A 922,746-nucleotide genomic window follows, 5' to 3' on the forward strand; every position below is an offset into this window, starting at 1 on the left:
GATTCCGCTGATCGGCGTTCTTTTTCTGAAGGAATCCCTGTCGGTCTATGGTTGGACCGGAATCGCCTGCATGCTCGGCGGCTTCGCTGTCCTCAGCGGAATCGGCTCATTCAACCGCCGTCCACTCCCCGCTGCTAACAGCACAGGCACTGGCGCAGGCTTGACCAGCTATAAACCAATGCTCATGGCGCTCTGTGTCGGATTATGTACCACCTGCTACGTGTTCGTGGATAAGCTGAACCTGCAGCATCTGTCTCCGCTGGCCCTGCTGGAAGTGACCAATATCGGCTTCGTGGCCGGTCTGACTCCGGCGGTGCTGAGATCGCGGAAGCTGCTTGAAGAGTGGCGGCGCAACCGGTTCACCATTCTGCTGGGAAGCGTGCTTAACCCGGGCTCCTACCTGCTGTTCCTGTTCGCGCTGCAGCAGGCGCCGCTCGCCCATATCAGCCCTCTGCGGGAGATCGGGACGGTCTTCGCTACCTTCCTGGGTATTCTCCTGCTGAAGGAGCGGCAGGGGCTGCGGCGGATGGTGTGCTCGGTGGTGATTTTTGGCGGCATTCTGCTTGTTGGGATATGGGGTTAGCAGCGAAGTCCCTGCCTCTTCCGGCAGGATAACCCTCCTGTTTGTCGAATTGAAACCGTATGAACAAGATAACCCGAATCCACAACAACATCATACAGTTCTTCGCCCGCTTTAATGTCAAGCATGCCCTGCTGCTAATCTTCTATCTGACTCTGTTGATCGGGCTGCGCTATCTGTGGTTTAATGCTTTTGCGGCGGCTGAGCATCCTGAAGCCCGGCAAGGGGTGCTGGATATGCGGGGCTGGGACTTCGAGCATTCCCGTTCCATCCGGCTGGATGGGGAATGGGAATTCTATCCCGGCCAATTCCTCAGCGATAAGGATACTGCCGCACAAGCGCTGGAGACGGCGAATGTTGTCCAGGTTCCGGGCGACTGGCGTTCAGGCTTCCCTGAAGGGAAGCAATCCTCCCTGGGGTACGGGACGTACAAGCTGCGTATTCTGGTCGACCCTTCACAGACCCTGCATTACAGCTTCTGGATTCAGCGCATCCAAGCCTCCTCCAGCCTTTATATTAATGAGAAGCAGGAGACCAGCTTCGGACAGCTGGCTGACAGCCCCGGCGGCTATGTCCCCAAGGCGGTCTCTTATTTGGCGTCCTATGACACACCCGGGCAGCAGGAGATAGTATTACTCGTCCGGGCGGCCAACTACGACCATCCGCTGGAAGGCGGGATCGTCCGCTCGATCCGCTTCGGCTCCCAGGCCGCTGTGGATAACGAGCGCTTGTATTCCATTGGCTTCCAGCTGGTCAGCTTTGTGATTATGCTGCTTCATGCGTTATATGCAGGCATTCTGTACTTTTTTAACCGGCGTCAGCATGTGTTCCTCATCTTCTTTCTGTTGCTGATTGCTGTAGCGGTCTCCATCATCGCCGACAACGATACACTCCTGCTGCTCTGGCTCCCGATTAATTACACTTGGGCGCTGAAGATCAAAATGCTGGCCTATCCGGCGGTCTCCCTGTTCATGCTGCTGCTGGCGCGCAGCTTCTATGCCCATGAGCGCTCCGGCCGCCTGCTCAGGGGATATCTGGCCGGCCTGCTTCTCTACACCGTCTATATTCTGGTTATGCCGGCTCATCTGGTGGTGTATGCCAGAATGTTCTTCTCTATGTTCTATCTGCTTCCTGTAGCCGGAGTGGTCTATCATATCGGCCGGATGGTCATACGGCAGCAGCAGGATGCCGTCTTCCTGCTGTTCGCCGCTGCCGCCATCGGCTCCAGTGTCATTGGCGGCGCTCTGGAATCAAACAACAAGACAAGCATCCTGTATTACCCGGTGGATGTGATCGCTGCCATTATTGGCTTCTCTGCGTACTGGTTCAAGCGGTATTTCCGTAATTCAGAGGAGAACCTGCTGCTTAACCAGCAGCTCAAGGAAAGTGACCGGAAGAAGGACCAATTCCTGGCGAATACCTCACATGAGCTGAGGACACCGCTGCACGGGATTATCAGCATCGCCCAGACGGTGGCCTCGAAGGAACAGGCTGCTCTGGACAGCCAGAGCTATCAGGATCTGCAGCTGCTGATTACGATCAGCCGCCGGATGTCCCTGATGCTGAACGACCTGCTGGATGTCACCCGCCTGCAGGAGAAGCGGATCATCCTCCAGCAGGAGCCGCTGGCCATCGGGTCGCTGACGGCAGGGGTGCTGGGCATGTTCGAATTCATGATCGAAGGCAGGCCGCTGCAATTAAGGAACGAGCTGCCTGCCTCCCTGCCTCCGGTCTGGGGTGATGAGAAACGGATTGTGCAGATTCTGTATAACCTGCTGCACAATGCTATCAAATACACACCGGCCGGAACCGTTACCGTATCTGCCGCCATCGACGGCGAGTATGCGCGGATCAGCGTAGCCGATACCGGAACGGGTATCGATAAGGAGACCCAGCAGCGCATCTTCTCGCCGTACGAGCAGGGCAGCGAGGGAATTATTGACGGAGGCGGCATCGGTCTGGGCTTAAGCATCAGCAAGCTGCTGACCGAGCTTCACGGCGGCGACCTCACCGTTGAATCGGAGCCGGGGAAGGGATCGGTGTTCACCTTCACGCTTCCGCTGGTCTCTTCAGCAATCGCCCAGCAGGCGCAGTTTCAACAGCACGGGCCGGTCCCTCCCGCTCCGAAGGACGGGCTGTCCGCAGAGGAGCAGGGCTTCCTCCGGCAGCGGGAAACTGGCTTGCTCTCGATTCCCGCTGAGTTGAGCGACCCGCCGCTGAGACAGGATACCGCTCTAAGTCCCAAAGCTTATATCCTCGCCGTAGACGATGATCCGGTCAATCTGAAGGTCCTTGCCAGTATACTCTCAGATGAGCACGTACACCTGGTCACGGCCAACAGCGCCCAGGAAGCGCTGGAACTGCTCGGCACTGAGCCGTGGGATCTGCTGATCGCTGATGTGATGATGCCGTACATGTCCGGCTATGAGCTGACCCGGATTGTGCGGGAGCGCTTCACCATCTCCGAGCTGCCCATCCTGCTGCTCACCGCCCGTAACCTGCCGGCGGATATCTATACCGGCTTCCTGTCGGGAGCCAATGATTATGTCGCCAAGCCGGTGGATGCGCTGGAGCTGAAGTACCGCGTCCGTTCCCTGACCGGGCTGAGGCAGTCCATTACCCGGAGCCTGCGGATGGAGGCCGCTTACCTCCAGGCCCAGATTCAGCCGCATTTCCTGTTCAATACGCTGAATTCGCTGCTGGCGCTCAGTGAATTCGACCTGCCGAAGATGCGTGATCTCGGGGAGGCCTTCTCTTCCTATCTGCGGATCAGCTTCGATTATATGAACTCCCAGCAGCTTGTCGTCCTGTCCCATGAGCTGGAGCTGGTTGAATCCTATCTGTTCATCGAGAAGGCACGGTTCGAGGAGCGCCTGGAGATTGAATGGGACGTAGAGCGGGGCATCGACCTGCTCCTTCCCCCGCTCACCCTGCAGCCGCTGGTGGAGAATGCCGTCCGGCACGGCCTGCTGAGCCGCAAGGCCGGAGGTCTTCTGCAGATCCGTATTCACCGTCATGACGGCTACACCTCCTTCGCGGTGCAGGATAACGGCAAGGGCATGAGCGAAGAGCAGGTCAAGCACCTGCTGGATGAGCGCGGACCCGGACTCCCCTCCCGGGGCATCGGCCTCCTGAACACGAACCGGCGGCTGACCCAGCTCTACGGCCAGGGCTTGGTCATCGAGAGCCGGCTTGAGGAAGGAACCACGGTGTCGTTTGTGGTTCCGGAGCGGAGGCGCGACTGATTCCGCTCAAATCAAAAGCAGCGATTCCCCTTATTGGAGAATCGCTGCTTTTTAAATTAGACTAATGCTTCAACTGATACAACCGGTAGATCAAGGCAGCCGCTTCTGCTTTGGTAGCTGTCTGGGCAGGGCGGAAGCTCTGATCCTTGAAGCCTTCAAATAGATGCGTACTCTTGGTCAGCGCAACGCTGGAAACTGCCCATTTCGATATTTTGGCTCCATCCGTAAAGGATGCAATTACTGCTTCCGGCTGGGCAACAGCCGATTTGCCGTTATACGTTGTAAGTGCCCGTGCAAGCATCGTTGCGATCTCCTCACGGGTGATGGTTGCCTCAGGGTCAAAAGCTACCGGCGATTTACCGTTAATGATCCCTGCTGCATAAGCCGCAGCAATCTCATCCGCATACGGATTCGTTGTCTTAATATCCTTGAACGGCAAGGCCAGCCCTTCCCCATTCAGTCCGTAAGCTCTGGCAATCATTGCCGCGAACTGCTCACGGGTGATCTTCTCCGATGGAGCAAATACTCCGCCTTCATCCAGGATTCCCTTGGTCAGCAGGTAATTGATCTCTTTAACGGCCCAGTGACTGGCAGGCACATCCGTGTATGCAGCAGCTCCAAGCATCACGGTGTACTTGCTGAAGTGTCCTCTCGGAGCGGTTACGGTCTGAGTAACAGGGTCATATTTACCGCCAACCGCTTCCCAGGTAAGACTCTGTTCATTCAGGACATACACAGTCAGATTCTCCAGATTAGCCTCGGAGTATTTTGAAGTATCAATCGAAGACACATCAAAAGTCACATCAATCGGCATGGCAAAGCTCTTAACTGGCTGATCTCCAACTGAAGCACTGAATTCCATTACAGGAATGTTGGCCAGCGGTTCTGCCTGACGGGGTTTGTTAACAACAGCATTCTCTACAACTTCTGCTGCCAGATTAATCTTCTGGCCTGCCTCAACCTTACCGAAGGTATCAGGCTCAATAGTGAATGCCGTCTGGTCCATTTGAATCTTCAATCCGGCAATATCATTCTCTTGCACCAGCGTAAGAATCTCGGATGGCAGCGTGGTATTCAGCTTATGAATCCCTTTATCCACCGGAGGTACTTTCACCGTTAGAGTCAGCTTTAGATCCGCAGCTGCCCCGGCTCCCAGCTTGCTTGCCAGTTCCCCGGAGACAGTACCTAACGCCTGCTTGGCCGTTTCAATCTGTGCACTGATCAATCCCGAATCCAGCTGCGAAGAGACAGCATTGCCTTCCACTTTAACATGTTCTTTGGCAATTGTGACTTCACTAGCTTTGTTCAGCGCGGCCTGGCTGGAATGAATAACAGCAGCCTTTAGCTTCTGAACCTCTTCAGCCGGAATGCCCTGCGCGTTATTCAGCACTGCAGCAGCATTATTAATAAGTGTCTGTGCAACCTCTACTGCCTTGCTGGAGCTATCCAGCTTGTTCAGTAAGTATGGCGCACTTCCTATTAGCTCCGTAATCGAACTCACAATCTTCTGTTTCTCTGCGGAATCCTGAATAGCACCCAGGAGCTGTGCTGCCGTATCCATAGCCTGAGACAAGCTCTTACTGTTCTGTTCAGCCTGTGCAGGTGTGTTAGCCGATTTGAGGGACTCGGCAATGCTGGACAACGCACTCTGGGCCGCCGAAGCTTTCTCTGCTGCGGTACCGGAGGTGTTCTTCAGCAAGTCCTGCAGCTTCTCATTCTGCTGTTGAACCTTCTCGTTATTACCAGTTGGCGCAGCTGGGGCAGGCACAGCCGGAGCAGTCCCCGGTGCTGCCGGCCCGCTTCCCCCTGGTGAAGGCACAGGATTCGTACCGGCATTGCCGCCGCTGCCTCCATTATTGCTTTCCGGCGGGTTCGGGGCCGGATTAACCACAGGACCTCCAGACGACTCCAGGATCACTTTTTTGTCCAGGGTATAGGTCTGTCCATCGATGGTCATCGAAGCTTTGATCACGTAAGTACCGTCCGTCAAAAACTGGTTATCTGCATAATTATAAGTGACCGCCATTAGCGGGTAGCCTTGTATGATCTCTGTAGATAACACTTTCCCCGCTTCGTTCTGAAGCTCATAGGAAGCCTGTTCCGGGTACAGACTCTTACTGCCGCTGCTCCATCCGCCGTTGGCAACCAGAATTTGCGGCTTCTTGATCTGTCCAATGGAGTTGCCTGCCGTATCGGCCAGTCCAATCTCAAGCAAGGTCGTACCCGCAGGCCGGATCAGCTTGCCATTCTGCAATCCCACAATGTCCAGCCCTTTCAAGGCCGGTGGCGTAATCTGGGTAAGCGTACCTGCCTGCAGCGTTCCAGGTGCGAAATGAATATCATACTGGTATTCAATAGCACCCATCAGTTGGTCTACAGATACTATTACATCACCAGGAGTCACTTGCACCTGATTGGCATTGTACGCATAGCCTTGGAGTGTCGATTGGCCCGCAGTCTTATATTTTACCGCATAGATGGTCCCTGCTTCGGGTGCCACCAGCGTAGCCAGCGCAGACGCACTGTCATCCATCGACAAGCTATTGTCTCCTGCACCAATGACAACCTGATCACGGTATACAAAAGTGTCTCCCCGCGTATGTGCCAGCATACTGTAGGTTCCTTGAGTGGCGTAGAAATAATTCTCACCTGCAGGATTGCTGTCGATAACATAAGGGATATAATCCGCCCCAGCCAAATCCTGCCGCACCACATACAGCTCATCTGTAGGCTGATCTAATATAACCTTGCTGACTTCCTGAAGCTCTTGTCTTGCGTCCAGCACCAGTGAATAATCCTTGCCGGGTTCTGTATTAATAGAGCCATACATGTAGTAACCATATTTGGCCTCCACTCCTTCATGGCTTCTGTTGTAACGCATGAAGTCAACGTCTACAGCTGAAGGAGAATCCACCACCAAGAATCCCTGCGACCCTGGAGTGCGAATGTAAGAATTGACAACGTAAGAGGTCCCGTCGCTTTTGGTCACTGTAGCCTGGATATTCGCATCATCCAGCGGAATCCCGCCCGCATAGTTACCGCCTTCAGCCTTATCGAGGCCGCGTACACGAATAACAGCCTGTGATTGCGGATCAATAACCGCTATGTTTACACTTTTAGATAAATAATCAGCCTTCTTAAAATACAGTTCTCCAAGATAACCAGCCTTCTCAGCAGGAATGGTGAACGTTCCCTGCTCATTGGTGGTGCCAAGCACCTCGTCATAACGGCTGATCTGTACCCCGGCTACCGGCTGCCCCTGGGCACCTGTATCATGCTGGCGTACAGTAATGGTTACCTTTTGCGCCTGTTCAACGGTCAGGTATGGCTTATCTACCAGGTCAACCAGTTGTCCATCGTTGCCTCTAATCTCAATATCCATTTCGTTCTTCGGCAGAACCTTCAGCTCAGCCTCGCTTAGCAGTTTTCCCTGTACGTAACCGCCGCTTTGATAGGTGTATGGGAATAGCTGAACTTTATACGTCCCTGCTTTGGCAGGCTTCCAATCCCGCTTGTTGACCCGCTGCATATTCCCGTCCTGTTCCTCAGTGGACCAATACAGAGATTCATCCGAGATCACTGCGCCGTTCTCATCTGTGATGACCAGCTTATAATTACTGCTGAGATCAAGACGATTCTCATACTCATCGGTCACCTTCACCAGAACATTCACACTCTCACCCAGAACCACCTGATCACGGAGCTCAGCCTCGTCATAGTAACTGGAGCCCGGCACCCGGAAGCTGATCCCGGCCTGATAAGTACTGCCGCCACGAATCGTATACTCATCGTCAACCGGAGTGAAATATGAATTCAGCACAAGCTCATTCGGATTGCTGTTGTCCATACCGCCAAAAGTAGTGTTTGCCGTCAGACGGTGAATCTGTTCGCCTTTAGGTACATACAGATTACCGCCTTCGGCAAGAACCGTAGGACTAATCTGGTTATAGTTATATCTTTCGTTCAGATAAGAGATGTTTATTTTAGCTTGTTCCCCACCCGTAGCAGGCACCTGAAAATGCAGCTTGCTGAAATCCCGGGAGTGTCCATCATAGAATACTTCATGTTTTGCTTCGGTCGGCGTGATTTTATTGCGGAATATAATCCTGTCCTTGGTATCATACCCTCTAGCAATTGATGTAAATTCATATTCCTTATTCTTCTCAAGATAAATACTTTGTCCGAATAAGAGCTTAGAACCTCTTGCATTATCAATCTGTTTGTACCTGCTGTTATCAATGAGAGAATAGTTCTCTACAGATAAGGGCTCACCATCCCAGGCAGCGCGGAAGCTGATCCGGCTGAAGTCACTGGCATCCTTGATGATTTCTTTGTGCCCCCCGTCTTCGGCAGCGTACAATGAAGAGGCAGGAAGCCGGAACATGTAAGCTTCACGGTTCTCAGTTGCGATATAAGCTTGGTAGTCTCCAGATACCTCTCCCGTTCTTAACACCAGCACTGTATAGCCCGGCACAATTACCTGATATACCGTTCCTCTCAGCCCGGTATAACTCAGGGATGATTGGGTGAACAACTTCCCCTTGGCATCCAGATAACGGACAGCCACCATATATGTACCCGCTTGCTCCAGATCAGTGACATAGATCGGCTTGGCTTCATACTGCTCGCTTCCCTGCTTAAGCAATACGAACATAACCGGACTGCTCATGAATAATTTATGATTATCCCTAAGATGAATCTGTCCGTTCTCATCCGTGGTGTAGTAATAGGACTGATAATTCGTCCAGATTGCCACCGATTCATTCACAAGCGGAACACCGTTATTCAGGATGGTAAGCCTTACATTCTTATCATCACTGCGGATCTCCGATTGTGCAGCAGCTTCATATGTATTGGAATCCTTAGTCATCCGTTCAACAGAGATATCAATACCCGCAGCTGAAGGCACCCGGATACTCTGCGGCGGTGTCACCACCAGCCCCTGCCCGCCTGTATATTCGGCATGAAGCGAATATTCCTGACCGGCAGCCAGTCCTTCAAAAGAAAGATTGCTGTACGTCATAGAAGTATACACTGCATCCAGCACAGTCAGCTTGGCTTCACTTCCCGCCTTCACCTGACTGGCTATTTCCACATCTTCTTTCATAAGTACGAACTTAACCTCATTCAGAACCTTAAGATCTCTGTAAGTCACATCCACTACACTGTTGACCGTAATCTTTTGTGTGCCGTCCGGCAGCCGGTCATTAGAGACAACCCCTGCTCTGAACGGAGCGGCTGATACCTCAAGCACACTTAATAGCGATAACAATAGGACCATAACCATTGAAACCGCTGCTCTTAATTTCTTCGAATACATACTCCATCTCCTTCTCCCCAGTTCGTGCATTGCCATCGATAGTTATATTATTACTCCTTCCCCAGTTAATCCTATTAAGAAGAGTCACAACAAGGATGTTACATTTTTTCAGTGAAAATGTCTATTACTTCCTTAATAGGGTCTCAGAAAATCAGCTTTACGCCGGAGATTTTGTCACATTTTGTCTGCATCGTTTTAACGCGAATATAAAAAACGGCGAAGACCTCTCATGTCCCCGCCGTTCCAATCCCACTCTTACTTAGCAATTCAGAGCCGCTGTCTCCCCCTTCAGCCACGTCCGGTGCTCTTCATCCAGCAGCGGCGCCAGCTTGTCATACACCTTCGCATGATAGCGATTGAGCCATTCCAGCTCCTCGCCGCTTAGCATAGCTGGCACAATCGCCCGGTGGTCGACCGGCAGATAGCAGAGGTCCTCGAATTGCAGGAACCTTCCGAACTCCGTCGTCACATCCTCCGTAATCAGCAGTGTGTTCTCAGTACGGATGCCGTGACGGCCTTCCTTATAGATCCCCGGCTCCACCGTAATAATCATCCCTGGCTCCAGGACGACCGCATTAGGCTTGAAGCTGAACCGCTGCGGATCTTCATGCACATTGGAGTAATAGCCCACCCCGTGCCCGGTGCCGCACTTATAATCCAGACCATTGTCCCACATCGGCTTGCGGGCAAGAATATCTAGCGTAGAGCCTGTCGAGCCGTACAGGAATTTCGCTGTAGACAGTGCAATCACCGATTTCAGCACCAGCGTGAAGTCTCTCTTCTCCTCATCTGTCAGCGGGCCGAGCGCCAACGTGCGGGTAATATCGGTCGTCCCGTTCAGGAAGTGTGAACCCGAGTCGAGCAGATACAGCCCCTTAGGCTCCAGCAGAACCGGATGGTCCGCAGACGGCGAGTAGTGCATCATCGCGGCGTTCGCACCGTAGGCAGAGATACTGGAGAAGCTTAACCCGGCAAAAAAAGGCTGCTTACGCCGCAGCTCCAGCCCCTTCTCGTCTGCTTCCAGCTCTGTTACCGGACGGACGGGGACGGTCTCCTGCAGCCATTTGAACAGCCCCACAAGGGCGGCCGCATCCTTCAGATAGACATCACGGATATTGCGGATCTCCACCTCGTTCTTGATCGACTTAAGAGCCACCACAAGACCCGGCGCTTCAATGCTCCTAACCGTGGCCGGGACCGCTGCCGCCAGGCTATACCCGGTTTTATTGGGATCGTACAGCACGGAGACTCCCTCGGGGAGCGTCTGCAGGAAGGGAATAATATCATCGTACTCCCTGATCTCCACACCATCCCGGCCTAGCGTAGCCTTGTCTTCCGGGGTAGCCTTATGGCCTCCGGCGAATAACCATGCATTATGTACACCAACAATGGCAAAAGCAGTCACATACGGATTATACGGGATATCCCGTCCCCGGATGTTGAACAGCCAGCATAGATCATCCAGCGCAGACAGCACATAATAATCAGCGCCTGCACGCTTCATCGCGAGCCGGACCTGCTCCAGCTTGGCCCCCCGGCTGAGGCCGGCATACGCTTCATCATGCAGCATCAGCGGCTCAGCCGGAATCGCCGGCCGGTCCGTCCAGATCGCGCCCACCGGATCAAGGTCTGTGACTGCCTGAATGCCCTTCTCTGCGAACTTGGCCTGCAAACCCTTCATAGCGGACACGGACAAGGTTCGGCCGTCCACGGCCATCCGGGCGCCTTGCGGCAGCTGCCCGGCCAGCCATTCATCCCATTGCGGCACGCCGGGTTCTGCCATGCGGAACAGACGGATACCTGAGCCCTCCAGCTCCCGCTCCGCCTGAATGTAATACCTGCCATCTGTCCACAGGCCTGCGTCCGTTGCCGTGATCACAGCCGTTCCGGCCGAGCCGGTGAAGCCGGTGATCCAGCGGCGGCTTTTCCAATGCTCCCCCTCATATTCACTGATGTGCGCATCCCCGCTCAATACCACACAAGCGTCCATCCGGTGCTCAGCCATCCATTCTCTTAGTTGACGTATCTTCTCCCTAGGCTCCATATCCACCCGTCCTTCTCTATAGTCTACTGAATGATCATACACCCGCCTCTCAAGAAAAAAAAGGAAGATTAGCATACAAAAAAAGATGAAGACCCTCAGGTCTCCATCGTCTCCCTTTCATCTTTGCGTACCAGCTTCCGCCGCTGCTTCCCCTTCTTGATCCACAGCCGCCCGCTGTCATCCTTGAAAAACCTGATCCCCACTAGCCGCAACGGTGTCCATACTTCCCTAAAATAATAATTAGGCATAGTACATATCTCCCAGACTATAGATAGATTTGCTACTAATTATAGACCGGGATACCTGGTTTGTTTGTCGCATTATGGAAGGGGAAGAGGAAAAAGTTGACTAGATGCGCTATAGATATGCCCCAATTTGAACTTTGTATTGTTGATGCTCTTCTTCATCTACTTGATTCCGATATTGTCCAAACAGATCGACACATTTGATTACATTGCTCTTGTTATTGATCCTAACAGACGATTCTAAACTTTGCAGGATAAATCTAATTCCCTCTTTGCGATTGTCATGTAAATAATAGGCTGCCAACTCAGCGAGGAATTTAATGTGGTGGTCCAACATAATCTGCCGATTATAATCGCCAAATGCTGTAGAATACGTCCGGTAAGGAATATAGGAAGCAAACCGCTCCAGAATATCATCAACATTCCAGTCATAGCGGTTAGCCGACAAGATAATATTGTATAACGCTATCAATATCTCATCTGGTCGATCAGATATATATTCAACATAGTTAGAGAGCGCCTCATATTGTCCTGCCATCACCCGATAAAGCAGTCTGTTTGCAGCACCCCACTCCTGAAACTGAGCCACAGTCCGCTTCACTTCTTCATCGTCCTCCTGTATCCAGCTTCCATCCATATAGAGGGATACCCAATCTAATGCCGCTGAATAGTCTCCTATTTGCTCACACACATTTGATCGGATAAGCTGTGCGTACAGGATATAGAAGTACGGGGGTTTCTCGGGTTTTCTCTCGTTATTCTCTCTACGTTTCGACTGCCGCTGGAGATTATAACGAATAGTTGCTAATTGCTGCATCTTCTTCGCGAGTTCATCCACTTTATGCCACCGATTCATTGAACCGTAGACATGACCCAAATGATTCAACCCGTCCAATTGATCCGCTTCATCCAGCCGGTCCAGGTAGCATTCGAAGAGATGCGCCGCCTGCAAATTCCGTGCCTGGTCATCACCAATGGCGATACGGAACAGACGGTATTGGCATATCGCGAGCCGCTCGGAATTCTGATACTTCTCACTGGCACTCACATTCTTATACAACAATTCGGCAGCCTGCCACAGTCCCTCTTGAAACAGTCCTTCAGCCACTTCGAACAGCATGGGGGCATAGACCAGATTCTCCAGCAGATTCTGAACAACCTGTTCAACGCAATCCAGACGGCCCAGCTCAGCCGAACGCACCAGAAAAGGCCGCAGACGCCGCCAGGTGGGTGACGAGAAATAGAAGCATTCATCCACATACAAGCTGTAGAAATGATCCTCCGGCAGATCCATCGCCTTGGTGATTCGCTCCAGATGATTCATAGCGATAGGCTGTCGGCCACTAAGTATCCGGCTGAGCGTTCCTGAATTAATGCCGGATTGACCCGAGAATTGATGAATAGACATTTCCTTCTCCGACAAATACAACGCTAACAGATCGCGAATCATAGTTGTAGTAGGAACCACGCAAACACCACCTAACTGGAATCCAAATATTATTCGGTTTATATAATGTAATAATATGTCACATTATTCCAATATTCAATAACGTAGAATGCCACAGATTAGTATAATCCGTGAACTACTGGCAACCGGTTTGCCATGACGGTAAAAAAATAGAGACCCTAGTAGTCTCCTAAGGTCTCTGTCGTGCTGATATCACATCGGCGTAGCCGCTGCCTCCGCTGCTTACCCTGCCTCACCCACTACCGATTCTGGTCCTCCCGCTACCTGCGGAACCAGCGTTTAATCTGCTCCAGCGAGCTTTTCGCTTCCGGGCCATTGTAGCCGAAGGCATTGCCAATCATCTTAATATATTCGTTGAACGTCGTCTCCCGGCTATACCGGTCCCCCCACCACGCCTTCGCGTCATAACCCGATTCCGCTCCGATATAAGTCAGCGCAATCCCCGACTTATTATACACATGATCGAAGATAAACTTCACCCGCCGCATATGAAAATCCGACGACACCACAATCGCCGACTTGAACCCATGCTGCTTCATGATCGGAAGCGTGAGCTGCGCATTCTGGTAGGTGCTCTCCGCAGCGTCCTCAGTCAGAATCGCGCCCTCCGGCACCCCCAGGGAGAGTGCGGTTTCGCGCATGTCTCCGGCGGGGCCGGTGATCTCTTCGGAGTTGGAGAGCAGTAGCTGCCGCGCATAGCCTTCTTGATATAGCTTAACCCCTTGCTCCACCCGCCCTCCCCCGCCGCTGAGGATGATGATAACATCAGCCTGCCGGGGAACTTCAGAGAGGGGAAGGAAGCGCCCCGCACAGAAGAGCAGCACGACTAGTAACAGAAGAGGCAAGTACAGAAAAAGCATTCTTTTTCTGCGCTTGCCCGGCTTGGTCTTGGATATTGAATGTGTCATAAGCTACTTCCGGTACTCGCCGCTAAGAATTTGCTCCCACCACTGTGCATTCTCCGTATACCACTGGATGGTCTGGGCGATCCCGGTCTCGAACGTATACGTAGGCTTCCAGCCCAACCGCTCCAGCTTCGTTGGATCAATCGCATAACGCTTGTCATGGCCCAGCCGGTCGGCAACGAATTCAATTAGGGACTCAGATTTACCTAAGGTATGGATAATCGTCTTCACGACTTCCAGATTAGTGCGCTCATTATGTCCGCCTACGTTGTACACCTCACCACTCACGCCCTCATGCAACACCAGATCAATCGCAGCACAATGATCCCAGACATGCAGCCAATCCCGGATATTCGCGCCGTCTCCATAGACGGGAACCTTCTGTTCATTCAGAACCTTCGAGATCGTAAGAGGAATCAGCTTCTCTGGGAAGTGATACGGGCCGTAATTGTTGGAGCAGCGTGTAATGTTCATCGGCAAGCCGAAGGTCTCATAATAAGCCCGAACCAGCAGATCAGAGGATGCCTTACTCGCGCTATAAGGACTATTCGGCTGAAGCGGTGTCTCTTCCGTGAAGAATACCGCAGGGTCGAAATCCAGCTCGCCATACACCTCATCCGTAGATACATGAACAAACTTGGTAACGCCAATCGTCCGCGCCGCATCCAGCAGCACCTGGGTTCCCATGACATTCGTTCGGACAAATACCGCCGGATGAGTAATGGAACGGTCCACATGACTCTCGGCAGCAAAGTGAACAACATAGTCAAAACGCTCCTGTGCAAAAAGAGACATCACCGCTTCACGGTCAGCAATATCGGCCTGAACGAAATGGTAGTTCTCCCAGCCTTCAATGCCTTTGTGCTTGTTCAGATCCCCGGCATACGTCAACAGGTCCAGGTTATAGACCTCATAATCAGGATATTTATCTATAATGTAATGCACGAAGTTCTCACCAATGAACCCGGCCCCTCCGGTAACCAGCAATTTCTTTCTACTCATGAGTTACACCTCAGAATCATTCGAATGTTATAAGGTATAAAAGCAAAACTAGCAGCTTAATAAAGTATGTAGAAATAAAAACACATCTTTCAATATTGTAAGTCCAATCTCAAAATTGAGAAAAACACTCTTAAAAAGAGCATAACTAGGAAGAGAAGCAGTGAGTTGGGACTGCATAATTAAATTAATCAACGATGATACTACTTCAAATTAATCGTTGATGTTTAAAAGCTAGTATCCAATCAAGCATTAGCCATTTCTTACAAAAGATGAAAATATAAATCATTATTTTAGTTGATCATAAATTTCATTACAATTTATAAACACCCTCAAAGTAACAAACATTTTTGGTATCCAGTATTAGCTTAGTCTTCAAATTATCCATGTTATCTTTTATATGCGAGTGCGAAACCATAATAACAAGAATATCAATTTCATTTAAAAAGTCATTAAAATCCATTATCTGATTTTCTACAACTACTTCCTTTAGCATAGGATCAAATACCTTTACACCAAAAGCTAAGTGTTCATCCATTTTTTCTAGCAATTGAAGTGTCGGGCTTTCTCTTATATCATCAACATTTTCTTTGTATGTAAGGCCATATAATCCAACTCTCGAGATATCTTTAATGTTATTATTTTTCATAATATCTCTTATTCTTTTTAATACGTGCTGTGGCATAGAATCATTAATTTTTCTTGCAGCCAAAATGAGATTAGTTAAGTCCGGATAATCTCCTACTAAAAACCACGGATCCACAGATATACAGTGTCCTCCAACACCTGGACCAGGCTGTAAAATATTCACTCTCGGATGCATATTGGCAATTCTTATAATTTCATATACGTCCATATCGTCTGAGCGACAGATTTTTGTTAATTCGTTAGCAAATGCAATGTTAATATCTCTAAACGTATTTTCTATAACCTTGGTCATTTCAGCAGTTCTTATATCTGTTAATACAATTTCTCCTTTACAAAACACTTGATACAACTCTTTAACAATATTTCCAACATCAATGTTATCCGAACCGATTGTACGAGAATTATTAATCAATTCATATATCATATTCCCAGGAATAATTCTTTCAGGAGCGTGGACCAAGTGAACATCTTCTCCGATGATAAAGCCATTTTCCTTTATAAGTGGATATACCAATTTATTAATTGTACCTGGTGATACAGTCGATTCTATTACAATTGTCGAACCTTTTGGACTAATTTCCATGATACTTTTGAGAGCTGATAATACATAAGTTGGATCAATCTTTTTACTTGTTTTATTATATGGTGTTGGAACAGCTACAATGTATATATCTGCAGGATGATAAGTTGTGGAGAAGCTAATTCCGTGAGAAACAGCTTTTTCAAATAATTCTGTAAGTCCATCCTCCTCAAAAGTTACTTTCCCAAGCATAAGTTGAGTTATTAATTTTTCATCATAGTCAGTTCCAATTACCTCAATATTATTGGCAGCAAACATAAGTGCTGTTGGAAGCCCTATATAACCCATACCTATAACGTTTATTTTCACATCTAACATTTGTATCTCTCCTTTTTCTTTAATGAAAATGATAATTTGTTTATTCTGTTGTTATAGTAAGCCCATGAATACTGTCTTGAGTTAACAACCGCCCATACCCAGATGAAGTAAATTCAAAATCTTTGCAAGTATAATCAAAATATTGATTACTTTTATCAGTAATTAATATCATATTTTTGTCCAATTCAATTTTTCGATAATGAATGATATTACTGAAATAGACCAATAACTCAATCGAATTATTCTTTACTTGTAAAACTTCACCTTCAATATTAATTTTAAGATGAAAACAATCTACAAAATCATTAGTCTCAACACCATGATAAGGTACATTATGAGCTCTTACACTCCTAAAAAGGTTCCTTTTATCAATAAAAGGCGTATAAATATAGCTTCCTTGATCACAAAAATAGCTCTCATTCTCAAAATCCATTTCAAAATGTAAAAAATCATTATGTGCATGTGCTGTATGCATATTTTTTAAAACGGTTGGTGTACGTACATATAATCTAAACCCTTCAATTTTAAATACAGCTAATCCAAAAAATGGAGAAAACTCCGATAATGAATTATTAAGTTTAATGTCTTCATAAGGTAAAAAAATGGTTGTTGTTTTTTCATAGGTAAGTTGTAGACTCGCTAAATCCACATTATGATTACAACTATAATCTGAAAAATTATGAACAGCTTGCAAATTAATCGAACTATGATTAATAAGTGCATTCATAATGCTAAAATTAATTGGGGATTTCTCAGCATAATCTTCTAAACCATTTAGATTAGTGATTGCGAAAATCATTGCTGGAAGAGACTCATTATTTAATTCATTTTCAAGAAATGGTTCTTCAACAGCCTCATCGCTTTTTTTTCTAGATATGTTTGAAGAATGAAAACATTGTTTAAAATCTAATTTTAGCAATCTTCCACTGTCATTATCGCCTATTTGAATCATGTTACCATTATTTCTTGTAACTAAAATTGCGAATTTAGCAATAGAATTCAATTTTTCCAGTACTTCATTATCTATTGTAATATTGTTCCTTAATAACAAAGCTATAGAATAGGATGAAATTTCACCACTTAGTCTGTGATAGGCAGTAGAACATTCAAAGTTAGATCCATCATGTAAAAATTGTTTTTGAAACTCTATTAAAAATTCTTTAGAAGCAAACTTTAACCATTTTTGAGTCGCTTTATTTTTAAAGTAAGTAGAGACAAACAACAATCCACAAAGGTTTGATAAATAATGATTTCCATTTAATTTTGTATTACCAATATTTATTTCCAAATTCCTTCTGATAAACTTTCCATGTTTAATTATATGTGTTTGAAGATATTCATTAAAACTTAAGTCCAAAGTTCCTTCTTCATCTATCTGTAAAAAGATATCGTATGATATTAGTATATTGATGATGCGAATTGATACATCCATTGTGCATATCCAATTAACCCCTTTACCTAAAGGATTGCTTTCGCAGAAATCATAAATTTGATTTCTAAATTCTCTGATTAAAGCACTACGTTTATCTTTCATTAAAACCCCCATTATTGCTAATTGAGGAAGATGGTGCATCCTCGATAATTCCCAAGGCATTTTCACATCCACACCCTGAGGCAGATTTTTTAAAGATGTTGAAAATTCCTCAGCATTAAACAAATATCCTGATTTTAAATCTCTTTGCCAATCAATTAGAGAATAATTCTTATCGACTAGTTCTCTTACCTTTTTTTCGAATGGTCTCTTATTGCGAGTTTTATAAAGTATATTCTCTATTCCTGGTGCTTTTGCGTTATAATCTGCCGATACCCATCCACTACCCAATATGTTAAACCTATGTGATATATATAGATCACTCAATATGTTTAACTTTCTATTATCTAAATCCTGAATATTAATTTTCTTATAATCAATTAAACTTTCAAATCTCGGAATTTTATTTTTTATGTAATGAACGTTTTCATATTTATATAAAAAACCATTCATATTCAGCTTTGCTAATACCTTTTTAATTATAATTTTTTTAATTTCACTGTTAGAAGAGAAAAAAATTTTAATCACTTTTTTAGTAGTTTTCATCTTCGATGAACTCCTTTATCGAACAAGATAAAAAAAGTAACAGATACATTAATAAGTGTATGAGCAGTTATAGTGGCAATTGCAGCACCATTTATCCCATATATAGGTATTAAAATCCAAGCTAAAATTATGTCAATAATAAGTGCTCCGGCAGCAAGGGCACAAAGAGTTTTGTATTTCTTGGCAGCCATCATAATACTTGTATTTGAAGCAAACATATAACTAATGCCAACTCCAATAGTCAAAATTTTAAAAGTAGCTATGGAATTATCATATTGGCTTCCATTTAGTAAAGGCATAAAGAAATCACTGGCTAATATAATTATTAATGAAAAAGGAACCACAAAAATCCAAGTCTTCTTCAACCAAGTTAATGTGAAATCTTTTCTTTGTGTAAAATTATCTATATATTCTTTTTTTGAGGTCCGTACCCTCAAAACTGCCTTTATTGAAGGCAATAATGTTAAAAGCAATGAGTAATATTTAAATGCTATTCCGTAAATAGCAACATCCTCAACACTCATTAAATGAGAGATCATTACAACATCAACTTGATTAATTACATTTAACATAATTAAATAAATTATAATGCCAATACTGTCATGAAGCATCAATTTAAAATTACTAAAATCCATTAAGAGTTCTTTAAATGCAACTCCTTTATATATTGAGTAGCTACCGAAAAAGAAGGCAAGAATACCACAAAGAACATAAATAACAAATACCTGTTGTCCATCTGCTTCACCAATAAAAATCAACAATATTAATAAAAATGCCAAAAGAAAAACATTTCTTAGATTATTTGTAATACCTGATTTAATATACATCTCTCTAGATTGAAAATAGCCTTGATTCATATTAATTAATGACAATATAAAACCATAAAAACTTGCAAAAACAACAACCGTTACAGAGGTATTATAAATTCCAGACAATATAGGAACAATTAACAAACTTAAAAAGGATAACATTATTATTAAAATTGAAGATAGCATATGTAATCCAAAACTTGACTTTCCAGTCCTGGAATATTGTTCAGTTGAGTAGCGAATAAATGAAAGAGAGATGCCTTCACCGAATATGCCACAAATAAAACTGGAAAGCGCTGTGAATTGTACTAACTTGGCATATTCAGATGGGGGCATCATCCTGATCAATAAAATAGTAATTATTATCATAAAGACTTTAGACAAAATATCAAAAGCAAATACATTAAAAAAATCTTTAGGTATCCTATTTCTAATTTTTTTGATCATTATAGTACTCATGATTTCTCCTCAATCAAAATTTAACTGTAGGTCTCACAATTGAAATCTACTATTATTATTAACTAGAGACAACAGAATAAGAGCTAAAATGAAACCATATACACTTACAACTACGAAAATCGTAGCTCCAGTAATCGCGTAAATCAAGAAGATCAAAATGGAAATATATGATTTGACCTCCAAACCTGTTGTAGCCTTATTTAGCAAGGAAAGTAAGACTCCGTATGCTAAAGGGATTAACAAAACTCCAAATGTACCATAAGAATAAGCACTACCAAACATGCCTGTATTAGCACTTATTGCTGAATTATTAAAGTATACACTTCCAATTATATAAGGTACTCCCAATGTATAGGGGTATTCATTTACAAAACCAGCCTTTTGAAAAATGCTCACGAAAGGAATCACTGAAGGCATTTCTTTGAAATATTCAAAATAGCAGTTACTTAGAATGGCAGGTAAATAGTACATTCTCTCTAAAATAGTACTTACTAAAAAAGAAGTTTTATTAAACAAAGCTTCAATAAAAATAAGGATGTTTAGTAAAGTTAATAGCAGAGGTAATAATTCAAATATAAATTTTTTATAGAATGAGTAAGCAATTATGGAAACCGGCAAAATAAATAATGCTGCTTTCTGATTATCAATGCTATATAAAAGTAATTGGATATAAATCAAAGTAATTAGAAAAAACCAGTTCTTCTTTTGCCAAAAATATACTCCTGCGAAAGGAACTATAATATACATTGCATTGTTTCTAAAATAATCTATTGTCGAACCTAAATTTTGACTCTTAGCCATACTCCTTAACTCATATATCTTTGTTGAGTCTAAAGTTAAATTTAATTTCAATCCATTAATTAAATAAGAAATAATAAATACTCCCAAGCAAAAAATGTATACGAGTATTAACCAAACAAAATACTTGGATTTATTATTTAATTTGAAATTACGTTTAAACGTTATTTTTTTTTTCTTCCCACAGAAAAAGTATACTGAACTAAGAAAAACCGTCCAAAAAGCAATGAAATTATATAAAAACTCATATTCAAGATTTGCTAATCCAAACAAAGAAATAGTTGGAACAAAACTAATAACAAATAAGCCCAAAGTCAGAATTTCTGAAGCTTTATTGGTTGTTTTTAATATACTTTTATTCACAAATACCGTTGCGATCAAAAATATTATTAAAGATATTCCGTACTTTATTTGATTTATTTCTAAGTGAAAAATCCCTCTTGATAACAATATACTTTTTTCATGATATTCATTTAGAACTGTCACATAAAGAAAATCTAGTGAGAGGCGATATAAAAACATATTTAAAGTAAAATACTTTACTAGCTTCCCTTCTCTTTTCAACGTATTCATTCTAGTCCTCGTTTCCCTCTACCAAATCAATAAATTGTTGACATACATTTTTTATATTATATTTTTCAAGAGGAATTTTCAAAGCAGTTGAGTAATCCCCCTTAAAAAAGGAATATATAATATCTGTTGATATCTCATCATGTTTTATAGATAAAATAGGTCTATTGGTAAGCGCATAGTCCACAAGCTTAGAAGGAACCTGATTCGAAGTGCTGTTCTCCAAGTTTATTAAAAAATCCATACTACTCAATTTTGTAATGCAATCTTCTCTTGGAATTAAACTATTAATCTCGAGTTTATCTCCAAGAATTTTTTTGTAAGGTAACAAGACATCATTATAGACTGCTCCATGCGTCATAGTATACATTACAAAAAGAAAATCGATATTCATTTTTGATAATGCATTTAACAACTTTTCTGGATTTCGTATTTCTTTATAGAATATCCCCGCATAAGCAAATGTAATTCTTTTATTTTTTTTATACTCCTCTAATTTGACATTTTCAAAGTTAAAACCTTGTGGAATAACCTTTATTTTATTTTTATCAGTATAATTTTCAAAATAATACAAAGCATTTTCTGTAGGAATTGTTATATAATTCACTGCAGAACATGCATATTTCTGTAACGCTTTAAAATAAAAAGCTACTTTAGTGTCACCACTTTTAAAGAACGGATCACTCCAATCAGATATACTTATACATTTAGTGCTCTTTATTTTTTTTATTTTAAGCGCTGTTATAAAATTTATATAAAAGGGTAGACCAATTGATACGATAGAATCATATTTTTCAACATCTATATTTTTATACACAAAAAAACCAGATGTCACAAAAAATCTATCTCCAAGAAAGAAATTGAAAATATCTTTTAACTTTGATAGAATCGGATTATTTGAGAGCTTAGCAGAATTACTATTGCTAACATCCTTTTTTTCAAAATCATTTTGATTATAATCTTTATGAAGAATAAATTGCTTATAGTCTCCCACAACAAGATCAACTAAAAATCCTCTATTTCTAAATTCATTCACTAACTCTTTCGCACGAAAAGCTCTTGGAACATTTCTTGGAAAATACCAATGAGTAACAATTAATATTCTCTTCATGTTTTACCTCCTTGAAACAAATAACACTAAATTACATTTAAATAGCGATTAACCAATTTTTCCGCCTCTATATAAATATCGAATCCCGATTCTGAGACTTCTTTGCGTTCAATATATCTACTTTCGATTGTATTACTTATAGCAGTATTAGCCCATTTCTCAGCACTTAATTCCAGACTTAAAAAGTTAATATTCTCTGTAATCTGTGCTTCTTTTGGGACAACATCAGATGCAATGCATTTCAACCCAGATACTTGTGCTTCAATCAATACAATTCCTAAACCCTCAAACAAAGATGGTAAAATAAATACATCAATGCCCTGTAAAATCTCATTAATATTGTTAATTTGCCCTAAGAAAAAAACAATATTTTTAGGTAATTTTTTTTGTACCTTTTCTTTTATTTTCTCCTCAAGCGGACCTGTACCTACTAGTAAAAGTACAGCTTTATTATTTTTTTTATAAATTTCGCAAAAGATATCAATTAAAAATTCATGGTTTTTCTGATTATTAAAACGGCCGATATGTCCAACCACAAACTTATTATCTAATTTCATCTTTTCTCGAATACATTTACGTTTTTCAATATCAAAACTAAATTTTTGGAAATCTATTGCGTTGTTAATAATCTGTACTTTTCCATTCCTTAATTTTTCTTTCCCGTAAAAAAATTCACCTGCATTTTCTGAACAGGCGTAGAACTCATCTACATTTCTTTTTAAAGGAATGCATAATACTCTATTTCGAAGTGAGTTGATCCATTTATCTGAATACTTGGTTGTATGACAATGAGAGATAATATGTATAAAACCATACTTACGAGCTACAGGGCATACTATCATATTTAAGTAAACCTCATGCAAATGCATTATCTTGTAACAACCATTATTTTGTTTAAAAAATAGTAGTAGGCTATTTAAAGCAGCCCGTGAAAATCCGGGCTTTTGAATTTTATAAACTTCCCCCCCAAGCTCCCGTATTTCTTCAGCATAATTATTATCTTCATCTATCCAAAACAAGAAATCAAATTGTATTGCTTCTCTATTTATATTGCGATAATAGCTCATCAAAAAACTCATAACCCCACTATTAATACCAATAGTTGAAACGACATGAAGAACTCTCTCCATTGTTTAGCCGTCTACTCCTTTCGCTTAATTTTTTTGTATTTACGAATACCTCTCACAATGTACCAACTCATATAGTAACTAGAATAAATCACATTTAAACCCACATAACGATAGGTTCTGTAAGCCATGATCAACGATTTCAGCTTATTTCCTGATTTTGATGTGCTAGTAATTCTGTAAATCAACAAAGGCTCATTAATTCCATAAGCGAAAGGAAGTATTTTTAAGATTCGTAACCATGCACTGTAATCCTCATGTGTATTATCATTGTTCATACTAAACATCTCCATGTACTTCTTCTTAATAAGAACAGAAGAACATGAGATTACATTTTGTTTAAGTAACTGTTTGTAGCTCACTCTATTTGGTACTTCAAAAATCGAGTTATACGGATTACCCCGCTCATCAATAAATGAAGAACCTGTAAAAACAAATTCCGCATTATTAGTAGCTGTATATGCTAATTGCTTTTCTAGTTTGTTTCTTTCCCAACAATCATCACTATCAATAAAAGCAATCCATTCTCCATTAGCCAAGGAAACTCCTAAGCTTCTCGTGGCAGATACACCCAAATTTCTTTTATTAAAGATCATTTTAATACGACTGTCTCTTTTACACATCATTTCTATTATTTCTGCTGTTTTGTCATCTGAATAATCATCAATGATTATTAATTCAAAATCACAATAGGTTTGTGTTAATACAGATTTGATTGCTTGAGCAATATATTTCTCGCAATTATATGCTGGCATAATTATACTTACTAATACTTGCAATTTCATTTGCCTCTTTCCGTAAAATAAATGGTTTTTTTGAAGTCTTTTATACTGTATTCAAAAATATCAATAGGTTCATATATTAAGCTTCCAAACAACTTGTTAATTGTCTTGATTTTATTTTTGGAAATTTTTATCAAAAAGTTAAAAACCTTTATAAATTTCACTTTTTTTCCGTTGGCCTCTGCTATTAATTTCACCATTTCACTAGTATTAACATACTCTGTGTTTTGTGGAAGAAATATACCTGAAGCATTATCATTTATTAAATGAAAGATATACTCCGAAAGATTATCAATATAAATCATACTTCTTTTATTATCTACATTAGGAAATATAGGAAGTTTCATTGCAAGTTTTGCTAATTTCGTATAGTTCCCCTTACAATTCTCCCCATAAACCATTGGTGGCCTAACAATTGTTACTTTAAATTCATTGTCTTGAAGCTTCATAATTTGTTCCTCAGCCTGCAATTTTGAAATACCATAGCTAGATTGTGGATTGGGAACCGTTCCTCTAGATATCTTTCCATTTTCAATCCCATAGACGCTCATTGAACTAAGAAATATGAACTGCTTAACTCCGCTTTTCTTAGCTTTTTGAGCTAATTCAATAGTTAAATCTCTGTTAACTTTAAAATAAAGGGATGCATTAAGAGTTGTTTCTTTTATATGTGCAATACCTGCTACATGATAAACAACATCATAAACGGATAAATCTTTTTCTCTCCATCCTTCACCCTTCATGTCAATAGTCTCAACTAGAATAGATTGTGATTCATAATGATTTTCAACCCACTTTATAAAGGAAGTTCCAATATAACTATTTAGACCTGTCACAAGTACTTTTTTTAGTCCAGTAGCAGTCATGTCGAGTCTCTCACCGCCTTATTTTACAAATCAAAAACTTAGAATCTTAAGCATCCACACTATTTTTATTGAGTTCTGTTGGTTGTCCTTCAACAATTCCTTCTTGTTTGAAAACAATTTTTATTGTTTCAAGAAAACATTTTAAGTCAAATTGAAAACTAATGCGTTTAAAGTAGTCTCCGTCTAATTTTGCTTTAAATTCGATTAAAAGCTCATCCCGCCCATTAATCTGCGCCCATCCGGTCAGCCCAGGCTTAATGTCATTCGCTCCGTACTTGTCCCGCTCAGCAATTAGATCATATTGGTTCCACAGTGCCGGGCGCGGGCCTATGATGCTCATGTCGCCTTTTAGAATATTTATTATCTGAGGAAGCTCGTCCAGGCTGGTCTTCCTGAGGAATTTGCCTACTTTGGTGATGAAGAAGTCAGGATCTTGCAGCAGATGGGTAGGCATTTCGCTAGGTGTATCCGTACGCATCGTCCTGAATTTGAGAATATAGAATTCTTTCTTATGCTTGCCTAAGCGCTTTTGGCGGAACAAGACAGGACCTTTGGAGGTAGACTTGATCACTACGGCGATAATTAAGAAAAAAGGCCATAACAGGAGCATTCCGATTAGAGCCAATATGAAATCCAGCATAGGTTTGATAATAATATAAGGCTTCATTCGCTCACCTTGTCCTTAAGTTACTATGGTTTACAGTTAGAGTTGAATGGAGGGCGCGTACAACTGTAAACCATATATTCATAATACCTGTTGATGTCTATACTATTTATTTGCCTATTCCCTCAGCAATTGCTTTGCCCTTCTCCAGATCTGCCTCAAATGCCGCTCTGTATTGGGCGATGATCGCTGTACTATACCCGTTGTTGTTTAGTTTTTGTTCAGCGTCTGCGATTATACTGTTAAACGAAGCTGTAAAAGAAGCCAGCTGCTGGATGCCCTTCGCTTTGATGCTCTCTTTGGCAGCAGCATCTGTGGCACTAATATATTCCAAGGCAATGCCCATCAGTGTGGATTGGCTCTGTGACTGTAACGCGCTCAGCTTCGCTTCGGTCTCGCTAGTAATTGACTCATAAGAGACCTTGCCCGATCCTGTGCCGCCTCCAGCTCCCGCTGATCCGCCACCAGCAGTTCCGCCAGCTTCTGGGGTTGCGGCTGGTGCTGGCGTAGCACTTGCAGAGGGGCTTGATCCGTTGCCGGTTGGTTTTACAGTAGGCTTGTTCTCTTCGTAGCTCTTAGAATTTGCCGTAATGGTCTTTGTTTTCGGATTCCAGCTAATGGAATTTCCTACAGATTCCGATAAGAATCTTAGGGGGACATAGATCGAGCCGTTCAGCAGGTAACTGGACTGGCCGGCAGGCAAGGCCTTAGCCGTACCATTGAATACATAATTTGCTTTCACATTGTTCAGAACAATACTCTTCGGGGTGAAGGCTGCATCCGCTGTGGCGTTCATCAGGTATTCCTTAATGACTACCAGCTCTGAGCCGCTAGGCTCGGCCACGGTCACCTTCAGGTTCTTGGCATCCCAGCTTACACTCTTCTGCAAGGCATAGGACATGAAGCGTAATGGCACATAGGTAGTGTCTTTGTACATGAATACATGCTGTCCTGCGGGAGGCTGTAGCTTCACACCGTCGAAGAGCAGGGTCACATCTGCGTTCTGCACCTTGATCGAAGCGGCAGTCTTTACCGCAGGAGCAGTAGTTGCTGCTGACACAGTAGTTGGCGCTGATGCGGTCAAAGGAGTACAGCCGATCAAGGCCATGGTCAGCAGTGCTACGGCTGGAACTTTTATCTTAAACATGCTTACTCACTTCCTTTTTCCTTAGCTTTGAGCTGTTCTTCTTCGGCCAGGATCTGATCCCGGGTCTTACCTTGGCTGACGCCGTACTTCTTGGCAATCTGAGCTAATTCGTTGTACTGTTCTTCTGTGACTTTGCCGAGGATAATGCTGCGGGCTTCCCGCTTCTCTTCGTTCGTGAGTCCGCCCTTGGCTAACTCTTGCAATCTCTTAATATCTGATACACTGAGCTGCTTGGCTACAATGCTTGCCACATTCGCTTTATCTGTGATCGTAACATTCTCTTGCACTTCCTTAGCCTTGTCCGTTGAAATATGAGCTAATCCGTCCACTCCTTCGGGTGTCGGAGCTGGCGTACTAGCAGGCTTGGCTGTGTTGACAGGCTTGTCCGTACCAGCAGCAGTCTGGTCTCCCGCTCCGCTGGACGCAGGAGTGCTACCCGGTGCAGCGCTTGAAGCAGGATCTGCAGAAGCGGCTGGCTCGGCAGTGGGATCGCTGTCTGCGACTACAGGGTCTACTACCTTCCCCTGTGGAACGCTGGCGTTATCCTCCGCTTCCACATCGAAGCCGGTAGCCATGGAGCTCATCAGCTTGTCGACTGCATAATTGGCCGCGAATAATCCGCAGGCCCCTAACACCACGATGACCGACAGCGTCCAGATTAATACCTTTTTCCATCGTTTCACTTCAGTACCTCCGAATCTCTAATTGGCTAAGGCTGCCTGGATGACCGGCTGCATCGGCACGATCTGATTAATCACTTCACGGATCGCTTCCGGTTCCTCGAAAATTACCCGTTCCAGCCGTTTGAATTCCAGCTCCATCTGGCTCTGGGTGAAGACCGCTGGCCGGCCGATGAAGATCCGGTCATGCTGGGTGGAGGTCAGGTTCTCTTCATCCGTCAGCAGCTCTTCATACAGCTTCTCGCCTTCGCGGATGCCTGAGAAGGTAATATCGATATCCTTGTATGGCTCATACCCGGACAGGGTAATGAGGTCTTCGGCCAGCGTCAGAATCTTCACCGGGGCGCCCATATCGAGCACGAAGACTTCACCGCCGTTCGCGAACGAACCGGACTGGATCACCAGCTGGACCGCCTCAGGGATCGTCATGAAGTAACGGACCATCTCAGGATGCGTAACAGTAACAGGCCCGCCAGCGGCAATCTGTTGCTTGAAGGCAGGAATAACACTGCCCCGGCTGCCGAGGACATTGCCGAAGCGCACCGCCGAGAATTTGGTAGCGCTATTTACATTAAGACTCTGTACGTACATTTCGGCGATCCGTTTCGTGGCTCCCATGACGCTGGTAGGGTTCACGGCCTTGTCAGAAGAGATCAGCACGAAGCGCTCTGCGCCATATTTGTCTGCGCAGTCCGCTACATTGCGTGTGCCGAAGACGTTATTCTTGATCGCCTCGGAAGGGTTCCGCTCCATCAGGGGAACGTGCTTATGTGCTGCTGCATGAAAGACCACCTGCGGCTTGTAGCACTGGAACACATCCATCAGCCTGGCCCGGTCCTGAACATCGGCAATTACGGTCACGATCTCCAGGTGCGGGAAGCTCTTGCGCAGCTCCATCTCAATGGTATAGATGCTGTTCTCCCCGTGTCCCAGGATCAGCAGCTTGTCCGGGGCAAAAGGTGAAATCTGGCGGCATAGCTCCGAGCCGATCGAGCCGCCTGCTCCTGTGATCAGCACGGTCTTGTTATGAACATACCCCAGGATGCTGTTCATATCGGCTACAACCGGCTCGCGGCCGAGCAGGTCCTCTACGCTGACATCGCGGAGCTTCTTGACAGAGATTTTGCCGGCGATCAGGTCATTGAGGGCCGGAATAATCTTCAGCTTCGCACCGGTAGCCTTGGCCAGATTGATGATCTCCGAGATCTGGGTGCGGGAGACGGAAGGCATAGCAATAATAATCTCATGAATGACCTGCTCCTTCACGATCCGCGGAATATCATAACGGTTGCCCAGCACGGGGATGCCCAAGATAGACATGTGATACTTGTCTGCACTATCGTCGATGAATCCGACCAGCCGCGTATGGGCGAAGGAAGGACCCATCATCTCTTTGGCAATCAGGATACCGCAATCTCCGGCCCCCACAATAAGTGTATGAGTCTCCGTATCCTTATTGTTATTCCGGTCACTGCGGAAGACTCTCCAGAAGAAGCGGGACCCTCCAACCAGCAGCAGAATGGTCTCCATCGACCGGACTTCAATGCTAAGGGGTACACGTTGCGGCAGGATGAGATAGGCCGCTCCATAGGAGATTAATGAACCTACTACAATAGCTTTCAAGACCGAGATAATCTCACCGATGCTGGCATATTGCCACATTCTGCGATACAGCCCGAAGTAGACCAGGCTGCCCCCAATCGCCACGGTTGAGATCATTCCGAACACGACCATCTGAACCACATATCCCGGCGGAATCTCATTATAGAAGCGGAACAGGTAGGATGTCACGATGCTGAACCATATGATGGCAATATCGATCAAGAATAATAGCAACACTCTAGTTTTCGCTGTCATTTTCAGTGCCTCCAAAAACAACATTTTATCTCTGTTTCATATTCAGTTGCCATAATAGTAATAATAGTAGCCTTCACTGGCCTTGCGCTTCACGTTGTTCAGCACCACGCCCAGCATTCTTGCACCGACCCGGTCCAGGCCGGCCTTGGCCTTGGCGGCGATATCCCGCTTCACCTTGCCGTAGCTGACCACCATAATCACGCCGTCACTCTTCGAGGCTACAATCTGCGCATCGGTCACGGCAAGCAGCGGCGGGGTATCAATCAGAATCACATCATATAACTGGCGAAGCTCCTGCAGCACTGCGCTCATCCGGTTGGAGGCCATCATCTCGGCCGGGTTCGGCGGAATGGGACCAGAGGTCATGAGCGACAGGTTATTCACCCCTGAGGGTTGAATGACATCGGACAGGTCCGCTTGCTGGGACAGTAGGGAGGACAACCCGTAGCGGTTACTCAGCGAGAAGGTCTTATGCGCTGTTGGCTTGCGTAAATCACCGTCAATTAGCAGCACCTTCTTGTCCGCTTGTGCATAGGCGGCAGCCAGGTTGGCGGTAACGGTGGACTTGCCTTCCTCTGGTCCGGAAGAAGTGACCATTACGACCTGAATCTGCTCATCCACTGAGGAGAAGTCAATATTCGTGCGCAGAGCGCGAAAAGCCTCCGATACCGGCGAGCGCGGGTTCGTCACGGTGATCAGATGGCGTTGTTTATTTGGCTGCTGTGACATGTTCGAGTTCTCCCGCCTTTCTGGTCTGCAGCTGAGCCTGCTGCTCTGTGGCCTTCGTCTCTTCCTGTCCAAGCCGTGTAATCATGGCAATAGTCGGCAGTCCAAGGTATTTCTTGATGTCATCTTCCGTCTTCAGCGTATCATCCAGATACTCCAGCAGGAAGGCGATACCAAGGCCGATCATCAGGGAGACAATCAGGGCAATGGCCAGGTTCATCACGACATTCGGCTCTACCGGTCCCGGTGCCACCGGCGGATTCAGCTTCGCTTCATTGAGAATGGACACATTCTGTACGTTGAACAGGGATGGAATCTCCTGCTTGAACACAAGTGATATGGCATTCACGATCTCTGCAGCTCTCTGGTATGAATTATCTCGAACGACAAGTGTCATCACCTGCGTATTATTTACAGAACTCACGTTAACCTTCTTCAGCATCTCCTCTGCGGTCAAGCCGAACTGCGGATAGTTCTTGGCTACGACATCGAGGATGGCCGGGGTCTTGATAATTTCTTTGTACGTGTTGATCAACTGGATGTTCGTATTGATCTGATTGAGATCCAGCTGCGCTACCGAGGCTTGGGTAGGCGTCTGATTGACGATGATCTTCGTCGAAGCTTCATAGACCGGATTCTTGATGTACAGGCTATAGACTCCGGCAAGAACACACGCCACAATAACAATGCTGACAATCATCCACAGCCGCTTCCTGACAATCTGGAAATAATCGCGCAGATCCAATTCTTGTGCTGACAAGTGCTTTTCCCTCCAAGCAGTTTCAATAATCGTTCATTGAGTCTGTTCTAAAAAAGTGCCTCCTCTCTAAACAGACGAGAGGAGGCTCTCCACAATACTATTTACTTACTTGAAGTTGATCGTGCGGTAGATAATTACGGCTGCTTCTGCGCGGGTAGCTGTGTTGTTCGGATTGAACTTGCCGGCATTGCCGATCACCAGGTTATTGCTGGCGGCAAAGGCTACGCCATCCTTCAGAGATGCTGCGATCTTGCCTGCATCGGAGAACTTGCTCAGGGAGCTGGCATTGGTTGCAGCTTCAGGCTTCTGCGCCTTCACGGCACGGGCAATCATGGTTGCCATTTCCGCACGGGTGATGGTTGCACTAGGATCGAACTGTGCTGCACTGCGTCCAGTGATGATTCCCTTCTCAGCAGCAACGGCTACATAAGGGGCATACCAGGCTGTGGAGCTTACATCACTGAAGCTGTGCTTCGCGGAGTTGTTCTCCAGGTTCAGTGCGCGGATCAGCATCTTGGCGAATTCTGCACGGGTCACATTGCTCTTCGGAGCGAAGTTGCCGTTGCCTACGCCTTCAATTGCGCCCTTAGCTGCTACAACGGAGATCTGTCTTCCGGCCCAAGCCTGAACACTTGCGATATCCTTGAAGCTCACTTTGTTCTCCAGAACAGCATACGAGGAGAACGTGTCACGCGGTTCTACGATGTGATCACCGTCTACCACACCACCCTGGAATTGCAGGGCGCCGTAGACTACCTTAGCTACGGACAGCAATTCGCGGTCCAGACCCTCTGTGTTCTTAAGCGGCAGCTTCAGAGTAATTGGCTCCTTGAAGGTAGTTGTAGCAACGTCGCCAACCTTCAGCTCGAAATCATATACGCTGGATGCCAGCTTCAGGCTGGATACCGAGGTTACTGTTGTATCTGCTACGGTGGAAGCAGTCAGGGTAATAGCTTCGCTGAACTGTCCAACCGGAATCGTTACGGTCAGGCCGTTGAAGGTAATAGCAATGTTGGCAATGCCTTTGGCCTTAGCTGCTTCAATGATCGCCTTGGACAATGGCACTTCTACTGTTGCTGCATTCACTGTACCCAGATCCAGGGTCAGAGTCAGGCCAGTCTTCCCAGGGTTAGCTGCAACCAGTGCATCGAACGCCTTCAACACATCGGCATCCACCAGCTTCAGGGTAGCCTTGTTACCTACGATTGTTACCAGCTTGGATACATCGTAGATTCCTGGTGTAGCTGTAGGGTTCGTAACTGGAGTGGTTACGGTGCCGCCACCGCCACCGCCGCCGCCATTGCCACCATTGTTGCCGCCGTTACTTCCGTCATCGTTAATGTAAGCTCTCACATATGCCAAAGCAAGAGCCTTCACTGCTGGCTTAGCAGTTGGAACTGTATCATTCAGGTTCTTCAGGCTGAGCTTAATATCGCCAGGGGTAATATTAAGATTGTAAACTACTTGACTTACAGTCAGGCCACCCTCAACGGTGTTGTGGTTAAGTACCTTGTCAATAGCTTCATTCAGCAATGTATTCAGAGCATCATCGGTGCTGGAAGCATTAGCGATCAGGTTAATCAAATCAGCTTTGGACTTACTGCTGATCAATGCACGAAGTTCAGCTTCAACGCCTTTATCGCCGAACAAGAATTCAGTGAAGTCCTCAGCGGTAAGATTATCTACGCCAGCCTTAGCTGCAATCTTCTTCGCAAGTTCAACATTCTTGACGTTATAACGGATATCCTTAATCGCCGTGTAATCCTTGTCATACACATCGTAGACTACACTGGATACGCTCTTGAAAGCTTCATGGGCAGTTTCTACGTCAGTATCATCCAGGAAGGTAAGATGTTTCAGTACAGGGTCAAAGATCTGTTTAAATGTATCCAGATTAATATTCCCTGCTTCCTGTTCATAAGCTAGCAGAGCTTGTCTCTCATCCTCTGTCAGCAGAGCATAAATCTTCTCAACCTTCGTCTTCACATCCGCCTGGGATACAGATGCTGCCGAAGCAACGCTCACTCCGAAATGCTCAGCCAGCCCCTTGCTGCTGAACGGAAATCCGGCAACGGATGCCGCTGCCATACTTACTGCTAGAGTAGATACTGCCAGTTTTTTCTTCAAAGTCACTTGTCATCCACCTCTTTGTATGTATTTGGAATATCTAGTAATGCAAGAATCCAGTAATACCCATTCTACCATTAATAACACGAGAGGTCACCCTTTACGCGAAAAAAATCCGAACAATCTATGACGCTTGCTGCTAGATTGAGTAGGAATAGCTCGAAGGACCTCCTCATTTGTCACAATCGAACGCGAATTTTGCTGAAAAAAGTCGACGGCCCCGCTGCCCAATTCCCGCTTCACCACACCGTAAGCCTCACTTAATCCAAAGGGCCGGTTCTGCTGATCATGCGCATCTGAGGCAATGACATGGATGGCCTGCCGTCTGCACAGCTCCAGCGACAGCTTCTGCAGCTTACTCCCGAATACACCGGCTATACTCTGGGCGGTCAGCTGACCCAGTGCACCCAGCTCGATGAGCTTCTCCAGCCTGGACGGGTCCGCGGCAATCTCCGCATTGCGCTCCGGGTGGGCGATCACCGGGATGTATCCCTGGATAATCAGCTCATGGCAGGTCTCCTCCATATTGCGCGGCACCCGCGAGGAAGGCATCTCCAGCAGCATATACCGGGAGCCGGCCAGCGTCAGCAGCTGTCCCCGCTCCAGATCATCCAGCAGATCGCCGTAGAGCCGGATCTCCTGACCGGGCAGCACCTGCAGCGGATTACCTGCCTCCTGAAGCTTCGCGTTCAGCGCTTTCACCGCTGCTTCAATCTCCTGCGCCGGATTCATGTAGACTCCGTTCGCATGGTGAGGCGTTGCAACTACAATTGAAATTCCATCGTTATGGGCGTCTTGCGCCATGGCGAGAGCGGCGTCAACATCAGCGGCCCCGTCATCCATATAGGGTAGAATGTGGCTATGGATATCTATCATATGTTGTTTATCGGTCCTTTCGTAGAGGATATGTATAGATTTCGTCAAAAAAATACAACCATTTCACTAGGAAATGATTGCCATCTTTTAAAAGATTATCACTTACGCTTCCAGTTGGAACAGCCGGAAAGCTGCCGCGGCAAGCTGCTCATCTACTTCCTGTATGGCCGTCGCCTCTCCGCAGCGGTTGCGGGCATCCAGCAGATTATTAATCTTCAGCCGGATCTGCCGGATCTCGGATTCTACGGACTGCCGCTTATAGATCGATTGCATCTCTGTAATAGAATACTTATGCTGATAGATCAGCTTGGTGCCTTCCGGCCGAACCTCGGAAATCCGGCGCACCGAGCCGCCCTCATAGTAATACATCATGGTAATATCCTTATAAATGCGGTTTACAGTTCCCGTGCCTTTGTATGTGAAAAATAGCTTGCGCACTGCATTCATCAGATGAGGATTCTCCACTCTGCAGGACAAGGAGCCGATATAGACGCCGCCTCTGCGTTCGAACGTCAGATGGACCTCCTCACCCCCGGCCTCCTCCAGCACAAGCTCCTGCTCGCCCGCACCCAGCACCTTGACCCGGTGTCTGATATGGCGCGTATCTTCGGTAAGCAGCAGCTGGTTGAGCTGATATTCGGTCATTTGCATCGTTGCATTTACATATTCCATCGCCAGACGCTGAGCCATAAGCATCCCTCAATTCTTCCTGACTAACCCTTAAGTTTCGGAAGAGGCCTCATGCTGCGGTTCATCCCCGGAATGCGGATCCTCCGGTTCTGCCGGAAGCTCTTCTTCAGAAGGTAGAGTATGTCTATCGATAAGTTCCCATAGTTCGTCTTTGCCGAGTCCCAGCTCGGATGAATAGGCAATGAAGCTGTCCCCCGGCAGCACACCGAGCTCCTGCTTCATAATCTTGATATGCTTCGGCCAGCGGGTCTTCGGAATCTTATCCGCTTTGGTGGCCACTACACAGAGCGGCAGATCATAGTGCTTCAGCCAGTCGAACATCATTTTGTCGTCACTGGTCGGCGGGTGGCGCAGGTCCACAACCAGCAGCACCATCTTCAGCGTATCGCGCTCCGCCAGATATTTCTCCACCATTTTGCCCCAGGAGGCGCGTTGTGTCTTCGAGACCTTGGCATAACCGTAGCCCGGAAAATCAACAAAATACATGCTCTCATTCACACGGTAATAGTTCATATGCTGCGTCTTGCCCGGTGTAGAGCTGGTGCGGGCCAGATTCTTGCGGCTAATCATCCGGTTAATCAGAGAGGACTTCCCTACGTTGGAGCGCCCTGCCAGAGCGATCTCCGGCAAGGCATCCGCAGGATATTGATCCGGGCCAACGGCACTAATCACAAATTCAACATTATTAACCTTCATAGAACTTCCTTTCTAATGCACACTACTGGGCGCTTCAATGCTTATTTCTTCTGTATTCCGCGCGGCGTCATGGCTCACAGCAGGATCTACGAGCGCATGCTTCAGAACCTGATCCATATGGGATACCGGCACGAACTCCACATCATCCTGCACGCTCTCCGGGATATCCTTCAGGTCACGCTCGTTGTCCTTCGGCATGAGAATCTTCTTATAGCCTGCACGGTGGGCGGCCAGCGCTTTCTCCTTCAGCCCCCCGATAGGCAGCACGCGCCCGCGCAGCGTAATCTCGCCGGTCATCGCCACATGCTTGGAGACATACCGTTTGGTGAGTGCAGAGATCAGCGCGGTAGCAATCGTAATTCCGGCGGACGGACCGTCCTTGGGAATCGCCCCTTCGGGGATGTGGATATGAATATCGTTCTTCTCGTGAAAATCGGGCGCCAGTCCCAGCTCCTCCGCCTTCGAGCGGGTATAGCTGAAGGCGGCCTGCGCCGACTCCTTCATCACATCGCCGAGCTGTCCGGTCAGCGTCAGCTTGCCGCTGCCCTGCACAACCGTCACTTCAATGAGCAGCGTATCGCCGCCCACCTCGGTCCAGGCCAGCCCGGTAACGGTGCCGATCTGATCCTCCAGCTCTGCCATTCCGTAGCGGAACTTGGCAGCACCCAGATAATCCTTGATCTCCTCCGGCAGGATGCTGACGCGCTCCTTCTCCTCCGACACAATCTGCTTCGCCGCCTTGCGGCAGAGCGCGGCAATCTGCTGCTCCAGGTTGCGCACCCCGGATTCCCGGGTATACTCGCGGACAATCTTCAGGAGCGCATCGTCCCCGATGACCAGCTGCTCTTCCTCAAGGCCGTGGTTCTTACGCTGCTTCGGCAGCAGATAACGGCTGGCAATCTGGAGCTTCTCCAGCTCCGTATAGCCGGGGATGAACAGCATCTCCATCCGGTCCAGCAGCGGGCGCGGAATATTGTGGACTGCGTTCGCCGTGGTGACGAACATAACATTTGACAGGTCGAACGGCAGCTCGACAAAATGGTCGCTGAACGTGTTGTTCTGCTCCGGGTCCAGCACCTCCAGCAAGGCTGCGGACGGATCGCCGCGGAAGTCTGCGGCCATCTTGTCGATCTCATCCAGCAGGAAGACCGGATTAATGCTGCCTGCGGTCTTCATGCCCTGGATGATCCGCCCCGGCATCGCGCCGACATAGGTGCGGCGGTGGCCGCGGATCTCCGCTTCATCGCGCACGCCGCCCAGCGAGATGCGGACGAACTTGCGGTTCAGGGAGCGGGCGATGGAGCGGGCGAGCGAGGTTTTGCCGACACCCGGAGGTCCTACCAGACACAGAATCGGCCCCTTCAGGCCCTTGACCAGCTTCTGTACGGCCAGATATTCCAGCACGCGTTCCTTCGGCTTCTCCAGACCATAGTGGTCGGCATCCAACACCTCCTCCGCCTTACGGATATCGAGGTCATCCTCTGTTGATTCGCTCCAGGGCAGACCGAGCAGCCAATCCACGTAGTTGCGGATGACGCTGCCTTCTGCCGAGCTTGCCGGCATTTTCTCCAGGCGGTCGATTTCCTTCTCAATCTTCTCCTGCACCCGTTCGGGGAGATTCTTCTCCTCCATCTGGGCGCGCAGCTCATCGGCTTCACCGGCCCGGCCTTCCTTCTCGCCAAGCTCCTTCTGGATCGCCTTCATCTGCTCGCGCAGGTAATATTCCTTCTGGGTCTTCTCCATCTGCTTCTTCACGCGCTGGCTGATCTTGCGTTCAAGCTCCAGCACCTCGCGCTCATTGTTGAGAATGTCGAGCAGCTTCTCCAGACGTTTGCTGACATCGATCGTCTCCAGAATCTCCTGCTTATCCTTGATCTTCAGCGCCAGATGACTGGTAATGACATCGGCCAGCCGGCCGGGCTCCTCGATATCGGATACGGCAGCAAGCGTCTCCGGGGTGACCTTCTTGGACAGGGTGATATAGTGCTCGAACTGGCTCAGCACGCTGCGCATCAGGGCGTCGCTCTCCTGGTCCACATCCTCCTGCTCCGGCAGCTCGCGCGCCATCACCTCGTAGTAATCCTCGTTGTCCGTATAATGAATAATCTCTGCCCGCTCCACGCCTTCCACCAGCACACGGATCGTGCCGTTCGGAAGCTTCAGCATCTGCCGCACATTGGCAACGGTTCCGACGCGGAATATATCCTCTTGCCCCGGCTCCTCAATATTCACTTCCGACTGGGAGCAGAGGAGAATCAGGTTATCTTCAACCATAGCTTTCTCTAGTGCCCGGACGGACTTCTCGCGGCCCACATCCAGATGCAGAACCATACTGGGATAGACAAGAAGACCTCTAAGCGGTAATAAAGGAAAACGACGACCTTTGGATTTGCTTTGTATCATCGCTTTCGCACCTCCCATGGTTCATAAGTAGTGTCATATGCATTCATTCTAACAAAAGCGGCATCAAAACACCAACAGCCCCTGCCCCGCCTGCCGCATGTTAAGCATAGTCACCCGCTAGTATTCGCTCAATCCCGGCGTCCTATGCCGCGTGCCGGCTGCATACGAAAAATCCCCCGGCAATCACCGCCGGAGGATTCATATACGCTATGCCTGCCCTATCCCGGCAGGCTCTCTCCCGATGCATCCGCCTTCAGCAGAGAAGGCGAAGAAGAGAAGGTCTCGCCGGATACGGCGGGCATTCTGATATCTGCCGTGTCTGTGCCGAACAGGTGGCGGAAGGCTTCCTCCACTGTGTCCAGCGGAATGACCCGCAGCGCGCCAAGGTCGGCGAACAGCGACTGCCAGTTCTCCTTCGGAATCAGCACGGTTGTAGCCCCGGCCTGGAAGGCGGCCTCCACCTTGGCGACTACGCCGCCGACCGGCTTCACCCGGCCATGGATGCCGATCTCCCCGGTGATCGCCACCTTGTTGTCCACCGGGAGCTGCCGGATGGCGGAGACAATCGCCACCGCCATCGCCACCCCGGCTGACGGGCCGTCAATCGGCGTCCCGCCGGGGAAGTTAATGTGCAGGTCGTACCGGTCCGGCTCCAGCTTCATCGTGCGCAGGACGGTCAGCACATTCTCAACCGAGCCGCGGGCCATACTCTTGCGCCGCACGGTGCGCGAGCCGCCGCGGGTCTCCTCTTCATCGACCACGCCGGTGATGTTCACCCGGCCCTGCCCGCCCGCAGCCGGGGAGGCTGAGACCTCAATCTCCAGCAGCGTGCCCATGCCCGGCCCATACACAGCCAGACCGTTCACCAGCCCGATCTGCGGCGCGGACGGAATCTTGCGCTCGGTGCGCAGCGGCAGCTGGCTGCTGCTGGCGACCCACTCCACCTCTGCGGCGCTCAGCGTATCGCGGCCTTCAGTCAACGCCAGACCGGCGGCAAGCTGAATCATATTCACCGCCTCGCGGCCGTTCGTGGCGTATTGCTGCACGACCTCCACCGCCTCCGGGCTTGGCTTCAGCCCGATCTTCTGGATCGCATCCCGCCCGATTACCGCAATCTCCTCAGGCAGCAGCGGCCGGAAGTAGATCTCCATGCAGCGCGAGCGCAGCGCAGGCGAGATCTCCTCCGGCGACCGTGTAGTCGCGCCTACCAGCCGGAAATCGGCCGGCAGGCCATTCTGGAAGATATCATGGATATACGCAGGCGTATTGCTGTCCTCCGAATTGTAATAGGCGCTCTCCAGCAGCACCTTTCGGTCCTCCAGCACCTTCAGCAGCTTGTTCATCTGGATGGGATGCAGCTCCCCGATCTCATCCAGGAACAGAATTCCGCCGTGTGCCTTGGTTACCGCGCCGGGCTTCGGCTGCGGCACACCGGCCACGCCCATCGCTCCCGCCCCCTGGTAGATGGGATCATGCACGGAGCCGATCAGCGGATCGGCAATTCCCCGTTCATCGAAGCGGGCGGTAGTGGCGTCGATCTCCGTGAATTTGGCATCGCGCTTGAACGGGGACAGCGCACTTTTTTTCGCTTCCTCCATGACAACCCGCGCCGCTGCCGTCTTCCCCACCCCGGGCGGCCCGTAGATGATGACATGCTGCGGATTCGCGCTGCACAGCGCCGCCTTCAGTGCGCGCAGCCCGTCCTTCTGGCCGACAATATCATCAATGGAAGCCGGGCGGGTCCGTTCCGAGAGCGGCTTGGTCAGCGAGATCATACGCATCTTGCGCAGCTTCTCCAGCTCCTTGCGCGATTCCCGGTCCACCGCCGTCTTGTTCGTCTTTTGCCCCCGCAGCAGATTCCAAAAATAAACGCCGATGACCAGCGCGAAAAAGAGCTGCACGACCATCAGCAATATACTTAGTTCCATAGGTCACCCTCCTGTATCCTTCCGTCTATCTGTTCCGAGCTACTACTAGGTAGTATAGCCTTTTCAACCATTCGTAAACTCCGGCGTCAAAAAAACAGGAACCGCCCCGCCCTGCCGGGCTATCTATTGCATACGTTGTTCCCCAACCGGAGAGACTATACGGGATGAAAGGAGGCGAATTGATATGACACAGCTAGAGCATGCAGGCTCGCCGCAGGAGAAGCTGCCGGACTCTTTATCCGCTTTTATAGAAGGAATACAAGCACGCCTGGGTACAAGCACAGATATCATCTACCGGTTCATTACACTGGGACCCTTGTCCGCAGTGGTTGTATATATTGAAGGAATGGCGGACCCACAAGCGCTGATGATGGCCATTCATGAAGACGCCGGGTATTTCAATAGCATAAGCGAGCCGCAGCCGGACACCTGTCTGAAGCTGCTGCAGGAACGGACGCTCTCCCTCGGCAAGGTTGGAGGGATTACTAATTATACAGAGATAGAGACCGAGCTCCTGGCCGGCAATTCGGTCATCTACATTAACGGGCTTGGCAGGGCTCTGTCTGCCGGCACAGAAGCGCTGAAGCAGCGGGCGGTGGAGGATGCCGTCTCCCAGTCGGTGGTACGGGGGCCGCGCGAAGGCTTCACCGAATCCCTGCGGGAGAACAGCGCGCTGATCCGGCGGAGAATTCAGAACCCCAAGCTGCGGATTGAACAGCGGAAGCTGGGAGAGCAGACCCAGACCAATATCGCTGTAATGTATATCGAAGGCATTGCCGATCCCGATGTGCTGCAGGAGCTGCGCAGACGGCTGGATGCGGCTAAGCTCGACAGTGTGCTGGAGAGCAACTACATCGAAGAGATGATTCAGGACCGGCGCTACAGCCCCTTTCCGACCGTCTATAATACGGAGCGCCCGGATTCTGCCTCCTCCGCACTGCTGGAAGGCCGGATCGCCATACTCGTAGAGGGCACCCCGTTTGTCCTGGTGGTTCCTGCGCTGCTGGTGCAGTTCTTCCAGTCCAGTGAGGATTATTACCAGCGGAGTGATTTTGCCAGCCTTGTCCGGCTGCTGCGGTTCTTCTGCTTTGCTATCGCCCTGCTGACCCCTTCCTTCTATATTGCTATCACTACCTTCCATCAGGAGATGATTCCGACCACCCTGCTGATCAGTCTGATCGGGCAGCGTGAGGGGATTCCTTTTCCGGCGTTCCTTGAAGCCTTCATCATGGAGATTACCTTCGAAATTCTGCGTGAGGCCGGCATCCGTCTGCCCAAATCCATCGGCCAGTCCGTGTCTATCGTCGGAACGCTGGTCATTGGTCAGGCAGCGGTTGATGCAGGACTCGTCTCGGCGGCCATGGTCATCGTCGTCTCCATTACAGCGATTGCCAACTTCGCTCTGCCTGCCTTCAATGTGGGGATCTCTGTGCGGATGCTGCGGTTTGTTCTGATGGTGATTGCTGCCTCCTTCGGCCTATTCGGGATGATTATTGCGCTCATTATTCTGGGACTGCATCTATGCAGCCTCGAATCTATGGGCATCCCTTACATGACCTCCTTCGCTCCTGTCCGCTGGCAGAGCCAGAAGGATACCTTCATCCGCTTATCCCGGCGCACGATGAAGAAGTATTTCGGGCAGAACTAGCAGGGTGGCATGAACGCTCTTATACGAAAGGACGGCTGTCCATGTGTAGAAGATTCCTGTGTGTCCTCCTGGTAATGAGTCTTGTGCCGCTCACCGGATGCTGGAGCCGTAAAGAGCTGAATGAGCTGGCCCTCGTTATGGCGCTCGGCATTGATCTCGTGCCGGAAGGCTATGCCGTCACTGTTCAGGTGATGAATCCCGGCGAGACCGGCAACCAGGTAGGCGGCCCCTCCGGGGGGATGCCGGTGGTTACGTACCAGGCTACCGGCAGAACCGTTCCCGATGCGCTGCAGCGGATGCTGAGCACGACTCCGCGTATGCTGTATCTGGCTCATATCCGGGTACTGGTCCTCGGGGAGGCTCTTGCCCGCAGCGGGGTCAGCGATGTGCTGGACTTCATCTCACGCGAACATCAGCTGCGCACCGATTTCTTCCTGCTGGTGGCCAAGGATTCCGAAGCTTCGAAGATACTGCAAACCGTCACTCCATTCGAGCATATCCCCGCCAACTCCCTGTATTCTTCCATTCTGGTCTCCCATAAGCAATGGGCAGCTACCGGGAAGGTAACCCTGCAGCAGTTCATTACCGAACTGGAGCGCGGAGGCTCCAATCCTGTGATGTCCGGTGTTGAATTGAAGGGAGATGAAGGGAAGAGCGGTTCCTTGGGCAATCTGGAAACAGTCAGTCCGAAGACCCTGATCCAGCATGCGGGAATCGCAGTGTTCAAGAAAGACAAGCTGGTCGGCTGGCTGGGCGAATCCCTCAGCAAGACATTCAACTATGTCCTGAATGAGGTCGACTCCAACATCAGTAATACACCCAGCCCCGGCGGTGGTCTTGCAGGCTTCATAGTAACCCGGTCGGACAGCACGCTGGAAGCCCGGCTTGATGCACAGGGCAAGCCTGAATTCACGGTGAAGCCCCGTATGGAAGCGAACCTCACCACCATTCAGGGCAAGCTTGATCTTAACAATCCGGCCAGCATCGAAGACCTCCAGAAGAGTATCGAGCAACACTTTGACCTTAGGCTGACCCGGAATATCCGGGAAGTCCAGCAGAAGTATGGTACTGACATCTTCGGCTTCGGCGAAGCACTGCACCGGAAGTATCCCCGCGCCTGGCGAACGTACCGTGAGCATTGGGATGACAGCTTCAGAACGGCCAAGGTGAATGTGCGCTCTAAGGTTGTGATCCAGCGTATCGGTTCGGTCATTCAACCCTTGAGGAAGGAGATCGAGGAAAAATGAACTGGAATCTGATTCTGCTGTTCTTTCTGTTGGTTGTATTGATCCTGAAGACACCTGCTGTAATCAAGCTCCGTTCCCGCCGGGATACTGCCGCTTTCTATGGCTTCTGGGGCCTTGCTGTCGCGGCAACCATACTTGACATAGCAGACCTGCCTCAGTTCAGGCCGCTCGACTGGGTACGCAGCATCATGGAGCTTCTAACCTGAATAACATGCACCAGAGAGGAAGGGACAATCCATGAAGAAGCATTCCGGTATTTCCTTACGGCAGTTCTATATCATGACCTTCGGACTCACCATCGGGACCTCCATCCTGGTCATCCCCAGCGGACTGGCGCATACCGCCAGAGAAGACGCCTGGATCGCCGCACTCTGCAGCCTCCTGATCAATCTCGCTATGGTCGTGCTGTATCTCGCTATTGCCCGGCTGTATCCCGGCAGGAATCTCTTTGAAATTCTTGAGGCTGGCTTCGGCCGCTGGATCGGCAAAATCATCTCCCTGCTGTATTTGTTCTACTTCCTGATTCTTACCGGCACGCTGCTCGGCGACCTCAGCTTCTTCATGAGCAGTGAGATCCTGCCCGAGACACCGGTTGAGGCGATCCAGATCGTCTTCCTGAGCGCCGCCGTAATGAGTGCCAGTCTGGGGATTGTGGTGCTTGCCAGAGTAGGGGAATTATTATTTCCCTGGGTGCTGTTTCTGTTCCTGATTCTGGTGCTGACCCTGATTCCCAGGATCGAATGGAATTATATCAGGCCTGTTCTGGAAGGGGGCTTACGCCCTGTCCTGCTGGCCGGCTATCATTCCGCCATGTACCAGGAGCTTATCGTCCTGATGGTATTCTTGCCACTGGTCAGCAAACCTAAAAGCGGGGAACGGGCCCTTCTGCTGGGAACGTTCGCAGGCGATATGCTGCTTAGCATCATCGTCCTGCTCAGCCTGCTCATCCTGGGCATTGAACAGACGGAGAACAGCACCTTCCCCGCCTTCGCACTTGCCAAAACCATAAATATCGGGAATATACTGCAACGGATCGAAGGTATTATGATTACGATATGGGTGCTGTCCTTTTTTATCAAAATCTCGTTGCTCTACCTCTCGATCCTGCAAGGCGTACAAAACGTCTTCCAGCTGAAGAATCCGAGGCTTCTGATCTATCCCCTGGCCGTATTATTTATGATCGTCGCCTGGAATACCTATATCAACACCGTTTATGTCAACGAAATCATTGCAAAGGTATGGGGGAACTTCTCGGCCATCTACCTGGTGTTTCTCCCGCTGCTGGTATATGTGATTGCGCTGATCCGGCGTAAGCTGGCTGCTTCGGCAGCCAAATCATAACGTTGCTGTCCACAGGACATGCAAAAAGCCCTGCCGCTGCGGACATTCCGCAAACGGGCAGGGCTTTTGCTATATAAATGAATTTTACATAGCCGGTACTTGCGTATCCCATTGTTCTCCGTTCACCGTTCCGGTGAAGTTGTAGACCGGCTGGTAAAACCCTTTTGAATCATAGATGTACCCAAGCTCAACCTGTTCAATACGCAGCACATCGCCTTGTTTCAGATCGTTATACATGTTGAAGTTCCCCTGAAGAATCTCCTCATAAGCCTGTGCGGGGCTGATTAACTCCACCTTCCGTACATACTTGTTCTCGTTCACCGCATAGAACAGATCAAGCGGAGCCTGCTGACCCTTAGAAGCCGGAACCAGCATAATCATTCCCTTGGCAAAATCCTTCCCGTTCTCCGCAATTACAGCCATCGGTTGACTTATGTCCCATCTCAGCGTATTTCCGTTCTGTATACTGAAAACGGCATTATCAGGATAAATATGGTTAGACCGCATCCAGCCTTCATAGAATTCTTTATGCTGTGCTGCTTCTGCTTCACTCATCGTGGAATTCCGGTCGCCTTCGATATACAACTGCCACCCGCCGTCCTGTAAGTTATAGTTGAAGGTGTATGGATTGCCGTCACGGTCTGCGAACGACCAGATGCGGTTCATTCCATCAATCCGTTTCCCCTCCTTATGCTGCAGAGCGAAGGAACGCTGGGCAAGTGCCGCCATCTCCTGTCCATACCCCGAATTGTAGATCCTTGTGCTGACATACAGTGACGCCGGCTCTGCCTCCTCCGGAAGCTCGGCCTGAAGTTCCACCTCAACTCCGCGCATATCCTGCTTAATAGCGGGACGAATGGATAGGTTGCCAAGCTCCTTCGTCTGATAGACGGCCAGCGCACCGGTGAACAACAGAACGAAAACCAGCGGAATGCATAGGGCAAGCCCTGCCGAACGAAAAACCAGCTTTCGCCGCTCCACACTGTCTAATATAGCGTTCATGATCAGGTAGCCTGCTATACTGCCGATCGTGTTATGCAGGATATCGTCCAGCTCAAATATGCCTCTGCGGCTAATCATTTGGATAAGCTCAATACCAGTGGTAACCGCCAGAGAAATCAAAAGCACAGGCACCAAACGCCGGGTTCTCATCCCGAGAAGCGGAATAAGAAATCCAAGCGGCATGAACATCAGCATATTAAAAATAATGAGCTGAAACTCGCTCAGCGACCATTGATTCCAGGCACTGAAGTAACCGCTGAACAGCCGCAAATTAATCCATCCTTCAAAGTTCTGGCCCCTGCTAAAGGTGGTCAATACCATTACGATGCCAAACCACATGATGAGCAATAGCACGGTTATACTCTTCTTTAGCGGGAGCTTTCTGGTTCCGCCTTTCTTGCGATAGACAGCATAAGAGAGAGCAACAGCTCCTAAAGCCGCCAGTCCGATCATCAATACCTTAGACAGAATCGGCAGCAGTGCGCTGATTACACCTTGAAAATCCATATTACATACCTCCATTTTAGAGTAGGACTGGTTGTGTGATATTCCTCATAATGAAACCTACTATATATAAGACAGAGGTAACTCGAATTATGTATCAGCCTTTGCGATATATTTTTGGCACACAAGTGGAAACGGCTTTGCCGTACCGTTTCGGCGAGAAATAGAAGGATAATGTACAATGTGAAACATATACATTCTTATATTTTAAAAAAGCGCCCCTGTGCGAAAAGTCAAATCGAGCAGACTTCTGCATGAGGGGCGCTTCATCTATACTTGAGCGCAGTTATTATTAGGATTTAGGGAAAATAGGATAAATCAGTCCGGTTCGGTTACTGCCGGAGCCAGTCCGGCATGCTTGCGGCCGGGGATCTCCCCCGTCTGCTCAAAGTGTTCCACAATGATGTCGATTTCCTTCTTCAGTTCGTTGACCAGCTCCGCTTCAGGTACCTTACGGATCATCTGTCCATAGCGGAACAGCAATCCCTCCCCGCGTGCACCGGCGATGCCGATGTCCGCCTCTCTCGCCTCACCCGGGCCGTTCACCGCACAGCCGAGGACCGATACCTTAATCGGCACCTTCAGCTTGGAGATGTACTCCTCCACTTCGTTGGCAATGGAGAAGAGGTCGATATCCAGACGCCCGCAGGTCGGGCAGGAGATCAGTGTCGCCGCGTTCGAGATCAGGCCGAAGGTCTTAAGCAGCTCGCGGGCTACCTTCACTTCCTCCACCGGATCAGCACTCAGGGAGATTCGCACAGTGCTGCCGATTCCCATTGAGAGCAATGCCCCGATACCGGCTGAGCTCTTCACCGTTCCGGCGAACAAGGTGCCGGATTCGGTAATGCCCAGGTGCAGCGGATAAGGAATGACTTCCGCCGCCTTGCGGTAGGCTTCAATCGCCATGGGCACATCCGAGGCCTTCAGGGACACGATAATATCGTGGAAATCCAGCTCTTCGAGAATGCCGATATGATACAAGGCGCTTTCGACCATTGCCTCCGCTGTAGGATAACCGTATTTCTCCAGCAGATGATTCTCCAGCGAGCCTGCATTCACTCCGATACGGATCGGAATTCCCTTGTCCTTACAGGCCTTAACGACCGCTTCCACCTTGTCGCGGCGTCCAATGTTGCCGGGATTGATCCGCACCTTGTCGATGCCGTTCTCAATGGCCAGCAGGGCCAGCTTATAGTTGAAGTGAATATCCGCCACCAGCGGAATATGAATCTGCCGCTTGATCTCCTTGATCGCCGCCGCTGCCTCTTCATTGTTGACCGTCACGCGCACGATCTGGCAGCCGGCTTCCTCCAGCCGAAGAATCTCTGCTACAGTTGCTTCCACATCGGCAGTTTTGGTCGTACACATGCTTTGGATGGCAACCTCGTTGTTTCCCCCAATGATCACCCCTCCAACATTAACCGGACGGGTCTGGTGTCTCAAGAACATGGTTTTCTCCCCCATAACGAGCAGAGTCCCCACCCTCTCCGCCCGGAGAAAAGTGGAGACTCTGCATGTATTGTTAAGCGGCTTACGCGCTCTCTTCCTTCTTCTTATCCTTCTTCAGACTCAGCTCAGGCAGGGACTTCTCCTGAACCACCTGCTCGGTAATGACACAATCTCTGATGTCATCACGGGAAGGCACCTCGTACATTACGTCGAGCATAATGCTCTCGATAATGGCACGGAGTCCGCGGGCGCCGGTGTTACGCTTGATCGCTTCCTTGGCAATCGCTTCAAGGGCCAGCGGCTCAAACTTCAGGGCCACATTGTCCATCTCCAGCAGCTTCACATACTGCTTCACGAGCGCGTTCTTAGGCTCGGAGAGGATACGCACCAGGGTGTGCTCATCGAGAGGCTCCAGAGTGGAGATGACCGGCAAGCGGCCGACAAACTCAGGGATGAGTCCAAACTTCAGCAGATCCTCAGGCAATACCATAGACAGGTATTCACCCGGCTTGAGGTCCTTCTGGCCTTCCACGGCGGCGTTGAAGCCGATAACCTTTTTGCCGATCCGGCGCTTGATCATTTGCTCCAGACCGTCGAAGGCACCGCCGACAATGAACAGAATGTTCGTGGTATCAATCTGGATGAATTCCTGATGAGGATGCTTGCGTCCGCCCTGCGGCGGAACCGAAGCGACTGTACCTTCCAGGATCTTCAGCAGCGCCTGTTGTACGCCTTCACCGGAAACGTCACGCGTAATCGACGGATTCTCGGATTTGCGCGCCACCTTGTCAATTTCATCGATATAGATAATGCCGCGTTCCGCCTTCTCCACATCATAATCAGCCGCCTGAATCAGCTTGAGGAGAATGTTCTCAACGTCTTCGCCCACATAACCTGCTTCCGTCAGGGAAGTAGCATCGGCAATAGCAAAAGGCACGTTCAGGATCTTCGCCATCGTCTGCGCCAGCAGCGTCTTACCGGAGCCGGTCGGCCCGAGCAGCAGGATGTTGCTCTTCGTCAGCTCCACATCCTCAATCTTGCTCTGGCTGTTCACGCGCTTGTAGTGGTTGTATACGGCAACGGAGAGCGACTTCTTCGCTTGCTCCTGGCCGATTACGTATTGATCGAGAATATCACGGATTTCCTTCGGCTTCGGAATATCCTTCAGATCAAGCTCTTCCTCGTGGCCGAGCTCCTCTTCCACAATCTCCGTGCACAGCTCGATGCATTCATCGCATATATAAACACCAGGTCCGGCTACCAGCTTGCGGACCTGCTCTTGAGATTTACCGCAAAAGGAGCATTTCAGCTGGCCCTTTTCATCATTAAATTTAAACATCTTACCACCCCTTTAAGATATAATCGGTGAAGAGAGAACCTGGTCAACGAGCCCGTATTCCTTCGCTTCCTCTGCGCTCATGAAGTTATCGCGGTCTGTATCCCGTTCGATTTTGTCAAGGGGCTGTCCTGTGCGTTCTACATAGATCTGATTCAGCTTCTGTCTCGTCTTGAGAATCCAGTCGGTGTGAATCCAGATATCGGACGCCTGCCCCTGAACGCCGCCAAGCGGCTGATGAATCATGACTTCACTGTTGGTGAGTGCGTATCTCTTGCCAGGCGCTCCCGCTGTCAGGAGCAGTGAACCCATACTCGCAGCCATGCCTACGCAAATCGTTGAAACATCCGGTTTGATATATTGCATTGTATCATATATACCCATGCCGGCTGTTACAGAACCACCGGGCGAATTGATGTACAAGTGTATGTCTTTCTCGGGGTCATCCGCGGCCAGGAACAGCAACTGTGCAATAACCAGATTGGCGACATCATCGTCAATCGCATTACTCAGGAAGATGATGCGATCCTTAAGCAGACGGGAATAGATATCATATGAGCGTTCTCCCCGGCTTGTCGTTTCAACAACCATTGGTACCAGACTCATGCCACCAACCTCTTTTCTGTGTCCAGATTAGTCTTTCCGTTTCAGAAATATTTTAACACGTTCAAAGCGGTATGTCATTTATTCACTGTGCGTCCAAACTGCATCGCCCGTGTGCAAGCCATTATATCGCAATTCCACGGACAATGCCAATTCGCTGAATCATGATATGTACTTGCAAGCGTCAGCCCCGATAAAAATAAGGCACGTAACAAAAACTTACGTGCCTTATCATATCTCTATAGAGGCTAATGGAAATAGCCGTTAGGTAAAGTTAACAATTACTCAGCGCTTGCTTCTTCTGCAGCAGCTTCTTCAGCCGGTGCAGCCGGAGCTTCAACTTCCACACTGCTCTCAACCAGAAGGTCGATTGTCTTGCGCAGGGAGATCTCATCGTTCAGGCTGTTCAGGGAGCCGTTGGCTGCCAGAATGCTGCGGATTTCTTCAGGAGTGCGCTTGTAAGCTTCAGCCATAGTAGCCAGCTCCTGCGTAACTTCCTCTTCGGAAACCTCGATCTTCTCTTCCTTGGCAATCACCTCAAGCACCAGGTTGTTGCGGACACGCTTCTCGGCATCGCCCTTCATCTGGTTCTGCAGGTCTTCACGGGTCTGGCCGGAGAAGCTGAGGAACATATCCATGTTCATGCCCTGCTGGCGGAGACGGGTGTCGAAATCGCGCACCATGTTATCCACTTCGCTGGCGATCATCGCTTCAGGAATTTCAACCTCAGCGTTAGCGGCTGCCAGGTCAACTACTGCAGATTCGCGCGCGCCTTTGATTTCGTCCTGCTTGCGGGATTCGAGCTGTGCCTTCAGGTCAGCCTTGTATTCTTCCAGCGTGTCGAATTCACTTACATCCTTGGCGAATTCATCATCCAGCTCAGGAAGCTGTTTGCGCTTGATTTCGTGCAGCTTCACTTTGAATACGGCAGCCTTGCCTGCCAGCTCAGCAGCGTGGTAAGTCTCAGGGAAGGTTACTTCAACATCCTTGAAGTCGCCGGTGGACATGCCCACTACCTGCTCTTCGAATCCTGGAATGAAGGAGTTGCTGCCCAGCTCCAGGGAATGACGCTCGCCCTTACCGCCTTCGAAGGCAACGCCGTCAACGGAACCTTCGAAGTCGATGACTGCGATATCGCCGTTCACTGCTGCTTCCTCTTCAATGACAACCAGCTCAGCATGACGCTCCTGCAGACGCTTCAGTTCAGCGTTCAGCTCTTCGTCAGTAACTTCGGCCTTCTGGACTGGAACTTCCAGGCCTTTGTACTGGCCCAGCTTCACTTCAGGCTTAACAGTGATCTTCGCTTTGAAGATGAACGGCTGGCCCTTGGCGAACTGCTCGATGTCTACTTCCGGACGGTCTACCGGGAAGATGTCGGTCTGTTCAACCGCTTCACCGTAGGCTTGCGGAAGAAGGATGTCGATAGCGTCCTGATACAGGCTCTCTACACCGAAGCGGGATTCAAAAATCGGCCGCGGCACTTTACCTTTACGGAATCCAGGTACGTTTGCTTTCTTTACCACTTTATTAAAAGCTTTGTCGAGTGCTGCAGCTACGCGTTCTGCTTCAACTTCGACTTCAAGAACTCCAAGGTTCTTCTCTATTTTTTCCCAGGTTGCTTTCATAATATACTTTTCCCTCCAAAAATAGGTTGCATGTTAACTTAATAGTCCAACATTTCACGCACAGAATAACCACTATATTATATCCAACATTACTTTATTTATCAAGTAGAGAACTCTTTACAAATCCCCTGAGCGAGCGGTACGCCCCTTCAAACTGGAAGCGCATGGTTCCTGTGATCCCGTACATCCCCCGTGTCTCTTCTTCCTGCCGGCTGCCGTTCAGGCTCTCGGACACGATCTGGTGCAGCGCCCCCGCCCAGATATCCAGCTGGGAATCCTCCCCGTCCAGCAGGGTGCGGTAATCCCGCGAGCCGTAGATCGACATGATGAACTGGCCCCACAGCTCCTGGGCAAAATAGTACAGCGTAGGCTCATGCACCTCCGCCTGCTCCGCCACCCGCTCCAGCACCTGGCTGACCTGCAGCGGAAACTCTTCGCTGCTCAGCGGCACGGTCTCGATCTCCACCTCGGCGGTCTCCTGTCCGCGGCTCAGCGTAATCGTCCCCTGCACGCCTCTGCGGCGGAGTGTCTGCAGCGTGCGGAACTGCAGCAGCGGATGCACCTCGGTCTGCTGCAGCCAGCCGGTCAGCGCCTCATCCACCTGAGCTCCCTCCAGATAAGAGAGCTGCTCCAGGGCCAGCACGGTCGATTCGGACAACGGCTCGTCCATAACCCGCTTCAGCAGCTTATCAGAGTAACCGGCATCCTCCGCAAGCTTCGATCTGGCGAGCGTCCGGGCCATGTCCTCTTCTCGCAGCTCCGGCTCTTCCGCCCGGAAGACACCGTCTGTATCGCCGCCTTGCACCGCGTATGGAAAAGCTGCGGCCAGCCAGTCATGCAGCGACTGCCACTCCTCGTAGTGCCGCTCCTCCTGTCCCTGGCACTGGAGCAGGAACTGCAGCAGTTCCATCGCCTCCCTGTAACGCTCGCTCTCCAGCATCACCGTCAGCTGGATCTGGTAATAATCCAGCGTCTTTGGAAACAGCACGATATTCTCTTTGGCCGGGGCATTGAATTCATTCATGAGGGCACCTCCTTCTTATGCAAACTGTGAGCCTCCGAACCTTAATCAATTGTAGATTATAGCATATCCCCTGAGCGTTTCAAAAAAACAAGTTGAAAAGTTTTATCATGTATGATAACATAATTTTTGCTTGCTTTTCAGTCATTGATCATGTCCCGGTAGCTCAGCTGGATAGAGCATGCGCCTTCTAAGCGCACGGTCGGGGGTTCGAATCCCTTCCGGGACGTCATAAGAAACAGCCTTCCTCCGGGAAGGCTGTTTTGGCGTCCGGGGGATGAGAACCCAGGCGTATCAGCAAAATGTATGCTGTTTTTCGCATAGATTCAGGCCACATGCCTGCACATCAGCAAATGTATGCTGTTTTTCGCATAGATTCGAGCCAGATGCCTGCGCATCGGCAAATGTATGCTGTTTTCCGCATACATTCAGGCCACACGCCTGTGCGCCAGCAAATGTATGCTGTTTTTCGCATACATAATTCCCACGATGAAAAGGGGCTGTCACTTTTGGGACAGCCCCTTAATCCAGAGGGATGAGAATCCAGCGCGGCAGAACCTTACTGGTACCTCGCGGACTGGAGTTCCGTTATTTCGGCGGATTCCAGCCTGTCCGCAGGTTAGGCGGACTCAGAATCCGTTAAGTAACCTAATCCGCATCATTTGGAGCTCGAACATACCTGTTAACGGCCCCTCTGCAACGGGCAGGGGATCGGGGTTTTACAACCAAATAGCGGCCTCTCAGTCCGCATCCCCCTGCTGGTGGACGTGCCTGTACGCTAATGGCTTGGTTAGGAAGAACGCTCAACGGTGGAGGACCCTTCATGAATCCTCGCGGACTGGAGTTCCGTTATTTCGGCGGAATCCAGCCTGTCCGCAGGTTAAGCGGACTCAGAATCCGTTAAGTAACCCAATCCGCATCATTTGGAGCTCGAACGTACCTATTAACGGCCCCTCAGTCCGCAACGGGCAGGGAATCGGGCATTTACAGCCAAATAGCGTCCTCTCTGCTCCGCATACCATCCGCAATTGTCTTTCACGCCCCGGGCTGGACGCCACAGCTCCTCACTCCTTGATATAGTGAGTAGCATAATGCATCTCAACCGTTGCATCACCAGACTTGGAAAAGCGAAGCGGGCGCTTAGGCCCCTTGCCCCATTTGACATAAGCGGTGTGGGACGGCTTCAGCTCAAGCTCCCGCGCCTGCTTACGGATCAGCGACAGGATGAAGTTGAACTGCGACAGGTTGCCGCGCAGGACCCGCTCCAGATACGGCACCTTACCGAAGCGCCACTCTTCTACCTGCTCAGGACGGACTGCTCCAAGTCTGAGGAACACTTCTAACCGAGCGACAAAGCCCTTCCCGGCAATGAGCTTCTTCACAATTTGGTCGACTTTCTTGTTTAGTTCCTGCCTATTCATTCATGCCGTCCTCCGTATTCCTGCAATGCTCGCACTTCTCCGGAAAGTAAATACCATCTGCCCGGTAGCAGCTCAAATCATGATGATCGAATACATACGGATCGCCGCATTCCGCACACTGCAGAATCACCGGATCGCGCGTGTGTTGGATCAGCGCTTGCGCGCGGTCCAGCAGCAGCTGATGCCATGCGCTCTCCTCCAGCCGGTCACGCTCCTGCAGATCAGTGACGACCCTCTGGATCTCGACCTTTACCTTCGCGTAGTCTACAGCATGCCACTGCTCCAGGAAGGGGATGTATTTCCGGTCACCGGAACACAGGATTTTGAACAGAAACAACAGAATCATGCCCCGGTTACGATCCTTCAAATATTCCATACTGACCGGCGCTATCCCATGCTCCAGCCAGTGCTCCCACTCCCGCAGCAGCTCTTCCGCCCCCCGTTCCCGCCGGACAGTCCAGCCGTAGACGGTGAACTTGATGAGAGGGAGCTTCCCGGACAGCTCGGTCTCCAGGTACCCGGTTGCTAGGAGGACATCCACCTTCTCCATGATCTGCTCCATCGTCAGCTCGCGGTAGAAGCCATAGGCGGGTGTGTGATTCAGCCCGAGTTCAAGCAGCTTCTTCTCCTTCGAGCCCTTCAGGATCTTGGCCAGAAGCGTGCGCCCTCCAGCGTCAATAATCTCATCAGCTGCCTGCAATATGGCAAGCATCTCCGGTCTCGGCAGCGGTGTATTCAGCGGATACTCGGGCGGCTGCTTCCGGTTCGGCTTACGGCGGTTGGTCTTCTGTGCGCTCACAGCGTCCTGCCTCCTTGTCCTTATTATGAACACAGGCTCGTCCAGCCTGCGCCTATTTCATAGTCGAATTATAGCATACCCGCGATCAACCAGAAAAAGGAACCTGCGCCAACAGGCTGCCCGCCATGAAACTTCCATAGCAGAGCAGCCTGTTACACCCGGATATAGCTTCTATTCCCCCACTTGCAGCCGCCTCAGCGTCCCCGGCGGCGGTTGCCCAGCCACAGCGGGAAGCGGAAAATAAAGTTGATCATCAGCACCACAAACACCAGCACCGCCGCGGATTTATCGGCGATCTGCCGCGCGTCCTCGACGATGGCCTCGGACTGTACATACCACAAATGCACCGCCAGGGTCTCGCCCGGCGAGAACAGATTGAAATCCCACATCTCGCCGGAGGTGCTGAGTCCGGCGGTCAGAATGATGACCGCCGACTCCCCGAAGGCGCGTCCGGCCACCAGGCAGACGCCAGTTACAATTGCCGGCAGGGCTACCGGCAGCACGACCTTGCGGATGACATGGAACTTCGTCATGCCGAGGGCATAGCCGGCTTCCCGGATGTCGCCGGGAACCGCGCGCACCGCTTCCTCGGTGACGCGGGCCAGCATCGGCAGGTTCAGCAGCGCCAGGCTGACACCCCCGCCGAGGATCGTCAGGCCAACGCCGAAGTACTCGGCGAAGATGGCCAGACCGAGCAGGCCGAAGACGATGGACGGCACGGAGGACAACGATTCCACGCAGATGCGCAGCGCTCCCGTGAAGGCATTGTCCGGCGCATACTCCGCCATATAGATCCCTGCGCCGATACCGATCGGCACCGAAATCAGCAGGGAGATGAACAGAATGTAGAAGGAGTTGAACAGGACGGGGCCGATCCCCCCGCCGGCATCGATCTCCTCGGGCTGCTTGAGCAGGAAATCCGGCCGAAGCGTGGGCAGGCCTTTGCTGAGAATGGTGAACAGCAGCCAGAAGATTAGCAGCATGACTAGAGCGCCTAGCGTATAGAAGCCGATCGTCGCCAGCTTGTTCCGGCGCTGGGCTCTGACCGTGTGGCGTGTGCGTGTGAATCCGTTCATCAGGCATCCCTCCGTTTGCGGCCCAGGAGCCGGATCACCAGAATCAGCACGAACGAAATCAGCAGCAGCAGGAACGCCATCATATGCAGGGCATAGTTCCAGGTGGAGTCGAATTCAACATTCGAGATCTGCATCACGATGTTGCTGGTCAGCACCGAGGTTGGCGCGAACAAGCTTTTGGCGAGCTGCGGCGTGTTCCCGATCACCATGACCACCGCCATGGTCTCGCCGACAGCGCGGGTCATCCCCAGAATGACAGCCGAGATAATGCCCCGGCTGGCGGCGGGCAGGACGACGCGCATAATGACCTGGAGCCGGGTGGAGCCCAGCGCATAGGCGGCATCCCGGTATTTGCGCGGAACGGCGGTGATTGCATCATCGCTGATCCGGCAAATGGTCGGCAGCACCATCAGCGCCAGCACCAGGGCAGCAGCCAGCAGCCCGTCCCCCAGGCCTTCCCCGCTGATCCGGCGCAGGAAGGGAAGCAATACGGTCAGGCCGAGATAGCCGTATACTATAGAAGGAATGCCGACCAACAGGTCCAGCACCGGGCGGATGAAGCTGTTCAGCCACTTCGGCGCAATCTCCGCACAGAGCACCGCCATGCCGACCGAAACCGGAACAGCAATGACCAGCGTCAGCGCAGTCAGTGACAATGTATTTACAATGAAGGCTGCCGCTCCGAACATGTCCTCCTCCGGCGACCAGTTGAACGAGAAGAAGAAGTCCATAGGCGAGATTTGACTGAAGAGCAGCAGCGCTGTTTTGCCGATAAAAATAATAACGAGCCCAAGCACCACACAGAGTGCAAGGATACTGAACAGAAAATAATAACGTGATACGATGTTGCCCAGCAGATGTCTGCGGTGCCGCTTGGTATTATGCTTAACCTTCTGAGCGCTTGTCTGTGTCTGTGTTGTCAGGCCGTGAACCGGTGCCCCCATACTTTCCCTCCTGTAAGAGGCCAACCCCGGAATCCCGGAGCTGGCCGCTGTTGCCTATCAGTCTATGTGCTTGCCGAATCTCTCTTATTAGGACTGCATTGCCGAAATCGGAATGAACTTCAGCTTCTTGAGCGAGCCGGACTGGAATTTCTTACTCTGTACATATTCAATGAATTCTTTGGTAGCGCCGGTTGGCTGGCCCTTGGTCATATAGTAGCCGTAAGCCCAGATCTTGTAGGAGCCGTTGATCACGTTATCCGTGGTCGCTTCTACACCGTTGAACTTCACAGCCTTGATGTCGCTGCCGGTTACATAGACAAGGTCGATATATCCGATGGCGTTAGGCGTGGTGCCTACTGCGGTTTTCATGTCGCCGCTGGAGCCGGTTTCCTTGTAGTTCTTCTCTTTCTTCACGATGTCCCCGCCGCCCAGCGCTTTAGCCTGATAGTTAACACGGGTACCGGAACCGAAGGCGCGGGTGATGACAACGATATTCGCGTCTGCTCCGCCGACTTCTTTCCAGTTGGTGATTTTGCCGGAATAGATGCCCTTCAGCTGTTCAGTGGTCAGATTATCTACGCCAACATTCTTGTTCACGATCGTGGCAAACGGAATGACTGCGACCTTATTCGCTACCTGTCCGTCAAAAGCCTTAAAGCCCGGCACATCCACGCTGGCATCCCAGTCACAGGCACCGATATCGGCGATCCCCTTCTTCACGGCCTGCGGTCCGGTCACGGAGCCTTTGCCGGATGCGGCGATTTTCACCTTAGGGTGCAGCTTCTGGAATTCCTTCGCCGCCTGCAGGGTCAGCGGAAGCAGTGCTGTAGACCCGTTGACGGTGATTTTACCCTTAAGGCTGTCCGCTGCTGCGGCCACCCCTGCGAAAGATGCGGTAACCGCGATTACTGCGGTGAGTGCTGTAACTGTTAATTTTCTGAAAACCTTCATGTCTGATTTCTCCTCCCGGCGATTGGCCGATAAATGTTGTTATTAGTTCTCTTCTTCAGGTGTACTGGACAGCTCCAGTGCCTTGCCGTTCTGTACCACAACCACTGTTCCGTCACTGACAATTGCCAGCTTGCTGCCGTCCCCGGATACAGACACTTCGGATACATCGTCTGCGGTACGGAACACTTCAACCGGAGCTGCGCCGTCGGCAATGGAGTAGATAACCGTGCTTCCGTCCGCCGCAGTACCTGCAACCATCAGCCCTGTGCTGATGCGCTGAACCCAGTTCGCCTCCACACTGAGGGTGATATCTTTGACAGTGCCGTCTGCCGCAATCTGCTTCAGCGTATTGGCCGCATTGCCGTCAGGGTCAGCACTCAGGTAGACTACACTGCCTTTGGCCAGAATCTCCGGATACAGCTTGTTGTCAGGCGATGCCGTTAAGGCAACAGGCTTAGCGCCTTTCGTTGTCAGATCCAGCTTGAACAGCTGCTCCCCGGCTTTGCTGTAGTCGACTGTGAGGGAATCCTCTGTGCTGTCCGCATCATTCTTGGCGGTGCCTGTGATGTTGACGATGTAGACGGCGCTTGTGCCATCGGCAGAAATACGGAGCTCAGACTTGTTCTCCACCTTATCCTCCAGCAGAGCCTTCACTTCGCCAGTCTCTACAGAGATCTGGGCCAGCTTCTCCTGCTTGTCGCCCTGGATGAAATAGATCGTCTTGCCGTCGCCGGACCATACAAAATCTGTCTTGACGCTGGCGTCCTTGCCAAGCGGGGTGATGATGCCCGTGGACAGGTTCATCAGCTTCACCTGACCGGTCTCATCGCTGAATACGCCCCACTGCTGATCAGGCGATACCGCATAATCTACTGCACTCTCGTTAGTAGAGAACACCTCATAGTCACCCGGCGTCTGGGAGAACTTATAGAGCACCGTGGACTCCGCATCGCTCTGATTTGCAATTAGCTTGCCGTCCGCAGTCCAGTGAAGCGTATCGAACTGGCCGGAAGGCCGGGCGAAGCTGAGAATGCTGCGGGTCTCCGCGTTCAGCTCTCCGCCAAGCGAGCTCACCAGCTTCGTGAGCTCCACATATGTTTTACCGTTAAGCACTACAGGGGCGGCTGTGAATTCCTTTGTTTCGCCGTCAGCCTGGTAGCTTTTGACACCGGCCTGAATCTGCACATTATGTAATCCCTTGCTGTCATTCAACTGGAATCCGCTGCTGCCGCGCACCAGTCCTGCGCCCAGTTCTCCGGCAACCTGGCTTAATGAATAGAGCTTATATCCGCCGCTGTTGATCGTGCTGAGTGCAACCTGTGTACCGTTAATGCTCCAGGTCATACTGCCCTCCTGGACAGCGGCTTGCTTCACAGCGGCGGCGTTCACCTGGCTGCCCGTGGCCAGAATGCTAACGGCTCCCCCTGTTACGAGAAGTGCTGATGCCAGTGCCGCGCCGATCCATTTACTGTTTGTCAATTCGATTCACCCTTTTCCTATAGGTAACTGCTATAGCTATTGTCGTCTACGAGTGTCAATTCTGTTGCGGAGGAATGTTATGGAAATATTAACTGCGGACAACATTTGAAAAAGACCTGCCCGGAATATCCTCCGGCACAGGTCTTATGTAAAAGCTATGTTAATTCACAATCCAGGTCACAATAATCTCGTTCCCGCCCCCCGGAGATTCCGCGCTGCTTCCAATAATAGAATAGGAGTAGGCGCCGTTCACCTTGCCGTTAATCAGGATGTTGCTGCTGTCCACAATCGCTGTCCCAAGCTCCAGCCGCTTCTCTCTGACATACCTCTGATAGGCAGTGCCTAGAGAGGTCATGCTCTCATCCGTCTTGTAGATCAGCATGGAAGAGGTCTTCCCCGCTGTCAGCTCGCCCTTAGCCAGCGTGATGCCTGCCCCTGCGGGAATCGGCAGATCGCCAGGCAGATATTGCCGGGCCTCCGTGTTCTCTTCCGCCAGGGTGTGAAAGCTTCCGCTGCCTGCCTCTTGAGCCGGACCGCCGCAACCGCCCAGCCCCGCCGCCAGCAATACGCCCAAGGTCAGGAGCAGCCTGTGTCCTGCCATGATTCCACCACCTTATGTGAATTGGTTTCTCAGGATGCCGGGGATTATCAAGTATACCCTTTATTACCCGGCTGCTGGGCAGAAGGAAACGGACAATCCATAAAATTTGATGTAATGCAGTGTTGCGGTACATTAAAGGATTTACTTTGAGAGCAGGAAGGATTATATTATGAGTGAGTACTCACTCATTATTCAGAGGATTGAGGGGATAACCATGAATCAGACGATGGGTCGGGCATTAAATCAGGCGAATCCGGTGATTGAAGTTACCCATGTTGACCGCTCTTTTGGTCAGAAGAAGGTACTCCAGGACATTACGCTGGAGGTGAACCGGGCAGAGACCTTCGGCATTCTCGGGCCCTCCGGCTCGGGCAAAACGACGCTGGTCAGACTGCTGACCGGCATTGACGAAGCAACCTCCGGGGAGGTCCAAGTGCTGGGGGTGCGGATGCCGAAGCTGGCCATGCTCCAGCAGATCGGTTATATGGCCCAGTCGGATGCCTTGTATACGGAGCTGAGCGCCAAGGAGAATCTGGAATTCTTCGCTTCCCTCTATGGCTTGAAGGGCGGCAACCGCACTCGGCGGATTGGGGATGTGATGGAGCTCGTGAACCTGCAGGAGCATCTGCGTAAGCGGGTGGACCAATATTCCGGGGGCATGAAGCGGCGCCTGTCGCTGGCAATTGCCCTTCTCCACGAACCGCCGCTGCTGCTCCTGGATGAGCCGACAGTCGGGATTGACCCTGTGCTGCGCCAGTCGATCTGGAAGGAGCTGAAGGCGCTGAACCGCAAGGGAACGACCATCGTTCTGACCACCCATGTGATGGATGAAGCGGAGAAATGCGACCGGCTGGCTATGATCCGGGATGGCGTTCTGCTGGCTGTGGACACACCGCAGGGTCTGCTTCAGGCTACCGGTACGGCCACAATTGAGGATGCTTTTCTCTATTACGGAGGTGTGCGCTCATGAGAATCCGGGCGATTACCCTGAGAATTCTGCAGCAGTTTATCCATGATAAAAGAACGATGGCACTCATGTTCATCGCGCCTCTAGTGGTGCTCAGCCTCATGAGCCTGGTATTCAACGGCAAGGACTATGAGCCGAAGATCGGCGTGGCTGGCGGTGCAACGGCGTTAAGTGCTGCTCTAGAGTCCCAGAAGGCTGAGGTTACCGTCTACAAAGATGCTGAAGCCGGGAATGCCGCTCTGAAGGCCGGTGGCCTTGATGCGTTCATTACCATGAAGGGAGCTCAGCCTGAGGTAATGCTGGAAGGCAGTAATCCGGATGCGAACCGTGCTGTACTCCGGGCCTTGCAGGAGGCTACTCAGCGCCCTGAGCCTGCGGGAGCAGCCGGCAGCGTTCAGCCGCAAATCAGCTACCTGTACGGTGCGGAGGATATGAAGATGATTGACCGCTTCGGCCCGATTATGATCGGCGTGTTCGTCTTCTTCTTTGTCTTCCTGATTGCCGGAGTCTCCTTCCTGCGCGAACGGACAACGGGAACGCTGGAGCGCCTTCTCTCCACCCCGCTGAAGCGCTGGGAGATCGTCACCGGATATGTGTGCGGCTTCGGTATCTTCACCGTCTTCCAGGCCCTGCTGATCTCCTGGTTCTCCATCCAGGTGCTGGGCATCCTGATGACCGGCAGCTTCGGCTACGTCCTCCTGATGACTCTGCTATTGTCAATGTCGGCGCTGACGCTCGGCACCCTGCTCTCGGCCTTCGCCGCCAATGAGCTGCAGATGATTCAGTTCATCCCGCTGGTGATTGTCCCGCAGATCTTCCTCAGCGGACTGTTCCCGCTGGATACCCTTCCGCTCTGGCTCCAGCGCTTAGGGCTGGCAACGCCCATCTATTACGGCGCACAGGCGCTGATGGATATCATGCTCCGCGGCAAAGGCTGGAGTGACATCGCTCTGGATGTATTCGTGCTGGCCGGCTTCTCCCTGCTGTTCATGGTGCTGAATGTGCTGGCGCTGCGCAAGCACCGCCGCATGTAATCGGCGGCCGGGCTATGGTACACTAGGAGGAACTGTTAAGAGTCTGGAGGTTCGATTCATGGAGAAAGACCCTGCTGCCGGACACCCGGAGCAAGAACAATGGATTCAGGAGCTGCTGGCCATCAGCGAGCAGGAGAAGGTGACGCCCAAGCAGCTCTCCATCCTGGAGGCGGCGATCGATGTGTTTGCCGAGAAGGGCTTCTCGGCTGCCGCCACCAGTGAGATTGCCCAGAGGGCGGGTGTGGCTGAGGGCACGATTTTCCGCTATTACCGGACCAAAAAAGATCTGCTGCTCGCCATCGTTGTGCCCACCATGAGCCGGATGATCGCTCCGTTCGTGATGCGCAATTTCAGCGGTGTGCTGGATGTCCCTTTCGATAGCTACGAGGCCTTTCTTAAGGCCTTCATGGTGAACCGGCTGGAGTTCGTCCGCAGGAATCTGAAAATCATCAAAATTCTCATTCAGGAAATCCCCTTCCAGCCTGCACTGAAGGAGCAGTTGACCAAGAATATCTTCGAGCAGGTTCTGGCCCGGGTCACTGCCATTACTGAGCATTTCAAAGCCAAGGGCGAGGTTATTGACGCTCCTACTCCTTCGATCATCCGCTTCACCATCTCCGCGATTGCCGGCTATCTGCTGACCCGGCTGGTGCTGATGCCGGACCATGACTGGAATGATGAGGCCGAGATTGAACAGACCATACGCTTCATTCTGCACGGGATCGGCGGGGCGGAGAGCGGAGCAGGCCCGGCTAACGGATAGAAGCTGTTACATCATGAGAGATAAGGAAGATGAGGAAGTGATCAATCCGTGGGTTATCAGGTACCGGAACGGGTAATCAAGCTGCTGTGCGGCAATGCCGCCTTTGATCAGGGGGCGGCTTATTATCATTCCCATAAGGTGGACCTTGTCTATACGGAGCATAACGAGGAAGAGGAATATTCCAAATACCGCGCTGAAGTCCATGGCCTGGACAGCCATGAGATTGCGCTGATTGTAGACAGCGACGGCGATGTGCAGGGGGAATGTACCTGCCCGGCGTATGTTCACGGCGGACCTTTCTGCAAGCATATTGCGGCGGCGCTGGTGACGGTCCTCTACCGCAGCCAGGCTGCAGGAGCCGAACGGACTGAGGATATGCCGGCAGATACAGAGGTGGCATATCCCGGGAGAATCGGCAGTCTGCCGCTGGCGCAAGGCAGAGTTGGCCCTTCTGGGACTGAGCACAGGGAGCGCAGCGTAGACAAGCAACTGGTAAGTAACATGCTCGGGATGTTCACCGGAGGACGGCAGCAGCCAAGCGGTGCCGGCACATATATCGACCTGCGCACACCGCTCCAGGTCGAGTTCATCTGCCGGCCCTTCAACATCGGCTACAGCAGTACGATGCTGGGCATCGAAGTGAAGCTGGGCCCCAAGCGCCTCTATATCGCTCAGAAGATCAGACCTTTTCTGGAGCAGGTCCGCCGGGGCGAGCCCTTTGAATTCACAGCGCACTTCAGCTATGATCCCGCCCAGCATAGCTTCTCCAAGGAGGATAACGAAGTCCTGCTGAGGCTGATCGAAATCATGCTGAATGAGAAGGTCTACAATAGCCTCCACAATCCGTATGCTGCCGGCTTCAGACATCCGGGAAATGACCGGCTGCTGCCGGTGGCTCCTTTTTTCTGGGAGAGTCTGTACCCCCTGCTGGAAGCAGCGCCTGCGGTATGCCTTCAGCATGGACAGCTTCAGCTGGACCGCTTGGCTGTCTCGGATGAACCGCTGCCGCTCAGCTTCCAGTTCGACCAGGCACAGGAGGAGGGTTACCGGCTGGATGTCCGGGGGCTTGAGCAGCTTACGATTCTGGAGAACTATGGGCTGGTCTTGACCGAAGACAGGCTGCTGAAGCTCCCGGCACAGGAATGCATCCGTCTCTCCGAGCTGAAGCGGATGCTCAGCGGCAGCCGGCGGGACAGCCTGGCGATTACGCCCGAGCAGATGGAGCCCTTCATGGAAAGTGTTATACCCGGGCTGAAGAAGCTCGGCAGGGTAAACATTGCCGACGCTATCGCGGACAGGATCGTCCAGACCCGGCTTCAGGCCAGACTCTATCTGGACCGGGTGAGGGACCGGCTGCTGGCCGGGCTTGAATTTCAGTACGGCGGCATTGTCATCAATCCGCTGGAGGAGAAGGCGCAGGAGCGGAGCCGTGAGGTCATTCTCATGCGGGACGGGGAAGCGGAGCGGCGGATTCTCGACCTGATGGCGCATGAATCGTTCGCGCGGACCGAGAGCGGATATATCATGCGCGATGAGGAGGGGGAATTCGACTTCCTGCACCATACCATACCGCTGCTGGAGCCGCTTGTGCAGATCTATGCCACTACGGCGGTCAAGGAGAGAGTCCTCACGGATCACGCCATGCCTAAGGTCAGCCTAAGCTGGAACGAGAAGACCGACTGGCTGGACTTCAAGTTCGCGATGGAGGGGATCGGCGAACAGGATATTGTTGAGGTGCTGAAGTCGCTGCAGGAAAAGCGTAAATATTACCGCCTGCCGGACGGTGCCCTGCTCCCGCTGGAAGGCGCTGAATTCCAGGAGATCATCGCCCTGATGAACGAGCTTGGCGTCTATAGTGTGGATATCCGCAGTTCGGAGTTCTCCCTGCCGCTGCTCCGCACCCTTCATCTGCGTGCAGAGACCGGCCAGGGGGAAGCCGTTCAGCTCGGCCGGTCCCTCCGGCGGCTGCTGGCCAATCTGTCGAATCCCGAGAATCTGGATTTCCCAATGCCGGAGAGCCTTGTTTCTGTGCTGCGGGATTACCAGCAGTACGGCTTCCAGTGGATGAAGACGCTGGCCCATTACCGCTTCGGCGGGATTCTGGCTGACGACATGGGCCTCGGCAAAACGCTCCAGAGCATCGCCTTCCTGCTCTCTGAGTTGGAGGATATCCGGCAGAGCGGCGTACCTGCACTAGTAGTTGCACCCGCTTCCCTGGTCTATAACTGGCACAATGAGCTGAAGCGTTTCGCTCCGGAGATTAAGGCTGTCATTGCTGACGGCAACGCCGGGGAGCGCAGCCGGACGCTGAAGAATACTGCCGGACAGGACGTCATTATCACATCGTATCCGCTGCTGCGCAGAGATGTGGAGGAATACGTGAAGCGCTCCTTCCATACGCTCATTCTGGATGAAGCGCAGATGATCAAGAATCACGAGACCCAGACCGCCCGGGCGGTCAAGCTGCTCCAGGCCCGTTACCGCTTCGCGCTGACCGGCACACCGGTGGAGAATGCGCTGGAGGATCTGTGGTCGATCTTCAGCGTGATTTTCCCCGGACTGTTCCCCGGCAAGAAAGCCTTTCATGACCTTCCCCGGGAGACTGTAGCCAAACGGATCAAGCCGTTCCTGCTGCGCCGCCTTAAGAGCGATGTGCTGAAGGAGCTGCCGGACAAAATCGAGTCCCTTCAGGCCTCCGAGCTGCTGCCGGAGCAGAAGAAGCTCTATGTCGCCTATCTGGCCCGCCTGCGCAAGGAAGCGCTCAAGCATCTGGACAGCGACAGCTTCGGCAACGGCCGGCTCAAGGTGCTGGCCGGGCTTACCCGGCTGCGCCAGCTCTGCTGCCACCCCGCCCTGTTCGTGGACGGGTACACAGGCGGCTCCGGCAAGTTCGAGCAGCTCTTGGAGATTATCGATGAATGCCGCAGTGCCGGCAAGCGGATGCTGATCTTCTCACAGTTCACGCAGATGCTGGGGTTGATCAGCCGGGAACTGGCTCTGCTGGGGATTCCGTATTTCTACCTGGACGGCCAGACCCCTGCCGCGCAGCGTGTGGAGCTATGCAGCCGCTTCAACGAAGGCGAGCGGGACCTGTTCCTGATCTCGCTGAAGGCAGGCGGAACAGGCCTTAATCTGACCGGGGCCGATACGGTCATTCTCTACGACCTGTGGTGGAACCCCGCTGTCGAACAGCAGGCGGCCGACCGTGCCCACCGGATCGGGCAGAAGCGGATTGTACAGGTGATCCGCCTGGTTGCCCAAGGGACGGTGGAGGACAAGATGTACGAGCTGCAGCAGAAGAAAAAGAGCCTGATCGACGAAGTCATTCAGCCGGGCCAGGAGGCGCTGTCCAGCCTGAGCGAGCAGGATATCCGCGAGATTCTCTCGCTCTGAGGCGTCGGCGGCGGTGCCAGCCTCAGTCCGTTCGGCTCTTATGCACTTCTGTTGTACTTTTTACACTAGAATAAGGCCCCATTAGTTGAAAAATCGGATCTGCTGCATTTTGTACACTAGATTTTTGCGGATATGCCGTTTCGAGCAGAAATTCAGTAAATCAAATGTATGAAGTGCAGCAGAATGGCTTTTCGCGCCCAAAAGTACAGTTTCTAGTGTACAAAATACAATTACCCGAAAACTGCGTGCTTTGGAGGCGGAATCCCTCTGACCAACCCGATTGGCTGCAATGTAAAATGGGAGGGCCAGGATGCCCACTGGATGCCTGCCGAAGGCTGCAATCTGGTATAACGCTGAAGCAGGGACTCTCCTGAATTGGAGGGTCCCTGCTCTTGTGTTACCTTTTCCCGGCGAAGTTCTACACTTCTTCCTCCAAGCTGAGATTCTCGTGCGAGACCACCCGGTGGGCGTTCACCAGCTGTCCGGCTGCGTTTTTGCCCCAGACTGAAATGCCGATATCCTGATCGTCCGCCTCTCCGGTGGTGAACACGAATTCATAGCCGTCCAGATCTGCATAATAATCCCGGCTCAGCACTTGATTGGGAGCGACCTCAGCCACCTCACTGACATACAGCGTTCTTGTTCCGTTCAGCACATAGCCCTGGATACTGACGGTGGTACTGCCTCCAGTATTCCGTTTCGCTATCTTTACAGTAACCGTCTGTGTAGGTCTGACTCCCGAAACGGCATTGTTCTCAATCGGGCCTGTTGATAAAATCGCCATTCTGCGCCTCTCTCCTTCCTGTTTGTGGACCTATCCACTGGCAAAAATGGATTATTTATTGCCTTATATTCTATTCACGCGCAGGCTTCGCGGTGTGGACACAGCTCCGGTCAATTTCACCAATATCCGCCGGATGGCATATCCTGGTAACAAGGAGAGTCTGCCCCGCTGTACTTTCCTCTACAGAACGCCATACGGAAGAAGGGAGTCCCATGCCCCCTCCTGGAAAAGGAAAGAAGCCGGCCGCCAAAAAAACAGCCTCCAGCTCCAAAACGCAAATCCCCAAAGGGCTGGAATACACCGTCGCCGCACTGCTGCTGACCGGCAAACTGAAGGTCGACTCCATCCAGATGTATACGGACGCTTCGATGTTCGTCAGTCTGGTCGGTAAATATAAAACACTAGGTGATCCGGCTAACAATAATGTCGATAAGCTGGTCAGCTTCCTGAATGACAACAGCAGTCTGACACTGAACGAGATCATGGCCGCCTTGAAAAAGAAAGCCGACAGCTCCTGAGCATTCGGACGCCAGTAAAGGGAGGTGCGGGGATATGGACAGTTTTGACGGGGAAGGCTTTGCCGGCGGCATTCTGCTGGTCATCGCCATTGTGCTGCTGATTTACGGCTCAACCGACATCAAGAATCTGACTGGAGCGCCTACTGCGGACTAACATCCGGACAGAAAATCTGCCGGCCATGCGGAGATAGACTCTTGCATTCTGCCGGAAATTCGTTATACTGATACAAACTCATATTGAATCGATGAACGGGAGAGTAATCGTCTCTAGTCTAGTCCCCAGCGAGCCGGGTTGGTGTAAGCCGGTACAGATGAAGGCGGTGAAGCGCACCCGTGAGATGGACTTCTGAACTTGCAGTAGGAAGCCCCGGCTCAGGACCGTTACCCTATAAGGTGGTTGAACCAACGGTTCAGCAACAGGAGTGGTACCGCGAGCGCACAGGCCTCGTCTCTTAGGAGACGCAGGCTTTTTTTGTCGTTATCTAACCAATCATCAGGAGGTTCTATTACATGTCATTGTTAAGTGAGCTTATCGGGCACAGTCTGGAGCAGGCTGTCCGCATCATCTCCGCAGAGCTCGGCCAAGCCGGGCTCCCTCAGGGAACCGTGGCGCTGGAGCAGCCTGCGAATGCCGAGCACGGGGATTATTCCAGCAATATCGCCATGCAGCTGGCCCGTCCTCTGCGCAAGTCACCGCTTGCCATCGCAGAGCTGATTGCCGCAGAGCTCCAGGCGTCAGGTTCGGTGAACGGGCTGGTACAGAGTGTCCGCGTAGCTGCGCCGGGCTTCATTAACCTGTACTTGAATTGGCGGGCGTGGGCAGAGGCCAAGGATGATTTTGCGCTGCCGCAGAGTCATGGAACGAAGATCATTGTCGAGCATACCTCAGTTAACCCGAATAAAAGCATGCACGTAGGGCATCTGAGAAACGCCTGCATCGGAGATGCGCTGGTGCGAATGCTGCGGGCCACCGGCCATACCGTTGAGGTGCACAACTACGTGGATGATCTCGGCAATCAGCTGGCTGATACGGTGGCCGGTCTGCTGCATGTTCCGCTGGCGGGCGGGCATGTCCGGTTCGGCGATTACTGCTGGGATATTTACGCTGAGATCAACAAGACGTATGCACAGCATCCTGAGACGGTCCAGAAGCGGACAGAGATTCTCCACGCGCTGGAGGAAGGGGACGGCAACACCGCCTGGATGGGCGCGCTGGTCGCCGGGCAGATCGTCAGAGAGCATGTTGAGGAGATGCGCGGCTTCGGCATTGACTACGACCTGCTGGTGTGGGAGAGCAGCATTCTGAGAGAGGGCTTCTGGTCAGCGGCATTCAGCCTGCTGTCGCAGACAGGGGTGTTCGTTCAGGAGACGGAGGGCAAGCTGGCCGGCTGCTGGATTCTGAAGCAATCCGCTGAAGACACGGAAGCAGACACGCTTGAGGAGCATCAGAAGGATAAGGTGCTGGTGCGCTCGAACGGGATTTTGACCTATACGGCCAAGGATATCGCTTATCATCTGTGGAAATTCGGACTGCTGGACAAGGACTTCAAGTATAGCGAGTTCAGCAGCGGGCTGTGGACGACCGGCTTGACGGGGCAGGCGCTGCCTTTTGGACAGGCGGACCGGGTGGTGAATGTCATTGATTACCGGCAGGAGTATCCTCAGGCGATGGTGAAGCAGGCTCTCCAGGCGCTGGGGTTCGGCGCACAAGCGGACTCGCTGCATCATGTCAGCTACGGCGTCGTCTCGCTGAGTCCCGCTTCTGCGGCTGAGCTTGGCATCGATACCTCCAGCGGCAAAAGCTCCTACGCCATGTCCGGGCGCCAGGGAATCGGCATCAAGGTCGCCGACCTCGTCCGGCTTATGGAGGATACCATCGAAGCGACCCGTTCGGATAAAAACGGGCTGTCCAGCCGGCTCATCGCCACCGCTGCCATCCGTTACTACCTGCTGCGCTTCAATCTGGGCACCGAGATTGTGTTCGACTTCAAGCAGGCGATGGAAATCTCCGGCAATACCGGCGTCTACCTGATGTACGCTTATGCCCGGGCCAGCCGGGTAATTAGTAAGGGCTTGGCGGCCGAGGGTGCGGGCGGTGTGGACATGAGCGAAGTGACTGCGGGTAATGCGGGTGTGGAAGCTGCGGGCAGTTGGGGCAAGGACACGGACAAAGCAGCCAGCGGGCTGCCGCCCTTCCCGGCGCAGCTTGAAGCCGCTGAGCTTGCCCTGTTGAGACAGCTCAGCTTGTGGCAGGACACACTGTACACAGCCAGCCGGGAGCTGACGCCGAATACGATCTGCAATTATGCCCATAGTCTGGCCTCGCTGTTCAATAACTTCTACTCCGCCTGCCCGATCCTCAAAGGCAGTGAGGCCAGCATCGCCTTCCGCTTGTGGCTGACCCGCAGCTTCACCGCCACCCTGGGCGAGGCGCTGGATGTGCTGGGCCTGCCCAAGCCGGAGCGGATGTAAGCCCAGTAATGAGTATTACGCGGACACAGAGGACCTTATTTGCCGAAAAAGCGTGATTTCCTCCCCGCTGCGGACTCAGAAGCTCTTATACTACCCTTTGGAGCTGAAATCGGGCTAAATCTGGTTACTTAACGGATTCTGAGTCCGTCCAGCCTGCGGACAGGCCGGAATCCGCCAAAATAGGGGATTTACAGTCCGCGAAGTTCGAGTAAGGTTCGCTAACCGTCCGGGTTCTCATCCCCCCGGACGCCAAAACAGCCTTCCAGAGGAAGGCTGTTTTTTACGTCCCGGGAGGGATACAGCCCTTTCGGGCTGATTGCGATGTAATCCTATCGAAGCTTATGCTCCAACGCCCCCGGCTAACCGCCCGGGTTCTCATCCCCCAGACGACAAAACAGCCTTCCAGAGGAAGGCTGTTTTTTACGTCCCGGGAGGGATTCGAACCCCCGACCGTGCGCTTAGAAGGCGCATGCTCTATCCAGCTGAGCTACCGGGACATGAACACTATGTATTAATGCAACGTTATTCATTATAACTGATTCACCAGATTTATCAAGCCTAAAATCTTCCAGAAAAAGAAGCTTTCCGTGACCCCCATACACGGAAAGCTTATTGATCTATGGTTTCAGGGGAGCTGCCGGAAATGCTCGCCCAGTTGCCGCTTCAGGTTGCCGAAGATCAGCAGCTCGCGCTGGAATTTGTAACGCTCCTCCTCCGGGCTCATCACAGGGCTGCCGGTGAAGCCGGTAACCGTAACATCCTGGAAGGCATCATGAAGATTGTTGTCGAACCAGTCGGTGTCCGTATCCGCATCATTCGTCAGAATCCGCACAATCTCGTAGCCGTCCTCGCGCTGGTCCTCCACAATATACACGAGCAGCGGAAGATCGCCTACCGCTCCGGGCAATACGCCAACCTCTGCGCAGGGCGCGCCGTCGTATTCGGTCATTCTGCGGATTTTGGCGTCTTTAATGTAATACACTTGTCATCATCCCTCCTGGCTAATTTCCCTCTCCCCTAGTGTTCGGATAAGGACATACATTTTATCCCTTCAATCGGCATATATCTGAATTACTTGGCAAAAAAGAAAGGACAGACAACAATCGCACAAAAGAGAGGATGAACAGTCATGTGCGGAATAACCGGATTTGTCCAGTGGCGCGGTGATCTTACCGGGCACTCGCAACTGCTTGTCAGAATGACTGAAACGTTGGCGAACCGCGGACCGGACGCTGCCGGAACCTGGATCTCAGGCCCGATCGCCTTCGGACACCGCCGGCTCAGCGTAATCGACCCGGAGAACGGTGCACAGCCGATGATTGCCCGCCATGACGATAAGGTGTACGCAATAGTCTACAACGGCGAGTTATATAATGCCCCTGAGCTGAAAAAGGAGCTGAAGCAGCGCGGACACCATTTTCTCACCGAATGCGATACCGAGGTGCTGCTCCATGCCTATATCGAATGGGGGCCGGATTGCACGGAGAAGCTCAATGGCATCTTCGCATTTGCCGTCTGGGACAGTCTGCGCGACCAGGTGTTCCTGGCCCGTGACCGTCTGGGCGTGAAGCCGCTGTTCTACAGCCAGGTGGACGATGTCTTCGTGTTCGGCTCAGAGCCCAAGGCGCTGCTGCAGCATCCCCTGGTCCAGCCGAAGGTCGGCCCGGAAGGACTGGCGGAGATCTTCATCATCGGTCCGGCCCGCACCCCGGGACAGGGGGTATACCAAGATATATTCGAGCTTCGTCCCGGTCATGCCATGATTTATAGCCGCAGCGGCATCCGTTCTTATGCCTATTGGGAGCTGGAGAGCGTTCAGCATACGGATAATGTGGAGGAGACGGCGGCGCGGGTGCGCGAATTGCTACAGGATACATTAGAGCGGCAGCTGGTCTCGGATGTTCCGGTCTGCTCCCTGTTATCCGGCGGGCTGGACTCCAGCGCCTTGACCGCCCTTGCCGTAGATTACTACAACCGGACCGGCCAGGGCCGGGTCGATACCTTCTCTGTAGATTATGTAGACAACGATAAGCATTTCAAAAGCCATGCCTTCCAGCCCGGCGCAGACGGCCCCTGGATTCAGCGGATGGTCGACGAACTCAAGACGAACCATCATTTTATTGCTTTTGACACACCGGAGCTGGTAGCCGCACTCGACAATGCCCTCTACTCCCGCGATCTGCCGGGGATGACCGATGTGGATTCATCGCTGTATCTGTTCTGCCAGGAGATCAAGAAGAAGGCCACAGTCGCCATCTCCGGCGAAGCTGCGGATGAAATCTTCGGCGGCTACCCCTGGTTCCACCGCGAGGATATGCTCTCGTCAGGCACCTTCCCCTGGTCGGTAGCTCCCAAGATGCGCGCCGGACTGTTATCGCCTGAGATTCAGGAGTGGATTCGTCCGCTGGAATATCTGGGTGACCGCTACAGTGACGCCGTGGCTGAGGTGCCGAAGCTGGATGGCGAGACCGGCAAACAGGCACAGATGCGCGTGATGTCTTATCTCAATATTACCCGCTTCATGCCGACGCTGCTGGACCGCAAGGACCGGATGAGCATGGGGGTTGGGCTGGAGGTGCGCGTGCCTTATTGCGACCACCGGCTGGTGCAGTATGTATTCAACATTCCCTGGGAAATTAAGACGGTCGGCAACCGGGAGAAGGGCATTCTGCGCAAAGCGCTGGAGGGTGTACTGCCTGACGATGTGCTCTACCGCAAAAAGAGCCCGTACCCCAAAACGCACAACCCCGCTTATCTGAACAGGGTGCGTTCGCAGATGCTGAACATTCTGGATGATCCGTCCTCACCTATTTTACCGCTGATTAATCCGGCCAAAATCCGCGAGATCGCCGCATCACCGGAGTCCTCCACCAACCTGCCGTGGTTCGGCCAGCTGATGTCCGGCCCGCAATTATTTGCTTATCTGGCCCAGGTCAACCTGTGGCTGAAGACATACAATGTGTCCATCGGCTGATGCGCTCATACAAAAGCAGGGGCTCTCTTTTAAGAGAACCGCTGCTTTTGTTTTTTCCAGCCTTATTTCTCAGCGCAAATCATGAACATCGGGGTTGACCGGTTCAAGACCTGCTGCTTCTCGTCCATAACCTTACCGTTAAGATTCTCTTCCGTGTAGACAGCGGAGAAGCCCAACTCTTGAAGTGCCCGTACATCCCACTCCGGACGCCATTCCCGGGTCAGCGGCAAGGCAAGGCCCAGACGGTCTGTCTCTTCAATGTCCTTGTGATGCGGAAGCTCACCATAGCCCTTATCGACATAAGCCTGCCGGTCCTCTGCATGCTTCCGCGCCATCTCTTCATCCCACAGATGACGGTTCCAGTTGGCATCGAACACCAGCAGCCGTCCTCCCGGCTTGAGTACCCTTCCCCATTCCTGGTAGGCCGCCTGCGGATCGGCAAGACTCCAGGTGACATTGCGGCACACGATTAGATCAAAGCTCTCCGCAGCGAAATCCAGCTTATGCGAATCCATCTTGCGGAACGTTACGTTGACTCCTTCGCGGCTGGAATGGAGACGCGCCTCTTCCAGCATATTATCTGTACAGTCAATGGCCGTAACCAAATGTCCGGCGCTTGAGAGAATAACGGAGAAGAAGCCGGGGCCGCAGCCAATATCCAGAACATGCAGGCTTTCCTTCTGCGGAGCATTATTGAGGATAAGCTTCAGCCAGGCCTCACGCTGGAACCCGTTCAGTTCCTTTTGAATACCTTCACTATACAGCTCTGCTTCGCCTTCCCAATACTGTTCTACCTCTTGTTGTATACTCAATGTCATTCACTCCTTCTCTTCTAGTACATTACCTTATTATTTAGTACCCGCGTCCAGCTGGTTCCACAAGATTGGTGTGAACGTGGTGTATCCGGGCTTGAATCCGGTCACCCTATGATTTACAGCCAATATGTCATCAGGGAAATACACAGCTGCGAACATTGCTTCCTGATACATTCTCATGAATATGGCATCATAGGCACTCTGGCGTTTCTGAAGATCCATGGCTCCGACGGCGGTGTCAATCTGTGCTTCCAGCTCCGCATCTGACCATACCACAGCAGGTGCTTCAGCGGTCCGGTGGAACAGGGACAACAGGAACGAATGCGGATTATAGGCATCATCATAGGTCCGGTACAGGATAAGATCGTAGGCTTTGGTTGTCCATAAGGCATCATAATAGGCATTCGGCTCTAGCACCTGAAGACGGACAGCAATACCAATCTCCTGAAGCTCGGATTGAATCAGCTCACTGATGGCCTTCCATTCCGGATATTCCGCTTGCTGCAGCACGAAATTGAATTCAAGCGGCTTTCCATCCTTCTCGGCAATTCCGTCTCCATCCGTATCCTTATACCCGGCAGCTTCCAGCAGCTGCTTTGCTTCCCCGGGATCGAAGCCGTACCAGGTATTGTTTGACTCTGTGACATAGGGAACGGTCAGCGGGAACAAGCCCTTGGTCTCCTGTCCAATACCGTTCATAAGATCGTCTACAATGCTTTTTTTGTTAACCGCGAGATTAATCGCTTTGCGGACGTTCAGATCCTGCAGCGCAGACGTATTATAGTTGAAAATCATGAAATGCGAGCTTGTTCCCGGTGACTTTTGCAGGCTTAGTGAGGCATCTGCTTCAATCACAGGTACACTTTCGACCGGGATTTTCCCCATTTGTCCCCCGGCAATATCTACAGCCCCGCTCTGCAGCGCCAGTATTCTGGACTGCGGATCAGGGATAACCTTCATAATGATTCTGGACAGCTTCGGCATGTCTCCCCAGTAATTAGGATTTCTTACGAGCACAGCCTCCTGATCCGTCTTATAGCTCTCTGCCATCCAAGGGCCGGTTCCTACCGCCCGGACGAATGTACCGTTAATATCGCCTGCAGGCTCCACTGCGGTAGGGCTGATTATCCTTACAGGTCTTGCAAAGGACAGCTCGGTCAGGAACGGATAGTAGGCTTTATTGAATGTCATAGTAAGGGTATGCTCGTCCACAACATCAAGAGATTCCATGGCGGTAGCTACATTCAGCGAATTGGCCGGGTCCTTAATCCAGCGTTCGAAGGAGAACTTGACCGCAGCCGCGTTAAATTCCGTACCGTCTGAGAATTTAACCCCCTGGCGCAGATGGAAGGTGTATACCTTCCCATCCTCTGAGATGTCCCATGACTCGGCAAGCGAAGGCAGAATTTCCCCCTTCTCGCCATACTCCACTAATCCGTCATATATCATCGCATGCACATTCATCGAGCCGTTATAGGCCCCGGCATCCAGCTGGTAGAGACCGGCATCAGCCGATATGGCCACAGTGAGCGTCTTATCCTGGGCTTCAGAGGCCTGCGCAGCTCCATTCCCTGCATTAGGACTTACGCCGGCTGAGGAAGTGCTGCTGTTATCCGGGCTGCTGCAGCCTGACATTCCTATAATGATTACAAGAAACATGAAGAATAGCGTTGTTGTTAATAGATTTTTTGACTTTGAGCCGGTTCTCATTCTCTGTACTCCTTTTCTCTGTCTTTTCTCCTGAAGCGGGGGTCTTGCACGGGTACCGAGGAGAGCAAGCTTCGGGTGTACGGGTGTGCTGCCTGCTGCATGATGTGCTCACCTGATTGCTTCTCCACAATTTCCCCTTGATGCATCACAGCTACACTGTCACAGAAGCGGTTTACGACCGACAAGTCATGTGTAATGAACACGTAGGATAGTCCCAATTCACGCTTTAATTCCTGCAACAGATCCATCATCTGCTTGCGCAGGGTGACATCGAGACTGGAGAACGGTTCATCACAGATAATCAGCTCCGGGCGCAGTGCAATCGCTCTGGCAATTCCGATCCTTTGCTGCTGGCCGCCGCTGAGCTCATGCGGATAACTGTGTATATGCTGCCGCTTAAGTCCTACAAGCTCCAGCGTGTCAGCTGCGATAGCCCGGCGCGCACTGCCCTTCCTCTCCCCGTAGTTCCGCAGAGGCTCTCCAATGATTTGCTCTACGGTGTACAACGGATTGAAGGAAGCCAGGCTGTTCTGGAACACCATCTGCATCCTGCTGCGGATCTTACGCATTTCACTGAAGCTCCAGTCTGTATAATCCATACTTCGGTACAGCACTCTGCCGGAGGAGGGTTTCTCCAGTCCCAGCAAAAGCCGGGCCAAGGTGCTCTTTCCGCAGCCGCTTTCACCCACCAATCCCAGGGTCTCTCCGCTTTCCAGACTGAAGGACAGATTGTTCACAGCATGCACACTTCGGGCATCAGGTGTGAACCACCCCCTTTTCAAGCTATATTGTTTGTTCAGGCCTACAGCCTCCAACAGCTTCACCGATCACCACACTCCCAGCAAATCATGTAATATTATGGTTGTTATCTGCAATCCATTAAGTATTTAGTGTAGGGATGCCCGGGTCTCGAAAAGATGTCAAAGACGTCTCCAGATTCCACAATCCTTCCGGATTTCATCACATATACATAATCTGCAAGCTCGGCGACAACACCGAGATCATGCGTAATTAACAGAATACCCATGTCATTCGCCCGTCTGATCCGGTCCAGCTCCTTGAGAATCTGTGCCTGAATGGTCACATCCAGCGCCGTCGTAGGTTCATCTGCAATAAGCAAGCTGGCCCCGGACGCCAGTGCGATAGCAATCATGACCCGTTGGCACATCCCGCCGCTGATTTGAAAAGGATATTTATGAAACAGCTCTGCCGGATTGCCCAGGCCTGCCTGCCGCATCTGCTCCATGGCCAGCTGCTTGGCTTCTTGTGCAGTGGCTTGCCGGTGCAGGCTAATCGTCTCCATGATCTGCCTCCCGATAGGGAGTACCGGATTCAGTGCATTCATCGGATCTTGAAAAATAACAGCCATTTCCGTTCCCCGGAGCTTTCTTAGCTGGCGGGGGGAGCACTCCCGGAGATTGCTGCCGCGCAGCCAGATGTCTCCGCTGTCAATGAAGCCTGGAGGACCGAGCAGTCCCAGAATAGACATCGCTGTAACACTTTTCCCGCTGCCGCTCTCGCCAACCAGAGCAACGATCTGCCCAGGTCTCACTTCGAGACTGACATCCTCTACAGCCCGGACTTGCTGACCACCTGTATGAAAGCTGGTGTATAAGCGGCTGACCTTCAGCAGTGCGGATTCGTTTATCATGTACCGGATGTTCACCTCCCGACCGTATTATAATCATGCGCTGACCGGCGCAAGCCTTCCCCCAAGAGATTAAAGCCCAGAACCGCAAGCAAAATCGCCAATCCAGGAAAAAGCATGAGCCGCGGCTCTGTCTGAATATAGGCACGGCTGTCGTTCAGCATCACTCCCCATTCCGGCGCAGGCGGCTGGACACCCAGACCAAGAAAGGACAACCCCGCAATCGAAAGCATAATCGTCCCCGCCTCCATAGAAGCCAGAACGAGAATGGGACGGGCGGCAACCGGCAGGATATGCCTGAGCATAATTTGCAGATGAGAAGTGCCCGACGCTTTGGCCGCTGTAATATATCCGCTCTCCTTGATTTGAAGCACCAGGCTGCGGATCACTCTGGCATAGCCAGTCCACCAGACGGCGGCAAAAGCGATCAGCAGATTCTTCATACTCGGGCCTAACATGGCTGTGATCGCAAGCGATAGAATTAAGCTGGGAAAAGCCAGCAGGATGTCGATGATCCGCATAATCAAATGATCAATCTTACCGCCTGCGTAACCAGCCAGCAAACCAACAGGGATGCTGATGGCAAAAACAACCGTCAGGATGACAAACGAATAATACAGGGAGGTTCTGGTCCCATAGATTAGACGGGATAGAACACAGCGCCCCAGATGATCTGTACCGAGCGGATATTGCCAGGAAGGCATGCTCAGCTTATGCTCCATATGAATCTGCAGCGGATCGGAGGGGGAGAGCCAGGGGGCAAAGAGTCCGGTACCAATAAACAATAGGATAATCCCCGCCCCCAGCTTCACTCCGTTATTCTTGAACAAGCTATTCCGAAACATGAGTCTCTGCTCCTTCTTACAGCATCACCGCAGCCTGATCCGCGGGTCCAGCACCAGCTGCAGCGAATCTGCTGCCAGATTAATCAGGACAACGACAACGGCCATCCATAAGACATAGCCCTGAATGACAATATAATCTTTGGCAAAAATCGCCTCAATCACATACTTCCCGATCCCCGGCCAGGAAAAGATCGTTTCTACGATAACCGAACCGCCGAGCAGCCCTGCTATGTTCACCCCAAGGAGGGTCAGACTCGGAAGAAGCGCAATGCGAAGGGCATGGATGGTTATGACTCTCCATTCCTTCAGCCCCTTGGCCCTCGCCGCTTTGATATAGAGCGAACCCAGAACCTCCAGCAGGCTGGAACGAATCAGACGGATGTAAACCCCGGCCATTCCAAACCCGAGTGTGAATGCAGGCAGGATAACACTGGAGACCCCATCCATTCCCATTACAGGAAACAGCCTGAGCTTCACTGAACCATAATAAATCAGCAGCAGCCCCAGCCAGTAGCCCGGCATTGACACGCTAAACAGTGCACATAACCTGCCCAGCCGGTCAAACCATCTCCCCGGATACAATGCAGAGCCTACACCCAAAGGCAAAGCTATAAGAATAGCGGCCAAAAGGGAACAGCTGCTTAACAGCGCAGTAGCCGGGAACCGGCTCATCAGCTCTGTGAATACCGGACGGTTGCTGCTGTAGGAGATCCCCAGATCAAGATGGAGCACCCGGTCTAACCAGTGAAAATATTGCATATATACAGGCCCGTCCAGACCAAGTGCATGTCTGGCCGCCTCAATGGCTTCATATGTAGGCTTAATACCGTCAGCACGGAGCATAATCTCTGCTGGATCACCCGGGGTTAAGTGCATCAGCGCAAAGGTTATAACTGAGATGCCCAGCAGCACAGGAATGAGCTGCAATAAGCGTTGCAACAAATATCGTATGATGGCATTCAACTCCACTAAATTAATCGTAATGTTTACGATTATAACACAAAAATTTTAAATTAAAAGTCTTAATAGAAAAATACCCGCTGACGCCGAATGCAAAAGAGCAGCCCCAGGAAAGGGACTGCTCTTTGCAGCTGTAGCGTATAATGCTCAATCTGTCAGCTCAGAAGTTGAAATTATCCGGGTCCGGGCCGAAGCGGCGGTTCTGGTTCAGATTCTCGATCGCCTTAACGTCGTCATCACTTAACGTGAAGTCGAAGAATCCGGCATTCTCGATGATCCGCTCCTTATGGACAGACTTAGGAATCGTAATGACGCCCTGCTGCAGATCCCAGCGCAGGACAATCTGCGCCGGCGTCTTGCCGTACCGCTCCGCCAGCTCCTTCAGCAGCGGAAGCTCCAGATTGCCCTGCATCAGCGGGCTCCAGGCTTCGAGCTGGATGTCATGCTCCTGCGTGTATTTCAGCAGCTCGCGCTGGGTCAGCAGCGGATGGAATTCCACCTGATCCACCACCGGCACCACACCGCTGTCCTCGATGATATCCTGCAGATGATGAATCTGGAAATTGCTGACGCCGATCGATTTGACCAGGCCTTCCTTTTGCAGATGGATCAGCGCTTTCCAGGTATCTTTATATTTGCCGGCCACCGGCCAGTGAATCAGATACAGATCGACCTGCTCCAGGCCCAGCTTCTTCCGGCTCGTCTCAAACGCCTTCAAGGTTGATTCGTAGCCCTGATCCGGATTGCGGACCTTCGTGGTAATGAACAGCTCTTCCCGGGGGACTCCGCATTCACGGATCGCTTGTCCAACGCCCTCTTCATTGTTGTAGCCGGCAGCCGTATCAATACTGCGGTATCCGGTCTCCACTGCGGACTTCACGGCAGAGATGACCTCATCGCCGTCCTTGGCCTGCCAGACCCCCAGCCCCAGCCATGGCATCGTCTCGCCGTCATTCAACGTAGGGCCGCCTGTAAACGGTGCGTTCCACTCAGTCATATGTTTACCCTCCAAGCCTTATTTTGTTGAGCTTATCACAAGCTTCCTTAACCGCATTACCGTATGTATAATCATCCAAATGCAGAATCAATATACCAGATTGTACATGAAAATGGAGTACAGCCCGTCCTCAGGCTCTACTCCATCCCATTGCGCTTATTTCTTCTCGATCAGCTTGAAATCGTCAAAATGGAACTCCGGCGATACAATGCAGGACACCAGCGCCGGCTCTTCGCCAAGCGGACGGGCCGCCTGCCATATGCCCGGAGGAATCACGACCTGCGGCTGCTGCCCGGCAGCAATATCCAGGCCCAGGATCACCTCGGTGACATTCTCAGGCTCGGCCCCGTTGCCTCCAAGACTGAGCACAATCGGGCTGCCGGAATGATACAGCCAGATCTCGGAGGACACAACCGTGTGCCAGTCCGAGGTCTCACCCGCATGAAGCAGGAAATAAATCGAGGAAGCGGAGGCACGCGGTCCTGAATAGGCTTCTCCCAATGTCTCCTGCGGAATCTCAAAGGGGGCATTCCACAGTCGCTTGTACCATCCGCCCTCCACGTGGGGCTGCAGCCCCAACTGGTCTACGAGCGGGGAAATTTCTTTTTGCGTCACGGTATCTTCTCCTTCAGGTTCTGCACGGCGGCAAAACGTTCTACATAAGCCAAGGCTTAAGAGGCGGGAGTGCCTTCTAAGCCTTGGCCTGATTGTACTATTAACTCTAACGGATCATGCAGCAATTGTAAATTGCCGTATACTTATTTGCCGTCCTTGCCGGCCTTGAATACTTCGGAGATCGCTCCCAGACTGCCCAGCGTTTCAACCGCACTGGTTGGCAGGAACACCTTGTTCGCCGGCCCCTTGGAGATGTCAGTCAAGGCCTCAAAGGACTGATATGCCAGCACCCGCTCATCCAGTCCGGCAGAGGCAATCATAGCAATCCGGCTCTTCTCGGCTTCCGCAACCGCTTCGATCGCCTTGGCCTGCCCGAGCGCCTCCAGCTCCTGCGCCTGACGCTGACCTTCCGCCTGACGGATACGGGCTTCCTTATCCCCTTCCGCCTTCAGGATCTTACTCTGCTTATCCCCTTCTGCGCGCAGGATCATATCCTGCTTGGCAGCTTCGGCCTCCAGGACAATTGCACGCTTGCTGCGCTCTGCCTTCATCTGTTTGTCCATGGCTTCCTGGATATCCAGCGGCGGCTTGATGTCGATGACTTCGACACGCTCAATGCGCACGCCCCACTTCTCTGTCGCTTCATCCAGCGCGAGACGGATGTCGGAGGAGATTTTCTCACGGCCGGACAAGGTCTCATCCAGCTCCAGCTTACCGATAATCTGACGCATGGTGGCTGTGGAGATATTCCGTACCCCATACACATAATCGGAGATACCGTACGTTGCTTCTTCCGGTCCAACGACCTGATAGAAGATAATCGTGTCAATCTGCACCTGTACGTTATCCTTCGTGATTACGGTCTGCGGCGGTACATTCGCCTGTTGAATCCGCAGGTCATGATAGACCCGGATCTGATCAATTACCGGAATCAGTACATTCAGGCCTGGTGTGAGCAGACGGTTGAATTTCCCCAGTCGCTCAACAACCCCTACTCTTTGCTGCGGGACAATCTTGATTGTCATTGCGATAAATACTACGACGACCACAATAATAATTCCGATAATCACCAATTCCATTAGTACATATCCCCCCATCGTTCTACTTCAATAATGGTCGTGCCTCTTCTTACCACAATCACTTGCTGCCCCTTGCCGAGTGCCACTGTAGAGGTTGCAGTCCATGTATCGCCGCCGACCTTGACCTGCCCGTAACGGCCGGGCTCAATCGGTTCGGTCACCAGACCCTGCCGCCCGATGATCTCGGTCCCGGTATCCTTGAAGCCCCGTGAATGGCGCAGCCGCTCCGACAAGGGCTTGGTGAAGAACGTCAGGACCAGGGCCACCAGCGAGCCCGCTATGACCTGCAGCAGCCAGGCATCCGGAAGCACAAGCGCAACCACTCCGGCAGCCAGGGCTCCCAGGCTAAGCCATAACAAATAGAATGTAAACGTAAACATCTCTACAACAAACAAGGCGCCAGCGGCAATCAACCACATCACCCACATACTCATCGGTGAACCCACCACCTTCCGCTATATACTACTATAACGAAATATTCGGCTTCACGTTTCATAAAATATTTTCCGGAAAGCAACTGTCCGCCTCTACATTATATTTCAGCGGGAGGCCGCTTATTCAAGCCGTGATATTTCGGCAGGGTGAAACAGGGCCAGCTATGTACCACATACTTGTATTTAACCAGAAAGAACACGGATCGAAGCGGGCTGCCCTCCATTTCCTGTAACCAGGCGCGGAAAAAACGGCGCCCTCTCCAGGAAGGCACCGTTTCTGTATGAGTCCATGAATTAAGGCTGAAGCGCTGCTGTCCAGCCACCTGTTCAGTTCAGCTTCCAGAGTGCAGGTGTGACCGCCGGCTCCCACCCGGCCAGCGCGGTGTGGGCCTGCAGGCAGGTGTACAGCTTGCCGCTGTAACTGACCACACTGCCGACGCTATAGGCGGTTCCCGCTGTCCAGGCGGCTGCGCCCGGAGTTGCGGAAGGGGTTGGCGTTACTGCCGGTGTATTCGTAGGCTGCACTGTCGGCGATACGGTCGGGCTTGGCGTCGGGGACGGAGTCACGGTAGGCTGCGGTGTTGCATTGCCGCAGGTGCCGGTGACCCGCCATACCCCGAAGGCGCCGCTGAGATCCGGCCGGTCCCCTTGCGTCCACCACTGGGCCTGATAGATCAGCCCTCCATAGGAGACCTGCTGCCCCTGCGTATAGACTGCGGTTGAACTCCACGCGGCGACCGTACATTGCCCCGGTGTCGCGGTCGGGGTAGCTGTAGCAGTCGGCGTGGCCGATGGCTTCACCGTCGCGGTTGGTGTAGCGGCCGGCGTGGCCGACGGCTTCACCGTTGCGGTTGGCGTAGCTGTCGCACTCGGCGCCGGTGTTGGTGTCGGCGTTACCACTCCGCCGCTCAGCTCCGAGCTGAGCTTGGTCTGCAGGGTTTTGTTGCGGTCGCCGCTCGTTTCCCAGAACATGGCCCCGGCCAGGCCCTTGCTTTTAACATAGCTGGCCTTGTAGCCAATGGATTCGGCATCGTCATAGCTGATAAAAGTCTGATTAGAAGCGTTATAGAGATAAGGCACCTTGGACGTGTTGTTCCAATAACGGGTGTAGCCGTTCTTATTGATATAATTGGCTTCCAGATCGCTGAAGTCGTAGTTGCCCTTCTCCCAGGTTCCGGTCTGGGAGATGCCGGCGGACACCTGATACTGCCCGTTGCCCGCAGCGGGCGCGCCTCCCCAGCCCCGGCCGTAGAACGGCATTCCAAGCACCAGCTTGCTTGCCGGTACGCCTGCACTGAGATAGCTGGTGACCGCCTTGTCGACATTGTAATTCGCCGGCTCGGTCAGTCCTGAGGAGGCTGCAGCCGGATCATAATACAGCGGTGCATTATGGCCGGTGGTGGGATTCCAGGAGCCGTTGAAGTCATAGGTCATAATGTTGATCCAGTCCACCACGGAGGCGATTCCGCTAAGATTGTTATTCTGGATGTAGGTGGGGCCGGCGCCGGAGGCGATGGTCAGCAGATAGGTTTTGCCGTCGGCTGCTCCGGCTGCATTCAGCTTCTCGCGGATTTTCTGGAGCAGCAGGACATAGTTCTGCTTATCCTCCGGGCGGTAGCTGTTGCCGGCAAGTCCGCCACTCACCGGGTATTCCCAGTCCAGATCCACGCCGTCCATCTTGTATTTGCGGATGAAATCCACCGAGGAATTGGCGAACACCTCGCGGGTCGCTGCGGTCGCGGCCACGTCCGAGAAGCGGTTCGACCACGTCCAGCCCCCGACGGAGATCATCGTCTTGAGATTCGGATTCTTCTCCTTTAGCTTCCACAGCTGCTTCAGATTCCCCTTGATGGGATCATCCCATTTGTCATCGCCGAAGCTCTTCTGGGCATCAATCCATGGATCGCCCAGCACAACCGTGCCGTTCGGTACGCTGATCGCCTGTCCCTGCTCGTTCTGGCAGGACCAGGTGACCGGATTAGGCCCGGTCGGGTCCGGATTGCCGTGGATGCCGTTCCAGCAAATGTCTGCAAAAGCGTAGTTGATGACATTCATTTTGCTGGTATCGATATCCGTTACATTATAAGCCCGCCCGTAAGCGGCCCATGAGGCATAATAACCGACAATCTTGTAATCGCCTGCTGCATTAGCAGTCTTGCCGTTTGGACCAACCGCCGATATAAGAGTAAGGATCAGGACTGCCGCCAAGCCAAGCACAAAGCTTTTACGGAATTTGCTTGTGATAAAGGCCATTTCGTATATTACCTCCCCGGTTCTATGCGTAACCTGCATACCTGCCTCTTGCCGCATGTGCTCTGCCGTTGCCACCCCTCATGGGGATGAAGCGCTCACCTCCCGGACCGGATTGACCTTCACCCTGTGAAACTATTTAATTGACAAAGACTTGATAATAGAGCTACAACAATCCAATAACGCAGCGCAAACGGCACACGGACAGACTATTGCCCCGCTGCAAATCTGTTTCGAATATATAACCTGCAGTTGCTTATGGATGGATAACTTCTGCTGATACCAGCGCTGGTGCAGTAAGTTTTGCAGAATTCAGTTAAGCCGCCTGTGTCATGCAAAACTTGTGGAAGGCATTCATTAGTGGAAGGATGCGGATGATGCGAAGGGGTGAAGTCACTCTTATTCTCATACAAAGGTTGCGGAATTGCTAGGGGGAGATTTCCATAATCAGGGGATAATATTATCTTGTGCAGTCATAATGTAATGCTGATATCCCCTGATGCTTTCAAAAAAAAGAGGATACCCCGCAAACTTCAGGCATCCTCTCTTCTGTATTCCCTATGCAACTAGGCGTCTCCGCCCTGTGCAGCTGCCAGCTTCTCGGTCAGCAGGCGGAGCGCCGCTCCCCGGTGGCTGATCACCTGCTTCTCCTCCAGCGTCAGCTCAGCCATTGTCTTCTCATACTCCGGGAGATAGAACAGCGGGTCATAGCCGAACCCGGCCCCGCCCGCAGGCTCCGAGGTAATCCAGCCTTCAACCGTTCCCTCCGCCGTCCACTCGCGGCCGTCATCCGGGTCATACAGCGACAGGGCGCAGACGAACCGGGCGGGACTCAGCAGCGGCTGGTCCGTATCCTCTCCCTGCTTCAGCCGCTCCAGCTCGCTCAGCAGCTTCAGATTATTCGCCTCATCATCCGCAGCCTCTCCGGCATAGCGGGCCGAATACACACCCGGTCTTCCGTCCAGTGCCTCCACGCACAGGCCGGAATCATCCGCAAGCACCGGCAGCCCGAGGGCATCGCCTACGGCGCGGGATTTTTTGAAGGCATTCTCGGCAAAGGTCGTCCCGTCCTCGACCACATCCGGGAGGGAGGGGTAGTCGAACATGCTCTTAACCGTCAGTCCCAGCGGAGCGAAGGCGTGCTGGAATTCGCGCACCTTCCCCCGGTTCTTCGTCGCAACAATCAGAATACCGCTGCCGGATTTCATCCTACACCTCCTGGCCGGTGAGGCCGGAAGGGATTTTGAGCGCAATGGCCCCCAGCACTTCCTTCTGCACCGCGATCAGCTCATGAATCCCCTTCTCGCCGAGGCCCAGCAGCTCGTCCAGCTCCTGGCGGGTGAACGGCCGCTCCTCACCGGTTCCCTGCAGCTCCACCAGAGCACCGTTTCCTGTCATGACCACATTCATATCGACCTTCGCCTTGGAATCCTCTTCATAATTAAGATCCAGCAGCGTCTTGTCCCCGACGACACCCACGCTAATCGCCGCAAGATAGTCTGTAATCGGGAACACGGTCAGCTTATTCTGGAGCGCAAGCTTGTTCATCGCAAAGGCCATAGCGACAAAAGCGCCTGTAATTGAAGCCGTCCGCGTTCCACCGTCCGCCTGGATCACATCACAGTCCAGCGTAATGCTGCGCTCGCCGAGCGCCTGCAGATTCACCACCGAACGCAGAGCCCGTCCGATCAGACGCTGGATCTCCATGGTCCGTCCGGTCAGCTTGCCGCGTGCTGCTTCCCGCTGGTTGCGGGTCTGGGTCGCCCGTGGCAGCATCGAGTATTCGGCGGTTACCCAGCCCTTGCCCTGCCCCTTCAGGAATGGCGGCACCTTCTCATCCACGGTTGCTGTACAGATGACCTTGGTATCCCCCATCTCAATCAGGACGGAGCCCTCTGCATATTTGTTCGTCTGTGTGGTTATCGTCAGCGGCCGAAGCTGGTCTTCGTTGCGTCCGTTTGATCTCATCTGTCTGCCTCCTACATTGTATAGCGCGATATACGCAGAAGCGGGTGCCGCCCTCCAGGTAAGAAGAGAACGGCACCGCTGCTCCTGACACGCTATTCGGATAAATAATACTTTATTCTATCAAAGAGTAGGCAATAAAGCATCTTTTTAAACCCCGGACCTGATTCTCCAGCACTACAGCGGCAGCTCGTTCACATACTCCGGTGCTGAAACCGGCTGTCCGTAGTCGATGTTGTTGGTGCCCTTGACCGTCTCTTTGCCGTTCAGGCGGATCTGCACCAGCGAATCGTCCGTATTCTGGGCCACCGTCAGCACGACCGATTCCAGCATCTCCTCGGGAATGCTTGTGCTGCCTTCGAACATATCATCCTTCAGCGATACGGTAACGACCCCGTTCTGCCCCGCATTGATGGAATCCACCACCGTTCCCTGCGTCATGACCATCTCCAGGCCGTTCTCCGACTGCGGTCCGGCAATCAGCTCGCTGAGGGCGGCCTTCACCCTGTCTCCGCCTGCGGGTACAAAACGCGTAACCGGAACATAATACTGATGCTTCCCATCCGGCGAAGCTGCTGCGAAATAGACCGTCACGGCACTGGAATTCATCATCAGCGCGTTGTGCTTGGACAGGTTGATGCCCATCGTCCGGGTCAGCGGCCGGTCCAGCGGAGTGCCCTGCAGCGGCATTTCGGTAAGCTTGCGGCCATCGACCCAGAGCTGAACGCCCTTGATGTCATCCTGCCCGGTCAGTGTCCAGGTGAGCGCTTCGAGAATTTTGCGTTCATCTGCGGGATCATAGTCTGTAAAAGCCGAGTTAAACTCCACAATCGCCACCTGATCCTGGCCGACCGACACTTGCTTCACTTCTGTTCCGGCGGGCAGTACGCCCTGGAAGCCCTCCGGCAGCGCCTTGGCGTAGTCTCCCTTGCTGACCAGCGCCGTAAGCGAATCCTTCAGCATCGCCTGGTCTCCCGCTTGCGGAAGTGCCAGCGACACCGGAGCCAGCAGGCCGTTCTGATCCTCCAGGTACACGGTGGTCCGCTCCCCGGACTCAGCCGCGGCTCCCTCATCCTTCACTTCCGCCGCTGTCTGCTCTTCATCCTGGGAGACCGGCCCGAACACTCCGGTATCTGCTGTGCTCTCGCCGCTGACCTGCAGCATTTGCGCTTCCACTTCAGCCGGAGGCGGGTCGACAGCAGCCGATTCCGAGCCGAACAGACTGCAGCCGGACAGCATCAGAGGTACAGCCAGCAGGCAAGCCGCGGAGATTCCGCGGATATGTTTCACAGGTTTCATCAATCTTCATTACCCCTTTCAAGGCTAGGATCAGTTTGTACTGCTATGTATACGAGCCCTGTGTCCAAAAAATAACAACAGCTTATCCTAAATTACAGAAGGGTTGTCCGGTTGCTTAGTGTGCCCCTGTCTGACAGCGGAAGCTCAGCCTGACCCGCGCTTCTGGACATCAGTCTGCCGCTTGCGTACAATTTAGTACATACCGGTATCTAAGCGATCATAACCCACTCACAAATGGAGGACTTCACATGACCGATGCCAAAATTCCTTACAGCCTCAACAGCAAAGCCGTTGCCGAAGCCACCCGTTACTGGCTGCACAAGCGCGGGGTAACCCTGGAGGAGATCGCCGAGCTTGTCATGCTGCTGCAGAAGAAGTACTATCCGAACCTGACCATGGAAGAGTGTATTCACAACGTGGAGATGGTGCTCAGCAAGCGTGAGGTGCAGAATGCGGTGCTGACCGGCATCCAGCTGGATGTCCTGGCCGAAGAGGGCAAGCTGTTCGGCCCGCTCCAGGATATGATAGAGAATGACGAAGGCTTGTACGGCGTGGATGAGATTCTCGCCTTCTCCATCGTGAACGTATACGGCAGTATCGGCTTCACCAACTACGGCTACGTGGACAAGCTGAAGCCGGGCGTGCTGGAGAGGCTGAATGACAAGTCTACCGGCGAGGTGCACACGTATCTGGACGATATCGTCGGTGCCGTGGCCGCAGCCGCGAGCAGCCGGATTGCCCACCGCAAGCAGGCGGAACGTGAGCAGGAGCTCGGCCAGCCCCATGCCCCGGAGGATGTGGAGGAGGCCGCGCGCCATAGTGCACCGGAGGACACGGAACCGGAATAAGACGATTCATCATATTCAGTAGAGGGGTGCGTAGTACGCATGAGCTATTCGTTCGTAGTGGAGCCTTTGGCTATCCAGGATTTTGAGAGTGAAGACGAGCTGATTGAACGGTGCAAGGAATGGAATCTGCTGTCCGGGTCTGCGACCCGGCCTAAGACCTATCAGTATAAGCGCCAGGGCCTGTCCCTGCCTTGCGAGATAGTGGGCTACGTAGATAATCAGACCGTGGTCATCCAGTTCGAGAACAAGCAGCACCACTGCATTCACCCGGCCTACCTGAAGGAAATGCAGACGGCCAGCTTCGGGCAGCGCGGGTTCTCGGCAACCGAGGCGAAGACGGAGGAGGCTCTGGAAGAGGGCGGAGAGATTACCGAGGCGGAGGAGGCTTCCGGTGAGGGGGCTTTGCTGGATGCGGATGCTGTTGGCGGAGATGGACTCGGGGAGAGTGGAGTTGCTGAAGTAGCGGAGAGCGAAGGGAGCGAAGCTGGAGCAGGAAGTGCAGCTTCTGCGAAGCAGACTGCTCCTGAGAGCAAGCCGGCGAAGCCAGCCGCCAAGAAAAAAGCAGCCGTGCAGCTCCCGGAAGACAAGCTCAAGATCACCGCAGTCGTCAAGGAGTTCACCACCGTGCCCAACCATTTCTCGGATAACGACGACGAAGTTATCATTTATGAAGGGATTACCATCGAGGGCCATGATCTGCCGATCGAAGAGGTCTGGTCCAGCCATAGCGCTACGCTGAAGAAGCTGGAGCTGAAGGAGGGCGATCGCCTCTCCTGCGAAGCCAAGATCGTAGCCAAGAAGCTCACCCAGCACCCGGTCAAATACAAAATTAACAACCCCTCCAAGCTGCAAGTCATCCCGCCGGAAGGCTAGGAACGCCGGATGGATCTGAGGTAAGGGATAGCAAATATAGGGCCGCCAAGCATGGACTAGTTGTCTATGCTTTGGCGGCCCTATCTACGCTCCCCGGCCGGATTCAGGTGCACTTGTGCTCCTCATTTCCGCTGCCCCCCTTGCACCTCATCTCATCATCGTTACGCAGACGGACAGAGAGGACGCTATTTAGTTGAAAAGGACTCTTTATATGCCTGCTGCGGACTGAGTGCCGTTATCGAGCCATTTGGAGCACAAATTTCAGTAAAGCAGGTTAGTTAAGGGCCTCTGAGTCCGCGCGATATGCAAAAAGAGGCGATTGCACCGAAATAACGTCCTTCCAGTCCGCATTGGTTTGTGGCTGAGTTACGAGCGTGTGGGTTACTTCCGCTGGGATGCAGGTGGTGCTGTTGTTCCAGCCGCCTTACTCTACCGCCGCAAACAGCAGGCCGCCGCCCGCGCCGTCCTCGGTCTCTGCGGCCCGGCCCCGGCGCACCAGCTCCGCCAGGTGCGCCAGCGCTTCGCTCATCGCGAAGCGCATCTGATGCGCCGTTGTGACCCGGCTGCGGAACAACCCCTCGCAGACGGCGAACCCGCTCCGCGGCCCGTCTGCAAGCAGAGCGGCGGCAGCATCCAGCCGCTCCTCATGATGCCGGAGCAGGCTGTCCGCCCGCGCCGTGAAGGCCTGGAACGGTTCCCGGTGGCCCGGGAACGCCAGCGCAACCGTAAGGCTGCGCAGCTCCCGCAGCCCCTCCAGGAACGTCTGCAGCGGCTGCGGATCGCTGCCCGGCTGCAGGCCGACATTGGGCGAGATCTGCGGCAGCACCGCATCGCCGCACAGAATCTGCCCGCTGCCGGCGTGATAGAACGACACATGCCCCGGGGCATGGCCGCCGGTGACGATGGGCTGCCACTTGCGGCTGCCCATCACGAACGGCTCCGCGGCATTCAGATAGGTGACCTCCGGCTGCGGGGTCACCTCCGGCAGGAACTGCTTCAGATGCTCACGGATGCCCGTGAGCCACTCCTCCGGCATCCCGTGACGCCGGAACAAGAGCGGCAGCGCCTCATCGAGAATCGCCCCGCTGCCCCAGGCCAGCCCGGCTTCGGCATGAGCCCGCCCGCTCATCCACACCCGCGCACCGCTGCGGGACTGCAGCCAGCCCGCCAGACCATAATGGTCGGGATGATGATGGGTGACCACGATATCCCGCACCTGGGTCCAGGTCAGGTCCAGCGTCTCCAACACCCCCGCCCAGGCAAGCTCCGCATCCGTTGTATGGGGACCCGGATCAATGACCGTCACCCGGCCGTCCCGGTCCGGCAGAATATAGCTGTTAACCTGGCGCAGCGGCGGCCTCATCGGCACGGATACCTGAATAATGCCGCCCTCCCAGGATCGAATGATCTCCTTGCTCAAGCTGCCCCCGCCTCCTCTAAGTCCTCTTCCCTGCACCATATCAGGGTCTGACTCCCGTAAAAATCATCCGCCGCGACGTCTCCGGATCATAACTGCTCTCGTCATAGCTGCCGTGAACAGCTTCCAGCTTCAGTCCGGCGGCGGCAATCAGGCTGCGGAAATCCTCCAGCGTATACAGCTTCACCCGTTCCTGGTATTTGCGGGCAGGACCGCCGGTTTGCTTTGAGGTCAGCAGAATCTCCTTTTTCACATAACCATCCTCGATCCGGCGGGATTCATCGATTAGGGTATCCCCGTCCTCCCGGACGGAATGAGGGACCAGATGGCTGATTACGTAAGCGGGATTCAGGAAATCAATGATGAACCGGCCACCCGGCTTGAGCATCCGGAAGACCTCCTTCAGCACCTTGACCTGCTCCTCATCCTCCTCGAAATACCCGAAGGACGTAAACAGATTGACTACAGCATCGAAGCCCCCGGCAAGCGGAAGCTCACGCATATCCGAGCGTATCCAGGTAATTCGCTCAGCACCGGCCTGCGTCCGCGCCTCACGCAGCAGCACCTCGGACAAATCGACGCCGGTAACCTCATACCCGGCCTGCGACAGAGCCAGTGAATGGCGGCCCATGCCGCAGCAAAGATCAAGCACCCTGGCGCCCGGAGGCAGGTTCAGCCACTGAATCATACGCTCCACCTCATGGCGCGCGCCGCAGAAATCCCTGTGTCTGTATACGATCAGATAATCCTCGCCAAAGCTCGTTTCATACCACTCACTCATCTCTCGGACTCCCTCCACCGCCTGCTTCACCGCACGGGCTTATCTCTAATAACGCCTATTGTACCGTTTTTTTCCTTAGAAACCTAGCTAAGTCACAGACCTGCAACAGATAAAAGCGAATTCAAACGCAGGCTCCGCAGCACAAACAGCGGCAACCCCGGTCATCCGACCGCGACTGCCGCTCCCCATACCTCTATAGCAAAGCTTCTATGAACCTGTGCTTAAGCGCTGCAAATACACTCTTGCTTCATATGGACGAAGCTTAAGCTGACTCAGATCCTCCTCCCGGGCGGGGGGATAATTGGAGATCAGCAGCTCCAGCTTCTCACCCGGCTGGAAAGAATCCGGCAGCGTGAATACCGGCTCATGCCCGAAGAAATTCAGAATGACGAGCAGGCGCTGATCCTCCAGTGTACGGGAATAGGCATAGATTTCCGGATGGTCCTCCAGCAGCAGCTCATATTCACCGTAGACAATGACCTGATGCTTTTTACGCAGCTGAATCAGCTTCTTGTAGTAATTGTAGATGGAATCCGGGTCCTTGATGCTGCTGGCCGCATTGATCTCGCGGGAATTGGAGTTGACTCTGATCCACGGAACGCCTGTCGTGAACCCGCCTTCGTCGCTGTCATCCCATTGCATCGGTGTGCGGGCGTTGTCCCGGCTTTTCTTATGAATGGCAGCCATAATGTCAGCTTCGGGCACGCCATTCTTCCGCTTCTCCTCATAGTAATTAAGCGTCTCCACATCCCGGTAATCGTCAATCGACTCGAAGGCCACATTCGTCATCCCCAGCTCCTCACCCTGATAGATATAGGGGGTGCCTTCGAGCATGTGGACGAAGGTCGCGAGCATTTTGGCCGAGGGAATGCGGTAGTAGAGATCATCGCCGAACCGCGAGACCGAGCGCGGCTGGTCATGGTTGTTCAGGTAGTTGGCGTTCCAGCCCCGGTTGTGGAGCACGGTCTGCCAGTTGCTGATGATCGCCTTGAGGTCGGCCAGCTTCCAGGGCACCACATCCCACTTCCCGCTGCCCGGCGAAGCCGCATCCAGGTTCATATGCTCGAACTGAAAAGTCATATTCAGCTCGCGCCGCCCGTCCCCGACGTAATCCAGCGCCTGCTCCGGCCCGAGCCCCGAGGTCTCTCCAACCGTCATAATGTCGTAGAAATAGAGCACCTGGTCATGCAGATTCTGCAGCAGGGTATGCACATGGTCCAGGTTCGAGAACATATCGTAAGCCCGCACTGTAGGTGTGCCGGCAGGATTCCGGGCATCCGGGTAGCCTTCCGCCTTCACAATATGGGCAATCGCATCGAAGCGGAAGCCGTCGACCCCCTTCTTCAGCCACCACTGTACCATCTCATGCAGCTTGTCGATGACCGCCGGATTCTCCCAGTTAAGATCAGGCTGGAACCGGGAGTACAGATGCAGATAATACTCATCCGTCCGGGGGTCCAGCTCCCAGACCGAGCCGCTGAAATAGGATTCCCAGTTGTTCGGCGGGCCGCCGTTTTTGCCTTTGCGCCAGATATAATAGTCACGCTTGGGATTGTCCTTCGAGCTTCGCGACTCGATAAACCACGGATGCTCATGCGAGGTATGGTTCAGCACCAGGTCCATCATCAGCTTCATGCCGCGGGAATGCATGTCGCGCAGCAGCTCATCGAAATCCGCCATCGTGCCGAATTCCTTCATAATGTCGCAATAATCGCTGATATCATACCCGTTGTCATGGTTCGGCGATTTATAAATCGGGCAGACCCAGATGACATCCACACCAAGGTCCTGCAGGTAATCAAGCTTCGATATAATGCCGCGCAGATCACCAATCCCGTCACCGTTACTGTCCATGAAGCTGATCGGGTAGATCTGGTACACGACACACTCTTTCCACCATTTGGGGTTCACTTCAGATTCCCTCCGCTCTTCGGTTCCTGTTGTGTAAGATATTTAATATATCTTAACCACACTGGCTGAAGAGAATAACAATTGATGCGAAGAACCCGCTAAACTATCCCCACAAAACAAATAAATTCTTATCTATCAAAAAAGATCAAAAAAGCCGCGCCAGCCCTCCCCAGGAAGGCCGCCGCAGCCGCAGCATTACTATATACACTCGCGCAATCCATCCCGCTATCCGTCTTTCACTCTATCTGCTTATACATCGGCCTTAAACCGGACTACCGCCTTCCATACCGACTACACCGCATTCTGCGCACGCTGCTGCTCCTCCATCAGCCATTGCACCAGCATATACTCCGGCACAGTGCTTTTGGTGGCTTCCGCGTAGGCACGGACCTTCTCCAGCAGGCGGCCGGCTGTCTCGTTACTGACCTCAAGCCCGCGCTGCTCCAGCACATGCGTCACCCCGCCGCTGCCGGAATGCTTGCCGAGCACGAAGCGGTGGGCCCGGCCGACCTCCGCCGGATCGAAGGACTGATAGGTCGCCTGCTCCTTCATCAGCCCGTCCACATGAATACCCGATTCATGGGTAAAGGCAAGCTGCCCCACAATCGGCTTCGCGTCCCCGACATTACGCCTCGAGGCGGCAATGACCTTGTCCGCAAGGCCCTGAAGCAGGTCCAGCCGGACGGCGCACTCCCCGCCGTACAAATAACGCCAGGCCATGGCAACTTCCTCCATGGCCGCATTGCCGGTCCGCTCCCCGATACCGGCTACCGTGGTGCTGGCCCACACCGCCCCGGCGGCGATGCCGCTGAGGGTATTGGCACAGGCCAGCCCGAAATCATTGTGGCAGTGCACCTCCAGTTCCACATCCCCGGGCACTTCCGCCAGCAGCAGGCGTACCCGGTCGGCAATCTGCCCCGGATGATGCACCGAGACGGTATCCGCATAGCGGAACCTGCGGATGCCTTCCTGGTGCAGCGTATTCACCAGTTCGGTCAGGAAGGCCATATCCGCCCGGGAGGCATCCTCCATGCCGACCGACACCGTCATGCCCTGCCGCAGTCCGTATTCCGCTGCACGAAGCAGCTTGTTCAGCCCCTCCCGGGACGACAAGCCCAGCTTGCCCTTCAGCTGAATCCCCGACACCGGCAGGGAGACATGGCTCCAATTCACTCCGGTCGCCTTGGCCTTGTCAATGTCCGCAAGGACCGAACGGTTCCAGGTCATCAGCTTCATGGGCAATCCCAATGAAGCGATGGCCGCGATATCCTCCTGCTCCCGTTTGCCCATGGCAGGAATTCCAATCTCTGCCTGCTCTACTCCGCTCTCCGACAGCAACTTTGCGATTTCCAGCTTTTCCGCCCTCGTGAATGATACCCCGGCCGCCTGTTCACCATCCCTCAGTGTCGTGTCACATAGCTTGAGACGTCTCACGGTTTACCTCCCTCTCCGCAGCAAGCGCAATTCGGATTACGGGCAATACGGACGCTATAACAGGCGAAGTCGAGTGAGCTGAAGCGATGCATTACGCCCGCATAAGTTGTCCCTACCCCTGTAATCCATTTTACGGCCTCCAGCGCGGCCAGACAACCTGCCATGCCGGAGGTTGCGCCGAGAACAGGGAACCCGAGCGGCTCCCACTCCGGCTGCACATCCGGGTACAGGCATTCCAGGCAGGGGGTGAGCCCCGGAATCACCGTGGTGAGCGATATTTCATAACCGTACATCGCCGCCTCTACCATCGGGGTGTCCAGCTCCACACACAGACGGTTCAGCGCATACCGCTCCGGGAAATCGTACCGGGCATCGATCACAATATCCGCCGCCTCTACCCAGGGTGCAGCGGTATGCGGTTCAATTCTGGCATTATGGCCTTCAATCTCCACATGCGGGTTAAGCTGCTTCAGCCGGGCAACCGCCGTACTCATCCGCTCCTGGCCGAGATGCCCGGTATCCATCAGAATCTGACGGTTCAGATCCGGGGGGACAATGACCCCCTCATGAGCCAGAATCAGCCGCCCTACGCCGGCCGCAGCCAGATATAGCGCCGCCGTTCCGCCCAGCCCGCCGACCCCGGCCACCAGGACGGTTGCTTCCTTCAAGGCCTTCTGCCCGTCCTCCCCAAGCAGCTTCAGCTGCCGGGCATACCGCTTCAGCTCCACATCTCCGGCAAGCTGCTCCATTCCAGGCGCCTCCTATACCCAAGAATTCAGCGGCCTTTAGCCCTCAAGACTAAGCAGGCCATGCTCTGAGGTCAACTCATGATATTTGTCCAGAAATGCCAGCCCTTCTTCAATACACTCCGCCCCGTACCGGATCGTCTTCTCCACCGAGGTGAACGGGAAGGGGAAGCCGGCCCGCAGGCTGCGCAGCACCAGGATGACCCTCCCGCTGTACAGCAGCCCCCGGCCGAAGCCCTCGCCGTTAATCTCTGCCGAGCTCTGGATGAGGAGTCCGCTGCGCTCCTCCATCACTCCGGCCATCGCCTGGAACAGCAGCGGCACCTGCTGGCGGACCTTCGGTGAGACGCTGCAATTGAATTCCGATTGCTCCCGGTCTCCGGCAGAAGCCAGGAACAGCTTCCCGATCTTCTCCGCCGCCGGGAGCGAGGCATGCCGGCCGTAGAAATCTCCGGCATCCAGCACATCGCACAGGCGGCGGGTCAGGGCTTCCACCGTCCCGGGATTCAGATCAGCGCGGGCTTTCCGGCTGCGCGGTCTCAGGGCCGCCCCTTCCGCCACCGCCGGATTCAGCAATGCCGCATTCTCATTAGCCATGGGTTCCATCTGCATCTCCTCCTTCGCCCTCTTCCAGTTCCTCCGCCCGCAGCACCTTGGCCAGCCACATGGGCGGCTTGCCCTGAAGCATCTCCGTCAGCCGCTTCAGCTGCTCTTCAATGGAGCTGCCGATCGGCACCTTCACCGGCATAATCTTGCGGCGCGTCACCCTTGCGGCCGCAGATGCGCCGATCTGCATAATGAAGATCAGCGTGCAGTCGCTTACCGCCTCCAGGCGGCTGTCAATTTTGCCCGCTTCATCCTGGCCCGGTACTATGGTCAGCCGGCGCAGCTCCACCAGGGAGGCGCCGGATTTCGTTACCTCATATACAGCAAACATCGGACTCTGCCCGAAATGGGCATTCACACGGCTTCCATCATCTGTGGCGAACGCTACTTTCACGGCTGCCTGCCTCCCTTTGCATGATCAGATTTCCTGCCCTGTTGCTCCACTCCATAGCCCCCCTGTATCCGACCGAGACGGACATATAGGCCCCAAGCTCACTCCACACCGGGAATCCGGCAGCCAGGAAGGCTGCGGAGACCCGCTTCGCACCGGCAATCCCATGCGAATTGCTGATCCACAGATCAGCTCCCTTGCCCAGCACCTCGGCATCGTCCAGATCCCCCACCCATACCTCGCGTTCCATTCCCGCGACCAGCGGGGTCTCGAAGGAGGTTAGCAGCGCCTTCTGCTCAACCCCCAGCTCCTCCAGCCAGCCGGAGACAGAATACAGATGATCCGGCTCCAGCGCAGCCAGGACAGACATCCCGGCGAACTGAAAATGGGCATCGAGCATGCTGTCGAGCAGATTCTCGCGCTGCCAGCAATACCGCAGCGGCACCGGCTCCCCGCTGATCTGATGCAGGAAATGCAGCAGCTCATCCGTAGCCTTCAGCCCCATTGCCCCCTCAAACACCTTATATGGTGTGCCGAGCGCATTGTGCAGCCGTCTGGCCGGACGCTCCATGCTGCCGCCAACAGCAATTGTCAGCCCGGACTGCAGGCTCTGCAGCATCGAGTCCAGGGGAACTCCGCCCCGCGTCAGCGGGGAGAAGCCGGTCAGCAGATGTCCCGATAAGGAGGTTGAAATATCCGGCAGGGCAATCACCTCGAAGCCGAAGGAGGAGATCATCTCCTTCAGCTCCATCACATCGGCCGGGGTTAGGAAGGAGCCGGGCAGCAAGGTAATCTGCCTGCTGTTCACGCTTCTTGCCCCCCGGTGCCCCGCCTGCTGGATCATCTCGTCGATCATCGACTCAACCGTAGCGCTGAACCCCGATTCCAGCGACCCGCGAAAATCCGGCAGCACCACGGTGAAGGCGAGCCCTCCGCGCATATTCCGCTCTCTTTTATACGACTTCAGCATGTTCTGGTAATCCACTCCGGCCACATCGGTCAGCTCGGTTCCAATGATGCCGATGATATCCGGGCGATGCTTGCTCAGCACCAGGTTCAGCGCCTCCTCCAGATTGCGGTTCGCATCGAAGATGACATCCATCTCCTGCAGCGCAGAGGTCTGCAGGGCAATCGGCTCGCGGAAATGACGGGTGAGCAGCGCCTTCGGAAAAGCGGAGCAGCCCTGCGCCCCGTGAATCAGCGGCATCGCCCGGTAACAGCCCTGCAGGGCCAGTACGGCTCCCAGCGACTGCCCGATCTTCAGAGGATTCACCGATACCGGCTTCTTTCTGCGGTTAACGGTCATACGGCGGCGCCTCCTTATCCCAGGGAGCCGGGCTTGCGGCCAGCTTCCAGATCGGATTACCCAGCGAATACGCCAGCTCCTTCGCCAGCCTCAGCAGCCCTTCATATCCGGCATACGCCTTGTGGCGCTCCTGATTAATATCGATGAAGGGGATCTGTTCTTTCATGGCTACGTACATATTGCGGCCTCCGGCGATCATAATATCCGCCTTGCGCTCTCTGACGGTCTTGATAATCCGGCTGGCTCCGCCTTCAGGAATATATTCCGTGTCGTCGCCCACCCGGTCCGCGATCCGCCGCACATCATCCTGGGTGCTTTTGTTCGTGCCGACGCCGACAACCTGAACGCCCAGCTCCTTCAGCGCCGAGATGACCGACCAGCTCTTGACGCCGCCGGTGTAGAGCACGGCCCGCTTGCCCTTCAGCAGCTTGCGGTAAGGCCGCAGCTCCTGGCTGAGCCGGGACTCCTCCCGCTCGGTCAGCCGGTCCACCCGCCGCTCCATCTCGCGGTCGTTCATCAGATATGCCATCTGGCGCAGCGAATAGGTCGTCTCCTTCGCGCCGTAGAACGAGCCCTCAAAGAAAGGAATCCCGTATCTTCCCTCCATCTCCCGGGCCAGGCCCAGCAGCGCCCGGCTGCATACCACCATGTTCACCTTGGCCCGGTGCGCCCAGGTAATCTCCTTATAACGGGCATCCCCCGTGATCCGCGAGGTCACTGCGATTCCGGCGCTGCCCATCAGGCGCTCGATATCCCACATCTCTCCGGCAATATTATATTCGCCGATCAGATTGACCCCCATCACCGTCTCCGGCTCCGGCTCTCCCGTACCGATGACGTATTGCAGCAGGGCTTCTCCCGCCAGCCGGTTCCCGAGATTCTTGCTCCCGACGAAGCCGGGGCTGTTCACGGGAATGACCGGCAGGCCAAGCCGTTCCGCCGCCTCCTTGCAGACGCTATCCAGATCCTCGCCGGTCAGCGCGGTCACACAGGTTGAATATACAAATATTGCCGGAGGCGCAAAGCGCCCGGCAATATAGTCAATGCTGTCCTTCAGTTTCTTCTCTCCGCCGAAGATAATATCGGAATCCGTCAGGTCTGTAGCGAAGCCGTATTGGGAGAGGGAGGGGCCGCTGGAGAGCGTGCCCCTGCTCTCCCAGCTGTTGCCCGCACAGGCAACCGGCCCATGAACCAGATGCGCAGCGTCCATAATCGGCAGCAGTGTGATCTGGGCTCCATCGAAGGAGCAGCCTCCGGCGGCTTCTCCCGGCTTGGGCCGCGGACAGGCCTTCACCTTGGGCGCGATGCTCCCGCAAGCCTGGGAATCGAATTCGTCATGCCGAACAGGGTCCATCGGCTATCCTCTCCTTCGCTTAAGATGCTGTGTAATTAACGCACCAGTTCAAAGTTAAAGCCGGAGTTATGATCATCGAGCTGCTGAAGAATCGTGTTGACGATCAGGCTCAGCAGGTTAAGCGTGCCCTGATACCCGATAATCGGGTACCGGTGCATATGATGGCGGTCGAAGATCGGGAAGCCTACCCGCACCAGCGGTACCTCCGCATCCTTGGCGGCAAACTTCAGATGCGAGCTGCCAATCGCTAAGTCCACCTTGTCATTCAGCAGCAGCGAGCGCATATGCCACAGGTCTCTGCCGACATGCACTGTGGCTTCGGAGCCATACGGGCTTGCGGCCAGCAGCGCCTCGGCCTCCTCCTTGAACTTCACTTCGTTGTAATCCACATCCCCGTTCGAGCAGATGATATGCACCGGCTCCATTCCGGTCTCCAGGCAGAACCCGATCAGGCCGATCAGCAGATCCGGGTCACCCACCAGCGCAACCCGCTTGCCGTGCAGGTACGGATGGCTGTCCATCAGCGCGTCTACCACCCGGCCGCGCTCTTCCGTAAGCATTGCTGGAACCGGCAGGCCGGTCAGCTCGCTGATCGCTTCGAGCAGCTTATCGGTCCCTGTGATGCCAAGCGGTGTCGACAATGCCGCAATCTGCTGGTTCCAGGTGCCGCTGATATATTCCTGTGTCTTCTTCAGCGTATACTTCTGCAGGGACAGCGTGCCTAGCGCATTGGCTGCCTGTGGCACCTCCTCCAGCTTGGTACCGCCGTAATAGTATTCGTATTCACCGGTTGCCGGCGAATCGTAGTTTCCGCTGTGGTCGCCCAGAATCGTATACTTGGTATCGAAGGCGGCCAGAATCTTGCGCATCTCTGCGAAGTTGCCGGTGTATGGCTCGAAGCCCAGCATGACATTCAGCTTCTCCCCGCTCTCCGCCCCGCTTCCCGGCTTGCTCTCAATGCCGGAACGCGTGTAGAGATAGCTCAGAATGCCCTTCAGCATGGCATCGTAGCCCGTGATATGGGAGCCGACGAAGCTCGGTGTATTGCAGTATGCGACCGGATATTCTTCGCTGATTACCCCTTTAACCCTGGCATTGCCGATAAAAGCATTCAGGTCATCCCCGATGACCTCGGCCATGCAGGTGGTACAGATGGCAACCATCTCCGGCTTATACAGCGCAATACTGTTCTCCAGGCCGTCGATCAGATTGTTCATCCCGCCGAAGACGGCGGCGTCCTCGGTCATAGAGGTGGAGACTGACGGCGTAGGCTCCTTGAAATGGCGGCTGAGATGGCTGCGGAAGTAAGCGTTGCAGCCCTGCGAGCCGTGTACGAACGGCAGCGTCTTCTCGAATCCGAGTGCAGCCATGACCGACCCGAGCGGCTGGCAGGCTTTATGCGGATTAATCACCACATTCTGGCGGCTGAAATTCTTCTCCATATATTCGGCAGACTTGGAGTATGCCAGCGCCTCGGCGGTCTCCTGCTCGCTGCAGGGCGCTTCGAACTGCTTCTTGTTCTCCCGCTGCTGCAGGTAACGCGCTTCCTTGAACAGGCTGGTATTATCCTTAATATTCAGTTCATCTCTGCTCATACGCCCGCCTCCTCCGGCTGAGTGCTTCCCTTGCGGCCTACCAGCTTCCATACCGGGCTGTTCACGGTCATATCCATATCCTTGGCAAACACCTTGAAGCCGTCGAAGCCATGATACGGACCGCTGTAATCCCAGGAGTGCATCTGGCGGAACGGCACACCCATTTTGTGATAGACATACTTCTCCTTCACGCCCGAGCCGACCAGATCGATATTCATCTTCTTGGTCAGCTCCTCCAGCTCGTAGGCAGTGGGATCATCCATGACGATGGTTCCCTCCTCCAGCATCGGGAGCATCTTCTCATAATCATCCTTGTGGGCGAACTCATAGCCGGAGGCTACGATATCCATCCCCAGATCCTCATAGGCTCCGATGGTATGCCGGGAGCGCAGGCCGCCGATCATCAGCATGACAGTTTTATTCTCCAGACGCGGCCGGTATTTGCTGATCACGGCATCCATGACCGGCTTGTATTTGGCAATCATCTTCTCGCAATTCTCCTGAATCGTCTCATCGAACAGGGCCGCAATCGCCCGCAGGCTCTCATAGGTCTTCGTAGGTCCGAAGAAATTGTATTCCAGATAAGGGATGCCGTAGGCCTTCTCCATATGATCCACCATGTAGTTCATCGACCGGTGGCAGTGGATCAGGTTCAGCTTGGCCTTGTGCGCAATCTCCAGCTCATTCAGGGAGCCGTCTCCGGACCACTGGGCAATCACACGCAGCCCCATCTCCTCCAGCAGGATACGGGAGGCCCAGGCATCGCCGCCGATGTTATAGTCCCCGATAATATTGACATCGTAAGGACCGGTCTCCGCCAGCTCGGCACGGCCCATCACGAAATCGCGGATCGCATCGTTGGCGATATGGTGGCCCAGCGACTGGCTGACTCCGCGGAAGCCCTCGCAGCGTACCGGCACCACCGGCATATCCAGCTCCTTGGACATCTTCTTGGATACCGCTTCAATATCATCGCCGATCAGCCCAACGGGACACTCAGACTGCACTGAAATCCCTTTGGCCAGCGGGAACATCTCGGTAATCTCGCGCATAATGACGGCCAGCTTCTTATCCCCGCCGAAGACAATATCCGTCTCCTGAAAATCACTGGTAATCTGCATCGCGGTGAAATTGTCGATGCCCAGCGTGCCGTTCGCGAAGTTGCGGCGCGAGCCCCAGCTATACTGGCCGCAGCCTACAGGACCATGACTGATATGGACCATATCCTTGATCGGGCCCCAGACCACACCTTTGGACCCGGCATAGGCGCAGCCGCGCGGGGTCATAACGCCCGGACGGGATTTGATATTGGACTTCACCGCGCAGGTGCCGCAGTCGATCGCCTGATCGTTAGCAACCTGGAAGTGCTTCTCCCGGTCCTTCCGCGCTTTTTTCGGGTAGGCTTCCAGAATGTCGGCAACGAGCTTCTGATTCTCTTCGATATTCAGCCCCATGAATTGACCCTCCTTTATCTAATGGCTTACTTAAAAGTTGAGTTTCAAGCCTGACCGCCGCTTACAGCCCCGAAGCCTTCAGCTTCTTGATCGCTGCTTCCTCGTCTTCAATGATGCCGAATTCCATCAGCAGCTCTTCCAGCTCCTCCATCGAGATCGGTGTCGGGATGGTCAGCATTTTGTTATTGAGGATCTTCTCGGCCAGCTGCTCGTATTCCAGCGCCTGCGGATGTGCGGGGTTATACTGGGCCACGGTCATTCTGCGCAGTTCGGCGTGCTGGACCACATTGTCACGGGGCACGAAATGGATCATCTGCGTGTTCAGGCGGCGGGCCAACTCGGTAATCAGCTCATCCTCGCGGTCGGTGTTGCGGCTGTTGCAGATCAGGCCGCCCAGTCTCACCCCGCCGCTGGTGGCATACTTCAGAATCCCGCGGGCGATATTGTTCGCTGCGTACATGGCCATCATCTCACCGGAGCAGACGATATAGATCTCCTGGGCCTTGCCTTCACGGATCGGCATCGCGAACCCGCCGCATACAACGTCACCGAGTACATCGTAGGAGACGAAATCGAGGTCCTGATAAGCGCCCTCCTGCTCCAGGAAGTTGATGGCGGTAATGATCCCGCGCCCTGCACAGCCTACGCCCGGCTCCGGTCCGCCGCATTCCACGTTGATGATGTCGCCGAAGCCGGTCTGCAGAACATCGTCCAACTCCAGATCCTCTACGGAGCCAAGCTCAGCAGCCATCTCCAGTACAGAGTTCTGGGCCTTCGTGTTCAGAATCAGGCGGGTGGAGTCTGCCTTGGGGTCACAGCCAACGATCATTACTCTTTGCCCGAATTTGGTAGCCAGCTGGGCCAGGGTGTTTTGTGAAGTTGTCGATTTGCCGATACCGCCTTTACCGTAGAACGCGATTTGTCTCATGATTCATCATCCCTTCAGATTGGTTTATATTTTCAAAATAAGAGCTGTACTTGACGCTTTCGAGAATAGCTTCGCGAATTCCGCCTTTGCGCACGAGCGGCAGTACCCCTGCCTGGTTCAGGCTGGTCTTCGGCGCATCGCCGATGCCGGAGCAGAGCAGAATGCGGCAATCGCTTAGTATCGATATGATCTCTTGCAAGGTATCGGCCTTATCGCCGTTGCAGTCTGCCTTGCCGTGACAATACGCCTGGATCTTGCGGACACCGAGCAGCTTCACCTCTGTTCCGTCTGTATCGTAGACCAGAAATTCAGTCGCATGTCCGAAATGCTGGTTCACCTTATCGCCGCCCCGTGTAGCCACGGCGACCCTGGTCCTCGGCCCGCCTTCGCGTAAAGCTCTGGCCTTCCTGGCCCGAACCCGCTCGCGGATGGTATCGTCCAGCTCACGCTGGAACATCGCCCTCGCTTCCTGGTCCACAGCCGGCAGAGCTTCCATCGCTTCCAGCGGGAAGTCGCGGCTCCGGTCCTGGCCCAGCAGCCCGATGGCATCTGCCCGGCATTGCCGGCAGTGGCGCATGACCTTCATGCCCCCGCGGCCGAGCTGCTCCTGGAGGTTCAGCAGTTCCCTGGGACGGGGCGCCTTACGCCCGTCCGTTTCGTACCGGCTGCCCGGGGCGATGATCAGCGGTGTTACATTGTGCAGCGTGGCCCCCAGCTCCTTCACCCGTCTGGACACTTCCGGGAGGTGGTGATCGTTGACCCCGGGAATCATAATGGAGTTCACTTTGACCAGCACCCCCAGCGCAGCCAGCCGTTCAAGCCCCAGCAGCTGGCGGCTGATCAGCAGCTCGGCGGCCTCTCTTCCTTCATAACGGATGCCCTCATCGACGACCCAGGGATAAATCGCCTGGGCAACCTCCGGATCGGTAGCATTGATGGTGATCGTGACGTGGCGGATGCCAAGCTCCATAATCTCCTCCACATGCCGGTACAGCGTAAGTCCGTTGGTGCTGAGGCACAGGGAGACATCCGGCACCTGCTTTCTGACTCTGGCAAAGGTCTCGAACGTCTGCTCCGGATTCGCCAGCGGATCACCCGGACCGGCTATTCCCACCACCGACAGCTGCATTAATTGAGCGGCAACGCCCCTCACCTTGCGTTCCGCCTGCTCCGGCGTCAGCACCTCACTGACCACGCCCGGCCTGCTCTCATTCACACAGTCGAACTTGCGGTTGCAGTAATTGCACTGGATGTTGCAGGCGGGAGCAACCGGGATGTGCATCCGGGCATAGAACCTGTGAGCCTCCTCGCTGTAGCACGGGTGGCGGCTAATCTCCTCCTCCGCTTCACTTGACCGACATGACGGCTGCATGTTCCCACCTCCTTTTAAGTTCAGAACCCGCTTTGGAAGCTTCTCTACCGTTAAGGGATAGAGCTTCACTATTTTCTTGCACAACGTGTTTCAGGTAATCCTTGTCTGGTTAATGTTATTTTACTTAACATTTAACTGACTTGTATGCTTTGATTAGTTTCATCATATTTTCATCACCGGGCATCGTCAATTACTCCAGCGCTTGATTTGCCCTGATTTTCCTTTTGTTTGCAGTTTCGCCATAACATATGTCAACTTATATGACTTACAGTTATCATGTTTCCGTTTTCAGTACCGTCTATTTTGACTGATATTTGTTCTCACAGGGCATTGACAACGCCTCTTAACTCGGATATGATACTTTTAGCAAAAGCGAAAACTTCAAAATTTCATATAATCCCGTAAAGGGGAGTAGCTGTTAGATAAAATCGTCAATACGAGAGTATGAAGATATTCTCCGGTTTTATCGGCAATAACCATTGTTAGCGAGACCTTTACCAACCAGGTTACCTTTATTTTTTGAGGATGATCTGTTTGGTAAAGGTCTTTTTTATATATATTTTTGGTTAAACTAATGGTAACACCGGCAGTTTTTTCAAAAAAAGCAGTTAAACCACTTGAGGAGGAAACAGCAATGGATTGGGGATTACTATTAGAATACGGATGGGTATTGCTCGTTCTCGTAGCACTGGAGGGACTGCTTGCCGCGGATAACGCACTGGTACTTGCAATTATGGTAAAGCATCTTCCGGATGAGGAACGCAAAAAAGCCCTGTTTTACGGATTGGCCGGAGCCTTCGTGTTCCGCTTCGGATCGCTGTTTGTCATCTCCTATCTGGTGGATATCTGGCAGGTACAAGCCATCGGTGCGATTTATCTGTTATTCATTGCGGGGAATCATATTTTCCGGAAGGTATTGTTTAAGAAGCCGGTGACCGAGGAAGCTAATGAAAGCGGCAACCCTGAGGTCGTTAATAAGAAAAAATCAAGCTTCTGGTTCACTGTACTTAAGGTTGAGGTAGCTGATATCGCCTTTGCTGTTGACTCCATCCTCGCGGCTGTAGCCCTCGCCGTTGCCCTCCCTCCAAGCGGAATGGGCCACATCGGCGGACTCGACGGCGGACAGTTCCTCGTCATCTTCGCGGGCGGCTTCATCGGTCTGGTCATTATGCGGTTCGCTGCTTCCTTCTTCGTCAAGCTGCTTCATACCCGTCCGGGCCTTGAGGTTGCTGCCTTCTTCATCGTCGGCTGGGTTGGGGTTAAGCTGGCAGTCATCACATTGGCTCACCCGTCCCTGGGTGTATTGTCCGAGGACTTCGCCCACAGCACCTGGTGGAAGCTGACCTTCTACGTAGTGCTGATCATCATCGCTGCAACCGGCTGGTTCATGAGCAGTGTCAAAACTGAAGAAAACACCGGCGAGAATCCGGTACGTGAAGTCGACAAACAGCTTGGCAAATAAGCCTGACGTCTATACGAACGCCAAAAAAGCCCGTTTCCCCCATAAGGGAAGCGGGCTTCCTTGCGTCTATCTCCGCCATTTCATAAACCGGTAGTCGAGCAGATCCACCAGCAGGAACAGCACGAAGCCGACCAGACTGAACAGCATGATGCCGGCATACATCTCGGGATAATCCAGCCGCAGCCAGGCGTCCATAATGAAGAAGCCCATGCCATGCTCGGTACCATAGATCTCTGTGAAAAAGAGGACCGATATCGCCGTCCCCAGCGAAATGCGGATCGTGCTGAGGATCACCGACAAGGCTCCGGGCAGCGTAACATTCCAGAACTTCTGCAAGGGGCTTGCGCCAATGCTGGTCAGGACGTCATAGGTGCTCTCGGGAATGGCCTTCACGCCGTCACGTACCGAGATGATGATCTGGAACAGCAGAATCAGCATGATCATCAGCACCTTGGAGGTCTCTCCCAGGCCGAAGAACAGCATTACCACCGGCAGGAGCGCGATCTTCGGAATGGGGTACGTCAGATAGACCACCGGGTCAAGCAGCTTGTTCCAGCGCGGGGAGCGGCCCATCAGCAGACCAGCGAGCAGCCCGAGCAGCAGCGCCAGCAGCACCCCCTCGAAGATCCGCAGCAGGCTGTAGCCGACATTCACCGCCACATTGCGGGCCCCGAGCTGGAGCATGGCCTCATAGACCGCGCCGGGACTGGGCAGAATGGCATGATTCATCAGCAGATAGGCGACATACCAGACCCCGTTCATCCCGGCAAAAACCAGCAGCAGACGCAGCACATAAATCATAACCCGTGGCTTCACCATTTCTCCATCATTACCTTCCGGATGCGCTTGCTCTGCTCGAAGTATTCCTGGCTCTCCCGCTTGTCTTCGTGCTTCATCCCGAATACGCCAGCGTTGTCCACCAGCTCCGGCGGCTCCTGCTGCCCTGCCGGCAGGACGATAATCTTCTGCCCGAGCAGAATCGCTTCCTCGACATCATGGGTTACAAACAGCGCGGTCACAGGATGCGCCTGCCAATTCCGGATGAACATCTGCTGCAGTCCCTCCCGAGTGATCGCATCCAGCGCCGAGAACGGCTCATCCAGCAGCAGAATCGTAGGCCGGATGGCAAAAGCGCGGGCAATCGCCACCCGCTGCTGCTGGCCCCCGCTGAGGGAGAGCGGATATCTGCCCGCAAGCTCTGCGATCCCCATAGAGGCAAGCCACTGGGTAATCTGCCGGTCCTGCTCCTGCCGGTGCCTGCTCCCTCTTCCGGGGCGGGCAATATTCATGGCAATCCGCAGATTGTCACGGACGGTCTTCCAGGGCAGCAGCCCGTAATTCTGCGGCACCAGCCCGATCAGCGTATCCCTGTCATGGACCGGGCGGCCGTTGAACAGCAGCTCCCCGCCGTAACCGGGGAGCAGGCCGGCAATCGCCCGCAGCAGCGTGGATTTGCCGCTGCCGGAAGGCCCGATGACCGTGTATATTCCATGCTCGGGCAACTCCAGGTTCATGCCGCCGAGTACAAGCTGTCCGTTCTGGTAAGCCACATGCAGGTTGTGGATGTGCAGACCGCTAGTTTTTAAACTGGACATCGGAGATCACTTCTTCAGCTGCCAGATCCTTGGTCAGCAGCCCCTTCTCGCGGGCCCAGGCGAAGGCAGCCTCCACTTCCTTCACATCGACCTGGTTCGCCGGGAGGTAATCCGGCACCTTAATATCCTGCTTCAGCGTGTCAGGGTAACCCACTTCCTTGATAATCAGATCGATATAGTCCGACTGGTCATGTGTCTTCATATATTCAACAGCTTCGTCATAGGCAGCATACATGTTGCGGATGCCCTGTCCCTTGGCTTCAATGGCGCTCTGCGGAAAAGCCAGCACAAACGGATTAATCCCCGCACTGTGGGTCGAGCTAAGGACACGCAGACCGGCAGATTTACCCATCGTTACAAAAGGCTCCGGCAGCACAGCCGCATCGGCCTTCTGATTCTTAAGCAGCTCCAGGCGGGTCGGAATCTGCGGCACCTCGGTTACCGTAATATCATCTTCCGTCAGGCCTGCCTGCTTCAGCATCATGGCCACGGTATATTGGGTCGAAGTATTCTTGGACAGAATCACAGTCTTCCCCTTCAGATCCTTAACCTCTTTCACTTCGTCATTGCCGGTCAGCAGGTCGAATTCACCTGTGGTGGTGCTGGTGATTTTGACATCAAGGCCTGCTTCATTATAGATCGAGATCGCGACCAGATCGGCGCTGAGGCCATCCACCTTACCGGCTTGAAAAGCTACATCGCGGTCCTTGGCGCTCTTGAAGGTCTGAATATCCAGGTTCACATCATGCTGTTTATCAAAGCCCTGCTCATGGGCAATAATAAAAGGAATCGCATCGATCGAAGGCAGCAGCCCCAGCGATATCGTAACGGCCTCAGCAGGCGTGCCCGCGGCATTCCCGGACCCTGTGTTCTTGGCATTGTCCCCCTGATTCGCACTGCCGCAGCCGGCAGCCGCCATACTGACAGCAGCGGTCAATACAACCAGCTTCGTAAGGTATTTCCAGTTTCTTGTCTTCATGAATCCTGATTCCCCCATCTCCATATCGGTTACTCTTGTTGCTGTTGCTTGCATATGCCTCCGTGAGCAGTCCGCACAGAATCATGCGCATTTATTCACATACACCCCTGTGCAAACCGTTCTCTCCGGGAAGTCCAAGTAATGCAATAGTACACCTATTGTCCTATTTTGTATATTTATAAATTGAAATATCAGTCCTCTAATGTACAATATTTTCATAAAACTACTTTTACAGCAGCCGCCCAAAATGACGCAAATATGCTATAATGACGTATACCTGTCCTTCAGGTACCCACTCTTTAATTACAATCCCATACCAAACCTATTTAAGGAGCTGTGTGTATGAGCGATGTCATTCTCCAGCAGATTCTAACTGAGCTGCAAGGGATGAAGTCTGAAATCAAAGATATCAAGTCAGATGTTAGAAGCCTTCAGTCAGAATTCGGTACATTAAAGTCAGAATTCGGTACTTTAAAGACAGAATTCAACACATTCAAATCGGAAGTTGTTGCGGAGCTGGGTACGATTAAGGGCGATATCGTGGGCATCAAAGAAGATATCGTGGGCATCAAAAAAGATGTCGTGGGTATCAAAGAAGATGTCGAGAGCATCAAGGAAGATACGAAGCTGATCCCGCTGATTCAGCAGGCGGTGTCCGAAGTCAACGCTGAAGTCGTTGCCGGCCGGGATACGCTGGAGCGGATCGACCGGACCCTTAGAGGACATGACGCAACGCTGGATATACTGGCCCGGCGTTCTATAGATCACGAAGCGGAGTTGAAGCGTTTATCCGCTTCCGCATAACGTTCTGCCCGCAAGCGACCGCTGTCCTCCGGCTGTCGCTTTTTTGTTACCTATACATTGTCTCCACCACAAGGACATCATTCCCCTTACAAAATACAATCCCAATTAAAATCAACTTCCCGCTCTTCTTTTTGTCTTTTTCAGGCGGACATTCATTTGATTTCTGGATTCTTTATGTTATAATGAAAGCGTAACCACAAATGAAGGACAGAAAGATCAAATCATTGTATTTCATCGCCAAGGAGGATGAATGAAATGCTGGCAGGGATCAAGGAATTGAAGAATTGGGTAACCGGAATGTGGCAGCCCGGAATAACTTTAGGGGAAGAAGACTACCGGAAGATGGAGTATAGCGCACACCGCCATCTGCACACGCCGCCAACGCCGCGCCCGATTACTTATGAACAGGAATCCCGCATCAAGAGCATCAAGTTCCATTAAGCTCACCCGGGCCATATATAGATTAAGCTGCATCTCACTTAAGCACTTCACACAAAAATTAAGGCCGCTGAGAAGCCGGAGCAACCCGGTCCATGCGGCCTTTTATTTTACCGTTCAACTGGCAGCGTCTGCCTCTCTCTTCAGCCACTCCAGCACCGTCTGCACCCCTTCCAGATACCGCTGCCCTACGAGCAGTCCGGTATGGGTGGTATTCCACAGGCCTCTATACTCTGCGCGGAAATAGTCTGCATTCGCTTGTCCCTGGCGCTCCTCCTCATCCGAATTCACAGCATGGATCACCAGACAAGGGCAATGGACTGCACTCCTGTCCACCGGTATGCCTGTTGCACTGAAGAAGAAGGAGAACGCGCTGAACGCCCGGGCCGACTCCATCGTCAGGTATTTGCGCTGGAAGGCGATGTCCTCTGCGGACTCATCTATGCTGGCAGCTTCTTCCCGGACCGGAGCCGGTACAACATTAACGGGCCTGGACGGGACGAGACCACTGTAGGGCACAAGATCATGAACCTCCCGGCAAAGGCTTGAATCCATTAGCACAAGTCCGGCGAACCTCTCCGTCTCCGCCAGCTTCTGGCTCAGAATTCCGCCCATGCTGAAGCCGATGACGATTGGAGCCTCCCCGCGCTCGGCGGTTACTTCCTTTATAACTTCCCGTATATCCTCCAGATAGTCCTCGAAGGTAATCCTTGTCATATCCAGCACCCTGCTGCGGTAATGGCCTCTCAGATTCATGGCATAGCAGGTCCAGCCTTCGCGGATGAAATGCGGGATGTATTTGCTCCACATCCAGCTTCCCGTATAGGCACCGTGTATCAGCAGCAGCGGCGGCCTATGCTCCGTTCCTTGCGGCTGTCCCTCCCCCTCAAAAACCTCCAGATACAGATCGTGCTCACCGATGTATTTTTGCGTATGCGGCGGCAGCTCCTTGGTGAAATCTCTCATCGTTCCTTCCCCCTATATAGTTTGATATAAAACTATCATACAAAATTTTTTATAGGTTAGTATTGATCTTCTGCAAAATAGCAAGCAGCGTCTTCTTCTCCTCCTCCGAAATATTGCGGTAGAACTGATCCAGCATGGCAGAGGATATTGCTTCAAATACCGGCTCCAGCTTCTGCCCCCGGGCGGTCAAAGCAACATACACGTACCGGGTGTCTTCCTGATCCCTTACCTTCGTCACCAGCCCCAGCCGGACCAGCTTGTCTACAAGCGCTGTAACGGTCGATTTGTCCTTATGAATCCGGGCTGAGATCTCAGCCATCGTCAGCCTCTCTGTATGAAGCAGTGCATAGATAATATCCCCGTGCGAGGTGCCGATGCCCTCCAGCCCCTGCTGAGCCATCTCCTGCACTAGGAACCGGTTAACCTTCTCTCTGATTCTGGACATTAGTGAAATTACATCTCTGGTTTCCATACACCACATTATAGTTTGATATCAAACTATTGTCAATGCCGCAGGACATTCACTCCTGCTTGGAGTCATTCTCCAGCAGAATGATCTCCTCGCCCCGCTGCTGCCGGATGGCAATATTGGTTCTGCCCCAGGAGCACATCAGGTCAATAATGGCATTGGCGGTAATGCCGTACTCTGTAATATAGTATTCGACTTTGGGCGGCATCTGCTGGTACACCTGTCTGCCGATGATACCATCGCGTTCAAGCTCGCGGAGCTGCTGGATCAGCACCTTTTGCGAGATTCCCGGAATGCTGCGCGCAAGCTCGCTGGTTCTTTGGGGCCCTGGCATCAGCCTGCAGATGATTAGCGATTTCCACTTTCCCCCTATGATCTCCAGTGTTGCTTCAATTCCCAAATGATATTGCTTCATCTCCGCACCTTCCCCGCAGCCATATTACCTAGCTTATCTGATGAACCTATTGTGCCACATCCCGCTTCAGAAACCAATGCACACCTAGAGGTAACCATGTTACTTCATTGTGTGTATTTACATTTTCAGGGATTTACAAAATAATAGAACCAGCCGCATCGGCCAAATCTCTACCGGAAAGGTGATTCCTAATGACAACCCTTGTAATTCTTGCCCATCCTGATATTGAAGCCTCCCGGGTGAACCGGAGATGGAGACAGGAGCTGCTGCTGCACCCGGACCAAGTAACGATCCATGAGTTATATAAAGAGTATCCGGACTGGAAAATCGACGTAGCGAGCGAGCAGCAACTGCTGGAGGCGCATCAGCATATTATTTTCCAGTTCCCGTTGTACTGGTACAGCTATCCCCCGTTATTAAAGAAGTGGCTCGACGATGTGTTCACACACGGCTGGGCTTACGGCTCAAGCGGCAACAAGCTGAAGGGGAAGAGAATGGGGCTGGCAATGTCCATCGGGGATAAAAAAGAGAATTATCTGCCCACCGGCTCTGTTTCTTTTACCGTAGACGAAGTGATCGCTCCGTTCAAGGCCAGCGCAATCCATGTCGGCGCAACCCCGCTGCCTTACTTCGCAGTCTTCGGAGCCTCCTTCCAGGCGAGTGACGAAGCCATCGACCAGAGTGCCGCCGATTATATCCAGTATATCCTTGCACACCGGTAAGCCCCCGCCCGGGGGCTTTTCCGTTTTTACTGACTGTCCCTAAGTAGGGAATGAGGCAAACCGCTGATTGGGACAATCATGGGAGGGGGTATTGGATAGAAAGATCAGCTAATCGTTGAAGTGGGAGGAATGAAGTTCCATGTTCTCAAGATCAAGAATAAATCCGTACTTTCTTAGAATATCCAATCCCAGCAAACCTTTATGAGTTTTTGGCAGCACTCCAACATCTACCTCAACATTTGCAATCAACAAACCGTTAATTTCGATGCTATCCATTACTTTTGTATAAAAAGGTACTGTTCCACCTACGCCATACGCCTCGTACACAGGGTCTCCGTTTTCATACGTCACACCTATTTCTTCCAAAACATCAGGACTAAAAACCGTATGTGAAGAGCCCGTATCGATAATAACATCATTTATTTGTAATTTATTTCCTTGATAATATATTGTGAGCTGTACGGCGAGGAGTTGTCCATCGTAAAATATCTTCATTAGCGCCTTCTCACTCTCATTAGAGGGTCTTTGCGCAAATGTATGACACACTCCTCATTGGAGGTGTGATAAACAATATTGCCTGGTTCCGCTTTGAAAAATTCCTTGTTGGCATCCTTCTCAGGAATTACACGAACGGGCGCGACTTCGGTAATGATTTTCTTGTCCTCATCTTCACGATACTCCAGTATGGAAAGCAAGACAAATTGATCAGGAAACAACTCTCTTACCTGCTGCCATTTCATACCTTTACCTCCCAGCTTATTTATATTATGAACGGCTTGGATGTTTTTATTTTATCATACAGCGAACAGCCTTTTGCGTTTAGTTTTTACATTACGTTGGTAATGCGGTTTGAAACACACATAAGTCAGTCCAAATACTTCATTGAAGGTGAAGCCGATGAAATGGGCAGAGATTACTGCATTACATCCAAGCCGCTTTGTGCTGGTGGAAGCAATTAAAGCATGCTCAAACAACAACGTGCGCCAGTTAGAGGATATGGCAGTCATACAGGACTACGACGATCCGCAAGAAGCCTGGAGCGGCTATAAAAAGCTGCATAAGCTTCATCCAAACCGTGAGCTGTATGTATTTCATACGAGCAGAAGGGATGTTGAGGTTGTGGAGGAGTTCTTCTCGGGGGTGCGGCAACCCTTTTTGATTCTGACGCCTTAACAGAAATATTCCACAACAAAAACCTCCCTCCGCCCCGAAGAGCAAAGGAAGGCTTACACGCATCACCTCAGAAGCCCGGCAGCTAGATCTTCAGCTCCCCAAGCTTAATCAGCTCGACTACCGCTTGTGAACGGCCTTTTACGTTTAATTTCTGCATTACGTTGGAGATGTGGTTGCGGACGGTTTTTTCGCTGATGAACAGAAGTCCTGCAATATCCCGTGTAGTTTTGTCCTGCACAAGAAGCTCGAATACTTCGCGTTCACGATGCGTCAACAAAAATTTGCTATGATGTTCGTTCCCTTTCAATGGTGTCACCCCTCCTTGCCCTGGGTTTGTTTGGTATAACAAGGTAAAGGGATACAGTCAAACCATACTATGTGGTGGGGCAGTTAATGGTGCTGTCAGAGCATGAAAATGGGCGGGGGCAAAGGCGGAATATGGACAGCCCCGGAAAAACGGAGCCTGTGCACAGCAAAAAGGCTGCAGCTCCTTAGACGTTAAGGGCGGCAGCCGGCAGGAAAATCCTGCGGAATCCGGTGGATTATAGCGGTTATATAGTGCGGGTAAGGCGGCTACCGCTTGGGGCAGATACAAGCTCACAAGCCTTACCGGTCCGTCACGCCCTTGCGGTCACGCCGGTTTCTCCGGTAGAGGCTGCTGTTGCACTTCAAGTGTATCGTATGAAATGGATTCCATAGCAAGCTTTTTTATATGCCGCAACAGATGGCGCAACAGTCTGCCATAACGGCCAGTATTAATACGATTTATGACTGGATTTCAGAATGAGAAGCTGGACTTTTCCTCCATGACCAGGCAACCACCGGAATCAGCAACAAGGACATCAAGCCTCCGGCAAGTGAAAGCATGGAATAGCCAACACCAGCCATAACCATGCCAGACAAAGCGCCGCCGGACGCTCCGGCCAGCGCAATCAGCACATCGACCGTGCCTTGCGTCTTCGCACGAACCTTTGGCATCGTGGAGTCGATAATAGCCGCCGTTCCGCTAATCAGGCCAAAGTTCCAGCCTAGGCCGAGAAGCGCCAAGGCCACAATAAGCAAGCCCATGGATTCGCCTGGTGCAAAAGCTGCGGTTAAACCCGCCAGCAGCAGTGTTACACCTGATGCATAGGACATAAAGGTGCGTCCAAGCTTATCCACCAGCACGCCAGTCAGCAGGGAAGGCAAATACATGCATGCGACATGGATGCCGATTACCAGACCTGCATCGCCAAGACCATGGCCATGCTGCTTCATATGAACGGGCGTCATGACCATAATGCCTACCATTACGATTTGGGTAAGCACCATAACCGTTGCTCCCACAATAAGTCCTGTCCGGTTATGGGCGCTCTGCGGGCGGCTTGCGTCTCCCTTCTCCTGGAGACTTTCTCCGCCTTTCACCTGCGTGCTTGTATTCAGGCTCTCCCCTTCGGCAATTGCCTTGGCAACGATAAACGGATCAGGGTGAAGAAACAGCAGCAGCACCAGGCCCGCTATCAAATAAGCAGCTGCCGCCAGAATAAACGGCCCCGATAAGGCAGGAAGACCGATGGAGGCCGCCATGCGGCCAGTCGGCTCTACCAGATTGGGACCTGCCACCGCACCAATCGTCGTAAACACCAGTGCTGTACTGATTGCTTTGGCCCGCTGATCCGGCTGCGCCAGGTCCGTACCCGCGTACCGGGCTTGCAGATTGGTTGCCGTGCCCGCTCCATAAATCAACAGGGACACAAACAGCAGCGCTATCTGATCCCAAAGCGCGGCAAACACAACGCCAACCGCTCCGGCTCCACCCGCTATAAATCCGGCTGCCAGCCCGACTCTCCGCCCAAACCGCTGTGACAAGCTTCCTACAACAAGCGCTGCCGCCGCGGAGCCCAGCGTAAACAAAGCTGCGGGAAGACCGGAAAGGCTGTCGCTGCCCAGCATGTCCTGTGCAAGCAGCGCTCCGACGGTAAGCCCGGCAGCCAGCCCCGCCCCTCCGAATATTTGCGAGATAACAACAAGCCATAACGTTTTTATATACAGCTTCCTTTGCTTCTCCGGCGATTTCACGTAATCATTTACTCTGTCAAAGCGGATTTTTTGCCGTCCCTGAGCCATTGATGTTTGTTTATTCATATGAATCCTCCTTTTCGGTACCCCTGCTGCTATCTGGATCATCTCCAAACCAATATCCGAATTATAGCGATACCCGCCATCCCTCTTCAATCCCTCAAAGTTGGGATAGCTATTCCAATCCTTATAGTGTTTCGGACATGTCGAATGAGCGAATCCCTGAGCAATGTGCTTGAATCCATTAGGAAATTTACTGTATCCGTTTGTCCTCATTTATAGTTAGAATAATGTTATACGATTCTCACACAGGAGGCGCAGGCGAAAGTGGCTAATATCAAAGAAATTGCCCGGATGGCCGGAGTGTCCGTCACCACCGTCTCGCGGGTGTTGAATAATCATCCTTATGTCAGCAAGGACAAAAGAGCCGCCGTACTGAATACGATTGAGCAGCTGGATTATACCCGCAATATGAACGCCGTACACCTGATTACCGGACGTACCGGTGCGGTGGCGGTGATTCTTCCGTATATTCATGCATTTTATTTCTCGATTATTATGAATGGAATTGCCCATGAGGCGCTGCTCTCGCAATACCGGCTGATTGTGTGCCAGAGCAATTATCGGGAGGAAGAAGAAGTGAAGGTGCTGGAGATGCTGCGCCATAAAGAGATTGACGGTGTCATTATTATATCCACTGCGCTGAAGCCGGACATTATCGAGGAGTATACGGCTTACGGCCCGGTCGTCACATGCCAGGACAGCGGAGAGCGCCGCTATTCTTCGGTCTATATTGAGCATTATGCAGCGTTCAGGCAGGGGCTGGAGTACCTGACCGGTAAAGGTTACCGTTCCATCGGGTATTGCGAAGGACGGAGTAACGGCAGCAGTGCCGTGATCCGGCAGGCTGCTTACCGGGAATTTATTGCCGGGCACAAGTTGGCTTTTGAGGAGGAATGGATGATCTATGACTGTACTACGGAGGAAGATGGCGCCGCCGTCGCACAGTCGCTGCTGAAGATGGCTAAACGGCCGGAGGCGATGATTATCACCGGAGATCATGTGGCTGCCGGACTGATCATTGAGGCGCGCAGGGCCGGACTCCGCATCCCGGGAGACCTCGCAGTCATGGGCTTTGACAACCAGCCGATCGGCCGGCTGCTTGAGATCACCACCATCGACAACCACCTGCATGATATGGGAGCCGCTGCCTTCCGCATCATCCATGAACAGATCCATTCGGACCATCCTGCTCCGGTCTACCGCAAGCTGGACTACCGGATTATTGAGCGGTCCACGGTTTAGAATAAACCGGAGCGGCGGCGGTGGTTCAGATAAAGCTTCAAGCAGAAACGGCTTTGCCGTCCTTTTTAAGGACGGTATCGTTTCAGCGAGAAATATAAGGATAAGTTATGGTGTGCAACATATAAATTCTTATATTTTAAAATAGACATACGGCGTCCTCTGCGGGGACGTTTTTTTTTGCGCATATTGTGTGAATCTGTATAGCAGTTGTTATGAATATGACAATTATCACATTTTTATTGACAGGCCGGGTAGGGAGATTTATGATAGGTCCATCATTGATAATCATTATCATTTACATAAGTAAAAGTCATATACTCTTATCATTTACCTGAAGGGGTGTCCAGCCAAATGAAGATCAGTTATGCAGTGCCAGCTGGGCTGCTTGCAGCCTCTCTCCTGTTCGCCGGATGTGCGGGCAAGGATAACAGCATCAACGTTAATACCAGCAACAACTCAGGGAATAATGCTGCAGCCCAGACAGGCAGCGGGGCAGAAAGTGTTGAGAAGACCGGCACTGGAATGGGCGCAGATTTCACCACAGCGATTGACGAATACCGTAAATATGTCATTGCAGAATGCGATGAATTCGTCAAACAGACCGAAGGCTTCACAGATGCCGTCAAGGCGGGCAAGCTGGAAGAGGCCAAAGCACTGTATGCTCCGGCGCGTATGCATTATGAGCGGATCGAGCCGATCGCCGAAGCGCTCGGAGACCTGGACCCGAACATCGATGCCCGTGAGAATGATGTAGATGCAGCGCAGTGGCGCGGCTTCCATAAGCTGGAGCAAGCGCTGTGGCAGAACAACACTACAGAAGGTATGACAGATGTCGCGGACCGTCTGCTGAAGGACGCGCAATTGCTGCGCGCCAAGGTGGAGACTGCCGGCATTGACGCTAATCTGCTCGTTACCGGAGCTGTAGAACTGCTGAATGAAGTCTCCTCGTCCAAAGTTACCGGGGAAGAGGAGCGGTATTCGCATACGGATTTGTATGATTTTGTGGCAAATGTGGAGGGAGCCCAGAAGATCTATGAGCTGCTGAAGCCGGAGCTGGCCAAAAAAGACCCGGATCTCGCGCAAACGATCGGCGGCCGGTTCACAGCCTTGCTGAATGAGCTGGCTCCGTTCAAGTCCGGAGATGGATACGTGTCTTATGAGACACTGAAGGAAGATGAAATCCGCAAGCTAAGCCAGAATCTCGATGCCTTGGCCGAGCCGCTATCCAATATGGGAACGATTCTGGGAGTGTGACCGCGAGATGAATAAGAAGGACAAGAATACCTTGGGCCATGCAGACGCAGAAGGCAGCCTTCCTGCCGGGGGCAACGGTCTGTTCCGTCAAAAAATCAGCCGCCGCGATATGCTGCGGCTTACCGGCGCCTCCGGTCTCGGTCTCCTGCTCGGCGGAGGCGGAGTAGGCGGCTTGATGGCTGCACGCCAGGCAGCAGGGCGGGCGGTTCCAGCCGCCGCAGCCTCCGGGCAGAGTGCAGGTGCAGCAGACACGATTCCCTTCTACGGCAAGCATCAGGCAGGGATTATTACACCTGCTCAGAACTTCCTGTGCTTCGCCTCATTTGATCTGACCACTTCCAGAATCAGCGATGTCCGGAAGCTTATGCAAGCCTGGACTACAGCTGCTGCCGCGTTGACTTCCGGTACGCTGATCGGCAGCGCGAACGACAACCCCAATCTTCCGCCGGCGGATACCGGCGAGGCCGATGGCCTTACGCCTTCCAAATGTACGCTTACGTTTGGGGTGGGGCCGGCGCTGTTTGACAGGCGGTTCGGGCTGGCGGGGAAGCACCCCGCCTCCTTCACGGAGCTTCCGGCCTTCCCGGGAGACAGTCTGGAGCCCCGGTGGAGCGGCGGCGATCTCTGTGTCCAGGCCTGTGCCGACGACATGCAGGTGGCGTTCCACGCCATCCGCAATCTGGCCCGCCTCGCCCGGGGAACAGCGGTGCTGCGCTGGACGCAGGAAGGCTTCCAGCGCAGCGGCAGCGCCGACCCGTCAGGCGGCACTCCACGTAATCTGCTGGGCTTCAAGGACGGAACGGGGAACCCGGATGTTACCGATGACGCCAAGATGCGCAGCATTGTCTGGAGCGGCGGCACAGACGGTCCCGCCTGGATGAACGGCGGCTCCTATCTGGCGCTGCGCCGGGTGCGCTTCCGCATTGAGGTCTGGGACCGCTCCTCCCTGAGCGACCAGGAGGCCACCTTCGGCCGCCACCGTCAGAGCGGGGCCCCGCTCGGAGCGCGGGATGAATTCGCGAAGCTCGATCTGACGGCCACCGATGCCGGGGGCAAACCGGTCATCCCGCCGGATTCACATTCGGCGCTCGCCCACGGAGACGGCTCGGTCCAGATGCTCCGCCGCTCTTACTCCTATTCCAGCGGCATGGACCTCAAGACCGGCCAGCTCGATGCCGGGCTGGTCTTTATCAGCTTCCAGAAGGACCTGAAGCAATTCGTAACCATCCAGCAGCGTCTCGCCGCAAACGACCGGCTGAATGAATATATGGTACATACCGGCAGCGCCGTTTTTGCCTGCTTCCCCGGCGTCCGGGAAGGCGGCACCATCGGGGAGCAGCTGCTTGAGGGATGAAATGCCTAGGCTGTGACGGGTGACGCTGAGGAAGCAGGAGCCACGGGATTCTGAGGACGGAAGGGTAACGGCGATTCGGGCACCGGAGAGGACGGGCAGGTAGCTGATCGTTACGGACTGAGAGGCGCTTATTTTCTCTTTTCAAGCATATTTAGCTACTCCAACGGACTCCACGGTGCTTATTTCCGCTACGGCGGGCGGTTTCCTCGCAATTATTTGTACATAAGCGCAACTGAGTCCGTTCAACTTGCAGAAACGTTAATATTGCTAAAATAAGCGCAGCTGAGTCCGTTGCAAGTGCCCCCTACTCGCTAAACTTGAAGGGAATGATCCCGATGATCCTCACGGTTAAAAAGAATCCATGGCGGCAGTTCAGGGCAGCGCTACTGCTGCTCTGCCTGGTGCTGCTGCCCTGCGCGCCGGCTTCAGCGTCAGGCGCGCCGGCGGATGAGCTGCTGCCGCCTGTAGGCAGCGCGCTGGTCGAGGCCGGCCAGAGCCGCTGGGATGCGGCGGCGGCCGATATCGACGCGTTCGCGGCGCTATGGCGCAGCGCGAACGAAGGCACGCCGGACCCGGCCCTCGCCGGTCCGGCTGCCGGGGTGGACGCCGCGCTCGCCGCCGCGGCGGAGGCTCTGGCGGGCGGCGGCGGAGCGCCCGCCAAGACGGCCCTGTCCACGCTCGCCCGCAGCGTGGACGCCTATGTCACCGCCGCCGCAGGCGAAGGCGGCGGTGACACCAGCGCCGCCGGACGCGCAGCGGCGGCGAAGCTGCTGCCCGCGGCGGAGCGCACGCGGGAGGCGGCGCGCAGCGCCGACTGGACGGCGGCGGCGGAAGCCTACCGCGCCGTCGTGAGCGGCTGGACGCCGGCGGAGCGCGGCATCCGGTCGGACAATCCCGACGTCTACAGCCTGCTGGAGACGAAGATGAGCCTGCTGCGCATTGCGCTGCAGGCAGAGCCGCCCCGCGGAGAGGCTGCGCTGAAGGAAGCGGAAGCGCTGGTAACACTGCTGTCCGATTATAACAGCGGCAAGACCGTCAATGCTGGAGGATCCCCGGCTGAACCAGCTTCTATTGAAGGCTTGCTCCGTTACTTGAGCCAGGCTCAAGCCGCTGCCAGGGCCGGAGACAGTGCTGGAGCCGCAGCCGTGATGGAAGAATTCATCGCGGCTTGGCCTTCAGCAGAAGGCGAGGTCCAACTGGCCTCGCCCAAGGTCTATGCCAGCATCGAGAATGAGAGCACCGCAGTGACGGGTGACCTGCTCTCCAATCCCCCGAAGCTGGATCAGGCGCTTGCGCTGCTGGACAACATGCACGCCGAGCTGGCCCCGCTGGCCGGGGAGCAGACTTACACCGCCTGGGATGCGGCACTCATTCTCCTGCGCGAAGGACTGGAGGCGATCCTGGTGCTCGCTGCACTCCTGGCTTATCTGCGCCGGGAGGCACAGCCGGTCGCCCGGCGGTGGGTCTGGTCGGGTGCCGCAGCAGGACTTGCCGGAAGCATCGGGCTTGCTGCAGCGTTAAGCTTTACCCTCTCGCAGGCAGCCTCCGGCGGGGCGCGCGAGCTGATTGAAGGCATTACCGGCCTGGTGGCTGTAGCCATGATGCTTACCGTCGGCCGTTGGCTGCACGGCAAGTCCAGTACTGCGGCCTGGAACAAGTATGTGGACCGGCAGATGCAGGGTGCGCTCGCCAGGGGCAATCTATGGACTCTATTCTTCATCGCTGCGCTGGCTATTTTGCGCGAGGGCGCAGAGACAACCATCTTCTATGCAGGGATGGCCTCGGCTATTAAGCCTTCCCAGCTGCTGCTGGGAATCGGGTCAGCACTAGCCATCCTGGTTGTACTGGGCTATGCCATCATTGCATTGAGTGTAAGGCTGCCGATTGCCGCCTTCTTCCGTGCCGGAGCGCTGCTGATTTATTATCTGGTGTTCCGTTTCCTGGGCGAGAGCATCCATGCGCTGCAAATCGCCGGCCAGCTTCCGGCTCATACCGGAACCGGCCTGCCTTCTATCGGGTGGCTCGGTCTGTACCCAACCTGGGAGACCGCGATACCGCAGCTGCTAATGCTCCTGTTCATCCTCTGGGAGCTGTTGCGCAGCCGGATCACCGGCGGCAGAAGCGCCAGACAGAACGGTTAAGAAGCAGCAACCTGCATGGCCGATCAATAGGCCCAGGTTGCTGCTTAATTTCTGTTTAGGGGATTTTATTTTCGCTTTTGTTGTAAATGCACCAGAACCAGATGTAATCGAAAAACCGATCACATTCGCTCAGCTGTAGGCCTGTGGGCCAGATGTAATCGAAAAACCGATCACATTCGCTCAGTTGGAGGCCTGTCAGCCAGATGTAATCGAAAAACCGATTACATTCGCTCAGTTGGAGGCCTGTCAGCCAGATGTAATCGAAAAACCGATCACATTCGCTCAGCGGAGGCCTGTCAGCCAGGATGTAATCGAAAAACCGATCATATTCGCTCAGCTGTAGGCCTGTGTGCCAGATGTGATCGAAAAACCGATAACATTATGCTCGCGGTGCATCTGTTCTCCTGCTAATATGCCAACCGGGCTCTTAATCCAGCCCAAAACAAAAATCCCTATTGCAACCGATACGGATTTGTTTTATTCTGATGATGAATGAAAAACATTTTCTTATTTTTATCTTTTATTATGTAAAATAATTTCACAACCTAGCAGCCGCACTACCACCAAGCATGTCATATATTAGGAGCATGTCCGGTCCATCCATAGTAAAAACTACATGAATCTATAGCAAAGAAGGTGAGTGCTTGTCTCCTATTCTGCACGCCCTGGAGCATGGCCAGTCCAAGCTGTCCCAAACGGAACGCAAGCTGGCGGAGCATATCCTGGCCTCCCCCGGGGAGATTGTCCGTATGGGCATCACGGAGCTGGCGGAAGCCTGCGGCACCAGCCCGGCGACGATTACGCGGTTCTGCAAGGCGCTGCATTTCAAAGGCTTCCCCGATTTCAAGCTCAAGCTGGCGGAGGAGCTGGCGCACAGCGACGGGGCGCCGCAGGATGGCAGCTCCTCTTACCAGGATATTGTGGCCGGGAATCCGCTGCCATTCATTGTCGAGGCGATGCAGGCCAATCATCTGGCCTCTATCCGGGATACCACCTCGCTGCTGGACCTGGACCGGCTGCAGCGCGTGATTGACCTGCTGTGCCGGGCACGCCGGGTCGATCTGTACGGGATGGCGACATCCTCGATCGTGGCCCAGGATTTCTACCAGAAGCTGGTCCGCATTGGCGTGAACTGTACCGCTTTTGCCGATTCCCATATGCAGATCACTTCCGCTTCTTCGCTCTCGGCCGGGGACGTAGCGTTCGCTGTCTCTTATTCCGGGGAAACCCCGGAGACCATCGACGCTTTGACCTGCGCGGCGGCAAGCGGCGCTGCTACCGTGTCACTGACCTCTTACGGCAGCAGCACCCTGGCTGCACTGGCCGATATTCCGCTGTTCTCCTCTTCGCTGGAGCAGGGAATGAGGCGCGGGGATATGGCTTCACGCATCGCACAGCTGCACATCATCGATATTCTGTTCACCGGCATGGTCAGCACCCGGTTTGGGGAGTTCATTCCCAAGCTGGAGCAGTCTTATCTCAATGTCCAACACTATAGGCACAAACGGGGAGGCCAATCATCATGAACATTTTGAAATTCCAGCACGAAGAAGATTTCGCAGCAACCGGAGCGAACCTCATTGCCAGTCTGCTGCAGAGCAATCCCAGAGCCGTTCTGGGTCTGGCGACCGGAAGCTCGCCGCTCGGGGTATACGCCAAGCTGGTGGAAATGCACCGCAAGGGTGTGGTCAGCTTCGCCAAAGCCTCATCCTACAATCTTGACGAATATGTCGGACTGCCGGCCGATCATCCGCAGAGCTACCGCAGCTTCATGAATGAGCATCTGTTCAGCCACATCGATATCGACCTGGACCGCACCCATGTCCCTAACGGGAATGCTCCGGATCTTGCGGCCGAATGCCTGGCTTATGACAAGCTGCTTGAGGATAACGGACCCGTCGATCTGCAGATCCTGGGCATCGGCAGCAATGGCCATATCGGCTTCAATGAGCCGGATGCCAGCCTGAGCAGCGGAACGCATGTCGTAGACCTGCTCGAAGAGACCCGGGAAGCTAACGCCCGCTTCTTCGACAAGCTGGAGGATGTGCCCCGCCAGGCGGTAACGATGGGCATCGGCGGTATTCTGAAGGCGAAGCAGATTGTACTGCTGGTGCGCGGGGAAGAGAAGGCAGAAGCAGTCCGGCAGGCGCTTGAGGGTCCAATTACGACCCAGTGTCCCGCCTCTCTGCTGCAGAGTCACCCGAACGTAGTCGTGCTGCTGGATGAAGGAGCTGCCAAATGGCTAAAATAAACGCAGTTGCCGGTGAACTGTTCTACGGCAGAGTGCTTACGCCAGCCGGAATCATTGAGCAGGGTGTTATTGCCGTATCGGAAGGCTTGATTCAATATGCCGGGGAAGCCGCCTGGCTGCCCGCAGCCTGTGAAGGCTGGCAGTGTGCCGCCCGGGAGGCGGAGGCTCTGTTCATTCCCGGATTCGTCGATGTCCATGTACATGGCGGAGCAGGACATGATTTCATGTACAGCGATGCGGATGCCCTGGATACCATTACGCGGTTCCATGCTTCCCAAGGTACCACCTCCATGCTCGCTACGACCATGACAGCCTCCAAGGCAGATATTGACCGCGTGCTGGCAGAAGTGGATGCTTACCGCAGCCGTGAGGATGGAATGCCTTATGCCCGGCTGGAGGGTGTCCATCTGGAAGGGCCGTTCATCAGCCAGCGGTGGCCGGGGGCGCAGAATCCTGAGCATATTGTTCCGGCGAACATTGAATGGCTGGAGGAATGGGAAGCCCGGTATCCGGGCATGATCCGCCAGGTGACGCTTGCTCCTGAGCGCGAAGGCGCACTGGAAGCGGTCCGCTGGCTGCGTAAGCGCGGCATCACCGCCGCACTGGGCCACACCGACGCCACGTTCGAGGAGGTCATTGCCGCTGCCGATGCCGGATTGAATCAGGCTGTGCACCAGTTCAATGCCATGACGCCGCTTCATCACCGCAAGCCCGGCACCGCCGGAGCCGTTATGTATGAGCCGAGAATCCGCGCAGAGATTATCGCCGACGGCATCCATGTTCATCCGGCGGCTATCAGCATCGTTGCCCGGCTGAAGAATGAAGGGAATCTGCTGCTGATTACAGATGCCATGTCGGCAACAGGACTCAGCGACGGGGAATATGCCATCGGGGATCTGCCGGTGATTGTCAAAGACGGCATCGCCACGCTGAAGGAGCATCCCGAAGCGCTGGCCGGTAGTACCCTGACGATGATCAACGGCTTCCGCTATCTGGTCCGCACCGTTGGCCTCAGCCTGCTGGAGGCCTCACAGGCCGCCAGCCTGACTCCTGCGCATTCCCTTGGAATGGAGCGGTTCATTGGATCGCTTGAAGCCGGCAAAAGAGGAGACATTCTGCAGCTTGACCGCGATTTGAATCTGCACGCGATCTGGATTGGCGGGCGGAAGCTGGACTAACACAAATACAGCCATGCAGCCCGCTGCCCGTCTGAAGGGGAGCGCCGGCCGGCATGGCTGTTCGCTTTTGGTGCAGAGCCGGTGCCTGTCTGTTGAATAAGCCTCATATTCCGCTGGAATACTAGCTTGATTCCAGAGCATCGTGCGCCTGCTTAGTATCCGCTGTGCGCCGGGAAAATACGCTCGACCATGACCCGGAATTCATTGGCAAAGCCCTTCAAAGGATGACCGGCCCCGAATTCCCGGGCGTAATAATCGGCCCGTTCCACGAAGTCAGGGTTCGCCGAGACATAGACATTCTTAATGTTTCGGTCAGCCTTATGGACCTCTGCCGCAATCTTATTCTTCACCTCTGCGGTCAGCGTGTCTGCATCCGTCAGGGCTGTTCCCCGGCCGCTTGACGTCATCCTGCCCGTACCGCCAACGGTTCCTGTACCGGTCGTGTTTTTCGGAATTCCGGCCATAGAACCGCCTGTACCCGTCATGCCGGGAGTCCCTGCGGCTGTTCCTCTTCCGGTCATGCCATCCGTATTCCGGGTATGCATTCCGCCCGATGTATCCTCCAGCATGACGGCGACGTAAACGCTCCGGCCCACCTGTATAACGTTGGCTGAACGGACCTCCGGCATCGCCGCAACGCGGTCAGCCAGCTTGCGGCTGATCTCCATGCTGCCGAAGTCATTGTCTCCTGCTCCGGCCCGGTTGTTCTGTACGGCATTCACATGAATGCGTCCATCTGTCCCCCGTACATTTTTGGTCTGCATGTTTCCGTCATTGGCTGAGTGGTTGGCGCCGCATCCGGTGATGCTTATGGCACCCAGCAGCAGGGCCGCAGAAACCGACAACCCCCATTTCGCTCGCAGCATTCATTCATCCCCTATCACAGAATAATGTAGTGCAGTGTGACAATCCTTAGCATAACCCCGGCTCTTGCGGGCTATGCTGAAAGGATTTGACAAGGCACCGCTCTTTCCAGTCACGTGTTAGAGAATTCCGGCGTATCCTATAGAACAGCAGACTGTGTTCCGCAGGGTTAATGTCAGGAGGGAGTAGCTTGAAGATTTTGTTTACGTTCTATGTACCAAGCGGAGGGGTCGAGACCCTGAACAGGCTGCGGTGCGAGAGTCTTCAGCAGAATGGCATCGAATGCCATGTGCTGTATCTCATGCCCGGAACCGGGAGCCAGAACAGTGTAAGCTTCCCTGTGTTCATCACTTCACAGGATGAAGATATCCAAGCGATACTGAATACCCATCATTATGATGCGATTGTTGTCACTTCAGATTACTTCATGCTGGAGAGGCTGCGCCGGCTTGGTTACGGCGGTATCATTATTTATGAATCGCAGGGGCTGGGAACACGGAACGAAGCCAGATGTGTAATCACGGAAGCTGTACCCTTTCTGCAGGCCTTCTGCAATGCTGTCCTAATTCCTCCGACAGACCATCTGCTGGAGCTGTTTATCGAGATCTGCCCCTGGCTTCAGCGCTATATTATTTCCAATCTGGTCGATGTGCAGACCTTCCGGCCTATCCCCGGCGATAAGCCTGTCGATCCGGTAATTGCCTGGGTCGGGCGGCTGGAGCCCAACAAAAACTGGAGCGAATACCTGAAGATTGCCCACCACCTCCGCAAGCTGAAGCCCGGGCTGCATCTCTGGATGTTCCATGATCCGGCGCTGGCCTCGGAGGAGCAGAAGGAGAAGTTCAATGAAGAGCTTCATGCCCTTGGGCTGAATGACCGGCTTATTGTATTCACCAACGTGCCGAATCAGATGATGCCCTTATACTATTCCTCCATTGCCGGCTCCGGGGGCTTCCTGCTGTCCAGCTCAGTCACTGAAGGCTTCGGTTATGCGGTAGCCGAGGCTGTCAGCTGCTCCTGTCCGGTGCTCAGCACAGACTCGGACGGCGTGCGCTCCTTCATCACCCATAATGTTACAGGCAAATTCTATCCGATCGGCAATGTGGAGGCTGCGGTGAATGAGGCCGTGGAGCTGATGGACAACATTCCGCTTAGGGAAGCCATTGGCCAGCAGGGCCGCCAGCATATGGTCACTCATTTCGGCGCAAGCCGGTACGCACATTCCTTCCGTGAAATGATGAACTCCTTCGCAATTTTTTAGAATCCAAAACACCAAGCTCCGCATGAAAAAACCTTCAATCCCATCAGTGTCCCGGGGTTGAAGGTTTTATAGTTATCATAGCTATCATAAGCTCTGTCTGGACATCAGCTCGAACAGCTCAGCCTGGAAAATCTCTACGCTCCGCTCCCAGGTAAAGCGCAAGGAGTCCTCCTCCCCCCTGGCCGCCAGATGAAGGCGAAGCTCCTTGTCATTAACAAGTGTATCTATGTCCACGGCCAGGCGGTTCTCATAACGGTAGGACATCAGGCAGTTCTGCCCGTGCAGGGCGTATTCGAGGTTGCCCCCGGAATATACCGTCACCAGTGCAGCGCCGCAGCGCATCGCTTCCAGCCCCGGCAATGAACCGGTGTCATAGGTGCTGGAGCTGACAAAGATGTCACTTTCATTATAGTGGTAAGCCAGCTCTTCGTCATTCCCGGGCGTCCGGATCTGATATCCCCTGCCGCCAAGCCTTGTCTGCAGGCTCTCGGAGGCAGCATACTCCGCAGGAGGAACCATGATACAGATTACCACCTCAGGGTGAAGCTGCTTCACCATATCCAGCTGCTCCAGCAGATAGTCCTGCTCCCGGTGGCCCGCGAACCCGCCCTCCGGCCGGCGCATAACCGCCGAGATCATTAGCGGCCTGCCCGGTGCATCCCGAAGTTGCATATTCCTGAATACCGGACTGACGCCGACCGGAACGATTCTGCCCTTAATCCCGTGATTCTGCCGGATCATCTCCTGCTGCCAGCGCGACAAGACAAACAGATTGCGGGTGATATGATAAGAAGAGAAGGACAGCGCATTGTCCGGCAGAAAGGTCGGCTCGTAGCACAGGGCCAGCCGGAGATGCAGCCCTTTGCCCTGCCTGCTGGCCTGCTCCGCCACGGGTACGGTGATGTAGAAATTGGAAATAATCACATCACTATAGGGAAAATCCTCTGCCTTCAGCACCGTAGCAGGCGCCGTTATGATCGGGCATTTCATTTCATATTCTACTCTTCCGTTACCCGGCATAAGTATGGCAACCTCATGGCCGATCACAGCCAATCGGTTGGCCAGCTCAGTCAGCATCCGCTGCGCGCCGCCTTTGGATAACGTCAGCACCGCAAAGACAATTCTCACTTCCTTTCCTCCTTTCTCAGCACCTGCGCCAGCGTCTCCCGGTGTCTGGCTTGCACAAGGGCGATTTCCTGCTTCTGCCCTTCACTGAACAGGACAGAGCCCATTCCGCCATGTATACGATAGTCCAGCAGCGGCTGGTCGATATAGGACCACTCAAAATGCGGCAAGATCCGCAGCCACATATCATAATCCTGTGTATACAGCAGAGCCTCGTTGAACAAGCCTACGGAAGAGAAAATCCTCATATCGAGCAGTACCGAGCTGCCGTTCACCGGACAGCCCGACATCATGGTCCGGATCAGCGCTGCCCGGCTGCCGGACGGCATACGGGCGATTTCGGAGAACCGCTCCCCCTGCTCATTGATATAATAATATGCCGTATGGTTGAAGGAGACCCTGGAGCTGCGGATGGCTTCCATCTGCCGGCTGATTTTGCCCGGATGGAACAGATCGTCTGCACTTAACCAGGCAAAATACGCTCCGCTGGATGCCTGAATCCCCATGTTCAGCGCCGAAGCCGTCCCCCCGTTCACCTTGCGGATATAGGTGATTCTCGACCTATACGGCTCCAGCTTCTCCATGTGAAGCGTAGAGCCGTCATCGACGACAATCAGCTCAATATCCGGGTAGCTCTGGGCCAGCACGCTCTCGACCGCCAGATGCACATACGGACAATTATAGAATGGAATCACTACCGAGACCCTGTTCTTCCGACTCATGTGCCGGCCTCCTTCCCGATTCACGATTAGACTGTTTTGCAGGCAAGCAGGGCATCCAGCGGCGCATGATCCTCGCCAAAGGCTTCCCGGAAGGAGGGGTTCTCAGCATGGTGATACCCCTTCAGTACAGTAACAGCATATCCCCGCTTCAGGAAATCCTCCGGCTCCCAGCCGCTCCAGTGCCGCTGGTAGTATTCCCCGTGCAGGTTATAATGGTCCTTGCCTTCCTGCGGGAAGAAGCCCCGGGGCGTAAATACGACCACACGGTTCGCAGCGATAATCTCCGCCTTCCGCAGCAGCTCCGAACCCTCGTTCATCGGGAAATGCTCCAGGGAATCAATTAAAGTGACCGCAGAGAAGGTTCCCGGCAGGAACAGCTTATCGATATGGCCGGCATCGGCATGAACAGGAATGATATGAGGCGATTTATACATCCGGTGCAGCAGATAGGGTCTGTGAATGTCCAGTCCCAGCACAACAGCCGCTTCATACCGTTCCAGCAGCGTACCGGTACCGCTGCCGATATCCAGAATGCTCTCGGAGAATTTCAGCTGCTCCAGCAGGACCGGCAGGAAGTCCTTCACTTCGATTTCCCGGTACATATGCTTCCCTCCTGAGAATTAGTTGCTAAGCGTTCGACCCGCTCCGCTGGCCGGGGGCTAACCGCCCATCGAAGCGATCAGGGCGCTTAGCGGGGCATGATAACGGGCACTGGTCGCAGCAGCCTCTGCCATGATGACATCGTAATGCCGGAGCGTGCCCATGCCCTCATGCCGCCGGTAGGCCGTCAAGGACTGGTTGAGCATCACCGGCGGATACCCGTTCAGAATCGCCCGGTACCACAGATCATAATCATGGGTATACGGCAGAGCCTCATCGAACATCCCGATGGCGCCAAACACCTCGCGCTTGAACATTACGGTGCATCCGTTAATAGGATTGCCGTAGAGGAAGCAGCGCAGGTAATCAAGCTGGCTCGGGAACACCGCCGCCGCGTTCAGCTCGGTCAGCTGGGAGTTTCCGTTGATATAGTTGAAATTGGTATACGAGATCAGCAAACGGTTCTGTTCCATGAACAGAACCTGGTTATTGATTTTGTCCCGGTAGAACATATCATCCGAGCTAAGCCAGACCACATAATCCCCCGAGGCATGGACAATGCCGTGGTTGAGCGCCGAGGCTGTTCCTCCATTGGCTTTGCCCAGATAATTGATATAAGGCAGATAGGGGGTGATCCGGTCCGTATGCATCGTTGACCCGTCATCAACCACAATAATCTCATGAGGCTGCCAGGACTGGGCCAGGGCGCTCTGCAGCGCCTGCTCAATATAAGGGCAATTATAAAAGGGAATCACTACGGAGACTCTGGGCTTCATCACATTCTTCCTTCCTTGCCGGCCCTTGTGTAGCCGATAATATCCGCCAGTGACTGGTCCAGCCCGATTCCGGGCCGCCAGCCTGGAACAACAGCAGAGCCTGCGGAGCCGTCAGGCGTTGCTTCTCTACCAGCAGATTCAGAAGATGGCTCCGCCGGAACGGCAGATGCCGCAGAGCCATTCCCCCGGTCTGCTTCCGCAGGCTCAGGTCCCCAATCTATGGGAACCGGAACAGCGGCATGGGCCAGCAGCTTCTCCGCAATCTCTCCAAGCCCGCGCTCCGTGCCGGAATCAATGCGGTAGATCCTGCCGGTCTCTCCAGAGTCAAGAATACAGCCGTACGCCCGCACGGCGTCACGCACATCCAGGAAATCACGCTTAGCCTGACGCGAGGAGAGCCGGAACGCTGCGGGCGCAGCCTCTCCGGCTGCCGCAGCCGTCTCACTGCGCACAATATGCCCGGCCAGCAGAGAGCAGAAGCCTGTGGAGGGGCCCGGCCCGATCAGATTCGAGGGCTCCGCCATCAGGACAGGCTGCTTGAACAAGGTTCCCCAGGCCAGCGAGACCATCTCCTCCAGCGTCTTGCTGAGGCTGTAAGGATGAGGGGGAGCTTCGCTGGCCGGTCTGTACTTAAGCCGGGAGCCGGCGACCAGAATACGGCCGGCCGGCTGGGAGCGCAGCGCCTCAAGCAGATACAGGGTTGCCATAACATTAGTCTCCATATAGAGCAGCGGGTCCCGCCAGGACTCAGGGACCGAGTTCCTGCCGGCCAGATGCAGGACCTGGTCAGGCTTAACCGCCGTGACCATGGCCTCTACCGCCCGGCGGTCCCCCAGGTCGCAGACATAGGGCCGGACACCGGGGGGAAACAGGGCTGCTTCCCCGCCGCTGCGGCGCACGACGGCAGTTACCTCTGCTCCCGTGCCGGCAAAATAAGCCACGGCGTGCCTGCCGGTGAAGCCGGCAGCCCCGGTAATCAGCAGCCGCCGCCCCTTCATGTCGGCAGCTCCCGGCTGTACATAAAGCGGGCCAGCTCTTCAAGCATCCGGGGATAAGACGGCAGCTCTACCGTTACATCGCTCCGGGTGTTGACCAGCGTCCGGTCCTGAACCGGGGTCTGTACGGGGATAATCTCCACATCCTCTTTATGGAATACCGACTGCATCATCTGCAGCAGCCGGTATTTGCTTACAGGCTCCGGGTGGGCCAGATGAATCAGGCCGGAGAGCTCCGAATTCAGCAGGGAATCGATCACCTTGGCCAGCTCAAGCGTGGTGACCCCATTCCACATCACATGCTCATAGCCGCTTACCCGGCCCTTCTGGGCCAGGAACCATTCCATCAGTCCGATGCCGCCCTGGCGGATTTCCGGCCCGATGATGGAGGTGCGGATCGTCAGATGGCCGGGGGCGTGTACTTCGCCAAGGCTTTTGGTCAGCGCATAGACGGATGTGCCGTCCGGCATGTCTTCCTCGGTATACCCTCCGCGCGTCCCCTCAAACACACAGTCGCTGCTGATATGAATCAGCCGGGCCTGGATATTATCCGCTGCCCGCCGCAGACGGTGGGGGAGGAACCCGTTCACATGATACGCGCCGATCCGGTCCCGTTCCGCAAATTGATTGAGTACCCCCATTGCATTAATCATGCAATGGGGGGAGACGATCTCGACCAGCTTCTCTACACCGGCGATGTCGTCTGCATCGACATACAACCCGCCAAGGTCGTTCTTATCCCGGGTTGTATGGAAGACGTGATGCTTGCCCTGGCGGCGAAAATATTCCGCCAGCATGTGACCTGCCATACCATTTCCGCCGAGAATCAGAAGCTTCACTTGAGGAACCCTCCCCGGATCAGAATCTCCTTGATTTCGGAGCGCTCCATCAGGTTATTCTCCGAGCTGAAGCTGTTGAAGGACACCGGAGGGAATGTCCGGTAATGCTCCTTCAGCTCCGGCATATCCAGGGTAGGGAGAATAACCAGATATTGCTCGTCATAGACAACTGTAGTCTGGCTCTCGAAATCGCTCATCAGAATTTCATGGATTTTCTCCCCGGGGCGGATGCCGGCCTCAACCATAGTGACATCACGCCGGCCTGAAGCCTCGATCAGCACCTCGGCCAGATCCACAATCCGGCAGGTCGGCATGGTCATGACAAAGATCTCCCCGCCGATACTGACATCGGAGGCCTTGAACAGCAGCGTAATCGCATCGCGCAGGGTGAAGAAGAACCGGGTCATGTTCATGTCGGTTATCCGTACCTGCCCCTTATCCCGAATCTGCTTCATGAACAGATGCACGACGCTGCCGTTCGTGCCCAGAACATTGCCCCCGCGCACCGTGACAAACCGCGTGCCCGAACCGATCAGATTGGCATAGACGAACAGCTTCTCGCCGATGGCCTTGGTCATGCCGTAGAAGTTCGACGGATTGGCCGCCTTGTCGGTGGAAATATAGATCGCCTTCTCCACCTGGTTGGCAATCGCCGCTTCAATGACATTCTGCGTGCCGACCACATTGGTCTTGAGCGCCTCATACGGCTGGTCTTCGCAGACAGGAACATGCTTGAGCGCCGCCAGATGGAATACATAATCAATCCCGCGGCAGGCGGCGACGAGCGCCTCTTTGTCACGGATATCGCCGATGATGAAGCTGAGCCGCTGATCCTCAAACTCACGGCTCATGGCTACCTGTGCAGACTCGCTGCGCGAGAATATAACGATTTCTTTAGGATGCTGCGGCAGCAGCTGCCGGATCAGCTCATGCCCCCAGGAACCGGTACCGCCTGTAACCAGAATCCGTTTATTATTGAACATGCAGGTTCCCTCCAAGCAGAAATTTAACTACTTTATCCGAGACATCCGGGGCCAGATAGCCCTCCGGTGCCTCCCAGTCAGGCTTAAGCGACGTCATCAGCACAGTGCAGCGCAGAATGCTGTCCTTCTCTACACCGGACACCACATTACTGCCGCAATCGACCGTCTCCGGCCGTTCTGTTGTCCGGCGGATGGTCACGGTCGGCACTCCCATCAGGCAGCATTCCTCCTGGACGGTGCCGCTGTCGGTAATCGCGCACAGGGCATGCCGTTCCAGATGGACGAAGTCAAAAAATCCGAACGGCTCATGGAATTCCACCAGCGGGTGCATAGTCAGCGGGAACTGCCCCGTAAGCTTGGAGCGTGTGCGGGGATGGATGCTGCAGATGAGACGGAGCCCGAAATGTTCGGCCACCAGGTTCAGCCCGGACATAATCTGGAGCAGGGCTTCAGGATCATCCACATTCTCGGCCCGGTGGGCGGTCACCAGCAGATATTGCCCCGCTGTCAGCCCAAGCCGGGACAGAATATCGCTGGCCCCGATTCTCTCTTCATAATGCGTAATCACTTCATGGATAGGGTTGCCGGTCAGCACGATCCGCTGGCTGGGGAACCCTTCGCTGAGCAGATGTCTTTTGCTCTGCTGGGTATAAGGCATATTTATGGTCGAGACGGCATCTATGACACGGCGGTTCTTCTCCTCCGGTACCTTCAGATCGTAACAGCGGTTCCCCGCCTCCATATGAACTACAGGAATGCCCATCCGCTCAGCCAGAATGGCACACAGCGCGCTGTTGGTGTCCCCCAGCAGCAGAATCCGGTCCGGCTGCTCCTGCAGCAGGATACCCTCCAGGCTGCCGAACATGGCGGCGAGCTGGCCTCCAAGCCCGGCCTGCTTATCCTGCAGCACATAGTCCGGTGCGCGGAGCCCCAGCTCGGCGAAGAAAATCCCGCTGAGGCTTGCAGTGAAATTCTGTCCCGTGTGCACCAGCACATGGCGGTCAGCATACTTATCGAGCAGCGGAATGATGACGCTGAGCCGGATAATCTCGGGCCGTGTGCCCAAAATCGTCATGATCTTCATGGGTTCACTCCCCTTTGATAATGGCCTGCCCTTCTGCAAGGGGCAGGCGGTTCTGGCGTGCCGTCCGGCCAGGACGGCACGCCGCGGGCCGGTCCGCAGCATAGCGCGCGGACCTTAAGCCCGCTTGCGCCGCCGCCCGCTCCGGCGGCGCGCAGCCCGGCCCGCGCGGCGCTTCTTGCTGCCGCCGCTGGCCCTCCGGCGCGCGGAGCCTGCCGCGCGCTTCTTGCGGCCCGTGCGCTTACCGGCACGGGCCCCCGCGCGGCGCAGCTTGCCGCGCCGCAGCTTCGCCGCCCGCAGCCGTGCGGCACGGCGGGCGGAACGCCCCCGCGGCTGCGCAGCCGCGGGTGTCTCTTCGCCCGCCGGCTGCGCTGCGGGCGGAAGGTCCTCGCCGCCGGCTTGCGGCGGGCGGAGGCAGTAGCGGAGATGCCATCTCTCCGCTAAGCCCTGCAGGCGGGCGCGGTAAGCCGCCGGGCCGTAGGCGGCCCCGATGCGCTCCCGCGCCTGGCTGCCGACTATGGCCGCCTGAGCCTGGTCGGCCAGAAGAGCGTTCACCCGCTCGGCCAGCAGCCCGGTTTCCCCCACAGGCACCAGCAGGTCAGCGCAGCCTGCAGCGATCAGAATCTCCCGCAGGCCGCCGGAATCATAGGCCACGACCGGCTTGCTGAAGGCATACCCCTCCAGCGCCGTCATGCCGAAGCCTTCGCGGATCAGGCTGGGCACGACGAGAACATCCATAGCGCAATAAGCGGCGGGCAGACATTCTTCGTATCCGACGAACCGGAAGCGGGAGGTCAGGCCTTCCATTTTCACTCTGCGGACACAGCGTTCATAGTAGCTTTTATCACCTGGGGTGCCTACGACGAGATAACGGGCAGCCGGATGCTGCTCTTGCACCAGCGCGGCCATCCGGACGAAATGCTCCAGCCCCTTCTCCTTATTAATGAAGGAAGAGACATAGCCGATCAGCGGTTCTCCCGGTGCGATCCCAAGCTCACCCCGCCGTTCTCCCCGCAGCTTGCTCCAGGCTTCAAACATCATATCCGCATCATTCCAGGACGGCGGGAGCTGCGTCACCTTACCCTCGCGAATGTCCTCGGGGAAGCAAGCCGCCGCCGTCTGCGAGATCGCCAGAATCTCATCGCTGTGCTGATGGATCAGCTGTACACTCAGCGGAGTGAACTCATTGTCGATCATCGTCTCCGAGATCTTCCAGACCACCGGGATACCCAGCGACTTCGCCGCAATCGGCGGCAGGGCGTGAACGCAGGTGCTGGAGATGATGAAGGCGGGACGTACTACCGCAAGCCAGCGGCACAGCTCCTGGTAATCCGCGCTCTCCTGAAGCTTGCGGAGATCAGCGGGAAGACCCGCGTACGGAGTGTACATACCGTAGACCAGCGGAATCGACATCAGCCGGACTTCAATCCCGTAGCTCCGGGCCAGGCGCGTCAGCTTCCCGTCCTGCGGAGCCACAAGAATACAGTTGAAGTAGACTGACAGCTCCCGGCTGAAGAACAGCAGCAGCTTCTCCGCACCCGTAATGCTGCGTGTATTGGATACATGCGAAAAGAGGACAATGGTAGCTTTGTCGGCCATGGTGTCTCGGCGCTCCCCCGCGAGGGCTGTGGAGCAGCCATTCACCTCCCTAAAAGTTTTACAAAGCGCATAGTTCTACGAAGCCTTCACTTCAGAGCATTTAACATTGCATTAAAATCATCGCAGTAAAACTAGACAGGCTAACGTCTCTGCCCGGTAATCCAGTATATTGGGGGGACAAAGAGGCCGGCACGACACCTGACCCCTGTGAAATACACATTTTTGTTCCCTGCCGCAGACTTCGCCGGTCAGCCGTAGATAATGTTCAGCATCTGGGTCAGGCGTTTGCTGTACGTGTGGTCCTTCAGCGTCCGCTCGAAGGCGCGCAGCGCCATCTCCCGGCGTTCCTCTTCATGAGTCAGGTAATACTGGATTTTATCCAGCATCTCTCTGGGGCTGCTGAAGGTGTCGATCTCCTCCCCGACCTTGTAGAAGGACCCCATATCCTCGCGGGCATCGCAGAGCTGCAGGGTGCCGCTGGCGGCAATCTCGAACGTGCGCGGATTCGGCGATACCGCCGGAATAATCAGCGTGTTATTGTTGACGGCCTCATCGATGTGCGAGCGGTGGAGGTTGATGACCACCTTCGATCCGCTGTAGGCAACCGCCGTCTCCTGCGGAGACATCCATTTGCCGATCTCAATCCGGTCGCCATAGAGCGGCGCTTCAGGCAACCGGTCCCACCAGATGCCGTTAATGACGGTGTTGTAGCTCATCAGCTCAGGCATAATGTCGCGGAAGAAATTGATCCGGTTCCAGTATGCAGACCCGATGAAGCTGACGTCACGGCTGATCGGCGAACGCCCGGTCGTCGGACGGTAGTGCTCGCGGTAGGCGGCGAACGGAAGGTAATGGACCTCGCTGCACCCTAAGCCCCGGTAGAACTCCACGCAATTGCGCTCCAGTGTGAATACATAGTCATAGTGGTTAACGATTTTAATGGTGAAGTCGGTATAGTACGGATCGTCCGTAAGCCAAATGGCGGTTCTGATCCCCTGGCCGCGCAGCACGGCAACCTGCTCCAGCGGCAGATCCATGCCGTCCAGTACCAGCACCAGATCGGGGCGCTGGGCTGCGGCCAGCTCCACCAGATTCTGGCGCACATCGGTCACGGTCACCTGGGCCGTCAGTCTTTGTAGTGAGGAGAGCACCGCCTCATCCAGCGGAGAATACGGATAACCTTTGCCCGAAGCCACGTACATGACATGGATGCTCCGCACCGGCTGCGGCTCCTCGGGCCGGCCGTCCAGAATCGCCAGGCGCCCGCGCAGATACCCCTCATCGTAGCCGGTCTTGAAGCCGTTGAGGCGTCCCCGCAGCTTCTCCTCCTCCGCAGGGGTCCTCGGCAATGGAGGGGCAGGCATGATAAACTCGTTGTTCATAACTATTCGCTCCTTTTATTCCTGATTGAATTTCACCCTTGCGCAGTAAGAACTCCCAGTAAGTGAGGCAGGCGCGAAGTAAACGTATGGCGCAGCAGCGTGGTCCGCAGTCCGCGCAGCGCATACTGTCGGCGCTCTTTCTCGTGATTCAGGTAATATTCAATTTTGCGCTTCAGCTCGTCGGCGGAAGCGAAGGTCTCCAGATCGCGGCCCGGTGTGTAGTGGCTGTCCAGATCGCCGCGGATGTCGGTCAGCTGCATGGTTCCGCAGGCGCTGATCTCGTAGGTCCGCGGATTAATGGAGAGGGACGGCAGCTGGAAGGTATTCCGGTTATCCTGCCCGCCTTCCCAGGGGCGGTGGATGTTAATGACAAGCTTCGCGCCGCTGTAATAATTGGCGGTCTCTTCCGGCGGCATGAACCCGCTTTTGATGAAAGGCAACAGCTCCTGGTAGCAGTTCAGCCTCTCCCAGAATCCCCCGGCAATCAGCACCTTCTTGCCGCGCAGGAACGGGGCCAGCTGATCGAACAGCTCTGTCCGGTTGCGGAAGGCGTTGCCGATAAACACCACATCGTAGTGATACTGCGGCCCCGTCCGGCGGGGGTAGAACATCTGCGGATTGACACACAGCGGAAGATAGTACACTGAGGTCATCCCGAGGGAACGGTAGAATTCCACACAGTTCAGTTCATGCGTAAATACATAATCATAATGCTTGCAGATGACTGAGGTATCCTCTGTGAAATATGGGTCATCCACAAACCAGATCGCCGTCTTGATGCCCAGCTGTCTAATTGCATCGATCTGGTCAAGATGATTCTCAGGAAACACATGCAGCCCGTTCATCACCAGCACCGCTTCCGGCGACTCGCGCGCCGCCACCTCCAGCATCGTTTCCGGAGAACAGATAATCAGTTCGCTAACCAGCAGACGCAGCGCTTCTGCCATTCCTGTGTCAATCGCCTGAAATCCCTGCGGAACGTACATCAGCCTCAGCGGCCGGGAGGCTCCTACCTCAGGGGTACTCATGCGCTTGACGGCTTCACACAGGCCGAGATGGTATCCTTGCAGATAACCCTCCCGGTAATCGCGCGGATGTCCGCTTCTCTTTTTTGCTATCACGGCCTTCACCCTGCCCCGTCGTATTCTCAAGACAGTAGTACTATATGCGGAGTCAGCATCCGCCTCATGGACATCTGTCTGTATCGCGGTGAAATTGGCAGATGCCCCCTGTCATTCGCCCGCTTGGCCCGAACCCTTGCCGTTTGTCCACGCTCTTGGCGGGGGACAGGGAAATCATTTACAATCAGAGGAGCAACCCTTCGCTGGAGAAGAGCCTATAAAGGGGGAATTTTGTCATGAGTTCAAGTTCAATCTACGGTCCGATGCTGTATATCCGGTATGTGGAGCTGCTGCGCGAGCAGGTCCCTTCCTTCGGGATGTATCCGTTTAAGCTGCCGGTGGTGCGTTCGCTGGAGCGGATTGCCTTTGAGCAGCCGGTTACTTTTCTGGCGGGGGAGAATGGAACGGGCAAATCAACACTGCTGGAGGGGATCGCGGCGGCCTGGGGCTTCAACCCGGAGGGCGGTACGCTGAACTTCTCGTTCAACACCCGTGCCTCGCATTCGGGTCTCTATGAATATCTGCGGATTGCTAGAGGGGTCCGGCGGCCGAAGGACGGCTTTTTCCTGCGGGCGGAGAGTTATTACAATGTGGCTTCTTATATTGATGAGCTGGATGAAGATCCAATGGCGGGGCGGCCGGTCAAAGATTCCTATGGCGGGAGCTCGCTGCATGAGCAGTCTCACGGGGAATCCTTCTTCGCCACATTCGTTCACCGCTTCGGCGGGCAGGGCCTCTATATTCTGGACGAGCCGGAGGCAGCCTTGTCTCCTGTGCGGCAAATGTCGCTGCTGGCGCGGATGCATGAGCTGGTGAAGCAGAATTCACAGTTCATCATCGCTACCCACTCGCCGATTCTGATGGCCTATCCGGGGGCGGATATCTACCTGCTGGAGGGAGAACAGATCAGGACGGTGGCGCTGGAGGAGACGGAGCATTATTCGGTGACCCGCGCGTTCATGACGGACCGGCAGAAGATGCTGCGCGAGCTGCTGGGGGAATAGAACACCCTAGTATATAAATATTAATCTGCAAAAAAGACACCCTGCGGCGTTAACCGTCAAAGTGTCTTCGGGATTGGCATAGCTTAGGGTTCATTCTCTAATAAAGCTGATCATCCTTCTCTGCACTGCAGTCACTATACTCATTCAGGAGCGCATCCAGCTTCACCGATTGACGGAGTACCCGTACATCCTGCATCCCGTATTCCAGGGCCAGTCTGTTCAACTCCTGTCTTGCCTGCTCAATCTTATGCTTGTATTCATCATTTCCCATAGCGGCCCCCTTATAGGATGAGGCTGTTTCAAGCCATTTCCACTCTTGTACTAAAGTTCCAAACACATTGTATTCTATAATCCGCTATGGGTCAATCCAACGGTTAGCAGGGACTATCTTTTGAGCACCAGAACCAGCTTATGCACGGCCCAGCCGAACATGGCCACCGCCATCATATCGAAGCAGACATTGAACAGGAACAGATGCTTGCCGATATCCGCGCGGCCGTCCCCGAGGATCGGAACGAGGAAGGAGAACAGCCCGATCAGTCCCAGCAGCATCATCAGCTCTCCGGCAATCCGCCCGGCGGTCTGCTTACTCCGGAAGTACTCGTACAGCACTCCGGCGTAATATACGAGATAGAATAAGGCGAGGAAGCCGAGAGAATGCGGCAGATGCTTGTTCTTAAGCTCGCTCCACCCGCTGTATACACCCGCTACCGCTCCCGGCGGCTTGCCCTCACTTTTCTCATAGCTTCCCAGATAATAGGGGCGGATCGCCATGCTGTTCTCGGCAGCATATTTCATATTGTCCAGCAGCCGGACAGGATGCTTCAGATAGAAGAAAAGCACATCCTTATGCGAGACCCGGTCATAGAAATCGGGAGTTAATGACGGATCATCCTGCTTGATCGCCGTATCTGTCTGGAAATAGTTCGTGCCCGCCAGCACCTCAAGCCGCTCCGGCAGGCCCAGATCCCGCAGATCCCCCTTCACATCCGGCGATTCATTGAGAATCCCGAAGAATACCGTCTGATAGAGATTGATGTGCTTCAGTTCCTTAGGCGCAGCCGCATACATGACGACCGACACCAGTGCAGTACTCACGGCCAGCCAGAGCGCCAGCCTGCGCCAGTTCCCTGTTCCATTCAGCATCCGCAAGCGGAGGAAGATCAGGGCAAAGGCCAGGCCGACCGGCGCATTCTGGATTTTGGAGCAGACCAGGAACAGCACGGCGATGAAGAACAGGACCAGGCCTCTTGGGGTTGGCCGCTCCTGGCCGGCAAGTCTCAGGCCCAGCGCGAACGTAAGCAGCATGAAGACCATAGACACCGGTTCACCGAACAGGGAATTGAAATAGGAGAGATAGCCGATATCATAGAATACGAACAGCACCGCCGCACCAAGCAGCAGACCGGTTACATAAGATGCCTTCGTCCCAACCTTGACAATCAGCCAGGTCGCCGACAGCAGCAGCAGCGCATATACCGCGCCCAGGATACGGATATCGAAGTAACTGCCGTGCACCAGCCCGGCAATCAGCCGCGGCACCAGCACCACCAGAATCTGCGAGGAGGGGTAGAAGCCCCGGAACAGATCATCATAGGCAAACCTGGAATGGCTGAAGCTGAAAAAACGGTCCGCGTAGCTCTCCGCAGCATCGTAATAATTCAGTCCGATCGTATTCATCATCCGCAGGAAATCGCCATTGTCGGCCACGCCTCTAAACGGCCCTGTGAACAGCAAATAAATAATGAGGACGGAGCCTGCCAGGGCAATCAGGTATTCCGCTTTGAACCGTTGTCTCATAATTCCTCCTAACGCTGCGGCAGCAGCTTCACATATTGATCCGATAAGCCCATCAGCTTCAGGATATAGTCATAATCACTCTGGTATTTACTGAAATCATCTACCTTCTTATACGTATCCAGCGAGAACGCCTCGCCGTCCGCGAAGCCGGTTCCCGGCACGAACATCACTTCATCGTTAAAAAACGAGCCTGTCGGCAAATAATACCTCATGCCTACGATATTGCGGTCAATATTAAGCAGATCATGCCCGAAGGCCGTGAAGCCTTCCTCCTTCAGTGAAATGCCGAGCAGATTGGCTACGGTAGGCAGCACATCAAGCTGTCCTCCGGTCCGCTCCACGACCTGCCCCTGCTCCATGCCGGGCACATGAATAATCAGCGGAATGTTGAAGCGGCTGATCCGGTCATCATACTTGATGCCAAGCGCTTCCTCCACCTGCTCCGCCGGAACATCCTTCGGCTGCAGGCCGAAGTGGTCGCCGTACAGCACCAGCATGGTGTTCTCCCACATGCCCTCCCGCTTCAGCCCGTCAATCAGCGTACCGATCGCATAATCGGTATAATTTACTGCTGTCAGGTAATCGCCCAGCATCGTATCCTTCAGCCGGTCCGGCACCTGAAGCTTCTTGAAGCTGTCCGGGACCCGGAACGGATGATGGCTGGAGGCGGTGACCAGTTGGGCATAGTATGGCGTCCCTTTCTTCTGCAGCGCGGCCAGCTTCTGTACAGCGGTGGCGTAGAGCTGCTCGTCGGAGGCCCCGAAGTTATTGAAGTGGTCATTCTTGAAGGCCGGCTTGTCATAATACCCGTTGAAGCCAAGCGCGGGATACAGCTTATTGCGGTTCCAGAAGCCTGCCTTATTGATATGGAACGTATACGCCTCATACCCGTGGTCCCGCACCAGACGCGGCAGCGCCGGCAGCTCCCGGTCGCCGAAGCCGGTTGACATAGCGAGTGTGGCGATCGGGTAGATCGAGGTGTTGCTCATGAACTCTGCATCAGAGGTATTGCCCGGACCCACCTGCTGGTACACATGCGGGAAATAGAAGCCCCCGTCTGCCAGGCTGTTCAGCACCGGTGTCAGCTCCCGGCCCTCCAGCTTCTGATGCAGCGGGAAGTTCTGGAACGCCTCCATTTGGATGATGATAACGTTCTTGTTCTTCTGCGAGCCGAAATATTTCGGCACTGCGCCTGCCTGGGTCTGATAGGGATAAGTAGCCTCCAGCGCTCTTACCTTCTCTATCGTCTCCTGAATATCCCCGGTGCCGATCAGGCCGTTATCCTCCCGGGCCTTGATCGCCGCCACCACCTCATAATTCAGGAAGCCGGCGCTCTCCGCCTGGACCAGCTCATTGGTAATTCCCCGGGCTGAATTGATCGAATAGGCCGAGAGCAATCCGCCGCCGAGGATTCCAACCAGCCATACTACCCGGTAGACCCTCCGGCTTCTGCGTGAGGACGGACTGCTCCGGTACAGCGCCGGCCCCTGCTTCCATCTGCGGAAGAGCGAATAGAGCAAGATGACTGCCAGATCGGCAAAAAACAGATAATCTACCAGCTCAATCGTTGATTCCACGCTCTCTTTTACCTGGAAGACCTGATTCAGCTCATAAAGCGCCAGATACGTCGGGACTGAGCCGAAGTGATTGAAGTACACACTGGCGGCAAAAAGCAGCAGCGACATTAGGCCATTGAAGCCCCAGAAGACCGCCTTCTTCATCCGTCCGGGAGTCAAGGCAGCCAGCACACCCATAATGAGCAGCACCGGCGCCAGATCTGCCGCGATCCATTGCCAGGCAATCCGCTCGAAGAACAGCATCCTCAGGAGCAGCAGCTTCAGCCAGACCAGCCCCGCCACGATATAGAAATGCGCCTGCCACGGCGCAGGCTTGCCCTCTCTCATTGTAATCCCCTCTTACTCTCTTCATTAAATAGTGGTGTAAGAATAATTCCTTATTTCTGTAAAAAGCTCACGTTGCTCTAGTATAGCAATACTTGTAAAAGGAATCAAAAGAGAGGGCCATAGTACTAAACCATTCAGAGGGGGAAAAGGTTCATTTTTCAGAAAACACAATCACCTGCCCGTAAACATCCGGCCCGCTTACCCCTGCGCCCGCCCCATGTGTTCGCTTTTTCGATTACATTTGATCCACGCGCCAACGTAGCGCCCCATGTGTTCGCTTTTTCGATTACATTTGATCCACGCGCCAACGTAGCGCCCCATGTATTCGCTTTTTCGATTACATTTGATCCACGCACCCATGCAGCTCCCCATGTGTTCGCTTTTTCGATTACATTTGATCCACGCACCAACGTAGCGCCCAATGTGTTCGCTTTTTCGATTACATTTGATCCACGCACCAACGTAGCGCCCAATGTGTTCGCTTTTTCGATTACACAACAAAAAAAGCAGAGGAACGAAGTCCCCTGCAAAGCTATAGCTTAAATCTCAGTTACTTGGCAGCTTCCCGCTCCCGCTCAGGCTAACCGCGTCTTCCCCAGGAGTCTTGTAATGGAACGGTTGGCCTCACGCAGCACAACCTCCTTATCGACTGTCTTCAGCAGCCCCTTCTCCATCAGAATCTCGCCGTCCACGATGGTTGTCTCCACATCGGCGCGGGTGGCGGAGTAGACGATCCGCGAAATAGGGTCCACATCATAGGAGGGGAACGTATGGAAGTTGTAGAGATTGAGGATCGCCAGATCCGCTTTTTTGCCGACCTCGATGCTGCCGATCTGATCCTCCATGCCTACCGCCTTCGCTCCGCCGATAGTCGCCATCCGGAACACGCTCCGCGCATCCATCGCCGTAGGTCCATGCCCCGGCTTCTGGATAATTGCCGCCAGCCGCATCTCGTTGAACATGTCGAGGTTGTTATTACACGGGGCACCGTCCGCCCCCAGACTGAGGTGAATATGCTCCTGCAGCATTCCCGGGGTATCAGCGATGCCGGAGGCCAGCTTGAGGTTAGAGCCCGGGCAATGGCTGACATGGACCCCCCGGTCCCGCAGAATCCGCTTCTCCTCCGCATCCAGCCAGACACAGTGAGCCAGAATCAGCCGTTCATTAGCCAGTCCCAGGTGGTCCAGGTAGACGACATTGCGCATCCCGGTCATCGCCTGCACCAGCTCAATCTCCCCCGGATTCTCCGAGGCATGGGTGTGCACCTTAACCCCGTAGCGGGCCGAGAGACTGCCCACCTCCCTCAGCAGCTCCTCCGTACAGGAGATCACAAAACGCGGCGAGAACGCGTACTGAATCCGGCCGTTCCCGTACCCGTTCCACTTCTCCAGCAGATCCACACTCTCCTGCAGCGAGGCTGCGGTGTCCTCCTGGAGCGCCGCCGGCGCCTCCGGGTTCTTCTGATCCATCATCACTTTGCCGGACAAGGCGCGGATGCCGCTTGCCGCAATCGCCTGGAAGGCGTAATCCGTGTGATGGACGGTCTCCATATCGACGATTGTGGTTGTCCCGCTGGTAATCAGCTCGCCAATCCCCAGCATGGCGGAGTAATACAGGGAATCCTCATCATGCGCTGCCTCCAGCGGCCAGATCCGTTTACGCAGCCAGTCCATCAGCTCCAGATCATCCCCTTTCCCGCGAAAAAGAGTCTGGCACAGGTGAATATGGGTCTGCACAAAGCCGGGAATAACTGTCCGGTTCGCAGCGTCGATCACCCGCTCGTCTCCCTGCGCTTCAAGGCCGCTCCCGATCTCCACAATCAGGTTATCCCTGATGCGGATGTCTCCGTGGATGATATCCTCCTGTTTGTTCATTGTAATAATCTCAGCATGTCTGATCAGGATATTGGCCATTGTCTTCTCCTCCTGGCTGGTTGATGTCCGGCGTGATTTCAACGCAAAATAGCCACAAAAATATGCCATAGCATATTTTCGTAGCCAGAAATTTACGGTTCCCGGTAGAGACCCTTAATCCAATTATTAAGGTTATACGAAAAGGACTATTCGATAGCTTATGAATAATCCCATCATACTTCGAAGACAACTTTCATGTCAATATACGTAACTAAAATTAACACATTCATACTTATGTTGTATATCCTGCTCCGAATTATGATTTACCAGCGATTAATATGTTATTTTACATAACACAAACCCTGTCATCTCTCGGAAATTTCCGTCAACACCTTCTCGAATACAGGAAAATCCGCCGTACGTCCGGGAAAACGCACCTCTCCCCTCTGCAGGTAACCCAGTGAAGGATACAGCCGGAGGGCCTTATCATTCTTCGCATAGGTATCCAGCCGGATGCTGCTGTATCCGCCGCTGCGGGCGAACTCCTCGGCAAAAGCGATCAGCCGCCGGGCGATTCCCTTGCCCTGAATCTCCGGATGGACCGCAAGCCGGTGCATGATCAGATGCGGCCCTTGCGTCTCTAACCACTCTATGTCCTGATACTGCTCCGCCTGATTCTCGTCCAGCACAAGAATTCCGGCAATCGCTCCCTGATCGGTGCAGACAAACAAGGTTCCGTTCCTGATGTCCCCGCTAATGACCTCACGGTTCGGATAGCTCTCATCCCATTGATCGCTTCCGCCGGCCTGCATGACTTGTACACATTTGGAAATCAGATTCATAATCTCCTGAATCTCTCCGCTGTGCGCTCTCCGTATCTCATTTCCGCTCATGTACATCCCCGCTTTCCTGTCCGAATGGTGAACCCGGTAAAAGTTCTGTTAAGAAGTCTACCACATCCGGACGGAAAATCCGATAGCCCCGCTTCACGCCGCTATCCCCAAACTAGGGCTATAGATGACGGCGCAAGCTGCGTCCTCCTCTATAGCCCTATCCCTTAGCGGTTCAGGTTCAACCGCTTGCTGCGTGCGGCTCTGTCAGCCCAGCTCCAGCTTGTGTCCGTCCTCGAAGCCCTTGGCGAAACCGGCGTCGAACCCCACGTTGTATGCTTCGGTGTAGCCCTGCTGATAGGCGTCTCCCGGCGGCTGTTCCGGAGGGACGCCCAGGTCTGGGGGGAGCGGCACCACCTGTGGCGATAGCGGCGTCTCGATAGCCGGTGTCACCTGCACCGGCGGTTGTACTACGCGGCGTCTGCGGATCAGGCGGCGGCGCAGTCTTCTTTTTTTGCGCAGCAGCAGCGGCTTCTTGCCGCCCTTGCCGTGCAGGGCTTTGCGCGTCTTGCCGCCGGTGCTCTTGCGCAGGCGCGCTTTCCGGGACAGCAGCGGTCTGCGTCTTGCGCCCTTGCTTGTGGAGCGAAGCTTGCCCTGTCTCTTTCTCTTCATGTCTCTACGCCTCCTGTACTTCGTCTTTTGCCGGCCTTCCCCTCTGAGCAGGCCTTGCTCAGCCAGGGCGCAGCAGGCACTCCTTCTTTGGGCTCATGCAGCGAGATCCCGGACAACATCCGGCACATCGCGCTCTGGTACCCGCTGAGAATTCTGATATTGTCGCTTAGCTTGCGGGCTGTCAGCTCCGATTGCCCCGTAACCTCGGCAATACTCTCCAGAATGGCTGCGAGCGCTGCCTGGCTGCGGGCGATCGAGCGGATCATCTCCAGCTTGACGGCGTGTTCGGAGAGCAGCCCGCCGCTCATTTGCTGTCATCTCCAAAGCTGAATCCGTCCCCGTCTCCTCCGAAATCGCCGCCTTCATCCTCACCGCTGCCCAGCACGGCCTTGAGATTGCTGTACAGCCCGTTCTCCAGCTTCGTCAGCCCCTCCACCATCTCGACGATAACATCATGAATGGAGATGGATTCCTTCAGCTGATCTTCATGGGAGTCGAATGCTCTAGCGTGGATATGATGATGGGTCCACTGCTTCACTTTTTCCGCTTCCACCGCCTTGGCCTCAAGAATCATCGCGATGTTCCACTGGATAACAGCGGTTGACTCCAGCATTTGCAGATACGCCTTTTCTCTGCTCATCCTCCGCCTCCTTGCCCCGGGTACGCGTTACCCTTACTCTTCTTCCTGACCATTGAGTTCCTTAATGACTCTGCCCACTCCCTCGGCCATCGCCTCTTCCAGATCAGCGAAGGCGTTCAAGTAGGCAATAATGCTTTTGTTGACCTGACCTGAGCTTTCGACCAGCCCACTGAATCCGCCGAAATCAGGGTCCGCATCCGGCAGATCGTGAACTATTTGCGACATACGGACGGCTACGTGGCGTTCGGCGTCGAGAATCCGTGCCATTTGTTCGTGCGTATGGGCCATGTGCTGCAGGACTTTCGTAATTTTACTCTGCACCTTCATGTCTCCTTTGCTCAAACGCCCTGCTACAGCATATGCGGCATCCGCCTTGACGGTGCGGAGAAGGCGCGGCAAGTTACGGGACTACAAAAAAAAAACGCCGCCCCTCAGGGCAGCGTATCCCGCAGCTTCTCGCCGGCTTCGCGCAGAGACTGGAAGGTTCCCGCGTCACTCCACCAGCCTTGCAGCACATCATAGCTCAGCTTGCGCTCGGCGGCATAGATATTGTTCACATCGGTGATCTCCAGCTCTCCTCTTCTTGAAGGTGACACACGGCGGATAATATCGAATACCGCTTCATCGTACATATATATGCCGGTCACGCAGAATTTCGTCTTCGGCTGCTCCGGCTTCTCTTCAATATAAGCAATCAGGGAGGCATCTGCGCTGTCAAACACCGGAACCCCGTATCTCCGCGCATCCTCGACCGGCTTCAGGAGCACCTTGGCCGTTCCCTCCGGCTGCTGCATATAATTTTCCACGTAGGGGCCCAGTTCATCTATAAACAAATTATCGCCCAGCAGCACGACAAAACGTTCACCGGGCAGAATGAATCCTTCCGCCAGCTCCAGCGCTTCCGCAATGCCGCCTGCCGCCTCCTGGATTTTGTAAGTCAGAGATACGCCAAATTCCGCGCCGCTGCCCAAAAAGTCAGTATACTGTCCTGCAGACTGCTTGCTGATGACCAGGAGAATATCGGTAATTCCCGCCTGGCGCAGCCGTTCGATCCCATAGCACACCATAGGGTATTTGCCGACCGGAAGCAAATGTTTGTTCATAAGCCGGGTCAGCGGATATAGCCTTGTTCCGGTTCCGCCCGCCAATATGACTCCTTTCACTTACTTTCCTCCTCTTTATCTACGTCTTTAGCCTTCGGCCGGATGGCTCAGATGAACTGCGACGGGTCCACTTGCCACTTCTCCATAAAAATCCTGCGGTTACGCTCCACCAGCTCCTGCAGCGAAGCGGAATAGACCTCCCTGAAGCTGGCGCTGCCTTCGTGATGAACCAGACAGTCTCCGGCAATCAGCAGCCGGTAGCCCTGCAGCCGGGCGCGGTAGCAGTAATCGTCGTCTTCGTAATGGCCCGGCGAATACCGTTCATCGAGCAGGCCGATGGTATCCATAAGCTGTCTTGTGAACAAAAAGCACAGGCCGACCACCCTCCGGGTCTCCATCCATTTCGCCGCATCCGGGAGATTCGCCCGGGCCGCCTCGGCATGATACCCGGCAATGTCCGTATAGCTGGTCTGCACCTGCTGCCGGCCGCTGGCATAATTCGTCACCGGTCCGACAATTCCGATATCGGAAGCACTGTACAAAGCTCTTTTCAGATTATCCAGCCAGCCCTGCGACACGATGACATCATTGTTCAGCAGCAGCAGCTCATCGCCCGCCGCCAGCTGCAGCCCCAGATTGCAGGCCTGCGGGAACCCGCGGTTCTCCGGCAGGGAGATGAACGTCAGCTTGCTCTCGCGGCAATAGGCTTCTGTACCGTCATCCGAGGCATTGTCCACTACAATAATTTCATAAGCAGACCGGGTGTAGGCCCTGATTGATTCAACACAGGAGCGCAACAGCCCGAGTCTGTTATAGGTTGGAATAATAATGCTGGTCAGTGTCATAGAGCGTTCCTCCAGGCAGCGATCTGTCTGCGGTGCTCCTGCAGGTTCTCTGCCGTCAGCTGTCCGCCGGACCGCTGCTCGGCAATCACCCAGGCCAGCGCTTCAGCATGGTCGCCTGCTATGAGCCGTTCTATAGCGTTGCCGGCCCCCGTGTTGCCCTGGCGGAGCCGGTTCTGCTTAATCACATTCACCGCTCCGGCCTTTTCCACCCGCAGCCTTCCCAGAATGGAGAGTGCCAGCGCCTTCGGCGGAACCATCAGCTCACGGTAACCGATTCTCTCCAGCGCCCGGCGGGACAATGCATGGGGAACAGCCGTCATAGAGCTGACCCCGAGATCAGGGCGGCCGAGCACCTGATTCAGATACAGCTTGCAGCGGGTAACCGCATCACTTAAGCCAAATGGCGGCAGCAGGGGGTCCAGATCATTAAGCGCCACATCTACCCCCTGGTCTACCGCCGCTACGAACGGAGTCAGCTGCCCGGCAGGAATGACCATATCCCCGTCCAGAAAAAGCAGCAGCTCTCCCCGGCTGAGCTTCGCGCCCAGCGCACGTCCGACATCATGCCCGGCCGGTTCCGGCAGGCAGACAACCATCGCCTGCGGGCACAGCCGGGTACGCTGAAAGCTGCGGTCACTGCAGCCGTTCAGCACCACAATAATCTCCAGCGGCCGGAGCCGCATTACCTGCTCCAGCAGCTTCGGCAAGGTCTGCTCCTCATTCCTTGCCGAGATAATGACCGACAGCGAGCCGCGCCAGGCGGGAGAGATCCGGACCGCATACCCGGGTCCGGATGTCCGCCCGGACCGGGAGCGCCGCGGTCCGGGCCCGGCCGGTCTGCGGCGGACGGACCGCTTGGCAGCCTTAGCCGTCCCCCGCGCCGGGCCGCCGGACGCGGTGCGGCCTGAAGAGCCTTTGCGCCCGGAAGCCCTGCGTCCCGCTGAAGACAATCCGCTGACGGATAGTTCCTGCTCTGCCATCATCTCACCCATTCCCTTCGCCGGGTACCGTCACCGAAGCCCGCCCGGCCTCCCTTGTGTTCCAGCACCAGGGCCGCAGCCTCCAGATGATCCCGCAGGATGATCTCCTGCAGGGGATCGCTGCCGCTCACCTTCCGCCGGACGGCGTTCATCCTGCCTACAGGCACGTGCTGCACCGCCGTCACCGCCAGACCGTTCAGCACCGCCTGCGCATGGGCAAGCGGAGGCCGCGACAGCCCCCCGCTGCCCAGAACCTCCAGGGCTCTGCGGCTGATGGCATGGGGGACGGCTGTAATGGAGCAGCCCTTCAGGTCAGGCCTTCCAAGCAGAAGGTTAAGCACATGCTTGGAGAGCACCACCGGATGCGGGAGCCTGCCCCGGACCGGACCGGAATAATCGTTGAGCGCCAGGTCCGCCCCGCCGCTGACCGCTGTCACGAAAGGCCGCAGCTTGGGGGCAGGAATGACCAGATCCCCGTCGGTGAACAACAGAACCTCTCCCTTGGCCGCCGCAGCGCCTAAGCTGCGCCCGACATCATGCCCGAGGGGCTGCTCATACACCATGACCTTCGCTCCGCAGGAGCGAGCAAGTTCTGCTGTCCGGTCAGCAGATCCGTTAACAATCACAATAACCTCACAGCGGGGATGAACGCCTCTGGCTCCGGCAATCACTGCTTCAATGGTCTGCTCTTCATTCATCGCGGGGATAATCACCGATACGTAAGGCTCAGGGTGATTCACCGCAGGCGGCACGGCAGAGGGAATCGGCCGGATCACCGGCCGCCGTGCCGGCCGGGCTGCCCGGCGTCCAGTGCGGCGGGCAGATGTTCGTCTAGGCTTCATATTCGTTCACCTTCCTTCAGAGGGCTGTTCCCGGGCTGAGGGTTACACCATAGTCTATGTATGCGGCCATCCCCGGTAACGGCAAGTGTCACCCCGGGACCAGATAATTGGACAGATGCCGCTATCTCCGCGCTTGCCATACCAATAAGGCGCAGCCAGCGGCTGCGCCCCAAATCGGTATATCCTGTTTCCGGTCAGTCAAAAGCACGGTGGTCTGCTGCAGGTCTGCCCAGCGGAGTCCCGAGGGCAATCCAGGACAGCACGCCATAGAAATGCTGGGTCTCGCGCAGCCGCACCACTTCAATCACCGCCTCTGCACCTGCCCTGTTCTTCAGCGAGGCATGGAAGTACGGCTGATTGGTCATGGCGACCAGCACATAGCCGGTATGGCCGAAGCTCTCGTCAAAAGATACCGTAACCTCAACGCTCTGGGCATCGCCGTTAAACATAAACGCCGTCATACCAAACTGCTGCAGGACATCCCGGTTCCCGGCACTCTGCACCGGACGGAAGCTCAGATGCTCCGGGTTCACCGATCCGGGAGCGAGATGGTCTCCGGTCACCGCCCCCTGGACAATATGATGGCTGTGTACGCTGTCTTCGTCGAGGTGGCGGGACTGGACTGCGAAGGAGCTGATTTTGGAACCGTCCACCGCCTCATCCTGCAATCCGGACCGGCCTACCGCGCCTTCAGCCAGCTCTCTGGCCCCGATACTGCCGGAAGCCAGCTTCCCGCCGGTAATACTGCCGTCCGGGAGCTGCTCTGCAGTCAGCGCATCTCCAGCCAGATGCTCCGGCCGGATGCTGCCGGCGCGGATATGATGCCCGTCAATAATGTCTGGTGCCAGATGCTCCCCGGTCACCGCTCCCTCGACAATGTGATAGCTCTGCACGCTGTCCTCTTCCAGATGCCGGGACTGGATAGCGAAGGCGCTGATTTTGGAACCGTCTACCGCCTCATTCTGCAGCGCGGAATGGCTAACTGCGCCTTCAGCCAGCTCTCTTGGTCCAATGCTGCCGGGAGCCAGCTTCCCGCCGGTAATACTGCCGTCCGGGAGCTGCTCTGCGGTTATTACATCTTCCGCCAGATGCTCCGGCCGGATGCTGCCGGCGCGGATATGATGCCCGTCAATGCTGTCCGGCGCCAGATGGTCCCCGGTCACCGCCCCTTTGACGATGTGCTGGCTGTGCACACTGTCTTCGCCGAGATGGCGGGACCGGATGGCGAAGGCGCTGATTTTGGAACCGTCCACCGCCTCATCCTGTAATCCGGACCGGCCTACCGCGCCTTCAGCCAGCTCTCTGGCCCCGATACTGCCGGAAGCCAGCTTCCCGCCGGTAATACTGCCGTCCGGGAGCTGCTCTGCGGTTATTACATCTTCCGCCAGATGCTCCGGCTGGATGCTGCCGGCGCGGATATGATGCCCGTCAATGCTGTCCGGCGCCAGATGGTCCCTGGTCACCGCCCCTTTGACGATGTGCTGGCTGTGCACACTGTCTTCGCCGAGATGGCGGGACCGGATGGCGAAGGCGCTGATTTTGGAACCGTCTACCGCCTCATTCTGCAGCGCGGAATGGCTAACTGCGCCTTCAGCCAGCTCTCTTGAGCCAATGCTGCCGGGAGCCAGCTTCCCGCCGGTAATGCTGCTGTCGGGGAGCTGCTCGGAGATCACAACATCGCCGGCCAGATGCTCACGGTGGATGCTGCCTGCACGGAGATGGCAGCTATCCACAGCTTCAGGAGCCAGATGCCCGCCGTAGACGCTGCCGGAGGCCAGATGGACAGTGCCTACGGAGCCTGCCGCCAGTTTGCTTCCTCTAATACTGCCGTCCGGCAGCAGCTCTGCACTCCGTACCTCCTCTGCCAGATGGGCCAGCCTGATGACTCCGGCCCCCACATGTTGCGCCTGGACAGCCCCGTCTGCCAGATGTTCTGCATCCACGCTCTGCGGCTGCAGATGCAGCGAGCCTACGGCTTCTATGCCCAGCTTCCTGCTATCTATACTGCCATCCGGCAGCAGCTCTGCACTCCGCACTTCCTCCGCGAGATGGGCAAGCCCTATGATTCCTGACTCCAGATGCCGTTCCTGTATAGCCCCGTCTGCGAGATGAATCCCGTCTATGCTCTGCGGCTGCAGATGCTGCGTATGCACGGCACCGGCGGCCAGCTTCACGCTGTCGATGCTGCCGTCCGGCAGCAGCTCTGCACTCAGCGTCTCCTTCGCCAGATGTTCAAGCTGGATGCTGCCCGGGCGCAGATGACGGCTGTCGACTGCATCCGCGGCCAGATGGCCTCCATACACACTGCCCGCCGCCAGATGGAAGGAGCCTACCGCGCCAGCGGCCAGTTTGTTTCCGCCAATGCTGCCGTCCGGGAGCAATCCGGCGCTCCGCACTTCCTCCGCCAGATGGGCCAGCTTGATCAAGCCGGGGCGCAGATGCCGTTCCTGGACAATGGCGTCGACCAGATGCTCGCCATAGATACTCTCCTGCTGCAGATTCAGCGAGCTCACCGCACCGGCGGCCAGCTTCACGCTGTCTATACTGCCATCCGGCAGCAGCTCTGCACTCAGTACCTCCTGTGCCAGATGCTCACGCAGAATGCTGCCGGAGCGGAGATGACGGCTGTCGACAGCGCCGGCGGCCAGATGTCCGCCATATACACTTCCCGCAGCCAGGTGATAGGCCCCCACGGCTCCGGCCCCCAGCTTGCTTCCTGTAATGCTGCCATCCGGCAGAAGATCGGCTGTGCGTGTCTCCTCAGCCAGATGGGCAAGCGTAATTTCACCTGCCCGGATATGACGGCCTTCCACAACATCCTGGGCCAAATGAACCGTCTGCACACTGTCATCTGCTAAATGAACTGATTCCACAGCAGCCGGGGCCAGCTTCTCCGGCCCGATGCTGCCGTCCGGCAGAATCTGTGCGCTGCGCACCTCCTCTGCCAGATGCGCAAGAGCGATGGCTCCATCTGTGAGATGCCGCCCTTCTACCGATGCTTCAGCCAAATGGCTGCCGTCCACGCTATCCGGGGCCAGGTGACGGGAAGCGACCGCCCCGTCCGCCAGCTTGGCGGCACCAATGCTGCCGTCCTGAATCTGGATGGAGGATATCGAGCTTGGCAGAATATGTCCATTGCCGATGGACATCGGCCGAATCTGTGCTCCACCTACGCTGCCCGGTGCCAGATGTCTGCCCTGGACCGCCAGATTGCTGAGGGAATCCGGGCCCACTGCCCCTGCCGACAGATGCTCGCCCTGTACCGCGGATGCTGCCAGCTTCTCCGCACTTACACTGCCGTCCGCCAGCTTGACGGAGGTAACGGACAGATCGCCCAGCTTATCTGTCGTGACACTCTCCGGCGACAGCTTGAGTGAGGTTACGGCATAGTCGGCCAGATGATGGGGCTGCACGATTGCGGCTGCGAGATGAGCTTCCTTCACGGCACCGGAGGACAGCTTATCTCCCGTAACCGAGCCGGCCTGCAGGGCAGAGGAGGTTACGCTATTGTCTCCGAGATGGCGGCGCTCGATGGCACCGGACGCCAGATGGCCGGCATCGACCGCTTCCTCCTGCAGTGCCCGGCTGCTGATGCTTCTGTCCGCCAGATGCTTCTCTTCCACAGCACAGACAGCAATATGCTCGCCGCTTACCGCCTCTTTGGCAATGATATAACCGCCGACTGCACCATTGGCCAGTTTAGCCGAGGTAATGCTGCCGTCAGCCAGCTTGGCTGCGGTGATACTCTGCGGGCTCAGATGCTCGCCGGTCACGGCTTCATAGCCCAGCTGTTCTTCGGTAACCGCACCTCTCGCCAGATGAACGGTCTGTACGGAATGCTCCTGCAGCTCGGCTGAGCCTACGGATTCCGGGGCCAGATGGGAATTATCCACCGCTTCGCGGGCCAGGTGTGCGGAGGTAACCGCCTGCAGGGCGATCTGCGGACCGCGTACAGCGGATTTGGCAATATGGCGTGTCGTAACTGCTTCGTCCGCCAGCTTATGGGGCAGAATGCTCTGGTCGGCAATTTTGGAGGAGGTGACCGCCTGCTCGATCAATTGGGTTGTGCCGACTGCACCCTCCGCCAGCTTCACGAAGGAAATGCTGCGGTCGGCCAGATGCCGGCTGCCGATCTCCCCTTCGGCGATATGCTCCGCAGTCACACTCTCGGGACCCAGATGCTGGCTGCGGATTCCCTTCGCTGCGATCTGCCGTGAGCCGACAGCTCCGTCCGCGAGATGCCCGCTGTCGATAATGCCGGGCTGAAGCTGGTCCTTGCCGATGAGCCGCGCAGCCAGCTGTTCCCGTCCGATCGCACCCGGTGCCAGATGCTTAGCGGTAATGACGCCTTCGCCCACATGCCGGCTCTCGATAACTGCGTCGGCCAGCTTGGCGCTGCTGACTTCGCCGTCGGCAATTTTGTCGCCGGATACTGCTTCATCCGCCAGCTTGGAGCGGTCTATGCTGCCGTTGCTGATATGGCGGCTGACAATGCTGCTGCTGAGTATTTTCTCGCCGGTCACCGCCCCGTCGTCCAGCAGCTCCGCCGTGATGATGCATTCACTGAGATGCCTGCTGCTGATCGCCCCGTCGGCAATATGCCCTCCGCCGATAATCCGGTCCGCCAGCTTCTCGGGACCGATGCTGCTATCCTTCAGCTTCTCGCCGCCGATCGAATGATCAAGCAGCTTCCCTCCGCTGATGCTGCTCTCCGCCAGATGCTCGCCGGTAACCGATTCCGGCGCAATCTTGGAGGAGGTTACCGCCTTGTCCGCAAGGTTGATGCTCTGCACAGCGTAGTCCTGCAGCCATGGCGTGCCAATGATGCCATGCTTCAGCTTGGAGCCGTCTATGGTCCGGGGGGCAATCTTCGCACCGGTAACGGCAGCGTCGGAGAGGTCGTCGGTGTATACCGGCTGGAGACGCTCTTTTTCTACAGGAGCTGCCGCGGTTGCTTCAAATATAGTCACTGTGCCTTCATTCAGCGGTTCCTCTGCCGGTGCTGTTTCCTGAATATTCTCCTGATCAATCAAGGGTTGCCGGACCAGCTCTGCCGCCACCCCGCTAACCTGCAGCGCCTCATCCTGGTCTGCAGCGGCCTTCACCTCAGCAGAAGCTCTGTCTTCCTGTGTTCTGGGACTGCTGTTCAACATGCTAAGTTCAGTTGTATTGGGATCATCGACGAAATAAAGCGGTTTTTTGGAACGGCGGTGCTGATTTCGTTTGGGACTCTTCATAAGCAGTCTCCTCCTTCCCTCTGTTGTTTCTTCAAGGCATCATATGCAGCGGCATGGGCGGGTGACACCATTTTCTGCCAGCAGGAACCTACCCTTCCACTGTAAAAAAGGGCATCTGCCACCGCGCATCCGTCCAACCCTGGCGGGCAAGTACATACATACAATGACAGGAGACGTCAATCATCCGGGAAGCTACTTCTAGATAACAGGAGGAACAAACATGGGGCAAACGCTCGTTGGGATACTGCTAAATGCTGCTATGCACGGGGGCGTCCCCCGGCTGAGAACCGGACAGGAGTCTCTGGCCAACTATGAAGAGGCTGCTGCCGCATACGGGTTAACCCCTTGCTTTGTGAAGCTGTCCGACATCGATACACAGTCCGGCTTCAGCAGTGTCTATATAAAAAAGGGTGCACAGGGATACCGGCGGCAGGTGGTCCCGACACCGGAGATCATCCACAACCGGGCGATCTATGATCCGCACAGCAGCGGTGTAGAGCGGCTGCTCCAGCAAGGGATTCAGGTCTATAACAGGTGCAACCGCTATGGCAAGGATCAGATCCACGCCCTGCTGGAGCAGAACCGGGAGCTGCAGGCGGCACTGCCTGCCACTTCATCCGGATTATCCGGCTTAAAAGAGATGATGGACCGCTATCCCGATCTCATCCTCAAGCCCTGCCGGGGCAGCGTCGGCAACGGCGTGATGCGTCTGACCCGCAGCAGCGGGGGAAGGTGGATCTGGAGCTATTCCCCTGCCGGCAGAGGGCGCTGGTTCCACCGTCCGGTTCGTCCGGATGTGCTCCCCCAGGCTCTCCGTGCCCGCCTCGCTGCCGTACCTTATCTGGTTCAGGAGCGGATTCCGCTGGCTGAGATCGGCGGCCGTCCCTTCGATCTGCGCGTATCTGTGCAGCGGGGCTGGGGCGGGGCGTGGCAGGTAACCGGCATGTTCGCCAAGCTCGCTGCGCCGGGCGGCTTCGTCTCCAATATTGCCAGGGGAGGGGAGGCCCTGAAGACGTCACTCGCACTGGAGAAGGCGTTCTCCGGGGAGGAGGCAGCCAGAATCCGTATGTCCGTCCTCTCCCTGAGCCTCGCTATCGCGCGGGAGCTGGAGCAGAGCCTGCCGGGCCTGGCAGATCTCGGTCTGGACATCGGGGTGACGAAGCAGGGGAGCCTCTATTTCATCGAATGCAACGGACGCGACCAGCGTTACGGGTTCCGCAAGGCCGGGCTCAGCGGAGTCTGGAAAGACAGCTACCGGCAGCCTATGGGCTATGCCAGATATCTGCATGAAGCAGCATTAAGAATGAACTCTTATTGATTTGTCTCCTATTCTATGTCAATATAATGCAGAGCGGGTGGAGTCCCGGTGGCACGGGATTACACGGCTTGCATGACGGAAGGGAGATGGGCATGGTTAAACAATTGCTGCGGCTGATGACCGAGCTGTCCTCGCACAGATGGCTTTCCCGCTTGATGGGGGCTTTTTCCCACAGCAGACTTAGCCGCTTTATGATTCCGGTATTCATTCGTTCCTATGGTATTCCGGCGGCCGAGGCAGAGAAGGCTGCGGGCGAATACCGCACACTGAATGAATTCTTCAGCCGCCGCCTGAAGCCGGGAATGCGCCCGGTGGCCAGTGGTGACCATGCGGTAGCCAGTCCGGTGGACGCGATGATTACGGCCATGGGCGAGATCAACTGCGGAACAATAATGAATGTGAAGGGGCAGGATTACACGCTGGAGGATTTGCTTAATCACTCGCCACACCTCGAACTGTATAAAAAGGGCTATTATTTCGTCCTCTACCTGAGTCCTACCGATTATCACCGGATTCATTCCCCGTTAACCGGACAGCTGCGGGAGAGCGACTATATCCGCGGACGGGCTTACCCCGTGAATGATTTCGGGATGCGGCATATGAAGAGTGTCCTGAGCCGCAACGAGCGGCTGATTACTTATATTGCCGGCAGCTACGGCGAGACCGCCGTGGTCAAGGTAGGCGCAATGAATGTCAGCAGCATCCGCTACACCGACGAAGCCGCCACAGAGTGGCAGCGGGGCGACGACCTGGCTTATTTCGAATTCGGCTCGACGGTCGTCCTGCTGATGGAGAGCGGCACCTTCACCCCGCGCCCGGGCCTGGCCCCGGACACCAAGGTGAAGATGGGCGAGCTGCTGGGTGAGATGCGGCGGCCGGTATAACGCCAATTCATTCAAAAAGGACTTCGGGCAGAAACAGCCTGAAGTCCTTTTAAATATGCAAATATTATTCCTCTTTCGGAGTCCTGCTCAACACCGGGTCACTTCCCCGGCTCGCGGGCGTAATGTGTTCGGTTTTTCGCATCTGTTTGACTCTATAGCTTATCATGCGGATTTAGTCCACCTGAGCTGACAAATGCAGCTCACGGTATTTGGCCGGAGTAATTCCTTCCTTTTTTCGGAAGGTCGCGACAAAATGACTGACATCATTAAAGCCGGCAAGTAATGACACTTCCTTAAGTGCCATATCGGGATTCGTTACCATGATCTTCTTCGCCTGCCGGATTCGCAATTGAATGAGGAAGGAATATGGACTCATACCAAATGCGTCACGAAACAGCTCGTTCAAATAAGAAACGCTGATCTGTGCCTGCTCCACAATTTCGGGAAGTCCGACGTTAGCGGAGCAATTACTCTCCATCCAATGTACAACCGGACGCAGCTTATCGTAATATTGCGACAACGAGGGCTGATCATTACGCATCCCGTATTTTCGCAGCAACATTAGAAAATGGTATAGCTCCGTCGATGACTCCAGCCCAGAGAACTCCCCATCCCGGTCTGCCTTATCATATATTTCTCCGATTACATCTGCGAATGAAACCTGATCTGCCTCAGTGTAGACCGCAGACACATTCATATTAAGCGATTCCAATATCGCTGAAGCAGCCGTACCCCCAAAAGTAATATAGATGGTGGACCAACGATCTGAATCTGATAATGGATGATAGGAGTGTGGCGTAAATGGCGTCAGCAGGACACCTTTTCCGGCTGTAAGCGCGAAGTGCTTGCCTTCCATCTCGAAGCTGCCTTCTCCGCTTAAGGTATACAGCCAGTGGTAATACGGATAACCATCAGGTCTGACAAACTTTAGCTCCCATGCACTATATCCAATAGTCTCAATAAATAAAGGGAGCGACCGTTCTAAGGAATTAAATACGCACCGTATGTTCTCATCGTCCCATTTCAATTATGACCCCACCCAGCTATAAATGAAATCATCTGGCGACTTTAATATAGATTAGTACGATTTATAGAGCTTAACATTATCCACGTTAATCCAGTTATTCGCATTAGCATCCGAGTAGATGCCGATCTCCGCCTGCCCGTTCGTTACCTGGATATTGTCGATTCTGACCTTCATCCATGATGTTGTGCTGACCGGCAGAGCCGTCTGCTTCTCGGTTCCTCCATAATTTTTGGCAAATATATAGGCTGAATTCTGCCCGCCGCTGTTTAATACCCAAGCTGTCAACGAGTAGGTACCATTCGTAAGTCCCGTTTTCACCTGATAAGCCGAGGCCTTGTAGGCTGCTGAATTCCAAAAAGTCAGCTTGTACTCACCAGCGACGGCCGGCTGTTCTGTCTTGATGGAACTCAGGTTAGCCGTTGTATTCGCCCATACTCCCCATCCGGAGGGTGTGCTTGTATATCCGTTCGCTTCAAAGCTGCCGTTCGTCAACAGGTTCGTTGGTGAAGCTATACTGAATGCAGACAACGAGGACAGGGCATTCCCGTTAAAATCAAACAGGATCTGGTTATCCCATGGATTGGATAATAATCCCGTGTCATTATTGTACAGAGCACCTTCTTCCGTTCCCCAGTTCGCCCCTTCTACAGGAAGCCATGCCGGTTCCCACCAGAATATCCCCCGGCCGTGACCGTTTGGCACATCCTGTACAATTTCTTTCAAATCCCGCATATATGCAGCTTGTCCTGCAGGAGATGCCGGATAGCCGCCCACGCTTTCTTCTGTTGTATAAAATACGTTACCGAGACCGTCGCCGTCGTCAAGCGTAGACCCGTAAGCCGTCTCTACAATCATGACGTCCTTGTTGTACCGCTTGCTGATAGCATTCAGGTTGTACGATAGCTCGCCCATGGTGCCGTGCCAAAACGGATAATAGGATAAGCCAATAATGTCAAACTCAACGTTTTCCGCAACAATGTTGTCAAACCACCACGTATATAAGCTGTTGTCACCGCCATGATCCAAATGCAACACGATTTCAATGTCTTCTCCGGAAGAGAGCGCGTCATTCACTCCGTCAATACCGGCGGACAGCAGCTCGCCTAATTTCGTAAAGTCAGTAATCCCGTTTCCAACCTTACCGTCATTCCATAATACACCGCCGGGTATTTCGTTGCCCATTTGAACGATGGCAGGCATGACCCCCTCAGCTTTCATCGATGTAATGACACTTTGCGTATAATTGTGAACGGCCGTTTTTAGCTGGGAATACGTTAGGCTGTTCCATGCTTTAGGCTTAGTCTGATTACCCGGGTCTGCCCAATGATCACTGAGTTGAAAATCAAGAAAAATGCCCATGCCTTTCGCTTTCGCCCGTTTAGCCAAGGCAATTGTTGTTGCCAGATCGTTCGTACCGCCGCCGTAAGGATTACCTTGGCTGTCATACGGGTCCACCCAAATCCGTAGCCGGACATAGTTCATCCCGGCTGAGCTCAGGATTTGCAAAGCATCCTTCTGCACACCATCCTTATAGAACTTTCCGCCCTTCTGTTCCACCTCGTTCAGCATCGATACATCCCCGCCCATGATGAACGTACCGGCTGCCTCTGCCTTCTTACTGCCGATGTTTGGCAGAATAAGCGTGATAACGCAAACCAGTAATAAACTAACCTTTGTCCACTTCCTCACAACTAGCCCCCCTCTTCTTAGATTCAAATTGATGAAACACATCTATTGAATCAAGAGCCTGTCCATGGAAGTCAAACCATGCCTGATTGGCCCAGTGATTCCCCATTGAAGCGACATCATTGCCATACTTCATCCCTTCAGGACTTGCCCAGGTTGTCCCGTCCACCGGCAGCCATGCCGGCTCCCAGTACACAATGCCAAGCCCTTTTCCGCCGGGCACCTGATCGACCGTCTGCATCAAATCATATAGAAACTGCGCTTGTCCTTCTACAGTGGGGGGATAACCCGCATTCTTAGCCAGTTCAGATGTGAAAATATCCGCACCCGTCGGACTCTCCGCCGTATGGCCATATGCCGTTTCAATGATAAGTACTTCCTTGTCATACCGGGCGCTGATATCTTCAAGATTGAAGCGCAGCTCCTCCAGACTTCCGTGCCAGATCGGGTAATAGGATAGACCGATAATATCGTAATCTACGCTGCGTGCCGCCATTTCATCAAACCAGGTGCGATAAAGCACGTTTGCGCCGCCGGCATCGAGGTGCAATATAATTTTCATTGGACCAGAGTCTCTTGCCGCCTGAATTCCTGCGTTCAACAAGCTTACCAGGCGGTCAAAGGAGCTCTTCCACTCGTCCGCCTCCGTCTCTTCAAATTTGTTCTGCTCGAATAAATACTTCGGTGTTCTGCCGTCCGGCCACAACATGCCGTTTGTTGTCTCATTCCCAATCTGGATGAGCTCAGGCATTACGTCACATGCTCCGCACACATCCAATACTTCTTTAGTGTAGTTGTATACTTTCTCCTCCAGCTGCTCGAAGGACAGCTCCTGCCAGCTCTTTGGTTTGGATTGTTTTTTGGGGTCAGCCCAGAAATCGCTGTAATGAATATTCAGCATGAACTGTAGGCCCTGCTCTTTCGCTCTTCTCGCCAGCTCGATGGTTGTCTCCAGATCATTCGTACCGCCCATATATGGGCAGCCTTCCTCGTCATAGGGATTCACCCACAAGCGAAGCCGGACAACATTAAGCCCTTTGATCTGCATAATCTCAAACAAATCCTTTTTCTGATTCCCCAAGAAGAACTCTCCTCCGAGCTCCTCTACCTCTTTCAGCATGGAAACATCTGCACCTTTAATAAAAGTTGGGTTCATCTGTAATCTATCCTTCCTATCCTTTGTCTCCGCCGGCTGTCAGGCCGTTGATCAGATATTTTTGCAATACGATATACAAAATGGCAATCGGGATAGCAACGATTACGGAGCCTGCTGCAAATAAGGTGAATTCATTTCTGGTCTGGTCGCTGATCATGGAATAGAGTCCAATGGCAACGGTCTTCTTCTCCTCGCTGGAGATCAGCAGCCTTGGTAAAATAAAGTCCATCCATGGAGCCGCAAATTGCAATACAGCTACAAACGTCAGCATCGGCGATGCCAGCGGCATAATAATACGGATAAAAATTTGCGTGCGCGATGCCCCGTCAATCAAGGCCGCTTCATCAAAGCTCAGCGAAATGTTATCGATATATCCCTTCAGCAGCCAGATATTATACGGCAGCTGTGCCGCAACACCTACAATAGTCAGCCCTGTCAGACTATCGAGCAGACCAAAGTTCAGGAAAAGCATATATACGGCTATGGCGGTCAGGAACGTTGGGAACATTTGCAGAATTAGAATTGTTAGCAGACTCGCCTTTTTCCCTTTAAACTTGAACCGCGAGAAAGCGTAGGCACCCAAGGTCGAAAGCAAAACCCCAAACACCATATTGGCCGCCGCTACTTTAAGCGTGTTCATATACCAAACCGGAAAGTCTGTGTTCCGGAAGAGATTAATATAATTATTCCAAGTGGTATCTGCCGGTATAGGCGAAGCATTCGCAAGCCCCTTCGAGCTGCCAAACGAAGAGCCGACAATCCACATCAGCGGGTAAATGACGATAACCGCTACCACGATGAGCTCGATGTAGATCAGTGTAGTTTTCAATACCGCCGCGAGGGTTGTACGTTTAGGTTTCATCTTACAGCTCCTCCAACGACTTGGATTTCCGCAGATTGAGGAGTGAGAAGCTCGCTACAATCAGGAAGACAATAATAGACATAACGGCCCCCATATTGTACAGCCTGTTATCGAGCGTCAGCTTGTACAGCCAGGTAATCAAGAGATCCGTGTTGCCTGCGAAATTGTAATTCGGATTGGCAGGGCCGCCTTCGGTCAGGAAGTAAATGACTCCAAAGTTATTGAAGTTGCTGACAAAAGACAGCATCAGCAGTGGAGCAGTCGCCCTGTATACTATCGGGAAGGTGATTCTCCAGAATGTCTGGCTGGAGGTCGCGCCATCCATCCGGGCAGCTTCGTAATAGCTGTCTGATACTGTTGTCAATGTGCCTCCGATAAGCGCCATAAAGTACGGGAAACCAAGCCACAGATTGATTAACAATGCCAGTATTCGCGCGAGGGATACATGACTCGGATCGGTGAACCAATAAATACGCTCATCTGTAAATCCTTTATCAAGCAGGAACTGGCTTATCGGGCCAAATTGTCCGTTAAACATCGACTTGAATACCAGCGCCGAGATCATCGCCGGAACCGCCCAAGGCAGAATATAAATGCTCCGCCACAGCTTCTTGAACTTCACAGCCGGGTTGTTCAGCAGCACCGCCTGAAAGAAGCCAAAGAAGTAGGTGGTGATTGTCGCCAAGATCGCCCATACAAACGTCCACAAGAGTACATTAAGAAACGTATGCATCCAGGAAAAGACTTGCGTCACCGTTACAAAGTTATCGAATCCGACCCAGTGGACAAGCTTAGTCGGCGGCGTATTGCTGCGGCTGTAATCAGTAAAAGCAATCAGCACGCCGAACACAATCGGCAGCACGCATATAAACAAGGTCAGCAATGCCGCCGGAGACAGCACGATGTAGGCATACATCGATTCCCACAGCTGCTTCATGTCTTGCAGCGAGCTGTGCTGGAGGCCGGACTCTTCCATCCGGCGTCTAACCCTTACGGCATCTCTAATATTCCATATATAGAAGAAGACCAGAATCAGAATAACGAATAACGCGATGATCCCGTTCGCCATTAAGACGATGGAATGATCCCCGGGTGTTAGCCCGGATATCCCCATTTTCCTTGGCTGAGTCCCTAATGTAACAAGGCCCCAGAGTCCCTTCAAAAAAAATCCGCCGTTATCCCGCAAGCGGAAGCCTGCTGACATATCATTGTAATGGCCGGTTGTCAACTCTGCTGTTATGCCGCCTGCACTAATCAGAAAGAACAGGAGACCCTTCAAATACTGACGGTTCAGCCATTGGCCGCCCCCCCATACGATTGCGGATAGTACCCCTGCTGCCCACGCCGGCGCTGTCTGTTTGTTTTGAGATTGATTCATGTCAGTCTATTGACCCAGTGCTTTCAGGTTGTCATAAGCTTGTTCAGCCTTTTGCTGCGCATCGCCGACCGGCAGCAGATTATCCCATACATTGACGATAAGCTCGTTGCCGGAAGTGTACAGATACTCCGGAATCTGCGGCGTCAGATCGGCATTCTCGGATTGGGCGATAATCCCTGCGATATGCTCATTGCCGCTGATTCCTTCAACGTTTTGAATATGATCCGCCTTTAGAGCCGGGATGGCTCCTATCGATTGATACAATGCAGCAGCGCCTTCATCTGACGCCATGAAATTAGCAAACACTCTTGCAGCAGCCGGATACTTCGAATAGCCGGATACGAGAGCGACCGAAATCCCTGTCAGGGAGGCTGCTGTATCACCCGAAGCTACTTTGGGCAACGTCGTAACACCGTACTCGAATTGGTTATCCGCAGCCGCTTTATCAAAATCCTTGAATACCCAAGGTCCTGTAATGACATAAGGCGTCTTGCCTTTCACGAATTCACTTTCAATGGAATCCCATGTCGCATCAGCGGAATTGACATCCCAGATGCTGCGGAGCGTCTTGTAATATTCCAACCCCTTCGTGAGCGCCTCCGAGTCAAAATGAGGCTCGTCCAGGTTATTATCCTCATACAGATGCCAGCCGAGCGAGGACAATACCGGGTAAGCATAATAGAGCTGTCCCGCGAGGAAACGGATGGTCCATTGATTGGTTTTACTGTCATTGTACGTTTTGGCAAGTTCGATAACTTCATCCCAAGTCGCCGCTGGCTTGTCACTTCCTGTTAGCGCTTTCAAAAGTGTTTTGTTATAAAACAGTGCAATCGACTCTGTCGAGACCGGCACGCCGAACATCTGGCTGTCTTTGCTCGCCACATCAATAAACGTGTCCGGCATCCTTTCCTTTAAGGTATCCTCATATTTGCCGAGTGGAGCCGCTGTGGCATTATCGATCGCTTGTGCCAGCTTATCGTAGTTGGCCATAAAGACGTCTGCCCCCTTGCCCGCTTCGCCGTCAAGCGCCATACGATCTACACTGTCTACCTTGGCAACAATTTCATACTCGACTTTCACGTTTGGATATTTCACCTTAAATGCTTCAACCAGCGCTTTAGCATACTCCTCGTATTCCAGCCAAACCTTAAGCGGCTGCTCTCCTGAAGAGATTTCAGGCTCCATCACATAGTCCTTAGCGGCATCATCCCACTGGAGTCCGCCTTCTTCCGCAGCTGCGGCTGATCCCGTGTTTGAAGCTCCTTTATTGCCGGATGATATGGCGGTATTCGCTGTGTTGCCACAGCCTGACCCGACTAGTATAGCTGCAACTGTAAAAGACACCCCTAAATATCTGTATTTCTTCACCCAGATTCCCCCTTTTGCTTAACCTTATTTGTTTGCGTAATTCAGATTATAAAGGATTTCAAATTCTTAATATATATTGAATACCAATGGTAAATCGTATAAGAATCTTATGCTGTGATACTAAAAAGGACTTCAGCAGAAACAGCCTGAAGTCCTTTTTAATACGGTTATTCCTCTTCCAAAGCCCTTCCCAGCACCGGGTCGCTTCCCCGCTCATAATCCCCCATGGTGAAGGCCACAGGGATATCCGGTAACAGCGCATCGGCGGTTGTGTCGGACAGATGAAATTCCTTGGTACTGTAGCTAATCATAAATCCGGTATCCGGCAGTGCCAGTGGCAGAATTTCGCCAGCGCTATTAGGACTGCTCTCGGTAGGCTCCCCGACAAGAACAGCTTCAAGAGAGGCCTGTAGGGAGATGGCATTGATAATCGCTGAGGAAGCCGTATTCCTGCCAATCAGCACATATACATTTTTATGAAGACGGTTAATAGAGGACAGCTCCTCGATCAAGGGATCGAGCACCCGGGAATCCCCTCCCGGATTGGCCCTTAGATCAATGATCACCTTCCCGACGGTTTCACTCCTGATTGCTGTCCTTATATCCTCTTGAAAGGCCTGCAAGCTGTATGCTGCATCCTCCGCACAAACGTTATACGCAATGTACAGAGCCTTGTCTGCGGCCAGATACTCCAGCCCGTAATTAGACCCTCTGAATTTATCGTAATAAGGATTGCCCACGTGGGGGATTTGAAGCCCGGCCATGTATTGCTCGGGAGACACGGGTTGGACGGAAACCTTGGTTTCCTGTGAGGCTTTATGCTGAAACGTCAATTCCATGTGCTGTTTATCCGTAACAATATCCAGGCCGTGCAGGATGGAGGGATAGAGGATGTAGGTAGGCACCTTGGATTGCAGGCCCTGGATATTTTCATGCGAAATCACACCCTCCAGCTTCTGAATAATTTCAGGTGCCGGCGTATCATCAATCTTAGTTAATTTCATAAAAAAGGTATCGGTATACGCTGGAACAGCGCCGGTGACATATAAATCTCCCTGTTCCATATAGAAATTAAAGGGCAGCACATCTTCATTCTTAAGCTGTAATGCTGTATGTAACTGCCCGATGGAGGCGATTGCCCGAGATAAATCCACAAAAATTTGATCATCATTATCGTATTTCGGCAGATTGGAGAGAATCTGATCAATAGCGTGCGTAAAGTCCTCAGACCGTGCTGAATTTGTAATCAGACCAATGTCTTTGTTAAGCATCTCTGACTTAACGTACTCCAGATCGGATTTCCATGCCGGATTAATTTGTTGCTGGCTACACGAAACAAGGAATAATAGGGATAAGGAGCAGAGTATAGAATAGAGCTTCTTCATATGTACCTTCTCATCTGACAAAAGTGTTCCTTCTCCAAAATCTGTTCCTCCTTATAATAGATTGTTACCTTAACAAGGATAACCAGATTGCCACTTTTTTCTCAACCACAAAATTAATACAACCAAAACAAACAGGGAGCATCCCCACCGAAACGGCCGGAACACTCCCTGCTTTAAAACCTGCTAAATTATATATGACTCTGCCCCTGCTACTCCGTAACCTTACTCTGATTCGCCACCTCACGCGCCTTCTGCTGCACCTCTTCGGGTTCGCCGAGGTAGAAGCGGCTGAGCGGCTTCACATCGTCGTCGAGCTTGTAGACGAGCGGGACGCCGGTCGGGATGTTGAGGTCGAGCAGCGCGGTCTCGTCGATGTCCTCCATGTACTTAATCAAGGCCCGCAGCGTGTTGCCGTGCGCCGAGATCAGCACCCGCTCCTTCTTGCGGATCAGCGGGACAATCCGGTTGGCCCAGAAGTCGCCGACCCGGTGAACGGTGTCCTCCAGGCTCTCCCCGTGCGGAATGTCGCCCGGCCGGACCTCCTTGTAGCGGATATCATGTCTGGGATAACGCGGGTCATCCGACTCCAGCTGCGGGGGCCGGACGGAGAGGCTGCGCCGCCAGATATGGAGCTGCTCCTCGCCGTATTTCAGCGCAGTCTCGCTCTTGCTGAGGCCCTGCAGCGCCCCGTAATGGCGCTCATTCAGCTTCCACGACTTCTGCACCGGAATCCACAGCAGGTCCATCTCATCCAGGATATAGTTCAGCGTCTTGATCGAACGCTTCAGCACCGAGGCGAACGCAAGATCGAAGGTGTATCCGTTCTCCTTCAGCAGCCGGCCCGCTTTCTTGGCCTCCTCCACGCCCTTCTCCGTCAGATCGGGATCACTCCAGCCCGTAAACAGATTCTGCCGGTTATATTCACTCTCTCCATGCCGTATCAGAACGATTTCGTACATAAGCTCTCTCCTTCTCCCGTATATAAGTGTATATTGCGCGGTGCTTTCCTTTATTGTGTCACAGAGCGGGGCCCGCTTCAACTTCACGACCGTCCTGCCGCTCCAATGCGATGTACTCACCCCGGCAAGCCGGATTTCACCCGTTGAACGGGCCCATCCCCAGCTGTGCTGGACACCTTGCGGACACATGCGCTTAAGCCGGCCCATACGCCGCCATTCAGGCCCCAATCCGCCTGATAACGGCCACTGAGTCCGCAGCGGGCGGAAGTAGTGCTTTTTTCGCAAAATAAGGTCCTCTCAGTCCGCATAGCACACATTGTCACATCTAGCACATACAGCACTCATAGCACCTATAGCACACCCAGCACAACTCCCCCGCTTCAGCGGATCTCCGACGGGCTCTTCCCGGTGTGCTGCTTGAACTGGCGGCTGAAGAAGAAAATATCCCGGTAGCCGAGCGCATCCGCCACCTCTGTGACGTTCATGCCCGCGTACAGCAGCAGATGCTGGGCCCGTTCAATCCGTGCGCGGATCACATAGGACTGGACCGAGGAGCCGGTAATCTCCTTGAACTTGATCGAGAAATAGCGCGGGGACAGCCCCGCCCGGGAGGCCAGATCCTCAACCCGGTGGGCCGCGCCGGGATGCTGGCTGACATAGTTCGCTACCTCATGGATCACCTCGGCGAGCTGGTTGCTGACATGGCGCTCCACCGGCACCACCTGATCCTGCCGCAGCAGATGGATCATGAGCTGCTTCAGAATCAGCCGGCCCTCCTCCTCCGCAGCATAAGTCTGCACCAGGAACAGACGGACATAACGGGCCAGCAGATGCTCGAACTCCACCGTCTCGGTCAGCTCATGGTAGGGGGCCGGAAGCTCCGTGACCGCCTCTGTCACATCGAAGTGGATATATGTAATGACTAGCGGTTTTTGCGGGTTATGTGTCGCGCTGGTATAATCACCCGGCCGGAACAGGAAGCAGCTTCCCTTCCCCACCTGATAGGGCTCCCCGTTGCGCACAACCGTGCCCTCCCCGCTCCAGACATAGAACAAGTCATAATTTTGCAGCGGCTTCTCTCTTTTCTGCCACTTCCAGCCGGGTTCACAGACAATCTTCGCCAGGGCCGGGAGGATGACAAAAGAGGATGGCGATGCATGAAGCATATCGTTCCCTCCTAAACTTGATGCGGAAAGTCCGCTCCTTCTAGTATAACGGTATAGTTAAAGTGTACGCTTACTTTTCATAATACCTTGTCCGCTTCCTATTTGTACATCTTCCCCTGCATACCTGCCCTCTATCAGGCTTCTGCAAAAGTATTTATGAAAAGACAGCATTCTTCGTGACGGCGGCAATCGGCGATGTTATAATGTTAGGCAATGTTAACGTATCTATCCCAGAAGAATACCGGAAGGATGAAACTGATGAATCCACTGGCTGGACAATTGAATGACAGCATTAAGGCAGGCAATGAACATGTGTACGATATGCTCTCTAGTCTTGGTAAAGCGATCTACTTCCCCAAAGAGGGAATCTTGAGCCAGTCCGCAGAAGCAGCGGCTCATGCCAAAAAGTATAATGCGACCATCGGGATTGCTACCGAGCACGGGATGCCGATGCATCTTGATGTGATTCAGAATAAGCTATCCGCCTTCAGCCCCAAGGACCTGTACGGTTACGCGCCTCCGGCGGGCAAGCCTGAGCTGCGCTCGGTCTGGCGGGAGAAGATGATCCGCGAGAATCCGTCGCTCGAAGGCAAGTCCATCAGCAATCCGGTGGTCACGAACGCGCTGACCCACGGGCTGAGCATCGTTGCCGATCTGTTCGCAGAGCCAGGGGACGCCGTCATCTATCCGGACAAAAACTGGGAGAACTACGAGCTGACCTTCGGCATCCGCCGTCTGACCGAGACGGTGAATTACCCGCTGTTCAACGAAGACATGAGCTTCAACAGCGAGGGGCTGCTGGATGCCCTGCTGGCGCAGAAGGAGCGCGGCAAGGCGATTGTGCTGCTGAACTTCCCGAACAACCCTACCGGCTATACACCAGGGCTTAAGGAAGGCGAAGCCATTGTCGCCGCCATTGCGCGCGCCGCAGAGGAAGGCATCAATGTGGTGGTGGTGAGCGATGATGCTTATTTCGGACTCTTTTTCGAGGAGTCGCTGAAGGAATCGCTGTTCGGCAAGCTGGCGAACCTGCATCCGCGCGTGCTGGCCGTTAAGATTGACGGAGCCACCAAAGAGGAATTCGTCTGGGGCTTCCGCGTCGGCTTCATCACTTACGCTTCGGAGAACAAGGAGCTGCTGGCCGCGCTGGAGCAGAAGACACTCGGCATTATCCGGGCAACCATCTCCAGCGGAGCGCATCCTTCGCAGACCTTCGTGCTGGACGCTCTGAAGTCGCCGGAATTCGCCGCCCAGAAGGAAGAGAAGTTCCAGATCATGAAGGGCCGGGCCAACAAGGTGAAGGCGCTGCTGGACAGCGGCAAATACGGCGATGACGTATGGACCTATTATCCGTTCAACTCCGGGTATTTCATGTGCCTGAAGCTGCTGACCGTGCCTGCTGAGGAGCTGCGGCTGCACCTGATCCACACCTACGGGCTGGGGACCATCGCTCTCGGCGACAGCGATCTGCGCATCGCCTTCTCCTGTATCGAGGAAGATCAGCTGGAAGAGCTGTTCGATCTGGTCTACGCGGGCATCCGCGATTTGGAGAAGGCCTGATTCCCTATTGTTACGTGTATTCATCAGCCCCCGGACGGGGGGCTGATTTTTTTTGAGCAGAGCTGCGGCATTGGCCTATACACGTTCTTCCCCCCGCACATACAATACGATGTACTCAAGTACAACAACTCACACGCGAAAGGGGAATGAACATGAGCGAAGAAGTTAGAGGCGGATATGGATACGGTCCTTTCACAAGTACAGGTGCTATCCTGGTTCTCTTCATCCTGCTGGTTATCATCAGCCGTTCACTGTTTGTCTAATCGGGAATAACCCCGGGAGGGAGCCCCGTGCTCTCTCCGCTCTACGTGTTACAGCATTCCCTGCTCCACCGGATATGAAGAGAGGAATTCTCTTTTATTTAAAAAATGAATGACAAAGGCCTCACGCCTCTGCGGCTGCAGAGCGGAGGCCTTTTGTTATGGGCTTACAGGTCGTCCTCATCCGCACGCGCTTCCCTGCGGACGGCTGCGGCTCTGAACAGATACGCCAGCAGAAGCCCGCAGGCGAAGGTTCCAAGGACCGGCACCAGCCGCTCTCCAAGCTGAAGCAGGAAGGGCAGCCCGGTCAGCAGGGCCAGCACCAGGTGGCACCGGAACACCAACCGGATCGTCTCCCGGCCCTTGCTGCCTTCCGGCAGCGGGTACACCGTCAGCCAGAAGGATTCGCTGTGCAGCTTGCGCAGCGCCGTCAGCTGAACGCCCATCAGGAAGAGGAAGACCAGATAAATGCCGCTGGCGAGATAGCTGTCCCGGGTCATCCAGACCAGGAACAGGTCCAGCAGGGCAATCCGCAGAACGATGCCGAAGATGTCGCCGCGGGCGAAGCTTTTGGTTAAGAGGAACCGGTAGGCCGTATCCCGCGCCCAGCTTATGCCGCTGCCCCACTTGGACAGATACCGCCGGGCATATACCCGCTGTTCGCGCCCGGGGATATCGACGAACCAGCCGAGGACCATCAGCGCCCGGGTCCCCTGATTCTTCTCCATCGCGATCAGGCGCTCCCAGGCTACCGCGTGACGGCCGGGTACAGCCAGCGCCGCAACATAGGCGGCCCCGAGAATCAGGATGAAGATCAGGGCGCGGACCGGCGGGTGCCAGAACCAGGCGAAGACCATCAGCCCGCCCACCGCCCAGCGCAGCAGGGTATACCCTGCCGCAGCCGGCCGCGAGAGCATCGCTGTCTCCCGCCATAGCCCGTAGCTGGCGAGCAGCTTGACCAGAACCAGCACCAGCAGGGTGGCCAGCAGACCCTTGGGCGACACATCAGTGCGTATGTACAGCGGCCATAATGTAATGAGAACAAAGGCCAGACGCAGAATCTTCCACACATTGCCGCTTACCCAGGACGGAGCGAAATATTCTCTCATCCGGTGGCCCTGCGGCAGCAGGAAGATCGTATCCGGGGTCTGCAGATACGTCCGGAAGCTGCTGTGCACCGCTGCAGGCATCAGCAGAACGAACATAATCCAGCGGATGGGCAGGCCGGCCGGAATATCGCGCAGCAGCGCCGTGTACCAGGCGGAGAACATAATCAGCACCAGCAGGAACACCATGGCTACCCCGCTCTGGATAATGTATCCGATATAAGGGATCAGGCTGCCTGTGAACCGGCTGCGCCGCTGCCGGCGCAGCTCCTTCAAATCCATATCATTTCCCTCCCTGCACCAGCTCATAGAACAGCTGCTCCAGATTCAGGCCCGGCCGCCCGGCCTTCGCGGTCATCTCGGCGAGCGTCCCCTCCGCAATCACCCTGCCGCCGTGCAATACAATGAACCGGTCACAATAGTTCTCAATCGTGGAGAGGATATGCGAGCTGAGCAGAATGGACGCCCCGGACCGCTTCAGATCAAGCATGAAATCCAGCAGGGAGCGGATGCCCAGCGGGTCCAGGCCGAGGAACGGCTCGTCGATCACATACAGGGCAGGACGCGCTACAAAAGCACACATAATCATGACCTTCTGCTTCATGCCCTTGGACAGATGGGAGGACAAGGTATCCATCTTGTCCTCCATATTGAAAAGTGCAGCCAGCTGGACAGTGCGCGACTCATAATCGCTGCGGTCCACACCGTAGGCTCTGGCGGTAAATTCCACATGCTCACGGACCGTCATTTCCTCATAGAGCAGTGGCGATTCCGGGACAAAAGACAACGCGCTGTGATAGCTCTCGGGGTCGCTGCTGCGTGTCTTGCCCTGTACGGTAATCTCGCCTTTATGCGGGGACATCAGCCCCAGGATATGCTTCATTGTGGTGCTCTTGCCCGCACCGTTCAGGCCGATCAGCCCGACCATCTCACCGGGCTGAACCTGCAGGCCGATGTCATGCAGCACCGGCTTGTTCAGGCTGTAGCCTCCGCTGAGGCCCGTAATCTCCAATACAGGAGCTGTACTCATTGACCGTCACCTCTCGGGGTTTTGTTCTTGAGCCATTTCGGGGCTCCTTTATTCTTGCGGTTCCTGTCCCGCTCCGCCTGGCTGCGGGCCTTGCCCCCGCCCCCGGGCCCTCCCGCCGCGCCGCGCGCGCCGGCGGCCTGTCCCGGCCGGTGCTGCTCACGCCGCACTGGCCCCTCACTGCGGGCAGCCGCTTCCCCCGGCTGCCCGGCCGGCAAGCCTCCGGCCCCTCCGGCGGCTGTGCCAGCCGCCGAGATCCGCGCCTGCGGCTTGCCGGAGCGCGGCGCAGGTCCGCCGCCGCCCCTAAGCCCGGCGCGCTCGCCCTGCTGCAGCGCCTGGCCGAAGGCCATCTCCCGCTCGTCCAGCTGGATATCCAGCTCGCGGGCGAATTTGCGCATGATGAACGTCTGCTGCTCCGTAACGATCGTTACGGACAGCCCGCGCTTGCCCATGCGCCCGGTCCGTCCGGCACGGTGGACATAGTGCTCGGAGTCGAAGGCCGGATCGAAGCTGACGACCAGCGTCAGCTTCTCAATGTCCAGACCGCGCGCCGCCACGTCGCTGGCGACCAGCACCTTGAACTTGCCGTCCCGGAAGCGGGCCAGCACGCTCGCGCGCGTCACCTTATCCGCATCGCCGTACAGTGCAGCGGCCGGCAGCCCCAGATGGTTCAGCTTGGCCGTTACCTCGGCAATCGTCTCGGTGGCGTTGACGAAGACAATCGCCCGCTCCGGCTTATAATGACGGAGGACCCGGCGCAGCATGTCGATCTTGTTCCGTTCCTCGCACACGACGTAGTGATGCTCCAGGCTCTGGGCCGTCATCATGCCGGGATCGATGCCGACCTCGGCCGGATTCTTCATCTCCCGGCTGGCCAGCAGCCGGGTCTCCGGGCCGATCGTGGCCGACAGCATGACCAATTGCCGGGTGCGCAGTGCGCTGCTGACGATCTTCGTCACTTCACCGGCGCCGCTGAGCTGGAACATCTGATCTGCCTCATCGAGCACAATCGTAGTCACCTCATGCATCTTCAGCTTGCGCAGCCCGATCAGCTCCCTCACGCGTCCCGGTGTGCCTACCACCAGGTGAGGGTGCTCCCGCAGCTTGTCAATCTGGCGCTTAATCGCCGCCCCGCCGATCAGCCCCATGGCCCGGATACCGCGGTGCGCCCCGTAGCGCTCCGCCTCGCGGAGAATCTGCATCGCCAGCTCCTGGGTCGGGGCCAGGACCAGCTTCTGCAGGGAGCGCTGGTCCGGGTTAATCCCTTGCAGCAGCGGCAGCAGGTAAGCCAGCGTCTTGCCTGTGCCTGTCTGGGATGCGGCCAGAACATCTCTTCCTTCCAGCAGAAGCGGAATCGTCTGCTCCTGTACAGGGGATGGTTCGGTAATGCCGAATTCAGACAACCGGGCAGCAAGGTCCTCCTGGATGCCGATCGCCGCAAAAGAAGCTTTATTCATAATAGGGTTTCATCCTTTACACTTAATATAATATGTTCATTATATGCCAAAAAGGCCTCTCCACCAAATGGAAGGCCATACATTACTGTCCGGACCGGGGGACAAGCGGCTGCTTCGTGGGCCGGACCGTCACTTTCTGTTCATCATGCTGTAGGTCAGCTTATCCGCCAGCCGGGGGAATAAGCCATAGAGACGGATGCCGAACCCCGCCAGACCGGGAAGATCCACTTCCTCCTTGCCCTTCTCCATCAGCTTGACCATCTTCGCGGACACATGCTCCGGAGTCATGATGATCCGGCTGACGCTCCGCTCATAATTGCCGGAAGGATCGGCGGTTTTGAAGAAGTCGGTGGCGATCGGTCCGGGATTCACGGCTGATACGGTAATCCCGCTCTTGCGCAGCTCCTGGCGGAGCGCATTGGTAAATCCGAGAACGGCATGCTTGGTCGCGGTATAGGCAACCGAGCGGGCTGTGCCGATCTTGCCGGCCATCGAGGCCACATTCACGATCTGGCCGCTGCCGCGCGCCAGCATATGCGGAACTACAGCCTTGGTGCAGCGGACGATTCCCATGTAGTTCACATCCATCATGGCAGCGAACTCATCCGGCTCCATCCCGGTAAAAGCAGCGAATTTGCCGTACCCCGCATTGTTCAGCAGAATGTCAATCCGCCCGTACCGGTCCAGCACCGCTTCCATCGTCCGGTTAACCTCCGCCTCATCGGTCACATCACAGACGAACCAGCTGCATTCGCCCTTCAGCTCTGAGGCAAGCGCCCGGAGCTTGTCCTCCGAACGGGCCAGCAGCACCGGGACAGCCCCGCGTTCGCTCAGCATCTGCGCCGTAAGTGCGCCGATTCCGCTGGAAGCGCCCGTAATCACCACAATCTTGCCCTGCAACTTCATCGAATCTTCAGCTCCCGGTTCCCTCTTAAGAGATCATTACCTGAATATCAAGCTCTCCGATGCCTTCCATCATCAGCGGAATGCTGAGCGCCTTACGCGGCAGAACGGACATACCCTCCGACTTCACCAGCCGCGGCGGAGTAATGTCTACTGCTACCCCCTGATTGGAGAGAATAGTACTGGCATTGCCGCTGATCATATTGCCCAGCTCGGAGATGGCACTCTGGCCCATTTCATCCATCTCTGTAATCACATAACCGCCCATCATCACCGACACCATCTTCAGCGCCACCTGTTCAGCAATCCCGAAGATAATATTCCCGCTGAGCTGACCTGTCATTCCCACTTGAATCCATATATGATTATCGATCAGTTCAATGTCCTTGATTCCCAGCATACCGGTGGATGGCGAGACTTGGATTACTTGCTCAATTACGGTTCGTGCAGACTCTAGAAACGGATTAATAACTTCTGCTTTCATGAAAGTGCTGTCCCCCCTCGACCAGTCTTTGGTCATACACCAAAAGTCCTAGCAAATAATGATTTATTATACTTCATATATCGGTATTATTCACCAAAAATTAATGGTCTTGTCGAATGATTTCTAAAGTTAGTTGAGGCCGCAACATTGCCCTCCCGGGAGGAATCTCCTATAATTTAATAAAATGACGACACCCGAGCGGATACGCCAGCACCACCTTAACCCTCCGAGTCAGCCATCAGCAGCACATCTCCCGTGTATTTTGCCGCAACCGGCAGCCTGCAGACTCTTGTGACAGGAACCAGAACTTAAGCGTATCCAACCTCCGGAAAGCAGCGGCTTTCCCTGTATGTACAAATATTCGGCGGCACGATTCCGGTGCCATTAGGGGGCAATTCATGAACATCAGCCAACTCGAAACACTGATTACCATCTCCAAAACCATGAGCTTCCGCAAAGCAGGCGAGCTGCTCAACCTGACCCAGCCGGCGGTCTCCGCGCAGATCAAGAGCCTGGAGGAAGAATTCAAAACCCAGCTCGTGGACCGGAACCAGCCGGTGACGCTGACGGACAGGGGCAAGGTCTTCCTCGCCCATGCTGAGCAGATTGTAGGTATTGTGGACGAGCTTAAGCAGCGCCTTGCCGATCTCGAAGAGAATCCCCAAGGGCATATTATTCTCGGTACCACCACCTCGATTGCCATCCAGATCCTCCCCCGGGTGCTCTCTTATTTCCAGGACCAGTTCCCGCATATCAAAACCTCGATCTCATCCATGTCCTCGTCCCAAATCTACCAGCAGGTCGAGAACGGACTGGTGGATGTCGGCATCGGCTATCTGATCGGGCGCAATCCCGGGATGACCACCTCGGTGCTGTATTATGATACTTTTGAACTGGTCGTGTCGCCCCGCCATCCGCTGGCCCAGGTCAAATCGGCCGGGATTGAAGCCCTGGGCACCATCCCGCTGATCCTGCTCTCGCCCGATACCGTCGGCCGCAAGTTCGTCGATGAAGTGCTGGCTAAGCACGGTATACATCCCCATGTGATTATGGAGCTGACCAGCAGCGAGGAAGTAAAGCGGATGGTCGAGCTGGACCTGGGAGCGGCGGTCATCTCGAAGCAGTCAGTTACCGCCGAGGTCAGGAGCGGTACGCTGCGGATCGTTCCGATCATCGAGCTTGAGGTGACTCACCCTGTAGGTGTCATTACGAAATCCGGCAAATACGTCAATTCAGCGATGAGACAATTCTTAAGCGATCTCAAAGGAATGCCCGAGACCCAATTCATCGGCTCAGAGTAAGTACCTAATCCGCCATTTTGGCCTAAGGAGATGTTTCTATTATGAATTTCGACCTGCACACCCATCATTTCCGCTGCGGTCATGCTGACGGCAATATCAGAGATTATATTGAAGCGGGCATATCCGCCGGCCTGGATGTAATCGGAATTTCCGACCATTCGCCTTACTTCGGCAGCCCGGAGGAGCAGGCCTTCCCGCGGATCGCCATGGCGAAGTCCGAACTGGTTCATTACGTAGAAGAAGTGCTGGCGCTGCAAAAAGAATACGCCGGCCGCATCGACGTCCTGCTCGGTATGGAGTCGGATTATTTCCCGGAGCATGCGGAGCTGTACCGCCAGATCTACGCCGCGTATCCGTTCGATTATATTATCGGCTCGGTGCATCACGTAGAAGAGATCAGTATCTTCAATCAGGGCCGCTGGAAGGGGCTGACGGATGAGCAGAAGCTGGCTTCCAAAAGCGAATACTACCGCCTGATCGCCGAATCTGCCCGCAGCGGCATTTTCCAGATCCTTGGCCATATCGACGCTATGAAGGGCAATTATCCGCCGTTCTCGGAGATCTCTGCGCCCCGCGAGATTGACGAAGCTCTGCGCGTGATCGGGGAGTCCGGACCGGCCATTGAGATCAATACCTCCGGCGGCACCAAGCTGTGCGGCGGCTGGTACCCGTCGGATGAGATTCTGGAGCGGGCGCTGCATTTCGGTGTAGAGGTTACCTTCGGCTCCGATGCCCATCTGCCTGCCCGCGTGGCCGACCAGCGCAATCAGGTGGCAGCCCGGCTGAAGGAGATCGGCTTCAAGCATTGGGTCTATTACAAGCAGCGGCAGAAGGTTACTGTTGCTTTGTAATTGTTAAGCAGGCGGATAACGGCATGCAAACAGAAAATGCACCGCAGCGGCAGGCAGCCTGACGGGAGAGTCCCGTTACGCTGCCTGCTTTGCTGCGGTGCATTTTTGCGCTGGGGTATATCTGTACTGTGCTTAGTCCTGATTCAGATTCCCGCAGGTGAAGCCCTGCTGCTTCAGTGTCCGCTGGGCATCCCCGTACTGCGGATTCAGGGCATAGAAGCGGGCGATGGTGCTGCTCCAGTCCCTCTCCGTCAGGCCCTGCGCCTTCAGCGATTCACGGTGGACCGCGTTGTATGCTTCAATCAGGCCTAGCTGGTCTGGGTTATAGACCTCCTCATGATAGACAGCAGCCATAGGCAGACGCGGCCGCTTGGGCTGCTCCTCCGCCGGGTAGCCGAGGCAGAGGCCCACGACCGGGAAAACATACTGCGGCAATTGCAGCAGCTTGATTACCCCGGCGGTATTGCGGCGGACGCCGCCAATCGGGATAATACCCAGCCCCAGCGATTCCGCCGCTGCCACCGCATTCGCCAGGGCGATGCCGACATCGGTCGCGCCGACCAGCAGGGCATCGACATCCGCAGCCGTCTCGAACGGCTGGCCTTCAAGCTCAGCTGCAAGCTTCGCGCGGTGGAAGTCCATGCAGAAGACCAGGAAGACCGGCGCTTCCGCCACATGCTTCTGGTTCCCGCTCAGCACCGACAGCTGTTGTCTGCGTTCCTCGCTCCGCACGGCAATCACCGATACCTGCTGGCCGTTCACCCACGATGGAGCCGCCTGGGCCGCTTCAATAATCAGCTTCAGCTTCTCCGGCTCCACCGTCTGCCCGGAATAGTGCCGGTAGGAGCGGTGGTTCGTAAGCAATCTAATTACATCATTCAAGAGCTCATACCCTCCCCAAGTTATATACTTATCCATATACGATGTACACTATCATAGCCCAAATTCCGTCGAGACCGCCAGTATGTGATGCTATGCTCCTCATCCGCATAGGCACCTTTACGCTCCACGCATGCAAGTAGCAACACAAAAAAATGGACCCGAAGCATCGGGTCCCAACAGCATTTATATTTTCAAAAGGGGGTCATGTACTTAGTTTAACCGCTGACTGTTAGAGTTTGATAACGGGTTTATTTCATTTGTGTAACAAGTGTGTACACCTTCATTACATCGCCTGAGCCGTCTGCCATCGGCAGTGTGCGCTCCAGGGTCAGGCCATTCTTGAGCAGTACCCGGGCCGACCGGAGATTATCTCCCCGGCAGCGTCCCTCAATCTGCCGCAGCCCCAGCTCCCGGAAGCTGTAAGCCAGCAGCAGCCCGACAGCTTCTGTCGCATAGCCGCGGCCCCACCACAGCGGACTAAGCATATAGCCGAGCACCGCCTTGCCCTCATGGCGGCTCCAGCTCTGCAGCGAGACTGATCCGATCAGCTCCGGCTGTCCCTTGAGATAGATGCCGGTGTGAAGCGCAGAGGGATCATAGCCGTGCAGCATCCGCTTCACCAGCTTATCCAGCACGCCCTGCTGTGAAGACGAGCCTTGGCGGAGCTGAATATGCGGCTGCACCTCGGGGTGGGAGAGCAGCTGCTTCAGCATCGCCCCGTCGCCGGGTGCCATGGTCTTCAGTTCGATGGACTGGCCTTGCAGCGCCAGGCCCATAATCATCTCATACGTGCTCATGAGCTCTCCCTCTTCCGCTCTTGTTAGGCCTCTCCCCGGAGCGTGACCATCCACCGTCCACTACGCCCGGCGCAGCGTCAGGACAGTAAGCTCCGGGCGGCACAGGAAGCGCAGCGGCATCATCGTCTCGCCGAAGCCCCGGTTCACATATACCGGCATCCCTGTATTCTCTGTATAATACAGGCCGTTTATGTACTTGCGCGAGCCGTAAGGCGTGAACGGAGCTCCGGCAAGCGGCAGGCGGATCTGCCCGCCATGGCTGTGCCCGGAGAGCTGCAGGTGAAACGGATACGCCTCGGCAATATCGGCGTAATCCGGCTCATGCATCATCAGCACCGTGAACGTGCCGTCCGGAATATCCTTGACCGCCGCCTCCGGGTCCGGCTTGCCGTGCAGCATATCATCCAGTCCGGCGACCGCCATCACTGCGCCGCCCTGCCGGATCAGGTAAGCCTGGTTGCGCAGGACGCGGAAGCCCGCCTCCTTCAGCAGCCTGGTCAGCAGCTCCGTATTCTTGTAATCATGATTGCCGAGAATGGCATATTTCCCAAGCGGGGCTTCCAGTTCAGCCAGTATAGAGACCGAATCGGCCAGATCCTCGGCATAGCTGTCCACGATATCCCCGGTGAAGCAGATCAGGTCCGGCTGCTCCTCGCGGATATGCTTCACCAGCCGGGCCACATCGCGCGCATCCTTGTTGAACCCTAGATGCACATCGCTGAAATGGATCAGCCGGGTTCCGGCAAAAGCCGAAGGCAGCTTCTTCAGCGGCAGCTCCAGCCGGTTCACCTCTAACCAGTTCGGCTCCCCCTGCCAGGCATATCCGCCGGTCAGCAGCGCCGCACCGGCCAATGTCCCCAGCCCGCGGGTCAGGAACTGGCGGCGCGTCATCGTGCGCCTGCCCGGGTCTTCCGGCTGCGGCGGCACCTGTCCCCCGCCGTCTCCGGCGGCGGGTATCGTTTTGCCCGGAGAGCCTCCGAACGATGGTTTGCTCATCAGGAGATTCTCCTTTCTATCTTGAATTCTAATTGGGTTATTGTCGATCGGGTACGGCTTCATCCGCCTTGTCATCAATATCTACTTCAATGGCCGCCTCAATCTCTTCCTCCGTGGTATTTCCTCCAAGAATCTTGCGGAACAAGCCCAGCATGGACAGCGCATAGGCGACCGTTATGAAGCTGAAGCAGATTTGCATGACTACAACCAGCCTTGAGGTATTATCTATGGGAGCTATATCCCCGTAACCGACTGTCGTAAAGGTAGCCACACTGAAATAGAGAAACGTAACCAACTGGCTAAGCAGATCCTGGCCTAAGCCCTTTCCCTGGAACGAGGACTGTCCAAACAGCTTATAAATCGATGTATATACGACTGTAAAAAAAATAATGCAGGTGAACGTAGCGATGCTGATCCGGACCAGCGTCTGCTGCAGCCTGACTTCCTTGCTGTTGGAATCCCGGATTTCATGGAAAATAAACAGAATATAGAACAGGACTGAAGCCAGGACAAAAAGCAGAATCAGTCCGCGCAGGCCCCGGTTGCCGGGCACAATCGTACCCAGATCGATCAGGTTCAGCAGATCCTCCACCGAGATCAGCGCATAGATCAGAACAGGAGCGAGCAGCACGCCTCTGCCCATCCAGTTCAGCTTCACCCGGGCAAACCTCAGTACCAGCAATACAAAGACAACGATATTGAAAGCCCAAATCCACCATGCCATGGCTTTACGCTCCTGTTCTATGCTCTCGCCCGCGAATCTTCCTCCGGTCCGCTTATGACTCTGATCTTGCATTCCTGCTCCGGTGCCTCATGATAGGCCCGGGCAATGCCCTTATCCTGTACCGCTTTAAGGCTGACCCGCCGCTGCTTGAAGCTGACCTCGATGTCCTGTGTGAACGGGAACGGGGACAGTGTAAGCGTGCGGCTGTCCTGCCACTTGGCCTGAATCGCACGGCCGGAGGTGAAGCTGAACTCCTCGCTGCCGGAGAAGCCGTCCACGAACCACGGATGCTTCTCGGATTCCTTGCTGCCCGGCTCATTCAGCGCCAGGAACAGCGAGAGATCATCACAGAACTGGAGCAGTCTGGCATCATAATACAGCTCGCCTTCCTGGAGCGGCTTCTCCTCCTCCAGCCTGCGGTGGATGCGCGCCCGGCGCTCTGCCTCATCCTCCAGGTACTGCGTCAGCTCGGGGCATTCTTCCCCTGATACCTCAATCAGCCGTTCGAAATGCGAGCTGCACAGCAGCGCCCCGTAAGGCGTCTGCGCTTCTATTTCATCGATGCCCCGTCTGTAGAAGGTCAGCTTCGGCACCACCGGGAAATCGATGAAGCTGTACGGCTGCCCCTCCGCATCATTCCAGAACGGCGTCTCATCGAGATCAATCCAGCCCCGGTCATGATGGCTCACCGCCCACAGAACCTCGGCCCGCCGCCCCTCAGCAGGCGTATGCTCCTCCTTGAACCATTTTGCAAATTCCCCGGCCAGCAGCCCGTGGTCGTGCTGCTTCATCATGACGAGCGCGCCGTCCTGTTCACGACATATCATTGTCTATTCCTCCCCGTTGTCCACTGCCTGACTATTGCCTTCAGCACTGCTGCCATCAGCTATGTAGATTCATGTAGATTATAACATATCCGCCTATATTTCTCGGAATCCGGCGGCCTATGGATATTGTATGTGTACCCTTTTTGAGACTGTACAGAAACATTACAGCGGACGGCAGTCATTGCCAAACAGGCCATTCAGGAGGAATCCCGAATGGCCTGCGGCTATGGTTATAGATTAGACACCCAACCAGCGCTTGAACATATGCTTGGTGGTCTGCTTGTTGATCTCGGCAATGGAGGTTGTCAGCGGAATGCCCTTCGGGCAGGCGCGGACGCAGTTCTGCGAGTTGCCGCAGCCGTCGATGCCGCCGTCCTCCATCAGCGCCTCCAGGCGGTCCTCCGCATTCATCTCGCCCGTAGGATGCGCGTTGAACAGGCGGACCTGGGAGATGGCTGCCGGACCGATGAAGTTCGTCTTCTCATTGACATTCGGGCAAGCCTCCAGGCAGACGCCGCAGGTCATGCACTTGGATAATTCATAAGCCCACTGGCGCTTCTTCTCCGCCATACGCGGTCCCGGACCGAGATCATAGGTTCCGTCAATCGGAATCCAGGCCTTGACCCGCTTGAGGGCATTGAACATCCGGCTGCGGTCAATCACCAGGTCGCGGACGACCGGGAAGGTCTTCATCGGCTCGATGCGCACCGGCTGCTCCAGATTATCGATCAGCGCAGCGCAGGCCTGACGTGGCTTGCCATTGATGACCATCGAGCAGGCGCCGCATACCTCTTCGAGACAGTTGGATTCCCAGCATACAGGAACGGTGCTGTCGCCCTTCGCGTTCACCGGATTGCGCTGAATCTCCATCAGTGCGCTGATGACGTTCATCCCCGGACGGTAAGGAAGCTCGAATTCCTCCGTATACGGGCTTGTCTCCGGTTCATCCTGGCGGGTAATAATGAACTTTACATTTTTGGGAGCTGCTGCAGTTTCCGCCATGTCAGTTACCTCCTAGAAAGTTTGGATAGTCCGGCCTGCTCCGAATCCCATTCGCCAAGCCGGCTTCACTTAGTCCTTCGAATAATCACGCACCCGCGGAGGAATCAGCGACACATCCACATCCTCATAAGAGATCTGCGGACCGTCTGCCGTCCAGGCGGCTAAGGTCGTCTTCAAGAATTCCTCATCATTACGCTGCGGGAATTCCGGCTTGTAATGCGCGCCCCGGCTCTCGTTGCGCATCAGCGCCCCGAGCGTCATCGCCTCCGACAGCTCCAGCATGTTCCACAGCTGGCGGGTGAACGCCACAGCCTGGTTGCTCCAGCGGGAGGTGTCGCTCATGTTGATGTTACGGTAGCGCTCCTTCAGCTCTTTGATTTTGCCGATGGTGGATTCCAGCCGCTTGTTCTCACGCACCACGGTCATGTTCGCTGTCATCCATTCGCCAAGCTCCTTGTGGATCACATAAGCATTCTCTGTGCCGGTCATACCAAGCAGCGCCTCATATTTATCGGTCTGCGTCTTATGGAAGCGGTCGAATACTGTGGAGGAGATATCCTGCACCGATTTCTTCAGCCCCTTAATATATTCAACAGCCTTCGGCCCGGCCACCATGCCGCCGTAGATCGCCGAGACGAGCGAGTTCGCCCCCAGGCGGTTCGCGCCATGATACTGGTATTCACATTCGCCTGCCGCGAACAGGCCGGGAATATTGGTCATCTGGTTGTAATCGACCCACATGCCGCCCATGGAATAATGGACCGCCGGGAAAATTTTCATCGGAATCTTGCGGGGATCATCGCCCATGAACTTCTCATAGATTTCGATAATACCGCCCAGCTTGACGTCAAGCTCCTTCGGGTCCTTATGGGACAGGTCGAGATAGACCATGTTCTCGCCGTTGATGCCCAGCCCCTGATCCACGCAGACATTGAAGATCTCACGGGTGGCAATGTCGCGCGGCACCAGATTCCCGTAGGAAGGATATTTCTCTTCGAGGAAATACCACGGCTTGCCGTCCTTATACGTCCAGATCCGTCCGCCTTCGCCGCGTGCCGATTCCGACATCAGCCGCAGCTTGTCATCGCCGGGAATCGCCGTCGGGTGAATCTGGATGAATTCCCCGTTCGCATAATGCACACCCTGCTGATAGACCGCACTGGCTGCGGTTCCGGTGTTAATAACGGAGTTCGTGGTTTTGCCAAAAATAATCCCCGGACCGCCGCTGGCCAGAATGACCGCATCCGCCGGGAAGGTCTGAATCTCCATCGTCTTCAGATTCTGCGCGCTGATGCCGCGGCAGACCCGCTCATCATCCAGAATGACCGAGAGGAACTCCCAGTTCTCGCTCTTCGTGACCAGGCCCTCGGCCTCCCAGCGGCGCACCTGCTCATCCAGTGCATACAGCAACTGCTGGCCGGTAGTCGCTCCTGCAAAAGCCGTGCGGTGGCGCTTCGTGCCGCCGAACCGGCGGAAGTCCAGCAGCCCCTCCGGGGTGCGGTTGAACATCACGCCCATCCGGTCCATCAGGTGGATGATGCCTGGTGCGGCCTCGCACATTGCCTTCACCGGAGGCTGGTTCGCCAGGAAGTCGCCCCCGTAGACGGTATCGTCGAAATGCTCCCAGGGCGAATCTCCCTCGCCCTTGGTGTTCACAGCGCCATTGATGCCGCCTTGTGCGCAGACGGAATGTGATCTTTTGACAGGGACCAGTGAGAATAGATGTACATGCGCGCCGGATTCGGCGGCCTTAATGGTAGCCATCAGGCCGGCCAGACCGCCGCCCACGATGATGATATCGGCTGATGCCATGATTGTTCCCTCCTAAAAGTAATGCGGAAGCTTATGCCCAAGTCATGAGAAAGCTCCGCTTCTTCGTCTGTATTCTTAAACCCCGCTGCCGAGCGACTGCACAGCCGTGGCTGCGGCTTGAAATTCATCATTGCGGAAGGTCACCAGGGACAGCACGAACATGAAGGTGACAATCACGAATATTCCCAGGCAGAGAACCGATGATACTCTCTGGGAACGCGGGCCGACCGTAATTCCCCAGCTGATCAGGAACGACCACAGGCCATTGGAGAAGTGGAAGCAGGCAGCCACGATACCGACGATATAAAGCGTCATCAGCAGCGGCTGGGTGACAATGTTATGCATAACCCCGCCAAGCTCATCATGCTCCACCTTGCCGAGCGCCACCTGGACCCGCGTGTCCCACAGATGCCAGATAATGAAGACAAAGGTGATCACGCCGGTGATGCGCTGCAGCGTATACCGCCAGTTGCGCTCCAGATTGAAGCGGTTCAGGTTCGGCTTCGACTGGTAAGCAATGTACAAGCCGTACACACCGTGGTACAGCAGCGGCAGCCAGATGCCGAACAATTCCAGGAAGAAGACCAGCGGCAGGCTGTTCAGCCACAGCACACTGTCAGTGAAACCGGAAGCACCACCCTCCACAGCCGAGAAGTTCGTCAGCATGTGCTCAAGGAAAAAGGCCCCAAGCGGGATGATGCCGAGCAAGGAATGAATCTTTCTGGAATAAAATCCTCTCATGCAAAGTGTCCCCTTTCCAATTAAAAAACAGCGTTTTCATTAAGATGCATACACAGCCGGAAGTACTGTTGAAACAGGGCGGCAGCTGGCCTAAAACTGCTGAAATGAGCCGTTTGCGCCGCTTATCATTGTTTTCCCGGACTTTGCTCTATCATTCACAATATGTGAATATCTTGTGTCACTTTGTATGTTACTCTTTTTTCGCTTATAAGGGAATTGCAATCTAATTATTAATCGTTATACAATATCTGCATAAGAATATTTTTAATGTGATAATAATTCTCATTTAGCTGATCGATTTGGCTTCATACTCCTGCTTATTTTCTATAAATCCGACAACTTTCCCGTCTCTTGCTATGCCTTTTATCACAATCTGCGGTACGAAGGAGGGTAAGGTATGTACGATGATTTAGATGCTTTTGCCGCGGTGGTGGAGCATTCCAGCCTGAACCGGGCTTCCCGCCAGCTCAATCTGTCCCAGCCCGCCCTCTCCCGCAAAATCTCCAAGCTGGAGGAGCGCCTGGGCGTCGCTCTGTTCAACCGCTTCGGCAAGCGGCTGGAGCTTACGGAGGTGGGACGCCTCACCTACACCTATGCGCTGGAGCAGCGTCAGCAGCGTTCCCGGTTCCTGGAGGCGTTATCCAAGTTCAAGGAGGGTGAGCCGCAGTTCGTAACGCTGGGCGCGAGCCTGACCACGCTGCAGACAACGCTGCCCCCGCTGGTGAAGGCCTACACGGAGAAATACCCGGCGGCCGAGCTGAAGCTCATCACAGGGAAGACGCATGAGATGGTGACGGCGGTCAGCGAGGGCAAATGCGATGTCGGAATCATCGCCTCCCAGGTGCATGAGCCGGGCCTGCGCTCCATCCCCCTGTTCGAGGACCAGCTCCGGCTGGTCGTCTCGGAGCAGCATCCGCTGACCCTGACGCCGCGGCTCACCATGGACCACCTGTCCCGGCTGCCGATGATCCTCTTCTCCAAGGGGACGTGGTACCGCCGGACCACCGATGATCTGTTCCACCGCTGCGGCGTGGAGCCGGATGTGCGGATGGAGATCGACTCGTTCGAGGCGATCGTCCGCCTGCTGCCGACCGTCAAGGCAGCGGCGCTGCTGCCCAATTCCTATCTCCGTCCCGAGCTGCTGAACGGCGGGGGGCTGGTGTCGCTGCACATCAAGGAATTGGAGCAGACCCAGCGCACCACCTGCCTGATCTACCAGAGCAGCGGCGGACTCAGCACAGCGGCCCGCTGCCTGGTGCAGGTCACCGAGGATGTGTTCCTGAACAGCCGGGACTAGCCGCCCGCCGCCGCTCACAGTAATAACCCGGCAAGCCTCCGGATCGCTGCGGATCGGCCTGCCGGGTCATTTTATACACTTAGGTTATATCAGCTATTGTCCTCTGCTCTTCCGCATTAACGGAATTTGCCGGCATCGATGGCGGCCTGCTTCTCATCCAGGATCTCCTGGTAGCCTGCCTCCAGATAGGTCTTCTTGGCCGCCTCATAGGTGGCGTCGAATTCGGCTTCCGGGGCCAGCACCACCTTCACGTACAGCTCCTGGAACAGCGTATTCAGGTCGGCCTTATATTCGTTCACCTTCTCCAGCACCGTGCTGAACAGGGCATCCGGCGTACGGAATTCAGCCGTCTCGTCATAATATTTCACCAGATCCTCCGCGAGCTGCTCATAGCCGGCCGGAGCCCAGTTGCGCAGGTTTGCCTTGCGGGTCTTGGCCTCATCCGGGTACTGGGCGATCTCCGTCACCAGCCCCCAGTAGTCCTTGTTGTTGTTCTGGGCCAGCACCGCTTCGCCTTTGTAGTCCGGGTTCTTCAGGGCAATGCCGTCGGCATCCAGTGTATAGTTCTCCCCTTCAATCCCGTTCTGGAACTTGAACAGATTCTCCGGCTGGCTGAGCCATTCCAGGTACATCCAGACCGCTGCCCGTTCCTCCGGCGTGGATTCATAGTTAATGCCCATGATGAAGCCGAACGGCCAGTAGGCGCGTCCCTGCGGCTTATTACCTTCCGGTACGCCCGCATACGGCGGCACGACAGCGAATTCAGCCTCCGGGTTGTTCTGAAGCGTTGCTGCGAACACGTCGGTGTTATTGGCGAGATAGAAGCCGAAGTTGCCTGTTTTGCCGGCCACGAATTCCGCCTTGACCTTAGGCTCATCATTGCGCAGATAGAATTCCTTATCCAGCAGACCGTTGTTATATTGGTAATTGAGATTGCGCAGGTATTCCTCTGTCTCCTTCGTGGTCAGGTCAGCCACACTAAGGTCGGAGTACAGCGCGCGGTATTTGGCATCCACCGGCCAATCACGGAACGCATAGTTGAAGTTGAAGAAGTTCTGCAGCAGGTTACCGCCGCTCACGCCGAGCCCGGCTTCTTTCCATTTAACCAGCATCTCGTTATATTTCTCCAGCGAGGTCAGATCCTCCACCTTCATGCCGACCTTCTCTACCCAATCCTTGCGGATGATGTTGACGAAGTTGTCAGCCTCCGGGCGGGCAGCGAAGAAGAAGGTGTTCTTCTCATCCACCACCCCGTACTGCTTGATGGTCTCGCCCATGTTCTTCCAGTAGGTAGGCGCATAATTCTCAATTTCGCTCCAGTCCAGCTGCTGCAGCACATCTTCACCATAATAAGTAAGCGCTTGCGGCATATCGTAGTGGAAAATAATATCCGGCGCCTTATGCGAAGCCAGCAGCTGCTCGAAATCCGTGACCTCCTTCGAGCGGGTAATCGGCACATAATTCACCTGAATATTGTACTTGTCGCCGAACTCTGCCTGTACCCAGCGGGTATAGTAGTTATCGGACACGTTCCAGCCCTCATAGGCACGTTCGTAGACGGGGATATCGAGTGAGACCTTTTTCTCAAAACCCTTGGAGTAATCTGGATAAGCCCCTTCTGCCTGGTTCGTAGCTGCCGCTGTCTCCGCAGGCGCATTGGTGGCTTCGGCATTCTTGGCCTTGTTCCCCCCGCTGCAGCCCGCCAGCAGACCGGCTGTCATGACTGATGCCATCAGTAATGAATACACACTTCTTCGGTTCATCGCAATTCCCCCATGAATTCATATTCTTTACTCCTTGACCGCCCCTAACATCACGCCTTGAACAAAATACTTCTGAACGAACGGATACACACAGAGAATAGGCAGCGTAGCGAATACAACAACCGATGCCTTCAGTACCTCCGGATTACTAAGCTGCACCTGGCTGGCCTCCAGCTGGAAGCTTTCACTGGCCTGAATGACCAGATAATACAGCTTAAGCTGCAGCGGGCGGAGCGAGGTCTCATGCTTGATGTAGAACAGTGCGTCCTGATAGGCATTCCAGCGGCCGACTGCATAGAAGAGGGACAACGTTGCTATGATCGGCTTGGACAGAGGCAGCACAATGCTGAACAGAATGCGGAAATGCCCGGCGCCGTCAATGCGTGCAGACTCCTCCAGACTGACAGGAATGCTGCTGGTCAGCGAGGTTTTCATAATCAGCAGGTTGAAGGCGCTGAAGGAGAGCGGCAGCACCAGCGACCAGATCGTATCCATCAGTCCCAGATTGTTGATGTTCATATAATCAGGAATAATGCCGCCGCTGAAGTACATCGTGAACAGGAAAATGAAGGTGATCACCCGGCGGCCCTTGAACTGGGGCCGGGACAGCGGATACGCGGCGCAGGTGGTCAGAATCATGCCCAGAATCGTGAACAGCACGGTCACAATCACCGAAATGTACAGGGAGCGGAGGATGCTGGCATCGGCGAAGATTTTGCGGTACGCCTCGATGGTGAAGCCCTGCGGCCACAGGAACACCTTATTGGCGATGACGAAGGAGTCTGCGCTTAAGGATTTGGAGACGACATGCACGAACGGCAGCAGGCAGATCAGGGAAGCGGTAATGATGACGAGGCGGATCAGCAGCTCCCAGATATCAATTCTTGCTTTACGGGATACGGCCGGGCCTCCGGTTGCAGCTTTCATGGTTCCTCTCCTCTCTACAGAATTCCATCCTCACCCAGCTTCTTGGCCACGCGGTCTGCGGAGATGACCAGGATGATGCCGATCACGGACTGGAATAATCCGATGGCAGTGGCCCGGCTGAAATTGCCGCTCTCAATCCCCCAGCGGTAGACCAGCACCGGAATGGTAGTGGTGAACTCAGTGGTCGCCTTATTCTGCAACGCGTAGATCCGCTCGAAGGAGCCGTCCATCACTTTGCCGAGGGCCATAATGAGCAGCGTAACAATCGTCGCCCGGATGGACGGCAGGGTAATATTCCATACCTTCCGCCAGCGGCCTGCCCCGTCGACCGTAGCCGCTTCATACATCTCCGGGTTGATTCCGCTCATCGCCGCCAGATAGATAATCGTGCCCCAGCCCATGCTCTGCCACACGCCGATGACCAGATAGCTGACCAGCCAGTGGTTATCCTGCTGCAGGAACGGAATCCGCTGTCCCCCCATCAGCTCAATCAGATTGTTGACCACCCCGCCGCCCTCACTGAGCAGCTGGTACGCAATCGCGCCGATAATGACCCAGGACAGGAAGTGGGGCAGGTACAGCACCGTCTGGTTAATGCGCTTGAAGCGGATGCTCCTGATCTCATTGAGCAGCAGTGCCAGCACGATCGGCATCGTGAAGCTGAAGAGGAGGTCCAGCACGTTCAGCAGCAGCGTGTTGCGGACGGCCTTAATGAAATCCGGCTTGGCAAACAGCTGCTGGAACACCTCCATCCCCGCCCATTCACTGCCCCAGAAGCCCCGTGCGATCTTGTAATCCTTAAAGGCAATGACCAGTCCGCTCATCGGCAGGTACTTAAATACGATGACAAAAGCCAGCGGCAGCATCACCAGCAGATAGAGCTGCCAGTCCCGCTGCAGATAATACCTGAACCCTTGTTTTCTTCTTAAAAGCGGACTATGGTCCGTTTGTGAAGCGCTTGCAACTTTCAACAGTTTCACCTCCCGGCAGGATGTTCTGTTGCCGGTCTTGCCTCATCCGGCCTGCTTCCTATGCTATAACGCATCGCCGGGATCTGAATATCATGACAATTGATGATCGCCTATCACATTTGATGAAGCCCCGGCCTGCAAGGCTTCTTCTGCGCGTAAATAATCAATTCTGATCAGCATTGCCAAAAGTTATAAAGCGCTTACAATAAGCTGCTCTAGGAGCTCTTGCTCTTGGCGGATTTGTAGCCGCTCGGCGGCATCCCTTCATATTTGCGGAAAAAGCGGTTGAAGCTCTGCACATTATAATAGCCGACCTCGGCGGCAATCTGCTTGATGCTTAAGCCCGACTCCAGCAGCAGCTCCTTGGCCTTCTCGATCCGCAGCTGATTGACGAAGTCGATCATGCTTTTCCCCGTCTGCTCATAGACCAGCTTGCGCATATAAGAGTAGCTGATACCAAGCTGCTTGGCCATGTCCTCGAAGACAATCTCTTCCGTGTAATGCTCTGTCAGATAGTTAACGATTCGCTGCGCATGATTGGTCTCCCGCGGGCTGCGGTCCAGGCTCTGGACAATGTCGCAATAGAACCCGTACAGATACTCCTCCAGCTCATCCAGGGTATCCATAGCGGCGAGATTCGAGTATACATTGCCTTGGCTGGTCATCATCCGCCCGGTCCCGAGATGGTTCTCCCGGAGATGCTTGAGGGTCGCCCCCATCAGCTGGTAATAGATGAACATAATATTATCGTAGGAGATATTGTCCTCGGCGGCGATCCGGCTGCGGAGGCTGTGCAGCTCCTTGAAGATTGCGGCCAGGTCGCCCGCATCCAGGAAGTTGAGAATCCGCCGCTCGCTGCTCTCGGAATCGAGATACTTGCGGCTGCCCTCCTCCTCCTCTTCCTGCCAGTACATAATGCTTCCGGCTCCGTTGACCATCCGGCGCTTGATCAGCTCCATCGCTTCGAACAGCCGCTGCGCCACCCTTCCGGGATCATCCGCCGGGTCGCTTACCCCAATCGTGACCGAGTGCTCCAGCAATTCCAGCGACTCCGCCCGGATAGCTTCCAGCGCCTGATGGATCTGTCCGCTGATTTGCTCCCCCGCCTGCGGGTCAAAGTTCAGCACGATCACCCTGCAGCCGTCATGATGATAGACACTGCGGGCCGCGATCCGCTCCGGGAACAAGCCCTCATACTTGGCTCCCAGCAGATACTGGTGATAGCTGCGCGTCTCAGCATTGGTATGGCCCGCATATCGCCGGTACTGGTCGATGGAGACAACGATTACCCGGTAGCATTTGTGAGGGAACACTTCCGTAATCCGCGGTGGAAGCTCGCCGCGCAGCAGGCGGTGTACCGCCAGGCTGCGGGTATCCTGCTCACGCTCCTGCAGCAGCTTGAACAGGCTCTCCTCCTCCTCCTGCATCCGCTTGAAGGCCAGGCCCAGGAAGGCCAGCTCATTCCTGTTCACTACCCCCAGATCGCTCTTCGAGCGGATCGTCTGCACCAGCTGCCGCAGCGGCCTGGACAGCCAGGCCGCCAGAAGTATAGCCAGCAGCGTCCCGAGCACGATAATGGTTCCGGTCAGCAGGATGATTTTGCCTTGCATGTCCTTGGACCGCTGCATCAGCTCATCCATCGAGCTCCAGCTTACATTCCACCAGCCCGACAAAGGCGATCGGCTCCAGGCATAGACCATCCGGTTGCCCTCCAGCTCGCGGAACGTATAGCCTTCACTGGACTCCTGGCTCAGAATCTCCTGGAGAAAGGGGAGCTTCCGGCCGTCCGACAGCAGCAGGGACCGGTCATCGAAGGAGATTACTGTTCCCTCAGCATCCAGCAGCAGGCTGCTGCTGCCGGCGGTCTCCGTGCCGTGGAGATAGCTGCCAATCTGGCTCTCCTTGAGGTTGACGACAATAATCCCGCTGGTGGTGGTGGACAGGCGGTTGAGCGGGTACACATACGATACAACATGCTCCCCTGACGCCAGTCTGCGGGGCACCCATACCCCGCTGATCCCCCGGTGCCCTTCCAGCGCCTTGTCCATCCAGCCGAGCGGCTCATAGCGGGCAAGCGTGGTGATGCTGCTGTCGGTGGAGAAGACATAATCCGAATCCTGCAAATAGAAGAAAGAGGAATACACGCCGTCCACCCGCCGGTTCAGGTTCAGCAGCTCCTTGGTCACCGAGAGCGCCAGGCTTACATTGTTGTAATTGGCGTTAATGTCCTCATAGGTCCGGAAGCTGCGGATACGGTCAAAAATATTCGTCGCCGCCAGACGCGACGTATCCTGGGCCAGATTGGCCAGCGCGGTCTCGTTCAGGCGGCGGCTTGCATTCAGTCCGGCCAGCGAGGATTCCCCGATGGCTGTCTCGGAGTTCTCTATGATCTGCGACCCGCTGTACCAGGTCAGGACCGCCGTGGGAATTGCCATAATGCAGAATAGAATGAAGGCCAGCTGCAGGAGCATCGGCGTTTTTTTCATGGTCCTATCCCCCTAAGATCAGAAATTCAACATTTTTATTTTATCATCGCAGGATACATTTAACATATATGTATATTGAATTCATGATGAGGAGAATAGAAGTTTTTAGCACCCGCACGCCCCGTCCTGGGCAATGTGACCGCTTTTTCGATTACATCCGGCCAGTATATGCAATATACGCAAAAAAGCCCGGATGTCCCCCATCCAGGCCAGTGCTGCGGCTATTCGCCTATTTACCCTTCCACGTTCACCGCTTCATCCTCAAACTCCTCGATGCTCTCATTGGAGCCGATTACCACCATGATGTCCCCCTGCTGTACGTAATCATGCGCTGTCGGTGCGACGATGATCCCATCCCCGCGGTTCAGGGCTATGATGCTGCAGCCGTATTTGGCGCGCGTGTTCAGCTCGGCAAGGCTTCGGCCGTTCATGCAGGCAGGCACAGCCAGCTCTACGACCTTATAGTCCTTGGAGATCTCGATATAGTCCAGCAGGTTCGGCGTCACCAGCTGATGCGCTACACGGATGCCCATATCCCGCTCGGGAAAAATCACCCGGTCCACGCCCAGCTTCGACAAGGCACGCCCGTGCAGAATCGAGATCGCCTTGCCGACCACCTGCTTCACGCCCAGCTCCTTCAGCAGAATCGCGGCCAGGATGCTGCGCTCCATATTATCGCCGATCGCCACAATGCCGCAGTCGAAATTACGCACCCCGAGGGAGCGCATAATGCCTTCATCCGTAGCATCCGCCATTACGGCATGGGTCAGCTGCCCGGTCATATCCTCCACGCGTTCCTCCTGATGGTCGATCCCGAGCACCTCATAGCCCATGGACATCAGCTCCAGCGCCAGGCTTGATCCGAAGCGTCCCAGGCCGATTACAACAAACTGCTGTGCTTTCATATTCCGTTTACCCCTTATCCAATTATCATTTTGCCTTCCGGGTACTTATACAATGGTTTACCCTGTTTCGGCCCCAGCGCATAGGCCAGCGTCAGCAGCCCCAGCCGTCCGGCGAACATCGTCAGGCAGATCAGCACCTTGCCGACCTGCGTCAGCTCAGGCGTCAGACCCAGGCTAAGCCCGACATTGGCGAAGGCCGAGGTCGTCTCGAACAGGATGATCAGATAGGGCTCCTGCTCCGTGGTTGAGAGCATCATCGAGACGGTCACAATCAGCAGCAGCGCCAGCAGCGTAATCGTCAGCGCCTTGAATACACGCTCCTGGGCCAGCCGGTAGCGGAAGAGCACGATATCCTCCCGGCCGCGCAGCATGGAGATGACCGATCCGACCATCAGCGTGAAGGTCGTCGTCTTGATGCCGCCGCCGGTGGAGCCCGGCGAAGCGCCGATGAACATCAGAATCACGAGGAAGAACTGGGTCGCCTGGCGCAGGCCCGTTATATCAAGCGTATTGGCCCCAGCTGTGCGCGGAGCGGCAGACTGGAACAGGGACGCCCACAGCTTGCTGCCCAGGTTCAGCGGACCCAGCGTCCGCGTATTGGTGAATTCAAAGATGAAGATGACAGCCATACCCGTCACAATCAGTCCGGCGGTCATCGACAGGACCACCTTGCTGTGCAAGGATAAGCGGCGCGTGCGGCGGTACTCCGCCAGATCGGAGATGACGATGAAGCCGATGCCCCCGCTGATGATCAGGAACAGCACGGTCAGATTGATGACCGGATCACCGACATAGCTGATCAGGCTGTGGTCATGTCCGCCGAACAGATCGAATCCGGCATTGTTGAACATAGATACTGCATGAAATACTCCATAATATATAGCACGGCCCGGCGGCATATCGAATGCCCAGCGGGCCGACAGCAGGACCGCCCCAGCCGCTTCAATCACGAGGGAATAGAGCAACACCTTGCGGATCAGCCGAACGATTCCTTCCATGGAGCTCTGATTCATCGCCTCCTGAAGAATCAGCCGGTCGCGCAGGGAGATTCTGCGCCGGAACACCAGCGCAAACAGCGTGGCCATCGTCATGAAGCCGAGCCCGCCGATCTGAATCAGCACCAGGATGACTGCTTGCCCGAAGCCGCTCAGGTGGGTGCCCGTGTCGACCACAGCCAGCCCGGTGACGCAGGCCGCAGAGGTTGCGGTGAACAGCGCATCCATGAAGCTGAGCGGATGGCCGGATGCAGCGGATACGGGCAGCATGAGCAGCAGCGTTCCGATGAGGATGACGGCAGCGAAGCCAAGCACCAGAATCTGCGGCGGAGCCAGCTTCAGGAACCGGAAGTTATTATTCTTGGGAAACGGTGAAGCCACACCTCTCATCCTTTCAGCGTTCAAATAAACATATCAAATTATATACGTTATTGGCGAACTTCACAAAGCATCATTTTGACAAGCATAAGCCCGGCCGTTAATACTATAATGAATGGATAAGAGTATTTTATTTCAAGGAGGCATTCCATGAATCCCATCGGCCAGCCCCTAGAGTCCCGGCCCCCTGCGCTCAAGCTAATCATTGCCGGAATCCTCGGACTGATCCTGTTCGTCATGTTCCAGATTGCCCCTCAGCTGCTCCCGGCCTCCGGAGGGAATCCGGCTCCCCTCCCCAAGGCTGACATCCGGGAGAAGGCTGCTGATTTCGCCGCCAAACAGCTTGGTTACCAAGCCGCAGCCGGGGATGAATGGGTGGTTCTGTATAAGACGGACGCCTCGTTCTACGGTTACATGTCCCGGGAGAAACTGCTGAACGATTACTCCAAGAACAAGCTCGATCAGCGCTATCCGTTCGATGTCTATCATGCGGTGCTCTATACGTCCGGGCAAGCGGATGCCCGGCTTGCCGTAGACCTCAATATGTATACCGGGCAGGTTGCCGCTTTCGCTGCCGGGCCCGATGCCGATGCGGCGGCAGGGCACGACTACGGGGAAAGACCGGCCGCCCCGGCGGCGGGGCGCAGCGGGAAGGCAAGTCCCGCCAGCAGCATACCGGACTTAAGCCTGGAGAAGAAGGAGAGCCTGGCCCGTCCCTGGCTGCAGCAGTGGGGAGCCAACCCCGCCAAGCTGAAGATTGAAGCCAGCGCAGGAGGCTACGGGCTTGTCTATTCCGACAGCTCGGTCAAGGTGGGCGAATCCCCGCTGTATTACCAGTTCAATTATGACGGGGAAGCGGTCTCCTATTTCCGCGCCGGATTCTCTGCCCCCGCATGGCATGATGCCTACGTGGACGGGCAGACCTCACTGGCCAGGAAGCTGACTCTGTACGGCTACGGCCTGCCTACGCTGCTGCTGGGCATTCTGGCGCTGGTCTACGGCATTCTGCGCAGACGGCATACGTCCTGGCGGCGCGGAATCTTCCTCAGCTCGGTTCACTTCGTAATTATGATGGTCAGCAGCTACAACGCGGTGTCCGAATCCGGCAGCGGCAGTGCCGAAGCGCGGATTACGGCGGTCGTCATGTTCATCATCTATGTCCTGTACAGCCTGCTGATGTCGCTCTTGCTCTACTTCTCCCTGGTCGGCGGCGACGGCCTCTGGCGCTCCGAGGAGAAGCTGAACCCCTGGCCCCGGGCGAAGGAGCCGGGATATGGCCGTTATGTATTGAACAGCATCCAGGCCGGCTATATCTGGGCCTTCATTCTGCTTGGCGTGCAGACGGTCATGTTCATTATTCTGTCCTATACGCTGGATAACTGGTCCACCACCGATGCGGCGCAGTCGCCGTACAATATGAAATATGCCTGGCTGCTCCCAATCGTCGCCTGGCTGGCCGGCCTCTCTGAAGAAGCTGTCTACCGGCTGTTCGGGATTCAGATGCTGAAAAAGCTGGTCCGGAATACGTTCATCGCTTCACTGATCACCACCCTGATCTGGGCGCTCGGGCATACGCTCTACCCGATCTATCCGGTCATCTCGCGGCCGATTGAACTGACGGTGATCGGCCTGCTGTTCAGTTACATTTTCCTGCGCCACGGGTTCATCGCCGCGATGTTCAGCCATGTCGTCTTCGACAGCATCCTGATGGGCGCGACCCTGATTTTCATGCAGGATAAGGTAAATGTAGGGGCAGGCATCGTGACCATCATCCTGCCGTTCATCGTCGGTTATCTGGTCTACCGCTTCAACCCTCCACGGGAGCCGAAGCAGGCAGAACCGGTTCCTGTTCCATAAACACCTGCAGCGGCTGCGCCCCCTGATCCGGGATAGCGCAGCCGCTGCTGCTGTATAGCTATAGCTGTCCTGCCTCTTCCGGCACAGAATGATACGGACGGTAAGGAAAGCGGAGCCGGATCAGCGTGCCTTCACCAAGCGAGCTGTGAATCGCTACACCGTACGGTCTGCCGTACTGCAGCTTGATCCGCTGGTCCACATTACGGATGCCATAGCCGATGCCCTGGCCCGCAGGCTCAAGAATCTGCCCGATCAGCTCCTCCTTCATCCCCAGCCCGTTATCCTCCACTTCAAAGACCACATCCCCCTCTTCCATGTAAGCACGGATAACCAGGGAGATTTCATCGTCATACCAGGCATGCTCCAGCGCATTCTCCACAAACGGCTGCAGAATAAATTTCACGCTCTCGCTCTCCAGCACCTCCGGCGCTATAGCATAGGCGACATGAATCCGGTCCGCATTCTTGATCCGCTGGATGTCGAGATACGATTCCGCGATCTGCAGCTCCTGCTCCACGGGAATGATCATCTCCCCCCGGTGCAGCGTCAGCCGGTAGAACCGGGCCAGTGAACGGATGACCTCATGCAGCTTATCGATCTCCCCGAGCTTGGCCATCCGGCTGATGGAAGAGAAGGTGTTATACAGGAAATGCGGGTTCATCTGGGAATGCAGCACCTGCAGCTCGGTCTCCTTTTTCTCCAGACTGACGACATAGACCTCATCGATTAACCGCTGAATGGTTGAAGCCATCTCGTTAAAAGCACTGCCGATCTCCGCAAACTCATCATTGCCCCGGACCGGCATCCGCTTGTGGAAGTCCCCTTCCTGAAAAGATTTCAGGGAAGACACCAGCTTCTGGAAGCTCCGCGAGAAATACTGGGACATCGCCAGACTGATCAGAAAGAGCAGCACCAGGGTTACCAGACAGATGCCGATGGTCACATTGCGGACCTGCTGTGAATTCTTCTGCAGCGAAGCATATGGAATCCAGGCCACTACACTGGCCGGCATATTGGTAACCGGCTGTTTGATCTGCATATAGGAATTTGGCTGCTTAATATAACCTGAAGCGGCTGAAGCCAGCGGCTCAGGGATAACCCCGTTCGGGGAGCTTGTGAACAGCAGGCGGTCTGCGTTATCCGCGATGAACAGGATGCTGTCCTCGCCCAGCTGCCCCGAGACGGCATCCGAGAAGATGTATTTCATATTCGCCGTCATTTTGATCAGACCATTCAGCTGCAGAGTATCGTAGTTGATCAAAGGCCGCAGGTAGGAGATGCTGCCATCCGCCTTGTCATTGCCCGTCTGCCGCCATACACTGGAGCCGTAATGCAGATCGAGCCCTCTGTACCAGTCTTCATCCTCAATGCGGTCCATATGAAACAAAGAGTACTTCCGGACATCTTCTGCTGCACTATCGTTATAATAGAATTCCCCGACATCAGGATTACTTACATAGACGGAGAGCTCGACCTCCGGATCCGGCAGATTCGCCGCGTTCTTCAGCCTGGGGAGGATATACTGCGACATAATGCTGTATCTCTCCCAGCCGGAATGATAGCCTGCCAAATAGCGCGCCAGGGTCTGGTCGGCATATAGCTCATCGGTGCTGCGGACCATATCCTTCAGCCGGAAATCCACGTTGCTGGCTATTTGCTTGACAGCCACCTCCAGATTGCTTCTGGTATGCTGCTCGGTGGAACGCACAGACGACAGGTAGGCGTAGCTGCCGATCGCGATGATCGGTGTCAGCACCAGCAGCAGATATGAAATAAGCAGCTTGTAGCTTATGGGAATGTATACGGATTTCGCACGCTTCATCTGCATGCCGGATCAGCTCTGCTTTCTGTAATCGGCTGCGGTCATATTAAAAAATTCCCGGAATTGCCTGCTGAAATAAGCAATGTTCTTGTAGCCAACCTTATCAGCCACCTCGTAAATTTTGTATTGAGGCTGATCGAGCAGAAGAATCGCCTTCTCCATGCGGAGCCGTACAAGGTACTCATTGAAGCTCTCCCCCGTGTGCTCTTTGAACAGGACTCCGAGATGATTCGGCGAATAGGCAAAATGGGCAGCTACCGCCCGCAAGGTAAGATTCTCCGTCAGCCTCTCCCGGATATAGGCTTGAATCCGCTCCATCAGCCGGCGGTTCTTGTGCTGCTTCTTCATGAACAGAAGCTCGGAAATCTCAAACAAGGTACACCGCAGCCAGCGTTTGATATCGTCAACGGTCTCCAGATGATGAATGACGTCCATCTGCTGCAGACTCTCGTAGGTCTCGTTGAGTGTCCCCAGGTAAGCCTCCAGCCGGGTAACGATATGAATGGAGAAATGATAGACCTTCACCGGATGCTCGAACAGGGCCGCCATCTCGAACAGCTCGTCGAGGCAGTCGCAAATATCAGCCAGCCTGTAGGCCGCCATGGCCCCGAACATCCCCTCCAGGACAACGCTCAGCTCCTTGATCTCCTGGACCATGCCCGGCTTGCTCATCACCGGCGGAATCACCCTGTTTTTGCCGATGAACATTTTGCCGTTCATATAAGCCTTCGCCTGGGAAAAGGAGGCGGCCAGTCCTTCCGGAGACCCCACCTCTGCACCATAACTTACAGTGATCGTATACTCCGTGTGCTCACGGACCTTCTGCACCAGCTGCTGAAGCCGCTCTTCCAGCGTCAGGCGCTGCCCGGTATAGACGAAACCGAGCTGTGAACGGTTCAGCCGGCACCATTTCCCGGCAGAAGCGGCGTCAATCTCTGACCCGATGTATTGAAACAGCCGGTCCAGACCGGCATAGACATCCTCCGGCTGCTCCTGCACCCGCATCAGAACATCATCGGCCTCAATCAGCACCACAGAAGCGCTGGAGAAGGCCAGATCCAGCGGATACCGGGCCAGGAAGGCGCCCAGCGTAGCCCCGTCAATGCTGCCCTCCAGCAGATGCTGCAGCACATCATTTTTGATGAAATCGAAGGAAGCGATCATGCCGCCGTCCTCCGGCCCTCTGCTCCGTTCCAGCTCCAGCCCGGCGGTAGCCGTGCGCAATACACCGATCAGCTCCTCATCATCAACCGGCTTAAGCACGTAGGCATGGGCCTTCAAGTCGAGTGCCTGCTTCGCATAATGAAATTCCTGATAGCCGCTGATGAACACGATTTTGAGCCCCGGATTCAGCTCCAGCGCCAGGCGGGACAGCTCCATACCGGAAACCGCCGGCATCCGGATATCCGTAATCAGCAGATCAATCTCATGATTCTCGATATATTGAAGAGCGGCAAGCGGATTGCTCTCGCTGCAGACCACTTCAATCCCGAGCCCACTCCAGGGAATCAGGCAGCGCAGCCCCTCCAGATCATAATTCTCATCATCCACCAAGACAGCTCTGTACATCGCAATCAGCGCTCCTTCATGCGGAAAAGAGGGTACATGACGTATCCCTCTCTTCTCCAAACGTTTAATGTTCCGGTGTGTAATCCTTGATCTTCTTCAGATTGCTCTGCCACACTCCGGTCTTCCAGCCCAGCAGCCTGTCATAGCCCAGGTCCGATGCTTCCCTGTCTGCTTCCTTAAGCAGCTCCCGGAGCTCTTCATCACTTGCCGCAAAAATCATCCGGGGCACCACCTGCGCATATTGATCCCTCAGCCTTTGCAGAATAAGCCCCTCTTCCGAGGCAGGCGCCGGGTCAAGATTGGAGAATTCGGTGATGTTCATCGAAGTCTTGAACGTTATATTGGCTTGTCCAAGGGTTGTCCAGTCCCGGGCTCCGGCAGGCAGCAGCTTCTCGCGCTGTGCTTTGGCAGCATCAATGTATGAAGTATTGCCGTACCAGTTGAATTCCCCGATCTTCAGATCATCATACCATTTCAAGTCACGTCCAATATAGGAATCATTTGGGATGGGAACTTCACCCTCTACTTTATCATAAAACAATCCCTCCGGCCCGAAGAAAAGAATCCGCTGCCCCTCAGGACTCGTCGCCCAGTTCATATAGGAGAAAATGGCCTCCGGGTCCCGGGCAGAGGTTGTAATGACATTGACATTCCAGCCCAGCGTATTGTACCCGGAGGGATAGACCTTACCGGGATCAACACCTTCGCGGTGCAACGGCCAGATAAGCTCATAGCCGTCCAGCGGGTCCTTAGCCGAGAGCTGATTATTCGCTTCCCGGCCGATCCCTTCCACGACAGCGTCATAAGCGCCGAATACGGCGATCCGGCCGCTTTTCAGCTTCTCCAGCACCTGATCCCGTGTCTCGGTCAACAGATCCGGAGAGGTCAGCCCCTGGCGGACCAGCCGGCCCGCCAGCTGCAGCGTCTCCAGGAATGCCGGGTCGCGGTATACAGAAGTCAGCCGGATGCCGGCGGGCACACCGAAGATCTGGCCTGAACCGGGAGAGATGAAGCTTGGCGTCCGGTTATCCGCCGCACCGCTGTACAGCATGCCGATCATCTGTATGTCCACGCCGTCCCGGGTCTCCCCGAAGTCAATCGGCACAATATCCGGGTATTTCCTCTGCACTTGCTGCAGATACGCTTCGAGATCATCCCATGTCTCAAGCCTGGGGGAGCCGAGCTCACGGTATATCCTCTTCTCCACCAGGAAACCGGCGTTGCCGCTGCCGCCGCTGCCGTTAATATACCAGTTCGGAATCTGGTACAGCCTGCCGTCTTCACTGCGCAGCATGTTCAGCGTGTTCTCGCCGACCGTTCGGGCGAATTCGGGATATTGCTCCAGATAAGAATCCAGCGCCACCAGCTTGCCCGCCTTTTGCAGCCGTTCCACATCCTTGCCGCGATCCATAACCAGCACATCGGGAAGCTGATCCGAGACAATCATCGCATTCAGCTTCTGGGCGGCAGCACCGCTCGATGGTACCGGCAGAAGCTTCACCTTCAGATGATCGGTGATCCAGCGGCTATGCGGCCCGGCCTCCCAGTCCGGCGCGGTATACCAGTCATAGTTCACAAAGACGGTGAACTGAACCGGCTTCACCTTGGCGGCCAGCTCCGAGAGCGGTGCAGCTGAAGGACCCGCAGGCAGCGTAATTTCGGAGCGGCCGCTGCCCGAGCAGGCACTAAGACTGCCTAGAACCAGCAAGAACAGGAGTGTCGCTGACCTGTGCTTTAATAGATTGACAGTTCCCATAAAGAATAGCCGTACTGGGTGCCGCGCTCTGTGCCGTTCACTTTCACATACCGCGCACTGACCGGGGTGAAGCTAATATCGTCGATGTCCCCGTCCCCGGTTGTTGTGGAATAGGCAGTCGACCAGTTCGTGCCGTCTGCCGACGTCTCGATCGTATAAGCTTTGGCGTAGGCCCCCTCCCAGTTCAACAGGACACGGCTGACCGTCTGGGCAGAGCCGAGATCCACCTGAATCCACTGCGGATCACTGAAATCCGATTCCCAGCGGGTGCCCTCGTTTCCGTCCACAGCTCCGGCAGCGGGCTGCTTCGGATTCTCCGAAGCGGTAACCGCCTTGTTCAGCGCAAGGTTTACAAGCGGCGGTGTGCCGCCGGTAATCACCTGCTGCACCGAAGCGTCGTTATATCCCGCTGCTGTTACTGTAATCGTATACGTCTTCCCTGTAGGGAACAGCGCGGTATTCAGTGTGATTTTACCGGCTTCCACGGTATAATTCGCTGTCGCTGCTGCCACTCCATCCACCCTCACCGCAGTGATTGCAGTTCTCCAGGCCGCATTCTCCGTGAACGCCAACTCAATCGGCTGGCCGACAGCATTCTGGGTAGTGTCAGCTGCGAGGACAGGCGGAGCCTGTGGTGTCACAGCGCTGCCGCTGCCGTACACCTCCAGTTCCCATAAGGAATACCCGTACGGTGTGCCGCGTTCCGTCCCGTGCACTTTCACATACCGCGCGTTGACCGGGGTGAAGCTGACATCGTCAATGCCCCCGTCTCCGGTAGTTGTCGAATAGACCGTTGCCCAGTTCTCGCCATCTGCCGATGTCTCGATCGTGTAGGCTTTGCCATATGCCCCCTCCCAGTTCAACAGGACACGGCTGACCGTCCGGGCAGAGCCGAGATCCACCTGAATCCACTGCGGATCAATGAAGTCTGATTCCCAGCGGGTGCCTGCGTTTCCGTCTACAGCGCCGGCAGCCGGCTGCTTCGGATTCTCCGAAGCGGTAACCGCCTTATTGAGGGCAAGGTTCCCGGACGGCTGCGTGCCGCCGGTAATCACCTGCTGCACCGAAGTATCGGTATATCCGTCTGCTGTGACTGTAACCGTGTAAGTCTTCGCCGCGGGGAACAACGCGGTGTTCAGCGTGATTTTACCGGCTTCCACGGTATAATCCGCTGCTGCTGCTGAAGTTCCATCCACTTTTACCGCAGTAATTGCATTTCTCCAGGCTGCGTTCTCCGAGAATATCAGCTCAATCGGCTGGCCGGCAGCATTCTGGGTGGTGTCAGCTGTCAAGGCAGGCGGAGTAAGCAGCGTATCCGTGGTCACCTTCGTCGGGTCCACCTTCACCAGCTTCCCGGCCGGGACTACAGCCGAGCCTGTAACCCCTCCGCTATTGCGGAACGTAACGGTAATCGCCGCATTGGTCGGATTCCAGACCAGCGCGCGGTAGGCCGAACCTTTTTTGTACACCGTTGCACTGTATCCGTTCTCTGCCCAAATGTCCTTGGTGCGTGATCCAAGCGTTTCCATGCTGTGCACGAACCAGTATGTGTTGAACAATTCGTTCTGCTGCGGCAGTGCCGGATTCCATTTATTCAGCACGGCCTGCGGATTGCTCAGCGCCTGAATCGGCCAGACGATATGGTACCAGTCCGTTTCCGGCCCGCCGTTATCAGCCACGAAGCCGCTGTACAATCCGGCCGCCTTGGCCGTATCGAACCCGTAGCTGGTCAGATATTCTGCTGTAGGCAGCCAGTGAATCCCATAGACATACACCGGATCACCATTGAAAAAGGTGCCGAAGAAGTTCGAGCTTCCGTAGATCTGCCCTACCGATTTATGCGTATAGCCCGGCAGCCAGTTATCCTGGTCGAAGTTGAACCAGTACTGCTGTACCGCTCTAAGCTCCGTCGTAAAGCCCATAATGGACGCATCCCGGAAAGCGGTGTTACCGGTCAGTATGCTCCACATATATTGGCCGACCCAGCCGAACAGCGATTCTCCAGCCGCCTCCTGGTTATTGCCGCTGTCATTGTCGGCATAACCGCCGGCCCATGAATGGCCTTCATACGGATCGAAGTTGCGGAAGTACGGATATTTCGTGTCTGTCTTCGACGGATTGGCGTAGTCACGGATCAGCTCATCAACCATTCCGCTGAATTTATTTCTGAAGTCGGTATCGTAGGTGGCAAGCACCGCTGATGCAAAAACATAATAGCCATACGTGAAATGATGGTCTGTGATCCCGGAGTTCGCGCCGAACTCGCTGTTTTTATAGATCAATGTTCCCCAGTCAGAGTTGTAGTCGAAATAATAATCGGTTTCCCCCGAGGTGTACGTATACCAGTCTGTAAGCACGGTCTTCATCCGGGACAGGAACAGATTCTTGTAGCTCTCATTGCCGATCTGATCGGCGACCAGCACCCCCATAGCCAGCGGATGCAGCTTCTTGCCCTGCCAGTAAGCATCGGCCTGCATCAGATTGGTGGCGGTGTCCGTATCCAGCAGCGCCAGGTAATTCAGCAGATCCTGACGGGAATAGGTGGAATCGCCCGGCTCGGTGAACTGCGGCACAATGCCGTAGAATTTATCAGTCGTGGCAAACGAATTGCCCTCTGTCACCTTCATCGTTCCGCGGATGGACGGGAAGGAGACAGCGGTGAGCGGTGTTGTGGTAACCTTCCACTGGTGGGGAAGCTGTGCCATCAGCGCGGTATTCGGGAAGCCTGAACGCTTAAGCTCGGTTACCGCATTGAAGGTGGTCGTCACATCGGAGGTCGTCTCGTTGAAGGTATAGGCCACCTTCGTGTCCGTCACGAAGGTATAGCCATGCTGGTAGAAGTAATTCAGATTGGACGGTGCCGGAAGAGCCGACAGGGACAGGTAGTTCTGGCCTCCACCGAGCTGGATTTTGAGCTTGGCACCGACCCGCTTGAAGGTTGTACCGGCCGGCGCATACAGCCCATAGTGTCTGGTCACCATGACAGGCGTTGGCGCCCCGTTGGAATTGGTGACCTCAATGCCGATATGGTCTGCTGTAACGGTGGCCCCGTCTGCAGCGAGAATCGTAGTATTGCTGCCGTCGAAGAAACGGGCCCCGGCTGGCAGATACACTTCAGGACTGGCCGGATCACTGAATTGCGAATAGAGATAAGGCGAGCCTTTGACGAATGTTGTCTTCATTTTCTCCGCAGCGCCATCGCTTAACACGGCCGTCGCCGACCAGTCGCCGTAACCGGTAATCCGGTTCGACATCCCTGAGGTATTAATGTTGCCGGCCATCAGGAACAGATCCGGGCTTCCCGCCGCTTCCTGTGCTCTTCCGTCAGCGCTCAGGTAGCCTGCGCCCGGATTCAGAATGCTTAGGCCCTGCTTGGTATATTTCGATTTGAGCGGAAGCGTGATAATGCCGTTGCCGAGCTGATTGATCATAATGGACTGCCACCAGTCATTGGAAGGCAGCGGCGCAGTCAGCGCATCCGACTTATACTGCGGATATTTCGGCTGGGGAACCGAGAGGTCATTCGCGGCATGGCTGCCTTGGCCCACGGGCACTGTGGTTAGCGTAGGCAGGGCCGGAATGTTATAGACCGGCTTGGGATCGCCTGCCACATAATCATAGGCCTGGAATTCAAAGATCGAGTACCCGTAGGAGGTTGCTCTGCTGATCCCTTTCATCCGCAGATAGCGGCCGCTGGCATAGACGGGAAGATTAAGGGTGCCCCCGTCGCCGTGAAGCTCCCGGTAGACCGTAGTCCATGAGGTTCCGTTATTTGAGACCTGAATATCATAGATCCGGCCGGCCGCTGCCTCCCAGTTAATGATTACCCGGCCCAGCGTGCGTACGCTGCCTAGGTCAACGCTCAGCCATTCATTATCGGTAGCGTTGGAGGACCAGCGTGTGTTCAGGTCGCCGTCCACTGCCAGCTCCGGCAGGGTAGAGCCGGCCGGGAGATAGTCGGCCACCTGATAGGATGAAGCCGTCACAGGCTTGTTCAAGGCCACATTCGGCCCGAGAACAACCGGAGGAGGATTAACGCCGCCGGTGCCGTATACCTCGAACTCGTAGAGGGAAATGCCGTATTGCGTCAGAATCCGCTCCGTGGCGAATACGCGGACATAACGGCCGGTGCCGCTGAGCGTAAGCTCATCCACACCGCCATCTCCTGTAGTTGTGGAATAGATATCACTCCAGTTCAATTCGTCAGCGGATACCTGGATTTTGTAGGCCTTGGCGTAAGCTCCTTCCCAGCGGAGCACCACGCGGTCTACGGCGGCAGTTGCCCCGAGGTCCACATAGATCCAGTTCGGGTCCGTCCCCCATGAGCTGCTCCACCGTGACCCCGTATTGCCGTCCACCGCCAGATCCGGGGTATTATTGCCCTCCGTGCCCGAGGCATACGCCGGCCGGTCTTTGGAGAGCAGATTAGAGTCCGCAGCATGCGCCGGTCCTGGCGGAAGCGACAGCACGAGACTCAGCAGCATAATGATGCTCAGACCAAGAGCGGTCCCGTTAATCCCCTTCTTGCGTCTTACTGTTTTTGAATATCCCATTCCTTTAATCCTCCTCTTTACGATTGGATTGCAGCTCTTTAGCCTGTAAACCTGACTTTTTCCCGGAGTCCTTTTGCCGGAGTCAAACCTGACTTCTCCCGGAGTCCTATTGTCGGAGTCTTTTGCCGGAGTCCTCATCAGCCCCCCTTACCCTGGTTCTGGAAGTCTGCACCTTTCATATAAACGCTTTCAAAGATTCATAATAAGCGTACCCTTTACCGAAACCGGTTGCAATTATACAAATCAACGATTTTATGCAGAAAGTAAAGATTAAGTAAATTATGCAGCAGCTCATAGTGTTCGGTTACTATGTACATTCGGCCCGCACATCACCACCTGGCGCAATGTAGCCGGTTTTTCAATTACATTTGCTCCACGCACCCAGGCCATGCCCAATGTGTTCGGTTTTTCGATTACATTTGATCCACGCGCCCACGTAACTCTAATTGTGTTCGGTTTTTCGCATACATTTGGCCCGCGCGCCCCCAACTCCAATTGTGTTCGGTTTTTCGCATACATTTGGCCCGCGCGCCCCCGCAACTCCAATTGTGTTCGGTTTTTCGCATACATTTGGCCCGCGCGCCCACGCCATGCCCAATGTGTTCGATTTTTCGATTACATTTGATCCACGCACCCACGCCATGCCCAATGTGTTCGGTTTTTCGATTACATTTGCTCCGCGCACCCACGCAACTCCCAATGTATTCGGTTTTTCGATTACATTTCGCCGTCCGTTAGCCTGCCTTCCAGAGGACTAGCGGGATTGCTGACGATGCCATCCTTTTCTAAGCAAACCCCAAAAAACCGGCCCACACATAGGGCCGGCTTCTGTTCCGTTACCGTTCAAGCCTATTTATAATGACGGCTCCTCGTCCTTGAGCGCCTCCAGAATCTGCCCGGCCAGCTTCTCGCCGATGGACAGCACCTTGAAATCCTCAATGGACGCTTCCTTGATCTTCTTCAGCGAACCAAAATGCTTCAGCAGCAACTTCCGGCGCTTGTCTCCGATGCCGGGAATCGAGTCCAGCTTCGAGGTGACCATCGACTTGCCGCGCTGCTCCCGGTGGAAGGTGATCGCGAAGCGGTGCACCTCGTCCTGAATCCGCTGCAGGAGGTAGAACTCCTGGCTGTCGCGGGCGAGCGGTACCGGCTCGGCCGAGTCACCCACCAGCAGGTGGGCCGTTCTGTGTTTGTCATCCTTCACCAGACCGCAGACGGGGATGTACAGCCCAAGCTCATTCTGCAAAATATCAATGGCGGAAGAGATCTGCCCCTTCCCTCCGTCCACGACGATCAGATCCGGCTGCGGCAGATTCTCCTTCAGCACCCGTTCATACCGCCTACGGATGACCTCACGCATCGTCTCATAATCATCCGGGCCCTGCACGGTACGGACCTTGTATTTGCGGTACTCCTTGCGGGCTGGCTTACCGTCGATGAAAACAACCATCGCTGAGACCGGATTGGCCCCTTGGATGTTCGAGTTATCGAACGCCTCAATCCGGTGAAGCGACTCCAGACCCAGGCTCTGCCCCAGGCTGCTGGCCGCCCCGGAGGTGCGCTCCTCATCCCGCTCGATCAGGCGGAACTTCTCATCCAGCGCCACCCGGCTGTTCTGGCAGGCCATGCCGACCATCTGCTTCTTCAGCCCGCGCTGCGGCACATGGACCTTGATGCCCAGCCATTCCTGCAGGGCTGCCGCCCCTCCGGCCGCATCCACGGTTCCCTCTGCGGCCGCCTCCTGCTCCTGCGGAGCCTCAACTGCTCCGCCCTCCGGCTCAGCCGCCTCAGACTCATCCTCGGCGCCCAAGGCGGCCATCAGCGCCTGGCCGCTCGGCATGACGCCGGCCGCCGGCCCGCTGCTTCCCTCACCGGACACACTCCCGGCTTCCGGCGGAAGCGTCCCGGCCGTTGCCATATCCGGCAGCAGGATCTCCTGCGGCAGGGCAGGGTTGTCGCTGTAATACTGCGTGACATAAGACATGAAGTCACTGTAGGCTTCCCCATAGAACGGAAACGCCGAGGAGTGGCGCTGGATCATTTTCCCCTGCCGCATGTACAGGATCTGCACACACATCCAGCCCTTGTCCACCGCATAGCCAAAAACGTCGCGGTCCTTGGTATCGGCCGTATTGATCTTCTGCTTCTCCATCACGGCATCGATATGCTGAATCTGATCACGCAGCTCCTTGGCCCGCTCAAAATACAGCTCCTCTGCCGCCTCCTGCATCTTCTTCTGCAAATCCTTCTTCACCGCATCATGTCCCCCGCCGAGGAACGATGAGATGTTCTGGATAATCTCTTCGTAAGCGGACTTCGGCACTTCCTTCTCACACGGCGCGAGGCACTGGCCCATATGATAGTACAGGCAGACCTCCTTCGGCATCACCCCGCATTTGCGCAGCGGATACATCCGGTCCAGCAGCTTCTTAGTCTGTTGGGCAGCATAACTGTTCGGGTACGGGCCGAAGTATTTCGCTTTATCCTTCAGCACCCTGCGGGTGACCTCCAGGCGCGGATGGGCTTCGTTGGTAATTTTGAGATACGGGAAGGTCTTGTCATCCTTCAGCAGGACGTTGTAGCGCGGCATATGCTTCTTGATCAGGTTGCACTCCAGAATGAGCGCCTCCATGTTGCTCGATGTTACGATATATTCGAAATCCGCAATGTTGGCGACGAGCCGCTGCGTCTTCCCGTTATGGCTGCCGGTAAAATAAGAGCGGACACGGTTCTTCAGCACCTTAGCCTTGCCGACATAGATGATCGTCCCCTCCTGATTCTTCATCAGATAGCAGCCGGGCAGATCGGGCAGCAGCGCAAGCTTATTGCGGATATTATCCATGTAATCCATAAGTTCTCCCCCACCTGTTACTACACTTTTATAAGGTAAGTTTAGAATAGAATGCAGTGCGGATTCAAGCTTTAATATAGAACATCCGTTTCTATTGGACACACAAAGCGCCTCCGGACATCCGAAGGCGCTTTGTGTGAGGGGGCCGCAAGGCCCCGGCTACAGCAGTTATAATTAATTATTGATGCTTCGCAACGATATTCTTAAGGGAATCCTTCGAGTTCAGCCCTACAACCTTATCTACCGGCTGGCCGTCCTTGAAGAAGATCAATGTAGGAATACTCATCACGCCGAAACGGGAAGCCGTCTCAGGGTTCTCATCAACATTCAGTTTCGCAATCTTCACATCGTCACCCAGCTCGGTGGACAGCTCCTCCAGAATAGGGGCGAGCATTTTGCAAGGGCCGCACCAAGGTGCCCAGAAATCTACAACAACAGTACCTTGACCTTCCACTTCATTCACGAAGGATTGGTCTGACACATTCACGATAGCCATGATATTGTTCCTCCTTAAAAGTTATGAGCATCCGCTTAAGTTGTACGAAATCACTTCTGCTCCTATAGCCTGAGCCAAGCCTGCAGAAATTACTCCGAGAAATATAGCAGGGTAAAATGCTTCATGTAATATGATAACCAGTTACAGGAACAGTATAACACAATTACTATACATTTGTAATGTGTTTCGAGAAATTATATTGCATAAAATTAATTTGTAATATCCAGCTTCATTGTCCAGGAGGTTCCAGCAATCCCGTAAAACTGAAACCCAAGCTTCCCGTATAACCGGACAGCCGCCTGATTCTCCGGATCTACGCTTAACGACACGGCTGAATAACCATCCGACCTCGCCTGGTTAATAATCTCCTCCATCAGCCTGACGCCTACGCCCTGGTGCCTGAAGTCTGGACGGATCGCGATCCCTAGTTCGGGGGTCTGCGCATTCACGTATCCGTAGCCCTGGTTCGTCTCATTAAATAACCTGTACCAGGCCGCACCTGCGGGGATATTGCCGATGAGAGCGATTAGCGCCCGGTCGCCGGGCCGTCCCCAATTCTCGTTATACTTCCGGATCGCGGGGGAATTCAGCAGTTCATCTCTTGGCGGCTTCCCCTGTTCCATATGAATCGACTCATAATGCATATCCAGCAAAAAATCATAATCCTGCGGTTCCACGGGTCTTATATGTATCATAGAATCACCCTTTTGGTTAGCTGACATGCGGTTAAACGCCGAACTTATCTTTACATCTTCCCGCCATCTTCGTATACTTGAGGAAAGCGCATTAATTGTCAATGACTTCTCTCACATGTATAACTGTAACTCACATTATGCAGTCGTGCAACAGCAAGGAGGAAGAAGCGATGGATGTCAACGCGCAGGTCCGTGACCCGCGGGAGCATGTCAATGAGGAGCCCCGCAACGATCTTGGTGATCTGATGGCCGGATTCTTCGGAATGGCGGGATTTATGACCGTGGTTTTTTTCGGTATGGTGATCATCAAGTTTTTGTCCGAATAGCCGGACAGAGCATCCGTCAACGCCGCCTCTGGGCGGGTTGGCGGTTTTTCGTGTGCAAGCGGGAACTCTTAGTTTCAGACACTAACACTGGAGAAACGCATTTATGAGTTAGAACGGCAACTCCAGCAGCAACCTCCAGCCATTGACGGGCATACCGGAACCGTAATCCATGATTGGATAAAAGGATATTTTAATGACAAGTATGGGTATTCCAATGTCTTGTGTGTAGCCCATTTGCTCCGAGAGTGTATGGGGCCGGACATGACGAACATGACTGGGTGAAGCAGATGAAAGATCTTCTCACGAGGGGATGGACCCCCTGTATTTAGGTGTCTAAGTAGTAACAATATTTCCCACTAATCTTTAATGTGCCATCCTAGTTCGAGATAGTTCATGCCTTTCAAGTAATTTTCAAGGGCATGCTGAACAAGTGGCATGGTGTTTTCTGGTAAACTGCATACAGGGAACCAGGCATATTGAAGGTGTTTATCGGGTTCATTATTCTTTAGCTCTCCTCGCCAGGTATTTGAGGTGAAAAATAAATCAATATATTCACAGTAGTCAAGCTTTCGATGAACAGTTACTACTAACTTTAAATCCTGAGGCTGCACCTGTATATTGATCTCCTCATGTACCTCCCGAATCAATCCAGAGATTGCAGATTCTTCTCCATCCAGATGACCGCCTACTACCCCAAACATTCCGTCTGCAAATCCCGTATTTTTGCGTAAGAGCATTAAAATATTTTGTTTTTGGAATAATAATAAATTCACTGCACAGTGAAGTGAAAAACGCTCCATTGAGTCATGTTCACATCCTTATAGTATAGTCATTGATTCTTTTATTTTTAATTTTTGACCGCACAATTACCTGAATAAACATGGCAATGATGACCAGAATAATATTGTAATAGAACGGAGCGGTAATATTGATTTTTTCAATTAGTATACCAGCGATAAGTGGCGAGATAATGGCTCCCAATTCTGATAAAGAAGCCAAATTTCCCATAAAAACGCTTCGTTGTTTTTCTGGAATAACATCTCCAATATGCGAAAAAAATGAATCGAGATAACACGCTCCACCGACTCCACCAATTAGCATTCCTAAATAAACAACCCATTTTTCTTTGAAAAATAAAAAGAAGATAATTTCTACCACAATTAAAAATAGCCCTATAATACATAGAAGTAATCTGTCTTTAAGAATGTCGGATATCTTCCCGATGAAGGGAGCGGACAAAAACGTAGCTATTCCTACGATGGCAAAGGCAAGACTAATGTCAAAGGTATCCCAATTCAACTTATACTTTGCGTATACAGAAAAATAGGTTAAGAAAATTGCATATGCACTTATCTCAATGAAATGGACACTCGAATATATAAAAAGCTGCCCAGTTAATTTTCGAACTGGTTCTTCTTCTGCACTTCTACTTTGTACGTAATTCGAGTCTTTTTGGAAAATCATTTTAGATACGGCGATCAGAGAAATAAAAGCGAAGAATGCCACAACATAGAATGGAACAGAGAGTGAAAAATATAAAACAATGATACCACTCATAACTGGTCCAAGGATCATTCCTGCCCCTTCACTACTACTCATGTAGCCGTTCAAGATTCCACGGTTTTCATTAGTACTTAAATTATTAATGGTAATTCTCACAAATACACTTAGCCCAATTGCTACCAAACCTTGGATAAGTCGCAGAACGGCAAGAACCCAAAAACTAGTGGCTAATGGGAAAGTAACCATGCATAAAAATTCTGCGCAGAGTAATCCTATCCCGATACGCTTAGCTCCAATTTTATTATAGAGCTTTCCCGTAATGCCTCCACCAAGAAATCTTCCTACATAAAAAAGCGAAAATAACACACTCAAATTAAAAGCCGTAATTCCATATTGCTCTACATAAATTGCAAAGAGCGGAAGTATCATACTTCCGCTCATGTTAGCAATTAGACTTATAACAATCATACAAAGGATATTATGGCTCAAATGGTGTTTCATTTTCATTTAGAAAACACTCTCCCACAAAAATATATCGAGCATCGGTTCACCTTTCATAAATGCTCCGACCCATAAAGGAATGAAAGATTCCAAATCACCCTCCTTTTGAAGATAAGGCTTTAAATCCACCCGAAGATCATTACGCAACAGGCATGGCTGAGCGTATCCTTCAGGATCAACTCGTATAGACCAGAATCCTTCTACGCAAGCCGTTCGTAATGAGCATGTTTGACAAGTTCCTACATACGAGCTTCCTAATGAATTATCCATGAGTCTAACCGAACTATTTTCAAAATCAACAACCTTTAGATTAACTCCAATTCCTGGAGAACTTAACTGTTCAGTGCCGCCTTGGCGTACAAGCTCAGAAGCTAAATCATTTGTACTCAGCCTTTTATCCGTATAACAGGGTCTGTTGTAATCAGTCCATACTAATTCTAAAATTTCTATATCTATTTTAAGATCACGGGCAAACTGAATTATATCCAATATTTCGTGCTGATTTTCTGGCATGAGTAGAGTGTTTATTTCGACCTCTGGGAAAATACCACTAGCTTTTCTAATGCTTTCTTTCACTTCATCAATGCAGGATAACCTTTCGATACGCCACATGCTTTCATCACTAAATGCATGTAAAGAAATCTTAACCTTATCTATTTGCTTGTCTTTCAATTCATGTATTTTCTTGTTCAGTAGCACGCCATTCGTAGCTAATATAACCTTGAATTTCTGAGGATCATGGGGAGGGATTGTTGCCAGAATGGGGTTCAATTTCTGAGAAATGAGTGGCTCTCCACCAGTAAAATATAGTCTGCTAATTCCAAGATTTATAAGTCCCTTCACAAGCATAATATATTCATCTGCCGAGCAAATATGCTTCTTGTGTTGAAGTTCTTTGTTATGTTCCACTTCAATTGGAGGTGCAGAGCCTTCATTATGACAGAACCAGCAACGTGCATTACAGGTACTTGTTAGTGAAATTCTAAATCGTCCATCACGCTCTTTAAAAAAATCAAATTCCTCCAGTAATCCCCTATCATTCATCAGTCATCGCACTCCAATCTCAAATTTAGGATAGGAATTCATCAAGTAAGTTCTAGATGTGCGAAAAAAATGAATATTTTGTATTATTTAAAATTATATACCATCAATCACATATACACAAACTTTCTTACATAATGGTTTAAAAAGAAATCGGTTTCCAGGTCAACGGACCCAATGTATGCATGTGATGTCTGATGTAACGTATACCTTACTCTTCCTACACGTTAGGTGTAGCGCTCCCGCGATGGAGGAAATCGAAGTGCATCTAAATAGCCGAGCATTACGGACATGAGTAGGCAAAGCAGATGATTGATTTGCTCAATGGAGGGATGGGCCATTAAAAGCAGAGCCGGCAACCAAGGAGAACGCTTCTTGGATTACAAAGAGGTGGTCCTCAAGTTTCTTTGGTATCCTGACATACCGTTTGATAACAACCAAGCCGAACCACCTATGTTAAACAACAACTCCTGTCCTTTCCTCGCTATCTCAAGCCTTTTCCAGTAACCCTGCTTTGAGGTGACCTAAGAGGTGATCTAAGTAGAACGATTTTTCGCATACATTCCGCCCGCGTCCGGTGAAATCAGCTGCTACACAAAATATCATACTTTTATAATAAAATATCCCATTTTTGTCCATCTGCATCCATGATACCCTTAATTTGAAACCGTTATCATCCAATCATGAAGGAGGCAAAAATGATGAAAAAGCTTCTAGGCATCGCCCTGGCAGGCTTATTAGCATCGGCGCTCTATTCGCCCGTATCGTTCGCCGATAACCCGGTGGTCCAGACCATCTATACGGCGGACCCTGCTCCGCTGGTGTACAATGACACGGTCTACCTGTATACCGGACATGACGAGGACAACTCCACCTACTACACGATGAATGAATGGAGGGTCTACTCCTCCAAGGACATGGTGAACTGGACGGATCACGGGTCGCCGCTGTCCTACAAGGCCTTCAGCTGGTCGAGCGGAGAGGCCTGGGCCAGCCAGGTGATCGAGCGCAACGGCAAATTCTACTTCTATGTGACCGCCAAAAGCACCTCGCTTGGCCGGCCCGCCATTGGCGTCGCCGTCTCCAACAGCCCGACGGGACCATTCGTTGACGCCATCGGCAAACCGCTGGTCTCCAGCAGCTGGGGCGACATTGACCCGACAGTCTATATAGACAGTGACGGCCAGGCTTATCTCTATTGGGGCAATCCCACACTGAAATATGTGAAGCTCAACCCCGATATGATCTCCTACAACCAGAGCACCGGGATTGTCCAGGTGCCGATGACCACGGAGAGCTTCGGCGTACGTAACGGCAACGCTGACCGGCCAACCCTCTACGAGGAAGGCCCATGGTTCTATAAGCGCGGCAGCTTATACTACATGATCTATGCGGCAAGCGGCATTCCCGAGAATATCGCTTACTCTACCAGTTCATCGCCCACCGGACCGTGGAAGTACCGGGGAATCATTATGCCCACGCAAGGCGGCAGCTTCACGAATCATCCCGGCATTATTGATTTCAAGGGACGCTCTTATTTCTTTTATCACAATGGCGCACTGCCGGGAGGCGGGGGCTTCACCCGGTCGGTCGCCGTCGAACAATTCACCTACAACGCGGACGGCAGCTTCCCGGTCATCAATATGACCACCGCCGGTCCGCAAGCAATCACGACCCTCAATCCCTATGTCAGAACACAGGCCGAGACGAGCGCTTGGGCAGCAGGGGTCGAGACCGAGACCACCACAGACACAGATGGTGGATTAAATGTAGGCTATATCGAGAACGGCGATTATCTTAAAATCAAAAACGTGAACTTCGGGGCTGGAGCGGCAGCCTTCGAGGCACGGGTAGCATCGGCAGGTAGCGGCGGAAATATTGAACTGCGGCTGGACAGCCCCACCGGAACCTTGATCGGTACCTGTGCGGTCCAGAATACCGGCGGCTGGCAGACCTGGGCGACCAAGACCTGCACGGTCAGCGGAGCAAGCGGCACGCACGACCTCTACCTGAAATTCACGGGCGGCAGCGGATATCTGTTCAATGTCAACTGGTGGAAATTCAGCGCCAGCTAAGGGCTAGCTCTAGTTAACTCTCCCCATAGCAGCACAAAGGGGCCCCAGCCATTCACATGACCGGGACCCCTTATTTATATTCATTACCCTCTGGCCTTCCCGCGCTGGTTCTCCCCATGCAGAGGAATAACCTCCACGAACGGGGCAATCCGGTCCATCAGCCGCTGGCCCTTGTAGACCTCTTCGCCGTCCTTGCTGGTGATGCTGAGATGCTTCTCCAGCCCGTCCAGCGGATAATTCGAGGTGTAGAAGGTCGGCTTGCGGTTCATCCGGTAGTTCAGAATCGCTCCCAGCACATGGTCACGGGCCCAGGGATTCAGGTTCTCCGCACCAATGTCGTCAAAGATCAGCAAATCGCAGTTCTTCAGCGTATCGACCATCTCTTTGAGCTTTTGGTTATCCATCATGATCAGCTTCAATTCCTCGATGAAGTCCGGCATATACACAATCACACCGCTGTATCCCGAGATCGCCAGCTCATGGAGCAGGTAGCACATCAGGAAGGTTTTGCCTGTCCCGAAGCTGCCCTGCAGATAGATCCCCTGCGAAGTAAGCCCTTCTGCCCGTACTGCCGCAATATAGTCAAAAATCTTATTCACGGCCGAGGCCCGCCGGGGGTCCTTGCCCATAATATCCATCTCATCATACCCGCCGTTCAGCACCCGCTCATCCACATAGAAGCTGCGAATCCGTTTGCGGATATTGTCCTGGGTATCCTGGGCAATCTTCAGCTCGCATGGCGTCTTGCGCTCATACAGATCCGGCACACCGTTCACCGTCTCCACCGTAAGCTTGCTGTAATGCCCCTGGAAGTCATTCGGGCAATTCGCCAGGCCGGGACAGCTCCTGCAATGCTTGTCCTCCTCGACATACTGGTACAGGCGGCTTAAATGCAGCCGCAGCCGGGACTCATCCAGCTCGGGATGCTCCGCCTGAAGCTGCTTGACCAGCGGATCGTTCAGCAGCTTCTGCTCCAGATCGCGGGAACGCTGGCGCAGAGCGGGATTATTCATGGAACGCAGCACATCGCCCGTTGACTCCATCACTGCACCTCACTTTCTTCAGGGCGTCCGCAGAGCACCCTTCTTCTTACTGGCCTTAATCTCGGCCGCTTTCTTCATCATCGCCGCGAACTCCTCCTCCGATACCGTTCCGGCGCTGCCGTCATCGAGAACAATCGGGATCTCCGGCTTGCCGGAGCGCCCGCCGTTCTTGCTATACGAACGCTGGCGGTTCCCTGCTGATCCTGTACCGGAGGATGCCGGAGCCGCTCCCTTGCCCTTCACCTTGGACTGGTCACGGATGTAACGCACAGCCTTCTCGTAAGTGTTCACCTGCTTGACCAGCATATTGGAGGCGATCGCCTCCACGAAGTTGCGGTTCATCCGCTGCTCGCCGCCGGAAGCCACCATCGTCATCAGATAATGGATCAGCACATTGATCACTTCACCGTTCAGCTTGTAATTCAAATCGATCTTCTCGAAGATATCCATCAGCTGGCCCGGAACCGCCCCGGGGAAGAACGTCTGCAGCAGCCGGGTATAAGGCTCATTGCGCAGCATCATATTATATTGGTGAATGTCGCATTTGGACAGGAATTGCGGCGGCACCTCGACATAATATTCCATTTCGACCGCCTGCTCCACCGGTGCGGCAGAGAGATCATTGCCTTCAGCGGCAGCGCGCAGCGAGACCACCTTGGCCGCGGCGATCTCCCGCTTCTCCTGGCGCTTCAGATCCTGGCGGTAATGCTGGCTCGCCTTATACTGGAGCGTATCCAGAATAACCTCCCCGTCCGCGGTGAAGACATCGTCCTCATCCAGCAGGCGGCAGACATCCTGGGGCCCCAGCTCGTACTTGCGGGCCACATAATTGATGACGCCCATCTGGTTATGGTCATAACGCAGCTTCTCCACATGGGCCCGGTTCACCGATTCACGCGGGAAGCGCAGAATAATATCGCTGTAATCGATCCCCGGCTCAGCGGCCGGAACTATGCCCGGCTGGCGCACCGAGGCCACCTCGGCCAGCGCCTGCTCCAGCTCATAGTCGATCACATGGGTATTGAGCTCAAAAATATCATAAAAGGGCAATGAGATATTCTCTTTGCCGACGGAACGGCTGCTCCATTCCTCCGGTTCCCGGCTCCAGAACTGCTCGCGCAGCGACAATACGGCGAACTTGCCGATCTTATCGCGGAGCAGCAGGGTCAAATGCTGGGTGGCAAAAAAATCAGCCGGCGACAGCGGCGGCATCAGCTCATACTCATACATATAATCATCGTTCTCCGGGGCATAGATCCGGCTGGTCTGGAGCAGACCGACCGCTTCCAGCCTGGAGGCCTGGTCAACTAAATATTTGCGCCCCTTCTCGTTAGGCTCCACGCCCAGGGTCATGAAGAGCCGGCGCTGCTGCTCCACACCGGAGTAACCGATGGATTCCGCCGGGATATGCCCGGACAGCAGCCGGTACAGACTGATGGCGAACGCGCCCACCATCGGCTGATAGACCGAGCTTAGCATACGTTCATCCACATGGCTTAGACCGAATTCGCGGGATACGCAGTACCGATGATGTTCAGTGAAATGATGCAGGTTGCTCATACGCATCTGCGGATACCTCCCCCTTTGCTATACGATATACGAATTCATATAGATTTCTATTCTATCACAAAACACCCGGCCGGAAATGTAAAAAAAAGTCCAAAAATGAAGAAAAACGGCCCCGCCCCAAATGCTGCAGGCCGTCAGCCGTTTCTTGCCCTGCTGTCCGCAGGACTCTCAGAACATCTTATATCCGCCAAGCCGCAGCTTCTGAATGGTCCAGCCGCTCAGCACCGCTCCGGCCAGACCTGCCACGCCGGTCAGATAATCAACGATGTGGAAGGTCGAGAGATGCTCCCACAGGGACATTGCGCTGCGGTCCCAGATGGAGTAGACCACTACGGGCAGAATGACAAGCACGAACAGGTAGGCGGGAAACCAGGTAGTCTTCATTAGCATATTCAGGATGAAGCCAATGCCGAACATCATGACAAAGAATAATACGGCCAGCACAAATACCGGAATGAATCCCATCGTACCGTTATCCCCTCTCTCTATAAAGAACCGCACACCAAGCCTTATTTAATAGTAAGTTTACTAGAAAAAATGTAGCGAAGCAATGAACATTATCGTGCAGCAGGCGGGAAATAGCGTGATCAGCAGCATCTGCGTTTGCTCTCTGCCGCCCGCTGCGCTACAATGCAAATAGCACCCGACCTATGTTGATACATATTTAAGGTATGCGGACAGATAAGATTTTACGCGAAGGTATACCACCTATAATCTATAAGGAGTGAACAACTTGAACGAAGCCGCTTTGACCCTGGAGGGCTGGTACGCCCTGCATGACTTCCGCTCGCTGGACTGGACAGCCTGGACCGAGGCCGATGACGAGGAACGCGCCGTTGCCCTGGAAGAGCTTCATGCGTTCATGCAGGAGTGGGGACCTGTGGAGGAAGCGAAGGAAGGCAGCACGGCTGTCTATTCCATCGTCGGCCAGAAGGCTGATTTCGTAATGATGTTTCTGCGGGAGAGCCTGGAGGCGCTGAATGCGCTGGAGACTGCTTTTAATAAGATTGCCTTTGCCCAATATACCAAGAAAGCCTATTCCTATGTCAGTATTGTGGAGCTCAGCAACTATGCTGCCGGAGGCAGCGGCGGAGACGGCAGCGATCCGATGCTGAACCCGCATGTGGCTGCCCGGCTGAAGCCCGTGCTGCCGCAGTCGAAGCACATCTGCTTCTACCCGATGAACAAGAAGCGCGAGCTTGCCGACAACTGGTACATGCTCGACATGGAGAAGCGCCGCGAGCTGATGTACTCCCATGGCCTGATCGGCCGCAGCTACACCGGCAAGGTGAAGCAGATCATCACCGGCTCCGTCGGCTTCGATGACTGGGAATGGGGCGTGACCCTGTTCGCCGAGGATGCGCTGCAGTTCAAGAAGCTCGTCTATGAGATGCGCTTCGATGAAGTCAGCGCCCGCTACGGCGAGTTCGGCCCCTTCTACGTCGGCAACCTGCTGACCGAGGAATCGTTCGAGGAGATGCTGAAGCTGTAACAGCTTGCTTGTACCGGCGGGAAAAGTTCTTCCCGTAATCAAAGAGACCGCAGCATCAGCGCTGCAGTCTCTTTGTGCTCCATTCTTATTCTATTTCAGAAGTCCAAGCAGGTTCAGAATCATCTGCGCACTCTCCGCGCGCGTACCGCTCTGCTCCGGTGCAAAGCGTCCGGACGTCTGGCCCTGCAGCAGCTTAAGCTGCACCGCCTGCCCGATGGCTGTCTTCGCCCACTCAGGGGCATGTTGCGTATCGGGGAAGTCCGCCGCCGCGGCTCCGGCCTGCGTTCCTGCTGCATAGGCATAAGCACGTACCAGCATGGACGCCATCTCCTGGCGGGTAACCGCCTTATCCGGGCCGAAGCTGCTTTCCGTCAGCCCGTTCACAATACCGGCCTGCTTCGCAGCATACACTGCCTCTGCGTACCACTTGCCCGGCTGAACATCGGCGAAGTCCGTACCGGCTGCTCCGGTGATGCCGAGGGAGCGGACAAGCATGGCGGCGAATTCTGCCCGGGTCACCGCCCGCTTCGGCTCGAAGCGGTCCAGGGAGACTCCCTGCACTAGCTGTCTGGCCGCAAGCTGCTTCACAGCCCCGCCCGCCCAGTGGCTAGAAGGCAAGTCGCTGAAGCTTTTGTCATACCGGAGTATAGCGTAAGCGCTGAAGTGGTTGACTTCTGCACTGAATCTGCCATCTGGCATCGCTCCCCCAACATATTCGAGGTTACCGTCTTCACCGATGTAGTAGATTCCGGTCAACGCTTCAGCATCCTGCGGAATACCGCTGTAGACAAGTGTGACCGGCTGCCTGAATTGCGTCAGGCTGAACACCTCCCCTTGTCTGGTTGTCAGCTTCAGGTTCCAGTCTCTGATCCCGCTGACTGCTGCAAGCTGCACTTCGTATTTCTGTGCCGCTTTTGTAAGCAACGCCGAGGCTTGCCCGCCGCTTACCGTCTCTGCGGACAGGGAGATCAGACTATCCCGGACTGCCGCTTCAGGCACCCGGCTGGCCAGCTCGGCCAGCAGACCCGCTGGCAGCAGGACGGACAGTCCATCGGACTGAATCCGCACGGGAGCACCGGCGAGCAAATCAGCAGCATTCCCCGGAAATACCACCTCCTTCCAAGCCTGGCCTGCTTCAATGACCACCTCACCCTGTGCATTCTGTCCGCCCGATAACTGGCTGGCAGTAACGGTTACAGTACCCGCTTCCGGTGCAGCCGATGCCGCCGGCGTCTTCGAAGGCACTGGTGTTGGTAGGGTGCCAGGACCCGGCATCGTGGTCTGGTCCGGTGTCGGAACTGGTGTAGGAACCGGTGACGGCTCCGGTCGCGGCTCCTCCTCCGCTCCATTCACCGTCAGCTTATGCTCAGCTGTCCAGCCGGAATATACGGCCCGGAGAATCGCTTCCCCGCGTCCCACCGCATGGATCTCTCCATTCTCATTGACCTCGGCGACTCTGCTGTCGGAGGTGCTGAATGTGACCCCTTCGTTCAGCTTCACGACACTGCCGTTGCTGTACACCGCCTGGACGACAGCCGTTCCCTTCTCCCCTTGCTCCAGAGTATCCGGTGCGTCGAGCTGGATGGCGGTGATCTGAGGCACCTCCGCATTCAATACGGTCAGATTGTACGAGGAGAATAAATTTCCATAGGTTACCGAAATAACGCTTGTCCCTTCGGCATGGGCCTCTACCTGCCCCTTGGAATCCACCGTTGCCACCTCATGGTTGCTGCTGGCATATTCCAGTCCTTCCGTTAAAATCACCTGCGCACCCGAAGCATATACAGCTCTGGTCACCGTCTGATCGCTGGCCCCGGCCTGCAATTGAGGCTGGCCCTGAAGTGTAATGGAGGTAATAACATCCTCCTCTTCTGCTTTGCCGATCACCAGCCGGTCAATCTCCTTCCCGTCAACAGTTCTGGCTGTAACGGTAATCCCATCGTTTCCGATGACAACGCCAGTATAAATCTGCTCGTCCTCATCAAATATTTTTTCCTGCCAGGAACGCTCAGTCAGGGCGTAGAACTTCGGTCCCGAGCTGCCGCCGATCACATAGCGTGTTCCACCTCCGTCAGCAGCCTGCTGGCCTCCGTTCATCGCATAAGAGCGCATATAGATATGGTCATGTCCATTCATCACCAGATCCACGTTATGCTTGTCAAACACCGGAACCCAGAGCTTCTGCGCCCGCTCATTGGCATAGATGCTGCCGTAAGGCCCCTGATGGAAGAACAGCACCTTCCATTTCTTGTCCGTGGCTGACAGGTCAGCATCCAGCCACTCCGCCTGCTCCAGATAACCCGTCTCTCCCTGCTCTGAATCCAGCACCACGAAATGGGTATCCTTGATGTCGAAGGAGAAGCTGGTTCCGCGGGCCCCGGCTGCTCCGTTCTGCGGATTATTGAACTGGGCCAGATAGTCCTTCGCTCCGCCCGTCCCCATCACTTCATGGTTGCCGATGATTGGAACCTGTGTAGTGTTCATCAGTTGCTCCTGCGCCGCCTCAAACCACCAGTTCCACTGCTCCTGCTCGAAGCCTTTGTCAACCATATCTCCGGCATGTACGAGCATCTCCGCATCCGGCATGAAAGCGAAGGCCTGCTGCACCGTATTCTTCCACAACTCAAAGCCCTGCCGGGAATCCGCCTGGGAATCCCCGATGAACAGCAGCTTGGTCGCCTCCCGGTCACCGCCGCTGGTTACGAAAGTCCCCTGTCCGCTTACATTCCCCGCTCCGTCACCGACACGGTACACATAAGCGGTTCCCGGCACAAGTCCTGCCGCCTCCGCTTTGTGGACACGCATCGTTCCATCGTTATTCGTGTTGTAGATTTCACTTGTCCCTGTAAACCGCTGCACCTCAGCGCTGCCGAAGCCATCGAGGCCGGCGAAGTCCGCCTGCTTCACCACCTCCACAACAGACTCCGCAGTCAGCGGCTCTGTCTGCCAGGTGAACCGGCGGCTGGTATCGGCAGCTTCCCCCATCGTCACATTGACATTACGCGGCACTGCCGTGCCGGTGTACGGCGCGACCTTGAAGGTCATGACCGGACTGTAGGCATCGCCCTTCACCGCCTGCAGCGTGAAGCTTCCTTCCGCTGCCGTAGCGGACATCGTGGACAGCACACCGTCTGCATCTGACATCTCCGGCACCTCCACGCCGCCGATCAGCAGCTTCGCTCCCGCGAGCGCTGCCCCGCTCTTCATCTCCGTGACGGAGAAGGAGGCTTCCAGCCCTTTGGCTATGCGGGAATGATCCCAGGTCAGCTTCAGCTGCGGCTCCACCGTACTCTCCAGCGGTGCACCAATGAAGCTGATGGCCTGGCCGCTGCCTTCAGTCGAGATCACACTTCCTGCTGTGTTCTCAATCACCAGAGGCTTGGCGATCCCCCCTTCAAGCTGCTCCAGAGTATACGGTCCAAGATAATCATTGCGGACGGTGTAGGAGATCCGGGCAATCAGATCATCGTCTGCAAGATTTGCTTCATTGATATTTGTCAGCACAAGCTGCACCATTCCCTTGTCCTGGTCAATTGAGGATTCCAGCTGTCCCTCTGTAAGCTTCCCGCCTGCTGTCACCTTCAGATCACGGACGGCTGCCGGGTCAAAGGCAAAGGCGACTGTGCCCTCCTTCAGCTTGGCCGCTTTCTCTGCCGACAAGTCCACAGTGTACGTGTTCCCTGCGTAGACTACCTCCGGCGTAACATATTTGTAGAACGGAGACCCCAGGTTAACGGTAAAATACCATTCCTTAATCGTCTGGTTGCCGCTCAGGTCGCGGATCGCCAGCTTCACCTTATGGCGGCCTTCAGCCAATGCCACCTTCGGTTTGTACGTAATTTGTCCCTTCGGAGGATAGAAGCCATGCTCCACAAGCTGGTCATCCACATACAGCCTCACCTTATCCGCATCAATCAGCGTCGTTCCCGGATGGGTTACCGGATCGTAACCGGCATCCTCGCCGGTTGCCGATAGGGTAGGCGTGGCTGTCTTGACCATCTCACCCGCAGCGGGATACTCCTTGCTGATCACCGGCGGCGTATGATCCTCCTCCAGCGGACCATAAAGCGCGCGGATATCATCTACATAGATCGCTCCGCCGGTCTTGTTCAGATTGCTCGTCTCCATATACCGGACAGGCATATCCAGACTGAGCGGAGTCGCTTTGCCCTTCGGCACATCCACCTCTACATACTTCCAGCCCGTCCAGTTCACCCCGACTCCCTGCTCCGTGTAATTTAAGGGAACCGCCGCATTATTACCATCGCGCATCTGTCCGCGCAGCCAATGCTTCTGGCCGTCTCCGTAGATCCACATGCTGAGCTTCTCCGGGTATCCCGGAATCTGGATGCGGGTCGCTGCGGAAGAGGCCGCTACATATGCGCCCGAAGTTCCCGTTTTGCCGATAAAATCATACTCCAGCTTCAGCGCACGCGCTCCGCTTCGGATATAATCCTGATCCGTAATCTCCTTCAGCGATACGCTGTTGGCCGCTGCGCTGGATGCTATATAGTTGCCGATGCCCGATTCGAAATCCTCCAGCATTACCGGCGGCAATCCCACATTGACCTCAAAAGAGGTCTCTACGCTGCCATATTTCACGTAAATTTTACCGTGCTTGCCATTCTCATTGCTGGCCTGAAACCAGCCATTCTCATCCACCGTACCAATCTCACCCAGGGCACGCCACTCGAAGCTGTGGTTATCCGCTTGAATCACCTGGCCGTTGCGCAACGCCTTCACTGTCAATTCGGCCTTCTGGCCGGAGGTATAGGTCTTGATGGTATCCGGGAATCTCAGCTCCGTCAGAGTATCAACGACCTCGATTTCCCCTTCACCCTGCGCACTTCCCGCTATAGCGGTCACTTTACCTATTCCTGCGGTGGACCCTGCTGTAAACCGCCCTTGCTCGTTCACCGTACCGAGGGCCGGATCAACCTGCCAGCGCAGCGCCCCCGGATATGCAGCCGGATGGCCGTTACTGTCCACCCCTGCCGCGGTAAAAGCAAAGCTGGAGCCCGCCAAAATCCGCTCTGCATTCGGCATGACGATCAGCTTGGCAGGCTCGTCAAGCTCTGGAGCCGTATTCACCAGCAGCAGTCCGTTGCCGGTCTGGCGCTCGAAGCCGTCTGAGCCGCGGTTCATCATCTTTACTCCAGACGTTCCCGGCATTCTGGCTACGAACGTGGATGAACCACCGCCGTCCAGGTTCATCGCATCGACGACGCCAAGATCCTTGAGCATCCGGGCCAGTTCTTCCGTCTCAACCCCCTCGCTGATTCCGGGAGAACGGCCGTCTATCTCAAACAGTACAACGCTACCGTCCGCCTTGGTCCCGATGGCCGTACGGGGATGCACTCCTGCCGGACCGACATTGGCCTGTACAACTCCGTTTTTAATCAGCGGCCCCTGACCGCCAATCGCCAGGCTGACATCCTTCCATTCCCCCTGCAGAGCAATGTCAGCCGTAAGCTCATCTCCTGGAGCCAGCCCCTTCAGCACCTGGCGGGCCGCACCGGTTGCCGACAGGACAACCTTGCCTGCAACAAGCGGAGCATCGCCTTGGCTGCTGCGGACCTCAGCAACCTTCAGCTTAAGGGTCTGTCCGCTTTTCACCTCCCCGCTGACGATATCCAGCACTATCTCATCGCCGTCAGGTGTTGTTTTGGTAGAGGTATTATAATCCTTCGTATATAGTACTAGCTGATCCGCAGTGCGGTAGCGGTTAATGCTGTTCAACGGAGCAGTTGTTCCGTTAACGGTCACGAACATGGACAGCTTCGGATTGCCGTAGACCGGAGTACCGTCTGCCTTCAAGCCGAAGGCATAGGAGCTTCCGCTGTTCAGAATAACGCCTTCATCCATGAACAGGCCGTTCGGAATCCCGGTCGCATACCCGGAGATATCGTAGAAATCACCATTGATCCCGGCAATCACCCTGTTCCCCGGAGCATCGGCATAAGCCGCCATATCGGTCACCCCCTGCATCCCGTAGACCTTGCCGTTCTTCGTGCCTGCCCGCAGCTTAAGGCCGGGTTGCTGCGGATTGAACTCCACGCTATGCATCTGCTGCTGGCCCCGCGCATCCTTAAGCTCGGTCCACGTATACACCGCTCCAGGCGCAAGTTCGGCCTGACGTCTATCAATAACCGTGCCGTAGTCCCCGGCCGGCCCTTCCACAAATGCCGCATTCGCCTGAATCGCCGGCTGAAACATAGATAATAACAGCAGAGCAATAATTAACTGATGAATCCATCGCTGATGCCTTCGCACTTCTTTTACCCTCCCAGTGTTGTTACATTTTGTCTGAATTTGGAGCATGAACACAGGGAATAGTGTAGGTGCTAAACATCAGTGCAGGATTATCTAAAATTGCTAATATTGTTAATGTCGCATAAAATAAAAACCTCACCCTCACTAGTGAAAGATACAGGCGGCTGTACCTTACGTTTCTCTATCCGCCTAAATCCGGGCAACTTTTCCGACCACATTTCGCCCGCACGCCCATGCCACGCCGATTGTAGTCGGTTTTCCGACCACATTTCGCCCGCACGCCCACGCCACGCCGATTGTAGTCGGTTTTCCGACCACATTTCGCTCGCATGCCCACGCCACGCCGATTGTAGTCGGTTTTCCGACCACATTCTCCATGCGAGCCGACTCACCAGCCTATTCCGCAAAAAAAGAAGCCCCGCCAAGTTAACGGGACTTCCTTCATTTAAGCTCGAACTGTCTAATCCTCCTGCTCCTCTACCCGCAAGCTCTCCAGATATTCCGCTGTCGCCTGGTCGCGGGCGCGGCTCTTGTCCTTCAGGCGCTCGATGGCCGGGAGGATGAGCAGGTCGATCTCCTTCTGGATCGGATAGGCGAGATCATACCGGGATTGATCCTCCAGGTAAGTGCCCACCTCGATCAGCGCATTGTAGCGGTCCAGCTCCTCACGCGTCAGCAATCCGCGAACCTGTACGCTGCAGTGCCGCATCTAGAGGAATCTTCCTTTTTTGAGGACCAGCGGAATGCCCCCGATAATGAACAGGTAACGCATGTCTACAACCTTCTTCAGCTGGGCGGCGCTCCAGCCTTTGTAGGTCTTGTCGCCTACTACGGCAATTCCCTGGCCTTTGCCCAGCGAAGCTACGGTGCCCTTGTTGCTGAAGGCGAACTTCTTCGGCTGCTGGCTGCGGATGGCCGCGACCAGATTATGGGCACAGCATTCCCCCTGCTGCATGGCAATCTGTGCAGTCGGAGGGTAAGGGCGTCCTTCCGGGTTAATCATGAGCGACCCGTCGCCAATAATGAAGATATTCTCATGTCCCGGGGCACGCAGATATTCGTCTACCTTCACCCGGCCGCGCATCGCTTCGAAGCCGGCAGCCTCGATCAGGCGGTTGCCTCGGATGCCCCCGGTCCAGATAATGGTCGAGGCCTTGATCTCTTCGCCTGTGGCGAGAACAACCCCGCCGGGCAGACATTCCTTGATGGCAACGCCCATCTTGAAGGTGACACCCTTCTTCGTCAGCACCGTCATGGCGTGTTCCACCAGTTCAGGAGCGAAGCCCGGCAATGCGGTAGGCGCAGCTTCTATATTGTAGATATTCACCAGACTAGGGTCGACATCGAATTCTTTGCACAGTGCAGGAATCCGGTCCGCCAGCTCGGCGACGAACTCAATACCGCTGAAGCCCGCTCCGCCGATGACGAAGTTGATATGCTCCTGGGCGTTGTTCTCATTCTTGTATTTGGCAAAATGATACTGGATATGCTCGCGGATCATCCGTACCGAATTAATGCTGCGGATGGTCAGCGCATATTTGTCCAGTCCTGGAATCCCGAACGTTTCCGGCTCGCCGCCAAGGGCGATGACGAGATAATCATACGACAGCGTTCCATCTTCCAGGATAACCTTCTTCTGCTGGGTACGGATTTCCTGTACCGAGGATTTCACCAGGTCGATTTTGAACTCGTCGATTAATTTGGAGATCGACACGCGCGAATGCTCAATGCTGTCTGTGCCCGCTGCCGGCATATGCAGATGAGTCGTGAAATAATGATATTCATGGCGGTTTACCAGGGTAACATCCGCTTCATTATAGTTCAGGGCTTTCTGCAGCCGCTGGGCGGTCAAAATACCTCCATATCCCGCGCCTAGGATAACGATTTTGGGAATACTGCTCATGTTCCGGCTCCTTCCAACAGGTGAATCTGTCTATGTGTTATTTTTTGTAAAAAAATCAGGTTTCTTTTGTGAATTTATACACTTAAATTTATGGGAATTTCCAATAAAACTTAAAGGATTTCTAAAATAACCATATCTATTGTAAACCTTAGTATCGTTTTAATCAAATACAATCATACAACAAAATGTCACAGTTTTCTTTGAAATCAAAGCCTTTGCAGGCGGGTGCCACTATGTTTATAATGAGTAGGTACGCTTGTATGGCAAATTGAAACTATCAACTCGGAGGTGTAATATTACGTGACACTTGAGCAATCCGTTCCTATGAGCGATCTGCTTATTATAGGCGGAGGACCAGCCGGTATGTTTGCCGCTTTTTACGGCGGTATGCGCCAGGCTTCAGTAACCCTTATTGAAAGTATGCCCCAGCTCGGAGGGCAGCTTGCTGCTCTGTATCCCGAGAAATATATTTACGATGTAGCCGGCTTCCCGAAGGTTACCGGACAGGAGCTGGTCGATAACCTCTCCCGGCAGATGGAGCTGTTCCAGTCGGATATCCGTCTGGAGGAGAAGGTCGTCTCTGTCGTGAAGGAGGATGAACGCCATTTCATCGTCACTACCGACAAAGCGGAATACCACAGCAAGGCGATCATCATTACCGCAGGCGTAGGCGCATTCGAGCCGCGCCGTCTGGAGCTTCCTGAAGCCCAGCGCTTCGAGAAGGCCAATCTGCATTATTTCGTCAGCGACCTTAATGCTTACAAGGGCAAGAAGGTGCTGATCAGCGGCGGCGGCGATTCCGCTGTGGACTGGGCGCTGATGCTTGAGCCGATCGCTGAACAGGTCACCCTGATTCACCGCCGGGACAAATTCCGCGCGCATGAGCACAGCGTTGAGCAGCTGATGGCCTCCAAGGTCAATGTAATTACACCATCCGAGATTACCGCACTGCATGGGGAAGAGTTCATCACCAAGGTGACCCTGTCCCATATCAAGACCAAAGAAACCCAGGAGATCGAAGTAGACAGCGTAATTGTCAATTTCGGCTTTGTCTCTTCCCTCGGACCGATTGCCGAGTGGGGCATCGATATCGAAGGCAATTCCATTGTCGTAGATTCCCGCATGGAGACAAGCATTCCCGGTATCTTCGCCGCCGGCGACATCACCACTTATCCGGGCAAGCTGAAGCTGATTGCCGTCGGATTCGGAGAAGCGCCTACGGCTGTGAATAACGCCAAGGTCTATATTGACCCGGACGCGAAGCTGTCCCCGGGACACAGCAGTAACCTCAAACTCTAGCATTTACAACCTCATTAACCACAATAAAAGGGTATCCTTTCAGGTTGATTCCACCTCAACTTGAAAAGATACCCTATTTGTGGCTTCTTGCGGTTTGATGATGTCATTGCTGCAATATACTGCTCAGATCTCTAATGCAGAACCGCATCGACTGGAGAGTGTAAGTTCCGTTTGCGAATCTCAGCGAGTAAGAGAGCGATGAAATCATGCTCCAAATGCAGCTCTATTGCTCTGTGATAGGAATCCAGCAGCATCTCATCCGACAATTCAACCATAACGTTCACCTACCTTTCCTTTATTTGGATCTAAAACTATCATAGCAAACTATCATTTTTCGAACAAGCGTTCTCATTATCCACAACCTGCTGTGGAGATCCTGTGTATAATATGTGAGTAAGGGGTGTAAAGTCAGGAAGCACACAGTGGACTATGGGGATAACAGTTATACACAGGGCCAAAACCTGACATCGCCATGCTAAAATTTTTTTAGAATGTTCATAATTGGCTGGGATATTTACGTTGATATTACCACTGAAGTGACACAACTAAACGCAATATTAGCGCATTACTCTATTTATCGTCAAATACAAAATTTTTATTAATTATTTCGGCCGGGTATTAACCTCAAGAATCCAGATTTTTCCCCGTTGATCGACAGCATAGTCAAAGCCCAGCTGGCCGATTCCCGGAAAATGCCGCTCCATCAGCTCAATACAGACCAGTGTGAGATTGCGCATCTCCGCTTTTTTGGCAGAAGTATTGATCCTCGGCAGCGATCTTCTCAGCCCGTGGCGGCAGCTCAGCATCGTTCCCCCCTTGCAGAGATTCGTAACGAACAAGCCCGGCCGCGCAACTCTCCCTACCATAGAGCGGAACTCCCAGTGATCGCCGTTCTTCACCACCTTTACCCGGTAATCAATCGGCCGCCCGGAGATCCGCGCCAGGGATATGCCCTGCTGGATCAGATACTTCCGTTTCACCTTGAACCGGTCCAGCGCCTGACGCATGGTCGTGAAATCCCTGTAGATACGCGTATTATGCATATAGGTAAAGCCGTATCCCCTCTGGTCCCGGAAAACCTTGATGACCCCGTAGCCCCCGCCGCCTACCACAGGCTTAATCACAACATTGCCATATCGCCCCAGCATTGCGGATAATCCGGCTGCACTATATTCCCGTGTGCTCGGGATGTAACCGGCCACCCGTGAATCGCTAAGCAGCGCCGCTGTTTTGAGCAGCTTGCTTGCCAGTTCTCTCCCCGCCATTGTTTGCCCTCTCCTTTCGCATTCCCAGCCTACCCTATACAGTACTCACGTAAGCCTGCGCCCTCCTGTATGATTGTCCGTGGTCTAGCAGTCCACAGCAAAAAAGGGCATATGGCCGCAGGGGCCTTATGTCCCGGTATTCGCAAATTCCAAAGCTGGAAACTTCTTAAAATTCGTTGTATTATAGCCTGAAAGGGAGGGTTACCTGATGGCACAGTTTTTTGAAATCCTGTATTGGCTGGCGATGATCGGCATGTCTGTCGTACTGGCAGGAACAACGGTCCTCATCTGCGCGATTGGCTTCAAGTTCATCAAGGACCGGCGGAGATGGCTGGGTGCCGGCTGCATTGCCTTTTCCCTGGGTGCCGCTGCCCTGATTGTCTTCATGGTTAACCTGAAATTTATCCTCGCGGCCTGAAGCTTGACTCCGGCAGCAGTGGCTAAGGAAGCTGTACACACCTCCCCCGTCATTGCTGCCTCAGGCCGGTTCATTCCTCTCTTCATGCCTCTTGATTGATAGATTCACTTCCCTGCTTTATTCTATGAAAATACGGCTGCCCGGCCTGTGCAAACCGACCGCTTCATCCGCTGAGCAGGTTCCCGGCCCATGCCCGCTTTCCCGTAACCTCCGCCCTCTTCTCCTTGCTGCAAGACTTTCCAGCCCAGCTATTTTTCCATCACACAACAACTTTTTTACTCCATATCCGTAATATGTATGTACAATAATTTGGAAATACATTTTGAGAAAGGAGTTTATGTTGTGTCAAAACCTGTATACGGCAAACAGGCGGCGGCTGTCAAAGCGGTGGAGAAGCCTCCGGGAGCGGCTTGGGGACTCTGCGCTGCGTTCCTCCTGTTCCTGGGCTGGTCTGCTTTTCAGATCGGATTGTTCAACGGAATGACGGCGGATTTCGAGAAGCCGATTTATGTTGCCGCATTATTAAGCTGTCTGCTCCTGCTGGCCGCTGCCGTCCTCTATTTCCGAACCTTCAAGCTGGAGAGTCAGCGTGACCTGCTCACCGTAGCGGCCGTTCTGCTTCCTGTAACCTATGCACTGTCGTTATTCGGCGCTGCTTCCCGGTATATGGCGATGAACATGCTGTTCACCCAGTTTACCTATGCCGCAGTATTCATCATCAGTATCGTTCTGCTTCGGCACAAGCGGCTGAATTCCGCCGTCCAGCATAGCGTGCTGGCCCTCGCTTACCTGATCGTCGGGTTTGGGCTATTGAACTGGCTCGGAAGCGGGGAGCTGGCCGGCAGTCTGGTGGGCTGGTTCTCAAAGACCGTAATTAACGGCATATATAACGCTGCGGTAATGACCGACTCGAACGGCCTGCGCCTGACTTCCATTTTTCAGTATGCCAATACATATGCAGCGTTCCTGATGGCGTTTCTGTTCGTGGCCGTCTTCGCGCTGATCCGCTCCCGCAAGTGGGCTGGACAGCTGCTGCACGGCTTCATGCTGGTGCCAATCATCGTCTCGCTGCTGCTTACCTTATCCCGTGGCGGACTCGTGCTGCTGCCGGTAGTCTTCATCCTCCTGCTGCTCTTCCTGAAGCCGGTGCAGCAGATTCTGTGGATTGTCCATCTCGCCATTGCCGGCCTGTGCTCTCTGCTGATCACAAGCCCGGTCACGCGGCTGGGCCTGGAGCTGAATACAGAGTTCACCTCGTCCGCCGCCCTCAGGGGCTGGGGCTATCTGCTGGGAGCATCAGCCTGTGCAGCCGTGCTCTGTCTGGTAGTCCAGCGTTACCTGGCGCCTTGGCTGAGCCGCAAGCTCGGCAGACTGGAAGCCCGCCGCATGAGCGGATTATGGATTCCGGCCGCGTCTGTGGCTGGCGTCGCGATCATCGCCTTCCTGTTCATCGGCACCAGTGCACGCAATATTCTCCCGGCGAATATCGGAACACGGCTGGAGAATATCAACTTCAGGCAGCATAGTGTTCTGGAGCGTTTTACCTTTTATAAGGATGCCATGAAGGTCGTCAAGGATTACCCGGTACTGGGCGCGGGCGGCGGCGGCTGGGCCACACTCTATGAGCATTATCAGAACAACCCTTATCTCAGCCGCCAGGTGCATAACTTTTTCCTGCAATATCTGATTGAAGTCGGCATTTTAGGCTTTCTGGTGTTCATGGGCTTCATTCTATTCATCTTCTACAAGTTCAGCAGAGGCTACCTGAAACGGGAGACGGATGACTACAGCAACGGATTCTTCTATCTTATCATCGCCTTGTCGATTCTCGTTCACAGCCTGCTGGATTTCAACCTCAGTTATGCGTTCATGGGGATGCTCGTATTCCTCGCTCTTGGCGGCATGGCTGTGGCGATGGAGAGCAAGCCGCTCCGCCTTCAGTGGAACAAGCTGTGGATCAGAGCGGGCTATTTCACAGTACTCGGAGTCGGCACGGGCTACCTGCTCTTCCTGTCGCTGGGGTACATCCGGTCAAGCTCTGAGGCTTATGCCGCCAAGAAGCTGATCCAAGTGAGCCAGTCCTATGAAGAGATCAAGGCTCCTTTGGTAAAAGCACTCAGCTCCCGCCCATACCATCCAGAGTCGGCGTTGTACCTGTCCCTGCTGGATCAGAAGGTGTATGAGCAAACTAAGAACGAGCAGTTCCTTGACGAGGCCTATACGGTATTGACCCGTGCGCTGAAGGACGAGCCGTCCAACAAAGAGCTGCTGACCCAACTCGCCGGCTACTATGACCTGAAGGGCGAGAGTGATGCTGCCTATCAGGTTTATCTGAACAATGCGGACAAGTTTATGTGGGATATCAACTGGTATGCCGGGCTGATCAGCCGCGCTTCGCTCCTTGGACAGGAAGCTTACTCCAAGCAGGATGAGGCCGGGCAACAGACGTATTTCGCTTCCGCACTCGCTGCCTACAGACATGTAACGGACGGCATTGCCCATTTGAAAAGCCTCCCGCCCGAGCAGCTTCAGGGCCGTGAATTCTTCGTTACACCTACGATCGGCCTGAACATAGGGAGAGTACACCTCCTGTCGGGAGACAAGGACGCGGCGGCCGCTGCTGTGAAGCAGGGCTTCACGGGCGGATACGAGGATCTGACCGACAGCGGAAGCCTATGGACAACCGCCTGGTACAACGGGGTGATGGCCCGGTCGCAGGAGCTGGGAGCCGCAGCCCTGCAGCGTTCGCTGGAAGCGGCGTCCGAGGGCAAGCTGGAGCTCAAGGACCAGGAGGCGCTTAACAAGAAACGGTATTTCAAAACCGGACTGGATGCGTATACCTACGCCATTGCAGACCGGGATGCACAGCAGCAGGGAGTCACTGTAACACCTGAAATACTGCTGAATACCGGTAAAATCCAGTATCTGTCGGAGGACATGCAGGCCGCGGAAGCCACCCTGAAGCAAGGCTTAAGCGAGGACTACAGCAACCCTGTTAACCGCGAGCTTGCCCGCTGGTTGCTTGCCGTGCAGCAGCGGATGCAGAGCGCCCAGGATCAGACGGTCTATCAGAAGCTGACCGCTGCTGACCCGGAAGAAGCGGCAAGAATTAATGAAGTGGCGGGGATGCCTCTGTAACCGCCACTCGAAGAACAGCAAAAAGCGCCTAGCCGTTTAAGGCAGGCGCTTTTTGCTGTGCGCTGTGTGCGGGGGGCTGAGCCGCTATATTATGCCCATTGGCAACTGACACCTGCGCCCATGTGCCTCCTTATTTTTGCTAGTAGACCATCAGAATTAAACAAGTGATTTCATTCCATAAATGCGGTAAGAGATGAAGCTGCGTTCGTAGAGAAAAAACAGGGATAAGTGTATTCTGTGCAACTAAAAACAGTGAAACGGGTGGACTTCCTCTTCCAATTGTAGTCTGTACAACTAAATTTGCCCGGATTGACGAAAATCCAGCTATAGAGGCATTTTAATTGTACGAACTACATCTAAACGGAGATTTGGCGGCACATCGGACGATTTTGTTGTACGAATTGCAATTAAGCTTCCCCCTTCCACCCTAATCGGGGTGAGGTAGCCCCTCAGCAAATAGGCATTTTCCACCCCTACAGCCCGGCACTCGGATTCAGCCCCCTATACTCCCCCTCCAGAATCGAATATTGATAGGAGTCCATCCACTTCTCTTTATGATACATATGTCCCCGCAGATGACCCTCGTAGATCATCCCGATCTTCTGCATCACCCGGGCCGAGCCAATATTCTCCGGGCGGCAGGTGGCATAGATGCGGTGCAGCCCAAGCGTATGGAAGCCCAAGTCCAGCAGCACAGCAGCTGCCTCGCTCGCATAGCCCTGCCCCCAGTACGACCGGTTGAAGCAGTAGCCAATCTCCCCTTGCCCTGCTCCGGTAATGTGCAGACCGCAGCCTCCGATCAGCCGCCCGTTCTCCTTCAGAACCACCGCATACTCGAAGCCCTGGCGCGGCTCCTCCTGCTGCAAATCCAGCGTATGGCGGATATATTCACGGGTATCCTCCAGTGAATTCGACCCCCATATCGAATGTGTCACTACAGCCGGATCGGACGCATACTCATGAACCTGTCCTACATCCTCTGAGGTAAACTCTCTGATCACCAGCCGTGCGGTTTCAAATTCCATCTCCGGTTCCCTCCCTGCGTCTCTATCTCTCAAACAATCCTCTGCCGATCAGGTTCGCCGTCACCGGCTGCTGGCCGATCTCCCGTGCCCATACCGAGAGCTGGCCAATATGATGAATCTCATGGGCGATCACATGCCGCATCACTTCCCCGTAGGGGTGGGGCTCGCGTTCCCCTTCATCCGTTATATCAACCATAATCCGCTCCTCCAGCTCCTCCGACCAGCCATAGACAAACGGAGCCAGCTCCGCATGGCAGCGGGCGGAGAAATCCTGCACAAGCTCCAGGCTCGCGACTTCCTCGAACGCTGGAATGTCAATGGCTCTCTCCTGAATGCCGCCGCAGATCCAGCCGTACTCAACCGCTACAATGTGATACAGCGTGGGCAGGATATAGCCTAAGCCGCCGGTGCGCGGCTTCATCAGCTCTTCCTTGTCCACCTTGCTGCACCAGTCGAACCAGTCCTTGCGCACTTGCCAGTTATACTCAAATAGCTTCTGCATCCGCCGCCTCCATTCTCCATATATTCCCTTACTCCATTCTTGTGTCACACTTTAACACAAAACAGGACAGGCCCGCTACCGCTAATTGCGGCAACCAGCCTGTCCCCCTATGCTTGTCCTGCATTTATTCAAACACGTACTCGCCTTCGCCAACCGTCAGCGTCTGTCCCTTCAGCTGAGGGGAATCCGTGCGGAACACGATCCGGCTGAGCCGGTTCTCCTCCCCTGGCGTGAACTCAAACGTCTGGTCTCCGGCCTTAAGACTGTAGCTGCCATCCGAACCGTCCGCAGGCGCGCTCACCGGAAGACCAAACAATTCACTCCAGTGGCTGGCGGCAGCCGCCGGATCGCTGACCCGGAAGCCTGCACTGACGACCTCCACCTGGCCTGCCGGGTGAGGGCGGTTGATTCCGGCACTGTTCAGACTGTCCAGCCGCTGCTCATCCCGCTCGTTCCACTGGATAATGAACGGATAGGGCAGTCCCTGGAAGTCACCGTCAATGGTCATCATCCGCCATTCGATTAAACGCCCAAGGTTATCCAGACGCCGGCCGTCAATGATCGGCGATAATAACAAGCCCGCCTGTCTCAGCTGTGCTTCAACCGCTTCAATATCATCCGTGCGCAGCACCACCCGGCTTAACACTTCATGCTCCGGCAAAAGCGTAACGGCATCTCTCACCACCACATTATGCTTGGTCGCCCGTGCCAGCTCCAGGTTCTCGATGCCGAGGAATTCAAGATAGGTCAGCCCGAAGTAACTGAGGGCGTTATAGGTTCCCCAATCCTTATGCGACCCGCCCCGGAAGGCCGTCAGGCCATGCTCTGCAAAGAGCTGCACCGGCTGGTTCAGATCGTTGACGTAGTGCACCAGATGATCCCATTTGAGCAGGCTCATTATTTCTTCACTCCCAGCTCTGTAGTCCGCTTCACAGCTGCCAATACGCTCCGCTGCAATCCGGCCGCGAAGTCACTGTTGTTCAGCTCGTACAATCCGTGCATCCCAACCCCGCCTGGGGAGTTATTGATGTCCAGCAGCTGTCTCGGATGCAGTCCGGTCTGCTCCAGCATCGCCACTGCCCCACGCATATTCTCCAGCGCAACCTTCCAGGCTTGCTCGCGCGGCAGTCCGGCCAGCACGCCGGCATCTGTGAACGACTCAATGAAGTAATAGATATAATTCGGTCCGGCTACCCCGAAGCCGGTAAAGATATCAATATAAGACTCTTCCAGAACCTGCACCTTGCCGAAGCCCAGCAGGAATGCTTCCACCTGATCAAGGGAGGCGGCGGCATTCAGCGCTACACCGCTGTACCCGTAACCAGTGTCCGTCAGAGTATTCGGAATGACCCGGACAATCGGACGCTCCGCTCCGAAATAATCTCCCAGCTGGGCAATGGTAACCCCTGCAACAATGGATACAATGACAGCAGCCGGTGCAGCATATTCCTTGACCTGTGCTCCAAGTGCAGCCAGATCATCCTGCGGCCGGACAGCGATAACGATCAGTTCGGCGGCGGAGAGGGCCTCTTGCTGCGTACTCTCCGTGTCTACGTTATATTTGCTTTTTAATAGCTGAAGCCGTCCCTCATGAATATCCGCTACACTGATCTGACCGGCAGCCAGCGTACCGCCTGCCAGGCAGGCCCGGATGATCGCTTCCGCCATCTGCCCGCCGCCAATGAAATGAATCTTGCCCTTCGTCACTTCCGTCACTCCCTGATTAGATTAGTTATTGGCCCAGGCTTCCGGCAGAATGAACCCGGCATATTTCTCTTGTCCCAGGATATATTCCTCGAACTCTTTGGATTCATAGGCAGCCTTCAGATCCTTGGCCCACTGGGTGTCCTGGTCCTTCTTGTTCACCGACACAATGATTCTGTGCTGCATCGGCGTATTCTCAATCTTCAGCGCATCCGTAATCTTATGATCCGGAGAATTGGCAATATAATTCCCGTTCACCACACCATAGTCCACGTCCTGGAGCGAGACCAGAATCTGCGCCGGGTCCAGCACCTTGAGGTCAATCTTGTACTTGTCCGGCTCGACGCTGTTCACATTGAAGTCCGCTACCCCGGCACCCTCTTTGATCTTGATCCAGCCCAGCTCCTCCAGAATACGCAGCGCACGCTCCTGATTGACCGGGTCGTTCGGAATCGCCACTGTAGTGCCGTCCTTCGCATCGTCAAGCGTCGTATGATTAACGGAATACAGCCCCTGCGGAGCGCCTGGAACATAGGCAATGCCCACCATATCGGCACTGATCTCCTTGTTGATCGCTTCCATGTAGGCCGTACTCTGGAAGATGCTCGCGTCAATCGAGCCTTCCTTCATGGCCGGGTTGACCTGCATATTCTGCGAGAAGGTTTTGATATCTACAGTATAACCCTTTCCTTCCAGAATCGGGAGAATGGATTGCCGGAACTGCTCCTCATAGGTACCGACCCCGAACCCGACCGTAAGCTCTTTCTTGTCCCCGGAGCTTGCCGCTTCCTTGTTGTTGCCGCAGGCTGCCAGCACCGCCATCGCGCTAATCAGTAGAACTGCAAGTAATTTTCTCATTCTCTTCATCTCCTAGTTAAGTACTGTATTCTTGAATCTGAGCAAAGCTTCATCTGTAACCGATAGCGGAATAGCACAGTTAGGCGATAGAATAAACGGCTGATTCTTCATCTGGTCCAGAGCGGCCTTGGCCTGCTGTTCAATCTGCTCCACATCATTGCCCGCGAACAGTCCGTGATCCACTCCGCCCACCTTGGTAGCCTTAAGGTCCGCGTCCAGCCCGGGGTTCCCTTCAGCCTCCGTATCCCAGCTGATTCCGTCAATGCGGTAATCGTTGAACTTCTCAGGCTGGGCATGGGCACCGCAGGTATGTAAAATGTTCTTGCCGTAGCTTGCCGCCTCCAGGACGATAGAGTCATACGGCCTCGACAGCTCATCGAACTTCGCGGCATCGAACAGGCCTGGATGGGCGGTTCCGGTCACGGCGTAGAACAAGCCATCGGCTCCCGCATGCTTCAGCTCCTGCACATAATCAGCCAAGGTTAAGGCGATCACATGCAGCGCATGATGGGCCGCCGCCCGGTGTTCCGTGAACAGCGATTCCAGCGTTACCGGCTGCTCAATCCCGAAGACGGTCTTGGTTACGTAAGCGGAGCGTCCCACGATGAACAGCAGCACAGTCAGCGGTGAGAACACCGTCTGGATCAGCGGCGTATCCGGCAAGCCCTGACGAATTTTTCTGACAGCGTCCAAATGCTCCAGCAGCGAAGCGGTCTGGCTTGCTTTTTTCACCTCAAGATCCCAGAGATTCGCGGCGGCCGGAACCGTTGTAGTCAGCTGTCTCGGAAAGACGGTCTGATAATCCGCAAAATCGTATTGATTCCCCCAGGCTTCCGCGAGATAGGTCGCTCTCGGGTTGATTTTGACCCAGTCCCAGTCATAGGTCTTCGTGAACGAAATGGTAGATTCCGCGAGGTCGTCCGCATTCTGCTCCTTGTCTATAAAGTGGCGCCAACCGCTAATAATCGGCCGGTCCGCGAGTTCTCCGGATAATATCGCCTGAAAACGGTCCTGCTTGCTCCATACACTCATCTGCCTATCCCCTTTGTCTCGTAATCTCTAGTAACGGCGGATCTTGCGCGCCAATGTGTTGCCCAGGGACTGAATGCCCTGCACCAGAATGATCAGAATAATGACCGTCGCAAACATGACCACCTCATCAAAACGCTGATACCCGTACACAATCGCCAAGTCGCCGACCCCTCCGCCGCCTACTGCCCCGGCCATTGCCGTAGCCCCGATCAGCCCGATCGTTGCTGTAGTCAGGGAGAGAATTAACGAGCCCACCGCCTCCGGCAGCAGAAAATACCAGATCACCTGCAGCGGTGTTGCGCCCATCGCCTCCGCAGCTTCGAGAATGCCCGGATTCACTTCCAGCAGCGAATTCTCCACCAGGCGTGCGATGTAGGGGGCGATATAGATAATCAGCGGAACAATGGCGGCACTGGTCCCTATCGATGTATGAACAATTGCCCGTGTTAGCGGAATAATAGCAAACAGCAGAATAATGAACGGAACTGAACGGATGACGTTAATTAATGGATTCAGTAAGGTATAGAGCCACTTGCTCTCCAGGACGCCGCCCGGACGGGTAATGACCAGCAGGATGCCCAGCGGAATCCCCAGCAGCGAGCCGATGAACAGCGATACTCCGACCATCTGAATCGTTTCGATAATAGCCTTCAGGAATTGCTCACTTGTGATCGATGTTGAGAACATAGGACTTCACCTCCTCTATGCGGACCTCATGCTGCTTCATGTAATCCAACGCCTCGGCAATCCGGGCCGGTTCACCGTGCAATTGAACGATAATTGTGCCAAGTGTCGTCTCCTGAATCTCTGTCGTATTCGCAAACAGAATGTTGACCTTGACCCCGTAGGTACGGATAATCTCGTACAGTACAGGCTCTGAGGCGCTCTCTCCGGCAAAATTCAGTCTGTACAGCTGGCTGCCATGCTCTGCCTTAAGCGTCTTGTGGACGCTGTCCGTCATGCTGTTCTGGATAACGGTCTTCACGAAATTCTGCGTCGTCTCATGCCGCGGCTGCCCGAACACCTCCAGCACGCTTCCCTGCTCGATAATCCGTCCCTCTTCCATTACCGCTACCTTGTTGCAGATCTCCTGAATCACCGACATCTCATGCGTAATGATCATGATTGTAATGTTGTATTCCGCATTGATCCGTTTCAGCAGCTGCAGAATCGAGCTGGTAGTCTGCGGATCAAGCGCCGATGTGGCTTCGTCACATAACAGAATGGATGGATTGGATGCCAGCGCTCTGGCAATCCCTACCCGCTGCTTCTGCCCGCCGGACAGCTCGCTCGGATAACTTCCGGCCTTGTCGCTTAATCCGACGAATGCGAGCAGCTCCTCCACCCGTTTGCGGATTTCCGCCTTGCTCTTCTTCAGCAGCACGAGCGGAATCGCCACATTGTCGAACACCTTTTTGGACTCCAGTAAGTTAAAATGCTGAAAAATCATGCCGATGTTTTTCTTGGCTGCCCGCAGCTCCCTGTCGTTATACGCGCCCAGATCATGCCCGTCGACCAGCACCTGGCCTTCTGTCGGCCGTTCCAGGTAATTGACCAGGCGGATCAGCGTGCTTTTGCCCGCTCCGCTGTAGCCGATCACACCGAAGATATCCCCTCGCTCCACCTTCAGGCTGATGCCCTTAAGCGCTTCAATCTTCACCTCTTTGCGGGTGAAGGTCTTATACACATCCCGTAATTCGATCATGGTCGTTCCCCTCAATCATCTGGTAAATTTGGGATTCAGGATTCAAGCCTGCTGCTTCAGCTTCGCCAGGGCTTGTTCTGCAAGTGCTGCAAAGTACTCCGCTGCCGGCAGGAGCGCCGCCTCATCGACATCGAACTGCGGATGATGCAGCGCATGGTTCGGGCCGGTCCCGATGTTCACAAAAGCGCCGGGAATCTGCTGCAAATAATAAGCGAAATCCTCGCCGCCCATCTGCGGCGGAATATCATGGACCTCGTAGCCTGCCTGCGCAGCGGCGGCTTTGGTGAAGTCTGCCCATTCCCCGTGGTTCACGGTTGCCGGCGGACCGGGGTACCAATGCAGCTTCGCCTCGGCCCCGGCAGCGGCGGCAATGCCTTCAATGATCCGGGTCATCTGCTCCGGAATGCTGCGCCGGATCTCTTCATTGTAGGTGCGCACCGTTCCTTCCAGCTCTACCTTCTCCGGCAGGACGTTCCAGGTGAAGCCACCGTTGATCCGGGTCACACTCAGTACTACCGGCTCCTGCGTGTTATTCAGACGGCTGACCACGGTCTGCAGCATGGTAATAATCTGCGCAGCAGTAACGATGGTGTCTACCCCATTCTCGGGAGTAGCGGCATGGGCGCCTACGCCTTTTACCGTAATCTCAAACCGGTCTACCCCTGCCGTCAAAGGTCCCGTTCTTGTCCCGAATGCTCCGGTAGGCAGCTCCGGTGAATTATGTAATCCGAAGATCGCCTGAACCCCGTCCAGCCCGCCGGAGGCCAATACCTCTTCCGCACCGTGTCCGGTCTCCTCTGCGGGCTGGAACAAAATCCGCACCTTGCCCGGCAGCTCATGCTCACGCTTCTTGAGCAGCAGCGCCGCACCCAGGATCACCGCAGAGTGGAAATCATGGCCGCAGGCGTGCATTTTCCCCGGAATGGTGGAAGCGTAAGGCAGCCCTGTCTGCTCCTCAATCGGCAGTGCATCAATGTCACAGCGGATGGCCACGATGCTGTCGCTGCCTTGCCCCACCTCAGCGATTAACCCGGTCTTCAGCGGAAGCTCCAGTATCCGTATCCCCGCCTCACTCAGCCAACCGCGCAGCTTCTCTGTCGTTCTGAACTCTTCATTGCTAAGCTCCGGCTCACGGTGCAGGTTCCTCCGCACTTCAACCAGCCGGGCGGCCAGCGCTTCTTCTGTCTCATACTGTAGACTCATGCCTGTTCTTCTCCCTTCGTTATGCCTGTCCGATGTGTCTAATCTGCTCAAGGGCAGTAGCCAGGCTGGTTAGGATATGCTCCCGCATCGCTTGCTCTGCACCGTCCTCATCTCCGGCAGCTATTCTGCGCAGAATCTTCAGATGCTCTTCATCCGCCTGTGTATTCCAATCCCCGTGGAGGGAGACGTAACGGCAATAGCGGAGCGACCGGTCCCTTAACTGCCCCAGCACCTTCCCGAAAGTCTTCAGCCCGCTGATATCCGACAAATAATCATGGAATTCAAAGCCGTACGATACGAAATCCTGCCGCTCCCCCGTCTGAAAAGAATACTTCAGTCTGTCCAAAATCTGCGTTAACCGCTGAATATCCCCGGGTGTCGCATTCCGCGCCGCGCTCCTGGCGATATGGCCTTCAAGCATACTGCGGATCTGGAAGACTTCTTCGACTTCAGTAAGGCTTAGCGGGGCTACACGCAGCCGGCCGTTAGGCTGGCGGATCAGGAAATCCTCCTGCTCCAGCCGCTGGATCGCTTCCCGGAGCGGCGTTCGGCTGACTCCCAGCAGCGCCGCCAGCCCTTCCTCATTCACTGCCTGATCCGGCTCCAGCTCGCTGTCTATAATCTTTTGCTTCAGAATGCTGTAGGTATTATCCTTGGACAATCTTCGTGAATTCATTTCCATAAAGTTCATTGCTCCTCGCCATTAGTTTGCGGGTCGCTTCAGCAACTGTATAATTGTATACAATTTTAAGTTGATATTATTTGCTATGTATTTCAGCTTTTTTTCATACTATAATCCTATTAATCCAACTAGTCAAGTGTGATTTATGGGTGAATTATAATCTTTATATAGGGGCGCTCCTAGAAGTGAAAAATTATGTTAAAATGAGAACGTATGATTGTACGGTAGAAACGATTTTTAGAGGGGGAACATGCTATGGAAAATCAAACGAACATTTTAATATATCAGACAGAAGATGGAAATACCAGAATTGACGTAAAACTAGAAAACGGAACTGTCTGGATGTCACAAAAGGCAATTGCAGAGTTGTATCAGACAAGCTCGCAAAATATCACTATTCATATTAAAAAAATATATGAGGAAAACGAATTGTCTTTACATTCAACTTGTAAGGAATACTTACAAGTTCAAATTGAGGGGTCAAGAAAAGTTGAACGCCGAATGAAACACTACAATCTTGAATTAATCATTGCCGTTGGTTACCGTGTTCGTTCGCATAGAGGTACGCAATTTAGACGCTGGGCAACAGAACGGCTTAATGAGTACCTGGTTAAGGGTTTCACTATGGACGATGAGCGTTTGAAAGACATGCGTAACTTCGGGCAAGACTACTTCGATGAGTTGCTTCAACGTATTCGTGACATTCGTGCATCGGAGAAAAGATTTTACCGTAAAATAACGGATATATATGCTACTTCTGTTGACTATGATCCCCATTCAAGCTTGTCCAAAGAATTTTTTGCTACGGTACAAAACAAGCTGCACTTTGCTATTCATGGACATACCGCTGCAGAACTGATTGTTGAACGTGTAAACGCTGAAAAGGATAACATGGGATTAACCAGTTGGAAAGGCGATAAAGTGAGAAAAGCTGATATTACAGTCGCCAAAAATTATCTAACAGTTTGATGTTAATGATGACTTTGAAGATTTCATTAATAAGAACCGTTTAAAATAGGCGGCTTTCATCTTCCGATTTGTGTAATAAAAAACCTCCTAAGCTTGTGTTGATACGATCAAACACAAGCTTAGGAGGTACGTAATGCACAACCTATCACAACTATTGAACCCTTAACGGGTTACATAACAGCTATTCCTCTATTCCCCTACTCAGCAAGGCTCCGCGCTAGGATTCCCCGCTTCTTCCTTCGTACGGAAGGAAGAGCCACAGCCGCATGTTACGGTGGCATTCGGATTGTGGATGGTGAAGCCGCCGGTCATGCCGGATTCCTCGAAGTCAATCTCCAGGCCGTTCAGGTAACGGATGTCGTCTTTGCTGACGACCACCTTCAGGCCTTGAACGTCCATATATACATCCTGGTCGGTCTCGTTGTCATCGAAGCCCATGGCGTAGGAGAAGCCGCTGCATCCGCCAGCCGTAACGCCAAGACGGAGGAACATATCGGGCACTTCCTGCTCAGCAAGCATGGTACGCAATTGGCCTGCTGCTGTTTCACTTATAGTAATCATCAGAATGACCTCCTAAAGAGTCAAATAAAGATTGAAAGAATATGATGTAAATCATTTGCCGGCTATCCTAAATTCAGTATACTCCACTATTCTTCAGCCCTCAAGTCGGCAATCTGCGGCAAAAAGGCAAATTTCACCGCAGCACCAGCGGTTTCCGGCGGTTGCTCCCCCTACGGCAGAGGTTTATAATAGGAAAAGCGATGGAAGCAAGTTTTGAAAATTCGGAAATTTGTCACGGGGTTACAGCAGACCTCTTTTTGGAATGCCGGTGAGCCCGGTTCATTTTAAGCACAAGATTATAGCGAAGCAGTCGCCTCGCCAACCTTCAGGAGGAATCATATGTCTACTCTTATCACACCCCACACGGATGCCCGGATGGCGAACATTATTGAGAAGGTCCGCGGCGGAGAACGATTGAATTTGGAAGACGGCGTTTATTTATATGAGAGCAACGATTTATTGACCATCGGGCAGCTTGCCAATGAGGTGAACCAGCGGAAGAACGGGAATAAAGTCTATTTCATCGAGAATATGAGCCTCTACTTCACCAATGTCTGCGAATCGCGCTGCGCCTTCTGCAATTTCCGCAAGGATCAGGGCGAGGAAGGCTCGTATACCCTGTCCGGTCCAGAAATGGTGCAATATGTCCAGCAGCATATTCACCCCGGGGTACGTGAATTCCATATTGTCGGCGGGCATAATGATAATGTGCCCTTCCAGTACTATGTTGATTCACTCCAAGCCCTGAACGATGCCTTCCCGGAAGTCACGCTTAAAGCGTACACCGCAGCAGAGATTGACTTCTTCACCCGTATCAGCGGATTCAGTATCCGTGAGGTGCTGGAGCAGCTGCGCGCTGCCGGCCTGAAGACCTTAACCGGAGGCGGGGCAGAGATTCTGTCTGACCAATACCGCAAAAAAATGCGCGTAGACAAAGCAAACGTCGAGGAATATCTGAATGTGCACCGGACCGCGCATCAGCTCGGCATGAAGACGCATACTACCATGTTATACGGCTCTATCGAGTCCCGTGAGGACCGCGTCCGCCACATGCTGCAGATCCGTGATCTGCAGGACGAAACGGGCGGCTTCATGGTCTTCATCCCGCTGTCGATGCAGCCCAAGAACAAGAATGCCGGGATTATGCGCCGCAACTCCGCGAATGAGGACCTGAAGACCATTGCGGTCAGCCGGCTGATGCTGGACAATTTTGACCACATCAAGGCTTACTTCATTAATATCGGACCCCAGTTGACCCAGGTCGCCCTGAACTTCGGCGCCTCCGATGTACACGGCACGATTCTGAAGGAACGGATCAGCCATGCTGCCGGAGCACTGACGCCGGAAGGCCTGACCCGGGAAGAGCTGATCTGGCTGGTGAAGGGCGCCGGACGGATTCCGGTAGAACGGGATACCTTCTATAACGAGATCAAGGTATACGAATAGTTTCTTTAAGCGGAAACGGCTATGCCGTCCTTTTGAAGGACGGTATCGTTTCAGCGAGAATATAAGGATAAGTTATAGCTTGAAACCTATACATTCTTATATTTTAAGAATCATATCCGAAAGGAAGATCAGTTCGCATGAGAACCTTACTTGTCCTGGGCGGCGGCTATGGCGGTCTTGCCCTCATTCAGCAACTGCTTAATCATCATCTCCCCTCTGATGTGGAGATCGTCCTGGTGGACCGGATGCCGTATCAGGGAATCAAGACAGAATATTATGCACTCGCCGCAGGCACAGTAACGGATTATCATTTGCGGATTCAATTCCCTGTCCATCCCCGCCTGACCGTGCGCTATGGCCAGGTCAGCTCCATTCACCTGGAGAGCCGGACCGTAACGCTCGATTCCGGCGAGCCGATTGTGTATGATCTACTGGCAATTGCTCTCGGCTGCACGGATAACTTCCATAATATCCCCGGAGCCGAGCAATATGCCTGCAGTATCCAGAGCTTCTCCGGTACCCGGGAGACCTACCGCCGGCTGAACGATGTGAAGCCTTATGGGACAGTCAACATCGTCGGCGGAGGCTTAAGCGGGGTTGAGATTGCCTCGGAGCTGCGGGAGAGCCGGCCGGATCTGAATATCTCCATTCTGGACCGGGGAGACCGCATCCTCTCCTCCTTCCCGGCCAAGCTGTCCGCCTATGTGGAGGAATGGTTCAGCGAGCATCAGGTGGAAACGATCCGCCAGGTATCGGTCTCCCATGTGGAGAAGGATGCGGTCTTCAATGGCACGCAGGCGATTCCGGCGGATGTCACCGTATGGACGGCCGGAATCCAGCCGGTACAGGTGGTGCAGGAGCTTGAATTGCCGAAGGACCGCGGGGGACGGATCATTGTCGGGGAATATTATAATGTAGCTGAGTACCCTGAGGTGTATGTGATCGGGGATTGCGCCAGCCTGCCCTTCGCCCCCAGCGCTCAGGCAGCAGGGGCTCAAGGGGAGCAGGTAGGCCAGGTGATTCAGGCGCTCTGGAGAGGCGAGACCCCGAAGCTGCATAAGATCAAGCTGAAGGGCACCTTAGGTTCACTGGGCAAGAATGCCGGCTTCGGCCTGATGGGCCGCCGTTCGGTCATGGGCCGGGTGCCCCGTCTGCTGAAGAGCGGTGTCCTCTGGATGTCCAAACGCCATTTCGGTTAGACTAGCCCGTAGGGCGGACTGTCCCGGGACGGTCCGCCTTAATCGATGTCCAGGCTGTCCCAGGCGGCTGCTTCCTGAATAGCGGCTTCAATGGCCTTCTCCAGCTCCTCAGGGGAATCGGCTTCAATGATCTCCCCGTCTACCATGGCGAAGGGCTGAAGATAACATTGTCCGCAGTTGTTCAGGCAACCGTACTCTACGACATCATAATCCGGATTTTGTTCCAGCTTCAGTTTAAGCGGTTCAGTACCATGCCCGATATTGCTGGCACAAAATTCAATAATTGGTCTCATGTTGATCTCCCTATTCTGTCCTAACCATTTTATTTTTTAACTTTTTGTACTATAATAAACCTACGAAAGGAGTGATTGAGAAATGAGTGAGAATGTACAAAGCGCAAGCATGTATGATGAGGTTCTGGAAGTGCTTGATAAACTTCGTCCGTTCCTGCAGCGCGATGGCGGTGACGTGGAACTGATTGATGTGGAAGACGGCATCGTCAAGCTGAAGCTTATGGGTGCATGCGGCAGCTGCCCAAGCTCCACGATCACGCTCAAGGCCGGTATTGAACGCGCCCTGATTGAAGAAGTGGAAGGCATCGAAGAAGTTATTCAAGTATTCTAATCCCGTTTCATAGACCATCCCGGCCTTCGGTTCGCAGGCCGGGATTTTTATTATTATAGTGGATTTCACAGACCGGGGCAACCGGCAAGAAGACCAGAAGTGCACCGGCCGGCTGCCGGTACATCCTCTGGTCTTCTTCTGTTCTTACAGGTTATTGAAGCTTAGAATGCCGGAACAATGGAACCCTCATATTGCTTCTCGATGAATTCTTTGGCTTCCGGCGAGTTCAGTGCCTTAGCCAGCTTCTGGATCGCATCGGAATCCTTATTGTCAGGACGGGCTACCAGCAGGTTCGCATACGGGGAATCGCCGCCTTCAATGAACAGCGCATCCTTCGTTGGAGACAGCTTGGCATCCAGAGCGAAGTTCGTATTGATCAGGGCCAGATCTACTTCATCCAGCTGGCGCGGCAGCATCGCTGCATCCAGCTCGATGATGTCCAGGTTCTTAGGGTTCTCAGTGATATCAGCTTTGGTGGAGGAGATATTGGTATCATCCTTCAGCTTAATCAGGCCGTTCTTGGCCAGCAGAATCAATGCGCGTCCGCCGTTGGTGGCATCATTAGGAATAGCAACCTTGGCGCCTTCCTTCAGCTCATCAATCGACTTGATCTTCTTGGAATAAGCGCCGAACGGCTCTACATGAACCGCTGTTACCGATACCAGATCAGTGCCGTTCTTGGCATTCTGGTCATCCAGGTAAGGCTTGTGCTGGAAGAAGTTCGCATCGAGCTGTTTCTCGGCCAGCTGTGTATTCGGCAGGATATAGTCCGAGAATTCCTTGATCTCAAGCTTCACACCCTCAGCTTCAAGCAAAGGGGCAATCGCTTTGAGGATTTCGGCATGTGGTACAGGAGAAGCCCCAACCACCAGCGTCACCGGATCTGCGGCCGGTGCAGCCGTTGGATCTGCCGCTTCTGTCGGTGCGGTAGTCGCTGCTGAACCCGCTGTGTTGTTTGCAGCATTGTTGTTACCGCAGGCAGCCAGCACCATAATCAAGGTCAGGCTGAAGAATGTGAGCAGTACTTTTTTCATCTGTAAATCCCCCTCTATCCGTATAATTTGTATGAATAAGGCTCTATATGGATGTACCTTATTTCCGTGTAAAATGTCTGACCAGCCGGTCGCCGGCCATTTGCAGCAGCTGTACAAGTACGACCATCAGCACAACCGCGATAATCATGACTTCCTTCTGATAACGGTAATAGCCGTAACGGATGGCCAGGTCCCCGAGGCCGCCGCCGCCGATCATACCGGACATCGCGGTATACGAGACCAGCGTTACGATCGTAATCGTAATACCGGCCAATAGGCCTGGACGGGCCTCCGGCAGCAGCACACGCATGACGATCTGTCCCGTGGAGGCTCCCATCCCCTGCGCCGCTTCAATGATTCCCCGGTCCACCTCCCGCAGTGCTGTCTCCACCAGTCTGGCGAAGAAGGGAGCTGCGCCGATCACCAGCGCGGGAATCGTCCCGAGCACCCCGATGGACGTGCCCATAATCGTCTTGCTCAGCGGAATCAGCGCTACCATCAGAATGATGAAAGGAACGGAGCGCAGGATATTAACGATGAACGATAATACCGAGTAAACAACCCTGATTATCATGTTATCAGCTCTGCCCCATAAATACAATACAATTCCGAGCGGCAAACCGAGAATAATTGTGAATATTCCGGAAATTGCCATCATTTTGAGTGTAGCTACAGTAGCCTCAAGCATCTCCGGCCAATCTATAGTACTGAAATCGAGTCCGCCCATTACTGAATCACCTCCACATCAAGCCCTTGCGCCGTCAGCTCTGTGAGTGTGGCTTCCACAGCCCCGGACGGTCCTTCCAACCGGACAATCAACTGGCCGTAAGGAACATCCTTAATCGTTGAGATCGTTCCGTGGAGGATGGCGAACTGGACACCGGTTCCCTGAACCACTTGGGAGAGGGTAGATTCGTAAGTCTTCGCCCCGAGAAAAGTAATCTTAACCGCCTTGCTGCTGCCGTCATTCACGGCGTCCAGCGCCTGCCGGAGCGGCCCGTCCGACTGGGTCTCGCTGCGGATGAATTCCTTGGTCACCTCATGCTGCGGCTTCAGGAAGACCTGGGCCACCTCGCCCTGCTCCACGATTCCGCCGCCATGGATCACGGCCACCCGGTCGCAGATGCTCTGAATCACATGCATCTCATGGGTTATCAGCACGATGGTCAGGTGAAACTTGCGGTTGATGTCCAGCAGCAGGCGCAGAATGGAGTCAGTCGTCTGCGGATCGAGCGCCGAGGTGGCCTCGTCACACAGCAGGACGTCCGGATCACTGGCCAGCGCCCGGGCGATGCCTACCCGCTGCTTCTGCCCCCCGGATAACTGGGCGGGATACTTGTTGCTGTGCTCCTCCAGCCCGACCAGGGCCAGAAGCTCCTTCACCTTGCCGTCAATGTGCGACCGGGAAGCACCGGCCAGCCGCAGCGGAAAGGCGATATTATCATAGACCGTAGCCGAAGAGAGCAGATTGAAATGCTGAAAGATCATGCCGATCTTCCGCCGCTGCTCCTGCAGCTGGCCCTGACTGAGCGCCGTAAGCTCCACACCGTCCACCCATACTTCGCCCTGCGTCGGGCGCTCCAGCAGATTAATGCAGCGGATCAGCGTGCTTTTGCCGGCACCGGAATGCCCGATGACCCCGAAGATTTCCCCCTTCCTGATCGACAGGCTCAGCCCGGAGAGGGCAACCGCCTGCTTGCTTCCCTTGCCGTATACCTTGGTCAGATCCTTCAACTCTATCAATCTTTCCGTCCCCCTTCACTTCAGCTCATGCACAAAGAAAGACCCCTTACGATCATGCAGATCGCAAGAGGCCCTGTGTGTATAATGACAATGCCTTCTCATCTGCCAAATACCGCACCATCTGCGGCATTGTAGGAATTAGCACCATGACATTTGGATGTACAGCGATGCTGTAGCCAAACCGGTTGCCGGGCTTCATCGGGCCTGTCCCTCCGCCGCTCTCGATAAGATATCAAATATAAGGTTAACTATTCCGTGATATGTCAGAAGTTGATGTACGCCTAAGTATATTCCAGTTCCCGGTTTGTTGTCAAAGGTAAGTTTTTACGGACGGGCATGACCCGATTTGCGGCCCCGGGCCGCTGTATTCCTGTGCCATTGTTCATTGCTGTACTTGAATACAGCGGACAGCGATTTGCAGACCATCTCCAGACTCTGCTTCAGATCCTCCAGGTGACTGTCCAGATCCTCCAGACGGATCTTGTCATGCAGCCCCTGGTGACGCTGCCAGAGATCATCCGTCATCTCGGCGTTCATATAGTGAATCTCGGCGTTGCGCCGCTTGCGCAGATTATCCAGCGGTTCACGGTAGGAATTCCTGATCTGCTCAAGCTCCCCCGCCAGCGGAATCTCCGGCTTCAGCAGCGCGAATTGCCGCAGCACCGTGAAGTAGGAGAAATGCGCTTTGACCTTGGCGGTATCGAGGGCATACTGGCTGTTCAGCACCGTGCCCAGCTTATCCAGCAGCGAGAAGACCCGGATGAACCCATCCTTATAGAAATACACGTACCTGGCATACTCTCCCTGCTCCATGGAAGACATATCGTCCATATAACCGGCCACCACCGACTTCCGGAAAAAGGCAGCCGCGAACCAGCTCTGTTCCAGCTCATCCAGGGATGAGATCAGGCCCCGCGTCCAGATCTCCTGCTTGCGGTATTCATGGTCATGATCCTCATGCATGTTCATCTCCTTGCGCAGCATGGAGGCAGTCTTCGCCATGTGATCCATGGCTTCGGCGAGTACCCCGCTGTTCACCCGGGGCGGTTCTCCCAGTAATGTCCGCAGCATGTTTGGCCTCCTTGAAGCTTTGATTTAGATACCTTTTAGACCAGCGGGAAATAGCGTCTCCAGTTACGGTCCACCTGTCCGGCGGTGTCCTCGTCCGGCGCCAGCTCCTCCGGGTAGCCAGGCTTCATACGGGCATCAATAATGACCGGCAGCGAATGAACGATTGCCCCGCGGTGCACCTTGGCGGCTGAATGGATATCATCCGCCGGATTGAAGCGGGTGAATACGGTCCACAGGAACCGGGTCTGTGTGCTGACGGCGTCCCTGGCATTGTCCACCAGCACCAGCAGCGGCCAATCCGTCCCGTTCTCCGCGAAGTGGGCTACCAGCCGCTCCGGCAGCTCAGGGTCCTCTTCATAGGATGCACCGGAAACGGCTAAACATCCTCCGCAATAAGGCACAGCGGCGGTGATTGATGGAAGCAGACCCTCCGTATAGTCATGCGGAAGCTGGCGTACCGGGCTTCCGGTGCCGATCAGCACCGCCTTGCTGCCGTGGTTCAGCCTGCGTCCGGTATAATCCAGCGTATCCATGGATGTATTGGGGAGGATGACCAGATCGGCCTGCGGGTTGAACCGCTCCAGCACCGTCTCCAGCAGCTTAGGGAAGTCGGTAAGCTCAAGCGTCACATTGGTCAGCAGCAGGAATTTGGTTAAGGAGAGCTGGCCTTCGCCCAGGATGCGGAACGCGGAAGCCATGGACTCACGCGGATAGCTCTCCCGCACGACAGCCGCAGCCAGCGAATGCGGACCGGATTCGGAGTAGGACCATAGCGCTTTGACCGAAGGAATCAGCAGGGGATACACCGGGGACAGCAGCCGCTGCAGATAATCCTTCAGGTAATAATCCTCCTGGCGCGGCTTGCCGTTAATCGTCGCCGGATAGATGGCATCCTTGCGGTGCCACATCCGCTGGACATGCATTACCGGGAATTCATGCTGCAGGGAATAATAGCCCGACTGGCTGCCGTAGGGGCCTTCCGCTCTGCGTTCATGCGGCGAGACCCGGCCGCGGATCGAGAACTCAGCCTCCGCCGGAATCCGGTGGCCGCCCAGCGGGTCCTGCACCATAGGCAGCTTGCCGCCCAGCATTAGCGAGGCCAGCAGCAGCTCGGGAACCTGCTCAGGAACGGGAGCCACAGCAGCGGCAATCAGGGCCGGCGGTCCGCCGATGAAGACAGATACCGGCAGCGTCTCTCCAAGCAGCTCAGCCTGGGAATGATGGAATCCGCCTCCCTTATGAATCTGCCAGTGAAGGCCGGTGGTGCTGTCATCATAGATCTGAATCCGGTACATGCCGAGATTATGGTCATTGGGATTGGTAATATTCTCTGTGTAGACCAGAGGCAGCGTAAGGAACGATCCGCCGTCCTTGGGCCAGGCGGTAATGCGGGGCAGCTCCTTCAGCGGGTCATTGCTGGAGCAGACGCCAAGCACCGGAGCTTCTCCCTGCGGAATATCCTTCGTGCCGGCGCGCAGCAGCTCAAACAGTACCTTCTTCTCCCGCCACAGTCCTGCTGCCGAAGGCGGAAGCAGGATCTCCACGGCCGACGTCAGCGATTTCACCAGTTGCTCCGGCCGGGTGCCGAAGGCCTTGTTCACTCTGCGGACAGAGCCGAACAGATTGGTCGCCACCGGGAACGGCGTGCCTTGGACATTCGTGAACAGCAGCGCCGGCCCTTCCTCCCGGACCACCCGGCGGTGAATTTCGGCAAGCTCCAGATGCGGATGAACCGGAGTATCAATCACAGCAAGATCCTTGTCCCTGCGGAGCTGTTCAATCCATTGTCGTAAATTTGCGTATGCCATATAGGGTTCCTCCTCAAACAGGAACTTATGCTTGTCCCATTCCCCGTATCTGTTTGATTATCGTCTGCTGGCTCCTCCGCTTAACTGCCAGACGCGGACACTCATGTAACACAGCACCCCGAACAGGCCGGAGATCAGCACAATATGGGACAACGCAGCGAATATGTAGAGCCGTTCATTGCCAAGCGTATACACCACCGCCGCTCCGCTGAACACCTGCATCAGGCATAGCAGAACTGCAGCCACTCCAAGCGCTCTGATCTCCGGCAGCTCCTTGTATCTCCAGAAGGCCAGATGTCCAAGAAGCGCGGTCAGAAGGAACAGCAGGGCCGCGGCCAGCCGGTGCACGAAGACGACGCCTACGCCGCCGCTCATCTCCGGAATCCATTGCCCGTTACACAGCGGCCAGCCTGAACACCCGCCCTGCGAGCTGGTGTGGCTGACATACGCCCCGATATATACAACGATATATGAATATACTGCAATTAACCAGGTTAAGTTGCGGAAGCCTCTGCTGACGCTATGCTCTTCTCCGCTGTCCCCGCCCGGTACACGGCTGCCGTAGAGCCGTCTGGCCCCAAGCGCCAGCATCAGCGAGCCGGCGAAGGCAATCAGCGAGAAACCCATATGCAGCGCCATAACGGCAGCGGACTGCGACTTAACCACCGCAAGCGCTCCCATCCCTCCTTGAATGATAACGAAGACAAGCGTCAGCAGGGCGTAAGCGAGCATATCCCTGCGGTGCCGGGCATAACGCCACCAGGCGTACATGGAGGCCACCGACAGCAGTCCGGCCAGCCCGCTGAACAAGCGGTGGGTATACTCAATCAGGGAGCCTATGGTATACGCCGGAATCAGCTTGCCGTGACACAGCGGCCATTGGTTGCCGCATTCCAGCCCCGAACCGGTCTTGGTCACCACCACCCCGCCGAACAGCGCCATAAACATAACAAGACAGGTCACATAGCTGAGCCATTTCAATTGAAGTGTCTTCAAGGTTATCCCCCGCATTATATAGGAATGAGTGCGTGCAACTGCTTGGGACCGCTAACATTTATCTTTGTAGCAAAAAACACCGCTTCTGCTCGGGTAGGGCGAAAGCGGTGCTGCCTGCTGCGTTACTTGTGGATGCTGAGATATACCTCCAGCGCCCGGTTCAGGAAGGTCTCGATCTCCTCACGGGACTTGCGGAGCTTGTTCACAAACCGGACCAGTTCCCGTCCGTCGGTATACGCGACAAAGCTTGGAATGCCCAGAATATTCTGTTCCTGGCTGACATCGCCTACCGCATCGACATCCACTTCAACCAGGGTAAGCCGGTCTGCATATTGCTGCTCTACCTCAGGCATGAACGGGTCAATGAATTTGCAATCCGAGCACCAGTCAGCCTTGAATACAGCCACGGTCAGACGAGGCGACTGAATGGCCACCTGGAACTCGGCAGGTGAGCTGATTTTGTCCATCTGTTACCCCTTCCCTTCTCTAAGACGGTTACACACGACGCTTGCTCTTTAAGTGAAGCAAAATGTACGGAATAAGTCAAATAAAAAAGACAAAATCAGACAATTGTCACATCATTATTCTCCGGCACGCACACGGGCAGGCTGCAGCTTCATGAGTGGAGCCAGCACCTTACGCAGCGGACGGGGATATCCGGCGATTTCCTGGCTGCTGAGCACACCCAAAATAATCAGCAGAACAAGATAAACTAGGACTACCGCCGCCCCAACCACAAGACAGGTAATCAGGAAGGCCAGGCGGGCCGGCATCAGATGGATCATCATAATTCCCGCTTCATTCAGCCCATAGCCGATTCCGGCCGAGGCCAGGACCGCAACCGCGAAGCCGCCCCAGCGCTTGCCGAGAATGGAGAAGGGAACAATTCGCTTCAGCATCCGCAGATTCAGCAATGTAATAACAATGAAGCATAGGGCCGTAGAGCCGATAATGCCATAAATGCCGAACAACTGGCTGAACAGGAAGTTGGCTGCGAACTTCACAATAAGCCCGGCCAGCACGTAGTACATCGATATCCGCGATTTGCCCATGCCGAGCAGAATCGAGTTGGTGGTCATCATCGTAATCTGGAAAATCGTCCCTAGTGTCAGCATCGCCACAATGCCGCTGCCGTCCAGGGATTTAAACAGCAGGCCGTTCACCGAGTAGGCAGCCACCACAAGCGAGACTACAACCGGTGTACCTGTAAGAATCGAGACCCGCATGGCCAGTGTGACCTGACGCTGCAGATGCTGCTCATCTTTACGCGCGTATGCCGCCGAAATGATTGGAATCAGCGAAGCACTAAGGGCAATCGACAACACCGGAGGAATACCGGCAACGCTCTGGGCGCGGCTGCCGAAGATCCCGAGCGCATTAGTCGCTGCTTCCAGGCCGATCTGCCCGCTAAGCAGTGGAACAATGAAGGTAGTATCAATGAAGTTCACAACCGGCACCGTTACGGAGGATAATACAATCGGGATCGACAGCTTGAAAATATCTTTGTAGATCCCCAGCAGCGGCAGCCGGGCTTCGCTCGATTCATAGAGGGAGAATTGCTCCTCGCTCCGCCGCAGCTTTCTTGCGTAATACAGCATCACACCGAAGGCGGCGATGCTGCCCAGCACGCTGCCGAAGGAAGCGCCTGCCGCCATCCAGGTATTGCTGTAGCCCTGGCGCAGCAGGATGAAGGCCAGTAGAATCGCCGTGGATACCCGGGCGATCTGCTCCACAATCTGCGAGATGCCGCCGGCCATCATATTATTGCGCCCCTGGAAGTAGCCGCGCATCATAGCAATTGCGGGGAACAGGAGCAGGGCCGGGGCTATCGCCCGGATCGCTAGTGTGCTCTCGGGAACCTTACTGGACTCTGCGTAATACGGAGCAACTATGTAGAGGGTTACACTCATAATCACACCTACAGCAGCGGCAAAGATCAGTGCTGCCCGGTACACCTGCTCTGCTTCATGCGGGCGGTTCAGCGCGTAGCGCTCTGATACCATCTTGCTCAGCGTGCTGGGAATACCGGCTGTCGCCAGCGGCAGCAGCAGTAGATACACATTGTTGGCCTGCGTGAATGCAGCGTTCCCGGTTACATTGAATAAGTGCTCCAGCGGCACCCGCTGGGCCAGCCCGAGGACACGGGCGACAAGCGCGGCAGCAGCCAGAATAAGCGTGCCTTTAACAAAAGATTCCTTCTTGGTGGACAAGCTGTTTCGCCTTCTTCACAATAAATTTAATACCGTCCGATCCAGATAAAGAAGAGGACGACCATAGCAATCTGGAGAATAATTTTGACAACGGTGCTGCTGAACAGCCCGAGCAGGGAGCCGAAGCTGACCTTAACCGCCTTGTTGAACGCAGAACCGGCAATCAGTTCGCCGATCAGAGCACCCAGGAACGGCCCAAGGATCAGGCCGAACGCCGGAATCAGAAACGGACCGGCAATGATGCCGATGGTGCTGCCGATCACAGAGGCGCGGGAGCCGCCGAACTTCTTGACCCCCCACGCCCCGACGACATAATCGGCAACGAACAGCACAACCACAATCAGGGTCTGGGCAATCCAGAACAACGGACCGAAGGGGTCGAAGGAGAAGAACCAGCCATACACGAAGAAGGCCAGGTAAATCGCCAAGGCGCCGGGCAGGATCGGATATACCGCTCCGGCCAGCCCGATTGCAAACAAAGCAATAATCAGAATCCAACCCAGGATCGTCAATGCCTCCAACTCCTAACGTTCAGAATGAACAACTGAATCAACATTTAAGCCCGCTTGGATATCCGTCCAGCCGGTGCTTCGGCTTCGGTAAGAATGTACTTACGAATTACCTCCGCAATCCCGTCATTATTGTTCGTAGCGACAACCGCATCCGCTTCCTGCTTCACGACCTCCTGGGCATTACCCATCGCCACGCCGAAGCCGGCCTGCTGAATCGCCGCCAGATCGTTGAGGCTGTCGCCGACAGCAACAACCTCTGACATCTTGATGCCCAGCAGCTTGCAGACCTCCAGAATCCCAGACGCCTTATTGACGCCAAGCGGATTAATCTCCAGGTTGAACGGCGAGGAGTTGGTAATCTCCAGCCCGCCCAGGTTCTGCAGCTTCATCAGCAGTTCATGGCGGATATCATCATCCTCCGTAGAGTAGCCGAATTTCAGCCACTCCCGGCTGTCAATCTCTCCATCCCAGCTATCCCGGTTGTACACCTCGTCAACGGAATACGCCCAGAACCAGATATCGAATTCTTCGGCAATCCGGTGCATCTGCTTAACCAGCTCCACATCCATCAATGACCGGCGGTACAATTCACCCGGCCCGCGCCAGACTTCACTGCCGTTGACCATAATCATCGGAGTCTCCAGGCCAAGCTGCTCTGCATAGGGCATTGCGCTGCGCACAGAGCGTCCGGTGGACAGGCAGACATGAACACCGGCCTCCATCGCTTTCTTGATCCATTCCACTGTAAGCGGGGTAATCTTCTGTTCATCATTCAGCAGGGTTCCATCCATATCCAATGCAAGCAGGCGGTATTTGGCAGTCATCTGCCACCCCTCCATTCTTGTATGCTCTTCTTGCTCAGAGCATCTGTATATTTTGGTATTACTGAGAATCCGTCAGACGTCCAGTTTATTATATCAGTTATTTGTTGCGGCAGTATTATCTGTGCCTTTGCCCCCGTCAGCTCCGCCATCAGCAGGCTTCAGGCTCTTCTTCGGCACACCGTCCAGCCCGTATTCCCAGTCATACGCGTCGAAGATCTTGCGTGCAACCGGTGCGGCGCTGTTGGAGCCGAAGCCCCCTTCCGGGATGACCACAGCCACAGCCAGCTTAGGATTATTACGCGGGGCAAAAGCAATAAACACCCCGTTATCTCGCAATTGTCCTTTTCCCTGCTGCTGTGACGTCCCTGTCTTGCGGGCGAAATCATAAGGGAAGTCATCAAAGCTGCTGACCTTACTCTTCATTCCCCTAATCACTTCGTTCCAATAGGACTTATCATAATCCACTTTACTTAACACTTCACGCCCAAAGGTTTTCACAACGTTATTGGAGGAATCAGTGATTTTACTGACTAATTGCGGCTTAATCCGCTCTCCCTGATTGGCAATCGTCGAGGCATATTGGGCGAGCTGCAACGCTGTGTAGCTTCCCTGCTGTCCGAAAGAGGCATATACAAGGGCAGATTGGACACTGCCGCTCTCCGCTTCTTTGAAGTAGTTCAGGAATCCTTTGTACTCATTAGGCAAGCCTACTCCTGTGGCTACACCAAGGCCAAAGTCCTTCATGTATTTATCCCATTTCTCTACGCCCTTGCCACCGTACTTTTCGTACAGCTTCTTTCCGATCTTATCGATCATAAAGACGTTGGACGATTTCTCAATCGCATCTGCCGGTGTTCTAAAATAACCGTAACTGTGTCCGCCCGCATTCCGGACGGTAGTTTCATGCCCGGCTTTACCGAATTTCGTGCTTCCTGTATCGGTATAGGAGGTATGCGTAGTGATAAAGCCTTCCTCCAGCCCGATCAATACAGTGAGCGGCTTAATGGTCGATCCCAAGAAAACGGATGAACTGAAGCCATGTCCCGAGAGTCCTGAAGAATACGGTGTGATCGTCCCGTTCTGATAATTGTTCATAATTTTGTTCCAGACATCTGCTTCGAGCTTAGGTGCAGTCCAGACATTGGTGTCATAGTCAGGCATACTGGCCATGGCCACAATATTTCCGGTATCCACCTCCATCGCTACAGCATATCCCGTTAAGGCATCCGGATGGGTTTTTCCCTGAACGGTATTCGAATGCAGCCAGCGGATCTGGTCCAGAATGGCCTGCTCCGTCTTAAGCTGAACATTTTTGTTGATGGTGGTCCAGATATCATTCCCCTTTTCAGGCGGAACCACCTTCTCGATCTTCTCAGCCATGTTCTGCGGATTAACTGAGATCACCTGATAGCCGTTCTTGCCGCGCAGCTCGCGCTGATACTGCAGCTCCAGACCGTCGAAGCCGACAAATTCATCATCCTTGTAATTAAGCCCGGGGTCTGCGCCGATTTTCTTCATAGCGTTCTGAATATTTTTGTAAATGTCGAGCGTATTGGAGGATTTGAAGGGCTTGATGTACCCCACAGTCTGCACCGCAACGGTGTCCTTGTCGTAATGACGGATGCCTTCCTCCACAATCTCAAGCCCCGGGTATTCGCTTTTGTGCTCCATGAAATAGGCGATTTCCTTGGTCGTCAGACCGGACTTGATTTTGCGGGCCACATAGCCCGACGATTTCTTGAAATACAGGTCAAAGGAGCTGATCACATCATTGACTGTCAGCTTCTCGCCATTCGGATCGCCATACTCGTTGAATTTCGCTACCAGGCTATTCGCCAGGGCATACGCATTGGCTCTCGCTTCCGGCTTCAGGGAGCTGACTCCCGTCTCCTTGTCGACCATCTTCGCGGTATATTCCTGTGTCAGCGTAACATATAGCGTCTGCACGGAGCTGGAATACGCTAACTTTTCCCCGCCGGCGGCCAGAATCGATCCCCTGATGGAAGCGAGCGGCACACTTTTGGTGTCCCGGCTGGTCTCCACCTCGGTCAGTGTGGGCCCTTCGACGAACTGGATTACAGCAAGACGGATAATAATAACGCAGAAAATAATAAACGTGCTGAAGAAAAACACGTTAAGCCGCAGGCCCAGCGTGCTCTTGCTGTCCTTCTCGTCCGGGGGGGAGGCCTGCTTTCGGAAAACACCCACAGTTTTTCACTCCTCTACATCTCAATTCCATAAAACATCATGCTTCTTCTCTTACCCAATAACCCGTTAGTCTGCTGTTGACACGCGGACATTCTTCTTGGGAATGCCGTCCAGCCCGTATTCAGCGTCATAGGCTTCAAAAATCTTCCGGGCCACCGGCGCTGCACTTAGCGCTCCAAAGCCGCCTTCCGGAATGATTACCGCCACCGCCAGCTTGGGATTCTCCCGCGGGGCATAGGCAATGAATACCCCGTTGTCGCGGATTGCACCATAGGCTTCCATCTCTGAGGTTCCCGTCTTACGGGCAAAATCATACGGAAATCCGTCAAACGCCTTCACTGCCGTATTCATCCCCCGCTTGACCTCCTTCCAATACGAAGGGGCAAACGAGACCGTATTCAGCACTTCCGGGCCAAACTCTTTAACCGTATTACCTTCGGCATCTGTAATCCTGCTAACCAGCTGCGGCTTGAGCCGCTTCCCTTCATTAGCCAGCATGGCCGTATACTGGGCAAGCTGCAGCGCCGTGTATTTCCCCTTCTGTCCGAAGGAGGCGTAGACCATTGCCGATTGCACAGAGCCGGCACTTTCCGTATCGAGGTAGTCGGCAACTCCGGCGCTTTCACCGGGAAGCCCGCTCTGCGTGGACACTCCTAGACCGAAGTCTTTCAAATACTTATCCCATACCCTGACAGAGTCACCTTGATACTTCTTATACAGAGGGTTACCGATCATATCAATCATAAAAGCATTGGAGGATTCCTGAATGGCCTCCGCAGGACTGAGTTTGCCCAGCACATGACCGGAAGAATTTCTCACGGACGAGCTGTCATTTTTGCCGAAATAAGCAATCCCTTTGTCCTGATAAGTATCGCTGGTAGTGAATAAACCTTCATTCAAGCCAATTAATACGCTTAACGGTTTAATCGTTGAACCAAGGTAAATCAGTGAGGGCAGGCCATTGCCGGAGACACCGGAGGAAATCTGGGTAATGGTGCCGTTCCGGTAAAAATCCTCAATCTTCTCGTACACTTCCGGCTCCAGCCTCTCGGTATTCCAGACATTCGTATCATAGTCCGGCATATTGGCCATGGCGACAACGTTGCCCGTATCCACTTCCATCGCTACGGCGTACCCGGTAAGTGCGGCAGTATGGGTTTTACCCTGTACCGGATTGTGATGCAGCCATGTGAGCTGATCTGCAATCGCCTGCTCCGTCTGCATCTGCACCTTCTTATTGATCGTTGTCCAGATATCGTGGCCCTTGACCGGCGGAACTGTAGCGACAACTTCCCTGGCCATATTCTGCGCATTCACCGAGAGGGTCAGATAACCGTTCTTGCCTCTAAGCTCACGCTGGTACTGCTGCTCCAGACCGTAAATGCCGACGAATTCGTCCTCCCTGTAGCTCAGCCCCGGGTCGGCCCCTGTCTGCTTCATGGCATGACGGATATTCTTATATAGATTGTAGTCCTCTGTGAACTTGAACAGCTTCGTAAACCCTACGGTCTGAACGGCCACGGTATCCTTGTCGTAATGGCGCAAGCTCTCCTCCACTACCGCTATCCCCGGATAGCGCTCCCTGTTCTCCAGCAGATGGGCGACCTCTTCCAGCGTCAGGCCCGTCTTGATCTTACGCGGCATATACCCTGGCGATTTCTTGTAATCGAGGTCCAGTGAAGCAAGAATTTCCTCCTTGGCAGGCTTCTTGGCCGCAGCGGGATCTCCATACTGTTCAAAAACCGAGGCCAGCCGGTCCACCAGCGAAGCAGTCAATGCCTTGGCTTCCGCCGTGTATTCCAGCAAGCCGGTGTCCTTATTCTTGGCCCTGGCCGTATATTCCTGGGTTAACGTGATATACAACGACTGAACCGGGGTGGAGTAGGCAAGCTTCTCACCGCCCGCTGCAAGGATGTTACCCCGGATTGCCGCCAGCGGAACATCCTTCGTCTCACGGCTGGATTCCGTCTCGGTAAGCTCTGCACCCTCCACAAACTGAAGTCCTGCCAGGCGGATCATAATGATTACAAAAATAAAAAAAGTGCCGAAGAAAAACAGATTAATCCGTAAGCTCACCGAGTTGCGGGTCACCTGATCATCCGGGCGGGAGCCCGGCCTGCCGAACCATTTCACAGCAAAGTCCTCTCCTTATTTCATTTGCATATGTTTGTTCTTAACCTATCGGCAAAGTGCTCTTCTTACCCGCTGCTATTGTACCATAGATGAAAGAGCCCCTGCTTCCACCTCAAAGAATATTCTCCTTGATATGGGTGGTATCGAAATCCTCCGGATTAAACCAGTCCCCGCTGCTGGCCCAGGTCGAATCGAGCGGAATCCAGGTCTTGCTGCCGCTGAGGTAGACCTCATTCCAGGCATGGGGGCCATAGCTGCCCTGGCCGTCGTAACCTTTGCCGGTAACTACCCGCACCTGAAGCCCCTGTGAACGGGCCATCATCGCATAGAGACGCGCGTAGTCAATACACACCCCTAGTCTTGTATCAAAAGTCTCCTGCGGGGTCTGCTCCTTCCAGATCCGCCGCTGCTCATAGTTCTCGGCCTTGCTATAGTCGTAGGCAATGCGTGAGCCAATCCAGTCATACAGCAGCCGGGCCTTCTCTTCATCCCCGTCAGCCTGTCCGGCAATATCCTCGGCTGCACCGGCAATATCCGCCGATATATCATGATCAATCACTTCATATTTGCGGCGCAGAATATCGCTCATCTCTGCAGCTACCGCCTTGGTCAGCACCGGCAGCTTCCCTCTGACCTGTTCCCCGGCCAGCGGCTCAAATACCGCCTGCGCACTCTGGCTGTAGATCGGCGAGGACTGCACATAACGGCTGAAGGTGCTGTCCGGGCTTAAGGCCACGCTGATATAGAGGACGAAGACCACAACCAGCGCCCGGGCAACCCCGGCGGCGGCCCCAAGGACCGCTCCGCTTAACCGGCTGGCGCCTGTGATTCGGCCGGACGCCCCTCCAGAGAGACGCGGCAGGCGGCCGGGCAGCAGCAGGAACAGCAAGGACAGCAGCAGCCGGATCAGGCTGTAGCACAGCAGAAGCAGCAGCATAAACCGCACAACCGGCGAATTCGTCAGCACGGATACCCCGGTATAGTAGATCTGCTGCCATTGGCTTAGCTTGGCATCCGGCAGAGTTATCCCGGCTGCCCAGGCTGCAACTTCGGGGGAGAGATAGACCGCTGCCGGAACCGCCATGACCAGCGAAGCTGCGGTTAATAGTCCTGAGCCGAGCAGCCCGAACAGCCCTCCGGCAGCCCGCCGGAAGCCGCGGGCCCAGCCCTGGAGGGCGGAGAAGAAGACCACCACCAGCAGAATTATCGAGATGATATTGGCTTCACTTAGACTCTCGATCCAGCTATTCAGCATCTCTATCCCTCCTTCTGCTGCGGATCACAATGATTGCATTGCACGGTTATTTGCTGCTCTGATGCTTCCGGGCTTCATCAATGAAGCTCTTGGTGGTATCATTCACGCTCCATTTGCCCAGGCTGACTCCGCGGAAGATCACCTCCACTTTGTCCTCTGCGGCGGAGCCCTTCACTTCCAGATTCGGTGTAGTGATGGTGAAGGTCCCGTCACCGCCTGAGGTATACACCGCATCCTGCGCTTCCTTGAGCATGACCTCCTGCGCTTCTTTCTTCAATGTGCTGACCGTTCCGTCCGCCACTTGGTTAACGGCATTACCGATCTGGTCCATAGTCACTCCGCTATAAATGAACAGCCCCGCAACAATAACGATAACAATAGCCCATTTCAGCACCGTCTTCACCAGGTTAATAACGGCAAACAGCAGGACGAGCGCAATAACAATAACCAGCCAATTCTCTCTAATAAACTGTGACCATACTTCCGGATTCATCAATTTCACAACACCCCAATCGCAAATTTCGCCACTCATTACATAAATAATAATTATTATACATGAATACCTCTTATAATTCATGGTTACCGGATTGCCGGAACGCATACAGACCCGGGCCAAGAAAGTGGTATAAGCCCCCTCAGGCGCACGTAAAGTACAAGTAGGCCGTATCTTCCTGCCGGACCTGTCCGCGTGAGACCCGCCGGCCGCTTACCCATTTGGAGGTGATATCTGTGAAAACCGCACTGTGGCTGTATCTGTTCCTCTTCCTGGCCTTCTTCGATCTGCATGCCCAGTACCCGATTCTGACGCCATTTGCCATCTCTCTGGGAGCGGGCCCAGCCTTCATCGGCTGGATGATGGGCATGTATTCGCTGACCCACCTCCCCGGCAATCTCCTGGCAGGTGTCCTCGTTGACCGCAATGGCAGCCGCCGCTATATCGTCTTTGCGCTTACCGCAGCAGGAATCATCCTGCTGCTTCAGGCACACGCCCAGCTGCCGTGGCATCTGCTGCTGCTCCGCGCAGCGAGCGGCTTCGCCCTGGCCTTCCTCTCACCTGCCTGTATGACCCTGCTGGCCTCGCTCTCTTCCAATCCGGTGACTCAGGGCAAATACATGTCGGGGCATGGCATCATCCACACGCTGGCCTCGGTGGTCTCACCGGCCGCCGGTGCCTTCATCGTAGCCAAAGCCGGATATTCCGGCACCTTCAGCACCTTGGGCTGGCTGCTGATCTTCACCGGCGTGATGGCCTTCTTCAGTGTGCCGAAGCATGCTCCGGCGCTGGCGGTACAGAAGCCTGCTCTGGACGTGCAGCAGAAGCTGGCTGCGCCGCCAGACGGCTCCCTTGCCCCGGCTCCTGTGTCGAAGCGCTATTATCTGCTGCCCTTCTTCGTCTCCTGCTCACAGGGCGTGCTCTTCTTCGAGCTTCCCCTTTCGCAAGGGGCGGACGGCATCATGTCCACAGGCATTCTGCTCTCCCTGCTCAGCCTGGGAGCGCTTGTAACCCTAAGCCTGTTCTTCCTGAACCGCTTCGAGCCGGGCATCCGTATTGCCGCCGCCCTGCTGTTCATGGCCATCTGCTTCTTCAGCCTGGCCGCCTTCCGCAGCCTTCCTGCCGGAGCGGTGCTCTTCCTGCTCGGCGCAGCCAAAGGGATCTTATTCCCCGCTATGGCCTCGCTGTTCATCAGTCTGGGCGGGGGCGGGCGGCTGGGCCGCACCTTCTCGCTGCAATCCATCGCCATGTCTCTCGGGGCCTTCGCCGGGCCGGTAGCGGCCGGACAGCTAAGGGGCTATGTCTCCCCTTATTTCATCGCCTTCCTCCTGCTGATGACCGCCCTTCTGCTTCTGCCGCCGGGCCGGCCGGGCAAGTTAGCCGCCTACGCCCCGGACTGGAACGGCCATGCTGCCTGAGGATTAGCCCCGATTCGCCAGCAATCACCCGCATTTGTCCCAGCGGGTGATTGTTTGCTGTGCGGGGATATTTTTTACGACATTTCCCGGGGAATGAATACATATTGTAGTACGCTTACTGTTAAAAATAGCGAAGCTTAGGTACAATAAGCTCATATCAACCAGATCCGGGAGCTGAATGCTGATGTCCATCACGATTATTGTAGAAGGCAAGAATGACCGGAGCCGGCTGAGACGCCTGCTTCGTCCGGAAGTTGACATATTGTGCACCTTCGGCACCCTGAACACTCTTAAGCTGGAGTCGCTGCGCAACACGATCCGGGACGGGGAGGTCTACCTTTATATGGACAATGACAGCTCGGGCAAAAAAATCCGCGGCGTGCTGAGCGACGCTTTTCCCGATGCAGTACATATGTATACCCGCAAGGGGTATGCCGGAGTCGAGGGCACGCCTGATGAATACAACATCACCCAACTTGAGAAGGCCGGGCTTGAGGAATACATTATCTATCCGCAGCCTTACGGCCAGGAGCATGAAGGGTAATTAATGGTGTGAACCTCGCAGCTTATCATGTGGACACCTGGGCGTGTGGGCCAATGGTGTTGGCGTTTGGCCCACACGCCCAAGCAACGCCGAATGTAATCGGTTTTTCGCATATATTCCCCATCTCAAAAAAAGAGCGTCCCAGGCAACCATTCACGGCTGCAGGGACGCTCTTTCTGTGCAATTCACTATTCACGCGCCAGCTTCTTCACAGCCTTAGCCAGGAATTCCGGCGTCACATTCTCCGTGTCCCCGGCATCATATAGACCCCGAAGCTGATTGTTCTTATCCACCAGCCCGATCAGGTTGGCGTGGGCGAAATCATCCTTGCTCGTGCCGTAGATCAGCACCTTGAAGGAATCGGCCGCCAGCTTGCGCACCTGCTCCTGGTCTCCCCGCAGGAAATACCATCCGTTATAATCCGCATGGAACTTGTCGCCGAACGCCTTAATCGCTTCCCGTGTGTCATTCTCCGGGTCGAACGAGATCGAGACGAACTTGACATCCTTGCCGAAGCTGCCGTCCTTAACCAGCAGATCCTGCGTCTCGGACAGCATATAAGTGGTAATAGGACATACATCCGGGCATACGGTGAAGAAGAAATAGACCAGTCTAGCCGTACCTTCCGTGTCCGCGAGCCGGATCTGCTTGCCGTCCACATTCTCCAGGGAGAAGTCCTGCACCTGCCCGATCACCGGCAGCTTCTTCTCTCCGAAGCCAAAGGATTGCACGGCCAGAAAGACCGCCATAATCACTGCAATCAGCAGAAGAAGCCAGGTCCATTTGTAGCGTTTCAGGGTCTGCACAGGACAACCTCCCATAATTCAAAGAATGAGTACACTAACTAAGGGGCCGGAGCCGCAGGAGTGTTATACGTGAATCGTATTCAGCACCAGGGCGATCAGGCTGAGTGTCAGATAATTAATGGAGAACAGGAAGTTTTTCTTGGCCCAGGCATCATCATCCTTCGCCTTCAGGCCGATTAAGGTTAAGTAGAGCCAGGCAACCGACAGAGCCAGCGATACAATCAGATAATAAATGCCTGCATAATCATAGGCGTACATCAGCACAGGTACCGGAAGCAGCAGCGCCACATAAGGAATCATCTGGAACTTGGTGCGGCGCGTCCCCTTCACTACCGGAAGCAGAGGGAAGCCTGCGGCCCTGTACTCCTCCTTGCGGCGGATGCCGAGCGCCCAGAAGTGGGGCGGCTGCCACAGAAACAGCATGGCGAACAGCAGCCAGGCTCCAAGATCCACCTTCCCTGTAACCGCCACATAGCCGATGACCGGCGGCATAGCCCCGGAGATTGCACCTACCGAGGTGCTCCAGGTGGAGGTTCTTTTGAGCCAGAGGGTGTATACTACAACATAAACGAACATGCCCAATACACCGAACCATCCGGCCAGCATACCGCAGAAGATGAACAGCACCGCCAGCCCGGCAATGCCGAGACATATGCCGTAGACCAGTACGGTTCCCGGCTTCAGCCTGCCTGTAGGCAGTCCGCGTTCCCGGGTCCGTTCCATTTTCATATCGAGATCGCGGTCAAAATAATTATTGAACACACAGGCCGAGGCCATCACCAGCATGGTGCCGAGCAGCGTCAGCAGCAGGCGGCCGTACTGCACCTCCCAGCCTGATGCCACCCAGTAGCCAGCAAATGCAGCGATCAGATTGGAGCGGATGATGCCCGGCTTCGTTACGGTAATAAAGTCACGCCAGCTTGCGCCTTCCGGCGATTTGGCGGACATGGATGCGGAATCAGAAGCTTGGTATCTTAATTGATTGTCCACGTGTGGGGTTCCTCCTTCTAGGGAACTTCTAACCTTCCGCCGGAGCATGAGTGACCATCCGGTGATTGGATAATTTTACTCGCTCCGCTGTTAACTTTATCATAGCAAACTAGGAAAGACTTTGACAATCATTGACCATGATGTTCATTAATTCGACAATTACGTGACAACACTTAATTTCCTGCCCCCTAAATAACTAAGTACAAAATTGGGTAGTTATTAATAGGGAACTTCCGTACAAAGGAGATCTGACCAATGGATACCGCTACACATTTTGTTATGGGACTTGGGCTTGCCGGTCTGTCCTTCGTCGATCCTGCCGTCGCTTCCAGCGGGACACTTGCCGGAGCGGTCATGGTAGCCACTGTACTGGCTTCTCAGGCACCGGATGCCGATACCGCCCTTCGTCTGAAGGATAATGCGGTATATATCCGCAACCACAGGGGAATCACCCATTCTCTGCCCTTTCTGCTGCTGTGGCCCGCGCTGATTACGGTGGTCATCGGACCCCTCTTCGGGCTGACAGACCTGCATAGCCTGAGCCACATTGCGCTCTGGAGCTTCATCGGCGTGGCCGTGCACGTCTTCACTGATCTGTTCAATACCTACGGGACCCAGGCCGCCCGCCCGTTCACCGAGAAATGGATCGCCTGGAACATCATTCATATCTTCGATCCGTTCATCTTCGGCAGCCATGCTGCGGCGATTATACTCTGGATCACCGGCATCGTGCCGCCCGCTCCCTTGTTCATTACGCTGTACGCCAGCATCGTCTTGTACTACATCTGGCGGACGATGGTCCATGCGCGAATTACACGCAGTATTAAGAACAAAGACGTTCATCATGATGCCGGAGACCGTTATATTGTGATACCGACCATCTCGCCGACCCGCTGGAATGTGGTCAAAGCCAAGCCCGACGGCAGCTACAATGTCGGGTCGCTGAATAACGGGCGGCTGGAATGGTTCAAGCATGCGGTGTGCTCCACTCACCCTGCAGTCGAACATTCCAAGGCTCACCCCGATATTCAGGCGTTCCTGTACTTCACCTCATCTGCTGTTGCCGAGGTTGAAGAGCTGCCCTCCGGTTATATTGTACGCTGGGGCGATGTCCGTTATTTACACCGCAAGCAATTCCCGTTCGTTGCCGTGCTGGTCATGGACCATGAGTACCGTCCGCTGAATACGTATGTCGGCTGGCTCAGCAGCGAGAAGCTTGATGAGCGGTTCGCCATTGATCCCGGAACAGTTAAGCTGTAGCAGGAATGAACTTCATATCAGCTATCAGGAAGTGAGGAGCCATCCCGTAAGCCGTGCTGTGGCGGCCAGGGGTGGCTCCTTCTGTGCTGGTGTCCTTCCCTTGACGTCTGGATGAGCATAAGGCACAATCTACAATAAAAGTGGATTCCTCTTCTGAACATAAAAATGAACATTAAAAATCCCGGCAGGCCAAAAAGCACACCGGGATTCATTCGATCGCTATTGCAGCAGAAAGGAAGGCTGGACAATGGGTAAAGGTCTGTCACTGTGGTTCGCCTGCTCTTCAATTCTTATTCTTACCGCCGCTTCCATCTCCATCAGCTACAATATCTGGCTCGCGCTGCTGCTCGGCTTCCTGTGCGTGATGAACATCGGCTGGGGCTTCATCGTGAAGGCCCGCCTGAGACGCAAGGCCGAGAGCAAGCAACCCTCTTCTTAACGGAGAGGCAGGAAGCCCATCCGCTCCTTCACCTCCGCCAGCGTCCGGGCAGCGTTCTCGCGCGCACGCTCGGCACCCTGCGCCAGAATATCGGTTAGCATGCCGGAGCTGCGGATCTCCTGGTATCTCTGCTGCAGCGGTTCAAGGAGCGCAACCACTACCTCGCCCAGCTCCTTCTTGAAGCCGCCGTACATCTGGCCTTCGTACTTGTCGGCAATCTGCTGCAGGCTTAGCCCGGAGCACTCGGCATAGATGCTCATCAGATTGCTGATCTCCGGCTTATTTGCCGGATCGAAGACGATCTCGCGTCCCGAATCAGTGGTGGCCCGGCTGATCTTCTTACGGATGACATCCGGCGGGTCCAGCAGGCCGATCCGGCTGCCGGCATTCGGGTCGCTTTTGCTCATCTTCTTGGTTCCGTCGTCCAGGGACATAATCCGCGCCCCGACCTCAGGGATGTAAGGCTCAGGAATGGTGAAGAAATCACCAAACCGGTGATTGAAGCGTCCCGCCAGGTCGCGGGTCAGCTCCAGATGCTGCTTCTGGTCTTCTCCCACCGGCACCAGATCGGCATTATAGACCAGAATATCCGCTGCCATCAGTGCGGGATAGACGAACAGACCGGCTCCTACCGATTCCTTGCCGGCTGATTTGTCCTTGAACTGGGTCATCCGTTCCAGCTCGCCCATGGCTGTCAGTGTGGTCAGAATCCATCCCAGCTCCGCATGCTGCGGCACATGGGACTGCATATAGACATGCGCGATAGAAGGATCAATCCCTGCGGCCAGATACAGTGCGGCTACCGACTCGGACTGCTCGCGCAGGGCTGCCGGGTCCTGAGCTACTGTAATTGCATGGAGATCGACCACCATGAAGAAGCACTCGTACTCTTTTTGAAGCTTGACGAAATTCTTGATCGCCCCGATATAATTCCCGAGGGTCAGCGAGCCGCTGGGCTGAATGCCTGATAATACTTTTTTCATCCTCTTATCCTCCATCATCTTAATCTGGATCATACCTTTGCGCAGTACGCAAAAAAGCCCCACATCCGCAAGGGACGTGAGACCGTGGTACCACCCTTATTCGCTGCTGCCTGGCCCACGCAGGGTACAGACTAGCCGCCTTGGCTTCCGTTAACGGGGAAGAGCCGGCCGGTCTACTTAAGGCTTGCAGCCTGTTCGAGCGCGGCGCTCAAGGGTCCATTCAGTCAGAGGTGCACCGCCGGTTCACATCAGCCACCGGCTTTCTGGAGGATACAATCCCTGCTTACTTGTCCCTGTCATCACGTTGTTACCGTTATAGATGCATCCATCATAGTGCGAACCGGAGAAGTTGTCAAATCCCTAACCACCGCGGGATAAATCTGGTATGATATAGGTATTCGTGTGTGTGATCTGATTACAGTTTACCAAAGGAGCATATCTCTCATGAAACAGGTGACCAAAGGGCAGTGGAACGGTTATGATACGTATATTTTGCATAGCCGGGAACTCGAAGTCACGCTTCTGCCCCGGCTGGGCAACAACGTAATCTCGTTATGGGACAACATCAAGGAGCGGCAAATTCTCCGCCAGCCGGATGAGAGCGATCTGGACGCTTATCTGCAGAAGCCTTATCATTTCGGCATTCCCCTCCTTGTACCGCCTGGGCGCATACGCGGCGGGCAATTCGAGTTCAGAGGCACAAGCTACCGGTTCGACCGCAACGCGGGAGACCACCATATTCACGGGCTGCACCGCACCCAGTCCTGGTGCGTCAGCGATATCGAAGAAGACGAGGACGGCTGCGCGGTAACGACGGAATTCATAACCTCTGATGACCCCGGGTGGATCAGGCAGTTCCCGCAGCCGCTGAAGCTAGAGATGACCTTCCGCCTTCAGGATGCCCGGCTCCGGCAGACCCTGAAGGTCACCCACCTCGGCAGCGCACCCGTACCGTTCGGCGCGGGCTATCATACATGGTTCATGCTTGACGGCACACCCGGACGCTGGAACGTTACGCTTCCGGCCGAGTCGGTCTGCGAGCTGAATGAAGAGCTGCTCTCCAGCGGGCGCTTGCTTCCTCTAGGTGAATTAGGCAGCCTTCACAGCGGACTGAACCTGCAAGGCAAGAATCTTGACACCGTCCTGCACCTGGCAGAGCAGCAGCCAGCCGAGGCTGTGCTGATGCGCGACGACGGCTACGGGCTGCGGTATTCGGCTGACCGGAATCTTTTTGGCCACTGGATTCTGTATACCAAGGGAGAGGCAGACCAGTTCCTGTGCATTGAACCGCTGACCTGGCTTCCGGATGCCCCCAACCTTCCGCAGGATGCTTCCCTTACCGGGCTGATTACCCTTGAGCCGGACCAGACGATTGTGCTGGACAGCTCCTTGCAGATCATTTATCCGGAGTAGGTGAATTTCATATAATTACCATCCTATAAACCTTCAAAACCCGTGCATGAATTTCTCTCCCAGCGCTCATACTATCTTCACAACGGGCGAAGGAGGTGAACACACATGGGTATGGGTCAAGGTCAACAAGGTCGTGGTAGCCGTTCCAACAACCTGGTCGTTCCTCAGGCAAATGCAGCGCTGCAGCAGCTGAAATATGAAGCAGCTCAAGAGCTTGGAGTAACGATTCCGGCAGACGGTTATTATGGTAACTATACTTCCCGCGAAACTGGTTCTTTGGGAGGATATATCACCAAACGTCTGGTACAACTGGCAGAGCAGCAGCTCTCCGGTCGTTCGTAGTAGCAGTCTTATCTTTAAGATCCGGTTAAGCCGCGAGGCATAAACCGAGCAGCTTCACAGCCCTCCCGCGCTTCTCGTCGAAGCGCAGGGGGGCTTTTGTCTATGTAGGAATCGGCATAGTAATTACCCGATGGACTGGCCGGAGACATCCCCCCTGCTGCGCGGGCTGCGGATCAGCAGATTGGCCATGTTGTAATTGGATTCCAGCGTGGCGTCCACCACGATCATCCCCTGGCGGACGGCAAATTCGTAGCTGATCTCGCCGTGGGTCCACCTTTTCTTGTACTTCAGGCTCTCCAGAGCCATAACCCGGAAAGAGGATTGCTGCACCGGGGTCAGCCCTCCCTGCTCTGCGGAGAAGCTGCCGCTGCGTCCGGCAAGCGGATGATGGCGGATGCCGAATTTGCCGATGATATTGTTCCTGATCTGTACAAATACGGTCCCTGAATTCAGTCCTGACAATTCCTCCTGCAGCTCGTGAAACACGAGATCGATCTGTCTCGCCAGCGATAAATGTTCCGTCTTCACAACCATTTCCTCCTAAAAACGTCTTGTGGGTGATGCAGCCTACAGGCTCTGCTTCTCACAAAACTTGCTGTCCTAAGCAGTTGCTTAATTTTTGTGGGCAGAAGATCAGCTTAGCAGCGCTTATATAAGGCTTTAGGCTCATTATAGGATACTAATTAAGCATGCACAACATTATTCAACATAATTGGGTTATAATCCCTATAAATGCGCAATTTTCTTAAACCTATCGGCAAAATCCAAACTTTAATCGTCCTATTTCGACAAAAATACAACATTAAAAGACCCCTTTTCCGGGGTCTTTGCGCATTAACACATATTTTTTGTCTATTAAGCAGACGGTGAGCTGACCGATCCGCCTTATTTTCGACAAATTCTTAAGCGTGCTGTTCCGTCATCTTCAGGAACTCATTAATATCGGCTGTAATCAGGTCGGCTGCCCCCTGCCAGAAATCAGGCAGTGTCAGATCAACACCCAGATGCTTCGACACCAGCTGCTCCAGCGTCATGACCCCGGTATCCTGCAGCAGGCTGTCATATTTATCGGCAAAGGAGGCGCCTTCCTGCAGAGCAAGCCGGTACAAGCCGGTGCTGAACATATACCCGACGGTGTACGGGAAGTTATAGAACGGCACATCCGTGATATAGAAATGCAGCTTGGAGGCCCAGAAATGCGGGTGGTACTCCGAGAGAACCCCGCAGAAGGCCTCCTTCTGTGCTTCCACCATCAGACGGGACAGCTCCTCGCTGCTGACCAGCCCGGCCTTGCGCTGCTCGTAGAAGCGGGTCTCGAACAGGAAGCGGGCATGAATATTCATGAAGAAGGCCACGCTGTTCTGGATCTTCGCTTCCAGCAGAGCCAGCTTCTCTTCGGCGCTGTCTGCCGATTTCACCTGCGCATCGGCGACAATGACCTCCGCGAACGTCGAAGCCGTCTCGGCCACATTCATCGCATAATTCTGGTTGAAGTACGGCTGATCGTCCAGCAGGAAGGAGTGATAGGCGTGGCCCAGCTCATGCGCAAGCGTGGACACATTGGACGGAGTGCCGCTGTAAGTCATGAAGATGCGCGATTCCTTGCTCTCCGGGAACGATACACAGAAGCCACCTGGACGCTTGGCCGGACGGTCTTCGACCTCAATCCAGTTATTGTCGAAGGCATGTTCGGCGAAATCCGCCAGCTTCGGACTGAATTTGCGGAACTGGGTCACGATGTCGGCTGCTGCCTGATCGTAAGGGATTTTGCCGGAGGACTTGCCGACAGGGGCTTCAACATCAGCCCAGGCGAGCGATTCCAGGCCCAGCAGCTCCGCCTTGCGCTTCAGGTAGGATACCAGCGCCGGCTTATTCTTCGTAATCACATCCCACATGACATCAAGCGTCTCGCGCGACATCCGGTTGATGCTGAGCGGCTCCTTCAGCACATCCTCCCAGCCCCGGCCCTTGTACAGCTTCAGGCGGAAGCCGGCCAGATGGTTCAGGGTGTCTGCGCAATAGTCAGCGGCACCGCCCCAGGCCTCTTCCCATTTGCGGAACATCGTGCGGCGGACCTCAGGGTCCTCATCGGAGAGCTTGTTAAAGGCCTGCCCGGCGGACAGCAGCTTCTGGCCTTCTTCATCTTCAAAAGGAATCTTGATCTCGCCGACAATCGTCTCGTAATGCTCGCTCCAGCCATGGTAGCCGTCGACAGCCAGCTCAAGCGCCAGGCTCTCCAGCTCCGGGCTCATCTTCTCCCGGGCCTGATCCCGGCTCTCGCCGAGGACGAAGCTGAGCTGCGCAATCTCCGGACGGGCCATCCATCCGGCCCATACGTCATCCGGTGTCTCCCGCAGCACGTTGTCGAAGGCAGAGCTGATGCCCTCAAAGCCTGCACGCAGCCCCATCACCTTGGACGACAGCCGGACCGCCCCCTTGTCGAGCTGATTCTGGGCACCCAGACAGCCGGTGAACTCCGCTGCTTGTGTAAGGCGTCCCGCACAGCTCTGCAGCAGCTCAATCACGCTGTCCAGCTGCCGGGTCCCGTCCACATCCGCAGGGGCGGCTGCCGCAGCCACCTGTCCGCGCAGCTTCTCAATATCGGACGCAAGCTGGCTCAGGAAGCTCTCGAACTGCTGCGAGGCGGAGCCTCCCGCAAAAATCGAATCCAGCTCCCATGTCAGCGATAACGGTTGTTTCATATATGCTCACCATTCCTTTGCTTATATTGGTTTTCTTTTGTGTTTGCGGTGCTGCCATGGTAAAGTGAAGTTCAATACTCCACCAACAGCAAGGAGGGCCTTCCTGTGAAGCCACTGCAAATCTCGCCGGAGACGGCGGTTACCTTATCGAAGCAACTCGGCGTTCCGCTGGAGCACCTGATGCATATGCCCCAGCATATTTTGCTGCAAAAGATTGCTGAACTATCCAAGAAGACAGCCAGCGAGCCGGACGAAGGCAGCAGCTCCCCGGGCGGGCAGGAGCAGCAATGATTCCTTTCAGCCACACCTGGCCTTATGAGATCATTCTTGGGGATATGTACGTCCAGTATTGCCCGTTCTGCGGCCGGGAGAACGTCCTGCTGCCGATGCGGCCGAAGGAGCTTCAGAGCGTGCGTGAGGGCAAAAAAAAGCTGCTGGTCTTCCCCTGCTGCAGCGCCAGCCCTACCGTCGTCGACAACGACAATGACTATCTGCTGTTCGACCGGGCGGTCCGCTGATTCAAGGCAGCCGGCCCGCCGGTCCCTATACTGGGTAGAGGCACAGGAGATGAACTCTTCTGCGCCTCTTCCTGCTGCCTATGTAACGGAATGCAGCCCGTCCGGATCAGTATCCTCCCCGCGCATCTGCTCCCGCAGAATCGCCCACTGCTCGCGGGAAGCGCGGATCATCGCCGCGTCTACAATCCGCTGGTCGTTGACCACCCGGGAGAACCAGCGCACCGCAGCAGGGAATTCGCCGATCCGCCGGTTCAATTCCCCGATCAGATACATCAGGCGGGCATCATTGCCGCCGGACGAATCATTCTCGAACACCTTCACGTATTCATCCAGGGAATAGCGGAGGAACCGCTGCTCCTGCACCGTATTCCCCTGATACCGGTACAGCCAGGCAATATGATGGAGCAGGCTGGCGATAATCCGCTCCTTGTCATTGATGCTCTGGGCACAGATCAGGGCGAGCTTATAGGTCTCCAGAGCCTCCTCCCAGTTGCGCTTTTCCCCGAAGTCGCGGGGCTGCCAGCGTCTGCCGACCTGGGCCTCGAAGGACTTGCGCTGCCAGTCCGCCAGCTTGTCCGCCGAATTCTCCGTGGAGGCGAAGCCGCATTTGGGGCAGACCCGGACGACATAGTAATCGGGATTCTCCGCCTTGTAATAGGAGCAGAAGTCCGCATCGCGGCGGATGGCTTTTTTGAGGCTGGGACGGACTCTTGAGGTGGAGAATTCCTGTTCACAGTTACAGCAGGTAACCTTAATTGAGTAGAGCGGGATTAATTCCGGCACGGGTGCCCTCATCCTTTCACAACAACGCTTATTCTTGGGGCATATTGACAAAATGATGTGCAGGACCCGCCAGCCGGCTGAGCACGAACGAGCGCAGGGGCTCATCCACCCCGGTCTCTTCGAGCGCTTCCTTCATACAGCCGAGCCAATCATCCGCCCTCTCAGGCGTAATCGGCACATGCATATGCCTGGCCCGCATCATCGGATGGCCGTGCTGCTCCGAATAGAGTGCAGGGCCGCCGAAGAACTGGCTCAGGAACTGATATTGCTTCTCCAGCACTGGAGTAATATCTTCCGGGAATAACGGGCCGAGCTGGGGGTGAAGCTGCACCTTGGCGTAGAACACAGTAACCAGGCGATGGACTCCCTCAGCACCTCCCAGATTGTCATACAGGCTTGCATTCGGATTCATTGGAGGCTTCGCCTTCTTCCATATTAAACTAACCAGCGGTCGTTAATCATTATAACAAAAAATGCGCCTTACGGTTATCCCTGCCTAAAGACCCGCATCGCGAAACAAAATAACCCCACAAAGTGAGGCTTTAGCGTAGGTGGTGACTCAGGTACTTTGCGGGGACCCCAAAACATATAAATTCTAAAAAAAAGGCGCCGAACCGGAGTTCAGCGCTCTTGAGCTATTCAGTAGGTTCTAAATTCTTCATCACCAGGCGGGACAAGAGAGACCCGGATCACATATACAAAAGCACAAACGAGAACTCCGGCAACTACACTCATCACCATCACTCCATCCCTCAAAATCTTCGCAAAACAATGTGCATTGATTAAGTTTATATTATCATAATTTCAATGAAAAAGCACCGGTAAATGTAACCGTTTTCCACGTTTTTTTGTGCTGTTTGTCCAGCTTCCGGCATACATCTAAGCATAAGAACTGGAGGCGACAACCGATGATTCTGAACAAACATGCCGGTCTGCTGCTGGGGGGCGTAGTGGCCGGCTGTATGATGCTGATGCTGATTCACCCCATGGGCTCGCTGGATGCGGCGCTGCGCGGGCTTGCCGTCTGGTGGGACGTGCTGTTCCCCTCGCTGTTTCCGTTCTTCGTCATTTCAGAAATAATGCTGGGCTTCGGCATAGTCCATCTCTTCGGCGCGCTGCTAGATCCGCTGATGCGTCCGCTCTTCAATATACCCGGCAGCGGCGGGTTCGTCGCTGCCATGGGATATGTATCAGGATACCCCGTCGGCGCCAAATTAACCGCCAAGCTGCGCGAGCAGAACATGATCAGCCGCGTGGAGGGCGAGCGGCTTGTTGCCTTCACGACTTCTTCGGACCCGATTTTTCTGCTGGGCGCGGTATCGGTCGGCTTCTTTCATGATGCTTCGCTGGGGCTGGTGCTTGCCCTGGCCCACTACGGAAGCGGGCTGATTGTCGGCTTGCTGATGGCCTTCCATGGACGGAGCGGGTCAGGGGACCCGGACGGGGATGCCACTCTTCCAGCTGCTTCTGCTCCCACCGGGGGGCCTGGTCACGGAAGGCTGCGCACGGCGCTGAATGCGATGGCCGAAGCCCGCCGCAGTGACGGCAGGACGCTGGGAGAGCTGCTGAAGAGCGCCGTTGCCTCCTCCCTCCAGCTTATTATTGTGGTCGGCGGCCTGGTTGTCTTCTTCAATGTACTGATGGAGCTGCTCGCCCAAGCCGGTGTCATGTCCGCGCTGTTCAGCATGACCGGCGGGCTGCTCTCGCTGGCCGGCTTCCCGCAGGAACTCTCTGCCGCCCTGGTCAGCGGGCTGTTCGAGGTCACCCTCGGCGCGCGGTCGGCCGGGGAAGCGGCCGGAGGCATCCCCCTGCAGTTCAAGGCCGCAGCCGCAGCGTTCATTCTCTCCTGGGGCGGATTATCCGTCCATGCCCAGGTCGCCAGTATTCTGAACGGCACCGGCCTGCGGTATATTCCGTTCATGCTCGCCCGGCTCGTTCATGCCCTGCTCGCTACAGGCCTGCTGCTGCTGCTGTGGAAGCCTGTCACCGGCTCCGGCCTCGCCGCCTGGAGCGCGCTTCCTGCCGCCTACGGGCTGGCCGCGCCGCAGACCGCCTGGATCAGCAGCCTTCGCCTCTTCGGCCTGCTGCTGGCTATTCTGCTGGTTCTGTCCGGCCTGATCCTCACGCTCGGCAGGCTGCGGCGTCTGCTGGTCCGCCGGTAATTCATCTGCACCGCCCGGAATCGTCCGCTGATATTGTGTTCCGGGCCAAGATTGATTATGATCGGTGTATGACTGAATTGTTAAAGGAGCCTGTACATCTTGAGATACTATGTTCTGGACCGCGGAGATGAATTGTCCATTCAACTGGCGGAGCAATTTCACAAGCTGGCGGCCGGCCGGAATCTGGAGCTGGATGCCAAGTCTCCCGAAATCGTGATCTCGATCGGCGGTGACGGCACAATGCTGCACGCCTTCCACACGTTTATCGACCAGATCCCGAACCTGGCTTTTGTCGGCGTGCATACCGGCCATTTGGGCTTCTATGCGGACTGGCAGGCCGAAGAGCTGCCGAAGCTGATTGATTATATGTGCGGTGAAGTAGGCCCGCACCAGCCGCGAATCGTGAAGTATCCGCTGCTGGAACTGGAGATCCACAAGCAGTCCGGCTCAAGCTCCCATATTGCGCTGAATGAGTTCACCCTGAAGGGCGTAGACGGAACTGTCGTCATTCAGGTGGATATCAACGATGTTACCTTCGAGATGTTCCGCGGGGACGGGCTGTGTGTCTCCACCCCTTCCGGCAGCACCGCCTACAACAAAAGTCTGGGCGGCGCTATGGTGCACCCTTCGATCGAAGCGCTGCAGATTGCCGAAATTGCCTCGATCAACAACCGGGTATTCCGGACGATGGGCTCTCCGCTGCTGCTGCCGAAGCATCATCACTGCGACATCTTCTCGCGCAAGGACCAGCGGCTGCTGCTGACCATTGACCATAATAATATTCCTGTGGATGATCTGATCTCGGTACGCGCCCAGGTCTCCACCAAGAAAATCAGCTTCGCCCGCTACCGACCCTTCCCCTTCTGGAACCGTGTCCGTGAGGCCTTTCTGGTCTGACGCTGCCTAAGAAGGAAGCGGCTCTCCCGTCCGGGCCGGGCTTCAATTCTTACTGAGGCTATAGCCGGAGATGCCCTGCTTCTCCGGCTTTCTTATGCGGCCGCAGCCGGTTCTGCGGATACCTTACAGAATGAATGGACAGAGTGAAATTTCAGGTGGTATAATGATTCTATTTTACAAAGTTTGCTAATTGATGAAGGAGAGAATCTATTGAAGAAATTGTTGTCCCTGCTGGGCATCAGCCTGCTGGCCCTGGTGTTGGCCGTTCCGGCTTTTGCAGCAGACAAGCCCATTCAAGTCTATATTAACGGCAGCAGCCTCACCTTTGCAGCCGGAGCTCCCTATCTGAAGAACAATACGGTGCTTGTGCCGTTCCGGGCGATTTTTGAGAGGCTCGGGCTTAAGGTGCTGTGGGAGGCCCAGACGGGTACGGTCACCGGCACCGGCCCTGATCTGAATATCCGCCTGAAGGTTGGCAGCAAGCGTGCCAGCATCAACGGAACCGTCAAGCAGCTTACGGTTGCACCGGTCTCCTCAGCCGGTACGACTTACATACCGCTACGTTTCATTGCGGAAGCCACCGGAGGTACAGCGGTCTGGGAAGCCTCCAGCCGGAGCGTGAAGATTACCGTGCCGCAGTCCTCATCCGCGATGGAGCAGGAGGTCCAGGCACTCATCCATTTATCCAACAAGTACTACAATGAAGAACAGGCACAGAGCTTCTATTCGCTCACCGATGAACCGGACACTGCGGAAGCAGTAGCCCATATGAAGTCCCAGTTCGAGCTGTATGATCTACGCAATACGATCGACAGCCTGAAGATCCTTAGTCTTACCGGCAATTCAGCTACCGTTCACACGGTGGAACGATCCGTACGGACCGGCGGACGCTATGCCCCGGACGAGCAGTATGAGTATTTGTACACGCTGGTGTACAAGAACGGCAACTGGAGAATCTCCAGCATGGAGCTGCAGGATTCCACGGTCCTTCTAACCCGCGAGCAAGGGATGAAGCCGGTGGAGGCTCCCCAGAATGATGCCGCAGCGATTAAGAATACGGTGAGCGCGTACTACCAGAACATGACCGCCAAGAATGTGGCAGGCACTATGGCCGTGATGACCTCTTTTGGCGAGGAATATGATACGGCCAGCAAGGAAGAGCTGGAGGACTTTTTTGCAAACTACGGCCTTGGCTATTCCCTGGCTTCCGCGAATATCTACTACTATGCATCCGGCGAAGCGGCAGTCTATACTGAGGTCACCATCAGCGACAGTGAGTCGGAGGAGACCTACAACCAGTCCCTGATCTTCCTGTTGTCCCAGTCCGGCAGCGGGTCCTGGACCATCGATGATACGTATCATATCAGCTTCGATTCGGAGTAAGCCCGAACCTCAAATTTCATCTAAAGGATGTTGTGACACATGAAATCAGCCAAAATCATCAGCGCAGTCCTCAGCGGCTGTATGGCCTTATCCATCGCCTGGGCTCCTGCCGCTTCAGCGGCGGAAGCGTCCGAAGCAACCAAAGCGGAAGCCTCCAAAACCGATATCATCAATGAAATTATGCAATATCTTGAGTATTACAATGTGGAGGGCGTTGACCAGAATACGCTGATTCGCGGTGCTATTGACGGTATGGTGAACACGCTGGATGATCCGTACAGCCAATATTTCGACCGTGAGGAGGCCGCGGCCTTCGGCCATCAGGTGGACCTTGAATATGTCGGTATCGGCGTCCGGCTCATGTCAACGGCCAAAGAGCTCTACATCGAAGAGGTGATGAGCGGCTCACCGGCCGAGAAGGCCGGGCTGAAGCGCGGCGACTCTATCCTCAAGATCAACGGGGTACGGGTGGCCGATCTGGAAGGCGATGAGCTGAGCGGCCAAGCGGGCACCAAGGTGTCCCTGCTGATCCAGCGCAACGGGGCTAACAAGTCCTATACCATCACCCGCAGCGAAATCGCCACCACCTCGGTAACGAGCAAAATCATCGGCCCCAAAATCGCCTATATCGCCATCAACGGCTTCACGCAGACCGCCGACGAGGAATTCTCCGCAGCGCTGGATAAGATGCGTTCCGCGGGTATGAAATCTCTGGTGCTGGATCTGCGTGACAATACGGGCGGTTATATGGACAGTGCCCAGAATATTGTCTCCAAGTTCATGGATGCCGGGATTATGATGTATACCTCCGATCAGACCGGCGCCTTGAAGCCTGTAACGATCACTAACGGGAGCAAAATCGGCGTTCCGGTGGTCGTCCTGACCAATGAATATACCGCCAGCGCCTCCGAAGCCCTGACCGGTGCCCTGCGTGACAACAAGCTGGCAACCATTGTCGGCACACGCTCATACGGCAAGGCGCGGATTCAGAGTCTGATTCCGATGTCGGATGGCGGCGAGCTGAAGCTGACCACGATGAAGTATCTGACTCCGAACAAAGAGGACTTCAACCATATCGGGCTGGCGCCTGACATCGAGGTTAAGGGCAAAACCGCCCAGCTGATCACCGCCCTGCAGATTGCCGGCATGACCAGCATCACCCTCTCGGGTGACCATCATATTCTTGATATCAACGGCTCCGCTTTTGCCGGGAATGTCGGACTGATCAAGCAGGGAGATAAGGTGTATGCCGCCTCCCGCGTGCTGTCTGCCCTGGTGGAGAACGAGGTCTCCTGGGATGCCAAGAACAAGAAGGTGCTGCTCACCGCAGGAGCCGGCACCGTAGCCGGGTTCTCGCTGGCTTCCAAGGATGCGCTGTACCAGGACGGCGAGACCTTCATCGAGCTGAACGCCTTCAAGAAGAAGTTCCCGCAGCTGGTGTGGAGCTATGACGGGGCACAGAAGCAAGTGAAGTTGTCGGTAAAATAAACGGCTAAGCAAGTGGGGCTTCGGCGGTAGGGCGGTGGTCGAACGGGCCACGCACGGCCCACGCGCCCATGCCGCGCCGAATGTGATCGGTTTTTCGATTACATTTGGCCCACGCGCCCACGCCACGCCGAATGTGATCGGTTTTTCGGTTACATTGGACCCATGTGCCCGCACAGCGCCGAATGTAATCGGTTTTTCGATTACATTTGGGCCACGCGCCCACGCCACGCCGAATGTGATCGGTTTTTCGATTACATTGGACCCATGTGCCCACGCAGCGCCGAATGTGATCGGTTTTCCGCATACATTCGCATACATTTAGCGCAACAAGTGGAAACGGCTATGCCGTCCTTTGTAAGGACGGTATCGTTTCAGCGAGAAATATAAGGATAAGTTATGGTGTGAAACATATACATTCTTATATTTTCAAAAAGGACGGTCCCAAGCCATAACAGCTTGGACCGCCCTTTTTTTATACCCAGGCTTATCCCTGATTATTGTTCTTACCCTGATGCTCCTGCTTCTTGTTATCCTGTGCGTTCTGGTTATTCGGGTTATCCTGCCTGCCGCCTCTGCCGGGATGGTTCTCCCGGTTCTGCCGTGAGTTAGAATTGCCCTGATTGCCGCCGCTCTGGCCCCGGCCCTGGAACTCTTTGTGGTTCTTCTTGCCCTGGCCGTCCTTGTTGCGGTGATTGCGGCTCTGATGCTCACGCACCGGCCGCTCTCTCGTTGCGGACTCACGGCCGGAGCCGCCTGCCGTATCTCTGTCCCGGCCAGCCCCTTTGGACTGCGGTTCCCGGAGCTCCTTCACCTGCACCACCGGCGCAGCGGCCTGCTCCAGTTCTTCGTCAGCTCCGCGCTCCGGGACCTCCTTGGTCAGCACATCCTTGTAGCTTCCCTCCTGCGGCGCTTCCTTCAGCTTATGCAGCACGAAATACGCGCAGCCGAAGTTGCAGTATTCGTTAATATAATCCACCATGCCGGAGATCGCCGTATCGCGGCTGACCTTGGGGTGATTATCACGATAAAAGCCCTTGAGGCGCAGCTGGCTGTAGCCCCAGTCGCCAACGATATAATCGTAGCGGTCCAGCACCTCGCTGTATCTTCCGCGGAATGCCTCGGGATTCCAGCCGTCCTTATGATCGAGCATCAGCTCGTAACCTTTTCCACCTATAACGATCAAGCGTGTGTCGCCTGCCTTTCAAAATAAAGTACTCCGGGAAGTTAAGCCTTAAGGCCTACTCTGCCTGCTGCAGAGAACGCGCCTCGCGGGCCACAGCGGCCGACTTCACCTGCTCATGGGCACGATACGAGCTGCGCACCAGCGGACCGGCCTCCACATGGCTGAAGCCGCGCTTCAGGCCCTCTTCCTTCAGCTTCGCGAATTCCTCGGGCGGATAATACTTCTCCACATTCAGATGCTTCGGGGAAGGCTGGAGATATTGCCCTAATGTCAATATATCACAATCTACAGCTCTAAGGTCATCCATCGCCTGAAGAATCTCGTCCCATTCCTCACCGACACCAAGCATGATGCTCGATTTCGTCGGAATCTCCGGCTTCATCTCCTTAGCCCGGCGCAGCAGCTCCAGGGAACGGCGGTACTTGGCTCTCGCCCGCACACGGTCCGACATCCGCTCCACCGTCTCAATATTGTGGTTGAGAATATCCGGACGGCTCTCCATTACAATCGCCAGGCTCTCGCGGTCACCCAGGAAATCCGGGATCAGCACCTCGATGCTGCACAGCGGAAGGCGCTTACGGATGGCGGCAACCGTTCCGGCAAAAATCGACGCTCCCCCATCCTTCAGATCATCGCGGGCCACACTGGTCACCACGCAATGCTTCAGCTGCATCCCTTCCGCCGCTTCGGCGACACGTTCCGGCTCCTGCAGGTCAAGCTCGGTTGGCAGGCCTGTATTAACGGCGCAGAACCGGCACGCACGGGTACAAATATCCCCCAGAATCATGAAGGTTGCTGTACGGCTGGCCCAGCATTCGTAAATATTCGGGCAGCGCGCTTCCTCACATACGGTATGCAGCGTCTTGGACCGCATCATGCCCTTGATTTCCTGATACTCTTCACCGGTGGTTAACTTGATTTTGATCCAGTCTGGCTTGGGCTGTTTGGCTGTTCGATTAGTCAAAGTGATGAGACCCCGCTTTCACTGAAGTTCTGTTTCATTGTCAAAAGTTTGCTGCCTCATATTATAGCATGTGGAGTAGGCAATTGCCTGTTTTTGTGAACCTTCCGGCCCGGGGGATAAAAATGGCGCGTTTGCTTCAATCTATAGAAAAGCACCCGGCAAGGTGCCGTCTTCGCAAGCAGAACGATGATGAATACGCCCAAACGTACGCAGGAGGTTGAGATCATGCTGGCCTTATTAACGAATTCCTACACCCGCAGAACACTGCTCTGCATATCTGCCGCTGCCTTGCTCTGGAGCAGCAGTCCTGCCGGTAACGCCGGGGCTGCCCGTTCTTCGGCAGCGCCGAATGTTAAAGCTCCTGCGGCGGCCCCCGTCCCGAAAGACGCTGCGGCTGCAGCCCGCATGGAGCTGTATGAGCAGATGAGCGCCGCCACCGGAATTCCCTGGTTCCGGTTCGCAGCCATCGATCAATATGAACGGACCATCGGCAGAATCAAAAAAAGCCCGCCGGCCGCAGAAGCAGATTCTGCGGCCGCCAAGGCCAGGCTTACCGGGATTCATATCCCCGCTCCAGTATGGGCCGGTCCGCTCAATCCCAACCAGGAGGATCAGCAGCAGGATTCAATCCGCTTCTTCGGCGGCTTCGGATGGGACGGATCAGGAGACGGCCTCGCTGACCCCGGGAATGACGCCGATGTGCTGTACAGCATGGCCAGACATCTGCTGAAGTACGGAAATTCCCCCAGCGACTTCAGTATCGCGGTCTGGGAATATTACCATAACGGGCGGGCCGCCCAGCGGATAGCCCAGTTCTCGAAGCTATATGAGCATTTCGGACGCCTGGACCTGGCAGGCAGCGCCTTCCCGCTGCCGATCGGCACCAACTATGCCTACCGCAGCACCTGGGGAACCGCCCGGGGCTGGGGCGGCGTGCGCATCCATGAAGGCACCGATCTGTTCGCGCCGCATGGCCTGACCGTCCGCAGCACCTGCTACGGGGTAGTGGAGACCAAGGGCTGGAACCGTTATGGCGGATGGCGGATCGGTATCCGTGACATCGAGAACCGCTACCACTACTATGCCCATCTGACAGGCTTTGAGAAGTCTCTGCAGCGGGGGGACATTGTAGTTCCGGGCCAGACCATCGGCTGGGTCGGCAGCTCCGGCTACGGCAATCCCGGTACCCAGGGCAAATTCCCGCCCCATCTGCACTATGGCATCTACCGCGACCGGGGAATCACGGAATGGGCCTTCGATCCCTACCCGCTGCTCAAGCAGTGGGAGAACCAGGAATTCCGGCAGCTGCGGTCCAACAAGAAAAAGTAATCCGCACAAGTGGAAACGGCTTTGCCGTCCTTTTAAAGGACGGTACCGTTTCGGCAAGAAAAAGAAGGATAATGTACAATGTGAAACATATACATTCTTATATTTTTAAATAACCGGACCGCAGCCTACACCAGCATCAGACAGCCAAAGGGCTCCACTTCCACCAGTATCCGTCCCTCCGAGCGGATATTCCGTCCGGTCAGCAGGTCCACCAGCACATTGGAGCAGGAGCGGAAATTGGACAGCTCCAGCTGGTACGCATTCGGGGAATTATTAATAATCAGGCCAATGCTCTCATCATTGCTGCGCCGGATATACCCCAGGACATTCCGCGCTTCATCCGTGAACCAGGGACGGAATACGCCCCGGCGCAGCACCTCATATTCCTGTCTCAGCGTGATCAGCCGCCGGTACCATTCCTGAAGTCCGGTATGCTGTTCCTCTTCATTCCAGAGCATCGGCTTGCGGCAATGCGGGTCGGTGGCGCCCTCCATGCCGACTTCATCCCCGTAATAAATCATAGGTATCCCTATATACGTCATCTGGAAAAAGACGGCCAGCCTCATCCGGGCCATGGCCGTGGCTTCACGGTCCCAGCCCCGCCCTCCTTCCTTGCAGGCGGTCAGGAAACGCAGCGTATCATGGCTGCCAAGCAGCTGGAACATGGCGGAGTTCGCCTGATCATTGTACAGTGCCTCCTGGTGCAGCAGCTGCTCCATGAAGCGGACCGGTCCTGCTGTCTGCGCGGCAAAAAACTCCAGCACCGCATCCCGCAGCACATAGTTCATCCCCCCGTCAAACTGGTCGCCACGGAGCCATGGCCCGGAAGCGTGCATGATCTCGCCGATCAGCAGCAGATGCGGGAATTCACCCTTCAGCTCGTGCCGGAACCGGGTCCAGAAGGCCGGGTTCACCTCATTGGCGACATCCAGTCTCCAGCCGTCAATTCCCGCCTCGCGCACCCAATATTTGGCGACCTCCAGCATATAATCAGCCACCTCGGGATGATCCATATTCAGCTTGGGCATGGATGCTTCCGCCTTGGCGAAGGTCTCGTAGCTGGGAACCGGCGCGGTGCTTACCGGATAGGAATGGATGAAGAACCAGTCTTTATAAGGCGAGGCTTCTCCCTGCTCCAGTACATCCCGGAAGGCAAAGAAGGTGTCGCCGGAATGATTGAATACCGCATCGAGCAGGACTCTGATCCCCAGCCGGTGCGCTGTCCCGACCAGCAGCTTCAGATCGTCAAGCGTACCGAAGCCGGGGTCCACCTTATAATAATCGGTCGTATTATATTTATGCCCGGAGGGTGATTCGAAGATAGGTGTCATATAAATTGCGGTAACGCCAAGCTGCTGAAGGTAGGGCAGCTTATCGATGATGCCCTGCAGCGTGCCCCGGTTGTAGCTCTCGGGATAAATCTGATAGACCACGGCGTCAGCACTCCAGGCAGGCAGGTCAATGGCCTGCGTACGGTGGAGATAGGCATATTGGAATGCCCCCGCCTGTTCCCTGTTCTCTGAGCTTCCCCGTTCGCCGTACCATACATATTCACCTGAGGGATTTTCAATATGGAACAGATACCGGCATTTCCCGGACTCCACAGGAATGAGGGCTTCATAAACGTCATAAGCGCCGGCGCAGCCGGTCCGCTCCATCTCCTGCGGAAGCTCACGGCCGGGCGAATCATAGCGGTCCGCGTGGACCACCGTGCAGGACAAGGACTGTCCGCTCTGGACAAATAACCGGAGCTTCAGTATCCGGGGGCCTGCGGGGAAGGCGAAAGGGTCCTCCGCCGCGTGGTAAGCAAACAAACGTGTAGTCATACTGTCGGGTCTCCTTTGGAAGCAGCATAGAGCAGTCTCTGCAACTGTGTTATTATGACAGGTAGGGCAAGGTTCGCCGTTCAGGCGAAGGAATACCGTCAGGACCGGGAGGGATCATGATGAAAGTAACCATTAAAGATATTGCTAAGGCAGCGGGTGTTGCCAAATCGACCGTATCCAAGGTAATGAACGACTCTCCCAAAATATCGGAGGAAACGAAATCCCGGGTCAGAGAGATCATCAAGCAGATGAACTATACCCCAAGCAGTATCGCTACCGGACTGGCCCGGCAGAGCAGCAATACCATCGCTATCCTGATTGATATGTCCAAGGAGAGCGAATTCCTGAACCAGTTCTTCTATAACATTATCGGCGGGGTGGAGAGTGTCATCGGGCCTTTGAAATATGAGCTGACCATCGCCAATATTCAGCATGACCACGCGGAAAGCAATTTTCTGCAGCGGCTGGTATTGAACAAGCGCGTGGACGGCATTATCGCCAACACCTCTGTATTGACACCTGAGCTGTGTGCAGAGCTGAACAGGCTTGAATTCCCTTACATCTCCATCGGGGAGATCGCTGCTCCGGGAATCTGGGTCGATTGTGACAACGAGCTTGGAGGATACATGCTGACCAGACATCTCCTGGAGCAGGGTTTTTCTTCCGCAGCCTTCATCGGCGGCCAAAAGGATGAACCGCTGTTCCTGCGCCGCGCCGCCGGGTATAAGCGGGCGCTGGAACAGGCAGGCATCGCGGTACGCAGCGACTGGATTATTAACGGCCGGGCTGTGGAAGAGGACGGATATGCGGCGGCCAAGCTGCTGCTGCAGGGCAGCGATGCCCCCGGCTCCATCGTCTGCATGAGCAACTTCTCCGCTTACGGCGTACTGCAGGCTGCCCGGGAACTGCAGATACCGGTTCCGACGCAGCTGGGAATCGCCACATTCGATGAATACCCGTTATCGCCTTATACCTCACCGCCGCTGACTTCACTGAATATGGATACCTTCCAGCTCGGCGCCCGCGCAGGGCGGCTGCTGATGGATAAGCTGGATAACACATCTTCTGCCGCAAGCGGTCAGCTGCTGGAGCCGGAGCTGATTCCCCGCTTATCCTCCCGGCGGAGCAGCTCTGCAGACTAACGTGCAGCCTTAGATGCTCACTTGTTAGGAAACCGGTTTCTCTGATTTGAAAATACCATGCTGCCCGTCCTGTGTCAACGCATCAGAGCGAATCAGCCGCAGCACAAACACCCCTTTCCAAAGCCGGAAAGGGGTGTTCGCTTACCCGGAGGCCTGAGGGCAGCGGATAAACCGGAGTACCTCGTTCATCATAGCCGGGCTCTCCGCGCTGTGGCAGACCATATGTCCGCTGTTCTCCATAATCAGCACCTGCTTATGTCCGGCGGGGATGGTCTGCTGCAGGTAACCGGCACTCTTGAACTTCACCAGATGATCCCGCCTGCCCTGGACAATCAGGGTTGGCAGATCCACCTGGGGATAGATCCCGAAGCTCTCCCGGACCAGACGCTGGAACTCCCGGGTGGCCTTCATCGGGGTCGAGCCCCATTTGCGCAGATAATTCCGGATCATCTCCGGGCGGACCAGCGTCCGCAGAATCTCACCCGGGTTCAGCGGGAACACCGGGGTGGACAGCAGCGTAAGGGATTTGATCCGCGGGCCGTACTCTACCGACAGCCGGGAAGCAATCAGCGCTCCTGTAGAGAAGCCGATCAGGTGAACATCCGCTCCCCCGGCCAGCAGCTGGTTCAGCTCATCCTCGGCGCTCTGCCGCCAGTCCCTGCGGCTGGAATGGAGCAGCTCCTTCCGGCTGCCTCCGTGCCCGCTGAGGGTGAAGGTCCTGGACGGGTATCCGTTCCCCTCCAGAAACTGAGCCAGCGGAGAGACCTCATATTCGCCTCCGGTGAAGCCGTGTATCAATAGGCAGTGTTCCATGGTTATCCTCGTTCCACCTCTTTGAATTCATCCATTTATAGAAAAATAACCCATACAGCTGCCAAAGTCAAATTCTGCCCACTGCTATCTCTCCCACCAGGTCAGGCTTAATGCAGAAATAATCGTTCCGACTGCCGCACTTGAGGAGGTTACACTGGTGCTGAGGGCATTGCCCGGCGGGACAATGATGCTGCCGGTAAACGCCGGACTGAATACCCCCGGTGCGATCTGATAGGACGCCAGCACACTGCCGCCTGAAATGGCCCCTGTAGAGGACTGAACGGTCATAGCGCTGGCTGCTGCGCTGGCAAGATTATTATTCACCGGAGTCAGGGTGGATGGCGAGCTAAGCGTTCCTCCCCGGACAAGGGTGAAGCTCCCCGAGATGGAAGTCAGCAACGAGGTTCCTCCAATACTGCCGCTGACCCGGGAGAGATACAAGGTTCTCCCGCTGCCCGCAGGGTTGCTGATGAGCACAGAGACCGTTGCCGAGAGAAGCGACAGAATTATGGTCGCTGAATTGGAGGCATTGGCCGAGAAAAGCACAGCGGATTGCGAGGCGCTGATCTCAGGCGGAGCACTGATATCCGGCACCTGGAACGTATTGGTCATCTCCACATAAACCGGCTGGTCATTATCATTAATTACATAGTGATTAGGCATGGTTCACCCCTCCCGTTCTAGAATTCCCACCAGCTGATATTCCCCGTTGCCGCAGAGCTCCCTGATGCAATCGTTATAGTTATGGTAAGTGAGTTACCCGGCGGCAGGATAATTCTTCCGTCCAGATCGATTATGACAGGACCAATAGGCAGCAGCATCGACATTAATGTTGCCGGAGAACCGGTCGGCGCAGCAGCCGCTGTCCGGGCAACCGCCACACTGGTGACTGCACTGCCAAAATTATAATTGAGGGGAGTAACCACTGAGCCGCCCACCGTCGCATTACGCAGCAGAGTTAGAGTTACCGAAGCGGTACCCGAGCTTCCAATGACACGGGAAATATATAACGTCCGCCCGCTGCCGCCCGGATTGGACACCTGTATGACCAGCGGCGCTGAAGTCGTCACCGTGGAGGCAAACGGAATCCCGAACAGCAAGCCGGACATGGCAGCCCCCGCTTCAGGCAGGGAACCGATTCCGGGAGCTGCATAGGTATTGACCTGCTCGGTATACAGCGGCTGATTGTTCTGGTTAAATACTGCCTCATTCGGCATAGGCCTACTCCTCCTGTCGGTCTAGCATATTCTCATAGTATGCATAGCGGTCCGGCAGGTTGTTCGGCGATTTGCGTATTTTTGCAGGGCTAACCCAGTCATTCTCTTATGAGCTCCATATAGTATTATCACACCACTCGCGAATGGTTCCTGCCTTATTGCAGGCTCTTCCCACTGATCACCGGCAGCTTATAAAGGCTTAAGGACCCAGACGACGGTTTGGGTCTTAGTCATGAGTAATCTGCCGTTAAGCGAATCTACCAGGAAAGGATGAAGAATTGTGCCGAATTTCAGTTCATTCCAGGCCAACCCGGATAATCTGCGCACTCTCATTTTCGGGCGGGACCCCTCGACCCTGATCGACCGTCCGCTGACAACTGACGCCAGCGGTAATCTGACTACTGTTATCCTGAACGGGACCATCTCCAGCATCCTAGGCGCCACGATCACAGCCGGTACACTGACCTCCGCCGGTACAGTTACTAACCTGTTAAACGGTACTATCACCAGCGTCCTTGGCGCTACGATCACAGCCGGTACACTGACTTCTGCCGGTACGGTCACCAACCTGTTAGACGGTACTATCACCAGTGTGCTTGGTGCCACTATCACCGCTGGTACACTCACTTCTGCCGGTACAGTTACTAACCTGTTAGACGGTACTATCACCAGTGTGCTCGGCGCTACGATCACCGCTGGTACGCTCACTTCTGCCGGTACAGTTACTAACCTGTTAGACGGTACTATCACCAGTGTGCTCGGCGCTACTATCACCGCTGGTACGCTCACTTCTGCCGGTACAGTTACTAACCTGTTAAACGGTACTATCACCAGCGTCCTTGGCGCTACTATCACCGCTGGTACGCTCACTTCTGCCGGTACAGTTACTAACCTGTTAGACGGTACTATCACCAGTGTGCTCGGCGCTACTATCACCGCTGGTACACTGACTTCTGCCGGTACAGTTACTAACCTGTTAGACGGTACTATCACCAGTGTGCTCGGTGCTACTATCACCGCTGGTACACTGACTTCTGCCGGTACAGTTACTAACCTGTTAGACGGTACTATCACCAGTGTGCTCGGCGCTACTATCACCGCTGGTACACTGACTTCTGCCGGTACAGTTACTAACCTGTTAGACGGTACTATCACCAGTGTGCTCGGCGCTACTATCACCGCTGGTACACTGACTTCTGCCGGTACAGTTACTAACCTGTTAGACGGTACTATCACCAGTGTGCTCGGCGCTACTATCACCGCTGGTACGCTCACTTCTGCCGGTACAGTTACTAACCTGTTAGACGGTACTATCACCAGTGTGCTCGGCGCTACTATCACCGCTGGTACGCTGAGCAGTGTCACGTCCATTTCCCAGCGCAGCTTCATCGAGCTGCCTACGGCCGGAATCACAACCTCGGACACGTACACGCCTCTTCCGGCCAACAATACCAGCGTGCTTGGTACCTATTCTTATTTCATTGTCAACTCGGGGGCCAATCCGGTGAATACCCGGGTCGAGATCAGCGCGGACGGAACCAACTATTTCGTGGATACGACCGGAGACAATCCGCTGCCTGCGGGTTCCGTAGATGTCATAGTACCTGCACGGTTCCTGAAGTACACCCGGCTCTCCTATCAATCGGCCACACCGGGTGCGGCTTCTACGATTAATGTTATTTTTGACGCCCAAGGAACGTAAGCAGCAGCCCAGTCATACGATGCAGAAGCGAAGAGTGCATGGGAAGCCATGTACTCTTTCCTATGCCAAGGAGGAACGAATGTGAATACAACTGTCAGACCTACACTCGGAGTACAGCTCATCGTCAAAAATGAAGCCGAACTCCTCCCCCGCTGCCTCTCCACACTGGGCGGTGCGGATGAAATCATCGTGGTCGATACCGGTTCTACGGATCAATCCATAGCCGTTGCCGAGAAATATGGCGCAACGGTCGTTGAAGAGCCGTGGGCCGAAGATTTCTCAGCCGCACGCAATACCGGACTCACCCACGCCGCCAGTGACTGGATTCTCGTGCTGGATGCAGATGAGACGCTTCAGCATTCCGTAGAGTCTATCAAGGATAAACTCCGGGGCAGCACTGCGGAAGCTTATACGGTGCGCATCGAGAATCTGCTGGGAAGCCGGCCGGAGGACCGGCTGTACCACAGCAATGTGCGCCTGTTCCGCAACGGGCAGGGTTACCGGTTCTCCGGGAGAATTCATGAGCGTGTGGATGATTCTATCATCAGCAGACATGGAGCCGCCGCTATTGAACCCAGCGATATAGAAATTCTTCATTACGGCTACCTGCCCGGAATCATGAGCGCCAAAAACAAAATCAGCCGCAACGAACACCTCCTGCGCCTTGCGCTTGCGGAAGAGCCGGACGATCCCTTTTACAGCTATAATCTGGCGGTCACCTGCTGTCAGGACGGGCGGCTGCAGGAAGCCGAAGAGCTGCTGCGGAGGACCCTTGATACCGCTCCGCTTCAGGTCTCTTACCGCCCCTCTGTCATTCGTGACCTGTGTACAATCTATCAGGCGACCAGCCGGCTACAAGCGTTAGACAGCCTTCTGTCACGCGAATTGGCCCGTTATCGGGACTACCCCGACCTGCACTATATGCAAGGCCAGTCCTGGGAAAGCCAGGGCCACCTTGAACGGGCGTTCCAGTCCTACCAGCATGCGCTGGATACCGTCTCCGCCCCTGCTCCGCGCAGAGCGTATGTGACCGAACAAGGCATGAACAGCTTCCGCCCGCTGTACCGCATGGGTGTAATCGCGCAGCAGCTCGGCAATCAGCAGGAGGCTGCGCGCCTGTTCCACCGCGCCCTCCAGCATTACAATCTGTATCTTCCCGCACTGGAGGGGATCGCTGCGGCCTTTCAGGAGCTGGAGGTGCCGGATGGGGACATTGCAGGGTTGCTGATCCAGCTGGCCGGTACAGAGCAAAAGGTGTCGCGTAGCGCAATTATTGGCACGTTATATAAGCTGGGCGCTTACCAGGCCATTGCCAAGCTGCCGCCCGGACGGTTTCCGCTGGAGGAGGATACGCTGCTGTGCATCCTGTCCTCCTGGATCATTGCCGGCAAATATCATGCGTATATGCAGGCGGCAGCCAGGCTGCGTGCCGGCACCCTGCAGCTCTCCGCAAGGGGATTGGATGCTGTGACATTGCGGCAGCTCTGGCTCCTTGAAGCCGTCTCCACCTGGGAGCTGGGCGAGAAGCTGCAGGAGGAATTATGGCAGCAGGCGCCTGCGGAGCTGAAATCCGGACTTTTTGGACTGGATGCCCGTTTGGCATCATCCGGGCAAGGGGCCGGGCCTGCCGGTCTGCAAGCACAAGCTGCTCCCTCTGTTGACTCTGCGCTCCTTGGCGAAGTGATCCGGCTGTCTGTGAAGCTTCAGTACAAGACGCTTGGCAATACGCTGGCGGAATGCTTCCCCTCTCACACCAGCATTCTGGCAGAGGCGCTCTATGAGGAAGGCTGGCGCGCCGAGGCGGGAGAGCTGTTCATCAGCCTTGTAGACCGCAAGGAAGCATCCGGGGCGACGCTGCGGTATCTCGCGGAGCTGCTGGCGGATCAGGGGCATTATACCGAAGCCGCCGGGTGGTACCGGCTCGCGCTGGAGGATGATCCCGCCAGCGGGGAGCTTCACGCCGGTCTGGCACTCTGTTATCTGCATCTTGCCGAGCAGGGGCTGAAGGAAGTGACCGGCAGCTCCGGGGAAGAGCAGACTTCAGGAGCGCTTCAAGAAGATCTGGCCGCGATAACCCGTTCCATCGGCATATTGAACCGTACCCCCTGGCATACGAAGTGGACCTGTAAGCAGCGGCAGAGAGGGGCTGAGCTAAGCTTATGACCCAAACCCACAATAACCCGCTGATCACCCTGTGCATGATCGTCCGGAATGAAGCCGAGACCCTGGCCCGCTGCCTGCGCAGTGTCCAAGGAGCTGCAGATGAGATTATCGTGGTCGATACCGGCTCCACCGACTCCACCCCCTCCATTGCCCGCAGCTTCGGCGCCCGGATCATCCGGTTCCCCTGGACCGGAGATTTCGCGGCCGCACGCAATGCCGGCCTGGATGTGGCCCGGGGTACCTGGATTCTCGTGCTGGATGCAGATGAAGAGCTGGACCCCGAAAGCATCAAGGAGCTGCTGGTGTGCGCGAAGCATTTGGAGTATGAGGCTTTTTTTGTGCGGATTCATAATCATCAGGGAACGGACCGCGATTCGCCGACGCTTACCGTCAATCCGATCCTGCGCATGTTCAAGAACAACAAGGACTACCGCTTCAACGGAATCGTTCACGAACAGATTGCCGCCGGCATTGTGCAGGCTACCCCGGCTGCGGCGATGCATATGAGCCCCGTGATTGTTCATCATTACGGCTATGCCGAAGGGGTCGTGCAGAAGAAGGATAAAATCACCCGCAATCTGGAGCTGCTCAAGGCACAGCTGGAGCGGAGCCCGGAGGATGCTTTTAACCAGTTCAATCTCGCGGTGGAGTACATGCGGCTTGGCGATTACGGGCAGGCTCTGGAGCATATCCGGACTTCGCTGGACTGTGTGGTCCCGAATACGAGTTACATCCACCTGCTATATAAATATGAACTTCGCTGCCTGGCTGTCACTGGCAATATCCCGGGTGCACTGGAGGCTTGTGACCGGGGGATCTCGCTTTTCCCGGATTATCCGGACCTGCATCACCTCAAAGGCGCGCTGCTGCTCCAGGTATCCGCCTTCACTGAGGCCAAAGCTGCATTGTCCCAGGCGCTGGCCATCGGTGCTTCCCCGCCGGTCTATCATACCGAAGCCGGGATCGGCACCTACCACACTCATGTACTTCTGGGCCAGGTATGCCAGCAGATCGGCCAGGAGACAGAGGCTATCGCCTGCTTCACCAGGGCAGCCCAGCTCCACCCGGAGCCATGGCCGGTAATCGCCCGGCTCGTGCGGCTGTTCAAATGCTCAGGCCGCAGCCATGACCTCCGGGGCTGGCTGGCCGAGCATCTGCCCGCCAGCCTGGCGGAGCAGCGCCCGAAGCTGGTTCGCCTGCTGGTGATGGACGGCTGTTATGCCGCCGCTGCTGATGTGATGGAAGGCGGGGCGGAGGCGCTATCTGTTGCTGCTTGGCTTAAGCCATTGCGGCGCGCGGATGCGGCTTCAGCCGTTGAACTGGAGTTCAGCGGCATCAGCGCGCTGCTGGAGCATCCTGTGATTGCCGGGGCAGACGCCCGGCCAGCCGCCGCCGAAGCTGTAGCGGCCACAGTCCAGCCCTGGATATGCCTGGCCGACAAAGCTCTGGCTGCATTAGGAGCTTCGTCTGTTTTTTCACCGGCGGCTGCGGCCATTCGTCTTGCTCTCCCGCTTCCCAGACCCGCCGATTAGAAAGGAGCATCCAGTCGATGAATATTCCCGGGGTTTCCCTCTGCATGATCGTTAAGAATGAATCGCAGCATCTGGAGCATTGTCTGCGGTCCGTCCAGGGCATCGTGAGCGAGATTATCATTGCCGACACCGGCTCGACAGATAACAGTATGGATACCGCCCGCAGGTTCGGTGCCCGCATCCTCTCTGTACCTTGGGAGCATGACTTCTCCCGGGCACGCAACCGTACGCTGGAGCTGGCCACCTGTGCCTGGATTCTGGTGCTGGACGCAGATGAAGCCCTGGCCGGATGGAATCCGGAAAGGGTACAGAACCTGCTGGAGCCGGGGTCTGCGGAGGGGTATTTTCTGCCTTTTATTCATTATGTGGGGGAAGCTGCGGGACGGGAGTACGTAACGGACAATGTATGCCGGCTGTTCCGCAATGATGAACGCATCCGGTTCCGCGGGAGCATTCATGAAGAGGTGGCCTCCAGTATCTGGAGCCTGCCAGGGGGAAAGATTGCCTATGCCGGCCTGCCGGTCCATCACTACGGTTATCTGGACGGGGAGCTTCGGCGCAAGGATAAGGCCAGCCGCAATCTGGAGCTGATCCACGCTGCACTCCAGCTTGAGCCGGACAGCATTCCTCTGCGGTACGCACTGGGTACGGAGTATTATCAGCAGGGAGACTATAACGCAGCCGCAGAGCTGTTGCTTCCGCTGCTGAATGAAGTACCGGCTGACTCAGGGTATACTGCTGACCTGTATCTCAAGACAGCCTTTGCCCTCCAGGAGGGCGGGCAGCCTGCGGAAGCGGAGTCTGTCTATGAAGCCGGGAGCCGGCTCTATCCTGATTTCACCGATCTGCTGGAGAGCTATGCAGGACTCCTGCTGGAGCAGGGGCAGGCATGGCAGGCTTACCTGCTGCTTCAGCGGGCACTGGACAGCGGGAATACCTCGCATAAGTATCCCTCTTCCTCCGGCAGCGGCACCAGCCGCACCCGCCTGGCTGCCGGGCGGGTCTGCGAGCAGCTCTTCCGCTATGGCGAAGCGCTCGAGCATTACAGGCAGGCCGCCGGCTACGCCCCCGGCGAGCCTGCCGCCTGGGAGCAGCTGGCCACGCTGTGCCTGCTGTCCGGCCAAGAGGAGGAGCTGACGCATATTACCCGTCAGCTCCTCCCGGCCCTGCCCCGGCGAGTGCTGACCCGGCTGGTGCCGGCCGCACTCAATGCCCGCGCCGCCCGCTGGCTGGCGGCGCTTCTCGCAGCACCGCAGCTGCCGGAGGAGATCCGGCAGCTGCTTCAGGTGCTGCTGCGGGCGCTGTTCCGGGACGCGGAACAGCCCGAAGCCGCATCCGCCGCGCTTGCGCGGATGCAGCAGGAAGCGCCGGATGACCCGTGGGTATCCGGCTATCTGTGGGCCTTGTCCTGCCGCAGCGGCGGGATCGCCGAGGCAGGACAAGGCCAGGGGCGGCTGGCTGCGCTGCCGCCCGGCCCCGCGGCCGTGCGAAGCCGGCCCGCGCAGCAGAGCGCAGATGCTCCGCCCAGCTGGGCAGAGCAATCCCGCGCGACCCAGCTGCTGGTCCAGGCAGGCGCCTGGGAGGCACTGCTCCAGTTGGGCAGCCACTCAGACGCTGCCCGCTTCCGCTGGAGCAGACTGCCCTTGCCGCTGCTGCAAGGGCTGCTGGATGCACCGGCACCGTTTAAGGTGCAGTGGTGCGCCATGTACACCGGGCAGGCCGATCACCGCCCGCCCGCTGATGCTGCCGAATGGCTGCTCTATGCAGCCATCGCATGCTCCTGCGGGCAGGTCCCGCTGCTGACGCACGCCGAGGAACAGGCGCTGTGCCAATCCGGCAGCGCCGCTGCAACGGTTGGCCTCAGCTACCACAGGCTGCTGCTGGCAGCAGAGACGCACCCGCAGGGCGGCTCGCCGGCTGTCGGCAGCATTCCTTGGCTGCTGCTTGTGAAGTCGGCGCTTCAGAGCAGATGATGACAGGGATCATGACTATCCAGATTGACTTAATTTCATCTATGGCAGGACACCTTTTTTTGGCTAAATGCTCTGCCGGTAAACACTATATTCTTTAGCAATTACCCACCCATTAAGACCATATGAAGCGTAGATCACATAATAGTTGTAATTGTTATGTAGTAAACGTTCAAGCAAATCCTCTGTTCTTTCATAATACATCGGCCAAGCGGAGTCCTTTTGGTTATCTAACAATTTCTTATTGTCTTTGACAAATGAACTAATTTCGCATTGGCTAATATCAAGAAGAATACTCCCCTGCAACTGTGTTTCAAAAAAATGCGCCAGGATATCAATGAACTCAATTATTATGGGAACTGAATTGTCTTTGCCGCCCAATGTTTGGAATGTAATTTTTGACTTTTGCAAATCAACTGTATAAGAAACAATTTCATTATCATGAATGCTTTGCACCCAGATCAGCCTCCAAGGTCATTCATTACATTATTTTGATATCGATATTATATCTTTCTTTAATGCCAGGAAGAACACGACTTAGGAGATCAGTTTTATTGGTAAACCCTAAATAATAGTCATACTCCTTCTCATCAATTGAAGAATAATATTCCTGATGAAAAAGCACATTTAAATGCTGCTCAAACTCTTCTCCCTGCTTTATTACTACACATCTAAAAAGATTATCAATTTTAATCGCTTGCATTATATCTATTTTTTCCGTAACTGAAAACCATATTATTCTTGGCGGCGTAGGTGACTCATCCCAGTGAGGTATTGTTTCTGTCCAAGGCAAAACCCATTCAGAATTAATGAACCGGCACCTATCCAAAATGAACTTCTGCACATCGGCATCACAAAGAGGCATGTTGCGTTCATAAAAGGAAAAAAGTAAGGTCGAATTCTCAGCTAAAAACAAACTAAGAATCACAGCAAGGTCCTCATCTGTTTCATTATGTTTTATCATACCGTAAGACGACTTAATAATAATTTCCACTCTCTTCCCCCTAATTAATAATAATGTTGTGATGCAGGCTTTCCAGTCTTAGGGTCAATATATTGAAGATGGGCTTGTAACCCCAAGGTCAAAAGCTTTATTTTAAACTTCGATTATCATTAATCCATCTAGATACGATTCTATTGAGGAAGGTTCAAGCCAAGGCGATTCATTTGCCCTCACTGTATAGAAGCGTAGGACAATTTCTTCTCCGTCAAAGGATAGGACGAGAATAAACCTCTTATTGGGACTGAACTGCTTGTAAAGGATAGCCGCCCAACCTTCTATTATCTTTGTTGCCAGGATAAATACTAGAAATGGATTACATTCTCAGGGAAGAAGTCATTCAAATGAACATGGTTGTAATTTGCTTCAAATGCAGTTCTATCAGGGATAAATTGGTTTGATGAGAACTGACTTGGCAAGACATCATTCCTATCTTCCCTTAGCAAAACACACCCTTCCCATTCGAAAAATTCAGCGAAAATAACGTTATTAGCCATGTTGAAGTCAATTTTGATTTCTGTTTGTTTTTGTTTATGCGCTATTTCATCGAGAAACTTTTTCATCTTGGAATTTATCTTCAAGCATTCTATCATCCCCAGTCTCCCTCCTTCACCACGCCAAAAAGGCCCCGGCATAAGCCAAGGCCTCCCCCTTGCCGCTCCCTACCATCCATCCGTCATCCGTACCGGCCGGATCGCGCCATCTGCAAATTCCAGCCGGTCGATGCATAACATGCGGTTGCCAGGCTCGGGGTCTCCGATGATCCGGCGGTGGTAGACGATCAGCCATTCATCACGCTCCGGCAGATGCAGATATCCGTGATGGCCCGGGCCTTCTGCCACCGGCTCCTGCCTTTCCAGAATCGTCCCGTGGTTCGCAAAAGGTCCCAGCGGACTGGTGCTTACACCGTATGCGACCCGGTAGGTCCCGTTCGTCCATCCGCCCATCGACCACATCAGGTAATACAGGCCGTCCTTTTTGATCATACACGGCCCCTCCACGTACCCGGGCGGGGTTACCGAACGGAGGAGCTGCCCGTCTGCGAACGGAACGAACCCTGTCATGTCCTCATTCATCCGGCCCACATTGCAGTGTCCCCACCCGCCGTAATACAGATAGACCGCGCCGTCTTCATCCTTGAACAGATGAGCGTCAATCGGCTGGGCGCCATGGATGAACCGGTCAATTAACGGCCGGTGGAGATACCCCCGGTAAGGGCCTTCCGGGGTATCGGCCACGGCAATCTCCAGTCCCCCGGCTTCGCCGTCCTGCTGAATATCATTCGAGGCAAAGACCAGATAATGGCGGCCGTTATGCTCAAGCTGGGTCGGGGCCCAGACGGCTCTCCAGATCCAGGGGAAATCCTCCATGGCGATAATACTCTCATGGGTCTGCCAATGAATCAGGTCCGTGGAACTGAAGGCATCCAGATTCATCTGCCGGGTATATTCTGTGAATGATCTGGTAGCATAGATATAATGCCTGCCCCCATAAGTTCTGGCCTCCGGGTCAGCATACCAGCCCGGGATCACCGGGTTCGTAATTCCGCGCAAACGAATCTCCTCCCTTGCTCAACACTCGTACATACTAGTAGCTGATTGTATTTCGTGCAATAGAAATCGCATAACTGACCGTAAAATGAGATTCTATTGTAGTTCATACAGTGGAATGTTGGGATTTGTGTGAAAAAGGGCCTCTTTTCAACATTCAAATGTACCGAATACAATAGATTCTTTTTTGAAGCCTTTTTTGCAGCATTCCATTGTACAAAATGCAGTTGCTATCGTTCCAGCGCCTACAGTACCAGAATGACTGCTGCGGAACGAGGTACTGAGTAGCTGCGTTCGTAGCAAACAACTCAGAGATAAATGTATTCTGTGCAGCTAAAAACAGTGAAACAGATGGCTTTCCGCTTCTAACTGTATTCTGTACAACTACATTTGCCCGGATGGGAGGAAATCCAGATATAGCGGCATTTTAATTGCACCAAGTACATCTAAACAGAGATCCGGCGGCACATCCAGCGATTTAGTTGTACAGATTACAATTAAGCCCAATTATGCCCAATTAAGCCTATCCCCCGCACCCTAATCGGGCACGCGCACCCTAATCAAGCACATCAACCCTCAGCGAGCGATGAGCTAAACGAAATTTTCACACGTTTAAGCTGATGATACACCAGCAGCTTTACAACCTGTACAGCCCGCCATCCTCCTGCTCCCGCACCCAGACCTGCATGAAGCCGGGCTCCCGGTTGTCCCAGGCATAATAGGGGATGAACCTCAGCGGCCTGCCGGCTTCATCCGCACCCTCCAGCACCGTCACCCCGCCCAGCAGCTCCGGCTGGTGCTCCACCCGGAACTTCGCCCCGGGCGGAAGGGAGAAGGCATCATAGGAGCACCCGGGATGATCGGTCTGCTCCAGGCAATAGACCACCGGTCCCCGCTGAACGGCGACCCGTCCCCGGTCCGCCTCCACCTCCGGCTTGGCCCGCACCCGGTTCACGGGCATCTCCAGCTCAAGCACGACCGTATCTCCCGGCGACCATGTGCGGCTCAGTACAAGATATCCTTGGTCCATGCACTCTTCCGCCCTGGCGGTACCCTTGCCTTCTGCCTTCACCACCACCCGGTAGCCGCTGCACCACTCCGGCACCCGCAGCCGGAGACTGAACGCGGCAGCTGCAGCGGGACTCACCTCCAGCTCGATCCGGCCGTTCCAGGGATACCGGGTGCTCTGCTTCAGGCTGACGCCCAGTCCACTGTCCAGCACAAGCTCGGCTTCGCTGCTCATATATTGATTCACCGCCAGGCCCTCTGCGGTAACGGCATACACATATTGGCCGATAGCGGGGAGATAACGGGCCAGATTGGTCGGGCAGCAGGAGGTCTCGAACCAGGGCACCCGGTGATGCCCGCCCGGTGATGCCAGCGGATTCTCGTAGAAATACCTGTCTCCGGACAGCGAGATGCCGGACAAAGCACCGTTATACAGCTCACGCTCCACCACATCGGCGTACCGGCTGTCCCCGAAGGCCAGATTCATCCGGTGATTCCAGAAGACCATGGCTATAGCAGCGCAGGTCTCGCAATAGGCCGTCTCATTGGGCAGGTCGTAATCGGAGGTGAAGCCTTCATTATGCCTGGACGGGCCAATGCCGCCCGTCAAGTACATATTGCGTTCCACCGTATGGTTCCAGACCCGGTGCAGCGCAGCCGCATAAGCGGAATCGCCAGTAGTATGGACCACATCTGCCATAGCCGTGTACAGATACATCGCGCGGACGGCATGCCCGGTGACCTGCCTGATCTCGCGGACAGGAACATCATCCTGGCAATAAGCCGGGCCCCAATCCGGGTTATCCCAGATTGCACCCGCGCCGTAGCCATGGCCGCGCTCCTCCAGCAGCCACAGCGCCAGATTCAGGTAGCGGCTGTTCTGCGTCACACGGAACAGCTTCACCAGCGCCAGCTCGATCTCCTCATGCCCCTCCACCCAGTGGCGCTTGCCGGGGCCGAACACGCTGTCATAATGATCGGCCAGACGGCAGGCCACCTCCAGCAGCTCACGCTTGCCGGTAGCCTCATAATAGGCAACCGCCGCCTCGATCAGGTGGCCGCCGTTATACATCTCATGCTTCTCCATGTCCGTCCACTTTCCCTCGGGATGCTCCAGGGTAAAGTAAGCACACAGATAGCCGTCTTCTTCCTGTGCCGCCGAGATCAGCCCGATAATCCGGTCAGCCTCAGCCTCCAGCGCCGCATCCCGCTCCGACATCAGCGCATAGGCAATCCCTTCAAGCACCTTGTAGACATCGGAGTCGTTATAATATTTGCCCTCATAATGCCCTTCCAGCAGTCCTGCGGCCTTGGCAAAGTTATTGATGCGGCCGGTCTCCTCACATTTGGTCAAGCAATCCGGCAGGGTGGTCTGCCGGAGCACCTTCAGGCGCGGCTTCCAGAACTCGTCACTTATCGTTACACGGGTGAAGGACACGCCTTGCCAGGCATGAAGCTTCGCTTGTTGCTCTGCCATTTCTGCTCTCCGCCTCCTTTATCCTTTTAATCCCGTTAAGGTGATGCCCTCCAGGAAATAACGCTGGCCCAGCAGAAACACAATGACGCAGGGCAGAACGACCGTTGCTGAGGCAGCCATCAGCAGATCCCACTGCGCATTGTAGGTTCCCTGGAACATCTGCAGGCCCAGCGCGAGGGTGAACCATTTGTCGCTTTTCAGATAGATCAGCGGACCCATGAAGTCATTCCACGACGCCAGGAAGCTGAACAGGGCAACCACGATAATCGCCGAACGGCTTAACGGAAAAATAATCCGGGTATAAATCTGCCAATAACTCGCCCCGTCCACGAAAGCCGCTTCATCGAAATCGCGCGGGATGGTCAAGTAAAACTGCCGGAGCAGGAAGATATTGAAGATCCCGCCGCCGAAGTAGGCCGGTACAATCAGCGGATACAGCGTATCGTAGAATCCCATGAGCTGCCAGCCCAGAAAGCTTGGGATCATCGTCACCGCTGCCGGCAGCATCATGCTGGTCATCAGCAGGGCGAATACCGCATCCCGGCCCTTCCACTGAATCCGCGAGAATCCGAAGGCTGCGATGCTGCTCGTGATTACGGTCCCAACCAGTACAGTAACCACGATAATCAGCGTGTTCCGGAAGAAGATATCGAACGGCAGCAACGTAAGCGCTTTATGAAAATTGCTCCATTGAAACGGCGCGGGAATCCATTCCGGCGGCATGGTGAAGATCTGCGCCAGGTTCATCAGCGAGCTGCGGATCAGCCAGACAAACGGAATGATGAACATTCCCGAGATCAGGATCAGCGCCCCGTAGCCTGCGGCAAGTGACACCTTGGATGGCCTCAAGCGCGGTCCCCCCCTTCATAATACACCCAGGACTTCGAGCTCCTGAAGACGATAAAGGTGAAGAACAGAATGATGAGGAACAGCACCCAGGCCAGCGCGGACGCATAGCCCATCTCGGCATCCCGGAAGCCCGTTCTCCACAGATAGAAGACATAGAACAAGCTCTGATTATTCGGCCCGCCCTGCGTCAGAATATACGCTTCATTGAACACCTGGAAGGAGCCGATAATCGTCATGATTGTATTGAAAAAGATCGTGGGCGTGACCATCGGAATGGTCACATGGCTCAGCTTGTGCAGCCAGCCGCCCCCGTCCACCTCAATCGCCTCGTAATACTGCCGGGGAATGCCGGATAAGCCGGCAAGGAAAATAATCACGGTGCTCCCGATGCCCCATAACGTAGTAAGCACCACCGACGGAATAACACTGCTCTCCCCGTACAGCCAATTGCTGGTCGGCAGATGCAGACGGCTCAGCAGCGAATTAATGAGTCCGAGGTCAGGGTTAAGCAGCCACATCCAGATCATGGCCGAGGCTACCGCCGGAACGATACTCGGAAGGTAGATGATCGTGCGGAAGATGGCTCTTCCCTTGACGTTGAGATTGAGCAGCAGCGCGATGCCGAAGGAGATTAGAATGACCGAAGGTACGCGCAATAAGACGAAATAAAAGGTGATTCCCAGCGATTTATAGAACAGCTCATCCTCGCCTGAGAACAGCCGGACGTAATGCTCCAGACCGGTAAAAGCGGTCTGCTCCTTAAATACATTATAGTTGGTCAGGCTAAGCACCAGGCTTGCGATCATTGGCCCCAGCGTGAAGATGGCAAACCCGAGGATGGCAGGGGCCGTAAACAGCAGCCCGTAGAACATTCCCTTTCGCATATCGGCCTCCAGTCTATTCCTTGATATCGCGCCGCCCCTTAATCTGGGCCTGGGCCTTCTGCGCAATCGAGTCCATCGCTTCCTGGGCCGTCTGCTGCCCGAGCCACACCTTATCCAGCGCCGGATTGACCAGGTCCATAATATTATTGAAATTCTTCACATAGCCGGTCGGGGTCTGATGCCCTTTGGTCAGAATCACATCGACAATGGCTTCCTTATAGCCGGACGGTCTGGCGTCCAGATTCTCCGTCCATTTGGCCAGAAGTGCAGGATCGGTATACCAGTCCTTGGGGGCCGGCATCCAGGTTCCGGCGGTCAGCATGTCAATGGAGGCTTCAGGATCAAGCAGCGCCTTCAGCAGCTCCCAGGCCTCCTGGGGATGCTTGGAGGATTTGAAGATGGAGAACATGCCGCAGACGACGGTGGTCACCGGCTCCTTCATCACAGGCATGACCCCGACATTGAAGTTGAACTTGGATTGGGCGAGGGCTGCACTGGCCCATTGCCCGTCTACCGTCATCGCTACCTTTTTGGTCTGGAGCGCCACATTGGTCGCCGGAATATTCTTGGACTGCACCGGTGAAGGAGAGACATGGTGGACATTGATCAGGTCGGATATTTTCTGCAGCGCCTCCACCGCCTCCGGCTGGTTCAGCCCGAAGGTTTTGCCGTCTGCAGAGATGAAATCCCCGCCGTTGGAATAAATGAAGTTGCTGTATACCCCCCACCAGGTGGAGATGTTTGCTCCATATTGCTTGATTTTTTTGGGATCGAAGTCCGGGTCAGCCGCTGTTTTGCCATTGGTATCCACGGTCAGCTTTTTGGCCACCTCAACGAATTCATCCCAGGTCCAGGCATCCGCCACATTCGACGGGGGAGGTGCTATGCCGGCGTCCTTGAAGATATCCTCATTGTAGAACAAGCCGAAGGATTCCGGTCCGGGGCCGATTCCGATCACATTGCCCGGCTCCAGGGAATAGGTAATATTAGGAACCAGCGTATCGGGACTGATCTCGGTATCCGTATCGAGAAATTCCTGGAGATTATAGAACTTGCCCTGCTCCGCCATCGGAAAAGCAATCGTACCCGACTCCATCATCGCGATGTCAGGCACATCATTGCCGGCAACCATCGTGGTCAGCTTGGTATCATAATCAGCAGCAATGTGCTGAAGCTCAACCTTGACACTCGGATGCTTGGCCTCGAAATTCTGGATGGCTTTTTTGTAAGGAGCTACTTCCTCCGGTGAGCCCCAGACCGTCATCCGCAGCGTAATCTTTTCCTTCGGCCCGGCATTCCCCGAAGACGCGGAAGCCCCGGGATCTGCCGGTTCAGCCTTCGAGCAGGCAGACAACACAGCGGCAAGCATCAGCACCAGAGCCATGGCCAGGAAGACCGATTTCTTGGGTTGCAACATATTTTGAGCCCCTCTCCATACTTAAGTTCACTTAAGTTCAACCGGTCATAGCTGCAGTCTATGATGCTTTTAGTATAAAATATTAGATAGCGCTTACATAACCCTAATCTCTTTGGATTGGTGGACTGGGATTGGGCTTACCGCGGCAATGTGATACGCACCCTGGTTCCCTGTCCCGGCGAAGAGTGGATCGTGATTCCATACGCACTCCCATAGGTCATCTGAATGCGGTCAATGGTATTCTTAATGCCCACCGAAGCAGACTTATGGTGCAGAATCCTGTCTACTGTCTCCCGGCTCATGCCGCGCCCGTTGTCCTCCACCTCGAAATACCGGACTGCACCCTCCAGCCAGCCGCGGATACGGATGATGCCGCCCGATCCGGTCTGGTCGAAGCCGTGCAGAATCGCATTCTCTACGAACGGCTGGAACAGCAGCCTCGGCACCTCCGTCTCCATAAGAGAGGGGTCCATATCGTACTCGACAGTGAATTTGTCCTCGAAACGAATCGACATAATATAGAAGTAATTCTGCATCCAGTCCATCTCTTCGGACAACGGTACAGCGTCCCAGGTCTTCCTGGAGGTATAGTGCAGCATGCTTGACAGGCAGACCAGCATCCGGCTAAGCTCCTGCTGATCATTCTCAATCGCCGTCCAGTTCATCACATTCAGCGTATTGTAGAGGAAATGCGGATGCATCTGCATGTTCAGCGCCTGAATCTCGGCTTCCTTCTCCTTCAGCCTGATCTCATAATTCTCCGTGACGAGCAGGTGAATCCGGTCATTCATCCGGTTAAAGCGCTGGGTCAGGATGCCGAATTCGTCATGGCCCACCACCTCCACGCGGGTCTGGAAATCTCCCTCTGCAACCGACCTCATCGCACTTAACAGCCGCTTGATCGGCTTGGTGATTTTACCGGCCATGAAGTAGGCGAAGCTCAAGGCCACGATTCCCAGGACTACCGCCAGAACCGTAAGGGACGTACGAATCACCGGCACGAAGCTGCTCACCAGCCCCGCCTCCGGCATCCACACCACCGACAGCCACCCGGTAACCTCGGAACGGTCGAAGCAGACGATGAACACTTCGCCGTTCAGCTTTATCCGCCGCGCCCCGCTGTTCTCCTGCTGCAGCTCGTCCAGCCAGGCTTCCTTGTTCGTCTGCGCAGCAATCCCCGGCTCACTGCCGGCGACCACCCTGCCCTGCGGATCAAGCAGCAGATACTGCGAGCCTCCCGGAATGCTGCCCGAATACAAAGAATTCAGCACCTCGGATTTGAAGCTGATGACAAGCACAGGGCGTTCCACGCCGGCATCCATTTTGGCGAGCTTGGTATTGCCCAGATAGGTGAAGTCAAGCAGGCGTGCAGCCGAGAACAGATTCCGGAATTCCAGATTCCCTTCCTGCAGGTAAGGCTGGTTGAACATGGTTACGAAGTCATACGTGGGAATCCACACCAGCTTGCCTCCTGCCTGCCGGGCCATCCGGTCAATCTCTGATTGCGTGGGCTCCCCTTGGGGCAAGGTCTGTCCGAAGGTGAAGTAGGAGGTCCACAACTGATAGGCATAGATATCCTGATTCTGTGAAAAGGTCTTGCCCAGCACAGCCGTCACCTGCCGGTCCGCTGAGAACAGCTCCGCCGGGTTGGCGGGATCAAGCTGGCTGAAGATACGGAACAGATCCTTATCGAGAAATAAGGACATACTGTTCTGGTCGATGATCCGCAGCTTCGTATCCATGACCTCATTGCTCTTTTTGACAATCTCATACACATTTTTTTGGGCCTGCTCCGTAATGATCTTCAGGCTGGTCCGGTAGAACAACGCTCCCAATACAAGCAGAGGAATCGCAATCAGCAGGATGTAGCTGGCCAGCAGCCGGTAACGAAAGGTAATCCTCATGCTTCCCGCTTCCTTTGGGAGAGTACCTGCTGGTAGGCCTTTGGCGACAGGCCGTAAGACTTCTTAAACACGCGGCAGAAATATTTGGTATCCTGAAAGCCGCATTCCTGCGCAATCTCGTATATCCGGTGCTGTGGCTCCGCAAGCAGTGTCTTGGCCCGCTTCATCCGGGCTGCCGTCACATGCTCAGAGAAGGTTTTGCCGGTCCTGCCTTTGATCAGCGTACTGAAATAGGAGGGATTGAAGTGGAAATGCTCAGCTGCCCGCTCCAGCGTAAGCTCCTCCTTCATATGCTGCTGTATCCAGCTTAGGCATTCAGCGATCATGCTCTCCCCCTGATCCTGCCGGGCTACGGTTAAGGCCAGATGAGCTTCGCGGACTGCTTCGCCCAAATGAGCGACCAGTCCGCTGTAGGTGCTGCATGAACGGATCAGCAGCGTGGCCGTATCGGTCAGGAGCTGCGCCGTCTTTTTGCCCAGCAGCTCCTGATGCTCACTGCGGACCTGAAGCAGCATCAGCGAGGCCTGCTCCTTCAGCAGTACCGGGCTGGTCCGCCCGCCGTCTGCCAGCCGTTCGACCTGCTCCGTGCAAGCCTCCTGAACCAGCGCGGCATCATCTGTGTGCAGCGCGGCATAGAGCTTACCCCAATCCGCAGCAATGACTTCCGGGGCTGTCATCCACTCATCCGCGAACAGCAGCCCCTGCCGGAAATCGTAAAAGTTGTAGCTGTTCACCATACGGGCGGCAAGATATGCATCCGGTGCTTCCGCCAGCAGGGAGCGGCATGGCGGCCCGATGCTGTGGACAAGCTGCCCTGCACCCGGCCACTCCGCCGCGAGCGCCCGGGCGATCCCCCTCGCCTCCTCGCGCTTCTCCCGGGTCAGCCGGTGCTGGACCGCCAGGGTAACGGCGGACAGCAGGCCATCCTCCGGTATCCTGTTCAGGGGAACCGTTACGGACCTGCCCCACTGATTCCAGGCCCGCTCCAGAGCGCAGGTGAAGGCGGCGCTGTCCGGGCTGTCACCGCAGTCTTTCAGCTCCGAGTACACGATAGCCCCGCCCCCCTTCAGCCACTCATACGTCCTCAGCTCCTCCAGCTCCTGCGGGGCGGCGCTTCCGTTCAGCCAGGACATTATCAGCCGGCTCAAGTATGCGGAGGAAGCCAGCGCAAGCCGCTGCTGCAATTCCTCCTCCTCCCTGCGCTGCTCCTGCTCTGCGTTCAACAGCAGGTCGATCCGGCTTAACACATCAGCGATTTTTTCGATATCCACCGGCTTCAGCAGGTAATCATACGCGCCGTGCCGTACCGCCTTCTGCGCATACTCGAACAGATTGTAAGCGGATACCATTACAACCCTGGTGCGGAGGCGCTCGGTCTTCAGCCGCTCCAGAAATTCAAGTCCGTCCATGCCGGGCATGCGGATGTCCGTCAGTATAGCGTCCGGCTGGTGAGCTTTCGCCCAGGCCATCGCAGACAGGCCATCCTTTACCGCTTCCACCTCATCCCCCGGCCGCAAGCGTCCGATCAGATTGACCATCCCTCTAAGATGTCTGGGCTCATCATCCACGATCAATATTCTCATTATGCTCAGCCCCCCAAGATTGGCTTACAGCCGCTGTCAGCCGCAGCGTTGCCCTTATTATAGAAGCCATCCCGGTTCATTCCTAGTGGATTCATATTGGAAAGGTGGATTTTCCCTATAGCTGCACCAAAATTTCCTCTAAGGCCGGCGGCTATGGTAAACTTTGTTTCTGATATTTGATCCACAAGGAACAAGGAGGCAGACAATTCATGGGTGGAACGAATGTATGGGATGCGGAGTGGGAGGTTAACGAAGAGCAGGCGCGGACGCTGATCGGCAGACAATTCCCTCAGCTGTCATCGAAGCAAGTGAAGCGACTGGGCTGGGGCTGGGACAATACTGTTTTTCTCATCGGTGACGAGTATGTGTTCCGGTTTCCAAGAAGGACGTTTGCAGTTGGCGCGATTCGTATGGAAGGGAAGCTGCTGCCGCAGCTGGAGGCATATTTGACCATCCCCTATCCGAAGCCGTTGTTTTATGGCGAAGCAAGTGACGAATACCCGGCACCATTTCTTGGCTATACCCACGTGCCAGGCGATTTCCCCATCGGTTTGACGGAAGAGCGCCGGGCTTTATCGGCAGAGACGCTGGCGGTATTTTTACGGAGATTGCATGAGTTCCCGGTGCAGGAGGCGCTGAAATGCGGAGTTCAGCAAGATCATCGCAACCTGACGGACATAGCCTCGCGCAAAGTGAAATTGGAGGGCTTCCTATCGAAGGTGGCTGAACACTTGTCGCCGGAGGAGTCCGGTATGATCGAAGCGTATATTAACGGGCTGCACAAGGACCGTGTCGAGGCGGTGAACACACTGCTGCATGGCGATCTTCATTTCAAAAATATGCTTGTGAACGGGAACGGGATCGTTTCCGGCATCATTGATTGGGGCGATCTGAGCGTAGGCCATCCGGCTTGCGATTTAAGCGTTGCTTATAGCTTTTTACCACCTTACGCCCGCGGCGTGTTTTTCGAAACGTACGGAGGAGCGGACGCGGAAACGAAGCTGCTGGCGCGGCTGATGGCGGTATACATCCCCATGCTGATCTTAATGCAAGCGGCCGATGACGGGAATGATGCGGTTGTGGCCGAGGCGAAATCCAACATCATGCGGGCACTGTCAGATTAGGCTCATTAATTCGTTTTAATATAGCCATATTTAAAAAAGGACTCCCCTGCAGCTGTCCAATGACTGTGGGAGTCCTTCGCTCTTTTTCCTGTTTCCTATTTCTTATTTCCACCTGCCTGCTTCTGCTTGCCTGCGTTCTAACCCCTTATCTCCGGCCTTCTCCCCTAATCCGCTCCGCTTTCCGCATCCGGCGTATTATTGATGCCTGCGGCAGGCGCGGGGCTCTCCCCGCCACCCGCATTCCCGTCTGATCCGGCGGGGGTGGAGCCGGAGCCATTGCCGCCGGAAGGCGTACCCTCCGTGCCGGAGCTGCCCTTCCCGGTGCTAAGCGAAGGGGCCGGGATGGCGATGCCCGGGGCGCTGCTGCCGTTCTCGCCGACCGGCTTGCCCTGGTTGTCGTAATAGTACATCGGGACATCGCCGACAACCATGAGGTAGGAGACGGGGATCTCGGTGTCCACCACCTGCGGCTCCATATCGAACGGGACGACAACGGCGACCTCAGTCACGATATGAATATAGACCTCAACGAGGATCATATTAATTCCGGCATTCTTCTGCCTGGTGTTCAGCTCCACCTTGACCGCCCCCTGCGGCTCGACCTTGACCGGAATATCCGGTCCGTAGGAGGCAATCAACGGGCTGCCGAGCGCCTGGCCGAGCGGAATATGCTCTGTCCGGTTATGCAGCTCCTGCAGGGTGGACTGGATGACCTCGGCAGCCTGCGAGGTAATCCGCATATGCTCCTTGTAGTTGAGCATGAAGCCGGAGATTTTGCCGTTCTTATCCGTCTTCCAGTCGATCAGTGCCTCTGCGTTCCCGCCATCTGCCACCTGGGACGTAATCGCTTTATTAATGGATTCGGTTGCAATCTGCTTCACGCGGATCTGAGCCAGGTGGGTAATCGGCGGCTTCAGATGCTTCTCGACATAACGCAGCCCCTGAAGCACAGCCAGCAGCAGCAGCAGGCTCAGAATGATCCAGAACCTGGCCCGTCTGCGCGGCCTCTGGCCTGCTCCGCCCGCTGTCTCCACCCGCTTCCCAGACCGGCTGCCGAACAGGCGGAACCGGCCGCCGCCGGCCCGCCCGGCCTTGCGCCAGACCCGGTGTCCCGGAGCGCCCTTCGCCGTGCTAGACGGCCTGGCAGCCTCGTATCCCGCTCCGCTTCCGCTTAGCCTGACGCCGGACCTGGAGGGCTTAGCCACGAACCGGGCGCTCCGCCCCCAGCCCCGGCTGGACGCCCCCGGCCCCGTTCCCGTCCGGGACGGCTTCGCCTCGAATCTGGTGCTCCCGCCCGGCGGCCGGAGTCCGGCCCGGGACGGTCTGGCCTTGAAGCGCCGCCCGCCCGTCCCTCCAAGACCGCTGAAGCCCAGTCTCGGCAGCCGGAGACGGCTAAGCAGCGGCAAGCCTGCCTTCCGGTTTCCCCATTTTCTGATTCTGCCCATGCCCTGCCGTCCCTCCCGACATTCCGGCGGTCAAGCCGCCCTGTACTACTAAGCTATTCAGCAGCAGCACGCCTTAAAACAACAAAAAAAAGAACATCCCTGCGGCAGCACACCGCAGCAATGTTCTTCTAATGTCCCATCCGTTTGCGTTTATCCTCCTGGATATGCCCCCAATGCAGGCGGACAAAGACCGCGAGCAGAATCAGCATAAATACACCGTACCACAGCAGGAAACCGTTCCAGTCCTCACGCGGAACGATCAGCGAGGAGCCGATTGTACCGAACAGCCAGATGAAGGACAGATTGCCGAGCACCGTTCCCCAGATGTAGGCCGCAGGCTTCATGGACGACACCGCCGACATCAGGTTAATGATATTGCTGGGCACAATCGGGACCGTACGCAGCAGCACCAGTGTCCAGATGCCGTAGCGGTCCAGGTAGACCTGCCATTTGTCATACTTCTTAAGCCTGTATCCCCATCTCCGGTCGAACCAGTCGAAGAGATACCGCCGGAACAGATAATAGACCAGCACCGCCGCCACATTGCAGGCCAGCCAGCTGACCGCCATACCGCCTATAATCTCAAATACAGAGACATGCAGCACAATCAGCACCGCTAAGGGGAAGAATCCGAACAAGCCCTGCAGGATGGTGAGCGGAAAGGTGGCGAATACAATGTAAGGGCCGCTAAGTCCAAGGCTCTGCAGCAGCCAGTCGATCCAGGCGTTGATCGTCTCAGTCATGGAGCTCTCTCCTTTCCTGACTCCTTGCAGCAGCCGGTTCTGTACACATCTGTTCACTCTTGAACAAAAACACCCCTTCCGGGGTGTTCAAGTAATGACTCGCGTACGATATGCGTATTAAGTCCAATGGTGAACCCTATGGTTACAAAATTGTAGCTATTGTTCCCTCATCATAGCACACATTCGCTTCCACTGCCAGCCAGCCGGCTGTCCCAATTATTTCTTGGAAGAAACACCGGCAATCCATTCATTCACCTTAGCTTCATTGCTCTCTACCCAGTCCTTGGCCGCTTCCTCCGGCGATTGTCCGCCCTGGATCTTGACCATCACCTGCTCCATGTCCTCCGGGTTCCATTTGAATTGGCTCAGGAACTTGTGCACATCAGGCATATCCTCCTGAAGGCCTTTGCGGGCCATGGTGTGGATCTGCTCGGCTCCGCCGTATACACCCTGGGGATCGTCCAGATACTTCAGGTCCATGTTGGCGAACATCCAGTGCGGAGTCCAGCCGGTGACCACAATCGGTTCATTCTTGTCAAAAGCCTTCTGCAGCTCCTGCGCCATCGCCGCCGACGAGCTCTCCAGCAGCGTATAGTCGCTTAAGCCGTAGGCTTCCAGCGCCTTCTCAGTAGCGGTCATGATGCCGGCACCCGGCTCAATCCCGATAATGGTCTGATTCAGCGAAGAGGCAACATCGGCATTCTTCAGGTCATCGATGGAGTTAATGTCCATATAGGCCGGAACGGCCAGACCGGTCTTCGTTCCATCCAGATTAACCCCTACATCCTCAATATCCTTGCCGTACTTCTCCAGATAAGCGGCATGGGTGCTTGGCAGCCAGGCGGCGACCATCGCATCCGCGCTTCCGTCAGCAATCCCGGCCCACATCGGCCCGGCGTCAACCTGCAGCAGCTCTACCTTCAGGCCGAGCTTCGATTCCAGCACTTCCTTCACTACGTTGGTACTGGCAATCTCCGAATCCCAGGCTACATAGGCCAGCTTCACCGTGCCCCCGTTATCGGACGAGCATCCTGCTACCAGGACTACAGTCAGCAGCAGCATCAGCCAGATCAGCGGGCGGCGTTTCATCAGTTTGCTTGTGTTCATAATGTTCATACACTCCTTATCCTTGTTGTTTGGGCTTGAACAGCTTCTGGGTCAGACGGTCCAGCAGAATCGCGATAATGACAATCGCAATCCCTGCTTCGAAGCCCGCACCGGTCTTGGCCTGCGAGACCGCACGGTACACATAGGCTCCGACCCCCTGGGCGCCGATCATGGACGAGATGACCACCATCGACAGCGACAGCATAATGGTCTGGTTAATTCCGGCCATGATTGTCGGCAGGGCGATGGGGAGCTGCAGCTTGAACAGCTTCTGCCCGGCGGTGGAGCCGAAGGCATCTGCTGCCTCCACAAGCTCAGGCGAGACTTGGCGGATACCCAGGTTAGTCAGCCGGATCGTTGGCGGAATCGCAAATATAATAGAAGCAATGACTCCGGGCACAACGCCCAGCGAGAAGAACGATACGGCCGGCAGCAGATAGACGAACGCCGGCATTGTCTGCATGAAGTCGAGCACCGGGGTGGCGATGTTCTGGAAGGTCTTGCTCTGGGCACACAGCACCCCCAGCGGAACTCCAATGACCACTGCCAGCACAGATGCGGTCAGCACCAGCGCCAGCGACTGCATGGAAGGACCCCATAATCCCAGATTATCGATCAGCAGCAGTCCTAACACCGCAAACAGCGCCATCCGCCATTTGCCGATCCAATAGGCCAGAGCGGCGATCAGAAGGGTCAACACAATTGCCGGCAGGAAATTCAGTGCCGCATCAATTCCGCTCACCATTCCGCCGATCACGGCATGGATGAAATCAAATACAGGTCCGAAGTAGGTCATCAGCCAGTCTTCGATCCATTCTACGCCCTTGCCGAGCGGTATTTTGGGTAGATTCATGAACCTGTTCCTCCTTCCGGAACCGCATTGCCGGCCAATGCTGACAATATAGCCCCTTTGATCACAATCCCCTTCAGCTTGTTGCCCTCATCCACGACAGCAACCGGCAGATGGGTCTCCGACATCAGCTCGAACAGGTCATTCAGCAGGGTATCCGGCCGCACCTGGGGAATGTCACGCTGCATCACTTCCAGAATGGTGCGGTTCTCCTTCAATGCCTGGGAAGCACTATCCGCTGTAAGCAGCCCTTGCAGCCGCATCTCATTATCCGCTACATACAGGCTCGACACCCCGCTGTCCCGCATCAGCTGCAGAGCTACCCGGGGCCCGCGTTCCGGACGGATCATCTCCGGCTGGAGCATGACATGCGAAGCGGTCAGCACCTTGGACAGATCGACATCCTCCACGAAGCGCTCCACGTATTTGTTCGCAGGCTGGATAAGAATCTCTTCCGGCGATCCGATCTGGACAATCACCCCGTCCTTCATCAGGGCAATCCGGTCCCCGATCCGCAGCGCCTCATCCAGATCATGGGTGATGAATACAATCGTCTTCTTCACTCTGGACTGCAGCTCCAGCAGCTCCTGCTGCATATCCTTGCGGATCAGCGGATCAAGCGCACTGAAGGCTTCATCCATCAGCAGAATGTCAGGGTCATTCGCCAGACCGCGCGCCAGACCGACACGCTGCTGCATCCCGCCGCTCAGCTGATCCGGGCGGTGATTCTCCCAGCCTTTGAGGCCGACCAGCTCGAGTGCCTCCATCGCAAGCTTCGTCCGCTTGCTTTTCTCCACACCTTGAACTTCCAGACCGTATTCCGCGTTAGCCAGCACCGTGCGGTGCGGGAACAGCGCGAACTTTTGAAAGACCATGCCGATATTCTTGCGCCGGAATTCCCGGAGCTGCTCCGGGTTCATTTTGACAACATCCTTGCCCTTGAACAGCACCTGTCCTCCGGTAGGCTCAATCAGCCGGTTCAACAGACGGACGAGCGTGGATTTACCACTGCCCGACAACCCCATAATGACGAAGATTTCTCCTTCTTCAATGCTGAATTCGGCCTTGTTCACGCCAACTGTCAGCTTCGTTTCACGGGCGATTTTCTCCTTGGACCAGCCTTGCTGTAATAATGGAAGTGCCCGTGCCGGGTCATGACCGAATACTTTGGTTAATTGCTTCACCTCTATAATTGCCATAGTGACCTCCTTCTCTATCTGTAAGCTTATCGCGCCTGCTGCTACTGACCTAGTGTAACGGACTTACGAAAAGAGACGCAAAGTGCGTATACGCTAAAAAATTAGTGTACAGTTTTAACTTTACGTACTTTACGTATAGAATACTCCGTTTAACGCCAAATTACGATCCTGATGAATTCTTTACTTCTCAAGGGGGATTTGATTACAATACAGTAGGAGAGGCTTGTAGCCTGTCAGCCTTATTCCTCAGGAGGGACATCATGAATGATTTAGAGGGGCTTCAGCCCGAGCAAATAGACAAAATCAGAAAGGCCCGGGAGCGGGTCATCGATTCTATCGGCAAAAACATGGATTTATACGGAATTACCTTGTCCATCGGGCATTTATATGGCTATATGTACTTCAATCAAGGCCCGGTCACGCTCGATGAGCTGAGCAGCACGATGGGGATGAGCAAGACCTCGATGAGCACCGGCGTCCGTACACTCATGGATCTGAAGATGATCGAGAAGGTCTGGGGCAAGGGCACCCGCAAGGATCTGTTCGAGGTGGTTCCCGACTGGCACCAGAATTTCAGCGATTACTTCTCTATTAAATGGAGAAAAGCAGTGGAAGGAAATATGAACGCCCTGAACAAATCGCTGGCTGAAATCCGGCAGCTGAAGGCCGATTATGCGGAGGAGCCTGACCTTGTAAATCTGCTCCAGACCGATGAGGTCAAGATTGAGGAAGCGATCAAGTACTACCGCTGGCTGCTGAAGCTGATTGAAGCGCTGGAAACCGGCAGAATCTTTGAATTCATCCCTAAAGAATAATATCAGCTATAGACATTTATCCTATTCTGCTTATGCACCCGCACGCTAGAAAATGTATGTTGTTTTCCACATACATTTGGTCCATAGGATGCTCTACCAGGGAAACTATAGCTTCCCTGCAAGGTTCAAAACGGCCGCGTCCCTTGAATTCAAGGAACGCGGCCGTTTTCGCATGCTGATGATGTGCTGTCTTTCGTTAGCTTACGGGTTCTCAATCAGACTGACATCATCAATATAGATGCGGTTGCCTGCCCCGATGGCTGCATTCGTCTCCTCACTGTTCCCGTTAATCCGGCCCAGCAGGAAAACCAGATGCGCCCCTGCATCGGTGGGACTGTTCATCGTGAAGGTGTAGCTGAAGCGCTGCATCTCGCCCGTTAACACTACAGCGGTTGCCGGGAGATACTTGGTGTAATCCCCTCCAAAATGCTCAACCGCCACTTCAATCAGACGATTGATATCCGAGCGGGCGCTGAAGGCCAGGGTGTAGCTTGTGCCTTCGGTCAGCTTCAGATCCTTGTAATCCACCTGGGCGGCGTAGTTGGCCGATCCCGTGAAGTTCAGTGAGACTTCGAGTTCTCCGGACTTCACGGCGGCATTGCCGGCACTCTCGAAATACTGGGTCCAGCCCTTAAGCGCCGGCTCCGCATCGAACGTACCGTTATCCAGCTTGCCGCTGGCCGGAGGAGTGACCGGGCCGCCCGTTACCTCCCGGACCGCTATATCGTCCAGAGAGATGGTATGCGGCGTATGGTTGGCCGTCTGATCCTCACCCAGCGTGGCCCCGATCAGATAGTTCAGCTTCAGCGGACTATCGTTCGTGACGGTGAACTGCGCGCTGTAGGTCGCCCAAGTAGCCGTAATATTGAATTTCACCTGCGCGGGCTGGGCTGAGGTTCCGCTGTATTCTACGGCAATCTGCCGGGGAACCGTAGACTTTGCTTTGAAGCTCAGCTCATAGGTTTTACCTGCTTCCAGCGGGATCTTCTCCTGATAGAGCTGTGTGCTCCAGCTCTCTGTCCCGGCTGCCTGAATCTGCACCTCTGCTGCCCCGTCCACGATCTGGAGGGATGCGGCTCCGCCTGCCCCGGACCAGGTGGACCAGCCTGTGCTGCCGCTGGTGAATGAACCGTTGATGACCAGGTTGTCGTCACTGCCCAGTATGGTCTGAACGACCTTCGCGCTAACATACCCTTCGGCCTCGACCGTAATACTGTAACTGCCTTCTGCCGGAAAAGCCGCCGCCTCAATCGTAATGACTCCAGGCTTCACCGTGTACAGTTCAGGCTCCAGCGCAGTCCCGTTCACCTTCACAGCCTTAATATGATCCGACCATTCGGCTTTCTCTATGAAGGTCAGCTCAATCGGCTGCGACACCCGGTTGGCGGTATGGTCAGGAACCAGCTCCTGCGGCTTCGCCGGGGCGTTCTTGATCTCAAATTTCACATTATCGATCACAATGTCATGACTCTGCGGAATGCTCACACCGCCCACCTTGCCAAGCAGGAATTTCAGCGACAGCATATCATTCGCACCCTGCCGGAATTCGAACCGGTAATGCTGCATCTCCGGTGTCAGCTCCACCGTCTTATCCATGGATGGGGTATAGCTGGCATTCTCCGCCTTCACGCTAATCTGCCGGGCTGCGCTGGCTCTGGCATCGAATTCAACCACGTAATCCGCGCCTGCGGCAGCCTTCAGGTTATTCTGGAACAGCATGACCGAATAGGCCTGGTTACCCGTGTTCGTGATACTGAATTTTGCCGCCCCGTCTGCTACGGCTGCCGAGCTCTGCCCGCCGTCTTCAGTAAGCAGCCGCTCCCAATTGTTGAACCCGAAGCTGAAATCCCCGTTCAGCAGCGGATAATAGGTCAGATCCGGATCATAGTAGAAGCTGGTGCGCACCAGCAGGAACTGGTCCAGCAGCACCGTCCCTGTGCCTCCGCTAAGACGCAGAACGAATTGTCCAAGCCGGTCGCTGGCTCCCGGGAAGTTTTTGAAGACCGCCTCTGCCTGCTGATGGCCTGCCTTCAGCTCGAACGGCTGCGAAGCATGTACGGTTCCGTCATGGCCTAATAATTCAACGGTGGCCGTCCGTGCAGAGGAGCTGTCTGCCTCGAAGGTCAGCTTGTAATCCTGGCCCTGCACCAGGAAGATTCCCTTCTGGAGCAGCGTAACCTCGCTGCTGCCGCCGTCTGTGCCTGCAATGTCCAGCTTCAGGCGGCCCTCAGTATCAACGGCCGGCTGGACCTCCGCCCCTCCTGCGGCACCGATATGCCAATAGCTCATCCGGTCGGGTTCGCCCAGATCGAAGCTGCCGTTGTAGAGATGGTTGCCGCTGCCGAGCGGTGTTTTGGCGCTGTCATGGTCGAAGGGAATGCTATCGATCTCTTCCAGCCGCGCATTGCCGAGCCATACCGGCGAAGCATTGGTTCCGAGGTTGAACTCAACCCGCGCGGCATTGTCCGAATTCTCCTTCATCTGGAACATCGTCTCGAAATGCTGCAGCTCTCCCGTCAGCCCTGCCTTGAATGCCGGAGAATAAGCCGGGAAGCCAAGCGTTGCGCCCCCGGTCAGCCGGGCGGTCAGCTCGCGGGCCGTATCCGTTCTGGCATCGAAGCTCAGCTTGTAGAATCTTCCCTTCGCGAGCGACACAATGGCCTGCGGCTGAATCGAATAGGTGTTGCCGCCAGGCTTGCGGATGTCGACCTTCAGGAAGTTCTTGCCGCCTACAGGCTCCAGGGACAGCGCTGCATCCGCGCCTTCATCCTTGTACAGCACCCAGTGGGCTGTATTCGGAATGCCCAGACCGGGATCACCGTTGGCCTGCTCCGTGAACCCGCTGTTATAGATGAAGTTGCCGTCTTCGAGCGGCTTCTTCGCTCCCTCCAGATAAGGCTCCTTCTCGATCTCTACCGGCACGGGCTTGCGGTATTCGCGTCCGGTCAGCTCATAGATGCGGACATAATCGATCTCCATCGAACTCGGGAATACGGTCTCGTCTGTAGGATCGCCGTCGAAGTTGCCGCCTACCGCCAGATTCATCAGCAGGTGGAACTTCTGGTTGAACGGCGCGGGATAAGCATTCACCGCCGGCTGGCCGTTACTCTTGCTGTACCAGTCGTTCTTGGTAGAGTATAGCACCCCGTCTACATACCAGCGGATCTCCCCCGGCTCCCACTCAATGGAGTAAGTGTGGAAATCTTCAATGGTGGAGTTGCCCGGCAATACATACTCCTTACCGGAGTATACGTTATCCGGCCATTGAGACCCGTAATGGATCGTTCCGGCTACTACATTCGGACGGCTGCCCCAGCCCTCCATGATATCCAGCTCACCGGAGGCCGCCCAAGTGCCGTAGACATAATTCTCCGGCAGCATCCAGATCGCCGGCCAGAGTCCCTTGCCTGCCGGCGCTTTTGCCCGGATCTCGAATTTGCCGTACATTTTGCTGTACAATCCGTTGGTCTTGATTCTTGTGGAGGTATACGGCTTGCCGTCCACCGCTTCCTTGCGTGCAGTAATAACCAGCTTACCGTCCTGCTCCTTCACATTCTTCGGATCATTGGTGTAATACTCCAGCTCATTGTTGCCCCAGCCCGGATTGCCGACTGCGGTGCCGTCTCCCAGGTCATAGGTCCACTTCGTCGGATCAATGACATTGTCGTCGAACTCATCATTCCACACAAGGGTCCATGGGTCACTGGTTGGTGTGGAGGTCGGCAGCGGCGTCGGGGCTATAGTAGACGTCGGCTCCGGCGTCGGTGTAGCCTCTGGTGTCGGCTCCGGTGTAGCCGCTGGCGTCGGCTCCGGTGTAGCCGCTGGCGTCGGCTCCGGTGTAGCCGCTGGCGTCGGCTCTGGTGTAGCCGCTGGCGTCGGCTCCGGTGTAGCCGCTGGCGTCGGCTCCGGTGTAGCGGTGGCCGTCTCTCCCCCGCCGGAGACAACCGGCGGCAGGCCAGCCAGCGGTGAAGCCAGGTTCAGATTGCTGCGGCTGCCCTGCAGCAGGGTTATCCCCCCGGCAGTTACAGCCTCCGCCTGGTTCAGCACGCTGCCGAAGCTTCCGCTGCCCGTAAGCGCCGTGCCCTTGGCACCGGCGGTGAGCAGCAGCTCCGCCACCTGCGCCTGATCCATCAGCACGACCTTGCCGGGCGTGCCCCAGATCAGCTTGGACAGCTTGCCGGAGATGTTCAGCGTAAGGCTGCCTGCTGCCGGATTAGCAGCGGAGACTACCCCGTAATTGCCCTTAAGAGTGACCGTATGCTCCCCGGCCGGAAGCACCACATCGGTGAAGCCCTCTCCGGTAAGCGTAGCCTCTTCAAGGATCGCGCTGGAAGCAAGGCGCACGGTTCCGGCGGTTGTCGTCCCGCTGGCCACGATACGGACGGTTCCCCGGGGCTTCGCCACCTGAACAGGCCCAAGGCTGCTGTTTACCAGGCTCACACTATGCTCACCGCCGCCGCGGATATAGGTGGTGCCCTTCACCTGCACCCCCTCCAGCCGGACATCGCCCTCTCCGATCCCCTCGGTCAGATAGAGGTTCCCTTCAATGACACTGTCCTTAAGGGTAATGCCTTCATGGCTCAGTACAACATTTCCCTGTACCGTGCCCAGCTTCACTTCCCCGCCGGAGGACTGAATTCCCTGCACCAGTGAATCGGCCAGCTTCGCCAGCTCGGCGCGGGTAATCTTCCCGTCCGGCTTGAATAGCCCTCCCGGGTAACCCTTCATATACCCCGCAGATGTTAACGCATCCGCTGCGGAGATGACCTCACTATCCGCGCCTGCAAGATCGCTGTATATCCCCTTGGCGGAATTGCCGGTCTCCAGCCGGAAAATCTTCTGCAGCGCCACAGCGGCCTCCCCGCGCTTCAAAGGAGCTGCAGGCTGAATAAGCTGATCAGTGCCAGCACTCAGATAACCCGCCGCTACTGCCTTGGCGATATCTTGCTTGTACCAGGCTCCGGCCGCAACATCTGCCGGAAGAGCCGCTGTCAAGTCGGTATACCCGAAGATACGGTTCATAATGGCGGCGAATTCCGCCCGGGTAACCTGCTGCTCCGGCCGGAAGCGGCCATCCCCGTAGCCCGAGATTACCCCGCTGCGGCTCCAGCGCTGCACGGCAGCGGACGCCCAGTGACCCGGGTCTACATCAGTAAACGCTTTCAAACCGCTGGTAGCCAAGCTCTTATCCGGCCCGGACACCGGTGCCTCTGCTGCCGCTGTCTGCCTGAGCTGAGCAGGCAGCGCACCTGCCGCGCCGCTTCCGAGCGGCGACAGCAGCCCGGTCACGATCACTGCGGCTGCGAGCAATGCGGATACATTCTTTTTCATTCGGTAGATGCCTCCTCTAGTTTTCTGTCCTGTTCTACCGCAACCCTGTAAATGTCATTTCTCCAATTCGACAAATCGAAATCGGTTTCGGTCGAAAACACATCAATTCCTCAATGCAATTAACCTTTGACTTGTTTCGGCAAGTTGAATAGACTCTAGAAAGGACTGCTTGCTACTGGCAGGCAGTGTCCCATGAACGGTCTGAAGCCTCGTGAACCCCTGGCATACCCGTCTTTTGGCCCGTTCCATTCTTAAGCGGGGGTGGCAATCGCCATGCAAATGAATATCAAAAAAATTGCCGAAATGGCCGGGGTCTCTGTATCCACAGTGTCCAAAATCATGAACAACTACAGCGATGTTTCCGAAAAAACGAAACGCAGAGTTCTCGAAATTATCGAACAGACCGGATATACCCCCTCCAGCTCGGCCAAGACGCTCGCCACCAAGAAATCGAATCTGATCGGAGTGATTTTTGCCGGTGAGCTGAATGTGGAATTTACCCATCCTTTTTTTGTCGAGGTACTCAATTCCTTCAAAAAACAAATGGGCGTGCTAGGCTACGACCTGATCTTCTTCTCCAATGAGAAGTTCATTAATAGCGGCGATTACTTCTCGCGCTGCGTGCATTTCCATGTGGACGGCTGTGTCATCATCTCCGGGCAGGAGATGGAGCCGGCAATCCGTGAGCTGGACAAGAGCGATATTCCGTGCATCGGCGTGGACCTGGAGCTGACCGGCAAAAAATCCGGGTATGTCATGTCGGACAATTACCAGATTGCTTCCAAGGTGGTGGAGCACTTCTACCTGCTCGGCTACCGGGAGCTTGGCTTCATCGGCAGCACTGCCGATTCGGATATCTCCAACCGGCGTGAGGCCGGGTATGCCAAAGCCATCGCCGGCTTCGGCCTGGCCACGAATCCCGACTGGTTCATCCATGGTGAAGATTTCTTCGAGCCCAGCGGTTATGCGGCAATGAAGAAGCTGATTGGGTCCGGCACTTTGCCGCAGGCCATCTTCGCCGCCTCCGATCTGCTTGCTCTCGGCGCCATCCGTGCCTTGAAGGAGCATGGCCTTAAGGTTCCCGAGGATATCGCCATCATCGGCTGTGATGATATCGAGGCCTGCCAGTATACCAGCCCTACGCTGACTACCATCCGCCAGAACAAGGAGCGGCTGGGTGTGCTCGCAGCGCATATGCTGTTCGACCTGATCAACAACCAGTCCGAAGGCGGCTCCTTCGTCGTGGAACCTGCGCTGATCGTCCGTGAATCCTGCGGCAGCGGGTTAAGCCGCTGACCGCCCGCTTTGCAAAGAGCTGGCTGCCATCCCTCCCCTCCGGTCCGGAACTTCGCTTGGCTGCTGTGCGCAGCCGCCCGAAAACGCTTTCGGTTATATAATCGCTCATTTATCAGGCGGTCACAAGGCACCGTTTTTCTGGTTAGGGGGACCATTTTTCGGTTTGTCCCCCGTCAAGCCGTTCCCGTTCTTCTTCCAGTATGCTTACAACGGCGCTGGCTCCCCGGTCTGAGGGTCCAGCGACAGTCTGACCAGCAGGCCCGCATGAGTAAGCCCCGCACCGAAGCCGTACAGCAATACCTGCTGCCCGCTGTGCACCTTCCCCTGGCGGATGCCCAGATCAAGGGCAAGCGGAATACTCGCCGCTGAGGTGTTGCCGAATTCCTCCAGACTGTATAACGCCTGCCCGAACGGATAGTCCAGCCGCTCACAGATCGGTTCAATCATCCGCAGATTGGCGCTGTGCGGGATGAACCAGTCCACCTCGGCAAGGGAGGCCTCCGCCTTCGCCAGCACCTGCTGTACTCCCTGCGGAACGGTCCGTACCGCCCACTTGAACACTTCGCGGCCGTTCTGCACTAGCTTGCCAGTAGCCGTAAGCTGCACACCATTCACCTGGTCCGCCAGCCCCGAGAGGTAGACATGATGTCCGCCGCTTCCGTCACTTCCCAGATTGAACCCTCTGAAGTTGTCCTGCTCCCCACTTTCCACCAGCACAGCCCCGGCCCCGTCACCGAACAGAATGCAGGTGCTGCGGTCCGTGTAATCCGTAATCTTGGACAACGTATCCGCGCCGATAACCAGCACTTTATGATGCATTCCCGAAGCGATAAGCGCATGGGCCATATGCAGGCCATAGACGAAGCCGGCGCAGGCGGCACTCAGATCCAGCACTCCCGCAGTCTGCGGAATACCCAGACGGTTCTGCACAATGGCTGCCACAGAGGGAAAAGGCATATCAGGCGTACTGGTCGCTACAAGGATCATGTCAACATCCTGGACGCTTTTGCCATATCGGTTCATCAGATCCCGCACAGCGGCTGCACACAGATCGCTGGTATATTCATCCTCCCGGCTGATTCTGCGCTCCCGGATTCCGGTCCGCTGCACAATCCATTCGTCATTCGTATCGACCATCTGCTCCAGATCTGCATTCGTAAGCCGCCGCTGCGGCACGTATGAGCCCACCGCTGTAATTTTTGCACCCTTCATCGCGCTCACCTCTTATTTCAAATTTTATTATTGGTATCAGATATTAGTACTTGGTACTAATTATAACCTGCCTAAGGCTATATTGCAAAACCTATTACCCGTAAGTACACCAGACCTCTCATCTTACCATTGTAAAGATTGCTGTCCCGTGCTACAATCTTACCAGTGTTAAGATAACGTGCAAGAATGAAGGGATGAACGCATATCTTGAAAGAGAAACCCTATCACCACGGCAATCTGCGCAACCAGCTTATTGAAGCGGGTATTAAGCTAATTAACCAGGACGGTATCAGCAGCTTCTCGCTGCGCAAGGTCGCCGCCGAATGTCAGGTCAGCCACACCGCCCCCTACAGCCATTTCAAAAATATAGATGAGCTGGTCTCCGCCATGGGCGAGCATGTCACCGGCCAGTTCATGGACACTCTGCACGCCTCGGTCCAAGGGCAGGAGGGAAAGCCGGAAGCGATCACACTGCTGGGCCAGGCGTATATTGACTTTTTCATAGAGCATCCACAGTATTTCCAGTTTCTGTTCTACCATTCCGGCATCGTCATCGATCTGGACAACTATGAGACGGACAGCTATCCGCCCTTCGCCCTGTTCCGGTCAACGGTCTACGAAGTCTTCCGCGGCAGCGGTCTGCCGGAGTCAGCATTCACTCAGCACTTGATTACACTCTGGTCTATGGTGCACGGAATCACGGCATTGCTGACCAATAACGGGGTCCGGTATTCAGGCAACTGGCGCGATCTGCTGGAGCTTAAATCTATCTTTTAGGGGGTTGACCATTCATGAGGACGATCATACACGATCTGCAGGAGCAGGAATTCGCGGGCTGGCTAGAGGATACGGTGCATGAGGGAGTGACGGTCATTTCGGATAACGGGGCCATCCGTTCATGCATGGGCTGCTTTGGCTGCTGGACCCGGACGCCCGGGGAATGCATTATTAAGAAGGATGGTTATGACAATCTGGGCGAGCTGTTCTCGCGCAGCGACGAGCTGATGATCATCAGTAAGTGTATGTACGGCAGCTATAGCCCCTTTGTGCTGAATGTGCTGAACCGGAGTATCTCCTACATGCTTCCTTATTTCGCCACCGAGAATGGAGAGACGCATCACCGGCCCCGCTATGACCACCAATTCACACTATCGGTACATTTCTATGGCAATGACATTACGGAGGCTGAACAGAATACGGCCAGAACGCTGGTCGCGGCCAACAGTCTGAATCTGTATTCGCTAGGGAACAACGTGTATTTCCATACCCATCCTCAGAGCATTAAGGAGGTCCTGCAATGAACATCGCCATGATCAACGGCAGTCCCAAGCCAACCGGCAGTAACTCCGGCATTCTGCTGGGCATGCTGGAGCCGCTGATTGCAGACGGGAACGAGCTGCACACCTATACGCCGAATAAAAGACCGCTCTCTCCTGAAGAATACAACGAGCTTTGCCGCATGGATGTGCTGGTCTTGGCCTTCCCGCTCTATTACGACGGTATCCCGTCCCATCTGTTCCAGCTGCTGGTTACCCTCGAAGGGTATCTGAAGACCGAGCGTGAACGGGACATTTACGTCTATGCACTGATTAACAATGGCTTCTACGAGGGCCACCAGAACCAGATTGCGGTGGAGATCCTCAAACACTGGTGCGCGCGCGCCGGTGTTCATTTCGGGCAAGCCTTAGGCCAAGGCGCCGGTGAGATGCTGGGCTCCATGGGGAAGGTTCCGCTCGGCCGGGGGCCGCTGAAGAACCTGGGCCGCGCCATGCACAGCCTGGCCGCCAATATCCGGTCCAAAAGCACCGGCGAATCCCAGCTGTTCAGCCCGAACTTCCCGCGCTTCGCCTGGAAATGGAGCGCCACCCACTCCTTCTTCCACGGAACAGCCCGGAAGAACGGGCTGAAGCCGAAGGATCTGCTGCGGCGGAAGTAGGGAATACTATAACCAATCGCATACTGGCAGGTTGCCGTACCCGATTATCATACAAGTGAAGGCCTTAATTGCACTCCGTACATTTAAATCATCTGATATTACACCGATGATACGTTTAGTTGTATTTCGTGCACCTAAATTTTCATCTACACCAGATTCTCTCCCATTCGCGCAGATTTAGTTGTACAGACTACAGTTAGATGAAGAGAACCTTCCTTTTCGCTGATTTTAAATGTACAGAATACAGCTATCGCCTACACATAGAACAAACCTCTATTTAACCTTAAAAGCCCGGTCCCCAACAGGACCAGGCTCTTATCTGTACAGCTTCTATGCGCAATCCTGTAGGATAGTATCCCCCCCCCCCATTTCCGCCGGATGTCACCGGATATTATCGTTCCGCCGGGTCCACCGTAACCCGCTTCACCAGTTCCTCCGGCTTCGCCGTGTTCCTGGAGCGGCAGTGCAGGAACTCCACCTCTTCCCCGTTCTCCACATAGAAGGCCGGGCCGTCATGGTTCTCGATCGTGACCTGCTGGAACTTCACCTCGCGGACGTTGCTGAGGAAGAAGCCCCGGCGCTGCATGTCCGGAAGACCTGCCATCATGTCGGGCTGGCCTGGAACGGCATGCTCCGCCATGGAGATATCGATGTTGGTGAAGGTAATTTCCGACACCGCCTGCTCAGCCAATCCATACAGGAACCCCGCTGCGGCATGGACATTACGGGCGGTAATGTTGGCGTAATGAATCCGCCGGAACTGCGGCGTCTCCGCTGTCACCGGATAAGGGTTCTTGTCCCAGACATATTTCTCCTTACCCCGGGGGCCACAGAAGTAATAGAGATTCAGTGTGAAGGGACAGATGACATCCTCCATCACAATGTTGCTGACCCGTATATCCTCGATAATGCCTCCGCGCCCGCGCCTTGACTTCATACGGATGCCGCGGTCCGTCTGCTTGAATACGCAATTGCTGATGGTCACATTGCGGATATCGCCGCTCATCTCACTGCCCAGCACCACCGCGCCATGTCCGTGCACCATGACGCAGTTCGTGATCGTGATATTCTCGCAGGGAATCCGCTCCCGGGTATCCTCGGTGCCGGCCTTGATAGCAATGCAGTCATCGCCTACATCGATATGGCAGTTGCTGATACGGACATCCCGGCAAGACTCCGGATTGATGCCATCCGTATTCGGCGAATCGGCCGGATTCAGAATCGACAGATTATCGATCATCACATTGCTGCAGTTGACCGGGTTCACCGTCCAGCTTGGAGAATTAAGCAGCGTCAGGTCGCGGAGGGTCACCCGGCTGCAGTCGTCGAAGCCGATCAGCCTCGGGCGCGGATACACCAGCTCCTCCCGGCGGTGACGGTGCTTCTCCCACCAGGGTGCGCCGTTGCCGTCCAGCGTTCCGCTGCCGGTAACCGAGACATTGGTCAGACCGGCTCCGTAAATACAAGGCGTATGAACCTCCCGCTTCACCCCCTCCCACCGGGATTCTACGGGAGGATAATCCGCCGGGTCGGTGCTGAAGGACAACACCGCACCAGGGCTAAGATGCAGCTCGATATTGCTGCGCAGACGTACCGCTCCGGTCAGGAAGGTACCGGCCGGAACATATACTGTACCTCCGCCGGCACGGTCCGCCGCTGCAATAGCATCCGCAATCGCCTGCGTTGCCGGCACTCCGCTGTCCCGCTGCGCTCCATAGTCTGCTATGTTATACACGGTCCGCCCCCTCCGCCGGATACAGCTCCTGCATCTCCACGCAGGCCATCACCAGCGCGCCCACTCCGTGCAGGTCGTTGCTGACCTTCGGGCGGGTGACATAGCTGTTGTAGTCTCCCGCTCCGGTGCCGATGCAGATGTCCGGCAGCACCAGCCGCTCCTGCTCATCCCACTCCAGCACCTGCAGCAGACCCTCGTAGCCTTTGCGCGCTGCTGCTGCCGCCTCCTGCGCCGCCGCTTCCGGCAGAATGCCCAGCTTCACCGCCCGGGCCAGCGTATATACGAACAGGCAGGAGCCGGAGGTCTCCAGCCAGTTATCCGGCTCATGTCCCTTGTCCACCACCTGATACCAGAGGCCGCTGGCCGCATCCTGATAGCGGATCAGCGCGTGCACGAACCCGGCCAGCTCTACTCCCAGCTCCGCCCGCGCGGAATCATCCACTGGCAGCTCATCCATGAACTGCGACACCGCCAGTCCATACCAGCCGAGCGAGCGTGCCCAGAACTCCGGCGAGCAGCCGGTCTCCGGGTTAGCCCACGGCATCCGGCGGCGCTCATCCCAGGCGTGGTAGAGCAGGCCGGTGGTCTCATCCTTCATATACTTGCGCATCAGCCGCTCCTGGTGCAGCACCTCATCGCGCAAGCCTTCCTCACCGTAAGCATTCGCGTACTTCAGCGAGAAAACCCCGGCCATATACAGCCCGTCAAGCCACATCTGGTGCGCATATTTATCCTTATGCCAGTATCCGCCCTCGGCGGTCCGGTTCAGCGTCAGCAGCAGATGGCGCAGCTTCCCGGCCGCCACCCGGTACTTCGGCTTCCCGGTTCGTTCATGCAGGTTGAAGAGCAGCAGACCGGCCTGCACAGCATCCAGCTCATCCCGGGCAAAATACAAATTGCCCTGCTCATCCACCAGATCATCCACATATTCCTGGATGTAATCTATATAACGTTCCTCCCCGACCTTCTTCCACAGCAGCTCCATTCCGCACAGGAACACGCCCTGGTGATAATGCCAGCGGTGCGCAGGCGGAAGCTCCCCCGCCTTGTACGTATCCATCAGTGAATCACAGGCTTTTTGCGCCCATTCCATCGGTGTTTGCGGCCGACTGCCTATCATCGTTATACCCCTTTCCCTATGTCAAAATGTCCGGTCCATCTCCATTCTTCAGCCTCATCCCCAACCTCAGCCCTTCATCGAGCCCAGCATCGCACCCTTGGCAAAATGCTTCTGCAGGAACGGATACACCATCAGAATCGGCAGCGTCGCCACCACGATAACGGCCATCTTAATCGTCTGATCCGGCGGCGGAACCGTACCGTCCAGTGTGGCGCTGTGATCCATCCCGCTGGCCAGCACGACGATCTGCCGCAGCAGGACCTGAATCGGCCACTTGGCACTGTCATCCAGATACAGAATGGCGCTCATATACGTGTTCCAGTACGTCACGGCGTAGAACAGCGAGATTGTAGCGATCGCGGGCAGCGAGAGGGGCAGGACGATTTTGAACAGAATTCCGAAGTCATTGCAGCCGTCAATCTTAGCCGATTCCTCCAGCCCTTCCGGTATGTTCTGAAAAAAATTCTTGAGGATAATCATATTGAACGCACTAATCGCCGAAGGCAGAATCAGCGCCGCATACGAGTCGATCAGGCCCAGCTCCTTCACCACGAGGAACGTCGGAATCATCCCGCCGTGGAACAGCATCGTGAACACCACCAGGAAATTGAACACCCGGCGTCCGTCCAGATCCTTGCGGGAGAGGCCGTAGGCCATCAGTGCCGTGATGAACATGCTGAACAGCGTGCCCACCAGCGTCACCCCGATTGACACCCCAAGGGCCCGGAAGATCGTATTTGTGGAAAAAATAAATTTGTACGCCTCCAGGCTCCACACCTTCGGAATCAGCACAAACTTGTTGGCGGCCAGCTCAGCGCTGGTCGTGAAGGAGCCTGCCACTACATGGATGAACGGAAGCACTGTCACCAGCGCGATGAGTGCAAGCAGTATAAAGTTGACGGCAGAGAACAGTCTGCCGCTGATCGTGCGGTCTTCTACCATTTGAATTCCTCCTGCGGGCTTTTAATAGACGCCTTCTTCTCCGATTTTCTTGGAAATCTTATTGACGGTCATGACCATAATCAGGCCGACAACCGACTTGAAGAAGCCGATGGCGGTACTGTAGCTGAACTGCCCTTGCCGCAGTCCGGCGGTGTAGACATACGTATCGATAATTTCCGCAACCTCGCGGTTCATGGAGTTGAGCAGCAGGTAGACATGCTCGAAGCCCAGGTCGAGGACGGAACCGATTTTCAGAATGAACAGGGTGATAATAACTCCCCGGATCGCCGGAAGTGTGATATGCCACACCTGCCGGAGCCGTCCCGCTCCATCCATACGCGAAGCTTCATAGAGCCCCGGATCGATAGCCGCGATGGAGGCCAGATAGATAATTGTTCCCCAGCCCGCTTCCCGCCAGATCACCTGAAGAATATACATCGGCCGGAACCAGCCCGGACTCAGCAGGAAGTTCACCTTGGCGAAGCCGAAGTAAGCCAGCAGCTCGTTGATAATCCCGCCGTCCATCGTCACCATGACGAAGGAGATCGAGACGACGATTACCCAGGACATGAAGTGCGGCAGGTAGACGAGGGTCTGGAAGAATCTTTTGAAGAAATTTCCTCTCAGTTCGTTAAGCATCAGGGCCAGAATAATCGGTATCGGAAAATAAATCAGAATATTCATCCCGAACAGGATCAGCGTATTGCTGAGTATGTTCAGGAAATCAGGCTCGGTGAACAGCCGGCTGAAATGCTTCATCCCCACCCACTCGCTCCCGGTAATGCCCTGGTAGGGCTTGTAATCCTGGAAGGAGATGATCAGTCCGTACATCGGCAAATATTTGAAGACTATGAAATACAGCACACCGGGGATCAGCATCACATAAAGTAATTTGTTGCGCCACAGCCGCTTTTTCAGCTCACTGCTGCTCTTGTATTTCTCCGGCTTCGGTTTGGGAGCTGTGCGGGGCGGGGCCGTCACTTCCTGCATGGTTCTCTTCCTTTCTCAGTCAATTCTTCTATTGTGGAAAAAAGGCTGCCGGAGCGCTATCCAAACAGCCCTCTTCCCGTGCTCAGTCCGCTGCTGTTGCTAATGCGCTATGCTTATTTTTTGTACGCGGCATTGTATTCTTCGATAATCTTCGCCCCGCCCCGGCTCTTCCAGTTCTCGACCTCCTTCTCGAAACCGGCTTTATCGATCTGGCCGTACATGTACTTGTATGTGGCATCCGCAATAATCTGCTGAAGCTCTACGCCCTTGGACGTATAGGTTGCCGAGTCGAGCGCCGCCGTAGGATCTGCAACCCCGTACTTCACGTTCTCCAGCACCAGCTCCTCCGCATGAATCCGGCCCGGCAGCACGTTCAGACTCTGATACATGCCGTTCGTTTCGTATTCGCCGATGACGCTGTCCTTGAAGCCTTTGACCTCACGTTCGATCAGCTCTTTATTGTCAGTTGCCTTGGCCTTGCCGTCGACCACGGTATAGTGGGTGCCTTCAATGCCCCAGTACATCAGATTGGCTACCTCAGGGGTCATCATCGCGTCAAAAAACTTCAGAATCTTCTTCAGCTCTGCTTCATCCTTCACCGCCGATTTCGGGAACAGCACTACGTTGTTGTAGCCGGGAATCATCCACTGGGCGAACTTGCCGTCAGGCCCCGCGACCATACTGTGCGTATCCAGCACGGCATCCGGCACGTTTTTGATCAGGTCCTTGTTCAGGGAATCGATATCCTGCATCGAGCCGCCGATATACAGCCCGGCCTTGCCGCTGGTGAACATATTGACCGCATCTGTCTTGCTGGTCGCGGCGAAGTCCTGGTTCATGTAACCGCCTTCACGAAGCTTTTTGAAGAAATCCATCGTATCGATGTATTGCGGAAAAGTAAACTCCGGCGCGAGCTGTCCATCCTTCTCGGCCCAGTTGTTCGGAGTGCCGAACCAGGAGGAGACGGTTTTGAATGCACCGTACACCAGCTCATTGCGGTCCACCACGCCGATGGTATCCTTTTTCCCGTTACCGTCGGGGTCCTGCTCGGTGAAGGCTTTGGCCATAGCGAACAGCTCATCGGTATTGGCCGGTGCTTTCAGCCCCAGCTTATCCGCCCAGTCCTTGCGGTAGATGATGCCCTGACGTGCCAGCGGGCGGCCGATGTACAAGGTGTACAGCTTGCCGTCGACCTTGGTATTGTTGAGGATTTCCGGCTTCAGCTTGTTCAGGTTGGGGAATTCGCTGAGCAGCGGTCCGATCTCCCAGAACTGCCCGTCCTTGATCGCCTCCTTCATCTGCAGGAAGGTCGTCTGGTTCTTCAGGTACGTGACCTGCGGCAGAGAGCCGGTGGCGAACGAGGAGTTCAGCTTCTCCTCATACGTGTCGGCCGGGAAGAATTGATAGGTCAGCTTCGTATTCGTCAATTTCTCCACTTCATTCTTGATCGTATCCGGTGGAGTATCTGTAGTGTTCAGCGGCAGCATAATCTTAATCTCGGTCGGCTTCTCCGGCTCAGCGGCCGCATCCGTGGCGGCTGCCGTATTGGTTCCGGCGCTCGCGCCCGGGTCTTTGGCTGCCTCTTTGTTGTTGTTACCGCCGCAAGCGGACAACATGCTGAGTGTCAGCAGCGAGCTCAGGAGCAGGGTGAAGGATTTTTTCGTCATTCCTCTTTGACCTCCGTTTAACTTGTAATGGTTACAAGCTCACCTTACGCTGCGGGATGGATTACGAAAACAATCATTTGCTCATAAAAGCGGGCGGGGCGCGGGGGTGTGGGTTAATGATTATCGTGTGATGGGGGAGGGGGATAGGCATTGAAAGCTAATACGTGGGAGTGGTGGCGGCATGGCGGAGGATCAGAGCATGGCGGAACTTGCGATGGGCGAGCGGCGGCGGGCGGGACTGCGTTGCGGGCGGGATCGGCGGCGGGCGGGACTCCAAGAGCTTTGGACTTCCGGCCGCTGTTGTCTCCAGATGTTGTTGATTATATGCTTACAGCAGATAACATCCGGAGACAAAGGCGGACACTACCGCTCCTCCAGTTCCAAACCTCCCTCCGTCCCTTTCTGCCGCTCCAGACTGGGGCTTTCAAAGCCTATCCTTTGAAAGTGGGCAAAAGGGCGGCCCCGCTGCTTCGCGCGGCGGGGCCTTGTTGGACCATGTTGGCCCATGTTGGAAGAGAAAGCTGATTAGTCCCGCTATTACTCAAAAATCCTGCACATAATGCAACATTCCGCTCATGAAACTAACCATAATCCAAAAATGTTGCAGAAAAAGCAGCATTCTTTCTCTCCTAAGCCGATCAAAGAGAAAATTCCTGCATTTCGTGCAACATTCCTATTTAGGTCCTGATGTGGGCAACTCAGAGATGCTTTTTCTGCAACATTTTGAGGGAATAGGTTAATGTACATCATTTTACAGATCATAGCTTGGTACGTATTCAAACCGAATAGACAACTTGCCTTCCGCATATCCCCAATACGCGAATACATAACAATTAGAATATTTATCTGTATTCCGTTCTAATTTTGCTGCCATTACAGCTTCAACGTCGTGAGCATCCAATCACAAATTCTTTTCCAATCTCAGGTGCCTTTGAAATAACGTAATCAATAGGGGAAATCATTCCCACCCGAGCTTATCGGAAAGAGTCAGAACCAGTGTTGAAACTCCGCCAAGAAAACGCAGTCTTCTACCGTTCACTAACTTTCATTCTACCTCTCATACGTCAAAAAACGCATTCAAGATGCTGGACTCTTGGATTCCTGGACAATGAGGAAGTGCTTGATGAATTGGACTCCATAGAGCGGGAGCATTTTTATGCGCCTGGACACGGATGAATCTTAGGCGAGTGTCTCAAAAACAAGAGGATTCAAATCGAGCACTTGGGGTCGGGCCTCCCTCGTTATAATTTCCAGAAACTTAGGTTGGACACAGCCAAAAGAAATCCCTTATAGTTGACTGTCTAGATACAGTCAATTATAAGGGATAGACTATTGCATCTGCTCAGCTACTAAAATCTGAGCATCAAACTTAATAATGATAGTGTAACGCTTCTGTATGGTTTATTCCATAAAACCATGAACAATTGTAGTGTCCACTCTTATATGTTCCGTTACAATAGATATTGCCACTATTATCATTTAACATACTAGAAACTCCTTCAATATAACAATAGTAACTATAAGAATAATTAATCATTGATTGAGGACTTAAAGAATAAGCAAGTCCAAGACTAATGGCTTGTGCACAATCAGAATTATTCCATGGGAAGCTTGAAGTACCATATGAACCATCTGAAGTCACTTTATCTGCTTTATTACAGTGTACAATGTTACCATTTGCAACAACCTTCATACCTCCACTACCAGTAGCCCAAGGAATATATGTGCCGGTCGTATATTGAGGAAATAATATTGACCCTGAGGCAGCACTCACTGTAGCTTCAAGTAAGAAGGAGTCCAATGTTTTTTCTTCTTTCTGGGTGTCGATACCCGCCATTCTTTCAGCAGCTTTTTCTAATCCAGCATCATCTTGATGTATTACTATCTCCAGTGGGTCGGAATGACTGACTTTTATTGTCGATTCATAAATAGGATGATCTTCCAAAAGAAGCGAAATTTGATATTCTCCCTCTTTAAAATCTGACGGCAATACAAATTGTCCATCCTCATCGGTCAAGGTAGAGTAATCGCCTAACTTCACAGTAAGGAAAGGAGCATTTGTCACCGCTGTTGTTGACCCATCCATATTATCAATAAATAATTTATCTACAGTGATATCTTCTTGGCCTTCCAACTGTTCACCTAATAAGGCTTTTTTACTAGAATCTTGTTCTATATTCAATTGGTTTTTCGTTTCTTCCCTAACTGTTTGCAATACTTTTTCTGATGTTTCCTTTGCAATTTTCGCATTTTCTTTATTAATACTTAAATGTACATGAACTGAACCTTTTATTATCTGATCCGTCTCACTCACTGTTATGGCATGTTGAGAATGATTACTCTCAATCATTGCCGAAGAATGTTCGGAGTGATCTGTTGCACCCATAGCCATAGAAGAAAGAGAAGCGTACAAGAAGGCTACGTTAAGGACTAGAACTAATATTAATACTTTTTTCAGGTTTACCAATTTCATATAAATTTCACCTTACCCAAAAAAAAGAAAGTTTATTATACTATAAAAATGTCGACCTTTTATATAGCATAATTTTTACTAAATATCCCATACTATTGTATTTTAAGATGTGAGAATACTCACATTCCTTATTAAAGAATTATTCGTATGCTTTTATTATTTGAGCATTTGACATATTTCATTTCCCGGAAAAAGATCTGGGGTTAGAGCCGATTTCATTAGAGAGTTACATCGTTCACTGGTTGGTTGTAGAGTGTTTTCCAATTCCGGCTATCTCGGTGGGGTAATGCACAACGGCGTAAATCTTCCCTGCTGCTGACCTTAACGACCATTCCGTAATTGGTTGTCGAACAAGCCATTATGCCTAGGTGAAGAATTTATTGATCGTCTTGCATACGGTCTCAAGTCTAAAGCACTGAATATGATGGGGAGTCATTCTTTCGATTCAATTTTTTGAAGCTCTTCTAAGGAGAATAGACGTTCTTGGAGAATATATAACAAGGGCGTAGATGAAGCAAAATGCTCATTTATAAAAATTTAATGATTTTCGGAAAATATATCTGTATTCATTAATCCATGCACATAGATCCAATTATCCCCACTATCATTATTAATATGACGGACCCAAGTTGGTAGAAAAGAATTGTTGTCTTTAATAATCCCAATAGTTTTCCCAACCTTTAGTTGCCCATTATTATACTGATTATAAAGTTCATTGTTAGAAGAATATACTTCCCCATCAGGTCCAACAACAGTTCCCGCAACAGATCCCCATTTATATATGTCCAAATTTATATACCACATAATTAAAGCAGTTAATAATAAAATTAAAAATAACAATAAGGAAATTAAAAATACTTTTGTTGACTTCTTCATTGGTTAATACCTCCTTCAAATCCTTTCAAGATATAGTGTACAGCAACTCCCTTTTTGTATGTAAGTTCAAGAAATACGTAGTTAGTTAAATTGTTTCTTTCGGTCTTATACATGATATTCTCCAACTGTAATAAATATCCTCCCATTGCTTCGTTCTCCCAGTCGTTATCCAGCAGAAAACAAGTTTGGACGTCTTGAATGACTTTGGCTTTGCGGATGACGGCGACCCGTCTGGGTTTCTTCCTAGAAGTTGCAGGATACCTCAGGGCGATCCCTTCAATGATCCAGTCTTCGTCCACGTAGCGTGTCCAGTACAGGCAGGAAGCGACTTCTGCGGCCAAAAGCTTGGTCCACTTGATTTTTGCCCACATAGCCAAACAGCGCACCTCCAAAAGTAAATAAAAGTCTTAGCCGCCAAACCCTTTGTAAAACCGGGCATAGTCGACCGAGGGCTGGCCCTAGAGGCCAAAGGTCTCTTCCAGAAAAGGAGACACTTCCATGGACGAGTGAACGTTTGCGGCGCGTAGCACAGCATTCAAGCAAAGGTGGAACTGTCCTCGAAAGCGAGCAAGGGATGGTAGCCTTTGCGCCCCGGCTTATGCGCGCTCACCCCTTTGGTTTGGTGGTCTTGACCTGATTCCCATAGACCATCTCTACGGTGGAGTCCAAATCAACAAGCCCGAATCACTTCGAGGTGCATTCGCCGGAATTCCTTTCGGACATGGGGGTTCAGGATTCCGAGTCGAGCCAGTTCCTTGTACAACAGGGAGTGGTCTGCAACATTTTAGAGGAGTAGCTTAATGTACCTCGTTTTACACATCATAGTTTAGTACGTATTACGTGTTCACTTAAATTAGATTCCTCTTACAGCTTTCTTTATATAACTCTTCGCTTCAGCCAGGGTTAACTGTGTAGATATAACGGATACGTTTAATTTTTCTTGAGTTGTTTCATTGTATAGTGATTTTTCACCCAATGAATCAAGATCTCCAATTAATTTGTTCAATAAGGAAGGGAGTTTACTCTGAACCTCAATGATGGAGAAATAATTATCTTCAGTCTGTACAGCAAAGAAACCTAACCGCCTATACTCCACATAGACTAGACCTCTCATTAACCCATTCCTTCCCTTTACCATTATGCTTATCTTGTTCTATATTTTCATCGGCGTTAGCTTCATTTTTTGGCTGAAAAGATGGATCAATCATGAAGGGTCTCATTGACTTTTTGTTGCCACATAAATATACTTATCATGGACACAAAAAGTGGAGGTGAAGTGATGTCGTCCAAAAAGATGGGGCGTCCACCATCTGACAATCCCAAAAGCGATTTAATTCGGGTACGTGTCGATCAAGAGATTTTGAGCAAGCTCGATGCCTGCACTGAGAAGCTCCAAACGACCCGTTCCGATATTATCCGCAAAGGAATTGAAAAGGTGTTTGACGAGCTCCAAAAATAAAAGAGGAAGCAGCGTAAGTCCCACAAAGAACACCGCTACTTCCTACCCACGCAATCGCTTGGATAAGCAGACTGCATAAATATCCTACCATGTGCAGGAATCTCATTCAAGCGATGTGATGATAATTATGGGAGGACAAATATGACAACAATTTTGGAAGCCTTATATCATGGGCAGCTTCAACCCAGCGAAACCATTGTGCCGTCACATCCAGAGTATCATTCTGCATATCAGCAAGTGACTGCACTAACCGAGCAATGGCGTAAACGATTAGGCGAACAAACCTTTCGGGAGCTAGAAGAGTATTTAGATTTGTGTGACAGCGTAAACAGTATGCATGTGGAAGCGGCATTTCATCAAGGGTTCAAGTTGGGGGCAAACCTTCTGATTGAAACAATGAGTAATCGTCCATAATCCTCGGTGGATTTAACGTCTGTAGCACAGATTAGTCTCACAGCTAAGCCCCACCGCTGAAGCGGCGGGGCCTACTGAGACAATTTAAGTTAAGGCATTAGCATTCCTTGCTCCATCTGTTGAATGGATTGCTTTAACCATTTGACGTTGGACGGGTTATAGAAAGGCTCAGTCTACTGCAAAGTTTCGCCAACAAGGCGGATCTTTTTTTAAGATGTACAATTTAGCCAAAGTGGGGAAACGGCCTGGCTGATGTTACTGAAAAATCCCGCCACAAGAAGCAGTAGCAGGACTTTAAGTTGAGCTTATAGGATGATACTGTTCTAAGGGTTGGAGGGATTAATCAGCCTTCCCCGTGATTGAATAATGAAATTCCAGGAGAGCTAGGTACGCTTGGCCCTACAACAATCGGTACTAAAACAATGCTAAGAACCGTAAGAAGTATAACGACCCTTTTCTTCATGAGAATCTCCTCCCAAAAGTAAAGTTTGATACTGCCGCTTGATCTCTTGATTTGCATTACTTCTAAATCTTTCAAATAGAATTACACTTTCCAGTATATACTTTTCATTGTTTATCTGTTGGAAATTTGTGATTGCTGTTAATAATAAATCAAAACCTTTAGAATAATCGCCTTTATATAAATAATAATATGCGAGTTCATAAATCAAACTGGCTTGGCGATCCATGGCAAGGTTTCTAGAATATCTTCCTTTAACAATTTCATTTAATATTCCACTTAATTCTTGCTTATAACACTCCAGTGTATCATCAATAACAAACTGATTTTTATTAGCGGCTCTTAAAATATGTAATAATCCCATGACTAATTCATTTCTGTGTTTATTAATATAGTCAACGTAAGATTCCAAGACGGTAATATCGCCACTTAGTAACTTTGTTATATAGATATTAGCGGTTGACCATTCAAGGAAAAGAGCTTTCCAATGTTCTACTGCTTCTCCCTGCTCACTTACCCAACTTAAATCGGAGTATGCATACTTGTAACCCAAAGCTACCTCATAGTCACCCTGCTCATCACAAACATTACCCCGCAACAAGTCACTGTAGGCGATATAGAAAAACAGCGGTCTGCCGGGGAGCTTCACGGATTCGGATGCTCTGTGTTCGTGTTGGACCTTCAGGTCATACTGTATTCTAGCCTTATGCCCCATCTTGACTGCATATTCATCGACCTTATCCCAGAGCTGTAAGGACCGGTATGTATTGGCAAGCTCTTTGAGTGCATCAAGCTGATCGACTTCGTCCAACCGTTCGACAAAAGGCTCAAACCGGTTGGCTGCCCACAGGTTCCGGTTCTGATCATCACTTAGCGAAATGGTGAACAACCTGAACTGGCATAGCGCCAGCCGTTCCGAATGCTGATAGCGTTCGGCTTCGGCGACAATCTCATAGATTGCGGCAGCGGCTTCCTTTTTCCCGGCCATAAATAATTCTTCTGCTGTGTCAAACAGCAGGGGCGCATACATCAGGTTGTCCATAATGTGGCGGGCCAGGCGCTGGATACTGTCCAACTTGTTCAGGTCAGCACAGCGAAGCAATAGCGGTCCAATCCTTCTCCAGTCTGAGGAACCACGAATAATATAGTCATCGATATACAAGTCATAGAAGTACCCTTCCTCCTGTCCCATGGCCTCGGTAATCCGATCCAGTTGCTGTATCGCAATAGGCCGGTGTCTGCGAAGGATATTGCTGAGTGTCCCCGAATGAAGCTGAGAACGCTTGGCGAATTCCGTAATCGATAATCCCTTCTGCCGCAAATACTCCTCCAGTTCCGATAACATCGTAGTTGTTGCCTGCAAGTCCTAACCACCCTTCCTCTTCAATTTGTGATTTATAGAATAAAATTCCTTTTATGTTATACAAAATATACCAGTGGTCGATTCATTAATCAAGTACTAATTATGTATTTTTCCTAAACTTTAAAAATTTGGCATTACAGTTGCCACTCTAAGAAATCCGAAGGGGATTCCTTAGTATTTCAGTTATTTATCGTACGTAACACTTAAGCCTACAGACGCACAAACGGCTACGCCATCAGGAGGGCGTAGCCGTTTATCATAAGATGGATTGTCAAGCTAAGTGCAACAGATCTTCCATGAACGATTCGTTTGCAGACTTCCACCCGAGACACTTCCGAGGTCGGTGGTTTATGAGGTGGAGGGCGCGGGCCAGTTCTTCATCTGTAACCTCCGCAAAATCTTTACCCTTCGGGAAAAATTCGCGGAGGAGCCCATTTGCATTCTCATTGGATCCACGTTGCCAGGACGAGTAGGGATCGGCGAAATACACATTAATGCCATGAAAGAACTCCAACGCTGTATGGCATGCGAATTTCTTCCCACGGTCAACGGTGGCGGTTTTGAAGGCTCCTTGTGGAGACTGCCCAGTTACTACACCGAATGCAATCTCCATGGAATGAACGGTGCGGTCAGGCATCTTAACAGCCAGGTACATACACGTCTTGCGCTCAATAAAAGTCGCTACGCAGGCACGACTTTTTCCCCGGCTGGAGACAACTGTATCAAGTTCCCAGTGACCGAATGACTCACGCTTCTTAACGGATTTAGGACGCTGGACAATCGTTTTACCCACTAGAAACCGGCCACGTGTCTCCATAGGCTTCCGTCGTTTTCCTTTATGGCGCAACATGTTAACTTCGCCCCCAGCCAGACGTCCGTCATAAAGCCACCGGTAAATTGTTGTGAAGCATACAAACGGCTTTCCGCTTGCACGACGTTCTTCAGCGATCTGCTCAGGCGACCATGTCTGGTTCAGCTTATCCTCCAGTTCGTCAGCTAACTCCGTCGTGAAGCGACCTTTACCTTTCGGCTTGCTGTCAAGAGTTAATGATTCATTATGCCACCGATTGCTCCCCTTTACCTTTGCTTCGGAAAAGCGGAATCATAATTAGGAATCCTGCAAAAAAACAGAATCCCGCCAATTCGTACACAATTGTAAGTGAAAGTGTATTTTTTAACACACCTGCAACACTCATCATAAGGAGCATCGCTCCCGTCATAAGCGGAGTGCGGATTCCCATTACCCGACCTATAAAGTTTTGATCGGTATGCTGCATGACCATTGCGCTATTTCCGACAAAAATGGCCGGTTGCAGAAGAGCAATGATGAATTGGGCCATCATCGTTAGCCATATCACGGTTGACATCCCTGTTAAGATGATCCCGACACCGTTGACGAGTAAACCAATCATAAGGAAACGTTGTGGAGCGATCTTAGCCGCGAGAGCAAATATTACTATTCCTCCGACAATTTCACCCAAACCGTAAGGTATGCTAATCCATTTCAAAGCCTCTGCAGGCAAGTCCAACTGCTCCGTAACTAGGAAGATGCCAAGCGGCGTAATTAACCCAACTCCTAATCCCACCAACGTGAAACATATACTGAGCTGCAAGAGTAACTTGTTTACGAAGACAAAATGAATGCCGTCCGCCATTTCGCGAAATAGCGAAGATGGGTTGGTCTCTCGATTCTTTAGTTTCTTTTCATCAGACGGGACGAAGACAAGGAAAAAAGCAGATAACAGAAAGCAAGCGCTGGTCGTCAATATTGAAACTTCAATTCCGAATTGCTGATATACCAACGTTCCCAGGATCGGACCAAGAACCATAAAGACAGATGTTATGGTTTGTAGCAAAGACATGCAGGATTGTGCATCTTCATCACGCACATGATTCTTAAATAGCTTCATGCCGGAAGGCTGTGCAAACTGTGATAAAATGGAAGAGTATAATGTTGCTAAAAAAATGATCTTCCATGTTCCAACTTCCAACATAACAAAGACAATAAATACGGATAACGAACTTAAACATTCACACCAAACCATTGTTCTCTTGGGCCGCCATCTATCCGCGAATACTCCACCAATGAAAGAAAAGATAAAAATTGGCGCATATTCCGCGACCGAAATCATGGAAACGGCAAATGAATCTCCTCCTGTCACCTCCATAACATACAAGAGGACAGCAAAATTACGAATCCAAATACCCATTTGAGAAAATAGAGTTGAAATCATAACGGCTCGAACAAAGCCGTTTCGAAGCAGTTGAACGGATCCTGACATTTCTAGTTTCCTCCCTCGTCATCTATTTCGAAAATCATCTTAGTGCCTACTGTAAGGGAAGGGTCAATATTTTTTTTGAAAAAGTTCGCCTTGACTCTCCTCTTAGGGAAGAGAATAAGCTACCTAGTGAAGGGAGGAATGAGCAATAATGTACACGGTAAAAGAAGTATCGGAACTGTCCAATGTTACAATCAAAACGCTTCATCATTATCACAAGATCGGTCTTCTCTTACCTTGTAAAATAAGTGAAGTTGGATACCGGTTGTATGGAGCGAAAGAGCTGGAACGTTTGCAAGAGATTCTATTTTATAGAGAATTGGATTTTTCCTTAGATCAAATCAAGGAAATGATGGAACATCATTCAGACCGGCTATCCATTCTTTCGCAGCAGGAGGAGTTGCTCCTTTGCCGCAAAGACAGACTGGATACCATCATTCAAACATTGCGTAAATCCATTGCATGTATAAAGGAAGGGGAAACCATGGATAATAAGGAAATGTTCAAAGGTTTTGAAAATGAGGAAGAGTGGAACAAAGCGCTGATTGAGCAAAATCAATATTTGAAGGAATCGTATGGGGTGGAGTCTCATGAGGTTGCCCCAACGGATGTTAAGGAATTAAACGAACAAGCAGTCGAAGCCATGACTTTCATGAATGAAATGGCAAGTTCATTAAGAGAAGGCTTAAAGCATAACGATGAAAAAACAAGAAATTTGATTCGATGCCATCTTGAGTTTATGAATAAGCATGGGCACAAAGCATCGGTTGAAGACTTTGTAGCTCAGACTCGTTTTTTTCTAAGTGATGACTTTCATCTTAAGATGCTCGAAAGTCAGCAAACCGGGTTGGCTTATTATCTATCAGCAGCGGCAGAGTCGTTTGCGGCAATGAATCAATAAAGCAAATCCGGTTGACTAAAAAGCTGGTGTACCTGTTTAGTATAAGGGACACCAGCTTTATTTTGCTTGAAGGATGTTATTCCTTAATTGCTTCCGGAGCGCAAAATCTATTTACATTTTACATAAATACTACCATAAATCTTTAATCTACCTGTCGCACTTCTCTTTACAATCCGTCATAAGAAAAAAATTCAAATGTCGTGTGCAACCTCACATCGCATACGCCAAAATAATATCCCCGTTGTCTTCCAACTCCCCAGTCTCGGTGAATCCTACACTCTTATAGAGCTTACTGGCCGTTAGATTATGAGGTTTATGCGATACTCTAATCTGTGTGCAATCCTCGCGGGTGCTCAGCATCTTAATGACCTCTTTAATTGCTGCTCTCCCGTACCCTTTGCCCTGAAATCCTGCGTCAATCATGAATCTCAGAATCCAATAGTAACCATCTGTATATCTCTCATTATCAAACAGAATAAATCCAACCATCTCTTCATCATTGAAAATACCATAGGGTACAGAGGTAGGTTCATTGGTCGCATGTACAAGTGAGTCGGCATTACTTGCCACCAAGCCCAGTTGCCCGGCGCTTACGCTCAATTGGATGCACTCCTGTTCCAGCTCAGGGGTAATCATATGTAGTTGAATATTCACGGTGTAATCTACCCTCCATTATGAAATAAACTTTCATTAAATAATAAGTTGGTCGGCTACGGTTACATTTTTTTGTTGGATCGTGCCTCAAGTTCATCTAATTAACAATGTGCTTTAGCTCTATTTCAAAAGCTTACTAATCGTCAAAATCATTAAGCCAATACAATGACTTTTCTGTAGTAGGTAAGGATTTAAGTAAATTTAGTGTTTCTCGCTTTTTCAGCATAAGTGTATCTTGCAGCTTTTCAGGAACTATATCTCGTATATCCTCCAACATACAGCATTCTTCAAACAATTCAACTAAATCCTTATTGGCATTATTTTGTTGAAGTAATTGTGCTACATAAGGACGATAGAGGTACGCATATGCATCTTCGAGTGTTAATGCCCCGTTAAGCAAAGCATCGAGCATTCCAATATTTAATATACATAAAAACTTTTGGATTTCATCTGGATGCTCCAAATCAATTTGTAAATTCAATAGACCACTCCTTTTCAAGGCACTTTCTATAGAAATATTATACTGGATAAGAGCCTCACTCCTCCTCCTCCCCCACCTTCTCCGCCTCCCCATACTCCTGAATAATCAGATTCCCCCCGCTGGTGTGCCACTTCTCCACCTCGCGGGCGAAGCCGGCGGCGTCGAGGTTGCCGAGGATATAGTTGTAGGTGGCGTCGGCGATGATGGCGGACAGCTCGGCGTTCTTCTCGTCATAGGTGGGCGAGGTAAGGGCGACGGTGGGGTCGTCGACCAGGAACTGCTCGTTGTCCCGGCTGAGCTGGTCGGCCAGCGCCGTCAGTTGCTCCTTCTGGGCGACCTCCCTAATATGCGGATTGCCCACATCGGCGATCATCAGGGAGTTGAGCGGATTGACCTCATACACCCGCAGCTGGGACGTCTCTTCCGGCAGGATCACCTTGCCGTCTGCGTCCAGCTTATAGTGGCGGCCCTCGAAGCCGTACGCCATCAGGCTGGCGACATCCTCATCCATCGTGCGGTCGAAGAACGCGAGGACCTGCTTCAGCTCCTGCTCGGTGGCAATGGCCTTGCGCGAGAAAAGATACAGGCCGTTATACTTCGGAATCGACCATACCTTATACCCTTCCGGACCCTTAATCCGGTTAATCAGCGTCAGCTCCGCCTTGGGGTTAATCGCCTTGGCTTCGATGGACAGCCGCTGCACATCCGTCATGCTCCCGATGAAAATCCCCGCTGTTCCCCGGATGAACTTGTCCCGCTGCACCTCTTTGCTGGTCAGGGCGAAATCCTGGTTGATGATCCCCTCCTTATATACGCATGAAGTTCATCGTGTCCATATACTGCGGTGTGGCGAATTCCGGGATGAACCGGCCGTTCTCGATCTTCCAGTTATTCGGCGTGCCGAAGTAAGAGCTTAACGTCTTAAATACTCCGTACACCAGATCGTTGCGGTCCACCAGCCCAAGCGTATCGGCCTTGCCGTTGCCGTCCGGGTCATTATAGGTGAACTGCTTCATCACCTCATACAGCTCCTCCAGCGTACCGGGCGGGCTGAGATGCAGCTTGTCCAGCCAGTCCTTGCGGATAATAATGCCCTGCCGCGAGGCCGGTCTCTCGGTATAGAGGCCATAGATTCCGCCATCCACCGCCGTCTGCTTGAGAATGGCAGCGTTCAGCTTGCTCAGATTCGGGAAGGCATCCAGGTAGGGGCCGATCTCCCAGAACGCGCCGGAGCGGATCATATTCTTGACCGGATTATAGTCGGTGAACTTGACGAACGTTACCTTGCCGAGGGAGCCGGTGGTCAGCGCGGTATTCATTTTGTCGGTGTAGACGCCCTCCGGCACCCAGGTAATGTTCAGCTCCGTTCCGGTCAGCCGCTCAATCTCGCCGATCAGCTCCCCCGAAGGGGTCTGCGGGAAATGCAGCGGGGCCAGAATCGAGATGGACGGGCGGACTCCCGCAGAAGGCGGATCACCGTCCGGCTGCTGCTCACTGCAAGCGCTTAACATAATGAACGATACGAAGAGAAGGAAACACCCTGCCAGAGTACCCTTCCTGCCCGCGATCCGGTTGAACATGTTCATAACCCCCTGAAGCGTAATATGTATATACACCAACATCCTATTTATTGTAAAATTTAGTATATTCACAGATGATCAGAGAAAATGATTATTGCCGCACCAGATGATTATTGTTATTATCCAACCTGATGCGTACACTTAGAGCAGTGATTCTCTACTATTCTTGCAAAGGTGCTGAACTCCGTTGAAACATCTGAGCTTCCTCAGTAAACTTACCATGTTCGCGTTCGCCATCAGCATCCTGCCGGTGCTGTTCATTGGCTCCTTCTCTTATGTCACATCCTCCAGCGAGATTCAAAAAAATGTTAACGAAAGCAAAATGGAACTTATTTTACAAATTACCTCAAATGTAGAGCATAAGCTGAGTACTGTCAACCAGACCTTGAACCAGGTCGTGAACTCCTCCGTCCTCAAGAAGGCGCTGAACAACCCGTTAAATGAAAACGATTTCATTTTATATAACGACCTGCGTAACGAGCTCCGCAACATGCAGTCCTTCGATACCCGGCTGGAGGATGTCATCCTGCTCAATCAGCGGCAGAACTGGATGATTAAGAATTCCGGGCTCTACCGCCTGAATGAATACCGGAATTACGAGCAGCTGACGAATCTGCTGAATATTGAGGGCAGCTCCTCCTGGGTGCTGAATCCGTCCTCCCTGTTCTACAGCGAAGAGAGCATCGGCGTGACCGGCTGCGATTACAGCATCAGCCTGGTGAAGAAGCTGCCGGTGACCAAGCTGCAGAAGTACGGACTGGCCATCGCCAATATTCCGGCCTGCAGCCTGCAGGATTTCATCAACTCCGACGTGCAGCCGCTGGACAGCATAATCATCCTGGATCGAAGCGGACGGATTCTGCTGCACCCAGACCGCAGCCTGATCGGACAGTCTGCCGAGGCGGGCGGGTTCACCGGCTTCCAGCAGATTGCGGCCGCACCCGAGCCGTCCGGGCAATTCAAGACCGAGATCAACGAAGCCGATTATTCGATCAGCTATATGCGCTCCACGCAGAGCGGCTGGACCTACCTGTCGGCCACCTCCATTAAGAGCCTGACCAGAGAATCCGGCAAAATCGGCACCTACACCGTACTCGTCTGCTTATCGATGCTGCTCGTATCCGTGCTGCTGGCGTGGCTGGGCTCCCGGCGGATGTATACCCCCATCCAGCGGCTGCTGACCCAGATTGGACTGCGCCGGCCTGGCCTGCGGGCAGGCCATTCGGATGAATTCCAGCTCATCGGGGAGCAGGTGCACTCGCTGTTTCAGTCCAAGTCACAGCTGGAGAAGGAGGTCAGCCAGCATCTCGGGCAGGTACGGACCTTCTTCCTGATTCAGGCGCTTCAAGGCAATCTGCGGAAGCGCGAGCTGCTGGAGGAGCTGGAGCAATACGGGTACGGCCGGCAGACGGAGGAATGGAAGACGATGGCGGTCATTACGCTGAGCATCGACTTCTCGGAGGAGAGCAGCTATGAGAAAAAGGATCTCAATCTGCTGCTGTTCGCAGCACATAACATGATCGAGGAGCTGGTGGCGGAAGAGCACAGGCTGACCCCTGTGATCATGGGCCAGGTGCTGGCTGTTGTCATCGGGAGCGGGGACGAGGATACGGAGGCTTTTCACCGGAGGCTGTATGCCTTAACCGAGAGCTTGCAGCAGGAGATTAACCATGTGCTGAAGCTGCAGATCAGCATCGGGCTCAGTCTGCCGTTCCATACGTTCGACAAAATGCCGATTGCCTACCGGGAAGGCCTGGAGGCCTTGAAGCACCGGATTACGCTCGGCAAAGGGATCATCATCCAATATGAGAACCTCAACTCCGGCAAGCATTATCTGAATCTGAACTACCCGACCCATACCGAAAATGACCTGATGGATGCCATCAAGCTCGCGGACAGGGAGAAGGCGAAGGAGCTGCTGCATAAGCTGTTCAAGTGTATTTTTGCGCTGGGGCTCTCGCCGCAGGAATATCAGATTCCGCTGACCCGGCTGCTGAACAATACGCTCATTATGATGCAGGAATCGGGTATTACCCTGAATCAGATCTATCCTACAGGGGGGTCGTTATTCGAGGAGCTGACGGACCTGCATATTGTGGCCGAGATCGAGGACTGGTTCTGGACCATTGTAATCCAGCCGGTCATCGTGATCTTCCACAGCAGGCAGAATGCCCAGTATCATAATATCTCCGAGAAGCTGATCGACATCGTGCAGCATGAATACGACCGGGATCTGACGCTGGAGGAATGCGCCTCCAGGCTGCATTATAACGCCAACTACATCAGCAGCGTGTTCCGCAAGGAGACCCAGTATTACTTCAGCGATTATCTCACGATGTACCGGTTCAAGATGGCCAAGAAGTGGCTGGAGGAGACCGATATGCCCGTTAAGGATATCGCCTCCCGCCTAAGATACAACAATTCGCAGAATTTCATCCGTTCCTTCCGCAAGCAGGAGGGCATGACTCCCGGCCAGTACCGGGACAGCTTCCACTCAAAGCCTAGAGCTATCCGGGAGGCGGATTGAATGCAGTGCCTTCTGGCGGAGCTTTAGGCTTGCTGCGGGATCGCTTTCTTCGGATAAGATACGTAATGAGTACAGCCAGAACCAATAGGAGGCCGCCCCCGGCAATCGCAATATTCCTGATGTCAGGCACATAGACTGACAGCTGGATAGGTTCGGAATCCGCCAGGGATACATGCCAGGTCAGCGTGTTGCCGTCCTGCTCGGCCGCATTATTCTCACCGTACAGATCATAGGGAATCGTTAATTTGAAGTCCACGGAGAAGCTGCCCATCAGCAGCCGGACCAGAGACTTCGGAACATTCAGGGTGCCCAGGCCGTCAATAATCTCATCGGAATAAGCATTCAGCTTCGGCTGGGCTGTTATGTTGTATTTGGTATACAGCCACCGGTCCGTCTGGCTGACCTCAGCATCCGCAATATCTATGCCGCTGCTGCTGTTCTTCAATTCCTCTATGGAGGCGTAGGATTTCTTAAATTGGTATTCGGTAGATTTCCCGTTCGCGGTCTTTTTCAGTTCGATGCCGGCTGCCGCCAGCCGGTCAGACAGCTGCTTCTCCACTGCACCGCTAACCAGCTTCTCCGCCCGCGCGTCCAGCAGCAGGCTGAAGGCCAGATCCAGCGAGCCGTTCTTTTTCACGGTCACATGGGCGGTCCCTTGGGCACAGCCTGCAAGCAGCAGCACAAGCAGCAGGATCACCAGTATTCTTCCACGCTTCTTCCAGTATCGTTCCTTCAACGTTCAGTCCCTCCATCCGCGAATGCTAACCAATGCTATTTGCTTAACCGGACCTGCCGGGAGCGATTCTTATGCTCATAGAGTCAAGCTTATCATATACCGGGCACAGCCATAAAGCCTCCAGCCTGCGGATATCCGTAAGCTGAAGGCTTCCGTATGCATGATTCTGTTATTTTTTGAGATGATAAGGAACGGTTGTAATAATGACATTGCGCCGGTACAACAGATGTGCACGGATCAGCAGGCTGGACTGGTTGTGCAGGATGTTATGCCAGCCCTTCTTCGGTATGAATTGCGGGACGATCACCGTCACCTGATAATTCGATTCGCTGGCCTTACGCTGGACGGTATCAATGAACTTGGTCAATGGATGGATAATGCTGCGGTAAGGCGAATAGAGCGTCACCAGCCGCACCTCGGGATGGAACTTCTTCCACTTCTCCTCGAAGACCGCATCATCCTCCCGCTCGAACGGCACATGCACAGCGATGATCTGCTCCGCCCCCAGCGACTTGGCATAGCGGAGGGAATTCTCCACAACATGCGTAATCCCGGCTACCGGCAGGATGATAATATTCCCTTCAATCGCCAGCGGCGGCTCGCCGCAGGTCGTTATCCGCAGCTGATCAGCAACCGATTCATAATGCTTGTAGATGCGGTAGAAGAACAGAATGATCAGCGGCAGGAACACCAGCACCGGCCAGACCTGCGGGAATTTGGTCAGGAAGAACATGATCGTAACGATGAAGCTGATCAGCGCTCCGACCGCATTGATAATCAGCTTGGGCAGCCAGCCCTCCGGCTTGTGGCGCAGCCACTTGACGATCATGCCCGTCTGCGAGAGCGTGAACGGAATGAATACCCCGACTGCGTACAGCGGGATCAGATGCTCCGTCCGCCCCTTGAAGGCGATGATCAGAATAATGGACAATACCCCCAGGCTGACAATCCCGTTCGAGTAGCCCAGCCGGTCACCGCGGACCGTGAACATCCGGGGAATAAATTTATCCTTCGCCAGATTCACCGCCAGCAGCGGGAAGGCTGAATAACCGGTATTCGCCGCCAATACCAGGATGAGCGCCGTTGTCCCCTGCACGAAGTAGTACATAAAGTTCCGGCCGAAGACATGCTCGGCAAGATCGGAGACCACAGTCACCTTCTCGCGCGGGGCTATGCCGTAGTAATACGCCAGGAAGACAATGCCTGAGAATAACAGCGCCAGCAGAATCCCCATCGCCGCCAGCGTCTTGGCCGCATTATTCGGCGCCGGAGCCTTGAAGTTCGGGATCGCATTCGAGATCGCCTCCACCCCGGTCAGCGCCGAGCTGCCTGAGGAGAACGCCCGCAGCAGCAGGAACAGGCTGACTCCGGCTACCGGTGTCCCGAGCGCAGTATGCAGCTCCGCCGGTACTCTGCCGGTCAGCACATTGAACAGGCCCAGACCGATCATAATGAACAAGGCCAGGACGAACAGATAGACCGGATAAGCCAGGAACGAGGCGGATTCGGTTACCCCGCGCAGGTTCAGGGTGGTGATCAGCAGGACGAATAGGATGGCAATAGGCACATTATAAGGATGAAGACTGGGAAAAGCCGAGGTAATCGCATCCGTCCCGGCCGATACGCTGACCGCCACCGTCAATATATAATCGACCAACAGGGAACCGCCGGCCACCAGACCCGGATATTTACCCAGGTTCTCCTTGGATACTACATAAGCGCCGCCCCCGTGGGGATAGGCAAAGATAATCTGCCTGTAGGACAGGATCAGGGCCAGCAGCAGCACCAGCACTCCGGCTGCGATCGGAATCGAGTACCAGAATGCGGCCGCGCTGATCGTTACCAGCACCAGCAGAATCTGCTCCGGCCCGTAAGCCACGGAGGATAAGGCATCCGAGGACAGAATGGCGAGGGCTTTGGTTTTGCTCAGCTTCTGCTCGCCCAACTGCTCGGACTTCAGAGGCCGTCCGATCAGGAACCTTTTTACCGAGGACATCATCATCGCTCACCGACTTTTTTAATGTTATATTACCCATGCTGCACCAATAAAATCTCAGCCTTTAACTGGGTACGGACACTGCATTTGCTGCCCGTTCGATACTACATTAATCCTTTTGTCAGTTTCTGTATAGATGCAGATTCCCAAGAAACCTTCCCACGCAGAAACAAGGGTGTTCCACAAGCGCTTTCATACGCCATGCAGAACACCCTTATATATTTCATCCTATAATCAATCTACCGTATGAAGGACTGATTACAGCGCAGCCGGACATTTCCGCCCTCTGCATAAAAGGTGAGGCCGGAGCAGACTTCTGCCGGGAAGACCAGACTGGTAATGGATGCCTCACCATCATTGGCGAAGACCTCCACCGAGCAGGCATCGGCCAGGATGGTCAGGCTCCTCAGGCTGCCGATCCCTTCGGTGCATTGGGGCGCAGAGAACATTTCCGCGAAGCCGGTCTCGCCGGAGTGATCCCGGCGCAGCGTTAGCGTTCCCTCCGCAGCAGTGTAGACCAGCTCTGTATATTCATCGGCGGTATGATGAAGAATAAGACCGAATTCGTCTGCGTCACTTTGCTCCAGCTTAAGCTCCAGCTTCAGCGCTGCGGTATTGCCGCTGTCAATCCTCCGCCGCTTGCCCGGTTCCAGCAGCAGCTCCGGCAACGCCGCTGACTCTGCGGCGAAGTAACGGTCCAGCTCCGCTACCGGCTGCTGGCGCACCAGGGTGCGGCCCTCTGCCTCATACAGCGTTAATTCACGCGGAATGGTCATCGTGCCGCGCCAGCCCCGGCTGGGAATCTGATTGGCGTACCGCCAGTTGTTCATCCAGCCGATGTAGATCCGACGCCTGTCCGCTGCCGGAATATCCGAGAAGCTGACTCCGGCGTAGTTGTCTCTGCCGTAGTCCAGCCAGCGGATATCCTCATGCTCTGGTGTGAACACGGAGCCGTCGAACTCCCCAACGAAATATTGCGTCCGCGAGCCGTAATTCAGCCCGCTGTTATCGCCGATGCTGACCAGCAGCACCCATTTGGATGCCCCGGTCCCTTCGACCGGAAGCTGGAACAGATCCGGGCATTCCCATACCGCTTCATGGGAGCCGGCCCCTTCGCCGAATTCACTCTCCAGGCTCCACTCCCGCAGATTCAGCGAGGAGTAGAAGGTAATCGTCTGATCGGTAGCCAGTACCATGACCCATTTACCGTGCTCCTCAGACCAGAACACCTTCGGGTCCCGGAAGTCCGCCTTCTCCGCATGGGATAGGACCGGATTGCCCTCATATTTACTCCAGGTCCGGCCGTTATCATGGCTGTAGGCCAGGCTCTGTCTCTGCACGGCAGGCGACGTTGCCGCCGGCTCCAGATGGCTGGTATAGACCGCCACCATACCGGTCTTATCCGGAAAGAAGCCGCTTGTATTGTTCCAGTCAACGACCGCACTCCCTGAAAAAACTGTGCCGTGTTCGTCCGGATACAGCGCAATGTCCAGCTCCTCCCAGGTGATCAGGTCCTTGCTGACCGCATGGCCCCAGTGCATCGGCCCCCAGATGCTTGAATGCGGATGATGCTGATAGAACAGATGATACTCACCCTCGAAATAGACCAGCCCGTTCGGATCATTCAGCCAATGCTGCTTAGGCGTAAAATGCAGCACCGGCCTCTGTTTGGTTCGCTCCACAATCTCCACTCCATTACCACCTTTATCTGTTTAAGTTTATAGGCACCTCAGTACCACAGTTATCCGGCCTCACCTCAGCCTTTATTCTTCAGATAGCTGTCATACCCCGCCTGCTTGATCTTCAGCCATTCGTCCAGCCCCAGCCGGGTCAGCTCGGCCTTGTAATCGTTCCATTCCGCTTCCACCTTGCCGGTCTTGATCCATTCCGCCCGCTTGCGGTTCACGTAAGGGAACAGGTCTGTCTCGATATTCGTCAGCTTCTTCTGGTCCTCCAGGGAATAGAAGACGCGCGGGAAGTTGTTGTCCGCCTTCATATAAGGCACCAGCTTCTCCTTCATCAGGTCCAGCCGCCAGGCAGCATCATCCGGCTTGGTCGTCACAGTGCCGTAGTATTCATCCAGAATCGCCAGCGGACCGCCGATGCTGGTTTTCTGGCGCAACTCCACCGGAGCCGCGCCTTCCAGCGGCAGATGCTTCAGCATCCGGGCCGCCTCATCGTATTCAAAAATATTCTGCTGCGTCTCATCCCCATACGTCCCCCAGTTATCCTGCACCGACTGCAGCGGCTCATAGAGCTGATCCACCCACTTGGCCGTAAGCTCCAGATTCTTGTTCGCCCCGGTGATCACCATTCGGCCGCGGTCGAAGCCGAAGTTGTTCGTCCGCGTTACATTGACCTCCCCGTCCGGCCCGGCCAGCGGCTGCATCAGGTCGTATTTGTCGTTGAAGCCCGTAATATTGGATTTATCCCACTGGAAGTAGAGACCGTAGCGCTCACTCTGCCCTTTGGCCAGATAGGTATTATAATCCTGCTCAAAAGCCTCTTCGTCGATCAGATCCAGCGCATACAGCTCATTCAGATACTTGATGCCCTCTCTGTATCCGTCCTCACCCGCAGTGAACACCACCTTGCCGTCATTGGTCACCACGGTATGGTCGCCGTTATCCCCAAAGCCGAACGAGCCGAACAGGAAGTTCATGTCCTCATTCCCGTTATTCATCACGAACGACAGCGGAATCTCATCCTGCTGGCCGTTTCCGTTCGGATCATCGTTCTTGAAGGCGAGCAGGACCTGCTTCAGCTCCCCGGTGGTCGTCGGCATCTTCAGGCCCAGCTTGTTCAGCCACTCCACATTAATCCAAGGCATCCCGTTGACCGAATGAATACTCTCCTTACCCGAACCCAGCTCCTCTATCCAGGGAAAAGCATAGATATGCCCGTCCTGCGCCGTCATCATCGATTTATATTCCGGCGCAGCGTCCAGCACCTTCTGCAGATTCGGCATGTATTTGGCAATCAGCTCCTCCAGCGGAACAATCGTCCCGTCCTTGCCCAGAGTGAGGAGATCATAATCCGAGTAAGCCGCATCGATGATGGCGTCAGGCAGATCGCCGCTGGCGACCGCCAGATTTCTTTTCTCCACAAAAGCGTCATTCGTATAGTTAGTGAAGTCGATGTGCACCCCGGTCTTCTCCTCCAGCCGCTTGTAGATCAGCTTCTCGTTCGGATCGGCAGGGGCCAGCGCCGAGCTCTGGGACATGAAATGCAGCGAGACCTTCTCCTTCAGCGGCAGCGTCACATTCTCCAGCTTGTAATCCTCCGAGGCCGCCGAGTTGCCGCCCCCACCGCCGCAGCCGGACAGCACCGCAGCCGAGAGTGCCACGGCGGATAGCGTTTGCATTGTTTTGTTCATAACGAATTCCCCCTGTTGTTTATTTGATGGAACCTACCATGACACCCTTCTCGAAGTACTTCTGGAAGAACGGATACATAATGATCAGCGGCAGGCTGGAGATCACGATGGACGAATATTTGATCATTTCAGACAGCTTCTTCAGCTCCGCCTGGGCCAGTGCATCGGCGATCATGCCCGGCTGCACCTGATTCTGGATCAGGATGGAGCGCAGCACCAGCTGCAGCGGGAACAGCCTGAAATCCTCCAGATAGATCATGGCGTCGAAGTAGGAATTCCACTGCCCCACGAAGGCATACAAGGCCAGCACGAAGATGATCGGCTTCGACAGCGGCAGCACAATCTTGAAGAAGATTCCCAGCTCCGATGCCCCGTCGATGCCGGCCGCCTGGAACAGCTCCTTGGGCAGCCCCTGGAAATAGGTCTTCGCCAGAATGATATTGAACACGCTGACCGCACCGGGCAGAATGACCGCCCACACCGTATTCAGCATCCCCAGATCCTTCACCACCAGATAGGTCGGAATCAGACCGCCGCCGAAGAACATCGTAATCAGGAAAAAGATCATCACCGGACGTTTCCCCGCCAGCCCCTCAATGGACAGCGGATACGCCGCGAAGACGGAGAAGAACACCGTAGCCAGCGCGAAGGCTGCTGAGTACAGAACAGCGTTGAAGAAGCCGCGGATCATCGCGTCGTTGCTTAGGATTTTGACATAGCCGGTTACCGTCCAGTCTGAGGGCATTATAGCCAGCCCCTTCGTAATAAGCACATTCGGCGTCAGGAAGGAGGCCAGCACTACATAGATGAGCGGAAACAGGATGGCCAAGATGAACAGACCGAGCAGAATATACGTTATAACCAGCAGGACCCGGTCCTTGCCGGAATATTGAATCTCCATACTTACCTCCTTAATTAGTACAGCCCTTCCCCTTCATTCAGCCGCTTGACGACCGTATTGACGAAGACCAGCAGAATCACATTGATAACCGAATTGAATAATCCGATGGCAGTGGAATACGCGTAGTCTCCGGCCTGCAGCCCGACTTTGTAGACATAGGTTGCAATAATCTCCGAGGTTGGCGTATTCAGCGCCGTCTGCATCAGATACGCCTTCTCATAGCCGATAGACATAATGCCGCCTGCGGCGAGGATGAACAGTACCGCCATCACCGGCTTCAGCGCCGGAAGATCAATATGACGGACCCGCTTCAGCAGGGAAGCCCCGTCCATCGTAGCCGCGTCATGGAGCTGAGGGTCCACATTCGCCAGCGTAGCCACATAGATAATGGACGACCAGCCGGCCGTCTGCCAGATGCCCGACAGAATGTACACGGACCGGAAGTAGGCAGGATCACTCATGAAGGACACCGGCTTGCCGGTAAAAGCAGTCACCACGGCGTTCACCACCCCTGTCGGCGACAGGAAGACAAACAGCATCCCCGTAACAACCACCACCGAGATAAAATTGGGCGCGTACAGGATCAGCTGGATATTCTTCTTCAGCTTCGCCCCCCGGATCAGATTCAGCATCAGCGCCAGCAGAATCGGCACCGGGAAGCCGAGGATCAGCCCGTAGGCGCTAAGCTTAAGCGTGTTCATCAGAATATCGTAGAAATTCGGCGACGAGAGGAACCGCTGGAAATGCTCGAATCCGACCCAAGCGCTGCCCATGATGCCCCTGCGCGGGCTGAAATCCTTGAAGGCAATAATCGCGCCGTACATCGGAACGTATTTGAAGATAACGGTTAGCACTACAGCCGGAGCCAAGAATAGATACAGAATATAATGCCGGCGCACGTAGCTTAACCACGACTTATGCCGGGTGAGCGCAGTGCTCCCGGGTGAAACCATCGGATTGGCCAATCTTCTTCCCCCTTCTGTTTATTTTACATTTGCCACTAATGAATAGGTTTTCATTTTTACATTTGACCATGTTTTGCATTTACAATTTATCAGATAACCTTACAGGAAGTCAATGCATTTTGTGCAAAAAATTCATTGATATCGTGCATTTCACCGTGCAAATGTAACATTATTATAAGAAATCACTTAATTATACTTGCGTTAGGCTTATTTATGTAAAAATAATTTGTGCATTTGTAAAATTACGTTGTCAATTTTGGTGAAATGCTATATATTAGGTAACAGAGGTTACAAATCTGGGGATACAAAGGTGGAACACAGTGATGAAGAAAGCCAAGGTCACCATTCAAGACATTGCCGATGCGCTGGGCATCTCCCGTAATACGGCATCCAAGGCATTGAACGGCGCAGAGAGCGTTCCGCCCGAGACCCGGGAGAAGGTTATCAGCAAGGCGGCGGAGCTTAAATATAAACAGTTCTCTTACCTGGAGGCAACAGTCAGCACCTCCGACCAACAGGGCAACATCGCCCTGCTGACCAGCAATCTGCCCAACAGCTCCCACTTCGGCTCCCAGCTGCTCAGCGGACTGGAGAAGCGCATCAGCACCGAGGGGTATACCCTGTCCATTTATTTTGTCCGGGAGAATGATATGAACGGCATGACCCTGCCCGGCAATTTTGAGCCTTCCGGTGTGGACGGCATTATCTGCATCGAAATGTTCAACAAGGAGTACAGCGGGCTGATCACCAGCCTCGGCATTCCGGCGATCTTCATTGACTGCGCGGCAGACATTGTCTACCCCGAGCTGAAGGCAGACCTGCTGCTTATGGAGAATGAGCACAGTGTGTACGCCATGACCCGCAAGCTGATCGGCAGCGGGGTGGAGAGCTTCGGCTTCGTCGGCGATTACAACCACTGCCGCAGCTTTCATGAACGGTGGACCGGCTTCAACAGAGCGCTGGCGGACGCCGGAATTCCGCTGGATCCCGATTCCTGCATCATCGGCCAGGACAAGGATTATCTGCTGGAAGCAGGCTGGATGGACAGCCAGCTGGAGGCCCTCAGCCAGTGGCCGTCCGCCTTCATCTGCGCCAATGATTTCATCGCCATCAGCGTGATGAAATCGCTTAAGGGCAGAGGCGTCAAGGTGCCGGAGCAGATTGCGGTCTGCGGCTTCGATGATGCTTCGGAATCGCGGATCATCGAGCCTCATCTTACAACCGTCCATATCTACAGCGACCACATGGGTATTGTCTCCGCCGAGATGCTGCTCTCCCGGATCAAGGACCCGGCCCGGCCTTATCAGGTGACCCATGTCGCCACTGATGTGATATTCAGAGACTCCACCCCTGTTCCGAACTAATCCGATCTGGAGGTACAAGCTTGTGAATTCCTATGGTACAGTGCTTTGCGTGGGCGAGCTGCTCATTGATTTCTTTTGCACCGAGGTGGAAGTCAGCCTGACCGAAGGCCGGCAGTTCACCAAGCAGGCCGGCGGCGCTCCGGCGAACGTAAGCGCCGCCATTGCGCGGCTCGGCGGCCGCTCTGCCCTGCTCGGCAAGGTCGGGGCCGATCCCTTCGGCCGCTTCCTGACGCAGACGCTGGAGCAGCAGCAGGTGGATACCTCAATGCTGCTCGCGGATACGTCAGTGCCGACCACGCTGGCCTTCGTCTCACGCGCGGCGGACGGGGAGCGCGACTTCGTGTTCCACCGCGGGGCCGACCGGCTGCTCCGCCTGGAGGAACTGGACCGGCCGGCCATCCGCAAGGCTGCCCTGCTCCACTTCGGCTCGGCTACCGCCCTGCTGGCCGATCCGTTCCGTGAGGTCTATTTGACCCTGATGGAGGAAGCGGAGGCCCAGGGGCAGTTCATCTCCTTCGACCCCAATTACCGGGAAGACCTGTGGAACGGACGCCAGGAGGAATTCATCACCCTGTCCAGAGCCGCTATCCGGAGGTCTGATCTCATAAAGGTCAGCGGTGAGGAGCTGGAGCTAATCACCGGCGAAGAGGACTGCGCGGCCGCCCTTGATCTGCTGCATGATTGGGGAGCCGGAGCTGTCGCCGTCACGCTGGGCAAGGACGGCACGCTGATCTCCTCCCCGGGCTCCCGTATGCGGATTCCAAGCATCCCTGTGGAGTCCGTTGATTCTACCGGGGCCGGAGACGCCTTCAGCGGAGCGCTGCTCTGGCAGATCAGCCGCCTCCCTGCTCCGGCCAGCTTCATCCATAGTCCGGAGCTGCAGCAGACCTTCGTCCGCTTCGCCAATCAGGTGGGGGCGATTGTCTGCACCCGAATCGGGGCGATGGCCGCGCTGCCTACGCTGGACGAGGTGCAGGCATTTGTCCCTCACAGCAGCTAACATCCTATAAGCATCAGGTCCGCTCTCCGAGCGTACACATCGCAAAGAGCCCCCTGGCTGTCTGATTACAGATAGCCAAGGGGGCTCTTTCGTGTAGGGTCAAACCAATTGTTCCCTGCTGCTTAGATCACAGACACCGGGGCGCGGTGCGTAATATGATAAGCACAATATCATACGACTGAAGGAGCAGTAGGTGCATGAATGCGAAACGTGATTTCGATCATCTCCTGGCATTTGCCAAGGATCTGATCCAGGAGAATCTCGGCTTTTATTATGATGTCAATTATGGCTATTTCCAGCCGGAGACGCATCCGGTTATAGACTTCATCCGGCTGATCGGCCGGCGGATTCAGGGCCAGCTCATGCTGATGCCCGCACTGCGGGGCGAGATCGACCAGATGGAACGGATCTTCTCGGACAACCTGTTCTTCGACGAATGGGCCGAGGTGACGCTGGACGGCAAGAGCTTCCACTTCCTGATGAAGGAGATCGACAACAGCAGCAGAAGCATTAATCTGGCGCGCGACCTGGTCTTCCCCTCCCCCTGGATTCCCCGCAAGCTGCGCGACTGCCTGATCCGGATCGGCGAAGGCACGCTGAACGGAAGCTGGCGCCAGGATCAGGGGCATCAGGTCACCCTGTGGCTGCCGCTTGGCATCTCCTTCGTGGAAGGCTCAGGACATCATTCCATCACGGCGGGGATTGCCAAGGGCGAGGGGGAGCTCTACCCGACCCGGGTCTATGACATCAGCGCCATCTATGATCATGTTTATACGGACGGCAAATATTATTACAGAACCCATGACCATTCCATCATCTCCGATGTGCATTTCGTGGAATGCGCTGCCATCTTCGAGATCGGCCGGATCATGACCGCGCAGCGGATCATGTTCTGAGTCAGCTTCACCGGTCGTTCAAGTCGTCTCCCGCTGCACCAGCTGGAACGCCAGCGGCTCCTGCTTCGCCTCTTCCCCCTTCAGCCTGGCGAGAATCAGGTGGAAGGCATTACGGGCCTGCGCGGCAATCGGATTATCGATGGAGGTGATCCCGAGCGTATGGGCCAGCTCCGTATTATCGAAGCCAACAATCGCCAGCTCCTCCGGCACCTTCACATGAAGCCTGCGGGCTTCACTTAGCACCCCTGCGGCCACCATATCATTGGCGCAGAGCAGGGCATCGGGCGGTCCGTCCGGGTGCCGCAGCAGCCTGCGGACCAGCTCTTCGCCCCCGCGGATGGAATAGATGCCGGTCTGTGACCAGTCCGGGTTCACCGGCAGAGCACGCTCACGCATGATGTCCTGGAAGGCCTGCATCCGCCCGGAGGTATTCATGCTGGCCGGGCGGCCGTAGGCATTGGCGATCCGTGTATATCCCCTTGCGATCACATGCTCAAGTCCCAGCCTGTAGCCGTCATATTGGTTCATCGCCACACTTTGGATCTCCGGCAGCTTCATCCGCTGCCAGGATACAATCGGCCCGTATTTGCAATAGGAGCCGAGCAGCGCCTGGTCGTTGACGCAGGTGGTAATCGCCAGCGCATCGACTCTTTTCCCCCGCATATCCTCGAACGCCTGCAGCTCCTTGGCCGGGTCTCCCCCGGAGGTATAGACGATCGTCTGATACCCGTGCCGGCTGGCCGTCTCTACGAAGCTGTTCAGAAAGGGCAGCATCACCTCGTTAAGCCCCTCCGTCACCATTCCGATCTGCATCGTCTCCCCCCTGGACAGAGAAATGGCATTCCCGTTCGGCACATAGTCCAGCTCCTCCATAATCGCCAGAATACGCTCCCGCGTCGCCTGGCTCACATGGGGGGAATGATTCAGCACTCTCGATACCGTAGCCTTGGAGAAGCCCGACAGTTTCGCGATTTGATCCAGATTCGACATAACCCTGCTCCTTATCACCCTGAATATTTGCACAACTTCATAGTTGACATGTAACGCGTTACAACATTTAGCATGGATGTATGGGACATATTAAGCTTACCATATCTGAATCAATAACTAGAAAAGGCGGGATTATCAATGAGTTCACCATCGACATCTCCATTTCCGGAGGGCTTCCTGTGGGGCGGCGCGGTAGCCGCCAACCAGCTCGAAGGCGCATATAATGAGGACGGCAAAGGCTGGTCCACCCAGGACGTAGCTCCGCAAGGGATCAGGGGCCCGGTGACCGAGGTGCCGACCGAGGATAATCTGAAGTTGGCCGGCATCGACTTTTACCACCGGTATAAGGAGGATATTAAGCTTTTTGCTGAGATGGGATTCAAGGTCTTCCGAACCTCGATCGCCTGGTCCCGGATCTTCCCGAACGGCGATGAGCTGGAGCCTAACGAGCAAGGCCTGCAATTCTACGACAACCTGTTCGATGAGTGTCACAAATACGGCATTGAGCCGCTGGTGACCCTCTCCCACTACGAAACGCCGCTGCACCTGTCCAAGCAGTATGACGGCTGGGTCAACCGCCAATTGGTCGGCTTCTATGAGCGGTATGCCAGAACCGTGTTCACCCGTTACAAGGATAAAGTCAAGTATTGGCTGACCTTCAACGAGATCAACTCCATTCTGCACGAGCCGTTCATGAGCGGCGGGATCTATACTCCCAAGGAGCAGCTAAGCAAGCAGGATCTGTATCAGGCCATTCACCACGAGCTGGTCGCAAGCGCTACTGCGGTCAAGATCGGTCATGAGATTAACCCGCAGGCCAAGATCGGCTGTATGATCCTCAGTATGCCGACCTATCCGCTGACGCCGAACCCGGATGATGTGATCGCGGCGATGAAGTCGGAGCATATGAACTATTTCTTCGGGGATGTCCATGCGAGAGGCGTGTACCCCGGCTATATGAAAAGATACTTCAGAGAGCACGGCATCGAGATCCACATGGAGCCTGGCGATGCGGACATTCTGAAGCACACGGTAGACTTCATCTCCTTCAGTTACTATGTGAGCATCTGTGAGACAGCGGACAGCAGCAAACGCACCCAGGAGGGCAACCTGATCGGCGGCGCGCCTAACCCTTACCTCAAGGCCTCCGAATGGGGCTGGCAGATCGATCCGCAAGGCCTGCGGTATGTGCTGAATATGTTCTATGACCGTTACCAGAAGCCGCTGTTCATTGTGGAAAATGGACTCGGGGCCAAGGACGAGCTGATCACCGGCGAAGACCGCGTGCCAACCGTGAACGATGATTACCGGATCGCTTACCTGAATGACCATCTGGTGCAGGTAGGAGAGGCGCTGGAGGATGGGGTTGAGATTATGGGCTACACCTCATGGGGCTGTATCGACCTGGTCAGCGCCTCCACCGCCCAGCTCAGCAAGCGCTACGGCTTCATCTATGTGGACCGCAACGACGACGGAACCGGAACGCTGGAGCGCTACCGCAAGAAATCGTTCCATTGGTACAAGGATGTTATTGCTACTAATGGAGAGAGCCTGAAGCGTTAAGCTATACTTTGCAGAAACAGGCAGCCTCTAGGGGTTGCCTGTTTTTTCTGCCCTCCTCCCATAGATAACTGAAGATATTCATTTCAGATGAACAAGCCTTAACAAAAAGCAGGAAGGAGCGGAGGGGAAATTTGGAACTGTAGGAGCGACAGCGTCCGCCTTTGTCACCGGATTTCATCCGCAAACAGCGGTTTAAATCAAGAAATCTGGGGACAACAGCGGCCGGAAGTCCAAATGTTCACCGCAGTGACGACTTCATGCTTTTCGTTAAAGGTATTGGCTTTTCACCTCATATGAATATCTTTCAGTTATCCTCTCTTTACCATTTTGCAACTAATTGCCGGAAGGGTTAGGATATACTTGCCACAGATGAATGATTAAGGAGAGTTATTCCGATGAACAAATATACCTTCGGCCTGGGCAGCCTTCTGCTCCTAAGCCTGATCACCTCCGGCTGCGGCGACATGAAGACACCCAGCGATTTGCTTCAGGCCCCGTCACAGGGAAGCAGCGACGGCAATCTTACCGGGATTGTGAAGTCTTTTCTGCCCGCCAATGCGCACTTAACCGTGCCTGTCCAGTCGGAATCCGGCAGTGCTATTCAATTACATGATCTGGATCAGGACGGCAAGGATGAGCTGCTCGCTTTCTATAAGACAGACACCACCGATTACGAGATCAACACCCTGCTTCTGTCGCAGCAGGACGGCAAATGGAACAAGCTGGCTACCCTCACCGGAGTCGGCAGTGAATTGAATTATGTCTCCTTCACGGATGTTACCGCAGATGGGACAGCGGATCTGCTGCTTGGATACGGCGGAGGTGAGGGACTGACCAGAGAGCTGGCGGTCTACAGCCTGAAGGACGGGACACTGAACGAGCTGCTCAAGCAGCCGTACGACCAGCTGATCGTCGGCGATCTGACCGGGGAAGGCACCCAGGACATCGCCGTACTGCAGGGAATCTACACGACAGATACCGTCCGCGAGAATCATCTCCAGCTGCTCCGGCTGAAGGGCGGGACACCGCAAATGCTGTCCGACCAGAAGCTGGACGGGAATGTGATTCAGTTCCAGTTCGCCAAGGCCTCCCCCTCGCGCAGCGCCATCGTTGTGGACGCGGCCATCGGCGCTCATGCCGCTTATACGTCTCTGCTGATTTGGGCAAACGGGCAGTTTGCTGATATACTTGCAACAGAAGATTATCAGCGCGCAAGCCTCGCCGCCGGTAAGGCTCTTGTCCTTGCGCCGCCGGCTACCGAACCTGATCCTCCTGCTCCTGTGCCTGATACGCCGCTTGGCAGCAACAGTCTGGCAATCAAGGACTATCCGCTGGACAGCAAGGATGTGAACGGGGACGGGATTACGGAGATCGGCTTCCTTGTGCCTCCTGCCGGGACAGGGAGCCTCGCCCCGCTGGCCACCCCATTCATCACCAAATATTATCAGTGGGACGGACAATCTAAGCTGACGCTGGTTCAGGAGCAATTTGACCGCTGGGGCTTCAATTTCCGCTTCCCCAAGTCTTGGGCAGGCCAGACCCTGCTGGAGATTCCGGAAGAATCCCCGCAGCCCTGGGAGAAGATTCAGTTCAGCTATAAGAATCCTGAGTCTGCTGTGAAGGCGCCGCTGCTGGAGCTTCGCCTGCTGACGAAGAAGGGGTGGGCGGCGGCTGAGGTGCAGCTGAAGGCCGATAAGAGAGAATACAAGCTGCTATATGAGCAGGGCAACTCTATGGGCGATACAGAGCCCACCGTATTCGTTGCTGTCATGCCTCCAGCGGGTGAGGCAGACAAGCTGCTGCAGGGGGTTGATCAACAGCAGTATAACCAGCTCAAGCTGACGCTGGATGAAGTTCTGCAGCTGGCCGGCACACCGCAGAAGTCCTTGCCCTGAGGAGGAAGCCGTTCCTGAAAGTGCTGATATTCTTACAGCCGTATGGGGACAGTACTTCATGGGTGAGCTGAAGATTGTAGATGTTAATATCAGCCGAATCCGCCAAATAATCGGGCAGGAGCCCTCCGGGCCGCAATACCCCGAAACCGTGTGAAGATTCGGATATATATGGAGGGGCTATCGTTGCTTAAGGGAATCAGGTCCAGGCTTATTGTCTATATTACGCTTATGCTGCTCCTGATTGTCCTGCTGCTGGAGGGGATTTTTATTGTTGCGGTCCATTCGTATTATCTGGGCAGCGCCATGGAGAGCCTGAATTCACGGGCCACGTATTCCGCAACCTTCTTCAACAAATACCTGGAGAGCTACAATCTGAAGGAACGGGCCCGGTATATCCTGGAGAACCTCTCGTCCGAGGAGAACAGTATGGTTGAGGTGCTGAGCCCGGACGGCAAGGTAATCATTAATTCATTCGGGTTCTCAAGCGGGGAGCAGGTAACAACCCCGGATGTCAAGGAGGCGCTGCTGCGCGGCAAGGGAAGCTTCCAGAGCATCAAGCCGGTCAATGGCGAACGGATTCTGGCTGTTTCCGCCGCTCTGACTGAACGGGGAAGCACGATCGGCCTGCTGCGTTACTCGGTGTCGGCTGAACCGCTGTATGCGGTAATTATTAAAATTGCGCTGAACGCGGCTATCGTCGGCTTGCTCGTGATCGGGTTCGGCTTCATCCTGAGCCTGCTTATCGCCAAGCGGATTGTAGGTCCGATTCAGCAATTGACCGGGGTCGCCAAGGAGATGGCCACCGGTAATTTTGCCGTCCGGGCGGCCAGGCCCTATGACGATGAAATCGGCACACTTGCGGTCACGCTGAACTATATGTCGGATGAAATTATGAAGAGCGAGAAGCTTAAATATGATTTCATCTCCTCGGTCACCCATGAGCTGAGAACGCCGCTGACCTCGATCAAGGGCTGGGGAGAGACATTGCTGGTCGGGGATTTGTCGGATAAACAGGAGACCCTGCAGGGGCTGGAGGTCATGACCGGAGAGACAGACCGGCTGATCGGCCTGGTGGAGGATCTGCTCGACTTCTCCAAATTCCAGGCCGGAGAGATCCGGATTGTCCGCCAGCCGTATGATCTCAGGGGGCTGCTTGAGGATTTGCTGCTGCAGTTCAGATACAGGGGTCAGACGAAGCAGATCCGTCTCTACGCGGATCTAACCGGTCAGCCGCTGCCGGTAGACGGTGATTTCAACCGTTTGAAGCAGGTATTCGTCAATGTGCTGGACAATGCCTTCAAATTCACCCCGGCCGGCGGGGAGATCCGCCTCACGGCAGAGCTGCGCGGGGAAGTGATTAAAGTTACTGTGACCGACAACGGTGAGGGCATTCCAGCCGAGGACCTGAAGCAGCTTGGCAACAAGTTCTTCAAGGGACGGTCCCGCCAATCAGGCAGCGGCCTCGGCCTGGCCATCTGCAAAGAGATTATCGAGCTGCATGACGGACAGCTGCGGATTGAGAGCGAGTTCACCGTAGGCACCTCAGTCATCATAGAACTGCCCCGCTACGAAGTGGAGCAGCATCTTCCGCCGTCAACATAACCTCTGCTGGCCATGGCTCCAACGCTTAAGCTTCAATTTCCTGAGCCTGTGCGTCTCCCCCGGCGATCTCTATGACTGGCCGTGTCTGAATCAGCACGTTCCCGGCTACGGCTCTGGAGATCATGCAGGACTCCTCTGCCTTGTACGCCAGCCGCTCGGCCGTCTTCAGCTCCCCTGCGGTTGCGCCCGCCGGAAGCACAATCCGCGGCTTGTGTTCGATCTTGTCATAGGTGAATACATTATTGGTCACGTCTACCGTCGCCTCAGAGGCAAGCGTCAGCTCCTCCGGCACAATCGCTGAACGCTCCAGCATCGCCGCCAGCGTAATCAGATAACAGGTCGCCGCTGCGCCCAGCAGCATCTCATCCGGGTTCGTGCCGGTTCCCGGCCCGCCCATCTCCCGGGGAATCGATATCACCGTCCGCAGCCCGCCTGCATCAATCTGCCCCTCGCTGTTCCGGCCGCCATTCCATACCGCCTTCAGGTGAAAAGGATGCTTCATCTCACTTCGTCCCTTCTTTTCTTCATATCTAATAAGTGCGCTTATCTTGTATGGCTATATGCGTCCGATCCGTCTGGTCTCCAGCCGCTGGTACTGGTCCTGCTCCCAGTCCAATTCAGACTGCCGGAGCAGAAGCTCCAGCCCTTTTAGCTCCCCATGGATGTCCGTTATGAAGAATTTGCGCAAGAACTCCCTCCTTCTACAGCATCCGGTCTACCTCTACTGCAGCTTGATCTCCTCAAACAGATCCGTCTCCGAATCGGTTTGAGCCTGATGCACCGCCCGGTTCCCTGCGGGGCTTCCGCCTAAGTATTTGGCGAGCAGCGCCTCCACCTGGGCCTGGGTGACCGGCTTCGCCGCATCCTGCAGCTCATAGCCAAGCTGGCCGTTAGGCTCAATTGTCGCTGTTTTGACATCACTCAGCCTGGATATTCCCTGGCCCCGCAGACTCATTTCCAGCTCGTCCACAGTTAACCGTAGCTTCTTAAGATTCTTGGCTACCAGCTGGCCCTCATCAATCACAATAACCGCAGGCCCCTTGATCAGCCGCTCCAGGGCGCTCCAGCGCACCTGCAGCCATTCCACCACAATTAACACTGCGATGAACACGGCTGCGGCGACAATGGTAATCAGAATACTATGATCGGCTATCGGCTGTACAATAATCGTGCCAATCGAGATCATGGCGATCGTGGTGGGAATCGTCATTTGCGAGATTGATTTGCGGCCGGCAAGCCGCAGCACCAGCATCCCGACAACGATCAGCACCAGCGCCTTCCAGATTTCACTCCAGATTTCATGCATCGCTCCGTCTCCTTTTGACAGTTGATAAGCTAGGGTTTGTCTTACAGGAGGCGAATATGCATCTCTAGCAGAGGGGAGCCCGGCATACGCCCGCCGGAATCCCCAGACTATTATAATGCTGCTTGATGTTGATCAGAGCATGTCCGCTGAACACCCGGGAGACCATCTCTTCGATGGGACCCGCCTCTACCTGCTCCTGCCGCAGCAGCCGCTCCACCGCGCTCTTGATCTCCTGGGGGTATAGATTTCCGGCCACACTGGAGAGCCCCTTGCAAGGGGCTGAGGTGAAATTCTCCACAAGCTTCATATCCCCCGCTGCAAAAAGAATAAACCCCTCCGGGTACTCCACCCCCACATGCCGCTGCAAATCGCCAGTTTCCTTGTACCCTACAATGTTCGGATAGCGGCTGATTAACAGCTTCAGCGACTCAGGAGCCAGATCAAAGCCTGTCCGCCCTGGGTTATTATACAACGCCACCGGCTTGGTCGTATGGTTAAGCAGCTCTTCTACATAAGCAACCGCCTGCTGCTGCGTGGGCCGGATGTACGGCGGGAAGCCAATCAGCAGCGCATCCATCGCCGATGCCTCCGCAGCCTGCACCAGCCGGACAGCATCACGGGTTCTAATCGCAGATACGCCGAGGATCAGCTCCATCCCCTGAGGGCGCTTTTGGTTGAAATATTCAATAATTTCTAGTCTTTCCTCAATGCTCAGCGAATGCTGCTCGCCAGTACTTCCCGAGATCAATAGTGATTCTATCCCGTTCTGCTGCTGGTAAGCCACAATAGGTGCGAATCCGCCGGTATTCAAACTCTCATCCTTATGAAAGGGCGTTGGGATCGCAACATTTAATCTTTTCATATCCTCACCCCTTATTAATTGGCATCGGTGCTAGGTGTTAGCTCTAGACTCTGGACAGATGTTTGTGTTCCATGGCATCCAAAAGGGTATACAGCAGCGTATTGGACGCACTAATCTTCCCGGGCTGATCCGTCATCTCAGACGGCGTCTGAATATATTCTCCTGGCTCCAGCTCTCCGGCACAGTTGGTGATGATCTTCCGGATACTGAGGTCATTAACCTCCAGATGGAACTGCAGCCCAACCACATAATCCTCATATTCGTAACACTGGTTAATACAGCCCAGGCTGGACGCTATCCGCTTGGCTCCGGCAGGCAGGCTGAAGGTGTCTCCATGCCAGTGAAAAGGTACCCACTGCTGCGGGAAGTCCTTGAAGAAGGCAGAGGACTCCGTATCCCCGGTTGCCAGCACCGGATACCAGCCAATCTCCTTACACTTATTGGGGTAGACTTCACCGCCGATTTGCTCCGCAATCAGTTGGGCCCCCAGACAGATGCCGAGCGTCAGCTTATGCTTGCTTATCGCGGTGTGAATCAACGCCTTCTCGGCTGACAGCCAAGGGAAGACCGCTTCATCATGGACACTCATAGGCCCGCCCATCACTACGAGCATATCGAAGTCCTCGGCCGCAGGCAGAACCTTATTTTCATATACCAGTGTAGTTGTTAACGTATGTCCCTTGTTCTCCGCCCACACGGCAATTTCCTCCGGCGCTTCAAACGGAACATGCTGCAAGCAATGTATTCTCATTTCTCTACCTCCCCCTATTTTTTCATATCTCCAATGTAACAAAAAATCCCGATGAATCAAGAACTACTTGATCATCAGGATCGTTTGGCCCTATCTCATAAGGGTGCACGCTTATTTAGCCTTACCGGCAGGCTCGTAGATCAGGCAGCGCAGTATCTTGCTCGGATAGCGCAGCTCCGCATTATATTTGCTGCCGTCTTCCAGTACAATATCCACCGCTACCATTCCCCGTTTATTGTTCACCTCCATGTTCGTCAGAGTAGCTTTGACAATCTTCCGCTTCTCCCCCTGCTTGTCCTTCACAATCTGTACAGCCGCATTCACCCAACTATTGTCTTTCTTGATGGCGGCCGCTGCGGCTGCGTCGATGGGGGTTCTTTTGATAACCGAGTTAAAGACTGTCGTATCTAATACCACCCCGGTATCCGGATCGATTTGCACACTATATTGCCAGTACTCCTGGCCTTGTCCACGCAGAGTGGACGACTTATACGGAGAATAGCCGACTGACCATGTAGATGGTATACCATATCCCGGCTCCAGCAGTAGCACGCTTGACTTCAGCTTGGAGACATCCGCATCGAACAGCTTGCGCACACTTTCGGAAGCTCGTGCCATCAATTCAGCCTCACTGTATTTCTGCGGTATGGCAACCGCGGGGGGAGTAATGTTACGCTTGGAAGCCAGCAGATTCGTCCGGTAGGACCAGTCGATCAGCTGCAGCAGCTCTTCATCCGTCCAAGCCCGCTCCGGATAGTGGTACGTATTGGTCTTGATATCCAGATACAAATCCCCTTGTCCCGCCTGTAGCGGCAAAAGCTTCTTAGGCCGAAGGCCATCATACACATACTGATCATCCAGTACCAGGCGGCGGTTCATTTCCGCTTCTGTCAATTCCCGCCCGGAGGTCTTGGGATCACCCGGCATGTCCATATAGTCATAGATCTGCTGAATTTGTTCTTTTGTCATCTGCTTAATCAGATCATCATTCACGGTAGATACCGGGGCCGGAGCCTCTACCTTCAGTACAGGAACCGTGCTGTCGGCCACACCTTGCTTGGTATAGCCCTGCATGGCCGCACTGCTCTTGGCGACGACGGCCGAGTTAGCCAGACCGGGGACAACGAACCCGCTGGCTGCGAGTATTCCTCCTGTGCATGCGATGACAGCCAGCATAGCGGTTAGTTTCTTTGGGTTCAAATTCAAGGGTATTACCTCCATCGGGTATAGGATAGTTGATACTGTCTCTACCTTAATCCCGGGATGTTATAGAGTCGGCGTGCAGTTGTTAGGAAGTTGTAAAAAAAGCCGGATGCTCGTTCCCTCTCCCGGCGCAGATTGCAGCTTAACCCGCGCCTCATGCGCCTCGGCAATCTGCCGGCACAATGACAGCCCCAGCCCCGCATTGCCATGGGCCCGCGAACGCGCCGGATCGGCGCGGTAGAACGGCTCGAATGCGTGCTTCTGCTGCTCCTCCGTCATTCCGCATCCGCTGTCCCGCACCTCCAGCACCCCTTCTCCGTTGTGCGGATAAGCCAGCAGGCGGATACTGCTTCCCGGCCGGGAAGCAGGAATAGCATTCTCGATCAAGTTCACCAGATATGAGGCCAGCAGATCCGCATCGCCCCATACAGACGGAATGGAACAATCCAGTTCCAGACGCAAACTGTATTCAGCCAGCCTCCGCTGTTCCGTCTGTGCTACCGTTTCAAATAAGTCATCTACGTCCACCTCCGCCAGCTCCAGCGGCTGATGCCGGAGCACAGACAGATCCAGCAGCTTGAAGGCCAGATTCTTCAGCCGTACAGTCTCGCTCAGGATATAATGGCCGGCCTTGATCTGATCCTCCCGGTCAATATTCGCCGTGGTCAACAGCTCCGCGAAGCCCTGCATACTGGTCAGCGGTGTCCGCAGCTCATGAGCCAGATTATCGACTATCCGTTGCTTGTCCTCCGCCATGTCCGACAGATCCGTGATCCGCTGCTCCACCACCGCAGCCATCCGGTTAAAGTTCATGGCCAGCTCCCCGAACTCATCCTTGCTGTGCAGCTCCACACGGTTGGAGTAATTGCCTTCAGCAATCGTCTTCGTCGTCTCGGACAACAGCTTGAGCGGCTTGGTGAGATGCCGGATCAGCAGATAGAGCAGCAGCACGAGGAGCGGGCCGACAATCCAGTTAATCATTACGAAAAAGCGGTTCAGCTCCTGCTGCTGGGCATACAACCCGCTGATATCGCGCTTATACGCCAGCTCCAGATGCTGGTAAGGAGCCGGCAGCGGCATCGCTAATGTCATAACATGCCCTTCTTGGGGAGGACTAGCTCCAACCTCACCGGGGTAGAGAAGCTTGTCATCCTCCCGCAGCTCCAACCGGATGCCCTGCTTGCGGTAATGCTCCCCATAGGACTCGGCCACACTGACCAGCAGAGACGGAGTAAGCGACATTCCCCTGACCCGAATGGAGTCCAGATTCTCATAAATATTGTTGACAATCAGCAGTTGCTCGCTTTCTGCACGTCTGGTCTCACTGTCCATATTCAGCTGCCAGCTTTTCTTCATCACCATAAGGACGCTGACATCAAGCGCTGCGATGAACAGCACCAGCACAGCAAGCAGAATTTTATGCCAGAACCGCATGGCTAGACCTGAACTTCCAGCCGGTAGCCCAGCTTGAATACCGTTCTGATCCGCTCTTCCCAGCCCAGCTTCTTGCGCAGCTGCCGGATATGTACATCCACCGTGCGGGTATCGCCTGCGTAATCATAACCCCAAGCTAATTCCAGCAGCTTCTCCCGGGACAGGGCGATATTGCGGTTGCGAATCAATACCTCGAGCAGCTCGAATTCTCTAGCCGTCAATTCCACCGGAAGCTGGCCCACCCGGACCTGGCGCTCCGTTAACCGGACCTCTACATTGTCACAGGTAAAGACAGCGGACGCCTGCTCATTCCTCCGCAGCACAACATTGATCCGGGCCAGAAGCTCCAGAATCTCAAAAGGCTTAATAATATAATCATCAGCCCCCAGCTCGAATCCCTTGATCCGGTCCGAGAGCGCATGTCTTGCTGTAATCAGAATGACCGGTATCCGCAGAGGGGCAATCTGCTCCATCACCGCGAACCCGTCCAGACCGGGCAGCATCACATCCAGCAGCACCAGATCCGCCCGTTCCTTCTCCAGGATTCCCGCTACCTCAACGCCGGTATAAGCCTTAGAATATGTATGTCCCACCAGCTTAAGGTTCATCGTAATTAAGTCATTAATCGGCTGTTCGTCTTCAACCACCAGTATATGGGCCATCTGTTGAATATCCTCCTCCGCCCTGCGGCAACAACATGTGCCGCCTATAACTTAAACTTCTCTTTATCATACCAGATTACAGAGCATCCATTAGCTGGTAGCCGAACTTAGATGCGATATCTCACCCACCCGCACAAAAATCCTGACGGACCAAGCACTGCTTGATCCTCAGGACTAGTTGGGTTAATAGAACATAAGGCTGTCCGCTTATCGTTTATTTCCCCTTATCCGCAGGCTCATAAATGAGACAACGCAGCATCATACTCGGATAGCGGAGCTCCGCATTATATTTGCTGCCATCTTCTAATATCACATCCACCGCAACCATTCCGCGCTTATTATTGATCTCGGTATCGGTCAGATACGCCTTTACAATTTTCCGTTGCTCTCCTTGCTTGTCTTTAACAATTCGCTTAGCTTCCTTGATCCAACGATCGTCCTTCTGGATAGTGGCAGCCGCAGCCCCGTCAATAGGTGTTCTTATCGCTGACAGATTAACTGCTGTCGTATCCACGACCACTCCGGTTTCCGGATCGATAATCACATTGTACTTCCATACCTCCAGTCCTTGTCCCCGCATGGTCCGCTCCTTGTAGGGAGAGAAATACACCCACTGTTGGGGAGGAAAGCCAAATCCCGGTTGTTGCAGACTCGTTGATATTTCCAGCTTGGACACATCCGCATCATAGAGCTTACGTACACTTTCAGCCGCGCGCATGATGAATTCAGACTCGCTGTACTTTTGAGGAGGAACTGGTTTTTCCGGAAATCGTAGAGACGCTGCATACGCTTGGCGATAGTTCCAGTCTATAAGCTGCAGCAATTCTTCATCAGTCCAAGTTCGATCTGGAACGTAGAGCGTATTGGTCTTTGGATCGAGATATAAATCCCCTTGTCCCGCCTCGAAGGGCATGGGCTTCTGAGGGCGAAGACCATCATACACATACTGATCTTCCAGCACCCAATGACGCTTAGTTCGAAGGTTAAGCTCAGCTTCGGTTTCATCATGACCGCCAACTACCGTGGGCTCAGGTGCTTTGCTCAGAGAATCATAAATTTGATCCATTTGCTCCTGGTTCATATTCTTCCGCAGGTAATCTTCCACAGTGGATACCGGCACAGGCGCTTCTACCTTCAATACAGGAACCGCACTCTCCGTCAGGCTTAGTCTGACATCCTCTTGTGTGGCTGCTGTACTGTCTTTGGCGACAACGGTAGAGTTCACTAAATTCGGAACGGTAACAGCACTGATGGCGAATAACCCTCCGGCACATAACAGGATGGCTATAGAGGCAGACCACTTCTTCTTGTTCAACGGGATAACCTCCATAGGAATATAATAATTTCTCTACCACTACCCTACTCCCGGCATGTTATAGAGTAGAGTGACAGTTGTTATGGAGTTGTAAAAAAGAGTGCCTCGCTCAGAATAGAACAAAGTCACCCTGCGGGTGAAAAATGCTGGTGCTTCAACGCCTTCTGTAGAGTACATCCAGCCCATCGGTCTTTTTCTCTCTCACCGACCGCTTGTGTGGAGCAGCATTGTTGCATATTTTGCAGGATATTTCTATAACTGTAACTAGCTGCGGCACATTGTTGCATTATTTGCACGAATTACGGTGCAGAGAGCAAGTTAAGGCTGAGTTTGTTGCATTTCGTGCAAGATTTCAGCACAGGTGGCTTCTATTGAGCAGCATTGTTGCAATTCTTGCAGGATTTCTTTATAAATATATATTCAGATTCCCTCAAAAACAAAAAGACCACTGTCGAGTGATCAACAGTGGTCTTGTGTGCTTGGCGGCGTCCTACTCTCCCAGGACCCTTCGGTCCAAGTACCATCGGCGCTGGAAGGCTTAACGGTCGTGTTCGGGATGGGTACGCGTGGAACCCTTCCGCTATCGCCACCAAACATGATTTTTCGAAGCCTACGCTTCTCGAAATCGCTACAGAAAATATCAAACCATCGGTTTAACTTCCTGCCAGGCTTAATCGCCTGAAAACTGAATCCGAAACGAATCATGCATTTTAGTGGTTTTGGATAAGCCCTCGACCGATTAGTATTGGTCAGCTCCATGCATTGCTGCACTTCCACCTCCAACCTATCTACCTCGTCGTCTTCAAGGGGTCTTACATGTTGGGAAATCTCATCTTGAGGGGGGCTTCACGCTTAGATGCTTTCAGCGCTTATCCCGTCCGTACGTAGCTACCCAGCCATGCTCCTGGCGGAACAACTGGTGCACCAGCGGTACGTCCATCCCGGTCCTCTCGTACTAAGGACAGCTCCTCTCAAATTTCCTGCGCCCACGACAGATAGGGACCGAACTGTCTCACGACGTTCTGAACCCAGCTCGCGTACCGCTTTAATGGGCGAACAGCCCAACCCTTGGGACCTACTTCAGCCCCAGGATGCGATGAGCCGACATCGAGGTGCCAAACCTCCCCGTCGATGTGGACTCTTGGGGGAGATAAGCCTGTTATCCCCAGGGTAGCTTTTATCCGTTGAGCGATGGCCCTTCCATGCGGTACCACCGGATCACTAAGTCCGACTTTCGTCCCTGCTCGACTTGTAGGTCTCGCAGTCAAGCTCCCTTCTGCCTTTGCACTCTTCGAATGATTTCCAACCATTCTGAGGGAACCTTTGAACGCCTCCGTTACTCTTTAGGAGGCGACCGCCCCAGTCAAACTGCCCGCCTGACACGGTCCCCGTACCCGCTTAGGGTACCAGGTTAGAACCTAGATACGATCAGGGTGGTATCCCAACGGCGCCTCCAGCGAAGCTTGCGCTCCGCTTTCCACGGCTCCCACCTATCCTGTACAGATCGTACCCAAATTCAATATCAAGCTGCAGTAAAGCTCCATGGGGTCTTTCCGTCTTGTCGCGGGTAACCTGCATCTTCACAGGTATTAAAATTTCACCGGATCTCTCGTTGAGACAGCGCCCAAGTCGTTACGCCATTCGTGCGGGTCAGAATTTACCTGACAAGGAATTTCGCTACCTTAGGACCGTTATAGTTACGGCCGCCGTTTACTGGGGCTTCGGTTCATAGCTTCGGGTTACCCCTAACCACTCCCCTTAACCTTCCAGCACCGGGCAGGCGTCAGCCCGTATACTTCGCCTTGCGGCTTCGCACAGACCTGTGTTTTTGCTAAACAGTCGCTTGGGCCTTTTCACTGCGGCCCCCTCGGGCTATTCACCCTACCGAGGCACCCCTTCTCCCGAAGTTACGGGGTCATTTTGCCGAGTTCCTTAACGAGAGTTCTTCCGCGCGCCTTAGAATTCTCTTCTCGCCTACCTGTGTCGGTTTGCGGTACGGGCACCTTCTCCTGGCTAGAGGCTTTTCTTGGCAGTGTGAGATCATGACCTTCGCTACTGTAATTTTCGCTCCCCATCACAGCCCAGCCTTATGATGTGCGGATTTGCCTGCACACCAGCCTCACTGCTTAGACGGACATCCATCAGTCCGCGTCACTACCCTCCTGCGTCACCCCATCGCTCATAGCGGATTACGGTGGTACAGTAATTTCAAACTGTTGTCCTTCGACTACGCCTGTCGGCCTCGCCTTAGGTCCCGACTTACCCTGAGCGGACGAGCCTTCCTCAGGAAACCTTGGGCTTTCGGCGGATCAGATTCTCACTGATCTTTTCGTTACTCATACCGGCATTCTCACTTGTGTACTCTCCAGCGCTCCTTACGGTACACCTTCAACGTATACACAACGCTCCCCTACCCCTGATGCAAGCATCAAGCCATAGCTTCGGTGGTGTGTTTAGCCCCGTTACATTTTCGGCGCAGAGTCACTCGACCAGTGAGCTATTACGCACTCTTTCAATGGTGGCTGCTTCTAAGCCAACATCCTGGTTGTCTGTGCAACTCCACATCCTTTCCCACTTAACACACACTTGGGGACCTTAGCTGATGGTCTGGGCTGTTTCCCTTTTGACAATGGATCTTAGCACTCACTGTCTGACTCCCGGCAAGAAGTAAGTGGCATTCGGAGTTTGACTGAGCTTGGTAACCCTTGCGGGCCCCGCACCCAATCAGTGCTCTACCTCCACCACTCCATTCACCGAGGCTAGCCCTAAAGCTATTTCGGGGAGAACCAGCTATCTCCGAGTTCGATTGGAATTTCTCCGCTACCCCCACCTCATCCCCGCACTTTTCAACGTACGTGGGTTCGGGCCTCCAGTGCGTGTTACCGCACCTTCACCCTGGACAGGGGTAGATCACACGGTTTCGGGTCTACGCCCACATACTCAGTCGCCCTATTCAGACTCGCTTTCGCTGCGGCTCCGGCTTCTCACCTTAACCTTGCATGTTGAACGTAACTCGCCGGTTCATTCTACAAAAGGCACGCCATCATCCATATAGAGGACTCTGACTTTTTGTAAGCACACGGTTTCAGGTTCTATTTCACTCCCCTTCCGGGGTGCTTTTCACCTTTCCCTCACGGTACTGATTCACTATCGGTCGCCAGGTAGTATTTAGCCTTAGCAGATGGTCCTGCCAGATTCATACGGGGTTTCACGTGCCCCGCACTACTCGGGATCCGTCTCGGAGGGAACACAGTTTGGGCTACAGGGCTTTTACCTCTATCGCGGGCCTTTCCAGACCTCTTCGCCTACCATATTCCTTTGTAACTCCATGTGAGACGTCCCACAACCCCAAGGGGCAAGCCCCTTGGTTTAGGCTGTTCCGCGTTCGCTCGCCGCTACTGACGGAATCACTATTGTTTTCTCTTCCTCAGGGTACTTAGATGTTTCAGTTCCCCTGGTCTGCCTCTGCGCATCCTATGTATTCAGATACGAGTAACTGTGCATTACCACAGCTGGGTTTCCCCATTCGGACACCCCCGGATCAAAGCTTGCTTACAGCTCCCCGAGGCAGTTTCGTTGTTCGCCACGTCCTTCGTCGGCTCCTGGCGCCTAGGCATCCTCCGTGTGCTCTTAGTAGCTTAACCAATGCGTTTTCCGTTAGGAAAATCGCTAGTATCGCCATTAATATGAAACTTGTTTACACAAGTTCAGCTTAAAGGAATGTTCTAAAACGCAAATTCGTTTCGGTATCCAGTTTTCAAGGATCAAGTTGCTGTAAGTTCGGGTCGATCACAACCGTGACGATCGAAGTTACAGCCAGTCGAGAGCTTGAGCTCTCAAAACTGACCAACGAGTGAGTAACTAGCCGACCGGCTAGATTTCAAATTTGAATGTCTCCACTTCCGAAGACGATTCTCCATAGAAAGGAGGTGATCCAGCCGCACCTTCCGATACGGCTACCTTGTTACGACTTCACCCCAATCATCTACCCCACCTTCGGCGGCTGGCTCCCTTGCGGGTTACCCCACCGACTTCGGGTGTTGTAAACTCTCGTGGTGTGACGGGCGGTGTGTACAAGACCCGGGAACGTATTCACCGCGGCATGCTGATCCGCGATTACTAGCAATTCCGACTTCATGCAGGCGAGTTGCAGCCTGCAATCCGAACTGAGACCGGCTTTGCTGGGATTGGCTCCACCTCGCGGCTTCGCTTCCCGTTGTACCGGCCATTGTAGTACGTGTGTAGCCCAGGTCATAAGGGGCATGATGATTTGACGTCATCCCCACCTTCCTCCGGTTTGTCACCGGCAGTCACTCTAGAGTGCCCAGCTCTACCTGCTGGCAACTAAAGTCAAGGGTTGCGCTCGTTGCGGGACTTAACCCAACATCTCACGACACGAGCTGACGACAACCATGCACCACCTGTCTCAACTTTCCCCGAAGGGCACCTGATGCATCTCTGCTTCGTTAGTTGGATGTCAAGACCTGGTAAGGTTCTTCGCGTTGCTTCGAATTAAACCACATACTCCACTGCTTGTGCGGGTCCCCGTCAATTCCTTTGAGTTTCAGTCTTGCGACCGTACTCCCCAGGCGGAGTGCTTACTGTGTTAACTTCGGCACCAAGGGTATCGAAACCCCTAACACCTAGCACTCATCGTTTACGGCGTGGACTACCAGGGTATCTAATCCTGTTTGCTCCCCACGCTTTCGCGCCTCAGCGTCAGTTACAGCCCAGAAAGTCGCCTTCGCCACTGGTGTTCCTCCACATCTCTACGCATTTCACCGCTACACGTGGAATTCCACTTTCCTCTTCTGTACTCAAGCCACCCAGTTTCCAGTGCGACCCCAGGTTGAGCCCAAGGTTTAAACACCAGACTTAAATAGCCGCCTGCGCGCGCTTTACGCCCAATAATTCCGGACAACGCTTGCCCCCTACGTATTACCGCGGCTGCTGGCACGTAGTTAGCCGGGGCTTTCTTCTCAGGTACCGTCACTCCGGCAGCAGTTACTCTACCGGACGTTCTTCCCTGGCAACAGAGCTTTACGATCCGAAAACCTTCATCACTCACGCGGCGTTGCTCCGTCAGGCTGTCGCCCATTGCGGAAGATTCCCTACTGCTGCCTCCCGTAGGAGTCTGGGCCGTGTCTCAGTCCCAGTGTGGCCGTTCACCCTCTCAGGTCGGCTACGCATCGTCGCCTTGGTGGGCCGTTACCCCGCCAACTAGCTAATGCGCCGCAGGCCCATCCCCAAGCGGCAGATTGCTCCGCCTTTCATTCTTCCCTCAGGAGAGGAAAGAGATTATCCGGTATTAGCTACCGTTTCCGGTAGTTATCCCAGTCTTAGGGGCAGGTTGCCTACGTGTTACTCACCCGTCCGCCGCTAAGCCAAGTTGGAAGCAAGCTTCCAACAAGACTCCGCTCGACTTGCATGTATTAGGCACGCCGCCAGCGTTCGTCCTGAGCCAGGATCAAACTCTCCATTGTGGACGCTCACCGAAGTAAGCGCTTATAGAAAGAGCGATAGCTCATTTTGAAACATCTGACGAGAATTTGCATTCTCAAGATGAAATTTCTAAAGCGTACAAGACGCTGTGAAATTCATCATTTTTTGGAATCACCGAAGTGAATTCCGATACTCACTCGTTGTTCAGTTTTCAAAGATCAAGCTCGTTGTCAGTGGCGATCAGCTCGTCACCAGCAACTTTTATAATATAGCACGGATCAAACAACTATGCAACTATTTTTTCAAAAGTTTCTGCTGAAGCAATATCACCAGCTCTTCCCCTGTATCCCAGACCAGAGGACGTATCTCCTGAAAATGCACCTTTAACTCCTCTGCCTCATCGCTTCTGACCGTCCAGATTACCGGAAGGTTCAACCCAAGCGCGTAGCCTGCTGCAAGATACACCCCGGAAGACTGGCCGGTAAGATCGGCAATAACCAGCTTGCTGTCCGCCACAGGCTCCAGGGAATTCGCCGCTACGCCGTCCAGTAAGCGGGGCAAGTAACCGAACTGCTCGATTTTGCCCCAAAGCTTGTCCTGCCACTCCGCCCTCAGCTTCTCATCATCCGGCAGAAGAACAAGGCATTGCTGTAAGGTCCGGCCTCCTGCTGTTGCAGCCGCTTGCTCCCATCCCATGGGGGTCAATGTGAAGTTCATCCCTTCCCGGACTAACAGCCCCTCACCTTGCAGCCTGTCAATAAGATAGACCAGCTCCTGCAGATTGGGAGAGTACGTCAGATTATAGCTGCGGGACAAAGGGTGAATGACTACCGGCTCCCCGGGTCCATCACAATGCCGATACAGATATTGCAGCAGCCGGTTCCCCTTATCCTCAGCAGTTACAGGAATGTCCGGAGCATTCACAATGTTCTCCAGATCACTGAACGCAAGGATCACCTTCTCGCCGCAATCCGTCTTTTCGCGGATATAGGCTGAGATCAGATGCAGCATGTCCCGCTTCTGCTGGAACGAGAGCGCAAGAATCGGTTCATAGCTGTCTCTAAGCAGCCGGTAGCTTCCGCCAGGCGAGCAGGAGCAGCCAATATACTGATCGTACTCCCCGTCGGCTGTAATCCGGACAATCTGATCGCAGAATGCACAATGTTTCTTTTGCATCAATTATCACCTCTTCAGAATAGCAGTCCCCCTACCTTACCAAGAATATATTGAAAAGTGGACCGGAAATTCCTTCCTCCCCCCTGCAGAGGTTAGCGGTTCTTCACTGAATAGTACTCGAAATCTGCAAAGGAATCATGCTGATGCGCATCCACCGAGCCAATGAAATTAAACAAGCCTGTGAATCCGCCGATCTCCCCCGGTTCCCCGTTAACCCCCTCATCCGACAGATAGGCCACATCCAAATCACTCACAATGGCGTTCCACTCCATCTCCTCATCCAGACGGTAGAGAATGTTCGCAATCCCTGATGTATAGATAAGCTTCAGCTCCGCGATCCCCTGAGGCACCGGAATTATTGTATCCGCAAATTCAATACGTTGTCCCAGCTTGGCCTGCAATACCTTCAACACAGTACCCCGCTCCGGCTCGGAATGCGTCAAGTGAACATACACCCAGTTATTCGAGTCATAGTACAGCCCCATCCCCGCAGTCTCCGAGTAGTGGTCCGGGTGGAATTCAACCTTGGTCTGCAGCTCATAATGGAAGGAGGTAGCGCGCGTAGCCATAATAGCCGGATGGATCTGTGAGAAAAAAGAGTTCCCTCCATAAATTCGCAGATGCCCCGGGCGCTCCACCGTATTGGTCCAGTCCCTGGACTGATTACGGTAAGGTGTCATGAAGTGGATGCTGTAGGTCTCATCGTTGAAATCGTCCTGTACATCATGGGACAACGGGGCGGCAAGTGTAACTCCAGCCATCCCTTCAACCTCCATCTTCGCCACATTCGTCCCGTCCTTCATTTCCAGCCAGCCGTCTTCCGTCCAGTGCATCTTTTGAATGGAAGTTTCGCGTCCCAGCGGATTCATAAGAGTGCCGGGAAGCGGACGGGACATCAGATGAGCAATATACCATTCGCCGGTGTGGGCATGTACTAAGGAGCCGTGACCTGCCTTTTGCATGGGGGAGTTCGGATTGAACATCTCGAAATGCCCTGCATCCGGATCACCCAAGGAGAACAGATGCCGCGGCGAAGAGGTAATAATCGGCTCCCCGGAAGGATGCGGCTCATAAGGTCCGAAGACGTTGCGGGAACGCCCAATCTCCACCCCATGTGCATAGCCTGTCCCGCCTGCCGCTATCATCAGATAGTAGTATCCGTTCCGTTTATAGATTTGCGGTGCCTCGGCACATCCCCGGGTTGTGAATCCCTGCGTCACCCGATGCCATTCTCCGATAATCTTCCCCATGGCTAAATCAAATTCGGCAATGACGATATGCCCCGGTGCCTGATACCCCTCGCGGGTCTCCCACTCTAGAATAGAAACATACTGCTTCCCGTCCTCATCATGAAAGATCGCCGGGTCAAAGCCAATGGAAGTGAGATACACCGGCTCAGACCAAGGTCCCTGAATATCCTCTGCCCACATAGCATAAGAATCCGAGTTGAATTCACGTCCGGCCATGTTCAGCATATGCGAATACGCCAGCCAGTATCTGCCTGTGGAAGGGTCATACGATAGATGCGGCGCCCAGATTCCGGCCGGTGTATTCGTTCCGCGCAAATCGACTTCCCCATTACGGAGTACAGAGCTGATCAGCTCCCAGTTAGCCAAATCCATGGATTTGTAAATCTGTACCCCCGGGGTCCAGTGAAAACTGGAGGTAGCGATATAATAGGTATCATGAACGCGAATGATCGACGGATCGGGCGCCATGCCGGGAATTATGGGGTTCTGAATGCGGGTCATTGTCTCCATTCCTCTCTGTGCTTCTAATTGTAAGGGCGTAAGCCGCTTGATACCTGTATTATAATAAGTATTGGCCGCAGGCCGCGATTGTATCAGCAACGTTTAATTTACCCTTATCAAAGGAAGGTCACTAGCTATGGAATACAACAACGCGTCTGACACCGGCATTACTCAACTGCTTCCGCGCATTGATTGGAATATCCGCTTTTTTGGCGCCCATAAGCAGACGGTTTCAGCCGGCTGGTCGATCCCGAAGGAGCTCCATCATGCTTTTGAAATCCTGATCGTACTGGACGGCGTACAGGAGACGGTTCTGGAGAACGGAAGCTTCCTGCTTAGGAAAGGCGACATTTTGCTGATTCCTCCGGGCTTTGAGCATACCAACACCTGCATTTCCGCCGGACCGATGACGTATTTCTGCGCGCATTTTGACATTGACGAACCTTCCTTACGGATGCAAATGATGAAGCACGGCGACTGGGTCTATGAGCCATCCCATCCGTATCACAGCAGGCTGACAGCCTGTCTGGAGTGCTGGATCGCGCTTCTGGAGGAACCGGGGCTGTCCTTCACCAAGGTCAAATTAAGAGCCCAGGTTGTTCTGTTTGAGCTGCTGGAAGTGCTGCTCGATATGCAGCCTGCAGATAAGCAGCTTTCCAGCCTTACCTCCATCACAGCAGCGAAATATGCCAAGGAGATTGCGGACGCGATCAAGAGAGCTTTCAAAAAACATACTATAGCGGAGAATGCCGGGCAGCCGGAGTACACCATCCACATTCAGCCGATCATCGCCTCGCTGGGGATCAGTCCCAACTACGGGCTAGAGGTTTTTCAAAAGATATATCACATGTCGCCCCGGACCTATCTGTCCAACCTGAAGCTGCAGGAGGCCAAAATGCTGATGCAGCAGCCTAACATTTCACTCCATGAAATATCAAGCCGCTTAGGATACAAGAATCTCTCCCACTTCAGCAGACAATTCAAACGGTGGACGGGCCTGAGTCCTTCAGAGTACCGCAAATCGTAAACCATGACGTGCAACTGGATGGTTTAGGCGCTTTTATGTTATACTCCTTCGTAAATATTCATTGGGAGGTGAATCCCTCTTCCTGAGGGAAAAGCTTGGACCTAATAACGCTCACTAACTTAATTATTCTTGCCATATTAATTGCTTTAACCGCTTTTTTTGTAGCTTCTGAATTTGCAGCCGTCAAAATCCGCATGTCGCGCATTGAACAATTGATTGATGAAGGAAACAAGAGGGCCGTTATTGCCAAAAAGGTTGTGGCCGATCTGGATTATTATCTTTCCGCCTGCCAGCTTGGTATTACCGTTACAGCCCTTGGTCTGGGAGCGATTGGTAAACCAGCCGTGGAACGCATCCTGTACCCGGTCTTTGATTTCTTCAACTTGTCCGACGCAACCGCTTCCGTAGCATCCTATGCCATTGCTTTTATGTTTGTTACCTTCTTACACGTCGTTGTCGGTGAAATGGCGCCCAAGACACTTGCAATCCAGTTTTCCGAAAAGATGACGCTGCTGCTCTCTCCCCCGCTGTACTGGTTCGGCAAAATTATGCACCCTTTTATCGTTGCCCTAAATGGCACTTCGCGAGTGGCCTTACGCCTGTTTGGGGTCAAGCCCGCCGGACATGAAGAGCATTATTCAGAAGAAGAGCTGCGGATCATTATGGCTCAAAGCTTCAAGGGCGGAGCACTAAACGAAACGAAGCTGGAATATTTAGATAATGTATTTGCTTTTGATGAACGCATTGCCAAAGATATTATGATTCCAAGAACTGAAATGGTAGCTTTGGATTACACGATGTCGTATGAAGAGATTATCAGTGTCATTGATTCCAATAATTATACCCGTTACCCGGTCACCCAGGATGGAAACAAGGATATCATTCATGGTGTGGTGAACATCAAAAAAATGCTTCCCCACATTATCGCCGGCCGGAAGCGTCATCTGAAGGATTTTGTGCGCAGCCTCCCCGTTGTAGCGTTGACGACCCCTATTAAGGAAGCGATGCTCAAAATGCAGCAGGAACAGATGCATATGGCCATGGTTGTCGATGAATATGGGGGTACCGCAGGGGTCCTGACCTTGGAGGATATTCTTGAGGAGCTTGTCGGAGAAATCCGCGATGAGTTTGATGCAGATGAACTTGCGGATATTCAGCTGATCGGCGAGCAGACCTATAGAATCAATGGACGTGTTTTGCTTGAGGAGATTGAAGAGCAGTTTGGGTTGGTGTTTGAGGACAGGGATGGCATAGATACCATCGGAGGCTGGATTCAATACAAAGCCGGCAATCCCGTGAGCCCGGGGTACGAGCTTCAGGATGGCGGTCAACACTGGGTCATTACTGAAATGGACAACCTGCAGATCAAGCAGATCGTGCTTTCGAGAACATCAGAGCAACCGTCATAACGTATAACTATAACTTTTGGAGGTGAATCCCTCTGCCGGAGGGAAAACTTTGGACGGAGTCATTACTTTAAACTTAATTCTGGTAGCTGTCTTTATTGGTCTTACCGCTTTCTTTGTAGGCGCTGAGTTCGCTATTCTCAAGGTACGTATGTCCCGCATTGATCAGTTGATCACGGAAGGCAACAAAAAAGCGGTCATTGCCAAAAAGGTCGCCCACGATTTAGATTACTATCTATCCGCTTGTCAATTAGGGATTACGATAACGGCTTTGGTGCTCGGTGCGCTCGGTGAGCCTACCGTTGAGCGGATTCTGCATCCGATTTTTGACCAGATGGGTGTTCCTGCTGCCTTGTCTACGGTCTTGTCTTATCTGATCGCCTTATCCATCATCACCTTCTTACATGTAGTGATTGGGGAGCTTGCCCCCAAGACACTGGCGATTCAATTTGCTGAAAAGATGACCTTGCTGCTGGCTCCCCCGCTCTATTGGTTTGGCAAGATCACCTATCCGTTCATCGTGGCGCTGAATGGGTCAGCCCGACTGTTGCTCCGCACTTTTGGAGTCAAGCCTGCGGGCCATGAAACGGTCCACTCCGAAGAAGAGCTGAAATGGATTGTGGACCAAAGCTTTGAAAGCGGAGAAATCAACAAGACGGAATTGGTCTATCTGAACAACATCTTCGCTTTTGATGAACGCAATCTTAGTGAGATTATCGTGCCAATTGAAAAAGTGATAACTGTACAAATGGGAATGCCCGTCGATAAGTTAATTGAAGTCGTGGGCGAATACGATTATACCCGTTATCCCGTTGTAAGTTTAAATGAAAGCAAACCGTTTATTGGTTACATTAACACCAAAGAAATGTTGACCAGCATTGCCGCAGGGCGAAGCGCGGACTGGCAAAAATTCGTGCATGAGCTTCCAACCTTTGCGGAGACGGAGAACCTGCGTGATGTATTGCTGCGGATGCAGCACACCAGAGTTCATATGGCCAAAGTGACGGACAGCTCCGGCAAGACTACCGGCATTGTAACGATGGAGGATCTCCTGGAAGAGATTGTTGGTGAGATCCGTGATGAGTCATTAAATATCAATGTTCCTTCCCCTCAGAGCGAATTGAATTAAAGAAGCAGTATTTTATAAAAAAGGACCTGAAGCTTGGCTTCAGGTCCTTTTAGCGTACTGGTGCAAAATGAGCTTAATTAAACTTCCAGCAGCTCAAGCTTAAATTACCGTATTGATAACTCCGGTGAAGCAGCTGCGCATGGCGCCCGTTGTCTCCCGCTCCCATAGCGATTAACAGCGGAATAAAATGCTCACTCGTTGGGACGGCCTTCTCCGCATAGGGAGCAAGCTTCTCATATTGGAACAGCGCTTCTGTATCCCATGCTTCCAGCTTCTCCTCAATCCATTGATCGAACTGCCCGGCCCACCCGTCGATCTCCTCCGAATTCCAGTTCAACCTCCGCAGATTATGAACGGTTCCGCCGCTGGCGATAATGAGCACATCCTGCTCACGCAGCTCCGCCAGTGCCTTTCCGATCTCATATTGCTGTTCATTAGACAAATGACGGTTTACAGATAACGCTACGACTGGAATGTCCGCCTCCGGATAGAGCAGCTTCAGTACGGCCCATGCCCCGTGATCCAAGCCTCTGGTCTCATTCCGTATATTCTCAATCCCATGCGCAGTGAACAACTTCTGGATTTGATCCGCAAGAGCCTGGTCACTTTTCGCCGGATACGTCATCTGGTACAGCTCGTCCTGGAATCCGCCGAAGTCATAAATGGTATCATATGTTGCCGCCGCGCCCACAGATTGCACGGATTCCTCCCAATGCGCCGAGAAGAGAACGATGGCTTTCGGCTTCGGCAGATGGTCTTTGAACTCTTTTAACAGCTTGGTGTAGGCGTTATCTTCAAGAACAATAGATGGAGCTCCGTGTGCAAAAAAATAGGAAGGCATCATCGATAATCACTCCTTACTAGTGGTTAATCCGGCATCCCGCTTGAGCCATTTCAAGAAATCACGCTGGTTCTCTTCAGTGACGCCGTGGCCGGACGGATAGAGTCTGAAGGTCAGCCGTTCGGTTTGCCCCTCCAGATAGGCGGCAGTCTCATGTCCAATGCGCACCGGGAACACCGAATCGTATTCACCATGCGAAGCGAAGACAGACACATTTTTAAGGCTGCGGAGGCTATATTCCGTTTTCACAAATTCAGGAATATATCCATTCAGCGAGACAATCCCCTTCAATTGCTCCCCCATCGTAAGTGCGAGCGTCATGGACAGAATGGCCCCTTGGCTGAAGCCGAGCAAATAACGTCTGTCCGGATCGACCGGATACTGCTGCGTTGCATAGTGAATGAAGGCCTCAAGATCGCTGACAGCTTGGTCAAACATCTCGCGGATGGGGTTGCCCAGGCTTTTCAAATCATAATATTGATACCCCGTACCCAGCGGCAGATTCCCGCGGACCCCGATAATAATGAACTCCTCAGCCAACGGCGCCACCAGACCGAACATATTGTGCTCATTAGAGCCTTTGCCGTGGAGTGTGAAAATCACCGGATACTTCTTGCCTTGCTCCAGCTTCTCCGGTAAGTGAACGTCATATGAATAAGCGGAAGTCATCCTGATCTCCTCCTTATACTTCATGATTTGCTGCGCTTGCTCTGAATATAATGGTCAACGGACAACGGTGTCTGCTCAGCTACAATGAGATAAAGCAAAATCAGAATAAATCCAAGGTCCAGCTCATAGCCTGCCATCTGGCCATTGCCGAGTAGCCCTACGGATAATTTAGCAGTCAGAATCGCACCGGTAAGCACAATTACAATCAACGCTGATACATAGCGGGTGAACAACCCCACAATAAGCATCACTCCTCCAACAAGTTCAACCGCCGCAACAAAATAAGCTACAAATCCCGGAATGCCCAATAAAATGAACCATGATTCTACGTTGCCAATCCCCATCTGAAACTTATCCACACCATGAAATATAAAGATGATCCCCAGCACCACACGCATAATAATCGATACTACAGCTACTCTATTCATTCAGTTTCCTCCAAAAATATTAGTGATAAAAATATAATTTCTATATGAGTAATTTATCGCAACACACATTGACTTGTCAACAATAAAATTGTTAATATAAAAATAAGTTTTGTATTACAAATATTATGAAGGTGTGATCCCATGGATATCGGCGCTACAATTCGGGCAATCCGCAAGCGGAAAAATATCACCATCGCGCAAATCTGCGACGCTACCGGCCTCTCCCAAGGCTTCATGAGCCAGGTCGAAACCAATAAGACATCACCCTCCATCTCTACACTTGAGAATATCGCCCAGGCTCTGAAGGTACCTCTTGCTTATTTGCTGCTAAAAAAAGAAGAACGCATGCAGATTGTCCGCAAGGATGAACGGAGAATCACCACCAGCGGCGCAGCTAAGCTCAAAGTCGAGCATCTCAGCTCCACCCAGAACGTCCGGATGTCGATTGTCGAGTTCCCCCCCGGCGCCATGATTGGGGATGCTCCCCATGCACATGAAGGACAGGAGGTCCATGTCGTCCTTAAAGGGACCATCTATGCCCAGCAAGGGGAAGACGGAGCTGAATTTACTGAAGGTGATTCCTTTAGCTGGAACGCCTGCACCCCCCATTCCGTCCGAAATACGGGTGAGGACACCGCGATAGTGCTAATCTCCATCTACACCGAAAGCGAGAACGGACAGGATGTCCTCTGAACAATTAAAAGCCCGTACTCTGGCCGGATAGGCGGAGTGCGGGCTTTTTTCACATATTCGCTATCTTATTAAATTCAGCATGCTCCTCGATCTCCGTCACGATCATCTGCTGATTGATCTTTTGTATCTTATAAGCCTTGGCCTGTTCTCTGAAGGAGATCACTTTATACCCATCATCCTTATAAATAATAGCGCAGTGATTCTCAATAGCTATGCCGGTTGTATCCATTCCTTGAACCATTTTCAAGAAATCTGCCTCACGGTTGTCTTCATTATAATGAGGACAGTGAATCCCTGGTAAAATCCCCATCGCCTTCAATTTGATATAAATCCGATCCCCTGTAGTATCAAACGTCTCTGTGTCACTATGACCGTATTCGTACCAGCAGATCGAACCTGCACTCATTCCTGACAGCACAACCCCCGAGGCGTAAGCCCGCTTCAGCAAAGGTTCCACACCATGCTCCCGCCAGAGGTCCAGCATCATCCGCGTATTGCCGCCACCCACATAGATTAAATCGGCGGATAAGATCGTGTCCTCTATTTCTTCTGGCGCATATGTATTTTTCGTCAGCAGCAAATGCTGGACCTCACACCCTAGCCGGTCACCGTATACGAATTGGAAAGAATCACAATACCCTTCTGCATCCATACTGGCTGGCTGTAGGAATGAACAATGCTTTAGGTTTCCTTTTATTCGTTAAGTCTACAATCGTTTGATCAATTGACAAAGTCTCCAATTCGCTAATCTCTCCGCCGCCAATCGCCACAATAATCCCCATCTTCATCACTCCTATTTATAATATTGAAGCTGCAAAGAAAACAAAAAAGCCCCGGATGCATTACGTCTTATTCAGACACACCGGGACTGACTTTGTTGTGACAAGCTATATGTTAACTTAATGCGATAATCCTTACCTGCGGTAACTCCCCCGCTGCCGCATCCCCTCGAACAGCAAGATCGTCGCAGCCATCGCCGCATTCAGCGATTCGGCGCGGCCGGCCATGGGGATGATGATGCTTTTGTCGACCAGTTGGGCCGTCTCCGGCGAGATTCCCTTGCCTTCACTTCCGATCAGCAGCCACTGGGAGCCGTGAAAATCATGGGTGTAGCAGGAATCCTCCCCCTGCAATGAGGTGCTGACCAGCAGTGCGCCGTGCTCCCGGGCCTGCGGCAGGATCATGCCCAGCTCTCCCTCCACCACCGGGAGATGGAACATCGAGCCCATCGTGGAACGGATGGTCTTCGGATTGAACAGGTCGGCGCAGCCTTGGCCGAGAATGACTCCGTCTGCACCTGCCGCATCCGCGCTGCGGATGATGGTCCCGACATTGCCGGGGTCCTGGACCCCGTCCAGCACGACCACCAGGCTGTCCGGCTTCGCCAGCAGCGTCTCCAGACCCTGCTGCTCCTTGCGCAGAACTGCAAACACCGGCTGCGGGGTGTTCGTGCTGCTGCACTTGGCAATCACCGCCGCCGACACGCCGATGACCTCCATGCCCTGGATGGCCTGAAGCAGCGGCTTCAGCTCAGACGGCATTCCTTTGTCCAGATCGTACGCCAGACATTCGACATCCGCTTCTGCGAGCAGCGCCTCCTGCACCAGATGAATGCCCTCGACGATATATTTACCGGACCGGTCACGGTGTTTCTTCTCCTGCAGTCCGGCCCATTCCTTCACCCGCGTGTTCTGCGGCGACATAATTTCCATAGGGTCCAACCTTTCTTGTCTTCCTCTATTGATACGCCATCTCCAGCTTGGTCAGGTTGTCCTTCCGCCCGACAATAACCAGCACATCCCCTTCAGTCAGGCGGTCCTCCGCTCTGGGTGATATGTTCATCTCGTCTCCCCGGCGGATCGCCATGACGTTACAGCCGAACTTGGCCCGTATATCAAGCTCCTGCAGATTCCTGCCGAGCATCTGCCCGGAGACCTTCATATCCAGAATGCTGTATTCCGGCGACAGCTCAATATAGTCCAGGATGTTCGGTGAGGCGAGATGATGCGCGAGCCGCATCCCCATGTCCCGTTCCGGGTAGATTACCTTATCTGCGCCGATTTTACCCAGCACCTTGCCGTGCAGCTCACTTTTGGCTTTGGCGACAATGGCAGGCACGCCCAGATCCTTCAGGATCAGTGTGGTCAGAATGCTGGCCTGAATATCCTCACCGATGGCAACCACCACCACATCGAAGTTACGGATGCCCAATGCGCGCAGCGCCTCTTCATCCGTGGAGTCCGCAGATACGGCATGCGTCACAATATTAGAGATTTCCTGGGTGCGCTGTTCATCCGCATCGATTGCCAGCACCTCATAGCCCATGCCGCTAAGCGCTTTGGCTACACTTGAACCGAAGCGTCCCATGCCGATGATGGCATATTGTTTTTTGGCCATTGCCTGTGTACCTCCCGTCCGCACTAAGCATATCCCCCAGTATAGCACAAGCCCGTCCAAACTTGAATGTTCAGCGCTGTCTCAGGGCACCTTATAAGCAGGCTGCTCATTCAAGCATCTGAATGACCCCCAATACACCAACGTAAGGAGGCCGATTATGCCAGTCACCATCGATTTGCGCCAGGCGATTATCCACAAAGTGCACGGCCAGACGGAAGAAGGCCTGCGGGAAGTCATCGAGAACTCCATAGACGGGCCGGAAGCGGCGCTGCCGGGACTTGGCGTCATCTTTGAAATGGTCTGGAAGGATCTTGATCCTGCCAAGCGGGACCGGGTCCTGTCCATGCTGCACAGACATCTGGAGAAGCTCACCCCAGGGTCGATTACTTCCTAAAGAGACCCCTCCCGCCAAAAAAACCTCCGCACCCGCCGTGCTGCTGCACAGGGGTACGGAGGTTTTGCAGAATTTAGGGAGCCGTCTCCAGGAACTTGGCGGTCGGATTCTTCTCCATCGCCGTCCGCATGGCGTATTCGTTCTCGAACAGCACGACATAATTGCCCTTCTTGTCCGTCACCAGGGTGGAATTGATGCGGAACTTGCTGGCATCCGGCTTGTTCTCATCCACGATCCAGCGGGCGAACTGGTAGTTCATCCGTTGCAGCTGAACATCCACGCCGTACTCACCCTTCATGCGGTACTCGAACACCTCGAATTGCAGCTGTCCGACTACCCCCAGCAGAATGTCATCGAAGTTGACCGTGCGGAACACCTGGATCATGCCCTCTTCGGTCAACTGGTCAATCCCCTTCTGGAACTGCTTCGATTTCAGGGCATTCTTAATGCTGACTTTGGAGAAAATCTCCGGTGAGAACGTCGGCAGCTCATCGAATTCCATATCGCCTGCCTGGCTAAGTGTATCGCCGATGCGGAAGATGCCCGGGTCGAACAGGCCGATAATATCGCCCGGATATGCTTCTTCCACGATATCCCGGTCCTGAGCCAGGAACTGCTGCGGTTGAGACAGCTTGATCTCCTTACCGGCCCGTACATGCTTCACGCTCATGCCGCGCTCGAACTTGCCGGACACGATGCGCAGGAAGGCAATCCGGTCGCGGTGCGCCGGGTTCATGTTGGCCTGGATTTTGAATACATAGCCGGTGAATTTCTCATTGGTTGGTTCAACGGAGCCCACAGTGCTGCGGCGCGGCTCCGGCTTCGGCGCCAGCTCCAGGAAGTTGTCAAGGAACGTCTGCACTCCGAAATTATTGATCGCACTGCCGAAGAAGACTGGTGTCAGCTCCCCGCGCAGCACCTTCTTGTAATCGAAGGGATCACCCGCTACATCCAGCAGCTCCAGGTCCTGGCACAGCTGGTCATGCAGATATTCTCCAGCCATCTCGCGGATAACCGGGTCATTGTAGCCTTCCACCTTCTGCACCTTAATGACAGAATGGTCGTCACCCTGGAACAGCTCTACCTGATTCTTCATCCGGTCGTATACGCCGCACAGCTCGCGGCCCATGCCAATCGGCCAGTTCATCGGCACCGAGCGGATGCCCAGCACATTCTCCAGCTCTTCCATCAGCTCGAACGGGCTGCGGCCTTCGCGGTCCAGCTTGTTAATGAAGGTGAAGATCGGAATTCCGCGCTTCGCACACACCTGGAACAGCTTGATGGTCTGCGCTTCGACCCCCTTGGCTACGTCGATCAGCATGACCGCGCTGTCCGCTGCCGTTAAGGTACGGTAGGTGTCCTCACTGAAGTCCTGGTGACCCGGAGTATCGAGAATGTTCACCCGGTGTCCCTCGTAATCAAACTGCATCACGGACGAGGTAACCGAGATCCCGCGCTGCTTCTCAATTTCCATCCAGTCACTGGTCGCGTGCTTGCTGGCCTTACGGGCCTTAACTGTACCCGCCAGGCGGATAGCGCCTCCGAAGAGCAGGAGCTTCTCGGTCAGCGTTGTTTTCCCCGCATCGGGGTGGGAAATAATCGCAAAGGTTCTGCGTTTGTCTACTTCAGTCTGAAGCTTATGATCCGTTGCCTTGTTCATCACACATATCCCTTCATATATAAAATTCCTGCAGCTGCTCCAATTGCCGGATTCCATCAAATCGGACGACTATTCATGGATTCAGATCCTTTCCATAGGGATTCACCGTACATTAACCTCATCATACCGTTTATAGGATCATCTCTAGCGCTAGGCTTAGAAAGCTGTATGTTGAAAGCATCCTTCTCAGTATAGCAAAATCCGGCGGAGATTATCTACAAAAATGGTCTCCTCCATAAAATAATCCCCCTGCGCCGCAGGGGGATCTTCATCATTCTCCTATTGTAGCCTTAGCGGTTAACCTGCCAGACCACATTGTCTTCGTCCTGGCCGTTGACCGGCCACCAGTGGAAGCCGTCTCCGGCTAACAGCTGATCGGCTTCGACCGGACCCCAGGAGCCCGCAGGGTAGGAAGCCAGATCATTATTGTCTTCCTTCCAGGTCTGGGCGATGCGGTCCACGAAGGACCAGGCGGAGGATACTTCATCCCAGCGGGTGAAGTAGGTGGAGTCGCCGCGTGCTGCATCATGCAGCAGACGCTCGTAGGCCTCGGGCGAGTTGATGCCGACCAGGCAGCTCTGGCAGAAATCCATTGCCAGCGGCTGGATTTCTGATTCCGAGCCCGGCTTCTTCGCGTTGATCTTCACGTAGATGCCTTCCATCGGATTCACGCGGATGACGAGCAGGTTCGGCTCCAGCTTGTGCTTCTGGCCCAGGTAGACGTTAGTCGGCATTCCCTTGAATTCGACAACCACTTCTGTTGTCTTCACCGGCAGGCGTTTGCCTGTACGGATATAGAAGGGAACTCCTGCCCAGCGGAAGTTATCGACGAACACACGGGCGGCGAAATACGTCTCTGTATTCGACTCCGGGTCCACCTTGTCTTCCTGGCGGTAAGCCGGAAGAGTCTTGCCCTTGTAGAGGCCTTGGGTATATTGGCCGCGGACTACATTCTCACGCACTTCTTCAGCAGAGGCGTAAGGACGCAGCGAACGCAGTACTTTGACTTTCTCATCACGGATATCTTCAGCCAGCAGACGGCTAGGCGGCTCCATAGCGATCATGGTCAGCAGCTGGAGCATATGGTTCTGGCCCATATCACGCAGCGCTCCGGCATGATCATAATACCCGCCGCGCTCTTCTACACCAACCGTCTCGCCGAGGGTGATCTGAATGTTGGCAATATGCTTGTTGTTCCACAGCGGCTCAAAGAAGGCATTGGCGAAGCGGATCACTTCGATATTCTGCACCATCTCTTTGCCCAGATAGTGGTCAATGCGGTAAATCTCCTCTTCCTGGAATACCTGGCGAATCTGCTTGTTCAGTTCCTCTGCGGATTCCAGATTGTAGCCGAACGGCTTCTCAATCACCAGACGGTTCCAGCCTCTGGTCTGCAGCATACCGCCCGCCTTCAGGTTGAAGGAGACACTGCCGAACAGCTCCGGCGCCAGAGCCAGATAGAACATCCGGTTGCCCGGAATATTGAATTTCTCTTCAAGCGCCTCTGTCTGCGCGTTCAGCTCACGGAAGCCGTCAATATTGTTGATGTCCAGAGACTTGTATTCGAAATGCTGGACGAACTCGTTCCACTCCGCAGCATCTCCTGCCTGGTAACGGCAGAACTCGCGGATGGACTCCTTCACATCTTCCCGGAATTCATCCTGGGTGCGGGGACGCCGAGCCACGCCAACTACCGCAAAATCATCAGTCAGCTTGCCTTCACGGTACAAACTGTAAATCGCCGGAAAAAGCTTGCGCCGGGCCAGATCTCCGGTTGCCCCGAAGATAAAGAATACAGCACCGGGTGTGTGCAGTGGATCAAGGGTTTGATTTTCAGCCATGGCTCCTCATCTCTCTGTATGTAATATAGTTGACATTCATTCTCAACGCCGATTATGAGACAAAACGCACATGACGGCGTGATGTCATTTTATCATAATTGGACAAATGATGCTATCACATTCCTGACAGTTTCTCTCGGGATTTCGCAATTTTCTATTACTCTTACTTATACTTTGCCATGCTCTTACTTATATTACTGGGTATTACTGGCGTCTCCCCGCTTTCCCGCGAACGAAGTACACCACCATTATAATGCCACAACATACACTCTTCAATGTAAAGCCTAATATTCTATAGTAATAAGAGGGAGTCCAATTGTCACCCTGTTGCTGTTGTCATTGTCATTTTGGTGGACAGCCATCTGCAGGGCAATCTTATGATCGCCGCTGTTCACGAACCGCTTGCTGCCCGGAACTGTATAGGAGCGGCTGACCGTGGACACATCCTCATAGCTTTCCACCGCATGCAATCCACTGCCCTCTGCTTCCATCGTTCCTTCTATGGCTGCCAATGCCTCGCCAGGCAATCCCTGCGACAACGCGCTGCCCTGGATAGATGCATTCCACTCTGGTGTGATTCCTGCTGCCATCATTATTTTACCCGTTTTCTCTGCCGTATCCTGAAGCTCTTCTGCCTTCAGCAGATTCTGGGTTTCCATAGTTACAAACACATAACTCCCGCCTTGCTCCAGATCAGTCCATAACATAGAGAGCTTGCTGGAATCTCCTTGGGAGGCAGCCGCTCTGTACATCATATGTCCGTCCTCATCACTGCCGGATACTTTCCCGAGACCAAGCTGTTCTGCCAGCATGATGGCTTTCTCTTCAGAGTCATTGCTGTCTCCGCTAAATTGCCCCTGCCATTTCAGTACAAGGCGTTGTGTTGAACCTGGCGCTGTTACTTCCTGCCCAACTGAGGATAACAAAGACAACGACTCACGCAAACCGGCAAAAACGGATGATCCAGAATCAACAGTTGAGGATACCATGGCTGTAAGCTGCTTATCTCCACTCCGGAATCCGGCCAGCATAAGAACTGCTAGACTCAGACAAAGAATCAGTATCCCCTTGCTCTGCCGCTCCTTTCCCACTCCGCATCGCCCTCTCATTCCGTTCTAGTAATCTACTAGACAGGATAGCCAAGTTGGGAGACGGATATACCCGCAGATAAAAAAAACACCTCCAACAGCCCCCCAATCCCTTGCGGGGACCAGATTCTACTAAAGGTGCTTGACCTGATTCCTAAGGCTGACGCTTATTCCGCCAATCCGTTCTTATATGCATAAATAGCCGCCTGGGTGCGGTCTTCCACATCCAGCTTGGCGAGAATATTCGTGACATGGAATTTCACTGTCTTGATTCCGATAATTAATTGATCGGCAATATCCTGGTTGGATTTGCCCTGGGCCAGCAGCTTCAACACTTCCATCTCGCGTTCAGTAAGCTCTTTGTACGCCGGCGATTCGCCCTTGGCATTGGAGCGGAACCGGTTCATCATTTTGGAGGCCACCTGTGACTCCAGCACCGACTGGCCTCTTGCCGCCGCCCGGATCGCATCCGCCACTTCGCTGGCCCGTGAGGTCTTGAGCAGGTAGCTGAACGCTCCGGCTTCAATAACGGGATACATCTTCTCATCATCCAAATAACTGGTCAGCACGATCACCTTACACTCCGGGTACAGCTTCAGCAGCTGTCTGGTCGTTTCGATTCCGTCCATTCCGTCCATGACCAGATCCATCAGCACCACATCCGGATTATACTCCTGGGCCAGGCGGATGCCTTCCTCGCCGCTTCCGGCTTCACCTACCACTTCAATTCCATCCTCGGTGCCGAGCACCGCAGCTAAACCGATTCGCACCATCTCATGATCGTCCACCAGCAGAACCTTGATTGCATCTGATTCCTCGACTTCCATCGCTTTCCTGACCCCCTATTCGTTGACTACCGGTACGGTAATTTCAATCCGCATTCCTTTGCCGGGGGCGGTGATGAACTGGATGGAGCCCCCGATCTCTGTAATCCGCTCCTGCATATTCGACAGCCCGTAGGATGTCTGCTTGGCTTCATCCATCTCGAAGCCGATCCCGTCATCGCGCAGCGTCAGCCGGACCGTATCGCCGCGGCGGTGCAGGCGGATCTCCATCTTCTCCGCCTTGGCATGGCGCAGCGTATTGGAGATCGCCTCCTGCACAATGCGGAACAGATGATTCTCGACGCCCTTCAGCAGCTGCACACCCTGATCCATCTCGAACACGATATCAATCGGCACCTTGATCTTCAGTTCCTTGATCAGCTCGCGTAAGCCTTCCTCCAGTCCCTTGCCGTCCAGATACACCGGACGCAGATGCAGCAGCAGCGCCCGCATCTCGGACTGGGCTACAGCGGACATCTCCTCGATCAGCGCAATTTGCCGCTGCGCCTTGTCAAAGTCCTTCTCCAGCGTCCGGCCGACCGCCGTGGCCGTCATCGAGATGGCGAACAGCTGCTGCGATACCGCATCATGCAGCTCACGCGCCAGCCGCTGCCGCTCCTCGATGATCGCAGTTACCCGCGACTGCTCGGCAAGCTTCGCGTTATTCGTGGACAGCCGCTGCAGCGTGTTCACCTGGTTCTCCCACTTGCCGCTGATCCGGCCCAGCTGCTGCGCAAGCCGTCCCAGCTCGTCGCTGCCGAGATCCGGCATCGCCGGATTCAGATTGCCTTTCTCCCAGGATACCAGTGTGGCCCGCAGCAGTTCAAGCTTCCGCTTGCTGCGGAAGCCCTGATAGAAGCCATACCCGACGCCGAAGGCTGCCGGCAGCAGAATCAGCGTCAGTGCCGTTCTCACGCCGACCCGCCAGTTCTCGAAGGGCTGGAGTAATCCATATGTATACATAATATATGTAATCACGAGCAGCATGACCAAAGAGAACAGAGCCCCCTCGCCCATACTGCGCGTAACCATGTTGCTGTTTTTTTTGCCCATGCGGGAGCCCCCCTTCTCTCTGTCCAGCCTACCCTTAAGGTATTCGTACGTCCAGATCCCCCATCAGATAGGAGATATTGAATTTCACCTTATGCTCACTGCTGTCATAGTTGGGCGATTTCCAGTTCAGCCGGTTCAGCATTCCCGTATCGCGGTGACTGCCGGACTCGATGGAGCCGAACAGCACGAACGCCTCAATCTCCACCCCGTAATCCTCAGACAGCAGAATATCCACATCACCAAAAATCCCCTGGAACAGCATAATCGACTCATGCTCCTCCGCCAAGGCCAGCGACAGATCGACATCCACCTCACCCAGCACATGCCAGGCGCTCAGGCTGCGCATCACCCATGGCGAGAGATCCCAGTCGAAGCGCGAAGAGAAGCTTTGCTTCTGCATGAACCCGGCCCTGCGCTGCATTCTTTTGGATTTCATGAAGAACATCACCAGCGAAATCAGGCAGATGCCCAGCACCAGCAGCAGATGGTCCAGCAGCAGCAATACCGCGCCGACCCCCATGAGCCTGTAGCCTTGCTTCACCTTGCCGGAGGTAATCCGGTAGACTCCCAGCAGCAGCAGCAGGAGCGCGACGATGGAGAAGAAGCCGAGCCATTTGCCAAAAATCATCAAGCAGCCTACACCAATCAATCCGATGGCAATCAGACGGTTCCGTTTATCCATACCCGCACCTCCTTGTCGTTGTGCCTTAAGCAAAACAGGCTTCATCAGCATCAGCTAAGCTTACAGCAGTAATACGGATCACTTCATCCGCTACAAAAGCCATACCGGTATGGAGAATCCATACCGTATGGCTTTACCTTAAGTCAGCATATCATATCCGGGTGTTCTTTAGGAACAAGGATTATTTTTCTTTTTTGTCGAGGGAAGGTGCTGCAGAGCTGGAGTTCAGCTTGTTCTTAAGTGCGGCAAGCTGCTCTTCCACTTTCAGTTCCTTCTCAGGATCTACCGGCTTAGCATATGCGGATGCCGAAGGGCTATACGGAGCGCGCATCACATCGGCCTCTGCTTCAAGCTGCATGATTTTCTCTTCCATGCGGTGGAACCCGAGGGATGCACTTCCGCTCTCGATGGAATGTACGCTGCTGATCTGGTTCATCTGCTTCTTGGCTTTGGCCATTTGAGCGCGGGATACCAGCTCATTGCGCTTGTTGCGCATTTTGTAGAACTCATCCTTCATGTCATGGAGCTGTTTTACCAATTCCTTGGCCTGAACTTCAGCCTGTGCGTGCAGGTCGCTGTATTCGGTGAACTTCTGGTCGAAATAGATTTTCTCCTCCAGCAGCTTGCGGGTCACTTCTTCCTGACCGTTCTTCAGGGCCAGCTCAGCCTGTGCGGCACGTTGTCCGGCAACCTTGGCCGCTTCATCCACACGCTGTTTCATGCGGCGTTCATTGGCCATCTGCTTCGCTACGGTTACTTCAGCCTCATGAATCTCAGCTTCCATATCGCGCAGGTACTGATTAAGCATTACAATCGGGTCCTCTACCTTATCCAGCATATCGTTAACCGACGCCTTCGTCATATCTTTAATCCGTTTGAATACTCCCATTTTACAATTCTCCCTTCTCGTACTTAGAAAGTTTTTGTTTGAGCTCTTCCACTTCTTTTTGCAGGGCCTTCTTCTCAATGTCCTTCATCATGGCATCCAGACCGGAATCCGGAGCCGAATGGGCTGCAGCCTTGTCATAACCGGGGTTATAGCCCCGCTGGCCGCCATAAGGGCCATATCCCTGCGGATCGTGGTGTGGCGGCTGTGGTCCGCGGCCATACTCAGGTCCGCCGGCGTAAGGTCCGCCATAAGGTCCGCCGGGAGCACCGGGTCCGAAGGGGTTATACTGGATAGGCTCCTTGGGAATAACCAGTGCTGCGATGAAATATACCAGGATAGACGCGCCGCCGGTAAACGGAATACTGATCACCAGCAGAATTCTGAACAGCGTGGAGTCGATACCGAGAGTCTCGGACAAACCGCCTGCCAGCCCTGTCATTACCCTGTCTCTTGTTGAACGATACAATCGGGTCATACTGCTACTCCTTTCTGCCATCATTGTTCAGCTTCTCCTTTAGACGGGCCATTTCTCTTTCGAGGACAGTTGCCACCGTCTCACCGGCCTGCACCATATACTCTTGACCCATCTTCCGCAAGTCGCTCAGGCTTTTGGCTTCGAGCTCCCAGTCGTTCATCTGGTCTTCCAGACGTCCGAACATCTTGGGAACATCTCCGCCGCCGTAAGCGCTGGCCCGCTGATTCATGCGCTGCTGCAGCCGCAGCGATTCCATTCGTGCTGCATAGAACTGGCGTTTGCTATATACGGTCTGATACTCAAGCTTCAGTTCATTCAGCTGGCTCTCAAGCTCGAAAAGCGATTGGCGGCTGGTTTCCAGCAGCCCGCTGTATTGCTCCAGCTTCTCCTCGTGGATAATTTTCTCCTGCAATGCCAGCTTAGCCAGATGATCTTCGCCGGCCTTGAGTGCCAGGAGCGCCTGCTCTTCACGTTTGTCTCTCATCGCGGTCGCCTGATTCACCTGCTGCTGCAATTGCTTCGTGTGGGAAGCGTATTGCTGGTACAGCCTCTCAGCCTCAGCTATTTCTTCACGGGTTGAGTATAGAAATTGATCAATCAGCTTCACAGGATCTTGGCTCTGCTCCAGACGTTCATTCAAATTGGCTACGGTAATGTCTCTCATTCTGCGAAAAACACTCATGATTTCCTGCTCCCTCCCTGCTTCTTAATAAGTATAGGGCCTAGTGATTAATATGTTCTGCTCTGCTTGCCTCTGAGTACCGAGATGCCCCATACCACAAGAGCGACTCCGAGGAGTGGACCGATAATCCAGGACAGCTTGGAGATCAGGGACATGATCCCGATGAACATTACAACCCAGCCGATAATTTTGCGTCCGCTCTTAATTCCGTAGTATCCGAGAACCACCAGCAATACCGGGAACAGGATGCCGAAGATACCGTGGATCAGATGAGGCAGCACCCCAAGCAGCATAACTGCTCCAATGACAATCAACGCAATGGCAAGTCCGTTACTTTTGTTTCTTTGCATTATTTTCTCACCGCCTTTCGCTGCTCTCTTTCTTATACCCTTATTCTAGGGGAATCCGGCATCTTTCAAAACAGACTGGGGACGGTTTTATGTACTGGACCTTAGTCGGGGATGGGTGCAGGACCACTCCCTCAGCGGGTCTTACCACGGAAAACAGTCACCAGAACCACAGACCCGATAATAATCACAGCAGCGATGAGGGTGTTCAGGGTGAGCTGTTCACCTGCCAGCAGCCAGCCAAGCAGCACAGCCACCATAGGATTAACGAAGGCGTACGTGGAGACGAGCGCAGCGTCAGCATTCTTAAGCAGCCAGATATAAGCCGTGTAGCCGATAATGGAGCCGAAGATGATCAGGTACGCGAGCGCCAGGTAAGAGCGCGGGGAAATACCGGAGATATCCAGTCTGGACCAATCGCCGATAAAAAAGGAGAACACCATCAGCAATGCGCCTCCCGTTAGCATCTGCGCAGCTGTCGACATCAAGGGTGAGCCCGGCATAGCCGCGCTTCGGGAGTACATGGACCCTGCCGCCCAGCTTAGGGAAGCTGCCAGCAAGGTAATCATTCCGATCAGATCGGTGGCGGTGCCCGTCTCCCCCTTCCCCGGCTGGAAGACCAGCACGGCGATGCCCAGCAGTCCAAGCACAATCCCGGCGATGACTCCGGCAGTCGGGCGTTTGCCGCCGCGTCCAAGCCAGCCCATCAGCATCATCCAGACAGGCACCGCAGCCACGATGAGAGAAGCGATGGAGGAAGAGACCCGCTGCTCTGCCCAGGCCACCATTCCGTTGCCCCCTAGCAGCAGCAAGGTGCCGACAATCGCAGAAGCGCGCCATTCACGCCCTACCGGACGCTTCGCTCCGCTTAACCGGGATATGATATAGAGGACCACACCTGCCGCAAAAAAGCGGACCCCCGCCATCAGAAAGGGCGGCATCGTCTCGATGGCAATCTTCATACCGACATAAGTGCCTCCCCAAAATAAATAAACGGACAATAAGGCAATGCCAACTGTATACACGGAATTCACTTTCGTTTGCCGGTTCATCTCGTTAGACTCCCTTCATACCATCCTCATATATAGTAGATAAAATAAACGTCGTCGAGGTTTCCTTGATATCAGGGATGCGGAGAATCTCATCGAGCAGCAGCGTAAGCACCTCCGGTGAAGTCACTCTCACTTTCAGCAGCATGCACCATTCACCCGCCATCCGCTGGCATTCTATAATGCTCACTCCCGGAATTTCAATGCTGATGATCTTACCCGCAGCTTCCTGGAAGCTCTGGCTGACAACCTTCACAGATACCAAGACCTTGATCTTCTGATCGAGCTTCCCCCAGTCTACAATTGCCCTGTACCCTTTGATTACTCCATTCTTCTCCAGCTTGCTGACCCTTTGATGCACTGACGGCCGGGAGATATGCAGCAGCTTACCGATCTCTTCGTGGGACAGTCTCCCTTTCGCTTCCAGCAGGTTCAGAATTTTGACATCCAGTTCATCCATAAGACCACCTCCTGGGCAAAAGTATAGCATGATCCCTCTCGAAAATAGCTAATCGTTATCATTAAGCAGATAATTCAAACGATTCGTATATCAAACAACAAATATACAATATATTCGTTATATTCCTGTCTCAAATCAGTATTGAACATAACGATTCGTAGGTGCACTAATGTCGCTCTCCGCCTCTAACCTGACAATAAATAACAGCCCCCTCCGATGATGGAGGGGGCTGCCGTTTACAGAGCTATGCCTCAAAAAGCAGGCAGTGCGATCTCCGCATAATTATCCTCAAGGAACTTCTTCACTTCCGGGCCGCTGATCGCCTTAGCTAGCTTCTGAATCGCTGCGGAATCCTTATTGTCCTCACGGGCAACAAGCGTAATCGAGAAGGCGGAATCCTCACGCTCAGTGATGAGCGCATCCTTCTTCGGGGTCAGGCCCAGCGGGCTGGCATAGGCCGGCGTCATCGCGACCAGATCAGCGTCATCCAGCATCCGGGCCAGCATCAGCAGATCGACCTCTTCGAACTTATAGTTTTTCGGATTGGCAGTAATATCCGCTTGGGTGGCCTCAATGCCTACCCCATCCTTCAGTGTAATCAGTCCGGCATCAGCGAACATCTGCAGGGAGCGCCCGATATTGGACGGGTCATTCGCCATTACGAGGGTCGCACCGTCAGGCAGATCGGCGATGGCTTTGAAGCGTTTGGAATATCCGCCGTAGATCGCATCATATACCGGCTGAACCGGGACAAGCTTCGCCCCTTTGCTCGCATTGAACTGTTCCATGTAAGGGACATGCTGGAAGAAGTTCGCATCTACCTCTTTGTTCGCCAGCGCTTCGTTCGGCTGCACATTGTCAGAGAGGATGACCACTTCCATATCCACGCCCTCTTCCTTGAGGACCGGCTTAATCAGCTCCAGAATATCCGTCATCGGCGGAATCAGCGAAGCGACCTTAATCTTGACAGGACCGCTGCTCTCAGCTGCGGGTGTCTCATTCGCTTCCTTATTGCTTCCGCAGCCGGCAAGAGCCAATACGATTACAAGCAATGTTATTGCGAAGGTGGTTGTTGCTTTCAGTGATCTTTTCATGTGATTTCTAGCCCCCATTATAATGTAGTAATTCATTTCTCTTGTCAGCGCTTGTCCAGCAGCCTGGCCACCGTACTGCCAGTAAACTGGATGAGCTGCACAAGCACAATCATGACGAGAATCGCGTAGATCATCACTTCTGTCTCGTAGCGCTGGTATCCGTAGCGGATCGCGAAATCGCCAACCCCGCCGCCGCCCACAACCCCCATCACGGTAGAAAAAGAAATGAAGCTGATCGTAGACGTAGTCAGTCCCAGCACCAGTCCCGACCGGGCCTCCACGTAAAGGAATTTGAAGATGACGCCCGGCAGGGAGGCTCCCATCGATAAGGCGGCTTCAATGGTTCCCCGCGGCACTTCAAGCAGAGACTGCTCCACCAGCCGTGAATAATAAGCGATGGCGACGATGGACAGCGGGACCGTTGCTGCCAATGTGCCTATCGCCGTGCCTACTACCAGACGGGTGAACGGAATCAGCGCCACCACCAGCAGCAGGAACGGGAACGAGCGGATCACGTTGACGATACTGTTCAGCACAAGCGACAGGGTCCGGTTCTCATAGAGCTGCCCTTTGCGGCACAAATACAGCAGGGTCCCCAGCGGAAGCCCAAGCAGCAGTGCAGCTCCGATAGAGATGCCGACCATGACAAAGGTCTCTCCGATCGACTGCCACATCTGTGTCTCGTATTTCGCGATACTCTCAAACATAGGACTCCCCCGCTCTTCCGGTAATCCGTTCGCGGAAGGAACCCGTGAGCGCATCAGGCGGAAGGAAGCCGCCGTCCTGCCGCGAGAAGGAATCCACGATTCGCCCGCTCTCCATTACCGATACCTCTGTGCAAATGCTGCGGACGACATCCAGCTCATGGGTAACGATGATTACCGTCACGCCAAGCGAGGCATTGATATGGCGGAGCACCTCCAGAATATCTGCTGTAGTTCCCGGATCAAGGGCTGAGGTCGGCTCGTCACACAGCAGCAGCTTAGGGCTGTTCGCCAGCGCCCGGGCAATCGCCACCCGCTGGCGCTGTCCGCCGCTGAGCCGGGCCGGATATTGGCCGGCTTTGTCCTCCAGCCCGACAAACCGGAGACATTCCATCACCCGCTTCATCCGCGCGGCGCGCGGCACCCCGGCAAGCTCCAGCGGAACCGCCACATTGCGGCTGACGGTGGCATTGCCGACCAGATTGAACTGCTGGAAGATCATGCCGATTCGTTGCCGCTCCTGCCGCAGCTCCTTATCCGGCAGCTCGGTCAGCCGCTTGCCGTCAACCGTCACCGTTCCCTGATCCGGCCGTTCCAGCAGATTCATCAGCCGCAGCAGGGTGGATTTACCGGCTCCGCTTGCCCCGATAATCCCGCGAATAGCACCGTTCTTCACCTCAAGCGACACCTGATCCACAGCCTTATAAGGGCCGTTCTTCAGCGCGAAGCTTTTGCTAACCTGGCTCAGCGAAAGAATAGGAAGCCCTCCTTCACAGACTGCCTGGAGGAGAGCTCTCCCCCCGGCAATGCTTGTACTATAATTATTTAAAATCTGTTTCATTAAAAATCTCTTTAAATAATAAGGTATTTCTTCGGCTGTGTCATCATTTTTTTGCGAATGATTGTTCAATCTTCGGGCAGACCGGGCATTATAAGGATGCTCGGGGCGGTATTGGATTATGCCGCCTAAGCAGAAATAGCCTGCAGATAACACACAAAATAACCCCACAAAGTAGGGATTTAGCGTAGGTGGTGACTCAGGTCCTTTGCGGGGACCCCAAAACAAAAACGGGTGCAGCCCCTGTCCAGGAGTGCACCCGCCTTGCTATTCTTACCGCTTATTCTTTCACACTGCCGACATTGAGGCCCACGACGAAGTACTTCTGCATGAACGGATATACCAACAGAATCGGCACAGAGGCGACTACGGTAATGGCGGCCCGGATGGAGATGGGCGTTACCATCGCTCTGGCTGAATCCTGGTCCATCCCTACCCCGTTGGTGACGGTAGGGTTCCCGTTGGAGTTCATGGTCGAAGACAGCAGCTTCATCAGCTCATATTGCAGGGTACTCAGGTGCTGCCTGGAGGACGTGTAGATGAAAGCATCGAACCAGGCGTTCCACGCACCTACTGCCACGAACAGCGCAATCGTTGCCAGAACCGGCTTACAGAGCGGGAAGACGACCCGCATGAAGATTTTGAAATCCCCGGCCCCGTCGATTCTCGCTGATTCCATCAGACTCTCGGGTATAGTACCGATGTAGGTCCGGATGACAATCATATTAAAGGCGCTGACCATGGACGGAATAATGTAGACCCAGAAGCTGTTCAGCAGGCCCAGGTCCTTGATCAGGAAATAGTTCGGGATCAGACCGGCGCTGAAATACATGGTCAGCACGAAGACCGCCGTAATTACCTTGCGGAATACATACTCCCTGCGGCTTAGCGTATAAGCCAGCATCGTGGTCAGGAATATATTCAGGATGGTCGAGAGAACAGTACGCGCTACAGAGATCCAGAAGGCATCGAAGATCGTCCCTGACGCGAAGATCGCCTTGTAATTCTGCGTGGTCCAGGCTCTCGGCCAGAGGTAGAGCCCTCCGCGGATCGTATCGTTCCCTTCATTAAATGAAATAGCAATCGTATTGATAAAAGGATATAAGGTCACAACCACCAGGCAGAGCATGAACGCCGTATTGAATGTGGTGAACAGGAACGGCTCCAGTCTGCCGGTGCGCAGGTTTCTTTTCACCGTAAAGCCTGTTCTATGCCCAGGACTAATCTGTCGGTTATCGGTCATTATAACAGCCTCTCTTCCCCAAGCCGCTTGGAAATGCCATTAGCCATAAGCAGCAATGTTACGCTGACAACCGTTTTGAAGATCCCGCCAGCCGTCGCAAGTGAATAGTTACCTTGGGCAAGCCCGTATTTCAGTACGAAAATATCAATGGTTTCGGCCCAGTCCACTACAAGCCCGTTGCCGAGCAGGTACTGCACCTCAAAGCCTGCTTCCAGTAGATGTCCAATCGACATAATCATCAGGATGACAATGGTTGCCTTGATGCCAGGCAGGGTTACATACATCATCTTCTTGTAGCGGTTAGCACCGTCAATTTCGGCAGCTTCATACAATGCAGGGTCAATGGAAGCAATGGCTGCCAAATAAATAATGGTATTCCAGCCTACTTCCTTCCACACATGCGAAGCCCCGACGATTCCCCAGAAATACTTGCCTTCACTGAGCCACAGAATCGGCTCTTTAATCAGATGCAGCTTCATCAGAACGATATTCACAATCCCGTCATTGATGGACAACGAGGTGGCCACAATGCCGGTAACGATAATCCAGGACAAAAAGTGCGGCAGATAGGAGATCGTCTGCACGGTTCTTTTCCAGAATACTTTCTTGATCTCATTCAGCAGCAGCGCCAGCACGATCGCCGTAACGAAGCCCAGCACCAGATTGATCAACCCCATGGCTACCGTATTGCGCAGAACGCGGATGAAGTTATCATCCGTGAACAGGAACCGGAACTGCTTGAGTCCCACCCACTCCTGTTCGCCGAAGGACTTCGCCGGCCGGTAGTTCTGGAAGGCCATGGTCCAGCCCCAGACGGGGACATAGGCAAAAAGAATAATGTAGAGCATTAAAGGGACAGACATCCAAATGAGCTGATTCTGGCTTTTGATCAAGCGCCAGGTGATCGGCTGTTTCTTCTTCCTGTTCTTCTTTGGAGGCCGGGGGACAGTATCTATTTCTAGGGTCTCATCCATATTCGTTGTCTCCTAATCCATCAAAATTAATTCAGCAAATGGAAGGCCGGCAGCGGCCCTCCACCTGCTGATCCCGGAACGTTACAGCTCCGTTATTTACTCCAATTATCAATTCTCCACTTGATCTGCTCATTGATCTTGTCTTCGTAAGCCTTTACATTCGCCTTCTTGATCTGTTCGGTATAATCGGTCCATACGGAATCGAAGTCAGCCGGATCGGCAAGAATGGCTTTCGGCAGGAACTTGGTCTGCAGATCACTCAGCTTGGTGCTGGCGATTTTGGCATCCGAGCCTTCAATCAGGTCGATGGACCAGGCAGGATAATAGACTTCGTTTGGTGGCGGATCACTGAAGAAGTCCACGTAGGAATCAAAGCCATAGGCATCCAGCACTTCCTTGTCATACGGCTTCAGGCCGGCTTTGTACTCCTCAGGCTGGGCAGCGGCATCTGTGGAGTTACCGTCGCTGAAGCTTCCTTCGGTCTTGGGCAGATATTCAAAGATCGCTTTGGCCTTGTTGGCCAGCTGCCAGGTGGCATCGGCTGCATTGTCACGCTGCTCCTGGGTTCTCATGAATCTGCCGTTCTCAACGATGTAATCCTCGCCTTCTACACCCCAGGAGAACAGCTTCTGCCACTTCTCATCCATCAGCGTATCAAGCAGCTTGATGATCTTCACCGGATCTTTGGCGTTGACGCTGATGCCGAAGCCGTTGTTAAGGTTCAGCACAGCCAGGTCGCGGTAGTGATCCTTAATGGATGTATCATAGACCAGCGGAAGGCCGACATAAGTACGTTCAATTTTGTTCTGGGTCGTCAGGGAATCCTCGGCCGCATTGAAGTTCCAGTGCTGGTCGAACATCCCGAGAACGGTACCGCTGGACAGCTTCGCCATATACTGGTCATAGTTCTGGACGAAGGTTTCTTTATCGATCAGGCCCTTGGCGTTCATTTCATTCAGCTTCTGGTAGTACCGCTTCGCATAATCCTTGTCGGCAAACACTTCGGCAACGCCGTCTTTGACAACCACACCGCCGTCATTCGGATGGCCGATCAGATGCTGCGGAGCGTTGAACAGCCCCCAGTTCTTCCAGTCATAGTTCAGAATTTCGAACCCGATCGTCGGGCTTCCGTCAATCTTCGGATATTTCTCTTTATATTTCTCAATCAGATCAAAGTATTCATCCAGCGTCTTTACCTGCGGATAATTGAACTCCTTCAGCACCGCCTTTTGAATCCAGAAGGCCGGGCCGGAGTACCACGAACTGTTGACCTTACCGTTATAGACACCATAGTTAGGCAGGATATAGATATGTCCGTCATTCGGGTCCTTCATCATGTTCCAGTAATCAGCGTAATGCTTCTTCAGGTTAGGCGCATGCTCTTCAATCAGGTCTTCCAGCGGGATATAGGCTCCTGCTGCTGTAAGCTTCGTATTCCCGGTCATCAGATCCGGATAGTCCTGGCCGGCAATCATAACGCCCAGCTTCTGGTTAATGTCGCCTGCCAGAAACTCCATGTCGAAGCTGGCTCCGGTCTCTTCTTTGATCATCTTGTAGATCTTGTTGTCTGGTGTAGGCTGTTGTCCTGCTGTCCCCAGGAATACGCTGACGGTGAAAGGTTCCACCTTTCCTGGCGTGTTAGACGAAGCAGTCTCTGGAGCTTTGGTACTCTCAGCCTGTCCTTTCGTATTGTTGTTGCCCCCGCAGCCTGACAATGCGAAGCTTAGGGATAACAGAGCAACCAGGGATAGCTTGAATGTTGCTTTCGACTTGCCCCCCATAAAGCACCTCCATAATGTGTTGTCTTTAATTAATTTGTAAGCACTTACACAATTGAATTATAGAGGTGAATCCCCTGTTGGAATACGACCGAACTAAAGGTATACCCCAAAAAATTTTAGAACTTTGCATGCCGGTACTCATTCGGTCCCATGTGCATCTCCTTCTCGAACCGTTTCAGAAACTGCCCGTAATTGACATAACCTACCCGTTCGGCAATCTCTGAGAGCTTGAGCCTGCTCTCGCGCAGGAGCACAGCCGCCGCCTGAATCCGCAGATGATGGAGCTGCTCATTGAAGGTCCTGCCGTTCTTTTTGATTAATAATTGACCCAGATATACAGGGTGCAGGAAGAAGACCTCCGCCAGTTTCTGAATGCTCAGGCTCTCATGATAATGCTCGCCGATATACTGGTTGATCTCGCGGATAATGCCGTGCGACTTCTGATTCTGTTCACGCACCAGGAGCTCGATGGCCCGCTCGCCGCAGGACAGCAGACGGCTGAGCAGCCCGGAGAGCGGGGTCATCGCCTGTTGAATCTCCGGGGCGATGCCGGAAGGCGCCCCCTGCTCCCCGCCGGAGGGATCAGCACCGGGCGCAAGCGCGAAGATCCGGTACAGAAGATGGATCACCAGCTTCCGTACAACCTCCGGCGCCACCTGCTGCTCCCGGAAGCTGCGCTCCGCTTCCTCCAGCGCCTTACGGTAGCCGCCCGCATCCAGCAGATTGACCGCATCCAGCAGAGCATCCATCAGCCCGATATGGTCATAGTGATAGCGGAAGGGCTGGCCCTTCACCCCGCTGTAGGACAGGATGCCCGCAGATTCCGGGGCATAGAAGAAATGCAGGAGCGTCTCCTTAGCACTGTTGTAGCTCTCCTCAATGCTCAGCAGCGAGCCCTCCGGCGCGCCCACAGCGATGTGCATCCGGCTGCCGCCATATTCCTGCAGCAGGGTCTGCAGCACTTCCGAGATCCTGCTGTCTTCTCCACTGCCTGCCTTTATTCCGTAAGCAATCCCGAGAATCCCTGCCTCCAGATCGATCGCCACCGCAGCCTGATGTCCGGCCAGCAATGAGGCGGTTCTTCCCCGCACCTCTGCGTACAGCTCGGGAACCGTCTGGATGAGGCAGATATTCCAGGCGGCGGTCTCACGGAAGCCGGGCAGCGTCTCCAGCAGATCGATCAACTCGGGATCTTCCTTTTTACCGTACAACAGGCTTCTGATTAGTGTGGCTGCCTCTTCTCCCGAGGCGGTCTCGTGGATCAGCCGGCGGTTCGTCTCCTGCTCCAGCTCCTGATGAATTTCCCGCAATTCCTCGGCGGCTTCCTCCGGAAACACAGGCTTCAGCAGGTAATGATTGATTCCGTAGCTGATCGCTGTCCGGGCATATTCAAATTCACTGTAACCGCTCAAAATGACGAACTTCACCGGATGTATGCTCTCCTGCCGCCATTCCCCGATCATCTCCAGCCCGTTCATGAGCGGCATGTTAATATCGGTGATGACCAGATCCGGCTGGAGCTGCTTCATCAATTTCAGCCCTTCCCGGCCATTGCCGCAGGTTCCGCACAGCTCGAAGCCCAGCTCCTGCCAGTCAATCCACATCTCCATGCCCTCAAGGGCGCTCGGCTCGTCATCAATCAGCAGCACTTTGTATTTCATCCGTTATACCTCGCTTTCATTGGAGTGGTTCTGCTCAAGCAGCTTAAGGGGAATGCCGAAGGTCACTACGGTTCCCTGGTCCGGTGTACTGGAGATGTCAAAGCGGACCTGATCCGCATAATACAGCTCCAGCCTGCGGTACACATTGCGGATGCCGATATTGGCCCCGGAGTAGTCCTCCTGGCGGACGGCAAACATCAATTCCTTCAGCTTATCCGGCCCGATGCCTTTGCCGTTGTCTGATACGGTAATCTGCAGCCGGTTGTCCACAATCGCCGTGGCTACCCGGATAATGCCCAGTCCCTCAATAGTCTGCAAGCCATGCTTGCAGGAGTTCTCCACCAGCGGCTGCATGCTCAGCTTCGGAATTTTATAATTCAGTGACTGCTCGTCAATCTCGAACGTATAATCGAATTTGTCCCTGAACCTGAATTTCTCAATCTTGAGGTACATGTCGATGAAGGTGATCTCCTCGCGAACGGTCACCAGGTCCTCCTTCCAGCTCAGCAGCCGGCGCAGCAGCTTTGACAGGCTTTTGACAATATCGGTGACATCGTTATATTTGTTCTTGGTGCAGACCACCAGAATGGCATTCAGCGTGTTGAACAGGAAATGCGGGTTCATCTGGCTCTGCAGGAAGTTCAGCTCCGCCCTGACGCGCTCCATCTCCAGATTCTTGCTCTGAATCTCCAGCTTGTACACATCATTAATCAGCGAATGGATACGGGAGGTCATCCGGTTGAAGGTGCGGATCAGGCCGCCGATCTCGTCCCGGCCCTCATCAATCGCAATCAGCTCGAACTTCTCATTAGTTACCTTCTGCATATGGCGGGACAGGCGCTTCACCCGGTAGTTGTAGGACCGCAGCATCATATAGATGAACCCGCTGGTCAGCAGTGTAAGCGTAGTAGCCAGCCCGGCCGCATACAGCCGGATATCGAGAATCGCCTGGGAGATGCGCTCTCCCTGCGTGATCCCGACCAGCTTCCAGCCCTTGAGATAGTTCGCCGTCCCTACAGCCATAACCCGGACATCTTCACTCTCGCCCTGGCTGTCGCCCCACTGGGTGAATACCGGATACGGATTATCCGTGACATGCTGGTAGCCGCTGTCCGCCGACATCACAATCTTGTTCTCCCCGTTGAGAAGATAGAGGCTGAGGTAATCTTTTTCCCGGACAATGATGTCATAGATCTGGCTCAGGTCCAGGTCGATCCGCAGCACCTTCTCGAACTTGTTCAGATTCCGGTAATTATCCATCGTCTCTATAACACTTAGCGCAGGGGTAGAGGTGGACAGATACTGGTTCTCGCTCGTCCGGTAAGCGGCCACAAACACCTGGGTCTCTGCCTTCTTCGCCTGCCGGTACCAGTCACTGGTCCATACCTTCTCGTTCATCACCTGATAGTTCCCGCCGGAGACAACGGTCTGGTTGTTGGTGTAGATGCTGATCCGCTCCAGCTGGTTGTTCACCGGCATATAGCTGTTCATCCGGTCTCTAAGCTGCTCGTTGAACGTGCTGTAGAATTCGATAGAATTCTCGTAGATCCGGTCCAGCATCTCATACAGGTTCTTATCCGCAGCCAGCGTGTAGCCGACAGACACCCCGCCCTCTATGAAATCATGGATGTCCTTGCGCGCACGCTCCATCGATATCTCCAGATTCTGCTGTTCTCTTGACTTGATGAGATCCGTGATCCGTTCCAGAAATACCAGATTCAGCACCATGATCGGCAGGAGCACCCCCACGATGTAGATCAGGTAGAATTTGTAGCTCAGCGGAATATCATTGATAAAGGTCCCGAATTTGAAACGTTTGGTCTTCATGCCTTATGCACCCGGCTTTCTTAGAGCTGCTTGTTCATATGGGCGTTTTTGTACACCGAAGGAGAGACGCCAACCTTGTTCTTGAACTTGTCGATGAAATAATCCGTATTGGAAAAGCCCACCTGCAGCGCAATATCCGATACTTTGAGCTGGGTTCGCTTGAGCAGGCCCTTGGCCGTCTCGATCCGCTTGTCATTCAGATAATCGCTGAAGCTGCGGCCGGTCTCCTTGCGGAACAGCTGGCCCAGATAGGCCGAATTCATATGGAACTGCTTGGCTAGATCCTGAAGCTGCAGCTTGCTGCGGAATTCAAGGTCCACATACTGGATCACGTTGTAGATGGTGTTCCCTTCGTTACTGGCCCGCAGCTCGGCAAGGTAAGCCGCTGTCTCCAGGCAGAGCCGGTCCACATACAAGCTGAGCTTATAATAATCCGTGAGTCCGCCCAAATTGCCGTACTCCTTGTGCATCGCGCACATGATCCGGTCCGGGTCTCCCTGCAGCTCCGAGATGCTCCGGCATAAGGTCATCTCCAGATGGGCTACCTCGGCCTGGGCGGCATCAATATTCACTCTCTTGGCTGTCATCGCCGCGAAGGCTTCCCGGATAGCTTCCTGAATCCGCGCGGGAACGCCTTCCTTCACCTTATCCGGCACCTGGACGAAATGCCCCTCCGTGAAATCGCGGCTCCGGCAGGTTGTTCTAAGATCATTGAAGTAGAAGATTCCGCCCTTCTCCTTCCGGTACTTCAGGCCCCAGACCTCAAGCGTCTGGGCATATAACTCCTGAATAGCACGAGCCCCTGTCCGCCTTCCGCTGATCATCACCGCCACCGGTACCCCCAGCTTCTGCGACTGCACCTTCTGAATTTGAAGGGCAGCCGCCTCAAGTGCTTCGGAGGACAGTCCGGCACAGCGGACAATCAGCCCTGCTCTTCCGGCCGGGTCCTGAAACATAAGCCCAAGCTGCTCGGGAAGCCCTTCGGTATCCATGCCGTTCAGCCCTGCCGTACCTGAGATGGCCGCAGCAAGGATACACTGCAGCTCCGTATCCGGCGTAAGCCCCAGAACGCTGTGGGCGGCCTGCTCCAGCTCACTGTTCCATTCCCCCTGAATCAGCCGGTTGATCAGGCTATGGACCAGGAAGTTGTGCTTCTTGCGCTCCTCTGCTCTGGAAGCGGTTTCATTTTGGATAATACCGCTGATCTTCGCCAGCAGCGCCTCCATCTCCTCATCGTCTGCCGGCTTTAGCAGGTAGCCGTCGACCTTATGACGCAGCGCCGTCCGGGCATAGCTGAAGTTGTCATACCCGCTCAGGATCACGAATCTTGGCGGAGGGTCCATCTCTTCCTTCACCGCAGCAATCAGCTCCAGACCGCTCATCACCGGCAGGTTAATATCTGTAAGCAGCAGGTCCGGCTGATGCTCGCGGACCAGCCGCAGGGCATCCCCGGCGCTAAGTGCTTCGGCACACACCTCGAACCCCGACTTCTCCCAGTCCACCATCGTTCTGAGCCCTTCCAGAACCCAGGGTTCATCGTCTACAATCATGACTTTCAGCATGAGCTCACTCCTATCCTTCAAAATGAAATGGGAATACCCCATGAATTACCAATAATGCTAACATACAAGTTGAAGGTTGTGAATTATAAGTTCAGCGGGTGATGGACCCGAGTCTGGTGGCACCAATGCAGTCAAGCGATTGTAGTCGGTTTTCTGCATATATCCGACCACCCCACCCTCGCGCCAGCCCAATGTAGTCGGTTTTTCGATTACATTGCGCCCACACACCATTATCCGGTGCAATATGGTCGGTTTTTCGATTACAGTCGGATGAAACACACAAAAAGCCGCCCAACCGCACCGGATGTTCTCCCCTGAAAACATCCGGTGCGAGGCGACTTCATATAAAAGTGCACTCAAATATTTAAACCTAAGCCTACTCCCCCAGCTCCCCACGCAGCTTCAGGAACACCTGATAGCTCCGCTCCGCGACCTCGGAGATCGCGATCGGGTGGAAGCCCGGCAGGTCCGCATACAGCGTGTCATTCAGCGGTGCGGTCCAGTTCACGGGCAGCTTGGCTGCACCCAGCTTCGCGCCCATAATTGAGCCGACAGTTGCGCCGTTGCAGTCCGTGTCCATCCCGGCCGCAACCGAGGTGACAACGGCTTTCTCGAAATCATTGCCGCCGTAGATCAGCGAAGCGGCCACGATGGCGGCGTTGTTGTTCGTATGCACCGGGTCATAATGGCTGAACTCGTCCCATAACAGGCTGACCAGCTCCCGCTGCGTGCCTGCCTGCTGGGCAAGCTCCACTCCCCGCAGTACATCCCGGGCCAGTCTGCTGGTTGAAGGAATCTCACTTAGCCCGACCTCTACAATCTCTTCGTTGCTAAGGCCCGCGAAGGCCGCCGAGATCATCGCAGCATTGAACATTTCGCCATAGATCCCGTTCTTCACATGCGAGAACGAGGCATCCCGCCAGCCCAGCTCCGCCGCCAGCTCAGGATGTCCGGCTGCCCCATAGGCCAGCCCGTCCGCACGGATCGCCGCGCCGATCCATTCCCGGTACGGATTGAGGTGCATCCGCACCCGCTCCTGGCGCAACGGCCAATCCGCCGGCTTCTCGCCATGCAGATGGGAGGTCTCCTGGGCAAAGTTCATATAGCTCTGCGTTTCCGCCGTACATACCTGACTGTAGGTCAGATGCCCATGCCACAGCTTGCCTATGTCCCAGGAATCCCAGTTCAGCCCTTTCTGCTCCAGCAGGAGCAGACCCAGCACGGTATAGCGGATATCGTCATCGCTCTCCATGTAGCTAATCTTCTCGCGTGTACTGGTGAATGACCAGTCGCTTAAGCCGAGCCCGTATTCCTCCCGGGCTGTTGAGAACTCCGGAGTATATCCTTTGATCGGCCAAGCGTCCGCGCCACGGAACCATAGCTCAATGTTCTCCCAGCCGGGGCGGCCATCCTTCCCGTACAGGTAATCCCAGTATTCCAGCGGCTTGCCCAGCGCACAGCCGACACTGCGGCCGAGCCACGCGCCGTAGAACCGGTCCCGCCACTGGTCCGGCGTCCAGTCCACCGCCAGCTTACGCGGACCCTCCGGGCGGAGCTGCCGAATCGCTTCCAGCTCCGACGGCTCCTGGTAAGGGAAGCTTGCGTCCACCGGAAGCGCCATCAGCTCCCGGTAGACCTCCATCAGCTTAGCTTCATCATTCCCGGCCGCATCCAGCTTCTCCGCCAGACTGCCCGGCTGGCAGCCTTCCTCAATCCGCTGCTGCAGCTCGAACCTGACCGTCTCCTGCAGACGTTCCCAGCCAGCCATCGGCTAAGCTTCTCCCGCCGGCGACTCCAACTGCCGGTCTAACCGGTCCAACGAATCGAATAGCAGCTTAATGAAGGCTTCGCGGTCTACACCGAGCAGTACTTCCGTATTAGCCGGCTGGTCCGGCTTTTTGCGCCGGTCGGCCACGGTCATGCCCCGGGTCAGCTTGCCTTCGGTCTCCACTGTCACATACAGGTTCTCCGATTCAAACAGCTCCGGGTGCAGCAGCCAGGCAATGGCGCACGGGTCATGCAGGGCGTTGCCGACAAAGCCCATCTTTTTGCCATAGATGGAGTAGAAATCAAGCAGCTCGCCAACCATGACGGATACAGGCCCGCGCGTCTTCAGCTCCTCAATCTCCTCTTCAAAAATTGCCGCCTTATCCGTCACATCCAATCCGCTCATTACAATCGGTATCCCGGATTCGAAGACGATCCTTGCCGCCTCCGGGTCTACATAAATATTGAACTCCGCCGTCCGGGTCACGTTACCGTAAGCCAGCCCGCCGCCCATCAGGGAGATTTTCTCAATGCGTTCCTTCACTTCAGGGTATGCCGTAATCAGTAGGGCAATATTCGTCAGCGGTGCAGTAGGCACCAGGGTAATCTTCTCTTCGGAGGAGCGGATAATGTCCAGCATGAACTCTACCGCTCCCTGCTCTACGGGCTTGAACTTGCTCGCCGGAAGCGCAGGACCGTCCATGCCTGACTCGCCGTGGGCTTCCTCTCCGGTGACCAGCTTGCCGAGCAGCGGCTGCGCCGCTCCCTTGGCTACCGGAATATCGGCGTTCACAAAGCTGAGGATCTTGAGTGCATTGTCTGTGATTTTATCAAGAATCTGGTTGCCTCCGACCGTGGTAATGCCCCGGATGTCCAGTTGCTCCGGATGAGCCAGCGCAAGCAGAATGGCAATCGCATCATCATGCCCCGGATCGCAGTCAATCAGAATAGGTGTAGGTGTTGGCATTGTGGTCGCCTCCTTGTATAAATTATTTGCCAGCCGTAGTCTTCAGCTTCCGGTTCTTCTTCCGGCTCTCCGAAATGGCGTAGATAATCAGACCGATGACCGTTGCCACATACGGCAGTGTAGCGATCAGCTCCGCCGGAATCTTCAGCACTTGCAGGGCATTGGAGAGCGCATCGGCTGCCCCGAATAGCAGGGAGGTCAGCGCGGTGCCCACGGTGGTGCTCCGGCCCATGGATTCTGCCGCGATGGCAATCCAGCCCCGGCCCGCCACCATATCGCGGGTGAACAGCGACAGATAGCCCATCGACATGTACGCTCCGCCCAGACTCGCGAAGAAGCCGCTGAGTAACAGCGCCGTATACTGAATACGGATAACGCTGACCCCAACCGACTGGGCCGCATGAGGGTTCTCGCCGACTGAACGGATACGCAGACCCATCGGGGTGCGGTTCAGCAGATAATAGACCACCAGCACGGAGATAATCGAGAGATAGGTCAGAATGTGGTGCCCCGACAGAATTGGCCCCAGCACCGGAATATCCTTCAGCAGCGGAATCTCAATACTCGGCAGTACCTTGCTCGCCAGCGAGGTGGACGAGCCCTTGTCCCCGCTGAGCAGATACAGAATGAACACCGTTCCGCCGGAGGCGAACATGTTGATGGCCACACCGCCGAGAATGATATGAGTCTTGAACTTCAGGGTGAAAAAAGCGAGAATCCCCGCGATCAGCGTCCCCGACAGCACCGCCCCCAGCAGTCCGACCCAGGCGCTCTGTGTATAGGCGCTGACAATGACCCCGGCCAGCGCCGAGACCAGCATGATCCCTTCCATCCCGATGTTGATGATGCCGGCCCGGTTCGAGATCAGCGCTCCCAGCGCAGCGAACAGGATCGGCGTAGTGACACGCAGGACAGAGAAGGCAAAATCCGTCGTCAGAATGACATTCAGCAGGCTGTTCATGCTTCCTTCGCCTCCTTCAGCAGCATTCTGTTCTTCCAGAACTTGAGGAACTGCTCAGCGGAAATCAGCAGAATAATGACGGCCTGGATGATGGAGATCATCTCGGACGGCACATCGGACAGACGTGCCATCAGGTCAGCGCCGATGCGGATATAGGCCAGAAAGAGCGCTGAGCCAATGACCGACAGCGGGTTGTTCTTCGCCAGCATCGCGACTAGCGCCCCGTCGAGGCCGTAACCCGGCAGCGAGGTCCACTGGAAGCGGCTGTACATCCCGAGCACCTCCACCGAGCCGCCCATCCCGGCGATGAATCCGGCAATCAGGTGGACCAGAATGATCACCTTGGCCGTTTTCATGCCCGAATAGCGGGCGAATTCCCGGTTGACCCCGGTCATCCGCAGCTCATAGCCCCATTTGGTCCGGTAGAGGAACAGATGGGCCAGCACAATAAGCACCAGTACAATAATAAGTCCGGTGTGAATCCGTGTACCGGTGAACAGCTTGGTCAGCTGCGCGGTTTTCTCGAATTTGAAGGAGACGTTGGCGAAGGCCTTGGCATCCCGCAGATGATAATTCAGCAGGTACAGCCCCACTCCGAACAGGATACTGTTGAACATCAGCGAGGTTACCAGCTCGTTCGCATTCCACTTGGCCTTGAGTATGCCGGGAATGGCCGACAGGATGGCCCCGACGATGGAGCCTGCAAGAATAGCCACCAGCGGATGCAGCCAGCTGTTCAGGCTGAGATGAATCGCCAGTGCAGCCGTGACAATCCCGGAGAAGTAGAAGATCCCCTCCGCCCCCAGGTTGAACATATTCGCCCGGAACAGCAGGGAGACGGCCAGCCCGGTGAACATCAGCGGAATCGCCATTTCAATGACGTTGCCGATATGACCCTTGGTCGAGAGCGGCTCGATCAGGAAGATGCCGATCGTCTTCACCGGATGGTCGCTGACCAGCGAGATAATCAGAAAAGCGATAATCAGGGCAATGGCAATGACAGCTGCCGTCCGGATCGCTTCGAAATATTTCACTTTAAACATGATTGATGGCCCTCCCGGTCTGCTCTTTATCCTGCCGGTGGATGCCCAGCATATACAGCCCCAGCTCTTCCTCACTGACTGCCGAAGGATGCTCGAAATAGGCTACAATCTGCCCTTCATACATCACCAGCAGACTGTCGCTCAGCTCCAGAATCTCGTTCAGATCCGCCGACACCAGCAGGGTCGCACAGTTCTTGGAACGAAGCTCCAGCAGCTTCTGGTGGATGAATTGCGCCGCACCGATATCCACGCCCCGGGTCGGCTGCTCAGCAATCAGCAGCTGCGGGTTCGTAGCGCATTCCCGGGCCACCACCACCTTCTGCATATTACCGCCGGACAGCATGCCGATCGGCTGCTGCGGGCCGGAGCAGCGCACCTTGAACTCCTCAACGAGCGAGGAGGCCAATGCCGCAATCCGTGATTTATGCAGAAAAGGTCCCTTATTCATATCCTTGGTCCGGTAACGGGTAGAAATCAGATTGTCGGCAATGCTGGCATCGGCAGCAGAGCCCTGGCGCATCCGGTCCTCCGGGATATAGGATACGCCCAGGCTGCGGATATTCAGAATATCCAGCCCGGTAATCTCCGTTCCCTTCACCTGTACCGATCCGCTGCTGGCTACGCCATGGAGGCCGCCGGTCAGCGCTTCGATCAGTTGGGTCTGGCCGTTACCCTCGACGCCGGCGATGCCGACGATTTGGCCTTCACGGACTGAGAAGCTGATGTCTGACAGGAGCGCTTTGCCCTGGCTGTCCAAGACATTAAGCCCCTCTACCGCAAGCACCGGCTTGCCGTAAGGAACTTCGCCCTTGTCATACTTCAGCACGACATCCCGGCCAACCATCAGCCGGGAGATTTCCTGCTCTGTTACATCACGGGTCTCGAAGACCCCTTCACTTCTGCCGCCGCGCATGATGGTAATCCGGTCGCAGATGGCTTTGACTTCCTTCAGCTTGTGCGAGATGAACACAATCGTGTGCCCCTGCTCCTTGAGCTGCTGCAGCTCGTGGAACAGCTCCTCGGTCTCCTGCGGAGTCAGGACGGCAGTAGGCTCGTCCAGGATAAGAATCCGGGCTCCGCGCACCAGCGCCTTCAGAATCTCCACCTTCTGCTTCATGCCGACGCTTAAGTCCTCGACCTTGGCTCTGGCATTTACCGTGAGGTTATATTTACGGGCCGTTTCCTCGGTCAGACGCACGGCCTCGGCAACATCGAAGCCTACGCCCTTCTTCGGTTCCATGCCCAGCACCATATTCTCCGCCACCGTAAAGGAAGGCACCAGCATGAAGTGCTGGTGCACCATGCCGATGCCGCGGTCAATCGCATCCTGCGGGGATTGCAGTCTGACCTGCTCCCCCCGGATGTAGAGCCCGCCTTCGCTGGGCTCCTCCATCCCGAACATTATTTTCATCAGCGTCGATTTGCCGGCCCCGTTCTCTCCCGCAATCGCATGAATCTCGCCCTCGCGCAGAGAGAACTCAACGTCCTTGTTGGCTACAACGCCGTTTGGATACACCTTGGTAATTCCCCGCATTTCCAGCAGAGCATTTGCCATGGGTCATCAACGCCTTTCAACCGGAATTCTGTTTCTATCCTTAAGGTTTAACAGCGTTACGGATGGCTTCTACCTCTGAGGTCTCCATCCCCATCGCATTATCCACTTTGATTTCCTTGTTAATCAGCTTCTGCTTCACTTCTTCAACCTTAGCCTGCAGGTCCGCCGGGAACACCTCTTTATAAATCTCATTCTCGGCAATGCCTACGCCGTCTTCCACGAAGCCAAGCACATCGCGTTTACCCATTTCCAGCGTGCCGTCCTGCAGCTTCTTCACCGCACCCAGGATGGCCGAATCGATCTTCTTAATCGCTGAAGTCACGATCAGATTAGCCTTCGCGCTGTCTGTATCCTTCAGCAGCATCGCCTGGTCGGAATCGACACCGATCGCATATTTGGTCTTCTCTTTTGCCGCATCAAAGATCCCCAGACCCGTACCGCCAGCCACGTTGAAAATAACATCCACACCGGAGTTATACTGGATCAGCGACAACTCCTTGCCCTTGGCAGGGTTCACGAAATCACCGGCATAGGATACCGCTACCTTCACATCCGGATCAACATACTGTGCTCCCTGAATGTAACCGACCAGGAAGGCATTGATGCCGGGAATATCCATTCCGCCCAGGAAGCCGATTACGTTATCCTTGTTCGCGTTCGGCATATCCGACTGGGTAGCCAGCGCCGCAACCGCACCTGCCAGGAAGGAGACCTCGTTGGTCGAGTAGGACATGTTGTACATATTCGCAGGCGCTTCCTCGATGTCGGTATCATAGTTAATGAACTTTTTATCAGGGTTCGCTTCAGCCGTCGCATTGAACATTTCTGTAATTTCCGAGCCGCCGGAGATGACAACATCCCAATCCTCAGCCGCAATATCGTTAAAAGTAGGCTCCCACTTCGTCTTGTCTGCACCCATTTCTACAACCTTGGTTTCAGCGCCCAGCTCGCTTTTTACCTTCTGCAGACCGCTGTTCGCCGCATCAAAAAACGATTTATCCCCCAAAGTCCCCGGAATCAGCAGCACAACTCTGAGCTTGTCCCCCGCAGCCGCATTCCCGCCCTCGGCATCCGTTCCCGGAGTAGCCGCATTTCCGTTACCGGACTTGTTGTTTCCGCACGCCGTGACCAGCACCATAACCGCCAGCAGCAATAAAGTAAGCATTCTCTTTGTCATCTCTGAAGTTCACACCCCTGTTTGTAATAGTTCAACCCTGAGGAAAACATAAAATCCCAATTACACGTTTTGTTGTATCCGTTGAATCGGTCACCATGAATGAACAACTGTTGAAATTCTGAAAATATGCATTTTACTCTGAAAACCAAACATCCCATGTTACAATTTGCAAAAAAACCGCAGAAAACCCGAACAAGATGGCCAGTCCAGTTGAGAATCTTCGGTTTTATTGATAAGATCATAACAAATGAAAACATAAATATTTATATATTTTCGGTCAACTTTTTGTACGATTCGGCTGAAACATCTGAAATGGAGGCTCATCATGGATCGTGTCCTATATATTGTCAATGCAGAGCATGAAGCCGGTACTTATATCCCTCCCCATCAGCATGAATGCTTCGAGCTGGTATATTACATCACTGGCCAGGGAACGTGCAGCATCGGCCAGCGCAGCTATCACTTCCGCCCCTCCACCTTCGGTCTGATTCCGCCGGGCTTCAAGCATGACGAGAATCACCAGCCCAGCCCGGAGGTGCTGTTCGTCGGCTTTCACTGCGGCAACCCGGTGATCAACTCGCTCTCCGGCGTCTTCGATGACGACAAGGAGCATACCGTGCTGCAGACCCTGCAGCGGATGAATGCCGAATTCAAGCGCAAGCGCGACGGGTTCACCGAGCTCCTGAACCTGCAGATGAGCGAGATTACCGTCTATCTGCAGCGGCTGCTCAGCGCCTCCGGCTTCCACTCCCCGGCAGAGGATCAGATGCAGTATGTGCTGAATTATATGGATGAGCACTACCGCCACCGGCTGTCCGTCGCCTCGCTGGCCGAGATGTCCGGGTACAGCTATGACCGCTTCCGCCATCTGTTCAAGGAGCGGTTTATGCATTCCCCGCACCGTTATCTTTTACTGAAACGCCTGGATTATGCCAAATCGCTCCTGCTGCACAGCCAGATGCATATTTCCGAGGTATCCGCCGCCGCCGGATTCGTGAATGACGCCCAGTTCTGCAATATGTTCAAAAGAGAGACCGGCCTCTCCCCGCGCACCTTCCGCATCCGCAGCAGAGAGCTGTAGCAGGGAGCGCTGAAAGTAGCTTTTGTCCACTAATCTTGGATATGTTCACTCCCTCCCGGTCCGGACTGTTCACTGTTGTAATCTTGTTCCACTGTCCTGTTCATAGGTTGCAGCTTATAATCGTACTATGAACAATCCAGAGCAGGAGACAGGGGGTATTCCATGAGACTGAACAAGATCGGCAATCCAAGAGCGCTGTACAGCAGGATGTTAGTCAGTATTACACTCTGCGTCTCGTTCACCTTTCTGGTCTCGACCATTATCTATTACAACTATTATATCGGCGTCGAGAAGAAGCAGGCCTTCCAGTCCGACTTGGGCAATCTCACCCAGACCAGCCGGGAGGTCGTGAACATGACGGATGCGGCGCAATCGCTTTCTTTTCAAATCTACCGCAACAGCACCATCTCCAAAATTGTCTTCTACGACAAGCCGGACATCTATGATGTCACAGCAGCCATGTCCGAGCTCGGCAACTACTTAAGCTCCATGCCTTATATTGAATCAATCTATGTATACAATCCCAAGGGCGGACAGCTGTATATCGCTTCCTCCCACGGCCAGAACGGAGTCTTTACCGCACAGGAGATGGTGGACACCTCCATTCTGGATATCCTGAGCCACTATCAGGACTACAAACCATTCACGCCGATTCCCCGGGTCTATTCCAATGGGGCTCAGGAGAATGATCAGGTCCGTGCCTATACGTTCCTCTGTCTGGATGCAATCGGCTGGGACCGGGCCATTAATTCAGCCGTCATTGTGAATATCTCGGCCCCGTGGATCAATAAGGAGATTGCCAGCCCGGCAGATTCCGCCAATGCAACCTATATTCTGGACGACCAGGGTTCGTTCCGGTCCAGCAGCAGTCTGCAGCCGCAGGAGCTTACCCCGGAGGAGTCAGGCTTCATCCAGCAGCGGATCAAGGGCCGGGAAGCCGGTTATTTCATCGCGCCGTTCGGCGGGGTGAATTCTCTGATCTCTTACACAGCGCCGGATGCCTTCAACTGGCAGTATGTGCGGATTACGCCGTATGAGAGCATAACCGAGCAGACCAATACGATCCGCAACACCACCTTGCTCATTGCCGGCCTCGTGCTGGTAGCCGGAATAGGCCTCTCCTGGATCTTGTCCCGTACACTGTATCTGCCGATTAACCGGATTGTCAGCGAGATGAAGGTTCTGGAGAACGAGAAGCGCGACAGCATGTTCATGATCCGGCAAAATACGCTGCGCGACCTGATCCTCGGCCTGAAGCCGCCGCAGTCGATGCAGCAGATGGAGAAGCTGCGCAAGCTTGGCATTCATTTCACCTTCAATGATGATTACCGCCTGATTTTGCTGAGGATTGACCGTTACCAGGAGTTCCGGGAAGCCCGATCCTCCTATCTGCTGGCCTCCAAGTTTGCCATCATGAACATCGCTTCGGAAATCTGCGGCCAGACCTACCGGGTGGAGACGGTGGATATGAACGATGACGGCATTCTGGTGCTGCTGAACATTATCGATCCCGTGGAATACACCGACACCGGACTGATCGAGGCGCTGCTCCGGCAGATCCAGCAGGCCTGCTCCGATTATCTGAAGCTGAGCCTTACGCTCACCTACAGCCATATTGACCGCAACGCGGACCAGCTGCATCAGCTCTACAAGCAAGTCCGGGAGGCGTCAAATCACCGGCTGTTCTACGGACATGGCTGTATCATTAATGCCAGGGATATCTGCGCGCTGGAATCCGGAACTTACCATTATCCGGCCGACAAGGAGAAGAAGCTGACGGATGCCCTATTGAGCGGAAAAGTGGACGAGGCCGCCGTACAGTTCAGCAGTATGATCCGGGAGACTGAGGCCTTCCCCTTCCAGACGGTGCAGTTAACCGTGTCCAGACTCAGCGTGACCGTCAGCGAGATTGTGAATGCTATCCAGAGACGTAACCGCTTACAGATTGACGGAGTGTGCGGGCTGCCCAGTCTGGAGGCCATTGAGACCATAGAGGAGCTGGAGACGGCCTTCGCCGCCCTTTTCCTCAGCCTGCAGGAGCAGTTGTCCGATAAAAAAAACACCAAGCAGCACGACCTCATCTGCCAGATTAATACCAAAATCAACGAGGATTACATGAAGCCGCAGCTGAGCCTCAACCAGATCGCCGATGAGCTGGGCATGTCCCCCATCTATATCAGCCGTCTCTATAAGCAGCAGACGATGAAGAGCATCGTCGATGTCATTCTGGAGGTGCGGATGCGCGAGGTCTGCGCCCTGCTGGAGAATACCGACCTGCCGGTGACGAGCATTGCCGAGCGCTGCGGCTTCACCAGCAGCTCGTACCTGCACCGGATGTTCAAGCGCAGCTTCGGTACAACGCCCACCGACTTCCGGCGGCTGAAGAGTGCGCAGGTGGAATAGGGGCGGGGGTAAACAAACTTGCCTGGACCCTAAGTTGCATAAATTGCAACTTAGAGACCTGAATCCTTCGCTTCTGTGTTAAAATGTTGCACCAAATGCAGCAACTCGCTCAAGTATCCGCTAAACCTATGCGAAATCCTGCATTCCGTGCAACATTTCCTGCTCAGTCCTCATTTATAAAGTACAATGCTGCAATTTATGCAGGATTTCGTCCTTTGCTTTGGTGGAACACCAAGCCCAGATCTTTGCCCTTTTCTGTTGCTCTTTGCTTTTGCTGTTCACGCTTTGGTGGAACACCAAGCCAGTTTTTCCTTTGCTGTTGTGGCAGTTCGCGCTTTGGTGGAACACCAAGCAAGGTTTTCCGCTTTGTCCCTTGCAGTTAATTTTTGCTTCTGCCCTTTGCGGTGGATGTGAAACAACATCAGCCCGTCTCCAAATTCATGGAGACGGGCTCTCTGCTTTTTCCCTCTTGCCGCGAAAGCCATTGGGCTGACGTGGCAGATGTAGTGTGGGTGTTACCAATGACACGCGCAGGCAGCGGAGCAAACGGAATGAATGTGGAGAAGCGGCAGCGTTCGCCTTTGTGTCCGGATTTTCACCGCTCACATCATTCCGTTTGCGGAGCGTCCCACCAAGCGGCCACCACCGGGGCCACCACCGGGGCCACCACCGGGGCCACCACCAGGGCTTCCCTACTTCAGACCCTTCTCCGCAACATAAGCCTCCCACTGCTTCGTCCACTCCGCCTGAATCTTCTCCAGCCCCGCCTGCTTCGCCTTCTGCATAAAGGTTTCGAGGCCCTTATCTACATCATCCACAAGTCCGGCCTCCAGCGGGAACAGATATTGCTTCTCCACCTGCTCCAGCGCGGCTTTCTCCGCCTGATATGAGGAGTAGTCTTCCGCGAAGCCGAGGAACAGGTCCGGCTTCTGGATTTTATCCAGCTCATCGAAGATCGCCTTCACCCCGTCGAAGCCCTTGTCGAACAGCATGAATTCCGGATTTCTCCACGCCCAGCCGTTCATGCCCTCACGGGAGAAGCCGTTCGAGGTACTGGTGCCGACCAGCTTGTAGTAGCCGTCTTCGACCGTGTAGTTCTTGCCTTCAATGCCATATTGCGTCAGCTGGTTATACCGCTTGTCGAGCACCATTTTCTGATAGAAGGCCAGTGCCCGTTCCGGGTTCTTGCTGCTCTTCGGAATCGCGAACCCGTTGTGAATCGGATGGACAGGAGTCGCATAGCCGGTAGTCAATCCGAACGGAGAGTAGGCCAGCTCCCAATCCGGGTGGGTTGTGCTGATCTTCATCTTCATATCATTGAAGCGGTTCGGGTTATCCCCGAACATGCTGGCAGCTTTGCCCGAAGTCACCGGGTCCTGCATCGTATCCTTGATGTTCAGCACATTCTTCGGAATGAAGCCCTTGTCCGCCCAGCGCTTCATCGTCTTCAGCTCTTCCTTCTGCTCATCCGAGCCCCAGTAGGAGTAGACCGTTCCCGGGGAGTCATACTTCACGCCCATCCCGTAAGGCAGCGCGCCGATCATCTTGTTCAGCTCCGTATAAATGTAGTGCAGATTGTTGCCCACATCGCTGTTCAGGGACATCGGCATCATGTCCGGCTCATTTTTGGCAATGCCGTCCATGTAAGCCTCATAGCTGGCCAGATCCTTCGGCTCCGGAAGATTGTATTTCTTGCGCAGATCCTCACGGTAGACGAACCCGTTGGTCACATACTCCTTGAAGGTCGACGGAACGGTGTAGATTTTCCCGTCTACCTTAACATCCTCCCACATCGAGGCAGGCACGAACTTCTGCAGCTCGGGAGCCGCCTTCGGCAGCAGGTCATCCAGCGGCAGAAATGCGCCGCGCTTCGCGTAGGATTGATATTGCGTCCAGTCTGCGGTGAAAATCAGATCAATCGCCTGGCCGGAGGACAGCAGCAGCTTGTATTTCTGATCCCAGTCCGTCCAGCTGGTGAAGTTGAACTTCACCGTAGCGTTCAGGTCAGCCTCAGCCATTTTGTTGACCTCCGCCTGAATGGCCGGCAGGTCCTTAGGAGCATCGCCCAGCATATAGAATTGCAGCTCCACCTTCTTCGAGGTATCAATCCCGGTATCCGCTGCCGGAGCAGCTCCCTCGGATGCTGCCGGTGTGCCGCTGTTCCCGTCCTTCCCGCCGTTACCGGCGCTTGTATTGTTGCCGCCTCCGCCGCAGCCTGCAAGGAGCGACAGAGTGAGCAGCCCTGCTGTAAGCGTAACCAGAGATTTGCGGCCAGTTGTCTTTCTCATGAATGAACCCTCCTAATTAATGTGGTGAGCGATAATGCGATGGGCCGCTGCCCATCCGGTGTTACTCTATGTTAGCCGATATAGCAGCTGCACGGTAAAGGTACAATCTGCCAGCCGGTTCTAACCTTTGACTGCGCCGATCGTCAGACCTTTGACGAAATAACGCTGGATGAACGGATACAGGAACAGAATCGGTCCCGTGACGACAATGGCCATCGCCATCTTGGTGGATTCCGTAGGCAGATCGCTGCCCAGGCTGACCCCGGTGCCCGCCCCCATATTGGCAATGAAGGAAGCCGAGTTGATGACATTGTACAGATGGAACTGCAGCTGGTACTTATGCGGATCATTGATGAACAGCGACGAGGAGAACCAGTCGTTCCAGTAAGTCAGGGCCAGGAACAGACCCACCGTCGCGATGCCGGGCATCGAGAGCTGGAGCACGATCCGCCAGTAGATTTTGAAATCGCCTGCCCCGTCAATCTTGGCCGATTCGAACAGCTCCTCAGGCACCGCCGAACGGATGAAATTCTTCATCAGAATAATCAGGAACGGCGTCATCAGCCCCGGGAAAATCAGCGCCCCATACGAATCCGTCAGATGCAGATACTTGGTGATCATGATGTACCAGGGCACCAGTCCCCCGCCGAACAGGGTGGTGAAATAGATGTAGAACGAGAAGGTATTGCGGTACTTGAAGTCCTTGCGGGCCAGCACATACCCGGCCATGGTCATGAAGAACAGGCCCAGCGCCGTCCCCGTCACTGTAGTGAACAAGGTTACCCCGTAAGCCCGCAGTACCTCATCGGGAAAGGTGAATACCGTCTTGTAGCCCTCCAGCGAGAACTGTGCCGGAATGAAATGATAGCCGTCCTTGATAATCGAATCATTCGCGGTCAGGGAGGCGGAAATAATCAGCAGGAACGGAATCAGACAGGCCAGGGAGCCCAGTATAATCACCGTGTAAGCCAATCCCTGCAGCAGCCTGGTATAGTGGTCGTCTTTAATGGTCATGCGCATGTTCTCCTTCCTAATTGAGTGCAGTGTCCTTCTAGAACAGGGCGTAATCGTCATTGATTTTACGGATAATGTAGTTGACCGTCATGATCAGGAAGAAGCCGAACAGCGACTGATACAGACCGGCTGCCGTGGCCATCCCGACATCAAAGGTCACCTTAAGTGAACGGAATACATACGTATCCAGAATGTCTGTTGTGTTGTACAGCACCCCGTTATTCCCGATCAGCTGGTAAAAGAGGTCAAATTGCCCCTTCATAATACTGCCCAGCGAGAACAGCAGCAGCATCACAAAGGTTGATTTCAGCATCGGCACCGTGATATACCAGATCCGCTGAAAAATATGGGCGCCGTCTATTTTGGCCGCTTCATAATATTCCTCGCTGATGCCCGTGATGGACGCCAGGTAGATGACCATGCTGTAGCCGAGATTTTTCCACAGATAGAAAAGAATGATCAGGAAAATCCAAATCACCGGATTGTTGTAGACATCCACAGGATTGGAGCCAAACTGCGTCAGCAGCGTGTTCAGGAAACCGTTATCATAATTGAACACATTGTAGACGATAACGCTCAGGATGACGAAGGATACGAAGTACGGCAGGAACATGATGGATTGGGTCAGCTTCTTGAACCATTTCACCCGCAGCTCGCTGAGCAGAATGGCACAGGCAATCGCCAGCACGTTCCCCAGCAGAATGAAGGCCAGGTTGTACCCGATCGTATTGAGCGTCAGCTTCACCAGCGTGCCCGATTTCCAGAGGAACTCAAAGTTCTTCAGCCCTACGAACGGAGCATCAAACAGCCCGGAATTGAAGTCGAACTGCGTGAACGCATAATAGACCCCGACCATCGGAAAATACGAATTAACCAGGAAAAACAGCAGCGTGGGCAGCAGCATCAGGAACAGCACCCGGTTATGGACCAGCTCATGCAGGAAGCCCTTCTTTTTCATGCGGGTGCCTGTCCCGGACTGCGAGGTTAGCCCGCCCGCTCCCTTTAATGGAAGCTGGGTGACAAGCGGTATACCGCCCTTGCGTTTAAGATGTCTCAAAGCCTTCACTCTCCTATCAAGAAATACTCTTTACATTGTGCCGCGGCACCGGGTCCGAAGCCGACGCCCCTCTGCGGCCTGTCTGCTTCGTCCAATGTGATGACCTGAGTATAGAAGATACCATTGCAAGCTGAACAGTGAAGGTTCGGGATATTCCTGTATTATGCAGCCAACCGGGCTGTGAACATTTCATACTTTTGTGCAGTAACCATAGCTATAACGCAAATAAGCCCCGGACGGCACTCCATACGGAGAACATCCGGGGTGATACTCAGATTACGCCAGACCTGCACGCAGCCTCACGATTTAAACTTGCCTGGAATTCATTATAGGTGATATACTCTGAAAAATATACTATATCTTAAACCTAAACTTTCAATATCCAAACCATCATTCAGGAGGCTCCTTATGAACCCGCTCGTCTTCCGTATTCCTCCCCTGCCGCATTACATTGCCAGCGGCTTCAACCGCTGCCAGCCGGGCTACCAGCACCGCAGCCGCCAGCAGATCAAGGTATTCGACCTGCTGATTGTACGGCAAGGCTGCCTCTATATCGGCGAGGAGGAGCAGCGGTTCACCGTGAAGGCGGGAGACGCCCTGATTCTGCGGCCGGACAGCCGCCACTTCGGCACCGCAGGCTGCAAGGAAGAGACCGCCTACTATTGGCTTCACTTCCAGACCTTCCATGATTCTCTGCCGTTATCCCCGGCAGACACGGATTCCGGCCATGACAATGCGTCTGTTGCGGAGCTGCCTGCCTCCTTCTTCAATATCAGCTCCTTCCATCTGGAGCTGCCGCAGTTCATCACTCTGCTGCAGCCGGACAAGGCCTATGAGGTACTGGACGGGCTGGAGCAATTACAGGCTACAGCTCATCTGGAGGCTGTCCGGTTCAGTCAGCAGCTGCTCTTTCAGGAGCTGCTGCAGCTGCTGGCCGCCTCCCGGAACCCGGAGCAGCGCAGCTCCCAGTCTACCGTCTGCGCCGAGCAGGCGGCCTCCTATCTCCGGGCCCACTACCGTGAAGAGATTACCACCGCCATGCTGGGCGACAGCCTGAACTTTCATCCGGTCTATATTGCCCGCTGCATGAACAAGGAGTACGGCTGCTCGCCGATGGAATACCTGCTGCGCTACCGGATCGGGCAGAGCAAGCTGCTGCTGATGCAGACCAGCTTCCCGATCTCGCGGATCGCAGGCGAGGTCGGCTTCAACCAGGCCTCCTACTTCAGCTCCAGCTTCATGAAGCTGGAGGGAGTGTCGCCGCGTGAGTACCGGCAGCGGTTCTCATGAAAACAGGCCATCAGCGAGTCCCCGCTGATGGCCTGTTTCCCTATAATTATGCCTCCGGCAACGCCGCCGTCAGCGTGAACCCGAATTCCAGCCGCTGATCGGCGGCGATCCGGTATTCCGGATGCACCGGCGCTCCCCAGCTGTCATCCCCGCCAACCCCCATCTGCTGCCTGGCAACGGTCACGACCGTATAATGCGCCTTGGGCAGCTCATAAGCGTGCGCCGCCTGCTCCAGCTCGAATGCCGTGTACGGCGACAGCGTGCATTCCAGCGGCTGCCCCGCAGCCGCCTGAATGTGCAGCCCGTAGCCCCGGCTGTCCGTGATGCTCACCTCACGGACCCCCGTCCGGTTGCCGGATTCCTGCGGCACCAGATACGGCGACGGCAGCTCCGCCACCTTCCGCCGGAAGCGGGTGAGCCGCGCGCCGTATGCGCGGTCACAGTAGTTCTCTTCCGGTCCGCGGGCATACCACTCGGAGGCCTCGTAGTCTGCGGACATCCGGAAGGAAACGGCCACAATCGGCACATCCGGCAGACCGTCTGCCCCGGTGTAAACCATGCGGACACGGACGCTGCCATCGGCATGGACCGTGTATTCAATGCTTGCCTTCAGCCCGCTGCTGATGCTGAAGGCATAGTCGAAGCTGACCGTGGCCCGGTCTGCTTCCGAATGCAGTCTGACCGCCGTACACTGGCGGGCAAGACTGGCTGCGAACCAGCCGCCGGCATGATAAGCCAGCGCGGTCCCTTTGTCATTGTCGGTGGTGGCCCGCCAGAACAATGGAGCCGGCGGAGTCGCGATCATCTCACGCCCTCCGTAGCAGAGCGATACCAGAGAGCCGGCCTGCTTGGAGAACAGAGCCGAGAAGCCGCGCCCGGTGACCCCGATATTCACATCCCCTTCAATCACGCGGAACTCCGCTGCCGCAGGCAGCAGAGCCTTGCCTCCGTCAGCCGCTAAACCGGCCGCTGCATCGGCCGCTTCTACACGGAACACAACCTCTCCGTAAGCCGTCTCGAAGCCCGCTTCGGCCCATAGCTCCGCTTCCTTCAGCACCAGGCTGGCCGCCAGCGTGTATTCTCCCGGGGCGTCAGACACCTCCGGCAGCTCCAGCGGAATTCGTGCTTCCTCCTGTGCAGCCACATGAACCTCCTGCTGCCCCTTGAAGATCTCCCGTCCCTCTCGCAATAACCGGAACTCCAGCAGCAGCCGGTCCGTCCCCGCGAACAGATTGCCGTTGATCACCGTCACAGCATCCCGTTCAGGAACAAGCCGGATGTTCTGGTAGAGGAATTTCACCTCCTGCATCTTCGGCGTAAGCGTCCGGTCCGCGAACACAATCCCGTTCCCGCAGAAGCTATAGTCTGTCGGCCGGTCATTGAAATCCCCGCCATACGCCAGATACTCCTGTCCATACCTGTCCTTGGCCATCAGCGCCTGGTCCATGTAATCCCAGATGAAGCCGCCCTGATACAGCGGGTACCGGCTCTCCAGCTCGATATATTTATGAAGTCCCCCGACCGAATTGCCCATAGCGTGCATATACTCACAGCTGATATACGGCTTGTCCGGCTGGCTCTCCAGATATTCCACAATATCCGCAGGCTTCGCATACATTCGGCTCTCCATATCACTGGTGTCATTATACTTGCGGTTGTGGAATACCCCTTCATAATGAACCAGCCGGCCCGGGTCACTCTCGCGGAAATACCGGGATACCTTCAGAATCACTTCGCCTGCATACGATTCATTCCCGCAGGACCAGATCAGGATGGACGGGTGGTTTTTGTCGCGCTCCAGCATCGACACCGCCCGGTCCATGACAATCCCCTCCCACTCCGGCTTATCCCCGGGAATGTTCCAGGACGGCTCAACCGCGCCCATCTTCTGCCACGAGCCGTGGGATTCCAGGTTCATCTCATCAATGACATACACCCCGTATTCATCGCACAGCTCATACCAGAGCGTCTGATTCGGATAATGCGAGGTCCGCACCGCGTTAATATTGTTCTGCTTCAGGATGATGATATCCTTAATCATATCTTCCCTGGAGATGCTCCGGCCCGTGCGCGAGTTGAACTCGTGGCGGTTGACACCTTTGAACATGATCCTTTTCCCGTTCAGCAGCATCAGCTTATCCTTCAGCTCGAACGTGCGGAATCCGGCCCGCTGTACAATCGCCTCCACCAGCTCGCCTTGGCTGTTATATACAGAGATATAGACGTTATAGAGGTACGGATTCTCGGCACTCCACGGGAACACCTTGCCTACTTCCACGCTTAGAGCTACCTTGCCCGCCACAGCCTGTCCCTCTGCTTCCGCCACCACAGCACCGGCCGCATCCTTCAGCTCCACACGGATTACAGCTTCGGCCTCCGACGCCATGCGAAGCTCAGCCGTTAACATACCCTGCTCGTAGGAAGCATCCAGCCCGGCCTGAATCCGCAGATCCTGCACATGAAGCTCAGGAACCGTATACAGATACACCTCGCGAAAAATCCCCGAGAACCGCCAGAAATCCTGATCCTCCAGCCAGCTCCCCGTACAGCGCTGATAGACCTCTACCGCCAGCTTGTTGGCTCCTTCCTGCAGATAAGGCGTCAGCTCGAACTCGGCAGGAGTGAAGCTGTCTTCGCTGTAGCCGACGAAATGCCCGTTCAGCCACACATAACAAGCCGCCTCCACGCCCTGAAAAGAAATAAAGACCGGCCCCTTCTTCCACTCCGCCGGAGCCTCAAACATCTTCACATAACTCCCCACCACATTGCTGCTCTCCGGAATATCCGGCGGCCGCACAGCATCCAGGCCATCCCACGGATACATCGTGTTGACATATTGCGGCCTGCCGTACCCCTGAAGCTGGATATGACCCGGCACCTGAATATCCCCCCAGCCGCTGGTATCATAATCCGTCTTATAGAAATCCTGAACACGGGCAGCCGCATTCACCGCATAGCTGAATTTCCAGTCTCCGTTCAGCGGGTGGCGCAGCGCCATCGGCCCTTGCTGCTCCGCCTCCTCCATCGTTCTATAATACCGGTGATCCGAATGCGCTTCCAACCGGTTCACCTGAAATACGGATACATCGCTTAACCAGTCCAGGCTTGGTTCCTTACCAGACATCATTTTGTCCTCCTTCATCTTCTTGAAGTGAATCTGGTCCTTATTCTACCCAAAGTTTGCCCCGGCTCCCAGTAGAGAATCACAACTTTGGTGCAGATAACTGACTTTTTCAGGTGGTCTTAGGATTTCCGGAGGCGTTCGCTTCATTCTCAAGGGAGGCAAAATAAGCAATCTTATGGTCAATCTTCCGGGCAAAGCTCTGAAAGAACTTAATCTTCTCATCGATATGCTGTTTATGCTCCTGCAGCAGCCTGCGCTGGTCGGGCAGACGGTCCCTGCCTTCTTGAGAGTACGCAATGAATTGCTTAATATCGGCGATAGCCATTCCGGTATCCTTCAGGCAGCAGATTAACGAGATCAGCTCCAGATCCTCGTCGTTGAAGCAGCGGTTGCCGTTGGCATCCCTTCCCACTACCGGCAATACTCCCTCCCGTTCATAGTAACGCAGCGTATATTGGCTTAGTCCGCTTTTTTGTGCTATGGTTTTGATGCTGTAGCCCATTTGAGCAGCCCCTCTCTGTCAGCTAGCATTGTTTTCTCTTATAACGTACACCAATCGGATGCTGTGAACAACTGCTCTATGAATCTATTGACTTACACCTAACTCTAAGGTCTAAGCTTAACGCAGAACCTTTCATTTAAGGAGTGAAATATTAATGGTAAAAAGAATTAACGTCGCTAACGGTACACTTGAGGTCTCCGAGATTTCTCTGGGCTGTATGCGGATTGCCGATTTATCGCCGCAAGAGGCTGAAGTGCATATCCACAGCGCGCTGGAGGCCGGGATCGACTTCTTTGACCATGCGGATATTTATGCCGGCGGTCAGGCAGAGGAAGTATTCGGCCACGTGCTGGCCGCGAACCCCGGCATGCGCGAACGGCTGATGATCCAGGCTAAATGCGGTATCCGTAACGGCTTCTTCGACTTCTCCAAGGAGCATATTGTGACTTCGGTAGAGAACAGCCTGAAGCGGCTGCAGACCGATTATGTGGATGTCCTTCTCCTCCACCGTCCTGACACCCTGATGGAGCCGGAGGAAGTAGCGGAAGCCTTCGATAATCTGGAGCGCAGAGGCCTGGTTAAGCACTTCGGCGTCAGCAACCAGAACCCGCTGCAGATCGAGCTGCTGAAGAAGAACGTCAAGCAGCCCCTTCTGTTCAACCAGCTTCAGCTTAGCATTATGGTTACCGGCATGATAGATGCCGGCTTCAATGTCAACATGACCAATGCCGGTTCCGTAGTCCACGACGGCGGAATTCTGGAGTACAGCCGTCTGCACGATATGACCATCCAGCCATGGTCGCCGTTCCAGTACGGCTTCTTTGAAGGCGTATTCCTCGGCAACGAGAAATTCCCTAAGGTGAACGAAGTCATTAACCGTATTGCCGGGGACAAAGGCGTAACCGACAACGCAATCGCTATCGCCTGGCTGCTCAGACACCCGGCCCGAATGCAGCCGATTGTCGGCACCACCAACACCGCCCGCCTGCTGGACATCGCCAAGGCCTCCGATATCACCCTCAGCCGTGAGGAATGGTACGAGATTTACCGCGCAGCCGGGAATGTGCTGCCTTAACGAAGAAGGCACCAAAAAACACCGCCAGACTTTAGACCTTTTCGGCTAAAGCTGGCGGTGTTTTTTTAACTACCTCGCGATCGGACTTGCCTTTTTACCCATCCTATAAATTCCAATCCAGGCTACCATTAATACGATCTGAGCCAGCACGACCAGCCACAAGACTTCCGTGAAACCTCCGATAAGGCAAAATATAGTGTTAACCAGCGGGAATCCCAGGAAAGTAAACATGATCGGAAAATCTTTTTTGGGAGTGATTGAATAGTTAGCCTTCCGGTCCCAGAACTTTATGAAGGTTAACGCTAAAACTCCGATTGTAATTACAGAAAGGGCAATCAACATCACCCATTGCATATTAGAGGTTCTTTCGAAGAACGGCCCCATATAATTAAAGAAGTTAGATAACGGTGAGAACATACAAGCCAATGACGCAAGGGCCGCCAGGAACGGATAGATGTAACCAACGGTTTTACTGTAGCCTTTCTTTTTATGCCACCATTCCCCAATCAGAATAAAGACGGTCCAATACCCCGCTATATAAATCCATCCTGTAAAATTCATCACGGGTTCCCCATAGATCTGAGGTTCCCCGGCCAGCGGATAATACGTCCATCTTGCAATGGTTCCATCCATGGTCTCATAAATCTGTTTAACGGCCACCGGGTCGAGTGAAAAGTCAAACACCATAGCGCTCAATCCCGTAATAAAAGGTTTCGTCCAGGACGGTATATTTACAGACTTTAGAACACGCAAAGTGGAATAAATAATCAGAAACTCAATAATAGGAACAGTAATCGGTATATTAAATAACATCAAAATACTGCGCCCATAGGCGTAGAACCCTTCCCCGAGCGATGAAGCCGTAATTTCAAAAACGGCGGCGTAAAAAAACACAAAACCTATAAATTGCAATAAAACCGTTTTGGGATGTGTTTCTTTATCAAGGATATAGAAAACCATTAGGATAGCAGCAATTAAGACGGCAATATCTTGAATTATCCATACAGGCACGACAGTTATATCACCCATATTGTTCCTCCAATTAATTTAATTTGAATCGTACGTTCAAATAAATTATAATATCACCGTGTTAGTAAAACAACAGACTGTTCGTTTGAATTATGTTAGTTACCATACAAATCATCTTAGATTTGTTCATTTACTATTTTATTATTTAAAATTGGAGGGATAGTATGTCAGACAAAAAAACAGATCACCGGGTGAGATATACAAAAATGGTTATTAAAGAAAGCTTGTTAAAGCTGCTGACGGAACGTTCCATCAATAAAGTTACTGTGACCGACATTTGCAGCGAAGCAGGGATTAACCGCAACACCTTTTATTCACACTATGCGAATCAGTTTGAGCTTCTTGCAACGATCGAAAATGATCTTTACGAAGACATTAAGCAAGTCGGGATGAGTTCGTCCAACCCTCAGAAGCTATCTTATGAATTATGTAAGTATATAAAAGCGAATAAAACGATATGTGAGGTTCTGTTCTCGGAGCACGGCGACAAAGAATTATTGGAAAGAATCCTGTATATCAGTCACGATCTGACGATTGAGCGCTGGAAGCAGGAATTAAAATATTTTGATCCGCAATTATTCGAGTCCTGGTATACGTTCACCGCTCATGGCAGTATAGCCATTATTAAAAAGTGGGTGAGCAGTGGTCTCAAGGAAAGCCCGAGTAAAGTTGCAGCTTTTATTGATAAAGCGACCGAGGCCGTATCCAAAGCATTTTATTCGGAAAAATTATAAAGCATAAAAAGAAGCGGCCGCTCATTGTTGAGTGCCGCTCATTCATTTCATTGCTTTTTCATTCCCATTGGTCTGATCGATCCTTTGCTTGTTGTATAAGTGCGGCCTCTTTCGCGGACAGCTCATTTAAAGTCATAAAAAAGGGTTCTATCGGTACCATCACACCACAGGTTGAGCCTAATCCCAGCATCAATCTGAGGTAGAATTGAACCTTTCTTTTCTCCCTGGCAAGCTGCTGTAATTCTGACAGGTCCGAATCTTTTTTCTTCATCAGCCGATGCTTCCTTCCATCTCAGTCTGTCGTGTCGTCATTCTCCTCAGCTCCCCTTCCATAGTGTTTTTCAGCACGCGCCAACAGATCACCCATGAATTTTCCGATTGTCTGTAACTCAGCCTCTGAATAAGAATCAATGAACTTATAAAAGCTCTCTTCTTTCTCTTGATGCATCTTTTGGTGCAGTTGATAAACCTGTCTTCCCTTATCCGTTAGACTGAAATAACTTTCCTTCCGGTTGTTGTTCATTTGCTTTCTCACAATGAAACCCATCTCCAATAGCTTTGAGCTAATATTTGTAATACTTGCTTTGGACAAATTCATTCTTTTCACAATTCCCGTATGATTGATTGGCTCATGATCACCAATGCAATCAATGACGTGCACACTGGTAATATTATTGGAGAGCATATCAATCTGAAGCTTTTGGGCTTGCTCCCGAAACACGTTAATTTCATGTTCTGTATATAATTCGTTCAAATGCAGCATTCGGATATATTGCTCGTAAAGGTGACCTTTAGAATGATTTTGAAACTCCAAATCACATTTCTCCTCCCATGTATTTAGTTGCAGACCTTATTCAGTGGCAGTAATAAATTGCTTTAAATTTTTGTTCATCACTGAACAAAATCATATTAACACGACTGATATTGAGAATCAATATCATTTTCATCTTTTCAAACCGAAATGAATATGCTACAATTCTACCGAACTACCAAACATCCTACGTTTGCAAAGGAATGATACTATTGTTAGCTCAGACTCAACGTCTAACCTTGGTGGAACAAGTAGCCTACCAGATCCAGGAGAAGATCGAAAGCAGTGAATGGCAAGTAGGGACGCGTATTCCTCCAGAGCCCGAGCTAATGGAACAGCTCCAAGTCAGCCGTAATACCTTAAGGGAAGCGATTCGGGCTCTAACGTATGCGGGGCTGCTGAAGACCAGACAAGGAGATGGCACTTATGTCTGCTCCTCAAGCGTTCTGGGGTCAGTGATTAGCAAAGTGATTCAGCATACCGATAGGCTTGAGAGCCTGGAGGTACGGTATGCATTAGAAAGAGAAGCTGCTGCCCTGGCTGCGCTCAGAAGAGGCGAGGAAGATCTGGAGGCCATTCGGACATGCCTGGACCAGTGCAGACAAGCAGCCGCCCGGCAGGATATCCAGGCTTATGCTCATTGGGATGTGGAGTTTCACAAGACGGTGATTGCTGCTTCCCATAACCAATTGATGGCGAATTTGTACAATCATATTTCCGAGGCGCTGCAAAATATGGTTTTGGATATGAAGTATTTTAAACATGCGGATTTTTATCTCGATTCTCATGCCCTGCTCTATCAAGCTATTGCCAATCAGGATAGTCATCAAGCGGAGGAGGCTGTCCGTTTATACATTGAAAAGGCTCTTACACAGGAGGTACACATATGAGTTCACCAGAACAATTGTTAAACAAGCAGGATGGAATATCGAGTACCGGCATTCGCAAGCAAGCCACACTCTGGCTCATGATCGCAGGAATTATTTTTATCGCAGCGAATTTGCGGGCTCCGCTCACATCCGTGGGTCCCTTGGTCAGTCTAATTCGGGATAACGTGCATATTTCAAATACATTAGCTGGCCTGATTACCACCGTGCCACTAATTGCCTTTGCCTTGCTATCCCCTTTTGTACCGAAATTGGGACATAAATATGGTGTAGAACGAATGATCCTGGTTTCCCTTATTTTTTTGGTCACCGGTATTGCCGTCCGGTCGTTATCCGGAGCAGTGACCTTGTATGTGGGAACAGCCATTTTAGGGTTTGCTATTACGATATGTAATGTATTGCTTCCCAGCCTGATTAAACGGGAATTTCCGCAGCAAATGGGCACCATGACAGGGGTTTATTCGGTTTCAATGAATCTATGCGGGGCGATTGCTTCCGGGATCAGTATTCCTTTAGCTGTGGGGGCAGGCTTGAGCTGGCAAGGGGCTTTGGGAATATGGGGGATACTCAGCGTGATCTCCATTCTCTTTTGGATACCGCAGCTCAAGACTCCGGCGAAGCCAGCCGCTGCTGCCCACAGTGCAGATAACAATCATCGAGTCAATATATGGCGTTCTCCACTGGCTTGGCAGGTGACGCTTTTTATGGGAATACAATCGGCCATTTTCTATGTGCTGGTGGCCTGGCTGCCCGAAATCCTCAAAGATCAAGGCATCAGTTCAAGCCAATCCGGCTGGTTTCTCTCCGTTCTGATTATGGCTTCCCTCCCCTTTGCCTTTATCGTTCCTGTGATGGCAGGCCGTATGTCGGACCAGCGGTTGTTAGCGGGGATTACAACCATTCTGCTTTTGATCGGAACACTTGGACTTCTCTATAGCAGTACCGGTTTGCTTCTGCTTTGGGTGATTATTCTCGGCATTGGATCGGGATTTGCTTTTGGCTTGTCCATGATGTTCTTCGGCCTGCGTACCCAAAGTGCCCATCAGGCCGCTGAATTATCGGGCATGGCCCAATCCATCGGATATCTGCTGGCTGCTGCCGGCCCGGCACTGATTGGATTCTTGCACGATGCCAGTCATAGCTGGAACGCCCCACTCCTGATATTGGTTGGCGCTTCTGCCCTCCTCGGTATCGTTGGTTTCGGTGCGGCCAGAAATCAATTTGTGGGTTCGGCGAATGACCGGCGCGCAAAAAAATAAAAGTTTGCCGGTACCATTCCCCCATCTATCCGGATGGGGGATTTTTCGTCAGCCTTTCCAAAAGAGGCAGGCCACCGGATTACGATGGCCTAATGATATATTTTTCTGCTTTATCGTTGAACACTCCCGCCAAGAAATTCATGACTGTAGACATCGGATATCTTTTCCAGCACTTGCTGCGCATATTCTGTGAATTTCAAGTCTGCAACCCGATCTTTGAATAGAAACACGCCAGTCTCATTTCTGTTTTTACCCAGAGCTCCCTCATATAACAGGTTGGCTCCATGGGTAGGCGGAGAAGACAAAAACTTCATAAACAGTTCAAACCCTGCGGTCAATCCGGAATCTTTTCCTTTTCTTAGCGTGTTGTTAATGCCCGGGTCCACGCTGCGGATCTTGATGCCTTCCTTTGCAAGCTGCGGAGCGATAGCTTGGGTCCACAATGAAAGAGCCAGCTTGGAAGTCGCGTAGGGACCATACATTTTACGGAAGGTTTTGGGCTGCTCCAATTTTTCGATCGTAAACTCCTTCGTAAATCTAAACACCTGCGACGAAGTATTAATCACCGTTTTTAAACTGCCGTTCTTCAACAGCTCCTTCAATTCCATCAGAATAATATACGGCACGACCGTTAACAATTCATAATGCAATTCACGGCCTTGCTTCGAATAGCGCAGCTCACTTAAGCCTCCTCCGGCGTTATTAAACAAAATATCGATCCGCTGCTCCTTGCTTTTTATTTCATCCAACGCGTGTCTCAAACTGGCATAATCCGTGAGATCCTTCACTTTATAGACTCTTAACCGTCCGTCCTTGAGCTGATCTTGGAGAAATCTATCGTCCGCCGGAAAATCCGAGCGGTTTAGAGCCACCACCTGCCAGTTCTCTGACAGCATTCTCCGGGTCAAGGCCAAGCCGATCCCGTTACTTGCGCCTGTAATAAGTGCAATATGTTCTCGTTGGTTCTTACTCAATGTATATCCTCCTTAGATCTGGGAGCCGCCCCCGTCAACAGGGAACTCAGCCCCGGTGGTGTAAGTGGCCTCAAATGCCAGGAATGCAACAGCCTTGGCTACCTCAACCGGATCGCCCAAACGCAGCATGGGGATCTGCTGTTTCATCTGTGCCTTTGTCTGCTTGGCAGCTTCTTCCGGCATGGACTTCTCCATGATGCCTGTGTCTATAACACCCGGACTGACTGCGTTAACGCGAATATTTCGAGGTAATAGCTCACGCGCCAGCCCCCGGGTCATGGACCGCAGCGCCGCCTTACTGGCTGAGTAAGCACTGAGCATTGGGAGACCCACAACATTCACGATTGAGGTGGTAAGAACTACCCCGCTGCCTGCGCTTAGCAGCGGAGCGAGTTTCTGTACGGTGAAATACGGTCCTTTGGCGTTGATGGTAAGGATCTCATCGTACTTTTCTTCGCTCATTGTCTCGAAAGGTACAAACCCCGTGACACCAGCGTTAACGAACAGGGCATCTATTGTTCCATATTCAGCCTTCACCCGATCGGCTAACGCGTCGATATCCTTCAATGAGGCGGCATCACTTATGACCGCGATTGCATTGTGGCCAAGTTGTGCACGAGCCGCATCCAGCGTCGCCTGAGTACGTCCAGTAATCAGTACGTGTGCGCCTTCATCCACTAGTAACTTCGCCGTTGCTAGGCCGATACCGCTGCTGCCCCCCGTGATCACGACCTTTTTGTCAGAGAATTTCCCTTTACTTAATGCTTCCATTTCATCTCGTCCTCCCTTGATATAATCCGTATTCGAATGATTAGGTACAGGACCGATTATATAGCAGTGAATTAAATAAGTAAACTAATATTATTAAATTAGTTCATTTAATAAAATTTATACATAAACATCAGCCAATTTGTTATAATGGGCTGTATGAGCAACAAAGGGAGGTACTTGATCCGTGAGAAAAGCTGTGAGTGCAGAAACCTATGTGGAAAAAATAAAACCCGTGATAAGAAAAACAAAATTCAGCCAGCTGAAAGTCGATGATCTTGCAAAATATATGGATATCAGCAAAGTGACACTCTATAAGCATTTCTCCTCCAAAGACGACGTCATTGAACAAGTCGTGGATTATTACATTGATTACTCGAAAAAAGCTGACACCGTCGTCAAAGATGATTCCGTCTCTTTTTTGGATCGTTTTCAATTAACATTTTTACAATCTTTAATGTGTGCCGCGTATATCTCAGATCTGTTCTTGCAAGATCTTAAGGAATTTTATCCACACCATTTTGAGAATCTGTCCGTTGCCCTGCAAAACCGGAATAAAGGCCTACAAGCTTTTTTTGAATCCGGTATGGAGCAACAGATTTTCAACAGAATGAATGCTGTGCTGTTTATGGTTCAAGATGACGCTGTGCTGCGGCGTTTTATCGAGCCGTCATTTTCGATTCAGTATGATATCACCTTGAAACAAGCGATTATGGATTTCTACTCCATGAAGCAGTATCAATTACTAAAACCTGAATATCTGCAGATCATAGACAATTCCAACATGGAAAAGAAGATCGTTAACATTTTGCAAGCCATTTCATAAATAATGAGCACAAATCCGCTTCCGATGTGGACTCATGAAATCAAAAAAGCGATAGTCATGGACAAGAAATAAAGTCCCAGACTTTCGCTTTTTTTTGAACGAAATCATAAAAGTTATTCGTCGTACCCTAGAATCATTTGGTCCAGCGTGGTGCCTGCAAGCACCATGGGGTACACATTCTCATTAGTCGGGATGACGAACTCGACGAGCACTGGTCCTGGCGTCCGCAGCGCTTCTAACCAGACCTTGGAGGCTTCCTCCTTGTTCGTTGCCCTTAATCCCTTGATCCCATATGCTTCCGCCAGCTTGACAAAGTCCGGACTGCCGGATAGGTCGATCTGGCTGTAGCGTCGCTCGTACATCAGCTCCTGCTGCTGCTTAACCATGCCAAGCACCTGGTTGTTCAAGACCACGATTTTGACCGGAATCTGATGAATCGCGCAAATCGCCATTTCCTGCGCGCACATCTGCATGCCTCCGTCGCCGTTGATCGAGACGACGAGCCGATCCGGATTTCCGGCTTTAGCACCAATCGCGGCCGGAAGGCCGAAGCCCATCGTGCCAAGACCGCCCGATGTGACGAGCGAGCGAGGATGCTTGAAGCGGTAAAACTGCGCAGTCCACATTTGGTGCTGGCCTACATCGGTGGTGATGATCGCATTCCCTTGCGTCGTTTCGCTAATCATCTTAAGCACATATTGCGGTTTAATTACGGTATCCGAATCAGTATACCGAAACGGATGCTGCATTCTATACTGTTGAAGCTGCTCAAGCCAGGTACCTGTCTGAGCTGCTTGCGCTTTTGTGTTCGCATAAGCGAGCACGTTATTAATATCACCAATGCATGCGAGGTCTGTCTTCACGTTCTTGCCGATTTCCGCCGGATCAATATCGATATGGGCGATACGTTTGGCATGAGGCGCAAATCCGTCCAATTTCATCGTAACCCGGTCATCAAAACGCGAGCCGATCGAAATAATGAGATCTGCATTCTGTACCGCCATATTGGCCTCATATACACCATGATGTCCAAGCATGCCCAGCCACATCTCGTCATCACTGGGAAACCCGCCGAGGCCAAGCAGAGTTGTCGCGACCGGAATCCGGGTAGTATGGACGAATTGGATCAGCTCCTGCGAGGAGTTTGAATAGACTACGCCGCCGCCCGCGATAATAACCGGCTTGTGCGCTTCTGCAATCGCCTGAAGCAGCGCATCTATTTCCGCCGGATTAATTTCCGGGGCTCCATGGTATCCGCGCAACTGAACCGTATCTGCTGGATGATATGCCATCTGCTGGTTGCTAACGTCTTTTGGGATATCGATCAAGACAGGACCTTTGCGGCCCGTATTCGCGATGTAGAAGGCTTCATGAAGGATGCGGGGAAGATCGTGTACATCCCGAACCATGTAACTGTGCTTCGTTATGGGCATGGTTATGCTAATAATATCCGCTTCCTGAAAAGCATCCGTGCCTATTACGGACCTTGATACGTTCCCCGTTATGAGCACTAATGGCACCGAATCCATATGGGCAGTTGCGATGCCGGTCACCAAATTTGTTGCTCCTGGACCCGATGTCGCGATGCATACCCCTACCTTCCCCGTCGACCTGGCATAACCATCCGCCGCATGGACTGCGCCTTGTTCGTGCCGGGTCAAGATATGCTTGAAATTCGGCTGATGTACCATCGCGTCATAAATATAGAGCACATTTCCGCCAGGATAACCGAATACGCACTCTACGCCTTCCTGCAGCAAGCCGCGCAAAAGCACCTCCGAACCGGTGATATATTCCTCTGATGGCATGGTTGTTTCATTCGTCATTCCTAATTGCTGTTCCATGGGGCAGCCTCCTTTGCAAAATAAACCCCCTCTCCTCCTGAGCAAACTGACAGCCGTCAGCTCATACAGGGACGAAAGGGGATTGTTTCGCGGTACCACCCAGGTTCGCTGCCACCCTCGCGGATGCAGCCTCATGAGGTAAGGCTGATGCCTTACCTGCTGTGCGTTAACGAGCACCACTTCGGTTAAGCCTACTTGCGGGCACGGAAAGAGAGCAGCCGCGCTATCGGTTAACAGCTCCGAGACGACACCATGCAAAGGGTTATGGCAAAGGTTCCAGCGTTTCCTCTGCTCTCTGGGCATAACCGCCCTTGCCGGCTTTCTCTTCATCGCCTGTTGGTATTAAATAAATAACCCCTTCCCTCCCAAGGCTCGAAGCTGCTGCTTGAAGCCTTGGGACGAAAGGGGTTGTTCGTGGTACCACCCAGGTTTACTGCAATCTCGCAATTGCAGTCTCATGAGGTACAGCCGATGCTATACCTTCAGCATGTTAACGGATGCCAGGCCGGTTGGTCCTACTTACGGGCGTGCAATCACGTTTACCGCGTTCGGTCAACAGCTCGGAGACGACACTATACTTGCGTTACGACGGAGGTTTCAGCAATCCCTCCGCTCTCTGGACATAAACGCTATGGCATAGCCTTCTCTTCTTCGCTAAATTTGTATTTTTCTGATAGTAGCACAGACTCGGCTTTTTTTCAATCAATACCGGCAGCTCTTAAGTGCCCATAGGCAACGATTCTGCTAAACTGAGATGAAACTTTATCTGCAGGAAGGGGCTCATCGCTTTTAAGCCACCAAATCACAATTCCCATGAAAGCCGATCCGAGGAATTCGATCAGCAACTCCTTGGATATCTCTGATGAGGAGTTTTCCTGGGCAGGCTTCCACCCCTCTATTAATTTACCCTTAATGATATTCTCCATTTTCGCTCGAAACGGATAGATTCGATTTTCATCAATCAACATGGAACGGTAAAAGCTCATATTTTGAGAAATATGCTCCAGTACAGTCTGCATGACTGTCTCAAGCAGAGAAATACTGAAAGGAATCATGCTGATCGGACAAAGAACGACTGCCTCCTTTAAATCGCTTAACAATTCATTCATACATGTATCTAATAAATCAGGCTTGTTTTGGTAGTGAAGATAAAATGTATTCCGATTGATCATCGCCCGGTCGGCAATATCCTGGATCGTTATCGCCTCATATCCTTTTTCCTGAATAAGCTCATCAAACGCCTTTCGAATCGATTGCTTCGTGCGCAGTATTCTTAAGTCGGTTTTTTTGTTCATTGTGTCCTTGCCTCCTCAATTTATTTAGCGCCATTAAGCGACAAAGCTAGTATGAGTTGTCCATTATACTTCAAAATTAAAAATATTGAATATTGAGCGTTATATTAACCTTTATTATAATGAGCACAAGATAAATAAACAACGACTGTTCATTATTTATCCGAATGACTAAATAACTCTAAGGAGGATTCACCAATGACATTCAACTATCAAAATGAGCTTGTACATAAGGCAATCGCCGTGCTGGAAAGTTTTGAGAGCGGCAATCCCGAAGCGATTAGGGCTAACGTTCACCCTGATCAATATATTCAGCACAACCAGGCCTTACTCGATGGCCGGGAAAACATGCTTGGTGCTCTTGATCATTTAAAGGACATGGGCACAAAGGTAAACATTAAGCGGGCGTTAGTTGATGGAAATGTTGTGGCTCTTCATTCGGTATATCATTTTCACGGCCCTAAAATCGTATTTGATATCTTCCGGTTTGAGAATGGACTAATCGTTGAACATTGGGACAATTTACAAGAGATGGTGGAAAAGACTCCAAGCAATCATACGATGATTGACGGCCCGGTTACGATTAAGGATATCGGCAAGACGGAGGCCAACAAAGCATTTGTCAAAAGCTATGTGGAAAACATCCTGCTCGGGAAGAACCCAGAGCTGCTTGCCTCTTACTTTGATGGAGATACCTACATTCAGCATAGTCCACATATTGCAGACGGCCTCTCTGGCCTTCACGCTGCTTTGCAGGCTATGAAGGAGAAAAAAGTTGAATTTCAATATACTCATATCCATCAGATCATCGGGCAAGGCGATTTTGTTCTTACCGTGAGTGAGGGTCTATTTGATGGCCAGCCTACTGCTTTCTATGATCTGTTCCGCGTACAGGATGGAAAGATCGCTGAACATTGGGACGTAATCGAGGCCATTCTGCCGGAAGAAAAGCGAAAAAATACGAACAATCGATTTTGAAGTTTGTAATAGCTAAATCGCAAAAAGACATCGCCGAATTTAATTTCAGTGGTGTCTTTCGCTTCACGAATGTAACGAGAGGAAGAAAATGATGAGAATAGTAACACAAAAAATGACGTGGCTTGGATTAGTGCTTGTTCTGATCGTGTTGACTGTATTCGGGGGAGCGATAATGGGATCAGTGCTAGGATCGAAGCCAAAAGAGCTCCCGGTGGCCCTCGTTATCCTTGACCGGCCGGCAGAGCTGGCGGCTGGAGGAACGTTTGCGGTAGGGGAAATGATCCGGAAAAAGCTGGTCTCAGACCCGGCAATGCCATTCGTCTGGCATGTCGTAAATTCCGAGGAAAAGGCCAGGGAAGGATTGGATAAACGCGAATATTACGGAGCGATGGTCATTCCGGCGGATCTGAGCAGCAGCTTACTCTCATTAGCAACTCACTCGCCGGTTCCCGCTAATGTAAAAATCATCTTTAACGAGGGTATGAACACCCAAGCCACGATGGTCATAAGACAAGCAATGGGGCAAGCGATGAAAATGATCAGCGGGGAACTGTTACAACAGCTCCTTGAGCAGATCGGACAGCAAACAGAGCAGATTCCGGTTGAAACAGCTAAAGCTTTAATGACACCGGTGAACATTCAGGAAGAAGTCGTGCATCCTCCCGGGGTGAATAGTGCGTCAGGGAATGCGCCAGGTTTGTTGACCCAGACCATATGGATCGGCAGCATGGTGACCGGTATAATCTTGTTTCTGGCTGGCCAGAAGGCGGTTGCTGCGGGTTCAAGGAGATGGACAGTCAGCGCGCTGCAGGCTATCGGGGGACTTGTGATCGTCGGCCTAGCCTCTTGCTTTACCGTATGGATGGCTGCATCTTGGTACGGCATGGAACTGGTGAACGCGAAGGAGACGTGGTTATTCCTTTGGTTGGCCGGATCGGCCTTCTTCTTGTTACAATCTTCCTTGCTGAATTGGATCGGAATCCGTGGAATACCGCTGCTCGTACTGCTGATGTTCTTCTCTATGCCGCTGCTGAACATGGCTCCAGAGTTCTTGTCAGAGACGACCCGTGATTGGATCTATTCGTGGACGCCACTGCGGTTCGCGGCAGGAGGACTTCGGGAAGTGATGTATTTCGGAGGGCTGGATGCGGTCGGCTCAAACGCCTTCGTTTTGTGGGGCGTCGCCGTGGGATTTTTGGCCCTGCTGCTCGCTTCCGGATTTAAGGCCGGTCGAGCGGCATAGGCGTCCCCTACTTCTGTTACCGGTGTAATAAATATAAGAACAGCCCATTAGATTTTCCATCTAAAGGGCTGTTCTTATTAATAAATGATACCGGCGAGAGGACTCGAACCTCCACGGTTTCCCACTCGATTTTGAGTCGAGCGCGTCTGCCATTCCGCCACGCCGGCATATATAAGTGAAACAAAAAAATAATGGAGGTGCCACCCAGATTTGAACTGGGGATAAAGCTTTTGCAGAGCTTTGCCTTACCACTTGGCTATGGCACCGAAAGAAATGGAGCGGACGACGGGAATCGAACCCGCGACCCTCGCCTTGGCAAGGCGATGCTCTACCGCTGAGCCACGTCCGCATATAATGGCTGGGGATATAGGAATCGAACCTATGAATGACGGAGTCAAAGTCCGTTGCCTTACCGCTTGGCTAATCCCCAAAATTTGCTTTGAAATAAATGGGGCGACTGATGGGTCTCGAACCCACGAATGCCGGAACCACAATCCGGTGCGTTAACCCCTTCGCCACAGTCGCCATATGAAGTTGTTGCAATACCTTAACATTCTTATAAAAGAAATGGGGCGGCCGATGGGTCTCGAACCCACGAATGCCGGAACCACAATCCGGTGCGTTAACCCCTTCGCCACGGCCGCCATGTGATTCTTTTATAGGATATTAAATTGGCAGGGGCAGCAGGAATTGAACCCACACCAACGGTTTTGGAGACCGTTGTTCTACCTTTAAACTATGCCCCTAAAAAATGGTGGAGGCTGATGGATTCGAACCACCGAACACGTACGTGAGCAGATTTACAGTCTGATGCGTTTGGCCACTTCGCTAAGCCTCCACGGATGGTGCCGGCGAGAGGACTTGAACCCCCAACCTACTGATTACAAGTCAGTTGCTCTACCAATTGAGCTACACCGGCATATTAAATTGTATGGTGGCGCGGGAGGGAATCGAACCCCCGACACAAGGATTTTCAGTCCTTTGCTCTACCGACTGAGCTACCGAGCCATAAAAGTGATTCTTTCAAGATGATTAATTCTCATCCCTGAAGCAATTAAGAATGGCGGAACCGACGGGATTCGAACCCGCGATCTCCTGCGTGACAGGCAGGCATGTTAGGCCAACTACACCACGGTTCCAAAGTAAAAGGTTAATTGCGGGGGCAGGATTTGAACCTGCGGCCTTCGGGTTATGAGCCCGACGAGCTACCGGGCTGCTCCACCCCGCGTCATTAGTAAAAATCTATTTAATTATAGATGGTGGAGGCTGAGGGGTTCGAACCCCCGACCCTCTGCTTGTAAGGCAGATGCTCTCCCAGCTGAGCTAAGCCTCCAAATGAGAACCGTATGATGATATTGGTGACCCGTATGGGATTCGAACCCATGTTACCTCCGTGAAAGGGAGGTGTCTTAACCCCTTGACCAACGGGCCATGCTGTGGAACATAATGAAGTACTGCTACGGAGAGAGAGGGATTCGAACCCTCGAGACGCTTGTGGCGCCTACACGATTTCCAATCGTGCTCCTTCGGCCAAACTCGGACACCTCTCCATATGGCTCCCCGAACAGGACTCGAACCTGTGACAACTCGATTAACAGTCGAGTGCTCTACCAACTGAGCTATCAGGGAATATACATATCAGGTCTTGATCACCTGAAAACTGAATCCGAAACGAATTTGTGTGTTAGTTTATTGGATAAGCCCTCGACCGATTAGTATTGGTCAGCTCCATGCATTGCTGCACTTCCACCTCCAACCTATCTACCTCGTCGTCTTCAAGGGGTCTTACATACTGGGAAATCTCATCTTGAGGGGGGCTTCACGCTTAGATGCTTTCAGCGCTTATCCCGTCCGTACGTAGCTACCCAGCCATGCTCCTGGCGGAACAACTGGTGCACCAGCGGTACGTCCATCCCGGTCCTCTCGTACTAAGGACAGCTCCTCTCAAATTTCCTGCGCCCACGACAGATAGGGACCGAACTGTCTCACGACGTTCTGAACCCAGCTCGCGTACCGCTTTAATGGGCGAACAGCCCAACCCTTGGGACCTACTTCAGCCCCAGGATGCGATGAGCCGACATCGAGGTGCCAAACCTCCCCGTCGATGTGGACTCTTGGGGGAGATAAGCCTGTTATCCCCAGGGTAGCTTTTATCCGTTGAGCGATGGCCCTTCCATGCGGTACCACCGGATCACTAAGTCCGACTTTCGTCCCTGCTCGACTTGTAGGTCTCGCAGTCAAGCTCCCTTCTGCCTTTGCACTCTTCGAATGATTTCCAACCATTCTGAGGGAACCTTTGAACGCCTCCGTTACTCTTTAGGAGGCGACCGCCCCAGTCAAACTGCCCGCCTGACACGGTCCCCGTACCCGCTGAGGGTACCAGGTTAGAACCTAGATACGATCAGGGTGGTATCCCAACGGCGCCTCCAGCGAAGCTTGCGCTCCGCCTTCCACGGCTCCCACCTATCCTGTACAGATCGTACCCAAATTCAATATCAAGCTGCAGTAAAGCTCCATGGGGTCTTTCCGTCTTGTCGCGGGTAACCTGCATCTTCACAGGTATTAAAATTTCACCGGATCTCTCGTTGAGACAGCGCCCAAGTCGTTACGCCATTCGTGCGGGTCAGAATTTACCTGACAAGGAATTTCGCTACCTTAGGACCGTTATAGTTACGGCCGCCGTTTACTGGGGCTTCGGTTCATAGCTTCGGGTTACCCCTAACCACTCCCCTTAACCTTCCAGCACCGGGCAGGCGTCAGCCCGTATACTTCGCCTTGCGGCTTCGCACAGACCTGTGTTTTTGCTAAACAGTCGCTTGGGCCTTTTCACTGCGGCCCCCTCGGGCTATTCACCCTACCGAGGCACCCCTTCTCCCGAAGTTACGGGGTCATTTTGCCGAGTTCCTTAACGAGAGTTCTTCCGCGCGCCTTAGAATTCTCTTCTCGCCTACCTGTGTCGGTTTGCGGTACGGGCACCTTCTCCTGGCTAGAGGCTTTTCTTGGCAGTGTGAGATCATGACCTTCGCTACTGTAATTTTCGCTCCCCATCACAGCCCAGCCTTAACAGTGTGCGGATTTGCCTGCACACCAGCCTCACTGCTTAGACGGACATCCATCAGTCCGCGTCACTACCCTCCTGCGTCACCCCATCGCTCATAGCGGATTACGGTGGTACAGTAATTTCAAACTGTTGTCCTTCGACTACGCCTGTCGGCCTCGCCTTAGGTCCCGACTTACCCTGAGCGGACGAGCCTTCCTCAGGAAACCTTGGGCTTTCGGCGGATCAGATTCTCACTGATCTTTTCGTTACTCATACCGGCATTCTCACTTGTATGCTGTCCAGCGCTCCTTACGGTACACCTTCAACCCACATACAACGCTCCCCTACCCCTGATGCAAAGCATCAAGCCATAGCTTCGGTGGTGTGTTTAGCCCCGTTACATTTTCGGCGCAGAGTCACTCGACCAGTGAGCTATTACGCACTCTTTCAATGGTGGCTGCTTCTAAGCCAACATCCTGGTTGTCTGTGCAACTCCACATCCTTTCCCACTTAACACACACTTGGGGACCTTAGCTGATGGTCTGGGCTGTTTCCCTTTTGACAATGGATCTTAGCACTCACTGTCTGACTCCCGGCAAGAAGTAAGTGGCATTCGGAGTTTGACTGAGCTTGGTAACCCTTGCGGGCCCCGCACCCAATCAGTGCTCTACCTCCACCACTCCATTCACCGAGGCTAGCCCTAAAGCTATTTCGGGGAGAACCAGCTATCTCCGAGTTCGATTGGAATTTCTCCGCTACCCCCACCTCATCCCCGCACTTTTCAACGTACGTGGGTTCGGGCCTCCAGTGCGTGTTACCGCACCTTCACCCTGGACAGGGGTAGATCACACGGTTTCGGGTCTACGCCCACATACTCAGTCGCCCTATTCAGACTCGCTTTCGCTGCGGCTCCGGCTTCTCACCTTAACCTTGCATGTTGAACGTAACTCGCCGGTTCATTCTACAAAAGGCACGCCATCATCCATATAGAGGACTCTGACTTTTTGTAAGCACACGGTTTCAGGTTCTATTTCACTCCCCTTCCGGGGTGCTTTTCACCTTTCCCTCACGGTACTGATTCACTATCGGTCGCCAGGTAGTATTTAGCCTTAGCAGATGGTCCTGCCAGATTCATACGGGGTTTCACGTGCCCCGCACTACTCGGGATCCGTCTCGGAGGGGTTAAACTTTTGGCTACAGGGCTTTTACCTCTATCGCGGGCCTTTCCAGACCTCTTCGCCTACCTTAACCTTTTGTAACTCCATGTGAGACGTCCCACAACCCCAAGGGGCAAGCCCCTTGGTTTAGGCTGTTCCGCGTTCGCTCGCCGCTACTGACGGAATCACTATTGTTTTCTCTTCCTCAGGGTACTTAGATGTTTCAGTTCCCCTGGTCTGCCTCTGCGTATCCTATGTATTCAGATACGAGTAACTGTGCATTACCACAGCTGGGTTTCCCCATTCGGACACCCCCGGATCAAAGCTTGCTTACAGCTCCCCGAGGCAGTTTCGTTGTTCGCCACGTCCTTCGTCGGCTCCTGGCGCCTAGGCATCCTCCGTGTGCTCTTAGTAGCTTAACCAATCGCTCCGGTATTGGCTTATTCGCTCATCTTGTTTTGAATAGCGCGTACGGATAAATCCGCCCGCTGGAATATTCAAAGCCAAAGGTCGCTCACAATCCAAAACCATCGCTCAGTATAACTAAAAACTTCAAACTTGCTTACACAAGTTCAGCTTAAAGGAATGTTCTAAAACGCAAATTCGTTTCGGTATCCAGTTTTCAAGGATCAAGTTGAGAGCTTAAACTCTCAAAACTGACCAACGAGTGAGTAACAGGCCTAAACCTGATTGGTGGAAGCTAAGCTTCCGATTTGAATGTCTTCATCGCAGAAGACGATTCTCCATAGAAAGGAGGTGATCCAGCCGCACCTTCCGATACGGCTACCTTGTTACGACTTCACCCCAATCATCTACCCCACCTTCGGCGGCTGGCTCCCTTGCGGGTTACCCCACCGACTTCGGGTGTTGTAAACTCTCGTGGTGTGACGGGCGGTGTGTACAAGACCCGGGAACGTATTCACCGCGGCATGCTGATCCGCGATTACTAGCAATTCCGACTTCATGCAGGCGAGTTGCAGCCTGCAATCCGAACTGAGACCGGCTTTGCTGGGATTGGCTCCACCTCGCGGCTTCGCTTCCCGTTGTACCGGCCATTGTAGTACGTGTGTAGCCCAGGTCATAAGGGGCATGATGATTTGACGTCATCCCCACCTTCCTCCGGTTTGTCACCGGCAGTCACTCTAGAGTGCCCAGCTCTACCTGCTGGCAACTAAAGTCAAGGGTTGCGCTCGTTGCGGGACTTAACCCAACATCTCACGACACGAGCTGACGACAACCATGCACCACCTGTCTCAACTTTCCCCGAAGGGCACCTGATGCATCTCTGCTTCGTTAGTTGGATGTCAAGACCTGGTAAGGTTCTTCGCGTTGCTTCGAATTAAACCACATACTCCACTGCTTGTGCGGGTCCCCGTCAATTCCTTTGAGTTTCAGTCTTGCGACCGTACTCCCCAGGCGGAGTGCTTACTGTGTTAACTTCGGCACCAAGGGTATCGAAACCCCTAACACCTAGCACTCATCGTTTACGGCGTGGACTACCAGGGTATCTAATCCTGTTTGCTCCCCACGCTTTCGCGCCTCAGCGTCAGTTACAGCCCAGAAAGTCGCCTTCGCCACTGGTGTTCCTCCACATCTCTACGCATTTCACCGCTACACGTGGAATTCCACTTTCCTCTTCTGTACTCAAGCCACCCAGTTTCCAGTGCGACCCCAGGTTGAGCCCAAGGTTTAAACACCAGACTTAAATAGCCGCCTGCGCGCGCTTTACGCCCAATAATTCCGGACAACGCTTGCCCCCTACGTATTACCGCGGCTGCTGGCACGTAGTTAGCCGGGGCTTTCTTCTCAGGTACCGTCACTCCGGCAGCAGTTACTCTACCGGACGTTCTTCCCTGGCAACAGAGCTTTACGATCCGAAAACCTTCATCACTCACGCGGCGTTGCTCCGTCAGGCTGTCGCCCATTGCGGAAGATTCCCTACTGCTGCCTCCCGTAGGAGTCTGGGCCGTGTCTCAGTCCCAGTGTGGCCGTTCACCCTCTCAGGTCGGCTACGCATCGTCGCCTTGGTGGGCCGTTACCCCGCCAACTAGCTAATGCGCCGCAGGCCCATCCCCAAGCGGCAGATTGCTCCGCCTTTCATTCTTCCCTCAGGAGAGGAAAGAGATTATCCGGTATTAGCTACCGTTTCCGGTAGTTATCCCAGTCTTAGGGGCAGGTTGCCTACGTGTTACTCACCCGTCCGCCGCTAAGCCAAGTTGGAAGCAAGCTTCCAACCAGACTCCGCTCGACTTGCATGTATTAGGCACGCCGCCAGCGTTCGTCCTGAGCCAGGATCAAACTCTCCAATTAGGTCGCCTACCGAAGTAAGCGCTTATAGAAAGAGCGATAGCTCATTTTGAAACATCTGACGAGAATTTACATTCTCTAATTTGGAATCACCAAAGTGATTTCCGATACTCACTCGTTGTTCAGTTTTCAAAGATCAAGCACATCTTTTGTCGCTTTATTTTGTCTCAGCAGCGACCTTTATAATATATCACAGCGCCCTCGTTTTAGTCAACCATTTTTTTATTTTCTTTTTGCGGCTGACTTACGAATGTCTTGCAACACATCGCAATGTCAGAGGGACGAGTTATAATTTAACATACGATCTGCGCCCAAGTCAACCCTAAAAACAAATAAAAAAAGAGAGTGCATCCCCTCTCCATTCGCTTGCAGTCATTATCTAATTATAGGACCATTTCCAACGCCAAACTCACTGCATCATTAAAGGGTATACCGGATTGCATGTCCATCTCCGGCTTCTACAGTCCAGGAGCTGATCTCCCGGATTAAAGAACGCGACACCAGCTTGCGCAACACCAGCGGCAGTTCTGCCTGTAGCTGGCTTAACCCGGAATGCTGTAGAAGCTCCTTGATGCTCCACGCCTCCTTGCGGCTGCCCAGAATACGAATCAGCATGGCACAGCAGTCAGGCATCTTGGACATCAGGGCAAATTCACAGGCCAGCAGAATCAGTTCAACCCTTTGGTCAAGCGTCTCCGTGCTGATCGTCAGTTCCTCATACAGCTTATGCACCTGGGAATTCATGCTCTTGACTTGTCCCCAAACTGCCGGCTCCGGGAAATGTCCCGCTTCGCTCACTTCAATCCGCGCCCAATGATACAATGCAATCAGCACGCAGTTGTAGGCATCCATGGTGCAGCCAGCCTCAATGTAACGCTTGGACTTAATATACATATGTAAAAAGCGGGCGAATTCCATAAACAGCACCCGTTCCTTGAGCGGCCCGTCGAACCGGGTAAGCTGCTTCCGCATCTCTTCCAGGATTCCCTTAGGGTCCCAGATGACCTCCCCGGAGATCAGGCTGGCCAGCAGTTCATTATTATCTCCCGCCATCACAGCACGTTCCAGAGCAGACAGACCCACATGCACCGATTGCGTCCGCTTATCGCCGGCAATAGTATGGGTTATGATACGTTCGGTTTCCTGTTCCTCATGCAGCATGAGGACGACCATATCATAATCGTGCAGCAGCGCACTTTGAAAGGTGTCTTCCCCTCTTTGCCGCCAGGCCACGGCTCCCAGAACATTCTCATCGAATGTCTCCCCACTGAGTAGGGTCAAATTGGACAGTTCCATACTTCCCTCCATCGAATATGGCGATTTAGCATCCAGTCAGTTATAATCTCTATAACTCATATTATTCTACATCATCATGCCAGTTCCTCCTGAATGACCGAACTATATTTCAGTAAGGAGATCACACTCATGAAATTTAAATCCGCCAAAATCAATGCCTTCCGCACCTGGGGGCTGCTGCTTACCATGGTGGGCATGGGGCTTATGATCATGGGCACCGCAGGCATTGTATTCTGGGGATCAGCAGGCAAGGTATTCGCCGGAATCGGACTGGTGATCGGCCTGATCGCTTTGATGGCCAGCATGGCCATCTATTTCTGGGCCGGAATGCTCTCAACCAGCGCCGTTCAGGTGGAATGCCCGGAATGCCATAAGCTGACCAAAATGCTGGGCAAAACCGACCGCTGCATGTTCTGTCATACGATCCTTACGACAGACCCGGCTGAGGCCACGATTACTGCCGAGCAGCTCGAAGCCCAGCAGCTTAAGCAATAACCCTATTTTAGCGGTGTTTGTTGTAATCATTTATCTACAAGAAATATGCAGCAGCATTCTTATCTTCTGCAAAAAAGGTGTTGTCCCCCTGGAGGACAACACCTTTTTATAATGAGTTAATGTTATTCTATGATGCCCTTCAACGCTTCCCAGGCCTCAGGGCTGGCGAAGCTCCGGTTCCACGCTGCCACACCGCCGAGCTTCAGGGAGCGGGCGAGCTCCACTCTCGCGGTGAGTGAGGTCTTGTCCTCGATCCATATTTTGCGCAGAGTCTTGTCTTCCTTATACTCCACGTAGTTCTGACCGGCCTTCTCATCGAATACCGGCGTCAGCTTCTTCTCGGCAATGATCTCCTTCACCGCATTCATACTGACAGCCTTTGAGCTTACCTTGGTCTTACCCTTCTCGGTGGCTTCGGTCCAGATCCGCGTGTAGAGCGGTACGCCAAGAATCAGCTTCTCCGCCGGCACCTCATCCTCCTCCAGAATCCGGTTAACCGAAGTCTTGACCCACGGCAGGGAGGCGACCGAGCCCGCTACCGGACTGGCTGCCCAGTGTTCATCATAGGCCATTACGATCAGGAAGTCCGACACTGCGCCAAGCGCCCGGCGGTCAAGGAACAGGGACCACATTTCGCTGTTGGATTTCGGGGTGACATCAATGGAGACGACCAGATTCCGGCTCTGGGCCATCGGCTTCAGCTCACGCATGAACTGGGTAACATTCGGCCCGTCCTTCGTATACACATTCTCGAAGTCGATATTGATTCCGTCCAGGTTGTACAGGTCCGCATACTTCAGCATCTGCACGATCGTGTTCATCCGCTTCTCATAAGTGGACAGAGCCTCCGTAGTGAGGTCGGGTTCGAAGCTGTTGCTCAGCAGGCCCCATACCTCCATCCCCTGGTTATGCGCCCAATCCACGTAGGCACGGTCTGCCTGGCTGCGCACATTGCCGTTCACATCAATAATGCTGAACCAGGTAGGGCTAACCACATTCACTCCCGGCAGCGCCGCGAATTTGGCCGGATTCGGCTTGCGCTCGTACACGGCTTCCCAGAACATGTTCACCGGCTTGCCCTTCCAGCTCCGCTCGGCGCGTGTAGGGGTGACGGGCTGCTTCTCTACCGCTTTGGTGCCGTCCGGGGTAATGTCACTGGCTTTGACGTAGCCAGCATAGCCATTGTCCATCTGAACAAACATCCAGTCCTCGGTCTCCGTATTCCAGATTCTGACCACCGTTCCGGGAGGCATATCCGCGAGAATCGGGGCGTGAACCGTAGCTTCACTCCGCAGCGCTTTGGTCCTTCCGCCTTCCTTGCCCTTCACCTTGCCGAGCGGCACCGATTCCCCGGCCGTCATCAGCAGAACTGCACCGGTGGCTGTGTCCTCATCAATCTCGAATCCGTACAGGTTCTCCAGTGTGTCTACCGGAAGGTAGGTGACTTTATCCTTAACCTCGGGAGCTAGACGAAGCTGCAGAGGTTCATTGTTCAGGCTTGCTGCTGTGGATGATTCCTGCATATATAATAGACTGCTGTCTGTTGAGAGAATGACGGATTTGGTCTTGTCCTCATAGCGGATGGATGAATCAACATATTCCTGCAGGAAAGGCAGCGGTAAAAGCAGGCTGTCCCCCGTTCCCGAGGCGGAATAGTCCGTAAGCTGTCCTTTGACGAAAATAGGCTTGTCCAGCCCCTTCCAATCCGGGTCCTGATGCTGGCGGTTCGGCATTACATAGTAAACAACATAAAAGGCGGCTGCGGCTATAATGACAAGTCCCAATAAGCGGCGTCCAAGACTCCCGCGCTTCTTCACGCGTCCTCGTCTCTGTCTTCTGTCCAAGATAGGTCCTCCAAACCATGTGTTTAAATTTGTAAAAGCAGGCAACGCTCCTGTTAAGTATACGCTATGCAGGTCTTAATGGTTGCGTTAATCTCTTGGAAGGGCTGTCTTATTGTAACAAAAAACGTGCAGAATCCGCAGCCGGACTCCACACGTTTATAGGTTAATTTCAGTTCAGTGCTGCTTCTCGCTGCAGCATTTGCAGACTCCGTACAGTTCCATCCGCAAGCCGTGAATCTTAAAGCCTGTAGCTGCTTCAGCATGCTGCTCCACTTCATGCAGGGCAGGATAGCTGAAATCCTCAATCTTGCCGCATTCCTGGCAGATGACATGATAGTGATCAGACACATTGGCATCAAAACGGCTGGAATTGTCACCGTAGGTCAGCTCACGGACCATCCCTGCTTCCATGAACATCTTCAGATTGTTATACACCGTTGCCACACTCATACTGGGAAACTGAGGCTCAAGCGCCCGGTAAATATCGTCAGCCGTAGGATGATTCATCGCTTCCATCAGATACGTTAGAATCGCATGACGCTGGGGCGTAATACGGACACCGGTTGTCTTGAGCTGCTCCAATGCATGTTGTACTCCACTACCCATCCATGCCACCGCCTTTGATTACAACTTAATAATAACTCTAATGTAATTGTAAGACCGTGCTTTCGTTATTGTCAACGCGCTCATTACATTATATTGATTATTATATAATAAAAATTACTTATTTCAATATTTGCTCACATTTAAATTGCTGTTGCCATCTACACGGAGCTTGAATTCACCGGTGCCGATCTGGCCGGAAATCAGCTTCTTATCGATCACAAGTCCAGGCAGATCTGTTGTAATATCCCCGTAGCCGCTGGAGCCCTCTACCGTATAATTGCCTGTGAGCGGCAGGAACAGCTCGATATCGCCCACTGCACTGTAAACTTCCCAATCGCCGCCGAAATCTGCGGACCGGACATGGATTCTGCCGTTGAGCGATTCGGCGTGCAGCTTCGCTCTCGCTCCAGCTACCTCCACATTGCCGTTCTTGGTAGATACGTCCACTGCATCGCCGCTGTCATAGGCCTTGATATTGCCGACAGCCGTCGACAGCTTCATCGCCCCGCTAACCTCCCAGGCTGACATATCACCGCCGCTTGTCCCCAGCTCCACATCACCCAGGACATTTCTGGCGCGCACTGCGCCGTTGAGCGTTTTGCCTTTGACATTCCCGAAAATGCGGTGCAGGATCAGCTCTCCGTTCCCGGTCTCCAGCGAGATGTCGGCAATGGCCTCCACATTCTGCAGCGTAATTCCGCCATTCATCGTGCGGACATTCAGGTCAAACCGCCGGTCCTCCGGCAGGGAGATATCCAGGTTGATCCGCGGCTGGCGTTTGCCGGATTCACCGTATGCCTTGCTCTGAGGGGTAATCTTGATGGTTGTCCCTTCGCTCACCTCGACAAAAGACTGGTCCGCTATCGCCTCAGCCAGCACACCATCCAGCTGATCCACCCACACCGTTGCCTTAATCTCGATATCCTCGACAGCAGCCCGGTGGATGAGAATATCTCCGTTAATCGCGTCAATGCTGACTTTGGAGGTATTCAGCTCGACCGGAACGACCAGCGGAGGCTTCTCAAATTGATGTCCCTCCGCTTCCCCGTAATCCACCGCCGCCGCCGTCAGATTTAGACTGACCCGGTTCCACAGATGCAGATAATGCTCCTGCTCGGTCACGATGAACACACAGGCGGCCAGAACTATGGCCGAGATCAGGCCCCGCAGGTCCATCCGCGCTCTGCGGACAGTACCACCCGGCTTGCTGCGGCGGGAGAATAAATAGATCAGCAGATATTCAATTCCCCAGAGCACAGGGATAACGGGCCACCATTTCAGCAGCAGCATCATATCATCCGTGCCATAGCTCCAGTCCAGGAAGAGCAGCGTTCCCACAGCGGCCAGCGTGGCCGATGCCGTATATCTGCCGATGCGCCGGCTTCTCCGCTCCTTGCCCGCGCGCGCCATCATATTCTTGGCTACTTCACGAATCCCCATGAGCACGCCCAGGCCGATTAACAGCACTGCTGCCGCAGCGCCGGCGGAGTTCTCAATGAAGGCTTGCAGCCATGGCGGCTTCTGCCGGAAGAGAAAGAGCAGCACCCCCCCGGCCAGCAGCATGACGCCGAAGGAAATCCCCGGCTCGGTGATCCTTACCCGCCGTCTTGCTGATGCTGCGGACTTAATGTCCTCCCCGTCTTCAGGGTCATGCTCTTCAGGAAAGCGCAGAATCCGGTCGGCTGCCTGAAGCGCATCAAACACGTTGTAGAAATACATTACCGGGATCAGCAGCGCCAGAAGAATCAGCAGCGGTACATTAATCTGCATTCCAATAGAAGAGAAGTACAGCAGCGCCATAATATCGAGCAGCAGCAGAAAAATAAAGGTGATGCCCTTGCGGAGCAGTCCAAGATACAAATGGCCCGCGCCGGGCAGAACTGCTGCAAGCAGTCCGGCTACAAATTTCCGTTTGCGGGGACGCCGCTTGGGCCGGGGCGGAATTTTGACCGGCTTCATTTCATCCCCAGCTTCAGACTCCTGTAATTCTGCCTCGTTCTGTTCATCCCTGACGGGATAATCCTCATGTTCCTGTTGACCGGAACTCATCCTCGGTCATCCTCCTTTCTGAATCATTTGCATCTCTCATTTCCGTCTGCCTGCCCGGTGGAATTCCAGCAGCTCTACTCCCGGAGCGACTTCCTCCGATTGAACAGGAATGAACCCGTGCTTGTTGTACAGCTTCACCGCCGGCAGATTCAGCTTCCCTGTGGAGACGATGAACTGCTCCATCTGTGCATAACGGTCAAAGATATATTCCAGCAGCCTGCCCGCTACGCCCTGCCGGAAATGATCAGGACTCACCATCATCCGGGTCACCGTAAGCTTGCCGGGGGATTCCTCCATCACCGCTACGGCGCCCAGAAGCTCCTCCGCATCATCCACACACCCATAGAACTCTTCCTTCACCCGGCTGAGCATCTCACGGGTCTCCTGCAGCGGCGGAATGTCATGGAATCCGATCATCTCCGCCTCCAGGCGGTAGGCCTTATGCTGAAGGCTCCACAGGTCATCCAGCGTGAATTCATCCTGCAGATTCAGCTTCACTATTGTATCCATTCTTGAAAGTCCCCTTATATCTGTACAGGGCCTGCCGTTGCCGACAAGCCCTGTGCCCTGATTCTATGATCTATTACCCATTCTAGCTGTTCAGCACTTCAGCAAGCAAGGTGTTCACCAGACCCGGGTTGGCCTTACCCTTACTCGCTTTCATGACCTGCCCGACCAGGAAGCCGATGGCTTTCTGCTTGCCGGCCTTATAGTCTTCTACAGACTGCGGATTCGCCGCCACTACATCCTGAACAATCTGCTTGATGGCTCCTTCATCGCTGATCTGGACCAGGCCCTGCTCTTCAACAATGACTCCCGGGAGCTTGCCGCTCTCCAGCATCTCCTTGAATACGGTCTTGGCGATCTTGCTGCTGATGGTTCCGGCAGCGATCAGCCCGATCATCTCTCCCAGCCCCTGAGGCGTAATCTTCACCTGGGATAATTCCAGACCGTTGCTGTTCAGATATCCCAAGAGGTCACCCATCATCCAGTTGGCCACAGCCTTGGCATCCTGTGTATACGCAAGGCTGCCCTCGAAGAAATCAGCAAGCGGCTTGGAGGAGGTAAGCACTCCGGCATCGTATGCAGTCAGGCCGAATTCTTCACTGTATCGGGCCTGACGGGCATCCGGAAGCTCCGGAATGGTGGAGCGGATCGCTTCCCTCCATGCATCATCAATATGCAGCACAATCAGATCCGGGTCCGGGAAATACCGGTAATCATGGGCTTCTTCCTTACCGCGCATGGACAGGGTCTTGCCCCCTGCTTCATCCCAGCGGCGGGTCTCCTGCACCACGGTACCGCCCTCATCCAGAATCTCCGCTTGGCGGAACTGTTCATATTCCAGCCCGCGGAGCACGCCGCGGAAGGAGTTCATGTTCTTCAGCTCGGCCCGGATGCCGAATTCCTCCTGCCCTACAGGACGCAGGCTGATGTTGGCATCACAGCGCATCGAGCCTTCTTCCATCTTCACATCCGACACATCGCAATACTGCATAATGGCGCGGATCTTCTCCAGATAGGCGCGCGCTTCCTCAGGCGAACGCAGATCCGGCTCGGAGACGATCTCGATCAGCGGGGTGCCGACACGGTTGAAGTCCACCAGCGAGGCGAATCCGCCGTCGACATGGGTCAGCTTCCCGGCATCCTCCTCCAGATGCAGACGGGTGATGCCGATCCGCTTGGTCTCGCCGTTCACTTCAATATCGATCCAGCCGTTCAGTCCGATAGGCTGATCATATTGCGAGATCTGGTAGGCTTTGGGCGAATCGGGGTAAAAATAATTCTTGCGGTCGAATTTGCTGACATCGCCGATTGTGCAGTTCAGAGCCATCGCCGCTTTCATGGCATACTCTACCGCCTGGCGGTTCAGCACCGGCAGCACGCCGGGATGGCCGAGGCAGACCGGACAGGTGTGCGTATTGGGCGGAGCACCGAATTCGGTAGAGCAGCCGCAGAAGATTTTGGACTTGGTATGAAGCTCCACATGAACTTCCAGCCCGATGACCGTTTCATATTTAGACATAGATAATCTCATCCCTTAAAAGTTTTGTGGGCAACTCCTTCAAGCTACAATTGCGGGCGGGCCTTGTGATACTCTGTATGCTGTTCAAAGGCATGGGCGACGCGCAGTACCGTGCTCTCGTCAAATTCCTTGCCGATAATCTGCAGGCCAACAGGCAGGCCTTCGGCGAAGCCGCAAGGAATGCTGATGGCAGGGATACCGGCCAGGCTGACAGGGATGGTAAGGATATCGTTCAGATACATCGTCAGCGGATCTTCGGTCTGCGAGCCCAGCTTGAAGGCGGTGGTTGGCGCAGTCGGCCCGAGCACGACATCATATTTGGTGAATACTTCATCAAAATCCTGCTTGATCAGGGTGCGGACCTTCTGGGCTTTCAGATAATAAGCATCATAGTACCCCGAGCTCAACGCGTAAGTTCCGAGCATAATCCGGCGTTTGACCTCAGGGCCGAAGCCCTGGCTGCGGGAATTGTGGTACAGCTCCAGCAATCCGCCCCCGTCATCCACTCGCTGGCCGTAACGGACCCCGTCAAAGCGGGCCAGGTTGGACGAAGCCTCCGAGGAGGAGAGCAGATAATACGCGGCAACGGCATATTCGGTATGCGGAAGAGACACTTCCTCCCATACGGCGCCGAGCCCTTCCAGCACCTTAAGCGCTGACAGCACGGATTCACGGACCGCCGCATCTACACCTTCGCCGATATATTCCTTCGGCACGGCAATCCGCAGTCCGGCAATATCTCCGGTCAACGAGCCGAGGTAGTCAGGGATGTCCACCTTGGCTGAGGTCGAATCTTGGGCATCATAACCGGCAATGGCCTGCAGCACATACGCGGAATCTTCAACAGTACGGGTAATCGGGCCAATCTGGTCCAGCGAGGAGGCAAAAGCGACCAGGCCGTAACGCGAGACCAGACCATAGGTTGGCTTAAGGCCTACTACCCCGCAATAGGATGCCGGCTGGCGGATCGATCCTCCGGTGTCCGAGCCCAGCGTGAAGTACACCTCACCGGCTGCAACCGCTGCTGCCGAACCGCCGCTTGATCCGCCGGGCACCCGCTCCAGATCCCACGGATTGGATACCGCGCTGAAGCTGGAATTCTCATTGGAGCCGCCCATGGCGAACTCGTCCATATTCAGCTTGCCGATGGTTACGGCATCCGCCTGGCGCAGCTTGGACACTACGGTTGCATCATACAGCGGCTGGAAATTGGCCAGGAACTGGCTGGCACAGGTGGTGCGCAGATTCTTGGTCACAATATTATCCTTGATGCCGGCAGGGAGTCCGAAGAGCAGGCCGCGGGAAGCCCCGGACGCCAGCTTGTCATCAAGCACGCGCGCTTGCTGCCGGGCCCCCTCCTCATTCAAAGTCAAAAAGGCATGAATCTTACTGTCACGCTCAGCAATGATCGATAACGCTTCCTCTGTCAGCTCACTGACCGAGACTGCCTTGGTGTGCAGCATGTTATGTACTTCAGGTAACCGGTATTGAAACAGGCTCAACTTGCTTCCTCCTCTCTTGGTATCGTGTTATTCCAGAACAGCGGGAACCTTGAACTGTCCGTCTTCATCATCAGGTGCATTAAGCAAAGCTTCCTCTTGGGTTAGGCTCTCCTTAACCACATCCTCACGCATCACATTGCTGACCTGCAGCACATGCGTAGTCGGCTTCACATTCTCGGTATCCAGCTCATTCAATTTCTCGGCATATTGTAAAATAGCATTCATTTGTTCGGTAAAGGTAGCCTCTTCTTCCGGGCTTAATTGCAGGCGGGCCAGCCTGGCCACATGCTGCACATCTTTGACAGTGATGCTCATATTGAATATCCCTCCTGTTTAAAGGGCTAAAGCGCCCGGATAACGTTTTTAATTATATTGTAGACGGCCTTACAATTCAATGCGCTTGTCAGCGGAAGGAAGATCCGGAAGGCTGGTGGGGGCAAATCCGAAGGGATAACCGGAGGAATGGGCGAAAAACAAAAAGCCGGCATTCGCCGGCTTCTACCTTAAATCCAGGCGCGAAGGTTCACCTGCTTGATGAAATCCGCCTGGGACATACTCTCTTGGGATGTTGTCTCTATCTCTTCCGCCTCAGCCGTCTCGCCGTTCATCAGTTGATGGAACAGCTTCTCATTATACGTTGACAGTGCATAATCTATCAGCGCCTCATGCGTGGCTCTCTCGGCTTCCAGTGCCAGCAGCTGCTCTTCGGCCTCAATGTCCTCAGCTGTAACATAGAAATTCCTGTTAGCTTCGGGAACACGAATGACATAATCAAACGCATTATCAGGATTGCGGTCGTAAGCAATCAGGTAGCCATAGTCTCCGATAGGAAGGCTCTGCTCGAAAGCGTCCGCGACAATGACAATCTTCTCTCCTAAACGCAGCATCATCCTACCTCCTGACTAAAATCTATCATGGATTTGCTTGTTTCAACAGTCTACTAAAAAAAGATAGAGCTGTCCAGCAGCAGGATGGCACTATTCATGAATTGTCACAGAAATAACGATGAAAATTCTTGAAAACATGCATTTTTGTTGCAAAGGCTGTTAATTAGGCAATTTATGTCTGCCTGTCTGCAAGGAAGCCCCAGTGATACAGGCTATAATCAGCAGCAATGCACAGATTACCGGACCGGCTTCGGCTGCTCCGCCCGCGAGGACTGCCGCAGACAATCCGGGCAGCGCAGCAGGCAGCCAACCGGTCTGGGCAGGCAGCAGGCTTTGAACCAGGCTCATTCCGGCTGCCAGCAGGAGCGCAAGAGCTGCCGCTGCCGGCCCCCGCAGCCAGGCGCTGAAGAAGAGCGTAAGCGAAACGGCGCAGAGCAGCCACAGCGCATAGAGCAAGGAAGCCGCCGCAACGGCGCTCCACGACAGATGTCCCATTAGCAGCGCCGTATAATAAGCAGCTCCCGCTGTCCCCAGCCCCACGGCAAGGAGCAGTACGGTCAGATGTGCTGCCCACTTGGCGGCAACAATGGAGACAGGGGACAGCGGTTTGGCCATCAGCAGCTCGGCTGTCCCGCTATGGCGTTCACCGGCCAGGCTGTTCATGGCGGCGAGTGCGAGCACCAGCATTCCAATCGTCCCATATTGGCCCAGCGCCTGAGCCATCACTGTTGCTGCGCCCGGCAGCTCGTAGCTCTCCAGCAGCGCTGCCGGTGCATTGGACGAAGCCGCCAGAATATCAGGCATATAATAAGCGACCAGCGGCTGCATAATCCCCAGGATGATGAATACCACAGGCACCCAGATCAGCCTATAGCTGCGGACGGCCTCAAGCAATTCTCTCCGGTACAGCGTCCATAGCTTCCTCATGCCCCCACCACCTTCATGAACAGCTCCTCCAGCGTGGATGAGCCCGCTTCGAATTGCAGCAGGGGAATATCCAGCTCCGCCGCTTCCAGCAGAATGGTCCGGCGCGCAAGCTCAATATCGCTTACGTTCAGCAGCGCCTTCCCGTCCGACACTTCTGCCGCCTCAACAAAAGCTCTGTTCCCCAGCTCCTCCAGCCACCGGACAGCCCGGTCTTCCTTGACGGTGGCCAGCCTGATCACCGGAAGGCTGTATTCCGCACGGAGACGGGCTAGTGTTCCCTGCTCGGCGATGCGTCCCCGGTTCATCAATATGACCTCATCGCACATCTCCTCCGCATCATGCAGCACATGCGTGGAGAGAATCACGGTCGTCTCTTCGCGGATCTCCCGCAGCAGCTCCATTACTTCGCGGCGTCCGATAGGGTCCAGCGCGGAGACCGGCTCGTCAAGCAGCAGCAAGCGCGGGCGGTGCACCAGAGCTTGAGCCAGCCCCAGGCGCTGCTTCATCCCGCCGGAATACCCGCCGATCCGGCGGCGGGCCGCAGCCGTAAGCCCCACCCGCTCCAGTACAGCGGCCGATGCCGCCGCCGCTTCCCGGGAACTCATGCCGCTCAGCTTGGCAGAGAACCTTAGATACTCCAGCCCGCTCATCCAGTTATAGAAGGCCGGGGCCTGCGGCAGATAACCCAGATACCGGCGGTAGTCCTCTCCCGGGGTTCCCCCGCCGAAGCTGACCGTGCCCGATGTCTGTGGCAGCAGACCGGCAAGCATACGCAGTGTCGTCGTCTTCCCCGCTCCGTTCGGCCCCAGCAGAGCGACACAGCGGCCGGCTTCAACGCTGAAGCTGATTCCGTCCACGGAGGGCTGCCCGCCATAGGTCTTGCGCAGATCCGTAACCTCAAGCAGCGGCATCACAGATCCCTCCTGCCCAGCGTGAAGTAGGCGATGCTGCCGAGCAGGTTGCCAAAGACCAGGAACAGGACCCACATCCATCTCGGCCCCCGCACCTGCTCCGCCTTCGCCAGTGAGATCAGCCCGATCACCGCAAGCAAAAGCTGCAGAGCCAGCAGCGGGCCAATCAATCCCCAATTGATATCATTCATAACCGTATCCCTCCAGTTCTCTTAAGTGTGACTGAAAAAGATAGACGGAAAATAGTAGTTCCTCAGCGGTTATTGTCTGCCTTCCGCTTCCGGTTGTCCGGGAGAACTACAAACAGCAGATAGCACAGTGCCGGTGTCGGTACCACCGTAAGTCCCCAAATCCCCCAGAACCAGGCCTTCCATCCCTGGCCTCTGTCCCGGGCATGGAGGAACAGCCAGGTTCCCTGCAGCATCACTGCAGCAGCCAGGACAATCCATAACCAGACAGGCAATTCCTGCAGCTCCTTCACGGCTGCGCCTCCTCCCGCCGGCGTCTGATCCATGCTGCTCCCGGGATGCCAAGCGCTGCCAGCAGGAAAATCACCTGCAGGCTTAAGTACACCACCGGTGCAGAGCTTAGAATGGAGATCACAGCAACAATCAGCACCAGGGCGATCAGGATGAATAACAGCAGCTCTTTACGGCGCCGCCTGCTCCGGCGGAGTGCTTCCGACGCTATAAGCTGCTCCAGCTCCGGCAGGGAAGGGGCAGTGACATCGTCATACTGTCTGTCCAGATTCTCCAGCTCTGCCGAGAGCTTATTCAGAAGTTCTTCATCACTGTTAAATCTCATCATCATTCAGCTCCTTCCGCAGCTGGCCCAATCCGGCAGCTACACGTGATTTCGCGGTTCCAGCAGGAATATCCAGCATCTCCCCGATCTCCTCGTACCCGTATCCGTAATAATGCTTCAGCAGAACCGCCATCCGGTGCGCTGAGGACAGGCGCGACATGGCATCAAGCACATCGCTCCACTCCATATTCCGGCTCTCGAACCCCCACCGTATCCGGCGGGTCCCCTGCTGCTCTGCCTGCTCCTGCTTCCACTTCATCTCACGCCGCCAGCGCCGCTTGCGGTCAATGTACAGACGGCTGGCGATCGTAATCAGCCATGAAGAGAATTTGGACGACCCATTATAGGTTCCGATCTTCTCCATACAGCGGAGCATCGTATCCTGGGCCAGCTCCTCCGCAAGCAGAGGGTCCATAGTGGCCTTCACCAGATACTTGTACAGGAAGGGATAGTGCTCCCGCAGCAGCATAGCCAGCGCAGCAGCATCCCCCTGCTGTGCCCGGCTGATCTTCTCCAGCATCGCGTCGCCCATAGCCCCTCCCCTATCCTTTTCTTTCACATCTGTAATACGTCTATGTAACAGCTATCGTTCATTCACCATCCGAATTATTCTGCAGCTCCCACAGTCTGCGGCGCCACGGCTGCATTCTCCCCCTGCCGCGGGGGAAGCTCCAGAACAGCGTCCTCTTAGTATCGTCTCTCTCTGCCGTATCATGCAGACTCCGGCCTCCGGCCGTTTCTATATGATCTGCTTCCAATTCTCCATCATCTAGCTGGTGCTGTATCTGTTCTTTCAAGCTGCTTCCTCCCGGGAAAATAAAGTAATACTATAGACAAAAAAAGAACGCAAACCGGGATTATTTCCACAGTCTGCGTGCTTCGCGAGGTAAATGTTACATTTAATTAACATCATTGTAGCAACTCTGTTTCTTTTTGTCCATCCTTAATTTCCCGGATCATGTCGCATCCGCCCAAAAGATGTCGTTATTTATGCCGGGACATACGGATTGTGGAGCTTCTCATAACCAATGGATGTCCGCGGCCCGTGGCCGGGGAACACCCTTACTTCCTCATCCAGCCGGTAGAGCTTGCCGCGGATGGAGTCAATCAGATCACGCTCTCTGCCTCCGGGAAGATCCGTGCGGCCCACGCCCATTTTGAACAGGACATCGCCGGAGAATAAATCGCTGCCGCACAGGAAGCTGACGCTTCCCGGGGAATGCCCGGGCGTATGCAGCACGCGGAAGGTAAGTCCAAGCAGATTCAGGGTCTGGCCTTCAGCCAGATCATATTCTGCCGGATCAGTGCTGACCGGAGGCGTGGTCTCAGGCCACAGCAGCGAGCCGTTCAGCTTCGGACTGCCCAGCCACCCGCTCTCCAGCGGATGGATGTATACCGGACTTTTCTTGGCTTTGCGCACCTCATCCAGTCCGGCGATATGGTCGAAGTGGGCGTGGGTCAGCAGAATCGCCTCAATCTCAATCCCCTCCGCCGCACGGAGCAGTGCCGCAGGATTGGCCCCCGGATCAATAATCACACCGCGCTTTGGGTCTGCTCCGGTCAGCAGATAAGCATTCGTCTGGAGTGCCCCCAGATTATAAGAACGGATATTCAGCATCACATCAGAACCCGGAGATCAGACTGCGCAGCTCTTTGGCGATAACCGCGTGTGATTCCGTCCCTTCTCCGTAGGCTTGGCCCATTGCTTTGCGCACCTCGGTGATTTTACTCTCATAGTCTGCGGCTTCGCGGTCGGGATTCTCACGCTTGAACTCTACCATCAGCGATTGCACATGCGCCGGACGCGGCCCCCACTGCCCCAGTACATAGCCCCCGGTATCGGCAAAAATAACAATTGGAACCGAACGTCCGCCCATCGTCAGGAAATGATCCATCAGATCCTGATTCTCTTCGAGAATCAATACTTCTGTCTTGATGCCCGCCGTCTCCAGAATGCGGAAGACCACCGGAACATTGCGGACCACATCCCCGCACCAGTCAGCGGCCAGAATCAGCACGCGCAGATCATCGCGGTGATTCAGGCTCTCGAAGTATTCACGGTCACTCTCATCTTCCCAGGCAAACTTCTCATACCACGATTCAAAAGCCTGCTGATTCTTCGTCATGGCTTCCACGAACTGGCGCGGAGTAAGGCCTTGGCCAAATTTGCTTGCTACATTCTGCTTCATGCTGCACTACCTTTCTTCTTGGATTTGTACCACTTGAACAGGAAGTATAGAACAATTACCGCAATGGCGGCAAGAATAATCTCATGCGTATACTTGGCTGCGACCTCGTCAATCGTCTCCCATCTGTCTCCCAGCGTATACCCCAGATAGACAAACAATACGCTCCACGGGATCACGGCAAGGGTAGTCAGCAGCGTAAATCTGCCCAGGTGCATCCGGGAGATGCCGGCCGGAACCGAGATCGCATGGCGGACAACCGGGATGAAGCGCGCGGTGAAGATCACGCCGGTGCCGTACTTCTGGAACCATTCCTCGGAATGGTCAATATGCTTTTTGGAGATGAAGATGTACTTGCCGTACTTCTCCAGCACAGGCCTGCCGCCGTAACGGCCAATCCAATAGACGAAGATCTGGGCGACTACTCCCCCAACGGTACCGAACAGCACGGCGCCAAAAAAATTAATATCCCCCTGTGAGACTAAATACCCGCCGTAAGCCAGCACAATCTCGCTTGGAATGACTTCAATCATCAGGCCGATCATAATGCCGAAGTACCCTAGAGACTGAATCCATTCAAACAGCTGTGAAACGATATTGGATATAAAGTGCAACTGCAGCTCTCCTCCCGTATTGCTTATTTAGCCCGGCACTTGGCTGTCAAAGGCAGCGCCAGGTCCGCTCTATGTATCCGGCTTCTCCTAGCCTATTCTAGCATATGCCGGCTTACGACTTCTAGTTATGGAAAAGGAACGTGCCGGGTTGCGCGGATTGCTGAGCATTGAAGTGATTTTGGAGGTTGACACTGCCTGGAATGAAGATTTATTATATATTTAGATAATTATTTAAATATCGAAAGGAGGAGACGGAGTTGAATGAATCGTTCAAAGCACTCGCTGACCCGACCCGGAGACAGATTCTCAAGCTGCTGCGTGAAAAGGACCGGACGGCCGGGGAAATTGCCGATTTTTTCAATATGTCCAAACCCAGTATCTCTCACCATCTGAATGCGCTGAAGCATGCCGGACTGATCCAGGATGAGCGGAAAGGCCAATTTATTCTGTACTCCCTGGACTCTACGGTGCTTGAAGAGGTGCTTGGCTGGTTTCTGGAATTAACGGGTACATTCAAGGGCAGCGCGGACAAACCGAAAGCTGGCTTCGAAGACTCAAGTCCCAAGGGTAAAAGCAACCCGGGCACTATTCTAAACATGGAGGATGAATCATAATGGCGAACTTCAAATGGAAATGGCAGGACACACTGATCGTTATGCTGGGACTACTCTCCCTGGGCTATGCGCTGGTGAATTACGGAAAGCTGCCGGATCAGCTTCCGTCCCACATCGGCATCACCGGCAAGGTCGACCAATACTGGAGTAAGGGTTCGGTTGTTGGCTTGTTTTCTTTTCTGGGATTGATATTCCCGTTTGCCATGCAGTTTATCCGCAATTTCGATCCCAAGAGCGAGAACTACAATAAGTTCCAGGGTGCATACAAAATGGTCCGTCTTGCAGTTGCCGTAGTCTGCGATGGTGCGCTTGTACTGTCAGTCAACCACGGGCTGAACGAGCAATTCGCTGCCGGAAAATGGGCTACGGCAGGCCTCGGGCTGATGCTGGCTGTCATCGGAAACTTCATGCCGCAGATCAGGGATAACTATTTCATCGGCATCCGCACGCCCTGGACCCTGGCGAATCCTGTGGTCTGGCAAAGAACCCACCGTTTCTCAGGAAAAATATGGGTAGCAGGCGGAGTGCTGCTTGCACTTGCGGCCTTCATGCCCGGAGCCCTGTCGCCCGGCACGGTTATCGCCGCGCTGATCATTATCGCCTTGGTTCCGGTTGTGTACTCGTGGATGATCTCACGGGGGGCCAAGGCTTAAGGATCAGTTGGAGGCTGGCGGGAGCGCGGGGGCTGGGGGACGTAGACGGGGATTGCTGAGGACATCATTCTCACAGCAGTCATTCGGATGCTGTAGGCGCTGGAACGATAGCAATTGCATTTTGTACAATGGAATGCTGTAAAAAAGGCTTGGACATAGATTCTAATGTATTCCGTACAATGGAATGTTGAACAAAGGCCAATTTTCACCCCAAACACTACATTCTACTGTATAAAATACAATGGAATCTCATTTTACGGCCAATAATCCATTTTCTATTGCAGGAAATACAATCACCTATTTGAATGTAAGAGCAGAGATCGGTAACTGGTGCAGGATCAGCCCCATATCTAGCTCGATGTTCATGCTCAGCCTTTCACACCCCTGAGGTTTATGACTGAATTGCTTAGCGTTGCTGGCAACAGCAGGTTATTGGCCCGTCGTGGTTGCCGTGAAACGGGGCGGCTCTGCGAGCATGGACTGCTTATGTAGCTGTCTAAGCTGCCGGTAAATTTCATCCGCCTGCGGCAGAAAGGCAAAGCCTCGGTCATTATGCTGCGCTCCTTTGCTCTCTTCCCTGGCGGCCAGCAGGCGGTATTGCCGCAGCAGCTCCAGCCCCGCGGCCGCACTGTCTGCCGCTGTAGCTCTATCGCCTGCGGCTAGGCTGCGCTTGCCCTGGTCCAGCATTCCTTGCAGCGCTGACACCCTGCGGGCGGCGTTGAACGGATCGGCCTGCTGGCTCCGGCGGACCCAGTAGAGCGCCTCCCCCGGATGCCCGCTCCGCAGATCATCTGCGGCAAGCTCCCATTGCAGGGCAGCATTGCGCGGAGAATACTTCAGGCTCCGCAGCAGCAGGTCTGTTCCCTGCTCTTCCGGAAGCAGCCGCGATAGAGCAATGGCTGCCTGCGGCTGTCTGGGATTCCACTTAAGCGATTGCTGTAATAATGCCGCTTGTGCAGCAGGCTGTGACTCATGGACCGCCTGCTTGAACAAGTCAGCTCCCCGCATCGCCCGGTAGGACAGCCCGCTGCACAGGATGGCTGCTCCGCAGAGGGCAAGGAGTGCTGCTTGTCTCGATTGGTGCTGCCAATTCCATAGCTGAACGGGGATCGAGCTGCGGGTGTGAGCGGTTCGCTTGGCCGGAACCGCAGAACCGGACGGGGAAGCACTGGATGAAGCATGATCATCCAAAGGTGCAGGTAGCGCACCCTCTGCTGCGGCGTTGAATCCCGGATAAGGAAGTGCGGATGGATCTGGAACCGGCGGGGTTGCTGGCGTCAACCGGCTGCGTTCCGTGGTCCGTGGAAGCCTGCCCGGGGCATCGGCCCGGCTGTTCTTCTCCGCCAATGCCCAGGCTGGCAGCAGCAACAGCAGCAGCCAGAACAGACCATAGCTCCAGTCGAAATCGACGGCGCTATGCAGAATCATTACCAGCAGCGGCGGCAGCAGCCGTGGCGAGGCCTTGGCGATCAGCCAGCCTGCGGCCAGCAGCAGCAGGAGGATCACCATTAGACCGGCGACTCCCAGATTCAGCAGGGTGTCGAGGTACCCGCTGTGCACCTGGCTGCCGACATAGGGGCGGGACTGGGCGGACAGGTAGGCCTGCCGCCAGGTCTCGCCCCCGCGCCCCAGCCAGGGCGCCTCTGCCGCGAGCCTCCAGGCGTCGCGGTAGAACAGTCCGCGCGCGGCGGCTGTCGGGGACGGCCCCGTGATCCGCGCGCGTACCAGCAGGAGGACGGCGCTGGCCGCCGCCGTCCAGCAAGCCGCCGCCAGTGCCAGCGCGGCGGCGCGGTCCCTGCCCGCCGCGCGGCCGCAGCGGCGGTACAGCCACAGGCCGGCCAGCACCGCGCCGGCCCAGAGCCCGGCCAGCGCCAGCAGGCCGGGCAACGGCTCTGCCGCCAGCCCGGCCCGGGCCAGCTGGCGGTAGAGCAGCGCCGCGGCGGCCACGGGCGCGGCGCCGTTCATGAGAAGCGGCACGAACAGGTGCCGCTTCGGGAGCAGGGCTGCGGCGCCGGCGGTAGCCGCAGCCAGCCACGCGCCGCGCGACTCGCTGAGGAGCAGCGCGGCGGCGTACGGGAACAGCGGCGAGAGACGCGCCGCTGTGAGCCATGGCGGGGCGGCAACGCGCCCCGCAGCCGGCCCGAAGCTATAAGCGGCCGCGAACAGCCGCTCCAGCAGATACACCGCCATCACCGCGCCCAGAGCATTGGGATACTCAAGCAGGCCCCCCAATCTTGCCCCAGTTGCACTGACCCCGGGGGACTCCGTATAGGCAACTGCATAAGGGAGCGGCAGAACGCCGCAGACGGCCAATAGCGCACTTAGGCTAATGAGCAGTCCGGTCAGATGCCAGAGCACAGCCAGCACAACCAGTCCCCGGCGGTCTCCCGCAGCAAGCACAGCGAATACCGTAAAGCTGCCATAGAATCCCCAGCGCAATAGCTCATTCAAGGTTCCCTGTGAGGAAATAGGAGCACCCAGCATATGGATAACGTACAGCAGAAAGATTACAAGGCAGCAGCCCGGCAATACCCAAGCCGTCCAGTGCCGTCCCAGACCGCGACTTCCACCATCACCCGGTATCCGCCCGTTCTTCCCCCTTACCTCATCAGCACCTGCAAGCTTGGCACCGCTCCCGGCCTCAACAGCACCTCCAAGCCTCGCACCGTTTCCGGTCTCATCAGCACCTCCAAGCACCGCAGTTCTCCCGACCTCTTCAACACCATCAAACATCGCACTGGTCCTGGCGTCATCAGCACATCCAAATACCGCTCCGTTCCCGCCCCCGCCAGTAACCAGCCGCTCCCCTCCGCTCAATCCGGCAACTTCTGTCTCTGCCGATGCACGCTCTATATTACCTTGCGCCCGCATATCCCCTTCCCTTGTACCTGACGCCTGAGCCCGACTCGCTGCCCTCCTGACGTCCTTCTTCCCGGACCATTCCCGCATCTGCCCTGCACTCACCAGTAACGCCACGCCTCCGCACCATGCAAACCATAGGGTCAGGAACCGATACATTTCCCCGGCGAAAAAGAACCCCCGAAGCGCACAAGCCCCCAGCAGCGCCGCAAACAACGCCAAGCCGCCCGCTATCGCAATCAATCTAGTTCTCCGCCGCTCAGATCTGCTCATCACATCCGCTATCTCCCATTCCTCTTGTTGCTTAACAGTCTGCCCATATTTCCCGCAAAACAGAAGATAGTGATGTATCAGCAGAAGTATGCTGTTGGCAGCGAGGGAGGGATGAAGGGGTATAATTACACCTGATTTCGCCGAAAGGAGAGTATACGCGGAAATGAAGAGCACTAATACACCTAATCTCAGCAAAAACTGCCGTCCGCCGCTAACGAAGTGCATAAATACACTTGATTATCCGAAAAGGAGTCATGCGCGAAAAATGAAGTGCACTAATACCTCTGAACTCACCAAAATCGGATCGCACACACTCGCCGCTGCGCATTATGTTCACTTTTCCACATACATCCTCCCACTCGCCCCGCACTCACCCATTTTATTCACCTTTCCGCACACATCCGCCCGCACACCCTCCCCCTGCCATATGTATCCGCTTTTCCCCATACATCTGCATCCGGCCCTCCCGCCTCCGCCGCTGCCCATTCTATCCCCCTCCACGCCTCTCAAACTACCAAGTGGAAACGGCTTTGCCGTCCTTTTACAGGACGGTTCTGTTTCAGCGAGAAATAGAAGGATAAGTTATGGTGTGAAACATATAAATGCTTATATTTACAAAAAACGGCCACCCCCCTAAGGAAGCAGCCGTCCTCTCATATCTTCTTATATCCTTTCAATCACATAAACCCACCCCTACCCCTCCTGCCCGGAGGGCAGCAGGTCGGAGCAGGCGCGCTCCAGATAGGGCTTCGCGCCGAGAAAGTCGCGGAAGGCGCTGTACTCGCGCCACTTGGCGGCGTTGTCGCCGCTGTCGCTGCGGACGGCGCGGATCAGGATGTTCTTCGGCGTGTGCTCCATGTCGATGAACTCCAGCAGCTGGGTGCGGTAGCCCATCAGGTCCAGCAGCTTGGCCCGGATCGCGTCGGTGGCCAGGGCCGAGAAGCGTTCCTTCAGAATGCCGTGCGACAGCAGCGGATTCAGCACCTCGCTCTGCACCTGCGCGAACAGCTCATGCTGGCAGCAGGGCACGGACAGAATGACCGATGCGCCCCAGCGGACCGCCTTCTCCAGCGCGGCATCGGTGGCGGTATCGCAGGCATGGAGCGTAACCACCATGTCCACCTGCTCCAGCTCGTTATAGTCAGCGATATCGCCGACCAGGAAGCGCAGCCGGTCGTAGCCCAGCCGGGCCGCAAGCGCACTGCAATGCTCTATCACATCGGCCTTCAGGTCCAGGCCGACAATATGCAGCTCGCGCTGCTCACGGACTGCCAGATAGTGATACAGCGCGAAGGTCAGGTACGATTTGCCGCAGCCGAAATCGACAATCGTCAGCGGACGCCCGGCCGGAAGATCACCCAGCACATCCTGAACCATCTCCAGGAAGCGGTTGATTTGGCGGAACTTATCATACTTCTTGGCCAGCACCTTGCCTTCGCTGTTCATGATGCCAAGCTCCACCAGGAACGGCACCGGCTCGCCTTCATCCAGCACGTACTGCTTGCGGCGGTTGTGGGCCAGGTCCGGCGTCTCCTGCTTGCTGGCGGATTTGGTCAGGATGGACACTTTATATTTTTTGCTGATCAGCACCTGGTAGTCGGCAGCAGCGGTGCACAGCAGACCTTGGCGGAAGGTTACCCTGAACAGGTTCAGCAGCTCTTCTGCGGCAGTCTCTGCCGGAATATTGCGGTGTTCGACCTTCGGGCCGGTATAATACGCAAACTGGTAGTGCAGCTTGCCTTTTAGCATGACGGGCTTGATCTGCACTTTGCTGTAGGCGGCTTCGCCTTTGCTGCGCAGCTGGCTTAATGTTGCCGTAATCAGAGTACGGCCGGAGATCACTTGCTGGATCAGTTCCTTCAAAGCTTCCAAATAGGTACATCTCACTTTCGGGTTCAAGAATGGAGCACCATGTCTCCTGAATGTCATTATATTATAGCATTAACTGTAAGCCTGCTCCATTCCTCGCGCCCCTGCTCCACTTCTTCCAGGGGAAGTCCGCCTTCGGCCAGTCGCTCGGGGCTGACCTGCAGCAGACGCTCGTAGAACTCCCGGCCTTCCTCCGCCACGGGCTCGCCCTGCTCCCAGAGCCGGTACAGGCTGTTCTCCGCTCTGGCGTAACTTCCTGCAGATTCGTGGTAAGCCAGCAGGAGACGTTCTGTCTTCGCCGGAAGGCGGTACGGCTCCACTTCCTTAAGCAGCTCATTGATCTCGTCAGTCATATTCATCAGCTCGCGGTCTGCCCCATGCAGATCCGCATACAGGAACAGGTGCAGGGAACGCATCGCCCGGAACAGGGCCTCATCCCGTTCTCCCTTTGCCGTGTAGATCCCGCCCTCTTCCTTCAGCAGCCGGGCTACTCCTTGCAGCTTATCTGCCTCCAGCACCGCACCCAGGCGGAACATATCGATAATATCCTCAACGGATAGCGAATTCAGCAGACGCGAGTTCAGCCGGAAATGCCGCATCAGCAGCTCATCCACTTCCCATAAGGCTTCGGTTGTTTTTTTGTCCTGCTTCAGGGTCAGTACTTTGGCCACCATCGCTGTCATATCCTCAATCATCCGCACGATATAATCTCTCCGGAACATCCTCTTCACTCCTCACGAAAAGCAGTTTTATTGATTCCTATCCCTGTGTCCTCCATCTTAAACCATTCCACAGCTCTGCGCTAATGACGTCCTGGTTTCCCTTTATTTACTGTGTACTGTGTAGAAATCATTGACAAAAAACAAATGGTGAACTATGCTGTTACTACTTTATCTATCTGGATTACAGATCGAACTAAAATCCAGAACGACATCCCTCTTAAGCTAATAAAAAAGGAGTAATCAGCAATGTCAGATGTATATAATGAACAGCCGTTTCAAGTATCCCCCGAACAGAGCAAACTGCTGGAAAGTGCGCTGCGGATCAAAATTATGCATACACTCGCTGAAGAACCGCTGACCTCAAAGCAGGTGGCCGAAAAGCTGGGCAAGACGCCGGGAAATATCCACTACCATATCGTGAAGCTGTACGAGGGCGGGCTGCTGGACCTGGTTCGTACAGAAGCGTCCGGCGGCATTATCCAGAAATTCTACCGTTCCAAGGCCACCTGGTTCCGCTCCGAGAATCACAGCGGCTACCAGTTCCTGCCGGAAGACAAGGTTGAACATTTCACGACCCGGCTGACGCTGTCTCCCGCAGAGCTGAAGGCGTTCCAGCAGGAGATAATAAAGCTTATCTCTTCCTGGGAATCCAGAGTTACAGAGGGAGATGAATATGGCATCGATATTGTGATCGGCCGCCTGCACTCTAATGATAACAGTACAGAGCCGGAGGTAAACCCTTAGATGATTCCTTCAGATACTGCTGAAAAGGCGAAAAGCCATCCGCTGAGCCGGTTTGCCGCCCCTTTTGCAAAATCACGGGCCTTCCCCTTCTTATGGCTGGGTAATCTGGTATCTTTCCTTGGAAGCTCAGTCACCATGGTGATCCTTCCCGTACTCGTCTACTCACTGACCGGCTCAACGACTACCATGGGTTTCGTAATGGCTGTCTACATGCTGCCCAATGTGATTATGCTGCCGGTATCGGGACATATTGTAGACCGTTATGACAGGGTGAAAATTATGATAACAGCGGATATCGCACGCTTTGCTATTATGATTGTAATCTGCTTCCTGTCCTTATCGGATATGCTGAGCATTCCGCTGCTCTATATTTTCATGGCTTTCTACGGTATGTTTGACGGGTTGTTCCGCCCAGCATATGCTGCCACCCAAGCCACGGTATTTACGCCTGACATCCGGATTACCGCCAACTCACTGACACAGATGAGTCTGCAGACGGTAAGGCTGATCGGACCTACGCTTGGCGGGCTGCTTATTACCCATATGTCGGCAGGTGTCGGCTTCGGGCTTGCCGCTTTTACCTACCTGTTCTCTCTGGTCTGTCTGTTCTATCTGCGCAAAGCGCTCATGTCCGGAAGGAAGGACACCGCTGCTGATGCTTCCACCGGACTGCCGGAATCCCCTCAAGCCGCCGCTCCCGCTTCTGCAGACTGGAAAGCGGATTTCAAGGAAGGTATCGCTGTGCTGCGCGGCCATCCATGGCTCTGGATCACGATTCTGACCTTCTCTTTCTTCAATATTTGTTACGCCGGGGTCACCAGTATTCTTGTTCCATGGCTCTTCAAGGTTCATCACGGCTGGGCTCCTTACATCTATGGATTAGCCGTTACCTTCTCCGGTGCCGGTGCCATTCTCGCAGGCCTGCTGTACGGTCTGAGGCACAAATGGGCCAACCGCGGCATCATGGCTTACAGCGGAGTATTGATCAGCTGTATCTCGCTGTTCCTGCTGCCGTTCGCTTCCCATGCAGCGGCAGCCATTGCCCTGTTTGCCATCGAGGGCTTCGGGCTGATGATCTTCGGCCTCATCTGGGAGATCAGCCTGCAGGAGCTTGTGCCGCAGGAAGCCTTCGGGCGTGTAGCCAGTCTTGATCTGCTCGGTTCCTTCGCCCTGCTGCCGGTCGGCTACATCCTGGTGGGCTGGCTGGCAGATCTCATCGGCGGCACAGCCACCATATTTATCTTCACCGGGCTTGGCATTGTCTGCGCCGCATCTGTACTCTGCATTCCTGCTATCCGCAAATTTCAATAGAAGACAGCATAAAGAAGCAGCTCCGCACATAGGCCCGGAGCTGCTTCTTTATGCTAGTATGGCTGCTGTCTTATTCATTCGCCGACAGAACAAAATCCTTAATGCTCTGCACCAGCCGCTCCGGCGCTTCAAACATACTCATATGGCCGACACCCTCCAGGGTCACCTTGGTAATGTTCCGGTTATCCGAGGTGAAGGTCTGTTCCGGCGCTACCTTGGAATCCTCTGCTCCGGCAACCAGCAGGACCGGCAGCGCTGTAGCCGAGATCACATCCCGGCGGTCGGGACGCTCGCGCATGGCCAGCGCGGCACCTGCCGCGCCCTGCGGCGGCGTCTTGTAGCCGATCTCCTTCGCCCGCTCCACCAGCTGGGTGGCCGCTCCAGGGGCGAACAGTCCGGGCACCAGCTGGTCCACAAAGGCAAAGATGCCTTCATTCTGGATCATGCTGACACTGCGCAGCCGGTTCTCCTTGGCTTCCTCGCCGTCAGGATACCCGGTGGAGTGGATCAGCCCGAAGCCCTTCAATCTGGAAGCATGACGCTGGGCAAACGACAGCGTAATATAACCTCCCAGTGAATGGCCTAGCAGATAGCATTCCTCAATCTCCAGCATATTCAGCAGCGACAGCACATCATCGGCCATCTGCTCGATGGTGTACGCCCCAAGCGGAGCATCCGAAGCCCCATGCCCGCGCAGGTCAGGGGCAATGACCCGGTAATCCTTGACCAACCCGGGGATCACCTTCTCCCAATATTCCGCACTCCCGCAGAAACCGTGCAGCAGAACGATAACGTCGCCTTTCCCCTGATCACTATAGCAAATATTGCTTCCTTCGCAGCGGACAATTTCCATGGTTGCTTTCCTTCTTTCTATGTAGAATGTAGAATGTCTATATTAATAAGCTAGAACAGGCCTCTTTGAAACGCTCTCATTCTGTAAGTCCGAAGCCCCGGGCGGCAGCTCCGGCAATCTCGTCCGCCATGACCATCACCCGGTGCAGCGGGGTGGTCTGTAAGGTACGGTAGGGACGGGGGCTATTCACATCTACGACTGCGGCCAGACTGTAATTGCCGACAGCCGGCAGAGCTAGACCTATCGACTGTGCGGGACGCAGCGGCTGTGCCGACGCGAAGTAGCAGCCAAGGAACGCAGGCGGTCCCAGGCAGGCGTCCACCGCAATAATAATCTGCCCTTCCGGGATCGCGGCAATCCTCTGGACCAGATTATTGGCATCACAGGGGTCCGGCAGTGTACCTGCTACGTTCGGGAAGCCGAAGCCCAGCAGACGGCTGCCCGTGAGCGGCCCAAGCGCATCCCCCGTGGAGCGGTCCGTGCCGATGCACAGGAAGGTAACCTCTTCTGCAGAATGCAGCGCTGCGATTCCGCCGAAGAAGACGGCCAGGCCTGCGGCATCCATTTTGCGGCGTTGTCTGCTCTCCTCTTCTCTGATGGCCAAGGTCTTGCCTCCCCCCATTCACAGGCTCAAGCCTGCCCGTACTATTTCCCTTTAATTTAACATGTTTGGCCGGGAATGCACAAAAAATTGGTCACCCGCTGCTCAAACATGATAAAATACTTGGACTGTACAAGACATTCTATATCAATTTAGAGAGGACTGTTGTACGCAATGGATCTGTCAAACCCCAGCCAGGAGAATATTGAATATATGATCGAAGGCATCAAAAGCAAGCTGAAAATGGCCAGCGCCGCCGCCATGCAGGCTTCAGCTTTCTCAGTGGAGCATTACGAGGATATCCAGGATATCTATGAGGTGGCGATGGGCAGTGACCGGCTCAGCATCTCCCAGGTGGAGGCGCTGGTCTCGGAGCTGGGCCGCCTGCGCAAGAAATAACATCGGTTCCCGGAACAAGCACAAGCATAAATATAAGCCCTTCACCTTCGTGGTCCGCAGGAGCGGACGCTGAAGATGAAGGGCTTATATGTGCAGACAGCAGCTTCAAGGCTGTACTACAGCGGATGCTACGGAAGATCAATCAGAATAAATTCCGCATTCCCTTCGCTGCTGATCCCCTTAAGCGTCATATCACAGTTCTTGCGGATACGGGCCGCATCCCCCTCCTGAAGCTGAAATACCCCATCCGAGCAGGTGATCTCCAGATTGCCGGATATCACATAGATATGGGTCCGGCGCTCTTCCTGCTGCGGGTAACGCAGCTCCCGGTTCGTCTGCAAGACCGACAAGTAGATTGTAGCATCCTGACCAAGCTGCAGCGCACCCTGGGCCCCTGACCCGGAGGCTACAGGCAACAGATGATTGAGCTTTAGCTCCGGCGGGAAGAAGCGGGCATCCCACTTCGGGGGCATCCCGGGCTGCTCGGGCAAGAGCCAGATTTGCAGGAACCGGACATTCGTGCCTGACGACGGGTTGGTCTCGGAATGATTGATGCCTGTGCCCGCGCTCATCATCTGTACGCTGCCGGCCTGCAGATCCGCGTGGTTCCCCAGATCATCCTGATGCTTCAGGACCCCCGATACCACATAGGTGACAATCTCCAGATCATGGTGCGGGTGCTCATGCATCCCTTGCTCCGGCTTCAGCTCATTGTCGTTATGGGCCAGCAGTACCCCGAAATGGGCGTTGCTGGGATCATCATAATCGGCAAAGGAGAAGCTGAATTCACTGTGTATCCATTCTCTATTTGATGTATGACGCTCTGCGGATGTTACGACTTTAATCATCTTCATGCACCTCCATAGATGTGGGAACCTTCTCCATAGTACAAAAGACTCATTGAATGCTCCTTAGATTGAAAAGTATACAGGCGCGATAATTATTTATTTCTTACCCCCTTCCATTCGCTGTCAATCAGCTTTGTAAAGCTTCAGATTCGGCTGATTCCATATCGAAAAGACCCTTTTAGGCTTCCATGCTGCCGCTTGCTCCGGCAATCTTTCCCACGCTTCTCCTCTGTTTCAGCCCCTAGCCCAACGTTTATATACGAAGTAAGAACCTTCAGGGTATGGCCTTTCAGACTATCCTGAACCCAACTAATTCAATGAGGAGTGATTAATAATGAATAAAGCAGAGAAGGATTATCCGGTAGAAAGCGGCAGCACATTCTTAAAAGGCATCTTCATCGGCGGCCTGCTCGGGGCGGCGGCAGCCCTGCTGTTCGCACCGAAGCCCGGACGTGAAATACGCAGCGACTTGTCCGATAAGCTTACAGTAGCTACAGACAAGACGAAGGAGGTTGCAGGCGTTGTAACCGACAAGACGAAATCGCTGGCCAGCACCGTCAGTGAGAAAGCCACCGATCTGGCCGGAACGGTCTCGGCCAAGGCCTCTGACATCTTCACCACCGTCAGTGACAGCAAGCAGCAGATTGCGGCTACCCTGTCAGAGACGGGCAAAAAGATTGGCGAGACCGTGAGCGATGCCTCCAAGGATATCTCGGATAATGTCAAGGACGCCTCCAAAGATGTAACCGCTGAAGCCAAGAATGCTTCCGGCGAAGTAGCCGATAAGGCGAAGGATGCGTCGCAGGAGCTGGCGGATCAGGCTCAAGATGCCAAAGAGGACGTTAAGTCCACTTATAAATCCTCCTACTAAGCCGGGAATTCCAGCCGGTCACACAGTCAAGAGAGGGGCCAGATCTCAGGACTGGCCCCTCTCTATTTAAGCATGCCTAATAAATCATGAATCCAGCCTGTTACAGGCTACAGAAAGCAGGGACGCCTTATGGGAGAAGCGAACAACCGGACTAAGGCTTATGACGTCGATGAGCATCCCTTCGAGCTGCGGCATGAGGTCAAGCGCTTAAATGCAAGGCTTGACAAAATTGCCGATTCCCTTGAGAAATCAGAGTTCAAGGATATTCTGGAGAACTACACCGATCCCAAGAAACGGATTATCACCAATCTGATGGCCGGAATCTCCAGGGGCCTGGGACTCTCGCTTGGGACTTTTGTCATCCTAGGTCTGCTGGGGTATATCCTCAGCCTGTTCCTGGATGTGCCGGTAATCGGGGAATATCTCGCCCAAATCAAGAAGTATATAGACTCTAACAGCTAAGCCTGTTATTTATGCCTCCCTCCTGCAGCCTAATCCGGTGAATAGATTGCAGGAGGGATTCTGCTGTCTGCAGCAAAAAGGGCAAGCCCTTATCCCCCATGGGATAGGTACTTGCCCTGTATCTCATTACCTTAATGATTAATAGGATGAATTCGCCATAATCTGCTTCAGCTTCTCGGTGGCCCGCTTCTGGATGCGCGATACACTCATCTGGGAGACCCCCAGCTTCTGGGCAATCGCCCGCTGGGATTGGCCGTCCTGGAAGGCCAGCAGCAGCACCTGCTGCTCCTGCTCCTTCAATTGTCCGAGCGCCTGCTGCAGATCCATCCGCTTCTCGACCGTCTCATAGTCGTTGGCGTCCGAGCTGATCAATTCGCCAAGAGTAGCCCCGCTCTCCTCCTGGGAGAGCGGCGAATCCAGCGAGACATAATGATAACATTCTCTGCCGGCCAGTACTTCCACCGTTTCTTCCACGGTCAGATCCAGATACTGGGCAATCTCTTCAACCGCAGGCGAACGCTCTAACCGGATGGTCAGTTCATCAATAGCCTGCTGGACGAGTGCGCCCTTTTCTTTGATCCGCCTTGGAACCTGTATGTACCAGGATTTATCACGAAGGAAGTTTTTCATATGCCCGATCATGCTTTTCATCGCATATGGCTCAAAAGGAATGCCCAGGCTGATATCATACTGCTGGAGCAGCCGGATCAGCGCCATCTGCCCCACCTGATACAGATCTTCATAGAGATCCGGACGGTTACGGGCAATCTTGCCGGCCGCCATCTTCACCATAGGCTCATATTTGCGGATGAGCACGGTGGCAATTTCATTGTCTTTGGTCTGCTGGTATTCCCAGATCAGGCTTACTGCATCATTCATGGACTCAGGGGGAGTCACTTTGTCATTCATACTTTCTCCTCGCTGAAATTAAGCCGTTTGGTCAGGGTAACGACGGTCCCTTTCCCTGCTTCGCTTACGACGCTCACATCGTCCATAAGCGCCTGCATGAGATAGAATCCGAGACCGCCGACCTGAACATCGTTCAGCTCCTTATCATGAAGCGTCAGACGTTCCCCGGACGCATCCAAACCGTCAAAGCTCTCCCCTTCATCTTTGACAGTGATGGACAAGGCATCTGATCCTACCTCAAAGATTACATCAACCAGACCGTCCGCCTGCCCGTAAGCATACAGCACGGAGTTATTACAGGCTTCCGAGACGGCTACCTTCATATCCTCAATGTCTTCGTAGGTGAAGCCCATCTTGGAAGCAATGCCATATAAATTAAGTCTGACGATATCGACATATTCTGCGCTGGCGGGTAACTGAAGAACTACTCTTTGCACGTCATCACTCATTCTTATTTCGATCCTTTCCTAGTGGGAATTCTCTTGGGGGGCAAAAAACTTGGAAATACCGGTCATGTCAAACAGCTTCTGAATTTGCGGAGGGACCTCATCCACGGTAAATTTGACGTCCATACCATGTCTTGCCTTGAGGATCGACAGCAGAATCCCGATACCGGTGCTGTCAATATACTTCAAGTCCTTAAGATTGATGACAAGGTCAAGCCCCGTATCTCCCACCAGCGGTTCCATAACTATACGGAAATCAGGAGCCACAGACAGATCAAGCTCACCCACCAGATAGACGGTACAAACAGAGCCTACAGTTTCGGTTTTTGCGTGGAACTTTTCGCTTTTATGTGTATTCATAGACAATCTCTCCTGATTAAATGTTTTCTTTACCAATAACCCTAATGAACCACTGTTGAAACAACAAAAGGAACATCGCCAAGGTGGTAATTCATGGATCAGGCATTGAAAAGTGAGGCATTCCGCTGTGTAGCGGGGTTATCCTTGCCTGAATATTTAGAGATCACCTGCTTGATGCTGCTTAGCTTAATCGGCTTGCTGATGTAGCCGTCCATGCCGGCCGCGATACACCGGTTCTGTATCCCGTCCATCACATTCGCGGTCATCGCGATGATAACCGTCCGGTCCGGTGAGCCGCCCGCTTCCTCGCGGATCAGGGAGGTGGCTTCCAGGCCATCCATTACCGGCATCTGCAAATCCATGAAGATGAAGTCATATTCCGATTCACGGGCCATCTGCACCGCCTGGCTGCCATCCTCGGCAACCTCCGCCTCATAGCCCAGCTTACCGAGCATACTCACCATCAGGCGCTGGTTAATCGGATGGTCATCCACAACAAGCACCCGGCTCCGGTGTTCGTGGTCAACTTCGTTCCCGGGATGCTCTTCTTCCCGGCAGCCGTTCTCAAGCTCCTCCTCCGGCACGGCAACCTGGATGGTGAATACGAAGGTAGCCCCCTTCTCTTCCATCGACTCCACGCGGATCTCGCCGCCCATCATGCCGACCAGCGATTTGCAGATCGCAAGGCCAAGCCCGGTCCCGCCATATTTGCGTGTCATCGAGGAATCCAGCTGGGAGAACGGCTGGAACAGCCGGTCGCATTTCTCCGGGGAGATCCCGATGCCTGTATCCTTGACCGTAAATTCGATGACCAGTTTATGATCTGCTGACGGCAGGCTGGAAGCAACTAAATACACGCCTCCCTGGTTGGTAAATTTCACCGCATTGGCGACAAGATTGATCAGTACCTGGCGTAAACGGGCCATATCCCCGTACACCAGACGCGGCAGCTTCTGGTCGATGAAGTAGGCCAGCTCCAGGTTTTTTTTGCCGGCCTCCGCAGAGAACAGACTGAAGACCTCCTGAATGGCGGTCTGCAGCTCAAACAGCTGCTCCTCCATCTCCATCTTGCCCGATTCCATCTTGGTGAAATCAAGAATATCGTTAATCACCGTAATTAAAGTATCCGCACTCTTGCGGATAATCTCTGTGTATTCCTTCTGCTCCGGAGCAAGCTCGGTCTCCATCAGCAGATCAATCATGCCCACTACCCCGTTCATCGGCGTACGGATCTCATGGCTCATCATCGCTAAGAATTCCGTTTTGGCGGTGGCGGCAATCTCGGCCTCTTCCTTGGCCTTGACCAGCTCTCCGTTGATCCGCTCCAGCTCCAGCGTCTTCTGCTGCAGCTGCATCGCCTGGAGCTGCAGCTTCTTGCTGGTCAGATACATATTGACAAAGCCTTCAATCTTGGATTTCAGAATCTGCGGAATAAACGGTTTGACCATATAATCAATCGCACCGGCGGAATAGCCTGCGAACAGATGCTCCGCCTCCTTGCTGTTGGCCGAGATGAAGATGATCGGAATATCCTTCGTCTTCTCCCTGGCCTTGATTAGCTTGGCGGTTTCGATTCCGTCCATACCCGGCATCTGCACGTCGAGAACAATCACGGCGAACTCATACTTCAATAAACACCGAAGTGCTTCTTCTCCAGAATTAGCTTTGACAAGCTTGTAATGCTGACTCTCCAGAACGGCTTCCAGCGCCAGCAAATTCTCGGGACGGTCGTCAACCAGCAGTATATGAATCGGTTCCTGAACCCCCATAGGCCCTCCTTACCCGCTATTTATTCTTGCGGTATATTTTTTCAACCCTGTCCAGAGGCTCATAGCTGTCACTGTACCTTGTGAAATGGATGGACTCCTTGGAGCCAAGGACCAGTACTCCGAACCGGCTCAGGCTCTCGTGGAACAAGCCATGCACATGATCGCGAAGCTCATCGTTGAAGTAGATCATGACATTGCGGCAGAAGATAACATTGAATTCATTGAATGAGGTGTCTGTCGCCAGATTATGCTCGGCAAAAATAATATTTTTGCGCAGATAAGGCTGCAGAATCACTGAATTATATTTCGCTGTATAGTATTCCGAGAAGGCGCGCGTGCCGCCCGCATCCATGTAGTTCTTGGTGTATTGCTTCATTTTGGCGATCTCGTACACGCCTTCCTTGGCCTGCTGCAGAGAGCGTGCATTCATATCCGTGGCATAGATTCTGGCCTTGTCGTACAGACCTTCCTCATGCAGCATAATAGCCATCGAATAGACCTCCTCGCCTGTCGAGCAGCCTGCGTGCCAGATCCGGATATACGGATAGGTCCGCAGAAGCGGGATGACCTTCTGACGGAAGGTCAGGAAGAGACCGGGGTCGCGGAACATCTCCGTCACAGGGATCGACAGGCTGTAGACGAACCGCTCGAAGCAAGCCCGGTCGTGCAGCACCTTCTCCTGGAGAGCAGAAATGGTTGGCACATTCTCGGCATGAACATGATGCCAGATACGCCGTTTCAGTGAAGGCAGCGCATAATTTCTGAAGTCATACCCGTACAGGCGGTGTACCCCGCTAAGAAGCAGCTCAATCTCAATCTGCTCAAGCTCCTGCTTGCTGCCTGACTGCGTTCCCTGCTCCCCGTACCCGTGTTCCATAGCTGCCATCATTATCCAAGCTCCCTTGCCGGTTCCTTAAATTTACGAACTCACTTCTAATGCTACTGTATAGCTATTACCCCGAAATCACGTTTACGAATACAGCCAGACCCGCATTAACGAAAGAAGCTGGTCGGTGCTGATCGGTTTCTTCATATAATCGGAGGCTCCGGCTTCAATACATTTCGCCCGGTCCTCCTTCATCGCCTTGGCAGTAAGGGCAATAATCGGCAGCTTCTGGTACTGCGGCATCTGCCGGATGCGGCGCATCGCTTCATAGCCGTCCATTTCCGGCATCATCATATCCATCAGCACCAGATCATAATCATGCTGCTCTACGAGCATATCAATGGCCTCCCGGCCGTTCTCGGCAAACTTCACTTCCATGTGATAGCCTTCAAGGACGCTGGAGAGGGCGAACACATTGCGGATATCGTCGTCGACCAGCAGAATCTTTTTGCCGTCGAACAGCTCTTCCTTATTGTGCAGCTTCTGCAGGATTTTACGCTTATCCTCCGGCAGATTGGCCTCTACCCGGTGCATGAACAGCGTGGTCTCATCCAGCAGCCGCTCCGGCGAGCGGACATCCTTGATAATGATCGATTCAGCATATTTGCGCAGCTGTGTCTCTTCCTTGCTGTCCAGGTCCTTGCCGGTATAGATAATGATAGGCAGATCATTCAATTCTTCATCATCACGGATCTGATCCAGCAGCTCGAAGCCGGTCATATCCTCCAGCATCAGGTCAAGGACCATACAGTCATATCTCTGCTTGCGCAGCTCGCTTAAGGCTTCGCTGCCCGTTGAAACGGCAGTGATCACTACATCATCGTGTCCGATCAGCTCTTCAATGGAACGGCGCTGAATGTCATCATCCTCCACAATCAGCAGATGCTTCAGGGTGCTGGAGGTGTAGTTCTCAATCTGCTGGAAGGCCCGGTCCAGCGCCTCACGGGAGGACGGCTTCCGCAGATAGGCCATCGCCCCCATCATCAGCCCCTGCTTAGTCTCATCATTCACGGAGATGACATGAACCGGAATATGGCGGGTCTGGGAAGCGCCCTTGAGCTCCCTGAGGATCGACCAGCCGTCCATGACCGGCAGCTGAATGTCCAGAATAATCGCATCCGGCAGATGAGTCTTGGCCATCTGCAGGCCCACATCCCCCTGCAGCGCCACAAGCCCCTTGAAGCCGCGGCCGCGGGCCATGCCAAGCAGGATCTTGGCGAAGCTCTCATCATCCTCGATAATCAGCAGAACCTTGTCGCCGCTGGCCAGTGAGTCGCGGTCATCTTCGACGACCGCCGGCACCAGCGGCGCGGGGGCAGTATCTCCGGTAACCTCCCATGGCAGCTCCTCCTTGGACGGCACCAGCTCTATGGCCTCCCCGGCCGGTGCAGCCTGGACCGCTGCCGGCAGCAGGCTGTAGTTCGCCTGGACAGGCAAGTACAGCGTAAAGGTGCTGCCTTGGCCTTCACGGGATTCCAGCCCGATCGCTCCGCCCATCAGGCGGGCCAGCTCGCGGCTGATCGACAGGCCAAGCCCGGTGCCGCCATATTTGCGGCTGGTCGTTCCGTCCACCTGCTGGAAGGCCTCGAATACAATATCCATCTTGTCGGACGGAATACCGATTCCGGTATCCTTGACCGACAGGGCAATGTATTCATATTCATGCGGCAGATACGCAGGCAGATGCTTGGCATCCGCACGGCTGACCGTAAATTCAACATGTCCTTCGCTCGTGAACTTGAAGGCATTGGACAGGAGATTGCGCAGAATCTGCTTCAGCCTGTGGCTGTCGTTGTACACGCTGTCCGGCAGCGGCTCCTCGAAGGAGAGGCGCAGCGCCAAGCCCTTCTTGGCAGCCAGCGGGGCAAAATTCTGCTTCACGAAGGTCTTCAGCTCAACCAGCGGAATCTCTTCGTGATTCAGCTCCATTTTGCCGGCATCGACCTTGGACAGATCGAGAATCTCATCAATCATCTTCAGCAGGTCTGCGCCTGACATATAGATGGTATGGGCAAATTCCACCTGCTTGTCGGTCAGGTTGCCCTCCTTGTTCTCTGTAAGGAGCTGTGAGAGAATCAGCAGGCTGTTCAGCGGGGTCCGCAGCTCATGCGACATATTGGCGAGGAACTCGGACTTGTACTTGCTGGTTACGGCAAGCTGCATTGCCTGCTTCTCCAGCTGCTGCCGTGCCCCCTCAATCTCATCCTTCTTCTCTTCAACCTCCTGCACCTGCTCCTGCAGGGCACGGGTCTTCTCAACCAGCTCTGTATTGTAATGCTCCAGCTCTTCCTGCTGCCGCTGCAGCAGCTCCTCGGAGCGCTTCAGCGCATCGGTCTGCTCCTCCAGATTCTCATTGGAGCGGCGCAGCTCCTCCTGCTGGGTCTGCAGCTCCTCAGACTGGCATTGCAGCTCTTCGGTCAGCGCCTGTGATTCCCGCAGCAGCTCCTCTACCACCAGCCTGCGGCTAATATTGTTCAGAATGATCCCCAGGTTACCGGACAGCTGATGCAGCAGCTCACTCTGCAGTGAGGACAACGGGTTAAATGAGGCAAATTCGACCACACCAAGCAGCTCATCTTCGAATAACAACGGGTAAATAGAAATATATCCCGGATGTGCCTCCCCGAAGCCGGAGCTGACCGAGATATAATCCTCAGGAGCCTCAGTCAGCTTGATCGGCAGCTTATCAAGAGCGCATTGCCCGACCAGTCCCTGCCCGATCTCGAAGCTCTCCTTCGGAACGGCCCCTTCCTCACCCGCATAATAAGCGCTGCTGACCAGCAGATTCGGATTGTCTTTGTTCTTCAGATAGACCGCACCATACTGGGCGCCAAGAACCGGGGTGAATTCACTGATGAAGGTCTGGGACACCTGATCCAGCGAGCTGACGCCGCGCAGCAGCTCCGTGACCCGGGCGATATTGGCATTAAGCCAGGCCTGGTCGCTCTGGGCCTGGGTGTAGGACCGCTCGAGCTGCTGCTTCTGCTCGATATCTTCTGCCATCCGCTGGAATACGCGGGCCACCTCACCGATCTCATCCTTCGACTTCACCCTGATCCGGCGGATGGTCCGCATTTTACCGTTCCCGAAGCTCGTAATCATCATCGATACAACACCCAGGCCGCGTGTGATGCTTGGGATTACCCACAGAATCACACCCAGCCCGAGCAGCACCCCTACGATCATAATGAGGGTAACCATCTGGATGGACCGGTCGGAGGCACTCTGGGCTTTGTCGTTCTCTTCCGTCATCCGGAAAGCATTGTAATCCGACAGGTCATTCAGGCTGTCCAGCACCTCATTCTGAATCGTCTGCCCTTCCGCATTGCGGTAAGTATTGGCATTCTGGAACAAGCCGGCGCCCAGCATCTCCAGCACCTTGTCCTGATACTTCAGATAAGCGGAGTACGAATTCTCAATTCTTGACAGCATCCGCAGCTCCTCCGCAGTCTTCAGGGAGGCTTCGATGTTCTTCAGATGCTCATCCGCCTTAACCACCTTCGCGGTAATCTCCGCCTTCTGCGCTTCCACGGATGTAGTATCCGCATTCAGCATGGAGGTCGTCAGAATCCGTGCCATATCATTCACTTCACCCCGGAGCCCCGAGGAAGCCCGGCCCTTGGTGTATCTCTCCTGGAAGCTGTCCAGCTGGCCGCTCATATAATGAAGCCTGTCATACCCGATCATGGTGAGAGCTACCATAATCGCCAGCAGGGCACTGAATCCGATCAACAGTTTGGCCTTAATTTTCATTACCTGTCTGTTCCTTTCTTAAGCGAGATCCACACCAGGCATTTATCGTCATCACGGTCCGAATTGACAGGTTCGCTGAGGAAGGCAGCGCGCATCGCCTCTTCCCGCCAGTCATGGCTGGAATTCAGGTGACTGACCATGAAGTCCAGCTGCTCCTCCTGCCCGCCCTGCACCATCTCCAGCAGACCGTCCGTGAACAGCACCAGATGGCCGTCCTCTTCATAATTCAGGCTCTGCTGCTGAATGTCGATACGGTCAAACAGCCCGACCGGGTGGCTGTTGCTCTCCAGCAGAACCGGTGTCTTGGCCTCTCCTTCAAAGAACAGCGCCGGCGGATGCCCGGCATTCACATAATTGATCCGCTTCATCCGGGTATCAATCACAAGATAGATGGCCGTGAAGTAATATTGCACCAGTTGCTTCTCGATATATAACTGGTTGAAGCGCCGGTTAAGCTCCTGAATGACCTTCTCCGGCTCCACATAGGTGGTGACGGTATCCTTAAGCACTGACGCCAGGAACATACAGAACAGTGATGAAGAGATACCGTGTCCCATCATATCCAGGAGAATAACGGCATACCGCCCGTCTCCCAGCGGATACCACGCATACAGGTCACCGGCCAGCTCGAAGGAAGGCTGATAGATGGCATGGACCTCCAGCAGCTCCTCGGCCAGCGGCAGGCTGAGCACAGCATTCTGCACCAGGGCGGCCAGCTTCAGCTCATCCTGGATACGCTGATCTCGCTCCTTGTGCCAGTCTTTCTCCCGCTTGAGCCGGAGGGCCAGACGGATGCGGGCCATCAGCTCTACCTTGTTGATCGGCTTCGTCACATAGTCTACCGCTCCGGCGTCCAGCGCCTCAGCCAGCTTCTTGGAATCACCTACAGCGGTGACCATAATAATGGGAATATCCTTCAGATGCTCGTACTGCTGGACCACACGGCAGGCTTCAATTCCATCCATTTCCGGCATCATCATATCCAGCAGAATCAGATCGACATCGGACGGACGGGGCTTCTCTGTCTCTGTTTCTGTCTCTGCTCCGACACCCAGCAGTCTTAACATATCTTTAGCGGACGAAGCCGTTATGAAATTGCGGTAATTTTCTTTTTTGAGGATCTCACGGATAATAATGACATTGGTAGGATTATCGTCTACGATTAGAATTCTCAAATCTCCCTCACCTCACCCAAATAATATTAATCATACGATATTTGAACGTCCTGTTACCAACCCCTAGATATTGGAATGTACAGGTCCCTGTTTTCAACAAAGTAACCTCCAGCTCCACAAACATGCCGTGGAACTGGAGGTTACGCTATTGTACTATTGAGGCTGCACAAGCTGTAGCTGTACATACCGGACTGACTCTACTTGGGATTCTTCCTGAATATAACCAGCACCTTGCCGGAATCAAGCTCCTTCTCATAGAAGGCCGCTTCCGCCGCACTGAAGCCCAGCGAAGTAATCTTATGACGGAGAGCATCGCCCCGGGAACGGAACAGATTAGCGATCGCGCCAAACAGCCCCTCCTCGCTCAGCCCGACCTCATTCGTGTCAGCAGCATCTACGATCCGGCCTTCACGGTCTTCATCGTGGCTGATAACGTATAAGTCATCTCTGGTGTAGCCGCTGCTGCGCAGACGATTCACTTCTTCTATCGCCTGGACACCATTCTCCAGCAGCTTGGCATAAGCCTGTGTACCGATCGAATCCATGAACTCACTCTCCTTCAGGAATGTTAAAAGGGCAAACACAGTTATAGATGACTGACCATTCATTAACCGTTATAGCCGCCCTTGAAACAGGCTCAGAAGGAATTCGCGTCAAACAAATCCAGTCCGTCCCATGCCCCGGTGTCCGGATTGCGGTAAATTTTGAGTGCGGCGCTTCCTCTTAAATAAACATCGCCGTCCTCCGCCTGGAAATCAGGAGCGCCCAGCACCTCCTGAACGTTCATGGTTAGCGGATTCAGAGGCTGTCCGTTCAGCATCAGGCCATACTCTGCTGCTTGTGCAGGAGAAGCATGGATATAGAGGACCACGCCGCCGCAGACCCCTGCCGACACATCGGCATATTGATATTCCAGGCATCCGGCCATTGGGTCGTCAGCAGTCAGCAGCGGAGCGCCTTTGGCCTGCACTAATTCTTCCTCTGTAATATAGAGCCTGATTCCTGATAAGGAATCGAAGCTGCTGATATAGGGATCGGCAGGCGCATAATGACCGTAAGCGAACGTTACCGGAGGCTGTACAGAGGTGTAAGGAGCGGCAGGAGGAATCTCAGCTTGCGCAGCAGGTGCAGACATGTAGTAAGAGAACAGGCTAAGCAAGAGAATAAACAGGTTCATCCGGGTTCCCGCCTTTCATACGGTGAAGTGGCCCTCATCCTGTAATCCTGCCGTGCTCCGCAGAGTGGAGATTAACGGCGGAATTTCTGCCAGATCGCGGCTGCAGCGTCTACGCCTTTGAGGGCTGCCGCGATTTTGCCGGTGGACTTGCTTGCATTGACGGCCTCATAGGATTGAACTGTTCTCTCCTCGGAGGGAGTAAGCGGAACTTCCTTAATCGATACAGCCTTCGCTTTATCCTTCAGTTCACGCGATTTGCGGAACCGCTCAATGACGGTTACAGATACCTGCTTCACGGTCAGGGTCAGCTCATTCATGACGTCGCCCAGGTTCTTCACAGAATCAACGATCGGATCGATCTTCTGGATTTTGCTCTGGACATCAGCGGTGATGTCATTGGCATGTCTGACGGTGGTCTTCACCTCATAAGTAAGCTCATCAATGGTCTTCTGCACTTCCTGCAGCGTCTGACTGACCTTGTCGAGGGATTCCTTCGCGGATTTCAAGGTTTTGATTAAAAAGAATACGAGGACTGCGAATGCCACCGCAGCGAGCGCTACGCTAAGTTCAATGATCATGTCGATAACCCCTTCCAAAGTGTCTTCATTGCCGGTTAGCCTTGCCTGATAATGCATAGTTACCCTTACGGAATTAGGGCGAAACAAACGGTGACACCCCTGAAATCCTCCTCCTTCTGTCTGTGATTCAAATGGACAAGCCCCGTTTAAACATTGACTACATCAACGCACAGAAAGGATGACATCCCATGTTAAAATGGTCCATTATTCTGCTGGTGATTGCCTTGATCGCCGGTATCTTCGGGTTCTTTAATATTGTAGCCGCCGCAGTAGGCATTGCCAAAGTATTATTCTACATTTTCCTGATCCTCTTCGTGGTTTCGCTCTTCATGGGGCGCAGGGGCCGTTCAATGTAGTACTGAAAAGAAAATTAAAATTTATTCCTTCTCCCGGTTTCACTTAATGCAATTTCTGTTTACATCCATATTAGCACAGCACGAACCTAGAAAATCACACCAATACACCAAAACCCAGGAGGAATCATCGATGAAAAAATTAGCCAGCTTAACAGTAGCAGTAGGACTTATGGCTTCCCTGGCAGCAACAGCTTCCGCTGCTGAAGTGGTAACAGGACAAACAGAAACCACCAAAACTACAGCTACCGATCCAGTAAACACTGTAACCGGAGCTACTTATCTGGACCCTGCTAATCCTGTTATTACACCGGATGATATTAAGCCAGCAACACCTCAGATCATTCTGACCAAAACCACTGCGTTCCATCTTTCTGCAGGAAGCACAACTGCTATTGGCTGGCTGGGTGCTCAGACTGTAGATACTACTGGTGTGATCGAGAGAGATGCGCTTGGCAATGAATGGAGAGAAATTTACACTTGGCTGGGCAAAGCCTGGATCAAGGTACCTGCCTCCGCTTATGTAATCGAACCGTAAACAACTGACACATAGGAGCCGCGGCTCCAGAAATGCATACTATAGGAGCTTGCGGGCATGATCCGCAGGCTTTTTTTATGGTCTTATATGAAGAAGAGGACCGCACCAGCAGAAACTTCTGCTGATGCGGTCCCCCCGTACAACGACCGCTCTAGTTCACCCGTCACAAACTGTACTGCGTGCCGCTTCCTGCTGCTGGTTCTATATCATTAGCGGATGACCGATCCTCCGTAAAGGAAGCGGTTCATCCAAGAAGCGCTTAGGTTGTCCACTCTTACGCCGCCGGAGCTGACGGAATAGGTATGCATGACCTTGCCGTCCCCCAGATACATGGCGACATGCGTAATTCTGGCTGTAGACTTGTTAATCCCTGCGTAAGCAGAGGCTGAATTACCTTTGTAATCCATGAAGAACATCAGATCGCCGCGTTTCAGTCCGGCAATATCCGTAACGACGGTGCTGTTCTGCTTCACCCAGTCTCCCTGCTGCCGCGAATCGGCAGGCAGCTTCAGATTTAAGGCATCCAAGAAGATCTGGCGGATGAAGTCGGAGCAATCAAAGGTCCGGGTGTCGTTCCGGCTGGAGCCATATTCATACGGTGTTCCCAGATAGCCCATGCCGGCTGTAATGACACGTTCAATGGATGCTGTCTGCGAACCCGGCGATGGGACCGGGGCAGGTGCAGGCGTAGGCGCTGGAGCAGGTGCCGGCACCGGTGCCGGAGACGGTGATGAGCCTGCCGGAGCAGCAATATACTGGTCCGACGAGCTGGTATAACCGACCGTTCCGTTAGCTGTTCTTACTTTGTACCAATAGCTGTTCGTTTCCTCCAGGATGGTGACCTGGTCATTCTTATATAGATAGCCCAGTACTTTCCCGTCTGCGGAAGGGGTCTCCCGGAGACGGACGGTGGCCTGGATCACGGCTGTCTGAGATGCAGGTGCTGAAGCATTGACGACACGGATATAGGAATCCCCCGAGCTGGTATACCCGACGATTCCCTCTGCAGTTCTTACCTTATACCAATAGCTGCCTGCGGCCTCCAGAATGGTAACCTGGTCGCCTTTGTTAAGATATTTCAGAATTTTGCCGCTGGTGGACGGCTCTGTCCGCAGCCGGACGGAAGCTTCAATAACTCCGGTCTGCCCGGCAGATGCTGCCGCCGATACGATGGACGAATCCGCAGCGGCGTATGCCTGCTGAGGGCTGAACACTCCCAGGGATAATGCCAGTGATGCAGATACCCATAGCGATGCTGTCAATTTCTTGCTTGATACGATCATAGCGTTCCCCCGCTTAGCGTATTAAGAAATTCAACAACGGCGCGCGCTACGTTTGTTGCTTTCTGCCCTCATTATAGGCTTGACCGGGATATGGAACATGCTCCAAATTTCACAAAAAACCTTGCCAACTTATGGTAACACCCGGGTCTATAGTCTCGATTTCTCCTTGAATTTGGTGGAAATTACAGCTAACTAGGAGAAATTAAGGAATGATGATCGTCCTTAGGCTCGACGTGAACATGCACATGCATGATGTTATGCAGCCTGGTCATCCGCTCCTCAATCAAGTCGCTGATCTCATGTCCTTCCGATACCGTCATCCGGGCATCCACCTCCACCACCACATCCACAAGCACGTTATTGCCGTGTACCCGGGCCTTCAGGTCCTTGATGCCCTCCACCCCCGGAATCCGGGCAATCGTGCTGCGCAGATCCAGCAGCTTATCCTCATCGAAGCCGTCGGTCAGGCGGTACGTCGAATCGCGGAAAATATCCCAGGCGGTCTTGATGATCAGCAGTCCGACCGCGATGGCGGCAACGGAATCGATCCACGGCAGGCCGAATTGTGCCCCGACAATCCCTACAGCCGCACCGATACTTACAATGGCGTCGGAGAAATTATCCTTGGCTGCGGCCATCAGCGCATGGTTGTTGATTCTTTTGGCCAGCCGCTTGTTATACACATAGACGCCCATCATCGCTACAGCGCAGATCAGGGCAACTCCGGCAGACCAGAGCTGGGGTGTGGCCTTGGCTCCTTCAAACAGCGAACGCGTGGCCTCCACAATTACCTGAATGCCTACCAGCGCCATGATAAAAGAGGCCATCAGCGCCGCCACCGTCTCCGCCCGGAAATGTCCGTAGGTATGATCGGAATCCGGCGGCTTCCGTGAAATGCGCAGACCGATCAGCACCGCAAGCGAGGCGACAATATCGGTCAGGTTATTGAAGCCGTCGGCAAGCAGCGCGCTGGAAGCGAACAGGTAGCCGCAGATCAGCTTGAATGCGGACAGGATCAGATAAGCGGCAATGCTGATTAGCGCACCTTTTTCACCTTTACGTATATCTTCATAGATATCGGTCATCCCTGTTCCCCCTACGATTTCTAACCTGGCACTGCGATTCGAGAAAACTTTCTTTGAATTATTCTTGCCCTTGTAGCAGCTTTTAAAAACCATTAGAATAAGGAAAAGGACTTGCTGCCTAAGGGGGTTAACATAATGAGCGATAATCAGGAGCGGCCAAAAATCAATCTGGCTGATGCGATCCGCCAGAAGCTGGAGCAGAAGAAGCAGCACAATTCAGGCAAACCGGGCTCCACATTTCAGGCCGGATCGGCGAAGCCGCTGAAGAGCCAGAATAATAAGAAGCCTAACAATCAGCGCCGCCGTACTGGCGGTTCCTAGACCTTAGTATTTGAATCATAAACGGCTGCGTTATCCCTTGCGGGACGACGCAGCCGTTTATTTCGTTTTGTCTTACGCCTCTACCGGATACATCCGGGCACGCAATTCCTTGATCTCAGGGTTCTCCAGGTATTCATCATAGCTCATGGTGCGGTCGATGATTCCAGTTGGTGTAATCTCGATGATGCGGTTGGCAATCGTCTGGATGAACTGATGGTCATGGGAGGTGAACAGGATCGTTCCGTCAAAGTCAATCAGTCCGTTATTGAGCGCGGTGATCGATTCCAGATCCAAGTGGTTGGTCGGCTCATCGAACACCAGCACATTCGCCCCGTTCAGCATCATCTTGGCCAGCATACAGCGGACCTTCTCGCCCCCGGACAGTACACTTGCCTTCTTCAGCGCTTCTTCGCCGGCAAACAGCATCCGGCCCAGGAAGCCGCGCAGGAAGGTCTCATCCTGATCCTTCGAGTACTGGCGCAGCCATTCCACCAGATTCATCTCCACCCCGTCGAAGTAACGGGAATTATCCTTAGGGAAGTAGGCCTGTGAGGTGGTCACACCCCAGGTATATTCTCCGCTGTCCGCTTCCTTCTCGCCCATCAGGATATCGAACAAGAGCGACTTCGGCTGGGAATTCGGACCTACAAAAGCGATCTTATCTCCCTTGTTCACAACAATATTGAGATCATCCAGCACCTTCTCGCCGTCAACCGACTTGCTCAGACCGCTGACCGTCAGCAATTGCTTGCCGGCTTCACGCTCAGGCTTGAAGTTCAGGAACGGATATTTGCGGTTGGACGGGCGGATATCCTCCAGTGTAATCTTCTCAAGCTGCTTCTTACGGGAGGTCGCCTGCTTCGACTTGGAGGCGTTCGCCGAGAAGCGCTGAATGAAGGCTTGCAGCTCCTTCATCTTCTCTTCCTTCTTCTTGTTGGCGTCACGCTGCAGGGCCAGAGCCAGCTGGCTGGACTCATACCAGAAGTCGTAGTTGCCGACGTACATCTGGATTTTGCCGAAATCGATATCCGCAATATGCGTGCAGACCTTATTCAGGAAGTGACGGTCATGGGATACCACGATAACGGTGCCTTCATAGTCCATGAGGAAGTTCTCCAGCCAGCCGATGGATTCCAGGTCCAAGTGGTTGGTAGGCTCATCGAGCAGCAGGTTGTTCGGGCGTCCGAACAGGGCCTGGGCCAGCAGCACCCGTACCTTCTCGTTGCCGCTCAGTTCGGCCATCTTTTTGTCGTGCATCTCACGCGTAATGCCCAGGCCGATCAGCATTGCTGCTGCGTCAGGCTCGGCGTCCCAGCCGTTCAGCTCGGCGAATTCGCCTTCCAGCTCACCGGCGCGGAGTCCGTCAGCTTCGGTGAAGTCGCTCTTGGCATAGAGGGCGTCCTTCTCCTTCATAATCTCGTACAGGCGGGTGTGGCCCATAATAACGGTCTCCAGCACCTGGTATTCGTCATACTCGAAGTGGTTCTGCTTGAGTACGGCCAGCCGTTCGCCCGGGGTAATATGCACATCGCCGACATTGGCTTCGATCTCGCCGGACAGAATCTTCAGGAAGGTCGATTTGCCCGCGCCGTTCGCGCCGATCAGGCCGTAGCAGTTGCCGGGTGTGAATTTTATGTTGACATCCTCAAATAGTGCGCGTTTTCCGTAGCGGAGTGTTACGCCGCTTGTGCTAATCATTAAGCATTACCATCCTTTTCACATAGGTTCCGGCTCATTATAGCATAAATTCAAGCAAAATGGCCTTTAATCTGGCACTAGGCAAGGGATGTTCGGCCTTTTGCGGGTAAAATTCTATTTAAGTAGTAGGCGGACGCTCTTCGGGATGCACCACCAGCGTCTCCCCGTAAGCCAGGGTACGGATGCGTTCCTCCGCTATGCCCTGATCCACCCTGGCCTGCTCCATCCGGTCCAGCGCCTCGCGCGCCGTGTCATCCGCCAGCCGGAACGTCCCGAAATGCATCGGGATCATCAGCTCTGCGCCGACATCGATGAAGGCCTGCACCGCTTCCTCGGGATTCACATGCTGGGAGTTCATGAACCACTCCGGCTCATACGCTCCGATCGGCATCAGCGCAACATGCAGCCGGTACCGGCTGCCGATCTCCTTGAAGCCCGGGAAGAAGCCGCTGTCTCCGGCAAAATACAGGTTCGGCGGAAGCAGCTTATGCTGCGCCTTGCCCTCCTCACCCTCCGGGTGCTTCTGCGGCTCCGCAGGCTGCAGCACATAACCGCCCCAATGCGAGGAGTTGGTATCGAACGGCGTCCGCCGGGTCCAGTGCTGGGTCGGGACAAACGCAAGCCGGACCGCGCCCACGGTAAGCTCCTGCCACCACTCCATCTCCAGACAGTTCGCAAAGCCCTTGCGGACCATTTTGCGCTTCAGCCCCACAGGTACAATCAGGGTGGTGCCGGTCCGGTACAGCTTGCGGATGGAGCTGATATGCAGGTGGTCATAATGGGAATGGGAGATCAGAATCAGATCCACCGGGGGAATATCGCGGATGGGAATCCCCGGCTCTCCGATCCGCTTCTCGAAGCCGAGCCTCCGCGCCCAGATCGGGTCGGTAATGATGTTCATGCCTTCATATTGCAGGAAAAAGGTCGAATGCCCGATCCACGTCACCGTCGTCTCCAGCCGGTTCCCGGCCAGATAGTCCAGCCGCGGCGGATGATTCGGCACCTTGTAGGTGTAGTCCTTCTTCTTCCGGCGGCGCTCCTCGCGCCACTGGCGGAATTCCTTCAGCGTCTTGTCGGTGCTGACATTATCTATATTGTTGTACCGTATTCTGGCCATAGCAGGGTTCACTCCTTCTGAGTTGAAACGGATACCCATTACAAATTTTACCCAAATGTCCCGGGCGGAAACGTCTGCGGGAGGGATTGGGCAGGTGAACAGTTGCTGCTCTGGCCTCATATTCGCAAAATCCTGTCCGAAATGCAACTTTGGCCTCTTTACTTGGGCTTAAGGATGCTTACGCCAGAGGTTGGAAAATGACGTAAACTTATAAATAGTAACTAAAATTTTAGCTAATATGGCCCCCGGCCGCTTTGTATTCGTCTGCTGAAAGAGGTAAAATGCGGGTAACGCAACCGGTATAGCATTTATGCGATTATATTGCCTAAAAGAGGAGCTGACGTATGAAGATTACCTTTATCGAACCGACCCCCAGTCCAAATACAATGAAGCTTCATTTAGATGAGAGCTTAGCCCCCGGCATCCGCCGGACCTATACACCGGAGACCCGGCGCTCCGCCCCGGCCTGGGCGCAGGAGATGCTGGACATTCCCGGCGTGACAAGCATCTACCATGCCGCTGACTTCGCCGCGCTGGAGCGCAAGGGCAGCGCTGACTGGGCCGCGATTCTCCGCGAGGTCCAGAGCCGCTTCGGGGCTGAGGGCCTCGGCGAGGCCTACACCCCGGGCGACGAGGAGGATGGCGCGCACTTCGGCGAATCCCAGGTATTCGTGCAGATGTTCCGCGGCATCCCGATCCAGATCCGCGTCAAGACGGGCGCGAAGGAGGAGCGCATCGCCCTGTCGAGCCGCTTCACCCAGGCGGTGACCGATGTGGCCAGCGCGGTGCTGATCAAGGAGCGCAAGCTGACCGATTACGGCGTGCGCTACGGCGAGCCGCCGGAGATTGCCCGCGAGGTCGAGCAGGAGCTGGAGGCGGCGTATCCGCAGGAACGCCTCGACTCCCTCGTGCAGCAGGCGATCGCGCACGGGGCGGCCGGCGAGTTCGTCGAGCAGCGGCACAAGAAGGAGCAGGCCGAGCTGCTGCAAGACCTGCGCTCGGGCGACTGGCGCGTGCGCTATGCCGCGCTGGAGGACTTGGCGCCAAGCGAGCAGCTCCTGCCGGAGCTGCGGGCGGCGCTGCACGACCCCAAGCTGCAGATTCGCAGATTGGCGGTCGTGTACTTAGGCGACATCCGCACCCCTGGTGCGATGGAGCTGCTCTATGAGGCGATGGAGGACAGCGCCCCGGCGGTGCGGCGCACGGCCGGGGACACGCTCTCCGACATCGGCGATCCTGCGGCGACGCCGGTGATGACGGCGGCGCTGACGGACAAGAGCAAGCTGGTCCGCTGGCGGGCAGCGCGCTTCCTGTACGAGGTCGGGACTGCCGAAGCCCGCGAAGCGCTGAGCATTGCGGCGGAAGACCCCGAATTCGAGGTAGGGCTGCAGGCCAGAATGGCGCTGGAGCGGATTCTGTCCGGCGAGGAGGCGGCGGGCACGGTCTGGCAGCAGATGTCCGAGCGCCGCCGGAGCTGAACACCGGACTTGCCGCATTTTGTCATTGCCTGGAAAGCCGGTTTGCATTATACTGTTTCCTGTTGTTCATATCGTTCAAAGATAGCCTCATCATACCTAGGATGAGGTAGAGGTCGCGGACAGGAAGAGTAAGCGCGTGGAGATGCCTAAGAGCCATCGGGGAGACGCGCCCAAAGGACTGTCCGCCGAAATCGTCACTGCTGCTCTTAGATTGCAGGGACGATTGGGGCCGTTAGCCGAAAGGCGCGGAACTGTCACTGTGCTTCAGGACGTCCAGGAGACTGGCCTGCTGAGTGCATAGTGTTGCGCTATCTTAACAGGGAGTATGATGCGGAGCCTATAAATCAGGAAGCCGCAGCGTCCGTCTGCGGTTTTTTTGTCATTGTATCCTGCCCGGCAGAAGATCCCGGCCGGTGCAGGGCAAACGGCACTCCCCGCTGTGAACAGAAACATTATAACTCTAAGGGAGTGTCTTATTCATGCAAGCCAAGCAACCTAAGCAATCCAAGCAGCCGGTGACACAGGCAGGCCGTGGCGCGGCACCGGGACTGCGCAAATCCTTCAAAGCAAGGCATCTGACCATGATCGCCCTCGGCGGCTCAATCGGAACCGGACTGTTCCTGGCCAGCGGCGGGGCGATCGCCTCCTCCGGTCCGGGCGGCGCCCTGCTCGCCTACACGGCGGTCGGAATCATGGTCTATTTCCTGATGACCAGCCTCGGCGAGCTGGCGACATATCTGCCGGATTCCGGCTCGTTCAGCACCTATGGAACCCGGTTCGTCAGCCCTGCCTTCGGCTTCGCCATCGGCTGGAACTTCTGGTACAACTGGGCCGTGACGATTGCCGCCGAGCTGTCGGCCGCTACGGTCATCATCAAGTACTGGTTCCCGGACAGCCCCTCGTTCCTGTGGAGCCTGCTCTTCCTGGCGCTCATGTTCGGCCTGAACTTCCTGTCCGCGCGGGGCTACGGCGAGTCGGAATACTGGTTCGCCATCATTAAGATCATTACCGTGATCGTCTTCCTGACCGTCGGCGTGCTGATGATCTTCGGGATTCTGGGCGGCTCTGCGGTAGGCTTCAGCAACTTCCAGCTTGGCGGCAGCTCCTTCCACGGCGGCTTCTTCGCCTTCGTCGGCGTATTCATGGCGGCAGGCTTCTCCTTCCAGGGCACCGAGCTGGTGGGTGTCGCCGCCGGCGAGAGCGAGAATCCGCGCAAGAATGTACCGGTAGCGATCCGCCAGGTATTCTGGCGCATCCTGATCTTCTATATCTTCGCCATTCTCGTTATCGGAATGCTGATTCCGTACACGAATCCCGACCTGCTCCGCGGCGGAATTGACGATATCGGCGTCAGCCCGTTCACCATCGTCTTCAACAAGGCCGGACTTGCCATTGCCGCTTCTGTAATGAACGCGGTCATTCTCAGCTCGGTGCTGTCTGCGGGCAACTCCGGGATGTACGCCTCCACCCGCGTCCTATATGCCATGGCCAAGGATGGCATGGCCCCGCGCGTTCTCGGCAAGCTGAATCGCAGAGGAGTGCCGGTCGGCGCACTGCTCGTCACGACAGCGGTCGGAATGCTGGCCTTCCTGGCCTCCTTCTTCGGAGACGGCGCGGTGTACAACTGGCTGCTGAATGCCTCCGGGATGTGCGGCTTCATCAACTGGCTCGGGATTGCCATCTGTCATTACCGCTTCCGCCGCGCCTTCGTGAAGCAAGGGCATTCGCTTGATGAGCTGCCCTACCGGGCAAGATGGTTCCCGTTCGGCCCGTTGTTTGCCTTCGCCCTGTGCCTCGTAGCCATTCTCGGCCAGAACACGGGTGCCTTCACCGGCGGGCGCATTGACTGGTACGGCATCCTGGTTTCCTATGTCAGCGTGCCTCTGTTCCTGCTCGTCTGGCTCGGCTACGGCTGGTTCCGCAAGAGCAGTATTATCCCGCTTAACAAGTGTGACCTGAGCGCCCACACAGACTGATTCATTGCAGCAGCATAGGAAAAGACCGGTTTTGATTCCGCAGCAGCGGGCCAAAACCGGTCTTTTAAATATCGGTAGCTTAAGTCTATTTGCGGGAATCCCAGCAGCAGCTGTTGATTATGCCCAGGTGGTGATCGTTTCGACCGGCAGACGGTAGGAAGGGTATCCCTCTTTGGCGGCTTTGCCTATCGAGATCAGCATGACCGGCTGGAAACGTTCTTTGTCCAGGCCAAAAATCTCTGCAATATGCTCCTTGTCATACCCGGCCATCGCGTTGGTATCATATCCGTGGGCACGGGCTACCAGCATCAGCTGCATCGAAATCAGGCCCGAGTCAATCAGATTCACATCACGCATTTCGGCTGCGGTTATTTTCTCATAATAGGGCTTGACCTGCTGCATCTGCATGTCCCTAACATCGCTCGGCATGTATCCAAGCTCCACGGCTTTGCCGAAAATTTCGTCCATATATTCAATGTTATTCGCATCATAGAATACCGCAATTGCAGCAGACGATGTGAGCACCTGGGTCTGATTGAAGGAGGCCAGCGGTGCAAGCTTCGCTTTGCCTTCAGCGCTGTCGATGACGAGGAAACGCCATGGCTGCATGTTAACGGAGGATGGGGCACGGGTGGCTTCCGCCAGAATCTCGGTCATTTCCTCTCTGCTGATTTTCACTTCAGGATCATATACCTTCACGGAACGGCGCTCCAGGACGATTGCATTGAAATCATTGGTTGTGTGGAATTTACCTGTCGATGTGCTCATGGTTACTTCTCTCCTTTGTATATAATGTGCTGATGTTGAATCATCACTAGGAGAATTGTAAACTATAAACCATAGTTCATAGCAAGAACAAACCGTGAGGTGATGGCATGAAGATCAGTGAAGTGGCAACAAAGGTGGGCCTTCCTATTTCAACCCTGCGTTATTATGAGAAAATGGGCATCATTACGGAGGAGTATATCCTCAGAGAAGAGAATAATTACCGGAATTATGTCCCGGAAATCATTCAATATATCGAAGTGGTCAAGAATTGTCTAGCGGTTGGATTCTCAATTCAGGATATTAAAGACATGATTGCCAAGCATGGAATGTCCAGGGATGAGCAAGCACGCATTATACATCACAAAATCGCAGAGATTGAAGACGCGCAGAAAAAAATGGAGGCTTCCAAGCAATCTCTGTACGAGATTCTGGACATGAACATCACGTGTGAGGACGGGTTCGGCAAAACCTGAATCCTAGAGGCAGCAATTCAGGCATAGAAGCACCTTCGAAGGGACACGCTACCCGTATTCACAACCCAAGGAGGCCGCTATGAGAAAAAGTGGGATGATCGCCCTGCTGCTGCTCTTCCTGTTCACCGCTGTTCCGGTCAGCGCAAGCTCCGCCGCTCCTGACTATGCCCGGTGGGGCAAGATCGCCGTGAAGGAAGCGCAGCAGAGATACAATGCCGACATTGTTGATTACAAGCACATCGGCCGTATCCAGCTTAAGCCGAATCTGGCGGAAGAGAAATTCAAGCTCCAGGTCCGGCGCAAGGACGGCCGGGAATTCGGCGTCCTGGTTAAGGTCCGCTTCAACCCGTCCAATAACAGGCTGCAAGCCGTGCAATTCCTGGAGCAAAGAGGCTGACGCCGCTTCATTTCCAGGTGACATATACCTTAAGATCCCCGGTATCCTCAAACGGCGAGCTGTTGAAGGCCAGGTTGTTCAGTCCCAGCTCGTAGAGCACCTGAAGGTCCTGCCTCAGCAGTTTGTCGCTTCCCCGGTAACGGAACAGAAGCGATTGCCCGCCTGCATCTGCCGCTACTCCAGCCAGCTCCTTCAATTGTGCCGCCGAGGAGACCACCTGATCCTCCTCATAGAGCCCGTAATTCAGCTCCTCCTGCAGCCTTTTGTAGAAATCCGCCCCCTGGCCCCCTTGATTGACCAGCTTAGACAGCGTATCCGCGTAGCGGATGGACGCAGCCGGATAGGACTTGGTCCAGCTATGGTCTGCACGCATCTGCTTATCGGTCCGCATGTAATATACGTTACTGATTCCATTCTCCGGGCTCGGGTCCGGGTCATCCCAGGTCGTATCCAGGTGGTACCAGGTTCCGTTCAGCTTTACAAGATTCCAGGCATGGGACTGGGTCACGCCGTCTCCTGATCTGGCCGTCCCCTCCACAATCCGGTTCGGAATCCCTGCTCCCCACAGCAGCTTATAGGTTAGCAGCGTGTAGCCCTGGCAGACCGCACTCCCGGTCTGAAGCGCCTCATACGCGGTATATTTGCGGTGCGAGTGATCGTATTGCAGGTTCAGCACCACCCAGTCGTGGATCGCTTTGACCTTCTGGTGATTGTTCATTCCCGGAGTAATGATCTGCTGCAGAATCGCCTTCACCTGCTTATTCACGTAAGCGGTCTGCTGCAGCGTCTCCCGGTACGCCATCTGAACCGTCACCTGGACCGAGCGCGCACTCCCCCGGTAAGAGAAGGCATAGCTGTCTATAATGTAATAAAGATACGGATCGCTCGCCATCGCCTGGTTGATAGCCGTCTGCACATCGCTTTTCAGCTTCGAGGTCTTGCCTTGATAGGTAAATGTAATTGTCTCTCTGCGGTTGCTCATCGCTCCGGCCAGCCGCTGCGTCATGTCACTGGTGGAATGCAGCACGGCAGCACTGCCTGCGGCAGAAGCCACCTCGTATCCCCAGTACGTTACAGGCGGTATCGCAGCACATACCACCATGATTCCAAGCACACTCTTGATCAGTGACAGATGTCTCTTCCTCTTCGCCATATCCTTCGCGCGCCTCCTGCAATCTATATGATGGATCAAGGCACCCTGCTCCTACTCTATAGTAGATGCCGGTGATCCTGCGTTTACAACTTTAATCATCCTCCCTATCATAGCAAACAAGCCGCCCCCCGGTAAATCTCCGGGAGGCGGCAGGCTTCATAACAGGTGCATCTTACCCATATCCAAATATTCTTTTGACGGATTGGCTTAGAAGTTCTTACCGGTCCACAGGGACACTCTCTTCTTCACCAGCTCGGTGAATTCCTTCTCCATGTCCTGGGCTCCGGCTTTGTCCAGCTCAGCCAGGAAGCTGTCATAGACTTTATCGAAGTCGCCCGGCTTGGACAGAATCGCTTCCGGGATACGCTTGCGAACGATGTCCTGCGTCTTCTTGTAGATGACCTGGTACTGGCCGTCTGTCGGAACCGGCAGGTTATACAGAGCACCTGTCTCCTTGACCGGGAATTCATCCTCCTTCGGGAACAGATCCTTCCAGGTGGTCGCATTGTATCCGGCGAGGGATTCCTTCTCGGCTTCAGAGTAGGAAGCTACGATTTGTTCCGGAAAGCTTGTCGTGTAGTAGTTATCGGTAGGGTCCTTAACCCCGTCGCCATAGCGTGCACCAAAGATCAGATATTGGCCAATCCCGGTATTTTTCTGGTAATTCGCAGTATCGTTAGCCAGGCCGTCGCGGACCTCCGGCAGCATCTCGCGTTTGCCGTCAGCGCTTACAGTATAGTGCTTGCCTTCAACTCCCCAGTTTCTCAGCACCTGGCCTTCATCAGAGGACATCCAGTCGAGCCATTTGATGATCCGCTCCGGATCTTTGGCTGCTGTTGTAATCGCAATACCGTAGCCGTCAATCCCTGTCCGCATGAAGGAATGATCCTTATATTCCTCGCTCATGGTGACCGGGAAGTGTCCGTAGGTGTACTCATCCTTGCCGGCCGCCTTCAGTGCATTCTCGCCATCCTGGTACTCCCACTCCTGGGAGATCAGGCCGAGTACGCGGCCGCTGGCCACCTTCGCCTTGTATTGGTCATCTTTTTGCACAAAGGTGTCTTTATCCAGCAGTCCCTGGTTATACATGCCGTTCAGCCAGCGGAAATACTCCTTCTCTTCCGGGCGTTTGTAGTGCAGCTTGGCTTCATACGTCTCAGGGTCCACATAGTACTCGCCGTCATCCGGTGCCCCCGTGGAAATGAAGGCCGGGTTCGTTACGGTGATCATGATCTTCCAGTCATCGGCGTTCAGCGTCAGCGGAATGGTTGGCTGCCCGTCGGTTTCAGGATGCTTGGCGACATATTCCTTCAGCACCTTCTCGAAATCGGCTACTGTACGGATTTTCGGATAACCCAGCTCTTTGAGTACACGGTGTTGTATCTCGAATCCGCCGGTGGCGTCGAAGGACTGCTGATCCACCCCTACATTCGTAGGAATCTGGTAGATGCTCTGGTCATCCAGGCTGTACTTCAGCCGGTTCATGTTCTCGCCGTACACCTTCTTCAGGTTCGGGGCATATTTATCAATCAGATCAGTCATATCAATAATCAGGCCGGCATCCACCAGAGTGCTCAGACTTCCTTTGGCAAAAATCAGATCAGGCACGTCCCCGCTCGCCGCCATCATCGCAATCTTCTGGTCCCCGCCGCCGCTGCCTACATCGAATTCCGCTTCCAGGGTCACCCCTGTCTTCTCCGTAATCGCTTTGCCGACATCATCCTGCATCTTGTTCCAGTTCGGGCTGGCATCCGCACCGAAGAAGGTGAACGTAACCGGAGAGGTATCTAGCGCGGTATCATCCCCTGCATTTGTCGCTGAAGGTGTATTATCTGCGTTGTTAGGAGTCGTTTTGTTGGCAGCATTATTGGCATCTCCCCCACAACCGGATATCAGCATCGCGCTCAGTAGCATGAGGGTGAAGACCGTTTTGGTGCTCTTGCGGTTCATTGTATTGCCCCCTTATCTCATCATATTTAAGTTCTATGCATATCAGGCTAAGCCTGAATATACCGTGGTTCCCTAAGCCTTAACGGCCCCAAGCGTCATTCCGCTGACAAAATATTTCTGCAAAAACGGATAAACAACGAGGATCGGTACCGTAACAACGATGGTAATTGCCATCTTGATCGACTCCGGCGAAATCTGGGCCATCTGCTGGGCCATATCATTCGCGTTCACCATGCCGCTGCCCTGGTTGGTGCTGGCTAAGACCTTCATCAGCTCATATTGCAGCGTGGTCAAATGCGGCTTGTTGCCGTTGTACAGATAGGTGGTGAACCATTCATTCCATTGCCCTACGGAGAGGAACAGTGCAATCGTAGCCAGTACAGGCTTGCAGAGCGGAATGATGATTCTGTAAAAGATCATGAAATCGTTGGCTCCATCCAGCTTGGCGGATTCCTGCAGCGCGAACGGCAGCCCATCCATGAAGGAACGGATGACGAACACGTTGAATGCTGAAATCGCACCCGGCAGAATGTAAATCCAGAACGTCCCGATCAGATTCAGGTCTCTCATCAGAATGTACATCGGCACCATACCGCCGGAGAAGTACATGGTCAGCGCCAGGAAATAAGAGACGAACTTCCGGGCTCTGAATTCCGGACGGCTCAGGGTAAACGCCAGCATCGAGGCGCTGATCAGACCGAGAATGCTCCCGGACACCGTGCGCAGAACCGAAATTTTGAAGCCTTGAATCAGGCCGGTATAGCTGAAGATCCGCTGATAGTTCTCCAGGGTCCATACCCTCGGGAAAATATAGATGCCGCCCCGGACGGTGTCTGTGGATTCATTGAATGAGATCGCCAGCACGTTCAGGAAGGGATACAGTGTCACTATCATGATCAGTCCCATTATGATGTACAGGAAGATATCGAACGCTTTTTCACCTTTTGTCATTTGAAATGCCTTGCTGTTCATCTGTGATCCCCTCCTTACATAATGCTTTCTTTGGTAACCTTCTTCATCACACCGTTGGCAATCAGCAGCAGGATGACGCTGACGACCGAGGTGAAGATACTTATTGCCGTACCATAGGAGAACCGCCCGATCTGAATCCCGTATTTAAGCGCATACAAATCAAGGACCTCGGAATAATCGGTCACCATATTGTTCTGGAGCTGGAACTGCTTCTCGAAGCCGATCCCGACCAGATGGCCAATTGACATAATCAGCAGAACGGTAATAGTGGTGCGGATACCAGGAAGAGTAATGTTGATCATCTGCTTAATCCGGCCTGCGCCGTCCACCTTGGCCGCTTCATACAGCTCTTTATCGATGCCTGTAATCGCTGCCAAATAGATGATTGCGTTCCAGCCTGTTTCCTTCCACAGATCGGCTGCCGTCAGAATGCCCCAGAAATACTTGCCCTTCGCCATGAACTGGATCGGCTCATCAATGATATTCAGCCAGATCAGCAGATCGTTCACAATCCCTCCGTCGATCGCGAGTGTCTTGTAGACAATCCCGCCGACCACGACCCAGGAGACAAAGTGCGGCAGGTAAGAAACTGTCTGGACCGTCCGCTTGAACATATTACCCCGCAGCTCATTGAGCAGCACAGCGAACAGGATGGGAACCACGAAGCCGAAGATCAGCCCCAGCATACTCATAGCCAGTGTATTTCTCAGTACAAGATAGAAGCGTTCATCCTGGAATAACTCTTTGAAGTTATCCAGTCCGACCCATTTCTGCTCACTGAAGGACTTGACCGGTTTATAATTCTGGAAGGCCATAAGCCATCCCCATAAGGGCACGTAGCTGAAGATAAATACCCAGATCACAAATGGAAGAGACATCAGATATAAGTATTTTTGCTGCAGCACGCTGTTCCAGAATCCGTTGCCGGGCCTCGCGGGCGGGCTGGGGGTTACGCTTTCATTTGGTGTCACGCCTTTATCAGTTAGCGCTTTCACTTCTATTTTTCTCCCCCTTCGTTCTTGATACATCTATCTTATCCCAGCCCCCGGAGTGAGAATACCCAACAGATTTCACGTAAAAACCTATAAAAATTAGTCATTCCCCTGCCCGTTACCGCTTAAGTCCTCCAATCGCTGTCCACCGGCACTGAAAAGGCGATCTGTGTTCCCTCCCCTTCCCGGCTGGTGATTCTAAGCCCATGCGCCTCCCCGTAATACAGGGTCAGCCGCTGCTGCACATTGCGCAGCCCGATACGCCCGTGCTCCTCTTCCTCCGTCTTCGTAATCACTTCCATAATCGCGGCCAGCCGCTCTTCCGTCATGCCGATCCCGTCATCCTGCACCACCACCTGAACCTCCTTATTCCCGTTCAGCGTAATGGCGATGCTCACATGGACCGTGCCCTCCTTGTTCTCCAGACCATGGACGACCGAATTCTCGACCAGCGGCTGGATAATCAGCGGCGGGAGCATCACTTCAGCAGCTCCGGCATCGAAGGCAATCTCATATTCCAGCCTGTCCTCATAGCGGAACTTCTGAATCTCCAGATAGGAGCGGATCATCTCGACCTCCTCCTTAAGCGGGGCCCGCTCCCGGCCCACCTCCAGGTTCTTGCGCATCAGCTTGCCGAGCTGCCGGACGATGTTGGCAATCTCCTTCTCGCCCTTGAGATGGGCATTCATACGGATCGATTCCAGCGCGTTGAATAGGAAATGCGGGTGAATCTGGCTGGCCATCATCTTCAGCTTAATCTCCCGCTGGGCAATCTCCAGCGTGCTGTTCTTCTCGTTGCTCTCAATGACCTGGGTGATCAGCTGGTTGATGCTGGACACCATGTAATTGAACTGGCGCGACAGCTGGCCGATCTCATCCGTTCCGTCAATATGGGAGACGGCGTTCAGGTTGCCGAGCGCTACCTGATTCAGCTGGCGGCTCAGCCGCAGCAGCCGGTTGGTCGTCAACAGCGAGATTGTATACACCAGCGCAAGCGCCACGAGCAGCACACCGAAGACGATGACCAGGCCGAGCTTGCTCACCTTGTTGGCATCGTTCAGAATGCTTTTGGTCTCGAAGACAGACACAATCTTCAGCTTGCTGACACTCAGCGCAGGGACGATCTCATCGATAATGACGTAGGAGTCCTTATTTTTCACCTCGGCAGTGAACACGCCCTTCTCCTTCGCCTGCACATCCATGCCCAGATCATACGCATCCACAGTGCTGCCCACCAGCATCGGATCCTTGGCCGCCACAATGTAACCCTGCTCATCGATCACAAGGGTGTCGAACGGCTCCTGGTAGAGCATCTGATTCAGTTCATCCTGCGCCACCTGTACCATCAATACCCCGGATTTGCTGTATTCAAGATAAGGAACCTGGCGGACCAGGCTAAGCTTGTTGATGGTTCCTTTGGAGCTGATGATCTGCGGCTCCTTGTCGGGAATATACATCCAGTAGATCTGGTTGTTCTGCATCGCCTTGACATACCAGCTCTTCTCCTTAATCGCAGGCGTGACCGGCGCGATCGACATATCATCCACCAGCGTGGGATTATCAATGAAGAAGCGGATATTGGAGACTTCCCGGTACCGCAGCACATATTCCTTGAAGTCCGTATAGTCCAGGTAAGCCTTGGTCAGCTCCAGAATGCTGGGATACCGCGTATTGACCAGCTTCTCCAGCTCCTCGTTGAAGTAGAGCAGGTTCGAGATATCCGTAGGCACACGCAGCTTGCTGGACAGCTGGCTCTTGATTTTGTCCACGTTGTTAGTGGCTTGGGAAATCGCCCGGTTCAAGGCTCCCTCCCGGAAATAATTCGTCAGAATGAATCCGGCAATCAGCACAGGGATCATTACGACAATGATATAGAAAAAAATGAGCTTGTATTTCAGCTTCATATTATTGACCATCCGCACCAGCCGTTTGATAGCAGTCTCCCCCTTTCGGTATACGTGTATTATAACCTGTCCCTCCGGTTGAAGAGCCAGCAGAACTTGAAGCAGGACTTCTATCCGCGCAAAACAGGCTGCACCCGCATCCTCTGCCGGACGGGAACAGCCTGCCTGATCTTAATTCTCCTTGCGGAACGCGCTTGGCGAGACGCCGACATACTTGCGGAACTTGGCGTTGAAGTAATCGGCGTTCATATAACCGACCTGCTCCGCGACTTCATAGACCTTCATGCCTTGGGCCAGGAGCTGCTTGGCCTTCTCAATCCGCACCTTGTCCAGGTACGTATTGAAGTGCTCGCCCACCTGGGCTTTGAACATTTTGCCCAGGTAGGCGCTGTTATAGTTGAACACCTCGGCCAGGGTGCCCAGCTTCAGATTCTCATTATACCGGCGCTGGATCAGATCCGTGATCCGCTTGATCTCATCTCCGCGCCCGCTGCCGCTGCCTGCCAGCCGGGCAATCTGCTCCATATAGCCCGAGACCAGCCGCTCCGCATCATGCAGATACCCGCTGCTGTACACCTCGCCCATAGGGGAAGCTTGTCCGGCAATCAGCGGGCGCAGCTCAGGATTCGCCGCCTCCAGGCGGGCAATCGTGCTGCTGACGATCCTCAGCAGCTGTTCCTTGATGTAGATCTCCTCACGCCGGGTATGAACCAGCTGGCGGATAATCTGCAGGGTCAGCTCCCGGGCCGCTTCACTGCTCCCGGCCTCCACCGCCAGCAGCAGCTGCATCTCCAGATCTCGCTCGGGGTCCGGCTCCTCCCCCGGTTCTCCCGGCCTGTCCGCCGGTTCACTCCAGGGGTCCGGCTGTCCGCTGAGCAGCGCCTTCTTCTGCCCGAAGAAGGCGTCATCCAGTCTTGCGCGCGCAGCCGCAAGAGACTGGCTGGCCTTCTCCGGCCTGTCCGCCGGCCCGCCCGCTGCCGCCAGGAACTCCAGCCCTTCCTTCGACACCAGCCGGTGCAGCTCCTGCCACAGCCCGGCCCGGGCGCGGTCATCCTGAAGCGGCTGCTTCAGCAGAATCCCCATATACGGGGGAAGGGTGAAGAAGAAGCCGCGGGCCGCCTGCTCCTGCCAATGCAGCTCCAGCAGCCGCTTCACCTGCTCCTCCCGGGCATCCTCCCCCTTATGCAGCCCCGTCAGCTCCAGCAGAATCACCTCACAGCTGCCGGTCAGACCCAGCTTGTCTGCAGCGGCTCCGGCCTGCCCGGACTGCAGCAGCTCAAGCACCAGCACCTCCGCCGCTCTTGCCGGGTCCGGAGCCTGGCTGCCGCCGCTGCGCTCCCCCAGGCGGATCTTCTCCCTCAGCTCCTGCAGATAGCTGATTAATTCATCTTCATCGACCGGCTTGAGCAAATAACCGTCGATACGGTAGGAGATCGCCTGCTTCGCATATTCAAAGTCAGCATACCCGCTGAGAATCAGCACATGGCAGGCAGGGCTAAGACTGCGCAGCTCGGCGATCAGCTCCAGCCCGGTCATGCCCGGCATACGGATATCGGCGATCACCAGCTCAGGCGCAAGCTCGCGGAACCTGTCCAGAGCCTCATATCCGTTGGCAGCGGTTGCCGCCACGGAATAGCCGTGCTCCTCCCAGGGAATCAGGGTACGCAGTCCTTCTCTCAGCTTGGGCTCATCATCCACAATCAGTACCTTAATCAATACGGGACCCTCCTTCAAGCTGTTCTTGAATGGTGCAATCACAGAACTCTGTTACTTGTAAACATTATCAGCACAAAATCACCCTAACACATGATGGGCACCGCTGCTACCTGCCGCGCCAGAGGCAAGCACCTCGCCCACGAAGCGCCGGATGTGGCCGGTTTTTCGATTACATTCGGCCCACGCGCCCACCTAGCGCCGAATGTGGCCGGTTTTTCGACTACATTTGGCCCACGCGCCCACGCAGCGCCGAATGTTTGGTCCACGCCGCTTCCGCCACGCCGCATGTAATCGGTTTTTCGATTACATTTGGCCCACGCGCCCACCTAGCGCCGAATGTGGCCGGTTTTTCGACTACATTTGGCCCACACGCCCACGCAGCGCCCAATGTGGTCGGTTTTTCATACACACCCGGCACGTTGCAACCTCGGCGCAACTCTTGTGTTCGATTGTAAATTCGCATTGTCTACCAGAAACAAATGTCTGCCATCCTGTATAGGATGGCAGACATTCCCAGCTGTATTCAAGTATTATTTGCGGTATGAGGCCAGCTTCTCGTTCAGCTCGCGGGTCTGGGTGTATACGTCCTGATACAAGGCGAAGATGCCATCGTACAGGGCAGCCTGCTCGGCATTCGGGGTGTAAACCTCAGCCGGACGGATGAAGGCTTCCGCACATTCGCTCAGGGAGCCGAACCAGCCTGCGCCATACGCGGCCAGCATCGCTGCGCCCATCGCCGGGCCTTGCTCGCTCTCCAGCTTGATGATGGAAGCGCCGAAGATATCGGCCTGCATCTGCAGCCAGGCTTCATTCTTGGCACCGCCGCCGATGGCCACAACCTCGGTGATCGCTTTGCCGGATTCACGCACAATCTCAATCGATTCACGCAGCGAGAACGTAATACCCTCCAGCACAGCGCGGGTGAAGTGGGACAGGGTATGCCCGGAATCCATGCCGATGAAGCTGCCGCGGATATTCGCATCCGGGTGCGGTGTACGTTCGCCGCTGATGTAAGGGGTGAACAGCAGCCCGCTGCTTCCGGCCGGAATCGCGTTCACGCCCTGCAGCAGCTCGTCGAAGCTCTTGTCTGCCGCAAAAGTCTCCTTGAACCAGGTCAAGCTGTGCCCTGCCGCCAGGGTCACGCCCATAATATAGAAGGCATCCTTCTCACTGTGGTTGAAGAAGTGAACCTTGCCTTCCAGGTTAAGATCCTTGTTGCTCTCATAGGACAGCACGACACCGGAGGTTCCGATGCTGCACATCGTCCGGCCTTCGCCCAGAATCCCGGCACCCAGCGCGCCGCAGGCATTGTCCGCACCGCCGGCGTATACCCGGGTAGTTGGCAGCAGGCCGGAGGCTGCGGCAATCTCAGGCAGCAAGGTTCCGGTCTGGTCGAACGATTCCACCAGCCGCGGACAGATGGACAGCGGAAGATTGAAGGCTTCAGCAATCTCAGCGCTCCACTGCTTCGCGCCTACATCCAGCAGCAGGGTTCCGGCGGCATCGGAGTAATCCATAGCGTAATCACCGGTCAGGTGGTAGCGCACATAGTCCTTCGGCAGCAGGAAGACCTCCGCCTTGGCGAACACCTCCGGCTCATTCTCCTGCACCCACAGAATCTTCGGCAGGGTGAAGCCTTCAAGGGCGCGGTTGCGGGCGATATCAATCAGCTTGCCGCCCAGCGCTTGCTCAATCTTGCGGCATTGTGCCGTCGTCCGCGTATCATTCCATAGAATGGCCGGACGCAGCGCCTTGCCTTCGCCGTCTACGAGCACCAGCCCGTGCATCTGGCCCGAGAAGCTGATGCCGTCAATCTGCGATGGCTCCGCACCGGATACCTCCATCAGGCGCTTCAGGCTGGCAATTGTTCCTTTGACCCAATCCTCCGGGCTCTGCTCGCTCCAGTTCGGCTGCGGTCGGCTGAGCGGATACGCTTCAGAGTGCTCGAACGCCACCTTGCCCTGGGGATCAACCAGTACAGTCTTTACCGCGCTGGTTCCCAGATCGACACCGATTACATATTTCATAGTTAGCCTCCTAAAAGTTTTGCGGGGGTCCGCTTCCTGTATTCACTTCAAGCAAAACTCGCTTCGTAAGCATAAGCTTAAGTTTTGCGGGAATCCGCATCCTGTATTCACTTCAAGCAAAACTCGCTTCATAAGCATACGCTTAGTTATATGAAGCAATTCTTCTCTTAAAACTTCTCTGCACCCGTAAGGCGGCAATTGTATTTCCTGCAATAGATTCCACTTAAACCGGCCGAAAATCGTAAGCTATTGCACTTTGTACACTAGAATTTCTTGATAATACTGTTTCGTGCATGATCCTCGAACATCTGTTGTACGAAATACAGCAGAATGCTATTTTCCAGCGGCAGCAGAGCATTCTATTGCACAAAATACACTCACCCATCCCTACTCCGCAGGAACTCTGCCAATCCAGTATCAAACCAGTATCAAAAAAAGGGGCTGCCGAAGAATGCTCTCTTCAGCAACCCCCGTTGCGTGTATTATCTAATCTTACTCAACAGTCAGGATGTACTGGTTCAATGTAGCTCTCAGCAGCTCCTGGCGGCCGGATTTGTTCGGACGCGGATTCTCATTGTTCAGCGCGTAGTCAGCAAGCGAAGCCAGGGTAGCCTTGCCGGATACGATGTCAGCGCCAATGCCTTCATTGAAGCTGCTGTAACGCTCAGCGATGAAGTTCTCGAATACGCCGTCTTCCAGCAGCTTGGCAGCTACCTTCAGGCCCTTAGCGTATACGTCCATACCGGAGATGTGTGCCAGGAACAGATCCTCAGGCTCGAAGGAAGGACGGCGAACCTTGGAGTCGAAGTTGATTCCGCCTTTGCCCAGACCATCGTTCTTCAGTACTTCGTACAGCGTCAGTGTAGCATCATAGATGCTTGCAGGGAATTCGTCAGTATCCCAGCCCAGCAGCGGATCGCCCTGGTTCGCATCGAGTGATCCCAGCATACCGTTGATGCGGGCTACATGCAGTTCATGCTCGAAGGTGTGTCCAGCCAGTGTAGCATGGTTCGCTTCAAGGTTCAGCTTGAAGTGCTTATCCAGGTTGTACTTCTGCAGGAATGCGATGCAGGTTGCAGCGTCGAAGTCATATTGGTGCTTAGTAGGCTCTTTCGGCTTAGGCTCGATCAGGAATTGTCCGTCGAAGCCGATCTCCTTCGCATAATCAACAGCCATGCTGAACAGGCGGGCAATGTTGTCCTGCTCAAGCTGCATGTTGGTGTTCAGCAGTGTTTCGTAGCCTTCACGGCCGCCCCAGAATACATAGTTGTCAGCGCCCAGACGTTTACCCACTTCCAGACCCTTCTTCACCTGTGCAGCAGCGTGTGCGTATACGTCAGCGTTGCAGGTGGAGCCTGCACCGTGCATGTAGCGCGGGTTGGTGAACATGTTGGCTGTGTTCCACAGCAGTTTTTTGCCGGAGGATTTCATGCCTTGTTCAAGGATGTCAACGATCGTATCGATGTTGCTGTAGAATTCACGCAGGGACGCGCCTTCAGGAGCGATGTCCACATCGTGGAAGCAGTAGTACTGCAGATCCATCTTCTCCATGAATTCAAAAGCAGCTTCTGCACGGGCTTTCGCTTTATCCAGCGTGCTCAGCTTGTCCCAGGCGCGGACGGCTGTCTCAGCACCGAACGGGTCGGAACCGCCAGCAGTAAGTGTATGCCAGTAGGCCATTGCAAATTTCAGGTGCTCTTCCATCGTTTTGCCGGCTACGATTTCTTTCGGGTTGTAGAATTTGAATGAATACGGGTTAGTGGAACGGCTTCCCTCATAAGAGACCTTGCTCACTGTTTCAAAATAAGCCATTTGTAAAATCCTCCTCAATATTCGCTCTATCCGCAAGCGTTTACAGCAACATCTTAACACATCTCTCCGACTTTGTATATTGGTTAAACAAAGTTTTTTTATTTTTATTTTTGACTCCCGCCCGTGGGTCATTCTCTCCCTTGGAAGTACCAGTTATACAAAATCATACAATGAAATTCCAGCCTTTTTTTCCGCCGTTTTTCGCTGCCTGTAACGCCCAAGTCTCATCTATGGTGTTGCATTTTTGCGCTCTTCACTCTAGACTAGTTGGCATACCCGCGCAGCGGAGAGCCATCCCGCATAAGTGATCGTGTGAAACATATAAACTCTTATATATTAAAAGGAAGTGTGCTTCTTGAAAGTTACCGGTGATCAGGCGCTGGTCAAAAAGATCAATAAATCGATTATTCTACATACCATCCGCACGCAGTCCCCGGTCTCCCGGGCCAAGGTATCCGAGATGACCGGCCTTAACAAAGCCACCGTGTCGAATCTCGTAGCCGAGCTATGCGGGCAGGAGCTGGTGACCGAAGCCGGGCCCGGAGAATCCAGCGGGGGACGCAAGCCGCTGATGCTGCATTTCAATGAGATGGCCGGCAGCGTCATCGGGATTGAGCTGCGCGTGAAGCAGCTGAAGGCGGTGCTGTGCAACCTCGGAGGCGGCACTCTGCAGGAACAGGAATGCGTGCTGGAGGCCCATGATTTCCCGTATGTCCTGGAGCAGATGCAGCAGATAATCTCCGCGCTGATTGCTGCCGCTCCCCCTTCTCCTTATGGCCTGGTCGGCATCGGTGTCGGCGTGCCGGGCATGGTGGATGAGCATGGCGTTGTCCTGTTCGCCCCCAACCTTGGCTGGGAGATGGTGGACCTGCGGTCCATTCTCGAAAGCGCCTTCGAGGTGCCTGTTACCATTGACAATGAAGCCAATGCAGGTGCGCAGGGGGAGCTGAACTTCGGGGCGGCGCGCGATGTGCGCCATCTGCTGTATATCAGTGCAGGCTCGGGGATCGGGTCGGGGATCATCATTGGCGGAGAGCTGTATAAGGGTGCGCGCGGCTATGCCGGCGAGACCGGACATATGACGATCGAGGCGGAAGGCAAGCCCTGCAGCTGCGGCAGCCGGGGCTGCTGGGAGCTCTATGCCTCCGAGAAAACCTACGACAACCCCGGCCTCTCCCTCCCGGCCCGCACCACCACCGGACTGGTCCGGTATGCGCTGGAGGGCCATGCGGAAACGCTGCGCCACCTGAATTCCATCGGCGAATATCTCGGAATCGGGGTAACCAATCTGATCAACAGCTTCAATCCAGAGCTGATCGTAATCGGCGGTGCCTTATCGGAGGCTGAGCCGTGGCTCGGCGAGCCGCTGCGCCGGGTGGTTGCCGAGCGTACGCTGCCCTACCACAAGCAGCAGCTCGAAATTACCTTCTCCACACTGGGGAGCCGTGGAACGATGATTGGCGCAGGCTTTTCGGCAGTGATGCACTTTCTCGGCAATATCCGGGTAACCCTATAGACGAATTGACGTAAAATCGCCGCATTTTCAGCAACATTTTCTGCTCTAAAAGGAGAAGCTATCCTATATAATAAGGATACTTGTGTGACATTTGTCACCATACTCCTTGTTCTGAAACGGAGAGACCATCCATGACCTATGTTGATACGTCTGATATCTCGGCAAGAATGTTCGTCACAGTGCTGCTGCTGCTGATCATCATTGCACCGCTCATCAGCCTGGGTGTCCTGCGGCTGTTCCAGTCGCGCAAGAAATCGGGATTTATGCTTATTGCCGGCGGCGTTGCCGTCTATGCCGTATTTCAGCTTGTGATGTCTTTTACCTGATAGACCGGAGCGTTGCGCTGAAGACTCTGTAACCGCTCAACGCCCGGCTGCTTTCTCTCTTCGCTGTACCTCCTGCGTGCCACCCGATCCATAAAACACCCCACATGCCCCGTTTCGGCACATTATGTTCGGTTTTTCGCAGACATCCGGTCCACGCGCCTTCCCGCCAAAACAAGCAAACGCCAAAAAACCGCCCCCCGGAGGAAGCGGTCTGTATGCTGTACTAATCCATTCAGCGGATTTATTCCATTGCAGCCAAGGCTTTGTCGAACTTGGTCTTGTTCATGCCGACAATCTTGGTGTCGCCAATGACGGTAATCGGAACAGCTCTCATGCCCATATCCCATACCTGCTGGGCGTATTCATCGTTCTGCTCGATGTTGCGTTCTTCGTAGGCTACGCCTTTATCGCTCAGGAAGCTCTTCACCTGACGGCAGTGCGGGCAGTTGGTTGAAGTGTAGACAATAACATTCTCCATAGTATGATATCCTCCTAATTGGTTCAGTATCTTAGCTCTATTGTAGCACCGGAACCCCTGCGGGACCAAATGCTGAGGTTACATCATGACTGCGCTGTGCTCCAGACTCTCGATATATTTCTCGGCATCCATAGCCGCCATACAGCCGCTGCCTGCTGCCGTAATTGCCTGTCTGTAACGGGTATCCTGCACGTCGCCGCAAGCAAATACACCAGGGATATTGGTCTCGGAGGTTCCGGGATTCGATACGATATAGCCGTTCGCATCCGTTGTGATCTGTCCGCCGAGGAACGCTGTGTTGGGATGATGGCCCACGGCAACAAATACGCCGCTCGCTTCAATGAACTCTTCCTCGCCCGTCTCGTTGTTGACCACCTTCAGACCGGTTACGCCCTTGTCGCCGGCAATGACCTCTACAGGGGTACGGTTCAGCGCCCAGGACACCTTGGCATTATCGCGGACACGGTCCTGCATAATCTTGGAGGCCCGCAGCTCATCACGGCGGTGCACCAGCGTTACCTTGGAAGCGAACCGGGTCAGGAAGCCAGCTTCCTCCAGCGCGGAATCGCCGCCGCCGACCACCACAATCTCTTTGCCCCGGAAAAAGAACCCGTCACAGGTCGCGCATGTGCTGACTCCGCGTCCGACATTGTCCTGCTCGCCGGGAATACCGAGGTACTTCGCCGTTGCGCCGGTAGAGATAATCAGGGTGTCCGTCACCAGTGTGCCCATGCCTTCCACGTTCAGCTTGAACGGACGTTCGCCAAGCTCTACACTGTTCACCCAGCCGGTCACGAACTGTGCGCCGAAGCGCTCAGCCTGCTTGCGCATATTATCCATCAGATCGGGGCCAAGAATACCCTCCGGGAATCCCGGGAAGTTCTCGATCTCGGTTGTCGTGGTAAGCTGTCCGCCAGGCTGCGGACCTTCGATTACGAGCGGGTTCAGGTTGGCCCGGGCCAAGTATATAGCAGCTGTCAATCCGGCCGGTCCGGTACCGACAATTATCGATTTGTACATGATAGTATCCCCCTTGAGTTGGGCGGCTAAGTCGCCGATTCTTATTTAAAATAATTATAATGTAGTATTTATTATGATCACCTCAAGGGTAATTGTCAATACGCCAGACACGATGTAAACGCTCCTTTTTGTGAACAATTCAATTTTGAACAATCAAAAAATTAGCGCAGCAGCCGCAGGCCGTTAAGAATGACGAGAATCGTGCTTCCTTCATGCCCCACCACCCCAAACGGCAGCGCAATTCCCTGCACAAAGTTGCTGATCATCAGGGCTGCAATCACCGTCACGGCGAACACCATATTCTGCTTCACAATCCGCTGCGTGCGGCGGGCCAAGGCTACGGTTCCGGCAATCTCTTCAATATTGTCATTCATCAGCACTACATCGGCAATCTCCAGCGCGGCTCCGCTGCCCTTCATGCCCATGCCCATCCCGACCGTTGCCGTAGCCAGCGCTGGCGCATCATTCACGCCGTCGCCCACCATGATCACATGGCCGTACTGCTCGCGGAGTGCTTTGACATGCGTAACCTTATCCTCCGGCAAAAGCCCGGCGAACACCAGGTCCACGCCCGCCTTCCCGGCAATCACCTGCGCCGTGGCCTCGCGGTCCCCGGTCAGCATCGCCACCCGGATGCCCAGCTCCTGCAGCTTGCGCACGGCAGCCGCCGCCTGGGGACGCACGGTATCCTGCAGCGCAATCATTCCGGCAACGGTATCACCGTCCATGATCAGCGAGACGGTTTTGCCTTCCTGCTCCAGCCTGCTGCGCAGTGCGTTCCAGTTGTCAGCGCCGGGCTGCTGAGCAGCACTGGTCTCTTCATCCAGCAGATTCGACTTGCCAATCCGCCAGAGGCGGCCGTCAATGACGCCTTCAATCCCCCAGCCCGTGACCGATCTGCTCTCCTTAACCTCCCGCAGCGTGATGTGCTCCGCTTCCGCCAGCGCGACCACCGCTTCCGCCAGCGGATGGCCTGAGAGCTTTTCAATAGAGGCGCTGACTGCCAGCAGCTCTTCCCGGTCATAACCGGTACCGGCGATGAAGTCTGTAACCTGCGGGACACCTTCAGTCAAAGTACCTGTCTTGTCAAAAGCGACCACCGAGGTCCGCGCCATATTTTCCAGGTGAACTCCGCCTTTGAACAGGATGCCTTTGCGGGCGCTTTTGGAGATCGCCGACAGCATGGCTGGCATAATAGAGGAAACGAGCGCGCAAGGTGACGCCACGACCAGGAAGACCATTGCTTTGTAGAACGTATTGCTCCAGCTCCAGTCCAGCAGGAACGGCGGCAGCGCAATCAGCAGGACGGTTGCCGCGACCACGACACGGGCATAGACGGATTCAAGGCGTTTGATGAACCGCTGGGAATCAGGGACCTCATTCTCGGCCTCTTCCACCATGCGGATGATTTTGGCAAACAGCGTATTCTCGGCTGTCTTGGTCACTTCGATATACAGAGGGCCTTCCCCGTTGACCGTACCGGCGAACACTTCGCTGCCCGGGGTTTTGTCTACGGGCAGCGATTCGCCGGTGATGGAGGCCTGGTTGACGGAGGATTCGCCCCGGCACACCTTGCCGTCTGCCGGAACCAGCTCACCGGGACGGACCAGCAGCAGGTCGCCAAGCATAAGCTGGTCAATCGTTACCTCACTCATCGCCCCCTGCTCAATGCGTACAGCGGTAGCCGGCTTCAGTGCCAGCAGAGAGGAGATATCCTTCTTGCTGCGCTCCATCGTGTAGCTCTCCAGTGCTCCGCTTAAGGCAAAAATGAAGATCAGCATGGCCCCTTCATTCCAATATCCGATGGAGGCTGCGCCCAGGGCAGCGGCGATCATCAGCAGATTGACATCCAGGTCGCGCTCCTTGACCAGCGTCTCCACGCCTTCCTTCGCCTTGATCCAGCCGCCCAGGGCGTAGGAGACGACATAGAGCAGGACGGACAGCACCTCCGACCAGCCGCTGACCGCCCAGGCGGTCAGCATGATCAGCCCGCTGCCGAGCGCAGCCTGCATTTCGGAGTTGCTGAGCATCGCCAGCGGATCGAAGCGGCGCGGCTCCGGTGTCCGGGGCTGCTGCGCCCCTCCCTGGCGCGCGGCGGATTTGGGCATTGATTTCGAGGTTGCTTGCATAATACATCACCTTCCTGATTGTAGTTATTGCGGGTATAAGCAGCACGCTGTGAGAATGAGAGCCATTATTATTGCCCTTAAAATGACACATGCTGCCCCGGCTCCGCCGGGACAGCATGTTGAATAGATATGGGATTTGACCATAATGACCTGGATAATGGCATGACTGAAACTGGTGACCAGAATAAAAACATGACTGGGAGATAAATGAGAATGATAATCATTGTTGCAATAATACAACTATATTTCCTCAGTGCAACTTATACCTATACTATACCACGCCGGGAGCAAAAGTAAACCGGGGGATGAGCCTAATTTTCAGGAAAGAGGGTAGGCGTGGAGAAAGGGGGGGGATTTCTGGGGAGCGGATGGATGAATTTATTTAACGTCATTAACAGTAACTTCTGGTTCACCTGCGAATTCAGGTGCACTTCTGCACCTCATTTCTGCGTATCCCCCAATTTAGGCGAATTCAGGTGCACTTCTGCACTTCATTGATCCAACGATTCCAAGTGTTGAACGCCAAAGTGTCCCGCCCGGCGCTACTAGGAGCCGGTGGCGGGACACTTTTTATATACTGCTTATATCTCTGTCTCTACAGAAAGCCTGCGGCTACAGTATGACCTCCACTTTCACTGATTGCTTGTGCGGATATGCGGGGATGACGGTCCCTTCGAGCCGTTCGCCGTCGACCCGGATTTCCTGGACGCCTGAGCAGACACGGCTGTTGTTCTTCACGGTAATCTCATATTCACAGCCACGGAACCGCCGGGTGACCGAGAAGCCCTCCCAGGAAGACGGGATGCACGGGTTAATGGACAGTCCGGCCAGCACCGGCTTGATGCCCATAATGTACTGTGTAGCGGCTACATACATCCACGCAGCGGTCCCGGTCAGCCAGGATACATTCGCCAGACCGAATCTGTCGGACTCCGGTCCGAACAGGTTCGAGGCATAGACATACGGCTCCGCTTTGTAGCGCCAGATTCCGGCCTGCTCCATGGCGATGTTCGGGATCAGCTGGCGGTAATATTTGTACGCCTGATCCCCTCTGCCCAGCATGCATTCCGCAATAATCGCCCAGGTATTGGCGTGGCAGAAGACGGCCCCGTTCTCCCCGGTTCCTTTGTTATAGTTGGTTAACGGATCGGCGGGATCGGGGAAGGTGGTGATGGACGGGTGCAGTTTTCGGATGCCTAGCTCTGTATCGAGAATGTCGCGCACACTGTCCATCGCCTTCAGCCCCTTGTCAGGCTCAGCCATCCCGGACAGGGTCGCCCAGGTCTGGGCATTGAGCCAGATCTGGGCCTCCTCATGCTCAGCGGTCCCCAGATAACGCCCGTCATCCATCACCGCCCGCCGGAACCAGTGCCCGTCCCAGCCCAGCGTGTTTACGAGCGACTTCTGCTTCCTGTAGAGCCGGTCATAGTCCGCCGCATGCTCCGGGTAGCCGGAGGCCGCCGCCAGATCCTTCATGCGCAGCAGTACCGTCCCGAACTGCATCGCTGTCCAGATGCTCTCCCCTCTGCCCTCACGGCATACGCGGAAAAGCTGGTCATTCCAGTCCGAGCGCAGCATCAGCGGGAAGCCGTTCGGCCCCAGCCGGGAGACAGTGAAGTCCACCGCCCGCTTCAAATGATCATAGAGCGATGCCTCACCGCCGTCATAGAACGGAATATTTTCCTGGAGGAATGCCGCGTCTCCGGTCTCGGCAAGAATGTCCCATACGGCCAGCGCCGTCCACAGGTGATCATCCGAATGGATGCTGGTCACCGGGTCCCAGCCCTCATTCGGGAAAAAGTAATGATTCACATGCCCGTCCTGATACTGCTGCCCGAGGAGCAGACGGACTTTATCCTTGGCCGCCTCCGGATCATACGGTACGACCGCCAGAATATCCTGGGCCGTATCCCGGTAGCCTACGCCCCGGAAGGTGCCGGTGGCATAATACGAAATATTGCGCGAGAACAGGAAATTTCGCTGTGACTGGTACGGATTCCAGGTGTTCAGCATGCGCTGTGCATCCTGATCCGGCAGTTCACAGCTCCAGGCCCCGAGGTAACGCTCCCAGTTCTCCTGAAGCGCGGCATAGGAACGGGTGACGAAATCCGCCTCGCGTGAATGGCCGATGGCCCGTTCAATCTCGGCCTCGTTCATGGCTGTCCCGAGAAAAAAGTTCACCGTGCGTGACTCACCGGGCGCAAGCCTTACCCGGACCTGGAGGGCGCCGCAGGGGTCGCCTCCCAGAATCGCTGAGCCGGTGCAGCCCCCCTGCTCAATAGCGGCCGGATTCGACTCACTGCGGTAGCTGCCGATGAATTCCTCACGGTCACCGTCATACCCGGCAAGCGGTGCATCTGACATCATATAGACCAGCGGGGTTTCGTCCGGCTTGGGCTGATTTTCCACCCCGTATTTATAGATCAGCGCTTCCTTCTCATGGTACTGCACCGAGACCTGATGCTTGTTATAGCATTGCCATTGCAGCTCACGCATGAATTCCATCATCCCAAACTCGGCGTAGGCGTACACATTCAGCTCCTTGACCCCGCTGCTATGGTTCGTCAGCGTCAGATTCCAGATCAGCGAGTTCTCATAGGGTCCGACAAAATAAACCGTCTTCGCCGCCAGCTCATCCGCCTGCGCTTCAAAGCGGGTATAGCCCATGCCATGGCTGCTCTTCCACTCCTGCGGCTTCCGGAAGGCCGGCTCATAGGTGGGACACCAGTAGCTGCCTGTTCCGGCATCCTGCAAGTAAATATAGGGGCCGGAGCGGTCGGTGGGCAGATGGAAGAAACGGTAGCGGGTAATCCGCCAGATCTGCGGAGACTTATAGAAGGAGAGTCCGCCACCCGCATGGGACAGCATCGTATGGAAGGTTCCGTTGGATAAATAGTTCAGCCAGGGGGTCGGCATATCATGCCGCTTGAACTCTACCTCCCTCGCCTCATCATGAAAGGCAAAATACTGGTCCAGCTCTGAAGTGCGGCCGGAAGGGCCTGCGGGTGATATGGACGATGCGGATGATGCAGATGCTGCGGATGTTACCGGTTCATTGGCGTTCATATCGGTCTGCTCCTCTCCATTGATCTTGCTCACTTAGGCTCCACCTCATCCATCGTCAGGCGGAACTCCAGATCATTCATATACGTGCCGTCCGTATTCAGGAAAACCATACCGAAGGCAATATCCTCCTGCGCTCCCCGGACGATGGCGATCAGGCGGTTGATCCCGCTGGCCAGCGTAATCTCCTGTTCAGGCTCAGGCACCAGCCTGCCGTTCATATAGATGTCAAAAGCGCAGGCCGAGTTCACCCGGAGTCTGCCGGTTCTTGCGCCGTCTCTGCTCACACTGCCCAAGGCTGCTTCCGCCGTCTCCGGCAGATGCACGAAGCAGCTCAGGAACAGAGGGCGTCCTTCCGGTGCGGGAATGAGGAAGGTTCCGTCCGGGCGGCGTTCTTTTTTCTTCATCCAGCCATATAGTCCTTCCCCCAAATTGTTCAGGGAGAACTCGGGGTCGGTATAGTAGTCCTTCATTGCCTCATAGTCGATGTGCGGCGGACAGAACAGCGTCATTGCGGCCTCCACCGCCCACTGCGCATCCTCCTTGTCATGGAGCAGCAGTTCATCTGCGAACGCGGCTCCTAGATTGGCGAGCAGGCGGGTGTAGAGCCTGAGGCTTTTGTCGCTGTCGGGATCGGCGAGCAGCTGTGAGCAGAGAATCTCTCCCGCTCCGGCCGTCTGCCGGATTACAAAGGCCCCCGGAGCAGCGGCCTGGCTGCGGTTCAGCTCGACCAGCGCCAGCCGGCTGTATTCCGCCGTATGCTGCCCGGCGAAATAGTCCTTCCAGGCCGTGCCTTCGACGCTGGTGCACAGCACCTCGGCGTCCGGCACCTCCAGCCTGCACCCGGCCAGCTCCCGGTTGACGACATCCCGGGGCGAGAGATGCACCTTGTCGAAGCCGAACAGGTCGACTGGGCTGATGCCCTGCACGGCGGCGTACGCATAGTCCGCCGCCAGATGATACGTCCCGTGCGGCGCGATGCGCACGGGAGCGTCCAGCAGGCGGGCAAGCGCCTCCTGCCCGCCGGGCTCTGCCGGCAGCACCAGCACGCTGCCGCCGGCCAGGGCCGCCTGGCGCACGGCTTCCGCCGCGCCCGGCTCGCCCAGCAGTGCGGCCTCCACTACGAGGAGGCCGGGGGCAAGGCTGGACAAGCCTGCGGCGCTGTCCAGCCTGTGGCCCTTCAGGCGGAGCTTGCTGAGCAAGGCTGCCGCCGGACTGCCGCTGCGGACCCAGACCGCAGCGGACCTTGCCGCCGCGGGCGTCAGCGCGGCGGCGGGTGCGGCCGCGTGCACCGCGCGGCCCGCGTACTGCAGCAGGCTGCGCAACAGCAGCTGCGCCTGGGGAACCCGCTGGAGATGATCCATGATCTCCAGCTGATTCGCCAGGAGCATGCCTGCTCCGCTGCGGTATTCGAGCAGCGGCGACCACAGATCGCCGCCGTCTCCGAAGTCCCCTGCGCTGCATTCCAGCAGCAGGGTGAAGTCACCGGTCACCGGCTTCTCGAACGCCGCCCGGATAATCGGCAGCGGACCATCCTCGCGCAGCTCCTCATGCCAGTACATCAGATCCTCCGCGCCTAATCCCCGGAGCACCGGATGCCCGTAATCGCCGCTATGTGCGCGGATGAATTCCCGGCGGGTGAGCGCCAGCCGGCCGGGAGAGAGATGAAGCTGCTCCAGCAGCAGCAGCCGGCCGCCCCGCTGCACGAATCCTCTCAGCCTCCGGTCCAGCGCCGCGTCCTTGTCCTGCATTTTGCTGCCGACAATCAGCAGGGTCCCGGGCGTAAGACTCCCTACCGCTTCCGGCTCTGCCCGGACCAGCGCGGGCACCAGCGTGTGAATGGCCTGGAAGTCCCGGTCAGAGCCGATGTATGCTGCGGGCAGAGCGATCTCAACCGGCTCGGTCCGGCAGCTGCCGGACAGCAGGCGGTAGCTTACGTCAAGCTCATGCATCAGCGCACTGCTATGGAACAGCCGGGCGGACAGCGTGGTTTCTTCTTCGCCTATACCCGCGCTACCTTCCTCTCCCCTGCCCTTGACAGCCTCCGGCATCCACTCCAGCCGGATGCTCCGGCGCTGAGCAGGCTCATGAAGGAAGCGGATGGTCTCGCTGTGTACCCTGCGCCCGCCCTGCATGACCTCACATTCGATTGTTACTTCCTGCGCGGACAGCGTATCGTTATAAACATCGAAGCTGCGGCAGAGTGGCACATCATCGAAGAAGCAGCGGTTGTATTCGGCGGCAATCAGCGTGACCGGCTTTAAGGCTGCGGCCATAATGGCAAAAGCCGGATTAGGCCGGTAGACAGGATACTCCTCCGGCAGCAGCCCGTTGTTCAGCGATAGCGAGTATGCCGGAATCACAGCAGGCTTGGGACCGGGTGTGGTCAGGTCGGCCTGCGGCAGCCTGATCTCCTGCTCCGGCATCGCCCGCATGAAGTAGTGGACAAAATTAAAGGTAGAGATGCCTGAGACGCCCTGCCGCCGTGCATATTCCACGAACAGCCGCTCCTTGCGGGCCAGCCCGGCAGCACTTGCGTCCGAATCCTTGTATACATCCATTCCCGTGTACATACTGCTGTTCTGCGGACAGATGTACCACCAGCCGCCATGCTCGCCGAAGGTGAGCGGAACCTGCCGGTCCCACTGCGCGATGGTGCCGTCAATGTTGTAATGACGGCTCTCCACCTCGGTCTGCTGCCTGGAGACCAGGCGGTTATCGCCCTCCACCATAACCGGGCGGGTATCATCCAGTGCCTTCATCAGTCCGATCAGGCCGGGGATATGCTGCTTGTAGTGATCCCGTCCGTCCACCCAGCGCATCTCGTTCTGCACACTCCACAGAATGACCGAAGGGTGATTCTTGTCCCGCTGCACCAGCCGCTGCACATGCCCGCGGCAATTGCCGATGAAATCGGGATGGGCGGCATCCATGCTTTTGCTGGAGCCGTAGATGGCCGTCTCATCGACAATCAGCATCCCCTCCTCATCGGCAATCCGCAGATAATCAGATGGATACGGCTGTGCATGCAGCCGGATGCTGTTAATGCCCGCCTGCCGGCACATCCGGTACCAGTTACGGATATAGTCCTCTGTCTGCTGAGCCGCCCCCTGAAAATGCCAGGAGTCCCCCCGCAGATTAACGGGAATCCCGTTCAGCATAAATTGCGGCCCTTCGCACCAGAACTCCCGGAAGCCGAAGGTTTCGCTCCGGCGGTCCAGAATCCCGCTGTCCGATTGCAGCACAAGCTCCAGCTCATACAGGACAGGGGAATCCGGGCTCCACAGCAGGGCCTCCTGCCAAGGCAGGCTGAATACAGCTCCGCCCCACTCCCGGCTGCCGGTATTGACGCATAACTGCCGTCCTGCCGCAGCCTCCGCAGGGCGAAGCGCTACTGCGGCTTCCGCTTCAAGTACGGGCAGCGGACGGGCGTCCGCCAGCGGCTGCACAAGATACGGCGGCTCTGCCAGTGCTGGCTGAACACCAGACCTCCGCTCCCTGACCTGCAAAAGCACCCGCAAGCCTTCGGGAGAGAGCCCCTCTTCTGTGCCGCTTATCAGAGCATCCACTTCCAGCCTTCCCTGCCGGACAGAGGTGCGGATCGTAAGATCCTCCAGCGATACCTGCGGATAGGCCTCCAGGAAAACATCCTGCCAGATGCCCCGGGCGAGTCTGCCGAACCAGGAGCCGGAGAGTCCGGTGATTTTGGTCTCCCCGGAGGGAAGCACCACCGTGTCAAAGCTGCCGCAGACCACATGCAGCTGCTGCTCCCGGCCGGGCTTCACCAGCGCGGTGATATCCAGCCGCAAGGGCAGGAAGCCGTCCTCCCAGACGGCAATCCGCTCGCGGTCCAGGTAGATGGCCGCTTTTTGCAGAATGCCGTCAAACCGCAGTACGACCCGCTGCCCCAGCATCGTCTCCGGCACCTGAAAGCTGCGGTGTAGCACCCCGGCTTCGGCTGCATTCCATTCCTCGGGATATTTGTACACATCGAAGGGCTGGAACTGATACTCGGCGACTTCGCCGAATTTGCCGCCCGAAGGGGCAGGATAGCTGTAGCGCCAGCTCGATGGAACCTGTATTTTGCGGGCCTCGTATTGCAATCTCTCCGGAAGCGCGCGGCTGCGCGGCTGGTCATAGAGCGGCATGAAATCCCACTCACCATTGAGACATATGGATGTACGTAGCATAATCATTCTCCTTTTCCCGTATGGGGGCGGGGGATGGTTAGGACGAGTGCAAGCTTTTTCCAAATGGCCTGATCCGGCGGCATCTCACTCCATTTCCTGAAATGCGGGTCCATCACCTCACCCCAGTTGTCCGGCCGCAGATTCGTAGTAAGCTTCCCGGCGTACGGGGCAGGCTCTACCGTTGCTGGCAGCTCGGCATAAAAAAACAGCAGGTTCTCATGCAGCCCGATGATCCCGTACTTGTCACCGTCTCCCGGTCGCTCCTCCTGATACTGATAATGGTGGTACACATAGCTGGCGACCTGCTCCGGCTTCAGCGCCGCCACTCGTCCGTAAGGGGTTCCTGCCGTATGATTACGCTTCCAGTGCTCTGCGGAGACCGGCTGCTGATAATGAAAAATGTCCATCATAGGCACCCACAACCGGGCCTGCTCCCCTCCCGGCCATTCCTTGAGAATCTCCGCAGCACCCTCAAATAACTGCTCCGGCTCCAGCTCGCGGCTGGTGCACTCATAGTACAGAAACAGCTGCTTGCCATCCTGAAAAATACTAAGCTGTGCCAGGTCCAGCCTGTCCATGCGTTCATTCAGCAGTCGGGTCTGTGCGCCCAAGAACGCTGACGGATTAGCATCCTCCCGGCACTCGGCTCTATATAAACAACGCTGCATTGTATCCCTCCAACCTTATGTCATCTCTCCTTTAGAGTACCGTATCCGGCGGGCCGGTTCCTTGACGATCATGCCCTTCTTTAGCATAATAACGACATGCGAAAATGGTGGTATAAGCAAGGGACAGATGCATCTGAGTGACTCGCGCGCTAACGGTGCTATTCCAGAAAATGTAGTGTAGACACGGTCCTCATCCTGTTCCCCCTTGAGAATGTCCTGGCCAGGACCCGCTGCTGCGCGGATGACGCATTTACAAGAGTCTTGCTAATCGCTCTGCATTCTGGCATTGTTCTTGGTGGAGCTATATTCCATATTCGTCTTAGGCGGAACCGGTGCTCACATTTAAATGATGTATATTTTACAGTCAGGGAGGGTTACAGCAATGAGAGTCAAATTCGATTTATTTCCAGGCGGCGTTACTAAAGCGCTAACAACGAGCTGGGATGATGGAAGAACCTATGACCGGCGGCTCGTGGAGATTCTGAATCAGCATGGGCTGAAGGGGTCTTTTCATCTGAATTCGGGGTTGTTCGGCAAGGAGGGCTACATCTCACAGGACGAGGTGGCTGCGCTCTATGAGGGGCATGAGATTTCCGCGCATACCAGCACGCATCCTTTCCTCACCATGACCCCGCGCGAAGGGATCGCGGAGGAGATTCTGACCGACCGCAAGGCGCTGGAGGCGCTGGCCGGTTATCCCGTAAGGGGCATGTCCTATCCGTTCGGCAATTACGATGATCAGGTGATCGGCCTGCTGCCGGCCCTGGGCATTGAGTATTCGCGCACGGTGAATTCCCACCGCAGCTTCAGCCTGCCGGACAACCTGCTGGCCTGGCACCCTACCTGCCATCACAAGGAGATGCTGGCCCTGGGCCAAAAGTTCCTGGAGGAGAAGCCCCGCCACTCGCATATGCAGCTGCTCTATGTCTGGGGACACAGCTATGAGTTCAATGACGATGACAACTGGGGAGAGCTGGAGCAGTTCGCCGCTATGATGGGCGGCCATGAAGACATCTGGTACGCCACCAACATCGAGATCGCGGACTACCTGTCCGCTGTTCAGGGGCTGCGCTTCTCGGCTTCGCAGGAGATGGTCTATAATCCGTCGGCAACGGAGGTATGGATCTCTGTCGGGGATGAAGCCCGCCGTGTTCCGGGCGGGGAGACGGTGAAGCTGGGGTAAGGCGGAGAATAAAGTAGTTGGATTAATGCTGCTTATTTAGACGCTATTTGCCGCTTTACGGTAATTAGTTGGATAATTGTTATTTAATTCTGCCAAAATTTCATTTCCGGGCGGATTAGGCTGCAGGAGGTGCTCTTTTTCCACTTATTGTACCGGGAAGGGAGCTTCCTTCGTATTTAAGTGCCCTATTTCCACTTGCTTCAGGAACTCACCGGCGGGAGCGGAATGTCCTTGTGGCAATGTCATCTAACTCAAAGGCTGGTTATCGTTTTGGGCAAGTGGAAACGGCTAGGCCGTCTTTTTTAAAGACGGTATCGTTTCAGCGAGAAATATAAGGACAAGTTATCGTGTGGAACATATAAATTCTTATATTTTTTAAAAAAAGACGGCTCCCTGATGATCAAGAAGCCGTCTTTTTTTGCTGCTACGTATTCAATTGCCGCATCAGGCTACACCAGCACTCTCCGCGCTATGCCTGCCAGCAGATTAGCGGCCGGCTCAAGGACGGCTTCGTCAATATCGAATTCAGGCTGGTGATGGGCGGCAGGCCGGTCAGAGCCGATAATCATATAAGTGCTGATCCCTCCGCGCTGCTGGACCCGCTGCATCATGAATCCGGCATCCTCGCTTCCAATCGCTACGGCCACACGCTCGGAAATGGAACGGAAGGCCGGATGTCCGGCCGCTTCCTCCGCCACAAGCCGCACAGCTTCCTCGTCACAATGAATCGGAATGGCTGCACCTGTTACTTCAACCTCACAGGACAGCTCATACATCTCCGCACTGTGCTGCAGAATCCGCCTGATCCTGCGCTCCAGATCGCTGTTGATTTCGAGGGAATCGGAACGGCACTCCAGCACCATTCTGGCTTGCTCCGGCACAATATTGGCCGCCGTTCCGCCCTCAAGCACACCTACATTCACAAAGGTCTGCCCGCCGCTGTTGCGGGGGATGGCATGGATGTTCAGCAGTGCCGCCGCTGCGCCCAGCAGCGCATTGCGGCCAAGCTCCGGAGCCGCTCCCGCGTGGGAAGATACTCCTCTAAATTCCGCTGTAAGCTTAGTGGTAGCCAGAAAGCCCAGCGCACCGGCGAACAGCTGGCCTGAGACTGCGTCTGTCGCCAGATGGTGGCAGAACAGATAATCGGCATCATCCAGCCAGCCCTTGCTGACAACCGCCTCCGCTCCCCTGACCCCTTCCTCCGCCGGCTGAAAAATCAGCTTCAGCGTTCCGGCAAACTCCCGGTCCGCCAGCCTCTCCGCCAGTGCCAGGCCGATGGCCGTATGGCCGTCATGCCCGCAGGCATGCATGATTCCGCTGTAGCGGGAGGCAAAGCCCTCCCGGTGCGGAAGATGCTGCTCCCCCCGGCTCTCGGTCACGGGCAGAGCATCCATGTCGAAACGGAAGGCGGCGACAGGCCCGGGACGCTTGCCCTGCAATATGCCGATTACTGCCGTATATCCGCCTTTCATCGGCCCGACAAGGTCAGGATCAGCACCATGCTCCAGGGCGCGTTCATAAGCAGCATCCAGTATCTCGGCAGACGGGACGCCTTTGCGGACAGCTCCGTCCAGCGCTTCTGGCCCATACACCGTAGTGTAGCCCCAGGAAGATAACAACCCCGCTACAATGGAGGCTGTGCGGAACTCCGTAAAGCCGACCTCCGGATGGGCATGCAAATCCCGGCGCATTGCAATAATGTCCATACTCCGTTACACTTCCCTGATTACAGCTTCAACATCGATTTCCATCAGCAGCTCGGGCAAGGCGAGGCCTTCCACAATCAGTCCCGTACTGCAGGGAAAGACACCTTGGAAATGCTCCGCGATGACTGCATAAGCCTCGCTCCGGTATTCTCTTTCTGTCAGGTACACCGTGATTTTGCACACATCCTGCATGCTCCCTCCGGCTTCTTCCAGCAGCTGCTTCACATTCCGGCACGCTTGCCGGGTCTGCTCAGCCACATTGTCCAGCCCGTGAAAGTTGCCGTCCAGGTCAAACCCCGTCTGGCCGCGGAGAAACATCCTCCGCCCGCTGCGCACCGCCATGCTGAATTCATTCTGCACATGATGCTCCGGCGCACCCATCCCGGCAGGGTAGAATTGCTCTGTCTTAAACGTCCTGAATCTTGTAGTCGTTGCTGTCATCTGAACTCCCCCTGATTCTTATTCGGCCACCATGGCTTCGACATCAATCTCCACATACATTTCGGGCAGAGCCAGCCCCTTCACGACAAGACCGGTACTGCAGGGAAATACGCCCTGAAAATGCTTGGCAATTACAGCATAAGCTTCGCTCCGGTAATCCCGGTCGGTCAGATACACCGTAATTTTGCACACATTATCCATCGAGCCGCCGGCTTCACCCAGAAGCTGTCTGATATTGAGGCAGGCCTGTTCGGTCTGCTCGGCAACATTGTCCAGTCCGCGGAAGTTCCCGTCCAGATCAAATCCGGTCTGCCCCCGCAGGAAAATACGGTCACCCGCCCGCACAGCCATACAAAATTCATTCTGAATATGATGCTCCGGCTCCCCCATCTGTGACGGATAAAAGCTCTGGGTCGAAAACTTGCGGTATCTTGTAATTTCCATAATGAACATTCCCCTTATCATTCATAGGATCAGCCAAAGGCTGTAAAGCTTGTATTGGACAAAAATTGCTGTAATCTGGGACTCTGCGAACGGCGGAATATCGTATCCGGTGTTCCCTGCTCCACAATGACTCCCTGATCCATAAAGATCACCCGGTCAGCCACATTGGCGGCAAACTCCATCTCATGCGTGACCACAATCATGGTCATTCCTTCTCCGGCAAGATCCTTCATTACCCGCAGGACATCACCGACCAGCTCGGGGTCCAGCGCAGACGTAGGCTCATCAAACAGCATAATTTCAGGCTCCATCGCCAACGCCCGGGCAATCGCAACCCTCTGCTGCTGGCCGCCCGACAGATAAATGGGATGCATATCCCGCTTTTCCAGCAGACCCACCTTGGCAAGCAGCGCCTCCGCCTTTTGGATGGCCGCCTTTTTATCCGTCTTCTTCACCCGCAGCGGTGCTTCTATGACATTCTCCAGCACGGTCATATGCGGCCACAGATTGAACTGCTGAAAGACCATGCCAGTTTTGAGCTTGCCCGGGGCTGACTTGGCAGGCCGGGCTTCCCCTGCTTGTCTCGCATACAGCACCTCATCCTGAATCCGGATGACACCTTCGGTCGGAGTTTCGAGCAGGTTCAGACAGCGGAGCAGCGTGCTTTTTCCTGAACCGCTGGGGCCGATGATGCCAACAACCTCTCCCATATCAATGTGCAGATCAATGCCTTTCAGAACAAGCTGGTCCCCGAACTTCTTGTGCAGCCCGGTTACCTCTACAGCTACAGAACTACTCATACAGATCCCTCCCTGCTATAAAAAGCCGCTAAATCCACTCTGATCTTTTGTTCCGCTTCATATATTTGGTGAAATGTGCCTCCCACTTGTCCGCCAGCGCAGCCAGCAGTGTATTCAATATCCAGTACAGAAGCGCAAGCGCAATGTACACTTCGAAATAGCGGAAGGTCTCGCCGATAATCCGTGTTCCGGCAAAGGTCAGCTCATGAACCGTCACGGTGGACAGAATCGCCGACTCCTTGACCAGACCGACCAGCTGATTGGTCAGCATCGGAATAATGAGCGCCATCATCTGCGGAAATGTAATCCGGGTAAAAGCCTGAACACGGCTCATGCCCAGTGAACGGGCTGCTTCCAGATGTCCCTTCGGGACAGACTCCACTCCTGAACGGTAAATCTCGGCGAAATAGGCACTGCCGAAAATCGTCAGCGTAATCACTCCGCAGACAAATGCGCTTAAGGTTAATCCGTATAACGGACCTACGTAGTAGAGCAGATAGACCTGAACCAGGAACGGGGTTCCGCGCACCACATTGATATAGGATTTGCCGAGGAACCGGACCACGGAGCTGCCGGACATTCTCAGCATGCAGACCGGCACACCGAGCAGCATCCCCAGCACCAGGCTGGATGCACAGATCAGTATCGTATTATAGAGACCGTGGAGCAGGGCCGGATAGAAATCGAGCAGGATAGAGAAGTCAATCGTCATGCCCGGTCACCTCCGCTTCTGCCGGTCCACACCGATTGTTTCCGGCGGTACAGATTAATCAGGAACATCAGACCCAAATTAATGACCAGATAGATCGCTGCAACCATAATATAGATCTCTGTAGGCCTGTAGGTTGTCGTTATAATTTGCTGTCCGGTCCGCAGCAGCTCCACGACGGAGATAATGGACACAATCGCCGAATTTTTCAGCACCAGAATGAATTCATTCGTCAGCGGCGGTACCAGCTTGGCAAAGACGAGCGGCATTTTGATCCGCAGCAGAATCTGCAGCTTGCTCATATCCAGGGCGCGTGCAGCCTCGATATAGCCCGGCGGAATCGATTCCAGCCCGGCGCGGAAATACTCGGATTGATAAGCCGCGGAGTTCATGGCCAGCGCCAGCATGCCGATGAGCCAGGTGGGCATGTCCACCCCGATCAGGGAGATGCCGTAATAAATGACGAACAGCTGGATAATAAACGGCACACCCCGGATAAAGCTTACGTAGGCACGGACAGGAATCTGCAATACTTTCAGTCCGCTGACCCGCATTTGCGAGAGCAGAATCCCTCCCAGAAAGGCGAGGACAATCGCCCCTGCCGATATTCCCGCCGTTAACAGGGCACCGTGCAGCAAATTCGGTAAATACTTCACAACCGTTTCAAATTCGAACATTCACACACCTCGCTTCACACATCCTTACTCTTGGATGCTGTACATTTCGTCAGGAACCTTCATCTCGAATCCGAACCACTGCTTTTGCATTTCCGCCAGCTTGCCGTTCTCCTTCATCCCGATGATCACACGGTTGAGATACTGCTGCATATCCGTGTCCCCTTTGCGGACCATCCAGGCCAGATACGTCGGATCTCCTATCGTGCCTACGATCTCAAAAGTATCGGGCCGGCTTTTGACCAGCTGAGACATGGCCGGCAGAGCCTGAACCACTGCATCCACCCGTTTGGCAGCCAAATCCTGATAGGCATCGGGATAGCTTACATATTCCTTCATTTCCTTGAAGCCGCCGCCGTCCGCTTTTAGCTTCTCGTTATATTTTTTCAGCGCATCCACCGGACCCGAATTGATCAGAACACCGACAATCTTGCCGTTCAGGTCGTCCACCGTCTGGATCGAATCATCCCCCTTATGCTTCATCACCGCCGCCGTTCCTTCGGCAATGGGAACGGTAAAAAGGTAGTTCTCCTGTCTTTTCGGTGTAATGGTCATGGACGTAGCCACAATATCGAACTTCCCGGCATCCAGCCCCGGCAGTATACCGGTAAAAGGTGTATCCGGCTGCTCCAGCTTCACTCCCAGCTCTTTCACCACTTCAGCCAGAATTTCCGCGCCGTAGCCTACAATTTTACCATCCTCAACAAATTCAAACGGTGCATAGGTTGCATCCGTACCGACCTTTATTTTGCCGTCCGCTTTAACCTTGTCCACCAGGCCCCCGCTTGCAGCGGTATTATTCCCCGGAGAAGGCGAACCCGCCGGATTGGCCGCAGAAGTGTTGTCCGCAGCATTGCCGCATCCCGCAAGCAGGGAAGTCAGGATTGTAATCACAGCCAGAGACTTGATGCCTTTAAGATGAAATACCATTTCAGAACACCCCTTCAGTCATTGTAGTTTGCGACGCCGTGGGATTGAGCCTTAAGTTAACTTTAATGACATCCCGGTGTCTTTATTGCTTGTTAACTACCTTAACATGAATTTTTAAATAAAAAAAATAGACATAATCTTATTTGTTATAAAGACTGTCTATTTAGATATTACTTATTATGTTATTTCAATGTCATATTATCCCGGTATAATTCCTTGTTCGAGAAAAATTCCAGCACTGCGGTTTCATCCTTCTCCTTCAGATACATCAGCGAGACCTTGGCGTGGACATCCACCTCGGACTCAACCGGTATGCGGGCCAGGGTATTCTTAAGGATCTCACTTCTGGCCGAATACTCCGGCAAAAAGCACACGCCCCTGCCGATCTCCACCAGCCGCTTGGCGGTCTCCATGTTATCCACTTCAAAAATGATGTTGGGGCGCATCTGCATCGATTCGAACATTTTGACCAGCAGCAGCCATTCCTCCGACAGATGATCATAAAAGATAATCTCATGGTCCAGCAGCTCGGATGTCTTGATGGTCTCCTTGCGCAGCGCAAGCGGATGATCCGGAGCAGCGTACAGGCCGATGGAGGTGGACAGCATCGTTTTGCTGATCATCCGGGGATGGGTCGTCGTGCGCACCAGGCCGAAATCCACCTCTTCCTCCAGAATGCGGGTCATGATCTGCTCGGACGGATACGACAGGATTTTGACCCGGGTATCCGGGAACCTGGTCCTGAAGTTATTCAGCAGCCCGGGGAGCAGGTAATTGGAGATGGAAATGGAACATCCGATCCGCACCTCCTCCGGCAGGGCAATATGCTGGTTCATTTTGTAGGTGGCTTCACGGTAGGACTGGAGGATTTTCTCCGCATAGGGAATCAGCTTCTTGCCGCCCTCTGTTAATTGAATGTATCTGCCGTTGCGGTGGAACAGCTTCACATTCATCTCGTTCTCCAGGGAACGGATGCGGGCCGTCACGGACGGCTGGCTCAAAAACAGGGCCTCCGCCGCTTTATTAAAGCTGCCCAAATGAACTACAAACACAAACGCCTCCAGATTCTCGATGTTCATAAGTCATCCCCCTGCTCGTTCTGCTTGATTTACAATGAGTCTAACGAGTAGGCGGGAGTTGTGCAAGTGTGGAGACTTGAATGGTTCGGGGTGAAGGAGTGCTGGTGCCTGCTCTCACAGGCCGCTTGTATGGGTATGGGGCAGCATAGTTGCACATTATGCAGGATTTCGCTATGAAGGTTACTGGCTGGGGAGCAATGTTGCATAATTTGCAAAAATTCCGGCGCAGAGAGCAAGTTAGCGCTGACTTTGTTGCATTTGGTGCAGGATTTCGGCGTAGACTGCTTCGTATTGGGCAGTATTGCTGCATTTTGTGCAGGATTTCTCTATGAAGGTTACTGGATGGGGAGCATGGGAGAGCATGTGGCTCCTCCCTCGACGCAGCAGTATCCCTTGTATTCGGTTTTTCGCATATATTGGGCCCATATTCTCCTCCGTTGCCGATTGTATTCGGTTTTTGAATTACATTCCGCCCCCACGCCGACGCCCCACCCGATTGAATTTACTTATCCCCAAAACTATACACATCTTATCCACAACAGAAGAAAATCATAATTTTCTACACAACAACAGCAACGACAACAAAAGAGAGTGGTTTCCCACTCTCCCAGTTACTCTAATTCAACTACTCCCTCTCCGTTAAAACGCGGACCTTCATGTGATTTCCCATGTTCCCGCTGCTAGCACCGGCTGAGCATGGCCGCTACTGCCGGTGCTGCCGGTGCCACCGCTACTGCCAGCCTCCGGCAGCGGCATCCGGGTGCTCCTGCCTCGCCATCCAGGTGAGGCAGGCCGCCCGCAGCAGCGCGTCGGTCCGCTGGGCCGCGCCGCAGAAGACCCCGCTCAGGCCGATCTCATACAGATCGGCCAGCGCGTACGCCGCCGGTGCCCCCGCGGCGAGCACTGCCGCCGCCGGCCGCACCCGGCGTACGGCGGCCAGCACCCCGGCCGCCGCCCGGGCGAAGCCCTCGGCGGCGTTCGCCCCCGGCGCGGCTTCGCCCGCCGCGCCGTCCAGCACGAGGAAATCGGCGATGCGCGCGATTTCCCCGGCGGCAGCCGGGCTCACATCGGGGGCGAGCAGCGCCCCGATGCGGCAGGCTGCCGCATAAGCGTGGCCGAGGGTCTGCTCGGCCACGGCCTCAATGAATTCGCGCTGCGCAGCGAATTCGGCGGCGCCGGCGGGGTACGGCGCCAGCAGGTCTATGCGGCTGTCGCCGCCCAGCCGCTGGCTGTGCAGGACGGCGGCGAACAGCGCGCCGAGCTGCGCGTCCTGCAGCGCGGCCAGCCGGTCCGGGCGGGCGGCGAGCTTCGCCGTGTAAGGCAGAGTGACTGCGGCCCACACGCCGTCAGCCGACTCCACCAGGTCGGCTGTGGCTGCCCGCAGCCGGTAATAGATCCGCTGCAGGATACGCTCCGCCTGCGCAGGCTCCGCCTCCCCGCACGACATCCAGCGCGAATAGAGCGCCGAGAGTTCCGGCTCGCGCAGCCATTCCTCGGCGCGGATCAGACAGGGACCCGCAGGATAGACACCGGGCGGCTCACGGCGGGCAGCCCCATCCCCCCTGCCCTCGCGCAGCACCAGGAAGGTCTGGCGCTCCCCGGGACGGCGGGAATAACTGCGGCTTGAGCTAACGCTACTCTTGCGCGGGTCTCCCCCGGCAAGAAATTCCGCTGCGGCGGAGGCTACAGATGCGGACTGGCTCATCTCCAGACCCGCCGCCCGGCCGCCGGGGTCAGACTGGAACGGATGCTCCTCATACTTTGGACCCTCATTCTGCTGGCGTTCACCCTTCATCCTCGCACCCACCTTTTCTCACTTGGATTACTGCCGTGTTGTTCCCCTCAAGGGCTGCTGCCAACACCTCACATGCTTCATTCTATAGATACTGGCAAAGGCGCAGAAATATGCAAACGGTATCAAATGAAAGCGGCAGCAGCATCTTCCCCAGATGGGTATGGAACAGGTGGTGGGGGCGAGTTGAGATGGAGCGGCGAACTAGAGTCCGTGGGTGAACTGAAGTGGTGAGTAAGCTAGAGTGAGTTGGGTGAGTTGGAGCGGGTGGGTGAACTGGAGTGGGTAGGAAGTAACGTTTACACATTTTGTTGTTAATCACTAACGGCTTTGAACTGGGTTGGGGCTCACCTTCGGGTTTCGGCATGACCCCTGGCTGTTCTATTGTATTTACTACAGCAGATCTTCTCTTTAGCGGTTCTAAAAAGCAATCTGTTGCAGTTTGTACAGCAGATTTTTGTGGAAGGGGTGTTTTGGGGGAGTATGCTGGAAATCTATTGTATGGAATACATTAGAACAGATTTTAACGCCGGATATAGCCTAATCTATTGTACAAAATACACTCGCCGGCCCATTTCCTTGCGAATCAACTCCTCACAATCTGCTCTTCTCACGAACTGCTCCTCTTACGAACCACTTTTTTCACAAACCCATTTCCTCATTTCCTCGCGAACCAGTCTCCTCGCAAATCATTTCCTCACAATCCGCTCCTCTTACGAATCATTTCCCCACGAACCATTACCTTGCAAATCAATTCCTCACAAACCTCTCCTCTTACGAACCGCTTTCCCCGCACCCCCTCTTCCCATTACTCCCCCCCCCCGGCCTCCTGCTCCCGCAAAAAAAGACCACCATCCAATGCAGAAATACTCTGCATCAAACAGTGGTCTGTAATTCCTATGGCTGCAAGGAACTGTGCTTAATTGAAACCAGTTGGGAGGGGGGAGCACGCGGCTTCTGCTCACCTCTATCCAGCTACAACTCTCCGGCAGCTCAGGGGCTCAGCCTCTCACTCCCCAGCACAGTCTACTCCCGCTAAATCCGCTTACCCCTGCTGGCTGGCGGCGATCGCCTGCTCCAGGTCATAGAGGATGTCGTCGATGGATTCCGTACCGATGGACAAGCGCAGCAGCTCCGGCGTCACGCCGGCCGCCCGCTGTTCCGCATCCGACAGCTGCTGGTGGGTCGTGCTGGCCGGGTGGATGATCAGCGACTTGGAATCGCCGACATTGGCCAGATGCGAGAACAGCTTCACATTCTCGATCAGCTTCACCCCTGCTGCAGCCCCGCCCTTGATGCCGAAGGTCAGGATCGCACCCTGGCCCTTAGGCAGATATTTCTGGGCCAGCTCATACGATGGATGGCTCTGTAGTCCGGCATAGCTCACCCACTCTACAGCATCATGGGCCTCCAGATACTGAGCCACCTTCAGCGCATTCTGGCTGTGGCGCTCCAGACGCAAATGCAGCGTCTCCAGGCCCTGCAGCAGCAGCCAGGAATTGAATGGAGAGATTGCCGCGCCAAGGTCGCGGAGCAACTGGACACGCGCCTTGATAATATAGGCGATTGGCCCGACCGCTTCCGTGTAGACGACGCCGTGGTAGCTCGGGTCCGGCTCGGTCAGGCCCGGGAACTTGCCGCTGGCCTTCCAGTCGAACTTGCCTCCGTCCACGATGATTCCGCCAATAGAGGTTCCGTGTCCGCCGATGAACTTAGTCGCCGAGTGTACAACGATATCGGCCCCGTGTTCAATCGGACGCAGCAGATACGGGCTGGGGAAGGTATTGTCCACAATCAGCGGAATCCCGTGCTCATGGGCGATGGCTGCAACCTTTTCGATATCCAGAATGTTCCCTTGGGGATTACCGATCGTCTCAGCGTAGAGTGCCTTGGTCTTATCTGTGATCGCTGCCCGGAAGTTCTCAGGATCATCGGAGTTCACGAAGTTCACCTTAATGCCCAGCTTAGGCAGTGTCGTGGAGAACAAATTATAAGTTCCGCCGTACAGGCTTGCGGAGGAGACGATCTCATCGCCTGCTCCGGCAATATTGAGAATAGAGAAGGAAATCGCCGACTGCCCGGAAGCGGTCGCCAGTGCGCCTGCCCCGCCCTCCAGCGCGGCCAGCCGCTGTTCAAACACATCGGTCGTCGGATTCATCAGCCGGGTGTAGATATTGCCGAACTCCTTAAGCGCGAACAGATTCGCGGCGTGCTCCGCATCGCGGAACCCGTAGGAAGTGGTCTGGTATAGCGGCACGGCACGGGCAAGAGTAGTGGGATCAATCTCCTGGCCTGCATGGACGGCGAGGGTTTCAAAGGACAGCTTGCGCTCTTCTGACATGGTGTTTCCTCCTCTAAATATAGGTGATGGCAAATGTTAACTTTACCAAGATTGTACCTATTCTCTCACAAACCATGTCATTTGAAAAGATAAAATTCTTATTATTTCACTGTGTTTTATTAAGTTTAGCAAGCTCCCGGCAGAGCCTCAAGGCTGCTGCCCTATCTCCTTCATAAAGCTCATGAATTTCTCAGCAATTTCTGCAGGATGGGAACGGTATAAATAATGATTGGCATCCAGCAGCTCCATCTCTGCATGTACGGAATGGCTGATTAGCTTCTCATGCTCCGGAATCCATTGATCCGTTGCCGGATGCTCCGCTTGAACAAAAAGCAGGACAGGGAGATTTGGCGGGAACGTTACCCCTCGCTGTTCAGCCCCTTTAAAGCTAGAGTACATGTTCTCCGCCTCATTTAACAGCGTTGTGTTGTACATATTTTTCTGGATCAGCAGCTTCAATTGTTCTTTGGTGTGTTCATCATATGCCAGTCCCTCATAGGGGTCATCACTCAGCTTCAATTGCAGCCGGGCGAAGCCTAAGGTTCGGAACCATTTAACCATGGTTGTCTCTGAGGACTCAATCTTTTGCTCGCTCAGCGACGGTACACTGTTATCCAGTCCGACAAATGCACTGACTTCATCCCGATATTTGTTCACATAATCCAGACTATAGATTCCTGAGATAGAATGGCCCATAAGGATGTAACGGTCAATATTGAGCTGCTGTAACGCTTCATGGATTTCACTTACGATATTCTCTGAGGTTCGTTCTTTCTTCGTTGCGTCGCTTAAGCCATAGCCGAAAGGCTCAACAACTACAACCTTATAATGTGGAGACAGCTCGTCAACGAGCAGCTTGAAATCAAGCGCCGGTGAAGCTGTTCCGAAGCCGGGAAGCAGCACGACCGTGTCCGGGCCATCGCCTTGAATGAACACATTCATCTTCTTGCCGTCTACGGATACTTGCTGGCCGTAAGGCTCTATCCTTTTGGCCTCCGCATTGCTGCTGATTACATTCGTGATATATACAATCCCCACAAAAAGCACAATAGCGAGCAGGATCGCTCCCAATACTCTAAGCAGAATCTTACGCACTTTCTTGAACCCCGTTTGCTTGCCCGTTGTCTTGTTCGCCGGTGGTCTCATGTTCATCTTCCCCTGTCTGTTTGTAGGCTTGCTTCATGACCGTTACTGCAAGCTTACCGGACGAAGATGTCCTCTCTATGACGGCAATATGAACGGAATATGAACCGGATATGTACTATATACGCAAAAATGCCACGGTTACCAGCAAGCAAGCTTGTGTGCAACCGTAGCATATGACGGGTCTCAGGCATCATAGCTGACCAGATAATGATGCAGCTCCGTGTTATAACAGCCGATGCTGTGCTCAATTAGCCTGCCTTCCGCATCATAGGAGTTGCGCAGGCGTTTGAGTACATAGGCGCCGGGCGGGAGCTTCAGCAGCTCACACACCTCGGGCGGCGCAGGCTCAGCGAAGAAGCGGTCCCTGAAGCTCTCCAGCACAATGTCCTTCTCCTCCAGCGAATCGTACAGAGACTGGAAGTCTGCCTTCATCTCCGCCGCACTTCCCCCGGGCAGAGCGGCTGCCGCGAGAAAATGGATCAGATGGATATAGGGCTGTCCGTCCAGGATATACAGCCGTTCAATCCGCTGGCAATACGGCCCGTAGCGGCTGTATTCCTCCGTCCCGGCATCATTGGTGACCAGGCTTGTGCTCAGCAGCTTCTTTTCCAGCTTATGACCGGCCTCGACCAACAGCTCCGTGAACCGCTTGCCCTTGGAGAGCTTCTGGTAGGCGGTATTGCGCATGACAATCGTTCCGACACCGCTCTTCTTCTGGACGTAGCCCTCCTGGGCCAGCTCCTGGACCGCGCCGCGGACCGTCATTTTACTGACACCGAACTCTTTCTCCAGCTGCGGCTCAGAGGGGATGATACTCCCCAGCGGGTAGACGCCGTGCAGAATCCGGTCCTTAAGAATCTTCTGGATCTGCTGGTATAAGGGGCCTTGCTTGCGTTTCAGAGACACGCTCTGCTCACTACCTTTCAACATCTAACGTATGGTCTGACAGCGCCCGGAGCACCTCGCTCTCGGTAAACAGCGCGGTGTCGCCCGGGACGGTATGGGCCAGCATCGCTGCGGCCGCTGCCATATCGACCGTCTGCTGCTGGGGATACTGCCGGAGCCCGCCATGGATGATGGCACTGGCGTAGGCATCCCCGGCACCGATCCGGTCATGTACCGGGAAGGTCAGCTTGCGGGAGAACGCGAACATACCTTGACGGTACATATATCCGGTCAGGGAATGCGTATTGTCCGCATTAATCTCACGGTGGGTTCCCGCAACCGTTCCGATCCCGAACTGCTCCGCCACGGCAGGAATCACCTGCTTCAACTGTGTTATTCTATCATAATCACCGGCACTCATGCCAAGAATGTACAGCGCATCCTTCTCATTCATCAGTACCAGATCGGCCAGCGTAAGCAGTTCCTCGTAATGCGGGCGGGCCTTGGCGTAGCCGTCCTCGCCCCATAACGCGGGACGGTAGTTGCAGTCGAATACCACCTGGCCTCCGGCCCGCTTCACTTCGGCAGCAAGCTGCTTCATCTGCCGGCGTACACTATCATTCATAGCGAGTGTTATCCCGCATAGATGAAGGACATCCACCCGGGAAGCCAGCGCCGCCATGTCATACTGATCAGCGCCGGCGGTATTGAAGCTGCTGCCCAGCCGGTCTGTATAGGTGACTCTTCCGGGGCGGGCGCCGAACCCGTTCTCCAGGAAGTACATTCCGAGATGCTTGCCGCCCCGGCGGATCAGTGACGTATCGACCCCAAGCTTGCGCAGATAAGCGATTGCCGCATCCCCAACCGGAGTATCAGGCAGAGTAGTGATGAGTGCGCCATTATGGCCGTATCTGGACAGCGCCGCCGTTACATTCACCCCGCTGCCCGAAAAAGAGTACTCCAGCCTGCTGCTCTGGGCCAGCGTCTCCAATCCCGGAACCTGCAGCCGCATCATCACCTCGCCAAATGCAGCGATTCTAGGCATACCGGTCCACCAGCGATTTCATCGTACCAAGCAGCGTGCGGACATCCTGCACCCTCGTGCTTCCCGTCTCGGGATCAATGATCGAGGAATAGACATGCGGGATCACTTGCGGCACACCCGCCTGAAGGGCAATCTCCAGAATAGGTGCGAAGTTGTCCAGATCGATTCCGCCCGTAGGCTCCAGGGCAAATCCGGCCTCTCCGCAGGCTTTTGCCACCGCACGGTACTCTTCTTCCAGCTCCAGCCCCTTCATCGGATAATATTTAAGCGCATTGCCGCCCATATCCCGGACGAGGGCAATGGCGGCTTCCACCGGAACGATGGCCTGCGCGGCATTTCCTGAGCTGACCGGACCGGTGGAGATGTTGACATACCCCGGCTGTCCGCAGGGCGAGACCAGACTGTTAATCCAGCTGTCCTCCGCTCCCAGATTGGCCCGGGTCGCGCCTACAGCCGGAAATACCTGATTGATATGGCTGCCAGCATAGCTTGAAGCGATCTCTGCGACCACCGCCGCCTGGCGGTTGTCCCCGGCACCAAGCCCGATGGAGACGGCATCCTGGATCGCCTGTCCATACTCTGTCATAGCGGCGGACGCTTCGCGGGCGTTGGCGTAATTTTTGGAGAGCACGCCTACCAGTACATGCCCTTCGGCCGCCTCGTAGATGTCCTTGGCATTCCCGATACTGCCGGCCAATACATTCAGTGCCGCTCTGTTCTTATAGAAACGCTGCTGAATCTTGCTCATTATGATCTGCCCCCTATAATTTCTTGAATTCTGCTGACAATGACCTGCAGATCGTCTCCCTGGAGCGGCCTTGGATCAATATCAAAATACCCCTGCTTCACTCCATAATCACGTGTATACACGGCAATATCCCCTTCGCGCAGACGGTCATTGACCTCACGGGCATCCACGCCCGCAGCAGCGGCATCAATCTGGATGCGTCCCCGGTAAATCGCCCGCCCGGCTTCATCCTGCACGGTGCGGACCGACACTCCGGGAAGGGCGGCCAGCGGCTGAAGCGCCTCCAGCGCCTGCTTCTCCTGCTGGCTGTTGTCCGCCTTGTTCTGGTATTCATCCAACGCCTGAAGCAGTCCGAAGGTAGTCTCCTTGCCGACCTTCATGCTGCGGCCGATCCCGTGCAGCTGTACCTTTAGCCAGCCGATGTATTGCTTCTTCCCGGCTACAATGCCTGAAGTAGGACCTTCAACCGCCTTCGACCCGCTGTAGATGGCCAGATCGGAATACTGGACATATTTGCGCAGGTCCTCCTCCGCTGCCGCATCGACAATCATCGGCACGCCCCTGCGCTGTGCAACCTCCCAGGCTTCTTCCACCGAGATCATATTCTTCTGGACGGCGTGGTGGGATTTCACATAGAGAATCGCTGCGGTACGTTCACCGATGGCTTGTTCAATATGCTCTGCGCGGCCTTCGTTGGCATATCCAACCTCGACCACCCGGCCGCCGCCGAGGAAGACCATCGTCTCCACAGGCGCACCATACTGCACATTATGGCCCTTCAGCATAATGATCTCATTCTTCAGCACCGGCTCCTGGTGCAGGCGCAGGCTGAGCCGCGGATCACCGCCGGTCACGACCGCCGCCACGGACAGCGCAATGCCGCTGGAGGCAGAGTTCACAACAACGGCTGCTTCCGAGCCGAGCAGACGGGCGATGTAATCTCCCGATTTGTCCACCAGATCCGCGATCTCCACATACTGCTGGCCGCCCTGCTTCATCGCCTCCATCACCGAATCGGTGGGCGCGGATACACCCAGGATGCTCATTCTTCCGCTGGCATTAATCACCCGCTTCAATCCATATTTAGCTCGTAATGAATGATCCATTGATAAAGACTCCTTTTGCTTCAATATAGTGATTCGCGGTCCGGACCTCGCCTTCCGAGTCCTTCAGCTGCTTCTCTCCTGCTTCCACAGCGAACAAGGTCAGGTTGGCCGGCTCCCCTACCCGGATCTGTCCCAGCTCCGGCTTGCCAAGCCACGCGGCAGCGCTGCTGGTCACGGCCCGGATGACCTCTTCCAGGCTGTAGCCCAGATGCAGGAACTTCGTCAGCACATCCGCCATGCTGTACACCGGACCGTTCAGCCGGTTGCCCCGGTAGATATCTGTACTGATTGTATTCAGCCCGATACCAGCCGCCTTCGCCTGCTCCGCCACCCGGAAGGAGAAGCTTGCCGTGCCATGCCCTACATCCAGCTGTACGCCTCTGGCGGCGGCATCCAGCAGCTCTTGCAGCGGCGTGCCGTCCGCATGGAACAGATTATTGGCTTTGCCGTTCAGATAATGGGTAATGACATCACCCGGCTGCAGCAGCTTCAGCACCTCGGTTACTGCAGGCGGGGCTGAGCCGATGTGCACCATAAGCGGAAGCTTCAATTCTTCCGACAGCGCGCGTGCCAGCTTCAGCGGCTCAATGCCGCTGTCCTTGACGACACTTTGGCTGATGCGGGCCTTCAGGCCGACGATAAATTCCGGGTAGGCTGCCGCCGCCTCCACCGCCCTGGCCCGGTCAATCCACTCCAGCTGCGAGAGCTCATCGGTCCGCGCAAGGCCGATTCTAGAGATATTGAGCAGAGCGAACACCCGTGTATCGGCCTCAAGACTTGCGCGGTAAAAGGCTCCGATCCGGTCTGCACCGCAGCTCCCGGCATCCACCAGTGTCGTTACCCCCTGCTTCACCCCGATCTCGTCGATCTCATCGCCGTAGGGGTCAAGCTCCGGCACAGCATGTACATGCAGATCAATCCATCCGCTGGAGCCATATAACCCGGCGCAGTCCAGCAGGGTCCCGCCCTCCGCCTGGCCCGGCGGGGTAATCGCGGTGATCATGCCGTCCCGGATCGAAATATCCACCGTCCGGCCGTCCACCAGCCGCAAATTGCGCAGCACGTTCTCTGTGCCCACTTGTCCCATCTCCTTCTTCACCCCCGGTCTGCAGGGGATTACAAAAAATGATTAATGACATGAACTCCATACATCCTTATGCTTAACAATAAGCAACGCCTTTGCCGTCCTGTCATTAAAATAAAAGCTGCTTCACTCTAAAGATTATAATGTTATAATGTTTATAGTAGCACAAGTGTCATCCGGATGAGAACTGTGATTTTTAATCCAACAGCTTCCATCCAGGATTTCTGGTCCGAATATCTTAACACTGGAGGTACTGCTTCATGGCCCAGCCCGTACACCCGCTATCCCTGCTCAACCGTTTCCGGCTTACCTGGAATCATTTCAAATCCAAGCTGCTGCTCAAATACGCATTCTCCTATATCCTTATGTTCCTCATCCCGCTGACCGGCGTTACCTTCTTCGTCTATGAAAACGCCGTCAAAGGCCTGAGGGTCGAAATTGAACAATCCAATGTCAACCAGCTCAATCAGGTGAAGAGCACCATTGACGGCCGGATGAACGAGCTCCAGGAAATCGCAGGCAGAATCGCCTATGACAAGCATCTGACCCCTTATATGGTCCGTCATCCGTACTACAGTCTGGAGGCTGTGCAGGCACTGGCGAATTACAAGGCCAGCAGCAGCATCGCCGAGGATCTGTTTCTCTATTTCCATGGCGATGCCAATATTTATTCTTACCGCGGCCTGGCCGATCTTCATGTTACGTTCAATACGCTCTACCAGTTCGAGCACTGGACTTCGGATGAGCTGCGCCGTGACTTGAATGAGACCCGCCAGCCGCTTGTGCGTCCCGCCGAGAATGTAACCGTCAATTCCCGTGTCGAGCCGATGCTCGCCATGCTGATCCCCGTGAAGCCCAATGACCCGTTCCCCTACGGAACGGTTGTCTACCTGATGAAGGAATCGAATCTTACCGGCGTGATGGATACGATTCTGAACGATTTCGCGGGCAGCAGCTATATCTTCGGTCCCTCCGGCGAGGTGCTGACTGCGAACAGCCATGGCGTCAGTCTCCCCCAGGACGAGCTGAAGCAGATCTCTGCCCTTCAGCCGGGTATTCACAACCTGGAGCTGGACGGGGAGCAATATTCCGTGGTGTCTGTGAAGTCTGAAGAGAACGGCTGGACCTACGTCACCACGATGCCCAGCTTCCAGTTCTTCAGCCGGGTGGCCCATGTCCAGACGCTGATTCTGATTGTCTTCTGCATCACAGTTGTCACAGGCATAGCGGCCGCACTGCTGCTGGCCAAGCGGCAATATCACCCGATCCGGGACCTGATGGAATTCGCCAAGCCGAGAGGCAGCGGCAGCGAGACGTACAGAGTCCGCAATGAATGGGACTCGATCCGCCAGACGCTGCATGATTACAGCGCCAGAATTGATCTTCAGGAGCCTTTTGTCCGCAACCAGTGTATGCTGCTGCTGCTCAAGCACGGCAAGCCGGATGATCCCGAGATTGAGCAGATGCTGCTCAGCACAGGCTTCCGCTATCCGCAGGGACAAGGCCTCTACTTCTCGGCGATCCTGTCCTGGGATGATCCGGCGTCCGGCGGCCAGTCCTGGCAGGAACGCCATCTGCTGCAGGAGATGCTGACCAATACCCGCCTGCCCGGGCCGGATGCGCAGATCTTCGGGATTGAATTCTCGGTCAAGGACCAGTTCGCGCTGATTGTCTCCCTTCCCGGCGAAGGGGAGCTTCCGGTCCAGAGCCGGATGGAGCAGGTGATTACAGCCGTCCAGGCTGTGATCCGGGAACACTCGCAGCTTGAGCTGAGCATCGGTGTCGGCATGGCCTACCGCGACCTGGCCCGGCTGAACCAGTCCTTCATTGAAGCCTCGGCGGCACTGGAGCACCGGATGATCCGGCGCAGCGGCCAGGTCACCTACTTCGAGCAGCTGGCTGAGCTAAGCCCGTCCGCTGCCGGTAGCTTCTGGATTCCGCGCAAATCGATGCTCAAGCTGGAGCAGAGTCTGAAGCAGGGCAACGAATCGGTAGCGGCCCAGATGATTGCCGACACCATCGATACGATGAAGGATGAGCCGCTCCAGGTGCATCTGCTGCGCTGTATCTGCTTCGATCTGCTGAACGCTTTTCTGCGCACCGCCTCGGAGCTGGGCATGGATGAGGTGTTCACCAATATGCCGGAGCTGACCTCCTTCGAGACGCTGGAGGAGCTGGAGAGCCGGCTGCTCTCACTGGCTGCCGCCATCTGCGCCCAGGTCGAACGGAATACAGAGACGAGCGAGTCTTCGCTGATGGATGACATTCTGGAATATGTCGACCAGCAGTTTGCCGATTACACGCTCAGCCTGGAGCATGTGGCGTTGAAGTTCGCCATCTCGACCTCTTATTTAAGCCGCAGCTTCAAGGAGAAGACCGGCAGCAATTTCTCCCAGTATATCTGGCAGCGGCGTGTGGACGAGGTGATCCGTCTGCTGGAGAACACCAGTGCGCCGCTCAAGGAAATCATCGAGCAGGTCGGTTATCTGGATGCGCCCAACTTCATCCGCAAGTTCAAAAAAGAAACCGGTCTGACGCCGGGACAGTACCGCAAGGAACATGCCTTGAAGGGAGCTGCTGCGAAAAGACCGGTTTAATAGGGCGGAGACTCGCCCTGGGTTTTGACTTACAATCAATCCTGCACATATTGCAACATTTCGCTCATCCTGTTGCCCCGAACGCGTAATTGTTGCACAAAAGGCAGGATTCCATCTCGTCCGGGCAGTGTGGCAGGATTATTCCTGCATTCTATGCAACATTCCTCCCGTAAAGCTGGCTATCTGTGAACCCAAGCTGCAAAATATGCAACATTTATGTCACCAGCATCTGTACAGGAGATTCGCCACTTCGCCATTTGCGGGACGAACCCGGCTGCCTGCCCCGCGAGTGCTTGGGTTACTTTGCTTCGGGGGCAATGGTCTGGTACTCCTCTTGGCGGCGGCTTCCGGCTACTCTGCTTCCTTCAGAATATGCTCCACCAGTTCATCCAGAGGCACCGTAGCCAGCGCAATGGCTGTATCGGTTACGCCGTAGTAGATATAGAGCAGGCCGTCCTTGACCACATTGCCGGTCGGGAAGATGACATTCGGAATCTGGAAGCCGAATTTCTCGTAATAGGTCTCCGGCTCCATAATGAAATTACGGGTCCGGGCAATGATCTTCTCCGGCTGCTCCAGATCCAGCAGCATCGCTCCCACACGGTAGACAACCTCTTCATCTACGCCGTGATAGAGCACCAGCCAGCCTTTGTCTGTCCGGATTGGAGGTGTTGAGCCGCCGATCTTCCGCGCTTCCCACGGCAGGTCCCCGGCAGAGGCGAGCAGCTTGGGCTCTTCCCAATGCACCAGATCCTCGGAGTAGGTAATCCACATAGCGGCTTTTTCCGTGCCGTAGGCCTCGCCCACGTATTCTTCGGGGCGGCGAAGCAGCACGAATTTGCCGTTGATTTTCTCAGGAAACAGGATGTTGTCCCGGTCGTTGATCTCCAGCGGCGTCGTGTCCGCCACGAACTCCCAGTCCAGCAGATTGGTTGACTTCAGAATCGAGGAGCGGGTCAGCCAGTGGCCCTCCTCTTCTCCCCAGCCGTCCGGGTAGGTCGGAATGGAGCGCTCAGGGACGCCGCGCCCGGTAGGATAATAGCTCATGGCACAAGGGCGCAGGGCGTAGTTCAGGTAGAACGTGCCGTCGATCTTCACAATGCGCGGGTCCTGCACACTGCCGTACGGGAAGCCCAGCATATCCGGTGTGACAATCGGCTCATCCTTCACATGGGTGAAGTTCACGCCGTCCTCGCTCTCCAGCAGGCCCAGATAGTTCTTGCACGGGGTCAGGGAACCGGCGGTACGCTCAATCATATAGAACTTGCCGTTATCGATGATAACGGCCGGGTTAAATACGGTAACCTTACGCCATTCATAGCCGCCCGGGACGACAATCGGATTATTTGGATGTCTTGTAATTTGCATGTCTATTCCTCCTGCGAATGATGTTCGTGATATAGCTTGAGCGTCTGGACCTCATAGGGCCGGAAGGACAGCGGAATGACGCCGCCGGTGGTCTCCAGGGACCCGGTGTTGCTCTCCAGCAGATTGACCCGGCAGGCGCTGATCTCCTCGTCCTGCCAGTCCAGCGTAGCTGTCTCTCTGCTGCCTGCCGCTTCATACAGCCGGACAATCGTGCCGCTGCCGTCCTCGGCCGGCTTGATCGTATCAAGCATAACGTGGCTGCTCTGGAAGTTCAGCCAGGCGTGGGTGCTTGGATAGCGGCCGGAATGTGCGGCTTCGCTGACCGCCAGCAACGGCTCATTCAGCTCCGCCGCTTCGCGTACCACATCGGCCTGCCGCCAATCTCCGCTGTGCGGATACAGCGAGTACGTGAATTCATGCTCCCCCTGGTCGGCATTGCGGTCCGGCCAGCGCGGGGCGCGCAGCAGCGAGAGGCGGAGCACGCCGTCATGGATGTCATAGCCGTATTTGCAGTCGTTCAGCAGGCTGACGCCATAGCCGCCCTCGGACAGATCGGCCCAGCGGTGTCCGCAGACCTCGAACTGCGCCTGCTCCCAGCTGGTGTTGCGGTGGGTCGGGCGCTCCAGCGCGCCGAACGGAATCTCATACGTAGCCTTAGTGGCCACAATATCCACCGGAAAAGCAACCTTCAGCAGCTTATGCTGCTCTCTCCAGCTTACGCGGGTGCGGAAATCCACTCTGCGGCTGTTCCGGGGCAGGACGATCTCCTGCCCGATCAGCGATTCACCAAGCTGCCAGCGGAACCTCAGCACGGACTGTACAGGCCCGCTGCTGACCACCCGGCGCTCCAGCAGCTTCGTCTTGCCCGCAGGCTGCTGTTCATAACGCGGGTCTATATCCCAGGCATCCCACAGCGGCGGGGTGTCATGATAGAACTGCAGCTGGTTGCCGGTCCGGCCGGGCTGGAGCAGCTCGCGGTCCGCACTTTTGTCATACCAGCGGCTAATCTCGCCGTCTTCATTAAATGTGAGAATATAATGGTCCGTCTCCCATTGCTCCGGGAAGCTCTCACCGGCGGCGGGAACAGCCTGCTGCTGAATAGGAAGCTTAGCCTCCCGCAGCCAGATCGTCCGGCAGCCGAAGGCCGGAACCTTGCGGACCCGCACAGCCAGCGTATAGCTGCCTGCCCCTGTGTTCCAGCATTCGCTCTCAAGCGGGCCGTCCTCATCATACGCCTGTATTGCAGCCAGCTCAGGACCGCCCTCCAGCCGGATGAACTCCGTCCGCTCCCAGCCCAGGCTGTTGAAGATTACATAGGGACGGCCCTCGCCCGCCGAAGTATTCACCTGGCTAGCCAGAGTGTGCAGGGCGGTGTCCAGCACCTGCCCGCCCAGACGGAAAATCTCAGCGTATTCCTCCCGCGAGGTCGTGTACACCTCCGGGATAGAGGTGCCGGGGATGATGTCATGGAACTGGTTAAGCAGCAGCAGCTTCCAGCCTTCGGCCAGTTCCCCGGCAGGCAGCAGACGCTGCACATCCGGCTGCTCCGGCTGATCCGGCTCCAGAGTACCGTCCTTCTGCGCCAGCACGCTCCAAATCTCCGCCTGCCGGTACAGAATCTCCGCCTTGCGGTTGCTGCGCTTGTTGAAGGCATGGGTCGTGAAGGTGCCGCGGTGCAGCTCCAGATAGAGATCGCCATGCCATGCCGGAAGCTCCGGCTGGCGCGCACCGATCTCCGAGAAGAACGCTTCCGCCGTAGAGAATCTGCTGACCGGCTGGCCTGGAGCGAGACCGGTGCGGGCCACATATTCCAGCATCTCATGGGTGACTCCGCCTCCGCCGTCGCCATGGCCGTAGAGCAGCATCAGCTCATCATGCTCTTCCTTCTGGGCATAAGCTTGCCAGTGCTCCTGCACATCCTTCGGATGCGTATGCTCGTTGACGCCATGGTTCTGATAGGCCACAATCTTCGTCCCGTCAATGCCGACCCAATGAAATAAGGTATGCGGGAAGGGATTGGTGTCATTCCAGCCCAGCTTGGTGGTCATGAAATAATCAATCCCCGCCTGCTTCAGCAGCTGCGGCAGAGAGGCGCAGTACCCAAAGGTATCCGGCAGCCATTCAATCGCGGAATGCTTGCCGAATTCCTTCATATAGAAGCCCTGGCCGTACAGCATCTGCCGCACCAGCGACTCCCCGCCGGGAATATTGAGATCCGGCTCCACCCACATGCCGCCGACCAGCTCCCACCGGCCTTCGGCAATCCGCTCCTTGATCCGCCCGTACAGCTCGGGATAATGCTCCTTGGCGAAGGCATAGAGCTGGGGCTGGCTCTGCGAGTACCGGAAGTCCGGGTACTTGTCCATCAGGGTGCAGACCGTGGAGAAGGTCCGGCTCACCTTGCGCACCGTCTCCCGGACCGGCCACAGCCAGGCCACATCAATATGCGACTGGCCGACCATATGCATCGTCCCCGGGTTCAGCCCCGCAGGCCGTTCCACCGAAGCGGCCGTCCGCAGCAGTTGTTCCGCCGCAGTTACGGCCTCGCCATCCAGCAGCAGCCCCTCCTTCATATAGAGCGTGTCCATCACCCGCTCCAGTGCCTTCAGGCTGCGGAGGCGGCGCATATCGCCCTCCGGCAGCAGAAGAGCCGCTTCATGCACGATGTTCACGGTATGCAGCAGGCTGTATACCGGACGGTTCACACGCACAAGCGTGATTTCAATGCCGGTCAGCGGCGGCTTAATCACCGCCTGACGGTTCAGCGGGTCCTCCGGCTCGGGCACCGGATCATACAGCTCGATGTCCAGCTCCAGGCGTTCACCCGGAGCAGAAGACGGCAGCGGAATGAACCAGTGATTGCTGTCCAGGCCATGGTATGGCGCTCCGTCCAGCCTCAGCAGACCTTCCCCGCGCCCCAGATAGAGCAGCGCCGCCTCTTCACGCGCCCACTCTCCCGGAACCGTGATCTCCCGCTGAAGGAAATACGTAGTGCCATAACCGCCATCCAGCTGGGAAACATTGTATTTCTGATGCAGCTCCGCCTCATGCTCATAGCTGCCGGGAGTGAGGTAACGGGACCTCCGCAGAGTCCATTCCGCAAGCTCTATCTTCTCCGCCCACTGCCGCTTGGCCAGCCACCGGGTGAAGCGGTTCATGCGCTTCATGGCTTAGCCCTCCTCTCTGACCTGGAGCGGTGCGCTCAGGTACTCGGCGGAGTTCGGACCGGCCATCACCGTGAATTCTCCCGGCTCGACGATCCGCGTCAGATCCGCCGATACATATTCCAGCTCCTCCCGGCCGACACGGAACGTTACCGTCTGCGTGTCTCCCGGCTGGAGGCTGATTTTGCGGAAGCCCTTCAGCTGCTTCTCGGGCCGGGTAATGGACGAGGCCAGATCGGAGATGTAGAGCTGTACTACCTCGCTGCCTGCCCGGTCACCCTTATTAGTTACATCCACGGAGACAAGTGCTTCTCCATCCGCAGAAATGACAGCAGGCTCCACCTTCAGGTTGCTGTACCCGAATTCACTGAAGCTGAGACCGTAGCCGAAGGGATATTCAGCGTGAAAATCCGTCTCCAGATACCGCTTCCCTCTCGTCCGCCGCTTGTAGTAATACACGGGAAGCTGGCCGACATGCTTCGGAATGCTGATCGTCAGCCGCCCGGAAGGATTCACCTTCCCGAACAGGATATCGGCAATCGCATGTCCGCCCTCCTGCCCCGGATACCAGGCCTCCAGAATGGCGTCGGCATGTTCTACAATCCAAGGCTCGGCAATCGGGCGGCCGTTGATATAGACCACAACCAGCGGCTTGCCCAGCTTGTGAAGCTCCTGCGCCAGCTCCAGCTGCACGCCCATCAGATTCAGCGTGGAGCGGTCGATGCCTTCCCCGCATTCCATGTCGCTCCAGGAATGCTCCGTCACGACCGAAGCGCCGGTGAGCAGATCAATCGTCCCCTCACCGAAATCTCTGGCGCTGGAGCCGCCGACCGCCAGCACGATCGCATCGGCTTCCGCCGCACAGGCCAGGGCATGGGCGAAGCCTTCCCGGGAATCCCCCTTGATCCGGCAGCCGGGGGCATACTCTACCCGGTCCGCTCCGCCGCCCAGGGCTTGCCGGATGCCTTCCAGCACCGTAACAATCGCGCCTTTGGGCTGGGGCGAGGTATAATCGCCAAGCTGGTTATACGGCGCATCCGCATTGGGCCCGATCACCGCAAGCTTGCGGATCTCCTTGCTGAGCGGCAACGTCCCATTGCCGTTCTTCAGCATAATAATGCTCTCACCGGCAATCCGCCGGGCCAGCTCCTTGTGCTCCGGCTTGCCTATAACCTGCTCTGCCTGCTCAGGATCGGCATAAGGACGGTCGAACAGCCCCAGCCTGAACTTCAGCTCCAGAATCCGGGCTGCCGCGCGGTCCAGATCCGCCTCCTGCAGCCGCCCCCGCCGGACCGCAGACGCCAGATGCTGCTCGAACATCTCGCCTGACATCTCCATATCGATGCCGGCCAGCAGCGCCTGGACGACCGCGGTCTCCCCGCTCTCTGCGGTGTTATGACCATTCGTCAACATGCCCAGCGCGCCGCAGTCCGTGATGATGAATCCCTCGAAGCCCCATTGCTCCCGCAGCACATCCTGCAGAAGATAACGGTTGGTTGTACACGGCACGCCGTCAATCTCGTTATAGGCTGTCATAATCGACAGCGCTCCGGCCTCCACCGCCTTGCGGAAGGGCAGCAGATCGACCTCATGCAGCTCGCGCAGCCCCATATGCACGGGTGCAGAATTGCGCCCGCCCTCGGAGCTGCCGTAGGCGGCGAAGTGCTTCAGGGTCGCCAGTACGGAATCCTCCGCATCCAGCCGCTCCCCCTGCAGGCCCTTCACGGCCTCGACACCCATCGCCGCAATCAGGTACGGGTCTTCGCCGAAGGTCTCCTCCGTCCGGCCCCAACGCGGATCACGCACCACATCCAGCACCGGGGAATAGGTAGCCGCTCCGCCCTGGCTGCGGGTCTCCAGCGCTACCGCCCGGCACATCTCGCGGTACAGCTCCGGGTTCCACATGCTGCCCAGCGCAAGCGGAACAGGGAACACTGTAGCGCCTATCGCCATATGCCCGTGCGAGCACTCCTCCCCGAACAGAATGGGAATCCCGAGCCGGCTCTCCTTCATGGCATACGCCTGAATCGTATTGACCGTCTCCGCCCCCTCCTTCGGGGACAGGCCGGTCTCCAGCGTAACCCCGGTCCACGGGTCGGCGCGCAGCGTTCCGTACAGGGAGCCGACACCGCCGGCAGCAATCCGGCGCTTGAAGGCTTCAGTGATCCCGGCCGTCCCGTCCGGGCGCTTCTCATAGCACTGCCAGCCGAAAGGCTGGACTAATTGTCCAGCCTTCTCTCCAAGCGTCATGCGCTGCAGCAGATCCTGTACCCGGTCTGCTACAGGCCGTGTTTTATCCTTATAGATCATTGATTACAGCACCCTTCCACCGAGCCTGGTTTAGTTGGTCTTCCAGCGGTCATACGCAGCCTGGTTGATCTCAGCTACACGCTCTCCGCCCATCTTCTTGACAGTCGCGACATAGTTGTCCCAGCCGGTCAGCGGCTCAGCGCCGGTGATGAACTTCGCTTCCATCTGCTTCACATAGGTGCTCAGATCCGAATTCAGACTGCTGATTTCCGTCTGCTCTTCCACCGTCAGGAACAGGGCCGGGAATGGAATCCGTGCGCCTTTATCCAGCAGCTTCTGCTTGGTCTCCTGCTCCACCCACAGGTCAAAGTCCGTCTTCAGCCCCTTGTTGATATCATCCATGGACAGGGTTGGGGCAGGAATCCCGTAGTTCGGCGTCAAGGTGGCCCGGTAATCCTCCATCTCTTTGCCGTCCGGCACGGGCAGGTATTGCTTCATCCGGCTGTCTTTGTCGGTGTACTCCCAGAGCACGCCCTCCGGCCCTTTATTGAAGAACAGGGCGCCTTCATAGGAATAGAGGTAATCCACCCAGCGGAGCGAGGCTTCCGGCGCCGGATTGCTGCTTGTGATGGCGAATGCGCCGGTGGTAATCCCTCTGTTCTTGGCAATTGCCGGAGCGGCAACGGATTCACTGCGCACAGGCGCGAACATCGGATCTGCCGTGGACGGCTCTCCGCCCTTAGTCATATAGGCGTGCCAGTCGGAAAAGAGTGCAACGCGGTTATTCTGCGCCTTGGCCTTCTTCTGCTCCGCCGTCTGCGAGAAGCTCTCATGATCCAGCAGCTCCTCGGACCACAGGCGGTTCATATACGTCAGATACTCCTTATAGCCCTCTTCCAGCGGCGTATAGTGGACCTTGTCCGCATCGTCTACATAGATTTCTTCCTCATAGATGCCGAAGGCGCCCAGCAGCCAGGTGCGGATATCGCGGAGGTTCGCAGCGGCGGTCGTCACTGAGGAAATCGGAATCTCATCAGCGATGCCGTTGCCGTTCGGATCTTCCTCCTTCACGCGCTTCAGGTAGGTGTACAGCTCCTCGGTCGTTTCCGGCAGCTTGTCGATGTTCAGCGCCTTCAGGAAGTCGCCGTTATACCACATCGGGTTGCGGTACCAGTGCTGGCTCATTTCCACCACCGGCAGGGAGTAGATATGGCCGTCCGGGGCGGTAATCGATTTGCGCACATCCGGGTTCTCCTCAAGCAAAGCCTTGAAGTTCGGCGCATACTCTTCGATCAGATCCTCCAGCGGAATCAGAATTCCCTGCTCACCGTAATTCATCTGCTCGGCAGTCGTCAGACCGGCCGCATAGAAAATATCCGGGTAATCGCCGCTGGCGAACACCAGATTCTTTTTGGTCTCGAAGCTGTCCTTCGGCGCGTTTTTATATTCCAGGGTGATGCCGGTCTTCTCCTTCATCTGCTGAAGCACCGGCATGTTCTCCCAGTTCTGAATGCCCACATCCGGCGCCATCATGGACAGGGTGATCGGTTCATTTACAATCGGGAAGCCTTCCTTGTTCACTGTAGCCTCTCCGGTACTCTTGCCTGCATTGCCTTCATCTGCCCCAGAGCTCCCGCAGCCTGCCAGCAGTCCGACAATCACAGCCGAAGACAGCAGAACCTTCCATGGTTTACGTGTGATCTGCATTGATAATTCCTCCCTTAGGTTCATTACATTTTAACCTTTAGCCTTTCACAGAGCCAATCATGACCCCTTGGACAAAATAACGCTGCAGGAACGGATAGACCGCCACAATCGGCAGCGTAGAGACAACAATCACCCCGTATTTAATCAGCGAGGCGGTCTCCGCCTTGTTGTTCATCGCGACCGCCACCTCGCCGCTGATCGCAGCGCCTGTGGTCTCGGCCGACATCTCCTGAAGCACCAGAATCTGGCGCAGCACCATCTGCAGCGGATATTTGGCCTCATCGTTCAGATAGATCAGGGACGGGAAATAGCTGTTCCAGTGGCTCACCCCGTAGAACAGGGCCATTACAGCGATAATCGGTGCCGACAGCGGCAGAATAATGCGGATGAACAGCTTGAGATTCGTACAGCCGTCGATATGCGCCGCTTCCTGAAGCTCCTTGGGAATGGTGGTCTGGAAGAACGTGCGGGCCACAACGATATTCCACACCGAAGCGGCTACGGGCAGGATTAAGGCCCCCATGCTGTTCATCAGGCCCAGGTTCTTCACCAGCAGATACGTCGGCACCAGTCCCCCGCTGAAGAACATCGTGAACAGAATGAGTCCCATGAATAACTGGCGTCCGGCAAAATCAGACCGGCTGAGCGCATACGCAGCAGGCAGCGTAACGGCCAGATTCAGCAGCGTGCCTGCCACTGTGTAAATGATGGTATTCAGATACCCGTTCCAGATCTTCGGATTCTCGAACACCAGCTTATAGCCGTCCAGGGTCACATTCTTCGGAAACAGCCACATGGCCCCCGAATTGACATCCTGCGGCGAGCTGATGGACGCGCTGAGGATATAGATCAGCGGATAGAGGACAACCACCAGCGCAAGGCACAGATAAATGTAGGTGCTGATCAGGAACAGCTTATCTCCCCTGGATTCTTTTATCGCAGTAACCAAAGACTTCAACTCCTTTCTACCAGAGGCTGTTCTCACTGGTCTTTTTGGCAATCCGGTTCACGGTAACCAGCAGAATTACGTTGACCACCGAGTTGAACAGGCCGACCGCCGTGGAGAAGCTGTATTGTGCATTCACCAGACCGGCCCGGTACACATAGGTGGATATGACATCGGAGGCTTCCATGTTGAGCGAATTCTGCAGCAGCAGGATTTTCTCGAAGCCGAGACCCAGAATGTTCCCCATATTCAGGATCAGCATGATCGTAATGGTGGGGATGATCGTCGGCAGATTGATATGCAGCACCCGCTTCATCCGGCTGGCCCCATCCATTATGGCCGCTTCGTGCAGCTGGGGATCTACGCCCGACAGCGCCGCAAGGTAGATAATCGTCCCCCATCCGGTGCTCTGCCACACGCCCGAGAAGACATACACGGTCTTGAACCAGGCCGGATCGGTCAGAAATTGCGCCGGCTGGAAGCCCAGGAATTCAATCAGCCGGACAATCATTCCGCTGGAGGGTGACAGGAAGGTAATAATCATACCCGCCATGACCACCACCGAGATGAAATGCGGCGCATAGGTTACAGTCTGGACCGATTTCTTAAAGGGGCCGTTGCGGACCTCATTGAAGGCCAGGGCCAGAATAATCGGCAGCGGGAATCCGATCGCCAGCTCGTAGAAGCTGATGCTGAACGTATTCCACAGCAGATCCCAGAAGAAATAGGAATTGAAGAACCGTTCAAAATGATCGAAGCCCACCCAGTCACTGCCCATAATTCCTTTGGATGGTACGAAATTCTTGAAGGCAATCTGAATCCCGTACATCGGACCATAATGGAAGATGAGGAAATACAGTAATGCGGGTAGCATGAACAGATAGAGCTCCCAGTTCTGCCGGATTCTTTTACCCAGGGATTGGTTCCCCTTCATTCTCCCACTCCTCTCTATGTTAGTTTTCATTACAGCAAATCTTGTATCCGCTTCGCATTCTTGTGAAGGCCCCTCCTGCTAACGCTTACATCCAAAAGTGTAGTGAAACTAAGCTGACACCGTAAATATGTAGGTTGTGCATTGTCATGTTAACCGAGTGTAAAACCGCGCCGCTGCGGGGCTTACGGGCTGAATAGCTTGAACAGGCTGCTGCGGGCCGGTTGCCGTAAATGTGTGAATTATGAACCCTTCTGCCCGCTGCAAAAGTTACATATTGTGATCCCCGCACAGGTATGCAAACATTTGCTACGAATGCCAACGCTACAACAAACGACTGTCAACTAGGAGGTTACGTCATGACCCGCACTACCGCCCACCTGATCTCACACACCCACTGGGACCGGGAATGGTACATGCCTTATGAGCGTCATCATGTGCTGCTGGCGAAGCTGATGAACGAGCTGCTGGACACGCTGGAGAAGGATGAGCGCTACCGCTCCTTCCACCTGGACGGGCAGACCATTATAATCGAAGACTATCTTCAGATTCACCCTGAGAAAAAAGAGCAGCTGGAGCAGTTCATCCGCGAAGGCCGGATTATCATCGGTCCCTGGTATGTGCTCCAGGATGAATTCCTGACCAGCTCCGAGGCCAATGTGCGTAATCTGCTGACCGGCCATCAGGACGCGGCGAAGTATGGTGTGATCTCGAAGCTCGGCTACTTCCCCGACTCCTTCGGCAATATGGGCCAAGCCCCTCAGCTGCTCCGGCAGGCTGACATTGAGACTGCGGTGTTCGGCCGCGGCGTGAAGCCGACGGGCTTCGATAATATGGTCGGCGAGCTGAACAGCGCCAGCTATGAATCGCCTTATTCCGAGATGTACTGGCAGTCCCCTGACGGGTCTAAGGTGCTGGGCCTGCTCTTCGCGAACTGGTACAGCAACGGCAATGAGGTGCCAGCAGATGCAGAGGAGGCCAAGGTCTTCTGGGACAAAAAGTTGGCCGATGCCGGCAAGTACGCCTCCACCCCCGAGCTGCTGTTCATGAACGGCTGTGACCACCAGCCGGTGCAGCGCGATCTCGCCGATGCGCTGGAGACGGCCCGGGCGCTGTACCCGGATACCGATTTCGTCCACTCCAGCTTCGAGGAGTATCTGAAGGCGCTTGCGCCTTCGCTGCCGGAGGATCTGGTCACGGTGAACGGCGAGCTGCGCAGCCAGCATACAGACGGCTGGGGCACGCTGGTGAATACCGCCTCTGCCCGGGTCTATCTGAAGCAGATGAACCAGCGGGGGCAGACGCTGCTGGAGAAGGGCGCCGAGCCGCTGGCGGCACTCGCTTATCTGGTCAGCGGGCAGGCTTACCCCCATGCGCTGCTGACCTATGCCTGGAAGACGCTGATGCAGAACCATCCGCATGACAGCATCTGCGGCTGCAGTGTAGACGAGGTCCACCGCGAGATGATCAGCCGCTTCGACAAGAGCCGCCATGCCGGTGAGGCTATTATTGAAGACAGCCTGAAAGCGGTCTCCGCACAGATTGGCACCTGGAAGGTGGCGGCCTGGGGTGACTCTGCGCTGCCGGTGACGGTGTTCAATACTACCGGCTGGGAGCGCAGCGGAACGGTCAGCGTGGAGGTGATCTTCGCGAAGCGGTACTTCAAGGAAGGCCCGAATCCGGCGGCGATTGCCGAAGCTCTGGATCAGCTTCCGCTTGACTTAGAGAACGGCCGGCTGCTCGATTCGGAAGGGCAGACTGTGGCTTGCCGGGCGGAGGATCTGGGCACCCGGTTCGGCTATGAGCTGCCGGACGACCAGTTCCGCAAGCCTTATATGGCCCGGATGGTCCGGCTGACCTTCGAGGCTGCGCAGGTGCCGCCGCTTGGGTACAGCACCTACGCCTGGGTAAAAGTGTCGGCGGGTCAATCTGCCGGGGCTGTTACTGAGGGTCCGCTTAAGCTGCTGGAGCAGGGTATGGAGAATGACTTTCTTGCGGTCCGCATCCGCGAGGATGGCTCTTATGATGTAGCCGACAAGCGCACCGGCACCATCTTTGGAGCGCTCGGTGTCTATGAGAACTGCGGCGATATCGGCAATGAATACGTGTTCCGCCAGCCGGACGAAGATGTCGCATTGACGACCAAGGGCCTCGCCGCCCACATCACGCTGGCTGAGCATGAGCCTTACCGCATCACGTATGAAATCGTGCATGAATGGTCCATTCCAGCCTCCGCAGATGCTTCGTTCGAGGATGAGAAGCGCAGAATGGTGCCGTTCCGGCAGCGCAAGGCCGGACGCTCTACGGAGCTGGCTCCGCTGCGGATCGTGACCCGGCTCAGCCTGGAGGCGAACGGAACCGGCGTTCAGGTGTCGGCGGCGTTCAATAATCAGGCCAAGGACCACCGGCTGCGCGTCCTGTTCCCTGCCGGGCTGGCCGCCTCGACGCTGCGGGCTGACTCCATCTTCGAGGCTGCCGAACGCGAGATTGAGCCGGCTGCGGACTGGATTAACCCGAGCAACGCCCAGCATCAGCAGGCTTATGTCAGCGTATCGGACGGCCATGCCGGACTGCTGGCGGCCAACAAGGGGCTGAACGAATATGAGGTGCTGCGTGACGGCAGCAATACCATTGCTGTCACCCTGCTGCGCAGCGTATCGGAGCTGGGCGACTGGGGCGTGTTCCCTACACCGGAGGCCCAGTGCCTGGGCGAGCAGACCGTGGAATTCGCGGTCCGTCCTTTTGCCGGGGATACGGACTGGACAGAGGCCTGTGCCTGGGCGTATCAGTACCAGGCGCCCTGGTTCACGGTCCAGACCGGCTGGCAGGAGGGCCATCTCCCTGCCGTCTATCAGCCGCTGGAATGGCAGGGCCGCACTCTGGCCCTGTCCGCCTTCAAAATGTCCGCAGACCATGAAGACATCATTCTGCGCTGGTTCAATCTTGCCGGCGCCGAGCAGGAGCTCGCGCTGACGCCGCATTTTCCCGTGGAGGCTGTATATGCCAGTGATATTCTGGAACGGCGGAAGCACCGGGAGGCTATGGATGAGGGCACGCTCCGCAGTTCCATTGGTCCAGCCCGGATTGTCACCTGCGCCCTGCAAACTGTACCACGCTAAATTCACTATGCCAGGAGGAGTTACACGATGAACCTGCCAGCTTCCATTACCGCTTATCTGAACGAGGCCGACGAACGGCTTGCGCACCACCCGAAACTCCAGCAGTTGTTCCACAACTGCTTCCCGAACACACTGGAGACCACAACCAAGCTGCTGGAGGACGGCACGACCTTCGTATTCACCGGCGATATCCCGGCCATGTGGCTGCGGGACTCGACGGAGCAGGTGCGGCACTATATTCCTTTTGCCAAGCATGACCCTGAATTACAGCGGATTCTCCGCGGCCTGATTGCCCGCCAGATGTTCTATGTGAATATTGATCCTTACACCAATGCCTTCAATGAAACGGCAAGCGGCCAGCATTACCGGGATACGGATGACTGCAACCTGAACCCGTGGATGTGGGAGCGCAAATATGAGCTGGATTCCCTGTGCTTCGTTGTGCAGCTGGCTTATATGTACTGGAAGGAAGCGGAGCAGACCGACATCTTCGATGCCGCCTGCTACCAGGCGCTGACCTCCATTGTAAATACTATAGAGACCGAGCAGCGCCATGGAGAGAAGTCTCCCTACCACTTCATCCGCCAGACGCTGAAGGATACAGAGACGTTGCAGAATGACGGCCGGGGAATGCCGGTTAACTATACCGGGATGAGCTGGTCGGGCTTCCGCCCGAGCGATGACAGCTGCGAATTCGGCTACAATATTCCTTCCAACATGTTCGCTGTAGTGATTCTGGGTTATATCCGCGAGATGGCCAGTGAGGTCTATCAGGATGAGCTGCTGGCGTCCCGGGCCGCGAAGCTGCGCAAGGAGATCGACTTCGGCATCCGCACCTACGGCATCGTGAACCATCCGAAGTACGGCAGAATTTACGCCTATGAGACGGACGGCTACGGCAATTACTCCTTGATGGACGATGCCGGAACCCCGGGACTGTTGTCCATTCCTTATATTGGTTATGTGGGCGTGGAGGATGAGATCTATCAGAATACCCGCCGGTTCGCGCTCAGCTTCGACAACCCCTTCTACTTCGAGGGCAAGTTCGCCAAGGGCATCGGCAGTCCGCATACACCGGGCGGTTATGTGTGGCATATGGCGCTGTCCATGCAGGCGCTGACGGCGGATAATGATGCGGAGATGAAGGAGCTGATCGATATGCTGATCCGCACCGATGCCGATACCGGCTACATGCATGAGGGCTTCCACCCCGATAACCCGGCCGACTTCTCGCGCGAATGGTTCGCCTGGTCCAACAGTCTGTTCGCCACGCTGATCGGCAAGGCGATGGATAAGGGGCTGGTTTAGGGGGCTCGCGGCCTATCCAGTTATTTCTCTCTCACCGACCAGTTGTATAGGGAGCATTGTTGCATATTTTGCAGGATTCTTCTAAAACTGTTACTGATTTGTGGTAGAATGTTGCATTATTTGCACAAATTCCATTGCAGGGAGCAAGTTAGCGCTTACTTTGTTGCATTTCGTGCAGGATTTCGGCACAAACCGCTTTTATTGAGCAGTATTGTTGCACCTTTTGCAGGATTTCTCTAAAATGGTCCTGGCTGGGGAGCATGGGGCCTATACTTCATCTCTGCGGCACCTCTTGTATTCTTTTTTTCGCATATATTTGGCCCACGTATAATAAAAAACAAGGACCTGGATAAAACTCACAGTGTCCTTGTTTTTTCATATTGTCAAAGGCCTGTTGATCTTAGCCAAGGTTACATCTTTTATTCCCTGGAAATCAGTCTTCAATAATGCTTGCTTACAGCCTTCCCCCTCAACCATAGATCACTCATAAAATTGTCCGCCTAAAATATATATGGAAATGGAGTGAGGGGGCTAATTATGCTAAAGCTGAATAATATCAGTTGTATGTATGCTTTATTATTATTCATTGAATTGCAATTAATGGGGAATGTAAATAGACTGAGTAGGACAACTGGTTTAGATTTCGTTTTTACAAATAGATTGGTCTCAATTTTTAATATAATATTTTTTATATTAGGCACGACTTTCTTCGTTTTTTATACCAACAAACATTTTAAAGAATCTAAATTAAATTATTTCACGGCAATTTTGTGGCTGCCATACTTCGCCATTTTCGTATTTGTTTTTACCACAATATGGCCAAATGTGAATCCTGCTGAAATGGTTCCTCCAGTGCATGGGCTCCTTGCTATGGGTGCTATGGTTATATATCCTTTTTATATAACTTTTATTAATTTGTTAAGTACTCTTAAATACAATTAATTTATATAGTGGAACGGCAGCACTCATATGTTCTTTAATAGTTGGAGTAAATCCACCTCCCTTACTTCCTCTAAACACAAAACGGCTGCGGCTCCCTTGAAGGTTGAACTCAAGGAGGCCGCAGCCGTTTCTTAATCTGGCTTGATTCTGCTTAGTAACCGCTCTGGCTCTGCTCGCCCTTCGCGATGGCTACGCCGCCGCTGGTGCCGATCCGGCTTGCGCCTGCGCCGATCATTACCATCGCATCCTCAGCACTGCGGACACCGCCGGAGGCCTTCACGCCGATCTCCGGTCCGACCGTTGCCCGCATCAGGGCGATATCTTCCTTCGTCGCACCGCCGGTAGAGAATCCGGTAGAGGTCTTCACGAAGTCTGCGCCCGCTTCGACAGCAAGCTTGCAGGCACGGACCTTCTCCTCTTCGGTCAGCAGGCAGGTCTCGATGATCACCTTGGTCAGCGCCTTGCCGCGTGCCGCCTCAACTACAGCCGCAATATCCCGCTTCACCAGCTCATTGTCCCCGTCCTTCAGCGCGCCGATGTTGATGACCATGTCCACTTCGCCGGCACCGTTGCCAATCGCATCCGCTGTCTCAAAAGCCTTCGTCTCCGGCGTAGAAGCTCCCAGCGGGAACCCGATCACCGTACACACCTTAACCTCCGGTGTATCCTTCAACACGGCATGGGCGGTGGAGACCCAGGCCGGATTCACGCAGACCGAGGCGAACTTATAGGCTTTGGCTTCTTCGGCAAGCTTGATAATATCGTCTTTCCGGGCATCTGCCTTCAGCAGCGTATGGTCGATCATCCCGGATATTGTCGTGTCACTCATCATTAATTCCTCCATCTAATCGGTAATGGATTCAGCATCCCTTGTAATCATACCAATAGTGGGACGCTTTGGAAAGCTGGCGGCCGGAACAGCCCCTATACATTCACCTGACGGATGGCCTCCCGCAGCTCGCCGGTACTGGTGCTGATCGTCTGCGAAGCCTCGTAGACTTCTTGGATTCTCGCCAATTGCAGACGGGTCAGCTCACGGATCTCCCGGGTCTGCTCGGCGGCCTCCCCGGCGATATCCGCCATGCTGCCCACCGCCGCGGCAACCTCCTCAGAACCGGCGGACAGCTGCTCAGCAGTTGCTGACACATCGATGATCTGTCCGGCTACCTCACGGAAGGCAGTGGCCGCCTCCATAAGAGAGGCCTCCGCTTCAGCGGACATCCGCACCCCTTCCTGCACCTCAGCAGATGCTCCTGACATCTGCACCCCGATGCTTGCCGAAGCCTGGCTGATCTGCTGCAGCAGCCCGGTCACCTGCTCGGCGGCTGCTGCGGAGCCTTCCGCCAGCTTGCGCACTTCACCGGCTACGACCGTGAAGCCTCTGCCATGCTCGCCTGCACGCGCCGCCTCAATGGAGGCGTTCAGCGCAAGCAGCTTCGTCTGGTCTGCAGACTGCCGGATCGCAGCCAGCGCGCCTTCAATCTCATCCGTATAGCCTTGCAGCAGCAGCACAGTATCCAGGGTCTCCCCGGTGGATACCGAGATCGACTGCATCTGCTGATTCGTATGGTTCATCGCGGTCTGGGAGGACAGGACAATGTCCAGCGCCCGGGCTGCGGATTCCGAGACCGCCGCCGAGGACTCCGAGATCCGCGAGATACCCAGCGCCATCTCATTCATGGCGATCGCACTGCTCTGCGCCCCTTCGGTCTGCGAGTGAGCACCGGCATCAATATCGCTGATTCTGCCGCTGACCGTCTCGCTCATCTGCAGCACATCACCGGCATTCCTGGTGAAGGTCGCGGAGGAGCTGTAGAGACTGTCGGACGCGGTGGACACCCCGGACACCATTCCCCGCACTCTGGCATTCAGGTCTCCCGACATCTGGAGCATCGCCTGATAAGCCCTGCCAATCTCATCCCGGGAGGTGACCGGACGGGTACCCAGAATACGGGCAGCCCCGGCAAGGTCCCCTCCGGCCATAGCGCCTGCGCTCTGCGTAATTGTCTTCAGCGGACGCAGCGACCTGGAGACGAACCAGGCCAGCACCGCGAGCGCACCCAGCGACAAGGCCAGAATAATACTGTAGAGCGGCAGGCTCTGAATCAGGACATCCCGGGTCAGCGTACTCAGGACCGCAACATCGGTATCAATCCCCAGCGCCCCGACCAGCTTGCCGCCAGTGTCCTTCATAGGAACAAATGCCGAGATATAATCCCCGTATTCAGGATTCCGGATCAGCGGCGTACTGGCATTCTCACCGGCAAGCACCGACTGCACCGCAGCAGCGGGCATATCCGTAGCTTCATTGATCCCCGAGGCCAGCGGGTCCCCCTGCGGTCTGCCGTCAATCATCAGCAGCGGCTGGCGGGCTTCATCAATCCGGACAAAATACACATAGCGCGCCCCAATCGACTTACGGAACTGGTCCAGCTCATCGCGGAGCGCCCAGTACAGGTCCGACTCCTGCGGATCGGCCAGGAACTGCTTATAGCGGCCAGGATCTATCTGTGTCACATAGTGGCTGGCGATGCTCATGTTGTAGCTGCTGATCGTGTCTTTGACCGCTGAGCCGGTATTCGCCCATTGAATGGCGGCGTTGCCCGCTGTAATACATAGAATTACTGCGGTCATAACACAGAGAATACGGGCAATCAATCGGGTCCTGATAAAAGAAAACATGGAGGCCTTCCCTTTCGCGCATTACAATTGCGTGGTTATAGTAGGGCCATCCGAATAAGCAATGACAAATGTCCCTCTCCCGGAAAATTTCGACAAACTTTTTGAAAATCCTTTTCCAAAGAGGAATTGAATGGTTTAAATTTATATATTTAAAAAAGGCTGCTTCTGAAGCCCAATCGCTCCAAAAACAGCCTACTGCCAACTGAATACAGCTTCTCCCTATTTCCGGTCTAACGATACAGGCCCGATGCCTTCACTTCATTGAAGAAGGTGTTGAACTCCTCGATGTTGAGCTGCTGGGCGGCATCGGACAAGGCAGTGGCCGGGTCAGGATGCACCTCCACCATAATCCCGTCAGCTCCGGCGGCCAGGGCGGCCTTGGCGCACGGAATCAGAATATCCTTGCGGCCGGTGGAATGGGTAACATCCACCAGCACCGGCAGATGGCATTCCTGCTTGAGAATCGGCACTGCGGAGATATCCAGCGTATTGCGCGTCGATTTCTCGTAGGTGCGGATGCCGCGTTCAATCAGCATAATCTCCATATTGCCGCGCGACATAATATATTCGGCCGCATGGACGAATTCATCCAGCGTAGCAGAGAGTCCGCGCTTCAGCAGCACCGGCTTGTTCACTTCCCCTACCGCCTTGAGCAGCTCGAAGTTATGCATATTCCGCGCGCCGACCTGAATCACATCCACATAATCCAGCGCCTCTTCAATATGGCGGGGGTCGACAATCTCGCTGATGGTCAGCAGCCCGTATTCATCCGCCGCTTCACGGAGAATTCTCAGTCCGTCCATCCCCAGACCCTGGAAATCATACGGGGAGGTACGGGGCTTGAAGGCTCCGCCGCGCATCACCTTCACGCCTGCCTTCTGCAGGGCGGCCGCCACGGTGCGGGTCTGCAGCTCGCTCTCTACCGAGCACGGCCCGGCCACCATCAGCGACGACAAGCCGCCGACAGTGACTCCCCCCGGAAGGGAGATAACGGTATCCTCGGTATGGTTCTTGCGCGCAACCAGCAGGGACTTCTTGTGCTCCGTACTCTGCAGGTCCAGTGAAGCAGAGAAAATCTGCTTGAACAGCGTGCGGATCGTTCCGCTGGTGAACGGCCCCTTGTTGCTCGCCACCAGCTTCTCCAGCATCGCCTTCTCCCGTTCAGGATCGAACTTCGGCACCCCCTGCTTCTCTTTGAGAACACCAATCTCCTGCACAACTCCGGCACGCTCCGAGATCAGCTCCAGCAGCTGGGCGTTAATCTCGTCCAATCTTGTTCTCAGATCCTCTAGCTCCATATTGCTCATTCTTGACACTCCCTTGTGTAATTAATGATTAACCCTATAAACGAACGCAAAAAGGCCCCCCGCCGCAAGGGACGAGGAGCCGTGGTACCACCCTTATTCAGAAATGAATCCTGCTGAGATTGCAGCTACAGGCGGCGCACTTATATATGCCTGGGATTCATTCTATCTTCAACCCGTTAACGCAGGGGGCGGGCCGCCCTACCCATACCTGCTGCAGCAGGATACTTCAGGGGCCGACTCGGAAGTGAACTTCGGCACGCGCGGTTCATGAGGGTGCTCTCAGTCTCCGGCACACCTTCCCTGTTAAGATCCGCTATACAGTGCTTACTCTCTTCGTCATTGTCATTTCATGGTATATCGGTGTATTTCATACACGAGTTTCTGCTATCTTAATCAAAAAAACGGCCACATGCAAGACCTTACAGCGATGCATTGCAGCATTAATGCGTAATTGTGTTAAATTGGTGAACAGCTTCCTGTTCGCAGGCTTCAGAAAAATTTAGCCAGCATATTCCCGACAGCTTCACTTCTCAGCGGCTTGCTGATGTACTCGTCCATCCCCGCCTGCAGGCATAGCTCCCGGTCGCCCTTGAGCGCATTGGCTGTCACGGCAATGATGACCGGACGGCGGTCCTCCGCTTCGCTCTCCCTGATCTTCGCTGTCGCCTCCAGGCCGTTCAGGCCCGGCATCTGGACATCCATGAAGATCAGATCATAGCTCTGCTGCGCAGCCATCGCTACGGCCTGCAGCCCGTCCTCCGCTAAGTCAACGGCGCATCCGCGCTTCTCCAGCATGGTGCGCAGCACGGTCTGGTTAATGGCATTGTCCTCCGCCACCAGAATGCGCAGCCCTCGGCTGGCCGGCTGTACCTCAGGTGCGGCCGCGTCTGTGCTGTCAGCAGGCTCCGCCTCTGCTTGAAGCGCCACGGTAAACACAAACGTAGCCCCTTCAGTGGCCGTGGTATCCAGATAGATGCGGCCGCCCATCCGCTCCACAAGCTGCTTGCTGATCGCCAGCCCCAGGCCTGTCCCTTCCGCCCGGCGGCTCATGAGATGATCCGGCTGGTAGAACGGCTCAAACAAGCGGCCGCGGGCCTCCTCCTTAATGCCGATTCCCGTATCCGCCACAGTGAATTGCAGCGTTAAGCCTGCCGGGCCTCCGTCCAGACGCCGGACGCTGACCCGGATACTGCCTGTGCAGGTGAACTTCACGGCGTTGCCGGCCAGATTAACCAGGACCTGCTTCAGCCGCTCCCCGTCACCTATCAGATGCTGCGGCACCTCCGGGTCCACCTCAACCCGGAGGGCCAGCCCCTTGCTCTCCGCCTTCAGCTTAAGCGGCTCCAGGGCGGAATCCAGGCAGTGCTGCAGCACGAACGGCTCGGACTGCAGTGAGATTTTGCCCGCCTCAATCTTGGAGAGATCCAGAATATCGTTAATGATATTAAGCAGGGATTCTCCGCTCTGCCGGATCAGCTCCAGATACTCCCGCTGCTGGGAGCCCGGCTCACTCTGCTCCAGCAGCAGATCGGTCATGCCGATGACCCCGTTCATCGGGGTGCGGATCTCATGACTCATCATGGCCAGGAATTCGCTCTTGGCCCGGTTCGTATTCTCGGCGGTCTCCTTGGCGATCAGCAGTTTCTTCTGCTCGGTAATGTCCTTAACGATAATATAGAAGCCCACGGTGGACTCGTTGATAATAATAGGCGCCAGAGTGGTGAGCACCTCGACCGAGTGCCCGTCCTTATGCCAGATCAGATCAATATCCTGCTCCATGGACCCGCTCTTCTGGCTGGTGCCGGTCACACTCTGCAGATGCTGTTCGCCGATAATCCGCCCGACATTCATCCCCACCAGCTCAGGAATCGTATACCCGGTCAGCAGCACGGCTTTTTCATTCCCGTTAATAATCCGCCCCTCCAGGTCCAGGGAGATGATGGCATCGTGGTTATACTTCTTCAGCGAGGTGTACCGTTCAATGGTTTCCTGCAGCTTCTGCTCGACCGCCTTGCGCCCGGTCACATCACGGCCCACGGCCAGCACGCCGCTCTCCCCGCCCCCGTCTTCCACAATCCTGAGGGTGAATTCGATCCAGAGGTAGTGTCCGTCCGCATGAAGAATCCGCAGCTGGACGCTGGGCTCTTCCAGAGCCTCCGGCGTACTGATCCATTCCATATCCTCGGGATGGACCAGGGTGCTGAGGTCACGCCCTACTAATTCCTCCGGCCTGTACCCCAGAATCTCCTGGACAGACGGCGAGCAGTACCGGCAGACTGTGCCCGGCGCAGCATAATAGATAATGTCCCGGATGTTGTCGGCAATCAGCCGGGACAGCCCCTCAGGCGGGGCGGCAGACTTCCCTCCGGATTCGGCAGCCGTACGTTCGCCCAGATGAACAACGTAATACAGCCCCTCTCCCGTCGAAGGCTCGCTGATCCGTGTCACATGCAGCAGCACCGGAACTGCAGAGCCGTCCGCATGGACCATCCTAATTTCAAATACACAAAAAGGGGCTTCCCCTGACCGCAGAATCCCCATTCTGTTCTTATATAATTGAAGGGAGCTCTCCTCCACTAATTCTGTGAAGCCGCGTCCCAGCAACTGTTCTTCCGTATACCCGAGCAAGAGGGATACCGCCGGATTCACACTTGTCCATTCTTCAGTAATGGAGAGAAAGGCTGCTCCGGCAGTTCCTGTCCTAAATGCCTGTTCCCATGGAGAAGACATTTCCGTACGCTGTTCTAGCATAAGACTCACCGCCCGTTCGTGAAGTGATTACTGCAATAAATTTATATTAAATCTGCAATATAAATATCTTGTATAATCGGGCGAATGTCAAATCATTGTCACAAATTGGTGAACCACCTGCCAGACAGAGCTCTCCCCAGTTCCCCGTCTTTGATGATTCCCTGTTGCAGTAAGCACAGATGTGCTTCAGTCTTCGCTGTTCAGCAGCCTTTTCACAGTGTCGGTGAACGCTTTAACCTGAAAAGGCTTCGTGATGTAAGCGGCAAAGCCTTTCTTGCGTGCCCTCTCAATATCCGAGGCCTGGGCAAACGCACTGGTCGCAAGCACCGGGATATGGCATGTCGTCTCATCCTGCTGCAATATTTCCAGCGCTTCATATCCGTTAAGGCCGGGAAGCCCGATATCCAGGATGATCAGATCCGGCAGAGCTTCCCGGGCCAGGCCCAAACCAAGCTCCGCCGTTTCAGCTTTCAGCAGCAATACGGAGGGCAGGTTTCTTTTGAAGATATGGTATACCAAAGCCATGTTAAGCTGATTATCTTCCACATACAGGACTGTCCGCTTATATTCCTCCATCCGGCTTATCCTCCTAAAAGTCACAGCACCACCTGCCGCGGATAGACAGAAAATAAAAAAACCGAAGAAAGGGACTCATCCCCCTTCTTCGGCTCATGTCCGGCTCATTCGCATGTCCGGCTCATTTCCGCCTCATATATGGTTATTCATAGAAAAGTATACGCTATTACACTGGTGTCCTTGTCAAAGTCCCAATCCACATAGATATCCGACAGCTCCTTGCCGAGCATCGGGGCGATGGTGGTGGTATCCTCCAGATACCGCTTCTCCATCTTGCGCTTGGTGGTCTTGAGTGTATTCTCATAGCCAAGGCTGATCAGTTCCTTCTCCAGCGGGATCAGAATGCCCTCACGCTTAATGATCAGAATGCGGGGGCCCACCCACCAGGAGTCGGTATAGACCGGTTCCTTCTGCACTTTCCTGCTTACTTCGTTAATCTGGGCATGGACCTCTTCACGCCCGGCATAGTTGTCGATGAGCGTATCGTCATTCTTGATTAGTGCAACGATCATTCCCGATGCGTTATGTATGCCCCAATCATAGAACAGCTCTCCGACCTCAATAGCCAACTTCTCCTTCAGGTAAGCCGCAAGCTCGGGAAGCAGGGACTTCATCAGAAGCTCCCTAGTGTAACGGAATGCCTGTTCCTCTTCCTTATTTAACAAAAACCTCTCCACAGGTCCGATAAAATTACGGATATGCAGCGCGATACATTGCTCGCCAATGGATGCGTGTATCGACTCAGGTCCCTTCCCGAAGCGTTCCCGCAGCAGCCTTCCTGTATAACTGGAAAGTTGGCTAGTAAGTTCTGTAGTGCTCATTCAAGTTCCTCCAGCATTATATTCTAGTGTCTATGTGTGTAGGTCTGGGGAGAAGCTCATGTCTGCTGAAGAAATGGTCGTTCACTTAAGTATAATCTCAACCGGGGGGCTTCGTATATATTTATATTTTTCTGCAGCAGCTTGGCCTGCTCCTGTATGTATCGGCGTGGTCCTAGTATTGCCCTAATTATTTCATATTACTTAGGCACGGCCGATGCGTATAAGAACATGCACCCGTCAGTCAGAGGCGATTGTATACAAAAAATGTTCCGCGGCCGGCAAGAGCTGCGGAACACCTGTGGACATGCTTGCCTATCTCTTGCTACTTGCCGCGGCAAGCTTCGGTGAAGACCTCGAAGAACGGTGTCAAATTACTTGAGCTGCCAATCGCTGATATTGAAATCCTTCTTGGCCAGCTTCTCATCGACGAGGAAGTTCTTGGTGCCCTCCAGCAACTTGATGCCGTCATCCGTGAAGGCTGTATCCTTGATATCACTGATCGGAGTGACCTGCTTCGCGATTTCCGGGGTGGTATCTCCGATCTCGGCCAGGAATTCATAATATTCATCTTCATGCTGCTTCAGGTCGGCCAGTGCCTTCTCCCGGGCCGCATTCCAGACCTTGGGGAAATCCGGGAATTTCGCAAGATACTCCTCCGACACTACGGTAGCGCTGCTTCCAAGCAAATCCGGATGTTTCGAAGCATCATCCAAATGGGTGTACCCCTGCTCAATCTGCTTAAGCGCCGCCACACCGTTATTGGTGATCGCATCTACATCGCCGCGGGCCAGTGCTGCGCTTGCATCGGGAATCAGCATATGAACCAGCTTATAATCAGTTACGCCCTCCTGCTTCAGCAAGCCGACTACGTAACGGTGCATAAACGAGCCTTTTTGGATCGCGATCGTCTTGCCCTTCAGGTCCTGCACCGTCTTCGCCCCGTCCTTCTTGCCGATCAGATAACCGACCGTATGCGCTGAAGTCTGGGCGATCAGCCGGGTCTTGGCTCCTGAGGCGTAGGCGATAATCGCTGGGGTATCCCCGAGGCTGCCGAAATCAAGTCTTCCGCTGATTAAGGATTCCGTCTGATCCGGCCCGTTCGGGAAGCCTGTCAGCTTGACCTCGGTAATTCCGTATTGTTTCAGCTCTTCCTGAATAATGCCTTTGTAAAGGCCCCAGCCTTCCGCGCCTCCCGGCAGATTCAGCTTATTGGAGCCAATGAATCCGTAATTCAGCACGGCCGGAACATTGCTTGCAGCCTTACCGCCAGCCGCTTCAGCGGTATTGGTACCCCCACTGCCTGCTGCGGAGCTGCTGCTCCCCGTATTATTGCCGCAAGCCTGCAGGACCAGCATGATCATCACCACAGCTGTAATCAGCGTGAGGCGTCCCCTTTTGCTCCATACACCTGTAATCTCTCTGTACAATCTGCTCATTGCTGTATTCTCCCCTCAGTCGTCTACTGGATGTTGTTAATGCCTATCAGAAATCAGAATCCTGCCCGGGCCGCCAGCTTCACCATGAAGTCATGACTAGCTACCGGCTGCCTGCCCTTGCCCCAGCCTACCTTCTCGCGGTAGCCGCCAAGCAGACCTTGCTGCTCCAGCTCCGCCTCTGTAATTCCGGTAATCCCCTCAGAATCCGGAGCGACATACAGCGCGTCCACCGGACAATATAACTCACACATGAAGCAGGTCTGGCAGTCGCTCTGCCGGGCGATCACGGGAATTCCGTTCTCTACCCGGTCGAATACATTGGTCGGACAGACGGATACGCATTGGTTGCATTCTACGCACCGCTCGGCGCTGATGACTTCAATCACAACAATACACTCTCCTTCGCTACCTCTTCTGTCTTCACCCATACCTGATCCAGTCCGCCGCTGATCAAGCGGTGATGCTGGCTGTCATCGCTTGCCTTGAAGTCCTCCCGTTTATGCATTCCCCGGGTTTCGGTGCGGGCCAGTGCGGAGCTGTACATCCAGCGTGCCGTTGCCGTCATCGCTTCAGCTTCACGCGCCTTCACGCCTCCCGGCGTACGCTGGATTTCCCGGCTGCGCTGCTCCTTCCATAGTCCGTCCAGACGTTCCAGCGAAGAAGCCAGCCCCTGCTCTGTACGGAACAGATTAATGTCGTACGGTTTGACTTCTGCCTGCACAGCCTCCACATATTCTGCGGTTCTGGCCGCCGCTCCCGCCTTCACTTCCTGGTGAACCAGCGGTGAAGAGGATAACCCGGCGGGTGCGCGGTGCTGCGAATGCCGGCCGAGTCCGGCTGCATAGGCTGCCGCTCCTTCTCCGGCGAAGGAGCCGGAAGACATGGCCCAGGCGGCATTGTGGCTGCCGCCTCCGGTGAACCCGCCGCAGATCAGCTCGCGGGTAGCGGCATCCCCTGCTGCGTACAGGCCAGGAACGCCTGTACCGCACTGCTCATCCGTGATTCTGATGCCGCCTGTCCCCCGGACGGTCCCCTCCAGCCGCAGAGTTACCGGGAAAAGATCCTTGAAGGGATTGATTCCCCGCCGGTCAAACGGCAGGAAGAAGTTGGTCTGCGCCACCCGCAGCAGCGGCTGCAGCTCTTCGTCAGCTCCGTCAAGCTTCGCGAACACCTGGCGGCCCGCCAGCAGATTCCTGGCAATGACCGAGCGGCCCTTCTTGGAGCCCGCTCCTTCCACCACACTGCCGTCCTCATAATAGAAGCTGGCATAGCTGTAGTACGCGGTCTTCGTCACAGAGGAGAAGGTCGGGCAGATCGCATAGGCGTTGGAGAACTCCATGCCGGACAAGCTCGCCCCTGCTTCAGCAGCGAATAAGTAACCATCACCCGTCAGGACGTTGCAGCCCAGCGCCTTACTGAGGAAGGCGCAGCCCCCGGTAGCGATAACTACCGCCCCGGCGTGCACACTCCAGGCTGCTCCGTTCTGGGTCTGCACTCCGGCCGCTCCGGCTACCCCGTGCTCATCGGCGAGCAGCTCCAGCACGGGACTGTGATCCAGAATCTTCACCCCTGCCTTCTTCACCAGCTTGCGCATCAGACGCATATATTCAGGTCCCTGCAGGCCCCGCCGGTATGGATTGCCTTCCTCATCTAACGGGAACGGATAGCCGCTGACACCCAGTCTGTTCATGTTCTCATAAGTACGGTCCAGCACCCGGTCCATCCAGCGCTGCTCAGCCAGCTTGCCGCCCATCGCGTAGCGGCTGGCCTTCGCTGCCTCACGCAGCTCCGTCTCCGGCTTCACGTACCACACTCCAGTGCCCGACGGGGCAGTCGCACCGCTGGAGCCGCAGTAGCCCTTATCGGCCAGGATCACCTTCACTCCCTTGGCTGCGGCTGTAAGTGCCGCCCATGTTCCTGCCGGACCTCCGCCGATTACCAGTACATCTGCCGTCAGTTTCAATGTTTCCTTCAGTGCCTGTTGGTTCATGTTGTTGCCCCCTTGGTTTCATTAGCTTTAGCGTTTCATTAGTTTCATTATCATTAGTCCGTCTTCAGCCTTGATAGCTGTCACGCCAGTACAGGAATTTGCGTTCAATGACGCGGAATAGCGAATCGATTAGCTTGCCGACCACGGCGAAAATAAGTATTCCGACAAAAATCACTGCCGTATTGGAATTCTGCTTCGCTTCATTAATGAGAAATCCAACCCCGGACTGCGATCCGATCAGTTCAGCAACCACCAGACCGATCCAGGCCACAGCCATCGACAGGCGCAGGCCCAGGAGAATGCTGGGCAGCGCAGCCGGCAGGATCAGCCGCCGCAGCTTCTGCAGCGGACTGAAGCCGAGCACCCGGGCCACCTCGAAGAGCTTATTGTCCACTCCCCGGATGCCCATGAAGGTATTAATATAGAGCGGGAAGAAGGAGCCGCTCATGATAATAACCACCTTGGAAATCTCCCCGAAGCCAAACCACAGAATAATCATCGGGGCAATCGCCAGATGCGGAACCAGCCGCAGAATCTGAACACTCGGGTCCAGCAGATAGGCAGCGCTGCGGAACAGGCCGGTCAACGTCCCCAGCAGCAGGCCGAGAATTCCTCCAATCAGGAACCCGGTGCCCGCCCGCCCGATGCTGACGCCCAGATGATGGACAAGCTCTCCCTTAACGGCCAGATCCGCAAATGCGGAGAGGATCGTCAGCGGTGCCGGAAGAAATTCCGGCGAGATCCAGCCTGCGCTCCCGCCAAGCTGCCATACGGCCAGCACCGCTACGGGAATCACTGCCCCGGTGCCCCAGTTGGACAAAAGGGCCTTCCAGGAAGACAAGGTTAACCTTCTCTTGTTGTTATGCGTAGTTATTGGAGCAGTTCCGCTATAATCACGGGCTTCCCTTACCCCCTTGGCTGTCTTGATTATGGCTTCTATCCCTTCACTCATGCTGTTCTTCCCCTCCTATCCCTGATAACTGTCCCGCCACCGGAGCAGACGCTGTTCGATCAGGCGGACAATCGTGTCACTCAGCAGTCCGACAGCGGCAAATACAATAATTCCGACAAATACAACAGGCGTATCGGCAAACTGGCGGGCATCCGACATCATGTAGCCGATCCCCGAGGTAGAAGCGATAAGCTCCGCGACCACCAGCCCCAGCCAGGAGAGTCCCAGCGACAAGCGTACCCCGAGCATAATATTCGGCACCGCCGCAGGCAGCACCAGCCGCACAATCTGCTTCCCTCTGCTGAAGCCAAGCACTCTGGCTACCTCAAACAGCTTGTTATCCGTCCCGCGTATCCCCATAAAGGTATTGATATAGACCGGGAAAAACGCCCCTTTGGCAATCAGCAGCACCTTGGATTCTTCGCCGATGCCGAACCAGAGTATGAACAGCGGCACTACGGCAAGGCTCGGAATCATCCGGATCATTTGCAGCGAGGGGTCCAGCAGCCTCTCTGACCGGCGGAATAATCCGACCAGTATGCCAAAGAACAGGCCGAGCCCGCCGCCAAGCAGAAATCCAGACAATGCCCGTACAACACTGATTCTCAGGTTACTCCATAAATCCCCGGTAGACGCCAGCGTAATGAACGACTGGACAATCGTATATGGTGTGGGGAACAGCAACTCCGAGATCACTCCGTAATGGCCCAGAATCTGCCACAGGATCAGCACCCCTGCCGGAAGCAGCAGCCCCAGGCCGGCAATGACCGCTTTTCCAGGTCCATTAGACCGTCCGGTTCTTCCGGCATTTCCTGCCGCTACAGTCCGCTCTGCCATGGCTGTCCCTCCTTCTAAATTAATATATTCGCATGAATTAAGTCGGATATGGAGCAGCACTTACCCTCACTTTTCCATAATAAGCAACTGGAGTTACTTTATATCCCGGCCCCGTCCTTCAGCTCAAGCTCATCCACCTTCTCGAAGTAATTCAATACCTTGAGCCGCAGCTCTTGAAAGGAGGTTGTTGTTTTCTTGCGCGGATAAGGAAGATCAATGGGAACGATTTTGCGGATCCGGCCGGGGCGGGGCTCCAGAATGACCACCCGGTTCCCCAGGAACACGGCTTCATCAATATCATGGGTCACAAAAATCATTGTCGTCCGGTTCCGCCGCCAAATGTCGAGCAGCACCGCCTGCATATGCGCCCGGGTAAAAGCATCCAGCGCGCCAAAGGGCTCATCCAGCAGCAGAACCTTGGGACTGCGCAGCAGTGCCCGGGCAATCGCTACCCGTTGGGCCATCCCTCCCGACAGCTCGCGGGGATAGGACTTCTCGAAGCCGCCGAGCTTCACCAGCTCAATCAGCTCATCTACCCGCTGCCGGATATCCGGCCTGCCCAGCGGCAGATCCGAGGCAATATTCTTCTCTACTGTAAGCCAGGGAAACAAGCGGTGCTCCTGAAAAATAAACCCCTTATCAATTCCCGGCCCGCTGATCGCCGCTCCCTCCAGGGTAACACTGCCGGTATAGCCGGTATCCAGACCGGCAATGATGCGCAGCAGGGTGCTTTTGCCGCAGCCGCTGGGTCCAATCACCGTGATGAACTCGCCCTCCTGTACCTGCAGGTCCACATCCTCCAGCGCCTGCACCTGGCCTCCAGCGGTATCAAAGTGCTTATTCAGTTCTGTAATAGACAACAAAGCCTCTCCCATATCTGCTCCTCCTCCTGGCTGAATTCTATTAGTAACAAAAAACAGAGGGACCTCGCGCTACAATCACGCAGGCACCTCTGTATGTACAGTCGGCAAGTTATAATCCAAAGTAATTTGATTGGAATTTGTAAATTTAAAATATCATCCCTCAGTTGATCTGTCAATAAAAATACACAATATCCGAGCGGATTAATTTTATTTGATGCTGACATTCTTCTGAAACTATGAATCAACAACGGCGATGCAGCCAATGTTAAATGTTATTTGCAAACTTCCACTCATATACTTACATTTAGTAAGTGTTTGTGATATACTGGGCTATATCCTTGCACTAACGGACAAGCTTAAGCTATGCAGTTATCTAATATTCTGGATTATAAGGAGTCAGTACCATGAATAACCAAGGGAATACACAAGCGAATGCGCAAGCAAATACGCAAGCAAAAGAAACAAGCCTGCCGGAGTTCGAATTCGGCATCTATACACTGGGGGATATCGTCACCGACTGCCATACCGGGCAGCGGATCAGCCCGCGCCAGCGCCTGCATGAAGTGATTGCCGCCGCCAAGCTTGCCGATGAGGCCGGACTGGATGTATTCGGCGTCGGCGAGCATCACCGGCTGGACTTCGTGATCTCTTCTGTACCGGTCGTGCTGGCTGCTATCGCCCAGGCAACCCAGCGGATTAAGCTTACCAGTGCCACCACTGTGCTAAGCACTATTGATCCGGTCCGCGTGTTCGAGGATTTCGCCACACTGGACCTGCTGTCGGACGGCCGGGCGGAGATTATTGCCGGGCGGGGCGCTTTCCTGGAATCCTTCCCGCTGTTCGGCTATGAGCTGGAGGATTACCAGCAGCTGTTCAGCGAGAATCTCGATCTGCTGCTCACCCTGAACCAGCATGAGGTCATGAACTGGGAGGGCCGATTCCGCTCCCCGCTGCATAATGCCGAGATTGCCCCGCGCCCGCTCCAGCCGAAGCTGCCGCTCTGGGTCGGCATCGGCGGGTCGGCCGAGAGCGCAGCGAAGGCCGGAACGCTTGGAACCGGCATGGCTATTGCGATTCTGAACGGCAGCCCGGAGCCGTTCCGGCAGCTGGCCGAGTCGTACCGCAATGCAGGTGCCGCCGCCGGCCACCGGCCGGAGGACCTGAAGATTGCCATCACCAGCCACGGCTATATCGCCAAGACTACGCAGCAGGCATTGGATGAGTATTACCCTTATTACTACAGCTACCGCAATTCGATCAGCCCGCAGCCCGGCCAGGAATACCGCGTCTCGCGCAGCGAATTCAGCCAGTTCACCTCGCCGGACAATACGCTCGCTGTGGGCAGCCCGCAGCAGATTATCGAGAAAATTCTCTACCAGCATGAGCTGTTCGGCCACCACCGCTTCATGACCCAGCTCGATATCGGCGGCCTGCCCTACGCCAAGGTAGCCGCAGCCATCGAGCTGCTCGCCACCGAGGTCGCCCCGGTGGTCCGCCGGGAGCTTGCGAAGAAGCGGAGCGGCCTCTCCTCCGCGCAATAACATATGTTTGGATACTGATGCCGCCCGGTGGATGGGCGGCATCTCTTGTTTTGGCGGGTTCAGGTGCATTAGTGCACCTGATTTCAGCCCACCGCCCACTTTCGCCGGAACCAGGTGCACTAGTGCTCTTCATTCGGCCTGCGCACCATGCCATCTGCCCATTGTATTCGGTTTTTCACACACATTTGGCCCACTTCCCACCAAAAGACAAACAGCCCCCCGGCATCCGCCGGAGAGCTGCGTAAAAACATAAAATCGTATTGTACCTGCTGGAAGCCTCATGAAGATGTTACTTAGCAACTCTTCAATGCTATCCAGTGACTTTTAATGTTATCCAGTGACTTATGATCTAATGATTCCAGTAACTTGCTTCTTTAACTTAACTACGCAAATGAAGGCTTGCTGTTATCTACCTTCCCGCTGACCAGCTTCTTGTACTCATCGTCTCCGCCTTCCAGCGAAGGTGCAAGATATACACCTGGCACCGAAGGTGTAAGCTTGGTGCCGGATTTGCGTCTGGGACGGCCCTTGCTGCCCGTGCCTGGGCTGTTGCCGTCACCGCTTGCAGACCGGCGGGCACTACTGGATATACTAACGGCATTCTTCATATTCTTCATCCTGTTAGTCCCCTCCCACTAAATGATTGACGGTACGGAACAAATCCCGGTTGTAGGCCACAACTGCGGTGAGATCCTCTGCCGACAATCCCTGATTGCCAGAGAAATGCACCGACAGAACATGCTTCTCACCTAAAGGATAGCACAGGATATATACCTCCGCAACTTCCGTTCGCTGTAAAAACGTCCATTCTTTCGCCAAAAAAGCATCCAGCACACCCGGCTTGCCGCCCGGCTCACCGGAGGCCGAGAACGGATACACATGCCCGCGTCCCACGTTCCCGCCCACTTGCTTCAGTCCCTCGCCTTCTTCGGCCCGCCACATGGCGGCACCGATCACCCGGCAATCCTCCGGGGCGACGAAGGAATTGCGGACCGCTTCACTGAGCGCCTGATACTTCTCCCCCGCCTGAGGGGGCGATACATTATTATTATATTGCCAAAAGAAGTGAAGGATACTTTCTTTTCGCCTAAGCTCTGAACGAAGCTGCTGCAGCTCCACGGCCGGGTCATGGTACTTGCCCTGTGCCTGAATGATATCGATAATCTTGCCGCAGCTGACATCCACCGCCGCTGTGGCATTCTCATGCTGTGCTTCATATTCCAGCGGCGTCAGCCCGGACAGATCGGACAACAGATGATACGCTTCCACATTCTCGCCCGGGATCAGATCGCTGCGGGCGGGAACCTGGTCCGGCAACAGGCAGAAAACGCGGCCGCGCCGCAGTCTGGACCAGAACAGGCCCATCTCAAACTGGGTGTTATCCCGGGTCACATAATAGTATTGTCCCCTAATCTGCGCCACATCATCCGGCGAGAAGACAAATACGGCAAAATCGCTCATATCCAGATTCCGCTCCAGCGACTCCATTGTGTATTCATTCGGCCGGAACGCGGCAGCATACCAGGGATGAACCTCGGCGCTGCGCTTGAGCTGTTCATGAATCGCCCGGGCATAGCGGATGGATTCTCTCGAAGAACCAATGAATAATCTAGGTCTGATCACGGCGGCACTCCTTTGTGTTTCCCAATATGTAATAATTATACAGAAGTTTCCCGGCGGGGAATAGAGTTTACAATAATATTAAGGGGCTTAACAGAAATGCTTCCATCCTCGTTGTTATCCGAATCATTAACATTTTTGTAGATTTAAATTTAAATAATAAGTGTTCTCCAGCCGATGAAACGGGTAATAGCGGTATATCTATCCGGGAAATGAGGCTTTTTGGTTATGAAAAAAATACATACCGCACTCCTGGCAGCCTGTCTGCTCACTACTTCTGTGCTGCCTGTATTACCGTCTTCTACAGCCTATGCGTTCTCCGCTTACAGCGCCAAAGTATATGCAAGCTCCCTGAATGTCCGCAGCGAGCCTGCGGCGGGTGCCGTTGTCACCGGCAATCTGGCGGGCGGCGCGGTCGTTACCGTCACCGATGAGCAGCACGGCTGGCTCAAGGTCCGGGCCGGGTCCGTCTCCGGCTGGGTCGCCGGATACTACCTGAAGCGCACCAGCGGAGCGGCAGCTTCATCCGCCGGAAGCTCATCCGGCTCCGGCAGCGTGAAAGCGCCGGTCAAGACCTCTGCGGCTTCCAGCGGGACAGCCTCCGTTACCGCCTCCTCGCTGCGCATCCGGGGCGGACCGGGAACCTCCCATGAAGTGGTCGGCTCTCTTCAGTCCGGCGACAAGGTAACCATTCTGCTCCGCCAGGGGGAATGGGCGCGGGTCCGCACCGCCGGAGGAATGGTCGGCTGGGTAGCCGGCGAATACCTGTCAGGCGGGGGCATCCGCAATGTAAGCACAAGCACGGCTGGCTCCGGTAGTACAAGCCGGAGTGTTGTACGGAAGTCCGGCAGTATCCGCGGCAAGCTGATTGTAGTCGACCCCGGCCACGGCGGCAGCGACCCCGGGATGCTCGGCACCACCTATGACACGATGGAGAAGGATCTGACCCTGCAGACCTCACTATACCTGCGGGATTATCTCACCGCCAAGGGGGCCAGAGTCGAATTGACCCGCACCCGCGGGGACCAGAAGCCGGCCCTGTCCCAGCGGGTGCAGCTCGGGCTGCGGCTCGGTGCGGACGCTTTTGTCAGCATCCACTATAATTCCTCGCCGAAGAATGTCTCCGGCACGCTGACGTTCTTCTATTCCGAGCAGAATGATCTGCGGCTGGCAAGGGCCATTGAGACCCGGCTCGGCCAGGGCATCGGTCTGCGCAGCAACGGCCTGTCCTTCGGGAATTATCATATTCTGCGGGAGAATCCGCTGCCGTCAACCCTTGTGGAGCTGGGCTTCCTCAGCAATCCGTACGATGAATCGGTGGTGCGCAAGGCATCCTACCAGCGGAAGGCAGCCCAGGCTGTCGCCGAAGGGGTCGCAGACTATTTCAGCAATTAACCCTTAACCCCACAAAGCGGGGCTTTAGCTTCGATGATGACTCTCTATTCAGATACCGAATTGCGGTACTCTCTCGGCGTGACTCCGGCAGTCTTTTTGAAGACACGGCTGAAATACTTCTCATCCTCATAGCCCACCAGCTCCGCGATCTGCGCCAGGCGCAGGTTCGTGTTCTGCAGGAGGGCTTTTGCCTTGTCCACCCGCAGGCCGGTAAGATAGTCGGACAGGTTCTCGCCGGTAATCTGCTTGAACTTGCGCGATACATTCTCCCTGCTGATGAAGAAGCGTTCGGCAATATGCTGCAGCGTCATCTCCCGGGCATAGTTCTGATTCAGATATTCTCTGATCTCCTGGACAAGCCGGGTGTCCGGGGCCTGTACGCTGCCCTTGGACAGCCGGTGCAGCAGCGCCTTTAGCCGGCTCTGCCAGCTCTCCGCCGAGAACAGCCCGCTGGCATCATAACAGGTCTCCAGGCTGATCTCCTCCTCCGGCCGCCAGCGCTTCAGCACGGACGCAATCTCCGCCTGCTGGCGCAGGAGGCCGCTCTCTGTAAGCAGACTCTGGCCCGCCAGATGGTCCGCCCACTCCTCCACTACCCGGTCCATCCGCTCCAGATCACCGGACAATACTGCCATTCTAAGCTTCTCCAGCTGCTCCTCCAGAGCGTAGTCTTCCAGAGGCCTACTTCCGTCTGCCTGTTCCCTGAACAGATGGATACGGCCTTCCCGCTGCAGGAGATTCCGCTCCTTAAGCCCCTGGCGTGCCTGCTCAAAAGCCTGCCGCAGTCCCTCCGGCAACGGCTGCTGCGGACTAAGTCCGATATCCATCTGGACGCCGAACGCCTGGCAGATCGCATCGTTCATACCGAGCAGCACCTTCTCCGCCTCCGCCGGCGCGTTCCATAGCAGGACGACAAGCTCGCCGCCGCCCTTCCAGCTGCGGAAGGCGTAGCCGCTCTGGTCAGCGGCCATCACCTCATTGCAGACATTGGCCAGCACGAACGCGGTCAAGGCCACATCGCCGTGGAACCGCTGCAACAGACCGCAGTCTGCGCCTTGCAGCGAGATGACGGCCACCCGACAGCCGGAGGCGCCGATCGGCATCCCCAGCTCCGCACAGAGCGCCAGCTTCTGCTCATGGAAGGAGGCCTCACCGCACACCAGATCGGACAGCAGCTTCTCCCAGTAGAGCGGACGCAGCGCATTGAGCTGCATGAGCTGCTGCTGCCGCCGCTTCCGCTCCGCCTCCTCCTCCATCCACAGCTTGAAGGCATGCTCCGCAGAGGCGATGAGCTGCTTGCTGTTCAACGGCTTCAGCAGATAATCCGTCCCGCCGTAGACAATCGCCGGCTTCACGTAATTGAAATCCTGATAGCCACTGATGACAATCGTCTTCGTATGCGGATAGTGGCGATGCAGCCATTCCAGCAGCTCTGCCCCGTCCATCAGCGGCATCCGCATATCCGTGAACACCACCGCCGGCTGGTGCTCCTGCATGATCCGGGTCGCTTCCTGGCCGTTCACGGCCTCATAAATAGCGGTGATATTATATTTATCCCACGGTACAAAGTAACGGATGGCCTCCCGCACATGCTTCTCATCATCTACAATCAGCACCTTCATAGCAGCTGCTCCTTCATCCCAAAATGTCACTCCTGCCCGGCTTCAAGGGGAATAATCAAGGTGACCGTAACCCCTTGCCCCTCCTGATTATTCTCAAGCGTCATACCGGCTCCGCTGCCGAATTGCAGCCGCAGACGCGCCAGCACATTATACAGCCCGATCTGCTCATCCTCCGGCCGGCCGCTGCTGCGGAGTCCGGCGGTAATCTCCCCGAGCCGCTCAGGGCTCATGCCCTTGCCGTTATCCTTAACCGAAAGCACCAGCCGCGACTCACCCTCAAGCTTACAGGTGATGCCGATCTCCGCCTGGTGGATGCCATCCGTGAAGCCGTGCTTGAAGATGTTCTCGACCAGCGGCTGGAGAATCATTTTGGGCAGAACCGTCTCCAGCGCCTCTTCCGTGGCCTCGGTCACCAGCTGCAGATTCTCTTCACCGAAGCGCTCCTTCATAAGTATCACATAATTCCCGACATGCTCGATTTCATCCCGTAGCGGTACCTGAGTCCGTTCTGTATTCATCGAGTAGCGCATCATGCTGCCGAGCGAATAGATGAGCTCATACACCTGCGGTGCGTTGTAGCGCAAGGACAGGCTGGCGATGGACTGGAGGGCATTATAGAGAAAATGCGGATTCACCTGGGCCTGCAGCGCCTTCAGCTGATTCGTTGTATTCGCCAGCTCCAGCCGGTACTCCTTCACGATCAGATCGTTGATGGTGCGGGTCATGCCGGTGATTTTGCGGGTCAGCAGCCCGAATTCATCCTCCCGCTCCACATCCATCTGGGCATCGAGCTGTCCGGTCTGCACCTTCTGCGTGAACTGGATCAGCTTCTTGATCGGCCGGGTGAAGCCGACCGAGATCAGCACGGCGGTGATTCCGCCAATCAGCAGGAACAAGAGGCCAATGCCCATATTGAACCGGGTGATTACCCTGGCATCGCCGTACAAGTCCTCATAAGGCACCAGCTTGATAATGCTCCCCCGGAACAGCGGGTCCTTGATGTGCCTGTACATGACAATTCCCTTGAACCCGTCCTTCTTCCAGGTAAAATGGCCGCTCTCGCCGCCCGGAAGCCGGCTCCAGCCCGTCTCAATCCGCTTGCCCACCCAGTCCGGGTCGGAGGCGAATAAGGCTTGTCCCTGTTCGTTCAGCACATACAGCCGCTCCGTACCGGAATTGTACATCGACTGGACGATGCCCTCCAGCTCATCCAGCCTGTAATCGACCGACAGGTCGGCCAGCACGCTGTCACTGGGTGTCTTGTAGAGGGGAAAATGCGCAGTGAACACCGGAACGGTCCCGGGCTTCAGATTAGGGTTGGGGGAGCCGGATTTCACACCGTACTGGTGGTTCATATGGGTGACCTCAATATAAGGGCGGTAAGTCTCTCCGGGAAGCTCTGCTCCGGTGTATTCCACGTTCTCTTCCCGGCGGAACAGCCCGCCCAGCAGCAGGTTGGACTGCCTCGCCGCTCTTACATACAAATGGATCTGGAAGGTATTGCGGTCCGAGAGGAACAGATTATAGAGCTGGGTGGAGATGACCGCGCGGTTATCCGGCAGAATGACGCCGGGGGGCGCCTGTGCAGGGCTTTTGGCGGTAAGCAGCAGGGTGTAGAACGAGCTTGGCACATTGATTCCGCTGTAGAGGGACATCGCCCGCTGGTTCATGCCGCTGAAATAATTGCTCAGATTCGCCTCCCCCAGCGTCAGCAGCTTCGTATTCTGCTTCACCGACTGCTCGGTAACGGACTGCCGGGTATAGAGGTAGGAGAAGGTGATGGAGATGCCGGACGGAATTACGGAAGCCAGCAGCACCAGTGCCATCAGCCGTGTCCGTATGCTGTTTCTGAACATGGGGACCCTCCTGAACATAGTCTGGGTGCAGTATCACCCTGCCTTAAGCCTACGCCTATTCTTGCAGATCATCCGCCCCTCGCGCAACCCCTGCGCCGGCTGCAATATAATCCACTTTTATCATCATGAAATTGAGTGTCGGGGCTTCCCGGGTCTCCCTATAATGGAGCTGTGAACCAAGCAGAAATATGAACCAAAGGAGATTCCTTATGCGAAAAGCCCATTCCCTGCACAGAGGCTGGGGACAGCAAATTGTCTTTCTCGGACCCTGCCTGCTCTTTTTCCTGACCATTGTGGTGACCCCATTCCTGCTCGGCTTCTACTACTCCTCCACCGACTGGAACGGGCTGGATCTGGACAAAGCGGTCTGGACCGGCGCGGCCAACTGGAAGCGGATCTTCCTGAATGACGACAAGTTCTGGGAATCCCTGCTCTTTACGCTCCGCTTCACTGTAATCTCCGTAGTCGCCGCCAACCTGCTGGCGCTGCTGCTCGCCTTCATGCTAATGACCACGCTGAAGACGAAGAAGCTGCTGCGTACTGTATTTTTCATGCCCAATGTGATCGGCGGTATTCTGCTTGGCTACATCTGGCAGTTCATCTTCACCAAGGGCTTCGCCACGATCGGCGAGCTGACCGGGATCTCCTTCTTCAAGCTTCCCTGGCTGGGAACGCCCGGCACGGGCTTCTGGGGGCTGGTCATTGTGTTCGTCTGGCAGACCGCCGGGTACATGATGGTCATCTATATCGCCGCACTGGCCGGGATTCCGAAGGATCTGACTGAAGCAGCCCGGATTGACGGCGCGCGTGCGCCGCAGCTTTTCAAAAGTGTGTATGTGCCCCTGATTATGCCGGCGATCACGATCTGCCTGTTCCTGACCACCTCGAATGCGTTCAAAATGTTCGATCTCAACCTGTCCCTGACCAAAGGCGGACCGGGCACCTCGACCCAGTCGCTGGCCTATAACATCTACGCCGAAGCATTGATCAACAACCGGTACGGCCTGGGTACAGCCAAAGCGCTGCTTTTCTTCGCCGCCGTCTCCCTGATTACGGTCACGCAGGTGTGGCTTACTAAGCGAAAAGAGGTGTCCGCCTAATGAACAGCAGCAGATACCGTCCCCGGAACTTCATGCTGGAGATTATCGCTATTCTTATGGCGCTGGTGTTCCTGTCTCCCTTCTATCTGGTGCTGAGCAATTCGGTCAAGGGGCTGAAGGACATTCTGATCGACGCGGCTTCGCTGCCGCAGGTGTTCCACTGGGATAATTATACGAAGGTGTGGGAGGCGATCGACTTCCCGCAGGCTTTTCTGAACTCCCTGCTATTTACGGTGCTGAGTGTGATCTTCATTGTCCTGTTCAGCTCGATGGCCGCTTATCAGATTGTACGGAAGCCGACTCGCTTCAACTCCTTCGTCTTCCTGCTGCTGGTCTCGGCGATGATTATCCCGTTCCAGTCACTCATGCTGCAATTGGTCCGGGTGACCAGTATGCTGGAGCTGCGCGGAGAATTGTACGGCATTATTGCCTGCTATCTCGGCTTCGGGATGCCGCTGTCGGTGTTCCTGTTCCACGGATTCATTAAGACGGTCCCTCTGGAGCTGGAGGAAGCGGCGCGGGTGGACGGCTCCAACCCGTACGGCGTGTTCTTCCGGATCGTGTTCCCGCTCTTGATGCCGATTATTGTCACCGTCATTATTCTGAATACGCTCTGGATCTGGAATGACTACCTGCTGCCGGTGCTTGTGATCGGAGGCAACAAGGATCTGACCACCCTGCCGGTGGCGGTGACCAAGTTCTTCGGGCAATACACCAAGAAGTGGGACCTGGCGCTGGCCGGTCTGGTGATGGCCGTAACGCCGATCCTCTTGTTCTTCCTGTCCCTGCAGCGTTATATTGTGGAAGGTGTTACGACAGGCTCCATTAAGGGCTAAGCCCTTGCAACAATATCCACCTTTTCGAGCAACATATGAAGTGTAAGACCGCGCTCTATTCATTTACGATTGAATTGCAGGAACCACAGACCAGGGAGGTTATTCTATGAAAAGAAAGTTCGCGTTCATTATCGCGACCGTATGCACTTTGCTTGTTGCAGGCTGCGGGAATAGCGGCAATTCGGGTTCTGGAAACAACGGAAATGCTGCGGGAACTCCCGGCGCATCTACCGGGACCGCCGCACCGGAGGCCAGCGCAGCGCCTGCCAAGGATGTTACAATCAAGATGTTCCAGTTCAAGGTTGAGATTGCCGAGCAGCTCAATGCGCTCGCTGAGGAATATGAGAAGGAGACTGGTGTGAAGGTCGAGGTCGAGACGCATGGCGGCGGCGAGGATTACGGCGCGCTGCTCAAAGCGGAGATTGCCTCCGGCTCGGAGCCTGAGATTTTCAATAACGGCGGGTATACTGCTCTTGTCCCTTATATGGACCGCGCCACCGATCTCAGCAATGAGCCTTGGGCCGCTAATCTGATTCCGACCGCCAAGACGCCGGCAACAGTGGATGGCAAGCTCTATGGCATGCCGATGAATGTCGAAGGCTATGGCCTGATCTACAATAAGGATCTGTTCGCCAAAGCGGGGATTACGGAAGAGCCGAAGACGCTCCCGCAGCTCAAGGACGCCGCCGCCAAGCTGAAGGCCGCCGGAATCACCCCGTTTGAAGCGACCAATGAATGGTGGTCGATGGGGATTCACCTCGTCAACGTAGGTCTGGCTCACCAGCCCGATCCGAAGCAGTTCATTGAAGACGTCAAGGCCGGGAAGCAGACGATCAAGGGCAATGCTGTATTCAAGCAATGGCTGGATCTGGTCGATGTAATCTTCGGCAACGCCCAGGATAACAAGATGACTACCGATTATGCTACCCAGGTGGCCGAATTTGCCTCCGGCAAGGCCGCGATGATGCTGCAGGGCAACTGGACCCAGGGCGACATCGACAAAATCGACCCTAACCTCAATCTGGGCATCCTCCCGCTGCCGATTAGCGATCAGGAGGGCACCATTCTGGTCGGCGTGCCTAACAACTACATCGTGAACAGCAAGTCCGCTCACCCGGAAGAAGCCAAAGCCTTCCTGAACTGGCTCGTCTCCTCCGAGACTGGACAGAAGTACCTGACTAAGGAATTCAAATTCATTCCGGCAGAGACCAACATCACCGCAGATCCGGCGGATATCGGCCAGGTGGCCGTTGCCGTGCAGGAGAAGTCCGCCACCGCCCTCGGCTGGAACTGGGATATGTTCCCGGACGGTGTGACCCAGGGCTTCGGGGCAGCGATGCAGGAGTACCTCGGCGGCCAGCTGAACCACGATCAGCTGCTGGAGAAGCTGGATAAGGCTGTACAGGATATTGTGAAGCAATAGCTTATAGCTTTTATGAAGAATCAGACTAAGAAGCGGCAGAATGCGTTAGAATAATAGCTATCCTCCAACATGCAGCTATAGAGCGTGAACTTGAGAATGAGAATTTCATTTTCAGGTTCATTCTTGTATAGCTGTATTTTACATTTAAAAATTTTTTCGTGCAGATATAACATTTCGCCGGGGTAGTCCATCTAATCTTACAGAGGGCCCTCAAAAAGGAGATGAAATTCTTGAAGAACATGGAACAGGAAGTCAGGCTGGCGCAGCAGGGAGATCGTGAAGCTTTTATCCGGCTGTTTCGCAAGCTTGAACCTGAACTATACAGCTTAGCCAGAACCATTGTCAGACGGGATGAAGATTGTGCAGACGTGTTTCAGGAGACGACACTGAAGGTGTATCAATCGCTGCATACCCTTCGCAAGCCGCAATATTTCAAAACCTGGGTGATCCGGATTCTGATTAACGAATGCAATCAGCTGCTGCGCAGCCGTTCCCGGACCGTTGCCATGCCGGAGGTGCCGGAGAGAGACTCCGGCGACCACTATTACGAGAACAGCAGCAAGCTGGATTTAGCCGAGGCGGTGAACCAGCTCGACGAATCGCTGCGGATTGTGGTTCATTTGTTTTATTTTCAAGACCTGTCAGTGAAGCAGATCGCAGACGTACTGGATATCTCAGGAGGTTCGGTTCGGGCACGTCTGCACCGCGCACGCGGGATACTGGCCGAAACCATCAAAACGACAAGAGGGGGAAAGCTCATTTATGACAACATTTAAATGGGAACAAGAGCTTAGACAAGAAGGACAAGCCCGGCTGCAGCCAGTGCCGGAGCTCATCCGGACACGCCAGGATGGCGTTTACGCTTCACTGGCCGATTTACCTGCACCCGGAGCCGGCCCAAGACGCAGACAGACCCGTAAGGCTATCGCCCGTACGGCCGGCGCTGCCGCTGCAGCCGCTATTATCGGCCTGATGGGCAGCGCCTATGTATCGCCGGTTATGGCGAAGTCGCTGAAAGAATGGCCAGTGGCCGGAAGTATTTTCAAAATGGCTGGTGACCTGGGGCTGCAGACCGCCGATGTGCGGGGGCTCGTTGCCGATCCGGGAGTTAAGGTTACACATGACGGGATTACGCTGGGCATTCCGCAGGTGATGTATGACGGAATACGGCTGTCGCTGGCCGTCCAGCGGGAAGGACGGGAGCTGCCGGGCGGCTTGTCTGAATTCAAGCATACCGGCGAAGGCGAAGACGCCAAGCTGGTTTATCCGGTGGGCTCTATTAAGGATTTCGAGATGTTCATCAATGGCACTCCTCTGAGAGAAATGGAACCCGAGCAAAGGCCTTCCATGGTTGGAAAGTCCTCCTCCGATCCCAATTCGATGCTGTTTGAGCTGACCAGCTTCTCCAACCAGAACGCTGAGGCCTGGATGCCGGACCGGTTCAACCTTACGGCCAAGTTCACCATGGAGGGCGTAGCGGAGCCGTTTGTGCTGGAGCTGCCCGTAGAGAAAAATGCAGCCCGGCTGATTCTCCCCGCTACGGAGGAACGGACGGCTGACGGTGTAAAGCTCACGCTGGAGCAGCTAAAATTCACACCAGTTTCAACCGCCGTAATGGTCCGGATCGAACAGGCAGGCTCCTCCGGGAAGCTGGATCCCGGTAACCTCATGCAGGAGCTGTGGGATGATCAGGGCCGTCCGGTCCAGTTCGTTTCGGGACTGGGGCTATACGAGGCTGACGGCAGCAATCCGACCGAGCTGATCTTTGACCGGCTGGAGGATGTGCCGAAGGAGCTCATCTTGAAAACCTTTGTTCCGGAGTTCAAGGATAAGGACAAAGGATCTGGCTTGTTTGCCTTGGACAGCCAAGGAAATGTAATCAAGCACGAGATTGAGGCGCTGCGGATTACCGTTCCGGTTGACTATGACGGACTGAAGAAGCTCTATGAAGGGGACAGTCTAAAGACACCTTAAATGAATATACATGGGAGGAACAAATCTTGAACCAATGGATTAGAATCACCGGGATTGCCGGACTGACCTTATCATTACTGGGAGCAGGCTTTGCGGATAATCATCGTGCAGGCGCTGCCCCTGCCATAGGAGCGGCCGTTCAGAAGGCTGCTCCGGCAGCAAGCACCGTTACGCAGGACGGTATTTCATTAAGCCTGGGCAAGTCTTTTTACGATGGAAATATGATTGAAATCAACCTCAAGCGCAGCGGCAAAAACCTCTCAGGAGGCATAACGGAGAGCCGGTGGGATGCAGCTTCAGAGAGTCTGGTGCTGAAAAAGGGGGCGATTCAGAACGTTGAGGTGCTGCTGAACGGCAAAACCATCCGCGCAAGCAGCGGGGCCCCGCTGGCCACTCAGCCTTCAGCGCTCTTAAGCCCCGGGGCAAACGGTGATACTGCCGTTCTCCGCCTGTCGGACGCTTCCTGGCTGGGACCTAACCTGGCGGCTCTGCCGGATACGGTCCGAGTAACCTTGAAGGTCAGCCTGGAAGGAATTCAGAAGCCTTATACGCTGGAGGCTTCGCTCCAGAAACAGCCCAAAAACCAAACCGTTCTAAAGCCTAACCTCTCCAAACGTGACGGGGCGCTTACGGTTACTGCCGCCAAGGTGAACCGGACGGCCACCTCGGTCCGGCTGCAGCTGATCATGAAGCAGGTCAAGCCGGAGTCCATGCCGCTCTTCGAGGTGTATGATGATAAGGGAAAGCTGGTAGAGACCCTGATGAGCCGGGGAACCGATGACAACAGCAAAAATGGTGACTACTATTATGATATCCATCTTCAACCGCTTGATCCCGGCGTCAAAAGCATCACGCTTAAGCCCTTCTATCCTGAGTTTAAGGAGCCTGGTGCAACCTCAGGCCCGTACAAGCTGGACGGGAACGGCAAGCTCGTTAAAAAAGCGGTCAAAGCGCTGGAGATGAACATCCCGGTGAAATAGCCGCACTCTTTATAGACCTCTAAGTTAGACAAAACGGCCGGTTAAAGGACTTATCCTTTGACCGGCCGCTTTGCGTATTTTGTGATGACTTGTTACACGAACATCTCTGCTACCAGGAACAGGTTCAGCGCTACGACCAGCCCGGAGATCATCCAGCCCAGGATTGTGGTCCACCGGCGGTTGACCAGCCCCTTCATGATCTCGCGGTTGCTGGTGAAGATGACCAGCGGAATCAGCGCGAAGGCAATCCCGAAGGACAGCACCACCTGGCTCATCACCAGGGCGCTGGTCGCATTGATGCCGAAGGCGATAATGGCCAGCGGCGGAATAATTGTAATCGCGCGCCGGAGATAAAGATTGATTTTCTTGTTAATGAAGCCCTGCATCACGACATCCCCGGCCATCGTGCCGACCGACGAGCTGGACAGTCCGGCAATCAGCAGTCCAAGACCGAAGGAGACCGCAGTGACAGGTCCGGCCAGATTGCGGAACTGGGCGAAGGCGACATCCAGATCCTCGACGACCAGCCCGTTCTTGAAGAACAGTGCAGCCGCAACGATCACCATCGCCATATTCACCGCTCCGGCAATCAGCATGGCAATCAGTATATCGATGAATTCCAGCCGGAAAATCTGCTTCTTCTCCCGCTCATCCGCCCCGACAATCCGGCTCTGGGTCAGCGAGGAGTGCAGATAAATTGCATGGGGCATTACAGTAGCCCCGAGAATCCCTGCTGCCAGCAGGATGCTGTCCACGCCCTCGAACTTAGGGGTGAACATCCCGGTTATAACACTGCCTGCATCCGGCTTCGCCACAATAACCTGGAACGCAAAAGCGAGTACGACGATCATCACCATCCCGGCAATCCCGGCCTCCAGGGTACGGTAGCCGCGCCGCTGCAGCTCCAGAATGGCGAATGACCCTACTGCGGTAATCAATGCCGCCGGCAGCATCGGAATGCCGAACAGCAGATAGAGTCCGAGCGCTGCGCCGATGAATTCCGCCAGATCGGTAGCGATAATGACCAGCTCACTCTGAATCCACAGGAAGACCGACACGCCCTTCGGGAACCGCTCCCGCGCCACCTCCGGCAGATTCTTGCCGGTGGCAATGCCAAGCTTGGCGGATAAGGATTGTATCAGTACAGCCATCAGATTCGAGGCAAAAATAACCCATAACAGCAGATACCCGTATTTCGAGCCTGCGGTAATATTGGTGGCGAAATTGCCGGGGTCCAGGTAAGCTACGGAAGCGATGAAGGCCGGGCCCAGAAAAGGAAGAAGCCGCTTCAGCCCCTTCACATCCCCGTTCAGCACCGATTGTGCCGAATGGTGATTGGTATGGCCTTTAAATATAGGAGATGATTCTACTGCTGTGTTCTGCTCCATCATGTTCTGTCCCTCCTTTTGCCCGGAAAAAGTTGTCTTCACACACGAAAGTTTCCCGGGTGCAACATTTGATCTGGTCTTATTATAATCCTCTGCATGAGAATTGTAAATGGCTTTTCATTGATTTTTCATGCGCCGCCTCAACCCATATTATGTAAGGCTGCTCGGTTGAGTGAGGCTCTTGCCTTGTGTTATTACCCGCACTGCCTCCATCCGTCAACTTCCCTTAGACCTCCTGCCATGTTATATATGTACTTAGCTGAACAAGATAAGGAGAGCCTTAATAATGTCGAGAATTCTGATCGTGGAAGATGATCCGAAGATTGCAGATCTGCTGCTGTCAGCGATAGAGAAGTATGGTTATGAGGGGGTTAGGACCAGGGACTTCCGGCTGGTGCTGCAGGAATTCGAACAGGTGCGGCCGGATCTGGTGCTGCTGGATGTGAATCTGCCCAGCTATGACGGTTATTATTGGTGCCGGCAGATCCGCAATGTGTCTACTTGCCCTGTGTTGTTCATATCAGCGCGGGACGGAGAGATGGACCAGATTAGGGCGCTGGAGAACGGCGGGGATGATTATATTACGAAGCCCTTCCACTCCGGAATTGTACTGGCCAAAATCCATAGTCATCTCCGCCGGGCTTACGGGGAGTATGCCGCCAAACGCGGGGAGCTGATGCTGGAGAAGGCAGGACTCACGCTGTACCTGGAACGGCTTGAATTGCAGTATGGACAAGCAGCCGTAAGCCTTACCCGCAAGGAAGCGGATCTCACCGAGAGCCTGATGGAGCGTTATCCGCGGGTGGCCAGCCGCGAAGCGCTGCTGGAGAAGCTGTGGGACCCGGAGGCTTTTGTGGATGAGAACACGCTGAATGTGAATATTGCCCGGGTGCGGAAGAAATTTCAGGAGCTCGGGCTGGAGGATGCCGTGCTTACGATCAGAGGCTCAGGCTACCGGCTGAATCCAAGCTGGACTGAGGCTAAGCCATGAGGCTGTTTATCCGTGAACATGCTCTATTGTTGGCGGTTCAGCTGATGCAATTCGCTGCGATACTGTCTATTTACTGGCTCGACGGCTACCGTGATCTGCCGACTGCGCTGTATGCAGTCTTCATCGGCAGCTTCTTTCTCGGCTGCTATCTAATCTATCAATATTTCAGCAGGCGGCGTTATTATGACCGTCTTAGCCGGCCGCTGGAGACGCTGGACGAATCCTTCCAGACGCTGGAGGACAAGCCTGTCTCCAAGGCGCTGGAGCAGCTGCTGCACTCCCAGTACCGCCACTATCAGCAGCAGCTCACTGCGGTGAAGCTCCAGCAGGAGCAGCACTTAACCTTCATCGACCAATGGGTGCATCAGATGAAAACACCGTTGTCTGTCATTGAGCTGACGGTCCAGAACATAGACGAGCCGGAGTCCGCCAGCATCCGTGAGGAGCTGGAGCTTATGCGCCGCGGGCTGCACACCGTGCTGTACATGGCCCGGCTGCGGGCGTTTGAACAGGATTTTCACATTAAGCCTGTGCTCCTGCCGAAGCTGGTCAGCGAGACCGTCCATGATCACAAGCGGCTATTCATCCGCAACTCTATCTTTCCCGAGGTGAAGGTCTCCTCCCCCGGCATTACCGCCCAGAGCGATGAGAAATGGCTGTTCTTCATGCTGTCCCAACTGATCAGCAACGCCATTAAGTATTCCGCAGCAGCGGACAAGACGGGCAGCGGACAGAAGGTTACGATATCCTGCTATACCCGGGGAAGGGATGCAGTGATTGAAGTCAAGGATCAGGGCATCGGCATTCCGAAGTCTGACCACAAGCGGGTGTTCGCCCCCTTCTTCACTGGTGACAACGGGCGGGGACTGCGGGAGTCTACGGGAATGGGGCTGTATTTGACAAAGGAGGCGGCCGACCGCCTCGGGCACCGGCTGGAGCTGGAATCGGCGGTGGGTGAGGGTACGGTAATCAGGATTATTTTGACGGCCCAGCCTTAGCTTACAGACGTGTAATAAAAGTGAAATCTGAATCGATAGTTGCACGGCTGGCGTCTCCGGTATAGTGGTCCTATAACAATATTAGAGCTTATACAGAGAAGGAGAGAGCCCTATGCTGGAGGTACAACAGGTCAGTAAAATATATGAAGGAAACGTAGCCTACCGTGCGTTGACCAACATTGAACTAACAATAGAATCCGGGGAATTCGTAGGTATTATGGGGCCTTCGGGAAGCGGCAAAACCACGCTGCTGAATCTGATTGCCACCGTTGACGCTCCGACCACAGGAAGCATCCGGATTGGCGGCAAGGACACCGGCACGCTGGACAAAAATGAACTGGCGGTATTCCGCCGCCGTGAGCTGGGCTTTGTCTTTCAGGACTTCAATCTGCTGAACACCCTGACGGTAGAAGAGAATATCGTTCTCCCGCTTACACTGGATGGAACCAGGGTGCGTGAGATGAAGCAGAAGGCGCAGGCGATTGCCAGGAAGCTGGGCATTGAGGCCATTATGAAGAAGCGCACCTATGAGATCTCCGGCGGACAAGCCCAGCGGACAGCGGTTGCCAGAGCCATGATTCATTCCCCGAAGCTGCTGCTGGCGGATGAGCCTACCGGCAATCTCGATTCGGGTGCAGCCAGGGATGTAATGAATCTGCTGGAGACGATCAACGAACAGCAGGGAACGACCATGATGCTGGTAACGCATGACGCTGTTGCGGCCAGCTATTGCCACCGTGTGGTCTTCATTAAGGATGGCCGATTCTATACAGAGATCCACCGCGGCGACAACCGCCAGAGCTTTTTCCAGAAAATCATTGATACACTTTCGCTGTTAGGGGGGTACAGCCATGACGTTCCGCCAGTTCGCATTCCGTAATGTCTCCCGGAACAAGCGGCTGTACACCGCCTATTTTCTCAGCAGCATGTTTACGGTAATGGTCTTCTTCACCTTCTCCATCTTCGCCTATCATCCGGTGTTCAGCGCAGACCGTCTCCAATCCAGCGCTGCTCTGGCGCTTTCGGTCGCCAAATGGATTATCTATGTGTTCTCCTTTTTCTTCGTGCTGTACTCTATGAGCTCCTTTCTGCAATCGCGGAAACGGGAGTTCGGGCTAATGATGATGCATGGCATGACTACCCGTCAGCTGCGGAGAATGATTTTCCTGGAGAATATGATGATCGGGGCGGGTGCTACGGTCAGTGGCATCGGACTCGGCGTGATTTTTGCCAAGGGCATTCTGCTTGCCGGAGAGCGTGTGCTTGCCCTTCATGAGCGGCTGCTGTTCTATTTCCCGGTGAAGGCGATTGTACTGACCCTGATCTCCTTCATGCTGCTGTTCGCCTTCATCTCCCTCTTCATTTCGGCGGTGCTGCGCAGCGGCAAGCTGATTACGCTCATCAAGGCAAGCCGTCAACCCAAACCGGAGCCAAAGGCCTCCATTCTGTTGTCTCTGCTGGTGGTCCTGCTGCTGGGGAGCGGGTACTACCTGGCGCTGCGGACCAGCGGGCTAAATGTAATGCTGATGCTTGTGCCCGTTGCCGTCATGGTGATCATCGGCACCTATCTGCTGTTTACACAGCTTAGCGTCTATCTGATCCGGGAGCTGAAGGCGCGCGAGGGGCTGTTCTGGCGCAGAACCAATATGCTGCTGCTCTCCGATCTGTCTTACCGGATGAAGGACAACGCCCGCTCCTTCTTCCTGGTGGCGATTATCTCTACCGTTTCATTCAGCTCTATAGGAACCCTGTACGGATTCCAGTCTATGCTGAACGGGGCGCTTAAGGAGCAGAATCCCTATCTGTTCACCTATCTGTCTGCACAAGGAGACAGTAAGGCAGAGACCCATATCCGGCTGATCGACGAGAGCTTACACAAGGCTGGCATTACAGCGGGCAGAACAGGGCTGGCCCTCAACTATTACAAGACTGCGGACGGGGGCCGATTGCTGATTCTGGTGAAGCAATCAGAATATAACCGCCTGGCGGAGCAAATGGGAATGAAGCCCATCCGGCTGAACAACGGGAAGGCGGCCATTGTGGATTTCGGACTGTCCCGCAAGGGGGAAGAGCTGCTCAACCAGCCGGTAAAGCTGCAGGCAGGGGCTGTAATCGAGGCGGATCAGACCGTCGTCTCTGCGGCGCTCCGGTCGGTCAGCGGTTATTATGTCGTCTCTGACGAATGGATGGCCCGGCTTGCCCAGCCGCTCAAGGTAAGCCATTATTACGCGTGGCTCGGGGAGATTGGACAGCCAGGGATAGAGAGTGTAGGCCAGCGGCTGACAAGCAAGCTCCCCTATGATGAATTCTATAATTTCTATGCGCTGGAATATGAGACCTCCAGAATTAATGATTACTTTGGCCCGCTGATGTTCATAGGACTTTTTGTCGGGATCGTCTTCTTCGTCTCCGCCGGCAGCTTCCTCTATTTCCGTCTGTACAGTGATCTGGATGAGGATAAGCTGAAGTTCAAGGCGATTTCTAAGCTGGGGCTGAGCCACAAGGAACTGGGTAAAATATTGAACCGCCAGATCGGCCTGCTCTTCTTCGCCCCTATTGTGGTCGCGCTCGTGCATGGAGCCGTTGCCCTTACAGCGCTATCCCATATGTTCCAGTACAAGTTGTTCAAAGAATCTGTACTGGTGCTCAGCCTGTTCCTGCTCATCCAAGTCATCTACTTCTTCATTGTCCGCTTGTTCTACACCAGACAGATCCGGTCAGCCTTGGCCGGATAACGGATGGCATCGCATGATATAGATAAGCGCCCTTCCTGCCGGAAGGGCGCTTATTGAACTGAATGCTGATCATACATCTGTCGCTTATTCGCTACTGTTTACTTTCCTTACGTGACTGACTTGGCTTACGTGGCCGCCTTCCCCTTCCAGCTGTCCTTCAGCGGGACAATCCGGTTGAACACCGGCTTCTCCTCCGTGCTGAGCTTGCTGTCGGTGCAGAAGTAGCCATGGCGCAGGAATTGATAGCGGTCCCCCGGCTGCGGGCGTTCGGCCAGTGGCTCCAGCAGGCAATCCTTCAGGTGGGTAACTGAATCCGGGTTGACGTAATCTGCCCAGCTCTCCCCTTCCTTCGGGCCTTCGTTATCAGTCAGCAGCTTCTCATAGAGGTAGACGTCACTCTTGATGGCATGGGCTGCCGAGACCCAGTGAATGGTCCCCTTCACCTTCCGGCCGCTAAGCGCACCCCCGCTGCGGGTCTCCGGGTCATAGGTGCAGCGCAGCTCCAGGATCTCCCCCGTCTCCGCATCCTTAATCACCTCATGGCAGCGGATAATATATGCACCCTTCAGCCGTACCTCACCGCCCGGAACCAGTCTGCGGAAGCCCTTGACCGGAACCTCCATGAAGTCCTCCCGCTCGATAAAGAGCGTGCCGGAGAACGGCACCTCCCGGCTCCCCAGCGCTGCATTCTCATTGTTGTTGGCAATGCTGAGCAGTTCGGAAGCCCCGGCTTCAACATTGGTCAGCACGACCTTCAGCGGGTTCAGCACCGCCATGACCGCAGGCACCCGCGCCTTCAGGTCCTGTCTCAGGCAATGCTCCAGCAGCGAGAAATCCACCATCGCTGTGTTGCGGACCATGCCGATCTCCCGGACGAAGGCCTCGATGCTCTCCGGCGTGAATCCCCGTCTGCGCAGCCCGCTCAGCGTAGGCAGACGCGGGTCATCCCAGCCGTCCACGTACCCTCCGGACACCAGCGCCCGCAGATGCCGCTTGCTTGTGACCACCCCGGTCAGGTTCACCCGGCCGAATTCCCTCTGTCTGGGCGGCTCCGGGATGTTCAGCTCCTTCAGCACCCATTCGTACAGCGGCCGGTGATCCTTGAATTCAATCGAACAGAGTGAATGTGTGATCCCTTCAAGCGCATCCTGAATCGGATGGGCGAAGTCATACATAGGATAGATGCACCAGGCATCGCCCGTGCGGTAATGCTGCGCATGAATAATCCGGTACAGCACCGGGTCACGCAGATTCATATTTGGTGAGGCCATGTCGATCTTGGCCCGCAGCACCTTGGTGCCGTTCGGATAGCTCCCCGCGCGCATCTCCCGGAACAGCCGCAGATTCTCCTCCGGCGGGCGGCCCCGATAAGGACTGTCTTGTCCCGGCTCGGTTAAGGTCCCCCGGTAAGCTGTCATCTCCTCCGGCGTCAGGTCACAGACATAGGCCTTCCCCTTCAGGATCAGCGTCTCTGCGCTGCGATAGATCGCTTCCGAATAATCCGAGCCGTAGTAGATATGCTCACCAGGGCTGCAGCCCAGCCATTCGATGTCACGGATAATGGCCTCCACATACTCCATATCCTCCTTGAGCGGGTTGGTGTCATCGAAGCGCAGATGGAAGCAGCCGCCGAATTTCCGGGCCATCGCAACATTCGTATGGATGGCAAAAGCGCTCCCGATATGCAAATATCCGTTAGGCTCCGGCGGGAACCTCGTGCAGACCTCCCGGCTGAACACGCCGCCCGCTACATCTTCACGAATCAGCTTCTCCATATAATTCTCCGGCATGGCCGTCATATTCATGTTCTCATTGGCATCTGTCATGATAATTCCCTCCTGTTATGGGTGATACAACGAATTTCGGGTACAAAAAAAGAACCTCACCTCCAAGACCGTAAGTCTTGGGGACGAAATTCTCGCGGTACCACCCCAGGTTCATTAATATGTCGCCATATTAACCTCATCAAGTACGGCGCTGCCGGACAGGCAGGGCTTATACTCTAGCTCTGTAACAGGAGCTCCTGTCTTACCATCCCCGGTGCTGCTGGTTCCGGCAAGCCGCTCAGAGGCTTGTTTCCATCCAGCCTCCCCTGCTCCTTCCCACCAGCCGGAGCTCTCTGTGAGGGGTGTACTGGATATACTCTTCTCGTCATCGCGTTTGAATTATTGGATACAGAATAGCAAATCTGACGCAGGGTGTAAAGGGCGGCCGCCGTCTGTGGCAGAGATGTACCGCTCCTTCCCTTACTCCCCGCTCAACGCCTTCAGCAGGTCCAGCGCTTCCTCATGGTCCGGCTCAATTTGCAGAGACCTGCGCGTGTAGTCCAGCGCTGCCTCCATATCCTCCTGCTCATAGCAGCAGATCGCCAGACAGTACAGCACCGTAATCACCGGCTCCTCATCGCCGGTCTGCAGGGAATGCTCCAGGAAGCGGCGGGCCTCCCCGTACTGCTCCATCTCGAACAGCAGCAGGCCGCAGTCGAGGGCGAGGTCATACTTCTGCGGCATGAGGTAGAAGCCGTTCCACATCCGCCGGATGCCCAGCTGCAGATCCAGCAGCTCTTCATCGCTGGCGTCCGGCAGCAGTGCAGAGATGCGCTCGGCACTCTGGATGAACAGCTCGGCGTCATACCCGCCCAGCCGCCAGAAGGCCAGCAGCGGCTGGAGCTCAATGGTATCGTAGTTCCGGTCTATCCATACCTTCAGGCTGAAGAAGTCATCCGGCCCGAACCGCTCCACGAACCGCCGGTAGGCCAGCCGGGTGTGCGTATACCCCTGCGGCTGCTCCAGCATCAGAATACAGCCTACATTGAGATTCTTGTAATGATGCAATGTGAATTGGGACTGGGCGCCCATGTGCTCATAATAGTAGACCATCGCATGATAATTCGCTGTGAGCGAGATGCTTCCATGGTGCATCAGCTTCGGCGGCTCGGCGAATTCCCAGTTCTCCAGCCGGTGGTCGCCCTTGTCTGCCGTTAGCAGCAGGAAGCCTTGCAGAGAGAGCGCGCGCAGGCGTTCCATACAGGACAGCGCTGCCTCCGGGAACAGCACATGTGAATCCTCCAGCTTGTCCCGGTAGAAGGAGATCACCTCATGGTACGGGTAAGAGCTGTCCTCATACCCTGCCGCCCGCTTGTAGTGGTATTCAGGCACCAGATCCCGCAGCACCTCGGAAGGCCCCATGTCGGCAGACTGCTCGGGATACCGCAGCGATACCTCACATTCATAGATTTTGCCTTCATCAACATAGAGCAGCTCCTGCGGGATGCTGTCGAAGAAGTAGTTGGCAATCACCATCAGCGGCTGCTGAAGATAGCCTGGCTTAATGACGCTGCCGCTCTGCGTCAGGACCAGTTCCGTATCCTGAACCGCGTCAAACCGGGCGAAATCCAGCACTCCCCGCTCCACAAAAGGCTTCAGCCCCTCATGCTGCTGCCAGCCCTCAATATTCTTCCAGGGCAGATCGCTCATTACATAGCGGTATGGCGGCAGCGGTATGCCTGCATACCGAATTAGCTCATCCAGCTGCTGTAGCACATGGAACGCCAGACGTCCCGCTCCGGCACCAAGCTCCAGAATAATCACCGGCTCAGTGCTCTGCCCCATTGCGGCCCGGTCCTGAAGCAAGCCGAAGATCATCTCGGCATACGCGGTTCCGATCATCGGATTGCTGGTAATGTACTGCGGAACCTGGTCATTCACCCAGGCCTGCAAGCCTGATTGTTCATAATAAGTACGCTGCAATTCCCATATGGGCGCTTCACTGAAGCGGTAACGTTCAGGTCTGTCTATCGTCATTGATCTCTAACCCTGCTCTCTATTTATCGTGTGGAGATTGTGTCCGGTAGTCAAATCTTATCACATTTGCGCATATAGTTTCTTGATATGTGTGTTCCCAGGAAAGGAGCTATTGTGATGAATCCTGCCGACTTCCGCTCTCCGGGCCGGTCCGCCATTCCCCAGCCCATCCGCAGTGACGGTGCGGGCAATGTCGACCTTGGCCCGCGTGATGTCATGCGCGACCGGGAGAACCCCGATATGTTCGTCCCGCCGATTACGGACAATGGACTGATTCCGAATCTGAAGTTCTCGTTCTCCGACGCCCATATGCAGCTCAATCACGGCGGCTGGTCCCGCGAGGTTACCGTCCGAGAGCTGCCGGTGGCTACTACGCTGGCCGGAGTCAATATGAGTCTCACGCCGGGCGGCGTGCGCGAGCTGCATTGGCATCAGCAGGCCGAATGGTCCTATATGCTGCTGGGCAGCGCCCGGATTACAGCCGTGGACCAGAACGGGCGTAATTTCATTGCCGATGTCGGCCCCGGTGATCTGTGGTATTTCCCTCCGGGCATTCCCCATTCGATTCAGGGGCTGGCGGAGGGCTGCGAATTCCTGCTGGTCTTCGATGACGGCAGCTTCTCGGATCTGAATACCCTGTCCATCTCTGACTGGTTCGCCCATACACCGCCAGAGGTGCTGTCCGCCAACTTCGGTGTACCGGAATCAGCCTTCCGTTCCATCCCGCAGGAGCAGGTCTACATTTATCAGGATCAGGTGCCGGGTCCGATCCAGAGCCAGCAGGTCGACTCTCCATACGGGGAGATTCCGCTAAGCTTCAAGCACCAGCTCCTCGCACAGCCGCCGCTTAAGACGCCGGGAGGCAGTGTGCGGATTGTCGACTCCAGCAATTTCCCCATCTCCAGGAATATCGCCGCAGCCCTGGTAGAGATTGAACCCGGCGCGATGCGGGAGCTGCACTGGCATCCGAACAATGATGAGTGGCAATATTATCTCAGCGGACAAGGGCGGATGACGGTGTTCGGCGGCAACGGCGATGCACGCACCTTCAATGTCAGAGCCGGGGATGTCGGTTATGTGCCTTTTGCCCAGGGTCATTATGTCCAGAACACCGGCACCGATACGCTATGGTTCCTTGAGATGTTCCGCAGCGACCGGTTCGCCGATGTCTCTCTGAACCAGTGGATGGCGCTCACTCCCCGCGAGCTGGTCAGCAGCAATCTCCATGTTGGCCCCGAGCTGATGAACGCCTTGCGCAAGGTGAAATGGCCTGTGGTGAAATACCCCGATCAGCCAGCAGGCAAGACGAAGCAGCAGAAGGAATGACCTCAACGAATAAGGAGTGGCCAGACAGCAAGTCTGCACCACTCCTTATAAATTGTATGAATCAGAACAGCTTCAATTCCAGATACAAGCCGAGCAAGGTGAGGAATAACGTCGGGATGGTCAGGATGATGCCGATTTTGAAATAAGTGCCCCAGGTGATCTTCACACCCTTACCCGACAGCACGTGCAGCCACAGCAGTGTTGCGAGCGAACCGATCGGTGTAATCTTCGGACCCAGATCGGAGCCGATCACATTGGCATAGACCAGCGCTTCTTTGAGCAGTCCCCCGGTATGTGCCGTATCCACGGCTATCGCACCGATCAGCACGGTCGGCAGGTTGTTCATCACTGAAGAGAGCAGCGCCGCCAGGAAGCCCATCCCCATCGTGGCCGCGAACAGCCCGTGCGCCGCAATGCCGCCGATCATCTCCGCCAGCACATCCGTCAGCCCGACATTGCGCAGTCCGTACACCACCACATACATCCCGATGGAGAAAAAGACAATCGCCCAAGGCGCATTCCGCACCACTTCCCTCGTATTGACAGAAGGGCTTCTGCGCGCCAGCAGCAGAAAAATGACGGCAATCACACCCGCTACCGCCGATACCGGAATATCCAGAAACTCACTGACGAAATATCCGATCAGCAATAGCGCCAGGATAACCCAGGACAGCTTGAACATTCTCAGGTCCTTAATCGCTTCTGCGGGAAGCTTCATCACCGAGGTATCGTAGACCTTAGGAATGCTACGGCGGAAGAACAGATACAGAACGAGGATACTCGCACCCAGCGAGAACAAGGTGGGCAGCCACATATGGCCCGCATATTGCATGAAGGTAATGCCGAAGAAGTCGGCTGAGACGATGTTCACCAGATTGCTGACAGTCAGTGGCAGCGAGGTCGTATCGGCGATGAAGCCGCTGGCTATAATGAAGGGAAATACTTTTTTCTCGTCAAAATTCAGCGCCCGGACCATCGCCAGCACAATCGGTGTCAGAATCAGCGCCGCCCCGTCATTGGCGAACAGCGCCGCCACCACTGCACCCAGCAGAATGACGTAGATGAACATCAGCGTCCCGTTCCCGCGCGCCGCCGCAGCCATATGCAGGGCCGCCCACTCGAAGAAGCCGATCCGGTCAAGCAAGAGCGAAATCAGAATAATCGCAACGAATGCCAAAGTGGCATTCCACACAATCAGCGTCACATCGCGGACATCCCCGAAGCTGACCACACCGGCCGCCAGCGCCACGATGGCACCGCCGCAGGCCGACCAGCCAATGGACAAATTCCGCGGCTGCCAGATCACAAATACCAGAGTTACAACAAAAATCAGGCCGGCGACAATAATCATACTCCAGCCTCCCATCCGATCTGCAGCAGCATTCCCCGAAGCACTCCTTAAGTAGATATAGATATAAGCCAATTTATATATACTAAAGCAGCCTAATCCGAAGTACAAGAGAAATTTACAGGAATATTTTCAGGACGATTTACATGAATATTTACAGGCTTAAGTTCTAACCGTATGAATGAGTTCATAGGCTGGAACATGGGGGACGCCGCTGCTTCCCGGAGAGGAGATGCAGGTCCGAAGAGCCATCCTTGAGACAGGATTGGAGGTTCGGACACCCATGAGTACAGATCAGCTCATTGCACTGCTCGTTCTTGTCATCATGATCGTACAGCTTGCCGTCAAGAAGGATAAATCCTGAATCCTGAAGGACAGCAGGCAGCCCAAAGAGGCCGGGGAATCTCCCGGTCTCTTTGGCATGGGAACAAGTGTAGACCTGCGCCCATCCCGCCTCACGCAAATCCTGCCCCCGCTCCCTCGCACCAGCTCAATGTAATCGGTTTTTCGATTACATTTGGCTTACGTGCCGCTCCCAGTCTCAATGTGTTCGGTTTTTCGCATACATTTAGCTTACGTGTCGCTTCCAGTCTCAATGTATTCGGTTTTTCGCATACATTTGGCCTATGGTGCCGCTCCCCTCCGATTGTATTCGGTTTTTCGATTACATTGGGTCCGTACAGCCCTAACCCGGCACAATGTGTTCGGTTTTTCGATTATATTGCGTCTACGCGCCTCCGCAGCGCCGATTGTGTTCGGTTTTTCACATACATCCGCCCCCCGTACCCTCGCACCTCCCCAACGTATTCGGTTTTTGGCATACATAAAAACGCTATTAACCCACAATATAAGGAAGCTATAATTTCCTGCGCCAATCATAAATTTTCGGCTATTTCACTTACTAAAGTTGAGAAACATTAAAAAGTATAGTAGAATGATGACAAGAAGAAAGGGGCGGATGATGATGGCCGAGGAGAAGAAGATTATGGAGATTGGGATTAGCACGTTTTTGGAGACGACGCCGGACCCGGTGACGGGACAGACGATCAGTCATGCGGAACGGCTGCGTGAAGCGGTTGAAGAGATTGTGCTCGCCGATCAGGTGGGCCTTGATGTATATGGTATTGGAGAGCATCACCGTAAGGATTATGCAGGGAGTGCCCCGGCTGTAGTACTGGCCGCAGCGGCAGCAACCACCAAGCGGATCAGACTGACCAGCGCCGTCAGCGTCCTGTCCTCGGATGACCCGGTGCGGGTCTACCAGGCATTCGCCACGCTGGATGGCATCTCGAATGGCCGGGCCGAGATAATGGCCGGCCGCGGTTCGTTCATCGAGTCCTTCCCGCTGTTCGGGTACAGCCTGGATGATTATGATGAACTATTCGAAGAGAACCTGGAGCTGCTGCTGGCGATCCGCGCTTCCGAGAAGGTCACCTGGCGCGGCGGACACCGTCCGGCGATTAACAATCTGCCGGTCTATCCCCGCGCCGTTCAGGACCCGCTTCCGGTCTGGGTTGCCAGCGGCGGCAATCCCGAATCCGCTGTACGGGCCGGAACGCTGGGCCTGCCGATCGCCTTCGCCATCATCGGCGGTATGCCGGAGCGGTTCGCTCCGCTGGTGAACCTGTACAAGGAAGCTGCCGCACGCGCGGGACATAATCCCGACAAGCTGCAGATTGCCACTCACTCCCATGGCTTCGTAGGCGAGACCTCGGAGCAGGCAGCCGCCTTGTTCTACCCGTCCACCCAGGCGCAGATGAATGTCATCGGCCGCGAACGAGGCTGGGGCGGAACGTACAACCGCGCCGCATTCGACGATGCCCGCAGCCTGCGCGGCGCGCTCTATGTCGGCGATGCTGAATACGTCGCCGAGAAGATTATCCTGCTGCGCAAGAATCTCGGCGTGACCCGGTTCTTCCTGCATGTGAATGTCGGTTACATGCCGCACCGCGAGGTGCTGCGCGCCATCGAGCTGCTGGGTACCAAGGTCGCTCCAATTGTGCATAAGGAACTGGCCCGCATCGAGGGCAAATAAGCAAATAACTGTCCTAACCCCCTGGACATACAGAAACACTTCAAGCGCTGGACAGAGCTTGAAGTGTTTTTTGTGCATATATCGAATCAAATTATTGCACCAGCGCCGCAATCACAGGATACGAGATCAGATTCCGGTCTCTGTAGGCAGCCGTAATTACATCCTGGTGGGAGCTTAGAATCCCATTTTGCAGAAGCACCGCCTTAATTCCCCTTTCCGCCGCCCCATTATAAGTGAACAGCACGCAATGCTCGGCCGCATAGCCGGAGAGGACCAGCAGGTCGATACCCTGCTCCCGCACTATCTTTTCCAGATCCGTCTTCCAGAACGCATTCGAGTACTCCTTCTTCACGTTCAGATCCGTCTCGTGAACCTCAACTCCAGGGATAATCGCGAACTTCGCTTCATCTGAAGGCTGCATCCCTTCAATGTCCTGAATATGGATCACGGGATGCCCCTTCGCGCGCAGCAGCCCGGAGACATAATTGATATACTCACAGGCACGGTCAATCTCCTTCTGCTCTACTCCGTCTACATGAACCTCCTGGAGATCAATAATTAACAAGCCGATTCTCATTCCTGCTTCCCCCTATCCGTTGATCCTTCAACATTACCCGATGCCGGGCGTTCAATCAACTGGCTGCCAAACGGAGTTCAGAACATCGTCGACCTCTTTGATTCTTGGAACAACTGGGGATTGAATTAGTTTTCCTTTGACCATGACCATAGCGATGTTGGACAAAGCCTTAATATGTTCCAGCGGATTATGCTCCATGATGATCAGATCGGCATGCTTCCCGACATCCAGCGTTCCTGTAACGTCGTCAACACCGAGGATCTTCGCATTGGTGCGGGTGACCATGTCGATGACCTGTTTGTTTGTCAGGTTGGTCTGTCTCAAATAATGATCCAACTCTCTCCACATATCGTAGTGGCTCACGTACGACATGGCCGCATCGTTACCGATTCCGATTGTAATGCCGTTGTCGATGGCCTGCTTCACCCCTTTGAGCATGGAGTCGTAGACCAGTCTGGCGTTTTCTTTGACTGTCGCGCTTAACTTGGTCACACTTGGATCGAGCGAAGCAGCTGGATAAGCGGCTTGCAGGGTAGGGATTACGGCGGTGTAACCATCAAGGGCGTTCGGGTTATTTTTGTACAAATGAATAATCTCGTCATCCATCTCCGCTCCATGCTCAATCGTATCCACGCCCCCTAGCAGCGCAACGCGCACACCTTCCGTGCTCTCCACATGGGCGGCCACCTTCATCCCGATTTTATGCGCTTCCCCGCAGACCGCAGCGACTTCTTCCACCGTCATTTGCAGGCGTCCGGCTTCACCGACCGTTTTGGCATCAGTTACACCGCCCGTCACACAGATTTTGATCCAATCCACACCGTTCTGCACATTCATCCGTACATTCTTACGCATTTCCCAAGGCGAGTCCCCCACCAGCGCCAAGTAAGGAGCACCATGCCCACCCGTGACACTCAGGAAAAATCCCGAAACGAGCAGATTCGGACCCACCCACTCCCCCCGGTTAATCTCCTCCCGCAGCCGCACATCGGTATAGAAAAATTCCCCCACACTGCGCATGGTCGTTACACCCGCATGGAGCGCGGTTAGGGCATTGCGTTTCATGCGTTTTTTCAGAACATTTCGCCCGAACCGGGTGTCCAAAATCCGATGATACGCAAAATCCAGCAATCCTTCACTGACAGAGAGCGTCAGCGGCTTGCCGTCTGCAAACAGATGCACATGTGCGTTGATCAGCCCTGGCATCACATATTTTCCGGTAAGATCGATGGTTGTGTAGTGACTGGGGATAGTCAGCCCGTGGTCCGGGGCGATGTTCTCAATAAGTCCTTGTTCGTTGACGAGAATCGTCATGCCGGACTGCAGATGGCGGTTGGAGTCGCCGTGAATCAGATTGACGTTTTTTAGTGCATAAGCGATGTTCATCATGGGTGCCTCCTCAGGTATGAGTGTCGCTTCATAAAAGTGAATAAATTATTCATTTTTGAGTCAAAAAATAAACCGGCTTGCTCTGCCTATTTTTTCATTAATCCTTATTCGTTCAAGCTCCTCATGCCATGCAGCCGGTATACATACAACGCTTCGAAGATTTGCTTGCGGCTGTCCTCGCTCATATCCCGTTTCAACAAGTCCAGATTCATATCGATGACGTTATGGGCCAGGATGTTCAGCAGAATCAGGTTCTCCTCGGTGCCGATCTCATAGTGCTTATACTGGTTTTTGAGATAAGTCTTCTTGGTTTCAATCATCAGCTCGACCAGCTCGTTCTTGGCGTTGGTGTAGATGGTGCCTTTGTTCTTCTCGAAGATGATCACGATCTGGTTCCGGTATTTACGGAGTACATCCACCTGTTCCTGCACAAGCGCCGACTTCCGCCCGCTATCTGTCGCCTCGAACAGCGTCTGGTTATCCAGATGAATCGTCTCGACCAGTACTTTCTTGAGATAGTCCACCAAATCCTGCGGCACCACAGTGTAGAATAGCTCCTTCTTATTCTTGAAATAGGTATAAATATTGCCCACCGAAATATTGATCTCGCTTGCGATATCGTTCATCTTGGCATCCGCATAACCCTTCTCAAAAAAGACCTTAAGCGCCGCGTATTCAATCTCTTTCCTGACTTCGTCTTTCTTGGCCTGCACCATCGGGAACGACTCCTTAATAGTGAATGAATAATTCGTTATTAGGATAGACCTTTTGAAGGGATGTGTCAAATAAGAATGCCGCACTCACAAAAATAGGCCAACCAGAAGGTTCCGGCTGGCCTAATCATACAAAAAACTGCAGTAGATTGCTCCACCGGAGTGGACCCTTCTCTGCAGTATGTTTGTCTTTTACACCTATCCTAACTAGTTACTCCTTAACGCCACCCAAGGCAACCCCTGCAATAATATAACGGGACAGCAGGAAGTAGACCACGAACAGCGGCAGCGCTGTCAGCGCAAGGCCCATATAAATCGAACCGAATTCCGTCTTGTATATATCTCCGCGCAGCAAGCTTACCATGATTGGCATCGTATACTTCTCTTTCTGGGTAAGCAGGATCAGCGGCATGAACAGGTTGTTCCAGTTGGCAACAAAAGCGAAAATCGCCTGTGTGGCAATCGCCGGCATCATCAGCGGCATAATAATCCGGTTGAAGGTGCGGAACTCGCCGGAGCCGTCCACCCGCGCTGCCTCTACGATCTCAATAGACAAGGTAGCGAGCAGGTATTGGCGCATGAAGAACACTACCGCAGGCGCTGCGATTGCAGGCAGGATCAGCGGCAGGAAGTTGTTGGTCCAGTGCAGCTTATACATGAACTGATAGAAGCCGATGGCGCTGGCCTGGGAAGGAATCATCATGACACACATAATGAAGGTGAAGAATGCGCCACGCAGCTTCCAGCTGTAGGTTACCAGTCCGTATGCGGCCAGTGATGAGAAGTAGACCGTACAGAGCGTTGCCGAAGCAGCAATAATGAATGAGTTCATGAAGCCTTGCAGCGGATCGAAGCTCTTGTCCAGCAGCACCCGCAGATTGCTCATCATATGGCTTGAAGGCAGCAGCGAGATCCCGCTTTGAATCTCAGGTGTGGACCGGGTAGCATTGACGAACATAATCCAGAACGGCAGAATGCTGAGCAGCGCCAGCGCGATGCAAACCACATAGATAATGGTCTTGTTAATGGAATTGGTAACTTTCCCGTTTTCCCGAATTTTCTCCATGGATTACACCTCCCTAGCAGCTGTCTGAGCAGCCTTTCTGTGCATTTGTTTCTGAATCTTCTTCATCTTGGCCGCATCACGGTCACGCATCACATAGAACAGCAAGCCGGACAATACCGCTGAGATGAGGAACATGATCATACTCGCTGCAGCCGCGCGGTTGTACATGTAGCTGCCCTTGAACGCCTGCCCGTAGATGAACATGGACGTCGTAAGTGTAGAGTCATCCGGTCCGCCCGCCAGGAACAATTGCGGAATATCGAACATGGTGAGACCGCCGACCATCGAGGTGATCAGGGTGAATAGCATGATTGTGCGCAGACTTGGAAGCGTGATCCGGAAAAAGGTCTGGAAGCCGTTCGCGCCGTCAATTGCCGCAGACTCGAACAGTGCCGGGTTGATCCCCATGACTCCCGCGATCAGGACGATCATGGTGTTCCCGTACCACATCCAGAACTGGATGAAGGCGATAATGCCGCGCGCTGTCGTCTTATCCTGCAGGAAGAAGATTGGCGCATCACTCCAGCCCAGCGATTGAAACAGGCTGTTGACCGGACCCATCGGATAAGCGAACAAGGTGCTGAACAACACGGCAATGGTACTTGCAGTAATGATGTTCGGCATGTAGAGCAATACCTTGAACAAGCCTTGTCCCTTAATATTCAGACGCTTGTTGGTGAACCAGGCGGTCAGCAGGAGCGCAAGGCCCATCTGCGGAATGAAGTTCGTAATCCAGAGCAGAAAGGTATTGGTCAGGGACTTGCGGAATGATTCATTATCAAACAGCAGATCCTTGAAATTCTGAAAAGGGTTATCCAGAATATGAATCGGCTTCGGAATAAGCCCCTTCATATCCGTGAACCCGATCACTGCGGTATATAGAATGGGGTATAGCGAAAAAATCAGAAATGCAAGTACAAACGGGAACGTAAAAATATAGCCGAACTTCGCATAGCTGACGTCCTTGCGGCGCATCCTCTCACCTCTTTAGTTGATTATAGGGGCGGGAAACTTCCCCCGCCCCTCCCGATTCCTTCTGCTTATTCGCTATCAATACCGAGCTGGTCTTTAACTTGCGATTTGAAGGTTTCGATTGCTTTTTCTTTGGTCTTATTGCCCGCAGTGTACTCACGTACCTGATCGCGCCAGGCTTTGTTGATCGTTTCGTCATATTGGGTCAGGTTCTTACCGGAAGCATTGGCGTTGGCCGGAACGAAGACATCGAACATATTCTGTCCGCCGAGCAATGGAATTTCACCATTGGATTTGGACATCACCACGGAGGAAGCTACGCTGTCCTTCGTGCCTGCTTCGCCTTCTTTCATCGTACCGTTAGCCCAGTAGTACTGGAGGCCCGTTTCGGAGCTGTCGAGTGTTACCCACTTAATGAAGTCTGCAACCGCTTTTTTCTTCGCTTCATCCTTGGTTACTTCGGCATTCGCCAGCAGCCAGGTACCGCCCCAGAAGAAGCCTGTAGTCGGTTCAGTTACTGCCCAGTCACCGCTCGTATCCTTCACTTGGCCGGCCATTGTGTAGTTGATCAGCCAGGCCGGACCGAAGAATCCGAAGATCGGTTGAGCGCCTGCACCGGACATATCTGCATACCATGCTTCTGTCCAGTCTGTTGTATCGTTATGATAGCCGTTATCTTTCAGCTTCTTGGAGAGATCCATGAATTCTTCACGCTTCGGATCGATGTGCAGCTTGCCGTCTACGATCCAGCCCTTATCCGAGCTGTTCTCGATCGGATGCCAGATATCGCCGTCGCCGGATACGATGCCGTAGCCTTTGTCTTTCAGCTTCTTCGCAGCTTCGAAGAATTTATCCCAGCCGGGTCCAATCTCTGTCTTGATCTTGGCCGGATCATCGGTTCCGAAGACATCCTTCGCAATCGAGCGGCGATAGATGAAGGCACCGCCGGTAGCCTGGTAACCGAGACCCTTCAGCTGACCGTCAGTGGTGCTGCCGATATCTACGGAATACTGGGCGATTCCGGCATCTTTTACCATTTGATCGTCAAGTCCGAGGTCTGCATAATTCGCAGCATAGCTGGATGCATCACCTTGTGTATATTTCAGTACGAATGCGGATTCCGCTGCGTACAGGTCCGGGGCATCCTTCCCGCCGCCTGCCAGCGCCTGGTCAAGAGCCGGCTGGTAAGCACCGTCTGTTGTAGCAATTACAGTTGTTTTGAATTCTACGTTGGCTTCAGGATGAACTTCCAGATACTTCTTCGTCATGTTTGGAATTTCATCGGTGAAGCTCCACAGATTGATCGTAACCTTCTCGCCGCCGCCCGCTGCCGGAGCCTGTGTAGCCTCTGCTGCTGTAGCTGCCGGAGCTGTGGTTGAGCCTGCACCGGACGAGCTCGAATTGGAGTTGTTGCCTCCGCACGCTGCCAGAGCAGATGACATCAGAACCAGTGTAGAGACTCCAGCAAAAACACGCTTCATACTTTTCATACTTTGCCTCCCCTTTTTTATTGTTCCTTCGGTTTTGTGTAACCGCCTTCATATTATAATTCTTGTCTCTGCCCGGCATAAGGAACCGTCATTGGGAAAAATACCACATTTTATAGATATCACTCCAAAAAGGTACAAAAATAGACGCCGGGGCGATGAGCCTAACGCGTCTTAGCATTTCTTGCAGAGGGGTAGCTGTTGCCTGTCCTTCCTCTGGAGGGTATACCGGACTCCCTCTTTAGGGTATAGATATATAGCTGCTCAAGCTGAATATGTTGAAACTTGTCGCATTCTATAACGTAAATTTGGACCATACGAGCAAAGCTGGAGAGGAGCTTATACCAGATGGAATATTACCGCCGCAGTGTAACCGAAACGCTGGATGAAATCCGCAGCTCTACGGGCGGGCTAACGTCTGCTGAAGCCGGCAGCCGGCTGGCCCGGGATGGCTATAATGAGTTGAAGGGCAAACAGAAGGAACCGCTCTGGAAGCTGTTCCTGGAGAATTTCAAGGACCCGATGGTCATTGTGCTGCTCATCGCGGCAACGGTGCAGATCGTAATGGGGCACCTGATGGAGTCCATTATCATCTTCGTGGTGCTGATTCTGAATGCAGTGATCAGCGTGATTCAGACCCGCAAGGCAGAGGGATCACTGGACGCGCTGCGCAAGATGTCCGCGCCCGAAGCCAAGGTTATCCGGGACGGGGCGCTGTTGTCTATTCCAGCCAGGGAACTGGTCCGGGGCGATATCGTGTTCCTGGAAGCAGGCGATTACGTCCCTGCTGACGGACGGATTATTGAGTCGGGCAGCCTGCGGATTGACGAGGGGATGTTAACCGGCGAATCCGAAGCCGTAGAGAAGCATACGGAGCAGATTGCTCAAGACGCCCCGCTGGGCGACCGGCGCAACATGGCCTTCAGCGGCTCACTGGTCGTCTACGGCCGGGGAACGCTGGTTATTACGGGAACGGCGCTGGATACGGAGATCGGGAAGATCGCCGGGCTGATCGAGAGTGCCGAAGCGAAGCAGACGCCTCTGCAGCGCAAGCTGGAGGGCTTCAGCAAGAAACTGGGCATCGCGGTCCTGCTGCTGTCCATCCTCATCTTCGCCATTCAGGCGGCACGGGTGTGGCTCACGAAGGATACGGTAGATACGGGTGAAGCCATTCTAAGCGCCCTGATGTTCGCCGTGGCTGTAGCCGTTGCCGCGATCCCCGAGGCGTTGTCTTCTATTGTAACCATCGTGCTCTCCGTGGGCACGAACAAGATGGCCCGCCAGAATGCCATTATCCGCAAGCTGCCCGCCGTGGAAGCTCTGGGCTCAACGAGCGTAATCTGTACGGACAAGACCGGAACGCTGACCCAGAATAAAATGACGGTTGTCGATTATTACCTCCCCGGAGGGCCCAAGGAGCAGTTCGACCTGAAGGCCGATGAATGGTCGGAGGAAGCCCGCAAGCTGCTGCATATCGCCGTGCTCTGCAACGATTCCAACATTAATGAGGAAGGCAAGGAGCTGGGCGACCCGACCGAGGTGGCACTGATCGCCTTCAGTAACAGCAAGGACAAGGATTACCGCGAGATCCGCGATAACTTCCCGCGCGAGGCCGAACTGCCGTTCGACTCGGATCGTAAGCTGATGACTACGCTGCATACCTTCAGCGGGCAAAAGGCGCTGCTGACCAAAGGCGGCCCGGATGTCCTGTTCAGCAGATGTACCCGTGTGCTGCTGGAGGGCCGCGAGGTGCCGCTGACTGCGGAGGTACTCGAACGCTTCCAGGAAGCGAACGAGCAGTTCTCCGCCAGAGCGCTGCGCGTGCTTGCCTATGCTTATAAGAATGTGCCGGATACGATGACCGAGGTCGGCCTGGACGACGAGCAGGACCTGGTGCTGGTCGGCCTCTCAGCGATGATTGACCCGCCGCGTGAGGCCGTATATGGCTCTATCGCTGAATCCAACAAAGCGGGTATCCGCACGATCATGATTACCGGCGACCACAAGACCACCGCTCAGGCCATCGGCCGCGACATCGGGCTAATGGCGGAGGATGAGATCGCCGTCACCGGCCAGGAGCTGGACGCCATGTCCGATGAGGAGCTGGACAGCAAGCTGGAGCAGATTGGCGTATACGCCCGCGTCTCCCCGGAGAACAAGATCCGGATTGTCCGGGCCTGGCAGCGCAAGGGCAAAATCACAGCCATGACCGGTGACGGCGTCAACGATGCCCCGGCCTTGAAGCAGGCGGACATCGGGGTGGCCATGGGCAGCGGAACGGATGTCGCCAAGGACTCGGCAGCCATGATCCTCACCGACGATAACTTCGTATCCATCGTGAGCGCGGTGGCGGTCGGCCGGACGGTGTTCGATAACATCAAGAAGGCCATTGCTTATCTGTTCGCGGGGAACCTGGGGGCGATCATCGCCATCCTGTTCGCCCTGATCTTCGACTGGATTAACCCGTTCACCGCGATCCAGCTGTTGTTCATCAATCTGGCGAATGACTCCCTGCCTGCGATTGCCCTGGGCATGGAGAAGGCCGAGCCGGATGTGATGAGCCGCAAGCCGCGGGACATCAATGAAGGCATCTTCGCAGGCGGCATGATGCAGGCGGTCATTACGCGCGGTCTGCTGATCGGGGTTGCCGTCATTGTCTCCCAATATATCGGGCTGCAGCATTCGGAGGAGATGGGCATCGCCATGGCCTTCACCACGCTGATCCTGGCGCGCACGCTGCAGACCTTCGCTGCCCGCTCGAACAGCCAGACGGCCATTGAGGCCGGCTTCTTCAGCAACAAATATGTCATCGGCGCCGTATTGATCTGCTTCGCCTTCTATGGCATCGCCGTCCTGCCCGGCGTCAGAGAGATCTTCTCGATCCCGGCCACCTTCGGGCTGAACCACTGGCTGACCGCCTCCGGCCTTGCCTTAGGCGCAGTCATTGTGATGGAGCTGGCGAAGCTGGTCCGCCGCCTCCGGCCCGCGAAGCAGGCTGCTTAAGCCAGGCTAAATTAACAGTAGAAAGCCTGCACTCCCGGTATGGGGGTGCAGGCTTTGTTATACTCAATCACTTTTTCAAATGATAAGGCACTGTAGTAACAATCACATCGCTGCGGAACAGCAGACGGGCGCGTATCAGCAGACTCGATTGATTATGAAGGATATTATGCCAGCCTTTTTTCGGAATGAACTGTGGAATAATTACCGTTACCCTATGGTTCAGCTCTGCGGCCTTCCAATTCACTTTATCGATAAACTTGGTCAATGGCTGTACAATGCTTCTATAAGGAGTATATAGGGTGACTAACCTTACATCCGGCTGCCACTTTCTCCACTTCTCCTCAAACACCGCTTCATCCTCCCGCTCGAAGGGTACGTAGACGGCTATAATCTGCTGCGGAGACAGCGACTTGGCATATTCCAGAGAGTTCATCACGACATGAGTGATTCCGGCCACCGGCACGATAATCACATTGCCTTCAATCTTGATCGTTTCCTCACAGGTCGTAATTCTAAGCTGGTCCGCAATGGCCTCATAATGCTTATGAATCCGGTGGAACACCAGGAGCAGAACCGGCAGGAAGACAAATACCGGCCATACCTGAGTAAACTTGGTCATGAAGAACATCATCGTCACCACGAAGCTGATTAGAGCGCCAACGGTGTTGATGATAAGCTTTTGCACCCAGCCGGCAGGCTTTTCCCGGAGCCATTTCACCATCATCCCGCTCTGCGACAACGTAAAGGGAATGAACACACCTACAGCATACAAAGGAATCAGCTGCTCTGTTTTCCCCTCGAAGACATAAATCAGAAGCATGGACAGAACACCCAAGATGATAATCCCGTTGGAGTAACCCAGCCGGTCCCCCCGCATGGTGAACATTCGCGGAATGAATTTATCCTTGGCAAGGTTCACAGCCAGCAATGGAAAGGCGGAATAACCGGTATTGGCAGCCAGGATCAGGATTAATGCAGTCGTTCCCTGGATATAATAGTACATCGCATTCCGGCCAAAGGTCTGCTCGGCAATTTGCGATACCACAGTGGCGTCAGCGCGGGGAGCAATCCCGTAATAATAGGCTAACACCACAATGCCTGAGAACATCACAGCCAGTAACACGCCCATGGCGATTAAGGTTTTGGAGGCGTTGGACGCTTCCGGGCTTTTGAAATTCGGTATGGCATTGGAGATGGCTTCTACCCCCGTTAACGCAGAGCTCCCGGAAGAAAATGCGCGCAATAACAGAAATAGGCTAACCCCCGCTACCGGAGTACCCAGCGAAGTATGCAGCTCTGCCGGAACGTTACCTGACAAAATGTTGTACAGACCTGTACCAATCAGGATGAATAAGGCCAGGACGAATAAATAGACCGGATAAGCGAGGACGGAGGCAGATTCCGTTACCCCTCTTAAGTTCAGAATCGTGATCAGCAGCACAAAAGCAATGGCAATCACCACTTTATGCTCATGCAGGCTTGGAAACGCTGAGGTGATGGCATCCGTCCCCGCCGATATGCTTACAGCAACCGTTAAAATATAGTCAACCAGCAGCGAACCGCCAGCCACTAACCCCGGGTACTTGCCCAGGTTCTCCTTGGATACCACATAGGCGCCCCCGCCGTGGGAATACGCAAAAATAATCTGCCGGTAGGACAGAATGAGCGCGGTCAGCAGGATCAGCACACCCAGCGCAATCGGAATCGAATACCAGAAGGCGGCTGCCCCAATCGTAACCAGCACAATCAGAATCTGCTCCGGCCCGTAGGCAACGGATGACAGCGCATCAGAAGACAGGATAGCCAGCGCTTTCTTTTTATTTAACTTTTGCTCTCCGAGTTCACTGGACTTTAAGGGCCTGCCAATTAAAAACCGTTTTACAAATGAAATCACTCAGTTTCACCACTCGCTTGTTATTTGTAGGACACAACAAAAACACCACAGAAGACTATTCTGTGGTGTTCAACATATCATGTCCGGCATTAATATAGCGTTAAGGAATCCGCCAAGACATTAAGATTGCATTAAGATTATTCTTTGCCTGGAGTTGCCTGCCCCCAGCTTACCCTCCGCCCTGTTCATCATCAATGAGACTGCCGGTTGCACGGTTATGTCTACTCCTTCGCTTCTTCCGCCCACGTTCCATCCTTATAAATGAAATAGCGGGCATCTCCCTCCCGATCGCGGGCAACAATCTCCCCGGCAGGCCCGTACCTGCTCTCCCCGCTCACTTCAAATGTAGCTTCATCCTTACCAGGAGGCATCCGGTACACGTTCTCCAGCCCGTCTTTTCCCGAATGGCTGCGCACAACGTCACCCTTCATGGCATAGATCAGGTTTAGATCCAACCGGATGCTGCCGCCCGGGACAGGCAATACGCCCAGAATTCTGCGCTGGGAGTCGATGATGTCAAACCCCATTTTCCAAAAATCCGTAAGCTTATGAACCTGATTATCTCCAAGCGGATACACCTGTACAGCGGCCTGTGGAGTGAGCGTGAATTTACGCGGAAGTCCTTGCTCCAGTTGCATTAGCATGGCCAGCTTAAGGCCGAGATAGATCACCATAAATCCAGCACAGGCGATATGTAGCACCCGTCTCCTGCCCAAAGACATTGGAAGCACGAAACTCATAACCCCCACTAACATAGGCGCCCATACCGTTGGATCTCCGAGATAGATCAATGGCAGCGTATATGCCTCACTGGACAGCGGGTAGATCAAATGCACCCCATGCCCCAAATAGTCCACCAGAATATGCCCCAGCACACTCCCCGCCAGACAGAGATATAATCGGATATACGAATATTTTTCCAAGAGCAGCTTGAATATGAACACGATTGGCACCATAACCAATCCCATAACGGCAATGGAATGCGACCAAGGAGACACATACCTGTTCCCCAGGAGATCCGGCACAATTCCCAGAAATGAGGTTAGTCCGAGCAGGACAATCTTTTCCCGGAAAGAAATCTCATAACGCATGAGCACGATGGATAAGATGAAACTGCCCGTAAGCAAATGTGTCATGATGTGCATAGCAAGTATAATTGACACCTGTAATCCCCCGCTTTGTTGTTAAGCTTTACTCCTCAGAGCCTGGCATATTATAAACAAATGGAGCGGGGAAAAGGTTCATTTGCTATGCAAAGATCACTTACACTCAGTTTAAATATGCTTCCCTGGCGTCCTCAAAAATAGCATCTAATTGTTCCCGGATAGGATCGTCTCCTTTAAACTGTATATCATCAGCGGTGCTCTTAGATTGGATGCCCTCACCCGCAGCAGGTACTTTACCATAAACAACGCCACGGATAATGTATACACCAGGATCAGTAAGGCTCTCTCTCAAAAACAGCAAGTATTCTTCAGTTTCATTCATCAACTGATATCCTAATGTGCTGTAAACTCTTGATGAGCCGGCCGCTGCATTTTCTTGAACAATGATGGTCTCCCCGCTGGACAACGTGTGGCCGGTATTATTTTTAAATACATCGCTCAGTATAAATTTGGATAATGTGCGATTGTCAATAACCAATCCGTCCACATCTTCTTTTTTCAGAACTACTTCCTGAGGCCCGGCCTTCGTGCCCTTAACAACAATATCTGTTTGTGCATCCATTTCTGAAAATGTTCCGTAGCTAATGGCGCTACTGTTTGTGATGGCGTAAGGAATTGTATCCGTCCCTGCCGTATCTTGAACTGGTAATGGTTCAAGCGAAGCGGCTGCTCTCTCATACTCAGCCCGACAAAAGGCTCTAGCTGAACTCATACTGAAATATAATCCGTCTTTCTCAAAGTATAAATACGGTACTCCATTCTCTTCAGCAATCCACTCCCCGGATACATCTTTAGAAAGCTCAACTTTTTTAGTCGAAGTAACCCCGTTAGTCGGTTTAAGTTCTTCTTTGGATTGAGTGATTGAACCACGAAAAAATACAATACGGACTTGATTGTCTTTAGCTTCAACACGATCCAGAAAATCATCGACACCTAGTTCTACTGTAGGGATGTAGACTTTATCCAGTCCGGCTTTCTTAGCAGCTTCACGAATTTCATTTTTTTGTTCTGCGGTATAAGAGAACGGCTCTGCTTCTGCCATTCCTTCACCATCATTATTGGTGGAATCTACATTCTGATTTTGTTCGGTTGCAGGAGTGGGTGAATGATTTGAAGACAAATTTTCATTCTGACTGCATCCTGTTAATAAAGCGCCAAACAGCAAGCCAATAATCAAGACTTTCCCTGTATAGTTCATGGAATATCCTCCACTGGTTGATTTGTCACCTCACCATAATAGACTGAACCGTTCTTCCAAAAGTTGCATAATCCTCTCAACTCAGTTTCTTTTTTGAAACACTTTTCATGTCCATCAGAAGGGCGCATACCAAAACAGCGGCGCCCTGGCCCCTTAAGAGTCCCGGCTACCGCTGCTTATTCATACCCTGCTGTTTATTTACGGCGGGCAACCATCATAATCTCCATGCTCCCAAGCTGTAAGGGATGATTCCCGAATTGTCCTGGATTGCAGCCATAAGCGGCCTCCACTGCGAACCCTTCGCTAACCAGAAGCATCTGTAGTTCCCGGAAGGTAAAAGCGGTAGTATAGATCAATACTCTTTGGATTCGCCCTCGGGACTATGAACCTCTTCATGATCGATTACGGTGCAGGAATACGGATCAAATAACGACTCATCCTGTATACGCCGGGCTAAGTTAAGCGCGTTAATTACCGTAAGAACAAATAGGGAACCCGGCTTCAACGCCCGCTGCACCCCTCGAAGGACCTTCCGGTGATTCTCTTCACTGCCCGCCAGTCCAAAAGCCCCTTCGCACAGACAAATCGCGCCATCGAATTCCTGCTCAAACGTTAACTCGCGGGCATCCGCCACCTGAAATACTGCTGCAACTCTTCCTTCGCAGCTTCCCGGTTCGCGTGCCTGATAAATTCCGCAGAAATATCCACACCCACTGTGCTAATTCCGCGCCGGGCCAATTCCAGACTATGCCGCCCCGGACCGCAGCCAATATCCAGGATACGAGTGCCCTCCTGCAGATTCATTAATTCCATTAAAAAATCTGCTTCCTGCATCGTTCCTTGGGCGAAACCGTATTTCAAATACTGCTCCCGCATGAAATCCCCGATGGCTTCATAATAATCCCCACTGTATTCAAAGCCTGCTTGCGTATTCTTCAAAAGCTATCCCTCCGTATCTGTTGTGCCTACACGGAAGTGGATTGGCGTGACAGCTTAACCCCTTCCGTGTCCCGAATGACAACGTTCAGCCTGTCAGCGCTTCTATTCATAAGTTCACTCGCTTTCCTTATTATGTAACTTCAGGGTAGACATCCCCTCTATATCATCCAGCGTAATCTCACAGACGTCCGTCCTGATTGTTAACGGATGCGGATAAGCTTCCTCCTGGTCAGACATGAACCAGACCCGGCCTTGCTTCACAGCTATAATCAGCCCATGCTCATCACCTACAGCGGCGAACTGGCTACTGTAATTCCGCCAAGGATCGAGCCCTACCCGGGATAGCTTAAGCAGTGCCTCCTCCACATCGGCTACAGGCAGACCGATCTCACTTACACATAACAGACTGGCCGGAGAAAATGCTGCATTGGCTGAATTGTTCAGATTATGCCGGGCAATCAGCTCTACAATATTACCTGCCGGATCATTGAAATAGATGGAATCGGCATTCCAAGACTCGAAGTGTACGACTTCCTGGCCCTCATTAGGAATGACAGATACCTTCGGAGTAATCCACCGCAACGCTTCATCTATCTGGTTCTCAGGAATGTTGAAGGCAAAATGATATTTCTCTTGTCTGCTTAGGTCAGACTGTTTGAAGGTAAGACGGGAATCTCCCGCTTGTACACTGAAGGATGCGGATTGCTCCTGAACTACCGTCAGCCCAAGAATATTCTCATAAAAGTCTTTCATTTCTTTCAAGGAATCGGTCTGCATCTCTACTTCTCTTATCATTTTATTGTCACCTCTATTTGCGGCATAACAGCCAAAGCTTTGCCTCCATGGTAGCCAAGCCGAACTGTGAAGTCAAACCCGCATCTGCAACTTCTGCGTAGCAACAGCGTCCATAATCATATGGAAAATCTATCTATTCTCTGCAAACAATAGGACAATCGACTATCACAGGAGGTTTATGTATGCGCTATATAGCATTAATTGCACTGGCGGCAGCTCTGCTCACAGGATGTCAGGGGGCGGACAAGGAAGCTGTGAACAGCTCTTCCTCAGCCCCATCCACAGCTTCCCCAACCATCGGATCACCCACGGCTACACCAGCCTTCTCTTCCCCTTCAACACCTTCAAGCGAGGAGGAGCCGCTGCTCTATATTGAGCAATTGCGGATTATCGGCGGAGGCGGACAAGTGATACAGGTGAAATCGAACAGCGATATTGACCAGAAGTCATTGGAGCAAGCGCTGAAAAATAGTCTGCAAACCAGTGATCCAGAGGTCGATTTCCGGTATACACTGGAATGGGAGTCCCCCCGCTTTGTGCAAATCCGCCTGCATCTGGATCAGAGCAGCGCCTGGTCCGGCACGTTCAATCTGGATGAAGCCGTCACCACAGACGGGCGCAAGTATGCCAGCACAGAGCAGCCGTACCGTAACACGGTAGTGATCAGAGCCCAGGACGGCAAGGGCAGTCTGCTGTTCCAAGGCGTCACCTCCGGTACCCGGCGCGTAGTACCGGCCTGGAACACGGGCTGGATCAAGTCCGTTCAGACTGCTGAATCCTCCGCTCCCTCCTATCTGTTCTACGGACAGGAGAAGCACCATCTGGTGCACGCTTTGACAGGCGATGCGCTGGAGATACCGGCTTTTCCGCAGGAGAAGGATGCCTACGGCAATGATTATGGATACCACGAGCTGTACTCCGACCGCTTCTATTCGGGCTTCACTTATATGATCTCAGGCAATAAGACGCTGTATCGCGTAAACCTGAAGGACTTCACCCGTACGAAGCTCCATGTGTTCAACAAGCCAGTCTACGGGATGTCCTCTTCGCCTGACGGCAAGCGCATTGCTGTATTAACTGCTTATGACGAGTTCATTGGCCCTGCGGCAGACCTGACGGTATTGGATCAGAAGGGGAAAATACTGCATTCGCAGCAGAACGCCGCCTACATCTCCCATAGTGACGGCTTCCTGTTCGTCTATTCTCTGACTTGGGAGGATGATTCGCAGCTGCTGCTTCCCGCAGACAGAGGTGAGGAGAACCCGCTCGGCCAAATCCGATACAATATCGGAAGCGGAGCCTCCACGGTTATGCAGGATGAGCGCATCACGGACCAACTGAAGCAGGATCTCAAGGAGCATGAACGGCAGCCGCACAATGACCTGTTGCTATCCGGGTTGATGTGGTCACCTAACAACCGATTCGCCGCCTTCCAGTCAGGCACAGGAACCATCCAGGTCTACGACACACAAGAGCGGACGTTCACGTTCGTCTCCGCAGGCACACTGCTGGGCTGGATGCCGGATGGAACGCTGGCCTGGGCGGATGCCGGGGATCATGTGTATACCTTTTGACTATACTTCTCCCCAAAAAATCTCAGTTTCATATTCAAACGGAACCGTACCGTCCTGATTATTCCTGTCAAATATATTCCGCAGCTCTGTCATCATCGGATTGTAATTCGGATGCCCCGGAACAGGGCAGTAGGAGGAGGATAACAGCCGGCCGCGCAGACCCTCGAAATCGAACTCCTGAGTCATTTCAAACCGGCTTGTATGCATCGTATTCTCTTTGAAAAAAGAGCGAAGCATCGCCGGAGAAATATTTTTATGATTTACTTGTTCATAGTCGGTCCCGTAGGTGTGAAGCAGCTGATCGTACTCTTCTCGAAATGAAGTACCGTGTGTAAGCCGGGAATTCCATATGAGTATGACTTTCCCGCCAGGCTGCAGTATTCTGCGGAACTCTGTTTGCGCGGCTACCTGGTCGAACCAGTGAAATGCCTGAGCACAGACAATAAAATCAACCGACTGCTCCGGTAACCCGGTAGCTTCCGCAGACCCTGATTTACTTTGAAAGTTCGGATTGCTGTAGAGCCTTTGCTCAGCGGCTTCACGCATGGCCTGATTGGGCTCGACCGCGATTACCTCGCTGCCTCGTTCCAGAAGCAGCTTGGACAGGCTCCCTGTGCCTGAACCGATATCTGCTATTTTACTGTTCGGGCGTAGACCAATATTGTCGTATAAATAATCAATAGCCTCTTGTGGATAGCTTGGGCGGTACTTCACATAAGAATCGACCCGGTTCGTAAACCTTTCACCGTTGTTCATCGCTGCTCACTCTCCTATCTATTTCTTAATCCAAGGATACCGATGAATTCCGTATAATAATAGAGAAGTTTTCCACACTTCATTACCTATTTTATTCTGATTGATGCTTATGCCTTACTCACCGGCCGCTTAAATGGAGAATTGTTGCATTTATTGCAGGGTTCCTATATTACCTATTACTGGTTGAAGTATAATGTTGCATTATTTGCACAAATTTCGGTGGTTAGCGCAAATTAGCGCTGGAATTGTTGCAATCTGTGCAGGATTTCAGCATAGACCGCCCTCTCTGGAGCAGAATTGTTGCAATTTTTGCAGGATTCCTCTAAAAAAGTTGCTGCCTGAGAACCATGGGCCCATTCCTCGGCACAATCAGCACCTAATTTATTCGGTTCTGCACATACATGCCCACTCCTCATTTAGATGAACAGCGGTTGCCATTCACAAGAATGGCTACCGCTGTTTTTGGGTTGGGTTATTTTGTTTTCTTCGGAAAACCGTATACGAATAGTATCACACCAATTAACGTAAGGATTGGCACAAAGAGATTATCAAAGAAGCCTGCGACATCAGTTTTAGGCTGGACATTGTACATTTGCGCCTGGTATAACGCAGAAATTTCATGAATTCGAGCGCTCAATGTCCCTACACGTTCGATAGTGTAGATTAACCCGGCAGCAATCAGAAAAGCTGCACCTAGTTTCCGGTATAAGTTGTTGCCCATGGAATAGTTATTGCCTCCTCTACGCTTGACTGATTTAGTTACGTTACGGTTTCACCACTCCGGCCGGAAGCTCTGAAGCCGGCGGCCAGACGATGGTTCCGCTGCGGTTCATGTACCCTCTGATTTCCTCGCGGGTGTCTGGAACGAGCAGGGTGATTTCCGCTAATTCGCCGTTAAACGAATCGGCCCAATAGAGCTGCGGCTTGACCACGAAGCGGCCGGAGGTATTAATATAGCCGTACCGCTGCCCCGTACTGGCCGGAGCCAGACCGCCCTTGAACAAGCCTCCGGCCTTATATCCCTGAATGACTTTGGCGCCCTTCTTATTAATATAGAAGGTGACTCCATTGCGCTCGACAAATGCCAATCCTTCCGAGAACGGCTGCGCCATGCTGAACTGCGGTTTGATCAGGTAGTTGCCTTTTTTGTCGATGTAGCCGTATTTGCCGTTCACATACACGACTGCTGCCCCGTCAGAGAACGGTGTGGCGTAATCATACCGGGGCGTGATGCGAAGCTTACCCGTGGTGTCGATGTAGCCGTATTTGCCGCCAACGGTAAGTGTAACGGCTGCCATGCCTTCGGAGAAATCAGACGTAAAGCTATACCGGTACGGAACGACAAGCTCGCCCTTCGTGTTAATGTACCCTGAGGCTTTGCCCATATTGACCCGGGCCAGACCTTCGGAGAAATGAAATGCCTTGACGTAGATGGGCTGTATGGCCACCTTGCCCTGGCTGTCGATATAGCCGTACCGGGTCGCCGTAGCTCCGCCAGCTAGTTGAACCTTAGCCGTATACAGCGCCCGGTCATTATACAGAATGCTGGCGTCTCTCAGCTTATATTCAAACAGCTTGGTACCCGCGGAACTGAAATAATATTGCTTTTTGGCTGCATGGTCCTCAACATACACCTTACCTCCAGGCGCTGCTGAATACCCATATCCGCCGTACACCGCTTCGATAACCATCTTGCCTTGGCCGTTGATGAACCCGTATTTCCCGTTCACTTCAACCGGATATAATTGATCGGCTGTCTTGGCCTGCATAGTCCCAGCCCCGGCGGCCTGGGCCTTGTCCTGCTCTGGACCCGCTACACTTGCACTGAACACCATCGTCGTCATAAGTAGGGTTAAAGCCAGCTTTTTAAACACTTGCGGTTCACACTCCTTTGAGACTATTTTCCATTCTTTATGTATAGACGGCGATTGTACCGGTTTTGTTGTGCATGATTTGGAAGAAAAAATAGGGCTGCCCCAAGCAGCCTCTCAAGGCTACCGGGACAACCCTTTTTGTAGTTACAATCAGCGGACCTCGCCTCTGGACGCGATCAGCTTCTGATACCAGTAGAAGCTCATCTTGCGGATGCGGCGCAGCTCCTTCAGATCGAACTCCTCACGGTCCACATAGATGAAGCCGTATCGTTTGCTGGAACCCTGATGCGTGCTGACCAGATCGATGGCAGACCAAGGACAGAAACCGAACACTTCTACCCCGTCGGTAAGCGCGAGCTGAATTTGCTCGATATGCTTGCGGAAGAATTCAATCCGGTACGCATCATTTACGGTTCCGTCTTCCTCCAGCTTGTCGAATGCTCCCAGCCCGTTCTCCGTAACAATCAGCGGCAGGTGGTAACGGGAATAGATCTGGCGAAGCGTTGTCCGGAAGCCGACCGGATCGATCTCCCAGCCGAACTCTGTAGTCTGCAGGTTAGGATTCACAGAACCCCGGTACGCCCCCGGCTCGCCGACAATTTCATGCTGGTCGCCGGTGTGGGAGAAGTCGTTGCCGTCATTTTTGCTCTCCCCAACGGTCTGCGAAGTGTAGTAATTGAAGGCGATGAAGTCCGGGTGGCCTTGCCGGAGAACATCCATATCCCCTTCCTCGATCTTAGGCTCATAGCCCTTCTCCACCAGATAACTCCAGGCAATATGGTTATACCGTCCATAGACCGCCATATCCAGGTAGAGCCAGTTGCGGATTGCTGCATAGTTATCTGCGGCCAGTACATCCTCCGGCTTAGAGCTGGCGGGATAGATCACACCGATGTTGGGTGCAGGACCAATTTTCGCATCGGGCAGCATCTGATGGCACAGCACCATAGCCTTCGCCTGCGCAACGAGCATATGGTGATTTTGCTGGTAGAGCTCTTTTTGCGGGTCAGCCATGTTCTCGTTCAAGGTTCCGATCGATCCCGGGTGCAGAATCAGCATATTCTGTTCGTTGATCGTCAGCCACCACTTCACGCGGTCGCCGTAATGCTCGAAGAGCGTCTTGGCATATTGTTCAAAAGCATCGATCGTCGCCCGGTTGGACCACCCTCCCCGCTCTTCCAGCCCGTAGGGCAAGTCGAAGTGGTACATTGTAACGATAGGCTCAATGCCGTATTTAAGCAGCTCGTCGATCAGATTGCTGTAGAATTCAAGTCCCTTCAGATTGACAACTCCGTCCCCTTGCGGATAAATCCGGCTCCAGGCGATGGAGAAGCGGTAGGCTTTGAAGCCCATTTCCGCCATCAGAGCGACATCCTCTTTGTACATATGGTAGTGGTCGCTGGCGACCTTGAAGTCCGTTACCCCTTCCACATGGTTGGCCAGATCAATCACGGAAGGCCCTTTGCCGTCCTCATCCCAGGCCCCCTCCAGCTGATAAGCCGAAGTGGACCCGCCCCACAAGAAATTCTCCGGGAAAGCGTGAAGTTGTTTGTGCAGCATACCCAATTCCTCCTTTGTGTTGTATTAATCCACCAATGTCAAAAGTACTTCGTTGTGCTTGATCTGCTGCTGGTCCGTCTCGAAAATTTCGACCTCTTTGGTGGTCAAGGTTACGATTACCGGCGTAATCGTCTGATACCCGGCCGCCCGGATCTGCTCCAGATCGAAGCGGATTAGCAGATCGCCCTGGCTCACCCGGTCACCTTCCTTGACTACTGGTGTGAAGTGCTTGCCTTTCAGCCCCACGGTATTAATGCCGATATGGATCAGGAGTTCTGTTCCGGCTGCGGACGTAATGCCAATCGCATGGCCTGTCGGGAAAATCGAGGTCACTGTCCCGTCCACAGGAGCGACCGCTTCTCCGATGACCGGATCAATCGCCAGCCCTCTGCCCATGGCCCCGGTGGAGAACGCATCGTCCGGCACCGTGCTAAGCGGGAAGGCTGCGCCAGTCAGTGGGCTGAAGATCAGTTCCTTTTTCAGGTCCACCACCGGTGCTGCCGGCTTGTCCGGCTGAAGCTGTTCAGGCGCGGCGGCCGGAACGGAAGCTTCGACTTTCCCCTTGCTCTCGTATCCGAACAGCCAGGTCAGCAGCAGCCCTGTACCCATGGAGACAACCATCGAGACAATGAAGATCGACATCGGCTGCTCCACCGGAATCGAGAAAATATTATGAAACACATAAGCCGTATACAGCACACCGAAGTGACCGTTAATCGCGCCGCCCAGCGCCCCGGCAATAATGACGATCGGGATCACCCGCTTGTAGCGGAGAATCAGGCCGTACACAATCGGTTCGCTGACCCCGGCCAGCAGTCCGGTAATCCCGGAAGAGGCGGCGATACTCCGCAAGTTGCGGTCTTTTTTGGCCCGCAGGAAGATCCCGAAGGCTACCCCGATCTGGGCAAACACCGCCGCTGAAGCCATCGCTTCAATCGGGTCACCGCCATTCGCAATATTTTGCAGCGTGATTGGGGTAAAGCCCCAGTGGAGTCCAAACACGACCATGAAGGTCATACCCCCGCCGAGCACGATCCCCGACAGAATGCCGCTTACGCCAATCAGCCAGGTCACGCCGGAAGCGATCCAGTTGCCGACACTTGTACCGAACGGACCGAAGGCGATCACCGACAGCGGAACCATAATCATCAGTGAGATCATCGGGACCATGAAGATTTGCAGATCCTTGTGGATGATCTTCTTCAGCAGCTTATCCAGCAAAGCATAAATGCTGATCGCAATGAAGATCGGGAAGACACTGGAGGCATAACTGACCATGACCACCGGAATGCCCAGGAAGGAATGTCCGCCATCCCCCTCCAGTATCGCCGTGAAGTTCGGTTCCATCAGCGCTGCCCCGATTGCCCCGGCTACGTACGGGTTTGCTTTTAACTTAATGCCCAGAGTAATTCCCAGGAAGATCGGCAGGAAGTAGAAGACGGCATTGCCGGCAGCAGACAGAATCTTGTAGGCGTCGCCTGAATCAGACATCCAGCCCAGCAGCGTAAGCACTGTCAGCAGCGCCTTCAGCATCCCCGATCCGGCCATTACAGGAATCAGCGGCGAGAAGCTGCCGGAGATGACCTCGAACACCTTAGATACCGCTGAGGTTTTCTGCCCGGAATTCTGCGTATCAGTGGAAGTATTGTTCAGGAAGCTTGTGCTTTTGACAATTTCGGCGTATACATTCGCTACGTTGCTGCCCACAACCACCTGAAATTGCCCTCCGCTCTCCACCACGGTAATGACGCCCGGATGCTTCTCCAGTGTCTCCCGCTCGGCCTTCTTGTTATCCTTGAGGCTGAATCTCAGCCGGGTGGCACAATGGACAAGATCGTTAATATTCTGCTCCCCGCCTACGAGACGGATGATGTCTTCCGACATTTTTTTGTTATCCATGCTGACTCTCCTTTGCTATCCTGCCAAAAATGGGCATAAAAAAAACCTAAACGAAAGCTGTGAAATCACACCGGTGTGATCCACATCTCGTTTAGGTATCGCCTGCTTCAGCAGTAACAATCCTTAGATTTAAGTTGTGACTCCAATATAGCGGATAAGGTAATCGTTTGCAAGCACTTTCTGGCTTCCTTTTTAATCCAACGGGTTCATATCCCGTGAAGTAACCCGCTGAATATGAATCGTCAGATAGACCTTCTCGTCAATAGACATAGCGTTCCCGTAAGTCTCCTCCAGGTAGCGGTTGATCTTGCCCGTACACGCAAAAGCCTGTGGAAACTTCACCTTAATCTGGTCATACAGGAAGTTGTCGCCCGATGCGGACCGCTCCTGTTCTCCGCTGATCATGCGCTGAAGGAAGTACTGGAGATGGGTGAGGAACCGTGAGTAGTTGAACGAATTCTCATTCAGCTTGACCTGGTATTCCTCCGCCAGAATATTGAAAATATCGCTCATCGCCTTGGTCACCTCGACCGTCCGCTGCATCTCCTGCCCATCCTGCCGCGCATTCACGAAATGCATCGCAATAAAACTCGCCTCATCCTGATCCATCTCGATGTCAAAATGCTTGCGGATCAGGCTCAGCGCCTGCACACCAATGGCAAACTCCTTGGGATAGAACTTCTTGATCTGCCAGAACAGCGCGTTCTTCAGATTCATCGACTTCCGGTAACGGGCAATCGCAAAATGAATATGGTCAATTAACGTGATATAGATATTGTCGTTGAAAATGTCGCCCATCTCCGCCTTGGCGTGGGCTATAATCTCATCGGCCAGCGAGAAATATTCAGCAGACGTCTCCCCGATCAGATCGATCAATTTGCGCGGAACCTTCTCAGGCCCCCGCATAAAGGTCTTCTCGATCCGTTCCTCTTCGACCCGCTGCCCCGGCTTCTTCTTAAACCCCAATCCGTTCCCAATGACAACGTATTCATGTCCGACCTGATCCTCAGCCCGAATCACATTATTATTGAAAATCTGCCGGATGATCATTGGTGCTTCACCTCTTCTGTATGACTCCCTGAAAATATATCCTAAGATAACACAGTGGTGTTAGAAAAGACAAGGGGCGGAGGGTTCTGTACAGGCCTGGACGGCTGCCGCTGCTGCCCCGGCTTGACTCACCCTTCTCTCCTCCAGACACCTCCCGCGCAAGGGGTGAATCCACATCCGTTATAGAAGGACGTGTGCTTAGCATCATAGGTCAGGGTAACAATCTCTAGTCCGAATCGCTCCGCTTCCTGAAGTAACCCTTTTACCAGAGCTTGCCCTAATCCCTTCCTCTGATATTCAGGATGCACCACGATGTCCTCCATATATCCATGCTGCAAGCCCATTCCGGCAACATAGCCGAACGCTATAAGCTCCATACTGCTCTCTTCCCGTACCCCAGCCCAGAAGTTGCAGCGTTCGAATACAGCCGGGTAATCTGCCTGCCTGCTCTCCCACCCCGCCAGTTCTCTTAACACCGGTATTTCCTGCGGTTCAATGGGGAGATTGATGATGACCTTAAGGTCCATGGGTGTGTGGCTCCTTTCGTATCTTGGTTAACAAGAGGAACTTTAATCAATCCCATTAATCTTCCACTTCCCATCTTCCTTCACAAGCGTGTACATCGTATCTCCCACTTCACCATACGGTGAATTTTTATATTCTTCATGAATGGAAACCGTCACCTGGCTTTTGCTTTCTGCCATGAACTTTGGCTCGCTTTGTCTAATAATTTGAGTGTCAATTCCTTCATAGGCATCAATATCAGATTGAGAGCTATCTTTCGTAAAAACTGTTGCATATAATTCTTTATCCCGCATATTAAAATATTCCACCCGCTGGTTTACCACATCCAACACTTCTTGCCGTATTCTTTCATAGGAACTTGTATCTATATAGAGTGCATTATCCTGTTCCTTTTTGGTGCAAGCCGCTAATACGAATAGGAGCATGACCAAACAAATCAAGTATCGCCTTTTCATTGGAGCTCTCCTCTTCCAGAAATTCACTTTTATTGTTTAGACGCTTTGATCAAGGAATTCGTTTCACTATAATCCTATAAAATTATATAATTTTCACACAAAAACTCCCCATACTGTAACAGGCTATATTTCACCTGTCTACCTTATGGGGAGCATATCACTTATAAGAACTTGGCCTTACTTTTATACGAATCAGGGCTTGCTGTGAAGAGTAATCAGGTAACCGTCCGGATCGGCGAAGGTAAAGGTACGCCCGAAGGGGCCGACGATGGGGGCGGATGTAATTGTCACGCCTGCTGCTGCGAGTTTATCGTGAATGTCTTGCGTATCCGGGGCATAGAGCCATAGTGCAACACCAAGTCCAGGCTGAGTCCCCTTACTGAGTTCGACACCCGGCAGGAGGTCACGAAGTGCAAAGGCAATAGGCTTGGTGTCAAAAACCACCGCATGAGGCGGGCCCGCCTGTGAACGGACGAGTCCAAGATAGTGTTGATAAAATTCAGCAGAGCCTTCAAGATCGCTAACCTGAAGTGAGATGAAATCGGGTCCAATAACTGACATAATATAGCCTCCTAATATTCGCGTTTGTAGTTTAACGTTGTCCTCAGTATACTTCCCCCTTCCTGACAACGTTATGTCAGTAGCGTTCTATTAAGATCCGTTAGCCCCCCTGATGTTGTACATGATCGCACTATACAGAAAATCTGCTGCCCCCTCATGGAATTGATTGAAATAGCTGTTGAACCGGGCATCGTATGTGTAATTATGGGCAATACAAGCAAGCAGCTCCGCGTCACATGGCATGAATTGCACTAGAATGCTTTTCCACTCTTCAATCAGTTGCTGGACTTCAGCGGAGGAAGGCTCCTGACCCATACAAGACACAATGCGCTTGAATATTTCCTCGAAATCTGAGAAGGTTCTCTCCTTATCCTCTGCTGACATGTTGGCCATCGCTTCATCGTAGGCTTGGAACGCCTCTGTTTCGCCATAAATGAGCTCTGCCTCATTCGCATACTGTTCCTTCAAGGGCAGGATCGAAGAATGGTCGAATATATGCAGAGTACTGACATCACTCCCCAACACATATTCATCTAGAGCCGTCATGATATTTTCCAGTCTTTGTTTTTTGGCTGATAAGGTCTGCCTATGTTCCTGCAATACTTGTTTCTGTTCTTCCCGGGTCAGCTTTACAATGTCTGCAATTTCCTTCAGGGAAAAATCCATTTCCTTCAAAATCAGGATCGTTTGCAGCTTCTCCAGGCTGCTGCGGTCATATAAGCGATACCCTTTGTCCGTTAGCTGTGCCGGTTTAAATAAACCGATTTTATCGTAGAAATGCAGAGAACGGGTCGTCATGCCTGTAATCCTAACGATCTCTTTAACTGTTAATAATGGTCTCTTCATCCCAGAATTCCTTTGCTTCCTCCAGTATTTGAGCAGCAGGCGTTATGGTGGCCTCCCAAATGGTCTTGCCTGTTTTGCTCAAGTAATATTTGATTAAATGATACCCGCACGCGTAACCGGCACTGTAGGGCATATTAACCGGCTGAAGGTTCTGAAGCTCTGCAAGCTCGTCACCGTAAAGATACGGGGCAAATTGGTGAAATCCGGTTAATTGCAATTTCTCGCGGAGCACTGGCTTAATACGTCTGTTAAGGGTTTCAGTATCTGTTCTAGATACCCATGGCCCCAGCACTTCTTCACCATACAGGAAGGTGGCATAATTCTCTGCTAATCCTTCACTTACAATAAGCTCGCCCAGATCAACCGTGTGGTCCCACTGAATGTATTGATAGCGGACATTATGATTGCATTCATGCGCCAGCGCTGCTTTTATCCGCGAAAGGGTATGCTGATTGGGCAAGAGCGTAATCCAGATAAACCCGGGAATGCCCCCAAAGCCGCTATACCCTTCGTTGATAGTCAAGGCACGACTCCCCGAATCTCCCAGTTGAATGGTGAATAAATAATCAGATACAGGAAGACTTATCCCATGTTCGATAAATTGACCGAGGCTTGTGGTTACGGCTTGCTCACACCCGGACCAGAACGAATCCGCAGAGATCCACTCGACCTCAGATAAAATATCCAGAGTCATCTGATCAGGTGCCCGGTTCATCATACTATTAAACGTAATCACGTCGAACCCATTTGCTTCTTCCGCTCTAAAAGGAATCTGTTGAATTTGCCATTGTTTCATAAAGGGAGCCAACATTTCGTTTCGGAATAACTCCAGCTTGTCCTCCGGCGGGGCCTCAATCACCTTTTGATAAATGTGGTCTGAACGCAGTGCTGTTATCTTCATCTTAGTCACTTCCAGTTCTCTATTCTTACAGTGGATTATGCACTATGACGCAACGTCATAGTCAAGCACATAGCAAAAACTCCCCATACAGTGAACAGGTTCCATCATCTCACCTGCCTGCCATATGGAGAGTATCCACTTACAGAAGCTTATTCTTTATGCCGTTAATTAGGCTCTTTTGCGCAATTTCTGAAATGCCGTGTATTCATGATTGGACTTAATATAGTTAAGGATTTGTTCGGCGCATTCCGCCGGAGTCAGCTCTTCCGTGTTCACTTCGAGGTCATATTCATCAAAGCTATAGACGCTGTCGAACTGCGCATCCGCCAGTCCAATCTGCCGGTCGCCTCTGGCCTGCTCTCTTCGGATAAGCTCTTCCCGGGAGCATAGGACACCAACAAATAGCGTAGTAGTCCGATCAGCAAAATGATTCCAAAACTCATTAAATCTCTTATCGTTGTCGAATACGGTATCCACGATGACATTGAATCCCATTTCTGCTAACAGCTTAATCGTCGAATAGTACACGGAGACTATGGAGTCATCCAGTATTTGCGAGACCACCTGATGGTCTATTTCCCGTACAGGCTCGTCTGGAAATTTATTATTAATGAAATCATTGTAATTCATGAAAAAATCATCAACCGATACATGATAAAATGGAATCTCTTTCTGTCTCACCAGTTCAGCCGAGATGGACGTCTTCCCGGAGCTTGAGGTTCCATTTAGAACAAGCAGCATGCCTTTATTCATTTCGCCCCCTCCTTTTCACCGGATAACCGATTTCCTGAATGTCCTCTGTCAGATCAGCAAGGTCCAATTCTTCGTTTAGCCCCTTCAGCATTTCATCATCGAGCGGCTCCATATCGAAGATTCGCTGCACAAGCGAACGGTCCAGTGAGATCTCGTAATACTCTTGGGCCCAAGTATAATAAAATTCCGCTTTGCCAATTAAAAGCTCCAACAGCTGGTAGGCCTCTGCCTCCAACTCCTTGCCTGCTGACCATGCTTGACCGCCTTGCTTCCATGTGCAGAATGTAGTCATATCCATCATAAAGGCAGGTTCCGTAAGGAATCCCTCAAATTCGTCAGGTACGCCTTGCAGCACATCCTGCGGACCGTAGACCCGGCTAAACTGGTGGTCATATCCTTTGATAATCAGCCCCTCCGGCTGAAACAGCGCAAAATAGTGCTCCCCTTCACCGTCCCGCATTGAAGCCATTTGTTCATTTTTATCCCAATGGGCATTGTACGAATAATACCGGTATTCCCATTATAAACCACAGGCGATAGAGGAAGGAACTCTCAGCCGGATCAGTTAAACCCGCCGTTGACGCGAATCGTCTGCCCTGTAATCCAGCGGGCCTTGTCACTGACGAGCAGGTCGATCATATTCGCAATATCCTCCGGTTCACCAAGCCGTCCAAAAGCATTCATCCGCCGGAAGGAATCCACCAGCTCCTCGGATTTCCCGTTCAGGAATAACTCCGTCGATACCTGCCCGGGTGCAACGCAATTGACGACGATATCCTTCGCTCCGAATTCCTTCGCTAACTGGCGGGTTAACTGCTCAACTGCCCCTTTGGTCGCGGCATAGACACTATAAGTCGGCAGCATCGCGCCCGATACAGAGGTCGAGAAGTTAATAATCGTTCCGCCCTGCTCCATATGCTTCATCGCTTGCTGGCAAGCGAAATAAGTGCCTTTGACATTCACAGCAAAATGCCGGTCGAACATCTCCTCCGTTACGTCCGCGATAGGCACACAGTCCATGATTCCCGCATTATTCACCAAAATATCGACACGCCCGAATTGCCCGATTGTCTCCGAGAACAGCGCTTCAACCTCGCTCACCTTGCTTACGTCGCCTTGAATGGCTATGGCTTCGCCGCCGGATTCCTTAATGGTTTGGACGACCTCGTCCGCTTTTTCCCGGTTAGATGAATAGTTGACGGCTACTTTTAGTCCTAACCCGGCCAACTGAATGGCGATTTGTCTTCCAATCCCCCGTGATGCACCTGTGACGATGGCTACTTTTCCGTTCTGACTCATTAGGACCACTCTCCTTAAGTTTGCTGAGGCCGGATGATAATCTGTTGGCCTTATGGATTCATTGTAAATCAATCGGAGAGCAGCCCGTTATAACAGACCTGTTCACTTCTTGCCTATTTCTCTTCAACTCGCTATGATTAACAGCAAACATTATGAATTCGGTAAAAGGAGGCTTCTAACTTGGACGATACATTGCGGACCGGACCGCTTTTACAGCAATTGGCTGCGCTGATCCTTCGCCATGCTCCATCGGCAGGCACCCATCAGACACTCATTCCTTCCTTGCAGCTGATGCACGCCACAGATACGGCCGAACCGCTGGAGTCTGTCTACAAGCCATCGATCTGCGTCGTTGCTGAGGGAGCCAAAGCGGCCACCCTGTCCGGCGAAAGCTACCATTACGATCCTTCCACTTACCTGGTCACTTCCGTCGAGCTGCCGATTAACGGGAGAATCACTACGGCTACGCCTGAGCATCCTTTTCTGGGCATCAAGCTAAGCTTCGATCCTGGCACCATTCTGGAAATTGTAAAAGAAATGGCGGACCCCACCCTTATTCCGGGTGAAACGTCGCTTGGCATCACCGTTGCCCGAACCTCTGAGCCCTTGCTTGCTGCCATCGTACGGCTCCTCCAGTTACTCGACGCGCCGCAGGATATCCCCATTCTCTCGCCGCTCATCATCCGTGAAATTCTCTATCGTGTTCTTCAGAGCGACCAAGGCGCACATCTGCATCAATTCGCCATCATCGGCAGCCATGCGCACCGGATTGCTCAAGCCATCCAAGTGATTACCAGGCAATATGCCGAGTCCCTTGTCGTTGAACAGCTGGCAGAGTCCGTCAATATGAGCACATCAGCCTTCCATAAACATTTCAAGCGCGTCACCGCTATGAGCCCGCTGCAATACCAGAAGGTCATCCGCCTGCAGGAAGCCCGCCGCCTCATGCTGACCGAATCGCTTCAAGCCTCCGATGCCGCCTTCCGCGTAGGCTATGAGAGCCCCTCCCAATTCAGCCGCGAATACGCCCGCCAGTATGGGAGACCTCCGGTGTCGGATGTTCAGGGGCTGCTGGGATCAGAAAGGATGAGCTAAATGAACCGCTTTTTAAAAGAATTCGAGGACCACTTTAGAGCAGGTTTTCTATCCGATCTGGAACAAACGCTGGCTAAGGTGCAGCATGAAAAAGTATACGCTTGTGCTTTTGGAACGGACAGTGATTGGGTTACCCTGTTTTTGGCGGTAAATACAGAGGAATCTCTGGCCAGGCATATCTCGGATATGAAAGAGCAAGGATTGTATGACAGTGAGGAAGACAGGATCTACTACAGATGGGGCTGCTCCGAATACCAGTATGGCGATGACACGCACTTTAACCACATCAGTCGGCTATTGTATGCAACAGAAGATGTTTATCAGTACAAGGATGATATCATTCGAATCATCGCTAAAGTGGTGAATGAGACTGCAGACGAGGTTTTTGCCCGCTATGGACAAACCAAAGCAGACATTACATTCTTCGTATCGTTGACCGATGACGATCTGGCAGAGGACACAGAGAATCAGTCGGTTCTTCAAATGACGGTACCCGACTTGGCCAGTGAGTTCTTAAAACGATATGCTGGTATGATTTAGCGCGTGGATTTGAATAATACTCTCCATCTTTTCTTCGAAAATGGCTGATAAAAGAGCCGTTCCAGTTCCTCAAACTGTGCTTCATTCAGATGTAGAAAGAGCGCATGTTTAGCGATTTTGGCGGCAGGCTGAGAAGAGGTTTTCCGGCCTCCGGCCTTTCGTTTGATAGGGATATGAAATTGCAGCAGGTCCTCTAGCAGATGCCAGCCTTCCCAACTCAGACGGCCTCCGCGTTTCCAGTCGATGGCATAGAGGACATAATAGGCATGTGCTTCTGATTGTTTGGCAGCAATAATCCAGGTGGAAGGAATAAACTTTTCCCGTTGTCTTCGATTCATTGAATTACACCCCTTTTTCTAAGGATATCAATGTCCTGTACGCGTGACGTCGAGATACATCCGGGGAGCCGGTCCGCCTTCTGTGTTAGCGAAGCCGTTAGCAATGAAGCCAGCGGCTTCGTAAAACCCTATAGCCTGCGGGCTGGCGGTCACCTCTACACGTACACCGCGGCGCGCAATGTCTTGGATTAGGGCACTCGCAACACCTTGACGCATCCATTCAGGATCAGTGAACAGATCCTCTAGTTCGAGGCAGCCGTTGACAGGACGTGCTGACGCAAAGCCGACGACCCGCCCGTTAACAACAGCGACACATGTGAACGGCAACATCTTGTCGTCCCATACGAGCCACTCAGGATGAGCAGCAAAGAGATCCCGGTCAGCCTCAACACTCAGCGATGCACGGCGATAAATATCGCGAAGCAGGCCGATATCGTCGAAGACTGCATTTCTAATGATGAAGTTAGACGAGTATAATGACTTTTTCATTTCGACTCCCTTTTTAAGAAAATCCAAAAAATAACGGCTTCATTCTTTAGCCAATTCTGAGAAATCTCCCTAACCAGCCGCTTGTATGGAGAGTATTGTTGCACATATTGTAGGATATCTAAATGTTACTTTATTAACTGATTAATTTTATGAATTGCTACTTTCATGCCCTCATACAATTCTGTTACTGACCGATATTCTTCTTTGAATACCGGGTTGTCCCATTTTGTGTCCTTGATAATGTATATAATAAAAAGGCCGTTAAGAGTAAAACATCCGCCATACCATCCGACATCAATTAGATATCCCTTTGGATATTCGACCATAAACATATCTTCACTTAACCATCTAATATCAGTCATGTCATCAGGACTTAATTTATAAGAGTTCCATTTAACAGTGCCTGGTCTGAAATCAAAGCCTTCAAACATATTTAGACCTCCGTAGCGTTTCCCGATAGCTTACTCATCTTTTGCTGTAAATCCGTTCAATTTCCCGGCCAACACATGACCCAGATGCTCCAAAGCCTGCCGGGTATGGCGGTAAAAGGTCGTTCGGCTCATATGAAAAGCATCCGCGAGCTGAGATTTTCCGTAATTTTTACGCAAATAGCTCTCCCGTAAGATATGCTGCTCCAATTCTGTGAGCGGATAGGGCGGCTCTGCCGCTAATATATTCTGCATCAGGTCCCTCATCCCTGCCCCGCTCATCCCCGCCGCCGCTAGAATCGGCAGAGAACTTAGAAGGTTATCGTTATACAGATGCTGAAGAAGGCTTCTCACCTGGTCCCACGGAACGGGAGGAATCTCTGCCGCCAGCTCCTGTTGTTGTGCCGACTGCAGAATCACCCGCTCCACCCACCGGCCGAAGGACGCCTGCCGGAAGTCCAGCTCCCATACGACCATACCCGGCTGAAGCCGGTCAGGCGGCTGCGGTTGTTTGGGCTGGAAACCGGACAACGGAAGCAGCATATGCAGCTGCGGGTCCTCTGTCGCGATAATCGCCCGCCAGCCATTTGTTGTCTCGATCATCCATGCTTGGAACAGCACGGCGCCTAGCTCCTCCGGCCGGTAAAAGGACTGGTCCACGTTGACCGCGGCCAGCAGCATGCACATCGTATCCGCCGCTTCGGAAGATAGCGTTCGCATCTGCTCCGCCTCTTCACCCAGCATTTCGAGATAAAGCGGAGCGTACCGTTCCAGCAGCGGCATCGTTTCGGCATGCAGCCACAGCCCGGCAGAGAACCCCAGCGGAATACCTTCAGCATTTCTGGTGACCAGAATGCTCATTGGACTCAACTCTGCAATATCATCAAGCAGACGGTGATGCGCTCCGGCCTTCACCAGCTCGGATTGCCAGTCGGAGCGGGATAAAGATACCTCCAAAAAACGGTGCAGATACGGCAAATCCTCCGGACAAAAACCTTGCTGCTGCTCCTGCCCGTGAACACCCGAGAAATCAACATACTGATGAGCTGCAGGCAGCTGCTCACGGTACAGCTCCAGCGCATGGGCCGCAAACTGCATTTGGCGCAGCCGGTCTGCGGCCGGATATAGCTCGATCAACAATTTTAACGCCAGCCGGCGCATTGTATTATATTCTCCGGGATCACGCTGCTTATAGTCGTCTCTCAAGATCCGGCCCACCACCTGATGCAAAGCAAGTCCGGCCGGAACCATCCGGACGCATGACAAGCTGCTAAGCGCTGTGTATTCCGCTGCACGGAGCGGATGCTTCAGCAGGCGGTTAAGCATCGTCTGATCTGCAGCGGGAAACAGCGACAGCAGCTGCAGAGCCTCATACATGAACGGGTCGGCGGCCTCCCGAAGCAGCTCGGCACTCAGGATTCTAGGCAGCTGAACCGCCGTTTCCATTTGATCCGTACCTTCTCTCCTCATCAGGTCTGTAGTCAACGCAAGCAGCAGCGGGTGCCCTTCCGATCTCTGGGCAATGTCCTGCTGCAGCCGGTCCGGGAGACCGCTGTCCTGCAAGTATTCATAGATTTGCTCCCGGGTAAACAGCTCCAGCGGAAAGCTCTGAATCCTGCCCGACCACACAGGGTCTGTATACCAGTGAAGCGGCAGTCCGGTTCTCGACGCCATCACCAGCAAACACGCAGAATCCTGTAATCTGGGGAACAACTGTGCCAGCAGCCAGCTCTCGCTCCGGGCCAACGACTCGCAGTTATCCATAATAATAACGGTACGCTCACGATATAATTCCGTTACAACATGGGCAAGCAGCGTCTCATCCGCCTTACGTACTCTGCCGTATTCCGTCTCCAGGCTCATGTCCAGATAAGCCAGCACATCCCTTGGCGTATGCAGGCAGAGCTGCCCGTCCACCCACAGCACACGTACTGACGCCCCCCGGGCCTCCGCCGCCAGCTTTGTAAGCAGGGTCGTTTTGCCGATGCCGCCAATGCCGGATACCGCAAAAACCTTCATCCCCTCCTCAGGCGTTTCCAGCCAATCGGACAATGCCCGGATTTCCCGGGTACCGCCAACGATCCGCTGAGAATGGGAAATGGGCCCTGCTGAAGGATTGTTCATTTCTGCACGCTACTCTCCGTTTGAATTAAATTTGAAACATAATCGGAACAATCTATGAATTTAAATATACTATAATTTGATCTATTCAGCAGCGCTATGAAAGGGGAAAAAGAAGTGAGAATACATAAATCAAAAATCGCCGCTTTGCTTGTGGGCGTGATGCTTATCGGACAGCCGGGACTGTATACAGCGCCCGCTTTTTCGGCCGGCTCTGCTGCAGACGGTATCATTGCAGCTGCGGACGACCAGCAGGCTATACCGCCGGTGATAGAAGGCTGGGTTGAATTATCCTCCCCGGAGCATCTGGTCTACATCGACCAGCACCAGGAGCAATATGTAGACAAGAACCTGCGGCTGCTCCAGGACATCGATCTGTCCGGCGTGTCCTGGATTCCTTTTGGCGGTAATGAGTATGCTCCATTTAGCGGAGTTTTTGACGGGCAAGGGCACTCTGTAAAAGGGGTCACCATCGACGGCTACACAAGCGAATACGCCGGTTTCTTCGGCGAGGCCAGCGGGAGCATACGCAACCTGAGCTTGGAGTTGAATATCAGAGGCGGCTCCGTTACAGGCGGAGTTGCGGGAATGTTGTCCGGGGGGAGCATTGAGAGAGCTTATACGAAAGGCAGTGTAACCAGTATTCTTCCCCGTAATCCGAATCTGGTTACTTCTGCCGGCGGAATTACAGGAATACTGGAGCGGGCAACCATTGAGCGAAGCTCCTCGGATGCTGCTGTCACCGTTGGCCCGGGAGCCAACAGGTACAGCGGCGGGATTTCCGGGGCTCTTGCCACTTCCTCCATTATCGACTCCTATTCCGGGGGCCCGGTTCGCAACACAGAGTATGCCGGAATGGGTCATCTGTTCACCGCCGGAGTCAGCGCTTATTTGATCGGTTTTCCAGAAGATAGAAACACTATTAAACATACTTATTCCCATGGAATCATACCTTCTGATTATCCCGGAACTTATACTGGCAGAGCGGGCGTTGCAGCTTATGTGACACGGACAGATGTATATAGTTCATACTTCGATACGAATACTACCGGGATGACTGTCGGGATAGACAGTTCCTATGAATCGGATATCCTCGAGGCTACCGGTAAAACAACCGCCGAGATGAAGCAGCAAACGACTTACATGGGCTGGGATTTCGTGCACACCTGGAATATAAACTCAAAAGTAAACGATGGATACCCTTACTTACGCCCCGAAGTATTAACAGAGACGCTCCCTTATGCCGTGCATAACAAGCCTTATTCCTATGCACTTGCCGGTTATGACGGCGCACATGAAGGACTGACCTGGAGCGCTTCAGGACTTCCCGAGGGCTTGAGTTTGAGCGCTTCAGGCGAAATACAGGGTACTCCGACAGCCGCTTTTCCGGACAATCGCAGCTATACTGTTAAAATAACGGCCATCGATGCCGGCGGGGCAGCGGCTGTACGCTCGCTCCAGCTTGAGGTGAAAAGGCCAGCACCGGAGCTGGATGCAGCGCTTCAGCCTGGTACGGCGATCGGCACGACAGCCATTGAGGTGGTACCGCAGGAGACCGGCAGCTCCTTTGCATACATGCTGGACCGGGCGGAAAATGATCCTCCTCTATTGGACAGCTCCCTCCCGCAAGGTGCGGCGCCATATATCCCCGGCTCCGATCTTGCCGGTGTACAGCCGGGAACGACTGTAGATCTGTATGAGATAAACGGACAGGGACATATTCGAGCCTGGCAGCGTGTTGTGCTGGAGGCCGCGCATATTCGGCAGGAGGTCCCGGTTAGCAGCATCACGCTTGAGCCGTCATCCCTTCTCCTGACAGCCGGCGGAGCGCCGGTGAAGCTTACTGCAATTCTGAAGCCGGACTCCGCCACCTATAAAGAAGTGAGCTGGAGATCCACTGATCCTGCAGTAGCGGAGGTAGACGAATTTAGCGGTGAAATACGCCCCCTGAGTCCCGGTCAAGCGGTTATTGTCGCCACCGCATCAAACGGTCTTACCGCTGAGGCCTCTCTCACCGTCGAATCTGCGGCAGGCAGCGTGACAGGCTCCGTATACAGCTCTGAGCTTGACCCGATTGCAGGCGCCTCGGTATCACTCGGCAGCACCCTCGAGCTGACCGATTCGCAGGGACATTTCAGACTGGATCATATTACAGTGGGCACGCACACGCTGACGATAGCAGCAACGGGTTATCACACGTTCACGCAGAGCATCGAGATTACGGAAGGGCAAACAGCAGATACAGGAAGGATTATGCTCACTTCAAGCAAGACGCCTGAGCCGGAACCTTCGCCAACACCGACGCCGACGCCATCGCCGACGCCGACACCAACGCCGACACCGACACCGACACCGACGCCAACGCCGACACCGACACCGACGCCATCACCAACGCCGACGCCGACGCCGACGCCGACACCAACGCCGACGCCGACACCAACACCATCACCGACGCCGACGCCGACACCATCACCGTCGCCGGAACCAACTGCGGACATTGGTTCGGCTCCGGTTAGCCCCGCGGCTACAGCTGATCCAACAAAGGTTCAACTGACCATCAACGGTCAAGGCGTTCGGGTAACGATGTCGCTGGAGACAACCCAAGGAGGGCAGCCGGCGATCCGCTTGAAGCCGGATGCTTCGGTATTGGCTCAAGCACTCGCTGCTCAAAATGAAATTCGTATCGAATTCCAGACGGACAGCTATTCTGCTGTATTTCTTGACCTCCCGGCAGAAGCGCTGCTTAACAGGTTGAAGCTGGCCTCAGCTGCAAATACGCCCGCGAACCATCCGGAAACCTCGGCTGCCGCCACCGGTCCGGATGACCCGGCTATTACTTTTACAGTAAACGGAGCCGGACATCAGCTGCCTCTGCGCGGGCTCAATGGTCTTATACCTGCGCTGGATTCCGGCTCCATCGTGACCCTGGGCATCTCTTGGCTTACTGCGGCTGAGATGGAAGCACTAAGCACTGTTCTTGCGAACCAGGGAGCGGAGCTGACCGGAAGCCCTGTCGCTTTTTCCATAGAGAGAGACGGGAAGCCTGTAGAGAGTCTAAGCAACAGGAACACGAATGTGTATTTGAATAAAACGCTGCCGCTCACCTCCCCCGCTGACCCGCTGCAAGCTGCGGTCGTCCGGGTAGACCAGAACAACCGTGTCCATTTTGCACCTGCGCGGTTCGGCGCAACTGCGGGTGAAGCGGTTATTCAATCGCCGTATAACGGCTTGTTTGCGGCAATTGTAACCCGTCGTTCCTTCGCCGATACAGCCGGGCACTGGGCTGAAGAAGATATTCAGCTTTTGGCTAACAAATGGATTATACAAGGCGTAAGCCGGGCCTCATTCTCACCGGACACCGTCTTGACCCGTGCAGAGCTCACTGCGCTGCTGGTGCGTTCCCTGGGATGGATGGAGTCCGGGGCCGTCCGCTCTTTTGCCGATGTCCCTTCCGGTGCCTGGTATGCTGCGGCTGTTTCAACAGCTCAAGAGGCAGGGCTCATTACAGGCTATGGGGACAGCACATTCCGGCCTAATGCCGGGTTAACACACGAACAGTTAGCCGCTGTGATCGCCCGTACCCTGAGCTTTGCCGGAAAATCCTCCCATATAAACGGACTCCCCCCGGAAGCATTGGCCGGTACAGCCAGCCTCGCTCCTTGGGCGGTACAGCCTGTTTCGATGCTGCTGGAGGCGGGTCTCCTGGAGCATTCCGAAGCTGCGGACTTTTCACCTGAAGCTCCGGTTACCCGTGCGGAGAGTGCGGTTATGTTGACGCGGATGCTGAAGTATATGAAGTTTACAGACAGTTAGGGCCGAATCCATAGCTTACAAGAGATTCGCGTACATGATCCTAAACCATCCTGCCCGTTAACCTAACGAGAAGCAGCCGGTCCACAAGGCCGGCTGCTTCTGTCTGTATTAAGCTATTGTTTTTCGTGTCTTCATACGGAACCATAGGGTCGCTTGCTTCTTAACTCATTAAGTACGATGAACCTTGCCGCAGGGGGAAGGTTTTTGATTTACCGGATAGGTACTGCTAAAACAACATGCAACAAGTGATTTACTTTAAGGTGTTTCGTAATGCATCCGCTGTCCTCTAATAAATCAATGAGCTTGGGGAGTAGAACATAATCCTCATCCCCTTCAGGGACTGTGCTTACTTCCCCGTCAGCCATCAAATCCGCGATGCAGATTCGTCCGTGAGGCTTTAAGACCCTGCGCATCTCCTGAACAGAGAGCAGCATTTGGTCACTCGTCAGATGATGCAGAGCGAAACTTGAAACGATAAAATCAAATTTTCCGTCAAGGTACGGCAATGCCAGGAAATTACCAAGCTTGGTCTCCATCTCTGGGAATTTGCGCCGGCACTCCTTTAACATTTCTTTGGACTGGTCCACCCCAGCCATTACCGCGCCTTCATGGATCAGCCGGCCGGCTAAATTGCCTGTACCCGTCCCAATATCCAATCCCCGTTCTCCACGGATGGGCGAGACCCACTTCACAACAAGGCGCAGCGCCTCATCATAGTCCCCATACTTCCGTTTGTCCTCTTGAACCAACTGATCGTGAACGCCGGCCAAGCGGTCATATCCCCATTTATCCTTCCATGTCCGTTGCTCCCTTAGTCTTCTAGAGCCTTCGGCCAGAATGTAAATGTCGTCAAGCGGAACGGTATGGTCGTTCTTGAGGGTTTCAATCATTTGGTCTGTGGTCTCGATAATCTGCTGCATTTCGACCCACTTGGTGAACATGACGGACCGCTGGAGCTCCAGCAAATACCGTAATTGACTGTTTCCTTTGGCTTCGATATCTAGCAGCGCCGTCCGAATGTCACTAACCGGCATTCCTAATTCCCTGAGTGCAATAATCGTCTGCAAGCGCCAAATATCTTCTTCGTCAAACATCCGGTACTGATTGTCATCTTGTTTGGAAGGCGCAATGAGACCCTTTTCTTCGTAAAACCGGATCGCGCGCTGCGATATTTTCAGCATATCAGCGACTTCTTTTATTTTCATGAGATGGACCCCTTTATGTTCTTGACCCTCACTCAACGTTAAGGTTTAGTATAAACCCTAGAAAAGGAGGCTGTCACGATGAAGACGTTAATCAAAGGCACGACCATCTTAACTATGAGGCACGAGGAACCGTTTACCGGGGATATTCTCATCGACGGAGACCGCATAGCGGATATCCAGTCCTTCCTCTCCACTGAAGCGGATGAGATCATTCATGCCGGGGGTATGGCAGCAATGCCCGGGCTGATCAACGCCCACCAGCACACCCCTATGAGCTTATTGCGGGGATTTTCCGACGACTTGAAGCTTATGGATTGGTTAAACCGGAAGATGCTCCCTGCTGAAGACCGAATGACTCCAGAGGACATCTATTGGGGCGCCAAGCTTGCGATGGCCGAAATGATCAGATCGGGGACGACCGCCTTTGCCGACATGTACATCCATATGAATGAAATCGCGGCTGCGGTAGAAGAGGTCGGCATGCGGGCTTCTTTAACGCGGGGACTTACTTTCCTCGAAAATGACGAAGGGCGGCGGATGGCCGAGGCGCTGGATCTCATTCGTCACTGGAGCGGTAAAGCAGATGGCAGAATCACGACCATGTTGGGTCCGCACTCCCCTTACACAGTTCCTCCGCAGCCCTTTAGAGAGCTTATTGAATTAGCGGAGCAGGAGAACATTCCGTTACACACTCATTTGGCCGAAACGAAAGAGGAAGTCATTACAATTCGGGAAAAGTACAATCAGACTCCAACCGAATATTTGTATCACCTCGGTCTGTTCGAAAAAGCACATGTACTCCTCGCACATAGCGTGCATCTAAATCGCCGTGATATCGGGTATTTGAAGGGTATGCGGGGCGGAGTGTCCCATAATCCAGTGAGCAACCTCAAGCTTGGCTGTGGCATAGCGCCGGTTCAGGATATGGCCGAGCAAGGAATTACCATCGGCTTGGGCACAGACGGGGCGGGCAGCGCCACCACATTAGACATGTTCGAGGAGATCCGCGCTGCAACATGGCTGCAAAAGTTGGATTACGGCGACCCGACGAAGCTTCCCGCTATGGATGCTCTCCGTATGGCGACAGCCGGAAGTGCGGAACTGCTGCACATTGCCCATGAGGTGGGCACGCTCGAAATCGGGAAGAAGGCGGACATCATCTTGATTGATCTGAGAAAACCCCACCTGCAGCCGGTCCACAACCTCCCTTCACTGCTCGCCTACTGCGCGAACAGTGCGGATGTCGACACCACCATTGTTAACGGAAAAGTGTTAATGCAAGGCCGTCAGCTGCTCACCATTGATGAGGACGAGTTATTAGAGCAAGTTTCACTGCGCGCTAAGCGTATCGTTCGAGATATTTAAAAAGCTAAAACTATAGGTGGGATTCTCCACCTATAGTTCTCAATAATATTATAGTTTCGCTATTAAAGTATCCCATGTAAGTTCAAGAACCCCGGTCATATTTTGTGGTTCATCTGAAATATATGTGATAACTGCATTCTTCTCTGGCAGCATTACAACATATTGACCATATAAACCATCCATACGATATGAATTAGAATAGGAGTTCATCCATATTTGATAACCGTACCCTTGATGATGGTCTGCCGTAGCAAAGTACGGGTTAAAATCATTGGTTTTTATTTGGACAGAGGTTGCTTGTTCAATAAAATCTGAAGGAATAAGCTGCTTCCCCTTCCAGACTCCTTTATCAAGAATCAATTGACCAAATCTTGATAATTGCTCCGCTGTTAGATGTAGCCCTGAGAATCCTTGAGGAATTCCTTTGGGACATGTATCCCATTTAGGTTTCGGTATATCTAAATGCCTGAATATTTTTTCATCCAAATACTCATTTAGGTTGCTCCCCGTAGTAATGCTTATGATCTTTGAAAGCATATATGTGGAAGCATTATTATATGTAAAGTGAGTGCCTGGTTTGAATACAACCGGTTCATGAAAGAACAATTGAGAAATATCCCATTCTTTACCGTTACTCCAATCAGCCTTCATAACTGGGCATTCTGCTTGTCCAGTTCCCATACAGAGCAGATCATGAATAGTCATCTCTTTTAGATATTGATTGATTGGGACAGGTTGAATATCCGGAAAAAAATCTATAACGGGGTCACTAATTTTAAAGTAACCTTCACTAATAGCAATACCCACTGCCATGGATGTAAATGTCTTACTTACTGAATACAAGAGAGTAGGCTTTTCTTCTTTAAAATCATGTTTAGCAATTATATTACCATCTTGTCTAACAATTACATTCAGCACATGAAGATTCTGACTTTTTACGGACAACACTAGATCATTCAATAATTCATTATTCATATTGTAACCTCTCCATTATTTATATATGAAAGTATGACTATCGAGAAATTATCACCGTTCAATGATAGAAATCTACCCCAAGTCTAACTTCATCTTAATAGCAGCTATTATTTCACCACTAGGAGTTATTCTCTTCTCAATCTCATAGGGTGTAAAACCTAATCTAGAATAGAACATAAGTCCCCTTGTGTTTATGTTGTGGCAGACTAAATGCAATTCCTTTATACTCAATTCTTTTTGAACTACGTTAATAATGTCCTTAACTAAGAACTCCGCTGCTCCTTTATTTCTAAAAGATGGAGATACGATTACTGTACCAAGCCAACACTTTTTGTTTTCTAAATTATACACGGTTGCGAACCCGCAGATTTCTCCATTGTATTCAACAATAGTTTGGTTAATTCTATCTTTGATGACTTCATGAAATTGGTCAACTTTTAAAGGATACTGTAACTTGGGAGACATAAAAAATAATTCTTCTTCACAAATAGGAAAACCACATATTTTAGATAAATCTTCAAACTTTGCTTTGCGGCATTTATACATATTATCCCTCTTTTGAATAAAATAGTCCTGTGAGTGACCATTATGAATCACACCCTTAATTAAAAAAGAGACTGCCCGAAGGCAGCCTCAATTAGAGTCATGTTGTATATTCTGGATGTCAGTTCTGTAGACAGTTGAAGAGCTTCTTTTGACAATATTGATTACAATCCCTATCCCCTACTCCACCGTAACACTCTTCGCCAGGTTTCTTGGCTTATCGACATCATGGCCCAGAGCCAGCGAAGCGTAGTAAGCCAGCAGCTGCAGGGAGACGACGGACAGGGCCGAGGTCAGGAGCTGCAGAGTCTGCGGGATGACGAATACCTGGTCGACGGAGCGGAGCAGGTCGTCTTTGTGCTCTTCATGGGTGATGGCCAGGACATGGGCTCCGCGGGCCTTCACTTCCTTGATGTTGCTGACGGTCTTCTCCAGTACGGATTCCTGGGTGGCCAGGGCAATGACTGGAACGCCTTCTTCGATCAGTGCCAGCGTGCCGTGCTTCAGTTCACCCGCAGCGTATGCTTCGGAGTGAATGTAGGAGATTTCCTTCAGCTTCAGCGAGCCTTCTTGAGCGACTGCGTAATCTACGCCGCGGCCGATGAAGAACAGGTGCTCATGCTTGGCGATCTGCTCGGCATAGGCTTTGATCGCATCCTTTTGAGCCAGAATAGCTTCTACTTGCTCCGGCAGGGACTGCATCGCTGCCAGAATCTTAGCAACCTCAGACTCCGACTGGGTGCCGCGTACTTCTGCCAGGAACAAGCCGAGCAAGGTGAACGCGATCAGCTGAGACGTATAGGCTTTGGTCGAAGCTACGGCAATTTCCGGTCCTGCCAGTGTCACCATAACACTGTTGGCTTCCCGGGCAATGGAGCTGCCTACGACGTTAGTGATAGCCAGGACATGAGCGCCATTGGCTTGCGCTTCGCGGAGAGCAGCCAGTGTATCTGCAGTCTCACCGGATTGGCTGACAACGATCACCAGTGTCTCTGGAGTCACGATTGGCGCACGGTAACGGTATTCCGAAGCAATATCATTTTCTACCGGAATGCGCACCAGGGTTTCAATCAAGTTGCGGCCTACCAGACCCGCATTATAAGCTGTACCACAAGCAACAATCTGGATGTTGCGGATATTCTTAATCTGATCTTCGGTCAGGTTCAGCTCAGGCAGAATGACCTTGTTGCTGGCAGCATTCATGCGTCCGCGCATGGTGTCGCGGTATGCCTTAGGCTGCTCGTGGATTTCTTTCAGCATGAAGTGCTCGTAGCCGCCTTTTTCTGCGGTCACAGCATCCCAATCGACAGTAATCATTTCCCGAGAAATAAAGTTGCCTTCAATCGTCATCAGTTCGACAGCATCCCGTGTCAACACAGCCATTTCGCCGTCGTTCAGAATATATACGTTGCGGGTGTATTCCAGCAGTGCAGGAATATCCGACCCGATGAAGTTCTCGCCATCGCCCAGACCGATAATCAGCGGGCTGGCCTGACGTACAGCTACCAGCTTATCCGGCTCATATTCGGTCAGAACGCCCAGTGCAAATGCTCCGCGCATGTAAGAGATCGCCTGCTGCACAGCCTTAACGATATCCCCCTTGTATTCACGGGCAATCAGGTGAGAGATCACCTCTGTATCCGTCTCGGAGGTGAAGTGGCATCCTCCGGCAATCAGCTCTTCCTTGAGATCCAGGTAATTCTCGACAATCCCGTTGTGTACCACCGAGAATTTGTGACTGTTGTCTGTGTGCGGATGAGAGTTCTCATCGGACGGCTTGCCGTGGGTTGCCCAGCGGGTGTGCCCGATCCCTGCGCTGCCTGCCAGCGGAGTTGCTTCCAGACGGGATTCCAGGTTCGCCATACGCCCCTGCGCCTTAACAACCCGAAGACCATCCTTCGTGAATACGGCAATCCCTGCGGAGTCGTATCCGCGGTACTCCAGCTTCTTCAGACCCTCAACCAAGATCCCCTGCGAATTCTGATTCCCGATATATCCAACAATACCACACATTATATTTTCCTCCGTCCAATTTATCGTAGTGTGGGCGGCATAAGGAAAGAAACGTGCCGTGCGGCATGTTTTGAAGAAAAGCAAATATGATGTTGTCCAAGAAGCCCAACACAATAACCTGTCACTTGCATCTGTATCATGAAAATGCACAGTCTTCTCTTCTGCCGCAGCAGAATTCCTGCGTTTCGTGCTTATGCGCATACCCATGATTCGAATCTTCATATTGGCACCCACAGAAACGTTGTGTGAGAGGTCGCCCTCGCATTTTCCGCTTCCATTTACGGCTCTGGTGCATCACCGGGAGGTCCCCGCCGAACATTTCGAACACCTCCACCTCGTCAGCTTACATCTGCCGTGATCCGTTCCGAGCGCTCCGGCGCAAGCCGCCGCTGCCGCTCTTTCCTTCTCCCCCGCGCAAGATCAAGCTCTGGCGCTTATGTTACAGTAACCTTACGATCCTCACTTTCCTTCTGGAATGACACTTAGTCTATTATATGCACCTTATGGCGTTTTGGCAACGCTGCGGTGTAGAAAACCTTTTATATCCTTTTTCAATCGATGTCATTAATGATTCAGCCGGTGAAGAAATCAGATGGACCGCTCCACCGGCTGCTTATGCTTATAACTTATTACACCAATTCGCGCTCAACGACTTCAACAATCTGGCCCACATACAGATCCAGCTCCGCCTTATCCGGCCCTTCGGCCATTACACGGATCAGCGGCTCGGTTCCCGAAGGACGTACCAGCACGCGGCCGTTGTCGCCCAGCTTGCCTTCCACTTCCAGAATCGCGGCTTCAATCGCCGGATTGTTCGGATAGTTGGTTTTGTCCTGCACGCGCACATTCACCAGCACCTGCGGGTATTTGGTCATCATCGATTTCAGCACGCTCAGCTTCTTGCCCGATGCCTTCATCGTGTTCACCAGCTGAATGGCCGTCAGAATGCCGTCACCCGTGGTATTATAGTCCAGGAAAATCACATGCCCGGATTGCTCCCCGCCCAGATTATAGCCGCCGCGGCGCATCTCTTCCATGACATAGCGGTCCCCGACCGCCGTCTTCGCCGTATTCAGCGACAGCTTCTCCGTGGCCTTGTAGAATCCGATATTGCTCATGACAGTGGACACAATCGTGCCGTCCTTCAGCTTGCCTGCCCGGTTCATCGCATCGCCGCAAATGCAGAGAATGAAGTCGCCGTCGACCTCGTCGCCGTTCTCGTCAATCGCAATCAGGCGGTCGGCATCCCCGTCAAAAGCAAGCCCCAGATCCGCCCCGTGGCGCAGCACTTCCTCACGCAAGGTCTCCGGATGTGTTGAGCCGACGCCGTCATTGATGTTCAGCCCGTCCGGCTCGGCCCCGATGGCAATCACTTCTGCCCCCAGCTCGCGGAACAGCCGCGGTGCCAGCTCATAGGCTGCGCCGTGTGCGCAGTCGAGCACAATCTTCAGCCCATCAAAGCTGTGATCGATCGTTGTTTTCAGATAATCCAGATACAGATATTTCGCCTCATGGTCTTCCCGCAGCGAGCCAATTCCCGCTCCAGCCGGACGCGGCAGCTCATCCTGCTCGGCATCCATCAGCTCCTCGATCCGCAGCTCGGTCTCGTCGGTCAGCTTGAAGCCGTCTCCGCCAAAAAACTTAATCCCGTTATCCTCCACCGGATTATGCGACGCTGAGATCATCACTCCGGCATCTGCCTTCAGCAGTCTTGTAATATAAGCTACGGCAGGTGTAGATACTACACCCAGGCGGATCACATCCGCACCAATGGACAGCAGACCGGCAACCAGCGCCGACTCCAGCAGCGGGCCGGAGATCCGTGTATCCATGCCGATGACGACCTTAGGCTTTTCCACATTTCCTGCCAGAACATATCCTCCGCAGCGGCCAATGCTATACGCCATCTCTGCTGTTAATTCACGGTTGGCTACACCGCGTACACCATCTGTTCCGAAATACTTACCCATCTTTATTTTCTCCTTTGTCAGTGCGCTGCTTCAGCTTAATAAAATTATAGTATGAATGATCCGCTAATCCGTGTATGTCAGGTACACATTAAATAGACTACGCTGCGGTCAAAAAGTTACGTCCCGCCCGTATTGTCCGCATTACTGCCGCTTGCGGGAGGTGTGGCCTCATCCTCAGGCGGCGTATGCGTCGGCACCGGGGGCTCTGTCTCCTCGGCGGCATCACCGCTATGGGTTGGCGTAGGCTCTATGATGTTCTCCTCACCGGAGGTGGCAGGCTCCGCACTCGGCTCGGGGGTCGGCGCAGGTGTACTCTCTGCCGCTGCAGAGGCCTCAGGCGTTGCCGGGGCCAGCAGCTCCACCTTCGCCGTCATTCCGGTGGAATTGCGCAGCGAGATGAACCGGGGAAGAGAGACCTGGAGTGTGACGTCATGAATGCCCGCCGTCAGCCCGCCGACATCGGCAACCACACTGATGCTGTCCTGGTCCAGCTGGTCGAGCAGCGTTGGGGCACCGGATACCGTCAGATCTATCGAGGTACTCACCGGGTCTAATATAAGGGCGGTCAGCCCGCTGCCGACACCCTCCAGCTTAATAGGCACGCCAGAGAGAGTACGCTCTGTAATCTCCGCTGCGGAGACTGTCACATTCATCGCTGACGGTTCAATCTTCCCCGCCCCCTCCGGCGGCTTCAGCTCCAGCTTCAGCTGCTCCGTGCCTGCTGTCTTAATGGTGCTCAAATCCAGCACGGCCTCATACGAGGACATCGTCTGGAGCGTCTCTTCACTGCCGTACACCGTGACCATATCCTGCTCCGGCGTCACCCTGGACAGCACCAGGGAACCGGGCAGACTGCCGGTGAAGCTGATATCCAGCGGCAGGGTTTTGGACGGGAGGGTTATCGGCAGCTCCACAGCTACTGTAGAAGGCTCAATCACCGCATCCTTCAGCTCGTTCCCTTTATTGTCAACCGCATATAGCTTCAGCCGCTTCTCGCTAACCGTCTCCTGCTCACCATCCAGCTCAATCCTGCCCTGCACCTTGGCCACCCGTGCCAGCTCACTTGCCGGCAGGGTGACCTCTGCGGAGGCCGGGTCTGTCACCGGGGTCCCCACTTCATAGCCTGGAGCAGGCTTGCCTGCAATATTCACTGTAACCGGAAAAGCCTTGGTCGTCCGCAGCTCAATATGCACATTCACCTGATTCGGGATCATGGCATCCAGCGTGACGCCGCTGGGTGTTGAATACATCAATGGAAGGGTGTTGTCGCCGGGCTTCACATCCTTCAGGTCAATCCACACCCGGTAGGCATCGGAGAATTTGTAGGTCAGATCAGACTTTTTGCCTCTGACCTCCATCCTGACGCTATCCACATCCTTGGTCAGGACATAGGTATCACTGTCGAAGCCTTCAACCTCTACTTTGACATTCTCAATCGTCTTTGATTCGGTGTTGACGGTCGTCTGATAGGCCGGTGCTGTATCCACATGCACAATGGTCCATAGAATAATCCCTAAGGCAAGGGCAAGAATTTTGTTGAAGTTATTATTCTTCATCCACTTATCCATTGTTCTTATTCCCCCTCCGTCTCCAGAACGCGGAACTTTTCTCCATCAGGGGTGAGCTTGCGCTGCTCAGCTCTTGGTGCAGCTTCGAGATCAGGGATTCTTCCTTGATATCCCGGACAATTTGTCCATTAATTGCCAGCGAGATCTGGCCGGTCTCCTCTGAGACCACAACAGACACCGAGTCGGCCACTTCACTGATACCAATGGCAGCGCGGTGCCGCGTGCCCAGCTCCTTGCTGATGAACGGATTCTCCGACAACGGCAGGTAGCAAGCCGCCGCCGCAATCTGGTTCCCCTGCATAATCAGCGCTCCGTCATGGAGCGGCGTATTAGGAATGAAGATATTAATCAGCAGCTCCGAGCTGACTTCAGAGCGCATGGCGATCCCGGATTCCGTATATTCATTAAGCCCCGTGGCCCGTTCAAATACGATTAAAGCCCCTATTTTGCGGACCGACAGATAATTCACGGCCTTAATAACCTCACCGACTAATCTGCTGATCTCCTCATCATTCTCCGCATTGCGTCCGAAGAACTTGCCCCGGCCCAGCTGCTCCAGCCCCCGCCGCACCTCCGGCTGAAAAATAATAAAAATCGCAAACACCCCAAAGGTAAACATCTGGTTCATCAGCCATTTGAGGGTATACAGGTCCAGCAGGGTACTGCCGCCCCAGATCCCAACCAGAATCAGAATCCCCTTCAGGAGCTGAACCGCCCGGGTCCCGCGTACCATGTTGAGCACTTTGTAAATGATGTAGCTGACAATCAGGATATCGATTATATCTTTAATGGACTCTTTCCATGTAAGGTCGGTAAAGTAGCTCATGGCCGGCAACCCCCGTGATTTCAAATTAGCTGGGTTTATGTAAATGATGTGTTAACATTCGCTGCACTATTCTAAGGTTATAACGTTCAGCCTCCGGTTGCAAGTTTCCGGGCAGGTAAATAAATGAACAACAAAAAAGCGCCATCTTTCCGGAAAAAGAGGCGCAAATGAGTTATCTGCTACAAGCGACCAACACTTAGCTATCGGTAGGCAACTTCAGAGAACATGTTTGTCACTTTATACCAGATCCAGCTTACAGCTTGGTCTATGCTTTTGACTTGCCCCGAGATATGGGCGGTTGAAGCCTGATACAGCGAGCCGTCGATCACTGTCAGGTTGCCGTTGACTTCCCCGTACACCTGGGTTTTCCCGTTCTCCACCGTCAGATCGCCGGAGATGGTTTTGCCGGAGGGTACAATCACCGTATCCCCTTGAATCACCACCTGATCGAGATCTGTCCCCCGCACCACAAGCTGCCGGTCCTGGTTCCAGAACGTCACCGAGCTCATCAGCATGACGAAGATGAACACAGAGGCTGCCGTCAGTGCCGGATGTCTCTTGATCCAGGTGACAAACGCTCTCTCCTTCTTGGGCTTCGGCAAAGACTCCATAATCCGGCCCACAAGCTCCTCCGAGGCAACCGGCGACTGGTGCATCAGGGAGAACATCAGCATATCGGTCTGTTCCAGTTCTTTGAACTTCGCACGGCAATCCGTACAGGATAGAAGATGCTCCTTCAATTCCCTCTGCTGCAGTTCGGGCAAGTCGTCGTCCAGGTAGTCGTGCATCATAGAGACGGCCAGTTTGCATTCCATAGGAGCCAATCCTTTCATACATGCTTATTTAGTGCATAGACTTGCTTAACTTACATACGTCAATGCCATGCAGGAGTTTCATAATATCTAATCTATTTTACATTTTGGGGCCTAATTTTTTGCGTAAAAATTCACGGCCGCGGTGTACCCGGGTCTTGATCGTCGTCACCGGCATATCCAGCACATCCCCGATCTCCTGAAGCGACAGATCCTGAAGATACCGCAGGATCATCACCGACCTGTATTTCACAGGCAGGCTGTCGATGGCTTCATAGATGAGCCTCTGCGTCTCCGAGAGCAGCAGCTCCGTCTCCGGGGTTACATTCGTGCTCGGAATCATCGAATACCCGTCAATCCCCTCCTGGTCGTTCACCTCGGCATCCAGTGAATAGGTCGGGCGCCGCTTGCGCAGACGGTCGATACAGAGATTGGTGCCAATCCGGTAGATCCATGTCGAGAACTTCTGTTTATCATCGTATCTGTCCAGATTCCGGTAGACGCGCAGGAACGTCTCCTGGACGACATCTTCAGCCTCATGGCGGTTGTTCAGCATACGGTAAGCCAAATGATAAATTTTGTCTTTATATAGTTCCACAAGCTCGGCAAATGCCCTTTGATCGCCCTTCAGGGCGAGCTTTGTCAATCTGCCCTCAAGATTCTCCACCTGTTAACTCCCCCAGACTTGCCGCCCTTGGTCTTTCAGCATTCTGAAACCACGGTACAAGCATTTAAATCGTAATTCATGTTTCTGTAAAAATCAAGGTTTGTCTTGTTACCTTCATTATATGTTGTGCTGGGAAAATCGGGCGGAGCTGGAGATATGTTGGGAGGTTTCGGTTGGCCGGGGGGAAGGGCGGCTGATTAAGCCGCCGGCTCCGCAGAACATTTGGACTTCCGGTCGCTGTTATTGGCAGATTTCCTCATGATTAACCGCAGCCGCGGTTGAAATCCGCCAATAAAGGCGAACGCTGCCGCTCCTCCAGTTCCAAATTTCCGCTCCGCCGGCTCTATCAGCCTGGTTCTCACCAACTGCCGCGCGCGTTTTCCGTTGCCCAAAACATAATTCAGGCAACAAGGGGGTGGGGCATGGGATCGGCCGGGTCTCTGTCCCCCGGCCTCCCTGGAAACATAAAAACCCCGTCCACCTCCGATTAAGGAGACGGACGGGGCACTTAAAGCGGCTTCGCCGGCTTTTAAGATCAAAACCCTTAAGCGGCTTCGCCGACTTAAAAACAAGAGCGTCAGCGCGAGTATCAGCCGGTGTTCCGAAGACCGGCGGCAATGCCGTTGATCGTAAGCAGCACTTCCCGCAGCAGGTCGGCGTCATCGCCCTCAGCCTCGCGCAGAGCGCGCAGCTCGGCAAGGAGCTGAACCTGCAGGTAGCTGAGCGGATCAACGTACGGGTTGCGCAGGCGGATCGATTCCTGAATGACCGGAACATTATCCAGAATCTCCTGCTGGCGGGTGATCTTAAGGATCAGCTCGGAGGTCAGCTTGAACTCAGCCTCGATCTGGCCGAAGATGCGGGTGCGGGCTTCCTCATTTTTGCCCATTCCGGCGTATTCCTTGGCAATGACCAGATCTGCCTTAGCGATCGCCATCTGCAGCGTATCGATCAGGGTCGTGAAGAACGAGAAGTTCTCATACATATGCTGCATGATCTTCAGATTCTCTTCCTTGCCCTCATAGAAGCTCTGCAGACCGGTTCCGGCCGCATACCAGGCAGGCAGCAGATAACGGCTCTGCGTCCAAGCGAATACCCAAGGGATCGCACGCAGATCCTCGAAGCGTTCGCTGTTCTTACGCTTCGACGGGCGTGATCCGATATTCAGTTCCCCTACCTCCGGCAGAGGTGTAGATTCCTTGAAGTAAGTCAGGAAGTCCGGATCACGGAAGATCAGATCCTGATACTTGGTCAACGAGACCTCGGAGATCTTGGCAATAATCTCATCCCATTTCGCCTCATACAGATCGGTCTGCGGGGTTCTGGCATGAATCGCCGCTGTAATCAGGGCAGACGTCGCCTGCTCCAGACTGCGGTAGGCAATGCCCTTCATCGAATACCGGGAGGAGATAACCTCGCCCTGCTCGGTAATCTTGATGCCGCCGCCGATGGTGGAAGCCGGCTGGGCCAGAATGCTGCGGTTCAGCGGCATCCCGCCGCGTCCGAGCGCACCGCCGCGTCCATGGAAGAACTTCAGCTTAATGCCGAAATCTTCGGCAGTCGCTGTAATCTCCTTCAGGGCTACGCGCAGCTCCCAGTTCGCTGTTACCACGCCGCCGTCTTTGTTACTGTCGGAATAGCCCAGCATGATCTCCTGCAGATCATTCATAGCGCTGACTGCAGCACGGTAGATCGGCATATTGAGCAGGGTGCGCATAATCCGCGGAGCATCGTGAAGATCGTCGATGGTCTCGAACAGCGGCACTGCCTGCAGCGTACAGACTACAGTACCGTCATTGTCCTTGCGGAACAAGCCAACCTCCTTGGAGAAGACCATTACCTCCAGAATGTCGCTTGGCGCTTCCGCCATACTGATCAGATAGCTGGTGATGCACTGCTTGCCGTATTCCTGCTGTGCCTCGAAGATCGTGCGGTATACCGCCAGGCACTCCTCCGTTGCTTCACTGTAAGACTGGTACGGTGAAGTCAGCGGGCGCGGATCATTCAGCAGCTTCTCGAGCAGCACAATCTTCTCCTGCTCTCCGAGCTTGGAGTAGTCCGGTGTCACATTCATCTTGGCCAGAACCTCAGTCATGGCATTCTCATGCTCCTGGCTGTGCTGGCGCACATCCAGCGTCGCGGTATGGAAGCCGAACAACTCGACCTGGCGGATCAGCTTCTTAATGTAGGTATCCGCTACGTAATCGGCATAGTGATGCCGCAGGCTGCGGTCAATCACGTTCAGGTCCTCTATGAAATGAGCGGGGGAGGCGTAGCGCTCCGGCGTCCCTTTTTTCTCATCGTCCAGCACGTTCTGCGTCTTGGAGATCATGTAGCTGAGCTTGATCCGGTAAGGCTCATTATCGTTGCGCCAGGCGTCAACCCGGTTGAGATTGATAATATTCCGGTCCGCCTCAATGGAATCCAGCAGCTCCGGCGTTACCTTCACAATGCTTGTACTAAAGCTCAGATACTGCATCAGCTCGCGCATAATCCGCTGATATTCCCGGATCGCCAGCTTGCGCTGTAAGCGCAGGGTCTGCAGGGTTACCGTTGCCTTCACGGACGGGTTACCGTCGCGGTCGCCCCCGATCCAGGAACCGAACCGCAGATAGGTCGGCACATGCCAGTTCTGGCCCGGATAATATTTGCTCAGACAGCGCTCCAGCTCCTGATACACATCCGGCAGCACCTCAAAAATCGTCTCATGGAAGTAATACATCCCGTTACGCACTTCATCCAGCACCGTAGGCTTGCGGTCGCGAAGCTCATCGGTCTGCCATAAGGTGATGACTTCATTCAGCAGCTTCTCGCGCAGCTGTTCACGTTCACGGAAGGTCAGCGTCGGATTATCCAGCCCCATAACATCGTCGGAGATGCGCTTGTGGATATCGAGAATCGCACGGCGCATCGCTTCAGTCGGGTGAGCGGTCATCACCAGTTCGAGCGACATGCCCGCCATGATCTCATGAACCTCTTCGTGCGAGAAATCCCGCTCGCGAAGCTCCTGTACCGCGCTCTCGATTGAGCCAGGCTGTACGGTTTCCCCGGCGGAACGCTCGTAGTCGCGCTTGCGGCGAATCCGGTGGTTCTGTTCAGCGATATTCACCAACTGGAAATAAATAGCGAACGCTCGGATGACCTGATGACGGTTCTCCGGGTCCAGTGAGCTGATCAGCTCTTTGAATTCATTGTGCAGTTCAGGCAAAAACAATGAGCGCAGTGATTTGCTGGTCTCGCGGATCTTCTCCACAATATCCAGCAGTTCGTTGCCGCCTTGGTGTACCAAGACTTCGCCCAGTATATTCCCCAGGAACCGTACGTCCCGCCGCAGCAGATTGTTGGAGTTGCTTTTGCTAACGGTAGTCGTAAGTTCGGTCATGCTGCTCCCCCCATCCTCTTCCGGATCAATGCTCTTAACATTGTCTATTTGAAAAGCTTTCCTCATATCATACAATAAAACGGTCCGAAAATCCTCAACTTTATTGCGCGGTAAAGCGATACAGTAATTACGATTATACACCAATTCGGCTATTTATACAGTCAAAAATAATTATGTAATTCTTCCTATTAGATCACCTCTTAAATATGTGTTTTATGTAGTAACTATGTAAAGTTTCATAACGCCAAACGCCAAAAAAACCGGCTCCGCAGAGCCGGTTCCCGCTGTTCAGGTTATCTTTTATTTCATCGTATGCCCTGACCTGTTGTTGAAGGCCAATTCAAATAATCCGGTAGCCGATAATCCGGCCAATCCGCCAGCCCACAGACGCAAGATCAGCTCCAGATCGGTAAAAGGATACGCCGCCGCTCCAACCAGCAGCCCGATGCCGAGTCCGATAAAAGGGATGCTGTTACGCGGCAGAATGGTAATATTTTTGATCAGCTGCACTAATGCAAGAATAAAGACGGCCAATACCGAGGCAAAAGCCAGCACGTTATCCAGCAGTTCGCTGTTAATCATGAGCTTGCTCCTTTCTGAGGGCCCGTGGTGATCTCCACTGTGTTAGCAGCCGCGTTGTAGGCAATCTGTGCTCCCATCGCTTCCGCAACCATGCGGACAGGAACATAGGTGACCCCGCTATCCAGCCATCCGTCTGTAATCTTCTTTCCATTAATGAGCACGTCCACTTTCTTCTCAGTCTTCACTGCTTGTTCCTCCTTCGGCTTGATCCGTTCATACACTGCATTCACAGCCGCAGCCGCAGGCTTTTTTCCCGCCCGAAGATCAGCCAGCCTGAGTCCGAAGCTCATCTGCAGATGCGGGTAGTCCTTGAAGCTCGTCCAGTCTCCGCCCCATTCGAAGCCGATCGCCTTCGCCTGCTGCACGACCTCCCGCCAATCCGGAGTACCGTCCTGATCCCCGTCCCTGGCCATATCCCAGGATACACTTGAACCGTCCGGGAGCAGCAGCGCAAAATCCACCGCCAGCCCGTAATTATGGTAGCTCTCCCCGCCGCGCGCATTCGTAACAATGGCCCCCGGCCGCGTCCGTCCCTGGGCATATAATGCATTCTGCTCGGCCATCGTCCGCAGCCCCTGTGTAATCAGGATCGGCACCCCGCAGGCATAGCTGCGTTCAATCAGTGCAGTGGCTGCGGCCAGTACAGCAGGATGAAGCCCGGTCAGTCGGGCCGCCGACTTATTCAGAACCTGGGTGAGCGTCAGCATCCGTTGTGCCCCCTTTCCTGATCTCGGAGAGAACCACGAACAGATCCTGCCGCTTGCTGTACATTAGTACGGTCAGGATAACGAGTCCCAGGGTCGTGCCCGTCTGGGCTACCGCCCAGGCTTCCGATTGCAGCGTGCTTACGACCGCGTCAGTGCCGGGACCGCAGGTGAGTCTGATCCAGAAGGCCACGGCCATTTTGACGGTATAGGCCCCGAGGAAAAAGAACGCTGCCAGCATAAACAAGCTCACTACGCGCACCCGGAATCTCCCGCGGAAATACAAAAAAAGCGCAGCCATCAGCAGCAGCGCACAGATAAAAGATATAGAATAGGCCAGTGACACCACAAGTTCAAGATTGCTCATCTTCAGCCCCCCGATCATAGATTAGGAACTGGGCGAACCCGTTGTTCCTGATTTCCTCCTGAATGTCCTTGGAGACATTCTTGTACCTCCGGATCGAGAGCGATACCCGGGCTCCAGCCTGCACCAGCCTCTGCTCTCTGTCCCGGTGGAGGGGCGATAGCCGTTTGATCCACTCGCTCAGCACCTTATCCCCCCCTGTCTTCTTCATTCATTCCGGTGGCACTGCTGCCTGCGGAATGGTCTATCTTGAGCCGCTGCAATACTTCAAGCGTTGGGGCCATGAAGTCTGACCGCTCTTTGTCGAGAATATTCTGCAGCCTGTCCCGGTCCTCCTCGGCCCGCTCCAGCAGCTCCCGCGGCACCAGATTCCCCTTCACAATCGACCGCAGCAGCACCAGCAGAATCATCAGCAGGACCAATGCAATGATATAGGCCAGTCCATACTTATCCGCCAGCGGCAGCAGCTTCTCCAGATTCGCAACATCGTTGCTGTCCATGGCTTCACTCCCTTCTGAGTGGTTATTCGTAGTGATTGTTGAAGAAGCCCCCGGCCGGGCCGGAGGCATCTTTAAACTTTTACAAAATAAAAACGCCCTAACCGGCGCCTGTGGTTACCTACTCTTCAGTTACAAGGAACGAAAGTCCGTTCTCCACCAGAATCTCCTTGACGGCAGGCTTCAGCGTGGAGGGAACTTCGCTATACTTCGTTTTACCCAGCGTGACACGTTGTGCAAAAAACAGCACCATTGCTCTCACCACCTTTCTATAATAGAGGTAATGCGCAGGTTCAACCCGCTGAACGTTTACGAATAGACTTGTGTAGCCATCTCCGCAATGAGATCCTCAATGAAATCCGCCCGTTCGCTGAGTGCATTATTCTGCGCCTTCAGCAGCAGATTCTCCTGCTGCAGCTGTTCCAGCTCCGTCAGCACCGGCGGCTTGTTGGCCTCGGCCTTTTGATACGCTTCCCAAGCTGCCTGCAACTCAGCCTCCGTCGGCTGCGTAGCATCCAGCTTCCAAACCGCAATATACGGCCCGCGTTCCACCAGATCATAATCCTCGCCCTCGGTCAGCCGATTATAGTCGATGCCGTAGCGGTAGTGAACACCCTCCACCGGTTCTTCACCGTTGTCCGGCGGCTTGATCTCGTAGCGGACCCGGCCCTTAGTTTCGGCCCCCGGCCGCAGGACGGGTTCGGGACCGTTGTCCTGGACGATGAAGTCGTGCAGGGGGGTGGCGGTTGGGTGTAGGTGTTTTATTGCTAGTGATAGGTTCATTCTCAGGCCTCCTTTATGCAATTCGAGCTACTTTGAATCTTGAATACGTAGCGTCACTAGAAATTGATTTATCTAGGGAATTATGGTGCTGTGCATATGCTTGAAGATTTTCACCTGCATTCATAAATACAGTACCAGAAACAGAAAGTTGCACATCCCCACCAGTATTCACAGCAACCCTATAATCCCCTAACTCTCGCCACGTTGCATTTTTGTATATAAGAAGATAATGCGATGTTATAGCTTCTGGCGTGTTAAACACAATAGAACATTCTACAAAGTAGAGGCCAGTTTTAGATGCAGTAAATGTGCTCGTGGAGTTATCAAATTCCCCTAACATATCGTAGACCTCATTTTGAAAATCTACTTTTGTAAGTACACCTTTTGTAATTGTTTGATTGTTAGTTTTAGAGGCATAAAATGAGCTTCGACTAGAATACGTATTATCCCCCCATGGGTTAAGTAAGTCTGTATGAACAAAACCACCCGCCTGGGCAGTATCTCCATTTTTCGATGATGCCCTTGTTCCAGCCCACCCAATTACCCCTGCCAATTCAGCAACATATCCATTTGTATTACCATTTCCTGTGGTGTTTTCGATATATGCCATACCTGCATTTACTACACTGGCTACTCTCAATTTATTGCTAATATTACATCCTGAGAATCGCGCTGAGCCTAAATTCACTCCGATTCCAGCAGAAGTGTTTCCCGTAGCAACAGCATTAATTAGAGTAAATACAGCACCTGTGCTCGAGATTGACTCCATTGCATTACCTGTTGTGGTACTGCAATTAAAACCAGTAAAATTAATAATAATATTGCATCCATTTACAATAATCCTATCAACTGTTCTGGACGTAGAGATAACGCTATCTCCAATAAAGTTAATCGAACCACCACCAATGAACCCGGATAATCTTATTTCTTCTATATATGTTCCGGCAGAAACATATACTGTAATAGTATGATTTACATTTTTAGGGATGATACTAATCGCTTTCCCAATCGTTTTAAAAGCCCCACCTGCTGTATTAGCCAGCCCAGAGTTATTGTCATTACCATCTGTACGGACATAGTAAGTAACATCACCGTTTGTTTCAAGTACTACAGAATTGTCTCTAACACCAGGAATGCTGAACATTAGTTTTCCAGCAGTATTTACACCCAACGTACGTTCTCCTTGAATGTTAGCAGCGTCGCGGTACTGGTATCTTATAACCTTTGACCATGAGCTTGCAGCAGCAGGAGTGGTCATAGTAATATCCCCAGCCATGCTTCCACCAGTCTTGGGAAGTGCAGCATTTAATTGCCCCTGAATCCCACTGGTCACCCCATCCAAATACCCGAACTCCGTATTAGACACCACCCCCGTCCCAATCTTGCTCGCATCAATCCCCGCCGATGCATTAATATCCGCATTCACGATCACTCCTGGAGCAATTGCCGTCACGCCATCCGAAGAACTGGTTACATCCCCTGTATGATTCGGATGCACATATTTATTCGCCCCCTGCGCCACGCTATCCAGCTTCGATTTATCTCCTTCGGCCATCAATCCCGCTGCGGTCGTGGTGGCAACGGCAGTTGACGCCTTAGCATTCCATGCGCTGCGCTCAGCCGCTGTAATATGCTTAACCGTATCGGCGGTGTGGTCCTGCACAGCCTTGACGGCGGTATCCAGAATATCCATATTGCCGTTCAGATCGGTGATATCTACAATGTCTGTGCCATCGGGCTTTTTCAGCCCCAGATTACCCGTTGTTTTCATCGCTCACACTCCTATTCATATACTCTTAGCTCGTTCCAGGTCTTGCCGTGCGCGCCGCTCCAGGTGAGAGACCTCAGCGAATCCCACCAGGTGTAGCTGTACACGAAGCTGTAGTCCAGATGGGCCGGCTTAATCTCTTCCATGATCTGAATCAGCCCCGCCATATTGGCCGGGATGCCCAGCGTGCCGACGAAGCGCACCTCGAAGCTATACGCTCCGGGCACCTCGACCACTTCCACATCTCCCCCGGAAAAAGCAGACGCCGTCCGCCGGATCATCTCCGGTGTCGTCGTGCCGCTGCCCCGCAGCTTAGCCTTGATCATCTCCCGGCGGGTCGCGTAGGACTTATTCGTATCGGTGGTCAGCCCGAGCATCCGCTCCCAGCGGGCCAGCCCCCACGTCGCCGAGTCCAGCGTCTTCTGGTCATCACTGTCGGCCAGCGCATAAGCGATTTCACCGCACGCTGCACCTGCACTCGCCTGTAAGGCCTCCATCTCTGGAACGCCCCGGTAATACTCGGGCAGGTATTTCATCAGATCAGGGGCGTGAACCTCAGGTCCGTCCTGGGGTCCCCCCTCTGCGGAATAAGTCAGCAGGCCATACATGCTCTCTCCATATGCCACGGCTACACCCCCTTGAGCTGATTCCAGGTCAGCGGACCTTTAGGCAGATAATCGTGGGTATGCGCAGCCGCCGGATAGACGGAGGGCTTGCCGTCCACACCGGACCAGGGAACCGTATCCGCCGCTTGGGCATAATCGACCTTGCCGTTATTATTCGTGTCGTAGATGCTCTTCAGCATATCGCCGGTGCCTTGGCCTGATGCCAGCAGCACATTGCCGCCGGCACTGCCGATGAACAGCTTGCCGGTATCGGTGCAGTAGCCCAGCTCGCCTGCGGCCAGCGTACCCAGCGCACTCTCCAGGCCGCGGCGGATTTGAATCAATGTCTTCCGTGCCATGTCACCGCCTCCTAGAATGTTCCGCCGTCGATGGTGCCGACCGTCAGCCGGTTGCCGTTAGCGGCATCGTAGACAATGCTGTCACTGTCTATATTGGCCTCAATGCCTGTCGTATTCACCAGGATACCCTTACCCGGCTTGGCCGCAACGCTGGTAGAACCGACAACAATCCCGTTGCCTGCGCCAACAGTCAGCGTCACACTTTCGGCCTGTCCGCCGCCGGTAAGACCGTTCCCCGCCGTGATCGTCTGCAGCGCACCGCCTGTGCGCACCCAGGCGCTGCCGTTCCAGCTGTAGATTTTCTGCTCATCGTCCACATAGGCCGTCCAGCCGACAGCCGGAACATAATAGGCCCAGGCGCCGGAGGCATATTCCGCAATCTGATTGGTTTTGCCAGCCCAGACGCCAGTAGCGCCCGAAGGGATAATATACCGGTCAGCCTCTGCGGGGCTGGACGGCGGCGTTGCCAGATGCTGATCCTTCACCGAGGCCTGCGGCTCAATGTTGTGCTTGGCCAGCTCGATCTCGTTTTTGATTTTTTGGGCGGACCACAGGTCTGTAATCGCTGAACCGCTATCGTTAATAACCCGGTGCTTGGCGGCATCGTTGATATGGGTTGCGATCTCTGCGGCAGTCTTCGTATATGTGCCGTCCGACACCTTATTCGGATGTCCTGCGGTAATGTCCGCCTTAAGCACCTTTGCATAGGTACTGCCGTCGGCAATGTCATCCATGCTTCCGGTCAGATCAGTCAACTTTTGTGCATTCACCCGCCGCCAGGCGGTCCCGTCATCGAAATACAGATATCCGCTGTTGCTCCCGCTGCTTACATAATACAACCGCCCCACGGAAGCAGCCGCAGGACGCGAAGCCTCGGGACCCGACAACGCGCGGCCGACCATAGAATTGGTAGTTCCGTCCCCGATATAGATCTCCTTCGTATCCGTACAGAACCCCATCTCACCGGCCTTCAGCGCCCCGTAGGTGGACAGCTCCGCCCGGGTGCCGCGTTTCAATTGAATCGTTTGTGCCATGTTACACCTCTTTTCTGAAAGATCCGCCGTCAATCACCCCGGCCTGTTTATACCGCTCCAGCTCCTGCTGTGTGGCGGTCAGCCCGCTCTGCAGCCGGTTCACATCATCCGCTTCTACGGTATCCCCCGGTGTCTCGTAAGTCACATAGACCTCGGGCACATCGGCATAGATGCTGATCAGCCGCCGCCAAGGGGCCTCATCGGGGAAAGAGACCGAATAATTCCGCACCTCTGCCCCGCTAAAGCGTGATCCCGTATACACTGCCAGCGTCTGATTGTTAATATTGTCGTGGGCCAGCAGCCCGCTGAACACTCCGCCGGTAAGCAGAAGCTTCTCTTCAACGACATAGCTGCCGCCGCTTGGCTTTTTGTTTAACTTATCCTGAAATACATCGATCTGCTGCGGATATGCCATAGCTACACCTCCAATACGACATTGCCGAAGAGCGGCACTTCCGTCTCGTTCAGCGTGATATTGGCCGTCCCGCCGTTTAGCTTAAGACCGCTGTAATCCACAACGCCCTCCGTGTCCAGCAGCAATGCGCCAATCACCGATTGACTAATATAGGTTGCTGCAAAAGCCTTCTCCCTACGGTACTCCTCCAAGCCCGCAGCAAAAGCGTCTATCACCGGCTGTAGCGCATAACCTGCCGCCAGCGTAACCTGGGCAGAGACGTCAATCACCTTGCCGGTGGCTGATTCTACCGTGACTACGGCTCCCACGGGAGCCTGTCCCTCGCCCATCCCCGGCGCAGGGTCAATATACTGCTGAACCCCCGAGACCAGCAGCGTGGAAGCCGGCCGGTGCTCCGCATTCACAATGACCACCTTGACCGTCTTCGGGCCGGCCCACAGCGGAAAGACGCGCGCGCCTCCCACGCCCTGAATCTGCCGGGCCCACTCCATATAATGATATTTATTGCCGCTTGTCGCCGGCCGTCTGGCCGAATCGAAAAACCGCTGGCGCAGCGCCTCATCCGGCTCCGCATCCGTTCCGGGAACCAGCAGCGACGTTACCTCGCCCCGGGCCAGGCCAGCAATATAATCGACAGGCAGCAGCGTCCCTGAGAATTGGTTCCCCTCCGTTCCGGCCGTCTCACTCTCCAGGCGGTACGTTCCGGGCTCCAGCTTCTCGACAGCACTATAATGAAGCAATCCCAGGGAGAAGCGGCTGCCCAGCGGAATGTCCAGAAGTACGTCCCCGCTGGCATAGAACTTGGCGCCAAGCTGCGCCTTCCCTGCGGGCTGACGGGTAATCCCCGTCCAGGCGATGCTCCGCTCCAGATACTCGCCCTCCGCCGTATCCGGGAAGAACAGATTGTTATTGACCTCCAGCTCCACATACATCTGGGCCAGCTCAGCCGCCGCCGGAGCGAGCGCATCATAGATGATGCTTCCCTCACGCTTGTCCAGTCCTTCCGGGACCCGGTCCAGCATCCGTTCAAGCAAGGCCTCATACGTCTGATCCTCATACACCGGCAATCCCCTCCTTTCTCAGCTCCACATCACCATAGATGGTGACTGCTGTGCAACTGAAGCTAACCGTATCTCCGTTCCACACAATCTCCACATCCCGGAGCTCTAGAATCCGCTCATCCTGTAGCAGCGCTTCGCTGACCAGCCGGCGCAGCTCCGGCCGGGCCAGCAGCCCGTCCTGCCCCAGCACCAGATTCCATTCCGTTCCGTAGTCGGAGCTGTAGATCAGATGCTCATAACGGCCTGTCTGCAATACCTTAACCGCCGCCTGCTTCACAGCCTCCAGGCCGTCTACCCGTCCGCTGATCCGCTTCTGCTCCCAGTCCAGCCGGTACGTCAAGCCCGGGCTGGCCTCCGAAGCCGTCACCGTTGTTTCAAGCGCTGCCGTCACCGGACCGGATCTGCCAATTGCCGGAATCATGGCTCCACCAGCCGATCCAGGACAATATAGCTCTGTCCGCCTTGCATCCGGGCGAGCAACACCCGGTCTCCCGCTTCAAGCCCACGGCGCAGCAGAAGCTCCCGGCCCTCCGCAACAATACGGCTCTCCATCACGGTTTCAGTCACAACCAGTGCCGGGCCCCTCAGCGTGAACCGCTGTCCGACCTCAATTTGCAGCGGCTCTGCCAGAACCACCGTCCCATACGAAAAAGCCACCGGATTCGTGTTCGACACGGCCCCGAGGCTTGCTTGTTTGATAATATCCAGCATATCGTTACCTACACCACCTTAATGTCCAGGGACATCGTATGCTCCCCTCCAGAAATTTTATGACTGCACTGGTCCACCAGAAACAGCTGGGTCTGGAATTCCTCCAGCAGGACGTAGATGAAGCTTCCGGCACGCACCCGCATATCTCCGATCGCCTGAACCGAGAGGCTGACCTTCTCACGGTTATGCAGCTTCAGCAGATTGTCTGCCTTCTCCTGAATCTGCGCGGCATTCGCCTGATCATCCGCCTTCTGATAGAGATGCAGGATGCCCCAGCGCTCTACATTTGCCTTGTCCGTGACCGGATAGAATTCGCGTTTGCCGGTCTGCTCGTTGTCCTGATACAGCAGAATCGTATTGTACGTATTATCGTCGATGCTTCTTTTCAGCGAATAGTCGTACAGCGAATGCCCGGCCCCCAGAATCACCTTCAGCAGCATCGACTGCGGACTACGCAGCGTCAGCTTGCCGAAATCATCGTAGAAGGCCATCAGCTGCCCCTTATACTGCAACTCACTGCCCACAGCGCCCATGATGATATCCAGTAGCTTCTTGTTGTCCTCAATCAGGGAGGGAATCTTATAGCCGGTAGGCTCCAGCTCTCCGATCCGCAGGCCGCGGTCTTTGGCAATGGTGCTGATCACCTCACTGGCGGTCACATTCTGCAGCACATAGCTGCCATTCCCCAGCAGATAGCGGATTTGGTCATAGGCCGTCAGCTTGATCTCCTGATTTGCGCCCGTGTCAATGCTGAAGACGAAGCCGTAGAATACATCGACCCCGTCCCTGCGGAACTGCACAATATCCCCGTTGCTGATCGCGAACTTCTTATGCTGGTAGATGCCGCTGTCCGCCAGCGTGAGTTCAAGGGTAGCCGGCTTGCCGGAGCGGGTCGTTTTCCAGGTAATATCCGTCACGATCCCGGCAACATTCCAGATGGCGCCTTCCTTATTAATTATGATTAATTCCATCGCCATGGCCTCCTACGACAGCTTGATCACTCTGCCGGGTTTCAGCTTTTTCGTTTCGCTGTCAGAGATATTGTTCAGCTTTTGGAGTGTTTTGTACTTACTGCCGTCACCGAGCTGCTTCTGAGCCACCGACCAGAGCGTATCCCCGGCTTTGAGCGTATAGGTAGCAGGTGCTGTCTTCTCGCTCGCCCGCTTCGGCTGCGTCTTCACCCCGCCGGTTTTGCCAACCTTCACGGCTAACGCCTGATAGAACACATACTTTTTGAGTCCAAGCGTATATTCAATATCTCCCGAAGACCCCGCACTGAGCTTCCACGAGAAATTCTCGATGCTAACCGCCATATTAATGCCAATATCCCCGGTAAAAGTCTGCTGCGCCTGCGCCCTGGCCTGCCTCAGCCAATCTGGAGTCTGCGTGTCCTGTACCTGGGCCGGCTTGAGTCCTGAGAACACAAACCGCACCGGCCTGCGGCTAAGCATCCATTTACGGATCAGCTCCACATATTCATAAGGCTTCAGCAGCTTGCCGGCATTCTCCCCGGAGTACACCACGAACGGATAATATTGTGCCGGAAACATACTCTCAATCGTAATCTCCGTCAGCTTGGGATAAGCAATCGCATTGATTTCGCCAAAATCAACAATGGTATAGCTTTTGCTGTCCCCATTCTCCTTGATCTCCAGGGTCTCAGGGTTCACCGGAAGCCGGATCACCTCTTCATAGTTGTTGAAGCTAAGATAGAAGCCATACTCCTCCATGTTACGTGTACACCCCCTGCGCCGTAGAGACGAACTCCTCCTTCAGCTTTTGCCCGATCTTCGTGATGATGGAGTCAATATCGCCGGAATTATTAATATTACCGGTTGTTACCTGCACCGTAGGCGTCAGTTCAACGAAATTCTGGATTGACTGAATCTCCGCCAGCTCCCGCAGCATATCCAGATCATCGCTGGAGACATCGACCTTATCTCTGATCTTGCCTACCTCGCCTACCTTGTTGATATTATTCATGTTCGCGGCAGCGGTCTGGGCAGTATTCAGAGAAGGCTCATCCTTGGACTTGACCGGCTCCAGCTTGGTATTAAATTTTTTAACGATATCTTGAGTTTTCCCAGTATATTCCACTACGCTCTTGGAGGTATCTACGAATTCCTTCTTCGGGGAATTATAAACATCCTTAGTTGACTTAGGTTCAACCAGAGTGCCCTTAGCATTCTTGATCATATCACTGAAGACATGCGGGTTCTCTACATCAAGGAAGTTGGGTTTGAAGTCGGCCAGGAATTGAAAACCAGGAAATTTGCTCAGCCACCCTGCCATCTTTTGAATTCCTTTAAGCACGAAGTTTATGCCCTCAGCTATGGCTTTGACGAATCCTCCCGCAAACGTCTCAACACCTAACGCCATTTGGTAAATGAAGCCCAGGAAGTTCGTTGCCAGATCATAAAACAGCTTCTGAACCGCATACGTCGGGTCAACAAACAAGTTACGGAAGAAGTCTGCAAAGGAAACGAAGTTATTGTACAGGCCGATCACAAAATTCTCTATCGTTGCCCTCAGCCAGCCAAATGCTCCCCCGATAAAAGCTACTACTGCGTCTACGGATACCCCCGCTTGCTGCAAAATATAAATCAGCAGTGCCACGGCAGCAACGATCAGAAGAATGGGCCAGTTGGCTACCAGCCAGGCTGCGGCGAGCGCATAGACCTGCACAATCATCGCAGCAATAAAAACAAACGCAATCGCAGCCAGGATCGGCCCGATAACCTCCCAGTTCTGCTGGAATGCCGTAAACATATATAAGATACCGTCCACCACTTCGCTAATTACAGCAGAAATGACCAAGAAGCCATTCGCTATCAGATTAAGAGCTGTCATCATGCCTTCAGACTGAAACGCGTTATTCAGGGTATCCAGTATCGGGCGTAAGACCACGATGGCTTTTTGGCCCATCATTGCTACTGCATTATCCATATTGCCCTGCAGCTTTTCCCATTTCCCCTTATCTTGCTCAGAGGCGTTGGCCACTACCGCTTTCGTACCCAACTCTTTCACCTTATCAAATACGCTGCCAAGGTCCAGCCCGCCTAGAGCATCCTTCGCCTTAGAGAGGAATCCCGGTTCTGCTGCCTTTTTTTCTTTCTCTGCCTTCTCCTGTTCCTCTGCCTCAGCGTTCTCCTTTTTCTTGTCCAATATATACCCTACAGCCTTTTCACCCACGTATGTGATTAACTCGAACCCGCTAACATCCAGCGCCTTCATTATTTTTTGGACTTTGGCCATGAAGCCGTTCTTGGCGTCTCTTACATTACTGCCCTGCGGACCATCCCCATCTGAACTGCCAGCAGAGCTGCTGGATCGGGAGGCCCCGTCTTCCTCTGACAGGCGTCTGGCCGCTTCCTGTGACTGCATGAATCCCTCCATAAAAGACTTGTTTTTCTCTTCATACACCCGCTGGAGGATTTGCTGCAGATCATTAAGTGAATGGCTGGCCCGGTTGAAATTCTGGTTCAGCCGGTCCCATTGTGAGTTCATATTTTGCCACACGGTTAAAGCTGTTACCGGAACCAAAGCTGTACTTGTAGTTCCCATTCATTCACCCCCTTCATCTTCTCTTCCCCTTGCTCCGCGCACGCTCGCGCTTCTCCTTGTCCACGCGGACTGCAATCATGGCATAGATCGCCGCACGTTCGCGGACGGAGAGCTTCATCAGCTCGTGCGGGAGAATGTGCAGCTCGTGGAGGGCGTAGTAGGCCAGATTGGCTTCGCCATCGCCCTCGTTAATCAGTTTTTTACTTCATCCACCAGCTCGTTCATATCCGTGGCGAAGCCGTTCAGCGCCTGAACCCGCTCTCCGAGCGCGGCGAATTCGCCGGGCAGCAGCATTTTGCGGAGCAGCGCTTCAGCGCCCATCACCCCGTAAGAACGCTGTAGCTCCGTGTTCTTCAGATCCGGATGCACAATGCTGGCCGTCATCAGCTTCGCCATATATTCATTGGGATCAATATCGGTGGTGTACGTACCGTTCTTCCCCTTCACCTTGCGTGTAGCCGCTTTGCGGCATTCCTGATTCTCCTCCTCATTCATGCTGCGCAGCTTCCAGAGGGCCGGATTCCCCTCCTTGTTCTTGAACCGCAGCGAGACCGCGAATTCCTCCGTGGTATCACTGGCTGCATTTTGCGCAAAAAACAAGCTCAAATCACTCATCATTATTCCTCCCGGATATTATAGTTGGTAGACAGAGAAGCGGCCCGCCGCAAAGCACCCAAGATAACCCTGATTCTTTGCGGCCCGGACCTTCCCTTCATGATCTAAGGGGTTGCCTGGTTATACTTATTGGCCGGAATTCGCCGGAGCGGCGAAGGGCTGAACCAGTTCCACATCCTCGAAGGTAAAAGCAACCTCTTCCTCAAGCGCATCGGACTCCGTATCCAGCGAAGCCATAATGACGCTGTCCAGATTGACATCCTTCAGCATAATGCGCTGAGCCCCTACGGTAGAGGACGGATCATCATTGGTCACGATAATGCTGAAGTATTGGTCAATCCCGGTCTTCATGTACTCCAGCATCATCTGGCGGAAACGGCTGGTCATATAGAAAATCGTCATCGTACCGCTGCCCGACCACCCGGTGGCCTTATGCTGCACTCCGCGGCGTCCCAGCGTCTTCACTTCCGCCTTCTGCTTCTCCACCGTGGCTTCCAGGGTTTTGACATAGAACATCTCCTCCGTCTGTCCGTTAATTGTGGCGTAGGCCCGGCCCTCCTGGCCGGACAGTGTATCGCTCGCTCTCAAGAATGTCATCTTAGACCACCTTCACTTTCATATATACTTTTTCTACGGAATCTACCGGCTTGACCGCTACTTCCAGCACTACACTGTCACTGTCCGCTCCCGGAGTCACCACAATGTCGCTCTGCGCATTGAAGCTCTCAATCGCCCCAAGGTTCTGCAGATCATTCATGTAAGTGACACACTGGGACCAGAACAGCGCGCGCCCGTCCTCATTGTTCGGCAATTTGCCAATGAAGTAGCTCTCAAAAATCCGCTTCAGATCGCTCGCAATCCCATCCAGCACACGCAGCACACGGTTCTTGGAGAAGGCTTTGCCTTTATCCGTCGAGAAGGAGGTGAAGGTGTTGATGTCCTGCTCCACTACAGCCCGGCCCCCATTATAGGTGAAAAGCAGCTCCCCACCCGACAGGGCGGCTACAGTCTCGGAATGGCTGAAGCGCACATCAGCATCCACCGCATCATCATAAGCCTGATAAGTGAGCGATTCATTCACCGCAGCAGCGGCGGTAGCACCGGCTACCCAAGCCACGGTATGAGCTTTATCCACCACGGTTCCATCGCTCAGCACCACACCGTTAGCCACACTAATGATGCCTTCATGGTCAGCCATGGCGTAATCGGACAGAACTGCCTGCACCTTCTTGCCTTCCGTATTCCGCAGACGCTTCACATAAGCGCTGTACAGCGACTTCAGCGAGTTGTCCTCCGAGATCAGACCCACCGTCTGGAAGTCCTGAACCTCCAGCGCCGACAGGAAATCGCTATGCTCCGCATTCGTTACCACACCATTCGCACCGCCTGACAGCGGCAGTCCGGCCGTAACCGTCAGCGCACCGGATTCAGCCGGCTTAAATTCCACATAAGCATTTGCAGCCAGACCGGCAGCAGCGCTTACCGTCTGCTTGTCCACCTCGGCCCCGTCCAGCAGCGTACGTACGTCGAACTGGGTGGTGTCGCTAATATTTTTCTCAATCACAATCTTCAGCGCATTGCCGCGCTCCCCGCCATACCGCGCTGTTGCCTGAATGCCGTTATTGGTCACAGCAGCCTTCACGCCCTCATTCAAGCGATAGAGCAGCAGTGTGCCTGCCCGCTTCAGCACCTCTTTTACCGCCAGCAGCTCAGGAGCCGTCAGGTCGTAGCCCAGCTTTTGCCGGAAATCCTCCTGCGCCGTAAGCTTCACGATGACTCCTGCGGGACCCCAAGGCAGCGCCAGCGCCAGGGCCGCCGTACCGCGTTCCCCCATTTTACCTGCTACAATGCCGTTCGAAGCCACGTTCACGTAGACCCCCGGACGCACCTTGTTTTGTGTTGTCCATGTTCCTCCAGCCATTAGATAACCTCCTTATTTAGATACAGCTCAATTAATTGTGTAGCCTCCGCCAGTGTGTAGCTCATGCCCTCTTGCAGCACAACCTCCAGCACATCCTTCTCCCCAGGCTTGAACAGGGCTGACTCCCGAAGCTGCCTTTTGCCAAAAGCATCCGGGCCTCCTCCGCCGCTGCTCTGGCCCCTTACCTGCATGTCCATAGCACTCATTTGAGCCGCGTCCCTTCTGTGAAGTGCCCCATCAGTTCTGCTTCACCCTCCGGCGGCTTCTGCCTCTGGAGATAAAGCATATAGTCCGCTGTGAACAGCGCACTCTCTCCCTCTGCCCCCGCCTCCCAGGACTGGCGCATAATCCGAAAAGCCGGATCGCTGCTCTCGCCAGCTGCCAGCGCCTCACACAAACCGTCAGCCATCGCTTCGGCGGCAAGCCGGCTTCCCTGCTCATAGCGGATACCGAAACGGTACACCGCCATATACCTGCCCTCGCGCTGCCGGTCATAGGTGGCTGAGATCAGCTCCAGCCTGAAGTAAGCTGTCTCCGGCTTGTCTCCCTCAACATAGACAGGAACTTCCGGGAAAAACTGAGTCAGTGCAGCCGTGAGATGCTCCCGCAATTGTTGTACCGTCATGCCTTCCTTCCTCTCATGGATAGATGTGAATCCCTCCTGCCTTCCGATTAGGCAACGGCTGAAGGAGCTTTCACCGCGTCTGTATACCAGCCCTTGCAGGCTGGATGACGTAGAGCATTCATGCTCCTGCGGTGTCCTTTTGCTTCATTTGCCATGTTATAATCATAGCCCCCCTGAGACCTTACGCAGGCGCTATTACGGATAAGATAGAGATGACTTACGGCGGGTTTCGGGATGGTGAAGAGCGGGACCCGGAAGCTTCCTGCATACAAAAACGGATACCCTCCTGAACAGGAAGATATCCGTTGCTTACAGTCCTCTTATTCTCCTATGCCACTTTGTCAGCTCAGCTTACTTGCTTCCAATCGATGTAGCCGCCATCTTTTCACACACGCTTCTTGCCCTTAGCCGCCCCGGCTGGAGGCTTCACCAGTGAAGCCAGAGACAGAAGCTGCAGATCGGCGAGCGCCAGCGCCATCTTATAGAACGCCTTGGACCTTATTTTCACATAAGTGTCCTTGCTGACCGGAGGATCAAATACATGATTATAGATGGTATAGTCGTAGCTCTCCTCTCTGCGCATATATCTCTCCCGGACCAGCTGCTGCTCCCGCTGCGTAAGCCGTTCAACGACGGAGTCGATCATCTCACAATAGGCTCTTCGGGCGGCAGGCACGTCCACATTATAGGTAGCAATAGCGCCAGTCTGATCAGAAACCGAATTTGTTGCTCCATGGAACCGTTCTGTATAAGAGTAGGTAACAGCCGCCTCCTTAGCCTCAAATGTTACCGTCTTGAAAATCCGGTATTTCTCCAGCATATTCTCTATAGCGACCTGAGTCAGACGGCGGTCAAGCTCGGGCAACGAGGATAGAATCATCATTTGCAGCACTCCTTTGATGTTGAGCAGATTGTTGAACTTTATTGCGGATCTTTCCGGCCAAATGTGGTAAAATTCTATTTGTTCGTATAGCGTTCGCCTTTTTCAATAATATACCACTTGGCTGCCCTATTCGTAAAATCCCATTTCAGGCCGTTTTGCAGCATAAACATACTCATATCTCACATTATTACCATTTGGCAATGAATTTCACTTTATTGTTTACCTAATGGCATAAATGGCGTATATTAATTACAACAGTCTATTAGGCGATAAGGAGTGGTTAACGATGGCAGAGGAATTTGGGAACTATCTGCGGCAGCTTCGGGAGGGAAAGGGACTGACCATTAATCAGCTGGCTGCCCTTGCCGGAATCAGCGGAGCACAAATTTCACGGATTGAGAACGGACTCAGAGGTGTTCCTAAGCCGGCTACCCTGCGTAAGATTGCTGAAGCGACAGGGGTCTCTTATGAGGAACTAATGGGTAAGGCCGGTTATTTAACTGGAGCTGACATCCCTGCTGAGGGGACTATCCCTGAATGGGCGACAAGTAAGGATAAGCGGGATTTCCGGCAGATGCTTGAGGACGACGGTGAGCTGATGTTTGACGGGATTCCGTTGAATAAGGAAGATAAGCAGCGGATCAAGGATGTGTTAACCGGCCTGTTCTGGGAAGCCAAGCAAATGAACAAAAGAACCCCCAAGCCCAAACGCGACCCGCGTTCCGGGGAATAACCAGACAAGCCTATTACTATGAAGATGCTGCGGGTGAAGAATATGGATGAACTAATCAAGCGTCTGGTCACAAAATATAAAACCAACAACCCGTTCGAGCTGGCCGAAGCACTCGGCATTCACGTCAGGTTCATGAATCTGGGTGAAGTCACCAAGGGCCTATATTACCGTAAACTAAGAAGAAGATTCATCGTCATTCATCATCAATTACCTCTGGAATGGCAGCGGTTTGTCTGTGCTCATGAATTGGCCCATGACCGCCTGCACAAAGGGGTGAACCGTTTTTTTCTGGAGGAGCATTCCTATTTCCCGCCAGGGAAGCTGGAGCGGCAAGCCAACCTGTTCGCCGTGAAGCTATTATCAGCCGGCACTCCCATCGAACAAGATGAATCCGTCCAGAGCTATTATGCACGAATCGGCATCCCGGCAGAGGTTGTCTTTTTTTCGGAGGATCAATAGAACGTACGTTCTATTCATGAGGTGAAAAAGTTGCCCCCGGCGTACTCTCCGATAGATAGCTTCAGCGGGCTGCCGGCGTGATGGGGTGCACTAGTGCTCATCATTGGCTTGTCTAGCCAACTTCTGCTGGAATCAGGTGCATTAGTGCTCCTTATTGGCTCATCTAGCTAACTTCTGTTGGAATCTGGTGCATCAATGCTCCTCATTAGATCATTTAGCTAACATCTGCTGGAACCTGGTGCACTTCTGCTCCTCATTGGCTCATTTAGCTAACGTTTGCTGGATTCAAGTGCACTTCTGCTCCTCATTGGCTCATTTAGCTAACATCTGCTGGAATCAGGTGCACTATTGCTCTTTATTACTCTCTTTAAGCCATTACTGTGAGCACGCTCCTTAATGGATTTATCCTTTTGATTTGCATCCGGGGCTAGGGTGGGCTAATTCCTTAAACACAAAAAACTCTTACCGAAGTAAGAGTTCAATGTCAGCGATGAGCTGTGGAATCGGGATGACACGATTTGAACATGCGACCCCCTGGTCCCAAACCAGGTGCTCTACCAAGCTGAGCTACATCCCGAAATTATAAAATTGTATATGGAGCGGGTGATGGGAATCGAACCCACGCTATCAGCTTGGAAGGCTGAAGTTCTACCATTGAACTACACCCGCACAGATGAAGTATCGGGATGACACGATTTGAACATGCGACCCCCTGGTCCCAAACCAGGTGCTCTACCAAGCTGAGCTACATCCCGTTATTTAAAGCCTATAAAACAAAAATATTGACACTTAGATAATTCAATGATGCTATAATGGCGCGCCCTGAGAGATTCGAACTCCCGACCTTTTGATTCGTAGTCAAACGCTCTATCCAGCTGAGCTAAGGGCGCAAAATTATGGAGCGGACGACGGGAATCGAACCCGCGACCCTCGCCTTGGCAAGGCGATGCTCTACCGCTGAGCCACGTCCGCATAATAATATGGTGCGCGTGAAGGGACTTGAACCCCCACGTCTTACGACGCCAGATCCTAAGTCTGGTGCGTCTGCCATTCCGCCACACGCGCATGGAAGCAAATCAAGTGAGCCATGAAGGACTCGAACCTTCGACACCCTGATTAAAAGTCAGGTGCTCTACCAACTGAGCTAATGGCTCAAATTTGGCAGGGGATATAGGATTCGAACCTATGATGACGGAGTCAGAGTCCGTTGCCTTACCGCTTGGCTAATCCCCTACAATAATAACTATATAATGCCCACAATCACACTCATATATCAAGGACATTATGGTGGAGGCTGAGGGGTTCGAACCCCCGACCCTCTGCTTGTAAGGCAGATGCTCTCCCAGCTGAGCTAAGCCTCCATATGTACAATAATTTCAAAAATGGTGACCCGTATGGGATACTCTTCACTCCGTTACGAGATTGCGAAGTGTTCCTAACGAAGCTTATGCTCCAACGAACCCAGGGATTTCTCATCCCATAATAATGGTGACCCGTATGGGATTCGAACCCATGTTACCTCCGTGAAAGGGAGGTGTCTTAACCCCTTGACCAACGGGCCTTAATTAGTGGAGCTCTCAACCGGATTCGAACCGGTGACCTCTTCCTTACCATGGAAGCACTCTACCTGCTGAGCTATGAGAGCATGGCTCCCCGAACAGGACTCGAACCTGTGACAACTCGATTAACAGTCGAGTGCTCTACCAACTGAGCTATCAGGGAATATTATCCGCTTGGCGGCGTCCTACTCTCCCAGGACCCTTCGGTCCAAGTACCATCGGCGCTGGAAGGCTTAACGGTCGTGTTCGGGATGGGTACGCGTGGAACCCTTCCGCTATCGCCACCAAACGATTACAGGCTTAATCGCCTGAAAACTGAATCCGAAACGAATTTGTGTGTTAGTTTATTGGATAAGCCCTCGACCGATTAGTATTGGTCAGCTCCATGCATTGCTGCACTTCCACCTCCAACCTATCTACCTCGTCGTCTTCAAGGGGTCTTACATACTGGGAAATCTCATCTTGAGGGGGGCTTCACGCTTAGATGCTTTCAGCGCTTATCCCGTCCGTACGTAGCTACCCAGCCATGCTCCTGGCGGAACAACTGGTGCACCAGCGGTACGTCCATCCCGGTCCTCTCGTACTAAGGACAGCTCCTCTCAAATTTCCTGCGCCCACGACAGATAGGGACCGAACTGTCTCACGACGTTCTGAACCCAGCTCGCGTACCGCTTTAATGGGCGAACAGCCCAACCCTTGGGACCTACTTCAGCCCCAGGATGCGATGAGCCGACATCGAGGTGCCAAACCTCCCCGTCGATGTGGACTCTTGGGGGAGATAAGCCTGTTATCCCCAGGGTAGCTTTTATCCGTTGAGCGATGGCCCTTCCATGCGGTACCACCGGATCACTAAGTCCGACTTTCGTCCCTGCTCGACTTGTAGGTCTCGCAGTCAAGCTCCCTTCTGCCTTTGCACTCTTCGAATGATTTCCAACCATTCTGAGGGAACCTTTGAACGCCTCCGTTACTCTTTAGGAGGCGACCGCCCCAGTCAAACTGCCCGCCTGACACGGTCCCCGTACCCGCTTAGGGTACCAGGTTAGAACCTAGATACGATCAGGGTGGTATCCCAACGGCGCCTCCAGCGAAGCTTGCGCTCCGCTTTCCACGGCTCCCACCTATCCTGTACAGATCGTACCCAAATTCAATATCAAGCTGCAGTAAAGCTCCATGGGGTCTTTCCGTCTTGTCGCGGGTAACCTGCATCTTCACAGGTATTAAAATTTCACCGGATCTCTCGTTGAGACAGCGCCCAAGTCGTTACGCCATTCGTGCGGGTCAGAATTTACCTGACAAGGAATTTCGCTACCTTAGGACCGTTATAGTTACGGCCGCCGTTTACTGGGGCTTCGGTTCATAGCTTCGGGATTGCTCCCTAACCACTCCCCTTAACCTTCCAGCACCGGGCAGGCGTCAGCCCGTATACTTCGCCTTGCGGCTTCGCACAGACCTGTGTTTTTGCTAAACAGTCGCTTGGGCCTTTTCACTGCGGCCCCCTCGGGCTATTCACCCTACCGAGGCACCCCTTCTCCCGAAGTTACGGGGTCATTTTGCCGAGTTCCTTAACGAGAGTTCTTCCGCGCGCCTTAGAATTCTCTTCTCGCCTACCTGTGTCGGTTTGCGGTACGGGCACCTTCTCCTGACTAGAGGCTTTTCTTGGCAGTGTGAGATCATGACCTTCGCTACTGTAATTTTCGCTCCCCATCACAGCCCAGCCTTATGATGTGCGGATTTGCCTGCACACCAGCCTCACTGCTTAGACGGACATCCATCAGTCCGCGTCACTACCCTCCTGCGTCACCCCATCGCTCATAACGGATTACGGTGGTACAGTAATTTCAAACTGTTGTCCTTCGACTACGCCTGTCGGCCTCGCCTTAGGTCCCGACTTACCCTGAGCGGACGAGCCTTCCTCAGGAAACCTTGGGCTTTCGGCGGATCAGATTCTCACTGATCTTTTCGTTACTCATACCGGCATTCTCACTTGTATGCTGTCCAGCGCTCCTTACGGTACACCTTCAACCTACATACAACGCTCCCCTACCCCTGATGCAAAGCATCAAGCCATAGCTTCGGTGGTGTGTTTAGCCCCGTTACATTTTCGGCGCAGAGTCACTCGACCAGTGAGCTATTACGCACTCTTTCAATGGTGGCTGCTTCTAAGCCAACATCCTGGTTGTCTGTGCAACTCCACATCCTTTCCCACTTAACACACACTTGGGGACCTTAGCTGATGGTCTGGGCTGTTTCCCTTTTGACAATGGATCTTAGCACTCACTGTCTGACTCCCGGCAAGAAGTAAGTGGCATTCGGAGTTTGACTGAGCTTGGTAACCCTTGCGGGCCCCGCACCCAATCAGTGCTCTACCTCCACCACTCCATTCACCGAGGCTAGCCCTAAAGCTATTTCGGGGAGAACCAGCTATCTCCGAGTTCGATTGGAATTTCTCCGCTACCCCCACCTCATCCCCGCACTTTTCAACGTACGTGGGTTCGGGCCTCCAGTGCGTGTTACCGCACCTTCACCCTGGACAGGGGTAGATCACACGGTTTCGGGTCTACGCCCACATACTTAGTCGCCCTATTCAGACTCGCTTTCGCTGCGGCTCCGGCTTCTCACCTTAACCTTGCATGTTGAACGTAACTCGCCGGTTCATTCTACAAAAGGCACGCCATCATCCATATAGAGGACTCTGACTTTTTGTAAGCACACGGTTTCAGGTTCTATTTCACTCCCCTTCCGGGGTGCTTTTCACCTTTCCCTCACGGTACTGATTCACTATCGGTCGCCAGGTAGTATTTAGCCTTAGCAGATGGTCCTGCCGGATTCATACGGGGTTTCACGTGCCCCGCACTACTCGGGATCCGTCTCGGAGGGGTTAAACTTTTGGCTACAGGGCTTTTACCTCTATCGCGGGCCTTTCCAGACCTCTTCGCCTACCTTAACCTTTTGTAACTCCATGTGAGACGTCCCACAACCCCAAGGGGCAAGCCCCTTGGTTTAGGCTGTTCCGCGTTCGCTCGCCGCTACTGACGGAATCACTATTGTTTTCTCTTCCTCAGGGTACTTAGATGTTTCAGTTCCCCTGGTCTGCCTCTGCGTATCCTATGTATTCAGATACGAGTAACTGTGCATTACCACAGCTGGGTTTCCCCATTCGGACACCCCCGGATCAAAGCTTGCTTACAGCTCCCCGAGGCAGTTTCGTTGTTCGCCACGTCCTTCGTCGGCTCCTGGCGCCTAGGCATCCTCCGTGTGCTCTTAATAGCTTAACCAATGCGTTTTCCAGAAGGAAAATCGCTCAGCATCACTATAATTCAAACTTGCTTACACAAGTTCAGCTTAAAGGAATGTTCTAAAACGCAAATTCGTTTCGGTATCCAGTTTTCAAGGATCAAGGTCTTGCATATACTCTTGTAAAACATAATTGGTGGAGCCAAGCGGGATCGAACCGCTGACCTCCTGCTTGCAAGGCAGGCGCTCTCCCAGCTGAGCTATGGCCCCATATTCAAGTTAATTTGTAGTGTTATATGGTGGGCCTTGGTGGACTCGAACCACCGACCTCACCCTTATCAGAGGTGCGCTCTAACCAACTGAGCTAAAAGCCCATATAACAAAACTTCTATTGGATGCATTCACGAATGAATGATCCGCTTGGCGGCGTCCTACTCTCCCAGGACCCTTCGGTCCAAGTACCATCGGCGCTGGAGGGCTTAACGGTCGTGTTCGGGATGGGTACGTGTGGAACCCCTCCGCTATCGCCACCAAACGTTGTTGAAAGAGACTTGCTCTTTCAAAACTGAACACGAGTGAGTGTGTGAACCCGAAGGCTCTAATGGAAGCTAAGCTTCCGATTTGAATGTCACTGTTTCAGGTGACGATTCTCCATAGAAAGGAGGTGATCCAGCCGCACCTTCCGATACGGCTACCTTGTTACGACTTCACCCCAATCATCTACCCCACCTTCGGCGGCTGGCTCCCTTGCGGGTTACCCCACCGACTTCGGGTGTTGTAAACTCTCGTGGTGTGACGGGCGGTGTGTACAAGACCCGGGAACGTATTCACCGCGGCATGCTGATCCGCGATTACTAGCAATTCCGACTTCATGCAGGCGAGTTGCAGCCTGCAATCCGAACTGAGACCGGCTTTGCTGGGATTGGCTCCACCTCGCGGCTTCGCTTCCCGTTGTACCGGCCATTGTAGTACGTGTGTAGCCCAGGTCATAAGGGGCATGATGATTTGACGTCATCCCCACCTTCCTCCGGTTTGTCACCGGCAGTCACTCTAGAGTGCCCAGCCTTACCTGCTGGCAACTAAAGTCAAGGGTTGCGCTCGTTGCGGGACTTAACCCAACATCTCACGACACGAGCTGACGACAACCATGCACCACCTGTCTCAACTTTCCCCGAAGGGCACCTGATGCATCTCTGCTTCGTTAGTTGGATGTCAAGACCTGGTAAGGTTCTTCGCGTTGCTTCGAATTAAACCACATACTCCACTGCTTGTGCGGGTCCCCGTCAATTCCTTTGAGTTTCAGTCTTGCGACCGTACTCCCCAGGCGGAGTGCTTACTGTGTTAACTTCGGCACCAAGGGTATCGAAACCCCTAACACCTAGCACTCATCGTTTACGGCGTGGACTACCAGGGTATCTAATCCTGTTTGCTCCCCACGCTTTCGCGCCTCAGCGTCAGTTACAGCCCAGAAAGTCGCCTTCGCCACTGGTGTTCCTCCACATCTCTACGCATTTCACCGCTACACGTGGAATTCCACTTTCCTCTTCTGTACTCAAGCCACCCAGTTTCCAGTGCGACCCCAGGTTGAGCCCAAGGTTTAAACACCAGACTTAAATAGCCGCCTGCGCGCGCTTTACGCCCAATAATTCCGGACAACGCTTGCCCCCTACGTATTACCGCGGCTGCTGGCACGTAGTTAGCCGGGGCTTTCTTCTCAGGTACCGTCACTCCGGCAGCAGTTACTCTACCGGACGTTCTTCCCTGGCAACAGAGCTTTACGATCCGAAAACCTTCATCACTCACGCGGCGTTGCTCCGTCAGGCTGTCGCCCATTGCGGAAGATTCCCTACTGCTGCCTCCCGTAGGAGTCTGGGCCGTGTCTCAGTCCCAGTGTGGCCGTTCACCCTCTCAGGTCGGCTACGCATCGTCGCCTTGGTGGGCCGTTACCCCGCCAACTAGCTAATGCGCCGCAGGCCCATCCCTAAGCGGCAGATTGCTCCGCCTTTCATTCTTCCCTCAGGAGAGGGAAGAGATTATCCGGTATTAGCTACCGTTTCCGGTAGTTATCCCAGTCTTAGGGGCAGGTTGCCTACGTGTTACTCACCCGTCCGCCGCTAAGCCAAGTTGGAAGCAAGCTTCCAACAAGACTCCGCTCGACTTGCATGTATTAGGCACGCCGCCAGCGTTCGTCCTGAGCCAGGATCAAACTCTCCAATTAGGTATTGAAAGAGCGATAGCTCATTTTGAAACATCTGACGAGAATTTGCATTCTCAAGATAAGATTTCTAAAGCGTACAAGACGCTGTGAAATTCATCATTTTTTTGAAATCACCAAGGTGATTTCCACTCACTCGTTGTTCAGTTTTCAAAGATCAATGTCTCATTTCAGCTCTTCACCGCATCTCAGCGGCGACCTTTATAATATATCATAGTGTTTCGTTGTTTGGCAAGCTTTTTTTTGAAAAAGTTATTTTTCAAATTTTCTTGCCTGCGGCTTCTCTTGAAACAATCAAAAGGAGCGCGAGATATAATGTATCATGTCGGCTCCCTGTTCGTCAAGCAATTCAGTTAATTAATTTTCCTTTGATGCTAAAAGGCCTTTCCCGCTTAATGTTTGAACTGCGAGGAGCGTCCTCCCCAAGCATATTTGGACAGCTCTTTTTGCGGAGCGAAACGTGCATACATCCGGAATACCGTTTTATATCGATTAGCGATGGCGTGTCTAATGTTCTGGTCCAGACGCTGGTCACTCATATCCAGAAGCATCTCATCCAGTTCTTTGCGCAAGACATAGTCGAGCTCCTTGCATTCTTTCTCGTTGAACAGCATTCCCAGCATAAGCTTGGCCTCCTTCATGTAATTCTAAGTTATTAAGCAACATCAAATGCATTGTTCTGTTCCCGGAGCAGTCATTTGATGTGGAAGCTCTGATTAATGTACTTACACTTGATTAACCGGACTACTGAATCTATAACCATAATCATAAGAAAATTCCAGTTATGGCCTCCCTTTTGCTTACCTGGCAATAGACCCAAATGTTTCGGCTTTACTGTTATGCACAAATCCCGGCAATTTTATGATAAAAGCCAAAATGTAATTGTGCTCTCAATAATCGCTGCAACGAACAGCAGAATGACAATCCAGATGGATGCCGTCAGTGTCTGCCGCATAAAGTCCGGCCACCCGTTTGCCTCTCCCACACTACGCCGCCCCGCTCTGAAGAGCGCTGACAGCACCCTGCTGCCGAACTTCAGCCCGAAGGCACAGGCGATGATGATTGCCGGAATCTCGATAATTCCATGCGGCAGCAGACCTTTTACAATCAAGGTGAACAGATCCTGGCCCTGAATGGCATTCAGATGAATGAGGTAACCGATCACTGCCCCGTTAATCAACAGGAATAAGGCCGGCAAGATTCCAAGCAGTGCTCCCAGAAAAATAATGACCACGCTCTTGATGCTGTTGTTCAGGAAAATAAATATGAAAAAGCTCAGCTGCGGGTTGGACGATTCTCTAAGATCCCCGCTGATCTGGCCAAGCCCCTGCAGTTGCTGATATAACAGCTGCTGCAGATCTCCTGTGCCGACCCAGCCTGCAACCCCTCCGGCGATGAACAGTAGAGCAGCCAGCAGCATTGATGTGCGGATCGTGCCAAGGTCTTTAATAAAGGTTCTGAAAGATAACATGCGTACCTCCTGTATTCGATGGCGCTTCATAGGGATTTAGGTTAGCGGGATTCATATCTGAGGTCATAAGCTTCCGGTACGAGCATACATTTAGAACAAACAAGCATTTCGCTTGGGAGAGGAGCGCTGAGATTATGAATTCTTTTTATGTAATCAGCGGCAAAAAGATAAAACGGTTCCTGTACATCTTTGCTGCTGCGCTTCTGACCGCCGGCGTCGTGTATGTGGAGAGGGGCAACATCACCGTGTTCTCTGAAGCGGCCCCTTCCGCCATTTACAGTGTGCCGACGGAAAAGAAGCTGATTGCTCTAACCTTCGATATCAGTTGGGGGGAGAAACGGCCTGAGCCGATTCTGAAGGTGCTGGAGGACAAAAAGGTGGATAAGGCAACCTTCTTCCTGTCATCCCCCTGGAGCAAGACTCATCCCGACATCGTAGCAAGCATCAAAAACGCCGGGTTCGAGATCGGCAGCCACGGCCACAAGCATGTCAACTACAGTACGCTTAGTAACGAGGAAATCCGTACCCAAATCTCCACCGCCCACACGGTATTGACCGAGCTGACGGGCACACAGCCCAATCTGATCAGAATGCCTAACGGCGATTTTGACAAAAGGGTATTGCAGGTTGCCACCGACTTAGGCTACAAAGTCATTCAATGGGACACGGACTCACTGGACTGGAAGAACATAGGTGTGGATAATATCGTAAAGCGCGTGACAACCAAAGCGCATCCCGGAGATATCGTGCTCCTCCATGCCAGTGATTCCTGCAAACAGACCCATGAAGCTCTGCCGCAAATTATTGATCAGCTGCGCAGCCAGGGGTATGAGTTCGTGACCGTCTCTGAATTGCTCAGCCAGAGCAGCGCCGAAGGCAAGGAAGTCCGCGATTCTGCCTGGCTGGATGATGGCCTGGAGGACGCAGCCGGAATGTAATACTGGAGCGGCTTAACCGTGGCGCGGAGTGATCAGACTTGAAATATCAGGCGTTGGGGTGTTCAGCTTGGGATAACTAAGGTCAAGCCCCTCCAGCGTCTTCACCACAATTTTTAGCGCGAGATAGTTGCGGTACCAGCGGTGATTAGCCGGAATCCAATACCATGGCGCCTTGTCAATATTGCTCTCCCGGAAAATATCTTCATACGCCTGCTGATAATCGTCCCAGTATTCACGCTCCTGCAGGTCACTGGCGTCGAATTTCCAGTGCTTCGCCGGATCGTCGAGCCGCTCCTGAATTTTCTCCAGCTGCTTCTCCTTGGAGATATGCAGGAATAGCTTGATCACCGTCGTTCCCTCTTCGGCCAGCATTTCCTCAAACTGGCGGATGTAGCGGAAACGGCGCTTAACATCCTCTTTACTGATACTGCCGTGTACCCGGGGCACCAGCACATCCTCATAATGGGAACGGTTGAAGGCGGCAATATACCCTTTGGGCGGCGTCTTCATATGCACTCTCCACAGGAAGTCGTGAGCTTCCTCCTCCAGCGACGGCTTCTTGAAGCTGGTGACGATGAAGCCCTGCGGATTGATGCCGGAGAAAATGTGCTTAACCGTCCCGTCCTTGCCGCTGGAGTCCATGCCCTGCAGAATGACAAGCAGTGAATGCTTTTTCTGGGCAAACAGGATATCCTGAAGCTCAGCCAGGCGCTCCTTCAGCTTCTCCATTTTCTCCTCAGCCTCTGCCTTGGATTTGAAGCCGCCGCGGTCATCGGGGTCAAGGTCTTTCAGGCGTGTTTCACCGGTGTCTTTTATCATATAGCGCTTGATACTCATATATTCCCTCCTCCGCTCTGTTCTTTAAGATTAACCGCTACAGCTTGATTCTAACCGTTAACAGCGTGAATGCCAAAACCCCGCCTTCCTGGTTCAATCCAGTGGGACGGGGTCTTTGCGTTAAAGGATATTTCAAGGTGATGCAGGCTTCAGAATCCGGTGCAGCATCAGAATCTGGAAGGCATTGCAGGCGACAAGCGGAACAAGAATAAAGACGGTTGCACTGTCTACGCCGATCCGCAGAACTCCGATAATCTCCACGATGGTAATAGCCGTCATGAAGAAAAAGGTTGGAATCCACGCCGAGGCATTGGTGCTGCGCACTTTGAACCAGGACACAACGACGGCGGTCAGCAGAATCGCTATGCCCAGCGTCAGATCCGAGCTAACACTCCGCTCGCCGCTGACAAAGGTCCGCAGGAACATCAGCTCAAACAGCGCAAGAACAGCCAGCGCCAGTTGTATGTACCGCCACGCTTTACGCGGAAACACCCCGATGCCCGTATAATTAAGAATCATGTAGGCAAAAAAACCGAGCTGGGCGTATACGCTTACAAGGACCCCGTAGCCCACAAGGATCAGGGAGTAGAGGAAAAGATCTGCGGCGCTTTTGAATTGAATGCCGCCATTCACTGTCTGCAGGGCAAGACCGGCGATTACCGCCCCGCCTGCACCGATTAAAAGCGTGGTCCAGAACAAATAAAACCATTTTCTTAAGCTCAGACCTGTTCACCTCCCCGTGTCAGATTTATTTTACCAAGGTTACCGTCAAAAAACCATCAGGCTGCAACATAAATGTGCCTTCCGGCGGCATACTACAACCAAGTGATTCTATAAAGGAGGGCAGCGCCAATGAAATGGAGGGCTATAATGTCCGGAGGCTTGGCACTGGGCTTGATGCTTGCCTTAACGGCCTGCGGTGGCGAACAGAGCAGTTCTTCTTCCGGACAGGTCGGATATAAGGAAATGAAGACGATGGTTGTCGATATATTAAAAAGCGATGAAGGCAAAAAAGCGGTTGAAGAGGCGCTCGCCAGCCCCAGCTCGGAAGAAGGCGGAGGCGGCAGCACCAGCGGGCTGAGCATGAAGATGATGCCTATGCAGACGACGGAGCAGATCCGTATTGCCGTTAAGGATACCATCACCGCACCCGAGTATCAGAAGGAAATCGAGAAAATTATGACTGATCCGCAATTTGCCGGCGAATTCGCCAAAGCCATCAATAAACAGAGCAAGGAATTGCATCTTCAGCTGATCAAAGACCCCTCTTATCAGAAGTCGGTTGGAGAAATCATGAAATCGCCCGAAATGATGAAGATGTTCTTAGATCTTACGAAGACCTCAGATTACCGCAAGCAGTCCATGACGATTATGCAGGAGGCTATGCAGAACCCCCTCTTCCGTATGGAGGTGCTGGACCTGCTGAAGACGGTCGTCCAGGATGAGCTGCAGCCTAAGGTGGAGAAGAAGGATGCCGGTAAAGAAGGCGGAGGCGGTGAGGATAAGGGCGGAGGCGACAGTAAGAAGCAGGAAGGCGGAGATGATTCCGGTTCGTAATATGAATAAGGCCTGGCCCGGAGAACGGGTCAGGCCTTATTTGGGCGTGCGGGTCTACTGCTCCAATCTGGTGATCAGCTTGTCCGCAATATCTGCAAATATCGCACCGGTGGGCGTATCCGCCTTATAGACTGACGGCGAGAAATCCGGTTCGGAGATATGGTTGTCCGGTGCGCCAAGCGGCACCTGGGCCAGAAGCTCGGTATGCAGCGTCTCAGCCAGACGCGCTCCGCCGCCGCGCCCGAAAATATAATCCTTCGTCCCGCAGGAGGAGCATTCGTAATAGGCCATATTCTCTACCACGCCGAGGATCTCATGCTCCGTCTGGAGCGCCATGGAGCCGGCTCTGGCCGCCACAAAGGCAGCGGTTGCATGCGGGGTGGTCACAATAATCTCCTTGCTGCGCGGCAGCATCTGATGCACATCCAGCGCGACATCGCCGGTTCCCGGAGGCAGATCCAGCAGCATATAATCCAGCTCGCCCCAGCCTACATCGCTGAAGAACTGGCGCAGCATTTTGCCAAGCATCGGCCCTCTCCAGATCACCGGACTGTTCTCCCGGATAAAGAAGCCCATCGACATCACCTTAACGCCGAAGCGTTCTACCGGAATAATGGTGCCTTCCTCCACAACCGGTCCTTCTTCAATTCCCATCATATCGGGGACACTGAAGCCGTAGATGTCAGCATCGATCAGGCCGACTCTTTTGCCTTGGCGGGCCAGGGCTACAGCCAGATTCACCGTCACCGTCGATTTCCCGACGCCGCCCTTGCCGCTGGCCACAGCGATGAAGTTCACGCCCGAATTCTCACTCAGCAGCTCATGGCCCTCAAGGCCGGCTGCGTGCCCTTTGAGCTTCTCCCCTTGTTCGGAGTCCGGCCCGTCTTCGCTGCTCTCTCCGCGCAGCACAGCCCGTTCATAATCGGTGGCGTCGCGCAGCCGGATATGAACATTCTCCGCACCGGCTTCCGCCAGCAGATCACGGACCTGCTGCTCCAGCACCATCCGCTCCTTCTCCCCGTTCTCCAGACACACGATGGACAGCGAGATGCGGTCTTCTTTGACCATGATATCGCGGATAAGCTGCAATTCAATCAGGCTTTTCCCGGTTTCCGGGTCTGTCAGCGGCTGCAAAAGTTCCTGAATTTGTTCCCTGGTCAGCATGGAAAGCACCTCTGTTCCTCTCCGGAAGAAGCTCCGGTATTTGCCTCTATTATAGCATTCCCCTTCGCCGGAAGAGTAGTCCCTCCCCCGTGGCGCTATGGCTGCTCGGAGCTGTAACGCAGAATGCCCCGGTAAATGCTGGTGGCCACCTTCCGCTGGTACACATCCTCCCCCAGCAAGAGTGACTCCTGCGGATGAGAGAGGAAGCCTACCTCTACCAGGACGGACGGCATCTTTAACACTTTTAGCAAATATATGGTGTTCGCGGTCTTCGCTACCCGGTCGGTATTCTCCAGCGTAGCCCGTAATTCACCCTGTACCCGTTCCGCCAGCGCCTTATTCTTCTCGCTGCCTGGATAATAGAAGGTCTGTGCCCCGCTCCAGCGGTTGGAAGGAATACTGTTCATATGGATGCTGACGAACAGGTCAGCCCCCTTCTCTTCAATGCTCCGCACCCGCTGCTTCAGATCCTCTGTCTTGCGCTTGGAATAACCCTTGGTGTCCTCCTGGGCCAAGTCATAATCCCCTTCCCGGGTCATCACTACAATCGCTCCTGCCTGCTGCAGATAATCCCGAAGGTACAGGGCCACGGAGAGATTAATATCCTTCTCAATCAGGCCTGAGCGGCTTACCGCTCCGCCATCCGGTCCCCCGTGGCCGGCATCGATGGCAATGACCTTACCCGAGAGCGGCAGGCTCCAGTAATTAACCGTCCTGGCAGTCGGCATATCGTAGGCAATAATACCGATCATCACCGCGAGCAGCACTGCGCCCAGGATGCCTTTTTTGATGCTGCTCCAAGAGATCCAGACTGAGAATTTACGCTGCTGCCCTCCAGGCATAACAAAAGACCCCCTCGTCCTCATAGATACTTACTCATCTATATGGGACAAGAGGGCCAAATAGTACTGGCTATGCTTCCTATTCGATTACGACTTCACAGCGGCTTCCGGTGACATGCCTTCAATCAGGATCTGCGCCACTTCCGGGCGGGTGAACTCCGGAGGCGGACATTGGCCGTCACGGAGCAGCGCACGCACCTTCGTTCCCGAGAGCGTCAGATGCTGGTCGCTTGGGTGCGGACAGGTTTTGCTGGAGGCCATGTTGCCGCACTTCACACAGAAGAAGCTGTGCTCGAAGAACAACGGCGTAATGCCCAGCTCCTCAGCCGTGAAGTTAGCGAAAATCTCCTGGGCCTCATATGTCCCGTAATAATCGCCAACCCCGGCATGGTCCCGGCCGACAATGAAGTGCGTGCAGCCGTAATTCTTGCGTACCATGGCATGGAAGATGGCTTCACGCGGCCCCGCGTAACGCATCGCTGCCGGGAATACGCCGAGGAAGGTACGGTCCTGGGGATAATAATTCTTCAGCAAAGCAAGATAACTCTTCATCCGCACGTTGGCCGGAACATCATCAGACTTCGTTTCGCCCACCAGAGGATTCAGGAACAGAGCGTCTACAACCTCCATCGCACATTTCTGGATGTACTCATGCGCCCGGTGTACCGGATTGCGCGTCTGGAAGCCTACAACGGTTCTCCAGCCCTTCTCCGCGAATATCCGGCGGGTCTCCGCAGGGTCGAAATAGAATTCGGCAAATTTCTCCGGCTGCGGCCGGTTAAGCACGGTTATGGGACCCCCTACGTAAGTTGCAGGGCGGGCAAGTAATTTACTGACTCCCGGATGCTCGGGGTCGGTGGTCTTGAACACATGCTGCGCCTCAACCTGCTGATCTACACTATAGATACTCTCAATATCCAGCAGACCGTAGATGACGCCGTCTTCCTCCCCCTTAAGTGCAACCTGGTCTCCCACCGCAAGCGTGGACGCCAGCTCATCGCCGACAGCCAGCGTAACGGGAATACTCCATACATTACCGTCCGTCAGACGCATAGTGGTGACTACCGAATGGTAATCCGCTTCGTTCAGGAATCCGGTGAGCGGCGAGAAAGCCCCGACACCGATTAAGTCCAGATCCGATAATGTCCAAGTATTCAAGGGGATAGATGCGCGGGACGCTGCCTGCCTCAGCAGTTCCTCTCTTTCTGCTCCTGTTGCAACGCGCTGAATCAGTGTGCCTCCATGAGGCTGTATTGAAGTCATCCGGGTTCTCTCCTTCTCAATGGGGGCTGATGGGCCGCTTACTTATTGATGAGTTCATTTATTAGATTAATTGATAAGTTTATTTATGAGATTATTTGTGCAGTCCGCATTCCGTCTTATCCGATCCGGACCATCTTCCGGCACGCGGATCTTCCCCAGGCATAACCGCACGGGTGCACTGCTCGCAGCCGATGCTCGGGAAATTGCGGTCATGCAGCGGATTGTAGATAACATCATTCTCGCGGATATAGTTCCACACATCCTCCGTGGTCCAGTCCGCAATCGGGTTAAACTTCACAAGCCCGAACTTGTTATCATATTCGATCTTCTTCGCATTCGCCCGGGTTGGCGCCTGATCCCGGCGGATACCTGTAATCCAGGCGTCGTACTGTGAAAGAATACGGGTCAGCGGCTCAACCTTGCGGATTGCGCAGCACTGGTTGGGATCCGTGTTCCACAGTCCCTCACCATACTGCAGCGCCTGCTCCTCCACCGTAAGCTGCGGAGAGACCCGCACGAATTCTAAGCCGTATTTGCCAGCCATTCGATCTCTGGTCTCATAGGTTTCCTTGAAGTGATAATCCGTATCGAGATAGAACACATCGGTCGAGGGACTAATCTTCTGCAGCATATCCACCAGCACTACATCCTCCGCCCCGAAGCTGCAGGCAAAGGTTATATTCGGGAAAGCCTCCACCGCCCAGCGGATAATCTCCTCCGGCCCGGCACTCTCCAGTTCTTCCGCTTTCACTCTGATTAAATCCTCTTTCTCGAGCAGGTTCATTATCATTTCCTCCATCCGGATACAGCCGGGATTAAGTGGAATACAATTAATTATACGGTTAATCCCGACTAATTCTATATGAAATATTATATCTGAATATTGGGTGAAGTCAATGGGTTTTGTTCAATTTGGGTGAAAGTAATCCTGCTGATGCAAGGAAAGCGATTGCGCTGCGAGAATTGTTTCATAGCCCTCCTGAAGGCATTCAAAGCTCCGTCTTTATAAAAAATTTGTATTTTTTGTTTGATATAAAACTGGAAGCCACTGAAATCGTAAGAATCTACGGTACACGCTGGAGCAATTACGTCAAGCCGCACTAGACTCGCTATTGTTCTAGACGTGTCTTTAGCCTTTAGCTCGAACCTAAGTTGCTCCCGTTCCAAATTTCTACACCGTCAACCAAAATCCGATATAGCCGGACACGCTTCCACAGAACCACGCCGCTGTTAATGAAAGCATGGACCCTAATGTAGTACATGCCAGACGCACCGGTGATGCTCAAATCCATCAATTTACGTGTAAACAACGAACCAGAGAACGTGCGATAATCATACGTCCCCCCTCCTCCGAATTGTTCCTTGGAAACTATAAATATACCGTCGGAACGGATGCTGGATTGACCTTCCAGGGCACAATCGAATGTCACTGTGGACTTGCCGGTCAGGTCGAAGGGAATGGACGTAACTGCTCCGCAATCCCCACCGCCTCCGTTTGTGTTGTAAGCGTATAGTTCTACGTGGTCAGATTGCTTCGCATAATAAGACTGATTTCCATAAATTGCACCTTGAATGACCTTGGATACGGAAGCGTAGAACTCCCTCCACGTTCCGTGTACATTGACATATCCACGGTTCACGGCTTTCCAATCGCCAGAGATATTCACAAACGGCCTAGTTGTCTTCCAGATACCGCCTACGTTTATTTGAAAAGGCACTGGGTACACTCCTTTCATTTTTAAGAATATTGCAGCCAAATGTCGCCATCTGAACCCCCTGAGGGCGCTGAAGTCGACTTAGTAATGTTCTTTGATGTGTATATCTCATTCCATTCTTGATAACTGCCACTCCCGCCCAATTGCGGTGGATTCCCAACGCGAAATACAAGACGTGAAGTGCTGTAATGTGAGGCAAGTTGAAAAATTGTGTCCCCACCGGCAGCCATTACAAACATTTGCCCGTAATCAGTTGACGGCTTCCCTTGCATAATCGGGCTATTACTCATGTTTGCGCCAAGTCTGAACAGGCCGCTTGTTGTCATTTCGTTGAAGTCAGTGCCACTGAATGCTTGTGTCTTCAAGAATGAAGTCGCCTGATAGCCATCCAGAAGGTCTGCATTCAAATTAGTGTTGAGTGTTGTAGATGTCACCAGAAAAGGTGACGTTCCCGTAACCATGTTTGAAACAAAACGACGTGAAGTAATATCACCATTTCCATCTCTGACAGCAATCGTACTCCCTGCTGCTCCTAAGTTGATATGATACCCGTCTACCATATCAGTGTTCAGGTTTGCCACGGCCGTAGTGCTGGACACTACGAACGGGGCTGTCCCTGTTGCTGCATTTGATATAAAGCGGCGCACGGTTATATCTTGGTTCGCATCTCGCGCCACAATGGAGTTAGCTGCATTTCCTATGGAGGCATGCATTCCATCTACTGTATCCGCATTACCTCCACTTGCAGGTAAGCTTGAAGGAATATCAGCTTTATTAGCCTTAGCATTCCAAGTATCACGCTCCGATGCTGTAAGGTGCAGCGTAGTATTACCAGTATGACTGTTTAAGTTACTTTGAACTGCATTTGCCTTAGTCGTAGCGTCCGTAGCAGCCGCTGCCTGAGCAGCATTCGCTTTCGTGGTTGCATCCGTTGCAGCTGCCGCCTTCACCGCATCCGCTTTGGCCTGCGCTCCGGCTGGTGTCTCCTTAGCATTCCAAGCCGTCCGCTCCGCTGCCGTCAGGTGCCGGGTAGTATCATCCGCATGCGCCTTAGCCGCCTCCAGTGTTGTTGCGGGTGCTGTGCGCCAAGAGGATTTACCGGTAATGGATTTGACCGTGTTTGCCAGCCAACCCAGCAGATTGGTGACGGTGCCGCTGTCTCCTGTTGGTGCTGTCGTGTCAGATATCGTCCGGCTGCCAATAACCGTGTCTGTTGCAGAGCCTGCCCCGCCTGCTCCTGCTGTGATCCCGGCCAACTTACTCTTCTCGGCTGTGGTGTAATCATTAGCGGACAAGCCCTTGCCGGAGACTTTATCTACTTTGGCTGCATCCACTGTGTCCAGTTCGGTCTTCTTCGCAAACACCAACGACTCATCAATAACCGCGGTAATATTGGCGGCTGTGCCCACTGCTACGACACAATCGAATGTTTTCTCGATAATGTCTGATCCGCCACCTGGCGGAATGTAATCTGCGGTTACACCGGCATTGGCGTAAGCGTAAAGGATTTCCCCGGCATCCGGGTCTTGTGCGAAAACCCCTACTTCCCGCCAGTAAAAGCCCGTGGAGACATCCGCGTTCCGCAGCACGGAACCAATAATCGCTTTATTGGGCGGCTGAGTCGTTATTCGTGTAATCGGCAAACTGATTTTTGGCGAAATCAGTCCATTCATCGCCGGAACAGCTTGTCCTGTAAGTGAACCGTCGCCTACAGCAATGCGGGTATAATTCAACTTGCCCCCCGCTTGGGCTTTTCCCTGCAGTACAAGACCTTTGTTGGTCAGTGTCATGCCTCCAAATACTGCCACATGATTCCCTCCCTAAATCTGAATATGTTCCCCGAAATGTAAAAAGCCGCCCAAATAAAGAGGCAGCGGCTCCGCTTGTGAAATAGTGACGCTGTCCAGTACAGCAGACAACCGCTTAACCGCATCAACAGCGGCAATGAATTCCTGAGCCCGTGCAGCAGTCACATCCGCATTGTTGGTGACCACCCGGAAATGATAAGGGTCTCCTCCATATTGCCACCATTCTTCGACTGCACCCTGGCCAAACAGAATGGCGATTAAATCTTCTACTGCACCGGCAGTCCCTTTGTGCCTGTGAAAAGGAATGGCATTTTGAATCAGCAGCCGTTTCTGTTCAACAGGCAGAGCCGGATCATAATACGGCGGCTTGAATTGCCAGGCCAGCTCATCCGTTTCCGCATCTGTCCATTCCGCTGACCGGCTGAAAATGTTCAGACCTGCAATCATAGCGCTTGTCTCTTGCAGCTGTATATCTAGCGCAGCTGCGGCCGCGGCCATGGCAGGGTCCTTACGAATGGAAGGCGGGATCAAATCGCTCAGGCTTAGGGTCTGGATATTAATCATCTGCCAGCCCCCCATAAGTCAGTGCCGTTGTGCCCGATCGAGCCACTTGAGTTGCGGACATGGTTTTATACACAGGCTCTGTCACCGTCACCCGTAGTGCCCCAGCTGCCATGATACGGGATATCAGCTCCGATGGATTGATATCCCTGCCAAGCTTGGAGCGCTGCCAGAGCTGATAAGCAGCAACGGCTGCCGATACTGCCGCCTGGATACCCGGAACCTCAGCAGCCCGGCTGCGGCTAATATAATAGGTCAGTGCAGTATTATAACTGACTGGCTGTGGCGCACTCACGGTTACCAGATCTGTCAGCGGCCGGATTCCCCTGTCCTCCAAAGTCTCGGCAATTGAATTCAGAACATCCTCCCCTGGAATTTCCCCTTCTGCGAGTAAGGGTACCACGGTAACACGCCCGGGTGCCGGAGAGTAGGCATGAACATCCTTGATTGCCGAGGATGTGGACTTGGCCCAGAATTCATAGGCTCCCTGAGGTCCAGCCGTTGAATATGATTCCGGTGCGTGACGTATACGTTCCTTGAATGCTTCGTCTGTCTCAGCAGCAGCGCCGCCGGAGCTGACGGTCAGATTCGTTACAGCCTGGACAAAAGGCAGCGGGTCCATTGGAACATTAATCTGCCCGGGCAAGAATCCGTTCCCTGTTGTCCCCGATTCGGAGCATGTTGCCTTAACCGTTCCCGCTGTCTCCCCCGGAGGAATCTCCAAGTATTCCATGGTTGTAAAATAAATCGAGCCCTTCCCGCCCTGTACTCCGACGCGTGTCCCTGCCGGTATCGGAGCCGCTGAAGCCAGCGGAATGGATAAAGTGAACTGGAGCGTAACGATTGCTGCCGATGCCTCTAACCGCTTTGATCCTTGAAAAGCCCCCATATGATCGAGTAACGTTCCAGAGGCATACCGCAGCAAATTTCCTTTGGCGGTCTGATTGATCAGCACCTTTTGCTGGATAATGACTGCTGCGAGTGAAGACAAAAAAAGCCGCACCGGATCGGCAGGCTGTAAAGTGCGTCCGGCAAGGCCTTCATATACAGTGATGACATTTTGCTGTATGGCTGCTGCATCCTCCTCCGAAAAGCGGATATCCGGTAATTCAGCATATTCCAATTCCTACTCCTCCTCTGCCAGGCTATATTTCAGTACAACGGCCAAGCTGCCTGTAAGCTGCTCTTCTATATCCTTATGAAAAGAAACATCGGCCACGATTGCGCGCGGCTCCTGCTCCGTTATGGCTGTAATGATTGCTGCCGTCAGGCGGGATTCAGCAATGTATGCCGGTTCATCAATAATGGAGTAGTCCAGGCCAATCCCCCGGGCTAATGGCGCGCTGCCAAGCGGAGTAGCAAGGATCATCCTTATATTCTGAGCGACTTCCTCTGCTACCGTTGCCGGGCTAAAATCAATCCGTGTGGGTTGAGTCATATCTACGGTATACATCATTTTACATACTCCTCAAGTGAGATCGTGACCTGTGCATCCAGCACATTGCCGATGCTATCCAGCCTGTTCCAATCCTGTGACAAACTGCTGATGACCCATAGCCCTACCCCTACATTTTTTCGTCCTATGATTAACGGCATCGCCTTGCCGGCACGGTCCAGCTCAGTAAGCCTGTCCAGCTCTTTGCGCGGATTAAGGCCAAGCGCCGCCGAGAATTGAACCGAGAATGAAACGGAGTCTGCCCCCGGTCCCAGAAATTCCTTCTTGGGCTTCTTGCCGATAATATCGTGCTGGGCCCAACGGCTGGAGCTGCTGCGCTTGAATTCATCTATGGTACGAATCGCACCCTCCGCAACGACAAACACTACCGGCCCCAGACTGCCAATCTTATTCATTTTATAATCTTGCTTCTGCTCTTTGCTGTTGCTCTTATTACTCATCCGGTTCCGCCTCCTCCATCATGAACTGAGCTGGCAGACACCTTGCCGGTAACCGTCAAGTCTCCCTCGATCCGCACCCCGCCGCTTGCCTTGACACTAAGTGTTTGGGCTGTACGGTCATAATAGACATAGCTTCCATCCTCAAACCATACCCCCCGCTGATCCTGGGTACCGGAAGGCTGACCGTCATCTGCAAAATAGCTTCCCAGACAGATCCCGGTAGAACGCGCATGATTCAAAAAGGCACACACGACCCGCTCTCCCGGCAACGGTACTGCATTGCCTTTTCCCCAACCGCCCGGTGTCAGCACCGGCAACTCGCCGGAAACCATATCATCACGGTCTGCAAAAGTAACCCTCACGCTTCCGGCTGCCGGATTAGCTGTCGATACCCTGCCAATAAGTATCACCTTTCACCACCCCAATACTTTACGAATGTCCAGACTGGTTGTATACCCGCTGCTTCCAATAGAGTGCCTTGCCGATTCAATAATGTATTTGCCGTCAAAACGCTTCCAGCCTTTGATATTAATCGTGAGTCCCGCGGCCATCCTTAGATCTCCCATAAGCGAGAGAGTACCTTTGCCGCCCTCTTTATTCTTTTCCCGGAGCCTTTTGCGGGCCAGCCGCATCGCATTTGCCTGTGAGTCGACCTGTTCATTAATCTTAAGCACGGGACCGCTCTTAGGCGCGCCTTGAGGGGTATACGTGGCTTTCAAAGTCTCTTTGTCCTGAGAGGGAGTATACGTCACAGTACATGCCCGATAAGCCGCATAGGCCGTATTGTAAGCGAAGCTGTAATCCGTCACATTGCTCTCCCCCCGCACGATCGTGGCCACCGCTGCTTTCTGTTCATATTCCTGTTCATCAAAAAGCACCAGGCTTCCAGAAGAGACTTTAATCGCGATACCTTCTTGCATAGCTGTGTCCAGTAAAAACGCCAAGTCCGACACCTCCGACTGCTCCAGCCGGTCATAAGAGGGGTTGTCCTGTGCCTCATAGATTAATTTCAGCTTTGCGCGTTTGGCCACTTGAGCGGCAATTGTTTTCAGATTGGTTTTCTCCCAGCTGCGCGAGCTTCGCTGCATCCGGACCTCGGAGGTCACAGGAAGCGAGACCGCCTTAATCGAGATCGTGTCAGGAGGGCCGCTAAAATCAATACTGTCTACCTCAAAGGTGCCCAGCGGCAGCTTCTTGATTTCACCCGGCTTATCCCAGTTGACCGTCCGGATCACAGCAACCAATTGATCGCCTTCAACCGGTGACCAAGGCCCCTGCCAATTGCGTTCCCTATCCTCAAGCGTAACTGTAAGATCATCTAATGAACCCGAGGCAGCATCATTATACTGAAAATCTGTCAGTGATCTAGTGATATCCTGCGTAACATCTTTTCCGTTATAGCGCAGTTCCAGTACCGCTCTGCGTGCATCCTGCATAAGTTCCACTTGCTTCACTCCCTTCGCCAAGGAGGTAATGAGCTGGATATGTCGGAGGGAAGCTCCGGTACATTCAGTACAATGTTGCCTGAGAATACACTGACAGCAGCATGTGCCGGATTAGCATTCAGGAGCAACGTCAGGAAACGGGCATCTCCATAGATTTTAAAAGCAATCCCATCCCACATATCACCTTGTACCGTTCTATAGATCATTGGAAGCTCACCCGCCTCTGTTGCAGCAGCATCGACTTGAACCGGCGTTCGAATCCGTCCTCTGTCTGCTTTAAAGCCTCCCGTACCTGTTCAGCTACCGATTTATCGCCACCCTGAAGGATTACACTAGGCGCCCAGGTTACATGTATATCCCCATTGTTAACGGAATTATTATTATATCCCATTAAATCATTTGCCTTCTCAAGCAAAGACCTTGACCGGGGCTTGCGGTTCAAGGGAATAGCGATTTCGGGGCCAGCTTCACCAAAAATAGAGGGAACGTATGCGATACCGCCTTCAGCGTATTCTGCAATGCTTAGTGGTCCATAAAGCGGGTGGTATGACTTCCCATTCGGTTTGACACCTTCTTTGCCCTCTCCCCCAGGAACTCCAGTAGCACTCGGGACTTTCCCTATCTGTTCCCAAATAAGCTTCAAATTCACTTTCATTTCAGCAGGCAGCTCATCAAGAGCAGCGTTAAGAAGCATCACCTTATCCAGAGCCTCCCTGAACCGCTCTTGTTCAGCAGCAGACATATCCTTGTACTTGGCCGCCTGCTCTTGCAAGGTACCGCCGAGATCAAGTTCAACTATTTTTTTCTGGGTATTGTAATAATTGACCAGACCATCCTCTGCCTCTTTCCTGTCACTTTCTGTTTTCTTAAGTTGGTCGTTCTTTTTATTAATGGATTTCTCCATTTTAGAATAATCTTCTTGAAACAAAGCGGGTCCTGTATAATATTTCCCAGTCACTTGGCTTGCTTTTTTAGTAAAAGCTAAAAATTTCTCGCCTTGTTGATTAGGATCGAGATCACTATATTCTATTTCATTGTACTCCTCCATAAGCACAACGTAGTCCCTATACTTTACCTTCATCTCCTCATAGGCGGCACTTTGATCTTTAAGATTCTGAGTCAGCTCTGAATAATTTTTCTCCAATTCAGGCAATTTGGCTTGTGCAGTAAGGGCCTCATGTTCTAGTTCACGACGTCCCATTTCTTCCCGGGCTTTGGCAATATCTCCGACAAGACCCATCTGTTCTCGGAATTTATCATTCTTGGAGCCTTCAGCAGACAGAATATTCGGGTTCATATCTATAAGTTCTTTCTCTACAACCTTTAGTTTTCGTCTGGCTTCTAACAATTCATCAGCTGGAGTTCTTGCATCCTTAATCTTCCCTGTTAACCGGTCATGCTCAGTGATTAGATTCTGGGTCTTGGTATTAGCCTCCTCAATCGCTGAATAATTGGCATAGGATTCACCCAGCGCATCCCCCATATTCAGAAGCTCCTGGCGCGCATCCTCCTGATGCTTTTTGAAGGCGATGACACCGGCTGTAACCAGCCCGACACCGGCAACAGCAAGACCTACAGGATTCGTCAGCAACCCCAGCGCACCTGCAAATCCTCCAGCCGCTCCACTGGCCGCGCTTGCCGCCCCGATGATCTTTGAGAACTCCTGAACAATCTTCACGGTCTTTGTAGCCAGTACGGCAGTAGGCCCCGCAAGACCAATCACCATCAGTGCTTGTTTGTTATCTGACGCCCAGCTAGTCAGCCCCTGAAGCGCCGGCATCACGCTCTCTCCCAGTGGAACCACAAGACCGGACATCAGCTCCCGCCCTATGGCTGAAAACTGCTCGGTTAGCGTATTGTCCTTAATCGCAGACACTTCATCCATCGTTTGCCGGGTCATATCAAACTGATGCCGTGTCTGGCTTAACGACAACACCGCTTTATTTCCGATTTCCTCAAACTGAGCCCCGAATATAGCGCTGGCAAGGGCCGCTTGATGAACCGGATCTTTAATTGCTTTTAACTTCGCAATCACTTGATTCATGGCATCCTTACCAGTCATAGAACCGTCTGCCAGCCCTTTGAAGATTTCATCCCCATTGCCCATTGTTTTGCGTAGCTGAAGCATGGCTTTGCTCGCCGAGTCTCCGCCCGCCTTCAAATCCTTGACCAGGGCAACAGCTCCATTCTTCCCGGCCACTTTCACCAATTCGCCGAATTCCTTCGACTTCGTTCCGCCACTTACAAGTGCAGCACTGAATTGGTTCAGCTGCTCAGGTGCAAACAGCTCATAGACGGCGGCCTTTGTGGAATCCGAGCCCTCTTTTACGGTTGAGCTGAATTTCTTCACAAGCCCGGCAAGACCCTCAAGTGAATTCCCCCCATTGTCCATGCCAGAGCTCAACAGCTCAAACATCTCATCGGCAGAATATCCCATTCTTTTGAAATCAGCGCTGTACTTCTCTACGGCACTTAGCAGCCCGCCGGATGTGTTCATGCCCTTCTGCGCACCTTGGGCCATCAGATTATAGGCCTGCTCTGAAGAGATACCGAACTTTTGCATCATCGCGTCAACGGCTTGTACGGAGTCTGATATATCCCCCTTAAAAACATCGCGATACGTCATAGCCGTCTGGGTGGTCTTCTCCAGCTCATCTCCGGTTTGACCCAGAACTTGCTTCACCGTTCCAACCGCTTCACCGATATCTTCGAAGTCTTTACCATAATTCTGACTGTACAGGCTATCGGAGATCTCTTTCATTTCGCTCATTTCATCGGCGGTTAATCCGGTTGATGCCTGAAGCTGCGCCATTGCCCCGGCAGAATCATTCACAGCGCTCCATACCGCTTTTAGGGGTTCAACCGCTTTAGTCAGCATGGAGAAATCCACTTTTTTGAAAGCAGCCTTAAGTTTGTCACCGAGTTGTTCGGCTTCGTCACCAGCGTCCTCAGCATCTTCGCCGAGTTGATCGAAGTAGCCCGCCTTGGCCAGCTCCTTAAGCACGTCTTCCAAATCCTTAATTTGCTGTTCCACTTCCTCGACAGAATGGGGAACATTGGGATTCACCAATACATTCAGCCGGACAATAAGCTCACTGATGCTTGGACTCCCTGAACCTGAACCTGCCATAGGTTACCTCCCTCCTTTAATTCTCGCCACCCGCTCTGCCCAATCCCCCAGTTCCTCAACAGGCAGGCTGAGAAAATAGGGGATTGGAGTATGGGTAAGCATGGCCAAAGAGACGACGATGTCTTTGATCCCATCGCCGTCTCCGCAGCCTACAGCAGCAAAAAACTTTGTGCCTGTAAGGTCAGCTTTGTGAAATCCTTAGCAGGCAGAGCCCGGATGAGTCCAACATGAACACCGGCTGCCTTAGCTACAATATAAGCCTGATAAGCTTTATTGGTCTCCTTAATCAATTCCCCGCCGGATTGACGGGCGGCTTCCATCTGATATTGCCGGTCACAGGTAAGGATGTCCTCACCGGTGAGCTTGTCAAAATCAATACTCAGGCTCTCAAACGTATCGCCCTCAAAGGTGACGGGCCGGGCGAAAGTGTAGACTTCCGCTCCGGTCTCCTCCAGCTCTTTTGTTCCCATCGTGCACTCTCCTTATAGACCCAGATTCTCTTTGGTAGCTGCAAGGTAATCCACATCGTATACTTTATGAATGTAGTTATATTTGTCAATTTCCAGTACCTGGACACCATCCAGGGTGACCTTCAGATAGTTAACCGAGAAGTTGTTGGTAGTATCCATTGCTGCTCCGGTCTCCAGATTACCGAGTGTCAGGCCGAGCGGTCTCGCCCGGATGGTAACCTTAAACGGCACCTCGCGGTATTCACTGGTCGCAGTATCGAAGGTCTGAATGGAAGCGCGCAGATCCAGCGTGTGCACCTTCGGTGCCAGCAGAGAGGCCGCTGCCTTCTCAATCGTGCGCCATTTAAGCGCCAGACTCATCGCCCCCGTGTACCCTGGGGATGGCGCCGCCATTTCTCCGGCAATCCCGCCCCCTTTGATGGTATCTACCAGGTAAGTAATTTCCGGCAGAGTCGCGGTTGCTGTTCCCAAGTAATCGACGGCATTCAAATACACCGAATAATCAATAACCCGTTCTGATCTTTTTGGCATGATTGCTCCTCCTTCTACGCTACCAGCGCAGCCAAGTATGTTGTGTCGTATTCAAGCAGGAAGGAAATCTCCTGTGCCGGCCCAGGCGGCGTAAGATGCAGATGGAAGGTGACCTTACCGGCCATCAGATCTGTCACCGGATTCTCGGACTCATTGAACTCTACCCGTCCGCCCAGCAGTGCTCCCGATGCCGTCAGGCCATTCAGCCAAATGTTAACGGAATCCGTAACCGCAGCGACTAGCCGCTTGTTCATCGGGTCATCCACCTTCTGCATGTAGGTCAGAATCAGACTGTTGCCGATCCAGTTGAACATCCGGCGGACCGGAATAAAGCTGTCTTTAGGATCAGTTATACCCGGATACGCAGCGGTGTTGTTCCCCCAGCTTTTCCAGCCGCTTGTTCCCAGGTTAAGTGCGGTTACAATGCCTGCACTGTTCAGGAAGCTGGCCTGGTCAATTCCGAGGAATTGGCTTGTCCCGTCAGCTAGTGCAGTACCATCCGCCTGCAGAGGCTTGTTAGAAGGCGATACAAAAGGGATACCGCCATTATCTGCATCCGCCGCGGCAATAAGGCCGGCAAGCTGAGTGGAGAAATGATATTTCTTCTCCCCAAGCGTCAGCATCGGATAGGCGGCAATTTGGAGCGCACCCGTGTAGTTATTGTTGGCTTTCCATGTACCGACCTCTGTATAAGATTGGGATGGATCAATATCCGTCAGAGCAATCGCCTTGAAATTCCCGTTAATATTTCCTGCCTTCGCCTTCATCACTGCGGCAACCGCAGGCAAATGCGACCAGCCCGGAGCCATCAGCAGATCGGGAAGGATACCGAAACGAGGGTACGCTTGATGCACCAGCTCAAATCCGGTGTATTCGCCCGAGGAGGTCACGCCTCCAATGATATCCTCAGCCTCTACAGCAGCAGGATTCAGTTTGTCATAACCGACAGATAGCTGATCTGCGTTGGCTGCAATGGCCCCAGAAGGCTTCGTTGTAATCAGTACATGTCCATTCTCATCAAAAGCAGCCGTATAATCCGTACCGGACACATAAGTGGAAGTGCCATCTGAAGATTTAACAATCAGCGTCGGCAGCAGTACCCCTTCAGCCTGCAAGGTCGCCAGCCGGTTACTGACAGTCACCGTTTCAGGAGCCACCGTTGTCTTGTGGACAGCCGGGTCAAGCACATTGACCAGAATCATAGGAGCTCTTTCGTACAAGGCAAAATGAGAATACACTAACTCGCTCAGCGTATATTTTGACCAGTCATCACTATACCCCAGAGCAGCAACGGCTTCCGCATAGCTATTCACAAGCACCGGAGTATTAACCGGAACTGCTGCTGCCGCCAGATGAACCGGAGCTGTACCTACTGCAAAAGGAATACCGCTTGTTGCTTTAGCCGGAGCCAGAACCGAAGTCGACTGTTCAATAATGCTTACACCATGTTTAAATGCCATTGATTAAATCCCCTTCCCAAGAAGCCTTTGATAGACTGTATATTCAGCGGTACCCGCTTGAAGAATGCGCTCCTGCACTGCGGTCATTTCCTCAACCGGAACAATCAGTTCAGCCACATCCGGCTGTTCAGCCATTAACGGTGTTAAGTAAGATGGGATACCCGACCGGAACACGGTGGATTGCAGCAGCTGGCCTCCACGCAAGTTGGGTCCCAGATAGATTTGGATGGGCTCCTGCCCGGTTTGAGGCTGGTCATTATTTTGAATAGAATTCACAATACTACCTCCTGTCGAATTTGGGGCAATGCCCAGGTTGTTGTAAGTTCGCCCCTCCAGAATGCTGAAGGGTGCTCTTCGTCAAGCTTCCATGTCCAACTGGCGTCTACAACAAATTTCTGTTCAAGGACTCTCTGGCGCAACAGCAGGATACGTACCCGCTCCATCAGATTAAGCAGCATAATCAAGCCTGTATCATCTTCGGAATGGGTTCCAAACTGAAGTTTAATTTGAATTTGCCCGTGATCGGAATCTCCCTCACCCTCAGCAGGCCGAAGCATAATAACCGGAGATACCGGATTTACGCTTGTATTCGGCGGAAGATATCCCAGCAGTACTGGGGGCACAGGCTGCGTATCATCAGCCAATTCCTGTTGCAGAAATCTTTGAATGGCCAAAATTAATAACGTGATGGTCACTGTCGCCCTCCTTATTTAAGATGGTTAGCCTCCCTTCTATTTATTAGGGGCTTTCACTAGACAAACCCATTTTATTATTTATAAAAAGCTCACCTTATCAGACAGGAGAGGTTGATTCGTCCATTACGGAGCTGATCTTTTTTTGCGCCCGTTGGATGTACTCACTTACACTTCCAGCCGAAATGTTGAGCATCCCAGCAATAGTGACATGTGAGAACCCTTCACCGTTAGCCAGCATATAGCACTCCCGCTCTCTCCTGCTCAACAACCCAAGGATATGCTCCAGTTGAAAACGCTGAACCTCCGATATTCCTTCTGTAGGAACCGCATTGAAGCGGCCGGTGAAATTCTGCATACGAATGGGCTCAACAAGAATTTCCCGCTCATAACCCGCACGCCGTTCAATACCCCGCTTGCTGCCCGGCCTGCGGCCGCTGCTCAGCCATTCAATCACATACTTGCAGTCACTGACCATTCCCGCGATCACCTTCTTATCATCTTCATCCGCAACTTTATACAGCTGTTCTACACTTTTTAATGAAATTTGATATTCCGGCAGCATTCTTTGACCAAAATTAGAACTTTGGAATACCAGATTCTCCTGCTCAATAACGCCCATGCGTATCTCCCCCTATTATTTTGCACATCAAATATACTCAATTTCGTATTTTTGTATCATGTTATGCTCAATTTCGTACTTTGTCAAGAATAATATCCCTCTAAATACGAAAATGCATATTTACAAATCTCATCATTGTGCCTAGAATAGAAATACATAGTACGAAGTATCGTATATTTATTATTATGGGGAGGACTGCGTGTGCAACGGGCTGAAGTCTTAAAGAGGTTAATTGAGGAAAGCGGCCTGAACACCAAAGCTTTTTCAGAAAAAGCAGGAATTCCTTATACTACGCTCAGGTCCATTCTAATGCGGGGTGTCGGAGGAGCTTCTGTTGATAATGTTCTTAAGGTTTGTCGTGCTTTAGGAATCACTACTGAAGAAATGGAGCGTCTGGCCTATGGAGGCGCAGAAGACACTTCGTCTTCAGCACTATCTGAGCTGTCTGAGTTTGAAGCCTTTTTAAACAATCCGGAGCATGGACTGTTTTTCAAGGATTATCTGGATGCTCCGGATGAGCGCAAGCGGGAAATGTTAACCTTCTGGCAATTTATCAAAGACCAAGAAAAGAAAAAGGCCGACTCTTCAGACCCCAAATAAAAAAGTAGAGCTAATCGTGGTTTCAGCCAACGGGCTGATTCCGCATACCCATACATACGAACATACATTCTACTTCGGAGGTTATATATGTTTATTCATTATACAAAAACACATTTGGAGCAATTTGTTGAGGAACTTTACATAGCACACTCTATTCTGCAACCGGAGGACATCACCATTCCGAAACTTTCAGAGGAGTTAAACGTGCTTGTTAATTATGCGCCGATTACAAGCCGGGCTTATGAATCTGCAACAGGCGTGCGTTATATACTGCTTGATAATCGGACTACTCCTATGAAGCAGCGGTTTGATTTCCTGCATGAGCTCTGCCATATCCTGAGACATGCCGGCAATCAAACGGTACTACCTGCTCCATTTATTAAAGCACAGGAAGAAGACGCCGAGAAATTCGTCCTTTACGCCACTATGCCCTTTTTTATGCTTCAATCGTACAAATTATCCGATGTTTATTATACTGCGGTTCATCAGATTTCTGCGCTGTTTGGTGTACCCACCGATATGGCCAAAATCCGCTTCGATCAAATCTTACGCCGGGAATATGAAGGGGAGCTGTGGCCTGTGCGAAGAAAAGAGAGAGCGTACACTTTCTATCCAACTGGGGAGACTGCTGACCATGTTTCAGAACACCCCGTAATCTTTGCGTACTATGATCCTTACAGCACACTGGATGGTCCAGATCAGCTTATTATCTGCCTTGACCCACACACCTTGTCTAGCCAATCTGAATGGATGATTCCCCTGGAGGAGAGATTTCAAGAAATGGAGCTGGACACACTTAGGAATCTGGAATACGCACCAGCTGCGAGAGGAGACCTGGTATGCTTCGATGGACAGCTTACCTTACAGCTTCACCAGCTCGTACACCGGTATGGGTTATCCAAGCGAAATTTTGTACTCCAAATGAGAGATGTTGAAAAGATCCTTGAAGCAGATCAAAGCACCGTACGAAGGTTTATATAAAAGGGATAAGTGGTGTGCCAGTTCCTCCACAGTTCCTTAATCACACCCTAGGCAGATGCGCATATAAATAAAGATAAATACTTACATTATCGGAGGCTATGCATATGAGTACGGTTTACCCTTATTGGTACCGGGTTCAGTTCTCCCCAGTATGGGCTACATCCCCCCAGGAAGCGCTTCAATTAATAAGAACTTCGGTGCAGGGGGAGCGGAATGATGAGCTGTTCTACAGCCAGTTGATTGCACTCGCTCCTAATCCGGAGCAGGCTCAGGTCATCGCTTCGATCCGGGCGGATGAAAGACAGCATAATCAGATGTTTCGCCAGATGTACAGGGACTTGAGCGGGCAAGAGGTTACAGGGGTTAGCAACGAGACTCCAGTCCCAGTTACTTCGTATATGGCGGGGCTGCAGCAAGCCTTTCAGGGGGAATTATCTGCCGTGGAGAAATACCGCAAGATCTGGTTCGGGCTTCCCTACGGGATCTACAAGGACACTCTGTACGGCATTATTCTGGATGAGCAAAAACATGCAGCCAAATATAATAACCTGCTGCTGCAAAACCTGGCTGCTCATCCCAAATAAAAAGTGGTATGCCACCACCGATCTTCCTAAGATACAGAACACAAATAAAGCTCCCGGCCATAATGACCGGGAGCTTCTTTTCCTTGAGAACAAGGGAATATTAACGTTTCGAGAACTGAGGTGCACGACGAGCGGCTTTGAGGCCGTATTTCTTACGTTCCTTCATGCGTGGGTCACGAGTCAGGAAGCCGGCTTTCTTCAGCGTACCGCGATATTCAGGGTCTACTTTGAGCAGTGCACGGGCGATACCGTGACGGATTGCTCCAGCTTGACCCGAGATGCCGCCACCATGTGCAAGCACGATTACATCGTAGCTGCCCAGAGTTTCAGTCAGGTTCAAAGGTTGTCTTACGATCATCTTCAGTGTTTCTACACCGAAATATTCGTCCATCTCACGTTTGTTAATGACAATGCGTCCTTCACCCGGTACAAGGCGAACACGTGCTACCGAATGTTTACGACGACCTGTCCCATAGTATTGTACTTGTGCCATGAAACTGTCCTCCTCTATTCTTATCCGCGAAGTTCGTAAACTTCAGGTTTTTGTGCTGCATGTGGATGTTCAGCGCCTGCATATACTTTGAGTCTCAGCTTCATGTGATTACCTTGACGAGTCTTAGGAATCATGCCATGAACTGCGAATTCAATCATACGCTCAGGTTTGGTCTTGATCAGGTCCTCAGCAACAGTAACCTTCAAGCCGCCTGGGTGCATCGAGTGACGGTAGTATTTCTTATTCTGCATTTTCTTACCTGTGAGGTGAATCTTCTCAGCGTTGATAACAATTACGAAATCGCCTGTATCAACATGTGGAGTGAATTGCGGTTTGTGTTTGCCGCGGATCAGGGCAGCGGCTTCGCTTGCCAAACGACCAAGTGTTTTGCCTTCGGCATCAATGATGTGCCAATTGCGTTCAACTTCGTTCGGCTTCGCCATATAGGTGGTACGCATGAATGTTTCCTCCTTGTTCTCGTACGAAAATCTTCTGTTTCGTATATCTTGTTTCGCATTTAGAATCACATATTTGTATGTTGGAAAAGCTTGATTGTTGGCATTTCCTTGATCGGGGCTGTGGGATAGCCATCAAGAAAACACAACTTTTATATTACAGCATAAACCCGATGAGTGCAAGTGATTTTTAACTTTCAGAGACACTATTTTGCGAAAAAATAGTATTCCCTTCTTCGGTCATCACACTCTCGTCATACTCCACACTCCAGAGTGCCAGACCCTTGGATACAGCCGTAGGACCGGCTGCTCCGCGGTCACATGCCGCAAGAATGACGGGGATTTGATCCGCGCTGACTTTGCCTTCCCCCACCTGCATCAGCGTGCCCATAATAATGCGTACCATATGCTGCAGAAAGCCGCTGCCTGTAATATAAGTGTGAATTACTCCCTGGTCAGGGGAGCCCGGACGGCACATGCTGCGGTCCACCTCAATATATGCTTCATATATCGTCCGGACGTGGGAGGTCTTGGTAGAATGTCTGGATGCAAATGAAGTGTAATCGTGGGTGCCCAGCAGCGCTGCCAATCCCTGCTCCATCGCCTGAAGATCCAGTTTGCCCGGATGATGATGCTGCCAGCGCCGCTGGAACGGATCCGGGAACCGGTTGCCGCTTATCGTGTACCGGTAGGTTTTGCGCTTCGCCCCTCGGCGGGAGTGGAACGAGAGCGGCACCTCAGCGGCCTCAGTGACCACGATGTCCTGCGGCAGCCTGGCATTCAGTGCCAGACACCACCGCTCCAGCGGGATCTGCGAGGAGGTGATGAAGTTAAAGGGCTGGCCATACGCATGAACACCTGCATCTGTCCGTCCTGAGCCTGTTATTTTGAGCTGCTCACCGGTTAAGTGCAGAATGGCATGTTCCAGCTTGTCCTGAATCGTATTGCCCTGAGGCTGGGTCTGAAAGCCATCATAATGGGTTCCGTCATAATTGACTCTCATCAATAGATTGCGCATTTCATTCTCCTCTTTCAAAAAAAAAGAGCCCCGGCGGGAGCTCCTTCTACTCTATCCAAGGTGATTCCCGCGGTTATTTGCACAGCAGGGGGATTATGCCCTGCAGTACAATAACGTTAAACGTAGTACGTACATCCGGAAATCATGGCTTGTGAAACTACGCGCGGTCTACCAGTTCAAGATAAACCATAGGCGCAGCATCGCCACGGCGAGGTCCCAGCTTCAGGATACGGGTGTATCCGCCTGGACGCTCAGTGTAACGAGGAGCAATGTCAGAGAACAGTTTCTGGATTGCATCTTGTTCACCATCTACAGTCTCACGACGAACAAATGCAGCTACTTGACGGCGAGCATGAAGATCGCCCTTTTTCGCTTTAGTGATCAGTTTCTCAGCGATGGAACGAACTTCCTTCGCTTTGGCTTCTGTTGTCTGAATACGTTCGTATAGGAACAGATCCGTTACCATATCGCGGAACAGTGCTTTACGCGCGCTGGAATCACGGCCCAATTTTTGGTATGCCATTTTGTTTTCCCTCCTTCACTCAAGTCTCAAGAATCCGAAAGCTATTCTTCTGTACGAAGTCCCAAACCAAGCTCCTCAAGCTTCTCTTGTACCTCTTCCAAAGATTTGCGGCCCAGGTTACGGACCTTCATCATATCTTCTTCAGTCTTGGTAGTCAGCTCTTGCACGGTATTAATACCGGCGCGTTTGAGGCAGTTGTAGGAACGGACAGAAAGATCAAGCTCCTCGATCGTCATCTCGAGTACCTTTTCCTTTTTGTCTTCTTCTTTTTCAACCATAATTTCGGCGTCTTTCGCTTCGTCCGTAAGACCTACGAACAGAACGAGGTGCTCGTTCAAAATTTTGGCTCCAAGGCTAACGGCTTCTTCCGGTCGGATACTGCCATCTGTCCAGATTTCCAGCGTCAATTTGTCGTAGTTGGTAACTTGACCGACACGGGTATTATCAATACCGTAATTCACACGTGAAATTGGGGTGTAGATAGAGTCAACTGGAATTACACCAATTGGCTGATCGTCGCGTTTGTTCCGGTCCGCTTGGACGTAGCCGCGACCACGGCCTGCAAAAATGCGCATGTGCAGTCTCGCGCCAGGTCCCAGCGTTGCAATATGAAGATCCGGGTTCAGGATCTCAACATCGCTGTCCGCACGAATATCACCTGCGGTAACGATGCCCTCTCCTTCAGCATCAATCTCGAACACTTTCTCTTCGTCCGAATGAATCTTCAGCGAGAGAGCTTTAAGGTTCAGGATGATCTCCGTCACATCTTCCATTACGCCGGGAACGGTCGAGAACTCATGCAGAACGCCGTCAATTTGGACCGAAGTCACTGCGGCTCCCGGAAGGGAGGACAGCAGAATCCGGCGAAGCGAGTTCCCCAGAGTCGTGCCATATCCACGTTCCAGCGGTTCAACTACGAATTTCCCATAGGTCCCATCCTCATTGGCTTCTACGGTCTCAATTTTCGGCTTTTCGATTTCTATCACGAGTGTACCCCTCCTTCAAACGTCGCTCCTATATGAAACAGTCACCCCATCAGGTGTATCATGTAGTATGCCTAAACACCTATTATTAGCAGATGCGTCAGAATTATACCACAATCACAATTCTGATTCTACTATACGCGGCGACGCTTCGGCGGACGGCATCCATTGTGAGGAACTGGAGTAACGTCTTTAATGAGGTTAACTTCAAGGCCAGCGGCCTGAAGGGAACGGATGGCTGCTTCGCGGCCCGCGCCCGGTCCTTTAACCATAACTTCTACGGACTTCATGCCGTGTTCCATAGCTGCCTTAGCGGCAGTTTCGGCTGCCATTTGTGCTGCGAATGGAGTCGATTTACGGGAACCCTTGAATCCTTGACCACCGGAGCTTGCCCAGGAAATTGCATTTCCATGAGGGTCCGTGATCGTAACGATCGTGTTGTTGAACGTGGAACGGATGTGTGCCACGCCAGACTCGATATTTTTCCGGTCGCGACGTTTGGTACGTACGACTTTTTTCGGTTTAGCCATTGTCTCTTCTCACCTCTTCTTATTTCTTTTTGTTTGCTACAGTACGACGCGGGCCTTTACGGGTACGGGCATTAGTTTTGGTGCGTTGACCGCGAACAGGCAATCCACGACGGTGACGAACACCGCGGTAGCAGCCGATCTCAGTAAGACGCTTAATATTCAAGGAAATTTCACGACGCAGGTCACCTTCAACCTTAACCTCTTTGTCGATCGTTTCACGCAGTTTGCTGACTTCATCTTCCGTCAAATCACGGACACGTGTGTTAACGTCAATGCCTGTTTCATTAAGAATTTTCTGGGAAGTCGTTTTACCGATTCCGAAAATATAAGTCAAGGCGATCTCAACGCGTTTGTCACGTGGCAAATCCACTCCAGCTATACGAGCCATTACGCTACACCCCCTTCTTTAACCTTGTTTTTGTTTGTGTTTCGGATTTTCGCAAATTACCATAACAGTCCCTTTGCGGCGGATGACTTTGCATTTTTCGCAAATGGGCTTTACAGAAGGTCTTACCTTCATGTTAATTACCTCCTCAAAGTTCTGCGAAGCAAAACTTTTGTTGTAGTTCCCATCTATTTACGGTAAGTTATACGGCCTTTCGACAGATCGTAAGGCGATAACTGCACGACCACTTTGTCCCCGGTCAGGATACGGATAAAGTGCATCCGCAATTTCCCGGACACATGGGCAAGTATCTGGTGACCATTCTCAAGCTCTACCTTAAACGTTGCGTTGGGCAACGGCTCAATAACCGTTCCTTCTACTTCAATGACATCTTCCTTAGCCACAGTTAGTCTCCTCTCTCCTTAGCACTTTTTCCAGCGGGCTGTCCGTACTTCATCACTGCGAACCGCAGCTTTCCGTTGGTGACCCGGCCGGTTTCTTCCAAACTGTCTACAATCTCACTGCTGATGAAGGGTATGAGCTCCAAATGCTGAATATTCTTCTTCTTTGGGCTGTCAAACTTGCGTTTGTCCCCGTCAGCAATATATACAAACCTGCTATCCACAACTGCGATAACAACGGCAGCCTCTCCGGCATCCTTGCCTTTGAGAATTCTCACGATCTGACCAATCTGCGGGCTGCTCCCAGTATTCACGTGAAGATCACCTACGCATTCAGTTTTGTGAAAATCTCCATGCCGTCCGGCGTAACCGCCACGGTATGCTCAAAGTGAGCACACAGCGAACCGTCTACCGTAACGACCGTCCAGTTATCTTCCAGCGTTCTGACATACCGTTCCCCTGCGTTAACCATCGGCTCAATGGCGAGTACCATACCCGGCTTCAGACGTGGTCCGCGGTCCGCTATGCCATAGTTCGGAATTTGCGGTTCTTCATGCAGTTCTGCCCCAATGCCATGGCCAACATACTCGCGGACTACGGAGAACCCCGCATCTTCGATATATGCTTGGATGGCGTGGGAGATTGTAAACAGGCGCACATCCGGTTTGACTAACGCCAGGCCGGCGTAGAGAGAGCCTTCCGTGACATCCAGCAGACGCTGGGCTTCTTCGGAAATGCGGCCTACCCCGTAGGTCCAGGCGGAGTCCCCATGATAACCGCGGTACTCTGCACCGATATCCAGCGTCACAATGTCGCCTTCCACCAGTTTGCGTTTCCCTGGAAATCCATGCACCAATTGTTCGTTGACTGAAGCGCAAATGCTGGCAGGAAAACCGTTGTAGCCTTTAAAAGACGGCACTGCACCCTGACTGCGGATGTATTGATCAGCAATTCTGTCGAGCTCTCCGGTCGTAACCCCTGGCTTGATAGCCTCAGCAATACGGCGGTGACACTCGGCAACGATTCGACCAGCTTCCCTCATGAAGACAAGTTCCTGTTCGGATTTACAGATGATCATTACATTAACCCCGCAGCATAGATACAATTTCAGAAGAAACGACATTGATTTCGTTTTCTCCGTTGACCTGACGCAAAAGACCTTTATCTTCATAAAATGCAAGCAGCGGCGCTGTTTTGTTATCATACTCATCCAGGCGCTTGCCTACACTCTCTTCGTTGTCATCCGGACGCTGATACAGCTCGCCGCCGTCAATGTCGCAGATGCCTTCTTGCTTCGGCGGGTTGAAAATCAGATGGTAGGATGTTCCGCATACTGAACAGATCCGGCGTCCGGTAAGACGCGCCATCAGCAGTCCGCGGTCCACATTCAAGTTGATCACGTGATCCAGTGAAGTCCCGAGACGGCTCAGGATCTCTCCCAGCGCTTCCGCTTGCGAAAGGGTTCTTGGAAAGCCATCCAATAAGAAACCTTTTTCGCAATCGGACTGCTGCAGCCGTTCTTCAACGATTCCAATCGTCACATCATCAGGTACAAGCAAGCCTTGATCAATGTATGATTTGGCCTTCAGCCCAACCGGCGTTCCCTGCTTGATTGCCAAGCGGAAGGCGTCACCTGTCGAAATATGCGGAATACCAAGTTCCTTCACAACCACTGAGGCTTGTGTTCCCTTGCCTGCCCCAGGAGGGCCCATGAATAAAATGTTCACGATTCTCTACTCCCCCCAAACGTTCGCCACCAGGCAAGAAACAGCACAATAGGTACCGGGAAGTCTAAGAATCCAGGTACTTCACCGGAACCTATCGCCTATTTATTGATGAAGCCTTTGTAATGGCGTTTGATCAATTGGCTCTCGATCTGCTTCATGGTATCCAGTGCCACACCGATTACGATCAGCAGCGCAGTACCGCCGATCTTAACCTGCTTAGGCAGCCCTGCCAGCGTACCAAAGAACATCGGCAAAATAGAGATCAAAGCCAGGAACAAAGCGCCAGACATCGTCAGACGGGACATTACTCTGGTCAGATACTTTTCAGTTGCCTTGCCCGGACGAATACCTGGAATGTATCCGCCGTTCTTCTTCATGTTCTCTGCCATCTGTTGCGGGTTCATCTGAACAAACGTATAGAAGAACGTAAATCCGATGATCATCACCACATACAGGAGCATTCCGAGCGGCGCTTCAATGGCCAGATACTTCGCAATCCATTTGGCCCACTCATGAGTAGACCAGAAGGATGAGAGCACAACCGGGAATTGAAGCAATGAGACGGCGAAGATAACAGGAATTACACCAGCCGCATTAATTTTAAGCGGAATATGTGTATTCTGTCCACCGTACATTTTGTTACCGACCACGCGCTTAGCGTATTGTACAGGGATTTTGCGGATACCTTGCTGAACAAAGATAACCCCGACAATAATCGCAACAATCACGACCAGAACAATAACGGCTTTAAGAATATTCAGGAACATCTGATCCGGCTGGATGAAGCTTGATTGTGCTGTAGCCGTGATATATCCCGGAAAGGCGGCGACGATTCCCGCAAAAATCAGGATCGAAATCCCGTTTCCTATTCCCTTTTCAGTGATCTGCTCACCTAACCACATCAAGAACGATGTACCCGCCGTCAATATGATCGCGATAAGCAGGTAATCCGCAAAGGTTGCATTTGGAATCATCTCAGTGCCATAAATCCGGTTAAATCCGATAGATGTGGCAAACGCTTGAATCAAACCTAGCACGACTGTGCCGTAACGCGTAATTTGCGCCAGCTGTTTTTTCCCGTGCTCCCCTTGCTTCGCCCACTCGGCAAACTTAGGAACAACATCCATCGAGAGCAGTTGCACGATGATGGATGCCGTAATGTACGGGTAAATGCTGATCGCAAAAATCGAGAAGTTTTTGAGCGCTCCGCCCGAGAAGGTGTTCAAAAGACCCATCAAAGCGTCTCCGCCCTGATTTGTTGATTCCAGTACTTCTTTGTTCACACCGGGAACCGGCACAAACGAACCGATGCGGTAAATGATCAGAACGAACAGGGTAAACAGGATCTTTTTGCGCAAATCTTCAACATGCCATATATTCTTAAGCGTCTTGAACATTAGATCACCTCGGTTTTACCGCCGGCAGCTTCGATTTTCTCTACCGCAGATTGAGAGAACTTATTTGCTTTGACAGTCAGTTTAACAGCCAGTTCACCGTTGCCGAGAATCTTGATGCCGCTCTTAGTGTTGCTGACAACACCAGTTTCAAGCAAAAGCTCTGGAGTTACTTCTGTTCCTTCTGCAAAGCTGTTCAGATCTTCAAGGTTCACAATCGCGTACTCTTTACGGGTAGGATTGATGAAACCACGTTTAGGCAGACGACGATAGAGTGGGTTTTGTCCACCCTCGAAGCCTGGACGCACACCACCGCCGGAACGGGAGTTTTGACCTTTGTGACCGCGGCCCGAAGTTTTACCGTTTCCGCTACTTGGTCCACGGCCCACGCGGTTGCGTTCTTTCCGTGATCCAGGAGCTGGAGCAAGTTCATGTAACTTCATCGTTTGCACCTCCTTATGTTTGTTAATGTTATACGAGGCGATTAGCCTTCAATTTCAGTAACGGACAGCAAGTGGCTCACTTTGTTGATCATCCCGCGAATTGCAGGAGTGTCGTTGTGAACCACGGACGAGTTGGTTTTGCGCAGGCCGAGCGTCTTAACAGTAACACGTTGTGTTTCTGGACGTCCAATTACACTGCGAACGAGGGTAATTTGCAACTTTGCCATTGACGTTCCCCTCCTTAACCGCGTAATTCTTCGACAGATTTGCCGCGAAGCTTCGCGACTTCTTCAATGCGTTTCAGGCGGGAAAGTCCCTCCAGAGTAGCATTGACCATATTCATGGAATTCGAAGAACCCAGAGATTTTGTCAAGATGTCGCCAACGCCTGCCAATTCAAGTACCGCACGAACCGGTCCACCAGCGATAACGCCGGTACCTTCGGATGCTGGTTTCAGCAGAACGCGTCCTGCGCCGAAATGACCAGTAACCAGGTGAGGAATCGAAGTTCCTACGATTGGAATGTGGATCAGGTTTTTCTTGGCGTCTTCAATGCCTTTACGGATGGCATCCGGAACTTCTCCGGCTTTACCGATACCCGCACCGACATAACCGTTGCCGTCGCCCACAACAACAAGTGCACTAAAGCTGAAACGGCGTCCGCCCTTTACAACTTTTGCAACACGGTTAATGTGTACAACTCTTTCTGTCAGTTCTAAACTGTTCGGATCTACACGCAAGTCGTTAACCTCCTTTTAAGAATTATTCTAGAATTCAAGACCAGCTTCGCGGGCTGCGGTTGCCAGAGCCTGAATCCGTCCATGGTACAGGTATCCACCGCGGTCAAATACTACCGCTGTATGACCCTTTTCTTTGGCGCGCTCAGCGATCAGTTGACCAACTTTGCTTGCAGCTTCAACGCTGCCGCCGTTTCCGATTGTAGCACTCAGCTCTTTATCCAGTGTGGAGGCAGATACGAGAGTAACGCCTGTCACGTCATTGATCAGTTGAGCATAGATGTGTTTTGAAGAACGGAATACGTTCAAACGCGGACGCTCAGCAGTACCCTGGATTTTTTTACGAACACGCAGGTGTCTTTTGAGACGAGCCTTGTTTTTATCCTCTTTTGTAATCATGACTTCCCTTTCACTCCCTTCAGTTTGCCGTAGACAGCTTCACTTTAAGATGCACGGGGTATCTTACAATTAAGGTAGAGCTGGTTATTTCTTCTTACCAGCTTTACCTTCCTTGCGGATGATACGCTCGCCTTCATATTTAATACCTTTACCTTTGTACGGCTCAGGTTCACGTACAGAACGGATCTTGGCAGCATAAGCGCCTACGCGTTCTTTGTCGATCCCTTTAACGATGATCTTCGTGTTCGCAGGAACCTCGAACTCGATGCCCGCTTCCGGTGTGATTTCAACCGGGTGGGAGTAACCAACGTTCAGTACGACTTTATCTCCGGACTTGCTTGCACGATATCCGACCCCAACCAGTTCCAGAGATTTCGAGAACCCTTCAGTTACACCACTCACCATGTTGCTGACAACGGAGCGGGTTGTGCCGTGAAGTGAACGATGCAGCTTGTTGTCCGACGGGCGAACAACAGTGATTTCGTTATTTTCAACTGTAATCTTCATGTCTTTATGAAGCTCACGAGTCAAAGTACCTTTAGGACCTTTTACTGTAATAACGGCGTTGTTCAAAGTAACATCTACACCGCTAGGTACTGCGATTGGTTTACGACCAATACGAGACATGTGTTGCACCTCCTTATCTTGTGACGTTTATTACCAGATGTAGCAGATAACTTCTCCGCCCGATTTTGATTGACGAGCTTCCTTGTCGGTCATAACTCCCTTGGATGTGGAGATAATCGCGATTCCCAGACCGCCAAGTACACGAGGAACCTCGTTGCTCTTCGTGTAAACGCGCAGACCTGGTTTACTGATTCTTTTCAGACCGGAGATAACGCGCTCCTGGTTCGGGCCGTATTTCAGGAAAATACGGATAATCCCCTGTTTGCTATCTTCAACGAATTCAGCATCACGGATGAAGCCTTCACGCTTCAGAATGTCCGCAATTTGTTTCTTCATAGTAGAAGCAGGCATTTCTACTGTCTCGTGACGCACAGTGTTGGCGTTACGAATACGAGTAAGCATATCTGCAATAGGATCAGACATAGTCATGTGTGTAAACCTCCTTCCCGTTTATAAGCTTCTTACCAGCTTGCTTTCTTCACGCCAGGGATCTGGCCTTTATATGCTAATTCGCGGAAACAAATTCTGCAAATTTTGTACTTTTGCAGTACCGAATGTGGACGACCACAGCGCTCACAACGTGTATATGCACGCACTTTGAACTTAGGCTCACGCTGTTGTTTAACTTTCATTGAAGTCTTTGCCACTTAGACTGACACCTCCTAAACAGTTTCGGAGAAATGGATGATGCTTATTTTGTGAAAGGCATTCCCAGCTGATTCAGCAGCTCACGGGATTCCTCATCCGTCTTTGCAGTCGTTACGATAACGATGTCCATACCGCGGACCTTATCTACCTTGTCATACTCGATTTCCGGGAAGATCAATTGCTCTTTCAGACCCAGTGTGTAGTTACCGCGGCCGTCAAAGGCTTTGCTGGAAACACCACGGAAGTCACGAACGCGTGGAAGCGTAACGTTGATCAATTTATCCAGGAAGTAATACATACGCTCGCCGCGCAGTGTTACTTTAACCCCGATCGGCATATTTTCGCGCAGTTTGAAACCGGCGATGGATTTTTTTGCTTTAGTGATAACCGGCTTTTGACCAGAGATCAATTGCAGATCATTTACTGCTGCATCAAGTACTTTGGAGTTCTGAACAGCGTCACCCACACCCATGTTGATGACGATCTTCTCGATCTTAGGCACTTGCATAACAGTAGTATAGTTGAACTTCTGCATAAGAGCAGGAGTGATTTCATTCAAGAAACGTTCTTTCATTCTTGCTGCCATGAAGCTTTACCTCCTTTCATCAGGACTGTATTAGTCGATAATCTCTCCGGATCTTTTAGCTACCCGAACTTTCTTACCGTTATCAAGCACTTTATAGCCGATGCGTGTTACTTTTCCGCTCTTCGGATCAATGTGCATTACGTTGGACACATGGATCGAAGCTTCCTGTTCGATGATTCCGCCCTGCGGATTCAGCTGGTTAGGCTTCTGGTGTTTCTTCACCATGTTTACGCCTTCTACCAGGACGCGGTTTTCACGAGGATAAGCAGCGATGACACGGCCTTTTTTACCTTTGTCCTTCCCGCTGATCACAAGCACCACATCATCTTTCTTCACGTGCAGTTTATTGTTATGGGATTCAAGAACTTTTTTCACTCTAGGCATTGATTACACCTCCTATAACTGACCTTCTCATGTAGAACCCGTACGAGTACGGATATTTTAGATAACTTCCGGTGCCAAGGAAACGATCTTCATGTAGTCCTTGTCGCGAAGTTCGCGAGCCACTGGTCCGAAGATACGTGTTCCGCGCGGGCTTCTGTCGTCTTTAACAACAACAGCTGCATTCTCGTCAAATGCGATGTAAGATCCGTCTTTACGGCGTACCGAACGCTTTGTACGAACAACTACCGCTCTAACTACATCACCTTTTTTGACAACGCCGCCTGGTGTTGCTTGTTTGACGGAGCAAACGATCAGATCACCGATTGCTGCTGTACGGCGTCCAGTACCACCCAGTACGCGGATACACATCAGTTCCTTCGCACCAGAGTTGTCAGCCACATGTAAACGTGTAAATGGTTGAATCATTATTAATTTCCTCCTTCCGGAAAGGGATCAGGCTCTAGTCTTAGATGATAACCGCTTTTTCTACCACTTCAACCAGTCTCCAGCGTTTGTCCTTCGACAATGGACGAGTCTCCATGACTTTTACGACATCACCAATTTTAGCTACATTCTCTTCATCATGTGCCTTGAATTTCTTCGTGGACTTGATGCGTTTGTGATACAGATTGTGCTTTTTATAGGTTTCAACAGCAATTACGATGGTCTTATCCATTTTGTCGCTGACTACTTTACCGATCAGCACTTTACGTGCATTACGTTCTTCGCTCATAGTTAGCCTCCTTCCTGATTACGGATGACGAATCCGCCGTCACTTAACTGATCCCAAGAACTCTTTGATGGATAACGGTTTTAGCACGAGCTATTTCCTTACGCACATCACGAATCCGAGTCGGGTTATCCAGTTGGCCAGTAGCCAATTGAAAACGGAGATTGAAAAGCTCTTCCTTGAATCCGGCGATCTTCTGTTCAATCTCGGCAGTGGTTAAGTTGCGAAGTTCATTAGCTTTCATTTGCTTCACCACCCAATTCTTCACGTTTCACAAACTTAGTCTTAACAGGCAGCTTGTGAGCGGCAAGACGCATCGCTTCACGAGCGATTTCTTCCGACACGCCTCCGAGTTCGAACATAATCTTGCCCGGTTTAACTACTGCTACCCACTTCTCAACGTTACCTTTACCACTACCCATACGAACCTCAAGAGGCTTCTGAGTAATTGGCTTATCTGGGAAAATCTTAATCCAGACCTGACCGCCACGTTTGATGTAACGTGTCATCGCGATACGTGCAGCTTCGATCTGACGGTTAGTGATCCAGGATGGCTCCAGAGCCTGCAGACCGAATTCGCCGAAGTTCAGCTCGGTTCCGCCTTTTGCCATACCCTTCATGTGACCGCGCTGTTGCTTGCGGTGTTTAACGCGCTTTGGTACCAACATGATTAGTTGCCTCCTTCCTGAGCAGCTTGTTTCTTAGCTGGGGGAAGAACTTCTCCACGGTAGATCCATACTTTTACGCCGATACGGCCGTAAGTTGTATGAGCTTCAGCTGTTCCGTAATCGATATCAGCACGAAGCGTATGAAGTGGAACTGTTCCTTCGCTATAACCTTCTGAACGGGCAATCTCAGCACCGCCAAGACGTCCGCCAACTTGTGTTTTGATACCCTTTGCGCCGGAACGCATAGTTCTCTGAATCGCTTGCTTCAGTGCACGGCGGAACGATACGCGACGCTCCAGCTGTTGTGCAATGCTCTCAGCAACAAGAATTGCATCCAGTTCAGGGTGCTTAATTTCATTGATGTTGATGTGTACTTTTTTGCCGCCGGCGATCGCTGTAACTTCGCTGCGCAGTACTTCAACTTCTGCTCCGCCCTTACCGATTACCATACCTGGCTTGGCAGTGTGAATTGTAACGTTCACTCGGCTTGCCGCTCTTTCGATCTCGATGCGGGAAACAGAGGAATCTTTCAATTTGCCTTTAAGGTATTCCCGGATTTTGACGTCTTCCATTAAAAGAGTACCGAAATCTTTGCCTGCATACCATTTTGATTCCCAATCGCGAATAATACCGACTCGGAGTCCGACTGGATTTACCTTTTGACCCACGTGTTATCCCTCCTTATTTCTCAGATACCACCAAAGTAATGTGGCTGGTACGTTTATTGATCCGGCTTGCACGGCCCATGGCGCGTGGACGGAAACGTTTCATTGTTGGACCCTGGTTAACGAAAACTTCGCTTACGAACAAGCTGTTTACGTCCATAGAGTAGTTATGCTCAGCGTTAGCAATCGCCGAGTTCAGCAGCTTCTCAACAACCGGAGAAGCGGACTTCGGAGTGTGGCGAAGAATTGCGATTGCTTCCCCCACTTGCTTGCCGCGAATCAAGTCAACAACCAGTTTCGCTTTACGCGCAGAAATCCGCACCGATCTTGCATGTGCTTTTGCTTCCATTGTTTTCCCTCCTCTCAAACAGAGACGTTAATTATCTTCTGGTTTTCTTATCGTCACCCGCGTGGCCTTTGTAAGTACGTGTTGGCGCGAACTCGCCCAACTTGTGACCTACCATATCTTCCGTTACGTATACAGGCACGTGCTTACGGCCGTCATATACACCAAACGTATGTCCGATAAACTGAGGGAAAATGGTTGAGCGACGGGACCAGGTTTTAACAACAACTTTCTTATCTGCCGCGTTCAGTTCCTCAACTTTTTTCAGCAGGTAGCCATCAATGAACGGCCCCTTCTTTAAACTGCGACCCATGTGTGAATCCTCCCTTCATCCGGTTCTTCAAACCGCGAATCGACGCTTCGCGCTAGCTTAACTTGCCTGAAGCGTCTTATTTTGTGCGGCGGCGAACGATATATTTATCAGATGCTTTGTTTTTCTTACGCGTTTTGTAGCCGAGGGTTGGTTTGCCCCAAGGAGACATTGGCGATTTCCGTCCGATTGGAGCGCGGCCTTCACCACCACCGTGTGGGTGATCGTTAGGGTTCATGACAACACCGCGTACTTCAGGACGACGTCCCAGCCAGCGGCTGCGTCCGGCTTTACCAATCTTGATCAGCTCGTGATCTTCGTTACCTACGGAACCGATCGTTGCACGGCAAACGCTGAGGATTCTGCGCACTTCACCGGAGTTCAGACGAACGGATACGTATTTCTCTTCTTTACCGAGCAATTGAGCTTCTGTACCGGCTGCACGGACCAGTTGTCCGCCTTTACCAGGCTTCAGCTCGATGTTGTGGATAACTGTACCCACTGGGATGTTTGCGAGCGGAAGGCTGTTACCGATTTTGATGTCAGCAGCAGGGCCAGACTCGATTTTATCCCCAACTTTAAGGCCTTTAGGAGCGATGATGTAACGTTTCTCTCCGTCAGCGTAGTTGATCAATGCGATATTGGACGTACGGTTCGGGTCATACTCGATTGTAGCAACGCTACCTGGTATGCCGTCTTTCGTGCGTTTGAAGTCGATAATACGGTATTTACGCTTGTGTCCGCCGCCGTGGTGACGAACCGTAATTTTACCTTGGTTGTTGCGTCCCGCATGCTTGAACAGCGGAGCGAGCAACGATTTCTCAGGCTGGTTTGTGGTGATTTCTTCAAACGTAGACACGGACATAGCGCGTCTTGCCGGAGAGGTCGGTTTGTACTTTTTGATTGGCACTGTAGTTCCCTCCTTACTTTACAGATTATTATTCTACCGCTTCAAAGAATTCGAGCGGCTTGCTGTCCGGGCTAAGCTTAACGATGGCTTTTTTCCATTCTGGAGTGTATCCGGAATATTTGCCGTAACGTTTCAGTTTACCAGGTACGCGCATTGTGTTCACACTAACGACTTTAACTTTAAAAATAGCCTCGACAGCTTTTTTGATTTCGGTCTTGTTAGCACGAATATCCACTTCAAAAGCGTACTTCAGTTCGCTCATGTATTCGGATGTGCGTTCCGTAATCACAGGTCGCTTAACAATATCACGAGGATCTTTCATTACGCGAACACCTCCTCTACCTTCAGAACTGCATCTTTAGTGATGATCAGTTTGTCGTACAGCAGTACGTCAAGAACATTGATGCCATCAGCCGCTACGAATTTCACCCCAGGGATGTTACGAGCGGAAAGAGCCACATTGTCGTCATAGCCAGGAGCTACAACCAGGGCCTTGCTGCCCACTTTAAGATTGTTCAGAATCGCTGCGAATTCTTTCGTCTTCGGAGCATTCATAGTCAGGCTATCCAATACGATGATGTCATTCCCGAGAACTTTCGAGGACAACGCGGATTTGATGGCCAACCGGCGAACTTTCTTAGGCAGTTTCCAGGAATAGCTGCGTGGTGTTGGTCCGAAGACTACGCCGCCGCCTTTCCATTGTGGAGAACGAATGGAGCCTTGACGGGCACGACCTGTACCTTTTTGCTTCCAAGGCTTACGTCCGCCGCCACGTACTTCAGAGCGTCCTTTTACTTTGTGTGTACCGCGACGAAGGGAAGCTCTCTGCATCAGTACAGCTTCATGCATAACATGTGCATTAGGCTCAATACCGAAGACCGAATCACTCAGTTCAACTTCGCCAACTTCGCTACCACTAGTATTAAAAAGTGTTACTTTTGGCATTTCATGTTCCTCCTTTCTTCAGTCGTTATTTCTTAACAGTTTCTTTAACTTTCACGTAGCTGTTCTTAGGGCCTGGGATAGCGCCTTTAACCAGCAGTACATTGCGTTCTACGTCAACCCGGATGATTTCAAGTCTTTGAACCGTAACGGTCGTGTGACCCATATGTCCTGGCAGGCGTTTGCCCTTAGGAACACGGTTAGCCTGAATGGAACCCATCGAGCCCGGTCTTCTGTGGTAACGCGATCCGTGTGCCATTGGTCCGCGGCTTTGTCCCCAGCGCTTGATGTTACCCTGGAAGCCTTTACCCTTGGTCGTACCGGTTACGTCAACAAATTCGCCTTCAGCGAAGATGTCAGCCTTAAGCTCTTGTCCAACCTCGAGGGACCCGAGGTCAACACCGCGAATTTCGCGAACGTAGCGCTTAGGTGTTGCATTTGCCTTTTTGGCGTGACCCTGTTCAGGCTTGTTGGAGCGGCTTTCTTTCTTATCGGAAAAGCCCAACTGCACTGCTTCATATCCGTCGATATTCAGGTCTTTCTTTTGCAGTACCACACAAGGACCCGCTTCGATAACCGATACAGCGATCACGTTACCTTCTGGAGTAAACACTTGAGTCATACCGAGTTTTTTTCCTAAGATACCTTTCATGTTGACACCTCTTTTCTTTTCCTAGTTGCTTGAAATGAATTACAATTTGATTTCGATATCTACACCGGACGGCAGATCCAAGCGCATCAAGGCATCCACAGTTTGTGGTGTTGGGTTCACAATATCGATCAAACGTTTGTGAGTCCGTTGTTCAAACTGTTCACGGGAATCCTTGTACTTGTGCACCGCACGGAGAATGGTAATAACTTGTTTCTCGGTTGGCAGCGGAATCGGCCCGGATACACCAGCACCCGAACGTTTTGCTGTTTCAACAATTTTCTCAGCGGATTGATCAAGAATTCTGTGGTCGTATGCTTTCAAGCGGATACGAATTTTTTGCTTTGCCATTTTAGTCCCTCCTTCTATCGCCCAATTTATTATCGGACATACTCCGTGAAAATTTTCCGACATCGACCTCATGGCAAAGGGGCCGGGTGTGTCAGTAACCTCTCACATCATCGCAACGTCTCAGAACAACATTTATTATTATATATAATAGGCGGCTATATTGCAAGAGCATTTGCGAAACTAATCAGCTTTTTCCGAAAAAAAATTAAAAAAGTTCTCTTTCCTGTTCAGAAAGGCGCCATATGTTCCGTAAATGAACGTGTTTCTTCTATATAAATAGATCTATTCCCTGATTTCCGCCATCTGAAGCAACGCCTCCATCTCCAGAATATTTACCGTTCTTTTGTGCATGGCAATAATCTTCAGCGCTTCGAGCTTATTCAGCTTCCGGCTAAGTGTTTCGGCAGTTGTTCCGATCATGGCGGCAATCTCTTTCTGTGCAGACGGCAAATCTACGGATTGTCTCCAGCTTTGCATGGTCCTATCGGATTCTGAGAGATTCCTGGTATACAGGTAGATCAGCAGCCGGGCTAACCGTTTCTCCACCTCAAGCATGTGCATGGCACCCGCCGTCTCCTCCGCCAGATGCAGCTGCTCACTGACAGACATCAGGAAGCTGAAGGCAAGCCCTGCATTCTGCTCCAGCAGTGGAATGAAGTCCTTCCGGTGCATCCTGCACACTACCCCGCTCTCGATCATCTCCGCCGTTACATCATTATTCTTATTGTGCAGCAGCGCAAACTGTCCGAAATAATCCCCCGGGAAAAGAAAACGGACAATATGCTGCTTCCCCTCCATACTGTTCTTCGTCAACTTGATTAACCCGCTTTTGACTACATACAAGGCTGCTGATGGCTCACCCTCTCTGCACACCTGGCTGCCTTTGCTGTAAGGTGCTGAGTCTGTGATCGAATCAATCATAACCAGTTCCTCATCGGATAAGCCACTGAATACAGGAACCTGACGAACACAGGCATGGGAACCGCAAGACTTACATTCCATGATCCTTCATCCCCTCCCTTTCGCTGTTTCCACCATAACAAAGATCTGCTTTCTGACCGGTGACTGGGCGCACAACTAATGTTAAAAACTTGATCTATATCAAGGATGCCCATCCCAAGCATCGGTACAATAGGTTCATAGAGACAAAAGGAGTTGAGGAGCTTGCAGCACTACACATTTGAGGATATGCGCCGGATGAACAGAACTTCGCTCGGCAATATGGTCCCGCTTGAATTATTCCGGACAATCCGCCTCATTGGAATGAATCAGGGCTTGCCGTTAGGCGGTAAGGGAACTACTGTCACCATAGGACGCAAGATTGGGGAGAGTCTGCCTGTCACCTCCGTTGACGAGCTGCTGCACCTGTTCGAAGAGCTAAGAATCGGAATCCCCCGGATTATTCATTCCGATGAACGCAGATTGAATATTGCGGTAGATGACTGCTTCTGTAAAGGACTGCCGTCCCTTGCGGACGAGAGGATGGTCTGTGATCTGGAGGGGGCTATTATCGAAGGTGCGCTATGCAAGATTCTCGGCCGCAAGGTCTCGGTGAAGGAGATCAAGTGCAACGTGACCGGCCATGAGCACTGTGAGTACGAGGTTAAGCTGTAAACCACAAACCAATTGAAAGCAGGGATTCATTATGGAAAGAAAGAACACCGCTGAAGCAGTACAGTATCATGAGGAACGCTTTACGAAAAAAATTATCTTTCAAAAAGGTGAAAGTGTAGTATTCATACTCAACTTCATGCCGGGCCAGCAGCTGCCTGTCCACAAGCATCCGGGCGCCGATGTATACATTCTGGCCTTGAACGGTGAAGGAACCATTCATGTAAATGGAGAAGAATCCCCCTTCACCCAAGGAGAGGCGCTTCATATTGCCGGTGATGAATCCTTTGCGTACAGCAATAACAGCGGGGCCCCTTCCAGCTTGTATGTCGTATTATCGAAATTGCCAAGCACAGAGTACGCTAAGGAAATTTAAAATCAATTATATAAAAATAGATCAGGGCTCCTTCATAAGAAGGAGCCCTGATCTTATATTCTGGTCTATCCTAACGGATAGAGCCGGCTTATTTCTGGATAGTTGCTACGGAACCGGCACCAACTGTACGGCCGCCTTCGCGAATGGAGAACTTAGTTCCTTCTTCAATAGCGATTGGCGAGATCAGCTGTACACTTACAGTGATGTTATCGCCAGGCATAACCATTTCAGTACCTTCTGGCAGGTTGATGATGCCAGTTACGTCAGTTGTACGGAAGTAGAACTGTGGACGGTAACCAGTGAAGAATGGTTTGTGACGTCCGCCTTCTTCTTTAGTCAGGACGTAGATCTGAGCAGAGAACTCAGTGTGCGGGTTAACGGAGTTTGGCTTGGACAGTACTTGACCACGTTCGATCATGTTACGGTCTACACCACGCAGCAATGCGCCGATGTTGTCGCCCGCTTGTGCGGAATCGAGCAATTTGCGGAACATTTCTACGCCGGTAACAACGGATTTTCTCTTCTCTTCGTGGATACCCACGATTTCAACTTCTTCCCCAACTTTAACTGTTCCGCGTTCTACGCGACCAGTTGCCACAGTACCGCGGCCAGTGATGGAGAATACGTCTTCGACTGGCATCAGGAATGGCTTGTCAGTCTGACGCTCAGGCAGCGGGATGTAAGTGTCGATAGTTTCGAACATTTCGACAATCTTGTTAGCCCATTCGCCGTCTGGGTTCTGCAGCGCTTCACGAGCGGAACCGCGAACGATTGGAGTGTCATCGCCTGGGAATTCATATTCGCTCAGCAGATCGCGAACTTCCATTTCAACCAGTTCCAGAAGCTCTTCGTCTTCAACCATGTCGCATTTGTTCAGGAATACGACGATGTAAGGAACGCCTACTTGGCGGGACAGCAGGATGTGCTCGCGAGTCTGTGGCATAGGGCCGTCAGCTGCGGATACAACCAGGATAGCTCCGTCCATCTGCGCTGCGCCAGTGATCATGTTTTTAACATAGTCGGCGTGTCCAGGGCAGTCAACGTGTGCGTAGTGACGGTTAGGAGTTTCATATTCAACGTGAGCGGTGGAGATAGTGATACCGCGTTCGCGTTCTTCTGGAGCTTTGTCGATTTGGTCGAATGCTACAGCAGCACCACCGTATCTTTTGGACAGTACAGTTGTGATAGCAGCAGTCAGGGTTGTTTTACCATGGTCGACGTGACCAATAGTACCGATGTTAACGTGCGGTTTGTTACGTTCAAACTTTGCCTTTGCCATTTGAACAGTTCCTCCTTATTGTGGGGTTCCTTATATTAGAGCCGCCCGTCTATGTGCAGTTCTGAGATGACTTGTGTGATATACCCGGACGGCAAGTTAAAAACTTAAGCTTATTCTCCGCCCTTGTTCTTGGATACGATTTCTTCTGCAATGGTCTTAGGCACTTCTTCGTAGTGCGAAAGCTCCATCGAGAATACGCCGCGTCCTTGAGTACCGGAACGAAGTGTTGTGGAATAACCGAACATTTCGGAAAGAGGTACCTTTGCACGGATAATCTGCGCACCACCACGGGAGTCCATACCTTCGATACGGCCGCGGCGGGAGTTCAGCATACCCATTACATCGCCCATGTATTCCTCAGGAACAGTTACTTCCACTTTCATGATTGGCTCCAGCAGAACAGGCTTACACTTGTCCTTGGCAGCTTTGAGTGCCATAGAACCGGCAATCTTGAACGCCATTTCGTTGGAGTCAACATCATGGTAGGAACCATCTACGATGGTAGCCTTAACGTCTACAAGCGGGAAGCCTGCAAGAACGCCGTTTTTCATTTGCTCTTCAATACCGGCCAGCGCAGGAGCGATGTATTCTCTAGGTACAGAACCACCAACAACCTTGCTGTCGAACTGGCTGCCAGTACCTGGATCGAGGGGTTCGAATTCAACCCATACGTGACCGTACTGACCGCGACCGCCGGATTGGCGAACGAATTTACCTTCGACGCGTGCTGGAGCTTTGAATGTCTCACGGTAAGCAACCTGTGGTTTACCCACGTTGGTCTCTACCTTGAATTCGCGGCGCATACGGTCGATGATAATATCCAGGTGAAGCTCACCCATACCTGCCAGGATCGTTTGGCCAGTTTCTTCATCGGTGTGCGCACGAAGAGTTGGATCCTCTTCAGTCAGCTTGCCGAGAGCAACGCCCATTTTATCTTGGTCAGCTTTGGTTTTTGGCTCAACCGCGATTTCGATAACCGGATCAGGGAAGTTCATGGATTCCAGGATTACCGGGTTCTTCTCGTCGCAAAGTGTATCACCAGTGCTTGTGTCCTTCAGACCAACAGCTGCCGCGATATCACCAGCGTATACGATGGAGATTTCTTGACGGCTGTTCGCATGCATCTGCAGGATACGGCCGATACGTTCACGTTTGCCCTTAGTAGCATTCACTACATATGAACCGGATTCCAGGATACCGGAGTATACACGGAAGAACGTGAGCTTACCAACATAAGGGTCTGTCATGATTTTGAATGCCAGCGCTGCGAACGGCTCTTCATCGGAAGAGTGACGCTCAATTTCCGAACCATCTTCAAGGTGACCTTGAATCGACGGTACATCAAGCGGGGATGGCAGGTAATCAACGACTGCGTCCAGCATCAGCTGAACCCCTTTGTTACGGTAGGAAGAGCCGCAGATTACAGGGAAGATTTTAACTTCACATACGCCTTTGCGCAGTGCAGCCTTGATCTCGTCTACTGTAATTTCTTCGCCTTCCAGGTACTTCATAGTGAGGTCCTCGTCGAGTTCAGCAACCTTCTCGATCAGCTCGAGACGCAGCTCCTCAACTTGCTCCAGGAATTCCGCAGGAATCTCTGTTACCTCGATGTTCTGACCCAGATCATCCTTGAAGATGTGAGCTTTCTGCTCAACCAGGTCAATGATGCCTGTGAAGTCGTTCTCTGCACCGATCGGCAGCTGAATAGCAACCGAGTTGGCTTGAAGACGATCACGCATATCCTTAACTACGTTAAGGAAGTCGGCACCGATGATATCCATCTTGTTTACATATGCAATCCGGGGAACGCCGTAACGGTCAGCCTGTCTCCATACGGTTTCAGACTGAGGCTCAACGCCCTCTTTCGCACTAAATACACCAACTGCCCCATCCAATACACGCAGGGAACGTTCAACTTCAACAGTGAAGTCAACGTGCCCTGGGGTATCAATGATATTGATGCGGTGACCCTTCCAGGAAGCAGTTGTTGCAGCGGATGTAATGGTGATTCCGCGCTCTTGCTCTTGTTCCATCCAGTCCATTGTAGCAGCACCCTCGTGAACTTCACCGATCTTGTGCGTGCGGCCTGTGTAGAAAAGAATACGCTCCGTAGTAGTTGTCTTACCAGCATCAATATGCGCCATGATCCCGATATTACGTGTATTTTTTAAGGAGAACTCTCTTGCCATGAAATGGATCTCCTTCCAAAATAGAAGTTATTTGGTCGACTGTAATCCTACCAACGGTAGTGAGCAAACGCTTTGTTCGCTTCAGCCATTTTGTGTGTGTCTTCACGTTTCTTGACAGAAGCGCCTGTGTTGTTGGAAGCATCGATAATCTCAGCCGCCAAACGCTCTTCCATAGTCTTCTCACCGCGGTTGCGTGAGTAGTTCACGAGCCAGCGTAATCCCAAAGCAGTACGTCTTTCAGGTTTAACCTCGATCGGCACTTGGTAGTTGGCACCGCCGACACGGCGGGCTTTAACTTCCAATACAGGCATGATGTTCTTGATGGCAGCTTCAAATACTTCCATCGGCTCTTTACCTGTACGTTCTTGAATCAACTTGAATGAATTGTACAAAATGCTTTGAGCGACACCTCTTTTACCACCCAGCATAATACGGTTGATCAAACGGGTAACCAACTTGCTATTATACAATGGATCTGGTAATACATCTCTCTTCGTAACTGGACCTTTGCGTGGCATGGATATCCCCCTTTCTTGAATGTTTATTATTCAGACAGCCTAATCTTATTTCTTGGCCTTAGGACGTTTCGCACCATATTTGGAGCGAGCCTGCATCCGGTTAGCAACACCTGCAGTATCCAGTGCACCACGAACGATGTGGTAACGAACCCCTGCAAGGTCTTTAACTTTACCTCCGCGCAGCAATACTACGCTGTGCTCTTGAAGGTTGTGTCCGATCCCCGGAATGTAAGCAGTCACCTCAAGACGGTTCGTCAGACGAACACGGGCATACTTACGAAGTGCTGAGTTTGGTTTACGTGGAGTCATTGTGCCTACACGAGTGCACACACCGCGTTTCTGCGGGGCGCTCAAATTTGTAGCCTCACGCTTGAGGGCGTTGAACCCCTTTTGAAGAGCGGGAGATTTGGATTTTTCGATTTTGGCTTGACGGCCTTTGCGAACCAATTGGTTGATAGTTGGCATGTTGTGCCACCCCCTTCCTGAAATGATAGTCAATTCATGAACGTTAAGTCCACAGACCCAGGTGGTTCATAAAAAGACAAATGAAAAGTCCTTGCTGCCGAAGTGTACCCCGGTACAAAAACGTTCTCTTGCTGCTATTGTTTTAAGACGGCTGCCATCGCAGCACCAACTTCTATACCGCAGGCCTTGCCCAAATTCAGCATGGTATCCACATAGGTTACCTTAACGCCTTGTTTGTTGCAAAGCAACACAATCCTGGAAGTAAGCCGTTGATCTCCGTCCTCCGCCACATAGACTTCTGCGGCTTGGCCCATCTCCACCGCCTTGACGGTTTGCTTGGAACCGATCTTGACCTGAGCATCCTGTAACCCTCTATCATCAGTCATAAAACAATACCTCCACTGAATTAGAATGACAAGGCTACTCACGCACCTTAGACATATTAGCACCCTCAGCAGAGGATGTCAAGAAAAAACAGTAATAATTTTATGGATCATCACAGCAGACAGCCGCGTCACGCCCAACCTGCAGCGTGACGCGTATGCTGATGCCGTGAGTATTCAATTATTCAGCCGGAACGGTCTCCAGAGCTTCTTCACTAGCCTCTTCATTCGGATCGCTCAGCTTCACGTTACGGTAGCGGTTCATGCCTGTACCGGCAGGAATCAGCTTACCGATGATAACATTCTCTTTCAGGCCCAGGAGTTTATCCACCTTGCCCTTGATCGCTGCATCCGTCAGGACACGTGTAGTCTCCTGGAAGGAGGCCGCAGACAGGAAGGAGTCGGTCTCCAGGGAGGCCTTAGTGATCCCGAGCAGAACCGGTTTAGCAACCGCAGGCTCATTTCCGGACAGAATGGCTTCCTTGTTGGCTGCTTCATATTCATGAATGTCCGCAAAGGCACCCGGCAGCAGGCTGGTGTCTCCGGCATCGATAATCCGGATTTTGCGCAGCATCTGCTTGATCATAACTTCGATGTGCTTGTCATTGATCTCAACGCCCTGGTTACGGTATACACGCTGTACTTCCTGCAGGATGTAGTTCTGCACCCCGCGGATACCCTTGATGCGCAGCATTTCCTTAGGGTCGATCGAACCGTCTGTCAGCTCATCCCCGGCTTCAATCTCCTGGCCTTCGCTGACACGCAGACGCGAGCCGTAAGTGATGGAATAGGTCTTGGATTCCGCTTCACCCTGAACCTCGATTTCACGGCGGTCCTTGGTTTCACGGATTTCCTTGATTACCCCGTCAATTTCACTGATTGTTGCCTGACCTTTAGGGTTACGGGCTTCAAACAGCTCCTGGATACGCGGCAAACCTTGCGTGATATCGTCTCCGGCTACACCACCGGTATGGAAGGTACGCATGGTAAGCTGTGTTCCCGGTTCACCGATAGATTGGGCGGCGATAATGCCGACTGCTTCCCCGATTTCCACGAACTTGCCTGTTGCCAGGTTGCGTCCGTAGCACTTCTTGCAGACTCCGTGACGGGCACGGCAGCTCAGCACAGAGCGGATCTGCAGCTTGGTCACGCCGGCGTTCACGATCTCTTCAGCCTTGTCGGAGTCAATCAGATCGTTACGGTGAACGATGATCTCCTTGGTCTCCGGATGACGGACAGTCTCGAAGGAGTAACGGCCCTCAATACGGTCGTACAGATCCTCGATGACTTCCTTACCATCCTGAATCCGGCTGACAGTGAAGCCTTTATCGGTACCGCAATCTTCCTCGCGGACAATAACGTCCTGGGCCACGTCAACCAGACGGCGGGTCAGATACCCGGAGTCGGCTGTACGCAGCGCTGTATCGGCCAGACCTTTACGCGCTCCGTGGGTGGAGATAAAGTACTCGAGGACGGTCAGACCTTCACGGAAATTCGCTTTGATCGGCAATTCAAAAATCCGTCCTGACGGGGTAGCCATCAGTCCGCGCATACCGCCCAGCTGGGTGATCTGCGATTTGTTACCGCGCGCCTTGGAGTCAACCATGAGCATGATGGAGTTGAAGCGGTCCATCGATTTCAGCAGCACGTTGGTCAGATCATCCTTGGTCTTCGACCAGATCTCGATAACACGGTCATACCGTTCATCATTGGTAATCAGACCGCGGCGGTATTGGTTGGCAACGACATCAACCTTAGCTTCCGATTCCTTCAGAATGGTTGCTTTTTCCTCTGGCACGATAACGTCGGATACGGCAACCGTAACCCCGGAACGTGTAGAGTAGGTGAAGCCGAGCTGCTTGATTTTGTCCAGAATCATAGAAGTCTGGGTGGTGTGATACGTCTCGAAGCAGCGGGCAATGATCAGACCGAGATATTCCTTACCTACAGCGCTGGCGTCAGGAGCATTCATGATCAACTCACGGATATCTGCACCCTTGTCATAGATAAAGTACTTGTCTGGTGTGCCTTGCAGCAGGTTAGCCTTGGTTGCTTCGTTGATATAAGGGAAGCTGCTCGGATAGATCTCGTTGAAGATGATCTTTCCGACAGTCGTAATCAGCATTGCATTCTGCTGTTCTTCGGTGAAGCTGGTTTTGCCGAGCGCTTTGGCAGGAATAGCCACACGTGCGTGCAGGCCTGCGGTTCCGCGCTGGTAAGCCGATACAGCTTCGTTAACGTTCCGCAGAATCATACCGGTACCCTTCTCTTCCTTGTTGTCCATCGTCAGGTAGAAGGTACCAAGGACCATGTCCTGGGAAGGGGTAACAACCGGCTTGCCGTCCTTAGGGTTCAGGATGTTGCCGGATGCCAGCATCAGCAGGCGTGCTTCAGCCTGGGCTTCTGCAGAGAGCGGTACGTGTACGGCCATCTGGTCACCGTCAAAGTCGGCGTTGTATGCCGTACATACGAGCGGATGAAGCCGGATCGCGTGGCCTTCAACCAGAATCGGCTCGAACGCCTGGATACCCAGTCTGTGCAGCGTAGGGGCACGGTTCAGCAGAACCGGGTGCTCTCTGATGACCTCTTCAAGCACATCCCAGACCTCTGGACTTACGCGTTCAACCTTGCGTTTGGCGCTCTTGATGTTGTGGGCAAGGCCTTTATTCACCAGTTCCTTCATAACGAACGGCTTGAAGAGCTCCAGCGCCATCTTCTTAGGAAGACCGCATTGGTACATCTTCAGGTAAGGTCCTACGACGATAACGGAACGTCCGGAATAGTCAACGCGCTTACCGAGCAGGTTCTGACGGAAACGTCCCTGCTTACCTTTGAGCATATGGCTGAGCGATTTGAGCGGACGGTTACCGGGACCCGTTACAGGGCGGCCGCGGCGGCCGTTATCAATCAGCGCATCCACTGCTTCCTGAAGCATCCGTTTCTCGTTCTGCACGATGATGTCAGGAGCGCCGAGATCCAGCAGTCTCTTCAGACGGTTGTTCCGGTTAATTACACGGCGGTACAGGTCATTCAGGTCAGACGTAGCAAAACGGCCGCCGTCGAGCTGAACCATCGGGCGAAGCTCCGGAGGAATGACCGGGAGTACATCCATGATCATCCAGTCCGGCTTGTTACCGGAGTTGCGGAAGGCCTCGATCACTTCCAGGCGTTTGATCGCCCGGTTGCGGCGCTGGCCTTGAGCCGTACGGAGCTCTTCCTTAAGGAATTCGAGCTCTTTGTCGATGTCGATATCCTGCAGCAGTTTTTTGACAGCTTCAGCGCCCATGCCGGCCTGGAAGCCGTAGCCGTATTTCTCACGGTAGCTGCGGTATTCCTTCTCGGACAACAGCTGCTTCTTCTCCAGCGGAGTTTCTCCCGGATCAGTTACAACATAGGATGCGAAGTAGATAATCTCTTCGAGCGATCTTGGAGACATATCCAGCGCAAGACCCATGCGGCTTGGAATCCCTTTGAAATACCAGATATGAGATACAGGAGCTGCCAGCTCAATGTGGCCCATGCGTTCGCGGCGGACCTTGGCGCGTGTTACTTCAACGCCGCAGCGGTCGCACACAACGCCTTTGTAACGGACGCGTTTGTATTTACCGCAATGACATTCCCAGTCCTTCTGCGGTCCAAAAATACGCTCGCAAAAAAGACCCTCTTTTTCCGGTTTCAATGTACGATAGTTAATGGTTTCCGGTTTTTTTACTTCTCCGCGGGACCAAGAACGAATTTTCTCCGGGGAAGCGAGCCCGATTTTCATAAATTCAAAATTGTTAACGTCCAACAAGGAGCAACCCTCCTTAACCTATATCCTGAATTAGTACCACCGCCCTCTCTTGACGCAGAAGGTCAACAGAGGGCGTGGTCCTTTGTGTAATGAAATTAGCGGCTTGCTGACGAATTACTCGATACCGACCTCTGCACCTTCCAGATTAAGGCTGAGCTTATCGCCTGACGTCTCGTCCTCATCGTCCAATTCCTTCATCTCGATCTCCTGCTCATCACCGCTGAGGATCTTCACATCCATACCGAGGGACTGCAGTTCCTTGATCAATACCTTGAACGATTCAGGCACACCCGGTTCTGGAACATTCTCGCCTTTGACAATGGATTCGTAAGTCTTCACACGGCCGACCACGTCATCGGACTTCACTGTCAGAATCTCCTGCAGGGTATAGGCCGCGCCGTAAGCTTCAAGCGCCCACACTTCCATCTCCCCAAAGCGCTGTCCGCCGAACTGGGCTTTACCGCCCAGAGGCTGCTGCGTTACGAGAGAGTAAGGACCGGTGGAACGGGCGTGAATCTTATCGTCAACCATGTGAGCCAGCTTGATCATGTGCATGACGCCGACAGTAACTTCGCGCTCGAAGCGCTCGCCTGTACGTCCGTCATACAGCACGGTCTTACCATTGCGCTGCATTCCGGCTTCTTCCATCGTATCGAACACGTCATACTCGCGTGCTCCGTCGAAGACCGGAGTAGCCACGTGAATCCCGAGCTGCAGTGCAGCCATCCCGAGATGGACTTCAAGCACCTGTCCGATGTTCATACGCGAAGGTACGCCCAGCGGGTTCAGGACAACCTGTACCGGTGTACCGTCCGGCAGGAACGGCATATCCTCTTCCGGCAGGATACGGGCAACGACACCCTTGTTACCGTGACGTCCGGCCATCTTATCGCCTTCAGAGATTTTACGCTTCTGGGCGATGTAGACACGCACCAGCTGGTTCACACCCGGAGGCAGCTCATCGCCGTTCTCACGGGTGAACACCTTAACGTCCACGATAATACCGTCACTACCGTGCGGTACGCGCAGGGAGGTGTCACGGACTTCACGGGCCTTCTCTCCGAAGATCGCGTGCAGCAGGCGTTCCTCGGCGGTCAGCTCGGTTACGCCCTTCGGTGTAACTTTACCTACCAGAATGTCGCCGGCATTGATCTCGGCACCGATGCGGATGATTCCGCGCTCATCCAGATTGCGGAGCGCCTCTTCACCAACGTTAGGGATATCGCGTGTGATCTCTTCCGGACCGAGCTTGGTATCGCGGGCTTCGGATTCGTACTCCTCGATGTGGATCGAAGTGTATACATCCTCCTTCACCAGCTTCTCGCTCAGCAGGATCGCATCCTCGTAGTTGTACCCTTCCCAGGTCATGAACGCAACGACTACGTTGCGGCCCAGAGCAAGTTCGCCCATCTCTGTGGAAGGCCCGTCTGCCAGGATGTCGCCCTTCTTGACAATATCGCCGCGTTTGGCCAGCGGACGCTGGTTAATGCAGGTTCCCTGGTTAGAACGCATAAATTTGTGTAATTTATATTTAACGATATCACCTTTCACTTCTTTGCCTTCGACTGCCTCAACACGGCGCAGCCAGATTTCATTGGCAGAGGAGCGCTCAATAATACCGTCATATTTGGAGACAATACATACACCAGAGTCCTTAGCGGACTTGTGTTCCATCCCTGTTCCGACCAGCGGTGCCTTCGGAACAAGCAGCGGAACGGCCTGGCGCTGCATGTTCGATCCCATCAGTGCGCGGTTGGAGTCATCGTTCTCAAGGAACGGAATGAGCGCCGTAGCGACCGATACAACCTGCTTCGGTGAAACGTCCATGTAGTCAACACGGTTACTCGGCATGGTAGTGATGTTATCCGAGTCCTTATTGTAACGGACGATAACCTGGTCTTCCTTGAAGGAGCCATCTTCATCAATCTGTACGTTCGCCTGTGCAACAACATAGTTGTCTTCTTCATCGGCGGTCAGATAATCAATCTGTTCGGTAACCTTGCCGGTCTTCGGGTCCACCCAACGGTACGGCGCTTCGATAAAGCCGTATTCATTGATGCGGGCGAAGGTTGACAGGGAGTTGATCAGACCGATGTTCGGACCTTCCGGAGTCTCGATAGGACACATGCGGCCATAGTGACTGTGATGGACGTCGCGGACTTCAAAGCCTGCGCGTTCACGGGTCAGACCGCCGGGTCCGAGGGCTGACAGACGGCGCTTGTGCGTAAGCTCGGCAAGCGGGTTTGTCTGGTCCATGAACTGGGACAGCTGCGAGCTTCCGAAGAACTCTTTGATGGATGCGATGACCGGGCGGATGTTGATCAGAGCCTGCGGTGTAATCGCGTTGGCATCCTGGATAGACATTCTCTCACGGACTACGCGCTCCATACGGGACAAGCCGATCCGGAACTGATTCTGCAGCAGTTCGCCAACAGAACGCAGACGGCGGTTACCCAGATGGTCAATATCATCCGTATTGCCGATTCCGTGCAGCAGATTAATAAAGTAGCTGATTGAGGAGATAATATCAGCCTGGGTAATATGCTTCACCGACTTGTCAATGTTGCCATTGGCAATCAGCTTGATGACCCGGCCGTCTTCAATCGGCGAGAAGACCTCAACCGTCTGAAGCGGAATATCTTCACTGTCCATAACTCCGCCGGTAACCCGGTAGGTTTTGGCAGCCATATTTTTCTCGAAATAAGGAATCAGCTCATCCAGCAGGCGACGGTCAACCATTTGGCCGGATTCTGCCAGAATTTCTCCGGTAGACTCATCGACCAGAGGCTGGGCCAGACGCTGGTTGAACAGACGATTCTTGATGTGCAGCTTTTTGTTGATTTTGTAACGGCCGACATTGGCCAGGTCATAGCGCTTTGGATCAAAGAAACGCGCAACCAGAAGGCTCTTAGCATTGTCAAGCGTCGGCGGTTCACCCGGACGCAGACGCTCGTAGATCTCAATCAGCGCCTTCTCCGTGGAATCCGTGTTGTCCTTATCCAGCGTATTGCGAATATATTCATCATTACCCAGCAGTTCCAGGATCTCGGCATCACTGCCGAAGCCCAGGGCACGCAGGAGCACGGTAACAGGAATTTTACGGGTCCGGTCGATACGGACATACATAATATCCTTAGCGTCGGTCTCCAGTTCCAGCCAGGCTCCGCGGTTCGGAATCACTGTGGCGGTGTAAGTTTTTTTACCGTTCTTATCCACTTTCGTGCTGAAATAGACGCTTGGAGAGCGAACCAACTGGCTGACAATTACCCGTTCCGCACCATTGATAATAAAGGTGCCGGTCTCCGTCATCAGAGGGAAATCTCCCATGAACACTTCCTGCTCTTTGACCTCACCGGTCTCCTTATTGATGAGCCGCACCTTCACTCGCAGAGGAGCAGCATATGTTACGTCCCGCTCTTTAGCGTCGTCAACCGTATACTTCGGTTCACCCAGGCTGTAATCAATGAACTCAAGCACCAGATTCCCTGTGAAATCCTGGATCGGCGAGATGTCCTGGAACATTTCCCGCAATCCTTCCTCCAAAAACCAGTCATAAGATTTTTGTTGGATCTCGATCAGGTTCGGGACCTCGAGTACCTCTTTAATTCTCGCATAGCTCCGCCGAGTGCGTCGACCATACTGAACAAGATGTCCTGCCAACTTTACTCACCCCTCATGTCTACTCACTTAAAAATTGATTGCGAACCCCTGTTTGGACCCGTATAATGGAACCATACCATCAGGGTTCAGCCATAAATACAGAAAAGCCCCTTATCGAATTCTTTCGAAAAAAGAGCACATCTATCCACGGCCAAAATACTCCTTATCCAGTAGATTTGCCCAAAACGTACGTATTATACGTCACCAGGCCGTAGTTCATGCGCTATCATCTATTGTCCAGGGCGACCCTCGCCTGACAGAAACATAGATAACCGAATCCGCAAAAACCTGCCTTGCGTCATGCACTTACCGGGCGACAATATATCACTTGACATTTCAGCAAACTAAAGACATGGAGCCTAGCTTAATACTGACATTTTATAATAATACCACTACGGGCATTGCATGTCAATATGCATTGCTATTTTTTTATTTCTGAGCCCTGATAATGCGGTAGCCCTTGTCTTTGCCCATTTCCTCAACCACCGGGAACAGACTCTCCAGCTTGGCAACGGCCGATGGCGCCCCCTGCTTCTTCTGAATGACAATCCACAGACTCCCGCCTTCATTCAAGTGGTCACAGGCCTGTTCAAAGATCTCATGCACCACGCTCTTGCCGGCGCGAATCGGCGGATTCGTAAGCACCACATCGAACTTCCGCCCGGCTACGGCGGACAGCTTGTCGCTCTCAGTGACCGTAACATTGAACGCACCGTTATGCCGGGCATTCTCGCGGGCCAGCTCAACGGCACGGCTATTAATATCAATCATTGTGACATGTCCTTTGGGAGCAAGCAGCGCGGCACTAATTCCTATGGGACCGTAACCACAGCCCACATCCAGCACCTCCGCCCCGTCCGGGATCTCCATTGCTTCAATCAGAACACGGCTGCCATGATCAATATCTCCCTTTGAAAAAACACCGGCGTCGCTTACAAAGCGGAGGCTCCGGCCTCTCAGAACCGTCTCGATGCTGCGTCTGTCATGACGGGCTTCCGGCTGCTGCGAGTAATAATGCTGCGACATGCAATCCTCCCTTTCCATCTGTTCTACACTATAGAGTATACGTTATAGAGCAACCCCCTTGAACAAGTTCAAGGGGGTTGCGGGAACCGGAGAGAATGGCTTCATGCTCCGGGGCAGTACCTATTGATTCGAACTATTTCAGTTCTACAGCAGCGCCTGCTTCTTCCAATTTTGCTTTGACAGCTTCTGCTTCTTCTTTGCTTACTTTTTCTTTGATTGGCTTTGGAGCGTTGTCTACAACGTCCTTAGCTTCTTTCAGACCAAGACCAGTGATTTCGCGAACGATCTTGATAACGTTGATTTTGGAAGCGCCAGCGCTTGTCAGAATAACGTCGAATTCGGATTGTTCAGCTTCAACAGCTGCTACAGCGCCGCCAACAGCTACTGGAGCTGCTGCAGTTACGCCGAACTCTTCTTCGATTGCTTTAACCAGGTCGTTCAGTTCCAACACGCTCATGCCTTTAATTTCTTCCAAGATTGTTTCTTTGCTCATGATTGAACCTCCATTATATTTGAATTGGTTTGTGGTATTGATTATGAAGCAGGAAGCAAAGGCTTACGCGCTTTGTTCTTCCTTCTCTGCAACAGCTTTAACTGCAAGCGCGAAGTTGCGCATTGGAGCTTGAAGCACGCTAAGCAGCATGGACAGCAAACCTTCGCGGGAAGGAAGCTCAGCCAGTGCTTTCAGCTGGTCAGCGTCGATCACGCGACCTTCTACTACGCCGCCCTTAAGCTTAAGAGCGTCGTTCTTCTTAGCGAAGTCGTTCAGAATCTTGGCTGCTACAACCGCATCAGTCTCGCTGAAAGCGATCGCTGTAGGACCAGTCAGGACAGCGTCCAGATCAGTCAGTTCAGCCGCTGCAGTTGCGCGGCGCAGCAATGTGTTCTTCAGGACCTGGAACTCAACGCCAGCTTCACGAAGCTGCTTACGCAGTTCAGTCACTTGCGATACGTTCAATCCGCGGTAGTCTGCAACTACAGTGGAGACACTGTTCTGCAGTTTGCCGGTAACAACATCAACCGCATCCTGTTTAGCTTGGATTACTTTTGCATTTGCCAATGGTATACACCTCCTGAAAATTTATGTCACGGCGATTCTTCCGAAGATCCGCGATATTCCTACGCAGGCATTAGAAAAGCCTCCGCAGATTCACGAAGGCTTGATAAAACGGAAAGTTAGTCAGGCGAGCCTGGCACTTCTTGTTTCTATCACAACACCTCGGTAGGAGATTAAGCCTTGCGGCACCTACTGTCTACGGTAAGCATATTCAAGTTTAAGATTGATCACCTTAATGTTCACAACTGTTATAGATTATCAAAGATAACTCGAAGAGTCAACCTTTAATTATCTGAATGCAGTAGTGTTCACACGAGCGCTAGGTCCCATAGTGGACGAAATCGCGATGCCCTTCAGGTATACACCCTTAGCAGCAGCAGGTTTCGCACGGTTCAGAGCGTCGATCAGAGCTTTAAGGTTATCGTTCAGTTGGTCAGCGTTGAAAGACACTTTGCCGATTGGCGCGTGAATTTGGCCCGCTTTGTCGAGACGGTATTCGATTTTACCGGCTTTGATTTCTTGAACAGCCTTGGTAACATCGAAAGTAACTGTACCTGCTTTAGGGTTAGGCATGAGGCCTTTACCACCGAGCAGACGGCCCAGTTTACCGACTTCACTCATCATATCAGGTGTAGCTACGCAGACATCGAATTCGAACCAGCCCTGTTGAATCTTGTTAATCATGTCAGCATCGCCAACATAATCGGCACCGGCAGCTTCCGCTTCCTTCGCTTTTTCACCTTTTGCAAATACAAGCACGCGCTGGGTTTTGCCTGTGCCGTGAGGCAGGACAACAACACCGCGAACGGCTTGGTCTTGTTTACGAGGGTCTACACCCAGACGCACTGCTGCTTCAACGGTTTCGTCGAACTTGGCAGTGGCTGCCTTTTTCACAAGCTCTACAGCTTCTGAAGGCTCATAGGTTGCTTCGCTGTTGATCAGCTTGGCAGATTCCAGGTATTTCTTACCATGTTTAGCCATGAAAATGTTCCTCCTTTGTGGTATTAGCGGAAATTCCTCCCACATAATGCGGTCATAAATGACCGGTTCATCGAATACAATTAGTCTTCGATTGTGATACCCATACTGCGGGCAGTACCTTCAACCATACGCATTGCAGCTTCAACAGATGCAGCGTTCAGGTCAGGCATTTTGGTTTCTGCGATTTCACGAACCGCTGCGCGGCCGATCTTCGCTACCTTTTTCTTGTTCGGTTCACCGGAGCCTTTTTCTACTTTTGCAGCGATGCGGAGCAGAACAGCAGCCGGAGGAGTTTTGGTGATGAAGGTAAAGGAACGGTCTTCAAATACTGTAATTTCAACCGGGATGATCAGGCCAGCCTGGTCGGCAGTACGAGCGTTGAATTCCTTACAGAATGCCATGATGTTGACACCTGCTTGACCTAACGCCGGACCTACTGGAGGCGCTGGGTTCGCTTTCCCTGCAGGAATCTGCAGTTTCACCATTTTAATAACTTTTTTAGCCATGAGTGACACCTCCTTGCGTAAATAGTGGTATTCGAATGTCATACGACATTCTCCCACAAGAAACCCTTGCGCTTGTTATATTTTCTCCACTTGAGTGAAATCCAACTCGAGCGGGGTTTCCCGTCCAAACATGTTGACGTGCACCTTGATCTTGCTTTTGTCTGCCAAAATCTCTTCCACGGAGCCCACAAAATTCGCAAATGGACCGACCATAATACGTACGGATTCCTTAATTTCGAAATCAATCTTCGCTTTAGGTTCAACCATGCCCATATGCTTCAGAATTTGATCAACCTCTTCAGGGAGCAGTGCGGTAGGCTTGGACCCCGAACCGGTTGAACCGACGAATCCGGTCACGCCCGGCGTATTGCGGACTACATACCAGGAATCATCCGTCTGAATCATTTCGACCAAAACGTAACCAGGGTAAACTTTGCGCATGACCGTTTTCTTCTTGCCATCCTTGTTTACCAGTTCTTCTTCCATAGGAACAAGAACGCGGAATATTTTGTCCTCCATGCCCATGGACTCAACGCGTTTTTCCAAATTGGCCTTGACCTTATTCTCATACCCGGAATAGGTATGAACAACGTACCATCTTTTTTCCATATCAAGCCACCTGGGACCTCTCTAAATAATCGCTTCAATCACAGCGGAAATACCGATGTCCAGAACCCAGAAGTAAAGAGAAATAACTACAATTGTACCGAGAACGATCAAAGTATAGTTTTTCAGTTCTTTACGATTAGGCCAGCGAACCTTTTTGAGTTCACTCCAGCTCTCAGTGAAAAAGGAAAACAAAGACTTGAAACTACGTTTCACGCCGACTACACCTCCACAGACTATCTGGTTTCGCGATGAGGAGTTTGCTCGTTACAGAACTTGCAAAATTTCTTCATCTCCAAGCGGTCGGGGTGATTTCGCTTGTTTTTGGTTGTTGCATAGTTTCTTTGTTTGCAACTAGTACAAGCCAAAGTGATAATTACCCGCATGATGTGCACCTCCCGAAGACGTACTTCTAACCGTTAAATTAGAAGACGCAAATATTGATTCAAAAAAAAGCCGCGAATTTAGGCCTACCTAAAACACTTTAGCATAATATCAACGCTTGTGTCAACGAAAGTTTCCCCCATCGCACTGGGTAATTCCGGGTGCCGCCGCCTTGCGCCGTACGTGATCTCTGAACATGCTTTTCCTTTGCCACTCGCTGTCTACCGTATTCATTATGGTGCATTCCGCTTAGGCTTAAACCTGCTGCCGGCAACTAAAAAAAGACTCGGGTTCCGAGCCTTCCTGGTTCATTATATCATTAATTGTCACGCACTTCCAGATATCTTTCCAATTTGCGCTTCACACGCTGCAAAGCATTGTCGATAGACTTCACATGCCGCTTCAAATCCTCGGCAATCTCCTGATAGGAGCGTCCGTCCAGATAGAGCATCAGCACTTTGCGTTCCAGATCACTCAGAATCTCCGCCATCTTATCTTCCAGACCGATGAACTCTTCCTGGTTAATAATCAGCTCTTCCGGGTCAAGCACCTGTGTTCCGCAGATCACATCCATCAGCGTCCGGTCCGAATCCTCGTCATAGATGGGTTTGTCCAGCGAGACGTAGGAATTCAGCGGAATATGCTTCTGGCGGGTAGCCGTCTTAATGGCCGTGATAATCTGGCGGGTAATACACAACTCGGCAAAAGCCTTGAATGAAGACAGCTTGTCACCCTTGAAGTCGCGGATCGCCTTGTACAGACCGATCATGCCCTCCTGGACAATATCTTCACGGTCGGCTCCGATCAGGAAATAGGAACGGGCCTTGGCACGCACGAAATTGCGGTACTTGTTAATCAGATGCTCCAATGCGCCACTGTCGCCACCACGGAAGATCTCGACAATCTCTTCATCACTTATGAAATCGTACTCGGACAGCATTAATTCCTTGAGGTCGACACTCACCAAGAATCCCCCCGGCTGCAACGCAAGACACATCGTTACTTCGCGAAATATAGGAACAGTATATATTATGTTACCTTACACCGTCAACCGCAGATTGTCCAAAAACAATCTTCAATAACATATTATGTCATTTTCCCGAACCTGCCGGCTGCTTCCCGGACTTACTGTCTGCGCCAGTCCTCCAGCCGTCTGCGCGTCTCCGGGGGCAACTTGTCCTCCAGCGAGTGACGGGTGGCGTTCACGCTTCCGGGCTCAATGACTTTCTTCACCTGCTTCTGGTTCTCTTCGATCTCAAGCCGCAGCTCCCTGGCCGAAATACGCAGAGCCCCCTGTGCAAAAATGACATGCTGCTCGATGAAATCACTGGTGGCTACTGAAATCTGCCTGCGGCGGTGCGTAAATTCTCCAACCAGCCGTTCAATGCACTCATCCGCCGTCTCCTTCTCCTTGGTGAAGAAAACCTGGACCTTCCCTTGCACAAAGGACCGGCCAAGGCCCGGCACCCGGTAGGCATCGAATACGGCGATGACGCGCAGCCCGGAGAATGCCTGATAGTCGGCCAGCAGATCCAGCAGCCGGTCGCGCGCGCCCTGCATGTCGGTCTGCGACAGTGCCGCCAGCTCCGGCCAGCCGCCGATCATATTATAGCCGTCAACGAGCAGGATATCACGCCAGTCTGCCATACTCAGCCCTGTTCTTGACGGCGGCGGAGAACCTCGTACATGACTACACCGGCAGCTACCGAAGCATTAAGAGAGTTGATTCTTCCTGCCATCGGCAGCTTCAGCAGCACATCGCATTTCTCCCGGATCAGGCGGCCCATGCCCTTATTCTCATTGCCGATAACCACCGCTACCGGGCCGGTGAAGATATCCGATCCGAACAGATTCTGATCGGTATCCACATCCGTTCCCACCACCCAGACGCCCAGCTCCTTCAGCCGGTCGATCGTCTGTCCGAGATTGGTTACACGGGCAACGGGCACATATTCAACCGCGCCGGCCGAGGTTTTGGAGACGGTGGCTGTAATCTGCGCGGAGCGGCGCTTCGGCACAATCACTCCATGTACACCTGTGCAGTCTGCCGTACGCAGAATAGACCCCAGGTTGTGCGGATCTTCAATCTCGTCAAGCAGCAGCAGAAAAGCCGGCTCTCCCTTGGCTTCAGCTGCCGCCAGGATATCAGCAACCTCCGTGTAGGCAAACGGCGCTGCCTGCGCCACCACGCCCTGATGCTGAACGCCCGGCGCGAGCTGATCCAGCTTGCGCTTGTCAACATGCTGGATGACAATGCCCGCCTTGCGCGCTTCCGCCATGATCGGCGCGGTCAGATGCTTTTGCGCGGTTTCGGCGATCCATATTTTGTTCAGTGTACGTCCGGCTCTAAGCGCTTCTAGCACCGAATGCTTGCCTGCCAGAATTTCCTCTTCCGTTCTCAATTCTTCCATTGTCTTATCTCCTGTTCTATATGCCCATATATACCTATAAACATCTGGCCTGATTTGAACTCACTTTGACCGTTGCTGCATGTACTCGATGCCGCTGTGAACAAGCTCCTGTATTCTCCCCTGCTGCCCGGTGTAATATAAATAGCCGATCAGACATTCAAAAGCAGTGGCATGACGGTATTCCAGCACATCCGCATTCTTCGGGACGGAGCCGGATTTGGCATTGCGCCCCCGTCTGACCACATCCTTCTCCTCTTCCGTAAGCAGCGGCTCCAGGTGCGCAAGAATCGTGCTCTGCGCTCTGGCCGAGACCAGCCCGGTGGCTGAACGGTGTAGATGATTCGGACGAAGATTGGGCAGGGAGATCAGATATTGCCGCACCGCCACCTCATAAATGGCATCTCCGGCATAGGCGAGAACGATGGGCGGGAGCAGATGCGCTTCCTTCGAGGGTCCGTACGGGAACCAGGCGCTGCTTATATCAAACTGTCCGCTCATTTACGCCGCCACCGCATCCCCTGCGGAGTGTCCTCCAGCAGAATGCCCAGCGCGTTCAGCTCATCGCGGATTTCATCGGACCGGGCCCAGTTTTTGTTCTTACGCGCCTCTGCCCGTTCTGCAATCAGCCGCTCAATCTCTTCACCTGCTACCTCTTCCTCTGCTTCCGCCGTAAGCCCCAGCACCGCATTCATCTCGGCATAAGCCTTCAGAAGCGCTGCCAGGTCAGTCTTACGCGCCTGCTGGTCAGCAAGCGTGAGATTGGCCAGGCTCACCCAGTCGAACACAGCGGTGATGGCATCCGGTGTGTTGAAATCATCCTGCATCCGGGCATGGAAATTGCCGACAATCGCAGCAAGCCGCTCCGTGATGTGCGGACTAGCCTCACCCTTGCCGCCATCCCCGTCCAGCTCAAGACGGTGCTTCACGTTGCCTTCCGCCAGAGCGATGCGCTCCACGCTTTTCTCGGCAGACAGCAAGGCTTCCTCGGTGAAATTGAGCGGGTTGCGGTAATGGCTGGACAGCATGAAGTAACGGATCGCCCCCATCTTGAAGCGGGCACGGATATCCTTCACCAGCAGTCCGTTCCCGAGTGACTTAGACATTTTCTCATCGCCGATATTCAGAAAAGCGTTGTGCATCCAATAATTCGACAGCGGCTGGCCGGTCAATGCCTCCGTCTGGGCGCACTCGCACTCATGATGGGGGAACTTCAGGTCCTCACCGCCGCCATGAATATCAATCGTGGTGCCCAAATATTCGCGGACCATCGCGGAGCACTCGATATGCCAGCCCGGACGTCCTTCCCCCCAAGGACTGGACCAGTGCACCTCACCCGGCTTGGCAGCCTTCCAGAGCACGAAATCCTCCTGGTTCTCCTTACGCGGATCAACCTCAATTCGGATACCGAAGCGCAGCTCCTCCAGATTCTGCCGCGACAGCCTGCCGTAATCCGCGAATTTGCCGGTCCGGTAATATACATCCCCGCCATTCTCATAGGCATAGCCTTTCTGTTCCAGCTCCTGAATGAATTCAATAATCTTGTCCATGCTCTCCGTCACGCGCGGATTCATCGTCGCCGGCTTCACCCCAAGCCCGGCAAGGTCCTCCTGGTAGGCCTTGATGAACATATCAGCAACCTCTGCTACGGTAATGTTCATCTCTTCCGCCTTGCGGATCATTTTGTCATCCACATCTGTGAAGTTGGTCAGATAGCGGACTTCATTGCCAAGCGCCTCCAGATAGTTGCGCACCATATCAAACACGATCACCGGTCTTGCGTTGCCGATATGCATATACCCGTATACGGTAGGGCCGCATACGTACATTTTCACCTTACCCGGCTCCTGCGGCACAAAGACTTCCTTACTGCGCGTCATGGTGTTATAGATCTGCATTACCATTCTTCATCCAACCCTTCTATTGTCCCCGGACTTCGTAGCTGCCGGTAGCTTCAAATTTCGTAATCCCCGATATACTGCTGGCTCTCCAGCCGCCGCTGCTCCTGCTTCTGCTTGTCTTCGGAGCCAAGCTGTTCCCGGATCTCTTCGATCTCCTTCTGCAGGAAGCGCAGGGAATCGATCAGCGGGTCCGGCATCTTCGTATGATCCAGCCGGTCGGACACACGCTCCCCGTTGCGCTTGACCACACGCCCGGGATTGCCTACAACCGTGCTGTTGCTTGGAACCTCGCGCAGAACGACTGCGTTGGAGCCGATATTGCAATTATCGCCGATGCGGAACGATCCCAATACCTTGGCCCCGGAGCCGATGACCACATTGTTGCCGACAGTCGGATGGCGTTTGCCCTTCTCCTTGCCGGTTCCGCCCAGAGTGACCCCCTGATAGATAATCACATCATCGCCGATTTCACAAGTCTCCCCGATGACAATCCCCATGCCATGGTCAATGAACAACCGGCTGCCGATTACGGCGCCCGGGTGAATCTCCACACCGGTCATGAACCGGCTGATCTGGGAGACGATGCGTGCCAGCGTAAACCAGCGGCGTCTATAGAAAGAGTGGGCAATCCGGTGTGCCCAGATGGCGTGAAGCCCGGCGTAGGTGAACACCACCTCGAACCAGCTGCGGGCAGCCGGGTCGTTGTCGAATACTGCCCGAATGTCCGATTTGAACTGCTTAAACATCACGGTTCCCCTCTTCTTGGCTTCCCGCCTCCTGTGTACAGGTACGCTTAGGAAGATATTATCCGCTATATTTCAACAAAAAACGCCTCTGCAGCTCATCGCTGCAGAGACGTCTAACCGCGGTCCCACTCTGCTTGAACATTCCCCGTACATCGATACTGTTATCAGCAGCAGCGTATGCATCCGTTGTTCCTCTTGGCGTCTGTAACGGCAACGATCCCGGCACAGTCTACAGTCCCCAGTCCGGGGCGTTCAACCGTGCAGCTCACAGGTGCATGTTCAGCGGCAGACAAATGAATAACTCCCAGCCTGCTAAGGGCAATCGCCCTTAAGCGGTTATTCTCTCTGGCAAATGTCAGTATACGCGTACTTCTCCTGATCCCAGCTGTTATCCTATGCTTCTATCTTAACATCTATCTTAGCGAAAAGCCGCTGAACTGACAAGTAGCCCCGTTCAGGTATCCGCCCATTTTACGCGCCTTTGATCTGTGATTTCAGGCGTTCGATAACCCGGTCGCGGCCGAGCAGCGCAATCGTCGCATTCAGATCGCGGCCGTGCATCTGGCCGGTAAGGGCGACACGAATCGGCATAAACAGCGCTTTGCCTTTGTGTCCGGTCTCCTTCTGCACTTCCTTGATCAGCACAGCCATGTTGGCCGCGCTGAAATCACCGGTGGCCTCCACCTTCGCCAGGAAGGCGGACAGCACTTCAGGCACCTGAGCCTCAGCAAGCACCTGAGCCGCTTCTGTCTCCAGCTCCAGGTGGCTGCGGAAGAACAGCTCGGAGAGGGCGACAATATCCGATGCGGCTACCATCTGCTCCTGATACAGCGCAACCAGGCTCTCCGCCCAGCTCTGCTGCTCCTCGCTCAGAACCTCCGGCAGACGTCCCGCCTTCTGCAGATGAGGAATGGCAAGCGCGGCGATCCGCTTAGGATCGGCGTGCTTGATGTAATGGTTATTCAGATGAGCCAGCTTATTCGCATCGAATACGGCCGGGCTCTTCGACAGGCGGTCAGCTGTAAAGATCGAGATCAGCTGCTCCTTGGTGAAGATCTCCTCTTCCCCCTCAGGCGACCAGCCGAGCAGGGCGATGAAGTTGAACAGCGCTTCCGGCAGGTAACCAAGCTGGTCATATTGCTCAAGGAACTGAATAATCGATTCATTGCGCTTGCTCAGCTTCTTGTGGTCATCGCCGACAATCAGCGTCATGTGTCCAAACAGCGGCGCTTCCCAGCCCAGGGCTTCATAGATCATGAGCTGGCGAGGCGTATTGGAGATGTGATCTTCTCCGCGCAGAACATGGGAGATCTCCATCAGATGATCATCGACCGCGACAGCGAAGTTGTAGGTCGGAATGCCGTCTTTCTTCACAATGACGAAGTCGCCCATTTCCTTGGTATTGAAGGAGATGCTGCCTTTGACAATATCATCGAAGGTATAAGTGCGGTCTTCAGGAACCTTGAAGCGGATGCTGGCAATGCGTCCTTCCGCTTCATAGGCGAGGCGCTGCTCCTCGGTGAGATTACGGTGTCTGCCGGAATAACGCGGGGTCTCACCACGTGCTGTCTGCTCCTCCCGTTCAGCCTCCAGCTCTTCCTCCGTGCAGTAGCAGCGGTAAGCCAGACCGCGGTCCAGCAGATCCTGCGTGTACACCCGGTACATGTCCAGACGTTCCGTCTGGCGGTATGGCCCGTATTCTCCGCCTACATCCACACTTTCATCCCAGTCGATTCCGAGCCATTTCAGGTATTTAAGCTGGCTCTGCTCTCCTTCCGGAATATTGCGCTTCAGATCCGTGTCCTCGATCCGGATAATGAATTTGCCGCCCTGATTGCGGGCGAACAGATAATTAAATAGAGCTGTTCTGGCATTTCCGATATGTAAATGTCCCGTAGGGCTCGGTGCGTAACGCACCCGAACTTGATCCGCCATGGGTATCCCTCCGCTAAAGTTTGGTTAGAATTAGACAATCAGCTGCTGATAAAGCCATCTCACGATGATATCACATCTTGGAGCAGACAGACAATAGATTGGGCGGCAATTCCTTCCCCGCGCCCGGTGAAGCCAAGCTGCTCGGTCGTGGTTGCTTTGACATTGACCTTCGACGGGTCTGCCCCCAGTGCACGGGCAATAATCTCCGTCATCTGCGGAATGTACGGCGCCATCTTCGGCTTCTGTGCAATAATGGTCGAATCGATGTTGCCAAGCCGGTATCCGCGCTCACGCGCAAGCGCCCACACCTGCTCCAGCAGCTTCAGGCTATCGGCGTCCTTGAAGGCCTGATCGGTATCGGGAAAATGCCGGCCGATATCCCCCAGCCCCAGCGCCCCCAGAATCGCATCGGATACAGCGTGCAGCAATACGTCCGCATCGGAGTGCCCGAGCAGCCCTTTCTCATAAGGAATGGTTACTCCGCCAATAATGCACGGCCTTCCCTCGACCAGCTGGTGTACGTCAAATCCTTGTCCTACAGCAATCATCGGTGTTCCTCCCTGCTTCTAATGAATTCAGCGAAATCCAGGTCCTCCGGCGTCGTGATCTTGATATTCCGGTAGCTTCCCTCCACGACAGAGACGCTGATGCCGCTGCGCTCCGCCAGACTGGAGTCATCTGTGCCGAGGAAGCCGTCCCGCTCCGCCGCCTCATAGGCAGAGAGCAGATCGGACAAACGAAAAGTCTGCGGGGTCTGAATCGCCCACAGACTTCGCCGATCCGGCGTGGACAGCACCTTGCCTTCACCGTCCACCAGCTTGATCGTATCCTTAACCGGAACCGCCAGCACAGAAGCTCCCGCAGACCTGGCCTGTTCATAACAAGCCTTGATCTCGCTGCCCTGTACAAACGGCCGGACACCGTCATGCACCATGACCCATGTAGTTGTAAGCTCCTCCAGCCCCCGGCGGACCGAGTGCTGGCGTTCAGCGCCTCCGGGAATGACTGCAGCCACTTTATCCAGCTTGTAGCTCTCCACCCATTGCCGGCAGCGCTGCACATCCTCTTCACCGGTAACCAGCACGATTTCCGAGATTAGCTCATGCTGCTGGAAGACCTCCAGAGTATGCACAATAATCGGCTTGTCCTGCAGCAGCAAATATTGCTTGCTCTCTGCTGTCCCCATCCGGGTCCCTCTGCCTGCCGCCACGATAACGGCGCCTACACTGTTTGACATTCTTTCGGCTCCTGTCTTTCACGTATACACCCATCATAACGTGTTTGGCTGGCATTTCCAAGCTTATCCGGCGCAGACGGGAGCCGTAAGGCGGTTATTGCGCTTTTTCCAGGAGCTTCGGTTTGGCAAAAATCATCCGGCCTGCTGAGGTCTGCAGCACACTGGTCACCAGAACCTCCATCGTAGTGCCGATATAATCCCGGCCGCCTTCGACAACGATCATCGTGCCATCGTCCAGATAAGCGACACCTTGTCCATGCTCCTTGCCGTCCTTGATCACCTGGACGATAATTTCTTCACCCGGCAGCACCACCGGCTTCACCGCATTGGCCAGATCATTAATATTCAGCACGGACACACCTTGAAGCTCGCAGACCTTGTTGAGATTGAAGTCGTTCGTGACCACCTTGCCGTGCAGCACCTTTGCCAGCTTGACCAGCTTGCTGTCCACCTCGGAGATCTCCTCGAAGTCCCCCTCATAGATCAGCACCTTGACGTCCAGCTCCTTCTGAATCTTGTTCAGGATATCCAGTCCCCGGCGTCCCCGGTTACGCTTGAGCAGATCGGAAGAATCTGCGATATGCTGCAGCTCCTCCAGCACGAATTCGGGAATCACAATCGTTCCTTCGATGAAGCCTGTTTTGCAGATGTCGGCAATCCGGCCGTCGATGATCACGCTGGTGTCCAGAATCTTATGCTCCTGGGTACCGGGGCTGTCCGGCTCGGCGGCACGCGCCCAGCGTCCGGTGTTCCAGAGCGAAGCCAGCTCCTCCTTCTTCTCCAGTCCGACCCGCAGGCCCAGGTATCCGAGCGCCAGGGTGGCTGCGACCTGCAGCAGCTCTCCCGCCTTGCCCAGCCAGGCCATAGCAGGATACAGCAGCAGGGACAGCAGCAGACCTCCGGTCAGGCCTGCCACGCCGGCTGCGAGCTCGCCCATCGGAAGACGCGAGCAGTACCGGACCGCTTCCTTCAGTCTGGAAGCCGCCCAATCTGCGCATAAAGTCCCGGCGATCAAAAAAATAATGGCACCCAGCACCGCAAACAAAACGCTTCCATGCAAAGGCAAGCTATCTTCCAGTTTCCCTGTGCCTACAGGGAACCCTCTTTCTGCTGCGTGATATAGCGAATAACCGGACCAGGCGCCGCATAACCCGGCGAATGACACAACAACCTTTTTCCACATCATCCCGCACCTCCTTCTATTCATCCAAAGTTCATCTATACCTCACCAGTATGTTCCAATTTTTAGGACGATAATCCGCCAGAACATTATTTTTTACAAATAATGCATATATCGCCCGCAGCCTTGCCGTAAACTGCTATTCCTGGTTGAAAATGAGGGAGAGCTTGGCATATAATGAACTCAATTATGAATCCAGGGGGGAAGGGAAATGAGCGCACCAAGTCTGCAGGCCTTTCAGGATCAAGTCTCCGAACTGCTGCTCCGCCACCGTAGTCTTCTGGATGTAATGTCCAAGAACGGGCAGAGCAGCGCTTCCGTTAACCGGGCGGTCGTCAAGGCCATCACCGAATGCGGCTGCATCCAATTACATGCCACCAAGCAGGTGTTTGAACCGGGCCTCGGTCTGGAACAGGCCAAAGAGCTGGCCGGAACCCATCTTGAAGGCGAGCTGTGCGAGAACTGCCGGGAGGTCATTGGCTCCGAACTGGGCCGCGAATTGTTCTATATGTCAGCACTCTGCAATTTGCTTGGTATCCAAATGGACGAGGTGGTCGCTGAGGAATCCCAGAAATGCGCTACGCTCGGATTGTTCAACTTGTCGTAAGCAGGCAGGACTGCCCACACTTCCTCCATTTCCACGAACGGACAGCTCCAACCCAAAAAGGCATTGCCTCCTCCCGGTTAAGGGAAGGGCAATGCCTTTTTACATATCGGAACACGAAATGGAATAAGTGCTGAATGATGACTAACCGTTCTTGGAATGATAAACCTTGTCTTCGGTGCGTCTCTTTCTGCGGCGGCGCTGGCGGCGGGCGTTAAGCACACCTACACTTTGCCGGAAGCCGTACAAGGCATACAGGGCCAGCAGTCCGAAGATCAGCTTGGCAATCTGTTCAGGGAAGACCACAGCAACGGCTACCGCGATTACGATGACTACAGGTGCGCCTACGTATGCTTTCTTAGGCAGGCCAATCTTCTTGAAATTCGGGTATTTCACGGTGCTGACCATCAGATAAGAGAGCAGCAGCGAGGCCACAATCATGAATGGGGCAGATACATCTTTATGGAAAAGCGCCAGCGTGGCAAGAACCCCGCCTGCAGCAGGAATCGGCAAACCTACGAAATATCCCGGAATTCCCGGGCGGACATTGAACCGGGCCAGACGCAAAGCTCCGAATACCGGGAAAATGGCGGTTACGGTCCAGCCCAGAGCAGAGTTCAGCTCCTGCAGACTGGTCAGGTACATGATCAGCGCCGGTGCTACCCCGAAGGATACCACATCGGATAAGGAATCCAGCTCCTTGCCGAATTCACTCTCGCACTTCAGCGCCCGGGCCACACGGCCATCCAGCCCGTCGAGCAGCATGGCAATAATGACCAGGATCGCGGCCATGCTGAGCTTGCCGTCAAATGCCATCAAGATACCAAACATTCCAAGCATCAGATTACCGATCGTAAACAGACTTGGAAGTGATTTCTGTATCATTTCTTCACCTCAATTATGTTACTTGTACTGCTTGGGCTACCAACATTACGTGATTGTATGTTATTTACATTTGTCTGTCAATAAGAACTTGCTTCTGCAGCCGTTTGAGTCCGTCCTGGATATTGCGTGCGCGCACCTCGCCAATGCCGTCCACTTCATCAAGCTCGGCAATGCTGGCCGTCATCAGATTAGGCAGCATCTCGAAGCGTTCGACCAGATTGTGGATGATCACATTCGGCAGCCGCGGAATCTTGTTCAGCAGGCGGTACCCGCGCGGGGTTACAGCTTCCTCCGACGATATGGCCGTTGAGGAGTAGCCCAGCAGGCGGGCGATATGGTTATCATCCATCAGCTCATCGTCACTGCTGCGCTTCAGCCCGGCAATGATCTCACGGATTTTGTCCTCCTGCTCCATTCTTGCATAGTCTCTGTACAGAAGCCATGCTTCTTCCTCTGTATTTCCCACCAGCTCTTCCATCTGCATACTGATCAGCCGGCCTTCATTGCCGAGCTCGTTGATGTAGCGCTTGATCTCCATCTTGATTCTCAGCACCATCTCCACTCTCTGGATTACACCGACCACCTCAGCTACAGTGACAATCCCTTCGTATTCGGAGGCGGAGAGGTTGGTCAGCCCTTGGGTCAGTACCGCCCTGTACTTCTCCAGCGTCTGAATCGCCTGGTTGGCCTTCGCCAGAATCGCCCCGATCTCCTTGAGCGCATAACGGATGGAGCCTTGGTACAGTGTAATGATATTGCGCCGCTGGGAGATGGAGACCACCAGCTTGCCGGTCTGCTTGGCAACCCGCTCTGCCGTGCGGTGCCGGATACCGGTCTCGATGGAGGAGATGGAGGAGTCGGGGATCAGCTGCGTGTTGGCGTACAGTATCCGCTTCAGATCCTCACTCAGAATTATGGCCCCGTCCATCTTGGCCAGCTCATATAAATAATTGGGCGAAAAATCGCAGTTAATGGAGAAGCCGCCATCGACAACCTCCATCACCTCCGGACTGTATCCGACAACGATCAATGCCCCGGTCTTCGCGCGCAGCACGTTCTCCAGCCCCTCCCGGAACGGTGTTCCGGGTGCAGCCAGTCTAAGCAGATCATTCATATTATCTGATGGATTATACTCTTTCATGTCCCTGTGCCCCCTAATCTAACGCGACCGCTAATGCATCTGCTACAGTGTTGACGCCAATAATCTGAATATCCTGCGGATGCTTCCAGCCTTTCATGGATTTCTCGGGCATAATCACCCGCCGGAAGCCGAGCTTGGCGGCCTCCCTTACCCGCATCTCTGCGCGCGATACCCCTCTCACCTCACCGGTCAGTCCCACCTCGCCGAAGAACACATCATAAGGCTTGGTCGGAAAATCGCGGAAGCTCGAAGCGATGCTGATGGCCACCGCCAGATCAACCGCCGGTTCATCCAGCTTCACGCCGCCGGCGACATTGAGGTAAGCATCCTGGTTCTGCAGGAACATCCCCATCCGCTTCTCCAGAACCGCAATGATCAGCGACATCCGCTGGTGATCCATGCCTGTGCACATTCTGCGGGGTGAAGGGAAATGTGTTGAAGCCACCAGCGCCTGGAGTTCGACCAGCACAGGTCTGGTGCCCTCCATACTGGCTACAACCGCCGATCCGGCCACGCCGAGCGGACGCTCGGACAGGAACAGCTCTGACGGGTTCTCCACCTCAGTCAGCCCCAGCTCTCCCATCTCGAAGATGCCGATCTCATTCGTAGAGCCGAAGCGGTTCTTCACCGCACGCAGCAGCCGGTACGTATGATGCCGCTCGCCCTCGAAGTAGAGGACACAGTCCACCATATGCTCCAGCATCCGCGGACCGGCGATGGCGCCTTCCTTGGTAACATGCCCTACCAGCACGGTGGCAATGCCCTTGATTTTGGCGATGCGCATGAATCTTGTCGTACATTCGCGTACCTGAGCCACACTGCCCGGCGCACTGGTGACCTCCGGCATGAAGACCGTCTGGATGGAGTCAATGACCAGGAATTGCGGGTTAATCTGCTCAATCGCTTCCTCAATGCTCTCCAGGTTGGTTTCGCACAGCACATATAATTCAGCTGACAGCGCTCCGAGGCGGTCGGCCCGCAGCTTTGTCTGACGCACCGATTCTTCTCCAGATATATACAGCACGCGCAGCCCCTGGGTGGTAAGTGCATGGGAGGTCTGCAGCAGCAGCGTCGATTTACCGATTCCGGGATCGCCTCCGACCAGCACCAGCGAGCCGGGAACAATCCCGCCGCCGAGCACACGGTTCAATTCACCAATGCCCGTCAGAATACGCGGCTCCTTGTCACTTTCTATATTTATGATCGATTGCGCCTTTTCTTTACTCTGAAAAACAGGTGCGCTCATTCCTTGTGTCTTCACTACGCTTTCCGTTTCCTCCACCATGGAATTCCATTCCTGGCAGCCCGGGCATTTCCCGAACCATTTGGGGGATTCGTAACCGCATTCGGTACAGTAAAATTTTGTTTTTGGTTTAGCCATGTGCACTCCTTACCGTTCCAACTTGCTAAAATTGCGGATAATATACGCTTATTCAAAGTTTACCATTTCTGCACACTGAACGGAAGGACACTTAAGATCTACTTTTGGGTTGCGTTCTCCACAAAGAAGCTCCCGCCTCTCTATACGGAGAAGCGGGAGCTTTGTTTCAGTTCAAAGTATTTTATTCCTTTTCGGCAGCTTTCTCCAGGGCGGATTCTCCCGGAGCGGCTACGGTGGTCACAGCCAGCTCGCCGTTCACTTCATCGATCTTGAGGGAATCACCTTTCTTGATGTTGCCCTTGAGCAGCTCTTCCGACAGGCGGTCCTCAATGTGCTTCTGGATTGCCCGGCGGAGCGGACGCGCTCCGAAGGCCGGGTCATAGCCCTCTTTGGCCAGGAATGCCTTGGCGCCGTCAGTGAGCAGGAAATCAACATTGTATTCACGCAGCCGCTTGCGCAGCTCGTCGGACATCAGAGTCACGATCTCGGCGATGTGCTTCTCCTCCAGCGAATGGAAGACGATGATCTCATCGATCCGGTTGAGGAACTCAGGGCGGAAGCTCTTCTTCAGCTCTTCCATGACCTTGCCCTTCATGTTGCTGTAATCAGCGCCTGCATCCTGAACAGCGGTGAAGCCAAGGGTCGAATTCTTCTTGATTGCCTGTGCCCCTACGTTCGAGGTCAGGATAATCAGCGTATTGCGGAAATCGACTACCCGGCCTTTGGAATCGGTCAGACGGCCGTCTTCCAGCACCTGCAGCAGGATGTTGAACACTTCAGGATGCGCCTTCTCGATCTCATCCAGCAGGACGACGGAATATGGCTTGCGGCGGACCTTCTCAGTCAGCTGGCCGCCTTCTTCATATCCGACATACCCTGGAGGGGCACCAACCAGACGGGAGGTGGAATGCTTCTCCATGTATTCCGACATATCGATACGGATTACCGCATTCTCGTCACCGAACATCGCTTCGGCCAGCGCCCGCGCCAGCTCAGTTTTACCTACGCCGGTTGGGCCGAGGAAGATGAAGGAGCCCATCGGACGTTTCGGGTCCTTCAGGCCGGCACGTGCCCGGCGAAGCGCCCGGCTGACCGCCTTGACGGCTTCGTCCTGCCCGATAACACGTTCATGCAGCAAGGCTTCCATGTTCAGCAGGCGGTCGGTCTCTTCTTCCTTCAGCTTGCTCACCGGAATACCGGTCCAGCTGGCCACCACCTGGGCGATATCCTCAGGTGTAACTTGGGAATCGGTGCGGCCCTGCTTTTCTTTCCACTGGTTCTTGGTTGTGTCCAGCTCTTCCCGGATCTTCTGCTCGGTATCCCGCAGCGCAGCAGCCTTCTCGAATTCCTGGCTCTGTACAGCGGAATCCTTCTCCTTGCGGATATCATCCAGGCGCATTTCCAGTTCCTTCAGATTCGGCGGGATGGTGTAGGAGTTCAGTCTCACCTTGGAGCCGGCCTCATCAATCAGGTCAATCGCTTTGTCCGGCAGGAACCGGTCAGAGATGTAACGGTCGGACAGCTTCACTGCCTCCACAATTGCTTCATCCGTAATCTTCACCCGGTGATGGGCTTCATAACGGTCACGGAGACCGAACAGGATCTGCACAGCTTCTTCAGGCGAAGGCTGATCGACCGTGATCGGCTGGAAGCGGCGTTCCAGCGCAGCATCCTTCTCAATATATTTGCGGTATTCATCCAGCGTAGTTGCACCAATGCATTGCAGCTCGCCGCGGGCCAGCGCAGGCTTCAGAATGTTGGAGGCGTCAATCGCACCTTCCGCACCACCGGCACCAATCAGCGTATGCAGCTCATCGATGAAGAGCACGATGTTCCCCGCCTGGCGGATCTCATCCATGATCTTTTTGAGGCGGTCCTCGAACTCACCACGGTATTTCGTACCGGCTACCACAGAACCCATATCAAGGGTCATGACCCGCTTGTCGCGCAGAGTTTCCGGAATTTCATTGTTGATAATCTTCTGGGCCAGTCCTTCGGCAATTGCCGTTTTACCCACCCCAGGCTCCCCGATCAGCACCGGGTTATTCTTGGTCCGGCGGCTCAGCACCTGAATAACGCGTTCAATCTCCTTGCTGCGGCCGATGACCGGATCAAGATTGCCGTCTTTGGCATAGGCGGTCAGGTCGCGGGCCAGCCCATCCAGTGTAGGTGTGCTGACATTTGCCGGCGTACCGCTGTGGCTGGAAGTAGCTTCACTGCTGCCGAGCAGCTGCAGCACCTGCTGGCGCGCCTTGTTCAGGCTGATTCCGAGATTGTTCAGTACGCGGGCAGCAACGCCCTCGCCTTCACGGATCAGACCGAGCAGGATATGCTCTGTTCCCACATAGGTGTGACCCAGCTTGCGGGCTTCGTCCATGGAGAGCTCAATCACCTTCTTGGCACGGGGAGTATACGCGATGTTGGTCGGTTGCTCCTGACCTCTGCCAATCAGTGTTTCCACTTCGTCCTGGATCTTCTCCAGACCCAGACCAAGTCCGATCAGTGCCTTCGCGGCAATGCCGTCTCCTTCACGAATCAGTCCGAGCAAAATATGTTCTGTCCCAATGTTGTTGTGTCCCAAACGAACGGCTTCTTCCTGCGCCAGTGCCAGCACCTTTTGTGCGCGTTCCGTAAATCTTCCAAACATCATATCTCCTGCACCTCCACGGATAAATAAATATCTATAATTTAATGTTGTGATCCCAGTGTCTCCCGGAGCAGCTTCGCCCGGTACATATCACGTTCAGTAGGCGACAGCTCGTCACCGAACAGCTTCTGCAGGAAGCCCGGCTGAGTCTTGACGTTCAGCTCATTGAGCACTGAAATCGAAGGCCCCTCCAGAATCCCCAGATCCACCCCGAGCCGCAGATCGGAGAGCCGTTGCGCAGATTCTTTAAGCTCCATCACGGCCGCATAGGACAGAATTCCGTAGGAACGCTGAATGCGGTCAGTGATACGGAGTGCAGAATCGGCCAGCAGGCGTTCCCGCGCGTTCCGCTCATGCTCAATAATCTGGGTGACTACGCTATGGAGATTCTCAATAATCTCGCTCTCGGTCTGTCCAAGCGTAATCTGATTGGAGATCTGAAAGATATTCCCTACTGCTTCGCTGCCTTCCCCGTAAATTCCTCTAACGGTAAGTCCAACCTGATTGACAGCGGATAAAATGCGGTTGATCTGGTGAGTCATCACCAAGGCCGGCAGATGAACCATCACCGAAGCGCGAAGCCCGGTTCCGACATTGGTCGGACAGCTTGTCAGGTATCCTCTGCGGTCATCGAAGGCGTAATTGACGGCTGCTTCAAAAATATCATCAATAGCCGTCGCCCTTACCCAGGCCTCTCTGACCTGCAGCCCCGGGAACAGGCATTGAATGCGGAGATGGTCTTCTTCATTGATCATAATGCTGACTGACTCGTCGTCGTTCAGAATGACCGCTCCGCCCTTGGAGTCTTCGGCCAGATTCGGGCTGATCAGATGCTTCTCTACCAGCACCTTCTTATCAAGCTCACCCAGCTCATCCAGCCTGATCAGTTCAAAGTTACCGAAATCTGCAGCAGCCTCTCCTTGAAACACAGGAGCCAGCTGCTCCAGCACCTCCTCCGATTGCTCTGCTGAAGCCAGCAGCGGGAAGGGCAGATGCTCCAGATTCCGGGCGATACGCATCCGGCTGCTGATTACGATCTCGGAGTGGCTGCCGCCGCAGCGCATCCAGTTGCTGAGTGCCTGTTCGGTAAACCGGAGACTTGACATATCCAATCCCCCCTATATATCAAAGACTTTACTCTTGTGGCATTTCTTTTTCAAGTTTGCGGATGCGGTCCCTGAGCTCTGCCGCCGTTTCAAATTCCTCCTCGGCAATGCTCTGCTGCAATTCCTGCTTCAATTCCTCAATCTGGCGTTTGCACATAATCTGTGCGCCGGCCCGCTTGGGCAGCTTGCCGACATGAGCCGTGCTGCCATGCACCCGTCTGAAGAGCGGATCAAGGGTACTGTCAAAATACTTATAACAGGAGCTGCAGCCGAACCGCCCCAGCTTGCTGAACTGCGAGTAGGTCATGCCGCAATTCTCACAGTGCAGTCCCTGCACTGTCTGCGCTGCCGCCTTGCTCTTGCCTGCACCCTCCAGGTCAAGCAGGCCGGACAGCAGGCTGTGAATCGAGAAGCCTCCCGCCGTTCCCGGAATCAGCTCCCCCTTCTCCCGTGCACAGCTTTCGCAAATATGAAATTCTGTCTTCTCTCCGTTCACGATCTTCGTGAAGTGGAGTGTAGCCGGTCTGACGCCGCATTCCTGGCATAGCATGAGCGGAGTCCCTCCTTACGATATGGCCATTATTTGCCCAACAAAGAGATCAGCATTGCCTTCATGATCTTGGCGCGAATCTCATCCCGGTACGGCAGATTAACCGTCAGGCATTCCCGGGAAACCGCGGAACGCATCAGACACGCCTCGCGCTTAGAGAGGAAGCGGGCCTCCTCCAGCTGATAAATCAGTCCTTCCGCAGAATTCTGATCAATATCATTCCCTATTGTCGAGTTGAGATGTGCATAAAGGGCTACATTCTGAGGCAGCTCGAACCTTTGAATCCGGATGTATCCGCCGCCGCCGCGTTTGCTCTCCACCACATATCCCTTCTCCAGGGTGAAGCGGGTGCTAATGACATAGTTGATCTGCGATGGCACGCAAGAGAACTGGTCGGCCAGCTCATTGCGCTGAATTTCCACCGTACCTTCGGGACTTTCATGCAAAATATTCTTCAGATATTGTTCAATAATATCGGAGATATTACGCATCACTCATCCTCCAGTGTCTAAGCCTTAGTCAATCTGTGCTGCGCCCCCGCCTGCCATCCAGACATGCTCTTAAGAATTTAACCCCGGCAATGAATTAAGAATCGGCTGCAAGCGCCTTAGACCTCCTAATTCAGCCAATTGTTACATTCCTGAGAACGCCGCTATCAGACTTGCGTTGACTTTGACTTTCTTTGACTTTTTTCATATTATAACACATTCTCACTGATTGCCAAGGGGTTAGTTTTATTTTTTACGTTTTGGCTGCTTTGTATTCCCTATGTACGTACATGAATTGTCCCATCTGCACCTGGATATAGGACAGCTCCTCCGCCCTCTGCTGAAGGGGAAGAGCTGCTGTAACCTGTCAAAAGAAATCGAATAATGCCGTCCCGGTCTGCGGAATCAGCGCTTCAAGCCATTCTACCGCTTCTGCGCTTCCAGATAACTGTCCATACCGGGCGGTCTCAAGCGGGCGCTTGTACCCCATGAGCAGTGCAGTCAAGGTTCCGATCGTGCATACCAGGTCGGCCTCTGCCCGCTCCCCCTGAACCTGAATCAAGGAAGCCGTCCCCTCCGCCGATACACTCCAGCGCCAACATCCTTCGTTCCACGGAGCGTATTTATCTTCTATATATACCAGCCGTTCCTGAACACCCTGCGGTGCGCTGAAAATCATACTCTCCACCATAGCCTTCACATTGACAATCCGCGCCATGAAATAAGGATGATTCTCCTGCGTAATCCGCGGATCGGGCAGCAGGAAGGGCAGAATGTCATCCGCAGGCACCAGCTTCAGCTTGGCTCCGGTAATCATCGAGTCATGATTGGCCAGGAAGGTCCATAAGCCCTGCCGGGCCTGCTCGTTCAAGTAGATGAATTCGTCGATGACCAGCTCTTTGTTGATTATTTTATACAGCACATAACCTTCCGGTTCACCCAGCTCTGAATAAAATACACCTTGATGCATATCCTCATCCAGCACGCTATCCTTCCACCATTCCGTGCTGCGGATCAGCGTACCATTATATCCGATTGAGAATTGATTATAGAGCTGCTGCAATACCGCAAGCTCTGCATTCTTAGCGTTTCCCCGCTTCACCGTGCCCTTAATCTCTGTCTTGTGCGGAAACTTCCCTACCGGAATGGTGTATTGCTTATATTCACAGTAGACCTCCCAGCCAAACTTGCGGTAGAACGGAATCAGGAACGGATGCAAAAAGGACAACGTATGGCCCGCTTCGTTCATCGTCTGCAGCACATGGGTCAGCAGTTTAGCCACATACCCCTGCCGGCGGTTCTCCGGCCATGTGGCTACCCCGGCAATCCCGCCCATAGATACAGGTTTGCCTTGAAGGTTCACCTGCAGCGGAAGCAGTGTCAGCTTGGCACCTAACTCTTCACCTTCAAACAGCCCCCATACCTGGTCTGGCTTGAATTGCTCCCTTTGCCGCTCCCGGTCTTCACCGGACACCTTATACTGAAAGGCATATTCAGACAAGCTTAAGCTGTCTTCAAATTCTTCTGCACGTAATTGTCTAATTTCCATTAGGCTCACCCCGTTAATAGATTCAGATTTCAGACAGATAGAGTCCAAAGATTGCTTCAATAGTGAGTATAACAAGCCTTCCCGTAAGAAGCTAACCGGCAGCCGGAATTCTCTTTATACCCACAACTTATCCACAGCTTCTACACAAAAAAATAAAAACCGGGAAAAAGCTCTCCCCGGCCAAAATTAGTTATCCACGATTTGTCTATGACTATCCACATTATTCACTTTTTATCCACAAAAACAGTGTATTACTTAGGTTTTTCTTGACTCATCCACATAAATATGCCTTGCCGGATGTTCATCCACAGCCAGAAACGTTGCTGAAATTGTATCCACATGTGCGTAATGTTTCTGCATTTCCAGAAATCTATCCACAGCTTTTCCACAGCCCTGCCCACGCAAAAAAGCCACTGTTGATTGCTCAACAGTGGTACCTTATGCTTGGCGGCGTCCTACTCTCCCAGGACCCTTCGGTCCAAGTACCATCGGCGCTGGAAGGCTTAACGGTCGTGTTCGGGATGGGTACGCGTGGAACCCTTCCGCTATCGCCACCAAACGTTACAGGCTTAATCGCCTGAAAACTGAATCCGAAACGAATTTGCGCTCGCCCTTGTTACGGGGCCCCCGGAAAGTATTCGGAATCCGCTTCGTCAGCGTCATCTTCACTTTTTGGGGTAGTTTGTTGGATAAGCCCTCGACCGATTAGTATTGGTCAGCTCCATGCATTGCTGCACTTCCACCTCCAACCTATCTACCTCGTCGTCTTCAAGGGGTCTTACATACTGGGAAATCTCATCTTGAGGGGGCTTCACGCTTAGATGCTTTCAGCGCTTATCCCGTCCGTACGTAGCTACCCAGCCATGCTCCTGGCGGAACAACTGGTGCACCAGCGGTACGTCCATCCCGGTCCTCTCGTACTAAGGACAGCTCCTCTCAAATTTCCTGCGCCCACGACAGATAGGGACCGAACTGTCTCACGACGTTCTGAACCCAGCTCGCGTACCGCTTTAATGGGCGAACAGCCCAACCCTTGGGACCTACTTCAGCCCCAGGATGCGATGAGCCGACATCGAGGTGCCAAACCTCCCCGTCGATGTGGACTCTTGGGGGAGATAAGCCTGTTATCCCCAGGGTAGCTTTTATCCGTTGAGCGATGGCCCTTCCATGCGGTACCACCGGATCACTAAGTCCGACTTTCGTCCCTGCTCGACTTGTAGGTCTCGCAGTCAAGCTCCCTTCTGCCTTTGCACTCTTCGAATGATTTCCAACCATTCTGAGGGAACCTTTGAACGCCTCCGTTACTCTTTAGGAGGCGACCGCCCCAGTCAAACTGCCCGCCTGACACGGTCCCCGTACCCGCTTAGGGTACCAGGTTAGAACCTAGATACGATCAGGGTGGTATCCCAACGGCGCCTCCAGCGAAGCTTGCGCTCCGCTTTCCACGGCTCCCACCTATCCTGTACAGATCGTACCCAAATTCAATATCAAGCTGCAGTAAAGCTCCATGGGGTCTTTCCGTCTTGTCGCGGGTAACCTGCATCTTCACAGGTATTAAAATTTCACCGGATCTCTCGTTGAGACAGCGCCCAAGTCGTTACGCCATTCGTGCGGGTCAGAATTTACCTGACAAGGAATTTCGCTACCTTAGGACCGTTATAGTTACGGCCGCCGTTTACTGGGGCTTCGGTTCATAGCTTCGGGTTACCCCTAACCACTCCCCTTAACCTTCCAGCACCGGGCAGGCGTCAGCCCGTATACTTCGCCTTGCGGCTTCGCACAGACCTGTGTTTTTGCTAAACAGTCGCTTGGGCCTTTTCACTGCGGCCCCCTCGGGCTATTCACCCTACCGAGGCACCCCTTCTCCCGAAGTTACGGGGTCATTTTGCCGAGTTCCTTAACGAGAGTTCTTCCGCGCGCCTTAGAATTCTCTTCTCGCCTACCTGTGTCGGTTTGCGGTACGGGCACCTTCTCCTGGCTAGAGGCTTTTCTTGGCAGTGTGAGATCATGACCTTCGCTACTGTAATTTTCGCTCCCCATCACAGCCCAGCCTTATGATGTGCGGATTTGCCTGCACACCAGCCTCACTGCTTAGACGGACATCCATCAGTCCGCGTCACTACCCTCCTGCGTCACCCCATCGCTCATAGCGGATTACGGTGGTACAGTAATTTCAAACTGTTGTCCTTCGACTACGCCTGTCGGCCTCGCCTTAGGTCCCGACTTACCCTGAGCGGACGAGCCTTCCTCAGGAAACCTTGGGCTTTCGGCGGATCAGATTCTCACTGATCTTTTCGTTACTCATACCGGCATTCTCACTTGTGTACTCTCCAGCGCTCCTTACGGTACACCTTCAACGTATACACAACGCTCCCCTACCCCTGGATCGACTTCACTCCAGCTTCGAAGTTCGTGTTTATCCCCTGGAGTCATTTGGCCAACCATCCTTGCAGATGATTCATTGGCATTCATGATTCCGGATAAACACGCCTCAAAGGCGCAGTGAAGTCGATCCAAGCCATAGCTTCGGTGGTGTGTTTAGCCCCGTTACATTTTCGGCGCAGAGTCACTCGACCAGTGAGCTATTACGCACTCTTTCAATGGTGGCTGCTTCTAAGCCAACATCCTGGTTGTCTGTGCAACTCCACATCCTTTCCCACTTAACACACACTTGGGGACCTTAGCTGATGGTCTGGGCTGTTTCCCTTTTGACAATGGATCTTAGCACTCACTGTCTGACTCCCGGCAAGAAGTTAGTGGCATTCGGAGTTTGACTGAGCTTGGTAACCCTTGCGGGCCCCGCACCCAATCAGTGCTCTACCTCCACCACTCCATTCACCGAGGCTAGCCCTAAAGCTATTTCGGGGAGAACCAGCTATCTCCGAGTTCGATTGGAATTTCTCCGCTACCCCCACCTCATCCCCGCACTTTTCAACGTACGTGGGTTCGGGCCTCCAGTGCGTGTTACCGCACCTTCACCCTGGACAGGGGTAGATCACACGGTTTCGGGTCTACGCCCACATACTCAGTCGCCCTATTCAGACTCGCTTTCGCTGCGGCTCCGGCTTCTCACCTTAACCTTGCATGTTGAACGTAACTCGCCGGTTCATTCTACAAAAGGCACGCCATCATCCATATAGAGGACTCTGACTTTTTGTAAGCACACGGTTTCAGGTTCTATTTCACTCCCCTTCCGGGGTGCTTTTCACCTTTCCCTCACGGTACTGATTCACTATCGGTCGCCAGGTAGTATTTAGCCTTAGCAGATGGTCCTGCCAGATTCATACGGGGTTTCACGTGCCCCGCACTACTCGGGATCCGTCTCGGAGGGGTTAAACTTTTGGCTACAGGGCTTTTACCTCTATCGCGGGCCTTTCCAGACCTCTTCGCCTACCTTAACCTTTTGTAACTCCATGTGAGACGTCCCACAACCCCAAGGGGCAAGCCCCTTGGTTTAGGCTGTTCCGCGTTCGCTCGCCGCTACTGACGGAATCACTATTGTTTTCTCTTCCTCAGGGTACTTAGATGTTTCAGTTCCCCTGGTCTGCCTCTGCGTATCCTATGTATTCAGATACGAGTAACTGTGCATTACCACAGCTGGGTTTCCCCATTCGGACACCCCCGGATCAAAGCTTGCTTACAGCTCCCCGAGGCAGTTTCGTTGTTCGCCACGTCCTTCGTCGGCTCCTGGCGCCTAGGCATCCTCCGTGTGCTCTTAGTAGCTTAACCAATGCGTTTTCCAGAAGGAAAATCGCTTAGCATCACTATAATTTAAACTTGCTTACACAAGTTCAGCTTAAAGGAATGTTCTAAAACGCAAATTCGTTTCGGTATCCAGTTTTCAAGGATCAAGTTGCTGTAAGTTCGGGTCGATCACAACCGTGACGATCGAAGTTACAGCCGGTATTTCAGACATAACAAATAGATGAAGTTTGTTGGTGGAGCCAAGCGGGATCGAACCGCTGACCTCCTGCTTGCAAGGCAGGCGCTCTCCCAGCTGAGCTATGGCCCCGCAAATTCCATCAAAACCGAACAAATGGAAACACGTTATTGTGGAAGTCAAGCTTCCGATTTGAATGTCTTCATCGCAGAAGACGATTCTCCATAGAAAGGAGGTGATCCAGCCGCACCTTCCGATACGGCTACCTTGTTACGACTTCACCCCAATCATCTACCCCACCTTCGGCGGCTGGCTCCCTTGCGGGTTACCCCACCGACTTCGGGTGTTGTAAACTCTCGTGGTGTGACGGGCGGTGTGTACAAGACCCGGGAACGTATTCACCGCGGCATGCTGATCCGCGATTACTAGCAATTCCGACTTCATGCAGGCGAGTTGCAGCCTGCAATCCGAACTGAGACCGGCTTTGCTGGGATTGGCTCCACCTCGCGGCTTCGCTTCCCGTTGTACCGGCCATTGTAGTACGTGTGTAGCCCAGGTCATAAGGGGCATGATGATTTGACGTCATCCCCACCTTCCTCCGGTTTGTCACCGGCAGTCACTCTAGAGTGCCCAGCTTTACCTGCTGGCAACTAAAGTCAAGGGTTGCGCTCGTTGCGGGACTTAACCCAACATCTCACGACACGAGCTGACGACAACCATGCACCACCTGTCTCAACTTTCCCCGAAGGGCACCTGATGCATCTCTGCTTCGTTAGTTGGATGTCAAGACCTGGTAAGGTTCTTCGCGTTGCTTCGAATTAAACCACATACTCCACTGCTTGTGCGGGTCCCCGTCAATTCCTTTGAGTTTCAGTCTTGCGACCGTACTCCCCAGGCGGAGTGCTTACTGTGTTAACTTCGGCACCAAGGGTATCGAAACCCCTAACACCTAGCACTCATCGTTTACGGCGTGGACTACCAGGGTATCTAATCCTGTTTGCTCCCCACGCTTTCGCGCCTCAGCGTCAGTTACAGCCCAGAAAGTCGCCTTCGCCACTGGTGTTCCTCCACATCTCTACGCATTTCACCGCTACACGTGGAATTCCACTTTCCTCTTCTGTACTCAAGCCACCCAGTTTCCAGTGCGACCCCAGGTTGAGCCCAAGGTTTAAACACCAGACTTAAATAGCCGCCTGCGCGCGCTTTACGCCCAATAATTCCGGACAACGCTTGCCCCCTACGTATTACCGCGGCTGCTGGCACGTAGTTAGCCGGGGCTTTCTTCTCAGGTACCGTCACTCCGGCAGCAGTTACTCTACCGGACGTTCTTCCCTGGCAACAGAGCTTTACGATCCGAAAACCTTCATCACTCACGCGGCGTTGCTCCGTCAGGCTGTCGCCCATTGCGGAAGATTCCCTACTGCTGCCTCCCGTAGGAGTCTGGGCCGTGTCTCAGTCCCAGTGTGGCCGTTCACCCTCTCAGGTCGGCTACGCATCGTCGCCTTGGTGGGCCGTTACCCCGCCAACTAGCTAATGCGCCGCAGGCCCATCCCTAAGCGGCAGATTGCTCCGCCTTTCATTCTTCCCTCAGGAGAGGGAAGAGATTATCCGGTATTAGCTACCGTTTCCGGTAGTTATCCCAGTCTTAGGGGCAGGTTGCCTACGTGTTACTCACCCGTCCGCCGCTAAGCCAAGTTGGAAGCAAGCTTCCAACAAGACTCCGCTCGACTTGCATGTATTAGGCACGCCGCCAGCGTTCGTCCTGAGCCAGGATCAAACTCTCCAATTAGGCCGCCTACCGAAGTAAGCGCTTATAGAAAGAGCGATAGCTCATTTTGAAACTGACGATTCATTGAATGAATCTTGTAAAACATAACGTGTTCCATTTGTTCAGTTTTCAAAGAACTTGCTCCCGGCAATCGATGTTTTATCGTTTGCGCAGGAATTAGATCATATCATTTATTCACTTAACTTGTCAACTTATTTTTCATCGAGCGCTTCGTTCAGCGCCGGTGTCTCATAAGCACAAGAGATAATATATCACGCGCTGCGGACTCTGGCAAGACTTTTTTATAATGAATTAATTAACCGCATATCCTATGTTCAACATATGGTTTCCATCCTGGATCATTTGCCGCTACAATAGGATTCATCTTCTATATTACTGAAAGGAGTCATCATGTCCAATAAGTCTAATCCCCCTGCTGCCTCCGTTCCGCTTAAGGAAGCAAGCCATTTGCAGCAGGCAACCATTTACCGTATTTTGCTCGCGGTGAGCTTTGTTCATTTATTCAACGATTCTATTCAGGCGCTTATTCCGGCCATGTTCCCGGTGCTGAAGGATAACTTGCTGCTCTCCTATGCCCAGATCGGCTGGATTGCCTTCGCGCTGAACCTCACCTCCTCGCTGATTCAGCCGATCATCGGGTTCGCCGCCGACCGGAAGCCCCGCCCGATTCTGCTTCCGCTGGGGATGTGCTGTACCTTCGCCGGGGTCTTCCTGCTCGCTTTTGCCGGGAACTATGTCCTGGTGATTGTGTCGGTGATGCTGGTGGGCTTTGGCTCCGCCGCCTTCCATCCTGAAGGGATGCGTGTAGCTCATATGGCGGCCGGTCAGCGGAAGGGGCTGTCGCAGTCGATTTTTCAGGTAGGCGGCAATACCGGTCAGGCCCTGGGGCCGCTGCTCATGAAGTGGGTGTTCATCCCCTTCGGTCAGATGGGTGCGCTTGGATTCACAGTGATCGCCGCTGCCGGGGTGGCCGTCCAGACCTATGTGGCCCGCTGGTACCGTGACATGCTGAATGCCGGATATACCTTCCGCAAAAAATCAGCGTCCCGCTCCATCGATCCCGCCCGCAGCAAACGCATCATCATCACCACCGTCATTCTGGTCTTCATCGTGTTCGTGCGCTCCTGGTACGGCGCATCCATCGGCGGATATTACGCCTTCTACTTAATGGACAAATACGGGATGACGCTGGACCGTGCGCAGATCTACATTTTCATGTATCTGGCAGCCGGTGCGGTCGGCACCTTCTTTGGCGGCCCGCTTGCTGACCGGTTTGGCCGGCGGAATCTGATTCTAGTTTCGATGATTGGTACGGTTCCGTTTGCGCTGGCCCTGCCTTTTGTGAACACGTTCTGGGCAGCCGTGCTGCTGATTATCTCCGGCTTCATCCTGCTGTCCAGCTTCTCGGTGACGGTGATTTACGCACAGATGCTGTATCCGGGCAACATCGGAACCGTCTCGGGCCTGATTACCGGCCTGGCCTTCGGCCTTGGCGGGATCGGCTCTGTAGTCATTGGCGACCTGATCGATAGAGCCGGGATTGCGCCTGTGTTCGTGGCCTGCGGCTTCCTTCCGCTGCTGGGCCTGCTGGCTCTGCTGCTGCCGGGTGACAAGAAGCTGGAGGAATGGGCGGCGGAATAAATACCTTTGGCGGACCAAGCGAACAGAGATTATTCAACAGGCTATTTTTGCGGTACAATTAGTTAAAACTTGAATTAATCACGCTCAGGCAGCAAGCCCGGAGGAGGGGTAACGCTTGAAGAATCTACTCGCAAGAGTGCGCAAAGGGTATGGCAAAAAGCTTGTATCGATTCACCTGTGGAATGCCTGGCTGGTCCTGTTCCTCGCGGTGAGCGGTCTGATCCTGGTCGGCGGCTTCTGGCGGGAGCTGCTGGGGGAAGGCCGGGTGTGGCTGAAATGGGGGCATACGGCCCTCGGACTGGTGCTGCTGATTCCTGTAGTCTATTATCTGCTGCTGGCTGCGAAGCACTGGAAACGGCTCAAGGGCAAGCCCGCCCAGAAGGCTAATGTGATCTTCGTGCTTGCCCTGCTGATCGGCTGGCTGCTCTCCGGGGTGGTTCTGTGGCAGTTCAGATTAGCCGGACCAAGAGCGGCCAACATTGCACTGTTCATTCATGACCTGCTGACCTGGATCGGTCTCCCTGTGATCATCTACCACTCCATCACCCGGGTGAAGTGGCTGAAGGAGCCGAAGAAGCGCTCGATCGTGGCTGAAGCATTACCTGGAAAAGAGTCCTCTTCTACTGCCGGGCACTCACGGCCTGCGGCTGCATCCGATGCACAGCCTCTATACACACGCCGTGGTTTCATCAAGGCTGCTGTAGGCGCTGGACTTGCCGTTACCCTTGGCCCCACCTTTATCCGCTGGTTCGGCAGAGCGATGCAGCTTCCGGGCACAGCAGACTATGCCGCGTCCAATGCCAATGCGCTGGTTCCCGACCCGCTCCCGCTGCCGGATTCCGCTCCTCCCATCGGCGGGGGAGCCGAGGGCAGCTTCCGCGTGTATACGGTCACGGCTATTCCCGCCTTCGACAATTCCAACTGGTCCTTTACGATCGACGGGCTGGTGAACAAGAAGCTGACCTGGAACTGGGAAGAGTTCGTGAAGCTGCAGCGCGAGGTGCAGGTTAGTGATTTTCACTGTGTGACGGGCTGGTCTGTCTACAAAAACACCTGGGAGGGCCTCCCCCTCTCCAAGCTGCTTGATCTGGCCGGTGTACAGCCGCAGGCTGTCACGGTGAAGTTCTACTCCGGTGACGGTGTCTACACCGATTCGCTGACGCTGGACCAGGCCCGGATGGATGACATCATGGTCGCAGTGATGCATGACGGCAAGCCGATTCCGAACCAGCTCGGCGGCCCGGTCCGCCTGATTACTCCGCAAATGTATGCCTATAAATCTGTTAAATGGCTGAACCGGATTGAGCTGATTGACGAGGATTATGTAGGGTACTGGGAGCTGCGGGGCTATGACAAGGATGCCTGGCTGCCCGGTGCGAAGCGGGTGTAAATATTGTTACGGTATGCGCAGAACACAAAGAAGAAGCCTCCTGCCCCATGAGGGATAGGAGGCTTCTTTGCGTATGCCGATCACAAGCTCTTGAAGGAAGCATCGTAGAGGCGGAACATGGTTTTGTAGCCGGACTCGTCGATCTTGATGCCGACATCCAGACGCCCTGAGATCTCCAGGGGACCCGTGGTATAGCGCAGCTTGCTGCCTTCCGGAACGAAGACAATCATAATCTTGTTCCAGTAGGTCTCATCCCCGTTGTCGAACGGACACTCTGCTCCCGGCTCTGGGATCAGCAGAAACCAATTTTTCTCAAAAGACAGAACTTCGCCCATGAACCCTTTAATGGTCACTTGCTGGCCGCTGAGATCCCAGAAGTGTTCTGAGGGTCGGGTCTGGTCGTCACCGTCAAAGAAGCCGTTCCAGCCGATTTCTGTGCTGCCCTTGGCAGCCGTCCCTTCTGTTTCAGTTACCTTCGCCGCCGGGGACGGGCTGGCCGCAGGGGTAGGGACAGGAGTTGCTTTAGGGGAATTGGTTGCTTTAGGTGCTTTGGTGGCTATAGGTTCTTTAGTTGCTATCGGGACAGTAGTCGCCTCAGGCACTGCCGTAGGGCTTGGGACGGAGCCTCCTTCCTCCACGGAAGGCTTCCGGGAAGCATGGGTAGCTTCTGCCACAGGCTCAGCAGAAGACGCTGAGGAAGGCAAGGCAGTGGGCTTGAGCGCAGCCGGCGTCCTGCCAGGCTTCTCCGTAGCAGGCGAAGGCTGCCCGGTCATCCGGGGCGCTTCGGCTGATGCCTGCGGTGCAGGAGATACAGAGGCTTGGCCCTGTGTTAGTCCGTCAACCTCCGGCGAAGCCCCGGCTGCGGCAGCGAAGGATTCACCGCTCCCCTCAGCCGCAGAATTCTGACCGCAGGCCTGAAGCAGCAGCAGGCTGGTCAGAGCCCCGGAGAGCAGCAGCATTTTTCCCTGTAATTGTCTCAATATCATATTCCTCCTAGGATTTGAACAGAGCGAGCGGGTGCATCCGGTACATCCGGAAGGCTGGTCCCAGCGAGGACAGCAGTCCCAGAATCAGCGCGCCGCCCGCAATCAGCCAATGCTCCGCCGTCCAGCGGTACGGGTCAATCTGGATGCCCGCCTGTGAGAACAGCATGTCCTTCAGCAGATACGCTCCCGCATGACCGGCCAGCAGCCCGGCGATCAGTCCGGTTGCCGTCACCAGCAGCCCCTCTGTCGTTAACGTCAGCCATACATAGGCCCGCGATTTGCCGAGAAGGCGAAGAATCCCCACATCCTTGGTCCGCTCAGAGACTGCGGCAATCAGGGATAATAGAATGGTGATGCCCGCAAGCAGCACGCAGATGGCGGTGATCAGACCAATCAGCCGTGAGCCTTGATCGACAGCATTCAGCACATCAGACACAGCCTTGCTGGTATAAGCCGCTTGAACCCCGTTGCTGCCGTCAAAGCTCTGCTTCAGGTCATGGGCGCCGAGCAGGCTGGCCGGCTTAACCAATACAGCGGTAATCTCCCTCTCTTCAGGCGCCAGTTCATGTACCGCCCAGGCATAGTCTACCGTTGTAAATACCGCCCGGTCATCGGGGGTATGCAGATCAGGAAGGATGCCTGCGACTGTGTAGCGGAAGCTCTTGTGCGCGTGTTCTTCATCGTGCCCGGCCCCTTCAGCACCTTCCGCACCTTCAGCCGCGTGCCCGCTCTCTTCCTCAGCTTCTGACGCTGCTGCTTCATGATGTTCTCCCTGAACAAGCCCATGTGCACCCGAGAAGGTGTCTCCCACCTTCAATCCCAGCGAGCGGGCGACATAAGCGCCTACAATGGTCTCACCGGTATGGGCATACATCATGCCTGCCTGAAGCTTGCTGTCGCCGTAACGGGTGAAAAAATAACTGGAGTCCAGTCCCACGATGGGAAACCCCTTGTAGTTGTCTCCTGTAGTCATAGCATAGGCTGCATCCACAGACGGGTCCCTCCGGGCCGCATCCAGAACAGCCAGCGGGATATTCCCGGTCGGTGCACCTATATGATAGAACGTGTTCAGCACAAGCTGGGTCTCGCTGCCTGCCGCGCCGATGACCAGATCGAACGGGCCATAGCCCTTCTTCGCCCCCTGCTCGACACTCTGCCGGGACAGGACAAGTAGAACAACAAAAGCCACGGTAATCGCCACCGCACATACGGTCAGCAGCGACAGGAACCGCCGGTGCAGCACATTGCGCAAGGTGAGCTGGAACAGGCTCATAGCGTCACCTCTTCGCGCCGTCCTGAAGCCATAACCGTCCGCTGCTTCGTTACCGTCTCGCGGCGCACTTCATTAATGTCCTGAATATTCAGACAGCTCGGGAACCGGCCGGCCATATTCAGGTCATGTGTGACCACGATCAGGGTATGCCCCTGTGCTGCACTAAGGTCCAGCAGCAGGGAAGCAATCTCCTCCGCCGTCTCCCAATCCAGGCTGCCTGTAGGCTCATCCGCCAGCAACAGCGGCGGGTTGTTCACCATTGCCCTGACAATGGCCACCCGCTGCTGCTGTCCGCGCGACAGCTCCGAGGGCAGATGCCTTCCGCGGCCTGCAAGACCCACCCGCTCCAGCCAGCCGTCCACGATATGGTGCCGCTCCTTCTGCGTAAGCCCTGAGCTCATGGCAATCTCGACATTCTGCCGGGCCGTCAGCGACGGAATCAGATGGAAGTCCTGGAGCACATAACCGATCGCCGACGCACGAAAGGCATCACGCTTCGCTTCCGTCAGCTCGTGAAGCGGCTGGCCGTTCACGGCAATGCTGCCGCTGTCCGCTTTCATGATCCCGCTAATCAGATGGAGCAACGTGCTTTTACCGGACCCGCTGGGTCCGGTAATGGCTACGCGCTCTCCCTGTGGAACATTCCACCGGGGGATATCCAGGATGGGAATGGCTTTGCCGTCGGTTTTGAACTGCTTTTTCAAGTTCCGGATCTCAAGCAAGCCGTTCACTCCTATCTGAGTACAATGCGTTCAGACAGCGCATCCCATTTCAACGCCGAGCCCTTCAGCTGATTGAAGGCACTGAGCGGAAGATAGAGCACATTATTGTCCACGTCTACGGTGTATGCTGCCGCCTTGCTGTTCAGCTTCGCTGTTTTGCCGGCCAGATTGATGTCAACGGTGTTTTTACCAAGCGTAAGCTTCGCTGCCGAAGCACTGGCTGTATAATTTCCTCCGAGCGCTTTGATCAGAGCTTGTGCCGGGAACAGCACCTCATTGTCGCGGCTGATTTTAAACTTCGGATAGACGTACTTAGCTTGCAGCTCTGCGGAACGTTTGTTCAGGTCCAGTCCGAGGATTCCCGCCCCTGCTATGGCGATCTGCGTATTGTCGATCTGCCCCTTCACCTTGTCGGCAATCGGGCCATACGCCCAGACTCCGACATCGACCGCCGAATGACCGTGACCGGACCAGCCTACCAGCAGACGCTTGGAGATGACCGCATTATACGCGCCCTCTCTTTTGTAGGAGGAGCCGTCGCCGTTCATAATCTGGGTTACTTCCTCATCGGTCAGATCGGTAATCCAGGTATTGGCCGTTACAATCTTGCGGATCTCTTCCGGGGTCTGTGCGGCCTCAAGGTCCGCTGCCAGACTCTCGGAGGAATGCTTCTGCTTGTTCCACAGATCAATGTTGATCTCATAGATATTGTCGCGGGAGAGCGACAGGCCGCCAGTCTCATGGTCCGCCGTAACCACTACAGAGGTATTGCCATTCTTTTTCGCAAAATCCACCGCTGCCTTGAACGCTGCATCGAAATCGAGCGCCTCCTGCACCAGGGTCGGCAGATCGTTGGCATGACCGGCATGGTCGATACGGCCGCCTTCAATCATCATAACGAAGCCGTTCTTATCGGCAGACAGAATATTCAGCGCCTTCGAGGTCATGGCCGCCAGGCTCGGAATTTCCGCCGTCCGGTCCGGGGTATACGCCACATGCGAGTTGCCGAACAGGCCGAGTACCTTGCTGTTTTTGGAAGTCAGCGCATTTAGAGCCGAGGCATTCTCAACCACCGTGTAGCCCTTGGCTTTGAAGTCAGGCAGGAGGTTCTTGTCGGTACGTTTGCCCTTCTCATCCTTGGTCAGGAAGAACTGCTTGCCCCCGCCCATCAGCACATCGACGCCGCTCTCCAGATACTGCGAGGCAATCGCCGATTCGTTATCCCGGTTGCGGACATGGGAAGCGTACACGGCTGGTGTTGCATGGGTAATACGGGCAGTCGTCACCAGGCCGGTGGCCTTGCCTGCGCTCTCGGCAGCTTCAATGATTGATGCAAACGGCTTGGAAACGTCCTCATTCGAGACGCTGATGCCCGCGTTGTAGGTTTTGTGGCCTGTAGCGAATGCAGTTCCTGCCGAAGCGGAGTCGGTGACGATCCCGGAGACGATTTTACCGCTGTCTTCTCCCCGGTCTGCATATGTAGTCGCTTGCCCCACGTAGTACGGATCGATGTTCAGGTGCTTGACACCCTTGGTGTATTGCTGAAAATATCTCGCCGCAGATACCTGGGCCGGGCCCATGCCGTCTCCGATCAGAACGATCAGATTCTTAGACTGGGCTTTGGCAGCGCCCCCTGGATTTGCCGGGCTTTTGGCCGCCCCTGCAAGCGTTGCTCCTGAAACTACGGCAGCCGCCAGTCCTCCAAAGATCATACCCTTCATTAGCTTCTTCATCATATACCCCTTCCTCATTGTGACGGTTCTAAGCCTAAGCTTACCTTGGAAAGGTTAACGATCTGTCAAAAGAAGTATGGAGTTGTATTAAATTATCAGATGATCATATGAAGGCGGAAAAATCACCCTACCAGGTAACAAATGCTGGTGCCTTATCCCCGTACATCCAGTCCATTCACCCTCGCCTGGCGCAATGTGGTCGGTTTTTCGATTACATTCCGTTCGTTCGCCGCCTATACATTAAAAAAAGCCCTGCGGCCCTCCGCCCATAGGCAAAGGAAACACAGGACTTAAATATTCTCTTACATCTCCAGCAGCCGGATCAGCTCGTCTTCATCCTCAATGACCTGAATGCCGAGCTGCTGGGCCTTGGCCAGCTTGCTGCCCGCCTTCTCACCGGCGATGACCAGATCGGTCTTCTTGGAGACACTGCCGGATACCTTGGCTCCCAGTGCCTCCAGGCGTTCGGCGGCTTCATCACGGGTCATCTTGTGCAGCGTGCCGGTCAGCACCACGGTTTTGCCGCTGAAGAACGAATCGGTTGCCACTTCACGCGGAGCCTCAGGTCCCTTGGCTTCTACGCCCAGCGCCAGCATCCGGTTAATACTGACCACCACGAACGGGTCGGCAAAATAATTCACGATGCTCTCCGCCACAATCCCGCCGATATCCGGCAGACCGGCCAGCTCCTCTGCAGTGGCGGACATGACCGCTTCCAGGCTGCGGTAGTGGTCCGCCAGCATCCGGGTAGTAGCTTTGCCTGTATTCGGAATGCCAAGCGCGAACAGGAAGGAAGCCAGATCTCTTCCCTTGCTCTCCTCCAGCGCCTTAAGCAGATTAGCTGCCTTCCGCTCCCCGAAGCGGTCCAGCTTCACCAGCTGCTCGGAGGTCAGCTCATACAGATCCGCCGGCTCACGGACACCCAGCTCTTCATGCAGTTGAGCCGCTGTCTTCTCGCTGAACGTCTCGATGTCCATGGCATCGCGCGAAGCGAAATGCGTAATCCGGCTGACAATCTGCGGCTTGCAGTCCAGCTTGTTGTTGCAGAACAGATGCGCGCCGCGCATCTCCAGCGGGAATCCGCAGGCCGGGCACTGCTCAGGGAAAATAATCTCCCCGCCGTCACTCTCCTCCGTCACCTTGCCCAGAATCTCCGGGATGACATCGTTGGAGCGGCGGATGAACACCCGTGTCCCCAGCGCGAACTTCAGATTCTTGCGTTCAATGTCGCCCACATTGTTAAGCGTACAGTTCTGCACCGTGACTCCGGCCAGCTCCACAGGCTCCACGCGGGCCAGCGGCGTGACTTTACCGGTGCGCCCGACATTCCAGCTGACCGACTCCAGGATCGTTGTCGTCTCCTCCGCCTCGAACTTGTAGGCCACCGCCCAGCGGGGGAATTTATCCGTATAACCCAGCGCTTCACGGATGCGGAAGTCGGTAACCTTGATAACCGCACCGTCAATCAGATAATCCAGGCCGGAGCGGCTCTCTTCAATCTCGGCCAGCTGCTCAGTTACATCATCAAAGTTGCTGAAATAGTTCAGATACGGATTCACCTTGAAATGGTTGCTGCGCAGGAACTCCATCATCTCCTGATGATCGGCAAACTGCACGCCTTCCGCATAGCCCACATTATAAAAGAAAGCATTCAGCCTGCGCTCGGCGGTTGTCTTGGGATTCAAGTTACGCAGGGCCCCGGCGGCCCCGTTGCGCGCATTCTTCAGCGGCTCCGCAGCTCGGGTATTATAATCGGCCAGCACGGACAGATTCATAATCCCTTCGCCTTGCACCTCAATTAAACCTTCCTTGAAGGGAATGGTCAGCGGTACGGACTTAATCGTCTTCACCTGCGCCAGGATGCCCTCACCTGTCACCCCGTTGCCCCGGGTCGCTGCCTGAACAAGCACACCGTCACGGTAGGTCAGGTTCAGGGTCAGCCCGTCGAACTTCAGCTCCACCGCATAACACGGCTCCGGCAGCGGGTTCTCCGGGTTCTTGGTATTGTAGTCGTTCACCAGCTTCAATACGCGGGTATTCCAGGTACGGAGCTGTTCAATGTTCTGCGCCTTGTCCAGACTCCACAGCGGTGCCAGATGGCGGTGCGGGGTGAAGCCCTTCAGCAGCTCTCCGCCGACCCGCTGGGTCGGGGAATGCGGCAGGACCATCCCGCTCTCCGCCTCCAGCGCCACCAGCTTATCATAGAGCGCATCATATTCCTTGTCGCTGACCAGCGGAGCATCCAGCGTATAGTAGTGATAATTGTATTGATTCAGCTCGGCAACCAGTTCTTCCATGGTGAACATCTTATCCATCCGGCATATCCCTCCGTCAAATAGGTTTCCTACGGTTAGCGTGATCCAAAAACACTAGCGTTAATCGCAGCTTGATTTATTCAACTTTGGTAATCGGGGCGAACCCGGCCAGCAGCCGCTTCACACCCACCGGCGCCGGGAAAGCAATCTGCAGCTCCGTATCGTTGCCGCTGCCCTTCACGGCCACAATGGTGCCGGTGCCCCATTTGCCGTGGGCCACCTTGTCGCCGGCCTTGAAGCCTCCGGCCTCGGCCGCCGCCCCGGCCCCGCCCGTCGTGCGCTGCGCGCCTCCGGTCGTCACCACCACCCGGCCCGCGCCGGGCACCGCCCGGGCCGAACTGCCGCTGCCGAAGCTGGCGGAGCCGCCGCCCTCCGGCGCAGACCCGGCCGCTGCCGTGCGGCTGCTGCCGAAGTTCCCCCGGCTGCCTCCGCTTCCGCTGAAGCCCCGGCCGCCATAGGCACCGCCTACCTCCGCGCCTCCGCGCCGGAAGCGGTCCGCAGCGCGGACGGTATCTTCCTTCAGCTCCTCCGGAATCTCGTCCAGGAAGCGCGACGGCGCATTCGAGGCCGTCCGCCCGAACAGCGTGCGCATCCGCGCGCAGCTGAGGAACAGCTGCTTCTCCGCACGCGTAATACCCACATACGCCAGCCGGCGCTCCTCCTCCAGCTCATCATTGTCCTGGAAGGCACGGCTGTGCGGGAACACACCCTCCTCCATCCCGATGATGAACACGGTCGGGAATTCCAGCCCCTTCGCGCTGTGCATCGTCATCAGGACGACCGCATCGCTGCGGTCCTCCTCATTGTCATTCATGCTGTCGATGTCTGCCACCAGCGCGAGGTCGGTCAGGAAGGAGACCAGCGATTTGTCTTCATTGTTCTTCTCGAATTCCATCGTAACGGACAGGAACTCGTCGATGTTCTCCAGCCGGGAACGGGATTCCAGCGTATTCTCATTCTGCAGCTCCAGCCGGTACTGGGACAGCTCCAGAATTTTCTCCGTCAGCTCCGTGACCGACAGGAATTCCACCATCCGGCGCAGCGCTTCGATCATATCGTAGAACTCCACCAGCGCATTGCGTGTACGTCCGGCGAAGCCCAAGTCGTCCACCGTCTCCAGCACCCGGAAGATCGAGACGCCCCGGTCCACTGCCGCCGCCGCCAGCTTGCCGATGGTCGTATCACCCAGCCCCCGCTTGGGAACATTAATAATCCGCACCAAGCTGATATCGTCATCGGGATTGCTGAGCAGACGCAGATAGGCCAGCAGATCCTTAATTTCCTTACGGTCGTAGAACTTGATCCCGCCGACAATCTGATAAGGAATGTCAGACTTGATCAGAATTTCTTCTATGACACGGGACTGGGCGTTCGTCCGGTACAGAATCGCATGATTCTGATACTTCTGGCCCGCTTTCACATTCTTGCTGATCTCCCCGGTAACGAAATACCCTTCATCATGCTCGGAATCAGCGCGGTATACCTTGATCTTCGCACCATCCTCCGAATCGGTCCACAGCTTCTTGGGCTTGCGGCCCGTATTCAGGGCGATGACGCCGTTCGCAGCATTCAGGATATTCGAGGTCGAGCGGTAGTTCTGCTCCAGCAGAATCGTCTTGGCTTCGGGATAATCCTCTTCAAAATTAAGAATGTTCGAGATATCCGCCCCGCGCCAGCGGTAGATCGACTGGTCACTGTCCCCGACCACACAGATGCGGTGATGACTGTCGGCCAGCATCCGGCAGAGCATGTACTGCGCCCGGTTCGTATCCTGATACTCATCGACATGAATGTACTTGAACTTCTTCTGGTAGAAGTCCAGTACGTCCGGCTTCTCCTTGAACAGCTCAATCGTCTTCATAATCAGGTCGTCAAAATCCAGCGAGTTATTGCTTCGCAGACGGTGCTGGTATTTCGTATACACCTGGGCGACCAGCCCCTCGAAATAGTCGCCAACCTTCTGCTCATACTGCGCCGGTGTAATCAGTTCATTTTTGTTCGTGCTGATCACGGCCTGGATCGCCTTCGGCTCAAACTTCTTCGTATCGATATTCAGATCCTTCATGCAATTGCGGATAACAGATAACTGGTCGGTGGAATCAAGAATGGAAAAGTTCGAGGTGAACCCGATCTGCTCAATATCTCTCCGCAGAATCCGTACGCACATGGAGTGGAAGGTCGAGACCCAAATATCGCGGCCCTCCGGACCGACCAGCCTGGAGACACGCTCCTGCATCTCACGGGCGGCCTTATTCGTAAAAGTAATCGCCAGAATCGCCCACGGCGGAGCCTTGCGGTTCGCAATCAGCCAGGCAATCCGGTGCGTCAGCACCCGGGTCTTGCCGCTGCCTGCGCCGGCCATAATCAGCAGGGGGCCTTCCGTAGTCTCTACGGCCTGACGCTGCGGCGGATTCAGCCGGCTTACGGCGTCGTGTATATTAACAAGTTGCATGTGGGACATGCTCCTTTCAGCTTTTGTTATCGTAAAATCTGTTCATCCTGGTGTCCTGTAACGGGTCTGCTGTGCAAGCTACAGCCAGTCCCTCTGCGGCGTCTCCCGCACCGCCTGAACGGTCATCAGCGCCTGCTCCACATCGCTGTAAATAATATTGCCGACTACCACGGTATCGCATAGCGCTGCCGCTTGTCTCGCTTCCGTTGCACCCGTAATTCCGCCGCCATAGAACAGCTGGCTATGCTCCACGACCTCCCTGACCTCACGCACAATCTCCATATCTCCGAAGGCTCCGCTGTATTCCAGATAGACTACGGGGAGATTCATCAGCTTGTCTGCAATCTGGGCATAGGCACCCGCCCCGGCGGCATCAAGCGAGCTGTCCGCACCGGTTAGACGGGCGACCGAGGAATCGCCGTTCAGCACGATATAGCCCTCAGTCAGCAGCAATTCCCATGGGATCAGACTGCCGAAGCGTTCAATCGCCCGGCGGTGATGGCCCAGAATCCATGAAGTATCGGCAGTATTGAGCACCATGGGAATCATATAGAGGTCGAAGCCGGGTACAGCAGCCTCCAGGTCGGAGATCTCCAGCGCACAAGGCAAGCCGTACGGCCGGATTCGCTCCAGCAGGCTTACCGTATTGTCGTAGGTGACTCCCGTAGAGCCGCCTACCAGAATCGCGTCCGTTCCCGACCGGCAGACCGCCTCCAGCTCCTTATCCCCCAGAGCACGGTCCGGGTCCAGCTTAAAAACATGCCGCCACGGCCGGATCAATTGCCGCATTTCATTCATCCCCGTCCATCCTCATTGTTCATTTCAGTGAATATATCTAGTCTATGTCAGCGGGAAGGGGGGTGTCAATTTAAAACAGAACAAAATACGAACATTTTTTCGCCTATAACTACTGGGTGGCTTTCTGCTATTTACGCAGCCCCCTGATCTGCTTCAGATCATTCTCCGCGATGAAATCGGTATAGAATCCGTCCACTCCTAAGCGGGACAGCTTCACGATTTCCTTCTCATCATTTACCGTATGCACATAGACCCTCGCCCCTGCTTTTTTCAGCTGGCGTACGAAGCTCTTGGTCGCTCTATCGATGGGCATCGTGATATCCACTCCGGTCTGCTTGACAAATTCAAGGATCACTTCATCGCTGTCCTGTGTCTGATATAGTGTGAAGATCATTTCAGGAAAATCATATACCTTCTTCACCACACCCAGCATCTCCCGGCTGTAAATCTGCGGGACGATCCGCTGCAGCAGAGCAGGGTCCTTCTTCTGTGCGGCTTCCACAATCAGCTCAAATTGCTTCGTAACCTGCTCCGGCTCCAGCTCCTTCGTATCTGTTACAACATAGGCATCCGGGTAAACCTCCATCAGTTCGACAATCTTCTCAATATCCAGCGGAGAGTATAATTCAAGCACCGGGCTGTTCATCACTTCTTCATGGGTCAGCACATCGCCCTGCTTATCGGGAGGAAGCACCTCTTGTTGACCCAGCTTCTTACTCATACCCGTCGTCCATTCATGGCGGGCTACCAGCTGGTCATCACTTGTCAGCAGCAGGTCCGCCTCAAAGATCCGGGTCCCCTGCTCATAATTCGCAATAAAAGCATCCTGTGTATTGGTGTACGCTTTGTTATTAATTCCGCCCATGGCATGGGCAATGACTCTGTGGGCGGCGAAGCCGGTCTCCGGCTCCTTCTTTGGCTCCCCAAGGGTAAGTACAAGCATGAGGGCGACAGCAACGATCATAATAACGGAAGCAATAAGCTTGTTTCTCTTCATGATGTCAGTCTCCTTTGCAAGTAGTAGAGAGTGGGCTGAAAAAGAAAAAACGGCTGTGTCATCCTCAAAGGGCAGCAACCGTTTTTATTGGAAACCTATAGATAAGTCCGATATTAATAAGCGTTCTTGAAGCCGTTGCGGATCGTCTTGGCGATGATGCGGATGTCGAACAGCAGCGACCAGTTCTCAATGTAGAAAATATCATGCTTGATCCGGTCCTCAATCGAGGTATCTCCGCGCAGACCATTGCTTTGGGCCCAGCCGGTAATGCCCGGCCGTACATGGTGCTTCACCATATACTTCGGAATCTCGCCGCGGAACTGCTCCACATAATACGGGCGCTCCGGCCGCGGACCGACCACACTCATCTGGCCGAACAGCACGTTGAAGAACTGCGGCAGCTCATCCAGACTCGTACGGCGGATGAAGGTTCCGAAGCGGGTCCGCCGCGGATCATCCTTGGTACTCCAGCCGGTGTCCACTCCGCCGTCCGTCTGCATCTTCATCGAGCGGAACTTGTACATCATGAAGTTGCGGCGGTTCAGACCGACCCGCTCCTGCTTGAAAATCACCGGGCCCGGTGAAGTCAGCCGCACACCCAGCGCGACCAGCAGCATCACCGGAGACAGCATAATAATGGCGAAGAGCGAGAAGACAACATCGAAGATCCGTTTCGCCATTTTGTTCCCGGCCATATCCAGCGGAATATCGCGCACATTAATCATCGGCATCCCGGCAAAGTTATCGAAGTAAGGACGGGCCGGCAGGTAATCGAAAAAGTCTGGAATAATCAGCGTCCGCACCCCGGCCTTCTCGCAGGTGGCGATAATCGCCGGGTATTTGGAATGGGCATCCAGCGGCAGCGCCAGAATCACCTCATCGACCGGCAGCATCTCCAGCATCCCTTCGAGCTGGTCCACCGTGCCGAGAATCGGCTTATACCGCTGCTCCTCAATGCTGTCCCACTGATGGAAATCATCCAGGAACCCGATCGTCTCATAACCCAGCTCCGGGTATTGCTCCAGGTTGCTGTAGAATCTTTTACCCAATGTGCCTGCCCCAAGAATCAGGACGAACTGGCGGTTGAAGCCTTTCTCGCGCAGCGACTTCAGCATCTTCTTCAGCACATAGCGGTACAGCATGATCGACATAATATTGAAGCCCATATAGATCGCCAGGTATTGACGGGAGACGTCAATCTCTCTCAGGAAGTACATCAGGCCCAGCAGGATGAAGATGCCCATGGCGTGAACCTGAAACACCTTCAGGAATTCATCAATAAACCGCTTCTTCCGCTTCGGCAAATAGAGCGATACCATAATCCCGATCAACACCGCGATGGCCCCGTAGATCATGCTCCAGTAGGCATAGGATTCAATCGGAAGCGTCCGGTAGGATTCCAGCAGGCCGCTCTTGAACTTCAGCCACCAGGCCGCCAGGAAGGACAGCTGAATAATGAGGAAGTCAGCGACCATATATAATTGGGTCAGGAATTTCTGATTCCGGCGGATCATAATCTCACCTCAGCCTTCGATTCATTGCGGATGCCGTTTTCCCCGGGAACAGACAGACTCTGTGCGGGTGTTGGCACCTTACGCGGAGCAATCAGCGCGTTGCGCAGCAGCGAGAGCGTGAACTTCACGCCGACCCCTGCATAGACCGCTCCATTTATCATACTATTGTACTGCCTGCTATAATGCTTCTTATGAAATAAAATCATCGCCCGGTGGAACTCATACACGATCTTGAACGGCCTGCGGCGCGCGCTGCCGCCCTTCAGATGCACGATGGACGTCTGCGGATAATAGTAGATGCCCCAGCCGGCTTCCTTAATCCGGTAACACCAGTCCAGGTCCTCTCCATACATGAAAAAGTTCTCATCCAGCCCGCCCACCTGCTCAATCGTCTCCCGCCGCAGCAGCATGAACGCTCCTACGAGGCAATCTACCGGATACGCTTCATCCGGGTCCAGATACCCGAGCTGATAGCCGTTGAACCGCGGACGGTCCGGGAACAGCTTACTGAAGCCAAAGGCATAATAGAAGGACGCCGACGGGGTCGGGAACCCTCTCCGGCAAGCTTTGTCCAACGCCCCATCCGGCAAAATCACCTTGCAGCCCGACGCGCCAAGATCCGGCCGGCTGTCCATGAACGCAATCATCGTCTCCAGCGTATCCTTGCGGACCACCGTATCCGAGTTGAGCAGAAGCACATACCGCCCGGAGGCAGCCTCCATCCCCTGGTTATTACCCTTGGCAAACCCTACATTTTCCGAATTGGCGATCAGCAGCACATCCGGGAATTCCTTGCTGATCATCTCCACCGAGTTATCATGGGAGTTATTATCTACTAGAATAATTTCATAGGAATACCTTGTCTCGGAATCATACACCGACCTTAGACAATCCATCGTCAGGCGGCAGGTGTTGTAATTGAGAATCAAAATACTAACATCCACATTCACTGCAATACTCTCCTGACAAATATAGTAATCTATCGACAATTATTATAACACAGAAAAGACCGGGAGTGCCGGTCGTGATAGTGCAAACAATATTATTAATCATTTTGTTTAAGGCTATAAAGGAAATGCTTCAGCCCTTCCCGCCATGGCCTGATATCCTTGAACTCATTGGTTCGGATGGCCAGATGCTCCAGCACAGAGTTCCGCGGGCGCGGTGCCGGACGCGGAAATTGGTCCGTTGTACAAGGCTCAAGCTTAGCGGTGAACTTCAGTCCCAGGATATCTTCGGCTTCCGCAAAGATGGCCTGAGTGAATTCATACCATGTGCAGGAATCACTGTTCGAGGCATGGTATACGCCGTATTTTTCCGTCTGGATTAGCTCCAGCAAGAATCTGGCTAAATCCACGGTGTACGTAGGCGAACCTTTCTGGTCATGTACAACCTGAAGCAGCGGTTTTTCTTGGCCGAGCTTCAACATCGTTTTCACAAAGTTATTGCCGTACTTTCCGTATACCCAAGAGGTACGCACGATGAAATATTTAGAGGACAAGGACTGAACCAAAACCTCTCCAGCCCGTTTTGACTTACCATAGACACTCTTAGGATCAGTATTATCATATTCATGATAAGGCTTTTGTCCCATGCCATCGAACACATAATCCGTGCTGATGTAGACCAGCTTCGCCCCCGCTTTCTCCGCAGCAAGGGTTACATTCCGGCTTCCGGTAGCATTAATCAGGTAGGCTGCATCCACATCTGTCTCGGCCACGTCCACCGACGTATGCGCTGCGCAATGGATGACCACATCAGGTGCAAAACCGCCGATCGTCTCCTGGCACTGCTCCAAATCGGTAATATCCATCTCCTGACGGTCACAGCCCAGCGCCTCAATTTTCTGGCTCTGCAACAGAAGCATCAGATCCTGTCCAAGCTGCCCTCCGGCGCCTGTAACGAACACCTTCATCTTGGCCATTACAGGGAGTCCCCTAGCCGGGTACCGTACTGGAGCGCAGCATACTTCTGGTATTCGCCAGACTGAATGCGGGTCCACCATTCTTTGTTATTCAGATACCACTGGATAGTCTCTTTGATGCCCGTTTCGAACGTATGCTTAGGCTTCCAGCCCAGTTCATTCGTAATTTTGGTCGGGTCTATGCCGTAGCGGCGGTCATGCCCTGGACGGTCCTGCACATACGTAATCAGTGAGTCCGGTTTACCCAGCTCTTGCAGCACCGTATTCACGATATGCACATTCGTCCGCTCATTGTTGCCGCCAATGTTATACACTTCGCCGTTCATACCTTCATGAATAACCAGGTCGATCGCGCTGCAATGATCCTCCACATACAGCCAGTCGCGGATATTCATGCCATCGCCGTACACCGGCAGCGCCTGATCCGCTAGGGCACGCGAGATCATCAGCGGAATCAGCTTCTCCGGGAACTGATAAGGACCATAATTATTGGAGCAGCGCGTAATATTCACCGGCAGGCCAAATGTTTCGTGATAGGCGCGCACCAGTAAATCTCCGCCTGCTTTACTTGCAGAATACGGGCTGTTCGGGGTCAGCGGGGTTTCCTCAGTAAATAGACCTGTAGCACCAAGCGTTCCATAGACCTCATCTGTGGAGACTTGCACAAACTTCGTTACGTTGTATTTCTTAGCCGCATCCAGCAGCACCTGAGTCCCCAGCACATTTGTCTTCACGAACACTTCCGGCTCCAGAATACTCCGGTCCACATGCGACTCCGCCGCAAAATTAACCACCACATCGACGCCATCACCAATCAGCTTATCCATCGCCGCCGTATCAGTAATATCCGCCTTCACGAACGTATAGTTCGGGTGATTCTCAACCGATTTCAGGTTCTCTAGATTCCCCGCATACGTTAGAGCATCCACGTTGACTATTTGGTAATCCGGGTGTTGTTGCAGCATGTAAATTACAAAGTTGCTGCCAATGAAGCCGGCACCGCCGGTAATGAGAAGTTTCATGGGTTGACCACCTTTATCAATAGTAATGATTAATGCATATCCCATTATAAGAAAATTATCTGTTGTAAATATTGCATTCCCATAATATTTTATGCTCTGAATCATTCCATAGTATTCCCCGGTCATTCCAAAGGGACTAATATTTCGTCTATTTAGAGCTCAACTTGGGTAAATGTAATTTTGTTATTTGCTTTTTATAATAAGCTTAGAAAGAACAAAGGTTACAGGAATAGTCACTATAACAACAATTAAGGGTACAATTTTAGTAGATAGATGTAGATGTTCTACTAAAATATACAACATTAATAAGTTAATGAAATATTGAATCAGATATACAACAGGAAATTTAAGAATTTTTTTGATCGACATTTTTTCTTTGAATACAAACACTGTATTCAAGTAATATGACAGAAAAATTCCAGAAATATAGGAAACCGTATAAGACAAAGAATAATTCAAAAACAGTAACAGCAGTAAATACACTAAATATGTAGCTAATGTATTAACTCCTCCACTTATGACAAATTTCAAGAATTCTTTATTCAAAAGTTTGGTCAATAACGTAGGACGGCCGCTCTCTGCTTTCATCTAAAATCCTCCAAAGATATTCACCAATAATGCCTAACATAATCATAATAATGCCTAATAAAAAAGTAATTAAAGCAATAATTGTAGTCCACCCTTGGAGCTCAATAAATCCGGATAAAGTTCCAACTATTACAAAGACTCCATATAAAAAGCTCAATATAGCTGTTATGACACCTATAAAGGACATAAAACGGATAGGAGAATATGAGAAGCTCACAAAAGAATCAATAAAAAGCTTAACTTTTTTAGAAAGCGTCCATCTGGATTTACCTAATTTTCTTTCCTGTCTTACATAAGGAATCTGCTCTTGATCGTGTCCAAGCCAATATATAAGACTCATAATATTAGTATTTTTCTCTTGAATCCTTACAACCTCATGAACAACCTGCTTGTCTATTAATAAAAAGTCAAATCCACCCGTTGGATATCCCTTTAATGCAAATTTCTCTAGCAAATAATAGTAAGTATTAGAGAATAACTTTTGAGAAAACGATTCTTCCCGATCTTCTCTCGTTGCTAGTACAACCTTTTTGCCGGATCTCCAGTGTTCTATCATCTCCTTGAATAATTCTGGAGGGTCTTGCAGATCGGCCGCAATGATACCTACACAATCTCCAGTAGTATAATTTAACCCTGCTTGAATCGCAGACATGGAACCGAAATTCCGACTTAATTTTATAATTTTAATTCGCGGATCTTGCCTTTTTGCTTCCATTAATAGCGAAAATGAATTGTCCTTTGAACCATCATCTACAAATACAAACTCAAAATCACAATCCGGTATAATATTCTCTAATTCCTGTAACCGTGGTATGGTATGCGGGATATTTAATTCGTTAAAGTATATAGGCACAACAATAGACAATTTAATCCGGTCTATACTCATTTACAACCTCCACAATTCTCTGCACATCTTCCATATCCATCACAGGACTTATCGGGAGGCTGACAATTTCAGAATGAATTTTTTCGGAAATAGGGAAAACTATTTCACTCCACTCTTTATAAGCTTCTTGTTTATGGGGTGGGATAGGGTAATGAATCATCGTCTGAACTCCGTTATTAGTCATATGATTAATAAAATCACTTCTTAAGGAAGTCATTACAACGAAAACATGCCAAACATGTGATAATGGCCCTTCTTCAACGCTTGGTAGTACAATATGCTTATTATTGATATTGTTCAAATAATACATTGCTATCTTTCTTCTATAATCATTGTCTTGATCGAGATATTTTAATTTTATGCTCAAAATAGGAGCTTGGAATTCATCCAGTCTGCTATTGTATCCTTTGAATAGATTCTCGTATTTTTTATGCGATCCGTAATTTCTTAAAGCGTAAAGATCTTTATACAAGTCTTCATCATTTGTTGTAATTGCTCCAGCATCTCCTAAAGCACCTAAATTTTTGCCTGGATAAAAGCTAAATGCTGCGGCATCTCCTAAGTTTCCAACCTTTTTATTATCATAAATAGCACCATGAGCTTGAGCACAGTCTTCAATTATCTTTAAACCATATTTTTTCGCAATTTTTATGATAGGCCCCATATTACACGACTGGCCATACAAGTGAACTACCAAAATTGCTTTAGTATTAGGAGTTATACTTTCTTCTATTTTGTTAGGATCCAAATTGTATGTCAGCAAGTTTGGCTCTACTAACACAGGTGTTGCTCCATTCGCAGATATAGATAATATCGATGCAATATAGGTATTAGAGGGTACAATCACTTCATCCCCAGGACCAATATTGTACGCTCTCATAATTAATTCCAAAGCATCTAATCCGTTAGCTAAACCCAAAGCATATTTAGTTCCACAATACTCAGCAAATTCTGCTTCAAATGATTTAACTTCCTCACCGAGGATATACCACCCAGAGTGTAGAACTTTATGAACGCTATCTAATATTTCCTTTTCGTGACGCAAATTAATCTTTTTTAAATCAAGGAAAGGGATCATTTTAACCCACCTATTCTATTTCGAGTAATTTATTAGTTTTCAATGATGATCTCGTTTTTTATAGAGTATTGCTTACCGCAAGCTGGACAAGAGAATTGTTGATTCAATTTCTCACCACAATTACAAATGTAGCCTTTGAATTTAGCTGGATTTCCATACCAAAGTGTATTATTAGGGATATTTTTAGTTACTAGCGAGCCAGCCCCTACCATGGCATACTTCCCAATAGTGTTCCCTGCAATTATTGTTGCGTTTGCACCTATTGAAACCCATTCCTCAAGCACAGTCTTCAAAAATTCAGTTGGATATTGTTTAGAACGAGGTCTCAAATCATTAGTAAAAGTAACATTTGGACCAATAAAAACATTATCTTCTATCGTAACTCCATCCCAAATATATACTCCTGATTTAACGGTAACATTATCGCCTAAGATTACATCATTTTCAATGAAGGTATGATCGTTAATATTACAGTTGGAACCAATCACCGCATTCGGTAAGATATGTGCAAACGCCCAAATCCGCGTATCCTCCCCAATTTTCTCTGATTCGACAATAGCCTGTGGATGAGTAAAGTAGTGTTTCATCCCCCATACACCTCTTTGAATTTTTCATAATCACGAATATAGTCTTCTGCATCGTACAAATGCGAGGCAAGCACGAGTAAAACGCAGTTTGGAGAGAAGTCATACATTTCATGCCAATCGTTTGGTTCAAGAATCAACATCTTATCAGGCGAATCCAATAATACAGTACGTTTACTTACAGCATTATCTAAAAGTATCTTGCAATTTCCCGCTACACAGATTAATGCTTGTCTTGTCTTGTAATGAGCATGGTAGCCTCTTCGAATATCAGGTAGTGTTTTATATATATAAAAGACTCTCTTGATTTCAAAGGGTACTATCTTATTCTCCTCAATAACTGACAAAAGACCTCTTTCATCACCCTTTTGTTCAACACAAATTAATCGACTTTCATTTTTAGTCTCCATGTTTCCCCTCCACTCTTAAATTCTTCATCAATCTTGTCTTTTCTATATTTTTCATTAATTTGTTATAAATAAAATAAATAATCATAGAAATCCATGTAAATAATGTAATCCAAAAAGCAATTATCACTTTGATTGGTTTGAATTCAAATACTACATTATTAATGCTATTCACAGAATCTTTTCTTATTGCCATAGTTCCATTTTCAAGTTCAATAATTTCCTTATCCTCATCATTCACTTTAGCTTGCCAGCCTGGAAAGTAAGTTTGATTTAAAACTATATATCCTTCACCTTCATTATTTAACTCGAAACTAATTCTATTACCTTGAACTTTCACCATTTGAGGATATGGCTCTAATTCCATGGTAGGGTTCTCATTGATTTCATTGACAGTTTTTTTAGTGAACCAAACTACCGGGTCCCCCTCGTGCGCTAAGCGCTTGCTATCTTTCGCCAACTGGAAGCTTTTAAGTTGAAAGCTCCCAATATATCCTTGATTTTGAAATTCTCTTCTGAAAATAGCATCATTGCTCATCTCAGCACTATCATGAGAGAACGAATTCTTTGTATAGCCATCCATAATATAAGTATTTTTAATTTCATTACTAAAAGAATAAGGTCTCTCCATAGTACCAATCGTATGCTTGTCATTTCTTTCTATAGATAATCCCGAAAAAAGAAAACTTATTATAAATAATACAAAAATATATTTTTGAGCATCCAACTTTATATCAGATAGCTTAAATAGTATCCATAACAGAAAAATACTAATAAATAACTCAAGTAAAATATATTTCGGAAACAACAGACTGGTTCCTTGCATATATTGTAATAAAATAATGAAAATAATGAAAACTGAAAAAAATCCAATAAACATCTTAATAGGTTTTTTCAACGATTCTATCTCATTTTGTTGAGATAACCTGTCTAAACTCCTTATCGAAGCTACTATTACAAAGAAAAAGTAAAAGAATCTTAATCCTGCGGGGAACTTAAATGTATTGATACCTGGTACATATTCATAAAAAAATTTATATAAGTATCCATATTTACCCATGCAGAGCAATGCAGAAAAAATCATGAGAAAGAACACCCATAATTGTTTTTTATCGTGTTTCCTAAACAAAAACACAGGAATTAACAAAGGCAACGCTAAATAAGTATTATCCATGGATATATCTAAAGGAGCGTTAATAGTTTTAGCCATTTGTACAAGCCCTGGTGTAAGAGCAGAAAACCAATTCATAAAATTTAGAGATGAGGAAGTTGCTACGTCCCAAGCTACTTTCTCCCTAGTTATTCCATCTATTATGTCAAAAGTAGTGTAGAGTGTTATGAAGCTACTACTAATTGCAATAATTACAGCAATGGCTAATTGTACAATGATTCTTTTGAATTTTTTTAGCAATAGTTTATAACTAAATACAGTATCTAACACTAAATAGAAAACTACAAAAACAACAAATGGAGGATAGCTGTTCAAAATTAATAATCCTATACTAAAACCTAATAGAATAGAAAACTCAACTTTTAAAGTTACCATCAATCTTTTGTATGAAAAATAAATTAAAGGATAAAGTGCCGCTGCACTAATAAAAGTAGCATGTTCAGCATTCGATATAAAAAGACCACAAGTAGCATAACCAACCGCTCCTAAAGCGCATAGCCAATGATTATTAACATGTGTTTTTAATGCTAGATACATAAATAATCCCGCCGACAAAACAATAAGCATAAAATATACTTGCATTGAGTATTGATCAAATCCAATTAAAGCCAATAACAATGTTAGTGGCGACCATATGGGGATCCCTAGAACGTGAGATAATGGAACTCCCCTATTTACAAAAAACTCCCATAAAGGTAACATACCATTTTTCAAATGTTCAGATATACTAAAGAAAGATGGGTAAATTGCAGAGTACATATCCCATTTCATCCACAATTGTCCAAAAATAACCTTATAATATAATACAAGCGTAGAAAGAATCACGGCTAAATATGCATATTTTTCTTTAGATAATAGATTATCAATAGTTCTTTTCATATTTTCTTGTACTCCTATTATTCAAACTCTAATTTCTATTTTTAGAACCTTGTTTTCAACGGATTACATCATCTTCCTTAACATAATCGCCAGCCTGAACCTCGATTAAACATAGATCAATCTTCCCTGGGTTTTCAACAGAATGTTCATCGCCCATACGAATGAAAGTAGATTCGTTCGTTCTCAATAATGATTTATTCCCATTCACTGATATTAATGCGGTCCCCCTAACAACAATCCAGTGTTCATTCCGATGGTAATGTCTTTGTGTGCTTAACTTTCTTCCAGGTTTAATTATTACCTTTTTAATTTTATAATTCTCAGTTGAATCTAAAACAGTATGATTGCCCCATGGACGATAGGCAGTGACATGATTATCGCAGAGATCTGATTTACGCAACTTAAGTTCTTCAACTACAGTCTTCACTTTTTGGGCAGAACCATGTTTAGATATTAACAAGGCGTCTGGAGTATCAACAATTATTAAATCCTCAATATCAATAGTAGCAATTAGACGCTCATCAGATATAATTAGATTTCGGGTCGAGTCTACAGCTATATGTTGTTCATTCTCAGTATTCTTGTTGATATCCTGAGGAAGTTCAGCATACAAAGCTTCAAAACTTCCCATATCCGACCAGCCAATATCTGAAGGAATCATTTTAACATTATTACTTTTTTCCATAAGAGCGAAATCTATACTGTCTGAAGGGATAGCCAGCATGTCATCTCGCCCTATTCTGATAATCCCTTCACTTTTCTTAGAACGTCCAAAGGCTTCTAAAGATAGGTCATAGATCTCTGGAGCATATAGCTGCAACTCGCGTAGAAAAACACCTGCTTTAAATAGAAACATTCCACTGTTCCAAAAATAGTTGCCTTGGTCGAGATAGTATTCAGCTAATTTCTTGTCTGGTTTTTCTTTAAATGAAATCACATCAAATCCTCGAGATTCAATATAGCCAAAACCAGTTTCAGGATAGCTTGGTGTTATGCCAAAGGTGACTAGATGATCTTGTTCAGCCAACTGTTTAGCATCTTTTATACAAGCATTATATTGAGCTAAATCTTTAACAATATGATCAGAAGGAGTAACCAAAAGCAACTCGCTTTCATCAACTGCAAGACAAGCTAATGCAATCGCCGGTGCAGTATTTCTACCTACAGGTTCTAAGAGAAACTGATCGGTTGTAATATTAAGTTCTTCAAGATGATCGAGCGCTAAGAAATACTGTTCTTCATTAGAAACTATGAATATCCGGTCACAAATCTCCTGATTTCTCAATGCCGTCATTTGAAATAAGGACTGGTTTGAAATTAGTTTATTGAATTGCTTAGGATATAGCGTTCTTGACAAGGGCCATAGACGGGTTCCATTTCCTCCACACAAAACCACATTTATCATTTCATATTCTCCTGGTTAGAAAAGTCATACGAGATTATATTCTGAGCAGTTTTCACTGAGAAATATTGATTAATATATGTTTCTGAGACCTTAGAGTATGTTTCCCATTCTTCTTGATCTTGATAGAGTTTAGTGACAGCCTTCGCAAAATCATCAGAATTATCTTCTATCACCATAGCACTTCCTGCATGCTCCAGACCTTCCGCACCAATTGAAGTAGTGACTACAGGAACTTGGTAATATAATGCTTCTACCACTTTCCCCTTTACTCCAGCACCATAACGTAATGGAACAACCACCAGCCTAGAGATGTTATAAAACTCTTCTAGTTCCTCATCAGTCACGAAGCCAGTAACAATAATATCATCTGTTGCTCTAGCCTTTAAGTCTTCAGGCGGATTGGATCCAACTACGTATAGTTTAATATCTGAAATTTGCCGCTTAATAAGATTGAAAACCTCGTCAAGGAACCATGTTATTCCATCATAGTTTGGAGTGTGATTAAAACCACCTACAAACAGTAAATTTTTTCTGTCCTCAAATCCTAAAATCTCTTTGCCAAGTCCATAGGAATGCTCATAAGGAAACAACGGTATATTCCGCACTGGTTTACCTGGAAATTCTTTTTGTAGTAGTTCTTGCTCATAAGTTCCCACTACATGTATCACGTCAGCATTATCAAACAATCCAAACTCCGTTTTTTTCCATTCTTCAGAGGACTTCAGTAAACTAGAATTTTTGGTGAGTTCATAATTTCTCTTTTCTCTAACATAGTGTAAATCATGTCCGAAGTAGATAATTTTAGCGGATGTATTTTTCCTGAAAACATCAATATATTTAACAGAGATATGAGGACGATTTAAGTATACATAATCAATATATGCCCCGTTACTTTTTATCCATTTATTTATATTTTTCGCATAGTAATCACCATAAAGCACTTCCACCCCTGCATTCTGCAGCTCCGACGTATAGGGTTCATGTTTAAAATAATTATCTCCTATGAAAATAACATGAAATCCCATAGATACAAAAAGCTTGATATAGAAAGAAGTGCATCTTCCACCTGCATCTTTATCATAGTGAGGAACATAATGGTCAACTACAACAATTGTTTTGCGCCCCTTACTCCTATCCCTTGCCCAGAAAACATGCTCCGCATTAGAGAAATGTTCCCTTTTCAACACAGAAGACCACTTTTCAAGGAACTTTTCCTTGTTTTTGACTTGATAGCTTTTTATTCCGCTATTTGTATCAGTACCATGAGATATGCCCTCAAAGTGAACAACTATTGACTTAGGATGAAGCACTACCTTATAACCCAGACGTCTAACCTCAAATGCCAAATCTGAATCCTCAAAATATGCCGGTTCATATCTCTCATCAAAACCGCCCAATTCTCCCCAGATACTGCTTCGCACAAGAATTGCTGCTCCAGATATATAGTCCACTTCTTTAACGTAGTTATATTCAGGTTTTTCAGGATCATCTAAGCGCCCATAGTTCCAACCGCTTGCATCATTCCATATTATCCCGCCTGCTTCTTGTAATCTTCCATCGGGATAAACAAGTTTGGACCCAACCATACCTATCTCTTGATCAGACTCAGCAAGTTCAACCAACGAGCTAAGCCATTCCGTTTGTACATTTGTATCATTATTCAGGAAAAATATATATTTCCCACGCGCGAGCTTGGCGGCATTATTACAATTCAAAAGAAAACCTCTGTTCACACCATCTCTAACTACTGTTATGTTTTCAACATATTCCGCAATATTAACCGTTTCATCATTAGACATATCATCAGCAATAATTATTTCGTAGGATACGTCCGTAGTATGTTGCAATATAGAAGCAAGACATGAGTACGTATAATTCCACTGATTGTATACTGGGATAATAATAGATACTTGAGGATTTTCTATAACATCAAATATCAACTTATTATATCTCTCAGGGGTATATAGTTGAACTTCCAAATCCTTCTGTTCGATTTCCGAATGACGATCAACAAATACATCAATGCGATCTTCTAAACGAGAGTTGTCTTCAGTTTCCATATAGTATTTCAATTTCCTCAGGTTACTTTTATTAAGTCGAGAAAACATTAGTTTTGGATGTCTTAAAGTTTTAAAAGCCAATTTAGAAACTACTCTTCTTTTACTATCCTGAGGAATTATAAAATCTCTGAGTTTATAATATTTAGTTAAGATTTTCCATCCAGATGATGAATAGATTTTTTGAAGCTCTCTCTCCTGTTGCAAAAGGAGGTTAATATGACCCAATTTATTGTTTAATTCAATGCTCAAATACTCCAATTTAGAATTGAGCTTTGCGAAATCAGATTCTAATCTACTTACCTTATGTTCAGATTCTTTCAATTCATTCTGTTTTAAAAGTAAATTTGAGGAAAGTTCCTTCACTTCATTTCCTTTGAGGAGCAGCTTTGATGAGAGTTGTTTCACTTCCTGTTCTAGGCTGCTGATTTGATTTGCTGCCAGTTCTCCCTTTTGGTTCAATTTTTGAGAAGCACTGTATTCCTTCCGTAAAAAAATCAGCTCTTGATCAAGAATTGAAATATGCCGATTTCGTTCTTCCACTTCATCCTGTAAAACTAAAATTCTTGAAACAATCTCATTATATTTTTGCGGGTATATTGCCACTGATGCTATAGGCATTGAATTTTCAGCTATGTTCGAACAAAATGCTATCATATATTTTTGGTGAATATCATCTACCGAGGAACTATTTAACCCCCTATAGAATTGTTTATTGTCGTTGTTATGTGAGTCAACTATACTCACCACTTCAAATCTTTGAGAAGCAATTTTTATGTTTTCAAAAAAACTATTCAATAAATGGATGAATTCGTCCTCATACAATTCCTTTACATGAAAAGGATTCGAATAATTAGTTATATCCGAATAAAATTTCTTATTAGGTGTAGAGATAATTAAGGTACCATCAAATGTCAACACTCTTCTTACTTCCTGCAAAAAGTGCAACTGTGTTTCTTCATTTACATGTTCCAGAGTTTCAAAAGATACTACAATATCAAAAGAGTTATCCTCAAACGGCAATGAATCTATACTTCCAGTAACAAATCCCAAATTTTCTCTACAATAATTCATTTGTGCATTCAGGATAGATTCAGAACTAATGTCAATACCCTGTACTAATTGCGCAGTATTTGACAGCATTAAGGATCCATAGCCTTCCCCGCATGCTGCATCTAAAACACGTTTTCCTTTAACAAAATCCTGAAGAAGTTCATAACGTTGCATATGTTCTATTTCCAATTCTTTTTCCGTATCGCCCGGAATAAAACGTTCACCGGTAAAGTCCAACTTTATCCCTGCTTTCTGCTCAAAGATGAGAATTCCACATCACTTAAATGAACAATACCACTTAGTTCTTCATATCCAATAGGAAGAACCTGAAGCACTAAAGCATCATGCACCCAGCTATGCTGACGATGATCTTCTTGAGTACCAGAAGCAATTGCTGGTGATAGGGTATATTGACCATGATTTAATTTTGGAAAGCGAAAATCAAAGCAAAAAACATATCCTCTCCCAGAAGATAAACTCTCCATTTCATTCCCAAGAACATAACTATTAGTCTGGCTAATTATGTTTCCCAGACGATCCTTTATCGTAAACCCTACAATTGGATTCTCTAATTCTTTATAAACGTCTATTTTAATGAGCAACTTCAGTTCTTGGTCACCTTCAACCACAGACGTCTTTTCATTAGTTAACAAGTCTATCAAAGAAGCACCTGTAATTAAAGCCTTGTCATCCCCCATTACATCCAATTCTTCATTCAAAGAATCAATATCCTCTTCGAATTGATATGATTCATTATTGTCAGTATCATTAGTTTGTTTATTAAAATTCACTTTTTTAAAATCGGCTCCGATCATGAATGCCTGGTATTTTTTCGAGATCATTTTGGGGTCTCCATCCTCAAGTAAAACCCCTTCATTAATCCAAAGCACTCTATCGCAGTACTTATTAATCACTGATAAATCATGAGTAACAAACAAAACTGTTTTTGTTTTTTTTAACTCATCTATTTTGCGATAACATTTTTGTTGAAATCTTAAATCCCCAACACTTAAAGCTTCATCTATAATTAAAATATCGGGATCCACATTAATTGCTACCGCAAAAGCTAGCCTAACAAACATCCCACTTGAATATGATTTAACTGGTTGATGTATGAACTCACCAATATCTGCAAATCCAAGGATTTCTTCGATTTTCCCGTCCATCTCCTGTTGAGAATATCCCATAATCGTACCATTCAAATATATATTCTCCATACCTGTGAAGTCTGGGTTAAATCCTGCGCCCAGCTCTAATAATGCAGAAATCTTTCCGTTCACCTTAGCGGAACCTTCTGTTGGCGTAAGAACGCCTGTTAAAATCTTCAAGAGGGTAGATTTACCGGAGCCGTTTTTCCCAATAATCCCCAAACATTCCCCAGTCTTTACATTGAATGAAATCTGATCCAACGCTTTGAAATTCTGATGATATTTCTTTTTTGAAAAACTAAGCGTCTCTTTTAAACGGTCCGTTTGATTCTTATATAGCTTATACACTTTAGTGAGGTTCTTGACCTCTATAGCATTCTGATTTTCCATAGTCATACTCTCCTAAATTACGTCTGCAAAATGCGGCTTTAATTTACGGTAAAGAAAATAACCTGTAAATAGCAAAACAAGAGTAACAATCCAGAAATATATAGTAAGCTTCATATCTTGCCAGAACCATTGACGGTATATAAAGATTCTTCGATACCCATCCGTGATGTAGTACATTGGATTTATTTTCAGCAGAAAACGATAACGTTCAGGGATGGTATTAATCGAATAAAAAATAGGAGTTAGCCAAAAACCAAATTGCACAAACATTATAACTATTTGAGCCATATCTTTAAAGAACAGTACAATGGAACTGGTAATCCAAGAAATCCCTAATACGAGCAGAATAGTCGCAAATAAGTAATAAAAAATCTGTAAATAATATAATGAGAAGTCATAGCCATATACTGCAAACATTGCTAATAAAAAAACTATAAAGAATAAATGAACAAACAAAGACGAATATATCTTAATTACAGGTAAAATTTCTAACTTAAAAACTACTTTTTTCACTAAAAAATTATTCTCGATCACAGAGTTTGTAGAAGTCTGAACTGCATCCGCAAAGAAATTCCAAGGAATAATCGCACAAGATAACCACAAAATAAAAGGAGCATCATCTATTGGAGTGTTGCGAAAACCTACTTGGAATACAAACCAAAATAACAACAACGTTATTAACGGTTGAATAAAAGCCCATATGACTCCAAGATAAGATCCTAAATACCTTTTCTTAAAATCACTTTTTGACAAATCAAGAATTAATTTATGAGTTTTTTTAATGTTACCAATCATGTCGTCCCTCTTATCCAATTCATATTTAGTAGTAATAGAAGTTCTCATTATGCTAAAATATCCTCGTACCTACAGATAAAGGAGATCATAACGTGTCGAAACCAGTATACGGTAAAAATGCGGTTCAGTCGAGAAATGTTGAAAAGATATCCAGTTACATATGGGCGTTAGCGATAGGATTCATTGTTTTTTTGGTCTGGGCCCCGTTTCAAGTGGGATTGTTTAATGGGCAGCAGATTGACTTCGAGAAGCCGATCTATCTGTCTTCACTATTCAGCAGCCTGTTGCTGCTAGGCTGGGTAGGCTTGTACTTCACGAGGTTCAAGCTGGAGGGACAGCGTGATCTGCTGGCTGTAGCCTCGCTGCTGCTGCCTGCTACCTACGCATTGTCGCTTATTGGCGCTGCTTCGCGATATATGGCGATGAATCTGCTGTTTGTTCAGAGTATGTACGCCGCAGTATTCATTATAGCGTTATATTTGCTTCAGCAAAAGCAACTAAATGTTGTCATTCAAAACGCTATCCTGACGATTGCTTATGTCATTGTCGGTTTCGGTCTGCTGAACTGGCTTGGCAGTTGGAAATTTGCCGGAGGAATGGTCGGCTGGTTCTCCAACACGGTGCGTAATGGTAAATACTTGGATGCGGTCATGACAGACTCCAACGGTCTGCGTCTGACTTCCATTTTCCAGTATGCCAATACGTATGCGGCCTTCCTGATGGCCTTCCTGTTTGTGGCTGTGTTTGCTCTGGTCCGCTCCAAAAAGTGGTACGGCACACTGACGCATAGCTTCATGCTGGTGCCGATCATCGTCTCCCTGCTGCTGACCCTGTCCCGTGGCGGACTTGTCATGCTGCCTGTTGTGTTTATTCTGCTCCTGCTGTTCCTGAAGCCTGCTCAGCAGATTCTTTGGATTATTCATCTGGCGATATCCGGCCTTGCGGCTCTGCTGGTTACCAACCCATTGACTACACTTGGTACAGAGCTGAATACGGCGTATACCTCATCGGCTGCGCTTAAGTCATGGGCCTACCTGCTAGGGGCCTCTGCGGTCGTTGCTGCTCTGAGTTGGGCAATTCAACGGTTTGTGGCGCCATGGCTACAGGACAAGCTGGGCGGCTCGGAAACCCGCAAATTCACCGGAATGTGGATTCCACTCGGCTCAGTTGTCGCTGTGGCTATCGTTGCTTTCCTGCTGATCGGGACAGGCTTGAAAAGTATTTTACCGGATAATATCGAGACGCGGCTGGAGAACATCAACTTCAAGCAGCACAGTGTACTCGAACGCTTTACTTTCTACAAAGATGCCATGAAGGTAGTGAAGGACTATCCGATTCTCGGATCGGGCGGAGGCGGTTGGGCTTCCTTATATGAAGAGTACCAGAACAACCCTTATGTAAGCCGTCAGGTCCATAACTTCTTCCTCCAGTATCTGATTGAGGTGGGCATTATCGGGTTCATCGTGTTTATGGGTTTTATCGGGTATATTTTCTTCAAATACATCCGCGCCTACCTGAAGCGTGACAAGGATGAATTCCATAATGGATTCTTCTTCTATATTATTGCGTTGTCGATCCTGATTCACAGTCTGCTGGACTTTAATATGAGTTATGCCTTCATGGGCATTCTGGTGTTCATCGGCCTGGCAGGCATGGGAGCGGCTATGGACAGCAAAGCGCTTCGTCAGAGCTGGAATAAGTCTGGACTGCGGGTTGGATATTTTGCGGTTCTGACCATTGGTACGGTATTCCTGCTATTCCTATCGATCAATTACATCGGGTCCAGCAATGATGCACTCAAAGGCAAAAACCTGATCTCGGTAAGTACTTCGTATGAAGAGATCAAGACTCCGCTGGTTAAAGCGTTGGATGCACGCCCGTACCACCCTGAGGCGGCTACCTACCTGTCTACGCTCGATATGACGGTCTTCAAGCAGACTCAGGATGAGCAATATCTGGCAGAAGCGTCAGAGGTACTGACACGCGCGCTTAAATCCGAGCCGTATAACAAAAATCTCTTGTTCCAATTGGCCGCCTATTATGATTTGAAGGGCCAGCCTGATCAGGCCTTTGCTGTTTATCGTGATAATGCCGGCAAGTTCAACTGGGATATCACCTGGTATGAGTCATTGATTAACCGTGCTCAGACGCTTGCTGCTGCCGCTAATGAGCAAAAGGATGAGGCGAAGAAGCAGGAATATCTCACCGCAGGACTGGATGCTTATAAGCATGTAGTGGATGGCATTGAGCATCTGAAAACCTTGCCGCCTGAGCAGATGCAGGGCCGCCCGTTCTCGGTTACACCTGTCATTGCGCTTAATGCAGGCAAGTTGCAGGTGATGTCGGGACAAAATGATGCGGCTGCAGCGACGCTCAAATTAGGCTTAACTGATGATTACAATGATACGACCAATCGTGAAATTGCCCGCTGGTATCTGGCAGCTTTGAAGAAAGAAGGGGCTGCTGTGGATCAACCAGTGTATGACAAGCTGATTGCCGCTGATCCGGCAGAGGCAGCAGCAATTGAGGCTGTTGTGAATACGCAGTATTGATCGTAAAGTATAAAAAAGCGAGCTACTGTCTGAGTACAGTAACTCGCTTTTTAATTATAAAAGAATACTATCTGGTGAACAGCCGTTCCTCCTGCTCAATAACTTCCTTCAAATACTCCAGCAGCCCTTCCTTAAGCTCCTCATGCTGGAGCGCGTAATGAATGGTGGTCTGGATGAAGCCCATCTTCTCGCCGACGTCATGACGTCTGCCTTCGAAATCATACGCGATAATCCGCTCCACTTCACTAAGCCGGGAGATCGCGTCGGTAAGCTGAATTTCTCCACCTACGCCAACCTGCTGCTCGCCTAGCATATCAAAGATACGCGGAGTCAGGATATAACGTCCCAGGATCGCCAGGTTGGAGGGAGCATCTTCCCGCTTAGGCTTTTCCACCAGCCGGTTGGCTCTGTAGACACGTTCGGCCATTTCCGTGCTGTCCACGACCCCGTAACGGGAGACTTCTTCCCATGGCACAGGCTGAACACCGACAATAGACGATTTGTACTGCTCATACACTTCGATCATCTGCTTCAGGCAGGGCTTGTTCGACTCTACAATGTCATCCCCCAGCAGGACGGCGAAGGGCTCATTACCGATGAACTTGCGGGCGCACCAGATGGCATGTCCGAGGCCGCGGGGTTCTTTTTGCCGGATGTAGTGGATGTCGGCCATCTCCGAGGACTTGCGTACTGACTCCAGCAACTCCCACTTCTGCTTCTCTGCCAGATTAAATTCCAACTCGAATGAATTGTCAAAATGGTCTTCGATCGCGCGCTTGCCCTTACCAGTTACAATGATAATGTCCTCAATTCCGGAGGCAACGGCTTCTTCCACAATATATTGGATAGTTGGTTTGTCTACAATGGGTAACATTTCCTTAGGCATAGCCTTGGTCGCTGGCAGGAAGCGGGTCCCCAGACCGGCAGCGGGAATAATCGCTTTACGGATCTTCATCTCATATCTCCTTTAACAGATATACTCATAATCTCAATTATAACAGTTCCTGCTGCAATTGGGCAGTATACTAAGGGAGGGACGAACAGGGGCGGGAGACTCCCGGCGGACAGTTCATGTTGACGGTGCCATTGGTCGTTGATATAACAGGATTATAACAGGTATATGATTCGAAGAGGAGGGTATCCATGTTAGACTTATCCAGTCCGGTCTGGCAACAGCTTCACAGCCCTTTTGGCTCGTCGGAAGCGGTCCCCGGCTTATTACAGCAGTTACAGAACGAGTATACCACAGAGGTTAAGGATGAGTTGTACTGGGAGCATCTGTTCCATCAGGACACGATCTATAGCAGCACCTATGCCGCATTGCCGTATTTGTCGGAACTCGCCAGGCTGTCGGATGATCCCGAAGTAAAATTGGATATTTACGTAACCTGCGGGATGTTCGTTGCGAACCAGATGACAGTGCAGAGCGGAAAGCAGCCCCCTGAATTCGCCCATCAGAACCCGCCGCTTGCTGAAGAGCTTGTTCAAGACATATATACAGCCTATCTCACTGCTGTTGAGCATCTGGGCAACCTCTCTGAGGAGATCTTCCGCTATGCGGAATCGGCACAAAAAGACGACCTTGAGAAGCGTTACATCCTCGCCGCAGATGCCGCTTACCGGGGCGATCGGGCGGTTGCGGGTATATTGTTGACCTATTCTGAAGGTGATGAATACAACGCCGCATGTCCAAGCTGCTATGAGGAGATGTATATTTGGCCGAATGAGAACCGACCCGGTATGACTGCTTACCCTGACGATCCGGTATTCAGTGGTAAGGAGGGTGGCCAAGCGGTTAAGCCTTCGGCGCTCAGCAGTATTGGACCAGAAGACGGACCCTTGGCCCGCTTGTGGCAGGCAGCTCATGCGATCAAGAACAGTCAACTCATAGAGCAGCTACCCTATCTCTGCGGCCATGTAAACTGTCCTGCCTGCGGTAAAGAACTGGAAATCTGGCCGGAGCTGTTTCCGTTGTAAGAGTGGTCGGGTGCTGGCGGGATTTAGCCAGACACAAAAATAGGCCCGGAAGAATAGCCAGAGCCATCCAGTTCGGACGGCTCCCGCTTCTCCCGGGCCTTTATTTATGGGGTGTCACTTACTTCGCATTCACCAATTGCCCGCGCGTAACGCCTAGCTGGTTGGTGGCCTTCAGGCTTTTCCAGACCTGGGTGCCGGAGATCTCTCCGCGCAGTGCACGGCTGTAGAGGCTGATGACCTCCGCCACCTGCTCCGGCGTCTCCTCCAGGAACTCTACACGGAAGGAGGATACTCCCAGCTCGCGGAAATGATTCAGGTACTCAGCACCGGACTGCTCCACGGCATTATAGACCGTATTGCGGCAGCCTTCATCCACACGGACGGGATGGGACATGCCGATGCGGTCCTGCAGGGAGGCGCGTTGCTCCTCGCATGGACGGCCGCAGTTCGTGTAATCTGTCCCTTCACTCATGAAGGTACAGTAGACGCAGTGCTCCGTATGGAACATCGGTAGATGCTGGTGGATGACCACCTCCATCCGGGAGGTGTCACTGTGACCGAGCAGATCGACCATCTGCTGGATGTTCAGGTCATATGACGGTGTCACCTTGTCGAGGCCGGCGTCCAGGAACAGGTTCACGGCCCGGTGGTTGGCGATATTCAGCGAGAAATCGCCGATCAGCCGGGGATGCGCAGCCTCCGGGTGCTCCTGCCGGTGACGCAGGTAATAATACAGCGCACCGGTGTTGCGCACCAGCACAGCATCCGGCTGCAGCCGCAGGATGTTGGCGTGGTAGCCGTTCTCGTTCGGCATATGGATGCGCGGTGTGGCCAGCGCGATGCTGGCCCCTGCAGCCCGTACAGCGTCTACCGCCGCCGGGAACTGCTTGATGAATTCGAAGTCGGCGTAGATGCTTGTGACGCCGGCTTCGAGCGCAGCCTGCACCTGCGGCAGGCTGCGGCACAGCGCGGTGAGCTCCGCTTCACCGCTGCCCGCTGCGGCGCCCCTGCGGGAGGCGCCGCCGTAGACCTCGACCTCCCGTTTCACGTACACGGGAGGCTTAGGGCGCTCGCCCGCAAGCAGCTCCACCGCCTGACGGCGGATGCTGTTCAGCTCGCGCATGGGCACAATCACGTCGCCTTGCAGATGCGACTCCAGCGCTTCCAACTGGAACAGGGTCCCGCCCAGGCGGCCGAATTGCTCTTCCAGCAGCGCGGTATCCATCGGACGCTTGAGCGCTGGCTCCAGCGCAAGCTCCGAGTCTACACGGACGGTCACGTTCTTCTGAACGTCCGTCCACCAGGTGGTCAGCTTCTCGCCGGCGCAGCCCTGTACTCTCACATGAACCGGGAACACACGGTACGGCTTCTCCGTCTCATACGACTGGCGCAGCGCCTTGTCGAGCGCAGGATCGTTCGTCTTCCAGATGCGGTCGCCCACATGCAGACGGCGCAGGTCCACGTCACTGCGACCCGGCACGATGTCGATAATCCAGCCTTCACCGGCTTCGCCCTCCAGCTTGACACCCTTGCGGCGCAGGTCGTAGACGCGGCCACCCTCTTCCTTCTTCGTCGGATCTCCGGCGTCGAACACAATGCCGTCCCCGCGCTTCAACGGCGCATGAATACGGCAGACTACGCCGTCACGCAGGATCTGCTCTACGGTGCCCAGGTAGACCCCGCGGCTTTTCGGGAAGGTTCCGTCGACCAGCTTCTTATTATTCGTGCCTTCCAGGAACCCGTGAGTGAAGCCCCGCGAGAAGCTCTGCTGCAGCTCACGCCGGTCTTCCTTCGAGGTTGGCGTCCAGTTGCCATCGAAATATTTATCAATCGACTTCCGGTACTTACTCACTACGTTGGCTACGTACTCAGGGCTTTTTAGACGGCCTTCGATTTTGAAGGAGGTCACTCCCGCTTCGATCAGCTCCGGCATCAGGTCAATGGCCGCCAGATCCTTCGGCGACAGCAGATAGGTCACATCCCCCATCGGCTTCACTTCGCCGTCGATCATGAGATCATACGGCAGACGGCAGGCTTGCGCGCACTCCCCACGGTTGGCCGAACGTCCGCCCCACATTTCCGAGGTCAGACACTGACCCGAATAGGAGACACACAGCGCACCATGCACGAACACCTCCATCGGCAGGCGGGCTTGCTCGCCAATCGTGCGGATTTGCTTCAGATTATTTTCCCGGCCGAGAACGACACGCTCCAGCCCCCACGGCTTCGTGAATTCCACTGCTTCCGGCGAAGTAATCGTCATCTGCGTCGAACCGTGAATCGGGAAGTCCGGCGAGATCTCGCGGATCAACTGCACCAGTCCCAGGTCCTGCACGATTACGGCATCCACTCCCGCATCCACGCAGGCGTCAATCAGTTCCTTCGCCTCAGCCAATTCATTCTCAAACACCAGTATATTAAAGGTCAGGAACCCCTTCACGCCATAGCTGTGCAGAAAAGCCATAATTTCCGGCAGCTCGTCCATCCGGAAGTTGTTCGCTCTGGCCCGTGCATTGAACTTCTCCACGCCAAAAAAGACCGCATCCGCCCCGTTCGCCACCGCTGCACGCATGCAGTCCCAGTCTCCCGCCGGAGCCAGCAGCTCCACGTCTTCTCTGCGTATGTGTTGCTCTTTCATTTATATCCTCCTAAAACCGCCTGACCGGCGGTGCTTGTCTTCGCTTTAACTTATCAATTGTATCAAATATCATAGCCATCTGCCAGCAAAATAGAAACACTTGGATTTTGTTTTCCGCTCCGGGTCATCGTAATATAAGCGTATACCTTTGGTTTAATAGACAAATGTAGAATAACCAGCGTAGAATATGAATAGACAAGAATAAATACGCAAAAGATCTCACGGTTCCCAAAATTTATATGCTGTAAAAGGAGAGTTGAAACAGGTATGAAAGGCATAATTCTTGCGGGAGGAAGCGGCACCCGGTTATATCCTCTCACAATGGTGACCAGTAAGCAGCTGCTGCCGGTCTACGATAAGCCCATGATTTATTATCCTCTGTCCACACTAATGCTGGCAGGCATTAAGGAGATTCTTATTATCTCTACCGCTGAAGACACACCACGTTTCGAAAATTTACTCGGCAACGGTTCACAGTTTGGAATCTCGCTGCAGTATATGGTTCAGCCAAGTCCGGACGGGTTGGCGCAAGCTTTTATTCTGGGGGAAGAATTCATCGGGGAAGACTCCGTAGCTATGGTGCTTGGAGATAATATATATTACGGCAACGGCATGACCAAGATTCTGAAGCAGGCGGCAGCCAAAACAAGCGGAGCTACCGTGTTCGGCTATCATGTGCCTGATCCTGAACGTTTTGGCGTGGTTGAATTCGACGGAAACGGCAAGGTGCTTAGCGTCGAAGAGAAGCCGGAGCAGCCGAAATCCAATTACGCGATTACCGGCCTGTATTTCTATGATAACCGGGTGGTTTCCATGGCTAAGGAAGTCAAGCCGTCACACCGGGGCGAGCTTGAGATCACTTCGATTAACGAAGCCTATCTGAAGCTGGGCGAGCTGGATGTTGCCCTGCTGGGACGCGGGTTCACCTGGCTTGATACCGGAACCCACCAGAGTCTGGTCGATGCCACCAACTTCGTCAGAACGATTGAAGACCATCAGGGCATCAAGATCTCTGCACCAGAAGAAATTGCTTATATCAACGGCTGGATCACTAAGGAACATCTCCTGGAATGCGGACATAAGCTGAGCAAGACCGGATACGGCCAATACTTAATCAAGGTTGCTACAGGTAAAATTCAATTCTAAATCACAGAAAGAGTGGATACGATGAAGTTTATCAAAACCCATCTGGAAGATGTTCTTGTGGTTGAACCTGCAGTCTTCGGGGATCACCGCGGCTGGTTCATGGAAACCTACAGCGAAGCTAAATTCCATGAACACAACCTGCGTTACCAGTTCGTCCAGGACAATCAATCCTATTCGGCGGTAAAAGGTACTCTGCGCGGGCTGCACTTCCAGCTAAACCCCAAGGCACAGACCAAGCTTGTACGCTGCACACGCGGATCAATATTTGATGTGGCTGTCGATATTCGTGAGGGCAGTCCTTCTTACGGCAAGTGGTTTGGCATCGAGCTGAACGCCGAGAATAAAAAGCAGTTGCTTATCCCTAAAGGGTTCGCTCACGGCTTCATGACACTTACGGAGGATGTCGAGGTGCAATACAAATGTGATGAGCTGTACGCCCCTGAGTGTGACGGCGGGATTCTGTGGAATGACCCCGACATTGCCATTGAATGGCCGATCGACGTTGTCCCTGTACTGTCTGCCAAGGATGAACAAGCGCCGCTGCTTAAGGATGTCCGGCATAATTTCGTATATTAAGTTGCCACTGGAAAAGCAAACAACGTCCCGGCTGATCAGCAGCCTGGGACGTTGTTTTTACATGTAGAGAATCCTACTCCCCCACCCATCCAAACGACCCCAGCACCCGCTCCAGCACCGCCTGCTGCGCAGGGGTGGCATTGGCCGCATTCATGGTAACTGTGAGCGTGTAGGTCACTTCGTTTTTGCTGAATACGATGATCCGGGTATTCATAGAGATGCCGCTCTTGATCTGCTGCACCGTTAGCTCTGTGGCCGGGACACCGGCGAAGGTCGTTTCTTGGTTGCTTGTGATCAGCGGACGGGCAGGGTCTTGCTTGGTGTTGAGGTAATAGCTCTGCACCTGGCTGACTGTGTACTCGGGCGTAATGTCCGGGCTGGAAGAGATCTGGAAGCGGCCGCCGGTGAAGCGGTAATCCGCGCTCTGGCCGTCGGCAAGCTCCTGCTGGACGGTCCATAGCTGCGGGATAGCGATGCTGTAGCCGTAGGCCTTGTAGGTTCTCGTAACCGACTTCTGGTTCAGCAGAGAATATTCTTCCGTCGCCAGGCGTCCGAAGTTATTTTTCGTCTGGGCAAAATCAATATCAATCGACTTCAACACCTCGGCGAACTGTGCCTGGACACCGGTCTCTCCGGGCGCGGCAACATATTCAAAATAATAGCGGTATCCGTTCTTCAGCAGCAGCACCTGATATTCCGTACTCCAACCGTTCCCCGGGTTCAGTCCGATCTCGTTAATGACTGCCGGCTCCCCGGAGACCTTATCCGTTCTGCTATCCTTCAGACTGTACGCCTCAGGCACATAGGTATCACGCAGCAGCGACTGCAGCTCCTGGTTCCAGCTTGCCAGCGTGGAGCCCCGAGGGGCTGAGGTTACTTTAGCACGCAGATAACTCCCCTGTTTGTCCGTATAATAGAGCTGCTGATCATCTGCACTCCAGGCCGCAGGGACCTTCAGGGCAATGCCGTAGTCGTCATTGTAGCCATCGCGCAGCCCGCCACGAACGGAAGTGAGGTCGCGGAGACTGCGGTCCCCCGTGTCAAAAACAGGCTGAAAGGAGTTCAGCAGCGCTGCATATTTTGCCAGATCCTTATAGTTCGCCGCATTATCATCCGTCAGATAGACCTCATACAACCTGCCGTCCGCAAAATACTGCCTGCCCTCCCACAGCGCCCCGCTCGAATCCTTGCTGACAATCCGGGCGTAAGGAGTCTTGGCTCCCGGCACAGCCTCCCGGTCCAGCACCGTCTCCCCGCCTTCCTCCGAAGAGCGGACCAGATGCTCCAGCAGCCCCTCAGCATCTAGCGGAGTTGCAAACGGTGAAGCGTGGACCTCCAGATAATACCCTTTCTCTGCACTCGTAAAAGTAGCCACACTCTCATCCCCGCCGTTGTCTCCGGCCACCAGCCCGGCGGGATAGTTCATGCTCCACTGGAGATAACTGTTGCCGATCCGGGTTTTGCCCGCATCACTGTCGATGCCGCCCTGCCCGGCTGCACTTGTCTCCGTCACCGAAGGTGCCAGCGTTACCCGCAGTCCGCCGCCTGACTCCGGCATAATCCGCGCACCCAGTACCCCGGACACAAACCGCAGCGGCACCATCAGCACGCCGGATACCATGCGCGGAGGCGCAGCGAGCTTGATTTTGACGCCATCCTTCCAGGCTGTCGTGCTGCCGATTGTCATCGCTCCCGTATGCGGACCATAGTTAATTTTAACAACATCACTGGCTTCCAGGGAGACGGTGCTGCCGAAGGCTTTTTTGAAAATCCCCAGTGGTACCATCACTGTCCCATTCTCTGTAAAAGGCTTCGGAATGACCACCGGCTTCCCGTTGATCACCGCTGTCGTGCTGCCAACCTGTATCTTCAGCTCCAGCAGAGCCTGTTCTGCCGCATAGGCACTTCCCACCGGAAGCAGGGTCAACAGCAGCAATATAGCCAAAAAGATAAAGACTCCACACCGCCGCAAGGGTCTCAACCCCGCCAATACTGTGCCCTTATTCTTTCGTCTGGTCATCTGTATCCCCCTCCGTTCCCGCAGCACTAATCAGAGGATCGCCCTGGCCGAGGACCAGGCTTCTGACCACAATATCGCCGTCACTTTGCATAAGCAGCTTGACTACCGCCCCGGGCTTGTACCGCTTGAATAGCTCATTTACATCCACTAGCGCAGTGACTCTGTGTCCGTCTATGGCATACAGCGCATCTCCCGCAGCTATCCCTGCCTTTTTCGCCCCTGCGGTAAGTACCTTGGTAACGGTCAGTGGCTCCTGCCCAGGCAGCCCGACAATCGCGGGCCAGCTCTCCTCCAGCTCTACTCCGAGACTCGGGCGCCGGACCTCTCCGTACGCAAGCAACTGGTTCATAATGTACTTCACCGTCTCTGCGGGTATCGAGAAGCCCATATTCTCCACGCCCACCGCAGCGAACTTCAGACTATTGATTCCCAGCACCTCACCCTTCATGCTGACCAGCGGCCCGCCGCTGTTGCCGGGATTGATCGCCGTGTCACTCTGGATCAGCCGGTACGCCGCCTCCACCGAACGGTTGAGACCGCTGATTACCCCCACTGTCGCTGAATTCCTTAGCGAAAAAGAAATCGGCGTCCCAATCGCGATCACCTTCTCCCCCACCTGAAGATCCGCTGCGCTGCGCGCGAAGGTTACGGGCTTCAGCGATTTGGCTTTGATGCGGACCAGCGCAAGATCGCTGAACTCATCCATGTATGTATCCGTGATGTTATAGCTTGTCCCGTCCGAGGTGACCACGACCGCATTTGTGAGCCCGGCCATCACATGGGCATTGGTCATAATCCACCCGTCCGCTCTGACGATAATACCGGAGCCATGCGTCAGATTGTAGCGGTCATCCGGCCCATCTGCTGCTCCGCCCGCTTTGCCGATAATGCCGACCACGGACGGCGAGACTGTGCGGATAATCTGCGGAACCGGGTCCGTAGTCACTTTGGCAGCCGCTGCCTGCACCACACCTGACGTACTTGCACCTCCTGACCCTAACAACATTAGCATACACAGCAGCATAATTCTGGCCCGGGCAGCTCCTTTTCTCCTCATCTCCATCGCCCTTCCCCTTCTTCCTGCACATAATCTTCAAAAAAAGACGCCTTTAGGATCGCCAGCGGCGGGTAAAGGTGTCTTTAAGATGAGCTTGCATCTGAGGTTGTGTGTCTTGCTTAGCTGAACCAGTTCATAATCATTGCATAATCGGAGACTACAAAAACCAGCAGGCTTACCACTCCGAAGCCAATCGCAAATTTGTTCTTCTGCGGCGCTCTCAGCAGCCGGACCACGCCGACCAGGATCAGGATCGTGAATAGAATCATAAACACATCGAAGGTATGAAATTTAGACGGTTCTGACGCGGCAGCTTCTGCAAGCAGCATGGCCATCCCTCCCAGAAAGTGTTGTCGAGCAGGTCCTCTACTCCATATCACCTTCTATGTTATCGTTACCATTTCCGTCACGCAATAGAAATGTTCGAAAAACGGGCCATTTGTCACAAAAAAGTTTTCTTGACGCTTAAAACAGGCTTTCCTTAGAGATATTTATCATTGACGTCCACTGTTTTGTACAGTTGTCAAGGAGCCGGATCAACACTAAACCTGCTTATTGAAGCTTACTGCGGACATGCTCCAGTTATGCCTATATGGATTTAGTGGACTTAGTGGACGTCCTTCTCCGCCTATAACACTTTAACATCTTTCAGTGAATTTTCCTTGATAAGCGCCAAATCACTATCCACCATCATCTTGACCAGTTGTTCGAAATCAACCTCACGTTTCCAGCCAAGCTTCTCCGTGGCCTTGGTGCAATCACCTAATAGCAGATCCACTTCTGCCGGCCTAACAAACTGCTGATCAACTACAACATAATCCTTCCAGTTCAATCCTACATGACTAAATGCGATATCTACAAGCTCTTCAATCGAATGCGTCTCTGCCGTAGAGATGACGAAATCATCCGCTGTATCCTGCTGAAGCATCAGCCACATTGCTTTTACATAATCGCCTGCGAAGCCCCAGTCTCTTTTCGCATCCAGATTCCCCATCCGGAGCTCCGTTTGCAGGCCCAGCTTAATCCTCGCCACAGCATCAGATACTTTGCGGGTTACAAATTCAATGCCACGGCGTGGCGATTCATGGTTGAACAAGATCCCTGAGCAAGCAAACATGTTATAGCTCTCTCTATAGTTAACAGTAATCCAGTGTCCATAAACTTTAGCAACACCATATGGACTTCGTGGATAAAAAGGGGTCGTTTCTTTCTGCGGAGTTTCTACTACTTTACCGAACATCTCACTGCTTGAGGCTTGATAAAATCTCGCTTCCGGTTTAGTCAAACGCACCGCCTCGAGCAAATTGGTAACACCCATTCCAGTAGCCTGTGCAGTTGCAACGGGTTGAACCCATGAGGTTGCTACGAAAGACTGGGCGGCCAAGTTATAGACTTCATCCGGATCTGAGATACTCACTGCTCTCATTAGTGACCCCAAATCCAGTAAATCCCCTTCAATAAACTCTATTTCATCCCTTAGATGCGCGATGTTATCCATAATTGGTATACTTGTTCTGCGGCGCAAACCAAATACTTTATATCCTTTAGACAATAAAAGCTCTGCCAAATATGATCCATCTTGTCCTGTAATTCCCGTAATTAATGCACGCTTTGTCATTTTACGATCCCCTTTTGCAATGGTATTTGGTCTTACTCATACCTATTAGCAGTGCCTGCATAATATGTCTAAGCGCTTCCTTGTTCCATAACAAATGATCATTTAGAAAGCACGGTGATCCCCGCTTGAAATACATCGAATTCGGAATCGGAAACAGATGGCTGGTGCGGACGGAAATTGAACAGCCGAATGGTACAGAAGTGGAGGTAAAGGGAGTGATATGCCCCGTTAAATTCCGCTCCTTGTATGTAAGAGTCTGGCTCAGAAAGACAGTGTGGATTATGGATTCGCAGGACGGCTTCAAGAAAACGCTAAAACCGGCCAGCAGATTCAAAATTATTCTAGGCATCCGCAGTGAGCTGTAGGACGATTATTCTATAGCTTATGAAACTTCGCGACCTCCGACTGTATTCGATTCTCCGCATACATCCGGCCTGTTCACCCCCGCCTGGCGTAATGTATTCGGTTTTTCACATACATTTGGCCTGCTCACACCCGCCTGGGGTAATGTATTCGGTTTTTCGCATACATTTGGCCTATTCACCCCCGCCTGGCGTAATGTATTCGGTTTTCCGCATACATTTAACCTGCTCACTCCTGCCTGGGGTAATGTATTCGATTTTTCGCATACATTGGGCCCACGGCCCTCGCGGCCTCCCATTGTATTCGATTTTCCGCATACATTTGGCCCACTGCAGACGAAAGTCATAATTCCTTTAACAAAAATACCCCCAAGCTCCGTCCGGACGGGCATGGGGGTATACTTCTTTCACTTTGTCTACACGGTCTCCGAGGTCTGAAGCTCCAGCGCCTGGGTGCGTTCGGTATCGCGGAGCAGGATCGGCTTCAGGTAGCGGCCGGTGTAGGATTCCTCGACGGTGATCAGCTTCTCCGGGGTTCCGGTGGCCAGGACGGTGCCGCCGCCGCTGCCGCCTTCCGGGCCCATATCAATGATGTAGTCCGCCGTCTTGATGACATCGAGGTTATGCTCAATGACCAGGACGGATTCGCCGGAATCGACCAGACGGTGCAGCACCTCCAGCAGCCGGCCGATGTCGTCCACATGCAGACCGGTGGTCGGCTCGTCCAGGATGTACAAGGTCTTGCCCGTGCTGCGGCGGTACAGCTCGGAAGCCAGCTTCACGCGCTGCGCTTCACCGCCGGACAGGGTGGTTCCTGGCTGTCCGATGTTGATGTAGCCGAGGCCTACATCAAGCAGGGTCTGCATTTTGCGGTGGATGCGCGGGATGTTCTTGAAGAATTCCGTCGCATCCTCAACCGTCATCTCCAGGACATCGGAGATATTCTTGCCCTTGTATTTCACTTCCAGCGTCTCGCGGTTATAGCGCTTGCCCTTGCAGACTTCACAAGGCACATACACATCCGGCAGGAAGTGCATCTCAATCTTGATAATACCGTCCCCGCGGCAGGCCTCACAGCGGCCGCCCTTCACATTGAAGCTGAAGCGGCCCTTCTGGAAGCCGCGCACCTTGGCCTCATTGGTCTTGGAGAACAGATCGCGGATATCATCGAATACCCCGGTATACGTAGCCGGATTCGAGCGCGGAGTGCGCCCGATCGGGGACTGGTCAATCTCGATGACCTTGTCCAGATTCTCCAGGCCGCGGATCTCCTTGTGCAGGCCGGGACGGACCTTAACCGCCTTGTTGAGCTGGCGGGCCAGGCTCTTGTAGAGAATCTCGTTAATTAGCGAAGATTTGCCGGAGCCGGAGACACCCGTTACTGCTGTAAAGACACCGAGCGGAATCTTGACGTTCACGTTCTTCAGGTTGTTCTCTTTAGCACCGCGGATCTCGATCCAGCGTTCACTGTCGGTAGGCCGCCGCTTGGCGGTGACCGGGATGAACTTCCGCCCGCTTAGATACTCGCCAGTCAGCGAGGCCGGGTCCTTCATGATCTCCTCCGGTGTCCCTTGGGCAATGACCTCGCCGCCATGCTTGCCGGCACCCGGCCCGATATCAATGATGTAGTCGGCTGCCATCATCGTGTCCTCATCATGCTCTACGACGATAAGCGTATTGCCAAGATCGCGCATATGGGCCAGTGTTGAGATCAGCCGGTCATTATCGCGCTGGTGCAGCCCGATGCTCGGCTCGTCCAGAATATAGAGGACGCCCATCAGACTGGAGCCGATCTGGGTCGCCAGCCTGATCCGTTGGGCCTCGCCGCCGGACAAAGAGCCAGCTGCGCGGCTAAGCGTCAGATAGTTCAACCCCACGTTCACCAGGAAGCCGAGCCGGCTGCTAATCTCCTTGAGGATCAGATGAGCAATTGCCGTCTCCTTCTCGCTCAAGGCAAGATTGCCGAAGAACTGGAGGCAATCCCCAATCGAGAAGTCGGTCACATCGGCAATATTCCGCTCGTTGATCGTTACCGCCAGAATCTCCTTCTTGAGGCGCTTGCCCTTGCAAGAGTGGCAGGGCTTGGCGCTCATGAAGCCTTCGATGAACTCACGGATGCCCTCGGAGGCCGTATCACGGTAACGGCGCTCCAGGTTCGGAATGATCCCCTCAAAGGCCACAAGCGCGTCCTTGCGTTGCCCAAAGTCATTCTCGTACCGGAACCGGATCTTCTCGCTGCCTGTTCCGTACAGCAGCTTGTTCATCTGCTCCTGGGTCAGGCTGCTGACCGGCACATTCTGCGGGATTCCAAAGTGCTCGCAGACAGATTTCAGGAATTGCGGATAGTAGTTCGAGGTACTGCCTGTCCAGGCCAAGAAAGCCCCATCCTCGATGGACTTCTCCATATCCGGGATCAGCAGATCCGGATCGACCACCATATTCACCCCGAGCCCGTCACATTCCGGGCAGGCCCCGAACGGGCTGTTGAAGGAGAACATGCGCGGCGCAAGCTCTTCGATACTGAAGCCGCAGACCGGGCAGGCGAAGCTTGCGCTGAACAGCAGCTCCTCCTGGCCCATCACATCGACCAGAATCTGGCCGCCTGACAGCTTCAGCGCAGTCTCCAGGGAATCAGTCAGACGGGTCTCAATATCGTCCTTGATTACAATCCGGTCTACGACAACCTCGATCGTATGCTTCTTGTTCTTCTCCAGTACGATGTCTTCGGTAACCTCGCGCAGTTCACCGTCTACCCGGACACGGACGAAGCCTTGCTTCGAGATATCCGAGAACAAGCCCTTATGCTCACCCTTACGGCCGGAGATAACCGGGGCCAGAATCTGCAGCCGGGTCTTCTCGGGGTACTGCATAATCCGGTCGACCATCTGCTCTACGGTCTGCGAGGTAATCTCAATCCCGTGATCCGGGCAATGGGGGTGGCCCACCCGGGCGAACAGCAGACGTAAATAGTCATAGATTTCGGTAACCGTTCCTACGGTCGAACGCGGGTTGCGGCTGGTGGTCTTCTGGTCAATGGAGATGGCGGGAGACAGTCCGTCAATAGAATCGACATCCGGCTTCTCCATCTGGCCCAGGAACTGGCGGGCATAGGCCGACAGCGACTCGACATAGCGGCGCTGGCCCTCGGCGTAGATCGTATCGAAGGCCAGCGAGGATTTGCCTGATCCGCTCAGCCCTGTCAGCACGACGAAGCGGTCACGCGGAATCGTGACATCGATGTTCTTGAGGTTATGGGCCCTCGCGCCCTTAATGATTATGCTTTCGTTAGCCAAGCGGTACCTCTCCTTTGCGTGAACCAATTAGAATGCCTGACACTGCTATCTATCTTCAAAAGGAACGGCCTGACGAAGCACCGTTCCATGAATCGTTACCTTTCCCGTTCAAAATCACTCTGCCCGCAGCTCAAGCAGCGCATCGCGCAGCTCGGCGGCGCGCTCGAATTGCAGATTCTTGGCAGCGTCCTTCATCTCGGCCTCCAGGCGCTGCATCAGGCTCATCTTGTCCTTCTTGCTCAGCTTGCCGCCCGCTCCGGTAAGGTAATCGGCCTTGGATTCAGCCACCTTGGTAGCCTCGATGATGTCGCGCACCTTCTTGTTGATCGTCGTCGGCGTGATCCCGTGCTGCTCATTATAGGCCATCTGAATCTCACGGCGGCGCCGCGTCTCGCTCATCGCCTTGTCCATGGATTCTGTAATATTATCGCCGTACATGATCACCCGTCCCTCAGAGTTACGGGCGGCACGGCCAATCGTCTGGATCAGCGAACGCTCCGAGCGGAGGAACCCTTCCTTGTCAGCATCCAGGATGGCCACCAGCGATACCTCCGGCAGGTCAAGGCCTTCTCTCAGCAGGTTAATGCCCACCAGAACATGGAACACGCCGAGCCGCAGATCGCGCAGAATCGCCATGCGCTCCAGCGTCTTGATATCCGAGTGCATATAACGCACCTTGATGCCGATCTCCTTGAAGTAGTCGGTCAGGTCCTCTGCCATCTTCTTCGTCAGCGTGGTTACCAGCACACGTTCATCTCGCTCTACCCGCTCACGGATCTCGCTGATCAGATCATCGATCTGGCCCTCAGTCGGACGCACCTCAATAATCGGGTCAAGCAGGCCGGTTGGACGGATAATCTGCTGCACCATCGTGTCGCAGTGCTCCACCTCGTATGGCCCCGGCGTAGCGGAGACGTAGATAATCTGGTTGACCTTGTCCTCGAATTCCTCGAATTGCAGCGGCCGGTTGTCCAGCGCTGACGGCAGGCGGAAGCCGTGCTCGACCAGCACCGTCTTACGGGCGCGGTCACCGTTATACATCGCCCGGATCTGCGGCAGCGTCACATGTGATTCATCTATGACGATCAGCAAATCGTCCGGGAAATAATCCATCAATGTATATGGAGTCGCCCCCGGCTCACGGAAGGTCAGCGGACCGGAATAGTTCTCGATGCCGGAGCAGAAGCCGACCTCCTTCATCATCTCAATATCATAGCGGGTCCGCTGCTCCAGCCGCTGGGCCTCCAGCAGCTTGCCCGCCTCGCGGAGCACAGCCAGCCGTTCCTCCAGCTCCCGCTCAATATTGACCAGCGCTACCCGCATTGTCTCCTCCTGGGTAACGAAGTGGGAGGCCGGGAAGATCGCAATATGCTCACGCTCGCCGATCAGCTCGCCTGTCAGAACATCGATTTCCGTAATGCGCTCAATCTCATCTCCGAACAGCTCCACACGAATCGCGTGCTCACCCTGGGAGGCCGGGAAGATCTCGATCACATCCCCGCGCACCCGGAAAGTACCGCGTACAAAGTTCATATCATTCCGCTGGTACTGGATATCCACCAGCCGGCTCAGAATCTGGTTACGCGGCTTCTCCATCCCGACGCGCAGCGACAGCAGCAGGCTTCCGTATTCCTGCGGCGAACCGAGGCCGTAGATACAGGACACACTCGCCACAATAATAACGTCACGCCGTTCAAACAATGAGCTGGTTGCCGAATGGCGGAGCTTGTCGATTTCTTCATTTATGCTGGAGTCTTTCTCAATGTAGGTGTCGGAGGAAGGAATGTACGCCTCAGGCTGGTAGTAATCGTAGTAACTGACGAAGTAATCCACGGAATTGCTTGGAAAAAACTCTTTGAACTCGCTCGCCAGCTGCGCCGCAAGCGTCTTGTTGTGCGCAATCACCAGCGTCGGGCGGTTCAGTTTATTAATCACCTGTGCGATGGTAAAGGTCTTCCCTGTACCTGTCGCTCCCAGCAGCGTCTGGTGCTTCTTGCCCTGCCGGATGCCGTCCACTAGCTCTTCTATGGCATGAGGCTGATCGCCCTGGGGGGTATACTCGGACTCCAGTTCAAAAGTCTTCGTACTGACGACAAGTTCATTCATTTGCCCGTCTCCCCTCTATCGTCTAAAATATATGAATATATTATAATTGTAACCCATTAGCTTCCCTCTCAATACCAGACAAGGCTGAAAAATATGGAAGATAGGAATGCACGTTCCCGTTTATTATACAGTGTAGCCCTGACTGTTGCAAACCATAATATATAGAAATTTAAGGAGCCTGAATTTATGGATATCACTACAATTATCGGTCTCTTGGCCGGGCTTGCCGCCATGGTCGGCGGCTTCCTGTGGGAGGGCGGCAGCCTGTCCGGCCTGCTGCAGCCGAATGCTGCCCTGATCGTGTTCGGCGGCACTCTCGCGGCCGTGCTGGTCAGCTTCCCGGCCTCCCGGCTCCGCAGCACAGCGGCGGGGCTGAGGCTCGCTTTTGGCCGCCGTCATGACACCAGCCGTGAGCAGGCGGAAGAGCTGATCTCCATGGCTGGGACCGCGCGGCGCGGCGGTGTGCTGGCGCTGGAGAAACGGGCGGAAGAGCATCCTGACCGCTTCACCCGCGAAGGGCTGCTGCTGGTTGTCGACGGGAACGATCCCGCCGAGGTCCGGCAGATTCTGGAGCTTGAGATGGACGCCCGGGAGCTGAAATATGAAGGCTATGCCAAAATATTCGAGGCGGCCGGCGGCTACGCCCCCACAATGGGGATCATCGGCACCGTCATGGGCCTGATCCGCGTCTTAAGCAACCTGACCGACCCTTCCCATCTGGGTGCTTCGATCGCAGTAGCTTTTACTGCAACGCTCTATGGTGTGGCCAGTGCCAATCTGATCTTTCTGCCCATTGCCTCCAAAATTAAATCCCGCTGCCAAAGCGAGTTAAACGGTATGGAGATGCTGCTGGTCGGCATCCTGTCTATACAGAACGGGGATCATCCGCACCTGGTCCGCAAAAAGCTGTCCTCCTTCCTTCCTGGCAGCACTGGGCAAGAAGATGCCGGAACGAACCCCGTAAGCCCTTCTCCCGGAGAACGGCTATGAGGCAGCGAAACCGCAGGCAGCGCCGCGCGCCGGGCCGGGAGAACAGCGACCGCTGGATGATTACCTATGCTGATCTGATCACCCTGCTGCTTATTTTCTTCGTCATTCTGTATGCCATGAGCAGCCTGGACACGCAGAAGTATGCCATTGTCACCGACTCGCTGTCGGATACCTTCAAGAGCGGCAGCGCGGTGCTGGAGGGCGGAAACGGACTGCTGGACGGCTCTAAAGGCAACGATGGGGCAGCAGACTCAAAAGACCCGGAGAAAGGCGGCAGCTCTTCTGCCGGACAGCCTGCGGGCGGGAGCGGACAGAACGGAACCGCAGCGGGCACCCCCGCGCCCGGACAGCAGGAGGATACGGAGGAGCATCAGCCTACGGCGCGCGAGCTTGCTTTTCGTGAGCAGGAGGAGAAGCTGGCTGACCTTATGGGTGTGATCACACAATATGTGAAGGATAATAACCTGGGGGAACAGATCTTTGTGGCGGACAAGCCGCAGGGGATTGCGATTACCCTGAGCGACCGCTTCCTGTTCGATACGGGCCGGGCTGAGCTGAAGCCGCCTGCCTTCCCTGCCCTGCGCCAGCTCTCCGGCCTGTTCCGCGGCATCGGGGCGACGATCAGCATCGAGGGCCATACCGACAATGTCCCCGTAACTCCCGGATCGGTATACAGGGACAATTGGGAGCTGTCCGGCGCCCGCGCCATGTCCGTGCTGCGCTTCTTCCTGGACAATGAGGGGCTGAGTCCGGAGCATTTCCAGTATGCCGGTTATGCGGATACCCGGCCTGCCTATGACAATACGACACCCGAAGGACGTCAGCGGAACCGCCGGGTGGAGCTGATTGTGCTGCGCCAGCTTCAGGAGGAAGAATAGTTCACCTATCCCGTCCCGCATAATCCAGACAAGCTAAATAGGCAGACCTCTCACATTAGTGACATCTAATGTTAAGAGTATCTGCCTATTCTGTGTTATCTCCGTACCTTATTCCCCGATCAGTTCCTTGTAAGCAGCCGCATCCAGCAAGCCGGAGACCGCGTCTGCGAATTCATCATCCAGCTCCAGCTCGAAAATCCATCCGTCCCCGTACGGCTGATCATTGATCAGCTCCGGGCTGGCCTCCAGGGCATCGTTGATTTTGATGACTTTTCCCGATACAGGGGAATACAGCTCCGACACTGTCTTCACGGATTCGATGCTGCCCACGCTGTCTCCTGCGGTGATGGCTGCGCCGACTTCCGGAAACTCTACGAACACGATATCCCCAAGCAGATGCTGCGCATGATCCGTAATCCCTACACGTACTACGCGTCCCTCGCCCTGCTGTGCCCATTCATGCTCTTCGCTGTATAGCAGGTTGTCCAGCACTTCACTCATTTCTTTCGCCGCCTCTTTTCCATGTTTGGAGTTCTAAATTTAGTTATAGCCTAATTTATCACCTTGCCTAATGTCAATATAACTGACAGTAAAATTAAATTTGTCAAACTTTTGACGATTTTGGATTGACAGCGGACTTGTAAACCCGGTTTAATGGAGACAGCAGAATAACATATGGTTTGCGGATGATGGCAGAGGGAGAGACTGTCTCACAGGAAGACAGCGCCGAAGGAGTAAGCCCGGGACGGGTGAATCTCTCAGGCAAAAGGACCTTGGCCGGACGCATCTCTGGAGAGTATCCAGACGCCTGCGATGCAGGTTATACGGATCACCAACGGGGAAACCTGCGCCTTACGCAGGGTAACTCTCAGGTACAAGGGACAGAGCGAAAGTCTATTTTATGCGCGTATTCGTGTGCATGGATGGATTTTCGCCTGTCCTTTTTCGCATGTCAACGGATTGAATGGAGATGTAAACAGACCAAGGGAGTGACGAGATGGAGTCTTTGAGAAGAACGCCTTTGTATGACCTCTATTCCGCCTATGCGGAGGCCCGGTGCATCGATTTCGGCGGCTGGGAGCTGCCGGTGCAGTTCACCGGCATCGTGAAGGAGCATGATGCGGTCCGGCAGCAGGCCGGGCTGTTCGATGTATCCCATATGGGAGAATTCATGGTGACCGGAGCAGGCGCAGAAGCCTTCCTCCAGCACATGACCACGAATGATGTCAGCCGCCTTGCGGACGGCGCCGCGCAGTACACCCTCATGCTCTATCCAAACGGCGGGGTTGTAGACGATCTGCTTGTCTACCGGCTGGGCGAAGAGCGCTATATGCTTGTTGTCAATGCCTCCAATATCGATAAGGATTACGGGTGGCTGCAGGAGCACCTGACCGCTGAATTCAGCGGGGTCACCCTGAAGAATATCTCCGATGAGACCACCCTGATCGCCTTGCAGGGGCCGCTGGCTGAGACCATTCTCGCCCAGGTTACGCAGGTGAGCCTCCCGGAGCTTAAGCCCTTCCACTTCCTGGAGCACGCCCAGGTCTGCGGCGCTGATGTCCTGCTCTCCCGCACCGGCTACACCGGTGAGGACGGCTTCGAGCTGTACGCCCCGGCGGATGCAGCGGCAGCGCTCTGGAACGGCCTGCTGGCCGCAGGCGCGCCGCATGGCCTGACCCCGGCCGGGCTCGGCGCACGCGACACGCTCCGCTTCGAGGCCAAGCTGCCGCTGTACGGCCAGGAGCTGTCGGCGGAGATTACGCCGCTGGAAGCAGGGCTCCAGTTCTTCGTGAAGCTGGACAAGGCGGACTTCATCGGCCGCGAGGCTCTGGTGAAGCAGAAGGAGGCGGGCCTGCCGCGCCGCCTGGTCGGGCTGGAGATGATCGACCGCGGCATCCCGCGCTCCCACTATCCCGTCTATGCGGACGGGGTGAAGATCGGTGAGATTACGACCGGCACCCAGTCCCCGACCCTGAAGCGCAATCTCGGACTGGCCCTGCTGGATGCCGCCTATACGGAGCTGGGCACCGAGGTGTTCGTGGAGATTCGCGGCAAGCAGCTGAAGGCTGCCGTGGTCAAAGCCCCATTCTACAAAAAGAGCCAAGGAGTGAAGCCGCAATGAAGCACCGCTATCTGCCTATGACGGAGCAGGACCGCGCAGAAATGCTGGAGACCGTCGGAATTCAATCCGTCGAAGAGCTGTTCGCCGATATTCCGCAGTCCGTCCGCTATCAGGGAACGCTGCCGGTATCCGAGGCACTGGATGAGTACGCACTCCTTCGCCATATGAAGAATCTGGCCGACAAGAATGCCGATTTCGACAGCCATGCCAGCTTCCTGGGAGCCGGATTGTATGACCACCATATTCCGGTTGTGATCAACCATGTCATTTCCCGTTCCGAATTCTATACCGCCTACACGCCTTACCAGCCGGAGATCAGCCAGGGTGAGCTTCAGGCGATCTTTGAATTCCAGTCCTATATCTGCGAGCTGACCGGCATGAAGGTGGCTAATGCCAGCATGTACGACGGCGCTACCGCCTTCTCCGAAGCCGCTGTACTGGCCGCTGGAGCGACCAAACGCAAAAAACTGATCGTCTCCCGCACCGTCCATCCCGAAGCACGGCAGGTGCTGCGCACCTCTGCCAACGCCTGGGGTCTGGAGGTTGTGGAGATTGGCTATAAGGACGGTGTGACCGATCTCGCCAAGCTGGCCGAGGCCATTGACGGCGAGACAGCCGCCGTTCTGGTCCAGTCGCCGAATTTCTTCGGCGGCATTGAGGACCTGCGCCAGATTGAGCCGCTGATTCATGAGGCCAAGGGGCTGCTTGTCGTCAGCGCCAATCCGATTGCGCTGGGCGTGCTGGAAGCGCCCGGCAAGCTGGGCGCAGACATCGTGGTCGGCGACGCGCAGCCGCTGGGCATCGCCGCCTCGCTGGGCGGCCCGACCTGCGGGTTCTTCGCAGTGGCTGAGCCGCTGATGCGGCGGATGCCGGGCCGGATCGTCGGCCAGACGGTGGACCGTAACGGCAAGCGCGGCTTCGTGCTGACGCTGCAGGCGCGGGAGCAGCATATCCGCCGCGAGAAGGCGACGTCGAACATCTGCTCGAACCAGGCACTGCTGGCGCTGTGCGCTTCCGTCTATTTGTCTGTAATGGGCAAGGAAGGAATGCGCGAGGTCGGCGGGCTGAACATCCGCAAGAGCCATTACGCCGCCGGGCGGCTGGCTGAAGTTAAAGGTGCAGAGCGTGTCTTCACAGCCCCGTTCTTCAATGAATTCGTCCTGAAGCTCCCGGAAGGCAGCAGTGTAAGTGAGGTTAACTCCAAGCTGCTGAAGGCAGGCTATCTGGGCGGCTATGACCTGGGCCGGGACTATCCCGAGCTGGCCGGACATATGCTGATTGCCGTAACCGAGAAGAGAAGCAGAACCGAAATTGACGAATTCGCAGTAGCACTGGAGGGCTGTCTATGAAACCGGAACAAAGTCTGATCTTTGAATTAAGCCGCCCCGGCCGCTCGGCCTACTCCCTGCCGGTATGCGACGTGCCGCAGGAGGAGAGCCTGGAGTCGCTGATTCCCGGAGGCCTGCTGCGCGAAGAGCCGGTGGTGCTGCCCGAGGTCTCCGAGGTCGATGTCATCCGCCACTATACCGCGCTGTCCCGGCGCAACTTCGGGGTCGATAACGGATTCTATCCGCTCGGCTCCTGCACGATGAAATACAATCCGAAGATCAACGAGGATGTCGCCCGCTTCCCGGGACTCGCGAAGATCCACCCGTACCAGCCGGAGGAGAGCATCCAGGGTGCGCTTGAGCTGATGTACACACTGCAAAAGGATCTCGCCGGACTGACCGGCATGGACGCCGTCTCCCTCCAGCCGGCTGCCGGAGCACACGGCGAATGGACCGGCCTGATGATGATCCGCGCCTACCATGAGAGCCGCGGCGAGGTCCGCTCCAAGGTGATCGTGCCGGATTCCTCGCACGGCACCAACCCGGCCAGCGCCGCAGCGGCCGGCCTGCAGACCGTCACCATCCCCTCCAATGAGAAGGGTATGGTGGATCTGGAAGCCCTGAAAGCGGCGGTCGGCAGCGACACGGCTGCGCTGATGCTCACGAATCCGAGCACGCTCGGGCTGTTCGAGACGCAGATCGTCGAGATCGCGGCGATTGTGCATGAAGCAGGCGGCCTGCTCTATTATGACGGCGCGAACTCCAACGCCATTATGGGCATCACCCGCCCGGGCGATATGGGCTTCGATGTCGTGCATCTTAACCTGCACAAGACGATGAGCACACCGCACGGCGGCGGCGGGCCGGGAGCCGGACCGGTCGGCGTGAAGGCGAAGCTGATTCCGTTCCTGCCGCAGCCTACGGTGGCACAGAAAGAGGACGGCAGCTTCACGCTGGACTGCGGCGGGCCGGAATCGATTGGCCGCGTCAAAGCCTTTTACGGCAACTTCGGCATTCTTGTCCGCGCTTATGCCTATATCCGCACCTACGGGCCGGAGGGTCTGCGCGAGGTGTCGGAGAATGCGGTGCTGAACGCCAACTATATGATGCACCGGCTGGCGCCATACTTCGAGATTCCCTTCCCGGGGGTCTGCAAGCATGAGTTCGTTATGTCGGGCAAGAACCTTAAGCAATACGGGGTGCGTACCCTCGATGTAGCCAAGCGGCTTCTGGACTTCGGCTACCATCCGCCGACCGTCTACTTCCCGCTGACTGTAGAGGAATGCATGATGATTGAGCCGACCGAGACTGAGAGCAAGGAGACGCTCGACGGCTTCATTGAGACGATGATCCAGATCGTCAAGGAGGCGCAAGAGACGCCTGAGATCGTCATTAATGCGCCGCATACGACGGAGATCAGCCGTCTGGATGAGACGCAGGCTGCGCGGAAGCCGGTGCTGAACTGCTCCTGCGGATAGACCGCGCATGAGAAATAGCCGGGCCAGAGATACTTAGTATCGCTGTTGCCCGGCTATTCTGTATGTATATTTCCATTCTACGGCGTCAGCCGTTTGACGAACTGGAAGCGGTCATTCACCCGCATTTTACTGTAGATGCTCTTCAGCATGTTGCGGACCGTCCCTTCGCTGATCCCCAGATCATTGGCAATATGCAGCGCACTCTTCTCCAGCAGCCACAGCCGTGCGACATCCTGCTCCCGCGCCGTCAGCTTATACTCCATCAGGGTGCTGTCCAGCCGGTACTGCTGCATCTCCGGGTTCCTCTCCATCCACTTCTCCAGCATATTCTCGGCAATCTGCTGCACGAACGGAACGGCGAATTCAACCGGCTCGGCGATATCAAAAGAAATATCCACATACCCGTACACGGTATCATGATCCTGCAGCGGCGCGCAGACACAGTTCCAGTTGCGGAAGGCCCGATCCGAATGCTCTGCTCCCCGCACGACCGCGATCCCCTCCGTCTCCATCGCCAGCGAGACCGCATTCATACCGGCCTGCTCTCTGCCCAGACTGACCCCCGGCCGCAGCTCCGCCTGCTCCATCTCTTCCCGGGTTACCGGCGAGGAATAGACCAGCTCCAGAATGATGCCCGCCCTGTCTGTCAGAAACACCACATAAGGGATCGACAGCAGCTGGCTTAATTTGCCCATCTCACTGCGTATTGAAGCTATCATGGCTCTATGATAGATATGCTCTTTGGAATCTGTGGCCGCAGCTGTCCCGGAACCCCCGCCATTCCAATCCGTCAGAGCCGCATCCAGCGGCCGGAAGGCTTCAAGCTTGCTTGAATCCAAGTCTCCCGGCACACTCCATGCTCTCGGCTGATCAAACGTATTCACTCGATGATCCCCTCCATATTTACCATTTCCTATATAACCAATTTTAGAAGAAAGCATTATAACATACAATTACGGATTAATGAACATTCGGCATGGGACCTGTAAATTCGCGCTTTAGCACTGTAAAATGTAGAAATCTGCTGTCACCGATTACATAATATCTGGAGGTTCGACATTGCTCCGCATCGGCTATCTATCATCTGCTCTGAATCTGGTCACCGCCTTCGTGTCTTTCCTGCGCTTCGGCAGCAATGACGCCCTGCTGATCATGGCCGGCTGTTCGTTTCTTCTGCTGGCAGGCTGCCGGATTCTGCATGGCAGACCGGCACTGACCCTGATCCCCCTAATCACCATCAGCTGTTCCTTCCTCTTATATAATGTGGTATATGTGCTATTGAAGCAAATCCACCTGGTGGACCTGTACGCAGTGGGCTGGAGACTGGCGGTCCAGCTCGTCCTGCCCCTGCTGCTAGGCTTCGTCCTGAAGTCCATTCTCAAGCGAAACGGCAACTCCCGGTTAGTGTAACCGTATAGGGAGGGCCGTTTTTTGGCCATTCGCCATATTTCTATGTATTAATTGCTGAGACGACCAGAATCGATAGTTTTCGACATTCGGGCAGTGTTATATTTATATCTACGTGTGATATAGCGCTTTCAAAGTTGGAACACAGGAGGGTTCACCTTGAGCATGATAGAAGTCAGAGGACTGAGCAAGTCCTTCCAGCAGGCGGTGAAGGAGCCGGGCCTGAAGGGGGCAGTGAAGCATCTGTTCATGCCCCGGTATATTGAGAAGATCGCGGTGAAGCCGCTGGATCTGACGGTTGAGACCGGCGAGACGGTGGCTTATGTAGGCCCGAACGGGGCCGGCAAATCGACCACACTGAAGATGCTGACCGGCATTCTGAGGCCCTCTGCGGGCAGCGTATCGGTAAACGGCATCAATCCCTACACCCACAGAATGGCAAATGCGGCCCAGATCGGGGCTGTCTTCGGGCAGCGCACCCAGCTCTGGTGGGATATTCCGATCTCCGAGTCCTTCTCGCTGCTGAAGGATATCTATCAGATCCCGGATGCCCTCTACCGGAAAAATCTGGACCTGTTTACGGATCTACTGGGCATGAACGAGTTCATTCATCTGTCGGCCCGCAAGCTCTCCCTGGGTCAGCGCATGCGTGCCGATCTGGCCGCTGCCCTGCTGCATAATCCGCCGATTCTCTATCTCGATGAGCCGACCATCGGCTTGGACATCTCCGTGAAGCAGAAGATCCGGGAATTCATCAAGCAGATCAACCAGGAGCAGCAGACGACCGTGATGCTGACCACCCATGATCTGGGCGACATCGAAGACTTATGCAAGCGGCTGATCATCATCGACCACGGGGCGATTATTTATGACGGCACGCTGAGTGAGGTCAAGGCCCGGTTTGCCTCCACCCGCGTCATCTTCTTTCAGGTCGGCGAGCCTATGCCGGAACTGTACCGGCAGCTGGAGCGGACGCCCGGATTGAAGCTGGAGCAGAGAAGCGGGCAGGAGTTCTCGGTGGCTTTTGACAGACATGAGTATAGTGCCAGTACAGTGGTCAGCAAGGTGATGAATTACGGCGAGGTGCTCGATTTCCGCATGGAGGATACCCAGATTGAGCATGTCATTAAGGCAGTCTATGATGGACAGCTGAACCTGAACCACGGCCGGGAAACGGGGAGGATCGGTTAGATGCCAACTGCTGCTAAGCTCAGGAAATACAGAAGCATCGCCAGCCGCTCCCTGCAGAATGTAATGGCCTACCGCAATTCGTACATCATTAATATACTGGCGAATACGATCAATCTGGCTGCAATCTTCTTCCTGTGGCAGGGCATATACGGCGGGCGCGAGGCGCTGGGCGGCTACACCTGGGATCAGATGAAGACCTATCTGCTGGTCACCTTCCTGGCCAATTCCGTGTTGTCCTGGTACTCTGAGACGGCGATTTCCGGCAAAATCCTGGACGGCAGCGTTGCCATGGACCTGCTGAAGCCGGTGGATTTCCAGACGGCGAGATTCGCCGAGACCCTGGGCGCAAGCCTGCTGGAGGGCGCGATGAGCACGGTGCTGCTGATCCTGTTCACCACCTTTGTCACCGGCATTGCTTTTCCCCATTCGCTGACCGTCTATCTGCTATTCGTCATCAGCCTGCTCGGTGCGGTTGTTGTTAAGTTCGGGGTAGTGTATCTGGCGGCGCTGTTATGCTTCTGGTCCACCGGCTCGCTCGGCATTGTCTGGACCCGGATTGCCCTGACCAATCTCCTGTCCGGCGCTTTGGTTCCGCTTGCTTTCTTCCCCGACTGGCTGGAAAAGCTGGCTCTGCTGCTGCCCTTCCAGGCTATCATTCATACGCCGACGATGATCTTCCTGCAACAGGTAGATACGGGGGAGAGCCTGCGGCTCATCGGTATTCAGCTGTTCTGGGGAGCGGCGCTCTGGCTGGCGGGCAAGGCCCTGTGGAGCTGGGCGGTCCGCCAGGTGACGATCCATGGAGGCTAAGGCAGGAGGAGGACGCAGAATGAAAATGACCCAAATGTTCTATCTCTACAGAAGGCTGTATGTGCAACAGCTCAAGGCAATTCTGGAATATAACAAAGACTTCTATATCCTGATGTGCTCCGCCGCCCTGACGCAGGTGCTCGGCTTCGTCTTCCTCTGGGTCATCTACGACCGGATTCCGGACATCCACGGCTGGCGCTTCTGGGAGGTCACCTTCATGTACGCGATGATTTTCCTCACGGAAGGCGTAGGCTCCTTGTTCTTCGAAGGCTCCTGGCGGATGAGCAGACTGGTGAATATGGGCGAGCTGGACCGCTATCTGCTGCGGCCGGTTCCCGTTATCCTTCAGGTGTTCTGCACCGGGATTGGCATCAACGGGCTTGGCAATCTGCTGATCGGCGGCGTCATCGTCTGGCAGTCGCTTGTGCACAGCCCCATCGAGTGGAGTGCGGGCAAGGCGGCGGTACTGCTGCTGCTGTTCATCACGGCAGTCATCATCCGGGTGTCGATCAATCTGGCCGGCAATTCTGCCGCCTTCTGGATACGCAATGCCGGGAATGCTTTTCCGCTGATGGTGCATAACTTGTCGGACCTGGCGAAGTATCCGATTACGCTGTTCCCGCAGGCGATCCGCATCTTCATCTCTACCGTGCTGCCCTACGCCTTCATCAGCTTCTACCCGGCCACCTACATCTTCGGCAAAAGCGGCTGGTCCGGCTGGTGGCTGCTCGCCCCCGCCGCAGCCATAGGCAGTGCAGCCGCGGCCTACGGAATCTTCCGGTACGGCCTGTCCAAGTATGAGAGTACGGGGAACTGAGTGGTGGGGCGGTATGTGGCAATGCGGCGGGCGTGGCAGTGTGGCAGTCCGTCGCTCACTTGCGGTGGGTTCTGGCGGTAGACGGGGATGCTGCCGCAGGTAGGCGGGGGTAGCTACCGCAGGTTGCGGGAGGAGCCACGGGTGGCGGGGGGAATGAGGTGCAGAACATTTCACACTCCCCCCGCCCACTTCCGGTTACATCTGATGAATTTATCCCTTTCATTTCACTCACTCTGCCCTGCAACAAACTGCCGTTTATCAAGGTCCAGCTCGTACCTCTGCGGTCCCGGTTCGGGATCGCCTCCGGCACCCACTGGCGCATACACGACTAATTGTTCGTCCTCATTGGCCGGGAACGGCGGCAACTCGGAGTAGACCAGCGTATCGTGTACGATTTCCCCCTGCTTGAAGGATACAGGGAACACTAATCCACTCTTCTTATCCATGGCAAAGGCATACGCCACCAAGCCGTGCCCCGACTTGTATTGAGGCGCAAGCAGGAAGACCTCCGCCTGCTCGAAATGAATCACAGTAAATTCCAGCACGCGGTCAGCCGGTTGGACGAATAGGAAGGCGGGCAGCTTCAACAATACCTGATCCTGTTGACCCTTCCGGTATACGATGGAGTAGTCCGCCTGATACGTCTGCTCCCCCTCCAGACCATAGTTACTGGAGACATTCAGATGGCCCCGCTCCTCCGTACTGCTGGAGATCATCAGCAGCTCACCTTCGCCTGGTCCTGCTGAGGTTCTCGCCCGGACCGTCCCTTCCGCATTCACGGAATCGATAATGACCGATCCGGCCAGGCCATCCGGCGGAAATTGGCTCACGATGGCAGTTGCAGCGGAGGCCTCAGGTGTAGCCGAGGCCAACGCCGTCGGCGCAGCCGCATTCCCTTCCGGCGACGCAGCCTCCGGCGTCGGCGCAGCCGAACCGGCGCCTTCCGGGCTGCTGCAGCCCAGCAGCAGGCCGAGTGCCAGTAGCACGCCCGCTGCCCGTGGTGTAGCGATCGTTTTAATGGATCTCATTCCCCTCTGTATAACTTTGCAAGCTCTTCAATTATAAAGGGAGATGGGCGCTCACACGTGTAGAGTTTGTCTTTTTCCCATTAAAAAATAGTCATATTACAAACCGCAAGGAATGGCCCAATCCTAATATTACTAATCTCCAAATACAGCGACCGTCTACCGGAACATTACTTTCAGCAGCGGCGGTGTAACGAGCGTAGTCAGAATCACTGCGATAATCACACCGGTAAAATACTCCGGAAGCAGCAGCCCGCTGGCCAGACCCGTGGAAGCAATAATCAGGGCAACTTCGCCCCGGGAGATCATTCCGGCACCAATCACCAGCGAGGAGCGGAGGCTGTAGCCCGTCAGCCGGGCACCGGTCCCGCCGCCGATCCATTTGGACAATACCGCGAACACGGTTAACACCGACACGAAGCCGATGTGGCTGCCCAGCCCCTCGAAGCTGACACTAAGCCCTATGCTGACAAAAAAGACCGGCACAAACAGCGAATAAGCAATCGGCTCCACCTTGGACGCCACCACGTGCTTGAATGAGGTCTGTGCGATAGCGATCCCGGCGGCAAAGGAGCCGATAATCCCGGCCATCCCCATCATCTCGGCAAAGTACGCATATCCGAACAGAATCACCAGCGCCGCCGTGATAACAGGCTCCGTTACCCGCAGCGGAGCGAGCCAGCGCATCATCCGGGGAACGGCCAGCCAGCCTGCGAGAATGGCGACGGCGAAGAAGAGCAGTTTTTTGCCGATCAAGAGAGGAAGCGAGATGTCACTCCCTGTCCCGAAGAAGCTCATCAGCACCGCCAGCAGCACCACCACGAGAATATCATCAAGCACCGCCGCCCCCAGAATGGTTGAGCCTTCCGGCGAATTCAGCCGGTCCATCTCCTTCAGGACCTGAACGGAAATGCTGACTGAGGTGGCGCTCAGGATGACGCCCAGGAAGAGGGCATTGTGGTCCGCGAAGCCGAACCAAGCTCCGATGCCATATCCGCCGATAAAAGGCAGCAGAATGCCGCCAACCGCTACCGCAAGCGCGGACTTCCAGTTCGCGCGCAGCTGATCGAGGTCGGTCTCCAATCCGGCAATGAACATCAGCAGCAGCACGCCAATCTCCGACATGTAATGAATGAAGCTGGTATCCTGCACCCAGCCGAGCACGGCCGGTCCAAGCAGGATACCGCTCAACAGCTTACCCAGCACCGCCGGCTGGCCCAGCCGGACCGACAGATCACCCGCCAGCTTGGTGAATAACAGAATCAGCAGTAAAGACAAAATGAACTCCACGGTGATACTCTCCTTTTTCCCAAAAAAATCCACACGAAAAGACAAAGAGAAGCCCTTGGTGACAGGCTCCTCCTAATAACACTGAATTATTCAGTTCTCTTTCATCAGACGCTTCTCTCCAGTATACCTGTTCATCAATGGGCTGTAAACCCGGTTACTTCAGATAGAAAACCTCGCGCAGCGGCACCATCGGAACCGCATCGTTGAAGTCGAAGGAGCCTTCCACCATCTGCGAGGTGATCGCATTCCAGCGGTTGCAGGCCTCACTCCGGGCAATGTAGGCGAAGGCCGCCTCCGTATCCTCACATTCAAAGCAATAGAAGAACTGGTTGCCGTTCTGAAAAATCGAATAATTGCGGATGCCTGCCTTGCTGTGCTCCTCCAGAATCTCCGGCCACGGCTCCAGATGCATCTGCACATATTCCGCTAAGTATTCCTGTTTCACCTTCCAGGTCCAAGCCAGCTTGTTGCTGCTCATCCTGATGCCCTCCCCTTTAATCTTTGATCTGATCATATCACATAATTATTGCATTTGAATATGTCCGATTTAGTCATGGGGACAGCAAACAGGATACTGTTCGGTCTCATACACTGATTCCGGCTTCATTCGGACGGAGAATGGCGGAGCCAATCACCAGCAGCACCGCAGCCATCAGGCCCAGCACCGCAAACGGAAGCCACAGCTCGCTCCAGCCGCCGCCGGTCGCGGCAATATCCACCGCCTGGATAGCCCATTTCTGCGGCGTAAAGTTAGCCAGCTTCTGCATATAATCCGGCATGATGGAGATCGGCCAGAAGCAGCCGCCCAGCATACAGGTCGGAGTGAGGATCAGAGAGTTCAGCATCCCGGCATTGCGCGGATTGCGGATCAGGCCGGCAACGGTGCTGGCGATCCCCATGGAGACCAGCATGAATGCTGCCAGCACCAGGAAGTAGAGGACGAGCGGCAGCCCGTAGTCGTAGCGGAGCACCCATTTGCCCAGTACCAGCACGACAAGGATCTGAATCAGTCCAACCAGGAAGCTGCCCAGGAAATTCCCGAGCGCGATCTCATACGAGCGGACCGGAGCGCTGAACATGCGCATCATGGTCCGTCCTACGCGGTCATCCATAATCAGAGTAACGGAGCTGGTAATCAGCATCATCAGGAACATCAGCGTCAGCCCGGTAATGGTGCCCAGCGTCTGCCGCGGATACAGGTTATAATCGGTGCGCAGGCTTCCAACGTTATGCTGCTCCGCCTGCTTCAATACAGCGGCGAATTGCGTCTGCGGATCTCCGGTGCCGCCGGCAGCTGCCGCCTGTGCCGCTCCGGCCATGTTCGCGGCGATTGCAGCGGCGTTCATTTTGGCCACAATCGAGCCTTCGCTGGTCCGCAGTTCATATATGCGAAGCTGTGGCTGCTCCCCCGCCAGCAGTGCCGCTGAGTATCCGGGAGGAATCCACAGCCCCGCTGAGCCCTCCTGCCGGGTCGTGGCTTCCTTCAATGCAGCCTCACTCCCGCGCGCCTCCAGCTTGTAATCCCCCGTCTTCGCCAGCTCTGCCAGCAGATGACTGCCGGCGGGGCCTGTGTCCGAGTTCACGTACAGGAGGGTGTCCGGTTTATCCCCGGCGCCTCCGCTAAGTGAGATGATCGCCGCCACCACAACACCGGGAAGCAGGATGAAGATCATCATCCCTCTGGCCGTGCCGATGCTGCGTTTGACCATGTTCCAGGCAATAGTCATTATTTTATTCATTGGTAGCCCACCTTCCGGTATGACACAATCATAGCCCCGAGCAGCGCTGCACATATCAGACACATAACCCACAGATTCGGGAGAAGCTGCTCCAGACCGGAGTGCAGCATCATCCGGATCATCGCCTGCTGTACCCAGTGGTTCACCGTGAACATCCCGGCGCTATTCACCCAGGTATCGGGGAGAGGCAGCATTCCGCCGCTGATGAAGGTCATTACAATCGTTATAATATTGATAATATTGACTGCCGTAGCCGACTTGCGGCTAAAGAGACAGACGATCGCGGAGAATGTAACCGAAGCAGTTATCATCAGCAGGCAGAATACCAGCAGCAATCCCGGACGGTTCCCCCAGTAAATTCCGAACAGCCGGTTGGACAGCAGAATAATGGTCAGGCATTGCAGGATACTCACCAGGGTTACGCTCAGAATTTTGCCAGTGAACACGTGCCAGCCCTTGACCGGCATGGAATTCAACCGGAAAAGCGTATGATTCTCGCGGTCACCGAACAGCGAGGTGGTTACGATCAGCCCGCTATACAGCAGGAACATCAGCAGCATGGAAGCCCCGTAGAACTGGCCCGCTGTATACGATCTCCCGCCATTATTGAGATCTCCCATCACCACGGCCGCCTGCTCAGTGACTGCCGGGGAAGCCGCAAGAGCCTCTGGCCCGAGCGCAACCGCTGCCGCCTGCTTATAGTTAAGCGTGCGCAGGAAGTTGTCGAAGGCCGTTCCGGCAATCCGGTTGTCGGAATGGCTTTTGCCGAGGATGAACTCCAGCTCTGCCTTCTGTCCGCTCTGCACCTCCCGGTCGAAGCCCGGGGGAACAATCACAGCATAAGCATATTTACCGGTGCGCAGCCCGCTCTCTGCCGCCTCCCGGCTCTGCGCGTCTACAGGGATAATGACTTCCTTAACCTCCGGTTTCTCCAGAAAAGCCGCAATCATTGCAGACGTCCCTGCGCCCCCGCCGCCCGTATTCACAACAGCCACGTGCACCGGTTTAATCCCGGCCCCTTCCTTCACCCCCACCACTCCCGAGAGCGAAACGCCCAGCAGGAAGATCAGCACCAGCGGCAGCAGAAACATATTGATCAGCATCGACCGGGAACGCAGCAGCCGGCGCAGCTCATACACCATAATGATCCAGGTATTCACACTCTTCCCTCCTTAATCCCGCAGCGTGCGGCCGGTCAGACTGAGGAACAGCGTCTCCAGATCCGGCTCTTCAATGTTAAGGGAAGCGATAATCCCTTCATGTCTGGCGAAAATAAACAAAATATCCTGCAGCGCACTTTGCGAGGACGGAAGATACAGCTCAATCGTCTCCGCTGCCGCCTCGACCCGGGTGATCCGGGGGTGCTGCTTCAGCTCATTGATCAGCGCAGGGGAGATATTCGCCGCCTTCACGACGATTCTCTCCTCATGGGCAACCCGCTCCCGCAGCTCGCTCTCCGTGCCGCAGGCGATAATATGCCCCTGATCCATAATGGCCACCCGGTCACAGATCGCCGCCACCTCCTCCATATAATGACTGGTATAGATCACCGCCGAGCCCATCCGGTTGAGCGCCTTGACCGATTCCAGAATATGATTGCGCGACTGGGGATCAATGCCGACGGTCGGCTCATCCATAATGATCAGACGCGGGCGGTGCATGATGGCGCAGGCGATGTTGAGGCGTCTTTTCATCCCGCCGGAGAAGGTGGACGGCTTATCCCCCGCCCGGTCGCTCAGGCCGGTGAAGGCCAGCGCCTCCTGTGTCCGCTCCTTCAGCAGCTTGCCGCGCAGGCCGCACAGCTTGCCGAAGAAGCTTACATTATCGGCTGCCGACATGTTCTCGTATAACGCCAGCTCCTGGGGAACGAGTCCGATCCGCTTTTTGACCTCAATCGGCTTCTCTTGTACTGACAGACCATCGATCCGGATCTCCCCGCTGTCGGGCCGAAGCAGTCCGCAGATCATGCTGATGGTCGTGCTCTTTCCGGCCCCGTTCGGGCCGAGCAGGCCGAAGATCTCACCCTCCTCTATATTGAAATTCACGTGATCCACAATAAGCTTGCTGTCATACCTCTTCACGACATCCCTTAATACGGCCAGTGCCATAGTTATGGTCATCCCCCTGTTCTCCTCGTTCTTATATTCTGATTGTACTCCGCCCCCGGGTGCAGCCGCAGGTCCTAAAGGTCATATGCTTGAGGTGACCAAAGTCATCTCCTGAACAGCAGCACTCTTATGCTAAGATGGAGATAGCTGACGCCGGGCGCTGCCCGGGACAACGAATGATTGTAAAAGGAAGGGCTGAAACTTGACCAGACCACTGAATCTGCTCCGCTATAGCCTCATCATCCTTCCGGCGGTTCTATCCATCTATGTGTATGATTACGCCGACTATGATAGATTCACCCTGCATCTCCTGCTGCTGCTCTTGCTGGCAACGCTCGGGACGAAGCTGCCCGCTCCCTTAGCTGCCGCTACCGGTGGGCTGGAGCTGCTCTTCACAGCTTGGCTGTGCCGGGAGTATGGTGCGCTGATGATTTTTGCGGCTGTGTCTGCGGTGCTGTGGTATACCCGGCTGCTGCCCCGGAACAGAGCTGTGATCTTCTTCTGTCTTCATCTAATCCTGTTGAATGCCGCTCTGGCCGGCACTGCTCCGGCAGAGCGGGCCAGAGCCAATCTCAGCTTCCTGCTGCCGGCGGGCCTGAATGTGCTGCTGCTCCAGGCCGGGCGCGGCCAGGCCGACAGCCTGTTTCTCTATGATGAGCTGCGCAAAAAGCACTTCGAGCTGGAAGAAGCCCGCTCGCGGCTGCTCCAGTTCACCTCGCAGGTCGAGGCCGCCGCCCAGGCGGAGGAGCGGGTGCGCATCGCCCGCCAGCTGCACGATGATATCGGCCACCGGCTGATCCGGGTCAAGATGATGACCGAGGCGGCGATTCATACCCTGCCTGCGGCTCCCGGTGAAGGGCTGCACATGGTGAACCAGATCCGCGACCAGCTCGCGGCCAGCATGGACGACATGCGCTCTGCGCTGAAGCGGATCAACTATACCCCGCAGCTGGAAGGCGCTTATGCGCTGGACCGGCTGCTGGAGGAGGTGGGCCGGGATACCGGCATCGCCACCTCCTATACCGTGCAGGGGGTTCCTTACCCGCTCTATCCGAGTCTTCAGGTGGTGCTGTATGCCAATGCCCGCGAGGCGATTACCAACGCCCTAAGGCATGGACAGGCCAGCTCCGTGCGGGTGGAGGTCACCTACACCGAGCATGAGGTGCGGATGGAGGCCGGCAATAACGGGAGGCTGCCTGAAGCCAGCCCGCTGGACCGCCTGTCCGGCAGCGGCGGGATGGGCCTGAAGGGCATGAGCGAGCGCTGCGCCATGGTCGGCGGCACGCTGGAGCTGCGGCTGGAGCCGCAGTTCACGGTTATCACCCGTCTGCCGGTGTACCGGCAGACGGAGGGGGTTTAAGGGTGGCGGGGTGCGGGGATGATGTGGGGCAGGTGGATGACACTTCGGGGCTGCTTGCGGGCCGCCATCCGGGCAGATGAAAGACACCTCCGAGGCCGTATGCGGACCACCATTCGGGCAGATGGATGCACTTCCAGGGCTGCTTGCGGGCCAGCATCCGGGCAGGTGGATGCACTTCCAGGGCTGCTTGCGGGCCGCCATCCGGGCAGGTGGATGATACCTGCAAGGCTGCATGCGGAATCGATGGGGCGAGTGCTTCCTCCTGCTCCAAACAAGTGGAGAAACGTATGTTAATTTGCTGATTTCTGACGATTCCACGGAGATAGTTGGAAAAATAGCATCTGCTATTGCAGGTTGGGAGGCTGACGGGCGAATTAGGAGTAATTAAGTGTTGTTTATCCAACTGTTGCCCCCAGAGAGGCCGTTAGCTGATCAGCAAGTGCTGTAAATCCAACTATTTCCCATCGCCGGAGCATAGCTGGAGAATATATAGTGACAAGGGGTACTGGAGCATGATTAGAGTGTTAATCGTTGACGATGATTCGTTCATCCGTGAGAGTCTGAAGGTGCTGCTCGGCCTGGACACTGGCATTGAGGTCGCCGGGACGGCCGGGGATGGGCAGGAAGCTCTGACTTTGCTGGATACGCTGCCCGATGGAGCCGATGTAGTGCTGATGGACATACGGATGCCGGGCTGTGACGGGGTGGATGGCACACGCCTGATCAAACAAGCTCATCCGCAGACTGCTGTTCTGATGTTGACCACCTTCGACGATGATGAATACATTATCGAGGCGCTGCGGGCCGGAGCCAGCGGTTATCTGCTGAAGAATATTCCGCCGGACCGGATTATTCAAGGAATCAAAACGGTGCATGAAGGCAATATGCTCATTCACCCCGAAATTGCCCGCAAGCTGGCCGGCTTCCTGAAGCCGTCCGTGCGGGAGGAGGCTCCCCAGGCGGAGCCGTTTGCTTCCTATGGTTTAACCCCGTCCGAGCAGGCGGTCGTAAGCGCCATCGCAGAGGGGCTGACCAACCGTGAGATCGCCGCCAGGCTGTTCCTTAGTGAAGGAACGGTCAAGAACTACATTACAGATATCCTCAGCAAGCTCGGTGTACGCGACCGGACGCAGATTGCGATTCTGTATCTGAAGAGTAAGCAGAGGAGCTAGGAAGTGATGGGCGGTAGTAGGTAAGGTGAGGAAGGATTGTTGCATATCTTGCAGGATTTCTCTATAAATGTTACTGGCTGTGGAGCAATGTTGCATCTTTTGCAGAAATTCTGGTGTTTGGAGCAAGTTAGCGCTGGAATTGTTGCATTCTGTGCAGGATTGTAGCAGAGACCGCTTCTATGGGGCAGGATTGCTGCACTTTCTGCAGGATTTCTCTAAAAATGTTACTGACTGTGGAGCATGGGGCCCTCCCTCATCGCAGCAACGCCGAATGTGTTCGGTTTTTCATATACATTTGACCCACCCGCCCATGCAACGCCGAATGTATTCGGTTTTCCGCATACATTTGGCCCACACGCCCACCCAACGCCGAATGTATTCGGTTTTCCACATACATTTGGCCCACACGCCCATGCAACGCGGTAGCGTCAAGAAGTTTGTGTAAGAGAGTAGAAGTACCTCCCCGGGTTACGGGTTGGGGTGTAGTGTTTCTGGGGGGAGGGGAACCCCGACCCCCAGAAACTGGATTTCTCTGCTACGCCTCTTCCGGTGCGGGCAAAGAGGGGTAGCGTGTTTCAAATAGCTCTTTTAGCTTCTTTTTAACGGCATCCACGCCAAAGCCTTGGGTGACCCGCCCTGCATGACGTTCATTGTATTCCAGCATCTCCAGGTACACGATTTTCTCTGCCGCATCCATGTTCGTCAGACTGTTCATCGGTTTCAGGCGCTTGCGGATTTCCTTGTTCATGCGCTCGATAGGGTTCGACGTGTAGATCGCTTTACGGATCGACTCCGGATACTTGTAGAACGTCAGGAGTGTGGATAACTGTTCCTCCCAGGACCTCATTTCCTTCGGATACAGCTTGTTCCACTTCGCTTTGACCGTATCAAAGTTCGCCCGGGCGACCACTTCATCCGGTGCGGTATATACGGTTTTCAACGCTTCAATGACATCGGTTTTGTGCTCCATCCGGATTTTAGGGAACGTGGCCCGCACTTTGTGCACTACGCAATGCTGTACATCGGCCTGAGGATAGGTCTCTTTAAACGCCGCATCCAGACCTGGTAGCCCGTCAAACACACCCAGCAGGACTTCCTGCGCTCCGCGGTCGTACAGGTCTTTGAGTACCTCCCGCCAGCCATTCGAACTCTCTTGGCCGCCCACGTAGAACCCGAGAATTTGACGCTGTCCCTCCTCGTCAATTCCCATCGCAAAGTAGACCACTTCGCCACGAACCGTACCCCGTTTCAGCTTCACGTACAGCCCATCCAAGTAGATGACGGAGTACCGTTTGCTCAGGGGACGTTTCTGCCACTGGTGGATATCGTCCAGCACCGTAGCCGTAATATTGCTGACCGTGGTGGGGGAGTAGTGGCTGCCAAACATACTTTCAATGAACCGGGCCACATCCCGCGTGCCCATGCCTGATTTGTACATTTGGATGACGGCCTCTTCTAACCATCCGTCCCGCCGCTGGTACGGCTCAAACAGCTGCGTCTGGAAAAGGCTTTGGCGGTCTCGGGGCACCTGAAGATCCTCAATATGGCCGTATCTCGTGTGCAGATCCCGTGTATAGTATCCGTTACGACTATTATTGGCACCGGCTTCTTCACTGTCCATAAACCCCTGAATTTCGGCACGCAGGAGTGATTCCATGTTCTCTTTCATGAAGTCTTTAACAAGTTTTTCAAATAGATTATTCAGAGAACTTTCGGGTAAAATATTCATTGGTAGGGTTCCTCCTTGGTGGTTTCGCAATCCCGAGGATACCCTACTTTTTTGGTGCCTGACTAGGCTCCAAATTCTGGTACACAACTTACTTTACGCCATCTGCAACGCCGAATGTATTCGGTTTTCCACATACATTTGGCCCGCCCACCCTCGCAGCGCTGAATGTATTCGGTTTTTCGCATACATACTCAAACGGAAAGCCCGCTCCCCCTGAGCATTCAAGGGAAACGGGCTTTTAAGGTTGGAGCAGGTTATCCTGCCATAGCTATGCGTCAGCCCCGGCAGACTCCTGCTTGGTCTCCGCAGGCTGGGGCTTCTTCGCGCGGCCCAGCCGCTTCGGCAGCTCTCCCCGCTGCTGCACACCCGCCTGCATCCCGATGATGCTGAAGATGCTGGACGGCTTGGCCGCGGCGGTGATACTCTCATCGGGGTCCGGCACCAGGATGATGCCGAGCTGGTGATGGTCGCCGTCATAGATCGCGCGCTGCAGATATTTGCTCTCGCCCTCGCGGTTCTGCACCTCCAGCTTGCAGAACGCGGGATTCATGCGCAGCGCCTCATGCAGCTGCGCCCTGCCGGTCAACAGGACCCCGTTGACCTTCAGCAGAATCTCGCCGGGCAGGATGCCCAGCTCCTGCGCGGGGCTGCCCTGCAGCACGGCCAGCACCTTGCGGCCGGCCGGGGGATGCACGAAGACGGGGCTGAGGCTGCGCTCCTCCAGAGCGCTGTACCTGCTTAACCCTTCGTGCAGCAGAATCGCCATGAGCGCCGCGACCACCGTCAGCGGGCTCCACAGGTCCGCAAGCAGGCTGAGCCCGAGCAGGACGGCGCTGTAGACCAGCAGCCGTCCGAACGTGCGGGCCGACTTGCGTCCGGGCAGCATGCCCTGGGTCATCTCGCTGAAGCCGATGATGACCGGCAGCGAGACCAGGCCGAGGCCCCCGCCCAGCAGCGGGTGCCACGGCAGTTCACTGATTCCGCTGCCTGCGGGAATCAGCACGAACAGCGGCAGCGGCCAGAAGGCCTCCAGCTGGTAGCCGCCGACCACCTTGCCGCGCTTGCCGGCAAGGAACAGGGGCGTCGCCAGCCGCGGCCCCTGCCAGCGCGCCAAGAGCGCTTCGGCCACGTGCAGCAGCGCGGCCAGCATCAGCAGTGCCGGGATGTCCATCCCGCGCACCGCTTCGGCAACCGTCCCGGCAGCTCCAGCCTGGAGCGAGCCGGGAAAGAACGACAGCACATACTGGACAATGCCCAGTATGCCAATTGAATACGCAAAGCATAGATAACGCACGCGAAACAGCATCAGGATCAGGCTGACGACCCAGATACAGGCTACCGCCGGGTAAGTTACGGAGATGCCTAACGCTACAGCGGCAGCAGAGACGGCAAGTCCCGCAAGTCCGCCGGTCCATACCGCCCGCCAGGTCTCTTTCCCCCAGCGATGCAGCTTCACATGAATCAGCTTCCGCTCCAGGACCACCTGCCTGCGGTAATATAAGGCAAGAAATAGAACAGCAATATAATAATAAGGCTGAATCAGCAGATGAAGGGCTGCCGTGCCCCAACTGGCCAGCAGTTCCGGGAGTACACTCAAACCGTTCGTCACACTCCTTATGAGTCCAGATGATTCCGCTTCAGATCTAACCATAGCTTTTTTCGAAAAAAAGAAGAAGGCTGAAATCAGCCTTCCTACTTGTTCGACGACGACGCCTTGATCTCCTTCTGAATCTCTGCAATCCCGCGGTTGCGCTGATTGTCGTTGGCCGGGTCCTGAATGGCCTTAATCAGCGCCTGCTCCAGAGCCTCCGCCGTCTTGGTGTCGATGGTGCCGGTCACCTTCAGCTTGGCCTTGCTCTGGAATTTCTTAACCGCCTCTTTGGTGGCGGCATCGAAATAGCCGTCCTTGCGGCCCGGCTTGTAGCCTAGACCGTCCAGCATGGTCTGCGCGCTTTTGACATCCGCATTGTTCATGTTGTATTGCAGGGTAACGCTCTTGTTAATCGGCGCCACCGAGAAGTAATCCGGCTGGGCAACCGCGATATCCGGCTTGATGCCCTTGCCGTGAATCCAGGTGCCGTCAGGCGTCAGCCACTTGGCAATCGTAATCTTCAGCAGGCTTCCGTCGCCGAGCTGCTCTTCGAAGCTGGTCTGGACGGTGCCTTTGCCGAACGAGTTCTCGCCGATCAGCTTCGCTCCGGCAGATTGCTGCAAGGCGCCGGCCATAATCTCCGAAGCACTCGCGCTGCCCTTATTCATCAGCACCACTACCGGATACTTCTTGCTTGATCCCTTGGAGGTGCTGACCTCACGCCGTTTGTTCTTGTCTTCCACCTGCACAATGGTCTTGCCGGACGGTACGAACTGCTCCACCATCTCAATGACCACCGGCAGCACGCCGCCCGGGTCATTCCGGACATCGATGACGAGTCCCTTCATGCCCTGCGACTCCAGCTTGTTCAGCTCTTCCTTGAACCGCTCAGAGGTGTTCTGCGAGAATTGCGTAACCTCGATCACACCGACTTTGTCCTTCTCCATCGTAGCGTAGACGGTCTCCAGCCGGACATCGTCACGGGTAATGACGAATTGCAGCGGCTCCGGCGACCCGGCGCGCTGAACCTTCAGAGTCGCCTTGCTGCCCTTGGGACCGCGGATTTTGGCAACGGCCGCATTCAGCTCCAGCCCCTCCAGCGATTCGCCGTTCACCGAGAGAATGACGTCCTTGGCCTGAATCCCGGCTTTGTCGGCCGGTGAGCCTTTGATCGGGGAGACCACTACCACCTTACCGTTATCTGAGGAGACCTCGGCGCCAATGCCCGAGAAGGAGCCTTCAATGCTCTCCTCGAATCTGGCTGCGGTCTCCTTGCCCATATAGTTCGAGTAGGGATCGCCCAGGGCTTCCATCATTCCGTTAACGGCACCATCAACCAGCTTCTCGCGGTCCACCTTCTCATAATAATTGCTCTCGATCAGGCTGAGGGCGGTACCAAGCTTCTTCGATTCCTTCTCATGCAAGCCGGTACTCTGCAGCGCTGTAGCCAGCCCTTCCCCTGCGGCCTGTCCGAAGACCTGTACATAACCGGTCACGCCCAGGGTCAGCAGACTGCCGCACAGCAATGCCGCGACGATCATAAAGGCCGCAGTGCTTTTCTTCAACATGATGTTCCCACCGTCCCTTCTTGTCCATCTTCACACCAGCATGGGCCCGTTCCTTAAGAAACGGCATCTCTTCCAGTATATGCCGCAGACTGAAATTATATTTATAAACTCATAAGAACCTGCAATTATCCTTCTATCTAATCCTACAAATAAGGCATCGGATTCACCGGCTTGCCGTTGATCCGCACCTCGAAATGCAGATGTGGTCCGGTCACCCGTCCGGTTGCGCCGGATTCGGCAATCACCTGTCCGCGTTCCACCCGCTGGCCCGGACTCACCCGGATGCCGCCTGAACGGATATGGCCATAGAGCGTCCACATCCCGCCGCCATGGTCAATAATGACACAATAACCATAGCCGCTGTACCATTCCGCCACCAGGACCGTTCCTGACTCGGCAGCATGGATATTCGTCCCTGTCGGAACGGCAAAGTCCACGCCGGTATGCATCTTGCCGACTTCATGCGTCACCGGATGCGTCCGGTAGCCGTAAGGCGAAGAGACGCGTGCGTAGCCGACCGGCCGCAGGTAAGGGCCATCCCCGCCGACATAGTCCTCAGACTCGTCGGCGCTGGCCACTGCCGACCGGGCTGCCTTCGCGGCCTTGGCCTTCTCTGCCGCCTTGGCTGCGGCAATCGCCGCCCGGCGCTCCGCTTCAGCCTTGGCTGCGGCCGCTCTGCGCGCCTCCTCCTCTGCCTTCAGCTTGTCCTTCTGCGTCTCCAGCGCGGAGCGGCTGCTGGCAAGCTCCACCAGCTTGGCGTCCTGCTCGGCGGTGATAACCTCCGCCTCCTGGATCTCCTGATCGTAATAAGCGATCAGCTCCTGCTTCTCCGCTTCCTTCTCCTTCAGCAGGCTGCGCTGGGATTCCAGATCGGCATAGAGCTGCTTGGCCTGGGCATATTGCCCCTCCAGCTCCTGCTTCTTAGCGATTACCGTCTGCTTGTCCAGCTTGTGCTGCACCAGCAGGTCCTGGTCCTGATCCACGATCATCTTCAGAGAATCGGCCCGGTCCAGGAAATCGGAGAAGCTGGTCGAAGACAGCAGCACGTCCAGATACGACACCGCGCCGTCGGTATACATCAGGCGCACACGCGATTCCAGCAGCTTCTCGCGGGAAGCCACCCGCGCCTCAGCCTCATCCAGCGCTGTAGCCGTCGCGGTCAGCGACTTCTCGGTGCTGGCGATTTTGCCGGAGGTCTCGCTCATTTCGCCCTTCACCTGTTCAATCTGCCCCAGCACATATTCCAGATTCAGCGTCGTCTTATTCTTATAGTGCTGCGCCTCCTGGTTGCGGGAAGCCGCCTTCTCCTGCGCCGCCTTGGCCGCCTGGACCTCCTGCTGCAGCTGCTTCAGCTGCTTGTCAATCTCGGCAACCGTAGTCTTCTTCGCATATCCGTCAGAGGGCCCGAACATTGTAACAGCCAGTAAGACAGCGGCCGCTCCGGCAACAATCTTCTTCAACTCGCACTCCCCGTCCTTTGCTTAAATGTGGATGATCTCAAGCTATACCTTCAAGAACTTACGGATCGACACCGTACTTCCCCATATGCCAATTAACACGCCAAGGCCCACCAGCAGCCCGCATAGCAGCATCCAGATCTCCCCGAAAGGAATCAGCTGCAGCCCGAGGATCGGATCGGATTGCACCGAGGATACCAGACTGCTGTAGCCGGCATAGAGCACTCCCGAGGTAATCAGTGAACCGATCAGCCCGATGAGCGCGCCTTCAATGAAGAAGGGCCAGCGGATGAAATAATTCGTTGCTCCGACCAGCTTCATGATGCCGATCTCCTTACGTCGGGCCAGAATGGTCACCCGGATCGTATTGGAGATGAGGAACATGGACACCAATGCCAGACCGGCTACGAAAATAAACCCGATATTGCGCACAGCCTTCGTCACCTTGAACAGCGTCTCCACCGAGCCTTTGCCGTAATTCACCTTATAGATCGGCTTCTCCGCGTGGGTCTTGTTCAGGTCCTCAATCTTCTCCGCTACAAACGGAACGGTCGTCGGCTCAATCACCTCTACGAGCAGCTTGTCCGGCAGCGGATTATTGTCTTCGTCGAACCCTTCCAGCAGCTCAGCGGCATCCGGTCCCATATCCTCACGGAACTCCTTAAGCCCCTGCTCTTTGGAGATGAACTCCACCTTGCTGACCTCCGGCATACTGCCGATTTCATTTTGCAGCTTCTCACGCATCTTCTGGTCCGTATTGAGCGTCAGATGCACATTGATCTGCACCTGGCTGTCTGCCTTGTCCGCGATCTTATTGACGTTAAGCACCAGCAGAATGAATACCCCGAGTACGAAAAGAGAGACAACGATGGATGTAATAGAGGCTACCGACATCCAGCCGTTGCGGAATACGTTTTTGAAGCCTTCCCGCATATGCCGCAAGAAGGTTTTAAAACTCATAACCGTATTCTCCTCTCAATTGGTCTCTGACGATATTTCCTTGCTCGATCGCAAGCACCCGTTTACGCATCTTGTTGACAATATCCCTGTTGTGGGTGGCCATTACGATGGTGGTTCCCCGGAAATTAATCTCATCCAGCAGCTGCATAATGCCCCAGGAGGTCTCGGGATCGAGGTTACCGGTAGGCTCGTCCGCAATAATGACGGAAGGATTGTTGACAATGGCTCTGGCAATTGCGATACGCTGCTGCTCTCCCCCTGAGAGCTGTGAGGGCTCACGCCCCGCCTTGCTGCGCAGTCCGACCAGATCCAGCACCTCATTGACGCGCTTTTTGATTACTTTCTTGGGAGCCTCAATGACCTCCATGGCAAAAGCGACATTCTCATAAGCCGTCAGCTTCGGCAGCAGGCGGAAATCCTGAAATACCACGCCGATATTGCGCCGCACATAAGGAATCTTACGGGGCTTCAGCTTGCCGATGTTGAACCCGCCTACAGAGATTTGCCCTTTGGTCGGGGTTTCTTCTCTATAAATTAATTTCATGAACGTTGATTTGCCTGCGCCGGACGGTCCGACCACATAGACGAATTCATTCCGGTCAATCTTGACCGATATTCCTTGTAACGCATGGGTTCCATTGGGATAAGTCTTCCATACGTCCTGCATCTCAATCATCTTATCACTTCCCGATTCTGACATATTCCGCCGGGCCCCGGAGTGCGGACCTTCCAATAACTGCATTTATTCCCGCAGACGTAACTATTGTAACAAATCCATAACCCCTTGAGTACCCGAAAGTTTTACTGATTCCTTACATATACATATGAACAGCAGGCTTATCCCCGCTATCTACAGTTATATATCGGCATTCCTTAGCGTTCTATAAGTTTCATTCCCTGTGGCCCGCGCCTGCTCCCGGAGCGCAAATCCGCCCCTTAAGAAGGAGAGATTGCTCATGAGAAAAATACACGCTGCCCTCGTCGCCAGCTTCGGCCTGCTGCTAGCCGGATCACTGGCAGCCGGAGGACTCCACCTATACGGGACCCAGCGCACCCTGCCTGCGGATACCGCAATCTCCGGCTGGGAGGTTGGCGGACTGGACATTGCTGAGGTACAAGCCGGGCTTCAGGCCCGGCTTCAGACATTGGAGACTACCTCGCTCACCCTGAAAGCCAAGGATCAGAACGGGCTGACTCTTACGCTGAAAGAAGCAGGCGTGACGTATGAAGCCCGGGCGGCGCTGCAGGCGCTGGAGTCTCTGACCGACGGCTCCCTGATGGAACGGGTACGGGCCCGGTGGAGCTGGCCGCGCAACCTGAATGTAGGTATACATCTGGATACCGCCCCGCTCAGGCACAAGCTGAGCCCGGACTGGGAGCAGGCCGCCTTCGGCGCTCCCGTCGATGCGGTCCGGCGGATCACGGGAGATGACCGCATTGTGTATACGCCCGGAACCTCCTCCTTCGAGGTGGACTGGCCGGGGCTGGAGCTGGCCTTACAGACTGTCATCCCCACGCAGCTGGATAGCCCCCATGCCCTGCAGGCTTCGCGTCTGGAGCTGGAGATTCCTTTGGCCGTCAAGCCGCCTAATATTACGCTGCAGGTGCTGAAGGATCAGGGCGTTAACCGCAAAATCGTCCAGTTCAGCACCTCCCTCGGAGCCAGCGGCCCCGGTCGCAGCTTCAATGTCGAGGCGGCCGCCAAGGCGGTGGACGGTACGGTGCTGCCACCGAATGCAGTGTTCGATTACGGCAAAGCCATTCAGAAGGCTCAGACCGAATACGGCTTCCGCGAAGCCCCCGTCATCGTGAACGGCAAGCTTCAGCCCGGAACGGGCGGGGGAATCTGCCAGGTGTCCAGCACGCTGTACAACGCCGCGCTCCGCTCGGGGCTGGAGATCGTCGAGCGGCGCAACCACTCGCTTCCGGTCAGCTATCTGCCTAAGGGGCTGGATGCGACTTTTGCCGAAGGATATATTAATTTCCGCTTCCGCAACAACACGGGCAAATATCTGATCATCAAGGCCGGCGTGAGCGGACGCTCGCTGACGATCAAGCTGTTCGGCACCTTCCCGGAGAACGTCACATATTCCGTCGAGTCCAAGACCGTCAAGATCTTAACCCCAACAGACAAATATGTGAGCGACCCTTCGCTCCCCCGGGGCGGAACCCGTGTGCTCCAGCAGGGTAAAACCGGTTATGTAGTAGAGTCTTACATTACACGCTATGTGGACGGCAAAGCCGAAGAGCGCAAGCTGCTCTCCCGCGATACGTACTACGCCCAGAAACGGGTCATCGCCATCAACCGGGGAGGGATGAGCAAGTCCGCCCCGCCGGAATCGCCGCGCAGACAACTGGTCGAGGACGGCGTCAAAAGCCGGTAAGCTCCGTGCAACAAGTGGAAACGGCTGTGCCCCTTGTCGTTAAGGCGGCACAGCCGTTCTATGTGGATTGCCGGGCAGCGCCCGGAGTGTTTTTTAGAAAAGGGTATCCGGCGACATGTCAATTCTCCAATATCCGTTAACCTTCTTCAGCTTCACCGTTACCACTTCGCTGGCTCCGTTGTGAGCCCCTTCGCTCGGAACTGTCAGCTCGAACACTGCCGCTTGTGCCGTCTTGGAGACCATCCGGGCAGTAGCTCTGGTGTAATCCAGCGAGTTGCCGAGGTCCGAATTCACCTGCGCAAGCCTGCCGTTCTGTTCCAGGAATTGGGTCTGTGCATAGAAAGCTGCCGCATTGTGCGTGAAGCCCTTCTTGATGTAATTCATCAGCTGCTGCTTCGTGCCCAGGTCACTGGAGAGATAGCGGTATTCCAGCCCCTTATATGTGAACAGCTCCGGCTTGAATTCGTTGCCTCCCCGGCTGGCATACGTGTACAGCTTCTTGGCATGAACCACCAGCGGAACCACGCTGCGCACCGTCAAATTATTGATCGTAGCCGGCCCTTCCTTGCCCGGAGCCGACGCCGCCACCGTTCTAAATCCTTCTATTCCTGCCGCCGGTGAAGCCGCAAACGCTCCGCCTCCTGCAGAGACAAGCCCCATTGCCAGTGCCAGTGAACCAATCATCCATTTCTTCTTCATCCTGAACGCCTCCTCTTGTTCCTGTGTGGTAGTGTGCTGCGATAAGTACTCTAATGCTTACGTTAGCCCGTAACCTGTAATACCCAAATGACCCCGGGAGGGAAACGTCTAACCGCAAAAAGCACAAAAAAACTCTGCCGGCCCGGGGAGCGGGGGGCAGAGTTTGGAGGAATCATGATTCGAAAAAAGCAGTAAAAGACACATTTGTAGTTAAAATACTGCCTGGTTTTACCGGAGACGGAAATTCGTAAGGCCTTTGAAAAGAAAAGGAGTCTATGGCAATGATCCGCGGCAGATCATGGAGCTGTTTTAGCCATTCATTAATCTCCGCATAACTTCCTTCGACAACCGCCGCCATTTTCAATTCTTTCAGGCTGCCCGTTGCTTCTGGTTGAATCTGTGTCCAGGCACTGATCTCGTTAGATTCTGCCAGCAGGAATCCAATATCCTTTAATTTGGCGTGAGAGCTGTTTCCTATCCTCTTCAATTGCAGAATCAGGCCTTCGCTGTCATCTCCCTGAGGAATTGCCGCCATCATAGTATCCTTATCTGCGGCTGCTTCCTCTTCTGCATTCTTTAGCTGACTAATTTTATTTACAAGAATCTCTTTTTCCTGTCCCAGTAATGAAATCTCATTATCTTGCCTAGCGATGTCGTTATTCAACGGGCGTATAGCGAACATATAAAAGGCAAACAGAATCAGAAACAGGCCCAACAGGCCCAGCACGATGGAAGAACGATATTTATTGATTTGTTCCACTGCTGTCCGCCCCTCCTTCTCCAGGTGTCTGAGCTTGAGCACTCTGTTCCACTACAGGTGCAAGATCCACTCTGTAAATTGCAGTATATTTGGCAGCAGACCTTACGGAGCCCTCAGTTCCTTCAGTCAGCTTCTGGATAGAAGCTCCCTTGGAGAAAGACATTTGCCGTAAGGCTGTCAGGTACTTAGTGCTATGTTCCATCGCTGTAAAGTTCAATGAAAGACTGATTTCGCTCCGGTACGAATATTTAATGTCTCTAATAACTGCTCCGTAAGGTAGGCCTGCCTGAAGCTCATCCAATATGGCTGCGGCATCCGCACGGTTTGTTCTCATGGCTTCAACAATACTCTCCCGGTCAACACCTCCCGCTGACGTATTGCTGCTGTTAAGTCCGGCTAACTCTGATTGAAGAGCTTCGTTCTGGTCCTGATAAGCCTGAAGCTGTTCGGTTCGTTCTGCATGTTGTCCTTGAACAGAGGCATATAATATGCCGGACCCCGCTACACCCACAATCCAGATGGCAGCCAAGGTGATAGCCAAGTAAGGAAATACGATCGTTTCCCGGTCTTCACGTGGCAGCAGATTTATACTTCTGACTTTAGGGTCACGCAAGGCAGTTCCTGCAGCGGTTCTGTATTCATTAAGACTGTTATCCGGCTTAGTGCCCTGGGAGAACTGATCAACCGCAATAGCGGCTACAGCCATCTCCGGGAGGGCTGCCTGAAGTTCACGCTGTAATTGTCCACGCATCTCTGGAGACCCGGTAATGAGCATCTCTGAGATCTGTGTAGAGCCGTCATGCAGACTGTATTGATAAAAGCTGAGCATCCTGGAGATCTCTGCTGTAATCTCTACGACCTGCTCTGTTGTAAGGTGCTCCTGTGATGCGGCTGCAACTTCAGCTTCAGCAAGAAATGGTGCATCCTTCTGCAGATTCAACGGCTTCTCATGTGACAGATCAACCAGGTTGATCGTTCTCATGAATACAGGATGACCACTGCGGAACATATAGATATCCAGCAAAGACTGCTCCAGGTGAATCAGCATCGTCTCACTGAATTCATGCCCATAACCTGCCACAATACTTCTGGCAAGCGCAGTTGCTGTCACCTCTACACTCTTTACTCTAAGACCCGCATCTTCAAGAACATCCACATAATCCTGAACTACCTTACGGGGCGCTGCAAAAATGATTAACTGGCTCTGGTTCTCATCCTGTCCGGTAACCACATAATCGTACACAGGATTCTCAAAGGGCAGATGGAGTCCCGTCTCAACCTCCAGCTTCACCAGCTGTTCAATCTGTTTCTCCACAGTACTTGGAATCGCCATCTTACGAACGATGATTTGGGAGGGAGGGATAGAGATATCTACTCTGCTACCACGCATCCCCTTATTTTTGACCCATTGCTTCAACCGGTCGTGCAGAGCTTCCCGATCCGCAATCTGGTTCTCTACAATCATCCCGGGGAGCAGGGGGATGAATCTTTTTTTATAGACTTGCTTGTTGCTCTTGAAGCTGATATAGCGGATTCCAGTCTGCTCAATGGAGATCCCGGCTGATCTGTGCCTTAATCCAAACATGTATAGCTTCCCTCCTAACCAATGAGCGCTAGATAACTGCCAATAAGATCTGAACCGTAAGCAAACGCAAGAAGTGCACCTATCGCCAGCCATGGTCCGAAAGGGATGTGCTGCTTGCGCCGGATTCTGCCGGTAATCAGCAGCGCACCGCCAACAATAGTTCCCAACAAACAAGCTACCAAAAAGGCTAGGATAACATTAGGAAAGCCCAGCACAAAACCCAGTATAGTCATTAGCTTTACATCTCCTAAGCCCATTCCGCCGAATAGTGCCAACAACAGCAGAATCCCCCCGCCCGAGACTGCTCCAAGCAGATGAGAAACTAACGAGCCCTCAGGAAAAACCAGTACTGATATAAAAAACAGTGGCAGAAAAAACAGCAATACCTTATCAGGGATCAGCATAAACTTCAGATCAGTCATCGTTATGATAACAGCCAAGCTAACCAATATGTATCCAATAATACCCTTGCCTGTGAGCCCGAATTGCAGGTAAATCCACAGAAACAACAAGCCTGTTGCTGCTTCACCAAGCACATATATCGGTGAGATCCTGTTCCCGCAATAACGGCACTTGCCTCTGTTCAGCACATAACTTAGCACAGGCACCAGGTCCCTCGACTTGAGCCGTGAGTTACAGCTTGGGCAGTGTGAGGGCGGCCGCAGAAGCGATTCACCTGCTGGTATACGCAAAGCTACCACATTATAAAAAGAGCCCAGAATCAGGCCAATCAGCGTGATGTAACTGGCTATAATAATCGTCATGGTTTAGCGGTTCCTGTCTGGTGAATTTTAAAAAAGGAATCGGGAATTCCGATTCCTTAAACCAAGTAAGTTATTACAATTTTGATTCTAGGATTTGCTGCGCAGTATATTTTCTAGTTACTACATCGTCACCTGTACCAGCCGTTATGATAATTGCAACACCATCAGTATTATTAGCTAATTTTCCACCAGCATAATTTACTGTACCTGATTCAATATTTTTCTTAGTACTCGGTAACACTAGTGGAGTTTCCAAATATTTCAATCCCTGAAGCCCTGTCCCTGCGGTAGAGCCGTTTTGAGCAGTACCTATAACTTGAATTGTTTGATCGGTTATTTTCCCATCCAACTCAGTAGTTATATACATACGAGAGGCCTCATAAATTTGCCGGGCTGTAGCCAGGTCAGCCTTTTTACCTGTATTATCAATTAGACCAGTAATCATAGGTATAGCTATAACTGCTATAATCCCCATAATCACAATAACAGCCAGCAACTCAATCAGTGTAAATCCTTTTTCATCTTTGACTGCTTTACCTAATCTCTTTCTCAGTGCTTGTGCCAACATTATAATTCCCCCTCGATAGTGGTGTAATTCTTGAATAGAACCGATCCTCTCCTAATTTGACCGGCGTCACCCCTCTCAAATCATTCAGGAATCTTCCAACTAAATGTTGCCGTAAATACTAAACATCGGTAGCATAATTGAAGCGACTATAATTCCTACAACCCCTGCCAGGAAAGCAATGAGCAGCGGCTCAAGCAGCGACTTCAGGCGGTCCACTGTGTTCTCTACATCCATCTCGTAGAAATCAGCGACCTTGGCAAGCATCTGATCCAGTGCCCCTGTCTCTTCACCAATGGCTATCATTTGTGTAACGAGCGGCGGAAAGACCCATGCTTTCTTCAAGGGCTCAGATAATGGCTTACCTTGGCGGAGGGAATCACTGGCCTTACGGATGTATCCACCAATCACCTTGTTTCCTGCAACTTCCTCCACAATCGACAAGGATTGAAGAATGGGTACCGAGCTCGCATACAGTGAAGAGAACGTGCGTGTAAATTGTGCAATAGAGCCTTTTTGGTTAAGCTTGCCGAACACGGGAATCTTGAGCTTGGCATAATCAAGCGCATAGGCTCCGCGCTCGGTCCTTTTGACTAACTGATGAGCAATGATAAACAGAATAATGACCAGGAGCCAAATATACCACTGTCCCTGAATGCTTGTACTTAGTGCAAGCACCATCTTGGTTATTGCAGGCAACTCAGCGTTCATAGATTCAAACATGCTGACGAACTGAGGTACAATTGCCCAGAGAAGATATACCACAGCCGCGATTGCCATAATTCCAACGGTAATTGGATAGGTAAGCGCTGATTTGATCTTCTCAGTGGTCGTATGCTGCTTCTCGAAGTAGACAGCCAACCGCTCAAGCGTTCCCTCCAGATCCCCCGTCTCCTCACCGGCACGAATCATACTGACAAATAGAGGAGGGAAGATCTTCTTATGATCCTGAATCGCCTGCGAGAACGCAGTTCCTCTTAACAGACTGGAGTTCACATCCAGCAGAGCCTTACGTAGAGGCTTGCTTTCCGTCTGTTCAGCCAAGATTCGGGTAGCTTCCACTATGGACACACCAGCCCGCATCAGTGTGGCGAATTGGCGGCAATAAATAATGAACTGAATGGTCTTAACCGGATTTCCTATGTATATCTCCATCGACAGGATAGTAGTTTTTCGTTCTACAAGCGAGAATACGGTCAGTCCGCGCTTTCGGAGCTCCTCCATCGCTATGGCCTTGTCCGTGGCAGTGAGCTTCCCCTTCAGTTGTTTGCCTGCATGGGTCTTCACCTGGTATTCAAATTGCGGCATCAGCTTCCCACCTCCGTGAGGTAGGCCCTGGCGGATTCCGGATTAATTAGGCCTTGCTGCAAATATTCGCGAATATTCATCTCAAGCGTATGCATGCCAAGGGAACGACCAGTCTGCATAACATTTTTGAGCTGATGGGTCTTCTCGGTACGAATCAGATTCGCAACAGCCGGCGTATTGATGAGCAGTTCGGTTGCACTTAGCCGCCCCCGGCCGGACGCCCGCGGGAACAAGCGCTGCGAGAGCACTGCCAGCAGCACCGAAGCGAGCTGGGAACGAATCTGACCCTGCTGATGCCCAGGGAAAGTATCAATGATCCGGTCAATGGTCTGTGGAGCATCCGTTGTATGCAGTGTAGCCATCACAAGGTGTCCTGTCTCCGCAGCTGTAACTGCTGCCGATATCGTCTCCAGGTCACGCATCTCACCAACCAGAATGACATCCGGGTCCTGCCGCAGTGCAGCCCGTAATCCGCTGGCGAAGCTGCCGGTATCACTTCCAACCTCACGCTGATCGATCAGGCTGGTACCGTGAGTATGCAGAAATTCTATGGGGTCCTCAAGCGTCACAATATGTTTACGTTGTGTCCTGTTGATATCATTCAGCATGGCGGCAAGTGTGGAAGACTTCCCGCTGCCGGTTGGGCCGGTGACTAAGATCAGCCCCTGAGGCTTCATAGCAAGACCAGACAGAATGGAAGGCAATGATAACTGTTCCAGAGTTGGAATTTCTACAGGAATTGCCCGTGCCGCGATGCTGACTTCCCCTCTTTGCTTGTACACATTCACCCGGTATCTAACTCCGTTATCCAGAGGATAAGAGAAGTCCATTTCCCCGAGGCTATGGAAAATTTCAATCTTGTCCCTGCCAAGCAGGCCTTCCGCCATCCTTACAGCTTCTTCAGGCGTAATATTCTCTCCCTCCAGGAAATGGAGCATGCCGTCTATCCGTATAACAGGCGGAGAACCTACAGATATATGCAGGTCTGAAGCTTTGGAAGTATAGGCCATGTGGAGAAGTTGGACAATTTCACGTTTGAATAATGGCATTCTTACTCCCCCTGTCTAATGCGATACGGTCTCACGCATGACTTCCTGCAAGGTTGTAATTCCTTTGGATACTTTATTGAACCCGTCCTCCATCAGTTGGACCATACCCTGTTCTTTACCGGCTGCCCGCAGTTCTTCGATGGATGCTGAATCGGTGATAAGCTGCCGCAGATGATCATTGATGGTCAACACCTCATGAATGGCAATTCGTCCACGGTATCCTGTATTATTACAGTTACCACAACCTCTCCCGCGGTAAATAACTCCAGCAGGCAGACCATAGCGTCTGAGAATGATCGACTCCTGCTCTGTCGGCTTATGCTCTTCTTTACAATCCGGGCAAATTTTGCGCACCAGCCGCTGAGCGACAATCCCTAGCAACGATGATGCTATTAAATAGGGCTCTACCCCCATATCTCGCAACCTGTAAATCGTGCTGATTGCATCATTGGTATGTAATGTTGACAAGACAAGATGTCCTGTAAGTGAAGCACGCACAGCAATTTCTGCTGTTTCAGTGTCGCGGATCTCCCCTACCATTACAATATTGGGGTCCTGCCGAAGAATTGAACGCAAGCCCGCTGCAAAGGTTAGCCCAATTGCCGGATTCACATGCACCTGATTAACACCCTCAAGCTGATATTCCACCGGATCTTCAATCGTAATAATATTTGCATCCTCAGTATTCAATTGACTCAAGGCAGAGTATAGGGTTGTCGACTTCCCGCTGCCGGTCGGACCGGTAATCAGCAGTATTCCGTAAGGCTTGCTAATCATGTCCCTGAAGGCATCTGCATTCCTCTCACTGAACCCCAGCGTGTCAACAGATTTCACTCCAGTGCTTAGATCCAGCAGCCGCAATACAATCTTCTCTCCATGCATGGTTGGCAGGGAAGATACACGTATATCAACCATTTTGTAGTCGAATTGCATTTTGATCCGGCCATCCTGAGGTAAGCGGCGTTCAGCGATATTCAACCGGGCCATTATCTTAAGTCTGGCGGTAATGAAGCCCTGCATTTGCTTGGGAATCATCCGTTCAGTACGCAAGGTCCCATCGATCCGGTAACGAATGGAGAGATTATTCTCCCCCGGGTCAACATGGATATCGGATGCCCGCAAGGAAACTGCCTGCTGAATCATCTGGTTGACCAGCCGCACAATCGGCGAGTCTTCATCCGTAATCTCTGTTTCTTCTATTTCCTCCTGAGTAGGGAGCTCGACCATCATCTGGCTCATAGAGTCCCGCATACCATAGTGGCGGGCTATCGCTCTGGTCAATTCGTCCCGGCTGGAGATTGCCGGCTCGATCCTGAATCCGGTACTCATACGCAGATCCTCGATAGCGAAGTAGTCTAAGGGATCTGCCATGGCTACCATCAGCTTGCTGCCTTCCTTCATGAATGGGAGCACTTGATAGCGCTTAGCCATACTCTCAGGAATAATCTGCGTAATCGCAGGGTCGATCTGATATTTAAACAAGCTCACATGAGGAATGCCCAGTTGAAATTCCAGCACTTCAATGAGCTGCTGCTCTGTAATATACCCTTGAGTAATTAGAAGGTCCCCAAGCTTGCGTTTAGTTTTCCGTTGCTCTACCAACGCTTCATCAAGCTGTTCTTGAGAGATAATTCCATTTTCGACCAGCAAATCTCCCAGTCTCTTTTTCATGATAGCCATATCCTTCTCACTCCAGAGCGCTTTATTTTCTGCCCATGCACACGCTATCCAACAAGTATCCAGCTGGAAAATGAAATCATATGATCCTACAAATATTTTAAATTTTTTATAGTTATTAAGACTCAGTTTTATAGGTGTTTATGCATATCTTTTGATTGCCTATCTACTAAATATGTCCTAGAATGTATATAGCATAGATTGGATAAATTTACAATGGAAACCCACCTAAACTACATACATAACAAGGCAAAATAGAAGTTTATATGACAAATTTTGTGTTATTAATATTTTTCGGGGAGAGATCGCGGTGAAGGTCGTGAACAGAAGAAGACTGTTGCTTATGCTTTGCCTTCCATTGTCCTTAATATTGGTTGTTATCCTCTGGAGTATGTTTTCCAAGATTGAAGCTGACCAGACCAACTACCCGGTTCGATTGCTTGAAGTCACTGAAGATGGTACAAGCCAGTTGACCTCCCTCAAGAGTGGAATCCCAGACTTTACAATTGTCACCATGAGCATGAAGAAGTTTGTTGCTCTACGCGATGATCTGGATGGACAATATGACGGCATCTACATAGGCAAGGGTACCTATAGTCCTGTTACCTTGGGCAACCTTAAGGATAAGGATGTCTCTGTACGCTCCGCAGCCATGAATACCTCGGCAATCCAGAATGATATTACGCAGCTCCGTGCGGAGGATATCAATAAGCTCTTTATTAATAAGGGCCTGTATGTCATTTTTCATGAACAGACCTTTTTGAACCAGGAGAAGCCTGACGCCCGTAAAGGAATTCTCTATCAGTCTTTTAATCCTTTGCGCATCTCTGCAACGAAGAAGAGCAATGTTCTATTTGTGACTGATGCAGGATTAACTGAATTTTTCAATAGTCTGAAAAAAGACAGCTCCAAGCTGAAGCAGCGCCCACAACTGCAGATTACGAACAGCAGTGAGATCAGCAATTACGTTCCGGCTTCCACAGCAGGAAAGATTTATGCGCCCGGCGACAAATTGAAATTCAACTTCAGCGTCAGCAATACGGGAGATCTTACGGAACATCCTCTTACAGCCAAGTTATATATTAATCTGGATAAATCAATTGCTTTGAGCGAACAGCAGGTCGTAGCGTCTGTGAAAGTGAATAAAACGAACGGCAGTCTGGAGTATATTCTTCCCCGGACCTTCTCGGGTCTGTTGTACTGGAAGCTTGAGCTTAGTGATCCTACCAGCGCTCTGCAATTAAAAGATTTTAAACGCGGGAGCATCCGTTACCGCAATGAGAAGACGATTGTAAGAGTCTTGCAGATTACACCGCCGGGTTCCAGTGGTTCTCCTATACATGAGAGTAGTCTAAAAAAATCAATTAACCTGAATCAGGATTATTTGAGTAATGAGGATTACAAACTGGATATTACCGTTATGAATATCGATGAATTCAATAGTTATATTGAGAGCAGCTTTGCCAACAATCACGAATATGGACTCAATGGCGTCTATGATATGCTGTTATTTGGTTTCCGGGATGAATATTACTCAAAGACAATAATGAAGCCATTATCAATCACAGCAGTAAAGGAATTCATTAACGTATCCAAGCAAAGTGCTATGTTCACACATGATACGGTCATCAACCTCTACGGAAGCAACACTTGGGTGGGCAATTTCAAAGAGATTACCGGTCAGAAAGAGCCCGTTGTTAACCTTGGTCATAATGCGCTTAATCCATCCAAAAAGGTGACGCCAGTGAACGATGGTCTGCTCATGCAGTACCCTTTTTACCTGAGTCAGCAGAATAGCAATGGTATTCAGACCAGCATTGGCGACCCCAAAGTTGCCAAAACCCATAACCAATACTTCACTTTGGACCTGGAAGACCGTTCAGTTGTGCCATGGTATAACATTATCAGTGAATCCGGCGATGCAGTTCAGCGGACTCCTGATGACAGCTGGAACCATTACTACACCTACTCCAAAGGAAATGTAACCTATTCAGGAACCGGCCACCTTTTCGGGTCCAACCTTCCCAGCAGTGAGTCAGTCTTCCCGGAATGGGAACAGAAGCTTTTTGTTAACACGATGTACAGAGCATTTATGGGTGCTAATCACGCTCCTAATATCACAGTATATTCACCTGATCATGGAGCGGTAATCCCCTCCTATCAGGATAAGCTGACAGTAAGCTATTCAGTAGCCGACCTGGATTTGAAGGACCGCAGTTTGAGCACTAGCCTGAAATTTATAGTGAACGGTAAAGAACTAACCAGCCCGGACTATACTATCAACAATCGGCGTGTTGGATCTGAAGAGACCATTACGCAGACCTTCAAGAACCCGCTTAGCGAGAACGGCAACATTGAAATTGTGATCACAGCACAAGATGACCAGGGAGCATCAGCTTCGCCCGTTACCATCCCCTTAACTGTTTCAAAGGTAGAATCTTCATTGTCCATAAACAGAATCCAGTCCGCTACCAAAATAGGCAGAGACAAGCTGGTAACGATAGACTACAGCATTACTCCAAAAACATTACGTTTGGAGGACGTCCAACCTCAATATCAAGGAAAAAATAACTTATTGATTTCCGGCCTGCGCTATGATGAGAAGTTTGCTCCAAACCTGGAATTTGAAGGACAATCATTACCTACAGGATTCACCAAGACCGGAAGTCTACGCGAAGGTTACACCATAAAGGGAACTTTTGAGAACATTACTTTCCAGTTAGTCACGGTAAATGGGAAGCAATATTATAAGCCGGTTAATCCCCACAGTTCCACGGAGCCGCTTGTATATAAATTTTCCCTAAGCTTCATACCTAAGGCAGCAGATAAGTATGTATTGGATAACTCCAGTATTAGCTATGACGATATTCATACACCTGAAGAACCTGTAACTACCGAAGCCCCTACAGTGGCTCCAACTATTGCTGCAACGCCTACACCAACACCAACGCCAGTGCCGACTCCGGTTCCGACTGTAGCTCCTCCAGTGTTCCCGGGCTCAACAGCCCCTATTTCGGCGCTTGGGATTGCTAAGGATTACACCGTCTTTATGCTGAAAGACATACGCTATGATAACAATAGCTTTCAGAACAAGGGACGAACTGCTGCCGGAAGGAACGTAAAAGCACAGTCCTTTACTTTGGGTGATACACTAACTGATACTGTTTTGGTTGTAGGCAATGACTTGTACTGGGGCTCATGGGGCGGAAAAATTTCAGGCAAGGGTTACTACGGTAATAATATTGAAATGTATGCCAACCTATCACCACAAGAAAGAGCAAATATTACGAAGGGCTCTCCGTTGGATTTTACTACTATTGGCTCTCAGCTTCTAAACCGCTCTGCATATCTGGGAGATTTAAAAGGTACGGAGGTTAAGGTTACCGATGGAAGCGACCTTATAGTTACTGGAAAGGATCCGAATCTAAACATCTTCAATGTAATGCCAAGTAATCTGAAAAATATTAATCTGCGCAGTCTCAAAATTGATGCTCCGGCAGGCTCAACGGTACTGATTAATATTGCTGGAGAATCAATTAAGTTTTCAAATGGCAGTGTATCTATAAACGGAGTGAGTAGCAACCATACAATCCTCAATTTCTATCAAGCCAAATCATTGACAGTGGAAAGCTACGGCGAGATCAACCAGTCACTCCTAGCCCCACTAGCTAGTATCAATCTTACTGGGAGCTTCAACGGAAATATTATTGGTGAATCTCTGCTGACTATTGGATCTAGTGGAATTTCAATAGGTTATCTACCTTTTGAAGGCTCGTTGCCTGAAATGCCCACCGCTACCACTGCACCAACCGCAGTCCCTACAGCGACAGTTACTCCGTCCGCAACAGCGACGGCTACGCCTGTGCCTACTGCTAATGCCACACCGACAGTAATGCCAACTGCTACTCCGGCCCCGCTAAGTGTGACTATGAAGTTCCTTGCTATTAATCTGGAAGTAATTATTGAAATTACATCCATTGAGATACGCGATGAGAAGATACTGGTTGACCAAGAGTTGTCGCTCCCGTCCATAACTACAATTCTGCCTGAAGATGTAGATGTAAAGAACCGGACGCTTGAATGGATCGTCGTCAGCGGCAAAAACTTCATTACATCGCCAAGTGAAGGTGTCATCAAAGGAATTGCGCCGGGTGTAGTAGAGATTATGGCCCAAGCTAAAGATGGGAGCAAAACTGTCAGCAATACAGCCAAGATCACTGTGACTGCCCCAACCCCTCCTGAGCCGATACGCACCATTGAGCTTACTGGGGAAGCTTCAGGAACTGCCAACTCTTCAATTGACCTGACAGCTGTATATACCAGCAATCCGGTTGAGACGGATATAACCTATGAGTGGTCAGTAATAGACGAGAATGGCAACAAAGTTGATCAATATGTGACAACGGCAGGTTCAACTTCACCTATGGGAACCTTCAATGCTCCGCAAAGTGGAACTTATATCATCACAGTTACTGCCTACAGTAATACTAATAAGGAGGGCTCCCCAGCCACCAAGAGAGTTACCATTACCAACCCATTAAGGGACTTTACACTCGATAGTACCAGCAGTGTTTTTGTTGGCCGATTCATTGAGATGAATGCACAGGACTTCACCCCTGAAAACGCAGATGCTTTCGATATCCATTGGAGCATAGTTGGAGATGGCGGTCAGTATGCAAGCCTAACTAAAGCTCCAGACGATACGGATAACACCAAGTATAATTTAACTGGCATCAAGGCAAAAGATTCTATCACTGTTTCAGTTACGGCAGGAGGTATCACTAAGATTAAGGAGATTAGGATTGAGCCTCTGGTTCTTACGGATATCCAGTTTACAGGCACTATAGTCGAAATGAATGTTGGCGAATCCAGATACCTGGATCAGCTTCTCTGGTTCTCACCTAGAGAAATCGCTCTGAATGATGTACGGAATCAATTGGACTGGACAAGTACCTTCCCGGGCATCGCCTCCTTCCAAAGCCCTGTTACTTCCGACAATCGGGGGAAAATCACTGCACACAAAAGCGGAAGCACATTGGTAACCGTCCAGTATGCAAATAATCCTCAGATCAAAACAACAATCCTCGTCAAAGTCTATCCGCTTGATACAGATGATCGTTACTAAGGTAAACTAACTTTGCCATAATAAAAGGAGCCTTTGGGCGCAGTGAATGCTGACGCGAAAGGCTCCTTTTAACCGTGTATACCATTAATTTATCAGTTGCATTGGCCCTACATTTACATTGACGGATTGCACTCTAGGTAAGCTAGATTGCTGATTCTCATAAATATCCGGTTTATAATCAATCACGAAACGCTCTGGCACAGCGGCTTGAGAGATGTTCAGACCGCCACCCTCATCAGAAATGGGCTCAGTAACGTTACCTTTTACCGCGTTAACAGTCAGGTTTCCTTTGGCAAAAAAACCGCCGATCAGGTGAAACATAGAACCTACGCCGTACAATTCACCACTGGAATCAGTATAGAAAAAAGCTTCCATCGTTTCTTCGGGGCTTGGTTCGTTGACAGCAAAGGCGTGAAGGCGGTTGATAAGCACTTTACCTTTGGAGATCAGAACCAGTTCTTTGGCCTTCTGATTCGTCCCTCTGTACCCCCTTATATTGGCATCCTCTACCGTTGTGTCACCTAACACCAGCATCGTTGAATCAAACTCAACATTGCCTTTGATCTTAACATTACCGGTAACTAATATATTAGCCCGGACAGGTAAGAAATCCGGCTTAAAATTATTAATCTCTAAATTTCCAGCGACGATGAACCAGCGGGGCATACTCCCGCTCTTGGGATCATACTCATTAGAGGCTCCTGGCGGGTAAAACAATCTCTTATACGCTAAACCATCAACAACTAAATTCCCATTAAAGATAACCGTTGAATTTAAGTTTTCCAGTTCCTGAAGCTTCAATTCATAGTCTTCCAGGTCCTTTTCATACTGTGCAAGGACTGCATCATCAGCATCTGGGCGTACTTTTTCAGGAGCTTCCGGCATCCCTTGAATATGTGAAACCTCGGAACGGCCAATAATCCAGGAGTTAAAAGCTGCTATACTCTTATTATATTCTGTTCGCATACTGCTTCTTAACGCCTTTTGGGAAAGGTCATCTTTCGAAACTGACAGGCCCTGAGCCAGCTTATCGAAGAACGATTCCTCGACGTTAATCCGGACGAATTTATTCTTCTCTTTAATTTTGACATTAGCGGAATTCACATGCAGAATCTTGTTCAATACATCATTTCTTGAATTCTCTTCTTCTGGCAGTGAGGTCATTTCATCTTCCTGATCTTCGGATAATATACTCTCCTTCGGCTGAAAATTCTCTTTATATTTGATACTATCCATGCCTTGGACATGGACTTCTCCCGGGGCTGATCCATCAGCATTACCAGTAATCTCAGGGAAATCATGAGTTACTTCCGGATATCTATGTCTCAAATATGTATACCAAGGGGTATTAGTTACAAGCAACCTCTCTCCGGCATACACATTGCCCTTCAGGACAGGTGCTCCATTCAGTCTAAGTGTCTGTTCTGAACCGAATACATACTTTAGGAAATCAGGGTAGCTGTCGATAATGACCTGTTGTCTCAGTGTCCGTTCCACTCCGTTAACTACCGCTTTGGAGGTGATATTAATCGTATATTGGATTGATTGTTTTGTGATTTTTTTATCTTTAGACTCATCGTATTTGATGCCATCAACTTCCCCACGGCTAGCAGATTGTAATTCTGTAGCTACTTTCAGACTCGATTTGTTCTGGTCCAGTTTCGCAAGAATCACTCCTAAGCTATACGGGTCAATATCCTCCAGCTGCAATCCTCTCAGCTCAGACTGAATATATGCAGCAGCTTCATTAAGCCCCTTCTGGGCAAGGTGCAGGGACTGCACATCATTCTCTCTTATCTCACTTCTCTGGGCACCTCCAATAGTAGCACTAAGAACTGCCGTTCCAAGAATAGTAAGGAGAAGAACGATGAACATTACCAGCACGAGTGCAGATCCGCGTTCAGAATGTACAAAGGAGAATACCCCAGGCTGCCTAGTCTTTTTATTTTGCCCCATTCCCATTTCTGTCCACCGCTCCTAGAATCCGAATTTGCTCTCAAGGTCAAGCTGCCGTCTTGTATCCCCACGTTCTAACACTAGCGAAAGATTGATATTTAACAGACCACTCTTACAAGACTGTACAGTATCCGTACTACACACCAGAGCAATGGATGAAGCCGGACCCAGCTTAGAATCAGTCGAAGTGCGTGTTTGATAGGGATCGGCTGTGGCCGGAATCTCTGTAGAACCAGAAGAACCATGGGCAGCCGAACTCGAAGCCGGAGATTCATTAATAAATAGTTGTCCATCCGCTATTCCGATTTCAACCTCATCGATTCCTCCATTAATATTGTCTCTGCGCAATACTATTGTCTTATCCGTACCATCGGAATAAATTGTATTAGGAGCAAAAGTATAAATTTCAGTAATTATAGCGGACATTAACAGGTCACTTTCATCTCTCAAAGTATTCTCCATTGTGACCCTTTGATAACTATGTACACCAAACATCAAAACCCCATAGATCAGTGCCGATACCAGGGAGAACAAAGATAATGCCGCGATAAGTTCAATCAGAGTAAACCCCTGTTCTCTGCGGAGAAGATTAACGAATTTGCTCATCGGTAATATACCCCTCCACTATAGTCTCCTTAGCATTGGTTGTACCCTGATTTGAGTCTCTCACTCTGATCCGGACAGGCAAAAGATACTCGGCAGTAGCCTTCTCAATAGAATCAGATGAATTGATCATTCCAGTATGCAGAGAAGATTGATACTCTATGTCTATATGATAATTGATGTTATTAATGGTGGGATTGAGTACCTTCGCTAATGTAGTTACATCACTCACCGCAGTGCTGTAAGCACTACAATCAGCTGTCGTCTGTGTCAACGGGATACAACTGGCTGCTTGAATAGCCGGATGACCTATAATCTCAGGCTGTGATCCTGTTGCAGGTCTGCCTCTAAGGAAGACCTTCATCTCCTCAAAATCCTGCTTCTCCATATAAAACAAAGCATTGCGCGCCAGATTGACCATGACTGTCTTGCTCTGGTTGGATTTGGAGTAGGACAGCGCGTGGGTGAAGTAAGAGGTCAGCACCAGCGATACGATCGACAAGATGACGATGGCGGCCAGCACCTCGATCAGGGTGAAGCCGGCTTCTCTGCCCCGCTTCCGGCTGCGGTTCCGTGGGTCTGTCCAGGACATGATGTTCGCTCCCCGTAGGCTAATAGTTTCTATGTATCATTTCTAGTTCCTATGCAGTAAAAAGCGGGCTTGTCCGGCCTTCTGTCAGGAGCGCCCCTGTCCCTGGTCCCGTGTTCGCTTACGCTCTTCTGAATCTTTTTACCTACTTCCATTATATTCCCTCTGCTCCGGGAGCAGCAATGCCCGGGATCAATAAATCTGGAGAATTCTACAATTTAACTCCGGCGGGGGCTGTGCTATCATGTGGGCAGAAAGGGGATACGCAAATGGCTTTGATTGAATGCAGGTTCTATTCAGAGGTGCTGGGTCTCAGTACTTCGATGACAGTGATTCTGCCGCAGCAGACCACGACGCAGATTGGAATGAGCAATGTATCGAGAGGAAAGCTTCACCCGACGCTGTACTTGCTGCACGGTTTGTCTGACGATGATTCGATCTGGCTCCGCCGGACCTCGATTGAGCGTTATGTGGCGGAGATGGGCATCGCCGTGGTTATGCCGCAGGTGCACCGCAGCTTCTACACCGATATGGCCACAGGGGGACGGTACTGGACCTTCATCAGCGAGGAATTGCCTGCGCTGGCCCGCTCTTTCTTCCCGTTGTCGGACAAGCGCGAGGATAACTTCGTGGCCGGACTGTCGATGGGCGGTTACGGGGCAATGAAGCTTGGGCTGCGCAAGCCGGAGAACTGGGCCGCTGCCGCAAGTCTCTCGGGGGCGCTGGATATGGTGCATCAATCTCTGAACTGGGAAGATGCGTCGCAGAAGTCTAAAGAGTATTTGCAGATTTTTGGAGACCAGGACATTGCTGGTACACCGGAAGATTTGCTCTGGCTGCTGCAGGAAGTAGACCGTTCTGAGGGGCCGAAGCCACTGCTCTATCAGTGCTGTGGAACCGAGGATTTCCTTTATGAGGACAACCAGACCTTCCGTAAGGCCTGCGGTGAGACCGGGCTGTCTCTGACCTATGAAGAGGGCCCCGGCGAGCATGAGTGGGGTTATTGGGACACCAAGATCCGCGATGTGCTGAAGTGGCTGCCGCTCCAGAAGTAATGATTTCACATTATTTGTAAGCGCATACTCACAAAAAAGACTGTCCCACCGCATCCAGCCGATGCCGTCGAGACAGTCTTTGTCTTATTATCCGATTCCGCCGTTAAAATGGCGGGGCTTACTGCGCAGCAGCAGGTCCATGCTGCTTCACCCATTCGCCTGCGGCCAGCAGGGCGGCTTCGGCCCGCTCAATGGCGGCCTGTACCTGAACGGTCGCGGTACCGCCGTAGACATTACGGGCGTTCACAACCGCCTCCGGCTGGAGAACGGCATAGATCTGATCGTCGAACAGCGGTGAGAACTGCTTGAATTCGTCCAGAGTCAGATCCAGCAGGAACTTGCCTTCGTTGATGCAATACAGGACGGTTTTGCCGATTACCTCATGTGCCTGGCGGAACGGCAGTCCCTTGCCGACCAGGAAGTCGGCGATATCGGTCGCGTTGGAGAAGTCCGTATTCACGGCCTCGCGCATCCGTTTCTTGTTGACCTTCATCGTGGAGATCATCGGCGCGAACAGCTGCAAGGCACCCGTTAGCGTAGCTACGGTATCGAACATACCTTCCTTGTCTTCCTGCATATCCTTGTTGTAGGCCAGCGGGAGTGACTTCAGCACGGTCAGCAGTCCAATCAGGTTGCCGTAGACACGGCCTGTCTTGCCACGTACCAGCTCCGGCACATCCGGGTTCTTCTTCTGCGGCATGATGCTGCTGCCGGTGCAGAAGGCATCGTCCAGCTCCACGAAGCTGAATTCGGTGCTGCTCCACAGCACCAGCTCCTCGCTGAGCCGTGACAAGTGGGTCATAACCAGCGCCGCATTCGCCAGGAACTCGACGATAAAGTCACGGTCGCTGACCGCATCCAGACTGTTCTCATATACGCTATCGAAGCCAAGCTGCTCAGCCACGAAGTGGCGGTCGATCGGAAACGTCGTTCCCGCCAGCGCACCAGCGCCCAGCGGCAGCACATTGATCCGCTTGTAGCTGTCGGTCAGACGCTCCGCATCGCGGCGGAACATCGACACGTAGGCGAGCAGATGATGGGCGAACAGAATCGGCTGCGCACGCTGCAGATGAGTGTAACCAGGGACAATAGTCTCCACATTGTCCTTGGCCTGCCCGATCAGCGCCTCCTGCAGGTCATGCAGCAGCGTTACCAGCTCCACCACCCGGTTCCGCAGGTAAAGGTGCATATCCGTCGCTACCTGGTCGTTGCGGCTGCGGCCGGTATGCAGCTTGCCGCCGACCGGGCCGATCTCAGCGATCAGGTTCTTTTCAATATTCATGTGGATGTCTTCATCGGCTACTGAGAACTCAATCTCCCCCGCCCGCACCTTCTCCAGCACCTTGGCGAGTCCGCCCTTGATCGTCTCTACATCCTCCTGCGGCAGAATGCCGCACTTCCCCAGCATCGTCACATGGGCCAGACTGCCCTGCACATCCTCTTCAGCCAGCGCCTGATCGAAGCCGATCGAAGCCGTATATTCCTCCACCAGCTTGTTCGTTCCTTTAGTAAAACGTCCGCCCCACAGCTTGCTCACCTGATGTTCCCTCCTTATGGACGGTAGAAGGGCCGCCCCTGTCCGGATGGGAGGAACGGCCTTCTGTGTCCGCTTCTATAAGTATATGGTCTATAAAATACCGCTCCAGCGGCAATACGCTTCTACTTCTTGGATTCTTCCACGCCCGCTGACACCTTCAGGCGCAGGGCATTCAGCCGGATGAAGCCGGTCGCATCGCCCTGGTCATACGCCTGGGTAGGATCGGCCTCCATCGTGGCAATATCCGGGTTGTACAGGCTGACCGGGCTCTTGACCCCGGCGCCGATGATGTTGCCCTTGTACAGCTTCACACGTACCGTACCGGTTACGTTCTTCTGGCTCTCGTTCACCAGCGCCTGCAATGCCAGCCGCTCCGGTGCGAACCAGAAGCCGTTATACACCAGCGTACTGTAACGGGTAATCAGGCTGTCGCGCAGGTTCATGACTTCGCGGTCCATGGTGATGGACTCCATTTTGCGGTGAGCGGTGAACAGAATGGTTCCGCCCGGGGTCTCATACACACCGCGGCTCTTCATGCCGACAAAACGGTTCTCCACCATATCCACACGGCCGATCCCGTGCTTGCCGCCAAGCTCGTTCAGCTTCTCCATGACTTGCAGCGGGGATAACGGCTCGCCGTTCAAGGCTACACAGTCGCCCTTCACGAAGTCCAGCTCCAGATATTCCGCTTCATCCGGAGCATCCTCAGGGGCGTTCGAGAGCAGGAACATTTCCTTGTTCTCCGGTGCGCTTGGATCGAACCAAGGGTCTTCCAGCACGCCGCTCTCATAGCTGATGTGCAGCAGATTGCGGTCCATCGAATACGGCTTGGCGGCAGAGGCCTGCACCGGAATGCCGTTAGCTTCAGCATAAGCGATCATCTCTGCACGGCCAGGGAACTGGTTGCGGAACTCTTCCAGACGCCAAGGCGCGATCACCTTGATGCTTGGCGACAACGCGGCCGCATTCAGCTCGAAGCGTACCTGATCGTTACCTTTGCCGGTTGCGCCATGGGCAATGGCGGTAGCGCCCTCTGCGATGGCGATATCCACCATGCGCTTGGCGATCAGCGGACGGGCAATGCTTGTTCCAAGCAGATATTGTCCCTCATAGAGGGCGCCTGCCTGGAACATCGGGTAGATGAAGTCACTGGCGAATTCATCGCGCAGATCATCGATGTAGACCTTGGATGCGCCGGTAGCGAGCGCCTTCTCTTCCAGGCCGTCCAGCTCTTCCTTCTGGCCGATATCGGCGGTGAAGGCGATAATTTCCGCATCATAGGTTTCTTTCAGCCATTTCAGAATGACTGAGGTATCCAGCCCGCCGGAATAGGCGAGTACGATTTTTTCTTTTGGCATGGGGTTGCTTCCTTTCGGTGTGGAGGGTGATAAGATCAACTGCAACTTCATAATGGGTTGTATATGTCACTCCAGAGAATGTTTGGACTTCCGATCCTTCAACCCTCTTATTTAAGTTCCCGTTGATCGTATATATGTGTTGTGTATATAGGGTTTGCGTATCCAATTAAGGTGTAATTGGTAGGCTTAATTGCAATTGGTACAACTAAATTAGCTGATATACCGCCGAATGTGCGTTTAGCTGTAGTTCGTACAATTAAAATTTCTCATTACCTAGATCCGGACCCATCACGCAGATTTAGTTGTACAGAATACAGTTACAAGAGAAAACTCTTACTTTTTACTGTTTTTAATTGTACAGAATACACTTATCTCTAAATGTCCGCTAAAAACGATACTTTATATATTAGCAATTGAGAATAATCTCATCTCTTTGCTCCTGATGCCCTAACTCCAGCTACATCTAGCCCATCAAAGCCGCCATCAGCGCCTTCTGCGCATGCAGGCGGTTCTCCGCCTGATCGAAGATGACCGAGTTCGGGCCGTCGATCACGCCCGTGCTGACCTCTTCCTCCCGGTGGGCTGGAAGACAGTGCAGGAACAGGTAGTCGCTCTTCGCGCCTTTTACCAGCTCCTCATTGACCTGATAGTCCTTGAACGCTGCTTCACGCGCCAATTGCTCAGCCTCGAAGCCCATGCTCGCCCAGACGTCGGTATAGATGACATCGGCATCCTGCACTGCTTCCTGCGGGCTGCGGGTGATCGTGATGATTGATCCGGTCTCCTTGGCAATCTCGCGCGCCTCGGCCACAACCGCTTCGTCCGGCTCATAGCCTTCCGGCCCGGCCACCGCGACATGCACGCCCAGCTTGGCCCCGCCGATCAGCAGGGAATGCGCCATATTATTGCCGTCGCCGATGTAGGCCAGCTTCAGGCCTTTCAGCTTGCCTTTGTGCTCATACACGGTCTGGTAGTCTGCCAGCACCTGGCACGGATGTGCCAGATCGCTCAGACCATTGATGACAGGCACTGAGGCATACCGCGCCAGTTCTTCCACTTTATCATGGCCGAATGTGCGGATCATGATCCCGTCCAGGTAACGCGACATGACCTGTGCGGTGTCGCCGACGGTCTCACCGCGGCCGAGCTGAATGTCGTTCTTGCTCAGGAACAGCGCATGGCCGCCGAGCTGATACATCCCTACTTCAAAAGACACCCGTGTCCGGGTAGAGGACTTCTCGAAGATCAGTCCGATCGTCTTGCCCAGCAGCGGCTGGTAGACCTCGCCGTTCTTCTGCTTGCGCTTCAGCTCAATTGCCAGATCAATCAAATACGTGATTTCCTCCGGAGTATAGTCGTTCAGCTCCAGCAGGTCACGTCCTTTGAGCTGTGCGGCAATCGTCTCTGTAACGCCTGGTGTTCCCTGACTCATGAATGGGCCTCCCCGTTTCTTTGATTAGCATAAGTATGAATGAGTTCCGACAGGATGTCCACCGCCTGATCGATCTCGTCCGTGCTGACATACAGATTCGGCAGCAGCCGGATAACATTCGGTCCGGCCTGGACGAACAGCAGTCCGCGCTTCTGTCCGGCGAGCACGATCTCGGCCACCGGCTCCTGGCATTCAATACCGATCAGCAGGCCTTTGCCGCGAATCTCCTTCACGAAGGAGGTATCCGCCAGCTTCTCTCTCAGCTGTCCGGTTAAGTACCCGCCCATCTCTGCCGCCCGATGCGGCAGGTTATCCTCCAGCATTGTCTCAATGGTCGCTTCCATCACAGCCGCCGCCAGCGGGGTGCCGCCGAAGGTGCTGGCATGGCTGCCCGGGCTGAACGCCTCGCGCAGATAGCCTTTACCGAGCATGACACCGGCCGGGAAGCCGCTGGCAATCCCTTTGGCCAGGGTGAAGATATCCGGCTCAATGCCATAATGCTGGTGGGCGAACAGCTTGCCCGTCCGGCCCATGCCGGTCTGGACTTCGTCCACGATCAGCAGCAGGCCATGCTCCTTGCACAGCGCAACCACTGCATCCAGGAACTCCTGCTGCACCTCAAGCACGCCGCCCTCAGCCAGCACCATCTCCAGCATAATCGCTGCCGTATGCTCTGTAATAGCTGCCTTCAATGCCTCCAGGTCATGCAGCGGCACCGTCTTGAAGCCTGCCGGAAGCGGCAGGAAGCCTTCCTTAACCTTCGCTTGACCAGTAGCGGTCAGTGTAGCCAAGGTACGGCCATGGAACGATTGCTCGAAGGTGATGATTTCATAGCGGTCATTCCCTTTCACCTTCTGGTGATACCGGCGGGCCAGCTTGATGGCCGCTTCATTCGCTTCCGCTCCACTGTTGCAGAAGAAGACCTGATCCGCACAGCTATTCGCAGTAAGCAGCGCCGCTACCCGGTCCTGGCCCGGAATGTGGAACAGGTTCGATACATGCCACAGCGTATCAATCTGGGCCTTCAGCTTCGCGCCGACCTTTTCCGGGGCATGGCCCAGACTAGTAACGGCCAGTCCGCACATGAAGTCAAGATATTTGTTGCCCTGATCATCCCAGACCCAGCTGCCCTGGCCTTTAACCAGGCTGATATCGTATCTGGCATAAGACGGGAAAACCGCACTCAGCTTGGCAGGAGCGGCAGCCGCCTCCTGTCCGCCCGCTTCTCCGGAACGTCCCTGCAGTGCCCCTGTCAAAGAATTTTGTTGCGTTTGCGTCAGCTCACTCATTCTCATTCACTCTCCCACCATGCTGCTGCCGGCTCCCCGTCAGCGCGTCTATTAGTATTCACCTAATGAATCTCTGCTACCTTACAATCCGCGTCCCCAGTGCCTCGCCCTGAAGGACCCGGCTGAGTACACGCGGCTCGCTGCCGTCTACAATAATAACCTCGGACACCTGGCCCTGGATGCAATCCATCGCTGCGCGGACCTTGGGAATCATCCCGCCGTAGATTTCGCCGCTGTCAATCAGCTCTTCAATCTGGGCCACGGTCACGGACGGAAGCACCACTTTCTCACCTTCCACCGTACGCATAATCCCCGGCACATCCGTAACGACAATCATCCTTGGCGATTCTATATAAGAAGCAACGGCTCCCGCCGCAGTGTCCGCATTAATATTATACCGCTGGCCGCTGGCATCCACGCCGACCGGCGCAATAACCGGGATATAGCCCATCCCGAGAATACCCGTCACAATCTCCGCCTGGACCTGCACGACTTCCCCCACCAGCCCGACCTCCTGATGGTTCGCTACCGGACGTGCCACAATCAGGTTACCGTCTATGCCCGACAGCCCGAGAGCACGGCCCCCGCTGGACTGAATCCGCCGGACAATCGCCTTGTTGATGCTCCCGGCCAGCGTCATCTCAACGACATCCAGCACCTCTTCGGTGGTCACCCGCAGGCCATTCACGAAGCTGCTCTCGATGCCAAGCTTCTCCAGATTGCCGGAGATCGCCGGACCGCCGCCATGCACAATGACCGGCTGAACACCGCTTCGCTGCAGCCCCCGCAAATCCTCGAAGAACGAATCCGGCAGCGCCGCCAGCGTACTTCCGCCGCATTTCATCACGAACAGCCTTTCTAACGCCATTCCCCTGCCCCCTCTATATAAGCTGCCTGCCGCCGATCCCCGCACAAGCCGCGCAGGTTACGTCCGGTAAGCCGCATTAATCCGCACATAATCATAAGTGAGGTCGCAGCCCCAGGCGGTAGCACTGCCGCTTCCGTCCGACAGGGCGACTGAGATCAGCACGGTATCTGTCTTTTGCAGATAATGCAGTGCCTGCTCCTCATCAAAAGCCACCGGACGCGATCCGCGCAGCACCTCAATCTCACCCAGCTTAATATCCACCCGTTCCGGCGATACCGGCACGCCTGCGCGGCCAACAGCTGCAATGATCCGCCCCCAGTTGGCATCCGCACCGAAGATCGCCGATTTCACCAGGCTGGAGCCGACCACCGTCTTGGCAATCGCAGCCGCCGCCTCATCGTGCACCGCCCCGCTCACCTGCACCTCGATCAGCTTCGTTGCGCCTTCGCCGTCGCGGGCAATCGCCATCGCCAGACTACGGCACACATGCGTGAACGCCGCCGCAAAAGCCTCCCAATCCCCATGCTCCCGCGTCAGCTTCTCATTGCCCGCCAGCCCGCTGGCCATAGCGACCAGCATATCATTTGTACTGGTGTCACCGTCTACAGTGATCATATTAAAAGTAGAGTTCGTCGCCGTGCGCAGCAGGCCCAGCAGATCTTCTCCGTCAATGAGCACATCCGTGGTCATGAAGCCCAGCATCGTCGCCATGTTCGGGTGAATCATCCCGGAGCCCTTCGCGGCTCCAGCAATAATGACCTCTGTTCCGCCCACAGTAACTTTGACACAGCTTTCTTTTTTGACCAGATCGGTTGTCAGTATCGCCTGGCTGAACTCCTCGGCACCGGCAGCGCCCGCATCCAGCTTCTCCGGCAGTCCTTCAATCCCGCTGCGCACACAGTCCATCTTCAGCAGCTCGCCGATTACGCCCGTAGAAGCCACAGCCACGTTCAGCTCGTCCACACCCAGATGGCGGGCAGCAGCCGCACGCATCTCATACGCATCCGCTTCCCCCTGCTCGCCTGTACAGGCATTGGCATTGCCGCTGTTCACGATGACCGCCTGCAGTGTCCCGTCCGCCAGACTCTCACGCGTCACCTTCAGCGGAGCCGCCTGAAACACATTGGTCGTGTACACCGCAGCCGCCGTCGCAGGCACCTCACAACGGATGGCGGCGAGGTCGTTGCGCTCGGTTTTTTTGAGCCCGCAGTGCAGGCCTCCGGCCGTGAAACCCTTCGGTGCAGTAATGCTTCCGCCTTCTACGACGGTATATAATGAATGCTCGCTCATGTATGTTTGACCGCAAATAGCTTAAGGATACACCGGTGTGTAGCCCAGCCCGCGGGTTTCCTCCCATCCCATCATCAAATTCAGGTTCTGAATCGCCTGCCCTGCTGCGCCCTTAACAACATTGTCGATAACCGACACGATGGTGACCCGCCCGGTGCGTGCATCTGTGGCGAAGCCGATGTCGCAATAATTCGACCCGCTGACTTCCTTCGTCGCCGGAACAATGCCGGGCTCGCGCACCCGCACAAATGGCCGGCCCTCATAATAGTTACGGTATAAGTCCACCAGTTCCTGCTCGCTGTGTTCACCCGTCAGACTGGCATACATCGTGCTCATAATCCCCCGGGTCATCGGCACCAGATGCGTCGTGAACGTAACCGTTACCTTCTCCTTGGCGATATCGCTAAGCACCTGCTCGATTTCCGGGATGTGCTGATGCTTGTTGATTTTGTAGGCTTTGAGGTTCTCATTGATCTCGGCAAAATGCACCATCAGGCTCGTTCCCCGCCCCGCCCCGGACACCCCGGACTTCGCATCGATAATGATGCTATCCGGCTTAATCCAACCGGCGGCAAGCGCCGGAACCAGCCCCAGCAGCGTCGCTGTCGGGTAACACCCGGGATTCGAGATGAAGTCCACGCCAGCCGCCTGTTCACCGTACACCTCACATAACCCGTAGACGGCCTGCTCCAGGTACGCCTCCGGCGGAGCCGGATGCTTATACCACTGTTCATACTCTGCACCATTATTCAGCCGGAAGTCTCCCGACAGATCCACGACCTTAAGCCCTGCCTCCAGCAGCTGCGGCACCAGCTTCCCGCTCACCCCGGAGGGAGTTGCAGTGAAAACAACATCGGCTCTCCCCGCAATCTCGGCGGCATCGACACCATCCAGCTTACGCTCCACAATCCCCGTCAGATGCGGGAACCCTTCCTCGATCGGTGCACCTGCACTTGACGAAGAGATCACTGAAGTAATCTCAATATCCGGGTGGCCCTGCAGCAGCCTGATCAGCTCCACGCCCCCATATCCTGTTGATCCGACAATCGCTGCTCTCAGCTTGCCTGTCACTGTCATCCCCGCTTCCTATGTCTCATTTCTACCATTATCGCCCGGTCCTGACCGTTCTGCAAATATGTATTATTATACGACCGTATTAATATAAATACAACATGTAACGTTAACTTTATTCAAGCCCTTTTGCAGCAAAAAAAGAAGCGTAAGCCCCCATCAGGGAGTTCTACGCTTCTCTTTTGAATCCTTCGCCCAGCACCTCATGCGCCTCCGTAATAATCACAAAAGCACCCGGGTCCACCGAGCGGACAATCGCCTTCAATCTGGCAATTTCGTTCTGGCCTACCACGACCATCAGCACAGTGCGGTTGTCTCCGGTGTAGCCGCCTTGCGCATTCAGCTTCGTCAGTCCGCGGTCGAGATCATTCAGAATCGCCTGGGAGATCGCCTCCGTATGATCCGAGATGATATACGCCACCTTCGTTACGCTGAAGCCCACCTCCAGCGCATTAATCACTCTGCCGGTGACGAACAGACCAATCAGGGCATACATCGCCTGCTCCATCCCCAGCACAAAAGCAGCCAGCGTAATCACCGTACCATCCAGCAGCACCACGGACAGCGAGAAGCTGAAGCCGGTGAGCTTCTGAATAATCTGTGCCGCAATCGTCAGTCCGCCGGTGGAGCCGCGCCCGCGGAAGACCAGACCTAAGCCCAGCCCCACTCCAATACCGCCATAAATAGAAGCTAACAGCGGATTAGTGGTCGGTACAGGCCCGTCTTTGGTCAGAAAAATGAACAGCGGCAGCACGAAGCTCCCCAGCAAGGACCGGATGCCGTACTGCTTGCCGAGGAAGATGACGCCGAGAATGAACAGCGGAATGTTCAGCGCCCACTGCGTGAACGCCGGCTCCGCCCCGAACCAGGCCTCGGCCAGCACGGACAGACCGGATACACCGCCTGAAGCAATCTGATTGGGCAGGAAGAACAGGTTGAACGCCAGCCCCGTAATCAGCGAGCCGATCAGAATAAGCGCGATATCCACGGTATGGCGCAGCGGCCCGTTCAAGGGAATCAGCGGAGGTTTGTTGCGTGAATTGACTTTTTGCATCGTTGGCCGGGCTCCTTTATATTCAGAAAAAATCCCTACACCTCCGAAGACGTGTAGGAATAGAATTTCGTTTATTCAGCTTCGGTCTTGATCTGGCTGCGCAGATAGCCGTCGATGAATCCGTCCAGATCGCCGTCCATGACTGCACCGACGTTGCCGGTCTCCACCGAAGTGCGGTGATCCTTCACCATGCTGTACGGATGGAATACATAGGAGCGGATCTGGCTGCCCCAGGCAATATCGGATTGCTCGCCGCGAATCTCATCCAGTTCAGCCTGCTGCTCCTGGATTTTGCGCTCATAGAGCTTGGACCGCAGCATCTTCATCGCCTGCTCCCGGTTCTTGATCTGGGAACGCTCATTCTGGCACGTCACCACCACCCCGGTCGGGATATGCGTGATGCGCACAGCCGAGTCTGTCGTGTTGATATGCTGACCGCCCGCGCCGCTGGCCCGGTACGTATCAATCTTAAGATCCTCTGTACGGATCTCCACTTCAACATCATCCGAAATCTCCGGCATCACATCGCAGGATACGAAGGAGGTATGGCGTCTACCCGAGGAGTCAAAAGGCGAGATGCGCACCAGCCGGTGAACGCCCTTCTCTGCCTTCAGGTATCCATAGACATTGTGCCCTTTAATGAGCAGCGTTACACTCTTGATGCCCGCTTCATCCCCCGGCAGATAATCCAGCACCTCAACCTTGAAGCCCCGCTTCTCAGCCCAGCGTGTGTACATGCGCAGCAGCATCTGGCCCCAGTCCTGGGACTCGGTGCCGCCTGCACCCGGGTGCAGCTCCAGAATCGCGTTCAGCTTATCGTATGGCTGATTGAGCAGCAGCTGCAGCTCGAATTCATCCACTCTGCCGCTGATTCCGCGTACCGTCTCCACCATCTCGGCAGCGAGGGCGTCGTCGCCTTCCTCATCGGCCAGCTCGACCATCATCTCGGCATCGTCGAATTCCTGCTGCAGCTTATGATACTGGTCTACCACCGATTTCACAGCATTCATCTCGCTGATGACGCTCTGCGCCTGCTCGGGATCATCCCAGAATCCGGGCGCCGCCATCTTCTCTTCAAAGTTCGCAATAATCTCCAGCTTCAGGTCTAAGTCAAAGTGACCCCCTAAGGTTGGTTAATTTCTTGCCAATTTCACGCAGGTCCTGCTTCACATTAGGATCGATCACTTGGATCACATCACCTTTCATAATAAAATACCCTTCCACCCGGCCATAAGCCGCTTAAAGCTCAGGTCTTCCGCGCCACTGTGATTCCTGACCACTCAAAAGCCCAAAAAAGCAGCCGGGCCGCAAACGGGGAGTCCCCCCGGGCCCAGCCGCTTTATATTTTCATAATAACTCAAACCGGTAAATATCACCGAAAGTTACTTACCCACATGAAGCCGTAATACCGTCTTACGCCTGGCCGTGGCAGTTCTTGTACTTCTTGCCGCTGCCGCATGGGCATGGATCGTTACGGCCAACGGTGGATTCCACATGCACCGGACGTTTCTCAGCCGGCTCGGCGTTGGTGGAAATCTTGTTCTCCTCCACAACCGACTGCCGTTCCTGATTGGTCTCGATGTGCGCCTTCATAATATAGGTCGCGACTTCTTCCTGGATATTCGCTGTCATGGCATTGAACATCTCGAAGCCCTCGAACTGATATTCGCGCAGCGGATCGGTGCCGCCGTAAGCACGGAGGTGAATCCCTTGACGAAGCTGATCCATGGCATCGATATGATCCATCCATTTGCTGTCTACGGAACGCAGAACAATGACCTTCTCGAATTCGCGTACCAGCTCGGAGCCAAGGCGTTCTTCACGTGCAGCATATTTCTCCAACACACGGCCGAAGATGAACTCGATCATCTCATCGACTTCCTTGCCCCACAGATCATCACGGGTCAGTTCATTCTCTTCCAGCAGCTTGCTGTTCACATAGTCTGCAACCTCTTGCAGCTCCCAGTTCTCAGGGATATCATCGCTGCAGTGTGCATTCACTACGCGGTCGATGACCGGCTTAATCATTTCCACTACGATGTCCTTGATATTGTCAGACTCCAGAATCTCACGGCGCTGCTTGTAGATAATCTCGCGCTGCTGGTTCATGACGTCATCATATTGCAGGACGACCTTACGGATGTCGAAGTTATTGCCTTCTACCCGTTTCTGTGCGGATTCCACCGCCCGGGTAATCATCCGGCTCTCAATCGGCTGGTCTTCCTCGAATCCAAGGCGGTCCATCATGTTGAGCACGTTGTCTGCTCCGAAGCGCTTCATCAGCTCATCGCCAAGCGACAGGTAGAACTGTGTGGAGCCCGGGTCGCCCTGGCGTCCGGCACGTCCGCGAAGCTGATTGTCAATCCGGCGGGATTCATGGCGCTCTGTACCAATAATATGCAAGCCGCCAAGATCAGTTACGCCTTCACCCAGTACGATATCCGTACCGCGTCCGGCCATGTTGGTAGCAATGGTGACGGTTCCCGGCTGACCGGCATAGGAGATGATTTCGGCTTCAGCCGCATGATGCTTGGCATTCAACACCTGATGCCGCACACCCTTGCGCTTCAGCATTTCCGATACCCGCTCGGAGTTTTCAATGGATACTGTACCTACAAGTACAGGCTGATTCTTTTTGTGGCGTTCCACAATTTCATTCACGACCGCGTTGAACTTGCCGTTCTCGCTTTTGTAGACGACATCCGGCATATCAACCCGCTGGTTCGGCTTATTCGTAGGCACCTGGAGAACCTCCAGGCCATAGATCTTCTTGAATTCCTCTTCCTCGGTCTTGGCTGTACCGGTCATGCCGCCCAGCTTGCGGTACATGCGGAAGTAGTTCTGGAAGGTGATTGTAGCGAGCGTCATGCTCTCATTCTGCACTTCAATCTCTTCCTTGGCTTCAATCGCCTGGTGCAGCCCGTCGCTGTAACGGCGGCCCTGCATGAGACGGCCTGTGAACTCATCGACGATCATAACCTCGTCATCGTTGACTACATAGTCTACGTCCCGGCGCATAATTGCGTTCGCCTTCAGCGCCTGCACGATATGATGGTTCAGCGTGACATGGCTGTGGTCATACAGATTCTCGATGCCAAAAGCCTTCTCCGCCGTAGCCACACCCTTCTCGGTCAGCGCAACCGACTTCACCTTAATATCAATGGTGTAGTCTTCTTCAGGCGTCAGCTTCTTGACGAACCGGTCGGCTGCATAATACAGCTCTGTCGATTTCTCAGCCTGGCCGGAGATGATCAGCGGTGTCCGCGCCTCATCGATCAGGATGGAGTCGACTTCGTCAATGATACAGAAGTACAGCGGGCGCTGTACCATCTGTTCCTTATAGAGGACCATGTTGTCGCGCAGATAGTCGAACCCGAATTCATTGTTCGTTCCATACGTAATATCGCAGGCATACGCCTGTTGTTTATCATTATGATCCATGCCGTTGAGGTTCACCCCGACGGTCATGCCCAGGAAGTTATAGATTTGTCCCATTTGTGCGCTGTCGCGCTGGGCCAGGTAATCATTGACGGTTACGACATGCACACCCTTACCCAGGAGCGCATTCAGATACACCGGCAGCGTTCCGACCAGTGTCTTACCTTCACCCGTCTTCATCTCGGCGATCCGGCCTTCGTGCAGCGCCATCCCCCCAACGAGCTGAACGTCAAAATGCCGCATGCCCAGCGTCCGTTTGGAAGCTTCGCGTACGGTTGCAAAGGCCTCGGGAAGAAGCTCCTCCAGCGTCTCGCCCTTCTCAATCCGGGCGCGGAATTCTTCTGTCTTCGCCCGCAGCTCTTCATCCGTCAGCTTGACGAAATCCGGCTCCAGACCATTAATGACTTCGACCGTCTTCATGAGACGTTTAACATCACGTTCGTTGGTATCTCCAAATATTTTCTTAACAAGTCCTAGCATGGTTAACCCCTTTCATGCAACACAGATGGTGGAACCGAGCCCATCCTCAAGACTTAAGTGAAAGGGCCAGATCAAATTTCGATTCCGCTGCTTCATAAATTGTAACAGTTTGTAAGAGAAGCCGCAATACAAGCCGCCCTAACCTTATTCTGCATAATCCGCTTAATTCAGGACAGATGATGGCATTTCAGTGAAAGTGCTGTATATACGAACAAGAGCCCTATTCGCTTCAGGCGAATAGGGGCTCATCTAATTGTCTGCTTCAGGCTGAACCGAGCGCCCTTGGGTAACCTTCGTTATCCCTGTTCAATCAGTCCATATTTGCCGTCATCGCGCTTGTAAACAACGCTGACTTCAGAGGTGTCAATGTTGGAGAACACGAAGAACGTATGTCCGATCATGTTCATCTGCAGAATCGCTTCTTCCACATCCATAGGCTTCAAGGTGAACCGTTTGTTCCGCACAACCTCAAGATCATCGTAATCCTGCTCCTGCTCTTCAACCGCTACAGTGCTGCCGGCCCCTTCAACGAACAAGGTCTTCAGACTGCCTTCCTGGCGGAACTTGCGGTTCAGCTTGGTCTTGTGCTTGCGGATCTGACGTTCCAGCTTGTCCACTACGGCATCGATGGAGGCATACATATCATCACTGCGGTCTTCCGCACGGAGCGTCACACCGGACAGAGGGATAGTCACTTCCACCGTATGAAGGCCGCGAACGACGCCAAGCGTCACATATCCTTCTGAGGTAGGGGGTGCTTCGAAGTACTTCTCAAGTCTGCTGAGCTTCTTATCAACATAGTCTCTCAAAGCGTCGGTCACTTCAATTTGTTGACCTCGAATGCTGAATTGCATAAGGCACTCCTCCTTTGTTTACTTTCTCATTATAGCAAATTGTCAGGGCTAAGTAAAAAACAAAAGCTGTCAGCCTTTACATCTAACTAACAAAAGGTGTCACACCCAATCCCCTTCATGAAAAAAGCCCGGCCGGAGCGTAAAACCGCCCCAGCCGGACCGATGTTCATGCTGTTTATTTCGTGTGGACCCGCAGGATCTCTACTGGAGAGAAGGTGCCGTTGGAATCCGTGATAAAGAAGACTTTATACGCTGTATTGGCAGTGAGTCCTGTTAGGTTAATACTTTGTTTCACAATTGGACTACCTGTAAGTGTACCTGCCGAAGGTGCTGTCAGGTGAACGCCAGCGCTGTTCTTTCCTTCAGAAATTTGTTGGGCTGTAGGATCAGCTTCGTCCGCCTTCACCACCACGTATTTCAGCGGAACTGGTAGTACGCCTGCCTTACCATAGCTCGCATATACTTCGGCTGACACACTAGTTACACTGGTGATTCCAACCTGTGTAACGGAAGTGTCCGTGCCGGCTGCAGTCTTCAACTGAAGCGGCGTTACGCCGGACCAGTTGCCGGAAGTATCTGTCAGGGCAACGTATACCGTGTACTCCGTTCCTGCATTCAGACCATATACCGAGAAGGTAACGGTAGTGTTGGCTGTTGTTGCGATTTTGCCGGAATGAACGCCAGCAGTGTTTGCACTAGTCAACCCGTCTCTCACTTGTACCGCAGTTGGTGGTGTTGCGTTCATGCTGTAAGGAGCTACAACATAGTACACCGATCCTGTTACAGAAGGCGTAACATACACATCTGCAGTCACTGAGCCGACATGACCATAAGCCACGTTGCTCACCGATGGCACGGTTACGCTGCCGCCACCGCCGCCACCGCCTCCTCCACCGCCGCCAGTACCGCCACCGCTACCGCCTGGAACCGGAGTAGCTGTTGGGCTGGTGCTCGGTACAGGTGTTGCTGTAGGAGTTGGAGTTGCAACCGGTGTTGGAGTCGGGATTACTCCGCCGCCAGTGGCTGGCTTGTGGGCTACCGAGTTGCTGATGATGCCCACTGCCTCAGCCCGGGTCAGCGATTTCTTCGGACCGAAGGTGCCGTCAGGATAGCCGTTAATAATCTTCTTGTCGGACGCCGCTGCTACAGCAGCCTTGGCCCATGCCGCGATCTGGGCATTGTCCTTGAACTTAATGGCATTGGAGCTTGTCCCTAGCTTAAGCACCTTGGCAGCAATGACTGCAGCCTCTTGGCGGGTAAGCGGGTTGTTGGCCCGGAAGGTATTGTTCTCATACCCGCCGATGTAGCCGGCTTTGACTGCCTTGGCTACTTCACTGTAGACCCAGTTGGATTTCTTCACATCCGTGAAGCTAATGGAAGCCGTCTCGGTGAACCCGAACAGGCGGTTGATCAGTGCAACATATTCACCACGGGTAATAGCCTTGTTCGGCTTCACCGTTCCGTCAGGATAACCGCCGAGGTATCCTTTGTCCAGCCAGCTCTGCAATTGCTTCTGTGCCCAGTGACCCTGAATGTCCTTAGGGGTTGGTGCTGCGGATACACTTGCCAGTGAACCGAACAGCATCGACATCCCAAGCACTCCAGTCATCAGGCTGCGCCACAATTTTCTCATGCGTTTGTTCATCCTCCTGTGATTGTGATGGGCATAGGCTTCACTGCATGGCTTCTTCCCTTAAAGCACGTTCGGAAGCATACGCCTAAGCAAATAAAAGAGTGCAAACTAGGCAACAAAAAAAGCCCAACGGTTCCCATTACCCAAAATTTAGGTAAACATAACAGGTTTCTTGAAATTCATTTTACAAAGTGTCTAATCCGGGGTGGTTTCAGGCCTGTTTTACGGGGAAATATCAGCTAAATGTAAAAAAGCCCTGCTAAGCAGGACTTCACTTCAAGCCAGACCCGGCCGCCCAGAGCGTGATTCAGGCAGCATAAAAAAGACCCCGGGGAAAATCCCCAGGGTCTACCGCTAGCGTTGTCTCAATTGCTAACCATCTACCATATATGTAGGTCGGCTTCGCCGGATGATTATAATTTGATGACGTTAGCTGCTTGTGGTCCGCGTGCGCCTTCAACGATATCGAACTCTACGGATTGACCTTCATCCAATGTCTTGAAACCGTCAGTTTGAATCGCGGAGAAGTGTACGAATACGTCGCCACCGTCGGCAGTTTCGATGAAACCATAACCTTTTTCTGCGTTAAACCATTTAACTTTACCTTCCATTGACTAAACATTCCCTTCGTCATCAGATGAACGTGAGTCATGCTCACAACTCGACTATACCACCGCTGCTTCTCTATTGTCAATTGGAAAAGTAAATGATTACTTTCAATATTTTACCATGACGTATTTTAAGAGAAGGACCCCAGCTTTCTGTGATATCGTACAAAAAAGGAGCCGACGCTTGTAAATACCCGTCTTCTCCCCAACTGAAACAGTATGCAGCTATTATTTTTTGCGGTCCATCAGGAAGCTGTCCGGCGTATAACCAGCCTCATAGGCGCTGCGCTGAATTTTGGCCTGACTCCGCTTCTGGAGGAAGTCCTGGGCCTCCAGGCGGAGGGCGTTCATGCGGGCCAGGAGTGCAGCATCGTGACCCAGGATTCGCTCAATTTCGCGCATTTGCGCAGCCGATGCCGGACAAATTGCGACCTTTTCTGCAATCGAATCGACAAGAATCTGCCGCTCCTCTACGAAGTCTTCCAGGTCCTCATAGACCGCATCCGGCAGCCGGTCCAGCATCTCCTGCGTCAGCTGATCCAGCCCGCGGATAAGCTCATCCATTCGCAATCTCCGTCTGGCTTGCCGCCAGCTTGGACGCCTGCAGCCAGGTCTCGCGCAGCTCGGTAAGATAACCAATGGCTTCCTCTGCCTTATCAAGGTTTTTATGAATGTTCGCCTGGATTAACAGATAGTTCGTATATTCATAGAGAGAGTAGAGCCCCTTGGACACTTCAATCGAGTAATCCAATGTGCTCATTAACTCGCTGATAATCGTCTGGGCCTTCCCAAAATTCAAATTCGACTTCTCCAGGTCCTGCTTCTTCAACCCGTCCACCGCAGTTTTTGCGAAGCGGATCGCTCCGTCGTACAGCATAATGACAAGTTGCGCTGGAGTCGAAGTCTGGACAGAAGACTGGCGGTATTTATCGTAAGGAGATTTAATCAAATTTGTCACCCTCTATTGTGAAATATTCTTAATTGCCGGTGGAGAACAGGCTGTTGGACTGCGATTGGAGCTTGTTCATGGCGGTCTCCATGGCAGTGAATTGTTTGTAGTAACGGGTCTCCGTATTGTTCAACATTGTGGTCATAACACTGATACGTGAGTTGTATAACCTCAATTTCTTACCCATCACGCTTTCTTCCTTGAACGTACTGGTAAGGTCCATAGAGTATCTGTTCGTTCCCGCCCGCTCCGAGATTTTCTCGATGGCTCCTGTAATTTTTTCAGCCATTTTGTCGAAAATACCCTCTTTGGGGGCGCTAGCCGGGCCTTGCAATAAATCGAGTGCAAGCTGCGGATTCTCATTGATGGCCTTACTCAGCTTCTCCTCATCAATAACGAGCTTGCCGTTCGACATATAATTCCCGGTTGTGATGCCCAGGGTGCTTAATGGTCCCAGCTTGTTACTGATAATGCTGCGCATTTCAGACAAGACGGACTTGATAATATCATCATTCTTAAGCAACCCGCTCTGCGCCTTCTCAGTCCAGGTTTTGACGTCTGCCTCTTTCATCTCAGCCTTCTGCGCATCCGTCAATGGTCTGAAATCACGATACTTCGCCTCGTCGATCTTGGAATTCAGGGCCAGGATCAGGTTGTTATAATCTTCAACGAAGCTCTTGATGGATTCCACGGCTTTAGTAGAATCGGTCTGTGTCTTGATAATAACCGGTTCGTTATCTTTAGTTAATTCGAGAAGAGTGAGTTGCACTCCGTTAATAGTAAAAGTATTGCTGGTTACATCCTTGATGGGTTCACCATTTATTTCAACTTCAGCATTCTCACCATCGAGCTTCTTAGTAATCGAGTTGTCATCTGCCGGGTTGGACTTCATCCCATTGAAGAGCTTCATGAAACCGTAGGAGTTGCCGCTGAGTTTGACAGCCCCCTCAGGATTTCCAGGATTATCTACTATCCCGGTCAGTTTCAGGACCCCATTCTCAAAGGTGGCAGCTACTTTGGCAGCATTACCCTCATTTATCTTAGTCAAGACATCTGAAATATTATCAGAACCTTTAAAGGTAAACGATTTGCCGTTGATACTGAATGTAATGTCCTTCACTTCATCATCGGTCAGAGCAGAATTATTAAGCTGGTTGGTAAGCTGCGTCAATGTAGTGGAAAGAGTAGCGTCTGTAAGCGGATTGGTCTCTACAACCTTTTTTGTAGTGAATAGCCCCAGAACAGTGTTGCTGCTGGCAGGAGAACCCATTACTACTGCACCATCTTTACCCCCCGTCTTGGAGGCAATGGTCAGCTTCCCGGTAATTTCATCATAACTGGCGATCGCATTGGCCTTCGTAGAAGAATTAATCGTTGCCACCAGCGTCGAGATCGAGGTCATACCGTTGAATAGGGATTTCCCGTCCGCATCCTTAAACGTCTCGCCGTTGATGCTGATATCGAAGCCCTTCTTCAGATACTCCTCCATATCCAGACCTTGCATACTACCAAGGTCAACGCCATCTAGTGCAGCCAAGGAGGTGGTAGCAGGTATGCCTTGTCCTAAGCCGGCTGTCTCATAAGTCGTTCTTGTAGCCAGCTTTGTAACCTTAACGGCCATCTCCTGTCCGGTCGCATTGGCCGTCGCCTCAGCCTTAAGCGCGGTCGTATTGCCGCTAAGTACTGCCTTTTGTGCATTTAAAGCAGAGCTAAGTCCATATTTTAAAGTCAACTTATTAGTTCCAAAATCATACAGCTTACTGTTCATCTCCCGGTAGCTCTCACGCGTCCATTGCAGGATCTGCTTGTCCTGGTTCAGCTTGTCCAGCGGCACCCGCTTGGCCGCCATCATACTCTTCACCATACTATCAATATCCATACCTGAGAATCCATTGATTCGCGTAACCAAAAAAGCACCTCCTTAGATTAGATCTTCTCGTCTATAAGCAGACCGGCAAGCTCCATCATATTTGCCACCAAATCCAGTGTCTTCTCCCGTGGAACTTCACGGATTAGCTCGCCAGTGTCCTTATTGAGCACCTTCACCATAATGTCATGTGTCTTCTCGTGGATGCTGATCTCCAGCGTGGTCTGGGGGCCCTGCAAAGATTTCACTGCCCGTTCGATGGTGCGGATCAGTTGTTCCTGACCTACTGACACACTCGTTCCCTGTCTCTCCTTCAAGGCCATATCCTTCATATCCCGGATTCCTGACGCTTGATCTGCAGACGCTACAGACCCTGCACCAGACGGCATAGTCTCTGGCTTGCCCTGTCCGCCAGTTGTCGTACTAGCCGTAAGCGAAAACTGTACATTCATTAACCCCGACCTCCACCAACACTCAATTTATACTTTATATATCGGTTAGTTTCAGGGATAATTTAGGATTTTGGCACGTCTGCAAAAGAAAAAAGACTCCGGGTCGCCCCGGAGCCTAAGGTAAAGCAGGAATAAATTAACGAAGCAATTGCAGAACGCCTTGTGGCTGTTGGTTAGCCTGAGCCAACATAGCCTGTGCAGCCTGTGCAAGGATGTTGTTCTTAGTCTGCTGCATCATTTCTTTCGCCATATCAACGTCACGGATACGGGATTCAGCTGCCGTCAGGTTCTCAGAAGCTGTTCCCAAGTTGTTGATGGTGTGTTCCAGACGGTTCTGAGTCGCACCCAGCTTAGAACGCTCGCTGGATACTGCTGCCGTAGCCTTGTCCAGAATTGCAATGGCTGCTGCTGCGCCTTCCTTAGTAGCAATGTTCAGTGCAGCTTCGCCCTTCACATCGTTAGTTCCATCAGTTACTGTGTTAGCAGCGGTGAAACCTGCTGTTCCAGCTTTAGCAGTGATACCCAGAGCGTTAGCACGCATGTCGTTGATCGACAGACTCATGGATTGACCAGTGTTAGCACCGATTTGGAAGGTAGTTTCGAAGGCTTTCTGAACTCCGCCGTCTTTGATTTCGAGTTTAGAAGTAGCACCTGTAGTTGCACTATCAATTTTGATGATACCAGTAGCTGCACCAGTTGCAGCAGCTTTGATACCTTCAACTTTGCTATCCAATTGAGTAGATACAATATTTGCCAGAACATCATCAAAGTTAGCTGTTGCATTGATTGCATCACTGATGTTTACTCCAATGCCTTTACCAGTGTAAGCACCTTTGTTAGCATCATAGAACTCTACTTGTTGATCATTAATTGTGAAGCCTTTACCAACGAGTGCTTCTACTTTGGCTTTGCTGTCAATATTGAGACCAGCAGAAGAGAAGTCCAAGTTAGTTGTTGCCGCAGTTGCTGCTGAAGTTGTACCAATTGCGTTTGTAACATCAGGAGTAAAGGTAGCTGCAGTCCCTCCTTCAGAATAATCTGAGATATTACCCGCAGCTCCATCAAACTTCCCACCTGCTACTGCTGTAAATGTGACTACACCAGCCCCATCCGAAACAGCAGTATAGTTTCCTTTTAGAACTTCATTCTCATCAATCAGTTTTTGGAAAGCTGCTGCTAACGCGTCCCCTGTATTTCCAGTCGTCGTGCCCGCCGTTGGAAGGTTAATGGATGCTGCGCCACCGTTAGTTGTAACTTCAAAATTTGCTTTTGTTGCGTTATTAGCAGCGTAAGTTACATCAAGGTCAACACCATTAAGTTTGATACCAACAGTATCATTGGCAATTGCAGCTGCACTTAGCGTGACTGTTGCTGTGGCCTGAGTATGAACTGCATCCCCACCAGTTTGCTTAACAGCAGTAGGAACTAACCCTGAAGCTGTCAGATTGGTTTTTCCATCACCCTGCAGCAACTTCTGAGTGTTGAACTCAGTAGTGTTACCGATACGGTTGATTTCGGAAGTCAGAGCGTTCATTTCATCTTGCAGCGCTTGACGGTCGGAATCAGTGTTGGTTCCGTTCGCGGATTGGTTCGCGATTTCGCGTTGACGTTGCAGGATGGAGTGAGTTTCGTTCAGTGCGCCTTCAGCTGTTTGAATCAAGGAGATACCATCTTGAGCGTTGCGGGCAGCCTGATCCAAACCGCGGATCTGACCGCGCATTTTTTCGGAGATTGCCAGACCAGCAGCGTCATCACCTGCACGGTTGATGCGAAGACCGGAAGACAGCTTCTCGATATTTTTGTTAGTGTTAGCAGTGTTGATGGACAGTTGGCGGTGAGTGTTCAACGCCGGTACGTTATGATTGATAATCATTGGATATTTCCTCCCTGAAATTGAGTTAGTTCCACATCCTTGTGGTAAGCATTGAACCATTAAGGTCGGCCGCCCTGCCGGCTCAATGCCTAATACATATATCGACGGCCCGGCCCAAACTGTTTAGAGTATTTTTCCGTTTTTCGATAATTTTTTTACTGTCTTGCCCTGAACACCAAAAACCCGAGCCACATCAAGCAGCCCAGGTCCTATAATGTATCCTATTCTATAATCTAAAACTTCCTTACTGATTCCCTCCACGCAGACGGTGGATCAGCGCATTCAAGTCGGTTGGCTGAGGCGCTACGGATTCGCGGTTGGATTCCTGGATCGACAGGTAGACCTCTTTGCGGAAAATATCGACATGCTTCGGTGCAGAGATCCCCACCTTCACCGTATCGCCTTCCACACTTAGAATCGTGAGTTCGATCTGGTCCTGGATGACGATGGTCTCCCCTTTTTTGCGGGACAGTACGAGCATGTTAACCTCCATCCTTTCCGTCAGCCACCAGCTGCTCCTGCAGCAGGCTGTGCTTCGTATGATATGAGGTGCGGTGAATGACAATCTGTTTTCCGGTCTGACCGCCGGGATTGAAGATTAGGGGGGCCAGCAGATTAATCGTAGACGCCTCCACCTGCTCCTTCAGCGTCACAATGCAGCGGACCAGCACCTCTGACTCGATTCCGAGCTCCTCGGCTTCATCATCTGGAAGCTCAAACTCATAGGAAGGATAGAAAGCAAACGGATCAGCTAGCAGGAAGGAATGCCCCGGCTCCTTAACCGACTGCAGCACCCAGAACGGCGATTCCTCTAACGCCACCAGGGCAAAATCCGCTTCTTCATCAAACCCGGGAATCCCCTTAGTGAAATGATAGATCTGCTCCTCACTCACTTCCAGCGTCCCCATCGATAACGATTCTATAATCAAGCTGTTCACTCCTAACATTCTGAATAGATAACAGAAAAGCTATCGAGGCGCATACAGCACATCCATAGCTTAGCTTAGCTCATTTACATTTGAACATTCAATTCCGGCGGAATAAATTGAATCGAAGCATATTGCTGCATATAGATATCCAGCTTGCCGCGTGTATATTCGGTCTCCGGGCGGTGCCTCTCGATCTGGATATCCACAGTAGCCGGCCTGAAGTTAATCTCTGGCGGCGTGGCTGTATAATGCAGATCAACATTATTATAAGACGCTGGACCACAGGGCTCGGGGAAGGAATTCGGCTCGGTATCTGTACCGACAATCTCGGCAATGCTGTTGCCGGGCTTGAAGAACTCCGCCATCCGCGTTCCCTGCTCGACTCTGCGGGCAATAGCCTGAAGATATAGCTGCTGAATACCAGAGTAGATTCTGCGGTTCATATCTAGCACACTGCCTCCGTTATAAGCGGCGCGTGCTCTTGTCTGGTCGATCATAAGCTCGGGCGGCGTGGATTGAACTGTAAGTTCACCTGGTGTGGTCGTAATCCGCATCTCGGCCTTCGGCTGAGTAATAGAGAATGATCCCATGTCTGCATCTATACCGATCCGTGCAGGGGTCTGCCGGATTTGTAGAATAGGTTGCATCTGTAAGAACCCCCTCCGTTACCGGATAAAGTCTACAAGCGTTGTAGAAATAATCTTTGCCCCTACAGACAGCGAAGCATTATAGATATTCTCTTGAATCTTCGATTTCATGATCAGCTCTTCATAATCTGCATCCTCTGTCTTGGCCTGAAGATCTGTCAGGTTAATGTTCAGATCGCTCAAACGGTCCTGCATCAGCTCCACGCGGTTCGTCTTGGCCCCGATCTCGGAGCGTGCGGACAGGATGGTTTCGGTGCGGGTATCGATTTTGTCCAGTTGATTAGAGATGCCAGTGATATCTCCAGCCTTCAGAGCAGTGGAGAGACTATTAATAATGGAGAAAATATTATCCGCTTCGCCAGTAGCACCAAATACCGCATTACCGGTCAGATTGATCGGCATCTGCACGCCTTCACCGACAATATACTGAATCTGTCCTGTGTCTGTCGTCACCGGAAGAGTTGTATCATAGGTTCCGTCCGAGCCTTTGGCGAATTCATAAGGCTTCGTCGTATACTGTTCACCATTGAAAATATACTTCCCGTTCAGCTTACTGTTCGCGATGTCCACAAGCTGTTCCTTGAGCTGCATGACTTCTTCGTTGATGCTGTCCAGTGCAGACTGCGGATTGCTGCCGGTAGAAGCCTGCACCGTCAGGTCGCGCAGACGCTGAATCACGTCTCCAGCCTGTCCCAATACCGTGTCGTTATAATCCAGCCAGGACAGCGCACTGTCCACGTTCTTCGTATACTGCTCGTTAGAAGACAGCTCGGCGCGGTAGCGCAGGGAATAGGTGATGCCGACCGGGTCATCGGAGGGCTTGTTGATTTTGCGGCCGCTGGCCAATTGGAGCTGTGTATCGTTCATGGTGCGCGCATTGCGGTTCAGGTTAAGCAGCAGCTGCGAGCTCATCATATTGGAGGTAACTCTAATCATTGTATGGTCCTCCTTATCTTCCGACCGTGCCGGTAGAATTAATCAATTTGTCGAGCAACTCATCATAGGTGGTCATAAAACGGGCTGCTGCGCTGTAGGCGTGCTGGAATACCAGCATATTGGACATTTCCTCGTCCAGCGATACTCCGCTGACCGACTGGCGCCGTGAGCTCACCTGGTCCACCAGATAATCGGCATTGCTCGCCTGGCGCGTGGCCTCCTGGGATTGAATCCCCAATTGCCCAACCATCGAGCTGAGGTATGATCCCACCGTCCCTGTCTTGGAGCCGTCTGCTGTGGAGAAGGTACTATTGTCTTTCATATTGCTGAATAGGAGCGCCAATGTATTATTCCCTTTGACAACCGATACATTGCCTGAACTGTCCGTAGCCGTGCGCAGTGATGTAGCGAACAGCGAAGGGTCAGCGGCAATTTCAGGATTCAGCTTGAGAGTGGCGGCAGTGATCGGCTCACCCGCTACGGAGGAGGTAAAGAACGGCCGGCCTGAGCTTCCATTCAAGGCATATCCCATCTGATGAAGCCCATTGAGACCCATAACGGTGGTCTTCAGATCACCTGACAACGGGCTGGGAACTGTGCTTCCTGCGGTCAAAGTTGTGCGTGTTCCGTCCGCATTAATAATCTCTGAATCTCTTAACACGGTGTAGCCTTGAGGCAAGGTAGAGCCTGCCGGAATGGTTACCTGCACCTCACCGTTAGCTATGGTATTAGCCATAGTATCGAGCTGTTTTCGGTAATCTGCTACATACGTATTCTTGGAAAAAAGCATGCCGTACGCCTCACCAGCCTTCAGATCGCCGGAGGCATAGGCTGTATTTAGAAACGTGCTGTCTACAGTAGCGCTTACGGTTGCGCCTTGAACCAGCGGCTGTGTGCCGAGGGAGATATTATATCCGGCATCGGTGTCCAGCACCGTAATGTTCGCGATCTTGGACAGCTTGTCCGTCAACAGGTCTCGCTGGTCGCGCAGATCGTTGGCCTTGTCACCCATGCCTTCTATTTTGGAGATGGATTGGTTCAGGTCGGCGATGGAGTTCAGATAACTCTGAATCTCTCTGCCTTTCACATCGATGTTGGTGCTGAGATCGCGGTCCAGATTACTGAGCTGTGTGCTCATGTAGTTCATGGCATCCGTGAGAGCCTGGGCGGTCTGCACCACAATCTTGCGCGCGGTGGGATCTTCCGGATTCTTGCTGAGGTCCGACCAGGACTTCCAGAAATTATCCAGAACGGTACGGATACCGGTATCCGAAGGCTCGTTCACAATCGCCTCCAGCTTATCCAGCGTATCCGACTGGATACTCCAGTTGCCGCTTGCCGAGTTCTCCCCCCGGTACTGGTCATCCAGGAACATCTCGCGAATCCGTTCGATGGAGGTGAATTCAACCCCGGTTCCCAGCTGTCCCGGCATCGTTGAGTTATTCAGACCATAGGCCTCAATCGGGATGGCTGCCTTCATGTTCACACGCTGGCGGGTATATCCTTCTGTATTGGCATTGGCAATGTTATGGCCGGTTGTATTGAGCGCAGCGGTCTGGGTGAACAGGCTTCGTCTTGCGGTCTCAATGGAATGGAATGTCGATGTCATGCTACTGGTTCCTCCCTTGTGCTTGCTGCGGTGCAGCGTTATCCACGGGCATCAAAAAGCCCCTGCCGCATCACACTGCTGCCCTTGTCGGACGGATGATGGTACGTCATTTCCTGATTTGGTCTTCCGACAAGCAAATCCAGGGAATAATCTATAAAGGTAAGCGACTGCTCAATCAGCTTCTGGTTCAGCTCATTGGCCTGCTTCAAACGCTGCAATGTGCCGGATAGCTTCTGCTGAATCTGCTGCAGGCGCGATTTGTCTTCGGGATCAAATACAAGGCGGGACAGCTCGGTCAGATTCAGGTTCAGATTCGAACGGATTCCAACCCCCTGCATGAACGCAAAGGCTGCTTCTGCACGCTGCTCTTCCAGCTGTCCGATTACCTTCATCAGCTTGGACTCCCGGTTGAGGATCTCGATCAGACCGTCCACCTTGTTGTCCATAATCGTCTGCTTCTTCACGGCGGCCAGCTCCAGCATCTGCACATGCGCTTCGTCCAGCCGCTCAAGTACTTCCAATAATGTTGTAAGGGTCATGGGTGTGTTCACCTAATTCTCGGAGGATGGCTTAAAGTAGGGGGCGAGTGTCGCCGCAAGCTTGGCTGCGTCAACCTGGTAGGTACCTGCGGATACTTGCTGTTTCAGGCTCTCGATCTTGTTCGCGCGTTCAGCGTCAATCTGGCCGCTCTTCTGTGCCTGAAGCAGCTTGATCGCCTCATCCGATATCGATACCTCATCCTTGCGTGTACTTTTCTTCATCAGATCCTGCCTTTGCGATTCCGCACTTCGTTGGTAGGGATTAATTGCATTAATTCGTCCGGTCTCGTTAATTTTCATAACTTCACCTTCCTTCTTGTCAAGTGGAAACGGCTTTGCCTTTCTTTTATAAAGAAGGCTCCGTTTCAGCGCGAAATATAAGGATAAGTTATCGTGTGGAACATATAAACTCCTTATATTTATAAAAAAGCCGATAATCTTTACTAAGTTTATCGGCCCATGTTGAAACATTGTTTATAGCTGCAAGCGTTTTTTTGCAGAATTAATCAGTTACGGAACTTGTCCACGGCGCGGTAGGCGGCCTCCGAGTTCTTGGCGGGAGTGTTCTCCCCGGTACTCTCCTTGGCAGCATTGGCGAGGTCCTTGGTCAGGCGGCTGCGGCAGCTGTCGCACATATGCCCGTCCCGGATCAGGGTTCCGCACACCTCACAAGGGTACATCATATTGGGGGCGTTGGCGATGGAAATCCGGCCCTCCCGGATGAAACGGGTGATCTCCTTAATCGAAATATCGGTTGCATCAGACAGTTCCTGTATGTTGGTGCCTCTATTTTTGCGGAGATATTCTACACAAATCTCATAATGATGCTCCAGCTCCTTGATGCACGGCTGGCACAGATTCATCAAGTTCTTCACATATAAACGGCCGCATCTCGGACAATTATCCACATTCATCTCAACCGCTGCTCCCTTCCTGTCATTCTGCACAATTCATGAATAACCTATGCTACTAAGATTACATGATCGCCGGAGATCCGTCTATGTTTAGTATCGGCCAGGGAAGCGGTTTTATTGAGACTTGGGAGGAGTTGCTGCCGCTAGGAACGCGCCCAGGTCAGCGCATAGATCTCCGCAGTGCAGCCCAGGCTGCCGCAGAGCTGTTGCAGTGCTTCGGCACAAGCGCGGATGGTGCTTCCCGTGGTATAGATATCATCGATCAGGATGATTTGCAGCGGACGCTGTTCAGCCTGCAAGTTAATAGCATCTTTTAGACTGCGAAGACTCTGAAGAACCTCTGAATCCCTATTACCGGTAAAAGCGTGCTTCATGTCGGCCAGCCGTTCGCTTCTGCTTTTGAAGCTCTGCTTGGCGGTGTGATGGGTACGGACCAGTAGGGGAAGCTGCGGCATATGTCTGCGCCGGGTTATGGCTGCGGCCAGCTGCTCCGCCTGATTGAAGCCCCGCTCTGCCAGACGGGCCGCGCTCACCGGTACAGGAACCAGCAGATCCGCTTGCCATGGCGCTGAGGGGCGATGCTTTTTGGGGAATAGGGAAAAGTGAAGGCTAGGCGCGGGATGAGGCAGATTAAGGCTGCGCTGCCGCTCGCTCTGCTCTTGTTGCAGCATGGCGTAAGCTCTGTCGAGCATCAGACCCAGTATAGGCGCAAGCCGTTCATTCCCTCTATATTTATATTGGCCGAGTATTTCGCGCATTGCACTGTTGTAGCTCACTGCACTGCGGTTGCACTGGATCGGTACGGGGCCACGGCTGCGGCTGCAATCGGGACAGCCGACTGGGCGTCCGCAGGTCTGGCAGCGGGGGGAGCAAATCCACGGGATGTGGTTGTAACAGCTCTGGCAGACACTGGGTAACTCTGAGGATGGGGGAGCTTTTCTCAGGCAAAAAAGACACTCCGGCAGCGAAGCCGCAACCAGCAGACGGGCTTGCTTCATCCAGGACATCAGGGGATTCATTGGAGTCCTCCTTGACAGTAAAGTATGTATTTACAGGATAAAACGAAAAGAGGCGGGGGAATCTCGGAACTGAAGAGGGAGCGTCGGGACAAGTACGTCTTAATGAGGCCTCAGGTAGCCTTGCCTGCGGGCAATGGCATTCATCCGGCGGATCTGGGAGATCGCTGCGCGCTGTGACCTGCTCCATTCCGCTGAAGCGAAGATCACCTGTCCAGCCGGATCATCTGCGGAGCGCCCCGCCCGTCCCGCCATCTGGACGAGGGCCGCTTCGTCAAACAGCCCGCTGTCCGCATCCAGAATAAATACATCGCTGCGCGGTACGGTCACTCCCCGCTCCAGGATCGTAGTGGTAACGAGCAGAGAGATCGCCCGGTTGCGGAATTCCAGCACTTTCTCTGCCCTAGCCGGATCTTGTGAAGAGGTTCCTTCTATAGCAATTCCGGGAAAAACACGCCGCAAAAGCTGTAACAATTCGTCGATATGGGCGATCCGCGAGACGAACACAAAAATCTGCGCCTCACGCTCAAGCGACCGCTGCAATGCCGATACCAGCTTTCCCGGAAGCCTCCCTTGCTTCAAGGAGCGATGAAGCGGCGGCATCCGGATATGTCGGGGAACCGGCAAAGGATGGCCGTGATAACGAACCGGGACCCTCGCATGCGGCAGCCGTCCGGCACGGGCCAGGCGCTGCAATTCCGCTGGCGGCGTAGCTGATAGCAGGATGAATGCTCCCCCGGGCTTGCAGACCTGCTTCGCGGCATAATCGAGCATGGCATCGTTGTGAAAAGGAAACGCATCAATTTCATCAATTATTACCAAGTCGAAGGCCTGACCAAACCGCAGCAGCTGGTGGGTCGTCGCCAGCGTTATGCCGCTTCGGCGCCAGCGGTCTTCGCTGCCGCCGTACAGCACGGCCGGGCTGTGCGCCGGGAAGGCCTTCGCCAGGCGCGGCGCCAGCTCCAGCACGACGTCGCGCCGCGGCGTCGCGATCAACGCCCGCCCTCCGGCGGCGAGCGCAGCCTCCAGGAGCGGGAAGATCATCTCTGTCTTCCCCGCTCCCGTCACCGCCCAGAGCAGGAACCGCTCTGGGCCCCTGCGGGCGGAGCGCTGGCGCGGCTCCGCCAGGAACCCCAGCGCAGCGGCGGCGGCAGCCGCCTGCGCTGCGCTAAGCCCCCACCGGCGTGCCGCAACGGTGGGGGAGGAGCCGGCCGTGCAACGCACGGCCGGCAGCGGCGCGCTGCGCAGCAGCAGCGCGCAAGCCCGGCTGCGCCCGAGGCCGAGACAGGCCTCGCAGTAGGCGCAGCCGGTAAGGCCGCACGCAGCGCAGGCGGTGCGGCCCGTGGGTACGCTGCCGCAGCGCAGGCAGCGGGGGGTGGCGCGGCGGGCGGCAGCGCCGCGCAGGGCAAGCGCGGTGCGCAGCCGCGCCAGCGCGCCCGCTCCCCGCACCTTTTTACTCCTCCGCCCCTGCGCTCCAAGATCCACTCTCTCTAGCACTCTTCTTTCCCACATCCACCTCCTGCCCTGCTTCGCCTGGCTACCCCCAACAGCCGCCTCCAGCTGCAGCCGTCCCTGCAGATAAGCAAGCTGCGCTGCGGCCATCCAGTGCTCCGCCAGTTCAGGCAACCGCTCGGCTACTAGAGCCTCTGCTTCGCCCGCAAGCAGAGAGCGCCCCTCAAATGCTTCCGTCAGCCGATCTGCACCCGCTGCAAGACTCCCAAGTGTGTTTCCTATTCCTAGCTTCCGCACATTCGCCCGCCGATGATCTGCCTGTCCTGTCTCTCTCCCACCTGCCCATTCATTTGAATCCAGCCTCCAGACTTCAATCTCTTCAAAAGGCCAACCCTCCCGCTGCCCGCCAGCCTCCCGCTCCGCCCGAATCTCCGCCTTCAAGATCGCTGTGGCGTACTTCCTCCAGTCTTCTTCTTTCCAGCTCTGCGTCTTGACCGTGAAGCGGCCAGTGCCTGCCAGCTTCACCGCCCAGCCCAGCGGCATAGACCTGGACAGCAGCACCATCCGGTCCGCGGGGCAACTATTCCAGCCTTCCACATCCCCTCCTTCCCCGGCCCACCACCATTCATCTACCGTCAGACTCAGAGAAACTTTAGTTACCCACTCCCCGCTAAGCTCCACCGCATAAACAGCCACCTTCAACCTTTCCGCCTCCTCCCTTTTCCCAAAACAATTGTATTCAGTTTTCCGCATACATTTAGTCCACGCACCCTAGCGCCGCCCATTGTATTCGCTTTTTCACATACATCCGGACCACTCCCCCTCGCGCTGCCCATTATATTCACTTTTCCACATACATCTGGCCCTCGCACCTTCCCGCGAACAAATTGTATTCGGTTTTCCACACACATTCAGCCCACGCACCCTCACGCCCCCAATGTATTCGTTTTTCCGCATACATCCCCCCTCACCCTCGTCCCACCCATATTCACTTTCCGCACACAACAAAAAAACACACTACCCCATTCCTGGAGAGTGTGCTTCACCCGTAACCGTCCGATGTAGTTGTCATTTGCCTGGCTTGGATCGTTCTCCCCTGCTTCCCGGCAGCTGCATGATCCGCAGCGGGAGCAGCGGCTCCTGGGCCCGCAGATCCACCAGCTGGCTGCCGCCCAAGAGAGTGGGCAGAGGCATTGCAGGAGCGCATTCAATCGAGGAGCTGTGATAGGCCATTCTTGAGGCAACGGCCAGCGTTCCGTCCTCTGAACCGTCATCCACAACCGTAACCTGCAGCGGTCTGCCCGTGCAGAAAGCGTAGATAGCCAATACCCGCAGATACCACTCCACGACGGCTTCGTGATTGCGGGTAATCAGAATATAATGAAGCCGCTTTCCCGTCCGCGCTGCTGCCCGGGTCTTTCCCTGATGATGCAGGAGATGAACAAGGGCTGCTGCCGATGCATAAATACACATAATCCAGATTAACTGGGCGATCATGAAGATGCACCTCCCTCTTATACCCACACTATATGCCGGCATAATAAGGACGGTGACAGCCCAGAGGCAGGAACCCGCCCGGACGGGAGGACCTGTACAGTAAACGCAGATTTAGGGTACAAATTTAAATCAGCATTTTGCAAAATTCAAATATAGCGCGACTGAAACAATACTATGATTGCAGCAACCTTCTGCAAGCAAGTTATGTACCGTTAGAAAAGGATCACTTGGGATTCTCCAAAACGCTCAGTTAAACGGTTATGCGAGGAGCTATAATGTTACCCACCCATATTTGATCGAATTGATGACTGCCTGCGTGCGGTCGTCCACTTCCATCTTTTGCAGAATGCTGCTGACATGGTTCTTGACCGTCTTCTCACTGATAAACAGATATTCCCCGATCATCTTGTTGCTCTTGCCTTCGGCCATCAGCCGCAGCACTTCAGCTTCACGGCGGGTCAGCGGATTGTTGTCGCCTGCGACAAACTTCACGCCAGCTTCCTTCACAGCCGTCTCGGCAATTGCACCGGTCTCATTAAGATACGTCATGCGCCGCAGCTGATTGATCAGCTTGCCGGTCACCTTCGGGTGGATAAAAGCATGCCCCTCGCACACGGAACGGATCGCATTGATCAGCGACTCGGCCTCCATATCCTTCAGCAGATATCCGTTGGCTCCCTTGCGCAGCGTCTCAAATACATAGCTTTCGTCATCATGGATCGAGAGGATAATGACCTTAACATCCGGGAACATCTCGCGCAGCTTCTGCGTCGCCTCCACACCGTTCTCCACCGGCATATTGATGTCCATCAGCACGATGTCCGGCTTGTTGCCGTTGCAGAATTCAAGCACCTGGATGCCGTCCCCGCATTCACCGATAACCTCGATGTCATCCTCCATATTCAGAATACGTTTGAGCCCTTCACGAAACAGCTGATGATCATCGGCCAAAAGAACTTTGATGGGCGCTTTGCCAGAGTTTTGGTTCTCCATCACATTACTCCTTTCCTTTTTCCACATTCGTCGGAATGTGAATAACAATTGTTGTGCCCTGGTTCTCGGCTGATTGGATTTCCATTCGTCCCTCCAGCAATTCCACACGTTCACGCATTCCCACCAGACCGAAGCTTTCGCGGTTGGCCTGCTCACTGATCTTCTTCACATTGAAGCCTAATCCATTGTCTTTCACGACGATTTTGATTAATTGGGCCTGATACGTGATCTCCACCAGTACATAGCTGGGATAGGCGTGTTTGGCCGCATTGGACAGAGCCTCCTGCACCAGCCGGTATACCGCTGCTTCCATAGCTGAGGACAGCCGGTGCTCCTTGCCCCTCGTTTCAAAAGAGGTCCGGATCTTCGTCTTCTCCTCATAATCATGCACATACTTCCGCAGCGTCGGGATTAGCCCCAGATCATCAAGCGCCATCGGACGCAGGTTGAAGATCACCTTGCGCATTTCCTCCAGGCTATATCTGACCTGTCCCTTCAAATCTAATACTTCGGCTTGTACCAGCCCAAATTCCTGCTTCACCAGCATTCTTTCTACAATTTCCGTCCTTAGGACTAGATTCGCCAGCATTTGAGCAGGACCGTCATGAATTTCCCGGGCAATTCTCTTCCGTTCCTCTTCCTGAGCCAGGATAATCTTGAGTCCGATCATCTGCCGGTTCTTCGCAGATTCGACAATTCGCGTCACTTGGCCTAGTTCTCCGGACAGATACTCCAGGACAACGCTCATTTGCGAACCAATTGATTCGGCACGTTCTACAGAATTTTCGACACTGCGGACCCGCATCTGAAGTTCATCGCGTCTGCTGCGCAGATAGACCTCCCGCTCCCTGGCCATCATCAGCTCCAGCTGCAGCTCGGTGGCCTTCTCGTATGCAATCCGGATATCCTTCTCGGTATACCGGACGAAATCCCGGCTGACCTCGGTCAGCCGGATTCGTGAGCGGTGGTACTGCTGCTCCAGCTTGTCTACCTTCTGCATGGTTTCATCCGTTTCTTCCATAACCCGCTGCAGTTCCTTGTTGAGTGCAGCAAGCTCATCACGTGCCACCTGCAATATTTCAAAAATCTGATACTTGCTGCTCTCCATCACGTCGATGGTATTCTTAATGACGCGATCAATCGCATCGGCCTGAAATTCCACGGATGCCGGCCCCATTTCTATCGAATCGTATTAGCCTTTCCTTTATATTAACATATCACGATTCGATCGTTACGGTCTTCGTGTTCTGTTCCCATTTTACAGTGAGTCCAAGCTGTTCGGACACGAGCCGGAGCGGTACTAAAGTCCTGGAATTCAGGATCAAAGGGGCTACTTCCGCACTCTGCCGTTTCCCGTTCAGGATGAACTCCTTCTTGTTCACCGTCAGATCCAGCACTTTGGAGCCGCGCAGCACCAGAATGGACTTGGTCTTCGCATCCCACACCGCATTGCCGCCGAAGGCGTCCAGCACATATTTGATCGGCACATACGTGCTGCCGTCCTTCATCACCGGCGCTGCATCAATGGCCCGCTTGGCACTGTTCACCGTCATCGACTTGGAGCCGATACTCATCGACGCCGTCCCTTTCGGCAGGCCTGCTTCGCTGGAGAGTGAAGGCATGACGAAGGAAATATTATCAAAAGCAACTGTCCCCGTCTTCGCCCGCTCATCCTGGCCCTCCTCAACATTTACCACGTAGAGTCTCTTAAGGGACGCCGGGAATTTGATCCCTGAGCCGGACAGGTCGATGTTCAGCGTCTTCCAGCCATTCCAGTCGATCACTTTGGCCAGATCAATATAGGCCGTCTTTCCGCCGGCGTCCGTCAGCTCTGCACGCAGCCAGTTCAGGCTCATGTCACCCATGACGTCCACCGACATTGAGGTTGCCGCCGCCGGAATATTTTTGCCGGTTGTGCCGTTGAACTGGGCGTATGCGTACATTTTGCCGGTGCCTTGTGTCATATCATAGCTAAGCGACAGAACCTTCGAGCCTGCGCGCTCTGCGCTGCCCGGAGCCACTGCTGCTGTACCGGTAACCCCCGCTGCATTCGTAGTGAACGCGATCGGGTAGGCGGTATTCTCGAAATCCTCCCAGGCCGTTGCTGCCGCAGTCGACAGGACTACAGCGGTGCTGAATCCGTCATAACGGGCAATGGCATATCCCGTGGTCACGCCTGGATCAACAGCCTCGACATTAAGCTTCCCGTCACCTACGCTTCCTTTGAAGCCGATGAACTCCCACTTCAGGGCTCCTGCCGGAACAGCGATCGTCGCTCCGCTCTTGGACACTGCGCTGACCGGCACGGATACGGAGGCTCCCGCCTGAAGCGGTGCCGTCGCTGTCCCGATCGTCAATCCGGACAGGTCTTCACCGCCCAGCACAGTGACCTGGGTCTCAGCAGTTGCCGTTCCGCTGGTCGCCTTCAGCTTGACCGTTCCCGGCTTGACGGCCGTTGCTTCTCCCGCATTCACCGTCACACTGCCGCCGCTGGAGCTCCAAGCCGGGTTCGCTGCCGCTACATCAATCGGGTTGTAATACGTATCATAGCCCTTCAGGGAATACGTGGCCTTTTGCCCGATTAAGAGGGTCTGGCTGCCGCTGATCTTAATTCCCTTCACTTCCCCTTGCGGAGCATTCGTGTATACGCCAACGCCGTTAACGACGGTGCGCTGCTCTTTGCCGTATTCGGTATTGAACGTCAGGGTCGTTCCGGTCTCAGCCAGCGGACGGTCTACCATCGTGGTAGAGCCCCCTCCGTCCAGATTCATGCCCTTCCATACCCCGATATTCGTCATGAAGGATTGTAGCTCTGTCAGGGACAGCCCGGCGCTGTTGCTGTTCTTCTCCGCTGCAATGACATACACATATCTTCCATCCTGGGAGTAGCCCAGCGCTGTACGCGCCCGGTATCCGCCGATGCTGCTGGTCGAACGGGAGAAGGACGCTGCCTTGCCGTTATTGACGAGAATCGTATGCCCGCCGATCATCATTTGCAGGGTGGACGGGTCCAGGTCCTGCTGTGTGGTTTTGGAGCGGAGCTTGTATGTGCTGCTTAGCTTCTGCCCTTCAGCCAGATGAGCCTTGACGAACTGGGCAGCCAGACCGTGCGTCCGCAGAATATAGGCTCCCTTGGGCACCGTGATCGGCAGGGCCGCATCCAGCGAGATCTGGGTAATCGTATCATTCTCGACCAGCACCTCTGTCGGTGTAGTTGAGCTGTTCTTCGGCCGCTCCAGCGCTGTCCATGCATCCGTATAGATGTAAGCTGCATTCGCATGGCTGTATGTCGAACTGCCGCCTTCCGGATTGTACGCCCCTTTATTGATCCCGGATAACGGGAACTGGGAGCCGTCCTCTGCGGTCAGCATGCCCTCGAAGGTGAATTCATCAATCAGCGGCTTGCGGTCCTTGGTTACAGCAAAAGCATACATTCCGTTCAGCTGCGATGGCGTAGACATCAGCACACCGCCGGATACCTGGCCGCCAATCGGTGCGCCTTCTCCGCCGGTGTTGAAGTAATCGCCGTTTACCCCGGCGACGGCTCCGGTCTCCGCAGCCATCCCCCCGGTGCTCTGCCGGGTCGTCAGATTTCCGCCTTTGCCGGTCATAACATCTACAGATACATAAGGATTATTGAGATCGACACGGATGACGCTGGCCAGTCCTGTGGCACTTTTCCCGGAACGGGTCGTCTTGAATTTATATTTCATCATCATCGCACCGGAAGTGATCACCTCTTCACTCAGCTTGGTCACTGAGAAGGATGCAGCTGCAGCTTGCGCTACCGGCGCAGCCCCTGTCCCAAGCCATCCTGCACCTTCGCTCCCGACAACCGGCATGATCCATATAACACCTGCAATAGAAGCGGCAATCCACTTTTTGGCAGGCAGCCATTGCTTTTCCCGTGCTTGTCCAGTACTCTTGTTCCCCATGTCAAGCTGATTCATTTCAGTATAACTCTCCCATCTGTGTGTACTCTTCTATCTTGCTATCTAGTTACGGACACCAGTTCATAGTAATAGCCTATACCTTTAATAGACTGTTTCCGGCCCGAAAAGTTGCGATTTTGATAGATTTAACGAAGTCTGTCCCATTGTCAGGACATGCAAAAAAGAGCACCCGGCAATCGTGCCGGATGCTCCTGCTTACTCTTATCTAACGCCTCTTACAGATAACCGGCCGTCTTCAGCATCCGGTGCAGCATGACCGCCGCCTGCCCTCTGGTGGCATTGCCCTGCGGCTGGAACTCAGTGGTGCTGATGCCTTGAATAATGCCCGCTTTGACCGCCTTGGCGACAAATTCTATACTTTGGCTGAGGACCTTCGCACGGTCCTTGAACGGACTGAGCGTATCGATCGCGGAGGCGCTAAGCGCCACCGGCTGTCCCGTATACTCCAGCGCCCTCACCATCATAATGGCCATCTGCTCACGGGTAATCTTATCCTCTGCGCGGAACGTCCCGTCCGTATTCCCGTTAATAATTCCGGCCTTCGCGGCCGCACCGATATAATTACCGGTCTGGGTGGACGCCTGCACATCCGAGAAGCGCTGCGCGGTCAGGCTGTCTCCGGCCAGCCCCAGTCCTCTGCTCAGCATCACCGCGAACTCTCCGCGGGTAATCGCCTGATCTGGCTTATACTGGCTGCCGTAGCTGCTGTCGATGATATTCTTGGCTGCCAGCTCGGCAACAGCCGTATTGCTCCAGTGCACAGCCATGTCGGCAAAAGAACGCGTAGAGCTGAATGCGCCCACAATCTGATTGCCGCTCGTCAACGCCCGCATCACCTTATATGCCCCTTTGGTTATGCTGGTTGTCGGCAGATACGCTGCGTCGTAGTACGACAGGTCCAGCCGGGCCACAGAAGCCGATTCGATGTTCATGGGGCTTGTGGTGCGGACTATATACTTCCCGGGCAAACTAAGCGCATTCTCATTGGCGTAATTCCCTGTCACCGCCGCAGCCAGCCGCAGGTCAGCCAGCGGAGTAATGCTCGTAAGCCCCTGCGTCTGCAGCCTTTGCGCGAATGGAGCGAATGCTTCTGACGGCATCTTCTCGATGCGGTAGGTCAGCGATATATTGCTGCCGGTTGTGTTGAGGCTGGCTACTATGCCGTTCAGGTCTATTTTGCCAAGGTCAACACTGAATATCTGATCCCCGTATCGGATGCCGAAGGAGGAAGCCTTATTGCGGTTGAATGCATCCATAAGCGGCTGCAGCGGCACCGTAACGTAGGCGGCCAGTTCGGTAGCAGGCACCTCGAACACCAGCGCTCCAGCCGCCTGGGTATTCAAATAGACATAGCTGGCGGAGAGTCTATCGGCACTCAGGCTGTATCTTTTGATATCCTGGCTGTAAATGGAACGGTCTGCCGCGGCCACTGCGGAATCACTCTTCAGCAGCGGAAGGGCGTCCCCGAATTCGCTTGCCTCCAGCGTCCCCAGATAAGACGGCCTGTTCGCATCGCCGGATACTGCCGCCGTGACTCCCGTCAGGTTCTTCACCGGCAGCAGCGAGAACGAAGCGAGCGCGTTGCCGTTCAGGTCCTTAATGAAGGAAGCGCTGGTTGTGTACGATAAGTCCACCGTCTGTCCGCTTGCCGCAGACTCAGCCAGCATGAGCTTAAGCACCGATCCGGTCAGGGTATAGCTCTGAACCAGTGTGTTGCTGCCGTTCAAGCGGACCGTAAATTGGGAGGTGCTAAGTGCGGAAGAAGTCACCATATTCTGCACAAAATTCACCGTCAGTTCATTGCCTGTCACCGTGGCGCTGGTGATCTCAGGTACGGCGATGTCGCTCAGCTCGACCGGCTGCAGATCCACATAAGCGGCACGGTTCCCGTTCAGATCGCTGAGACCCTTGGCCCCCGGCACATAGGAGACCGTAACCGTCTGCCCGGGAACGAGGTTGTTCTGTAGCGTCAATTTTACCGTGCTCCCGTTCACCGCAACATTCGTAACATAGTTGGGCGTGCCCCCAACCAGTACAGAGAACTGGCTGTTCATCGGCAGATTGCTGTCCGACAGCCCTTCATTGTAATTCATGACCAGGCTCTTCCCGCCACCCGTCGCATTCTGGAACACCGGGGGCACATTGTCCCTGCTGTTGCGGATATGGAAATCAGTGAAGTTGGCAATATTCTGCCCCAGCGAGCTGACGAGCGGATACGAGCCCGCATAATACGATACCCGCACCGATTCTGAACTTCCCGCCTCCGTGTTCACTGTCAGATAGACGGTGTTGCCGCTTGCGCTAATCGAATTCACTCCAAGGGAATAACCGTCTGTAGTGACCACAAACTGATCACGGGCGTAAGTGGATACCGCTTTGAGCGTATCGTTGAAGGTCAAGGCTACCGTCCGCCCTGTGATTCTGCCTTCCTTCGGTGTAGGCAGAGCCGATTCGATGCTGTTCGTAATCTGCTGGCCGGCAAAGGTAGCCGCCGCATTCCCGCTGGTATCCTGAATGGTGCGTACACCGCCGGTATAGCTGATTTTGACAATCTGGCCTACAGCCACCCCTGTACCGAGGACTACGTATACACTGTCGCCTTGTATGGAGGCACTCTCGACCGCCCGGGTCTCATCATTGACGGTTACCGTGAAGCTGGACGCCAGCAGGGCGACTGAGGAATTCAGTGTCTCATTGTATTTCAGGCGAATCGTCCGGTTGTTGTCCAGTACAGCACCTGCAAGCACAGGCGGGGTCTTATCTACAGCCACCGTGCGGAAGCTCCAGGACCGGGTGCCGCTTAATCCTTCATACTGCACGTTAGGATCGGCTGCGTCAGTGAACGCTCCTTTGGCGACATCAATATAGTAGATTGTGTCGGATTCCAGGGCGGCGCCCGGCTTAATCAGGAATTCCTTTGCCGAACCTCCCTGCTGTACTGTCGCTGCCACCTTAGAGCCATTGCTTTTGTAGAGAATGACTCCGTTGTTAACATTGCCGTTGTAGACAGCATCCCGGTTAAAAGTGAGCGCAATGGACCTTGTGAGCTCCACGGATTCGCTGCGGTCTGCCGGGGAGAGTCCCGCTATAGACAGACTTGAGGCCGAGGCTGTGGTGAACGTCCACGAATACGGGCCGGAAGCCGGAAAAACATGGCCGTCCTGGTCATAGAAGGCGCCCTGCGGAATCGTCACCGTATACAATGTACCATTCAGAAGCGGTGCAGCGGCCGAGGCCGGCAGCAGTGTAATCACGGTGCTTCCTCCACCGGTAACACTCGTCGAATTCACATTCAGCCATCTCGTTCTGGAGTCATCCGGCGTCCCCGGGGAGACAGAGATGGAGCCGGAAGCCGGACTTACCGGACGGTCAAAATACAGCTTAATCGCCCCGCTGGCCGATGCCCCGGTGGAAGCGTTAGCCGGAGCAGGGGATACGGCAATCGTGCCTGTACCAATCGTTGAGAAGCTCCAGCCACTGCCGCTGGATATGCCCTGGAAGGTTGTATTATTCGCGTCTTTGAAGGCATAGGGGTCAATCAGCACATAATAATTCCCGCCGGCAGGCAGCTTGTTCGCGAGCGTTAGAGTAATCACAGTGGAGGCATCTCCCTTCTCCAGCGCCACACCGGCTTCACCTTCTCTGACCGCAAATTCCTGGATAACCGAGTTATCTGCCGAGGACAGCAGCTTAACCGTACCGCCTCCAGCACTCAAGCTGCCGGACAGGCGTATACTCAACTGGGTTAATCCCCCGGCATCTACCCTTGAATTGGGAGCAGGAGACAGGCTGCTTGCGGTAATGGCCGGATTAACCTCAGGAGCCGTCGTGAACTTCCAGCTTGTCGCTGCGGATTCATTGCCGGCGCTGTCCTTAAAAAGTCCTTTGGGCACACTTACACTGTATGTAGTATATGGAGCATACCTGAGACTTGCGCCCAGCTTGATTTCATAGCTTGTAGAGTTGCCGATCAGGCCCGCCGTACCAATCGCTATCTCTGTAAAAACCTTATCAGCGTTCACGTCGGTGATCGTGATTTTTCCGGACTGCGGGATTACCTGCCGGTCAAAGCTTAACCCCAGCGAAGCCCCCACATTCACCAGCGTCGCCCCATTGCCTGGAGAGTAATTGATCCCGAATTCCGAAGCGGCGTATACCGCAGATGTATGTATACCGATAACCGGACTGCCCAGACCCAGCAACAGACTGCCTGCAATCACCATGGCCGTTCCTATTCTTACTTTCTTATGCATCCTTGTAAAAGCTCCTTTCAGCCTTACCAGCATTTCTTGTATACTGTTATATTTCGGCTAAAGGGCTTCCAAAGTTTAGAAGCTGGTATCAACACAGCCATATCCAGAGCATAAAAAAGCCCATACAACGGCATCCTATACAGGATAAACTGTTGCCTGGGCTGAGTTAAATATTAATAATGCCAGCTTAGATGCTTCTTATAGACCCGCTTGGGATTTTAGCAATTCTGCTTTATCTACGCGTTCCCATGGAAGATCCACATCGGTCCGGCCAAAATGACCATACGCTGCGGTTTGTCTGTAGATAGGCTTACGCAAATCAAGCATCGAGATGATTCCCGCCGGACGCAGGTCAAAGTTGCTGCTGATCAGTTGCACCAGCTTCTCTTCGCTGATTTTGCCGGTTCCATAGGTATCTACGTTGATCGACACAGGCGTAGCTACACCAATCGCATAGGCCAGCTGGATTTCACATTTGTCGGCCAGACCGGCAGCCACCAGGTTCTTGGCTACATAACGCGCAGCGTAGGCTGCAGAACGGTCCACCTTGGTTGGATCTTTGCCGGAAAAGGCTCCGCCGCCATGACGGGCATATCCGCCGTATGTATCGACAATAATCTTGCGTCCAGTCAGACCGGCATCTCCTTGAGGTCCACCAATGACGAAACGGCCTGTAGGATTAATGAAATATTTCGTAGCTTCATCAAGCAGCTCGGCTGGAACTACCGGAAGGATGACATGCTCCTTAATATCTGCCTGAATCTGCTCCAGTGTAATATCTTCGGCATGTTGGGTAGAGACTACAATGGTATCCACGCGCACCGGCGTATCATCCTGGTATTCGATGGTTACCTGAGTTTTGCCATCCGGGCGCAAATAATTCAGGGTCCCATTCTTACGGACTTCCGCCAGACGGCGGGCGATCCGGTGGGACAAAGCAATCGGAAGCGGCATCAGCTCCGGTGTCTCGTTGGTTGCGAACCCGAACATCAGCCCTTGGTCACCGGCGCCGATGTTAGCTGTCTCCTCAGCCACGAGTGCAGGATCACGATGCTCCAGTGCGGCATTCACTCCCTGGGCAATATCTGCGGACTGTTCATTCAACGAGCTGAGTACAGCGCAGGTATTATAGTCGAAGCCGAATTTAGCGCGGGTATAGCCGATTTCCTTAATCGTATTACGTACAATAGCTGGAATATCCACATATTCAGACTTGGTGCTAATTTCCCCGATAACAAGTACGAGACCTGTTGCAACAGCTACCTCACAAGCTACACGGGCATTAGGATCGTTAGCAAGAAATGCATCGAGTACCGCGTCGGATATCTGATCACAGATTTTATCGGGGTGTCCCTCCGTTACGGACTCAGATGTAAACAGATGACGCCCTTTGATCGACATTTACAATAACCTCCCAAATGGTTGATCTGACGCTGTTCAAGGGGGCTCCCTCGCAGATAACAGGCCAAATATATGAAGTAGAATAAATACTATTAGCTGTTTGCCTGTTTTATTCAAAAAAATGAACCTTCTCCGGATGGAAAAGGTCTACGGCCTTCCTCAATGGTCATATTATCGTATTTACCGGTTGCTGTCAATTGAAGGCAGCTTATGTGAAAAGAGACTGCTCCGCCTGCCTGATCAACCTCTTTGTAATTTCTCCGCCTACAGAACCATTATCTCTGGAGCTTAAATGTCCCAGATAAGGAGTACTTCCAGAGGTCCCGGAACCACCCGTCATCCCCAGCTCAGAAGCAAACTCCGTATCCATCCCACCGCCATAAGAAGCTCCGTATAATCCGAATTCAGAAGCAATTTCATATTGCATTTGTTTCAGCATTGCCCGGCTCTCAGGTACAACAGTACGATTTGTTCGTGCCATGTTACAGCACCTCCTGCAATTTTTTTAATGATTACAGGTAATATTGTGTACCAAGTGCAGAGCCCTCAGTCGGCTTAATGTTTGTCATCTGTGGGAATGAGTGCCGGATGTATCATATTACAAAGAAAGGGCAAACTTATTATTAGGAAGAGAATGCTGAAAACGTGAAAATTGTGGTGAACTATGGCGTTATTTCAGCGTATATCCGCCACGGACCATGACAACAAGTCCTAAAGTTTGACCATTTGCGACAGTAATCCCGCGGCCATCCCGGGGGAACGACAACAAATGATTGGTTGGTGCTGCTGCTCCGTTAGCTAAATCGACACCATCTGTCAAATCAGCAACTCCATTGGTGTCCTGTGAATAAATAACAGCCTTGCCGGCACGGACAATAAACTCAGCTCCGGCACTAGCAATCAAAGTCTGCCCTGGCTTCACATCGACAATCTCACTGGCGTTCCCTGCCGTGCCTGTATCGCCTGTCCCAGAAGCTGGCGCCTTCGTAGGTGCCGCAGTGGCTGCTGGTGCAGTGGTTGTGCTTGGGGCCTGGGTCGGTGCACTAACATTCCCGCCCTGTAAGGCCTTCTGAATCTGTTGATCCACATAACTCTTGGTCACCACCGGATCGTCTGCCGTTCCCGGCTGCGATCCGACACCGGCTCCTTCAGCCGTAATATTCAACAGCGAGCCTGCCCACAGACCACCTGCTAACAGCACTGCCGACAGGGACACTTTCATGCCTTTGTTCAAGAGTAATTCCTCCTCATATTCGGATGAATGGCTATAAAAAAAGAATAGCCTCCGAAGAGGCTATTCTTTGCTTCGTTGAGGAAGCTGATATTACTTACCACTCTGTTCTGCGCCAGTAACAATTGGGTTACCAGTGATATCAACAATCTTAGAACTGTCTTTAACCTTGACAGTTATAGTGTTGATAAAGTTTGAACTGAGATCAAGCTTGCCGGCAGTAGCATCCTTCACATAAGCAACGATGTTACTTCCGTTAGAATTAATTTCGCTTCCGAAGAAGAGAACATCAGAACCTTGGTACTTACCAGCTTTAACATTGAACGATACATAGTATTTGTTCAAGTCTGTACCAGATGCGATGCGGTTACCCATAACAACCTCTGAATCATCAACCAGTACATTGTTGATTCTGAACTCAAAGTTAGAAGCACTCAAAGTTCCAGCGTCTTCTGAGTCAGTTGCCAAGTTCTTGATTTTCTCGGAGAATTCAAGAATCAGGGACTTACCATCATTTGCAGCTACAGCAGCAGATTTAAATGTTGGTTTAACTCTGTCTGTCAGGCTGATCTTTGTAGTAGATGCCACTACACCGTTACCTGCAGTATCAGCAATACCGCTAGCAACAAAGTCATAATTCTTAGTTTCGCTGATAGCAGATCCTGAGAACTGCACTTCTGCAACTGCATCAGTTGGAGCAGTATTTGGACCTTTCAGAGTCTTGATAGTTACATATGCATCTGAAGGGAGAGCCTTGCTATCGAGAGTGTAGCTGTTAGGATCTCTCAAGCTAGAAACATTCAGACCATTTTCGTCACTAGCATATACATAAACTGTAACAGTGCTGTTGCTAAGCGTGCTGTCATTGTGCTCTACTTTGTAAATTACTGGAGCCTTGTCATCAGCTGAAGCTGAAGATCCAGTCAGAGACAGTACAGTCGCTGCTAATGAATTCTTAGCGAAGGAATCATCTGTTACCAAGCCTTCAGGAATACGCAATGTATGCGCACCAGTAAATCCTTTATCCACTTGGTAAGTCACGCTCTTCTTATCGCTGGAAAGCACGCCGCTACCCGAAGGAATAGTGGTTGTAATACCACCAGTAGAATCATTGATCAGTGTCAAAGTTTTACCTGCAGCTGGGGACAGTACTTTCTCAGAGAACTTGACAACAAGACCTCTGCTTGAGTAAGTCACGCCAGTTACTGTTGGAGCCACTGTGTCCTTTGTGAAAGTAATAGCTTGGGTTACAGGAGTACCCAGAGTATTACCAATGGTATCCTTAACATTTGCTCCGAACAAGATGGAACCAGTGAAAGTGCTAGTGGCCATTGAGCCCAGTGGTGATCTCAAAGTAACTGTTGCACTGTCAGAAGTGTTTTCAATGGAGAACACGCCTTTGCTTTCGCCATTAGCATCCAGCAAACGAACGTTACCTACGAGAGAATCGCGGTTAACTTTCTTGTCGAATACCACTTCAACATAACGATCGCCAACTGGAGTTACGCTCTTGATTACAGGAGCATTAACATCAGAAGACACAGTTACACTTGTTTTAACTGGGTTTGGAGTAGCAACATTACCAGCGAAGTCAGAAACATTTGTCAGGGACACATCATAAGTTTGGCCACTTGTCAAGGTACCAGTAGTCAAAATGAAGGAATCATAAGTGTCACGAGCTACACTTGCAGCAGCACCGTTCACATAAGCAATCAGACCAGAAAGCTTAGTAGGTTCGCTGAATTTCACATAAACCTTATTAGTTGTCGACTTAGCAACAGCCGTAACAGAAGTTACTGTTGGAGCTACAACGTCAGCAACATTAATCAGATCAGTGAAGGCAGGAACTTCTTCATTCGCTGTAGTTCTAACATCTTTGCTAACCACTACAGTGTATTGACCTTTAAGGTAGTTAACTTCGCCTGGAACAGTAAGAGTAGCCTGAGTACCATCGCTGTTAAATACAACCTCAGCACCATCAACCACATTCGCAGTTGTCGATACCTTCACAACTTTGACAACATCATCAATCAATTTACCATCAGATACAATGGAATCCTCGGAAATCTGACGATTGAATTTAACAACCACTTGCTTCGAGTTTGGAGCTTCTACAGATACAACCTTAGGAGCCTGCAGAGTTACTTTTGCAGTGTAGTCCTTTTCAAGGTGTTTGAAGTTGATTGTTGTTTCAACGCCTGCTACCAGAGCAGTTGTCAGTTCAACAGTTGCAGTAGTTTTGTCAGAGAATGTTACAACTACTTTGGTTGGGCTTACTGCTTCAGCAGAAGCTACAGTCAAAGTAGGCTGGCTACCCATCTGATCAACAGCATATGCAGTTTGAACTACCAGAGCACGGTCAGCATTGCCTTTGAAGTTAACACTCTGAGCAATCAGACCTTCGTTGATTACTGCTTGCACAAAGCCTTTAGCCCATGCAGATGCATTGTTGTCAGTTGTAGTAGGCTGTTCCAGCTTCAGAGCACGGAACAGTACAGTTGCAACTTCTTCAACAGTTACTTTACCGTTGTAGTTGAAGATACCTTTAACAGTATCTTGACCCTGCATCAATCCTGCTGCAGTAACGGCTTCGATATAAGGAACAGCCCAGTTAGAAGCTGTGTAGCCTTTATCGCTGTAAGTCAGCTTGCCAGTTACTTCTTGAAGACCGAACAGTTTAGTAACGATCTTAGCGAATTCTGCGCGAGTCAGATCCTTTTCAAGGTGAGCCTTACCATCTGGGTATCCGTTCAGAATACCTTTTGCTGCCAGAGCGTTGAATGCTTGCTCAGGTGTTGCTTGTGCTGTTTCACCAAATGCTACAGAGGCAAACATCGAGAATGCCATTGCTGTAGACAATGCTACGGATAAAATTTTCTTCATAACCTTTTTTTCTCCTCCTTGGACATTCATAAACTGGGAATTTTCTTTAGTTGTGTAGCTCATATCACTCATTTGTCGAGCACCCCCTTTCCCGAGTTGAGCATATTAAGTATAAATAATGTCTGTGACGGGTATCACAGAAACTCGTAAACAGTCTCAAGGCATAGTAATACTAGATTCCTAATTCTACCTAAGTATTATACAATGTGCCTCTAGTCACGTAAAGCTTAATTTTTCCATTTGGCAATGCAGGCTGCCTGCTGACCGCTCCGCTACTGCCTTGTGCAAGTGACTCTACACCTTAAACGCAATAGTTTTGAAAAAGTTGCGCTTTGGTTGAAAAAACTTTTTTGAACCTGATGTATCCCGGCCCTAGATCTCTAGAAGATACAATATGTATGCTCTACTAACTATTGTTAATGTTGGGTGGCTACGGGAATCAGTATAGCATAGACACTTTCTGGACGTCATTAAGCAAAATTTGTTAAGTTTAACAGCACTTATTACCTATTATAAAGGATATATATGGGTACACCGTTTGAGCTAATAAGTAATTACCCACTACATATAAAGATTAACACGCTTGGGCGGTAACCAGCAAATTAAAAGGCTGCCGGTAACCCCGGCAGCCTTCCTCTGTTATATTCATAATTAGCGGATCTTCATGGAGAGCTGGATTAGCTCCTGGCGTTTCTCAGGGCTTGAATTCACGTTCTCATACATAGCATCAATGGCGGCACGGTTCTCGCGGTAGCTCTTCTCATGCTTGATTGTGGAATGGGACCACTCGATCAAGGCGTTCTCAGCGATCACCAGATCGTTGTAGGCGTCATGGAAGCCAGTAGCTTGAACCAGCTCTTCCATCACTTCCTGAGTAATCTCCATTACAGCACGTTTAGCCGCAATTTCCTTTTCCATAACCTTTGCTCTATTCTCAAACATATTCTTTGCTTTCATGTAATCCAATTGCGCCTTAGATAAAATCGGTTTCATCGATAGCTTTCTCCTTCTTGCATTAAATGTTTGTGCTTACAGCTTCTTAGGTCATTGTAACGCAAAGTTACACACAATTCAAAGATTTGTATTTGGAAAATGTAAAAGACAAGCCTCCCTCCCGTGGACGGGGAGTTGGAGGCTTTTTTTGCTTCATATATAAATGTAATTCTCTATAGTCTCTTCATCTTAGCCATAATCCGCTTTGCCATCACTGCCGCGTCCGCTCTGGTGAAATTAGCCTGCGGATCGAAGCGGAAGGTCGCTTTCTTCTGTCCCGCTACCAGCTTGTTCTCAATCCCCGACATTACACCGGCCTTGTAGGCGGCCAGGATAGATGGTGCTGAGTACACTGATACAATCGAGCCGGTATCCGTAAAGAGCTTCTGGAGAGCCGCCAGATCTTTAGCATTGTCGCCCAGCTTGAGGCTCATGGCCCGGGCGATCATTACCGCCGCATCTTCTCTGGAGAGTGTACGGTTAGGCGAGAAGATTCTTGGTGCCGTTCCCCGGATAATCCCTTTGCGGACCGCTGTCTCGATGTAACGGTAATCCCAGTGGTAATCGCTGTATCTCACCACATCGGAGAAGGTCAGATTATTAGGTTCATAATCCAGCTGTATCCCCATAATCTTAACCAGCATGGTAGCGAACTCACCACGGGTCACATTCTCATATACGCCGAACTCGTTCGCATCCTTGGCATTCATAATGCCTCTGGACAGCACGGTCTCCAGCTCGCTGCGCGCATAGGTGTGGGAGACAATATCGTCATAGCTGTAACGCAGACTCATTACTGTATAGTATCCGAAGCCGTCAAAGGTAGCTGTAATCGTCTTACTGCCGGTATTCACTACCCCGCCCATGTTGTACCAGGTTCCGTCGACATTCTTCCATACAGAAATATTGGAGGTTGCCGCATTAACAATACTCGGATCATATTTCAGCGTGATCTTCCCTTGCTGTGTAGGCTCCATCCATCTGCCCATATGCCCAAGGAAGGACTCATTGCCTTTCTTATATGGATGGGAAGCCACTACGGTTGAGTAGTCATTGATTGAATTCGCCGATACGAAATACCCCGGGTCAATCCAATACAGATTGGATGCATACCCGTAGTGAAGCTTAGGGGTCATGTAGGCAGCGGCCAAGCTGCTGGCAGGCACCTCAACCAGCTTGCCGTCCTGATAGCTTGTACCGTCGAACTCGCCCACCGGATTGTACTGCTTCACGGTACGTCCATCCTGTTTATCGGCAATGCCGAGCAGGATATACTGATCGTTGAACAGATTGATCTGTCTTGTATTGGTCGTCCCTGGTGCCGGGGTAGCATCCCGCAGCATCGTTCCTTTGGGGAATACAATGCTGACTGCATTCTGGAAGGCGGTCAGCTTACCGGAGGAGTTCAGCGTCGTCTTGAGCTGTGAGCCTTGCAGCACTTCATCCGAGTAGGTCACATCAAAGGAACCGTTGGTTTTGGTTGTCCCTGTTGTTACGGTGAACTTAATGGTGTTCTTACCTTTCTTCAGACCCTTAAGCTCCAGACGGAAGATGTCCTTGTTGCCCTTGACCATAGCTTCCTTGCCAATCAGAATGCTCGTTGCCCCTTCTGCCTGAATGCTGACATCAAGGAAATTCTGTTTGATAATGCCCTCATTAGGAAGCTTAGGTGACAGAATGCTGTAAGGAGGCACCTCACGGGTAATCAGCAGCGTCTGGGTAACAGCGGCCGTTCCCAATCTCCCTGTGATTACAAAGGTCTGCAGGCCTGTTGTCGGCAGCTCCTGGTTTTTAATGATAAATTCGCCATCTTTAGTAGTAGGTACTGTCAAATAGGCCGACTGTGTAGTCCATGATCCATTATTAGTATTGTCCGTTTTATAATCAGCCACAGCATACTGTTTGCCGTCCTTCATAACAACAACCTGGGTAGCGTTGCTAGCAACAAAACGGATATCCGCAGTAGATTGGTTGGTTGTATAATTCAGGTCTGAATTCTTAATAAATAACTTGTCCGGATCTGTAGTCTGACCTACCGGATATGGAGCAGCGCCATTAATATTAGGAGCATTATCCGGGAAGAAATAAACCGTAAGATTCGTTGATACCGGAACACCATTTGCCACACCTGTAATGGCAATTTTGTTCGGGCCTGAAACCATCGAAATACCAGCGGCATTATTAGTAATCGTGTAACTAAAATCATCATCCGCAATCGTTGGAGTAACTGTTGTACCATTAACAGTAATTTTAACTGATGCTTTGTCAGCAGCAGGGAAGTTCACCAATCGTCCCTTAATGGCACTGAAATCAGCTGCGTATTTAAATACCTGGTTATTGTAAATATTAGACACATCGATAAACGGGGCTGAGACATAATTAACGGATAATACTCTCGTATCAATAACCAACCCGTTTTTCTTCAAATCAATCTGCAGAGTCTGTTCCCCTGAAGGCATACCCGTAATCTTAAATACTCTATACCCTTGTGAGGTCTTCATTGTATTCCCATCCACAACAAAACGTGAGGAAACCTTGGTGCCATTCTGGTAAGAGCTGATCTCCAGATTATCCGGAGCTGTTGCGGTCTCGCTGGTCTTCACCATCAGCCACAAAGGAAGCTCAAACAGGTTGGAGTTTCCAGTG

801 protein-coding genes, 33 tRNA genes, 12 rRNA genes, 2 pseudogenes, 4 riboswitches and 3 other annotated features (2 of these 855 only partly in view) are annotated in these 922,746 nt (G+C 53.5%); of the genes and pseudogenes, 172 read left to right on the forward strand and 676 right to left on the reverse strand.

Annotated elements, in window-relative coordinates:
• Both MHI24_RS09595 and MHI24_RS09600 read left to right on the forward strand, forming a co-directional pair.
• Nucleotides 1-583: the 3' portion of an EamA family transporter gene (locus tag MHI24_RS09595; protein ID WP_340025402.1), read on the forward strand. It extends 305 nt beyond the left edge of the window; the window shows 583 of its 888 coding nt (coding positions 306-888); the start codon falls outside the window, past its left edge; the stop codon is at nucleotides 581-583.
• Nucleotides 584-642: 59 nt separating this feature from the next.
• Nucleotides 643-3,825, forward strand: a complete 3,183-nt coding sequence (locus tag MHI24_RS09600; RefSeq protein ID WP_340025403.1) for an ATP-binding protein — start codon at nucleotides 643-645, stop codon at nucleotides 3,823-3,825.
• Between the two features lie 61 nt (nucleotides 3,826-3,886).
• Here the strand turns inward: MHI24_RS09600 and MHI24_RS09605 are convergent, their stop codons facing one another.
• From MHI24_RS09605 to lonB, 26 genes are all read right to left on the reverse strand, one after another.
• Complete coding sequence (locus MHI24_RS09605; protein ID WP_340025404.1) at nucleotides 3,887-9,145, reverse strand: S-layer homology domain-containing protein; 5,259 nt, start codon at nucleotides 9,143-9,145, stop codon at nucleotides 3,887-3,889.
• Nucleotides 9,146-9,404: 259 nt separating this feature from the next.
• Nucleotides 9,405-11,189, reverse strand: coding sequence for an aminopeptidase P family protein (locus MHI24_RS09610; RefSeq protein WP_340025405.1), 1,785 nt, complete (start codon nucleotides 11,187-11,189; stop codon nucleotides 9,405-9,407).
• Nucleotides 11,190-11,284: 95 nt separating this feature from the next.
• Complete coding sequence (locus MHI24_RS09615) at nucleotides 11,285-11,437, reverse strand: hypothetical protein (RefSeq protein ID WP_340025406.1); 153 nt, start codon at nucleotides 11,435-11,437, stop codon at nucleotides 11,285-11,287.
• A gap of 109 nt (nucleotides 11,438-11,546) precedes the next feature.
• Entirely contained in the window at nucleotides 11,547-12,902 is a 1,356-nt protein-coding gene (locus tag MHI24_RS09620) for a helix-turn-helix transcriptional regulator (RefSeq protein WP_340025407.1), read from the reverse strand.
• Nucleotides 12,903-13,162: 260 nt separating this feature from the next.
• On the reverse strand, nucleotides 13,163-13,810 hold the full coding sequence (locus MHI24_RS09625; protein ID WP_340025408.1) for a YdcF family protein: 648 nt from the start codon (nucleotides 13,808-13,810) through the stop codon (nucleotides 13,163-13,165).
• Between the two features lie 3 nt (nucleotides 13,811-13,813).
• Nucleotides 13,814-14,809, reverse strand: a complete 996-nt coding sequence (rfbB, locus tag MHI24_RS09630; RefSeq protein ID WP_340025409.1) for a dTDP-glucose 4,6-dehydratase — start codon at nucleotides 14,807-14,809, stop codon at nucleotides 13,814-13,816.
• A 310-nt stretch (nucleotides 14,810-15,119) separates the two neighbouring features.
• Entirely contained in the window at nucleotides 15,120-16,352 is a 1,233-nt protein-coding gene (locus MHI24_RS09635; RefSeq protein WP_340025410.1) for a nucleotide sugar dehydrogenase, read from the reverse strand.
• A 40-nt stretch (nucleotides 16,353-16,392) separates the two neighbouring features.
• Complete coding sequence (locus MHI24_RS09640; protein WP_340025411.1) at nucleotides 16,393-18,429, reverse strand: heparinase II/III family protein; 2,037 nt, start codon at nucleotides 18,427-18,429, stop codon at nucleotides 16,393-16,395.
• Nucleotides 18,426-19,697 (reverse strand): oligosaccharide flippase family protein, encoded by a 1,272-nt coding sequence (locus MHI24_RS09645; protein ID WP_340025412.1) that lies wholly within the window; start codon nucleotides 19,695-19,697, stop codon nucleotides 18,426-18,428. Before MHI24_RS09645 ends, MHI24_RS09640 begins: the two co-directional genes overlap by 4 nt.
• A 33-nt stretch (nucleotides 19,698-19,730) precedes the next feature.
• Nucleotides 19,731-21,068, reverse strand: coding sequence for an O-antigen polymerase (locus MHI24_RS09650; RefSeq protein WP_340025414.1), 1,338 nt, complete (start codon nucleotides 21,066-21,068; stop codon nucleotides 19,731-19,733).
• Nucleotide 21,069: 1 nt separating this feature from the next.
• Nucleotides 21,070-22,176, reverse strand: coding sequence for a hypothetical protein (locus MHI24_RS09655; RefSeq protein WP_340025415.1), 1,107 nt, complete (start codon nucleotides 22,174-22,176; stop codon nucleotides 21,070-21,072).
• Between the two features lie 26 nt (nucleotides 22,177-22,202).
• On the reverse strand, nucleotides 22,203-23,306 hold the full coding sequence (locus MHI24_RS09660) for a glycosyltransferase family 1 protein (protein ID WP_340025416.1): 1,104 nt from the start codon (nucleotides 23,304-23,306) through the stop codon (nucleotides 22,203-22,205).
• Nucleotides 23,307-23,317: 11 nt separating this feature from the next.
• Nucleotides 23,318-24,088: a glycosyltransferase family 2 protein gene (locus tag MHI24_RS09665; RefSeq protein WP_340025417.1), complete on the reverse strand. Its 771-nt coding sequence runs from the start codon at nucleotides 24,086-24,088 to the stop codon at nucleotides 23,318-23,320.
• A complete protein-coding gene (locus tag MHI24_RS09670; protein ID WP_340025418.1) occupies nucleotides 24,085-24,951 on the reverse strand; it encodes an NAD-dependent epimerase/dehydratase family protein in 867 nt (288 codons plus the stop codon). The genes MHI24_RS09665 and MHI24_RS09670 overlap by 4 nt, the downstream gene beginning before the upstream one ends.
• 46 nt (nucleotides 24,952-24,997) lie before the next feature.
• Nucleotides 24,998-25,618 carry a sugar transferase gene (locus tag MHI24_RS09675; RefSeq protein ID WP_340025419.1) on the reverse strand — a complete coding sequence of 207 codons (621 nt, stop codon included), beginning with the start codon at nucleotides 25,616-25,618 and terminating at the stop codon, nucleotides 24,998-25,000.
• Between the two features lie 106 nt (nucleotides 25,619-25,724).
• Nucleotides 25,725-26,762 carry a copper amine oxidase N-terminal domain-containing protein gene (locus MHI24_RS09680; RefSeq protein ID WP_340025420.1) on the reverse strand — a complete coding sequence of 346 codons (1,038 nt, stop codon included), beginning with the start codon at nucleotides 26,760-26,762 and terminating at the stop codon, nucleotides 25,725-25,727.
• A 2-nt stretch (nucleotides 26,763-26,764) separates the two neighbouring features.
• Complete coding sequence (locus tag MHI24_RS09685; RefSeq protein ID WP_340025421.1) at nucleotides 26,765-27,445, reverse strand: hypothetical protein; 681 nt, start codon at nucleotides 27,443-27,445, stop codon at nucleotides 26,765-26,767.
• Between the two features lie 18 nt (nucleotides 27,446-27,463).
• Entirely contained in the window at nucleotides 27,464-29,299 is a 1,836-nt protein-coding gene (locus MHI24_RS09690) for a nucleoside-diphosphate sugar epimerase/dehydratase (protein ID WP_340025422.1), read from the reverse strand.
• 42 nt (nucleotides 29,300-29,341) lie between these two features.
• Nucleotides 29,342-30,028: a CpsD/CapB family tyrosine-protein kinase gene (locus tag MHI24_RS09695; protein WP_340025423.1), complete on the reverse strand. Its 687-nt coding sequence runs from the start codon at nucleotides 30,026-30,028 to the stop codon at nucleotides 29,342-29,344.
• Nucleotides 30,009-30,785, reverse strand: coding sequence for a Wzz/FepE/Etk N-terminal domain-containing protein (locus MHI24_RS09700; protein WP_340025424.1), 777 nt, complete (start codon nucleotides 30,783-30,785; stop codon nucleotides 30,009-30,011). Before MHI24_RS09700 ends, MHI24_RS09695 begins: the two co-directional genes overlap by 20 nt.
• A 105-nt stretch (nucleotides 30,786-30,890) precedes the next feature.
• Nucleotides 30,891-32,918 (reverse strand): S-layer homology domain-containing protein, encoded by a 2,028-nt coding sequence (locus MHI24_RS09705; protein WP_340025425.1) that lies wholly within the window; start codon nucleotides 32,916-32,918, stop codon nucleotides 30,891-30,893.
• Between the two features lie 87 nt (nucleotides 32,919-33,005).
• Nucleotides 33,006-33,788 carry a CpsB/CapC family capsule biosynthesis tyrosine phosphatase gene (locus tag MHI24_RS09710; RefSeq protein WP_340025426.1) on the reverse strand — a complete coding sequence of 261 codons (783 nt, stop codon included), beginning with the start codon at nucleotides 33,786-33,788 and terminating at the stop codon, nucleotides 33,006-33,008.
• 102 nt (nucleotides 33,789-33,890) lie between these two features.
• The gene (locus MHI24_RS09715) at nucleotides 33,891-34,484 is read right to left on the reverse strand and encodes a non-ribosomal peptide synthetase module (protein ID WP_340025427.1); all 594 of its coding nucleotides are present in this window, start codon (nucleotides 34,482-34,484) and stop codon (nucleotides 33,891-33,893) included.
• 24 nt (nucleotides 34,485-34,508) lie between these two features.
• Nucleotides 34,509-35,174: a ribosome biogenesis GTP-binding protein YihA/YsxC gene (yihA, locus tag MHI24_RS09720; protein ID WP_340025428.1), complete on the reverse strand. Its 666-nt coding sequence runs from the start codon at nucleotides 35,172-35,174 to the stop codon at nucleotides 34,509-34,511.
• A 12-nt stretch (nucleotides 35,175-35,186) separates the two neighbouring features.
• Complete coding sequence (lon, locus tag MHI24_RS09725; RefSeq protein ID WP_340025429.1) at nucleotides 35,187-37,577, reverse strand: endopeptidase La; 2,391 nt, start codon at nucleotides 37,575-37,577, stop codon at nucleotides 35,187-35,189.
• A gap of 218 nt (nucleotides 37,578-37,795) precedes the next feature.
• On the reverse strand, nucleotides 37,796-39,505 hold the full coding sequence (gene lonB, locus MHI24_RS09730) for an ATP-dependent protease LonB (RefSeq protein WP_340025430.1): 1,710 nt from the start codon (nucleotides 39,503-39,505) through the stop codon (nucleotides 37,796-37,798).
• A 184-nt stretch (nucleotides 39,506-39,689) separates the two neighbouring features.
• Here lonB and MHI24_RS09735 point away from each other — a divergent pair, with 184 nt between their 5' ends.
• From MHI24_RS09735 to MHI24_RS09750, 4 genes are read left to right on the forward strand one after another with little or no spacing between them, the layout of a single operon-like run.
• Nucleotides 39,690-41,153, forward strand: coding sequence for a spore germination protein (locus tag MHI24_RS09735; RefSeq protein ID WP_340025431.1), 1,464 nt, complete (start codon nucleotides 39,690-39,692; stop codon nucleotides 41,151-41,153).
• A 41-nt stretch (nucleotides 41,154-41,194) separates the two neighbouring features.
• The gene (locus tag MHI24_RS09740; RefSeq protein ID WP_340025432.1) at nucleotides 41,195-42,400 is read left to right on the forward strand and encodes a Ger(x)C family spore germination protein; all 1,206 of its coding nucleotides are present in this window, start codon (nucleotides 41,195-41,197) and stop codon (nucleotides 42,398-42,400) included.
• Nucleotides 42,397-42,606, forward strand: coding sequence for a hypothetical protein (locus MHI24_RS09745; RefSeq protein WP_340025433.1), 210 nt, complete (start codon nucleotides 42,397-42,399; stop codon nucleotides 42,604-42,606). Before MHI24_RS09740 ends, MHI24_RS09745 begins: the two co-directional genes overlap by 4 nt.
• Nucleotides 42,607-42,637: 31 nt before the next feature.
• Nucleotides 42,638-43,741, forward strand: coding sequence for an endospore germination permease (locus MHI24_RS09750; protein WP_340025434.1), 1,104 nt, complete (start codon nucleotides 42,638-42,640; stop codon nucleotides 43,739-43,741).
• An 84-nt stretch (nucleotides 43,742-43,825) separates the two neighbouring features.
• Here MHI24_RS09750 and MHI24_RS09755 read toward each other — a convergent pair whose 3' ends face one another.
• The 6 genes from MHI24_RS09755 to MHI24_RS09780 all read right to left on the reverse strand — a co-directional run bounded on the left by MHI24_RS09755 (nucleotide 43,826) and on the right by MHI24_RS09780 (nucleotide 51,284).
• The gene (locus tag MHI24_RS09755; RefSeq protein ID WP_340025435.1) at nucleotides 43,826-45,250 is read right to left on the reverse strand and encodes a VanZ family protein; all 1,425 of its coding nucleotides are present in this window, start codon (nucleotides 45,248-45,250) and stop codon (nucleotides 43,826-43,828) included.
• 315 nt (nucleotides 45,251-45,565) lie between these two features.
• The gene (ispG, locus tag MHI24_RS09760) at nucleotides 45,566-46,696 is read right to left on the reverse strand and encodes a flavodoxin-dependent (E)-4-hydroxy-3-methylbut-2-enyl-diphosphate synthase (protein WP_340025436.1); all 1,131 of its coding nucleotides are present in this window, start codon (nucleotides 46,694-46,696) and stop codon (nucleotides 45,566-45,568) included.
• 82 nt (nucleotides 46,697-46,778) lie between these two features.
• Entirely contained in the window at nucleotides 46,779-48,035 is a 1,257-nt protein-coding gene (gene clpX / locus MHI24_RS09765; protein ID WP_340025437.1) for an ATP-dependent protease ATP-binding subunit ClpX, read from the reverse strand.
• A gap of 12 nt (nucleotides 48,036-48,047) precedes the next feature.
• The gene (gene clpP / locus MHI24_RS09770; protein WP_238652163.1) at nucleotides 48,048-48,638 is read right to left on the reverse strand and encodes an ATP-dependent Clp endopeptidase proteolytic subunit ClpP; all 591 of its coding nucleotides are present in this window, start codon (nucleotides 48,636-48,638) and stop codon (nucleotides 48,048-48,050) included.
• Nucleotides 48,639-48,916: 278 nt separating this feature from the next.
• The gene (gene tig / locus MHI24_RS09775) at nucleotides 48,917-50,260 is read right to left on the reverse strand and encodes a trigger factor (protein WP_340025438.1); all 1,344 of its coding nucleotides are present in this window, start codon (nucleotides 50,258-50,260) and stop codon (nucleotides 48,917-48,919) included.
• A gap of 94 nt (nucleotides 50,261-50,354) precedes the next feature.
• Nucleotides 50,355-51,284 (reverse strand): hypothetical protein, encoded by a 930-nt coding sequence (locus MHI24_RS09780; RefSeq protein ID WP_340025439.1) that lies wholly within the window; start codon nucleotides 51,282-51,284, stop codon nucleotides 50,355-50,357.
• Between the two features lie 152 nt (nucleotides 51,285-51,436).
• On the opposite strand from MHI24_RS09780, the gene MHI24_RS09785 reads away from it, so the two are divergent.
• Nucleotides 51,437-51,510 (forward strand) — tRNA-Arg (locus tag MHI24_RS09785).
• 835 nt (nucleotides 51,511-52,345) lie between these two features.
• Here MHI24_RS09785 and MHI24_RS09790 read toward each other — a convergent pair.
• The 7 genes from MHI24_RS09790 to MHI24_RS09820 form a co-directional block, all read right to left on the reverse strand.
• Nucleotides 52,346-52,702, reverse strand: coding sequence for a hypothetical protein (locus MHI24_RS09790; RefSeq protein ID WP_340025440.1), 357 nt, complete (start codon nucleotides 52,700-52,702; stop codon nucleotides 52,346-52,348).
• Entirely contained in the window at nucleotides 52,695-53,501 is an 807-nt protein-coding gene (locus tag MHI24_RS09795) for an RQC-minor-1 family DNA-binding protein (RefSeq protein WP_340025441.1), read from the reverse strand. The genes MHI24_RS09790 and MHI24_RS09795 overlap by 8 nt, the downstream gene beginning before the upstream one ends.
• A gap of 194 nt (nucleotides 53,502-53,695) precedes the next feature.
• Nucleotides 53,696-54,577, reverse strand: coding sequence for a phosphate ABC transporter permease PstA (pstA, locus tag MHI24_RS09800; RefSeq protein ID WP_340025442.1), 882 nt, complete (start codon nucleotides 54,575-54,577; stop codon nucleotides 53,696-53,698).
• The gene (pstC, locus tag MHI24_RS09805; protein ID WP_340025443.1) at nucleotides 54,577-55,521 is read right to left on the reverse strand and encodes a phosphate ABC transporter permease subunit PstC; all 945 of its coding nucleotides are present in this window, start codon (nucleotides 55,519-55,521) and stop codon (nucleotides 54,577-54,579) included. Before pstC ends, pstA begins: the two co-directional genes overlap by 1 nt.
• An 87-nt stretch (nucleotides 55,522-55,608) precedes the next feature.
• The gene (locus tag MHI24_RS09810; RefSeq protein ID WP_340025444.1) at nucleotides 55,609-56,472 is read right to left on the reverse strand and encodes a phosphate ABC transporter substrate-binding protein; all 864 of its coding nucleotides are present in this window, start codon (nucleotides 56,470-56,472) and stop codon (nucleotides 55,609-55,611) included.
• 42 nt (nucleotides 56,473-56,514) lie between these two features.
• On the reverse strand, nucleotides 56,515-57,951 hold the full coding sequence (locus MHI24_RS09815; protein ID WP_340025445.1) for a hypothetical protein: 1,437 nt from the start codon (nucleotides 57,949-57,951) through the stop codon (nucleotides 56,515-56,517).
• 160 nt (nucleotides 57,952-58,111) lie between these two features.
• On the reverse strand, nucleotides 58,112-58,552 hold the full coding sequence (locus MHI24_RS09820; protein WP_340025447.1) for a hypothetical protein: 441 nt from the start codon (nucleotides 58,550-58,552) through the stop codon (nucleotides 58,112-58,114).
• A gap of 226 nt (nucleotides 58,553-58,778) precedes the next feature.
• Here MHI24_RS09820 and MHI24_RS09825 point away from each other — a divergent pair, with 226 nt between their 5' ends.
• From MHI24_RS09825 to MHI24_RS09845, 5 genes and pseudogenes are all read left to right on the forward strand, one after another.
• Nucleotides 58,779-59,522 carry an ABC transporter ATP-binding protein gene (locus MHI24_RS09825; RefSeq protein WP_340026645.1) on the forward strand — a complete coding sequence of 248 codons (744 nt, stop codon included), beginning with the start codon at nucleotides 58,779-58,781 and terminating at the stop codon, nucleotides 59,520-59,522.
• Nucleotides 59,519-60,553 carry an ABC transporter permease gene (locus MHI24_RS09830; RefSeq protein WP_340025448.1) on the forward strand — a complete coding sequence of 345 codons (1,035 nt, stop codon included), beginning with the start codon at nucleotides 59,519-59,521 and terminating at the stop codon, nucleotides 60,551-60,553. The genes MHI24_RS09825 and MHI24_RS09830 overlap by 4 nt, the downstream gene beginning before the upstream one ends.
• A gap of 58 nt (nucleotides 60,554-60,611) precedes the next feature.
• Complete coding sequence (locus tag MHI24_RS09835; RefSeq protein ID WP_340025449.1) at nucleotides 60,612-61,316, forward strand: helix-turn-helix domain-containing protein; 705 nt, start codon at nucleotides 60,612-60,614, stop codon at nucleotides 61,314-61,316.
• Nucleotides 61,317-61,364: 48 nt separating this feature from the next.
• The gene (locus MHI24_RS09840) at nucleotides 61,365-64,709 is read left to right on the forward strand and encodes an SNF2 helicase associated domain-containing protein (protein WP_340025450.1); all 3,345 of its coding nucleotides are present in this window, start codon (nucleotides 61,365-61,367) and stop codon (nucleotides 64,707-64,709) included.
• A gap of 261 nt (nucleotides 64,710-64,970) precedes the next feature.
• Nucleotides 64,971-65,060, forward strand: a pseudogene (locus MHI24_RS09845) (thioredoxin family protein); the annotation flags it as partial.
• Between the two features lie 67 nt (nucleotides 65,061-65,127).
• Here the strand turns inward: MHI24_RS09845 and MHI24_RS09850 are convergent.
• Nucleotides 65,128-65,493 carry a hypothetical protein gene (locus MHI24_RS09850; RefSeq protein WP_340025451.1) on the reverse strand — a complete coding sequence of 122 codons (366 nt, stop codon included), beginning with the start codon at nucleotides 65,491-65,493 and terminating at the stop codon, nucleotides 65,128-65,130.
• 212 nt (nucleotides 65,494-65,705) lie between these two features.
• Here MHI24_RS09850 and MHI24_RS09855 point away from each other — a divergent pair, with 212 nt between their 5' ends.
• Together MHI24_RS09855 and argS are read left to right on the forward strand one after the other, a co-directional pair.
• The gene (locus tag MHI24_RS09855) at nucleotides 65,706-66,011 is read left to right on the forward strand and encodes a hypothetical protein (protein ID WP_340025452.1); all 306 of its coding nucleotides are present in this window, start codon (nucleotides 65,706-65,708) and stop codon (nucleotides 66,009-66,011) included.
• Nucleotides 66,012-66,247: 236 nt separating this feature from the next.
• Nucleotides 66,248-66,467, forward strand: a binding site (T-box leader).
• 60 nt (nucleotides 66,468-66,527) lie between these two features.
• Complete coding sequence (gene argS / locus MHI24_RS09860) at nucleotides 66,528-68,483, forward strand: arginine--tRNA ligase (protein ID WP_340026646.1); 1,956 nt, start codon at nucleotides 66,528-66,530, stop codon at nucleotides 68,481-68,483.
• A gap of 423 nt (nucleotides 68,484-68,906) precedes the next feature.
• Here argS and MHI24_RS09865 read toward each other — a convergent pair.
• Nucleotides 68,907-68,980 (reverse strand) — tRNA-Arg (locus MHI24_RS09865).
• Nucleotides 68,981-69,108: 128 nt separating this feature from the next.
• A complete protein-coding gene (locus MHI24_RS09870; RefSeq protein ID WP_340025453.1) occupies nucleotides 69,109-69,465 on the reverse strand; it encodes a hypothetical protein in 357 nt (118 codons plus the stop codon).
• A 147-nt stretch (nucleotides 69,466-69,612) separates the two neighbouring features.
• Here MHI24_RS09870 and asnB point away from each other — a divergent pair, with 147 nt between their 5' ends.
• Nucleotides 69,613-71,457: an asparagine synthase (glutamine-hydrolyzing) gene (gene asnB / locus MHI24_RS09875; protein ID WP_340025454.1), complete on the forward strand. Its 1,845-nt coding sequence runs from the start codon at nucleotides 69,613-69,615 to the stop codon at nucleotides 71,455-71,457.
• 62 nt (nucleotides 71,458-71,519) lie between these two features.
• On the opposite strand, the gene MHI24_RS09880 is transcribed toward asnB, so the two are convergent.
• The 14 genes from MHI24_RS09880 to MHI24_RS09945 all read right to left on the reverse strand — a co-directional run bounded on the left by MHI24_RS09880 (nucleotide 71,520) and on the right by MHI24_RS09945 (nucleotide 86,074).
• Nucleotides 71,520-72,269, reverse strand: coding sequence for a class I SAM-dependent methyltransferase (locus MHI24_RS09880; protein ID WP_340025455.1), 750 nt, complete (start codon nucleotides 72,267-72,269; stop codon nucleotides 71,520-71,522).
• A 36-nt stretch (nucleotides 72,270-72,305) separates the two neighbouring features.
• Nucleotides 72,306-73,982 carry a nickel ABC transporter substrate-binding protein gene (locus tag MHI24_RS09885; protein WP_340025456.1) on the reverse strand — a complete coding sequence of 559 codons (1,677 nt, stop codon included), beginning with the start codon at nucleotides 73,980-73,982 and terminating at the stop codon, nucleotides 72,306-72,308.
• Nucleotides 73,979-74,806 (reverse strand): ATP-binding cassette domain-containing protein, encoded by an 828-nt coding sequence (locus MHI24_RS09890; RefSeq protein WP_340025457.1) that lies wholly within the window; start codon nucleotides 74,804-74,806, stop codon nucleotides 73,979-73,981. Before MHI24_RS09890 ends, MHI24_RS09885 begins: the two co-directional genes overlap by 4 nt.
• Nucleotides 74,807-74,847: 41 nt before the next feature.
• Entirely contained in the window at nucleotides 74,848-75,633 is a 786-nt protein-coding gene (locus MHI24_RS09895) for an ABC transporter ATP-binding protein (RefSeq protein ID WP_340025458.1), read from the reverse strand.
• A gap of 11 nt (nucleotides 75,634-75,644) precedes the next feature.
• Nucleotides 75,645-76,475 (reverse strand): nickel transporter permease, encoded by an 831-nt coding sequence (gene nikC / locus MHI24_RS09900; RefSeq protein WP_340025459.1) that lies wholly within the window; start codon nucleotides 76,473-76,475, stop codon nucleotides 75,645-75,647.
• 24 nt (nucleotides 76,476-76,499) lie between these two features.
• Complete coding sequence (gene nikB, locus MHI24_RS09905) at nucleotides 76,500-77,414, reverse strand: nickel ABC transporter permease (RefSeq protein WP_340025460.1); 915 nt, start codon at nucleotides 77,412-77,414, stop codon at nucleotides 76,500-76,502.
• 181 nt (nucleotides 77,415-77,595) lie between these two features.
• Complete coding sequence (locus MHI24_RS09910) at nucleotides 77,596-78,432, reverse strand: aldo/keto reductase (protein WP_340025461.1); 837 nt, start codon at nucleotides 78,430-78,432, stop codon at nucleotides 77,596-77,598.
• A 156-nt stretch (nucleotides 78,433-78,588) separates the two neighbouring features.
• Nucleotides 78,589-79,047 (reverse strand): cupin domain-containing protein, encoded by a 459-nt coding sequence (locus MHI24_RS09915; protein ID WP_340025462.1) that lies wholly within the window; start codon nucleotides 79,045-79,047, stop codon nucleotides 78,589-78,591.
• 143 nt (nucleotides 79,048-79,190) lie between these two features.
• A complete protein-coding gene (locus MHI24_RS09920; RefSeq protein ID WP_340025463.1) occupies nucleotides 79,191-80,126 on the reverse strand; it encodes an SPFH domain-containing protein in 936 nt (311 codons plus the stop codon).
• Complete coding sequence (locus MHI24_RS09925; RefSeq protein WP_340025464.1) at nucleotides 80,126-80,560, reverse strand: NfeD family protein; 435 nt, start codon at nucleotides 80,558-80,560, stop codon at nucleotides 80,126-80,128. The genes MHI24_RS09920 and MHI24_RS09925 overlap by 1 nt, the downstream gene beginning before the upstream one ends.
• Nucleotides 80,561-80,887: 327 nt before the next feature.
• A complete protein-coding gene (locus MHI24_RS09930; protein WP_340025465.1) occupies nucleotides 80,888-82,813 on the reverse strand; it encodes a glycosyl hydrolase family 18 protein in 1,926 nt (641 codons plus the stop codon).
• A 563-nt stretch (nucleotides 82,814-83,376) separates the two neighbouring features.
• Nucleotides 83,377-84,018, reverse strand: coding sequence for an XTP/dITP diphosphatase (locus MHI24_RS09935; protein WP_340025466.1), 642 nt, complete (start codon nucleotides 84,016-84,018; stop codon nucleotides 83,377-83,379).
• 1 nt (nucleotide 84,019) lies between these two features.
• Nucleotides 84,020-84,778, reverse strand: coding sequence for a ribonuclease PH (rph, locus tag MHI24_RS09940; RefSeq protein ID WP_340025468.1), 759 nt, complete (start codon nucleotides 84,776-84,778; stop codon nucleotides 84,020-84,022).
• 174 nt (nucleotides 84,779-84,952) lie between these two features.
• Nucleotides 84,953-86,074 (reverse strand): GerMN domain-containing protein, encoded by a 1,122-nt coding sequence (locus MHI24_RS09945; protein ID WP_340025469.1) that lies wholly within the window; start codon nucleotides 86,072-86,074, stop codon nucleotides 84,953-84,955.
• Nucleotides 86,075-86,322: 248 nt separating this feature from the next.
• Between MHI24_RS09945 and MHI24_RS09950 the strand changes: the two genes are divergently transcribed.
• Nucleotides 86,323-86,922 (forward strand): phosphatidylglycerophosphatase A, encoded by a 600-nt coding sequence (locus tag MHI24_RS09950; RefSeq protein WP_340025470.1) that lies wholly within the window; start codon nucleotides 86,323-86,325, stop codon nucleotides 86,920-86,922.
• 39 nt (nucleotides 86,923-86,961) lie between these two features.
• Nucleotides 86,962-87,795, forward strand: a complete 834-nt coding sequence (locus MHI24_RS09955) for a hypothetical protein (protein ID WP_340025471.1) — start codon at nucleotides 86,962-86,964, stop codon at nucleotides 87,793-87,795.
• Between the two features lie 424 nt (nucleotides 87,796-88,219).
• Here MHI24_RS09955 and MHI24_RS09960 read toward each other — a convergent pair whose 3' ends face one another.
• From MHI24_RS09960 to nifB, 13 genes are all read right to left on the reverse strand, one after another.
• A complete protein-coding gene (locus MHI24_RS09960; protein ID WP_340025472.1) occupies nucleotides 88,220-89,215 on the reverse strand; it encodes an MBL fold metallo-hydrolase in 996 nt (331 codons plus the stop codon).
• Between the two features lie 40 nt (nucleotides 89,216-89,255).
• A complete protein-coding gene (locus MHI24_RS09965; protein WP_340025473.1) occupies nucleotides 89,256-89,993 on the reverse strand; it encodes a class I SAM-dependent methyltransferase in 738 nt (245 codons plus the stop codon).
• A gap of 207 nt (nucleotides 89,994-90,200) precedes the next feature.
• Complete coding sequence (locus MHI24_RS09970; protein ID WP_340025474.1) at nucleotides 90,201-91,904, reverse strand: alpha-glucosidase; 1,704 nt, start codon at nucleotides 91,902-91,904, stop codon at nucleotides 90,201-90,203.
• Between the two features lie 291 nt (nucleotides 91,905-92,195).
• Nucleotides 92,196-93,338, reverse strand: a complete 1,143-nt coding sequence (locus MHI24_RS09975; protein WP_340025476.1) for a homocysteine methyltransferase — start codon at nucleotides 93,336-93,338, stop codon at nucleotides 92,196-92,198.
• On the reverse strand, nucleotides 93,335-94,087 hold the full coding sequence (locus MHI24_RS09980; RefSeq protein WP_340025477.1) for a HesA/MoeB/ThiF family protein: 753 nt from the start codon (nucleotides 94,085-94,087) through the stop codon (nucleotides 93,335-93,337). Before MHI24_RS09980 ends, MHI24_RS09975 begins: the two co-directional genes overlap by 4 nt.
• Nucleotides 94,088-94,123: 36 nt before the next feature.
• On the reverse strand, nucleotides 94,124-94,690 hold the full coding sequence (locus tag MHI24_RS09985) for a DUF269 domain-containing protein (RefSeq protein ID WP_340025479.1): 567 nt from the start codon (nucleotides 94,688-94,690) through the stop codon (nucleotides 94,124-94,126).
• Nucleotides 94,674-95,084, reverse strand: a complete 411-nt coding sequence (gene nifX, locus MHI24_RS09990) for a nitrogen fixation protein NifX (RefSeq protein WP_340025480.1) — start codon at nucleotides 95,082-95,084, stop codon at nucleotides 94,674-94,676. Before nifX ends, MHI24_RS09985 begins: the two co-directional genes overlap by 17 nt.
• Complete coding sequence (nifN, locus tag MHI24_RS09995) at nucleotides 95,059-96,387, reverse strand: nitrogenase iron-molybdenum cofactor biosynthesis protein NifN (RefSeq protein ID WP_340025482.1); 1,329 nt, start codon at nucleotides 96,385-96,387, stop codon at nucleotides 95,059-95,061. The genes nifX and nifN overlap by 26 nt, the downstream gene beginning before the upstream one ends.
• Nucleotides 96,377-97,741, reverse strand: a complete 1,365-nt coding sequence (gene nifE, locus MHI24_RS10000; RefSeq protein ID WP_340025483.1) for a nitrogenase iron-molybdenum cofactor biosynthesis protein NifE — start codon at nucleotides 97,739-97,741, stop codon at nucleotides 96,377-96,379. Before nifE ends, nifN begins: the two co-directional genes overlap by 11 nt.
• Nucleotides 97,742-97,776: 35 nt before the next feature.
• Complete coding sequence (nifK, locus tag MHI24_RS10005) at nucleotides 97,777-99,336, reverse strand: nitrogenase molybdenum-iron protein subunit beta (RefSeq protein ID WP_340025484.1); 1,560 nt, start codon at nucleotides 99,334-99,336, stop codon at nucleotides 97,777-97,779.
• Nucleotides 99,333-100,790, reverse strand: coding sequence for a nitrogenase molybdenum-iron protein alpha chain (nifD, locus tag MHI24_RS10010; protein ID WP_340025485.1), 1,458 nt, complete (start codon nucleotides 100,788-100,790; stop codon nucleotides 99,333-99,335). The genes nifK and nifD overlap by 4 nt, the downstream gene beginning before the upstream one ends.
• 61 nt (nucleotides 100,791-100,851) lie before the next feature.
• Nucleotides 100,852-101,718, reverse strand: coding sequence for a nitrogenase iron protein (nifH, locus tag MHI24_RS10015; protein WP_340025486.1), 867 nt, complete (start codon nucleotides 101,716-101,718; stop codon nucleotides 100,852-100,854).
• Nucleotides 101,693-103,090 (reverse strand): nitrogenase cofactor biosynthesis protein NifB, encoded by a 1,398-nt coding sequence (gene nifB / locus MHI24_RS10020; protein WP_340025487.1) that lies wholly within the window; start codon nucleotides 103,088-103,090, stop codon nucleotides 101,693-101,695. The genes nifH and nifB overlap by 26 nt, the downstream gene beginning before the upstream one ends.
• 634 nt (nucleotides 103,091-103,724) lie before the next feature.
• Here nifB and MHI24_RS10025 point away from each other — a divergent pair.
• Entirely contained in the window at nucleotides 103,725-104,552 is an 828-nt protein-coding gene (locus MHI24_RS10025) for a TerC family protein (protein WP_340025488.1), read from the forward strand.
• A 66-nt stretch (nucleotides 104,553-104,618) separates the two neighbouring features.
• Here MHI24_RS10025 and MHI24_RS10030 read toward each other — a convergent pair whose 3' ends face one another.
• Genes MHI24_RS10030 through MHI24_RS10040 form a run of 3 tightly spaced genes read right to left on the reverse strand, consistent with a single transcriptional unit; the run spans nucleotide 104,619 to nucleotide 107,126 of the window.
• A complete protein-coding gene (locus tag MHI24_RS10030; RefSeq protein ID WP_340025489.1) occupies nucleotides 104,619-105,371 on the reverse strand; it encodes an ABC transporter permease in 753 nt (250 codons plus the stop codon).
• Nucleotides 105,365-106,147 carry an ABC transporter ATP-binding protein gene (locus MHI24_RS10035; protein ID WP_340025490.1) on the reverse strand — a complete coding sequence of 261 codons (783 nt, stop codon included), beginning with the start codon at nucleotides 106,145-106,147 and terminating at the stop codon, nucleotides 105,365-105,367. Before MHI24_RS10035 ends, MHI24_RS10030 begins: the two co-directional genes overlap by 7 nt.
• Nucleotides 106,128-107,126, reverse strand: a complete 999-nt coding sequence (locus MHI24_RS10040) for an ABC transporter substrate-binding protein (RefSeq protein WP_340025491.1) — start codon at nucleotides 107,124-107,126, stop codon at nucleotides 106,128-106,130. Before MHI24_RS10040 ends, MHI24_RS10035 begins: the two co-directional genes overlap by 20 nt.
• 342 nt (nucleotides 107,127-107,468) lie before the next feature.
• On the opposite strand from MHI24_RS10040, the gene MHI24_RS10045 reads away from it, so the two are divergent.
• Nucleotides 107,469-107,930, forward strand: coding sequence for a histidine kinase (locus MHI24_RS10045; protein ID WP_340025492.1), 462 nt, complete (start codon nucleotides 107,469-107,471; stop codon nucleotides 107,928-107,930).
• A 255-nt stretch (nucleotides 107,931-108,185) separates the two neighbouring features.
• Entirely contained in the window at nucleotides 108,186-108,371 is a 186-nt protein-coding gene (locus MHI24_RS10050) for a hypothetical protein (protein ID WP_340025493.1), read from the forward strand.
• A 114-nt stretch (nucleotides 108,372-108,485) separates the two neighbouring features.
• Here MHI24_RS10050 and MHI24_RS10055 read toward each other — a convergent pair whose 3' ends face one another.
• The 3 genes from MHI24_RS10055 to MHI24_RS10065 all read right to left on the reverse strand — a co-directional run bounded on the left by MHI24_RS10055 (nucleotide 108,486) and on the right by MHI24_RS10065 (nucleotide 110,218).
• Nucleotides 108,486-109,334 (reverse strand): alpha/beta hydrolase family protein, encoded by an 849-nt coding sequence (locus tag MHI24_RS10055; RefSeq protein WP_340025494.1) that lies wholly within the window; start codon nucleotides 109,332-109,334, stop codon nucleotides 108,486-108,488.
• 49 nt (nucleotides 109,335-109,383) lie between these two features.
• Entirely contained in the window at nucleotides 109,384-109,779 is a 396-nt protein-coding gene (locus MHI24_RS10060; RefSeq protein ID WP_340025495.1) for a MarR family transcriptional regulator, read from the reverse strand.
• 76 nt (nucleotides 109,780-109,855) lie between these two features.
• Nucleotides 109,856-110,218: a helix-turn-helix domain-containing protein gene (locus tag MHI24_RS10065; protein WP_340025496.1), complete on the reverse strand. Its 363-nt coding sequence runs from the start codon at nucleotides 110,216-110,218 to the stop codon at nucleotides 109,856-109,858.
• Between the two features lie 191 nt (nucleotides 110,219-110,409).
• Here MHI24_RS10065 and MHI24_RS10070 point away from each other — a divergent pair, with 191 nt between their 5' ends.
• On the forward strand, nucleotides 110,410-110,940 hold the full coding sequence (locus MHI24_RS10070) for an NAD(P)H-dependent oxidoreductase (protein ID WP_340025497.1): 531 nt from the start codon (nucleotides 110,410-110,412) through the stop codon (nucleotides 110,938-110,940).
• A 108-nt stretch (nucleotides 110,941-111,048) separates the two neighbouring features.
• Here the strand turns inward: MHI24_RS10070 and MHI24_RS10075 are convergent, their stop codons facing one another.
• Nucleotides 111,049-111,435, reverse strand: a complete 387-nt coding sequence (locus MHI24_RS10075) for a retropepsin-like aspartic protease (protein ID WP_340025498.1) — start codon at nucleotides 111,433-111,435, stop codon at nucleotides 111,049-111,051.
• Complete coding sequence (locus tag MHI24_RS10080) at nucleotides 111,435-111,680, reverse strand: hypothetical protein (RefSeq protein ID WP_340025499.1); 246 nt, start codon at nucleotides 111,678-111,680, stop codon at nucleotides 111,435-111,437. Before MHI24_RS10080 ends, MHI24_RS10075 begins: the two co-directional genes overlap by 1 nt.
• Before the next feature lie 157 nt (nucleotides 111,681-111,837).
• Here MHI24_RS10080 and MHI24_RS10085 point away from each other — a divergent pair, with 157 nt between their 5' ends.
• Nucleotides 111,838-112,113, forward strand: coding sequence for a hypothetical protein (locus tag MHI24_RS10085; protein ID WP_340025500.1), 276 nt, complete (start codon nucleotides 111,838-111,840; stop codon nucleotides 112,111-112,113).
• Nucleotides 112,114-112,195: 82 nt separating this feature from the next.
• On the opposite strand, the gene MHI24_RS10090 is transcribed toward MHI24_RS10085, so the two are convergent.
• Nucleotides 112,196-112,420: a LuxR C-terminal-related transcriptional regulator gene (locus tag MHI24_RS10090; RefSeq protein ID WP_019908812.1), complete on the reverse strand. Its 225-nt coding sequence runs from the start codon at nucleotides 112,418-112,420 to the stop codon at nucleotides 112,196-112,198.
• A gap of 458 nt (nucleotides 112,421-112,878) precedes the next feature.
• Nucleotides 112,879-114,219 (reverse strand): MFS transporter, encoded by a 1,341-nt coding sequence (locus tag MHI24_RS10095; RefSeq protein ID WP_340026647.1) that lies wholly within the window; start codon nucleotides 114,217-114,219, stop codon nucleotides 112,879-112,881.
• 279 nt (nucleotides 114,220-114,498) lie between these two features.
• Between MHI24_RS10095 and MHI24_RS10100 the strand changes: the two genes are divergently transcribed.
• From MHI24_RS10100 to nagA, 7 genes are all read left to right on the forward strand, one after another.
• Nucleotides 114,499-115,476 (forward strand): LacI family DNA-binding transcriptional regulator, encoded by a 978-nt coding sequence (locus tag MHI24_RS10100; protein WP_340025501.1) that lies wholly within the window; start codon nucleotides 114,499-114,501, stop codon nucleotides 115,474-115,476.
• Nucleotides 115,477-115,827: 351 nt separating this feature from the next.
• Nucleotides 115,828-116,730, forward strand: coding sequence for an iron uptake system protein EfeO (gene efeO / locus MHI24_RS10105; RefSeq protein WP_340025502.1), 903 nt, complete (start codon nucleotides 115,828-115,830; stop codon nucleotides 116,728-116,730).
• A 109-nt stretch (nucleotides 116,731-116,839) separates the two neighbouring features.
• Entirely contained in the window at nucleotides 116,840-118,084 is a 1,245-nt protein-coding gene (gene efeB / locus MHI24_RS10110; RefSeq protein ID WP_340026648.1) for an iron uptake transporter deferrochelatase/peroxidase subunit, read from the forward strand.
• A gap of 335 nt (nucleotides 118,085-118,419) precedes the next feature.
• A complete protein-coding gene (locus MHI24_RS10115; RefSeq protein WP_340025503.1) occupies nucleotides 118,420-120,225 on the forward strand; it encodes an FTR1 family protein in 1,806 nt (601 codons plus the stop codon).
• A 644-nt stretch (nucleotides 120,226-120,869) separates the two neighbouring features.
• On the forward strand, nucleotides 120,870-121,751 hold the full coding sequence (locus tag MHI24_RS10120; protein ID WP_340025504.1) for a MurR/RpiR family transcriptional regulator: 882 nt from the start codon (nucleotides 120,870-120,872) through the stop codon (nucleotides 121,749-121,751).
• A complete protein-coding gene (nagB, locus tag MHI24_RS10125) occupies nucleotides 121,748-122,476 on the forward strand; it encodes a glucosamine-6-phosphate deaminase (RefSeq protein ID WP_340025505.1) in 729 nt (242 codons plus the stop codon). The genes MHI24_RS10120 and nagB overlap by 4 nt, the downstream gene beginning before the upstream one ends.
• Nucleotides 122,464-123,654, forward strand: a complete 1,191-nt coding sequence (gene nagA / locus MHI24_RS10130; RefSeq protein WP_340025506.1) for an N-acetylglucosamine-6-phosphate deacetylase — start codon at nucleotides 122,464-122,466, stop codon at nucleotides 123,652-123,654. The genes nagB and nagA overlap by 13 nt, the downstream gene beginning before the upstream one ends.
• A 152-nt stretch (nucleotides 123,655-123,806) precedes the next feature.
• Here the strand turns inward: nagA and MHI24_RS10135 are convergent, their stop codons facing one another.
• Nucleotides 123,807-124,520, reverse strand: coding sequence for a YhcN/YlaJ family sporulation lipoprotein (locus MHI24_RS10135; RefSeq protein ID WP_340025507.1), 714 nt, complete (start codon nucleotides 124,518-124,520; stop codon nucleotides 123,807-123,809).
• A gap of 188 nt (nucleotides 124,521-124,708) precedes the next feature.
• On the opposite strand from MHI24_RS10135, the gene MHI24_RS10140 reads away from it, so the two are divergent.
• Nucleotides 124,709-125,779 (forward strand): glycosyltransferase family 4 protein, encoded by a 1,071-nt coding sequence (locus tag MHI24_RS10140; RefSeq protein WP_340025508.1) that lies wholly within the window; start codon nucleotides 124,709-124,711, stop codon nucleotides 125,777-125,779.
• Nucleotides 125,780-125,863: 84 nt separating this feature from the next.
• On the opposite strand, the gene MHI24_RS10145 is transcribed toward MHI24_RS10140, so the two are convergent.
• The 11 genes from MHI24_RS10145 to MHI24_RS10195 all read right to left on the reverse strand — a co-directional run bounded on the left by MHI24_RS10145 (nucleotide 125,864) and on the right by MHI24_RS10195 (nucleotide 137,002).
• Nucleotides 125,864-126,907 carry a glycosyltransferase family 4 protein gene (locus MHI24_RS10145; protein ID WP_340025509.1) on the reverse strand — a complete coding sequence of 348 codons (1,044 nt, stop codon included), beginning with the start codon at nucleotides 126,905-126,907 and terminating at the stop codon, nucleotides 125,864-125,866.
• Nucleotides 126,904-127,626 (reverse strand): glycosyltransferase, encoded by a 723-nt coding sequence (locus tag MHI24_RS10150; RefSeq protein WP_340025510.1) that lies wholly within the window; start codon nucleotides 127,624-127,626, stop codon nucleotides 126,904-126,906. Before MHI24_RS10150 ends, MHI24_RS10145 begins: the two co-directional genes overlap by 4 nt.
• 26 nt (nucleotides 127,627-127,652) lie before the next feature.
• Nucleotides 127,653-128,228, reverse strand: a complete 576-nt coding sequence (locus MHI24_RS10155) for a class I SAM-dependent methyltransferase (RefSeq protein ID WP_340025511.1) — start codon at nucleotides 128,226-128,228, stop codon at nucleotides 127,653-127,655.
• A gap of 57 nt (nucleotides 128,229-128,285) precedes the next feature.
• On the reverse strand, nucleotides 128,286-129,002 hold the full coding sequence (locus tag MHI24_RS10160; protein ID WP_340026649.1) for a glycosyltransferase: 717 nt from the start codon (nucleotides 129,000-129,002) through the stop codon (nucleotides 128,286-128,288).
• Nucleotides 129,002-130,000 (reverse strand): NAD-dependent epimerase/dehydratase family protein, encoded by a 999-nt coding sequence (locus MHI24_RS10165; protein ID WP_340025512.1) that lies wholly within the window; start codon nucleotides 129,998-130,000, stop codon nucleotides 129,002-129,004. Before MHI24_RS10165 ends, MHI24_RS10160 begins: the two co-directional genes overlap by 1 nt.
• Nucleotides 129,997-130,836 carry an SDR family oxidoreductase gene (locus MHI24_RS10170; RefSeq protein WP_340025513.1) on the reverse strand — a complete coding sequence of 280 codons (840 nt, stop codon included), beginning with the start codon at nucleotides 130,834-130,836 and terminating at the stop codon, nucleotides 129,997-129,999. The genes MHI24_RS10165 and MHI24_RS10170 overlap by 4 nt, the downstream gene beginning before the upstream one ends.
• Nucleotides 130,833-131,819 carry a polysaccharide biosynthesis protein gene (locus MHI24_RS10175; RefSeq protein ID WP_340025514.1) on the reverse strand — a complete coding sequence of 329 codons (987 nt, stop codon included), beginning with the start codon at nucleotides 131,817-131,819 and terminating at the stop codon, nucleotides 130,833-130,835. The genes MHI24_RS10170 and MHI24_RS10175 overlap by 4 nt, the downstream gene beginning before the upstream one ends.
• Nucleotides 131,809-132,903, reverse strand: a complete 1,095-nt coding sequence (wecB, locus tag MHI24_RS10180; protein WP_340025515.1) for a UDP-N-acetylglucosamine 2-epimerase (non-hydrolyzing) — start codon at nucleotides 132,901-132,903, stop codon at nucleotides 131,809-131,811. The genes MHI24_RS10175 and wecB overlap by 11 nt, the downstream gene beginning before the upstream one ends.
• 114 nt (nucleotides 132,904-133,017) lie before the next feature.
• Nucleotides 133,018-134,499 (reverse strand): glycosyltransferase, encoded by a 1,482-nt coding sequence (locus MHI24_RS10185; RefSeq protein WP_340025516.1) that lies wholly within the window; start codon nucleotides 134,497-134,499, stop codon nucleotides 133,018-133,020.
• A 248-nt stretch (nucleotides 134,500-134,747) separates the two neighbouring features.
• Nucleotides 134,748-135,881: a glycosyltransferase gene (locus tag MHI24_RS10190; RefSeq protein WP_340025517.1), complete on the reverse strand. Its 1,134-nt coding sequence runs from the start codon at nucleotides 135,879-135,881 to the stop codon at nucleotides 134,748-134,750.
• A gap of 32 nt (nucleotides 135,882-135,913) precedes the next feature.
• On the reverse strand, nucleotides 135,914-137,002 hold the full coding sequence (locus MHI24_RS10195) for a DUF3880 domain-containing protein (RefSeq protein WP_340025518.1): 1,089 nt from the start codon (nucleotides 137,000-137,002) through the stop codon (nucleotides 135,914-135,916).
• Between the two features lie 236 nt (nucleotides 137,003-137,238).
• Here MHI24_RS10195 and MHI24_RS10200 point away from each other — a divergent pair, with 236 nt between their 5' ends.
• Nucleotides 137,239-138,006 (forward strand): AAA family ATPase, encoded by a 768-nt coding sequence (locus MHI24_RS10200; protein ID WP_340025519.1) that lies wholly within the window; start codon nucleotides 137,239-137,241, stop codon nucleotides 138,004-138,006.
• A gap of 97 nt (nucleotides 138,007-138,103) precedes the next feature.
• Here MHI24_RS10200 and MHI24_RS10205 read toward each other — a convergent pair whose 3' ends face one another.
• The 14 genes from MHI24_RS10205 to MHI24_RS10270 all read right to left on the reverse strand — a co-directional run bounded on the left by MHI24_RS10205 (nucleotide 138,104) and on the right by MHI24_RS10270 (nucleotide 154,712).
• Entirely contained in the window at nucleotides 138,104-138,277 is a 174-nt protein-coding gene (locus MHI24_RS10205) for an aspartyl-phosphate phosphatase Spo0E family protein (RefSeq protein WP_340025520.1), read from the reverse strand.
• Between the two features lie 113 nt (nucleotides 138,278-138,390).
• Nucleotides 138,391-139,806: a hypothetical protein gene (locus MHI24_RS10210; protein ID WP_340025521.1), complete on the reverse strand. Its 1,416-nt coding sequence runs from the start codon at nucleotides 139,804-139,806 to the stop codon at nucleotides 138,391-138,393.
• Between the two features lie 8 nt (nucleotides 139,807-139,814).
• Nucleotides 139,815-141,710, reverse strand: coding sequence for an LTA synthase family protein (locus MHI24_RS10215; protein WP_340025522.1), 1,896 nt, complete (start codon nucleotides 141,708-141,710; stop codon nucleotides 139,815-139,817).
• A gap of 575 nt (nucleotides 141,711-142,285) precedes the next feature.
• Complete coding sequence (locus tag MHI24_RS10220; RefSeq protein ID WP_340025523.1) at nucleotides 142,286-143,623, reverse strand: 5'-deoxyadenosine deaminase; 1,338 nt, start codon at nucleotides 143,621-143,623, stop codon at nucleotides 142,286-142,288.
• Nucleotides 143,624-143,684: 61 nt separating this feature from the next.
• A riboswitch (purine riboswitch) is annotated at nucleotides 143,685-143,783 on the reverse strand.
• A gap of 145 nt (nucleotides 143,784-143,928) precedes the next feature.
• On the reverse strand, nucleotides 143,929-144,456 hold the full coding sequence (locus tag MHI24_RS10225) for a GNAT family N-acetyltransferase (RefSeq protein ID WP_340025524.1): 528 nt from the start codon (nucleotides 144,454-144,456) through the stop codon (nucleotides 143,929-143,931).
• Between the two features lie 204 nt (nucleotides 144,457-144,660).
• The gene (locus MHI24_RS10230) at nucleotides 144,661-145,065 is read right to left on the reverse strand and encodes a hypothetical protein (protein WP_340025525.1); all 405 of its coding nucleotides are present in this window, start codon (nucleotides 145,063-145,065) and stop codon (nucleotides 144,661-144,663) included.
• Nucleotides 145,062-145,373, reverse strand: a complete 312-nt coding sequence (locus MHI24_RS10235) for a hypothetical protein (protein WP_340025526.1) — start codon at nucleotides 145,371-145,373, stop codon at nucleotides 145,062-145,064. Before MHI24_RS10235 ends, MHI24_RS10230 begins: the two co-directional genes overlap by 4 nt.
• Nucleotides 145,370-145,705 carry a restriction endonuclease subunit S gene (locus MHI24_RS10240; protein ID WP_238652246.1) on the reverse strand — a complete coding sequence of 112 codons (336 nt, stop codon included), beginning with the start codon at nucleotides 145,703-145,705 and terminating at the stop codon, nucleotides 145,370-145,372. The genes MHI24_RS10235 and MHI24_RS10240 overlap by 4 nt, the downstream gene beginning before the upstream one ends.
• Before the next feature lie 33 nt (nucleotides 145,706-145,738).
• A complete protein-coding gene (locus MHI24_RS10245; RefSeq protein WP_238652247.1) occupies nucleotides 145,739-146,026 on the reverse strand; it encodes a DUF3131 domain-containing protein in 288 nt (95 codons plus the stop codon).
• Between the two features lie 110 nt (nucleotides 146,027-146,136).
• Entirely contained in the window at nucleotides 146,137-146,868 is a 732-nt protein-coding gene (locus MHI24_RS10250) for a sugar phosphate nucleotidyltransferase (protein WP_340025527.1), read from the reverse strand.
• Between the two features lie 47 nt (nucleotides 146,869-146,915).
• Nucleotides 146,916-147,653, reverse strand: coding sequence for a glycosyltransferase family 2 protein (locus tag MHI24_RS10255; protein WP_340025528.1), 738 nt, complete (start codon nucleotides 147,651-147,653; stop codon nucleotides 146,916-146,918).
• Complete coding sequence (locus MHI24_RS10260) at nucleotides 147,650-148,636, reverse strand: glycosyltransferase family A protein (RefSeq protein ID WP_340025529.1); 987 nt, start codon at nucleotides 148,634-148,636, stop codon at nucleotides 147,650-147,652. The genes MHI24_RS10255 and MHI24_RS10260 overlap by 4 nt, the downstream gene beginning before the upstream one ends.
• The gene (locus tag MHI24_RS10265) at nucleotides 148,633-149,475 is read right to left on the reverse strand and encodes a glycosyltransferase (RefSeq protein ID WP_340025531.1); all 843 of its coding nucleotides are present in this window, start codon (nucleotides 149,473-149,475) and stop codon (nucleotides 148,633-148,635) included. Before MHI24_RS10265 ends, MHI24_RS10260 begins: the two co-directional genes overlap by 4 nt.
• A 194-nt stretch (nucleotides 149,476-149,669) precedes the next feature.
• Complete coding sequence (locus MHI24_RS10270) at nucleotides 149,670-154,712, reverse strand: WIAG-tail domain (RefSeq protein ID WP_340025532.1); 5,043 nt, start codon at nucleotides 154,710-154,712, stop codon at nucleotides 149,670-149,672.
• Between the two features lie 220 nt (nucleotides 154,713-154,932).
• Here MHI24_RS10270 and MHI24_RS10275 point away from each other — a divergent pair, with 220 nt between their 5' ends.
• Together MHI24_RS10275 and asd are read left to right on the forward strand one after the other, a co-directional pair.
• A complete protein-coding gene (locus MHI24_RS10275) occupies nucleotides 154,933-156,030 on the forward strand; it encodes a YheC/YheD family protein (protein WP_340025533.1) in 1,098 nt (365 codons plus the stop codon).
• 92 nt (nucleotides 156,031-156,122) lie between these two features.
• Complete coding sequence (gene asd / locus MHI24_RS10280; RefSeq protein ID WP_340025534.1) at nucleotides 156,123-156,914, forward strand: archaetidylserine decarboxylase; 792 nt, start codon at nucleotides 156,123-156,125, stop codon at nucleotides 156,912-156,914.
• A gap of 172 nt (nucleotides 156,915-157,086) precedes the next feature.
• Here the strand turns inward: asd and MHI24_RS10285 are convergent, their stop codons facing one another.
• The 9 genes from MHI24_RS10285 to MHI24_RS10325 all read right to left on the reverse strand — a co-directional run bounded on the left by MHI24_RS10285 (nucleotide 157,087) and on the right by MHI24_RS10325 (nucleotide 167,901).
• On the reverse strand, nucleotides 157,087-157,941 hold the full coding sequence (locus MHI24_RS10285) for an AraC family transcriptional regulator (RefSeq protein WP_340025535.1): 855 nt from the start codon (nucleotides 157,939-157,941) through the stop codon (nucleotides 157,087-157,089).
• A gap of 51 nt (nucleotides 157,942-157,992) precedes the next feature.
• Nucleotides 157,993-159,630 carry a glycosyl hydrolase 53 family protein gene (locus tag MHI24_RS10290; protein WP_340025536.1) on the reverse strand — a complete coding sequence of 546 codons (1,638 nt, stop codon included), beginning with the start codon at nucleotides 159,628-159,630 and terminating at the stop codon, nucleotides 157,993-157,995.
• Complete coding sequence (locus MHI24_RS10295; protein ID WP_340025537.1) at nucleotides 159,608-160,783, reverse strand: glycosyl hydrolase 53 family protein; 1,176 nt, start codon at nucleotides 160,781-160,783, stop codon at nucleotides 159,608-159,610. Before MHI24_RS10295 ends, MHI24_RS10290 begins: the two co-directional genes overlap by 23 nt.
• Before the next feature lie 16 nt (nucleotides 160,784-160,799).
• Nucleotides 160,800-161,645 (reverse strand): sugar ABC transporter permease, encoded by an 846-nt coding sequence (locus tag MHI24_RS10300; RefSeq protein WP_340025538.1) that lies wholly within the window; start codon nucleotides 161,643-161,645, stop codon nucleotides 160,800-160,802.
• 1 nt (nucleotide 161,646) lies between these two features.
• The gene (locus tag MHI24_RS10305; RefSeq protein WP_340025539.1) at nucleotides 161,647-163,023 is read right to left on the reverse strand and encodes a sugar ABC transporter permease; all 1,377 of its coding nucleotides are present in this window, start codon (nucleotides 163,021-163,023) and stop codon (nucleotides 161,647-161,649) included.
• Between the two features lie 6 nt (nucleotides 163,024-163,029).
• Entirely contained in the window at nucleotides 163,030-164,391 is a 1,362-nt protein-coding gene (locus MHI24_RS10310; RefSeq protein WP_340025540.1) for an extracellular solute-binding protein, read from the reverse strand.
• 167 nt (nucleotides 164,392-164,558) lie between these two features.
• Nucleotides 164,559-165,776, reverse strand: a complete 1,218-nt coding sequence (locus MHI24_RS10315; RefSeq protein WP_340025541.1) for a hypothetical protein — start codon at nucleotides 165,774-165,776, stop codon at nucleotides 164,559-164,561.
• 209 nt (nucleotides 165,777-165,985) lie between these two features.
• Nucleotides 165,986-166,735 (reverse strand): 2,3-diphosphoglycerate-dependent phosphoglycerate mutase, encoded by a 750-nt coding sequence (gpmA, locus tag MHI24_RS10320; protein WP_340025542.1) that lies wholly within the window; start codon nucleotides 166,733-166,735, stop codon nucleotides 165,986-165,988.
• A 380-nt stretch (nucleotides 166,736-167,115) separates the two neighbouring features.
• A complete protein-coding gene (locus tag MHI24_RS10325; protein ID WP_340025543.1) occupies nucleotides 167,116-167,901 on the reverse strand; it encodes an AraC family transcriptional regulator in 786 nt (261 codons plus the stop codon).
• Nucleotides 167,902-168,159: 258 nt separating this feature from the next.
• On the opposite strand from MHI24_RS10325, the gene MHI24_RS10330 reads away from it, so the two are divergent.
• Together MHI24_RS10330 and MHI24_RS10335 are read left to right on the forward strand one after the other, a co-directional pair.
• Nucleotides 168,160-169,461, forward strand: a complete 1,302-nt coding sequence (locus MHI24_RS10330) for an aminotransferase class I/II-fold pyridoxal phosphate-dependent enzyme (RefSeq protein ID WP_340025544.1) — start codon at nucleotides 168,160-168,162, stop codon at nucleotides 169,459-169,461.
• Nucleotides 169,462-169,613: 152 nt separating this feature from the next.
• On the forward strand, nucleotides 169,614-169,724 hold the full coding sequence (locus MHI24_RS10335) for a YjcZ family sporulation protein (protein WP_238652264.1): 111 nt from the start codon (nucleotides 169,614-169,616) through the stop codon (nucleotides 169,722-169,724).
• Between the two features lie 164 nt (nucleotides 169,725-169,888).
• Here MHI24_RS10335 and MHI24_RS10340 read toward each other — a convergent pair whose 3' ends face one another.
• From MHI24_RS10340 to MHI24_RS10360, 5 genes are all read right to left on the reverse strand, one after another.
• Entirely contained in the window at nucleotides 169,889-171,109 is a 1,221-nt protein-coding gene (locus MHI24_RS10340; protein ID WP_340025545.1) for an ABC transporter permease, read from the reverse strand.
• A 1-nt stretch (nucleotide 171,110) separates the two neighbouring features.
• Nucleotides 171,111-171,857 (reverse strand): ABC transporter ATP-binding protein, encoded by a 747-nt coding sequence (locus tag MHI24_RS10345; protein ID WP_340025546.1) that lies wholly within the window; start codon nucleotides 171,855-171,857, stop codon nucleotides 171,111-171,113.
• A complete protein-coding gene (locus tag MHI24_RS10350) occupies nucleotides 171,854-173,311 on the reverse strand; it encodes a DEAD/DEAH box helicase (protein ID WP_340025547.1) in 1,458 nt (485 codons plus the stop codon). The genes MHI24_RS10345 and MHI24_RS10350 overlap by 4 nt, the downstream gene beginning before the upstream one ends.
• A gap of 129 nt (nucleotides 173,312-173,440) precedes the next feature.
• Nucleotides 173,441-174,217 (reverse strand): SDR family oxidoreductase, encoded by a 777-nt coding sequence (locus MHI24_RS10355; RefSeq protein WP_340025548.1) that lies wholly within the window; start codon nucleotides 174,215-174,217, stop codon nucleotides 173,441-173,443.
• A 25-nt stretch (nucleotides 174,218-174,242) separates the two neighbouring features.
• A complete protein-coding gene (locus tag MHI24_RS10360; protein WP_340025549.1) occupies nucleotides 174,243-174,698 on the reverse strand; it encodes a chemotaxis protein CheX in 456 nt (151 codons plus the stop codon).
• Between the two features lie 398 nt (nucleotides 174,699-175,096).
• On the opposite strand from MHI24_RS10360, the gene MHI24_RS10365 reads away from it, so the two are divergent.
• Both MHI24_RS10365 and MHI24_RS10370 read left to right on the forward strand, forming a co-directional pair.
• The gene (locus tag MHI24_RS10365; RefSeq protein WP_340025550.1) at nucleotides 175,097-175,999 is read left to right on the forward strand and encodes a LysR family transcriptional regulator; all 903 of its coding nucleotides are present in this window, start codon (nucleotides 175,097-175,099) and stop codon (nucleotides 175,997-175,999) included.
• Nucleotides 176,000-176,040: 41 nt separating this feature from the next.
• Nucleotides 176,041-176,850 carry a histidinol-phosphatase gene (locus MHI24_RS10370; protein WP_340025551.1) on the forward strand — a complete coding sequence of 270 codons (810 nt, stop codon included), beginning with the start codon at nucleotides 176,041-176,043 and terminating at the stop codon, nucleotides 176,848-176,850.
• A 132-nt stretch (nucleotides 176,851-176,982) separates the two neighbouring features.
• On the opposite strand, the gene MHI24_RS10375 is transcribed toward MHI24_RS10370, so the two are convergent.
• The 8 genes from MHI24_RS10375 to MHI24_RS10410 all read right to left on the reverse strand — a co-directional run bounded on the left by MHI24_RS10375 (nucleotide 176,983) and on the right by MHI24_RS10410 (nucleotide 184,631).
• Entirely contained in the window at nucleotides 176,983-177,732 is a 750-nt protein-coding gene (locus MHI24_RS10375) for an NADPH-dependent oxidoreductase (protein WP_340025552.1), read from the reverse strand.
• Nucleotides 177,733-177,980: 248 nt separating this feature from the next.
• Nucleotides 177,981-178,529, reverse strand: coding sequence for a GNAT family N-acetyltransferase (locus tag MHI24_RS10380; protein ID WP_340025553.1), 549 nt, complete (start codon nucleotides 178,527-178,529; stop codon nucleotides 177,981-177,983).
• Between the two features lie 60 nt (nucleotides 178,530-178,589).
• A complete protein-coding gene (locus MHI24_RS10385; protein WP_340025554.1) occupies nucleotides 178,590-179,525 on the reverse strand; it encodes a metallophosphoesterase in 936 nt (311 codons plus the stop codon).
• 37 nt (nucleotides 179,526-179,562) lie between these two features.
• Nucleotides 179,563-180,249, reverse strand: coding sequence for an ion channel (locus tag MHI24_RS10390; RefSeq protein WP_340025555.1), 687 nt, complete (start codon nucleotides 180,247-180,249; stop codon nucleotides 179,563-179,565).
• A 17-nt stretch (nucleotides 180,250-180,266) separates the two neighbouring features.
• Entirely contained in the window at nucleotides 180,267-181,076 is an 810-nt protein-coding gene (locus MHI24_RS10395; RefSeq protein ID WP_340025556.1) for a DUF3891 family protein, read from the reverse strand.
• A gap of 237 nt (nucleotides 181,077-181,313) precedes the next feature.
• Entirely contained in the window at nucleotides 181,314-182,078 is a 765-nt protein-coding gene (sdhB, locus tag MHI24_RS10400) for a succinate dehydrogenase iron-sulfur subunit (RefSeq protein ID WP_340025557.1), read from the reverse strand.
• Nucleotides 182,079-182,147: 69 nt separating this feature from the next.
• Complete coding sequence (sdhA, locus tag MHI24_RS10405) at nucleotides 182,148-183,890, reverse strand: succinate dehydrogenase flavoprotein subunit (protein WP_340025558.1); 1,743 nt, start codon at nucleotides 183,888-183,890, stop codon at nucleotides 182,148-182,150.
• A 75-nt stretch (nucleotides 183,891-183,965) separates the two neighbouring features.
• The gene (locus MHI24_RS10410) at nucleotides 183,966-184,631 is read right to left on the reverse strand and encodes a succinate dehydrogenase cytochrome b558 subunit (RefSeq protein ID WP_340025559.1); all 666 of its coding nucleotides are present in this window, start codon (nucleotides 184,629-184,631) and stop codon (nucleotides 183,966-183,968) included.
• Between the two features lie 397 nt (nucleotides 184,632-185,028).
• On the opposite strand from MHI24_RS10410, the gene MHI24_RS10415 reads away from it, so the two are divergent.
• Nucleotides 185,029-185,928: a LysR family transcriptional regulator gene (locus MHI24_RS10415; RefSeq protein WP_340025560.1), complete on the forward strand. Its 900-nt coding sequence runs from the start codon at nucleotides 185,029-185,031 to the stop codon at nucleotides 185,926-185,928.
• Between the two features lie 116 nt (nucleotides 185,929-186,044).
• Here the strand turns inward: MHI24_RS10415 and MHI24_RS10420 are convergent, their stop codons facing one another.
• From MHI24_RS10420 to MHI24_RS10445, 6 genes are all read right to left on the reverse strand, one after another.
• Nucleotides 186,045-187,691 (reverse strand): ABC transporter substrate-binding protein, encoded by a 1,647-nt coding sequence (locus MHI24_RS10420; RefSeq protein WP_340025561.1) that lies wholly within the window; start codon nucleotides 187,689-187,691, stop codon nucleotides 186,045-186,047.
• A gap of 27 nt (nucleotides 187,692-187,718) precedes the next feature.
• Nucleotides 187,719-188,618 carry a carbohydrate ABC transporter permease gene (locus MHI24_RS10425; protein ID WP_340025562.1) on the reverse strand — a complete coding sequence of 300 codons (900 nt, stop codon included), beginning with the start codon at nucleotides 188,616-188,618 and terminating at the stop codon, nucleotides 187,719-187,721.
• A 14-nt stretch (nucleotides 188,619-188,632) separates the two neighbouring features.
• Nucleotides 188,633-189,589 (reverse strand): ABC transporter permease subunit, encoded by a 957-nt coding sequence (locus tag MHI24_RS10430; protein WP_340025563.1) that lies wholly within the window; start codon nucleotides 189,587-189,589, stop codon nucleotides 188,633-188,635.
• Between the two features lie 215 nt (nucleotides 189,590-189,804).
• Nucleotides 189,805-192,075, reverse strand: coding sequence for a helix-turn-helix domain-containing protein (locus tag MHI24_RS10435; protein WP_340025565.1), 2,271 nt, complete (start codon nucleotides 192,073-192,075; stop codon nucleotides 189,805-189,807).
• Nucleotides 192,076-192,308: 233 nt separating this feature from the next.
• Nucleotides 192,309-192,980, reverse strand: coding sequence for a TrkA family potassium uptake protein (locus MHI24_RS10440; RefSeq protein WP_340025566.1), 672 nt, complete (start codon nucleotides 192,978-192,980; stop codon nucleotides 192,309-192,311).
• Between the two features lie 14 nt (nucleotides 192,981-192,994).
• Nucleotides 192,995-194,356 carry a TrkH family potassium uptake protein gene (locus MHI24_RS10445; RefSeq protein WP_340025567.1) on the reverse strand — a complete coding sequence of 454 codons (1,362 nt, stop codon included), beginning with the start codon at nucleotides 194,354-194,356 and terminating at the stop codon, nucleotides 192,995-192,997.
• Nucleotides 194,357-194,503: 147 nt separating this feature from the next.
• Between MHI24_RS10445 and MHI24_RS10450 the strand changes: the two genes are divergently transcribed.
• A complete protein-coding gene (locus MHI24_RS10450) occupies nucleotides 194,504-196,210 on the forward strand; it encodes a CPBP family intramembrane glutamic endopeptidase (protein ID WP_340025568.1) in 1,707 nt (568 codons plus the stop codon).
• A gap of 58 nt (nucleotides 196,211-196,268) precedes the next feature.
• On the opposite strand, the gene MHI24_RS10455 is transcribed toward MHI24_RS10450, so the two are convergent.
• The 7 genes from MHI24_RS10455 to MHI24_RS10485 form a co-directional block, all read right to left on the reverse strand.
• On the reverse strand, nucleotides 196,269-198,038 hold the full coding sequence (locus tag MHI24_RS10455; RefSeq protein ID WP_340025569.1) for a histidine kinase: 1,770 nt from the start codon (nucleotides 198,036-198,038) through the stop codon (nucleotides 196,269-196,271).
• A gap of 6 nt (nucleotides 198,039-198,044) precedes the next feature.
• The gene (locus MHI24_RS10460; RefSeq protein WP_340025570.1) at nucleotides 198,045-199,601 is read right to left on the reverse strand and encodes a helix-turn-helix domain-containing protein; all 1,557 of its coding nucleotides are present in this window, start codon (nucleotides 199,599-199,601) and stop codon (nucleotides 198,045-198,047) included.
• 64 nt (nucleotides 199,602-199,665) lie between these two features.
• A complete protein-coding gene (locus MHI24_RS10465; protein WP_340025571.1) occupies nucleotides 199,666-201,309 on the reverse strand; it encodes an extracellular solute-binding protein in 1,644 nt (547 codons plus the stop codon).
• Between the two features lie 26 nt (nucleotides 201,310-201,335).
• Nucleotides 201,336-205,910: a discoidin domain-containing protein gene (locus MHI24_RS10470; RefSeq protein ID WP_340025572.1), complete on the reverse strand. Its 4,575-nt coding sequence runs from the start codon at nucleotides 205,908-205,910 to the stop codon at nucleotides 201,336-201,338.
• An 853-nt stretch (nucleotides 205,911-206,763) separates the two neighbouring features.
• Nucleotides 206,764-208,761, reverse strand: coding sequence for an excinuclease ABC subunit UvrC (gene uvrC / locus MHI24_RS10475; RefSeq protein WP_340025573.1), 1,998 nt, complete (start codon nucleotides 208,759-208,761; stop codon nucleotides 206,764-206,766).
• Nucleotides 208,762-208,939: 178 nt separating this feature from the next.
• Nucleotides 208,940-209,257, reverse strand: coding sequence for a thioredoxin (gene trxA, locus MHI24_RS10480; protein ID WP_036701616.1), 318 nt, complete (start codon nucleotides 209,255-209,257; stop codon nucleotides 208,940-208,942).
• 209 nt (nucleotides 209,258-209,466) lie between these two features.
• On the reverse strand, nucleotides 209,467-209,952 hold the full coding sequence (locus MHI24_RS10485; RefSeq protein ID WP_340025574.1) for a GNAT family N-acetyltransferase: 486 nt from the start codon (nucleotides 209,950-209,952) through the stop codon (nucleotides 209,467-209,469).
• 170 nt (nucleotides 209,953-210,122) lie between these two features.
• Between MHI24_RS10485 and MHI24_RS10490 the strand changes: the two genes are divergently transcribed.
• A complete protein-coding gene (locus tag MHI24_RS10490; RefSeq protein WP_238653520.1) occupies nucleotides 210,123-210,278 on the forward strand; it encodes a YqzM family protein in 156 nt (51 codons plus the stop codon).
• A gap of 356 nt (nucleotides 210,279-210,634) precedes the next feature.
• On the opposite strand, the gene MHI24_RS10495 is transcribed toward MHI24_RS10490, so the two are convergent.
• The 3 genes from MHI24_RS10495 to MHI24_RS10505 are packed head-to-tail and all read right to left on the reverse strand — an operon-like array spanning nucleotide 210,635 to nucleotide 213,326.
• Nucleotides 210,635-211,078: an NUDIX domain-containing protein gene (locus MHI24_RS10495; protein ID WP_340025575.1), complete on the reverse strand. Its 444-nt coding sequence runs from the start codon at nucleotides 211,076-211,078 to the stop codon at nucleotides 210,635-210,637.
• A gap of 10 nt (nucleotides 211,079-211,088) precedes the next feature.
• Nucleotides 211,089-212,288: an MFS transporter gene (locus MHI24_RS10500; RefSeq protein ID WP_340025576.1), complete on the reverse strand. Its 1,200-nt coding sequence runs from the start codon at nucleotides 212,286-212,288 to the stop codon at nucleotides 211,089-211,091.
• On the reverse strand, nucleotides 212,289-213,326 hold the full coding sequence (locus MHI24_RS10505) for a radical SAM protein (RefSeq protein ID WP_340025577.1): 1,038 nt from the start codon (nucleotides 213,324-213,326) through the stop codon (nucleotides 212,289-212,291). It lies immediately after the preceding gene.
• 695 nt (nucleotides 213,327-214,021) lie between these two features.
• Between MHI24_RS10505 and MHI24_RS10510 the strand changes: the two genes are divergently transcribed.
• Nucleotides 214,022-215,398 (forward strand): glycoside hydrolase family 43 protein, encoded by a 1,377-nt coding sequence (locus MHI24_RS10510; RefSeq protein ID WP_340025578.1) that lies wholly within the window; start codon nucleotides 214,022-214,024, stop codon nucleotides 215,396-215,398.
• An 83-nt stretch (nucleotides 215,399-215,481) separates the two neighbouring features.
• On the opposite strand, the gene dnaI is transcribed toward MHI24_RS10510, so the two are convergent.
• From dnaI to MHI24_RS10525, 3 genes are all read right to left on the reverse strand, one after another.
• Nucleotides 215,482-216,441, reverse strand: coding sequence for a primosomal protein DnaI (gene dnaI, locus MHI24_RS10515; protein ID WP_340025579.1), 960 nt, complete (start codon nucleotides 216,439-216,441; stop codon nucleotides 215,482-215,484).
• Nucleotides 216,442-216,459: 18 nt separating this feature from the next.
• Nucleotides 216,460-218,007 (reverse strand): helicase DnaB, encoded by a 1,548-nt coding sequence (locus MHI24_RS10520; RefSeq protein WP_340025580.1) that lies wholly within the window; start codon nucleotides 218,005-218,007, stop codon nucleotides 216,460-216,462.
• Between the two features lie 171 nt (nucleotides 218,008-218,178).
• Nucleotides 218,179-218,475 carry a YuiB family protein gene (locus MHI24_RS10525; RefSeq protein WP_238653525.1) on the reverse strand — a complete coding sequence of 99 codons (297 nt, stop codon included), beginning with the start codon at nucleotides 218,473-218,475 and terminating at the stop codon, nucleotides 218,179-218,181.
• Between the two features lie 268 nt (nucleotides 218,476-218,743).
• Here MHI24_RS10525 and hemQ point away from each other — a divergent pair, with 268 nt between their 5' ends.
• On the forward strand, nucleotides 218,744-219,502 hold the full coding sequence (gene hemQ, locus MHI24_RS10530) for a hydrogen peroxide-dependent heme synthase (protein WP_340025581.1): 759 nt from the start codon (nucleotides 218,744-218,746) through the stop codon (nucleotides 219,500-219,502).
• Between the two features lie 90 nt (nucleotides 219,503-219,592).
• On the opposite strand, the gene MHI24_RS10535 is transcribed toward hemQ, so the two are convergent.
• The 3 genes from MHI24_RS10535 to MHI24_RS10545 form a co-directional block, all read right to left on the reverse strand.
• On the reverse strand, nucleotides 219,593-225,775 hold the full coding sequence (locus tag MHI24_RS10535) for a phosphodiester glycosidase family protein (protein ID WP_340025582.1): 6,183 nt from the start codon (nucleotides 225,773-225,775) through the stop codon (nucleotides 219,593-219,595).
• Nucleotides 225,776-226,235: 460 nt separating this feature from the next.
• A complete protein-coding gene (locus MHI24_RS10540; protein WP_340025583.1) occupies nucleotides 226,236-226,484 on the reverse strand; it encodes a hypothetical protein in 249 nt (82 codons plus the stop codon).
• Entirely contained in the window at nucleotides 226,485-227,678 is a 1,194-nt protein-coding gene (locus MHI24_RS10545) for an NAD(P)/FAD-dependent oxidoreductase (protein ID WP_340025584.1), read from the reverse strand.
• A 324-nt stretch (nucleotides 227,679-228,002) separates the two neighbouring features.
• Here MHI24_RS10545 and MHI24_RS10550 point away from each other — a divergent pair, with 324 nt between their 5' ends.
• Nucleotides 228,003-228,977: an NAD(P)/FAD-dependent oxidoreductase gene (locus MHI24_RS10550; RefSeq protein ID WP_340026650.1), complete on the forward strand. Its 975-nt coding sequence runs from the start codon at nucleotides 228,003-228,005 to the stop codon at nucleotides 228,975-228,977.
• Nucleotides 228,978-229,108: 131 nt separating this feature from the next.
• On the opposite strand, the gene sda is transcribed toward MHI24_RS10550, so the two are convergent.
• Both sda and MHI24_RS10560 read right to left on the reverse strand, forming a co-directional pair.
• A complete protein-coding gene (sda, locus tag MHI24_RS10555; RefSeq protein ID WP_238653530.1) occupies nucleotides 229,109-229,252 on the reverse strand; it encodes a sporulation histidine kinase inhibitor Sda in 144 nt (47 codons plus the stop codon).
• 327 nt (nucleotides 229,253-229,579) lie between these two features.
• Complete coding sequence (locus MHI24_RS10560; protein ID WP_340025585.1) at nucleotides 229,580-230,242, reverse strand: YheC/YheD family protein; 663 nt, start codon at nucleotides 230,240-230,242, stop codon at nucleotides 229,580-229,582.
• A gap of 208 nt (nucleotides 230,243-230,450) precedes the next feature.
• Here MHI24_RS10560 and MHI24_RS10565 point away from each other — a divergent pair, with 208 nt between their 5' ends.
• Complete coding sequence (locus MHI24_RS10565; RefSeq protein ID WP_340025586.1) at nucleotides 230,451-230,660, forward strand: hypothetical protein; 210 nt, start codon at nucleotides 230,451-230,453, stop codon at nucleotides 230,658-230,660.
• Nucleotides 230,661-231,002: 342 nt separating this feature from the next.
• Nucleotides 231,003-233,798, forward strand: coding sequence for an O-antigen ligase family protein (locus MHI24_RS10570; RefSeq protein ID WP_340025588.1), 2,796 nt, complete (start codon nucleotides 231,003-231,005; stop codon nucleotides 233,796-233,798).
• A gap of 473 nt (nucleotides 233,799-234,271) precedes the next feature.
• On the opposite strand, the gene MHI24_RS10575 is transcribed toward MHI24_RS10570, so the two are convergent.
• The 10 genes from MHI24_RS10575 to MHI24_RS10620 all read right to left on the reverse strand — a co-directional run bounded on the left by MHI24_RS10575 (nucleotide 234,272) and on the right by MHI24_RS10620 (nucleotide 242,509).
• The gene (locus MHI24_RS10575) at nucleotides 234,272-234,823 is read right to left on the reverse strand and encodes a GNAT family N-acetyltransferase (RefSeq protein WP_340025590.1); all 552 of its coding nucleotides are present in this window, start codon (nucleotides 234,821-234,823) and stop codon (nucleotides 234,272-234,274) included.
• A gap of 22 nt (nucleotides 234,824-234,845) precedes the next feature.
• Entirely contained in the window at nucleotides 234,846-235,325 is a 480-nt protein-coding gene (locus MHI24_RS10580; RefSeq protein ID WP_340025591.1) for a DinB family protein, read from the reverse strand.
• A gap of 124 nt (nucleotides 235,326-235,449) precedes the next feature.
• Nucleotides 235,450-236,223, reverse strand: coding sequence for a VOC family protein (locus MHI24_RS10585; protein ID WP_340025592.1), 774 nt, complete (start codon nucleotides 236,221-236,223; stop codon nucleotides 235,450-235,452).
• Entirely contained in the window at nucleotides 236,223-237,032 is an 810-nt protein-coding gene (proC, locus tag MHI24_RS10590) for a pyrroline-5-carboxylate reductase (protein WP_340025593.1), read from the reverse strand. The genes MHI24_RS10585 and proC overlap by 1 nt, the downstream gene beginning before the upstream one ends.
• Before the next feature lie 21 nt (nucleotides 237,033-237,053).
• Nucleotides 237,054-237,887 carry a MetQ/NlpA family ABC transporter substrate-binding protein gene (locus MHI24_RS10595; RefSeq protein ID WP_340025594.1) on the reverse strand — a complete coding sequence of 278 codons (834 nt, stop codon included), beginning with the start codon at nucleotides 237,885-237,887 and terminating at the stop codon, nucleotides 237,054-237,056.
• A gap of 12 nt (nucleotides 237,888-237,899) precedes the next feature.
• Nucleotides 237,900-238,919: a uroporphyrinogen decarboxylase family protein gene (locus MHI24_RS10600; protein ID WP_340025596.1), complete on the reverse strand. Its 1,020-nt coding sequence runs from the start codon at nucleotides 238,917-238,919 to the stop codon at nucleotides 237,900-237,902.
• 27 nt (nucleotides 238,920-238,946) lie between these two features.
• Nucleotides 238,947-239,606 (reverse strand): methionine ABC transporter permease, encoded by a 660-nt coding sequence (locus MHI24_RS10605; protein WP_076081622.1) that lies wholly within the window; start codon nucleotides 239,604-239,606, stop codon nucleotides 238,947-238,949.
• Nucleotides 239,581-240,624, reverse strand: coding sequence for a methionine ABC transporter ATP-binding protein (locus MHI24_RS10610; RefSeq protein ID WP_340025597.1), 1,044 nt, complete (start codon nucleotides 240,622-240,624; stop codon nucleotides 239,581-239,583). Before MHI24_RS10610 ends, MHI24_RS10605 begins: the two co-directional genes overlap by 26 nt.
• 42 nt (nucleotides 240,625-240,666) lie before the next feature.
• Nucleotides 240,667-241,827 carry an amidohydrolase gene (locus MHI24_RS10615; protein WP_340025598.1) on the reverse strand — a complete coding sequence of 387 codons (1,161 nt, stop codon included), beginning with the start codon at nucleotides 241,825-241,827 and terminating at the stop codon, nucleotides 240,667-240,669.
• Nucleotides 241,828-241,846: 19 nt separating this feature from the next.
• Nucleotides 241,847-242,509, reverse strand: a complete 663-nt coding sequence (locus MHI24_RS10620; RefSeq protein WP_340025599.1) for a GntR family transcriptional regulator — start codon at nucleotides 242,507-242,509, stop codon at nucleotides 241,847-241,849.
• A gap of 255 nt (nucleotides 242,510-242,764) precedes the next feature.
• Here MHI24_RS10620 and rhuM point away from each other — a divergent pair, with 255 nt between their 5' ends.
• Entirely contained in the window at nucleotides 242,765-243,478 is a 714-nt protein-coding gene (gene rhuM / locus MHI24_RS10625) for a RhuM family protein (protein ID WP_340025600.1), read from the forward strand.
• A 201-nt stretch (nucleotides 243,479-243,679) separates the two neighbouring features.
• Here rhuM and MHI24_RS10630 read toward each other — a convergent pair whose 3' ends face one another.
• The gene (locus tag MHI24_RS10630) at nucleotides 243,680-244,039 is read right to left on the reverse strand and encodes an iron-sulfur cluster assembly accessory protein (protein WP_340025601.1); all 360 of its coding nucleotides are present in this window, start codon (nucleotides 244,037-244,039) and stop codon (nucleotides 243,680-243,682) included.
• Nucleotides 244,040-244,378: 339 nt separating this feature from the next.
• Between MHI24_RS10630 and mqnE the strand changes: the two genes are divergently transcribed.
• Both mqnE and MHI24_RS10640 read left to right on the forward strand, forming a co-directional pair.
• Nucleotides 244,379-245,485 (forward strand): aminofutalosine synthase MqnE, encoded by a 1,107-nt coding sequence (gene mqnE, locus MHI24_RS10635; protein WP_340025602.1) that lies wholly within the window; start codon nucleotides 244,379-244,381, stop codon nucleotides 245,483-245,485.
• Between the two features lie 137 nt (nucleotides 245,486-245,622).
• Nucleotides 245,623-246,684, forward strand: a complete 1,062-nt coding sequence (locus MHI24_RS10640; RefSeq protein ID WP_340025603.1) for an NAD(P)/FAD-dependent oxidoreductase — start codon at nucleotides 245,623-245,625, stop codon at nucleotides 246,682-246,684.
• A 38-nt stretch (nucleotides 246,685-246,722) separates the two neighbouring features.
• Here MHI24_RS10640 and MHI24_RS10645 read toward each other — a convergent pair whose 3' ends face one another.
• Nucleotides 246,723-246,977, reverse strand: coding sequence for a YuzB family protein (locus MHI24_RS10645; protein ID WP_340025604.1), 255 nt, complete (start codon nucleotides 246,975-246,977; stop codon nucleotides 246,723-246,725).
• A gap of 82 nt (nucleotides 246,978-247,059) precedes the next feature.
• Here MHI24_RS10645 and MHI24_RS10650 point away from each other — a divergent pair, with 82 nt between their 5' ends.
• Nucleotides 247,060-247,308: a NifU family protein gene (locus MHI24_RS10650; RefSeq protein WP_340025605.1), complete on the forward strand. Its 249-nt coding sequence runs from the start codon at nucleotides 247,060-247,062 to the stop codon at nucleotides 247,306-247,308.
• 161 nt (nucleotides 247,309-247,469) lie between these two features.
• Here the strand turns inward: MHI24_RS10650 and MHI24_RS10655 are convergent, their stop codons facing one another.
• The 14 genes from MHI24_RS10655 to MHI24_RS10720 form a co-directional block, all read right to left on the reverse strand.
• Nucleotides 247,470-248,342, reverse strand: a complete 873-nt coding sequence (locus MHI24_RS10655; RefSeq protein WP_340025607.1) for a MetQ/NlpA family ABC transporter substrate-binding protein — start codon at nucleotides 248,340-248,342, stop codon at nucleotides 247,470-247,472.
• 58 nt (nucleotides 248,343-248,400) lie between these two features.
• The gene (locus MHI24_RS10660) at nucleotides 248,401-249,069 is read right to left on the reverse strand and encodes a methionine ABC transporter permease (RefSeq protein ID WP_340025608.1); all 669 of its coding nucleotides are present in this window, start codon (nucleotides 249,067-249,069) and stop codon (nucleotides 248,401-248,403) included.
• Entirely contained in the window at nucleotides 249,069-250,085 is a 1,017-nt protein-coding gene (locus tag MHI24_RS10665) for a methionine ABC transporter ATP-binding protein (protein ID WP_340025609.1), read from the reverse strand. The genes MHI24_RS10660 and MHI24_RS10665 overlap by 1 nt, the downstream gene beginning before the upstream one ends.
• 95 nt (nucleotides 250,086-250,180) lie before the next feature.
• A riboswitch (SAM riboswitch) is annotated at nucleotides 250,181-250,316 on the reverse strand.
• Between the two features lie 93 nt (nucleotides 250,317-250,409).
• On the reverse strand, nucleotides 250,410-251,156 hold the full coding sequence (locus MHI24_RS10670; protein WP_340025610.1) for a Cthe_2314 family HEPN domain-containing protein: 747 nt from the start codon (nucleotides 251,154-251,156) through the stop codon (nucleotides 250,410-250,412).
• 35 nt (nucleotides 251,157-251,191) lie between these two features.
• Nucleotides 251,192-252,964, reverse strand: coding sequence for a UbiD family decarboxylase (locus MHI24_RS10675; protein WP_340025611.1), 1,773 nt, complete (start codon nucleotides 252,962-252,964; stop codon nucleotides 251,192-251,194).
• A gap of 57 nt (nucleotides 252,965-253,021) precedes the next feature.
• Complete coding sequence (locus MHI24_RS10680; protein ID WP_340025612.1) at nucleotides 253,022-253,960, reverse strand: COX15/CtaA family protein; 939 nt, start codon at nucleotides 253,958-253,960, stop codon at nucleotides 253,022-253,024.
• A gap of 122 nt (nucleotides 253,961-254,082) precedes the next feature.
• On the reverse strand, nucleotides 254,083-254,427 hold the full coding sequence (locus MHI24_RS10685; protein ID WP_340025613.1) for a thioredoxin family protein: 345 nt from the start codon (nucleotides 254,425-254,427) through the stop codon (nucleotides 254,083-254,085).
• Nucleotides 254,428-254,541: 114 nt separating this feature from the next.
• The gene (locus MHI24_RS10690; protein ID WP_340025614.1) at nucleotides 254,542-256,170 is read right to left on the reverse strand and encodes a polysaccharide biosynthesis protein; all 1,629 of its coding nucleotides are present in this window, start codon (nucleotides 256,168-256,170) and stop codon (nucleotides 254,542-254,544) included.
• Nucleotides 256,171-256,196: 26 nt separating this feature from the next.
• Nucleotides 256,197-256,682: a DUF456 family protein gene (locus MHI24_RS10695; protein WP_340025615.1), complete on the reverse strand. Its 486-nt coding sequence runs from the start codon at nucleotides 256,680-256,682 to the stop codon at nucleotides 256,197-256,199.
• A gap of 44 nt (nucleotides 256,683-256,726) precedes the next feature.
• Nucleotides 256,727-257,506 (reverse strand): Cof-type HAD-IIB family hydrolase, encoded by a 780-nt coding sequence (locus MHI24_RS10700; RefSeq protein ID WP_340025616.1) that lies wholly within the window; start codon nucleotides 257,504-257,506, stop codon nucleotides 256,727-256,729.
• A 93-nt stretch (nucleotides 257,507-257,599) separates the two neighbouring features.
• Nucleotides 257,600-259,714 carry a penicillin-binding transpeptidase domain-containing protein gene (locus MHI24_RS10705; RefSeq protein WP_340025617.1) on the reverse strand — a complete coding sequence of 705 codons (2,115 nt, stop codon included), beginning with the start codon at nucleotides 259,712-259,714 and terminating at the stop codon, nucleotides 257,600-257,602.
• Between the two features lie 66 nt (nucleotides 259,715-259,780).
• Nucleotides 259,781-261,847, reverse strand: a complete 2,067-nt coding sequence (locus MHI24_RS10710; RefSeq protein ID WP_340025618.1) for a penicillin-binding protein 2 — start codon at nucleotides 261,845-261,847, stop codon at nucleotides 259,781-259,783.
• 112 nt (nucleotides 261,848-261,959) lie between these two features.
• Nucleotides 261,960-263,102: a transglutaminase-like domain-containing protein gene (locus MHI24_RS10715; RefSeq protein WP_340025619.1), complete on the reverse strand. Its 1,143-nt coding sequence runs from the start codon at nucleotides 263,100-263,102 to the stop codon at nucleotides 261,960-261,962.
• 46 nt (nucleotides 263,103-263,148) lie between these two features.
• Entirely contained in the window at nucleotides 263,149-263,595 is a 447-nt protein-coding gene (locus tag MHI24_RS10720; RefSeq protein ID WP_340025620.1) for a hypothetical protein, read from the reverse strand.
• Between the two features lie 236 nt (nucleotides 263,596-263,831).
• Here MHI24_RS10720 and MHI24_RS10725 point away from each other — a divergent pair, with 236 nt between their 5' ends.
• Nucleotides 263,832-265,013: an MFS transporter gene (locus MHI24_RS10725; protein WP_340025622.1), complete on the forward strand. Its 1,182-nt coding sequence runs from the start codon at nucleotides 263,832-263,834 to the stop codon at nucleotides 265,011-265,013.
• A 184-nt stretch (nucleotides 265,014-265,197) separates the two neighbouring features.
• Entirely contained in the window at nucleotides 265,198-265,557 is a 360-nt protein-coding gene (locus MHI24_RS10730; RefSeq protein ID WP_340025623.1) for a DNA primase, read from the forward strand.
• A 188-nt stretch (nucleotides 265,558-265,745) separates the two neighbouring features.
• Here the strand turns inward: MHI24_RS10730 and MHI24_RS10735 are convergent, their stop codons facing one another.
• Nucleotides 265,746-266,363: an SCO family protein gene (locus MHI24_RS10735; RefSeq protein ID WP_340025624.1), complete on the reverse strand. Its 618-nt coding sequence runs from the start codon at nucleotides 266,361-266,363 to the stop codon at nucleotides 265,746-265,748.
• A gap of 63 nt (nucleotides 266,364-266,426) precedes the next feature.
• Entirely contained in the window at nucleotides 266,427-267,353 is a 927-nt protein-coding gene (cyoE, locus tag MHI24_RS10740; protein ID WP_340025625.1) for a heme o synthase, read from the reverse strand.
• Nucleotides 267,354-267,608: 255 nt separating this feature from the next.
• Here cyoE and MHI24_RS10745 point away from each other — a divergent pair, with 255 nt between their 5' ends.
• Nucleotides 267,609-268,613 (forward strand): metal-dependent hydrolase, encoded by a 1,005-nt coding sequence (locus tag MHI24_RS10745; protein ID WP_340025626.1) that lies wholly within the window; start codon nucleotides 267,609-267,611, stop codon nucleotides 268,611-268,613.
• Between the two features lie 247 nt (nucleotides 268,614-268,860).
• Complete coding sequence (locus tag MHI24_RS10750) at nucleotides 268,861-269,052, forward strand: hypothetical protein (RefSeq protein ID WP_340025627.1); 192 nt, start codon at nucleotides 268,861-268,863, stop codon at nucleotides 269,050-269,052.
• Here the strand turns inward: MHI24_RS10750 and trpS are convergent.
• Nucleotides 269,049-270,035: a tryptophan--tRNA ligase gene (gene trpS / locus MHI24_RS10755; protein ID WP_340025628.1), complete on the reverse strand. Its 987-nt coding sequence runs from the start codon at nucleotides 270,033-270,035 to the stop codon at nucleotides 269,049-269,051. The genes MHI24_RS10750 and trpS overlap by 4 nt on opposite strands.
• Nucleotides 270,036-270,479: 444 nt before the next feature.
• Here trpS and MHI24_RS10760 point away from each other — a divergent pair, with 444 nt between their 5' ends.
• Together MHI24_RS10760 and MHI24_RS10765 are read left to right on the forward strand one after the other, a co-directional pair.
• Nucleotides 270,480-271,448 carry an aldose 1-epimerase gene (locus MHI24_RS10760; protein ID WP_340025629.1) on the forward strand — a complete coding sequence of 323 codons (969 nt, stop codon included), beginning with the start codon at nucleotides 270,480-270,482 and terminating at the stop codon, nucleotides 271,446-271,448.
• Between the two features lie 111 nt (nucleotides 271,449-271,559).
• Nucleotides 271,560-271,790, forward strand: a complete 231-nt coding sequence (locus MHI24_RS10765) for an alpha/beta-type small acid-soluble spore protein (protein WP_238653684.1) — start codon at nucleotides 271,560-271,562, stop codon at nucleotides 271,788-271,790.
• A 123-nt stretch (nucleotides 271,791-271,913) separates the two neighbouring features.
• Here the strand turns inward: MHI24_RS10765 and MHI24_RS10770 are convergent, their stop codons facing one another.
• Together MHI24_RS10770 and MHI24_RS10775 are read right to left on the reverse strand one after the other, a co-directional pair.
• Nucleotides 271,914-272,324 (reverse strand): O-methyltransferase, encoded by a 411-nt coding sequence (locus tag MHI24_RS10770; protein ID WP_340025630.1) that lies wholly within the window; start codon nucleotides 272,322-272,324, stop codon nucleotides 271,914-271,916.
• 368 nt (nucleotides 272,325-272,692) lie between these two features.
• Nucleotides 272,693-274,492 (reverse strand): M3 family oligoendopeptidase, encoded by a 1,800-nt coding sequence (locus tag MHI24_RS10775; protein ID WP_340025631.1) that lies wholly within the window; start codon nucleotides 274,490-274,492, stop codon nucleotides 272,693-272,695.
• 105 nt (nucleotides 274,493-274,597) lie between these two features.
• On the opposite strand from MHI24_RS10775, the gene MHI24_RS10780 reads away from it, so the two are divergent.
• Complete coding sequence (locus tag MHI24_RS10780) at nucleotides 274,598-274,783, forward strand: YycC family protein (protein WP_340025632.1); 186 nt, start codon at nucleotides 274,598-274,600, stop codon at nucleotides 274,781-274,783.
• Nucleotides 274,780-275,010, forward strand: coding sequence for a hypothetical protein (locus MHI24_RS10785; protein ID WP_340025633.1), 231 nt, complete (start codon nucleotides 274,780-274,782; stop codon nucleotides 275,008-275,010). Before MHI24_RS10780 ends, MHI24_RS10785 begins: the two co-directional genes overlap by 4 nt.
• A 78-nt stretch (nucleotides 275,011-275,088) precedes the next feature.
• Here the strand turns inward: MHI24_RS10785 and MHI24_RS10790 are convergent, their stop codons facing one another.
• Nucleotides 275,089-275,793 carry a DUF2225 domain-containing protein gene (locus tag MHI24_RS10790; protein ID WP_340025634.1) on the reverse strand — a complete coding sequence of 235 codons (705 nt, stop codon included), beginning with the start codon at nucleotides 275,791-275,793 and terminating at the stop codon, nucleotides 275,089-275,091.
• Between the two features lie 28 nt (nucleotides 275,794-275,821).
• Nucleotides 275,822-276,205: a globin gene (locus tag MHI24_RS10795; protein WP_340025635.1), complete on the reverse strand. Its 384-nt coding sequence runs from the start codon at nucleotides 276,203-276,205 to the stop codon at nucleotides 275,822-275,824.
• Between the two features lie 496 nt (nucleotides 276,206-276,701).
• Between MHI24_RS10795 and ylbJ the strand changes: the two genes are divergently transcribed.
• The 4 genes from ylbJ to MHI24_RS10815 all read left to right on the forward strand — a co-directional run bounded on the left by ylbJ (nucleotide 276,702) and on the right by MHI24_RS10815 (nucleotide 281,723).
• The gene (ylbJ, locus tag MHI24_RS10800; RefSeq protein WP_340025636.1) at nucleotides 276,702-277,955 is read left to right on the forward strand and encodes a sporulation integral membrane protein YlbJ; all 1,254 of its coding nucleotides are present in this window, start codon (nucleotides 276,702-276,704) and stop codon (nucleotides 277,953-277,955) included.
• A 99-nt stretch (nucleotides 277,956-278,054) separates the two neighbouring features.
• Nucleotides 278,055-278,852, forward strand: coding sequence for an NAD kinase (locus MHI24_RS10805; RefSeq protein ID WP_340025637.1), 798 nt, complete (start codon nucleotides 278,055-278,057; stop codon nucleotides 278,850-278,852).
• A 210-nt stretch (nucleotides 278,853-279,062) separates the two neighbouring features.
• Nucleotides 279,063-280,235, forward strand: a complete 1,173-nt coding sequence (locus tag MHI24_RS10810) for a copper amine oxidase N-terminal domain-containing protein (RefSeq protein ID WP_340025638.1) — start codon at nucleotides 279,063-279,065, stop codon at nucleotides 280,233-280,235.
• Nucleotides 280,236-280,274: 39 nt separating this feature from the next.
• Nucleotides 280,275-281,723, forward strand: coding sequence for a S41 family peptidase (locus tag MHI24_RS10815; protein WP_340025639.1), 1,449 nt, complete (start codon nucleotides 280,275-280,277; stop codon nucleotides 281,721-281,723).
• Nucleotides 281,724-282,207: 484 nt separating this feature from the next.
• Here the strand turns inward: MHI24_RS10815 and MHI24_RS10820 are convergent, their stop codons facing one another.
• Together MHI24_RS10820 and lipA are read right to left on the reverse strand one after the other, a co-directional pair.
• Entirely contained in the window at nucleotides 282,208-282,906 is a 699-nt protein-coding gene (locus tag MHI24_RS10820) for a YutD-like domain-containing protein (protein ID WP_340025640.1), read from the reverse strand.
• Between the two features lie 55 nt (nucleotides 282,907-282,961).
• The gene (lipA, locus tag MHI24_RS10825; RefSeq protein WP_340025641.1) at nucleotides 282,962-283,870 is read right to left on the reverse strand and encodes a lipoyl synthase; all 909 of its coding nucleotides are present in this window, start codon (nucleotides 283,868-283,870) and stop codon (nucleotides 282,962-282,964) included.
• Between the two features lie 225 nt (nucleotides 283,871-284,095).
• Here lipA and MHI24_RS10830 point away from each other — a divergent pair, with 225 nt between their 5' ends.
• Nucleotides 284,096-285,199, forward strand: coding sequence for a M23 family metallopeptidase (locus MHI24_RS10830; protein ID WP_340025642.1), 1,104 nt, complete (start codon nucleotides 284,096-284,098; stop codon nucleotides 285,197-285,199).
• Between the two features lie 125 nt (nucleotides 285,200-285,324).
• Here MHI24_RS10830 and MHI24_RS10835 read toward each other — a convergent pair whose 3' ends face one another.
• Complete coding sequence (locus tag MHI24_RS10835) at nucleotides 285,325-287,025, reverse strand: alpha amylase N-terminal ig-like domain-containing protein (RefSeq protein ID WP_340025643.1); 1,701 nt, start codon at nucleotides 287,023-287,025, stop codon at nucleotides 285,325-285,327.
• 116 nt (nucleotides 287,026-287,141) lie between these two features.
• Here MHI24_RS10835 and MHI24_RS10840 point away from each other — a divergent pair, with 116 nt between their 5' ends.
• On the forward strand, nucleotides 287,142-288,167 hold the full coding sequence (locus MHI24_RS10840) for a LacI family DNA-binding transcriptional regulator (RefSeq protein ID WP_340025644.1): 1,026 nt from the start codon (nucleotides 287,142-287,144) through the stop codon (nucleotides 288,165-288,167).
• A gap of 141 nt (nucleotides 288,168-288,308) precedes the next feature.
• Here the strand turns inward: MHI24_RS10840 and MHI24_RS10845 are convergent, their stop codons facing one another.
• From MHI24_RS10845 to MHI24_RS10855, 3 genes are all read right to left on the reverse strand, one after another.
• On the reverse strand, nucleotides 288,309-288,980 hold the full coding sequence (locus tag MHI24_RS10845; RefSeq protein ID WP_340025645.1) for an alpha/beta fold hydrolase: 672 nt from the start codon (nucleotides 288,978-288,980) through the stop codon (nucleotides 288,309-288,311).
• 84 nt (nucleotides 288,981-289,064) lie between these two features.
• On the reverse strand, nucleotides 289,065-289,643 hold the full coding sequence (locus MHI24_RS10850; RefSeq protein WP_340025646.1) for a hypothetical protein: 579 nt from the start codon (nucleotides 289,641-289,643) through the stop codon (nucleotides 289,065-289,067).
• A 17-nt stretch (nucleotides 289,644-289,660) separates the two neighbouring features.
• The gene (locus MHI24_RS10855) at nucleotides 289,661-290,197 is read right to left on the reverse strand and encodes a hypothetical protein (RefSeq protein WP_340025648.1); all 537 of its coding nucleotides are present in this window, start codon (nucleotides 290,195-290,197) and stop codon (nucleotides 289,661-289,663) included.
• A gap of 280 nt (nucleotides 290,198-290,477) precedes the next feature.
• On the opposite strand from MHI24_RS10855, the gene MHI24_RS10860 reads away from it, so the two are divergent.
• From MHI24_RS10860 to MHI24_RS10875, 4 genes are all read left to right on the forward strand, one after another.
• A complete protein-coding gene (locus MHI24_RS10860) occupies nucleotides 290,478-291,899 on the forward strand; it encodes a DUF6385 domain-containing protein (protein ID WP_340025649.1) in 1,422 nt (473 codons plus the stop codon).
• Nucleotides 291,900-291,980: 81 nt separating this feature from the next.
• A complete protein-coding gene (locus MHI24_RS10865; protein WP_340025651.1) occupies nucleotides 291,981-294,062 on the forward strand; it encodes a glycosyltransferase in 2,082 nt (693 codons plus the stop codon).
• Entirely contained in the window at nucleotides 294,059-295,594 is a 1,536-nt protein-coding gene (locus MHI24_RS10870) for a glycosyltransferase (protein WP_340025652.1), read from the forward strand. Before MHI24_RS10865 ends, MHI24_RS10870 begins: the two co-directional genes overlap by 4 nt.
• Nucleotides 295,595-295,611: 17 nt before the next feature.
• Nucleotides 295,612-297,567: a glycosyltransferase gene (locus tag MHI24_RS10875; RefSeq protein ID WP_340025653.1), complete on the forward strand. Its 1,956-nt coding sequence runs from the start codon at nucleotides 295,612-295,614 to the stop codon at nucleotides 297,565-297,567.
• Nucleotides 297,568-297,630: 63 nt separating this feature from the next.
• On the opposite strand, the gene MHI24_RS10880 is transcribed toward MHI24_RS10875, so the two are convergent.
• The 10 genes from MHI24_RS10880 to MHI24_RS10925 all read right to left on the reverse strand — a co-directional run bounded on the left by MHI24_RS10880 (nucleotide 297,631) and on the right by MHI24_RS10925 (nucleotide 309,236).
• A complete protein-coding gene (locus tag MHI24_RS10880) occupies nucleotides 297,631-298,020 on the reverse strand; it encodes a hypothetical protein (protein ID WP_340025654.1) in 390 nt (129 codons plus the stop codon).
• Nucleotides 298,021-298,045: 25 nt separating this feature from the next.
• Complete coding sequence (locus MHI24_RS10885; RefSeq protein WP_340025655.1) at nucleotides 298,046-298,558, reverse strand: hypothetical protein; 513 nt, start codon at nucleotides 298,556-298,558, stop codon at nucleotides 298,046-298,048.
• A gap of 311 nt (nucleotides 298,559-298,869) precedes the next feature.
• Nucleotides 298,870-299,199 (reverse strand): hypothetical protein, encoded by a 330-nt coding sequence (locus MHI24_RS10890; RefSeq protein ID WP_340025656.1) that lies wholly within the window; start codon nucleotides 299,197-299,199, stop codon nucleotides 298,870-298,872.
• Nucleotides 299,200-299,226: 27 nt separating this feature from the next.
• Nucleotides 299,227-300,117 carry a glycoside hydrolase family 43 protein gene (locus MHI24_RS10895; protein ID WP_340025657.1) on the reverse strand — a complete coding sequence of 297 codons (891 nt, stop codon included), beginning with the start codon at nucleotides 300,115-300,117 and terminating at the stop codon, nucleotides 299,227-299,229.
• Nucleotides 300,118-300,751: 634 nt separating this feature from the next.
• Nucleotides 300,752-302,599: a beta-L-arabinofuranosidase domain-containing protein gene (locus tag MHI24_RS10900; protein WP_340025658.1), complete on the reverse strand. Its 1,848-nt coding sequence runs from the start codon at nucleotides 302,597-302,599 to the stop codon at nucleotides 300,752-300,754.
• 18 nt (nucleotides 302,600-302,617) lie between these two features.
• Entirely contained in the window at nucleotides 302,618-303,448 is an 831-nt protein-coding gene (locus MHI24_RS10905; protein WP_340025659.1) for a carbohydrate ABC transporter permease, read from the reverse strand.
• A complete protein-coding gene (locus tag MHI24_RS10910) occupies nucleotides 303,445-304,332 on the reverse strand; it encodes a sugar ABC transporter permease (RefSeq protein WP_340025660.1) in 888 nt (295 codons plus the stop codon). The genes MHI24_RS10905 and MHI24_RS10910 overlap by 4 nt, the downstream gene beginning before the upstream one ends.
• A gap of 13 nt (nucleotides 304,333-304,345) precedes the next feature.
• Nucleotides 304,346-305,749, reverse strand: a complete 1,404-nt coding sequence (locus tag MHI24_RS10915; protein WP_340025661.1) for a sugar ABC transporter substrate-binding protein — start codon at nucleotides 305,747-305,749, stop codon at nucleotides 304,346-304,348.
• A gap of 137 nt (nucleotides 305,750-305,886) precedes the next feature.
• Nucleotides 305,887-307,653, reverse strand: coding sequence for a sensor histidine kinase (locus tag MHI24_RS10920; protein ID WP_340025662.1), 1,767 nt, complete (start codon nucleotides 307,651-307,653; stop codon nucleotides 305,887-305,889).
• Nucleotides 307,650-309,236, reverse strand: a complete 1,587-nt coding sequence (locus MHI24_RS10925) for a response regulator (RefSeq protein ID WP_340025663.1) — start codon at nucleotides 309,234-309,236, stop codon at nucleotides 307,650-307,652. Before MHI24_RS10925 ends, MHI24_RS10920 begins: the two co-directional genes overlap by 4 nt.
• A 209-nt stretch (nucleotides 309,237-309,445) precedes the next feature.
• Here MHI24_RS10925 and MHI24_RS10930 point away from each other — a divergent pair, with 209 nt between their 5' ends.
• On the forward strand, nucleotides 309,446-310,360 hold the full coding sequence (locus tag MHI24_RS10930; RefSeq protein WP_340025664.1) for a phosphotransferase: 915 nt from the start codon (nucleotides 309,446-309,448) through the stop codon (nucleotides 310,358-310,360).
• A gap of 164 nt (nucleotides 310,361-310,524) precedes the next feature.
• Here the strand turns inward: MHI24_RS10930 and yunB are convergent, their stop codons facing one another.
• The 5 genes from yunB to MHI24_RS10955 form a co-directional block, all read right to left on the reverse strand.
• The gene (gene yunB, locus MHI24_RS10935) at nucleotides 310,525-311,394 is read right to left on the reverse strand and encodes a sporulation protein YunB (RefSeq protein ID WP_340026651.1); all 870 of its coding nucleotides are present in this window, start codon (nucleotides 311,392-311,394) and stop codon (nucleotides 310,525-310,527) included.
• 539 nt (nucleotides 311,395-311,933) lie between these two features.
• Nucleotides 311,934-312,548: a VTT domain-containing protein gene (locus MHI24_RS10940; RefSeq protein ID WP_340025665.1), complete on the reverse strand. Its 615-nt coding sequence runs from the start codon at nucleotides 312,546-312,548 to the stop codon at nucleotides 311,934-311,936.
• A 216-nt stretch (nucleotides 312,549-312,764) separates the two neighbouring features.
• Nucleotides 312,765-313,655 carry a glycine betaine ABC transporter substrate-binding protein gene (locus MHI24_RS10945; protein ID WP_340025666.1) on the reverse strand — a complete coding sequence of 297 codons (891 nt, stop codon included), beginning with the start codon at nucleotides 313,653-313,655 and terminating at the stop codon, nucleotides 312,765-312,767.
• A 16-nt stretch (nucleotides 313,656-313,671) separates the two neighbouring features.
• Nucleotides 313,672-314,508, reverse strand: a complete 837-nt coding sequence (locus tag MHI24_RS10950; RefSeq protein ID WP_340025667.1) for a proline/glycine betaine ABC transporter permease — start codon at nucleotides 314,506-314,508, stop codon at nucleotides 313,672-313,674.
• Entirely contained in the window at nucleotides 314,505-315,704 is a 1,200-nt protein-coding gene (locus MHI24_RS10955) for a glycine betaine/L-proline ABC transporter ATP-binding protein (protein WP_340025668.1), read from the reverse strand. The genes MHI24_RS10950 and MHI24_RS10955 overlap by 4 nt, the downstream gene beginning before the upstream one ends.
• A gap of 260 nt (nucleotides 315,705-315,964) precedes the next feature.
• Between MHI24_RS10955 and MHI24_RS10960 the strand changes: the two genes are divergently transcribed.
• Complete coding sequence (locus MHI24_RS10960) at nucleotides 315,965-316,519, forward strand: GbsR/MarR family transcriptional regulator (protein ID WP_340025669.1); 555 nt, start codon at nucleotides 315,965-315,967, stop codon at nucleotides 316,517-316,519.
• Nucleotides 316,520-316,720: 201 nt separating this feature from the next.
• Here the strand turns inward: MHI24_RS10960 and MHI24_RS10965 are convergent, their stop codons facing one another.
• Nucleotides 316,721-321,850: a carbohydrate binding domain-containing protein gene (locus MHI24_RS10965; protein ID WP_340025670.1), complete on the reverse strand. Its 5,130-nt coding sequence runs from the start codon at nucleotides 321,848-321,850 to the stop codon at nucleotides 316,721-316,723.
• 279 nt (nucleotides 321,851-322,129) lie between these two features.
• On the opposite strand from MHI24_RS10965, the gene MHI24_RS10970 reads away from it, so the two are divergent.
• Nucleotides 322,130-323,146, forward strand: coding sequence for a LacI family DNA-binding transcriptional regulator (locus MHI24_RS10970; protein WP_340026652.1), 1,017 nt, complete (start codon nucleotides 322,130-322,132; stop codon nucleotides 323,144-323,146).
• Between the two features lie 204 nt (nucleotides 323,147-323,350).
• Here the strand turns inward: MHI24_RS10970 and MHI24_RS10975 are convergent, their stop codons facing one another.
• Entirely contained in the window at nucleotides 323,351-324,358 is a 1,008-nt protein-coding gene (locus MHI24_RS10975) for a ketoacyl-ACP synthase III (protein WP_340025671.1), read from the reverse strand.
• A gap of 207 nt (nucleotides 324,359-324,565) precedes the next feature.
• On the opposite strand from MHI24_RS10975, the gene MHI24_RS10980 reads away from it, so the two are divergent.
• From MHI24_RS10980 to MHI24_RS10990, 3 genes are read left to right on the forward strand one after another with little or no spacing between them, the layout of a single operon-like run.
• Nucleotides 324,566-325,135 (forward strand): TetR/AcrR family transcriptional regulator, encoded by a 570-nt coding sequence (locus MHI24_RS10980; protein WP_340025672.1) that lies wholly within the window; start codon nucleotides 324,566-324,568, stop codon nucleotides 325,133-325,135.
• A gap of 14 nt (nucleotides 325,136-325,149) precedes the next feature.
• Nucleotides 325,150-325,659: a flavodoxin family protein gene (locus tag MHI24_RS10985; protein ID WP_340025673.1), complete on the forward strand. Its 510-nt coding sequence runs from the start codon at nucleotides 325,150-325,152 to the stop codon at nucleotides 325,657-325,659.
• Nucleotides 325,656-326,294, forward strand: coding sequence for a hypothetical protein (locus tag MHI24_RS10990; protein WP_340025674.1), 639 nt, complete (start codon nucleotides 325,656-325,658; stop codon nucleotides 326,292-326,294). The genes MHI24_RS10985 and MHI24_RS10990 overlap by 4 nt, the downstream gene beginning before the upstream one ends.
• A 391-nt stretch (nucleotides 326,295-326,685) precedes the next feature.
• Here MHI24_RS10990 and MHI24_RS10995 read toward each other — a convergent pair whose 3' ends face one another.
• The 9 genes from MHI24_RS10995 to MHI24_RS11035 form a co-directional block, all read right to left on the reverse strand.
• Entirely contained in the window at nucleotides 326,686-328,029 is a 1,344-nt protein-coding gene (locus MHI24_RS10995; protein WP_340025675.1) for a glycoside hydrolase family 28 protein, read from the reverse strand.
• Nucleotides 328,022-329,149 carry a glycoside hydrolase family 88 protein gene (locus MHI24_RS11000; protein WP_340025676.1) on the reverse strand — a complete coding sequence of 376 codons (1,128 nt, stop codon included), beginning with the start codon at nucleotides 329,147-329,149 and terminating at the stop codon, nucleotides 328,022-328,024. The genes MHI24_RS10995 and MHI24_RS11000 overlap by 8 nt, the downstream gene beginning before the upstream one ends.
• 66 nt (nucleotides 329,150-329,215) lie before the next feature.
• A complete protein-coding gene (locus MHI24_RS11005) occupies nucleotides 329,216-330,091 on the reverse strand; it encodes a carbohydrate ABC transporter permease (RefSeq protein WP_238653648.1) in 876 nt (291 codons plus the stop codon).
• A gap of 21 nt (nucleotides 330,092-330,112) precedes the next feature.
• Nucleotides 330,113-331,081, reverse strand: a complete 969-nt coding sequence (locus tag MHI24_RS11010; protein WP_340025677.1) for a sugar ABC transporter permease — start codon at nucleotides 331,079-331,081, stop codon at nucleotides 330,113-330,115.
• A 113-nt stretch (nucleotides 331,082-331,194) separates the two neighbouring features.
• The gene (locus MHI24_RS11015; RefSeq protein WP_340025678.1) at nucleotides 331,195-332,748 is read right to left on the reverse strand and encodes an extracellular solute-binding protein; all 1,554 of its coding nucleotides are present in this window, start codon (nucleotides 332,746-332,748) and stop codon (nucleotides 331,195-331,197) included.
• Nucleotides 332,749-334,117: 1,369 nt separating this feature from the next.
• A complete protein-coding gene (locus MHI24_RS11020) occupies nucleotides 334,118-335,221 on the reverse strand; it encodes a hypothetical protein (protein WP_340025679.1) in 1,104 nt (367 codons plus the stop codon).
• 537 nt (nucleotides 335,222-335,758) lie between these two features.
• Entirely contained in the window at nucleotides 335,759-336,097 is a 339-nt protein-coding gene (locus tag MHI24_RS11025) for a hypothetical protein (protein WP_340025680.1), read from the reverse strand.
• Nucleotides 336,094-336,474, reverse strand: coding sequence for a hypothetical protein (locus MHI24_RS11030; RefSeq protein ID WP_340025681.1), 381 nt, complete (start codon nucleotides 336,472-336,474; stop codon nucleotides 336,094-336,096). Before MHI24_RS11030 ends, MHI24_RS11025 begins: the two co-directional genes overlap by 4 nt.
• Before the next feature lie 476 nt (nucleotides 336,475-336,950).
• Complete coding sequence (locus MHI24_RS11035) at nucleotides 336,951-337,211, reverse strand: hypothetical protein (RefSeq protein WP_340025682.1); 261 nt, start codon at nucleotides 337,209-337,211, stop codon at nucleotides 336,951-336,953.
• 165 nt (nucleotides 337,212-337,376) lie between these two features.
• On the opposite strand from MHI24_RS11035, the gene MHI24_RS11040 reads away from it, so the two are divergent.
• Both MHI24_RS11040 and MHI24_RS11045 read left to right on the forward strand, forming a co-directional pair.
• The gene (locus MHI24_RS11040) at nucleotides 337,377-337,556 is read left to right on the forward strand and encodes a ribbon-helix-helix domain-containing protein (protein ID WP_340025683.1); all 180 of its coding nucleotides are present in this window, start codon (nucleotides 337,377-337,379) and stop codon (nucleotides 337,554-337,556) included.
• Between the two features lie 141 nt (nucleotides 337,557-337,697).
• Nucleotides 337,698-337,970, forward strand: a complete 273-nt coding sequence (locus tag MHI24_RS11045) for a DUF6809 family protein (protein WP_340025684.1) — start codon at nucleotides 337,698-337,700, stop codon at nucleotides 337,968-337,970.
• 425 nt (nucleotides 337,971-338,395) lie between these two features.
• On the opposite strand, the gene MHI24_RS11050 is transcribed toward MHI24_RS11045, so the two are convergent.
• The 3 genes and pseudogenes from MHI24_RS11050 to MHI24_RS11060 form a co-directional block, all read right to left on the reverse strand.
• A complete protein-coding gene (locus MHI24_RS11050; protein WP_340025685.1) occupies nucleotides 338,396-339,793 on the reverse strand; it encodes a helix-turn-helix transcriptional regulator in 1,398 nt (465 codons plus the stop codon).
• Nucleotides 339,794-340,064: 271 nt separating this feature from the next.
• A pseudogene (locus tag MHI24_RS11055) lies at nucleotides 340,065-340,820 on the reverse strand (IS30 family transposase); the annotation flags it as partial.
• A gap of 28 nt (nucleotides 340,821-340,848) precedes the next feature.
• Complete coding sequence (locus MHI24_RS11060; RefSeq protein ID WP_340025686.1) at nucleotides 340,849-342,075, reverse strand: MFS transporter; 1,227 nt, start codon at nucleotides 342,073-342,075, stop codon at nucleotides 340,849-340,851.
• A 145-nt stretch (nucleotides 342,076-342,220) separates the two neighbouring features.
• Between MHI24_RS11060 and MHI24_RS11065 the strand changes: the two genes are divergently transcribed.
• Nucleotides 342,221-342,973 carry a MerR family transcriptional regulator gene (locus tag MHI24_RS11065; RefSeq protein ID WP_340026653.1) on the forward strand — a complete coding sequence of 251 codons (753 nt, stop codon included), beginning with the start codon at nucleotides 342,221-342,223 and terminating at the stop codon, nucleotides 342,971-342,973.
• A 210-nt stretch (nucleotides 342,974-343,183) separates the two neighbouring features.
• On the opposite strand, the gene MHI24_RS11070 is transcribed toward MHI24_RS11065, so the two are convergent.
• From MHI24_RS11070 to MHI24_RS11085, 4 genes are all read right to left on the reverse strand, one after another.
• The gene (locus tag MHI24_RS11070) at nucleotides 343,184-343,627 is read right to left on the reverse strand and encodes a GNAT family N-acetyltransferase (RefSeq protein ID WP_340025687.1); all 444 of its coding nucleotides are present in this window, start codon (nucleotides 343,625-343,627) and stop codon (nucleotides 343,184-343,186) included.
• 136 nt (nucleotides 343,628-343,763) lie between these two features.
• A complete protein-coding gene (locus MHI24_RS11075) occupies nucleotides 343,764-344,108 on the reverse strand; it encodes a DUF3969 family protein (protein WP_340025688.1) in 345 nt (114 codons plus the stop codon).
• A gap of 55 nt (nucleotides 344,109-344,163) precedes the next feature.
• The gene (locus MHI24_RS11080; RefSeq protein ID WP_340025689.1) at nucleotides 344,164-344,871 is read right to left on the reverse strand and encodes a hypothetical protein; all 708 of its coding nucleotides are present in this window, start codon (nucleotides 344,869-344,871) and stop codon (nucleotides 344,164-344,166) included.
• Nucleotides 344,872-344,914: 43 nt separating this feature from the next.
• Entirely contained in the window at nucleotides 344,915-345,688 is a 774-nt protein-coding gene (locus MHI24_RS11085; protein ID WP_340025690.1) for an extracellular solute-binding protein, read from the reverse strand.
• 187 nt (nucleotides 345,689-345,875) lie between these two features.
• Between MHI24_RS11085 and MHI24_RS11090 the strand changes: the two genes are divergently transcribed.
• Nucleotides 345,876-348,215, forward strand: a complete 2,340-nt coding sequence (locus tag MHI24_RS11090) for a helix-turn-helix domain-containing protein (protein ID WP_340025691.1) — start codon at nucleotides 345,876-345,878, stop codon at nucleotides 348,213-348,215.
• Here the strand turns inward: MHI24_RS11090 and MHI24_RS11095 are convergent.
• The 6 genes from MHI24_RS11095 to MHI24_RS11120 form a co-directional block, all read right to left on the reverse strand.
• The gene (locus MHI24_RS11095) at nucleotides 348,196-348,951 is read right to left on the reverse strand and encodes a hypothetical protein (protein ID WP_340025692.1); all 756 of its coding nucleotides are present in this window, start codon (nucleotides 348,949-348,951) and stop codon (nucleotides 348,196-348,198) included. The two genes, MHI24_RS11090 and MHI24_RS11095, sit on opposite strands and share 20 nt — an antisense overlap.
• 169 nt (nucleotides 348,952-349,120) lie before the next feature.
• Entirely contained in the window at nucleotides 349,121-350,950 is a 1,830-nt protein-coding gene (locus tag MHI24_RS11100; protein WP_340026654.1) for an APC family permease, read from the reverse strand.
• Nucleotides 350,951-351,186: 236 nt separating this feature from the next.
• Entirely contained in the window at nucleotides 351,187-352,629 is a 1,443-nt protein-coding gene (locus MHI24_RS11105; RefSeq protein ID WP_340025693.1) for a glycoside hydrolase family 32 protein, read from the reverse strand.
• A 74-nt stretch (nucleotides 352,630-352,703) separates the two neighbouring features.
• Nucleotides 352,704-354,323 carry an ABC transporter substrate-binding protein gene (locus MHI24_RS11110; RefSeq protein WP_340025694.1) on the reverse strand — a complete coding sequence of 540 codons (1,620 nt, stop codon included), beginning with the start codon at nucleotides 354,321-354,323 and terminating at the stop codon, nucleotides 352,704-352,706.
• A gap of 19 nt (nucleotides 354,324-354,342) precedes the next feature.
• Nucleotides 354,343-355,224 carry a carbohydrate ABC transporter permease gene (locus MHI24_RS11115; RefSeq protein WP_340025695.1) on the reverse strand — a complete coding sequence of 294 codons (882 nt, stop codon included), beginning with the start codon at nucleotides 355,222-355,224 and terminating at the stop codon, nucleotides 354,343-354,345.
• Between the two features lie 14 nt (nucleotides 355,225-355,238).
• Nucleotides 355,239-356,177, reverse strand: coding sequence for an ABC transporter permease subunit (locus MHI24_RS11120; protein ID WP_340026655.1), 939 nt, complete (start codon nucleotides 356,175-356,177; stop codon nucleotides 355,239-355,241).
• A gap of 335 nt (nucleotides 356,178-356,512) precedes the next feature.
• On the opposite strand from MHI24_RS11120, the gene MHI24_RS11125 reads away from it, so the two are divergent.
• The 3 genes from MHI24_RS11125 to MHI24_RS11135 all read left to right on the forward strand — a co-directional run bounded on the left by MHI24_RS11125 (nucleotide 356,513) and on the right by MHI24_RS11135 (nucleotide 359,449).
• On the forward strand, nucleotides 356,513-357,553 hold the full coding sequence (locus MHI24_RS11125; RefSeq protein WP_340025696.1) for a LacI family DNA-binding transcriptional regulator: 1,041 nt from the start codon (nucleotides 356,513-356,515) through the stop codon (nucleotides 357,551-357,553).
• A gap of 22 nt (nucleotides 357,554-357,575) precedes the next feature.
• Nucleotides 357,576-358,553, forward strand: coding sequence for a carbohydrate kinase (locus MHI24_RS11130; protein ID WP_340025697.1), 978 nt, complete (start codon nucleotides 357,576-357,578; stop codon nucleotides 358,551-358,553).
• Between the two features lie 197 nt (nucleotides 358,554-358,750).
• A complete protein-coding gene (locus MHI24_RS11135) occupies nucleotides 358,751-359,449 on the forward strand; it encodes a DUF6710 family protein (protein ID WP_340025698.1) in 699 nt (232 codons plus the stop codon).
• A gap of 18 nt (nucleotides 359,450-359,467) precedes the next feature.
• Here MHI24_RS11135 and MHI24_RS11140 read toward each other — a convergent pair whose 3' ends face one another.
• Nucleotides 359,468-360,439, reverse strand: a complete 972-nt coding sequence (locus MHI24_RS11140; RefSeq protein WP_340025699.1) for a LacI family DNA-binding transcriptional regulator — start codon at nucleotides 360,437-360,439, stop codon at nucleotides 359,468-359,470.
• A gap of 138 nt (nucleotides 360,440-360,577) precedes the next feature.
• On the opposite strand from MHI24_RS11140, the gene ascB reads away from it, so the two are divergent.
• From ascB to MHI24_RS11160, 4 genes are all read left to right on the forward strand, one after another.
• Entirely contained in the window at nucleotides 360,578-362,002 is a 1,425-nt protein-coding gene (ascB, locus tag MHI24_RS11145) for a 6-phospho-beta-glucosidase (protein ID WP_340025700.1), read from the forward strand.
• A gap of 395 nt (nucleotides 362,003-362,397) precedes the next feature.
• On the forward strand, nucleotides 362,398-363,897 hold the full coding sequence (locus MHI24_RS11150; RefSeq protein WP_340025701.1) for a VCBS repeat-containing protein: 1,500 nt from the start codon (nucleotides 362,398-362,400) through the stop codon (nucleotides 363,895-363,897).
• 58 nt (nucleotides 363,898-363,955) lie between these two features.
• Complete coding sequence (locus tag MHI24_RS11155; RefSeq protein ID WP_340025702.1) at nucleotides 363,956-364,051, forward strand: hypothetical protein; 96 nt, start codon at nucleotides 363,956-363,958, stop codon at nucleotides 364,049-364,051.
• 29 nt (nucleotides 364,052-364,080) lie between these two features.
• Nucleotides 364,081-365,499: an ATP-binding protein gene (locus MHI24_RS11160; RefSeq protein WP_340025703.1), complete on the forward strand. Its 1,419-nt coding sequence runs from the start codon at nucleotides 364,081-364,083 to the stop codon at nucleotides 365,497-365,499.
• A 25-nt stretch (nucleotides 365,500-365,524) separates the two neighbouring features.
• Here MHI24_RS11160 and MHI24_RS11165 read toward each other — a convergent pair whose 3' ends face one another.
• The 14 genes from MHI24_RS11165 to MHI24_RS11230 form a co-directional block, all read right to left on the reverse strand.
• Nucleotides 365,525-366,001: an OsmC family protein gene (locus MHI24_RS11165; protein ID WP_340025704.1), complete on the reverse strand. Its 477-nt coding sequence runs from the start codon at nucleotides 365,999-366,001 to the stop codon at nucleotides 365,525-365,527.
• Between the two features lie 54 nt (nucleotides 366,002-366,055).
• Nucleotides 366,056-366,187 carry a hypothetical protein gene (locus MHI24_RS11170; protein ID WP_340025705.1) on the reverse strand — a complete coding sequence of 44 codons (132 nt, stop codon included), beginning with the start codon at nucleotides 366,185-366,187 and terminating at the stop codon, nucleotides 366,056-366,058.
• A 33-nt stretch (nucleotides 366,188-366,220) separates the two neighbouring features.
• Nucleotides 366,221-366,805 carry a DUF421 domain-containing protein gene (locus MHI24_RS11175; protein WP_340025706.1) on the reverse strand — a complete coding sequence of 195 codons (585 nt, stop codon included), beginning with the start codon at nucleotides 366,803-366,805 and terminating at the stop codon, nucleotides 366,221-366,223.
• A gap of 64 nt (nucleotides 366,806-366,869) precedes the next feature.
• A complete protein-coding gene (locus MHI24_RS11180; RefSeq protein WP_340025707.1) occupies nucleotides 366,870-367,667 on the reverse strand; it encodes a dihydrodipicolinate synthase family protein in 798 nt (265 codons plus the stop codon).
• A gap of 43 nt (nucleotides 367,668-367,710) precedes the next feature.
• Entirely contained in the window at nucleotides 367,711-368,418 is a 708-nt protein-coding gene (locus tag MHI24_RS11185; protein WP_340025708.1) for a type 1 glutamine amidotransferase, read from the reverse strand.
• Nucleotides 368,419-368,529: 111 nt separating this feature from the next.
• On the reverse strand, nucleotides 368,530-369,624 hold the full coding sequence (locus MHI24_RS11190; protein ID WP_340025709.1) for a hypothetical protein: 1,095 nt from the start codon (nucleotides 369,622-369,624) through the stop codon (nucleotides 368,530-368,532).
• 60 nt (nucleotides 369,625-369,684) lie between these two features.
• On the reverse strand, nucleotides 369,685-371,055 hold the full coding sequence (locus MHI24_RS11195; RefSeq protein WP_340025710.1) for a HAMP domain-containing sensor histidine kinase: 1,371 nt from the start codon (nucleotides 371,053-371,055) through the stop codon (nucleotides 369,685-369,687).
• 2 nt (nucleotides 371,056-371,057) lie between these two features.
• The gene (locus MHI24_RS11200; protein WP_340025711.1) at nucleotides 371,058-371,717 is read right to left on the reverse strand and encodes a response regulator transcription factor; all 660 of its coding nucleotides are present in this window, start codon (nucleotides 371,715-371,717) and stop codon (nucleotides 371,058-371,060) included.
• A gap of 214 nt (nucleotides 371,718-371,931) precedes the next feature.
• The gene (locus MHI24_RS11205; RefSeq protein WP_340025712.1) at nucleotides 371,932-373,032 is read right to left on the reverse strand and encodes a hypothetical protein; all 1,101 of its coding nucleotides are present in this window, start codon (nucleotides 373,030-373,032) and stop codon (nucleotides 371,932-371,934) included.
• 477 nt (nucleotides 373,033-373,509) lie between these two features.
• A 5S ribosomal RNA gene (rrf, locus tag MHI24_RS11210) occupies nucleotides 373,510-373,626 on the reverse strand.
• Between the two features lie 125 nt (nucleotides 373,627-373,751).
• Nucleotides 373,752-376,676 (reverse strand): 23S ribosomal RNA (locus MHI24_RS11215).
• Between the two features lie 278 nt (nucleotides 376,677-376,954).
• Nucleotides 376,955-378,515, reverse strand: a 16S ribosomal RNA gene (locus tag MHI24_RS11220).
• Together the 16S, 23S and 5S rRNA genes form the textbook arrangement of a ribosomal RNA operon.
• 253 nt (nucleotides 378,516-378,768) lie before the next feature.
• The gene (locus tag MHI24_RS11225; protein ID WP_340025713.1) at nucleotides 378,769-379,650 is read right to left on the reverse strand and encodes a hypothetical protein; all 882 of its coding nucleotides are present in this window, start codon (nucleotides 379,648-379,650) and stop codon (nucleotides 378,769-378,771) included.
• A gap of 92 nt (nucleotides 379,651-379,742) precedes the next feature.
• A complete protein-coding gene (locus MHI24_RS11230) occupies nucleotides 379,743-381,401 on the reverse strand; it encodes a glycoside hydrolase family 43 protein (RefSeq protein WP_340025714.1) in 1,659 nt (552 codons plus the stop codon).
• Between the two features lie 136 nt (nucleotides 381,402-381,537).
• On the opposite strand from MHI24_RS11230, the gene MHI24_RS11235 reads away from it, so the two are divergent.
• The 3 genes from MHI24_RS11235 (at nucleotide 381,538) to MHI24_RS11245 (ending at nucleotide 384,963) form a co-directional block, all read left to right on the forward strand.
• The gene (locus MHI24_RS11235; RefSeq protein ID WP_340025715.1) at nucleotides 381,538-382,428 is read left to right on the forward strand and encodes an AraC family transcriptional regulator; all 891 of its coding nucleotides are present in this window, start codon (nucleotides 381,538-381,540) and stop codon (nucleotides 382,426-382,428) included.
• Nucleotides 382,429-382,523: 95 nt separating this feature from the next.
• Nucleotides 382,524-383,837 (forward strand): hemolysin family protein, encoded by a 1,314-nt coding sequence (locus MHI24_RS11240; protein ID WP_340025716.1) that lies wholly within the window; start codon nucleotides 382,524-382,526, stop codon nucleotides 383,835-383,837.
• 49 nt (nucleotides 383,838-383,886) lie between these two features.
• Nucleotides 383,887-384,963 (forward strand): hemolysin family protein, encoded by a 1,077-nt coding sequence (locus MHI24_RS11245; protein WP_340025717.1) that lies wholly within the window; start codon nucleotides 383,887-383,889, stop codon nucleotides 384,961-384,963.
• 73 nt (nucleotides 384,964-385,036) lie between these two features.
• Here MHI24_RS11245 and MHI24_RS11250 read toward each other — a convergent pair whose 3' ends face one another.
• Genes MHI24_RS11250 through MHI24_RS11260 form a run of 3 tightly spaced genes read right to left on the reverse strand, consistent with a single transcriptional unit; the run spans nucleotide 385,037 to nucleotide 386,901 of the window.
• The gene (locus MHI24_RS11250) at nucleotides 385,037-385,807 is read right to left on the reverse strand and encodes a class III extradiol ring-cleavage dioxygenase (protein ID WP_340025718.1); all 771 of its coding nucleotides are present in this window, start codon (nucleotides 385,805-385,807) and stop codon (nucleotides 385,037-385,039) included.
• A 6-nt stretch (nucleotides 385,808-385,813) separates the two neighbouring features.
• Nucleotides 385,814-386,473: a dienelactone hydrolase family protein gene (locus tag MHI24_RS11255; protein WP_340025719.1), complete on the reverse strand. Its 660-nt coding sequence runs from the start codon at nucleotides 386,471-386,473 to the stop codon at nucleotides 385,814-385,816.
• A gap of 20 nt (nucleotides 386,474-386,493) precedes the next feature.
• Entirely contained in the window at nucleotides 386,494-386,901 is a 408-nt protein-coding gene (locus tag MHI24_RS11260) for a DoxX family protein (protein WP_340025720.1), read from the reverse strand.
• Nucleotides 386,902-387,042: 141 nt separating this feature from the next.
• On the opposite strand from MHI24_RS11260, the gene MHI24_RS11265 reads away from it, so the two are divergent.
• Nucleotides 387,043-387,594 carry a helix-turn-helix domain-containing protein gene (locus MHI24_RS11265; protein WP_340025721.1) on the forward strand — a complete coding sequence of 184 codons (552 nt, stop codon included), beginning with the start codon at nucleotides 387,043-387,045 and terminating at the stop codon, nucleotides 387,592-387,594.
• Between the two features lie 49 nt (nucleotides 387,595-387,643).
• On the opposite strand, the gene MHI24_RS11270 is transcribed toward MHI24_RS11265, so the two are convergent.
• The 4 genes from MHI24_RS11270 to MHI24_RS11285 form a co-directional block, all read right to left on the reverse strand.
• Nucleotides 387,644-388,246, reverse strand: a complete 603-nt coding sequence (locus MHI24_RS11270; protein ID WP_340025722.1) for a peptidase E — start codon at nucleotides 388,244-388,246, stop codon at nucleotides 387,644-387,646.
• A complete protein-coding gene (locus MHI24_RS11275; protein WP_340025723.1) occupies nucleotides 388,224-388,376 on the reverse strand; it encodes a Type 1 glutamine amidotransferase-like domain-containing protein in 153 nt (50 codons plus the stop codon). Before MHI24_RS11275 ends, MHI24_RS11270 begins: the two co-directional genes overlap by 23 nt.
• Nucleotides 388,377-388,508: 132 nt before the next feature.
• The gene (locus MHI24_RS11280; RefSeq protein WP_340026656.1) at nucleotides 388,509-389,306 is read right to left on the reverse strand and encodes an RNA methyltransferase; all 798 of its coding nucleotides are present in this window, start codon (nucleotides 389,304-389,306) and stop codon (nucleotides 388,509-388,511) included.
• Nucleotides 389,307-389,331: 25 nt separating this feature from the next.
• A complete protein-coding gene (locus MHI24_RS11285) occupies nucleotides 389,332-389,991 on the reverse strand; it encodes a TrkA family potassium uptake protein (RefSeq protein WP_340025724.1) in 660 nt (219 codons plus the stop codon).
• Nucleotides 389,992-390,148: 157 nt separating this feature from the next.
• On the opposite strand from MHI24_RS11285, the gene sspI reads away from it, so the two are divergent.
• On the forward strand, nucleotides 390,149-390,385 hold the full coding sequence (sspI, locus tag MHI24_RS11290) for a small acid-soluble spore protein SspI (protein ID WP_340025725.1): 237 nt from the start codon (nucleotides 390,149-390,151) through the stop codon (nucleotides 390,383-390,385).
• Between the two features lie 73 nt (nucleotides 390,386-390,458).
• Here sspI and MHI24_RS11295 read toward each other — a convergent pair whose 3' ends face one another.
• The 27 genes from MHI24_RS11295 to MHI24_RS11425 all read right to left on the reverse strand — a co-directional run bounded on the left by MHI24_RS11295 (nucleotide 390,459) and on the right by MHI24_RS11425 (nucleotide 420,589).
• Nucleotides 390,459-392,045, reverse strand: a complete 1,587-nt coding sequence (locus MHI24_RS11295; protein WP_340025726.1) for a peptide chain release factor 3 — start codon at nucleotides 392,043-392,045, stop codon at nucleotides 390,459-390,461.
• A gap of 290 nt (nucleotides 392,046-392,335) precedes the next feature.
• Nucleotides 392,336-393,886, reverse strand: a complete 1,551-nt coding sequence (gene zwf / locus MHI24_RS11300) for a glucose-6-phosphate dehydrogenase (protein WP_340025727.1) — start codon at nucleotides 393,884-393,886, stop codon at nucleotides 392,336-392,338.
• A gap of 284 nt (nucleotides 393,887-394,170) precedes the next feature.
• Nucleotides 394,171-394,698, reverse strand: a complete 528-nt coding sequence (locus tag MHI24_RS11305; RefSeq protein ID WP_340025728.1) for a YwmB family TATA-box binding protein — start codon at nucleotides 394,696-394,698, stop codon at nucleotides 394,171-394,173.
• 443 nt (nucleotides 394,699-395,141) lie between these two features.
• Nucleotides 395,142-395,801 (reverse strand): response regulator transcription factor, encoded by a 660-nt coding sequence (locus MHI24_RS11310; protein ID WP_340025729.1) that lies wholly within the window; start codon nucleotides 395,799-395,801, stop codon nucleotides 395,142-395,144.
• Between the two features lie 15 nt (nucleotides 395,802-395,816).
• A complete protein-coding gene (locus MHI24_RS11315) occupies nucleotides 395,817-396,851 on the reverse strand; it encodes a sensor histidine kinase (protein WP_340025730.1) in 1,035 nt (344 codons plus the stop codon).
• 34 nt (nucleotides 396,852-396,885) lie between these two features.
• Entirely contained in the window at nucleotides 396,886-397,533 is a 648-nt protein-coding gene (gene liaF / locus MHI24_RS11320; RefSeq protein ID WP_340025731.1) for a cell wall-active antibiotics response protein LiaF, read from the reverse strand.
• 181 nt (nucleotides 397,534-397,714) lie between these two features.
• Nucleotides 397,715-398,422 carry a PspA/IM30 family protein gene (locus MHI24_RS11325; protein ID WP_340025732.1) on the reverse strand — a complete coding sequence of 236 codons (708 nt, stop codon included), beginning with the start codon at nucleotides 398,420-398,422 and terminating at the stop codon, nucleotides 397,715-397,717.
• Between the two features lies 1 nt (nucleotide 398,423).
• Nucleotides 398,424-398,921 (reverse strand): PspC domain-containing protein, encoded by a 498-nt coding sequence (locus MHI24_RS11330; RefSeq protein ID WP_340025733.1) that lies wholly within the window; start codon nucleotides 398,919-398,921, stop codon nucleotides 398,424-398,426.
• Nucleotides 398,902-399,579 carry a PspA/IM30 family protein gene (locus MHI24_RS11335; RefSeq protein WP_340025734.1) on the reverse strand — a complete coding sequence of 226 codons (678 nt, stop codon included), beginning with the start codon at nucleotides 399,577-399,579 and terminating at the stop codon, nucleotides 398,902-398,904. Before MHI24_RS11335 ends, MHI24_RS11330 begins: the two co-directional genes overlap by 20 nt.
• Before the next feature lie 47 nt (nucleotides 399,580-399,626).
• Complete coding sequence (locus MHI24_RS11340) at nucleotides 399,627-399,929, reverse strand: hypothetical protein (RefSeq protein ID WP_340025735.1); 303 nt, start codon at nucleotides 399,927-399,929, stop codon at nucleotides 399,627-399,629.
• A gap of 131 nt (nucleotides 399,930-400,060) precedes the next feature.
• Nucleotides 400,061-400,978 carry an EamA family transporter gene (locus tag MHI24_RS11345; protein ID WP_340025736.1) on the reverse strand — a complete coding sequence of 306 codons (918 nt, stop codon included), beginning with the start codon at nucleotides 400,976-400,978 and terminating at the stop codon, nucleotides 400,061-400,063.
• Between the two features lie 4 nt (nucleotides 400,979-400,982).
• Nucleotides 400,983-401,435, reverse strand: a complete 453-nt coding sequence (locus MHI24_RS11350) for an Lrp/AsnC family transcriptional regulator (protein WP_340025737.1) — start codon at nucleotides 401,433-401,435, stop codon at nucleotides 400,983-400,985.
• 251 nt (nucleotides 401,436-401,686) lie between these two features.
• Complete coding sequence (locus MHI24_RS11355; RefSeq protein WP_340026657.1) at nucleotides 401,687-402,547, reverse strand: MetQ/NlpA family ABC transporter substrate-binding protein; 861 nt, start codon at nucleotides 402,545-402,547, stop codon at nucleotides 401,687-401,689.
• A gap of 26 nt (nucleotides 402,548-402,573) precedes the next feature.
• Nucleotides 402,574-403,236 (reverse strand): methionine ABC transporter permease, encoded by a 663-nt coding sequence (locus MHI24_RS11360; RefSeq protein WP_340025738.1) that lies wholly within the window; start codon nucleotides 403,234-403,236, stop codon nucleotides 402,574-402,576.
• The gene (locus tag MHI24_RS11365; protein WP_340026658.1) at nucleotides 403,229-403,990 is read right to left on the reverse strand and encodes a methionine ABC transporter ATP-binding protein; all 762 of its coding nucleotides are present in this window, start codon (nucleotides 403,988-403,990) and stop codon (nucleotides 403,229-403,231) included. Before MHI24_RS11365 ends, MHI24_RS11360 begins: the two co-directional genes overlap by 8 nt.
• 361 nt (nucleotides 403,991-404,351) lie before the next feature.
• Nucleotides 404,352-405,200 (reverse strand): carbohydrate ABC transporter permease, encoded by an 849-nt coding sequence (locus tag MHI24_RS11370; RefSeq protein WP_340026659.1) that lies wholly within the window; start codon nucleotides 405,198-405,200, stop codon nucleotides 404,352-404,354.
• Between the two features lie 113 nt (nucleotides 405,201-405,313).
• Nucleotides 405,314-406,288 (reverse strand): ABC transporter permease subunit, encoded by a 975-nt coding sequence (locus MHI24_RS11375; protein WP_340025739.1) that lies wholly within the window; start codon nucleotides 406,286-406,288, stop codon nucleotides 405,314-405,316.
• A 92-nt stretch (nucleotides 406,289-406,380) separates the two neighbouring features.
• Nucleotides 406,381-408,069, reverse strand: coding sequence for an extracellular solute-binding protein (locus MHI24_RS11380; protein ID WP_340025740.1), 1,689 nt, complete (start codon nucleotides 408,067-408,069; stop codon nucleotides 406,381-406,383).
• A gap of 116 nt (nucleotides 408,070-408,185) precedes the next feature.
• Nucleotides 408,186-409,730, reverse strand: coding sequence for a response regulator (locus MHI24_RS11385; protein WP_340025741.1), 1,545 nt, complete (start codon nucleotides 409,728-409,730; stop codon nucleotides 408,186-408,188).
• Nucleotides 409,731-409,733: 3 nt separating this feature from the next.
• Complete coding sequence (locus MHI24_RS11390) at nucleotides 409,734-411,557, reverse strand: histidine kinase (protein WP_340025742.1); 1,824 nt, start codon at nucleotides 411,555-411,557, stop codon at nucleotides 409,734-409,736.
• A 20-nt stretch (nucleotides 411,558-411,577) separates the two neighbouring features.
• Complete coding sequence (locus tag MHI24_RS11395) at nucleotides 411,578-413,119, reverse strand: response regulator transcription factor (RefSeq protein ID WP_340025743.1); 1,542 nt, start codon at nucleotides 413,117-413,119, stop codon at nucleotides 411,578-411,580.
• 376 nt (nucleotides 413,120-413,495) lie between these two features.
• Nucleotides 413,496-414,887, reverse strand: a complete 1,392-nt coding sequence (locus MHI24_RS11400) for an ADP-ribosylglycohydrolase family protein (protein WP_340025745.1) — start codon at nucleotides 414,885-414,887, stop codon at nucleotides 413,496-413,498.
• A 3-nt stretch (nucleotides 414,888-414,890) separates the two neighbouring features.
• Complete coding sequence (locus MHI24_RS11405) at nucleotides 414,891-415,853, reverse strand: nucleoside hydrolase (RefSeq protein WP_340025746.1); 963 nt, start codon at nucleotides 415,851-415,853, stop codon at nucleotides 414,891-414,893.
• 22 nt (nucleotides 415,854-415,875) lie between these two features.
• A complete protein-coding gene (locus MHI24_RS11410; protein ID WP_340025747.1) occupies nucleotides 415,876-416,814 on the reverse strand; it encodes an ABC transporter permease in 939 nt (312 codons plus the stop codon).
• The gene (locus MHI24_RS11415; RefSeq protein ID WP_340025748.1) at nucleotides 416,811-417,857 is read right to left on the reverse strand and encodes an ABC transporter permease; all 1,047 of its coding nucleotides are present in this window, start codon (nucleotides 417,855-417,857) and stop codon (nucleotides 416,811-416,813) included. The genes MHI24_RS11410 and MHI24_RS11415 overlap by 4 nt, the downstream gene beginning before the upstream one ends.
• A complete protein-coding gene (locus MHI24_RS11420; protein WP_340025749.1) occupies nucleotides 417,850-419,412 on the reverse strand; it encodes an ABC transporter ATP-binding protein in 1,563 nt (520 codons plus the stop codon). The genes MHI24_RS11415 and MHI24_RS11420 overlap by 8 nt, the downstream gene beginning before the upstream one ends.
• Before the next feature lie 40 nt (nucleotides 419,413-419,452).
• Nucleotides 419,453-420,589 (reverse strand): BMP family ABC transporter substrate-binding protein, encoded by a 1,137-nt coding sequence (locus MHI24_RS11425; protein ID WP_340025750.1) that lies wholly within the window; start codon nucleotides 420,587-420,589, stop codon nucleotides 419,453-419,455.
• A gap of 325 nt (nucleotides 420,590-420,914) precedes the next feature.
• Here MHI24_RS11425 and MHI24_RS11430 point away from each other — a divergent pair, with 325 nt between their 5' ends.
• Together MHI24_RS11430 and MHI24_RS11435 are read left to right on the forward strand one after the other, a co-directional pair.
• Nucleotides 420,915-421,670, forward strand: coding sequence for an AraC family transcriptional regulator (locus MHI24_RS11430; protein WP_340025751.1), 756 nt, complete (start codon nucleotides 420,915-420,917; stop codon nucleotides 421,668-421,670).
• A gap of 162 nt (nucleotides 421,671-421,832) precedes the next feature.
• Complete coding sequence (locus MHI24_RS11435) at nucleotides 421,833-424,073, forward strand: helix-turn-helix domain-containing protein (RefSeq protein WP_340025752.1); 2,241 nt, start codon at nucleotides 421,833-421,835, stop codon at nucleotides 424,071-424,073.
• Between the two features lie 692 nt (nucleotides 424,074-424,765).
• Here the strand turns inward: MHI24_RS11435 and MHI24_RS11440 are convergent.
• The 3 genes from MHI24_RS11440 to MHI24_RS11450 all read right to left on the reverse strand — a co-directional run bounded on the left by MHI24_RS11440 (nucleotide 424,766) and on the right by MHI24_RS11450 (nucleotide 428,333).
• Nucleotides 424,766-426,361 (reverse strand): extracellular solute-binding protein, encoded by a 1,596-nt coding sequence (locus MHI24_RS11440; protein ID WP_340025753.1) that lies wholly within the window; start codon nucleotides 426,359-426,361, stop codon nucleotides 424,766-424,768.
• 120 nt (nucleotides 426,362-426,481) lie between these two features.
• Nucleotides 426,482-427,375: a carbohydrate ABC transporter permease gene (locus MHI24_RS11445; RefSeq protein WP_340025754.1), complete on the reverse strand. Its 894-nt coding sequence runs from the start codon at nucleotides 427,373-427,375 to the stop codon at nucleotides 426,482-426,484.
• A 37-nt stretch (nucleotides 427,376-427,412) separates the two neighbouring features.
• The gene (locus tag MHI24_RS11450) at nucleotides 427,413-428,333 is read right to left on the reverse strand and encodes an ABC transporter permease subunit (RefSeq protein ID WP_340026660.1); all 921 of its coding nucleotides are present in this window, start codon (nucleotides 428,331-428,333) and stop codon (nucleotides 427,413-427,415) included.
• A gap of 507 nt (nucleotides 428,334-428,840) precedes the next feature.
• On the opposite strand from MHI24_RS11450, the gene MHI24_RS11455 reads away from it, so the two are divergent.
• Nucleotides 428,841-429,722: a helix-turn-helix domain-containing protein gene (locus MHI24_RS11455; RefSeq protein WP_340025755.1), complete on the forward strand. Its 882-nt coding sequence runs from the start codon at nucleotides 428,841-428,843 to the stop codon at nucleotides 429,720-429,722.
• Nucleotides 429,723-429,768: 46 nt separating this feature from the next.
• Here the strand turns inward: MHI24_RS11455 and MHI24_RS11460 are convergent, their stop codons facing one another.
• Both MHI24_RS11460 and MHI24_RS11465 read right to left on the reverse strand, forming a co-directional pair.
• Complete coding sequence (locus MHI24_RS11460) at nucleotides 429,769-432,846, reverse strand: glycoside hydrolase family 2 TIM barrel-domain containing protein (RefSeq protein WP_340026661.1); 3,078 nt, start codon at nucleotides 432,844-432,846, stop codon at nucleotides 429,769-429,771.
• Between the two features lie 109 nt (nucleotides 432,847-432,955).
• Complete coding sequence (locus MHI24_RS11465; protein WP_340025757.1) at nucleotides 432,956-433,348, reverse strand: MerR family transcriptional regulator; 393 nt, start codon at nucleotides 433,346-433,348, stop codon at nucleotides 432,956-432,958.
• Between the two features lie 154 nt (nucleotides 433,349-433,502).
• Here MHI24_RS11465 and MHI24_RS11470 point away from each other — a divergent pair, with 154 nt between their 5' ends.
• Entirely contained in the window at nucleotides 433,503-434,423 is a 921-nt protein-coding gene (locus MHI24_RS11470) for an aldo/keto reductase (RefSeq protein ID WP_340025759.1), read from the forward strand.
• 69 nt (nucleotides 434,424-434,492) lie between these two features.
• Here MHI24_RS11470 and MHI24_RS11475 read toward each other — a convergent pair whose 3' ends face one another.
• Nucleotides 434,493-435,452: a carotenoid biosynthesis protein gene (locus tag MHI24_RS11475; RefSeq protein ID WP_340025760.1), complete on the reverse strand. Its 960-nt coding sequence runs from the start codon at nucleotides 435,450-435,452 to the stop codon at nucleotides 434,493-434,495.
• Nucleotides 435,453-435,616: 164 nt separating this feature from the next.
• Between MHI24_RS11475 and MHI24_RS11480 the strand changes: the two genes are divergently transcribed.
• Nucleotides 435,617-436,186: a TetR/AcrR family transcriptional regulator gene (locus tag MHI24_RS11480; RefSeq protein WP_340025761.1), complete on the forward strand. Its 570-nt coding sequence runs from the start codon at nucleotides 435,617-435,619 to the stop codon at nucleotides 436,184-436,186.
• A gap of 58 nt (nucleotides 436,187-436,244) precedes the next feature.
• On the opposite strand, the gene MHI24_RS11485 is transcribed toward MHI24_RS11480, so the two are convergent.
• Both MHI24_RS11485 and MHI24_RS11490 read right to left on the reverse strand, forming a co-directional pair.
• A complete protein-coding gene (locus MHI24_RS11485) occupies nucleotides 436,245-436,457 on the reverse strand; it encodes a hypothetical protein (protein WP_340025762.1) in 213 nt (70 codons plus the stop codon).
• A 21-nt stretch (nucleotides 436,458-436,478) separates the two neighbouring features.
• Nucleotides 436,479-437,000, reverse strand: coding sequence for a MarR family transcriptional regulator (locus tag MHI24_RS11490; RefSeq protein WP_340025763.1), 522 nt, complete (start codon nucleotides 436,998-437,000; stop codon nucleotides 436,479-436,481).
• A 209-nt stretch (nucleotides 437,001-437,209) separates the two neighbouring features.
• Here MHI24_RS11490 and MHI24_RS11495 point away from each other — a divergent pair, with 209 nt between their 5' ends.
• Nucleotides 437,210-437,887, forward strand: a complete 678-nt coding sequence (locus MHI24_RS11495) for an FCD domain-containing protein (RefSeq protein WP_340025764.1) — start codon at nucleotides 437,210-437,212, stop codon at nucleotides 437,885-437,887.
• A complete protein-coding gene (locus MHI24_RS11500; RefSeq protein WP_340025765.1) occupies nucleotides 437,884-439,143 on the forward strand; it encodes an MFS transporter in 1,260 nt (419 codons plus the stop codon). The genes MHI24_RS11495 and MHI24_RS11500 overlap by 4 nt, the downstream gene beginning before the upstream one ends.
• A 110-nt stretch (nucleotides 439,144-439,253) precedes the next feature.
• On the opposite strand, the gene MHI24_RS11505 is transcribed toward MHI24_RS11500, so the two are convergent.
• Nucleotides 439,254-440,117, reverse strand: a complete 864-nt coding sequence (locus MHI24_RS11505; RefSeq protein ID WP_340025766.1) for an SDR family NAD(P)-dependent oxidoreductase — start codon at nucleotides 440,115-440,117, stop codon at nucleotides 439,254-439,256.
• 12 nt (nucleotides 440,118-440,129) lie between these two features.
• The gene (locus MHI24_RS11510; protein WP_340025767.1) at nucleotides 440,130-440,888 is read right to left on the reverse strand and encodes an SDR family oxidoreductase; all 759 of its coding nucleotides are present in this window, start codon (nucleotides 440,886-440,888) and stop codon (nucleotides 440,130-440,132) included.
• 184 nt (nucleotides 440,889-441,072) lie between these two features.
• Between MHI24_RS11510 and MHI24_RS11515 the strand changes: the two genes are divergently transcribed.
• Nucleotides 441,073-441,711, forward strand: a complete 639-nt coding sequence (locus tag MHI24_RS11515) for a TetR/AcrR family transcriptional regulator (protein WP_340025768.1) — start codon at nucleotides 441,073-441,075, stop codon at nucleotides 441,709-441,711.
• 113 nt (nucleotides 441,712-441,824) lie between these two features.
• Here the strand turns inward: MHI24_RS11515 and ilvB are convergent, their stop codons facing one another.
• On the reverse strand, nucleotides 441,825-443,555 hold the full coding sequence (ilvB, locus tag MHI24_RS11520; RefSeq protein ID WP_340025769.1) for a biosynthetic-type acetolactate synthase large subunit: 1,731 nt from the start codon (nucleotides 443,553-443,555) through the stop codon (nucleotides 441,825-441,827).
• 698 nt (nucleotides 443,556-444,253) lie between these two features.
• Complete coding sequence (locus MHI24_RS11525; RefSeq protein ID WP_340025770.1) at nucleotides 444,254-444,850, reverse strand: TetR/AcrR family transcriptional regulator; 597 nt, start codon at nucleotides 444,848-444,850, stop codon at nucleotides 444,254-444,256.
• 195 nt (nucleotides 444,851-445,045) lie between these two features.
• Here MHI24_RS11525 and MHI24_RS11530 point away from each other — a divergent pair, with 195 nt between their 5' ends.
• Both MHI24_RS11530 and MHI24_RS11535 read left to right on the forward strand, forming a co-directional pair.
• Nucleotides 445,046-445,825: a nuclear transport factor 2 family protein gene (locus MHI24_RS11530; RefSeq protein ID WP_340025771.1), complete on the forward strand. Its 780-nt coding sequence runs from the start codon at nucleotides 445,046-445,048 to the stop codon at nucleotides 445,823-445,825.
• A 91-nt stretch (nucleotides 445,826-445,916) separates the two neighbouring features.
• A complete protein-coding gene (locus MHI24_RS11535; RefSeq protein WP_340026662.1) occupies nucleotides 445,917-447,068 on the forward strand; it encodes an ABC transporter permease in 1,152 nt (383 codons plus the stop codon).
• 88 nt (nucleotides 447,069-447,156) lie between these two features.
• Here MHI24_RS11535 and MHI24_RS11540 read toward each other — a convergent pair.
• The 19 genes from MHI24_RS11540 to MHI24_RS11630 all read right to left on the reverse strand — a co-directional run bounded on the left by MHI24_RS11540 (nucleotide 447,157) and on the right by MHI24_RS11630 (nucleotide 454,868).
• Nucleotides 447,157-447,235 (reverse strand) — tRNA-Leu (locus MHI24_RS11540).
• A gap of 25 nt (nucleotides 447,236-447,260) precedes the next feature.
• Nucleotides 447,261-447,334: transfer RNA gene (locus MHI24_RS11545), tRNA-Cys, on the reverse strand.
• An 8-nt stretch (nucleotides 447,335-447,342) separates the two neighbouring features.
• Nucleotides 447,343-447,417 (reverse strand) — tRNA-Gly (locus MHI24_RS11550).
• A gap of 6 nt (nucleotides 447,418-447,423) precedes the next feature.
• Nucleotides 447,424-447,498, reverse strand: a tRNA-Gln gene (locus tag MHI24_RS11555).
• A gap of 19 nt (nucleotides 447,499-447,517) precedes the next feature.
• Nucleotides 447,518-447,593, reverse strand: a tRNA-His gene (locus tag MHI24_RS11560).
• Nucleotides 447,594-447,636: 43 nt separating this feature from the next.
• Nucleotides 447,637-447,712, reverse strand: a tRNA-His gene (locus MHI24_RS11565).
• 28 nt (nucleotides 447,713-447,740) lie between these two features.
• Nucleotides 447,741-447,814: transfer RNA gene (locus MHI24_RS11570), tRNA-Trp, on the reverse strand.
• A gap of 6 nt (nucleotides 447,815-447,820) precedes the next feature.
• Nucleotides 447,821-447,906, reverse strand: a tRNA-Tyr gene (locus MHI24_RS11575).
• A 5-nt stretch (nucleotides 447,907-447,911) separates the two neighbouring features.
• Nucleotides 447,912-447,987, reverse strand: a tRNA-Thr gene (locus tag MHI24_RS11580).
• A 13-nt stretch (nucleotides 447,988-448,000) separates the two neighbouring features.
• A tRNA-Phe gene (locus MHI24_RS11585) sits at nucleotides 448,001-448,076 on the reverse strand.
• Nucleotides 448,077-448,129: 53 nt separating this feature from the next.
• Nucleotides 448,130-448,207: transfer RNA gene (locus tag MHI24_RS11590), tRNA-Asp, on the reverse strand.
• 15 nt (nucleotides 448,208-448,222) lie between these two features.
• Nucleotides 448,223-448,296, reverse strand: a tRNA-Met gene (locus MHI24_RS11595).
• A 29-nt stretch (nucleotides 448,297-448,325) separates the two neighbouring features.
• Nucleotides 448,326-448,401, reverse strand: a tRNA-Val gene (locus MHI24_RS11600).
• 23 nt (nucleotides 448,402-448,424) lie between these two features.
• Nucleotides 448,425-448,499: transfer RNA gene (locus MHI24_RS11605), tRNA-Glu, on the reverse strand.
• A 29-nt stretch (nucleotides 448,500-448,528) separates the two neighbouring features.
• A tRNA-Ser gene (locus tag MHI24_RS11610) sits at nucleotides 448,529-448,618 on the reverse strand.
• 3 nt (nucleotides 448,619-448,621) lie between these two features.
• Nucleotides 448,622-448,697 (reverse strand) — tRNA-Asn (locus MHI24_RS11615).
• Nucleotides 448,698-448,760: 63 nt separating this feature from the next.
• Nucleotides 448,761-451,687: ribosomal RNA gene (locus tag MHI24_RS11620) — 23S ribosomal RNA — on the reverse strand.
• A 327-nt stretch (nucleotides 451,688-452,014) separates the two neighbouring features.
• Nucleotides 452,015-453,575: ribosomal RNA gene (locus MHI24_RS11625) — 16S ribosomal RNA — on the reverse strand.
• A gap of 417 nt (nucleotides 453,576-453,992) precedes the next feature.
• Nucleotides 453,993-454,868, reverse strand: coding sequence for a nucleotidyltransferase-like protein (locus MHI24_RS11630; protein ID WP_340025772.1), 876 nt, complete (start codon nucleotides 454,866-454,868; stop codon nucleotides 453,993-453,995).
• A 129-nt stretch (nucleotides 454,869-454,997) separates the two neighbouring features.
• Between MHI24_RS11630 and MHI24_RS11635 the strand changes: the two genes are divergently transcribed.
• Nucleotides 454,998-455,363, forward strand: coding sequence for a YgzB family protein (locus tag MHI24_RS11635; RefSeq protein WP_340025773.1), 366 nt, complete (start codon nucleotides 454,998-455,000; stop codon nucleotides 455,361-455,363).
• A gap of 122 nt (nucleotides 455,364-455,485) precedes the next feature.
• Here the strand turns inward: MHI24_RS11635 and MHI24_RS11640 are convergent, their stop codons facing one another.
• From MHI24_RS11640 to MHI24_RS11725, 18 genes are all read right to left on the reverse strand, one after another.
• Nucleotides 455,486-457,207, reverse strand: a complete 1,722-nt coding sequence (locus MHI24_RS11640) for a glycosyl hydrolase family 18 protein (RefSeq protein ID WP_340025774.1) — start codon at nucleotides 457,205-457,207, stop codon at nucleotides 455,486-455,488.
• A gap of 174 nt (nucleotides 457,208-457,381) precedes the next feature.
• Complete coding sequence (gene perR / locus MHI24_RS11645) at nucleotides 457,382-457,813, reverse strand: peroxide-responsive transcriptional repressor PerR (protein WP_340025775.1); 432 nt, start codon at nucleotides 457,811-457,813, stop codon at nucleotides 457,382-457,384.
• 123 nt (nucleotides 457,814-457,936) lie between these two features.
• The gene (locus MHI24_RS11650) at nucleotides 457,937-459,862 is read right to left on the reverse strand and encodes a DUF4097 family beta strand repeat-containing protein (RefSeq protein ID WP_340025776.1); all 1,926 of its coding nucleotides are present in this window, start codon (nucleotides 459,860-459,862) and stop codon (nucleotides 457,937-457,939) included.
• A 36-nt stretch (nucleotides 459,863-459,898) separates the two neighbouring features.
• Nucleotides 459,899-460,372, reverse strand: a complete 474-nt coding sequence (locus MHI24_RS11655) for a GNAT family N-acetyltransferase (protein ID WP_340025777.1) — start codon at nucleotides 460,370-460,372, stop codon at nucleotides 459,899-459,901.
• A gap of 82 nt (nucleotides 460,373-460,454) precedes the next feature.
• Entirely contained in the window at nucleotides 460,455-461,900 is a 1,446-nt protein-coding gene (gatB, locus tag MHI24_RS11660; RefSeq protein WP_340025778.1) for an Asp-tRNA(Asn)/Glu-tRNA(Gln) amidotransferase subunit GatB, read from the reverse strand.
• Between the two features lie 32 nt (nucleotides 461,901-461,932).
• On the reverse strand, nucleotides 461,933-463,390 hold the full coding sequence (gatA, locus tag MHI24_RS11665) for an Asp-tRNA(Asn)/Glu-tRNA(Gln) amidotransferase subunit GatA (protein ID WP_340025779.1): 1,458 nt from the start codon (nucleotides 463,388-463,390) through the stop codon (nucleotides 461,933-461,935).
• Between the two features lie 27 nt (nucleotides 463,391-463,417).
• Entirely contained in the window at nucleotides 463,418-463,705 is a 288-nt protein-coding gene (gene gatC / locus MHI24_RS11670; protein WP_340025780.1) for an Asp-tRNA(Asn)/Glu-tRNA(Gln) amidotransferase subunit GatC, read from the reverse strand.
• A gap of 188 nt (nucleotides 463,706-463,893) precedes the next feature.
• The gene (locus MHI24_RS11675; protein ID WP_340026663.1) at nucleotides 463,894-464,277 is read right to left on the reverse strand and encodes an ATPase; all 384 of its coding nucleotides are present in this window, start codon (nucleotides 464,275-464,277) and stop codon (nucleotides 463,894-463,896) included.
• 159 nt (nucleotides 464,278-464,436) lie between these two features.
• A complete protein-coding gene (locus tag MHI24_RS11680; RefSeq protein WP_340025781.1) occupies nucleotides 464,437-465,204 on the reverse strand; it encodes an ABC transporter permease subunit in 768 nt (255 codons plus the stop codon).
• On the reverse strand, nucleotides 465,201-466,115 hold the full coding sequence (locus MHI24_RS11685; RefSeq protein WP_340025782.1) for an ABC transporter ATP-binding protein: 915 nt from the start codon (nucleotides 466,113-466,115) through the stop codon (nucleotides 465,201-465,203). Before MHI24_RS11685 ends, MHI24_RS11680 begins: the two co-directional genes overlap by 4 nt.
• Complete coding sequence (locus MHI24_RS11690) at nucleotides 466,115-466,306, reverse strand: PLD nuclease N-terminal domain-containing protein (protein ID WP_340025783.1); 192 nt, start codon at nucleotides 466,304-466,306, stop codon at nucleotides 466,115-466,117. Before MHI24_RS11690 ends, MHI24_RS11685 begins: the two co-directional genes overlap by 1 nt.
• A 62-nt stretch (nucleotides 466,307-466,368) precedes the next feature.
• Nucleotides 466,369-466,596 (reverse strand): hypothetical protein, encoded by a 228-nt coding sequence (locus MHI24_RS11695; RefSeq protein ID WP_340025785.1) that lies wholly within the window; start codon nucleotides 466,594-466,596, stop codon nucleotides 466,369-466,371.
• On the reverse strand, nucleotides 466,593-466,925 hold the full coding sequence (locus tag MHI24_RS11700) for a DUF5345 family protein (protein WP_340025786.1): 333 nt from the start codon (nucleotides 466,923-466,925) through the stop codon (nucleotides 466,593-466,595). Before MHI24_RS11700 ends, MHI24_RS11695 begins: the two co-directional genes overlap by 4 nt.
• Nucleotides 466,909-467,451 carry an RNA polymerase sigma factor SigY gene (gene sigY, locus MHI24_RS11705; protein ID WP_340025787.1) on the reverse strand — a complete coding sequence of 181 codons (543 nt, stop codon included), beginning with the start codon at nucleotides 467,449-467,451 and terminating at the stop codon, nucleotides 466,909-466,911. The genes MHI24_RS11700 and sigY overlap by 17 nt, the downstream gene beginning before the upstream one ends.
• Before the next feature lie 58 nt (nucleotides 467,452-467,509).
• A complete protein-coding gene (locus MHI24_RS11710; protein ID WP_340025788.1) occupies nucleotides 467,510-467,716 on the reverse strand; it encodes a hypothetical protein in 207 nt (68 codons plus the stop codon).
• A gap of 191 nt (nucleotides 467,717-467,907) precedes the next feature.
• On the reverse strand, nucleotides 467,908-468,540 hold the full coding sequence (locus MHI24_RS11715; protein ID WP_340025789.1) for an MBL fold metallo-hydrolase: 633 nt from the start codon (nucleotides 468,538-468,540) through the stop codon (nucleotides 467,908-467,910).
• Between the two features lies 1 nt (nucleotide 468,541).
• Nucleotides 468,542-469,108 carry a thioredoxin family protein gene (locus MHI24_RS11720; RefSeq protein ID WP_340025790.1) on the reverse strand — a complete coding sequence of 189 codons (567 nt, stop codon included), beginning with the start codon at nucleotides 469,106-469,108 and terminating at the stop codon, nucleotides 468,542-468,544.
• Nucleotides 469,105-469,719 (reverse strand): DedA family protein, encoded by a 615-nt coding sequence (locus tag MHI24_RS11725; protein ID WP_340025791.1) that lies wholly within the window; start codon nucleotides 469,717-469,719, stop codon nucleotides 469,105-469,107. The genes MHI24_RS11720 and MHI24_RS11725 overlap by 4 nt, the downstream gene beginning before the upstream one ends.
• Nucleotides 469,720-469,976: 257 nt before the next feature.
• Between MHI24_RS11725 and MHI24_RS11730 the strand changes: the two genes are divergently transcribed.
• Nucleotides 469,977-470,333 (forward strand): autorepressor SdpR family transcription factor, encoded by a 357-nt coding sequence (locus MHI24_RS11730; RefSeq protein ID WP_340025792.1) that lies wholly within the window; start codon nucleotides 469,977-469,979, stop codon nucleotides 470,331-470,333.
• Nucleotides 470,333-470,986 (forward strand): SdpI family protein, encoded by a 654-nt coding sequence (locus MHI24_RS11735; protein ID WP_340025793.1) that lies wholly within the window; start codon nucleotides 470,333-470,335, stop codon nucleotides 470,984-470,986. The genes MHI24_RS11730 and MHI24_RS11735 overlap by 1 nt, the downstream gene beginning before the upstream one ends.
• 429 nt (nucleotides 470,987-471,415) lie before the next feature.
• On the opposite strand, the gene MHI24_RS11740 is transcribed toward MHI24_RS11735, so the two are convergent.
• The 3 genes from MHI24_RS11740 to MHI24_RS11750 all read right to left on the reverse strand — a co-directional run bounded on the left by MHI24_RS11740 (nucleotide 471,416) and on the right by MHI24_RS11750 (nucleotide 476,709).
• Entirely contained in the window at nucleotides 471,416-474,118 is a 2,703-nt protein-coding gene (locus tag MHI24_RS11740; RefSeq protein WP_340026664.1) for an O-antigen ligase family protein, read from the reverse strand.
• Nucleotides 474,119-474,811: 693 nt separating this feature from the next.
• Nucleotides 474,812-475,990: an SAM-dependent methyltransferase gene (locus MHI24_RS11745; protein WP_340025795.1), complete on the reverse strand. Its 1,179-nt coding sequence runs from the start codon at nucleotides 475,988-475,990 to the stop codon at nucleotides 474,812-474,814.
• A gap of 56 nt (nucleotides 475,991-476,046) precedes the next feature.
• Nucleotides 476,047-476,709, reverse strand: a complete 663-nt coding sequence (locus tag MHI24_RS11750) for a DUF6483 family protein (RefSeq protein ID WP_340025796.1) — start codon at nucleotides 476,707-476,709, stop codon at nucleotides 476,047-476,049.
• Between the two features lie 246 nt (nucleotides 476,710-476,955).
• Between MHI24_RS11750 and MHI24_RS11755 the strand changes: the two genes are divergently transcribed.
• Together MHI24_RS11755 and MHI24_RS11760 are read left to right on the forward strand one after the other, a co-directional pair.
• Nucleotides 476,956-477,453: a winged helix-turn-helix domain-containing protein gene (locus tag MHI24_RS11755; protein ID WP_340025797.1), complete on the forward strand. Its 498-nt coding sequence runs from the start codon at nucleotides 476,956-476,958 to the stop codon at nucleotides 477,451-477,453.
• Nucleotides 477,454-478,764 (forward strand): MFS transporter, encoded by a 1,311-nt coding sequence (locus MHI24_RS11760; protein ID WP_340025798.1) that lies wholly within the window; start codon nucleotides 477,454-477,456, stop codon nucleotides 478,762-478,764.
• 70 nt (nucleotides 478,765-478,834) lie between these two features.
• On the opposite strand, the gene MHI24_RS11765 is transcribed toward MHI24_RS11760, so the two are convergent.
• Both MHI24_RS11765 and yyaC read right to left on the reverse strand, forming a co-directional pair.
• A complete protein-coding gene (locus tag MHI24_RS11765; RefSeq protein ID WP_340025799.1) occupies nucleotides 478,835-479,617 on the reverse strand; it encodes an alpha/beta fold hydrolase in 783 nt (260 codons plus the stop codon).
• A gap of 76 nt (nucleotides 479,618-479,693) precedes the next feature.
• A complete protein-coding gene (gene yyaC, locus MHI24_RS11770) occupies nucleotides 479,694-480,182 on the reverse strand; it encodes a spore protease YyaC (protein ID WP_340026665.1) in 489 nt (162 codons plus the stop codon).
• Between the two features lie 210 nt (nucleotides 480,183-480,392).
• Between yyaC and MHI24_RS11775 the strand changes: the two genes are divergently transcribed.
• On the forward strand, nucleotides 480,393-480,617 hold the full coding sequence (locus tag MHI24_RS11775; protein WP_340025800.1) for a DUF1128 domain-containing protein: 225 nt from the start codon (nucleotides 480,393-480,395) through the stop codon (nucleotides 480,615-480,617).
• A 128-nt stretch (nucleotides 480,618-480,745) separates the two neighbouring features.
• On the opposite strand, the gene MHI24_RS11780 is transcribed toward MHI24_RS11775, so the two are convergent.
• Nucleotides 480,746-481,465, reverse strand: a complete 720-nt coding sequence (locus tag MHI24_RS11780; protein ID WP_340025801.1) for a pirin family protein — start codon at nucleotides 481,463-481,465, stop codon at nucleotides 480,746-480,748.
• A gap of 334 nt (nucleotides 481,466-481,799) precedes the next feature.
• Here MHI24_RS11780 and MHI24_RS11785 point away from each other — a divergent pair, with 334 nt between their 5' ends.
• Nucleotides 481,800-482,336: a YtxH domain-containing protein gene (locus MHI24_RS11785; RefSeq protein WP_340025802.1), complete on the forward strand. Its 537-nt coding sequence runs from the start codon at nucleotides 481,800-481,802 to the stop codon at nucleotides 482,334-482,336.
• Nucleotides 482,337-482,465: 129 nt separating this feature from the next.
• Entirely contained in the window at nucleotides 482,466-482,798 is a 333-nt protein-coding gene (locus tag MHI24_RS11790) for a DUF5665 domain-containing protein (protein WP_340025804.1), read from the forward strand.
• 138 nt (nucleotides 482,799-482,936) lie between these two features.
• On the opposite strand, the gene MHI24_RS11795 is transcribed toward MHI24_RS11790, so the two are convergent.
• The 10 genes from MHI24_RS11795 to MHI24_RS11840 form a co-directional block, all read right to left on the reverse strand.
• Nucleotides 482,937-483,707 carry a sigma-70 family RNA polymerase sigma factor gene (locus tag MHI24_RS11795; protein WP_340025805.1) on the reverse strand — a complete coding sequence of 257 codons (771 nt, stop codon included), beginning with the start codon at nucleotides 483,705-483,707 and terminating at the stop codon, nucleotides 482,937-482,939.
• A complete protein-coding gene (rsbW, locus tag MHI24_RS11800) occupies nucleotides 483,704-484,156 on the reverse strand; it encodes an anti-sigma B factor RsbW (RefSeq protein ID WP_340025806.1) in 453 nt (150 codons plus the stop codon). The genes MHI24_RS11795 and rsbW overlap by 4 nt, the downstream gene beginning before the upstream one ends.
• A gap of 18 nt (nucleotides 484,157-484,174) precedes the next feature.
• Nucleotides 484,175-484,513, reverse strand: coding sequence for an STAS domain-containing protein (locus MHI24_RS11805; RefSeq protein WP_238653034.1), 339 nt, complete (start codon nucleotides 484,511-484,513; stop codon nucleotides 484,175-484,177).
• Between the two features lie 98 nt (nucleotides 484,514-484,611).
• The gene (locus MHI24_RS11810) at nucleotides 484,612-486,282 is read right to left on the reverse strand and encodes a response regulator (RefSeq protein WP_340025807.1); all 1,671 of its coding nucleotides are present in this window, start codon (nucleotides 486,280-486,282) and stop codon (nucleotides 484,612-484,614) included.
• 16 nt (nucleotides 486,283-486,298) lie between these two features.
• Nucleotides 486,299-487,168 (reverse strand): protein-glutamate O-methyltransferase CheR, encoded by an 870-nt coding sequence (locus MHI24_RS11815; protein ID WP_340026666.1) that lies wholly within the window; start codon nucleotides 487,166-487,168, stop codon nucleotides 486,299-486,301.
• A gap of 84 nt (nucleotides 487,169-487,252) precedes the next feature.
• Nucleotides 487,253-490,921 (reverse strand): response regulator, encoded by a 3,669-nt coding sequence (locus MHI24_RS11820; RefSeq protein ID WP_340025808.1) that lies wholly within the window; start codon nucleotides 490,919-490,921, stop codon nucleotides 487,253-487,255.
• The gene (locus MHI24_RS11825) at nucleotides 490,921-492,096 is read right to left on the reverse strand and encodes a SpoIIE family protein phosphatase (RefSeq protein WP_340025809.1); all 1,176 of its coding nucleotides are present in this window, start codon (nucleotides 492,094-492,096) and stop codon (nucleotides 490,921-490,923) included. The genes MHI24_RS11820 and MHI24_RS11825 overlap by 1 nt, the downstream gene beginning before the upstream one ends.
• A gap of 197 nt (nucleotides 492,097-492,293) precedes the next feature.
• Nucleotides 492,294-492,641, reverse strand: coding sequence for a general stress protein (locus MHI24_RS11830; protein WP_340025810.1), 348 nt, complete (start codon nucleotides 492,639-492,641; stop codon nucleotides 492,294-492,296).
• Nucleotides 492,642-492,733: 92 nt separating this feature from the next.
• A complete protein-coding gene (locus MHI24_RS11835; RefSeq protein ID WP_340025811.1) occupies nucleotides 492,734-493,273 on the reverse strand; it encodes a hypothetical protein in 540 nt (179 codons plus the stop codon).
• A 71-nt stretch (nucleotides 493,274-493,344) separates the two neighbouring features.
• Nucleotides 493,345-493,851: a DUF948 domain-containing protein gene (locus MHI24_RS11840; RefSeq protein WP_340025812.1), complete on the reverse strand. Its 507-nt coding sequence runs from the start codon at nucleotides 493,849-493,851 to the stop codon at nucleotides 493,345-493,347.
• Between the two features lie 188 nt (nucleotides 493,852-494,039).
• On the opposite strand from MHI24_RS11840, the gene MHI24_RS11845 reads away from it, so the two are divergent.
• Nucleotides 494,040-494,207 carry a DUF1328 domain-containing protein gene (locus MHI24_RS11845; protein WP_238653041.1) on the forward strand — a complete coding sequence of 56 codons (168 nt, stop codon included), beginning with the start codon at nucleotides 494,040-494,042 and terminating at the stop codon, nucleotides 494,205-494,207.
• Nucleotides 494,208-494,337: 130 nt separating this feature from the next.
• Complete coding sequence (locus MHI24_RS11850) at nucleotides 494,338-494,742, forward strand: hypothetical protein (protein ID WP_340025813.1); 405 nt, start codon at nucleotides 494,338-494,340, stop codon at nucleotides 494,740-494,742.
• 209 nt (nucleotides 494,743-494,951) lie between these two features.
• Here the strand turns inward: MHI24_RS11850 and MHI24_RS11855 are convergent, their stop codons facing one another.
• Together MHI24_RS11855 and MHI24_RS11860 are read right to left on the reverse strand one after the other, a co-directional pair.
• Nucleotides 494,952-496,025 (reverse strand): C40 family peptidase, encoded by a 1,074-nt coding sequence (locus MHI24_RS11855; protein ID WP_340025814.1) that lies wholly within the window; start codon nucleotides 496,023-496,025, stop codon nucleotides 494,952-494,954.
• Nucleotides 496,026-496,213: 188 nt separating this feature from the next.
• The gene (locus MHI24_RS11860) at nucleotides 496,214-497,110 is read right to left on the reverse strand and encodes a cation diffusion facilitator family transporter (RefSeq protein ID WP_340025815.1); all 897 of its coding nucleotides are present in this window, start codon (nucleotides 497,108-497,110) and stop codon (nucleotides 496,214-496,216) included.
• Nucleotides 497,111-497,245: 135 nt separating this feature from the next.
• Between MHI24_RS11860 and MHI24_RS11865 the strand changes: the two genes are divergently transcribed.
• On the forward strand, nucleotides 497,246-497,431 hold the full coding sequence (locus MHI24_RS11865) for a hypothetical protein (RefSeq protein ID WP_340025816.1): 186 nt from the start codon (nucleotides 497,246-497,248) through the stop codon (nucleotides 497,429-497,431).
• A gap of 72 nt (nucleotides 497,432-497,503) precedes the next feature.
• Here the strand turns inward: MHI24_RS11865 and MHI24_RS11870 are convergent, their stop codons facing one another.
• The gene (locus MHI24_RS11870; protein WP_340025817.1) at nucleotides 497,504-499,129 is read right to left on the reverse strand and encodes an ATP-binding cassette domain-containing protein; all 1,626 of its coding nucleotides are present in this window, start codon (nucleotides 499,127-499,129) and stop codon (nucleotides 497,504-497,506) included.
• Nucleotides 499,130-499,247: 118 nt separating this feature from the next.
• A complete protein-coding gene (locus MHI24_RS11875) occupies nucleotides 499,248-500,246 on the reverse strand; it encodes an MBL fold metallo-hydrolase (RefSeq protein ID WP_340025818.1) in 999 nt (332 codons plus the stop codon).
• A gap of 344 nt (nucleotides 500,247-500,590) precedes the next feature.
• On the opposite strand from MHI24_RS11875, the gene MHI24_RS11880 reads away from it, so the two are divergent.
• Complete coding sequence (locus tag MHI24_RS11880) at nucleotides 500,591-501,724, forward strand: conserved virulence factor C family protein (RefSeq protein WP_340025819.1); 1,134 nt, start codon at nucleotides 500,591-500,593, stop codon at nucleotides 501,722-501,724.
• 99 nt (nucleotides 501,725-501,823) lie between these two features.
• A riboswitch (Lysine riboswitch) is annotated at nucleotides 501,824-502,043 on the forward strand.
• A 160-nt stretch (nucleotides 502,044-502,203) separates the two neighbouring features.
• A complete protein-coding gene (locus tag MHI24_RS11885) occupies nucleotides 502,204-503,700 on the forward strand; it encodes an amino acid permease (protein WP_340025820.1) in 1,497 nt (498 codons plus the stop codon).
• Between the two features lie 117 nt (nucleotides 503,701-503,817).
• Here MHI24_RS11885 and MHI24_RS11890 read toward each other — a convergent pair whose 3' ends face one another.
• Complete coding sequence (locus MHI24_RS11890) at nucleotides 503,818-504,468, reverse strand: nitroreductase family protein (RefSeq protein WP_340025821.1); 651 nt, start codon at nucleotides 504,466-504,468, stop codon at nucleotides 503,818-503,820.
• A 107-nt stretch (nucleotides 504,469-504,575) separates the two neighbouring features.
• Here MHI24_RS11890 and MHI24_RS11895 point away from each other — a divergent pair, with 107 nt between their 5' ends.
• Together MHI24_RS11895 and MHI24_RS11900 are read left to right on the forward strand one after the other, a co-directional pair.
• A complete protein-coding gene (locus tag MHI24_RS11895) occupies nucleotides 504,576-504,941 on the forward strand; it encodes a MerR family transcriptional regulator (RefSeq protein WP_340025822.1) in 366 nt (121 codons plus the stop codon).
• Between the two features lie 79 nt (nucleotides 504,942-505,020).
• Nucleotides 505,021-505,338: a DUF3889 domain-containing protein gene (locus MHI24_RS11900; protein WP_340025823.1), complete on the forward strand. Its 318-nt coding sequence runs from the start codon at nucleotides 505,021-505,023 to the stop codon at nucleotides 505,336-505,338.
• A gap of 7 nt (nucleotides 505,339-505,345) precedes the next feature.
• Here the strand turns inward: MHI24_RS11900 and MHI24_RS11905 are convergent, their stop codons facing one another.
• From MHI24_RS11905 to xylA, 8 genes are all read right to left on the reverse strand, one after another.
• On the reverse strand, nucleotides 505,346-506,491 hold the full coding sequence (locus tag MHI24_RS11905) for a transglutaminase domain-containing protein (RefSeq protein WP_340025824.1): 1,146 nt from the start codon (nucleotides 506,489-506,491) through the stop codon (nucleotides 505,346-505,348).
• A gap of 207 nt (nucleotides 506,492-506,698) precedes the next feature.
• A complete protein-coding gene (locus MHI24_RS11910) occupies nucleotides 506,699-508,441 on the reverse strand; it encodes an ABC transporter substrate-binding protein (protein WP_340025825.1) in 1,743 nt (580 codons plus the stop codon).
• A 72-nt stretch (nucleotides 508,442-508,513) separates the two neighbouring features.
• Nucleotides 508,514-509,413, reverse strand: coding sequence for a carbohydrate ABC transporter permease (locus MHI24_RS11915; protein ID WP_340025826.1), 900 nt, complete (start codon nucleotides 509,411-509,413; stop codon nucleotides 508,514-508,516).
• A 14-nt stretch (nucleotides 509,414-509,427) separates the two neighbouring features.
• A complete protein-coding gene (locus MHI24_RS11920) occupies nucleotides 509,428-510,408 on the reverse strand; it encodes an ABC transporter permease subunit (protein ID WP_340025827.1) in 981 nt (326 codons plus the stop codon).
• Between the two features lie 122 nt (nucleotides 510,409-510,530).
• Nucleotides 510,531-512,309 carry a sensor histidine kinase gene (locus MHI24_RS11925; RefSeq protein ID WP_340025828.1) on the reverse strand — a complete coding sequence of 593 codons (1,779 nt, stop codon included), beginning with the start codon at nucleotides 512,307-512,309 and terminating at the stop codon, nucleotides 510,531-510,533.
• 171 nt (nucleotides 512,310-512,480) lie between these two features.
• A complete protein-coding gene (locus tag MHI24_RS11930) occupies nucleotides 512,481-514,025 on the reverse strand; it encodes a response regulator transcription factor (protein ID WP_340025829.1) in 1,545 nt (514 codons plus the stop codon).
• Between the two features lie 530 nt (nucleotides 514,026-514,555).
• The gene (gene xylB, locus MHI24_RS11935; RefSeq protein ID WP_340025830.1) at nucleotides 514,556-516,052 is read right to left on the reverse strand and encodes a xylulokinase; all 1,497 of its coding nucleotides are present in this window, start codon (nucleotides 516,050-516,052) and stop codon (nucleotides 514,556-514,558) included.
• Nucleotides 516,053-516,544: 492 nt separating this feature from the next.
• Entirely contained in the window at nucleotides 516,545-517,864 is a 1,320-nt protein-coding gene (gene xylA / locus MHI24_RS11940) for a xylose isomerase (RefSeq protein ID WP_340025831.1), read from the reverse strand.
• 355 nt (nucleotides 517,865-518,219) lie between these two features.
• Between xylA and MHI24_RS11945 the strand changes: the two genes are divergently transcribed.
• Nucleotides 518,220-519,380, forward strand: a complete 1,161-nt coding sequence (locus MHI24_RS11945; RefSeq protein ID WP_340025832.1) for an ROK family transcriptional regulator — start codon at nucleotides 518,220-518,222, stop codon at nucleotides 519,378-519,380.
• A gap of 131 nt (nucleotides 519,381-519,511) precedes the next feature.
• Nucleotides 519,512-519,706 carry a hypothetical protein gene (locus MHI24_RS11950; protein WP_238653060.1) on the forward strand — a complete coding sequence of 65 codons (195 nt, stop codon included), beginning with the start codon at nucleotides 519,512-519,514 and terminating at the stop codon, nucleotides 519,704-519,706.
• A gap of 241 nt (nucleotides 519,707-519,947) precedes the next feature.
• Here the strand turns inward: MHI24_RS11950 and MHI24_RS11955 are convergent, their stop codons facing one another.
• From MHI24_RS11955 to MHI24_RS11980, 6 genes are all read right to left on the reverse strand, one after another.
• Nucleotides 519,948-520,184, reverse strand: a complete 237-nt coding sequence (locus tag MHI24_RS11955) for a glutaredoxin family protein (protein ID WP_238653061.1) — start codon at nucleotides 520,182-520,184, stop codon at nucleotides 519,948-519,950.
• A 78-nt stretch (nucleotides 520,185-520,262) separates the two neighbouring features.
• The gene (gene trxB, locus MHI24_RS11960) at nucleotides 520,263-521,204 is read right to left on the reverse strand and encodes a thioredoxin-disulfide reductase (protein WP_340025833.1); all 942 of its coding nucleotides are present in this window, start codon (nucleotides 521,202-521,204) and stop codon (nucleotides 520,263-520,265) included.
• Nucleotides 521,205-521,365: 161 nt separating this feature from the next.
• Nucleotides 521,366-523,333, reverse strand: coding sequence for a heavy metal translocating P-type ATPase (locus MHI24_RS11965; protein ID WP_340025834.1), 1,968 nt, complete (start codon nucleotides 523,331-523,333; stop codon nucleotides 521,366-521,368).
• A gap of 612 nt (nucleotides 523,334-523,945) precedes the next feature.
• A complete protein-coding gene (locus MHI24_RS11970; protein ID WP_340025835.1) occupies nucleotides 523,946-526,432 on the reverse strand; it encodes a glycosyl hydrolase family 65 protein in 2,487 nt (828 codons plus the stop codon).
• Nucleotides 526,429-530,586 (reverse strand): glycoside hydrolase family 2 TIM barrel-domain containing protein, encoded by a 4,158-nt coding sequence (locus MHI24_RS11975; protein WP_340025836.1) that lies wholly within the window; start codon nucleotides 530,584-530,586, stop codon nucleotides 526,429-526,431. Before MHI24_RS11975 ends, MHI24_RS11970 begins: the two co-directional genes overlap by 4 nt.
• Nucleotides 530,587-530,588: 2 nt before the next feature.
• Entirely contained in the window at nucleotides 530,589-531,254 is a 666-nt protein-coding gene (locus MHI24_RS11980) for a hypothetical protein (protein WP_340025837.1), read from the reverse strand.
• A gap of 382 nt (nucleotides 531,255-531,636) precedes the next feature.
• Here MHI24_RS11980 and MHI24_RS11985 point away from each other — a divergent pair, with 382 nt between their 5' ends.
• A complete protein-coding gene (locus MHI24_RS11985) occupies nucleotides 531,637-532,437 on the forward strand; it encodes a polysaccharide deacetylase family protein (protein ID WP_340025838.1) in 801 nt (266 codons plus the stop codon).
• 449 nt (nucleotides 532,438-532,886) lie between these two features.
• On the opposite strand, the gene MHI24_RS11990 is transcribed toward MHI24_RS11985, so the two are convergent.
• From MHI24_RS11990 to MHI24_RS12065, 16 genes are all read right to left on the reverse strand, one after another.
• Nucleotides 532,887-534,143 (reverse strand): amidohydrolase, encoded by a 1,257-nt coding sequence (locus MHI24_RS11990; protein WP_340025839.1) that lies wholly within the window; start codon nucleotides 534,141-534,143, stop codon nucleotides 532,887-532,889.
• Nucleotides 534,144-534,149: 6 nt separating this feature from the next.
• Nucleotides 534,150-534,584: a RidA family protein gene (locus MHI24_RS11995; protein ID WP_340025840.1), complete on the reverse strand. Its 435-nt coding sequence runs from the start codon at nucleotides 534,582-534,584 to the stop codon at nucleotides 534,150-534,152.
• An 18-nt stretch (nucleotides 534,585-534,602) separates the two neighbouring features.
• A complete protein-coding gene (locus MHI24_RS12000; protein WP_340025841.1) occupies nucleotides 534,603-535,028 on the reverse strand; it encodes a Rid family hydrolase in 426 nt (141 codons plus the stop codon).
• Nucleotides 535,029-535,057: 29 nt separating this feature from the next.
• Nucleotides 535,058-535,828 (reverse strand): amino acid ABC transporter ATP-binding protein, encoded by a 771-nt coding sequence (locus tag MHI24_RS12005; RefSeq protein ID WP_340025842.1) that lies wholly within the window; start codon nucleotides 535,826-535,828, stop codon nucleotides 535,058-535,060.
• A 28-nt stretch (nucleotides 535,829-535,856) separates the two neighbouring features.
• Nucleotides 535,857-536,540 carry an amino acid ABC transporter permease gene (locus MHI24_RS12010; RefSeq protein ID WP_340025843.1) on the reverse strand — a complete coding sequence of 228 codons (684 nt, stop codon included), beginning with the start codon at nucleotides 536,538-536,540 and terminating at the stop codon, nucleotides 535,857-535,859.
• Entirely contained in the window at nucleotides 536,537-537,214 is a 678-nt protein-coding gene (locus MHI24_RS12015) for an amino acid ABC transporter permease (RefSeq protein ID WP_340025844.1), read from the reverse strand. The genes MHI24_RS12010 and MHI24_RS12015 overlap by 4 nt, the downstream gene beginning before the upstream one ends.
• A gap of 24 nt (nucleotides 537,215-537,238) precedes the next feature.
• Nucleotides 537,239-538,141: a transporter substrate-binding domain-containing protein gene (locus MHI24_RS12020; RefSeq protein ID WP_340025845.1), complete on the reverse strand. Its 903-nt coding sequence runs from the start codon at nucleotides 538,139-538,141 to the stop codon at nucleotides 537,239-537,241.
• Between the two features lie 182 nt (nucleotides 538,142-538,323).
• On the reverse strand, nucleotides 538,324-539,220 hold the full coding sequence (locus MHI24_RS12025) for a LysR family transcriptional regulator (RefSeq protein ID WP_340025846.1): 897 nt from the start codon (nucleotides 539,218-539,220) through the stop codon (nucleotides 538,324-538,326).
• A gap of 730 nt (nucleotides 539,221-539,950) precedes the next feature.
• A complete protein-coding gene (locus tag MHI24_RS12030) occupies nucleotides 539,951-541,015 on the reverse strand; it encodes a hypothetical protein (protein WP_340025847.1) in 1,065 nt (354 codons plus the stop codon).
• Between the two features lie 1,042 nt (nucleotides 541,016-542,057).
• Complete coding sequence (locus MHI24_RS12035) at nucleotides 542,058-543,353, reverse strand: homocysteine synthase (protein WP_340025849.1); 1,296 nt, start codon at nucleotides 543,351-543,353, stop codon at nucleotides 542,058-542,060.
• A gap of 147 nt (nucleotides 543,354-543,500) precedes the next feature.
• Nucleotides 543,501-544,499, reverse strand: coding sequence for an alpha/beta hydrolase (locus tag MHI24_RS12040; protein ID WP_340025850.1), 999 nt, complete (start codon nucleotides 544,497-544,499; stop codon nucleotides 543,501-543,503).
• Nucleotides 544,500-544,682: 183 nt separating this feature from the next.
• A complete protein-coding gene (locus tag MHI24_RS12045) occupies nucleotides 544,683-545,429 on the reverse strand; it encodes a GntR family transcriptional regulator (protein WP_340025851.1) in 747 nt (248 codons plus the stop codon).
• Nucleotides 545,416-546,429, reverse strand: coding sequence for a sugar kinase (locus MHI24_RS12050; protein ID WP_340025852.1), 1,014 nt, complete (start codon nucleotides 546,427-546,429; stop codon nucleotides 545,416-545,418). The genes MHI24_RS12045 and MHI24_RS12050 overlap by 14 nt, the downstream gene beginning before the upstream one ends.
• Nucleotides 546,422-547,177: a KDGP aldolase family protein gene (locus MHI24_RS12055; protein ID WP_340025853.1), complete on the reverse strand. Its 756-nt coding sequence runs from the start codon at nucleotides 547,175-547,177 to the stop codon at nucleotides 546,422-546,424. The genes MHI24_RS12050 and MHI24_RS12055 overlap by 8 nt, the downstream gene beginning before the upstream one ends.
• Nucleotides 547,177-548,283, reverse strand: coding sequence for a DgaE family pyridoxal phosphate-dependent ammonia lyase (locus tag MHI24_RS12060; protein ID WP_340025854.1), 1,107 nt, complete (start codon nucleotides 548,281-548,283; stop codon nucleotides 547,177-547,179). The genes MHI24_RS12055 and MHI24_RS12060 overlap by 1 nt, the downstream gene beginning before the upstream one ends.
• Nucleotides 548,261-549,370 carry an amidohydrolase/deacetylase family metallohydrolase gene (locus tag MHI24_RS12065; RefSeq protein ID WP_340025855.1) on the reverse strand — a complete coding sequence of 370 codons (1,110 nt, stop codon included), beginning with the start codon at nucleotides 549,368-549,370 and terminating at the stop codon, nucleotides 548,261-548,263. Before MHI24_RS12065 ends, MHI24_RS12060 begins: the two co-directional genes overlap by 23 nt.
• Nucleotides 549,371-549,627: 257 nt before the next feature.
• Between MHI24_RS12065 and MHI24_RS12070 the strand changes: the two genes are divergently transcribed.
• Nucleotides 549,628-551,964: a helix-turn-helix domain-containing protein gene (locus MHI24_RS12070; RefSeq protein WP_340025856.1), complete on the forward strand. Its 2,337-nt coding sequence runs from the start codon at nucleotides 549,628-549,630 to the stop codon at nucleotides 551,962-551,964.
• 351 nt (nucleotides 551,965-552,315) lie between these two features.
• Here the strand turns inward: MHI24_RS12070 and MHI24_RS12075 are convergent, their stop codons facing one another.
• The 6 genes from MHI24_RS12075 to MHI24_RS12100 are packed head-to-tail and all read right to left on the reverse strand — an operon-like array spanning nucleotide 552,316 to nucleotide 562,333.
• Nucleotides 552,316-553,332, reverse strand: coding sequence for a glycosidase (locus MHI24_RS12075; protein ID WP_340025857.1), 1,017 nt, complete (start codon nucleotides 553,330-553,332; stop codon nucleotides 552,316-552,318).
• Between the two features lie 2 nt (nucleotides 553,333-553,334).
• Complete coding sequence (locus tag MHI24_RS12080) at nucleotides 553,335-556,499, reverse strand: alpha-mannosidase (protein WP_340025858.1); 3,165 nt, start codon at nucleotides 556,497-556,499, stop codon at nucleotides 553,335-553,337.
• A gap of 3 nt (nucleotides 556,500-556,502) precedes the next feature.
• On the reverse strand, nucleotides 556,503-558,806 hold the full coding sequence (locus MHI24_RS12085) for a glycoside hydrolase family 3 N-terminal domain-containing protein (protein ID WP_340025859.1): 2,304 nt from the start codon (nucleotides 558,804-558,806) through the stop codon (nucleotides 556,503-556,505).
• Between the two features lie 30 nt (nucleotides 558,807-558,836).
• Nucleotides 558,837-560,453 (reverse strand): extracellular solute-binding protein, encoded by a 1,617-nt coding sequence (locus MHI24_RS12090; RefSeq protein ID WP_340025861.1) that lies wholly within the window; start codon nucleotides 560,451-560,453, stop codon nucleotides 558,837-558,839.
• Nucleotides 560,454-560,490: 37 nt separating this feature from the next.
• Nucleotides 560,491-561,402, reverse strand: a complete 912-nt coding sequence (locus MHI24_RS12095; RefSeq protein ID WP_340025862.1) for a carbohydrate ABC transporter permease — start codon at nucleotides 561,400-561,402, stop codon at nucleotides 560,491-560,493.
• Between the two features lie 16 nt (nucleotides 561,403-561,418).
• Nucleotides 561,419-562,333, reverse strand: a complete 915-nt coding sequence (locus MHI24_RS12100; protein ID WP_340025863.1) for an ABC transporter permease subunit — start codon at nucleotides 562,331-562,333, stop codon at nucleotides 561,419-561,421.
• Nucleotides 562,334-562,689: 356 nt separating this feature from the next.
• Between MHI24_RS12100 and MHI24_RS12105 the strand changes: the two genes are divergently transcribed.
• Nucleotides 562,690-565,449: an alpha-mannosidase gene (locus MHI24_RS12105; RefSeq protein WP_340025864.1), complete on the forward strand. Its 2,760-nt coding sequence runs from the start codon at nucleotides 562,690-562,692 to the stop codon at nucleotides 565,447-565,449.
• 27 nt (nucleotides 565,450-565,476) lie between these two features.
• Nucleotides 565,477-566,757 carry a glycoside hydrolase family 125 protein gene (locus MHI24_RS12110; RefSeq protein ID WP_340025866.1) on the forward strand — a complete coding sequence of 427 codons (1,281 nt, stop codon included), beginning with the start codon at nucleotides 565,477-565,479 and terminating at the stop codon, nucleotides 566,755-566,757.
• A 1,093-nt stretch (nucleotides 566,758-567,850) separates the two neighbouring features.
• Here the strand turns inward: MHI24_RS12110 and deoC are convergent.
• The 12 genes from deoC to MHI24_RS12170 all read right to left on the reverse strand — a co-directional run bounded on the left by deoC (nucleotide 567,851) and on the right by MHI24_RS12170 (nucleotide 581,926).
• Complete coding sequence (gene deoC / locus MHI24_RS12115) at nucleotides 567,851-568,528, reverse strand: deoxyribose-phosphate aldolase (protein WP_340025867.1); 678 nt, start codon at nucleotides 568,526-568,528, stop codon at nucleotides 567,851-567,853.
• Between the two features lie 95 nt (nucleotides 568,529-568,623).
• Nucleotides 568,624-570,381: a HAMP domain-containing methyl-accepting chemotaxis protein gene (locus MHI24_RS12120; protein ID WP_340025868.1), complete on the reverse strand. Its 1,758-nt coding sequence runs from the start codon at nucleotides 570,379-570,381 to the stop codon at nucleotides 568,624-568,626.
• 230 nt (nucleotides 570,382-570,611) lie between these two features.
• The gene (locus MHI24_RS12125; protein ID WP_340025869.1) at nucleotides 570,612-571,688 is read right to left on the reverse strand and encodes a bifunctional 3-deoxy-7-phosphoheptulonate synthase/chorismate mutase; all 1,077 of its coding nucleotides are present in this window, start codon (nucleotides 571,686-571,688) and stop codon (nucleotides 570,612-570,614) included.
• Between the two features lie 489 nt (nucleotides 571,689-572,177).
• Nucleotides 572,178-574,439, reverse strand: coding sequence for a PAS domain S-box protein (locus MHI24_RS12130; protein WP_340025870.1), 2,262 nt, complete (start codon nucleotides 574,437-574,439; stop codon nucleotides 572,178-572,180).
• A gap of 186 nt (nucleotides 574,440-574,625) precedes the next feature.
• Nucleotides 574,626-575,015, reverse strand: coding sequence for a response regulator (locus MHI24_RS12135; RefSeq protein ID WP_340025871.1), 390 nt, complete (start codon nucleotides 575,013-575,015; stop codon nucleotides 574,626-574,628).
• A 146-nt stretch (nucleotides 575,016-575,161) separates the two neighbouring features.
• The gene (locus MHI24_RS12140) at nucleotides 575,162-575,836 is read right to left on the reverse strand and encodes a Na-translocating system protein MpsC family protein (protein WP_340025872.1); all 675 of its coding nucleotides are present in this window, start codon (nucleotides 575,834-575,836) and stop codon (nucleotides 575,162-575,164) included.
• A gap of 371 nt (nucleotides 575,837-576,207) precedes the next feature.
• The gene (locus tag MHI24_RS12145; protein ID WP_340025873.1) at nucleotides 576,208-577,272 is read right to left on the reverse strand and encodes an ABC transporter substrate-binding protein; all 1,065 of its coding nucleotides are present in this window, start codon (nucleotides 577,270-577,272) and stop codon (nucleotides 576,208-576,210) included.
• 53 nt (nucleotides 577,273-577,325) lie between these two features.
• The gene (locus MHI24_RS12150) at nucleotides 577,326-577,658 is read right to left on the reverse strand and encodes a ferredoxin family protein (RefSeq protein ID WP_238653109.1); all 333 of its coding nucleotides are present in this window, start codon (nucleotides 577,656-577,658) and stop codon (nucleotides 577,326-577,328) included.
• Nucleotides 577,655-579,262, reverse strand: a complete 1,608-nt coding sequence (locus MHI24_RS12155; RefSeq protein ID WP_340025874.1) for an FAD-binding protein — start codon at nucleotides 579,260-579,262, stop codon at nucleotides 577,655-577,657. The genes MHI24_RS12150 and MHI24_RS12155 overlap by 4 nt, the downstream gene beginning before the upstream one ends.
• Nucleotides 579,263-579,326: 64 nt before the next feature.
• Nucleotides 579,327-580,214, reverse strand: coding sequence for an ABC transporter permease (locus MHI24_RS12160; protein WP_340025875.1), 888 nt, complete (start codon nucleotides 580,212-580,214; stop codon nucleotides 579,327-579,329).
• A 15-nt stretch (nucleotides 580,215-580,229) separates the two neighbouring features.
• Nucleotides 580,230-581,051: an ABC transporter permease gene (locus MHI24_RS12165; protein ID WP_340025876.1), complete on the reverse strand. Its 822-nt coding sequence runs from the start codon at nucleotides 581,049-581,051 to the stop codon at nucleotides 580,230-580,232.
• Between the two features lie 98 nt (nucleotides 581,052-581,149).
• Nucleotides 581,150-581,926, reverse strand: a complete 777-nt coding sequence (locus MHI24_RS12170) for an ABC transporter ATP-binding protein (RefSeq protein ID WP_340025877.1) — start codon at nucleotides 581,924-581,926, stop codon at nucleotides 581,150-581,152.
• 392 nt (nucleotides 581,927-582,318) lie between these two features.
• Between MHI24_RS12170 and MHI24_RS12175 the strand changes: the two genes are divergently transcribed.
• Nucleotides 582,319-583,455, forward strand: a complete 1,137-nt coding sequence (locus MHI24_RS12175; RefSeq protein ID WP_340025878.1) for an LLM class flavin-dependent oxidoreductase — start codon at nucleotides 582,319-582,321, stop codon at nucleotides 583,453-583,455.
• A gap of 383 nt (nucleotides 583,456-583,838) precedes the next feature.
• On the opposite strand, the gene MHI24_RS12180 is transcribed toward MHI24_RS12175, so the two are convergent.
• Both MHI24_RS12180 and MHI24_RS12185 read right to left on the reverse strand, forming a co-directional pair.
• Nucleotides 583,839-584,072: a hypothetical protein gene (locus MHI24_RS12180; protein ID WP_340025879.1), complete on the reverse strand. Its 234-nt coding sequence runs from the start codon at nucleotides 584,070-584,072 to the stop codon at nucleotides 583,839-583,841.
• Between the two features lie 4 nt (nucleotides 584,073-584,076).
• Entirely contained in the window at nucleotides 584,077-585,078 is a 1,002-nt protein-coding gene (locus tag MHI24_RS12185; protein ID WP_340025880.1) for a TIR domain-containing protein, read from the reverse strand.
• 225 nt (nucleotides 585,079-585,303) lie between these two features.
• Between MHI24_RS12185 and MHI24_RS12190 the strand changes: the two genes are divergently transcribed.
• Nucleotides 585,304-586,470, forward strand: coding sequence for an N-acetylmuramoyl-L-alanine amidase (locus MHI24_RS12190; protein ID WP_340025882.1), 1,167 nt, complete (start codon nucleotides 585,304-585,306; stop codon nucleotides 586,468-586,470).
• A 44-nt stretch (nucleotides 586,471-586,514) separates the two neighbouring features.
• Here MHI24_RS12190 and MHI24_RS12195 read toward each other — a convergent pair whose 3' ends face one another.
• Nucleotides 586,515-588,092, reverse strand: a complete 1,578-nt coding sequence (locus tag MHI24_RS12195) for a response regulator (protein WP_340025883.1) — start codon at nucleotides 588,090-588,092, stop codon at nucleotides 586,515-586,517.
• A 26-nt stretch (nucleotides 588,093-588,118) separates the two neighbouring features.
• A complete protein-coding gene (locus MHI24_RS12200; protein ID WP_340025884.1) occupies nucleotides 588,119-589,948 on the reverse strand; it encodes a sensor histidine kinase in 1,830 nt (609 codons plus the stop codon).
• Nucleotides 589,949-590,157: 209 nt separating this feature from the next.
• On the opposite strand from MHI24_RS12200, the gene MHI24_RS12205 reads away from it, so the two are divergent.
• The 6 genes from MHI24_RS12205 (at nucleotide 590,158) to MHI24_RS12230 (ending at nucleotide 596,261) form a co-directional block, all read left to right on the forward strand.
• Nucleotides 590,158-591,048: a sugar ABC transporter permease gene (locus MHI24_RS12205; RefSeq protein WP_340025885.1), complete on the forward strand. Its 891-nt coding sequence runs from the start codon at nucleotides 590,158-590,160 to the stop codon at nucleotides 591,046-591,048.
• Nucleotides 591,048-591,884: a carbohydrate ABC transporter permease gene (locus MHI24_RS12210; protein ID WP_340025886.1), complete on the forward strand. Its 837-nt coding sequence runs from the start codon at nucleotides 591,048-591,050 to the stop codon at nucleotides 591,882-591,884. The genes MHI24_RS12205 and MHI24_RS12210 overlap by 1 nt, the downstream gene beginning before the upstream one ends.
• A gap of 106 nt (nucleotides 591,885-591,990) precedes the next feature.
• A complete protein-coding gene (locus MHI24_RS12215; protein WP_340025887.1) occupies nucleotides 591,991-593,307 on the forward strand; it encodes an extracellular solute-binding protein in 1,317 nt (438 codons plus the stop codon).
• A gap of 239 nt (nucleotides 593,308-593,546) precedes the next feature.
• On the forward strand, nucleotides 593,547-594,083 hold the full coding sequence (locus MHI24_RS12220; RefSeq protein ID WP_340026667.1) for a sigma-70 family RNA polymerase sigma factor: 537 nt from the start codon (nucleotides 593,547-593,549) through the stop codon (nucleotides 594,081-594,083).
• Nucleotides 594,070-595,281 carry a DUF4179 domain-containing protein gene (locus MHI24_RS12225; RefSeq protein WP_340025888.1) on the forward strand — a complete coding sequence of 404 codons (1,212 nt, stop codon included), beginning with the start codon at nucleotides 594,070-594,072 and terminating at the stop codon, nucleotides 595,279-595,281. The genes MHI24_RS12220 and MHI24_RS12225 overlap by 14 nt, the downstream gene beginning before the upstream one ends.
• Nucleotides 595,282-595,307: 26 nt before the next feature.
• Entirely contained in the window at nucleotides 595,308-596,261 is a 954-nt protein-coding gene (locus MHI24_RS12230) for a DUF5643 domain-containing protein (RefSeq protein ID WP_340025889.1), read from the forward strand.
• 92 nt (nucleotides 596,262-596,353) lie between these two features.
• Here the strand turns inward: MHI24_RS12230 and MHI24_RS12235 are convergent, their stop codons facing one another.
• Nucleotides 596,354-597,649 carry an Nramp family divalent metal transporter gene (locus MHI24_RS12235; protein WP_340026668.1) on the reverse strand — a complete coding sequence of 432 codons (1,296 nt, stop codon included), beginning with the start codon at nucleotides 597,647-597,649 and terminating at the stop codon, nucleotides 596,354-596,356.
• Between the two features lie 286 nt (nucleotides 597,650-597,935).
• Here MHI24_RS12235 and MHI24_RS12240 point away from each other — a divergent pair, with 286 nt between their 5' ends.
• The 4 genes from MHI24_RS12240 to MHI24_RS12255 all read left to right on the forward strand — a co-directional run bounded on the left by MHI24_RS12240 (nucleotide 597,936) and on the right by MHI24_RS12255 (nucleotide 602,373).
• Complete coding sequence (locus MHI24_RS12240; protein ID WP_340025890.1) at nucleotides 597,936-598,640, forward strand: response regulator transcription factor; 705 nt, start codon at nucleotides 597,936-597,938, stop codon at nucleotides 598,638-598,640.
• Nucleotides 598,637-599,638: a sensor histidine kinase gene (locus MHI24_RS12245; RefSeq protein WP_340025891.1), complete on the forward strand. Its 1,002-nt coding sequence runs from the start codon at nucleotides 598,637-598,639 to the stop codon at nucleotides 599,636-599,638. The genes MHI24_RS12240 and MHI24_RS12245 overlap by 4 nt, the downstream gene beginning before the upstream one ends.
• Nucleotides 599,639-599,750: 112 nt before the next feature.
• Nucleotides 599,751-600,518 carry an ABC transporter ATP-binding protein gene (locus MHI24_RS12250; protein WP_340025892.1) on the forward strand — a complete coding sequence of 256 codons (768 nt, stop codon included), beginning with the start codon at nucleotides 599,751-599,753 and terminating at the stop codon, nucleotides 600,516-600,518.
• Nucleotides 600,490-602,373, forward strand: a complete 1,884-nt coding sequence (locus MHI24_RS12255; protein WP_340025893.1) for an ABC transporter permease — start codon at nucleotides 600,490-600,492, stop codon at nucleotides 602,371-602,373. The genes MHI24_RS12250 and MHI24_RS12255 overlap by 29 nt, the downstream gene beginning before the upstream one ends.
• Before the next feature lie 125 nt (nucleotides 602,374-602,498).
• On the opposite strand, the gene MHI24_RS12260 is transcribed toward MHI24_RS12255, so the two are convergent.
• Together MHI24_RS12260 and MHI24_RS12265 are read right to left on the reverse strand one after the other, a co-directional pair.
• Nucleotides 602,499-604,199 carry a glutamine--tRNA ligase/YqeY domain fusion protein gene (locus MHI24_RS12260; RefSeq protein ID WP_340025894.1) on the reverse strand — a complete coding sequence of 567 codons (1,701 nt, stop codon included), beginning with the start codon at nucleotides 604,197-604,199 and terminating at the stop codon, nucleotides 602,499-602,501.
• A gap of 76 nt (nucleotides 604,200-604,275) precedes the next feature.
• Nucleotides 604,276-604,537 (reverse strand) — a binding site (T-box leader).
• Nucleotides 604,538-604,619: 82 nt separating this feature from the next.
• On the reverse strand, nucleotides 604,620-606,176 hold the full coding sequence (locus tag MHI24_RS12265; protein ID WP_340025895.1) for a tetratricopeptide repeat protein: 1,557 nt from the start codon (nucleotides 606,174-606,176) through the stop codon (nucleotides 604,620-604,622).
• Nucleotides 606,177-606,293: 117 nt separating this feature from the next.
• Here MHI24_RS12265 and MHI24_RS12270 point away from each other — a divergent pair, with 117 nt between their 5' ends.
• Entirely contained in the window at nucleotides 606,294-607,502 is a 1,209-nt protein-coding gene (locus tag MHI24_RS12270) for an oxalate decarboxylase family bicupin (RefSeq protein WP_340025896.1), read from the forward strand.
• A gap of 61 nt (nucleotides 607,503-607,563) precedes the next feature.
• Here the strand turns inward: MHI24_RS12270 and MHI24_RS12275 are convergent, their stop codons facing one another.
• Nucleotides 607,564-608,853, reverse strand: coding sequence for an arsenic transporter (locus MHI24_RS12275; RefSeq protein WP_340025897.1), 1,290 nt, complete (start codon nucleotides 608,851-608,853; stop codon nucleotides 607,564-607,566).
• Between the two features lie 229 nt (nucleotides 608,854-609,082).
• On the opposite strand from MHI24_RS12275, the gene MHI24_RS12280 reads away from it, so the two are divergent.
• Both MHI24_RS12280 and MHI24_RS12285 read left to right on the forward strand, forming a co-directional pair.
• The gene (locus tag MHI24_RS12280; RefSeq protein WP_340025898.1) at nucleotides 609,083-609,214 is read left to right on the forward strand and encodes a hypothetical protein; all 132 of its coding nucleotides are present in this window, start codon (nucleotides 609,083-609,085) and stop codon (nucleotides 609,212-609,214) included.
• Nucleotides 609,215-609,814: 600 nt separating this feature from the next.
• A complete protein-coding gene (locus MHI24_RS12285; protein WP_340026669.1) occupies nucleotides 609,815-610,885 on the forward strand; it encodes an LLM class flavin-dependent oxidoreductase in 1,071 nt (356 codons plus the stop codon).
• 91 nt (nucleotides 610,886-610,976) lie between these two features.
• Here MHI24_RS12285 and MHI24_RS12290 read toward each other — a convergent pair whose 3' ends face one another.
• From MHI24_RS12290 to MHI24_RS12315, 6 genes are all read right to left on the reverse strand, one after another.
• Nucleotides 610,977-611,462, reverse strand: a complete 486-nt coding sequence (locus MHI24_RS12290; protein WP_340025899.1) for an isochorismatase family cysteine hydrolase — start codon at nucleotides 611,460-611,462, stop codon at nucleotides 610,977-610,979.
• A gap of 51 nt (nucleotides 611,463-611,513) precedes the next feature.
• Nucleotides 611,514-612,848 (reverse strand): amidohydrolase family protein, encoded by a 1,335-nt coding sequence (locus MHI24_RS12295; RefSeq protein WP_340025900.1) that lies wholly within the window; start codon nucleotides 612,846-612,848, stop codon nucleotides 611,514-611,516.
• A 107-nt stretch (nucleotides 612,849-612,955) separates the two neighbouring features.
• Entirely contained in the window at nucleotides 612,956-613,567 is a 612-nt protein-coding gene (locus MHI24_RS12300) for a TetR/AcrR family transcriptional regulator (protein ID WP_340025901.1), read from the reverse strand.
• Between the two features lie 208 nt (nucleotides 613,568-613,775).
• Nucleotides 613,776-614,630, reverse strand: coding sequence for a carbohydrate ABC transporter permease (locus tag MHI24_RS12305; protein ID WP_340025902.1), 855 nt, complete (start codon nucleotides 614,628-614,630; stop codon nucleotides 613,776-613,778).
• 3 nt (nucleotides 614,631-614,633) lie between these two features.
• Nucleotides 614,634-615,605, reverse strand: a complete 972-nt coding sequence (locus tag MHI24_RS12310) for a sugar ABC transporter permease (RefSeq protein WP_340025903.1) — start codon at nucleotides 615,603-615,605, stop codon at nucleotides 614,634-614,636.
• 65 nt (nucleotides 615,606-615,670) lie between these two features.
• Entirely contained in the window at nucleotides 615,671-617,092 is a 1,422-nt protein-coding gene (locus MHI24_RS12315) for a carbohydrate ABC transporter substrate-binding protein (protein WP_340025904.1), read from the reverse strand.
• Between the two features lie 345 nt (nucleotides 617,093-617,437).
• Between MHI24_RS12315 and MHI24_RS12320 the strand changes: the two genes are divergently transcribed.
• Nucleotides 617,438-620,092, forward strand: coding sequence for a cation-translocating P-type ATPase (locus MHI24_RS12320; RefSeq protein ID WP_340025905.1), 2,655 nt, complete (start codon nucleotides 617,438-617,440; stop codon nucleotides 620,090-620,092).
• 67 nt (nucleotides 620,093-620,159) lie between these two features.
• Here the strand turns inward: MHI24_RS12320 and MHI24_RS12325 are convergent, their stop codons facing one another.
• The 6 genes from MHI24_RS12325 to MHI24_RS12350 form a co-directional block, all read right to left on the reverse strand.
• Nucleotides 620,160-621,986 carry an APC family permease gene (locus MHI24_RS12325; protein WP_340025906.1) on the reverse strand — a complete coding sequence of 609 codons (1,827 nt, stop codon included), beginning with the start codon at nucleotides 621,984-621,986 and terminating at the stop codon, nucleotides 620,160-620,162.
• 221 nt (nucleotides 621,987-622,207) lie between these two features.
• Nucleotides 622,208-623,149, reverse strand: coding sequence for a hypothetical protein (locus MHI24_RS12330; RefSeq protein WP_340025907.1), 942 nt, complete (start codon nucleotides 623,147-623,149; stop codon nucleotides 622,208-622,210).
• Between the two features lie 106 nt (nucleotides 623,150-623,255).
• Nucleotides 623,256-624,350 carry a hypothetical protein gene (locus MHI24_RS12335; protein WP_340025908.1) on the reverse strand — a complete coding sequence of 365 codons (1,095 nt, stop codon included), beginning with the start codon at nucleotides 624,348-624,350 and terminating at the stop codon, nucleotides 623,256-623,258.
• A 352-nt stretch (nucleotides 624,351-624,702) separates the two neighbouring features.
• Entirely contained in the window at nucleotides 624,703-624,984 is a 282-nt protein-coding gene (locus MHI24_RS12340; RefSeq protein WP_340025909.1) for a class I SAM-dependent methyltransferase, read from the reverse strand.
• Nucleotides 624,963-625,289, reverse strand: a complete 327-nt coding sequence (locus MHI24_RS12345; protein WP_340025910.1) for a class I SAM-dependent methyltransferase — start codon at nucleotides 625,287-625,289, stop codon at nucleotides 624,963-624,965. Before MHI24_RS12345 ends, MHI24_RS12340 begins: the two co-directional genes overlap by 22 nt.
• A gap of 114 nt (nucleotides 625,290-625,403) precedes the next feature.
• Complete coding sequence (locus MHI24_RS12350) at nucleotides 625,404-626,084, reverse strand: VOC family protein (protein ID WP_340025911.1); 681 nt, start codon at nucleotides 626,082-626,084, stop codon at nucleotides 625,404-625,406.
• Between the two features lie 182 nt (nucleotides 626,085-626,266).
• Between MHI24_RS12350 and MHI24_RS12355 the strand changes: the two genes are divergently transcribed.
• Entirely contained in the window at nucleotides 626,267-627,658 is a 1,392-nt protein-coding gene (locus MHI24_RS12355) for a hypothetical protein (RefSeq protein WP_340025912.1), read from the forward strand.
• Here the strand turns inward: MHI24_RS12355 and MHI24_RS12360 are convergent, their stop codons facing one another.
• From MHI24_RS12360 to MHI24_RS12425, 14 genes are all read right to left on the reverse strand, one after another.
• Complete coding sequence (locus tag MHI24_RS12360; protein ID WP_340025913.1) at nucleotides 627,659-628,414, reverse strand: class I SAM-dependent methyltransferase; 756 nt, start codon at nucleotides 628,412-628,414, stop codon at nucleotides 627,659-627,661.
• A gap of 472 nt (nucleotides 628,415-628,886) precedes the next feature.
• A complete protein-coding gene (locus MHI24_RS12365; protein ID WP_340025914.1) occupies nucleotides 628,887-629,135 on the reverse strand; it encodes a hypothetical protein in 249 nt (82 codons plus the stop codon).
• Nucleotides 629,136-629,178: 43 nt separating this feature from the next.
• A complete protein-coding gene (locus MHI24_RS12370) occupies nucleotides 629,179-630,288 on the reverse strand; it encodes a WG repeat-containing protein (RefSeq protein WP_340025916.1) in 1,110 nt (369 codons plus the stop codon).
• A 150-nt stretch (nucleotides 630,289-630,438) separates the two neighbouring features.
• Complete coding sequence (locus MHI24_RS12375; RefSeq protein WP_340025917.1) at nucleotides 630,439-631,848, reverse strand: glycoside hydrolase family 1 protein; 1,410 nt, start codon at nucleotides 631,846-631,848, stop codon at nucleotides 630,439-630,441.
• Between the two features lie 24 nt (nucleotides 631,849-631,872).
• Nucleotides 631,873-633,747, reverse strand: coding sequence for a beta-glucoside-specific PTS transporter subunit IIABC (locus MHI24_RS12380; protein WP_340025918.1), 1,875 nt, complete (start codon nucleotides 633,745-633,747; stop codon nucleotides 631,873-631,875).
• Nucleotides 633,748-633,939: 192 nt separating this feature from the next.
• Nucleotides 633,940-634,797, reverse strand: a complete 858-nt coding sequence (locus MHI24_RS12385; RefSeq protein WP_340025919.1) for a PRD domain-containing protein — start codon at nucleotides 634,795-634,797, stop codon at nucleotides 633,940-633,942.
• 128 nt (nucleotides 634,798-634,925) lie between these two features.
• Entirely contained in the window at nucleotides 634,926-635,324 is a 399-nt protein-coding gene (locus tag MHI24_RS12390; protein WP_340025920.1) for a GNAT family N-acetyltransferase, read from the reverse strand.
• A gap of 42 nt (nucleotides 635,325-635,366) precedes the next feature.
• The gene (locus MHI24_RS12395; protein WP_340025921.1) at nucleotides 635,367-635,777 is read right to left on the reverse strand and encodes a hypothetical protein; all 411 of its coding nucleotides are present in this window, start codon (nucleotides 635,775-635,777) and stop codon (nucleotides 635,367-635,369) included.
• Nucleotides 635,778-635,969: 192 nt separating this feature from the next.
• Nucleotides 635,970-636,338 carry a VOC family protein gene (locus tag MHI24_RS12400; RefSeq protein WP_340025922.1) on the reverse strand — a complete coding sequence of 123 codons (369 nt, stop codon included), beginning with the start codon at nucleotides 636,336-636,338 and terminating at the stop codon, nucleotides 635,970-635,972.
• Between the two features lie 90 nt (nucleotides 636,339-636,428).
• Complete coding sequence (locus MHI24_RS12405) at nucleotides 636,429-637,184, reverse strand: MerR family transcriptional regulator (protein ID WP_340025923.1); 756 nt, start codon at nucleotides 637,182-637,184, stop codon at nucleotides 636,429-636,431.
• Entirely contained in the window at nucleotides 637,159-638,085 is a 927-nt protein-coding gene (locus tag MHI24_RS12410) for a DUF2268 domain-containing protein (RefSeq protein ID WP_340025924.1), read from the reverse strand. Before MHI24_RS12410 ends, MHI24_RS12405 begins: the two co-directional genes overlap by 26 nt.
• Before the next feature lie 168 nt (nucleotides 638,086-638,253).
• Complete coding sequence (locus tag MHI24_RS12415) at nucleotides 638,254-638,838, reverse strand: AAA family ATPase (RefSeq protein WP_340025926.1); 585 nt, start codon at nucleotides 638,836-638,838, stop codon at nucleotides 638,254-638,256.
• A complete protein-coding gene (locus MHI24_RS12420) occupies nucleotides 638,831-639,307 on the reverse strand; it encodes a hypothetical protein (protein WP_340025927.1) in 477 nt (158 codons plus the stop codon). Before MHI24_RS12420 ends, MHI24_RS12415 begins: the two co-directional genes overlap by 8 nt.
• Nucleotides 639,308-639,399: 92 nt before the next feature.
• Nucleotides 639,400-640,137 carry an SDR family oxidoreductase gene (locus tag MHI24_RS12425; RefSeq protein WP_340025928.1) on the reverse strand — a complete coding sequence of 246 codons (738 nt, stop codon included), beginning with the start codon at nucleotides 640,135-640,137 and terminating at the stop codon, nucleotides 639,400-639,402.
• Between the two features lie 180 nt (nucleotides 640,138-640,317).
• Between MHI24_RS12425 and MHI24_RS12430 the strand changes: the two genes are divergently transcribed.
• Complete coding sequence (locus MHI24_RS12430) at nucleotides 640,318-641,232, forward strand: AraC family transcriptional regulator (protein WP_340025929.1); 915 nt, start codon at nucleotides 640,318-640,320, stop codon at nucleotides 641,230-641,232.
• Nucleotides 641,233-641,772, forward strand: a complete 540-nt coding sequence (locus MHI24_RS12435) for a DUF4303 domain-containing protein (RefSeq protein ID WP_340025931.1) — start codon at nucleotides 641,233-641,235, stop codon at nucleotides 641,770-641,772.
• Here MHI24_RS12435 and MHI24_RS12440 read toward each other — a convergent pair.
• From MHI24_RS12440 to MHI24_RS12455, 4 genes are all read right to left on the reverse strand, one after another.
• A complete protein-coding gene (locus MHI24_RS12440; RefSeq protein WP_340025933.1) occupies nucleotides 641,769-642,110 on the reverse strand; it encodes a hypothetical protein in 342 nt (113 codons plus the stop codon). The two genes, MHI24_RS12435 and MHI24_RS12440, sit on opposite strands and share 4 nt — an antisense overlap.
• A gap of 27 nt (nucleotides 642,111-642,137) precedes the next feature.
• Complete coding sequence (locus MHI24_RS12445) at nucleotides 642,138-642,599, reverse strand: GNAT family N-acetyltransferase (RefSeq protein ID WP_340025935.1); 462 nt, start codon at nucleotides 642,597-642,599, stop codon at nucleotides 642,138-642,140.
• A 125-nt stretch (nucleotides 642,600-642,724) separates the two neighbouring features.
• Nucleotides 642,725-643,030 carry a hypothetical protein gene (locus MHI24_RS12450; RefSeq protein ID WP_340025936.1) on the reverse strand — a complete coding sequence of 102 codons (306 nt, stop codon included), beginning with the start codon at nucleotides 643,028-643,030 and terminating at the stop codon, nucleotides 642,725-642,727.
• Nucleotides 643,031-643,060: 30 nt separating this feature from the next.
• Nucleotides 643,061-645,079: an ATP-binding protein gene (locus tag MHI24_RS12455; RefSeq protein WP_340025937.1), complete on the reverse strand. Its 2,019-nt coding sequence runs from the start codon at nucleotides 645,077-645,079 to the stop codon at nucleotides 643,061-643,063.
• Between the two features lie 186 nt (nucleotides 645,080-645,265).
• On the opposite strand from MHI24_RS12455, the gene MHI24_RS12460 reads away from it, so the two are divergent.
• Nucleotides 645,266-648,961, forward strand: a complete 3,696-nt coding sequence (locus tag MHI24_RS12460; protein ID WP_340025938.1) for an S-layer homology domain-containing protein — start codon at nucleotides 645,266-645,268, stop codon at nucleotides 648,959-648,961.
• Nucleotides 648,962-649,170: 209 nt separating this feature from the next.
• Here MHI24_RS12460 and MHI24_RS12465 read toward each other — a convergent pair whose 3' ends face one another.
• The gene (locus MHI24_RS12465; protein WP_340025939.1) at nucleotides 649,171-650,166 is read right to left on the reverse strand and encodes a MerR family transcriptional regulator; all 996 of its coding nucleotides are present in this window, start codon (nucleotides 650,164-650,166) and stop codon (nucleotides 649,171-649,173) included.
• A 78-nt stretch (nucleotides 650,167-650,244) separates the two neighbouring features.
• On the opposite strand from MHI24_RS12465, the gene MHI24_RS12470 reads away from it, so the two are divergent.
• Nucleotides 650,245-651,531: an amidohydrolase gene (locus MHI24_RS12470; protein WP_340025940.1), complete on the forward strand. Its 1,287-nt coding sequence runs from the start codon at nucleotides 650,245-650,247 to the stop codon at nucleotides 651,529-651,531.
• Between the two features lie 48 nt (nucleotides 651,532-651,579).
• On the opposite strand, the gene MHI24_RS12475 is transcribed toward MHI24_RS12470, so the two are convergent.
• From MHI24_RS12475 to MHI24_RS12635, 33 genes are all read right to left on the reverse strand, one after another.
• Complete coding sequence (locus MHI24_RS12475) at nucleotides 651,580-652,506, reverse strand: serine hydrolase (protein ID WP_340025941.1); 927 nt, start codon at nucleotides 652,504-652,506, stop codon at nucleotides 651,580-651,582.
• A gap of 72 nt (nucleotides 652,507-652,578) precedes the next feature.
• Complete coding sequence (locus MHI24_RS12480) at nucleotides 652,579-653,052, reverse strand: GNAT family N-acetyltransferase (protein WP_340025942.1); 474 nt, start codon at nucleotides 653,050-653,052, stop codon at nucleotides 652,579-652,581.
• A 177-nt stretch (nucleotides 653,053-653,229) separates the two neighbouring features.
• The gene (gene glmS / locus MHI24_RS12485) at nucleotides 653,230-655,062 is read right to left on the reverse strand and encodes a glutamine--fructose-6-phosphate transaminase (isomerizing) (protein ID WP_340025944.1); all 1,833 of its coding nucleotides are present in this window, start codon (nucleotides 655,060-655,062) and stop codon (nucleotides 653,230-653,232) included.
• A gap of 629 nt (nucleotides 655,063-655,691) precedes the next feature.
• Nucleotides 655,692-657,032 carry a phosphoglucosamine mutase gene (gene glmM, locus MHI24_RS12490; RefSeq protein ID WP_340025945.1) on the reverse strand — a complete coding sequence of 447 codons (1,341 nt, stop codon included), beginning with the start codon at nucleotides 657,030-657,032 and terminating at the stop codon, nucleotides 655,692-655,694.
• A 116-nt stretch (nucleotides 657,033-657,148) separates the two neighbouring features.
• Nucleotides 657,149-658,600, reverse strand: coding sequence for a CdaR family protein (locus MHI24_RS12495; protein ID WP_340025946.1), 1,452 nt, complete (start codon nucleotides 658,598-658,600; stop codon nucleotides 657,149-657,151).
• The gene (cdaA, locus tag MHI24_RS12500) at nucleotides 658,593-659,426 is read right to left on the reverse strand and encodes a diadenylate cyclase CdaA (protein WP_238653169.1); all 834 of its coding nucleotides are present in this window, start codon (nucleotides 659,424-659,426) and stop codon (nucleotides 658,593-658,595) included. The genes MHI24_RS12495 and cdaA overlap by 8 nt, the downstream gene beginning before the upstream one ends.
• 200 nt (nucleotides 659,427-659,626) lie before the next feature.
• Nucleotides 659,627-660,241: a zf-HC2 domain-containing protein gene (locus tag MHI24_RS12505; RefSeq protein WP_340025948.1), complete on the reverse strand. Its 615-nt coding sequence runs from the start codon at nucleotides 660,239-660,241 to the stop codon at nucleotides 659,627-659,629.
• A gap of 97 nt (nucleotides 660,242-660,338) precedes the next feature.
• Nucleotides 660,339-660,905 (reverse strand): RNA polymerase sigma factor SigW, encoded by a 567-nt coding sequence (sigW, locus tag MHI24_RS12510; protein ID WP_340025950.1) that lies wholly within the window; start codon nucleotides 660,903-660,905, stop codon nucleotides 660,339-660,341.
• Between the two features lie 589 nt (nucleotides 660,906-661,494).
• Nucleotides 661,495-664,287, reverse strand: a complete 2,793-nt coding sequence (gene ppc, locus MHI24_RS12515; RefSeq protein ID WP_340025952.1) for a phosphoenolpyruvate carboxylase — start codon at nucleotides 664,285-664,287, stop codon at nucleotides 661,495-661,497.
• Between the two features lie 300 nt (nucleotides 664,288-664,587).
• Nucleotides 664,588-664,869, reverse strand: coding sequence for a holin (locus MHI24_RS12520; RefSeq protein ID WP_238653173.1), 282 nt, complete (start codon nucleotides 664,867-664,869; stop codon nucleotides 664,588-664,590).
• The gene (locus MHI24_RS12525) at nucleotides 664,866-665,576 is read right to left on the reverse strand and encodes a M15 family metallopeptidase (protein WP_340025955.1); all 711 of its coding nucleotides are present in this window, start codon (nucleotides 665,574-665,576) and stop codon (nucleotides 664,866-664,868) included. Before MHI24_RS12525 ends, MHI24_RS12520 begins: the two co-directional genes overlap by 4 nt.
• Nucleotides 665,548-665,940, reverse strand: coding sequence for a hypothetical protein (locus MHI24_RS12530; protein WP_340025957.1), 393 nt, complete (start codon nucleotides 665,938-665,940; stop codon nucleotides 665,548-665,550). The genes MHI24_RS12525 and MHI24_RS12530 overlap by 29 nt, the downstream gene beginning before the upstream one ends.
• The gene (locus tag MHI24_RS12535; RefSeq protein WP_340025958.1) at nucleotides 665,927-666,124 is read right to left on the reverse strand and encodes a hypothetical protein; all 198 of its coding nucleotides are present in this window, start codon (nucleotides 666,122-666,124) and stop codon (nucleotides 665,927-665,929) included. The genes MHI24_RS12530 and MHI24_RS12535 overlap by 14 nt, the downstream gene beginning before the upstream one ends.
• A 1-nt stretch (nucleotide 666,125) precedes the next feature.
• A complete protein-coding gene (locus MHI24_RS12540) occupies nucleotides 666,126-666,437 on the reverse strand; it encodes a hypothetical protein (RefSeq protein WP_340025960.1) in 312 nt (103 codons plus the stop codon).
• 118 nt (nucleotides 666,438-666,555) lie between these two features.
• Complete coding sequence (locus MHI24_RS12545) at nucleotides 666,556-666,687, reverse strand: hypothetical protein (protein WP_340025961.1); 132 nt, start codon at nucleotides 666,685-666,687, stop codon at nucleotides 666,556-666,558.
• Between the two features lie 56 nt (nucleotides 666,688-666,743).
• The gene (locus MHI24_RS12550; protein WP_340025962.1) at nucleotides 666,744-667,217 is read right to left on the reverse strand and encodes an XkdW family protein; all 474 of its coding nucleotides are present in this window, start codon (nucleotides 667,215-667,217) and stop codon (nucleotides 666,744-666,746) included.
• 13 nt (nucleotides 667,218-667,230) lie between these two features.
• Nucleotides 667,231-668,988, reverse strand: coding sequence for a hypothetical protein (locus MHI24_RS12555; protein WP_340025964.1), 1,758 nt, complete (start codon nucleotides 668,986-668,988; stop codon nucleotides 667,231-667,233).
• Nucleotides 668,989-668,999: 11 nt separating this feature from the next.
• The gene (locus MHI24_RS12560; RefSeq protein WP_340025965.1) at nucleotides 669,000-669,611 is read right to left on the reverse strand and encodes a YmfQ family protein; all 612 of its coding nucleotides are present in this window, start codon (nucleotides 669,609-669,611) and stop codon (nucleotides 669,000-669,002) included.
• A 2-nt stretch (nucleotides 669,612-669,613) separates the two neighbouring features.
• Complete coding sequence (locus MHI24_RS12565) at nucleotides 669,614-669,949, reverse strand: phage tail protein (protein WP_340025966.1); 336 nt, start codon at nucleotides 669,947-669,949, stop codon at nucleotides 669,614-669,616.
• An 11-nt stretch (nucleotides 669,950-669,960) separates the two neighbouring features.
• Nucleotides 669,961-670,983: a DUF2793 domain-containing protein gene (locus MHI24_RS12570; protein ID WP_340025967.1), complete on the reverse strand. Its 1,023-nt coding sequence runs from the start codon at nucleotides 670,981-670,983 to the stop codon at nucleotides 669,961-669,963.
• Nucleotide 670,984: 1 nt separating this feature from the next.
• The gene (locus MHI24_RS12575) at nucleotides 670,985-671,398 is read right to left on the reverse strand and encodes a phosphoglucomutase (protein ID WP_340025968.1); all 414 of its coding nucleotides are present in this window, start codon (nucleotides 671,396-671,398) and stop codon (nucleotides 670,985-670,987) included.
• Between the two features lie 2 nt (nucleotides 671,399-671,400).
• The gene (locus MHI24_RS12580) at nucleotides 671,401-672,459 is read right to left on the reverse strand and encodes a baseplate J/gp47 family protein (RefSeq protein WP_340025969.1); all 1,059 of its coding nucleotides are present in this window, start codon (nucleotides 672,457-672,459) and stop codon (nucleotides 671,401-671,403) included.
• Nucleotides 672,452-672,880: a DUF2634 domain-containing protein gene (locus MHI24_RS12585; RefSeq protein WP_340025970.1), complete on the reverse strand. Its 429-nt coding sequence runs from the start codon at nucleotides 672,878-672,880 to the stop codon at nucleotides 672,452-672,454. The genes MHI24_RS12580 and MHI24_RS12585 overlap by 8 nt, the downstream gene beginning before the upstream one ends.
• Nucleotides 672,877-673,170, reverse strand: coding sequence for a DUF2577 domain-containing protein (locus MHI24_RS12590; RefSeq protein WP_340025971.1), 294 nt, complete (start codon nucleotides 673,168-673,170; stop codon nucleotides 672,877-672,879). The genes MHI24_RS12585 and MHI24_RS12590 overlap by 4 nt, the downstream gene beginning before the upstream one ends.
• Before the next feature lie 8 nt (nucleotides 673,171-673,178).
• Complete coding sequence (locus MHI24_RS12595; protein ID WP_340025972.1) at nucleotides 673,179-674,141, reverse strand: hypothetical protein; 963 nt, start codon at nucleotides 674,139-674,141, stop codon at nucleotides 673,179-673,181.
• Nucleotides 674,142-674,153: 12 nt separating this feature from the next.
• Nucleotides 674,154-674,900: a LysM peptidoglycan-binding domain-containing protein gene (locus MHI24_RS12600; protein ID WP_340025973.1), complete on the reverse strand. Its 747-nt coding sequence runs from the start codon at nucleotides 674,898-674,900 to the stop codon at nucleotides 674,154-674,156.
• A gap of 1 nt (nucleotide 674,901) precedes the next feature.
• On the reverse strand, nucleotides 674,902-676,734 hold the full coding sequence (locus tag MHI24_RS12605; RefSeq protein ID WP_340025974.1) for a hypothetical protein: 1,833 nt from the start codon (nucleotides 676,732-676,734) through the stop codon (nucleotides 674,902-674,904).
• Nucleotides 676,735-676,926: 192 nt separating this feature from the next.
• Nucleotides 676,927-677,349, reverse strand: coding sequence for a phage portal protein (locus tag MHI24_RS12610; RefSeq protein ID WP_340026670.1), 423 nt, complete (start codon nucleotides 677,347-677,349; stop codon nucleotides 676,927-676,929).
• Between the two features lie 126 nt (nucleotides 677,350-677,475).
• Nucleotides 677,476-677,946 carry a phage tail tube protein gene (locus tag MHI24_RS12615; protein WP_238656204.1) on the reverse strand — a complete coding sequence of 157 codons (471 nt, stop codon included), beginning with the start codon at nucleotides 677,944-677,946 and terminating at the stop codon, nucleotides 677,476-677,478.
• Between the two features lies 1 nt (nucleotide 677,947).
• A complete protein-coding gene (locus MHI24_RS12620; RefSeq protein ID WP_340025975.1) occupies nucleotides 677,948-679,270 on the reverse strand; it encodes a phage tail sheath family protein in 1,323 nt (440 codons plus the stop codon).
• A complete protein-coding gene (locus MHI24_RS12625) occupies nucleotides 679,270-679,476 on the reverse strand; it encodes a hypothetical protein (RefSeq protein WP_340025976.1) in 207 nt (68 codons plus the stop codon). The genes MHI24_RS12620 and MHI24_RS12625 overlap by 1 nt, the downstream gene beginning before the upstream one ends.
• A complete protein-coding gene (locus MHI24_RS12630) occupies nucleotides 679,473-679,895 on the reverse strand; it encodes a DUF6838 family protein (RefSeq protein ID WP_340025977.1) in 423 nt (140 codons plus the stop codon). The genes MHI24_RS12625 and MHI24_RS12630 overlap by 4 nt, the downstream gene beginning before the upstream one ends.
• A 385-nt stretch (nucleotides 679,896-680,280) precedes the next feature.
• Nucleotides 680,281-680,772 (reverse strand): ArpU family phage packaging/lysis transcriptional regulator, encoded by a 492-nt coding sequence (locus MHI24_RS12635; RefSeq protein WP_340026671.1) that lies wholly within the window; start codon nucleotides 680,770-680,772, stop codon nucleotides 680,281-680,283.
• A 292-nt stretch (nucleotides 680,773-681,064) separates the two neighbouring features.
• On the opposite strand from MHI24_RS12635, the gene MHI24_RS12640 reads away from it, so the two are divergent.
• Together MHI24_RS12640 and MHI24_RS12645 are read left to right on the forward strand one after the other, a co-directional pair.
• Complete coding sequence (locus tag MHI24_RS12640) at nucleotides 681,065-681,511, forward strand: helix-turn-helix domain-containing protein (protein ID WP_340025978.1); 447 nt, start codon at nucleotides 681,065-681,067, stop codon at nucleotides 681,509-681,511.
• A gap of 42 nt (nucleotides 681,512-681,553) precedes the next feature.
• The gene (locus tag MHI24_RS12645; RefSeq protein ID WP_340026672.1) at nucleotides 681,554-681,970 is read left to right on the forward strand and encodes an ImmA/IrrE family metallo-endopeptidase; all 417 of its coding nucleotides are present in this window, start codon (nucleotides 681,554-681,556) and stop codon (nucleotides 681,968-681,970) included.
• 503 nt (nucleotides 681,971-682,473) lie between these two features.
• Here the strand turns inward: MHI24_RS12645 and MHI24_RS12650 are convergent.
• From MHI24_RS12650 to MHI24_RS12745, 20 genes are all read right to left on the reverse strand, one after another.
• Nucleotides 682,474-682,547: transfer RNA gene (locus MHI24_RS12650), tRNA-Pro, on the reverse strand.
• Nucleotides 682,548-682,565: 18 nt separating this feature from the next.
• A tRNA-Gly gene (locus MHI24_RS12655) sits at nucleotides 682,566-682,639 on the reverse strand.
• Nucleotides 682,640-682,651: 12 nt separating this feature from the next.
• A tRNA-Pro gene (locus tag MHI24_RS12660) sits at nucleotides 682,652-682,725 on the reverse strand.
• Between the two features lie 58 nt (nucleotides 682,726-682,783).
• Nucleotides 682,784-682,860, reverse strand: a tRNA-Arg gene (locus MHI24_RS12665).
• A gap of 7 nt (nucleotides 682,861-682,867) precedes the next feature.
• A tRNA-Gly gene (locus MHI24_RS12670) sits at nucleotides 682,868-682,942 on the reverse strand.
• 9 nt (nucleotides 682,943-682,951) lie between these two features.
• Nucleotides 682,952-683,035: transfer RNA gene (locus MHI24_RS12675), tRNA-Leu, on the reverse strand.
• A gap of 16 nt (nucleotides 683,036-683,051) precedes the next feature.
• Nucleotides 683,052-683,124: transfer RNA gene (locus MHI24_RS12680), tRNA-Lys, on the reverse strand.
• 5 nt (nucleotides 683,125-683,129) lie between these two features.
• Nucleotides 683,130-683,203 (reverse strand) — tRNA-Gln (locus tag MHI24_RS12685).
• A gap of 52 nt (nucleotides 683,204-683,255) precedes the next feature.
• A tRNA-Val gene (locus MHI24_RS12690) sits at nucleotides 683,256-683,331 on the reverse strand.
• Between the two features lie 125 nt (nucleotides 683,332-683,456).
• A tRNA-Glu gene (locus MHI24_RS12695) sits at nucleotides 683,457-683,531 on the reverse strand.
• An 8-nt stretch (nucleotides 683,532-683,539) separates the two neighbouring features.
• Nucleotides 683,540-683,615: transfer RNA gene (locus MHI24_RS12700), tRNA-Thr, on the reverse strand.
• Between the two features lies 1 nt (nucleotide 683,616).
• Nucleotides 683,617-683,692: transfer RNA gene (locus MHI24_RS12705), tRNA-Asn, on the reverse strand.
• A 9-nt stretch (nucleotides 683,693-683,701) separates the two neighbouring features.
• Nucleotides 683,702-683,818, reverse strand: a 5S ribosomal RNA gene (gene rrf / locus MHI24_RS12710).
• Nucleotides 683,819-683,876: 58 nt separating this feature from the next.
• Nucleotides 683,877-686,804 (reverse strand): 23S ribosomal RNA (locus tag MHI24_RS12715).
• A 153-nt stretch (nucleotides 686,805-686,957) separates the two neighbouring features.
• Nucleotides 686,958-687,033, reverse strand: a tRNA-Ala gene (locus MHI24_RS12720).
• A 27-nt stretch (nucleotides 687,034-687,060) separates the two neighbouring features.
• Nucleotides 687,061-687,137: transfer RNA gene (locus tag MHI24_RS12725), tRNA-Ile, on the reverse strand.
• Between the two features lie 44 nt (nucleotides 687,138-687,181).
• Nucleotides 687,182-687,298, reverse strand: a 5S ribosomal RNA gene (gene rrf / locus MHI24_RS12730).
• A gap of 122 nt (nucleotides 687,299-687,420) precedes the next feature.
• Nucleotides 687,421-688,981: ribosomal RNA gene (locus MHI24_RS12735) — 16S ribosomal RNA — on the reverse strand.
• 389 nt (nucleotides 688,982-689,370) lie between these two features.
• Nucleotides 689,371-689,601 (reverse strand): hypothetical protein, encoded by a 231-nt coding sequence (locus MHI24_RS12740; protein WP_036692450.1) that lies wholly within the window; start codon nucleotides 689,599-689,601, stop codon nucleotides 689,371-689,373.
• A 236-nt stretch (nucleotides 689,602-689,837) separates the two neighbouring features.
• A complete protein-coding gene (locus tag MHI24_RS12745; protein ID WP_340025979.1) occupies nucleotides 689,838-690,449 on the reverse strand; it encodes a stage II sporulation protein M in 612 nt (203 codons plus the stop codon).
• A gap of 134 nt (nucleotides 690,450-690,583) precedes the next feature.
• On the opposite strand from MHI24_RS12745, the gene pdaB reads away from it, so the two are divergent.
• On the forward strand, nucleotides 690,584-691,387 hold the full coding sequence (gene pdaB / locus MHI24_RS12750; RefSeq protein WP_340025980.1) for a polysaccharide deacetylase family sporulation protein PdaB: 804 nt from the start codon (nucleotides 690,584-690,586) through the stop codon (nucleotides 691,385-691,387).
• Between the two features lie 12 nt (nucleotides 691,388-691,399).
• Here the strand turns inward: pdaB and MHI24_RS12755 are convergent, their stop codons facing one another.
• Nucleotides 691,400-692,224 carry a PPK2 family polyphosphate kinase gene (locus tag MHI24_RS12755; protein ID WP_340025981.1) on the reverse strand — a complete coding sequence of 275 codons (825 nt, stop codon included), beginning with the start codon at nucleotides 692,222-692,224 and terminating at the stop codon, nucleotides 691,400-691,402.
• A gap of 132 nt (nucleotides 692,225-692,356) precedes the next feature.
• Nucleotides 692,357-692,947: a KinB-signaling pathway activation protein gene (locus tag MHI24_RS12760; protein ID WP_340026673.1), complete on the reverse strand. Its 591-nt coding sequence runs from the start codon at nucleotides 692,945-692,947 to the stop codon at nucleotides 692,357-692,359.
• A gap of 147 nt (nucleotides 692,948-693,094) precedes the next feature.
• On the opposite strand from MHI24_RS12760, the gene gerD reads away from it, so the two are divergent.
• Nucleotides 693,095-693,781, forward strand: coding sequence for a spore germination lipoprotein GerD (gene gerD, locus MHI24_RS12765; RefSeq protein ID WP_340025982.1), 687 nt, complete (start codon nucleotides 693,095-693,097; stop codon nucleotides 693,779-693,781).
• A gap of 54 nt (nucleotides 693,782-693,835) precedes the next feature.
• Here the strand turns inward: gerD and MHI24_RS12770 are convergent, their stop codons facing one another.
• The 20 genes from MHI24_RS12770 to MHI24_RS12865 all read right to left on the reverse strand — a co-directional run bounded on the left by MHI24_RS12770 (nucleotide 693,836) and on the right by MHI24_RS12865 (nucleotide 711,380).
• A complete protein-coding gene (locus MHI24_RS12770) occupies nucleotides 693,836-694,945 on the reverse strand; it encodes an Mrp/NBP35 family ATP-binding protein (RefSeq protein WP_340025983.1) in 1,110 nt (369 codons plus the stop codon).
• Nucleotides 694,946-695,040: 95 nt separating this feature from the next.
• The gene (cwlD, locus tag MHI24_RS12775) at nucleotides 695,041-695,787 is read right to left on the reverse strand and encodes an N-acetylmuramoyl-L-alanine amidase CwlD (protein WP_340025984.1); all 747 of its coding nucleotides are present in this window, start codon (nucleotides 695,785-695,787) and stop codon (nucleotides 695,041-695,043) included.
• An 87-nt stretch (nucleotides 695,788-695,874) separates the two neighbouring features.
• Nucleotides 695,875-697,050: a sulfate adenylyltransferase gene (gene sat / locus MHI24_RS12780; RefSeq protein ID WP_340025985.1), complete on the reverse strand. Its 1,176-nt coding sequence runs from the start codon at nucleotides 697,048-697,050 to the stop codon at nucleotides 695,875-695,877.
• 91 nt (nucleotides 697,051-697,141) lie between these two features.
• Nucleotides 697,142-697,834: a phosphoadenylyl-sulfate reductase gene (locus tag MHI24_RS12785; RefSeq protein ID WP_340025986.1), complete on the reverse strand. Its 693-nt coding sequence runs from the start codon at nucleotides 697,832-697,834 to the stop codon at nucleotides 697,142-697,144.
• Between the two features lie 352 nt (nucleotides 697,835-698,186).
• Entirely contained in the window at nucleotides 698,187-698,768 is a 582-nt protein-coding gene (locus tag MHI24_RS12790; RefSeq protein WP_340025987.1) for a hypothetical protein, read from the reverse strand.
• Between the two features lie 20 nt (nucleotides 698,769-698,788).
• Nucleotides 698,789-700,573, reverse strand: a complete 1,785-nt coding sequence (locus MHI24_RS12795; RefSeq protein ID WP_340025988.1) for a phage tail protein — start codon at nucleotides 700,571-700,573, stop codon at nucleotides 698,789-698,791.
• Between the two features lie 12 nt (nucleotides 700,574-700,585).
• Nucleotides 700,586-701,137: a phage tail protein I gene (locus MHI24_RS12800; RefSeq protein WP_340025989.1), complete on the reverse strand. Its 552-nt coding sequence runs from the start codon at nucleotides 701,135-701,137 to the stop codon at nucleotides 700,586-700,588.
• The gene (locus MHI24_RS12805) at nucleotides 701,130-702,257 is read right to left on the reverse strand and encodes a baseplate J/gp47 family protein (RefSeq protein ID WP_340025990.1); all 1,128 of its coding nucleotides are present in this window, start codon (nucleotides 702,255-702,257) and stop codon (nucleotides 701,130-701,132) included. The genes MHI24_RS12800 and MHI24_RS12805 overlap by 8 nt, the downstream gene beginning before the upstream one ends.
• A gap of 3 nt (nucleotides 702,258-702,260) precedes the next feature.
• Nucleotides 702,261-702,590: a GPW/gp25 family protein gene (locus MHI24_RS12810; protein ID WP_340025991.1), complete on the reverse strand. Its 330-nt coding sequence runs from the start codon at nucleotides 702,588-702,590 to the stop codon at nucleotides 702,261-702,263.
• A complete protein-coding gene (locus tag MHI24_RS12815) occupies nucleotides 702,587-703,030 on the reverse strand; it encodes a phage tail protein (protein ID WP_340025992.1) in 444 nt (147 codons plus the stop codon). Before MHI24_RS12815 ends, MHI24_RS12810 begins: the two co-directional genes overlap by 4 nt.
• Entirely contained in the window at nucleotides 703,027-703,440 is a 414-nt protein-coding gene (locus MHI24_RS12820) for a phage baseplate assembly protein V (protein ID WP_340025993.1), read from the reverse strand. The genes MHI24_RS12815 and MHI24_RS12820 overlap by 4 nt, the downstream gene beginning before the upstream one ends.
• A 3-nt stretch (nucleotides 703,441-703,443) precedes the next feature.
• Nucleotides 703,444-704,466 (reverse strand): contractile injection system protein, VgrG/Pvc8 family, encoded by a 1,023-nt coding sequence (locus tag MHI24_RS12825; protein WP_340026674.1) that lies wholly within the window; start codon nucleotides 704,464-704,466, stop codon nucleotides 703,444-703,446.
• A 14-nt stretch (nucleotides 704,467-704,480) separates the two neighbouring features.
• Nucleotides 704,481-704,681, reverse strand: coding sequence for a tail protein X (locus MHI24_RS12830; RefSeq protein ID WP_209878878.1), 201 nt, complete (start codon nucleotides 704,679-704,681; stop codon nucleotides 704,481-704,483).
• Nucleotides 704,678-707,605 (reverse strand): phage tail tape measure protein, encoded by a 2,928-nt coding sequence (locus MHI24_RS12835; protein ID WP_340025994.1) that lies wholly within the window; start codon nucleotides 707,603-707,605, stop codon nucleotides 704,678-704,680. The genes MHI24_RS12830 and MHI24_RS12835 overlap by 4 nt, the downstream gene beginning before the upstream one ends.
• A 149-nt stretch (nucleotides 707,606-707,754) precedes the next feature.
• Nucleotides 707,755-708,075 (reverse strand): phage tail assembly protein, encoded by a 321-nt coding sequence (locus MHI24_RS12840; RefSeq protein WP_340025995.1) that lies wholly within the window; start codon nucleotides 708,073-708,075, stop codon nucleotides 707,755-707,757.
• Nucleotides 708,076-708,087: 12 nt separating this feature from the next.
• Nucleotides 708,088-708,606, reverse strand: coding sequence for a phage major tail tube protein (locus tag MHI24_RS12845; protein ID WP_340025996.1), 519 nt, complete (start codon nucleotides 708,604-708,606; stop codon nucleotides 708,088-708,090).
• Between the two features lie 14 nt (nucleotides 708,607-708,620).
• Complete coding sequence (locus tag MHI24_RS12850) at nucleotides 708,621-710,066, reverse strand: phage tail sheath family protein (RefSeq protein WP_340025997.1); 1,446 nt, start codon at nucleotides 710,064-710,066, stop codon at nucleotides 708,621-708,623.
• Between the two features lie 3 nt (nucleotides 710,067-710,069).
• Nucleotides 710,070-710,342, reverse strand: a complete 273-nt coding sequence (locus MHI24_RS12855; protein ID WP_340025998.1) for a hypothetical protein — start codon at nucleotides 710,340-710,342, stop codon at nucleotides 710,070-710,072.
• The gene (locus MHI24_RS12860) at nucleotides 710,339-710,761 is read right to left on the reverse strand and encodes a hypothetical protein (protein ID WP_340026000.1); all 423 of its coding nucleotides are present in this window, start codon (nucleotides 710,759-710,761) and stop codon (nucleotides 710,339-710,341) included. Before MHI24_RS12860 ends, MHI24_RS12855 begins: the two co-directional genes overlap by 4 nt.
• A 97-nt stretch (nucleotides 710,762-710,858) precedes the next feature.
• Nucleotides 710,859-711,380, reverse strand: a complete 522-nt coding sequence (locus MHI24_RS12865) for a sigma factor-like helix-turn-helix DNA-binding protein (RefSeq protein WP_340026001.1) — start codon at nucleotides 711,378-711,380, stop codon at nucleotides 710,859-710,861.
• Nucleotides 711,381-711,581: 201 nt separating this feature from the next.
• On the opposite strand from MHI24_RS12865, the gene MHI24_RS12870 reads away from it, so the two are divergent.
• From MHI24_RS12870 to MHI24_RS12880, 3 genes are all read left to right on the forward strand, one after another.
• Nucleotides 711,582-711,980: a helix-turn-helix transcriptional regulator gene (locus MHI24_RS12870; protein WP_340026002.1), complete on the forward strand. Its 399-nt coding sequence runs from the start codon at nucleotides 711,582-711,584 to the stop codon at nucleotides 711,978-711,980.
• A gap of 87 nt (nucleotides 711,981-712,067) precedes the next feature.
• On the forward strand, nucleotides 712,068-712,961 hold the full coding sequence (locus tag MHI24_RS12875; RefSeq protein WP_340026003.1) for an ImmA/IrrE family metallo-endopeptidase: 894 nt from the start codon (nucleotides 712,068-712,070) through the stop codon (nucleotides 712,959-712,961).
• A 104-nt stretch (nucleotides 712,962-713,065) separates the two neighbouring features.
• Entirely contained in the window at nucleotides 713,066-713,545 is a 480-nt protein-coding gene (locus MHI24_RS12880; RefSeq protein ID WP_340026004.1) for a ferritin-like domain-containing protein, read from the forward strand.
• A gap of 100 nt (nucleotides 713,546-713,645) precedes the next feature.
• On the opposite strand, the gene rpsI is transcribed toward MHI24_RS12880, so the two are convergent.
• From rpsI to MHI24_RS13055, 35 genes are all read right to left on the reverse strand, one after another.
• Nucleotides 713,646-714,038, reverse strand: a complete 393-nt coding sequence (gene rpsI, locus MHI24_RS12885; protein WP_238655671.1) for a 30S ribosomal protein S9 — start codon at nucleotides 714,036-714,038, stop codon at nucleotides 713,646-713,648.
• A 20-nt stretch (nucleotides 714,039-714,058) separates the two neighbouring features.
• Complete coding sequence (rplM, locus tag MHI24_RS12890; RefSeq protein ID WP_036692430.1) at nucleotides 714,059-714,496, reverse strand: 50S ribosomal protein L13; 438 nt, start codon at nucleotides 714,494-714,496, stop codon at nucleotides 714,059-714,061.
• Between the two features lie 187 nt (nucleotides 714,497-714,683).
• Entirely contained in the window at nucleotides 714,684-715,511 is an 828-nt protein-coding gene (truA, locus tag MHI24_RS12895) for a tRNA pseudouridine(38-40) synthase TruA (RefSeq protein WP_340026006.1), read from the reverse strand.
• 157 nt (nucleotides 715,512-715,668) lie between these two features.
• The gene (rplQ, locus tag MHI24_RS12900; RefSeq protein WP_019908254.1) at nucleotides 715,669-716,034 is read right to left on the reverse strand and encodes a 50S ribosomal protein L17; all 366 of its coding nucleotides are present in this window, start codon (nucleotides 716,032-716,034) and stop codon (nucleotides 715,669-715,671) included.
• 41 nt (nucleotides 716,035-716,075) lie between these two features.
• Nucleotides 716,076-717,020, reverse strand: a complete 945-nt coding sequence (locus MHI24_RS12905; protein ID WP_238655669.1) for a DNA-directed RNA polymerase subunit alpha — start codon at nucleotides 717,018-717,020, stop codon at nucleotides 716,076-716,078.
• Between the two features lie 131 nt (nucleotides 717,021-717,151).
• Nucleotides 717,152-717,547, reverse strand: a complete 396-nt coding sequence (gene rpsK, locus MHI24_RS12910) for a 30S ribosomal protein S11 (RefSeq protein ID WP_020427052.1) — start codon at nucleotides 717,545-717,547, stop codon at nucleotides 717,152-717,154.
• A gap of 19 nt (nucleotides 717,548-717,566) precedes the next feature.
• A complete protein-coding gene (gene rpsM, locus MHI24_RS12915; RefSeq protein WP_036721817.1) occupies nucleotides 717,567-717,935 on the reverse strand; it encodes a 30S ribosomal protein S13 in 369 nt (122 codons plus the stop codon).
• A gap of 18 nt (nucleotides 717,936-717,953) precedes the next feature.
• A complete protein-coding gene (gene rpmJ, locus MHI24_RS12920; protein ID WP_003322638.1) occupies nucleotides 717,954-718,067 on the reverse strand; it encodes a 50S ribosomal protein L36 in 114 nt (37 codons plus the stop codon).
• Between the two features lie 53 nt (nucleotides 718,068-718,120).
• Nucleotides 718,121-718,336 (reverse strand): translation initiation factor IF-1, encoded by a 216-nt coding sequence (gene infA, locus MHI24_RS12925; RefSeq protein ID WP_018753971.1) that lies wholly within the window; start codon nucleotides 718,334-718,336, stop codon nucleotides 718,121-718,123.
• Nucleotides 718,337-718,338: 2 nt separating this feature from the next.
• The gene (locus MHI24_RS12930) at nucleotides 718,339-718,647 is read right to left on the reverse strand and encodes a KOW domain-containing RNA-binding protein (RefSeq protein ID WP_238655668.1); all 309 of its coding nucleotides are present in this window, start codon (nucleotides 718,645-718,647) and stop codon (nucleotides 718,339-718,341) included.
• 11 nt (nucleotides 718,648-718,658) lie between these two features.
• Nucleotides 718,659-719,411 carry a type I methionyl aminopeptidase gene (map, locus tag MHI24_RS12935; RefSeq protein WP_340026675.1) on the reverse strand — a complete coding sequence of 251 codons (753 nt, stop codon included), beginning with the start codon at nucleotides 719,409-719,411 and terminating at the stop codon, nucleotides 718,659-718,661.
• Between the two features lie 4 nt (nucleotides 719,412-719,415).
• Nucleotides 719,416-720,060 carry an adenylate kinase gene (locus MHI24_RS12940; RefSeq protein ID WP_340026008.1) on the reverse strand — a complete coding sequence of 215 codons (645 nt, stop codon included), beginning with the start codon at nucleotides 720,058-720,060 and terminating at the stop codon, nucleotides 719,416-719,418.
• A 98-nt stretch (nucleotides 720,061-720,158) separates the two neighbouring features.
• A complete protein-coding gene (gene secY / locus MHI24_RS12945) occupies nucleotides 720,159-721,457 on the reverse strand; it encodes a preprotein translocase subunit SecY (RefSeq protein WP_340026009.1) in 1,299 nt (432 codons plus the stop codon).
• Nucleotides 721,457-721,897 (reverse strand): 50S ribosomal protein L15, encoded by a 441-nt coding sequence (gene rplO / locus MHI24_RS12950; protein WP_238655664.1) that lies wholly within the window; start codon nucleotides 721,895-721,897, stop codon nucleotides 721,457-721,459. The genes secY and rplO overlap by 1 nt, the downstream gene beginning before the upstream one ends.
• 41 nt (nucleotides 721,898-721,938) lie before the next feature.
• On the reverse strand, nucleotides 721,939-722,124 hold the full coding sequence (gene rpmD / locus MHI24_RS12955; RefSeq protein WP_019908243.1) for a 50S ribosomal protein L30: 186 nt from the start codon (nucleotides 722,122-722,124) through the stop codon (nucleotides 721,939-721,941).
• Nucleotides 722,125-722,138: 14 nt separating this feature from the next.
• Nucleotides 722,139-722,636 carry a 30S ribosomal protein S5 gene (gene rpsE, locus MHI24_RS12960; RefSeq protein ID WP_036652980.1) on the reverse strand — a complete coding sequence of 166 codons (498 nt, stop codon included), beginning with the start codon at nucleotides 722,634-722,636 and terminating at the stop codon, nucleotides 722,139-722,141.
• A gap of 27 nt (nucleotides 722,637-722,663) precedes the next feature.
• Complete coding sequence (gene rplR / locus MHI24_RS12965) at nucleotides 722,664-723,032, reverse strand: 50S ribosomal protein L18 (protein WP_340026010.1); 369 nt, start codon at nucleotides 723,030-723,032, stop codon at nucleotides 722,664-722,666.
• Between the two features lie 84 nt (nucleotides 723,033-723,116).
• Nucleotides 723,117-723,659: a 50S ribosomal protein L6 gene (gene rplF, locus MHI24_RS12970; protein WP_238655662.1), complete on the reverse strand. Its 543-nt coding sequence runs from the start codon at nucleotides 723,657-723,659 to the stop codon at nucleotides 723,117-723,119.
• A 30-nt stretch (nucleotides 723,660-723,689) separates the two neighbouring features.
• Nucleotides 723,690-724,088: a 30S ribosomal protein S8 gene (gene rpsH, locus MHI24_RS12975; protein ID WP_238655661.1), complete on the reverse strand. Its 399-nt coding sequence runs from the start codon at nucleotides 724,086-724,088 to the stop codon at nucleotides 723,690-723,692.
• Nucleotides 724,089-724,120: 32 nt separating this feature from the next.
• The gene (locus tag MHI24_RS12980; RefSeq protein WP_206102160.1) at nucleotides 724,121-724,306 is read right to left on the reverse strand and encodes a type Z 30S ribosomal protein S14; all 186 of its coding nucleotides are present in this window, start codon (nucleotides 724,304-724,306) and stop codon (nucleotides 724,121-724,123) included.
• Nucleotides 724,307-724,350: 44 nt separating this feature from the next.
• Nucleotides 724,351-724,893: a 50S ribosomal protein L5 gene (rplE, locus tag MHI24_RS12985; RefSeq protein ID WP_340026011.1), complete on the reverse strand. Its 543-nt coding sequence runs from the start codon at nucleotides 724,891-724,893 to the stop codon at nucleotides 724,351-724,353.
• Between the two features lie 30 nt (nucleotides 724,894-724,923).
• A complete protein-coding gene (gene rplX, locus MHI24_RS12990; RefSeq protein WP_019908235.1) occupies nucleotides 724,924-725,277 on the reverse strand; it encodes a 50S ribosomal protein L24 in 354 nt (117 codons plus the stop codon).
• A 57-nt stretch (nucleotides 725,278-725,334) separates the two neighbouring features.
• On the reverse strand, nucleotides 725,335-725,703 hold the full coding sequence (gene rplN, locus MHI24_RS12995; RefSeq protein ID WP_036680556.1) for a 50S ribosomal protein L14: 369 nt from the start codon (nucleotides 725,701-725,703) through the stop codon (nucleotides 725,335-725,337).
• A gap of 40 nt (nucleotides 725,704-725,743) precedes the next feature.
• Entirely contained in the window at nucleotides 725,744-726,010 is a 267-nt protein-coding gene (rpsQ, locus tag MHI24_RS13000) for a 30S ribosomal protein S17 (RefSeq protein WP_036692400.1), read from the reverse strand.
• A 43-nt stretch (nucleotides 726,011-726,053) separates the two neighbouring features.
• Nucleotides 726,054-726,251, reverse strand: a complete 198-nt coding sequence (rpmC, locus tag MHI24_RS13005; RefSeq protein WP_019908232.1) for a 50S ribosomal protein L29 — start codon at nucleotides 726,249-726,251, stop codon at nucleotides 726,054-726,056.
• The gene (rplP, locus tag MHI24_RS13010) at nucleotides 726,241-726,675 is read right to left on the reverse strand and encodes a 50S ribosomal protein L16 (RefSeq protein WP_020427064.1); all 435 of its coding nucleotides are present in this window, start codon (nucleotides 726,673-726,675) and stop codon (nucleotides 726,241-726,243) included. The genes rpmC and rplP overlap by 11 nt, the downstream gene beginning before the upstream one ends.
• Before the next feature lie 2 nt (nucleotides 726,676-726,677).
• Nucleotides 726,678-727,343, reverse strand: coding sequence for a 30S ribosomal protein S3 (gene rpsC, locus MHI24_RS13015; protein WP_340026012.1), 666 nt, complete (start codon nucleotides 727,341-727,343; stop codon nucleotides 726,678-726,680).
• A 13-nt stretch (nucleotides 727,344-727,356) separates the two neighbouring features.
• Nucleotides 727,357-727,689 (reverse strand): 50S ribosomal protein L22, encoded by a 333-nt coding sequence (rplV, locus tag MHI24_RS13020; RefSeq protein ID WP_019908228.1) that lies wholly within the window; start codon nucleotides 727,687-727,689, stop codon nucleotides 727,357-727,359.
• 31 nt (nucleotides 727,690-727,720) lie between these two features.
• The gene (gene rpsS / locus MHI24_RS13025) at nucleotides 727,721-727,999 is read right to left on the reverse strand and encodes a 30S ribosomal protein S19 (RefSeq protein WP_019908227.1); all 279 of its coding nucleotides are present in this window, start codon (nucleotides 727,997-727,999) and stop codon (nucleotides 727,721-727,723) included.
• Nucleotides 728,000-728,075: 76 nt separating this feature from the next.
• Nucleotides 728,076-728,906 carry a 50S ribosomal protein L2 gene (rplB, locus tag MHI24_RS13030; RefSeq protein ID WP_238655658.1) on the reverse strand — a complete coding sequence of 277 codons (831 nt, stop codon included), beginning with the start codon at nucleotides 728,904-728,906 and terminating at the stop codon, nucleotides 728,076-728,078.
• Nucleotides 728,907-728,934: 28 nt separating this feature from the next.
• Nucleotides 728,935-729,228, reverse strand: a complete 294-nt coding sequence (gene rplW / locus MHI24_RS13035; protein WP_238655657.1) for a 50S ribosomal protein L23 — start codon at nucleotides 729,226-729,228, stop codon at nucleotides 728,935-728,937.
• The gene (gene rplD, locus MHI24_RS13040) at nucleotides 729,228-729,851 is read right to left on the reverse strand and encodes a 50S ribosomal protein L4 (RefSeq protein WP_340026013.1); all 624 of its coding nucleotides are present in this window, start codon (nucleotides 729,849-729,851) and stop codon (nucleotides 729,228-729,230) included. Before rplD ends, rplW begins: the two co-directional genes overlap by 1 nt.
• A 25-nt stretch (nucleotides 729,852-729,876) precedes the next feature.
• Entirely contained in the window at nucleotides 729,877-730,500 is a 624-nt protein-coding gene (rplC, locus tag MHI24_RS13045) for a 50S ribosomal protein L3 (protein ID WP_340026014.1), read from the reverse strand.
• Nucleotides 730,501-730,539: 39 nt separating this feature from the next.
• On the reverse strand, nucleotides 730,540-730,848 hold the full coding sequence (rpsJ, locus tag MHI24_RS13050) for a 30S ribosomal protein S10 (RefSeq protein ID WP_009226637.1): 309 nt from the start codon (nucleotides 730,846-730,848) through the stop codon (nucleotides 730,540-730,542).
• Between the two features lie 282 nt (nucleotides 730,849-731,130).
• Nucleotides 731,131-731,769 (reverse strand): Crp/Fnr family transcriptional regulator, encoded by a 639-nt coding sequence (locus tag MHI24_RS13055; RefSeq protein WP_340026015.1) that lies wholly within the window; start codon nucleotides 731,767-731,769, stop codon nucleotides 731,131-731,133.
• A 276-nt stretch (nucleotides 731,770-732,045) separates the two neighbouring features.
• On the opposite strand from MHI24_RS13055, the gene MHI24_RS13060 reads away from it, so the two are divergent.
• Nucleotides 732,046-732,462: a V4R domain-containing protein gene (locus MHI24_RS13060; protein WP_340026016.1), complete on the forward strand. Its 417-nt coding sequence runs from the start codon at nucleotides 732,046-732,048 to the stop codon at nucleotides 732,460-732,462.
• A 31-nt stretch (nucleotides 732,463-732,493) separates the two neighbouring features.
• Nucleotides 732,494-732,835, forward strand: coding sequence for a cupin domain-containing protein (locus MHI24_RS13065; protein ID WP_340026017.1), 342 nt, complete (start codon nucleotides 732,494-732,496; stop codon nucleotides 732,833-732,835).
• Nucleotides 732,836-732,923: 88 nt separating this feature from the next.
• Here the strand turns inward: MHI24_RS13065 and tuf are convergent, their stop codons facing one another.
• The 25 genes from tuf to MHI24_RS13190 form a co-directional block, all read right to left on the reverse strand.
• Nucleotides 732,924-734,114, reverse strand: a complete 1,191-nt coding sequence (gene tuf, locus MHI24_RS13070; protein WP_340026018.1) for an elongation factor Tu — start codon at nucleotides 734,112-734,114, stop codon at nucleotides 732,924-732,926.
• Nucleotides 734,115-734,224: 110 nt separating this feature from the next.
• Complete coding sequence (fusA, locus tag MHI24_RS13075; RefSeq protein WP_340026019.1) at nucleotides 734,225-736,303, reverse strand: elongation factor G; 2,079 nt, start codon at nucleotides 736,301-736,303, stop codon at nucleotides 734,225-734,227.
• Between the two features lie 47 nt (nucleotides 736,304-736,350).
• A complete protein-coding gene (rpsG, locus tag MHI24_RS13080; protein ID WP_020427074.1) occupies nucleotides 736,351-736,821 on the reverse strand; it encodes a 30S ribosomal protein S7 in 471 nt (156 codons plus the stop codon).
• 45 nt (nucleotides 736,822-736,866) lie between these two features.
• Complete coding sequence (gene rpsL, locus MHI24_RS13085) at nucleotides 736,867-737,286, reverse strand: 30S ribosomal protein S12 (protein WP_020427075.1); 420 nt, start codon at nucleotides 737,284-737,286, stop codon at nucleotides 736,867-736,869.
• Between the two features lie 134 nt (nucleotides 737,287-737,420).
• Entirely contained in the window at nucleotides 737,421-737,672 is a 252-nt protein-coding gene (locus tag MHI24_RS13090; protein WP_340026020.1) for a ribosomal L7Ae/L30e/S12e/Gadd45 family protein, read from the reverse strand.
• A 178-nt stretch (nucleotides 737,673-737,850) separates the two neighbouring features.
• Complete coding sequence (rpoC, locus tag MHI24_RS13095; RefSeq protein ID WP_340026021.1) at nucleotides 737,851-741,462, reverse strand: DNA-directed RNA polymerase subunit beta'; 3,612 nt, start codon at nucleotides 741,460-741,462, stop codon at nucleotides 737,851-737,853.
• 114 nt (nucleotides 741,463-741,576) lie between these two features.
• Nucleotides 741,577-745,122: a DNA-directed RNA polymerase subunit beta gene (gene rpoB, locus MHI24_RS13100; protein WP_340026022.1), complete on the reverse strand. Its 3,546-nt coding sequence runs from the start codon at nucleotides 745,120-745,122 to the stop codon at nucleotides 741,577-741,579.
• 429 nt (nucleotides 745,123-745,551) lie between these two features.
• Complete coding sequence (locus tag MHI24_RS13105; protein ID WP_340026023.1) at nucleotides 745,552-746,148, reverse strand: class I SAM-dependent methyltransferase; 597 nt, start codon at nucleotides 746,146-746,148, stop codon at nucleotides 745,552-745,554.
• 133 nt (nucleotides 746,149-746,281) lie between these two features.
• Complete coding sequence (rplL, locus tag MHI24_RS13110; RefSeq protein ID WP_340026024.1) at nucleotides 746,282-746,641, reverse strand: 50S ribosomal protein L7/L12; 360 nt, start codon at nucleotides 746,639-746,641, stop codon at nucleotides 746,282-746,284.
• A gap of 63 nt (nucleotides 746,642-746,704) precedes the next feature.
• Nucleotides 746,705-747,208 carry a 50S ribosomal protein L10 gene (rplJ, locus tag MHI24_RS13115; RefSeq protein ID WP_340026025.1) on the reverse strand — a complete coding sequence of 168 codons (504 nt, stop codon included), beginning with the start codon at nucleotides 747,206-747,208 and terminating at the stop codon, nucleotides 746,705-746,707.
• Between the two features lie 63 nt (nucleotides 747,209-747,271).
• Nucleotides 747,272-747,425 (reverse strand) — a sequence feature (ribosomal protein L10 leader region).
• A gap of 68 nt (nucleotides 747,426-747,493) precedes the next feature.
• A complete protein-coding gene (gene rplA / locus MHI24_RS13120; protein ID WP_340026026.1) occupies nucleotides 747,494-748,186 on the reverse strand; it encodes a 50S ribosomal protein L1 in 693 nt (230 codons plus the stop codon).
• Between the two features lie 80 nt (nucleotides 748,187-748,266).
• The gene (gene rplK, locus MHI24_RS13125) at nucleotides 748,267-748,692 is read right to left on the reverse strand and encodes a 50S ribosomal protein L11 (protein ID WP_042131235.1); all 426 of its coding nucleotides are present in this window, start codon (nucleotides 748,690-748,692) and stop codon (nucleotides 748,267-748,269) included.
• A 75-nt stretch (nucleotides 748,693-748,767) separates the two neighbouring features.
• Complete coding sequence (gene nusG / locus MHI24_RS13130) at nucleotides 748,768-749,301, reverse strand: transcription termination/antitermination protein NusG (RefSeq protein ID WP_340026027.1); 534 nt, start codon at nucleotides 749,299-749,301, stop codon at nucleotides 748,768-748,770.
• 21 nt (nucleotides 749,302-749,322) lie between these two features.
• Nucleotides 749,323-749,514 (reverse strand): preprotein translocase subunit SecE, encoded by a 192-nt coding sequence (secE, locus tag MHI24_RS13135; RefSeq protein WP_340026028.1) that lies wholly within the window; start codon nucleotides 749,512-749,514, stop codon nucleotides 749,323-749,325.
• A gap of 20 nt (nucleotides 749,515-749,534) precedes the next feature.
• Nucleotides 749,535-749,684, reverse strand: a complete 150-nt coding sequence (gene rpmG / locus MHI24_RS13140) for a 50S ribosomal protein L33 (protein ID WP_074086515.1) — start codon at nucleotides 749,682-749,684, stop codon at nucleotides 749,535-749,537.
• Between the two features lie 317 nt (nucleotides 749,685-750,001).
• Entirely contained in the window at nucleotides 750,002-750,646 is a 645-nt protein-coding gene (gene sigH / locus MHI24_RS13145; RefSeq protein ID WP_020427086.1) for an RNA polymerase sporulation sigma factor SigH, read from the reverse strand.
• A 161-nt stretch (nucleotides 750,647-750,807) separates the two neighbouring features.
• The gene (locus MHI24_RS13150; RefSeq protein WP_340026029.1) at nucleotides 750,808-751,329 is read right to left on the reverse strand and encodes an NYN domain-containing protein; all 522 of its coding nucleotides are present in this window, start codon (nucleotides 751,327-751,329) and stop codon (nucleotides 750,808-750,810) included.
• A gap of 2 nt (nucleotides 751,330-751,331) precedes the next feature.
• Complete coding sequence (gene rlmB, locus MHI24_RS13155) at nucleotides 751,332-752,093, reverse strand: 23S rRNA (guanosine(2251)-2'-O)-methyltransferase RlmB (RefSeq protein ID WP_340026030.1); 762 nt, start codon at nucleotides 752,091-752,093, stop codon at nucleotides 751,332-751,334.
• 60 nt (nucleotides 752,094-752,153) lie between these two features.
• Nucleotides 752,154-752,591 carry a ribonuclease III domain-containing protein gene (locus MHI24_RS13160; RefSeq protein ID WP_340026031.1) on the reverse strand — a complete coding sequence of 146 codons (438 nt, stop codon included), beginning with the start codon at nucleotides 752,589-752,591 and terminating at the stop codon, nucleotides 752,154-752,156.
• Entirely contained in the window at nucleotides 752,588-753,994 is a 1,407-nt protein-coding gene (cysS, locus tag MHI24_RS13165) for a cysteine--tRNA ligase (RefSeq protein WP_340026032.1), read from the reverse strand. Before cysS ends, MHI24_RS13160 begins: the two co-directional genes overlap by 4 nt.
• Nucleotides 753,995-754,044: 50 nt before the next feature.
• Entirely contained in the window at nucleotides 754,045-754,737 is a 693-nt protein-coding gene (gene cysE, locus MHI24_RS13170) for a serine O-acetyltransferase (protein WP_340026033.1), read from the reverse strand.
• Nucleotides 754,738-755,208: 471 nt separating this feature from the next.
• The gene (gltX, locus tag MHI24_RS13175; RefSeq protein ID WP_340026034.1) at nucleotides 755,209-756,672 is read right to left on the reverse strand and encodes a glutamate--tRNA ligase; all 1,464 of its coding nucleotides are present in this window, start codon (nucleotides 756,670-756,672) and stop codon (nucleotides 755,209-755,211) included.
• A 59-nt stretch (nucleotides 756,673-756,731) separates the two neighbouring features.
• Nucleotides 756,732-757,220: a 2-C-methyl-D-erythritol 2,4-cyclodiphosphate synthase gene (ispF, locus tag MHI24_RS13180; RefSeq protein WP_340026035.1), complete on the reverse strand. Its 489-nt coding sequence runs from the start codon at nucleotides 757,218-757,220 to the stop codon at nucleotides 756,732-756,734.
• A complete protein-coding gene (gene ispD / locus MHI24_RS13185) occupies nucleotides 757,217-757,909 on the reverse strand; it encodes a 2-C-methyl-D-erythritol 4-phosphate cytidylyltransferase (RefSeq protein WP_340026036.1) in 693 nt (230 codons plus the stop codon). The genes ispF and ispD overlap by 4 nt, the downstream gene beginning before the upstream one ends.
• Nucleotides 757,910-758,003: 94 nt before the next feature.
• Nucleotides 758,004-759,092 (reverse strand): PIN/TRAM domain-containing protein, encoded by a 1,089-nt coding sequence (locus tag MHI24_RS13190; protein WP_340026676.1) that lies wholly within the window; start codon nucleotides 759,090-759,092, stop codon nucleotides 758,004-758,006.
• A gap of 208 nt (nucleotides 759,093-759,300) precedes the next feature.
• Between MHI24_RS13190 and MHI24_RS13195 the strand changes: the two genes are divergently transcribed.
• Nucleotides 759,301-759,696 (forward strand): DUF1573 domain-containing protein, encoded by a 396-nt coding sequence (locus MHI24_RS13195; RefSeq protein ID WP_340026037.1) that lies wholly within the window; start codon nucleotides 759,301-759,303, stop codon nucleotides 759,694-759,696.
• A gap of 141 nt (nucleotides 759,697-759,837) precedes the next feature.
• Here the strand turns inward: MHI24_RS13195 and pssA are convergent, their stop codons facing one another.
• The 12 genes from pssA to MHI24_RS13255 form a co-directional block, all read right to left on the reverse strand.
• Nucleotides 759,838-760,578, reverse strand: a complete 741-nt coding sequence (gene pssA / locus MHI24_RS13200; RefSeq protein ID WP_340026039.1) for a CDP-diacylglycerol--serine O-phosphatidyltransferase — start codon at nucleotides 760,576-760,578, stop codon at nucleotides 759,838-759,840.
• A gap of 64 nt (nucleotides 760,579-760,642) precedes the next feature.
• Complete coding sequence (gene disA, locus MHI24_RS13205) at nucleotides 760,643-761,719, reverse strand: DNA integrity scanning diadenylate cyclase DisA (RefSeq protein WP_340026040.1); 1,077 nt, start codon at nucleotides 761,717-761,719, stop codon at nucleotides 760,643-760,645.
• A gap of 13 nt (nucleotides 761,720-761,732) precedes the next feature.
• Nucleotides 761,733-763,100 carry a DNA repair protein RadA gene (gene radA / locus MHI24_RS13210; protein WP_340026041.1) on the reverse strand — a complete coding sequence of 456 codons (1,368 nt, stop codon included), beginning with the start codon at nucleotides 763,098-763,100 and terminating at the stop codon, nucleotides 761,733-761,735.
• A 181-nt stretch (nucleotides 763,101-763,281) separates the two neighbouring features.
• Nucleotides 763,282-765,750 carry an ATP-dependent protease ATP-binding subunit ClpC gene (gene clpC / locus MHI24_RS13215; protein ID WP_340026042.1) on the reverse strand — a complete coding sequence of 823 codons (2,469 nt, stop codon included), beginning with the start codon at nucleotides 765,748-765,750 and terminating at the stop codon, nucleotides 763,282-763,284.
• A 38-nt stretch (nucleotides 765,751-765,788) separates the two neighbouring features.
• On the reverse strand, nucleotides 765,789-766,853 hold the full coding sequence (locus MHI24_RS13220; RefSeq protein WP_340026043.1) for a protein arginine kinase: 1,065 nt from the start codon (nucleotides 766,851-766,853) through the stop codon (nucleotides 765,789-765,791).
• 28 nt (nucleotides 766,854-766,881) lie between these two features.
• Nucleotides 766,882-767,403: a UvrB/UvrC motif-containing protein gene (locus tag MHI24_RS13225; protein ID WP_340026044.1), complete on the reverse strand. Its 522-nt coding sequence runs from the start codon at nucleotides 767,401-767,403 to the stop codon at nucleotides 766,882-766,884.
• Between the two features lie 29 nt (nucleotides 767,404-767,432).
• On the reverse strand, nucleotides 767,433-767,894 hold the full coding sequence (locus MHI24_RS13230) for a CtsR family transcriptional regulator (RefSeq protein ID WP_340026045.1): 462 nt from the start codon (nucleotides 767,892-767,894) through the stop codon (nucleotides 767,433-767,435).
• A 364-nt stretch (nucleotides 767,895-768,258) separates the two neighbouring features.
• The gene (locus tag MHI24_RS13235) at nucleotides 768,259-769,440 is read right to left on the reverse strand and encodes a GNAT family N-acetyltransferase (protein WP_340026046.1); all 1,182 of its coding nucleotides are present in this window, start codon (nucleotides 769,438-769,440) and stop codon (nucleotides 768,259-768,261) included.
• Between the two features lie 442 nt (nucleotides 769,441-769,882).
• Nucleotides 769,883-769,999 (reverse strand): 5S ribosomal RNA (rrf, locus tag MHI24_RS13240).
• A 126-nt stretch (nucleotides 770,000-770,125) separates the two neighbouring features.
• Nucleotides 770,126-773,169, reverse strand: a 23S ribosomal RNA gene (locus tag MHI24_RS13245).
• 207 nt (nucleotides 773,170-773,376) lie between these two features.
• Nucleotides 773,377-773,452 (reverse strand) — tRNA-Ala (locus MHI24_RS13250).
• Between the two features lie 96 nt (nucleotides 773,453-773,548).
• Nucleotides 773,549-775,109 (reverse strand): 16S ribosomal RNA (locus MHI24_RS13255).
• Nucleotides 775,110-775,499: 390 nt separating this feature from the next.
• Here MHI24_RS13255 and MHI24_RS13260 point away from each other — a divergent pair.
• Both MHI24_RS13260 and MHI24_RS13265 read left to right on the forward strand, forming a co-directional pair.
• Nucleotides 775,500-776,750, forward strand: a complete 1,251-nt coding sequence (locus MHI24_RS13260) for an MFS transporter (RefSeq protein WP_340026047.1) — start codon at nucleotides 775,500-775,502, stop codon at nucleotides 776,748-776,750.
• A 115-nt stretch (nucleotides 776,751-776,865) separates the two neighbouring features.
• Complete coding sequence (locus MHI24_RS13265; RefSeq protein ID WP_340026048.1) at nucleotides 776,866-778,140, forward strand: molybdopterin-dependent oxidoreductase; 1,275 nt, start codon at nucleotides 776,866-776,868, stop codon at nucleotides 778,138-778,140.
• Nucleotides 778,141-778,220: 80 nt separating this feature from the next.
• Here the strand turns inward: MHI24_RS13265 and MHI24_RS13270 are convergent, their stop codons facing one another.
• From MHI24_RS13270 to MHI24_RS13375, 22 genes are all read right to left on the reverse strand, one after another.
• Nucleotides 778,221-779,120 carry a hypothetical protein gene (locus tag MHI24_RS13270; RefSeq protein WP_340026049.1) on the reverse strand — a complete coding sequence of 300 codons (900 nt, stop codon included), beginning with the start codon at nucleotides 779,118-779,120 and terminating at the stop codon, nucleotides 778,221-778,223.
• A 13-nt stretch (nucleotides 779,121-779,133) separates the two neighbouring features.
• Nucleotides 779,134-780,399: an ABC transporter permease gene (locus tag MHI24_RS13275; RefSeq protein WP_340026050.1), complete on the reverse strand. Its 1,266-nt coding sequence runs from the start codon at nucleotides 780,397-780,399 to the stop codon at nucleotides 779,134-779,136.
• On the reverse strand, nucleotides 780,396-781,121 hold the full coding sequence (locus tag MHI24_RS13280; RefSeq protein ID WP_340026051.1) for an ABC transporter ATP-binding protein: 726 nt from the start codon (nucleotides 781,119-781,121) through the stop codon (nucleotides 780,396-780,398). Before MHI24_RS13280 ends, MHI24_RS13275 begins: the two co-directional genes overlap by 4 nt.
• Before the next feature lie 11 nt (nucleotides 781,122-781,132).
• Nucleotides 781,133-782,857 (reverse strand): alkaline phosphatase, encoded by a 1,725-nt coding sequence (locus MHI24_RS13285; protein ID WP_340026052.1) that lies wholly within the window; start codon nucleotides 782,855-782,857, stop codon nucleotides 781,133-781,135.
• A 299-nt stretch (nucleotides 782,858-783,156) separates the two neighbouring features.
• Nucleotides 783,157-785,169: an NAD-dependent DNA ligase LigA gene (gene ligA, locus MHI24_RS13290; RefSeq protein WP_340026053.1), complete on the reverse strand. Its 2,013-nt coding sequence runs from the start codon at nucleotides 785,167-785,169 to the stop codon at nucleotides 783,157-783,159.
• A gap of 76 nt (nucleotides 785,170-785,245) precedes the next feature.
• Nucleotides 785,246-787,621: a DNA helicase PcrA gene (pcrA, locus tag MHI24_RS13295; RefSeq protein ID WP_340026054.1), complete on the reverse strand. Its 2,376-nt coding sequence runs from the start codon at nucleotides 787,619-787,621 to the stop codon at nucleotides 785,246-785,248.
• Nucleotides 787,622-787,699: 78 nt separating this feature from the next.
• On the reverse strand, nucleotides 787,700-788,410 hold the full coding sequence (locus tag MHI24_RS13300) for a heptaprenylglyceryl phosphate synthase (protein WP_340026677.1): 711 nt from the start codon (nucleotides 788,408-788,410) through the stop codon (nucleotides 787,700-787,702).
• A gap of 136 nt (nucleotides 788,411-788,546) precedes the next feature.
• Nucleotides 788,547-789,416, reverse strand: a complete 870-nt coding sequence (locus MHI24_RS13305; protein ID WP_340026056.1) for a phosphatidylinositol-specific phospholipase C/glycerophosphodiester phosphodiesterase family protein — start codon at nucleotides 789,414-789,416, stop codon at nucleotides 788,547-788,549.
• A 113-nt stretch (nucleotides 789,417-789,529) separates the two neighbouring features.
• Complete coding sequence (locus tag MHI24_RS13310) at nucleotides 789,530-790,930, reverse strand: undecaprenyl-phosphate glucose phosphotransferase (RefSeq protein WP_340026057.1); 1,401 nt, start codon at nucleotides 790,928-790,930, stop codon at nucleotides 789,530-789,532.
• Nucleotides 790,927-791,874, reverse strand: coding sequence for a glycosyltransferase family 2 protein (locus MHI24_RS13315; protein WP_340026678.1), 948 nt, complete (start codon nucleotides 791,872-791,874; stop codon nucleotides 790,927-790,929). Before MHI24_RS13315 ends, MHI24_RS13310 begins: the two co-directional genes overlap by 4 nt.
• A gap of 101 nt (nucleotides 791,875-791,975) precedes the next feature.
• Nucleotides 791,976-792,845: a dTDP-4-dehydrorhamnose reductase gene (rfbD, locus tag MHI24_RS13320; RefSeq protein WP_340026679.1), complete on the reverse strand. Its 870-nt coding sequence runs from the start codon at nucleotides 792,843-792,845 to the stop codon at nucleotides 791,976-791,978.
• 8 nt (nucleotides 792,846-792,853) lie between these two features.
• A complete protein-coding gene (gene rfbB, locus MHI24_RS13325; RefSeq protein WP_340026058.1) occupies nucleotides 792,854-793,876 on the reverse strand; it encodes a dTDP-glucose 4,6-dehydratase in 1,023 nt (340 codons plus the stop codon).
• A 183-nt stretch (nucleotides 793,877-794,059) separates the two neighbouring features.
• Nucleotides 794,060-794,464, reverse strand: a complete 405-nt coding sequence (locus tag MHI24_RS13330) for a GtrA family protein (RefSeq protein ID WP_340026059.1) — start codon at nucleotides 794,462-794,464, stop codon at nucleotides 794,060-794,062.
• Complete coding sequence (locus tag MHI24_RS13335; RefSeq protein WP_340026060.1) at nucleotides 794,415-795,350, reverse strand: glycosyltransferase family 2 protein; 936 nt, start codon at nucleotides 795,348-795,350, stop codon at nucleotides 794,415-794,417. Before MHI24_RS13335 ends, MHI24_RS13330 begins: the two co-directional genes overlap by 50 nt.
• A complete protein-coding gene (locus MHI24_RS13340) occupies nucleotides 795,331-796,428 on the reverse strand; it encodes a DegT/DnrJ/EryC1/StrS family aminotransferase (RefSeq protein ID WP_340026061.1) in 1,098 nt (365 codons plus the stop codon). The genes MHI24_RS13335 and MHI24_RS13340 overlap by 20 nt, the downstream gene beginning before the upstream one ends.
• A 32-nt stretch (nucleotides 796,429-796,460) precedes the next feature.
• The gene (locus MHI24_RS13345) at nucleotides 796,461-797,015 is read right to left on the reverse strand and encodes an acyltransferase (protein WP_340026062.1); all 555 of its coding nucleotides are present in this window, start codon (nucleotides 797,013-797,015) and stop codon (nucleotides 796,461-796,463) included.
• Nucleotides 797,012-797,422 (reverse strand): FdtA/QdtA family cupin domain-containing protein, encoded by a 411-nt coding sequence (locus MHI24_RS13350; protein ID WP_340026063.1) that lies wholly within the window; start codon nucleotides 797,420-797,422, stop codon nucleotides 797,012-797,014. The genes MHI24_RS13345 and MHI24_RS13350 overlap by 4 nt, the downstream gene beginning before the upstream one ends.
• On the reverse strand, nucleotides 797,412-799,469 hold the full coding sequence (locus MHI24_RS13355) for a YfhO family protein (protein WP_340026064.1): 2,058 nt from the start codon (nucleotides 799,467-799,469) through the stop codon (nucleotides 797,412-797,414). The genes MHI24_RS13350 and MHI24_RS13355 overlap by 11 nt, the downstream gene beginning before the upstream one ends.
• Before the next feature lie 55 nt (nucleotides 799,470-799,524).
• Nucleotides 799,525-800,874 (reverse strand): mannose-1-phosphate guanylyltransferase/mannose-6-phosphate isomerase, encoded by a 1,350-nt coding sequence (locus MHI24_RS13360; RefSeq protein ID WP_340026065.1) that lies wholly within the window; start codon nucleotides 800,872-800,874, stop codon nucleotides 799,525-799,527.
• On the reverse strand, nucleotides 800,871-804,221 hold the full coding sequence (locus MHI24_RS13365; protein ID WP_340026066.1) for a glycosyltransferase: 3,351 nt from the start codon (nucleotides 804,219-804,221) through the stop codon (nucleotides 800,871-800,873). The genes MHI24_RS13360 and MHI24_RS13365 overlap by 4 nt, the downstream gene beginning before the upstream one ends.
• Nucleotides 804,222-804,223: 2 nt before the next feature.
• Nucleotides 804,224-805,522: an ABC transporter ATP-binding protein gene (locus tag MHI24_RS13370; RefSeq protein ID WP_340026067.1), complete on the reverse strand. Its 1,299-nt coding sequence runs from the start codon at nucleotides 805,520-805,522 to the stop codon at nucleotides 804,224-804,226.
• Between the two features lie 12 nt (nucleotides 805,523-805,534).
• The gene (locus tag MHI24_RS13375; protein WP_340026068.1) at nucleotides 805,535-806,365 is read right to left on the reverse strand and encodes an ABC transporter permease; all 831 of its coding nucleotides are present in this window, start codon (nucleotides 806,363-806,365) and stop codon (nucleotides 805,535-805,537) included.
• A gap of 44 nt (nucleotides 806,366-806,409) precedes the next feature.
• On the opposite strand from MHI24_RS13375, the gene MHI24_RS13380 reads away from it, so the two are divergent.
• Nucleotides 806,410-808,869: an O-antigen ligase family protein gene (locus tag MHI24_RS13380; RefSeq protein ID WP_340026069.1), complete on the forward strand. Its 2,460-nt coding sequence runs from the start codon at nucleotides 806,410-806,412 to the stop codon at nucleotides 808,867-808,869.
• A gap of 67 nt (nucleotides 808,870-808,936) precedes the next feature.
• Here the strand turns inward: MHI24_RS13380 and galU are convergent, their stop codons facing one another.
• On the reverse strand, nucleotides 808,937-809,824 hold the full coding sequence (gene galU / locus MHI24_RS13385) for a UTP--glucose-1-phosphate uridylyltransferase GalU (protein WP_340026071.1): 888 nt from the start codon (nucleotides 809,822-809,824) through the stop codon (nucleotides 808,937-808,939).
• A gap of 188 nt (nucleotides 809,825-810,012) precedes the next feature.
• Between galU and MHI24_RS13390 the strand changes: the two genes are divergently transcribed.
• Nucleotides 810,013-810,846, forward strand: a complete 834-nt coding sequence (locus tag MHI24_RS13390; protein WP_340026072.1) for a hypothetical protein — start codon at nucleotides 810,013-810,015, stop codon at nucleotides 810,844-810,846.
• 118 nt (nucleotides 810,847-810,964) lie between these two features.
• Here the strand turns inward: MHI24_RS13390 and MHI24_RS13395 are convergent, their stop codons facing one another.
• The gene (locus MHI24_RS13395) at nucleotides 810,965-813,484 is read right to left on the reverse strand and encodes a DUF3656 domain-containing protein (RefSeq protein ID WP_340026073.1); all 2,520 of its coding nucleotides are present in this window, start codon (nucleotides 813,482-813,484) and stop codon (nucleotides 810,965-810,967) included.
• 267 nt (nucleotides 813,485-813,751) lie between these two features.
• Here MHI24_RS13395 and rfbA point away from each other — a divergent pair, with 267 nt between their 5' ends.
• The gene (rfbA, locus tag MHI24_RS13400; RefSeq protein ID WP_340026074.1) at nucleotides 813,752-814,630 is read left to right on the forward strand and encodes a glucose-1-phosphate thymidylyltransferase RfbA; all 879 of its coding nucleotides are present in this window, start codon (nucleotides 813,752-813,754) and stop codon (nucleotides 814,628-814,630) included.
• A gap of 21 nt (nucleotides 814,631-814,651) precedes the next feature.
• Nucleotides 814,652-815,206, forward strand: coding sequence for a dTDP-4-dehydrorhamnose 3,5-epimerase (gene rfbC, locus MHI24_RS13405; protein ID WP_340026075.1), 555 nt, complete (start codon nucleotides 814,652-814,654; stop codon nucleotides 815,204-815,206).
• 73 nt (nucleotides 815,207-815,279) lie between these two features.
• Here the strand turns inward: rfbC and MHI24_RS13410 are convergent, their stop codons facing one another.
• The 4 genes from MHI24_RS13410 to gmd all read right to left on the reverse strand — a co-directional run bounded on the left by MHI24_RS13410 (nucleotide 815,280) and on the right by gmd (nucleotide 819,901).
• Nucleotides 815,280-817,151, reverse strand: coding sequence for a copper amine oxidase N-terminal domain-containing protein (locus tag MHI24_RS13410; RefSeq protein ID WP_340026076.1), 1,872 nt, complete (start codon nucleotides 817,149-817,151; stop codon nucleotides 815,280-815,282).
• A gap of 55 nt (nucleotides 817,152-817,206) precedes the next feature.
• Nucleotides 817,207-818,283 carry a trypsin-like peptidase domain-containing protein gene (locus MHI24_RS13415; RefSeq protein WP_340026077.1) on the reverse strand — a complete coding sequence of 359 codons (1,077 nt, stop codon included), beginning with the start codon at nucleotides 818,281-818,283 and terminating at the stop codon, nucleotides 817,207-817,209.
• 119 nt (nucleotides 818,284-818,402) lie between these two features.
• Nucleotides 818,403-818,612, reverse strand: coding sequence for a hypothetical protein (locus MHI24_RS13420; RefSeq protein WP_340026078.1), 210 nt, complete (start codon nucleotides 818,610-818,612; stop codon nucleotides 818,403-818,405).
• 299 nt (nucleotides 818,613-818,911) lie between these two features.
• Entirely contained in the window at nucleotides 818,912-819,901 is a 990-nt protein-coding gene (gene gmd / locus MHI24_RS13425; RefSeq protein WP_340026079.1) for a GDP-mannose 4,6-dehydratase, read from the reverse strand.
• Nucleotides 819,902-820,026: 125 nt separating this feature from the next.
• Between gmd and MHI24_RS13430 the strand changes: the two genes are divergently transcribed.
• Entirely contained in the window at nucleotides 820,027-820,266 is a 240-nt protein-coding gene (locus tag MHI24_RS13430) for a DUF3977 family protein (protein WP_340026080.1), read from the forward strand.
• 413 nt (nucleotides 820,267-820,679) lie between these two features.
• Here the strand turns inward: MHI24_RS13430 and uvrA are convergent, their stop codons facing one another.
• Together uvrA and uvrB are read right to left on the reverse strand one after the other, a co-directional pair.
• Nucleotides 820,680-823,556 (reverse strand): excinuclease ABC subunit UvrA, encoded by a 2,877-nt coding sequence (uvrA, locus tag MHI24_RS13435; RefSeq protein ID WP_340026081.1) that lies wholly within the window; start codon nucleotides 823,554-823,556, stop codon nucleotides 820,680-820,682.
• Between the two features lie 114 nt (nucleotides 823,557-823,670).
• A complete protein-coding gene (gene uvrB, locus MHI24_RS13440) occupies nucleotides 823,671-825,662 on the reverse strand; it encodes an excinuclease ABC subunit UvrB (protein WP_340026082.1) in 1,992 nt (663 codons plus the stop codon).
• Between the two features lie 186 nt (nucleotides 825,663-825,848).
• Here uvrB and MHI24_RS13445 point away from each other — a divergent pair, with 186 nt between their 5' ends.
• Nucleotides 825,849-826,652, forward strand: a complete 804-nt coding sequence (locus tag MHI24_RS13445; protein WP_340026083.1) for a flagellar motor protein — start codon at nucleotides 825,849-825,851, stop codon at nucleotides 826,650-826,652.
• Nucleotides 826,649-827,530, forward strand: coding sequence for a flagellar motor protein MotB (locus tag MHI24_RS13450; RefSeq protein ID WP_340026084.1), 882 nt, complete (start codon nucleotides 826,649-826,651; stop codon nucleotides 827,528-827,530). The genes MHI24_RS13445 and MHI24_RS13450 overlap by 4 nt, the downstream gene beginning before the upstream one ends.
• A gap of 108 nt (nucleotides 827,531-827,638) precedes the next feature.
• Here MHI24_RS13450 and gcvH read toward each other — a convergent pair whose 3' ends face one another.
• The gene (gcvH, locus tag MHI24_RS13455; protein WP_340026085.1) at nucleotides 827,639-828,031 is read right to left on the reverse strand and encodes a glycine cleavage system protein GcvH; all 393 of its coding nucleotides are present in this window, start codon (nucleotides 828,029-828,031) and stop codon (nucleotides 827,639-827,641) included.
• Nucleotides 828,032-828,216: 185 nt separating this feature from the next.
• Nucleotides 828,217-828,314: riboswitch (glycine riboswitch) on the forward strand.
• A gap of 213 nt (nucleotides 828,315-828,527) precedes the next feature.
• On the opposite strand from gcvH, the gene gcvT reads away from it, so the two are divergent.
• From gcvT to gcvPB, 3 genes are read left to right on the forward strand one after another with little or no spacing between them, the layout of a single operon-like run.
• Complete coding sequence (gcvT, locus tag MHI24_RS13460; protein ID WP_340026087.1) at nucleotides 828,528-829,652, forward strand: glycine cleavage system aminomethyltransferase GcvT; 1,125 nt, start codon at nucleotides 828,528-828,530, stop codon at nucleotides 829,650-829,652.
• Nucleotides 829,649-831,001, forward strand: a complete 1,353-nt coding sequence (gene gcvPA, locus MHI24_RS13465; protein WP_340026088.1) for an aminomethyl-transferring glycine dehydrogenase subunit GcvPA — start codon at nucleotides 829,649-829,651, stop codon at nucleotides 830,999-831,001. Before gcvT ends, gcvPA begins: the two co-directional genes overlap by 4 nt.
• On the forward strand, nucleotides 830,998-832,458 hold the full coding sequence (gene gcvPB, locus MHI24_RS13470; RefSeq protein ID WP_340026089.1) for an aminomethyl-transferring glycine dehydrogenase subunit GcvPB: 1,461 nt from the start codon (nucleotides 830,998-831,000) through the stop codon (nucleotides 832,456-832,458). Before gcvPA ends, gcvPB begins: the two co-directional genes overlap by 4 nt.
• Nucleotides 832,459-832,535: 77 nt before the next feature.
• Here gcvPB and MHI24_RS13475 read toward each other — a convergent pair whose 3' ends face one another.
• A complete protein-coding gene (locus MHI24_RS13475; RefSeq protein ID WP_340026090.1) occupies nucleotides 832,536-833,342 on the reverse strand; it encodes a LuxR C-terminal-related transcriptional regulator in 807 nt (268 codons plus the stop codon).
• A 175-nt stretch (nucleotides 833,343-833,517) separates the two neighbouring features.
• Between MHI24_RS13475 and MHI24_RS13480 the strand changes: the two genes are divergently transcribed.
• The 4 genes from MHI24_RS13480 (at nucleotide 833,518) to MHI24_RS13495 (ending at nucleotide 836,683) form a co-directional block, all read left to right on the forward strand.
• Entirely contained in the window at nucleotides 833,518-833,868 is a 351-nt protein-coding gene (locus tag MHI24_RS13480; RefSeq protein ID WP_340026092.1) for a hypothetical protein, read from the forward strand.
• 162 nt (nucleotides 833,869-834,030) lie between these two features.
• Nucleotides 834,031-835,056, forward strand: a complete 1,026-nt coding sequence (locus MHI24_RS13485; RefSeq protein WP_340026680.1) for an ATP-binding cassette domain-containing protein — start codon at nucleotides 834,031-834,033, stop codon at nucleotides 835,054-835,056.
• Nucleotides 835,057-835,866 (forward strand): ABC-2 family transporter protein, encoded by an 810-nt coding sequence (locus tag MHI24_RS13490; RefSeq protein WP_340026093.1) that lies wholly within the window; start codon nucleotides 835,057-835,059, stop codon nucleotides 835,864-835,866.
• A 19-nt stretch (nucleotides 835,867-835,885) separates the two neighbouring features.
• Nucleotides 835,886-836,683 carry an ABC-2 family transporter protein gene (locus tag MHI24_RS13495; protein WP_340026094.1) on the forward strand — a complete coding sequence of 266 codons (798 nt, stop codon included), beginning with the start codon at nucleotides 835,886-835,888 and terminating at the stop codon, nucleotides 836,681-836,683.
• A gap of 224 nt (nucleotides 836,684-836,907) precedes the next feature.
• Here MHI24_RS13495 and MHI24_RS13500 read toward each other — a convergent pair whose 3' ends face one another.
• The 6 genes from MHI24_RS13500 to MHI24_RS13525 form a co-directional block, all read right to left on the reverse strand.
• On the reverse strand, nucleotides 836,908-837,711 hold the full coding sequence (locus MHI24_RS13500; RefSeq protein ID WP_340026095.1) for a hypothetical protein: 804 nt from the start codon (nucleotides 837,709-837,711) through the stop codon (nucleotides 836,908-836,910).
• Nucleotides 837,712-837,867: 156 nt separating this feature from the next.
• Nucleotides 837,868-838,998 (reverse strand): cation:proton antiporter, encoded by a 1,131-nt coding sequence (locus MHI24_RS13505; protein ID WP_340026096.1) that lies wholly within the window; start codon nucleotides 838,996-838,998, stop codon nucleotides 837,868-837,870.
• A 154-nt stretch (nucleotides 838,999-839,152) separates the two neighbouring features.
• Entirely contained in the window at nucleotides 839,153-839,476 is a 324-nt protein-coding gene (locus MHI24_RS13510; protein WP_340026097.1) for an L-rhamnose mutarotase, read from the reverse strand.
• Between the two features lie 106 nt (nucleotides 839,477-839,582).
• Entirely contained in the window at nucleotides 839,583-840,737 is a 1,155-nt protein-coding gene (locus MHI24_RS13515; RefSeq protein WP_340026098.1) for an ABC transporter permease, read from the reverse strand.
• Nucleotides 840,734-841,897, reverse strand: coding sequence for an ABC transporter permease (locus MHI24_RS13520; protein ID WP_340026099.1), 1,164 nt, complete (start codon nucleotides 841,895-841,897; stop codon nucleotides 840,734-840,736). Before MHI24_RS13520 ends, MHI24_RS13515 begins: the two co-directional genes overlap by 4 nt.
• Before the next feature lie 12 nt (nucleotides 841,898-841,909).
• Entirely contained in the window at nucleotides 841,910-842,845 is a 936-nt protein-coding gene (locus MHI24_RS13525) for an ABC transporter ATP-binding protein (RefSeq protein ID WP_340026681.1), read from the reverse strand.
• A gap of 202 nt (nucleotides 842,846-843,047) precedes the next feature.
• Between MHI24_RS13525 and MHI24_RS13530 the strand changes: the two genes are divergently transcribed.
• Together MHI24_RS13530 and MHI24_RS13535 are read left to right on the forward strand one after the other, a co-directional pair.
• Nucleotides 843,048-844,205: a histidine kinase gene (locus MHI24_RS13530; RefSeq protein WP_340026100.1), complete on the forward strand. Its 1,158-nt coding sequence runs from the start codon at nucleotides 843,048-843,050 to the stop codon at nucleotides 844,203-844,205.
• Nucleotides 844,206-844,717: 512 nt separating this feature from the next.
• On the forward strand, nucleotides 844,718-845,377 hold the full coding sequence (locus tag MHI24_RS13535) for a response regulator transcription factor (RefSeq protein ID WP_340026101.1): 660 nt from the start codon (nucleotides 844,718-844,720) through the stop codon (nucleotides 845,375-845,377).
• Between the two features lie 535 nt (nucleotides 845,378-845,912).
• Here the strand turns inward: MHI24_RS13535 and MHI24_RS13540 are convergent.
• The 6 genes from MHI24_RS13540 to ftsE all read right to left on the reverse strand — a co-directional run bounded on the left by MHI24_RS13540 (nucleotide 845,913) and on the right by ftsE (nucleotide 853,358).
• Nucleotides 845,913-847,106, reverse strand: coding sequence for an IS256 family transposase (locus MHI24_RS13540; RefSeq protein ID WP_340022824.1), 1,194 nt, complete (start codon nucleotides 847,104-847,106; stop codon nucleotides 845,913-845,915).
• Between the two features lie 268 nt (nucleotides 847,107-847,374).
• On the reverse strand, nucleotides 847,375-848,703 hold the full coding sequence (locus tag MHI24_RS13545) for a PDZ domain-containing protein (RefSeq protein ID WP_340026102.1): 1,329 nt from the start codon (nucleotides 848,701-848,703) through the stop codon (nucleotides 847,375-847,377).
• A gap of 95 nt (nucleotides 848,704-848,798) precedes the next feature.
• The gene (locus MHI24_RS13550; protein ID WP_340026103.1) at nucleotides 848,799-850,265 is read right to left on the reverse strand and encodes a S41 family peptidase; all 1,467 of its coding nucleotides are present in this window, start codon (nucleotides 850,263-850,265) and stop codon (nucleotides 848,799-848,801) included.
• Between the two features lie 143 nt (nucleotides 850,266-850,408).
• Nucleotides 850,409-851,725, reverse strand: a complete 1,317-nt coding sequence (locus MHI24_RS13555; protein ID WP_340026104.1) for a peptidoglycan DD-metalloendopeptidase family protein — start codon at nucleotides 851,723-851,725, stop codon at nucleotides 850,409-850,411.
• A 42-nt stretch (nucleotides 851,726-851,767) separates the two neighbouring features.
• Complete coding sequence (gene ftsX, locus MHI24_RS13560; RefSeq protein ID WP_340026105.1) at nucleotides 851,768-852,682, reverse strand: permease-like cell division protein FtsX; 915 nt, start codon at nucleotides 852,680-852,682, stop codon at nucleotides 851,768-851,770.
• Nucleotides 852,672-853,358, reverse strand: a complete 687-nt coding sequence (gene ftsE / locus MHI24_RS13565) for a cell division ATP-binding protein FtsE (protein WP_340026106.1) — start codon at nucleotides 853,356-853,358, stop codon at nucleotides 852,672-852,674. The genes ftsX and ftsE overlap by 11 nt, the downstream gene beginning before the upstream one ends.
• Nucleotides 853,359-853,638: 280 nt before the next feature.
• Between ftsE and MHI24_RS13570 the strand changes: the two genes are divergently transcribed.
• Nucleotides 853,639-855,066, forward strand: coding sequence for a VanW family protein (locus tag MHI24_RS13570; protein ID WP_340026107.1), 1,428 nt, complete (start codon nucleotides 853,639-853,641; stop codon nucleotides 855,064-855,066).
• Nucleotides 855,067-855,159: 93 nt separating this feature from the next.
• Here MHI24_RS13570 and MHI24_RS13575 read toward each other — a convergent pair whose 3' ends face one another.
• The 8 genes from MHI24_RS13575 to MHI24_RS13610 all read right to left on the reverse strand — a co-directional run bounded on the left by MHI24_RS13575 (nucleotide 855,160) and on the right by MHI24_RS13610 (nucleotide 863,476).
• A complete protein-coding gene (locus MHI24_RS13575) occupies nucleotides 855,160-855,765 on the reverse strand; it encodes a DL-endopeptidase inhibitor IseA family protein (RefSeq protein ID WP_340026108.1) in 606 nt (201 codons plus the stop codon).
• 172 nt (nucleotides 855,766-855,937) lie between these two features.
• A complete protein-coding gene (gene pilO, locus MHI24_RS13580; RefSeq protein ID WP_340026109.1) occupies nucleotides 855,938-856,525 on the reverse strand; it encodes a type 4a pilus biogenesis protein PilO in 588 nt (195 codons plus the stop codon).
• Nucleotides 856,509-858,110 carry a pilus assembly protein PilM gene (gene pilM, locus MHI24_RS13585; protein ID WP_340026110.1) on the reverse strand — a complete coding sequence of 534 codons (1,602 nt, stop codon included), beginning with the start codon at nucleotides 858,108-858,110 and terminating at the stop codon, nucleotides 856,509-856,511. The genes pilO and pilM overlap by 17 nt, the downstream gene beginning before the upstream one ends.
• A gap of 14 nt (nucleotides 858,111-858,124) precedes the next feature.
• Nucleotides 858,125-858,874 carry a prepilin peptidase gene (locus MHI24_RS13590; protein WP_340026112.1) on the reverse strand — a complete coding sequence of 250 codons (750 nt, stop codon included), beginning with the start codon at nucleotides 858,872-858,874 and terminating at the stop codon, nucleotides 858,125-858,127.
• A gap of 73 nt (nucleotides 858,875-858,947) precedes the next feature.
• On the reverse strand, nucleotides 858,948-859,442 hold the full coding sequence (locus MHI24_RS13595; RefSeq protein WP_340026113.1) for a prepilin-type N-terminal cleavage/methylation domain-containing protein: 495 nt from the start codon (nucleotides 859,440-859,442) through the stop codon (nucleotides 858,948-858,950).
• Nucleotides 859,443-859,541: 99 nt separating this feature from the next.
• Nucleotides 859,542-860,747 carry a type II secretion system F family protein gene (locus tag MHI24_RS13600; RefSeq protein WP_340026114.1) on the reverse strand — a complete coding sequence of 402 codons (1,206 nt, stop codon included), beginning with the start codon at nucleotides 860,745-860,747 and terminating at the stop codon, nucleotides 859,542-859,544.
• Complete coding sequence (locus tag MHI24_RS13605; protein WP_340026115.1) at nucleotides 860,747-861,796, reverse strand: type IV pilus twitching motility protein PilT; 1,050 nt, start codon at nucleotides 861,794-861,796, stop codon at nucleotides 860,747-860,749. Before MHI24_RS13605 ends, MHI24_RS13600 begins: the two co-directional genes overlap by 1 nt.
• Nucleotides 861,797-861,811: 15 nt before the next feature.
• Nucleotides 861,812-863,476 carry an ATPase, T2SS/T4P/T4SS family gene (locus MHI24_RS13610; protein ID WP_340026116.1) on the reverse strand — a complete coding sequence of 555 codons (1,665 nt, stop codon included), beginning with the start codon at nucleotides 863,474-863,476 and terminating at the stop codon, nucleotides 861,812-861,814.
• A 307-nt stretch (nucleotides 863,477-863,783) separates the two neighbouring features.
• Here MHI24_RS13610 and MHI24_RS13615 point away from each other — a divergent pair, with 307 nt between their 5' ends.
• Nucleotides 863,784-868,598, forward strand: a complete 4,815-nt coding sequence (locus tag MHI24_RS13615; protein ID WP_340026117.1) for a DUF5057 domain-containing protein — start codon at nucleotides 863,784-863,786, stop codon at nucleotides 868,596-868,598.
• Nucleotides 868,599-868,682: 84 nt separating this feature from the next.
• On the opposite strand, the gene MHI24_RS13620 is transcribed toward MHI24_RS13615, so the two are convergent.
• The 3 genes from MHI24_RS13620 to MHI24_RS13630 are packed head-to-tail and all read right to left on the reverse strand — an operon-like array spanning nucleotide 868,683 to nucleotide 871,749.
• Nucleotides 868,683-870,560: a hypothetical protein gene (locus MHI24_RS13620; protein ID WP_340026118.1), complete on the reverse strand. Its 1,878-nt coding sequence runs from the start codon at nucleotides 870,558-870,560 to the stop codon at nucleotides 868,683-868,685.
• Nucleotides 870,561-870,575: 15 nt separating this feature from the next.
• On the reverse strand, nucleotides 870,576-871,160 hold the full coding sequence (locus tag MHI24_RS13625; RefSeq protein WP_340026120.1) for a prepilin-type N-terminal cleavage/methylation domain-containing protein: 585 nt from the start codon (nucleotides 871,158-871,160) through the stop codon (nucleotides 870,576-870,578).
• Nucleotides 871,144-871,749, reverse strand: coding sequence for a prepilin-type N-terminal cleavage/methylation domain-containing protein (locus MHI24_RS13630; protein ID WP_340026122.1), 606 nt, complete (start codon nucleotides 871,747-871,749; stop codon nucleotides 871,144-871,146). The genes MHI24_RS13625 and MHI24_RS13630 overlap by 17 nt, the downstream gene beginning before the upstream one ends.
• Nucleotides 871,750-872,015: 266 nt before the next feature.
• Between MHI24_RS13630 and MHI24_RS13635 the strand changes: the two genes are divergently transcribed.
• Nucleotides 872,016-872,801: an alpha/beta hydrolase family protein gene (locus tag MHI24_RS13635; RefSeq protein ID WP_340026123.1), complete on the forward strand. Its 786-nt coding sequence runs from the start codon at nucleotides 872,016-872,018 to the stop codon at nucleotides 872,799-872,801.
• A gap of 118 nt (nucleotides 872,802-872,919) precedes the next feature.
• Here the strand turns inward: MHI24_RS13635 and argH are convergent, their stop codons facing one another.
• From argH to MHI24_RS13830, 39 genes are all read right to left on the reverse strand, one after another.
• On the reverse strand, nucleotides 872,920-874,338 hold the full coding sequence (argH, locus tag MHI24_RS13640; RefSeq protein WP_340026124.1) for an argininosuccinate lyase: 1,419 nt from the start codon (nucleotides 874,336-874,338) through the stop codon (nucleotides 872,920-872,922).
• Nucleotides 874,339-874,460: 122 nt separating this feature from the next.
• Nucleotides 874,461-875,696, reverse strand: coding sequence for an argininosuccinate synthase (locus tag MHI24_RS13645; protein ID WP_340026125.1), 1,236 nt, complete (start codon nucleotides 875,694-875,696; stop codon nucleotides 874,461-874,463).
• A gap of 463 nt (nucleotides 875,697-876,159) precedes the next feature.
• Complete coding sequence (argF, locus tag MHI24_RS13650) at nucleotides 876,160-877,128, reverse strand: ornithine carbamoyltransferase (RefSeq protein WP_340026126.1); 969 nt, start codon at nucleotides 877,126-877,128, stop codon at nucleotides 876,160-876,162.
• Entirely contained in the window at nucleotides 877,125-878,417 is a 1,293-nt protein-coding gene (locus tag MHI24_RS13655) for an aspartate aminotransferase family protein (RefSeq protein WP_340026128.1), read from the reverse strand. Before MHI24_RS13655 ends, argF begins: the two co-directional genes overlap by 4 nt.
• A 76-nt stretch (nucleotides 878,418-878,493) precedes the next feature.
• Nucleotides 878,494-879,285 carry an acetylglutamate kinase gene (gene argB / locus MHI24_RS13660; RefSeq protein ID WP_340026129.1) on the reverse strand — a complete coding sequence of 264 codons (792 nt, stop codon included), beginning with the start codon at nucleotides 879,283-879,285 and terminating at the stop codon, nucleotides 878,494-878,496.
• Nucleotides 879,286-879,342: 57 nt separating this feature from the next.
• A complete protein-coding gene (gene argJ / locus MHI24_RS13665) occupies nucleotides 879,343-880,575 on the reverse strand; it encodes a bifunctional ornithine acetyltransferase/N-acetylglutamate synthase (protein ID WP_340026130.1) in 1,233 nt (410 codons plus the stop codon).
• A 21-nt stretch (nucleotides 880,576-880,596) separates the two neighbouring features.
• Nucleotides 880,597-881,646, reverse strand: coding sequence for an N-acetyl-gamma-glutamyl-phosphate reductase (gene argC / locus MHI24_RS13670; RefSeq protein WP_340026682.1), 1,050 nt, complete (start codon nucleotides 881,644-881,646; stop codon nucleotides 880,597-880,599).
• 169 nt (nucleotides 881,647-881,815) lie between these two features.
• The gene (locus MHI24_RS13675) at nucleotides 881,816-882,700 is read right to left on the reverse strand and encodes a YitT family protein (protein WP_340026131.1); all 885 of its coding nucleotides are present in this window, start codon (nucleotides 882,698-882,700) and stop codon (nucleotides 881,816-881,818) included.
• Between the two features lie 71 nt (nucleotides 882,701-882,771).
• A protein-coding gene (gene prfB, locus MHI24_RS13680) for a peptide chain release factor 2 (protein ID WP_340026132.1) occupies nucleotides 882,772-883,906 on the reverse strand; the annotation gives its coding sequence in 2 pieces (ribosomal slippage) (nucleotides 882,772-883,812 and nucleotides 883,814-883,906; 1,134 coding nt in all).
• A gap of 207 nt (nucleotides 883,907-884,113) precedes the next feature.
• The gene (gene secA, locus MHI24_RS13685) at nucleotides 884,114-886,618 is read right to left on the reverse strand and encodes a preprotein translocase subunit SecA (RefSeq protein ID WP_340026133.1); all 2,505 of its coding nucleotides are present in this window, start codon (nucleotides 886,616-886,618) and stop codon (nucleotides 884,114-884,116) included.
• 296 nt (nucleotides 886,619-886,914) lie between these two features.
• Nucleotides 886,915-887,472 carry a ribosome-associated translation inhibitor RaiA gene (gene raiA, locus MHI24_RS13690; RefSeq protein ID WP_340026134.1) on the reverse strand — a complete coding sequence of 186 codons (558 nt, stop codon included), beginning with the start codon at nucleotides 887,470-887,472 and terminating at the stop codon, nucleotides 886,915-886,917.
• Between the two features lie 175 nt (nucleotides 887,473-887,647).
• Nucleotides 887,648-889,105: an S-layer homology domain-containing protein gene (locus MHI24_RS13695; RefSeq protein WP_340026135.1), complete on the reverse strand. Its 1,458-nt coding sequence runs from the start codon at nucleotides 889,103-889,105 to the stop codon at nucleotides 887,648-887,650.
• A 413-nt stretch (nucleotides 889,106-889,518) separates the two neighbouring features.
• Nucleotides 889,519-889,716 carry a cold shock domain-containing protein gene (locus MHI24_RS13700; RefSeq protein WP_019915069.1) on the reverse strand — a complete coding sequence of 66 codons (198 nt, stop codon included), beginning with the start codon at nucleotides 889,714-889,716 and terminating at the stop codon, nucleotides 889,519-889,521.
• Nucleotides 889,717-889,941: 225 nt separating this feature from the next.
• On the reverse strand, nucleotides 889,942-890,277 hold the full coding sequence (locus MHI24_RS13705) for a flagellar protein FliT (protein ID WP_340026137.1): 336 nt from the start codon (nucleotides 890,275-890,277) through the stop codon (nucleotides 889,942-889,944).
• Complete coding sequence (fliS, locus tag MHI24_RS13710) at nucleotides 890,270-890,662, reverse strand: flagellar export chaperone FliS (RefSeq protein ID WP_340026138.1); 393 nt, start codon at nucleotides 890,660-890,662, stop codon at nucleotides 890,270-890,272. The genes MHI24_RS13705 and fliS overlap by 8 nt, the downstream gene beginning before the upstream one ends.
• A 28-nt stretch (nucleotides 890,663-890,690) precedes the next feature.
• Complete coding sequence (gene fliD, locus MHI24_RS13715) at nucleotides 890,691-892,571, reverse strand: flagellar filament capping protein FliD (protein WP_340026139.1); 1,881 nt, start codon at nucleotides 892,569-892,571, stop codon at nucleotides 890,691-890,693.
• A gap of 17 nt (nucleotides 892,572-892,588) precedes the next feature.
• Nucleotides 892,589-892,981, reverse strand: coding sequence for a flagellar protein FlaG (locus MHI24_RS13720; protein ID WP_340026140.1), 393 nt, complete (start codon nucleotides 892,979-892,981; stop codon nucleotides 892,589-892,591).
• Nucleotides 892,982-893,117: 136 nt separating this feature from the next.
• Nucleotides 893,118-894,854 (reverse strand): flagellin, encoded by a 1,737-nt coding sequence (locus MHI24_RS13725; RefSeq protein WP_340026141.1) that lies wholly within the window; start codon nucleotides 894,852-894,854, stop codon nucleotides 893,118-893,120.
• A 244-nt stretch (nucleotides 894,855-895,098) separates the two neighbouring features.
• A complete protein-coding gene (csrA, locus tag MHI24_RS13730; RefSeq protein ID WP_340026142.1) occupies nucleotides 895,099-895,335 on the reverse strand; it encodes a carbon storage regulator CsrA in 237 nt (78 codons plus the stop codon).
• Between the two features lies 1 nt (nucleotide 895,336).
• Nucleotides 895,337-895,783 carry a flagellar assembly protein FliW gene (locus MHI24_RS13735; protein ID WP_340026144.1) on the reverse strand — a complete coding sequence of 149 codons (447 nt, stop codon included), beginning with the start codon at nucleotides 895,781-895,783 and terminating at the stop codon, nucleotides 895,337-895,339.
• Nucleotides 895,784-895,866: 83 nt separating this feature from the next.
• Nucleotides 895,867-896,430, reverse strand: coding sequence for a DUF6470 family protein (locus MHI24_RS13740; protein WP_340026146.1), 564 nt, complete (start codon nucleotides 896,428-896,430; stop codon nucleotides 895,867-895,869).
• Nucleotides 896,431-896,448: 18 nt separating this feature from the next.
• On the reverse strand, nucleotides 896,449-897,366 hold the full coding sequence (flgL, locus tag MHI24_RS13745) for a flagellar hook-associated protein FlgL (RefSeq protein ID WP_340026147.1): 918 nt from the start codon (nucleotides 897,364-897,366) through the stop codon (nucleotides 896,449-896,451).
• A gap of 13 nt (nucleotides 897,367-897,379) precedes the next feature.
• Nucleotides 897,380-898,975: a flagellar hook-associated protein FlgK gene (gene flgK / locus MHI24_RS13750; RefSeq protein ID WP_340026148.1), complete on the reverse strand. Its 1,596-nt coding sequence runs from the start codon at nucleotides 898,973-898,975 to the stop codon at nucleotides 897,380-897,382.
• Between the two features lie 38 nt (nucleotides 898,976-899,013).
• A complete protein-coding gene (locus MHI24_RS13755; RefSeq protein WP_340026149.1) occupies nucleotides 899,014-899,514 on the reverse strand; it encodes a flagellar protein FlgN in 501 nt (166 codons plus the stop codon).
• Nucleotides 899,515-899,526: 12 nt separating this feature from the next.
• A complete protein-coding gene (flgM, locus tag MHI24_RS13760; protein WP_340026151.1) occupies nucleotides 899,527-899,814 on the reverse strand; it encodes a flagellar biosynthesis anti-sigma factor FlgM in 288 nt (95 codons plus the stop codon).
• A gap of 206 nt (nucleotides 899,815-900,020) precedes the next feature.
• Nucleotides 900,021-900,428 carry a TIGR03826 family flagellar region protein gene (locus MHI24_RS13765; RefSeq protein WP_340026152.1) on the reverse strand — a complete coding sequence of 136 codons (408 nt, stop codon included), beginning with the start codon at nucleotides 900,426-900,428 and terminating at the stop codon, nucleotides 900,021-900,023.
• A gap of 143 nt (nucleotides 900,429-900,571) precedes the next feature.
• Nucleotides 900,572-901,447: a ComF family protein gene (locus MHI24_RS13770; RefSeq protein WP_340026153.1), complete on the reverse strand. Its 876-nt coding sequence runs from the start codon at nucleotides 901,445-901,447 to the stop codon at nucleotides 900,572-900,574.
• Between the two features lie 99 nt (nucleotides 901,448-901,546).
• The gene (locus tag MHI24_RS13775) at nucleotides 901,547-903,592 is read right to left on the reverse strand and encodes a helicase-related protein (protein WP_340026683.1); all 2,046 of its coding nucleotides are present in this window, start codon (nucleotides 903,590-903,592) and stop codon (nucleotides 901,547-901,549) included.
• Between the two features lie 372 nt (nucleotides 903,593-903,964).
• On the reverse strand, nucleotides 903,965-904,393 hold the full coding sequence (locus MHI24_RS13780) for a glycosyltransferase family A protein (RefSeq protein WP_340026154.1): 429 nt from the start codon (nucleotides 904,391-904,393) through the stop codon (nucleotides 903,965-903,967).
• A gap of 270 nt (nucleotides 904,394-904,663) precedes the next feature.
• Nucleotides 904,664-905,386: a response regulator transcription factor gene (locus tag MHI24_RS13785; protein WP_340026155.1), complete on the reverse strand. Its 723-nt coding sequence runs from the start codon at nucleotides 905,384-905,386 to the stop codon at nucleotides 904,664-904,666.
• A 4-nt stretch (nucleotides 905,387-905,390) separates the two neighbouring features.
• Nucleotides 905,391-906,548 (reverse strand): ATP-binding protein, encoded by a 1,158-nt coding sequence (locus MHI24_RS13790; protein WP_340026157.1) that lies wholly within the window; start codon nucleotides 906,546-906,548, stop codon nucleotides 905,391-905,393.
• Nucleotides 906,549-906,603: 55 nt separating this feature from the next.
• Nucleotides 906,604-909,321: a stalk domain-containing protein gene (locus MHI24_RS13795; RefSeq protein ID WP_340026684.1), complete on the reverse strand. Its 2,718-nt coding sequence runs from the start codon at nucleotides 909,319-909,321 to the stop codon at nucleotides 906,604-906,606.
• A 233-nt stretch (nucleotides 909,322-909,554) separates the two neighbouring features.
• Nucleotides 909,555-913,592 carry an Ig-like domain-containing protein gene (locus MHI24_RS13800; RefSeq protein ID WP_340026159.1) on the reverse strand — a complete coding sequence of 1,346 codons (4,038 nt, stop codon included), beginning with the start codon at nucleotides 913,590-913,592 and terminating at the stop codon, nucleotides 909,555-909,557.
• Between the two features lie 198 nt (nucleotides 913,593-913,790).
• Entirely contained in the window at nucleotides 913,791-914,993 is a 1,203-nt protein-coding gene (metK, locus tag MHI24_RS13805) for a methionine adenosyltransferase (RefSeq protein ID WP_340026161.1), read from the reverse strand.
• A 208-nt stretch (nucleotides 914,994-915,201) separates the two neighbouring features.
• Complete coding sequence (locus MHI24_RS13810) at nucleotides 915,202-915,474, reverse strand: alpha/beta-type small acid-soluble spore protein (RefSeq protein WP_340026162.1); 273 nt, start codon at nucleotides 915,472-915,474, stop codon at nucleotides 915,202-915,204.
• A 189-nt stretch (nucleotides 915,475-915,663) separates the two neighbouring features.
• The gene (locus MHI24_RS13815; protein WP_340026685.1) at nucleotides 915,664-916,215 is read right to left on the reverse strand and encodes a hypothetical protein; all 552 of its coding nucleotides are present in this window, start codon (nucleotides 916,213-916,215) and stop codon (nucleotides 915,664-915,666) included.
• Nucleotides 916,216-916,317: 102 nt separating this feature from the next.
• On the reverse strand, nucleotides 916,318-919,179 hold the full coding sequence (locus tag MHI24_RS13820) for a hypothetical protein (protein ID WP_340026163.1): 2,862 nt from the start codon (nucleotides 919,177-919,179) through the stop codon (nucleotides 916,318-916,320).
• A 579-nt stretch (nucleotides 919,180-919,758) separates the two neighbouring features.
• A complete protein-coding gene (locus MHI24_RS13825; protein WP_340026164.1) occupies nucleotides 919,759-920,025 on the reverse strand; it encodes a hypothetical protein in 267 nt (88 codons plus the stop codon).
• 248 nt (nucleotides 920,026-920,273) lie between these two features.
• Nucleotides 920,274-922,746 carry the 3' portion of an S-layer homology domain-containing protein gene (locus MHI24_RS13830; protein ID WP_340026166.1) on the reverse strand. Its footprint extends 1,175 nt past the window's final position, so the window shows 2,473 of its 3,648 coding nt (coding positions 1,176-3,648); the start codon falls outside the window, past its right edge; the stop codon is at nucleotides 920,274-920,276.

The organism is Paenibacillus sp. FSL K6-1096, assembly GCF_037977055.1.
Taxonomy (GTDB): Bacteria; Bacillota; Bacilli; order Paenibacillales; family Paenibacillaceae; genus Paenibacillus_AQ.

What these genes read in the sequence shown, in the direction of transcription:
- MHI24_RS09600 (WP_340025403.1), top strand. Translation starts at nt 643, where the DNA reads ATGAACAAGATAACCCGAATCCACAACAACATCATACAGTTCTTCGCC.
- MHI24_RS09605 (WP_340025404.1), bottom strand. Translation starts at nt 9,145, where the DNA reads ATGTATTCGAAGAAATTAAGAGCAGCGGTTTCAATGGTTATGGTCCTA.
- MHI24_RS09610 (WP_340025405.1), bottom strand. Translation starts at nt 11,189, where the DNA reads ATGGAGCCTAGGGAGAAGATACGTCAACTAAGAGAATGGATGGCTGAG.
- MHI24_RS09615 (WP_340025406.1), bottom strand. Translation starts at nt 11,437, where the DNA reads ATGCCTAATTATTATTTTAGGGAAGTATGGACACCGTTGCGGCTAGTG.
- MHI24_RS09625 (WP_340025408.1), bottom strand. Translation starts at nt 13,810, where the DNA reads ATGACACATTCAATATCCAAGACCAAGCCGGGCAAGCGCAGAAAAAGA.
- rfbB (WP_340025409.1), bottom strand. Translation starts at nt 14,809, where the DNA reads ATGAGTAGAAAGAAATTGCTGGTTACCGGAGGGGCCGGGTTCATTGGT.
- MHI24_RS09635 (WP_340025410.1), bottom strand. Translation starts at nt 16,352, where the DNA reads ATGTTAGATGTGAAAATAAACGTTATAGGTATGGGTTATATAGGGCTT.
- MHI24_RS09640 (WP_340025411.1), bottom strand. Translation starts at nt 18,429, where the DNA reads ATGAAAACTACTAAAAAAGTGATTAAAATTTTTTTCTCTTCTAACAGT.
- MHI24_RS09645 (WP_340025412.1), bottom strand. Translation starts at nt 19,697, where the DNA reads ATGAGTACTATAATGATCAAAAAAATTAGAAATAGGATACCTAAAGAT.
- MHI24_RS09650 (WP_340025414.1), bottom strand. Translation starts at nt 21,068, where the DNA reads ATGAATACGTTGAAAAGAGAAGGGAAGCTAGTAAAGTATTTTACTTTA.
- MHI24_RS09655 (WP_340025415.1), bottom strand. Translation starts at nt 22,176, where the DNA reads ATGAAGAGAATATTAATTGTTACTCATTGGTATTTTCCAAGAAATGTT.
- MHI24_RS09660 (WP_340025416.1), bottom strand. Translation starts at nt 23,306, where the DNA reads ATGGAGAGAGTTCTTCATGTCGTTTCAACTATTGGTATTAATAGTGGG.
- MHI24_RS09665 (WP_340025417.1), bottom strand. Translation starts at nt 24,088, where the DNA reads ATGAAATTGCAAGTATTAGTAAGTATAATTATGCCAGCATATAATTGC.
- MHI24_RS09670 (WP_340025418.1), bottom strand. Translation starts at nt 24,951, where the DNA reads ATGACTGCTACTGGACTAAAAAAAGTACTTGTGACAGGTCTAAATAGT.
- MHI24_RS09675 (WP_340025419.1), bottom strand. Translation starts at nt 25,618, where the DNA reads ATGAAGCCTTATATTATTATCAAACCTATGCTGGATTTCATATTGGCT.
- MHI24_RS09680 (WP_340025420.1), bottom strand. Translation starts at nt 26,762, where the DNA reads ATGTTTAAGATAAAAGTTCCAGCCGTAGCACTGCTGACCATGGCCTTG.
- MHI24_RS09690 (WP_340025422.1), bottom strand. Translation starts at nt 29,299, where the DNA reads ATGACAGCGAAAACTAGAGTGTTGCTATTATTCTTGATCGATATTGCC.
- MHI24_RS09695 (WP_340025423.1), bottom strand. Translation starts at nt 30,028, where the DNA reads ATGTCACAGCAGCCAAATAAACAACGCCATCTGATCACCGTGACGAAC.
- MHI24_RS09710 (WP_340025426.1), bottom strand. Translation starts at nt 33,788, where the DNA reads ATGATAGATATCCATAGCCACATTCTACCCTATATGGATGACGGGGCC.
- MHI24_RS09715 (WP_340025427.1), bottom strand. Translation starts at nt 34,484, where the DNA reads ATGCTTATGGCTCAGCGTCTGGCGATGGAATATGTAAATGCAACGATG.
- yihA (WP_340025428.1), bottom strand. Translation starts at nt 35,174, where the DNA reads ATGAAGGTTAATAATGTTGAATTTGTGATTAGTGCCGTTGGCCCGGAT.
- lon (WP_340025429.1), bottom strand. Translation starts at nt 37,577, where the DNA reads ATGATACAAAGCAAATCCAAAGGTCGTCGTTTTCCTTTATTACCGCTT.
- lonB (WP_340025430.1), bottom strand. Translation starts at nt 39,505, where the DNA reads ATGGAACTAAGTATATTGCTGATGGTCGTGCAGCTCTTTTTCGCGCTG.
- MHI24_RS09735 (WP_340025431.1), top strand. Translation starts at nt 39,690, where the DNA reads ATGACACAGCTAGAGCATGCAGGCTCGCCGCAGGAGAAGCTGCCGGAC.
- MHI24_RS09740 (WP_340025432.1), top strand. Translation starts at nt 41,195, where the DNA reads ATGTGTAGAAGATTCCTGTGTGTCCTCCTGGTAATGAGTCTTGTGCCG.
- MHI24_RS09745 (WP_340025433.1), top strand. Translation starts at nt 42,397, where the DNA reads ATGAACTGGAATCTGATTCTGCTGTTCTTTCTGTTGGTTGTATTGATC.
- MHI24_RS09750 (WP_340025434.1), top strand. Translation starts at nt 42,638, where the DNA reads ATGAAGAAGCATTCCGGTATTTCCTTACGGCAGTTCTATATCATGACC.
- MHI24_RS09755 (WP_340025435.1), bottom strand. Translation starts at nt 45,250, where the DNA reads ATGGATTTTCAAGGTGTAATCAGCGCACTGCTGCCGATTCTGTCTAAG.
- ispG (WP_340025436.1), bottom strand. Translation starts at nt 46,696, where the DNA reads ATGTTCTTGAGACACCAGACCCGTCCGGTTAATGTTGGAGGGGTGATC.
- clpX (WP_340025437.1), bottom strand. Translation starts at nt 48,035, where the DNA reads ATGTTTAAATTTAATGATGAAAAGGGCCAGCTGAAATGCTCCTTTTGC.
- clpP (WP_238652163.1), bottom strand. Translation starts at nt 48,638, where the DNA reads ATGAGTCTGGTACCAATGGTTGTTGAAACGACAAGCCGGGGAGAACGC.
- tig (WP_340025438.1), bottom strand. Translation starts at nt 50,260, where the DNA reads ATGAAAGCAACCTGGGAAAAAATAGAGAAGAACCTTGGAGTTCTTGAA.
- MHI24_RS09780 (WP_340025439.1), bottom strand. Translation starts at nt 51,284, where the DNA reads ATGAATGAATTCAATGCCCCGGCCAAAGAGAATATCGTGCTGTTTCCA.
- MHI24_RS09790 (WP_340025440.1), bottom strand. Translation starts at nt 52,702, where the DNA reads ATGAATAGGCAGGAACTAAACAAGAAAGTCGACCAAATTGTGAAGAAG.
- pstA (WP_340025442.1), bottom strand. Translation starts at nt 54,577, where the DNA reads ATGAACGGATTCACACGCACACGCCACACGGTCAGAGCCCAGCGCCGG.
- pstC (WP_340025443.1), bottom strand. Translation starts at nt 55,521, where the DNA reads ATGGGGGCACCGGTTCACGGCCTGACAACACAGACACAGACAAGCGCT.
- MHI24_RS09810 (WP_340025444.1), bottom strand. Translation starts at nt 56,472, where the DNA reads ATGAAGGTTTTCAGAAAATTAACAGTTACAGCACTCACCGCAGTAATC.
- MHI24_RS09820 (WP_340025447.1), bottom strand. Translation starts at nt 58,552, where the DNA reads ATGGCAGGACACAGGCTGCTCCTGACCTTGGGCGTATTGCTGGCGGCG.
- MHI24_RS09825 (WP_340026645.1), top strand. Translation starts at nt 58,779, where the DNA reads ATGGGTCGGGCATTAAATCAGGCGAATCCGGTGATTGAAGTTACCCAT.
- MHI24_RS09830 (WP_340025448.1), top strand. Translation starts at nt 59,519, where the DNA reads ATGAGAATCCGGGCGATTACCCTGAGAATTCTGCAGCAGTTTATCCAT.
- MHI24_RS09835 (WP_340025449.1), top strand. Translation starts at nt 60,612, where the DNA reads ATGGAGAAAGACCCTGCTGCCGGACACCCGGAGCAAGAACAATGGATT.
- MHI24_RS09850 (WP_340025451.1), bottom strand. Translation starts at nt 65,493, where the DNA reads ATGGCGATTTTATCAACAGGCCCGATTGAGAACAATGCCGTTTCGGGA.
- MHI24_RS09855 (WP_340025452.1), top strand. Translation starts at nt 65,706, where the DNA reads ATGCCCCCTCCTGGAAAAGGAAAGAAGCCGGCCGCCAAAAAAACAGCC.
- asnB (WP_340025454.1), top strand. Translation starts at nt 69,613, where the DNA reads ATGTGCGGAATAACCGGATTTGTCCAGTGGCGCGGTGATCTTACCGGG.
- MHI24_RS09885 (WP_340025456.1), bottom strand. Translation starts at nt 73,982, where the DNA reads ATGAGAACCGGCTCAAAGTCAAAAAATCTATTAACAACAACGCTATTC.
- MHI24_RS09895 (WP_340025458.1), bottom strand. Translation starts at nt 75,633, where the DNA reads ATGATAAACGAATCCGCACTGCTGAAGGTCAGCCGCTTATACACCAGC.
- nikC (WP_340025459.1), bottom strand. Translation starts at nt 76,475, where the DNA reads ATGTTTCGGAATAGCTTGTTCAAGAATAACGGAGTGAAGCTGGGGGCG.
- MHI24_RS09910 (WP_340025461.1), bottom strand. Translation starts at nt 78,432, where the DNA reads ATGACTGAGTGGAACGCACCGTTTACAGGCGGCCCTACGTTGAATGAC.
- MHI24_RS09920 (WP_340025463.1), bottom strand. Translation starts at nt 80,126, where the DNA reads ATGGAATTGGTGATTATCGGAATTATTATTGTGGTCGTCGTAGTATTT.
- MHI24_RS09925 (WP_340025464.1), bottom strand. Translation starts at nt 80,560, where the DNA reads ATGAGTATGTGGGTGATGTGGTTGATTGCCGCTGGCGCCTTGTTTGTT.
- MHI24_RS09930 (WP_340025465.1), bottom strand. Translation starts at nt 82,813, where the DNA reads ATGGCCTTTATCACAAGCAAATTCCGTAAAAGCTTTGTGCTTGGCTTG.
- MHI24_RS09935 (WP_340025466.1), bottom strand. Translation starts at nt 84,018, where the DNA reads ATGAAATCCGGCAGCGGTATTCTGATTGTTGCGACGAAGAACCGGGGG.
- rph (WP_340025468.1), bottom strand. Translation starts at nt 84,778, where the DNA reads ATGAGATCAAACGGACGCAACGAAGACCAGCTTCGGCCGCTGACGATA.
- MHI24_RS09945 (WP_340025469.1), bottom strand. Translation starts at nt 86,074, where the DNA reads ATGAAACCTGTGAAACATATCCGCGGAATCTCCGCGGCTTGCCTGCTG.
- MHI24_RS09950 (WP_340025470.1), top strand. Translation starts at nt 86,323, where the DNA reads ATGACCGATGCCAAAATTCCTTACAGCCTCAACAGCAAAGCCGTTGCC.
- MHI24_RS09955 (WP_340025471.1), top strand. Translation starts at nt 86,962, where the DNA reads ATGAGCTATTCGTTCGTAGTGGAGCCTTTGGCTATCCAGGATTTTGAG.
- MHI24_RS09965 (WP_340025473.1), bottom strand. Translation starts at nt 89,993, where the DNA reads ATGAGTGAGTGGTATGAAACGAGCTTTGGCGAGGATTATCTGATCGTA.
- MHI24_RS09980 (WP_340025477.1), bottom strand. Translation starts at nt 94,087, where the DNA reads ATGGAGCAGCTTGCCGGAGATGTGGAGCTGAAGCGGTATGCCCGGCAG.
- MHI24_RS09985 (WP_340025479.1), bottom strand. Translation starts at nt 94,690, where the DNA reads ATGGAACCCATGGCTAATGAGAATGCGGCATTGCTGAATCCGGCGGTG.
- nifN (WP_340025482.1), bottom strand. Translation starts at nt 96,387, where the DNA reads ATGACCGTTAACCGCAGAAAGAAGCCGGTATCGGTGAATCCTCTGAAG.
- nifE (WP_340025483.1), bottom strand. Translation starts at nt 97,741, where the DNA reads ATGGACCCTGTTCGGCATGACGAATTCGATTCCCAGGCTTGCGGGAGC.
- nifK (WP_340025484.1), bottom strand. Translation starts at nt 99,336, where the DNA reads ATGAGCAGAGATGAACTGAATATTAAGGATAATACCAGCCTGTTCAAG.
- nifD (WP_340025485.1), bottom strand. Translation starts at nt 100,790, where the DNA reads ATGGGGCTGAATATCGAAGAGAATCAGAAGCTCGTTGCCGACATTCTG.
- nifH (WP_340025486.1), bottom strand. Translation starts at nt 101,718, where the DNA reads ATGAGACAAATCGCGTTCTACGGTAAAGGCGGTATCGGCAAATCGACA.
- nifB (WP_340025487.1), bottom strand. Translation starts at nt 103,090, where the DNA reads ATGCAGCCGTCATGTCGGTCAAGTGAAGCGGAGGAGGAGATTAGCCGC.
- MHI24_RS10025 (WP_340025488.1), top strand. Translation starts at nt 103,725, where the DNA reads ATGGATTGGGGATTACTATTAGAATACGGATGGGTATTGCTCGTTCTC.
- MHI24_RS10030 (WP_340025489.1), bottom strand. Translation starts at nt 105,371, where the DNA reads ATGGTGAAGCCACGGGTTATGATTTATGTGCTGCGTCTGCTGCTGGTT.
- MHI24_RS10035 (WP_340025490.1), bottom strand. Translation starts at nt 106,147, where the DNA reads ATGTCCAGTTTAAAAACTAGCGGTCTGCACATCCACAACCTGCATGTG.
- MHI24_RS10040 (WP_340025491.1), bottom strand. Translation starts at nt 107,126, where the DNA reads ATGAAGACAAGAAACTGGAAATACCTTACGAAGCTGGTTGTATTGACC.
- MHI24_RS10045 (WP_340025492.1), top strand. Translation starts at nt 107,469, where the DNA reads ATGAGCGATGTCATTCTCCAGCAGATTCTAACTGAGCTGCAAGGGATG.
- MHI24_RS10050 (WP_340025493.1), top strand. Translation starts at nt 108,186, where the DNA reads ATGCTGGCAGGGATCAAGGAATTGAAGAATTGGGTAACCGGAATGTGG.
- MHI24_RS10055 (WP_340025494.1), bottom strand. Translation starts at nt 109,334, where the DNA reads ATGAGAGATTTCACCAAGGAGCTGCCGCCGCATACGCAAAAATACATC.
- MHI24_RS10060 (WP_340025495.1), bottom strand. Translation starts at nt 109,779, where the DNA reads ATGTCCAGAATCAGAGAGAAGGTTAACCGGTTCCTAGTGCAGGAGATG.
- MHI24_RS10065 (WP_340025496.1), bottom strand. Translation starts at nt 110,218, where the DNA reads ATGAAGCAATATCATTTGGGAATTGAAGCAACACTGGAGATCATAGGG.
- MHI24_RS10070 (WP_340025497.1), top strand. Translation starts at nt 110,410, where the DNA reads ATGACAACCCTTGTAATTCTTGCCCATCCTGATATTGAAGCCTCCCGG.
- MHI24_RS10075 (WP_340025498.1), bottom strand. Translation starts at nt 111,435, where the DNA reads ATGAAGATATTTTACGATGGACAACTCCTCGCCGTACAGCTCACAATA.
- MHI24_RS10080 (WP_340025499.1), bottom strand. Translation starts at nt 111,680, where the DNA reads ATGAAATGGCAGCAGGTAAGAGAGTTGTTTCCTGATCAATTTGTCTTG.
- MHI24_RS10085 (WP_340025500.1), top strand. Translation starts at nt 111,838, where the DNA reads ATGAAATGGGCAGAGATTACTGCATTACATCCAAGCCGCTTTGTGCTG.
- MHI24_RS10095 (WP_340026647.1), bottom strand. Translation starts at nt 114,219, where the DNA reads ATGGCTCAGGGACGGCAAAAAATCCGCTTTGACAGAGTAAATGATTAC.
- efeO (WP_340025502.1), top strand. Translation starts at nt 115,828, where the DNA reads ATGAAGATCAGTTATGCAGTGCCAGCTGGGCTGCTTGCAGCCTCTCTC.
- efeB (WP_340026648.1), top strand. Translation starts at nt 116,840, where the DNA reads ATGCTGCGGCTTACCGGCGCCTCCGGTCTCGGTCTCCTGCTCGGCGGA.
- MHI24_RS10115 (WP_340025503.1), top strand. Translation starts at nt 118,420, where the DNA reads ATGATCCTCACGGTTAAAAAGAATCCATGGCGGCAGTTCAGGGCAGCG.
- nagB (WP_340025505.1), top strand. Translation starts at nt 121,748, where the DNA reads ATGAACATTTTGAAATTCCAGCACGAAGAAGATTTCGCAGCAACCGGA.
- nagA (WP_340025506.1), top strand. Translation starts at nt 122,464, where the DNA reads ATGGCTAAAATAAACGCAGTTGCCGGTGAACTGTTCTACGGCAGAGTG.
- MHI24_RS10135 (WP_340025507.1), bottom strand. Translation starts at nt 124,520, where the DNA reads ATGCTGCGAGCGAAATGGGGGTTGTCGGTTTCTGCGGCCCTGCTGCTG.
- MHI24_RS10150 (WP_340025510.1), bottom strand. Translation starts at nt 127,626, where the DNA reads ATGAGTCGGAAGAACAGGGTCTCGGTAGTGATTCCATTCTATAATTGT.
- MHI24_RS10155 (WP_340025511.1), bottom strand. Translation starts at nt 128,228, where the DNA reads ATGTACCGGGAAATCGAAGTGAAGGACTTCCTGCCGGTCCTGCTGGAG.
- MHI24_RS10160 (WP_340026649.1), bottom strand. Translation starts at nt 129,002, where the DNA reads ATGAAGCCCAGAGTCTCCGTAGTGATTCCCTTTTATAATTGCCCTTAT.
- MHI24_RS10165 (WP_340025512.1), bottom strand. Translation starts at nt 130,000, where the DNA reads ATGAAGGGGCGGCGGCTGCTGATTACCGGGGCTGCCGGCTTCACCGGC.
- MHI24_RS10175 (WP_340025514.1), bottom strand. Translation starts at nt 131,819, where the DNA reads ATGTTCAATAATAAACGGATTCTGGTTACAGGCGGTACCGGTTCCTGG.
- wecB (WP_340025515.1), bottom strand. Translation starts at nt 132,903, where the DNA reads ATGAAGATCATGACGATTTTGGGCACACGGCCCGAGATTATCCGGCTC.
- MHI24_RS10185 (WP_340025516.1), bottom strand. Translation starts at nt 134,499, where the DNA reads ATGGCCGACAAAGCTACCATTGTCCTCTTTTCGCATGTATCCAATACA.
- MHI24_RS10190 (WP_340025517.1), bottom strand. Translation starts at nt 135,881, where the DNA reads ATGAACAACGAGTTTATCATGCCTGCCCCTCCATTGCCGAGGACCCCT.
- MHI24_RS10200 (WP_340025519.1), top strand. Translation starts at nt 137,239, where the DNA reads ATGAGTTCAAGTTCAATCTACGGTCCGATGCTGTATATCCGGTATGTG.
- MHI24_RS10205 (WP_340025520.1), bottom strand. Translation starts at nt 138,277, where the DNA reads ATGGGAAATGATGAATACAAGCATAAGATTGAGCAGGCAAGACAGGAG.
- MHI24_RS10210 (WP_340025521.1), bottom strand. Translation starts at nt 139,806, where the DNA reads ATGAGACAACGGTTCAAAGCGGAATACCTGATTGCCCTGGCAGGCTCC.
- MHI24_RS10215 (WP_340025522.1), bottom strand. Translation starts at nt 141,710, where the DNA reads ATGAGAGAGGGCAAGCCTGCGCCGTGGCAGGCGCATTTCTATATCGTG.
- MHI24_RS10220 (WP_340025523.1), bottom strand. Translation starts at nt 143,623, where the DNA reads ATGGCCAATATCCTGATCAGACATGCTGAGATTATTACAATGAACAAA.
- MHI24_RS10225 (WP_340025524.1), bottom strand. Translation starts at nt 144,456, where the DNA reads ATGAGCGGAAATGAGATACGGAGAGCGCACAGCGGAGAGATTCAGGAG.
- MHI24_RS10230 (WP_340025525.1), bottom strand. Translation starts at nt 145,065, where the DNA reads ATGAAGAGAAAGAGACAGGGCAAGCTTCGCTCCACAAGCAAGGGCGCA.
- MHI24_RS10235 (WP_340025526.1), bottom strand. Translation starts at nt 145,373, where the DNA reads ATGAGCGGCGGGCTGCTCTCCGAACACGCCGTCAAGCTGGAGATGATC.
- MHI24_RS10240 (WP_238652246.1), bottom strand. Translation starts at nt 145,705, where the DNA reads ATGAGCAGAGAAAAGGCGTATCTGCAAATGCTGGAGTCAACCGCTGTT.
- MHI24_RS10255 (WP_340025528.1), bottom strand. Translation starts at nt 147,653, where the DNA reads ATGACACTGACCAGCATTATTATTCCAACCTATAACAGACTCGGGCTG.
- MHI24_RS10260 (WP_340025529.1), bottom strand. Translation starts at nt 148,636, where the DNA reads ATGATGGCAGAGCAGGAACTATCCGTCAGCGGATTGTCTTCAGCGGGA.
- MHI24_RS10265 (WP_340025531.1), bottom strand. Translation starts at nt 149,475, where the DNA reads ATGAAGCCTAGACGAACATCTGCCCGCCGCACTGGACGCCGGGCAGCC.
- MHI24_RS10270 (WP_340025532.1), bottom strand. Translation starts at nt 154,712, where the DNA reads ATGAAGAGTCCCAAACGAAATCAGCACCGCCGTTCCAAAAAACCGCTT.
- MHI24_RS10275 (WP_340025533.1), top strand. Translation starts at nt 154,933, where the DNA reads ATGGGGCAAACGCTCGTTGGGATACTGCTAAATGCTGCTATGCACGGG.
- asd (WP_340025534.1), top strand. Translation starts at nt 156,123, where the DNA reads ATGGTTAAACAATTGCTGCGGCTGATGACCGAGCTGTCCTCGCACAGA.
- MHI24_RS10295 (WP_340025537.1), bottom strand. Translation starts at nt 160,783, where the DNA reads ATGAACCCAACTTTTATTAAAGGTGCAGATGTTTCCATGCTGAAAGAG.
- MHI24_RS10300 (WP_340025538.1), bottom strand. Translation starts at nt 161,645, where the DNA reads ATGAAACCTAAACGTACAACCCTCGCGGCGGTATTGAAAACTACACTG.
- MHI24_RS10305 (WP_340025539.1), bottom strand. Translation starts at nt 163,023, where the DNA reads ATGAATCAATCTCAAAACAAACAGACAGCGCCGGCGTGGGCAGCAGGG.
- MHI24_RS10315 (WP_340025541.1), bottom strand. Translation starts at nt 165,776, where the DNA reads ATGAAGAAGCTCTATTCTATACTCTGCTCCTTATCCCTATTATTCCTT.
- gpmA (WP_340025542.1), bottom strand. Translation starts at nt 166,735, where the DNA reads ATGTACGAAATCGTTCTGATACGGCATGGAGAGAGTGAATATAACCGG.
- MHI24_RS10325 (WP_340025543.1), bottom strand. Translation starts at nt 167,901, where the DNA reads ATGCTTCATGCATCGCCATCCTCTTTTGTCATCCTCCCGGCCCTGGCG.
- MHI24_RS10330 (WP_340025544.1), top strand. Translation starts at nt 168,160, where the DNA reads ATGAATCCACTGGCTGGACAATTGAATGACAGCATTAAGGCAGGCAAT.
- MHI24_RS10335 (WP_238652264.1), top strand. Translation starts at nt 169,614, where the DNA reads ATGAGCGAAGAAGTTAGAGGCGGATATGGATACGGTCCTTTCACAAGT.
- MHI24_RS10340 (WP_340025545.1), bottom strand. Translation starts at nt 171,109, where the DNA reads ATGGATTTGAAGGAGCTGCGCCGGCAGCGGCGCAGCCGGTTCACAGGC.
- MHI24_RS10345 (WP_340025546.1), bottom strand. Translation starts at nt 171,857, where the DNA reads ATGAGTACAGCTCCTGTATTGGAGATTACGGGCCTCAGCGGAGGCTAC.
- MHI24_RS10350 (WP_340025547.1), bottom strand. Translation starts at nt 173,311, where the DNA reads ATGAATAAAGCTTCTTTTGCGGCGATCGGCATCCAGGAGGACCTTGCT.
- MHI24_RS10355 (WP_340025548.1), bottom strand. Translation starts at nt 174,217, where the DNA reads ATGAAGTTGCAGGGCAAGATTGTGGTGATTACGGGCGCTTCCAGCGGA.
- MHI24_RS10360 (WP_340025549.1), bottom strand. Translation starts at nt 174,698, where the DNA reads ATGAAAGCAGAAGTTATTAATCCGTTTCTAGAGTCTGCACGAACCGTA.
- MHI24_RS10365 (WP_340025550.1), top strand. Translation starts at nt 175,097, where the DNA reads ATGAACATCAGCCAACTCGAAACACTGATTACCATCTCCAAAACCATG.
- MHI24_RS10370 (WP_340025551.1), top strand. Translation starts at nt 176,041, where the DNA reads ATGAATTTCGACCTGCACACCCATCATTTCCGCTGCGGTCATGCTGAC.
- MHI24_RS10380 (WP_340025553.1), bottom strand. Translation starts at nt 178,529, where the DNA reads ATGAGCACGTATGAGATGATTATGGGCCTGGCGCTGCAAGGCCAGTCC.
- MHI24_RS10385 (WP_340025554.1), bottom strand. Translation starts at nt 179,525, where the DNA reads ATGAGCAAACCATCGTTCGGAGGCTCTCCGGGCAAAACGATACCCGCC.
- MHI24_RS10390 (WP_340025555.1), bottom strand. Translation starts at nt 180,249, where the DNA reads ATGGCATGGTGGATTTGGGCTTTCAATATCGTTGTCTTTGTATTGCTG.
- MHI24_RS10395 (WP_340025556.1), bottom strand. Translation starts at nt 181,076, where the DNA reads ATGATATGTCGTGAACAGGACGGCGCGCTCGTCATGATGAAGCAGCAC.
- sdhB (WP_340025557.1), bottom strand. Translation starts at nt 182,078, where the DNA reads ATGGCGGAAACTGCAGCAGCTCCCAAAAATGTAAAGTTCATTATTACC.
- sdhA (WP_340025558.1), bottom strand. Translation starts at nt 183,890, where the DNA reads ATGGCATCAGCCGATATCATCATCGTGGGCGGCGGTCTGGCCGGCCTG.
- MHI24_RS10410 (WP_340025559.1), bottom strand. Translation starts at nt 184,631, where the DNA reads ATGAGAGGATTTTATTCCAGAAAGATTCATTCCTTGCTCGGCATCATC.
- MHI24_RS10415 (WP_340025560.1), top strand. Translation starts at nt 185,029, where the DNA reads ATGTACGATGATTTAGATGCTTTTGCCGCGGTGGTGGAGCATTCCAGC.
- MHI24_RS10420 (WP_340025561.1), bottom strand. Translation starts at nt 187,691, where the DNA reads ATGAACCGAAGAAGTGTGTATTCATTACTGATGGCATCAGTCATGACA.
- MHI24_RS10425 (WP_340025562.1), bottom strand. Translation starts at nt 188,618, where the DNA reads ATGAAAGCTGCAACCGGAGGCCCGGCCGTATCCCGTAAAGCAAGAATT.
- MHI24_RS10435 (WP_340025565.1), bottom strand. Translation starts at nt 192,075, where the DNA reads ATGAAAAAAACGCCGATGCTCCTGCAGCTGGCCTTCATTCTATTCTGC.
- MHI24_RS10440 (WP_340025566.1), bottom strand. Translation starts at nt 192,980, where the DNA reads ATGAAAGCACAGCAGTTTGTTGTAATCGGCCTGGGACGCTTCGGATCA.
- MHI24_RS10450 (WP_340025568.1), top strand. Translation starts at nt 194,504, where the DNA reads ATGAATCCCATCGGCCAGCCCCTAGAGTCCCGGCCCCCTGCGCTCAAG.
- MHI24_RS10455 (WP_340025569.1), bottom strand. Translation starts at nt 198,038, where the DNA reads ATGCAGATGAAGCGTGCGAAATCCGTATACATTCCCATAAGCTACAAG.
- MHI24_RS10460 (WP_340025570.1), bottom strand. Translation starts at nt 199,601, where the DNA reads ATGTACAGAGCTGTCTTGGTGGATGATGAGAATTATGATCTGGAGGGG.
- MHI24_RS10470 (WP_340025572.1), bottom strand. Translation starts at nt 205,910, where the DNA reads ATGGGATATTCAAAAACAGTAAGACGCAAGAAGGGGATTAACGGGACC.
- uvrC (WP_340025573.1), bottom strand. Translation starts at nt 208,761, where the DNA reads ATGGATTACATGGATAATATCCGCAATAAGCTTGCGCTGCTGCCCGAT.
- trxA (WP_036701616.1), bottom strand. Translation starts at nt 209,257, where the DNA reads ATGGCTATCGTGAATGTGTCAGACCAATCCTTCGTGAATGAAGTGGAA.
- MHI24_RS10485 (WP_340025574.1), bottom strand. Translation starts at nt 209,952, where the DNA reads ATGATACATATAAGACCCGTGGAACCGCAGGATTATGATTTTTTGCTG.
- MHI24_RS10490 (WP_238653520.1), top strand. Translation starts at nt 210,123, where the DNA reads ATGGATGTCAACGCGCAGGTCCGTGACCCGCGGGAGCATGTCAATGAG.
- MHI24_RS10495 (WP_340025575.1), bottom strand. Translation starts at nt 211,078, where the DNA reads ATGGAGCGTTTTTCACTTCACTGTGCAGTGAATTTATTATTATTCCAA.
- MHI24_RS10500 (WP_340025576.1), bottom strand. Translation starts at nt 212,288, where the DNA reads ATGAAAATGAAACACCATTTGAGCCATAATATCCTTTGTATGATTGTT.
- MHI24_RS10505 (WP_340025577.1), bottom strand. Translation starts at nt 213,326, where the DNA reads ATGAATGATAGGGGATTACTGGAGGAATTTGATTTTTTTAAAGAGCGT.
- MHI24_RS10510 (WP_340025578.1), top strand. Translation starts at nt 214,022, where the DNA reads ATGATGAAAAAGCTTCTAGGCATCGCCCTGGCAGGCTTATTAGCATCG.
- dnaI (WP_340025579.1), bottom strand. Translation starts at nt 216,441, where the DNA reads ATGGAGTCAACGGGCGATGTGCTGCGTTCCATGAATAATCCCGCTCTG.
- MHI24_RS10520 (WP_340025580.1), bottom strand. Translation starts at nt 218,007, where the DNA reads ATGCGTATGAGCAACCTGCATCATTTCACTGAACATCATCGGTACTGC.
- MHI24_RS10525 (WP_238653525.1), bottom strand. Translation starts at nt 218,475, where the DNA reads ATGGGATTCATTCCGGTATTTGTGCTGGCCGTATTATTCTTTGTCATG.
- MHI24_RS10540 (WP_340025583.1), bottom strand. Translation starts at nt 226,484, where the DNA reads ATGCGGCACTGCAGCGTACAGGTTCGCGGATTGCTGACGCGTGAGGAG.
- MHI24_RS10545 (WP_340025584.1), bottom strand. Translation starts at nt 227,678, where the DNA reads ATGAGCAGTATTCCCAAAATCGTTATCCTAGGCGCGGGATATGGAGGT.
- MHI24_RS10550 (WP_340026650.1), top strand. Translation starts at nt 228,003, where the DNA reads ATGAGCGATCTGCTTATTATAGGCGGAGGACCAGCCGGTATGTTTGCC.
- sda (WP_238653530.1), bottom strand. Translation starts at nt 229,252, where the DNA reads ATGGTTGAATTGTCGGATGAGATGCTGCTGGATTCCTATCACAGAGCA.
- MHI24_RS10560 (WP_340025585.1), bottom strand. Translation starts at nt 230,242, where the DNA reads ATGGCGGGGAGAGAACTGGCAAGCAAGCTGCTCAAAACAGCGGCGCTG.
- MHI24_RS10565 (WP_340025586.1), top strand. Translation starts at nt 230,451, where the DNA reads ATGGCACAGTTTTTTGAAATCCTGTATTGGCTGGCGATGATCGGCATG.
- MHI24_RS10575 (WP_340025590.1), bottom strand. Translation starts at nt 234,823, where the DNA reads ATGGAATTTGAAACCGCACGGCTGGTGATCAGAGAGTTTACCTCAGAG.
- MHI24_RS10580 (WP_340025591.1), bottom strand. Translation starts at nt 235,325, where the DNA reads ATGCAGAAGCTATTTGAGTATAACTGGCAAGTGCGCAAGGACTGGTTC.
- MHI24_RS10585 (WP_340025592.1), bottom strand. Translation starts at nt 236,223, where the DNA reads ATGAGCCTGCTCAAATGGGATCATCTGGTGCACTACGTCAACGATCTG.
- MHI24_RS10595 (WP_340025594.1), bottom strand. Translation starts at nt 237,887, where the DNA reads ATGAGAAAATTACTTGCAGTTCTACTGATTAGCGCGATGGCGGTGCTG.
- MHI24_RS10600 (WP_340025596.1), bottom strand. Translation starts at nt 238,919, where the DNA reads ATGAGTGTATGGAGCAAGCAGGACCGTTTTCAGGCGATATTATCCGGA.
- MHI24_RS10605 (WP_076081622.1), bottom strand. Translation starts at nt 239,606, where the DNA reads ATGTTCTCAACATCGATCACAAGTGAGCAATTCCTGAAGGCTATTATC.
- MHI24_RS10610 (WP_340025597.1), bottom strand. Translation starts at nt 240,624, where the DNA reads ATGATCGAATTACGGGATGTGTATAAGACCTTCACCCGCAAAGAGGTG.
- MHI24_RS10615 (WP_340025598.1), bottom strand. Translation starts at nt 241,827, where the DNA reads ATGAGTCTACAGTATGAGACAGAAGAAGCGCTGGCCGCCCGGCTGGTT.
- MHI24_RS10620 (WP_340025599.1), bottom strand. Translation starts at nt 242,509, where the DNA reads ATGGAAATGAATTCACGAAGATTGTCCAAGGATAATACCTACAGCATT.
- rhuM (WP_340025600.1), top strand. Translation starts at nt 242,765, where the DNA reads ATGGAAAATCAAACGAACATTTTAATATATCAGACAGAAGATGGAAAT.
- MHI24_RS10630 (WP_340025601.1), bottom strand. Translation starts at nt 244,039, where the DNA reads ATGATTACTATAAGTGAAACAGCAGCAGGCCAATTGCGTACCATGCTT.
- mqnE (WP_340025602.1), top strand. Translation starts at nt 244,379, where the DNA reads ATGTCTACTCTTATCACACCCCACACGGATGCCCGGATGGCGAACATT.
- MHI24_RS10640 (WP_340025603.1), top strand. Translation starts at nt 245,623, where the DNA reads ATGAGAACCTTACTTGTCCTGGGCGGCGGCTATGGCGGTCTTGCCCTC.
- MHI24_RS10645 (WP_340025604.1), bottom strand. Translation starts at nt 246,977, where the DNA reads ATGAGACCAATTATTGAATTTTGTGCCAGCAATATCGGGCATGGTACT.
- MHI24_RS10650 (WP_340025605.1), top strand. Translation starts at nt 247,060, where the DNA reads ATGAGTGAGAATGTACAAAGCGCAAGCATGTATGATGAGGTTCTGGAA.
- MHI24_RS10655 (WP_340025607.1), bottom strand. Translation starts at nt 248,342, where the DNA reads ATGAAAAAAGTACTGCTCACATTCTTCAGCCTGACCTTGATTATGGTG.
- MHI24_RS10660 (WP_340025608.1), bottom strand. Translation starts at nt 249,069, where the DNA reads ATGGGCGGACTCGATTTCAGTACTATAGATTGGCCGGAGATGCTTGAG.
- MHI24_RS10670 (WP_340025610.1), bottom strand. Translation starts at nt 251,156, where the DNA reads ATGCTGCGGACATTACTGGGAGAACCGCCCCGGGTGAACAGCGGGGTA.
- MHI24_RS10675 (WP_340025611.1), bottom strand. Translation starts at nt 252,964, where the DNA reads ATGGCATACGCAAATTTACGACAATGGATTGAACAGCTCCGCAGGGAC.
- MHI24_RS10685 (WP_340025613.1), bottom strand. Translation starts at nt 254,427, where the DNA reads ATGGACAAAATCAGCTCACCTGCCGAGTTCCAGGTGGCCATTCAGTCG.
- MHI24_RS10700 (WP_340025616.1), bottom strand. Translation starts at nt 257,506, where the DNA reads ATGACTGCCAAATACCGCCTGCTTGCATTGGATATGGATGGAACCCTG.
- MHI24_RS10715 (WP_340025619.1), bottom strand. Translation starts at nt 263,102, where the DNA reads ATGCTGAATAGCTGGATCGAGAGTCTAAGTGAAGCCAATATCATCTCG.
- MHI24_RS10720 (WP_340025620.1), bottom strand. Translation starts at nt 263,595, where the DNA reads ATGAATCCGGAAGTATGGTCACAGTTTATTAGAGAGAATTGGCTGGTT.
- MHI24_RS10730 (WP_340025623.1), top strand. Translation starts at nt 265,198, where the DNA reads ATGTCCATCACGATTATTGTAGAAGGCAAGAATGACCGGAGCCGGCTG.
- MHI24_RS10745 (WP_340025626.1), top strand. Translation starts at nt 267,609, where the DNA reads ATGGATACCGCTACACATTTTGTTATGGGACTTGGGCTTGCCGGTCTG.
- MHI24_RS10750 (WP_340025627.1), top strand. Translation starts at nt 268,861, where the DNA reads ATGGGTAAAGGTCTGTCACTGTGGTTCGCCTGCTCTTCAATTCTTATT.
- trpS (WP_340025628.1), bottom strand. Translation starts at nt 270,035, where the DNA reads ATGAAAAAAGTATTATCAGGCATTCAGCCCAGCGGCTCGCTGACCCTC.
- MHI24_RS10760 (WP_340025629.1), top strand. Translation starts at nt 270,480, where the DNA reads ATGAAACAGGTGACCAAAGGGCAGTGGAACGGTTATGATACGTATATT.
- MHI24_RS10765 (WP_238653684.1), top strand. Translation starts at nt 271,560, where the DNA reads ATGGGTCAAGGTCAACAAGGTCGTGGTAGCCGTTCCAACAACCTGGTC.
- MHI24_RS10770 (WP_340025630.1), bottom strand. Translation starts at nt 272,324, where the DNA reads ATGGTTGTGAAGACGGAACATTTATCGCTGGCGAGACAGATCGATCTC.
- MHI24_RS10775 (WP_340025631.1), bottom strand. Translation starts at nt 274,492, where the DNA reads ATGAAACAACCGTTATCGCTGACATGGGAGCTGGATTCGATTTTTGCG.
- MHI24_RS10785 (WP_340025633.1), top strand. Translation starts at nt 274,780, where the DNA reads ATGATTCCTTTCAGCCACACCTGGCCTTATGAGATCATTCTTGGGGAT.
- MHI24_RS10795 (WP_340025635.1), bottom strand. Translation starts at nt 276,205, where the DNA reads ATGAATCCGAATGCAAGCCTGTATGACAATCTGGGAGGTGCTGAGGGA.
- ylbJ (WP_340025636.1), top strand. Translation starts at nt 276,702, where the DNA reads ATGATTCTGAACAAACATGCCGGTCTGCTGCTGGGGGGCGTAGTGGCC.
- MHI24_RS10815 (WP_340025639.1), top strand. Translation starts at nt 280,275, where the DNA reads ATGAAATCAGCCAAAATCATCAGCGCAGTCCTCAGCGGCTGTATGGCC.
- MHI24_RS10830 (WP_340025642.1), top strand. Translation starts at nt 284,096, where the DNA reads ATGCTGGCCTTATTAACGAATTCCTACACCCGCAGAACACTGCTCTGC.
- MHI24_RS10835 (WP_340025643.1), bottom strand. Translation starts at nt 287,025, where the DNA reads ATGACTACACGTTTGTTTGCTTACCACGCGGCGGAGGACCCTTTCGCC.
- MHI24_RS10840 (WP_340025644.1), top strand. Translation starts at nt 287,142, where the DNA reads ATGATGAAAGTAACCATTAAAGATATTGCTAAGGCAGCGGGTGTTGCC.
- MHI24_RS10845 (WP_340025645.1), bottom strand. Translation starts at nt 288,980, where the DNA reads ATGGAACACTGCCTATTGATACACGGCTTCACCGGAGGCGAATATGAG.
- MHI24_RS10850 (WP_340025646.1), bottom strand. Translation starts at nt 289,643, where the DNA reads ATGCCTAATCACTATGTAATTAATGATAATGACCAGCCGGTTTATGTG.
- MHI24_RS10855 (WP_340025648.1), bottom strand. Translation starts at nt 290,197, where the DNA reads ATGCCGAATGAGGCAGTATTTAACCAGAACAATCAGCCGCTGTATACC.
- MHI24_RS10870 (WP_340025652.1), top strand. Translation starts at nt 294,059, where the DNA reads ATGACCCAAACCCACAATAACCCGCTGATCACCCTGTGCATGATCGTC.
- MHI24_RS10875 (WP_340025653.1), top strand. Translation starts at nt 295,612, where the DNA reads ATGAATATTCCCGGGGTTTCCCTCTGCATGATCGTTAAGAATGAATCG.
- MHI24_RS10890 (WP_340025656.1), bottom strand. Translation starts at nt 299,199, where the DNA reads ATGCCGGGGCCTTTTTGGCGTGGTGAAGGAGGGAGACTGGGGATGATA.
- MHI24_RS10900 (WP_340025658.1), bottom strand. Translation starts at nt 302,599, where the DNA reads ATGGCAGAGCAACAAGCGAAGCTTCATGCCTGGCAAGGCGTGTCCTTC.
- MHI24_RS10910 (WP_340025660.1), bottom strand. Translation starts at nt 304,332, where the DNA reads ATGCGAAAGGGAATGTTCTACGGGCTGCTGTTTACGGCCCCTGCCATC.
- MHI24_RS10915 (WP_340025661.1), bottom strand. Translation starts at nt 305,749, where the DNA reads ATGTTGCAACCCAAGAAATCGGTCTTCCTGGCCATGGCTCTGGTGCTG.
- MHI24_RS10920 (WP_340025662.1), bottom strand. Translation starts at nt 307,653, where the DNA reads ATGAGGATTACCTTTCGTTACCGGCTGCTGGCCAGCTACATCCTGCTG.
- MHI24_RS10925 (WP_340025663.1), bottom strand. Translation starts at nt 309,236, where the DNA reads ATGAGAATATTGATCGTGGATGATGAGCCCAGACATCTTAGAGGGATG.
- MHI24_RS10930 (WP_340025664.1), top strand. Translation starts at nt 309,446, where the DNA reads ATGGGTGGAACGAATGTATGGGATGCGGAGTGGGAGGTTAACGAAGAG.
- MHI24_RS10940 (WP_340025665.1), bottom strand. Translation starts at nt 312,548, where the DNA reads ATGACTGAGACGATCAACGCCTGGATCGACTGGCTGCTGCAGAGCCTT.
- MHI24_RS10945 (WP_340025666.1), bottom strand. Translation starts at nt 313,655, where the DNA reads ATGAACACAAGCAAACTGATGAAACGCCGCCCGCTGATCTGGCTGATG.
- MHI24_RS10950 (WP_340025667.1), bottom strand. Translation starts at nt 314,508, where the DNA reads ATGAATCTACCCAAAATACCGCTCGGCAAGGGCGTAGAATGGATCGAA.
- MHI24_RS10955 (WP_340025668.1), bottom strand. Translation starts at nt 315,704, where the DNA reads ATGGCAATTATAGAGGTGAAGCAATTAACCAAAGTATTCGGTCATGAC.
- MHI24_RS10960 (WP_340025669.1), top strand. Translation starts at nt 315,965, where the DNA reads ATGAATGATTTAGAGGGGCTTCAGCCCGAGCAAATAGACAAAATCAGA.
- MHI24_RS10965 (WP_340025670.1), bottom strand. Translation starts at nt 321,850, where the DNA reads ATGAAAAAGAATGTATCCGCATTGCTCGCAGCCGCAGTGATCGTGACC.
- MHI24_RS10970 (WP_340026652.1), top strand. Translation starts at nt 322,130, where the DNA reads ATGAATATCAAAAAAATTGCCGAAATGGCCGGGGTCTCTGTATCCACA.
- MHI24_RS10975 (WP_340025671.1), bottom strand. Translation starts at nt 324,358, where the DNA reads ATGAAGGGTGCAAAAATTACAGCGGTGGGCTCATACGTGCCGCAGCGG.
- MHI24_RS10985 (WP_340025673.1), top strand. Translation starts at nt 325,150, where the DNA reads ATGAGGACGATCATACACGATCTGCAGGAGCAGGAATTCGCGGGCTGG.
- MHI24_RS10990 (WP_340025674.1), top strand. Translation starts at nt 325,656, where the DNA reads ATGAACATCGCCATGATCAACGGCAGTCCCAAGCCAACCGGCAGTAAC.
- MHI24_RS11000 (WP_340025676.1), bottom strand. Translation starts at nt 329,149, where the DNA reads ATGATAGGCAGTCGGCCGCAAACACCGATGGAATGGGCGCAAAAAGCC.
- MHI24_RS11005 (WP_238653648.1), bottom strand. Translation starts at nt 330,091, where the DNA reads ATGGTAGAAGACCGCACGATCAGCGGCAGACTGTTCTCTGCCGTCAAC.
- MHI24_RS11010 (WP_340025677.1), bottom strand. Translation starts at nt 331,081, where the DNA reads ATGCAGGAAGTGACGGCCCCGCCCCGCACAGCTCCCAAACCGAAGCCG.
- MHI24_RS11015 (WP_340025678.1), bottom strand. Translation starts at nt 332,748, where the DNA reads ATGACGAAAAAATCCTTCACCCTGCTCCTGAGCTCGCTGCTGACACTC.
- MHI24_RS11020 (WP_340025679.1), bottom strand. Translation starts at nt 335,221, where the DNA reads ATGAAATTGGTAAACCTGAAAAAAGTATTAATATTAGTTCTAGTCCTT.
- MHI24_RS11025 (WP_340025680.1), bottom strand. Translation starts at nt 336,097, where the DNA reads ATGAAGAAGTCAACAAAAGTATTTTTAATTTCCTTATTGTTATTTTTA.
- MHI24_RS11035 (WP_340025682.1), bottom strand. Translation starts at nt 337,211, where the DNA reads ATGAGAGGTCTAGTCTATGTGGAGTATAGGCGGTTAGGTTTCTTTGCT.
- MHI24_RS11040 (WP_340025683.1), top strand. Translation starts at nt 337,377, where the DNA reads ATGTCGTCCAAAAAGATGGGGCGTCCACCATCTGACAATCCCAAAAGC.
- MHI24_RS11045 (WP_340025684.1), top strand. Translation starts at nt 337,698, where the DNA reads ATGACAACAATTTTGGAAGCCTTATATCATGGGCAGCTTCAACCCAGC.
- MHI24_RS11060 (WP_340025686.1), bottom strand. Translation starts at nt 342,075, where the DNA reads ATGTCAGGATCCGTTCAACTGCTTCGAAACGGCTTTGTTCGAGCCGTT.
- MHI24_RS11085 (WP_340025690.1), bottom strand. Translation starts at nt 345,688, where the DNA reads ATGTTCAACCGGATCGCGGGCAGGAAGGGTACTCTGGCAGGGTGTTTC.
- MHI24_RS11100 (WP_340026654.1), bottom strand. Translation starts at nt 350,950, where the DNA reads ATGATGTCCTCGGTAAAAAGGTTCCTGATCGGACGGCCTCTGAAGTCC.
- MHI24_RS11110 (WP_340025694.1), bottom strand. Translation starts at nt 354,323, where the DNA reads ATGAACAAAACAATGCAAACGCTATCCGCCGTGGCACTCTCGGCTGCG.
- MHI24_RS11115 (WP_340025695.1), bottom strand. Translation starts at nt 355,224, where the DNA reads ATGGAGATTCAATATTCCGGCAAGGACCGGGTCCTGCTGGTTATAACG.
- MHI24_RS11120 (WP_340026655.1), bottom strand. Translation starts at nt 356,177, where the DNA reads ATGGTTTCACCCGGGAGCACTGCGCTCACCCGGCATAAGTCGTGGTTA.
- MHI24_RS11125 (WP_340025696.1), top strand. Translation starts at nt 356,513, where the DNA reads ATGAAGAAAGCCAAGGTCACCATTCAAGACATTGCCGATGCGCTGGGC.
- MHI24_RS11135 (WP_340025698.1), top strand. Translation starts at nt 358,751, where the DNA reads ATGAATGCGAAACGTGATTTCGATCATCTCCTGGCATTTGCCAAGGAT.
- MHI24_RS11140 (WP_340025699.1), bottom strand. Translation starts at nt 360,439, where the DNA reads ATGTCGAATCTGGATCAAATCGCGAAACTGTCGGGCTTCTCCAAGGCT.
- ascB (WP_340025700.1), top strand. Translation starts at nt 360,578, where the DNA reads ATGAGTTCACCATCGACATCTCCATTTCCGGAGGGCTTCCTGTGGGGC.
- MHI24_RS11150 (WP_340025701.1), top strand. Translation starts at nt 362,398, where the DNA reads ATGAACAAATATACCTTCGGCCTGGGCAGCCTTCTGCTCCTAAGCCTG.
- MHI24_RS11155 (WP_340025702.1), top strand. Translation starts at nt 363,956, where the DNA reads ATGGGTGAGCTGAAGATTGTAGATGTTAATATCAGCCGAATCCGCCAA.
- MHI24_RS11165 (WP_340025704.1), bottom strand. Translation starts at nt 366,001, where the DNA reads ATGAAGCATCCTTTTCACCTGAAGGCGGTATGGAATGGCGGCCGGAAC.
- MHI24_RS11175 (WP_340025706.1), bottom strand. Translation starts at nt 366,805, where the DNA reads ATGCATGAAATCTGGAGTGAAATCTGGAAGGCGCTGGTGCTGATCGTT.
- MHI24_RS11180 (WP_340025707.1), bottom strand. Translation starts at nt 367,667, where the DNA reads ATGAAAAGATTAAATGTTGCGATCCCAACGCCCTTTCATAAGGATGAG.
- MHI24_RS11185 (WP_340025708.1), bottom strand. Translation starts at nt 368,418, where the DNA reads ATGAGAATACATTGCTTGCAGCATGTTCCGTTTGAAGCGCCGGAGGAA.
- MHI24_RS11195 (WP_340025710.1), bottom strand. Translation starts at nt 371,055, where the DNA reads ATGCGGTTCTGGCATAAAATTCTGCTTGCTGTGCTGGTGCTGTTCATC.
- MHI24_RS11200 (WP_340025711.1), bottom strand. Translation starts at nt 371,717, where the DNA reads ATGGCCCATATACTGGTGGTTGAAGACGAACAGCCGATTAATGACTTA.
- MHI24_RS11225 (WP_340025713.1), bottom strand. Translation starts at nt 379,650, where the DNA reads ATGCAAAAGAAACATTGTGCATTCTGCGATCAGATTGTCCGGATTACA.
- MHI24_RS11230 (WP_340025714.1), bottom strand. Translation starts at nt 381,401, where the DNA reads ATGACCCGCATTCAGAACCCCATAATTCCCGGCATGGCGCCCGATCCG.
- MHI24_RS11235 (WP_340025715.1), top strand. Translation starts at nt 381,538, where the DNA reads ATGGAATACAACAACGCGTCTGACACCGGCATTACTCAACTGCTTCCG.
- MHI24_RS11250 (WP_340025718.1), bottom strand. Translation starts at nt 385,807, where the DNA reads ATGATGCCTTCCTATTTTTTTGCACACGGAGCTCCATCTATTGTTCTT.
- MHI24_RS11255 (WP_340025719.1), bottom strand. Translation starts at nt 386,473, where the DNA reads ATGACTTCCGCTTATTCATATGACGTTCACTTACCGGAGAAGCTGGAG.
- MHI24_RS11260 (WP_340025720.1), bottom strand. Translation starts at nt 386,901, where the DNA reads ATGAATAGAGTAGCTGTAGTATCGATTATTATGCGTGTGGTGCTGGGG.
- MHI24_RS11265 (WP_340025721.1), top strand. Translation starts at nt 387,043, where the DNA reads ATGGATATCGGCGCTACAATTCGGGCAATCCGCAAGCGGAAAAATATC.
- MHI24_RS11270 (WP_340025722.1), bottom strand. Translation starts at nt 388,246, where the DNA reads ATGGATGCAGAAGGGTATTGTGATTCTTTCCAATTCGTATACGGTGAC.
- MHI24_RS11275 (WP_340025723.1), bottom strand. Translation starts at nt 388,376, where the DNA reads ATGGGGATTATTGTGGCGATTGGCGGCGGAGAGATTAGCGAATTGGAG.
- MHI24_RS11280 (WP_340026656.1), bottom strand. Translation starts at nt 389,306, where the DNA reads ATGGAAATTATGTCGCCGCAGAACACGCGGGTGAAGGAATGGGCCGGA.
- MHI24_RS11285 (WP_340025724.1), bottom strand. Translation starts at nt 389,991, where the DNA reads ATGGCCAAAAAACAATATGCCATCATCGGCATGGGACGCTTCGGTTCA.
- sspI (WP_340025725.1), top strand. Translation starts at nt 390,149, where the DNA reads ATGCCAGTCACCATCGATTTGCGCCAGGCGATTATCCACAAAGTGCAC.
- MHI24_RS11295 (WP_340025726.1), bottom strand. Translation starts at nt 392,045, where the DNA reads ATGAACAAGGCAACGGATCATAAGCTTCAGACTGAAGTAGACAAACGC.
- zwf (WP_340025727.1), bottom strand. Translation starts at nt 393,886, where the DNA reads ATGGCTGAAAATCAAACCCTTGATCCACTGCACACACCCGGTGCTGTA.
- MHI24_RS11305 (WP_340025728.1), bottom strand. Translation starts at nt 394,698, where the DNA reads ATGCTGGCAGAACAGCTTGGTCTCGGGAAAGTATCCGGCAGTGATGAG.
- MHI24_RS11310 (WP_340025729.1), bottom strand. Translation starts at nt 395,801, where the DNA reads ATGGAAGTCGAGGAATCAGATGCAATCAAGGTTCTGCTGGTGGACGAT.
- MHI24_RS11315 (WP_340025730.1), bottom strand. Translation starts at nt 396,851, where the DNA reads ATGGGCAAAAAAAACAGCAACATGGTTACGCGCAGTATGGGCGAGGGG.
- liaF (WP_340025731.1), bottom strand. Translation starts at nt 397,533, where the DNA reads ATGGATAAACGGAACCGTCTGATTGCCATCGGATTGATTGGTGTAGGC.
- MHI24_RS11325 (WP_340025732.1), bottom strand. Translation starts at nt 398,422, where the DNA reads ATGGGAGTATTCAAACGGATTAAAGATATGACGAAGGCGTCGGTTAAC.
- MHI24_RS11330 (WP_340025733.1), bottom strand. Translation starts at nt 398,921, where the DNA reads ATGATGGCAGAAAGGAGTAGCAGTATGACCCGATTGTATCGTTCAACA.
- MHI24_RS11335 (WP_340025734.1), bottom strand. Translation starts at nt 399,579, where the DNA reads ATGAGTGTTTTTCGCAGAATGAGAGACATTACCGTAGCCAATTTGAAT.
- MHI24_RS11340 (WP_340025735.1), bottom strand. Translation starts at nt 399,929, where the DNA reads ATGCAAAGAAACAAAAGTAACGGACTTGCCATTGCGTTGATTGTCATT.
- MHI24_RS11345 (WP_340025736.1), bottom strand. Translation starts at nt 400,978, where the DNA reads ATGAACCGGCAAACGAAAGTGAATTCCGTGTATACAGTTGGCATTGCC.
- MHI24_RS11350 (WP_340025737.1), bottom strand. Translation starts at nt 401,435, where the DNA reads ATGGATGAACTGGATGTCAAAATTCTGAACCTGCTGGAAGCGAAAGGG.
- MHI24_RS11355 (WP_340026657.1), bottom strand. Translation starts at nt 402,547, where the DNA reads ATGGGGGCTAGAAATCACATGAAAAGATCACTGAAAGCAACAACCACC.
- MHI24_RS11360 (WP_340025738.1), bottom strand. Translation starts at nt 403,236, where the DNA reads ATGTTTGAGAGTATCGCGAAATACGAGACACAGATGTGGCAGTCGATC.
- MHI24_RS11370 (WP_340026659.1), bottom strand. Translation starts at nt 405,200, where the DNA reads ATGCTCTGCCTGGTGGTTGTGACCTTATATCCTTTTATCAATACGATT.
- MHI24_RS11375 (WP_340025739.1), bottom strand. Translation starts at nt 406,288, where the DNA reads ATGGATGAGACCCTAGAAATAGATACTGTCCCCCGGCCTCCAAAGAAG.
- MHI24_RS11380 (WP_340025740.1), bottom strand. Translation starts at nt 408,069, where the DNA reads ATGGGGGGCAAGTCGAAAGCAACATTCAAGCTATCCCTGGTTGCTCTG.
- MHI24_RS11385 (WP_340025741.1), bottom strand. Translation starts at nt 409,730, where the DNA reads ATGAAATACAAAGTGCTGCTGATTGATGACGAGCCGAGCGCCCTTGAG.
- MHI24_RS11390 (WP_340025742.1), bottom strand. Translation starts at nt 411,557, where the DNA reads ATGAAGACCAAACGTTTCAAATTCGGGACCTTTATCAATGATATTCCG.
- MHI24_RS11395 (WP_340025743.1), bottom strand. Translation starts at nt 413,119, where the DNA reads ATGCTGAAAGTCATGATTGTAGACGATGAACCCTGGGTTCTGGAAGGG.
- MHI24_RS11400 (WP_340025745.1), bottom strand. Translation starts at nt 414,887, where the DNA reads ATGGCTGGCTGGGAACGTCTGCAGGAGACGGTCAGGTTCGAGCTGCAG.
- MHI24_RS11405 (WP_340025746.1), bottom strand. Translation starts at nt 415,853, where the DNA reads ATGCCAACACCTACACCTATTCTGATTGACTGCGATCCGGGGCATGAT.
- MHI24_RS11410 (WP_340025747.1), bottom strand. Translation starts at nt 416,814, where the DNA reads ATGAACAGCCTGCTGAATGTCATTCTGACGACGGATTTTGCCTTCTCT.
- MHI24_RS11415 (WP_340025748.1), bottom strand. Translation starts at nt 417,857, where the DNA reads ATGTTTAAAGTGAAATATTTCGAAGCGATCCGGACGGCAGCTGTCATT.
- MHI24_RS11420 (WP_340025749.1), bottom strand. Translation starts at nt 419,412, where the DNA reads ATGGCAAATGCTCTGCTGGAAATGCGGGGAATTACCAAGGTGTATCCA.
- MHI24_RS11425 (WP_340025750.1), bottom strand. Translation starts at nt 420,589, where the DNA reads ATGACAAAGAGAATGCTTACTTTATTGCTGCTGGCGGTTATGGTGCTG.
- MHI24_RS11430 (WP_340025751.1), top strand. Translation starts at nt 420,915, where the DNA reads ATGGATCGTGTCCTATATATTGTCAATGCAGAGCATGAAGCCGGTACT.
- MHI24_RS11435 (WP_340025752.1), top strand. Translation starts at nt 421,833, where the DNA reads ATGAGACTGAACAAGATCGGCAATCCAAGAGCGCTGTACAGCAGGATG.
- MHI24_RS11440 (WP_340025753.1), bottom strand. Translation starts at nt 426,361, where the DNA reads ATGAGAAAGACAACTGGCCGCAAATCTCTGGTTACGCTTACAGCAGGG.
- MHI24_RS11445 (WP_340025754.1), bottom strand. Translation starts at nt 427,375, where the DNA reads ATGACCATTAAAGACGACCACTATACCAGGCTGCTGCAGGGATTGGCT.
- MHI24_RS11450 (WP_340026660.1), bottom strand. Translation starts at nt 428,333, where the DNA reads ATGAAAAAGAAGGGCTTCCTGCATGAGCTGGTCCATAACCGGGTGCTG.
- MHI24_RS11455 (WP_340025755.1), top strand. Translation starts at nt 428,841, where the DNA reads ATGAACCCGCTCGTCTTCCGTATTCCTCCCCTGCCGCATTACATTGCC.
- MHI24_RS11460 (WP_340026661.1), bottom strand. Translation starts at nt 432,846, where the DNA reads ATGTCTGGTAAGGAACCAAGCCTGGACTGGTTAAGCGATGTATCCGTA.
- MHI24_RS11465 (WP_340025757.1), bottom strand. Translation starts at nt 433,348, where the DNA reads ATGGGCTACAGCATCAAAACCATAGCACAAAAAAGCGGACTAAGCCAA.
- MHI24_RS11470 (WP_340025759.1), top strand. Translation starts at nt 433,503, where the DNA reads ATGGTAAAAAGAATTAACGTCGCTAACGGTACACTTGAGGTCTCCGAG.
- MHI24_RS11475 (WP_340025760.1), bottom strand. Translation starts at nt 435,452, where the DNA reads ATGGGTGATATAACTGTCGTGCCTGTATGGATAATTCAAGATATTGCC.
- MHI24_RS11480 (WP_340025761.1), top strand. Translation starts at nt 435,617, where the DNA reads ATGTCAGACAAAAAAACAGATCACCGGGTGAGATATACAAAAATGGTT.
- MHI24_RS11485 (WP_340025762.1), bottom strand. Translation starts at nt 436,457, where the DNA reads ATGAAGAAAAAAGATTCGGACCTGTCAGAATTACAGCAGCTTGCCAGG.
- MHI24_RS11500 (WP_340025765.1), top strand. Translation starts at nt 437,884, where the DNA reads ATGAGTTCACCAGAACAATTGTTAAACAAGCAGGATGGAATATCGAGT.
- MHI24_RS11510 (WP_340025767.1), bottom strand. Translation starts at nt 440,888, where the DNA reads ATGGAAGCATTAAGTAAAGGGAAATTCTCTGACAAAAAGGTCGTGATC.
- ilvB (WP_340025769.1), bottom strand. Translation starts at nt 443,555, where the DNA reads ATGGAACAGCAATTAGGAATGACGAATGAAACAACCATGCCATCAGAG.
- MHI24_RS11525 (WP_340025770.1), bottom strand. Translation starts at nt 444,850, where the DNA reads ATGAACAAAAAAACCGACTTAAGAATACTGCGCACGAAGCAATCGATT.
- MHI24_RS11530 (WP_340025771.1), top strand. Translation starts at nt 445,046, where the DNA reads ATGACATTCAACTATCAAAATGAGCTTGTACATAAGGCAATCGCCGTG.
- MHI24_RS11535 (WP_340026662.1), top strand. Translation starts at nt 445,917, where the DNA reads ATGAGAATAGTAACACAAAAAATGACGTGGCTTGGATTAGTGCTTGTT.
- MHI24_RS11630 (WP_340025772.1), bottom strand. Translation starts at nt 454,868, where the DNA reads ATGGAACTGTCCAATTTGACCCTACTCAGTGGGGAGACATTCGATGAG.
- MHI24_RS11635 (WP_340025773.1), top strand. Translation starts at nt 454,998, where the DNA reads ATGAAATTTAAATCCGCCAAAATCAATGCCTTCCGCACCTGGGGGCTG.
- perR (WP_340025775.1), bottom strand. Translation starts at nt 457,813, where the DNA reads ATGGGTAGTGGAGTACAACATGCATTGGAGCAGCTCAAGACAACCGGT.
- MHI24_RS11650 (WP_340025776.1), bottom strand. Translation starts at nt 459,862, where the DNA reads ATGAGTTCCGGTCAACAGGAACATGAGGATTATCCCGTCAGGGATGAA.
- MHI24_RS11655 (WP_340025777.1), bottom strand. Translation starts at nt 460,372, where the DNA reads ATGGATACAATAGTGAAGCTGAATCTGCAGGATGAATTCACGCTGGAT.
- gatB (WP_340025778.1), bottom strand. Translation starts at nt 461,900, where the DNA reads ATGAGATTATCTATGTCTAAATATGAAACGGTCATCGGGCTGGAAGTT.
- gatC (WP_340025780.1), bottom strand. Translation starts at nt 463,705, where the DNA reads ATGAGCATCACTGTCAAAGATGTGCAGCATGTGGCCAGGCTGGCCCGC.
- MHI24_RS11675 (WP_340026663.1), bottom strand. Translation starts at nt 464,277, where the DNA reads ATGCTGCGTTTAGGAGAGAAGATTGTCATTGTCGCGGACGCTTTCGAG.
- MHI24_RS11680 (WP_340025781.1), bottom strand. Translation starts at nt 465,204, where the DNA reads ATGAGGAAGCTATGGACGCTGTACCGGAGAGAATTGCTTGAGGCCGTC.
- MHI24_RS11685 (WP_340025782.1), bottom strand. Translation starts at nt 466,115, where the DNA reads ATGCCGCTGCTTGAGGTTACGGATCTGCGCAAGACCTATGGCGGGCAG.
- MHI24_RS11690 (WP_340025783.1), bottom strand. Translation starts at nt 466,306, where the DNA reads ATGAATGATATCAATTGGGGATTGATTGGCCCGCTGCTGGCTCTGCAG.
- MHI24_RS11700 (WP_340025786.1), bottom strand. Translation starts at nt 466,925, where the DNA reads ATGATGATGAGATTTAACAGTGATGAAGAACTTCTGAATAAGCTCTCG.
- sigY (WP_340025787.1), bottom strand. Translation starts at nt 467,451, where the DNA reads ATGGGCGACGCGATGCTGGAGAAGATCAGCCGGGCACAGCAGGGGGAT.
- MHI24_RS11720 (WP_340025790.1), bottom strand. Translation starts at nt 469,108, where the DNA reads ATGAAGCAGAATGTAGCAAGCAAATTTGGCCAAGGCCTTACTCCGCGC.
- MHI24_RS11735 (WP_340025793.1), top strand. Translation starts at nt 470,333, where the DNA reads ATGGCGAACTTCAAATGGAAATGGCAGGACACACTGATCGTTATGCTG.
- MHI24_RS11740 (WP_340026664.1), bottom strand. Translation starts at nt 474,118, where the DNA reads ATGAGCAGATCTGAGCGGCGGAGAACTAGATTGATTGCGATAGCGGGC.
- MHI24_RS11750 (WP_340025796.1), bottom strand. Translation starts at nt 476,709, where the DNA reads ATGTTCCGGAGAGATTATATCGTGCGGATGATTGAGGATATGACAGCG.
- MHI24_RS11755 (WP_340025797.1), top strand. Translation starts at nt 476,956, where the DNA reads ATGTCAGATGTATATAATGAACAGCCGTTTCAAGTATCCCCCGAACAG.
- MHI24_RS11760 (WP_340025798.1), top strand. Translation starts at nt 477,454, where the DNA reads ATGATTCCTTCAGATACTGCTGAAAAGGCGAAAAGCCATCCGCTGAGC.
- MHI24_RS11765 (WP_340025799.1), bottom strand. Translation starts at nt 479,617, where the DNA reads ATGGAAATTGTCCGCTGCGAAGGAAGCAATATTTGCTATAGTGATCAG.
- yyaC (WP_340026665.1), bottom strand. Translation starts at nt 480,182, where the DNA reads ATGGATGCCGCAGGCCTGGCCGTCTTCTTCGGCGGAATCGCAGCGCTG.
- MHI24_RS11775 (WP_340025800.1), top strand. Translation starts at nt 480,393, where the DNA reads ATGGATCTGTCAAACCCCAGCCAGGAGAATATTGAATATATGATCGAA.
- MHI24_RS11780 (WP_340025801.1), bottom strand. Translation starts at nt 481,465, where the DNA reads ATGATTAAAGTCGTAACATCCGCAGAGCGTCATACATCAAATAGAGAA.
- MHI24_RS11785 (WP_340025802.1), top strand. Translation starts at nt 481,800, where the DNA reads ATGAATAAAGCAGAGAAGGATTATCCGGTAGAAAGCGGCAGCACATTC.
- MHI24_RS11790 (WP_340025804.1), top strand. Translation starts at nt 482,466, where the DNA reads ATGGGAGAAGCGAACAACCGGACTAAGGCTTATGACGTCGATGAGCAT.
- MHI24_RS11795 (WP_340025805.1), bottom strand. Translation starts at nt 483,707, where the DNA reads ATGAATGACAAAGTGACTCCCCCTGAGTCCATGAATGATGCAGTAAGC.
- rsbW (WP_340025806.1), bottom strand. Translation starts at nt 484,156, where the DNA reads ATGAGTGATGACGTGCAAAGAGTAGTTCTTCAGTTACCCGCCAGCGCA.
- MHI24_RS11805 (WP_238653034.1), bottom strand. Translation starts at nt 484,513, where the DNA reads ATGAATACACATAAAAGCGAAAAGTTCCACGCAAAAACCGAAACTGTA.
- MHI24_RS11810 (WP_340025807.1), bottom strand. Translation starts at nt 486,282, where the DNA reads ATGGGGGTTCAGGAACCGATTCATATACTGCTGGTTGACGACCGTCCC.
- MHI24_RS11815 (WP_340026666.1), bottom strand. Translation starts at nt 487,168, where the DNA reads ATGGCAGCTATGGAACACGGGTACGGGGAGCAGGGAACGCAGTCAGGC.
- MHI24_RS11820 (WP_340025808.1), bottom strand. Translation starts at nt 490,921, where the DNA reads ATGAAAATTAAGGCCAAACTGTTGATCGGATTCAGTGCCCTGCTGGCG.
- MHI24_RS11830 (WP_340025810.1), bottom strand. Translation starts at nt 492,641, where the DNA reads ATGGATTCGATCGGTACACAGGCTTATGCCAAGCTGCTGGAGAATGGT.
- MHI24_RS11835 (WP_340025811.1), bottom strand. Translation starts at nt 493,273, where the DNA reads ATGAACCTGTTTATTCTCTTGCTTAGCCTGTTCTCTTACTACATGTCT.
- MHI24_RS11840 (WP_340025812.1), bottom strand. Translation starts at nt 493,851, where the DNA reads ATGATCATTGAACTTAGCGTAGCGCTCGCTGCGGTGGCATTCGCAGTC.
- MHI24_RS11845 (WP_238653041.1), top strand. Translation starts at nt 494,040, where the DNA reads ATGTTAAAATGGTCCATTATTCTGCTGGTGATTGCCTTGATCGCCGGT.
- MHI24_RS11850 (WP_340025813.1), top strand. Translation starts at nt 494,338, where the DNA reads ATGAAAAAATTAGCCAGCTTAACAGTAGCAGTAGGACTTATGGCTTCC.
- MHI24_RS11855 (WP_340025814.1), bottom strand. Translation starts at nt 496,025, where the DNA reads ATGATCGTATCAAGCAAGAAATTGACAGCATCGCTATGGGTATCTGCA.
- MHI24_RS11860 (WP_340025815.1), bottom strand. Translation starts at nt 497,110, where the DNA reads ATGACCGATATCTATGAAGATATACGTAAAGGTGAAAAAGGTGCGCTA.
- MHI24_RS11865 (WP_340025816.1), top strand. Translation starts at nt 497,246, where the DNA reads ATGAGCGATAATCAGGAGCGGCCAAAAATCAATCTGGCTGATGCGATC.
- MHI24_RS11870 (WP_340025817.1), bottom strand. Translation starts at nt 499,129, where the DNA reads ATGATTAGCACAAGCGGCGTAACACTCCGCTACGGAAAACGCGCACTA.
- MHI24_RS11875 (WP_340025818.1), bottom strand. Translation starts at nt 500,246, where the DNA reads ATGGCCAGAATACGGTACAACAATATAGATAATGTCAGCACCGACAAG.
- MHI24_RS11880 (WP_340025819.1), top strand. Translation starts at nt 500,591, where the DNA reads ATGAAGATTACCTTTATCGAACCGACCCCCAGTCCAAATACAATGAAG.
- MHI24_RS11885 (WP_340025820.1), top strand. Translation starts at nt 502,204, where the DNA reads ATGCAAGCCAAGCAACCTAAGCAATCCAAGCAGCCGGTGACACAGGCA.
- MHI24_RS11890 (WP_340025821.1), bottom strand. Translation starts at nt 504,468, where the DNA reads ATGAGCACATCGACAGGTAAATTCCACACAACCAATGATTTCAATGCA.
- MHI24_RS11895 (WP_340025822.1), top strand. Translation starts at nt 504,576, where the DNA reads ATGAAGATCAGTGAAGTGGCAACAAAGGTGGGCCTTCCTATTTCAACC.
- MHI24_RS11900 (WP_340025823.1), top strand. Translation starts at nt 505,021, where the DNA reads ATGAGAAAAAGTGGGATGATCGCCCTGCTGCTGCTCTTCCTGTTCACC.
- MHI24_RS11905 (WP_340025824.1), bottom strand. Translation starts at nt 506,491, where the DNA reads ATGGCGAAGAGGAAGAGACATCTGTCACTGATCAAGAGTGTGCTTGGA.
- MHI24_RS11910 (WP_340025825.1), bottom strand. Translation starts at nt 508,441, where the DNA reads ATGAACCGCAAGAGCACCAAAACGGTCTTCACCCTCATGCTACTGAGC.
- MHI24_RS11915 (WP_340025826.1), bottom strand. Translation starts at nt 509,413, where the DNA reads ATGAACAGCAAGGCATTTCAAATGACAAAAGGTGAAAAAGCGTTCGAT.
- MHI24_RS11925 (WP_340025828.1), bottom strand. Translation starts at nt 512,309, where the DNA reads ATGAAGCTGAAATACAAGCTCATTTTTTTCTATATCATTGTCGTAATG.
- xylB (WP_340025830.1), bottom strand. Translation starts at nt 516,052, where the DNA reads ATGAAATATGTAATCGGTGTCGATCTGGGAACCAGCGCGGTAAAGACT.
- xylA (WP_340025831.1), bottom strand. Translation starts at nt 517,864, where the DNA reads ATGGCTTATTTTGAAACAGTGAGCAAGGTCTCTTATGAGGGAAGCCGT.
- MHI24_RS11950 (WP_238653060.1), top strand. Translation starts at nt 519,512, where the DNA reads ATGACCTATGTTGATACGTCTGATATCTCGGCAAGAATGTTCGTCACA.
- MHI24_RS11955 (WP_238653061.1), bottom strand. Translation starts at nt 520,184, where the DNA reads ATGGAGAATGTTATTGTCTACACTTCAACCAACTGCCCGCACTGCCGT.
- trxB (WP_340025833.1), bottom strand. Translation starts at nt 521,204, where the DNA reads ATGTACAAATCGATAATTGTCGGTACCGGACCGGCCGGATTGACAGCT.
- MHI24_RS11965 (WP_340025834.1), bottom strand. Translation starts at nt 523,333, where the DNA reads ATGCAAGCAACCTCGAAATCAATGCCCAAATCCGCCGCGCGCCAGGGA.
- MHI24_RS11975 (WP_340025836.1), bottom strand. Translation starts at nt 530,586, where the DNA reads ATGCTACGTACATCCATATGTCTCAATGGTGAGTGGGATTTCATGCCG.
- MHI24_RS11980 (WP_340025837.1), bottom strand. Translation starts at nt 531,254, where the DNA reads ATGCAGCGTTGTTTATATAGAGCCGAGTGCCGGGAGGATGCTAATCCG.
- MHI24_RS11985 (WP_340025838.1), top strand. Translation starts at nt 531,637, where the DNA reads ATGAGAGTCAAATTCGATTTATTTCCAGGCGGCGTTACTAAAGCGCTA.
- MHI24_RS11990 (WP_340025839.1), bottom strand. Translation starts at nt 534,143, where the DNA reads ATGGACATTATTGCAATGCGCCGGGATTTGCATGCCCATCCGGAGGTC.
- MHI24_RS11995 (WP_340025840.1), bottom strand. Translation starts at nt 534,584, where the DNA reads ATGACAGCAACGACTACAAGATTCAGGACGTTTAAGACAGAGCAATTC.
- MHI24_RS12000 (WP_340025841.1), bottom strand. Translation starts at nt 535,028, where the DNA reads ATGGAAATTACAAGATACCGCAAGTTTTCGACCCAGAGCTTTTATCCG.
- MHI24_RS12005 (WP_340025842.1), bottom strand. Translation starts at nt 535,828, where the DNA reads ATGAGTAGTTCTGTAGCTGTAGAGGTAACCGGGCTGCACAAGAAGTTC.
- MHI24_RS12010 (WP_340025843.1), bottom strand. Translation starts at nt 536,540, where the DNA reads ATGACGATTGACTTCTCTATCCTGCTCGATTTCTATCCGGCCCTGCTC.
- MHI24_RS12015 (WP_340025844.1), bottom strand. Translation starts at nt 537,214, where the DNA reads ATGTTCGAATTTGAAACGGTTGTGAAGTATTTACCGAATTTGCTGCAC.
- MHI24_RS12020 (WP_340025845.1), bottom strand. Translation starts at nt 538,141, where the DNA reads ATGGTATTTCATCTTAAAGGCATCAAGTCTCTGGCTGTGATTACAATC.
- MHI24_RS12025 (WP_340025846.1), bottom strand. Translation starts at nt 539,220, where the DNA reads ATGAACATCGAGAATCTGGAGGCGTTTGTGTTTGTAGTTCATTTGGGC.
- MHI24_RS12030 (WP_340025847.1), bottom strand. Translation starts at nt 541,015, where the DNA reads ATGAAGGGTGAACGCCAGCAGAATGAGGGTCCAAAGTATGAGGAGCAT.
- MHI24_RS12035 (WP_340025849.1), bottom strand. Translation starts at nt 543,353, where the DNA reads ATGTCAGAAGAGCGCAAGCTGTCCTTTGAAACCCTCGCCGTCCATGCA.
- MHI24_RS12040 (WP_340025850.1), bottom strand. Translation starts at nt 544,499, where the DNA reads ATGAGACCACCGGCGAACAAGACAACGGGCAAGCAAACGGGGTTCAAG.
- MHI24_RS12045 (WP_340025851.1), bottom strand. Translation starts at nt 545,429, where the DNA reads ATGTTGAAAGGTAGTGAGCAGAGCGTGTCTCTGAAACGCAAGCAAGGC.
- MHI24_RS12050 (WP_340025852.1), bottom strand. Translation starts at nt 546,429, where the DNA reads ATGCCTAGAATCGCTGCATTTGGCGAGGTGATGATGCGGCTGCAGGTT.
- MHI24_RS12055 (WP_340025853.1), bottom strand. Translation starts at nt 547,177, where the DNA reads ATGAGCAAGATTCAGCAGCGTTTCTATAAGAACAGAGCGGCACTGAAT.
- MHI24_RS12060 (WP_340025854.1), bottom strand. Translation starts at nt 548,283, where the DNA reads ATGGATCATTCATTACGAGCTAAATATGGATTGAAGCGGGTGATTAAT.
- MHI24_RS12065 (WP_340025855.1), bottom strand. Translation starts at nt 549,370, where the DNA reads ATGGGACAAGTGGGCACAGAGAACGTGCTGCGCAATTTGCGGCTGGTG.
- MHI24_RS12070 (WP_340025856.1), top strand. Translation starts at nt 549,628, where the DNA reads ATGGCCCAGCCCGTACACCCGCTATCCCTGCTCAACCGTTTCCGGCTT.
- MHI24_RS12075 (WP_340025857.1), bottom strand. Translation starts at nt 553,332, where the DNA reads ATGCAAATTACAAGACATCCAAATAATCCGATTGTCGTCCCGGGCGGC.
- MHI24_RS12080 (WP_340025858.1), bottom strand. Translation starts at nt 556,499, where the DNA reads ATGAAGCGCATGAACCGCTTCACCCGGTGGCTGGCCAAGCGGCAGTGG.
- MHI24_RS12085 (WP_340025859.1), bottom strand. Translation starts at nt 558,806, where the DNA reads ATGATCTATAAGGATAAAACACGGCCTGTAGCAGACCGGGTACAGGAT.
- MHI24_RS12090 (WP_340025861.1), bottom strand. Translation starts at nt 560,453, where the DNA reads ATGCAGATCACACGTAAACCATGGAAGGTTCTGCTGTCTTCGGCTGTG.
- MHI24_RS12100 (WP_340025863.1), bottom strand. Translation starts at nt 562,333, where the DNA reads ATGAAGGGGAACCAATCCCTGGGTAAAAGAATCCGGCAGAACTGGGAG.
- MHI24_RS12105 (WP_340025864.1), top strand. Translation starts at nt 562,690, where the DNA reads ATGACCCGCACTACCGCCCACCTGATCTCACACACCCACTGGGACCGG.
- MHI24_RS12110 (WP_340025866.1), top strand. Translation starts at nt 565,477, where the DNA reads ATGAACCTGCCAGCTTCCATTACCGCTTATCTGAACGAGGCCGACGAA.
- deoC (WP_340025867.1), bottom strand. Translation starts at nt 568,528, where the DNA reads ATGAGTGACACGACAATATCCGGGATGATCGACCATACGCTGCTGAAG.
- MHI24_RS12120 (WP_340025868.1), bottom strand. Translation starts at nt 570,381, where the DNA reads ATGTTTTCTTTTATCAGGACCCGATTGATTGCCCGTATTCTCTGTGTT.
- MHI24_RS12125 (WP_340025869.1), bottom strand. Translation starts at nt 571,688, where the DNA reads ATGAGCAATATGGAGCTAGAGGATCTGAGAACAAGATTGGACGAGATT.
- MHI24_RS12130 (WP_340025870.1), bottom strand. Translation starts at nt 574,439, where the DNA reads ATGCTAGAACAGCGTACGGAAATGTCTTCTCCATGGGAACAGGCATTT.
- MHI24_RS12135 (WP_340025871.1), bottom strand. Translation starts at nt 575,015, where the DNA reads ATGGAGGAATATAAGCGGACAGTCCTGTATGTGGAAGATAATCAGCTT.
- MHI24_RS12140 (WP_340025872.1), bottom strand. Translation starts at nt 575,836, where the DNA reads ATGAGCACTACAGAACTTACTAGCCAACTTTCCAGTTATACAGGAAGG.
- MHI24_RS12145 (WP_340025873.1), bottom strand. Translation starts at nt 577,272, where the DNA reads ATGAGCAGATTGTACAGAGAGATTACAGGTGTATGGAGCAAAAGGGGA.
- MHI24_RS12155 (WP_340025874.1), bottom strand. Translation starts at nt 579,262, where the DNA reads ATGAACCAACAGGCACTGAAGGAAACATTGAAACTGACGGCAGATGTA.
- MHI24_RS12160 (WP_340025875.1), bottom strand. Translation starts at nt 580,214, where the DNA reads ATGAGTGAAGGGATAGAAGCCATAATCAAGACAGCCAAGGGGGTAAGG.
- MHI24_RS12165 (WP_340025876.1), bottom strand. Translation starts at nt 581,051, where the DNA reads ATGGCAGAGCGGACTGTAGCGGCAGGAAATGCCGGAAGAACCGGACGG.
- MHI24_RS12170 (WP_340025877.1), bottom strand. Translation starts at nt 581,926, where the DNA reads ATGGGAGAGGCTTTGTTGTCTATTACAGAACTGAATAAGCACTTTGAT.
- MHI24_RS12175 (WP_340025878.1), top strand. Translation starts at nt 582,319, where the DNA reads ATGAATAACCAAGGGAATACACAAGCGAATGCGCAAGCAAATACGCAA.
- MHI24_RS12180 (WP_340025879.1), bottom strand. Translation starts at nt 584,072, where the DNA reads ATGAAGAATATGAAGAATGCCGTTAGTATATCCAGTAGTGCCCGCCGG.
- MHI24_RS12190 (WP_340025882.1), top strand. Translation starts at nt 585,304, where the DNA reads ATGAAAAAAATACATACCGCACTCCTGGCAGCCTGTCTGCTCACTACT.
- MHI24_RS12195 (WP_340025883.1), bottom strand. Translation starts at nt 588,092, where the DNA reads ATGAAGGTGCTGATTGTAGATGATGAGAAGCATGTGCGGGAGGCCATC.
- MHI24_RS12200 (WP_340025884.1), bottom strand. Translation starts at nt 589,948, where the DNA reads ATGTTCAGAAACAGCATACGGACACGGCTGATGGCACTGGTGCTGCTG.
- MHI24_RS12205 (WP_340025885.1), top strand. Translation starts at nt 590,158, where the DNA reads ATGCGAAAAGCCCATTCCCTGCACAGAGGCTGGGGACAGCAAATTGTC.
- MHI24_RS12210 (WP_340025886.1), top strand. Translation starts at nt 591,048, where the DNA reads ATGAACAGCAGCAGATACCGTCCCCGGAACTTCATGCTGGAGATTATC.
- MHI24_RS12215 (WP_340025887.1), top strand. Translation starts at nt 591,991, where the DNA reads ATGAAAAGAAAGTTCGCGTTCATTATCGCGACCGTATGCACTTTGCTT.
- MHI24_RS12220 (WP_340026667.1), top strand. Translation starts at nt 593,547, where the DNA reads ATGGAACAGGAAGTCAGGCTGGCGCAGCAGGGAGATCGTGAAGCTTTT.
- MHI24_RS12225 (WP_340025888.1), top strand. Translation starts at nt 594,070, where the DNA reads ATGACAACATTTAAATGGGAACAAGAGCTTAGACAAGAAGGACAAGCC.
- MHI24_RS12235 (WP_340026668.1), bottom strand. Translation starts at nt 597,649, where the DNA reads ATGGAGCAGAACACAGCAGTAGAATCATCTCCTATATTTAAAGGCCAT.
- MHI24_RS12240 (WP_340025890.1), top strand. Translation starts at nt 597,936, where the DNA reads ATGTCGAGAATTCTGATCGTGGAAGATGATCCGAAGATTGCAGATCTG.
- MHI24_RS12245 (WP_340025891.1), top strand. Translation starts at nt 598,637, where the DNA reads ATGAGGCTGTTTATCCGTGAACATGCTCTATTGTTGGCGGTTCAGCTG.
- MHI24_RS12250 (WP_340025892.1), top strand. Translation starts at nt 599,751, where the DNA reads ATGCTGGAGGTACAACAGGTCAGTAAAATATATGAAGGAAACGTAGCC.
- MHI24_RS12255 (WP_340025893.1), top strand. Translation starts at nt 600,490, where the DNA reads ATGACGTTCCGCCAGTTCGCATTCCGTAATGTCTCCCGGAACAAGCGG.
- MHI24_RS12260 (WP_340025894.1), bottom strand. Translation starts at nt 604,199, where the DNA reads ATGACAGATGCCAATGAGAACATGAATATGACGGCCATGCCGGAGAAT.
- MHI24_RS12265 (WP_340025895.1), bottom strand. Translation starts at nt 606,176, where the DNA reads ATGACGATAGACAGACCTGAACGTTACCGCTTCAGTGAAGCGCCCATA.
- MHI24_RS12270 (WP_340025896.1), top strand. Translation starts at nt 606,294, where the DNA reads ATGAATCCTGCCGACTTCCGCTCTCCGGGCCGGTCCGCCATTCCCCAG.
- MHI24_RS12275 (WP_340025897.1), bottom strand. Translation starts at nt 608,853, where the DNA reads ATGATTATTGTCGCCGGCCTGATTTTTGTTGTAACTCTGGTATTTGTG.
- MHI24_RS12280 (WP_340025898.1), top strand. Translation starts at nt 609,083, where the DNA reads ATGCAGGTCCGAAGAGCCATCCTTGAGACAGGATTGGAGGTTCGGACA.
- MHI24_RS12285 (WP_340026669.1), top strand. Translation starts at nt 609,815, where the DNA reads ATGGCCGAGGAGAAGAAGATTATGGAGATTGGGATTAGCACGTTTTTG.
- MHI24_RS12290 (WP_340025899.1), bottom strand. Translation starts at nt 611,462, where the DNA reads ATGAGAATCGGCTTGTTAATTATTGATCTCCAGGAGGTTCATGTAGAC.
- MHI24_RS12295 (WP_340025900.1), bottom strand. Translation starts at nt 612,848, where the DNA reads ATGAACATCGCTTATGCACTAAAAAACGTCAATCTGATTCACGGCGAC.
- MHI24_RS12300 (WP_340025901.1), bottom strand. Translation starts at nt 613,567, where the DNA reads ATGGTGCAGGCCAAGAAAGACGAAGTCAGGAAAGAGATTGAATACGCG.
- MHI24_RS12305 (WP_340025902.1), bottom strand. Translation starts at nt 614,630, where the DNA reads ATGGAGAAAATTCGGGAAAACGGGAAAGTTACCAATTCCATTAACAAG.
- MHI24_RS12310 (WP_340025903.1), bottom strand. Translation starts at nt 615,605, where the DNA reads ATGCGCCGCAAGGACGTCAGCTATGCGAAGTTCGGCTATATTTTTACG.
- MHI24_RS12315 (WP_340025904.1), bottom strand. Translation starts at nt 617,092, where the DNA reads ATGAAAAGTATGAAGCGTGTTTTTGCTGGAGTCTCTACACTGGTTCTG.
- MHI24_RS12320 (WP_340025905.1), top strand. Translation starts at nt 617,438, where the DNA reads ATGGAATATTACCGCCGCAGTGTAACCGAAACGCTGGATGAAATCCGC.
- MHI24_RS12335 (WP_340025908.1), bottom strand. Translation starts at nt 624,350, where the DNA reads ATGAACTATACAGGGAAAGTCTTGATTATTGGCTTGCTGTTTGGCGCT.
- MHI24_RS12350 (WP_340025911.1), bottom strand. Translation starts at nt 626,084, where the DNA reads ATGATAAGAGAAGTAGAGATGCAGACCGATTCCTTGAAAGAAATGAAA.
- MHI24_RS12355 (WP_340025912.1), top strand. Translation starts at nt 626,267, where the DNA reads ATGCGCTATATAGCATTAATTGCACTGGCGGCAGCTCTGCTCACAGGA.
- MHI24_RS12360 (WP_340025913.1), bottom strand. Translation starts at nt 628,414, where the DNA reads ATGAACAACGGTGAAAGGTTTACGAACCGGGTCGATTCTTATGTGAAG.
- MHI24_RS12365 (WP_340025914.1), bottom strand. Translation starts at nt 629,135, where the DNA reads ATGGGCAACAACTTATACCGGAAACTAGGTGCAGCTTTTCTGATTGCT.
- MHI24_RS12375 (WP_340025917.1), bottom strand. Translation starts at nt 631,848, where the DNA reads ATGCTGCACAAACAACTTCACGCTTTCCCGGAGAATTTCTTGTGGGGC.
- MHI24_RS12380 (WP_340025918.1), bottom strand. Translation starts at nt 633,747, where the DNA reads ATGGATAACAAAAAAATGTCGGAAGACATCATCCGTCTCGTAGGCGGG.
- MHI24_RS12385 (WP_340025919.1), bottom strand. Translation starts at nt 634,797, where the DNA reads ATGATCATCCGGCAGATTTTCAATAATAATGTGATTCGGGCTGAGGAT.
- MHI24_RS12390 (WP_340025920.1), bottom strand. Translation starts at nt 635,324, where the DNA reads ATGGACCTTAAGGTCATCATCAATCTCCCCATTGAACCGCAGGAAATA.
- MHI24_RS12395 (WP_340025921.1), bottom strand. Translation starts at nt 635,777, where the DNA reads ATGAAAAGGCGATACTTGATTTGTTTGGTCATGCTCCTATTCGTATTA.
- MHI24_RS12400 (WP_340025922.1), bottom strand. Translation starts at nt 636,338, where the DNA reads ATGTCAGTTATTGGACCCGATTTCATCTCACTTCAGGTTAGCGATCTT.
- MHI24_RS12405 (WP_340025923.1), bottom strand. Translation starts at nt 637,184, where the DNA reads ATGAAGAGACCATTATTAACAGTTAAAGAGATCGTTAGGATTACAGGC.
- MHI24_RS12410 (WP_340025924.1), bottom strand. Translation starts at nt 638,085, where the DNA reads ATGAAGATAACAGCACTGCGTTCAGACCACATTTATCAAAAGGTGATT.
- MHI24_RS12415 (WP_340025926.1), bottom strand. Translation starts at nt 638,838, where the DNA reads ATGAATAAAGGCATGCTGCTTGTTCTAAATGGAACCTCAAGCTCCGGG.
- MHI24_RS12420 (WP_340025927.1), bottom strand. Translation starts at nt 639,307, where the DNA reads ATGGCTTCAATGCGGGACGGTGAAGGGGAGCACTATTTTGCGCTGTTT.
- MHI24_RS12425 (WP_340025928.1), bottom strand. Translation starts at nt 640,137, where the DNA reads ATGAGTCAGAACGGAAAAGTAGCCATCGTCACAGGTGCATCACGGGGG.
- MHI24_RS12435 (WP_340025931.1), top strand. Translation starts at nt 641,233, where the DNA reads ATGAACCGCTTTTTAAAAGAATTCGAGGACCACTTTAGAGCAGGTTTT.
- MHI24_RS12440 (WP_340025933.1), bottom strand. Translation starts at nt 642,110, where the DNA reads ATGAATCGAAGACAACGGGAAAAGTTTATTCCTTCCACCTGGATTATT.
- MHI24_RS12445 (WP_340025935.1), bottom strand. Translation starts at nt 642,599, where the DNA reads ATGAAAAAGTCATTATACTCGTCTAACTTCATCATTAGAAATGCAGTC.
- MHI24_RS12450 (WP_340025936.1), bottom strand. Translation starts at nt 643,030, where the DNA reads ATGTTTGAAGGCTTTGATTTCAGACCAGGCACTGTTAAATGGAACTCT.
- MHI24_RS12465 (WP_340025939.1), bottom strand. Translation starts at nt 650,166, where the DNA reads ATGAAAATAAAAGAAGTCGCTGATATGCTGAAAATATCGCAGCGCGCG.
- MHI24_RS12470 (WP_340025940.1), top strand. Translation starts at nt 650,245, where the DNA reads ATGAAGACGTTAATCAAAGGCACGACCATCTTAACTATGAGGCACGAG.
- MHI24_RS12475 (WP_340025941.1), bottom strand. Translation starts at nt 652,506, where the DNA reads ATGAATAATGAATTATTGAATGATCTAGTGTTGTCCGTAAAAAGTCAG.
- MHI24_RS12480 (WP_340025942.1), bottom strand. Translation starts at nt 653,052, where the DNA reads ATGTATAAATGCCGCAAAGCAAAGTTTGAAGATTTATCTAAAATATGT.
- glmS (WP_340025944.1), bottom strand. Translation starts at nt 655,062, where the DNA reads ATGTGTGGTATTGTTGGATATATCGGGAATCAGAATTCGCAGGGGATC.
- glmM (WP_340025945.1), bottom strand. Translation starts at nt 657,032, where the DNA reads ATGGGTAAGTATTTCGGAACAGATGGTGTACGCGGTGTAGCCAACCGT.
- MHI24_RS12495 (WP_340025946.1), bottom strand. Translation starts at nt 658,600, where the DNA reads ATGGATAAGTGGATGAAGAATAATAACTTCAACAAAATTCTTGCCCTT.
- cdaA (WP_238653169.1), bottom strand. Translation starts at nt 659,426, where the DNA reads ATGAGCTACTTTACCGACCTTACATGGAAAGAGTCCATTAAAGATATA.
- MHI24_RS12505 (WP_340025948.1), bottom strand. Translation starts at nt 660,241, where the DNA reads ATGGAATGCAAACTGGCCGTCTCTATGATGCACGACTACCTGGACGAC.
- ppc (WP_340025952.1), bottom strand. Translation starts at nt 664,287, where the DNA reads ATGACCGAACTTACGACTACCGTTAGCAAAAGCAACTCCAACAATCTG.
- MHI24_RS12520 (WP_238653173.1), bottom strand. Translation starts at nt 664,869, where the DNA reads ATGATTAACAGCGAACTGCTGGATAACGTGCTGGCTTTTGCCTCGGTA.
- MHI24_RS12525 (WP_340025955.1), bottom strand. Translation starts at nt 665,576, where the DNA reads ATGCTGACGCTCACCCAGGTTCTGAATAAGTCGGCGGCCCGACTGACC.
- MHI24_RS12530 (WP_340025957.1), bottom strand. Translation starts at nt 665,940, where the DNA reads ATGAGCAATCTTGAACTTGTGGTGTCACTGGCCTATTCTATATCTTTT.
- MHI24_RS12540 (WP_340025960.1), bottom strand. Translation starts at nt 666,437, where the DNA reads ATGGACAGCAACGATGTTGCGAATCTGGAGAAGCTGCTGCCGCTGGCG.
- MHI24_RS12545 (WP_340025961.1), bottom strand. Translation starts at nt 666,687, where the DNA reads ATGGTGCTGTTTTTTGCACAACGTGTCACGCTGGGTAAAACGAAGTAT.
- MHI24_RS12550 (WP_340025962.1), bottom strand. Translation starts at nt 667,217, where the DNA reads ATGAACCTATCACTAGCAATAAAACACCTACACCCAACCGCCACCCCC.
- MHI24_RS12555 (WP_340025964.1), bottom strand. Translation starts at nt 668,988, where the DNA reads ATGAAAACAACGGGTAATCTGGGGCTGAAAAAGCCCGATGGCACAGAC.
- MHI24_RS12565 (WP_340025966.1), bottom strand. Translation starts at nt 669,949, where the DNA reads ATGGCACGGAAGACATTGATTCAAATCCGCCGCGGCCTGGAGAGTGCG.
- MHI24_RS12570 (WP_340025967.1), bottom strand. Translation starts at nt 670,983, where the DNA reads ATGGCACAAACGATTCAATTGAAACGCGGCACCCGGGCGGAGCTGTCC.
- MHI24_RS12575 (WP_340025968.1), bottom strand. Translation starts at nt 671,398, where the DNA reads ATGGCATATCCGCAGCAGATCGATGTATTTCAGGATAAGTTAAACAAA.
- MHI24_RS12585 (WP_340025970.1), bottom strand. Translation starts at nt 672,880, where the DNA reads ATGATTCCGGCAATTGGCAGATCCGGTCCGGTGACGGCAGCGCTTGAA.
- MHI24_RS12590 (WP_340025971.1), bottom strand. Translation starts at nt 673,170, where the DNA reads ATGCTGGATATTATCAAACAAGCAAGCCTCGGGGCCGTGTCGAACACG.
- MHI24_RS12595 (WP_340025972.1), bottom strand. Translation starts at nt 674,141, where the DNA reads ATGGAATTAATCATAATTAATAAGGAAGGCGCCATCTGGAATGTTGCC.
- MHI24_RS12600 (WP_340025973.1), bottom strand. Translation starts at nt 674,900, where the DNA reads ATGGAGGAGTATGGCTTCTATCTTAGCTTCAACAACTATGAAGAGGTG.
- MHI24_RS12605 (WP_340025974.1), bottom strand. Translation starts at nt 676,734, where the DNA reads ATGGGAACTACAAGTACAGCTTTGGTTCCGGTAACAGCTTTAACCGTG.
- MHI24_RS12610 (WP_340026670.1), bottom strand. Translation starts at nt 677,349, where the DNA reads ATGAGTGATTTGAGCTTGTTTTTTGCGCAAAATGCAGCCAGTGATACC.
- MHI24_RS12615 (WP_238656204.1), bottom strand. Translation starts at nt 677,946, where the DNA reads ATGACATTCTTGAGAGCGAGCGATACACTGTCCGGCCAGGAGGGCCGG.
- MHI24_RS12620 (WP_340025975.1), bottom strand. Translation starts at nt 679,270, where the DNA reads ATGGCTGGAGGAACATGGACAACACAAAACAAGGTGCGTCCGGGGGTC.
- MHI24_RS12625 (WP_340025976.1), bottom strand. Translation starts at nt 679,476, where the DNA reads ATGAGTGCTATGGACATGCAGGTAAGGGGCCAGAGCAGCGGCGGAGGA.
- MHI24_RS12630 (WP_340025977.1), bottom strand. Translation starts at nt 679,895, where the DNA reads ATGACGGTACAACAATTGCGGGAGCATCTCACGGCTGCACTGACTCAG.
- MHI24_RS12640 (WP_340025978.1), top strand. Translation starts at nt 681,065, where the DNA reads ATGGCAGAGGAATTTGGGAACTATCTGCGGCAGCTTCGGGAGGGAAAG.
- MHI24_RS12645 (WP_340026672.1), top strand. Translation starts at nt 681,554, where the DNA reads ATGGATGAACTAATCAAGCGTCTGGTCACAAAATATAAAACCAACAAC.
- MHI24_RS12740 (WP_036692450.1), bottom strand. Translation starts at nt 689,601, where the DNA reads ATGCTGGGAATGCTGTTCAACGAGAAAGAATGCAAGGAGCTCGACTAT.
- MHI24_RS12745 (WP_340025979.1), bottom strand. Translation starts at nt 690,449, where the DNA reads ATGTTATCTTTCAGAACCTTTATTAAAGACCTTGGCACGATCCGCACA.
- pdaB (WP_340025980.1), top strand. Translation starts at nt 690,584, where the DNA reads ATGAATTCTTTTTATGTAATCAGCGGCAAAAAGATAAAACGGTTCCTG.
- MHI24_RS12755 (WP_340025981.1), bottom strand. Translation starts at nt 692,224, where the DNA reads ATGAGTATCAAGCGCTATATGATAAAAGACACCGGTGAAACACGCCTG.
- gerD (WP_340025982.1), top strand. Translation starts at nt 693,095, where the DNA reads ATGTCCGGAGGCTTGGCACTGGGCTTGATGCTTGCCTTAACGGCCTGC.
- MHI24_RS12770 (WP_340025983.1), bottom strand. Translation starts at nt 694,945, where the DNA reads ATGCTGACCAGGGAACAAATTCAGGAACTTTTGCAGCCGCTGACAGAC.
- cwlD (WP_340025984.1), bottom strand. Translation starts at nt 695,787, where the DNA reads ATGCCTGGAGGGCAGCAGCGTAAATTCTCAGTCTGGATCTCTTGGAGC.
- sat (WP_340025985.1), bottom strand. Translation starts at nt 697,050, where the DNA reads ATGACTTCAATACAGCCTCATGGAGGCACACTGATTCAGCGCGTTGCA.
- MHI24_RS12785 (WP_340025986.1), bottom strand. Translation starts at nt 697,834, where the DNA reads ATGAACCTGCTCGAGAAAGAGGATTTAATCAGAGTGAAAGCGGAAGAA.
- MHI24_RS12800 (WP_340025989.1), bottom strand. Translation starts at nt 701,137, where the DNA reads ATGATTAATATCCAGACCCTAAGCCTGAGCGATTTGATCCCGCCTTCC.
- MHI24_RS12810 (WP_340025991.1), bottom strand. Translation starts at nt 702,590, where the DNA reads ATGATGTATACCGTAGATATGACTCAACCCACACGGATTGATTTTAGC.
- MHI24_RS12815 (WP_340025992.1), bottom strand. Translation starts at nt 703,030, where the DNA reads ATGAGTAATAAGAGCAACAGCAAAGAGCAGAAGCAAGATTATAAAATG.
- MHI24_RS12825 (WP_340026674.1), bottom strand. Translation starts at nt 704,466, where the DNA reads ATGCAGGATGCACGCAGAGCGGTACTGGAACTGCGCTATAACGGAAAA.
- MHI24_RS12830 (WP_209878878.1), bottom strand. Translation starts at nt 704,681, where the DNA reads ATGATCTATAGAACGGTACAAGGTGATATGTGGGATGGGATTGCTTTT.
- MHI24_RS12835 (WP_340025994.1), bottom strand. Translation starts at nt 707,605, where the DNA reads ATGGCAGGTTCAGGTTCAGGGAGTCCAAGCATCAGTGAGCTTATTGTC.
- MHI24_RS12840 (WP_340025995.1), bottom strand. Translation starts at nt 708,075, where the DNA reads ATGGGAACAAAAGAGCTGGAGGAGACCGGAGCGGAAGTCTACACTTTC.
- MHI24_RS12845 (WP_340025996.1), bottom strand. Translation starts at nt 708,606, where the DNA reads ATGCCAAAAAGATCAGAACGGGTTATTGATTATTCGGTGTATTTGAAT.
- MHI24_RS12850 (WP_340025997.1), bottom strand. Translation starts at nt 710,066, where the DNA reads ATGGCATTTAAACATGGTGTAAGCATTATTGAACAGTCGACTTCGGTT.
- MHI24_RS12865 (WP_340026001.1), bottom strand. Translation starts at nt 711,380, where the DNA reads ATGGGCGTTATTGAGCAGGAGAATCTGGTATTCCAAAGTTCTAATTTT.
- MHI24_RS12875 (WP_340026003.1), top strand. Translation starts at nt 712,068, where the DNA reads ATGTTTATTCATTATACAAAAACACATTTGGAGCAATTTGTTGAGGAA.
- MHI24_RS12880 (WP_340026004.1), top strand. Translation starts at nt 713,066, where the DNA reads ATGAGTACGGTTTACCCTTATTGGTACCGGGTTCAGTTCTCCCCAGTA.
- rpsI (WP_238655671.1), bottom strand. Translation starts at nt 714,038, where the DNA reads ATGGCACAAGTACAATACTATGGGACAGGTCGTCGTAAACATTCGGTA.
- rplM (WP_036692430.1), bottom strand. Translation starts at nt 714,496, where the DNA reads ATGCGTACCACCTATATGGCGAAGCCGAACGAAGTTGAACGCAATTGG.
- truA (WP_340026006.1), bottom strand. Translation starts at nt 715,511, where the DNA reads ATGCGCAATCTATTGATGAGAGTCAATTATGACGGAACCCATTATGAT.
- rplQ (WP_019908254.1), bottom strand. Translation starts at nt 716,034, where the DNA reads ATGGCATACCAAAAATTGGGCCGTGATTCCAGCGCGCGTAAAGCACTG.
- rpsK (WP_020427052.1), bottom strand. Translation starts at nt 717,547, where the DNA reads ATGGCTAAACCGAAAAAAGTCGTACGTACCAAACGTCGCGACCGGAAA.
- rpsM (WP_036721817.1), bottom strand. Translation starts at nt 717,935, where the DNA reads ATGGCTCGTATAGCTGGAGTGGATTTGCCACGTGACAAACGCGTTGAG.
- rpmJ (WP_003322638.1), bottom strand. Translation starts at nt 718,067, where the DNA reads ATGAAGGTAAGACCTTCTGTAAAGCCCATTTGCGAAAAATGCAAAGTC.
- map (WP_340026675.1), bottom strand. Translation starts at nt 719,411, where the DNA reads ATGATCATCTGTAAATCCGAACAGGAACTTGTCTTCATGAGGGAAGCT.
- secY (WP_340026009.1), bottom strand. Translation starts at nt 721,457, where the DNA reads ATGTTCAAGACGCTTAAGAATATATGGCATGTTGAAGATTTGCGCAAA.
- rplO (WP_238655664.1), bottom strand. Translation starts at nt 721,897, where the DNA reads ATGAAGTTACATGAACTTGCTCCAGCTCCTGGATCACGGAAAGAACGC.
- rpmD (WP_019908243.1), bottom strand. Translation starts at nt 722,124, where the DNA reads ATGGCAAAGTTGCAAATTACCCTCGTTCGCAGTGTAATTGGACGTCCA.
- rplR (WP_340026010.1), bottom strand. Translation starts at nt 723,032, where the DNA reads ATGATTACAAAAGAGGATAAAAACAAGGCTCGTCTCAAAAGACACCTG.
- rplF (WP_238655662.1), bottom strand. Translation starts at nt 723,659, where the DNA reads ATGTCTCGTATTGGTCGTAAACCAATCGCAGTACCTAGCGGTGTAGAT.
- rpsH (WP_238655661.1), bottom strand. Translation starts at nt 724,088, where the DNA reads ATGACTATGTCTGATCCTATTGCAGATATGCTTACTCGTATTCGTAAC.
- rplE (WP_340026011.1), bottom strand. Translation starts at nt 724,893, where the DNA reads ATGGCAGCAAGAATGAAAGAACGTTTCTTGAATGAAATCACTCCTGCT.
- rplX (WP_019908235.1), bottom strand. Translation starts at nt 725,277, where the DNA reads ATGCCTAGAGTGAAAAAAGTTCTTGAATCCCATAACAATAAACTGCAC.
- rplN (WP_036680556.1), bottom strand. Translation starts at nt 725,703, where the DNA reads ATGATTCAACCATTTACACGTTTACATGTGGCTGACAACTCTGGTGCG.
- rpsQ (WP_036692400.1), bottom strand. Translation starts at nt 726,010, where the DNA reads ATGAGCGAAGAACGTAATGCACGTAAAGTGCTGATCGGTAAAGTAGTC.
- rpmC (WP_019908232.1), bottom strand. Translation starts at nt 726,251, where the DNA reads ATGAAAGCTAATGAACTTCGCAACTTAACCACTGCCGAGATTGAACAG.
- rplP (WP_020427064.1), bottom strand. Translation starts at nt 726,675, where the DNA reads ATGTTGGTACCAAAGCGCGTTAAACACCGCAAGCAACAGCGCGGTCAC.
- rplV (WP_019908228.1), bottom strand. Translation starts at nt 727,689, where the DNA reads ATGGAAGCAAAAGCACATGCAAGATCGGTGCGGATTTCTGCGCGTAAA.
- rpsS (WP_019908227.1), bottom strand. Translation starts at nt 727,999, where the DNA reads ATGGGTCGCAGTTTAAAGAAGGGGCCGTTCATTGATGGCTACCTGCTG.
- rplW (WP_238655657.1), bottom strand. Translation starts at nt 729,228, where the DNA reads ATGAAAGATCCTCGTGATATTGTTAAGCGACCTGTGATTACGGAACGC.
- rplD (WP_340026013.1), bottom strand. Translation starts at nt 729,851, where the DNA reads ATGCCAAAAGTAACACTTTTTAATACTAGTGGTAGCGAAGTTGGCGAA.
- rplC (WP_340026014.1), bottom strand. Translation starts at nt 730,500, where the DNA reads ATGAAAGGTATCTTAGGAAAAAAACTCGGTATGACTCAAGTGTTTACT.
- rpsJ (WP_009226637.1), bottom strand. Translation starts at nt 730,848, where the DNA reads ATGGCAAAGCAAAAAATTCGTATCCGCTTGAAAGCATACGACCACAGA.
- MHI24_RS13055 (WP_340026015.1), bottom strand. Translation starts at nt 731,769, where the DNA reads ATGATTGATTCGATCACAGACTCAGCACCTTACAGCAAAGGCAGCCAG.
- MHI24_RS13060 (WP_340026016.1), top strand. Translation starts at nt 732,046, where the DNA reads ATGAACAGAACTTCGCTCGGCAATATGGTCCCGCTTGAATTATTCCGG.
- MHI24_RS13065 (WP_340026017.1), top strand. Translation starts at nt 732,494, where the DNA reads ATGGAAAGAAAGAACACCGCTGAAGCAGTACAGTATCATGAGGAACGC.
- tuf (WP_340026018.1), bottom strand. Translation starts at nt 734,114, where the DNA reads ATGGCAAAGGCAAAGTTTGAACGTAACAAACCGCACGTTAACATCGGT.
- fusA (WP_340026019.1), bottom strand. Translation starts at nt 736,303, where the DNA reads ATGGCAAGAGAGTTCTCCTTAAAAAATACACGTAATATCGGGATCATG.
- rpsG (WP_020427074.1), bottom strand. Translation starts at nt 736,821, where the DNA reads ATGCCACGCAAAGGTCCAGTTACGAAGAGAGATGTATTACCAGATCCA.
- rpsL (WP_020427075.1), bottom strand. Translation starts at nt 737,286, where the DNA reads ATGCCAACTATCAACCAATTGGTTCGCAAAGGCCGTCAAGCCAAAATC.
- MHI24_RS13090 (WP_340026020.1), bottom strand. Translation starts at nt 737,672, where the DNA reads ATGACTGATGATAGAGGGTTACAGGATGCTCAGGTCAAGATCGGTTCC.
- MHI24_RS13105 (WP_340026023.1), bottom strand. Translation starts at nt 746,148, where the DNA reads ATGTCGCAGCATTATTACTCGCAGCAGCCGGAAGCCCGTCATGACAGA.
- rplL (WP_340026024.1), bottom strand. Translation starts at nt 746,641, where the DNA reads ATGAGCAAAGAAACAATCTTGGAAGAAATTAAAGGCATGAGCGTGTTG.
- rplA (WP_340026026.1), bottom strand. Translation starts at nt 748,186, where the DNA reads ATGGCTAAACATGGTAAGAAATACCTGGAATCTGCCAAGCTGATCAAC.
- rplK (WP_042131235.1), bottom strand. Translation starts at nt 748,692, where the DNA reads ATGGCTAAAAAAGTTATTAAAATGGTGAAACTGCAGATTCCTGCAGGG.
- nusG (WP_340026027.1), bottom strand. Translation starts at nt 749,301, where the DNA reads ATGGAAAAAAGATGGTACGTTGTTCATACCTATTCCGGGTATGAGAAT.
- rpmG (WP_074086515.1), bottom strand. Translation starts at nt 749,684, where the DNA reads ATGCGGGTAATTATCACTTTGGCTTGTACTAGTTGCAAACAAAGAAAC.
- MHI24_RS13150 (WP_340026029.1), bottom strand. Translation starts at nt 751,329, where the DNA reads ATGGCAGACTGGCGTGATATCCTGCTCGTTGACGGCTATAATATGATC.
- rlmB (WP_340026030.1), bottom strand. Translation starts at nt 752,093, where the DNA reads ATGGAAGAATTGAGAACGGAAGAGGAAATTCTGGCAGGCAAGCATTCG.
- MHI24_RS13160 (WP_340026031.1), bottom strand. Translation starts at nt 752,591, where the DNA reads ATGAGCGGACAGTTTGATATAAGCAGCGCCTGGTTCCCGTACGGACCC.
- cysS (WP_340026032.1), bottom strand. Translation starts at nt 753,994, where the DNA reads ATGGTAATGCAGATCTATAACACCATGACGCGCAGTAAGGAAGTCTTT.
- cysE (WP_340026033.1), bottom strand. Translation starts at nt 754,737, where the DNA reads ATGTTTAAGCAGTTCAAATCGGACATTCGGGCAGTATTCGACAACGAC.
- gltX (WP_340026034.1), bottom strand. Translation starts at nt 756,672, where the DNA reads ATGGCGGATCAAGTTCGGGTGCGTTACGCACCGAGCCCTACGGGACAT.
- ispF (WP_340026035.1), bottom strand. Translation starts at nt 757,220, where the DNA reads ATGATTGCTGTAGGACAAGGATTTGACGTACACCAGCTGGTCGAGGGA.
- ispD (WP_340026036.1), bottom strand. Translation starts at nt 757,909, where the DNA reads ATGTCAAACAGTGTAGGCGCCGTTATCGTGGCGGCAGGCAGAGGGACC.
- MHI24_RS13190 (WP_340026676.1), bottom strand. Translation starts at nt 759,092, where the DNA reads ATGTGGAAAAAGGTTGTTGTGTCATTCGCCGGGTTATGCGGCGCCTGG.
- MHI24_RS13195 (WP_340026037.1), top strand. Translation starts at nt 759,301, where the DNA reads ATGAGCGCACCAAGTCTGCAGGCCTTTCAGGATCAAGTCTCCGAACTG.
- pssA (WP_340026039.1), bottom strand. Translation starts at nt 760,578, where the DNA reads ATGATACAGAAATCACTTCCAAGTCTGTTTACGATCGGTAATCTGATG.
- disA (WP_340026040.1), bottom strand. Translation starts at nt 761,719, where the DNA reads ATGAAAGAGTATAATCCATCAGATAATATGAATGATCTGCTTAGACTG.
- radA (WP_340026041.1), bottom strand. Translation starts at nt 763,100, where the DNA reads ATGGCTAAACCAAAAACAAAATTTTACTGTACCGAATGCGGTTACGAA.
- clpC (WP_340026042.1), bottom strand. Translation starts at nt 765,750, where the DNA reads ATGATGTTTGGAAGATTTACGGAACGCGCACAAAAGGTGCTGGCACTG.
- MHI24_RS13220 (WP_340026043.1), bottom strand. Translation starts at nt 766,853, where the DNA reads ATGTCAAGTCTCCGGTTTACCGAACAGGCACTCAGCAACTGGATGCGC.
- MHI24_RS13225 (WP_340026044.1), bottom strand. Translation starts at nt 767,403, where the DNA reads ATGCTATGCCAGGAATGCGGCGTCAGACCGGCTACACTCCACTTCACG.
- MHI24_RS13230 (WP_340026045.1), bottom strand. Translation starts at nt 767,894, where the DNA reads ATGCGTAATATCTCCGATATTATTGAACAATATCTGAAGAATATTTTG.
- MHI24_RS13235 (WP_340026046.1), bottom strand. Translation starts at nt 769,440, where the DNA reads ATGGAAATTAGACAATTACGTGCAGAAGAATTTGAAGACAGCTTAAGC.
- MHI24_RS13260 (WP_340026047.1), top strand. Translation starts at nt 775,500, where the DNA reads ATGTCCAATAAGTCTAATCCCCCTGCTGCCTCCGTTCCGCTTAAGGAA.
- MHI24_RS13275 (WP_340026050.1), bottom strand. Translation starts at nt 780,399, where the DNA reads ATGAGCCTGTTCCAGCTCACCTTGCGCAATGTGCTGCACCGGCGGTTC.
- MHI24_RS13285 (WP_340026052.1), bottom strand. Translation starts at nt 782,857, where the DNA reads ATGATGAAGAAGCTAATGAAGGGTATGATCTTTGGAGGACTGGCGGCT.
- ligA (WP_340026053.1), bottom strand. Translation starts at nt 785,169, where the DNA reads ATGGATAAGATGTTCACCATGGAAGAACTGGTTGCCGAGCTGAATCAA.
- pcrA (WP_340026054.1), bottom strand. Translation starts at nt 787,621, where the DNA reads ATGCAACTTGTTAATATACACGACGCCGTAAGCCGGCTGAATCCGCCG.
- MHI24_RS13300 (WP_340026677.1), bottom strand. Translation starts at nt 788,410, where the DNA reads ATGCGGCAATTGATCCGGCCGTGGCGGCATGTTTTTAAGCTGGACCCG.
- MHI24_RS13305 (WP_340026056.1), bottom strand. Translation starts at nt 789,416, where the DNA reads ATGAAGAGAAACAAGCTTATTGCTTCCGTTATTATGATCGTTGCTGTC.
- MHI24_RS13310 (WP_340026057.1), bottom strand. Translation starts at nt 790,930, where the DNA reads ATGATCCGCCGGAATCAGAAATTCCTGACCCAATTATATATGGTCGCT.
- rfbD (WP_340026679.1), bottom strand. Translation starts at nt 792,845, where the DNA reads ATGAAGGTGTTCGTTACAGGCGCCGGAGGGCAGCTTGGACAGGATCTG.
- rfbB (WP_340026058.1), bottom strand. Translation starts at nt 793,876, where the DNA reads ATGAAACTTCTCATTACCGGCGGTGCCGGCTTCATTGGCAGCAACTTT.
- MHI24_RS13330 (WP_340026059.1), bottom strand. Translation starts at nt 794,464, where the DNA reads ATGAAAGCAGAGAGCGGCCGTCCTACGTTATTGACCAAACTTTTGAAT.
- MHI24_RS13335 (WP_340026060.1), bottom strand. Translation starts at nt 795,350, where the DNA reads ATGAGTATAGACCGGATTAAATTGTCTATTGTTGTGCCTATATACTTT.
- MHI24_RS13340 (WP_340026061.1), bottom strand. Translation starts at nt 796,428, where the DNA reads ATGATCCCTTTCCTTGATTTAAAAAAGATTAATTTGCGTCACGAAAAG.
- MHI24_RS13345 (WP_340026062.1), bottom strand. Translation starts at nt 797,015, where the DNA reads ATGAAACACTACTTTACTCATCCACAGGCTATTGTCGAATCAGAGAAA.
- MHI24_RS13350 (WP_340026063.1), bottom strand. Translation starts at nt 797,422, where the DNA reads ATGGAGACTAAAAATGAAAGTCGATTAATTTGTGTTGAACAAAAGGGT.
- MHI24_RS13355 (WP_340026064.1), bottom strand. Translation starts at nt 799,469, where the DNA reads ATGAAAAGAACTATTGATAATCTATTATCTAAAGAAAAATATGCATAT.
- MHI24_RS13360 (WP_340026065.1), bottom strand. Translation starts at nt 800,874, where the DNA reads ATGATAAATGTGGTTTTGTGTGGAGGAAATGGAACCCGTCTATGGCCC.
- MHI24_RS13370 (WP_340026067.1), bottom strand. Translation starts at nt 805,522, where the DNA reads ATGGAAAATCAGAATGCTATAGAGGTCAAGAACCTCACTAAAGTGTAT.
- MHI24_RS13375 (WP_340026068.1), bottom strand. Translation starts at nt 806,365, where the DNA reads ATGAGAACTTCTATTACTACTAAATATGAATTGGATAAGAGGGACGAC.
- galU (WP_340026071.1), bottom strand. Translation starts at nt 809,824, where the DNA reads ATGAAGATCCGTAAAGCGATTATTCCCGCTGCCGGTCTGGGGACCCGC.
- MHI24_RS13390 (WP_340026072.1), top strand. Translation starts at nt 810,013, where the DNA reads ATGTTAGACTTATCCAGTCCGGTCTGGCAACAGCTTCACAGCCCTTTT.
- MHI24_RS13395 (WP_340026073.1), bottom strand. Translation starts at nt 813,484, where the DNA reads ATGAAAGAGCAACACATACGCAGAGAAGACGTGGAGCTGCTGGCTCCG.
- rfbA (WP_340026074.1), top strand. Translation starts at nt 813,752, where the DNA reads ATGAAAGGCATAATTCTTGCGGGAGGAAGCGGCACCCGGTTATATCCT.
- rfbC (WP_340026075.1), top strand. Translation starts at nt 814,652, where the DNA reads ATGAAGTTTATCAAAACCCATCTGGAAGATGTTCTTGTGGTTGAACCT.
- MHI24_RS13415 (WP_340026077.1), bottom strand. Translation starts at nt 818,283, where the DNA reads ATGAGGAGAAAAGGAGCTGCCCGGGCCAGAATTATGCTGCTGTGTATG.
- MHI24_RS13420 (WP_340026078.1), bottom strand. Translation starts at nt 818,612, where the DNA reads ATGCTGCTTGCAGAAGCTGCCGCGTCAGAACCGTCTAAATTTCATACC.
- gmd (WP_340026079.1), bottom strand. Translation starts at nt 819,901, where the DNA reads ATGACAAAGCGTGCATTAATTACGGGAATTACAGGACAAGATGGATCA.
- uvrB (WP_340026082.1), bottom strand. Translation starts at nt 825,662, where the DNA reads ATGAATGAACTTGTCGTCAGTACGAAGACTTTTGAACTGGAGTCCGAG.
- MHI24_RS13445 (WP_340026083.1), top strand. Translation starts at nt 825,849, where the DNA reads ATGGATATCACTACAATTATCGGTCTCTTGGCCGGGCTTGCCGCCATG.
- MHI24_RS13450 (WP_340026084.1), top strand. Translation starts at nt 826,649, where the DNA reads ATGAGGCAGCGAAACCGCAGGCAGCGCCGCGCGCCGGGCCGGGAGAAC.
- gcvH (WP_340026085.1), bottom strand. Translation starts at nt 828,031, where the DNA reads ATGAGTGAAGTGCTGGACAACCTGCTATACAGCGAAGAGCATGAATGG.
- gcvT (WP_340026087.1), top strand. Translation starts at nt 828,528, where the DNA reads ATGGAGTCTTTGAGAAGAACGCCTTTGTATGACCTCTATTCCGCCTAT.
- gcvPA (WP_340026088.1), top strand. Translation starts at nt 829,649, where the DNA reads ATGAAGCACCGCTATCTGCCTATGACGGAGCAGGACCGCGCAGAAATG.
- gcvPB (WP_340026089.1), top strand. Translation starts at nt 830,998, where the DNA reads ATGAAACCGGAACAAAGTCTGATCTTTGAATTAAGCCGCCCCGGCCGC.
- MHI24_RS13485 (WP_340026680.1), top strand. Translation starts at nt 834,031, where the DNA reads ATGATAGAAGTCAGAGGACTGAGCAAGTCCTTCCAGCAGGCGGTGAAG.
- MHI24_RS13490 (WP_340026093.1), top strand. Translation starts at nt 835,057, where the DNA reads ATGCCAACTGCTGCTAAGCTCAGGAAATACAGAAGCATCGCCAGCCGC.
- MHI24_RS13495 (WP_340026094.1), top strand. Translation starts at nt 835,886, where the DNA reads ATGAAAATGACCCAAATGTTCTATCTCTACAGAAGGCTGTATGTGCAA.
- MHI24_RS13500 (WP_340026095.1), bottom strand. Translation starts at nt 837,711, where the DNA reads ATGAGATCCATTAAAACGATCGCTACACCACGGGCAGCGGGCGTGCTA.
- MHI24_RS13510 (WP_340026097.1), bottom strand. Translation starts at nt 839,476, where the DNA reads ATGAGCAGCAACAAGCTGGCTTGGACCTGGAAGGTGAAACAGGAATAC.
- MHI24_RS13515 (WP_340026098.1), bottom strand. Translation starts at nt 840,737, where the DNA reads ATGAATAAAATAATGACTATTGCCTGGAACATGGTCAAACGCAGCATC.
- MHI24_RS13525 (WP_340026681.1), bottom strand. Translation starts at nt 842,845, where the DNA reads ATGGCACTGGCCGTATTAAGGGATGTCGTGAAGAGGTATGACAGCAAG.
- MHI24_RS13535 (WP_340026101.1), top strand. Translation starts at nt 844,718, where the DNA reads ATGATTAGAGTGTTAATCGTTGACGATGATTCGTTCATCCGTGAGAGT.
- MHI24_RS13540 (WP_340022824.1), bottom strand. Translation starts at nt 847,106, where the DNA reads ATGAATATTTTACCCGAAAGTTCTCTGAATAATCTATTTGAAAAACTT.
- MHI24_RS13550 (WP_340026103.1), bottom strand. Translation starts at nt 850,265, where the DNA reads ATGTTGAAGAAAAGCACTGCGGCCTTTATGATCGTCGCGGCATTGCTG.
- ftsX (WP_340026105.1), bottom strand. Translation starts at nt 852,682, where the DNA reads ATGAGTTTTAAAACCTTCTTGCGGCATATGCGGGAAGGCTTCAAAAAC.
- ftsE (WP_340026106.1), bottom strand. Translation starts at nt 853,358, where the DNA reads ATGATTGAGATGCAGGACGTATGGAAGACTTATCCCAATGGAACCCAT.
- MHI24_RS13570 (WP_340026107.1), top strand. Translation starts at nt 853,639, where the DNA reads ATGAGAAAAATACACGCTGCCCTCGTCGCCAGCTTCGGCCTGCTGCTA.
- MHI24_RS13575 (WP_340026108.1), bottom strand. Translation starts at nt 855,765, where the DNA reads ATGAAGAAGAAATGGATGATTGGTTCACTGGCACTGGCAATGGGGCTT.
- pilM (WP_340026110.1), bottom strand. Translation starts at nt 858,110, where the DNA reads ATGTTTGGATTAAGGCACAGATCAGCCGGGATCTCCATTGAGCAGACT.
- MHI24_RS13590 (WP_340026112.1), bottom strand. Translation starts at nt 858,874, where the DNA reads ATGACGATTATTATAGCCAGTTACATCACGCTGATTGGCCTGATTCTG.
- MHI24_RS13595 (WP_340026113.1), bottom strand. Translation starts at nt 859,442, where the DNA reads ATGTTGGCACAAGCACTGAGAAAGAGATTAGGTAAAGCAGTCAAAGAT.
- MHI24_RS13600 (WP_340026114.1), bottom strand. Translation starts at nt 860,747, where the DNA reads ATGCCGCAATTTGAATACCAGGTGAAGACCCATGCAGGCAAACAACTG.
- MHI24_RS13605 (WP_340026115.1), bottom strand. Translation starts at nt 861,796, where the DNA reads ATGCCATTATTCAAACGTGAAATTGTCCAACTTCTCCACATGGCCTAT.
- MHI24_RS13610 (WP_340026116.1), bottom strand. Translation starts at nt 863,476, where the DNA reads ATGGCTATCATGAAAAAGAGACTGGGAGATTTGCTGGTCGAAAATGGA.
- MHI24_RS13620 (WP_340026118.1), bottom strand. Translation starts at nt 870,560, where the DNA reads ATGGGAATGGGGCAAAATAAAAAGACTAGGCAGCCTGGGGTATTCTCC.
- MHI24_RS13625 (WP_340026120.1), bottom strand. Translation starts at nt 871,160, where the DNA reads ATGAGCAAATTCGTTAATCTTCTCCGCAGAGAACAGGGGTTTACTCTG.
- MHI24_RS13630 (WP_340026122.1), bottom strand. Translation starts at nt 871,749, where the DNA reads ATGTCCTGGACAGACCCACGGAACCGCAGCCGGAAGCGGGGCAGAGAA.
- MHI24_RS13635 (WP_340026123.1), top strand. Translation starts at nt 872,016, where the DNA reads ATGGCTTTGATTGAATGCAGGTTCTATTCAGAGGTGCTGGGTCTCAGT.
- MHI24_RS13645 (WP_340026125.1), bottom strand. Translation starts at nt 875,696, where the DNA reads ATGCCAAAAGAAAAAATCGTACTCGCCTATTCCGGCGGGCTGGATACC.
- argF (WP_340026126.1), bottom strand. Translation starts at nt 877,128, where the DNA reads ATGAGTCAGGGAACACCAGGCGTTACAGAGACGATTGCCGCACAGCTC.
- MHI24_RS13655 (WP_340026128.1), bottom strand. Translation starts at nt 878,417, where the DNA reads ATGAGTGAGCTGACGCAAACGCAACAAAATTCTTTGACAGGGGCACTG.
- argB (WP_340026129.1), bottom strand. Translation starts at nt 879,285, where the DNA reads ATGGCGTTAGAAAGGCTGTTCGTGATGAAATGCGGCGGAAGTACGCTG.
- argJ (WP_340026130.1), bottom strand. Translation starts at nt 880,575, where the DNA reads ATGAGCGAGCATTCATTATATACCGTCGTAGAAGGCGGAAGCATTACT.
- MHI24_RS13675 (WP_340026131.1), bottom strand. Translation starts at nt 882,700, where the DNA reads ATGCAAAAAGTCAATTCACGCAACAAACCTCCGCTGATTCCCTTGAAC.
- secA (WP_340026133.1), bottom strand. Translation starts at nt 886,618, where the DNA reads ATGCTAGGACTTGTTAAGAAAATATTTGGAGATACCAACGAACGTGAT.
- raiA (WP_340026134.1), bottom strand. Translation starts at nt 887,472, where the DNA reads ATGCAATTCAGCATTCGAGGTCAACAAATTGAAGTGACCGACGCTTTG.
- MHI24_RS13695 (WP_340026135.1), bottom strand. Translation starts at nt 889,105, where the DNA reads ATGAGAAAATTGTGGCGCAGCCTGATGACTGGAGTGCTTGGGATGTCG.
- MHI24_RS13700 (WP_019915069.1), bottom strand. Translation starts at nt 889,716, where the DNA reads ATGGAAGGTAAAGTTAAATGGTTTAACGCAGAAAAAGGTTATGGTTTC.
- MHI24_RS13705 (WP_340026137.1), bottom strand. Translation starts at nt 890,277, where the DNA reads ATGGATGAGCTTATCCGCGGGCTGGATCAGCTGACGCAGGAGATGCTG.
- MHI24_RS13720 (WP_340026140.1), bottom strand. Translation starts at nt 892,981, where the DNA reads ATGAATGTACAGTTTTCGCTTACGGCTAGTACGACAACTGGCGGACAG.
- MHI24_RS13725 (WP_340026141.1), bottom strand. Translation starts at nt 894,854, where the DNA reads ATGATTATCAATCATAACGTACCGGCGTTGAACACTCACCGCCAACTG.
- csrA (WP_340026142.1), bottom strand. Translation starts at nt 895,335, where the DNA reads ATGCTCGTACTGTCCCGCAAAAAAGGGGAGACCATCGTCATCCAGGAC.
- MHI24_RS13740 (WP_340026146.1), bottom strand. Translation starts at nt 896,430, where the DNA reads ATGCAACCTATTCTACAAATCCGGCAGACCCCTGCACGGATCGGTATA.
- flgL (WP_340026147.1), bottom strand. Translation starts at nt 897,366, where the DNA reads ATGATTAGAGTTACCTCCAATATGATGAGCTCGCAGCTGCTGCTTAAC.
- flgK (WP_340026148.1), bottom strand. Translation starts at nt 898,975, where the DNA reads ATGACATCGACATTCCATTCCATTGAGACCGCAAGACGAAGCCTGTTC.
- MHI24_RS13755 (WP_340026149.1), bottom strand. Translation starts at nt 899,514, where the DNA reads ATGACCCTTACAACATTATTGGAAGTACTTGAGCGGCTGGACGAAGCG.
- flgM (WP_340026151.1), bottom strand. Translation starts at nt 899,814, where the DNA reads ATGAAAATTAACGAGACCGGACGAATTAATGCAATTAATCCCTACCAA.
- MHI24_RS13765 (WP_340026152.1), bottom strand. Translation starts at nt 900,428, where the DNA reads ATGAATGTGGATAATTGTCCGAGATGCGGCCGTTTATATGTGAAGAAC.
- MHI24_RS13770 (WP_340026153.1), bottom strand. Translation starts at nt 901,447, where the DNA reads ATGAATCCCCTGATGTCCTGGATGAAGCAAGCCCGTCTGCTGGTTGCG.
- MHI24_RS13780 (WP_340026154.1), bottom strand. Translation starts at nt 904,393, where the DNA reads ATGATCGCCCAGTTAATCTGGATTATGTGTATTTATGCATCGGCAGCA.
- MHI24_RS13785 (WP_340026155.1), bottom strand. Translation starts at nt 905,386, where the DNA reads ATGGAGAACCAAAACTCTGGCAAAGCGCCCATCAAAGTTCTTTTGGCC.
- MHI24_RS13795 (WP_340026684.1), bottom strand. Translation starts at nt 909,321, where the DNA reads ATGGGGAACAAGAGTACTGGACAAGCACGGGAAAAGCAATGGCTGCCT.
- MHI24_RS13800 (WP_340026159.1), bottom strand. Translation starts at nt 913,592, where the DNA reads ATGCATAAGAAAGTAAGAATAGGAACGGCCATGGTGATTGCAGGCAGT.
- metK (WP_340026161.1), bottom strand. Translation starts at nt 914,993, where the DNA reads ATGTCGATCAAAGGGCGTCATCTGTTTACATCTGAGTCCGTAACGGAG.
- MHI24_RS13810 (WP_340026162.1), bottom strand. Translation starts at nt 915,474, where the DNA reads ATGGCACGAACAAATCGTACTGTTGTACCTGAGAGCCGGGCAATGCTG.
- MHI24_RS13815 (WP_340026685.1), bottom strand. Translation starts at nt 916,215, where the DNA reads ATGAAAGTGTCCCTGTCGGCAGTGCTGTTAGCAGGTGGTCTGTGGGCA.
- MHI24_RS13820 (WP_340026163.1), bottom strand. Translation starts at nt 919,179, where the DNA reads ATGAGTGATATGAGCTACACAACTAAAGAAAATTCCCAGTTTATGAAT.
- MHI24_RS13825 (WP_340026164.1), bottom strand. Translation starts at nt 920,025, where the DNA reads ATGGAAAAGGAAATTGCGGCTAAACGTGCTGTAATGGAGATTACTCAG.